The 922746-nt window shown below is 72.3% G+C and carries 845 protein-coding genes, 5 tRNA genes, 1 other RNA gene, 8 pseudogenes and 5 riboswitches (2 of these 864 running past the window's edge); of the genes and pseudogenes, 499 read left to right on the top strand and 360 right to left on the bottom strand.

The genetic code is table 11. From position 1 onward, the window contains the following. From BKA00_RS23085 to BKA00_RS23045, 9 genes are all read left to right on the top strand, one after another. Positions 1–512: the 3' portion of a hypothetical protein gene (locus BKA00_RS23085; protein WP_230298903.1), read on the top strand. The gene continues 454 nt to the left of window position 1, outside the view; 512 of the gene's 966 nt are visible here — the last part of the coding sequence; its start codon lies off the left edge, out of view; the stop codon is at positions 510–512. After that, on the top strand, positions 513–1814 hold the full coding sequence (locus tag BKA00_RS23080; protein WP_185028192.1) for a TadA family conjugal transfer-associated ATPase: 1302 nt from the start codon (positions 513–515) through the stop codon (positions 1812–1814). Between the two features lie 19 nt (positions 1815–1833). Next, a complete protein-coding gene (locus BKA00_RS23075) occupies positions 1834–2772 on the top strand; it encodes a type II secretion system F family protein (protein ID WP_185028190.1) in 939 nt (312 codons plus the stop codon). Beyond that, positions 2769–3686 carry a type II secretion system F family protein gene (locus tag BKA00_RS23070; protein ID WP_185028188.1) on the top strand — a complete coding sequence of 306 codons (918 nt, stop codon included), beginning with the start codon at positions 2769–2771 and terminating at the stop codon, positions 3684–3686. The genes BKA00_RS23075 and BKA00_RS23070 overlap by 4 nt, the downstream gene beginning before the upstream one ends. A gap of 52 nt (positions 3687–3738) precedes the next feature. After that, the gene (locus BKA00_RS23065) at positions 3739–3960 is read left to right on the top strand and encodes a Flp family type IVb pilin (protein ID WP_089314798.1); all 222 of its coding nucleotides are present in this window, start codon (positions 3739–3741) and stop codon (positions 3958–3960) included. Between the two features lie 5 nt (positions 3961–3965). Then, positions 3966–4403 (top strand): TadE/TadG family type IV pilus assembly protein, encoded by a 438-nt coding sequence (locus tag BKA00_RS23060; protein WP_230298902.1) that lies wholly within the window; start codon positions 3966–3968, stop codon positions 4401–4403. A gap of 11 nt (positions 4404–4414) precedes the next feature. After that, positions 4415–4906: a TadE family protein gene (locus BKA00_RS23055; protein WP_338072151.1), complete on the top strand. Its 492-nt coding sequence runs from the start codon at positions 4415–4417 to the stop codon at positions 4904–4906. Beyond that, entirely contained in the window at positions 4903–5400 is a 498-nt protein-coding gene (locus BKA00_RS23050; protein ID WP_230298900.1) for a TadE/TadG family type IV pilus assembly protein, read from the top strand. Before BKA00_RS23055 ends, BKA00_RS23050 begins: the two co-directional genes overlap by 4 nt. A gap of 64 nt (positions 5401–5464) precedes the next feature. Then, the gene (locus BKA00_RS23045; protein ID WP_185028184.1) at positions 5465–8557 is read left to right on the top strand and encodes a BTAD domain-containing putative transcriptional regulator; all 3093 of its coding nucleotides are present in this window, start codon (positions 5465–5467) and stop codon (positions 8555–8557) included. A gap of 60 nt (positions 8558–8617) precedes the next feature. On the opposite strand, the gene BKA00_RS23040 is transcribed toward BKA00_RS23045, so the two are convergent. From BKA00_RS23040 to BKA00_RS23025, 4 genes are all read right to left on the bottom strand, one after another. Further along, positions 8618–9832 (bottom strand): YncE family protein, encoded by a 1215-nt coding sequence (locus BKA00_RS23040; RefSeq protein WP_185028182.1) that lies wholly within the window; start codon positions 9830–9832, stop codon positions 8618–8620. 104 nt (positions 9833–9936) lie between these two features. After that, positions 9937–10995, bottom strand: coding sequence for an NYN domain-containing protein (locus tag BKA00_RS23035; RefSeq protein WP_185028180.1), 1059 nt, complete (start codon positions 10993–10995; stop codon positions 9937–9939). 89 nt (positions 10996–11084) lie between these two features. Next, positions 11085–11327 (bottom strand): acyl-CoA carboxylase subunit epsilon, encoded by a 243-nt coding sequence (locus tag BKA00_RS23030; RefSeq protein WP_185028178.1) that lies wholly within the window; start codon positions 11325–11327, stop codon positions 11085–11087. A gap of 30 nt (positions 11328–11357) precedes the next feature. Further along, entirely contained in the window at positions 11358–12950 is a 1593-nt protein-coding gene (locus tag BKA00_RS23025) for an acyl-CoA carboxylase subunit beta (protein WP_185028176.1), read from the bottom strand. A 164-nt stretch (positions 12951–13114) separates the two neighbouring features. Here BKA00_RS23025 and BKA00_RS23020 point away from each other — a divergent pair, with 164 nt between their 5' ends. Further along, complete coding sequence (locus tag BKA00_RS23020) at positions 13115–15703, top strand: phosphoenolpyruvate carboxylase (protein WP_185034656.1); 2589 nt, start codon at positions 13115–13117, stop codon at positions 15701–15703. A 132-nt stretch (positions 15704–15835) separates the two neighbouring features. Here the strand turns inward: BKA00_RS23020 and BKA00_RS23015 are convergent, their stop codons facing one another. Beyond that, entirely contained in the window at positions 15836–16609 is a 774-nt protein-coding gene (locus tag BKA00_RS23015; RefSeq protein ID WP_185028174.1) for an enoyl-CoA hydratase/isomerase family protein, read from the bottom strand. Between the two features lie 80 nt (positions 16610–16689). Here BKA00_RS23015 and BKA00_RS23010 point away from each other — a divergent pair, with 80 nt between their 5' ends. Both BKA00_RS23010 and BKA00_RS23005 read left to right on the top strand, forming a co-directional pair. Continuing rightward, entirely contained in the window at positions 16690–17568 is an 879-nt protein-coding gene (locus BKA00_RS23010) for a biotin--[acetyl-CoA-carboxylase] ligase (RefSeq protein ID WP_185028172.1), read from the top strand. 123 nt (positions 17569–17691) lie between these two features. Further along, entirely contained in the window at positions 17692–18699 is a 1008-nt protein-coding gene (locus BKA00_RS23005; protein WP_185028170.1) for an adenylate/guanylate cyclase domain-containing protein, read from the top strand. Between the two features lie 3 nt (positions 18700–18702). Here BKA00_RS23005 and bfr read toward each other — a convergent pair whose 3' ends face one another. Both bfr and BKA00_RS22995 read right to left on the bottom strand, forming a co-directional pair. Further along, entirely contained in the window at positions 18703–19200 is a 498-nt protein-coding gene (gene bfr, locus BKA00_RS23000; protein WP_141581003.1) for a bacterioferritin, read from the bottom strand. A 106-nt stretch (positions 19201–19306) separates the two neighbouring features. Further along, positions 19307–19531: a (2Fe-2S)-binding protein gene (locus tag BKA00_RS22995; protein ID WP_185028168.1), complete on the bottom strand. Its 225-nt coding sequence runs from the start codon at positions 19529–19531 to the stop codon at positions 19307–19309. Between the two features lie 234 nt (positions 19532–19765). Between BKA00_RS22995 and glgX the strand changes: the two genes are divergently transcribed. The 5 genes from glgX (at position 19766) to BKA00_RS22970 (ending at position 28312) form a co-directional block, all read left to right on the top strand. Next, a complete protein-coding gene (gene glgX, locus BKA00_RS22990) occupies positions 19766–21931 on the top strand; it encodes a glycogen debranching protein GlgX (protein WP_185028166.1) in 2166 nt (721 codons plus the stop codon). 14 nt (positions 21932–21945) lie between these two features. Further along, positions 21946–24294: a malto-oligosyltrehalose synthase gene (treY, locus tag BKA00_RS22985; protein ID WP_185028164.1), complete on the top strand. Its 2349-nt coding sequence runs from the start codon at positions 21946–21948 to the stop codon at positions 24292–24294. Further along, a complete protein-coding gene (treZ, locus tag BKA00_RS22980) occupies positions 24291–26147 on the top strand; it encodes a malto-oligosyltrehalose trehalohydrolase (RefSeq protein ID WP_230298899.1) in 1857 nt (618 codons plus the stop codon). Before treY ends, treZ begins: the two co-directional genes overlap by 4 nt. Positions 26148–26270: 123 nt before the next feature. Next, on the top strand, positions 26271–26942 hold the full coding sequence (locus BKA00_RS22975) for a response regulator transcription factor (protein ID WP_026402549.1): 672 nt from the start codon (positions 26271–26273) through the stop codon (positions 26940–26942). A gap of 98 nt (positions 26943–27040) precedes the next feature. Continuing rightward, a complete protein-coding gene (locus tag BKA00_RS22970) occupies positions 27041–28312 on the top strand; it encodes an ATP-binding protein (protein ID WP_185028161.1) in 1272 nt (423 codons plus the stop codon). Positions 28313–28326: 14 nt separating this feature from the next. Here BKA00_RS22970 and BKA00_RS22965 read toward each other — a convergent pair whose 3' ends face one another. Then, positions 28327–28929, bottom strand: a complete 603-nt coding sequence (locus tag BKA00_RS22965; protein ID WP_230298898.1) for a GtrA family protein — start codon at positions 28927–28929, stop codon at positions 28327–28329. 271 nt (positions 28930–29200) lie between these two features. Between BKA00_RS22965 and BKA00_RS22960 the strand changes: the two genes are divergently transcribed. Next, the gene (locus tag BKA00_RS22960) at positions 29201–30361 is read left to right on the top strand and encodes a 5-(carboxyamino)imidazole ribonucleotide synthase (protein WP_185034653.1); all 1161 of its coding nucleotides are present in this window, start codon (positions 29201–29203) and stop codon (positions 30359–30361) included. Positions 30362–30426: 65 nt separating this feature from the next. Beyond that, positions 30427–30894 carry a 5-(carboxyamino)imidazole ribonucleotide mutase gene (gene purE / locus BKA00_RS22955; RefSeq protein ID WP_185034651.1) on the top strand — a complete coding sequence of 156 codons (468 nt, stop codon included), beginning with the start codon at positions 30427–30429 and terminating at the stop codon, positions 30892–30894. A gap of 43 nt (positions 30895–30937) precedes the next feature. On the opposite strand, the gene BKA00_RS22950 is transcribed toward purE, so the two are convergent. Next, entirely contained in the window at positions 30938–31357 is a 420-nt protein-coding gene (locus tag BKA00_RS22950) for a CoA-binding protein (protein ID WP_185028157.1), read from the bottom strand. A gap of 53 nt (positions 31358–31410) precedes the next feature. After that, positions 31411–32745 (bottom strand): UDP-glucose dehydrogenase family protein, encoded by a 1335-nt coding sequence (locus BKA00_RS22945; RefSeq protein ID WP_185028155.1) that lies wholly within the window; start codon positions 32743–32745, stop codon positions 31411–31413. A 114-nt stretch (positions 32746–32859) separates the two neighbouring features. On the opposite strand from BKA00_RS22945, the gene BKA00_RS22940 reads away from it, so the two are divergent. Next, positions 32860–34032 carry an acyl-CoA dehydrogenase family protein gene (locus tag BKA00_RS22940; protein WP_185028153.1) on the top strand — a complete coding sequence of 391 codons (1173 nt, stop codon included), beginning with the start codon at positions 32860–32862 and terminating at the stop codon, positions 34030–34032. Positions 34033–34104: 72 nt separating this feature from the next. On the opposite strand, the gene BKA00_RS22935 is transcribed toward BKA00_RS22940, so the two are convergent. The 3 genes from BKA00_RS22935 to BKA00_RS22925 all read right to left on the bottom strand — a co-directional run bounded on the left by BKA00_RS22935 (position 34105) and on the right by BKA00_RS22925 (position 37313). Further along, positions 34105–34659, bottom strand: coding sequence for a hypothetical protein (locus tag BKA00_RS22935; protein WP_185028151.1), 555 nt, complete (start codon positions 34657–34659; stop codon positions 34105–34107). Positions 34660–34773: 114 nt separating this feature from the next. Next, positions 34774–35580: a thioesterase family protein gene (locus BKA00_RS22930; protein ID WP_185028149.1), complete on the bottom strand. Its 807-nt coding sequence runs from the start codon at positions 35578–35580 to the stop codon at positions 34774–34776. Positions 35581–35645: 65 nt separating this feature from the next. Next, complete coding sequence (locus tag BKA00_RS22925) at positions 35646–37313, bottom strand: LCP family protein (protein ID WP_185028147.1); 1668 nt, start codon at positions 37311–37313, stop codon at positions 35646–35648. A 270-nt stretch (positions 37314–37583) separates the two neighbouring features. Here BKA00_RS22925 and BKA00_RS22920 point away from each other — a divergent pair, with 270 nt between their 5' ends. Both BKA00_RS22920 and BKA00_RS22915 read left to right on the top strand, forming a co-directional pair. Further along, positions 37584–38636, top strand: coding sequence for a glycosyltransferase family 2 protein (locus BKA00_RS22920; protein ID WP_185028145.1), 1053 nt, complete (start codon positions 37584–37586; stop codon positions 38634–38636). A gap of 99 nt (positions 38637–38735) precedes the next feature. Beyond that, positions 38736–39470, top strand: coding sequence for a hypothetical protein (locus BKA00_RS22915; protein WP_185028143.1), 735 nt, complete (start codon positions 38736–38738; stop codon positions 39468–39470). A gap of 75 nt (positions 39471–39545) precedes the next feature. On the opposite strand, the gene BKA00_RS22910 is transcribed toward BKA00_RS22915, so the two are convergent. Both BKA00_RS22910 and ispD read right to left on the bottom strand, forming a co-directional pair. Then, positions 39546–40298 carry a glycerophosphodiester phosphodiesterase gene (locus BKA00_RS22910; RefSeq protein ID WP_185028141.1) on the bottom strand — a complete coding sequence of 251 codons (753 nt, stop codon included), beginning with the start codon at positions 40296–40298 and terminating at the stop codon, positions 39546–39548. Then, on the bottom strand, positions 40295–40996 hold the full coding sequence (gene ispD / locus BKA00_RS22905; protein ID WP_185028139.1) for a 2-C-methyl-D-erythritol 4-phosphate cytidylyltransferase: 702 nt from the start codon (positions 40994–40996) through the stop codon (positions 40295–40297). Before ispD ends, BKA00_RS22910 begins: the two co-directional genes overlap by 4 nt. A gap of 82 nt (positions 40997–41078) precedes the next feature. On the opposite strand from ispD, the gene BKA00_RS39985 reads away from it, so the two are divergent. From BKA00_RS39985 to BKA00_RS22875, 6 genes are read left to right on the top strand one after another with little or no spacing between them, the layout of a single operon-like run. Continuing rightward, positions 41079–41861: a DUF5941 domain-containing protein gene (locus BKA00_RS39985; protein ID WP_185028137.1), complete on the top strand. Its 783-nt coding sequence runs from the start codon at positions 41079–41081 to the stop codon at positions 41859–41861. Beyond that, a complete protein-coding gene (locus BKA00_RS39980; RefSeq protein ID WP_185028135.1) occupies positions 41858–42511 on the top strand; it encodes a DUF5941 domain-containing protein in 654 nt (217 codons plus the stop codon). The genes BKA00_RS39985 and BKA00_RS39980 overlap by 4 nt, the downstream gene beginning before the upstream one ends. Beyond that, the gene (locus BKA00_RS22890) at positions 42508–43239 is read left to right on the top strand and encodes a phosphocholine cytidylyltransferase family protein (protein ID WP_185028133.1); all 732 of its coding nucleotides are present in this window, start codon (positions 42508–42510) and stop codon (positions 43237–43239) included. Before BKA00_RS39980 ends, BKA00_RS22890 begins: the two co-directional genes overlap by 4 nt. Before the next feature lie 52 nt (positions 43240–43291). Continuing rightward, a complete protein-coding gene (locus BKA00_RS22885) occupies positions 43292–44365 on the top strand; it encodes an iron-containing alcohol dehydrogenase family protein (protein WP_185028131.1) in 1074 nt (357 codons plus the stop codon). After that, positions 44355–45263 carry a CDP-alcohol phosphatidyltransferase family protein gene (locus BKA00_RS22880; RefSeq protein ID WP_185028129.1) on the top strand — a complete coding sequence of 303 codons (909 nt, stop codon included), beginning with the start codon at positions 44355–44357 and terminating at the stop codon, positions 45261–45263. Before BKA00_RS22885 ends, BKA00_RS22880 begins: the two co-directional genes overlap by 11 nt. Continuing rightward, a complete protein-coding gene (locus BKA00_RS22875; RefSeq protein ID WP_185028127.1) occupies positions 45260–46141 on the top strand; it encodes a glycosyltransferase family 2 protein in 882 nt (293 codons plus the stop codon). The genes BKA00_RS22880 and BKA00_RS22875 overlap by 4 nt, the downstream gene beginning before the upstream one ends. A gap of 54 nt (positions 46142–46195) precedes the next feature. Here BKA00_RS22875 and BKA00_RS22870 read toward each other — a convergent pair whose 3' ends face one another. The 6 genes from BKA00_RS22870 to BKA00_RS22845 form a co-directional block, all read right to left on the bottom strand. Further along, positions 46196–46834 (bottom strand): TetR/AcrR family transcriptional regulator, encoded by a 639-nt coding sequence (locus tag BKA00_RS22870; RefSeq protein WP_185028125.1) that lies wholly within the window; start codon positions 46832–46834, stop codon positions 46196–46198. Between the two features lie 69 nt (positions 46835–46903). Continuing rightward, positions 46904–49351, bottom strand: a complete 2448-nt coding sequence (locus BKA00_RS22865; protein ID WP_185028123.1) for a HelD family protein — start codon at positions 49349–49351, stop codon at positions 46904–46906. A gap of 89 nt (positions 49352–49440) precedes the next feature. Further along, complete coding sequence (locus BKA00_RS22860) at positions 49441–50067, bottom strand: SDR family NAD(P)-dependent oxidoreductase (RefSeq protein WP_185028121.1); 627 nt, start codon at positions 50065–50067, stop codon at positions 49441–49443. Continuing rightward, positions 50064–50801, bottom strand: coding sequence for an acetoacetate decarboxylase family protein (locus BKA00_RS22855; RefSeq protein WP_230298682.1), 738 nt, complete (start codon positions 50799–50801; stop codon positions 50064–50066). Before BKA00_RS22855 ends, BKA00_RS22860 begins: the two co-directional genes overlap by 4 nt. A 60-nt stretch (positions 50802–50861) precedes the next feature. Continuing rightward, on the bottom strand, positions 50862–51359 hold the full coding sequence (locus BKA00_RS22850) for an SRPBCC family protein (RefSeq protein ID WP_185028119.1): 498 nt from the start codon (positions 51357–51359) through the stop codon (positions 50862–50864). A gap of 33 nt (positions 51360–51392) precedes the next feature. Beyond that, positions 51393–51989 (bottom strand): HD domain-containing protein, encoded by a 597-nt coding sequence (locus tag BKA00_RS22845; RefSeq protein WP_185028117.1) that lies wholly within the window; start codon positions 51987–51989, stop codon positions 51393–51395. 159 nt (positions 51990–52148) lie between these two features. Here BKA00_RS22845 and BKA00_RS22840 point away from each other — a divergent pair, with 159 nt between their 5' ends. Further along, positions 52149–54119, top strand: coding sequence for an outer membrane protein assembly factor BamB family protein (locus BKA00_RS22840; protein ID WP_185028115.1), 1971 nt, complete (start codon positions 52149–52151; stop codon positions 54117–54119). A 23-nt stretch (positions 54120–54142) separates the two neighbouring features. Here BKA00_RS22840 and BKA00_RS22835 read toward each other — a convergent pair whose 3' ends face one another. From BKA00_RS22835 to BKA00_RS22825, 3 genes are all read right to left on the bottom strand, one after another. Continuing rightward, on the bottom strand, positions 54143–55276 hold the full coding sequence (locus tag BKA00_RS22835) for a glycosyltransferase family 4 protein (RefSeq protein WP_185028113.1): 1134 nt from the start codon (positions 55274–55276) through the stop codon (positions 54143–54145). 204 nt (positions 55277–55480) lie between these two features. Continuing rightward, the gene (locus tag BKA00_RS22830; protein ID WP_185028111.1) at positions 55481–56743 is read right to left on the bottom strand and encodes a nucleotide sugar dehydrogenase; all 1263 of its coding nucleotides are present in this window, start codon (positions 56741–56743) and stop codon (positions 55481–55483) included. Between the two features lie 19 nt (positions 56744–56762). Then, on the bottom strand, positions 56763–58217 hold the full coding sequence (locus tag BKA00_RS22825; protein WP_230298681.1) for a glycosyltransferase family 4 protein: 1455 nt from the start codon (positions 58215–58217) through the stop codon (positions 56763–56765). A gap of 23 nt (positions 58218–58240) precedes the next feature. Between BKA00_RS22825 and wecB the strand changes: the two genes are divergently transcribed. The 3 genes from wecB (at position 58241) to BKA00_RS22810 (ending at position 62269) form a co-directional block, all read left to right on the top strand. Further along, entirely contained in the window at positions 58241–59353 is a 1113-nt protein-coding gene (wecB, locus tag BKA00_RS22820) for a non-hydrolyzing UDP-N-acetylglucosamine 2-epimerase (RefSeq protein WP_185028107.1), read from the top strand. Next, positions 59346–60092, top strand: a complete 747-nt coding sequence (locus BKA00_RS22815; RefSeq protein WP_185028105.1) for a hypothetical protein — start codon at positions 59346–59348, stop codon at positions 60090–60092. The genes wecB and BKA00_RS22815 overlap by 8 nt, the downstream gene beginning before the upstream one ends. Before the next feature lie 86 nt (positions 60093–60178). After that, positions 60179–62269, top strand: coding sequence for a glycosyltransferase family protein (locus tag BKA00_RS22810; protein WP_230298688.1), 2091 nt, complete (start codon positions 60179–60181; stop codon positions 62267–62269). Positions 62270–62403: 134 nt separating this feature from the next. Here the strand turns inward: BKA00_RS22810 and BKA00_RS22805 are convergent, their stop codons facing one another. Beyond that, positions 62404–63414 (bottom strand): CDP-alcohol phosphatidyltransferase family protein, encoded by a 1011-nt coding sequence (locus BKA00_RS22805; protein ID WP_185028101.1) that lies wholly within the window; start codon positions 63412–63414, stop codon positions 62404–62406. Positions 63415–63537: 123 nt separating this feature from the next. On the opposite strand from BKA00_RS22805, the gene BKA00_RS22800 reads away from it, so the two are divergent. Further along, entirely contained in the window at positions 63538–65028 is a 1491-nt protein-coding gene (locus tag BKA00_RS22800) for a hypothetical protein (protein WP_185028099.1), read from the top strand. Positions 65029–65076: 48 nt separating this feature from the next. On the opposite strand, the gene BKA00_RS22795 is transcribed toward BKA00_RS22800, so the two are convergent. The 6 genes from BKA00_RS22795 to BKA00_RS22770 all read right to left on the bottom strand — a co-directional run bounded on the left by BKA00_RS22795 (position 65077) and on the right by BKA00_RS22770 (position 75613). After that, positions 65077–68490, bottom strand: a complete 3414-nt coding sequence (locus BKA00_RS22795; protein WP_185028097.1) for a bifunctional glycosyltransferase/CDP-glycerol:glycerophosphate glycerophosphotransferase — start codon at positions 68488–68490, stop codon at positions 65077–65079. A 68-nt stretch (positions 68491–68558) separates the two neighbouring features. After that, the gene (locus BKA00_RS22790) at positions 68559–70748 is read right to left on the bottom strand and encodes a bifunctional glycosyltransferase/CDP-glycerol:glycerophosphate glycerophosphotransferase (RefSeq protein WP_221493261.1); all 2190 of its coding nucleotides are present in this window, start codon (positions 70746–70748) and stop codon (positions 68559–68561) included. An 83-nt stretch (positions 70749–70831) separates the two neighbouring features. Next, on the bottom strand, positions 70832–71920 hold the full coding sequence (locus BKA00_RS22785) for an acyltransferase family protein (protein ID WP_185028095.1): 1089 nt from the start codon (positions 71918–71920) through the stop codon (positions 70832–70834). A gap of 124 nt (positions 71921–72044) precedes the next feature. Then, on the bottom strand, positions 72045–73211 hold the full coding sequence (locus tag BKA00_RS22780) for an acyltransferase family protein (protein ID WP_185028093.1): 1167 nt from the start codon (positions 73209–73211) through the stop codon (positions 72045–72047). A 12-nt stretch (positions 73212–73223) separates the two neighbouring features. Further along, on the bottom strand, positions 73224–74645 hold the full coding sequence (locus BKA00_RS22775) for an LCP family protein (RefSeq protein WP_185028091.1): 1422 nt from the start codon (positions 74643–74645) through the stop codon (positions 73224–73226). A 116-nt stretch (positions 74646–74761) separates the two neighbouring features. Further along, entirely contained in the window at positions 74762–75613 is an 852-nt protein-coding gene (locus BKA00_RS22770) for a TIGR03089 family protein (RefSeq protein WP_185028089.1), read from the bottom strand. 69 nt (positions 75614–75682) lie between these two features. Between BKA00_RS22770 and BKA00_RS22765 the strand changes: the two genes are divergently transcribed. From BKA00_RS22765 to BKA00_RS22755, 3 genes are all read left to right on the top strand, one after another. After that, a complete protein-coding gene (locus BKA00_RS22765; RefSeq protein WP_230298680.1) occupies positions 75683–77845 on the top strand; it encodes a hypothetical protein in 2163 nt (720 codons plus the stop codon). 118 nt (positions 77846–77963) lie between these two features. Then, complete coding sequence (locus BKA00_RS22760; RefSeq protein ID WP_185034641.1) at positions 77964–78902, top strand: glycosyltransferase; 939 nt, start codon at positions 77964–77966, stop codon at positions 78900–78902. A 4-nt stretch (positions 78903–78906) separates the two neighbouring features. Continuing rightward, on the top strand, positions 78907–79989 hold the full coding sequence (locus tag BKA00_RS22755; RefSeq protein ID WP_185028087.1) for a glycosyltransferase family 4 protein: 1083 nt from the start codon (positions 78907–78909) through the stop codon (positions 79987–79989). Here BKA00_RS22755 and trxA read toward each other — a convergent pair. Next, positions 79970–80293: a thioredoxin gene (gene trxA, locus BKA00_RS22750; RefSeq protein ID WP_179837481.1), complete on the bottom strand. Its 324-nt coding sequence runs from the start codon at positions 80291–80293 to the stop codon at positions 79970–79972. The genes BKA00_RS22755 and trxA overlap by 20 nt on opposite strands. Next, positions 80290–81276 carry a lysylphosphatidylglycerol synthase transmembrane domain-containing protein gene (locus tag BKA00_RS22745; protein ID WP_185034639.1) on the bottom strand — a complete coding sequence of 329 codons (987 nt, stop codon included), beginning with the start codon at positions 81274–81276 and terminating at the stop codon, positions 80290–80292. Before BKA00_RS22745 ends, trxA begins: the two co-directional genes overlap by 4 nt. A 66-nt stretch (positions 81277–81342) precedes the next feature. Here BKA00_RS22745 and BKA00_RS22740 point away from each other — a divergent pair, with 66 nt between their 5' ends. The 3 genes from BKA00_RS22740 to manB all read left to right on the top strand — a co-directional run bounded on the left by BKA00_RS22740 (position 81343) and on the right by manB (position 84457). Further along, the gene (locus BKA00_RS22740) at positions 81343–82047 is read left to right on the top strand and encodes a class I SAM-dependent methyltransferase (RefSeq protein ID WP_185028086.1); all 705 of its coding nucleotides are present in this window, start codon (positions 81343–81345) and stop codon (positions 82045–82047) included. 159 nt (positions 82048–82206) lie between these two features. Beyond that, on the top strand, positions 82207–83355 hold the full coding sequence (locus BKA00_RS22735) for a glycosyltransferase (protein WP_185028084.1): 1149 nt from the start codon (positions 82207–82209) through the stop codon (positions 83353–83355). Between the two features lie 34 nt (positions 83356–83389). Further along, on the top strand, positions 83390–84457 hold the full coding sequence (gene manB, locus BKA00_RS22730; RefSeq protein ID WP_185028082.1) for a mannose-1-phosphate guanylyltransferase: 1068 nt from the start codon (positions 83390–83392) through the stop codon (positions 84455–84457). Between the two features lie 263 nt (positions 84458–84720). On the opposite strand, the gene BKA00_RS22725 is transcribed toward manB, so the two are convergent. Both BKA00_RS22725 and BKA00_RS22720 read right to left on the bottom strand, forming a co-directional pair. After that, on the bottom strand, positions 84721–85152 hold the full coding sequence (locus BKA00_RS22725) for a hypothetical protein (protein ID WP_185028080.1): 432 nt from the start codon (positions 85150–85152) through the stop codon (positions 84721–84723). 445 nt (positions 85153–85597) lie between these two features. Beyond that, complete coding sequence (locus tag BKA00_RS22720) at positions 85598–86446, bottom strand: GON domain-containing protein (RefSeq protein ID WP_185028078.1); 849 nt, start codon at positions 86444–86446, stop codon at positions 85598–85600. Positions 86447–86718: 272 nt separating this feature from the next. Between BKA00_RS22720 and BKA00_RS22715 the strand changes: the two genes are divergently transcribed. Then, positions 86719–87657, top strand: a complete 939-nt coding sequence (locus BKA00_RS22715) for a DNA-3-methyladenine glycosylase family protein (protein ID WP_230298679.1) — start codon at positions 86719–86721, stop codon at positions 87655–87657. A gap of 286 nt (positions 87658–87943) precedes the next feature. Beyond that, complete coding sequence (locus tag BKA00_RS22710; RefSeq protein ID WP_185028076.1) at positions 87944–88708, top strand: LysR family transcriptional regulator; 765 nt, start codon at positions 87944–87946, stop codon at positions 88706–88708. A gap of 27 nt (positions 88709–88735) precedes the next feature. Here BKA00_RS22710 and BKA00_RS22705 read toward each other — a convergent pair whose 3' ends face one another. The 3 genes from BKA00_RS22705 to cofD form a co-directional block, all read right to left on the bottom strand. Continuing rightward, positions 88736–91300: a bifunctional FO biosynthesis protein CofGH gene (locus BKA00_RS22705; protein WP_185028074.1), complete on the bottom strand. Its 2565-nt coding sequence runs from the start codon at positions 91298–91300 to the stop codon at positions 88736–88738. 130 nt (positions 91301–91430) lie between these two features. Beyond that, the gene (locus BKA00_RS22700) at positions 91431–92762 is read right to left on the bottom strand and encodes a coenzyme F420-0:L-glutamate ligase (protein WP_185028072.1); all 1332 of its coding nucleotides are present in this window, start codon (positions 92760–92762) and stop codon (positions 91431–91433) included. Beyond that, positions 92759–93712, bottom strand: a complete 954-nt coding sequence (gene cofD, locus BKA00_RS22695) for a 2-phospho-L-lactate transferase (RefSeq protein WP_185028070.1) — start codon at positions 93710–93712, stop codon at positions 92759–92761. Before cofD ends, BKA00_RS22700 begins: the two co-directional genes overlap by 4 nt. Before the next feature lie 117 nt (positions 93713–93829). Here cofD and BKA00_RS22690 point away from each other — a divergent pair, with 117 nt between their 5' ends. The 4 genes from BKA00_RS22690 to BKA00_RS22675 all read left to right on the top strand — a co-directional run bounded on the left by BKA00_RS22690 (position 93830) and on the right by BKA00_RS22675 (position 100183). Then, positions 93830–94768: a hypothetical protein gene (locus BKA00_RS22690; protein ID WP_185028068.1), complete on the top strand. Its 939-nt coding sequence runs from the start codon at positions 93830–93832 to the stop codon at positions 94766–94768. Between the two features lie 222 nt (positions 94769–94990). Beyond that, a complete protein-coding gene (locus tag BKA00_RS22685) occupies positions 94991–95254 on the top strand; it encodes a WhiB family transcriptional regulator (protein ID WP_021594342.1) in 264 nt (87 codons plus the stop codon). 181 nt (positions 95255–95435) lie between these two features. Continuing rightward, on the top strand, positions 95436–98741 hold the full coding sequence (locus BKA00_RS22680; protein WP_185028066.1) for a glycosyltransferase family 2 protein: 3306 nt from the start codon (positions 95436–95438) through the stop codon (positions 98739–98741). After that, positions 98741–100183 carry a DUF5719 family protein gene (locus BKA00_RS22675; RefSeq protein ID WP_185028064.1) on the top strand — a complete coding sequence of 481 codons (1443 nt, stop codon included), beginning with the start codon at positions 98741–98743 and terminating at the stop codon, positions 100181–100183. The genes BKA00_RS22680 and BKA00_RS22675 overlap by 1 nt, the downstream gene beginning before the upstream one ends. 50 nt (positions 100184–100233) lie before the next feature. Here BKA00_RS22675 and BKA00_RS22670 read toward each other — a convergent pair whose 3' ends face one another. Further along, positions 100234–100662, bottom strand: coding sequence for a metallopeptidase family protein (locus tag BKA00_RS22670; RefSeq protein WP_230298678.1), 429 nt, complete (start codon positions 100660–100662; stop codon positions 100234–100236). Positions 100663–100835: 173 nt separating this feature from the next. Here BKA00_RS22670 and BKA00_RS22665 point away from each other — a divergent pair, with 173 nt between their 5' ends. From BKA00_RS22665 to BKA00_RS22635, 7 genes are all read left to right on the top strand, one after another. Next, a complete protein-coding gene (locus BKA00_RS22665) occupies positions 100836–101216 on the top strand; it encodes a DUF3499 family protein (RefSeq protein ID WP_185028062.1) in 381 nt (126 codons plus the stop codon). A gap of 135 nt (positions 101217–101351) precedes the next feature. Beyond that, a complete protein-coding gene (locus tag BKA00_RS22660; RefSeq protein WP_185028060.1) occupies positions 101352–102707 on the top strand; it encodes a phosphomannomutase/phosphoglucomutase in 1356 nt (451 codons plus the stop codon). 42 nt (positions 102708–102749) lie between these two features. After that, entirely contained in the window at positions 102750–102932 is a 183-nt protein-coding gene (locus BKA00_RS22655; protein WP_185028058.1) for a Trm112 family protein, read from the top strand. Beyond that, on the top strand, positions 102929–104068 hold the full coding sequence (locus BKA00_RS22650) for an SIS domain-containing protein (RefSeq protein ID WP_185028056.1): 1140 nt from the start codon (positions 102929–102931) through the stop codon (positions 104066–104068). Before BKA00_RS22655 ends, BKA00_RS22650 begins: the two co-directional genes overlap by 4 nt. Next, the gene (locus BKA00_RS22645; RefSeq protein WP_185028054.1) at positions 104069–105028 is read left to right on the top strand and encodes a cation diffusion facilitator family transporter; all 960 of its coding nucleotides are present in this window, start codon (positions 104069–104071) and stop codon (positions 105026–105028) included. 394 nt (positions 105029–105422) lie between these two features. Next, positions 105423–106973 carry a sensor histidine kinase gene (locus BKA00_RS40545; protein WP_185028052.1) on the top strand — a complete coding sequence of 517 codons (1551 nt, stop codon included), beginning with the start codon at positions 105423–105425 and terminating at the stop codon, positions 106971–106973. A 33-nt stretch (positions 106974–107006) separates the two neighbouring features. Next, positions 107007–107678, top strand: coding sequence for a response regulator (locus BKA00_RS22635; protein WP_230298677.1), 672 nt, complete (start codon positions 107007–107009; stop codon positions 107676–107678). A gap of 7 nt (positions 107679–107685) precedes the next feature. Here BKA00_RS22635 and BKA00_RS22630 read toward each other — a convergent pair whose 3' ends face one another. Then, on the bottom strand, positions 107686–108042 hold the full coding sequence (locus tag BKA00_RS22630; RefSeq protein ID WP_185028048.1) for a MerR family transcriptional regulator: 357 nt from the start codon (positions 108040–108042) through the stop codon (positions 107686–107688). Between the two features lie 159 nt (positions 108043–108201). Between BKA00_RS22630 and ahcY (BKA00_RS22625) the strand changes: the two genes are divergently transcribed. The 4 genes from ahcY (BKA00_RS22625) (at position 108202) to BKA00_RS22610 (ending at position 112826) form a co-directional block, all read left to right on the top strand. Next, positions 108202–109632, top strand: coding sequence for an adenosylhomocysteinase (ahcY, locus tag BKA00_RS22625; protein ID WP_185028047.1), 1431 nt, complete (start codon positions 108202–108204; stop codon positions 109630–109632). A gap of 294 nt (positions 109633–109926) precedes the next feature. Continuing rightward, positions 109927–111183, top strand: a complete 1257-nt coding sequence (gene ahcY, locus BKA00_RS22620; RefSeq protein ID WP_185028045.1) for an adenosylhomocysteinase — start codon at positions 109927–109929, stop codon at positions 111181–111183. A 3-nt stretch (positions 111184–111186) separates the two neighbouring features. Then, the gene (locus BKA00_RS22615; protein ID WP_185028043.1) at positions 111187–111762 is read left to right on the top strand and encodes a hypothetical protein; all 576 of its coding nucleotides are present in this window, start codon (positions 111187–111189) and stop codon (positions 111760–111762) included. A 59-nt stretch (positions 111763–111821) separates the two neighbouring features. Continuing rightward, positions 111822–112826: an LppU/SCO3897 family protein gene (locus BKA00_RS22610; RefSeq protein WP_185028040.1), complete on the top strand. Its 1005-nt coding sequence runs from the start codon at positions 111822–111824 to the stop codon at positions 112824–112826. Between the two features lie 8 nt (positions 112827–112834). Here BKA00_RS22610 and BKA00_RS22605 read toward each other — a convergent pair whose 3' ends face one another. After that, positions 112835–113878: an RDD family protein gene (locus tag BKA00_RS22605; protein ID WP_185028038.1), complete on the bottom strand. Its 1044-nt coding sequence runs from the start codon at positions 113876–113878 to the stop codon at positions 112835–112837. 70 nt (positions 113879–113948) lie between these two features. Between BKA00_RS22605 and BKA00_RS22600 the strand changes: the two genes are divergently transcribed. Further along, positions 113949–114944, top strand: a complete 996-nt coding sequence (locus BKA00_RS22600) for a stage II sporulation protein M (protein ID WP_185028036.1) — start codon at positions 113949–113951, stop codon at positions 114942–114944. Positions 114945–114961: 17 nt separating this feature from the next. Here the strand turns inward: BKA00_RS22600 and BKA00_RS22595 are convergent, their stop codons facing one another. Genes BKA00_RS22595 through BKA00_RS22575 form a run of 5 tightly spaced genes read right to left on the bottom strand, consistent with a single transcriptional unit; the run spans position 114962 to position 120336 of the window. Then, positions 114962–116254, bottom strand: coding sequence for a DUF58 domain-containing protein (locus tag BKA00_RS22595; RefSeq protein ID WP_185028034.1), 1293 nt, complete (start codon positions 116252–116254; stop codon positions 114962–114964). Then, the gene (locus tag BKA00_RS22590; protein WP_230298686.1) at positions 116254–117222 is read right to left on the bottom strand and encodes an AAA family ATPase; all 969 of its coding nucleotides are present in this window, start codon (positions 117220–117222) and stop codon (positions 116254–116256) included. Before BKA00_RS22590 ends, BKA00_RS22595 begins: the two co-directional genes overlap by 1 nt. A 56-nt stretch (positions 117223–117278) precedes the next feature. Beyond that, on the bottom strand, positions 117279–118478 hold the full coding sequence (locus BKA00_RS22585) for a DUF4350 domain-containing protein (RefSeq protein WP_185028030.1): 1200 nt from the start codon (positions 118476–118478) through the stop codon (positions 117279–117281). Beyond that, the gene (locus tag BKA00_RS22580) at positions 118472–119149 is read right to left on the bottom strand and encodes a DUF4129 domain-containing protein (RefSeq protein WP_230298676.1); all 678 of its coding nucleotides are present in this window, start codon (positions 119147–119149) and stop codon (positions 118472–118474) included. The genes BKA00_RS22585 and BKA00_RS22580 overlap by 7 nt, the downstream gene beginning before the upstream one ends. Further along, a complete protein-coding gene (locus BKA00_RS22575) occupies positions 119146–120336 on the bottom strand; it encodes a hypothetical protein (protein ID WP_185028026.1) in 1191 nt (396 codons plus the stop codon). The genes BKA00_RS22580 and BKA00_RS22575 overlap by 4 nt, the downstream gene beginning before the upstream one ends. A 285-nt stretch (positions 120337–120621) precedes the next feature. On the opposite strand from BKA00_RS22575, the gene mtrA reads away from it, so the two are divergent. The 7 genes from mtrA to BKA00_RS22540 all read left to right on the top strand — a co-directional run bounded on the left by mtrA (position 120622) and on the right by BKA00_RS22540 (position 129250). Further along, on the top strand, positions 120622–121299 hold the full coding sequence (gene mtrA, locus BKA00_RS22570) for an MtrAB system response regulator MtrA (protein ID WP_021598338.1): 678 nt from the start codon (positions 120622–120624) through the stop codon (positions 121297–121299). Positions 121300–121376: 77 nt separating this feature from the next. Continuing rightward, positions 121377–123014, top strand: coding sequence for an MtrAB system histidine kinase MtrB (gene mtrB / locus BKA00_RS22565; RefSeq protein WP_230298675.1), 1638 nt, complete (start codon positions 121377–121379; stop codon positions 123012–123014). Further along, positions 123011–124807, top strand: a complete 1797-nt coding sequence (locus tag BKA00_RS22560) for an LpqB family beta-propeller domain-containing protein (RefSeq protein WP_185028024.1) — start codon at positions 123011–123013, stop codon at positions 124805–124807. Before mtrB ends, BKA00_RS22560 begins: the two co-directional genes overlap by 4 nt. Positions 124808–124940: 133 nt before the next feature. Next, on the top strand, positions 124941–125606 hold the full coding sequence (locus BKA00_RS22555; protein WP_185028022.1) for a ComF family protein: 666 nt from the start codon (positions 124941–124943) through the stop codon (positions 125604–125606). Between the two features lie 653 nt (positions 125607–126259). Then, positions 126260–126931 (top strand): ribosome hibernation-promoting factor, HPF/YfiA family, encoded by a 672-nt coding sequence (gene hpf, locus BKA00_RS22550; RefSeq protein WP_185028020.1) that lies wholly within the window; start codon positions 126260–126262, stop codon positions 126929–126931. A 372-nt stretch (positions 126932–127303) separates the two neighbouring features. Further along, a complete protein-coding gene (locus BKA00_RS22545) occupies positions 127304–127954 on the top strand; it encodes a response regulator (protein ID WP_268248207.1) in 651 nt (216 codons plus the stop codon). Positions 127955–128008: 54 nt separating this feature from the next. Next, entirely contained in the window at positions 128009–129250 is a 1242-nt protein-coding gene (locus tag BKA00_RS22540; protein WP_230298674.1) for a winged helix-turn-helix domain-containing protein, read from the top strand. A gap of 473 nt (positions 129251–129723) precedes the next feature. Here BKA00_RS22540 and BKA00_RS22535 read toward each other — a convergent pair whose 3' ends face one another. Continuing rightward, a complete protein-coding gene (locus BKA00_RS22535; protein ID WP_185028017.1) occupies positions 129724–130062 on the bottom strand; it encodes an HGxxPAAW family protein in 339 nt (112 codons plus the stop codon). 182 nt (positions 130063–130244) lie between these two features. On the opposite strand from BKA00_RS22535, the pseudogene secA reads away from it, so the two are divergent. Next, positions 130245–132783: pseudogene (gene secA, locus BKA00_RS22530) on the top strand (preprotein translocase subunit SecA); the annotation flags it as partial. A 71-nt stretch (positions 132784–132854) separates the two neighbouring features. Continuing rightward, the gene (locus BKA00_RS40870; RefSeq protein ID WP_420829718.1) at positions 132855–133112 is read left to right on the top strand and encodes an SEC-C metal-binding domain-containing protein; all 258 of its coding nucleotides are present in this window, start codon (positions 132855–132857) and stop codon (positions 133110–133112) included. A gap of 89 nt (positions 133113–133201) precedes the next feature. Here the strand turns inward: BKA00_RS40870 and BKA00_RS22525 are convergent, their stop codons facing one another. From BKA00_RS22525 to BKA00_RS22515, 3 genes are all read right to left on the bottom strand, one after another. Further along, on the bottom strand, positions 133202–133672 hold the full coding sequence (locus BKA00_RS22525) for an Rv3235 family protein (protein WP_185028013.1): 471 nt from the start codon (positions 133670–133672) through the stop codon (positions 133202–133204). A gap of 175 nt (positions 133673–133847) precedes the next feature. Further along, the gene (locus tag BKA00_RS22520) at positions 133848–135218 is read right to left on the bottom strand and encodes a PTS transporter subunit EIIC (RefSeq protein WP_185028011.1); all 1371 of its coding nucleotides are present in this window, start codon (positions 135216–135218) and stop codon (positions 133848–133850) included. Positions 135219–135241: 23 nt separating this feature from the next. Then, complete coding sequence (locus BKA00_RS22515; RefSeq protein WP_141581197.1) at positions 135242–135982, bottom strand: GntR family transcriptional regulator; 741 nt, start codon at positions 135980–135982, stop codon at positions 135242–135244. 454 nt (positions 135983–136436) lie between these two features. Here BKA00_RS22515 and nagA point away from each other — a divergent pair, with 454 nt between their 5' ends. From nagA to ptsP, 7 genes and pseudogenes are all read left to right on the top strand, one after another. After that, positions 136437–137597 carry an N-acetylglucosamine-6-phosphate deacetylase gene (gene nagA, locus BKA00_RS22510; protein WP_185028009.1) on the top strand — a complete coding sequence of 387 codons (1161 nt, stop codon included), beginning with the start codon at positions 136437–136439 and terminating at the stop codon, positions 137595–137597. Further along, the gene (locus tag BKA00_RS22505) at positions 137594–138634 is read left to right on the top strand and encodes an SIS domain-containing protein (protein WP_230298673.1); all 1041 of its coding nucleotides are present in this window, start codon (positions 137594–137596) and stop codon (positions 138632–138634) included. The genes nagA and BKA00_RS22505 overlap by 4 nt, the downstream gene beginning before the upstream one ends. A gap of 27 nt (positions 138635–138661) precedes the next feature. Continuing rightward, positions 138662–138898, top strand: a pseudogene (locus BKA00_RS22500) (PTS sugar transporter subunit IIB); the annotation flags it as partial. A gap of 35 nt (positions 138899–138933) precedes the next feature. Beyond that, positions 138934–139383 carry a PTS sugar transporter subunit IIA gene (locus BKA00_RS22495; RefSeq protein WP_185028005.1) on the top strand — a complete coding sequence of 150 codons (450 nt, stop codon included), beginning with the start codon at positions 138934–138936 and terminating at the stop codon, positions 139381–139383. A 4-nt stretch (positions 139384–139387) separates the two neighbouring features. Continuing rightward, positions 139388–140065 (top strand): HAD family hydrolase, encoded by a 678-nt coding sequence (locus BKA00_RS22490; protein WP_185028003.1) that lies wholly within the window; start codon positions 139388–139390, stop codon positions 140063–140065. 14 nt (positions 140066–140079) lie between these two features. Further along, positions 140080–140352 (top strand): HPr family phosphocarrier protein, encoded by a 273-nt coding sequence (locus BKA00_RS22485; protein ID WP_185028001.1) that lies wholly within the window; start codon positions 140080–140082, stop codon positions 140350–140352. Between the two features lie 13 nt (positions 140353–140365). Continuing rightward, a complete protein-coding gene (gene ptsP / locus BKA00_RS22480; RefSeq protein ID WP_221494069.1) occupies positions 140366–142036 on the top strand; it encodes a phosphoenolpyruvate--protein phosphotransferase in 1671 nt (556 codons plus the stop codon). 7 nt (positions 142037–142043) lie between these two features. On the opposite strand, the gene BKA00_RS22475 is transcribed toward ptsP, so the two are convergent. From BKA00_RS22475 to BKA00_RS22465, 3 genes are all read right to left on the bottom strand, one after another. Further along, entirely contained in the window at positions 142044–142538 is a 495-nt protein-coding gene (locus tag BKA00_RS22475; RefSeq protein ID WP_185027978.1) for a hypothetical protein, read from the bottom strand. A gap of 89 nt (positions 142539–142627) precedes the next feature. Then, positions 142628–144268 (bottom strand): glycoside hydrolase family 3 N-terminal domain-containing protein, encoded by a 1641-nt coding sequence (locus BKA00_RS22470; RefSeq protein ID WP_185027976.1) that lies wholly within the window; start codon positions 144266–144268, stop codon positions 142628–142630. Between the two features lie 393 nt (positions 144269–144661). After that, positions 144662–145846, bottom strand: a complete 1185-nt coding sequence (locus tag BKA00_RS22465) for a BadF/BadG/BcrA/BcrD ATPase family protein (RefSeq protein ID WP_185034625.1) — start codon at positions 145844–145846, stop codon at positions 144662–144664. An 88-nt stretch (positions 145847–145934) separates the two neighbouring features. Between BKA00_RS22465 and BKA00_RS22460 the strand changes: the two genes are divergently transcribed. Then, positions 145935–146915: a MurR/RpiR family transcriptional regulator gene (locus BKA00_RS22460; protein ID WP_230298671.1), complete on the top strand. Its 981-nt coding sequence runs from the start codon at positions 145935–145937 to the stop codon at positions 146913–146915. After that, complete coding sequence (gene murQ, locus BKA00_RS22455; RefSeq protein ID WP_185027974.1) at positions 146912–147808, top strand: N-acetylmuramic acid 6-phosphate etherase; 897 nt, start codon at positions 146912–146914, stop codon at positions 147806–147808. Before BKA00_RS22460 ends, murQ begins: the two co-directional genes overlap by 4 nt. A 286-nt stretch (positions 147809–148094) precedes the next feature. On the opposite strand, the gene BKA00_RS22450 is transcribed toward murQ, so the two are convergent. Then, on the bottom strand, positions 148095–149330 hold the full coding sequence (locus BKA00_RS22450; RefSeq protein ID WP_185027972.1) for an acyl-CoA dehydrogenase family protein: 1236 nt from the start codon (positions 149328–149330) through the stop codon (positions 148095–148097). A gap of 61 nt (positions 149331–149391) precedes the next feature. Between BKA00_RS22450 and BKA00_RS22445 the strand changes: the two genes are divergently transcribed. The 6 genes from BKA00_RS22445 (at position 149392) to BKA00_RS22420 (ending at position 155724) form a co-directional block, all read left to right on the top strand. After that, complete coding sequence (locus BKA00_RS22445; protein WP_230298670.1) at positions 149392–150027, top strand: HAD-IA family hydrolase; 636 nt, start codon at positions 149392–149394, stop codon at positions 150025–150027. Between the two features lie 25 nt (positions 150028–150052). After that, positions 150053–150562 carry a DUF6912 family protein gene (locus BKA00_RS22440; protein ID WP_185034621.1) on the top strand — a complete coding sequence of 170 codons (510 nt, stop codon included), beginning with the start codon at positions 150053–150055 and terminating at the stop codon, positions 150560–150562. A 64-nt stretch (positions 150563–150626) separates the two neighbouring features. Continuing rightward, positions 150627–152255 (top strand): L-glutamate gamma-semialdehyde dehydrogenase, encoded by a 1629-nt coding sequence (pruA, locus tag BKA00_RS22435; RefSeq protein WP_185027967.1) that lies wholly within the window; start codon positions 150627–150629, stop codon positions 152253–152255. Between the two features lie 116 nt (positions 152256–152371). Next, positions 152372–153082: an HAD family hydrolase gene (locus BKA00_RS22430; RefSeq protein WP_185027965.1), complete on the top strand. Its 711-nt coding sequence runs from the start codon at positions 152372–152374 to the stop codon at positions 153080–153082. 103 nt (positions 153083–153185) lie between these two features. Beyond that, complete coding sequence (locus BKA00_RS22425) at positions 153186–153500, top strand: hypothetical protein (RefSeq protein WP_185027963.1); 315 nt, start codon at positions 153186–153188, stop codon at positions 153498–153500. Between the two features lie 268 nt (positions 153501–153768). After that, on the top strand, positions 153769–155724 hold the full coding sequence (locus BKA00_RS22420) for an acetoacetate--CoA ligase (RefSeq protein WP_185027961.1): 1956 nt from the start codon (positions 153769–153771) through the stop codon (positions 155722–155724). On the opposite strand, the gene BKA00_RS22415 is transcribed toward BKA00_RS22420, so the two are convergent. Then, on the bottom strand, positions 155714–156271 hold the full coding sequence (locus tag BKA00_RS22415) for a hypothetical protein (protein ID WP_230298669.1): 558 nt from the start codon (positions 156269–156271) through the stop codon (positions 155714–155716). The two genes, BKA00_RS22420 and BKA00_RS22415, sit on opposite strands and share 11 nt — an antisense overlap. On the opposite strand from BKA00_RS22415, the gene BKA00_RS22410 reads away from it, so the two are divergent. Then, positions 156251–157141 carry a serine/threonine-protein kinase gene (locus BKA00_RS22410; RefSeq protein ID WP_185027959.1) on the top strand — a complete coding sequence of 297 codons (891 nt, stop codon included), beginning with the start codon at positions 156251–156253 and terminating at the stop codon, positions 157139–157141. The genes BKA00_RS22415 and BKA00_RS22410 overlap by 21 nt on opposite strands. Positions 157142–157307: 166 nt before the next feature. Further along, entirely contained in the window at positions 157308–162140 is a 4833-nt protein-coding gene (locus BKA00_RS22405; protein WP_185027958.1) for an NAD-glutamate dehydrogenase, read from the top strand. 325 nt (positions 162141–162465) lie between these two features. On the opposite strand, the gene BKA00_RS22400 is transcribed toward BKA00_RS22405, so the two are convergent. Then, a complete protein-coding gene (locus BKA00_RS22400) occupies positions 162466–163449 on the bottom strand; it encodes a DUF8094 domain-containing protein (RefSeq protein ID WP_185027956.1) in 984 nt (327 codons plus the stop codon). Positions 163450–163575: 126 nt separating this feature from the next. Continuing rightward, the gene (gene prfB, locus BKA00_RS22395) at positions 163576–164685 is read right to left on the bottom strand and encodes a peptide chain release factor 2 (RefSeq protein ID WP_185027954.1); all 1110 of its coding nucleotides are present in this window, start codon (positions 164683–164685) and stop codon (positions 163576–163578) included. Between the two features lie 149 nt (positions 164686–164834). On the opposite strand from prfB, the gene BKA00_RS22390 reads away from it, so the two are divergent. Continuing rightward, positions 164835–165890, top strand: a complete 1056-nt coding sequence (locus BKA00_RS22390; RefSeq protein WP_185027952.1) for a DUF8094 domain-containing protein — start codon at positions 164835–164837, stop codon at positions 165888–165890. A gap of 23 nt (positions 165891–165913) precedes the next feature. On the opposite strand, the gene BKA00_RS22385 is transcribed toward BKA00_RS22390, so the two are convergent. Next, positions 165914–166099, bottom strand: coding sequence for a hypothetical protein (locus BKA00_RS22385; protein ID WP_149259206.1), 186 nt, complete (start codon positions 166097–166099; stop codon positions 165914–165916). A 409-nt stretch (positions 166100–166508) separates the two neighbouring features. On the opposite strand from BKA00_RS22385, the gene ftsE reads away from it, so the two are divergent. The 7 genes from ftsE to BKA00_RS22350 all read left to right on the top strand — a co-directional run bounded on the left by ftsE (position 166509) and on the right by BKA00_RS22350 (position 173250). Beyond that, on the top strand, positions 166509–167198 hold the full coding sequence (ftsE, locus tag BKA00_RS22380) for a cell division ATP-binding protein FtsE (protein WP_067453578.1): 690 nt from the start codon (positions 166509–166511) through the stop codon (positions 167196–167198). Between the two features lie 183 nt (positions 167199–167381). Then, entirely contained in the window at positions 167382–168287 is a 906-nt protein-coding gene (gene ftsX, locus BKA00_RS22375) for a permease-like cell division protein FtsX (protein ID WP_179846217.1), read from the top strand. 93 nt (positions 168288–168380) lie between these two features. Further along, positions 168381–169562 carry a S41 family peptidase gene (locus BKA00_RS22370; protein WP_230298668.1) on the top strand — a complete coding sequence of 394 codons (1182 nt, stop codon included), beginning with the start codon at positions 168381–168383 and terminating at the stop codon, positions 169560–169562. A gap of 32 nt (positions 169563–169594) precedes the next feature. After that, a complete protein-coding gene (gene smpB, locus BKA00_RS22365; protein WP_185027950.1) occupies positions 169595–170086 on the top strand; it encodes an SsrA-binding protein SmpB in 492 nt (163 codons plus the stop codon). 9 nt (positions 170087–170095) lie between these two features. Beyond that, complete coding sequence (locus BKA00_RS22360) at positions 170096–172033, top strand: penicillin-binding transpeptidase domain-containing protein (protein WP_230298667.1); 1938 nt, start codon at positions 170096–170098, stop codon at positions 172031–172033. A 309-nt stretch (positions 172034–172342) separates the two neighbouring features. Beyond that, positions 172343–172715, top strand: a transfer-messenger RNA (tmRNA) gene (gene ssrA / locus BKA00_RS22355). Positions 172716–172815: 100 nt separating this feature from the next. Next, positions 172816–173250 (top strand): NUDIX domain-containing protein, encoded by a 435-nt coding sequence (locus tag BKA00_RS22350; protein WP_185027949.1) that lies wholly within the window; start codon positions 172816–172818, stop codon positions 173248–173250. A gap of 2 nt (positions 173251–173252) precedes the next feature. Here the strand turns inward: BKA00_RS22350 and BKA00_RS22345 are convergent, their stop codons facing one another. The 4 genes from BKA00_RS22345 to BKA00_RS22330 all read right to left on the bottom strand — a co-directional run bounded on the left by BKA00_RS22345 (position 173253) and on the right by BKA00_RS22330 (position 176359). Further along, positions 173253–173549: a hypothetical protein gene (locus tag BKA00_RS22345; protein WP_185027947.1), complete on the bottom strand. Its 297-nt coding sequence runs from the start codon at positions 173547–173549 to the stop codon at positions 173253–173255. 94 nt (positions 173550–173643) lie between these two features. Next, entirely contained in the window at positions 173644–174315 is a 672-nt protein-coding gene (locus BKA00_RS22340) for a formylglycine-generating enzyme family protein (RefSeq protein ID WP_185027945.1), read from the bottom strand. Next, positions 174308–175126: a sulfotransferase family protein gene (locus tag BKA00_RS22335; protein WP_185027943.1), complete on the bottom strand. Its 819-nt coding sequence runs from the start codon at positions 175124–175126 to the stop codon at positions 174308–174310. The genes BKA00_RS22340 and BKA00_RS22335 overlap by 8 nt, the downstream gene beginning before the upstream one ends. Before the next feature lie 621 nt (positions 175127–175747). Beyond that, positions 175748–176359 (bottom strand): dihydrofolate reductase family protein, encoded by a 612-nt coding sequence (locus tag BKA00_RS22330; RefSeq protein WP_185027941.1) that lies wholly within the window; start codon positions 176357–176359, stop codon positions 175748–175750. 404 nt (positions 176360–176763) lie between these two features. Here BKA00_RS22330 and BKA00_RS22325 point away from each other — a divergent pair, with 404 nt between their 5' ends. Further along, positions 176764–177879: a glycoside hydrolase family 25 protein gene (locus tag BKA00_RS22325; RefSeq protein ID WP_185027939.1), complete on the top strand. Its 1116-nt coding sequence runs from the start codon at positions 176764–176766 to the stop codon at positions 177877–177879. Between the two features lie 11 nt (positions 177880–177890). On the opposite strand, the gene BKA00_RS22320 is transcribed toward BKA00_RS22325, so the two are convergent. Next, positions 177891–178451: a GNAT family N-acetyltransferase gene (locus tag BKA00_RS22320; RefSeq protein ID WP_185034615.1), complete on the bottom strand. Its 561-nt coding sequence runs from the start codon at positions 178449–178451 to the stop codon at positions 177891–177893. A 184-nt stretch (positions 178452–178635) separates the two neighbouring features. On the opposite strand from BKA00_RS22320, the gene BKA00_RS22315 reads away from it, so the two are divergent. After that, positions 178636–179409, top strand: coding sequence for a hypothetical protein (locus BKA00_RS22315; RefSeq protein WP_185027937.1), 774 nt, complete (start codon positions 178636–178638; stop codon positions 179407–179409). A 57-nt stretch (positions 179410–179466) separates the two neighbouring features. On the opposite strand, the gene BKA00_RS22310 is transcribed toward BKA00_RS22315, so the two are convergent. The 5 genes from BKA00_RS22310 to BKA00_RS22290 all read right to left on the bottom strand — a co-directional run bounded on the left by BKA00_RS22310 (position 179467) and on the right by BKA00_RS22290 (position 182171). Then, positions 179467–179880 carry a VOC family protein gene (locus BKA00_RS22310; protein ID WP_185027935.1) on the bottom strand — a complete coding sequence of 138 codons (414 nt, stop codon included), beginning with the start codon at positions 179878–179880 and terminating at the stop codon, positions 179467–179469. Further along, positions 179877–180374, bottom strand: coding sequence for an SRPBCC family protein (locus tag BKA00_RS22305; protein WP_185027933.1), 498 nt, complete (start codon positions 180372–180374; stop codon positions 179877–179879). The genes BKA00_RS22310 and BKA00_RS22305 overlap by 4 nt, the downstream gene beginning before the upstream one ends. Next, entirely contained in the window at positions 180371–180706 is a 336-nt protein-coding gene (locus BKA00_RS22300; RefSeq protein WP_230298666.1) for an ArsR/SmtB family transcription factor, read from the bottom strand. The genes BKA00_RS22305 and BKA00_RS22300 overlap by 4 nt, the downstream gene beginning before the upstream one ends. Before the next feature lie 134 nt (positions 180707–180840). Continuing rightward, positions 180841–181278 (bottom strand): nuclear transport factor 2 family protein, encoded by a 438-nt coding sequence (locus BKA00_RS22295; protein ID WP_230298665.1) that lies wholly within the window; start codon positions 181276–181278, stop codon positions 180841–180843. A gap of 23 nt (positions 181279–181301) precedes the next feature. Continuing rightward, positions 181302–182171, bottom strand: coding sequence for a TIGR03619 family F420-dependent LLM class oxidoreductase (locus tag BKA00_RS22290; protein ID WP_185027929.1), 870 nt, complete (start codon positions 182169–182171; stop codon positions 181302–181304). An 85-nt stretch (positions 182172–182256) separates the two neighbouring features. On the opposite strand from BKA00_RS22290, the gene BKA00_RS22285 reads away from it, so the two are divergent. The 9 genes and pseudogenes from BKA00_RS22285 to BKA00_RS39155 all read left to right on the top strand — a co-directional run. Continuing rightward, positions 182257–183126, top strand: coding sequence for an SDR family NAD(P)-dependent oxidoreductase (locus BKA00_RS22285; protein WP_185027927.1), 870 nt, complete (start codon positions 182257–182259; stop codon positions 183124–183126). 11 nt (positions 183127–183137) lie between these two features. Next, positions 183138–184094: an EI24 domain-containing protein gene (locus BKA00_RS22280; protein WP_230298664.1), complete on the top strand. Its 957-nt coding sequence runs from the start codon at positions 183138–183140 to the stop codon at positions 184092–184094. 98 nt (positions 184095–184192) lie between these two features. Beyond that, positions 184193–185464: a flagellar basal body-associated FliL family protein gene (locus BKA00_RS22275; RefSeq protein WP_185027923.1), complete on the top strand. Its 1272-nt coding sequence runs from the start codon at positions 184193–184195 to the stop codon at positions 185462–185464. Between the two features lie 52 nt (positions 185465–185516). Next, positions 185517–187649 (top strand): acyl-CoA dehydrogenase family protein, encoded by a 2133-nt coding sequence (locus tag BKA00_RS22270; RefSeq protein ID WP_185027921.1) that lies wholly within the window; start codon positions 185517–185519, stop codon positions 187647–187649. Between the two features lie 30 nt (positions 187650–187679). Then, the gene (locus BKA00_RS22265; protein WP_185027920.1) at positions 187680–189428 is read left to right on the top strand and encodes an MmpA family trehalose lipid delivery protein; all 1749 of its coding nucleotides are present in this window, start codon (positions 187680–187682) and stop codon (positions 189426–189428) included. After that, the gene (locus BKA00_RS39975; protein WP_258942032.1) at positions 189428–189559 is read left to right on the top strand and encodes a hypothetical protein; all 132 of its coding nucleotides are present in this window, start codon (positions 189428–189430) and stop codon (positions 189557–189559) included. The genes BKA00_RS22265 and BKA00_RS39975 overlap by 1 nt, the downstream gene beginning before the upstream one ends. 13 nt (positions 189560–189572) lie before the next feature. Then, positions 189573–190475 (top strand): glycosyltransferase, encoded by a 903-nt coding sequence (locus BKA00_RS22260; RefSeq protein WP_230298663.1) that lies wholly within the window; start codon positions 189573–189575, stop codon positions 190473–190475. Beyond that, the gene (locus BKA00_RS22255; RefSeq protein ID WP_185027918.1) at positions 190472–191656 is read left to right on the top strand and encodes a glycosyltransferase family 4 protein; all 1185 of its coding nucleotides are present in this window, start codon (positions 190472–190474) and stop codon (positions 191654–191656) included. Before BKA00_RS22260 ends, BKA00_RS22255 begins: the two co-directional genes overlap by 4 nt. A 33-nt stretch (positions 191657–191689) precedes the next feature. Beyond that, positions 191690–194881 (top strand): annotated as a pseudogene (locus BKA00_RS39155) (alpha-(1->3)-arabinofuranosyltransferase domain-containing protein); the annotation flags it as partial. Positions 194882–195911: 1030 nt separating this feature from the next. Here the strand turns inward: BKA00_RS39155 and BKA00_RS39150 are convergent. Together BKA00_RS39150 and BKA00_RS22245 are read right to left on the bottom strand one after the other, a co-directional pair. Beyond that, entirely contained in the window at positions 195912–197156 is a 1245-nt protein-coding gene (locus tag BKA00_RS39150; protein ID WP_230298662.1) for an acyltransferase family protein, read from the bottom strand. Continuing rightward, positions 197153–198034: a class I SAM-dependent methyltransferase gene (locus tag BKA00_RS22245; protein ID WP_185027914.1), complete on the bottom strand. Its 882-nt coding sequence runs from the start codon at positions 198032–198034 to the stop codon at positions 197153–197155. The genes BKA00_RS39150 and BKA00_RS22245 overlap by 4 nt, the downstream gene beginning before the upstream one ends. A gap of 110 nt (positions 198035–198144) precedes the next feature. Between BKA00_RS22245 and pgfA the strand changes: the two genes are divergently transcribed. The 4 genes from pgfA to BKA00_RS22225 all read left to right on the top strand — a co-directional run bounded on the left by pgfA (position 198145) and on the right by BKA00_RS22225 (position 203349). Then, a complete protein-coding gene (pgfA, locus tag BKA00_RS22240) occupies positions 198145–199380 on the top strand; it encodes a cell envelope lipid trafficking protein PgfA (RefSeq protein ID WP_230298661.1) in 1236 nt (411 codons plus the stop codon). Positions 199381–199664: 284 nt separating this feature from the next. Next, complete coding sequence (locus BKA00_RS22235) at positions 199665–200774, top strand: NAD(P)H-dependent flavin oxidoreductase (RefSeq protein ID WP_185027912.1); 1110 nt, start codon at positions 199665–199667, stop codon at positions 200772–200774. Positions 200775–200948: 174 nt separating this feature from the next. After that, positions 200949–202067 (top strand): hypothetical protein, encoded by a 1119-nt coding sequence (locus tag BKA00_RS22230; RefSeq protein WP_185027910.1) that lies wholly within the window; start codon positions 200949–200951, stop codon positions 202065–202067. Between the two features lie 166 nt (positions 202068–202233). Next, positions 202234–203349 carry a hypothetical protein gene (locus tag BKA00_RS22225; RefSeq protein WP_185027909.1) on the top strand — a complete coding sequence of 372 codons (1116 nt, stop codon included), beginning with the start codon at positions 202234–202236 and terminating at the stop codon, positions 203347–203349. Between the two features lie 82 nt (positions 203350–203431). Here the strand turns inward: BKA00_RS22225 and BKA00_RS22220 are convergent, their stop codons facing one another. Further along, on the bottom strand, positions 203432–203830 hold the full coding sequence (locus tag BKA00_RS22220; protein ID WP_185027907.1) for a hypothetical protein: 399 nt from the start codon (positions 203828–203830) through the stop codon (positions 203432–203434). Positions 203831–203934: 104 nt separating this feature from the next. Beyond that, positions 203935–204747, bottom strand: coding sequence for a crotonase/enoyl-CoA hydratase family protein (locus BKA00_RS22215; RefSeq protein ID WP_185027905.1), 813 nt, complete (start codon positions 204745–204747; stop codon positions 203935–203937). A 170-nt stretch (positions 204748–204917) separates the two neighbouring features. On the opposite strand from BKA00_RS22215, the gene BKA00_RS22210 reads away from it, so the two are divergent. The 9 genes from BKA00_RS22210 (at position 204918) to BKA00_RS22170 (ending at position 213464) form a co-directional block, all read left to right on the top strand. After that, positions 204918–206477 (top strand): acyl-CoA synthetase, encoded by a 1560-nt coding sequence (locus BKA00_RS22210; protein ID WP_185027903.1) that lies wholly within the window; start codon positions 204918–204920, stop codon positions 206475–206477. Next, positions 206467–207432: a Zn-ribbon domain-containing OB-fold protein gene (locus tag BKA00_RS22205; protein ID WP_230298660.1), complete on the top strand. Its 966-nt coding sequence runs from the start codon at positions 206467–206469 to the stop codon at positions 207430–207432. Before BKA00_RS22210 ends, BKA00_RS22205 begins: the two co-directional genes overlap by 11 nt. Continuing rightward, positions 207432–208472, top strand: coding sequence for a thiolase domain-containing protein (locus BKA00_RS22200; RefSeq protein ID WP_185027901.1), 1041 nt, complete (start codon positions 207432–207434; stop codon positions 208470–208472). Before BKA00_RS22205 ends, BKA00_RS22200 begins: the two co-directional genes overlap by 1 nt. Beyond that, positions 208465–209622, top strand: coding sequence for a thiolase domain-containing protein (locus BKA00_RS22195; RefSeq protein ID WP_185027900.1), 1158 nt, complete (start codon positions 208465–208467; stop codon positions 209620–209622). The genes BKA00_RS22200 and BKA00_RS22195 overlap by 8 nt, the downstream gene beginning before the upstream one ends. Before the next feature lie 18 nt (positions 209623–209640). Next, positions 209641–211209, top strand: coding sequence for an acyl-CoA synthetase (locus BKA00_RS22190; protein WP_185027898.1), 1569 nt, complete (start codon positions 209641–209643; stop codon positions 211207–211209). 238 nt (positions 211210–211447) lie between these two features. After that, positions 211448–211918: a MarR family winged helix-turn-helix transcriptional regulator gene (locus BKA00_RS22185; RefSeq protein WP_185027896.1), complete on the top strand. Its 471-nt coding sequence runs from the start codon at positions 211448–211450 to the stop codon at positions 211916–211918. Between the two features lie 26 nt (positions 211919–211944). Next, the gene (locus tag BKA00_RS22180) at positions 211945–212523 is read left to right on the top strand and encodes a hypothetical protein (RefSeq protein ID WP_185027894.1); all 579 of its coding nucleotides are present in this window, start codon (positions 211945–211947) and stop codon (positions 212521–212523) included. 6 nt (positions 212524–212529) lie between these two features. Beyond that, positions 212530–213195 carry a hypothetical protein gene (locus BKA00_RS22175; protein ID WP_185027892.1) on the top strand — a complete coding sequence of 222 codons (666 nt, stop codon included), beginning with the start codon at positions 212530–212532 and terminating at the stop codon, positions 213193–213195. Continuing rightward, entirely contained in the window at positions 213192–213464 is a 273-nt protein-coding gene (locus BKA00_RS22170) for a DUF6406 domain-containing protein (protein ID WP_185027891.1), read from the top strand. The genes BKA00_RS22175 and BKA00_RS22170 overlap by 4 nt, the downstream gene beginning before the upstream one ends. 91 nt (positions 213465–213555) lie before the next feature. Here BKA00_RS22170 and BKA00_RS22165 read toward each other — a convergent pair whose 3' ends face one another. After that, complete coding sequence (locus tag BKA00_RS22165) at positions 213556–214056, bottom strand: hypothetical protein (protein ID WP_185027889.1); 501 nt, start codon at positions 214054–214056, stop codon at positions 213556–213558. 305 nt (positions 214057–214361) lie between these two features. Here BKA00_RS22165 and BKA00_RS22160 point away from each other — a divergent pair, with 305 nt between their 5' ends. Then, positions 214362–214892 carry a pyridoxamine 5'-phosphate oxidase family protein gene (locus BKA00_RS22160; RefSeq protein WP_185027887.1) on the top strand — a complete coding sequence of 177 codons (531 nt, stop codon included), beginning with the start codon at positions 214362–214364 and terminating at the stop codon, positions 214890–214892. 10 nt (positions 214893–214902) lie between these two features. On the opposite strand, the gene BKA00_RS22155 is transcribed toward BKA00_RS22160, so the two are convergent. Genes BKA00_RS22155 through BKA00_RS22145 form a run of 3 tightly spaced genes read right to left on the bottom strand, consistent with a single transcriptional unit; the run spans position 214903 to position 218249 of the window. Then, positions 214903–215478 (bottom strand): TetR/AcrR family transcriptional regulator, encoded by a 576-nt coding sequence (locus BKA00_RS22155; protein WP_185027885.1) that lies wholly within the window; start codon positions 215476–215478, stop codon positions 214903–214905. Between the two features lie 15 nt (positions 215479–215493). Beyond that, positions 215494–217611 carry a YhgE/Pip domain-containing protein gene (locus tag BKA00_RS22150; RefSeq protein WP_185027883.1) on the bottom strand — a complete coding sequence of 706 codons (2118 nt, stop codon included), beginning with the start codon at positions 217609–217611 and terminating at the stop codon, positions 215494–215496. Between the two features lie 17 nt (positions 217612–217628). Further along, entirely contained in the window at positions 217629–218249 is a 621-nt protein-coding gene (locus tag BKA00_RS22145; protein WP_230298659.1) for an ATP-binding cassette domain-containing protein, read from the bottom strand. A gap of 362 nt (positions 218250–218611) precedes the next feature. On the opposite strand from BKA00_RS22145, the gene BKA00_RS22140 reads away from it, so the two are divergent. Both BKA00_RS22140 and BKA00_RS22135 read left to right on the top strand, forming a co-directional pair. Next, positions 218612–218983, top strand: coding sequence for a DoxX family protein (locus tag BKA00_RS22140; protein ID WP_185027881.1), 372 nt, complete (start codon positions 218612–218614; stop codon positions 218981–218983). A gap of 424 nt (positions 218984–219407) precedes the next feature. Further along, positions 219408–221012 (top strand): serine/threonine protein kinase, encoded by a 1605-nt coding sequence (locus BKA00_RS22135; protein WP_185027879.1) that lies wholly within the window; start codon positions 219408–219410, stop codon positions 221010–221012. 72 nt (positions 221013–221084) lie between these two features. Here BKA00_RS22135 and BKA00_RS22130 read toward each other — a convergent pair whose 3' ends face one another. Then, positions 221085–222275, bottom strand: a complete 1191-nt coding sequence (locus BKA00_RS22130; protein ID WP_185027877.1) for a lipid-transfer protein — start codon at positions 222273–222275, stop codon at positions 221085–221087. Beyond that, the gene (locus tag BKA00_RS22125) at positions 222272–222721 is read right to left on the bottom strand and encodes a Zn-ribbon domain-containing OB-fold protein (RefSeq protein ID WP_230298658.1); all 450 of its coding nucleotides are present in this window, start codon (positions 222719–222721) and stop codon (positions 222272–222274) included. Before BKA00_RS22125 ends, BKA00_RS22130 begins: the two co-directional genes overlap by 4 nt. A 211-nt stretch (positions 222722–222932) precedes the next feature. On the opposite strand from BKA00_RS22125, the gene BKA00_RS22120 reads away from it, so the two are divergent. The 3 genes from BKA00_RS22120 to BKA00_RS22110 all read left to right on the top strand — a co-directional run bounded on the left by BKA00_RS22120 (position 222933) and on the right by BKA00_RS22110 (position 225086). Beyond that, positions 222933–223700, top strand: coding sequence for an SDR family oxidoreductase (locus BKA00_RS22120; RefSeq protein WP_185027875.1), 768 nt, complete (start codon positions 222933–222935; stop codon positions 223698–223700). Positions 223701–223731: 31 nt separating this feature from the next. Further along, the gene (locus BKA00_RS22115) at positions 223732–224691 is read left to right on the top strand and encodes an LLM class F420-dependent oxidoreductase (protein ID WP_185027873.1); all 960 of its coding nucleotides are present in this window, start codon (positions 223732–223734) and stop codon (positions 224689–224691) included. A gap of 95 nt (positions 224692–224786) precedes the next feature. Beyond that, positions 224787–225086 (top strand): Fe-S cluster assembly protein HesB, encoded by a 300-nt coding sequence (locus BKA00_RS22110; RefSeq protein WP_138641067.1) that lies wholly within the window; start codon positions 224787–224789, stop codon positions 225084–225086. A 71-nt stretch (positions 225087–225157) separates the two neighbouring features. On the opposite strand, the gene BKA00_RS22105 is transcribed toward BKA00_RS22110, so the two are convergent. From BKA00_RS22105 to BKA00_RS22095, 3 genes are all read right to left on the bottom strand, one after another. Then, positions 225158–225358 (bottom strand): hypothetical protein, encoded by a 201-nt coding sequence (locus BKA00_RS22105; protein WP_185027871.1) that lies wholly within the window; start codon positions 225356–225358, stop codon positions 225158–225160. 88 nt (positions 225359–225446) lie between these two features. Next, on the bottom strand, positions 225447–226547 hold the full coding sequence (locus tag BKA00_RS22100; protein ID WP_185027869.1) for an Rv3169 family protein: 1101 nt from the start codon (positions 226545–226547) through the stop codon (positions 225447–225449). Continuing rightward, on the bottom strand, positions 226544–227611 hold the full coding sequence (locus BKA00_RS22095) for a phosphotransferase family protein (protein ID WP_185027867.1): 1068 nt from the start codon (positions 227609–227611) through the stop codon (positions 226544–226546). The genes BKA00_RS22100 and BKA00_RS22095 overlap by 4 nt, the downstream gene beginning before the upstream one ends. A 116-nt stretch (positions 227612–227727) precedes the next feature. On the opposite strand from BKA00_RS22095, the gene BKA00_RS22090 reads away from it, so the two are divergent. The 6 genes from BKA00_RS22090 (at position 227728) to BKA00_RS22065 (ending at position 234737) form a co-directional block, all read left to right on the top strand. Then, positions 227728–228378, top strand: coding sequence for an MBL fold metallo-hydrolase (locus BKA00_RS22090; RefSeq protein ID WP_185027865.1), 651 nt, complete (start codon positions 227728–227730; stop codon positions 228376–228378). A gap of 23 nt (positions 228379–228401) precedes the next feature. Continuing rightward, a complete protein-coding gene (locus BKA00_RS22085; protein WP_185027863.1) occupies positions 228402–229136 on the top strand; it encodes an HAD family hydrolase in 735 nt (244 codons plus the stop codon). A 144-nt stretch (positions 229137–229280) separates the two neighbouring features. Further along, positions 229281–229484 carry a PspC domain-containing protein gene (locus BKA00_RS22080; RefSeq protein WP_185027861.1) on the top strand — a complete coding sequence of 68 codons (204 nt, stop codon included), beginning with the start codon at positions 229281–229283 and terminating at the stop codon, positions 229482–229484. Positions 229485–229567: 83 nt separating this feature from the next. Continuing rightward, the gene (locus BKA00_RS22075; RefSeq protein WP_185027859.1) at positions 229568–233659 is read left to right on the top strand and encodes a hypothetical protein; all 4092 of its coding nucleotides are present in this window, start codon (positions 229568–229570) and stop codon (positions 233657–233659) included. A gap of 172 nt (positions 233660–233831) precedes the next feature. Next, on the top strand, positions 233832–234212 hold the full coding sequence (locus BKA00_RS22070) for a hypothetical protein (RefSeq protein WP_185027857.1): 381 nt from the start codon (positions 233832–233834) through the stop codon (positions 234210–234212). A 39-nt stretch (positions 234213–234251) separates the two neighbouring features. After that, positions 234252–234737, top strand: a complete 486-nt coding sequence (locus tag BKA00_RS22065) for a hypothetical protein (protein WP_185027854.1) — start codon at positions 234252–234254, stop codon at positions 234735–234737. Here the strand turns inward: BKA00_RS22065 and lysX (BKA00_RS22060) are convergent. Continuing rightward, complete coding sequence (gene lysX / locus BKA00_RS22060; protein ID WP_185027852.1) at positions 234734–238033, bottom strand: bifunctional lysylphosphatidylglycerol synthetase/lysine--tRNA ligase LysX; 3300 nt, start codon at positions 238031–238033, stop codon at positions 234734–234736. The genes BKA00_RS22065 and lysX (BKA00_RS22060) overlap by 4 nt on opposite strands. Before the next feature lie 158 nt (positions 238034–238191). On the opposite strand from lysX (BKA00_RS22060), the gene BKA00_RS22055 reads away from it, so the two are divergent. The 3 genes from BKA00_RS22055 to BKA00_RS22045 are packed head-to-tail and all read left to right on the top strand — an operon-like array spanning position 238192 to position 243441. Next, entirely contained in the window at positions 238192–240033 is a 1842-nt protein-coding gene (locus BKA00_RS22055) for a protein kinase domain-containing protein (RefSeq protein ID WP_230298657.1), read from the top strand. Next, positions 240033–241730: a serine/threonine-protein kinase gene (locus BKA00_RS22050; RefSeq protein WP_185027848.1), complete on the top strand. Its 1698-nt coding sequence runs from the start codon at positions 240033–240035 to the stop codon at positions 241728–241730. The genes BKA00_RS22055 and BKA00_RS22050 overlap by 1 nt, the downstream gene beginning before the upstream one ends. Positions 241731–241752: 22 nt before the next feature. Then, entirely contained in the window at positions 241753–243441 is a 1689-nt protein-coding gene (locus tag BKA00_RS22045; protein WP_185027846.1) for a serine/threonine-protein kinase, read from the top strand. Between the two features lie 467 nt (positions 243442–243908). On the opposite strand, the pseudogene BKA00_RS39145 reads toward BKA00_RS22045, so the two are convergent. The 6 genes and pseudogenes from BKA00_RS39145 to BKA00_RS22020 form a co-directional block, all read right to left on the bottom strand. Beyond that, positions 243909–244256 (bottom strand): annotated as a pseudogene (locus BKA00_RS39145) (DUF6114 domain-containing protein); the annotation flags it as partial. Positions 244257–244260: 4 nt separating this feature from the next. Beyond that, entirely contained in the window at positions 244261–244878 is a 618-nt protein-coding gene (locus BKA00_RS22040) for a DUF6230 family protein (protein WP_185027844.1), read from the bottom strand. A gap of 260 nt (positions 244879–245138) precedes the next feature. Next, positions 245139–245750 carry a response regulator gene (locus BKA00_RS22035; protein ID WP_185027842.1) on the bottom strand — a complete coding sequence of 204 codons (612 nt, stop codon included), beginning with the start codon at positions 245748–245750 and terminating at the stop codon, positions 245139–245141. Positions 245751–245839: 89 nt separating this feature from the next. Further along, positions 245840–246505 (bottom strand): response regulator, encoded by a 666-nt coding sequence (locus BKA00_RS22030; protein WP_185027840.1) that lies wholly within the window; start codon positions 246503–246505, stop codon positions 245840–245842. After that, positions 246502–247773, bottom strand: a complete 1272-nt coding sequence (locus BKA00_RS22025) for a sensor histidine kinase (protein ID WP_185027838.1) — start codon at positions 247771–247773, stop codon at positions 246502–246504. The genes BKA00_RS22030 and BKA00_RS22025 overlap by 4 nt, the downstream gene beginning before the upstream one ends. A 157-nt stretch (positions 247774–247930) precedes the next feature. After that, a complete protein-coding gene (locus BKA00_RS22020) occupies positions 247931–248803 on the bottom strand; it encodes a cytochrome P450 (RefSeq protein ID WP_185027836.1) in 873 nt (290 codons plus the stop codon). Between the two features lie 233 nt (positions 248804–249036). Here BKA00_RS22020 and BKA00_RS22015 point away from each other — a divergent pair, with 233 nt between their 5' ends. Further along, on the top strand, positions 249037–249189 hold the full coding sequence (locus BKA00_RS22015) for a hypothetical protein (protein ID WP_185027835.1): 153 nt from the start codon (positions 249037–249039) through the stop codon (positions 249187–249189). Between the two features lie 93 nt (positions 249190–249282). On the opposite strand, the gene BKA00_RS22010 is transcribed toward BKA00_RS22015, so the two are convergent. Beyond that, positions 249283–249906 carry an NAD(P)-dependent oxidoreductase gene (locus BKA00_RS22010; protein WP_185027833.1) on the bottom strand — a complete coding sequence of 208 codons (624 nt, stop codon included), beginning with the start codon at positions 249904–249906 and terminating at the stop codon, positions 249283–249285. A 101-nt stretch (positions 249907–250007) separates the two neighbouring features. Between BKA00_RS22010 and BKA00_RS22005 the strand changes: the two genes are divergently transcribed. The 6 genes from BKA00_RS22005 to BKA00_RS21980 all read left to right on the top strand — a co-directional run bounded on the left by BKA00_RS22005 (position 250008) and on the right by BKA00_RS21980 (position 254733). Further along, entirely contained in the window at positions 250008–250394 is a 387-nt protein-coding gene (locus BKA00_RS22005; protein ID WP_185027831.1) for a winged helix-turn-helix transcriptional regulator, read from the top strand. 92 nt (positions 250395–250486) lie between these two features. Further along, entirely contained in the window at positions 250487–250858 is a 372-nt protein-coding gene (locus BKA00_RS22000) for an NlpC/P60 family protein (RefSeq protein ID WP_221493255.1), read from the top strand. A 463-nt stretch (positions 250859–251321) separates the two neighbouring features. Next, complete coding sequence (locus tag BKA00_RS21995) at positions 251322–251900, top strand: PadR family transcriptional regulator (RefSeq protein WP_185027829.1); 579 nt, start codon at positions 251322–251324, stop codon at positions 251898–251900. Beyond that, complete coding sequence (locus BKA00_RS21990; protein WP_185027827.1) at positions 251887–252504, top strand: GyrI-like domain-containing protein; 618 nt, start codon at positions 251887–251889, stop codon at positions 252502–252504. Before BKA00_RS21995 ends, BKA00_RS21990 begins: the two co-directional genes overlap by 14 nt. A gap of 100 nt (positions 252505–252604) precedes the next feature. Further along, on the top strand, positions 252605–254152 hold the full coding sequence (locus BKA00_RS21985; RefSeq protein WP_185027825.1) for an MFS transporter: 1548 nt from the start codon (positions 252605–252607) through the stop codon (positions 254150–254152). An 8-nt stretch (positions 254153–254160) separates the two neighbouring features. Beyond that, positions 254161–254733 carry a TetR/AcrR family transcriptional regulator gene (locus BKA00_RS21980; protein ID WP_185027823.1) on the top strand — a complete coding sequence of 191 codons (573 nt, stop codon included), beginning with the start codon at positions 254161–254163 and terminating at the stop codon, positions 254731–254733. Positions 254734–254770: 37 nt separating this feature from the next. Here the strand turns inward: BKA00_RS21980 and BKA00_RS21975 are convergent, their stop codons facing one another. After that, positions 254771–255934 (bottom strand): cytochrome P450, encoded by a 1164-nt coding sequence (locus tag BKA00_RS21975; RefSeq protein ID WP_185027821.1) that lies wholly within the window; start codon positions 255932–255934, stop codon positions 254771–254773. A 198-nt stretch (positions 255935–256132) separates the two neighbouring features. Here BKA00_RS21975 and BKA00_RS21970 point away from each other — a divergent pair, with 198 nt between their 5' ends. The 6 genes from BKA00_RS21970 (at position 256133) to BKA00_RS21945 (ending at position 261735) form a co-directional block, all read left to right on the top strand. Further along, positions 256133–256744, top strand: a complete 612-nt coding sequence (locus BKA00_RS21970; RefSeq protein ID WP_185027819.1) for a TetR/AcrR family transcriptional regulator — start codon at positions 256133–256135, stop codon at positions 256742–256744. Positions 256745–256799: 55 nt separating this feature from the next. Further along, positions 256800–256979, top strand: coding sequence for a hypothetical protein (locus tag BKA00_RS21965; RefSeq protein ID WP_185027817.1), 180 nt, complete (start codon positions 256800–256802; stop codon positions 256977–256979). A gap of 137 nt (positions 256980–257116) precedes the next feature. Next, positions 257117–258343: a PucR family transcriptional regulator gene (locus tag BKA00_RS21960; RefSeq protein WP_230298656.1), complete on the top strand. Its 1227-nt coding sequence runs from the start codon at positions 257117–257119 to the stop codon at positions 258341–258343. Positions 258344–258375: 32 nt separating this feature from the next. Continuing rightward, positions 258376–258984, top strand: a complete 609-nt coding sequence (locus BKA00_RS21955; RefSeq protein ID WP_185027813.1) for a TetR/AcrR family transcriptional regulator — start codon at positions 258376–258378, stop codon at positions 258982–258984. After that, entirely contained in the window at positions 258981–260321 is a 1341-nt protein-coding gene (locus tag BKA00_RS21950) for an MFS transporter (protein WP_185027811.1), read from the top strand. The genes BKA00_RS21955 and BKA00_RS21950 overlap by 4 nt, the downstream gene beginning before the upstream one ends. Beyond that, on the top strand, positions 260311–261735 hold the full coding sequence (locus BKA00_RS21945) for a pyridoxal phosphate-dependent decarboxylase family protein (RefSeq protein ID WP_185027809.1): 1425 nt from the start codon (positions 260311–260313) through the stop codon (positions 261733–261735). Before BKA00_RS21950 ends, BKA00_RS21945 begins: the two co-directional genes overlap by 11 nt. 81 nt (positions 261736–261816) lie before the next feature. Here BKA00_RS21945 and BKA00_RS40540 read toward each other — a convergent pair whose 3' ends face one another. Then, positions 261817–264351 carry a hypothetical protein gene (locus tag BKA00_RS40540; protein WP_230298655.1) on the bottom strand — a complete coding sequence of 845 codons (2535 nt, stop codon included), beginning with the start codon at positions 264349–264351 and terminating at the stop codon, positions 261817–261819. Positions 264352–264565: 214 nt separating this feature from the next. Here BKA00_RS40540 and BKA00_RS21935 point away from each other — a divergent pair, with 214 nt between their 5' ends. The 3 genes from BKA00_RS21935 (at position 264566) to BKA00_RS21925 (ending at position 266633) form a co-directional block, all read left to right on the top strand. Beyond that, positions 264566–265147 carry an RNA polymerase sigma factor gene (locus BKA00_RS21935; protein WP_230298654.1) on the top strand — a complete coding sequence of 194 codons (582 nt, stop codon included), beginning with the start codon at positions 264566–264568 and terminating at the stop codon, positions 265145–265147. After that, on the top strand, positions 265144–266142 hold the full coding sequence (locus tag BKA00_RS21930; RefSeq protein WP_185027805.1) for an LCP family glycopolymer transferase: 999 nt from the start codon (positions 265144–265146) through the stop codon (positions 266140–266142). Before BKA00_RS21935 ends, BKA00_RS21930 begins: the two co-directional genes overlap by 4 nt. Positions 266143–266213: 71 nt before the next feature. Further along, the gene (locus BKA00_RS21925; RefSeq protein WP_185027803.1) at positions 266214–266633 is read left to right on the top strand and encodes a CBS domain-containing protein; all 420 of its coding nucleotides are present in this window, start codon (positions 266214–266216) and stop codon (positions 266631–266633) included. A gap of 24 nt (positions 266634–266657) precedes the next feature. Here BKA00_RS21925 and BKA00_RS21920 read toward each other — a convergent pair whose 3' ends face one another. Then, positions 266658–267812, bottom strand: coding sequence for an aminotransferase class V-fold PLP-dependent enzyme (locus BKA00_RS21920; protein WP_185027801.1), 1155 nt, complete (start codon positions 267810–267812; stop codon positions 266658–266660). A 125-nt stretch (positions 267813–267937) separates the two neighbouring features. Here BKA00_RS21920 and BKA00_RS21915 point away from each other — a divergent pair, with 125 nt between their 5' ends. Further along, positions 267938–269818, top strand: a complete 1881-nt coding sequence (locus BKA00_RS21915; RefSeq protein ID WP_185027799.1) for an ABC transporter ATP-binding protein — start codon at positions 267938–267940, stop codon at positions 269816–269818. A 34-nt stretch (positions 269819–269852) separates the two neighbouring features. Here BKA00_RS21915 and BKA00_RS21910 read toward each other — a convergent pair whose 3' ends face one another. The 5 genes from BKA00_RS21910 to BKA00_RS21890 form a co-directional block, all read right to left on the bottom strand. After that, positions 269853–270287: an SRPBCC family protein gene (locus tag BKA00_RS21910; RefSeq protein WP_185027797.1), complete on the bottom strand. Its 435-nt coding sequence runs from the start codon at positions 270285–270287 to the stop codon at positions 269853–269855. Between the two features lie 17 nt (positions 270288–270304). Beyond that, complete coding sequence (locus tag BKA00_RS21905; protein ID WP_185027795.1) at positions 270305–271099, bottom strand: ABC transporter permease; 795 nt, start codon at positions 271097–271099, stop codon at positions 270305–270307. An 88-nt stretch (positions 271100–271187) separates the two neighbouring features. After that, positions 271188–272132, bottom strand: coding sequence for an ATP-binding cassette domain-containing protein (locus tag BKA00_RS21900; protein WP_185027793.1), 945 nt, complete (start codon positions 272130–272132; stop codon positions 271188–271190). Continuing rightward, positions 272129–272440, bottom strand: a complete 312-nt coding sequence (locus BKA00_RS21895; RefSeq protein WP_185027791.1) for an ArsR/SmtB family transcription factor — start codon at positions 272438–272440, stop codon at positions 272129–272131. Before BKA00_RS21895 ends, BKA00_RS21900 begins: the two co-directional genes overlap by 4 nt. Continuing rightward, the gene (locus tag BKA00_RS21890) at positions 272437–272796 is read right to left on the bottom strand and encodes a VOC family protein (protein ID WP_185027789.1); all 360 of its coding nucleotides are present in this window, start codon (positions 272794–272796) and stop codon (positions 272437–272439) included. Before BKA00_RS21890 ends, BKA00_RS21895 begins: the two co-directional genes overlap by 4 nt. Positions 272797–272899: 103 nt before the next feature. Between BKA00_RS21890 and BKA00_RS21885 the strand changes: the two genes are divergently transcribed. Next, complete coding sequence (locus BKA00_RS21885; protein WP_185027787.1) at positions 272900–273820, top strand: NADP-dependent oxidoreductase; 921 nt, start codon at positions 272900–272902, stop codon at positions 273818–273820. 12 nt (positions 273821–273832) lie between these two features. On the opposite strand, the gene BKA00_RS21880 is transcribed toward BKA00_RS21885, so the two are convergent. After that, a complete protein-coding gene (locus BKA00_RS21880; protein ID WP_185027785.1) occupies positions 273833–274666 on the bottom strand; it encodes a hypothetical protein in 834 nt (277 codons plus the stop codon). 113 nt (positions 274667–274779) lie between these two features. On the opposite strand from BKA00_RS21880, the gene BKA00_RS21875 reads away from it, so the two are divergent. Together BKA00_RS21875 and BKA00_RS21870 are read left to right on the top strand one after the other, a co-directional pair. After that, positions 274780–275025, top strand: a complete 246-nt coding sequence (locus BKA00_RS21875; RefSeq protein ID WP_185027783.1) for a hypothetical protein — start codon at positions 274780–274782, stop codon at positions 275023–275025. Then, complete coding sequence (locus BKA00_RS21870) at positions 275022–275486, top strand: SRPBCC family protein (RefSeq protein WP_185027781.1); 465 nt, start codon at positions 275022–275024, stop codon at positions 275484–275486. The genes BKA00_RS21875 and BKA00_RS21870 overlap by 4 nt, the downstream gene beginning before the upstream one ends. Before the next feature lie 141 nt (positions 275487–275627). Here BKA00_RS21870 and BKA00_RS21865 read toward each other — a convergent pair whose 3' ends face one another. From BKA00_RS21865 to BKA00_RS21855, 3 genes are all read right to left on the bottom strand, one after another. Beyond that, positions 275628–276377, bottom strand: a complete 750-nt coding sequence (locus BKA00_RS21865; RefSeq protein ID WP_185027779.1) for an SDR family NAD(P)-dependent oxidoreductase — start codon at positions 276375–276377, stop codon at positions 275628–275630. A gap of 164 nt (positions 276378–276541) precedes the next feature. Beyond that, entirely contained in the window at positions 276542–279223 is a 2682-nt protein-coding gene (locus tag BKA00_RS21860; RefSeq protein ID WP_185034595.1) for an ATP-binding protein, read from the bottom strand. Positions 279224–279364: 141 nt separating this feature from the next. After that, positions 279365–279586, bottom strand: a complete 222-nt coding sequence (locus BKA00_RS21855) for a hypothetical protein (RefSeq protein ID WP_185027777.1) — start codon at positions 279584–279586, stop codon at positions 279365–279367. A gap of 157 nt (positions 279587–279743) precedes the next feature. Between BKA00_RS21855 and BKA00_RS21850 the strand changes: the two genes are divergently transcribed. Further along, positions 279744–280202: an SRPBCC family protein gene (locus BKA00_RS21850; protein ID WP_185027775.1), complete on the top strand. Its 459-nt coding sequence runs from the start codon at positions 279744–279746 to the stop codon at positions 280200–280202. 419 nt (positions 280203–280621) lie between these two features. Further along, positions 280622–281296: a sugar transferase gene (locus tag BKA00_RS21845; protein WP_185027773.1), complete on the top strand. Its 675-nt coding sequence runs from the start codon at positions 280622–280624 to the stop codon at positions 281294–281296. Between the two features lie 302 nt (positions 281297–281598). Here the strand turns inward: BKA00_RS21845 and BKA00_RS21840 are convergent. From BKA00_RS21840 to BKA00_RS21820, 5 genes and pseudogenes are all read right to left on the bottom strand, one after another. After that, positions 281599–281786, bottom strand: a pseudogene (locus tag BKA00_RS21840) (hypothetical protein); the annotation flags it as partial. Between the two features lie 21 nt (positions 281787–281807). Next, positions 281808–282695 (bottom strand): ROK family protein, encoded by an 888-nt coding sequence (locus BKA00_RS21835; protein WP_185027772.1) that lies wholly within the window; start codon positions 282693–282695, stop codon positions 281808–281810. Then, on the bottom strand, positions 282692–283507 hold the full coding sequence (locus BKA00_RS21830; RefSeq protein ID WP_185027770.1) for a carbohydrate ABC transporter permease: 816 nt from the start codon (positions 283505–283507) through the stop codon (positions 282692–282694). Before BKA00_RS21830 ends, BKA00_RS21835 begins: the two co-directional genes overlap by 4 nt. Further along, positions 283504–284448 (bottom strand): carbohydrate ABC transporter permease, encoded by a 945-nt coding sequence (locus BKA00_RS21825; RefSeq protein WP_230298652.1) that lies wholly within the window; start codon positions 284446–284448, stop codon positions 283504–283506. The genes BKA00_RS21830 and BKA00_RS21825 overlap by 4 nt, the downstream gene beginning before the upstream one ends. Further along, positions 284449–285696 carry an extracellular solute-binding protein gene (locus BKA00_RS21820; protein WP_185027768.1) on the bottom strand — a complete coding sequence of 416 codons (1248 nt, stop codon included), beginning with the start codon at positions 285694–285696 and terminating at the stop codon, positions 284449–284451. Positions 285697–286064: 368 nt separating this feature from the next. Between BKA00_RS21820 and BKA00_RS21815 the strand changes: the two genes are divergently transcribed. Beyond that, complete coding sequence (locus BKA00_RS21815) at positions 286065–286868, top strand: SRPBCC family protein (RefSeq protein WP_185027767.1); 804 nt, start codon at positions 286065–286067, stop codon at positions 286866–286868. 11 nt (positions 286869–286879) lie between these two features. Then, on the top strand, positions 286880–288070 hold the full coding sequence (locus BKA00_RS21810; RefSeq protein WP_230298651.1) for an SRPBCC family protein: 1191 nt from the start codon (positions 286880–286882) through the stop codon (positions 288068–288070). 17 nt (positions 288071–288087) lie between these two features. On the opposite strand, the gene BKA00_RS21805 is transcribed toward BKA00_RS21810, so the two are convergent. Further along, positions 288088–290853, bottom strand: coding sequence for an AAA family ATPase (locus tag BKA00_RS21805; protein ID WP_185027765.1), 2766 nt, complete (start codon positions 290851–290853; stop codon positions 288088–288090). A gap of 277 nt (positions 290854–291130) precedes the next feature. Between BKA00_RS21805 and BKA00_RS21800 the strand changes: the two genes are divergently transcribed. Then, on the top strand, positions 291131–292396 hold the full coding sequence (locus BKA00_RS21800) for a PucR family transcriptional regulator (protein WP_185027763.1): 1266 nt from the start codon (positions 291131–291133) through the stop codon (positions 292394–292396). 21 nt (positions 292397–292417) lie between these two features. On the opposite strand, the gene bdeA is transcribed toward BKA00_RS21800, so the two are convergent. Further along, the gene (bdeA, locus tag BKA00_RS21795) at positions 292418–293293 is read right to left on the bottom strand and encodes a bis(hydroxyethyl) terephthalate hydrolase (RefSeq protein ID WP_420829691.1); all 876 of its coding nucleotides are present in this window, start codon (positions 293291–293293) and stop codon (positions 292418–292420) included. 335 nt (positions 293294–293628) lie between these two features. On the opposite strand from bdeA, the gene BKA00_RS40535 reads away from it, so the two are divergent. After that, positions 293629–295755 (top strand): sensor histidine kinase, encoded by a 2127-nt coding sequence (locus BKA00_RS40535; protein ID WP_221493254.1) that lies wholly within the window; start codon positions 293629–293631, stop codon positions 295753–295755. 62 nt (positions 295756–295817) lie between these two features. Here BKA00_RS40535 and BKA00_RS21785 read toward each other — a convergent pair whose 3' ends face one another. Further along, the gene (locus tag BKA00_RS21785) at positions 295818–296423 is read right to left on the bottom strand and encodes a response regulator transcription factor (protein WP_185027758.1); all 606 of its coding nucleotides are present in this window, start codon (positions 296421–296423) and stop codon (positions 295818–295820) included. A 126-nt stretch (positions 296424–296549) separates the two neighbouring features. Between BKA00_RS21785 and BKA00_RS21780 the strand changes: the two genes are divergently transcribed. Together BKA00_RS21780 and BKA00_RS21775 are read left to right on the top strand one after the other, a co-directional pair. Continuing rightward, entirely contained in the window at positions 296550–297281 is a 732-nt protein-coding gene (locus tag BKA00_RS21780) for an ABC transporter ATP-binding protein (RefSeq protein WP_221493253.1), read from the top strand. Further along, positions 297281–299707, top strand: a complete 2427-nt coding sequence (locus BKA00_RS21775; RefSeq protein WP_185027756.1) for an ABC transporter permease — start codon at positions 297281–297283, stop codon at positions 299705–299707. Before BKA00_RS21780 ends, BKA00_RS21775 begins: the two co-directional genes overlap by 1 nt. 6 nt (positions 299708–299713) lie before the next feature. On the opposite strand, the gene BKA00_RS21770 is transcribed toward BKA00_RS21775, so the two are convergent. After that, complete coding sequence (locus BKA00_RS21770) at positions 299714–300463, bottom strand: SDR family NAD(P)-dependent oxidoreductase (RefSeq protein WP_185027754.1); 750 nt, start codon at positions 300461–300463, stop codon at positions 299714–299716. Continuing rightward, entirely contained in the window at positions 300463–301158 is a 696-nt protein-coding gene (locus BKA00_RS21765; protein ID WP_185027752.1) for an SDR family NAD(P)-dependent oxidoreductase, read from the bottom strand. The genes BKA00_RS21770 and BKA00_RS21765 overlap by 1 nt, the downstream gene beginning before the upstream one ends. A 176-nt stretch (positions 301159–301334) precedes the next feature. Between BKA00_RS21765 and BKA00_RS21760 the strand changes: the two genes are divergently transcribed. The 9 genes from BKA00_RS21760 to hpnH all read left to right on the top strand — a co-directional run bounded on the left by BKA00_RS21760 (position 301335) and on the right by hpnH (position 312044). Then, positions 301335–302378 (top strand): PucR family transcriptional regulator, encoded by a 1044-nt coding sequence (locus BKA00_RS21760; RefSeq protein ID WP_185027750.1) that lies wholly within the window; start codon positions 301335–301337, stop codon positions 302376–302378. 446 nt (positions 302379–302824) lie between these two features. Continuing rightward, complete coding sequence (locus BKA00_RS21755) at positions 302825–303628, top strand: SAM-dependent methyltransferase (RefSeq protein WP_185027748.1); 804 nt, start codon at positions 302825–302827, stop codon at positions 303626–303628. Between the two features lie 134 nt (positions 303629–303762). Further along, the gene (locus tag BKA00_RS21750; RefSeq protein WP_230298650.1) at positions 303763–304683 is read left to right on the top strand and encodes a helix-turn-helix domain-containing protein; all 921 of its coding nucleotides are present in this window, start codon (positions 303763–303765) and stop codon (positions 304681–304683) included. Between the two features lie 292 nt (positions 304684–304975). Continuing rightward, positions 304976–305842, top strand: coding sequence for a squalene synthase HpnC (gene hpnC, locus BKA00_RS38345; protein ID WP_221493252.1), 867 nt, complete (start codon positions 304976–304978; stop codon positions 305840–305842). Then, entirely contained in the window at positions 305843–306703 is an 861-nt protein-coding gene (hpnD, locus tag BKA00_RS38340) for a presqualene diphosphate synthase HpnD (protein ID WP_221493251.1), read from the top strand. After that, complete coding sequence (hpnE, locus tag BKA00_RS38335) at positions 306700–308076, top strand: hydroxysqualene dehydroxylase HpnE (protein WP_230298649.1); 1377 nt, start codon at positions 306700–306702, stop codon at positions 308074–308076. Before hpnD ends, hpnE begins: the two co-directional genes overlap by 4 nt. Beyond that, positions 308073–309080 (top strand): polyprenyl synthetase family protein, encoded by a 1008-nt coding sequence (locus BKA00_RS21740; protein ID WP_185027746.1) that lies wholly within the window; start codon positions 308073–308075, stop codon positions 309078–309080. The genes hpnE and BKA00_RS21740 overlap by 4 nt, the downstream gene beginning before the upstream one ends. Before the next feature lie 32 nt (positions 309081–309112). Continuing rightward, positions 309113–310978: a squalene--hopene cyclase gene (gene shc, locus BKA00_RS21735; protein WP_185027744.1), complete on the top strand. Its 1866-nt coding sequence runs from the start codon at positions 309113–309115 to the stop codon at positions 310976–310978. A gap of 61 nt (positions 310979–311039) precedes the next feature. Then, the gene (gene hpnH, locus BKA00_RS21730; RefSeq protein WP_185027742.1) at positions 311040–312044 is read left to right on the top strand and encodes an adenosyl-hopene transferase HpnH; all 1005 of its coding nucleotides are present in this window, start codon (positions 311040–311042) and stop codon (positions 312042–312044) included. A 67-nt stretch (positions 312045–312111) separates the two neighbouring features. On the opposite strand, the gene BKA00_RS21725 is transcribed toward hpnH, so the two are convergent. Together BKA00_RS21725 and BKA00_RS21720 are read right to left on the bottom strand one after the other, a co-directional pair. Then, positions 312112–312828 (bottom strand): C40 family peptidase, encoded by a 717-nt coding sequence (locus BKA00_RS21725; protein ID WP_185027740.1) that lies wholly within the window; start codon positions 312826–312828, stop codon positions 312112–312114. 9 nt (positions 312829–312837) lie between these two features. Then, positions 312838–312976: riboswitch (cyclic di-AMP (ydaO/yuaA leader) on the bottom strand. 408 nt (positions 312977–313384) lie between these two features. Beyond that, positions 313385–314422: a cobalamin-independent methionine synthase II family protein gene (locus BKA00_RS21720; protein ID WP_185027738.1), complete on the bottom strand. Its 1038-nt coding sequence runs from the start codon at positions 314420–314422 to the stop codon at positions 313385–313387. A 123-nt stretch (positions 314423–314545) separates the two neighbouring features. Between BKA00_RS21720 and BKA00_RS21715 the strand changes: the two genes are divergently transcribed. Next, positions 314546–316138, top strand: coding sequence for a bis-aminopropyl spermidine synthase family protein (locus tag BKA00_RS21715; RefSeq protein WP_230298648.1), 1593 nt, complete (start codon positions 314546–314548; stop codon positions 316136–316138). Between the two features lie 9 nt (positions 316139–316147). Here BKA00_RS21715 and BKA00_RS21710 read toward each other — a convergent pair whose 3' ends face one another. The 6 genes from BKA00_RS21710 to BKA00_RS21685 are packed head-to-tail and all read right to left on the bottom strand — an operon-like array spanning position 316148 to position 321471. Continuing rightward, complete coding sequence (locus tag BKA00_RS21710; protein ID WP_185027736.1) at positions 316148–317185, bottom strand: threonine aldolase family protein; 1038 nt, start codon at positions 317183–317185, stop codon at positions 316148–316150. Between the two features lie 9 nt (positions 317186–317194). Then, positions 317195–317941, bottom strand: a complete 747-nt coding sequence (locus BKA00_RS21705) for an SDR family NAD(P)-dependent oxidoreductase (protein ID WP_185027734.1) — start codon at positions 317939–317941, stop codon at positions 317195–317197. Between the two features lie 14 nt (positions 317942–317955). Further along, positions 317956–318681 (bottom strand): MBL fold metallo-hydrolase, encoded by a 726-nt coding sequence (locus BKA00_RS21700; protein WP_185027732.1) that lies wholly within the window; start codon positions 318679–318681, stop codon positions 317956–317958. Then, positions 318671–319609, bottom strand: a complete 939-nt coding sequence (locus BKA00_RS21695; protein ID WP_185027731.1) for a succinylglutamate desuccinylase/aspartoacylase family protein — start codon at positions 319607–319609, stop codon at positions 318671–318673. Before BKA00_RS21695 ends, BKA00_RS21700 begins: the two co-directional genes overlap by 11 nt. A 21-nt stretch (positions 319610–319630) precedes the next feature. Further along, entirely contained in the window at positions 319631–320731 is a 1101-nt protein-coding gene (locus tag BKA00_RS21690) for an alanine racemase (RefSeq protein WP_185027730.1), read from the bottom strand. Further along, positions 320728–321471: an IclR family transcriptional regulator domain-containing protein gene (locus BKA00_RS21685; protein WP_185027728.1), complete on the bottom strand. Its 744-nt coding sequence runs from the start codon at positions 321469–321471 to the stop codon at positions 320728–320730. Before BKA00_RS21685 ends, BKA00_RS21690 begins: the two co-directional genes overlap by 4 nt. 110 nt (positions 321472–321581) lie before the next feature. On the opposite strand from BKA00_RS21685, the gene BKA00_RS21680 reads away from it, so the two are divergent. The 9 genes from BKA00_RS21680 to BKA00_RS21640 all read left to right on the top strand — a co-directional run bounded on the left by BKA00_RS21680 (position 321582) and on the right by BKA00_RS21640 (position 333184). Beyond that, complete coding sequence (locus BKA00_RS21680) at positions 321582–323150, top strand: amidohydrolase family protein (RefSeq protein ID WP_185027726.1); 1569 nt, start codon at positions 321582–321584, stop codon at positions 323148–323150. A gap of 35 nt (positions 323151–323185) precedes the next feature. Then, positions 323186–324535: an extracellular solute-binding protein gene (locus tag BKA00_RS21675; RefSeq protein WP_185034578.1), complete on the top strand. Its 1350-nt coding sequence runs from the start codon at positions 323186–323188 to the stop codon at positions 324533–324535. A gap of 200 nt (positions 324536–324735) precedes the next feature. Continuing rightward, a complete protein-coding gene (locus tag BKA00_RS21670; protein WP_185027723.1) occupies positions 324736–325605 on the top strand; it encodes a carbohydrate ABC transporter permease in 870 nt (289 codons plus the stop codon). Next, positions 325602–326489 (top strand): ABC transporter permease subunit, encoded by an 888-nt coding sequence (locus BKA00_RS39130; protein WP_185027721.1) that lies wholly within the window; start codon positions 325602–325604, stop codon positions 326487–326489. The genes BKA00_RS21670 and BKA00_RS39130 overlap by 4 nt, the downstream gene beginning before the upstream one ends. A gap of 3 nt (positions 326490–326492) precedes the next feature. Beyond that, complete coding sequence (locus BKA00_RS21660; protein ID WP_185027719.1) at positions 326493–327590, top strand: ABC transporter ATP-binding protein; 1098 nt, start codon at positions 326493–326495, stop codon at positions 327588–327590. Beyond that, complete coding sequence (locus BKA00_RS21655) at positions 327583–329040, top strand: aldehyde dehydrogenase family protein (protein WP_185027717.1); 1458 nt, start codon at positions 327583–327585, stop codon at positions 329038–329040. Before BKA00_RS21660 ends, BKA00_RS21655 begins: the two co-directional genes overlap by 8 nt. Before the next feature lie 16 nt (positions 329041–329056). Then, positions 329057–331351 (top strand): transketolase-like TK C-terminal-containing protein, encoded by a 2295-nt coding sequence (locus BKA00_RS21650; RefSeq protein WP_185027715.1) that lies wholly within the window; start codon positions 329057–329059, stop codon positions 331349–331351. Positions 331352–331493: 142 nt separating this feature from the next. Continuing rightward, positions 331494–331907 (top strand): VOC family protein, encoded by a 414-nt coding sequence (locus BKA00_RS21645; RefSeq protein ID WP_185027713.1) that lies wholly within the window; start codon positions 331494–331496, stop codon positions 331905–331907. Positions 331908–332035: 128 nt separating this feature from the next. Beyond that, positions 332036–333184: a PP2C family protein-serine/threonine phosphatase gene (locus BKA00_RS21640; RefSeq protein WP_185027711.1), complete on the top strand. Its 1149-nt coding sequence runs from the start codon at positions 332036–332038 to the stop codon at positions 333182–333184. A gap of 292 nt (positions 333185–333476) precedes the next feature. Here BKA00_RS21640 and BKA00_RS21635 read toward each other — a convergent pair whose 3' ends face one another. Together BKA00_RS21635 and BKA00_RS21630 are read right to left on the bottom strand one after the other, a co-directional pair. Continuing rightward, the gene (locus BKA00_RS21635; RefSeq protein ID WP_185027709.1) at positions 333477–333701 is read right to left on the bottom strand and encodes a hypothetical protein; all 225 of its coding nucleotides are present in this window, start codon (positions 333699–333701) and stop codon (positions 333477–333479) included. Further along, a complete protein-coding gene (locus BKA00_RS21630) occupies positions 333698–334423 on the bottom strand; it encodes a TetR/AcrR family transcriptional regulator (RefSeq protein ID WP_185027707.1) in 726 nt (241 codons plus the stop codon). Before BKA00_RS21630 ends, BKA00_RS21635 begins: the two co-directional genes overlap by 4 nt. A 124-nt stretch (positions 334424–334547) precedes the next feature. Between BKA00_RS21630 and BKA00_RS21625 the strand changes: the two genes are divergently transcribed. The 4 genes and pseudogenes from BKA00_RS21625 to BKA00_RS21615 all read left to right on the top strand — a co-directional run bounded on the left by BKA00_RS21625 (position 334548) and on the right by BKA00_RS21615 (position 339880). Beyond that, positions 334548–335573, top strand: coding sequence for an amidohydrolase family protein (locus BKA00_RS21625; RefSeq protein ID WP_185027705.1), 1026 nt, complete (start codon positions 334548–334550; stop codon positions 335571–335573). A 649-nt stretch (positions 335574–336222) separates the two neighbouring features. Further along, positions 336223–336663: pseudogene (locus tag BKA00_RS40865) on the top strand (DUF4365 domain-containing protein); the annotation flags it as partial. 105 nt (positions 336664–336768) lie between these two features. Then, positions 336769–339039, top strand: a complete 2271-nt coding sequence (locus BKA00_RS21620; RefSeq protein ID WP_230298647.1) for a tetratricopeptide repeat protein — start codon at positions 336769–336771, stop codon at positions 339037–339039. A gap of 94 nt (positions 339040–339133) precedes the next feature. After that, the gene (locus BKA00_RS21615; RefSeq protein WP_185027701.1) at positions 339134–339880 is read left to right on the top strand and encodes a hypothetical protein; all 747 of its coding nucleotides are present in this window, start codon (positions 339134–339136) and stop codon (positions 339878–339880) included. Positions 339881–339928: 48 nt separating this feature from the next. Here the strand turns inward: BKA00_RS21615 and BKA00_RS21610 are convergent, their stop codons facing one another. Then, complete coding sequence (locus BKA00_RS21610; RefSeq protein WP_185027699.1) at positions 339929–341089, bottom strand: type III PLP-dependent enzyme; 1161 nt, start codon at positions 341087–341089, stop codon at positions 339929–339931. A 21-nt stretch (positions 341090–341110) separates the two neighbouring features. After that, positions 341111–341878: a GntR family transcriptional regulator gene (locus tag BKA00_RS21605; RefSeq protein WP_185027697.1), complete on the bottom strand. Its 768-nt coding sequence runs from the start codon at positions 341876–341878 to the stop codon at positions 341111–341113. 155 nt (positions 341879–342033) lie between these two features. Between BKA00_RS21605 and BKA00_RS21600 the strand changes: the two genes are divergently transcribed. From BKA00_RS21600 to BKA00_RS21540, 13 genes are all read left to right on the top strand, one after another. Continuing rightward, entirely contained in the window at positions 342034–342180 is a 147-nt protein-coding gene (locus BKA00_RS21600) for a hypothetical protein (protein ID WP_185027695.1), read from the top strand. 103 nt (positions 342181–342283) lie between these two features. Next, positions 342284–342583, top strand: coding sequence for a WhiB family transcriptional regulator (locus BKA00_RS21595; RefSeq protein ID WP_185027693.1), 300 nt, complete (start codon positions 342284–342286; stop codon positions 342581–342583). After that, entirely contained in the window at positions 342583–343026 is a 444-nt protein-coding gene (locus BKA00_RS21590; protein WP_185027691.1) for a hypothetical protein, read from the top strand. Before BKA00_RS21595 ends, BKA00_RS21590 begins: the two co-directional genes overlap by 1 nt. Next, positions 343023–344186, top strand: a complete 1164-nt coding sequence (locus BKA00_RS21585; RefSeq protein WP_221493250.1) for a hypothetical protein — start codon at positions 343023–343025, stop codon at positions 344184–344186. The genes BKA00_RS21590 and BKA00_RS21585 overlap by 4 nt, the downstream gene beginning before the upstream one ends. Positions 344187–344202: 16 nt before the next feature. Further along, positions 344203–344484 (top strand): hypothetical protein, encoded by a 282-nt coding sequence (locus BKA00_RS21580; RefSeq protein WP_185027689.1) that lies wholly within the window; start codon positions 344203–344205, stop codon positions 344482–344484. Next, entirely contained in the window at positions 344481–344777 is a 297-nt protein-coding gene (locus BKA00_RS21575) for a hypothetical protein (RefSeq protein ID WP_185027687.1), read from the top strand. Before BKA00_RS21580 ends, BKA00_RS21575 begins: the two co-directional genes overlap by 4 nt. Then, entirely contained in the window at positions 344774–345136 is a 363-nt protein-coding gene (locus BKA00_RS21570) for a hypothetical protein (protein WP_185027685.1), read from the top strand. The genes BKA00_RS21575 and BKA00_RS21570 overlap by 4 nt, the downstream gene beginning before the upstream one ends. Further along, the gene (locus tag BKA00_RS21565) at positions 345136–347130 is read left to right on the top strand and encodes a hypothetical protein (RefSeq protein WP_185027683.1); all 1995 of its coding nucleotides are present in this window, start codon (positions 345136–345138) and stop codon (positions 347128–347130) included. The genes BKA00_RS21570 and BKA00_RS21565 overlap by 1 nt, the downstream gene beginning before the upstream one ends. A 305-nt stretch (positions 347131–347435) precedes the next feature. After that, positions 347436–347792 carry a hypothetical protein gene (locus BKA00_RS21560; protein ID WP_185027681.1) on the top strand — a complete coding sequence of 119 codons (357 nt, stop codon included), beginning with the start codon at positions 347436–347438 and terminating at the stop codon, positions 347790–347792. After that, complete coding sequence (locus BKA00_RS21555) at positions 347789–349768, top strand: DUF3987 domain-containing protein (protein ID WP_185027679.1); 1980 nt, start codon at positions 347789–347791, stop codon at positions 349766–349768. The genes BKA00_RS21560 and BKA00_RS21555 overlap by 4 nt, the downstream gene beginning before the upstream one ends. Before the next feature lie 247 nt (positions 349769–350015). Continuing rightward, positions 350016–350210, top strand: coding sequence for a helix-turn-helix transcriptional regulator (locus tag BKA00_RS21550; protein ID WP_185027677.1), 195 nt, complete (start codon positions 350016–350018; stop codon positions 350208–350210). After that, entirely contained in the window at positions 350207–351574 is a 1368-nt protein-coding gene (locus BKA00_RS21545) for a tyrosine-type recombinase/integrase (protein WP_185027675.1), read from the top strand. The genes BKA00_RS21550 and BKA00_RS21545 overlap by 4 nt, the downstream gene beginning before the upstream one ends. Positions 351575–351642: 68 nt before the next feature. Next, the gene (locus tag BKA00_RS21540; protein ID WP_185027673.1) at positions 351643–352785 is read left to right on the top strand and encodes a hypothetical protein; all 1143 of its coding nucleotides are present in this window, start codon (positions 351643–351645) and stop codon (positions 352783–352785) included. Between the two features lie 225 nt (positions 352786–353010). Here BKA00_RS21540 and BKA00_RS21535 read toward each other — a convergent pair. Continuing rightward, positions 353011–353082, bottom strand: a tRNA-Arg gene (locus tag BKA00_RS21535). 114 nt (positions 353083–353196) lie between these two features. Between BKA00_RS21535 and BKA00_RS21530 the strand changes: the two genes are divergently transcribed. The 13 genes from BKA00_RS21530 (at position 353197) to BKA00_RS21470 (ending at position 367312) form a co-directional block, all read left to right on the top strand. Next, entirely contained in the window at positions 353197–353559 is a 363-nt protein-coding gene (locus tag BKA00_RS21530) for a response regulator (protein ID WP_185034574.1), read from the top strand. A 42-nt stretch (positions 353560–353601) separates the two neighbouring features. Next, on the top strand, positions 353602–354255 hold the full coding sequence (locus BKA00_RS21525) for a DALR anticodon-binding domain-containing protein (protein ID WP_185027671.1): 654 nt from the start codon (positions 353602–353604) through the stop codon (positions 354253–354255). Further along, positions 354252–355643 carry a diaminopimelate decarboxylase gene (lysA, locus tag BKA00_RS21520; protein ID WP_185027668.1) on the top strand — a complete coding sequence of 464 codons (1392 nt, stop codon included), beginning with the start codon at positions 354252–354254 and terminating at the stop codon, positions 355641–355643. Before BKA00_RS21525 ends, lysA begins: the two co-directional genes overlap by 4 nt. Continuing rightward, positions 355640–356944, top strand: a complete 1305-nt coding sequence (locus BKA00_RS21515; RefSeq protein ID WP_185027666.1) for a homoserine dehydrogenase — start codon at positions 355640–355642, stop codon at positions 356942–356944. Before lysA ends, BKA00_RS21515 begins: the two co-directional genes overlap by 4 nt. Positions 356945–357002: 58 nt before the next feature. Continuing rightward, a complete protein-coding gene (thrC, locus tag BKA00_RS21510) occupies positions 357003–358070 on the top strand; it encodes a threonine synthase (protein WP_185027664.1) in 1068 nt (355 codons plus the stop codon). Between the two features lie 22 nt (positions 358071–358092). After that, entirely contained in the window at positions 358093–359013 is a 921-nt protein-coding gene (gene thrB, locus BKA00_RS21505; protein ID WP_230298646.1) for a homoserine kinase, read from the top strand. A gap of 453 nt (positions 359014–359466) precedes the next feature. Then, the gene (gene rho / locus BKA00_RS21500) at positions 359467–361521 is read left to right on the top strand and encodes a transcription termination factor Rho (RefSeq protein WP_185027660.1); all 2055 of its coding nucleotides are present in this window, start codon (positions 359467–359469) and stop codon (positions 361519–361521) included. 210 nt (positions 361522–361731) lie between these two features. Continuing rightward, positions 361732–363117, top strand: a complete 1386-nt coding sequence (locus BKA00_RS21495) for a sensor histidine kinase (RefSeq protein WP_230298645.1) — start codon at positions 361732–361734, stop codon at positions 363115–363117. A 40-nt stretch (positions 363118–363157) separates the two neighbouring features. Further along, a complete protein-coding gene (locus BKA00_RS21490; protein WP_185027658.1) occupies positions 363158–363805 on the top strand; it encodes a response regulator transcription factor in 648 nt (215 codons plus the stop codon). A gap of 187 nt (positions 363806–363992) precedes the next feature. Next, the gene (gene rpmE / locus BKA00_RS21485; RefSeq protein ID WP_121434040.1) at positions 363993–364211 is read left to right on the top strand and encodes a 50S ribosomal protein L31; all 219 of its coding nucleotides are present in this window, start codon (positions 363993–363995) and stop codon (positions 364209–364211) included. A gap of 111 nt (positions 364212–364322) precedes the next feature. Next, a complete protein-coding gene (prfA, locus tag BKA00_RS21480; RefSeq protein ID WP_185027655.1) occupies positions 364323–365387 on the top strand; it encodes a peptide chain release factor 1 in 1065 nt (354 codons plus the stop codon). A gap of 160 nt (positions 365388–365547) precedes the next feature. Next, complete coding sequence (prmC, locus tag BKA00_RS21475) at positions 365548–366408, top strand: peptide chain release factor N(5)-glutamine methyltransferase (protein WP_185027653.1); 861 nt, start codon at positions 365548–365550, stop codon at positions 366406–366408. A gap of 61 nt (positions 366409–366469) precedes the next feature. After that, positions 366470–367312 (top strand): L-threonylcarbamoyladenylate synthase, encoded by an 843-nt coding sequence (locus tag BKA00_RS21470; protein ID WP_185027651.1) that lies wholly within the window; start codon positions 366470–366472, stop codon positions 367310–367312. 755 nt (positions 367313–368067) lie between these two features. Here the strand turns inward: BKA00_RS21470 and BKA00_RS21465 are convergent. Then, entirely contained in the window at positions 368068–368499 is a 432-nt protein-coding gene (locus tag BKA00_RS21465) for a hypothetical protein (protein ID WP_185027649.1), read from the bottom strand. 237 nt (positions 368500–368736) lie between these two features. On the opposite strand from BKA00_RS21465, the gene BKA00_RS21460 reads away from it, so the two are divergent. The 14 genes from BKA00_RS21460 (at position 368737) to BKA00_RS21395 (ending at position 381299) form a co-directional block, all read left to right on the top strand. Next, on the top strand, positions 368737–369816 hold the full coding sequence (locus tag BKA00_RS21460) for a DUF2207 domain-containing protein (protein WP_185027647.1): 1080 nt from the start codon (positions 368737–368739) through the stop codon (positions 369814–369816). A gap of 87 nt (positions 369817–369903) precedes the next feature. Further along, positions 369904–371076, top strand: a complete 1173-nt coding sequence (locus BKA00_RS21455; protein ID WP_185027645.1) for an MraY family glycosyltransferase — start codon at positions 369904–369906, stop codon at positions 371074–371076. Between the two features lie 227 nt (positions 371077–371303). After that, positions 371304–371720 (top strand): Cg1360 family ATP-synthase-associated protein, encoded by a 417-nt coding sequence (locus BKA00_RS21450; protein ID WP_185027643.1) that lies wholly within the window; start codon positions 371304–371306, stop codon positions 371718–371720. Positions 371721–371807: 87 nt separating this feature from the next. After that, complete coding sequence (locus BKA00_RS21445; protein WP_185027641.1) at positions 371808–372032, top strand: AtpZ/AtpI family protein; 225 nt, start codon at positions 371808–371810, stop codon at positions 372030–372032. A 61-nt stretch (positions 372033–372093) separates the two neighbouring features. Next, entirely contained in the window at positions 372094–372885 is a 792-nt protein-coding gene (gene atpB / locus BKA00_RS21440) for a F0F1 ATP synthase subunit A (RefSeq protein ID WP_185027640.1), read from the top strand. A gap of 102 nt (positions 372886–372987) precedes the next feature. Continuing rightward, complete coding sequence (gene atpE / locus BKA00_RS21435) at positions 372988–373221, top strand: ATP synthase F0 subunit C (RefSeq protein WP_089310093.1); 234 nt, start codon at positions 372988–372990, stop codon at positions 373219–373221. A 32-nt stretch (positions 373222–373253) separates the two neighbouring features. After that, positions 373254–373811, top strand: a complete 558-nt coding sequence (locus tag BKA00_RS21430; protein WP_185027637.1) for a F0F1 ATP synthase subunit B — start codon at positions 373254–373256, stop codon at positions 373809–373811. Beyond that, complete coding sequence (locus BKA00_RS21425; protein ID WP_185027636.1) at positions 373808–374629, top strand: F0F1 ATP synthase subunit delta; 822 nt, start codon at positions 373808–373810, stop codon at positions 374627–374629. Before BKA00_RS21430 ends, BKA00_RS21425 begins: the two co-directional genes overlap by 4 nt. A gap of 41 nt (positions 374630–374670) precedes the next feature. Further along, positions 374671–376305, top strand: coding sequence for a F0F1 ATP synthase subunit alpha (gene atpA, locus BKA00_RS21420; RefSeq protein WP_185027634.1), 1635 nt, complete (start codon positions 374671–374673; stop codon positions 376303–376305). Between the two features lie 5 nt (positions 376306–376310). Continuing rightward, entirely contained in the window at positions 376311–377207 is an 897-nt protein-coding gene (locus BKA00_RS21415) for a F0F1 ATP synthase subunit gamma (RefSeq protein ID WP_185027632.1), read from the top strand. 7 nt (positions 377208–377214) lie between these two features. Further along, entirely contained in the window at positions 377215–378645 is a 1431-nt protein-coding gene (gene atpD, locus BKA00_RS21410) for a F0F1 ATP synthase subunit beta (RefSeq protein ID WP_185027630.1), read from the top strand. Between the two features lie 78 nt (positions 378646–378723). Continuing rightward, on the top strand, positions 378724–379110 hold the full coding sequence (locus BKA00_RS21405) for a F0F1 ATP synthase subunit epsilon (RefSeq protein ID WP_185027628.1): 387 nt from the start codon (positions 378724–378726) through the stop codon (positions 379108–379110). 22 nt (positions 379111–379132) lie between these two features. Then, on the top strand, positions 379133–379597 hold the full coding sequence (locus BKA00_RS21400) for a DUF2550 domain-containing protein (RefSeq protein WP_185027626.1): 465 nt from the start codon (positions 379133–379135) through the stop codon (positions 379595–379597). Between the two features lie 160 nt (positions 379598–379757). Beyond that, positions 379758–381299 (top strand): M28 family peptidase, encoded by a 1542-nt coding sequence (locus BKA00_RS21395; RefSeq protein WP_185034569.1) that lies wholly within the window; start codon positions 379758–379760, stop codon positions 381297–381299. Positions 381300–381322: 23 nt separating this feature from the next. On the opposite strand, the gene BKA00_RS39120 is transcribed toward BKA00_RS21395, so the two are convergent. The 3 genes from BKA00_RS39120 to BKA00_RS21380 form a co-directional block, all read right to left on the bottom strand. Further along, complete coding sequence (locus BKA00_RS39120) at positions 381323–381889, bottom strand: DUF4913 domain-containing protein (RefSeq protein ID WP_185027624.1); 567 nt, start codon at positions 381887–381889, stop codon at positions 381323–381325. A 74-nt stretch (positions 381890–381963) separates the two neighbouring features. Next, on the bottom strand, positions 381964–382890 hold the full coding sequence (locus tag BKA00_RS21385; protein ID WP_185027622.1) for a DUF4097 family beta strand repeat-containing protein: 927 nt from the start codon (positions 382888–382890) through the stop codon (positions 381964–381966). A 119-nt stretch (positions 382891–383009) separates the two neighbouring features. Then, entirely contained in the window at positions 383010–383624 is a 615-nt protein-coding gene (locus BKA00_RS21380) for a cob(I)yrinic acid a,c-diamide adenosyltransferase (RefSeq protein WP_185027620.1), read from the bottom strand. 70 nt (positions 383625–383694) lie between these two features. Between BKA00_RS21380 and BKA00_RS40530 the strand changes: the two genes are divergently transcribed. From BKA00_RS40530 to BKA00_RS21365, 3 genes are all read left to right on the top strand, one after another. Beyond that, positions 383695–385287, top strand: coding sequence for a GMC family oxidoreductase (locus tag BKA00_RS40530; RefSeq protein WP_185027618.1), 1593 nt, complete (start codon positions 383695–383697; stop codon positions 385285–385287). A 417-nt stretch (positions 385288–385704) separates the two neighbouring features. Further along, entirely contained in the window at positions 385705–386784 is a 1080-nt protein-coding gene (locus BKA00_RS21370; protein ID WP_185027616.1) for a DUF6745 domain-containing protein, read from the top strand. A gap of 27 nt (positions 386785–386811) precedes the next feature. Continuing rightward, on the top strand, positions 386812–387246 hold the full coding sequence (locus BKA00_RS21365) for a hypothetical protein (RefSeq protein WP_230298644.1): 435 nt from the start codon (positions 386812–386814) through the stop codon (positions 387244–387246). Between the two features lie 14 nt (positions 387247–387260). Here BKA00_RS21365 and BKA00_RS21360 read toward each other — a convergent pair whose 3' ends face one another. The 4 genes from BKA00_RS21360 to BKA00_RS21345 form a co-directional block, all read right to left on the bottom strand. Then, positions 387261–387740: a GNAT family N-acetyltransferase gene (locus BKA00_RS21360; protein ID WP_185027614.1), complete on the bottom strand. Its 480-nt coding sequence runs from the start codon at positions 387738–387740 to the stop codon at positions 387261–387263. A 53-nt stretch (positions 387741–387793) separates the two neighbouring features. Next, entirely contained in the window at positions 387794–389293 is a 1500-nt protein-coding gene (locus BKA00_RS21355; protein WP_185027613.1) for an aldehyde dehydrogenase family protein, read from the bottom strand. A 66-nt stretch (positions 389294–389359) separates the two neighbouring features. Continuing rightward, entirely contained in the window at positions 389360–390718 is a 1359-nt protein-coding gene (locus BKA00_RS21350; RefSeq protein WP_185027611.1) for a carotenoid oxygenase family protein, read from the bottom strand. 37 nt (positions 390719–390755) lie between these two features. Further along, complete coding sequence (locus BKA00_RS21345; RefSeq protein ID WP_185027609.1) at positions 390756–391373, bottom strand: hypothetical protein; 618 nt, start codon at positions 391371–391373, stop codon at positions 390756–390758. Positions 391374–391468: 95 nt separating this feature from the next. Here BKA00_RS21345 and BKA00_RS21340 point away from each other — a divergent pair, with 95 nt between their 5' ends. Then, positions 391469–392026, top strand: coding sequence for a PadR family transcriptional regulator (locus tag BKA00_RS21340; protein ID WP_185027607.1), 558 nt, complete (start codon positions 391469–391471; stop codon positions 392024–392026). 40 nt (positions 392027–392066) lie between these two features. Here the strand turns inward: BKA00_RS21340 and BKA00_RS21335 are convergent, their stop codons facing one another. Further along, entirely contained in the window at positions 392067–392888 is an 822-nt protein-coding gene (locus BKA00_RS21335; RefSeq protein ID WP_185027605.1) for an NAD(P)H-binding protein, read from the bottom strand. Positions 392889–392970: 82 nt separating this feature from the next. Between BKA00_RS21335 and BKA00_RS21330 the strand changes: the two genes are divergently transcribed. Then, on the top strand, positions 392971–393594 hold the full coding sequence (locus tag BKA00_RS21330; RefSeq protein WP_230298643.1) for a TetR family transcriptional regulator: 624 nt from the start codon (positions 392971–392973) through the stop codon (positions 393592–393594). Here BKA00_RS21330 and BKA00_RS21325 read toward each other — a convergent pair. From BKA00_RS21325 to BKA00_RS40995, 6 genes are all read right to left on the bottom strand, one after another. Further along, positions 393591–394412 (bottom strand): site-2 protease family protein, encoded by an 822-nt coding sequence (locus BKA00_RS21325; RefSeq protein WP_185027601.1) that lies wholly within the window; start codon positions 394410–394412, stop codon positions 393591–393593. The two genes, BKA00_RS21330 and BKA00_RS21325, sit on opposite strands and share 4 nt — an antisense overlap. Before the next feature lie 52 nt (positions 394413–394464). Next, positions 394465–395058 carry a TetR/AcrR family transcriptional regulator gene (locus BKA00_RS21320; protein WP_185027599.1) on the bottom strand — a complete coding sequence of 198 codons (594 nt, stop codon included), beginning with the start codon at positions 395056–395058 and terminating at the stop codon, positions 394465–394467. Positions 395059–395089: 31 nt separating this feature from the next. After that, complete coding sequence (locus tag BKA00_RS21315) at positions 395090–395497, bottom strand: DUF3224 domain-containing protein (protein WP_185027598.1); 408 nt, start codon at positions 395495–395497, stop codon at positions 395090–395092. Positions 395498–395803: 306 nt separating this feature from the next. Beyond that, complete coding sequence (locus tag BKA00_RS21310; protein ID WP_185027596.1) at positions 395804–396166, bottom strand: hypothetical protein; 363 nt, start codon at positions 396164–396166, stop codon at positions 395804–395806. A 311-nt stretch (positions 396167–396477) separates the two neighbouring features. Then, complete coding sequence (locus tag BKA00_RS21305) at positions 396478–396918, bottom strand: YybH family protein (protein ID WP_185027594.1); 441 nt, start codon at positions 396916–396918, stop codon at positions 396478–396480. 180 nt (positions 396919–397098) lie between these two features. Then, positions 397099–397860 (bottom strand): amidase, encoded by a 762-nt coding sequence (locus BKA00_RS40995; RefSeq protein ID WP_221493247.1) that lies wholly within the window; start codon positions 397858–397860, stop codon positions 397099–397101. A gap of 213 nt (positions 397861–398073) precedes the next feature. Between BKA00_RS40995 and BKA00_RS21295 the strand changes: the two genes are divergently transcribed. After that, a complete protein-coding gene (locus BKA00_RS21295; RefSeq protein WP_185027592.1) occupies positions 398074–399900 on the top strand; it encodes a serine/threonine-protein kinase in 1827 nt (608 codons plus the stop codon). Between the two features lie 59 nt (positions 399901–399959). On the opposite strand, the gene nucS is transcribed toward BKA00_RS21295, so the two are convergent. Continuing rightward, positions 399960–400640, bottom strand: coding sequence for an endonuclease NucS (gene nucS, locus BKA00_RS21290; RefSeq protein WP_179846440.1), 681 nt, complete (start codon positions 400638–400640; stop codon positions 399960–399962). Between the two features lie 555 nt (positions 400641–401195). On the opposite strand from nucS, the gene BKA00_RS21285 reads away from it, so the two are divergent. After that, positions 401196–401387 carry a hypothetical protein gene (locus BKA00_RS21285; protein WP_185027590.1) on the top strand — a complete coding sequence of 64 codons (192 nt, stop codon included), beginning with the start codon at positions 401196–401198 and terminating at the stop codon, positions 401385–401387. 137 nt (positions 401388–401524) lie between these two features. After that, positions 401525–401911: an SCO5389 family protein gene (locus BKA00_RS21280; protein ID WP_185027588.1), complete on the top strand. Its 387-nt coding sequence runs from the start codon at positions 401525–401527 to the stop codon at positions 401909–401911. 73 nt (positions 401912–401984) lie between these two features. Here BKA00_RS21280 and BKA00_RS21275 read toward each other — a convergent pair whose 3' ends face one another. Further along, a complete protein-coding gene (locus BKA00_RS21275; protein ID WP_185027586.1) occupies positions 401985–402983 on the bottom strand; it encodes an LLM class flavin-dependent oxidoreductase in 999 nt (332 codons plus the stop codon). A 55-nt stretch (positions 402984–403038) separates the two neighbouring features. On the opposite strand from BKA00_RS21275, the gene BKA00_RS21270 reads away from it, so the two are divergent. The 4 genes from BKA00_RS21270 to BKA00_RS21255 all read left to right on the top strand — a co-directional run bounded on the left by BKA00_RS21270 (position 403039) and on the right by BKA00_RS21255 (position 406613). After that, on the top strand, positions 403039–404610 hold the full coding sequence (locus BKA00_RS21270) for a 3-hydroxyacyl-CoA dehydrogenase family protein (RefSeq protein WP_185027584.1): 1572 nt from the start codon (positions 403039–403041) through the stop codon (positions 404608–404610). Positions 404611–404669: 59 nt separating this feature from the next. Continuing rightward, positions 404670–404981, top strand: a complete 312-nt coding sequence (locus BKA00_RS21265; protein WP_185027582.1) for an ATP/GTP-binding protein — start codon at positions 404670–404672, stop codon at positions 404979–404981. Between the two features lie 54 nt (positions 404982–405035). Further along, positions 405036–405758, top strand: a complete 723-nt coding sequence (locus tag BKA00_RS21260; RefSeq protein WP_185027580.1) for an alpha/beta hydrolase — start codon at positions 405036–405038, stop codon at positions 405756–405758. Positions 405759–405821: 63 nt separating this feature from the next. Next, entirely contained in the window at positions 405822–406613 is a 792-nt protein-coding gene (locus BKA00_RS21255) for an alpha/beta fold hydrolase (RefSeq protein ID WP_185027578.1), read from the top strand. A gap of 22 nt (positions 406614–406635) precedes the next feature. Here the strand turns inward: BKA00_RS21255 and BKA00_RS21250 are convergent, their stop codons facing one another. From BKA00_RS21250 to mce, 3 genes are all read right to left on the bottom strand, one after another. Continuing rightward, on the bottom strand, positions 406636–408132 hold the full coding sequence (locus BKA00_RS21250) for an AI-2E family transporter (RefSeq protein WP_185027577.1): 1497 nt from the start codon (positions 408130–408132) through the stop codon (positions 406636–406638). Between the two features lie 100 nt (positions 408133–408232). Beyond that, positions 408233–409558: a DivIVA domain-containing protein gene (locus tag BKA00_RS21245; protein ID WP_185027575.1), complete on the bottom strand. Its 1326-nt coding sequence runs from the start codon at positions 409556–409558 to the stop codon at positions 408233–408235. A gap of 329 nt (positions 409559–409887) precedes the next feature. Continuing rightward, a complete protein-coding gene (mce, locus tag BKA00_RS21240) occupies positions 409888–410322 on the bottom strand; it encodes a methylmalonyl-CoA epimerase (protein WP_185027573.1) in 435 nt (144 codons plus the stop codon). A gap of 107 nt (positions 410323–410429) precedes the next feature. Here mce and BKA00_RS21235 point away from each other — a divergent pair, with 107 nt between their 5' ends. Next, positions 410430–411629, top strand: a complete 1200-nt coding sequence (locus BKA00_RS21235) for an acetyl-CoA C-acetyltransferase (RefSeq protein WP_221493245.1) — start codon at positions 410430–410432, stop codon at positions 411627–411629. Between the two features lie 162 nt (positions 411630–411791). Here the strand turns inward: BKA00_RS21235 and BKA00_RS21230 are convergent, their stop codons facing one another. After that, positions 411792–412550, bottom strand: a complete 759-nt coding sequence (locus BKA00_RS21230; protein WP_185027571.1) for a DUF4230 domain-containing protein — start codon at positions 412548–412550, stop codon at positions 411792–411794. A gap of 34 nt (positions 412551–412584) precedes the next feature. Continuing rightward, positions 412585–413382: a DUF2127 domain-containing protein gene (locus tag BKA00_RS21225; protein WP_185027569.1), complete on the bottom strand. Its 798-nt coding sequence runs from the start codon at positions 413380–413382 to the stop codon at positions 412585–412587. 150 nt (positions 413383–413532) lie between these two features. Between BKA00_RS21225 and BKA00_RS21220 the strand changes: the two genes are divergently transcribed. Continuing rightward, positions 413533–413847, top strand: a complete 315-nt coding sequence (locus BKA00_RS21220; protein ID WP_185027567.1) for a DUF3817 domain-containing protein — start codon at positions 413533–413535, stop codon at positions 413845–413847. 41 nt (positions 413848–413888) lie between these two features. Here the strand turns inward: BKA00_RS21220 and BKA00_RS21215 are convergent, their stop codons facing one another. Both BKA00_RS21215 and BKA00_RS21210 read right to left on the bottom strand, forming a co-directional pair. Next, positions 413889–415175 carry a hypothetical protein gene (locus BKA00_RS21215; protein ID WP_185027565.1) on the bottom strand — a complete coding sequence of 429 codons (1287 nt, stop codon included), beginning with the start codon at positions 415173–415175 and terminating at the stop codon, positions 413889–413891. Beyond that, positions 415168–416076: an ATP-binding cassette domain-containing protein gene (locus BKA00_RS21210; protein WP_230298683.1), complete on the bottom strand. Its 909-nt coding sequence runs from the start codon at positions 416074–416076 to the stop codon at positions 415168–415170. Before BKA00_RS21210 ends, BKA00_RS21215 begins: the two co-directional genes overlap by 8 nt. Before the next feature lie 484 nt (positions 416077–416560). Here BKA00_RS21210 and BKA00_RS21205 point away from each other — a divergent pair, with 484 nt between their 5' ends. Then, positions 416561–417496, top strand: a complete 936-nt coding sequence (locus BKA00_RS21205) for a tetratricopeptide repeat protein (protein ID WP_221493243.1) — start codon at positions 416561–416563, stop codon at positions 417494–417496. Between the two features lie 524 nt (positions 417497–418020). Further along, complete coding sequence (locus tag BKA00_RS21200) at positions 418021–419424, top strand: NAD-dependent malic enzyme (RefSeq protein ID WP_185027559.1); 1404 nt, start codon at positions 418021–418023, stop codon at positions 419422–419424. A gap of 48 nt (positions 419425–419472) precedes the next feature. Here BKA00_RS21200 and BKA00_RS21195 read toward each other — a convergent pair whose 3' ends face one another. Beyond that, positions 419473–420156 carry a hypothetical protein gene (locus BKA00_RS21195; protein WP_185027557.1) on the bottom strand — a complete coding sequence of 228 codons (684 nt, stop codon included), beginning with the start codon at positions 420154–420156 and terminating at the stop codon, positions 419473–419475. A 160-nt stretch (positions 420157–420316) separates the two neighbouring features. On the opposite strand from BKA00_RS21195, the gene BKA00_RS21190 reads away from it, so the two are divergent. From BKA00_RS21190 to BKA00_RS21175, 4 genes are all read left to right on the top strand, one after another. After that, on the top strand, positions 420317–420892 hold the full coding sequence (locus tag BKA00_RS21190) for a YqgE/AlgH family protein (RefSeq protein ID WP_185027555.1): 576 nt from the start codon (positions 420317–420319) through the stop codon (positions 420890–420892). A 10-nt stretch (positions 420893–420902) separates the two neighbouring features. Next, positions 420903–421166 carry a DUF3039 domain-containing protein gene (locus BKA00_RS21185; RefSeq protein WP_185027553.1) on the top strand — a complete coding sequence of 88 codons (264 nt, stop codon included), beginning with the start codon at positions 420903–420905 and terminating at the stop codon, positions 421164–421166. A 209-nt stretch (positions 421167–421375) separates the two neighbouring features. Next, on the top strand, positions 421376–422422 hold the full coding sequence (locus BKA00_RS40525; RefSeq protein ID WP_230298641.1) for a M43 family zinc metalloprotease: 1047 nt from the start codon (positions 421376–421378) through the stop codon (positions 422420–422422). A gap of 36 nt (positions 422423–422458) precedes the next feature. Beyond that, the gene (locus tag BKA00_RS21175) at positions 422459–424201 is read left to right on the top strand and encodes a DEAD/DEAH box helicase (RefSeq protein ID WP_185034560.1); all 1743 of its coding nucleotides are present in this window, start codon (positions 422459–422461) and stop codon (positions 424199–424201) included. Between the two features lie 122 nt (positions 424202–424323). On the opposite strand, the gene BKA00_RS21170 is transcribed toward BKA00_RS21175, so the two are convergent. Then, positions 424324–424590 (bottom strand): hypothetical protein, encoded by a 267-nt coding sequence (locus BKA00_RS21170; protein ID WP_185027549.1) that lies wholly within the window; start codon positions 424588–424590, stop codon positions 424324–424326. Positions 424591–424907: 317 nt separating this feature from the next. On the opposite strand from BKA00_RS21170, the gene BKA00_RS21165 reads away from it, so the two are divergent. The 5 genes from BKA00_RS21165 (at position 424908) to BKA00_RS21145 (ending at position 427411) form a co-directional block, all read left to right on the top strand. Next, on the top strand, positions 424908–425324 hold the full coding sequence (locus BKA00_RS21165) for a ribosomal maturation YjgA family protein (RefSeq protein WP_185027547.1): 417 nt from the start codon (positions 424908–424910) through the stop codon (positions 425322–425324). A gap of 327 nt (positions 425325–425651) precedes the next feature. Continuing rightward, complete coding sequence (locus BKA00_RS21160; protein WP_185027545.1) at positions 425652–425924, top strand: type II toxin-antitoxin system Phd/YefM family antitoxin; 273 nt, start codon at positions 425652–425654, stop codon at positions 425922–425924. Continuing rightward, positions 425921–426178, top strand: coding sequence for a Txe/YoeB family addiction module toxin (locus BKA00_RS21155; protein WP_185027543.1), 258 nt, complete (start codon positions 425921–425923; stop codon positions 426176–426178). The genes BKA00_RS21160 and BKA00_RS21155 overlap by 4 nt, the downstream gene beginning before the upstream one ends. A 238-nt stretch (positions 426179–426416) precedes the next feature. Continuing rightward, positions 426417–426740, top strand: a complete 324-nt coding sequence (locus BKA00_RS21150; protein ID WP_221493242.1) for a hypothetical protein — start codon at positions 426417–426419, stop codon at positions 426738–426740. Between the two features lie 359 nt (positions 426741–427099). Beyond that, positions 427100–427411: an FHA domain-containing protein gene (locus tag BKA00_RS21145; RefSeq protein WP_185027541.1), complete on the top strand. Its 312-nt coding sequence runs from the start codon at positions 427100–427102 to the stop codon at positions 427409–427411. A gap of 330 nt (positions 427412–427741) precedes the next feature. On the opposite strand, the gene BKA00_RS21140 is transcribed toward BKA00_RS21145, so the two are convergent. From BKA00_RS21140 to BKA00_RS21130, 3 genes are all read right to left on the bottom strand, one after another. After that, positions 427742–428269, bottom strand: a complete 528-nt coding sequence (locus BKA00_RS21140; RefSeq protein WP_185027539.1) for a gluconokinase — start codon at positions 428267–428269, stop codon at positions 427742–427744. A gap of 2 nt (positions 428270–428271) precedes the next feature. Beyond that, on the bottom strand, positions 428272–428853 hold the full coding sequence (locus tag BKA00_RS21135) for an isochorismatase family protein (RefSeq protein WP_185027537.1): 582 nt from the start codon (positions 428851–428853) through the stop codon (positions 428272–428274). Between the two features lie 79 nt (positions 428854–428932). Continuing rightward, positions 428933–430285 carry a nicotinate phosphoribosyltransferase gene (locus BKA00_RS21130; protein WP_185027535.1) on the bottom strand — a complete coding sequence of 451 codons (1353 nt, stop codon included), beginning with the start codon at positions 430283–430285 and terminating at the stop codon, positions 428933–428935. A gap of 119 nt (positions 430286–430404) precedes the next feature. On the opposite strand from BKA00_RS21130, the gene clpS reads away from it, so the two are divergent. The 12 genes from clpS to rdgB all read left to right on the top strand — a co-directional run bounded on the left by clpS (position 430405) and on the right by rdgB (position 438515). After that, the gene (clpS, locus tag BKA00_RS21125; protein ID WP_185034558.1) at positions 430405–430701 is read left to right on the top strand and encodes an ATP-dependent Clp protease adapter ClpS; all 297 of its coding nucleotides are present in this window, start codon (positions 430405–430407) and stop codon (positions 430699–430701) included. 4 nt (positions 430702–430705) lie between these two features. After that, on the top strand, positions 430706–431233 hold the full coding sequence (locus tag BKA00_RS21120) for a DUF2017 domain-containing protein (protein ID WP_185027533.1): 528 nt from the start codon (positions 430706–430708) through the stop codon (positions 431231–431233). Positions 431234–431254: 21 nt separating this feature from the next. Continuing rightward, positions 431255–431668: a M67 family metallopeptidase gene (locus BKA00_RS21115; protein WP_185027531.1), complete on the top strand. Its 414-nt coding sequence runs from the start codon at positions 431255–431257 to the stop codon at positions 431666–431668. A 14-nt stretch (positions 431669–431682) separates the two neighbouring features. Further along, positions 431683–431874, top strand: coding sequence for a hypothetical protein (locus BKA00_RS21110; RefSeq protein ID WP_185027529.1), 192 nt, complete (start codon positions 431683–431685; stop codon positions 431872–431874). Between the two features lie 92 nt (positions 431875–431966). Continuing rightward, positions 431967–432239 carry a MoaD/ThiS family protein gene (locus BKA00_RS21105; RefSeq protein WP_173391950.1) on the top strand — a complete coding sequence of 91 codons (273 nt, stop codon included), beginning with the start codon at positions 431967–431969 and terminating at the stop codon, positions 432237–432239. A gap of 21 nt (positions 432240–432260) precedes the next feature. Beyond that, entirely contained in the window at positions 432261–433208 is a 948-nt protein-coding gene (locus BKA00_RS21100) for a PLP-dependent cysteine synthase family protein (RefSeq protein ID WP_185027527.1), read from the top strand. An 84-nt stretch (positions 433209–433292) separates the two neighbouring features. Next, on the top strand, positions 433293–434090 hold the full coding sequence (locus tag BKA00_RS21095; protein ID WP_185027525.1) for a thioesterase family protein: 798 nt from the start codon (positions 433293–433295) through the stop codon (positions 434088–434090). An 86-nt stretch (positions 434091–434176) separates the two neighbouring features. Then, complete coding sequence (locus BKA00_RS21090) at positions 434177–435337, top strand: IS30 family transposase (protein WP_221493241.1); 1161 nt, start codon at positions 434177–434179, stop codon at positions 435335–435337. Positions 435338–435488: 151 nt separating this feature from the next. Further along, complete coding sequence (murI, locus tag BKA00_RS21085; RefSeq protein ID WP_185027523.1) at positions 435489–436328, top strand: glutamate racemase; 840 nt, start codon at positions 435489–435491, stop codon at positions 436326–436328. Positions 436329–436357: 29 nt separating this feature from the next. Further along, positions 436358–437107 carry an MBL fold metallo-hydrolase gene (locus BKA00_RS21080; protein ID WP_185027521.1) on the top strand — a complete coding sequence of 250 codons (750 nt, stop codon included), beginning with the start codon at positions 436358–436360 and terminating at the stop codon, positions 437105–437107. A gap of 77 nt (positions 437108–437184) precedes the next feature. Continuing rightward, positions 437185–437904: a ribonuclease PH gene (gene rph / locus BKA00_RS21075; RefSeq protein WP_185027519.1), complete on the top strand. Its 720-nt coding sequence runs from the start codon at positions 437185–437187 to the stop codon at positions 437902–437904. Next, on the top strand, positions 437901–438515 hold the full coding sequence (rdgB, locus tag BKA00_RS21070; protein WP_185027517.1) for an RdgB/HAM1 family non-canonical purine NTP pyrophosphatase: 615 nt from the start codon (positions 437901–437903) through the stop codon (positions 438513–438515). The genes rph and rdgB overlap by 4 nt, the downstream gene beginning before the upstream one ends. 45 nt (positions 438516–438560) lie before the next feature. Here rdgB and BKA00_RS21065 read toward each other — a convergent pair whose 3' ends face one another. The 3 genes from BKA00_RS21065 to BKA00_RS21055 form a co-directional block, all read right to left on the bottom strand. Next, the gene (locus BKA00_RS21065; protein WP_185027515.1) at positions 438561–439481 is read right to left on the bottom strand and encodes a sensor histidine kinase; all 921 of its coding nucleotides are present in this window, start codon (positions 439479–439481) and stop codon (positions 438561–438563) included. Then, on the bottom strand, positions 439481–440380 hold the full coding sequence (locus BKA00_RS21060) for an MEDS domain-containing protein (protein ID WP_185027513.1): 900 nt from the start codon (positions 440378–440380) through the stop codon (positions 439481–439483). The genes BKA00_RS21065 and BKA00_RS21060 overlap by 1 nt, the downstream gene beginning before the upstream one ends. Positions 440381–440779: 399 nt before the next feature. Then, entirely contained in the window at positions 440780–441394 is a 615-nt protein-coding gene (locus tag BKA00_RS21055; RefSeq protein ID WP_185027511.1) for a TetR/AcrR family transcriptional regulator, read from the bottom strand. 41 nt (positions 441395–441435) lie between these two features. On the opposite strand from BKA00_RS21055, the gene BKA00_RS21050 reads away from it, so the two are divergent. Both BKA00_RS21050 and BKA00_RS21045 read left to right on the top strand, forming a co-directional pair. Next, positions 441436–443037, top strand: a complete 1602-nt coding sequence (locus tag BKA00_RS21050; protein ID WP_185027509.1) for an MFS transporter — start codon at positions 441436–441438, stop codon at positions 443035–443037. Next, a tRNA-Leu gene (locus BKA00_RS21045) sits at positions 443000–443084 on the top strand. The genes BKA00_RS21050 and BKA00_RS21045 overlap by 38 nt, the downstream gene beginning before the upstream one ends. A gap of 44 nt (positions 443085–443128) precedes the next feature. Here BKA00_RS21045 and bcp read toward each other — a convergent pair. Further along, positions 443129–443596 (bottom strand): thioredoxin-dependent thiol peroxidase, encoded by a 468-nt coding sequence (gene bcp / locus BKA00_RS21040; RefSeq protein ID WP_185027507.1) that lies wholly within the window; start codon positions 443594–443596, stop codon positions 443129–443131. 153 nt (positions 443597–443749) lie between these two features. Between bcp and BKA00_RS21035 the strand changes: the two genes are divergently transcribed. Next, positions 443750–444058: a DUF3618 domain-containing protein gene (locus tag BKA00_RS21035; protein ID WP_185027505.1), complete on the top strand. Its 309-nt coding sequence runs from the start codon at positions 443750–443752 to the stop codon at positions 444056–444058. Here the strand turns inward: BKA00_RS21035 and BKA00_RS21030 are convergent. The 4 genes from BKA00_RS21030 to BKA00_RS21015 all read right to left on the bottom strand — a co-directional run bounded on the left by BKA00_RS21030 (position 444009) and on the right by BKA00_RS21015 (position 447311). Then, the gene (locus tag BKA00_RS21030) at positions 444009–444326 is read right to left on the bottom strand and encodes an anti-sigma factor family protein (RefSeq protein WP_185027503.1); all 318 of its coding nucleotides are present in this window, start codon (positions 444324–444326) and stop codon (positions 444009–444011) included. The genes BKA00_RS21035 and BKA00_RS21030 overlap by 50 nt on opposite strands. A gap of 46 nt (positions 444327–444372) precedes the next feature. Further along, a complete protein-coding gene (locus tag BKA00_RS21025) occupies positions 444373–445044 on the bottom strand; it encodes an SIMPL domain-containing protein (RefSeq protein ID WP_185027501.1) in 672 nt (223 codons plus the stop codon). Positions 445045–445139: 95 nt separating this feature from the next. After that, positions 445140–446324, bottom strand: a complete 1185-nt coding sequence (locus BKA00_RS21020) for an amino acid deaminase/aldolase (RefSeq protein ID WP_185034554.1) — start codon at positions 446322–446324, stop codon at positions 445140–445142. 42 nt (positions 446325–446366) lie between these two features. Then, positions 446367–447311, bottom strand: coding sequence for a CE1 family esterase (locus BKA00_RS21015; protein ID WP_185027499.1), 945 nt, complete (start codon positions 447309–447311; stop codon positions 446367–446369). Between the two features lie 175 nt (positions 447312–447486). Between BKA00_RS21015 and purU the strand changes: the two genes are divergently transcribed. From purU to BKA00_RS21000, 3 genes are all read left to right on the top strand, one after another. Further along, on the top strand, positions 447487–448347 hold the full coding sequence (gene purU, locus BKA00_RS21010) for a formyltetrahydrofolate deformylase (protein WP_185027497.1): 861 nt from the start codon (positions 447487–447489) through the stop codon (positions 448345–448347). 118 nt (positions 448348–448465) lie between these two features. Then, complete coding sequence (locus BKA00_RS21005; RefSeq protein WP_185027495.1) at positions 448466–449080, top strand: DUF6286 domain-containing protein; 615 nt, start codon at positions 448466–448468, stop codon at positions 449078–449080. 84 nt (positions 449081–449164) lie between these two features. Beyond that, a complete protein-coding gene (locus tag BKA00_RS21000; RefSeq protein ID WP_185027493.1) occupies positions 449165–449740 on the top strand; it encodes a hypothetical protein in 576 nt (191 codons plus the stop codon). A 52-nt stretch (positions 449741–449792) separates the two neighbouring features. On the opposite strand, the gene BKA00_RS20995 is transcribed toward BKA00_RS21000, so the two are convergent. Then, entirely contained in the window at positions 449793–450044 is a 252-nt protein-coding gene (locus BKA00_RS20995; protein WP_185027491.1) for a hypothetical protein, read from the bottom strand. A gap of 210 nt (positions 450045–450254) precedes the next feature. On the opposite strand from BKA00_RS20995, the gene BKA00_RS20990 reads away from it, so the two are divergent. The 5 genes from BKA00_RS20990 (at position 450255) to BKA00_RS20970 (ending at position 454846) form a co-directional block, all read left to right on the top strand. Beyond that, complete coding sequence (locus BKA00_RS20990) at positions 450255–451943, top strand: sensor histidine kinase (RefSeq protein ID WP_230299333.1); 1689 nt, start codon at positions 450255–450257, stop codon at positions 451941–451943. Further along, positions 451940–452611, top strand: coding sequence for a response regulator (locus BKA00_RS20985; RefSeq protein ID WP_185027488.1), 672 nt, complete (start codon positions 451940–451942; stop codon positions 452609–452611). Before BKA00_RS20990 ends, BKA00_RS20985 begins: the two co-directional genes overlap by 4 nt. Before the next feature lie 48 nt (positions 452612–452659). Next, positions 452660–452821 (top strand): hypothetical protein, encoded by a 162-nt coding sequence (locus BKA00_RS20980; RefSeq protein ID WP_179278653.1) that lies wholly within the window; start codon positions 452660–452662, stop codon positions 452819–452821. A gap of 378 nt (positions 452822–453199) precedes the next feature. After that, positions 453200–454363, top strand: coding sequence for a thiolase family protein (locus BKA00_RS20975; protein ID WP_185027485.1), 1164 nt, complete (start codon positions 453200–453202; stop codon positions 454361–454363). Positions 454364–454402: 39 nt separating this feature from the next. Continuing rightward, a complete protein-coding gene (locus BKA00_RS20970) occupies positions 454403–454846 on the top strand; it encodes a winged helix-turn-helix transcriptional regulator (RefSeq protein WP_185027483.1) in 444 nt (147 codons plus the stop codon). Positions 454847–454975: 129 nt separating this feature from the next. Here BKA00_RS20970 and BKA00_RS20965 read toward each other — a convergent pair whose 3' ends face one another. Then, positions 454976–455551 (bottom strand): TetR/AcrR family transcriptional regulator, encoded by a 576-nt coding sequence (locus tag BKA00_RS20965; protein WP_185027481.1) that lies wholly within the window; start codon positions 455549–455551, stop codon positions 454976–454978. Positions 455552–455675: 124 nt separating this feature from the next. Between BKA00_RS20965 and BKA00_RS20960 the strand changes: the two genes are divergently transcribed. Continuing rightward, positions 455676–456137, top strand: coding sequence for a DUF1348 family protein (locus tag BKA00_RS20960; protein ID WP_185034552.1), 462 nt, complete (start codon positions 455676–455678; stop codon positions 456135–456137). A 7-nt stretch (positions 456138–456144) separates the two neighbouring features. Here the strand turns inward: BKA00_RS20960 and BKA00_RS20955 are convergent, their stop codons facing one another. The 7 genes from BKA00_RS20955 to BKA00_RS20925 all read right to left on the bottom strand — a co-directional run bounded on the left by BKA00_RS20955 (position 456145) and on the right by BKA00_RS20925 (position 464758). Beyond that, positions 456145–457518, bottom strand: coding sequence for an L-serine ammonia-lyase (locus BKA00_RS20955; protein WP_185027479.1), 1374 nt, complete (start codon positions 457516–457518; stop codon positions 456145–456147). A 69-nt stretch (positions 457519–457587) separates the two neighbouring features. After that, positions 457588–458844 carry a serine hydroxymethyltransferase gene (locus tag BKA00_RS20950; protein WP_185027477.1) on the bottom strand — a complete coding sequence of 419 codons (1257 nt, stop codon included), beginning with the start codon at positions 458842–458844 and terminating at the stop codon, positions 457588–457590. Next, entirely contained in the window at positions 458841–459230 is a 390-nt protein-coding gene (gcvH, locus tag BKA00_RS20945; RefSeq protein ID WP_185027475.1) for a glycine cleavage system protein GcvH, read from the bottom strand. Before gcvH ends, BKA00_RS20950 begins: the two co-directional genes overlap by 4 nt. 56 nt (positions 459231–459286) lie before the next feature. Then, positions 459287–460381, bottom strand: coding sequence for a glycine cleavage system aminomethyltransferase GcvT (gene gcvT / locus BKA00_RS20940; RefSeq protein WP_185027473.1), 1095 nt, complete (start codon positions 460379–460381; stop codon positions 459287–459289). 73 nt (positions 460382–460454) lie between these two features. Beyond that, positions 460455–460543, bottom strand: a riboswitch (glycine riboswitch). A gap of 4 nt (positions 460544–460547) precedes the next feature. Beyond that, positions 460548–460643, bottom strand: a riboswitch (glycine riboswitch). A gap of 704 nt (positions 460644–461347) precedes the next feature. Next, complete coding sequence (locus BKA00_RS20935) at positions 461348–461839, bottom strand: hypothetical protein (RefSeq protein ID WP_185027471.1); 492 nt, start codon at positions 461837–461839, stop codon at positions 461348–461350. 251 nt (positions 461840–462090) lie between these two features. Then, positions 462091–463932: a group II intron reverse transcriptase/maturase gene (gene ltrA / locus BKA00_RS20930; protein WP_185025919.1), complete on the bottom strand. Its 1842-nt coding sequence runs from the start codon at positions 463930–463932 to the stop codon at positions 462091–462093. A 508-nt stretch (positions 463933–464440) separates the two neighbouring features. Beyond that, positions 464441–464758 carry a hypothetical protein gene (locus BKA00_RS20925; RefSeq protein ID WP_185027469.1) on the bottom strand — a complete coding sequence of 106 codons (318 nt, stop codon included), beginning with the start codon at positions 464756–464758 and terminating at the stop codon, positions 464441–464443. A 146-nt stretch (positions 464759–464904) separates the two neighbouring features. On the opposite strand from BKA00_RS20925, the gene BKA00_RS20920 reads away from it, so the two are divergent. Together BKA00_RS20920 and BKA00_RS20915 are read left to right on the top strand one after the other, a co-directional pair. Then, positions 464905–465720, top strand: coding sequence for an NsdA family TPR-like regulatory protein (locus tag BKA00_RS20920; RefSeq protein WP_185027467.1), 816 nt, complete (start codon positions 464905–464907; stop codon positions 465718–465720). A 339-nt stretch (positions 465721–466059) separates the two neighbouring features. Then, positions 466060–467358 carry a M50 family metallopeptidase gene (locus tag BKA00_RS20915; RefSeq protein WP_185027465.1) on the top strand — a complete coding sequence of 433 codons (1299 nt, stop codon included), beginning with the start codon at positions 466060–466062 and terminating at the stop codon, positions 467356–467358. Here BKA00_RS20915 and cds1 read toward each other — a convergent pair. Further along, positions 467348–468448: an L-cysteine desulfhydrase Cds1 gene (gene cds1 / locus BKA00_RS20910; protein ID WP_185027463.1), complete on the bottom strand. Its 1101-nt coding sequence runs from the start codon at positions 468446–468448 to the stop codon at positions 467348–467350. The genes BKA00_RS20915 and cds1 overlap by 11 nt on opposite strands. Before the next feature lie 81 nt (positions 468449–468529). On the opposite strand from cds1, the gene BKA00_RS20905 reads away from it, so the two are divergent. Next, on the top strand, positions 468530–469669 hold the full coding sequence (locus BKA00_RS20905) for a hypothetical protein (protein ID WP_338072150.1): 1140 nt from the start codon (positions 468530–468532) through the stop codon (positions 469667–469669). Between the two features lie 6 nt (positions 469670–469675). Here BKA00_RS20905 and BKA00_RS20900 read toward each other — a convergent pair whose 3' ends face one another. Continuing rightward, positions 469676–471235 (bottom strand): ATP-dependent DNA ligase, encoded by a 1560-nt coding sequence (locus tag BKA00_RS20900; RefSeq protein WP_185027461.1) that lies wholly within the window; start codon positions 471233–471235, stop codon positions 469676–469678. A gap of 123 nt (positions 471236–471358) precedes the next feature. On the opposite strand from BKA00_RS20900, the gene BKA00_RS20895 reads away from it, so the two are divergent. After that, entirely contained in the window at positions 471359–472108 is a 750-nt protein-coding gene (locus tag BKA00_RS20895; protein ID WP_185027459.1) for a hypothetical protein, read from the top strand. Between the two features lie 415 nt (positions 472109–472523). Here the strand turns inward: BKA00_RS20895 and BKA00_RS20890 are convergent, their stop codons facing one another. Continuing rightward, the gene (locus BKA00_RS20890; RefSeq protein ID WP_185027457.1) at positions 472524–473384 is read right to left on the bottom strand and encodes an SDR family NAD(P)-dependent oxidoreductase; all 861 of its coding nucleotides are present in this window, start codon (positions 473382–473384) and stop codon (positions 472524–472526) included. A gap of 45 nt (positions 473385–473429) precedes the next feature. Continuing rightward, positions 473430–474539, bottom strand: a complete 1110-nt coding sequence (locus BKA00_RS20885) for a ferritin-like domain-containing protein (protein ID WP_185027455.1) — start codon at positions 474537–474539, stop codon at positions 473430–473432. 104 nt (positions 474540–474643) lie between these two features. Here BKA00_RS20885 and BKA00_RS20880 point away from each other — a divergent pair, with 104 nt between their 5' ends. Beyond that, the gene (locus BKA00_RS20880) at positions 474644–475318 is read left to right on the top strand and encodes a TetR/AcrR family transcriptional regulator (protein ID WP_185027453.1); all 675 of its coding nucleotides are present in this window, start codon (positions 474644–474646) and stop codon (positions 475316–475318) included. Here the strand turns inward: BKA00_RS20880 and BKA00_RS20875 are convergent. Next, positions 475269–475910: a TetR/AcrR family transcriptional regulator gene (locus BKA00_RS20875; RefSeq protein ID WP_230299315.1), complete on the bottom strand. Its 642-nt coding sequence runs from the start codon at positions 475908–475910 to the stop codon at positions 475269–475271. The genes BKA00_RS20880 and BKA00_RS20875 overlap by 50 nt on opposite strands. An 83-nt stretch (positions 475911–475993) precedes the next feature. On the opposite strand from BKA00_RS20875, the gene BKA00_RS20870 reads away from it, so the two are divergent. The 3 genes from BKA00_RS20870 (at position 475994) to BKA00_RS40520 (ending at position 479469) form a co-directional block, all read left to right on the top strand. After that, positions 475994–477457: a flavin-containing monooxygenase gene (locus tag BKA00_RS20870; RefSeq protein ID WP_185027451.1), complete on the top strand. Its 1464-nt coding sequence runs from the start codon at positions 475994–475996 to the stop codon at positions 477455–477457. A 171-nt stretch (positions 477458–477628) separates the two neighbouring features. Further along, on the top strand, positions 477629–478807 hold the full coding sequence (locus tag BKA00_RS20865; RefSeq protein ID WP_185027449.1) for a pyridoxal-phosphate dependent enzyme: 1179 nt from the start codon (positions 477629–477631) through the stop codon (positions 478805–478807). Further along, entirely contained in the window at positions 478804–479469 is a 666-nt protein-coding gene (locus BKA00_RS40520) for a helix-turn-helix transcriptional regulator (protein ID WP_185027447.1), read from the top strand. Before BKA00_RS20865 ends, BKA00_RS40520 begins: the two co-directional genes overlap by 4 nt. Before the next feature lie 12 nt (positions 479470–479481). Here BKA00_RS40520 and BKA00_RS20855 read toward each other — a convergent pair whose 3' ends face one another. Beyond that, on the bottom strand, positions 479482–480132 hold the full coding sequence (locus BKA00_RS20855) for a TetR/AcrR family transcriptional regulator (protein ID WP_185027445.1): 651 nt from the start codon (positions 480130–480132) through the stop codon (positions 479482–479484). A gap of 106 nt (positions 480133–480238) precedes the next feature. Continuing rightward, positions 480239–481447, bottom strand: coding sequence for a PucR-like N-terminal domain-containing protein (locus BKA00_RS20850; protein ID WP_185027443.1), 1209 nt, complete (start codon positions 481445–481447; stop codon positions 480239–480241). 474 nt (positions 481448–481921) lie between these two features. Between BKA00_RS20850 and BKA00_RS20845 the strand changes: the two genes are divergently transcribed. The 20 genes from BKA00_RS20845 (at position 481922) to BKA00_RS20750 (ending at position 504199) form a co-directional block, all read left to right on the top strand. Then, positions 481922–482911 (top strand): ATP-binding cassette domain-containing protein, encoded by a 990-nt coding sequence (locus BKA00_RS20845; protein ID WP_185027441.1) that lies wholly within the window; start codon positions 481922–481924, stop codon positions 482909–482911. A gap of 68 nt (positions 482912–482979) precedes the next feature. Beyond that, entirely contained in the window at positions 482980–483768 is a 789-nt protein-coding gene (locus tag BKA00_RS20840) for an MlaE family ABC transporter permease (protein WP_179846517.1), read from the top strand. 1 nt (position 483769) lies between these two features. Next, positions 483770–484606, top strand: coding sequence for an MlaE family ABC transporter permease (locus BKA00_RS20835; protein WP_089309978.1), 837 nt, complete (start codon positions 483770–483772; stop codon positions 484604–484606). Positions 484607–484654: 48 nt separating this feature from the next. After that, the gene (locus BKA00_RS20830) at positions 484655–485932 is read left to right on the top strand and encodes an MCE family protein (protein WP_185027439.1); all 1278 of its coding nucleotides are present in this window, start codon (positions 484655–484657) and stop codon (positions 485930–485932) included. Continuing rightward, entirely contained in the window at positions 485929–486987 is a 1059-nt protein-coding gene (locus BKA00_RS20825; RefSeq protein ID WP_185027437.1) for an MCE family protein, read from the top strand. The genes BKA00_RS20830 and BKA00_RS20825 overlap by 4 nt, the downstream gene beginning before the upstream one ends. After that, positions 486984–488132, top strand: coding sequence for an MCE family protein (locus BKA00_RS20820; RefSeq protein WP_185027435.1), 1149 nt, complete (start codon positions 486984–486986; stop codon positions 488130–488132). The genes BKA00_RS20825 and BKA00_RS20820 overlap by 4 nt, the downstream gene beginning before the upstream one ends. Position 488133: 1 nt before the next feature. Then, positions 488134–489372, top strand: coding sequence for an MCE family protein (locus tag BKA00_RS20815; RefSeq protein WP_185027433.1), 1239 nt, complete (start codon positions 488134–488136; stop codon positions 489370–489372). Further along, complete coding sequence (locus tag BKA00_RS20810) at positions 489372–490676, top strand: MCE family protein (RefSeq protein ID WP_185027431.1); 1305 nt, start codon at positions 489372–489374, stop codon at positions 490674–490676. Before BKA00_RS20815 ends, BKA00_RS20810 begins: the two co-directional genes overlap by 1 nt. A gap of 1 nt (position 490677) precedes the next feature. Next, on the top strand, positions 490678–491928 hold the full coding sequence (locus tag BKA00_RS20805; protein WP_185027429.1) for an MlaD family protein: 1251 nt from the start codon (positions 490678–490680) through the stop codon (positions 491926–491928). Next, entirely contained in the window at positions 491925–492482 is a 558-nt protein-coding gene (locus BKA00_RS20800; protein WP_185027427.1) for a hypothetical protein, read from the top strand. The genes BKA00_RS20805 and BKA00_RS20800 overlap by 4 nt, the downstream gene beginning before the upstream one ends. Continuing rightward, positions 492479–493069: a hypothetical protein gene (locus tag BKA00_RS20795; RefSeq protein WP_185027425.1), complete on the top strand. Its 591-nt coding sequence runs from the start codon at positions 492479–492481 to the stop codon at positions 493067–493069. The genes BKA00_RS20800 and BKA00_RS20795 overlap by 4 nt, the downstream gene beginning before the upstream one ends. A 19-nt stretch (positions 493070–493088) precedes the next feature. Beyond that, the gene (locus tag BKA00_RS38320) at positions 493089–493850 is read left to right on the top strand and encodes a hypothetical protein (RefSeq protein WP_221493237.1); all 762 of its coding nucleotides are present in this window, start codon (positions 493089–493091) and stop codon (positions 493848–493850) included. A gap of 19 nt (positions 493851–493869) precedes the next feature. Then, entirely contained in the window at positions 493870–494421 is a 552-nt protein-coding gene (locus BKA00_RS20785; protein WP_185027423.1) for a hypothetical protein, read from the top strand. A gap of 76 nt (positions 494422–494497) precedes the next feature. Continuing rightward, on the top strand, positions 494498–495199 hold the full coding sequence (locus BKA00_RS20780; RefSeq protein ID WP_185027421.1) for a hypothetical protein: 702 nt from the start codon (positions 494498–494500) through the stop codon (positions 495197–495199). A 441-nt stretch (positions 495200–495640) separates the two neighbouring features. Beyond that, a complete protein-coding gene (locus BKA00_RS20775; protein WP_185027419.1) occupies positions 495641–496324 on the top strand; it encodes a hypothetical protein in 684 nt (227 codons plus the stop codon). An 80-nt stretch (positions 496325–496404) separates the two neighbouring features. Continuing rightward, positions 496405–498516, top strand: a complete 2112-nt coding sequence (locus BKA00_RS20770; protein ID WP_185027417.1) for a DUF6801 domain-containing protein — start codon at positions 496405–496407, stop codon at positions 498514–498516. A gap of 485 nt (positions 498517–499001) precedes the next feature. Next, positions 499002–499805 carry a hypothetical protein gene (locus tag BKA00_RS20765; RefSeq protein WP_185027415.1) on the top strand — a complete coding sequence of 268 codons (804 nt, stop codon included), beginning with the start codon at positions 499002–499004 and terminating at the stop codon, positions 499803–499805. A gap of 393 nt (positions 499806–500198) precedes the next feature. Beyond that, entirely contained in the window at positions 500199–501398 is a 1200-nt protein-coding gene (locus tag BKA00_RS20760) for a PucR-like N-terminal domain-containing protein (protein WP_185027413.1), read from the top strand. A gap of 252 nt (positions 501399–501650) precedes the next feature. Beyond that, positions 501651–502943, top strand: a complete 1293-nt coding sequence (locus BKA00_RS20755; RefSeq protein ID WP_185027411.1) for a PucR-like N-terminal domain-containing protein — start codon at positions 501651–501653, stop codon at positions 502941–502943. A gap of 104 nt (positions 502944–503047) precedes the next feature. Further along, positions 503048–504199 (top strand): TrbL/VirB6 family protein, encoded by a 1152-nt coding sequence (locus BKA00_RS20750; protein ID WP_185027409.1) that lies wholly within the window; start codon positions 503048–503050, stop codon positions 504197–504199. Positions 504200–504276: 77 nt separating this feature from the next. Here the strand turns inward: BKA00_RS20750 and BKA00_RS20745 are convergent, their stop codons facing one another. From BKA00_RS20745 to BKA00_RS20735, 3 genes are all read right to left on the bottom strand, one after another. After that, positions 504277–504966 (bottom strand): TetR/AcrR family transcriptional regulator, encoded by a 690-nt coding sequence (locus BKA00_RS20745; protein ID WP_185027407.1) that lies wholly within the window; start codon positions 504964–504966, stop codon positions 504277–504279. A gap of 36 nt (positions 504967–505002) precedes the next feature. After that, a complete protein-coding gene (locus BKA00_RS39110) occupies positions 505003–505641 on the bottom strand; it encodes an aggregation-promoting factor C-terminal-like domain-containing protein (protein WP_230299314.1) in 639 nt (212 codons plus the stop codon). A 333-nt stretch (positions 505642–505974) separates the two neighbouring features. After that, positions 505975–506517 (bottom strand): MarR family winged helix-turn-helix transcriptional regulator, encoded by a 543-nt coding sequence (locus BKA00_RS20735; protein ID WP_185027403.1) that lies wholly within the window; start codon positions 506515–506517, stop codon positions 505975–505977. A gap of 322 nt (positions 506518–506839) precedes the next feature. On the opposite strand from BKA00_RS20735, the gene BKA00_RS20730 reads away from it, so the two are divergent. The 10 genes from BKA00_RS20730 (at position 506840) to BKA00_RS20685 (ending at position 516843) form a co-directional block, all read left to right on the top strand. Continuing rightward, a complete protein-coding gene (locus tag BKA00_RS20730; RefSeq protein WP_185027401.1) occupies positions 506840–507643 on the top strand; it encodes an MlaE family ABC transporter permease in 804 nt (267 codons plus the stop codon). Continuing rightward, positions 507643–508497 carry an ABC transporter permease gene (locus BKA00_RS20725; RefSeq protein ID WP_179846536.1) on the top strand — a complete coding sequence of 285 codons (855 nt, stop codon included), beginning with the start codon at positions 507643–507645 and terminating at the stop codon, positions 508495–508497. The genes BKA00_RS20730 and BKA00_RS20725 overlap by 1 nt, the downstream gene beginning before the upstream one ends. Beyond that, positions 508494–509597 carry an MlaD family protein gene (locus BKA00_RS20720; RefSeq protein ID WP_185027399.1) on the top strand — a complete coding sequence of 368 codons (1104 nt, stop codon included), beginning with the start codon at positions 508494–508496 and terminating at the stop codon, positions 509595–509597. Before BKA00_RS20725 ends, BKA00_RS20720 begins: the two co-directional genes overlap by 4 nt. Beyond that, positions 509594–510673, top strand: a complete 1080-nt coding sequence (locus BKA00_RS20715; protein ID WP_230299313.1) for an MCE family protein — start codon at positions 509594–509596, stop codon at positions 510671–510673. The genes BKA00_RS20720 and BKA00_RS20715 overlap by 4 nt, the downstream gene beginning before the upstream one ends. Beyond that, a complete protein-coding gene (locus BKA00_RS20710) occupies positions 510673–511695 on the top strand; it encodes an MCE family protein (RefSeq protein ID WP_185027397.1) in 1023 nt (340 codons plus the stop codon). The genes BKA00_RS20715 and BKA00_RS20710 overlap by 1 nt, the downstream gene beginning before the upstream one ends. After that, complete coding sequence (locus tag BKA00_RS20705) at positions 511695–512780, top strand: MCE family protein (protein ID WP_185027396.1); 1086 nt, start codon at positions 511695–511697, stop codon at positions 512778–512780. The genes BKA00_RS20710 and BKA00_RS20705 overlap by 1 nt, the downstream gene beginning before the upstream one ends. Continuing rightward, complete coding sequence (locus BKA00_RS20700; protein ID WP_185027394.1) at positions 512780–513886, top strand: MCE family protein; 1107 nt, start codon at positions 512780–512782, stop codon at positions 513884–513886. Before BKA00_RS20705 ends, BKA00_RS20700 begins: the two co-directional genes overlap by 1 nt. After that, positions 513883–515175: an MCE family protein gene (locus BKA00_RS20695; RefSeq protein ID WP_185027392.1), complete on the top strand. Its 1293-nt coding sequence runs from the start codon at positions 513883–513885 to the stop codon at positions 515173–515175. The genes BKA00_RS20700 and BKA00_RS20695 overlap by 4 nt, the downstream gene beginning before the upstream one ends. A 23-nt stretch (positions 515176–515198) precedes the next feature. Further along, a complete protein-coding gene (locus BKA00_RS20690) occupies positions 515199–516215 on the top strand; it encodes a hypothetical protein (RefSeq protein ID WP_185027390.1) in 1017 nt (338 codons plus the stop codon). Positions 516216–516345: 130 nt separating this feature from the next. Further along, a complete protein-coding gene (locus tag BKA00_RS20685) occupies positions 516346–516843 on the top strand; it encodes a MarR family winged helix-turn-helix transcriptional regulator (RefSeq protein ID WP_230299312.1) in 498 nt (165 codons plus the stop codon). A gap of 6 nt (positions 516844–516849) precedes the next feature. Here BKA00_RS20685 and rpsD read toward each other — a convergent pair whose 3' ends face one another. After that, on the bottom strand, positions 516850–517455 hold the full coding sequence (gene rpsD / locus BKA00_RS20680) for a 30S ribosomal protein S4 (protein WP_185027388.1): 606 nt from the start codon (positions 517453–517455) through the stop codon (positions 516850–516852). 66 nt (positions 517456–517521) lie between these two features. Here rpsD and BKA00_RS20675 point away from each other — a divergent pair, with 66 nt between their 5' ends. Both BKA00_RS20675 and BKA00_RS20670 read left to right on the top strand, forming a co-directional pair. Further along, on the top strand, positions 517522–518304 hold the full coding sequence (locus BKA00_RS20675; protein ID WP_185027386.1) for a DUF2470 domain-containing protein: 783 nt from the start codon (positions 517522–517524) through the stop codon (positions 518302–518304). A 320-nt stretch (positions 518305–518624) separates the two neighbouring features. Beyond that, positions 518625–519806 (top strand): trans-sulfuration enzyme family protein, encoded by a 1182-nt coding sequence (locus tag BKA00_RS20670; RefSeq protein ID WP_185027384.1) that lies wholly within the window; start codon positions 518625–518627, stop codon positions 519804–519806. 25 nt (positions 519807–519831) lie between these two features. Here BKA00_RS20670 and BKA00_RS20665 read toward each other — a convergent pair whose 3' ends face one another. Together BKA00_RS20665 and BKA00_RS20660 are read right to left on the bottom strand one after the other, a co-directional pair. After that, positions 519832–520989, bottom strand: coding sequence for a DUF5925 domain-containing protein (locus BKA00_RS20665; protein ID WP_338072149.1), 1158 nt, complete (start codon positions 520987–520989; stop codon positions 519832–519834). 101 nt (positions 520990–521090) lie between these two features. Next, positions 521091–521876 (bottom strand): lysophospholipid acyltransferase family protein, encoded by a 786-nt coding sequence (locus BKA00_RS20660; RefSeq protein ID WP_185027382.1) that lies wholly within the window; start codon positions 521874–521876, stop codon positions 521091–521093. 133 nt (positions 521877–522009) lie between these two features. On the opposite strand from BKA00_RS20660, the gene BKA00_RS20655 reads away from it, so the two are divergent. Next, positions 522010–522867, top strand: coding sequence for a hypothetical protein (locus tag BKA00_RS20655; RefSeq protein ID WP_185027381.1), 858 nt, complete (start codon positions 522010–522012; stop codon positions 522865–522867). A gap of 32 nt (positions 522868–522899) precedes the next feature. Here the strand turns inward: BKA00_RS20655 and BKA00_RS20650 are convergent, their stop codons facing one another. Then, on the bottom strand, positions 522900–523577 hold the full coding sequence (locus BKA00_RS20650) for a uracil-DNA glycosylase (RefSeq protein ID WP_185027379.1): 678 nt from the start codon (positions 523575–523577) through the stop codon (positions 522900–522902). Between the two features lie 254 nt (positions 523578–523831). On the opposite strand from BKA00_RS20650, the gene BKA00_RS20645 reads away from it, so the two are divergent. After that, on the top strand, positions 523832–525280 hold the full coding sequence (locus tag BKA00_RS20645) for a WS/DGAT/MGAT family O-acyltransferase (RefSeq protein ID WP_185027376.1): 1449 nt from the start codon (positions 523832–523834) through the stop codon (positions 525278–525280). A gap of 5 nt (positions 525281–525285) precedes the next feature. Here BKA00_RS20645 and BKA00_RS20640 read toward each other — a convergent pair whose 3' ends face one another. Further along, a complete protein-coding gene (locus BKA00_RS20640; protein ID WP_185027375.1) occupies positions 525286–526275 on the bottom strand; it encodes a transcriptional regulator in 990 nt (329 codons plus the stop codon). A gap of 98 nt (positions 526276–526373) precedes the next feature. Between BKA00_RS20640 and BKA00_RS20635 the strand changes: the two genes are divergently transcribed. The 3 genes from BKA00_RS20635 (at position 526374) to BKA00_RS20625 (ending at position 529515) form a co-directional block, all read left to right on the top strand. Beyond that, a complete protein-coding gene (locus BKA00_RS20635) occupies positions 526374–527534 on the top strand; it encodes an IS30 family transposase (RefSeq protein ID WP_221493078.1) in 1161 nt (386 codons plus the stop codon). A 103-nt stretch (positions 527535–527637) separates the two neighbouring features. Beyond that, the gene (locus BKA00_RS20630; RefSeq protein ID WP_185027373.1) at positions 527638–528210 is read left to right on the top strand and encodes a helix-turn-helix domain-containing protein; all 573 of its coding nucleotides are present in this window, start codon (positions 527638–527640) and stop codon (positions 528208–528210) included. A gap of 30 nt (positions 528211–528240) precedes the next feature. Continuing rightward, the gene (locus BKA00_RS20625) at positions 528241–529515 is read left to right on the top strand and encodes an MFS transporter (protein WP_230299336.1); all 1275 of its coding nucleotides are present in this window, start codon (positions 528241–528243) and stop codon (positions 529513–529515) included. A gap of 42 nt (positions 529516–529557) precedes the next feature. Here the strand turns inward: BKA00_RS20625 and ddaH are convergent, their stop codons facing one another. After that, positions 529558–530397: a dimethylargininase gene (gene ddaH / locus BKA00_RS20620; RefSeq protein ID WP_185027370.1), complete on the bottom strand. Its 840-nt coding sequence runs from the start codon at positions 530395–530397 to the stop codon at positions 529558–529560. Between the two features lie 275 nt (positions 530398–530672). Here ddaH and BKA00_RS20615 point away from each other — a divergent pair, with 275 nt between their 5' ends. After that, entirely contained in the window at positions 530673–531677 is a 1005-nt protein-coding gene (locus tag BKA00_RS20615) for a hypothetical protein (RefSeq protein WP_185027368.1), read from the top strand. An 80-nt stretch (positions 531678–531757) separates the two neighbouring features. On the opposite strand, the gene BKA00_RS20610 is transcribed toward BKA00_RS20615, so the two are convergent. Together BKA00_RS20610 and BKA00_RS20605 are read right to left on the bottom strand one after the other, a co-directional pair. Then, positions 531758–532114 (bottom strand): DUF1259 domain-containing protein, encoded by a 357-nt coding sequence (locus BKA00_RS20610; RefSeq protein ID WP_185027366.1) that lies wholly within the window; start codon positions 532112–532114, stop codon positions 531758–531760. Positions 532115–532203: 89 nt separating this feature from the next. Next, positions 532204–533736: a PucR family transcriptional regulator gene (locus BKA00_RS20605; RefSeq protein WP_185027364.1), complete on the bottom strand. Its 1533-nt coding sequence runs from the start codon at positions 533734–533736 to the stop codon at positions 532204–532206. 133 nt (positions 533737–533869) lie between these two features. On the opposite strand from BKA00_RS20605, the gene BKA00_RS20600 reads away from it, so the two are divergent. Together BKA00_RS20600 and BKA00_RS20595 are read left to right on the top strand one after the other, a co-directional pair. After that, positions 533870–535108, top strand: a complete 1239-nt coding sequence (locus BKA00_RS20600) for an NAD(P)/FAD-dependent oxidoreductase (protein ID WP_185027362.1) — start codon at positions 533870–533872, stop codon at positions 535106–535108. An 89-nt stretch (positions 535109–535197) separates the two neighbouring features. Then, entirely contained in the window at positions 535198–535803 is a 606-nt protein-coding gene (locus BKA00_RS20595; RefSeq protein ID WP_185027360.1) for a hemerythrin domain-containing protein, read from the top strand. Positions 535804–535868: 65 nt separating this feature from the next. Here BKA00_RS20595 and lpdA read toward each other — a convergent pair whose 3' ends face one another. After that, a complete protein-coding gene (gene lpdA / locus BKA00_RS20590) occupies positions 535869–537272 on the bottom strand; it encodes a dihydrolipoyl dehydrogenase (protein ID WP_185027358.1) in 1404 nt (467 codons plus the stop codon). Between the two features lie 299 nt (positions 537273–537571). On the opposite strand from lpdA, the gene BKA00_RS20585 reads away from it, so the two are divergent. The 6 genes from BKA00_RS20585 to BKA00_RS20560 all read left to right on the top strand — a co-directional run bounded on the left by BKA00_RS20585 (position 537572) and on the right by BKA00_RS20560 (position 544364). Further along, entirely contained in the window at positions 537572–538237 is a 666-nt protein-coding gene (locus BKA00_RS20585; RefSeq protein ID WP_185027356.1) for a hypothetical protein, read from the top strand. Between the two features lie 121 nt (positions 538238–538358). Beyond that, the gene (locus BKA00_RS20580; RefSeq protein WP_230299335.1) at positions 538359–539768 is read left to right on the top strand and encodes an MFS transporter; all 1410 of its coding nucleotides are present in this window, start codon (positions 538359–538361) and stop codon (positions 539766–539768) included. A 384-nt stretch (positions 539769–540152) separates the two neighbouring features. Continuing rightward, positions 540153–541586, top strand: a complete 1434-nt coding sequence (locus tag BKA00_RS20575) for a family 2B encapsulin nanocompartment shell protein (protein WP_230299334.1) — start codon at positions 540153–540155, stop codon at positions 541584–541586. Then, a complete protein-coding gene (locus BKA00_RS20570; RefSeq protein WP_185027353.1) occupies positions 541583–542953 on the top strand; it encodes a family 2B encapsulin nanocompartment shell protein in 1371 nt (456 codons plus the stop codon). Before BKA00_RS20575 ends, BKA00_RS20570 begins: the two co-directional genes overlap by 4 nt. 16 nt (positions 542954–542969) lie before the next feature. After that, a complete protein-coding gene (locus BKA00_RS20565; protein ID WP_185027351.1) occupies positions 542970–544049 on the top strand; it encodes a family 2 encapsulin nanocompartment cargo protein polyprenyl transferase in 1080 nt (359 codons plus the stop codon). Positions 544050–544130: 81 nt separating this feature from the next. Next, complete coding sequence (locus BKA00_RS20560) at positions 544131–544364, top strand: hypothetical protein (RefSeq protein ID WP_185027349.1); 234 nt, start codon at positions 544131–544133, stop codon at positions 544362–544364. A gap of 12 nt (positions 544365–544376) precedes the next feature. Here BKA00_RS20560 and BKA00_RS20555 read toward each other — a convergent pair whose 3' ends face one another. Beyond that, positions 544377–545594: an ABC transporter substrate-binding protein gene (locus tag BKA00_RS20555; protein WP_185034534.1), complete on the bottom strand. Its 1218-nt coding sequence runs from the start codon at positions 545592–545594 to the stop codon at positions 544377–544379. Between the two features lie 267 nt (positions 545595–545861). Here BKA00_RS20555 and BKA00_RS20550 point away from each other — a divergent pair, with 267 nt between their 5' ends. The 5 genes from BKA00_RS20550 to BKA00_RS20530 all read left to right on the top strand — a co-directional run bounded on the left by BKA00_RS20550 (position 545862) and on the right by BKA00_RS20530 (position 551495). Then, complete coding sequence (locus BKA00_RS20550) at positions 545862–548408, top strand: nitrate- and nitrite sensing domain-containing protein (RefSeq protein ID WP_185027347.1); 2547 nt, start codon at positions 545862–545864, stop codon at positions 548406–548408. 6 nt (positions 548409–548414) lie between these two features. After that, a complete protein-coding gene (locus BKA00_RS20545; protein WP_185027345.1) occupies positions 548415–548792 on the top strand; it encodes a DUF742 domain-containing protein in 378 nt (125 codons plus the stop codon). Continuing rightward, positions 548773–549426, top strand: coding sequence for a GTP-binding protein (locus BKA00_RS20540; protein ID WP_185027343.1), 654 nt, complete (start codon positions 548773–548775; stop codon positions 549424–549426). Before BKA00_RS20545 ends, BKA00_RS20540 begins: the two co-directional genes overlap by 20 nt. A 13-nt stretch (positions 549427–549439) precedes the next feature. Continuing rightward, positions 549440–550504, top strand: coding sequence for a galactose-1-phosphate uridylyltransferase (gene galT, locus BKA00_RS20535; RefSeq protein WP_185027341.1), 1065 nt, complete (start codon positions 549440–549442; stop codon positions 550502–550504). Positions 550505–550574: 70 nt separating this feature from the next. Beyond that, complete coding sequence (locus tag BKA00_RS20530) at positions 550575–551495, top strand: WD40 repeat domain-containing protein (protein WP_185027339.1); 921 nt, start codon at positions 550575–550577, stop codon at positions 551493–551495. Positions 551496–551613: 118 nt separating this feature from the next. Here BKA00_RS20530 and BKA00_RS20525 read toward each other — a convergent pair whose 3' ends face one another. The 10 genes from BKA00_RS20525 to BKA00_RS20480 form a co-directional block, all read right to left on the bottom strand. Further along, on the bottom strand, positions 551614–552510 hold the full coding sequence (locus BKA00_RS20525; protein ID WP_185027337.1) for a hypothetical protein: 897 nt from the start codon (positions 552508–552510) through the stop codon (positions 551614–551616). 62 nt (positions 552511–552572) lie between these two features. Further along, positions 552573–553508 (bottom strand): LamG domain-containing protein, encoded by a 936-nt coding sequence (locus BKA00_RS20520; RefSeq protein WP_230298576.1) that lies wholly within the window; start codon positions 553506–553508, stop codon positions 552573–552575. 60 nt (positions 553509–553568) lie between these two features. Continuing rightward, positions 553569–555662, bottom strand: a complete 2094-nt coding sequence (locus tag BKA00_RS20515; RefSeq protein WP_185027335.1) for a PQQ-dependent sugar dehydrogenase — start codon at positions 555660–555662, stop codon at positions 553569–553571. 85 nt (positions 555663–555747) lie between these two features. Next, positions 555748–557025 (bottom strand): purine-cytosine permease family protein, encoded by a 1278-nt coding sequence (locus BKA00_RS20510; protein ID WP_185027333.1) that lies wholly within the window; start codon positions 557023–557025, stop codon positions 555748–555750. Then, the gene (locus tag BKA00_RS20505; RefSeq protein ID WP_185027331.1) at positions 557022–557855 is read right to left on the bottom strand and encodes a sugar phosphate isomerase/epimerase family protein; all 834 of its coding nucleotides are present in this window, start codon (positions 557853–557855) and stop codon (positions 557022–557024) included. Before BKA00_RS20505 ends, BKA00_RS20510 begins: the two co-directional genes overlap by 4 nt. A gap of 43 nt (positions 557856–557898) precedes the next feature. Continuing rightward, positions 557899–559038 carry a dihydrodipicolinate synthase family protein gene (locus tag BKA00_RS20500; RefSeq protein ID WP_185027329.1) on the bottom strand — a complete coding sequence of 380 codons (1140 nt, stop codon included), beginning with the start codon at positions 559036–559038 and terminating at the stop codon, positions 557899–557901. Beyond that, a complete protein-coding gene (locus BKA00_RS20495; protein WP_185027327.1) occupies positions 559035–560186 on the bottom strand; it encodes a Gfo/Idh/MocA family protein in 1152 nt (383 codons plus the stop codon). The genes BKA00_RS20500 and BKA00_RS20495 overlap by 4 nt, the downstream gene beginning before the upstream one ends. 115 nt (positions 560187–560301) lie before the next feature. Further along, positions 560302–561123 carry an ABC transporter ATP-binding protein gene (locus tag BKA00_RS20490; protein ID WP_230298575.1) on the bottom strand — a complete coding sequence of 274 codons (822 nt, stop codon included), beginning with the start codon at positions 561121–561123 and terminating at the stop codon, positions 560302–560304. A gap of 20 nt (positions 561124–561143) precedes the next feature. After that, positions 561144–562166: an ABC transporter substrate-binding protein gene (locus tag BKA00_RS20485; protein WP_185027323.1), complete on the bottom strand. Its 1023-nt coding sequence runs from the start codon at positions 562164–562166 to the stop codon at positions 561144–561146. Positions 562167–562293: 127 nt separating this feature from the next. Then, a complete protein-coding gene (locus BKA00_RS20480; RefSeq protein ID WP_179837099.1) occupies positions 562294–563163 on the bottom strand; it encodes an ABC transporter permease in 870 nt (289 codons plus the stop codon). A 141-nt stretch (positions 563164–563304) separates the two neighbouring features. On the opposite strand from BKA00_RS20480, the gene BKA00_RS20475 reads away from it, so the two are divergent. After that, positions 563305–564363: a LacI family DNA-binding transcriptional regulator gene (locus BKA00_RS20475; protein ID WP_185027321.1), complete on the top strand. Its 1059-nt coding sequence runs from the start codon at positions 563305–563307 to the stop codon at positions 564361–564363. A gap of 31 nt (positions 564364–564394) precedes the next feature. Beyond that, positions 564395–565519, top strand: a complete 1125-nt coding sequence (locus tag BKA00_RS20470; protein ID WP_185027319.1) for a mandelate racemase/muconate lactonizing enzyme family protein — start codon at positions 564395–564397, stop codon at positions 565517–565519. A gap of 132 nt (positions 565520–565651) precedes the next feature. On the opposite strand, the gene BKA00_RS39945 is transcribed toward BKA00_RS20470, so the two are convergent. Further along, positions 565652–565780, bottom strand: a complete 129-nt coding sequence (locus BKA00_RS39945) for a hypothetical protein (RefSeq protein ID WP_268248199.1) — start codon at positions 565778–565780, stop codon at positions 565652–565654. A 194-nt stretch (positions 565781–565974) separates the two neighbouring features. Between BKA00_RS39945 and BKA00_RS20465 the strand changes: the two genes are divergently transcribed. The 3 genes from BKA00_RS20465 (at position 565975) to BKA00_RS20455 (ending at position 567677) form a co-directional block, all read left to right on the top strand. Further along, complete coding sequence (locus tag BKA00_RS20465; protein ID WP_185027317.1) at positions 565975–566502, top strand: NADAR family protein; 528 nt, start codon at positions 565975–565977, stop codon at positions 566500–566502. 102 nt (positions 566503–566604) lie between these two features. Continuing rightward, positions 566605–567534, top strand: a complete 930-nt coding sequence (locus BKA00_RS20460) for an NAD(P)/FAD-dependent oxidoreductase (protein WP_185027315.1) — start codon at positions 566605–566607, stop codon at positions 567532–567534. Then, positions 567531–567677: a hypothetical protein gene (locus BKA00_RS20455; protein WP_185027313.1), complete on the top strand. Its 147-nt coding sequence runs from the start codon at positions 567531–567533 to the stop codon at positions 567675–567677. Before BKA00_RS20460 ends, BKA00_RS20455 begins: the two co-directional genes overlap by 4 nt. A 49-nt stretch (positions 567678–567726) precedes the next feature. On the opposite strand, the gene BKA00_RS20450 is transcribed toward BKA00_RS20455, so the two are convergent. The 3 genes from BKA00_RS20450 to BKA00_RS20440 all read right to left on the bottom strand — a co-directional run bounded on the left by BKA00_RS20450 (position 567727) and on the right by BKA00_RS20440 (position 571644). After that, entirely contained in the window at positions 567727–568677 is a 951-nt protein-coding gene (locus BKA00_RS20450; protein WP_185027311.1) for a hypothetical protein, read from the bottom strand. Then, positions 568674–569309, bottom strand: coding sequence for an RNA polymerase sigma factor (locus BKA00_RS20445; RefSeq protein ID WP_185027309.1), 636 nt, complete (start codon positions 569307–569309; stop codon positions 568674–568676). The genes BKA00_RS20450 and BKA00_RS20445 overlap by 4 nt, the downstream gene beginning before the upstream one ends. Positions 569310–569496: 187 nt before the next feature. After that, positions 569497–571644, bottom strand: coding sequence for a terpene synthase family protein (locus BKA00_RS20440; protein WP_185027307.1), 2148 nt, complete (start codon positions 571642–571644; stop codon positions 569497–569499). A 112-nt stretch (positions 571645–571756) separates the two neighbouring features. Between BKA00_RS20440 and BKA00_RS20435 the strand changes: the two genes are divergently transcribed. From BKA00_RS20435 to BKA00_RS20415, 5 genes are all read left to right on the top strand, one after another. Then, on the top strand, positions 571757–572128 hold the full coding sequence (locus tag BKA00_RS20435) for a phage holin family protein (protein ID WP_185027305.1): 372 nt from the start codon (positions 571757–571759) through the stop codon (positions 572126–572128). Positions 572129–572221: 93 nt separating this feature from the next. Further along, positions 572222–572767 carry a 2Fe-2S iron-sulfur cluster-binding protein gene (locus BKA00_RS20430; RefSeq protein WP_221493235.1) on the top strand — a complete coding sequence of 182 codons (546 nt, stop codon included), beginning with the start codon at positions 572222–572224 and terminating at the stop codon, positions 572765–572767. Further along, entirely contained in the window at positions 572764–573738 is a 975-nt protein-coding gene (locus BKA00_RS20425; protein WP_185027303.1) for an FAD binding domain-containing protein, read from the top strand. Before BKA00_RS20430 ends, BKA00_RS20425 begins: the two co-directional genes overlap by 4 nt. After that, on the top strand, positions 573735–575792 hold the full coding sequence (locus BKA00_RS20420; RefSeq protein ID WP_185027301.1) for a xanthine dehydrogenase family protein molybdopterin-binding subunit: 2058 nt from the start codon (positions 573735–573737) through the stop codon (positions 575790–575792). Before BKA00_RS20425 ends, BKA00_RS20420 begins: the two co-directional genes overlap by 4 nt. 95 nt (positions 575793–575887) lie before the next feature. Continuing rightward, complete coding sequence (locus tag BKA00_RS20415) at positions 575888–577543, top strand: L-lactate permease (RefSeq protein WP_185027299.1); 1656 nt, start codon at positions 575888–575890, stop codon at positions 577541–577543. Positions 577544–577570: 27 nt separating this feature from the next. Here BKA00_RS20415 and BKA00_RS20410 read toward each other — a convergent pair whose 3' ends face one another. Beyond that, on the bottom strand, positions 577571–577816 hold the full coding sequence (locus tag BKA00_RS20410; RefSeq protein ID WP_185027297.1) for a DUF2630 family protein: 246 nt from the start codon (positions 577814–577816) through the stop codon (positions 577571–577573). Positions 577817–577938: 122 nt separating this feature from the next. On the opposite strand from BKA00_RS20410, the gene BKA00_RS20405 reads away from it, so the two are divergent. The 3 genes from BKA00_RS20405 (at position 577939) to BKA00_RS20395 (ending at position 579693) form a co-directional block, all read left to right on the top strand. Beyond that, entirely contained in the window at positions 577939–578352 is a 414-nt protein-coding gene (locus BKA00_RS20405) for an STAS domain-containing protein (RefSeq protein ID WP_185027295.1), read from the top strand. A gap of 210 nt (positions 578353–578562) precedes the next feature. Next, complete coding sequence (locus tag BKA00_RS20400; RefSeq protein WP_185027293.1) at positions 578563–579426, top strand: acetate uptake transporter family protein; 864 nt, start codon at positions 578563–578565, stop codon at positions 579424–579426. 81 nt (positions 579427–579507) lie between these two features. Next, a complete protein-coding gene (locus BKA00_RS20395; RefSeq protein ID WP_185027291.1) occupies positions 579508–579693 on the top strand; it encodes a hypothetical protein in 186 nt (61 codons plus the stop codon). Between the two features lie 42 nt (positions 579694–579735). Here the strand turns inward: BKA00_RS20395 and BKA00_RS39940 are convergent, their stop codons facing one another. Further along, positions 579736–580932 (bottom strand): PucR family transcriptional regulator, encoded by a 1197-nt coding sequence (locus BKA00_RS39940; RefSeq protein ID WP_268248198.1) that lies wholly within the window; start codon positions 580930–580932, stop codon positions 579736–579738. Between the two features lie 98 nt (positions 580933–581030). On the opposite strand from BKA00_RS39940, the gene BKA00_RS20385 reads away from it, so the two are divergent. Together BKA00_RS20385 and BKA00_RS20380 are read left to right on the top strand one after the other, a co-directional pair. After that, on the top strand, positions 581031–581957 hold the full coding sequence (locus BKA00_RS20385) for an SGNH/GDSL hydrolase family protein (protein WP_185027289.1): 927 nt from the start codon (positions 581031–581033) through the stop codon (positions 581955–581957). Between the two features lie 80 nt (positions 581958–582037). After that, positions 582038–582838, top strand: coding sequence for a maleylpyruvate isomerase family mycothiol-dependent enzyme (locus BKA00_RS20380; protein ID WP_185027287.1), 801 nt, complete (start codon positions 582038–582040; stop codon positions 582836–582838). A 12-nt stretch (positions 582839–582850) separates the two neighbouring features. On the opposite strand, the gene BKA00_RS20375 is transcribed toward BKA00_RS20380, so the two are convergent. Then, on the bottom strand, positions 582851–583345 hold the full coding sequence (locus BKA00_RS20375) for a nuclear transport factor 2 family protein (RefSeq protein ID WP_185027285.1): 495 nt from the start codon (positions 583343–583345) through the stop codon (positions 582851–582853). After that, positions 583342–584214: a TIGR03619 family F420-dependent LLM class oxidoreductase gene (locus BKA00_RS20370; RefSeq protein ID WP_185027283.1), complete on the bottom strand. Its 873-nt coding sequence runs from the start codon at positions 584212–584214 to the stop codon at positions 583342–583344. Before BKA00_RS20370 ends, BKA00_RS20375 begins: the two co-directional genes overlap by 4 nt. A 179-nt stretch (positions 584215–584393) precedes the next feature. On the opposite strand from BKA00_RS20370, the gene BKA00_RS20365 reads away from it, so the two are divergent. Next, a complete protein-coding gene (locus BKA00_RS20365) occupies positions 584394–585374 on the top strand; it encodes an IclR family transcriptional regulator (protein ID WP_230298574.1) in 981 nt (326 codons plus the stop codon). A gap of 19 nt (positions 585375–585393) precedes the next feature. On the opposite strand, the gene BKA00_RS20360 is transcribed toward BKA00_RS20365, so the two are convergent. Beyond that, the gene (locus BKA00_RS20360; protein ID WP_185027281.1) at positions 585394–586011 is read right to left on the bottom strand and encodes a flavin reductase family protein; all 618 of its coding nucleotides are present in this window, start codon (positions 586009–586011) and stop codon (positions 585394–585396) included. Positions 586012–586295: 284 nt separating this feature from the next. Between BKA00_RS20360 and BKA00_RS20355 the strand changes: the two genes are divergently transcribed. From BKA00_RS20355 to BKA00_RS20325, 8 genes are all read left to right on the top strand, one after another. Continuing rightward, positions 586296–587165 (top strand): alpha/beta fold hydrolase, encoded by an 870-nt coding sequence (locus BKA00_RS20355; protein WP_185027279.1) that lies wholly within the window; start codon positions 586296–586298, stop codon positions 587163–587165. Next, positions 587162–588844, top strand: a complete 1683-nt coding sequence (locus tag BKA00_RS20350) for an FAD-binding protein (RefSeq protein ID WP_185027277.1) — start codon at positions 587162–587164, stop codon at positions 588842–588844. Before BKA00_RS20355 ends, BKA00_RS20350 begins: the two co-directional genes overlap by 4 nt. Further along, positions 588841–589866, top strand: a complete 1026-nt coding sequence (locus BKA00_RS20345) for a ferredoxin--NADP reductase (protein ID WP_185027275.1) — start codon at positions 588841–588843, stop codon at positions 589864–589866. Before BKA00_RS20350 ends, BKA00_RS20345 begins: the two co-directional genes overlap by 4 nt. 23 nt (positions 589867–589889) lie before the next feature. Further along, positions 589890–591074 (top strand): acyl-CoA dehydrogenase family protein, encoded by a 1185-nt coding sequence (locus BKA00_RS20340; protein WP_185027273.1) that lies wholly within the window; start codon positions 589890–589892, stop codon positions 591072–591074. A 94-nt stretch (positions 591075–591168) separates the two neighbouring features. Beyond that, a complete protein-coding gene (locus BKA00_RS20335) occupies positions 591169–592080 on the top strand; it encodes a VOC family protein (protein ID WP_185027271.1) in 912 nt (303 codons plus the stop codon). A 5-nt stretch (positions 592081–592085) separates the two neighbouring features. Beyond that, the gene (locus tag BKA00_RS20330; protein WP_185027269.1) at positions 592086–593570 is read left to right on the top strand and encodes an FAD-dependent oxidoreductase; all 1485 of its coding nucleotides are present in this window, start codon (positions 592086–592088) and stop codon (positions 593568–593570) included. Then, a complete protein-coding gene (locus tag BKA00_RS39935) occupies positions 593567–593692 on the top strand; it encodes a hypothetical protein (RefSeq protein WP_268248197.1) in 126 nt (41 codons plus the stop codon). Before BKA00_RS20330 ends, BKA00_RS39935 begins: the two co-directional genes overlap by 4 nt. 31 nt (positions 593693–593723) lie before the next feature. Next, the gene (locus tag BKA00_RS20325; RefSeq protein ID WP_230298573.1) at positions 593724–595349 is read left to right on the top strand and encodes an AMP-binding protein; all 1626 of its coding nucleotides are present in this window, start codon (positions 593724–593726) and stop codon (positions 595347–595349) included. Between the two features lie 45 nt (positions 595350–595394). Here BKA00_RS20325 and BKA00_RS20320 read toward each other — a convergent pair whose 3' ends face one another. Genes BKA00_RS20320 through BKA00_RS20310 form a run of 4 tightly spaced genes read right to left on the bottom strand, consistent with a single transcriptional unit; the run spans position 595395 to position 597917 of the window. Beyond that, positions 595395–596228: an SDR family NAD(P)-dependent oxidoreductase gene (locus BKA00_RS20320; protein ID WP_185027267.1), complete on the bottom strand. Its 834-nt coding sequence runs from the start codon at positions 596226–596228 to the stop codon at positions 595395–595397. Further along, positions 596225–596530 carry an SDR family oxidoreductase gene (locus BKA00_RS39930; protein ID WP_276530149.1) on the bottom strand — a complete coding sequence of 102 codons (306 nt, stop codon included), beginning with the start codon at positions 596528–596530 and terminating at the stop codon, positions 596225–596227. Before BKA00_RS39930 ends, BKA00_RS20320 begins: the two co-directional genes overlap by 4 nt. Next, a complete protein-coding gene (locus tag BKA00_RS38315) occupies positions 596527–596763 on the bottom strand; it encodes a ferredoxin (protein WP_230298572.1) in 237 nt (78 codons plus the stop codon). Before BKA00_RS38315 ends, BKA00_RS39930 begins: the two co-directional genes overlap by 4 nt. Continuing rightward, the gene (locus BKA00_RS20310; protein ID WP_185027265.1) at positions 596760–597917 is read right to left on the bottom strand and encodes a 3-ketosteroid-9-alpha-monooxygenase, oxygenase component; all 1158 of its coding nucleotides are present in this window, start codon (positions 597915–597917) and stop codon (positions 596760–596762) included. Before BKA00_RS20310 ends, BKA00_RS38315 begins: the two co-directional genes overlap by 4 nt. A gap of 143 nt (positions 597918–598060) precedes the next feature. Between BKA00_RS20310 and hsaA the strand changes: the two genes are divergently transcribed. Beyond that, complete coding sequence (gene hsaA, locus BKA00_RS20305) at positions 598061–599227, top strand: 3-hydroxy-9,10-secoandrosta-1,3,5(10)-triene-9,17-dione monooxygenase oxygenase subunit (RefSeq protein WP_185027263.1); 1167 nt, start codon at positions 598061–598063, stop codon at positions 599225–599227. A gap of 782 nt (positions 599228–600009) precedes the next feature. Here hsaA and BKA00_RS20300 read toward each other — a convergent pair. Beyond that, positions 600010–600423 (bottom strand): rubrerythrin family protein, encoded by a 414-nt coding sequence (locus tag BKA00_RS20300; protein WP_221493234.1) that lies wholly within the window; start codon positions 600421–600423, stop codon positions 600010–600012. Positions 600424–600543: 120 nt separating this feature from the next. Then, positions 600544–600651: pseudogene (locus BKA00_RS40850) on the bottom strand (hypothetical protein); the annotation flags it as partial. On the opposite strand from BKA00_RS40850, the gene BKA00_RS20290 reads away from it, so the two are divergent. Then, a complete protein-coding gene (locus BKA00_RS20290; RefSeq protein ID WP_185027260.1) occupies positions 600650–600859 on the top strand; it encodes a hypothetical protein in 210 nt (69 codons plus the stop codon). The pseudogene BKA00_RS40850 and the gene BKA00_RS20290 overlap by 2 nt on opposite strands. A gap of 273 nt (positions 600860–601132) precedes the next feature. On the opposite strand, the gene BKA00_RS39090 is transcribed toward BKA00_RS20290, so the two are convergent. Together BKA00_RS39090 and BKA00_RS20280 are read right to left on the bottom strand one after the other, a co-directional pair. Next, entirely contained in the window at positions 601133–602293 is a 1161-nt protein-coding gene (locus tag BKA00_RS39090; RefSeq protein WP_185027258.1) for an alpha/beta hydrolase family protein, read from the bottom strand. After that, complete coding sequence (locus tag BKA00_RS20280) at positions 602290–603810, bottom strand: FAD-binding protein (protein ID WP_185027256.1); 1521 nt, start codon at positions 603808–603810, stop codon at positions 602290–602292. Before BKA00_RS20280 ends, BKA00_RS39090 begins: the two co-directional genes overlap by 4 nt. 179 nt (positions 603811–603989) lie before the next feature. On the opposite strand from BKA00_RS20280, the gene BKA00_RS39085 reads away from it, so the two are divergent. The 4 genes from BKA00_RS39085 to BKA00_RS20260 are packed head-to-tail and all read left to right on the top strand — an operon-like array spanning position 603990 to position 607008. Beyond that, the gene (locus BKA00_RS39085; protein ID WP_185027254.1) at positions 603990–604640 is read left to right on the top strand and encodes a TetR/AcrR family transcriptional regulator; all 651 of its coding nucleotides are present in this window, start codon (positions 603990–603992) and stop codon (positions 604638–604640) included. A gap of 48 nt (positions 604641–604688) precedes the next feature. After that, entirely contained in the window at positions 604689–605438 is a 750-nt protein-coding gene (locus BKA00_RS20270; RefSeq protein WP_185027252.1) for an SDR family NAD(P)-dependent oxidoreductase, read from the top strand. An 11-nt stretch (positions 605439–605449) separates the two neighbouring features. Further along, on the top strand, positions 605450–606226 hold the full coding sequence (locus tag BKA00_RS20265; protein WP_185027250.1) for an SDR family oxidoreductase: 777 nt from the start codon (positions 605450–605452) through the stop codon (positions 606224–606226). Beyond that, positions 606130–607008: an RNA-guided endonuclease InsQ/TnpB family protein gene (locus tag BKA00_RS20260; RefSeq protein ID WP_268248200.1), complete on the top strand. Its 879-nt coding sequence runs from the start codon at positions 606130–606132 to the stop codon at positions 607006–607008. Before BKA00_RS20265 ends, BKA00_RS20260 begins: the two co-directional genes overlap by 97 nt. Here BKA00_RS20260 and BKA00_RS20255 read toward each other — a convergent pair. Continuing rightward, entirely contained in the window at positions 606991–607926 is a 936-nt protein-coding gene (locus BKA00_RS20255; RefSeq protein WP_185027248.1) for a 3-oxoacyl-ACP reductase, read from the bottom strand. The two genes, BKA00_RS20260 and BKA00_RS20255, sit on opposite strands and share 18 nt — an antisense overlap. A gap of 342 nt (positions 607927–608268) precedes the next feature. On the opposite strand from BKA00_RS20255, the gene BKA00_RS20250 reads away from it, so the two are divergent. The 4 genes from BKA00_RS20250 to BKA00_RS20235 all read left to right on the top strand — a co-directional run bounded on the left by BKA00_RS20250 (position 608269) and on the right by BKA00_RS20235 (position 612999). Beyond that, a complete protein-coding gene (locus tag BKA00_RS20250; protein WP_185027246.1) occupies positions 608269–609429 on the top strand; it encodes a steroid 3-ketoacyl-CoA thiolase in 1161 nt (386 codons plus the stop codon). 7 nt (positions 609430–609436) lie between these two features. Next, positions 609437–611614 (top strand): acyl-CoA dehydrogenase family protein, encoded by a 2178-nt coding sequence (locus tag BKA00_RS20245; protein ID WP_185027243.1) that lies wholly within the window; start codon positions 609437–609439, stop codon positions 611612–611614. Beyond that, on the top strand, positions 611611–612222 hold the full coding sequence (locus BKA00_RS20240; protein WP_185027241.1) for a PaaI family thioesterase: 612 nt from the start codon (positions 611611–611613) through the stop codon (positions 612220–612222). The genes BKA00_RS20245 and BKA00_RS20240 overlap by 4 nt, the downstream gene beginning before the upstream one ends. Positions 612223–612453: 231 nt before the next feature. Continuing rightward, positions 612454–612999 (top strand): hypothetical protein, encoded by a 546-nt coding sequence (locus tag BKA00_RS20235; protein WP_185027239.1) that lies wholly within the window; start codon positions 612454–612456, stop codon positions 612997–612999. A 143-nt stretch (positions 613000–613142) separates the two neighbouring features. On the opposite strand, the gene BKA00_RS20230 is transcribed toward BKA00_RS20235, so the two are convergent. Both BKA00_RS20230 and BKA00_RS20225 read right to left on the bottom strand, forming a co-directional pair. Continuing rightward, a complete protein-coding gene (locus BKA00_RS20230) occupies positions 613143–613886 on the bottom strand; it encodes a hypothetical protein (protein ID WP_185027237.1) in 744 nt (247 codons plus the stop codon). Between the two features lie 11 nt (positions 613887–613897). After that, positions 613898–614296, bottom strand: coding sequence for a MerR family transcriptional regulator (locus BKA00_RS20225; protein WP_185027235.1), 399 nt, complete (start codon positions 614294–614296; stop codon positions 613898–613900). An 87-nt stretch (positions 614297–614383) separates the two neighbouring features. Between BKA00_RS20225 and BKA00_RS40515 the strand changes: the two genes are divergently transcribed. Beyond that, positions 614384–615391 (top strand): SDR family NAD(P)-dependent oxidoreductase, encoded by a 1008-nt coding sequence (locus tag BKA00_RS40515; RefSeq protein WP_185027233.1) that lies wholly within the window; start codon positions 614384–614386, stop codon positions 615389–615391. Between the two features lie 13 nt (positions 615392–615404). Here BKA00_RS40515 and BKA00_RS20215 read toward each other — a convergent pair whose 3' ends face one another. Beyond that, the gene (locus BKA00_RS20215; RefSeq protein ID WP_185035387.1) at positions 615405–615542 is read right to left on the bottom strand and encodes a hypothetical protein; all 138 of its coding nucleotides are present in this window, start codon (positions 615540–615542) and stop codon (positions 615405–615407) included. A gap of 106 nt (positions 615543–615648) precedes the next feature. Here BKA00_RS20215 and BKA00_RS20210 point away from each other — a divergent pair, with 106 nt between their 5' ends. Together BKA00_RS20210 and BKA00_RS20205 are read left to right on the top strand one after the other, a co-directional pair. Then, positions 615649–617070, top strand: a complete 1422-nt coding sequence (locus BKA00_RS20210; protein WP_185027231.1) for an AAA family ATPase — start codon at positions 615649–615651, stop codon at positions 617068–617070. 652 nt (positions 617071–617722) lie between these two features. Beyond that, positions 617723–618025 (top strand): hypothetical protein, encoded by a 303-nt coding sequence (locus BKA00_RS20205; RefSeq protein WP_185027229.1) that lies wholly within the window; start codon positions 617723–617725, stop codon positions 618023–618025. Between the two features lie 38 nt (positions 618026–618063). Here the strand turns inward: BKA00_RS20205 and casG are convergent, their stop codons facing one another. Further along, entirely contained in the window at positions 618064–619671 is a 1608-nt protein-coding gene (gene casG / locus BKA00_RS20200; RefSeq protein WP_185027227.1) for a steroid-24-oyl-CoA synthetase, read from the bottom strand. Between the two features lie 252 nt (positions 619672–619923). On the opposite strand from casG, the gene BKA00_RS20195 reads away from it, so the two are divergent. The 14 genes from BKA00_RS20195 to BKA00_RS20130 all read left to right on the top strand — a co-directional run bounded on the left by BKA00_RS20195 (position 619924) and on the right by BKA00_RS20130 (position 635124). Then, positions 619924–620685, top strand: coding sequence for an SDR family NAD(P)-dependent oxidoreductase (locus tag BKA00_RS20195; RefSeq protein WP_185027226.1), 762 nt, complete (start codon positions 619924–619926; stop codon positions 620683–620685). Positions 620686–620798: 113 nt separating this feature from the next. Then, a complete protein-coding gene (locus BKA00_RS20190; protein WP_185027224.1) occupies positions 620799–622217 on the top strand; it encodes an ABC transporter substrate-binding protein in 1419 nt (472 codons plus the stop codon). Between the two features lie 55 nt (positions 622218–622272). After that, on the top strand, positions 622273–624483 hold the full coding sequence (locus BKA00_RS20185; RefSeq protein WP_185027222.1) for a branched-chain amino acid ABC transporter permease: 2211 nt from the start codon (positions 622273–622275) through the stop codon (positions 624481–624483). Further along, positions 624476–625225 carry an ABC transporter ATP-binding protein gene (locus BKA00_RS20180; protein WP_185027220.1) on the top strand — a complete coding sequence of 250 codons (750 nt, stop codon included), beginning with the start codon at positions 624476–624478 and terminating at the stop codon, positions 625223–625225. Before BKA00_RS20185 ends, BKA00_RS20180 begins: the two co-directional genes overlap by 8 nt. Beyond that, a complete protein-coding gene (locus BKA00_RS20175) occupies positions 625218–625961 on the top strand; it encodes an ABC transporter ATP-binding protein (RefSeq protein ID WP_185027218.1) in 744 nt (247 codons plus the stop codon). Before BKA00_RS20180 ends, BKA00_RS20175 begins: the two co-directional genes overlap by 8 nt. 7 nt (positions 625962–625968) lie before the next feature. Beyond that, on the top strand, positions 625969–626319 hold the full coding sequence (locus tag BKA00_RS20170; protein WP_185027216.1) for a hypothetical protein: 351 nt from the start codon (positions 625969–625971) through the stop codon (positions 626317–626319). Between the two features lie 145 nt (positions 626320–626464). Further along, the gene (locus BKA00_RS20165) at positions 626465–627712 is read left to right on the top strand and encodes an NADH:flavin oxidoreductase (RefSeq protein WP_185027214.1); all 1248 of its coding nucleotides are present in this window, start codon (positions 626465–626467) and stop codon (positions 627710–627712) included. Continuing rightward, on the top strand, positions 627705–629405 hold the full coding sequence (gene casI, locus BKA00_RS20160) for a steroid-22-oyl-CoA synthetase (RefSeq protein WP_185027212.1): 1701 nt from the start codon (positions 627705–627707) through the stop codon (positions 629403–629405). Before BKA00_RS20165 ends, casI begins: the two co-directional genes overlap by 8 nt. Positions 629406–629435: 30 nt before the next feature. After that, the gene (locus tag BKA00_RS20155; RefSeq protein WP_185027210.1) at positions 629436–630599 is read left to right on the top strand and encodes an acyl-CoA dehydrogenase family protein; all 1164 of its coding nucleotides are present in this window, start codon (positions 629436–629438) and stop codon (positions 630597–630599) included. Next, positions 630596–631579, top strand: coding sequence for a bifunctional MaoC family dehydratase N-terminal/OB-fold nucleic acid binding domain-containing protein (locus BKA00_RS20150; protein WP_185027208.1), 984 nt, complete (start codon positions 630596–630598; stop codon positions 631577–631579). The genes BKA00_RS20155 and BKA00_RS20150 overlap by 4 nt, the downstream gene beginning before the upstream one ends. After that, entirely contained in the window at positions 631579–632643 is a 1065-nt protein-coding gene (locus BKA00_RS20145; RefSeq protein WP_185027207.1) for an acyl-CoA dehydrogenase family protein, read from the top strand. Before BKA00_RS20150 ends, BKA00_RS20145 begins: the two co-directional genes overlap by 1 nt. Positions 632644–632654: 11 nt before the next feature. After that, positions 632655–633134 carry a MaoC family dehydratase gene (locus BKA00_RS20140; RefSeq protein ID WP_185027205.1) on the top strand — a complete coding sequence of 160 codons (480 nt, stop codon included), beginning with the start codon at positions 632655–632657 and terminating at the stop codon, positions 633132–633134. Further along, on the top strand, positions 633131–634306 hold the full coding sequence (locus tag BKA00_RS20135; RefSeq protein ID WP_185027203.1) for a lipid-transfer protein: 1176 nt from the start codon (positions 633131–633133) through the stop codon (positions 634304–634306). Before BKA00_RS20140 ends, BKA00_RS20135 begins: the two co-directional genes overlap by 4 nt. After that, positions 634303–635124, top strand: coding sequence for a MaoC/PaaZ C-terminal domain-containing protein (locus tag BKA00_RS20130; RefSeq protein ID WP_185027201.1), 822 nt, complete (start codon positions 634303–634305; stop codon positions 635122–635124). The genes BKA00_RS20135 and BKA00_RS20130 overlap by 4 nt, the downstream gene beginning before the upstream one ends. Before the next feature lie 392 nt (positions 635125–635516). Here the strand turns inward: BKA00_RS20130 and BKA00_RS20125 are convergent, their stop codons facing one another. Then, positions 635517–636101 carry an HD domain-containing protein gene (locus BKA00_RS20125; protein WP_185027199.1) on the bottom strand — a complete coding sequence of 195 codons (585 nt, stop codon included), beginning with the start codon at positions 636099–636101 and terminating at the stop codon, positions 635517–635519. Between the two features lie 172 nt (positions 636102–636273). Between BKA00_RS20125 and BKA00_RS20120 the strand changes: the two genes are divergently transcribed. Next, positions 636274–637263, top strand: coding sequence for a GlxA family transcriptional regulator (locus BKA00_RS20120; RefSeq protein WP_185027197.1), 990 nt, complete (start codon positions 636274–636276; stop codon positions 637261–637263). Here BKA00_RS20120 and BKA00_RS40845 read toward each other — a convergent pair. Next, the gene (locus BKA00_RS40845) at positions 637230–637652 is read right to left on the bottom strand and encodes a TetR family transcriptional regulator C-terminal domain-containing protein (protein WP_185034519.1); all 423 of its coding nucleotides are present in this window, start codon (positions 637650–637652) and stop codon (positions 637230–637232) included. The two genes, BKA00_RS20120 and BKA00_RS40845, sit on opposite strands and share 34 nt — an antisense overlap. A 106-nt stretch (positions 637653–637758) precedes the next feature. Between BKA00_RS40845 and BKA00_RS20110 the strand changes: the two genes are divergently transcribed. Beyond that, on the top strand, positions 637759–638247 hold the full coding sequence (locus tag BKA00_RS20110) for a Rossmann-fold NAD(P)-binding domain-containing protein (RefSeq protein WP_185027195.1): 489 nt from the start codon (positions 637759–637761) through the stop codon (positions 638245–638247). Between the two features lie 104 nt (positions 638248–638351). Further along, positions 638352–638981: an HNH endonuclease family protein gene (locus BKA00_RS20105; protein ID WP_185027193.1), complete on the top strand. Its 630-nt coding sequence runs from the start codon at positions 638352–638354 to the stop codon at positions 638979–638981. 70 nt (positions 638982–639051) lie between these two features. Here the strand turns inward: BKA00_RS20105 and BKA00_RS20100 are convergent, their stop codons facing one another. Both BKA00_RS20100 and BKA00_RS20095 read right to left on the bottom strand, forming a co-directional pair. Then, the gene (locus BKA00_RS20100; protein WP_185027191.1) at positions 639052–639984 is read right to left on the bottom strand and encodes an aminoglycoside phosphotransferase family protein; all 933 of its coding nucleotides are present in this window, start codon (positions 639982–639984) and stop codon (positions 639052–639054) included. A 111-nt stretch (positions 639985–640095) separates the two neighbouring features. After that, positions 640096–641688, bottom strand: coding sequence for an amidohydrolase family protein (locus BKA00_RS20095; RefSeq protein ID WP_185027189.1), 1593 nt, complete (start codon positions 641686–641688; stop codon positions 640096–640098). Positions 641689–641889: 201 nt separating this feature from the next. Here BKA00_RS20095 and BKA00_RS20090 point away from each other — a divergent pair, with 201 nt between their 5' ends. Beyond that, positions 641890–643455, top strand: coding sequence for a FadD3 family acyl-CoA ligase (locus BKA00_RS20090; protein ID WP_185027186.1), 1566 nt, complete (start codon positions 641890–641892; stop codon positions 643453–643455). On the opposite strand, the gene BKA00_RS20085 is transcribed toward BKA00_RS20090, so the two are convergent. From BKA00_RS20085 to BKA00_RS20070, 4 genes are all read right to left on the bottom strand, one after another. Beyond that, positions 643452–644354 carry an acyl-CoA dehydrogenase family protein gene (locus BKA00_RS20085; RefSeq protein ID WP_185027184.1) on the bottom strand — a complete coding sequence of 301 codons (903 nt, stop codon included), beginning with the start codon at positions 644352–644354 and terminating at the stop codon, positions 643452–643454. The genes BKA00_RS20090 and BKA00_RS20085 overlap by 4 nt on opposite strands. Then, positions 644351–645481 (bottom strand): acyl-CoA dehydrogenase family protein, encoded by a 1131-nt coding sequence (locus BKA00_RS20080; RefSeq protein ID WP_185027182.1) that lies wholly within the window; start codon positions 645479–645481, stop codon positions 644351–644353. The genes BKA00_RS20085 and BKA00_RS20080 overlap by 4 nt, the downstream gene beginning before the upstream one ends. A gap of 155 nt (positions 645482–645636) precedes the next feature. Continuing rightward, a complete protein-coding gene (locus BKA00_RS20075; RefSeq protein WP_185027180.1) occupies positions 645637–645801 on the bottom strand; it encodes a hypothetical protein in 165 nt (54 codons plus the stop codon). 96 nt (positions 645802–645897) lie between these two features. Further along, entirely contained in the window at positions 645898–646719 is an 822-nt protein-coding gene (locus tag BKA00_RS20070; RefSeq protein ID WP_185027178.1) for an SAM-dependent methyltransferase, read from the bottom strand. 169 nt (positions 646720–646888) lie between these two features. Here BKA00_RS20070 and BKA00_RS20065 point away from each other — a divergent pair, with 169 nt between their 5' ends. Continuing rightward, positions 646889–647668: an NYN domain-containing protein gene (locus tag BKA00_RS20065; RefSeq protein WP_185027176.1), complete on the top strand. Its 780-nt coding sequence runs from the start codon at positions 646889–646891 to the stop codon at positions 647666–647668. A gap of 8 nt (positions 647669–647676) precedes the next feature. Here the strand turns inward: BKA00_RS20065 and BKA00_RS20060 are convergent, their stop codons facing one another. The 3 genes from BKA00_RS20060 to BKA00_RS20050 form a co-directional block, all read right to left on the bottom strand. Beyond that, positions 647677–648963: a phosphodiester glycosidase family protein gene (locus BKA00_RS20060; protein WP_185027174.1), complete on the bottom strand. Its 1287-nt coding sequence runs from the start codon at positions 648961–648963 to the stop codon at positions 647677–647679. Positions 648964–649077: 114 nt separating this feature from the next. Then, on the bottom strand, positions 649078–650019 hold the full coding sequence (locus BKA00_RS20055) for a DUF5954 family protein (RefSeq protein WP_230298581.1): 942 nt from the start codon (positions 650017–650019) through the stop codon (positions 649078–649080). A gap of 182 nt (positions 650020–650201) precedes the next feature. Next, a complete protein-coding gene (locus BKA00_RS20050; protein ID WP_230298571.1) occupies positions 650202–650357 on the bottom strand; it encodes an endo-1,4-beta-xylanase in 156 nt (51 codons plus the stop codon). 155 nt (positions 650358–650512) lie between these two features. Here BKA00_RS20050 and BKA00_RS20045 point away from each other — a divergent pair, with 155 nt between their 5' ends. The 3 genes from BKA00_RS20045 to BKA00_RS20035 are packed head-to-tail and all read left to right on the top strand — an operon-like array spanning position 650513 to position 652922. Beyond that, a complete protein-coding gene (locus tag BKA00_RS20045; protein ID WP_185027170.1) occupies positions 650513–651523 on the top strand; it encodes a patatin-like phospholipase family protein in 1011 nt (336 codons plus the stop codon). A 45-nt stretch (positions 651524–651568) separates the two neighbouring features. Beyond that, positions 651569–652069, top strand: a complete 501-nt coding sequence (locus BKA00_RS20040) for a helix-turn-helix domain-containing protein (protein ID WP_185027168.1) — start codon at positions 651569–651571, stop codon at positions 652067–652069. Positions 652070–652088: 19 nt separating this feature from the next. Next, the gene (locus BKA00_RS20035) at positions 652089–652922 is read left to right on the top strand and encodes a M23 family metallopeptidase (protein ID WP_185027166.1); all 834 of its coding nucleotides are present in this window, start codon (positions 652089–652091) and stop codon (positions 652920–652922) included. A 13-nt stretch (positions 652923–652935) separates the two neighbouring features. Here BKA00_RS20035 and BKA00_RS20030 read toward each other — a convergent pair whose 3' ends face one another. Next, complete coding sequence (locus BKA00_RS20030; RefSeq protein ID WP_185027164.1) at positions 652936–653967, bottom strand: M20/M25/M40 family metallo-hydrolase; 1032 nt, start codon at positions 653965–653967, stop codon at positions 652936–652938. 131 nt (positions 653968–654098) lie between these two features. Between BKA00_RS20030 and BKA00_RS20025 the strand changes: the two genes are divergently transcribed. Beyond that, entirely contained in the window at positions 654099–655328 is a 1230-nt protein-coding gene (locus BKA00_RS20025; RefSeq protein ID WP_185027162.1) for an RNA-guided endonuclease InsQ/TnpB family protein, read from the top strand. On the opposite strand, the gene BKA00_RS20020 is transcribed toward BKA00_RS20025, so the two are convergent. The 10 genes from BKA00_RS20020 to BKA00_RS19975 form a co-directional block, all read right to left on the bottom strand. Then, positions 655321–656136: a [LysW]-aminoadipate kinase gene (locus tag BKA00_RS20020; protein WP_185027160.1), complete on the bottom strand. Its 816-nt coding sequence runs from the start codon at positions 656134–656136 to the stop codon at positions 655321–655323. The genes BKA00_RS20025 and BKA00_RS20020 overlap by 8 nt on opposite strands. Next, the gene (gene argC / locus BKA00_RS20015) at positions 656136–657149 is read right to left on the bottom strand and encodes an N-acetyl-gamma-glutamyl-phosphate reductase (protein WP_185027157.1); all 1014 of its coding nucleotides are present in this window, start codon (positions 657147–657149) and stop codon (positions 656136–656138) included. The genes BKA00_RS20020 and argC overlap by 1 nt, the downstream gene beginning before the upstream one ends. Further along, the gene (gene lysX, locus BKA00_RS20010; protein ID WP_221493229.1) at positions 657146–658015 is read right to left on the bottom strand and encodes a lysine biosynthesis protein LysX; all 870 of its coding nucleotides are present in this window, start codon (positions 658013–658015) and stop codon (positions 657146–657148) included. The genes argC and lysX (BKA00_RS20010) overlap by 4 nt, the downstream gene beginning before the upstream one ends. Next, positions 658012–658179 carry a lysine biosynthesis protein LysW gene (gene lysW, locus BKA00_RS20005; protein ID WP_185027155.1) on the bottom strand — a complete coding sequence of 56 codons (168 nt, stop codon included), beginning with the start codon at positions 658177–658179 and terminating at the stop codon, positions 658012–658014. Before lysW ends, lysX (BKA00_RS20010) begins: the two co-directional genes overlap by 4 nt. Continuing rightward, on the bottom strand, positions 658154–659164 hold the full coding sequence (locus tag BKA00_RS20000) for a transketolase family protein (RefSeq protein WP_185027153.1): 1011 nt from the start codon (positions 659162–659164) through the stop codon (positions 658154–658156). The genes lysW and BKA00_RS20000 overlap by 26 nt, the downstream gene beginning before the upstream one ends. Continuing rightward, positions 659161–659994 (bottom strand): transketolase, encoded by an 834-nt coding sequence (locus tag BKA00_RS19995; protein ID WP_185027152.1) that lies wholly within the window; start codon positions 659992–659994, stop codon positions 659161–659163. Before BKA00_RS19995 ends, BKA00_RS20000 begins: the two co-directional genes overlap by 4 nt. Next, a complete protein-coding gene (locus tag BKA00_RS19990; RefSeq protein ID WP_185027150.1) occupies positions 659994–660848 on the bottom strand; it encodes a family 3 encapsulin nanocompartment shell protein in 855 nt (284 codons plus the stop codon). Before BKA00_RS19990 ends, BKA00_RS19995 begins: the two co-directional genes overlap by 1 nt. Positions 660849–660850: 2 nt before the next feature. Next, on the bottom strand, positions 660851–661624 hold the full coding sequence (locus BKA00_RS19985; RefSeq protein ID WP_185027148.1) for an SDR family NAD(P)-dependent oxidoreductase: 774 nt from the start codon (positions 661622–661624) through the stop codon (positions 660851–660853). A gap of 1 nt (position 661625) precedes the next feature. Further along, on the bottom strand, positions 661626–662513 hold the full coding sequence (locus BKA00_RS19980) for a sulfotransferase (protein ID WP_221493228.1): 888 nt from the start codon (positions 662511–662513) through the stop codon (positions 661626–661628). Between the two features lie 231 nt (positions 662514–662744). Continuing rightward, positions 662745–663782, bottom strand: a complete 1038-nt coding sequence (locus BKA00_RS19975) for a ketoacyl-ACP synthase III family protein (RefSeq protein WP_185027144.1) — start codon at positions 663780–663782, stop codon at positions 662745–662747. Positions 663783–663939: 157 nt separating this feature from the next. On the opposite strand from BKA00_RS19975, the gene BKA00_RS19970 reads away from it, so the two are divergent. Beyond that, entirely contained in the window at positions 663940–666189 is a 2250-nt protein-coding gene (locus BKA00_RS19970; RefSeq protein WP_230298570.1) for a lantibiotic dehydratase, read from the top strand. Here the strand turns inward: BKA00_RS19970 and BKA00_RS19965 are convergent. After that, positions 666162–667505: an MFS transporter gene (locus tag BKA00_RS19965; protein ID WP_221493226.1), complete on the bottom strand. Its 1344-nt coding sequence runs from the start codon at positions 667503–667505 to the stop codon at positions 666162–666164. The genes BKA00_RS19970 and BKA00_RS19965 overlap by 28 nt on opposite strands. Before the next feature lie 822 nt (positions 667506–668327). Here BKA00_RS19965 and BKA00_RS19960 point away from each other — a divergent pair. Next, positions 668328–668711 carry a hypothetical protein gene (locus BKA00_RS19960; protein WP_185027140.1) on the top strand — a complete coding sequence of 128 codons (384 nt, stop codon included), beginning with the start codon at positions 668328–668330 and terminating at the stop codon, positions 668709–668711. Between the two features lie 427 nt (positions 668712–669138). On the opposite strand, the gene BKA00_RS38310 is transcribed toward BKA00_RS19960, so the two are convergent. The 5 genes from BKA00_RS38310 to BKA00_RS19935 form a co-directional block, all read right to left on the bottom strand. Beyond that, positions 669139–670143 carry a hypothetical protein gene (locus BKA00_RS38310; RefSeq protein ID WP_221493225.1) on the bottom strand — a complete coding sequence of 335 codons (1005 nt, stop codon included), beginning with the start codon at positions 670141–670143 and terminating at the stop codon, positions 669139–669141. A gap of 101 nt (positions 670144–670244) precedes the next feature. Next, the gene (locus BKA00_RS19950) at positions 670245–672149 is read right to left on the bottom strand and encodes a hypothetical protein (RefSeq protein ID WP_185027139.1); all 1905 of its coding nucleotides are present in this window, start codon (positions 672147–672149) and stop codon (positions 670245–670247) included. Continuing rightward, on the bottom strand, positions 672146–672871 hold the full coding sequence (locus BKA00_RS19945; protein ID WP_185027137.1) for a toll/interleukin-1 receptor domain-containing protein: 726 nt from the start codon (positions 672869–672871) through the stop codon (positions 672146–672148). The genes BKA00_RS19950 and BKA00_RS19945 overlap by 4 nt, the downstream gene beginning before the upstream one ends. A gap of 13 nt (positions 672872–672884) precedes the next feature. After that, positions 672885–674177 carry a helix-turn-helix domain-containing protein gene (locus tag BKA00_RS19940; protein ID WP_185027135.1) on the bottom strand — a complete coding sequence of 431 codons (1293 nt, stop codon included), beginning with the start codon at positions 674175–674177 and terminating at the stop codon, positions 672885–672887. 165 nt (positions 674178–674342) lie between these two features. Continuing rightward, entirely contained in the window at positions 674343–674951 is a 609-nt protein-coding gene (locus tag BKA00_RS19935) for a dihydrofolate reductase family protein (protein ID WP_185027133.1), read from the bottom strand. 796 nt (positions 674952–675747) lie between these two features. Between BKA00_RS19935 and BKA00_RS19930 the strand changes: the two genes are divergently transcribed. After that, positions 675748–677505, top strand: coding sequence for a selenium-binding family protein (locus BKA00_RS19930; protein WP_221493223.1), 1758 nt, complete (start codon positions 675748–675750; stop codon positions 677503–677505). Next, positions 677489–678886 carry a hypothetical protein gene (locus BKA00_RS19925; RefSeq protein ID WP_185027130.1) on the top strand — a complete coding sequence of 466 codons (1398 nt, stop codon included), beginning with the start codon at positions 677489–677491 and terminating at the stop codon, positions 678884–678886. The genes BKA00_RS19930 and BKA00_RS19925 overlap by 17 nt, the downstream gene beginning before the upstream one ends. 34 nt (positions 678887–678920) lie before the next feature. On the opposite strand, the gene BKA00_RS19920 is transcribed toward BKA00_RS19925, so the two are convergent. Further along, positions 678921–679724, bottom strand: a complete 804-nt coding sequence (locus tag BKA00_RS19920; RefSeq protein ID WP_185027128.1) for an SDR family NAD(P)-dependent oxidoreductase — start codon at positions 679722–679724, stop codon at positions 678921–678923. A gap of 170 nt (positions 679725–679894) precedes the next feature. On the opposite strand from BKA00_RS19920, the gene BKA00_RS19915 reads away from it, so the two are divergent. Further along, positions 679895–680599, top strand: coding sequence for a TetR/AcrR family transcriptional regulator (locus BKA00_RS19915; protein WP_185027126.1), 705 nt, complete (start codon positions 679895–679897; stop codon positions 680597–680599). Between the two features lie 174 nt (positions 680600–680773). Here BKA00_RS19915 and BKA00_RS19910 read toward each other — a convergent pair whose 3' ends face one another. Beyond that, positions 680774–681907 (bottom strand): outer membrane protein assembly factor BamB family protein, encoded by a 1134-nt coding sequence (locus tag BKA00_RS19910; protein ID WP_185027124.1) that lies wholly within the window; start codon positions 681905–681907, stop codon positions 680774–680776. 266 nt (positions 681908–682173) lie between these two features. On the opposite strand from BKA00_RS19910, the gene BKA00_RS19905 reads away from it, so the two are divergent. Both BKA00_RS19905 and BKA00_RS19900 read left to right on the top strand, forming a co-directional pair. Next, positions 682174–683118, top strand: coding sequence for a TIGR01777 family oxidoreductase (locus tag BKA00_RS19905; protein ID WP_185027122.1), 945 nt, complete (start codon positions 682174–682176; stop codon positions 683116–683118). 194 nt (positions 683119–683312) lie between these two features. Further along, on the top strand, positions 683313–685085 hold the full coding sequence (locus BKA00_RS19900; protein WP_185027120.1) for a RecQ family ATP-dependent DNA helicase: 1773 nt from the start codon (positions 683313–683315) through the stop codon (positions 685083–685085). Between the two features lie 66 nt (positions 685086–685151). On the opposite strand, the gene BKA00_RS19895 is transcribed toward BKA00_RS19900, so the two are convergent. The 3 genes and pseudogenes from BKA00_RS19895 to BKA00_RS39070 all read right to left on the bottom strand — a co-directional run. Continuing rightward, positions 685152–687149, bottom strand: a complete 1998-nt coding sequence (locus tag BKA00_RS19895; protein ID WP_185027118.1) for a WD40 repeat domain-containing serine/threonine protein kinase — start codon at positions 687147–687149, stop codon at positions 685152–685154. A 22-nt stretch (positions 687150–687171) separates the two neighbouring features. Further along, positions 687172–689196, bottom strand: a complete 2025-nt coding sequence (locus BKA00_RS19890) for a WD40 repeat domain-containing serine/threonine protein kinase (RefSeq protein ID WP_185027116.1) — start codon at positions 689194–689196, stop codon at positions 687172–687174. Between the two features lie 399 nt (positions 689197–689595). Then, positions 689596–689817, bottom strand: a pseudogene (locus BKA00_RS39070) (hypothetical protein); the annotation flags it as partial. Positions 689818–689990: 173 nt separating this feature from the next. On the opposite strand from BKA00_RS39070, the gene BKA00_RS19880 reads away from it, so the two are divergent. The 3 genes from BKA00_RS19880 (at position 689991) to BKA00_RS19870 (ending at position 693429) form a co-directional block, all read left to right on the top strand. Further along, positions 689991–691106 carry a hypothetical protein gene (locus tag BKA00_RS19880; RefSeq protein ID WP_221493221.1) on the top strand — a complete coding sequence of 372 codons (1116 nt, stop codon included), beginning with the start codon at positions 689991–689993 and terminating at the stop codon, positions 691104–691106. Further along, entirely contained in the window at positions 691103–692680 is a 1578-nt protein-coding gene (locus BKA00_RS19875) for a VWA domain-containing protein (protein ID WP_221493220.1), read from the top strand. The genes BKA00_RS19880 and BKA00_RS19875 overlap by 4 nt, the downstream gene beginning before the upstream one ends. Positions 692681–692847: 167 nt before the next feature. Continuing rightward, a complete protein-coding gene (locus BKA00_RS19870; protein ID WP_185027114.1) occupies positions 692848–693429 on the top strand; it encodes a hypothetical protein in 582 nt (193 codons plus the stop codon). 79 nt (positions 693430–693508) lie between these two features. Here BKA00_RS19870 and BKA00_RS19865 read toward each other — a convergent pair. The 5 genes from BKA00_RS19865 to BKA00_RS19845 all read right to left on the bottom strand — a co-directional run bounded on the left by BKA00_RS19865 (position 693509) and on the right by BKA00_RS19845 (position 695810). Then, positions 693509–693581 (bottom strand) — tRNA-Lys (locus tag BKA00_RS19865). 84 nt (positions 693582–693665) lie between these two features. Next, complete coding sequence (locus BKA00_RS19860) at positions 693666–694235, bottom strand: response regulator transcription factor (protein ID WP_185027112.1); 570 nt, start codon at positions 694233–694235, stop codon at positions 693666–693668. Positions 694236–694383: 148 nt separating this feature from the next. Further along, positions 694384–694459 (bottom strand) — tRNA-His (locus BKA00_RS19855). 54 nt (positions 694460–694513) lie between these two features. Continuing rightward, positions 694514–695110, bottom strand: a complete 597-nt coding sequence (gene orn, locus BKA00_RS19850; RefSeq protein WP_185027110.1) for an oligoribonuclease — start codon at positions 695108–695110, stop codon at positions 694514–694516. Between the two features lie 52 nt (positions 695111–695162). Next, positions 695163–695810: a pyridoxamine 5'-phosphate oxidase family protein gene (locus tag BKA00_RS19845; RefSeq protein WP_185027108.1), complete on the bottom strand. Its 648-nt coding sequence runs from the start codon at positions 695808–695810 to the stop codon at positions 695163–695165. Positions 695811–695927: 117 nt separating this feature from the next. Here BKA00_RS19845 and pdxR point away from each other — a divergent pair, with 117 nt between their 5' ends. Then, positions 695928–697244 (top strand): MocR-like pyridoxine biosynthesis transcription factor PdxR, encoded by a 1317-nt coding sequence (pdxR, locus tag BKA00_RS19840; protein WP_185034489.1) that lies wholly within the window; start codon positions 695928–695930, stop codon positions 697242–697244. A gap of 5 nt (positions 697245–697249) precedes the next feature. On the opposite strand, the gene BKA00_RS19835 is transcribed toward pdxR, so the two are convergent. Further along, positions 697250–697939: a hypothetical protein gene (locus tag BKA00_RS19835; RefSeq protein WP_185027106.1), complete on the bottom strand. Its 690-nt coding sequence runs from the start codon at positions 697937–697939 to the stop codon at positions 697250–697252. Between the two features lie 441 nt (positions 697940–698380). On the opposite strand from BKA00_RS19835, the gene BKA00_RS19830 reads away from it, so the two are divergent. Further along, positions 698381–699466: a phosphotransferase family protein gene (locus BKA00_RS19830; RefSeq protein ID WP_185027104.1), complete on the top strand. Its 1086-nt coding sequence runs from the start codon at positions 698381–698383 to the stop codon at positions 699464–699466. A gap of 27 nt (positions 699467–699493) precedes the next feature. On the opposite strand, the gene BKA00_RS19825 is transcribed toward BKA00_RS19830, so the two are convergent. The 3 genes from BKA00_RS19825 to BKA00_RS19815 all read right to left on the bottom strand — a co-directional run bounded on the left by BKA00_RS19825 (position 699494) and on the right by BKA00_RS19815 (position 705245). Further along, a complete protein-coding gene (locus BKA00_RS19825) occupies positions 699494–700990 on the bottom strand; it encodes an RNA polymerase sigma factor (RefSeq protein WP_185027102.1) in 1497 nt (498 codons plus the stop codon). 214 nt (positions 700991–701204) lie between these two features. Beyond that, positions 701205–702722, bottom strand: a complete 1518-nt coding sequence (locus BKA00_RS19820) for a sigma-70 family RNA polymerase sigma factor (protein ID WP_185027100.1) — start codon at positions 702720–702722, stop codon at positions 701205–701207. A 291-nt stretch (positions 702723–703013) separates the two neighbouring features. Continuing rightward, complete coding sequence (locus tag BKA00_RS19815; protein ID WP_185027098.1) at positions 703014–705245, bottom strand: substrate-binding domain-containing protein; 2232 nt, start codon at positions 705243–705245, stop codon at positions 703014–703016. A 272-nt stretch (positions 705246–705517) separates the two neighbouring features. Between BKA00_RS19815 and BKA00_RS19810 the strand changes: the two genes are divergently transcribed. Then, entirely contained in the window at positions 705518–706399 is an 882-nt protein-coding gene (locus tag BKA00_RS19810) for a TrmH family RNA methyltransferase (RefSeq protein WP_185027096.1), read from the top strand. 299 nt (positions 706400–706698) lie between these two features. On the opposite strand, the gene BKA00_RS19805 is transcribed toward BKA00_RS19810, so the two are convergent. From BKA00_RS19805 to BKA00_RS19785, 5 genes are all read right to left on the bottom strand, one after another. Continuing rightward, positions 706699–707118, bottom strand: a complete 420-nt coding sequence (locus BKA00_RS19805) for a hypothetical protein (protein WP_185027094.1) — start codon at positions 707116–707118, stop codon at positions 706699–706701. Positions 707119–707670: 552 nt separating this feature from the next. Then, the gene (locus BKA00_RS19800; RefSeq protein WP_185027092.1) at positions 707671–708690 is read right to left on the bottom strand and encodes a hypothetical protein; all 1020 of its coding nucleotides are present in this window, start codon (positions 708688–708690) and stop codon (positions 707671–707673) included. Between the two features lie 104 nt (positions 708691–708794). Next, a complete protein-coding gene (locus tag BKA00_RS19795; RefSeq protein ID WP_185027090.1) occupies positions 708795–709163 on the bottom strand; it encodes a hypothetical protein in 369 nt (122 codons plus the stop codon). Further along, on the bottom strand, positions 709160–713068 hold the full coding sequence (locus BKA00_RS19790; RefSeq protein WP_185027088.1) for an SseB family protein: 3909 nt from the start codon (positions 713066–713068) through the stop codon (positions 709160–709162). Before BKA00_RS19790 ends, BKA00_RS19795 begins: the two co-directional genes overlap by 4 nt. A 111-nt stretch (positions 713069–713179) precedes the next feature. Continuing rightward, on the bottom strand, positions 713180–714439 hold the full coding sequence (locus tag BKA00_RS19785; protein ID WP_185027087.1) for an aminotransferase class V-fold PLP-dependent enzyme: 1260 nt from the start codon (positions 714437–714439) through the stop codon (positions 713180–713182). 42 nt (positions 714440–714481) lie between these two features. Then, a riboswitch (SAM riboswitch) is annotated at positions 714482–714598 on the bottom strand. Positions 714599–714647: 49 nt separating this feature from the next. Between BKA00_RS19785 and BKA00_RS19780 the strand changes: the two genes are divergently transcribed. Further along, positions 714648–715022, top strand: coding sequence for a hypothetical protein (locus BKA00_RS19780; RefSeq protein ID WP_185027085.1), 375 nt, complete (start codon positions 714648–714650; stop codon positions 715020–715022). Positions 715023–715053: 31 nt separating this feature from the next. Here the strand turns inward: BKA00_RS19780 and BKA00_RS19775 are convergent, their stop codons facing one another. Together BKA00_RS19775 and BKA00_RS19770 are read right to left on the bottom strand one after the other, a co-directional pair. Next, on the bottom strand, positions 715054–717933 hold the full coding sequence (locus tag BKA00_RS19775) for a transglycosylase domain-containing protein (protein ID WP_221493218.1): 2880 nt from the start codon (positions 717931–717933) through the stop codon (positions 715054–715056). Between the two features lie 216 nt (positions 717934–718149). Continuing rightward, positions 718150–719298 carry an FKBP-type peptidyl-prolyl cis-trans isomerase gene (locus tag BKA00_RS19770; protein ID WP_185027083.1) on the bottom strand — a complete coding sequence of 383 codons (1149 nt, stop codon included), beginning with the start codon at positions 719296–719298 and terminating at the stop codon, positions 718150–718152. A gap of 221 nt (positions 719299–719519) precedes the next feature. Between BKA00_RS19770 and BKA00_RS19765 the strand changes: the two genes are divergently transcribed. Both BKA00_RS19765 and BKA00_RS19760 read left to right on the top strand, forming a co-directional pair. Next, the gene (locus BKA00_RS19765) at positions 719520–720353 is read left to right on the top strand and encodes an exodeoxyribonuclease III (protein WP_185027081.1); all 834 of its coding nucleotides are present in this window, start codon (positions 719520–719522) and stop codon (positions 720351–720353) included. Positions 720354–720454: 101 nt separating this feature from the next. Continuing rightward, positions 720455–720691 carry a hypothetical protein gene (locus BKA00_RS19760; RefSeq protein ID WP_185027079.1) on the top strand — a complete coding sequence of 79 codons (237 nt, stop codon included), beginning with the start codon at positions 720455–720457 and terminating at the stop codon, positions 720689–720691. Between the two features lie 111 nt (positions 720692–720802). Here the strand turns inward: BKA00_RS19760 and BKA00_RS19755 are convergent, their stop codons facing one another. The 7 genes from BKA00_RS19755 to BKA00_RS19725 all read right to left on the bottom strand — a co-directional run bounded on the left by BKA00_RS19755 (position 720803) and on the right by BKA00_RS19725 (position 727552). Next, the gene (locus tag BKA00_RS19755) at positions 720803–721384 is read right to left on the bottom strand and encodes a class I SAM-dependent methyltransferase (RefSeq protein ID WP_185027077.1); all 582 of its coding nucleotides are present in this window, start codon (positions 721382–721384) and stop codon (positions 720803–720805) included. A 10-nt stretch (positions 721385–721394) separates the two neighbouring features. Continuing rightward, positions 721395–722156, bottom strand: coding sequence for a class I SAM-dependent methyltransferase (locus tag BKA00_RS19750; RefSeq protein WP_185027075.1), 762 nt, complete (start codon positions 722154–722156; stop codon positions 721395–721397). 28 nt (positions 722157–722184) lie between these two features. Further along, positions 722185–723183 carry a hypothetical protein gene (locus BKA00_RS19745; protein ID WP_185027073.1) on the bottom strand — a complete coding sequence of 333 codons (999 nt, stop codon included), beginning with the start codon at positions 723181–723183 and terminating at the stop codon, positions 722185–722187. Positions 723184–723343: 160 nt separating this feature from the next. Further along, a complete protein-coding gene (locus BKA00_RS19740) occupies positions 723344–724168 on the bottom strand; it encodes an SAM-dependent methyltransferase (RefSeq protein ID WP_420829690.1) in 825 nt (274 codons plus the stop codon). Then, positions 724165–724650, bottom strand: a complete 486-nt coding sequence (locus tag BKA00_RS19735; RefSeq protein ID WP_185027069.1) for an ATP-binding protein — start codon at positions 724648–724650, stop codon at positions 724165–724167. The genes BKA00_RS19740 and BKA00_RS19735 overlap by 4 nt, the downstream gene beginning before the upstream one ends. A gap of 410 nt (positions 724651–725060) precedes the next feature. Continuing rightward, a complete protein-coding gene (locus BKA00_RS19730; protein WP_185027068.1) occupies positions 725061–726098 on the bottom strand; it encodes a restriction endonuclease subunit S in 1038 nt (345 codons plus the stop codon). Between the two features lie 14 nt (positions 726099–726112). Then, a complete protein-coding gene (locus tag BKA00_RS19725) occupies positions 726113–727552 on the bottom strand; it encodes a type I restriction-modification system subunit M (protein WP_185027067.1) in 1440 nt (479 codons plus the stop codon). A gap of 62 nt (positions 727553–727614) precedes the next feature. Between BKA00_RS19725 and BKA00_RS19720 the strand changes: the two genes are divergently transcribed. The 6 genes from BKA00_RS19720 to BKA00_RS19695 all read left to right on the top strand — a co-directional run bounded on the left by BKA00_RS19720 (position 727615) and on the right by BKA00_RS19695 (position 732316). Next, on the top strand, positions 727615–728862 hold the full coding sequence (locus tag BKA00_RS19720; protein WP_221493217.1) for a glycosyltransferase: 1248 nt from the start codon (positions 727615–727617) through the stop codon (positions 728860–728862). 83 nt (positions 728863–728945) lie between these two features. Beyond that, entirely contained in the window at positions 728946–730199 is a 1254-nt protein-coding gene (locus tag BKA00_RS19715) for a lipase family protein (RefSeq protein WP_185027065.1), read from the top strand. A gap of 73 nt (positions 730200–730272) precedes the next feature. Beyond that, positions 730273–730662 carry a DUF6221 family protein gene (locus BKA00_RS19710; RefSeq protein ID WP_185027062.1) on the top strand — a complete coding sequence of 130 codons (390 nt, stop codon included), beginning with the start codon at positions 730273–730275 and terminating at the stop codon, positions 730660–730662. Positions 730663–730830: 168 nt separating this feature from the next. Continuing rightward, entirely contained in the window at positions 730831–731019 is a 189-nt protein-coding gene (locus BKA00_RS19705) for a hypothetical protein (RefSeq protein ID WP_185027060.1), read from the top strand. Between the two features lie 292 nt (positions 731020–731311). Next, on the top strand, positions 731312–731818 hold the full coding sequence (locus BKA00_RS19700) for a hypothetical protein (protein ID WP_185027058.1): 507 nt from the start codon (positions 731312–731314) through the stop codon (positions 731816–731818). Between the two features lie 207 nt (positions 731819–732025). After that, positions 732026–732316 (top strand): hypothetical protein, encoded by a 291-nt coding sequence (locus BKA00_RS19695; RefSeq protein WP_185027056.1) that lies wholly within the window; start codon positions 732026–732028, stop codon positions 732314–732316. A gap of 242 nt (positions 732317–732558) precedes the next feature. On the opposite strand, the gene BKA00_RS19690 is transcribed toward BKA00_RS19695, so the two are convergent. The 3 genes from BKA00_RS19690 to BKA00_RS19680 all read right to left on the bottom strand — a co-directional run bounded on the left by BKA00_RS19690 (position 732559) and on the right by BKA00_RS19680 (position 734337). Then, positions 732559–732966 carry a DUF3224 domain-containing protein gene (locus BKA00_RS19690; protein WP_185027054.1) on the bottom strand — a complete coding sequence of 136 codons (408 nt, stop codon included), beginning with the start codon at positions 732964–732966 and terminating at the stop codon, positions 732559–732561. Positions 732967–733319: 353 nt separating this feature from the next. Continuing rightward, entirely contained in the window at positions 733320–733712 is a 393-nt protein-coding gene (locus BKA00_RS19685) for a hypothetical protein (RefSeq protein ID WP_185027052.1), read from the bottom strand. A gap of 433 nt (positions 733713–734145) precedes the next feature. Beyond that, complete coding sequence (locus BKA00_RS19680; RefSeq protein WP_185027050.1) at positions 734146–734337, bottom strand: hypothetical protein; 192 nt, start codon at positions 734335–734337, stop codon at positions 734146–734148. A 1263-nt stretch (positions 734338–735600) separates the two neighbouring features. Between BKA00_RS19680 and BKA00_RS19675 the strand changes: the two genes are divergently transcribed. Further along, positions 735601–735951 carry a hypothetical protein gene (locus BKA00_RS19675; protein WP_185027048.1) on the top strand — a complete coding sequence of 117 codons (351 nt, stop codon included), beginning with the start codon at positions 735601–735603 and terminating at the stop codon, positions 735949–735951. 222 nt (positions 735952–736173) lie between these two features. Here BKA00_RS19675 and BKA00_RS19670 read toward each other — a convergent pair whose 3' ends face one another. Beyond that, complete coding sequence (locus BKA00_RS19670; protein ID WP_221493216.1) at positions 736174–736878, bottom strand: nucleoside/nucleotide kinase family protein; 705 nt, start codon at positions 736876–736878, stop codon at positions 736174–736176. Between the two features lie 68 nt (positions 736879–736946). Then, positions 736947–737027: riboswitch (S-adenosyl-L-homocysteine riboswitch) on the top strand. A gap of 3 nt (positions 737028–737030) precedes the next feature. Here BKA00_RS19670 and metH point away from each other — a divergent pair. Further along, entirely contained in the window at positions 737031–740657 is a 3627-nt protein-coding gene (gene metH / locus BKA00_RS19665; RefSeq protein WP_221493215.1) for a methionine synthase, read from the top strand. 70 nt (positions 740658–740727) lie between these two features. On the opposite strand, the gene BKA00_RS19660 is transcribed toward metH, so the two are convergent. After that, the gene (locus tag BKA00_RS19660; protein WP_185027044.1) at positions 740728–741246 is read right to left on the bottom strand and encodes a hypothetical protein; all 519 of its coding nucleotides are present in this window, start codon (positions 741244–741246) and stop codon (positions 740728–740730) included. 123 nt (positions 741247–741369) lie between these two features. Here BKA00_RS19660 and BKA00_RS19655 point away from each other — a divergent pair, with 123 nt between their 5' ends. The 6 genes from BKA00_RS19655 to BKA00_RS40510 all read left to right on the top strand — a co-directional run bounded on the left by BKA00_RS19655 (position 741370) and on the right by BKA00_RS40510 (position 746698). Continuing rightward, on the top strand, positions 741370–742050 hold the full coding sequence (locus tag BKA00_RS19655; protein WP_185027042.1) for a TetR/AcrR family transcriptional regulator: 681 nt from the start codon (positions 741370–741372) through the stop codon (positions 742048–742050). A gap of 76 nt (positions 742051–742126) precedes the next feature. Continuing rightward, positions 742127–742777, top strand: a complete 651-nt coding sequence (locus tag BKA00_RS19650) for a formylglycine-generating enzyme family protein (RefSeq protein ID WP_221494014.1) — start codon at positions 742127–742129, stop codon at positions 742775–742777. Between the two features lie 171 nt (positions 742778–742948). Continuing rightward, positions 742949–743998 (top strand): SRPBCC family protein, encoded by a 1050-nt coding sequence (locus BKA00_RS19645; RefSeq protein ID WP_185027038.1) that lies wholly within the window; start codon positions 742949–742951, stop codon positions 743996–743998. A gap of 74 nt (positions 743999–744072) precedes the next feature. Beyond that, positions 744073–745572 carry a putative sodium/potassium/calcium exchanger gene (locus BKA00_RS19640; RefSeq protein ID WP_185027036.1) on the top strand — a complete coding sequence of 500 codons (1500 nt, stop codon included), beginning with the start codon at positions 744073–744075 and terminating at the stop codon, positions 745570–745572. Continuing rightward, a complete protein-coding gene (locus BKA00_RS19635; RefSeq protein WP_185027034.1) occupies positions 745569–745826 on the top strand; it encodes a hypothetical protein in 258 nt (85 codons plus the stop codon). Before BKA00_RS19640 ends, BKA00_RS19635 begins: the two co-directional genes overlap by 4 nt. A 62-nt stretch (positions 745827–745888) precedes the next feature. After that, positions 745889–746698 carry an NUDIX domain-containing protein gene (locus tag BKA00_RS40510; RefSeq protein ID WP_221493214.1) on the top strand — a complete coding sequence of 270 codons (810 nt, stop codon included), beginning with the start codon at positions 745889–745891 and terminating at the stop codon, positions 746696–746698. A gap of 23 nt (positions 746699–746721) precedes the next feature. Here BKA00_RS40510 and BKA00_RS19625 read toward each other — a convergent pair whose 3' ends face one another. Continuing rightward, positions 746722–747429: a hypothetical protein gene (locus tag BKA00_RS19625; protein WP_185027032.1), complete on the bottom strand. Its 708-nt coding sequence runs from the start codon at positions 747427–747429 to the stop codon at positions 746722–746724. An 836-nt stretch (positions 747430–748265) separates the two neighbouring features. Further along, complete coding sequence (locus BKA00_RS19620) at positions 748266–748724, bottom strand: hypothetical protein (RefSeq protein ID WP_185027030.1); 459 nt, start codon at positions 748722–748724, stop codon at positions 748266–748268. A gap of 386 nt (positions 748725–749110) precedes the next feature. On the opposite strand from BKA00_RS19620, the gene BKA00_RS19615 reads away from it, so the two are divergent. From BKA00_RS19615 to BKA00_RS19605, 3 genes are all read left to right on the top strand, one after another. After that, on the top strand, positions 749111–750109 hold the full coding sequence (locus BKA00_RS19615; protein WP_185027028.1) for an RNA polymerase subunit sigma-70: 999 nt from the start codon (positions 749111–749113) through the stop codon (positions 750107–750109). Between the two features lie 5 nt (positions 750110–750114). Further along, positions 750115–750837, top strand: a complete 723-nt coding sequence (locus tag BKA00_RS40505; RefSeq protein ID WP_221493213.1) for a DUF6069 family protein — start codon at positions 750115–750117, stop codon at positions 750835–750837. A gap of 238 nt (positions 750838–751075) precedes the next feature. Further along, positions 751076–752314, top strand: a complete 1239-nt coding sequence (locus tag BKA00_RS19605) for a hypothetical protein (protein ID WP_185027026.1) — start codon at positions 751076–751078, stop codon at positions 752312–752314. A gap of 224 nt (positions 752315–752538) precedes the next feature. Here BKA00_RS19605 and BKA00_RS19600 read toward each other — a convergent pair whose 3' ends face one another. Then, positions 752539–752931, bottom strand: coding sequence for a hypothetical protein (locus BKA00_RS19600; RefSeq protein WP_185027024.1), 393 nt, complete (start codon positions 752929–752931; stop codon positions 752539–752541). Between the two features lie 279 nt (positions 752932–753210). Then, complete coding sequence (locus BKA00_RS19595; RefSeq protein ID WP_244994327.1) at positions 753211–753600, bottom strand: ATP-binding protein; 390 nt, start codon at positions 753598–753600, stop codon at positions 753211–753213. Between the two features lie 138 nt (positions 753601–753738). Between BKA00_RS19595 and BKA00_RS19590 the strand changes: the two genes are divergently transcribed. Both BKA00_RS19590 and BKA00_RS19585 read left to right on the top strand, forming a co-directional pair. Then, on the top strand, positions 753739–754554 hold the full coding sequence (locus BKA00_RS19590; RefSeq protein ID WP_185027020.1) for a helix-turn-helix domain-containing protein: 816 nt from the start codon (positions 753739–753741) through the stop codon (positions 754552–754554). Next, the gene (locus BKA00_RS19585) at positions 754551–754745 is read left to right on the top strand and encodes a DUF397 domain-containing protein (protein WP_185027018.1); all 195 of its coding nucleotides are present in this window, start codon (positions 754551–754553) and stop codon (positions 754743–754745) included. The genes BKA00_RS19590 and BKA00_RS19585 overlap by 4 nt, the downstream gene beginning before the upstream one ends. Positions 754746–754981: 236 nt before the next feature. On the opposite strand, the gene BKA00_RS19580 is transcribed toward BKA00_RS19585, so the two are convergent. The 3 genes from BKA00_RS19580 to BKA00_RS19570 form a co-directional block, all read right to left on the bottom strand. Further along, positions 754982–755464, bottom strand: a complete 483-nt coding sequence (locus BKA00_RS19580; protein ID WP_185027016.1) for a hypothetical protein — start codon at positions 755462–755464, stop codon at positions 754982–754984. A 237-nt stretch (positions 755465–755701) separates the two neighbouring features. Continuing rightward, on the bottom strand, positions 755702–756424 hold the full coding sequence (locus BKA00_RS19575; RefSeq protein WP_185027014.1) for a hypothetical protein: 723 nt from the start codon (positions 756422–756424) through the stop codon (positions 755702–755704). Between the two features lie 184 nt (positions 756425–756608). Continuing rightward, positions 756609–757478, bottom strand: coding sequence for a LysR family transcriptional regulator (locus tag BKA00_RS19570; protein WP_185027013.1), 870 nt, complete (start codon positions 757476–757478; stop codon positions 756609–756611). A gap of 94 nt (positions 757479–757572) precedes the next feature. Between BKA00_RS19570 and BKA00_RS19565 the strand changes: the two genes are divergently transcribed. After that, positions 757573–758304, top strand: coding sequence for an SDR family oxidoreductase (locus tag BKA00_RS19565; RefSeq protein ID WP_185027011.1), 732 nt, complete (start codon positions 757573–757575; stop codon positions 758302–758304). Positions 758305–758380: 76 nt separating this feature from the next. Here BKA00_RS19565 and BKA00_RS19560 read toward each other — a convergent pair whose 3' ends face one another. Next, positions 758381–758953, bottom strand: a complete 573-nt coding sequence (locus BKA00_RS19560; protein ID WP_185027009.1) for a dihydrofolate reductase family protein — start codon at positions 758951–758953, stop codon at positions 758381–758383. A 141-nt stretch (positions 758954–759094) separates the two neighbouring features. Continuing rightward, positions 759095–759382, bottom strand: coding sequence for a helix-turn-helix domain-containing protein (locus BKA00_RS19555; RefSeq protein WP_185027006.1), 288 nt, complete (start codon positions 759380–759382; stop codon positions 759095–759097). Positions 759383–759448: 66 nt separating this feature from the next. On the opposite strand from BKA00_RS19555, the gene map reads away from it, so the two are divergent. From map to BKA00_RS19540, 3 genes are all read left to right on the top strand, one after another. After that, on the top strand, positions 759449–760231 hold the full coding sequence (gene map / locus BKA00_RS19550) for a type I methionyl aminopeptidase (RefSeq protein WP_185027005.1): 783 nt from the start codon (positions 759449–759451) through the stop codon (positions 760229–760231). Between the two features lie 131 nt (positions 760232–760362). Beyond that, positions 760363–760725: a metalloregulator ArsR/SmtB family transcription factor gene (locus tag BKA00_RS19545; protein ID WP_185027004.1), complete on the top strand. Its 363-nt coding sequence runs from the start codon at positions 760363–760365 to the stop codon at positions 760723–760725. Then, a complete protein-coding gene (locus BKA00_RS19540; protein WP_185027001.1) occupies positions 760722–761222 on the top strand; it encodes an SRPBCC family protein in 501 nt (166 codons plus the stop codon). The genes BKA00_RS19545 and BKA00_RS19540 overlap by 4 nt, the downstream gene beginning before the upstream one ends. 51 nt (positions 761223–761273) lie before the next feature. Here the strand turns inward: BKA00_RS19540 and BKA00_RS19535 are convergent, their stop codons facing one another. Next, on the bottom strand, positions 761274–761849 hold the full coding sequence (locus BKA00_RS19535) for a CGNR zinc finger domain-containing protein (RefSeq protein ID WP_185026999.1): 576 nt from the start codon (positions 761847–761849) through the stop codon (positions 761274–761276). Between the two features lie 95 nt (positions 761850–761944). Here BKA00_RS19535 and BKA00_RS19530 point away from each other — a divergent pair, with 95 nt between their 5' ends. Further along, a complete protein-coding gene (locus tag BKA00_RS19530; RefSeq protein ID WP_185026998.1) occupies positions 761945–763117 on the top strand; it encodes an epoxide hydrolase family protein in 1173 nt (390 codons plus the stop codon). 22 nt (positions 763118–763139) lie between these two features. Here the strand turns inward: BKA00_RS19530 and BKA00_RS19525 are convergent, their stop codons facing one another. Next, positions 763140–766691, bottom strand: a complete 3552-nt coding sequence (locus tag BKA00_RS19525; RefSeq protein ID WP_185026996.1) for an NACHT domain-containing protein — start codon at positions 766689–766691, stop codon at positions 763140–763142. 190 nt (positions 766692–766881) lie between these two features. Between BKA00_RS19525 and BKA00_RS19520 the strand changes: the two genes are divergently transcribed. After that, complete coding sequence (locus tag BKA00_RS19520) at positions 766882–767034, top strand: SbtR family transcriptional regulator (protein ID WP_185026994.1); 153 nt, start codon at positions 766882–766884, stop codon at positions 767032–767034. 67 nt (positions 767035–767101) lie between these two features. Here the strand turns inward: BKA00_RS19520 and BKA00_RS19515 are convergent, their stop codons facing one another. Then, positions 767102–769054: a SpoIIE family protein phosphatase gene (locus BKA00_RS19515; RefSeq protein WP_185026992.1), complete on the bottom strand. Its 1953-nt coding sequence runs from the start codon at positions 769052–769054 to the stop codon at positions 767102–767104. Between the two features lie 260 nt (positions 769055–769314). Here BKA00_RS19515 and BKA00_RS19510 point away from each other — a divergent pair, with 260 nt between their 5' ends. Next, positions 769315–770742, top strand: coding sequence for an MFS transporter (locus tag BKA00_RS19510; protein ID WP_185026991.1), 1428 nt, complete (start codon positions 769315–769317; stop codon positions 770740–770742). On the opposite strand, the gene BKA00_RS19505 is transcribed toward BKA00_RS19510, so the two are convergent. From BKA00_RS19505 to BKA00_RS19495, 3 genes are all read right to left on the bottom strand, one after another. Continuing rightward, entirely contained in the window at positions 770715–770867 is a 153-nt protein-coding gene (locus BKA00_RS19505; protein WP_185026990.1) for a hypothetical protein, read from the bottom strand. The two genes, BKA00_RS19510 and BKA00_RS19505, sit on opposite strands and share 28 nt — an antisense overlap. A 137-nt stretch (positions 770868–771004) precedes the next feature. Next, positions 771005–773077 carry a TerD family protein gene (locus tag BKA00_RS19500; RefSeq protein WP_221493212.1) on the bottom strand — a complete coding sequence of 691 codons (2073 nt, stop codon included), beginning with the start codon at positions 773075–773077 and terminating at the stop codon, positions 771005–771007. Between the two features lie 137 nt (positions 773078–773214). Continuing rightward, positions 773215–774486 (bottom strand): acyltransferase family protein, encoded by a 1272-nt coding sequence (locus tag BKA00_RS19495; RefSeq protein WP_185026988.1) that lies wholly within the window; start codon positions 774484–774486, stop codon positions 773215–773217. Between the two features lie 131 nt (positions 774487–774617). Here BKA00_RS19495 and BKA00_RS19490 point away from each other — a divergent pair, with 131 nt between their 5' ends. Continuing rightward, complete coding sequence (locus BKA00_RS19490; protein WP_185026987.1) at positions 774618–775145, top strand: VOC family protein; 528 nt, start codon at positions 774618–774620, stop codon at positions 775143–775145. Positions 775146–775505: 360 nt separating this feature from the next. On the opposite strand, the gene BKA00_RS19485 is transcribed toward BKA00_RS19490, so the two are convergent. The 4 genes from BKA00_RS19485 to BKA00_RS19470 form a co-directional block, all read right to left on the bottom strand. After that, the gene (locus BKA00_RS19485) at positions 775506–778067 is read right to left on the bottom strand and encodes a glycosyl hydrolase family 18 protein (RefSeq protein ID WP_185026986.1); all 2562 of its coding nucleotides are present in this window, start codon (positions 778065–778067) and stop codon (positions 775506–775508) included. A gap of 118 nt (positions 778068–778185) precedes the next feature. Next, on the bottom strand, positions 778186–779949 hold the full coding sequence (locus tag BKA00_RS19480) for a chitinase (protein WP_185026985.1): 1764 nt from the start codon (positions 779947–779949) through the stop codon (positions 778186–778188). A gap of 10 nt (positions 779950–779959) precedes the next feature. Beyond that, positions 779960–781528: a chitinase gene (locus BKA00_RS19475; protein WP_185026984.1), complete on the bottom strand. Its 1569-nt coding sequence runs from the start codon at positions 781526–781528 to the stop codon at positions 779960–779962. Positions 781529–781698: 170 nt separating this feature from the next. After that, on the bottom strand, positions 781699–781875 hold the full coding sequence (locus tag BKA00_RS19470; protein ID WP_185026983.1) for a hypothetical protein: 177 nt from the start codon (positions 781873–781875) through the stop codon (positions 781699–781701). 77 nt (positions 781876–781952) lie between these two features. Here BKA00_RS19470 and BKA00_RS19465 point away from each other — a divergent pair, with 77 nt between their 5' ends. Further along, positions 781953–782357, top strand: a complete 405-nt coding sequence (locus BKA00_RS19465; RefSeq protein WP_244994324.1) for a Fur family transcriptional regulator — start codon at positions 781953–781955, stop codon at positions 782355–782357. A gap of 30 nt (positions 782358–782387) precedes the next feature. After that, positions 782388–784604, top strand: a complete 2217-nt coding sequence (gene katG, locus BKA00_RS19460; RefSeq protein WP_185026981.1) for a catalase/peroxidase HPI — start codon at positions 782388–782390, stop codon at positions 784602–784604. Positions 784605–784691: 87 nt separating this feature from the next. Here katG and BKA00_RS19455 read toward each other — a convergent pair whose 3' ends face one another. Together BKA00_RS19455 and BKA00_RS19450 are read right to left on the bottom strand one after the other, a co-directional pair. After that, the gene (locus BKA00_RS19455) at positions 784692–785126 is read right to left on the bottom strand and encodes a Fur family transcriptional regulator (RefSeq protein ID WP_185026980.1); all 435 of its coding nucleotides are present in this window, start codon (positions 785124–785126) and stop codon (positions 784692–784694) included. A 128-nt stretch (positions 785127–785254) separates the two neighbouring features. Next, positions 785255–786823 (bottom strand): cellulose binding domain-containing protein, encoded by a 1569-nt coding sequence (locus BKA00_RS19450; protein WP_230298566.1) that lies wholly within the window; start codon positions 786821–786823, stop codon positions 785255–785257. Between the two features lie 314 nt (positions 786824–787137). On the opposite strand from BKA00_RS19450, the gene BKA00_RS19445 reads away from it, so the two are divergent. Then, positions 787138–787863: a hypothetical protein gene (locus BKA00_RS19445; protein WP_185026979.1), complete on the top strand. Its 726-nt coding sequence runs from the start codon at positions 787138–787140 to the stop codon at positions 787861–787863. 58 nt (positions 787864–787921) lie between these two features. On the opposite strand, the gene BKA00_RS19440 is transcribed toward BKA00_RS19445, so the two are convergent. The 3 genes from BKA00_RS19440 to BKA00_RS19430 form a co-directional block, all read right to left on the bottom strand. Then, entirely contained in the window at positions 787922–788458 is a 537-nt protein-coding gene (locus tag BKA00_RS19440; protein ID WP_185026978.1) for an isochorismatase family protein, read from the bottom strand. Positions 788459–788608: 150 nt separating this feature from the next. Next, the gene (locus BKA00_RS19435; RefSeq protein ID WP_185026977.1) at positions 788609–789139 is read right to left on the bottom strand and encodes a hypothetical protein; all 531 of its coding nucleotides are present in this window, start codon (positions 789137–789139) and stop codon (positions 788609–788611) included. A gap of 297 nt (positions 789140–789436) precedes the next feature. Next, positions 789437–790879 (bottom strand): purine-cytosine permease family protein, encoded by a 1443-nt coding sequence (locus BKA00_RS19430; RefSeq protein WP_185026976.1) that lies wholly within the window; start codon positions 790877–790879, stop codon positions 789437–789439. A gap of 105 nt (positions 790880–790984) precedes the next feature. Here BKA00_RS19430 and BKA00_RS19425 point away from each other — a divergent pair, with 105 nt between their 5' ends. Next, complete coding sequence (locus BKA00_RS19425; RefSeq protein WP_185026975.1) at positions 790985–792541, top strand: PucR family transcriptional regulator; 1557 nt, start codon at positions 790985–790987, stop codon at positions 792539–792541. Positions 792542–792570: 29 nt separating this feature from the next. On the opposite strand, the gene BKA00_RS19420 is transcribed toward BKA00_RS19425, so the two are convergent. The 3 genes from BKA00_RS19420 to BKA00_RS19410 are packed head-to-tail and all read right to left on the bottom strand — an operon-like array spanning position 792571 to position 795275. Further along, positions 792571–793437, bottom strand: a complete 867-nt coding sequence (locus tag BKA00_RS19420) for a polysaccharide deacetylase family protein (protein WP_185026974.1) — start codon at positions 793435–793437, stop codon at positions 792571–792573. Between the two features lie 34 nt (positions 793438–793471). Continuing rightward, complete coding sequence (locus BKA00_RS19415) at positions 793472–794602, bottom strand: oxidoreductase (RefSeq protein WP_185026973.1); 1131 nt, start codon at positions 794600–794602, stop codon at positions 793472–793474. Between the two features lie 46 nt (positions 794603–794648). After that, complete coding sequence (locus BKA00_RS19410; RefSeq protein WP_230298565.1) at positions 794649–795275, bottom strand: DUF1989 domain-containing protein; 627 nt, start codon at positions 795273–795275, stop codon at positions 794649–794651. Positions 795276–795631: 356 nt separating this feature from the next. Here BKA00_RS19410 and BKA00_RS19405 point away from each other — a divergent pair, with 356 nt between their 5' ends. The 6 genes from BKA00_RS19405 to BKA00_RS19380 are packed head-to-tail and all read left to right on the top strand — an operon-like array spanning position 795632 to position 801610. After that, positions 795632–796465, top strand: a complete 834-nt coding sequence (locus BKA00_RS19405; protein ID WP_230298564.1) for an STAS domain-containing protein — start codon at positions 795632–795634, stop codon at positions 796463–796465. Beyond that, on the top strand, positions 796465–796851 hold the full coding sequence (locus BKA00_RS19400; RefSeq protein ID WP_185026971.1) for an STAS domain-containing protein: 387 nt from the start codon (positions 796465–796467) through the stop codon (positions 796849–796851). The genes BKA00_RS19405 and BKA00_RS19400 overlap by 1 nt, the downstream gene beginning before the upstream one ends. Further along, a complete protein-coding gene (locus tag BKA00_RS19395; RefSeq protein ID WP_185026969.1) occupies positions 796848–797258 on the top strand; it encodes an ATP-binding protein in 411 nt (136 codons plus the stop codon). The genes BKA00_RS19400 and BKA00_RS19395 overlap by 4 nt, the downstream gene beginning before the upstream one ends. Then, positions 797246–798304 carry an ATP-binding protein gene (locus tag BKA00_RS19390; RefSeq protein WP_230298563.1) on the top strand — a complete coding sequence of 353 codons (1059 nt, stop codon included), beginning with the start codon at positions 797246–797248 and terminating at the stop codon, positions 798302–798304. The genes BKA00_RS19395 and BKA00_RS19390 overlap by 13 nt, the downstream gene beginning before the upstream one ends. A 4-nt stretch (positions 798305–798308) precedes the next feature. After that, positions 798309–800033: a sensor histidine kinase gene (locus BKA00_RS19385; protein WP_185026967.1), complete on the top strand. Its 1725-nt coding sequence runs from the start codon at positions 798309–798311 to the stop codon at positions 800031–800033. After that, positions 800030–801610, top strand: coding sequence for a fused response regulator/phosphatase (locus BKA00_RS19380; RefSeq protein WP_185026965.1), 1581 nt, complete (start codon positions 800030–800032; stop codon positions 801608–801610). Before BKA00_RS19385 ends, BKA00_RS19380 begins: the two co-directional genes overlap by 4 nt. Position 801611: 1 nt before the next feature. Here the strand turns inward: BKA00_RS19380 and BKA00_RS19375 are convergent, their stop codons facing one another. Then, positions 801612–802937 carry a metal-dependent hydrolase family protein gene (locus tag BKA00_RS19375; RefSeq protein ID WP_230298562.1) on the bottom strand — a complete coding sequence of 442 codons (1326 nt, stop codon included), beginning with the start codon at positions 802935–802937 and terminating at the stop codon, positions 801612–801614. Positions 802938–803203: 266 nt separating this feature from the next. Between BKA00_RS19375 and BKA00_RS19370 the strand changes: the two genes are divergently transcribed. From BKA00_RS19370 to BKA00_RS19320, 11 genes are all read left to right on the top strand, one after another. Beyond that, positions 803204–804148 (top strand): urea transporter, encoded by a 945-nt coding sequence (locus BKA00_RS19370; RefSeq protein WP_338072148.1) that lies wholly within the window; start codon positions 803204–803206, stop codon positions 804146–804148. A 34-nt stretch (positions 804149–804182) separates the two neighbouring features. Then, positions 804183–804491, top strand: a complete 309-nt coding sequence (locus BKA00_RS19365) for an urease subunit gamma (protein ID WP_185026962.1) — start codon at positions 804183–804185, stop codon at positions 804489–804491. Continuing rightward, positions 804491–805291 (top strand): sirohydrochlorin chelatase, encoded by an 801-nt coding sequence (locus tag BKA00_RS19360; protein ID WP_185026959.1) that lies wholly within the window; start codon positions 804491–804493, stop codon positions 805289–805291. The genes BKA00_RS19365 and BKA00_RS19360 overlap by 1 nt, the downstream gene beginning before the upstream one ends. Further along, positions 805281–805712, top strand: coding sequence for an urease subunit beta (ureB, locus tag BKA00_RS19355; RefSeq protein ID WP_185026957.1), 432 nt, complete (start codon positions 805281–805283; stop codon positions 805710–805712). Before BKA00_RS19360 ends, ureB begins: the two co-directional genes overlap by 11 nt. Before the next feature lie 6 nt (positions 805713–805718). Beyond that, complete coding sequence (gene ureC, locus BKA00_RS19350; protein WP_185026955.1) at positions 805719–807440, top strand: urease subunit alpha; 1722 nt, start codon at positions 805719–805721, stop codon at positions 807438–807440. After that, positions 807437–808147 (top strand): urease accessory protein UreF, encoded by a 711-nt coding sequence (locus tag BKA00_RS19345; protein WP_185026953.1) that lies wholly within the window; start codon positions 807437–807439, stop codon positions 808145–808147. The genes ureC and BKA00_RS19345 overlap by 4 nt, the downstream gene beginning before the upstream one ends. 23 nt (positions 808148–808170) lie before the next feature. Beyond that, positions 808171–808806 (top strand): urease accessory protein UreG, encoded by a 636-nt coding sequence (gene ureG, locus BKA00_RS19340; RefSeq protein WP_185026951.1) that lies wholly within the window; start codon positions 808171–808173, stop codon positions 808804–808806. A 62-nt stretch (positions 808807–808868) separates the two neighbouring features. Then, positions 808869–809756 (top strand): urease accessory protein UreD, encoded by an 888-nt coding sequence (locus BKA00_RS19335; protein WP_230298561.1) that lies wholly within the window; start codon positions 808869–808871, stop codon positions 809754–809756. A gap of 8 nt (positions 809757–809764) precedes the next feature. Continuing rightward, the gene (locus BKA00_RS19330) at positions 809765–810280 is read left to right on the top strand and encodes a FluC/FEX family fluoride channel (protein ID WP_185026949.1); all 516 of its coding nucleotides are present in this window, start codon (positions 809765–809767) and stop codon (positions 810278–810280) included. Beyond that, complete coding sequence (crcB, locus tag BKA00_RS19325) at positions 810277–810633, top strand: fluoride efflux transporter CrcB (RefSeq protein WP_185026947.1); 357 nt, start codon at positions 810277–810279, stop codon at positions 810631–810633. Before BKA00_RS19330 ends, crcB begins: the two co-directional genes overlap by 4 nt. An 18-nt stretch (positions 810634–810651) precedes the next feature. Beyond that, positions 810652–812571 (top strand): FUSC family protein, encoded by a 1920-nt coding sequence (locus BKA00_RS19320; protein ID WP_185026945.1) that lies wholly within the window; start codon positions 810652–810654, stop codon positions 812569–812571. A gap of 13 nt (positions 812572–812584) precedes the next feature. On the opposite strand, the gene BKA00_RS19315 is transcribed toward BKA00_RS19320, so the two are convergent. Continuing rightward, positions 812585–813799: an ammonium transporter gene (locus BKA00_RS19315; protein WP_185026943.1), complete on the bottom strand. Its 1215-nt coding sequence runs from the start codon at positions 813797–813799 to the stop codon at positions 812585–812587. A gap of 300 nt (positions 813800–814099) precedes the next feature. Here BKA00_RS19315 and BKA00_RS19310 point away from each other — a divergent pair, with 300 nt between their 5' ends. Continuing rightward, positions 814100–815110 carry an NBR1-Ig-like domain-containing protein gene (locus BKA00_RS19310; protein WP_230298579.1) on the top strand — a complete coding sequence of 337 codons (1011 nt, stop codon included), beginning with the start codon at positions 814100–814102 and terminating at the stop codon, positions 815108–815110. Positions 815111–815162: 52 nt separating this feature from the next. On the opposite strand, the gene BKA00_RS19305 is transcribed toward BKA00_RS19310, so the two are convergent. From BKA00_RS19305 to BKA00_RS19295, 3 genes are all read right to left on the bottom strand, one after another. Further along, positions 815163–816110: a peptidase inhibitor family I36 protein gene (locus BKA00_RS19305; protein ID WP_185026939.1), complete on the bottom strand. Its 948-nt coding sequence runs from the start codon at positions 816108–816110 to the stop codon at positions 815163–815165. 34 nt (positions 816111–816144) lie between these two features. Next, positions 816145–817035 carry a peptidase inhibitor family I36 protein gene (locus BKA00_RS19300; RefSeq protein ID WP_185026937.1) on the bottom strand — a complete coding sequence of 297 codons (891 nt, stop codon included), beginning with the start codon at positions 817033–817035 and terminating at the stop codon, positions 816145–816147. Between the two features lie 99 nt (positions 817036–817134). After that, on the bottom strand, positions 817135–817995 hold the full coding sequence (locus BKA00_RS19295; RefSeq protein ID WP_185026935.1) for a peptidoglycan-binding domain-containing protein: 861 nt from the start codon (positions 817993–817995) through the stop codon (positions 817135–817137). Between the two features lie 233 nt (positions 817996–818228). Here BKA00_RS19295 and BKA00_RS19290 point away from each other — a divergent pair, with 233 nt between their 5' ends. Continuing rightward, a complete protein-coding gene (locus BKA00_RS19290; RefSeq protein ID WP_185026934.1) occupies positions 818229–819005 on the top strand; it encodes an aldo/keto reductase in 777 nt (258 codons plus the stop codon). 54 nt (positions 819006–819059) lie between these two features. Here the strand turns inward: BKA00_RS19290 and BKA00_RS19285 are convergent, their stop codons facing one another. The 9 genes from BKA00_RS19285 to BKA00_RS19245 form a co-directional block, all read right to left on the bottom strand. Then, complete coding sequence (locus BKA00_RS19285; protein ID WP_230298559.1) at positions 819060–819878, bottom strand: alpha/beta hydrolase; 819 nt, start codon at positions 819876–819878, stop codon at positions 819060–819062. Positions 819879–819985: 107 nt separating this feature from the next. Continuing rightward, positions 819986–820564, bottom strand: a complete 579-nt coding sequence (locus BKA00_RS19280; protein WP_185026932.1) for an alkaline shock response membrane anchor protein AmaP — start codon at positions 820562–820564, stop codon at positions 819986–819988. Continuing rightward, on the bottom strand, positions 820564–821172 hold the full coding sequence (locus BKA00_RS19275; protein ID WP_185026930.1) for a DUF6286 domain-containing protein: 609 nt from the start codon (positions 821170–821172) through the stop codon (positions 820564–820566). Before BKA00_RS19275 ends, BKA00_RS19280 begins: the two co-directional genes overlap by 1 nt. Further along, complete coding sequence (locus tag BKA00_RS19270) at positions 821169–821522, bottom strand: Asp23/Gls24 family envelope stress response protein (protein ID WP_185026928.1); 354 nt, start codon at positions 821520–821522, stop codon at positions 821169–821171. The genes BKA00_RS19275 and BKA00_RS19270 overlap by 4 nt, the downstream gene beginning before the upstream one ends. Further along, the gene (locus tag BKA00_RS19265) at positions 821519–821710 is read right to left on the bottom strand and encodes a hypothetical protein (protein WP_185026926.1); all 192 of its coding nucleotides are present in this window, start codon (positions 821708–821710) and stop codon (positions 821519–821521) included. Before BKA00_RS19265 ends, BKA00_RS19270 begins: the two co-directional genes overlap by 4 nt. 42 nt (positions 821711–821752) lie before the next feature. Next, the gene (locus BKA00_RS19260) at positions 821753–822142 is read right to left on the bottom strand and encodes a hypothetical protein (protein ID WP_230298558.1); all 390 of its coding nucleotides are present in this window, start codon (positions 822140–822142) and stop codon (positions 821753–821755) included. Then, positions 822139–822609 (bottom strand): Asp23/Gls24 family envelope stress response protein, encoded by a 471-nt coding sequence (locus BKA00_RS19255; protein WP_185026924.1) that lies wholly within the window; start codon positions 822607–822609, stop codon positions 822139–822141. The genes BKA00_RS19260 and BKA00_RS19255 overlap by 4 nt, the downstream gene beginning before the upstream one ends. A 144-nt stretch (positions 822610–822753) precedes the next feature. Beyond that, a complete protein-coding gene (locus BKA00_RS19250) occupies positions 822754–823926 on the bottom strand; it encodes an FxsB family cyclophane-forming radical SAM/SPASM peptide maturase (protein ID WP_185026922.1) in 1173 nt (390 codons plus the stop codon). Beyond that, complete coding sequence (locus tag BKA00_RS19245; protein ID WP_185026920.1) at positions 823923–825293, bottom strand: HEXXH motif domain-containing protein; 1371 nt, start codon at positions 825291–825293, stop codon at positions 823923–823925. Before BKA00_RS19245 ends, BKA00_RS19250 begins: the two co-directional genes overlap by 4 nt. A 698-nt stretch (positions 825294–825991) precedes the next feature. On the opposite strand from BKA00_RS19245, the gene BKA00_RS19240 reads away from it, so the two are divergent. Genes BKA00_RS19240 through BKA00_RS19230 form a run of 3 tightly spaced genes read left to right on the top strand, consistent with a single transcriptional unit; the run spans position 825992 to position 829934 of the window. Beyond that, positions 825992–826483 (top strand): hypothetical protein, encoded by a 492-nt coding sequence (locus tag BKA00_RS19240; RefSeq protein WP_185026918.1) that lies wholly within the window; start codon positions 825992–825994, stop codon positions 826481–826483. Further along, the gene (locus BKA00_RS19235; RefSeq protein WP_185026916.1) at positions 826480–827487 is read left to right on the top strand and encodes an ATP-binding protein; all 1008 of its coding nucleotides are present in this window, start codon (positions 826480–826482) and stop codon (positions 827485–827487) included. Before BKA00_RS19240 ends, BKA00_RS19235 begins: the two co-directional genes overlap by 4 nt. Further along, positions 827484–829934 (top strand): ATP-binding protein, encoded by a 2451-nt coding sequence (locus BKA00_RS19230; RefSeq protein WP_185026914.1) that lies wholly within the window; start codon positions 827484–827486, stop codon positions 829932–829934. Before BKA00_RS19235 ends, BKA00_RS19230 begins: the two co-directional genes overlap by 4 nt. 24 nt (positions 829935–829958) lie before the next feature. On the opposite strand, the gene BKA00_RS19225 is transcribed toward BKA00_RS19230, so the two are convergent. From BKA00_RS19225 to BKA00_RS19195, 7 genes are all read right to left on the bottom strand, one after another. Beyond that, positions 829959–830897, bottom strand: coding sequence for a hypothetical protein (locus tag BKA00_RS19225; protein ID WP_185026912.1), 939 nt, complete (start codon positions 830895–830897; stop codon positions 829959–829961). 27 nt (positions 830898–830924) lie between these two features. Further along, entirely contained in the window at positions 830925–834833 is a 3909-nt protein-coding gene (gene fxsT / locus BKA00_RS19220; RefSeq protein WP_185026909.1) for an FxSxx-COOH system tetratricopeptide repeat protein, read from the bottom strand. A 98-nt stretch (positions 834834–834931) separates the two neighbouring features. Continuing rightward, a complete protein-coding gene (locus BKA00_RS19215; RefSeq protein ID WP_185026907.1) occupies positions 834932–835102 on the bottom strand; it encodes a hypothetical protein in 171 nt (56 codons plus the stop codon). 202 nt (positions 835103–835304) lie between these two features. Continuing rightward, complete coding sequence (locus tag BKA00_RS19210; protein WP_185026905.1) at positions 835305–836627, bottom strand: hypothetical protein; 1323 nt, start codon at positions 836625–836627, stop codon at positions 835305–835307. A gap of 410 nt (positions 836628–837037) precedes the next feature. Next, entirely contained in the window at positions 837038–839047 is a 2010-nt protein-coding gene (locus BKA00_RS19205) for an ABC transporter ATP-binding protein (protein ID WP_185026903.1), read from the bottom strand. Positions 839048–839388: 341 nt separating this feature from the next. Continuing rightward, complete coding sequence (locus tag BKA00_RS19200) at positions 839389–840195, bottom strand: SAM-dependent methyltransferase (protein ID WP_230298557.1); 807 nt, start codon at positions 840193–840195, stop codon at positions 839389–839391. A 143-nt stretch (positions 840196–840338) separates the two neighbouring features. Beyond that, entirely contained in the window at positions 840339–841259 is a 921-nt protein-coding gene (locus BKA00_RS19195) for a hypothetical protein (RefSeq protein ID WP_185026901.1), read from the bottom strand. A gap of 148 nt (positions 841260–841407) precedes the next feature. On the opposite strand from BKA00_RS19195, the gene BKA00_RS19190 reads away from it, so the two are divergent. The 4 genes from BKA00_RS19190 (at position 841408) to BKA00_RS19175 (ending at position 843582) form a co-directional block, all read left to right on the top strand. Continuing rightward, positions 841408–841773, top strand: coding sequence for a hypothetical protein (locus tag BKA00_RS19190; RefSeq protein ID WP_185026899.1), 366 nt, complete (start codon positions 841408–841410; stop codon positions 841771–841773). Positions 841774–841814: 41 nt separating this feature from the next. Further along, the gene (locus BKA00_RS19185; RefSeq protein ID WP_185026897.1) at positions 841815–842180 is read left to right on the top strand and encodes a roadblock/LC7 domain-containing protein; all 366 of its coding nucleotides are present in this window, start codon (positions 841815–841817) and stop codon (positions 842178–842180) included. 452 nt (positions 842181–842632) lie between these two features. Continuing rightward, positions 842633–843073: an SRPBCC family protein gene (locus BKA00_RS19180; RefSeq protein ID WP_185026895.1), complete on the top strand. Its 441-nt coding sequence runs from the start codon at positions 842633–842635 to the stop codon at positions 843071–843073. Further along, positions 843070–843582, top strand: a complete 513-nt coding sequence (locus BKA00_RS19175; RefSeq protein WP_185026893.1) for an NUDIX hydrolase — start codon at positions 843070–843072, stop codon at positions 843580–843582. The genes BKA00_RS19180 and BKA00_RS19175 overlap by 4 nt, the downstream gene beginning before the upstream one ends. A 25-nt stretch (positions 843583–843607) precedes the next feature. Here BKA00_RS19175 and BKA00_RS19170 read toward each other — a convergent pair whose 3' ends face one another. Both BKA00_RS19170 and BKA00_RS19165 read right to left on the bottom strand, forming a co-directional pair. Next, on the bottom strand, positions 843608–844096 hold the full coding sequence (locus tag BKA00_RS19170) for a hypothetical protein (protein ID WP_185026891.1): 489 nt from the start codon (positions 844094–844096) through the stop codon (positions 843608–843610). Then, positions 844093–845904: a glycoside hydrolase family 15 protein gene (locus BKA00_RS19165; RefSeq protein WP_185026889.1), complete on the bottom strand. Its 1812-nt coding sequence runs from the start codon at positions 845902–845904 to the stop codon at positions 844093–844095. Before BKA00_RS19165 ends, BKA00_RS19170 begins: the two co-directional genes overlap by 4 nt. A 194-nt stretch (positions 845905–846098) precedes the next feature. Here BKA00_RS19165 and BKA00_RS19160 point away from each other — a divergent pair, with 194 nt between their 5' ends. Beyond that, positions 846099–847343, top strand: a complete 1245-nt coding sequence (locus BKA00_RS19160; protein ID WP_185026887.1) for a sensor histidine kinase — start codon at positions 846099–846101, stop codon at positions 847341–847343. A gap of 89 nt (positions 847344–847432) precedes the next feature. Here the strand turns inward: BKA00_RS19160 and BKA00_RS19155 are convergent, their stop codons facing one another. Together BKA00_RS19155 and BKA00_RS19150 are read right to left on the bottom strand one after the other, a co-directional pair. Further along, positions 847433–848056: a VOC family protein gene (locus BKA00_RS19155; RefSeq protein ID WP_185026885.1), complete on the bottom strand. Its 624-nt coding sequence runs from the start codon at positions 848054–848056 to the stop codon at positions 847433–847435. Positions 848057–848106: 50 nt separating this feature from the next. Beyond that, a complete protein-coding gene (locus BKA00_RS19150) occupies positions 848107–848463 on the bottom strand; it encodes a VOC family protein (protein ID WP_185026883.1) in 357 nt (118 codons plus the stop codon). A gap of 193 nt (positions 848464–848656) precedes the next feature. Here BKA00_RS19150 and BKA00_RS19145 point away from each other — a divergent pair, with 193 nt between their 5' ends. The 10 genes from BKA00_RS19145 (at position 848657) to BKA00_RS19105 (ending at position 868744) form a co-directional block, all read left to right on the top strand. Continuing rightward, a complete protein-coding gene (locus BKA00_RS19145) occupies positions 848657–851434 on the top strand; it encodes a LuxR C-terminal-related transcriptional regulator (RefSeq protein ID WP_230298556.1) in 2778 nt (925 codons plus the stop codon). A gap of 91 nt (positions 851435–851525) precedes the next feature. Then, the gene (locus tag BKA00_RS19140) at positions 851526–851732 is read left to right on the top strand and encodes a TerD family protein (protein WP_185026879.1); all 207 of its coding nucleotides are present in this window, start codon (positions 851526–851528) and stop codon (positions 851730–851732) included. Next, entirely contained in the window at positions 851729–851863 is a 135-nt protein-coding gene (locus tag BKA00_RS39920; protein ID WP_268248192.1) for a hypothetical protein, read from the top strand. Before BKA00_RS19140 ends, BKA00_RS39920 begins: the two co-directional genes overlap by 4 nt. After that, on the top strand, positions 851860–852405 hold the full coding sequence (locus tag BKA00_RS19135; RefSeq protein WP_185026877.1) for a VWA domain-containing protein: 546 nt from the start codon (positions 851860–851862) through the stop codon (positions 852403–852405). The genes BKA00_RS39920 and BKA00_RS19135 overlap by 4 nt, the downstream gene beginning before the upstream one ends. 315 nt (positions 852406–852720) lie before the next feature. After that, the gene (locus tag BKA00_RS19130; protein WP_185026875.1) at positions 852721–856944 is read left to right on the top strand and encodes a LamG-like jellyroll fold domain-containing protein; all 4224 of its coding nucleotides are present in this window, start codon (positions 852721–852723) and stop codon (positions 856942–856944) included. Between the two features lie 121 nt (positions 856945–857065). Next, entirely contained in the window at positions 857066–864088 is a 7023-nt protein-coding gene (locus tag BKA00_RS40500) for a polymorphic toxin-type HINT domain-containing protein (RefSeq protein ID WP_185026873.1), read from the top strand. A gap of 38 nt (positions 864089–864126) precedes the next feature. Then, a complete protein-coding gene (locus tag BKA00_RS19120; protein WP_185026871.1) occupies positions 864127–864894 on the top strand; it encodes a barstar family protein in 768 nt (255 codons plus the stop codon). Positions 864895–865961: 1067 nt separating this feature from the next. Then, positions 865962–866120 carry a hypothetical protein gene (locus tag BKA00_RS40990; protein WP_185026870.1) on the top strand — a complete coding sequence of 53 codons (159 nt, stop codon included), beginning with the start codon at positions 865962–865964 and terminating at the stop codon, positions 866118–866120. A gap of 375 nt (positions 866121–866495) precedes the next feature. Further along, entirely contained in the window at positions 866496–867596 is a 1101-nt protein-coding gene (gene trpA / locus BKA00_RS19110) for a tryptophan synthase subunit alpha (RefSeq protein ID WP_185026868.1), read from the top strand. A 581-nt stretch (positions 867597–868177) separates the two neighbouring features. After that, the gene (locus BKA00_RS19105) at positions 868178–868744 is read left to right on the top strand and encodes a carboxymuconolactone decarboxylase family protein (RefSeq protein WP_185026866.1); all 567 of its coding nucleotides are present in this window, start codon (positions 868178–868180) and stop codon (positions 868742–868744) included. 178 nt (positions 868745–868922) lie between these two features. On the opposite strand, the gene BKA00_RS19100 is transcribed toward BKA00_RS19105, so the two are convergent. From BKA00_RS19100 to BKA00_RS19080, 5 genes are all read right to left on the bottom strand, one after another. Next, on the bottom strand, positions 868923–869681 hold the full coding sequence (locus BKA00_RS19100) for a sulfotransferase family protein (protein WP_185026864.1): 759 nt from the start codon (positions 869679–869681) through the stop codon (positions 868923–868925). A gap of 41 nt (positions 869682–869722) precedes the next feature. Continuing rightward, complete coding sequence (locus tag BKA00_RS19095) at positions 869723–870496, bottom strand: class I SAM-dependent methyltransferase (protein ID WP_185026862.1); 774 nt, start codon at positions 870494–870496, stop codon at positions 869723–869725. A 5-nt stretch (positions 870497–870501) separates the two neighbouring features. Further along, positions 870502–871563 carry an aspartyl/asparaginyl beta-hydroxylase domain-containing protein gene (locus BKA00_RS19090; protein WP_185026860.1) on the bottom strand — a complete coding sequence of 354 codons (1062 nt, stop codon included), beginning with the start codon at positions 871561–871563 and terminating at the stop codon, positions 870502–870504. Beyond that, a complete protein-coding gene (locus BKA00_RS19085; RefSeq protein ID WP_221493207.1) occupies positions 871560–873098 on the bottom strand; it encodes a M28 family peptidase in 1539 nt (512 codons plus the stop codon). The genes BKA00_RS19090 and BKA00_RS19085 overlap by 4 nt, the downstream gene beginning before the upstream one ends. Before the next feature lie 225 nt (positions 873099–873323). Next, positions 873324–874490 carry a cytochrome P450 gene (locus tag BKA00_RS19080; protein ID WP_185026858.1) on the bottom strand — a complete coding sequence of 389 codons (1167 nt, stop codon included), beginning with the start codon at positions 874488–874490 and terminating at the stop codon, positions 873324–873326. Positions 874491–874743: 253 nt separating this feature from the next. Here BKA00_RS19080 and BKA00_RS19075 point away from each other — a divergent pair, with 253 nt between their 5' ends. Further along, on the top strand, positions 874744–876012 hold the full coding sequence (locus tag BKA00_RS19075; protein ID WP_185026856.1) for an MFS transporter: 1269 nt from the start codon (positions 874744–874746) through the stop codon (positions 876010–876012). A gap of 415 nt (positions 876013–876427) precedes the next feature. Here the strand turns inward: BKA00_RS19075 and BKA00_RS19070 are convergent, their stop codons facing one another. The 5 genes from BKA00_RS19070 to BKA00_RS19050 all read right to left on the bottom strand — a co-directional run bounded on the left by BKA00_RS19070 (position 876428) and on the right by BKA00_RS19050 (position 880055). Continuing rightward, on the bottom strand, positions 876428–876571 hold the full coding sequence (locus BKA00_RS19070; RefSeq protein WP_185026854.1) for a hypothetical protein: 144 nt from the start codon (positions 876569–876571) through the stop codon (positions 876428–876430). 365 nt (positions 876572–876936) lie between these two features. After that, complete coding sequence (locus BKA00_RS19065) at positions 876937–877719, bottom strand: hypothetical protein (RefSeq protein WP_185026852.1); 783 nt, start codon at positions 877717–877719, stop codon at positions 876937–876939. 182 nt (positions 877720–877901) lie between these two features. Beyond that, the gene (locus BKA00_RS19060) at positions 877902–878630 is read right to left on the bottom strand and encodes an RICIN domain-containing protein (RefSeq protein ID WP_185026850.1); all 729 of its coding nucleotides are present in this window, start codon (positions 878628–878630) and stop codon (positions 877902–877904) included. Between the two features lie 57 nt (positions 878631–878687). Beyond that, the gene (locus BKA00_RS19055) at positions 878688–879146 is read right to left on the bottom strand and encodes a hypothetical protein (protein ID WP_185026848.1); all 459 of its coding nucleotides are present in this window, start codon (positions 879144–879146) and stop codon (positions 878688–878690) included. 832 nt (positions 879147–879978) lie between these two features. After that, positions 879979–880055 (bottom strand) — tRNA-Arg (locus BKA00_RS19050). Between the two features lie 105 nt (positions 880056–880160). Between BKA00_RS19050 and BKA00_RS19045 the strand changes: the two genes are divergently transcribed. Genes BKA00_RS19045 through BKA00_RS19025 form a run of 5 tightly spaced genes read left to right on the top strand, consistent with a single transcriptional unit; the run spans position 880161 to position 884712 of the window. Then, a complete protein-coding gene (locus BKA00_RS19045; RefSeq protein WP_185026846.1) occupies positions 880161–880949 on the top strand; it encodes a phosphotransferase in 789 nt (262 codons plus the stop codon). After that, positions 880924–881829 (top strand): cobalamin biosynthesis protein, encoded by a 906-nt coding sequence (locus BKA00_RS19040; protein WP_338072147.1) that lies wholly within the window; start codon positions 880924–880926, stop codon positions 881827–881829. The genes BKA00_RS19045 and BKA00_RS19040 overlap by 26 nt, the downstream gene beginning before the upstream one ends. Next, positions 881826–883337 (top strand): cobyric acid synthase, encoded by a 1512-nt coding sequence (locus BKA00_RS19035; protein WP_185026844.1) that lies wholly within the window; start codon positions 881826–881828, stop codon positions 883335–883337. The genes BKA00_RS19040 and BKA00_RS19035 overlap by 4 nt, the downstream gene beginning before the upstream one ends. A 51-nt stretch (positions 883338–883388) precedes the next feature. Next, complete coding sequence (locus BKA00_RS19030; RefSeq protein ID WP_230298555.1) at positions 883389–884021, top strand: DUF1444 domain-containing protein; 633 nt, start codon at positions 883389–883391, stop codon at positions 884019–884021. Between the two features lie 52 nt (positions 884022–884073). Next, positions 884074–884712, top strand: a complete 639-nt coding sequence (locus BKA00_RS19025; protein WP_185026842.1) for a LysE family translocator — start codon at positions 884074–884076, stop codon at positions 884710–884712. A gap of 1 nt (position 884713) precedes the next feature. On the opposite strand, the gene BKA00_RS19020 is transcribed toward BKA00_RS19025, so the two are convergent. Together BKA00_RS19020 and BKA00_RS19015 are read right to left on the bottom strand one after the other, a co-directional pair. Next, a complete protein-coding gene (locus BKA00_RS19020; protein WP_230298554.1) occupies positions 884714–886117 on the bottom strand; it encodes an amino acid permease in 1404 nt (467 codons plus the stop codon). A gap of 43 nt (positions 886118–886160) precedes the next feature. Beyond that, positions 886161–887837 carry a serine/threonine-protein kinase gene (locus BKA00_RS19015; RefSeq protein WP_185026840.1) on the bottom strand — a complete coding sequence of 559 codons (1677 nt, stop codon included), beginning with the start codon at positions 887835–887837 and terminating at the stop codon, positions 886161–886163. A gap of 106 nt (positions 887838–887943) precedes the next feature. Between BKA00_RS19015 and BKA00_RS19010 the strand changes: the two genes are divergently transcribed. Continuing rightward, the gene (locus tag BKA00_RS19010; RefSeq protein ID WP_230298553.1) at positions 887944–888915 is read left to right on the top strand and encodes an alpha/beta hydrolase; all 972 of its coding nucleotides are present in this window, start codon (positions 887944–887946) and stop codon (positions 888913–888915) included. Here BKA00_RS19010 and BKA00_RS19005 read toward each other — a convergent pair. From BKA00_RS19005 to BKA00_RS18990, 4 genes are all read right to left on the bottom strand, one after another. After that, positions 888912–890609: a serine/threonine-protein kinase gene (locus BKA00_RS19005; protein ID WP_221493206.1), complete on the bottom strand. Its 1698-nt coding sequence runs from the start codon at positions 890607–890609 to the stop codon at positions 888912–888914. The genes BKA00_RS19010 and BKA00_RS19005 overlap by 4 nt on opposite strands. Before the next feature lie 111 nt (positions 890610–890720). Then, positions 890721–892046: a DUF4389 domain-containing protein gene (locus BKA00_RS19000; protein ID WP_185026836.1), complete on the bottom strand. Its 1326-nt coding sequence runs from the start codon at positions 892044–892046 to the stop codon at positions 890721–890723. Positions 892047–892119: 73 nt separating this feature from the next. Then, positions 892120–893082 carry a quinone oxidoreductase family protein gene (locus BKA00_RS18995; RefSeq protein WP_185026834.1) on the bottom strand — a complete coding sequence of 321 codons (963 nt, stop codon included), beginning with the start codon at positions 893080–893082 and terminating at the stop codon, positions 892120–892122. 82 nt (positions 893083–893164) lie between these two features. Beyond that, positions 893165–893857, bottom strand: coding sequence for a TetR family transcriptional regulator (locus tag BKA00_RS18990; RefSeq protein ID WP_185026832.1), 693 nt, complete (start codon positions 893855–893857; stop codon positions 893165–893167). A gap of 315 nt (positions 893858–894172) precedes the next feature. Here BKA00_RS18990 and BKA00_RS18985 point away from each other — a divergent pair, with 315 nt between their 5' ends. The 3 genes from BKA00_RS18985 (at position 894173) to BKA00_RS18975 (ending at position 898196) form a co-directional block, all read left to right on the top strand. Next, entirely contained in the window at positions 894173–894445 is a 273-nt protein-coding gene (locus tag BKA00_RS18985; RefSeq protein WP_230298552.1) for a hypothetical protein, read from the top strand. A gap of 111 nt (positions 894446–894556) precedes the next feature. Then, positions 894557–894832 (top strand): DUF6504 family protein, encoded by a 276-nt coding sequence (locus tag BKA00_RS18980; RefSeq protein WP_185026830.1) that lies wholly within the window; start codon positions 894557–894559, stop codon positions 894830–894832. 1 nt (position 894833) lies between these two features. Continuing rightward, on the top strand, positions 894834–898196 hold the full coding sequence (locus BKA00_RS18975; RefSeq protein WP_185026829.1) for a DNA polymerase III subunit alpha: 3363 nt from the start codon (positions 894834–894836) through the stop codon (positions 898194–898196). A 34-nt stretch (positions 898197–898230) separates the two neighbouring features. On the opposite strand, the gene BKA00_RS18970 is transcribed toward BKA00_RS18975, so the two are convergent. The 4 genes from BKA00_RS18970 to BKA00_RS18955 form a co-directional block, all read right to left on the bottom strand. Then, positions 898231–898905 (bottom strand): DUF4328 domain-containing protein, encoded by a 675-nt coding sequence (locus BKA00_RS18970; protein WP_185026827.1) that lies wholly within the window; start codon positions 898903–898905, stop codon positions 898231–898233. A gap of 96 nt (positions 898906–899001) precedes the next feature. Then, positions 899002–899334, bottom strand: a complete 333-nt coding sequence (locus tag BKA00_RS18965; protein WP_230298551.1) for a hypothetical protein — start codon at positions 899332–899334, stop codon at positions 899002–899004. Positions 899335–899431: 97 nt separating this feature from the next. Then, on the bottom strand, positions 899432–900079 hold the full coding sequence (locus BKA00_RS18960) for a response regulator (RefSeq protein WP_230298550.1): 648 nt from the start codon (positions 900077–900079) through the stop codon (positions 899432–899434). A 35-nt stretch (positions 900080–900114) separates the two neighbouring features. Then, entirely contained in the window at positions 900115–901308 is a 1194-nt protein-coding gene (locus BKA00_RS18955; protein ID WP_230298549.1) for a histidine kinase, read from the bottom strand. A 119-nt stretch (positions 901309–901427) separates the two neighbouring features. On the opposite strand from BKA00_RS18955, the gene BKA00_RS18950 reads away from it, so the two are divergent. The 5 genes from BKA00_RS18950 to BKA00_RS18930 all read left to right on the top strand — a co-directional run bounded on the left by BKA00_RS18950 (position 901428) and on the right by BKA00_RS18930 (position 905622). Then, positions 901428–901619 carry a hypothetical protein gene (locus BKA00_RS18950; protein WP_185026823.1) on the top strand — a complete coding sequence of 64 codons (192 nt, stop codon included), beginning with the start codon at positions 901428–901430 and terminating at the stop codon, positions 901617–901619. Then, positions 901616–902299, top strand: a complete 684-nt coding sequence (locus BKA00_RS18945; protein WP_185026821.1) for an ABC transporter ATP-binding protein — start codon at positions 901616–901618, stop codon at positions 902297–902299. Before BKA00_RS18950 ends, BKA00_RS18945 begins: the two co-directional genes overlap by 4 nt. Continuing rightward, a complete protein-coding gene (locus BKA00_RS18940) occupies positions 902299–904296 on the top strand; it encodes an FtsX-like permease family protein (protein WP_185026819.1) in 1998 nt (665 codons plus the stop codon). The genes BKA00_RS18945 and BKA00_RS18940 overlap by 1 nt, the downstream gene beginning before the upstream one ends. Positions 904297–904472: 176 nt before the next feature. After that, positions 904473–904679, top strand: coding sequence for a hypothetical protein (locus BKA00_RS18935; protein WP_185026817.1), 207 nt, complete (start codon positions 904473–904475; stop codon positions 904677–904679). Positions 904680–904821: 142 nt separating this feature from the next. Beyond that, positions 904822–905622 (top strand): methyltransferase domain-containing protein, encoded by an 801-nt coding sequence (locus BKA00_RS18930; RefSeq protein WP_185026815.1) that lies wholly within the window; start codon positions 904822–904824, stop codon positions 905620–905622. A gap of 19 nt (positions 905623–905641) precedes the next feature. On the opposite strand, the gene BKA00_RS39050 is transcribed toward BKA00_RS18930, so the two are convergent. The 4 genes from BKA00_RS39050 to BKA00_RS18910 all read right to left on the bottom strand — a co-directional run bounded on the left by BKA00_RS39050 (position 905642) and on the right by BKA00_RS18910 (position 909734). Further along, on the bottom strand, positions 905642–907402 hold the full coding sequence (locus tag BKA00_RS39050; protein WP_185026813.1) for an acetolactate synthase large subunit: 1761 nt from the start codon (positions 907400–907402) through the stop codon (positions 905642–905644). Positions 907403–907499: 97 nt separating this feature from the next. After that, positions 907500–908519, bottom strand: coding sequence for an LLM class F420-dependent oxidoreductase (locus BKA00_RS18920; protein WP_185026811.1), 1020 nt, complete (start codon positions 908517–908519; stop codon positions 907500–907502). 166 nt (positions 908520–908685) lie between these two features. Next, positions 908686–908886 (bottom strand): DUF397 domain-containing protein, encoded by a 201-nt coding sequence (locus tag BKA00_RS18915; RefSeq protein WP_089309643.1) that lies wholly within the window; start codon positions 908884–908886, stop codon positions 908686–908688. Continuing rightward, a complete protein-coding gene (locus BKA00_RS18910; protein WP_230298548.1) occupies positions 908883–909734 on the bottom strand; it encodes a helix-turn-helix domain-containing protein in 852 nt (283 codons plus the stop codon). Before BKA00_RS18910 ends, BKA00_RS18915 begins: the two co-directional genes overlap by 4 nt. 196 nt (positions 909735–909930) lie before the next feature. Here BKA00_RS18910 and BKA00_RS18905 point away from each other — a divergent pair, with 196 nt between their 5' ends. Then, positions 909931–910443 carry an ATP-binding protein gene (locus BKA00_RS18905; RefSeq protein ID WP_185026809.1) on the top strand — a complete coding sequence of 171 codons (513 nt, stop codon included), beginning with the start codon at positions 909931–909933 and terminating at the stop codon, positions 910441–910443. On the opposite strand, the gene BKA00_RS18900 is transcribed toward BKA00_RS18905, so the two are convergent. Further along, positions 910440–911066, bottom strand: a complete 627-nt coding sequence (locus tag BKA00_RS18900; protein WP_185026807.1) for a TetR/AcrR family transcriptional regulator — start codon at positions 911064–911066, stop codon at positions 910440–910442. The two genes, BKA00_RS18905 and BKA00_RS18900, sit on opposite strands and share 4 nt — an antisense overlap. A gap of 131 nt (positions 911067–911197) precedes the next feature. Between BKA00_RS18900 and BKA00_RS18895 the strand changes: the two genes are divergently transcribed. From BKA00_RS18895 to BKA00_RS18850, 10 genes are all read left to right on the top strand, one after another. Continuing rightward, positions 911198–911677, top strand: a complete 480-nt coding sequence (locus tag BKA00_RS18895; RefSeq protein WP_185026805.1) for a hypothetical protein — start codon at positions 911198–911200, stop codon at positions 911675–911677. A 2-nt stretch (positions 911678–911679) separates the two neighbouring features. Continuing rightward, a complete protein-coding gene (gene cbiE, locus BKA00_RS18890; protein WP_185026803.1) occupies positions 911680–912924 on the top strand; it encodes a precorrin-6y C5,15-methyltransferase (decarboxylating) subunit CbiE in 1245 nt (414 codons plus the stop codon). Beyond that, a complete protein-coding gene (locus tag BKA00_RS18885; RefSeq protein WP_185026801.1) occupies positions 912921–913517 on the top strand; it encodes a precorrin-8X methylmutase in 597 nt (198 codons plus the stop codon). The genes cbiE and BKA00_RS18885 overlap by 4 nt, the downstream gene beginning before the upstream one ends. Next, positions 913514–914539 (top strand): Rv2231c family histidinol phosphate aminotransferase CobC, encoded by a 1026-nt coding sequence (cobC, locus tag BKA00_RS18880; protein ID WP_185026799.1) that lies wholly within the window; start codon positions 913514–913516, stop codon positions 914537–914539. The genes BKA00_RS18885 and cobC overlap by 4 nt, the downstream gene beginning before the upstream one ends. 17 nt (positions 914540–914556) lie before the next feature. Then, on the top strand, positions 914557–915636 hold the full coding sequence (cobT, locus tag BKA00_RS18875; RefSeq protein WP_185026797.1) for a nicotinate-nucleotide--dimethylbenzimidazole phosphoribosyltransferase: 1080 nt from the start codon (positions 914557–914559) through the stop codon (positions 915634–915636). A 127-nt stretch (positions 915637–915763) separates the two neighbouring features. Further along, positions 915764–917002, top strand: a complete 1239-nt coding sequence (gene cobA, locus BKA00_RS18870) for a uroporphyrinogen-III C-methyltransferase (protein ID WP_185026795.1) — start codon at positions 915764–915766, stop codon at positions 917000–917002. After that, positions 916999–919050 (top strand): GTPase family protein, encoded by a 2052-nt coding sequence (locus BKA00_RS18865; protein WP_230298547.1) that lies wholly within the window; start codon positions 916999–917001, stop codon positions 919048–919050. The genes cobA and BKA00_RS18865 overlap by 4 nt, the downstream gene beginning before the upstream one ends. Next, on the top strand, positions 919047–920762 hold the full coding sequence (locus BKA00_RS18860; RefSeq protein ID WP_185026793.1) for a GTPase family protein: 1716 nt from the start codon (positions 919047–919049) through the stop codon (positions 920760–920762). The genes BKA00_RS18865 and BKA00_RS18860 overlap by 4 nt, the downstream gene beginning before the upstream one ends. 83 nt (positions 920763–920845) lie before the next feature. Beyond that, positions 920846–921313 (top strand): single-stranded DNA-binding protein, encoded by a 468-nt coding sequence (locus tag BKA00_RS18855; RefSeq protein ID WP_185026791.1) that lies wholly within the window; start codon positions 920846–920848, stop codon positions 921311–921313. Positions 921314–921709: 396 nt separating this feature from the next. Then, positions 921710–922746 carry the 5' portion of a GGDEF domain-containing protein gene (locus tag BKA00_RS18850; protein ID WP_185026789.1) on the top strand. 253 nt of this gene lie beyond the right edge of the window, so the window shows 1037 of its 1290 coding nt (coding positions 1–1037); the start codon lies at positions 921710–921712; the stop codon falls past the right edge of the window.

The following is a 922746-nucleotide window of genomic DNA, read 5'->3' as shown; positions in this document are numbered from 1 at the left end:
TGCTCACCAGGGCCACCCTGGAGCAGGTCGCCCACCTGCGCGAGCGCGTCGCCGCGCTGACCGCGGAGCTGCGCGGCGGGCCGCCCGTGGGCGTGCTGGTGCTCGCCGACCCGCGCGACTTCCGCGGCTCCATCGCCGAGGTCGACCGGATCCTCGCGGGGGTGCGCGGCCGCGCCTCCGACGCCGCGCAGGGCCCCCCGCCGCCGGACGTCACCGTCCTCGGCGGCCTGGCCCTCGACCCGAAGGGCGCCGACCTGCTGTCCGGCAGCTGGGGCGGGCGGCTGGACCGCTCGCTGCTCATCCGGTCGGCGCGCGAGGTCGCCGCCGACCTGACCGGACGCCTGCCCGCCGCGGCCCCCGCCGTGCCTCCTCCCGGGCACCCCGGTGCGCCTCCCGCGCGCGAGGACGTCCCGCTCCCTCCCGGGCCGGCCGAGCAGCCGCCGCAGGGGCCGCCGCCGCGGCGGGCGCCGCACGTGCCCGCGGGCGGCGGGCACGAGGAGGGGAGGCGCTAGATGGACCACGCTCTGGTCAAACGTCTCCGCCAGGAGGTCGGCGACCGGCTGGCCCGGCAGCGCCGGCTGGACGCCGCCAACGGGCTGCCGTCGATGTCCGGGGAGGACGAGCGGCAGTTCGCCCGCGCCCTGATCGGCCAGGTGCTGGAGGAGTTCGCGCGCGGCGAGATCACCTCGGGGCGCCGGCCGCCGAACGCCGAAGAGGAGGAGGCCCTCGCCGCCGGCGTGCATGCCGCCCTGTTCGGCGTCGGCCGGCTCCAGCCGCTGCTGGAGGACCCCGAGATCGAGAACATCGACATCAACGGCTGCGACCGCGTGTTCCTCGGTTTCGCCGACGGCCGCGAGGCGATGGGCGAGCCCGTCGCCGAGAGCGACGAGGAGCTGGTCGAGCTGATCCAGATCCTCGCCGCCTACAGCGGGCTGTCCTCGCGCCCGTTCGACACCGCGAACCCGCAGCTGGACCTGCGCCTCCCGGACGGGTCGCGGCTGTCGGCGGTGATGGACGTGACCGTCCGCCCCGCGCTGTCGATCCGCCGCGCCCGCCTCGGCAAGGTGTTCCTCGCCGACCTGGTCGGCAACGGCACGATCACGCAGGAGGTCGGGCAGTTCTTCCGCGCCGCCGTGCACGCCCGCAAGAACATCATGATCGCGGGTGCGACCAACGCGGGGAAGACGACGCTGCTGCGCGCCGTCGCCAACGAGATCCCGCCGCACGAGCGGCTGATCACCGTCGAGCGCGCCCTCGAACTCGGCCTCGACGCGTTCCCCGAGCTGCACCCGAACTGCGTCGCCTTCGAGCAGCGGCTGCCGAACTCCGAGGGCCAGGGCGCGATCTCGATGGCCGAGCTGGTCCGCCGGTCGCTGCGGATGAACCCGTCCCGTGTGATCGTCGGCGAGGTGCTCGGCGACGAGATCGTCACGATGCTGAACGCGATGACGCAGGGCAACGACGGGTCCCTGTCGACGATCCACGCCAACTCCTCGGCGGAGGTCTTCAACCGCGTCGCCACGTACGCGATCCAGGCGGAGGAACGGCTGCCCGTCGAGGCGACCCACATGCTGATCGCGGGCGCGATCGACTTCGTCGTGTTCATCGAGAAGCGCAACGAGTACGCCTCCGGCGGGCGGCTGCGCCGCTACGTGGCCAGCGTCCGGGAGGTCACCGGCGTGGACGGGCGCGTGCTGTCCTCGGAGATCTTCGCGCTCGGACCGGCCGGATACGCCGTCCCCGCCGCCCCGATCGCGTGCGTCGCCGACCTCGTCGAGCACGGCTACGACCCGTCCGCCGGAGGCGCCTGGTGACGCGCGGGGGTGACGCCTGATGTTCGCGCCGGACGTGATGCTCGCCGTCGTCACCGGCGCCGCGGTCGGCGGCGGCCTCCTCCTGCTGGTCGTCGCGATGCGCGGGCTGCCGCCGCGCCGCGGGCCCGCCCGCGGCCGCAGCCGGGAGGACCTGGTCCGCACCCTCACCACCCGCACCGCCCTCGCCGTCATCATCGGCACCGTCGTGCTGATCGTGACGCGCTGGCCGATCGCCGCCGGCGGCACCGCCGCGCTCGTCCTCGCCTGGAACGGCCTGGCGGGCGGCGCCGCCGAGGAGCGCAAGGGCATGGCGCGGCTGGAGGCCCTCGCCGCGTGGACGGAGTCGCTCCGCGACACCATCGCCGGCGCCGTCGGGCTGGAGCAGGCCATCCCCGCCTCCCAGCGCGCCGCCGCGCCCGCCCTCCAGCAGCCGCTGCGCAACCTCGTCGACCGGCTGCACACCCGCGTCCCGATGCCGGAGGCGCTGCGCCGCTTCGCCGACGACCTGGACGACCCGTCCGCCGACCTGGTCATCGCCGCCCTCATCCTGAACGCCAAGCTGCGCGGCCCCGGCCTGCGCGACATGCTGGGCGCCCTCGCCGACTCGGCCCGCGCCGAGCTGGACATGCGCCGCCGCGTGGAGGCCGACCGCCGCGCGACCCGGCGCAGCGTCCGGATCGTCGTCGCCGTCTCCGTCGGGACGGCCCTGGCGCTCGCCGTGTTCAACCACTCCTACGTCGAGCCGTACGACGACGTGCTCGGGCAGCTCGTCCTGTGCATCGTCGTCGCCCTGTACGGCGCCGCGTTCCTGTGGCTGCGCCGCCTGTCGCGGTACGAGATGCCCGGACGCTTCCTCAGCGAGCCGCGCGGGGCCGCCCAGCCGGGCGTGCCCGGCGAGGTGCCGAGCACCGTCGCGGGCTGGCAGGGCCGGACGGCCGAGGGCGGTGGCGCCCCGTGAACGCCGCGATGATCGCCGGAGCCGTCGTCGGCTTCGGCGTGTACGTGCTCTTCCGGGCGCTGTTCCCCTCGCGTCCGGGTCTCGCCGCGCGGATGGCGGCGCTCGACGCCGCCCGCCGCCGCGACCTGGAGCAGCAGCGGGCCGGGACGGCCTCGCCGGGGCTGGAGCGGGTCGGCGGGACGCGGGCGAAGATCGGACGGGAGCTGGCGCACTTCTGCGAGGCGCGCGGCTGGCGGCTGCGGTCGGTCCGCGCCGACCTGGCGATCACCGAGCGGTCGCTGGAGGCGTTCCTGGCCACCAAGTTCCTGCTGCCCGCCGCCGCGCTGCTGTTCATCCCGCTGATCGTCGCCTACTTCACGCTGCTCGGGCTCGGCTCGTCGGTCGCCGTCCCGGTGTGGATCTGCGTGCTGTTCGCCGGCCTGTTCTTCTTCTTCCCCGACATGCAGCTCCGGCAGGAGGCGCAGTCGCGCCGGCAGGACTTCCGGCACGTCGTCGGCGCCTTCCTCGACCTGGTCTCGATGAACCTCGCGGGCGGCCGCGGCGTCCCCGAGGCGCTGATGACCGCCTCGAACGTGGGCGAGGGCTGGGCCATGCACCGCATCCGCGACGCCCTGTCCAACGCCCGCATCACCGGCCAGACCCCCTGGCAGGCGCTCGGCGGGCTCGGCGAGGAGGTCGACATCGCCGAGCTGCGCGACCTCGCGGGCGCGCTCGCGCTGGTGTCCGACGACGGCGCCCAGGTCCGCAAGTCCCTCGCCGCCCGCGCCGCGACGATGCGCAGCCGCGAGCTGTCGGAGCTGGAGGGCAAGGCGGGCGAGCGCTCCCAGTCGATGCTCATCGCGCAGCTGTTCCTGTGCGCCGGCTTCCTGATCTTCCTCGCCTATCCGGCGCTGATGCGGGTGCTGGCCTCATGACCCCGAACCGTCCCCGACCCGTTCCCCGGCAACGCCCCCTGGAGATGTCACGATGAGTCCGCTCAATCCCCTGAACGACCCGGCCGTCGTCTACTTGCGCGCCCTGCTCGGCACCCGCCTGGCGCGGTTGCGAGACGAGGAGGAGCGGTGCCGCGGCGCGTCCGCGATCGAATGGGCGATCATCACCGCGATCCTCGCGCTGATCGCGATCACGATCGGGGCGGTGATCCAGAAGAAGATCCAGGACAAGGCCAACAGCATCAACACGGGCTGAGCGCCGTGCGGCCCAGGGAACCCGGAGCCTCCGCCGACGCGGGCGCCTCGTCGATGGAGTGGGCGCTGCTCACCCCGGTCCTCATCATGATGATGCTCGCCGCGGTGCAGTTCGCCATGGTCTTCCACGCCCGGCACGTCGCCCTCGCGGCGGCGCAGTCGGGCGCCCGCGTCGCGCGCACCTCCCCGGTCGGCGGCGGCTGGGAGGGCGAGGCGACCGCGAAGGCGTCCGGCAGCGTGCGCGAGATCGGGCCGAACCTGCTCGACGGGCTCCAGGTCAGGGCGGGCGAGGAGAACGACGAGCGCTGGGTCGAGGTCAGCGGCGACGCCGTCCAGGTCGTGCCGTTCATGAGGTTCCACGTGTCGCAGCGCTCGCAGGGCCCGATCGAGTGCTTCCGTCCCGACGCCGGGTCCGGGACGGCGTGCCAGCGGGGGGCCGGCTGATGGGGGCCCGCGTGCCGCGTCCCGCCGCCGACGGCGGTTCCATGTCGCTGGAGATGGTCCTCGTCACGCCCATCTTCGTCGCGTTCCTGCTGTTCCTCGCGGGCGCCGGCCGGATGGTGGACGCCAAGAGCCAGGTGGACGGCGCGGCCCGCGACGCCGCCCGCGCCGCGTCCATCGCCCGCAGCGCCGGTGCCGCGCAGAGCCTAGCCGCCGACACGGCGTCCGCCGGGCTGCGCGGCACCTCCTGGTGCTCGGGCGGCCCCTCCGTGCAGACCGACGTGTCCCGCTGGGAGCCGGGCGGCAGCGTCGGCGTGACCATCACCTGCGACGTCGACCTCGGCGACCTGGCGTTCATCGGGCTGCCCGGCAGCAAGCGGCTCCAGGGGCACGCGATCGCGCCCGTGGACACCTACACCTTCCGCGGGACGGACGGCGAGCCGCAGGACGGCGAGCCTCAGGACGGCGAGCCTCAGGACGGCGAGCCGCAGGAGGGCGCGCCATGACGAGGGCGGGCGAGGGAACGAGGGCGGGCAAGGGAACACGGCCCGCACCGGGAGCACGGTCCGCGGGCGACGGCCGCGACCGCGGCACGATCGCGATGTACACGGTGCTGTTCACCCCGGTCGTCATCCTGCTGGCCGGGCTGCTCGTGGACGGCGGCCTCGCCATCCACGCCCGGCAGCGCGCCGCGGACATGGCCGAGCAGGCCGCCCGCGCCGGGGCGAACCAGATCGACACCGACGCCCTGCGGCGGACCGGAAGGCCCGTCCTCGACCCCGGCAGGGCCCGCGCGGCGGCGTGCGACCTGCTGGCCTCCTACAGCGACCAGGTGACCGGGTCGCAGTGCGACGCCGACGAGCAGGAGGTCGCCGTCAGCGTGCGGATCAGCGTGCGGCCCCAGCTGCTCGGGATCATTCCGGGCTTCGGCGAGTTCCAGATGACCTCCAGCGCGACCGCCCGCCCCGTCACGGGCGGACCGGGAGGAACCAACCCGTGAGCATCGGCGAGAACAGATCTACCATGAGGACGACGTCCAGGGACCGGAGAACGGCAGGGGCGCGATGGTGACGCGGCAGGGGCGCAGGACACCCGTCCGGGTGCGGAGGCAGCGCAGCGCGGGCGACGTACTGGCCGGGATCGGGGCGCTCGTCCTGCTCGCCGCGCTGATGGCCGGCGTCCCGTTCGCGCTGCTGACGATCTTCGGTTCGCCGCTCCCGGACCACGTGCCGTCCGCGTCCGACCTCACGCACAGGGTGGGGCCGGGCTCGCTCATCGCCATCCTCGTGGTGCTGGTGTGGCTCGCCTGGATCCAGCTCGCGGCGTGCGTGGTCGTCGAGGTGTACGCGGGGATCCGCGGCGTCGGCGTCCCCGCGCGGGTGCCGCTCGCGGGCGGGACGCAGTCGCTCGTGCACCGGCTCGTGGTGGCCGTGCTGCTGCTGTTCACCGCCACCACCGCGATCATGCCGGCGCTCTCCGGCGGGCTGGCCCAGCGTCCGCCCGCCGTGCAGATGCAGCCGCAGGCGGCGGAGTTCCACCGGATCCCCGAGGCGCCGGAGCGGCCGGCCGCCGCCCCGGCCGCCGAGAACCTCGCCGCGAACCCGGCGGAGAAGGCCGCCACCACCAAGATCTACCGGGTGCATCCGCCCGAGGGCCGGCACCACGAGTCCCTGTGGGAGATCGCCGAGAAGTGCCTCGGCGAGGGCCGCCGCTACAACGAGATCTACTCGCTCAACAAGGGCCACGTCCAGCCGGACGGGACGAGGCTGACGATCGCGAGCCTGATCCGTCCCGGCTGGATCCTGGAGATGCCCGCGGACGCCAAGCACGCGCAGGTCATCCCCACCAAGGACCTCCACGACTACTTCAAGCACGGGCACGCCGTCCCCGACGCGCCCGCCAGGCCGAACCCGGCCCCGCCCGCGGCGCCGAAGCCCACCCCGCCGGCGCAGCAGCAGACGCCTCCCACGCACCAGGCACCGCCGACCCACCAGGCGCCGCCCACGCACCAGCCGCCCACGCACCAGCCGCCCACGCACGAGCCGCCCACGCACGAGGCGCCCACGCACGAGGCGCCGCCGACGCAGCCGCCCGCGTCCCAGGCCCCGCCGGCCGTCCCGCGGCCGACGGCCTCGCCGACCCCCGCGCCGCAGCACACCGAGCCGAAGGCGCCCGCGTCGGAGAAGCCGGCGCCGGAGAAGCCGGGGCCGGAGCGGACGGAGACCGCGCAGGCGCCCGCGCACGACGGCGGCGGGGCGGACAGGCCCTCGGGCGAGACCGGCGACAGGTTCGACGTGAGCTGGCCGCACGGCCTCGCGGCGGCGTCGCTGCTCGCCGCCGGGGTGCTCGGCGCGCTCGGCCGGCGGCGCCGCACCCAGATGTGGCACCGCGCGTTCGGGCACATGATCGTCCGGCCGGAGGGCGCGGCCGTCGAGGCGGAGCGGGCGCTGCGGATCGGCGCCGACGACGACGCGGCGCGGCTGCTCGACCTGGGGCTCCGGCACATGTCCAAGTCGATGGCGGCGGGCGGGCGCGCCCTGCCGACCATCTACGGCGTGCACCTCGGGCGCGGCAGCCTCGACCTGTGGATCGCGCCCGCCGACCGGAACCCGCCCGCGCCCTGGCAGGCGTTCGACGACGGGCAGGTGTGGCGGCTCGGCGCCGACGCCCTGCCGGGCCTGGAGGCCTCCGACCTCGCCGACGTCCTCGCCCCCTACCCCGGCCTGGTCTCGATCGGCACGAACGACAACGGCCGCATCCTCGTCGACCTGGAGGCCGCGCACGGGCTGATCGCGCTGCGCGGGCCCGAGGAGACCCGCCGCGCCGTGCTGTCGGCGGTCGCGCTGGAGCTGGCCACCAACCGCTGGTCCGACCACATGCGGATCACGCTCGTCGGGTTCGACGCCGAGCTCGGCGAGGGCCTGGCGGAGATCGCCCCGGACCGGGTGCGGTCCGTCCCGACGCTGGAGGAGGCGCTGCCCGAGCTGGAGGGGCGCAGCGAGGAGGTGCGGCAGGCGCTGGCCGCGTCCGGCGTCGACTCGGTGCTCACCGGGCGCTGCCGGGGCGTGTTCGGCGAGGCGTGGATGCCGCACTACCTGATCATGGCCGACCAGCCCCCGGAGCGGGAGGCCGACCGGCTCGTCGCGCTGGCCCGCACCGGCACCCGGATGGCCGCCGGCTACCTCGTGCCCGGCGACGTGCAGGGCGCCACCTGGACGTGGGACGTCGACGCCGCCGGGCGCCTGACGGCCGGCGTGCTCGGCTTCGACGTCGAGGCGCAGCTCGTCGGCGACGACGACTACCGGGGCGTCTTCGAGCTGTTCCGCACGGCCGCCCGGCTGGAGCCGGTGGAGCTGCCCGGCCTCGCCGGCGGCGAGGAGCCGCCGACCGCGCAGGAGTCGTCGGTGGAGGTCCGGCTGCTCGGCCCCATCGAGGTCGACGCGCCGGGGCCGATGGACGAGTCCCGCCGCGAGCTGTGCACGGAACTGCTGGTGTACCTCGCGGCGCACCCGGAGGGCGTCCACCCGACGGTGCTGTCCGGCGCGGTCTGGCCGCGCGGCGTCAGCGCCGGGGTCCGCGACGCGTGCGTGGCCCGCGTGTCGGACTGGCTCGGCCGCGACGCCCGCGGCCGACCCAACCTGTACTACGACGACCGGGGCCGGATCCGGCTCGGCTCCGAGGTGCGCGTCGACCTGAACGTGTTCCGCTGGCTGGTGTGGCGGTCGGCGGCCGAGCCCGCGTCCGAGACCGCCTACATGGCGTACGCGCTGGACCTGGTCCGCGGCCCGCTCCTCGCCGACCGCCCGCGCGGCCGGTACGCCTGGCTCGCCGACCACGACCTGGAGTTCGAGGCGCCCGCGCGGGTCATCGACGTCGCGCACCGCCTCGTCGTGCTGCGGCTGGAGGAGGGCGACCCGCGCGGCGCGGTGAGCGCGGCCCGCGCCGGGCTGCGGCTCGCCCCCGAGGACGAGGGCCTGTGGCGCGACCTGCTCCGCGCCACCCACGCGACCGGCGACGTCGCGCAGGTCCAGGTGGCCGTGGACGAGCTGCGCGGCCGCGTAGTCCGAGACCCCCTGTTCGACGGCCTGCAACCAGAAACGGAAGCCCTGGTAGAGGACCTGCTACCGGACTGGCACCAAGTCGCTTCCCCCCGTTGACTTGCGGCGTGTTGCCCTTATCGGCGCTCTCAGAAGGGCAACACGCCGCAAGTCGACGCCTTAGCGGTACAGGCCGGTGCCGCCTAGTGAGTAGCGGCCTGGTTGGGGGTGTATTGATAGGGCCCCTGGGTGTCCGTACACCCGGACGGACTGGAGTACCCGTCCGTTGCGGGTCGAGACGGCGTAGACGAGGCCGGCGGGGTCGGCGAGCCACAGCGCAGTCCCGTCCGGGGACACCCCGCCCGGCGAGGGTGAGCCGCCTTCGGGCAGCGGCCAGCGCGCCGCGACCCGTCGCGATCCGAACTCGACGGCGGTGACGGCGCCGCCGCCGACGACGAAGAGCCGGCGCGCGTCCCTGCTGATCGCCAGGCCGCCGGCACCGGCCCCCGTCCGGACGAACCCCAGCATGGCGAACCGCCGGGCGTCCACCAGCCACACCCCGCCCTGACGGGGGTCGGCGACGTAGAAGGCGGACCCGTCGGGGGAGAGCCGCAGGTCGCCGGGCCGCGCTCCGGCGGGCAGCCGGAGCGTGCCGGAGACGGCGCGGCTCGCCAGGTCGACGCGGGTGAGCAGGCCGGCGGCGGCGCACGTGGCCACCAGGGACGCGCCGTCGGGGGTGAAGTCGGCGTGGCCGGCCGCGCACGGCAGGGGCGCCGACCCCCGCGGCGCCATCGTGTGCGGGTCGCGCACGTCGATCCGGTCCGGACGGCGCGCCAGGACCAGCGCGTCGCGGCCGTCGGGGGTGAAGTAGAGCCCGGTCGGCGCGGTGACCCGGGCCGGGCTGCCCTGCCTTCCGCTGCGCGGCCCGAGCGGGATGAGCAGGCCGTTCGCGCGGTCGGTGGCCCACAGCCGCCGCAGATCCCACGACGGCGCCACCCGCGAGGCCGCCGCCCCGGTGTGGAACCGGCCGACGAGCCTGAGCCCGGCGGGGTCGAGGACGTCGACGTAGGGGCCGTTCGGAACGTAGAGGCGCGGCGGCAGCCCGCGCGCGGCCGGTGCGAGCATCCCGGCGCCGGTGGCGGCGTAGACGCGCCCGCCCGCGGGTGCGACGGGCACCCCTGCGGGCGGCCCGGACTCGGACGCGCGCGGGGCGCCGCCCGGGTGCGCGGGCAGGTAGGGCGCCGGTCCGCCGAGCCCGACGACCGGGTCGTCCGGGGAGCCCTCCCCGGGCCGGTAGAACGGGACGGGCGACTCGCATCCGGCGAGGCCGGTCAGTGCGAGGGCCGCGGCGAGCGGCAGCGCGGCGGCCCGTGATCGTCCCTTGTGAGGTTGCATGCGCGGTCTCCCCCAATCACGGCGGGGACCTTACCTAGGGACGACGTTGCGCATCCGGTTAATTGCCAAACGTGTTCACTGCGGCGACGGTATCGCGGTATCGGCTAGTCGGACTTGCCGATGCCTATGCCGAACTCGCGGTAGACGCGCTCCCAGAAGCCGTCCCGCAGCCAGGTGCGGGCCTCCTGGTAGGGGCGCAGCGAGCCGCCGAGCTCCTTCTCCGCCTCGATCAGCAGTTCCTTGTCGATGACGGGCGGCAGGATCGGGCCGGGCAGCAGGTCGCGGATGTTGTCCCGGCCGCGCTCGAAGATCCACTTCTGGGCGACGTGCTCGCCGATCTCCAGCATGTGGTCGCGGTCGGGGCCGAGCTTGCCGTCGGCCGGAGCGGCCGTGGCGGAGTTCAGCGACGCGGCCACCGTGGCGGGCGTGACGGCGCCCGGCACCGGGACGGCCGCGCGGGCCGCCGCGGGCGCCGGCTTGACCGCCGGGGGACGCCCCGCGAACACCTGCGACGGCGACGGGACGGGGTTGGTGCGCTGGGCGGCGGCCGCGGCGTCGCGGACCGCGGCGGCGGAGCCGGGCGCGGGCACCGGCAGCACCTTGGCCTTGGTGAAGTACGGGCGCAGGAACTCGGCGGGCAGCACCTCGACCGTGTCGGACTCCCACACCAGCCACTCGGCCTGGTTGGAGCCGTGCGTCGGCTCCACGCCCCACAGGTGCACGCGGACGCCGTAGCGCTGCGCGGCCTCCACGGCGGGCAGCATGTCCTCGTCGCCGGCCAGCAGGACCGCGTCGGTGATCGCGCGGTGCCGGGCCAGGGCCTCCAGGTCGGCGCGCAGTTGGGCGTCCACGCCCTTCTGCTGCCCCTGGGCGTTCAGGTTGCCGAGCCGCAGCTTCACCAGCGGCAGGTTGGCGATCACCCGCTGGTCGACGGTCGGCTGGCGCTTCGGGGCCGCGTCGAACCAGTACACCCGCAGGAGCTCGCCGCGCCGCTGCTCGTCGGCGTGGTCGGTGAGCGCCTTGATCAGCTTCTCCGCGGCGACGCGGTACTCGCGCCGGGAACCGCAACCGAGCAGCAGGGCCCCGGAGGCCGCGTAGAGGTACCCCGCGTCGACGAAGATCGCATATCGCGCGGGCTGTGGGACGTACTCCGAGGTGGCCATGGCCTTCCACCTTATTCGTGCGGAGCGCCCCGCCGGGTGCGAACCACGCTGACATGTCGCGGGGCGGCCCGGCGAGGCCCGCGTCGGCGTCAGCGCGGCAGGCCGCTCGCCCTCCACGCGCCCGGCCCCCGCGGCCGCGGCCCGCCCGCGAGAGCGGCGCGGACGAGCCGGGTGCGGTCGGCCCAGCGCGACGGAGCGGGCGGGGCCGCGCCGTCGCGGGACGCGGCGGCCGCCCGGGCGCGGGCGGTCAGCACGGCGACGAGCGCCGCGACCTCCTCCGGACCCGGGTCGCCGCGGACGACCCGGAGGAACGGCTTGCTGTCGGCGGTCACAAGATCTCCCACATTCCGGGCGTGTCCCCGCTAGAGCGGGATGTTCCCATGCTTCTTGGGCGGCAGCGTCTTGCGCTTCTCCCGCAGCGCCCGCAGCGCCCGCACCACCTGCCCGCGCGTCTCGGACGGCTTGATCACGTTGTCGACGTAGCCGCGCTCCGCCGCGATGTAGGGGTTGGCGAGCGCGTCCTCGTACTCGGTGATCAGTTCGGCGCGGCGGGCGTCGGGGTCGTCCGCGGAGGCCAGCTCGCGCCGGTACAGGATGTTGACCGCGCCCTGCGCGCCCATCACGGCGATCTGCGCGGTCGGCCACGCCAGGTTGATGTCGGCGCCGAGGTGCTTGGACCCCATGACGTCGTAGGCGCCGCCGTAGGCCTTGCGGGTGATGACCGTGACGAGCGGGACGGTGGCCTCGGCGTAGGCGTACAGCAGCTTCGCGCCGCGCCGGATGATCCCGTTCCACTCCTGGTCGGTGCCGGGCAGGAAGCCGGGGACGTCCACGAACGTCAGCACCGGGATGTTGAAGGCGTCGCAGGTCCGCACGAACCGGGCGGCCTTCTCGGAGGCGTCGATGTCGAGCGTCCCGGCGAACTGCATCGGCTGGTTGGCGACGATGCCGACCGAGCGGCCCTCGACCCGGCCGAAGCCGACGATGATGTTGGGCGCGTACAGCGCCTGGACCTCCAGGAACTCGCCGTCGTCCAGCACGTGCTCGATGGCGGTGTGCATGTCGTACGGCTGGTTCGGGGAGTCGGGGATGAGGGCGTCGAGCTCCTCGTCCACCTCGGAGGGGTCGACCGGCACGTCGAAGGCGGGCGCGTCGGACAGGTTGTTCGACGGCAGGTACGACAGCAGCGCCTTGACGTACTCGATCGCGTCGTCCTCGTCCGACCCCTGGTAGTGGGCGACCCCGGAGCGCGAGTTGTGCGAGTGGGCGCCGCCGAGCTCCTCCATGGTCACCTCCTCGCCGGTGACCGTCTTGATGACGTCCGGCCCGGTGATGAACATGTGGGACGTCTGGTCCACCATGACGATGAAGTCGGTGATCGCGGGGGAGTACACGGCCCCGCCCGCGCACGGCCCCATGACCAGCGAGATCTGGGGGATGACGCCGGAGGCGTGCACGTTCCGCTTGAAGATCTCCGCGTACAGGCCGAGCGCGACCACGCCCTCCTGGATCCGCGCGCCGCCGGAGTCGTTGATGCCGATCACCGGGCAGCCGTTGGTGACCGCGTGGTCCATGACCTTGCAGATCTTCTCGCCGAAGACCTCGCCGAGGGAGCCGCCGGAGACGGTGAAGTCCTGGCTGAAGACCGCGACGGGGCGTCCGTCCACCGTGCCGTGGCCGGTGACGACGCCGTCGCCGTAGGGGCGGTTCTTCTCCATCCCGAAGTTGGTGGAGCGGTGCCGCGCCATCTCGTCGAACTCGACGAACGAGCCGGGGTCCAGGAGCGCGTCGATCCGCTCCCGGGCCGTCATCTTGCCCTTGGCGTGCTGCTTCTCGACGGCGCGCGCCGAGCCGGCGTGCACCGCCTCGTAGCGGCGCCGCTCCAGGTCCGCGATCTTTCCCGCCGTGGTGTGGATGTCGTAGTCCACCGGGGGTTCAGGGGCTTCCATCGCCATGCGCGCCAGGGTAACCGCCCGCTGATGCCGCCCTCGCGGCCGGGGCCCGCTGACCGGGACGGACGCGGCCCGCGGGAGGCGCGGGCCGGTGGGGAGGCGCCGCGCGGCCCCTCGTTACCCTTGGTCGGGTGGCTACGAAGACGCGAGACATCCTCCGGCAGGACATGCCCGAACCGCTGCGCCGCGACGTGCGGCTGCTCGGCGCCATGCTCGGCGACTCCCTCGTCGAGTACGGCGGCCAGGGGCTTCTGGACGACGTCGAGCGGCTCCGCCACGCCGTGATCGCGGCCCGCCGCGGCGAGGCGGGCGGGGACGACGTCGCCGCCCTCGTCGACGGCTGGTCGCTGGAGCGCGCCGGGCAGGTGGCCCGCGCGTTCACCGTGTACTTCCACCTGACGAACCTGGCCGAGGAGCACCACCGCATCCGGACGCTGCGGGAGCGCGACACCGGCGGCACCGTCGCCGGGTCGGTGGCCGCCGCGGTCGAGGAGATCCGCGCCGCGGGCGACGGACGGCTCGACGCGGTCGTCGAGGGCCTGGAGTTCCGGCCGGTGTTCACCGCGCACCCCACCGAGGCCCGCCGCCGCGCGGTCGTCACCGCCATCCAGCGGATCAGCGACCTGCTGGCCCGGCTGAACGGCGACCCCGGCGCGAGCGAGCGCGAGGAGACCGAGCGCAGCCTCCGCGAGGAGATCGACCTGCTCTGGCGGACCGCGCTGCGCCGGGTCTCGCAGATGGACCCGCTGGACGAGGTCCGCACCGCGATGGCCGCGTTCGACGAGACGATCTTCCGGGTCGTCCCGCACGTGTACCGCTCCCTGGACCGCGCCCTGGACGGCGAGGGCGCCGGTGCCCGGCCGCCGAAGGCCCGCCCCTACCTGCGGTTCGGCAGCTGGATCGGCGGCGACCGCGACGGCAACCCCTACGTCACCGCGCAGGTCACCCGGGACGCCGTCATGATCCAGGCGGACCACGTCCTGCGCGCACTGGAGGCGGCGTGCGCCCGGATCGGCCGGGAGCTGACCGTCCACGAGTCGACCACCCCCGCGTCCGGCGACCTGCTGAACGCCCTCGCCGCCGCCCGCACCGCGCATCCGCGGCTGGTCGGGGAGACGGCCAAGCGGTCGCCCGGCGAGCCGCACCGCCAGTTCCTCCTGCACGCCGCCGCCCGCATCTCCGCGACCCGCGAGCGCGACGCCGACCTCGCCTACGCCTCGCCGGAGGAGCTGCTCGCCGACCTGCGCGCCGTCCAGGACTCGCTCGCCGCCGCGGGCGCCCCGCGGCAGGCGTACGGGCGCGTCCAGCAGCTCATCTGGCAGGTGGAGACGTTCGGGTTCCACCTCGCCGAGCTGGAGGTCCGCCAGCACTCCGAGCTGCACGAGAAGGCCCTCGCGGAGGTCCGCTCCGGTGGCCCGCGCTCGGAGATGACCGAGGAGATCCTGGAGACGCTCCGGGTCATCGCCTGGATCCAGCAGCGGTTCGGCGTCCGCGCCTGCCACCGCTACATCGTCTCCTTCACCCGCTCCGCCGAGGACATCGCCAACGTGCACGCCCTCGCCGGGACCCTCGGCGACGGCGCCCCCGTCCTGGACGTGATCCCGCTGTTCGAGACCGGCGAGGACCTGGAGCGCGCGCCGTCCGTCCTCGACGGGATGCTGGAGATCCCGGCCGTCCGGCGCCGCCTGGACGACACCGGCCGCCGCCTGGAGGTCATGCTCGGCTACTCCGACTCGGCCAAGCAGCTCGGCCCGACCAGCGCCACCCTGCGGCTGTACGACACGCAGGAGGCCCTCGCCGCGTGGGCGGCCCGGAGCGGCGTCAGGCTCACGCTGTTCCACGGCCGCGGCGGCTCCCTCGGCCGCGGCGGCGGGCCCGCCAACCGGGCGATCCTGGCGCAGGCGCCGGGCTCGGTCGGGGGCCGCTTCAAGGTCACCGAGCAGGGCGAGGTCATCTTCGCCCGGTACGGCCACGCCGAGATCGCCAAGCGGCACGTCGAGCAGGTCACCAGCGCGGTCCTGCTCGCCTCGACCGACGCCGTCCAGGACCGCGCCCGCGAGGCGGCCGCCCGCTTCCGCCCCCTCGCCGACAAGATCAGCGAGGCGGCCAGGGCCGCGTTCCGGGCCCTCATCGAGACCGAGGACTTCGCCGTCTGGTTCGCCCGGGTCAGCCCCCTGGAGGAGATCGCCGAGCTGCGCATCGGCTCCCGCCCGGCCCGCCGCAAGGCCGCCCGCGGCCTGGAGGACCTGCGCGCCATCCCCTGGGTGTTCGCCTGGACGCAGACCCGCGTCAACCTCCCCGGCTGGTACGGCCTCGGCAGCGGCCTCGCCGCCGTCTCGGGCGACGGCCGCGACCTCGCCGAGCTCCGCGAGGCCTACGAGGCGTGGCCGCTGTTCAACACCCTCCTCGACAACGCCGAGATGAGCCTCGCCAAGTCCGACCGCGCGATCGCCGAGCGCTACCTGGCCCTCGGCGAGCGCCCCGGGCTCTCCGAGACCGTCCTGACCGAGTACGACCGCACCCGCCGCCTCGTCCTGGCGGTCACCGGCCACGACCGCCTCCTGGAGAACCGCAGGGTCCTGTCCCGCGCGGTCGAGCTCCGCAACCCCTACGTGGACGCCCTTTCCCACCTGCAACTGCGAGCCCTGAAGGCGCTGCGCGCGGGCGTGGCGGACGACGCGGAGCGCGCCCACCTGGAGGACCTGCTCCTGCTGTCGGTCAACGGCGTCGCCGCCGGCCTCCAGAACACGGGCTGAAGTGATCGGGCCCGCCGTCCCGGCCGACCGCCTCGGCGGCCGCAGCATCGTCCACATGGCCGAACAGGTGCCTGAGCGGGGGCGCGGGTGGCCCGGCCCGTGACGGGGGGCTCCACGGGGTCGCCCCCTGGGCTAGGACGGCCAGTTGGGCTTGCGCTTCTCGTTGAAGGCGGCGATTCCCTCGCGGCGGTCGGCGGAGAAGGCGACGGTGCGCCAGGCGTTCTCTTCGAGGTCGAGGGCGGCTTCGAGGGCGGTGCCGGCGCCCTGGCGCATGGCGCGCTTGGCGGCGCGGACGGCGGTGGGGGAGTTGCCGGCGATGACCCCGGCGATGCCGAGGGCCTCCTCGCGGGCGGTGCCCGCGGGGACCCGGCGGTCGGCGAGGCCGTAGGCGAGGGCCTCCTCGATGCCGAGGCGGCGGCCGGTGAAGACCAGGTCGGCGGCCTTGCCGGGGCCGAGGCGGCGCAGGGCGAGCTGGGTTCCGCCGCCGCCGGGCACGAGGCCGACGCCCACCTCGGGGAGGCCGAACACGGCCGACTCGTCAGCGACGACGATGTCGGCGGACAGCGCGAACTCGCAGCCGCCGCCGAGGGCGTAGCCGTGCACGGCCGCGACCACCGGCTGCGGGAGGTTCAGGACGCCGCCGAACGCGGCGCGGAAGACGGGGCGCTGCGCGAGGATCTCCTCGTCGGTCATCGCGCCCCGCTCCTTGAGGTCGGCGCCCACGCAGAACGCCTTCTCCCCGGCGGCGCTGAGGACCACGGCGCGGACCGACGCGTCCGCCGCCACCTCGGCGCACACGTCCGCGAGGCGCCGGGCCATCGCGGTCGACAGGGCGTTGAGGGCCTCGGGCCGGTCCAGCACGATCTCCGCGACGTGCCCGTCGCGCCGCAGCGTCACACCATCCATGGGGGCACCCTAACGAGCGCGGGCGCCGCGGCCGGACGCCGGTCCCAAGATCGAAATCGTGATGGGGTTGGATTGGTCGTGTGAGCGACTCACGTTATGGGGATCTCGGCAGGCCGCCGCTGCACGAGGCGGCGCTGCGGCGCGCGCTCGTGCGGGAGGGCGGGCTGTGGCGGGACGTCCGCGTGGTGGAGGAGACCGGGTCCACCAACGCCGACCTCGCGGAACGGGCGCGGGAGGGCGCGCCGGAGGGGACCGTGCTGGTCACCGAGCTTCAGACGGCGGGCCGCGGGCGGCTCGGGCGCACCTGGACGGCGCCGCCGCGGTCGGGGCTGATGTTCTCGATGCTGCTGCGTCCCCGCGTGCCGGTGGAGCGGCTCGCGTGGGCGTCGCTGCTGACGGGCGTCGCGGTCGCCACCGCCCTCCGCCGGATGACCGCCTGGTCGCAGGCGGGGGAGGGGTTCCTCGGCGACGGCGGCGAGGGCGGTGAGGGCGGCGACACCGCGGTGGACGTGCGCCTCAAATGGCCGAACGACGTGCTCGTCGGGGACCGCAAGCTCGCCGGGATCCTCGCCGAGATGGTGGACGGCGGGCTCGTGGTCGGGGTCGGGCTGAACGTGGGGCTGCGCGAGGACGAGCTGCCGGTGCCGACGGCGACGTCCCTCGCGATCGAGGGCGCGCCGCACAGCGACCGGGCCCCGCTGCTGCGCGCGATCCTGCGCGAGTTCGGCACCTGGTACCAGGAGTGGACGGCGCTCGGCGGTGATCCGGAGACCAGCGGGCTGCGCACCGCGTACCGGGACCTGTGCGCGACCCTCGGCCGCGAGGTGCGGGTGGAGATGCCCGGCGGGGAGCGGGTCGCCGGGACGGCGCGGGACGTGGACGGGTCGGGCCGGCTCGTGGTGGCCGGACCGGCCGGCGACACGGCGGTCAGTGCGGGCGATGTGGTGCACGTCCGGTGAACGGGACGGGACGATCCGGCATCCGCGCGCTGACGTTGATGCTGATCTGCGACGATATGTGCGGGTACCGATTCACGACGCCGCCGCCACGGCCCACGGCGGCCGCGGACTGAGGGGCGGATGATGGCGGCCGGATTGCCGGATCCGAAGGAGATCGAAGAGCTCCTGCTGGGCGGCGAGCTGCGGTACAACCGCGTCGAGGCGGTCCGGCTGTCCGGCGTGTCGCGGGACTTCGCCGGACGGATCTGGCGGGCGTTCGGCTACCCGTCGATGCCGGACGAGACGATCGCCTACACCGAGGGCGACGTGGAGGCGCTGGACCGGCTCCGCGGGCTCGTCGACGACGGGATCCTGGACGAGGACGGCGTGATCCGGCTGGTCAGGGCGTTCGGCCAGACCATGACCAGGCTCGCCGAGTGGCAGGTCAACCTGCTGCGCAGCATGCTGACGCAGGACCTGACCGAGACGCCGTCCGCGCAGGCGGTGGACACGGTGGTGGACATCGCCGAGAAGCACATCGGCGACTTCGAGCCGCTGGTCCTGCACGCCTGGCGGCGGCAGCTCGCGGCCGCGGGGACGCGGGCGCTGGCCGCCGCGGCGAGCCGGGAGAACGGCGACTCCGCGGGCCGCCCGATGACCACGGTCGGGTTCGCGGACATGGTGTCCTTCACCCAGGTCAGCCGGGAGCTGGAGGAGATCGAGCTCGCCCGCGTCGTGGAGTGGTTCGAGGAGACCGCCGCCGACATCATCGCCTCCTGCGGCGGCCGGCTGGTGAAGACACTCGGCGACGAGGTGCTGTTCAGCGCGGAGACGCCGGAGATCGGCGCGGAGATCGCGCTGACGGTGGCGGCGGCGATCCAGGACGAGACCGAGGTCCCGGACGTGCGGGTCGGCGTCGCCCACGGGCCCGTCCTGCCGCTGATGGGCGACGTGTTCGGCACGACCGTGAACCTCGCGGCCCGGCTCACCTCGCTCGCCCGGCCGGGCGCGGTGGTGATCGACGCCGAGCTGGCGGCGTGCCTGGAGAAGGCGCCGGGCTACGAGGTCACGCGGATCGTCAAGCGTCCCGTCCGCGGCCTCGGCATCATCCAGCCGTACGTGCTGCGCCGGAGCGGCGGGCGGGCCACGTGAGGCTCAGACGGGGCTCGGGCCGCCCTCGCCGGGCGAGTCGGTGAGGCGCTGCAGGTAGTTCTGCTCGCCGAGGGCCTGGACGAGGCTCAGCTCGGTCTCCAGGTAGTCGATGTGCTCCTCCTCGTCGGCGAGGATGTCCTCGAAGATCCGTGCGGAGGTGACGTCTCCGCGCGAGCGCATCAGCTCGATGCCGGGCCGCAGCCGGGCCACGGCCTCCATCTCGATCTCCAGGTCCGCCTTGAGCTGCTCGACGATGGTCTGCCCGATGCGCAGGGTGCCGAGCTTCTGGTAGTTCGGCAGGCCCTCCAGGAACAGGATCCGGTCGGTGAGCCGCTCCGCGTGCCGCATCTCGTCGAAGGACTCGTCGCGGGTGTGCTTGGCGATGCGGGTGAAGCCCCAGTTCTCCTGCATCTTCGAATGCAGGAAGTACTGGTTGATCGCCGTGAGTTCGGCGGTGAGCTGCTCGTTCAGCAGAGCGATGATGTCGTTGTCGCCTTCCATGGCCCCATGCTTCCATGCCGGAGCGGATCCGGGACAGTACCTGATCACACACAGCGCGTTCCCGTGCCGAAACGGACCGTGAGGAAGGGGCGTGGGGAGGGCGTGCTCAGGCGGCGGTCGTGGACGCGGGATCGTTTCCGCCGAGCAGGGCGTCCGCCAGGGTCATGGAGGCGCGGTACTCGCTGACCATCGTGTGGATGCGTTTGGTGCACAGGCCGCAGCCGGGCTTGAAGCCGCAGGCCGCCTTGACGGCCTTGGCCGTCGTGCAACCGCTCGCCATGCAGCCGTGAACGTCGTCCTCTGTGACGGCGTTGCAGATGCAGACGTACATTCCGGTGGAAGACCTTCCGTGCGGCTCGTCCTCTTCGCAGCGTGCCCACCGGCGCCGGTAAGGGCGCCCTCATTAAGGTAAGGCTCCCCTAACGTAACCTACGAATGTCCGATCTGGCCAGTGGGGTCCCGATCGGTGTGATCCATCCCCCAGGGGGAAAGGCTCCCGGGGTGCGGCCCCCGGTACGTGCGCGGTCGGGCGCCACGGCGCCGCACTCGACGAAGGGCGGAACAATTGGCTCAGGTTTGGCCGGGTGACGCCTACCCCCTGGGGGCCCGGTTCGACGGTGCGGGGACGAACTTCGCCGTCTTCTCCGAGGTGGCCGAGAAGGTGGAGCTGTGCCTCTTCGACGGGCCGGCGGGCGACGGCGAGGAGACGCGGCTGACGCTGCCGGAGGTGGACGCCTTCGTGTGGCACGGCTACCTGCCGGGCGTCATGCCGGGACGCCGGTACGGGTTCCGCGTGCACGGGCCCTACGATCCTCCGCGCGGCCTGCGCTGCAACCCCGCGAAGCTGCTGCTCGACCCCTACGCGCAGGCCATCGAGGGGCAGGTCGACTGGGACGAGGCGTGCTTCGGGTACAACTTCGGAGATCCATGGTCGCGCAACGACGCCGACTCGGCGCGCCACACGATGCGGTCGGTGGTGGTCAGCCCGTACTTCGACTGGGGTGACGACCGCCCGCCCCGCACCCCCTACCACGAGACGGTGATCTACGAGGCGCACGTCAAGGGGCTCACCGCCCGGCATCCGGAGATCCCGCCGGCGATGCGCGGCACGTACGCGGCGCTCGGCCACCCGGTGATCACCGATCATCTGCGCTCGATCGGGGTGACGGCGGTCGAGCTCATGCCCGTCCACCAGTTCGTCCACGACGACGCGCTGACGAGCCGCGGCCTGCGCAACTACTGGGGCTACAACACCATCGGCTTCTTCGCGCCGCACAACGAGTACTCCTCGTCCGGCCAGCGCGGCGAGCAGGCGCTGGAGTTCAAGGCGATGGTGAAGTCGCTGCACGAGGCCGGGATCGAGGTGATCCTGGACGTCGTCTACAACCACACCGCCGAGGGCAACCACCTCGGCCCGACGCTGTCGTTCCGCGGCCTCGACAACGCCTCCTACTACCGGCTCACGGAGGACGACGGCCGTTACTACATGGACACCACGGGCACCGGCAACAGCCTGCTGATGCGCAGCCCCCACGTCCTGCAGCTGATCATGGACTCGCTGCGGTTCTGGGTGACGGAGATGCACGTGGACGGGTTCCGCTTCGACCTCGCCGCGACGCTGGCCCGCGAGCTGCACGCGGTGGACCGGCTGTCGGCGTTCTTCGACCTCGTCCAGCAGGACCCGGTGGTCTCGCAGGTCAAGCTGATCGCCGAGCCGTGGGACGTGGGGGAGGGCGGCTACCAGGTCGGCAACTTCCCGCCGCTGTGGACGGAGTGGAACGGCCAGTACCGGGACGCGACGCGCGACTACTGGCGCGGGCAGCCGGGCACGCTGCCCGACTTCGCCTCGCGGCTGACGGGCTCGTCCGACCTGTACGCCGACGACGGCCGCCGCCCCATCGCCTCGATCAACTTCGTGACCTGCCATGACGGCTTCACGCTGCACGACCTCGTGTCCTACGACGGCAAGCACAACGAGGCCAACGGGGAGGGGAACCGGGACGGCACCTGCGACAACCGGTCGTGGAACTGCGGCCACGAGGGCGAGACCGGCGACCTGGACATCATCTCGCTGCGCGAGCGGCAGAAGCGCAACTTCCTCACCACGCTGTTCCTGTCGCAGGGCGTGCCGATGCTCCTGCACGGCGACGAGCTGGGGCGGACACAGGGCGGCAACAACAACGCCTACTGCCAGGACAGCGAGCTGTCCTGGGTCGACTGGACGGGCCTGCGCGACGACACGTTCTTCGACGAGCGCGGCCCGCTGCTCGACTTCGTCCGCCGCCTGTCGGCGCTGCGCACCGAGCATCCGGTGTTCCGCCGGCGCCGCTTCTTCAGCGGCGGCGACGAGAGCTCCAAGCGCACCCGCGCGGGCGCGAGGCCCGAGGACCTGCCCGACCTCGTCTGGTTCACCCCCGGCGGGGCGGAGATGACCGGCCGCGACTGGTCCGCCGGTTTCAACAAGTCGCTGACCGTGTTCCTGAACGGGGACGCGATCGGCGAACCGGACCGGCGCGGGCGGCAGGTCAGGGACGCCTCGTTCCTGCTGCTGATCAACGCTCACGAGGGGGACCTGCCGTTCGCGCTTCCGCCCGTGCTGTACGGGGAGATGTGGACGAAGGTGCTCGACACCGCCGACCCGCTGCTCGCCGAGGAGGAGTCGCCCGTCGTGAAGTCGCGCGAGAACGTGCCGGTGGCCGCCCGCTCCGTCCAGGTCATGCGCCGGGTCTGAGGCAGGGATACGCGATGCAGGCCGAGCCCGTCCCCGAGGAACCGACACCCGTCACCCAGCCCCCCGAGGAAACCGTGTCCGAGGACCACCGGCCCGAACGGGCGGAGACATCCGAACGCGTGGACGGCGGTGTCCCGGAGGAGGACGCCCTCGCCGCGCCGCCGACCGGCACCTACCGCCTCCAGCTCCGCGGGACGCCCGAGGAGCACTTCGGATTCGCCGACGCCGCGGCGCTGGCCCCCTACCTGTCGGCCCTCGGCGTCTCGCACGTCTACCTGTCGCCGGTCCTTCAGGCCGCGCCGGGTTCCACGCACGGCTACGACGTCGTCGACCACTCCCGGCTGTCGGAGGAGCTGGGCGGGCCCGAGGCGTTCGGCGCCATGGTGACCCGGTTCCGGGCGCACGGGCTGCGGGTGCTGGTGGACGTCGTCCCCAACCACATGGCGATCCCGGAGCCTGCCGGGCTGAACCTGCCCTTCGCCGACGTGCTGGCGGAGGGGCCGCGGTCGCGGTTCGCCCGGTGGTTCGACGTCGACTGGGAGGCCGGCGCCGGGCGGCTCGTGCCGCCCGGCGAGGGCGAGCCCAACTACCGGCGCTTCTTCGACATCTCCGGCCTGATCGGGCTGCGGCAGGAGGACGCGGAGGTCTTCGAGCGCACGCACGCGCTGCTGCTGAACCTGGTCAGGGACGGCCTGGTGGACGGGCTGCGCGTCGACCACCCCGACGGGCTCGCCGACCCGCGCGGCTACCTGCGGCGGCTCGCCGAGGCGGCGCCGGACCGCTGGCTGCTCGTCGAGAAGATCACCGAGGGGGAGGAGCGGCTGCCGCCGGACTGGCCGTGCGCGGGCACCACCGGCTACGACGCGCTCGGCATGATCGGCGGGCTGTTCCTCGACCCCGCCGGGGAGCGGCCGCTGACGGACTACTACGTGTCGCTCACGGGCAACCCGTCCGGCTTCGAGGAGGTCGAGCGCGACGCCCGGGCGCACGCCGCCGCGCACGGCCTCAGACCCGAGATCGAGCGGCTCCAGCGCGTCCTCGACCGGGTCGTGGGCGAGCGCCGCCCCGGCCTGGAGAGGGCGCTGGTCGAGCTGCTGGTCTCGATGCCCGTCTACCGCGCGTACGTCGTGCCCGGGGAGGACGCTCCCCAGCAGGCCGTGGACGTCGTGGAGGAGGCCGCCCGCCGGGCGCGGGCGCACCTGCCGGAGGACATGCACGGCGACCTCGACGTCATCGTGGACCTGGCCCTCGGACGCGGTGAGCGCACCGACGCCGAGTTCATCGTGAGGTTCCAGCAGACGTCGTCTCCGCTCGCCGCCAAGGGCGTGGAGGACACGGCGTTCTACCGCTGGAACCGCATGGCCGCGCTGAACGAGGTCGGCGGCGCGCCGGGCCGGTTCAGCGTCAGCCAGCCGGACTTCCACGCGTTCTGCATCCGGCTCGCCCGCGACTGGCCGTTGACGATGACGACGCTGTCCACGCACGACACCAAGCGCGAGGAGGACGTGCGGGCCTGGCTGGCGGTGCTGTCGGAACTGCCCGCCGAGTGGGCCGAATCGGTGGACCGGTGGCGGAACTGGGGTTCCGGCACGTCACCCATGGAACCGGACCTGGAATACCTGTTCTGGCAGACGCTCGTGGGTGCGTGGCCGCTCACCATCGGAAGGCTGGAGGAGTTCCTCACCAAGGCGATGCGCGAGGCCAAGACGCGCACCTCCTGGGCCGAACAGGATCCCGGCTACGAGGAGGCCGTCATCGAGTACGCGCGCGGTGTCCTGGCCGATCCGGACCTGGTGACCGACATGACGTCGTTCGTCGCGAGGCTGACCCCGTACGCCCGCGTGAACACGCTCGGGCAGAAGCTCGTCCAGCTGGCGATGCCGGGCGTCCCGGACGTCTACCAGGGATGCGAGATGACGGGCCTGTCGCTGGTCGACCCCGACAACCGGCGCCCGGTCGACTACGGGCGGCGCCGCGAGCACCTGTTCCGGCTCGACACCGGGCGTCAGCCGAAGGAGGTGGACGACGAGAAGCTGCTGCTCACGTCCCGGGCGCTGCGGCTGCGCCGGTCCCACCCGGAGTGGTTCGGGCCCGGTTCGCGGCACGAGCCGATCACCGCGCGCGGGCCCGCCGCCGACCACGTCGTGGGGTTCGCCCGGGGCGAGGCCGTCGCGCTCGCGACCCGGCTCCCCGTGGGCCTGGAGCGCCGCGGCGGCTGGGAGGGGACGCGCGTGGACGTCCGCCGCCAGGGCTGGCGGGACGTCCTGACCGGCTGCACGCACATGGGCCCGATCCTGGACGCCTCGCGCGTGTTCGAGCACCTTCCCGTCGCGCTGCTCGTCCCCCGGGAGATCGATCGGTGAGCGCGCGTTTCGAGGTGTGGGCCCCGGCCGCCGGCCGCGTGGACGTCGAGGCCGGCGGCGCCCGGCACGCCATGGAGGCGCGGTCTTCCGGATCGCGGTCTTCCGGATCGGGGTCTTCCGGATGGTGGGAGGCCGAAGTCGCGGACGCCTCCCAAGGGACCGACTACGGGTTCGTCTTGGACGGGGCGGACGAAGTGCTGCCCGACCCCCGCTCGCCCTGGCAGCCCCATGGCGTCCACGGTCAGAGCCGCGTCTACGACCATGGACGGTTCATCTGGACCGACGAGCACTGGCACGGCCGCCCGCTCGCCGGAAGCGTCCTGTACGAGATGCACGTGGGCACGTTCACGCCCGAGGGCACGTTCGACGCGGCGATCGAGCGCCTCGACCACCTGGTGGCGCTCGGCATAGACGCCGTGGAACTGCTGCCGGTCGCGTCCTTCCCTGGTCACCACGGCTGGGGTTACGACGGTGTTCACCTCTGGGCGCCGCACGAACCCTACGGCGGGCCGGACGGCCTGAAGCGTTTCGTGGACGCCGCCCATGCGCGGGGTCTGGCCGTAGTCCTGGACGTCGTCTACAACCATCTGGGACCGGACGGGAACCGCCTGGGAAGCTTCGGCCCGTACTTCACGAGTGCCCATGCCACCCCTTGGGGCGACGCCGTGAACTTCGACCAGGAAGGGTCGGACGAGGTCCGCGCGTTCGTCGTCCAGAACGCGCTGATGTGGTTGCGCGACTACCACTTCGACGGGCTGCGCCTCGACGCCGTCCACGCCATCACCGACCACGGCGCGGTGCATCTCCTTGAAGAGTTGGGACGCGCCGTGGCGGCGCTTTCGGCCCACCTCGGCCGGGAACTGTTCCTCATCGCCGAATCGGACCTGAACGACCCGCGCCTGGTGACGTCCAGAGAGGCGGGCGGGTACGGGTTGGACGCCCAGTGGAGCGACGACTTCCATCACGCCCTGCACGCCGCGCTCACAGGTGAGAGACAGGGCTACTACTGCGACTTCGGCTCTCTGGAAACGTTGAAAAAGGCCTTCACCAGAGCCTTCGTGCACGACGGCACCATGTCGACCTACCGGGGACGGCATCACGGCCGCCCGGTGAATGTCCGCGAGACGCCCGCGCACAGGTTCCTCGGTTTCCTGCAGAATCACGACCAGGTGGGGAACCGCGCGGCGGGCGACCGCATCGGCGCCCTCCTGCCGTCCCCGGGCCTGCTCAGAGTCGGCGCGGCGCTGCTTCTGCTCGCGCCTTTCACCCCCATGCTTTTCATGGGTGAGGAATGGGGCGCCACGACGCCGTGGTGCTACTTCACCGACCACCAGGATCCTGAGCTGGCGCGGGCGGTCAGCGAGGGGCGGCGGCGCGAGTTCTCCCGGCACGGCTGGAGCGGCGAAGTTCCCGATCCACAGGCTGTGGAAACTTTCCGCCGGTCCGTCCTCGACTGGGCCGAACCCGACCGGCCGCCGCACGCCGACCTGCTCGGATGGCACCGCGAACTGATCGCGCTGCGCCGTTCGCGGCCCGAGCTGAACGACCCCCGGCTGACCGCGACGGCGGTCACGACGCACGACGGGGCGGGCGGCGCGGCGGACGACGTCGCGGCGCGGTGGCTGACCGTCCGGCGCGGCGCGGTGTGCGTGGCGGCGAACCTCGGTGACCGGCCCGTCCTGGTTCCGGTGCCCGGTCCCGGCGCCGCCGCCCCGGGGCTGCTGATCGCGTCGGATCCGGCGATTCGCCTCGACCCGGGCGGCCTCGGCGATTCCGGAACGGCCTCGGTGGTGCTGCCGGGCGCCTCGGTCGCCGTCCTCGACCTGGCCGGGGCCCCCGGCTGGCGGGTGTGATGCGGCCTACATCCCGATCATGCCTGAAATACGGTGTTCGTGGATGTACTACGAGTGGCAAACCGCAGGTCAAGAGCGCGGCGGTAGCCGAGCAAAGGTCAAGAATGGTCATACGATCGGTTCATGACCTCAGTACTGCTCGCCGAGGACGACACGTCCATCTCCGAGCCTCTCGCCCGCGCGCTGCGTCGCGAGGGGTACACCGTCGAAGTCAGCCCCGACGGCCCTCAGGCGCTGGAGCGGGCGCTCGGGGGCGGCGTGGACCTGATCGTCCTCGATCTCGGCCTTCCCGAGCTGGACGGCCTTGAGGTGGCCCGCCGGGTGCGGGCCGAGGGGCACGGCGTCCCCATCCTGATCCTGACCGCGCGTGCCGACGAGGTCGACACCGTCGTCGGGCTGGACGCGGGCGCCGACGACTACGTGACCAAGCCGTTCCGGTTGGCAGAGCTGCTCGCGCGGGTGCGCGCTCTGCTGCGCCGGGGCAGCACCGAGACTCCGATCGTCCAGGGGGTGCGGATCGACGCCGAGTCGCGCCGCGCCTGGATGGGCGAGCAGGAGCTGCAGCTCACCACGAAGGAGTTCGACCTGCTGCGCGTCCTCGTGCGGGACGCGGGCAAGGTCGTGACCCGCGAACAGATCATGCGCGAGGTGTGGGACACCAACTGGTGGGGTTCCACCAAGACCCTCGACATGCATATTTCCTGGCTGCGCCGCAAGCTCGGCGACGACGCCGGCAGTCCCCGCTACATCACCACGGTGCGGGGCGTCGGCTTCCGGTTCGAGCGCGGCGACTAGCACCGGCAGCCGCGGCCGGCGGGACGCCGGGGGCCTTCCCGAGAGGCCCCCGGGGCGCGTGCCGCACGGTCCGCGGCCCCACCCCTGAAGGAGCCCTGATGAGGCGCCGACTGCTCCTGTCGACGCTCGCGGTGGCGGTGGTCGCGCTGCTCCTGCTCGGCATACCCCTCGCCTACGCCGCGCACAAGCTCGTCTACGAGGAGGCCGGCCGGTCGCTCGACCGGGAGGCGTCCTCCATCGCCGGCGGCGTCGGCTACAGCCTGGAGGCGCGCCAGCCGGTGACCCCCGCGGTCCTCGCCCGCGAGTACCCGGGCCGGCATGTGTCGATCACCCTGCCGGACGGCCGGACGATCACCGCCGGGCCGCAGCGGCGCGGTCGCGTGCTGTCGGCGACGGCGGTGCACGGCCGGGTCAGGGTGCGGGTGTCGCGCCCGGAGGCGCGGGTCCGCGACGCCGCGCTGCGGCTGCTCCTGCTCGTCGGCAGCCTCGCCCTGCTCGGCGTGGCCGTCGCGGTCGGGCTGGCGATGGTGCAGGCCCGCAGGCTGACGCTGCCGCTGATCGACCTCGCCGAGACCGCCGACCGGCTCGGCAGCGGCAACGCCCGGCCGCGCCCGCGCCGCTACGGCATACCCGAGGTCGACCGGGTCGCCGAGGTGTTAGACCGCTCCGCCGTCCGCATCACCGACCTGCTGGTCGCCAGCCGCGAGTTCGCCGCCGACGCCAGCCACCAGCTCCGCACCCCGCTGACCGCGCTGTCGATGCGGCTGGAAGAGATGATCGACGCCGCCGACTACCCGGACGTCGTCCGGGAGGAGGGGGCGGCGGCGGTCGCGCAGGCCGAGCGGCTCGTCGCGGTCGTCGAGCAGCTGCTCGCCCGCGCCCGCCACGACCGGACCGGCGGCGCCGTGCCGTCCCCGATCGACGAGATCATCGCGCAGCAGGTCGAGGAGTGGCGGCCGAGCTTCCGCAAGGCCGGACGGGACGTGCGGATCATCGGCGAGCAGGGCCTCGTCGGCATGACCCACCCCGAGGGCCTCTCCCAGATCGTCGCCACGCTTCTGGAGAACTCGCTGACGCACGGCGCCGGCATCGTGACCATCCACACCAAGCCGGGCGCGAGCTCGGTGGTGGTCGAGGTCGGCGACGAGGGGGAGGGGATCCCGTCCGAGCTGGAGCCCCGCATCTTCGAGCGCAGCGTCTCCGGCGGCCGCGGCACCGGCCTCGGCCTCTACCTGGCCCGGTCCCTGGCGGTGGTGGACGGCGGGCGCCTGGAGCTGATCCAGTCCCGCCCGGCGGTCTTCGGGGTCTTCCTGCGGCAGGCCGCCGAGGTCCGGCTGGCCGCCGAACGCGTGGTCATGGGCCCCGCCTGAGGGCCCGGCGCCGGTCAGATCTCGGCGTAGTCCTCGGCGGCGCGGTCGAGGGGGCGCCGCACCGGGGTCGCGCGCTCCGGGGCGGGGCCGGGGGCGCGGGTCGCGCCGGTGCCCTCGGCGGCGGGCTCGGCGGAGGCCTGGGCGGGGGCCTCGGGCAGCCCGGACGCGGGGTCGACGTGCGGCGCGCTCGCCGGCAGGAACACCCACTTCTTGTAGGACCAGAAGCGGAACAGCGTCGCGACCGCGGTGCCGATGACCAGCGCGATGTTGTAGAAGACGGCGCCGTCCAGCCCGAGGACGTAGTGCGAGAAGCCGATGAACAGCTCAGTGATCACCAGGCCGACGCCGTTCAGCGCGAAGAACAGGACGTACTCGCGGCCGAGGCCGGTGCGGTCGCGGTGCCGGAACGTCCAGTAGCGGTTGGCCAGGTAGGAGAACGTCGTCGCGACCACCGCGGCGACGCCGTTGGACGTGAGCGGGCCCACCCCCAGGCCGGTGTGCAGGCCGTTGCCGATCGCGAACGTGATGACGAACGCGATGGCGCCCACGCTGCCGAACTGGGCCAGCTCGCGCATGAGGTGCGCGAACCGCCGGTGGATTCTGGCGACCAGGCTCACGTAGGGAAACCGTCCTTCCGGGCTTGCACTGCGGGGCGCGGCCGGCGGCCGGCGACTGCGGGGGAGGCACCACGAGGATAGACGTCCGTGGCCCCCGGGACGCCGGAACATGAACGGTCCGCGCTCACCCCGGGTCCGTGCCCATTGGCGGGCCGCCCACACTCCGCCGGTGCTCCCCTCCCGCCCTCTCCCCACGCAGCCTTCGACGCGGGTACCGCGTGGTTCGTTCGCCCCGCCCGCCCGATAGCCTTTCGACGTGAAGGTTCGTGACATGCCCGTGGTCGGGATGGCGGGCGGAGGGCAGCTCGCGAGGATGACCCAGCAGGCCGCGATCGCGCTCGGCGTGCCGCTGCGCGTCCTCGCCGGGGCCTCCGGCGAGTCGGCGGCCCGAGTCGTCTCGGACGTGCGGGTCGGCAACGACCGCGCCCTCGACGACCTGCTGGCCTTCGCCCAGGGCTGCGACGTGGTGACGTTCGACCACGAGCACGTCCCGGGGCCGCACATCCAGAAGCTGGAGGCCACCGGCGTCCCGTGCCGGCCCGGGTCGGCCGCCCTCGCCCACGCCCAGGACAAGCTCGTCATGCGCGAGCGCCTGAGCGGGCTCGGCGTTCCCTGCCCCGCCTACGCGCCCGTCCCGTCGCCCGAGCCAGGGGCGTTCCTGGAGGCGTTCGGCCGCGAGCACGGCTGGCCGCTGGTCCTGAAGTCCACGCGCGGCGGCTACGACGGCAAGGGCGTCTGGGTCGTCGGCGATCCCGCGGAGGCGGAGGTCGCCGACCGGCTCCAGGCCGAGGGCGTCGACCTGATGGTGGAGCAGCACGTCGCCTTCGGGCGCGAGCTGGCCGCGCTCGTCGCGCGCTCCCCGTACGGGCAGGGCGCCGCGTACCCGATCGTGGAGACCGTCCAGGAGGGCGGGATCTGCACCGAGGTGATCTCGCCCGCCCCCGGCCTGCCGAAGGACCTCGCCGCCGAGGCGCAGAGCCTCGCCCTGCGCGTCGCGGAGGAGCTGGGCGTCGTCGGCCTCCTGGCCGTCGAGCTCTTCGAGACGGACGCGGGGCTGCTGGTGAACGAGCTCGCCATGCGCCCGCACAACTCCGGGCACTGGACGATCGAGGGCGCGCGGACGTCGCAGTTCGAGCAGCACCTGCGCGCCGTCCTCGACCTGCCGCTCGGCTCCACCGAGCCCACCGCCCCGTACACGGTCATGGCCAACGTCCTCGGCGGCGACGACCCGGACGTCTACCCCCGCTACATCCACGTGATGGCCCACGACCCCGGCGTCAAGGTGCACATGTACGGCAAGGAGTCCCGCCCGGGCCGCAAGATCGGCCACGTGACCGCGCTCGGCGCCGACCTCGCCGAGGTCCGCGAGCGCGCCCGGCACGCCGCCGACTACCTGCGCTGGGGCCCGGCCATGAAGGATCGTGCCCGGTGAGGGACCGAGCGGTGAGCGAGTACGAGGGGGAGGCGCGCGTGAGCGACCCGGTCGTCGGCGTGGTGATGGGGAGCGACTCGGACTGGCCCGTGATGGAGGGCGCGGCGAGGGCGCTGGAGGAGTTCGGCGTCCCCTACGAGGCCGACGTGGTGTCCGCGCACCGCATGCCGCACGACATGATCGCCTACGGGGAGGGCGCGGCGGCCCGCGGCCTCCGCGTGATCATCGCGGGGGCGGGCGGCGCCGCGCACCTGCCGGGCATGCTGGCCTCGGTGACGCCGCTGCCGGTGATCGGCGTGCCCGTCCCGCTGAAGTACCTGGACGGGATGGACTCGCTGCTCTCGATCGTGCAGATGCCCGCGGGCGTCCCCGTCGCGACGGTGGCGGTCGGCGCGGCCCGCAACGCCGGGCTGCTGGCCGTCCGGATCCTGGCCGCCTACGACGACGACCTGCGGGCCAAGATGGCGGTGTTCCAGCGGCACCTCTACGGGGAGGCCAAGGCGAAGGGCGCCCGGCTGCGAGAGCGGCTCTGACGGACGGCCGCCGCCGCCCGGCCGCCCGGCCGGCCGGGGCCGGTCAGCGCCGCAGGGCCCACTCCACGGCGGGGCAGCGGTCCATGACGACGTCGAGCCCGGCGTCCCTGGCGCGCCGGGCCGCCGCCTCGTCGATCACTTGGAGCGGCAGCCACACCGCCTTCGCGCCCGCCGCGATCGCCTCGTCCACCGCCTGCCCGGCGTGCTCGGCTCGGCGGTAGACGCCCACCACGTCCACCTCGGAGGCGTCCGGGACGTCGGCGAGGGAGGCGTACCCCTTCTCGCCGAGCACCTCGCGCGCCTCCGGGTGCACGGGGATGATCCGCTTCCCGCGCTGCTGCATCAGCCGGGCCTGGGTGTGGACCTCCCGCTCCGGGTTGTCCCCGAGGCCGACGAAGGCCCACGTCCTCGACTCGTTCAGCAGGCGGCGGATCACGGCCTGGTCGGCGAAGTCAGCGCTCATGCCCGCCACAACGCCGCCCGCGGCCGCTTTAGTTCCGCGTCTTCAGCCCCGCGTCACGGGCGCCCGAGGGCCCGGTAGTTCCACCCGGCCGCGCGCCACCGCTCGGGGTCGAGCGCGTTGCGCCCGTCCACGATGTTGCGCTCCGCCACGACCCCGGCGACCGTGGCCGGGTTCATGTCCCGGAACTCCGCCCACTCGGTCAGCAGCAGGACGGCGTGCGCGTCCTGGACGGCCGACATCGCCGACTCGCCGTACTCCAGCGTCGGCTGGGCGCGGCGCGCGTTGCGCATGGCCTGCGGGTCGTAGACGGTCACCCGGGCGCCCTGGGCGCGGATGGAGGCGGCCACGTCCAGCGCGGGCGAGTCGCGCACGTCGTCGGAGTTCGGCTTGAACGCGGCGCCGAGGACGCCGACCGTCCGCCCGGCGAAGGAGCCGCCGAGCAACTGCCGGGCGAGGTCCACCATGCGGATCCGGCGGCGGATGTTGATCTCGTCGACCTCGCGCAGGAAGGTCAGCGCCTGGTCGGCGCCGAGCTCGCCCGCCCGGGCCATGAAGGCCCGGATGTCCTTCGGCAGGCAGCCGCCGCCGAACCCCAGCCCCGGGCCGAGGAACTTGCCGCCGATCCGGTCGTCGTAGGACAGCGCCTCCGAGAGCTTCGTCACATCCGCGTGCGCGGCCTCGCAGACCTCCGCCATCGCGTTGATGAACGAGATCTTGGTGGCGAGGAACGCGTTCGCCGACACCTTGACCAGCTCGGCGGTGGGGAAGTCGGCGGTGATGAAGGGCGTCCCCTCGGCGATCATCGTCCGGTAGACCTCGCGGAGCACCTTCTCGGCGTGCTCGGCGGCGCCGGGGTCGGCGGGCAGCCCGGCCACGATCCGGTCGGGGTGCATGGTGTCCTGGACGGCGAAGCCCTCGCGCAGGAACTCGGGGTTCCAGGCGAGCACGGCGTCCCCGCCCGCCGGCGCCGCCTTGGCGAGCGCCTCGCCGAGCCGCGCGGCCGTCCCGACCGGGACGGTCGACTTGCCGACGACCAGGCAGGGCCGCTCCAGCAGCGGCGCCAGCGACGCGACCGCGCCGTCCACGTAGGTCATGTCGGCCGCGTACTCCCCGGCCTTCTGCGGGGTCCCCACGCACAGGAAGTGGACGTCGCCGAACTCCGCGACCTCCTCGTAGGACGTGGTGAAGCGCAGCCGCCCGGTCTCCAGCCCCCTGCGCAGCACGGGTTCGAGGCCCGGCTCGTACACGGGCAGGTCGCCGGCCGAGAGCCGCGCGATCTTCTCCTCGTCCACGTCGAGACCCAGTACCTCGAAACCCAGATCGGCCATGCAGGCCGCGTGGGTCGCGCCGAGGTAACCGGTGCCGATGACCGTCAGCCGGTGGGACAAGGCCCGCTCCTCTCCGTTCGCTGCCGCCGACCGGCGGCCTTACTGGACACGTGCCCGCCGCGGGCGGGTACCCGCGTCGGCCGCCACTGCCTACTGGCCGGTAGCATCGGCGCCATGAGTGCTGACTTTCCCACGTACGCGCCGTCTGAGGAGCATGAGCTGCTGCGGAGCTCGGTGCGTGAGCTGGCCGAGGCCAAGATCGCTCCTTTCGCGGCGGAGGTGGATGAGGAGTCGCGGTTCCCGCAGGAGGCGTTGGACGCGTTGGTGGCCGGCGATCTGCATGCGGTGCACGTGCCCGAATCGTACGGGGGTGCGGGGGCCGATGCGCTGGCGACGGTGGTGGTGATCGAGGAGGTGGCGCGGGTGTGCGCTTCTTCTTCGTTGATTCCGGCGGTGAACAAGCTGGGGACGGTGCCGGTTCTGCTGGCGGGGTCGGAGGGGTTGAAGGAGCGGTTTCTGGGGCCGGTGGCGCGTGGGGAGGCGATGTTCTCGTATGCGTTGTCGGAGGCCGAGGCGGGGTCGGACGCGGCGGGGATGAAGACGCGTGCGGTGCGTGAGGGTGATGGGTGGGTTCTGAACGGGACCAAGATGTGGATCACCAATGCGGGGGTGTCGCGGTTCTACACGGTGATGGCGGTGACCGATCCTTCGGCGGGGGCGCGGGGGATCTCGGCGTTCGTGGTGGACTCCGAGCAGGACGCGGGGGTGTCGTTCGGGCCCAAGGAGCGCAAGCTGGGGATCAAGGGGTCGCCGACGCGTCAGGTGGTGCTGGAGGGTGTGCGGGTTCCGGCGGATCGGATGATCGGTGCGGAGGGGACGGGGTTCAAGACGGCGCTGGCGACGTTGGACCATACGCGGATCACGATCGCGGCGCAGGCGCTGGGGATCGCGCAGGGGGCGCTGGACTTCGCGGTGGGGTATGTGAAGCAGCGGCGGCAGTTCGGCAAGGCGATCGCTGATTTCCAGGGTGTGCAGTTCATGCTGGCGGACATGGCGATGCGGCTGGAGGGGGCGCGGCAGTTGACGTATCACGCGGCGGTCAAGTCCGAGCGGGCGATGGCGGGGGAGCGGGTGCCGGACCTGACGTTCGTGTCGTCGGCGTGCAAGGCGCTGGCCTCGGATGTGGCGATGGACGTGACGACCGACGCGGTGCAGTTGCTGGGCGGGTACGGGTACACGCGGGACTTCCCGGTGGAGCGGATGATGCGCGACGCCAAGATCACCCAGATCTACGAGGGCACCAACCAGATCCAGCGCATGGTCATGGCCCGCCAGCTCCTGAAATAGCACGCGGCGGCACGACGGAGGGGCGGGCCGTGCGGCCCGCCCCTCGGTTCCGGCGCCGTGCGCCGGGCCGGCTCAGTCGTGCGAGACGTCGAGGATCATGGCACCGTTCTTGGCGCGGTGCGGGCGCAGGGTGAGGCCGTTGTAGGTGGTGGTGGCGCGGGGCCACGACGCGTCCATCGAGGCGACCATCACGCCGTTGCGGCCGCGCGAGGAGAACGTCACCCGGTTGCCGTCGAGCCTGACGTGCAGCGGGTCCATCCCGAGCTTGCGGTCGAACTTGATGGTCTGACGGTCCTTGATCTCGACCTGGCACTCCGCGTCCTCGCAGGCCTTCAGGTCGGTGCCGTCCTTGGCCTCGGACCTGCCCTTCGGCGGCGACTCGGGCGCCGCGGCCTGCTGCTCCGGCGCGCTGTTCTGCTGCGGTGCGGTGTTCGGCTTCGGCTCGGCGTTCGCGGCCGCGTTCTGGTCCGGTGCCGGGTCGGACGCCGGATGGCCGGACTGGGCGTTCGCCTGCGGCGGGGCCGGCGGAGGCGCGTTGCGGGCGACGCTCGCCGCGGCGACGCCGCCGCTGAGCGCCATCGAGACGGCGGCGGTCGTGGTGAGCAAGCCGAGAATCCTTGTGGACATCTCTGCACTCCTGACGAGGTGGGAACTCTGCTCTCTGTGCTCTCTGTCGCCCGGGCGCTACTTACCGTAGCAGAATGGCGACAGAGAGTCATGATCAAGCTCCGCTGGCCGTGTTCAGCCGCGCGGCCGCTCGTCCACGAGCAGGGTCTGCAGGACGCGGCCGAGCTCGCCGGAGCGGTCGGCGAGCGTCCCCTGGCAGAGCGCGCTGCCGCCCGGGGCGGCGTCCAGGGACGCGGCGAGGCACAGCCACTCGCCCACGGGGTCGCGGTGCAGCGCGACGGTCACGTCGGTGTTGATGATCAGCCACTCGGCCACGTCGAGCTGGCTGCCGACGCCGGACGCGCTGTCGGCGAGCGTCAGCGCGCGGACCAGGGGCGTGTCGGCCTCGCCCGCCACCAGCGGGATCCGCGGCCGCGCCCAGACCGTCCCCGGGCCGGGCTCGCCGAAGGCGCCGCGGACGAGCCGCCACTCCATCGCGGACAGGTAGCCGTCCCGGTGCATGCCCGCCCACTCGCCGAACGTCTCCGGCGTCCCGGACAGGTCCGGGGGCGCCGGGGCGTGCACGACCGGCTCCAGGCGGGCGGGGGCCGCCATGATCCGCCAGGCGCTCGCGCGGGCGACCGGACGCCCCTCGTGCGTGATCTCGCCTTCGAGGAAGGCGACCCTGCGGCCGGGGCGGACCGTGCGCACGCCGACCTCCAGCTCCGCCACGGGGACGGGGCTGAGGATCTCGACGGTCACCCGTGCCAGCCGGGTGCCGGGGACGGGGTCGTGCCGCTCGAAGGCCCGCCCGATGAGGGCCGAGAACGGCCCGCCGTGCTGGAGGCCCGGCGACCAGGGGCCGGCCGTCGCGGGTGTGGAGGCGAAGCGCCCGCCGCCGAGCGGCTCGTAGAACGATTCGGCCGGCACGTCCTCACCCATGCTGCTTCCTCCCCGCTCTCGACTAGAAGAACATTCTAGAAGGGGCGGGGGCGGGACGCGCCCGCTCAGCCGCAGAGCTTCTGGGTGGCCGTGCCCGTCTCGAGGGCGGACCCCTCTGACGGCGCCGCGCTCGGCGACTCCTTCACCTCGACCTCCTTCACGCCCGCCCAGTCGGCGCCGCCCCAGTCGGCGCCGACCATCACCTGCACCTGGGAGCCGAGCGAGGAGACCTTCTTGCGCTTGGCGTCCGGGATCGCGGCGGCGAGGGTTTTGGCCGAGTCCTCCCGTCCGGGCCCGTACAGGATCTGCGTCGTCTGCTGCCCGCGCCGCGCCACGCCCGGCGCGACGGACACCTTGAAGCCGGCCTTGCGGAGCTCGCCGCCCGCCTTGGTGGCGAGGCCCCGGGTACCGATCGCGTTCAGGACGCGGACGGAGATGTCGTCCGGCGGCACCGTCAGCGCGTCCTCGGACTTCTTCGTCGGCGTGGCGCTCGGCTTCGGGCTCTGCGTCGCGAGCGGCTGGTCGCGGCGGAGCCGGGTGAACAGGTCGCGCGCCTTGTGCTGGTCCCACTGGACGGTCGACTGCGCGGACGGCGCGTTCCACAGCACGGCGTCGTAGGCCGGGTTCGACAGCGGCACCTTCGCGAACGTGACGTCGTCGGTCGACAGGTTCTTCATCTGGTCGGCGAGGCCCGGCAGGTTGTCGGCCAGCTTCTCGTCGACGCGCAGCGACTTCAGCGAGGCGTTGAGGAACTTCGTGGACTTCACCGGGTCGCCGAGCGTCTTCGTCGACAGCGCCTGCTTCATCATCGCCGCCATGAACTGCTGCTGCCGGTCGATGCGCCCGAGGTCGCTGCCGCCCGTCAGGGAGTAGCGGGCGCGGGCGAACGCCAGCGCCTTCAGGCCGTCCACGTGCGACTTGCCCGCCGGGAGCCGCAGGCCGCTCTTCTTGTCGTCGACGGCCTGCTCGGTGCACACGTCCACGCCGCCGATCGCGTCGACCATGCGCACGAACCCGTAGAAGTTCACCTCGACGTAGTGGTCGATCGACACGCCGGTGGCCTGCTTGACCGTGCTGACGGTGAGGTCGGGCCCGCCGAACTGGTAGGCCCAGGTGAGCTTGCCCGGACGGGCCGGGACCCGCGTCCCCTTGGCGCCCTCCGACCCGTTCGACCTGTGCCCCGGGATCGTCACGTAGGAGTCGCGGGGCAGGCTCACGACCGACACGCTGTCGTGGTCGCGGGACACGTGCACCAGCAGCATCGTGTCGGAGCGCTCGCCCGCCTCGTGCCCGAGCTTGGCCGCCTTCTGCTGCTCCTTCGTCAGGCCCTCGCGCCGGTCGACGCCCGCGACCAGGATGGTCATGGCGCCCTTCGGCGTGTCCTTGCCCTTGCCGAGCCCGCCGACCGACACCTTGTCGATCATCCCGGTGACGTAGTTCTGGAACGCCCACGCCCCGCCCGAGGTCAGCAGCACGAACGCCGAGGCCGTACCGGTCAGGGTGAGGAAGCGCTTCTGCCGCCGCGCGCTCGTCGCCGCCCGCGGGCTCAGCCCCCGGCCGGGCCGGCGCGGGCCGCGCGGGCTCTCCACCGGGACGCGCGGCGCCGGCATCCCGTCGATGGTCACGCCCTCGATGTCGCCCTCGTCCTCGGCCGCGTGGGCCCCGGGACGCGGCCGGAAATAGCGCTCAAGGGGGTCGGCGTCGCCGCGACCCGAGTCGTGCCCGTCTGCCATGCCGGCCGCCGCCTCCCGAAGATCACGTGCTGACGCGAGTCCACACCACTCTAAAGTGGGGGACACCCGTCCGTTCGCTACCTGGACCTCGTGTCCTTGCAGTAACGTGGCGCCGTCTTGACCACACCCCGGCGGCCCGCACGCAAACCTGGGTGGCGTGGGCTGCGTCAGACAAGCGAGCAAGAGAGAGGAAGGGGCGCGTCCCTACGGTCCGCCGGACGGGTGCGCCCGCGAGCCCACATGAATTCGTCTCCCCATGCCCAGCGCGCCATGAACCAGGAAACCCGCTACGCCGTGAAGCCCCTTCCCGACTCCGGTCAGCGCACGTGGCCCGCCGTCTCGGTGGTGATGCCGGTCCTCAACGAGGAGCGCCACCTGACCGACGCCGTGCGCCGCATCCTCAGCCAGGACTACCCGGGCGAGCTGGAGCTCGTGCTCGCCATCGGGCCGTCCCGCGACCGCACCGAGGAGATCGCCCGCAAGCTGGCCGCCGAGGACGCCCGCGTCATCGTCGTCGCGAACCCGACGGGGCGCACCCCGCAGGGCCTCAACATCGCGATCAAGGCCTCGCAGTACTCGATCATCGTCCGGGTGGACGGGCACTCCCTGCTGCCCGCCGACTACGTGCGCTCCGCCGTCGAGACGATGGAGGAGACCGGCGCCGACAACGTCGGCGGGATCATGGCGGCCGAGGGCGTCACCCCGTTCGAGAAGGCCGTCGCGCGCGCGATGACCTCCAAGCTCGGCGTCGGCAACGCCCGCTTCCACACCGGCGGCGAGGCGGGCGAGGTGGAGACGGTCTACCTCGGGACGTTCCGCCGCAGCGCGCTCGACCGCGTCGGCGGCTACGACGAGACGTTCACCCGCGCGCAGGACTGGGAGATGAACCACCGCATCCGGCAGTCCGGCGGCCGGATCTACTTCACGCCCCGCATGCGCGTGACCTACCGGCCCCGCCCCAACCTGCGGGCCCTCGCCAAGCAGTACTTCCACACCGGGCGCTGGCGGCGCGTCGTCGGGCGCGAGCACCAGGGCACGCTCAACCTGCGCTACCTCGCGCCGCCGATCGCCGTCGTGGCGATGGCGGCGGGCGTGGTCGCGGGGGCGTTCGGGGTCTGGCCCGGGTGGATCCTGCCCGGCGGGTACGCGGCCGCGATGATCGTCGGCGCCGCCGTGGAGGGGCGCGGGCTGCCCGCGGCCGCCTGGATCCGGCTCCCGCTCGTCTTCGCCACCATGCACATGACCTGGGGCGTCGGATTCCTGACCAGCCCGCCGCGGCTCGGCCAGCCCGCTCCGGTCAAACCCGGCGAATCCATCCAGTAACGGGCAAAAAAGTACGATCACCTCCGAACCGCCATGGTGCGCGGCCCGTCTGACCGTTAGGTTCGACGGGATCCCGCCCGTCGCTGTTCGGAGGTGGCCATGTCCAACGGAGCGCGCCACGGTCTCGGCGTGTTGACCGGGCTCGTGGTGACCCCGGTGATCGCGTTGTGCCTGATGTACAGCACGACCAAGTTCACGGACTACTTCCGGTACTTCTTCACCCGGGGCGGCGAGGACCGCTGGATCGGCGCCGCGCTGGTCCTGGTGGCGGCGGTGCTGGTCGGCCTGGCCGCCGGGTCGCGCCTGTCGCCGCTCGCCTCGCTGATCCCGGGGGCCGCCTACACGGCGATCGGCCTCCTCTGGCTCGCGTCGCCGCGCTTCGCGGTCGAGCACTCCGGACGCGATCTGCTGGGCCGCCACCTCTACCAGGGCTACACGACGCTCGCCCCGTACGGGATCTTCCTGCTGCTGGGCGTCGCGCTCCTGGTCGCCTCGCTCGCGCCGTCGCGGTGGAGGGCCCGTGCAGCGGCGGGGCCGCGGTACGGCGGCCCGCCGCCCGCGCCGATGGGCCCGCCGCCCATGCACGGCGGCCAGGCGCCCATGGGAGCGGCCCAGCCGCCTCCCGCGCCGGGGCAGAGCCCGTCCTGGCACGGCGCGCCGCAGTACGGCCGGCAGCCCGACCAGCAGCCCGCCTCGAACCCGCCTCCGCTGCCGCGGGCGCGGTACGCCGAGGAGAGCCGGTCCGAGCCGCCCGCCGGGAGCGGCCGCTCGGACGACGACGACGAGCCCCCAGGCGAGTGGACGCAGATGTACGGCGGCAACCGCCCAACCTGACGCCCCGCCCCGAGCCCCGTCGACTTGCGGCGTGTCGCCCTTATAGGCGCTCGCGAAAGGGCGACACGCCGCAAGTCAACGCACGGCCGCGAGGACTCCGGGGACGTCGTTGACCACCATCGCGTCGAAGCCGGCCTCCGCGTAGGTGGGGGCGGCCTCGGCCGACGGGCACCAGGCGATCGCCTCCAGGCCCGCCTTGTGCGCGATCTCCACGCAGTGCTCCAGCGGCCGCAGCCGCGTGTCGGGGTGCTCGATGCCGCACGAGCCGGTGTGCACGGCGACGACGTCCATGCCGAGGCCCGCCGCGGCCGGGACGGCGTGCCACAGCGGGAACCGCAGCCACGTCAGCAACCCGAGCGGGACGCCCGGCGCCTCCTCGCGCAGGAACATCAGCAGCGACGGGTCGAACGACGTGACGAGCAGCCGCCGGCGCTCCGCCTCCCGCCGCAGCACCGGGGCCAGGAGCGCGCCGGTGCGGCGGGACGGCTCGTCCAGCGCGTCCTCCAGCACGGTCTTCACGTCCACGTCCACCGCCACGTCCGCCGGCAGCGCGTCGAAGATCTCGGTGAGCAGCGGCAGCCCGCTCGCGGTGGCGGGCAGGTCGACCAGGTGGTCGCCCTCCACGGTCGTCGGGTCGTGCCGCAGGACGAGGACGTCGTCGGCGGTCCGCGTCACGTCGATCTCGATCCAGGACAGGCCGGCCTCCACCGCGGCGAGCATCGAGGGCAGCGTGTTCTCGGCGACGGCCCCGGCCGCCCCCGGCGGGGTGACCTCGCCCGAGCCGAAGCCGCGGTGGCCGATGACGGTGGGGGTGTTCTCGAAGATCACGGTGCTTCCTCGCTGGCGAGATGTTCGGCGATGACGGCGTCGAGCGGCTGGGTGACCTTGAGGTTGCGCTCGCTGCCCGCCACGACCCGGATCGGGACGTCCGGCAGGTGGCGGTGCACGATCCCGCAGTCGTCGGTGGCGCGCAGCCCCGGGTCGGCGAGGGCCAGCTCGTAGGCCTTGCGGATCGTGCCGAGCCGGAACCCCTGCGGCGTCTGGAACCGGGCCAGCGTCTCACGGGGCGGCATCGAGGCGACCGTCCCGTCCTCGACCACGACGATCGTGTCGGGCGAGGGCACGCCGACCGCGACGGCCTCGCAGGCGTCCAGCGCGTCCAGCACCCGGTCGATGACCGGGCGGTCGACGAACGGGCGCGCCGCGTCGTGGAACAGCACGCGGACGTCGTCCGGACGGTCCTCCAGCTGGCGCAGCGCCGCCGCCGTGGACGCGGTCCGGGTCGCGCCGCCCTCGATCACCGCCGCCGTCTTGCGGAACGGCGCCGCGATCGCGGCGGCCTCGCGCAGATGCCCGGGCGCCATCACGACCACGACCTCGCCGATGCCCGGATGGGCGTCGAACGCGCGGACCGCGTGCGCCAGGATCGGCCGCCCGCCGACCTCCATGAGCTGCTTCGGGCGCCCGGCGCCCATGCGCGCGCCGACCCCGCCGGCGAGGACCACCGCAACCGTCCGCGTCGCCATCTCTCCCGGTTTCCATGACTCTGCGTGGTAGAGCCACTACGCTTTGCACTGCACTGCTGGTGTGACCGGCCCGGAGGCACCGATGGATCAGGCGCCCGCGCGTGAGCGGCCGGTCACGCTCAACGTACCGGACCATCCCGCGATCACCCGCCCGGATCGAGAGGCCGCCGATGCCGTGGACACCGTGCACGCAGCAGACGCGCGGGACGCGCTCCCGCACGGCCGCGCCGAGCCGGGCGGCCTCGTCGCCGCGTACGTGACCGGACCCTGCGCCGCGGTCGTCGCCCGGTGGGCCGGGGAGCGCGGGATCACCTCCGGCGCCGTGTCGGCGTCCTCGCTCGCGCTCGCGGGCCTGGCGGCGGTGTGGTTCTCCGCCGGGGCGCGCGGCGGCCTGGTCGCCGGGGCGCCGCTGCTGGCCGCCTCGCTCGTCCTCGGGCAGGCGGGCGCCGGCCTCGCCCGCCGGGCGAACCCGTTCGCCCTCCGTCCGGACGCCGTCCTCGACCGCGTCGGTGAACTCGCCGTCTACGCGGGCCTGGCGGCCGGCGCCGCGGCCCCCGGGCAGAGCGCGTGGTGGCTCGCGGTGGGCGCGGCGGCGCTGCTGTCCGTCCGCCACACGGTCTCCGCCTCGTACGCGGCGGGCCGTCACGCGCGCCGCCCGTCCCGGCGCGGCCGGTCCCGCCGCGGCGGGGTCGCGCGGCGGGCCGCCGAGAGCCTGCGGCTGCCGTTCGGCGAGCGGTTCGCGCTGATCGCGCTCACCGCCGCCCTCACCGACGCGCGGCTGACGTTCGCCGCCCTGCTCGCGTGGGGCTCGGCCGCCGCCGCGCTGACCCTGGGCGTTCGGGTGGCGAGGTCGCCGGCGGCATGACCACCGTGCGGACGTACCGCGACGACGGCCCGCTGTCGCACGCCCTCGGCCGGGCGTCGGGCGGGCGGCTCCCGCCGCTGCCCTTCGCCGTCCTCGCGGCGGCCGCCGCGAGCGTCCTGCTCGCGGCGGGGCCGCTGCCCGGAACGCGGCTCGGGCCCGAGCCGGCGGTGTTCGCGCCGCTCGTCGTGCTGCTGCTGGCCGGGCCCGCGTCCGGGAACCCGCACGCCGGGCGGCTGGACTGGCTGGTTCCGCCCATTCTGCGCGGGATCGAGTATGGTTACCTCGCCGTGTTGGGGGACGCGCGGGCAGTCCCGGCGCCGCTCGTCTACGTGCTGCTCACGGTTCTCGCGCTCCACCACTACGACGCCGCCTACCGCACCCGCCAGGGGCGCCGGCCGCCGCGGTGGGCCCGCCTCGCCGGGCTCGGCTGGGAGGGCCGGATGCTGTTCACGGCCTTCGCGGGGGTGTTCGCGCCGCTTCCGTTCGCGTACGCGGCGCTGGCGGCCTACCTTGGCGTGTTGTCCGGCGGAGTGAGCGCCGCCACGTGGGCGCGGCACGGCCGCGCCGGCGGAGTGGCGATCGACCTGACGAAGAAGTTGTCCGGGGGTGTGGGGGACGGTCCCCACGGCGAGAGGGAGAAGAAAGCATGATCGGCATGGTGCTGGCGGCGGGCGCGGGCCGGAGGCTGCGGCCGTACACCGACACCCTCCCCAAGGCCCTGGTCCCCGTGGACGGCGAGACCACCATCCTCGACATCGCCCTCGGCAACCTCGCCGAGGTCGGGCTGACCGACGTCGTGATCGTCGTCGGCTACCGCGCGGAGGCGGTGCGCGACCGCAAGGCGGCCCTCGAGGAGCGGTACGGCGTGTCGCTGACGCTCGTCCACAACGACAAGGCCGAGGAGTGGAACAACGCCTACTCCATGTGGCTCGCTCGGGAGCACTTCTCCAAGGGCGTCCTGATGGTCAACGGCGACACGGTCCACCCGGTGGGTGTCGAGAAGACGCTATTGGCGAACCGCGGACCTGACATCCTCCTGGCGGTGGACGACGTGAAAACTCTCGCCGACGAGGAGATGAAGGTGATCCTCGACGGTGAGGGCCACCTGAGGACCATCACCAAGCTCATGGACCCCGCCACCGCGAACGGCGAGTACATCGGCGCCACCCTGATCGAGCCCGCCGCCGCCGGGCCGCTGGCCGACGCGCTCAAGGCCACCTGGGAGCGCGACCCCGACCTCTACTACGAGGACGGCTACCAGGAGCTCGTGAACCGCGGCGGCCGCATCGGCGTCGCGCCGATCGGCGAGGTCGACTGGGTCGAGGTCGACAACCACGACGACCTGGAGAAGGCCCGCCGGATCGCCAAGACCTACTGACCGCGCGCACGGCACGAACTGACCGCACGCACGGCACGACGCGAGGAGGCCCATGCCCCTGCTGACGCGGATGCTGAACGCGCCGCTCTCCATCGACGTTCGGCGCGGTGCCGTGGCGACCCTCGGAGAGCTGCTCGCCGACAGGCGGATCGCCACCGAGGGGCGCGTCGCGATCGCGGTCGGCCCCGGGCAGGGCGACCAGATCGCCGAGCACGTCCGGCCGTCCCTGGCCGCCTGCGAGGTGTTCCACGTCGAGGGCGGCACCGTGGACGCGGCGGTCAGCCTGGGCTCCCGGCTGCGCGCCGGGTCCTACGAGGCTGTCGTCGGCATCGGCGGCGGCCGCACGATCGACGCCACCAAGTACGCGGCGACGCTGTCGGGCATCCCGATGGTGTCGGTCGCCACGAACCTGTCGCACGACGGGATCTGCTCGCCGGTCGCCTCCCTCGTCCACGACAAGGGCAAGGGCTCGTTCGGCGTCGTGATGCCGCTGGCGATGATCGTCGACCTCGACTACGTGCGCGCCGCGCCCGACCGGCTCGTCCGCGCCGGGATCGGCGACGTGGTGAGCAACTTCTCCGCCGTGGACGACTGGCTCCTCGCGGCCGACGAGTGCGGCGAGCGGATCGACCGGATGGCGCTCACCGTGGCGCGCACCGCCGCCGAGGCCCTGCTGCACCAGCCCGGCTCGATCGACTCGGACCGGTTCCTGACGGTCCTCGCCGAAGGGCTCGTGCTGTCGGGGATGGCGATGGCGTTCGCCGGGGACTCCCGCCCGGCGTCCGGCGGCGACCACGAGATCCTGCACGCCATCGACCACCTCTTCCCGGACACCGCCAACCACGGCGAGCTGGCCGGGATCGGCGCCGCGTTCTGCTACCACCTGCGCGCCACCCGGCTCGGCGCGGGACAGGAGCGGCTCGAGGAGATCCTCGCCTGCCTCGGGCGCCACGGACTGCCCCGGTTCCCGGCCGACATCGGGCTGTCCGCCGAGCAGTTCGCGGAGGCGGTGCGGTACGCCCCGCAGACCCGCCCCGGCCGCTATACGATCTTGGAACACCTCAGCCTCGACGAGGGCGAGACCCGCAAGGCGGTGCACGAGTATGTCCAGGCCCATGGAGGCTGAGCTGTCCGGGCAGAACCCATCCCCGCAGCCCCCCGGCTCCCCCGAACCACCCGGTCACGCGGAGCCGCACGGCGCCGCGGAGCCGTCCGGCGACGACCACCGGCCGCACCGCAAGGGCGCGAAGGTCGCCGACATCCGCCGGTACGGCCAGCCGCCCGGCCTGAAGGACCGGCGCAACGAGGAGCACTGGGCCGGCCGCCTCTACATGCGCGACCTGTCCCCGTACTTCGCGTGGATCTCGCTGCGCCTCGGGTTCAGCCCCAACCAGCTGACCTACCTGATGATGCTCAGCGGCGTCCTCGCCGGCGTCGCGGTGTCGCTGCCCGCCGAGCCGCTGTGGACGGCCCTCGCCGGCGCGTTCCTCATCCAGGTCTACCTGCTGCTCGACTGCGTCGACGGCGAGGTCGCCCGCTACCTGCGGCAGACGTCGGTCGCCGGGGTGTTCCTCGACCGGATCGGCCACTACCTGTCGGAGGTGTCGCTGCTCGCCGGGCTCGGCTTCATGGCGCAGGGCGGCTGGGAGAACGGCGGCTGGGTCGAGCTCGGCCTGCTCGCCGCGCTCGGCGCCGCGCTGATCAAGGCGGAGACCGACAACGTCGTCGTCGCCCGCGCCAAGTCCGGGCTGCCCGCCGACCCGACCGGCGGCGACCGCGCGCTGCGGCCCCGCTCCACCGGCATCGCGCTGGCCCGGCAGGCGGCGTCCATGCTGCGCTTCCACCGCATCATCGGCGCGGTCGAGCTGTCGCTGCTCATCCTCGCCGCCGCCGTGATCGACACGCTCACCGGCGCGGACGACCCCGTCGCGGTCCGCGTCCTGATGGTCGCGGTCGCCGCGGTCGCCGTCCTGCAGACCCTGCTGCACCTCGTCAGCATCCTGGCCTCCCGGAGGCTGAAGTGAAACTGTCCGTCGTCGTCCTCACCATGGGCAACCGGCCGGAGGAGCTCGCCCGCGCCGTCCGCAGCGCCCTGGTGCAGGAGCATGTGGACGTCGAGGTCGTCCTCGTCGGCAACGGCGCCGACCCGGTCGGCGAGGCGGCGGGCGCGCCGCCGTTCGACGACGAGCGCGTCAAGACCCTCAGCCTGCCGAAGAACCTCGGCATCCCGGGCGGCCGCAACCGCGGCGTGGAGGCGTCCTGCGGCGACGTCATCCTGTTCCTGGACGACGACGGCTGGTACCGCTCGCCCCGCCTCGGCGCCCACCTGCGCGACCGGTTCTCCGCCGAACCCGACCTCGGCGTCGTGTCGTTCCGCGTCCGCGACCCCGAGGGCGGGCGCGGCGAGCGCCGCCACGTCCCCCGGCTGCGCGCGGGCGACCCGGAGCGCTCGTCCGCCGTCACCACGTTCCTCGGCGGCGCCTGCGCGATCCGCCGCGCCGCGTTCGACGCCGGCGGCGGCCTCCCCGAGGACTTCTTCTACGCCCACGAGGAGACCGACCTCGCCTGGCAGATCCTCAACGCCGGCTACCGCATCGTCTACGACGCCGCGGCGGTGATGTTCCATCCCGCCGTCCTGCCGACGCGGCACGCCATGTTCTACCGCTACAACGCCCGCAACCGCGTGTGGCTCGCGCGCCGCAACCTGCCGTGGCCGCTGGCGCTCACCTACCTCGCCGTGTGGGTCGGCATGACCGTCCTGCGCGAGCGCAGGCCGAGCGCCCTCAAGCCGTGGTTCAAGGGCTTCCTGGAGGGCTGGCGCAAGTCCGCCGGCCCCCGCCGCCCCATCTCCTACCGCACCGCCTGGCGCATGACCCGCACCGGCCGCCCCCCGATCATCTAGCCCAGGGGGCGCGACCCCTGGAACCCGAGCGCTGCGGTCGCCCGGCTCGGCGGGTCAGGGGGTCGTCACCGCGGCGACGATGAGGCGGGTCAGTTCGGTGGTGATGTCGTCCAGGGGAACGTTCTGGTCGCGGGCCGACCAGTGGTGGACGAGGTTGTTCACGGCGCCGATGACGGCGATCATCGTGAGCCGGTGGTCGCGGTCGGCGGCCTCGCCGCGCGCGGCCGCCTCGCGGACCAGCGCGAGCATGGCGTCCTCCCACTCGCCGCGCCAGCGGAAGCGGTGCCGCTCCAGGCCCGCGCTGACGCCGATCACCTCGACGAACGCGATGCGGGCCCAGCGCGGGTCGCTCGCGGTGACGGTGACGAACGCGCGGACGGCGCCCTCGACGCGGGCCGGGAAGCCGGCGTCCGCCGCGCTCGCGTACGCGGCGGAGACGGCCTCGGCGGCGCGTTCGTTGATGCCGCGGTGCAGCGTGGTGAGCAGTTCCTCGCGTCCGGAGAACTCCTCGTAGAAGTTGCGGGTCGACACGCTCGCGGTCGCGCACAGCCGCTCGATGGACGTCGCCGCGTACCCGCGCGTCCCGAACAGTTCGAGGCCGGCGGCCAGCAGGCGCTCGCGCCGCTCCGCGCGGCGCTCCTCGGCCGACCGGCCCGCGTAGCTGCGCCTGGGTGCGGGATTGCGGCCGCTCATCGGTCTCCGTTCACCCGTGCGGATGGGGCAGCGTCAGCCTAACGCCGGGCGGATCGGCGGAGGACCCCGTCAGCCGGCGGTCAGCGCGTCCCTCCACTCCGGGTCGGCGGTGAGGACGGTCAGCCGCTGCGTGGCCCGCGACACCGCCACGTACAGCACGCGCAGCCCGCGCGGGGACTGGGCGGCGACGGTCTCGGGAGCCACGATCACGGCGGCGTCGAACTCCAGGCCCTTGGCCTCCAGGACGTCGAGGACCTGGACGCGCTCGGGCAGGCCCGCGCCGAGCCGGTCGCGTTCGGCGGCGTCCCAGGCGGCGGCGGGGCCGCCGAACAGCGAGGCCTGGCCGCCGGACTCCTCCAGGGAGAGCGGGACGATCAGGCCGATGGTGCCCTCGACCTGGCCGATCAGCTCCTCGACGGCGGCGCGGGCCGCGGAGCCGAGACCGCTTTCGGGGACGACCCGGACGACCGGCTCGATCCCGGACGTGCGGACGGCTCGGGCCGGCTTCGCCTCCGGCAGCGCGCGGGCGAGCACCCGCGCGGAGACCGCGGCGATCTCGGTGGAGTTGCGGTAGTTGGTGGTCAGCTCGTACTCGTGCCGGGCGCGGGGCGGGGGCGCCTTGCGGCCCCGGCGGCGGCCCCGGGACGGGGGGCGCTCGCCGCCGAGCGCGGCCTCCATCGCCCGCCGGGCGGCGGGCAGGTCCTCCCAGGCGCTCTGGGCGGGGTCCTCGACGATCGTCCAGCTCGCCTGGCGGCCGCGGCGGCCGAGCATGCGCCACTGCATGGGGGACAGGTCCTGCGCCTCGTCCACCACGAGGTGCGCGTACTCGGGGCGCTCCTCGACCACCCCGTCGTCCACCCTCCGTGAGCGCTCCAGCCGCTCGATGGACGTGGTGAGCTCCTGCATCTCCGGCTCCCACGTCTCGTCGACGACCTCCTCGCCGGTGAGGATGTTGACGCCGTCCACGACGAACGGGTCGTCCTCGGAGGGGGCCCTGCGGCGGCGGGAGGGGCGGGGCGGTGAGCCGAGCAGCGCGTCGATCTCGTCCAGCAGGGCGACGTCCTGGTAGCTGAGCGGCGCGCCGTCGCCGGCCCAGGACGCGGCGAGCGGCTCGACGTCGGCGCGGTCGAGGTCGCGCCCGGCGGCGCGGCGCAGCCGGGCCGGGTCGCCGAGCGAGCGCAGCACGTCCAGCGGGCGGCGGATCGGCCACCAGGCGACGAGGAAGTCGGTGAACGCGCGCTGCTCGCGGACCCGCGCGTCGAACTGGGCGCGCTTCGGGTCGCCGCCCCCGCCCCCGTTCCCGCGGGCGGGCTCCTCGTCGAGGGAGGCCAGCCCGTCGGCGGCGAGGATCGCGTTCCACAGGCCCGCCTCGGCGCCCTCCTCGGCCTCGGCGGCCTCGGGGCCCCCGACCTCGCCGAAGCGGTGCCAGAGGGCGTCCAGGAGCATCTCCGCGGCCCGGCCGCGCGCCGCGTTCACGCTGCCGCGGCTGCGCCGGTGGACCTCGTTCCTGATGCGGTCGAGGCGGGCGCGGTCGAGGGCGACGACGACGCCCTTGAACACCACGCGCAGCTCGTCCGGGGCGCCGGGGGCGTGGTCGGCGACGGCGCGGCGCAGCACCGTCACCATCGTCTCCGCGCCCTTGACGCGGGCGAGCCGCGGCGCGTCGTGGACGGTGGCGGTGGCGCCGTCGACGAGGTCGCCGAGCGAGCGGAGGGTCGCCGAGCCCTCGCCGAGCGAGGGCAGCACCCGCTCGATGTAGGCGGTGAACCGGCGGTTCGGGCCGACGACGAGGACGCCGCGGGACCCGAACCGGCGGCGGTGCCTGAACAGCAGGTAGGCGACGCGGTGCAGCGCCACGGCCGTCTTGCCGGTGCCGGGGGCGCCGCGCACGAGGACCGTGCCGTCGGCGGGCGCCCGGATCACCTCGTCCTGCTCCCGCTGGATCGTCGCGACGATGTCGCGCATCGCGCCCTCGCGCGTGCGGGCGAGCGAGGCGAGGAAGGCGCCGTCGCCGATGACCGTCATCCCGTCGGACGCCTCGGGGTCGAGCAGGTCGTCCTCCAGGTCGACGACGGTGTGGCCGCGCGAGTGCAGCACGCGGCGGCGCACGACGCCGCGCGGGTCCTCGGGGGTGGCGCGGTAGAAGTCCTCGGCGGCGGGCGCCCGCCAATCGATGACGAGGGAGTCGTGCTCGCTGGTGCGGACGCCGACGCGGCCGATGTAGCGGACCTCGCGTGAGGCCAGGTCGAGCCGGCCGAACACCAGCCCGTCGTCGGCCACGTCGAGGGCCTGGACGCGCAGGGCCGCCTGGTGGACCATCGCGTCCCGGTCCACGAGCGAGCTCTTGGTGCCGGCGAGCGACTGGCGGTAACCCTCGCGGATCATGGCCTGGGCGTCCGCGCGCATCTCCTCCAGCCGCACGTAGGCGGTGTCGACGTAGCGCTGTTCGGCGGCGATCTCCCGGTCCTTAACCGTGCCGCCGGGATCGGTCGGCCGCCCGTTGACCTGGGACGACATGCAGGCTGCTCCTCGCGCGTGTGTCATGCCGGGGACGTCCCCCGGCGCCCCGAAGGCGAAAGAGACAGCTTATGCGGTCCGGGTGACGTTCAGCGTCGGGCGAGCGCCGCCAGGAGGGGCCGGCGCGCCGACCGGACCCGTACGTGGACGTCCGGGGCGGGGCGCGCGAGCGAGCGGTCCATCGCGTCGAGGACGAGCCCGTGCGGCGTCCCGGCCTCGGCGTGGACGCACCGCAGCGTCACGCCGCGTCCGCCGTGCTCGGCCCACAGCGCGTCGGCGTAGGCGGCCGCGGCGGCGGCGGACGGGCTCGCGGGCGGGCCCGAGGCGTCCGGGCACAGGAACAGCTCCCCGGCCCGCCGCTCCAGCATTCCCGGCAGCGTGGCCTGGACGACGCTGAGCGTGCCGAGGACGTTCGTCCGCAGGACGTCCTCCACCTCGTCGAGACGCTGCTCAAGGACCGGCCCAGGCGGCGCGGCCGACGCGGCGTGGACGACGCGGTGCACCGGGCCCGCCATCGCCAGCACCTGCGCCACGGCGTCGGGGCCGGTGACGTCGCACACGCGCATGTGTGTGTTGGGGGAGCGCTGCGCCGTCTTGGCGAGGCCGAGCTCGTCCACGTCCACCGCGACGACGTCCCACGCCGCCGCGGCCAGCCGGCGCGCCGCCATGGCGCCGAGCCCGTGCGCGGCGCCGGTCACCAGAGCCGTCCGCTTCACGTGCGCACCTCCTCGGCCCCCTGGAAGACCATCTGCAGATGCCCGACCGTGCTCGTGGTGAGGGCCCGCGCCCGGTCGAGCCCGAGGCCGCGCAGCTCGTCGGCGACGGGATGGTCGCCGAGGACGACCTTCGCCCCGCCCGGACGGGTCCGGACGCCGGACGGCGAGAGCGTCCACGGCGTGCGGCGCGTCACGCCGTCCAGGCAGGAGTAGGCGTCGACGCTCGGGGCCGCCGAGCCGGCCGGCGTCGGCACGCCCGGGCGGATCGCCACCTCGATCGCCGTCCGCCCGCCGAACCGCACCGCGCAGCGCTTCACGCGCCCGGAGAGGTCCATGGGGATGTCGGCGAGCTCCTTGGGGAAGCCCCAGATCGTCCGGCCGGCCTCCAGGGTGAACTCCTGGTTGACCGGGAGCCAGTGGATGAACGCCCCGATCCCGCGCATCCGCCCGAGCACGCCCGGCGACGGCGCCGCGCCGGGCGGGCGCACCAGGAACGCGACGGCGAACTCGTGGTACGGGCCGAGGTCGCCGTCGGCGTACCGGACGAACGCCAGCGAGCAGACGGCCTTGCCGGGCAGCGGCTCCGCGACGGCGAGCCCGGAGTAGGCGATGACGTCCTGGGCGGGGCCGGCGGGCACGGCGAACATCGCCGAGCCGACGGCGGCGTCGCGGATCCGCACCGGGAGCGTGACGCGCTCCCCCTGGATCGCGTGCGCGTGCGCGGTCGTTGTCACACCGCTCAGTAGAACAGGTTCTCGTTTTGCTGCCAAGCACCGGAGCCGGGGAGGGCGCGGTCAGCCCTTCTCGACGGCCGTCCGGATCCGGTCGAGGGTGGCGCGCATCCCCCCGCGGTTCACCTCGGCGCGCCTCTCGGCGGGGACGCCGGTGAAGACCTTGCCGAGCAGTGACACGAACCCGGCGCCCCGGTGGTCGCGGCGCTGGTCCTCCCAGTACTCGGTGAGGCGGGTGCGGGGCTCGGACGGGTCCGGGGAGACGTCCTCGAACCGGTATCCCCACAGCGCCACCGGCACCCCGAAGCTCGTCACCCGGAAGGCGAACACCTCACCGGGCACCGCCGCGCTCACCTGGCACGTGGTGAACCACACGCGCCAGCCGATGCGGTTGAAGCCGACGAACCTCGTCCCCGGCCTGACGGCGCGCCCGCGCACCCACGTCGCGAACACCTCCGGGCTCCACTCGCCCATCCGCCGCGGATCCGCGACGGCCGCGTAGACGTCCCGCGCCGGCGCGGCGACGACCACGCTCTCCTCGACGACCCACTCGCGCTCCATGGCTCCGCATCCTCCCACTTGATGACCGACGGGTCACTGGAGGTGGGCGAAATGCCGCCGCCAGTCCGCGTACCAGGCCCTGAACCACGGCTCGGGCTCGGCCAGCGGGACGACGTAGGTGAGGGTCTCGGCGTAGTAGCGGCGCTGGAAGTCCGGCGCCATCCGGTCGAGGGTCTGCACGTTGCTGGCGCGGTCGGCGAGCTTGACCAGGACCGCCTCGCGGGGCGCCTCGCCGAGGCGCCGCAGGTAGGCGGCCTTGGCGGCGCGCTTGGCCTGGCGCCCGGGGCCCACGGCGGGCGGCTTGGTGACCCAGTCGACCAGCTCGGTCACCTCGGGGCCGAACTCGGCCTCGACGTCGGCGAGCGAGGCGGGCGTGTCCTCGACGACGTCGTGCAGGACCGCGGCGGACAGGACGGCGGGCGCCGTCACCCCCGCCCCGCGCACCAGCACTTCGAGGGCTTCCAGCAGGTGCTCGGCGTAGGGGGCGCCGGTCGGCCGCCGCTGGTCGCCGTGCCAGCGCAGGGCCGCGGCGAAGGCCCGTTCCAGGCCGTCCAGGTCGACGGGCGCGCCGGACGCGGTGATGTCCGCGCGGGCCGTCTCCCAGGAGTGCCAGCGGGTGAAGACCTCCACGGGTTCGCTCCGTTCTTCCAGGCCGTGTCGCGCGGGAGCCCCGCACAGGGCATGGTGGGTGTCGTCCTTTTGAGCAGTGCTCGGTGATTACCGTACGTGGAGGGAGGCGGCGCGGTCGTGGTCGGGAGCCGGCAGCGGCCTGAGGGCCGACCGGAGTCCGTGGGCAGGGTCCGCGTCACTCTCGGCCTGCTGTCCGGGGCGGTCGCCGTCGCGCTCTGCGTCGTCCTCGTCGACACCTACGTGCTGCGCGCCGAGTGGTGGCAGGTCCGCCACACCGTGACCGGGGAGCCCGTGGCGCCGCAGACCGGGGTGGGCCCGCCGCCGGGCCCGCTGGCGGTGAGCTGGGAGCACGCGACGCGGACGCACCGCGGCTCGGTCGCGGGCTACGACGGCATCGCCTACCAGGTCGCGCAGGGGCAGGTCGTGGCGGCGTCCGGGCACGGGATCGAGGCGCGGGACGCGCGCACCGGCCGGGCCCGGTGGAGCTACCGGCGCGCCGGGTGGTCCCTGCTCGGCTGGACGTCCACGGGGTCGCGCGTCGTCGCCTACTTCGAGCGCGACGGCGACCGCGGCGACCGGGCCCTCGTCGCGTTCGACGCCCTGTCGGGCGGGCTGCTGTGGCGGCGCGCCGACGAGCGCCCCGCCGCCGTCTCCCGGACGACGCTGCGCTGGCCCGCCGGGTCCGACGTGCTGCTCACCGCCGACGAGGGGCGCCGGACGCTGTTCGGGGTGTCGGCCGTGACGGGGAACCGGGTGTGGCGGCTGGCGCTGCCGCGCGGCTGCCGGCTGTTCGAGGGCGGGGCGCACCCGTCCGACGGCCGGGAGGAACTCGCCGCGGTGGGCCTGCGCTGCGCGGGCTCCGGCGGCGGCGAGGGGCACCGGAGCCGGCTGCTGGCCGTCGACCCGACGAAGGGCCTCGTGCGCTGGGACCGGCGCCTCGGCTCCCGGGAGTCGCCCGAGGTGTCGATGCTGGAGGGGGTGACGCTCGTCTCGGACGGGACGGCCCTGCGCGCGTTCGACGACGGCGGACGCCAGTTCGCGGTCTGGAAGGGCGACGGGGTCTGCGGCGACCTGATGTGCCCGGGCGTGCTGGTGCGGGGCCGGCTCGTGGTCGTCTACCACCCGGGCGGGACCGGAACCGATGAGCCCGGCCCCGACGGCGCCGCGCCGGGGGGCGCCGGCGGGACGGGTGCCGGCGAGGCCCGCATGGAGGCCGTGGACGTGCGGTCCGGGCAGGTCGGGTGGAGCCGGGACGTTCCCGCGTACACCGCGCTCGCGCAGGCCGGCGGGCAGGTGTTCGCGCTGCGCCCCCGGCTGTCGGAGCGGCTGCTGCCCGCGGGCGTCGACATCGTCGAGCCCGGCGACGGCAGCACCACGACGGCGCCCGCGCCGTTCTCGATGGACCCGGACCTGCCGGGCGTCCGGCCCTGGCTGGCGGCCGCGGGCGGGCTGCTGTACGCGGCGCTCCCGGAGGCGGCGCCGCGCCCGGACGGCGCGGCGCGCCTCGTCGCCCTGCGCGGCGGGCTCGCCGGCACCGGGCCGCCGGAACTCGGCGGCGTGCCGGAGAAGGACTGGCCGGACGCGTGCTCCCTGCTCAGGAAGCCCGATCTGGCGGCGGCGCGCATGACCGGCTACGTCACCGAACCGCGCCGCGCGTCCGCCGGGCCGGTGCGCCTCCCGCACCCGGTGTCCTGCACGTACACGCCGCGCGGCGGCAGGCGCGACCCGGCCGGGTCCGGCGCCCGTGTGCGGCCGTCGCCCCAGCCGAGCGCGACGGGCTCGGCCACGCCCGATCCCTCGGCCGGGCCGCGGGAGGGCGGCCCGGAGCGGGACGACGGTCCGGAGGCCGCCGTCACGGGCCTCACGGTGAGCGTCCGCTGGGTGGCCGACACCGACGCGGCGGCGTCGCGGATGCTGGAGACGCTGCAGGCCGCGCAGGCGCAGGCCCGGCGGCGGCGCGACATCGGGGGCGACGAGGCCTACGAGATCGGCCCGACCGCCGGGATGATCGCGCTGCGGGTCGGCCGGTGCGTGGTGATGGTCGAGGCTAACCGCCCGCCGGGCGCCGCCGCCCGCCTCGCCCGGTCCGTCTCCTACCGCCTGCGCCACCTGTCTGAGGCCCGCTCCTGACCCGCCCGCCCCCGCCGGGCGGCTCAGAACTCGGGGACGGGTTCGGCCTCGGGTTCCGGGACGGACATGGGGGAGCGGCCCGCCCACGCCTCCAACTGCGCGACGAAGCGTTCGGCGTGGACGGGCCAGTGGAACCGCTCCCGGGCGGCCTCGTAGCCGCGCCTGCCGAACTCGGCGCGCAGGGCGGGGTCGTCCCGCAGCCGCAGGACGGCCTTGGCGGCGGCCTCCGGGGCGCCGAACGGGACGACCAGCCCGCACTCGGCGGGCTCCACGATGTCCACGGCCGGCGGGTTCGGCGTGCTGATCACGGGGATGCCGCGGGCCATGTACTCGACGACCTTCGTCGGCATCGAGTGCCGGTAGTTCGGCTCGTCGTGCAGCAGCGCCAGCCCGGCCATCGCGCCCTCGGCGATGCGCAGCGCCCGGTCGTTCGGGACGAACCCGTACCAGCGGACGATCCCCTCGCGCTGCGCCGCGCGCAGGGCTTCCCGGACGTCGGCGTCGGCCGCGCCGATCAGCTCCACCAGCACGCCCTCGGCGGCCAGCGTCCGGGCCATCTCGATCATGTCGAGGGCGCCGCGGGCCCGCGAGAGCTGCCCGACGTAGACGGCGCGGCGGCCGTCGGGCGGTCCGGGCGGCAGGTCGGACACGTAGGTGGTGTTGGGCACGACCGGGTGGTCCTCGCGGAACCGGGACCGGTAGCCCTCCTCGGCGAGCAGCAGCCGGTGCCGCCGCTCGCTGCGCCGCTCCAGCCGGCGCACGGCCGGGCGCAGGAGGGGACGGGCCGGCCCGGGCACCCAGCCCTTGGCGGACAGGGCGGCGGCGGTGTCCTCGTGGACGTCCCAGACGACCGTCCGGTCCCGCAGCTCGCGCGGGAGCGACACCAGGAGCTCGGGATCGTGCAGGAGGACCACGTCGGCGTACGGGGCGTGCTCGGCGAGCGCGCGGTGCGCGGCGCGCAGGGCCCGGATCCGGCGGCGTCCCGTGGCCCGCGGGACGTCCACCGGGCTGATCTGGCGCCACGGGGTCGCGTTGCACGCCCGGAAAGGGGCGATGTAGGTGACCTCGTGGCCGGCGTCGAGCAGGGCGCGTATCTGCCGGTGCAGAATGCGCGCGTCTTCGGGGTGGTGCACGACCGTGCATACGCAGACCCGCATCACACTCACTCCGCAACGTCCGATTCGTCCATCACCGGCGAGTCTCGGGTGCCGATGGAAATTGCCGATGAATTCCCGCTGTCCGGGGCGTGGACGCTGCCGGGCGACTCTTCCCTGAGGGAAAGAGAAGGCCGTTGGTCAAGCGGTCCCCGCCGGTTGTGAAAGCCCTGCCAAAGGAAGCGGCCACCAAATTGAGCCCGCCCGTCAAAGGAGCTCGACGGTGTCCTGCTGGACGTTGCGCGTCCGGCCGCGGGTGTCGAACAGCAGCCGGGCGTGCCGCGCCAGCGTCTCCGCGTCGTAGGCCGCGTGGTCGGCCAGCACGATCGCCAGGTCGGACGCCTCCAGGGCGGCGGCCAGGTCGTCTCCGGCGGACGGCACCGGCTCGCCGTCCACCTCCCACAGGGTGACGAACGGGTCGTGGAACGACAGGTCGGCGCCGAGGCGGGCCAGCCGCCGCGCCACCGGGCGGGCCGGCGACTCGCGCTGGTCGGCGATGTCGGCCTTGTAGGTGACGCCGAGCAGCAGGACCCTCGCGCCCTTGAGCGCGCGTCCCTCCCGGTTGAGCAGCTGCTGCGCCCGTTCCGCCACGTACCGGGGCATCCGGTCGTTGATCTCCTGGGCCAGCTCCACGAACCGGAACGGGTAGCCCAGCGAGCGGACCTTGTAGGACAGGTAGTTCGGGTCGATCGGGATGCAGTGCCCGCCGACGCCCGGCCCCGGCCGGAACGCCTGGAATCCGAACGGCTTGGTGGCCGCGCAGTCGATGGCGTCCCACAGGTCGATGCCGAGCTCGTTGCAGAACACCGCCATCTCGTTGACCAGCGCGATGTTCACGTGCCGGTAGGTGTTCTCCAGCAGCTTGGCCATCTCGGCCTCGCGCGTCCCCTTGGCCTCCACGACCCGGTCGACGAACTTGCCGTAGAAGGACGAGGCCGCCGACGCGCAGGCCGGGGTCAGCCCACCGACGATCTTCGGGGTGTTGCGGACGCCGTAGACCGGGTTGCCGGGGTCGATCCGCTCCGGCGAGAACGCCAGGTGGAACTCCTCCCCGGCGACCAGGCCGGACGTCTCCAGGATCGGCCGCACGACCTCCTCGGTCGTGCCCGGGTAGGTGGTGGACTCCAGCACCACCAGCGTTCCCGGCTCCAGGTGGCGGGCGACGGTCTCGGCGGCGCCGCGCACCGCGGTCAGGTCCGGGCCGCCCTCCGGGGAGAGCGGCGTCGGGACGCAGATGACCACGGTGCGGGCGCCGTCCAGGACGTCCTCGTGCAGGCTCGGGGCGAACCCCGCCCGCAGCATGTGCTCGACCTCGTCCGGCGACACGTCGTCGACGTGCGACATCCCGGCCTTGAGGCCGGCGACCACGCGCGCGTCCCGGTCGAGCCCGCCGGCCCGCAGGCCGGCCCGGCAGGCCTCCCGCGCGAGCGGCAGCCCCACGTAGCCGAGTCCGATGACCACGACATCCACGCGGCAGGCCCCCTTCGATCTATGTGCTCTGGCGTGTCGGGAAGCGGTAGGCGGCCCGGTATCCGGCCGTCACGGCGCGCCAGGTCCGTTCCGCCGCGACCCATTCGCGGGCCGACCGCCCGATTTTCTGTCTCCTTTCGGGACTGTAAGCCAGATCTTCCAGGCAATTCGCCCAGGCTTCCGGGTCTTCCGGAACTGTTAACGCCCCCGTCACGCCCGGTTCCACGATTTCGCGAAGAGCCTTGACATCACTGGCTATAACGGGGATTCCCCCCGCCATGGCCTCGATCGGTTTCAGAGGCGTCACCAACTGGCACACCCGGTCCGCCCGGCGCGGAACCGCGAAGACATCGAGGACGGCGTGGTACTGGCGAACGGACTCCATCGGCACCCGGCCGGTGAACACGGCGTGGACGCCGCGTTCGGCCGCGCGCCGTTCGAGCGCGCCGCGCTCGGGGCCGTCCCCGACGAGCAGGAGGGTGACCGGCGCGCCGCGGTCGCGCAGCAGGGCGGCGGCGTCGATGAGCGTGTCGATGCCCTCGTAGCCGTAGAACGAGGACGTGAGGCCGGCGACGGTGGCGCCGCGGTCGATGCCGAGCCGCTCGCGCAGGCCGGAGCCGTCCGGGAGCGGCGCGAGGAACGCCTCGTCCACCCCGTTCGGCACCGTGAAGATCTTCTCCTCGGGGACGCCGCGGGAGGCGATCTCCGCGCGCATCGCCTCGCCGAGCGTCACGACCGCGTCCGCCTCGGCCATCCGGCGGGTCTCCAGCTCGCGGGTCAGCCGGTAGAACTCGTCGTCCTCGCGGTGCGCGGGATCGCGGGACAGCCACGAGTCCTCCAGGAAGCCGCGCACCTCGTAGACGACCGGCACGCCGTGGCGGCGTCCGAGCTCCAGCGCGACGGCCGCGTTCAGGTGGTTGCTGACCGCGTGCAGGACGGACGGCCGCAGCTCCTCGACCAGCCGTCCGGCGAGGTCGGCGCTCTTCGCCACGGTGTCGCGCGGATCCGTCTGCGGGAACCAGGGCAGCAGCCGGTGGTAGGGGACGCCGTCCACGTCCACGCGCGCCCGCGCGTCGGCGACGCCCTGGCTGAGCGGGTAGCCGAGCCGGGTCACGACGTGGGGGTCCAGCCCCATCTCGCGCTGGGCGAGGGCGATCCGGTGCGTCCGGACGGTGTAACCCGCGTTCGTGCGCGGCAGAGCGTTGGTCACGAACTGCAGGACGGTCGTGCCCTGGACGGCCCGGCGCGTACGCGGCGGCGCGGGCTCGTCGAGCAGCAGCCGCAGGTCCCGCGTCTCGCGTCCGGCGTCCCGGGGCCTCGGCACGACGAGGCGGGAGCGCCGCAGCCGGGCGCCGAGCGGGGTCCGGGCGGCCAGCCGCACGGCGAGCCGCGACGCCCGCCCGGGGTCGTCGCGGAGCTGCCGCCAGGCGAGTCCTGCCAGGTAGACGGTTTTCTTCACGGGTTCGTCGGCCACAGGCCGGACGGTAGGCAACCCCGATGAACAGAAGGGAAATTGTGTTGGCACCCATCGTGCACGTCCTCGGAGCGAGGCCCAACTTCGTCAAGGCGGCGCCGGTGATATCGGCGCTCGCCGCGGCGGGCGCCGAGCAGGCGGTGATCCACACCGGCCAGCACTACGACGCGCGGATGTCGGAGGTCTTCTTCGACCAGCTCGGGCTTCCCGAGCCCGACGTCAACCTCGGCGTCGGGTCGGGCGGGCACGCCGAGCAGACCGCCGCGCTCATGATCGGGCTGGAGAAGGAGTTCACGGGTCGTTCACCCGCGCTCGTCATCGTGTACGGCGACGTGAACTCGACGATCGCCGCCGCCCTCGTCGCGGCCAAGCTGCACATCCCGGTCGCCCATGTGGAGGCCGGGCTGCGCAGCTTCGACATGACGATGCCGGAGGAGGTCAACCGCAGGATCACCGACCAGCTCTCCGCGCTGTGCCTGGTCACGAGCCCGGAGGGGATCGGCCACCTGGCGGCGGAGGGCGTCGCGGTGGAGCGGGCGCACCTGGTCGGCAACCCGATGATCGACACGCTGCTGGCCAACCTGGACCAGTTCGACACGGCCGCCGTGCGGGCGGCGCACGGGCTGCCGGAACGCTACGTCCTCGCGACCATGCACCGGCCCGCGAACGTCGACGCGCCGGAGACCGCCGCGGCCCTCGTCCGGCGCCTGCACGGCGTCGCCGACCTCGCCGACCTGGTCATCCCCGTTCACCCGCGCGGGCGGGCGAACCTGCTGGCGGCCGGGCTGGACGAGCACGACCGCGTGCACATCCTGGAGCCGCTCGGGTACATCGACTTCATCGCGGCCGTGCGGGGAGCGGCGGCGGTCGTCACGGACTCGGGGGGCCTCCAGGAGGAGACGACGATCCTCGGGGTGCCGTGCCTGACCGTCCGCCCCAACACCGAACGGCCGATCACGATCACCCACGGCACGAACCGGCTCGTCACGTTCGAGGAGCTGGTGCCGGGGGTCCGCAAGTGCCTGGAAGGGGGAGCGGCGCCCGGGGGCGGGCCGGGCGGGCGCAGGCCGCCGCTGTGGGACGGCCACGCCGGCCCCCGCATCGCCGAAGTGATCATGGAGTTCCTGGGTGAGTGACGAGGACAAGAACGCCAAGGCCTACCAGCAACTCGGTCGGCTGAAGTCCACGCTGCGCGAGCGCGAGGCGCGCCTCGACGAGCTGGAGCGGCGGCTCGCGGCCCTGGAGGCCTCGACGGCCGTCCAGTTCGGGCGGCTGGTCGCCGGCGCGGCACGCGACCCCAAACGCGGCAAGCGGCTGCCGAGGGAGCTGTACCGGCTCTGGCGCAAGCGCAGCGCCCCGGTCTCGGCGGCGGCGCGGGCCGCCGCCGCCGGCGGCGTCCAGCCGGACCGCGTGGAACGGCCGGAGGACCGCCTGCTCGTCGCGGGACCCTCCGACGTCCCGATCGTCGCGGGGGTGCTCGCGCCCGGCACGGCCGCCGCCCTCGCCGGGCACGCCAAGGTCGTCGCCCTCTACCCGCACGACGCCGCGATCGCCCTCGAAGCCGCCGACGTGGACGCGCTCGTGGTGGACGCGGCGGCCGGCGAGCCCGGCGGGCCGTGGGCCTACCTGGGCGTCCCCGGCATGTACGACCGCGATCTGGCGCTGCACGAGATCCGCCGGATCGCCGCCGCCCGCACGCTCCCGCTCATCCTGTGGGGCGAGGCGCCGCCCGCCACCCTGGCGCCCCTGCGCTGGGACGCGACCGCCACCACGCCCGCCGGGCTCGTCCGCCTCCTCGACTCGGCCCCGTCCCCGGACCGCGCGAACGACCCCGCCGCCGCGAGCAGTGCCGCCACGAGGAGTCCGGCCCGTTGAAAGGAACCACCGTGCGACCACGCGCCCTCGTCTACGGCGACGTCGACCTCAACATCATCGACGGGTCGGCCATCTGGGCCCAGGGCATGGTGCAGGCCCTGGTCCGCGCCGGCTGCGAGGTGACCCTGGTCCTCAAGGCCCCGGTCCGGACCGGCCGGCTCGTCGACCCGCTGCGCGCGCTGCCCGGCGTCACCGTCCGCAGCCCGCACGCCGAGGGGCTGTTCGAGGGCCCCGCCGGCATGGTCGCGCGGCAGGCCGCGGAGGTGCTCGCCCGCGTCGACGAGGAGGACCCGTACGACCTCGTCGTGGTGCGCGGCCGCCTCCTCGCGGGCAAGCTCGCCGCCGGGCCGATGGCCGGGCGGCTCTGGACGTACCTGACCGACGTCCCGCAGTCGGCCGCGGAGTTCACCGCCTCCGCCAAGGGCGATCTGCGCCGGATCGCCGACGCCTCCCGCGTCCTGCTCTGCCAGACCGAGGAACTGCGCGGGTTCCTGGAGAGCGCCGTCCCGGCGACGGCCGGGAAGAGCGTGCTGTTCCCGCCGGTGGTCGTGCTCCCGGACGGGCTGGAGACGCGCCGCCCCGGCCCTTCCGACGGCCCGCTCCGCCTCGTCTACACCGGCAAGTTCGCGCCGCGCTGGAACACCTACGAGATGACGTCGCTGCCGCGCCTGCTGGCCGTGCGCGGCGTGGACGCCGAGCTGCACATGGTCGGGGACAAGATCCACGACGATCCGTCCGACCCCGGCTTCGCGTCCCGGATGAGGACCGCGCTGGAGACGGGCGAGGGCGTCGTCTGGCACGGCGGCCACCCGCGGGCGGAGGCGATGCGCCTGACCGCCGCCGGCGACGTGGGCCTGTCGTGGCGCGACGCCTCCATGGACGCCAGCCTCGAACTGTCCACGAAGGTGCTGGAGTGCGGGACGCTCGGCGTCCCGGTCGTCCTCAACCGCACCCCGATGCACGAGCGGCTCCTCGGGACGGACTACCCCCTGTTCGCCGCCACCGAGGACGACGTGCTCGACGCCCTGGCGCTCATCGGCAAGAACCCGGAGGTCTTCACGCTCGCGGCCGACCGCTGCCGCGCGGCGGCCGCCGAGTTCGGCCTCGACGCGGCCGCCGCCCGCCTGCGCGGCTACCTGGCGCAGGCGTTCCCGGAGCCGTCCGAGAAGGTCCTCGCCGTGAAGGGGCGCCGCCTGCGCGTGGGGGTGGCGGGCCACGACCTGAAGTTCTTCTCCCGCCTGCTGGACTACCTGCGCTCCCGTGCCGACCTGGAGGTCCGGGTCGACCACTGGGCCGCGCTGAAGGCCCACGACGAGGAGCGCAGCCAGGCCCTGGTCGACTGGGCGGACGTCATCGTCTGCGAGTGGTGCGGCCCGAACGCCCTCTGGTTCGCCCAGCGCAAGCGCCCGGACCAGCGCCTCGTCGTGCGCCTGCACCGCTTCGAGCTGTACGCGGCGTGGCCGAAGCAACTCGACATCGGCGCCGTCGACCAGGTCATCTGCGTCAGCCCCCACTACAACGCGCTGACCCGCGAGATCACCGGCTGGCCCGCCGAGAAGGTCGTCACGGTCCCGAACTGGGTGGACGACGCGCAGCTCGACCGCGCGAAGCTCCCCGGCGCCGAGCACCACCTCGGGATGATCGGCATCGCCCCGTCCCGCAAGCGGCTGGACCTGGCCCTCGACGTGGTGGAGGAGCTCCGCCGCGACGACCCCCGCTTCACCCTCTTCGTCAAGTCCAAGCTCCCCTGGGAGTACTGGTGGATCTGGCAGAAGGACGAGGAGCGGGCCCACTACGAGGAGGTCTTCCGCCGCATCCGCCGCTCCCGCCTCCTCTCCGGCGGGGTCGTGTTCGACTCCTACGGCCGCGACGTGGCCTCATGGCTGCGCCGCATCGGCTGGGTCCTGTCCACCAGCGACGACGAGAGCTTCCACCTCGCGCCCGCCGAGGGCATGGCCTCGGGCGCGGTCCCGGCCCTGCTGCCCTGGCCCGGTGCCGACACCATCTACGAGCGCCGCTGGATCCACGACGACACCTCCGCCATGGCCGCGTCCATCGCCGCCGCGGTCTCCCAGGGCCGCTGGCAGGACGACGCCGAGCAGGCCCGCGCCCAGGTGAAGGCCGCCTACGGCCTGGACGAGGTCTGCCGCCAGTGGACGGACCTCCTCACCGGCTAGGCCGCTCCTTCCGTCCGGGCGGGCCGGGGGACGGCGGCGAAGGGGGAGCGGAACCGGAGCACCGTCCAGGAGAGACCGCTCTCAAAGAGGAAGGTCCCCGCGGCGGTGCCGTGGGGACCTTCCGGGGGTTCGGGTCAGCCGGAACTGCCGACGGCGGCGCCGGCCTGGACGGGCTCGGCGGGAAGCTCGGCGCGGTAGGTCTCGATCTTGGCGTTGAGCTTGGTGAGGCTGCGGCTGTAGTCCCGGCTGGAGAGCCAGAACTTGTAGATGATGATCAGCTCGAAGGCCAGCAGGCCGATGCCGCTGAGGACCACCACGGGGATGATGGCGCCCGGCACGATCGCGGCGGCGATCGGGGCGACGATGAACACGCCCATCTGGAACTCGATGCCGCTGATCAGGTGGGGGCGGATGCGGCCCGCCATCAGGACGTTGCGGATGCGGGCGTACCAGGGGAAGCGCTGGTTGAAGCCCGCCTGGAGGGCCGCGGCGTTGGGGTCGTCGCCGACGACGCGGTTCTCCGCGTCGGCCTCGGGGTCCTCGGTGAGCGCCTCGGCGGAGCGCAGGTCCTCGTCGGCGTCCGCCAGGTCGCCGTTGGCGCGCCGGGCCGCGAGTTCGAGCGCCTGGGCCTCCTCGCGGGCCGCGTTGAGGGTGGTCCGCATCTGCGACCGGACCTTGTAGATCTCCAGCGCGTCCATGTAGCGCAGCATGTCGAGGAAGACGACGCCGAGCGCGGTCCACACGTAGGCGACGTTGCCGGTGGCGGCGTACTGGCCGGCCATCAGGGCGATCGCGCAGGCCAGGACGCGGACGCGGTCGAAGATGTAGTCGAGCCAGGCGCCGAAGACCGAGCCGGTGCCCTTCAGCCGGGCGATCTTGCCGTCCATGCAGTCGAGCGTGAACGACAGGTGGTACAGCAGCGCGCCGACGAGCAGCCACGGCCAGGTCGCGACGGCGAAGCAGGCGCCGGCGGCGAGGCCGAGGACGAGCGCGCCGACGGTGAGTTGGTTCGGCGTCACGCGCGTCCTGTTCGCCGTGAACCTGACGAGCCTGGCGGCGAGCGGGTCGACCAGCAGCACGGTCCACCAGGCGTCACGCGCCTTGTACGTCCGTTGCCGAACGTCGTCGAGCGTGAAGTTCGCCATGGGGTTCCTTTCGTTCGCGGAGCGGTCTGATCGTATCGGCTGTCCGGTTCCGGTCACCGGTGATCTCCCGGATCGTGATCGTCCGGTCACATGACGATCAGAGCCGTGGGTAGAGCAAGCAGAATGCGCGTGCGTTCCCTCCTGCCCCACCTGCCGTTCCTCGGAGTGCTCGCCGTCGCGGCCGGGATCCGGGCCCTCGCCGTCCTCGCCTATCCGGCGCCGCTGTGGTTCGGCGACTCGCCCGGGTACCTGGAGGCCGCGGTCGAGTTCCGGCCGGACCCGACGCGTCCCAGTGGATATCCGATCTTGCTGTGGCTGCTCAAGCCCTTCCACAGTTTCGGCCTGATGGTCTCCGTGCAGCACGCCATCGGGTTGCTCACCGGTGTCCTCGTGTACGTCCTGGTCTGGCGTGCGGGACGGGCGGCCCTGCCCGTCACGGACGAGAAGCCGTGGCGGGCGTGGCTTCCCGGCACGGCGGCGGCGCTGCTGACCGTCCCGGTGCTGGTCCCCGTGCACCAGGTCGCCCTTGAGCACATGCTCATGTCGGACTCGCTGTTCGCGTTCCTGCTGCTCGCGGCGGTGGCGGCCGTGCTGTGGCGGCGCCGCCCGGCCTGGTGGCTCGGCGCCCTGGCCGGGGTGCTCACGGCGTGCGCGACGCTGACCCGGACGGCGGGGCTGCCGCTGATCGCCCTGATCCTGCTCGCGATGCTGCTCAGGAGGGCGGGCTGGAGGGCCTGCGCGGCGGCGGCGGTCGCGTTCGTCCTGCCCGTCGCCGGCTACCTGGCCTGGTTCCACGCGGAGTACGGCCAGTACAAGCTCGCCAAGGCCGACCAGGTGTTCCTGTACGGGCGCACGGCCGCGTTCGCCGACTGCCGGGTGATCAGGCCCCGGCCCGAGCTGGCGGTGATGTGCCCGAAGCGGAGCGACCCCCGGATCTCCCGGTCGTTCTCGGTGATGTGGACGCCCGACTCCCCGTTCCGCCGCATCCCGGGCTGGGTCTACGGCGAGGAGGGCAACCGGCTCGCGGGCGAGTTCGCCTGGGCCGCGATCAAGGCGCAGCCCGTCGACTACGCGGAGGTCGTCGTCCGCGACACGCTGCGGGCGTTCGCCTGGCACCGGCAGGCGTACCCCACGCCGTGGACGTGGCTCCAGTACGAGTTCCCCGAGGGCGAGGCGTGGAGCGACAGGCAGGCGCGCCTCGCCGAGCGGTACGGCGGGGACGGAGAGACCCGGGTCGTCCGCCCGTGGGCGGGGCCGGTCCTCGCCTACCAGGACCACGTGGTCATGCCCGGCACGATCCTCGGCGTCCTGCTGCTCGGCGGGCTCGCCGGGGCCGTGCCGCACGCGCGGTCGAACGGGCGGTGGCGCCTCGCCCGGCCCGTCCGGCACTGGACGTCGGGCGCGCTGCTCCCGTGGGGGACGGGCCTGGCGCTGCTGGTGATCCCCGCCGCGACCGCCGACTTCGACTACCGCTACGTCATGCCCGCCGTCCCGTTCGCGTGCGTCGCGCTCGGCCTGGCCCTGTTCCCGCCGCTCCGCCCGCCGCGCGTGCCCGCGCCGAGGGAGGAGGCCGGGCTCGCGTCCCGGGCGAAGATCGAGGCCGAGTCCGGCTAGCGCCGTCCGGTGTCGCGGCGGGGCGCCGGTCGCCTTCCCCGGTAACGCCTACCGGACTGCGCCGTCCGCGCCGAAGACGCGGTCGACGGCACGGGAGGCGGCATGCCCGTCGTCGAGAGGGCAGAAACGCGCGGCGAAGTCCTTGTAGCGGTCGTGGTAGCCGTCCATGGCGGACTCCGCGTTCCGGACCGCCTCGATGAGGTCGTCGGAGGTCTCCACGAGCGGCCCGGGGGCCTCGGCCTCGAAGTCGAAGTAGAAGCCGCGCAGACGGTCGCGGTAGTCGGCCAGGTCGTAGGTGAAGAACAGCATGGGCCGGCCGGTGTTGGCATAGTCGAACATCACCGACGAGTAGTCGCTGATCAGCACGTCGGAGATCAGGTACAGCTCCGTGATGTCGGGATAGGCCGACACGTCGCGGACGAAGCCGTGCTCGTCCTCGCGGACGCCGTCCACGACGTTGGTGTGCAGCCGGACCAGCAGGACGTGGTCGTCGCCGAGCGCGGCGCGGGCCCGCTCCAGGTCGATCCGCATGTCGAACCTGTAGCGGCCCCGGCTGTAGTACTGGTCGTCGCGCCACGTCGGCGCGTACAGCACGACCCGCCTGCCCTCGGGGATGCCGAGCCGGGCCCGCACCCGCGCGGCGACCGCGCCGGCGTCCGGGCTGTACAGCAGGTCGTTGCGGGGGTAGCCGACCTCCAGCATCTCCCCCTTGAACGCGAACGCGCGGCGGAAGATCTCCGTGCTGAACGGGTTGGGGGACAGCAGGTGGCTCCACTCGGGCAGGGAGGGCCCGGGGTCCTTGGAGCGCGACTGGAGCGCCTGCTTCATGCCCGGCGCGTAGGCGAAGTGCACCTCTTTGATGTCCCCGCCGATCTTCTTCAGCGGCGTGCCGTGCCAGGTCTGCAGGACGGTCTGGTCCGGGTGCCGCCGGAACGCGTCGCCCAGCCGGTGGTTGGTCACGATGTAGCGGGACGAGGCGAGCGCCTCGTGCCACTCCCTGCCGTGCAGCCGGACGGGCCGCAGCGTGTCGGGCAACTCGACCTGCGCGTCGTTGACGACCCAGAGCTGCTCCAGGTCGGAACCCCGGCGCGTCAGTTCCTCGTGGACGGCCTTCGGGCTGTCGGAGTACTGCCGCCCGCCGAAGCACGAGAACAGGACCGCGTCGCGCAGCCCGTCGCGGTCGACGCGGCGGCGCGCCTCGTCCCGGTACCTGGTGCCGGCGCTCTTCTCCTCCGGCGGCACGTCGCCCGTCACCGCGACGGCGAGCCGTCCGTCGCGCGCCTCCAGGGCGTAGCCGCGCCGCGCCACCTCCAGCGGTCCGGGCAGGTCGCGCTGCGCCCGCGGCGACAGCCGCACGGTCAGCGCCCGCTCGCCCCGGGGCCGGAAGAGCACGTCCCAGCGGCCGGGACGCAGCGGCAGGACGCCCGCGACGCCCGGCACGGCCGCGACCGGGACCTGCCCGTGCAGGAGGCCCGACGCCGGGTCGGCGACGAGGTCGAACGCGTACTCCTTGCGGTGCCATCGGCCGCGCAGCACGATCTGGCCGCCGTCGTGCGCCGGGTGGGCCGCGGTCAGGACGAGGGTCCCGTCCGGCCCCCAGGCGCAGGCGTCGACGGAGAGCCGCGCGGTGGTGCGCCGGACGCGCAGGTACCCGCCGGGCCCGCGGCCCGCGGCGACCTCCAGGGGCCCGAACTCCCGGCGGACGTCCTCGACCCCTTCGGCGAGCACCAGGGGACGGCCCGCGACATGGACCGTCCAGTCGCGGGTGTCGTCGATCTCCTCCGGCGGCGGAGGGGATCCTTCGAGCGCCTCCGGGGCGAGGCGGGCGACGTACCGGCCGCCGGACGCGGTGAGCGGGACGTCGACGCGGTCGTCGCCGAGCGTCAGCGTCAGGCCGTCCGGCGCCTCGTCCGCCTCCACCTCGACGACGAGCGTGCCGCCGTCCCAGGACAGCGCGACGGCCGCCGACCGGACCCGCTCGACCTCGATGACGAGGCGGCCGTCGTCGACGCGCGGGACGACGCGCACCCCGTCGGCGACGTACCGGTACGGCGGGTGGGCGCCGCTGCCGGAACCGCCGCCGCGCAGCGGTCCCCGCCGGAACACGCCCGCGTTCAGCACCGACGCCTCGACCGTCCAGACGCCCTCGACCCATCTCCCGTGGTCGCGGAGGCGGCTCACGTCGAAGGCGAACTCGAAGCCGGACCATCCCGACCGCTTGCCCGGCGCCGGCGCCTGCCGCGCCCGCGCGATGATCTTCCGCCCGCCGGAGCGCAGCGTCATCGCCTTCACCGACGTCCAGCGGCGCCGCATGCTGACGGAGTTGATGTAGGCCTCGCCGGTGACGGTGAGCCGGTCGCCGTCCCAGCCGACCGCGTGGACGCGGCCCCGCATCCGCAGCTCGCCGCGGGCCCGGTAGACCTCGCGCGGGACGGCGACCTTGGTGTCCTTCCAGTACGGGTAGACCACATACCGGCGCAGCGGGTCACGGACGATCGAGGGAGAGGCCTTGCCCCGCTCGTAACGGACGACCTTCACCAGCTCCGTCGTGTGCCCGGCGGAGGCGAGGTGCCACTTCAGCCGGGTCAGCGCGGGGACGCCGGCGAGCAGCCTGGCGGGCAGTCCGGACGCGTACGCGGCGGCCTGCGCGACGACCTGCTCGCGCTCGTCGCCGGGCAGGTCCGGCAGCGCGTCCAGGAACACCCGCAGCTCCTCGGCCGCCGCGAGCGCCTGGAGCCGCCGCCGGGACCGGGTGTGGCCGTGCTCGCCGAGCCAGGCGACGGCGAGGGCGACGGCGCCGAACCCGTCCGCGATCTCCTGCGCCTCCGTCGTGGCGGGGAACCGCTCGCCCCGCCGGCGCAGGACGACGCCGGGCAGCACGTCCACGCCCTGGGCGAGGTGCAGCGCCCGCACCGCCGGCGGCAGGTCCTCGTAGCGGCCGAGGTCGGGGAACTCCAGCGCGTGCGACGTCCAGAACGACCGCCGGAACAGCTTCCCCCGGATCCCGCGCTCGCGGACGAGTTCGGGGGTGCGCCGCACGTTCGTGCCCGTGGCCGGGGCGAGGGAGGGCTCGACGGGCCGCCACGACGGCGCCTGGTCCGGCCCGCGCCGGACGGCCTCGCGGCCGAGCGCGATGTCGGAGCCGGACGACTCCAGCGACGCGACCAGCGACGCGAGGGCCTCCGCCGGCAGCTCGTCGCCGGCGTCCACGAACAGCAGGAAGTCGCCGTCGCTCCGCGCGGCGCCGAGGCCGCGCGCCGCGCCCCGGCCGAGCGCGCCCCGCCGCACGACGCCGAACCGCTCGTCGGGCAGGACGGCCCCGGCGGCGGCGCCCGCGCCGTCGTCCATCACCAGGACCCGCAGGTCCGCGTGCGACTGGCCAGCGATCGACGCGAGCGTGCCGCCGAGCGACTCTCCGGCTCCGTGCGCGAGAACGACGACGCTGATCCTGCTGGAGGGCAAGGGACCCACTCCTTCGGGCGTGACGGGGTGCGCGCCGGACGGCGCCGCGGCGGCTCCGGCGGCGGGGCCTACTGCGGCGGGTTCGGGATCTTCTCCCCGAGGAACATGCGGCGCACGGCGCGCTCGGCCGCGTGCCCGTCGTCCCACGGGCAGAAGCGCGCCCTGAAGTTCGCGAGGCTCTTCGCGGCGGCGTCGCTCCACGCGGCCCGGGACGTGAACGCCTCGACCAGCTCGGCCTCGGTGGCGGCGACGACGCCCGGAGGGGCCGCCGTCAGGTCGAAGTTGACCCCGCGGGTGAGCCGGTAGGTCTCCCAGTCGTTGGCGTAGACCACGATCGGCCGGTCGAGGTTGGCGTAGTCGAACATCACCGAGGAGTAGTCGGTGAGCAGCGCGTCCGAGGCGATCATGAGGTCCTCGACGGACGGGTGCTTGGAGACGTCGATGACCCGGCCCTCCGGCCAGCCGAGGTCCGCCGCCATGTTCTTGATCTTGTAGTAGTAGTGCGCCCGCAGCAGCAGCACGTGCCCGTCGCCGAGCGCGTCCGCGACCCGCCCGATGTCGAACATGGGGGTGTAGCGGCGCTGGTAGTCGCGGTGCGTCGGCGCGTACAGGATCGCGGTCGCGCCGCTCGGGACGCCGAGCTCGGCGCGCAGCCGGACGCGCTCGTCCTCGTCCGCCGCGACGAGCCGGTCGTTGCGCGGGTAGCCGATCTCCAGCATCTCGTAGTCGCAGGGGAACCCGCGCTCCCACGCCTCCGTCGACAGCGGGTTGGACGAGACGAGGTAGTCCCAGCGGTCCGACCGGGCGATGAGGGCCTTGAAGTCCATGTCGTTGGCGCCGACCGGGTACTCCATCTGGTCGAGGCCCATCTTCTTCAGCGGCGTCCCGTGCTGCGTCATCATGTGCACCTGCCCCGGCCGCTTCACGTAGTTGTCGGGGAAGTTGACGTTGTTGACGAAGTACTTCGCGCGGGCGAGCGTCCGGTAGTACTCGGCGGAGCCGGCGACGACGTAGTCGACGCCCTCCGGCATCGTCCTGCGAGCCCTGGGCTTGACGACCCACACCGGGCGGACGTCCGGGGCCAGCTCGCGGACCTTCTCGTAGATCGCCGCCGGGTTGCAGGCGTACCCGCGGTACCAGTACGCGGCGAAGACGGCGAGGTCCTCCTCGATCGGGAGGCGCCGCTGCATCTGGTAGTAGCGCTCCTTGGCGAGCTCCTTGCCCAGCAGCACGCCGCGCCTGCGGATCTTGGCGGTCTTCCCGCCCCGGTTCCGCGTCTTGTCCTTCGCCTCGGCGGCGCGGACCCGCTCGAAGCCCCGGTGGTCGCCCGCCTTGATCATCCGGTGCTTGTCGGCGAGGAACGGCTTGTCGTCCGGGGGGACGTGCCCCGCCGGCTCGTACCGTTCGTACGTCTTCGACATCTCCGCGAAGAACCGCGCCTTCTCCGACTCGTGGACGCGGTCGGGCCGCTCGATGATGACGAGCAGGTGCCAGATCGTCCGGTCGAACATCAGCGGGCGGAACGGGTCGGCCTTCGCCCCCATCCCGTCCATGAACTCGAAGATGCGGTCGTACTGCGCGAACGCGTCGAAGTGCTTGGCGCTCGCGGTCTTGGTGATCGCGCCGCGGCGGCGCTGCCGGTAGATGTAGCAGACCCGGTCCAGCAGGCTCAGGCGCTCGGCGGCCATCAGGATCGGGTAGGTGACGTTGACGTCCTCGTAGTAGCCGCCGCTGAAGCGCAGCCCGAGGTCGAGCAGGAACTCGCGGCGGATCGCCTTGTTCCACGCCGTCATCATCATCTCGAGGACGCTCGGCCGCTCGGCGAGGGTGAACACGTCCGGCGCGGGAGGCTCGCGGAACAGGTCGTTGATGATGCTGCGCTTGACCTTGCCGTTCCAGTAGGCCCGGGCGTAGTCGAAGACCAGCACGTCGGGGCGGGTCTCGGCGAGCCGTTCGAGGATCGCGCGGACGGCGCCCTCGGTCGCGTAGTCGTCGCTGTCGAAGAACCAGACGTAGTCGCCGGTCGCCATGTCGAGCCCGATGTTGCGCGCGCGGCCGAGGCCGACGTTCTCGCCGAGGTGCCGGACCTTGACGCGCGGGTCGCGCTCGGCGAACTCGTCGAGGATCTCCCCGCATCCGTCCGGCGAGTGGTCGTCGACCGCGATGACCTCGAGATTGGGCAGATCGGGATCGAGGATGGAATCAAGGCACTGCCGGATGTACCCCTGCACTTTGTGCACGGGCACGATGACGCTCAAAGAAATATCGTGATCAGAGCTCACGCGAAGGCCAATCAACTACTCGGTGATTCTGGACTATACCCACAGGTCGGGCTTGAATCTCAGGTCCTGGCGGGCGCGGGCCGAAGGAGCCACCGCGCGTCGGGCTCGACCGCCCACCGGGTGAGCCGCCGCACGGGCGCGGTGGCGAGGACGACGCCGAGCGCGGTGGCGGCCGCGGTGACGGAGACGATGCCGAACGGCTCGTGCAGGACTGGCTCGTCCAGCACGCCGGTGTAGTCGAACGTCTTCATGACGAGTCCGTGCAGCAGGTACACGTACATCGTCCGCGTCCCCATCTCGGTGTACCAGGCCCGGCCGCGCGGGATGCACGCGAGGAAGGCGGCGCCGAGGAGAACGGCGAAGGAGAGGGCCACGAGCCGCCACATCATGCCTTCGGCGGTACCGAAGCCCATGGCATCGTAACCCTGGTTCCAGTAGAGCAGGCCGCTGTCGATCTTCGGGACGACCGTGCCGAGCTCCCAGACGTAGGCGGCGGGGAGGGCGGCGGCCAGCACGGCGAGCCCGGCCCACCGCGCCCACCCGGCGCGCAGCCGCCGCACGTGCCGCGGGTCGGCGGTCAGCCCGAGGACGAAGAGCGGCAGCAGCCCGGCGGTCCGGGCGAGGGTGGAGTCGGCGGTGAACGCCCAGCTCCCGCCGACGAGGCAGAACGCCACCGAGACGGCCACCGGATGGCGCAGGTGCCCCCACAGCGGCGCGCTCAGCCGCCAGAACACGAGCGCCACCAGGAACCACATCAGGAAATGCGGCCGGAAGAGTTCGCTCAGCCGGAACTGCACTCCGTTGAGGAGGACCAATTGCGCCCGGTAGAGCAGGATGAATATCACATAGGGGACGACGAGTGTGGGCAGGAGGCCGCGGAACCTGTCCGTCGAGCGCATGAATCCGCGGGAGAAATAGCCGGAAATGAAGACGAATACCGGCATATGGAAGGCGTAGAGAACGACATATGCGGCGTGGGCCGCGCGACTGTCCCCGAACTGGGACCAGAAGTGCCCGACCACGACCAGCACGGCCGTGAAGAACTTGGCGTTGTCGAAGTACGCGTCCCGGGGGCGGGGTGCCGGCTTCGGCGGCGTCGCCGGGTCCGGTGCGGGACGCGGGGCGGGGATGGACGGCGCCTCGGGCATGGCGAGCGTACTGCCCGTGGCGGAAGGCGCACTGCCCGTGGCGGGTGGCGGGGTGGGGAGGACGTCGGACATATCTCCGGGGGGTCGGATCTTGCCGGGAGCGGGAGCGGGAGCGGGACGAGCGTCAGCGGGAGCGGACGGGCCTTCTCAGAGGTGTGAAGACCCATGTCATCTTCGGCTCCAGTGCCCAGCTCATCGTCCGGACGACGGGCTTGGAGCACAGGAACGTTCCGACCACCAGGGCGCCGGCGACCACGATGACCACCCCGGTCGGGGTGTGCATCCAGTCGGCGTCCCACCAGCCGGTGAAGTTGAGCAGCCGGGTCACGAACCCGTGCAGCAGGTAGGCGTACAGGGTGTAGGAGCCGAGGGCGGTGAACCAGTACCGCCTGCGCGGGATGAGGCTGAGGAACGCGGCGACGAAGACGACCGCCGCGGCGAACATCGCGATCCGCACCACGGTGCCGGTGAGGTTGCCGACGTGGAGTTCGAAGTTCGGGTGCTTCCAGTAGACCCAGCCCCGCGACATGTGGTTCATGACGAGGTAGGTGCCGGCGAGCCCGGCGGCGAGCACCACCGCGCCGATCGGCCGGGCGATCGGCTTCTTCAGCAGCTCGAAGTGCGCGGGCTTCAGCGAGAGCCCGAGGACGTAGAAGGGCAGCAGCCCGATCACCCGGTGGATGTCGAACGTCCCGCCGAGGTCGCTCATGTACGCCAGCAGCGCGAAGATGGTCGCGACCGCGAGCGGCCAGCGGATCTGCTGCCAGACGGGGGTGGACAGCCGCCACATGAACAGCGCGCACAGGAACCACGTGAGGTAGTACGGGTTCAGGAGGCTGATCTCGAGGTGGTTGCGGCCCGCGAGCCAGTCGTAGATCGAGTAGGCGAACTCGAACACCACGTACGGCACCCCGACGTTGGTGATCAGTTTGCGGGCCTTGCCGCCGGCGAACGTCCAGTTCCGGGAGAAGTATCCGGTGATCACGATGAACAGCGGCATGTGGAACAGGTAGATGAACAGGTAGAGGCCCTTGGCCATCGGGACGTTCAGCAGGTTGGCCAGGGAGTGCCCCGCCACCACCAGCAGGATCGCGAAGTACTTGGCGTTGTCGAAGAACGGGTCGCGCACCTTGCGCGCGGGGCCGGGGACCTGCGGGGCCGGGATCCCAGAGGCGGTGGTGCCCGCGGCTTCCGGCGCCCCCGCCGTGGGGGGCGCCGCCGGGTCCGTGGACGACGGCCGTTCGGTTCGCTGTGCCGCGTCGGCCTCTGAGGGCCTGGTGGTGTAGGTCATACGGCTGCCCGGTCAGGTCTCCTTGCAGATGTCGTCGCTGGCGCGGATCTCACCCTGCTGCTTCGGGATGCCGGCGCCGGCGCTCTTGAGGTTCGTCCAGTTCTGGCCGACGATCAGGTCGACGACGCCCGGCGTGCCGCCCGTGGTGCGCGCCGCGGCCTGCGGCTTGCTCGGGATCAGCGCGGTCAGGGTCTGCGCCTGCTGGTCGGCACCGGCACCGTACAGCACCTGGGTGGCGGTCGTGGGCGAGGGGGCGTTCCCGCCGACGGTGACCTGGAAGCCCTGCGACTCCAGGTCGCTGGCGACGCGCCCGGCCTGGCCGTCGATGCCGCTGCCGTTGTAGACCCGCACGCGCACCTGGCTCGGCGGGATCTTCGTGGCGCCCGGCTTGGGCTCCTTCGGCACGGTCTTGTCGTTGCGGACGGCGGAGAAGAACGGCTGGGCCGCGGGGGTGAGCGCCACCCGGTTCGGGTCCAGCGGGTCGGGCCCGGACGGGACGGTCACGAACCGCAGCTTGCCGGTGGTCATGCCCTGCATCTCCTTGCCGATGTCCATCATGACCTCCGGCGTCAGCTCCTTGTCGGTGGTGAGCGACTTGGTCACGGCGTTCATCAGCTGGAGCATGCGGCGCGGGTTGCTGAGCACGCCCGCGCTCATCGCCTGGCCGGCGAGGGAGCCCATGAACTTCTGCTGGCGCTTGATGCGGTCGGTGTCGGAGCCGTCGCCGAGGCCGTGCCGCACGCGCACGTAGGCCAGCGCCGTCTCTCCCTTGATCTTGTGCTTGCCCGCGCTCAGCTTCAGCTTGGACTTGGGGTCGTCGACGCTCTTGGGAAGGCACACCGGGACGCCGCCGACGGCGTTGGTGATGGCCTTGAACCCGTTGAAGTCGACCTGCATGAAGTGGTCGACGCGGATGTTGGAGAGGCTCTCGATCGTCTTGATGACGCAGGCCGCGCCGCCGTTGCTGAACGCCGAGTTGATCTGCGCCCGGGTCTGCGCCGGGATCACCGCGCCCTTGCGGCTCTTGCAGGAGGGCATCCGGACCATCAGGTCGCGGGGGAAGCTGATGCCCATCGCCTGGCCGCCGCCGGGGGACAGGTGCAGCAGGATCATCGTGTCCGAGCGCGGCACCTCGTTCTTCATCGAGCGGCCGTACTTGGCGTTCGAGCCCTCACGGGTGTCGGACCCGAGCATCAGGATGTTCATCGCGCCGTTCAGCTTCTTCGGCCGGTTGGGGCCGAGCTGGGCGTTGACGTCCTCGTGCGAGATGTTCCCGAACGCCTGCCGGTACAGGCCGTAGGCGGTGAGGGAGCCGACCACCATGACCGCCGACAGCCCGATGCACACCCAGCCGAGGATGCGCCAGCCGCGTCGAGGCGCCGGCTGCGGGTCGGCGTCGTCGACGTACTCCATGTACATCGGGTTGCTGTTCATCGGCTCCGAGGTCCGGGGGTATGGGCGGTTCCGGGGGTCCGGGGGACGTCCCCGCGAGGGGCCGGCCCGTGGCTCATGGTTCGAACGGACGGGACGAGGGCAATGGGAAGCGTAGGTCAGTGGAGGCGGTACACGGAGCCGGATTCGTCATTCGGTCCGGGAGTACCGGCCACCACCGTCACATGCTCCAGGGTCAGGCGACGATCTAGGGCGGCTTTGTCAAAGTTTCGTTGGATTATGACGGAAGCACCCGAGGCTAGTGGTGCCAAGAGGCAGGCCAGTACCCCGTCGAGTGTGGTGAAGGACATGTCAACCAGGAGCCGGTCGCGTGCGTCCAGCTCCCATTTCTCAACGGCCCCGCGCGCCGCGCCCACCAGCTCCGCCGCGCTGAATGTGGCCTTTGTCACACTTAGTGCGGGGGCCTCCGGAGCCGCCTCGGGACCCGGGTCGAACCGGTCTCCGTAAGCGCGCACCTCCGCCGCGTAGTCGGTCACGCCGGGCGGGCAGTCGGCGAGCGGGCCGCCGAGCGCGTGCAGCGACAGGCCGACGATCTCCTCGGCCCCTCCTGCGAGCACCTCGTCCGCGAGCACGTCGTCCAGCACCTCCTGCGCCGCCGCCAGGATGTACGGCTCGGACGCCCCGGCCGGTTCGGCGCCAACGCGCCCGAACTCCTCCGGATCGACCGTTTCGGCGACGAGGCCGGCCGACCAGCAGGCCATCAGCCACACCGCGGTCTGCCAGTGCGGCGGCAGGACCAGGACGACGCGGGTCCCCGGCTCGGCGGCGAGGCCGTCCACCAGGAAGTTCGCCGTCTTGGCCACCCAGTTCCCGAACGTCCGCGCGGACAGTTCGACGCGCTCGCCGCTCGCGTCGTCGTAGAAGGTGACCAGCGGGCGGGACGGGTCGTCCGCGACCCGCCGCCGCAGCAGCTCGGCGGGCGTGCCCGGGGCCCCGGCATGTGCGCTCATGGTCCGAGCGTATGCCCGCGTGATCTCCCTGGCGCCGCCATCGCGCCGTTGCCGCTACGCTCCGCACGCGTGAAGGACGGAACAGTGGCGGGCGGGCGGCGCACGGGCGGGCGCCCCGACGGCGGACCCGGCGGCGGGCGCGACGGCGGGCGCCGCGAAGGAACCATGGATGCCGGCCGGGTGCTCGTCCGGGCGACCGCGGCCCCGGCCCTGGTCCTCGTCGCGTGGCTGGCGGTGTCGCTGCCGCTGCTGATGGCGGGCCTCTTCCGCCCGGCCCCGGCGGTGGCGCTGTTCGTGCCGGTCGCGGCCCTGGTGCTGTGGCTCGGCCTGCGGACACGGGCGGAGGCCGCTCCCGGCGGGCTCCCGAAGAGCGCGAAGGCCCCGGGCGGCCCGGACGCGGCGCGGCACTGGCCGGTGTGGTCGGTGTTCGCCGTCACGGCCGCGTTCCTGGTGCTCCAGGTCGTCATGTGCGCCGAGCAGATCGTCGTCCGCCGCGACCCCGCGTCCTACGTCCAGTTCGCGACGTGGCTGGCGAAGCACGGATCGCTGCCGATCCCGCTGTCGGAGCGGGCGTTCGGCGGCCCCGACGCGGCCCTGGCCTTCGCGAGCCCCGCCTTCTACCAGGACGGCGGCGCCGTCGTCCCGCAGTTCATGGCGGGGTGGCCGCTGGTGCTGGCGCCGGCCGGATGGGTCGGCGGCGCCCACGGGATGGTGCTGACGGCGCCGCTTCTCGGCGCGTGCTGCGTGCTGTCGTTCGCCGGGCTCGTCGCGCGCCTCGTCGGCCCCCGCTGGGCCCCCGCCGGGGCGCTGCTGCTCGCGCTGACGCTGCCGATGCTCTACGTCTCCCGCAACACCTTCAGCGAGCTGCCCGCCATCGTCCTGCTGCTGGGCGGCCTGTCGCTCATGTACGACGCCCGCCGGGAGCCCGGTGACGGACGGGTCGCCGGTGCCAAGGCGCTCCTCGCCGGGGCCGCGCTCGGGCTGATCGTGCTCGTCCGCATCGACGGCCTGCGGGACGTCCTGCCGGTGGCGGTGTTCGCGGGGCTTCTCATCGCGCGCAGGCGGGCGGCCGGCTACTGGGCGGCCGGCGGCCTGCTGCTCGGCGCGGGCGCCGGCCTGGCCGAGGGCCTCACGATGTCCCGGCCCTACCTGTCCTATCTCCGGGCGTCGCTCGTTCCGCTGGCGGCCATCTCCGCGGCCGTGCTGGCCGCGACCGTCATCCTGGTGGTGGCGCTGCGCCGGGACCGGACGGGGACCCGGCTGCGCCGCGCCGGCGCGGCGGTCGCGCGCGGCCGCCTTCCGGGCGCCGCCGCCGTCCTCACCGTGCTGGTCATGGCGGGCTTCGCGCTCCGGCCACTGGCGCAGACCGTCCGCCGCCCGCCCGCGACCGGCGACGACGCGATGAACGTCCGGTTCATCGAGATGATCCAGAAGATCCAGGGCCTCCCGGTCGACGGCACCCGGCAGTACTCCGAGCTGTCGCTGTACTGGGTCCTCTGGTACGTCGGCGTCCCCGCGCTGCTGTTCGCCGCGTTCGGCGCGGCGCTGCTGGTGCGGCGGCTGCTGCGCGGGCAGTCCCCGGAATGGCTGCTGCCCTACGCGATGGTCGTCTGGACGACCGCGCAGGTGCTGGTCCGCCCCGGGATCACGCCCGACCACCCGTGGGCGTCCCGCCGGCTGATCGGCCTCGTCATCCCCGGCCTGCTGCTGTTCACGGTGTTCGCGTCCGCGTGGACGGTCAGGCGCGTCCGGCGGCTCGGCTACGGGCCGAAGGTGGTGCGGGCGGGCGCGGTCGCCGGCGTCGCGCTCATGCTGGTGCCGATCGTGCTGACGTCCGGCGGCTACCTGGTGACCCGCACGGAGCAGGGCGAGGTCGCCGCCGTGGAGGGGATGTGCCGGTCGCTGCCCGCGCGCGCCTCGGTCGTGGTGGTCGAGCAGGCCACCGCCGACCGGTTCCTCCAGGTCGTCCGCGGCGAGTGCGGGCGGCCGGCCGCGCGCACGACCGGCTCCGCGTCGCCCGAGGACGTGCGGCGCGTCGCCGCCGGGGCGCGGCGGGCCGGCCGCCGCCCGGTGATCATGGCGGCGAGGCCCGAGCAGGTCGCCCCCTACGGGACGCCGCGGCGGGTGCTGCACCTGGTGACGCGGCAGGACGGGCGCACGCTCACCGGGCCCCCCGGCGGCACCTGGGGGCTGACCATGGACGTGTGGACGACCGAGCCCGCGCGGCCGTAGTGGCCGCCGATGTGCGCGGGGGCGAGTATCCTCGCGCTGCGTGAGCACCCAGTCTGTCGAGCCGAAGCCCCAGCCGCCCGCCGATGTGGAGCCCGCGTCCGAGCCCGCGTCCGAGGCCGTGCCCGCGCCCGGACCGGCGCCCGCGCCCGGTGCGCCGGCCGCGTCCGACGCCGTCCACGTCACGATCGTGCTGCCCTGCTACAACGAGCAGGACCACGTGATCGAGGAGGTCGAGCGCATCTGCGCGGCGATGGACGCCAGCGGCAAGACCTACGAGCTGCTGGCCGTCGACGACTGCTCGACGGACGCGACGCTCGCCCGGCTGGAGGAGGCGGCCCCCCGCTTCCCGAACATGCGCATCATGGCGTTCCAGCACAACAGCGGGTCGGGCACCGTCCGGCGCATCGGCTCCCAGCAGGCCCGCGGCGACATCGTCGTGTGGACCGACGCCGACATGTCCTACCCGAACGACCGGATCCCCGAGCTCGTCGAGCTCCTCGACTCCGACCCGGCGGTCGACCAGGTCGTCGGGGCGCGCACCACCGAGGAGGGGACGCACAAGGCGCTGCGGGTGCCCGCCAAGTGGTTCATCCGCAAGGTCGCCGAGCGCCTCACCAACACCAGGATCCCCGACCTGAACTCGGGGCTGCGCGCGTTCCGCCGCGAGGTCTCGCTGCCGTACCTGCGGCTGCTGCCGCCCGGGTTCTCCTGCGTCACGACGATCACCATCGCGTTCCTGTCGAACCAGCACCCGGTGCGGTACGTGCCGATCGACTACGCCAAGCGGGCCGGCAAGTCGAAGTTCCACTTCACCAAGGACGCCTACCGCTACATCCTGCAGGTGCTGCGGATGGTGATGTACTTCAACCCGCTCAAGGTGCTGATGCCGCCCGCGCTGTGGCTGATCGTGATCGGCCTGCTCAAGGGCGTGTTCGACATGGTGGTGCACTTCGGCTACTTCGCCAACAACACCATCATGATCTTCGTGACGGGGTTGATCATCGCGTCGCTGGCGCTGCTGGCCGACCTGATCGTCCGCTCGCGCGGGGACGTCTAGCGGCATGCGCGTCGCGATCGTCGGGCCCGCGTTCCCTTACAAGGGCGGCGGCGCCCGGCACACCACCGAGCTGGCGCACCGGCTGGCGGCGGCGGGCCACGACGTCGTCATCGAGTCGTGGCGGGCCCAGTACCCCTCGTTCCTCTACCCCGGCCAGCAGACGATCTCCGAGCCGGAGGGGGAGCCGTTCCCCGGCACCCGGCGCCGGCTCGACTGGCGCCGCCCGGACGGCTGGTGGCGCACCGGCCGCGCGCTGGGCTCGTGCGACCTGGTCGTCCTGGTCGTGCTGAGCACCGTCCAGGTGCCGTCCTACCTGGGGATCCTCGCCGGGCTCCGGGGCCGGACCCCGGTGGTGGCGCTGTGCCACAACGTCCTGCCGCACGAGCGCAAGCCCTACGACGAGCCCCTGATGAGGCGCCTGCTGCGCAAGGTCGACGGCGTGCTCGTGCACACCGAGGCGCAGGCCGACGTCGCCCGGGGCCTCACCCGGCGGCCCGTGCGGGTCGCGGAGATGGCCGCGCACCTGCCCGCGGCCGGCGCCGCCGCGCCCGGCGACGGGAAGGTGCGCCGGCGGCTGCTGTTCTTCGGGATCGTCCGCCCGTACAAGGGACTGGACGTCCTGCTGCGCGCTCTCGCCGAAGGCCCGGACGACGTGGCGCTGACCGTCGCGGGCGAGTTCTGGGGCGGTCTGGACGAGACCCGCGAGCTGGTCCGCACGCTGGACCTGACGTCCAGGGTGGAGCTGCGGCCCGGGTACGTCCCGGCCGCCGACGTTTCGGGACTCTTCGCCGCCGCCGACGCGCTCGTCCTGCCGTACCGGACGGCGACCGCGTCACAGAACGTCTGGATGGCCCACGAGTACGGCCTGCCGGTGATCGCCACCGATGTGGGCGGGTTCGCCGGGCAGATCCGCGACGGCGTGGACGGCCTTGTCTGCGCGCCTGACGACGTGCCCGCGCTCGCCGGCGCCCTCCGCCGCTTCTACGAGCCGGGGGAGCCGGAGCGTCTCCGCTCCGGCGTCCGCCCGGTCGACCACGGCCCGCTGTGGGCCGTCTATATCGACGCGCTCACAGGTGCGGTTCGATGACCTTCATCAGGGCGCGCTTCGGCTTGGCGCCGACGATCTGCTCCACGACCTCGCCGTTCTTGAGGAGCAGCAGGGTCGGCAGCCCCATCACGCCGTACTTGCCCGGCGTCTGCGGGTTCGCGTCGTAGTCCATCTTCGCGATCTTGATCTTGCCGTCCTGCTCGGCGGCGATCTGCTCCAGCACGGGAGCGATCATGCGGCACGGCCCGCACCAGTCGGCCCAGAAGTCGACCAGCACGGGGGTGTCACTGCTCAGGACCTCGTCCGCGAACGTCGCGTCGGTCACGGTGATGGGGGCCGTCACGGTCCCTCCTTCGTAGGCTGCGCATCCGGTGTGGGCTGCGTACCCGTCACAAGCTGCTCGGACCGCGGTTCATTCCCGGTGGCCGGGGCCGTCCTGCCCAGCAGGAACGCCGCGCCCGCGATCAGCAGGTCGGCGGCGGTCAGCAGCACCCGGGACGCGATCGCCACCACGACCGGCGCGCCCGCCGGGAGGACCGGCGTCAGCACGACCGTCAGCGCCGCCTCCCGGGCCCCGATGCCGCCCGGCGCGATGAAGACGAGGAAGCCGGCCACGAACGCCAGCGCGTACGCCCCGGTCGCGAGGAAGGGCAGCCCCTTGCCGTCGCCGCCCACGGCCGCGCACAGCAGCCAGGTGTGCACGCCGAACAGGGCCCAGCCGAGGACCGTCCACCCGACGGCTCTGAGCGTCGCTCCCACGCTGACCGGGTGCTCCAGCGGCGGCCGCCGCACGAGCCTGAGCATCACGCCGAGCGCCCAGCTCACGATCTTCGGGTGCAGCATCGCCAGCAGGACGGGCGCCAGCAGGAACAGCCACCAGTACTCACGGCGCGCCGCCGCGGACGTCAGCGGAAGCGTCACCGCCGCGACCGCGAGCCCGCACGAGGTGGACGTCGCGACCGCCAGCATCGTCGAGCCGAAGCTGCGCTCGGGCGGCACCTTGTGCTCGCGCGTCATCTCGATCTGCGTGACCAGCGCCCACACCTTGCCCGGGACGTACTTGCCGAGCTGGCTGATCCCCGAGATCCGGAAGACGGCCCGCACCGGCAGCGGCGACCCGAGCCCGGCGAGGAACTCCCGCCAGCCGAGCATCCAGGCGAAGAGCCCCGCCAGACCCGCGGCGAGCGCCCCGGCGAGCGTCGCCCACGACATCTGCCGGAACGCGTCCACCGCGGCGTCCCACTGGGACGCCACGCTGTAGCCGCAGAACGCGAGCGCGAGCAGGACCAGGAGCACGCGCAGGCCCCGGACGGCGACGACCTTCATCTTCACGCGCCCAGCGTAGGCGAACGTGACCTCGCGGCCGCCCGCTCCGCCTAGAGTTGGGGAGCGATGAAGATTTCGGATGTGGTCGCCTTCATGGGACACCAGGTGCACGTGTGCCGGTACCGCGAGGCGGGGACGCTGCTCGACTGGATGGGGCGCGACCTGCGCGGCAAGCGGGTCCTCGACGTCGCGGGCGGTGACGGCTACTGGGCCGGCCGCGCGCGCCGGCGCGGCGCCGACGCCGTCTCGATCGACCTGGCCCGCGGCAAGATGGTCTACGGGCGGACGCTCGCGCACGCCCCGGCGCTGATCGAGTGCGACGCGCTGCGGCTGCCGTTCGCCGACGGCTCGTTCGACGCGGTCCTGTCGGTCTGCGCGATCGAGCACTTCGACGACGGCGGCAGGTCGCTGGACGAGATGGCGCGGGTCCTCAAGCCCGGCGGTGAGATCTTCATGTCCGCCGACGTGCTGAGCCGCGCCGACGCCTGGCCGAAACTGCGCGACGCGCACAAGGCCAAGTACCACGTCCAGCACACCTACACCCACGACAGCCTGCGCAAGCTGATGGACGAGCGCGGCCTCGACCTCGTCGGCCACAGCTACCAGTTCCGCACGGCCGCCACCGAGCGCCTCTACCTGTCGCTTTCCACCTACGGCGGCAAGGTCGGCTTCAACGCGGCCGCGCCGCTGACGCCGCTCGTCGCCCTCGCCGACCGCGCCGCGCCGAACGAGCGCGGCAGCATCGTCCTGGTGCGGGCCCGGAAAAGATGACGGCGCGCGGGATCCGGGGCGCGTAAGAGGTGGCCGTGTGGGGAGGGCCCCTCACGGATGAATCGCGTGGAACGAGATCCGGCGAGTTGGCGCCTTCCGGGCGTACGCTCGGAGAGTAAAGAGTGATCTACGTCACCGCGCTGGATGGGGGAGTGGACCGTGGCGCCTCGGATTCTGCTCGACGCCACCGCCGTGCCTGCCGACCGCGGCGGGCTCGGCCGGTATGTGGACGGGCTGCTGTGCGCCTTGCACCGGCAGGGCGCCGACCTCGCCGTCGCCTGCCAGCGTGCGGACGCCGAACGCTATGAGGGCCTCGTGCCCGGCGCGCAGGTCGTCGCCGGGCCCGCGACGCTCTCGCACCGCGCCACCCGGCTGGCCTGGGAGCAGTCCGGCCTGCCGCACGTGGCCCGGCGCGTCGGCGCCGAGGTCATCCACCTGCCCACCTACACGATGCCGGTGAGTGCGGGCCTCCCGACCGTGGTGACGATCCACGACGTCACCCTGTTCGCCGAGCCGGAGCCCCACGACCCGGTGCGCACCTCCTACATCAAGTCGGCGACCCGCACCGCCGCGCGCCGCGCGACCCGGCTGATCGCCCCGTCCCGCGCGACGCGCGACGAACTGGTCCGCATCCTCGGCGCCGACCCGTCCCACATCGACGTCGCCTACCACGGCGTCGACCACGAGGTCTTCCACCGCCCGTCCGAGGCGGAGGTGAAGCACGTCTCCGACCGCCTCGGCCTGCACGGCCGCCCCTACGTCGCCTACCTGGGCGCGCTGGAGCCCCGCAAGAACGTCCCGAACCTGATCCGCGGCTGGGTGCGGGCGTGCGCCGGCCGCGAGGACGCCCCGGCGCTCGTCCTCGCGGGCAGCGGCGGCTGGGACGACGAGGTCGACGCGGCCCTCGCCACCGTCCCGCTGGAGCTGCGCGTGCTGCGCCCCGGTTACCTGTCCTGGTCGGCCCTGCCCGGCTTCTTCGGCGGCGCCCTGGTCGTCGCGCTCCCGAGCCGCGGCGAGGGCTTCGGGCTGCCCGTCCTGGAGGCCATGTCCTGCGGCGCGCCGGTCCTGACCACCCACCGCGGCCCCCTCCCCGAGGTCGGCGGCGACGCGGTCGCCTACACCGAACCCGACCCGGAGGGCATCGGCGCCGCCCTGACCTCCCTGATCGACGACCCGTCCCGCCGCGCCGAGCTGGCCGAGGCCGCCCGCACCCGCTCCGAGCGGTTCTCCTGGTCGGCGTCGGCCGAGGGGCACATGGCCTCCTACCAGCGGGCCGTGGACCAGTACGCCGCCGCACGCACCCACTAGGCTCTCTCCGACCGCGCGTGGAGAAAGGAACCGAGTGGAAGCGATCCTCCTGGTCGGAGGTCAAGGCACCCGCCTGCGCCCCCTGACGATCTCCACCCCGAAACCCCTGCTCCCCACCGCCGGGGTGGCGTTCCTCGCGCACCAGCTGGCCCGCGCCCACGCCTCGGGCGTGGAGCGCATCGTGTTCGCCACGTCCTACCGCGCCGAGATGTTCGAGGCCGCCTTCGGCGACCGCGCCTACGGCGTCGACCTCGCCTACGTCAGCGAGGACGAGCCGCTCGGCACCGGCGGCGCCATCCGCAACGCCGCGCGCGCCCTCACCTGCGGCCCGGACGACCCGGTCCTGATCCTGAACGGCGACATCCTGTCGGGCCACGACGTCCGCGCCCAGGTGAAGCTGCACGAGGCCGCCGCAGCATCGGTGACGCTCCACCTGACCGAGGTCGACGACCCGTCCCGGTTCGGCTGCGTCCCCACCGCCGGCGACGGCCGCGTCACCGCCTTCCTGGAGAAGACGCCCCATCCGGTGACGAACCAGATCAACGCGGGCTGCTACGTCTTCCGCCGGTCGGCCATCGACGCGATCCCCGAGCACGAGGTGGTCTCCGTCGAGCGCGAGACGTTCCCGTCGCTCATCTCCTCGGGGGCGGTGGTCATGGGCTACGTCGAGTCGGGCTACTGGCTGGACGTCGGCACCCCGGAGGCCTTCGTCCAGGGCTCGCGCGACCTCGTCCTCGGCGCCCTGGCCTCGCCCGCCATGCCCGGCGAGCCGGGTGAGCGCCTCGCCCTCGCGGGCGCGCGGGTCGCGCCGGGCGCGGTCGTGCGCGGCGGCACCACCGTCGGGCGCGGCGCCGTGGTCGAGGCGGGCGCCACCGTGATCGGCAGCGTCCTACTGGAGGACTCGTTCGTCGCCGAGGGAGCCACCGTCCGCGACTCGGTCCTCAGCCGGGGCGCGCGGGTCGGCCCCGGCGCGGTCCTCGACGGCGTCGTCCTCGGCGACGGCGCGGTGGTGGGCCCCGGCAACGAACTGCGCTGCGGCGTCCGCGTCTGGCCCGGCATCAACCTGCCGCCGACCGCTGTCCGCTTCTCCGCCGACGACTGAGCCGCGGCGGCGGAAGGCCGCCCTGCGCACGGAGGCGCTGGGCGGTCCCGGGCGGCGGACGTCGTCCAGGAATGAAAGCCCGGGCGCCGTCCATGTCCCCGTCCAGCGGCCGCCGGCGAGTCGGCGGCCGAGGACGGAGATAGCGCGTGCACGACGGGCAGTGTGCCGTCCTTTACTCCGCTCCAATCCGGCAGGTATTCGCGGTCCGCCGGAATCGGCCGCGCCGCGGCCCCTTCCGCCCGTATTCCGGCCGGACCCGTTGCTCAGAAGGTGCGGCTGGTGAACCAGGTCGCTTGGCTGGTGGGGTGGTTCAGGTCGACGGAGATGCCTGACAGGCGTCTGTCGCCGCCCAGCGAGCCGTCGTAGCGTCCCCGAGTCCCGTTGAACCATCCGATGATGAAGAAGATGGTGAAGCCGTCCACCGATCCTGTCTCGATCGTCCCGGCCGTGCTGCCGTAAACCGCGGACCCGAAGAGCCTGCCGCCGCCGTCCTGGGTCACGTTGACCTGGACGTTGCCCCCGCGGCTCTGGAAGATCGTGTAGATGCCACTGGCGTTGAAGGCCGGCGCGGCGAGTGCCCTGCTCGGCGCGGCGGCCGGTGCCGCGGGCGCGGCGGTGGCGGCGGTGGGAGTCAGGGCCAGCCCGCTCGCGCTCAGGGCGAGGGCGAGGGCGGTCGTGACGATCTTGCGGCGCATGATGCCTCCCTTGGGGCGACGACGAGACCGTGCGGGTACTCGCGCCGTCTCGGCCAGAGGCGCCCGCGAATCCCGCTCAACAGAGAATCCACTGAGAAAAGAAACCACGCAAGCAGCATTTTGACACCCTTCCTGACCGGGGCGAGTTTCGGCTCGCCCGCCCCGATCCGCTCGACAATATCGGTCGGGTTCGGGTGAGGTCGACGGCCTCGGTGGGCGTGGGTGCCGCGGTGGACTGCGCGCCTTGGGAATCCGCTGGCAGCGGCCGGTGATCGGCGGCCTCGATCTGCGAATGTCCGCCAGTATGAACGTGTCGGCGTGGCCGCTTTTGGGTCGAGTAAAGAAATTCGCTTTATGGTGATCATTTAATGGCCTGCCCCCGGGGGCCGGGCGAAGTGAGACCGCCTTGCGCCGGGGCGCAAGGCGGTCTCATGGATGCCGCGGGTCAGCGGAGGGAGCGGACCTGGCCGTCGAGGCCGAGCACCGCCGTGCGGCCGCCGGGGCGCAGGTGCACCAGGCGGTGTGAGCCTTCCCGCGTCACCTGCATCCGGGGACCGGCCGCCGGGGCGAGGCGCAGGCAGATCTGGCTTGCGCTGCGGATCTGGTTCGTGCAGTCCAGTTTGAGGTTGGGCATGCCCGGGCCCGGGTTGAACGGGTTGTACCGGACCGGGGTCGGCATGATCCAGCCGCAGAAGCCGCCGCCGCGCAGGGTGACGGTCTGCGCGTCCGGGCTGACGGTCGCCGTGCCCGAGGAGCCTGCGCCGCCGGTGGCGAACGCGTTGTCGACCTTGACGGCCGTGCCCCGCAGGTCGATGTCGCCCTCGCCGACGGGAGTGCCGGTGCACGACATCGCGACGGCGTAGGGCATGCCGGTCACGGTCTCGGAGCCGCCGTGACTGAGCGAGCCGGTGGACGACGCGTACTTGAGGTCGCCGATGTCCACGGTGAACGTCGCGGGGTCGAGGCGGATCCGGGTGAAGCGGGTCCTGACGTTCGCGCCGGGCGACGCGCCGCCGGCGGTGTACTGCGAGTAGTTCTCGGACGAACCGGTCCTTTCGAGCGTCACATACTCCTTGGGAGCCGTGGTCATGTCGGCGCAGTAGACCGTGAAGAGTTTCGCGCCGTCGCTCAGCAGATAGGTTCCGTTCGGCGCGCTGGGGAAGTTCTGGCGCACCTGCTGGCAGCTCCGGTGCAGGACACCTGTGTCGGCGTGCGCGGGCACGGTCGCGGCCAGGGGGAGGGCCGCGCAGGTGGCGGCGAGGATCACGGGCGCCCGAAATGGCATTTTCGCCATGAACTCTTCCTTTTGTTGGGGGGTGATGCTGCCCGGCAGATTAACAGCCATTTTCTGATCGGAGTATGGCTGCAAGGTAAGGGCGCGGATAGTGGTCGCGTCAGATTTCTGCAGGGCAAAACAAGAAGGATTATGATTTATGGCGATATTTGTATTTTGCCGTGGAACGGGAAGTTCGCGCGCAGGGCGGTGGCAGACTGGTGCCGGAGACCGTCGAGGGAACGGCGTGCGGGAAGGCCCCGGTGGGGCATGTGAGGCAGGGAGTCGGCTCGTTGAGCGTTGCTGAACCGTCGTCCGGGGTGGCCGGGGAGGCGACCGCTGGGCGCCTCCCCGGCCGGGTCCGGTTGTGGCGGCCGCCGTGGGAGCTGGACCTGCGGGACGTCCTGGCGCCGCACCGGCGCGGGTCGCGCGACCCGGCGTGCCGGTTCGAGCCGGACGGGTCCGTCTGGCGGACGTCGCATACTCCCGGCGGGCCCGGCACGCTGCGGGTCGGGTGGGCCGGGGACGCCGTCGAGGCCACGGCCTGGGGGCCGGGCGCCGAATGGCTGCTGGACGGGGTGCCCGAGCTACTGGGGGCGGCCGACCGGCCGGAGGGGTTCGTCGCGCGGCACGACGTCGTCCGCGACCAGGTGCTCAGGCGGCCGGGGCTGCGGATCGGGCGGACGCGGCGGGTCTTCGAGGCGCTCGTGCCGGCGGTGATGGAGCAGAAGGTCCTGGGGCAGGAGGCGTGGCGCGCCTGGGCGTACCTGCTGCGCCGGTTCGGGCAGCCCGCGCCCGGCGCCCCGCACCTGCGGGTCCCGCCGCCGCCGGAGGTCTGGATCCGGATTCCCTCGTGGGAGTGGCACCGGTCCGGCCTGGAGGCCGTCCGGGCCCGGACGATCATCGGGGCGGCGCGGGTCGCGCGGCGGCTGGAGGAGGATCCGGCCGAGGCGCGGCTGCGGTCGCTGCCGGGCATCGGCGTGTGGACGGCCGCCGAGGTCAGGCAGCGCGCGGTGGGCGATCCCGACGCCGTCTCCGTCGGCGACTACCACCTGCCCGGCCTGGTCGGCTGGGCGCTGGCGGGCCGCAAGGTCGACGACGCCGGGATGCTGGAGCTGCTGGAGCCCTACGCCGGTCATCGCTACCGGGTCACCCGGCTGCTGGAATCGTCCGGGATGCACCCGCCGAGGCGTGGCCCCCGCTTGCCGGTGCGGGACTACCGGTCCTTCTGACCGGGGCCTGCGCCGTGCGGCGGCGCAGCCAGAAGTTGTTCCGGGCCCAGTCGAGGCCGTCCCGGCTGTCGGCGCCGAACAGGGGACCGAGGACGGCGAGGGCGATGATGAGGCCGAGCATGTACAGCATGGTCTTCTTCCTTGGGATCGCAGTGGCGGCGTTCCCGCGCGGGGCGATCGGAGGAGCGGGGTCTCCGCCTCTTTCCGTCGCACCTACAGTTTGACTCCGTCCAACGTTCAGGTCCAGCGAGGCTTTCTGTAGGGATTGTGTAAGAATCTCTTCACCATGTTGGATCTCGGACGTCTGCGGGTGCTGCGCGAGCTGAAGCTGCGCGGGACGCTCGCGGCGGTCGCCGACGCCCTCGGCTACACGCCGTCTGCGGTGTCGCAGCAGCTCGCGCAGCTGCAGCGGGACGTCGGCGTGCCGGTGGTCGAGCGCGCCGGGCGGCGGCTGCGGCTGACCGAGGCGGGCGAGGTGCTCGTCGAGCACGCCGAGGCGCTGCTGGACCGGGCGAAGCGGGCCGAGGAGGCGGCGCTCGCCGCGAGCGGGCGCGTCGCGGGCACGGTGCGGCCGCGCCGGCCCGAGCTGACCTCCGAGGTGCTCGTCCCCGAGATCATGCGGGTCGGGATGCCGGAGGGCCATCCGCTCGCCGGGCCGGGCGGCCCGGTCCGGATGGCCGACCTGGCCGGGTGCCCGTGGGCCACCGGCCACGTCGGCACCAACCACGCCGACCTGCTCGAACGGACGTGCGTGGAGCTCGGCGGCTTCCGGCCCGACGTCCGGTTCAGGTCCAACGACCTGATGGTGATCTTCGCGATGGTCGCCCAGGGCGGCGCCGTGTGCCTGGTGCCCGACCTCGCGCTCGCCGAGCGGGAGGAGGGCATCGTCGTGCGGGACGTCGCCGACGCCCCCGTGGACCGCCGGATGGTGATGTGGACGCGCGTCGGCGCGCAGGTGCGGCCGTCGGTCGAGGCCGTCCTGCGCGAGCTGCGCCGCTCGGCGGACCTGCTGGTCGAACGCCGCCCGAGCTGCCGCCGCGGCGCGCCCTGAGCAGGCCCGCCGTGGCGGCGGCGCCGGTCACGCGGGCGGGGACACCGGGGTCAGGGTGAGACCCTGCCGTCCGAAATGCCCGATGCCGTCCGTGCGGCGGGACGCCTCCAGGCGCTCGGCGGGGACGTCCCCGTACAGGGTGGTGCGCTGCCTGGAGGGGCGGCCCGCGCGCGCCGCGATCGCCTCCAGTTCGCTGATGGGCTTGAACGACCCGTTCTCCGAGCCGGCCATCCGGCTGATGGTCTCCTCCATGAGCGTCCCGCCGAGGTCGTTGACCCCTCCCTGGAGGACGCGCGTGCACAGTTCGTCCCCGAGCTTCACCCAGGACGTCTGGATGTTGGGGATCGCGCCGTGCAGCAGGATGCGGGCCAGGGCGTGGACGGCGACGTTCTCCCGCGCGGTCGGCCCCGGCCGCGCCAGCCCGGCGAGGTAGATGGGCGAGTTGTGGTGGACGAACGGCAGCAGCACGAACTCGCTGAACCCGCCCGTCCGCTCCTGGATGGACCGCAGCAGCCTGATGTGCGCGACCCAGTGCGCGGGGGTGTCCACGTGTCCGTACATCATCGTGGACGTCGTCGGGATCCCGATCTCGTGCGCGGTGGTGACGACCTCGACCCACTGGTCCGTGGGGAGCTTCCCCTTGGTCAGCACCCACCGCACGTCGTCGTCCAGGATCTCGGCGGCCGTCCCGGGCAGCGAGTCGACGCCGGCCTCCTTCGCCGCCTCCAGCCACTCCCGGATCGACAGGTCCGTCCGGGACGCGCCGTTCACGACCTCCATCGGGCTGTAGGAGTGCAGGTGGATGCCGGGCGCGCGGCGCTTCACCTCGCGGGCGAGGTCGAAGTACGCGGTTCCGGGCAGGTCCGGGTGGATGCCGCCCTGCATGCAGACCTCGGTGGCGCCCGCCTCCCACGCCTCGTCCACGCGGTCCCCGACCTGCTCCAGCGACAGAGTGTAGGCGTCGGCGTCCGTGCGGCGCTGCGCGAACGCGCAGAACCGGCAGCCGGTATAGCAGACGTTGGTGAAGTTGATGTTCCGGGTGACGACGTAGGTGACCTCGTCGCCGACGGTGTCGCGCCGCAGGCCGTCGGCCAGCGCGGCGAGCGCGTCCAGCTCCGGGCCCTCGGCGTGCAGGAGGGCCAGCGCCTCGTCGTCGGACAGGCCCGCGGGGTCCCGCTCCGCGCGCGCCAGAGCGGCCTTGACGTCGGCGTCGAACCGCTGGGGCGCGGCCATGCGGTCGCGCAGCGCGTCCCAGTCGCCGTACACCTCGTCGAAGTCGTCGCGCCGGTCCGCGGTGCGGCCGGTCGTGTCGATCTCGGTGTGCAGGTCGGTCCGGCCGGACGCCGTGAACCCGCCGTCGGGCTCCTGCCAGGGGCGTCCCTCAGGGACGGCGTCCTCGCGGGCCAGGCCCGTCGCGGGGTCGGCCAGGGCGGCGACGTGCGCGGTGAGGCGGGGGTCGAGCCACGGCTCGCCGCGCCGCACGTACTCGGGGTAGATCGTGAGCCGCTCGCGCAGCGCGAACCCCGCCGCGGCGGTCCTGGCGGCCAGCTCGTCGATCTGCGGCCACGGCCGCTCCGGGTTGACATGGTCGGGCGTCAGCGGAGACACCCCGCCCCAGTCGTCGATCCCGGCGCGCAGCATCAGCGCGTACTGCTCGGCGACGAGGTTCGGCGGCGCCTGCACGCGCGCCTTAGGGCCGAGGACGAGCCTCGTCACCGCGATCGTCGCTGCCAGCTCCTCCAGCTCGGCGTCCGGGGTGTCGCGCATCTTCGTGTCGGGCTTGGCGCGGAAGTTCTGGACGATCACCTCCTGGATCGCCCCGTACTCGCGCATCGTCCGCCGGATCTCGAAGATCGCGTCCGCGCGCTCCTCGACCGTCTCGCCGATGCCGATGAGGATGCCGGTGGTGAACGGCACGTTCGTGCGGCCCGCGTCCTCCAGCACCCGCAGCCGGACGGCCGGGTCCTTGTCAGGCGACCCGAAGTGGGGGCCGCCGCGCTCGCTGAACAGCCGCGTCGCGGTCGTCTCCAGCATCATCCCCATGGACGGCGCGACCGGCTTGAGCCGCTGGAAGTCGCGCCAGGTCAGCACCCCGGGGTTCAGGTGCGGCAGCAGCCCGGTCTCCTCCAGCACCCGGATCGCCATCGCGCGCACGTACGAGAGCGTGTCGTCGTACCCGTGCGCGTCCAGCCACTCGCGGGCCGGACGCCACCGGTCCTCGGGACGGTCCCCGAGCGTGAACAGCGCCTCCTTGCACCCGAGCTCCGCGCCCCGCCGAGCGATCTCCAGCACCTCGTCGGGGCCGAGATAGGGCGAGTCGACCCGGTGCGGGACGGTCGCGAACGTGCAGTACCCGCAGCGGTCGCGGCACAGCCGGGTCAGCGGGATGAAGACCTTGCGGCTGTAGGTGATGACGCCGGGACGGCCCGCGGCCTCCAGGCCGGCGTCCCGGGTGCGGGCCGCGTGGGCGAGCAGGTCGTCGAGCCGCGCCCCGCGCGCCCGCAGAAGTGTGGCGGCCTCGGATCGGTCCAGTGTCTTGCCGTCGCGCGCGCGGGCCAGGGCCCGGCGAAGTGCGGAGCTCGTGGCGTCCATGCGGGCACTCTATGCCAATCGTCATATTCCGCGCCGCGCCGGGGCCCGAAGAACGGACGGAAGGACAGGGCCCCGGCCGTAGAAGCCGAGGCCCGATCCGATCTATTCCCGCGCGTTCACTCTGATGCGTTCACCTGACCTCGATGAAGGCGTCCGGCGCGCGCGGCGGCCGCTCGCGCGGGGGCGCGGCCGCGCGGCCCACCCCGACGGCGCCCATCGGGTCCCAGTCGTCGGGCAGGTCGAGGACGTCGCGGACCACGTCGCGGCAGAACATCGTGCTCGACACCCAGCACGAGCCGAGCCCCTCCACGGCCAGCGCGACCAGCAGGTTCTCCACGCCGGCCCCGGCCGCCACCACGAACATCTCGCGCTCCGCGCGGGACCGCCGCTCGTCCGGATAGTCGTGCGCCCCGTCCATGACCAGGCACGGGACGACGAGGTAGGGGGCTCGGCGCAGCACCTCGCCCCGCCGCAGCCGCTTGGCGACCGACTCGTCGGAGAATCCGTCGCGGCGCAGGTCCGCCTCCCAGGCGTCGCGCATCGCGTCCAGCAGCCGCGTCCGCGCCGCCGCCGACTCCAGCAGGACGAACCGCCACGGCGTGGTGTGGTGCGGCGCCGGCGCGGTGATCGCGGCGCCGACCGCCCGCCGCACCGCCGCCGGGTCCACCGGCTCGGCGGTGAACTCGCGGATCGTGCGCCGCGCGCCCAGCACGTCCGCCGACCCGAAGCGGAACATGTCCTCCTCCGGCGGGCGCACCAGCGCCCGCGCGCCGGGCCCGTCCTCCGGCGTGACCAGGCCGGACAGGCCGCGCACGACCGCGATCGGCACGCCCTCCAGCTTGCCCTTGACCAGCTCGCCGGCCGCCGCGATCTCGTCGGCGACCGCAGTGATCGTGACGTCCAGGCGGTTGCCGTAGGCGTCCTCGCGCCCGCGCAGGTCGCTGAGCGGCGCCAGGCCGGCGACGCCGATCGCCGCGTCCGTCAGCCCGTTGCGCCAGGGCCGCCCGAGCGTGTCCGACACGATCACGGCCACGTCGGCGCCGGTCCGCTCCCGCACTCCGGCGCGGATGCGCCGGGCCGAGGCGTCGGGGTCCTCCGGCAGCAGCAGGACCGTGCCGGGCCGGGTGTTGGACGCGTCCACCCCGGCCGCCGCCAGCACCAGCCCCTGCCGCGTCTCCACGATCCGGGTCTCCCCGCGCGCGTGCGCCCGCCGCGCCACCAGCCGCACGGTCTCGGCGTCGATGGCCTTCTCCCGGTCGCCGGCGACCAGGACCCGCCCCTCCGCCTTGCTGACGATCTTGGAGGTGACGACGAGCACGTCGCCGTCCTCGACCGTGCCGTCCGGGACCAGCGCGGCGATGTCGGCGCCCTCGGCGACCTCCGGCATCCCCGGCACGCCGAAGACCTCGATCCTCTGCGCGGGGACGGCCCCCCGGTCCGCTCCGCCCGGCCCCGCGCTCATTCGGCGACCCCCGCCCGCTTCAGCTCCACCGCCAGGTCCAGCGCCGCCCGCGCGATGGCGGCGGTCGACTCGGCGTCGCGCATCAGCAGCGGCCGGGACCGCACCTCGATGCCCTCCACCCGCACGTCCGCGTCGGCCTCGTCGACGAGCCAGCCGTCCAGCAGCCCGAGGCCGTAGTGCTCGGCGACGGCGCGCGCCGACGTCTCCACCCCGATCGCGGTCAGGCACGCGTCGGCCATCCCGCGCACGGGAGCACCGCCGACGATGGGCGACACGCCCACCACGGTCTTGGTCGCCACCGCGTCCCGGATGCCGGGGACCGCCAGGATCGTCCCGATGCTCACCACCGGATTGGACGGCGGGAACAGGACCACGTCGGCCGCCTCGATCGCCGCCAGCACGCCCGGCGCCGGCGCGGACTCCGCGGCGCCCACCGCGGCGATCGACAGCGCCGGGACAGAGGCGCGCATCCGCACCCACCACTCCTGGAAGTGGATCGCGCGCCGCCCCTGCTCGTCCTCGACCACCACGTGCGTCTCGACCTGGTCGTCGGTCATCGGCAGCAGCCGCACCCCCGGCCGCCACCGGTCGCACAGCGCCTCGGTCACCGCGGACAGCCGGTAGCCGGCCGCCAGCATCTGCGTCCGGACGATGTGCGTCGCGAAGTCGCGGTCGCCGAGCCCGAACCATCCCGGCCCCACCCCGTAGGCGGCCAGCTCCTCCTTGACGGCGAAGGTCTCCTCCGCCCGCCCCCAGCCCTGCTCCTCGTTGATGCCGCCGCCGAGCGTGTACATCACGGTGTCCAGGTCGGGGCAGACCCGCAGCCCGAACAGGGAGATGTCGTCCCCGGTGTTGCCGATGACGGTGATCTCCGCCTCCGGGGCGGCCGCCAGGAGCCCGCGCAGGAAACGGGCGCCGCCGATCCCGCCCGCCAACGCCACGATCTTCATGACGTCAACCCTACGGTGATCCCCGAGGAGAGCGGAGGGGTCGCCGCTCCGGGCGACACTATGCAAAGCTTTGCCTGCTATCGGAGAACACCCGGCCCCGAGTCTGGAGATGCCACCGTGAACAAGGAAGCCGTCCAGCGCCTGCGCGAACCGGCCGCCTGGGTCCTGCTCGCCGCGGCGGGCGTCCACCTTCTCGCGGGCATCATCTCGCTTCTCGGCGGCGGGGGCAGCTTCACGCTGCGCGCCCTCGGCCAGACCAACGACGGGACGTTCCTCCAGGTCGCCATGGTCGGCCTCGTCGTCCTGGCGATCATGCTGACGACCTGGGGCGCGACCCCGACCCCGCAGGCCCGGACGATCACCATGGGGGCGCTCGGCGTCCTCGGCGGCATCGGGCTGTTCGGCGTGATCTCGTGGCTGAGCGGGATGCTCGCCGACTCCGACTACGCGGGCGCGGTGACCAAGCTCACGACCTTCCTGGTGGGCGCCGGCGACCTGGCCGTGGTCGGCGTCGGCGGCTGGTTCGCCTTCACCGTCTTCAAGGGGATGCAGCCGCCCCGTCCGCAGCCGCAGATGCAGCAGCAGGGCGGCTACCCCGACTTCGGCTACCAGCAGGGCCAGCCGGGGCAGCCGGGCCAGCAGCAGTACGGGCAGCAGCCCGCCCAGCCGGGCTACGACCAGCAGTACGGCCAGCAGCAGTACCAGCAGTACCAGCAGTACGGGCAGCAGGCCGGCGAAGGGCAGCAGCCCGCCCCGCAGGGGTACGGGCAGCAGCAGTACGGGCAGCAGCAGTACGGCCAGCCCGGCCAGCAGGGCTACGAGCAGCAGTACGGCCAGCCGCAGGAGTACCAGCAGTACGGCCAGGGCGGCTACCAGGGCGGCCAGCAGGGCCAGCCCCCCGCCGAGCCGGAGGACATGGGCGAGTGGACCCGTGCCTACGGCGGCAGCGGCGGCTCCGGCCAGGACCCGCAGGGCACCCAGCCCGCACCGCCCGCCGGCGGCGACCAGGAGGGCGGCGACTGGTACCGGGACAACCGCCCCCCGCCCCCGCAGTGAGGCCGCGTCCCCGCCGGTGACCGCCCGATTAACTGATCTTCATCCAAAGGTCGACATTCCCATCCCGGCAAAACCCGCTATGTCGCCCGGGAATGTCTTCCGGCTTGACGGGGCCACTGCTACACGCGTGTAATTTCGTCGGTGTAGTTTCAATGCCGTCTCGGGGGAAGGAACTCGTGGGAGGGCATTGACCAGGGGGTTCCACGGGCAGGGAGGTGCGCTGTGAGCGAGGTGGTCATCCCGCTGGCGCACGGCACAGACGGCGAAGAGTTGGGCTGGCAGGAGCGCGCCCTGTGCGCGCAGACGGACCCGGAGGCTTTTTTTCCGGAGAAGGGCGGCTCCACTCGCGAGGCCAAGAAGGTGTGCCGGGCATGCGAGGTGCGTACGGAGTGCCTTGAGTACGCGCTGCAGCACGACGAGCGGTTCGGCATCTGGGGAGGGCTCTCCGAGCGCGAACGCCGGAAGCTGAAGCGGCAGGCCGTCTGACCCACGGGCCGCGCCCCCGGATCGGTGGATCCGGAGCGTGCCCGGCGCGGCCACGCGTACAGTTATCAGCCGTGCCGGCCCCAGGGCCGGCACGGCTGCTGTCCGTACGGCACCGCGCGCCCGCCGCGCACCGCCCGTCCGGCCGGCACCGACACCGTCCGCCCCACAGATCGAGCCACCCTTGGCCCCCACCCTCGATCGCCATGTCGTCACCGCCGTCCTCGTCGCGCACGACGGCGCGCGGTGGCTCCCGGAGGCGCTGAAGGCGCTGCTGACGCAGTCGCGCCCGGTGCAGCGCCTCGTGACCGTCGACACCGGAAGCGCCGACCGCGGCCCCGCCGTCCTCGCGGAGGTCGTCGGGGAGGACGCGGTCCTCACGCTGCCCCGCACCACCGGCTACGGCGAGGCCATCGCCGAGGCGCTGCGGCAGGACGCCGCGACCGCGCCCGTCCCGGAGGACGAGTCCGCCCCCGCCCACCACGCCGACCAGGCCCAGGGGGCCCGCAAGCCCCGCACCGAGTGGATCTGGCTGCTGCACGACGACTGCGCGCCCGACCGCGAGGCGCTCGACCGGCTGCTGCGGACGGCCGACGCCGACCCCAACGTGGCGGTGCTCGGCCCCAAGGTCCGCGACTGGGACGACCGGCGCGTCCTGCGCGAGCTCGGCGTCACCGTCGACGCCGCCGGGCGCCGCCACACCGGCCTTGACCGGCGCGAGTTCGACCAGGGCCAGCACGACGGCGTCCGGGACGTCCTGTCGGTCGGCAGCGCGGGGATGCTGGTCCGCCGCGACGTGTGGGAGAGGCTGGGCGGCTTCGACGTCGAGTACGGCATCTTCCGCGACGACCTGGACTTCTGCTGGCGGGTCCACGCCGCCGGGTACCGGGTGGTCACCGCGAGCGACGCCGTCGTCTACCACGCGGAGGCGTCCCGCCGCGGGCTCCGCGGCATCGGCATGACCGCCGAGCACCCCGCCCGCCGCGACCGGCGCAACGCGCTGCTCACGCTGCTCGCGAACCAGCCGCTCGGGGCGATGGCGCGGACCCTCGTCCGCAACGTGTGGGCGTCGCTCGCGCACGCCCTCGTCCTGGTGGCGACCAAACGGCCGGGCATGGCGCGCGAGGAGCTGCGCGCCCTCGGCGACGTGCTGCGCTCGCCCGGGCGGCTCCGGCGGGCGCGGGCCGCCCGCGCCGAGGGCCGCACGCGGGCGCGGCGCAGCGTCCGGCGGTTCCTGACGCGCTGGGTCGTGCTGCGCCGGGCCGGCGAGGCGGTCTCGGAGTACTTCGCCGCCCACGAGCGCGAACGCGAGGACAGGGACGACGACCTCACGGCCGACGAGCCCGGCCCGATCCGCCGCTTCCTCGCCCGTCCCGGCGTGCTGCTCGCGCTCGGCCTGACCGCCGTCGCGGCCGCCGCCGAACGCTCCCTGCCGACCGCCGCCGGGCGGCTCGGCGGCGGCGCGCTCGTCCCCGCGTGGGGCGGCGCGAGCGACCTGTGGGCGCAGTACCTGTCCGGGTGGCATCCGGTCGGGCTCGGCACCGACGCGGGCAGCCCCCCGTACGTCGGGGTCCTCGCCGTGCTGTCCACCGCCGCGTTCGGCAAGCCCTGGCTGGCCGTGTCGTTCCTGCTGCTCGGCAGCGTCCCGCTGGCCGGGCTCGCCGCCTACCGCGCGTCGCGGCTGCTGGTGGTGGAGGCGCCGCGGACGGGACGGCGCGCCCGCGCGTCCGGCCGCCGCGTCCCGGTGTCGGCCGTCCGCGCCTGGTTCGCCGCCGTGTACGCGCTGCTTCCCGCCGCGACCGGCGCCGTCGCGGGCGGGCGGATCGGGACCTGCGCCGTCCTCGTCCTGCTGCCGCTGATCGCCGTGCACGCGGCCCGCTTCTACGGCTTCCCCCGGTCGCGGGCCGCCGGGCTGGACGCCCGGACGCGCCGCAAGCGCGCGGGCAGGGCCGCCTGGGCGGTCGCGCTCCTGCTCGCCGTCGCGATGTCCTTCGTCCCGCTGATCTGGCCGACCGCCCTGCTGGCCGCCGGGATGGTCTGGGCGCTGCTGGACCGGCCGGGGCGCCAGGGCCGCCGCGGCCTGGCCATCGCGCTCGGCGTCCCGCCGCTGCTGACGCTGCCGTGGACGGCGGGCCTGCTGCTCCACCCGTCCCGCTTCCTGACGGAGGCGGGCCTGCACCGGCGGTTCGCCCCCGCCGCCCCGGCCGACCTGCTGGCGCTCGACCCGGGCGGGCCGGGCACACCCGCGCGGTGGGCGCTCGCCGGGCTGCTCGCGGTCGCCGTCTGCGCGCTGCCGCTCCGCGGCCGCCGGGGCCATGTGCTCGCCGGCTGGCTGCTGGCGGTCTTCGGGCTGCTCGTCGCGGTGCTGAGCAGCGCCGCCACCGTCACCAAGGGGGCGGACGAGGCGCCGGTGTGGCCCGGTCTGGCGCTGCTGTTCGCGGGCGCCGGGGTGCTGCTCGCCGCCACCGCCGCCGTCCAGCGCGCCACCGAGGTCCTCGCCGGCAGCCACCTGATCTACAAGGCGGGCGGGGCGGCGGTGCTGGTCGCCGCGCTCACGGCCCCCGTTCTCGCGGCCGCGTTCTGGGTGGCGGGCGGCGCGGGCGGCCCGCTCGGGAGGGTCGACCCCGACACGGTCCCCCAGTTCGTCCAGGGCACCGGCGGAGTCAGGACCCTCGTCCTGCACCGGGAACCCACCGGACGGGTCTCCTACACGGTGCTCAGGGGCACGCGGCCCCATCTGGGGGAAGCGGAGGTCACCGTGAAGGGCCGAGCCGACGACCGCATGGACGACCTCGTCGCCGGTCTGGCCGCAGGCCGGGAGGGCGACGACGGGCCCGCGCTGACCCGGATGGGCGTCCAGTACCTGCTGGTGCCGCACCCCGCGCAGGATCCGCTCACCAAGGTTCTGGACGCGTCGCCCGAACTGACGCGCCTCAGCCGCACCGGCACGTTCGCCGTGTGGCGGCTCCAGGCGACGTCTGCGCGAATGATGCTTCTGCAAGGCTCGACCGTCACGCCTCTGCCTGCCGGACGTGTCAACGCCCGCGTGCGAATCCCGCCGGGCACTGGCCCGCGCACGCTTCTCCTGGCCGAGCCAGCCGACGGTGGGTGGCGGGCCGCGCTGAACGGCCACGACCTCAAGGCACGGACGGTGGACGGCTGGGCGCAGGGATACGTCATCCCCACCACGGGAGGCGAGTTCGAACTGGCCCGTTCGATGACGACGCGGCACATCTGGGTCGTCATCCAGGGGGTCGCCGTCCTGCTGGTGGCCGTCCTGGCGCTGCCGGGCGCGCAGACCGACACGCTGACACTCGCCGGTGAACGGGAACGCCGCCGCGGACGGCGCGGACGGCGCCGCGCGCCCCGAGCCCGCGTCCAGCGCGCACTGCCGCCCGCCGCGACCGCGGAGCCGCCGGAGTCCTCCGCGGCACTGGAGCACGCGCGGGAGACCGGCACGGGCGAGCCCAGCCCGGAGGAGGTGTCCTGATGGACAAGGTCCTGCGGCTTCTCGGCATGCGCTACGCCACCGCCGCCCTCATGCTCGTCGCCGTCGCCGCCCTCTACGGCGCCGCGACGTTCTCCCGTCCGGGCGAGGCGTCCGAGAAGGGCCGCGACGCGGCGGTCACGCACGCCGTGGCCGTCTGCCCCGGACACGAGGGCGGCCGCCTCGCCGTCCAGTCCCTCGCCCGGAAGGACGGCGGCGGCCGCGTCGACCTCACCCCGACGAAGGGCGGATCTCCGCTCGGGTCCATGACGTCGCCCGGCCAGGGCTGGAGCAAGGACGCCGAGCCGGGCGAGGACTCCTACACCCTGCGCGCCACCGGGCCCATCGCCGGCGGGCTGGAGGCGGAGCAGACCACCTACGAGGACGGCGGCGACGACCGCGGCCTCGCCGGCGTCCGCTGCGCCGCTCCCGGCACCGACCTGTGGTTCATGGGCCCCGGGCCGGTCGCCGCCGACCGGCTCGACCTCTACCTGACCAACGTCGACGCGCAGCCCGCGTCCGTCGACATCTCCGCCCTGTCCGGCGAGGGCCCCCTCGACACCACCGAGGGGCGCGGCACGCCCGTCGAGCCCTACACCACCCGCGTCGTGAAGATCGGCGGGTCGCCCGAAGGGCTCGGCGACATCGTGAAGACCGCCGCCGACCTCGCCCTGCGCGTGCACACCACCAGCGGCCGCGTCGCCGCGTCCCTGCGCGTCCGGATCGGGAAGAAGAAGGGCGTCGAGTGGCTGCCGCGGTCCGCCGCGCCCGCGGCCTCCGCCCTCGTCCCCGGCGTGCCGGGCGGCTCCGGCGGGCGCCGGCTGCTGGTCGCGGTCCCCGGCGAGGCCGACGCCCGGATCAGGGTCCAGGTGATCACCTCGGCCGGCGCGTTCGCCCCGCAGGGCCAGGACGTCCTGGACGCCCCCGGCAAGACCGTGACCTCCGTCCCCCTCGACGGCGCCCTGTCCGGCAGGGCCGCCGCCGTCCGGCTCGTCGCCGACCGCCCGATCCTGGCGGGGTTCGCCGCCGACCGCGGCGCGGACGTCGCCTACGGCACCGCCACGCCGCCGCTCGGCGCGTCGGCGCCCGGCGTCGTCGCCGACAACCGCTTCGACTCGTCCCTCTCCCTGACCGCCCCGTCCGGCGCGGCGAGCGTCCAGGTCACGACCATGAACGGGCAGGGCGCGGGCTCTCCCCGGCAGGTCGAGATCCCCGCGGGGCGGACGGTGGAGACCGGGCTCGCCGCCCCCGGCGGCGGCGCGGACGCCTCCTTCGGCGTCGTGATCACGCCGAGGCCCGGGTCCGCCCCCGTCTACGCGTCCCGCATGCTCGCCACCGGCAAGGGCGGCGACCACCTGTTCACCGTGCTGCCGATCGTCCCGGCGCCCACGGCCCTGCGCCTCCCGGCCACCGCCGACTCCCAGACCGCCCTGACCCCGAACTGATCCCCGACGCTAGGGCCTGTCCCGAAGTGGGCCGGGACTGTGAAACACAGCTAGTCGTCGGGAGTGTCGTAGCTGGGGTCGACGGACTCGGGGGAGAGGCCGAGCAGGTCGGCGACCTCCTCGACGAGCAGGTCGCGGATCATCTGGGAGAGTTCGGCCTCACCGGCGGCGCGGGCCTCGACGGGGCGGCGGTAGACGACGATGCGCACCGGCAGGTCGCCGCTTCCGGGGAGGGTCTGGCCGAGCAGGACGGGCCCGTCGAACAGCGGATCGGCCCCCGGCACCTCCTCGACCGCGAACTCCACCCGGGCCAGTTCGCGGCCCCAGCGCGCGCCCAGCCGCCGGACCTCGTCGTCGACGAGGTCGGCGAACCGTTCCGAGCGGGTACGTGAGATGGGCGCCTGCGGGGGCGTCAGAGGACCACGGAGGCCACGACCGTGCCGATCGCGGCGCCGTACGCCTGCCACACGGGATCGCACGCCCCAAGCGTACCTCCGCTCGCGTGGCGGCCCTCACGCACGGCCCGATCCTGCACGCTCCGCGAAGGAGGTCCTCACGGATTGTAGTTGTTACCAAGGAAATCGCCCGGTAACGGCGACACGTGCGCCGGGGTGGTGGCGGAGCCGGGTGGGGGGAGGTACGGTCAGCCATCGTGAGCCCCGTCCGCACTTGCTCCCGCACCGCCTGCAAGGCGCCCGCAGTGTTCACGCTCACGTACGTCTACCGCGACTCCACCGCGGTCCTGGGGCCGCTCGCAACGTACGCCGAGCCGCACTGCTACGACCTGTGCGCCGAGCATTCCGAACGGCTCACCGCCCCCATGGGGTGGGAGCTGGTGCGGCTCCCCGTCGAGGAGGAGTCCGAGCCCAGCGCCGACGACCTGGAGGCCCTCGCCGACGCGGTCCGCGAGGCCGCGAGGCCCGCTCCCGGGCCCGGCCACGAGCCGGTCGGCCAGGGCACCGAGGTCGGCCGCCGCGGCCACCTGCGCGTGCTCCGCTCCGAACCCGCCGGGACGCAGCCCGGCCAGGAGTGACGGCGGGGCCCGCCCCGACCCGGTCCTCCCGGCCCCGATCCCCGGTCCGACGCCGCGGCGGGTCGCGCCCGCCCTTCCCGGTAGGCTCGTGAGCCTGCCGTTTTCCGCGCACGGTTCTTCGGACAGGGAGCAGGAGTGGGCGACCTCGCCAAGATCTTCAAGGCGTACGACATCCGCGGCGTGGTGCCGGACGAGCTCGACCCCGCGACCGCCGAGGCGGCCGGCGCGGCGTTCGTCCGCGTCACCGGGGCCGACGCGATCGTCACCGCCCACGACATGCGGGAGTCGTCGGTTCCGCTCGCCGAGGCCTTCGCGCGCGGCGCCACGTCCCAGGGCGCGGACGTCATCGAGGCGGGGCTCGGCTCCACGGACATGCTCTACTACGCCAGCGGCAGCCTCGACCTGCCCGGCGCCATGTTCACCGCCAGCCACAACCCGGCCCGGTACAACGGGCTGAAGCTGTGCCGCGCCGGCGCCCGGCCCGTCGGCCGCGACACCGGCCTCGGCGAGATCCGCGAAATGATCGAGAACGGCGTCCCCGCCTACGACGGCGAACCGGGCACGGTGACGCGGCGCGACATCCTCAAGGGCTACGCCGACCACCTCAAGACGCTGGTCGACCTGTCGTCCATCCGCCCGCTCAAGGTCGTCGTGGACGCGGGCAACGGCATGGGCGGCCACACCGTCCCGTCGGTGTTCGAGGGCCTGCCGATCGACCTGGTCCCGATGTACTTCGAGCTGGACGGCACCTTCCCCAACCACGAGGCCAACCCGATCGAGCCGGAGAACCTGCGCGACCTCCAGGCCAAGGTCCGCGAGACCGGCGCCGACATCGGCCTCGCCTTCGACGGCGACGCCGACCGCTGCTTCGTGGTGGACGAACGCGGCGAGATCGTCTCCCCGTCGGCGATCACGGCGCTGGTGGCGACCCGGGAGCTGGCCAAGCACCCGGGCTCCTCGATCGTGCACAACCTGATCACCTCCAAGGCCGTGCCGGAGATCATCGCCGAGTACGGCGGGACGCCGGTCCGGACGCGGGTCGGGCACTCGTTCATCAAGCAGACGATGGCCGAGACCGGCGCGGTGTTCGGCGGCGAGCACTCGGCGCACTTCTACTTCCGCGACTTCTGGTTCGCCGACTCCGGCATGCTGGCGGCGATGCACGTCCTCGCCGCCCTCGGGCAGCAGGACGGGCCGCTGTCGGACCTGCTCGGCGAGTACACCCGCTACGCCGCGTCGGGTGAGATCAACAGCGAGGTCGACGACCAGGCCGCGGCCGCCGCGAAGGTCAGGGACGCCTTCGCCGCGCGGCCGGGCGTCGAGGTCGACGAGCTGGACGGGCTGACCGTCCGCGACGACGCCGCGGGGTGGTGGTTCAACCTGCGGCCGTCCAACACCGAACCGCTGCTGCGCCTGAACGCCGAGGCCGGCGACGAGGACACCATGGCGGCGATCCGCGACGAGGTCCTGGCCCTGGTCAGAGAGAAGTGACCGGGCCGGGAAAAGTGACTGCAAGGGAGAAGTGACGCTGCCATGACGATGAAGCTGGACTCCTGGCTCCTGGAGATCCTGGCCTGCCCCAACTGCGGCGGCGACCTGCGCGCCGACCAGGAGGCCGACGAGCTCGTGTGCACCGGCTCCTGCGGCTACGCCTACCCGGTGCGCGACGACATCCCGGTCCTCCTGGTGGACGAGGCCAGGACCCCCGCCCCGTGAGCGTCTCCCTCGACCCCTCGCGGCTGGAGAGCGCGGAGGCGGCCGAGGCGGCGGATCCCGGCGGGATGCTCCGGCAGGTCGCCTCGTCGGCGGCCCAGGTGCGCGAGTCGCGGCGGGCGGCGGCGGAGGCCGGCGTCGCCGGCCTGGCCGAGGACGGCCGGCCCCGCGCGGTCGTGGTCGTCGGCACCGGCTCCGGCGCGGTGCCCGGCGACGTGCTCGCGGCGGTGTGCGGCACGGGCTGCGCCGTCCCGATCTCGACGGTGCGCGGTCCCCGGCTCCCCGGCTGGGCGGGCGCGGCCGACCTGGTCGTCGCGGTCTCGTCCTCGGGAGCCGCCGAGGAGACGCTGGAGGTCGCCGCGGAGGCCGCCCGGCGCGGCTGCCGCCTGCTGGCCGTCGGCGGGGAGGACTCGCCGCTGGCGGACCTCGCCGGCAGGAGCCGGGGCGTCTTCGTCCCCGTCCGGTCCGCCGGGCGGCCGCGCTCCACGCTGTGGGGCCTGACGATCCCGCTCGTCCTGGCCGCGCGGGCGCTGCGGCTGGCGGACGTCCCCGACGCCGTGCTGGAGTCCACGGCGGTGCTGCTGGAGGACGTCGCGCACCGGTGCCGCCCGTCCAGCGAGCCGTTCGTCAACCCGGCCAAGCGCCTCGCGCTCGACCTGGCGGGCGACGTGCCGCTGGTGTGGGGCGCCTCCGACCCGTCCGTCGCGGCGGCGTACCGGATGTGCTGCCAGCTCAACGAGAACGCCAAGTACCCGGCGGTGTTCGGGGAGCTTCCGGAGGCCGGCCGCAACCAGGTCGCGGTGTTCGACGGGTTCTTCGCGCGGGCCGGCTCCCCGGCCGACCCGGACGACTTCTTCCGCGACCGGCTGGACGAGCCGGAGCACGGCCTGCACCTGGTCCTCCTGCGGGACGCGGGGGAGCATCCGCGGGTGCGGAGGCGGGCCGAGGCGTCCGCCGCGCTGGCCCGCGACAGGGGCGTGGCGGTCACCGAGATGCGGGCGGAGGGCGACCATCCGCTGGAGAGAGTCGCGTCGCTGATCGCGTTGGTCGACTATGTCACGGTTTACTTGGCTATCGCGCTCGGCGTGGACCCTGCGTCCGAGCCTGCCGTTCAAGAGCTCAGAGCGAGGATTGCGTAAATGAGTGCTGAGGGTGGAACGAAGGCCATCGTCGCCGCGTTGGCCGCCAACCTCGGGATCGCGGCGTCGAAGGCCGTCGCGTTCGCGTTCACCGGTTCGTCGTCGATGCTGGCGGAGTCGATCCACTCGGTGGCCGACTCCGGGAACCAGGGGCTGCTGCTGCTCGGCCGCAAGCGGTCCGAACGGGACCGGACCCCCCAGCACCCCTTCGGGTACGGGCGCGAACGCTACTTCTACGCGTTCGTGGTCGCGGTCGTCCTGTTCACCGTAGGTGCGGCGTTCTCGCTCTACGAGGGCTACCACAAGATCTCCCACCCGGAGGAGGTCAAGTCCCCGATCTGGGCGTTCGCGGTACTGATCATCGCGATCGGCCTGGAGTCGTTCTCGTTCCGCACGGCGATCAAGGAGTCGAACGAGGTCCGCGGCGAGCAGTCGTGGTGGGCGTTCATCCGGCGCGCGAAGGCCCCCGAACTCCCGGTGGTGCTGCTGGAGGACCTCGCCGCCCTCGTCGGCCTGTTCCTCGCCCTGTTCGGCGTCTCCATGGCGGTGGCCACCGGCGACGGCGTCTGGGACGGCGTCGGCACCGTGGCGATCGGCCTGCTGCTCGGCGTGGTCGCGACGATCCTGGCGATCGAGACCAAGAGCCTGCTGATCGGCGAGGGCGTCGACCCGCAGACCGAGCGGCGGATCATCGAGGCGCTGGAGTCGGTGGACGAGGTCGACCACCTCATCCACATCAGGACCGAGTACATGGGCCCGGACGAGCTGCTCATCGCCGCGAAGATCGCCGTCAACCACGACGACACCGCCGCCGACGTGGCCCGCGGGATCGACGCGGCGGAGGCGAGGGTCCGGGCGCAGATCCCGGAGGCGAAGCTCATCTACCTGGAGCCGGCGCTCGACGAGGCCTCCCGCGCGCACGCCGTGGAGGCGCAGCCAGAGACGCCCGCGTCCTCCTGACCGGGACGCTCCGCGCGGTCCGTCCAACGCGCCGCGCGGGCACGGGACCCCTCGCCGGGCGGCCGCCGCAGGCGCCGGCCGAACCCCAGCCCAGGCGAGACCGGCGAGTGCCTCCGAGGAGGCGAGCCGCGGCCGTCCGGCGAGGTGCTTTCCCATGCCTCCCCGCCCGGACCCCTGAAACCGGGCGGTTCTGGTGTGACCGCGGCGGCCCCGCCGAACCCCCTACGTCGGCGATGGCCACCGTCGCGGTCACGATTAAGACACTACGTTCGCGGCGCTCGTCCGCACGTCCCCCTCAAGGAGGGATCGCGGCTGGTACTCCAGGCGGATCCCCGCGATCCGCATACACCCGCACGGTGAGGCCACCGCCCGCCTCAGCGGTCAGTATTGAGGGGTGACCACCGATGACAAGGCCCGGACCGGACCCGGCCCCGCGGGGTTCGGCCCAGCCGTCGCGCACCACGCGTGGCGGCTGTCCGGCCGGATCGTGGCGGGGGTCGGGCAACTGCTGCTGTGGATCCTCACCGGCATCGGCACGCTCCTGCGGCCGCTGGCGACCAGGCTCGGCGCCCGGCTGAACGGCGGCGCGGGGCGCGGCCCCGGGGCCGGGCCCGGGCAGACGGCGCCGCTGCCCCGCTGGATCAACACGTGGCGGGAGGTCGTCGGAGCCTGGTACTTCGCGCCGCTCACCGGACTCGCCCTGACGATCGCGGCGCTGGCGGAGCTGGCGCCGCGCGTCGACTCCCCGGTCAGCCTGGCGGGCGGGTTCGCGGTCGCGGCGACGTTCCCGCTGGTGTGGCGCCGGGAGAACCTGCGCGCCGTCGCGGCGGTCGTGCTCAGCGCGGTCGCGGCCGGCCTGCTCACCGGGCAGATCCTGCTGGTCACGACCAGCTTCTCGGCCCTCTACACGCTGTACGCGCTGGGACGGCGGCTGCCCCGCCAGTCCACCGGCGTCCTCGCGGTCGGCAGCGTCGCCGCCCTCGGGGTCGTCTACCTCGCGACGGGCACGCTCGACGACATCCCCTGGCCGGCGCCGATCGTCGCGGTCCTCGCCGCCATCGGGCTCGGGGACGCGCGGCGCGTCGTGGAGTCCGCCGGCCGGACGGAGGCCGAGGCCGCCGAGCGCACCAACGAGACCCTCACCCGGCTCACCGCCGTCCAGCGGGAGCAGGCCGTCATGCGCGAGCGGGCCCGCATCGCGCGGGAGCTGCACGACGTCGTCGCGCACTCCGTCTCCATGATCGCCGTCCAGGCGGAGACGGCCCCGTACACGATGGACAGCCTCTCGCCCGAGGCCCGCGCCGGCTACACCGAGATCGCCAAGACGGCGCGGGAGGCGCTGGTGGAGATGCGGCGGCTGCTCAGCGTGCTGCGCGCCGACGCCACGCCCGAACCGGAGGCGGCGAACTCCCCGCAGCCGCGCCTGGACCGGCTACCCGACCTGATCGAGCAGCACCGCGGCGCCGGCGGCCATGTCGACCTCAACGTGCACGGCGACCCGCGCGCCCTGTCCACCACGGTGGAGCTGTCGGCGTACCGGATCGTCCAGGAGGCGCTGACCAACGCGCGGCGGCACGCGCCCGGCGCCGGCGTCCGCGTCGACCTGACGTTCCTGCCCGACCGGCTCGCGGTCCGCGTCCAGGACGGCGGCGCCTCCGCGGCCACCCAGGTCCTGAACCCCCGCGATCCCGGCGCGCGTACAGGTGGACCGAGCTCCGCGGGCCCGGCCCCGGCGGACGACGGCCGCACCCGCCTGGAGACGTCCGGATCGGGTGGCGGACACGGCCTCGTGGGGATGCGGGAACGTGCGACCATGCTGGGCGGGCGGTTCTCCGCCGGCCCGGCCACCCAGGGCGGGTTCCTGGTGGAGGCCGAGCTTCCGGTGACGAGTGAGGGGAATTCCATCCGTGGACACGGTTCGCAGGCGCCGCCCGGCCGCCCCTGACCCTGTCGTCCCCCCGCCCCCGGGGCGGGCGCTGTGATCAACGTGATGATCGTCGATGACCAGACGATCGTGCGGGCCGGGTTCGCCGCCCTGCTCGCCGCCCAGGACGACATCACCGTGATCGGCGAGGCCGGGGACGGCCGCGAGGCCGTCGCGCTCGCCGAGCGCCGCCGCCCCGACGTCGTCGTGATGGACATCCGGATGCCCGGCATGGACGGCATCGAGGCCACCCGCCGCATCCTCGCGCTGCCCGGCTCGGAGGAGGTCCGGGTGCTGGTGCTCACCACGTTCGACGTCGACGAGTACGTCTACGACGCGCTCGCCGTCGGCGCCAGCGGCTTCCTGCTGAAGGACGCGACCGCCGACGAGCTGGTCTCGGCGGTCCGGGTGGTGGCGCGCGGCGACTCCCTGCTGGCCCCGCAGGTCACGGGACGGCTCATCCGCGAGTTCACCAAGCAGCGGCGCAACCGCCCGCAGGCGCCGTCGGAGCTGTCGACGCTGACCGCCCGCGAGACCGAGGTGCTCGTCCTGATCGCGGGCGGGCTGTCCAACGGCGAGATCGCGCAGCGCCTCTTCGTCAGCGAGCACACGGTGAAGACGCACGTGGCGCGCGTCTTCACCAAACTGGGCCTCCGCGACCGCGCCCAAGCGGTCATGCTCGCCTACGAATCCGGCGTAGTAGTCCCCGGAGAAAGCGCGAGCTGAGACGCCCTCATGGGCGCCTGCGGAGGAGGCGCAGGGCCTTTTCCTTCTCGAAGTCCAGGGCTCGGGTGGGTGGGGCGGAGAGGCGGCCTATGCGTTCGCCCAGTTCGCGGACGTGGGCCTGGACCTGGGGCTCGGCCAGGACTCTCAGGCCGAAGGCCAGTTCGGCGGGGCCGATGTCGTAGCGCTTCTCCAGGGCCAGGGCCAGCGCGACCGCGCGCAGTTCGGCCTCCCCGAAACGGCGGTGGCCGCCTCCGGGCCTGGCGAGGGCGGTCTCGCGGGTGACGGGCAGGAGCCCGAGGGCCTCGCGGTAGCGGAGCATCCGGGGCGAGGTGCCGAGCCGCCGGGCGGCCTCCGTGATACGCATGGCGCCAATTCTGACAAATCAGTGTCAGGAAGTCCTCTTCGACCGTGCTTCGGGGTGCTCGCCGCCCGTAGACTCGCCCCCGTTGACGCGGCCGTGCACTCGCCCGTCACGACCTCGCGTACCCGACGGCGCGCACATGACCAAGGGAGCAACGAAAGCATGGACTACAAGGTCGCCGACCTGTCGCTGGCCGACTTCGGGCGCCGGGAGATCCGGCTCGCCGAGCACGAGATGCCGGGCCTGATGGCGGTGCGCGAGGAGTACTCCGCCGCCAAGCCGCTGCGCGGCGCCAAGATCATGGGCTCGCTGCACATGACGATCCAGACGGCCGTGCTGATCGAGACGCTGGTCGAGCTCGGCGCCGACGTCCGCTGGGTCTCCTGCAACATCTTCTCCACCCAGGACCACGCGGCCGCCGCGGTCGTCGTCGGCAAGGAGGGCACCGTCGACGCCCCGCAGGGCGTCCCGGTGTTCGCGTGGAAGGGCGAGACGCTCGAAGAGTACTGGTGGTGCACCGACCAGGCCCTGCAGTGGCCGGACGGCACCGGCCCCAACATGATCCTGGACGACGGCGGCGACGCGACGCTCCTCGTCCACAAGGGCGCCGAGTACGAGAAGGCGGGCGCCGTGCCGACCGCCACCGAGGACGACCCCGAGGAGTGGGGCATCATCCTCGACACGCTGCGCCGCACGATCGCCGAGAAGCCCGGCCGCTGGACCGAGGCCGCCGCCGCCATCAAGGGCGTCACCGAGGAGACCACCACCGGCGTCCACCGCCTCTACGAGATGGCGAAGGCCGGCACCCTCGCCTTCCCGGCGATCAACGTCAACGACTCGGTCACCAAGTCGAAGTTCGACAACAAGTACGGCTGCCGCCACTCGGTCATCGACGGCCTCAACCGCGCCACCGACGTGCTGATCGGCGGCAAGGTCGCCGTCGTCTGCGGCTACGGCGACGTCGGCAAGGGCTGCGCCGACGCGCTGCGCGGCCAGGGCGCCCGCGTCATCGTCACCGAGATCGACCCGATCTGCGCGCTGCAGGCCGCGATGGACGGCTTCCAGGTCACCACCCTGGACGACGTGGTCGAGATCGCCGACATCTTCGTCACCACCACCGGCAACTTCAACATCATCACGGCCGAGCACATGGGCCGGATGAAGCACCAGGCGATCGTGTCCAACATCGGGCACTTCGACAACGAGATCGACATGGCCGGGCTCGCCAGGACCCCGGGCATCGAGAAGATCGAGATCAAGCCGCAGGTGCACGAGTGGCGCTTCTCCGACGGCCACTCCATCATCGTCCTCGCCGAGGGCCGCCTGATGAACCTCGGCTGCGCCACCGGCCACCCGTCCTTCGTGATGTCCAACTCCTTCACGAACCAGGTCATCGCGCAGATCGAGCTGTTCACCAAGACCGACGAGTACCCGATCGGCGTCTACGTCCTGCCCAAGCACCTGGACGAGAAGGTCGCCCGCCTCCACCTCGACGCCCTCGGCGTCAAGCTCACCGAGCTCACCAAGGAGCAGGCAAGCTACATCGGCGTCCACGTGGAAGGCCCCTACAAGCCCGACCACTACCGGTACTGAGTTTTCTGCTTTTCTCTCCTTCTTCGGGCCTGGCGGCCCTCCATCGTCGATAAAAGCGGGCGATCGCTGGCATCGCTTCGGCTCGCCTTGCGGCTCGCTGCGCGATCAGGTTCTTGCTTCGCTCGAATCTGCCTTCGGACGCGATCGCAGCCATTGAGGTTGTTGCGGGGTGGCGGTGGTGGCTGAGGTCGCTGCGACACGGCGATCGCTGGCACCGGCTGGAGAGTGGGCGTGTTTTAGGGCTGCCGGACGGGGGTTCTTCCCGTCCGGCAGCTACTTCGTGAGGGTGTGTTGATGAGCGATATCGCGGATCGGTCGTTGGCGTTCGAGGGCGTCAAGCGGATCGAGTGGGCGGATCGGAGCATGCCGGTGCTGCGGCAGATCCGGGAGCGGTTCGCCGCCGAGCGGCCGCTGGACGGGTTGAGGGTCGCGGCGTGCATGCACATCACGACCGAGACCGCCGGGCTCATCCGCACCCTCCAGGCGGGCGGTGCCAGCGTGGCGCTGGCGGCGTCCAATCCGCTGTCGACGCAGGACGACACCGCCGCGGCGCTCGTGGAGGAGTACGGGGCCGAGGTGTTCGCGCGGGCGGGCACCGACCGCGAGGGGTACTACGCGCACATCCACCAGGCGCTGGAGACCGAGCCCGACTTCGTCCTGGACGACGGGTGCGACCTGGTCAACACCCTGCACACCGACCGGACGGATCTGCTCGGCACCGTGAAGGCGGGGTGCGAGCAGACGACGACGGGCGTCATCCGGCTCCACCAGATGGCCCGCGAGGGCGCGCTGAAGTTCCCCGTGGTCGCGGTGAACGACACCGACACCAAGCACATGTTCGACAACCGGTACGGGACGGGCCAGTCGACGCTCGACGGGATCGTGCGTGCGACCAACACGCTCCTCGCAGGCAAGACCGTGGTCGTCGCCGGTTTCGGCTACTGCGGGCGCGGGCTCGCCGAGCGCGCGCGGGGCCTCGGCGCGCGCGTCGTCGTCACGGAGATCGACCCGGTGAAGGCGCTGGACGCGACCATGCAGGGTTTCGCCGTCCAGCCCATGGCCCGGGCGGCCGTGGAGGGCGACGTCTTCATCACGGTCACCGGGAACCGCGACGTCGTGAACGCCGACCATCTCGCCGTGATGAAGGACGGGGCCATCCTCGCGAACTCCGGGCACTTCGACGTCGAGATCGACGTGCGGGCCCTCAGCGACATGGCCGTGGAGGTGCACCACGGGATCCGGCCGCAGACCGACGAGTACGTGCTGGCCGACGGGCGGCGCCTGGTCCTGCTCGCGGAGGGCCGTCTGGTCAATCTCGCCGCCGCCGAGGGGCATCCGGCGGCCGTGATGGACATGTCGTTCGCCGACCAGGCCCTCACGTGCGCGTGGCTCGCCACGTCCCACGCGTCGCTGTCCCCGGCCGTCCACGACGTGCCCAAGGAGATCGACACGGAGGTCGCGCGGCTCAAGCTGGCCTCGATGTCGGTCTCCATCGACCTGCTGACCCCGGACCAGGAGGACTACCTGCACTCCTGGCGCATCGGGTCGTGACGCGTGCCCGCCGGGACGTACCTGCACCTCGACGAGGGGCTTGAGGAGCGCTTCCAGTGCGCGCCCGGGCCCGCCGGGTGGCGGTACACCTCCACGCGCTCCGACGGCGTCCGCGTCGACCTCGTCGTGGACGCGCGCTGGCGCCAGATACGCGTCGAGATCGTCACGCCCGGCTGGTGGGTGCGCGGCGGCGTGACCGGCCGCGGGCTGGCGTGGGTGCGCGCCGCCGGTGAGACGGGCACCGAGCACAGCGAGCGGGCGTCGGGCTTCCTGCACGACTCGCCGGGGTTCCTGATCGCGGTCGCCCGTTCCCTGGAGCTGGACGAGGGCGCGCAGACCGACGTCCGCCTCGTCCGGTTGAGCGGGACGTCGCTGTCGGCGCTGACGGCCCTGTGGCGCTGGCGGCTGGCCGGGACGTCCGTCCACGAGACCGACACCGTGCCGCTGCCCGTCTCGGAGTACGAGGTCACCGACCTGTCCACGGGCGAGGTCGAGCCGGTGCACCTCGCCGGGGACGTCGTGCTCGCCGCGCCCGGGATCGAGCTCACCGCCCTGGAGTCCCCGCCGAACCTGCCCTGACCTGGCGTGCGGTATCTTCACGTACTCGTCCGGCAAGATCAGGTATGGGGGGTTGTGGCGTGTACGGGCAGGTTCCGGAGGGGCAGGGCCAGGCGCAGGGGCACGGCCAGGGGCGGCCGCCGATGCCCGGCCCGCCGATGCCGGGTCCGCGGATGGGCGGTCCGCCGATGAGCGGACCGTTCCCGCCCGCCGGGCCGCCGGGTCCGCCGCCGGTGAAGCGTCCCTCGCCGATCGTGTGGGTGGCCGTGGCGGTCGCCGGTGTGGTCGCGCTGGCGGGCGTGGCCTTCCTGGCGCTCCACGGGACGGGCGCGCCGACCGGGCCCGTGAAGGCCGACCAGTGCGTGGACACCGGGTTCGGGGCGGACGACGGCAAGAGGATTCCGCCGAGCCTCCGGGTGAGCTGCGACGACGCCAAGGCGAAGGCCAAGGTGGTGAAGGTCGTCGGCAAGAAGGAGGCGTCGGCCTTCCAGTTCGGCTCGCGCGCCGAGCCCGACTGCCCGAGCGGCACGGACGGCTTCACCAACGTTCGCGAGAAGAAGGAAGACAAGACCTACTACGAGGCGTGCGTGCGCAACCTCAAGGGCGCCCACCCGGGCGACCCCGGGGCGGGCGGGGCGTTCCTCTCGGCGGGCGACTGCGTGAGCAGCGGCTCCATCGGCTTCGGCAAGGAGCAGCCGTGCTCCAAGACGGACTGGTACGGCAAGGTGATCGCTCGCGTGAACGCGGAGAACGCGTGCCCGGCCAAGACGCTGGAGACCATGAAGCTGCGGTCCTTCGGCGGCGGGAACGCCGCCAACCCGGTGCTGTGCCTGGGCCCGGGCGGCGGCGTGCTGTCCCCCGGGGACTGCATCGAGGACCCCTCGTTCAACATCGGTGACCTGGGCAAGGCCCAGTGCGGGTCCAGCGACGCCATAGCGAAGGTCGTCGGCAGGGTGGCGACGACGAAGGAGTGCCCGGCCGAGGCCACCGACTACATGACCAGCGAGGGCGCCTTCCGCCCGGTGCTGTGCCTGAAGAAGCTGCGCCCGACGCTGACCGAGAAGCTGCGCTCGCTTCCGGGCTAGGGCGTTTGTCAGTAGCCCGGATGCGGACCCCGCGGCGGCGGACCCCCGCCGGGCCCCGCCGGATACGGCGCGGGCGGCCGCGGCGCGTTCAGCACGTTCTGGTACGGCCCGGCGCCGTAGTCATTCGGCGGGAGGAACTGCGGCTGCCCGGGCCGGGGAGCGCTGAACGGCGGCGCTGCGGGAGGCCCCTGCCGCGGCGGGCCGTACGGCGCGGGCCCCGCCGCCGCCATCGCCGGGACGGGCGCGGGCACAGGCGCGGACCCCCACGCGGGGAACCCGAGACGGCGCATCCGGCGCGCCCGGCGCTCGGCGAGCCGCAGCTCCTCGCGGTGGCGGCGCTCGGCGAGGACGGCCGACAGCAGGATCTCCGGCCGCACCCCCGCCGGCGGCGGCGGGCTCACCACCGCGACGACCTGCGAGGCGATCCGGTGCCCCAGCGAGTCGCGGACCTCCGGCAGCAGCTCCCAGAACCGCGAAAGGTACTGGCGGGCCGTCATCGCCAGCTCGTCCGAGAGCATGGACAGCTCCAGGTTCCGCGCCCACCAGGCGAGCTGCGGCGGCATCACCGCGACGGGACCCAGCAGAGCCGACGCGGGCACCCGCTCCTGGATGACGATCGTCCCGGCGAACAGGTCGCCGAGCCGCTTGCCGCGCCGGTTGCAGAACGACGTGATCAGCGCGGGCGACCCGTAGAGCACCCAGAACTCGACGAACCCGGCGAGCGCCCGCACCAGCGCCTGCCGGAACCGGACCGGGCCGCCGTCGTCGCCGACGACGCGGAGCCCGAGGGCCATCTTGCCCAGCGTCCGCCCCCGCGACAGCGTCTCGAACGCGCACGGATACCCGACGACCACCGCGACGACGGCGAGCAGCGTCAGACCCACCGTCCAGGCGTCGTCGGCCACCAGCGAGGTCATCGCCACGACGTAGACGACGATGTTCAGCAGCACCAGCTGGAAGAGCAGGTCGAGGAGGACGGCGCAGGCGCGGCTGGCCAGCCGCGCGACCCGGATGTCGAGCGCGACGGCCTCGCCGGTGACGAGATCGGCCATGTCCTGTCCTCCGATGCGGGCGGATTGACCATTGTGCCGGTTCGGCGGGCCGAGGCGTTAGTCTCGCCGGGTGGACGTCGACGCCTACGTGGCCGCGCACAACGCCGAATGGCTGCGCCTCGAACGGCTCATCAACCGCGGCCGCCGGCTGACCGGCGCGGAGGCCGACGAACTGGTCGATCTCTACCAGCGCACGGCGACGCACCTGTCGGTCGTCCGCTCCAGCTCGCCCGACCCGCAGCTCGTGGGACGCCTGTCGTCGCTCGTGGCGCGCGGCAGGGCCGCCGTGGGCGGCGCCCAGGCGCCGCTCTGGCGCGACGTCACCCGCTTCGCGACCGTGTCGTTCCCGGCGGCCGCGTACCGGATGCGCTGGTGGTGGCTCGGCAGCGCCGTCCTCGGCAACCTGCTGTCGCTCGCCCTGGCCATCTGGGTCGTGCACAGCCCCGACGTGCAGGCGACCATCGGGACCCCGGCCGAGATCCGCGAACTCGTCGAGCACGACTTCGCCAACTACTACACCGAGCACTCGGCGTCGTCGTTCGCGTTCAAGGTGTGGATCAACAACGCCTGGGTGTCGGCGACCGCGCTCATCTTCGGGATCCTGCTCGGCGTCCCGACCGTGTACGTCCTGCTGCTGAACCAGGTCAACCTCGGGATCAGCGGCGGCCTGATGTTCGCCTACGGCAAGGGCTCGGTGTTCTTCGGGCTGATCCTCCCGCACGGCCTGCTGGAGCTCACCGCCGTCTACCTCGCCTGCGCCGGGGGCCTCAAGCTCGGCTGGACGATCGTCGACCCCGGCCCGCGCCGCCGCGGCCAGGCCCTCGCCGAGGAGGGCCGCGCCGCCGTCAGCATCGCCCTCGGCCTCATCGGGGTGCTGCTCGTGTCCGGTCTCATCGAGGGCTTCGTGACCGGCTGGGTGCACATCACGTGGCTGCGCATCACCATCGGCGTCATCGCCGAGGCCGCCTTCCTCGCCTACGTGATCGTCCTAGGCCGCCGCGCCGTCCGCCAAGGCCAGACCGGCGACACCGACCTCCACCCAGATCTAGCGCCGGTGTCTGGTTGACCAGGCACCCACGGGCCCTACAGCCTTCCCGCGGCCTTCAGGGCTAGGTAGGCGTCGGCTAGGGCGGGGGCTATTTCGCCCGGTGGGGCGTCGACGACCTCTACGCCGTAACCTTTCAGTTCGGCCGTCAGACGGCGGCGTTCGGCCCTCGCGCGCTCGGCGGCCGCCGCGTCGTAGACGGACGCGAGGTCGCCGCGGGCCTCCGCCATCTCCGCGACCCGCGGGTCCGACACCGCGGCGATCATGACGAGGTGGCGGGCGGTGAGCTGCGGCAGCAGCGGCAGCAGGCCCTCCTCGATGGCGGCGGTGTTCAGCTCGGTGAGCAGCACCACGAGGCACCGCTGCCGGACGCGCGCCATCAGCGTCGACACCATCCCGGCGGCGTCGCATTCGAGCAGCTCGGGGTCCAGCGGCGCCAAGGCGTGCACCATCGCGGGCAGCAGGTCGGTGCGGGACGCCCCCTCGACACGGGCGCGGACCCGGCGGTCGTAGGCGAGCAGGTCGACGCGGTCGCCGGCGCGGGACGCCAGGGCGCCGAGCAGCAGCGCCGCGTCCATCGAGCAGTCGAGCCGCGGGACGTCGCCGACCCGGCCCGCGGACGTGCGGCCGGTGTCGAGGACGAGGTAGATGCGGCGGTCGCGTTCGGGGCGCCACGTCCGCACGACCACGTCGCCGCGCCGCGCCGTGGCGCGCCAGTCGATGGACCGGACGTCGTCGCCGTCCACGTACTCGCGCAGGGAGTCGAACTCGGTGCCCTGCCCGCGGATCAGCGCGACGTGCGCGCCCGTCAGCTCCCGCAGCCGGGCGAGCTTGGCGGGCAGGTGGCGGCGGGACGGGAACGCGGGCAGCGCCCGGACGGTCCAGGGCGCGGGCCGCGAGAGCTGCCGCGCGGCCAGCCCGAGCGGCCCCACGGAGCGGACGGCGACGGCGACGGCCTTCCGGTCGCCGCGGCGGGTCGGCGTCAGCGCCATCTCGACGCGGCGCCGCTCACCGGCGGGCACGTCCACCCGCACCATGCGGGGCGTGGCGCCCGCGCTGGGCGGCCACACGTCCCGCAGCCGGGCCTTGAGGCGCCGCCGGCCGAGGTTCTCCACGATCAGCGACACCTGGGCCGTCTCGCCGAGGCGCACGCTGGTGGCGCCGGAGCGGTGGAAACGCAGGGCCCGCACGTTCCCGGCCAGGGCGAGGTCGGCGGCGACGCCGAGCAGCAGGACGCCCCACACCGCGAAGAGCGTCCACCAGCTCGGCGCGAACAGCGGGACGACCGCGCCGAGGAGGGCCAGCAGCCCGAGACGCCCGGTCAGCGCCATCAGCGCGGGGCGGGGACGTGGGCGAGGATGCCCTCCAGCACGCCGTCGGCGGTCGCGCCCTCCAGTTCCGCCTCGGGACGCAGCTGGACGCGGTGCCGCAGCGTCGGCCTGGCCAGCGCCTTCACGTCGTCCGGCGTGACGTAGTCGCGGCCCGACAGCCACGCCCAGGCGCGGGACGTGGCCAGCAGCGCCGTCGCACCGCGCGGCGACACGCCGAGCTGGAGCGACGGGGACTGCCGGGTGGCCCTGCACAGGTCCACGACGTAGGCGGCGACCTTGGGGTCGAGGTGGACGGTCCGCACGGCGGCCTGCCCGGCGGCCAGCTCCGCCGCTCCGGCGACCGCCTTCACCTCGGACAGGTCGCGCGGGTCGAACCCGGAGGCGTGCCGCTGGAGCATGGCGATCTCCTCGTCCCGAGTGGGGACGGGCACCGTCAGCTTGACCAGGAACCGGTCGAGCTGGGCCTCGGGCAGGGGATAGGTCCCCTCGTACTCGATCGGGTTCTGCGTCGCGCACACCACGAACGGGTCGGGCAGGGGGCGCGCGGTGCCCTCCACCGAGACCTGGCGTTCCTCCATGGCCTCCAGGAGGGACGCCTGCGTCTTGGGAGGCGTCCGGTTGATCTCGTCGGCGAGCAGGAGGTTCGTGAAGACGGGCCCCTCGCGGAAGTCGAACTCCGCCGTCCGGTTGTCGTACACCAGCGAACCGGTCACGTCGCCGGGCATCAGGTCGGGGGTGAACTGGACGCGCTTGAAGTCCAGGTCGAGGGCGCGCGACAGCGTCTTGATCAGCAGGGTCTTGGCCGTGCCGGGGACGCCCTCCAGCAGCACGTGGCCGCGGCAGAGCAGCGCGATCACCAGCCCGGTCACCACGGACTCCTGGCCGACCACCGTCTTGGCGACCTCACCGCGCAGGGCGGCCAGCGCCGCGCGGGCCGTCTCGGCCTGGCGCCGGGCGTCCTCGGAGATCGTGCCCGGCCCCGCGCCGCCGGGCACGTCGTCCTTCCCGAGCTCAACAGGGGGGTTCACGACTGGCGTACCTGCCTTTCCAGGTCGTCGAGGACGTCGGTGAGGGCGATCAGCCCGGCGTCGTCCAAGGGTTCAGGACCGTACAGGGCCGCTCCGACGTACGTCTCTTCGTACGCCGTGCGGCGGGCGACCGCCGTGACGATCTCCCGCGCGGCGGAGGGGTCCTGCGCGCTGCTGCGGGGGAGTCCGAGGAGCGGCACGAGCCGTTCGCGGGCGCCGGAGCGCAGCGCGTCCGAGGCCCGGTCGCGGGCGCGTCCGGCGCGGTAGAGGCGGGAGAGGCCCTCGACGGTCTCGGCGGACCGGACGACGACGGGCAGCGCCTCCGCCACGACCGGGCCGAGGCGGCGGGCCCGCCACACCGCCACCAGCAGCACCGCGACCAGCAGCTGGAGGACGAGCAGCTTCACCCCGAAGGGCAGCAGGTCGCCGAGGGACCGCTGCCCCGCGCCGGCGCCCGCCTCGGGCAGGTCCGGGGCGAGCCAGACAGCCGAGGTGCCCGCGCCGGCCAGGTTCATGCCGAGCGCCGCGTTGCCCTCCTCGGTGAGCCGCCGGTTCGTCAGCGGCGCCGTCGAGCCGAGCACCGTCACGGTGTGCGCGCCGGTGCTGACCTGGACGAGCCTGGCGTCGCCGTAGTCGGTCCGGTAGCAGGACGTGCCGGCGCCCGCGACCTCGTAGGTCTCCGACTCGTGGAAGTCGACCGCCCCGGCCAGCGACGCCACGGGGAGGGCGCAGCCCGGTGCGGCGACCTCCTCCAGCGACGGGCCCCGCCTGCGCACCTGCGGGGCGAACGCCTCCAGCGCGAACGACGTCGGCCGGACGAGCAGCACGTCCGCGGGGACGCCGCTCAGCCGGGCGAGGTCCTCCTCGGTGAGCCGCTCCGTGCGGGTCACCACCAGGACCGTGCCCGGCCCGGCGGCGCCGACGGCGTCACCGGTCTTCCGGGCCACCGTCACCGGCGTGCCGTGCCGGCGGAGGATCTCCGCCAGCGCCCGGCTGCCGTCCTGCTTCGGCGACTCCGGGTCGAGCGCCTCGGCCGACGCGGAAGGGCGCAGCGCGGCCAGCACCACCGCCACCGCGATCAGCGCCAGGACCGCCGCGACGACGCCGCGCGCCGACCGCCAGCGGCGTCCCGCGACCTGCCGGGCCGTCGCCTCGGCGGCGGGCCCTCCCGCGCGGGGCGGGGACGCCGTCACCATCGCGGCCCTCCTTCGTCGCCGCTTCCGGCCAGGGTGAGGTCATCGGACTCCAGCGGCTTCGGCCGCGCCGCCCGGAGCCGCTCGTCCAGCTCGGTCATCCGGGCGTATCCCTCGGGGGTGCCCGGGCGGTCCCCGTACCAGACGTCGTCGAAGACCCGCACGCCCGCGACCAGCTCCCCGGCCAGTTCCGGCACCGCCTCGCCCGCCTCGGCGGCCAGCTCGTCGGCGGTCCGGCCGGGCCGCGCCGCCAGCACCGCGCGCTCCTCGAGATCGCGGGCGATGGCGCGCAGCCGCTCGCGGATCGCCTCGGCCCACTGCCCGGCCTCGGCGTGCCGCTCGGCCGCCTCCCGGTGGTCGAGCGCCGTGGACGGCGCGTCCTCCAGCAGCGGCCCCTTGCGGGAGCGCGGGTTCCGGCGCCCCCACATCAGCCACACCACCAGCGCGACCGCGACCAGCACGACGGCGACGACGATGGCGATGGACGTCCACCCGCCGCCGCTGCCCTGCGACTCCGGGGCGGGCGCCTTGTCGAACAGATGGCGCAGCCACTCGGCGAAGTCGTCCCAGGCCCGCTCCAGCCAGGACGGCTTGTCGCGCTGGTAGATCTGCTTCTCCAGCTCGCGGCGGGCCATCTCGCGGGCGTCGTCGTGGCCGATCGGATCGAGTATCACGTGCCCGCCCCAGTCCATGGACGTCCCTGCGCCGGGCCCGCCTGCGCCTGTCCGGCCTGCGCCTGTCCGGCCTGCGCCTGTCCGGCCTGCGCCTGTCCGGCCTGCGCCGGTCCGGCCTGTGCCGGGCCGGACAGGGCCGGGCCCGTCCGCCACAGGTCGATGAACCCCTCGTCCTGCTCACCGGCGCCCTGATCCGCCGCCGCTCCCCGCTCCCCGGCGGCGACGGCCGCGGCCGACCGTCCCCGGGTGCGCAGGTCCAGGTCGAAGCCCTCGCGGCGCATCCGCCGGTCCATGTAGAGCAGGGCGATCACGCCCGCGTCGAACGGCAGGACCACGGACCAGCTCACGATCCGGCCCGCGGTGTCCACGGCGAGCGCGCCCATCGTCGACCCGCTGCCGGAGGAGTCGCCGAAGAAGACCAGCTGTGCGAACAGGAACGGGATCCGCAGGGCGAAGAAGCCCATGAACACGGTCACGAGCAGGGCCAGCAGGAGCGTCCCGCACGTCCGGAACCACCGCCCCTTGGAGAGCGTCGTCGCGCGGCGCAGCGCGCCGCCGACGGTCCGCCGCTCCAGGACGACCGCGGGGACCGCCTGGACGAACAGGATGTAGAGCCACACCATCAGCCCGACGCCGACGGGGAAACCGAAGATCCCGGCGAGCACGGCGAACGCCGGGCGCGCCCCGGCGGCGATCAGGAGGAAGAACGGGACGACCGGCAGGGCCAGCGCACCCAGCGAGACGCCCATGACCGCCGACGCGGTGGCGACCAGCCGTCCGAACCGCGGCCGGGCGTCCCGCCACGCCTGCCTCGGAGCCATCGGCACGCCCAGGAGCTCGCGCCCCAGGATCGGCGCCACCAGCCCGGCCAGCAGCAGGATCCCGAACGCCGACAGCACCAGCCCCAGCAGGGACAGGGTCAGCTGGGCGCCCAGCGACTCCATCAGCACGTCCGGGGTGACCTCGTCGCGGGCCTCGTCGCCGACGAAGAAGTAGGCGGCGACCGAGCTCGTCACCTGGATCACCGTGCTGACCGCCACCGACAGGCCCAGCGTGGCGCGCGGCCTGAGCCGGATCCCGGCGATCGCGCCGTCCAGCATCTCCGAGATGGACATGGGACGGAACGGGACGCCCCGCGCCACATCGGTGGCGCCGGCGTCGTCGTCCCAGCCGTCCGGTCCCGGCATCCCGTCTCCCTGCGCTCTCCGGCGGGTCGGCGGCACGTCCGATCTGGCCCGATCCGGGCCGGTACGCGGCCGCCGGTCAGGTCATCCTGTCACGGGCACGGCGCAGATCTTGCGCCGTGTGCGGGACTCGCGCCTACCATGGCGGGTCGCCCGGACGATGAGGGGGAGCGCCGTACGACGCAAACGCGGGTAACCTTGCACGCCAAGGCATAACTCTCCCTGGCGAGGTGGCGCCGGAGCATCGCGCCCCACTCCACCGAACCCCGACTTGTGACGATGAGGGCCATGAGAGGACGTGTACTGGTCGTCGACGACGATCTCGCGCTCGCCGAGATGCTCGGCATCGTGCTGAGGGGCGAGGGCTTCGAGCCGTCGTTCGTCCACGACGGCGACAAGGCGCTCGAGGCGTTCCGGGAGACCCGGCCCGACCTCGTGCTGCTCGACCTGATGCTGCCGGGGGCCGACGGGATCGACGTGTGCCGGCAGATCCGCGCCGAGTCCGGCGTGCCGATCGTCATGCTGACCGCCAAGAGCGACACCGTGGACGTCGTCCTCGGCCTGGAGTCGGGCGCCGACGACTACATCGTCAAGCCGTTCAAGCCCAAGGAGCTGGTGGCGCGCGTGCGCGCCCGCCTGCGCCGCACCGACGAGCCGGCGCCCGAGACCCTGCAGATCGGCGACATCACCATCGACGTCGCCGGCCACTCGGTCAAGCGCGGCGACCGGCACATCCCGCTCACGCCGCTGGAGTTCGACCTGCTGGTCGCCCTCGCCCGCAAGCCCCGCCAGGTCTTCACCCGCGAGGTGCTGCTGGAGCAGGTCTGGGGCTACCGGCACGCCGCCGACACGCGGCTGGTGAACGTGCACGTCCAGCGGCTCCGCGCCAAGATCGAGAAGGACCCGGAACGGCCCGAGATCGTCGTCACCGTGCGCGGGGTCGGCTACAAGGCCGGCCCGGCCTGAAGCCGTCCCGCCGCCGGTGACCCGCCCATGACCGACCAGCGCCCCTCCGGACCGCCGCGCCGCCTCGCGGACCTCCCATGAACGTCGACATGAGGAGGGCGAAGCGGTTCGTCCGGCGCGGCCTGGGCGCGGTCCGCCGCGTCCTGCAGGGCGCCGCGAGCGCCGGCTACCTGCGGTGGCGCCGGTCGATCCAGGTCCGCGTCGTCACGTCCACCCTGTTCATCTCGGCGATCGTGGTGGCGATCCTGGGCGCGTTCCTCATGCAGCAGGTGTCGTCCGCGCTGATGGACGGCAAGGTCAAGGCGGCCCGTCTCCAGCTGGACGACGGCCTGGCGCAGGTCCAGCGCGACCTGGGCAACTCCACGGGCGACGGCAGCAGGCTGAACTCGACGATCGACCGGCTCAAGGCCCGCAGCGGGCCCTCGGGGCTCTACGAGGTCTACATCCGCGACACCACCGAGCAGTACTTCGACGGGTACACCACCAACGAACTGCGCCAGGAGAGCGTCCCCAAGCGCCTCCGCGAGGAGCTGAAGAACGCCCCCGCCGGATCCCGCGCCTACACCTACGGCAAGCTCTCCTACGTCGGCGACCGCTCGAACGAGCGCGGCCTCATCGTCGGCGGCAAGACCGGCCAGTTCGAGCTGTACTACCTGTTCCCGCTGACGCAGGAGCAGCAGACCCTCACCAACGTCAGCCGCTCCCTGGCCGGAGTGGGCATCGTCCTGGTGCTGCTGCTGGCCGCGATCGCCTCCCTGGTCACGCGCCAGGTCGTGATCCCGGTGCGGCTCGCGGCCCAGGGCGCGCAGCGGCTCGCCGCCGGGCGCCTCGAAGAGCGCATGCGGGTCCGCGGCGAGGACGACCTCGCCCGGCTCGCCCGCTCCTTCAACGACATGGCCGCCAACCTCCAGGAGAAGATCGGCGAGCTGGAGGACCTGTCCCAGGTGCAGCGCCAGTTCGTCTCGGACGTCTCCCACGAGCTGCGCACGCCCCTGACCACCATCAGGATCGCCGCCGACATGCTCTACGAGAACCGCGACGGCTTCGCCGACCCGTCCGTCGGGCGGTCCGCGGAGCTGCTGCAGAGCCAGCTGGAGCGGTTCGAGTCGCTCCTGGCCGACCTGCTGGAGATCAGCCGCCACGACGCCGGCGCCGCGACGCTCGACGCCGAGTCCCTCGACATGCGCGACCTCGTGCTGCGCGTCGTCGGCGACATCCAGGGCCTCGCCGAGCGCAAGGGCAGCAAGGTCATCCTGCAGCTGCCGGGCGAGCCCTGCATGGCCGAGGTCGACCGCCGCCGCGTCGAGCGCATCCTGCGCAACCTCCTCGTCAACGCCGTCGAGCACGGCGACGGCGAGGACATCGTCGTCTCCGTGGGCGCCGACCGCGACGCCGTCGCCGTCGCCGTCCGCGACCACGGGGTCGGGCTCAAACCGGGGGAGGGGCAGATGGTCTTCGACCGCTTCTGGCGCGCCGACCCGGCCCGCGCCCGCACCACCGGCGGCACCGGGCTCGGCCTGTCGATCTCCCGGGAGGACGCGCAGCTGCACGGCGGCTGGCTCCAGGCGTGGGGAGAGCCCGGCGCGGGCTCCCAGTTCCGCCTCTCGCTGCCGCGCGTGGCGGGGGCCGAGCTGCGGGGCTCGCCGCTGCCGCTCGTCCCGCCGGGGGCCGGTGACGCCCGCCCCCTGTTCGCGGAGCTGGAGGCCGGCGAATGAGCCCCTGCGCCGGAACCCGGCGGCTCACGTGCCTGCTCGCCGTCGCCGTCCTGGTCCTGGGCGGCGCCGGCTGCGCGAACGTCCCGAGCGGCGGGCAGGTCGTCTCCGGCAGGCCCGCCGAGCGCGCCGAGCGCGTCGACGACCCCTACGTCCGGCTGATCCCGGTGAAGCCGCGCCCCGAGTGGGGCCCCGCCCAGATCGTCTCCGGCTTCCTCGCCGCGTCCGCGAGCTTCGACGACGGCCACAAGGTCGCCAAGCAGTACCTGTCCGGCCAGACGTCCTGGAACCCCGGCCTGCGGCCCTTCGTGACCGTGCTGGCGAGCCGCATCACCGACCCGCACGTGATCAAGTCGTCCGGGAACCAGGCGACCGTCCGCGTCACCGGCGAGGAACTCGGCACGATCACCGCCGACGGCCAGTACACCGCCTCCCCGAAGGCGCTCGACGCCACCTTCCAGCTCACCAGGACCCCGCAGGGCGTCTGGCGCATCGCCGGCCTGCCCGGCGACGACAAGGCCGGCCTGCTGCTCACCAAGGACGACGTCGAGCGCGCCATGCGCACCGTCAACCTGTTCTTCCTCGCGCCCGACCGGCGCACCCTCGTCCCGAACGGCGTCTTCCTGCCGGTCGTGAACCGGCAGACGCTGCCCACCCAGCTCGTCCAGGCCCTGCTGACCGGCCCGACCTCCTGGCTGAACGGCGCGGTCGACACCGCCTTCCCGGAGGGCACCCGGCTCCGCCGCGGCGTGCGGATCGACAAGGACGTCGCGACCGTCGACCTCACGGGCCAGGCCCGCGGCGGCGACGTCGAGCGCATGTCGGCACAGCTCTCGTGGACGATGCGGCAGCTCTCGGAGATCAAGTCGTGGCGGCTGTCGATCGAGGGCAGGACCGTCGTGCCCGACGGCGCCGACGCCACGCAGCCCGTGAACGGCTGGGAGGGCAACTCTCCCGACGGCCAGGTGCCCCCCGAGGGAGTCCAGCAGAGCGCCTACGTCGTCGGCCCCTCCGGCTTCCTCGGCACCCTGGAGAGCGACCGCGCCCAGCCCGTGGTGACCGGCTCCGCCGGCCGCCTCTCCCGTCCCGCCGTCGCCCCCGACCACCAGGAGTTCGCCGGCCTGAGCGCCGACGAGAGCCAGGTCCTGGTCGCCGCCCCCGTCACCGGCCAGCCCGCGCCGCGCGTCCTGCTGACCGCGCGCCCCGGGGCCCGCTTCACCGCGCCCACCTGGAGCCACGACGGCACCCTGTGGATCGTGGAGACGAAGAAGGACGAGTCCTCGCTCTGGGTGCGCAGGCGCGGCAAACCGCCCGTCCGCGCCGCCCACTGGGGCCTGGGCGGCCGCGAGGTCCTCGCCTTCCGCATGGCCCGCGACGGCGTCCGCGCGGCCGTGATCGCCCGCGTCGACGGGCGCCCCCAGGTCCAGGTGGGGCGCATCGTCCGGTCTTCGGGTGACGGCCTGGACGTCGGCTCGTTCCTGCCCGTGAGCTCCGAGCTCCAGGACGCCGTCGACCTCGCCTGGCGCGACTACGGCACGCTCGCCGTCCTGGGCCGCGCCAAGCGCGACTCGCAGACCCTCCCGTTCCTGATGCCGATCAGCGGCAGCGCCATCACGTCCCTGGGCGTCGGCTCCCTCGGCGAGCCCCGCACGATCGCGGCCGCCCCCGGCGCCCCGATCCTCATCGGAACCCGCTCGTCCGGCAAGGACCAGGTCTGCCGCCAGCGCTCCCCGAGCAACTCCTACAGTCCCTGGATCTGCCCCACCCCCGCCAAGGACCCCTCCTACCCAGGCTGACGCACGGCGCCCGGGGCCTACCGCGACACGCCGAAGCGGCGGCTCTTCGGTCGACTTTTCGTGATCACTGAGAGTTATCCACAGTTGGTGGAGTGCGGGGCGGCGCGCGGGCGCGCCCGGCATCGTCGGGGGCATGAGTGCTCTCGCCGATCTGATCGACCTGCTGCTCCCGCAACGCTGTGCCGGGTGCGGGCATCATCCGGGCCTGCTGTGCGACGCGTGCGCACGCCCCCTCCTGGCGGAGGCGCGCCCGGCGGGGCAGGCGCCCGCCGGGCTGCCCCCTCCGTGGACCGTGGCGGCCTATGAGGGGCCGCTGCGCACGATCCTGGCCTCCTACAAGGAGCGCGGCCGCGCGGCCCTCGCCGTCCCGCTGGGGGAGGCCCTGGCGACGGCCGTCCATGCGGCCCTCCCGTCCGGCCCCGGCCCGCCCCTGGTGGTCTGGGTGCCGTCGGGGCGCAGAGCCGTGCGCCGGCGCGGCCATGACCCCCTGCGAGGGATGGTCGAGGTCGCGGTGCGGCGGCTCCGCGCGAGCGGTGTTCCCGTGACCGCGCTCGGCGCCTTGCGGCAGCGGGGGCGTGTCGCCGACCAGGCCGGGCTCTCGGCCAGGGAGCGGGCCGCCAACCTCGCGGGGGCCGTCGAGGCGCGCGCCGAGGTCGCCGGGCGCCGCGTCGTCCTGGTCGACGACGTGGTCACGACGGGCGCCTCCCTGGCCGAGTCCGCGCGAGCCCTCCGGGCGGCCGGCGCGGACGTGGCGGGCGCGGCCACCGTCGCGGCGACGCCCCGGCACCGGCTCTGGTGACGCCGTGTAGTGGAACTTGTCGGGCCTGTGTGCTGTAGGGGGACAGTGTGAAGTTAATCGAGTCACATTAGGACATGAGGCAGCAGAGATTTCGGAAACTCACCGAGGGGTCAGTCCCGGCTGACCTGGGCGGGCGTTAGGCCCGTGAACGGCGCGCACACGGGGGTTTCGCGTCCGTGACGGGCCCCCGGAGGGGCGGCCCAAGACCCCGCTGAGGCAGTCAACGATGACGGTCAGTGAGTTTTTCCTCGCCGCACCCCCCTGACATTCGTGGCTTAAGGGGTTAGCGTTCCTGACATGGCACCCGCCCGGGTCCGTGGTTGCGTTGGATCGCAGTGCCCGTCAGGGGCACGGCAGACGATCCGGCTAGCCGATGCCAGGCGCAGGCGAAACGGCCCACGTAAGGCGACTTCTCGTCGACCGATCACGGTGCGCCTTAGAGGTAAGTCCTGCCCCGTCGTGGGATCCGACATCCCCCGTAACGGGAGAAGGGCAGTAGTGGCGAAAGCGCCGCGAGCCCCTCAGCAGGCGGATGTGGGGACGAAGACCAGGTCGGCCGGGCGGGTGCGACCCACCGTCCTTTGGTACCCGTCCGGGGCTGTCAGGGGCCCCGGAGCGGGCAGGAAACGCAACCGGGAGAAGGGGGGTCCCACGTGAACATCACCGTCAGGGGCCGGCACACCGACGTCAACGACAGGTTCCGTCGGCACGTCGACAACAAACTCGCCAAGATCGAGCGGCTCGACCAGAAGGTCATCCGCGTGGACGTGGAGGTCTCGGAGGAACGCAACCCGCGCCTCGCCGACCAGCGCGAACGGGTGGAGCTCACGATCCGCTCCCGCGGTCCGGTGATCCGGGCCGAGGCCGCCGCCGACGACCGCTACGGAGCCCTCGACCTGGCGCTGGACAAGCTGGAGTCGCGCCTCCGCCGCGACTCCGAGCGGCGCAAGGGCCACGGCGGGAAGAACCACGGCGGCAAGGGCCGCGCCAAGCTCGCCACGATGGAGACGCTCCCCGAGGCGCTCCCCGCCGTCGCGCCCGAGCCCTCCGAAGCGGCCGCACCGCCCGTGGAGGCGGAGGCCGAGACCGTGGCGGTCGCGGAGGAGGAGAACCTCGTCCCCATCCCCATGGACGGCGACGGCCCCCTGGTCGTCCGCGAGAAGTTCCACCAGGCCGAGGCGATGGGCATCGAGCAGGCGCTCTTCGAGATGGAGCTCGTCGGCCACGACTTCTTCCTGTACCGCGACAAGTCCACCGGGCACCCCTCGGTCGTCTACCGGAGGCGAGGCTGGGATTACGGAGTCATCAGGCTCGTCGAAGAGTGATGCGGTACTCGCGTCACGTCACCGCCCGAACCATGTCATGATCTGAAAAGGCGTTTCAGCCGACCGCGACGCGGCGCGTCCCGGGAACCTCCCGGGGCGCGCGGCGGTTAACCGGGAGACACCCCGGTCTGAAATCCCCCGGGTTCGTCCCCGGACCCCGTAGGTTCCCGAGGACGACCCGTAGGAGAACGACCCTCCGGCAGTTCCATATCGCTGAATAGTGAAGGGGGGAAGCGGCGTCTCCTTCACGCCGCGACTCTGGTGAGCGAGAATCCCGAGCCTCGCGACGCCGCGGCGGTACCCCGTCAGGCCGGCACCGCCCCCGCCGGCCGGAAGGCGGCAGCGCCGTCCGGAGCGGCTGACCCCATCCGCGTGCTCATCGTCGACGACCACGCGCTCTTCCGCCGCGGCCTGGAGATGGTCCTCCAGGGCGAGGACGACATCGAGGTCATCGGCGAGGGCGGCGACGGCCAGCAGGCCGTGGAGATGGCCGGCGACCTGCTGCCGGACGTCGTCCTCATGGACATCCGGATGCCGCGCCGCAGCGGCATCGAGGCGTGCACCGCGATCAAGGAGGCCGCGCCCAGCGCGAAGATCGTCATGCTGACCATCAGCGACGAGGAGGAGGACCTCTTCGAGGCGATCAAGGCCGGGGCCAGCGGCTACCTGCTCAAGGAGATCTCGATCGACGAGGTCCCGCAGGCCGTCCGCGCCGTGCACGGCGGCCAGTCGCTGATAAGCCCCTCGATGGCGTCCAAGCTCATCACCGAGTTCGCCTCGCTGGCCAAGCGCAGCGAGGAGCGCACCCAGCAGGTCCCCGCGCCCCGCCTCACCGAGCGCGAGATGGAGGTGCTGCGGCTCGTCGCGCGCGGCCTGGGCAACCGGGAGATCGCGCGTGAGCTGTTCATCTCCGAGAACACGGTGAAGAACCACGTGCGCAACATCCTGGAGAAACTCCAGCTCCACTCCCGCATGGAGGCCGTCGTCTACGCCGTCCGCGAGAAGCTCCTGGAGATCACCTGAGTCGGCGCGACCGGCATTCCGGCTTTGTCGGTGTCGTGTCGTAGCATCACCGGCGTGGTGGAACTCAGCGCGGACGAGGCACGGCGGCTCCAGCTGCGCGCCCAGGGCTTCCTGGGGGCGCGCCCGAAGGGGGGCGTGCCGGCGATGCTGGAACGGCTCGGCGCCGTCCAGCTCGACACGATCTCGGTGCTGGCCCGGTCCCACGAGCTGGTGCCCTACGCCCGCCTCGGGCCGGTCGGGCGCGACAGGATCGAGGCCGCCTACTGGGGCGGGCGGCGGGCCGCCGGATCCGGGGCACGCCGCTCCACGAAGCCCGCGCCACCCGCGAGCGGTTCGGCCGGCGGCACCTTCGAGTACTGGGCGCACGCCGCGTCCATCCTTCCCATGGCCGACTGGCCGCTGTTCGCGTTCCGGCGCCGCGCCTACCTGCGCCGCGGCTGGCGCTGGCACAAGGTCCCCGAAGGCGTCTGCGACGAGATCCGCGCCCGGCTCGCCGCGGGCGGCCCCCTCACCACCAAGGAGCTCGGCGGCGCCAAGGCGAGCGCCGACTGGTGGGACTGGAGCGACCACAAGATCGGCATCGAGTGGCTGCTGGACATCGGCGAGGTCGTCTGCGTCGAGCGGGTCGGCTGGCGCCGCGTGTACGACCTCGCCGAGCGGGCCGTCCCCGGTGAGCTCCTCGCGCGGGACCTTGACGACGACGCCTGCCTGACCGCCCTCGTCGCCCGCGCCGGACGGGCCCTCGGCGTGGCCACCCGCGGCGACCTCGCCGACTACTACCGGATCAAGCAGGACCAGGTCGACCGCGTGGTGGAGGCCGCCGGCCTGGTCCCCGTCGAGGTCGCCGGCTGGACCCAGCGCGCCTGGGCCGACCCCGGCGCGCTGGCCTCACCGCCCAAGGGCAGGCACGCCACCGCGCTGCTCTCGCCCTTCGACTCCCTCGTATGGGACCGGGCCCGCGCCTCACGCGTCTTCGGCTTCGACCACCGCCTGGAGGCGTACGTCCCGAAGGCCAAGCGAGTCCACGGCTACTTCGCGATGCCGCTCCTGGCCGGCGGGCGCCTCATCGGACGCGTCGACCCCGCGAGGGAGGGCCGCACGCTCATCGCCCGCCAGGTGTCCATGGAGCCCTGGGCGACCCGCACCGCCGCCCGCACGGAATCATCGGCGACGGCCCTGGCCACCGCCCTGTGGCGCGCCGCGACGTGGGTCGGCTGCGACGACGTCCGCATAGAGCGGACCGCCCTGCCCCCCGCCCTCCTGAAAACCGCCCTGACCGCCACATCCCCCTCCTGAACCCCCGCCCGACTCGCCGACGGCTGCAGGCCGAGGAAGCCACCCCGGCCTCCACAGCCGTAACCAGGACCGGCCCACCCTCTGGAAGCGCGTAAGTCCTGCTCAGAGGCTCTCCGGCAGCGCCGCGCAGCCCCGGGGGAACCGGGGAAGGGAGCCGCCCCTGCCTCCCGCAGCCGCCTTCTGAGGCTCGCCTGGGGGCAAGCCTTGTTGAAGGGTGGGTGCGGGTACGGCGGAGGCGGAGGGGGCCGGAAGGCGCCTCGGTTTCAGCGACTGTCGCCTGGGCTGCGGCCGTCCTCTGGGGTGGGGCTGCACTGCTCGGGAGCGGTGGTGGTGGGTGCTTGCTTGGGGATCGGTTGGAAGGGTTAGGGCCCTGTTTCGGGGGTGGGAGGCAGGAAGCCGCCCGCCGGGGGCGGGCGCTCGCTGGGGCGAGGGCGGCCGGGCCGGGGGCGGCTTTCGGGGGCCTTGGCGGGAGGTCAGCCGTGGGGGGCCTGCTGGGTGTCGGTGGCCACGGGGGTGTCCAGGACCTCGCCGGCCTTGCCGCCGCGCCGCTTGTCGGATTGGGTTCCGAACAGCGAGTAGTCGACGATCTCGGGGATGACGCGGGGCGCGTCCACGACCACGTCGGAGAACAGGTGGACGACCCAGCTGACGAGCAGGCCGAGCACGACGATGCCGCCGCCGGCCCAGAACATGACCCACATGGGGCCCAGGCACAGCCCGACGCCGCCTACCACGAAACCGGCGAAGATGACGGCGACGGCGATCCACGAACTCGGCCGTCCGGCGTGCGAACCGTGCGACTCTTCCGACATTGCGGCTCCCTCCTGAGGTGTGTGACATCTTCTCCGAGGCCCCGAAAGTCAAACGGGGCGCTCTGCGGATTGCGCTCCGGAGTGACCTAGACCATTCTGGGTCTCGCCTACGATGGGCATCGTACGTGTGGTGTGCGCGCCGCCTGGAGCGGTGACCCACGATCTGCAAGGAGCCTTCGAGAGTGCCGCCAGTCATCGACAAGATCCTTCGTGCGGGCGAGGGAAAAACTCTGCGCAAGCTCAAGAAGCTCGCGGATCAGGTCAACTCGATCGAGGAGGACTTCCTCGAGATGAGCGACGCCGAGTTGCGCGAGCTGACCGACAAGTACCGGGAGCGCATCGCCGACGGCGAGACCCTGGACGAGCTGCTGCCGGAGGCGTTCGCGACCGCACGCGAAGCCGCCAAGCGCGTGCTCGGCCAGCGCCACTACGACGTCCAGGTGATGGGCGGCGCGGCGCTGCACCTCGGCAACATCGCCGAGATGAAGACGGGTGAGGGCAAGACCCTGACCTGCGTGCTCCCCGCCTACCTCAACGCCCTGTCGGGCGAGGGCGTCCACGTGGTCACGGTGAACGACTACCTGGCCAAGCGCGACGCCGAGTGGATGGGCCGCGTCCACCAGTTCCTCGGCCTCGAGGTCGGCGTCATCCTCCCGCAGATGACCCCGGACGAGCGCCGGGCGGCCTACAACGCCGACATCACCTACGGGACGAACAACGAGTTCGGGTTCGACTACCTGCGCGACAACATGGCGTGGAGCCTGGAGGAGTGCGTCCAGCGCGGCCACAACTACGCGATCGTGGACGAGGTCGACTCGATCCTCATCGACGAGGCCCGCACCCCGCTGATCATCTCCGGTCCGGCCGAGCAGAACTCCAAGTGGTACTCGGAGTTCGCCAAGATCGTCCCGCGGCTGAAGCGCGCCGAGCTGGTCAGCACGGCCGGGCAGGTCGACGAGTACGGGCCCGGCGACTACGAGGTCAACGAGAAGAAGCGCACGGTCGGCGTCACCGAGTCCGGCGTGGAGAAGGTCGAGGACTGGCTCGGCATCGACAACCTCTACGACTCGGTGAACACGCCGCTGGTGAGCTTCCTCAACAACGCCCTGAAGGCCAAGGAGCTCTACAAGCGCGACAAGGACTACGTCGTCATGAACGGCGAGGTCCTGATCGTGGACGAGTTCACCGGCCGCATCCTCCACGGCCGCCGCTACAACGAGGGCATGCACCAGGCCATCGAGGCCAAGGAGGGCGTGGCGATCAAGGACGAGAACCAGACGCTCGCCACGATCACCCTGCAGAACTACTTCCGCCTCTACAACAAGCTGTCCGGCATGACCGGCACCGCCGACACCGAGGCGGCGGAGTTCAACAAGACCTACAAGATCGGCGTGGTGCCGATCCCGACGAACAAGCCGATGATCCGCCAGGACGTCGCGGACGTCGTCTACAAGACCGAGCAGGCCAAGTTCGAGGCCGTGGTGGACGACATCGCCGAGCGGCACGAGAAGGGCCAGCCGGTCCTGGTCGGCACGACGTCGGTGGAGAAGTCCGAGCGGCTGAGCAAGATGCTCAAGCGGCGCGGCATCCCGCACGCGGTGCTGAACGCCAAGCACCACGAGCAGGAGTCGGCGATCGTCGCGGAGGCGGGCCGCAAGGGCGGCGTCACCGTCGCGACGAACATGGCGGGCCGCGGCACCGACATCATGCTCGGCGGCAACCCCGACTTCCGCGCCGACCTGGCGCTGCACCAGCGCGGGCTGTCGCCGCTGGAGACGCCCGAGGAGTACGAGGCCGCCTGGCCCGAGGCGCTGGAGAAGGCCAAGGAGGACGTCAAGGGCGAGCACGAGGAGGTCGTCGACGCCGGCGGCCTGTACGTCCTGGCGACCGAGCGGCACGAGTCGCGGCGCATCGACAACCAGCTGCGCGGACGGTCCGGCCGGCAGGGCGACCCGGGCGAGTCCCGGTTCTACCTCTCGCTCGAGGACGACCTGATGCGGCTGTTCAACTCGGCCCGCGTCGAGGCCATCATGACGCGGCTGAGCATCCCGGACGACATGCCGATCGAGTCCAAGATCGTGTCCAACGCGATCAGGTCGGCGCAGAGCCAGGTCGAGCAGCAGAACTTCGAGATGCGCAAGAACGTCTTGAAGTACGACGAGGTGCTGAACCGGCAGCGCAAGGTCATCTACGCCGAGCGCCGCAAGGTGCTGGAGGGCGAGGACCTGCGCGACCAGGTCCGCCGGATGATCGACGAGGTCGTCGCCGGCTACGTCGCGGGCGCCACCGGCGAGGGCTTCGCCGAGGAGTGGGACCTCGACAAGCTGTGGAAGGCCTTCAAGCAGCTCTACCCGATCTCGATCACGGTGGACGAGCTGGTCGAGGACCTCGGCGGCGACATCTCCGGCCTGGACGCCGAGACCCTCGCCGAGAAGATCCGCGAGGACGCTCTCGGGGCCTACGAGAAGCGCGAGGAGGAGCTCGGCGCGGAGGTCATGCGCGAGCTGGAGCGCCGCGTCGTGCTGTCGGTGCTGGACCGCAAGTGGCGCGAGCACCTCTACGAGATGGACTACCTCCAGGAGGGCATCGGCCTGCGGGCCATGGCGCAGCGCGACCCGCTGGTGGAGTACCAGCGCGAGGGCTACGACATGTTCAACGCGATGCTCGACGGCATCAAGGAGGAGTCGGTCGGCTACCTCTTCAACCTCGAGGTCGAGGTGGAGGATCAGCCGGAGACGCCGGTCGTGGGCGCCGAGCCGGTGTCGGTCGCCAAGTCCGCCCCCGCGGTGGACATGGAGAAGGCCGACGAGGCGGAGGTCGAGGAGGCCGAGGAGGCCGTCTCGATCAAGGCGAAGGGCCTCGACGAGCCGAGCCGTCCGAAGAAGCTGGAGTACTCGGCCCCGACCGTCGACGGTGAGGGCGGCGTCGAGCGCCACAGCGAGGAGACCGCGGACGAGTACGCGGGCGTCAACCGCAACGACCCGTGCCCCTGCGGTTCCGGCAAGAAGTTCAAGCGCTGCCACGGCGACCCGCGCAGCAAGGCCAAGTAGGCCGCCGGAGAGCACGAGCAGGACGCGCGGAAGCGGCCCCCCGAAGCCTCGGGAGGCCGCTTCCGCATGTCAGGGCCCGTTCCCGCAGGTCAGGGCGCCGTCGTCTCCAGCGCCGTGCAGCGCCACCGTCCCCGCGCGTGCTCCAGCCGCAGGGCCAGCGCGTGGACGCGTCCCGCCACGACGACCAGGGCGACCGCCTCGGCGACGTCGGGCGCCGGCCGCTGCGAGCGCGTCGACAGCACCTTCGGCGGGACGACCCGTGCGCCGCGCGCCCGCGGGCCGAGCTGGGCGACGATCTCCCGGCAGACCGCCGGGACGGCCACGAGCGACAGCTGGTGCGGCGGCCGCGTCCCCGCGAGGACGTCCACGGCGAGCCGCACCGCCGCGTCCGCGACGGCCTGGACCTCCGCGTCCTCCCCGTCCGCGGGACGGACGAGCCGCAGCCCCGGCCCCCGCGGCGCGGGCCCCGCCGAGGGCCGCAACGCCAGTGCTCCGTGCACGGCCGGGGTCGGGCGGTACCTGACGAACCGAACGGCCCGGGTTCTGACCGGACGCACCATGAAACCTCCTGAATCGCTTTTTGAACCAGGAGTCACGAAGCTTGTGGAAAATACGTCCTGACCGCATACGGCCGCTCCCGTAACGGGAATGTGAAAAGGCGGCGGGACGCGAGTGCGTCCCGCCGCCTTCGGGAGCGAGTCCCGGGGTGCGGGGGCCCGGGACTCGGAGGAGGGCTCAGCCCGCCGCGGAGTTCTGCGGCTCGGCGGTGCCCTTGCGGTTCCTCTTCTTCTTCCCGCCGCCCGCGAGCTCGGGGTCGGCCCCCGCGTCGACGGCCGTCGACTCCTCGTCCTCGGGCTCGCGGCCGGGGGTCGCGAAGTTGAACTTCGTGATCAGGAACTTGAAGATGAAGTAGTACAGGAAGAAGTACAGGACGCCCATGCCGAGGATGAGCCACAGGCCCTTGGTGTTGTCCTTCGAGGCGTTGAGCAGCAGGTCGATGCCGCCCGCGGAGAAGCCGAAGCCGAGCTGGGCCCCGGCCGCCTCCAGCACCGCCATCGAGATGCCGGTGAGGACGACGTGCACCCCGTACAGGACGGGCGCGACGAACATGAAGGCGAACTCGATCGGCTCGGTGACGCCGGTGACGAACGCGGTGAGCGCGGCGGAGATCATGATGCCGCCGACCGCCGGGCGGCGGTGCGGGGGAGCGGCGCGCCAGATGGCCAGGGCGGCGCCGGGCAGGCCGAACATCAGGACGGGGAAGAACCCGGCGAGGAAGCCGCCCGCGTGCGGGTCGCCGGCCAGGTACCGGTTGATCTCGCCGTGCACGGTGCCGTCCGGGCCGTTGTAGGAGCCGAAGACGAACCAGATCAGCGAGTTCGGGATGTGGTGCAGGCCGAACGGCAGCAGCAGGCGGTTGATGACGCCGTAGATGCCGGCGCCGGCGGCGCCCGCGCCGGTGATCCAGTTGCCGAAGTCGGTCAGCCAGCTGCCGAACACCGGCCAGATGAAGCCGATCAGGACGCCGAGCACCAGGGCGGCGAGCGCCGTGACGATCGGGACGAACCGCCGGCCGCCGAAGAACGCCAGGTAGGTGGGCAGCTTCACCCGGTAGAAGCGCTGGTAGAGCAGTGCGGCGACGACGCCGATGAGGATGCCGCCGAGGACGTCGGTGGGGTTCTTGGCCCCGAAGTCGATGACCTCCTTGGGCGCCCCGTCCACCATCTTGGTGATCAGTACGTTGCCCTTGAGCTCGTCGCTGTGCGAGAACATGATCTTGGATACCTGGTCGAAGACCAGGTATCCGACCACGGCGGCGAGCGCGGTGGATCCGTCGGACTTGCGGGCGAACCCGATCGCCACGCCGACCGCGAACAGCAGCGGCAGGAAGCTGAACAGGGCCTGGCCCGCGCCGCCGACGACCTCGGCGACGCGGTTCCAGCCGAGGCCGTCCGCGCCGAGCATGTCGGGCTGGCCGAACCGGAGCAGCAGCGCGGCGGCGGGCAGCACGGCGATCGGCAGCATCAGGCTGCGGCCGATCCGCTGCAGTACCGCGAGGGCGCTCGACCCTCGGCGCGGCGCGGAGTCCACTGTTGTCGCAGTCATCGCGAGGTTCCTCCTCAGGGGTTTCAGGAGTGCGGCGGGGGATTTCCGAGGGCCGTGTGGATCTGGTAGCGGTCCGCCCTGTAGGTCGACACGCCCAGCTCGGCGCACACTCCTCCGGTGTAGGAGCGCCGTTGCAGGAGCAGCACGGCACTGCCCCGGGCGATCTGCAGGTGCCTGGCGTCGGCGGCGTCGGCCAGGCTGGCGTCGATGGTCTGGTCGCCCGCGTCGAAGACGAGCCCGTAGACCGCTTCGAGGACGCCGTACAGGGAGCGGTCGGCGAGCCTGCGATCGAGCAGGTCGGGTGCGAGCGAGGCCAGGATATGCGCGCGTTCGAGTGCCATGGGTTCCCCGTCGGCGGTGCGCAGCCGCTCGATGACGTGGATCTGCGTGCCCGGCTCGACGTCGAAGATGCGGGCGAGGCGCGCGTCTGCCGGGACCGTGCGCCGGTCCAGGTCGACGGCGCCGGGCCGCAGTCCGCGGGCCAGCATGTCCTCGGTGAACGAGACGAGCCGCAGCGGCATCTCGATCTTGGGCCGGGCGACGAAGGTGCCCTTGCCGGGGACGCGGTAGAGCCGCCCCTCGGACACCAGCTGGTCGACGCCCTGCCGGACGGTCATGCGGGACAGCCGGTACCGGACGCACAGCTCGCGCTCCGAGGGGATCGGGGCGTCGACGGGCAGTTCCGCGCTCTCGATGAGGTCGAGAAGGATGGCGCGGAGCTGGAAGTACTTCGGTACGGGGCTGTGCGGGTCGATGGTCGTCACGGGGGTTTCCTCGATGGCCGGTGGCCGGATCGATGGGATTCGCCGGGTTTCGACGGATGGGTGGGCTGGTCGGTCGTTCGACGGTATTCGATTTGGTTCGTACTGGTCTAGGCCGGACTAGACCACAGCACCGAAAGGCATGTCAATGCACGAATTCGTAACGGCCCGATCACGCACCGGCGACGCCAAGATCGACAAATGCGCAGGTCGGGCCCGGGTGCCGGACGGCGCCTCCGGTTCGCGGCGCGCCTTCATGACCATTTCCGGCTCCCCTTCCCGCGTTCCGGCGGCCGGAACTCCCGCGGCGGCCCGGGTCCCGGACGAAGTTCCGCCCCGCGTCTTCATCTCCCTCCGATTCGTGGAGTATGGTGCGTACTGGTCTAGTCCGGACTAGACCAGTTGGTATCCGGAGGAACCCAACCGCGAACCATCGCGTCACAGAGAGCGCGCCCCCATGGCATCACTGCTGATCACGGCCGAACAGATGATCCTCACCCCGGCGGCCGGCCCCCACCGCGTCGTGTCCCCGGGATACGTCCGCGTGGCGGACGGAGTGGTCATCGAGGCCGGAGAAGGGCGCCCGGAGGGCGCGCCGGACGTCCACCTGCCCGACGGCCTCCTCGCGCCCGGCCTCGTCGACCTCCAGGTGAACGGGTACTTCGGGCACGACATGGTGGACGCCGACGAGGCCGCCTGGCACACCGTCGTGTCCCGCCTGCCCGAGACGGGCGTGACCGCGTTCCTCCCCACCTTCATCACCGCCCCGGTGCGCACGCAGGCCGACGCGCTCCTGCGCACCCGCGACCTGCTGCCGGGTCTGCCGCCCGGCACCCGCGTCCTCGGCGTCCACCTCGAAGGCCCGTTCCTGTCCGAGAAGCGCAAGGGCGCGCACAACGCCGCGCACCTCACCGACCCCGCACCCGCCGACATCGCGACGCTGCTGGAGACGGGCCTGGTCAAGCTCGTCACCCTCGCGCCCGAGCGGGACGGCGCCCTGGAGGCGATCCGCGCCCTGACCGCGGCCGGCGTGCTGGTCAGCGTCGGGCACAGCGACGCCACGGCCGCGCAGGTCGCCGCCGCGGCCGACGCCGGCGCCCGCAAGGTCACCCACATCTTCAACGCGCAGACCGGCGTCCACCACCGCGACCCGGGCGTGGCCGTGCAGGCGCTCATCGACGAGCGGCTGAGCCCCGGCCTCATCCTCGACCTGCACCACGTCGGCCCCGAGGTGGCGACGCTGGTGCTGCGGGCCGCGGCGGGACGGGTCGTGCTCGTCACCGACGCGGCCTCGGCCGCCGGGATGCCGCCCGGCACCTACGACCTCGGCGGCGAGCCCATCACCATGCCCGAGCAGGGCCCGCCGCTGCGCGCCGACGGCACCATCGCCGGATCCGGCCTCCGGCTGGACGAGGCGGTCGGCAACGCGATCGCGCTCGGCGTCGACCCGGCCGCCGCGGTCGACGCCGCGACCCGGATCCCGGCCGACCTCGTCGGCCGGCCCGACCTCGGCCGGATCGCACCCGGCGCCGCGGCCGACCTGGTCTGGCTGGGGCCGGACCACCGGGCGCTTGCGACATGGATCAACGGGCAGGAAGTCTTCGGAGGGGGATCATGACCAGTCAGATGCGCGCCGAGATCGGTGAGCAGCCGGACGCGCTGCGCCGGACGATCGACGCGCTCCTCCCGCGCACGCCCGACATCGGGGCGCTGGCGCGGGAGACGCGGCAGGTGCTGTTCATCGCGCGCGGGTCGTCCGACAACGCCGCCGTGTACGGGCGCTACCTCGTGGAGGCGCACGCCGGGCGGCTGGCGACGCTCGCCGCGCCGTCCATCGCGACCGCCTACCGGCGCCGCCTGGACCTGTCCGGCGTGCTGGCCGTGGCGATCAGCCAGTCCGGCAAGACCGAGGAGATCGTCGAGACCCTCGACTGGGCGCGCGACTGCGGCGCCCGGACGGTCGCGGTCACCAACGGCGCCGGGTCGCCGCTCGCCGAGGCCGCCGAGGTCGCGCTGGTCACGCGGGCGGGCGCCGAGATCGCCGTGCCGGCCACCAAGACCTACACGACGCAGCTCGCCGCGCTGTCGGTGCTCGGCCTCGGGCTCGGCGCCGCGGTCGCCGAGGACGACCTGCGCCGCGTCCCCGACGAGGTCGCCCGGATGATCGCGCTGACGGAGGACTCGCCCGCGCTGCCGGAGATCGTCGAGGACCTGGCGAAGGTCCCGGGTACGGTGGTCTCCGGACGCGGTATCGCGTTCGGGACCGCGCTGGAGCTGGCGCTGAAGATCAAGGAGGCGTGCTACCTGCACGCCATGGGGTTGTCCTACGCCGACCTGCTGCACGGCCCGATCGCCGTCGTCGACGCGCAGACCCCCGCGCTGCTGGTCGCCGCCGACTCCGGGCCGACGCTGCCCGGCACCGTCGCGCTGGCCCGCCGGGTGCGGGGCGCCGGGGCGCACGCGTTCGGCGTGGGCGGCGGCCCGGAGCTGGCGGAGGCGTGCTCGGCCGCGCTGCCCGGTCCCGCCCTCCCCGAGTGGGTGGCTCCGCTGGGCCTCATCGTCCCCGGCCAGATCATGGTCGAGAACCTGGCCCGCCGGCTCGGGATCGACCCCGACGTCCCGCGCGGCCTCAACAAGGTCACCCAGACCGACTGAGCGACCGGACCCCGAGAAGAGAGAACGAGCATGGACAAGGCCGAGGCCATCATCGCCGCCCTGGGCGGGGCCGAGAACATCGTGGAGATCGAGCCGTGCGCGACCCGGCTGCGCACCGAGGTCTCCGACGCCGGAAAGGTCGACGAGCCGGCGCTCAAGAAGGCGGGCGCGTACGGCGTCATGCGCAGCGGCACCGTCGTGCAGGTCGTCGTGGGGCCGGACGCCGACACCATCGCCAGCGACATCGAGGACATCCTCGACTGACACCACCTCCTCGACCGACCAAGGGAACCCCTCTGATGACCCGAGTACTGTCCCCGGTCGCCGGCCGGGTCGTCGGCCTCGCCGGCGTCCCGGACCCGGTGTTCGCCCAGGCCATGGTCGGCCCGGGCACGGCCGTCGACCCGCAGCGCGGTCCCGGCCACGCCCTCGCGCCCGTCACCGGGAAGATCGTCAAGCTGCACCCGCACGCCTACGTCGTGGTGGACGCCGAGGGCCACGGGGTCCTGGTCCACCTCGGCATCGACACCGTCAAGCTGAAGGGGCAGGGGTTCGAGCTCCTGGCCGCCGAGGGCGACGAGGTCGCCGCCGGGCAGCCGCTCGTGGGCTGGGACCCCGCGGTGATCGAGGCGGGCGGCCGCTCGCCCATCTGCGCGGTCGTCGCGCTGGACGCGGGCGCCGACGCCCTGTCGGACGTGCGCGAGTCGGGCGAGGTGGAGAAGGGGACCGAGCTGTTCACATGGAGCTGAGCACATGGCGGTGATCGGTCTCGGCGCGGCGGTCTTCGATCTCGACGGCACCCTCATCGACACCGAGCCGCGCAACCGCGTGATGTGGTCGCGCCTGTTCGACGCCCACCGCGTCCCCTACGACGAGGCGCTGATCGGCTCGTTCGCGGGGCGGCGGGGGCTCGAGGCGCTGGCCGACCACGCGCACCTGTTCCCCGGCCGGACGGTCGAGGAGCTGTTCGAGCAGGCGGTCTCCTACGAGTCGCTGCCGGGGATGCCGGACGTGGCGCCCGTCCCCGGCGCGGTCGACCTCGTCCGGTCGCTGGCGGACGCGGGCGTGCCGCTGGCAGTGGTGACGTCGGGCCAGCGGCCCTACGCCGAGCGGCTGCTGGACATGCTGGGCGTCCGCGGCCTGCTCGACCTCGTGGTGACCGCCGGGGACGTCGTCACCGGCAAGCCGCACCCGGAGGGGTACCTGGCCGCCGCGCGCGACCTGGACGTCCCGCCGCAGGAGGCGGTCGGGTTCGAGGACGCCCCGGCGGGGGTCGCGGCCGTCAAGGCCGCGGGAATGACATGCGTCGGCGTCGTCACCACGCAGCCGGTGGGCGCGCTGGCCAGGGCCGACCATCTGGTGGCCGATTTCATGGAAGTGGACGTCGTGCCGGGCCCCGCGCTGCGGGTGCACCGGACGGTAACGAGCTGATTGGGAGTAATGCGGTGACCGAGCGCAACGTCAAGATCGAGTCCAGGGTGGGGCTGCACGCGCGGCCGGCCGCGCTGTTCGTCCAGACCGCGGCCAAGGCCCCGATGGACGTGACGGTGTCCAAGCGCGGCGGCGCCCCGGTGAACGCCAAGAGCATCCTCGCCGTGCTCGGGCTGGACGCGCGGCACGGCGAGGAGATCGTGCTGTCCGCCGACGGCGAGGGGGCCGACGAGCTGCTCGACAGCCTGGAGAAGCTGCTGTCCACCCCGGAGCCCGAGGGGGCGTGAGGTGGGCGAGGTGATGCGGGGCGCGGGCGTCAGCCCCGGCGTCGGGACCGGGCCGGTGCGCACCGTCGCGGGGGCCGTGCCGGAGCCGCCCGCCGGATCCGGGCACGGCGGCGACGCCGGCGCCGAGCGCGACTCCGCCCTGGCCGCGCTGGAGGCCGTCGCCGCCGACCTGGAGGAGCGCGGTGAGCGCGCCGCCGCGGCCGGCAACGCCGACGGGCGCGACGTGCTGAACGCGCAGGCGATGATGGCCCGCGACCCCGGCCTCGCCGACGGCGTCCGCGCCAGGACCGGCGAGGGGGTGCCGGCGGCCCGCGCCGTGTTCGAGGCGTTCGGCGTCTACCGGGAGCTGCTCGCCGGGGCCGGCGAGTACATGGCCGCGCGGGTCACCGACCTCGACGACATCCGCGACCGGGCGATCGCGCGTCTGCTCGGGCTGCCGATGCCGGGCGTCCCCGAGTCCGACGAGCCGTTCGTGCTGGTCGCCCGCGACCTCGCCCCGGCCGACACGGCCGTCCTCGACCCGGGGCGGGTCGTGGCGTTCGTGACGGAGGAGGGCGGCCCCACCAGCCACACCGCGATCCTGGCGCGGACGATGGGCGTCCCCGCCGTGGTCGCGCTCCCCGGCGCCACCTCGCTGGCCGAGGGGACCCGCGTCCTGGTCGACGGCGCGGCGGGGACCGTGCTCCCCGACCCGTCCGAGGCGGAGGTGGCCACGGCGCGGGCGGCCGCGGCCGCCCGCGTGTCCGCGCTGGAGGAGTCCACCGGGCCGGGCGCGACCAGGGACGGGCACCCGGTCCCGCTGCTGGCCAACGTCGGCGGCCCGAAGGACGTGGAGGCGGCGCTGGCGAACGGCGCCGAGGGCGTCGGCCTGTACCGGACGGAGTTCCTGTTCCTCGACCGCGCGGCGCCGCCGTCCGACGATGAGCAGGAGGAGGCGTACCGGAGGGTGCTGGAGGCTTTCCCGGAGGGCCGCGTGGTCGTCCGGACGCTCGACGCCGGCGCCGACAAGCCGCTGGCGTTCCTGCCCGCCCCCGGCGAGGAGCCGAACCCGGCGCTCGGCGAGCGGGGCCTGCGGATGATGCGGCGCCACCCGGACGTGCTGGCCTCCCAGCTCGCCGCGCTGACCCGCGCCGCCGCGGGTCTCAACGTCAAGCTGCAGGTCATGGCGCCGATGGTGACGGACGCGGGGGAGGCCGCCTACTTCGCGGCCGCGTGCCGGGAGGCGGGGGTCGAGCATCCCGGCGTCATGATCGAGGTGCCGGCCGCCGCGCTGCGCGCCCGCGACCTGGCGCCGGAGGTCGAGTTCTTCAGCATCGGCACCAACGACCTCACCCAGTACGCGTGCGCGGCGGACCGGCAGGTCGGCGGCCTCGCGCGTCTCCAGGACCCGTGGCAGCCCGCCGTCCTCGACCTGGTCGCCCCCGCGGCCGGCGCGGGCGTCCCGTGCGGCGTGTGCGGGGAGGCGGCCGGCGACCCGGCGCTGGCGTGCGTGCTGGTGGGCCTCGGCGTGACGTCGCTGTCGATGAGCGCGCCGTCCCTCCCGCTGGTGCGGGCGGCGCTCGCGCGGCACACGCTGGAGGAGTGCCGGGCGGCGGCCGCGGCGGCCCGCGCCGCGCGCACCGCCGAGCAGGCCAGGGAGGGGGCCCGCGCCCACCTGCCCGGACTGGCGGACCTCGGGGTCTGACCCGCGGTCAGCCCGCGACGAGCCAGCGGTCGCCGTGCGCGCGCAGGACGAAGCTCGCGGCGAGCAGGCCGCCGGGACGGGCGGGCGCGCCCTTCCACCGCAGGTGCTCGAACCGCACGGTGCACTCCCCGGCGCCCGGCCCCTCCTCGCAGGTCGGGACGGTCACGCCGCGCAGCGCCGCGAGGTCCCGCGGGCGCAGCTTCGCGCGGGCCCGGCCGAGCCCCGGACGGCACCGGCCGGGCCCGCCGAACACGCGCCGCTCGTAGGCGGGCGCCAGGTACGCGCACGCCCTGGCGTTGCCCACCGAGATCCCGCGCAGGTACTTGTAGAGCGCCAGCCGCGCCGGGAGGGTCTGCCGCGGGGGCGCGGCGGTGGCGGCCTCGGCGGGCCGGGAGTCGCCGGGCTCGGGGGTGAGCGGAGGCATCGTGACCTCGCCGCCGCCCCCGCAGGCCGCCAGGAGCGGCAGCAGCGCCAGGGCGGCGAGGGACGGGCGGACGCGCACGGGGACCTCCTGGAAGCGCGAAGGCGGCCCGATCTTCCCAGCAGAGCGACCCTCGCGTCCATCGCTTCCCCGGTGCGGGGCGGCGGTCCCTACCGGTAGGCCAGCCCGTGCCCGGCGGGCTTCCCGCCGGCCGGCACCGGCAGTCTGCCAGTGGGCTTCACCGCACCGCTCAGCACCCTGGCCAGCGCCTCCACCGAGACCCGGCTGGAGGAGTAGGTGGCGAGCGCCGCCTTCGCTCCGCCCGCCGAGTCGAGGTCGTAGGGGCGGCCCAGCGCGGCGACGACCACCGGCTTCGGACCGAGCGCCCGGATCCGGGACGCGGTCGCCGCTCCCGCGTTCAGGGTGGTCAGCACCGTGACGTCCGCCGAGCCGGGCGCCGCGACCGCGACGCCCTGGCGGCGCAGGGCCGCCTGGAGCCGGCCGCTGTCCGGCCCGGAGACGGCGACCTTCCGGCCCTTGAGCGGCAGCAGGCCGCCGTCGTTGCGGACGAGGGTGACCGCGTGCTCGGCGACGCTCCGCGCGACGGCCTTGTTCGCGGGCGTGCCGACCGCCGCGGCGGCCTTGGCGGGATCGGCGGCGGTCGCCTGGAACAGGCCGCGCCGCTGCTTGAGCCTGAGGATCCGCGTCACCGACTCGTCGAGCCGCCGCTGCGAGATCTTCCCGGTCCGGACGGCCTTCACCACGGCGTCGTAGGCGCGCGGCAGGTCCGGCGGCATCAGCAGCTGGTCGGCGCCCGCGTTGATCGCCCGGACCGGGACGCCGGCGTCGCCGTACTTCTCGCGGACCCCGGCCATCTCCAGCGAGTCGGTGGTGATGACGCCCTGGTAGCCCAGCCTGCCGCGCAGCAGCCCCGTCAGGACCGTTCTGGAGAGCGTGGACGGGTCGCCCGACCCGTCGAGCTTCGGGACGACGATGTGCGCGGTCATGATCATGTCGACGTTCGCCGCGATCGCCGCCCTGAACGGGGGCGCGTCCAGCCGCTCCCACGTCCGCGGCGAGTGCCGGATCACCGGCAGGCCGGTGTGGCTGTCGGTCGCGGTGTCGCCGTGGCCGGGGAAGTGCTTGGCCGCCGCGGCGACCCCCGCCTCCTGGAAGCCGCCGATCGCGCCCCGCACCAGCGTGGACGCCAGGGCCGGGTCGGACCCGAAGGAACGCAGCCCGATCACCGGGTTGCCCGGGTTGACGTTCACGTCGGCGTCCGGCGCGTAGTCGAGGTTGATGCCGACCGCGCGCAGCTCGGCGCCGGTGACCCGGGCGGCGGCGCGGGCGTCGGCCTGGCTGCGGGTCGCGCCGAGCGCCATGTTGCCGGGGAACGTCGTGACGAACGGCGTCCGCGACACGATGCCCTGCTCCTCGTCCACGCCGAGCAGCAGCGGGATCTTCGAGGCCTTCTGCAGCGCGTTCGACTGCGCGGCGGTCCGCGCCGGGGTGCCGATGTTGCCGGGGAAGTAGATGAGCCCGCCCACCCGGTACTTCCTGATCTTCGTGAGCGCGTCGGCGCGGCTGGAGAAGGTCGGGACGAACAGCTGCCCCACCTTGTCGGCCACGCTCATCTTCGCGACCCGGCCGGGGATCCAGGCGTCCGGCGCGGGCGTGCGCGGCGCGCCGGGCGCGGTGGAGCGGGCGGACGGCGTCCGCCCGCCCTTCCCGCCCTCGCCGCCGCCGCAGCCGGCGGCCCCGCCTGCCAGCAGGACCGCCGCCGCGAGCGCGAGGGAACGTGAGGCACGCACCTGACCAGCCCCCCGGAACGGTCTCGGTCACACGGTCGCATCGGACGCCGCGACCGTAGCCGCCCCCGGGGGCCGCTGTCGACTCGATCTCTTCCGGTTCAGCGCCCGGGGACGGGCGGGACGGTCGCCCTGGGCAGGGGCATCCCGCGCGGACGACGCTGCGCATCAACGCAGCCGATCTGTAGAGCCACGCCTGTGGCCGGTGGTCCCGCGGGGCACGGCCCCATCGGGGCCGCTTCCGCGGCACTGCCGCCACCGTGGTCACAGCTCAATCACGATGGACCCCTGGATCGCAGGCGATTGCGGATCTTTGGCGGGGTCCATCGCGATGGACCGGCGGCCGGGCCTGACATCGGCCGGGCCGGGCGGGCCTTCGCCGCGGGCGGGCGGCGCTCAGCCCGGCAAGGGGTGGCCGAGACGGCGCAGCGCCATCCCGGCCGCGCCGACGGCCCCGTCGCCGGCGCTGCGCGGCGCCTCGGCGAAGCGGGCGCGCAGTCCGGAGCGGACGGCCTCGGCGACGGGGCCTTCACGGAGCACCGAGCCGTGCATGACGACCGGTGCGCAGGGGTCGGACAGGGCGGGGCGCACCGCGTCGACGTCGGCCAGCAGCCACTGCGCGGCCTCGTCGGTGATGCGCCTGGCCACGGGATCGCCCGCGGCCGCGGCGGCGGCGACCACCGGGCCGAGGCGGCCCAGGGCCGCGGGCGGGCGGCCGTACACCTCCTTGATGATCGCCTGGGCGAGGCGGGGATTGGGCGGGGTGCCGGGAGACTCGGGATGGCACGGCGGCCCGTGCGGGCCCGGCGGCCCGCTGCCGCAGGCGGGATGCCGGGCGGACGGCGGGTAGGCGGATCCGGGAGCGAGCACGGCGGTGGCGCGCCCGCCGGGGGAGCCCCCGCCGGCCGACAGCGCGGCGGGCTGCGGCAGCACGGGAGCGCCCGGGGGCGGCGAAGGGGCGCCGGCCATGGCCAGCGCCCAGGGGTGGCGGTGTCTTCGCCGTTCCGAGTCGATCTGCGCGACGACGGTGGGACCGAGCAGCGCCCGGGGGACCGAGTCGGTGAGCAGCGTCGGGGAGCCGCGGCCGTCGTAGGCGGCGAGCGCGGCCCGGACGGCCTCCTTCCCGAGCCACACCGCCGAACCCTCGTCCCCGACGAGCCAGCCGTAGCCGTCCGCGCGCTGCACGATCGCGCCGTCGTTGATGACCGCCGCGCCGGCGCCCGTGCCGGAGAACACCACGATGCCCTTGGGCTCGCTGGTCCCCGCGGCGAACGCCACCGCGATGTCGGTCACCACCGCGGGCGAGCCGCGCAGCCCGACGGCCTGCCAGGCCTGCCGGGCCGCCGCGACCGCGGCGGGCCGGCCGGCCGAGCCGGCGCCGGCGATGCCGAACACGCCGGTGAGGATGTGGGTGCGGTCTAGGTCCCCGAGCGCCTCCCGCAGGGCGGTGGTCAGCGCCCCGGCGGTGTCGCCTCCAGAGTTGGGGTTGGCCCCTGGGCCGGTGCCGGAACCGGCCAGGGCTCCCCCGAGCGTCAGCACGACGCAGCGGGTCTTCGTGCCACCCGCGTCGATACCGACCACGTAAGGACCGGCCAAATGGGTCAACACATGGCGACCGTAGCCTTTCCTAACGTTGACGTGACATCCAGCGCGTAAGAAAATTTCCTCCATGAGGAAACCCATCGGCCCCGACCGGGGCCCCGAGCGGGGGAACACGGGGGAGCCCGCGGCGCCACGGGACGACGCGGCGGGCAGGGACAGGGACGCCACGCCGCTGAGCACGGTGGTGCGGGTCCGTTCGCTGCTGCCCTCGCTGCCCCCCGCCGAGCGAAGAGTCGCTCAACGCGTCATCGACGACCCCGAAGGGGTCGCCAACTCGACCATCACCGAGCTCGCCCAGAACTGCGGCACCTCCGAGACCACGGTCATCAGGTTCTGCCGGGCGATCGGGTTCCATGGTTACCCAGAGCTGCGGCTGACCCTCGCCACCGAGGCGGGACGGGCCCAGAGCGCCACCGGCGGCCGGGTCATCGGCAGCGACATCAGCCCCGACGACTCCCTAGAGCAGATCGTGGAGAAGGTCACCTTCGCCGACGCGCGGGCCGTCGAGGAGACCGCGTCCCAGCTCGACATCAAGATGCTGGAGCAGGTCGTGGACGCGGTCGTCAACGCGAACCGGGTCGACGTCTACGGCGTCGGCGCGAGCGCGTTCGTCGCGGCCGACTTCCAGCAGAAGCTGCACCGCATCGGCCGGGTCTGCTCCGCCTGGGCGGACGCCCACATCATGCTGACCAGCGCCGCCGTCCTGAGCCCCGGCGACGTGGCGATCGGCATCTCGCACACCGGGGCGACCGTGGAGACCATCGACGCGCTGGAGGTCGCCAAGACCCGGGGCGCCAGGACCGTGGGGCTCACCAACTTCCCGAAGTCCCCCATCGCGGAGGTCGCGGACATGATCCTGACGACCGCCGCCCGGGAGACGACGTTCCGCTCGGGCGCCACCGCAAGCCGGCTGGCGCAGCTCACGGTGGTGGACTGCCTCTTCGTCGGAGTAGCGCAGCGCACCTACGGGTCTACCCGCAAGGCCCTCGAAGCCACGTACGAGGCGGTCCGCGGACGGACCGTGCGACCCGACCGGAGGCGTCGGTGATCGATTGCGAGCTCCCCACGGAGGGACGGAACCCCCGCACCCTCGACGTCGACACGCTGCCGACCATGGAGGTGCTACGCCTGATCAACTCTGAGGACGCGACCGTGCCGACGGTCGTCGGCTCCGTGCTGCCCGAGGTCGCCCGGCTGGTCGACCTCGCCGTGGAGTCCCTGCGGGCGGGCGGCCGCGTGCACTACTTCGGCGCCGGCACGTCCGGCCGGCTCGCGGTCCTCGACGCCGCCGAGCTTCCCCCCACCTTCGGCATCTGGGGCCGGGTCGTGGCCCACAACGCCGGCGGCCCCGGCGCGCTGTCGCAGGCCGTCTCCGGCGTGGAGGACGACGTCGAGCTCGGCCGCCGGGACGCCCGCGACGTCGGGCCGGGCGACGTCGCGGTCGGCATCGCGGCGAGCGGGCGCACCCCCTACGTGGTGGGGGCGCTGCGCGCCGCCGCCGCGGTCGGGGCGCGCACGGCCCTGATCAGCTGCAATCCGCACACGCCGTACGGGGACGAGGTGGAGGTGCACATCGGGCTCGCCACCGGGCCCGAGGTCATCAGCGGTTCCACCCGGATGAAGGCGGGCACCGCGACCAAGCTGGTGCTCAACTCCTTCTCCACCACCCTGATGATCAGGATGGGGCGCACCTACTCCAACCTGATGGTCAGCGTGAACGCGCTGAACTCCAAGCTGCGCGCCCGGCTGGTGCGCATCCTCACCGAGGCGACCGGGATGGACGCCCGCACCTGCGAGAACGCGCTGTCCGAGGCGGGCGGCAACACCCGCGTCGCCCTGGTCTCGCTCCTCGGCGAGGTCCCCGCGGCGCGGGCCACGATGGTCCTGGAGGAAACCGACGGCGGCGTCAGAGAAGCCCTGCAACGCCTCAGATCCGCCTAGCACCGCAAGCGAACCGCTGCCCTCATCTCAGCCCGCGATCCCGACAACACCAGCCACCGCCGCAACCAGCGACGACCCCAACACTCGCGATCGCGTCCGAAGGCAGTTTCGAGCGAAGCAGGAAACTGATCGCGCAGCGAGCCGCCAAGGCGAGACGGAGCGATGCCAGCGATCGCCGCAGTGCCCGACGATGGAGGGCCCGCCGGGCCCGAAGGAGGAGGGCACTGCAATAGGCACAGCAGGGCCGCCAGGCCCGAAGGAGGAGAGAAATGCAATAAAAACGGCGTCAGTTCTCGTAGCGGCGGAGTTCCTGGCGGGCCACGGTGCGGACGTGGACCTCGTCGGGGCCGTCGAAGATGCGCATCGCGCGGACCCAGGAGTACATCGCCGCCAGCGGGGTGTCGTCGGAGACCCCGGCGGCGCCGTGCACCTGGATCGCGCGGTCGAGCACCTCGTGGGCGATGCGCGGCACGACCACCTTGATGGCGGCGATCTCCGTCCGCGCGCCCCTGGCGCCGTGCCGGTCGATCAGCCAGGCGGTCTTGAGGGTGAGCAGGCGCGCCTGCTCGATCGCCATCCGCGACTCGGCGATCTGCTCCCGGACCACGCCCTGCTTGGCCAGCGGGCCGCCGAACGCCTCGCGCGACAGCGCGCGCCGGCACATCAGCTCCAGCGCCCGCTCCGCCATGCCGAGCGCTCGCATGCAGTGGTGGATGCGGCCGGGCCCGAGCCTCGCCTGGGCGATCATGAAGCCGTCGCCCTCTTCCGCGACCAGGTTCGAGGCGGGCACCCGGACGTCCTCGAAGAGGATCTCCGAATGGCCGTGCTGGTCCTGGTAGCCGAACACGGGCAGGTGCCGGACGACCGTCACGCCCGGGGCGTCGCGCGGCACGAGCACCTGCGACTGCTGCCGGTGCGGCGGCCCGGCGGGGTCCGTGGTGCCATCTCCGACCCCCTGGCGGGGGCCCGCCCCCGTCCGCCCCATCACGATGAAGAGCTTGCAGCGCTCGTCGGCGGCGCCGGTGATGAACCACTTGCGGCCGTTGACCACGTACTCGTCGCCGTCCCGGACGATCGAGGTGGTGATGTTGGTGGCGTCGGAGGAGGCGACCTCCGGCTCGGTCATCGCGAACGCGCTGCGGATCTCACCGTCCAGCAGGGGCCGGAGCCAGCGCTCCTTCTGCTCGTCCGTGCCGAACATGTGCAGGACTTCCATGTTCCCGGTGTCGGGCGCCGCGCAGTTGACCGCCTCGGGGGCGAGGTCGGGCGAGCGCCCGGTCAGCTCGGCGAGCGTCGCGTACTCCAGGTTGGACAGCCCGGACACGTCCGGCAGGAACAGGTTCCACAGGCCCCGCTCGCGCGCCTCGGCCTTCAGCTCCTCGACGACCGGGGGCAGCGCGTGCGGGTCGTTCTCCGCCCGCCAGGCGGCGTAGACGGGCTCGGCCGGGTAGACCCGCGCCTCCATGAACTCCTGGAGCCGGTCCCGGTAGTCGCGTGCCTTCGGGCTGAGTTCGAAGTCCATGGCCCGCATTCTGGCAGAACGGGATTCGGTTGTTGTGCCGGGGATCGCCTACCATCGGCGCGTGAGCGTCAAAGCTGTGATCACCGACTGGGGCGGCGTCCTCACCTCCCCCCTCGCCGAGGCCGTCGAGGTCTGGCTCAACGCCGACCGCATCGACGTCGAACGCTACAAGACCGTCATGCGCGCGTGGGTGAGGCAGGCCTACGACGGCGCCGGGACGAACCCCATCCACGGCCTGGAGGACGGGACCCTCCCCACCGCGGAGTTCGAGCGGCTCCTCGCGGCCGAGCTGCTCACCGTCGACGGCGCGCCCGTGGAGGCCGCCGGGCTCATCGCCCGGATGTTCGGCGCGTTCGCGCCGGTCGAGCCGATGTACGAGGCGCTGCGCGCGGTCCGCGCCGCGGGCGCCCGCACCGCCCTGCTGTCGAACTCGTGGGGCAACGAGTACCCCCGCGACCTGTTCGCCGAGCTCTTCGACGCGGTCGTCATCTCCTGCGAGGTCGGGATGCGCAAGCCCGACGAGCGGATCTTCCGGCACGCCCTGGACCTGCTCGGCCTGGCCGCCGCCGAGTGCGTCTTCATCGACGACATCGAGCACAACGTCCGCGCCGCGCAGGCCCTCGGGATCCGCGGCATCCTGCACACCGCCCCCGACACCACGATCGCCGAACTGCGCGGAATGGACCTGCTGCCCTGACCATCTGGCAGACTTGCTGACCGTCATGCGCGTCTACCTGCCGTCCACGCTCACGCTGCTCGCCGGCGTCCACGCCGCGCGCGAGATCGGTCCCGCGCCGCTCGCCGCCCACGCGGTCACGCCCGCGCTGCGCGAGTGGTACGCGGGCGGCGACGAGGAGGAGCTGGAGTACGCGGCGATGTCCGCCGCCGCCCGCGCCTCCCTGCGCCTGCTCGCCGCCGACCCGTCCGTCCCGCGCCGCCGGGTCGTGCTGGCCGCCGAGGTCCCCGACGGCCAGGTCGCCTGGCCGCGCGGCGACGCGGCCCTCGGCAACGGCGACCGCGCCCTCGTCGAACTCGCCGTCCCGGTCCCCTGGAAGCTGATCGCCTCCGGCCATGTCGACGACCCCGGCGCGGTCCCCGACATCGCGGCCGCCGCGCAGGCCCTCGCGGCCGCCGACGCCGGAGACGAGGACGCCCGCTTCACCGTCGACGGCGCCGAGGGCCACGAGCTGCTCTGGTACGCCACCCAGGAACTCGGCGACCTCCTCGACTAGCGGCCCGGGCGCGGGGTAGGTCCCTCGGCACGTCGACAATGCCGCCGGATCGCAGGGGGACGTCATGGACGCCGTCACCACCGTGCCGGTTCCGATGAACGAACCGGTCAGGACGTACGCGCCGGGAAGCGCCGAGCGGGCCGCGCTGGAAGCCAGGATCAAGGAGCTGGGCGGCGCGCAGACCGAGCTGACCATGGCGGTCGGGGGCGAGCGGCGCATGGGCGCGGGCACGCCCGTCGACGTCGTGGAGCCGCACGACCACGGGCACGTGCTCGGCCGGATGGGCGAGGCGACCGAGGCGGACGTGGCCGAGGCGATCGCCGCGGCGCGGGAGGCGGCGCCCGCCTGGCGGGCCATGTCCTTCGACGACCGCGCCGCGATCTTCCTGCGCGCCGCCGAGCTGCTCGCCGGGCCGTGGCGGCCCACGGTGAACGCCGCCACGATCCTCGGCCAGTCCAAGTCGGTGCAGCAGGCCGAGATCGACGCCGCCTGCGAGCTGATCGACTTCTGGCGGTTCAACGTCCGGTACGCCCAGCAGATCCACGAGCAGCAGCCGCTGTCGCCGCCCGGCGTGTGGAACCGGCTGGAGTACCGGCCGCTGGAGGGCTTCGTCCTCGCCATCACCCCGTTCAACTTCACCGCGATCGCCGGGAACCTGCCGACCTCGCCCGCGCTGATGGGCAACGTCGTGGTGTGGAAGCCGTCCCCGACGCAGCAGCTCGCCGCCCACCACACGATGCGGCTGCTGGAGGCCGCCGGGCTCCCGCCCGGCGTGATCAACATGGTCACCGGGAACGGCCGCGCCGTCTCCGCGGTGGCGCTGCGCCATCCCGAGCTCGCCGGGCTGCACTTCACCGGCTCGGCCGCGACGTTCCAGCAGCTCTGGCGGACGATCGGCGAGAACATCTCCGGCTACCGGGGCTACCCGCGCATCGTCGGCGAGACCGGCGGGAAGGACTTCGTCGTCGCGCACCCGTCCGCCGACCCGGCCGTGCTGAAGACGGCGCTCGTCCGCGGCGCCTTCGAGTACCAGGGCCAGAAGTGCTCCGCCGCGTCCCGCGCCTACATCCCGCGCTCCCTCTGGAACGGCATGCGCGACGACTTCCGCGCCGAGGTCGACGCCCTCACCATGGGCGACGTCGCCGACGACCTGTCGGCCTTCATGGGCGCCGTGATCGACGACCGGGCCTTCGCCAAGCACCGCCGCGCCATCGAGCGCGCCCGCCGGATCGACACCATGAGGATCCTCGCCGGCGGCGAGTTCGACGACTCGCGCGGCTACTTCGTCCGGCCCACGGTCCTGGAGTCGTCCGACCCGACCGACGAGATCTTCACCACCGAGTACTTCGGCCCGATCCTCGGCGTCCACGTCTACGACGACACCGACTACGACCGGGTCCTCACCCAGATGGAGGGCGTCTCCGAATACGCCCTGACCGGTGCCGTCATCGCCGACGACCGCGCCGCCGCCGCCGAGGCCACCGAGCGGCTCCGCTTCGCCGCCGGCAACTTCTACATCAACGACAAGCCGACCGGCTCGATCGTCGGCCAGCAGCCGTTCGGCGGTGCCCGCGCGTCCGGCACCAACGACAAGGCGGGCTCCGTCTTCAACCTCACCCGCTGGACGAGCGCCCGCTCCATCAAGGAGACCTTCGTCCCGCCCACCGACCACCGCTACCCGCACATGGGCTAGGACCCCGGGTACCCCTTCCCGGACGGTCGAACGGGCGGCGGGCTTGACGATAGGCTCGCCTCGCCGTCCGTTGGACGGCGCCGGAGCACACCCCCTGGAGCCGTCATGGGAACGGGATGTCGACGCTGAACCGTCTCGTGCTGTGGAACATCGACCACACCCTGGTCGACGTCGGGCGGATCACCCGGGACGCCTACGCCGAGGCGTTCCAGCGGACCATCGGGCGCCCACTGCTGCGCCTGGCGCCCACCCCCGGCCGCACCGAATCCGAGATCATCTTCGAGACCCTCGCGTTCAACGACGTCGTCACCACCGACGACCACCTGCCCGCCTTCTTCGACGCGCTGGCCGAGGCGTTCGCGAGCCGCCGCGCCGACCTGCGCGCGCACGGCCGCGTCCTGGCCGGCGCCCGGGAGGCAGTCGAGGCGCTCGCCCACGTGCCCGGCGTCGTCCAGTCGGTGCTGACCGGATCGCTCCAGCCGAACGCGGTGCTGAAGGTGACCGAGCTCGGCCTCGCCGGCCGCCTCGACCTGGAGGCCGGCGGGTACGAGAACGGCGTCTACAGCAAGGCCGCCCTCCTGGAGGTCGCCCGCGCCCGCGCGGGCGAGCGCCACGGCGCCCGCTACCCCGAGTCGGCCACCGTCTACGTCGCCGACTCGCCCCGCGACGTCCAGGCCGCGCACATCGCCGGGTCGCCGATCCTCGCCGTCGCCACCGGGAGCGCCACCGAGGCCGAGCTCCGCGCCGCCGGAGCGGACCGGGTCCTCGCCACGCTCGCCGACACGGACGCGGTGGTGAGCGCGGTCGCCGACCTGACCCGCATGTGAGGCCGGCACGCATATGAGACACGTTTGTCACCTCGGAAAGGCGGCGCCGCCCGCACGCGCTCGGTAACTTCGAGTAATCACTTGACGTCAAGGAGTGATTAGCGTGCCGTGTCGTGCCGTCGCCCTGTCCACCGTCCTCGCCGCGGCCCTCGGCGCCGCCGCGCTCCTGCTCACCACACCCCCGGCCGATCCCGCCCGGGCCTCGGCGGAACGCGCCGGCGAGATGTTCGCGTGCGAGCTGGTGGAGCCGCGTTACCCCCAGGTCTTCGGCCGGAACTGCGACCCCGGCCGATGGGGGCCGCTCTCGGACTTCACCGTCATCGACCGGCGCGACGACAGCACCTACCGCTGCCGGACCGGCTGGGCCGAGGGGCCGCCCAGGGTCAGCGGCCAGAGCTGCCTGGCGCAGCGGGGCTGATCCCGCTCCGGTGGCCGCGGCGGCCGACACACCGCCGCGCCCACGGGTGTGCGCTTCCTGAGCTGCCCGTTCTTTCGATGTGTGGGGGCGGAGGATGACCCCGCCCGTCTCTGTGTGGGGGCGCGGGATTGCCCGAGGCCGCGTTTTGACCTGCGATAGGACGGGTTCCGGGGCTTGGCGGCGGGCGTGGCGGGCAGGTTGCGCGGTGTGCCGGGCGGGCCCGATATTGGGATGGCCGCGCGGCGTGGCGCGGCGGGGAGGGAGACAGATGGCCCGGGACGTATCCGAGGGTTCGGCGCTGTGGGAGCCGTCGGAGGAGGTGGTCGCGAACGCGCGGGTGACGCGGTTCGCCCACTGGCTGGGGGACCGGGGCGTCCTCAAGGAGTCCTACGACGAGCTCTGGCAGTGGTCGGTCACGGAGGTCGACGCGTTCTGGGACGCGATCTGGTCGTACTTCGAGGTCGTCGGCGATCGCGGTGACGGCCCCGTCCGGACGGGCGGGCCCATGCCGGTCGACGGACTCGAGTGGTTCCCGGGCGCGACCCTCAACTACGCGGCGAACGCGCTGCGCCGGGCACAGGAGTCGCCCGACGAGACGGCGGTCGTCTTCCGGTCGGAGGCGGGCGGGCACCGGCTGCTGTCGTACCGGGAGCTGGCGCTGCACGTCGCGGAGGTGCGCGCGGGCCTGGCCGAACTCGGCGTGGGCAAGGGCGACCGGGTCGCCGCCTACATCCCGAACATCCCCGAGGCGCTGATCTGCTTCCTGGCCACGGCGTCGCTGGGCGCGGTGTGGTCGTCGTGCTCTCCCGACTTCGGGTCGTCCTCGGTGATCGACCGGTTCGCGCAGATCGAGCCGAAGGTTCTGGTCGCCGTGGACGGCTACGCCTACAACGGCAAGCGGTTCGACCGCCGCGAGGTCGTCGCGGAGATCGAGGCCTCGCTGCCGACCCTCGCCGCCACCGTGCTCGTCCCCTACCTGGACCCGGCCGCGACCCCGGAGGGCCTGCGCGTCGGAATGCACTACGGCGAACTGCCCCGCCAGGGCCACGAGACCCTGGAGTTCGAGGACGTCCCGTTCGACCATCCGCTGTGGGTCGTGTACTCGTCCGGGACGACCGGGCTGCCGAAGCCGATCGTCCACGGCCACGGCGGCGTGGTCCTGGAGCACCTCAAGGCGCTGTCCTTCCACCAGGACCTCGGTCCCGAGGACGTGTTCTTCTGGTACACCACCACCGGCTGGATGATGTGGAACTACCTCATCGGCGGCCTGCTGGTGGGGTCGGCCATCGTCATGTACGACGGCGCCCCCCTCGACCTGTGGACGCTCGCCGCCGAGACCGGCGTCACCTACATGGGGGTCGGCGCGCCCTACATCTCGGCCTCGGCGAAGGAGGGGCGCCGCCCCGGCGAGGAACTCGACCTGTCCGGCCTGCGCGGCATCGGCTCCACCGGCTCGCCGCTCCCGCCCGAAGGCTTCGCCTGGGTGTACGAAGCGGTGGGCAGCGACCTGCTGCTCGGCTCGTTCTCCGGCGGAACCGACCTGTGCACCGGCTTCGTCGGCCCGTCGCCGCTGCTGCCGCTGCACGCCGGCGTCATCCAGTGCCGCGGCCTCGGCGCCAAGGTGGAGGCGTTCGGCGAGGACGGCAAGCCGGTGATCGACGAGGTGGGGGAGCTGGTCATCACCGAGCCCATGCCGTCCATGCCCGTCTTCTTCTGGAACGACGAGGGCGGCGAGCGCTACCGCGACTCCTACTTCGACATGTACCCGGGCGTGTGGCGGCACGGCGACTGGATCAAGGTCCTGCCGGACGGCGGCTGCGTGATCTACGGGCGGTCCGACTCCACCCTCAACCGCGGCGGCGTCCGCATGGGCACCGCCGACTTCTACCGCGTCGTCGAGGCGTTCGACGAGATCGCCGACAGCCTCGTCATCGACACCGGCAGGCTCGGCCAGGAGGGCCGGCTGCTCCTGTACGTCCAGCTCGCGGAGGGCGCGGCGCTCACCGACGAGCTGGCGGACGGCCTCCGCAGGCGGATCCGGTCGGCGCTGTCGCCCCGGCACGTCCCGGACGAGATCACCGCCGTGCCCGGCATCCCGCGCACGCTGTCCGGCAAGAAGCTGGAGGTCCCCGTCCGCAAGATCCTCCAGGGCACCCCGGTCGACCGGGCCGCCAACCGCGACTCCATGGCCAACCCCGAGGTGCTCACCCACTTCACCCCTTAGCGGCGGCGTAGGCGAGGACGTCGCCGCGGCGGTACAGGCGCCGCACGCGTCCCCCTCCCAGCGGCTCGACCCGGGCGGGTTCCGGCCAGCCCGCGGGCGGGCGCCTGGCGTAGACGGTGACGCTCGTCTGCGCCAGGCCGAGGATGCGGGCGGCCTCGGCCAGGGTGACCAGGTCGTCCGGTCCCTCCTCGGCGGGGCGTTCCCCCAGGGCCCGGTACCAGGCCGTCCAGGCGGCCTCGTCCCAGTACAGGGCCTTGCCGGCGCGGTGCGCCACGTCGGGGTGCCCGTTGGACGCGCGGTCCGCCCAGAGCTGCTTGAGGCGGTGGCGGCTGAGCCCGTGGCGCTCCGCCAGCTCGTCGCGGGTGGCGAGGCCGGGCGGGACGTCCCGGGACCGGCGCGCCGCGTACCAGCGGTCCCAGTCGGCGGCGACGAGGTCGGGACGCCCGCGGACGTGTTCTGCTGGGCGGCGACGCTGGCGTTCGCCGCGACCGGGGAGCCGCCCTTCGGGCAGGACACCATCCCCGCCGTGATCAACCGGATCCTGCACGAGGAGCCCGAGCTCGGCGGCCTCGACGGGCCGCTGCGCGACCTGGTGGTCGACTGCCTGGACAAGGACCCCTCCCGCCGTCCGGGCGCCCGGCAGGTGCTGATGCGGCTGCTCGGGCACGAGGAGGCCGCGGCGCGCCCGGCCGCCCGCCCGTCCGGCGACACCGACGAGACCGCGATGCTGGCCGCCGGGTCCGTCCTCGCCGCCGAGGCCGGCGAGGAGGACGAGGCGTTCGAGCCCGCCGCGTTCGCCGACCCGGGCCGCGCCGAAAGCCCGGCCTTCGACGACGACTTCGCGGCACCGGCGGAGGCCGCCGTCCCGGACGCGCCCGCCGAATGGGCCGCCGCCGCCACCATGCCCGGCACCGGCGGGAAGGGCGGCGGCCTGCGGCGCTCGCTCGCCGGTTCGGGACGCTCCGCCGTGCTCGCCGGGGCCGCCGCCCTGGTCGTCGCGGTCATCGTGGTCTCCTCCGTCCTGCTGCTCGGCTCCGGCGACAGCGGCAAGGCGGGCCGCAAGGTCAGCGACCCGAGCGCGCCGCCCGCCTCGACCGACGTCGTGCCCACCACCGCGCCGCAGCCGACCAGGCGGGCCGTGGAGGAGGAGCCGCCGGCGTCCTACGACCCGACGCCCACCGGCAGCCCGACGCCGACCGGCAGCCCGACGCCGACCGGGTCCCCGACCCCGACCGGCTCGCCGACCGACCCGGCGCCGACCGACTCGGGCACGCCGACCGCCCCCAGCACGCCCACCGACCCGGGCACGCCGACCGACCCCGGTCCGACGGAGCCCGGAGACGGCGGCACCAACCCGGGCGGCGGCGGCACGGGAACGGGCACGGGGACGGGTACCGGCGCGCAGGCCGCGGGCTGACGCCGCGCCCCACCGATTTCCAAGATCACCCCGAGCCCTGGCAAGGTGGGATAGGCCACGTCGGCCATGCGCGGGACCAGGTCGGCTTTGCGGCGATTCCTGGTTACGCTCGTGCAGTGAGCGGCGCCACAACGAGGTGGCGATGGGTCTCAAGGGGAGATTGTCGATGAGCGGCATGCTCGATCAAGCGAAGGACGACCTGCTCCGGCGGGCCGCCGAGGCGTGCGCGCGGCGTCCGGACGCGCGCGGTGACGCGGAGGAGGCCCTCGCCTACCTCCGCCTCTACTACCGGCAGGTCGCGCGCGAGGACCTGCTGGAGCGCGACCCGGCGGCCGTCTGCGGGCCCGCGATGGCGCATCGCGCGCTCGGCGAGGAGCGGCCGCAGGGGCGCGCGAAGGTGCGCGTCTTCACGCCGACGCTGGAGGCGGACGGCTGGAACCCCGGCCGCACCGTCGTCCAGATCGTCACGGACGACATGCCGTTCCTGGTCGACTCGGTGACGATGGAGCTGAGCCGGCACCAGCTCGCCACCCAGCTGATCGTCCACCCGCTGATGGGCGTGGACCGGGACGTCGCGGGCCACCTCAGGGCGTTCCGCGGCAAGAACGACAGCGACGCCGACGTCGACGAGTCGTGGATGCACTTCGAGGTCGACCGCACCACCGACCAGGCCGCCCTGGACGTGCTGGAGAAGGACCTGATCCGCGTCCTGCAGGACGTGCGGGTCGCCGTCGAGGACGAGCCCAAGATGCGCGCCCGCGCCCACGAGATCGCGACCGCGATCCAGGAGGTCCCGCCGCCGCTGTCCGAGAAGGAGATCGGCGAGGGTGTCGAGCTGCTCGACTGGCTCGCCGACGGGCACTTCACGTTCCTCGGCTACCGCGACTACACGCTCACCGAAGACGGCACGGCGCTGCGCCCCGAGCCCGGCTCGGGCCTCGGCGTCCTGCGCATGGACAAGCGCGAGTCCGCCGGCTTCGCCGCGCTGCCGCCGGAGGTCCGCGAGAAGGCGAAGGAGAAGCGCCTGCTCGTCCTCACCAAGGCGAACTCGCGCTCCACCGTCCACCGCCCCCTGTACCTGGACTACATCGGGGTGAAGAAGTTCGACGCGGCAGGCGAGGTGATCGGGGAGCGCCGGTTCCTCGGCCTGTTCACGCACGTCGCCTACAGCGAGTCGATCGGGCACGTCCCCGTCCTGCGGCCCAAGCTCGACGAGGTGCTGGAGCTGGCCGGGTTCACCCCCGACAGCTACGACGGCCAGGACCTCATCGAGATCCTGGAGAGCTACCCGCGCGACGAGCTGTTCCAGATCTCGGTGGACGACCTGCTGAAGATCTCCCTCGGCGTGCTGCGGCTGCGCGAGCGCCGCCAGCTGAAGCTGTTCCTGCGCAAGGACCTGTACGGCCGCTTCATGTCCTGCATGGTCTACCTGCCGCGCGACCGCTACACCACCAAGGTCCGGCTGCGCATCCAGGACCTCCTCAAGGAGGCGTTCGAGGGCGTCAGCGTCGACTACAGCGCGAACGTCACCGAGTCGAACCTGGCGCGGCTGCACGTCGTGGTCCGCGGCGAGCGCGGCCGCCCGCTGCCGGACATCGACGTCGCGGCGCTGGAGGAGCGCCTCGCCGGCGCCACCCGCTCCTGGGAGGACGACCTCGCCGAGGCGATCGTCGAGCAGTGCGGGGAGGAACGTTCCGGAACGCTCGGCCGCTCGTTCGGCGAGGCGTTCCCCGAGGGCTACAAGGCCGACTTCCCGGCCCGCACCGCCGTCGCCGACCTGCGCCGCCTCGACGCGCTCGACGAGGCCGCCGACACTTCGATCGACCTGTACGGGCCGGCCGGCGCCGGGCCGGGCGAGCGGCGGCTGAAGATCTACCGGATGGGCGAGCCGATCTCCCTGTCGCGGGTGCTGCCGCTGCTGCAGAACATGGGCGTCGAGGTGATCGACGAGCGGCCGTACGAGATCAACCCCTCCGACGGCCGCCGGTTCTGGATCTACGACCTCGGGCTGCGGTACTCGCCTCCCGCCGACGTCCCGGAAGAGGCCGTCAAGGACCTGTTCCAGGACGCGTTCACGGTCCTGTGGCGCGGCGACATCGAGAACGACGGCTTCAACGCGCTCGTCCTGCACGTCGGCCTGACCTGGTGGCAGGCGATGATCCTGCGGGCCTACGCCCTGTACCTGCGGCAGGCGGGCGCCGCGTTCTCCAAGCGCTACTTCGAGGAGGTGCTGCTGCGCAACGCCTCCATCACCCGGCTGATCATCCGGCTGTGGGAGAGCAGGCTCGACCCGACCCTGCAGGGCGGCGAGCAGGAGCGCAGCGACGGCATCGCCGAGGAGATCCGCGGCAAGCTGGACGACGTCGCGAGCCTCGACGAGGACCGCATCCTGCGGTCCTACCTGGCGCTCGTCCAGGCGACGCTGCGCACGAACCACTACCAGAACAAGCCGTACCTGGCGATGAAGTTCGACCCGGCGGGCATCCCGGACCTGCCGCTGCCCCGCCCCACGTACGAGATCTTCGTGTACTCGCCGAAGGTCGAGGGCGTGCACCTGCGGTTCGGGTCGGTCGCGCGCGGCGGGCTGCGCTGGTCCGACCGGCGCGAGGACTTCCGCACCGAGATCCTCGGCCTGGCCAAGGCGCAGGCGGTGAAGAACACCGTCATCGTCCCCGCGGGCGCCAAGGGCGGCTTCGTCGGCAAGCAGCTGCCCGACCCGGCCGTGGACCGGGAGGCCTGGCAGAAGGCCGGCATCGACTGCTATAAGGACTTCATCTCCGGCTTGCTCGACCTCACCGACAACCTCGTGGACGGCAAGGTCGTCCCGCCGCCGAACGTCGTCCGCCACGACGGCGACGACACCTACATGGTCGTCGCCGCCGACAAGGGCACCGCGACGTTCTCCGACATCGCCAACGGCGTCGCCGCCGAGTACGGGTTCTGGCTGGGCGACGCGTTCGCCTCGGGCGGCTCGGTCGGCTACGACCACAAGGGCATGGGCATCACCGCCCGCGGCGCCTGGGAATCGGTGAAGTACCACTTCCGGGCCCTCGGCAAGGACATCCAGAACGAGGACTTCACCGTCGTCGGCATCGGCGACATGTCCGGTGACGTGTTCGGCAACGGGATGCTGCTGTCGGAGCACATCCGGCTGGTCGCCGCGTTCGACCACCGGCACATCTTCATCGACCCGGACCCGGACGCCGCGGCCTCGTTCGCCGAGCGCCGCCGCCTGTTCGAGCTGCCGCGCAGCAGCTGGGCCGACTACGACACCTCGCTGATCTCCAAGGGCGGCGGCGTGTTCCCCCGCTCCGTCAAGTCGATCCAGATCACCCCGCAGATGCGGGTGGTGCTGGGCCTCGGCGACGGCGTGAAGACCCTGCCGCCCTTCGACCTGATCCGGGCCATCCTGCGGGCGCCGGTCGACCTGCTGTGGAACGGCGGCATCGGCACCTACATCAAGGCGTCCACCGAGAACAACGCCGACGTCGGCGACAAGGCCAACGACCCCGTCCGCGTGGACGGCGCCGAGCTGCACTGCAAGGTCGTCGGCGAGGGCGGCAACCTCGGCGCGACCCAGCTCGGCCGCATCGAGTTCGCGCGCGGCGGCGGCCTGATCAACACCGACTTCATCGACAACTCCGCGGGCGTCGACACCTCCGACCACGAGGTCAACATCAAGATCCTGCTCGACCAGGCGGTGCGGGACGGGGAGCTGGCCGGCAAGCAGCGCGACGGGCTGCTCTACGAGATGACCGACGAGGTCGGGCGGCTCGTCCTGCGCGACAACTACGCGCAGAACGTGGTGCTCGCCGCGGCCCGCGCGCAGGCGCCCGCGATGCTGCACGTCCACGCCCGGTACATGCGCAAGCTGGAGCGCGACGGCCGCCTGAAACGGCGCCTGGAGGCTCTGCCGGACGACAAGGCCCTCGCCGAGCGCCGCCAGTCCGGGCACGGGCTGACCAGCCCCGAGTTCTCGGTGCTGCTCGCCTACGCCAAGCTCGCCCTGGACGCCGACCTCGTCGCCTCCGACCTCTCCGACGACCCCTACCTGGAGTCGTGGCTGGTCGACTACTTCCCGACGCCCCTGCGCGAGCGGTTCCGCCCCTACATGGACCGGCACCCGCTCCGCCGCGAGATCATCACGACCGCCGTGGTGAACGACGTGGTCAACGCGAGCGGCTCCACGTTCGTCTTCCGGATGAACGAGGAGACGGGCGCCTCCTCGTCCGACATCGCCCGCGCCTACCTCGTCGCCCGCGACGTCTTCCAGATGCCGCGCTTCCGGCGTTCGGTGGAGAGCCTGTCGCACCAGGTCGAGGAGTCGACGCAGGTCGCGATGCTGCTGGAGGCCCGCAAGCTCACCGAGCGAGGCGCCCGCTGGCTGCTGCACAACCGGCGGCCCCCGTTCGACATCCAGGAGACGATCGACTTCTTCTGCGGCGGCGCGGCAACCCTGAGCGCGCACCTGTCGAAACTGCTCGTCGGGCTGGACCTCACGGCCTTCGAGCAGCGCCGCGACGGCTTCGCCGAACTGGGCGTCCCCGACGAGCTGGCCGAGCAGTGCGCCGCGTTCGTCCCCGCCTACTCCACCTTCGACGTGGTCGGCATCGCGCACGACACGGGACGCCCGGTGGAGGAGGTCGCCGAGATCTACTTCGACCTGGCGGACCGCCTCCAGCTGTCCCGCCTGCGCGAACGCATCATCGCGCTCCCGCGCGACGACAAGTGGCGCTCGATGGCCCGCTCCGCCCTCCGCGACGACCTGTACGCCGCGCACTCCGCCCTCACCCGCGACGTCCTCGTCACCAGCGACCCGGGCGGCAACCCCGAGGAGCGAATGATCTACTGGGCGGACAAGAACAAGCCCGCCGTCCAACGAGCCCAGCAGACCCTCAGCGAGATCTGGGAGAGCGACAGCTTCGACCTGGCAACCCTCTCGGTCGCCCTGGGCGCCATCCGCACCCTGGTCACCTCCAGCTCTCTCCCAGCGGAGTAAGAAGCGGCGATACACGGCGGTCTGTCGTCGACCTGGTGCCCTCCTTCCTCGGGCCTTGAAGGCCCGAGGAAGGAGGGCACCGCTGTGACCACGCGACAACCCAACCCCTCGCGATCGCGTCCGAAGGCAGATTCGAGCGAAGCGAGAATCTGATCGCGCAGCGAGCCTCTGGGCGAGTCGGAGCGATGCCAGCGATCGCCCGCTTTTATCGACGATGGAGGGCGCCCAGCGCCCGAAGGAGGAGAAAAAAGCAAGAAACCATCGGACACCGGCCGGGTCCGCCGCAGCGGTCAGGAGGGGCGGGCCGGCCGGCGCCCGACGGGGTTCAGGAGCCCTGGGCGGTGACGGCCTTGCGGTACATGCCGCTGATGGTGGCGCGGCCCTTGGGCGGGATGGTGGCCAGGTACTGCACGAGGACGGTGGTGTCCAGGCGGGTCCGGGCGGTGGTGGACGGGGCGAGCCCGACGAGGTCGCCGCTCACGGCCAGCCTGCCCCGCTGGGCCGCCGAGTATGCCTCGTTCTGTCTCAGGACGTACCAGACGACGGCTCCGCGGTCCTTGGTGCGCAGCCCGTAGACCTTGTACTCGGCGGGGGAGAAGCGGGACGAGAGGGTGACTCCGCGACCGGCGAGGGTCTTCTCTCCCGCCTTGAGCGCCTTGTAGGTCTCGCTGGTCTTCGCCCCGTCCGCCAGGAGGGACGCTCCGGAGGCGCGGGGGCCGTCGGTGAGCAGTGCGGCGTGGGCCTTGGGGAGCTTCGCGGGGGCGACCGCGAGGTCCTTGGCACCGGGGTCGACCGGGGTGGCGTACCCCTGCGGGTCGAGCGCGACGCGGCCGAGGGCGAGTTCGGACGGGTACGGGTCGGCGGCCAGCAGCCATGGCGCGTTCTGCCCGGCCCGCGTGAACAGCAGGGCGTGCCGCAGGGCCTGCTTGCCCCTGCCGCTGACGGTGTCGGCGGCGAACCAGTGCGGGTAGCCGGACAGCCGCGGGATGTAGAAGGTCGTGTGGGAGAAGGACACCTTGGGCGGGCGCTGCCGGACGGCGCGGCGGAGCTTGAGCGCGGCGACGTCCATGGTGAGCTGCGGGTCGGTCTCGACCGCGCGCAGCGCCCTGCCGTTGAATTTGTAGCCCGCCCGGTTCATGCCGGTGGCGAAGGACGCGAGCACCTGCTGCGCCTCCTCCTTGGTGAGGGCGGGCGCCCCCTGCGGCTTCCCCGGAGCCGCGGAAGAGGGGTCGGCGCCGGAGCAGCCGGTGCTCACGGCGGCGGCCAGCAGGCCGGGTAGGAGTACAGGAACGAGAGTGCGTGCTGCCATGAGGCCCCCCGAATGGCGACGTTGGTCCGGACCATCCGGCATCCTCGCAGAGTGATCATGTGATCACTCTGCGAACACGAAAGTCGGCGCGAAAAGGTGGGGGACCGTCGGGGGACGATCTGGGGATCAGGCGCTCTCCTGCTGGCGCAGCCAGCGGATCTCGGCCTCGATGAACTCGTCGATGTCGCCGTCCAGGACCGCGGAGGTGTTGCCGACCTCGACGCCGGTGCGCAGGTCCTTGACGATCTTGAAGGGGTGCAGCACGTAGTTGCGGATCTGCGTGCCCCAGCTCGTGGTGCCCTCGCCGCGCAGCGCGGAGAGCTCCTCCGCCTCCTCCTTGCGCTTGCGCTCCAGCAGCTTGGCCTGCAGCACGTTCATGGCCGTGGCCTTGTTCTGCAGCTGGCTCCGCTCGTTCTGGCAGGACACGACGATGCCGCTCGGGAGGTGGGTGATCCGCACGGCCGAGTCGGTCGTGTTGACGCCCTGGCCGCCGGGCCCCGACGAGCGGTACACGTCGATCCGCAGTTCGCTCTCGTCGATCTCGACGTGGTCGCTCTGCTCCACCACCGGCACGACGTCCAGGCCCGCGAACGACGTCTGCCGCCGGCCCTGGTTGTCGAACGGGGAGATGCGGATGAGCCGGTGGGTGCCGTGCTCGCCGCGCAGCGTCCCGTAGGCGTAGGGGGCCTTCACGGCGAACGTGGTCGACTTGATCCCGGCCTCTTCGGCGTAGGAGGTGTCGTAGACCTCCGTCGGGTAGCCGTGCCGCTCGGCCCAGCGCAGGTACATCCGCTGGAGCTGCTGGGCCCAGTCGGCCGCGTCCACCCCGCCGGCCTGCGCGTTGATGGTGACGAGTGCCTCGCGGGCGTCGTAGTCGCCCGACATGAGCGTGCGCACCTCGAGCTGCTGGACGGCCTTGTGCAGCGCCGCCAGCTCCTCGTCGGCCTCGGTGCGCGTGTCGGCGTCGTCCATCTCGCGGGCCATCTCGTACAGCGTGGCGGCGTCCTCCAGCCGCTGCCGCAGGCCCTCGACCCGGTTCAGCTCGCTCTCCAGGTACGACAGGCGGCGCGTCACCGCCTGCGCGCGCTCCTGGTCGCTCCACAGGTCGGGGTCGGCCGACTGCTCGCGCAGTTCGGCGATGTCGCGGCGCATGGTGTCGAGGTCCAGCACCTGCTCGATGCTGGACAGAGTCGAGGCGAGCTCCTTGAGCTGTTCTTCGGGTTCGATGCCTGCCACGGTCCGAGCCTATCGCCGTCCCGCACTGCTTATCGCCTCGCGGCGGGCGGCCGGAGGTCCGGCCAATACCATGCGGGTGGCAGAATCACGGGCCGAGGAGGTCGGCCGAGGGCGGCCGGCCCTGGATTCTCGGTCCGGGGGACGGGTCTTTGCACAGCTTCCTGCGGGTGGTCGCGGCCGCGGTGCTGCTCACCCTGCTCGCCGCCGCGGGCTGCGCCGAGGGCAAGACGGAGGCGCGGCCGACCGCCGGCATGCCCGAGACGTCCCCGCCCGTGCCGGTGGCGCTCACCCCTCAGGTCGCCGACCGGGCGTTCCGCTCCTACGTCACCGACGAGGACGTGGCGAGGGCCGCCGGCGACGAACGCCTCGCGCTGACGTGGACGTCCGACGGCCAGTCCCAGCTGACCGCGGCGGAGTTCCGCAAGGCCGCCTACGACGGCGACCCGGTTCGGCGCTTCGTCTACGGCAGCCCCAAGCTCTACGTGCCGAAGCTGAGGGACGCCGCCTACCCGCAGTGGTTCGTGGTGTCGGTCGACCGTTCCGTCGTGGGCGAGCCCAAGAGCAAGCGCAGGGCGCTGATGGGCTTCATCCTGCGCGGGCCGTCCGACCACTGGAAGCTCACGCTCGCGACCCTCCTCCAGGAGAAGGCCAAGGAGCCGAAGGTCGCGGTCGACGCCGCCGGGTACGCGACGGCCATGAGCGCGGAGGACGCGTCCGTGCTGATCCGTCCCCGCGACGTCGGCGGGATCCAGGCGACGATCGCCGCCGAGGGGCCGCGCAGCGTCGCCGCGAAGGTGATGCGGTCCAACGCCGTCACAACGGGCTTCTACCAGGACGCCAAGCGCGCGAGGAAGAAGGCCAAGAAGAAGGACATCACCTATACCGCCGTCTACACCGCGACGCCGTTCCCCTACTTCGGGCTGCGGACCGAGCACGGCGGCGGGCTGGTGATCTACTCGCTCTTCCGCAACGCCTCGCTGATCGCCAAGGATCCCGGCACGCCGAAGCCGGAGATCCCGCAGGAGGCCGAGCACCTGCTCGACGGGACGGTCGAGGGCAACGAGGTCGACACCACGGCCACGCTGCACTTCGCCGCGTTCGACCCGCCGAAGGCCCGGAAGGGCGCCGAGCAGGCCAAGGCGCACATGGTCGCCGACGACGGCGCCGTCACCAAGGCGGGCACGCCGCCGATCAAGAAGCCGTGACGCCGCGGGGGCGCCGGGCCCGGTCAGCCGTAGACGCGCTGGAGGACGAGCGCCGCGAACAGCAGCGCGACGAGGATCGCCAGGACGACGGCGGGCGGCACGGAGGGGCCGTGGTCGTGCAGCTCCGAGCGGGCCTCCCGGCAGGTGGGGCAGCGTCCCTCCACCACCGGGTTCGAGCACCTGGCGCAGATGAGATGTTCGCAGCTCATGTCGTGGGCCCCAATCTCCGACAACGGCACGCGGTCCGTGCGGGAAGCGTCGGCCTGTCCGGTCGTTCGTCCACCTATTAGGTATCTTTCGCCATCATCCAGCGTAGCCGGACTGTATGGTCGTTCCGGCAAGTCCGGGGGCTAGACGGTATAAATCGGCCGGACGTCGGGAGACGGTTCACATGGCACTGATCGGACGTCACGCACTGATCGGACGCGGTGCCGGCCCCGGGCGCCCGTACCACTGGGAGTGGGACGAGGTGGTCGCCTCTCCCCTCTACACTGCTCGAAGGCTCCGCGTCCCACCTGGCCGTGAAGCCGGGCGGCGCAGGCAAGGGGTCACGGAGGCTTCCGTGGCCGCGGGCCGGCCCGCTCCCCAACCCCTACAGCGAACCGCCGTGATGCAGCCGTGATCCATTTCGACAACGTCACCAAGGTCTACCCGAGCCAGAACCGGCCCGCCCTGCAGCATGTGAACGTCGCCATCGAGAAGGGCGAGTTCCTGTTCCTGGTGGGCCCGTCCGGCTCCGGTAAGTCGACCTTCCTGCGCCTCGTCCTGAAGGAGGAGCGTCCTTCCCAGGGTCACGTGCACGTGGCGGGCAAGGACCTGAGCAGGCTGAGCAACTGGAAGGTGCCGCACCTGCGCCGCAGGATCGGCTGCGTCTTCCAGGACTTCCGGCTCCTGCCCAACAAGAACGTCTTCGAGAACGTCGCGTTCGCCCTCGAGGTGATCGGCAAGCCGCGGCGCTTCATCGGCAAGGTCGTCCCCGAGGTCATCGACCTGGTCGGGCTGGAGGGCAAGGCCCACCGGATGCCGGACGAGCTGTCCGGTGGCGAGCAGCAGCGCGTCGCCATCGCGCGGGCGTTCGTCAACCGCCCGATGATCCTGCTCGCCGACGAGCCGACGGGGAACATCGACCCCGCGACCTCGATCGGCATCATGAAGGTGCTGGACCGCATCAACCGGACCGGTACGACCGTCGTGATGGCCACCCACGACGCCGCCATCGTCGACGCCTTCCGCAAGCGCGTCGTCGAGCTGGAGGACGGCCGCGTCGTCCGCGACCAGTCCCGCGGCGTGTACGGCCAGGCGTACTGATACGGGCGTGCTGACACAGGCGTACCGACACAGGCGTGCCGACACGGGCGCACTGACATCTGAACCATCGATTCCCGCCGGGTCGTAGGAAACCCAGAGGGGTGCCCGAAAGGAAGCCGCCCGCGCCGCGTCCCGCGGCGCCCCGGCTCCCGGCCCAGCAACGGCGATCAAGGACAGCGAGGCATGCGCGTACAGTTCGTTCTCCAGGAGATCTGGATCGGTCTCCGCAGGAACATGACGATGACGATCTCCCTCGTCATCACCGTCGCCATCGCCATGGCGCTCTTCGGCACCGGGCTGCTCCTGCGGCAGCAGGTCTCCGCGTCCAAGAGCTACTGGTACGACAAGATCGAGGTCTCGATCTTCCTGTGCGCGAAGACGAGCTCCAATCCCGTCTGCCAGAAGCAGGACGTCACCGAGCAGCAGCGGGAGACGCTCAAGGCGCAGTTGGCGAAGATGCCGCAGGTCTCGGATGTCCAGTACGAGAACAAGCAGCAGGCCTACGCCCGCTTCAAGGACCGCTTCGCCGGCTCGCCCGGGTTCGTGGAGAGCACCCGCGAGGGCGACATCCCCGACTCGTTCCGGGTCAAGCTGAAGAATCCGGAGGAGTACAAGGCGGTCGCGCAGGCGATGCTCAACCAGCCCGGCGTCGACTCGGTCATCAACGAGCAGGAGATCCTGAAACGGTTCTTCCGGATCCTGAACGGGTTGCAGGTCGCCGCGTTGACGATCGCCTTGATCCAGGTGATAGCCGCGGTGATGCTGGTCGGCAACACCGTCCGGCTGTCGGCGTTCAACCGGCGCCGGGAGACCGGGATCATGCGGTTGGTCGGGGCGTCCAACACCTATATCCAGCTGCCGTTCATCCTGGAGGGCGCGATCGCCGGGCTGATCGGCGGGTTGTTCGCGTCGGTGCTGCTGATCTTCAGTAAGAAACTCCTGGTCGACCGGCTCGCGGGAGACGTCCAGCTCGTCAGCCAGCTCGGCTGGAGCGTGGTGATCCTCGTCATCATCGTGTCGATCTGCTTCGGCGTCCTGCTGTGCGCCGTCTCCTCGTTCCTGACCCTGCGCAGATACCTGCGAATCTGACGCTTCCGCCGGATCCGGCCCAACCGCCGGATCCGGGCCCCGGTACCGCCCTACACTTGGCCGCATGACCCCCTCCGCGCCCCCGTCGCGCCCGTGTCCCCGCTGAGCGGGAGACGGGGCGGCGGCGTGCTGCGCGGCACGGCCATCGCGGCGGCGATCGTCTGCGCCTACGGCGCGGGGGTCGTGAGCGGCTCGGGCTCCGGGCGGCACGCGGCCGTCGCCGGAGGCGGCTCCGTCCTGGACGAGGCCGCCGCGAAGATCGGCGCACGGGCCGCGCGGCCCGTCGACCGCGGCGCGCTCGACCGCGCCGCCATCGAGGGCATGCTGCGCGGGCTCGGCGACCGGTGGGCGCACTACTACTCGGCCCGCGAGTACGACGACGTCGAGGGCCGCCTCACCGGCCGCTACAGCGGCGTCGGCCTGTGGCTCGGCAGCGAGGACGGCGACTCCCGCGTCCTGGTGGCGAGCGTCCAGCCCGGAACCCCCGCGGCCCGCGCCGGCGTGCGGGCCGGCGACGTCGTCACCCGCGTCGGTGACGCCTCCGCGGCCGGCTGGGACATCTCGCGCGTCGCCGAGGCGCTGCGCGGACGTCCGGACGAGATGGTCGAACTCACCGTGGAGCGCGAGCGTCGAACCAGGAGATTCCACCTCGTCCGTACGAAGGTCTCCGGAGGGGACGTCACCGTGACCGAGCTTCCCGACCGCGCGCGGATGATCCGGGTCGGCGCCTTCACCCGCGGGACGGGCCTCCAGGTCCGCGCGGCCGTGACCGGGCGCTCGCCCGCGGGCCGCCCCGAGGGCGGCGTCCTGCTCGACCTGCGCGGCAACCCCGGCGGGCTGGTGGACGAGGCGGTCGAGACGGCGTCGGCGTTCCTGGCCGACGGCCCGGTCGTGACCTACGAGCCGCGCGGCAGGCCCGTCCAGCGGCGCACGGTCACCGCCCCCGGCGACGACCGGACCCCGCTCGTCGTGCTCGTCGACGCGGGCACCGCGAGCGCCGCGGAGATCGTCGCGGGCTCCCTGCGCGACCGGGACCGCGCGGTGATCGTAGGATCGCGTACGTACGGGAAGGGCTCGGTGCAGGAACCCCTCCGGCTCGACGACGGGTCGGTCGTCGAGCTGACCGTCGGTCGCTACCGCACCCCGAGCGGCCGTAACCTCGACGGGGTCGGCATCGAACCCGACGTGGAGGTCTCCGCCGACCGCCCCGCCAAGGCGGCCGAGCGGCGCGCCCGGACGGTGCTGCACGGCCTCGACGCGACGATGCCGGGCTGAAGACGACGACGCGGGACTTGAGGACTGAGGACGTGGCACGGGACACCGGGCGGAAGAACGACACCGGGCGCAGGCTCATCGCCCAGAACAAGCGGGCCCGGTACGACTACCACATCGACGACACGTGGGAAGCGGGCATGGTGCTGATGGGCACCGAGGTGAAGGCCCTGCGCGCCGGCCGGGCCTCCCTGGCCGACGGCTTCGCGCACGTGCGCGACGGCGAGGTGTGGCTGGAGAACGTCCACATCCCCGAGTACACGCAGGGCACCTGGACCAACCACGCGCCCCGCAGGCGCCGCAAGCTGCTGCTCCACCGGCGCGAGATCCAGAAGATCATCGCGAAGTCGGAGGAGCCGGGCTGGACGCTGATCCCGCTCTCCCTGTACTTCAAGGACGGGAAGGCCAAGGTCGAGATCGGCCTGGCCCGTGGTAAGAAGTCCTACGACAAGCGCCAGGCCATCGCCAAGCGGGAAGCCGAGCGGGAGATGCAGAAGGCTGCGGCGGCCCGGTTCAGGAGACGGTGAAGGGTGTCGATGACGAACCGAGGCCGGAGGCGGGCCCGTGCCGGGGCCCGTACGCCGCTGCTCTCACCCGCGCGGCGCCGGGCGGTCGCGCTGGCGGCCTGCGGCGCGCTGGTCGGGACGATGACGACCGGGTGCTGGGCCGAGCCGTCGGCGATGCCCGCCGTCCGCGACTTCCTCATCGCCTGGCAGGTCGGCAACTACGAGGCCGCGGCCGGGCGGACCGTCGGCGCCGACCGCAGGCAGGTCGAGGACGCGCTCGGCCGCGTCCGGCAGCAGCTCGACGCGGCGTCCCTGCGGCTGTCGCTCGGCACCGAGGTCGAGAGCACGGACGTCGACCAGATCGTCAAGAAGGGCGACGAGGCCGACGCCCGCTTCACCGTGAAGATCGACCTGGGTGAGAACGGGCAGCCGTGGCAGTACCCCGGGCTGATGCACCTGCGCCGCGTCGGCGGCAAGTGGAAGGTCGTCTGGGACCCGTCCATCATCAACACCAAGCTGAAGCCGGGGCAGCGCCTCGCCGTGGTGACGCAGGTGCCCAAGCGCTCCCCGATCACCGACACGGCGGGCCGCTCCGCGCTGCGCGAGATCGGCGCCTACCAGGTCGGGGTCTTCCCGGGGCAGCTCGCCGACCCGCAGAAGACCATCGACCAGCTCACCAGGCAGACCAAGATCGACGGTGGCCGGCGGCTGGACTCCGAGCGCCTCCTCGGCCGCGTCCGGTCCGCCCCGCCGCAGACGTACCTGCCGCTGCTGACCCTCCAGGTCCCCACGCATAACGCGCTGATCCAGCGGCTCACCCACATCCCGGGGCTGCAGTTCCAGGGCGTCCGCGCGCCGATCGCGCCCGCGTACGCGCCCGAGCTGATCGGCAACCTCGGCCCCGCCACCGCCGACCGGCTCCAGCAGGTCGGCGCGCCCTACCAGCCGGGCGACACGATCGGCGTCAGCGGGATCCAGCTGCTCCAGCAGCGCCGCCTCGCCGGGACGCCCACGGTCAGCGTCGTCGCGCAGGACGAGACCGGCAAGAGCACCGAGCAACTGCGCTCCTGGCCCGGCCAGGAGCCGCAGCAGGTCCAGACCACCCTCGACCCCGCCTACCAGCGCCACGCCGACGACGCGCTGGCCGCCCTGCGGTTCCCGGCGTCCATGGTCGCCGTGCGCTCCAGCACCGGCGAGGTGCTCGCGGTGGCCAACCACGGCACGGGCGGCCAGAACCTCGCCTTCGAGGGCCACTACCCGCCCGGCCTGACGTTCGGGATCGTGTCCGCGCTGGCGCTGTTCTCCCAGGCCGGCATGAAGCAGTCCACCGAGACCACCTGCCCCGGCACCGTCACCGTCGGCGGCAAGACGTTCACCAACGCGGCCCGCCCCGGCAGCACCTTCGCCAACCACTTCGCCGCGTCCTGCAAGACGACGCTGGCGCAGCTCAGCGGCAAGGTGGACGGCCAGACCCTCGTCCGGGAGGCGGCCCAGCTCGGCATCGGCAAGAACTGGGGTCTCGGCGTCCCCGCCTTCACCGGCTCCGTCCCGGTGCCCGCGAACGACGGCGACAAGGCCGCGGCCATGGTCGGAGAAGGCGCCGTCCAGGTCAGCCCGCTGGCGATGGCCATGGTGGCCGCCGCCGCGTACAGCGGCACCTGGCGGCCGCCCTACGTCCTCAAGGACCCGTCCACGACGGCCCAGGCGCCGCAGGCCCAGAGCCCGCCGTCGGAGTCGATCTCGAACCTCAAGAGGACCTTGAGCCGCACCGCGTCCCGGGGCAACGCCCGCGGCGCCCGCGTCTCCGGCGACGTCGGCGGCGTCGCCGCCCTCACCACCTACAACGAGGGCGGCCGTTCCAAGACCGTCTCCTGGTTCGTCGGCTACAGCGGCGACCGCGCCTTCGCGATCGCCGTCGAGGGCGTCGTCAACACCCCGGCGCTGGCCGCGAAGTTCCTCGGCGGCTAGCTCCTTTGTCGGCTCTTTACGGACGGGACGCAACCAACCCGCCCCCCGCGTGCGTCTTTACGGGTGACTGAGCCACCGCTTGGGGGGTTGCGGACTCAGTCGCCGTGATGAGACCAGAGCCTCGTCTCGGGGGAGGCTCTGCCGTCCGGACCGGCCCGACCCTGCCGGTCGACCCCGGTGGACGCGACACCGTTCGCGTCCACCGGGGTTCACGTGTGTCCGGGAGGGAATCACGTTGCCCCGGCACGCGTTATCCTTGTAGCGTCATCGTGCGGACGTCCTCGGACGGACGCTTTGACAACTGAACATGGGGGTGACCGGCTTCGACTTCGGTCGTTCGAGTCAGGGGAAGCGGGTCGAGGGTTGCTGTCGTGACCTCGTAAATCCTGTGACAGCAAACCAATAACTGCCAACAAGAAGCAGTCTGAGTTCGCCCTCGCCGCCTAGGCGAGGAGTGAACTCTGTCAGCCCGGGAGTGTCTCCGTCCCGGGGTCTGGCATCGTAAGGAGACTTCACCTACCGGTCCGGTCGCGGGTCCGGTAGGGAAATCGAACAGCGACTGAGCCCGTCGGCGACACGCCTGCGTGAGCGCCGGGGCTGAGAAAACGCTAAGCAGGCTGCACCCGGAGAAGCCCTGACCCTTCACCGAAGGACGCGGGTTCGATTCCCGCCACCTCCACTACACGAGAAGCCGCTGATCAGACACGTTCTGGTCGGCGGCTTCTCGCATGTGCGCCCACCTGACGACTGCGAAGCGCCGCCGGCGACGGTAGGTTGCCGGCGTGGAAGTTCGCGTTACGGGGATCGTCATCGAGGACGGCCGGATTCTGCTGCTGGACCAGGACACCGACACCGGACGGTCGTGGTCCCTGCCGGGCGGCAAGGTCGAGGAGGCCGAGCCGCTGGCCGACGCGCTGGTCAGGGAGATGCGGGAGGAGACCGGTGTCGACGTCGAGGCCGGCCGGCTGCTGTACGTCTGCGATCACATTCGCGGTGACGCGCACGTCCTGCACATCACCTTCGAGGCGCGCCGCGTAGGCGGCACGGCCGGGGTCGTGGCCGGGACGGCGGACTCCCGCCCGATCCGCGGCGTCGAGTTCGTCAGCCTCGGCGACCTGGTGTCGCTCGGTTTCGGCGAGCGGTTCGTCGACCTCGCGAGGGCCGGTTTCCCCGGCGCCGGCTCCTACATGGGCCCCAAGAGCAACATCGGCCTCTGAGCCTAGGACTCGGCCGCGAGGGCGAGCGCGGCGCTGATCAGGTTGTGCTCCGCACGGGCGCGGGCGCCCAGGCCTTTCGCCCGGCCTCCGCCCGGGCTCGTCGCCAGCCGCGCCAGCGCGTCGCGGGTCCGCGGCGCCAGCGCGGGCGCCCACAAGGGCCGCCGGGAGTCCTCGGTGAGCAGCCGCAGATGGTCTTCGACGGCCGTCGTGAACGCCTCGTCGTCCATCGCGGCGAGCTCGGCGATCCGCGCCTCGTCGGCGGCGGTGAGCAGACCGCCGGGGGTCAGTCTGAGGGCCATCGCGCAACCTCCTCCTCACCGGCCTGCCGGACCGTCGCCAGTATGACCAGAACGAGGGTGGGGACCGGTTGGTCCCCACCCTCTCACTCATGGATCAGTCGAACGCGACCCGGAAGCCGATGCCGACCGTTCCGACGGCCCCCCACTTGGCGCGGGAGACCTGGTTCTGGAGCTGGTTCTCGCTCTTGTTCCAGGAGCCGCCCTTGACCGCGTACTCAGCGGTCGGGTCGAACTCCGCGGCGGTGTCGGTCGGACGAGTGGCGCACCATTCGCCGACGTTGCCGGCCATGTCGTACAGGCCCCACCGGTTGGCCGGGAAGTTCCCGACGTTCGTGGTGGAACCGTAGTGCTCGCCGTAGTTGGCGAGGTCCGGAGTGGGCTCGCCGTCGCCCCACGGGTAGCGCACCAGCTCCCCGTAGGACGCCGCGTACTCCCACTCGTGGACGGACGGCAGCCGACCGCCGAGAACGGCGGCGAAGGCCTGGGCGCCGCGCCAGCTGACGGCCACGACCGGGTGACGCCTGTACTCGTCGTCGACGAGGTGGTAGCCCCTTTCGAGGTTCCACTGCAGCGGCAGTTCCGGGTTGTGGACGTTGACGAAGCGGTAAGCCCCGAGCCGGTCCCCGTTGTCCAGGGCCCCCGCGTTGAGGATGGCCAGAGCGATCTCGTTGGTGACCGGGGTCGCCCCCAGAGCCACCATCGAGACGCCCGGTGCGGCCGGGATCGGACGAGCGGCCGCCCGGTAGGCGGTGATGAGCTCATTCATACCCGAGCACCTCCATCTCGCGGCGCAGGCGCCTGCTGATGCGGTCGATGTCGTCGGCGGCCAGCCTGGTCCGCCAAGCGTTGAGCACCTTCTGCGGGTCACGGACGGTCGAGTAATCGCCGCCCCGTGACGGGCCGCTGTGGCTCTGCTCGACGAACCGGAGCTGATCGGGGTGGACGTCGGATCCGATGGATCGCATCACCCTTCTCAGTGCCGCCTCCGGATCGGCCATGAGGTCCTCGAATCGAAGCAGCGTCACCGGCAGGGCGCCGGGGCGCTGACGCGACTCGGCGACGTACCGCTGGGCCTCGTACCACCGGACCTGCCAGGAACTGATGAGCTGGTCCAGCGGCGTCTCGTACTCGAGGCGGAACGGGATCTCCGCACCATACAGGTGCTGGTAGCGGGCTATGGTGGTGCGATAGCCCCACTTCTTCAGCATGTACGGCCTGGAGAGCACCGAATTGATGACCGCTCGCGGATCGCGAACGTAGAGGATGACTCGTCGGCCCGGGAATACCCGGTCGAGCCAGCCGAGTTTCTCGAACCCGAGGGTCTCCTTGAAGCCCCGACCGGGCTGGCTGGTGTAGCCGGCGAGGGACTCGAGGAAGTCCACCGCCGTCGACATGCCCGCCAGTTCCGGGTGGAGGATGTCGCCGCTGTACTCGTCGGCGCTCCACCGGACGAGGTCCCTCGGCAGGAACACCGAGGTGTGCATCGTCAGGGGTTCGTTGAGGCACGCCACCGCGGGGTGGGCCTCCAGGACATCTCCGAAGAAATTGGAGCCCGAGCGGTGGTGTGCGAAGACCATGAAGGTCTCCGCGCCCTCCGAGGGTGAGGGTGCGGCAGGCTGTCGCCCACCGTCTTTCCTTGCGTGCAGTGCCTTCTCCTTTCGAAAAGGCGCACAAGGAGTCGGGTAGGCGTCCCGGCTCCTTGTCGCGCCTAGGCGACAGAGAGCCGGTGGCTCTTGTCTGTGGTTTGCAGACGCAGAATAACCGGGGATCGGGCGGGCACGCTAGAATTAATGACCGGTGTAAGCCCCTCCATGACGCGGCGAGATTAGGCACCTCGTCGGCGGGGGCGCGCTGGAGCGGCGGGCGGCCCTTCTTCTCCTTTCGAAGGGCCGCCCGCCGTTTTATTCGCAGACGACGTGCGATGCAGTCAAAATGACGCCGGGGTCAGTCAAGAGTTCCGTTTGGTGTGGGCCGCGGAAGGCTGTCGGGCGGGCGTCGGGACGAGGCGCCCCCCGACCGGGCGTCCGCCGCGGACGCGCACGTGTGAGCATCGCCACAGGGCGATCCCGGTCCTTGCCGTCGCCGCTCAGACGGTCGCGGCGGTCGGGGCCCCGCTCGGTCCGGCCATGCTGGTCGGCCATTAGGCGCACTGGGGGGCCGCTCGCGGTGGGATCGGCGCATTCCGGCTCGCCCGGAGGCTAGCGGCGCACCCTGTACCTCAGGTGCAGGACGCGCTCGCCCTGGATGACGACGTGGGGGTCCTCCAGCAGATGCTGCCGGTCGACGCCTCCGAAGAAGCGCTTGCCCGTCCCGAACACCACCGGCACCACGTCCATCGCCACCTCGTCCACGAGACCGGCCGCGAGGATCTGTCCGCCCACGTCGCCGGCGTTCACGGCGACGGTCCGCTCCCCGGCGAGTTCCTGAGCCTTCTCGATCGCGGCCGTCACGTCGGAGGCGAAGTGGTACGACGCCTCGGGGTGCCAGCCCTCGGGCTTCGGCCGGTGGGACACCACGACCACGTGGTCGCCCGCGGGCGGCCGGCCCTCCCAGCCGTTCACCAGGTCGAACAGGGTGCGGCCCATCACGATCGTGCCGATCGTCGCCCACGTCGACCGGACGTACTCCGCCGACGCCTTGGAGACCCTGACGCCGCCTCCGCTCCCGGAGTGGTCGTACTCCTGGTCGCCGCCTCCGATGATCGGGACGTCCCCGTCGAAGTACCAGTCGTGGAGCGTTCCGACCTGGTCCCTGTCGTCGGCGATGAAGCCGTCGACCGACATGACGCTGTGCAAGATCACTGTGCCCACGGGTCCCCCTCGGGTCTCTTCGCTTCCTCGCTGCTGATCATTTCGTCTCGGGAGCGGCCGGGCTTGTAAGAAATCAATCGGCGGGCATCGGGCCGCTGTCGGGCGGGAAGCCCGCCTGGGCGGGGAACCGGCGCCGCAGGGCCAGGTAGCCCCCAGGATTTGCAGTGCACCCCGACCAGCCGTACTCGCGCGGGGTACTCGACGATGAAACGCCGGGTCCATACGCCCATGAACCATCCGCCGGCGAACCGGGACCGGGGCCGCGAGGGAGGTCCTTGACGGTCCGTCTCGCTATGACTTCCTCCCGTATGAGCGATCGTGACCAAGCGATTGCGCAGAGTAAATTCTCTCATGGTTCCTGCATCGTGCACCGTCCACGGTGCCGGGCCGGGGGAGGAGCCGTCGTGCTGTACGGGGTCGATGTGGCGAGTTACCAGGGCAGGCCGGACTGGCAACGAGTCCACGCCTCGGGGGTCCGGTTCGCGTTCTCCAAGGTCACCGAATCGACCACCTACGTGAATCCGACCTGGAGCTACAACCGCTCCGAAACGCTCGCGCTGGGCGCCGACTTCGTGCCCGGCGGCTACCACTTCCTGCATGGCGGCAACGGTGCCGCGCAAGCCCGCTACTTCCTGGACCGGGCGGGGGACGTGTCCCGCCTTGCCCTCGCCCTCGACGTCGAGGCGTCCGGCGCCGACGCGGCCACGGCCAGGGCATGGGTGGCCGAGGTGAAGAGCCGCACCGGCGGGCATCCCGTCATCGGCTACTTCCCGCGCTGGTACTGGGAGGAGCAGGGGCGGCCCGATCTCAGCTTCTTCGACACGATCTGGCAGTCGCGGTACGTCTCCGGCTCCGGTTCCCCGGCCGCCCTCTACCAGAAGGTCCCCGCCTCGTTCTGGACCCCGTACGGCGGGGAGCCGATGTCGATCCTGCAGTACTCGTCCAGCGGCTCGGTGCCGGGCATCACGGGCCACTGCGATGCCAACGCCTTCCGCGGCTCACTCGCGGAGCTGAAGGCGCTGGCCCTTGGGTCCCATGAGGAGGACGAAGTGCCCATCCGCAGCAGTTACGGCAAGACCAGGCCCCAGACTCTGGCGTGGGGGAAGTTCACTGTCCTCAACTGGGACGTCACCCACGCCGACCCTGCCGACTGCCACTCCGAGCCGGACAAGGACCATCCCGACGGCTATCCCGGCTACGTGGCTCCGCTCTCGACGTGGGCGGACATCACCGCCATCGTCGGCGTCGAGGGGATGAGCCCCGGCGACGAGTACCAGATGCGGTTCGAGGTCCACGACTGGGAGGACGGCCAGTCGTCCGGGACGTGGTCCGAAACCCGCGCCGACGCCCTGGCCACCAGCGGCGCCCAGTACGTCACCGGCGCCATGCCCAAGGGCCTCGGCAAGGGCCAGCACGTGTACGTCGCGATAGCGGTGTTCCCCTCCGGAGGTGATCCCGGAAGCCGTCCCGTGCCCCGCGCGACGTCCGGCCGCTGGACCATAGCCCAAGACCGCAGCTGACCTGGAGCGGCCTAGGGTGCCTGTCCGAACGCCCGCCACTCCGGTGCGAGCACCGACCAGACCTCGATGTCCTGCCGTTCTCCGCGGTAGAGGTAGCTTTCCCGCAGGGTGCCGTCCTTCGTCATCCCGAGCCGCTTCGCCACGGCGATGCTGGGCAGGTTGGCGGCCGAGACGCGCCATTCCACACGGTGGATGCCGCGCTCTTCGACGGCCCAGTCGATGATGGTGCGCACCGCTCTGGTCACCAGGCCCCTGCCCGACGCCGACGGCTCCAGCCAGCAGCCGGCCTCGGCGGTGCCCTGGTCGACGTCCATCGTCACGAAGAGGACCCCGCCCACCAGCCGGCCGTCGACCCATATGCCGTAGATGCGCCCCCTGTCGGCTGCGGCCTTGTCCGCGTACGCCTGGAGTTGCGCGCGGCTGGACTCCAGGTCCGTGACGCGGTCCGGGAGCCCGACGTGCCGGCCGATGAAGTCTCGGCCCCGGTCGATGTGGGTCAGGAACTCCTCGGCCTGCCACGGTTCGAGCGGCCGCAGCTCCGCACCGTCGTCACCAAGGGACACCGCGTACATGCTCGCCTCCACGGTCAGCACCAGCACAGACTGCGGTGGATCCTCTCACGGACGGGCGTCGACACCTTCGCACCCGCGACGTTCCGCGACCTGTCGACGCCTTGCGCCTGACCGTTCGTTTGTGCATGCTCGTTTCGATTCGCGTCGGCCGCCGGAGTTTCGGCGCCCGGAGGAAGGGGTGGCCGTGGGTGGCGTGCTTCGCGGTGCGGCCTGGGCCGGGTTGGGCACCGCCGCCGTGGCGGCCGGAGCGCTGGTGGTGGTACTGATCGTCACTGATCCCTCCCCGTCCATCCTCGCGGACGACTCCCTGCTGCCCAAGCCCGCGCCGAAATCCGTCGCGCTGCCTGCGAACACCCCTGACCAGCTCGCCCTCGTCCGCTCGTGCATGGTCGGCGACCCCCTCATCTCGGTGCCGGACCCGTCAGACCCGAGGAGCGAGGCGAAGGTGACAGGGCCGGGGACGCATGTGGCCGATTTCCGGGTGCTGGCCACGTCTGATCGCGACTCGCGCGGGCGGACGGTGCTGCTGGGCAGCAGGGCGGCCTACCGGCTCTGCTTGCTCGACCGCGCCGGCAGGCCGAGCTCGAACGACCAGAGCCTTCACCAGGCCGCCAAAGTCTGGGGGGTGTCCCTGGCAGACGTCCCCGACAACGTGATCTGCGACGACACGGGCGGGGGCACTCTCGATTCCGCCAAGCCCGATGCCGAGCCGGGCTGGGAGACCCACGTGTCCGGTCGAGTCCCGGTACGGGGCGGCACGCGGGTCATTTTCACGGCTTCGGACGGCAGATCCGCGGAAGCGCCGGTGACCGACAGGTTCTTCGTCCTCCGGAGAACCGGTACCGGCCTCCAAGGCCCCGAGCTCGGTCAAATAGGAGACGTGACCGTCAAGCTCTACAAGGACCACCGCGTTCTCAAGCAATTCTCCACGCAGATGTCCACAGCCGTCCTGCACTAGAGAACCGCGCGGCCGTCCGCCTGATGCTCGGAACGCTGATCGGGTGATCGGGGTGGTTCAGGGGCGCCAGGGCATGTGCTGGAGGGTCCAGGTGTTGCCGTCCGGATCGGCGAAACCGGCGTAGAAGACGCCGCCCATGTCCTCCACCGGACCCACGTCGGCGCCGCGCTCGATGAGATCGGATCTGGCCTGCTCGATGTCGCTGACGACCAGGTGCAGTCCGCGCTGCGTCCCGACCGGCATGTCCATGCCCGGCAGGCCCTCCGTCAGCGCGATCGAACAGGCCGAACCCGGCGGTGTGAGCTGGACGTACCGGACGCCGTCCGCGGGTCGTACGTCGACGTCGGCGTTGAAGCCGAGGCCGGTGTAGAAGTCCATGGCCCGGTCGATGTCGCTGACGGGCACCGGAACGAGTTCGAGCAGGAGCACTCCGGGGCGCACGGGCAGTACCGGGGTGGAGGACTCGGTCATGGGTGGTCTCCTTCCGAGAGCAGGTCGTCGAGCCGGTCGTAGGATTCGCCCGCGCCGCGCCGCATCGGGCTGCGGAGCACGCTGTCGCGTATCGCGCGGGTGGGGTAGCGAACGGTGGTGTTCATGGCGGTGCGGCCGTCTCGCTCGTGGAAGACGGTGGTGACCAGGGCCTCGCCGGCCTCCCAGCCGTCGCGGATCTCGCTCTGCACCAGGCGTGCGGGCGCGTCCACCTCGTGGAAGACGCCGCCGTAGCCCATCTCGGCGCCGCCCGGGCCGTGCGAGACGAAGCGCCAGGCGCCACCGGGACGCAGGTCGATCTCGCACACGGTGAGCCGCCAGCCGCGGGCGCCGTGCCACTGCCGAAGCAGCTCCGGACGGGTGAACGCGTCGAACACCCGCCGCCGGGGCGCGTCGAACGTCCTGCTGAGCAGGACCTCGGTGTCGGACGGCGCGCTGACCACGAGGCCCGCCCCGCGGGGCTGCCAGGTGCTCACGAGCCGTCCCGCTCTTCGAGCCTCGCGAGCAGCTCGTCGAGCCGCTGGTAGCTCTCCTCCCAGTACTCGCGGAAGTCGGCGAGCCAGTCCAGTGCCTCCCGCAGGGGCCGCGCCTCGAGCCGGCACGGCCGCCGCTGCGCGTCCCGGCCGCGCGAGACGAGCCCGGCGCGTTCGAGCACGCGCAGGTGTTTGGACACGGCGGGCTGGCTCATCGCGAACGGAGCCGTCAACTCGCCCACCGACGCGTCGCCCTGGGTGAGGCGGGTCAAGATCGCCCGTCTGGTCGGGTCGGCCAGCGCGGCGAACGTCGTGTCGAGAGTGCCGGTGCCCACTAGAAAACCTCCTGGTTCTATAACCAAGTGGTTTTCTACCCGGGAGTCGCCGGACATGTCAACGGTCCTGGCCGCGGCGGTGGTCCGGAGGGCGCCGCTGATCGCCGCGGATCGTCCGGGAGGGGCCGGAGCCTCTAGGGCGTGGTGAGGGTGGCCATGGCGCGGTCGGGTTCCCAGTGGGCGCGCAGGGACGTGATCCTGCCGTCCTCGTCCACCGTGTAGACGAGGACGCAGTCGATGGTCATCGTGGCGCCGTCGGGCGTCGTGGTGGTGATCGTCGCGACGTTGGCGCAGCAGGGGCCGCCCGCGAAGGAGTCGGCCACGCGGAAGCGGAAGCCGGCGATCGTGGAGATGAAGGAGTTCCAGAAGTTCTCGATGCCCTCCGGGCCCCGGTGGCCCGCGCCCTCCGGGTCGAGGAAGGACGGGCCGACGGGGTCCTCGATGAGGGCGTCCGGGGCGAACAGGGCCAGCCAGTCGGCCTTGCGGCCCTCGGCGACGGCGGTCATGGAGGCGCGGGCGGCGCGGCGGGCCGGGTGGTCGGCGTCGGGGGCGTCCCAGGCGATGGCATCCACTGTAACGTGTTCTCGTTTCGGGGTCAGGAGGCGGTCTTGGCGATGACGGTCTCGGCGAACCGCTCGAGATGCTCGATCTTCTTGTCCAGCGGCTCGGTGTCGGGCCCCGCGGCGTAGGGCATCCGGAAGCCGACGATCACGTCGGTGACGCCCTTGTCCTCGAGCCGCCTCACCCCGTCGGGCGTGTACGCGTCCATCGAGATGACGTGCACCTCGAAGGGGTCGCCGGCCTTGCCCTCCGCCTCGCGGATCCGGTCCAGCCGGGCGAGCAGGTCGTCGAGGTCGTCGCCGCCGCCCGCGTGCATCCAGCCGTCCCCGCGCACGACGGCGCGGCGCAGCGCGGGCTCGCTGTGCCCGCCGACGAGGATCGGGAAGGGCCGCGCCGGGCAGATCTTGACGGCCGGGACGTCGAAGTGCTCGCCGTGGTACTCGAAGTACCCGCCGCCGCTCAGCCCCCGGACGATGTCGATGGCCTCGTCCATCCGCCTGCCGCGCCGCTCCCACGGGACGCCCATGACCTCGAAGTCCTCGCGCCAGGGGCTGAGCCCGACGCCGAGGGCGAGCCGCCCGCCGGTCAGGCACGCCACCGACGTCGCCTGCTTCGCCACCAGGACGGGGGGACGTACCGGCAGCTTGAGTACGAACGGCGTGAACCGCAGCCGGGTCGTCACCGCCCCCATGGCCGCGATCAGCGTGAACGTCTCGATGAAGGGCTTGTCCTCCAGGAACTCCCGGTTCCCGTCGGCGGTGTACGGATACACCGAGTCCGACTCCTTCGGGTACACCAGCGAGTCGGCGACCGACATGCTCGTGTACCCGGCCTCCTCGGCGGCCTTGGCCAGCGGCAGGTAGAACGACGGATCCGTCATGGCCTCGGCGTAGGTGAACCTCATGGGCGAAATAGTAGAACGTGTTCCACTTCGGTGCCAGGGGCGCCGCGCTGTTGCCCGGGGGTGCGGGGGGTGGTTCGGTGGGGGGATGGAGCGCAGGATCGCGATCGTCACCGGGGGGACCTCCGGGATCGGGAAGGAGATCGCGCGGGGGCTGGCCCGGGCGGGGATGCTGGTGGGGATCGTCTGCCGGAACGAGCTGCGCGCCGCCGCGACGGTGGAGGAGCTGACGGCGGACGTGCCGGGCGCGCGGGTCGAGACGTTCATCGGGGACCTTTCGGTGCAGATGGACGTCCGGCGGGTCGCGGCGTCGCTGGAGGAGCGGTTCGACCGGTTGGACGTGCTGGTCGACAACGCGGGCGTCTACCTGCTGCGGGCGAAGGTCAGCGCGGACGGGTACGACCGCGTGATCGCGACGAACCACCTGGGGCCGTTCCTGCTGACGAACCTGCTGCTGGGGCTGCTGGAGAAGGGGGCGCCGTCGCGGGTGGTGGTCATGGCGTCGGAGGCGCACCGGTTCTCGGACCGGCTCGACGTCGACCGGATGGCCGAGCCGGGGTCGTACGGCCCGGGCGGGGCACTGCGCGTGTACGGGCGGTCGAAGCTGCTCAACATCCTGTTCGCGCAGGAACTGGCCAGGCGGATGGAGGGCAGCGGCGTCACGGCGAACGCGGTCTGCCCTGGACTCGTCGCGACGAGCCTCGGCAGGGACGTCCGCGGCACCGAGCGCCTCCTGTCCCTCTTCTCGCACACCCCGGTGATGCGGACCCCGGAGCAGGGCGCGCGGATGGCGTTGCGGCTCGCGCTGGACGAGGAGTTCGAGGGGCGCAGCGGCGGTTACTACAGCTCCAGGCCGGGGGCCGGAAGGCTTCCGGCGGTCGGGGCCGTGAAGGATCCGGAACTGCGGCGCGCGGTATGGGACCGTTCTGTCCGTCTTGTGGGGCTGCCCGCCCTATAGGGTCAGGGTGCGTGAGCCAACCGTACGGACCCCCTGACCGGCCCGGTGCCTGGAGCGGCCTGCCGCAGCCGGGCCCGCAGCCGGGCCCGCCGCCGAGTCCGCAAGCAGCCCCCCGGCCGGGTCCCCCGCAGCCCAGTCCCGCGCAGCAGCCGGGTTTCGTCCAACAGCAGAGCCCGCCGCCGCGGCCGTCCGCGTTCAAGGACTTCTTCAACGGCGTCGGCTACCTGCTGCGCGGCATCGGATGGGTGGCGCGGCACCCGGCCCAGTGGCTGTTCGGGCTGATCCCCGCGCTGATCGTCCTGGCGGTGTACGTCGCGGCGCTGGTCTTCCTGGCCTACCGGATCGACGACCTGGCCGGATGGGTGACGGGCTTCGCCGACGGCTGGTCGGACGCGGCGCGCACGTCCGCGCGGGTCGTGGCCGGTATCGCGCTGTACGGGTCGGCCGTGTTCCTCTCGGTCATCACGTTCACGGCGGTGACGCTGCTGGTGGGCGACCCGTTCTACGAGTCCATCGCGGTCCGGGTGGAGGAGTCGCAGGGCGGCGCGCCGCCGGAGCCCGACGTCCCGCTGCTGGTCCAGATCGGCCGGGCGGTCAAGGACGCGCTGATCCTCGGGGCCGTGGCGCTGGTGTTCGCGGTCGTGTTCTTCGCGTGCGGGTTCCTGCCGGTGGTGGGGCAGACGGTCGTCCCGGTGGTCGCGGCCCTGGTGTCGGGCTACTTCCTCGCGGGCGAGCTGACGTCGATCGCGCTGGAGCGGCGCGGGCTGCGGCGCCGGGACCGGTTCGCGCGGCTGAAGACCCGCCGCCCGCTCGCCGTCGGGTTCGGCGCGGCGACCTTTGTGGTGTTTCTCATCCCGCTGGGCGCGGTGCTCGCGATGCCCGGCGCGGTGGCCGGCGGGACGCTGCTGGCACGGGAACGCCTGGCCGACGACCCGCCGGCCGAGGCGGGCCTGACGAGCCCCGGGTGAGACGTCCGGGGCGTCGGCACCGAGGCGATGAGAAGATGTGTCCTGAGCGTGATGACCGGCCGGAACGGCACGAGTGATCTTGGCGTAACGTGTGCCGCATGTCCGATCAGGGGGAGCGCAGTGTGCGCTGGACCGAAATGAGCGAGAGCGAGCCGCGGGACGGCGCGGAGGGCCCGACCGGGCCGCAGGCGGCCTTCCCCGAGCCGAAGGTGCCGGAGGTGCCGGTGCCCCCGCCGACGGGCCGCACCGACTTCTCGTCCGGCGAGGGCGCCGGGACGCACGACGTCTGGGGCAAGGTCGAGACCGGGCGCCGGGAGCCCGCCGCGCGCGAGGAGCCCGACCCCGAGGACGTCAAGGTGGCGCCCGTGGTCGAGGAGAAGCCCGCGGCCGAGGAGGCGCCCCAGTGGGAGGGGTCGCTCTTCGAGGAGGGCGGCGACGACGGCGGCGGCGACGACAGGTATGTCCCGGCCGTCCCCACCGGGTCCGGGCAGCCGGCCAAGCCCGGCAAGCCGAGCAGCGGCAACTGGCAGATGCCCGACTGGATGGCGGACGAGGACGCCGCGGACGCCAAGCTCGGCGGCTCGCCGAAGCCGCAGCGCGACGTCCTGGACGAGCGAGGCGGCCGGTCCCGGATCGTGCTGTTCGGCGGGATCGGCCTGCTGGTGGTCGCGCTCCTGGCGGCCGGCGGCGTCTACTTCATGAAGAGCGGCGACGACGAGCCGGCCGAGACCGCCGACCCGGCCGGCAACGCCGACCGGCGGGCCGCGGCGGAGCAGTCCTCCGAGCCGGCGCAGGTGGAGATGCCGCCCGACAAGCGCCTCGCGACGTTCCCCGGGAAGCCGAGCCGGATGCTCGGGCGGGTCAACGACGTCCACTCCGGGCTGTCGTACCCGCGGCTGGCCGCCCCCTGGCAGGTGCCCACCAAGAAGAACAAGCTGGGCACGCCGGGGTGGTCCGGGCAGCAGATCCTGCTGACCGAGCGGCACGCTGGGCGCTTCTGGTACGGGCAGCTCCTCACCGGAACGCTGATCCCGTCCCTCCAGAGCGCCTACCAGGGGCCCGACAGCGTGAAGACCGTGGCCGGGCTGGCCGCGAAGGGCTATGAGGCCCAGTACTACGCCTTCCCCCACAAGTCGGCCCCGCTCGCGTCGCAGGCCCTGAACGTGGGCGGGCACAAGGGCTGGCTGGTCGCCTCCTACCTCACCTACAAGCGGTCCGGGGTGCGCGCGACGGGCGAGATCGTGGTCATGGCGGTGGTCGACACCGGCCGGAAGGCGCCGGCGGTGGTGTTCGCGTCGATGCCGAACACGAACCGCAAGCAGTGGCCGGACGTCAACCAGTTCCTCGGGCAGCTCAAGATCGCCTCCTGACAACCGAATCCCGTTCTAATACGCTGGGGCCACTCCTGCGAAAGGTGTGGCCATGGCCATCGGGCTGACCGAGGAACACGAGGCGCTCGCGGCGTCGGTGCGCGGCTTCGCCGAGCGCGCCGTCACGCGGCAGGCCGTCCGGGACGCGGATCCGAGCTTCTGGCCCGCGCTCGCCGAGCAGGGACTGCTCGGCCTGCACCTGCCCGAGGACGCCGGCGGCGAGGGCTTCGGGATCCTGGAACAGGCCGTCGCGCTGGAGGAACTGGGCCGCGCCCTGGCCCCCGGCCCGTACGCGCCGACCGTGCTGGCGTCCGCGGTCCTGCACGCGGCAGGGGTGGACGTGCGCGGGCTCGTCACGGGGGCCCGGAAGGCGGCGGTCGGGCTTTCCGGCGGCCTTTCCACGAACGGCTCGACCGTCTCCGGGACGGTTCAGCCGGTGCTGGGCGCCCCCCTGGCCGACGTCTTCGTGCTCCCGGCCGGTGACCGCTGGGCCGTCCTGACGCGGGGCGACGTGACCGTCGATGAACTGGAGTCTCTGGACATCACCCGTCCGCTGGGGTCGGTCACGGTCGAGGGCGTGGCCCTTCCGGACGAGTGCTTCATCAGCGGCGTGGACGTGCACGCCCTCGCCGCCGTCCTCCTGGGCGCCGAGGCGTGCGGTGTGGCAGGACGCGCCCTGGACGACGCCGTCGCGTACGCGAAGCTGCGGGAGCAGTTCGGCCGTCCGATCGGCCAGTTCCAAGGCGTCAAGCACAAGTGCGCGCGGATGCTCATCGCCGTCGAGCGCGCCAGGGCGGCGGTATGGGACGCCGCGCGCGCTCTGGACGAGCCAGAAGACCAGCGTGCCTACGCCGTCGCGGTCGCGGCCGCCCTGGCGGCGGATGCCGCGGTCACCTGCGCCGAAGGCGACATCCAGGTCCATGGAGGCATCGGCTACACCTACGAGCACGACGCCCACCTCCTCTACCGGCGGGCCCTCACCCTCCGCGCGCTCCTGGGCCGGGCGAGCACGCACCGCGCGGAGGTCGCCGCGCTCGCGGTCGGTGGCGTCCGGCGCCCGATGAGCGTCGAGCTGGCCGAGGACGCGGCGCCGGTCCGCGAGGAGGTCCGCGCCCGCGTCGCCGAGCTGGCCGCGATGGAACCGCTCGAACAGCGCGCCGCGATGGCCGAGGGCGGCTGGGTGACGCCGCACCTGCCGAAGCCCTGGGGGCGGGAGGCGGGACCGCTCGAACAGATCGTGATCCAGCAGGAGCTCAGGGCGGCGAAGGTGCGCCCCGTGCCGCTGATGATCGCGGCGTGGGTCGTCCCCTCGCTGGTCCAGTACGGGACGGCGGAGCAGCGGGAGCGCTTCCTCCCGCCGACGCTGCGCGGCGAGATCATCTGGTGCCAGCTGTTCTCCGAGCCGGGCGCGGGCTCCGACCTCGCCGGGCTGCGGACCCGCGCCGAGCGCGCCGACGGCGGCTGGACGATCACCGGGCAGAAGATCTGGACGTCGCTGGCCCGCGAGGCGCAGTGGGCGATCTGCGTCGCGCGCACCGATCCGGACCGCCCCAAGCACGGCGGGATCACCTACTTCCTCGTCGACATGGCCTCGCCCGGCATCGAGGTCCGCCCGCTGCGCGAGTGCACCGGCGACGCCGTGTTCAACGAGGTGTTCCTCGACGGGGTGTTCGTGCCGGACGACCTCGTGGTCGGCCCGGTCAACGAGGGCTGGCGCGTCGCCCGCACGACGCTTGCCAACGAGCGGGTCGGCCTGACGAGCAGCTTCCAGCTCGGCGGCGACCTGCCCGAACTGCTCGACCTCGCCGCAGAGCTGGGCCTGGACGGCGATCCGCTCGTCCGCGACGGGATCGGCCGCCTCGCCTGCGACGAGCACGCGTTCAACCTGCTCGGGCTGCGCGCCACGCTCAAGCGGCTGTCGGGCACCGACCCGGGCGCGACGGCGAACGTGCGCAAGCTGGTGGCGATGGAGCACGGCCAGCAGGTCACCGAGTTCGGGTTCACGCTCCTCGGGGAGGAGGGCGCCCTGACCGGCGGGCGCCGCGACCCCCTGCGCGCCCGCTGGACCCGCTACCTGCTCGCCTCCCGGGCGATGTCGATCGGCGGCGGCACCACCGAGGTGAACCTGAACGTGATCGGCGAGCGGATCCTCGGCCTGCCCCGGGACCCCGAGCCGGTCGGGTAGCGTCCAGGCTCACATGCGGGAGCGGACTGCTTGACCGACCGGACGCGGCACCTGGTGGCCGCCCTCACCGGCCTCGGGCTCGGGCTCGCGGCACTGGGGCCGGGGCTCGCGCCCGGCTTCGTGCTGTCCTACGACATGGTGTTCGTGCCCGACCCGGCGTTCACCCGGCTGACGTTCGGGCTCACCGGGGTCGTGCCCCGGCACGTGCCGAGCGACGCGTTCGTCACGGCGCTCGCCGCGATCGTCCCGGCGGACGCGGTGCAGAAGCTCGTCCTGCTCGCGGTCTTCGTGATGGCGTGCACGTCGGCTGCGTCGCTGGTCCCCTCGCCCCGGCTGGCGCCGCGCCTGGCCGCCGGGGTCTGCTACGCCTGGAACCCGTTCGTCGCCGAACGCCTGCTGCTCGGGCAGTGGGCGCTCCTGCTCGGCTACGCGGCCCTGCCCTGGGTGGTGGCGGCGGCCGCGCGGACGGACGAGCCCGGCGGGGGCCGCCGCCTCGTCCGCGCCCTGCTTCCCGCCGCGATCGGCGGTTTCGCGGCGCTGGCGGTCTCCGCGATGACGGCTCTGGCCGTCGCCCTCGCGACCTCTTCGGGGGTCGGGCGGCTGCGTGAGGGGTGTCGCGCCGGGCTGCGCGGCGGGGTCCGCGCCGGCCTGCGGGTCGTGGCGGCGGCGGTCGTGCTCGGCCTGCCCTGGCTGGTGCCGGGGGCGCTGCGTCCCGCGGGCCTGCCGGGGGACGGAACGGCCGTCGGCCTGTTCGCCGCCAGGGCGGACACCCCGTTCGGGACGCTCGGCAGCCTGCTCCTGCTCGGCGGGGTGTGGAACGGCGAGACCGTGCCGAGCGGCTACGGGGCGCCGGTCACCGCGACGATCTGGCTGGTCGTGGTGGTGGTCGCGCTGGCCGCCTACTGGAGATGGTGCCGGGAGCCCGGCTGGCGGCGGGGCGCGGCCGTCGCCGCGGCGGTGGGGTTCGTCGTCGCGGCCTTGGGTGCGGTCGCGGCGCCCGTACTCGAAGGCGTCATCGGCCTCTGGCCGGGGTTCGCCGTCCTCCGGGACGGGCAGCAGTTCGCGGCGCCGCTCGCCGTCGTGGTCGCCGTGGGACTGGGGACGGCCGCCGACCGGGCGGCCGAGGCCCGGTGGCCGGGAGTGGCCGCCGCCGCGGCGGCGGTCCCGGTCCTCCTGCTGCCGACCCTGGCCTGGGGCGCGGCGGGCGACTTGCGGGCCGTCCGATACCCGGACGACTGGGCGCGCGCACGGCAGATCATCGATGGCGATCCCGTCCCCGGTGACGTGTTGGTCCTGCCCTGGGCGTCGTACCGGAGCTACCCGTGGAACCACGGCCGCCGGGTGCTCGACCCGATGCCCCGCTACCTGCACCGTCGCGTCATCGTGGACGACGCCGTCACGGTCGGCGGAACGACCGTCGCACCCGAGGATCCGAGGGCGGTCGCGCTCGCGCCCGTCGCACGGACCGGAACCCCGCCGGCGGCGACGCTGCGTGACGAGGGCGTACGGTACGTCGTCGTGGACGCCGAGCCGGAGGGCAACCGGCCGTCTGGCGCGGCCACGGAGATACTGCGCGGCCCTGACCTGGCCGTATACCGGATCGACGGGGGTGCGGGCGGGGCCCGCGACTCCGTCCCGGTCGCGCCCGTGGCGGCCGCGTGGGTGCTGACCGGTCTCGCCGTTTTCTGGTCAATCACGGCCTCAAGGACTACTCTGAGCTTCCCGTTACTCGGCGGTATCACGCCCCGCAGACCCGACCCCCGACGAAGGACCCCCTGATGCGCATCGCCATCGCCGCTATCGTCGGCGTCCTGCTGGCCTCCGGAGCCTCGTTCGGCGCCGTCCAGCTCGCAAGCGCCTCCCAGAAGGACCCCGTCATCAAGCCGCTGTACAACTACGGCTCCCGGTGACGTGTAGGCCCTGATGGGGACCAGGCGTGACCGGCCCGCGCTTCTCGAGATCGTCGTTCCCGCCTTCAACGAGGCCGACCGGCTTCCGGCGGGGCTGGATCTGCTGTGCGGCAAGCTCGCGGGCCTCACGGCGCGGGCCGAGGTCATCGTCGTCGACAACGCCAGCACCGACGGGACGGCCGGCATCGTCGAGTCCTGGGACGGGCCGGTCCCCGTCCGGCTGGTGCGCTGCGAGCGCCGGGGGAAGGGAGCGGCGGTCCGCGCCGGGCTGCTCGCGACACGGGCCCCTTACGTGGGCTTCATGGACGCCGATATGGCAACAGACCTCGCCGCGCTGGACGAAGCCATCGTCCTGCTGCGCGAGGGCCGCCCGGTCGTGGTCGGGTCAAGGCGCCACGGTCGGTCGGTCGTCCAGGGGTACGCGCTGCCCGTCCGGCGCCTCGGCGCCATCACCTTCAACCGGATCGTCCGCGACCTCGTGGGCGGCATCCCCGACACCCAGTGCGGGTTCAAGTTCTTCTACGGCCCGCTGGGACGGGCCGCCGCGGCGGACCTGCGCACGTCCGGCTTCTCGTTCGACGTCGAGCTCCTCGCCCACTGCGTGCGGCGCGGAGCGTCCGTGACGGACATCCCGGTGGTCTGGCGCGACCGTCCGGGATCGACGTTCTCGGTCCGGCGGCACTCATTGCAATGCCTGCTCGACCTGGCCCGCATCCGCGCGCGCGCCGGAGTCCGGTTGCCGGTCATACCGGTGAGGCCGAACATCCCGATCGTGCCGCTGCGGGCGGCGTTCGGTGAGCCGGGCCCGGTGCAGGTCGCCCTTTCGGAGCCCATCGCCCTGCCGAGCTCGGTTGTCCTGCCGAACGCGGCCGCACTGGCGGAGAACGTTCCCACGTCGCGCGCGAAGACGGGATGAGCGAGAAGCTGCGGCTGGCGGTCGTCAACTGGAGGGATCCCTGGCATCCCTCCGCGGGTGGCGCCGAACGCTACGCCTGGGAACTGGCGCGGAGGTTCGCCGGTGAAGGAGCCCGCGTCCACTACGTGACGAGCATGGCGCCGGGGCAGAAGCGCAGGGAACGAGTCGAGGACGTGGAGTTCGTGCGTCTCGGCGGCCGTTTCACCGTCTACCCCCTTGTCCTGCTGTGGATGCTGGGTTTCCGCCTCAGGCGGCGACGCTTCGACGCGGTCGTCGATTGCCAGAACGGCATCCCCTTCTTCACGCCGTGGGTCATGCCGCGCCGTGTCCCGGTGTTCTGCGTCATCCACCATGTGCACGATGCTCAGTTCGGCCTGTACTTCCCCAGATGGCTCGCGTGGGTCGGTCAAGTCCTGGAGGGGCCGGTGAGTCGCTGGACGTACCGGCGGCATGCGTTCGTGGTCGTCTCGCCGTCCACGGAGCGTGCCGTTAGGGAACGACTGGGCTGGAGCGGTCCGACCTTCGTCGTCCCTAACGGAACGGTGGTCGCCGAACCCGACGGCGCGGTCTCGGAGCCCGCCGGGGACCCTGATCTCGTCTGCGTGACCCGGCTCGTCCCGCACAAACGCCTCCCTCTCCTTCTCGACCTCGCAGGAGACCTCGCCGAGACCCATCCCGGGCTGAAGCTCCACATCGTCGGGGACGGCCCCGAGGCGGCCGCCCTCGCGAACGGGATCAGAGCCCGCGGCTTGGAGAAGGTCGTCATCGCGCACGGCTACGTCGCCGAGAACGTGAAGGCGGCCCTGGTCGCCCGCGCCGACCTGCACCTCAGCACGTCCCAGGGCGAGGGCTGGGGCCTCAGCGTCGTCGAGGCCGCCGCGTTCGGCGTCCCGACCGTCGCGCACGACGTGGACGGCCTGCGCGACGCCGTCCGCGACGGGGCCACCGGATGGCTCGTCCGGGAGGGCGACGACCAGGCCGATGTCGTCCGGCGCGCCCTCAAGGACCTGGCCGATCGCACGGAGCGCGATCGCGTCGCCACGGAATGTCGGAGGTGGGCGGCAGAGTTCGACTGGGCGCGCACCGCCGCCCGGATGCGGGACCTCGTCACCTCCGCCGTCCGGGGCGATCCGGCCGGTGCGCGGGGCGACCGGAGGTACGGTGACGAACACCCTGGCTGACGCCGGGGGAGCAGAGAGGGGCAGAGGGCGAGCATGGCGGTGGGAGAGGCGAATCCGCCCCGCGCCGGCGCGTCCCGCCGACCCGTGCCGGACGTTCCGGACGTCGCGGGGCGGGTGCGGGAGCGGCTGCGCGTCCTCGCGTGCTGCCTCGCGCTGACCGCGCTCGCGTTCGGCACCCGCCCGGGCGCGATCCTGGCCGACACCAAGATCGACATGGCGGTGAACCCCCTCGGGTTCCTCGGCCGCGCCCTGCACCTGTGGGACCCCGAGCAGTTCGGCCAGCTCCAGAACCAGGCCGTCGGCTACCTGTTCCCGATGGGCCCGTTCTTCGCGCTCGGCGACCTCGCCGGAGTGCCCGCGTGGATCACCCAGCGGTTCTGGCTGGCGCTGCTGATGTGCCTGGCGTTCGCCGGCACCTGGCGGCTCGCGGGGCGCCTCGGCTTCGGCGCCGGCGGAGGCGCCGGCGGCGACGGGCAGGGCGCCCGCCTGTTCGCGGCGATGGCCTACGCGCTGGCCCCGAACGGGCTGGCCTCGCTCGGGCAGATCTCCTCTGAGTACCTGCCGGTCGCGATGCTGCCCTGGATCGTCCTGCCGCTGGTCGGCGCCGCGTCCGGGGAGACGGGCCGGCTCAGGGCGGCGGCCGGGTCGGGCCTCGCGATCGCGTGCTGCGGCGGCATCAACGCCACCGCGACGGTCGCGGTGCTGGTCGTCCCGGTCGTGTACGTGGTGACGCGGCCGCGCGGATCGTTCCGCGCGCGGATGCTCGCGTGGTGGTCGGTGGCCGCGGGTGCGGCCGTGGCCTGGTGGCTCGCCCCCCTCCTGCTCACCGGCACCTACGGCTTCTCCTGGCTGACCTACACGGAGAAGGCGCGGACCACGACCGGGCCCACCGGCCTGATCAACGTGCTGCGCGGCGCGGAACGCTGGGTCAACTACCTGATCGTGGACGGGCAGGTCTGGTGGCCGGTCGGGCACGGCCTGTCGCTCGGCCCGGTGGCAATCGTCTGCACGGGCCTCGTCGCCGCGCTCGGCCTGGCCGGGCTGCTCGGCCGGCTGCTGCCCGAGCGGACGTTCCTGCTGCTCACGCTGCTCGCCGGGCTGGCGATCCTGTCGATGGGCCACCTCGGCGATCTGCCGGGTCCGTTCGCCGGGCGGCTCCGCGACCTGCTGGACGGCCCGCTCGCCCCGCTGCGCAACCTCCACAAGTTCGACGCGGTGGTCCGGCTGCCGCTGGCGCTCGGCCTCGCCCACGCGGTCGTCGCCGCGGCCCGCCACTCGGCGGGCGGTGTGCGCGGCCCGCGCGGCCCGCGCGGCGAACCCGGCCCGGCGTCCGGCCTGGCGCTGAAGTCGCTGCTCAGCCTGCCGGTGGCCGCCGCGGTCGCGCTCGGCGGCATCGGCGTCACGGCCGCCTCAAAGGGCCTGTCCGGCCCGGGCGAGTTCACCGAGGTCCCCCGCTACTGGCGGGACGCCGCGGCCTGGATCAACGCGCGGGCGGGGCGGCAGGGGGTGCTGGCCGTCCCGGGGGCGCCGTTCGGCGAGTACCTGTGGGGCCGCCCCACGGACGACATCGTGCAGCCGCTGCTGTCGGCGCGGTGGGGCGTCCGGCAGCTCGTCCCGGCCGGGTCGCCCGGGTACACCCGCGCGCTGGACGCGATCGACCAGCAGGTCCGGTCCGGGCAGGGGTCGCCGGGCCTGAGCGCCTTCCTCGGCCGGATGGGCGTCCGGTACGTCCTGGTGCGCAACGACCTGCGGCGCGAGACGCTCCGGGGCGCCTGGCCCGCCCGCCTCCACCAGGCGCTCGGCGACTCCCCCGGGATGCGCAGGGCCGCCGCGTTCGGCGCGCCCGTCGGCGGAGACGCCGACGACGCCGTGACCGCCGTCGACCAGAAGTACCCGGCGCTGGAGGTCTACGAGGTCGCCGGCGCCGCGGGCGTCGCGAACCTCGCCGACGCCGAGAACCCCGTCCGCGTGTACGGGGGGCCGGAGTCGCTGCTGCCCATGGCGGACGGCGGAACGCTGCCGGACGGGCCCGTCCTGCTCGACGACGACGCCGCCGACCTCAAGGGCGCCCCGGTCGTGACCGACTCGCCCCGCCTGCTGCGCCGCAACTTCGGCGAGCTGCACCAGACGTCCCCGACGCTGACCGCCGCCCGCGAGGGCGAGGCCGCCGACGTCCTGGACACCGGCTGGAAGCGCTACGCGACCCACGTGACCTATGGCGGCGGTGTCCGCGACGTCACCGCGTCCACCTCGGCCGCGGGCGACGACGCCGTCCCGCAGGCGCGCGAGCCCGAGGCGACCCCGTTCGCGGCGCTCGACGGCGACCAGTTCACCGCCTGGAAGACGGGCGGCTGGAAAGGGCCCGTCGGGCAGTGGCTCCGCGTCGACTTCGACCGGCCCCGCGAGGTCGGGAGCCTCACCGCCGCGTTCCTCCAGGACGGGTCCCTCGGCCCCGCCGTCTCGCGCGTCTCCGTCGAGACCGAGAACGGGACGGTGCGGCAGGACGTCCAGAAGATCGTGACCGGGCAGCCCCTCCGTGCGCCCGGCGGCCCGACCCGCTGGCTGCGGCTGCGGATCCTCGGGCTGGCCTCCGAGCCGCTCGTCGCGGGCTTCGCCCGCGCGGGCGTGGCGGAGCTGTCGATCGGCGGCGTGCGGCCCGCCCGCACGTTCACGATGCCCGCGCCCGCCGGCCTCGCCGGGCCCGCGACGTACGTGATGAGCCGGGCGCGGGGCGCCGCGGGCGAGTGCGTGAAGGGCAGCCGCCGCTGGGTGTGCTCGCCGTCCCTCGGGTCCGGCGACGAGGAGGAGGCGGGCTTCGACCGCACGTTCACCGCCGCCGCCTCGGGAAGGGCCGCCGTCACCGGCACGGCCGTGCTCACCGACCGGCGCCTCATCGAGCGGTTCACCGCCGTCCGCGGGCAGCCCGTGGTCGCCGCGAGCTCCGTCCTCGCCGACCACCCCGCCGACCAGCCGCGGTCGGGCTTCGACGGTGACCCGCAGACGGCCTGGATCGCGGGGGAGAGGGACGAGGCGCCGACGTACACCGTCCGGTGGAAGGGCCGCAAGCGGCTGGCGGTCGTCACCGTCACCCGTCCGCCCACCGCGTCGGGGCCGATGCGCATCCGGGTCGAGGGGGAGAACGGCCAGACCCGCGAAGGGCTGTCCGACGCCCAGGGCAGGCTGGCATTCGCCCCGATGACGACCGACCGGGTCACGTTCACCTTCTTCCGGGAGAGCCAGGCCCAGCCCATCCAGGTGACCGACCTCGCCATTCCCGGCGTGAAGCCGGTCCCCGACGTCCGCGCCCTCCCGCTGCGGCTGCCGTGCGGGTACGGCCCGAGACTGCGGATCGGCGGCGGCACCGTCCAGACCCGGGCGACCGGCACGCTCAGCGACCTGCTCGCGGGCCGGCCGCTGAGGTTCAGCGCGTGCGGGACGGCCGCGCTCCAGGCGGGCCGGAACCGGCTGGCGTCCGCGCCGTTCGACCCCTACCGCCTCGACACGGTGACGGTCGGCGCGAGGCCCCGCGCGTCCGCGGCGGCCCGGCCGCCGCAGCAGGTGAAGGTGCTCGAATGGGGGGCCGGCACGCGCAGGCTGGAGGTGGACGCCGCCACCGCCTCCTTCCTCACGGTGAACGAGAACTTCAACACCGGGTGGCGCGCGACCGTCGGCGGCACCGAGCTGCGCCCCGTGCGCCTGGACGGCTGGAAGCAGGGCTGGGTCGTCCCGAAGGGCACCAGCGGCGTCGTCGAGCTGGCCTACGCCCCCGACCGGGCGCAGCGGACCGCCGTCGTCGCGGGCCTCGTCCTGCTGCTCGTCCTGCTGGCGGCCGCCCTCTGGCCGTCCGGGCGCGGCGGGCGCCGCCGCCAGGAGCCCCGCGCTCTCGTCGCCGGGACGGGCTGGCCCGCGTGGGCGGCGGTCGCCCTGGCCGCCGCGCTCGGCGGCTGGATCGCCGGGCTGCCCGGCCTCGCCGTCACGGTCGCCGTCGCGGCCGGCTGCGGCTGGGCCCGCACCCGCCGCTCCGCCGTGCCGCGCGCCCTGGCCTCGCCGTGGCCGGTCGCGCTCGCCATGCTCGCCGGGGCGGGCTGCCTCGCCGCCGGAGTGCGGCTCGACCTTCTCGACAACCCGGCGGCCCCGTCCGGCCCGCTCGGCGACCTCGCCCCGCAGCTGCTCGGGCTGGTGATCGTCGGGCGGCTCGCGGTCGAGCTGTGGCGGCCGAAGCCGCCCGGCGGCGGCTCCGGCGGCCCCATCCCGCTCAGCTGGACGGCGCCCGGGCAGGGGCCGCCGGACGGGACGGCGCCCGCCGGCGGGCCAGCCGCTGGACCGGCCACTCCACCAGGTAGTGGGTCAGGGCCCCCGCTGCGATGGTCGCCGCAGCCACCACCGGCAGATCCGTCACGACGTTCCCCCGGAACCCGCGGCCGGTCGCGTCGTACCAGGCGATGATGATCAGAAGCTGCCACAGGAAGACGCCGTAGGAGATCCGGCCGAGGAACCGCATCACCGGGTTCCCGAGGATCGCGCCGAGCACCGGGTGTTCCGCCGGAGCCAGTGCCACCGGCGCCACGAGCGCCGCCGCGCACAGCCCGAACACGACCACGTGCAGCACGGACGTCCAGAAGACGTCCGGCGACTGGAGGCTGAGCGGCCCGGCGGCGGGCGTCGCCGCCACCACGTACAGCATCGCCGCCCCGACCCAGCACGCCGCCCACGAGTCCGAGACGGCGCGGCACACCGCGGCCACGGGACGGCGCTCGTCCAGCCGCGCCCACACCGTCACCACCGCGAGCGCCATCCCGATCGCGAACCAGGCGAAGTACCGCGGCAGCCAGACGCCCATGCCGGTGTGCCGCTCCGGCACGAACATGAGGACGGTCCACGGCAGCGACAGCGCCGCGTACACGCCGATCCCGACGAGGAGCCGCCTGGCGCGGACGCCGACGTCGTCGCTGCGCGTCCGGCGCGCGTACCAGGAGAGCGCGGCCGCGGTGAACGGGAGCAGCACGTACCAGCCGGCCTCGACGACGAGGCTCCACATCTGCCCGAGCTGCGCGGGCCCGAGGTCGCCGTTCCACCACGGGTCGGGCAGGTAGGTCTGCGTCAGGGTGAGCAGCGATCCCCAGGTCAGCGGGTCGCCGATGTGGTCGCGCCCGGCCGTGAGCATGAAGACGGCGACCACGGCCCAGTACGCGGGCAGGATGCGGAGCACGCGCCTGCGCAGGTACTCGGCCGTCCGCGGCGCGGCCCGCCCGTCCAGGACGGCCGCCGCCCACGGGCGGTAGAGCAGCAGCCCGGAGAGCGCGAAGAAGATCGGGACGCCGACCTGGCCGCCGTTGAACAACCACCGCGCGCCGTCCGGATTGGTGATCGAACCGGCCGCGCTCGCGACGTGGAAGACCAGGACGGCGAGAGCCGCCACGGCCCGCAGGCCGTCCAGGGTGTCCTGGTGCCCCGAGATGGGCGGCGCCGCAGGCACGACCGCCCGCTCGCCGGCCCTCACGACCCCGAACTCCCGAGCACGCCGTCCTTTTCGAACACGACGCGCTTCCGGATCACACCGTCTCTCTCGGCCTCGCCGTGCTTCCCGGGAGCCGCCTGTTCTCCGAGCGGGGCGTGTTTTCCGAGGACCAGGACGAGGTTCCAGGTGGCGATCTCGCGTAGGCCCGGGACGCGGACGACGGACTCCGCCCAGCGCGGATGGTAGCGGGGCAGCGCGTCCAGGACGGTCACCTGGTCGTTCCCGCGGGCCCACCTGAGCGCCGCCGACACCGACACCGGATGCAGCCCCAGCCCGTAGCGGTTCTTCGGCGGGAACCCGTTCCGGCGCTCGTACCGCCGCGCGGCCCGGTCGCCGCCGAGGTAGTGCCAGGGGGACGTCTCGTGGCCGCCCCACGGGGACAGCCAGTTGGTGAACGACAGGAAGACCGTCCCGCCGGGCCTGGTGACGCGGACCATCTCGTCGGCCATGCGCCAGGGGTCGGGGACGTGCTCCAGGACGTTCGACGAGAAGCACACGTCGACCGATCCCGTACGGAACGGGAGGGCCAGGGCGCTCCCGACGAGCGTGTTGGGCACGTCGACGGCGTGCGCCGTCAGTTCGGAGAGGTCGTGGTCGATGCCCGTGCACCGCGCCCCGGCGGCCTCCAGCGCGCGGGCGAAGAACCCCGAGCCCGTGCCGACGTCGACGACGGTGGCCCCCGCCAGGTCGGCGTAGGAGCCGAGCTGGGCGACGGTGTCGCGCGCCATCAGCTCGTAGAAGTACTCCGGTTCGCTCTGCTCGCGCCGGAAGGCGCTCAGCAGCCGGACCGACCGCGCCAGCGTGGCCCGGTGCCCGTTCCCGGGACGTGCTCCGTCCCGCCTGGGGGGCGCCGCCGCCATCGCCACCTCACCGTCCGTGTCGTCCAGCCCGGTCGTCCCGCCGATCGGGCGCCCGCAAGGTAACGCGGAGCTTACCGACCAGTACACCGGTCCGGTAGGGTGACCCGGACATGCTGGAGGTGGGGCCCGACGGCTCGGGCAGGCCCCCGCCCGCCGTGCGAGCGACGGCAGCCCCGGAGGTGTTCATGCGGCGACCGGTCGGCCTGGTCCTGATCGGCCTTGGCGCGTTCTTCCTCACGCTCGCGCCGCTCGTCCGTTTCTACGTCGCCGACCAGGTGGTCGTCGCGCCCCTGAACCGCTACCAGGTGACGAGCCTGGAGTCGAAGGGCTCCACGTACTTCGACGAGGCCGACCTCAAGCTCAAGACGGGCGTCACCCTGCTGGCCAAGAACACCGTCCGCGGGGACGTGCGCGCCAACGAGGGCAACGACGACATCGCGGTCTGGGACTCCACCACCAACATCTACAACCAGGAGAAGCCGGACAAGCCCGTCCAGATCCAGGGCTACCGCATCGCCTTCGACCGCCGGACGGGCGTCCTGACCAACTGCTGCGGCGCCAACGTCGACGGCGACAACGGCGTCCGGATGACCGGATACGGGCTGCTGTTCCCCATCGCGAACGTCCAGAAGAAGGACTACCCCTTCTACGACATGACGACCAAGCAGACGGCGCCGATGCAGTTCAACGCCGTCGAGAAGGTCCACGGGCTGACGGCGTACCGGTTCACCCAGACGATCCCGCTGACCAAGACGGCGGCGCTGGACGCCAAGCTGCCCGCGAAGATGCTCGGCCTGCCCGAGGACGCGGGAAGCCAGAAGGTCGACCGGTACACCGAGGCCTACAACACCGTCTGGGTCGATCCGCGCACGGGCATCCCGGTCAAGCACCGCGAGAACATCCGCAGCACCGTCCGCACGGCCGACGGCAGGGGCTCGATGATCGTCGCGCAGGCCGACCTCATCACCGTCGACAGGGACCAGAAGGGCCTGGTCGACATGGCGAACAGCACCGCCCTGCAGATCGACATGGTGCGCAGTTACATCCCGGCCGCCGGCGTCCTGCTCGGCCTGATCATGCTCTTCGTCGGCGGCCACTTCGGCATGGGCCGCCGCGAGGCCCCGCCCCTGGAGGCTCCGCGCCGCCCCGACGGCAAGTTCGGCGACATGACCCCGGCCGGCCCGCCCAGGCCGTCCGGTCCGCCCGGGCCCTCCAAGCCGTCCGCCGTGCCCACCGAGTCCGCGGCGCCCGTCGTGCCGTCCGCCGGACCGCCCGAGTCCCGCCGCCCGGCACCCCGCAGCCAGCGCCAGCAGCGCAAGGCCGCGGGCCCCGCGAAACGCCGCTGACCCCGCAGGCGGCCCCGCCCGCCGCGTGCGTCCGGCCGCATTCGTGCCGTTTCGCCCTCTTCCGCCGCGACGTTCATGGCGCGGTGAGCGCCGCCCCCTGGCCGGCGCCCCGGTGCTCCTCTGCCGCCTCCGGCGCGCGTCCGCGGTGTGCCGCCGCGCGTCGGCCGCCTGCCCGGAGTTCCTTGTTGATACGTGTTCTAGAAGCCGTGCACGCATGCGTCCGGGATGAGATTCCTAACTAGAACCTGTTGCAGTTTTGCGGGTCCGCGCCTAGGGTCGTGGCTGTGCGGACACGAGTCACCGAACTATTCGGCATCGAGTACCCGATCTTCGCGTTCAGTCATTGCCGCGACGTGGTCGCGGCGGTGAGCCGCGCCGGCGGCATGGGCGTCCTCGGCGCCCTGCACTTCACTCCCGAGGAGCTCGAACTCGAGCTGAAGTGGATCGACGAGCACGTCGGGGGCAAGCCCTACGGCGTGGACGTCGTGATGCCCGCCAAGTACGAGGGCGCCGACGTCGGCGACGCCGAGGAGCTGCTCGGCAAGCTCCAGGGCATGATTCCGGCGCAGCATCGGGAGTTCCTGGAGAACCTGCTGGCCGAGCACGGTGTGGAGCCGCGCGGCGAGCAGGCGGGAAAGGCGTTGCTCGGCTGGACGGACGTGACCGCGCGGCCGCAGGTCGAGGTCGCGCTCAAGCACCCGATCGCCCTGCTGGCCAACGCGCTCGGCCCGCCCCCGGCGGACGTCGTCGAGCAGTCGCACGAGCACGGCGTGAAGGTCGCGGGGCTGGCCTCCAACGCCCGGCACGCCCGCAAGCAGGTCGAGGTCGGCGTGGACATCATCGTCGCGCAGGGCACCGAGGCCGGCGGGCACACCGGCGACGTCGCCACCATGGTCCTCATCCCCGAGGTCGTGGACGCCGTCGGCGAGAACACCATCGTGCTCGCGGCGGGCGGCATCGGACGGGGCCGCCAGATGGCCGCCGGCATGGCGCTCGGCGCGGACGGCGTCTGGACGGGCTCGATCTGGCTGACGGTCGACGAGGCCGACACCCCCGAGCGCGCCCTGCCGAAGCTGCTGGGCGCCACGTCCCGCGACACCGTCCGGTCCCGGGCCTGGACGGGCAAGCCCGCGCGGTTCCTCAAGACCGCGTGGACCGAGGCGTGGGAGAGCGAGGACTCGCCGGGCTACCTCCCGATGCCCATGCAGTTCATGCTGATCGCCGACGCGCTGCCCCGGATCCAGCGGTCCGGTGACGGCGAGCTGGTCACCTTCCCGGTGGGCCAGATCGTCGGATCGATGAACCAGGTGAAGCCGGCCGCCCAGGTCGTCTACGACCTGATCGAGGAGTACGTCGAGGCGATCGAGCGCCTCAACGCCATCACCGAGGGCTGACCGCCCGCGAAGGCCCCGGCCGGCGCTGTTCCTCCCAGCCCCGGCCGGGGCCTCGCGCTGTCCCGGCCGAACTCGTGAACGAACGCACAAAGATCACAAAATCCCGGATACCGGCGGCGGCCCACTGTTACGGTGTGCCGCACTCAAGATCGTTTACGACTGAAAAGGTACCGGGTGAAGAGAAGCAGAAGGCTCGCCTTGTTCGCGGGGACCACCCTCGCCCTGGGCGCGATCACCGCCGCCGGGATCACCGCGGTGCGCCCCGGGGAGCACCGCGCGGGATCCGTCGCGGGCGCCGCCGCCACGACGTGGCCCCTCGTCCAGAGCAGCCCCAAGTCCGACACCGGCACCAGCCTCAGCGGCCTTGCCGCGGCACCCGACGGCACCATGTGGGCCGCCGGCGGCCAGCAGGGGAGCGGCGTCTACAAGCCGATCCTCCAGCGCCTGACCGGCAGCACCTGGAGCAACGTGGCACTGCCGGCGGCCGCCGCCCCGTACCGCTTCAACGCCGTCGCGGCCACGTCGGCGTCGAACCTGTGGCTGGCCGCCCAGCTCAACGCCTCGGGCGACTCCCACGCCGTGCTGCGCTGGAACGGCACGGCCTGGAGCACGTTCAAGGTCCCGCTGAGCTTCCAGCCCAGCGACATCGCCACCGCGGGCCCCGGCAGCACATGGGTGGTCAGCAGCTCGGCGGCCAAGCGCTGGAACGGCACGTCCTGGGCCGACACCCCGATCGGGATCAAGCCCCGCGCGATCACGGCCGTCTCGTCCACCAGCGCGTGGGCGGTCGGCTGGGCGGGCGAGGGGCTGCCCGCCACGGCCCACTGGAACGGCACCTCGTGGACCACCGTCCCGTTCCCCGCGATCGACGGGGTGGACGCCAAGAGCGAGATCGCGTCCACCCTGAGTGACGTGTACGCCGCCTCCGAGAAGGACGTCTGGGCGGTCGGCACGGTGCGCGTGCCCGACGAGACGGGCAAGAAGGTCTCGCGGTCGGTGCTGGCGCACTGGGACGGCACCAAGTGGACCCATGTCCTCGGCGCCTCCGGCACCTACATGACGAACGTCGCCTCGGACGGCGCCGGCGGTATCTGGGTCTCCGCCGGCAGCGTCATGCGCCACCGCACAGCGGCCGGCGTCTGGTCCCAGGAGAGCCTGGCCGAGCCGACAGGGACGAGGATCAGACCCGCGGCGCTGGCCCTCCGCCCGGGCACCACGACCATGTGGACGGTCGGGTACACGAGCACCGTCGCGACCGGGTGGGCCGACCTGGCGCACTGGCGCAGCAACTGACGGCCGCAGCCCCGGCCGGCGCCGCTCCCTGGTGTACCGGCCGGGGCCTCGCGCTGGCCCGCGTGCCTCGCGCACGGCCGCACAAAGTCACAAGAGTTCGGATGGCGACGGAGGCCACCTGTACGGTGTGCCGCTCTCGCGATCGTTTCGACTGAAAAGGTACCGGGTGAAGAGAAGCAGAAGGCTCGCCTTGTTCGCGGGGACCACCCTCGCCCTGGGCGCGATCACCGCCGCCGGAATCGCCGCGGCGCAGCCCGGCGAGCACCGCGCGGCGTCCGTCGCGGGCGCCGCCGCGACGACGTGGTCGCTCGTGCAGGGCAGTCCAGGAAAGGACACCGGCACCAGCCTCAGCGGGCTCGCCCCGGCTCCGGACGGCACCCTGTGGGCCGTCGGCAGCCAGAACTCCTCGGTGCGCAAGCCGATACTCCAGCGGCTGAACGGCGGTACCTGGAGCAACGTGGCGCTTCCCGCCTCGGTCGGCACCTACGACTTCGTCGCCGCCGCGTCGACGTCCGCGTCGAACCTGTGGGTGGGGGGCCTGCTGAACACCTCCGGTGACGGCCACGCCGTGCTGCACTGGAACGGGACCGCATGGCGCACGTTCAAGACGCCCCTCTCCTTCCAGCCCCGCGGCATCGCCACCACGGGTGCCGACAACGCGTGGGCCGTCAGCGTCCTCTCCGCCAAGCACTGGAACGGCACGGCCTGGGCGGACACCCCCATCGGGATCCGGTCGCGCGCGGTCGCCGCCTCGTCGCCCAACGGCGTGTGGGCGGTCGGCGCGTCGACGGACGGGCAGCCCGCGACGGCCCGCTGGAACGGCACCGCATGGACCACCGTGCCGTACCCCGCCGTCGAGGGGAACCTCGAGACGGGAGAGGTGGTACCGACGCTGACCGACGTGTACGCCGCTTCGGACGACGACGTGTGGGCGGTGGGCGTCGCCTATCTCAGGAATGAGGCGGGCAAGCTGTTCACGCGGTCGCTGCTCGGCCACTGGGACGGTTCCAAGTGGACCAGCACCGTCGGCGCCGATGGCACCAGCTTCACCAAGGTCGCCTCGGACGGCGCCGGAGGCATCTGGGCCTACGACGGCAAGGGCACGATGCACCACCGCACCGCCGCCGGCGTCTGGACCACCGCGACGCTGACGCAGCCCGCCGGGACGACGATTGCGGTCGGCGGCATGGCCGTGCAGCCCGGCACCCGGACCATGTGGAGCGTGGGCTGGACCACTGGCGCGGCAGGGGAAGCCGACTTGGCGCACTGGCGCGGCGAGTGACGATCGCGTAGAAGTCCCCGGCCGGCGCCGCGAGAGCGGCGCCGGCCGGGGAGTTCGACTCGCGGGCGGGTCGAACTCCGGGTCAGAAGCGGGTCATCCAGGACAGCGCGCGGGCCAGGACGTAGTAGACGGCGCCGGCGAGGGCCCAGTTGATGTAGAGCTGCTCCTCGGGGTCGGTGCGCGTGAAGACGTCGTGGAACGGCGTGGCGAGCCAGCGGCCCGCGTCGAGCGTGGCGTCGACCAGCGCGTTCCCGGGGTTCGCGCCGCCCCACGTCAGCAGCATGCCGAGGGCGAGGAGCGCGACCGCCGCCCAGCCCGCCGCCATGATCATCGCGCTGACGGGGTTCGTCCTGCTGCGCCGCCACCGCGGCGGCCTGCGCTGGACGGCCGTGCCGTCCGTCCGCCGCCCGAGCGCCCGGCGGGGCGGACGGGGGGACGTCTCCTCGGGCTTGTCGTGCTTGCGTCCTAGGTGCAAGGCCATGGCCTCGTCCTTCCGTGCTCGCCTTCGCCCCAGGCGATGCCACGCGAGGCCTCCCGCAAACCCGGCCCCTATTTACGGACAGTCCATATTCCGCCGGGCAGACGTCACTTGCCGTGGTAGACGGGCGGGCGCTTCTCCTTGAAGGCGCGCGAGCCCTCCTTGGCGTCCTCGGAGCCGATGACCGGCCAGCCGATCTCGTCGGAGATCTTGAGAGCGTCCTCCTCGGACAGGTGCTGGGTCTCGCGGTAGGTGCGCAGGATGCCCTGGACGGCGAGGGGGCCGCAGGCGGCGATCTGGTCGGCCAGCTCGCGGGCGGCGGCGAGCGCCTGCCCGTCCGGGACGATCTTGTTGATCAGGCCCATCGCGAGCGCCTCCTGCGGGGTGACCGAGCGGGCGGTCAGCAGGATGTCCATCGCGTTGGCGTAGCCGATCTGCCGGGGGAGGCGGATCGCGGAGCCGCCCATGGGGAACAGGCCGCGCTTCGCCTCGTACAGGCCGAGGGTGGCGCCCTCGGCGACCACGCGCAGGTCGGTGCCGACGAGCAGCTCGGTGCCGCCCGCCACGGCGTAGCCCTCGATGGCGCAGATCAGCGGCTTGGTCGGCTGGCCCTCGCGCAGCAGGCCCTTCCAGTGGAAGTTGGGGATCTGCCCCATCCGCTCCTGGACGCGGGGGTCGGACGGCTGCTGCCCCATGGCCTTCAGGTCGGCGCCGGCGCAGAACGTTCCCTCGGCCCCGGTGAGGATGGCGACGCGCACCTCGGGGGTGTCGGAGATGTAGGTCCAGGCGTCGGCGAGGCCCACCAGCATGGACGAGCTGAGCGCGTTGCGCGCCTCCGGGCGGTTCATCGTGACGATGACGACGTGCCCGTCGCGCTCGACGATGCAGTGCTCGGTGCTGATCGGCAGCCGTTCCGTCATGGTTCCTCCAGCTCAGATATCAAACGAGAACAGATTCTAGTTAAGCCGTCGCCCTACCGGTAGGGGTTGAACTGCAAAACGAGAACGTGATCTACTTTGGCTGCCGGGCCCTCGCAGCGGGTGCCGGTGCTCTGTGCTCTGTGTGCTCTGTGCTCACGTAGGGAGATCCGATGGGGTCATTGGGCTTTTGGCGGCTGGCGCAGGCCGATCCCGAGTGGGTCGCCGCCGTCGATCCGGACGGGACGCAGCACGCCGCGGGCGACCTGCTGGCCCGCGCGAACCGGCTCGTCCACGGCTTGCGCGCGCTGGGGCTGGAGAAGGGCGACGGCATCTGCGGCCTCGTCCCGAACGGCGCGGACGGGGTCGTCCTCTATCTGGCGGCGCTCCAGGCGGGCTGGTACTACACGCCGATCAACTGGCACCTGACCGGCCCGGAGATCGGCTACATCGTCGCCGACAGCGAGGCCAAGGCGTTCTTCGTGCACGAGCGGTACGCCGCCGAGGGCGCGCGGGCGGGCGAGGAGATCGAGGCGCACCGGCGGTTCGCGTTCGGGGAGGTCGAGGGCTTCCGGCCGATCGCGGAGCTGGTGGACGGGCAGCCCGACACCCTGCCGGACGACCGCAGCAACGGCGCCACGATGCACTACACGTCCGGGACGACGGGACGGCCGAAGGGCGTGAAGCGGGCGCTGGCCGGGCTCGACCCCGACGACAGCGCCGAGCTGATGACGTTCCTGCTCGGCATGTTCGGCATCCCCCCGGGCCGCCCCGCCGGGGGAGAGCACCAGGCGCACCTCGTCACCTCCCCGAACTACCACACGGCCGTCACCCAGTTCGGCGGGACGGCCCTGCAGATGGGCCACACGCTCGTCTACATGGACAAGTGGGACGCCGAGGAGACCCTGCGGCTGATCCAGGAGCACCGCGTCAGCAACACCCACATGGTGCCGACGCACTTCAAGCGGCTGCTGTCGCTGCCGGAGGACGTCCGGTCCCGGTACGACGTGTCGAGCATGAAGTGGGCGATCCACGCGGCGGCGCCGTGCCCCGTGCCGCTCAAGCAGCAGATGCTCGACTGGTGGGGCGACTGCGTCTGGGAGTACTACGCGGCGACGGAGGGCGGCGGGACGATCGCCAGCCCGGCCGACTGGCGCGCCCACCCCGGCACCGTCGGCAACGCGTGGCCGATCAGCGAGCTGCTGGTCGTGGACGACGACGGCGAGCCCGTCCCGACCGGGACGCACGGCACGATCTACATGAAGATGGCCGGCGTCGAGTTCGAGTACAAGGGCGACAAGGAGAAGACGGAGAAGAACCGGCTGAAGGACTTCTTCACCGTCGGGGACATCGGGTACCTGACCGAGGACGGGTTCCTGTTCCTGTCCGACCGCAAGGCCGACATGATCATTTCGGGTGGCGCGAACATCTACCCGGCCGAGATCGAGAACGAGATCATCCTGCATCCCAAGGTCGGGGACGTCGCCGTGTTCGGCATCCCGGACGAGGAGTGGGGCGAGCAGATCAAGGCCGTCGTGGAGCCCGCCGAGGGCGTCGAGCCCGGCCCGGCGCTCGCGGAGGAGATCCTCGCGTCGCTGGAGGGGCGGCTGGCCAAGATGAAGTGGCCGAGGTCCGTCGACTTCATCGAGGCGATGCCCCGCGAGCCGAACGGCAAGCTCCTCAAGCGCAAGCTCAGGGACCCGTACTGGAAGGACCGCGACAGTGCCATCTGACACGGCGCCCGCAGGCGCCGACACCGGGCTGCCCGAGCCGAACCACGTCCTGGAGTTCCCCGGCGGCTACACCCGCTCGGTCGGCCCGGTGATCGGCCGTTTCTTCAGCGAGCTGCGCGACGGGCGGCTGGTCGGCGTCCGGACGGCGGACGGCAGGGTCCTCGTCCCGCCGTCGGAGTACGACCCGCTGACCGGCGAGGACGTGACCGGGGAGTTCGTCGAGGTCGGACCGGTCGGGACGGTCACCACCTGGTCGTGGGTGGCGCGCCCGGCCAAGGAGCACCCGCTGGACCGCCCGTTCGCCTGGGCGCTGATCCGGCCGGACGGCGCCGACACCGCGCTCCTGCACGCCCTCGACCTCGGCGTCTTCGATGAGGGGGCCAAGCCGCCGAAGTTCCTCAAGACGGGGATGCGCGTCCGCCCTCGGTGGCGGGCCGAGCGGACCGGCGGCATCGGCGACATCGAGTGCTTCCAGCCCGAGGTCACCATGATCAACGCGCCGACGCGGCTGGAGTACCGCCTGAAGGGCGGCCAGGCCCTGCGGCGCTTCCTGGAGGGCATGTCCGAAGGCCGCATCCTCGGCCACCGGTGCCCGGTGTGCGAGTCGGTCATCGTCCCGATGAAGGGGCTGTGCCCGCGCGACGGCGTCCCCACGACCGAGGAGGTGGAGCTGCCCGACACCGGCACCGTCACCACCTTCGCGGTCAACAACATCCCCGACCCGCGCGCGCCCGAGGTGCCGTTCGTGTCCGCCTACGTCCTGCTGGACGGCGCGGGCCTGACGATGCTGACGCTCGTGGCGGGCATCCCGGCGGACCAGGTCCGGATGGGCATGCGGGTGAAGGCGGCGTGGCGGCCCCGCGAGGAGTGGGAGCGGACGATGGGCAACATCAAGTGGTTCGAGCCCGTCGACGAGCCCGACGTCCCCTTCGAAGAGATCAAGGACTTCATGTGATGCCTCGTCCCGTGGCCGTGGTCGCGTTCGCGCAGACCGAGCACAGCGGTGAGGACCGGGGGATGGCCGAGATCGAGATCCTGGCCCCCGTCATCACCGAGATCAAGGAGCGGACGGGCCAGAAGCAGTTCGGCTTCACCTGCTCCGGATCCTGCGACTACCTCGCCGGCGCCCCCTTCGCGTTCGTGTCGGCGCTCGACGCCATCGGCGCCTGGCCGCCGATCTCCGAGAGCCACGTCGAGATGGACGCCGCCTGGGCGCTGTACGAGGCGTGGGTGAAGCTCCAGCACGGCGACATCGACACCGCGCTCGTGTACGGGTTCGGGAAGTCGTCGCAGGGCAACCTGCGCGCCGTCCTCACCCAGCAGCTCGACCCGTACCACCTGGCGCCGCTCGGCATCGACGCGGTGTCCCTGGCCGCGCTCCAGGCCCGCGCCTACATGGAGCGGTCGGGCGCGAAGGAGGACGACCTGCGCGCCGTCGCCGCGCGGTCCCGCGAGGCCGGGCGCGGCAACCCGTTCGCGCTGCACCTGCCCGAGCCGGAGGGCGACGACTACGACGTCGCCCCGCTGCACCCCTACGACGTCGCGCCCGTCACCGACGGCGCCGCCGCGATCGTCCTCGCGGCGGGCGACCGGGCCCGCGACATGTGCGAGCGCCCCGCGTGGATCACTGGGATCGACCACCGCACCGAGCCGCACGCGCCGGGCGTCCGCGACCTGAGCCGCTCGGACTCGGCCCGCGTCGCGGGCGAGCGGGCCGGCGCGACCGGGATCGAGGTCGCCGAGCTGCACGCGCAGTACACGCACGAGGAGCTGATCCTGCGGGAGGCGCTCGGCCTGGGCGAGGACACGGCGGTCAACCCGTCCGGCGGGCCGCTGTCGGCGAACCCGATGATGGCCGCGGGCCTCATCCGGATCGGCGAGGCCGCGGCCCGCGTCCACGACGGGTCGGCGTCCCGCGTGCTGGGGCACGCCTCGTCCGGCCCCTGCCTCCAGCAGAACCTCGTCTGCGTCCTGTCGGGAGAGAACCATGGCTAACCGTTGCGCGATCATCGGCGTCGGGCAGACGGCGTACAAGACCAAGCGGCTGGACGTCTCGATGGCCGGGCTGCTGCGCGAGGCGGCCCGCCGGGCCCTGGAGGACGCCCAGCTGACCTGGAAGGACATCGACGCGGTCGTCGTCGGCAAGGCCCCCGACCTGTTCGAGGGCGTCATGATGCCGGAGACGTTCCTTGCCGAGGCGCTCGGCGCCGCCGGCAAGCCGGTCATGCGGGTGCACACCGCCGGGTCGGTCGGCGGCTCCACGGCGATCGTCGCGGCCGGCCTGATCCAGGGCGGCGTCCACGACCGCGTCCTCACGATCGCGTGGGAGAAGCAGTCGGAGTCGAACGCGACGTGGGCGCTGACGGTGAACTCGCCGTTCACGACGTCGCTGGTCGTGGGCGCGGGCGGCTACTTCGCCCCGCACATCCGCGCCTACATGCGCCGCTCGGGCGCCCCCGACCACATCGGGACGCTCGTCGCGGTCAAGGACCGGCAGAACGCCCTCAAGAACCCCTGGGCGCACCTGAAGATCCCCGGCATCTCCCGCGAGATGGTCGAGTCGACGCCGATGCTCTGGGAGCCGATCCGCTACCTGGAGACCTGCCCGTCCTCGGACGGCGCGTGCGCGATGGTGCTGGCCTCGGAGGACGCGGCGAAGAAGGCCCCGGCCCCGCCCGCGTGGGTGCACGGCACGGCGATGCGCTCGGAGCCCATGCAGTTCGCCGGGCGCGACACCGTCAGCCCGCAGGGCGGCAAGGACGCGGCGGCCGACGTCTACCGGCAGGCCGGGATCTCCGACCCGCGCCGCGAGCTCGACTGCGCCGAGGTCTACGTCCCTTTCTCCTGGTACGAGCCGATGTGGCTGGAGAACCTCGGGTTCTGCGGCGAGAGCGAGGGCTGGAAGCTCACCGAGGCGGGCGCGACGGCCATGGACGGCGACATCCCGTGGAACCCGTCCGGCGGCGTGCTGTCGTCCAACCCGATCGGGGCGTCCGGGATGATCCGGTTCGCCGAGGCGGCGCTGCAGGTGCGCGGCCAGGCGGGCGAGCACCAGGTGGACGGCGCGCGCCGCGCGCTCGGCCACGCCTACGGAGGCGGAGCCCAGTTCTTCGCCATGTGGATCGTCGGCAGCGACAAACCCTGATTCCCGGAGGCCCGTCCGATGGAGTTCAACCACGCTGACCTGTTCGAGGGAGTCGCGGACGCGATCGGGGACCGTCTCGCGCTGGTGTGCGGCGACCGGCGCCTCACCTACGCCGAGCTGGACGAGCACGCGAACCGCCTCGCGCACCATCTGGCGGACGCGGGCGTCGGGCCCGGCCAGCACGTCGCCGTCCAGCTCTACAACGGCGTCGAGTACGCCGCCGCCCTGCTGGCCGCGCTGAAGATCCGGGCCGTGCCCATCAACGTCAACTACCGGTACGTGGAGAGCGAGCTGCTCTACGTGTACAAGGACTCCGACAGCGTCGCGCTGCTGTACGACGTGGAGTTCGAGGACCGCGTCGCGGCGACCGTCCCGCAGGCGCCCGCCCTGCGGCACCTCGTCGCGGTCGGCGGCGAGCCGTCCATCCCGGGCGCGGTCGCCTACGACGAGGCCCTGAGGGACGCCTCCGGCGCACGCGACTTCCCGGCGCGCTCCAAGGACGACCTCTACATCATCTACACCGGCGGGACGACCGGGATGCCGAAGGGCGTCATGTGGTCGACCGAGCAGATGCTGCTCGCGTTCTGGAACCCCACCTACCCCCGTCCGGCCAGGCCGGAGGACGTCGTCGAGAACGCCCGCGGCGGCGGCCCGATGACCATGATGCCGGTCGCGCCGCTGATGCACGGCGCCGCCCAGATGGCCACCTGGATCGCCTGGTTCATGGGCGCGACGCTCGTCTACACGCGCAAGTTCGACGCGGCCGACGTGTGGCGGACGATCGAGCGGGAGAAGGTCAACTCGCTGACGATCACCGGCGACGCCATGGCGATCCCGATGGCCGAGGAGCTGGCGCGCGGCGACTACGACACCTCGTCCCTGCTGGCCTACGTCTCCACCGGCGCGATCTTCACCGGGACGGTCCGCGACCGCATCCAGAAGCTGCTGCCGAACACGATGATCCTGGACCGCTTCGGCTCGACCGAGTCGGGCTCGACGGCCGAGGCGGTCGCCGGCTCCACCCCGGAGAAGGGCCTGCGGTTCGCGCCGGACGTGGAGAACGTCACCGTCCTGGACGACGCGTTCCAGCCCGTCAAGCCGGGATCCGGCGTGATCGGCCAGGTCGCCCGCACCGGCTACATCGCGCAGGGCTACTACAACGACCCGGAGAAGACCGCCAGGACGTTCCCCATGGTGGACGGCAGGCGCTGGCTGCTCACCGGTGACATCGCCACGGTGGAGGAGGACGGCTCGATCGCCGTGTACGGCCGCGGCTCGCAGGCCATCAACACCGGCGGCGAGAAGGTGTTCCCGGAAGAGGTCGAGGCCGTCCTCAAGGGCCACCCCGCCGTCTACGACGCGGTCGTGACGGGCATTCCGGACGAACGCTGGGGCAACCGCGTCGCGGCGGTGATCCAGCCCTCCGGCGCGGAGCCGTCCTTCGAGGAGCTGAACGAGCACTGCCGCAAGGAGCTGTCGGGCTACAAGGTGCCGCGCGTCTACGCGTTCGTTGCGGAGATGAAGCGCTCCCCGGCCGGCAAGGCGGACTACCGCTGGGCGAAGCGGGTGGCGGAGGAGGCCAGATAGAGGTCGGCCCCGAATCTTCGTGGGATCCGGGGCCAGCACAGGACCTCTGTTAGTGGTCCTAACAAAAGCCAGGGTAGGCGCCGTCCGGCGGTGGTGCGATCATTGGACGGTGTCGGCTGCGCCACACGCCGCTGCCGTCCCGCCTGGTCCCGCCCGGGGCGGGTCGATAGAATCTCCCCCAGAGATGCTCTTGAAATGAGTGTCTCTCCATGAGAGAAAAAGGGAGAGAGGTCAAGGCGTGTCGACCCCGGAGCGCGAGCGGATGGCGGGCGAGCTGCAGATGGCGATGCAGCGCAGCACGATGTTCATGGTGCTGCTGCACCATGCCACCGCGAGCAAGGCGGGCATGAACGTCACCGACGCGCAGTGCGTCAACGCGCTGACGCTGGACGGCCCCCAGACGCCCGGCCAGCTCGCCCAGCTCATGGGCATCACGACCGGCGGCGCCATCACCGCCGTCATCGACCGCCTGGAGCGCGCCGGCTACGTCCGCCGCACCCGCGACCCCGACGACCGCCGCCGCGTCATCGTCGAACTCGTCGAGGAGAACGTCGCCCAGTTCGCCCGCTACTTCGAACCGATCGGCCGCGCCTTCCGCGACCGCCTCGACACCTACACCGACGACCAGGTCGCCGTGCTCCTCGACTGGATCCACCACAACAACGAGACGATGCCGACCGTGATAGAAGAAATCCGCAAACTCCCCTGACCCCGCCCGGCGGAAGGGCTGCAAGCGTGGGCATCGAGCACACCAGCAAGACCGACACCCATGAGGAAGCCGTCGACGGTTCGACACCACAGGCCCAGAAGCCGGTTCTGCGGCCCGACAATCCCGGCTCCCCGGACCAGCCGTCCCGCCTGCAAAGCCTCGCGCGCGCCCGCGAGCCCGTCCAGCCGCGAAACGACGCGCAGAACACCGACGAGGAGCCGGCCGAGGCGGCCCCAGAGGACGAGTCCATGGAGCAGGGCCTCCTCGCTGCAAGCGCAGAGGATGATGACCTGGCGGCCTGGATGGCCGCGGCCGAGCGGATCCTCGGCAAGCCAGACCCCGCAGCGCCCGAGGTCAAAGAACCCGGGAAGGACGCTGGGGAGAAGATCGAGGTAGTGGCCGACCGCCTCGAAATTCCCGCCGACCTCAGCGACGAAGTTGAGTACGGGCGCCCTCTAAGGAAGAACAAGGACGGCGACCAGGACGAACTTCCGCTCTTCGATGGAACGCCAAAAAGAGCGGACGCGCGGCAGGGCGTGCTCGGTGACTGCGGCGTCATCGCTGCGATCGGAGCCGTGGCCGGAACTGCGCCGGAGAAGATTTAGAGTTCAGTGCGGGAGAACGATGACGGTACCGTCACCGTGGCCTTGCATGAGACAAAGTTCAAAGACAGCGACAGTGCAGTCCCCACCGGCCGTGTCATCGATGTCACGATCTCAAAAGATCTTCCGGTCCACATCGGTGACCCGGGGCAAGCCGCCTTCGCGCGATGTACGGTCGCCGGAGTGACCTGGCCCGGGTATATCGAAAAAGCCCTGGGTGCCGTGGACGAGACCTGGCCGCCCGACCGCGGTCAGAACCCCTTGCTCGGCAATGCCGCCGAACGCGGCTATGCCCGCCTCGACAAGGGGACGAGAGCCTGGACCCAGGCCGAGATCCTCACGCAGTTGACTGGTCGACCGGCGCGCGTCGACCGGTTGAACATCGACACCGGCCCCGAGGCCGCCGCAGACAATGAAGCGGTCCTCGGCCGCCTGGTCGAAGCCGGGCGGGCGACCCTGGTCTCGACGGTGCCGGAATTCATGCAACGGGCGGATTTTCGTAAGTACAACCTCAGATGCCAGCATGTTTACGAGTTGGTTGGTGTTGAGGACGGCACGGTCATGCTGCGTAATCCCTACGGCCACAAGCATCCTGACCCGGTGCCGGTCGCGGAACTCACGAATCACTTCAACAGCTATTACGCTGCGCTCGAAGGTGAAACCGGAGGACGATGAGGATGGAAGGCATTACGGAGCATCGGATCAAGCCGAATCGTTTCTACACGATCGGGGTGGCAGGGTTCGATGTCGCGACGGTGAAGCGCCTGGATCCGCCCGAGGCAGTTCTTGGTGTCTCCATGGAAGAGACGGGAGAGGAGTTCGAGTACGTACTCCGTCCTGGCGACACGTTTCCGGTGGCTGACCAGACGTGGCAGGTCGTGGAGGTGCTCTTCCCCGACGACGCCGACTGGGACTGGGAAGTACACGTCCGCCGAATCCGTTGATCAGGCGCCCCGCCCGGGGCACCCCCGAGCCTCCCTCAAGGATGCTGCCCCGATCATGCGAGCCGGGTGAGGGAAGCGCCGGGAGTGGGGGTTACTGGGTTTCGGTGATGCGGGTGGCGGTTGCGCCGGAGAAGCGGACGCTGGCGTTGTGCGGGGCGGCCTTCACCCACTGGTCGAGTCCGTCGACGGAGCACTTGCTGACGTCGGGCGGGGTGGGAGTGCCGTTGGGGCAGGTGCTTCCGGCGACGTACACGACGGTGTCGGTGGCGGTGAAGAAGGCGACGCCGCCGACGGTGTACTTGCCCGGCGCCAGGTAGCGCAGCGGCCCCCACTTGGTAGTGATCTGCTGGCCGCCCTGCTGCGCGAGCGGGGTGTGCCGGCTGCCCGGGGTTCCCGAGCCGCCCGAGCCCTGCGGGGTCGAAGGACCGCTCGGCGTGGACCCGCCCTCCGGCGTGGATGACTCGCTCGGCGCGGGCGCCGAGCTCGCGGGGGAGGAGGGCGCCGCCGCGGAGTTGCCGTCGCCGCTGCCGCCGCAGGCCGTCAGGCCGAGCGCCAGCGCCGCCGCCATACCGGTGATCACGATCTTCCGCATGGGTCCTCGCTCTCGTTCTCGGTGCGCGATCTCTCGTGTCGCGCTCTGCGGGATGAGATGCGGTGCGGCCCGGCGCGGGTTGGCGCGGCGGGACGTGATCAATCCGACCGGCCGCTCCCCGAACTCGCGGCCGGCCGCGGCCGTCCGGATGTCCTGGCGGCATCGGGAAGTTCGCGCGGAGTCGCCGAACTTTCCGCATCCGGAGAAAGCCTGACGGAAGGTGTCAGGTTTTGGGGGGAGGGTGGGGGCACCGGCCAGTGCTGGGGGATGAAGTGTGGACCGGACCCTTCGGACTAGGACTCGTCATGCGTGAAACCAGAGAAGAACTCATAGAGCTCCAGGCACTTCTGGACGATTCGCTTTCCCGCTCCACCGCGCATCTGCGGTCGATCATCAATACCGAGAGGTCGTTGACGGCGGGGCAGCTCTGCCAGGTGCTCACCGGCATGTGCACGCTGGCCCTGTCCACGGTGACCGCCAAGGGGGAGCCGCGGATCAGTGGGGTGGACGGGCACTTCCTCCACGGGAAGTGGCACTTCGGCACGGCGCGCGACGCGGCCAAGGCCCGCCATCTGGCCGCCCGTCCCGCCGTCAGCGCGGCGCACATGCGGGGGGAGGACCTGGGCGTGTTCACGCACGGCACGGTGGAGATCCTCAACCCGCCGGACGGCGAGCCGGCCCGGGACTGGCCGGAGCTGCTCGCCTACCTCAAGGGTTTCTACGGCGGGGACGCCTTCGACTGGGACAAAGAGATCGTCTACTACCGCCTGCACCCGCACTGGATGGCCGCCTACGCGCCCGACGCCGCCAAGCTCACGGAGACGTCCGGCCCCTGACCCGGCCGCATCAGCTGGTGAGGCGGCCTCGGAGGAGGGCGAGCAGGGTCGCCTGGACGTCGTCCAGGGAGCGGCCGGGCTGGAGGGCGCGCCAGTCCAGGGCGACGGTGAGGACCATGCCGAAGACGGCGGAGGCGGCCGTGCCGGTGTCCAGGTCGGAGCGCAGGTCGCCGGCGGCGACCGCTTCGCGCAGGACGTCGGCGACGACGCCGATGGCGCGCTCGCGGATCAGGCGGGCGGCGTGCTGCCAGTCGCCGCCGGCCCGCCACGTCTCGGCGATCAGGAGCCGGGCGAAGGGCTCGTGCTCGCCGATGAACGCCAGCTCGGCGGCGACGACGGCGTCCAGCGCCTCCAGCGGGGGACGGCCGGACGCGGCGTCGCGCAGGGCGGTGGCGAGGCGGTCGACGCCGTACTCCAGCAGCGCCGCGAACAGCGCGGCCTTGCTGTCGAAGTTGTAGTAGACGGTGCCCTTGGCCACGCCGGCGCGCTCGGCGATCTGGTCGACGGTCGTCGCGGCGAGCCCGCTCTCGGCGATCAGCTCGATCGCCGCGGTGAACAGCTTCTCCCGGGTCGCGATGCGGGCCACGTCCCCTGCCTCCGATCAGAGCTTCAGTGCCGGGTGCAGGCGCTTCACCGTCCAGACCCGGTTGTGCCGGACGGCCAGGGCGGTGAGCGCGAGCCCCCCGGCCAGGAAGGCGGCCAGCACCGCACAACCCTGCCACACCGAGGACAGGTCGCCGCCGCTGATCAGGTGCCGGACGGCGTCCACGACCCACGGCATCGGCAGGTACGGGCGGACGGCCTGGAAGAACGCCGGGCTCGTCTCGATCGGGTACGTGCCGGCGGCCGAGGTGAGCTGGAGCATCAGGAGCGCCAGCGCGATGATCCGGCCGACCGGGCCGAAGCGGGCGTTCACCCACTGGATCACCGCGAGGAACGCGGCGGAGGCGAGCGCGAGGAACGCGACGAGGCCGGGCCAGTGCTCGGCGCGCAGGCCGAGCGCGAAGTGCAGGACGGCGAGGACGACGCAGGCCTGCGCGGCGCCGATCGCCGCGGCGGGCAGCCAGCCGGCGAGCGCGACGCGGTGGCCGGGCGCAGTGCCCGCGAGCGCGCGCGGGTTCAGCGGGCGCAGCAGCATGTAGACGATCATGCCGCCGACCCACAGGGAGAGGGGGACGAAGAACGGCGCGAACCCGGTCCCGTAGTTCGGCACCGCGTTCTCGGTGGCGCTGGCGAGCCGCACCGGGTTGCTCATCATGTCGTCGCGTGCGGCGCGTTCCCCGGCGTCGTAGTCCGGGATCCGGGAGGCGCCCTGGTTCAGGCCGTTCGCCAGCCGCTCGTTGCCGGTGGAGATCTGCGCGAGGGCCGTCTCCAGCGTCACCGCGCCGCCGGACAGCTGCCCGAGGCCGCCCCGGAGCTCGCCCGCCCCGCCCGACAGGACGCCGAGTCCGCTGGTCAGCTGGGACGAGCCGGAGAGCAGTTGCCCCGCGCCCGCGTTGACCCGCTGGGTTCCGGCGTTGAGGCGGTCCACGTCCCGGCGCGCCTTCTCGACCTTGGCGGCCAGGGAGGGCGCGTCCTTGGCGATCTTGCGGGCGGCCCGCTCGACCGCGCGGGCGTCGGCCGCGACCTTGCGCAGGTCGCCGGTGTGGTCGCTGACGTAGCCGTCCACCTGCTTCGCGACGGTGACGACCTGCGCGGCGGCCCGGGTGAGGTCCTGCCGGACGTTCGGCGGCACTTCCGGGTGGGCGGCGAGGCGGGCGTTCAGTTCGGCCTGCGCCTTCTCCGCCCGTTGGACGGCGGCGCCGGTCTGGGCGGGCAGCCGTCCGGCGCCGTCGGCGAGGGCGTCCGCGCCCTGCGCGACGGCGAGCGCGGCCTGGCGGATCTCGGGGGCGTTCTCCCGCAGCAGCGGCACGAGGGTGTCGCCCGCGCGGTCGACGGTCGTGGTCAGCCGCTGCATTCCGGCGGCGACCTGGCCCGTTCCGGTGCGGAGCTCCTCCAGGCCGGAGGTCACCTTGCCGCTGCCGGCGCGGGCCTCGTCGATGCCGCCCTTCAGCTTGCCCGCGCCTGCCTCGGCCTTGCCGGCGCCTTCGGCGAGTTTGCCCGCGCCGTCGTGCGCCTGGCCGGAGCCCGCGGCGAGCTTGTCCGCGCCCTGAGCCGCCTTGCCGAGTTCGCCGTGCAGCTTGCCGAAGGAGAGGAAGATCTGGTCGAAGTAGCCGCGCACGGCCTCGCTCCCGGCGGCTGCGCTGATCTCCTTGAACGCTGCCTGGGCGAGCGTCCCGACCACGTAGTTGTTGGCGTCGTTCATCTGGAGCCGCAACCCGGCCGGTGCGGGCGTCCCGTCACCGGACGGCGACGCGATCCGGGCGCTGAAGTCGGCGGGGATCGTCAGGGACATGTAGTACTTCCCCGATCGGACGCCCTCCTCGGCCTTCGCCGCCGAGACGGTGCGCCAGTCGAAGACCTTGCGCTTCTTCAGCTCGTCCGCCAGGTCGGCCCCCGCGTGGACGTTCTTCCCGTCCGCCTTGGCGGGCTTGTCCTGCACGACGAGCGCGACCGGAACGTGCTGGAGCCGCGCGTACGGGTCCCAAAAAGACCACAGGTAGAGCCCGGCATAGAGCAGCGGAAGCAGCACGAGCCCGGCCATCGCGACGCGGGTCAGCCGGTTGCGCTGGAAGCGGCGCAGCTCAAGGCCGCCCGAGGTCAGCGCGGGAAGTCTCATCGGGGGGATCTCCTCGGCTAGAGCGGAAGTGCGTGCGTGGCGAGGCCCTCGGCGGGCGCGGCGTCGTGGCAGGACGCGATGACGGTGACGCCGCCGGCGGCGATGCCGGCCAGGCGCCGCCACAGGTCGTGCTGCCGGCCGGCGGGCAGGCCCTCGTCGACGTCGTCGAGCAGGAGCAGCGCGGGATCTCCGGCGAGCGCCAGGGCGGCGCCGAGGAGCTGGGCCTCGTCGGGCGCGAGTTCCTCGGCGAGCGTCCCCGGGGCGACGTCGAGGCCGACCCGTTCGAGGGTCCGGCGCCTGCGGGCCTCACGACCGCGGAACCTGCCGAGGACGCCCTCGCGAAGCGCGAGCGCCTCGTCGAGGTGCTCCCGGACGGTCAGCGCCGGGTCGAGTTCGGTCACCCCCGGCACGATCCCGAGGGCCGCGACCCGCTGGATCCGCCTGAGCCCGGTGGCCCCGCCCACCGCGACCGTGCCCTCGGCGGGCCGCATGCGCCCGGCGAGCGTGAGCAGCAGCGCGGTGCGGCCGGTGCCCGCGATGCCGCTGACGGCGACCAGCGCGCCTGCCGGGACGTCCAGTTCGACGCCGCGGAAGACCCAGCCCCGCGCGCCCTTCACCCCGAGGTCCCGCGCCCGCACGGACGTACCGCGTGCGGGCGCGGGACCGGCTCCGGGGCGGCCCCCGCCAGCCCCTGAGCCGATCGGGCGGGGTCCAGGGACGGGCGCCGCGGTCCCCCCGGCCACGGCGGCCGCCCCTGGAGTCTGGTGTTCGGACGTCATCGCGACCTTCCGAAGAGCCTGAATTTGAACTGACTGGTCAGTACAAACGTAGCTCCGCTACGAACATCGCGAATCCACTCGAACGGTGACATCAGACACGTGACCCCCACGACTCAGGTCACACAGAACAGCGCAGTGATTTAAGTCACAAACGCCACATCCGTCTAGGGAGTCGGCGCGGTCACTATTGGACGACCTGTCTCATCTGCCAGACTTCGGGGATGACCGAGTCGTCACGCGCACACCGCATGCTGGCCGCGCTCATGGCCGGGATGGGCACCCTCCACCTGGTCGCTCCGAAGCCGTTCGACGCGCTCGTCCCCGAGCGGCTCCCCGGCGGCGCGCGGACCTGGACCTACCTCAGCGGCGTCGCCGAGCTGGCCTGCGCCGCGGCCGTCGCGCACCCCCGCACCCGCAGGGCGGGCGCGCTCGCCACGGCGGGCCTGTTGGCGGCGGTCTTCCCCGCCAACGTCAAGATGGCCCGTGACTGGCGCCACCGCCCCCTGCCCCTCCGCGCGGCCGCCTACGGCCGCCTCCCGCTCCAGGCCCCCCTCATGGCCTGGGCGCTCCGTGTGGCCCGCCAGGCCGCCTAGGCCAGTCGACTTGCGGCGTGTTGCCCTTATCCGCGCTCGCAAAAGGGCAACACGCCGCAAGTCAACGGAGGGAGTCAGCGGGCCGGTGCGCCGACGGCGGAACGGACCCGGCGAACACCTGCGCGTCGGCCTCGGCCGCCCCGCCCCGGCCCGCCTCTGAAGATTTCTGAACATCCCAGGCAGCGGGCACCGCCGAACGCACCAGCGCCGGCATCGGTGCCTTATAAGATCAACCACCGTAATGACCCCGCAACGACCTCAATGGCCGCGATCGCGTCCGAAGGCAGCTTCGAGCGGAGCGAGAGTCTGATCGCGCGGCGCCGCAAGGCGAGCCGGAGCGATGCCGGCGATCGCCGGCGTTTCTCGACGATGGAGGGCGCTCAGCGCCCGAAGGAGGAGAGAAACGCAGTGAATAAGGAAGACTGTGGAAGCACTGCGTCTGGAAGATCCTGCTGAGATCGGCGGGTATCCGCTGCTGGGGCGGCTGGGCGCCGGTGGCATGGGGCAGGTCTACCTGGGGTTGACCGCCAATGGGCGGCATGTCGCGCTCAAGGTGATCCGGGAGGACTTCGAGGGTCCGACGGCGCTGGCGCGTTTCCGGCGCGAGGTCGCGACCGTGGAGCGGGTGCGCAGCAGGTTCGCCGCCGCGATGGTCGGCGCGGGCCTGGACGCGCCGCCGTACTGGCTCGCCACGGAGTACGTCCCGGGGCCGACGCTCCGGCAGGCGGTGGCCGCGCACGGGCCGCTGCCCCCCGAGACCTGCGTGCGGCTGCTCGCCGAGCTGGCGCAGGGGCTGCTGGAGATCCACCGGCACGGCGTCCAGCACCGCGACCTCAAGCCGGGCAACGTGATCCTCGCCCCGGACGGGCCGCGGCTGATCGACTTCGGCATCGCGCGCGGCGAGGGCCAGACGCAGATCACCCAGACGGGCGCGTGGAACGGCACCCCCGGCTTCGTCGCGCCCGAGGTCGTCCGCGAGCAGCAGCCCCTTCCCGCGTCGGACGTGTTCTCGCTCGCCGGGACGGTCGCCTACGCCGCGACGGGACGGCCCCCGTTCGGCGGCGGACGCATCGAAGCGATCATCCACCGCACGCTCAGCGGTGAGATCGACCTGGAGGGCGTCGACCCGCGCGTCGCCGGGCTGGTCCGGCAGTGCGCGGAGAAGGAGCCCGGCGCCAGGATCACGCTGGAGCGGCTGCTCCAGCAGTTGCCCGCGCTCGGTCCCCTCGCCGCCGACCCCGCCTACCGGCGGATCGTGGGCGTTCCGGCGCCGATGCCCGCCAGCGTCACCGACGCGGTCGCGTCGGGTCTCGTCCCGGCCGACCGCACGCGGACGGTCCCGGGCGTCTCGCGCGGACGGTCGCGCGCGGCCGTCATCGCGGCGGGCGCAGGGGTGGCCGCCGTCGTCCTGGTGGGCGCCCTTCTCGCGCGGTACGTCATCGATGGGAACGGCGGCGCCGAGAACGGGAACAAGCCGCAGGCAGGGCAGGGAACGCAGGGCGGCACCGCGACCGGAGACCCCGCGGGCTCGACCCCCGGCGCCAAGAACACGGGCGCGGCCAACGGCGTCCCGCCGGACCGGATCCTGGTCAAGCAGCCCGGCGACATCGCGGGTCTCCGGTGGACCCAGGCGAGCAAGACGTGCCAGCCCGCCGCCCGTCCGGAGGACTTCGACCTCACCCGCGACACCCAGACCTCAGTACCGCGTGAGCCGTACACCGGGAAGAGCGTCGACTTCGGCCTGCGCTTCAAGTACGCGGAGCCGCCGAAGTACTACGTGGCCATCCAGGTCCGTCCGCCGGTGGAGCAGCAGGGGAACGGCGTCACCGGGGTGGTGCAGAGCAAGCCGCACCTGTACCCCGGCCAGGCGGCATGGCTGGACATCCACTACCCGTCGGAGTTCAAATGGGAGGGCGCCGGGAACGGCACCTACCCGTTGATGAAGGGCGACTGGACGGTCATCTGGTTCCACGTCCACCCGAACGGCGACGCCTACTACCTGACCTGCGACGGCTTCACCGTAGCCTGACCGCCCGCCGACTTGCGGCGTGTTGCCCTTCTGCGGGCGCTGATAGGGGCAACACGCCGCAGGTCGACGTGGTCAGCGGACGGTGATGACGGCGGAGCCGTGGCCGAAGAGGCCCTGGTTGACCGCCATGCCCGCCCTCGCGTTCTCCACCTGGCGGCCCTCGGCCCGGCCGCGCAGCTGCCAGGTCAGTTCGCAGACCTGGGCGATCGCCTGTGCCGGGATCGCCTCGCCGAAGGAGGCGAGCCCGCCGCTCGGGTTGACCGGGACGCGGCCGCCGAGTGTCGTGGCGCCGGAGCGGAGCAGTTCCTCGGCGCCGCCCCTCTCGCACAGTCCGATGTCCTCGTACCAGTCGAGTTCGAGGGCCGTGGACAGGTCGTAGACCTCGGCGAGCGACAGGTCCTCGGGGCCGAGGCCCGCCTCCTCGTAGGCGGCGTGCGCGATCGCGGCGCGGAACGGCCGCTCGGGCTCCGGGACGGTCATCGCCGAGTCCGTCGCGAAGTCGGGCAGGTCCAGGACGGTCTTCGGAAACGTGGGCGTCACCGTCGACAGCGCCGGGATGCGCACCGGGTCGGCGATGCCGTGCCGGCGCGCGAACTCCATGGACGTCAGGACGAGCGCCGCGCCGCCGTCGCTGGTGGCGCAGATGTCCAGCAGCCGTAGTGGATCGGCGACCACGGCGGATTCGCGTACGTCCTCCACGGTCACCTCCTTGCGGTACCGGGCGTTGGGGTTCGCCAGCCCGTGCCGGGCGTTCTTCACCTTGACGGCGGCGAAATCGTCGAGCGTCGCGCCGTACATGGCCATCCGCCGACGCGCGTAGAGGGCGAAGTAGATGGGGTTGGTCGCACCCAGGAGGCGGAAGCGGAGCCAGTCGGGGTCGTCAGGGCGGTCTCCGCCGACGGGCTTGAAGAAGCCCTTCGGCGCGGCGTCGGCGCCCACGACAAGCGCGACGTCGCAGAGGCCCGCGAGGATCTGCGCGCGAGCGTTGCCGATGGCCTGGGCCCCGGACGCGCACGCGGCGTAGCAACTGGACACGCGGGCACCCGACCAGCCGAGCGCCTGCGCGAACGTCGCGCCCGCGATGAATCCCGGATAGCCGTTGCGGATGGTGTCCGCGCCCGCCACGTACTGGACGTCCGTCCACGCGAGGCCGGCGTCGGCGAGCGCGGCCCGCGCCGCCGCGAGCCCGTACTCGACGAAGTTGCGTCCCCACTTGCCCCACGGATGCATGCCCGCGCCCAGCACGGCGATGTCGCGCGTCATTCGACCGGCCTCCACATCCAGACGGTGTAGTCGGCCTCGTCGTCCTCGTAGAGGACGCCTTCGGCCAGCTCGACCTCCATGCCGACCGCGAGGTCGTCGACGGTGTGGCCGGGGACGACCTGGCCCAGGACGACGATGCGCTCGGCTTCGAGTTCGACGGCCGCGACGGTGTACGGGACGAACGGGTCGGGGGAGACGTACGGAGGCGGCGGCTTGTACCGGGAGTCGGCGTAGGACCAGATGCGCCCGCGTCCCGACAGGGTGTACGGCTCCAGTTCGGAGCCGTCCTTCGGGCCGGTGCAGGCCGGGTTGCGGCAGGCCAGCTCGTTGCGCGGGAAGTACGGCGTTCCGCAGGCGCCGCAGCGGGTACCCAGCAGGCGGACGCCGCCGTCCCCGGCGGTGAACCAGCCCTCGATCGCCGGACGGCGTTCCTTGGTCGTGGTCACGCGGTCCTCCTCGTCTCCGACCGGGCGCAGCGTAACAACCGGGCAGGCGCGTGGAACGGGACGTGTCCGGTGAGCGGGACGGACCACGCGAACCCACCTAACTGACTCGTCAGTCACTTCGGTACAGTGAACCGAGTCGGATTCTGGTGATGCCGCCCGCAGGGTGCGAACAGGCAGGCCCTCAGGGTGCGGACAGGCAGGGAGCGTGCGGATGCGGACTGGTCTAGAGGGCAGGACGGCGCTGGTCACCGGGGCGTCCCGGGGAATCGGGAAGGCGATCGCCACCGCGTTCGCCGCCGAGGGCGCGAACGTCGTGCTCTCCTCCCGCAAGCAGGAGGCGCTGGACGAGGTCGCCGCGGAGATCCGCGCGGCCCACCCGGGCGCGGGCGTGCTGGCCAAGGCGGCGCACGTCGGCGACGCCGAGCAGGCCGCCGCCTGCGTGGACGCGGCCGTCGCCGAGTTCGGCGGCCTCGACATCCTCGTCAACAACGCCGGCACGAACCCCTACTTCGGTCCGATGGCCGACATCGAGCCCGCCGCCGCGGCCAAGACCGTCCAGGTCAACCAGTTCGCGATCGTGCAGTGGACGCAGCTCGCGCTGCGCGCCTCCCTCGCCGAGCGCGGCGGCGCGATCATCAACATCGCCTCGGTCGGCGGCATGGTCACCGAGCACGGCATCGGCTACTACAACGCCACCAAGGCCGCCGTGATCCACCTCAGCCGGCAGTTCGCGATGGAGCTGGCCCCGAAGGTCCGGGTGAACTGCATCGCGCCGGGCCTGGTCAAGACGCACCTCGCCCGCGCCCTGTGGGAGAACAACGAGGCCGAGATCGGCAAGTACATGCCGCTCGGCCGCATCGGCGAGCCCGAGGACATCGCCAACGCCGCGGTGTTCCTCGCGGGCGACGCCTCGTCCTGGATGACGGGGCAGACGCTCGTCGTGGACGGCGGCGCCACCATCCGGCCCTCGATCGCCTGACCGCCCGGAACACAGGAACAGGGAGAAGCGCATGTCACGCTGGGGACTGACCATTCCGCTGACCGGCCTCCCGCTGGCCGAGCACCGTGAGATCGTTTCGGGGCTGTCCGAGCTCGGCTACACCGACGCCTGGTCGGCCGAGACCAACGGCGCCGACGCCTTCACCCCGCTGGCGCTCGCCTCGCAGTGGGACCCCGGGCTGCGCCTCGGACCGGCGATCGTCCCGGTCTACACGCGCGGCCCCGCCCTGCTGGCCCAGCAGGCCGCCACCCTCGCCGACCTCGCGCCGGGACGTTTCGTGCTGGGCATCGGCACCTCGTCCGACACGATCGTGCAGCGCTGGAACGGCATCCCGTTCGACGAGCCCTACAAGCGCACCCGCGACACGCTGCGCTTCCTCCGCAGGGCGCTCGCGGGGGAGAAGGTGAAGGAGGAGTACGAGACCTTCGCCGTCAAGGGCTTCAAGCTGGAGAGCGCACCGGCGACGCCGCCGCCGATCGTCCTCGCGGCGCTGCGCCCCGGCATGCTGCGGCTCGCCGCCCGCGAGGCCGACGGCGCGATCACCAACTGGCTCGCGCCGAAGGACGTCCGGACGGTCCGCGGCGCCCTCGGCGACGGGCCGGAGCTGATCGCGCGGCTGTTCGTCTGCCCCACCGGCGACGCCGAGGAGGCCCGCGCGATCGGCCGCTGGATGATCGCCGCGTACATGACGGTGCCCGTCTACAGGGCGTTCCACGAGTGGCTCGGGCGCGGCGAAGCGCTGCGGCCGATGAACGAGGCGTGGGCCGCCGGCGACCGCAAGAAGGCGCTAGAGGTCATCCCGGACGAGGTGGTGGACGACCTGATCGTGCACGGCACCCCGGAGCGGTGCCGGGCCCGCGTCCGCGAGTACGCCGACAACGGCCTCACCACACCGGTGCTGGCGATCGTCCCAGGTGGGGGCCTGACCCAGGCCGAGGCGGTGCGGGCGCTCGCCCCGAGTGCGGACTGAGATCGTTCGATCACGTCCCGATGTTTACGGCCGGGAGCAGCGGGGAGGGTGGGGCAAATCCTGACAGGCGAACGAAGAGACGTGAGGAGCTGATCGTGCTCACGCTGACCAGCGGTGCCGTCCAGGTCATCCGTACGGTGACCGCCAACCCGGAGCTTCCGCCCGAGACCGGCATCCGCATCGAGTCCGGGCTCGACGGCTCGGACGCGCTGCGGCTCTCGGTGGCCCCGGCCCCCGAGGCCGGCGACCAGGTCGTGGAGGAGGAGGGCGCCAAGGTGTACCTGGAACCCACGGTCGCCGAGATGCTCGACGACAAGACCCTCGACGCCCAGGTCGACCCTCAGGGCGACGTGGCCTTCACCATCGCGGAGGGGACCGAGGGAACCCCCACCTGACGTTGGAGGACGAGACCGGGGCGCGCCCGCCGGGCCGCCCCGGTCTCGTGTTGTCTCCGCCGTTGGGAGCGTCAGCGCATCGCGGCGACGACGGCGACCACGGCGAACACGAACGCCGCCGCGGTGAGGACCGCGAACGCCGCGATCACGGCGCAGGCCAGGCCGCGTGGCTGGTCGCGCCAGGCGGGGGAGCCGTCGCGCGCCCGTCGGTCCGGTTTTCGCCGGAACGACCGTCCCGCGTCCATGGGGTCGGGCGAAGGCGGGGTCGTCACGAGCGCCAGTGTCGCAGATGGCTCGCTCGACCCGCCGCCCGCCCGGGCCGTGTCTTCGCGGGGCGGATCCGGGCCTGCCGGGCGCCGGTCATTCCGGAAAGGAGGGGTGCGGCCCGAGGGCCCAGTACTCGAAGAGGCCGTAGCCGGTGGCGGCGGCGGTGGGCTGCGCCCCGTCCAGGTACTCGTACCGTCCGACCGCGTCGACCATGCCCCACATACGGGCCGCGTCGTCGGGCTTGCGGGTGTCGTAGGCGACGCCCTCCACCTTCAGCTCGGGTCCCTGGTACATGCCGTGCTTCCAGTCGGGCTCCAGCCCGTAGCCGGTACCGACCATGAGGTGGACGGGCAGGATCGGCGTCGCCCTCACCTCGAACGGCTCCCCTCCGGGCGGCGCGAACCGGAGCGTCGCCGTGACCACCTCGCGGGTGCCTTCCTTGTACTCCGGGCGGTATTCGGGACGTCCCAGATACTCGGGTTCGCGGTCGGGCCACACGCGGGTGGCCTCTTCCAGGAGGCGGCGGCCCTTCTCGTCCTCCTGCACGATGCAGAAGATGGCGTGGTCCTCGAACTGCATCGGCGCGTACAGCCAGTAGAACGTGCCCGCGTTCTTCACCTGGATGCCGGGCGGCTCCGGTTCGCCCACGGGCCGGATGCCCCAGGAGCGGTCGCGCGAACCCCACCAGTGGTCGGGCGTGACCTCGATGGTCTCGCCGTCGACCGTGATGGTGCCCGTCCAGCGGCCGGTCTGCGCGAGACGGCGGGAGTCGAAGACGACGCGCTCCTGCCAGCGCAGGTAGTGCGGCGGCTCCAGCGTGGCCGGGACCGAGCCCTCCCAGGCGAGGTCGAACGAGAGGCCGTGCTCGGTCTCGTCCAGGACGACCCGGAGCCGCTTCAACCCTTCGACGACCTCGACGCGGAACGGCCCGACCGTGGTGTCCATCCGGTCGTCCCCCAGCTCGCGGGACGCCCGGACGACCTTGTGCACCGGCCCGCGCCGCACGACCGCGAACGCGTCCATGACGCCGAGGTTCGGGTACTGCCCGATCCCGATGATCATCATCAGCTCGTCGGAGCACGCGTGGACGTTGAAGTAGTAGCGGTCGTAGAAGTTGCGGTCGGAGGTGGCGACGTGCCGCATCACCTCCGGCGCCTGGTGGATCGGGTAGTCGTCGAGCGGCGAGAGCGTCACCGGTCCCCTCCCAGGATGCGGGCCAGCAGCTGCGTGCAGTTGTTGTTGTAGGGGAAGTCGGCCGACTCCTCGATCCAGCCGAAGTCGATCATGGCCTGGCCGATCCGCGCCATGATCACCGAGAACTTGAAGCCGGAAAGGATCTCGTAGTACTCCATGTGCCGCATCGGGCGTCCGAGCAGCTCCTCGTAGCGGGCGACGGTCTCGGCGTAGGAGGGGAAGCCCGCGAGCCGGGCCGCGCCGACGCCCTCGGAGTGGTGCCGGTCCAGGAACATGAACCAGGCGAGGTCCTCCTCCGGCGCGCCGAGCACGGCGCCCTCCCAGTCCAGCACCGCCGCGGGCGCGCCGTCCTGGAAGATCACGTTGCCGATGCGGGCGTCGCCCCACAGCGCGACGGGGTCGTCCGGTTCGTCGGGGCGGTTCGCCTTCAGCCACTCCAGGGCCCTGAGCGCCGTCTCCTGCGGCCCCCGGTAGGCCCAGCCCAGGTAGTGCTCGTAGTAGTTGAGCCGCTGGTCGAGGCCCGGCGCCCCCCAGGCCGGCTGGTCGAGGAAGCCGAGGCCCAGCCCGCCGACGTCCAGCCGGTGCAGCCGCGCCATGATCTCCAGGGTGGACCACCACATCGCGGCACGCTCGCCGGGCGGCACCTCGGTCACCCAGCCGTCCATGTGGTACGGCGGCATGTCGGTCGGGACGCGGCCGTCGACGCGGCCCATCACGAAGAACGCGGCGCCGAGGACGTCGCGGGACGGCTCGTACCAGCGGATCGGCGGCACCGGGATGGAGGTGCGCTCGTCCAGGATCCGCATCAGCCGGTACTGCTCCTCGAACCGCGGCTCGGGGAAGACCTGGTACTTCTCGGGGGCGACCCGCGCGACGAGCGGCTCGCGTCTCGGCGCGCCGTCGCCGCCGGTCCACTCGGCCTCGAAGAGCAGGGTCTCGTTGGAGAAGCCGCTGGTCTGGGGGGTCTCCACGTGCGGGATGCGGACGCCGGGCAGATGGCCGTCCAGCCACCGCGTGAGGGTCCGCCGGGTGGTCTCGGGGTCGCGCTGGTCGGGAACGGGCATCGCACCGCCTCCTCGCCGTGCCTGCTGGCCGTGGTCGCGCCCAAATTAGAACGTGTTCTATCAACGGTGCGGGGGGTGGTCAATGGGCCGGGCGGCCCCCGTGAAAAAATCGCCGGATGCGTCTCACCAAGCTCGGACACGCGTGCGTGCAGCTCACCGAGGACGACCGCACGATCCTCATCGACCCCGGCTCGTTCAGCGAGGCCGGGGACGCGCTGGCCGCCGCCGACGCCGTACTGATCACCCATGAGCACTTCGACCACTTCGACCCCGACGCGCTGCGCGCCGCGATGGCCGAGCGCCCCGAGCTGGAGGCGTGGACGTCCCGCGCCGTGGCGGAGAACCTCGCCGACCTCGGCGGACGCGTCCACCAGGTCGGCCACGGCGACGCCGTCACGATCGCCGGATTCGACGTCCACGTCTACGGCGAGGACCACGAGCTCATGCATCCCGACCTGCCGCCCATCCCGAACGTCGGGTTCCTGGTCGACGGCGAGGTCTTCCACCCGGGGGACGCGCTGACCGTCCCGTCCGAGCCCGTCCCGACGCTGTGCCTGCCGGGCAACGCGCCGTGGATGCGCGCGCTCGACCTGTACGAGTACACGCGGGAGGTCCGCCCGGGGCGCGCCTTCGCCATCCACGACGGGCTGCTCAACGACATCGGCCTCCAGGTGATGGAACGCGTCCTCACCAGCGCCGGCGACGAACTCGGCAAGGAGTTCGCGCGCCTCACCCCCGGCACCTCCGTGGACCTGGCCGCCAAGTGAACGCCTCCCCCCGCGTCCCCCCGATGGCCGAGCCGACGCCGGACGAGCCCGCCGGCTCCTCCGAGTACGCGGCGGGCCTCCCCGAGCCGCGCTCCATCCAGGCCGTGTTCTTCGACATCGGCGAGACCCTCGTCAACGAGGGCGAGATCTACGGCCGCTGGGCCGACTGGCTCGGCGTGCCCAGGCACACCTTCCTCACCAAGCTCGGCGCGCTGCTCGCCACCGGCGGCGACCACACGGACCTGTTCGAGTACTTCCGGCCCGGGTTCGACCTGGAGGAGGAGGAGCGGCGCCGCGAGGAGGCGGGCGTCCCGAACGGTTTCGGTCCCGACGACCTCTACCCGGACGCGCGGGCGTGCCTGTCGGGCCTGCGCGACCAGGGCCTGTACGTCGGCATCGCGGGCAACCAGCCGGTCCAGGCGGCCGAGCAGATGGCGGAGCTGGCCCTGGACGCGGACGTCGTCGGCATCTCGGACGTGTGGGGCGTCAGCAAGCCGTCCCAGGAGTTCTTCGAGCGCTGCGCCCAGCTGGCCGACGTGCTGCCCGACCACGTCCTGTACGTGGGGGACCGCATCGACAACGACGTCCGGCCCGCCATGGAGTTCGGGATGCGGGCGGCGTTCCTGCGCCGCGGCCCGTGGGGGAACATCCAGAAGGACGACGAGGCGCTCGGCGAGTGCCTGTTCGTGCTCGACGACCTGGCCGGCCTGCCGAGCCTGGTCGCCGAGCACAACGCCGGCCGGCCCGCCGCCCCCTAGGGGACGTCCCGTACTCCTGAGGTAGCAGCGGGGAACAGGCCGCGAGAGCGATGTGGGGCCGCCCGTCCGGTTCGTAGCGTGAAAGACGTGGCCGCGAGAACGCGGCCGTGTTCACCGCTCGACGAATCGGGGAGAGAAGAACCCATGAACGGCCTCTACCGTCCGCGCCGCGACCGCGTCATCGCCGGTGTCTGCGCCGGTCTCGCACGCCGGTTCGGCATGACCCCCTGGACCGTCCGGATCCTGTTCCTGCTCTCGTGCCTGCTGCCCGGGCCGCAGTTCGTCGTCTACCTGGTCCTCTGGGTCATGATGCCGAACGAGGACCGCCACATGGCCGCCGCCCGCTGACTCAAGATCAACGATTGCGCTCGACCGGGGCCGCCCGGGGGTGTTAGATCAGGGCACCACCATTCCCGTGGGGAGGAGCCGCGGTGCCTGACGAGGCTCCGGGTCCGGGCCGTCCGGGCCGGGCCCTGGACGAAGCCGCCGCGCGGGAGGCAGACCACGCGGCGCGACTGCTCGGGTACCTGCGCGACCTCGCGCGGGCCCGGCGGCGCCCCTCGCGCGACCTCGCCGACCACGACCACGTCCACTGGCTGGCCGGGCTGCCCGGCGACGTCTACGTCGAGGCCGACGCCGGTCCCGGCGAGGTGCTGTTCAGCGTCCCGGTCATCCCGCTGACTCCACCGGTCGTGCTGGAGGAGTTCGACGGCTGGCTCGCCCTCCGCAACTGGTACCGCGTCCTGCGCGAGCTGGCCGGCGAGGAGGCCGTCCTCGCGACGGGCCTGCTGTCGTGGCGGCCCGCCGTCCACGACCACCTGCTGAGCACGCCCGTCCGGATCGTCCTGGACGAGCGGACCGAGCGCGTCGACGTCGTCCTCGCCGGGCACACGACCCTGCGCGACCGGGAACTGCTGTCCGGGCACCCCGGCTTCCGGCCCGCCGACTGGATCGCCGACGCCGTGCAGGCCGGGCAGGGCTTCGGGCTCAGCGCCTCCGTCGGCGACGTTCTGCGCAAGTGGTGCCAGGTCGCGCTGACGAGCCCCGCCGACTACCGCGAGGACTGGACGCCCGACGCCGACACCGCCTCGCCCGTCCCGCGGCTGCGCCTCGCGCCCGCCCTCGTCGTCCGCCCGGCGGGCTGCGAGGCCGTCGCCGACCACCACGCCAGGCTGCTGAGCCTGCTGCCGCGCGGCGTCCCCGAGGGCGTCGCGCGGTTCGTCTCCCCGGACCTGAAACCCCAGGTCATGCACATACCGGAGCGGGCGCCGGAGACCGTCCCCGACCTGCTGGCCGGGCTGCTGGCGCGGGGGCGCAGGGTGCTCGTCGCCACGTCCGGCCCGGCCGCGTCCGCCGCCCTGCGCGGCGCGCTGCCGCCCGGCCTCGCCGCCCTCACCGCCACCGACGCGGCCATGGCGGCCCGCGTGGCCGACGCGGTCCGCGCCGCCGGGGCCCCCGAACTCGACGCCCTCGCCGAGCGCGAGGAGGCCGCCGCCCTGCGGGTCGCCGAGATCACCGAGCGGCTGCGCGGCGGCGGGCCGGCCGAGCCGCCGCCCGACCTGCGCGGCGAGGAGCCCGAGCTGTCGTGGATGCCGGTCCGGCCCGACCTGCCGCCCGGCCCGCCGATCTCCCGGTCCGAGGCGGCCGAGCTGGTCGTCCTCCTCGCGGAGGAGACCGCCGAGCGCAAGGCCCGCACCGAGCAGCGGGACGTCGACCCGGGCGCGCTGCCGAGCGCCGCCTACGTCCGCACCCTGATCGAGGCGGAGGCCGCCGCCGCCGAGCGCGCCGAACGGTCCAGGACCGAGCTGTCGCAGCTCCTGCGCGACAGCGACGTCACCCTCCTCGCCCGCCTCGACGGGGACGCCTCCGTCGTCGGCGCCGCGCTCCGCGACCTCGGCCTGGAGGGCCACCCGGGCGGCTGGAACCCCTCCGACCTCGCCGTCCGCGCCCTCGGCGACGCACTCGCCGAGCGGCGCCCCCTGATCTGGGCCCGCGTCGTGGAGATGACGTCCCGCGCCCAGTGGGCCGAGCGCGCCCTCGGCGGGCTGAGCGGCCACCGCGTCGAGCTGCCCTCCGACGCCGACCTGCGCGGCCTCGCCGCCGCCGCCCAGGACCTGCGCGCCTACCTGGCCGACGGCGGCGTCCTCAAGCGCGGCCCGCTGCGGTCCGGCGCCCAGCGCCAGGCCGAGCCCCTCCTCGCCACGGTGAAGGTGGACGGCGCGGCGCCGACCACGCCGGAGCTGCTCGACATCGCCCACACCGACCTCATGGTGCGGATCACCTGCCGGGAGCTGCAGTACGTGTGGGAGGCCGCCGGCATCTCCTTCCCGGCCGACCTGCCGCCCGGCGAGCGCGTCGCCCGCTTCGTCCGCGCGCACGCCCGGCTCGCCCGCGTCCGCGACGCGATGACCGCGCTGGACTCGACGCGGCGGCTCCTCGAACGCTCCGGCTTCCGCGTCCCGCTCGTCCACCCGATCCAGTGGCACGACTACGCCGCGGCCCTGCGCAACGCCCTCGAAGGCCTCGGCGTCAGCCGCGCCACCGCCGACCTGGACGCCCTGCGCGACTCGATCGGCCCCGTCGGCGTCGACGATCCCCCCGAACTGGGCGCCGCGCTCGCCGCGGTCGACGCCCGCGACGCCGCCGCCTACGGCCGCGCCCTCGGCGCCCTCGCCGAGGCCCGGCACGAGCGCTCCCGGCAGATCCGCTGCGAGGAGCTGGTCGCCCGCGTCCGCGCCGTCCACCCCGACCTCGCCAACCTCCTGATCGCCACCGACGGCGACGAGGTCTGGCACGACCGCGCCCGCCGCTGGGACGACGCCTGGACGTGGGCCCGGCGCCGCGCCGCCTCCACCGGCCCCGCCGCCGCGGACCGCCTCCGCGACGCCCTCGCCGAGGCCGAGAGCGCCCTCCGCGAGGCCCGCGCCGGCCTCACCGCCGCCCGCGCCGCCGCGTCCGCCCTCGCCCGCTCCGGACCCGACATCGTGCCCGCGTGGATCCTGCCCCTGTGGCGCGTCCCGGACGTCCTCCCGCCCGCCCCCGACGACTTCGACGTCGTCATCGTGGACGGCGAGCACGAGGCGGGCGCCGAGGCCCTCTTCGTCCTCTGGCACGCGCCCCGCACCATCCTCGTCGGCCCGTCCGGCCCCGGCCTGCCACCTCCCGAAGGCCCGCCGCCGGGCCTGCGCCTCCCCTCCCACCTGCACGAAGTGATCACCCCGACCACCCCGCTCTTCGCCGCCCTCACCACGCCCCGCACCGCGCCTCCTCCCGCCGCGCGCCCCATGTCCGAGCGCCCGGACGTGACCCAGCGAGACATCCCGATCCAGCCCCCGACCCCCCGGCCGCCGCGCAAGGAGGCAGACCCGCGCATCCCCGATCCACGCGCGGCCGAACGGCCGGAAATGACGCGGCAGGACCTCCGCCCCCAGCCGCCCGCCCGCGCCGTCCCGCCGGCGGCGCCGCGAAAGGAAGAAGGCACGAGGCCGCGCGACCCGCGCCCGTTGGAACGACCGAAAGAAGACGTGCGAGGGCGGCCCCCGCGTCAGGACGAAGACGCGCGCACCCACGCCCCGCGTGCGGAAGAGCGCCCAGAGGAACCACGCCGCGACCCGCGCGCCCGGCCGCCTGCGCGCCCGCAAGGGCCCGCACCGGCGCCGGGGGACCGGCCGGACGTGACTCAGCAGGACGTGCGCGCTCGGCCGCCTGCGCGCCCGGGCACGGGCGCCTCCGGCCAGGGCGTCCCGCCCCGGCGGCTGGACGCGGCGCGCCGGGAGTCGCAGGGGGAGGAGCAGCAGGTGCAGAGCCGGCCGGGCGGGCGCGGCGGCAGCCTTCCGCCCCGGCGGTTGGACGCCGTGAGGCGCGACGAGCCCGCCCGGGAGCCGGGCGCCCAGGCCACGGGCCCCAACCCCCGCACCCCGGAGGCCGGGCACGCCCCGCCTCACGGACGATCGGACATCCCCGCGATCTGGGGCAAGCCCGGCCCGCTCCCGAACCCCCCACAGCCCCCGCCCCGGCAAGCCCGGCCCCCGCAACAGCCGCAGCCCCGCCCGCAGCCGGAGCCCGCGCAGCAGCAGCCCCGCTCGCAGCCGGAGGTGCCACCGCAACCCGAACCTACGCAGCAGCGCGCGCAACGAGACCAGCCTCGCCCGCAGCCGGAGGCCTCCCAGCAGCAGGCGCAGGCTGGGCCGCGGGCTGAGGGGGCGGGGCCGGCGGAGCCGCCGCGCCAGCAGGAACAGTCCGGGGCGCAGGGCCCGGTGCAGGCGGAAGGGGCGGGGCGGCGGCCGGCGGGTGGGGGCTCGGCTGGGCAGACGCGGGTTCGGCGCGGGCGGTCGATCGCGTCCTACAAGCGGCCCGAGCTGATCGAGATCGTGGGGCACGTCGCCGAGCTCGAGCCGGATCTGACCGACGACCAGGTCGTCGAGCTGGTCACGCGGCTGCTGGGATGCCCGGAGGACGAGGCGCTGCTCGTCGGGGCCCGCCTCCGGTACGCGGTGGAGGTGTACAGGGAGGGCGCCGGGTAGCGCTCACCGGCCCGGCCGGCGCCGACCACGTCCTGCGCTTCGCGCGGTGAGCCCGCCGGACGTCAGGCGATTGTCATTGTTCACCGTCCAGGGCCGGGTACCAGGGCGGCAGGAACCGGGGTGGTGCGTAATCGGAGTGCGAATGTCGGGGGGTCTCGGCAGAATCTGGCGCATGCTCACCGAGGAACTGGTCCAGGTTTGGCGGGACGTCATTCAGGGCGACGAGAAGTCGTGGGTGCTGTTCGAGAACGGCACGTGCGTCATTCTCATGGAGCCGGGGGACGACCTGAGCGCGCAGGCGGTGGAGTTGCTGCGCGAGTACGGACCCGTACACGGGGGCACTCCGGCGGGCGACTTCGGGACGATCGATCTCGACCAGGCGCCGGGATGGGCCGTGTACGGGCACCACAACGACATCCTCACCTATGTCGCGCCCGAAGAGACCGGGGACGGCGCGTCCGATCTGACCGTGGGCCTTCTCGGCCGCTCCAAGCGCGATCAGGACGGCCGGGAACTCGCGGTCGTGCACGTGGAGGACAAGCGCGGCCGGTGAATGGAGCGCGTGTCAGAGGTTGTCTGTACAAATGTGGGCGTGACGGAATGGGGCGATGAGGCGCTGGCGCGGTTGCGGGCGGCCGCGCACCGGGGGTTCGGGGACGCCGAGCTGCTCCGGGGGCGTCCGCTGGCTCCCGTGCTCCAGTACGCCGGGGACGTGCTCGTCGCCGCCCTGGCGCGGGGGCGCGACGCGCGGCCCCTCGCCCTCGCGTGCCTGGAGGAGTTGAACGAGCGCGGCCTGCCCGGCGACGCGGAGCTGGCGGACGAGCTCGCCGCCGCCCTCGGGGTGGGGGCCCCGACCGGGCTGGCTGCGCTTCCCGTCGACCTGGGGGCGGTGGCCGCGGCGATGGAGGACGGCTTCCAGGTGCTCGACCCCGAGCGGGGAGACGTGCTTCCGGTCGATGAGGCGGAGGGGCTGCCCGTTCCGCCGGGCGTCCTGCCGGAGGGAGAGGACGCCAGGCGTGGAGCGGCGCGGGCGTGGCTCGCGGCGCAGGGGTTCCGGCCCGTCCCGCGCAGCCTCTAGGAGCCGGGGCGCACCAGCGGGAACGGGATCGTCTCGCGGATGCTGCGGCCCGTCAGCGTGATCAGCAGCCGGTCGATGCCCATGCCCATGCCGCCCGCGGGCGGCATCGCGTACTCCAGGGCGCGCAGGAAGTCCTCGTCCAGCTCCATGGCCTCCGGGTCGCCGCCCGCGGCCTGGAGCGACTGCTCGGTCAGCCGCTGCCGCTGGAGGATCGGGTCGATCAGCTCGGAGTAGGCGGTGCCGAGTTCGAGGCCGAAGACGATGAGGTCCCACTTCTCGGCCAGGCGCGGGTCGTCGCGGTGGGGGCGGGTCAGCGGGGACGTCTCGGCCGGGTAGTCGCGGACGAACGTCGGCGCCGCCAGGTGCTCCTCGACCAGCGCCTCGAACAGCTCCTGGACGACCTTGCCCTGCCCCCACTGCGGGTCGAAGTTCAGGCCCGCCCGCTCGGCGAACGCGTGGACCCGCTCCGGCGGGGTGCCCGGGGCGATCTCCTCGCCGAGCGCCTTGGACACCGACTCGTAGACGGTGATCTCCTGCCACGGTTCGGCGAGGTCGTACTCGACGCCGTCCCGGACGACGACCGTGGTGCCGAGGGCGGCGCGGGCCGCGTCGACGACGAGGGAGCGGGTCAGCTCGGCCATGGTGTCGTAGTCGCCGTAGGGCTCGTAGGCTTCCAGCATCGTGAACTCGGGGTTGTGCCGCTGCGAGACGCCCTCGTTGCGGAAGCTGCGGTTCAGCTCGAAGACGCGGCCGGCGCCGCCGACCAGGAGGCGCTTGAGGTACAGCTCCGGCGCGATCCGCAGGTAGAGCTGCATGTTGTAGGCGTTGATGCGGGTGGTGAACGGGCGGGCGGTGGCGCCGCCGTGCACCGGCTGGAGCATCGGCGTCTCGACCTCCAGGTAGCCGCGGGCGCGCAGGCCGTCCCGGACGGCGGCGACGGCGTCGCCGCGCATCCGCAGCATCCGGCGGGACTCGTCGTTGACGATGAAGTCCACGTACCGCTGCCGGACGCGGGCCTCCGGGTCCGACAGCCCGGTGCTCTTGTTCGGCAGCGGGTGCAGGCACTTGGCGGCGAGCGTCCACGAGGACGCCAGCACCGAGAGCTCCCCGCGCCGGGACGTCACGACCTCTCCCCGCACCCCGACCTGGTCGCCGAGGTCGATGAGCGACTTCCACAGGCGCAGCGAGTCCTCGCCGAGGGCGTCGGCGGTCAGCATGACCTGGAGGTCGCCGGTCTCGTCCCGCAGCGTGACGAAGATCAGCCGGCCGTGCTCGCGGGCGAGGACGACCCGCCCGGCGATCGCGACGGAGTCGCCGGTGCGGGTGTCGGGGGCGAGGCCGGGATGCCGCTCCCGGATGCCGGAGGCGACGTCGGTGCGCCTGCAGCCGAGCGCGTACGGCTCCATCCCGGCGGCGCGGATCTGGTCGAGCTTGGCGTGCCGGACCCGCTCCTGCTCCGACAGCCGGCGCTGCGGGGCGCGGGCCGCCTCCGCGGCCTCCTCGATCTCCTTGATCTTGTCGACGAGCTCGTCGGACGGGACCATCGACGCGGCCCGGTCCAGCTTGGGACGGTTCAGGCTCGGCAGGAACCCCTCGGCGCGGGCGTAGGCGAGGCCCAGCCGGACGAGGTGCCTCCCGTGCTCGTAGCAGATGAAGCGGGGACGCCAGTCGGGCATGTACTTGGCGTTCGACAGGTACAGCGACTCCAGCTGCCAGAACTTCGACGCGAACGACAGGAACCGGTAGTAGAGCCGGGCGACGGGTCCCGCGCCGATCTGGGAGCCGCGCTCGAACGCCGAGCGCAGCATCGCGAAGTTCAGCGACAGCTGCTGCGCGCCGACCGCGGCGGCCTTCTCGGCGAGCTTGGCGACCATGTACTCGTTGAGGCCGTTCTCGGCGAGCCGGTCGCGGCGCATCAGGTCGAGCGACAGCCCCGCCCGGCCCCAGGGGACGAAGCTGAGCAGGCCGCGCAGCTCCCCGTGGGCGTCGAACGCCTCGACCATGACGCAGCGCCCGTCGGTGGGGTCGCCGAGCCGGCCGAGCGCCATGGAGAAGCCGCGCTCGGTCTCCTCGCCGCGCCAGGCGTCGGCGCTGCGGATGAGCTTGGCCATCTCCCAGCCGGGGATCTGCGAGTGGCGGCGGATCCGCACGGTGTACCCGGCCCGCTCGACGCGCCGGACGGCCTGGCGGACCTGCCGCATCTCCCGTCCGTCCAGGTTGAAGTCGGTGAGGTCGACGATGGCCTCGTCGCCGAGTTCCAGCGCGTCGAAGCCGTGCCGCTTGTAGATGCGGGCGGCGCGCTCGCCGACGCTGACCGCGCCGGGGATCCAGGCGTGCGCGCGGCACTCGCCGAGCCACGCCTCGATCGCCTGGTCCCACGACTCGGGGTCGCCGAGCGGGTCGCCGCTGGCCAGGGAGACCGAACCCTCCACCCGGTAGGCGATGGCGGCCTTACCGTTCGGCGCGACGATGACGTCCTTGTCGCGGCGCAGCGCGAAGTAGCCGAGGGAGTCCTGGTCGCCGTACTCGGCGAGCAGCGCGCGCGCCGCCAGTTCCTCCGGGGGGCTGAGGACGGGGTCGCGCCGCCCCGGCCGGAACAGCGCCCAGAACGTGGCGATCATCAGTCCGGTGCCGAGCACCCACAGGATCACGTCGACCCAGAACGGCACCGACACGTCGATCGGCTTGCCGGTGACGCGCGGCCCGAGGACGGTCTGGGAGACCGCGTAGAGCGGGTGCGTCCAGAAGTCGCCGCGCGAGTTGCGGTCGGTCAGGGTGACCAGGAACGTCCCGATCCCGCAGGTCACGATCAGGAGGCTGGTGAACACGACGGTGGCGAGGCGCCTGTTGGCCCGGTCGGGCAGGGTGGTGAACTGGCCGCGCGCGGAGATCAGCAGGCCGAGCACCGCCAGGTACACGGCGGCGGTGACGATCAGACCGACGGGGGTGGGCTTGTCCGGGTTGAACAGCGTCGTCAGGACGGCGGTGACGCCGAGCGCGGTGGGGAGGCAGAAGATCAGGACGAGGATCCGCCACGCGGCCTTCTTGCGCCGCCGGACGCCCATCGACAGCAGCATCCACAGCAGGCCGATCGGGACGCTCGGGAACCAGCCGAGATAACCGATCCATCGCAACGCCCAGATATCGGCTATCTCAAGGATGAGACCATAGGAGACCCATGCGAGCAGCGACAGGATCCCGGAGAGTCGGGTGTACCAGAAGAAGATCGTCGGCGCGGCCTGGATCAGCCGCCCCCACTCGCCCCGCAGGCCGCGCTGCTGGCCCTGCTCGGTCATGGTCCCCTTCCTACCGGGTCGCACGTCGATCACGTCTCCGTCCCCGCGCGCCCGTCCCGCGGCGAACCACGCGGTGATCTCGGGCGTCGTACGGGTAAGGGGATGTGGCTTGCACTCTCAGTCCAAGGTTGTCAGCAAAAGTCGATATGGTCGCGGATATGCCAAATGAACCCACCGGTGAGCGGTTGCTCGCCCGCCGCTACCGCCTGGTGACCCAGGTCGGCCGAGGCGGCATGGGGACGGTCTGGCAGGCGCACGATGAGGTCCTCGGTCGTGACGTTGCGGTGAAGGAGGTCATCCTCCCGCATGGTCTCACCGATGAGGAACGCGCCGTGCACCACAAGCGCACGTTCCGTGAGGCCCGCACCGCGGCCAGGCTCAGCCACCCCGGCGTCGTCGCCGTCTACGACGTCGTCGAGGAGGACGACCGCCCCTGGATCATCATGGAGCTCATCAAGGCGCGCTCCCTGGACCAGGTGATCAAGCAGGACGGGCCGATGGAGGCGCGCCGCGCCGCGGAGATCGCCCGGCAGATGCTCGCCGCGCTGCACGCCGCGCACGAGGCCGGGGTGCTGCACCGCGACGTCAAGCCGAGCAACGTGCTGATCACCGGCACGGGGCGGATGGGCGAGCGCGCCGTGCTCACCGACTTCGGGATCGCGACCGCCTCGGGCGACGCCACCCTCACCCAGACCGGGCTCGTCATGGGCTCGCCCGCCTACATCGCGCCGGAGCGGGCCCGCGGCCGCGTCGCCGGCCCCGCCTCCGACCTGTGGTCGCTGGGCGTCACCCTGTACGCGATGCTGCACGGCAAGTCGCCGTTCGAGCGCCCCGAGCCGATGGCCGCGCTGGTCGCGGTGATCTCCGACGAGCCCGACCCGCCGGAGAAGGGCGGCCGGCTCGTCCCGGTCATCGAGGGCCTGCTGCGCAAGAACCCCGACCAGCGGATGGACGCGATCGAGGCCGGCCGGATGCTGGACGACATCGTCCGGCAGGAGACCATCGACACGCAGCGGACGATGGCCGTCGAGTACCCGGTCGACGAGGCGCCGGGCACGCAGACGACCATGCCGGAGGCCCCGGGCGAGTCGCCCCGCCCGGCGGACGCCGGCGCCCGGCCCGACCAGCTCACCAGCTTCGACCTCCCGAGGGGCGCGCCGAGCGCGCCGGAGACCGCGAACCCCGCCGAGACCGCGCCCGACTCCGACCGGGTCCGCTCGTGGCGGCCGGGCCCCGGCACCCAGCCCGCCGGGCGGGTCACGGCTCCGAGCCGGGGCCCCGAGCCCGGGCCGGACACCCACTTCCCGCCGACGACCCACCACCCCTCCGCCGGACGGCCGGCGCTCGCGTCCAACCGCAACGTGCTGGTCATCGCCGGGGTGGTGCTGCTCGTCATCCTCGTCATCGCGGGGATCGCGCTGGCCAGCAGCGGCGGCGACGACGACGGGAAGGGCGCGAAGAAGAGCGCCTCGACGCCGCCGGTCACGGGGAAGGCGTCCTCGTCCTCCCCGGTCAAGTCGAAGAACCCGAGCCCGGCGCTCCCCGCCGGGTTCAGGACGCACGACGACCGCAGCGGCTACTCCGTTCCCGTCCCCAAGGACTGGAAGGGACCCGAGCGCAAGAACGGCGGCGACTTCTTCTACGCCCCCGGACGCAAGACCTACATCCAGATCGACCAGACCGACGACCCCGGCCCGAGCGCGATCGACGACTGGCGGCGGCAGGAGCGGGGCGGCTCCGGCTGGCCCGGCTACGAGAAGCTCAGGATCGCCGCGACCGGCAACCACCCGCCGGTGCCCGACACCGGGAACGGCGACAAGTCGGCGGACTGGGAGTTCACCTACGACGGCGACGGAGGCCGGGTGCACATCCTCAACCGAGGGTTCGTGACGAAGGGGCACGGCTACGCGATCCTGCTCCGGGCCCCTGACGGCGACTGGGACGAGGTGTACTCCGAACTCCAGCCGGTCTACCGGTTCTTCAAGCCCGCGGACGCCTGATGGAGGGGCGGCTGCTGGCCGGTCGGTACCGGCTCGAATCGGTCGTCGGACGCGGCGGCATGGGCACCGTGTGGCGCGCCACCGACGAGACCCTCCACCGCGAGGTCGCGGTCAAGGAGGTCGTGCTGCCCGCCGGCCTGAGCGACGAGGAGCGCGAGAACCGGCACCGCCGGACGCTGCGCGAGGCCCGCGCCTCGGCCAGGCTGAACCATCCGGGCGTCGTGACCGTACACGACGTCGTGGACGAGGACGGCCGGCCGTGGATCGTCATGGAGCTGGTGCGGGCCCGCTCCCTCCAGGAGGTCGTCGAGGAGGACGGCCCGCTCCCGCCCGGACGGGTCGCGACGATCGGCGCGCAGATCGCGGGGGCGCTGCGGGCGGCGCACGCGATCGGCGTCCTGCACCGCGATGTCAAGCCGGCGAACGTGCTGGTCACCGGCGACGACCGGGCCGTGCTCACCGACTTCGGCATCGCGCAGGTGGCGGGCGACGCCACCCTCACCGGCACCGGGCTGATCATGGGGTCGCCCGCGTACATGTCCCCGGAGCGGGTGAACGGCGATCCGGCGATCCCCGCGTCCGACCTGTGGGCGCTCGGCGCCACCCTCTACGCGGCGACGGAGGGCAGGGCGCCGCACCACCGCAGCGACGCGATGGCGGTCCTCGCCGCCGTGATGACGCAGGACGTCCCGCCGCCGAAGAACGCGGGGCCGCTGGCGCCCGTCATCACCGGCCTGCTGGAACGCGACCCCGTCCGGCGGATGACCGGGGACCGGGCCGAGGCGGCGCTGAAGGCGGTCGCCTCCGGGCACGCCGCGGACGCGGCCGCCGCGCAGATCGCCGCGAACGAGGCCGCCGCCGCGGCCGCCGGCGCCACCTGGACCGCGACGCTCCCCTCCGGCGGATCGTCCGCATCGGCGCAGCCGCCCGCGCAGGCGTCCGTTCCGGTGCCCGTCCCGCCCGAATCGACGGATCACTACCCGCACGGAGCGGGCACGCAGTGGACGCAGGGGCATTCGCCCGCCGCGCCGCCGCGCGGGAAGTCACCGGTGCTGCCGGTCCTCGCCGGCGTCGTCGTGGCGGCGGCGGTCCTGGCGATCGCCGCGTTCGCCCTCTGGCCCGAGGACTCCTCGGCCCGAGGGCCGGAGAGGTCGCAGGCGCCGCAGGCCGCCGGGCAGACGACGTCCACCCCGCCGAGCACGCCGACCGTGGCCTCGGACGACCCCGCCCCCTCGCCGAGCGCGAGCAGGCGGCCGGTCCCCCCCGGGCTCGTCCCCGCGCGCGAGAGCGGCTTCACGATCGCGGTCCCGCGCGGGTGGCGGCGCTCGCTCCAGGGCAACAGCGTCATCTGGACCGACCCCGCGTCCAGCGCCTACGTGCAGGTCGACCGGACGGTGTGGTCCGGCGACCCCTACGAGCACTGGGTCACCTGGGAGCGGGAGGCCATCGCCGACGGCAAGCTCCAGGGCTTCCAGCGGATCGGAGAGATCACCCGCACGACCGTCGCCGGGCGTCCCGCGGCCGACATCGAGTTCACCTGGTCCCGCTCGGGCGGCACGCGCGCGAGGGACCGCGGCGTGATGGTGAACGGCCGGCCCTTCGCCGTCGTGGTGGCGGTACCCACCTCCCAGTGGAACGAGAACGAGGCACTCGTGAACAATGTGCTCGACACGTTCCAGCCCTCCGGGGTGGGATGACCAGTGGGGGGACCTTCTAGAGATGGCACAGGCACGTCTGCTCGGTAACCGCTACCGGCTCGACTCGGTGGTCGGCCGCGGCGGCATGGGCACCGTGTGGCGCGCCTTCGACACCATGCTGGACCGCGAGGTCGCGGTGAAGGAGGTCGTGCTCCCGCCCGGCCTGAGCGAGTCGGAGCGCGCCGTCCTGTACGAGCGGACGTTCCGCGAGGCCCGCGCGTCGGCGCGGCTGAACCACTCCGGGGTGGTGACGGTCCACGACGTCGTCGAGGAGTCGGACCGGCCCTGGATCGTGATGGAGCTGGTCCTCGCCCCGTCGCTGCAGGACATCATCGAGCGCGGCACGATGGAGCACCGCCGGGTCGCCGACATCGGGCTGCAGATGCTCGGCGCGCTCCAGCACGCCCACCAGAAGGGCATCCTGCACCGCGACGTCAAGCCCAGCAACGTGCTGGTCACCGACAGCGGCCGGGCCGTGCTCACCGACTTCGGCATCGCGCAGATGGAGGGCGACTCGACGCTCACCCAGACGGGCCTGGTCATGGGGTCGCCCGCCTACATCGCGCCGGAGCGGGTGCAGGGCGAGCGCGCGGTCCCCGCGTCCGACCTGTGGGCGCTCGGCGCCACGCTGTACGCGGCCGTGGAGGGCCGCTCCCCGTACGAGCGGTCCGACGCGATGTCGTCGCTGCAGGCCGCGCTGACCGAGCCCGTGCCGCCCGCGCGGAACGCGGGGCCGCTCGGCCGGGTGCTGGAGGGGCTGCTCGCGCGCGAGCCGTTCGGCCGGATGACGGCGGCGCAGGCGCTGCCGCTGCTCACCCAGGTCGCGGCCATGCCGCGGCCGTCCCCGCCGGTGCCGTCGCGGGCGAACGAGACGATGACGGACGAGCCGTCCGTCCGCTACCTGCCCGACCGCGCCTCGGAGACCGTCCTCGACCCCGACGACCTCGACCCGGTCACGCGCCGGGACGCGGGGGACGGCGCCCGCCGGGAGGGGCCGCGCCACGACCTCGGCGAACCGGAACCGGTGACCCGCCGCGATCCGGCCCGGTTCCAGGACCGCGGCGCCTCGCACGGGCCGCCGCCGGCCCCTCCTCGGCCGGAGCCGGAGCCGCGGACGCTGCTGGAACCGGAGTGGGCGCCGCCGCCCCCGTCCCAGCACCCGTCCGTGCAGCAGCCTCCGTCCCAGCACCCGTCGGTGCAGCATCCTTCCGTGCAGCTGCCGGCGGTGCGGCAGCCGCATCCGAGCCTTCCGCCGCAGACGCCTCCGCCGTGGGAGCAGCCGCAGCAGTACACGAACTGGCAGCAGCCTCCGCCGCCGCCCGTCCACGACCGGCCCGCCGGTCGCGGGGAGCGCCGCAAGACGCTGGTGGTCGTCACGGTCGCGGTCGTCCTCGTCGTGGCGGCGGTGCTGCTGGGCGCCTTCATCCTGCGCGGCAGGCTGGGCACCGGCGCGCTGGGCGGCGCGCCCGGTCAGCCGGAGGCGAGGCCGCCGATCTGCGCCCCGCCGGCGGTGACGGCGGGCTGCTCGGAGACCACGTCCGTCATCACCATGGAGGGCGGCGTCAGCGGCGGAGGCGCCGCCGGGGTGAAGGTCACCGGGATTCCCAGCAGCTTGGACGACATCTTCGTCGTGTACATGACGACGTCGCCGGTCAGCGTCAGGCTGCCGGTGCGGGTCCGGGCGGTGGCGCCGCCGCGCGCGGCCGTCTGATCGACGTTCTTCAGGACGGCCTTGGACATGCGGAACTTCAGCGCCTTCACGGTCCCGCCCGCCGAGGGGAGTGAGGCGACGCCGTCGTAGCTGAGCCCCGACATCGTCAGCGAGTCGGCGCGCAGCGTCCCGGCGTCGGTGTAGAGGCGCGGCCCGGTGCCCGCGTCCTTGGCCGGGGCGGGCGTGGCGGTCGGCGACGGCGTGGCGGTGGGCGTGGGGCCGGGCGCGGGGGTCGCGCTGGTGCTGGGCCGCGGGGACGGCGCCTGGCTCGCGGACGGCGTCGCCGAGGGGGAGGGCGTCGCCGAGGAGGACGGCGACGGTGACGGGGCGAGCAGGTGAATCCCCAGGACGGCCGGGAGCGCGAGGGCCGTCAGCCGCCCGCCGCGCGGCGCCGCGTGCACCCCGGGGCGGCCGTCCCGCGGCGTCGCGCCCGGCCGGGGCCTGTCCGGCGCGGGCGACCAGGCGAAGCCGAGGGCGCCGCCCAGCAGGCCCAGCAGCATCCCGACGAGGAACCCGCCGAAGTTGGACGTGAGGAACGACGCGAGCGACAGCAGCACCGCGAGGATGCCGTAGAAGCTCCGCTGGGCGGGCTGGAGCCACATCAGCACACCCGCGGTGACGAGCAGCGCGCCGATGAGCCAGCTCGCCACCCCGGCCATGCCCTGGTGGACGATGAGCGGCATCGGGGCCAGCGGGATCGCGACGAGCTCGACGCCGCCGAGGACGGCGAACACGCCTCCCCAGAAGGGGCGTGTCCGCCGCCAGCGGCGGAATCCGCGCGGCGCGCGGGGAGCGGTGGGGGCGGAGTAGTTCATGGCCTCAGAAGCACTCGGCGCCGAGCTTCATGCTGAGGTCGTTCAGCTTGAAGGTCCCGGCGGTGGTCGCCCACGCGACCTGCCTGACGTTGCGGAGCTCGACCGTGGACGCCTGCTGCCCGAACATGCCGGCCGGGCCCCGGGCGCCGTCCGGGCCCTTGTCCAGGGTGCTCGCGTCCCGGCCGATCTCGATGCCGGAGAACGTGGCGTCGGCGTTGAGCTGCTCCACGTCCAGCACGAGGTCGTTCGCCTCGACGGGCTTGTCTCCGGTGCCGGCGGTCAGCCGCAGGGTGAACGGGCCGACCTTCACCGACTGGCACATGTCGCGGATCTGCGCGGACCTGATGGCGGAGACCTGCACCGGGTGCTTGGCGCCGTCCTTGCTCTCGTCGACCCCGCCGTACTGGACGAAGCCCTGCCCGCTCAGCGAGGCGGCGCTGACCTTGAAGCTGCCGCCGGAGACGGCGAAGGAGGAGGCGACCGCGCCCTGCGCGGTCATGAGGACCAGGGCGCCCGCGCCGGCCACGGCGGGGGCGGCGATCGCGGCGAACCGCTTCCAGCGGACGCGGCCGGGCGCGGCGTCGGTCGCGGCGTCGGGCGCGGCGTCGGGCGAGGGGGACATGGGGGCCTCCGGGGGGTCGTGGTCCGGGGGGACCGCGGTGACGCGGGTCACTGGTGTGACGCAGAGTGCAAGTTACCCCCAAGTACTTACTTGCGACAAACCGGACAAGCGTCACCAAAGGTAAAGATTCCAGTTCGGTGACCTGCAAGATCATGTTCTTGGGAGTCGGCCGCCCCGGTGGGCGTGAGGGCCGGACGTGGCTACGGAAAGTAGCCGACGATGGGCGCGGGAACCCCGCCCCGGTCAGGGAGGGGAGAGGTTCAGCCGCCCGCGGCCAGGGCGTCGAGCGCCGTCCGCAGGTCGGCGACGTGGGCGTCCAGCTCGTCGGCGGGCTCGCCGGACCGCAGCCGGGCGACGTCCGCCTCGATACGGGCGACCCGCTGGTCGAGGGCCGCCAGGAGCCGGTCGCACCCCGCCGGGGTGGCCCCGCCCTCGCCCTCCTCCAGCGTCTGGCGCAGCAGCCGGGCCTGCTGCTGGAGCTGCTGGTTGCGGCGGTGCAGCTCGACGAACACCGACACCTTCGCGCGCAGCAGCCACGGGTCGAACGGCTTGGTGAGGTAGTCGACCGCGCCGGCCGCGTAGCCGCGGAACGCCTGCTCCCCGGCGCCGCCGCCCGCGGTGAGGAAGATGATCGGGACGTCCCGGGTGCGCGGCCGGGCCTTGATGTGCTCCGCCGTCTCGAACCCGTCCATCTCCGGCATCACGACATCGAGCAGGATCAGCGCGAAGTCGTCGTTCAGCAGCTCTTTCAGGGCGGCCTGGCCGGAGGTGACCGACACGACCTCGACCGGAAGCGCGTCCAGTACGGCCGCGAGGGCGGTGAGGTTCTCCTCACGGTCGTCGACGGCCAGAATCCTCGCGTCGTGCGGCACCGGACTCCCTCACGTCGGTGACGGCCTGTGCCGTCCACCCTGTCATGGTCCTGCGGGGGAGGACAGTGAATCCCCGCAGAGTAAAATTTCTAGGGCAGCCAGCCCGGTTTGACCAGCCCCGACTCGTAGGCGAACACCACGAGCTGCGCCCGGTCGCGCGCCCCGAGCTTCACCATCGTACGGCTGACGTGCGTCTTGGCCGTCGCGGGGCTCACCACGAGCCGGGCCGCGATCTCCTCGTTCGACAGTCCCTCGCCGACCAGCGCCATGACCTCCCGCTCACGCTCGGTGAGCGCGTTCAGGCGCGGCGAGGGCGCGGGCTCCTTGGCCCGCGCGGCGAACTCGGAGATCAGCCGCCGGGTCACGCCGGGCGACAGCAGCGCGTCCCCGTCCGCGACGGCCCGGACGGCGTGGATCAGCTCCACCGGCTCGGTGTCCTTGACCAGGAACCCGCTCGCCCCGCCGCGCAGCGCCTCGAACACGTACTCGTCCAGCTCGAACGTGGTGAGGATCACGATGTGCACGCCGTCCAGCCGCTCGTCGGAGGCGATCCGCCGGGTCGCCTCCAGGCCGTCCAGGCCGGGCATGCGGATGTCCATCAGGATGACGTCGGGACGCAGCCGGCGGGCCAGCGCCACCGCCTCCTCGCCGTCGCCCGCCTCCCCGGCGACCTCGATGTCGGGCTGGGCGTCCAGCAGCGCCCGGAACCCGGCCCGCACCAGCACCTGGTCGTCGGCCAGCAGCACCTTGATCATCGCGCGTCCTCCTCGGGCCCGGCCGGGCCGGCGTCCAGCGGCAGCCGCGCCCGCACGGCGAACCCGCCGGCGGGCCGCGGACCGGCCTCGAACGCGCCGCCGAGCGCGGCGGCCCGCTTGCGCATGCCGCGGATCCCGCTGCCGCCCGGCCGGTCGTCCAGCGGGGACGCGCCCCGGCCGTCGTCCTCGACCTCCACCACGATCTCGTGCTCACCGTAGGCGATGCGGACCCGCGCCGTCACCGGGCCGGGGCCGGCATGGCGGGTCACGTTGGTCAGCGACTCCTGGACGATGCGGAACGCGGCCAGGTCGGCGCCCGCGGGCAGCGGCCGCCGCTCCCCGGTGACCTCCGCCTCGACGTCCAGGCCCGCCGACCGCGCGCGGGCCAGCAGGTCGTCGAGCCCGTCCAGCCCGGCCGTGGGGGCGCGGGGCGCGGTCTCGCCCTGCGCCCGCAGCGCGCCGATCACCCCGCGCATCTCGGTGAGCGCCTCCTTGCTGGCGTCCTTGATGGCGGCGAGCGCCGTCCGCGCCTGCTCGGGGTTCTCGTCCATCAGGTGCAGCGCCACGCCCGCCTGCACGTTGATCATCGAGATGTTGTGCGCGAGCACGTCGTGCAGTTCGCGGGCCATCCGCAACCGCTCCTCGCTGGCCTGGCGGCGCTCCTCCTCGGCGCGCGTGCGGGCGGTCTCGGCGGCGCGCTGCCGGCTCATCCGGATCAGCTCGGCGGTGACGAGCACCACCAGCGCCCAGCCGACCACGAAGCTCGACCCGCCGAGCGTCGGCTCCTCCACCGGGAACGCGCCGCCCTGGCCGCGCTCGGCGGCCGGGACGCCGATCAGCGCGGTGAGGCCGAAGAACGCGGCGAGGCCGATGCCCGTCCCCGCCCAGACCAGCAGCCGGTGCCCGGCGACGACGGCCGCCATCATCGCGACGGCCAGGGCCAGCGGCGCCGGGCCGTAGGTGTAGGCGCGCAGGAAGTACAGGGCGGTCACCGCCGCGGTCGAGCACACCGTGAACACCGGGTGCCGGCGCCGGAGCAGCAGCAGGACGGGCCCGGCGAGGAGCAGCGCGAAGCCGAACGCGTCCAGGTCGGTGTGCCCGAGGGACTCGCTCCCGTGCTCCCACGGCGGGCCGCCTGACCGCCCTCCCGACGGCCGGTCGCCCTGCGCGCCCAGCGACCCGCCGACCTGGAGGAACGCGACCAGCAGCGGGACGACCCACACCGGCCACGCGGCGGGCCGCGGCCAGCGCGGCGGCGAAGTGCTCATTCCTGCACGTTAAGTCATGGGCCCGCGGGGCCACGTCGGCCCTGAGGAGGCAGCGCGCCTACTCCGCGGGAGGTATCCGGACCAGCAGGATGAGCAGGCTCAGCGTCCCCGGGCTCGTGAGTCCCACGCGTCTACTACGACCGAGGGGCGGAAAGGTTCAGCCGATCCAGCGGACGGGCAGGTGCGCGAAGCCGTGCCGGGCGCTGGACCGCAGCATCACCGGCTCGCCCGCCGGCCGCGGAAGGCCGGGCCGTTCGAGCAGCGCGGCGAGGAGGGCGCGCAGGTGCACCCGCGCGAGCCGCGCCCCCAGGCAGGCGCGGTGCCCGAACCCGAAGCACAGATGGGGCGGGCCGTCCCGCAGGAACCGGTCGGGGACGAAGCGCCCCGGGTCGGGGAACACCGCGTCGTCGTGGTTCGCGGACACCAGCCACAGCATGGCCTCCTCGCCCGCGAGCAGCGGCACGTCGCCGATGACCGTGTCGCGCCGCACGGTGCGCCGGACGTGCAGCACCGGCGTCCACCAGCGCAGCATCTCCTCGACCGCGCTGTCGAGGAGCCGCTCGTCCCGCCGCCCCTCGCGGAGCCGGACGTACTCGGCGGGGTGGCGCAGCAGGGCGTGCAGGCCGCCGGCGAGGGTGTTGCGCAGCGTCTCGGGAAGGTCCCGGGCGACCTCGCGGACGAAGTCCACCTTCTCCCGCGACGGGATCCGCGCCAGCATCGCCTCCACCGGCGGGTCCATGTCGATCAGCTCGTCCTCGCCCGGCGGCTCGTCCCCGCTCAGGGGCCCGTGCACGACGCCGTCGACCTGCGGGGAGAACAGCTCCGGATGCGCGAGGGCGTGCCGGACGTCGCGGTGGCGCAGCACGGCCCAGGCGCCCGGCCGTCCCGCCGTGCGCCCGTCCAGCCACACCACCGGCGTCCGCGTCCGGAGCCGTTCGAGCCTGTCGTAGGGGACCCCGCGGACGTAGGCGTCCGGGCAGTCGAGGACCCCCGCGTCGGAGACGGGCAGCGTGCCTCGCCGTTGAGGCATGGGAACCTCCTCTACGAGGCAGACGCTAACGCGTTACGGCCGAACCCTGAAGGGCCGGTTTCGGCCGTGCCCCGCGAAAACCCCGCCGAAACGGCACGCGGCCCCCCTAACGCACCACTCCGCCCATGGTTCGGGTGGACCGCACGAGGACGGGCATTTCCGATACCAGGATTTTGATCACCTTGTGGTAGGTTTAGGCCCTGCTCAATGGGGGTTTTAAAGGGGTGCGCGGGTTGAACCGCAGGAAGCTCGGCCTCGCGGCCGTCGCGTTCGTTCTGGTCATCGGTGTGATGGAAGTGCTGGCCCTGAGGCTCGGGTCTCTGGAGTTCTCCCTCCCGTCGAAATCCGACCATCCGGCCGTAGCCGACCAGCAAGGCGGCAAGTAACGACACCAGCCCTGGGCGGGGTCCCGCCGGTCTCCTCGAAACGGCGGATGTGCTCGGCGACCCGGGCGTTCGGGCTGTCGCGGACCTCGGGCATCACGCCTCCCGGACGCTGACCGCGGCCCCATGGTGGCGGGGCGCCTCGATCTCGTCGAGAAGCGCGATCGCGAAGTCCGCGTACGTGATCCGGCTGGACGGGTCGCCGTGCTCGGCGACCCGGTACCGGCCGGTGCGCGCGCCCTGATGGTCGAAGTCACCCGCGGGAGCCACGTACGCCCAGTCGAGGTCGCTGTTTCGGAGCTCCTCCAGGCCCGCCGCGTGGCCGAGGTAGAACGAGCGGTACTCGTTGGGGTAGCCGGGCTCGTCCATCAGGGGAGCGCCGGACGCCCCCGGCATGATCGATGCGAGGCCGACCACCACCAGGCGGCGCACGCCCGCCTTCCCCAGGCCGGTGCCGAGGGCACGAGCCGACCCGGTGAAGAAGTCGTGCGGGGCCACCCTCAGGTCCGCGGCCGCGCTGACGGCGGCGTCCTGCCCGGCGGCCGCCCGCTCGACGCTCTCCGCGTCCGTGACGTCGCCCGCCACGACCCGCACGTCGGTCAGGTCGCCGTGACCCGCTGGGTCGCGCACCACGGCGGTGACCTGGTGGCCGCGCCGGCGTGCCTCGGCCACGGCCTGCCGCCCGGCCCGTCCACCCGCACCGAAGACCACGATGTTCATAACAGACCCCTCTCACCAGGGTCGGAGCCCCTGTGCCCGACCACTGCGCGGACGCTATCGGGGGCCCTGGTTACCGCCGGGATACCGGCTATCGTGAGGCCATGAGGGAACCCCTGCCCGCCGACATGTTCGACGAGCTGTGCCCGTCCTCGCTCAACCCGATCCGATTCGGTGACAAGTGGGCCGGGCTCATCATCCGCTGCCTTGAGAATGGGCCACGCCGGTACTCCGAGTTGCGCGTGCCGCTCAGCCGCGTCACCCCCAAAGTCCTCACCCAGTCGCTGCGGTCCCTCGAACGCGACGGCCTGGTCAAGCGCACCGTCTACGCCGAGGCCACCCCGCACGTGGAGTACGAACTGACCCCGCTGGGCCGCAGCATGCTCGAACCGATAGCAACCGCCTGCGCCTGGGCGGAAGAGCATTGGGACGAACTCCTAGAAGCCCGCGAGGCGAACACGACCGCCCTCCACCTCCACCGCACCGCATAACGGCTGTCACCGGAGAAACCGTGCTGGAGAAATTGCCGGATGGTCTGTGGGCCACTCCGTATGTCGGTGCGCGCTTTCCGGGATCGCCGCTGGTGGCCGACACACCTGGGCTTGCCGACGGGGCCAACTGCCAACTGTTCGCCTACGAGGTGCTCACGCTCTTCGGCTTCGACCCGCCCGACCTGCGGTCGAGTGAGCTATGGGCTGATGCGGACTTCACCGAGCCGGTAGCGGCGGCCCGTCCCTACGACCTGGTCCTGTTCAACCCCACCCAGGACGCGTGGGGTGCCCACGTGGGAGTCGTCGCCGGCGCCGACCAGATCCTGCACCTGTGCGCCGAGGTCGGGCACCCCGCCGTGTGGAGCTGGCAAGAGTTCAGGGCCAGGCCGCGATACCGGACCCTGGTCGGCATCAAACGCGTCACACGCCGCCTCCCCGAGCGCCCACGACCTTCGAGCGCATAGGGGTCGATATCAGCGGGCGATTGTGGCGAGTGCTGCGCACATGTCAGCGGAGAGGCCCCGGCCGGACGGCTTATTCGTCCGTCCGTAAGCGTCTCGGCCCGGCGACCGCCGCCGATCTGCTGAAGGCTTCTTCCCAGGGGCGAGGCTGGCGGCCGTGTAATGGCCCCTTGGCACGTCCCGCCTTCATCTGACACCGGCTCCCGAGCAGAGCGATCAGGGGCTGCCCGCCTGCGCGACGTCCTCAGGAAGCCGACGGCCCTTCCGCCCAGGAGAGCCGGCCCCTTCCGGCCCGGCAGTTGAAGGAATCACCCGCGCTGGCGCAACGCCGACGTCCGCCCCCCGATCCTGGCTGCCGGACGCGCGAGTGGTCTCCAGCGCTCACGCGGACCCGTCAGGGGGTGTCTGGTCCTGGCCGCGGCGCGGGGTTGCGCTTGGCGGGTTGTTCTAGCGCTAGAGTATTCGTGTGGCCGACGAACTTACGCCTGCCGAGTTGACGTTGCTCGGCCTGCTCGTGGAGAAGCCGAGGCATGGCTATGAGCTGGACGAGGTCATCGACGCCCGGGGCATGCGGGAGTGGACGGAGATCGGTTTCAGCTCGATCTACTACCTGCTGACGCGGCTCCGGGACCGGGGGCTGATCGCCGAGGTCGACGCGCCGCGGGCAGGCCGGGGGAAGGCTCGCCGGGTGTACGGGCCGACGTCCGAGGGGTACGGGGCGTGTGCGCGGGCGGCCGAGGCCGCGGTGGCCGAACTGCGGCCGGTGTTCCCGCCGCTGCTGGTCGGTCTGGCCAACCAGCCGGTCATTCCTCCCGAACGGCTACGGGACGCGCTCGACCGGCGGGCCGCCGCCCTGGCGGAGAAGGCGGCCGCCATCAGAGCGGCCCGCGACGCGCAACCTGACGTGCCCGGTTTCGTCCGCGCCACTTTCGATTACGCGCTGGGGCAGCTCGCGGCCGAACAGCAATGGCTGGCCGACTACCGGGCGGCCGAAGTCGACGACCAATCTCTGACGAAGAAGGCGGACGGCCATGGATCGCTATGACATCAAGCGCGAACTCAAGCAGTGCTACGCGCCGAAGAACACCGACTGGGCGCTGGTCGAGGTGCCCGCGCAGCAGTTCATCGCCGTCGACGGTTCCGGCGACCCCAACACCAGCGCCGACTACGCCCGTGCCGTCGAGGCGCTCTACGCCGTCGCCTACACGATCAAGTTCGCGAGCAAGGCCCTCGGCCGGGACTTCGTCGTCGGGCCGCTCGAAGGGCTGTGGTGGGCCGACGACCCGGAGGCGTTCATCACCCGCGTGAAGGACGCCTGGCAGTGGCGCATGCTCATCAGCCAGCCCGACTGGATCACCGAGGACGTCATCGACGAGGCCAAGCGGGCCGCGCTGGCGAAGAAGGGCCTTCCCGCGATCGCCGAGGTCCGCCGCGAGGCCCTGAAGGAGGGCACCTGCGCCCAGCTCCTGCACGTCGGGCCCTACGACGACGAAGGACCCGCGCTCGCCAGGCTCCATCACGAGTACCTCGCCGCCAACGACCTGCGCATGTCCGGGCACCACCACGAGATCTACCTCGGCGACCACCGCCGGACCGAGCCCGCCAAGTTCAGGACCGTCCTCCGGCAACCCGTTGAGGCGGCGACCTGACGAAGCGGTTCCTCCGCACCCCCAGGGTCTCGCCGTCAAAAGTTGAACTATGGTACAAGTAGTACGTTCGTTCAACTATTGACGGCGGGGCGTGGTGGGCATGGAGCGGCAGGTGCGCGCGGGGTGGCGCGAGTGGACGGGGCTCGCGCTGCTCGCGCTGCCGACCATGCTTCTGGGACTCGATGTGACGGCGCTCTACCTCGCCGTTCCGAGCCTGTCCGCCGATCTGGAGCCGACCGCGACGGAGACGCTGTGGATCATGGACGCCTACGGTTTCTTCATCGCGGGCTTCCTGATCACGATGGGGACGTGGGGGGACCGGGTCGGGCGGCGCCGGCTGCTGATGATCGGGGTGGCGGCGTTCGGCGCGGCCTCGGTCTTCGCGGCGTTCGCCCCGAGCGCCCTGTGGCTGATCGTGGCGCGGGCGCTGCTCGGAGTGGCCGGCGCGACGCTCATGCCGTCCACGCTGTCGCTGATCAGCAACATGTTCACCGACGTCCGGCAGCGGGCGTTGGCGATCGGCGTGTGGGCGACGATGTTCGCCCTGGGCATGGCGGTGGGGCCGGTCACCGGCGGTGCGCTGGTCGCCGGCTTCTGGTGGGGCGCGGCCTTCCTCATCGCCGTGCCGGTCGCGGTGCTGGTCCTGGCCGGCGCGCCGGCGCTGCTGCCGGAGTACCGGACCTCCGGCGGCCGGCCCGATCTGCTGAGCGTCGGGTTGTCCCTCACGGCGATGCTGCCGATCACCTACGCGCTCAAGCATGGGGCGGTGCACGGCCTCGACGCCCAGGCCTCGGCCGCCGCCCTCGTCGGCGGCGGAGCCGCGGTCGCGTTCGTCCGCCGCCAGTTGCGGCTGAGCGAGCCGCTGCTGGACATGAAGCTCTTCACCGGCCGGGCCTTCCGCGCGGCACTGGCCGTCCTGCTGATCGGTCTGGTCGGTTTCGGTGGGGTGATGTTCCTGGTCACCCAGTACCTGCAGTTCGTGGAGGGCCTCTCCCCGACGGCGGCGGGGCTGTGGATGGGGCCGCCCGCACTGGCGATGCTCGTCGGCGCCATCGGTGCCCCGCTCCTGGCCGGCCGGATGTCACCCGGCGCCGTCATGTCGGCGGCCCTGGCCCTGTCCCTGCTCGGGTACGTGCTGCTCGCCCTCGCGGGGCCGGGCGGCAGGCCGAGCGTGATCGCCGGATTCGCGTTCGTGTACCTCGGGCTCGGGGTCATCGCCGCGCTCGGTACCGACATCGTCGTGGGCGCGGCACCGGCGGAGAAGTCCGGATCGGCGGCCGCGCTCTCCGAGACCGTCCAGGAACTCGGCGTCGCGGTGGGGGTCGCGCTCCTGGGAAGCCTCACCACGGTGCTCTACCGGAACGGAGTCGAGGCGCCCTCTGGGCTGACGCCGTCCGTGGCCGACACGTACGGCGACAGCCTCTCGGGAGCCGCGTCCGTCGCGGACCGGTTGCCGCCCGCGGCCTTCGATGCCGCACGAACCGCGTTCACCAGCGGACTCAGCACCGCCGCCGCGGTGGCGGGCATCGCCGTGGCGGCCGCCTCGCTGGTCTGCTTCACGGCGCTGCGCCACCTGCGGCCCCTCGGCCACGCTGATCGTGAGGCGGAGCCGATAGCCTTGACGAGCATGAGCGGCGACGGCGGGTGAGCAAGAGGATGGCGGCTGAGCACGGCACCGTCGACGGGCGGAAGGCGCGCGGTCAACGCCGCCGGGCCCAGATCATCGAGGCGACCCTGGCGGTCGTCCTCCGCGACGGTGCAGCCGGGGTCACCCACCGCAGCGTCGCGAAGGAGGCGGGGATCACCACCAGCCTCACCCTCTACTACTTCGCGACCTTGGACGACCTCCTGGTCGCGGCCCTGACCAGCGTCGCGGACGAGTACACCGGGCGCATCCGCCGCCTCGTCGAGTCCGGCGACGACCCGCTCGACGGGCTCGCCCGGCTCATCGCCGAGTCCGCCGGGCCGGGCCGGGAGCGCGCCCTCGCCGAACGGGAGCTGTCGACCCTGGCGGCCCGCCGGCCCGCCCTGCGGCCGGTGGCGCGACGCTGGCGCGACAACGTCGCGGAACTCGCCCGAACACAGACGGACGACCCGGACGCGGTCGAAGCCTTCGTCGCCGTGTCCGACGGCCTGTGCGCGGCCATCCTCCTCGACGACGACGACGAGGCCGATCCGGACCACATCCGCGCCGTCCTCGGCAAAGCGCTTCAGCGAACTGGTCGATAGCCCTTTCCTCGGCGAGGCCCGGCCGGCGCGTACTCGGTCATCTGGGCGTCAGGGTCACCGGGAATTCGGTCACGCCTCTGACGAAGGCGTTGCGGAGGATTCGGGGGCCCTCTTCGTCGGCCCATTCCGCTGTGTCCACGCGGGCTACGAACTCCTCGAAGAAGATCTGGAGTTCCAGGCGGGCCAGTGAGGCGCCCAGGCAGAAGTGGGGGCCCAGGCCGAAGGCTATGTGGTCGCCCGGACGGCGGGTCACGTCGAAGACGTCCGGGTCCTCGAACACCGCCTCGTCGCGGTTGGCGGAGCCGTACATGAGGAGGATCTGGCCGCCCGCCGGAATTTTCACGCCCGCTATCTCGGTGTCGGTCGCGGCGACCCGGCACATGTTGAGGATCGGGGTCGTCCAGCGGACGAACTCCTCGACGGCGTCCGGGATGAGGGACGGGTCGTCGCGCAGTCTCCGCCATTGCGCCGGGTGCCGGATGAGGGCGTCGAGGGCGGTCGCCACGACCGTGCGGGTCGTCTCCGCGCCGCCGACCAGGAGGAGCAGGGCCTCGTGCGCGAGGTGCTCGTCGTCGTAGGCGGGCTGGCCGGGGCCCGCGTTCGACCAGACCGACAGCAGGTCGTCGGTCGGGCAGGCGCGGCGGTCCTTCGCCATCTCCAGGACGGCGAGGGCGTACTCCCCGGCGGCGATCGTCGCGTCGTCGGTGATGTAGCGCAGGCCGCCGCCCGCGTACACGGCCGTCGCCGACCAGTGGGCGAGGCGCGGCCACATGTCCTCGGGGAAGCCGAGCAGCCAGCCGATGACGCGGGCGGGCAGGGGAGCGGCCAGCGCCGGGACGGCGTCCACGGTGCCTGCTTCCAGGGCCGTGGTGATGCAGTCGACGGCGGTCGACCGGATGCGGTCGGCGTAGCGGGAGACGCCGCGCGGGGTGAAGCGCTGGTAGACCATGCGGCGCCGGTGCGCGTGCTCGGGGTCGTCCTGCCCGATCATCGAGGGGTCGGCCGGCAGTTGCGGGCGGTACCCGCCCGAGTTCGTCCACACCTTGGGGTTCCGCTCGGCCGCGAACACGTCGGCGTGCCGGGCGACGCCCCACAGGCCGTTCTCCTCGTCGTGGTAGACGGGGGCCTCGGCGCGGAGCCTCGCGTAGACGGACCAGGGGTCGGTGGCGTACATCTCGCCGTCGAGAAGGTCGATGGCCATGGCTCGCTCCTCGGGTGCAGGAGTGGGAGACGTGAGTCGAGACTAGCGTCTCACCCAAGCAAGCGGTAGGTCTATCGTGAACCGGGATGCACTGGCGGTAAAGGGGCATACGCCCAGGGATTGACGCGTAAGGGGGCGATGTACGGAAGAATGGGGAAAGGTCACGGCGAGGCGGGCCATGCGGAAGGGCAGGGCGATTTGAGCGGCGAGGCGCGGTTCACCGTCACGCGGACGCTGAGCAAGGACCAGCAGGCGCGGCGCGAGCGCCTGATCGACTCGGCCCGCGAGCTCGCGCTGGAGGGCGGCTACCCGGCCGTCACCATGCACGACGTCGCCGACCGCGCCGGAGTCGCCCGCGCGACCGTCTACCGGTACTTCGCCACCAAGGACCACCTGCTCACCGAGGTGGCGGCGACCTGGGCGCACCGCGTCACCGACGACATCGACGCGCTCGCCGTCGGCGACACCCCGCAGGAGCGGCTCACCGCGCTGCTGGAGCGCATCGTGTACGTGGCGGCGGCGGAGCGAACCCTGACTTCGGCGATCATCCAGGCCGTGACCTCGGACGACTCCAGCGTCGACGACGACCGCACCGTGCTGTTCCTGTTCCTGCGCGACCGGCTCTCGACGGCGATCGGCGACCCGGTGCCCGAGCGGGACGACGTGGAGATCGTCCTCGGGCACATCCTGCTCGCCGCGCTGATCAGCCTGGCGTCGCTGCGCCAGCCCGCCGAGGAGGTCGCCGCGATGGTCCGCACCGCCGGGAGGCTGGTGCTGGCTGGCGCGTTCGCCGCCCCCACCCCGACCTGACCTGGTCCACACGTTTCTCGGCGGAGATTGGACCTGTAGGGCGGACCAATCCGGCGTGACCGCGCTGCTGGGGCTGGCCGGCGACCTCGTGTACGCGGTCGCCGCCGGCTCGATCGGCGCGTGGCTGCGGGAACGTCCCGCGTTCCGGCGGCGGCAGCGGTACGCGACCGGGCTGATCTCCCTCGCCCTCGGCGCCGCGGCCGTGTTCGCCGCCCCGAGCCGCCGCCGTGCGTGAGGCCCGTCTCGCATGGCGCCCCGGCGGGGCGCGGAGGGTTTGTCAGTTCGCTTACAAGTGACGCGGCGCAATGCGTAGCGCGCCTTGCAGCCTGCCCGGCGGGTCGTCTGTAGCTTCCGGAGCGGGAGGTGCGAACGGTGACCACGAGCCTTGAGCAGCGCTCTCCGCTGAAGCCCTGGGCCGGTGTCCCCCGCGAGCTGTCCACCGTGTTCCGGCCCCACCTGGACGCCCTCGCCGAGGAGATGATCGAGGAGATCCTCGCCGGGATCCCCGAGTACTCCCGCCCGCAGGACGAGGAGTACGCGCGGCTCGTCCGGCTGGCCGTCGAGGGGGCGCTGCGCCAGTTCGTCGACCTCATCATGGACCCGGAGAGCTCCTGGGAGCCGGTCGCCGCCGTCTACCGGGAGATCGGCTGGGCGGAGGCCCGCGAGGGCCGCAACCTGGACATCCTGCAGACCTCGCTGCGGCTCGGCGCCCGCGTCGCCTGGCGGCGGCTCGCCGCCGAGTCCGAGCGGTACGACATCTCCCGCCGCACCCTCGCCGGCATCGCCGAGGCGATCTTCGCGTTCCTGGACGAGATCGCCCGCGCCGCCACCGAGGGCTACACCAAGGCCCGCGAGCAGGAGGCCGGCGAGCTGGAGCACCGCCGCCGCAGGCTGCTCGACCTGCTGCTCGCCGAACCGCCCGCCGCCCCGCAGGCCGTCGCCGACCTGGCCCGCCTCGCGCAGTGGCGCGTCCCGCGCACCGTCGCCGCCGTCGTCCTGTACGAGCGGGGGCGGCGGCCCTTCTCGCACCCGTCCCTGCCGCCCGACGTGCTCGCGGACGTCGACCGCCGCGAGCCCTGCCTCCTCGTGCCCGACCCGGAGGGCCCGGGGCGCGGCCGGATGCTGGAGTCCGCGCTGCGCGACTGGGTCGCGGCGCTCGGCCCGACCGTCCGCACCGAGGACGCGGCCAGGTCGCTGCGCTGGGCCCGGGAGGCGCTGCCGCTCGCGCGCCGCGGCGTCCTGCCGTCCGACCGGCTGATCCGCTGCGCCGAGCACATGCCGGCGCTCGTCGTCTTCAAGGACGAGGAGCTGGTCCGCGCCGTCGCCGAACTGCGGCTCGCGCCGCTGAAGGAGGTCCGGCCCCGGCACCGCGAGCGGCTCATGCGCACGCTGCTGTCCTGCCTGCAGAACGGGTTCAACGCCACCGAGGTCGCGAACCGGCTGCACGTCCACCCGCAGACCGTCCGGTACCGGCTGCACCAGCTGGAGGAGCTCTTCGGCGAGCGGATGTACGAGCCGGAGCTGCGGCTGGAGCTGGAGATGGTGCTGACCGTCCGGCTCTCCGCGCCCCCGGCCGAGACGGCTCAATCAAACGATTGACCGGGCTCGGGGGGAGCGCCTAGCTTGGGCGGATGAGCAGCACCGATTCCGGACGCGACCGGATCATCGAGGCCGCCACCCGGCTGTTCGCGGCCCTCGGCTACGACGGGACGTCCACCCGGATGATCGCCGAGGCGGCCGGGCTCAACGTCGCGACCGTGGCCTACCACGTCGGCGGCAAGCGCGACCTGTACCTCATCGTCATGGACCGCGCCCACCGGGCCGAGCGGCAGGTCCTGGAGGAGGCCCTCGCCGAGATGACCCCGGACGTGGAGGGCGTTCTCACCCTCGTCGACCGGTACGTCGAACTCTGCATGGCGCGACCCGAGATCCCCGCGTTGTGGATGCACCGCTGGCTGTCGGACGCCGCCGACGTCGCGCACCTGGACGACGACTACGTCCGGCCGCTGATGGAGATCGTGAGCCAGGCCGTCCGCGGGGTCGTCAGCGACGCGGTCGACCTCGACTTCCTCGTGTGGACGGTCGTCTGGTGCACGCACGGGTTCGGCTCCGGCGGCCTCCTCGACCAGCAAGGGAAACGCAGGAAACTGGACGACCCGGAGGCGGTCGCCCGGTTCCGCGCCCACCTGCGCCGGACGGTCGCCGCGGCGATCAGCCCGCCCGCCGGCAGCCCCGGATGACCGGTGCGCTGCCCCGGCGGCGGCTCCTCGGCTACGGCGTCGGCTCGATCGGCACCGGCGTGTTCTCCTCGGTCCCCGGGCTCCTGCTCCTGTACTACCTCACCGACGTCCTCGGCGTGTCCGCCGCGATCGCCGGGGCCGTCCTCGTGCTCCCCAAGGCATGGGACGTGCTGCTCAACCCGATCGTCGGCGCCGCCAGCGACCGCGAGGCCGTCCGGACGGGCCGCCGCACCCGCTTCCTGCTGCTGGGCGCGCTGACCCTGCCGCTCCTGTTCGCCGCGATGTTCGCCGTGCCGGTCGACTCCCCGGGGTTCGCGGCCGGCTGGGCCGGGGTCATGTTCCTGCTGGCCGCCAGCGCGTTCGCGTGTTTCCAGGTGCCGTACGTGGCGCTGCCCGCGGAGATCTCCGGTGAGCCGTCCGAGCGCGGCCGGGCGATGGCGTGGCGGGTCGTCTGCCTGACGGTCGGCATCCTGGTCGCGGGCGGGCTCGCGCCCGTCCTGACCGGCGCCGCCGGGGGCGGGCGCGCGGGATACGCCCTGATGGGCGGCGTGATCGGGCTCGTGATGGGCGCGGCGATGGTGGCGAGCACGCTGGCCACCCGCTGGATCCCGTCCCGCCCGGGGCCGCACCCGCTCGGGCTCGTCGCCGCGCTGCGCACCGCGCGCGGCAACCGGCCGTTCTTTCTGCTGCTCGGCGCGCACGTCGGGAACACCCTCGCCGTCGCGATCATGCTGGCGGGCGCGCCGTACGTCGCGGCGTACCGGCTGGACGACTACGGGCTCACCTCGGCGATGTTCGTCTGCATGGTGGCGCCGAGCGCGTTCGCGGTCCCGCTGTGGCGGTGGCTGGCGCGCCGGTACGGGGAGGTCGGCTGCTACGCGGCGGCGCAGGTGGTGTTCGCCGCGACCGGCGCCGCCGCCTACCCGCTCATCACCTCCACCGCCGGGGTCCTGGCCCTCAGCGCCCTGGTCGGCGTCTGCTACGCGGCCGTGCAGCTGCTTCCGCTGTCGCTGATGCCCGAGACCGTCCACGCCGACGCGGGGCGGACGGGGCACGCGCAGTCCGGCGCCTTCACCGGGCTCTGGACGGCGGCGGAGACGGGCGCGCTGGCCCTCGGCCCCGGCGTCTTCGCGCTGATCCTGGCCGCCTCGTCGTTCCAGTCCTCCGACCTGGACACCCCGGTCGTCCAGCCCGAGTCGGCCCTCAAAGGGCTGACCGCCGGGTTCACGCTCGTCCCGGCCGCGCTGCTGCTCCTCAGCGTCCCCCTCCTGCTGGCCTACCGCCGGCAGGCCGCCGTCCACCGCCCGATCGAGGGAACACCGGAACATGCCGTCTGAACGCCTTCCCGAAGCCGGCCGCCCCGGCGCCGAGCTGCTCGACGAACTGGCCGGGCTGCGCGGCGCCGACCTGCCCGTGCGCGGCGGCCAGGTCACCGCCTACGTCTACGACACCGGGCGGGAGGCCGTGCACGACCTCGCAGCCACCGCCTACCAGGAGATGCTGGAGGTCAACTGCCTGGACCCGACGGCGTTCCCGAGCATCGTCGCGCTCGAACGGCAGATCGTCGGCTGGGTCGCGGACAAGCTGGGCGGCGGCACCGGCATCTTCACCAGCGGCGGCACCGAGTCGATCATGCTGGCGGTGAAGGCGGCGCGGGACGCCCGGCAGGTCGAGGGCACGCCGCAGCTCGTGCTCCCGGCGACCGCGCACCCCGCGTTCCACAAGGCCGCGCACTACCTCGGCCTTGAGGTCGTCCACGTTCCCGTCGACGACGCGTTCCGCGCCGACCCGGCCGCGACCGCCGCCGCGCTCACGCCCCGCACGGTTCTGGTCGTCGCCTCGGCGCCGTCCTACCCGCAGGGCGTCATGGACCCGGTCCCCGAGATCGCGTCCATCGCCGCGTCCGCCGGGGTGCCGTGCCACGTGGACGCCTGCGTCGGCGGCTGGGTGCTGCCCTGGCTGCGCGACGCCGGACGGGACGTCCCGCCGTTCGACCTCTCCGTGCCGGGCGTCACGTCCCTCTCCTGCGACCTGCACAAGTACGGCTACTCGCCCAAGGGGGCATCGGTCGTGCTGTTCGCGGACGAGTCGCTCCGCCGCCGCGCCTACTTCGCGTCCGCGGAATGGCCCGGCTACACCGTCATCAACGCGGGCGTGCAGAGCAGCAAGAGCGCCGGGCCGCTGGGCGCGGCGTGGGCGACCCTCATGGCGGTCGGCGCCGGGGGCTACCGAGACCTCGCCGAGTCCGCGATGGCGGCGGCCGAGCGGCTGGCGGCGGGCGTCGCCGGGATCCCGGGCCTGCGGGTGCTCGGCGAGCCCGCCGCCCCGCTCGTCGCCGTCGCCTCGACCGACCCGGCGCTGGACGTGTTCGTCGTCGCCGACGAGGCCCGCGCACGCGGCTGGTTCTTCCAGCCGCAGCTGTCCTACCAGGGCATCCCGCCGAACCTGCACTTCACGCTGACCGGGGTCAGCGACGTCGACGCGCTCCTCGCGGCGCTCGCCGACGCGGTGAAGGCCGCCCGCGCCGCCGGGCCGCCGGACGTCCCGTCCGGCCTGGTCGACGCGCTCGCCGGCCTGGACCTCGACAGCCTCGACGACGCCGGTTTCGCGGGGCTGCTCGCGTCGGTCGGCGTCGACCTCGCGGGCGGCGCGGAGCCCGAGATGGCCATGGTCAACGCCATCCTGGACGCCCTGCCCCCCACCACCCGAGAGGCCCTGCTGATCCGCTTCCTGTCGGCCCTCTACACCTAACCCGCCACCAGGCGTCGACTTGCGGCGTGTCGCCCTTATGACAGCGCTGATAAGGGCGACACGCCGCAAGTCAACGCGGGGTCAGCGGAGGCGGGTGAGGCGCTTGACGAGGGACGGGGGGCGTCCCGTGCCGACCTCCACCGGGACCCGGGCGGCGCCCGCGTCCACGACACCGGCCCTGGTGCCGCGCTCGGCCCCGGCGGGCGGGTCGCCGTCGAAGCGGACGGGCACGGTGAGGCCGGGCCAGCCGACGACGTTCACCGGCGACGCGGCGGTCAGCGCCTTCCGGCCGCCGAGCCCGTCGTCGAGCCAGGCGATCCTCTGCCCGGGGCGCGCCAGCGGCGCCGCGACCATGGCCTGCTCGGCCGCGACGAGGATGCCCTCCGCCGAGTTGACGGCGTCCGCCGCGCTGGGGGAGCGCTGCCCCATCACCGCGCCCACGATCAGGGTCTGCGTGCCGCCGACGTCCCGGCGCGCGGCGAACACGTAGTTCCCGCCCGCCGCGTCCGTGTACCCCGTCTTGCCGCCGACCACGCCGTTGCGTCCCAGGATGAAGTTGCCGCCCTGCCGGGGGGAGCCGCCGCCGTCCGGCACGTACATCCGGTTGTTCACGATCTCGGTGAACGCCGGGATCCTCATCGCCGCCCGCAGCAGCTTCACCTGGTCGGCGGCCGTGCTGACGGTGCCGGAGTGGTAGCCGCTCGGGTCGGTGTAGCGCGTGCCGGTCATGCCCAGGCGCTGCGCCGCGGCGTTCATCTTCGCCACGAACGCCTGGTCGCCGCCGGAGTCCCAGCGGGCCAGCTCGTGCGCCACGTCGTTCGCCGAGATGATGAGCAGGGCCTCCAGCGCCTTGCGCTGCGTCAGCCGCTGGTTCGCCGTCACTTCGAGCAGCGACTCGCCGCGCCGCTTGCGCGCCGGGATCTGCGCCGCCGCCTGCGGTGACACCGTCAGCACCGGCCCGGCCTCGCCCGACTTCAGCGGATGTGCGTTCAGGTAGACGTAGGCCGTCATCACCTTGGCGACGCTCGCCGTGGGCGTCGGCACCGCCCCGCCCGACGAGCCCATCGTCCCGACCCCGTCCACGTAGAGCACCGCCTGGCCCACGCCGGGCCATGGCAGCGCCGGGGCCTGCCCGGGGAAGGTGTGGCTCGACGCGATCGTCAGACGCACGGTCGGGTCGGGCGGCGGCCGCAGCAGCTGCCCGGCCACGACCCCGGCCACGAGGACCAGCATGGCCGCGACGACGATGAGCCAGCGCCGCTTGCCCTTCCGCTTCTCCACCTCGGCGGGCCCAGCCGGATACGGCGGTTGGGCTGGCTGCGCGGGCTGGACCGGTTGGGCCGGCTGGGCGGGTGGTGCCGCCCCGTCCCAGGGCACGCTCCACTGACCGGACGTCCGGGCCGTCGGAGCAGCCGGAGCAGCCGGGGCCGCCGGAGCCGGAAGCGATGCCTCCCATGGCCCGTCCTGAGCCGACAGATCCGGCAACCACTCCACCCGGGTGGGCCCGGCGGGCGAGGGCGCGGCGCCCCGGACGTCTCCGGGCGCCTCCGGCCGCATGGCCGGTGCGGCCGCGCCCTGCGGACGTTCGGCCTCGGGCGGCGCGGACTGCCGGGGCGGCGCGGGCAGCGCCCGGTTGCCGCGCGTTTCGCGGACGTCGCCGGGGCGCTCCTGATGGTGCGGTGCGGGCGCGGTGCGCGGAGCCACGCCTTGCGGACGTTCGGCACCGGGTGGTGCGGGGCGCGCGCGCCTGCCGCGCGGCTGGTGGACGTCACCCGGGTGTTCCTGGTGTTGCGGTGGCGCGGAGGCGGCGTGCGGAGCTGGGCGCTGAGGAGGTTCCGCGTCCGAGGGGGGCGCGTGTCGTCGCCCCCTGGTCGGTGGAGCCGCGCTCGGCGGTTCCTGCCGTGCCTCCGGCTCAGGCGCCGCGGCCTGGGGGTGTTCGGTCGCGGGACGGATCGCGTGTCGGCCGCTGCTTCGGGGCGTTGCGGCCGGGGGCGGGGCGTCGTCGGGCTTGGGGGACGAGGTGTGGCGCGGAGCCGAGGTGCCGCGCGCCTCGCGGGCGTCGTCGGGGCGCTCCTGCGGCTCCGGCGGCGCGGCGGCGGACGCGTGGCCCCGCTGGGGCGCGCTGCTCTGGGCCGGGTCGTCCTCGGGGCGTTCCTCGGGGCGTTCCTCGGCCCGGGGCTCTTCCGCCGGGGAGGCGGTGTCGTCCTCCGGGGCGGGCTCCTCGTCCTCGGCGGACGGAGACGTGGGACGCCAGGGCTCGGTCTCGGGGGGCGGAGAGGCGGCGCTGGAAGGCGCCTCCCGTACGGGCTCCTCCTGCGGGGGAGGCGGCGTGAACTGGACGTACCAGGTGCTGCCCGCCGGCTTCTCGGCCGCCTCGTCGCCGGTTCCGCCGGTGGTGTCGTCCGCGGCCTCGTCCGGGGTCTCCGCCTCGGTGTCGTCAGCGGCCTCGGCCTCGTCAGCGGCCTCGTCAGCGGCGTCGTCGCCGGGCTCGTCCCGCGGCTCGGCGGGACGGCGGACGGCGATGTCCGGACGGGTGAGGTTGACCTTCACCGGCACGCGGAACTCGGCGGTTCTGTTGCGCGCCGGTTCCGCGTCGAGCTCGGCGTCGTCGCCCACGTGCAGACCCCCTCTGCTCGTCCCTGACAGGCGGCGGAGCGGTCCTGCCGACAACCCCGTGCATATAGAGGATGCGCATTTTATCGGGAAGGTTCGCCGGGATCCGTATAGGCGCGCGCCGTGTCGCCGTGAACCTGCGGCGCGGGTTGCGGAGATACATCGCTGACAACGTCCCCGCACGGGAAGGCCCGGTGCGCATGCCATGGTGGCCGCGATGACCGTTCCCCCGACGGCTCGGGAAAGCGACGCCGCTCTCATCGAGAGCTCGCTCGCCGATCCCGAGGCGTTCGCTGCGCTGTTCGACCGCTATTCGGCCATGCTCTACCGGTACGTCTCCCGCCGCCTCGGGCCGGAGGCGGCGGAGGACGTCGTCGGGGAGACGTTCCTGGCCGCGTTCAGCAGGCGGCACCGCTACGACCTGGAGCAGCGGGACGCGCGGCCGTGGCTGTTCGGCATCGCGACGAAGCTGGTCGCGCGGCACCACAGGGCGGAGGCCGCACGCTACCGGGCGCTGCGGCGCAGCCCCGTGGACGGCCCGGTGGAGGGGCCCGACGACCGCGTCGCCGCGGGGGTGACCGCGTCGGCGACCCGTCCGGCGCTGGCGGCGGCGCTGTCCGGCCTGGCGCGCCGCGACCTGGACGTCCTGCTGCTGGTGGCCTGGGGCGACCTGTCCTACGAGGAGGCGGCGCGGGCGCTCGGCATCCCGGTCGGCACGGTCCGCTCCCGCCTCAACCGGGCGCGGCGCAAGGTGCGCGCGGCGCTCGGCGACACCGACCCGACCCGCGAGGAGGCGTGACCGTGGACGATCTCGACCTGATCCGCGGCCTCGGCCGCGACCTGGAGCACGAGCCGCCGCCGTCCCTCGCCCGGCAGCGCGGCCGGCTGCTGGACGAGGCGCGGCGCGGGCGCCGCGGCATGCTGCGGTGGGCGCTGCTCGGCGTGGTCGCGGCGGTGACCGCCGCGGCGATCCTCGTCCCGGTGGTCCTGCTGCACGGACCGGGCGCGCGGCCGGCGGCGACCGGCTCGACCGCGCCCACCGCCGCGGGGCCGCTGAACGTGCTGGTCATCGGGCTGGACGCCCGCCACGCCGGCGCGTCGCGCTCCGACACCCTGCTGCTCGTGCACGTCCCCGCCGACCGGAAGCGGCCGCGGCTCGTGAGCATCCCCCGGGACGTGCTCGTGCCGATGCCCCCCTGCGCCCGGAGCCGATCGCGGCAGGCGGCGATCAACACGGCGTTCCCGCTGGGCGGCGCCGCCTGCACGCGCGGGGCGGTGGAGTCGCTGACCGGCGTCCGGATCGACCAGACCGTCGTGATCGACTTCGGCGGCTTCACCCGGGTGGTGGACGCGCTCGGCGGCGTCGAGGTGATGCTGCCGGCGGCGGTCGACGATCCGAAGTCCGGGCTGGACCTCCCCGCGGGCCGGCACCTGCTGGGAGGGGCGCAGGCGCTCGCCTACGTCCGGGCCCGGCACGGCCTCGGGGACGGCTCGGACCTGGACCGCGTGAGACGCCAGCAGCTGTTCCTCGCCTCGATGGCGCGGCGGGCCAAGGACCTCATGGCGAAGGACCCGGTGCGGTTCGCGCGCTTCCTCACCGTCGCGGCCGGTTCGATCGAGAGCACTCCGAGGCTGGACGCCGGGGCGCTGCGCACGCTCGCGCGCGGGTTCGGCGGGAGCGGCGGAGTCGCCGCGACCACGATCCCCGTCCGTCCCGCCCCTTCGGACCCGAACCGGCTCGTGGTGGACGGGGCCGCCGCCCGGAAGGTGCTCGCACCGTTCCGGGCGCGATGAGTGACCCCCGGTCTGAGGGGTAGGGGCGCATCGTTCCCGGCTACGACCCACGAGCAAGGAGTGAGTGAGCGATGGCCACGAAAGTCCGCGACATCATGACCGGCTCGCCTACGGCGGTGTCGCCGGAGCTCGACATCGTCACCGTGGCGCGCGCGATGCGCGACGAGGAGATCGGTGCGGTCCTGGTGGCGGAGGGCGACGACCTGAAGGGCGTCGTCACCGACCGCGACCTGGTGGTGCGCGGGCTCGCCGCAGGCGGCGACCCCGCGCAGTCCAAGATCGGCAAGATCGCGAGCAAGGTGACCGCGACGGTGGGGCCCGACGACTCCCTCGACAAGGCCGCGCAGATCATGCGCGAGCGGTCCGTCCGGCGGCTCCCCGTCATCGAGGACGGCCGTCCGGTGGGCATCGTGTCCATCGGCGACCTGGCGATCGAGAAGGACTCGGCGTCGGCGCTCGCCGACATCAGCGCGGCGCGCCCGAACACCTGACCCTGCCCGCCTGACCCTGCCCGCTCACAGCACGGACAGGAGGCGCTCCAGTTCCTCGTCGGTGTTGTAGTAGTGCACGGAGGCCCGCACGGCCGCTGGACGGGCGTGCGGGTCGTATCCGTGCGAGAGCGGGTTGGTCACGTTGACGTTGACGCCCCGCTCGCCGGCCGCCGCCTTGACGGCGGCCGGGTCGCGTCCGTCCACGGTGAAGGTGACGATGCCGGAGGGCCGCGCGCCCCTGTCCAGGACGGTGGCCCCGGGCCGGGCGGACAGTTCCTCCCTGAGCCGGGCGGCGAGGCCCAGGACGCGGTCCTCGATCCGCTCCATCCCGAGGTCGGCCGCGTAGTCGGCGGCGACGCCCAGCCCGATCTGCCCGGCGACGTGCCGTTCCCACGTCTCGAACCGCTGGGCGTCCTCGCGCATCTCGAACCCGTTCGGCGCCTTCCAGTCCGCGGCCTGGAGGTCGAGGAACGGGGGGACGAGCGTCCGCAGGATCTCGCGCCGGACGTACAGGAAGCCCGTGCCGCGCGGGCCGCGCAGGAACTTGCGCCCCGTCGCCGACAGGATGTCGCAGCCGATCTCGTCGACGTCCAAGGCGAGATGCCCCACCGACTGGCACGCGTCCAGGAGGTACAGGACGCCGTGCGCACGGCACAGCCGCCCGACCTCGGCCGCGGGGTTGATGAGCCCGTTGTGCGTCGGGATGTGGTTCAGCGACACCAGCCGGACGTCGCCCTTGGCGAGCTCGGCCTCCAGCGCGTCCAGCGAGAGGGTTCCGTCGGGCTCGTCCGGGACGACCTCCACACGCGCGCCCTTGGCCGCCGCCACCTGCTGGTAGGCGATCGCGTTGCTGGAGTACTCGCTCGTCGTCGTCAGGATGCGGTCGCCGTCCGCGAAGGGGATCGCGTAGAACGCCATGTCCCACGCACGGGTGGCGTTCTCCACGAAGGCGATCTCGTCGGGGCGGGCCCCGAGGAGCCGGGCGACGGCGTCGTAGAAGTGCGCGATGGCCGCCTCGTTGCGCTCGGCGGCCTCGTATCCGCCGATCAGCGACTCCTGTTCGAAGTGCCCGGCGACGGCGTCGATGACCGGACGGGGCGGAAGCGCGGCCCCGGCGTTGTTGAGATGGGCCACCTTCGCGCAGCCGGGGGTGTCGGACCGGAGTTCGTCGATGTCCACAGGACGCCCTTCCCTCGCGGAAATGTCGTACCCCCGCGGGACCCTGGGATCCTGCGACGGCTTGACCTCAACCTTTCTTGAGGTCGCATGCTTGCTGTTCCAGGCTAACGATCACAGGGGTCTCCATGGACATGGAAGTCACGGCGTGGATGTCGCTGCACCACGCCATGAACGCGCGGGACAGCAGGCCGTTCTCCAGGGCGACGCTGGGGCGCATCGGCCGCTTCGCCCGCCCGCACCGGGGCATTCTCACCGCCTTTCTCCTGCTCAGCGTGGTGATGGCGGTCATCGCCGTCGCGACGCCCGTCCTCGCCGGATGGGTCGTCAACGCGATCGTCGACCATGACGCCACGTCCACGGTGGTGTGGCTGGCCATCGTGATCGCGGTTCTGGCGCTGGCCGAGGGCTCCCTCGGGCTGGTGAACCGGTGGCTTTCCGCGCGCATCGGCGAGGGGCTGATCCTCGACCTGCGCACCTCGGTGTTCGACCACGTCCAGCGCATGCCGGTCGCCTTCTTCACCCGGACCCGCACCGGCGCCCTGGTCAGCCGCCTCAACAACGACGTGATCGGCGCCCAGCGGGCGTTCAGCGACACCCTCTCCGGAGTGGTCAGCAACCTTGTGACCGTGCTGCTCACCTTCGCGGTGATGGTGCGCATCTCGTGGCAGATCACCCTGCTCGCGCTGGTCCTGCTGCCCGTCTTCGTCCTCCCGGCCCGCCGGATGGGCACCCGCCTGGCGAAGCTCGAACGCGAGGCGGCGTCGCACGACGCCGCGATGAGCACGCAGATGACCGAGCGGTTCTCCGCCCCCGGCGCGACGCTGGTGAAGCTGTTCGGGCGCCCGGCCCGCGAGTCGGCCGAGTTCGCCGCCCGGGCCCGCCGCGTCCGCGACATCGGCGTCCGCACCGCGATGGTGCAGCACGTCTTCATCACGGCGCTCACCATGGTCTCGGCGCTCGCCCTCGCGCTCGTCTACGGCGTCGGCGGGTTCCTGTCGCTGCGCGGCCACCTCGACGCCGGGGCCGTCGTCGCCCTCGCCCTGCTGCTCACCCGCCTCTACGCCCCGCTGACCGCCCTGGCCAGCTCCCGGGTCGAGGTGATGAGCGCGCTCGTCAGCTTCGAGCGGGTCTTCGAGGTGCTCGACCTCAAGCCGCTCGTCGCCGAGAAGCCCGAGCCCGGCGAGGTGCCCGAGGGCCCGGTGGCCGTCGAGTTCGACGGCGTCACCTTCGCCTACCCGTCCGCCGACAAGGTCTCCCTCGCCTCCCTCGAAGAGGTCGCCACCCTCGACACCCGCGGCGGCGTGGACGTCCTGCACGACGTCTCGTTCCGCGCCGAGCCCGGCCAGATGGTCGCCCTGGTCGGCTCGTCCGGCGCGGGCAAGTCGACGATCGCGCAGCTGCTGCCGCGCCTCTACGACGTCGACTCCGGCGCCGTCCGGCTCGGCGGCGTCGACGTCCGCGACCTGTCGTTCCAGGCCATCCGCGACACGCTCGGCATGGTGACGCAGGACGGGCACCTGTTCCACGAGTCGATCCGCGAGAACCTCCTGCTGGCCCGCCCCGAGGCGTCCGAGGACGAACTCTGGGACGTGCTGCGCCGCGCCCGCCTCGACGCCCTCATCGAGGGCCTGCCCGACGGCCTCGACACCATCGTCGGCGAGCGCGGCTACCGCCTGTCCGGCGGCGAGCGCCAGCGCCTCACCATCGCGCGGCTCCTGCTCGCCCGCCAGCGCGTCGTGATCCTGGACGAGGCCACCGCGCACCTCGACTCCACGTCCGAGGCCGCCGTCCAGGAGGCCCTGACCGAGGCCCTCGACGGCCGCACCGCCGTGGTCATCGCGCACCGCCTGTCCACCGTCCGCGCCGCCGACCTGATCCTCGTCGTGGAGAGCGGCCGCATCATCGAACGCGGCACCCACGAGGAACTCCTCGCCGCGGACGGCCGCTACGCCGACCTCTACAACACCCAGTTCGCCGACGAACCGCCCCTGGAGCCCGTCGCCTGACCTCCCTGGGCGTCTCACCGGCCTGCGGTGCGGGTCAGGGCAGGTCGGTGAGGAGGTCGTGCAGGGAGCGGATGATGTTGGAGCGCCAGCCGCTGCCCATGCCGCGGAAGGCGTGCGCGTCGACGGGGTCGTCCAGGTCGAAGCCCGCGTGCTCGACGAACAGGCGCGTCCCGCGCCCCTCGGGCACGAGCCGCCACGTCACCGTCGTGTCGAGGCCGCCGCCGCGCCAGCTGATGCGCAGCAGGGCCGCGTCCTCGATGTCGAGGACGCGGCACGCGATCGTCCCGTCGAAGCCGATCGCCGGGATCGGCTTGGCGGTGAACGTGAAGCGGTGCCCGACGACGGCCTTGAAGTCGTTCGGCATCAGCCACCGGGCCAGCAGATCGGGCTCGGTGAGCGCCCTCCACACCTTCGCGGGCGGATGCGGCAGGAACTCGTCCACCTCGATCGAGGCCCGCTCACCGTTCATGTTCCCCCTCTTCCACATCACACCTTGCGAAAACGGGCGACGGCGACGGCGCCCGACACCAGGACGATCCCGGCGGTCCACGCGAGGGCCCGCCAGACGTAGTGCCCGGCGTCGTGCCCGAGGCCCGCCGCGTCGCCCTGGGTGAGCACCCGCACCGCGTCCATCATGACGGTGACCGGCTGGTGCTCGGCGAAGCCCCGCAGCCATCCGGGCATCGTCCCCACCGGGACGTAGGCACCGGAGACGAAGCTCAGCGGCAGCGCCAGGAACCCCACGCCCTGCGCCGCCTGCGGGTTCGCGGTCAGCAGCCCCAGCGCCACGAACATCCACACGAACGCGGACCCGAACAGCGCGCACAACCCGAACCCGGCCAGCGCGGACGCCCAGCCGGCGTGCACCCGGAACCCCACGGCGAACGCCAGGGCGGCGCTCACCAGGAGGATCAGCACCACGCGCACCGTGTCGGCGGCCGCCTGGCCCGCGATCGCGGCCGTGCGCGGCATCGGCAGCGACCTCAGCCGGTCCAGGTGGCCGGACGCGATGTCCTCGGCGACCGCGACCGCCGCGCTCATCCCGGCGAACAGCCCGCTCACCGTCAGCAGCCCCGGGATCATGTAGTCGACGTATCCGGCGCCGCCCGTGCTGATCGCGCCGCCGAACACGTACCGGAAGATGAGCAGGAACGCGACGCTCTGCACGAGACCCATCACGATGATCTGCGGTGTCCGCAGCATCCGCCGGATGCCCCGCTGCGCGACCACCCAGGTCGCCGCCCCGAACCCCACTCCACCAACACCCGATGTCACGGCCATGGCTGACTCCGTTCTCCGCGCCGGCCGTCCCCGCCGTCCCGGTAGGGGGCAGCCCTGAAGGGGGCCTCGCACAGTGCGGCGGTCGCGTTCATGCGGGGGTCCTGTCCGGGGTGGTGGTGAGGGTCAGGAAGACCTCGTCGAGGGTGGGGCGGCGCAGGGTGACGTCCTCGACGGGGACGTGGTGGTCGGCCAGGGCCCGGACGGCTCTCAGCAGGTCGTCGGGCCCGTTGCCGGCGGGCATGGTCACCAGGAGGGACGGCGGGTCGGCGTGGACGGGGGCGATCGGCTCCAGGGCGCGGGCGGCGGACGCCAGCGCGGCGCGGTCGCGGACGTGGACCTCGACCAGGTCGCCGCCGATCCGCGACTTCAGCTCCCGGGGCGTGCCCTCGGCCGCCACCCGGCCCCGGTCGATGATCACGACGCGGTCGGCGAGGCGGTCGGCCTCGTCCAGGTACTGGGTGGTGAGCAGGACGTTCGCGCCGTCCGCGACCAGGTCGCCGATGGCGTCCCACAGCTCGATGCGGCCGCGCGGGTCGAGGCCGGTGGTGGGCTCGTCCAGCAGCAGGAGCCGGGGCGCGCCGACCAGGCTCGCACCGAGGTCCAGGCGGCGGCGCGTCCCGCCCGAGTAGGTGCGGACGAGGCGGTCGGCCACCTCGGCCAGGGACAGCCGTTCCAGCACCGCGGCGGCGCTCGCGCGGGCGGTCCGGCGGTTCTGGCCGAACAGCCGCGCGACCATCTCCAGGTTCTCCCGCCCGGTCATCGCCGCCTCGACGGCCGCGTACTGGCCGGCCAGGCCGATGAGCCGCCGCACCCGGCCCGGTTCGCGGGCCGCGTCGACGCCGTCCACGCGCAGGGTGCCGCCGTCGGGCCGGACGAGCGTCGCAACCGCGCGGACGAACGTCGTCTTGCCGGCGCCGTTCGGGCCGAGCAGCGCGACGACCCGGCCCGGCTCGGCGACGAGGTCGAGCCCGTCGAGGGCCCGCACGTCCCCGAACCGCTTGACCAGCCCGGACGCCTCGACGACGGGGGTCACAGGTCCTCCTCGTCGAGCAGGTCGCGCAGGTTGGAGAGCTTCTCCCGCCAGAACCGCTCGTACGGGGTGAGCCACTGCGAGAGTTCCCGCAGGGGCGCGGGCTCCAGGCTGTAGAGGCGCCGCCGGCCGTCGCGCCGCTCGCTGACCAGCCCGGCGTCGCGCAGCACCTTGAGGTGCTCGGAGACGCTCGGGCGGCTCATCGCGAAGTGCGCCGCGAGGTCGTTGACAGGGCGCGGCCCGTCCAGCAGGAGGGCGGTGAGCTCCCGCCGGACGGGGCTGGCGAGGGCCGCGAAGACGTCCGCCGTCACCGCGCGGCCAGCACGATGCCGTTGCCGTCGGGGTCGGTCAGCGTGGCCTGCCGTCCCCAGGGGAGGTCCTGCGGGCCCTCGACCCGCACCCCGGCGCCGCGCAGGCGCTCGCAGTCCGCGTCGAGGTCGGTCGTCTCCAGCATCAGCCCGTGCACGCTGCCGGGCGCCGCGCCGGGCACGCGGTCCGCGAGGACGATGTTCGTCTCCGCGCCCTTGGGCGCCATCTGGAGCCAGCGCATCGGGCCCATGGAGCGGTCCACCACGACCTCGAAGCCGAGCTTGGCCGCGTAGAAGTCCTTGGCCGCGTCCTGGTCGGAGACCGGCACGGTGAGCAGCCGCACATGTGTGATGTTCATGCGCCCGAAGATAGGTAGGGGGTTGCCTACCTGTCAAATGTAGGAGATTCCCTACGTGTCGGCGGCGATGTTTGCCGGGCGGGCCGGGTGGCAGGCTGAGGGCATGCGCGCCGTCACCTATGACTCCTATGCCAGCGACAACTCCCGGCTGAAGGTCGGAAGGGTCCCGGATCCGAAGGTCGGCCCGGGACAGGTCCTGATCGAGGTCCGCGCGGCGGGGGTCAACCCCGTCGACTGGAAGGTCATGACGGGTGGCCTGGACGGGATGATGGACGCGATGTTCCCCGTAATCCCCGGCTGGGACGTCGCCGGGGTGGTGCGGGGGAGAGGCCCCGACACCCCGGATTTCGTGGACGGCGACGAGGTCATGTCCTACGCGCGCAAGGACGTCGTCGGCGCCGGGACGTTCGCCCAGTACGTCGCGGTCGCGGCGGACGACGTGGCGCGCAAGCCCGCGTCGCTCGACTGGAACCAGGCCGGCGGGCTGCCGCTCGTCGGAATGACCGCGCAGCGTTCCCTGGACCGGCTCGAGGTCGGGCAGGGCGACGTCCTGCTCATCCACGCGGCGTCCGGCGGCGTGGGGAGCCTGGGGGTCCAGATCGCCCGGGACCGCGGCGCCCGCGTGATCGGCACGGCCTCCGAGGAGAACCACGAGTTCCTGCGCGGCCTCGGCGCCGAGCCCGTCGCCTACGGGGACGGCCTGGTCGAGCGCGTCCGCGAGCTGGCGCCCGACGGGGTGACCGCCGTCGCCGACTTCGTGGGCGGCCAGCTCGACACCACCCTCGCCGTCCTGGCCGAGGGCGGGCGGCACGTGTCGGTCGCCGACAACACCGTCGACCAGCACGGCGGCCACTGGATCTGGGTCCGCCCGAGCGGCGCGAAGCTGGCGGAGCTCGCGGCCATGGCGGACCGCGGCGCGCTCACGGTGGAGGTCGCCGGGACGTACCCGCTGGAGAAGGTGGGCGAGGCCTTCGACGCCAGCCGCACCGGGCACACGCGCGGCAAGCTCGTCATCACCCCCTAGCCGTCCCGGCGGCTAGATCGACTTGCGCGCCAGACCCGCCTGGCGGGCCCTCTCGCGGCGCTTGTGCGCGGCCTGCCGCCGGGCCTTGTCCTGCGCCGCCCAGTTCTCCGGCTGCATGCACATCAGCTCACCCGTGTCCGGGACGAGGAGCACCCCGCCGAAGGGGTCGTCCCCGGCGAACCACACTCCGTGCTCGATCCCTCTGGGCCAGCGGTCGGAGCACAGCGGCTCCCGGGCCGACATGCGCGGAGAGTCGCCGGCGCCCAGGGTCAGGGACCGCACCCCGTTGCCGCGCAGGTTCGACTTCTTCACGGGGGAGCGGAACTCGAAGTCGTAGACCTTCAGCACCCGGGCGCATTTGCGCAGGGCGAGGATCTGGGGGAGCCAGAACCTCGTCCCCAGCAGCAGCGCCATCAGCCCCGTGCCGACGAACGGGTAGAGGTAGCGGACGTCCACGGCGAGCGGCACGACCACCATCGGGACGCCGACCGCCACCAGCAGGAGGTAGCGCCCGACCAGGACCTTGCAGTGGTGCCTCACCGGGCCACGGCGGTCGGTCCCGTCCGTGGCGTAAGGGACGGCGCCGCGGAACGGCCCTTCGAGCAGCACGTTCAGCGCTATGAGCACCACGCACGCGAGTCCGACCATCCCGGGGATCCCGAGCCACCAGAAGCGGTCGCCGAGGGCCGGAAGCACGAGCCCGTAGGAGATCGCGTAACCCGGGACGAGCCATGCCGCCCACCACAGCCGGCTCCGCCGACCGGCGTCGGCCCCCGGTCGCTCCTCCGCCTCTGGCCGCTCGTCCGTCGGTGGCTCTTCGCCTGAGGCGGCCGAAGGTTCCGGCATGCCGCTCCACCCCTTCCGTCCGCCACGTCCGAAGAATGCGTGATCGTCCAAGGTAGAGGTGATCGTCCGGGCATGGCCACCCACGCCGGGACGAAAGTTGGTAACTTGGTACCATGGTAAAAATTGAGCGGGTGCAGACCGGCGTGCGGATCGAACGCAACGTGCTCAAGGTCCTCAAGGCGCTGGCCGAGTACCTCGACCTGTCCCTGGGCGACCTGGTCGAAGGCATCGCCCTGCACGCCTTCGAGGGGAAGATCCCCTTCTCACCGGAGACGCTCGCCAAGATCGAGCAGCTCAAGGACGTCTACGGCCTGACGCTGACCGCGGCGGACGCGCACACCCTGGAGGAGACGCGATGACCGGCGCCCGGCACCGGCTCACCGGCCGCCTGACGGTGGCGCTGCCTCCCGGCGAGGCGTTCCCCCTGTTCACGGCGCAGGGCGAGCGGCGGTGGGCGTCGCACTGGGAGCCGTCCTTCCCCGCTCCCGTCGCCGACGACGCCGAGCCCGGGACGGTCTTCCGGACACCCGACCGCGAGCACGGCCAGACCACCACCTGGATCGTCGTGGACGCGACCCCCGGGCGGCGCATCCGCTACGCGCGCGTCACCCCGGGCGTCAGTGCGGGAACGGTCTCCGTCGTCCTGGAGCGGGCCGGCGGCCACAGCGACGTGACCGTCACCTACGAGCTCACCGCACTGTCCGGCGACGGAGCCGCCCACCTGCGCCGTTTCGCCGACGGCTACCCCGCCTTCCTGGAGGGCTGGCAGGACGCCATCGCCGAGGCCCTCCACAAAGACGGCCAGGGCCCGACCGCCTGACCGGCGACTACCTGGGCTTCCGCGCCATCGCCGTGAAGGACCACCGGGAGCCCGGCCTGCTGCCCCTGAGGCAGGGGCAGGCCGTCCACCCGTGCGCGGTTCGCGGGGATCGGGCCGGACGGCGTGAGGACGGTCCCCGCGTCAGTCGACCAGGGCGCCGGCGGAGATGTTGACCTGCGTGGAGGTCAGGCTGGCGGCGTGGTCGGAGGCCAGGAAGGCGGCGACGCGGCCGACGTCGGCGAGCGTCGCGGCCCGCTTGAGCAGGGTGGCGTCCACCATCTGCTGCTTGACCGGCTCCATGTCCGGGATGTCCGGCATGGACTCGGGGACGCCGCCGGTCCGCATCGACAGGACGCGGACCGAGTGCGGCCCGAGCTCGCACGCCCACTGGCGGCGCATCGCCTCGACCATGTCGCACCCGATCTGCACCGTCCCGATGCCGGGGATGCTGTTGGTGGCGTCGGAGCCGCCGAAGTGCAGGATCACGCCCGAGCCCTGCTTGACCATGTGCCGCGCGGCGGCCCGGGTGGTCACCAGGAACGAGCGCGCGATCTTTTCCATGGCCCGGCCGAAGTCCGCCGCCGGCATCTCGATCATGGGCCGGAACAGCGCGTCCTGGGAGATGAGGTTGACCGACACGTCGATGCTGCCGGCCGTCTCCACGACCGAGTCGACCCAGCCGTTCACGGCGTCCTCGTCCAGGGCGTCCACGCGGGCCGTCTCGGCGAGGCCGCCCGCGGTCCGGATCTCCTCCGCGACGGCGTCGAGCTTGGCGGGGGTGCGGCCGGCGAGGAACACCCGCGCGCCCTCCGCCGCGAAGGCGCGCGCCATGGCGCCGCCGATGCTGCCGCCTCCGCCGTAGACGACCGCGGTCTTGTTCTCCAGAAGCATCGTGGTTCTCCGTTCGTTCGAGGTGGCCACGACGCTACGAGCGCGGCCGGTAGGCCCGCATCGGTCATCGAACGGGTGTTCAACGGCGCAGGCCGGCGGGGGCGCACGGGGCGCGGACGGGCTGCGGGGCAGGCGGGCCCGGCAGGTGCGGCGGAAGGCCTAAGTCATGTGTCCGATACCAGCCGGGCCAGCTCCACGCGGCGGGAGACGCCGATCTTCGGGTACGCCTTGTAGAGGTGGTGCCCGACCGTGCGGGGGCTCAGGTAGAGCTGGGCGCCGATCTCCCGGTTGCTGAGCCCGGCGGCGGCGAGCCGCACGACCTGGAGCTCCTGCGGGGTCAGCCGCTTCAGAGGGTCGGCGTCCCCGGACCGGGCCGCCGGACGGTCCCCGAGGACCTCCAGCTCCGCGCGGGCGCGCTCGGCCCAGCACTCGGCGCCGAGCCGGGCGAACGCCTCCCGCGCCGCGGTCAGCTCCTCCCGGGCCTCGGGGCGGCGCCGCCGCCGGCGCAGCCACTCCCCGTACAGCAGCCGGGTCCGCGCGGTGTCGTAGACGCGGTCGCCGTGCAGGTCCAGGGCGGTGCGGTAGTGCTCACCGGCGTCGTCCCCCGCGGCGAGCAGGGCGCGGCAGCGGGAGATCAGGGCCGTGCTCGACGTGGCCGCCGCCCACGACTCGAACGCGGGAAGGCGGGTGCGGGCCAGCTCCGGGCGCCCGGCGCGCACCGCCGCCTCCGCGTGGTCCGGGACGGCGCGGATCAGCACGTCGTGCCGGGCCGGGCCCGAGCACACCGCGTGCAGCCGCTCCAGGGCGGCTCCGGCGTTCCCCTCGGCGAGGTCGAGCAGCCCCAGCCCCCAGGACGCGAGCGCGGTGTTGGTCGGGTGCAGGTCGGAGTGCTTGAGGACGCCCGCCGCCAGGGCGCGGCTTCGCCCGGCGTCCGACTCCAGCCGCACCACGATGCACCGCAGCGCGGTGACCTGCGTGTCCATGCCGATGTCGGCGGCCAGCGACATGCCCTCGGCCGCCGCCGCGTCCGCGCCGCGCAGGTCGCCGAGCAGCACCCGCCCGATCGCGAGGGCCTCCAGGATGTAGGGGAGCCAGCCGAGCGCGCCCCGGGTCCTGGCCTGCGCGGCCATCCGCTCCAGCAGCCCGGTGGCGCCGCGGTCGTCGGCCACGAGCAGGCCCATGAAACCGCTGATGACGAGTTCGACGTTGTCCTCGACCTCGCCGCCGCGCGCGGCCTCGAAGAGGGCCCGCATCCGGGGGACGGCCCCCGGCACGCCGTCCGCGAGCCGCCCGTAGGCGATCAGCCCGGCGGTCACCGGCGCCTTCGGCGAGCCGGCGGGCAGCCGCACCGTCCCGAGCAGCTCGACGCCGCGCCGCACGAGGTCGTGGGCGCCGGCGTCCCGGGCGGCCCAGACGGCCTCCGTCAGCATGGCGACCGCCTGCTCGGGGTCGCTCCCGGCGATGAGCGCCGCCGCCCGCAGCGCCAGCTCGGCGTCCGCGGCGGGCGACGTGCGTTCGTAGGCGACCTGGGCGCGGATGAACGTGGCCTCCGCGACGACCCCGTCCTCGGCGCTGAGGTGCTCGGCCTCCTCGGCGAGGCGGGCCGCCTGGTCGGGCCGGCCGGCGTCGTAGGAGGCCCGCGCCGCGTGGACGAGCCGCCGGGCCTTGCCCTCCGGCTCGGTGCTGAGCCGCGCGGCGCGCTCGTAGGCGGTGGCGACGGCGGCCGTCCCGCCGCGCAGCTCGGCGCGGTGCGCGACGCGTTCGAGCTCGGCGGCGACGCCCTCGTCGGGGCCGGTCGCGGCCGCCGCGAGGTGCCAGGCGCGCCGGTCGGCGTGCTCGTCGCCGCGCAGGACGCCCGCCAGGGCGCCGTGGACGTCGATCCGCCGGTGGTGGGCCGCGTCCTGGTAGGTGACGGCGCGGATGAGCGGGTGCCGGAACCGCACCTCCCCGCCGTCCAGGACCACGAGTCCGGCCTCCTCGGCGGGCCCGAGGTCGGCGGGCGTCAGGCCGAGCGCGTCCCCGGCGCGCAGCACGATGCCGAGGTCGGCGGTGCCGCCGGCGGCGACCACCAGGAGCAGCCGGCGGGTGGCGTCCGGCAGCTCGGCGAGGCGGCGCCGGAACGTCTCCTGCACCCGGCCGCCGACCGGCAGGGGGCCGGCGGGACGGGCGGGCCGCGACCGCAGGGCGTTCCCCAGCTCGATGAGGGCGAGCGGGTTGCCGGCCGCCTCGTCCAGCAGGCGCTCGCGGACCGGCACGGTCAGCCCGGGCGCGTGCGCCGCCACCAGTTCCTCCGCGGCGCCGCGGTCCAGGCCGGTCAGCCGCAGCACTTCCAGGCCGCGGTCGGGGAAGGGGCGGGCGCCGTCCCGCGCCGTGAAGATCATGGAGATGGGGTCGGCGCCGAGCCTGCGCGCGGCGAACAGCAGGGCGTCCAGCGACGCGGTGTCCAGCCACTGCGCGTCGTCGACCAGGCACACCAGCGGGCGGTCGGCGGCCAGCTCCGACAGCAGCGTGAGCGTGGCCGCGCCGATCAGGAAGCGGTCGCCCGCCGGGCCGGAGCCGAGGCCGAACGCGGACCGCAGCGCCGCCGCCTGCTGCTCGGGCAGCTCGCCGAAGCGGTCGCCGTAGGGGTGCAGCATCAGGTGCAGCCCGCCGAACGCCAGCTCGGACTCGGACTCGACACCGGTCCCGCGGAGGACCCGCATGTCCCCGGCGCCCGCCGCGACCTGCTCGACCAGGGCCGTCTTGCCGATCCCCGCCTCGCCCTGGACCACCACGGTCCTGCTCCGCCCGGCGCGGGCGTCCCTCAGCAGGCCGGCGAGGTGGTCGAGCTCGCGGTCTCGCCCCATGAACACGCCGAAACACTACAAGCCGGACCGCCCGCCCACCGGCCGGTGCGTCCACGAAACGGAGAAGACAGGAGAGGCCCCGGGGACGGTGGTGCTCCCCAGGGCCTCGGTGGTTGTTCTCAGAGTGTCAGCGGGCGCGGATCAGCTCTTGTTCCGCGCCCCCTCCACCTGCGCCTTGATCTCGTCGGCGGACTGGTTGCCGCTCACCGTCGTGATCGTGTGGTGGGAGCCGTTGTGGCCGGACTGGACGTCGACCTGGCCGGTCGGCGACAGCTCCGCCTGGTACTTGAGCATCTGCGCGTTCGCGTCACCCATGCCTTGCGTCGGGTTGTCGAAACGCTGCGGGTTCTGCTTCTCGGCCATCTCGTGTTCCTTGTGGATTGGCGTGTTGGGCGACCTCCTTGCGATCACCCCTGCGGGTGATCGTCGCCGGGGAGACCGCCGCTGTCAAGGCGCGCGACCCGGGACCAGGCGTCCCGGGCGCGGCGGCCGTCCAGGAGGGGCGCCGTAGGGTGGGCGCATGTACTCGACGCGGGTGTCGCGGCACGTGAAGGCCCGGCCTTCGGACGTCTACCGGGCGCTCGTCGACGGGGACGCGATCGTGAAGTGGCGGGTCCCCGACGGCATGACCGGCGAGGTGCACGAGTTCGACGGCCGCGAGGGCGGCGCGTTCCGGATCTCGCTCACCTACGACGCGCCGACCGGCGCCGGCAAGTCGTCGGCGCGCACCGACACCTACCACGGGCGGTTCGTGGAACTCGTGCCCGGCGAGCGCGTGGTCGAGGTGTTCGAGTTCGAAACCGGCGATCCCGCCCTCCAGGGCGAGGTGACGATGACCACGACGCTCACCGAGGTCGACGGGGGCACCGAGGTGCTCGTCGTTCACGAGGGCATGCCCGACACCGTGCCCGCCGCCGACAACGAGACCGGCACGCGAATGGCCTTGGACAGCCTCGCCGAACTCGTCGAGCGGGACTAGATCGCTGAAGTGCTGCCCGCGCCGGTCGCTGAACAGATCACCGCCCGGCATGCCCTGTGGCGCGAGACCGCCCGCCAGCGCGCCGATCTGGCCGCCGCCGACGCCGGCGAGTTTGCCGGGGGAGTCTCGGGAGGGCGCCCACGAACGGCCAGCCTCGCCGCCCCCGCGCGGGCCCTGGTTCCCTCGCCGCCGGACGCGGTCGCCGAACAGGACGCCTGGCAGACCCGCGCGGCCGCTACCTTCCCGGACGATGGCGGGTTGGGCACACGAAACCGCTGGTCAGAAGATCGGCGGCCCGAATCTGCCGGTTTCCGGTGGCACCCCTCGGACGACGGTGTGTTGCCGCCCGGGTATCGGAACGGACGGTGGTTTGTGAGGCGCGCCGGATCAGAGGTGCGCACCAAACCAAAGGGGTAGAAATGCTCTCAACGCAAGAGGCCGTTCGCAGGCTGCAAGACGCACTCGATACGCCACCGTCGACAAGGAAAAGTGGCCCGGACTGGCTTCGCAGTCGGGAGAAGAGAGAATGGGACCTGCGCATCTGTGCGGCGTCCCGACCACTCCTCATGCGCGTGGTGGTCACCGCGGGAACGGTGATCTGGCTCTGGGACTGGAACGCGCCGGTCTTCAAACAGGAAAGAATCGGCCAGTACGGTGACCCTTTCATTATGCGCAAGTGGTGCACGATGAAGGGAGGCCAAGTCACCCCGCCCGGCGAGTACATGCGCAGGAGGACTCTCGACGAGACGTTGAACTGGGTCAACGTGAGTCGGCATGAAATGTCGTGGACCGGGCCGCGTCCGCTGGTGGCAAAGGAGATCTTCCATGATCCACAAGCGTTTCGGTGCGAGCGTGGCCTCACCATGCAAGGCGTCCTTGGTACCACCCGCTTCAACAGGTGGTACCAGTACGGCTACACTCCGTTCCTGCCGGGGCTGTGCAGTACTTTCAGGAGCCACGACTTCCAGCCCGGAACCCCGGAGTACATGAAAGCGCGGGCGGAAGCCAACCTTGAGCACGCGGAAACCGCGACCCCAGAGGGGGACCGCGAGCTCATGACGCAGATGTTCGCGAGGATGACCAACCTCGCGTAGCACGCGCAGTCGAGGAGGTGCGGCTCCGGTCGCGCCCGTCTTCCACGGGGTCGAGCGGCAACTGGTCGGACAGGGGCAGTCCTCACGGCTGTCGCTGACCCCGTCTGGCCGGCCGCTCAGATCGCGGTCGGCCGAGGAGCCGACGTCGGCCGAGTGGAACGTCGACAACCAGGAACAACGGAGCGGCCTCCTCAGGGGGGCCGCTCTAAAAAACAACCCCAGATTTCCCTGAGCGCTCTCCTGCCCTGTAGTCCCTGGACTTGGGCCTTCTCCGGTCAGGTTCTTCCATGGCCCCGCGGTTTGATCAGCTCGGTCTTGTACAAGCCGATCGCCGACTCCATCAAGGCGTTGTCGAGCGCGTCGCCGACGGTGCCGATGGAGGCGTCGATCCCAGCGCCGACCAGATGCGTGGTGAACCGGCAAGAGGTGTATTGGGCGGACTCAACCGGTGGACGCCCTGCGACCCGGCGTCGCTGTGGTGCACCAGGCCGGGCCCTTTCCCATCAGCGATCTAGCCGCCGTTCAGGGCGCGCTGGGCGAGGATCGTCGCACCCTTCACGGCCGCCTGGTCGTCCAGTTGGGTGCGCAGTACGCGGGGCGGGTCGCGGAACTTCAGACGGTCGGCCAGGCGCGATTCGAGGGGGGTCAGGAGCGTGTCCCCGGCGCGGGCGAGGCCGCCGCCCACGACCACCAGGCCCGGGTCCATCAGCAGGGTCGTCACGGCGAGGCCGTCGGCCAGGCAGTCGAGCGCCTCCGACCAGACCCGGCGCGCCTTCTCCTCGCCCCTCCCGGCCCGCGCGATCACCTCTTCGGCCGGGACGCCCTCGCCGTGCCGGCGGGAGATGGAGGCGGCGGAGGCGTAGGTCTCCACGCACCCCCGGTTCCCGCAGGCGCAGGGCTCGCCGCCGGGGCGGACGACGACGTGGCCGATCTCGCCGCTCCAGCCGACCGTCCCCGGGTAGGGGACGCCGTTCAGGACCAGGGCGGCGGCGATGCCGGTCCCGATGGCCACGAAGACGAAGTCGCCCGCCCCGCGGCCCGCGCCGAGCACGGCCTCGGCCAGGCCGCCGGTGCGGACGTCGTGGCCGATGGCGACGGGGATGCCGAGCCGCTCGCGCGCCAGGCGCCGCATCGGCACGTTCCGCCAGCCCGCGTTGGCGGAGTGGACGGCCGTGCCCGTCGCCTCGTCCACGGTGCCGAGCAGGGCGATGCCGGCCGCGCGGGCGGGGGAGCCCAGAGACGCGGCGCGGGCGGCGAGATGGGCGGCGAAGTCGAGGACGCCGCCCACCGGGTCGTTCCGGTCGGTGGGCCGCGACTCGCTCGCCAGGACCTGCCCCTCCTCGCCGGCCAGGGCGGCCTTCATCGTGGTCCCGCCCACGTCCAAACCGATGAGTGTCATTTGACCGATCCCGCCGTCAGGCCGCCGATGAGGTAGCGCTCGATGAAGACGAACAGTACGACGACCGGAATGATCGCGATCAGGGAGGTGGCGAAAAGGTACTGCCAGTGCGCCTGGTACTGGGTCACGAAGGACGGGATTCCGACGGTGAGGGGGCGGCGGTCAGGGGACGCGGTGACCGTCAGCGCCACGATGTACTCGTTCCATGCCGCGATGAACGTGTAGACGATCGCGGTGACCACCCCCGGCATGGAGATGGGCAGGGTCACGCGGGTGAGGGCCCGGACGCGGCCCGCGCCGTCCAGGAACGCGGCCTCCTCCAGCTCCTTCGGGATGCTGGAGAAGTAGCCGTGCAGGATCCAGATGCAGAACGGCAGGTTGAACGCCGCGTTCACGAGGATGAGCGACAGCAGCGTGTCGGTGAGGTCGAGCGCGACCATCTCCCGGTAGATGCCGATCACCAGCGCGGTCGGCGCGAACATCTGCGTGACCAGGACGAGCAGCAGGAACGCCCCGCGCCCCCGGAAGCGGTTGCGGGCCGTGTAGTACGCGGCGGGCATCGCGCAGGCGAGCGTGACCAGGGTGGCGGCCGCCGCGACGGTGAGGGAGACCCGCATGTACGTCCAGACGGGCGCGGCCGACCAGACGTCCGTGAAGTTCGACCACGTCCAGTGCGAGGGCAGGTAGGTGCCGGGCGACCTGGTCAGCTCGCGTTCGGGTTTGAGCGCGGTGACGAACATCTGCAGGTAGGGCAGCAGGAACGCCAGGGCGACCAGCCAGCCGACGCCCGTGAGGACGATCCGGCGCGTCATCGGACCTCCTCCCGCCAGCGTGCCGCGCGCAGGTAGAGCAGCACCATGACGAGGATCAGGGCGAAGTTCACGACCGCCATCGCGCCGGACTCGCCGACGTTCTGGTCGTAGAACGCGAGTTTGTACATGAACGTGGTGGTGGTGTCGGTCTTGCTGCCGGGGCCGCCGCCCGTCATCGCCCAGATGATCGGGAACGAGTTGAAGACGTTGATCACGTTGATGATCGACGCGATGAGCACGGCGGGGCGCAGCAGCGGCAGCGTGATGGCGAAGTAGGTGCGCACGGACCCGGCGCCGTCGACGCGGGCCGCCTCGTACACGTCGGCGGGGATCGTCTGGAGCCCGGCGAGGATGACGAACGAGGTGAACGGCAGCGACACGAACACCGCCACCCACATCATCCACAGCATCGCCTGCCCCGGGTGGGCCAGCCAGTTCACCGGCTCGTCGATCACGTGCAGGTCGAGCAGCACGCGGTTGACCAGGCCGGAGTAGTTGTCCAGCATCCACTTCCAGATCAGCGCCGTCATCAGCACCGACGCCGCCCACGGGACGATGACGGCCCAGCGCACGACGCGGCGGCCGGGGAAGCGCGCGTTCAGCAGCTGGCCGAGCGCGAGCGAGAGCACCATCGTGATGACGACGACGCCGGCGACCCACAGCAGCGTCCGCAGCACGACCGGGACGAGGTCGTCCTCACCGAACAGGTCGGTGTAGTTGCCGCCGCCCCGGTAGCCGAGCGTGACGCCGGACGAGCTGATCTTCTGCAGCGAGGTGCGGACCATCTCGATGACGGGCCACAACACCACGGTCGCGATGAGCGCGAGGGACGGGGCGAGCCACGGCAGCGGCGCGAGGGCGCGCCCGGTCCGCCGGAGGAGGGAGGGGCGGGGGGCCGTCGAGGCGGCGGCCCCCCGCTCTCCGGTCTTCGGATCCCGCACTCAGCCGGCCTTCTCGGCCGTCTTCTGGATCTTGTCCAGGACCTTCTTCGGGTCCTCGCCCGCGGCGGCGGAGCCGAGGTCCTGCTTGACCGCGCCCGCGACCGCCGACCACGCCGGGTTGGACGTCGGCGCGAACTTCGACGTCGGGAGCGCGTCCACGAACTGCTTCATGTAGGGGTCGGCGCTGAGCGCGTCGCCGGCCGACTTCGTCACCGGAAGGAAGCCCTCGGTCTTGAGGAACTTCGAGGTGTTCTCCTTCTGGTAGAAGAAGTCGAGGAACTTCTTGACGGCCTCCTTGTTCTTGCCGCCGTCCTTCTTGAACGCGGCGAGGACGTCCATGACGCCGAGGGTGTTGTGCTCGGTGCCGCTCTTGCTCGGCAGCGGCGCGACGCCGAAGTCCAGCTCCTTGTTCACCGGGTCGATGAACCCGGCCTTGGTGAACGGGCCGCCGATCGCCATGCCGATCTTGCCTTGCGCGAACTGGTTGAACACCGTCTTGCGGTCGGTGGTCTCGGGGTTCGGCTGGGTCAGCCCGGACTTGTTGAGGTCCTTGAGGAAGGCGAGGGTGTCGACGTTGGCCTGCTGGTTGATCGCCCACTTGCCGGACGCGTCGACCCAGCCGCCGCCGTTGTTCATCGCCCACGAGTAGAACTCGGCCTGCGACTCCTCGGGGCCGAGCGGCAGCCCGTACCCGGTCGCGCCCGCCTTCTTGATCTTCTCGGCGTCGGCCCTGACCTCGTCCCAGGTGGCGGGCGGGTCGCTGATGCCGGCCTTCTTGAACAGGGCCTTGTTGTAGAAGAGGAGGCGGGCGCTGGAGATGAACGGCAGGCCGTACTGCGCGCCGTTGTACTGCGCCTGCTGGACGAACGTCGGAGTGAAGTCGCCGAGCGTGCCCGGCGACAGCACCTCGTCGGCCTTGTAGATGAGGCCGTCGCGGGCGAAGTCGGAGAACGCGTTGTAGTTGAGGACGTCCGGAACCTGCTTGGTCTGGACGTAGGTCTTCACCTTGGCGTCCATCTGGGTCCAGTCGACCATCTCCAGGTTGACCTTGTAGCCCGAGTTCTTCGCCTGGAAGTCCTTGATCAGGGCGTCCCAGTAGGGCTTGGTGTTGTCGTCGTAGATCGCGGCGACGAACTTGATGGTCTTGCCGTCGGAGTCGCCTCCCGACGAGCTGCCCTTGCCGCAGCCGCTGACGCCGAGTGCCACGGTCAGGCCCGCGGCGACGACGCCCATGAGGTGCCGTTTCATCTGTCCCCGCCTTCTCCGGCTTTCGCGCATGAAAGATTCTGCGCGGTGTGAACGCCCCCCGAGCACAAACGCGCGCGGTGGGGAAGAAGATAAACACTGGTCCGTACCAGTACAAGGGGCCCGTAAAGCACGAATCTCAACCGTTATGCGAGGTTTCAGAGACGCCGATCTGGTCCGGTGTCCACGCTGGGCTGGTCTGGTCGCCCGGCGGCAGCGTCCCCCGCGTTCGCTCCGGCGGCCTCCGGAGCCGCCGTCCTGATGCGGCCACCTGACTGAGATGTCTCTCATCTTGCCTGCGTCCTGTTTTGCCCCAGCTTGACCGGGTAACCCGGCGCCGTACCCGAGTTGGACGATGAGGTGGACAGGACATGAAACTCCGGACGGGCCCGATCGCGGGCGCGGCCGCCGGCGCCGGCGGGGCGCTGGCCGCGCTCTCGGCGCGGCGCCTGGCACGCCGTGCCCTGGCCGGGCTCGTCACCCGGCTCGAACGGCGGCTCGACCGTGCGGTCCGGCACCTCACCGCGAAGGCGGAGCAGGCCGGCCCGCTCGCCAAGGCCGCCCTGGCCGGGGTAAAGGCGCTGCAGGAGGGCAAGTCGCCCTTCCGCGCGCTGCTGAGCTTCGGCTGGACGGCCCTGAAGGAGACCCTCGCCGGCATCTTCGGGCGGGGGCGGAAGGGGAAGCTGACCAACATCGTCGAGCAGATCGACGTGGGGGCGCCGCGCCGGCTGGTCTACGACCAGTGGACGCGGTTCCAGGACTACCCGTCCTTCATGAAGAAGGTCGTCAGCGTCGACCAGGCCGACGACGCCAAGCTGAACTGGAAGGCGAAGATCTTCTGGTCGGCGCGGACGTGGGAGTCGACGATCAAGGAGCAGGTCCCCGACGAGCACATCGTGTGGCGCTCGAAGGGCCCGAAGGGCCACGCCCACGGGTCGGTCAGCTTCCACGAGCTGTCACCCGACCTGACCCGCGTCCTGCTCGTCCTGGAGTACCACCCCGTCGGCCTGTTCGAGCGGACGGGCAACCTCTGGCGCGCCCAGGGCCGCCGGGCTCGGCTCGAACTGAAGCATTTCCGCCGTCACGTGATGACGCAGGCGCTCCTCCACCCCGACGAGGTGGAGGGCTGGCGCGGCGAGATCCGCGACGGCGAGACCGTCACCAACCCCAAGTGAGGAAGCGGAACATGGCACGCTCGAACCCGATGGGCAAGCTGCCCGTCGGACAGATCGCCAAGAGGCTGCCGATCGGCGGGCGCAAGCGCTCGTCCGGTCTGAGCGCCATCACCAAGGCCCTGCCGGGCGGCCGGGCCGTCGGCACCGCCGGCGGCGTCCTGCTCGGCGCGGGCGCGGCCGTCGCGGCGAGCCGGGCCATCGCCGGCAACCGCGCCGGCCGGGACTCCGACCAGGGCGACCAGGACCAGTCGAAGGCGTCCGACGCCAAGACCGACGCCAAGACCGACGCCAAGACCGGCGCCAAGGACGAGGCCAAGAACGACGCCAAGGCCGACGCCAAGGACACCGACGCCAAGGACTCCAAGGACGCGGGCGGCGAGGACGAGCAGTCCGAGGGCAAGGGCAAGGGCATCTTCGGCAAGCTCAAGGACGTCCTGCCCGGCGGCAACAAGGGCGGCAAGGGCGGCAAGGGCGGCGGGAAGAAGGTGAAGGTCACCAACATCGTCGAGCACATCGACATCGGTGCGCCGTCCCGCCTCGTCTACGACCAGTGGACGCAGTTCCAGGACTACCCGTCCTTCATGAAGAAGGTCGTCAGCGTCGACCAGGCCGACGACACCAAGCTGAACTGGAAGGCCAAGATCTTCTGGTCGGCGCGGACGTGGGAGTCCACGATCGTCGAGCAGGTCCCCGACGAGCACATCGTGTGGCGCTCGAAGGGCCCGAAGGGCCACGTGGACGGGACGGTGAGCTTCCACGAGCTGTCCCCGAACCTGACCCGCGTCCTGGTCGTCCTGGAGTACCACCCGCAGGGCCTCATGGAGCGGACGGGCAACCTCTGGCGCGCCCAGGGCCGCCGGGCTCGGCTCGAACTGAAGCACTTCCGCCGGTACGTGATGACGAACTCGCTGACCCGCGCGGACGAGATCGAGGGCTGGCGCGGCGAGATCCGCGACAGCGAGGTCGTCCGCACGCACGAGGAGGCCATGGAGGAAGAGGAGAAGTCCGGCAAGGGCGGCTCCGCGACCTCGAAGGGCTCCGGGAGCGCCAAGGACTCCAAGGACACGGAGGCCAAGGAGACCGAGGCCAAGGACACCGAGGCCAAGGGCTCCCGGAACGGCCGGAGCACCCGGAGCTCCTCCTCCACCTCCCGCGGCGGCAAGGCCGACGACCGCGAGGAGGAGTACGAGAAGGCCCGCTGACCCGGCGACCGGCCGGATCAGCGGATCAGCCGGGCCAGCTCGACGCGCGAGCGGATCCCGAGACGGGTGAAGACGTTGCGGAGATGGTGGTCGATCGTCCGCGGGCTGAGCAGCAGGCGCGCAGCGATCTCCCGGTTGGTGGCCCCCTCGGCGGCCATCCGGGCGATGTGCGCCTGCTGCGCGGTGAGCTTGCCGAACCCGCTCGCCGCCCGCGGCGCGGTCTCCCCGGCGGCGCGCAGCTCGGCTCGGGCCCGCCCCGTCCACGGGGCGGCGCCGTAGCGCTCGAAGACGCGCAGCGCGGCGCGCAGGTGCTCGCGGGCGGCGCGAGGGCGTCGCCCGCGCCGCAGCCGGTGCCCGAACAGCAGCTCCGTGCGGGCCAGCTCGAACACGGCGCCGGCGGCCTCGTGCAGGCGGAGGGCCTCGGTGAAGTGCTCCTCCGCCTCGTCGTCGCAGTCGGCCAGCAGGGCCAGGCAGCGGCGGCCGAGCGCCGCCGGCCCCGCCGGCGAGCCGATCCCGTCCACCCAGCGGCGGAAGTGCTCGTAGGCGCCGGCGGCCGGCTCGTGCTCGCCGGTGCGGACCAGCGCCTCCACCAGGTGGGGGACGGCGAGGAGCCGCGCCGGCGGATGCGCGAGCCCGGCCCCGCCCGGCAGGCGCAGCCGCGCGGCCGCGTCGGCGGGCCGGTCCGCGGCGAGGTCGAGGCACGCGGGCGCCCACGACCCGAGGGCGGCCGCGCGGGTGAGGCCGCGCTCGTCGGCGGTGCCGGTGAGCTGTTCCAGCAGCTCGCGCGTCCTGGCCTCGTCGCCGTTGAACGCGGCGGTGAGGGCCAGGGTGGCGAGCTGCTCGGTGGTATGCCCGTGCAGGCGGGTGGCGCGGGCCAGACGCAGGCCGTCGTGGCAGGCGGCGATCGGCGCGGGGGGATGCCCGAGCAGCGCCTCGCAGCGCCCGGCGGCCACGAGCGCGAACGACTCGGCGGGCGCGTCGCCCGACCGCCGGGCCGACGCGACCGCCTCGGCGGCCAGCGAGCGGGCGCGGGAGCCGTCCCCGAGGGCGAGGGCCGAGAGCGCGGCCCACGCCCGCGCGGCGGGGTCCGCCACGTCCGCGCCGAGGCGCACGGCGTGCCCGAGCCGTTCCGCGGCCTCCCGGTACCGGCCGCGGATCAGGGCCGCGACGCCGCCGAGGCGGGCGAGCAGCAGCTCGGTGCGCGGGCCGGGCGCGGCGGCCTCCAGCGCGCGGGCACGCTCGGCGATCTCCAGGTGGGCGCGGTGGTCGCCGGACGCGTCGGCGGCCTCCGCGGCCCACACCAGCGCGTCCAGCGCCGCCCCGGCGTCCGCTCCGGCGAGCCGCTCGGCCGCGTCGCGCAGCACGGCGACCGCGGCCGCGGGGGAGCCCGCCGCCGTCTCGATCTCGCCGCGCAGGGCGGCGGCGCGCGCGATGCGGGCGCCGTCGCAGCCGCGCGGGCGGACCTGGCGGAGCATGGCGCGGGCCCGCCGCGAGCGTCCGCTCGCCCAGGCGTCCCCGGCGGCGGCCAGGTACCGGTCCGTCCGCGCGCCGTGCTCGACGGTCAGGGCCGCGGCGCGCTGCCACATCCGCCATGAGTCGGCGTACCGGCCCGCCCGCCGGGCCGCGGCCGCCGTCCCCGCCAGCTCGGCGGCGAGCCGGTCGTCGGGCTCGCCCGCCACGGCCGCGCGGTGCCAGAGCCGCCGCGGCCGCTGCCACTCCTGGACCAGGACGCCGGCGAGCAGCGTGTGCGCGTCCCGCCGCTCCTCGCGCGTCGCGTCCGCCCACAGCGAGGACCGGACGAGCCGGTTGCGGACCGCGACCCCGTCGCCCTCGAACCGCAGCAGCCCCGACTCGCGGGCCGCGTCGAGGTCGCCGCCGCCGATGCCGTCCGCCCGCGCGGCCCGCTCCATCGTCGCGGCGCCGAGCCATTCCTCCGCCACGGTCATCAGCACCAGGCGCCGCGCCCCGGAGGGGAGCGCCCGGTAGCGGCTCCGGTGCAGGGCGCGCAGGGAACTGGACGGGGGCAGCGCCCGCGGGGGCGGCGCGGCGCCCGACAGCTGCCCGGACGTCAGCGCGCCGGCCAGCTCCCGGATCGCCAGGGGCCGGCCGCAGGCCAGATCGACGATCTCCTCGGTCAGGTCGCCGCCCGCCGAGCCGTCCAGGCAGCTGTCGGGCGCCGCGCCGCCGAGCGCGTCGCGCAGCACGCGCCGGCTCGCGTCCTCGGCCAGCGGCGCGAGCCGCAGCCGCCGGATGCCGGCGAGCGCGCCCGCGTCCGGCTCGCCGTCGCGGACGGAGAGCAGCACCGCCACGGGCTCGTCCTCGACCCGCCGCGCCGCGAACGCCAGGACTTCCAGCGAGCCGGCGTCGAGCCGGTGGACGTCGTCGGCCCAGCACAGCACGGGCCCCTTCCGCGCGGCCCGTCCCAGCAGCTCGCACACCGCCGTGAACAGCACGAACGGCTCGGCGCGCGGCGCGCCGGACAGGATCGCGGAGAGGGCGTCGCGGTGTGCCGGCGGCAGCTGCGCGACCTGCTCGGACAGCGGGCGCAGCAGCCGGTGCAGCCCCGCGTACGGGACGCCGGTCTCGCCCGGCACCCCGGTCGTGCCGAGCGTGCGCGTGTTCGCCCCGGCGCCGCGCACGGCGGCCTCCAGGAGGGCCGTCCGGCCGACCCCGGCGTCCCCGGTGATCACCAGGGCGCCGCCGTGCCCGTCCCGGGCCCGGTCGAGCATCGCCTCGATCGCCTGGAGGTCGCGTTCGCGTCCGTGCAGCCGTTCGTGTGTCATGCCGGTCCCTCCTCGGCGGGAACCACCCTCGCCCGCGAGCCGTGGGGAGGCCCTATTGGACGGGGTCTCAAAAGGGAAGGGGACCCTAGGGCAACACGGGCACCCCGCACCGGTCCAGAGCGGCCTCCGGTTTCGGGGACGCGGCGCAATCCGGGGCGGCGGCGGTTGTGACCGCGCACAGTGTCGGCGTCCCACGATGGCCCGTGCGCCTCCACGGTGGCACGATGAGGCCCCCGCGTTGTGCGGGGGGAGCGCCCTGTGCTGGAGGTGGCCCGCGATGAACGTCGGCCAGGTGGACGCCGATCGCACGATCATGCGCAAGGCGGTGCTGCGGCTCGCGGACCGGTTGCCCGACCTCGCCGACCGGCTCACCGCCGAGATCCTCTCCGGTGACCGCGGCGACCGCGACGACGCCTTCCGCCACGACGTGTGGGAGATGTGCCATACCGGCCTCGGGCACGGCTTCAAGACGATCCTCGACCCGGACCGCGGCCGCGCCGACCTGGAGTGGGCGCGGCGGCTCGGGCAGCGGCGCGCGCACCAGGGGCAGCCGCTCGACCAGCTGCTGCGCTCCTACCGGCTCGCCGGGCGGGTGTTCTGGGAGGCCGTCGTGGAGGTCGTCGGCCGGCACGACCCGGAGAACGTCGCGGCGCTGATCCGGCAGGCGACCCGCACCTGGGACACGATCGACCAGCAGTCCGGCGCGGCGGCCGCCGCCTACCACCGCACCGAGCTCGACCTCGCGCGGCGCAGCGAGGAGCGCGTCCAGGCGATCGTGGACGCCCTGCTGGACGGGCAGGGCGCCGACGGCGGGCTGCTCGCGACCGCGACGTCCGTCCTCGGGCTGCCGGCGACCGGCCGCTACGCCGTGGTGATGCTCGGCGCGGAGGGCGGCTTCGGCGACGGCGTGAACCGGCGGCCCGGCGACACCGGCGGGATGCGGTTCATCTGGCGGCTGCGCACCGACGCGCAGGTGGCGCAGGTGGCGCTGGTCGCGCTCGGCGCCGCGGAGCTCGACGACCTCGTCGACGCCGTCCGCCCCTACGCCCGGTCGCACGCCGGCGTGAGCCCGGTCGTGGGCAACCTCGCCGAGCTCGGCGGCGCCCGCTGGTTCGCCGAGCTGGCGCTGCGGACGTGCCGCGGACCCGGGAACCAGATCGCCCGCCTGGACCGCCGGCTCCCCGACGCCCTCGTGCTGTCCCAGCCCCGCCTCGCCGGCCGCCTCGGGGAGGTCGCGCTCGGCGGGCTCGGGGACGTCGACCCCGGGTTCCGCGAGGCCCTGCTGACGACGCTGGAGACCTGGCTGGAGTGCGGCGGCTCGGCCGCCCGCGCGGCCGACCGGCTGTTCTGCCACCGCAACACCGTCCTCAACCGGCTCCGCAGGATCGAGCGGCTCACCGGGCGGACCCTCACCCGGCCCGGCGACCTGGTCGAGCTCGTCCTCGCGCTGAGCGCTCTGCGGCTGCACGGCCCCGGGGACGCCGCGCCCGGCCCGAACGCCGAGGGGCCGCCCGCGCGGGGAGGCGGGCGGCCCGGTCGGTAGGGGGCCGGTCGGCGACCGGGGTCAGGAGTTCGGGCAGGTGTCCCGGTACTCGGAGATGGTGAGGTCGCGCGAGGGCGCCGGGCACAGGAACTGGTCGTAGCGGGTGTCGTTGTCGATGTACCGCTTGAGCCAGGAGATGCTGTACTTCGCGATCGTCGTGTTCGAGGTGTTGGGCGCGAAGTGGCTGGCGCCCGCCAGCTCCAGGTACGCCTTCTCCGACGCCGCCGGGATGCTCTCGTAGAACGGCTGGGAGTGCGTGGCGACCGGCGCGACCGTGTCCGCCTGCGCACCGATGACCATGGTGGGGACGCGCACGTCCGAGAAGTTCTTCTGCAGGTCCCAGGGCGTGAGCGGGATCGCGGCCTGAAGCTGCGGGCGGTCCTCGGCGGCCTCCAGCGTCCCGCCGCCGCCCATCGAGTGGCCCATCACGCCGAGCCGGGTCGTGTCGATGCGGGTCCGGACGGTGCTGCGCTGCGTGAGGTAGTCGAGCGCCGCCTCCAGTTGCCGGGCGCGGCTGTCGGGCTGGTCGAGTCGGGTGAGGGTGTCGATCGTGAAGATGACGAACCCCTGCGAGGCGAGCCGCGGCCCGAGCCAGGCCATGCTCGTCTGGTCGGCGGTGTAGCCGGGCGCCACCGCGACCGCGCCGAAGGTCCCCTCGGCGGTGCTGGTCGGGTAGTAGATCGTCCCGCCGCCGAAGCCGGTGACGCCGAGGGACGACACGCTCGTCTGGGACGTGGCGAACGGGCCGCGCAGGGCCTCGATGCTCTGCTGCGTCGGGGCGGGGCCGCGCTCGTAGGGATTGTCGGCTGCCCGGGCGGTCTGGGGGACGGCGATGGCGGCCGCGGTCAGCGCGGCGGCCAGCGCCGTCTTCGCCGCGCGTGCGGTGAGGGTGGGCACGTCGTTTCGCTCCTGTTCCGGGGGGCGGAGCCGGATGGCCGGCTCCGGAAACGGGACGGGGCCGGTCAACCGGCTCCGGGACGCACATTCTCGGCACGCACCGCGTTCCGGAACATCGGCGAAATCACCGGTCATCGCGGGACGACCGCCCTGACCGGCCGGAAGAGTCGCGGACTCCGGGGCCGGCGCGGTAGCGGCGGGGCCTCCCCGGGGTTCGGAGCCGTACGCACCGGCTCGTACCCTGGCACCCGCCGCCGCGGCCCGGACTCGCGGGCGCGGGCGGCGGGGACGGCGGCCCTCGGGAAAGGAAGCGGGGGCCGGGAAGCGGGGGACGGGTGGCAGGGGCGGTACCGGCGGGGCCGCGGTCGGCACGGGTGATCGTCGGGCTGGTGCTCGCCTCGTTCGCCGCGGTGTACGCGCTGGCGGCGCCCTCGCGGACGGAGGGAGCCGCGCGGGCGGCCGCGGCGACCGCCCTCGTGTCGGTGGTGCTGCTGGTCCAGTTCGTCCGGGTCGTGCCGCGCTGGCGGAGATGGCGCGGCGGGTGGAGCCTGCCCGTCCAGGCGGCGGCCGCCTACACGGGCGTCATCGCGTTCGGGACGTCGGCGGGGATCCTCGGCTTCGTCGTGGGGTCGCTGCTGCTCGCGGGCGCCTGGCCGGCCGCCGCCTGCGTCCTGGCGAGCGCGGCGCTCGCGGACGCCCTGCGCGGCGGCGCGAGCGCCGACGTCACGATCACCTGCCTGCTGACCGGGCTCGTGGTCTACGGGCTGGTGCGGCTGGCGGACCGGGCGGACGACGTCGCGGCGGCCCGGCTGCCCCTCACCGTGGCGGCCGTGGAGCGGGAGCGGCTGCGGATCGCGGCGGAACTGGACGCCGGGCTCGGCGACGGCCTCCGGGCGATCTCGGCCGGCAGCCGGCGCGCCCTCGACCGCCCGGAGGCCGTCGCGGACGTGCTGGCGGTGGCCAGGGAGTCGCTGAACAGGGCGCGCACCGCCGCGGTGGGCCTGCGGAGCATGTCGCTGGCCCCCGAGATGGCGGCGGCGCGGGCGCTGCTGGAGGCGGCCGACGTCCGGGCCGAGGTGCGCGAGGGGCACCGCGAGCCGCTCGGCCCGGCCGGGGCGCTGCTGGCCACGGTGCTGCGCGAGGCGGTCACGGACGTGGTCCGCGCCGGCTCCGCGCGGACCTGCCTGATCGCCACGTCGGAGCGGGACGGCCTGGTCGTGCTGCGGGTGGTCAACGACGGCGTCCGCACGGCCGAGCGCGGCGCGGACGGGCTGGAGGCGGCGGCGGGGCGGGTGCGCGCGGCGGGCGGAACCTTCTCGGCGGGCCTGGACGGGGACGGCCGGTTCGCGGTGGAGGCGGCCGTCGCGGCGGGGGACCGCACCGTGAGCCTGCCCGACCGGGCGGCCTACCGGCTCTCGCTCGCGCTGCTGGCCGCGGTCCTGGCGGGGTTCTCGGTCAAGGGGCTGCTGCTGGTCCCGTGGGGGCCGCTGTGGCCGGCCGCCGCCGCGGGGCTGGCGCTGATCTCGGCGGTGCAGCTGCTCTGGGCCGGGCGGGGACGGCCCGCGTGGTGGCCGCCCGTCCTGGCGGTCCTCTGCTACGCCCCCCTCGCCGTCTTCGGAAAGGCGTGGCTGGGTGCGGCCGGGTTCCTCGCCGGGACGTTCCTGGTCGGACTCCCGGCCTGGGCCGGCGTCCCGCTCGTGGCGGGGTGCATGGCGGCGACGGGCGCCGCGGCGCGGGTCCTCGGGCTCGGCGCGGCGGCCGTCGCCAACTACGTGATCAGCACGCTGGTGACGGGCCTGGTGGTGTACGGGCTCGTCCGGCTGGCGCGGCTGGTGCGGGACCTGCGGGCGGCGGGCGAGGAGCTGGCGAGGGCGGCGACCGTCCAGGAGCGGCTGCGGGCCTCGCGGGACCTGCACGACCTGCTCGGGCACAGCCTGGCGGCGATCCTGCTCAGGTGCGAGCTCGCCCGCCGGCTCGCCGAGGCGGACCCGGACCGCTCCCGCGCGGAGCTCGCCGAGGTCGTCGCGATGGCCGAGCAGGCCCGCGCCGACCTGCGCACCGCGACCGGCGGCGACGCCGAGCTCGCGCTGGACGGGGAGGCGGCGTCCGCCCGGTCGGTGCTCGCGGCCGCCGGGGTGGAGGTCGAGACCGACCTCGGGCACGGGGACCTGGACGCGAACGCGTCGGCGGTGCTCGGCACGGTCCTGCGCGAGGCGGTGACCAACGTGCTCCGCCACAGCGCCGCCACCCGCTGCACCATCGCGACCGGACGGGACGGCGGCGCCGTCTGGCTGGTCGTGGAGAACGACGGCCTCGACCCGGCGGCCCCCCGGACCCCGCCCGGCGCCGGCATAGGCAACCTGACAACCCGCCTGGCCGCAAGGAACGGAACCCTGACAGCCCGAGCAGACGGAGACGGAAGCTTCCGCGTGATGGCCACCACCCCCGCCGACGAACGTTGACTTGCGGCGTGTTGCCCTTATCGGGGCTCGCATAAGGGCAACACGCCGCAAGTCGACGGGGGTTAGAGCCAGCCTGCTTCGCTGGCTATGCGGGCGGCGTCTACCCGGTTTCTCGCGTTTAGCTTTGTTACGGCGGCTGTTAGGTAGTTGCGCACTGTTCCTGCTGAGAGGTGGAGGCGCCCGGCGATCTCCGGGGCCTCCGCGCCCTCCGCCGCCAGCCGCAGCACGTCGGTCTCGCGCGGGGTGAGCGGGTTGTCGGCGAGGTCCCAGGCGGTGAGCGCGAGGTTCGGGTCGAGGACGCGCTCCCCGGCGGCGACCTTGCGGATGCCGGCGGCCAGTTCCTCGGGCGGCGCCGTCTTCAGCAGGAAGCCGCGGACGCCCGCCGTCAGGGCGCGGCGCAGGTGACCGGGTTTGCCGTGCCCGGTGAGCATCAGCGTCGCGATGTCCGGGACGGCCTCGCGCAGCGCCGCCGCGGCCGCGAGGCCGTCCAGGCCCGGCATGTCGATGTCCAGCACGGCGACGTCGGGACGGGCCGAGCGGGCCGCGGGCAGCACCTCGTCCCCGCGCTCGACCTCGGCGACCACGGTCAGGTCGGGTTCGAGCCCCAGCAGGGTGGCGAGGGCGCCGCGCACCACGTGGTGGTCGTCGGCGAGAAGCACCTTGATCACGGCATATGTCTACCAGCCGCCGCCGACCGCCCCGGACGGCGTCACGCCCGGACCCATGACGAGGTCACGGGTGGCCGGTGATCTCCTCTCTGGCGGCCGGAACCGCAGGTCACAAGACTTGAGGGCATGAACGACGCGGTGCGCATGGACGCGGTGAGCAAGGTCTACGGACGGGGCAGGGGAGCGGTGGCGGCGCTGCGGGAGGTGTCGGCGACCCTCCCACGGGGCCGCCTCACGGCGGTGATGGGGCCGTCCGGCTCGGGCAAGAGCACGTTCCTGCACTGCGCCGCGGGCCTCGACACGCCCACGTCCGGCACGGTCCGGCTGGGGGACACCGAGCTGTCCTCCATGAACGAGACGAAGCTGACCGAGCTGCGCAGGCGGCGCGTCGGCTTCGTGTTCCAGGCGTTCAACCTGGTGTCGTCCCTGACCGTGGAGCAGAACATCATCCTTCCGCTGCGCCTGTCGCGCACGCGCCCGGACAAGGCGTGGCTCACCGAGGTGGTCGCCCGCGTCGGGCTGGCGGACCGGACCGGGCACCGGCCCGGGCAGCTGTCCGGCGGGCAGCAGCAGCGGGTCGCGATCGCCCGGGCCCTGGTGACGCGCCCGGACGTCGTGTTCGGGGACGAGCCCACGGGCGCGCTCGACACGATGACGGCCCGGGACGTCCTGACGCTGCTGCGCGAGACCGTGGACGGCATGGGCCAGACGGTCGTGATGGTCACGCACGACCCGGTCGCCGCCTCCTACGCCGACACGGTGCTGTTCCTGGCGGACGGGCGGATCGTCGACTCGATGGACGCCCCGTCCAGCGACAAGGTCGCCGCCCGCATGACCCGGCTTGGAGCGTGGAAGTGATGTTCGGAATCGTGCTCAGCACCCTGCGCCATCGCAAGGCGGGCTTCGCGGGGGCGTTCGCGGCGCTGCTGTGCGCGGCGGCCCTGATCTGCGCGTGCGGCGTCCTGCTCGACACCGGCCTGCGCGGCTCCGTCGCCCCGGAACGGTACGCGGGGGCGCCGGTCGTCGTCACCGGCGACCAGGCCGTCCACAAGGTGATCGTGAAGAAGAAGGGCAAGCGCAAGCACAAGGCCAAGCCGCTCGCCGAACGCGTGTGGCTGCCCGCCTCCGTCGCCGCGAGGGTCCGGGCGGCGGACGGCGTCCGCGACGTCGTCACCGAGGTGACGTTCCCCGCCGAGATCGGCGCCCCCGAGGACGACCGCCCGTCCTGGGGCCACGGGTGGGAGTCCGCCGCGCTCACCCCGTTCACCCTCCGCGAGGGCCGCGCCCCGGCGGCGGACGACGAGATCGTCGTCGACGCCGCCACGGCGCGCGCCCGCCGCCTGCGCCCGGGCACGGCGGTGCGGGTCGAGTCCGCCGTCCCCGGCACCTACCGCGTCGTGGGCGTGACCCGGCAGGCGCTCGCCCACCAGACCGCCGTCTTCTTCTCGACGGCCCAGGCGGCCCGCCTGTCCGGCCGCGGCGGCATGGTCACCGCCGTCGGCGCCCACGGCCCCGCCGGGGCCGTGGAGAAGGCCGTGCGCGGCACCGGGGCGACCGTCCACACCGGCGGCGACCGGGGCCGGGCGGAGTTCCTCGGCGCGGAGAACGCGCGCGTCAAGCTCATCTCCCTGGGCGGCGCCCTCGGCGGGACGGCCCTGCTCGTCGCCGTCCTCGTGGTGTCCGGGACGTTCGCGCTGTCGGTGCGGCAGCGGGAGCGCGAGATCGCGCTGCTGCGGGCGGTCGCCGCGACGCCGCGGCAGGTCCGCCGGATGATCGGGGGCGAGGCGCTGCTGGTCGGCCTCGTCGCGGGACCGCTCGGCGCGGCGGCCGGGCTGCCGCTGGCGTTCCGGCTGCGGGACGAGTTCCGCGGGCTCGGCGCCCTCCCGCCCAACCTGGACCTCGTCGTCGGCCCCTTTCCGCCGCTCGCCGCCGCGCTCGCCACCGTCCTCGCGGCCGTGGCCGCCGCCCGGATCACCGCCCGCGGCGCCGCCCGGGTCCGCCCCGTCGAGGCCCTCGGCGAGGCGGCGACGGGCCGCGCCCGGCTCGGCGCCGTCCGGACCGCGGCCGGGCTGGCCGTCGCGGCCGGGGCCGCCGCCCTGACGGTGCTGCTGGCGCACCTCGACACGGAGGCGGCCTCCAGCCCGGTGACGATGCTGACCGCGATCGTCTGGACCGCGGCCGCCGCGCTCCTCGGCCCGGCCGTCGTCCGGGCCGCGGTCGCCGCGCTCGCCGTCCCGCTCCGGCTCCTGCCTGGCGGCGGGCACCTGGCGGCGGCCAACCTCGCCGCGTCCGCGCGCCGCCTGGCCTCCGTCGTCACCCCGCTGACGCTGATGATCGGGCTGACCTCGACGATCCTGTTCACGCAGACGACGATCGGCCACGCCGCGACCCGGCAGGCGCGCGAGGGCACGGTCGCCGCGCACGCCGCCGGTCCGGTGGTCCCGCACGGCACCGCCGAACGGATCCGGCGGACGCCCGGCGTCACCGCCGTGACCGAGGTCCTGCACGGCACCGTCCGGGTCGGCCTGGAGAACTACGGCGTCCAAGGCGTGACGCCGGAGGGCCTCGACCGCACCATGGACCTGGACGTCCGGGCCGGGTCGCTCGCCCGCCTGGACGCCTCCGGCATCGCGGTCGGCGCCACCGCCGCCCGGCGGCTCGGCGTCCGGCCGGGGGACCGGCTGCCGCTCACCCTCGGGGATGGCACGCCGTTCGCCCCCACCGTGGTCGCGGTCTACGGGCGCGGCCTCGGCTTCGGCGACCTCACCGTCGACCGCGACCTGCTGGCCGCCCATGTCGACGACCCCCGCGGCACGCTGCTGATCGCGGGCACCCCGCCGCGCGGGCTCCCGGTCGCGGCCCCGGGCGCCCTCGCCGAGGCCCGGACGGCCGGGAACGCGGAGGTCGCCTACGTCGCCATGGGGCTGATCATCGCGTTCACCGCGATCGCCGTGGTGAACACCCTCGCGATGGCCACCGCCGGCCGGTCCCGCGAGTTCGCCGTGCTGCGCCTCGTCGGGACGACCCGGCGCCAGGTGATGGCGATGCTCGGGTGGGAGACGCTGGCCGTCGTCGTCATCGCCGCCGTCCTCGGCACCGCGATCGCCCTCGCCGCGCTCACCGCGTTCGGCGCGGGCATGACGGACGGGCCCCCGCACGTCCCTCCCCTCGGCCACCTGGGGGTCCTCGGCTGGGGCCTGCTGCTCGCCGCGGCCGCGACCTTCCCCGCCGCGCGCCTCGCCATGGCCGCCCGCCCCGCCGACGCCGTCGGCGCCCGCGAGTGACCTCGGTCAGGCGCGGGAGCGGGTGGTGCCGCCGTTGACGTGGAGGATCTGGCCGACGAGCGTCGGGAGGCGCTCGTCGGCCAGGAACGAGACCGCCGCCGCGACCTCCTCGGGGGTCGCGATCCGGCCGAGCGGCGTCCGGGCGGCGTACCGGGCGCGGATCTCCTCGACGGGCACCCCGGCGGCGGCCGCGTCCGCCTCCAGCAGCGGCGTGTCTATCGCGCCCGGCGCGACGGCGTTCACCGCGATGCCGAGCGGGGCGAGTTCGCGGCCGAGCGACTTGGCGAGCGCGACGACGCCCGCCTTGGACGCCGAGTAGGCGCTCGCGTCCGGCCATCCGACCACGCCCCACTCGGACGCGATGAACACCATCCGGCCGCCGCCGCGCTCGACCATGCCCGGCATCACGGCCTGCGCGCAGGCGAACGTCCCGCCGAGGTCGAGGTCGATCGTCCGCCACCAGTCGTCGAGGTCCTCCGACCCGGTGAACGGAGCCATCTGCAGCCGTCCGGCGCAGGTGACGAGGAGCGCGATCTGCCCGCCCGTACGGCGCTCGACCTCCGCCACCATCGCGGTGACCGCCGCCGGGTCGGAGACGTCGGCCGGCGCGGCGACGCCGTTCAGCTCGGCGGCGAGCCCGGCCACGTCCCGCCCGGGACGGTCGTTGAGGACGACCAGGCGTCCGTCGGCCGCGAGCCGGCGCGCCACCGCCCCGCCGAGCCCGCCGGCCGCCCCGGTGATCAGCGCGATCGTCATCAGACCACCGTCCCCGCGTTCGGGGACACGACCTCGCCGGTGCAGAACGTGCCGTCCTCGATGAGGTAGGCGGCGGCGAGCGCGACCTCCTCCGGGGACGTCAGCCGCCCGGCCGGCACGCCCTGCAGATAGGACGGCCTGCGCCAGGGCGAGTCGTAGGGGAGCATCGGCGTGTCGGTCGGGCCGGGCGCCACCGCGTTCACCCGTACCCCGGACGGTCCGAGTTCCGCCGCCAGCGACCGGACGAACCCGAGCACCGCTCCGGTGGCCGCCGCGTAGTGCGCCTCGGCGCTCGCGCCGCCGACGGCGAGGTGGGAGGCGACCGCCACCATGCTGCCCCGGCCCCGCTCGGCCATCCCCGGCGCGAGGGCCGCGCACATGTTCACCACGCCGCCGAGGTGCACCCGCAGCATCCGCCGCCAGTCGGGCCAGGCGATGTCGGACACCGGAACGATCATGTGGTGCCCGGCCGCGCTCACCGCCGCCTCCACCGGGCCGAGCTCCCGCTCGATCCGCCGGACCGCCGCGCGCACCTGCGCGGGTTCCGCCATGTCCACGCTCACCGAGTGGTCGGTGTCCGGGGCCTGGCGCAGGTCGAGGCCCGCCGTCCGCCAGCCGCGCCCCGCCAGCTCGCGCACCAGGGCGCCGCCCACACCGCCGGCCGCCCCGGTGACCAGCGCGACCCGCCCGTCCATGAGATCACCTCGCAACCTTCCGAAAGCACCAGGCAAACCCGGCATAACCGCTGGTGACAAGCGTCATGAGGATTTCTTGGCCGAACCCACCGCGACGCGCCCGACCTTTCGTGCACTTGCCCAAATCACGGTCACGGGCGCGGGAGGGTGCCCGGGCGGGGTGAGAAGGTGAGGCTGTGACCAGCGATTCCGCGCTGCCGCACCTGACCGTCCGGCAGCTCCTCGAGGTGCCGCGCTTCCGGCTGCGCCTGGTCGCCGGGCAGGACGGCCTCGACCGCCCGGTCCGCTGGGCGCACTCCACCGAGCTCCTCGACCCCGGCCCCTACCTGCACGGGCACGAGATCGTGCTGACGGTCGGCGCGTCGCTGCGGGACGCGGGCGCGTGCGCCGCGTTCGCCGGTTCGGTCAAGGCCGGCCGCGCGAGCGCCATCGGCTACGGCGTCGGCGACGTCACCGACGCCGTCCCCGATGAGCTGCGCGGCGCCTGCGACCGCGTTGGCCTCCCGCTGCTGGAGGTGCCGCCGGAGGTCCCGTTCCTGGGGTTCACCGAGTGGTTCGCCGAGCGGCTCGCGTCCGTGGGCGACGAGCGGCACGAGCGGGAGGAGACCGGGCGGCTGCTGCGCATGGTGCGCGACGGGCTCGCGTCCGCCGAGGCCCTGCGCCCCCGGATCGACGACGCCGGGCTCGACCCCGAGTCCCTGCTGGTGATCGCGATGGACGGCCCGGTCGAGGAGGAACTGCCCGGCGTCCTCGGCCTGGACGACCACGCGGCCCTGCTGGTCACCAACGATGCCCACGCCTGGACCGAGCCCGCCGGCGTCGGCAGCCCCGGCCCGCTGGAGCACCTGCCGGTCTCGCTCGCCGAGAGCCTCAGCGCGCTGGACACCGCCCGCCGCACCGGCGGGGTCGTGCACGCCGCCGACCTCGCCACCTTCCAGGCCCTCCTCGGCCGCCTCGACCGCGACCAGCTGGCCCCGTTCACCGAGCAGATCGCCCGGCCGCTGAGCGAGTACGACGCCGCGCACGGCACCCGCCTCGTCGAGACGCTGCGCACCTTCCTGGACATGGGCGGCGCGGTCGGCGCGACGTCGCGGGCCCTGTTCCTGCACCCCAACACCCTGCGCCACCGGATGTCCCGGATCGAGTCGCTGACCGGCCGCGACCCGATGCGATTCGAGGACCGGGTGGCGCTCGCGATCGCCGTCTGGGCGGGCCGCTGAGAGCGGGCCCGGCGGGTCGTCTCGCGCTGGACGAGGTGAATGTCTGAAACGCCGCATTCAAGAAGCGTCTGATCAGCTGGGGTGCCAGCGGTCGGCGTCCGTAAATGGCCCGATTTGGGCGGCTTTATAGGCCTAGGGTCTTCGGTCATGCGGGCCGCTCGGTGCGGCAAAACCCTGAAAAGGCGAGAGGGTGTCTTTTCGTGATCGCCGACCGGGTCGTCATGGCGGCGCGGCCACCGATCCATATCCGTACGGCAAGTGCTGCTTTCGTCACACCCGGCGCATGCGCCACGGCGATTTCCGGGGTTTTGGCCACCCTGCGTATTCGTTATCGTCCCGAATTGGTATGCGGACAGGCCCGAATTCCGCTTTTCCGGCCGCCTGCGGGGCGCGGGGTCTAGGTTTGCCGCGAGAGGTTCCCGTACCTGCTGGAAGGAGCGTCACACATGACGGATACCACCCGGGGCCCGGGAAAGGGATCGGACACCAAGATCAACACCGAGGTCCCGCAGTCGGCGCGGATCTGGAACTACTGGCTCGGGGGGACCGACAACTACGAGGTCGACCGGCTCGCCGGCGACCAGTACGTCTCGCTGTACCCGGGCATCGTGGAGATCGCCCGCGCGGGCCGGTACTTCATGGACCGGGCGATCCGGTTCCTGGCCCGCGAGCGGGGGATCCGCCAGTTCATGGACTGCGGCACCGGCCTGCCCACCGTCGACAACACCCACGAGATGGCCCGCCGCGCCGCTCCCGACTCCAAGGTCGTCTACGTCGACAACGACCCGCTCGTCCTCGCCCACGCCCGCGCCCTGATGAACGAGGGCCGCACCGCCTACATCGACTGCGACCTGCACGACCCGAAGACGATCATGGATCGGGCCTCGGCGCTGCTGGACCTGTCCCAGCCCGTCGGCCTGATGATCATCGGCGTGCTGGGGCACATCGTCGACCCCGACGAGGCGTACGGCGTCGTCCGCGGGCTGATGGACCCGCTCCCGTCCGGCAGCTACCTCATCCTGCACGACTCCACCGACGAGAACGAGAAGTTCAACGCGGCGCAGCGCGCCTACGACGACACCGGCGCGAACCCGTTCCGGCTGCGCGGCCCCGAGTTCATCCGCGGCTACTTCGACGGCCTCGAACTGGAGGAGCCGGGGCTGGTGACGAGCGGGGCGTGGCGCCCCGAAGTGGGGCCGATCGAGGGTGAGAGCCTGCCGACCAGGTGCGGGGTGGCCCGTAAACCCTGACGCGCCGTGCGGGAACCGCCTCCGGGGCCCCGGCCACGTGGCCGGGACGGTAGGTAACATACGGTCTTATCTCCGACGCGCAGCGTAAACTATAGTCGGAGCGGTCGTCATGCCGTCTCCGATGAGGAGCCCCCTTGGCCTCCGTCACGATCACCGGCAGCAGGAAACCGCAGCCCGGACGATCCGCCCCGGCCGGCGCGGCCCGCGCGCAGGGCGACCCGCTCGTCCCGCGCATGCTGCTCGGCAAGCGGCTCCGCGAGCTGCGGGAGGCGGCCCGGCTGGCCCGGCCCGGGGCGGGCCTGGCGATCGGCGCGTCCGAGTCGAAGATCGCCAGGCTGGAGCAGGGCCGCACCCGTGCCAAGCTCCGCGACGTCGCCGGCCTGCTCGACCGCTACGGCACCGACCCCGGCGAGCGCGCGACCCTGCTCGCCCTGGCCGAGCAGACCGGCGCGCGGCCCTGGTGGCACGGCGACGGCGACATCGTGCCGCGCTGGGTCCGCGACTACCTCAGCGCCGAGCAGGCGGCCAAGCTGGTCCGCACGTTCGAGACCCAGTTCGTCCCCGGCCTGCTCCAGACCGAGGACTACGCCCGCGGCCTGTTCCGCCTCCTGCACCCCGAGTCCGAGGACGAGGTGGAGCGGCGCGTGGAGTTCCGGATGCGGCGGCAGCGCGTCCTGCGCCGCCGGCCCCGTCCCCTGAACCTCTGGGTCGTGCTGGACCAGGGGGCGCTGTGGCGCCCCGCCTGCGCGCCCGACACGATGCGCATGCAGATCCGGCACATCATCGAGCAGTGCAGGCGGCCGAACGTCACCATCCAGATCGCGCCCCTCGGCATCTCCGGCCAGGTGGCCGGCGACGGGTCGCTCACCCTCGTCCGCTTCCCCCAGCAGGGCCTCCAGGACATGGTCTATCTGGAGCGTCCCGACAATGCCGTCTACCCGATGCGGCGCGCCGAGATCGAGCACCACTGGCACATTTTCAACACGCTCGTCACCGAGGCCGCACCGCCCGAGCAGACGCCCCGGATACTCGCGGGAATCCTCGCCACCTACTGATCCGGCCGCCGCCCGTTCCGTCCGGATCGCGGATCCCGTTCCGGCGGTGCCGTGATCGTTCACCGGTGAATGCGCGACGGCCACCGGTGATCGCCGGGGATCCCGATTCCCTGTTCCCGCCTGACCACTTCCGGCCTATTCTCATAAAGGACGGAAATTCGGGGGGCTCCGCGCGGTCGATCGGGGACGTACGCATCATGGGCCCCGTCGACGGCCATGTTCACCGGTCGGTCACCCGGTTAACGGCCATCGATGTACGCCCCCGCGCCGCCATCGCCCCAGGGGGAACACCATGTCCGTCAGCGAGCGTTTGCAGAACGCCACCGAGGAACGCCGGGCGAGAACCGAACTGCAGTCCGGGGAGAACTTCCCCGTCGCCTCCCGGCTGCTGCCCGCACGCCACCGCGCGCACCTGCTGAACGTGTACGGGTACGCCCGGCTGGTCGACGACATCGGGGACGAGGCGCCGCCGGGCGAGCGCGCCGGCCTCCTCGACCTCGTCGAGCGCGACCTCGACCGCGTCTACGCGGGGGAGCGTCCGGAACTGCCGGTGCTGCGCGACCTGGCCGGGACGATCGTCGCCCGCCGCGTCCCCGCCGAGCCGTTCCGCCGCCTGGTCCAGGCCAACCGCCGGGACCAGGAGGTCACCCGCTACGCGACGTTCGACGACCTCCTCGGCTACTGCGCGCTGTCCGCCGACCCGGTCGGGCACATCGTCCTGCACGTGTTCGGCGCCGCCACGCCGGACCGGCTGCGCCTGTCGGACAAGGTGTGCTCCGCGCTGCAGATCATCGAGCACTGCCAGGACGTCGGCGAGGACCACCGCAACGGGCGCGTCTACCTCCCGGCGGACGACCTGCGGCGGTTCGGGTGCACCGAGGACGACCTCACCGCCCTCGCCACCCCGACCCGGCTGCGCGGCGTCGTGGCGCTCCAGGCGAGGCGGGCGCGGCGCATGCTCACCGAGGGCGCCGCCCTCACCGGCGGGCTCCAGGGGTTCGCGCGGATCGCCGTCGCCGGGTACGTCGCGGGCGGCCTCGCCGCACTCGACGCGCTGGAGCGCGCCGCCTACGACGTCCTGCCGGGCCCGCCGCGGCCGAGGAAGGTGCGGCTGCTCGCCGAGTGGTCGCGGACCATGGGAAGGAGAAGGGCAGTCTAGATGGACGCATCCACCGCCTACCGGCACTGCGAGAGCGTCGTGCGCTCCCAGGCGCGCAACTTCTCGTACGGGATCCGGCTGCTTCCCCCGCCCAAACGGCGGGCCCTCAGCGCCGTGTACGCGTTCGCCCGGCGGATCGACGACATCGGCGACGACCACGGCGCCCCGGTGGCGGACCGGCTCGCGAAGCTCGCCGGCGAGCGGGCGCGGCTCGCCGACCCCGGCGCCCATCCCTCCGACCCGGTGCTGGTCGCGCTGGCCGACGCGGCCCGCCGCCACTCGGTCCCGCTCGACGCGTTCGGCGAGCTGATCGACGGCTGCGAGGCCGACGTGCGCGGCGAGGCCTACGACACCTTCGACGACCTCCTCTGGTACTGCCGCTGCGTCGCCGGCTCCGTCGGCCGCCTGTCGCTCGGCGTGTTCGGGACGGCCGACCCCGCCACGGCCGTGCCGCGCGCCGACGCGCTCGGCGTCGCGCTCCAGTTGACGAACATCCTCCGCGACGTCCGGGAGGACGGGGCGAACGGCCGCGTCTACCTCCCCGCCAAGGACCTCGCCCGGTTCGGGTGCACCCTGAGGCGCGACGAGGCGGGCCGGACCACCGACGACCCGGACCGCCTGACCGGCCTCATCCGCTTCGAGGCCGACCGGGCGGGGCGGTGGTACGCCGACGGCCTGAAGCTGCTGCCCATGCTCGACCGGCGCAGCGCCGCCTGCGCGGGCGCGATGGCGGGCATCTACCTGCACCTGCTCCGGCGCATCACCGCCGACCCGCTCACCGCGCTGGAGACGCGGACGTCCCTGCCCGCCTGGGAGAAGGCGACCGTGTCCGCCATGGCGATGGCCGGGATCCACCGGTGAGCGCCCGCGACGGCGGCCCGCCGGAGGTCGCGATCGTCGGCGGCGGGCTCGCCGGGGTCACCACCGCGCTGGCGCTCCAGGAGACGGGGATACGCGCGACGATCTACGAGGCGCGCCCCCGGCTCGGCGGCGCCACCCACTCGTTCCCGCGGGACGGCCTGACGGTCGACAACGGGCAGCACATCTTCCTCAGGTGCTGCTCGGCGTACCGGGGGCTGCTCGCCCGGCTGGACGCGCTGGACCGCGTCCGCGTCCAGGACCGCTTCGACGTCCGCGTCCTGACCCCGGACGGCCGCGCCGGACGGCTCCGCCGTGCGAAGGCCCCGGGGCCGCTGCACCTGCTGCCCGCGCTCGCCGGGTACAGGCTGCTCCCGACGTCGGACCGGCTGCGGGCGGCCGGCGCGTCGCTGGCGCTCGACCGGCTCGACCCGGCCGACCCGTCGCACGAGCGGATCAGCATGTGCACCTGGCTCGCCGAGCACGGGCAGGGGCCCTGGGCGCGCGAGGCGCTCTGGGAGCTGTTCGTCATGGCCGCGCTCAACGCCCGCCTGGACGGCGCCGCGCTCGGCCCCGCCGCGTTCGTGTGCCGGACCGCGCTCCTCGGACGCCCGGACGCCGCCGACATCGGCGTGCCCACCGTCCCGCTCGGCGACCTGCACGGCACGCTCCCGGCCGCCAGGATCGAGCGGGACGGCGGCCGGATCCATCTGAACGCGAAGGTGACGGCGATCGACGCCGGTCCGAAGCTCGTCGTGAACGGCTCCCCGGTCGGCGCCGACGCCGTCGTCGTCGCCGTGCCCCACCGGGCGGCGGCCGCGCTCGTCCCCGAGGAGGCGGCCCCCGGCCGGGCGGGCTGGGGCGGCCTCGGCTCAAGCCCGATCGTCAACGTCCACGTCGTCTACGACCGGCCCGTCCTGCGGGTGGACGGCACGGACCTGCCGTTCGCGGCGGCGGTCGGCTCGCCCGTCCAGTGGGTGTTCGACCGCACCGAGGTGAGCGGCCTCACCGGCGGCGGCCAGTACCTGGCGGTCTCGGTCTCGGCGGCGGACCGCTGGATCGACACGCCCACCGCCGGGCTGCGCGCGGTCTACCTCGCCGAGCTGGAGCGGCTGTTCCCCGCCGCCCGGCGCGCCCGCGTCACCGACTTCTTCGTGACACGGGAGCGGCACGCGACGTTCCGCCAGAGCCCCGGCAGCGACGCGCTGCGTCCCGCGTCCGCGACCCGGCTGCCGTGGCTGTTCCTCGCCGGCGCGTGGACGGACACGGGCTGGCCCGACACGATGGAGGGAGCCGTGCGCAGCGGCCTCACCGCGGCCCGCCTCGTCCGCCGCCACCTGCACCGGACGGCCCCGGACGGGGGGAGCGGCCGATGACCGTTCCTACCTCGATCACCAGCGGGCGCGCCCTGGTCGACCGGGCCATGCGCGCGTCCGCGGAGCGGCTCGACCCGTGGACCCGCCGCGTCGTCGCCTACCACCTCGGGTGGACCGACGAGAACGGCGAGCCCGCCGCCGCGGGCGGCAAGGCGCTGCGCCCCGCGCTGGCGCTGCTGTCCGCGCGTGCCGCCGGCGCGTCCGAGGAGACGGCGCTGCCCGGCGCCGTCGCCGTCGAGTTCGTGCACGCGTTCTCGCTGCTGCACGACGACATCATGGACGGCGACCGGACCCGCCGGCACCGTCCCGCCGCGTGGACGGTGTTCGGCCCGTCCGCCGCCATCCTCGGCGGCGACGCGCTGATGGCGCTGTCGGAGAACCTGCTCCTGGAGCGGCGGACGCGCGGCGCCCACTGGGCGGCGCGCGCGCTGACCGCCGCGACGCAGCGCCTCATCGCGGGCCAGGCGCTCGACATCGGGTTCGAGCAGCGCGACGACGTGGCCCTCGACGAGTGCCTGGCGATGGCGGCGGACAAGACGGGCGCGCTGCTCGCCTGCGCCTGCTCGATCGGGGCGATGCTGGCCGAGGGCCCCGCCCGGCTCGTCACGCACCTGACCGGCTTCGGCGCCGAGATGGGCCTGGCGTTCCAGCTCGTCGACGACCTGCTCGGCATCTGGGGCAGCCCGGACGCGACCGGCAAGCCCGTCCTGGCCGACCTGCGGGCGCGCAAGAAGTCGCTGCCGGTGGTGTACGCGCTGAACGCCGGGCGCCCCGAGTCGCGGCGGCTCGCCGCGCTGTACGCCGCCCCCGGGCCGCCGTCCGGGGACGCGCTGCGGGAGATGGCCCGTCTCGTCGAGGCGGCGGGCGGGCGCGACTGGGCCTCCGCCGAGGCCGACCGCCGCGTCGCCGCCGCCGGGCGCCACCTCGGCGACTCGGGCATGGACGGCGCCGTGGCCGCCGAGTTCCGCGACATCGCGCTGTTCGTCACCTCCCGCGACCACTGACCCCGCCGCGCCGGCGAGAAGGGAAGCGCTGCATGACCACCACCGACGTGTCCGGACTCACCGGCGCGGCCGCCGTCGCCGCCGAGGCCGCCCGCGACCGCCTCATCGGCCTGCAGTCGCCCGGGGGCTGGTGGAAGGCCGAGCTGGAGACCAACGTCACCATGGACGCCGAGGACCTGCTGCTCCGCCAGTTCCTCGGCATCCGCTCCGACGCCGACACCAAGGACGCGGCGCGCTGGATCCGCTCCCGGCAGCGCGACGACGGCACCTGGGCGAACTTTCACGGCGGCCCCGCCGACCTGTCCACGACGATCGAGGCGTACGTCGCGCTGAGGTTCGCCGGTGACCCGGTGGACGCCGGGCACATGCGCAGGGCCGCCGCGTACGTGCGCGAGGCGGGCGGGATCGAGGGCAGCCGCGTCTTCACCCGCTTCTGGCTGGCGCTGTTCGGCCAGTGGTCCTGGGACCACCTGCCCGTCATGCCGCCCGAGCTGATGTTCCTGCCGAGCCGCGTCCCGCTGAACGTCTACGACTGGGCGTGCTGGGCGCGGCAGACGATCGTCCCGCTGACGGTCCTCGGGTCGCTGCGCCCGGTCCGGGCGCTGCCGTTCGACCTGCCCGAACTGCGCTGCGGCGTGATGCCGGCCAAGGACGCCCGCGGCTGGGGGGCGGCGTTCGGCGCCCTCGACCGCGTCCTGCACGTGTACGAGCGGCGGCCGGTGCGCCCGCTGCGCCGCGCGGCGCTGCGCCGGGCCGCCGACTGGATCATCGCCAGGCAGGAGGCCGACGGCTGCTGGGGCGGCATCCAGCCGCCGTGGGTGTACTCGCTGATGGCGCTGCACGAGCTCGGCTACGGCCTCGGCCATCCGGTCATCAGGCGCGGTCTGGACGGCCTCGAACGCTTCACGATCCGCGACGGGAAGGGACGCCGGATCGAGGCGTGCCAGTCACCTGTCTGGGACACGGTGCTCGCCATGAACGCGCTCGCCGACGCGGGCGCGGCCGCCGACCACCCCGCCCTGCTGCGGGCGGCCGAATGGGTCGTCGGCGAGGAGGTCCGGGGGCCGGGGGACTGGGCGGTGAAGCGGCCGGACGTCCCGCCGGGCGGCTGGGCGTTCGAGTTCGACAACGACGTCTACCCCGACACCGACGACACCGCCGAGGCCATCCTGGCGCTGCGCAGGGCCGCCTTCCCGGCGGCGGAGGAGCCGATCAGGCGGGCGGTCCGCTGGCTGGAGGGGATGGCGTCGCGCGACGGCGGCTTCGGAGCCTTCGACGCCGACAACACCCGCGAGCTGTGCACCAAGCTGCCGTTCTGCGACTTCGGCGCCGTCATCGACCCGCCGTCCGCCGACGTCACCGCCCATGTCGTCGAGGCGCTGTCGAAGGAGGGCCTCGCGGAGTCGGCCGTGGTCAGGCGCGGCGTCGTTTGGCTCCTCAGGGCGCAGGAGGCGGACGGCTCATGGTTCGGGCGGTGGGGGGCGAACCACGTCTACGGGACGGGCAGCGTGGTGCCCGCGCTCGTCGCGGCCGGGGTCCGTCCCGGCAAGCCCGCGATCCGTCGCGCCGTGGTCTGGCTGGAGGACCACCAGAACCCCGACGGCGGCTGGGGCGAGGACCTGCGCTCCTACGACGACCCCGCGTGGATCGGGCGGGGCGAGTCCACCCCGTCGCAGACGGCCTGGGCGCTGCTGGCGCTGCTCGCCGCAGGCGAGCGCACCCCGGCCGTGGACGCGGGCGTGCGGTGGCTCGTCGACCACCAGCGCCCGGACGGCAACTGGGACGAGGACCAGTTCACCGGCACCGGCTTCCCCGGCGACTTCTACATCAACTACCACCTGTACCGCCTGGTCTTCCCGTTGAGCGCCCTCGGCCGCTACCTGGACGGCGCGGCATGAGGCGGGCGCGCGAGCCGGTGGAGGCCACCGAGTTCACCCTGCACAAGGAGGTCCGGACACCATGAGCATGCCGCTCCGCCAGAGCCTTCGCATCGGGGGCCACATCCTCCGCAACAAGCTGCGCGGCAGGGAGAAGTTCCCCCTCATCGTCGAGTTGGAGCCCCTGTTCGCCTGCAACCTCGCCTGCGCCGGCTGCGGGAAGATCCAGCACCCGCACGACGTGCTGAAGAAGCGCATGCCGGTCGAGCAGGCCCTCGCCGCCATCGAGGAGTGCGGCGCGCCGATGGTCTCCATAGCGGGCGGCGAGCCGCTCATGCACCCGCAGATCGACGAGCTGGTGCACGAGCTCGTCCGGCGCAAGAAGTTCGTCTTCCTGTGCACGAACGCGCTGCTGATCCCCAAGAAGATCGACAAGTTCGCGCCGTCGCCGTACTTCGCGTGGGCGGTGCACATCGACGGGCTGCGGGAACGCCACGACGCGTCCGTCTGCAAGGAGGGTGTCTTCGACGACGCCGTCGCCGCCGTCAGGGAATGCCGGCGGCGGGGATTCCGCGTCACCACCAACACGACCATCTTCAACACGGACACGCCGCAGACCGTCATCGACGTCATGAACTACCTCAACGACGACCTCGGGGTCGACGAGATGATGATCTCGCCGGGCTACGCCTACGACAAGGCGCCCGACCAGGACCACTTCCTCGGCGTCCAGGAGACGCGGGAGCTGTTCCGCAAGGCGTTCGGGGACGGCAACCGCAAGCGGTGGCGCTTCAACCACTCGCCCCTGTTCCTGGACTTCCTGGAGGGCAAGGTCGACTTTCCCTGCACGGCCTGGGCGATCCCGTCCTACTCCCTCTTCGGCTGGCAGCGTCCCTGCTACCTGATGTCGGACGGCTACGCGCAGACCTACCAGCAACTCCTGGACGAGACCGACTGGGACTCCTACGGAAGGGGACGCGACTCCCGCTGCGCCAACTGCATGGCCCACTGCGGCTACGAACCCACGGCCGTCTTCTCGACCCTCGGTTCTCTCAAGGAGTCCTTGCGGGCCGTCCGCTCGGTCTGACCCGCCTCATGGCGGGCTTTGCCCGGCACCGGCGATCCGCCGGTGCCGGGCGTCTTGCAGGGACGGCCTACTTGAGGGAGGTCGGCCGGTACGCCTTGTACTCGTCGCCCGAGGACAGCCCGTAGTCGAGCGTCCGGTGGTCGGTACCGTACCGGCCGCGCTGCTCGTAGGCCCAGTACGACGAGTGCTCCTTGTCGGCCCACTTCTCGAAGATGACGACGTGCCGGGTGGTGTTGCTGCCGAGGGCGTCCATGACGAGGTCGCCCTTCTTCAACTCGGACATCTCGATGCGCTCGGTGTACCGCGACGAGGTGAGGCCGACGGTGTTGGTCCCGGGCTTGGGCAGTCCCAGCGCCATGGAGACGTAGCCCGAACAGTCGGTGCGGTAGCCGTTGTGCGTGCTGGTCTGGCTGTAGGGGACCCGCTGGCCGGTGTGCGGATGCCAGGTCCTGGCCCGGGCGACGACCTTGGACCGCGCGTCCGACTTCGGCTCGGCTGCCGGCTTCCGGGGCTCGGCCTTCGCCGAGGGCGTGGCCTTCGCCTGGGGCTTGAACTCCTTCAGGACCTCGGCCTGTGCTCTGACCTGGTCCTGCGGTGCCGCCTGCCGCGGCGCGGCCTGCTGCTGCGGGACGGTCTGGACGGCGGCGACCGTCTCGGTGGACGCGTGCTGCAAGGTCGTCGGCATGGCCGCCGTCGCGCCGAAGACGGCGAGACCCGTCAGCGTGACGGTGGCCCAGGGGCCTGGCCGGAGGACACGCGACCGCTTGTCGTGCTTGCCTTTCAAGGGGGGCTCCTTGCTTCCATGTGCCGCCTACCGGGTTAGCTGACGGGTTCGGACGTGGAAGTCGCCCTACGGCCTGAGCAGGCCGATTCACCCCAGTTCGGGTTGGGTCCCCGGCTCCGCCCCACGGCGGACTCGGCGGGTGCCGCTGAGAGGCAGCGGCGCTGACGATGTGGGGCCCGGTCGCTGAGGGATCCCGGGCCTTGTCGCGCGGGGACGGCACCCCGCCCCACCGCGCGCGGAACCGCCACGGCGGGACAAAACGCCTGGAAGGCGTCTCGAAGGGGCAAAGCTACTGAAGCCACCCCCAGACGGCAAGGTCACCCCTATAGACGGAGGGAAAACCTCCAGTCAATATTCGGAGAGAAGGGCCGCGCCCGGTCTCGGGGCCCTCGTGATCGGGCGCGCCCTTCAGGGAGCGTTCGCCGCGGCGGCCGGGCTGCCGCTCGGCGGTGGCCTGACCCGGTACGCCGACTGGCGCGGGTACCTTCCCGATGACCGCCGTCCACCCCCCTGAGCGCACCTCCGGGAGGCCGCTCGGGGGAAGGCCGACGAAGGGTCAGACGCCCAGTTGGGCGGCGGCCAGGGCCGTGCCCTCCACGCGGGCGGCGATCTTGGCGAACGCCGTGTCGCGGGACGTGGAGGTGTCGTCGGCGAACGGGGAGAAGCCGCAGTCGTCGCAGGTGCCGAGGCGGTCGACGGGGATGTGGCGGGCGGCGGCGAGGACGCGGTCGCGGATCTGCTCGGGCGTCTCGACGCGGGGGTCGATGGGGTCGACGACGCCGACGAAGACGCGGGCGTCCGCGGGCAGGTGGCCGGCGACGATGGCCAGGATCCGGTCGGGGTCGGGCTCGCTGGCCAGCTGGAGGTAGAAGTTGCCGGCCCTGAGCTGGAAGAGCTTGGGCAGCAGCCCCGCGTAGTCGACGTCGAGGCTGTGGGTGGAGTCGAGGTCGCCGCCCGGGCACACGTGCACGCCGATCCGGGCGCGCTCGTCGGCGGAGAAGCGCTCCAGGACCCGGTTGTTGAGCGCGATGAAGGCGTCCAGCACGCCGCCGCTCGGGTCGAGCTTGAGAGAGAGCCGGCCGTCGGTGAAGTCGAGCTGCACCACGTGGGCGCCCGCGTCCAGGCAGGAGCGGATGTCGGCCTCGGCCTCGTCGACCAGGTCGTCCAGGAACATCTCGCGCGGGTAGCCGTCGATGCCGTCGGCCGGGTACAGCAGGCTCAGCGCCGATGGGGCGATCACGGCCTGCTTGACCGGCGCGGTCGCGTGGCGCTGCGCGGCGCGCAGGTAGTCGACGGCGTGGCCGGTGTAGCGGAACGGGCCCGCCGTCAGCCGCGGCAGCTGCCGCTGGTGCCCGTCGGCGAACGGGATCACCGCGCCGTCGGGGGCCAGGTCGGGCAGGCCCGCGATCGGGTAGGTGGCGAAACTCGGCTTGGACTGCTCACCGTCGGTCACCACCGGTGAGCCGAGCTCCTCCAGCCGGCGGAGGGTCTCGCGCACGGCGTGGTCCTGGGCGGCGGCCAGCTCGGACGGCGGGGCGGTGAGCAGTTCCGGGGGACGCGGGATGCTGCCGATGGGCTCTGTGGGGAGGGGCATAAGGCGAGGCTACGCTACTCAAAGTAGCGAGAGAAGTGCTTATCGTGACCAGAGGTGGCCGTGTGAACATCCGGCGTCATCGCGGCGAATACGCGCGGTCCCGCGCGCCGGTAGCATTCGCGGGTGGTCGATGGGGGAGTGCCGGACGGGCCGCCGGTCGCGGCGGACATGGATCCCCGGCGGATCCACACCGCGCTGAGCCTGCTGGCGGACCGGCGCTGGCGGACGCTCGGCGAGCTGGTCCGGGAGACGGGCGCGCCGCGGCGTTCGGTGGAGTCGCTGCTGGCCGGGCTGTCGCTGGAGCACTCCGGCGGCGACCGGTTCCGCCTCACCCCCGACCAGGGCGCCGAGATCGCCGAGTCCCTGCGCACCGGGTACCGTCCGCTCGACCCGGCCGACCCCGTGGCGCACCTGCTGCCGGAGTACGCCGCCGTGGTGGAGCGCGTGGCCGGGCTGATCGAGCGGGCTCCGCGGGCGCGGCACGTCCTGGACCATGTGTCGGCCACACCGGAGACGGTCGTGCGGCGGGCGCTGCTGCTGGGGGCTCGGTTCTGGCTGCCGGGCACGCGCCTGCTGTGCGTGGGGGACCACGACCTGACCTCGCTCGCCGTCGGGCTGGTCCATCCGGGCGTGCAGACCACCGTCGTCGACGTCGACGAGCGGATCCTGGCCTACATCGACGCATGCGCCGCCGAACTGGGGCTGGACGTGCGCACCCGCTGGGCTGATCTGAGGCTGGGGCTGCCGGCGTCGGCCGTCGAGTACGCGGATCTGGCGGTGACCGATCCGCCGTACACGCCGGAGGGCGTCGGTCTGTTCGTGGCCCGGGCGGTGCAGGGGCTGCGAGACCAGGGGCAAGGGCGCGTCCTGCTGGCCTACGGGGCGAGCGACCGCACCCCGGCGCTCGCGCTGAAGGTCCAGCAGGCGCTGCAGGAGCTGAACCTGGTGAGCGAGGCCGTCTACCCGGACTTCAACGGCTACTTCGGCGCGGAGGCGATCGGTTCGCGCGCCGACCTTTACGTCCTGCGGCCGACCGGGAAGAGCCTGCCCGCCGCCGGGGCCCGCGCCGACCGGTTCGCCACCGCCATCTACACCCAGGGCCCCCAGGCCGTCGAAGCCCGGACGGCCGTGCGGGCGTCGCCCGACGACGTCGCCGACCTGCGGCCGGACGTCCTGGTCGGGGACTGGCCCAAGCAGGTGCTTCCGCAGGCGCCGCGGGTGCGGCTGACGACCTGGCTGGCCAAGCCGTACGCCGCGCGGGTGCGGCGCGCGGCCGTCACGCTGCCCCCGGGGCTGGAGGGGGCGCTGGTCCGGGTGCTGCTGGCCACGCGCGCCGAGCAGGTGCGGGTGTTCCTCCCCGACCCTCCCGGCGACCTCGCGGACGAGGCCGCGTCGCTCGCGGGCGTGTACGAGCTGACCCGCCGCGGCTCGGCCGTCGAGGCGGTGCGCACCCCGTCCGGCACCTCCGACCGGGCGCAGCGGATCGTGCGCGCCATCATGGACCGGGCTCACGGGAAGGTCGCCAACGTGTGGCGCGACGCCCTGATCGACGCGCACCCCGGCCTGACCAAGCGGCAGGCCCGCACGGTCGTGGCCGACGCCGCCCCGTGGGCGCGGGACGCCACCCCGCTCGAACTGCCGCTCCACCGCCTGCGTGACCTGCCCGCCGCCGTCCGCGCCTCCCTGGACCTCGCCACCACGGCATCGGCCGGCTAGAGCCGCACGTCACGGCTCCTTCGACAGAGCCTCGACGGTCCGGGCCGCGGCGGTGCGGAGGTCCGCTTCGGAGTGGCCGAGATGGGTGACGGCGCGCAGGACGGTGGGGTGGTGGGCGTTGGACCACAGCACACCGTGGGAGCGCAGGCGGTCCCGGGCGTCCTCGCGGTCGAGCCCGAGCGAAGCCAGATCGAGGAAGACGAAGTTGGTGTCGACGCCGGCGGGGTCGATCGGCAGGCCGCCCTCGGCGAGGAGGGTGGCGAGGACGCGGGCGTTGGCGTGGTCGTCGGCCAGCCGTGCGACGTTGTGCTGGAGCGCGTACCGGGCGGCGCCCGCCAGGACGCCGGCCTGGCGGAGCGACCCGCCGAGCATCTGGCGGACGCGCCGGGCCGGGGCCAGCGCGTCGGAGCGTCCGACGAGGGCCGCGCCGGCGGGGCAGCCGAGGCCCTTGGAGAAGCAGACGGCGACGGTCCGCGCCCGCGCGGTGATCCGGTCGGGCGGGACGTCCAGCGCGACGGCGGCGTTGAAGAGGCGCGCCCCGTCGATGTGGACGGCGAGGCCGAGTTCGTCGCAGGTGTCGTGGAGGTCGTCCAGGGCGGCGAGCGGCCAGGCCCGCCCGCCGGAGACGTTGTGGGTGTCCTCCACGACGGCGAGCGCCGTCCGGGGCCGGTGCTCGGAGTCCCGGACCTGGGCGATCTCGCGGACCTGGTCTCCGGTGAACACCCCGGCCTCGCCCGGCAGGCCGGTGACGACCGCGCCGGCGAGGAACGCGGGGCCGCCCGCCTCGTAGCGGAACATGTGGCTGTTCCGCTCTCCGACGATCTCCTGGCCGCGCCGCACCTGGCACAGCAGCGCGATCTGGTTGGCCATCGTGGCCGAGGGGACGAACAGCGCCGCCTCCTGACCGAGCAGCCCGGTCAGCTCGTCCTCCAGTGCGAGGACGGTCGGGTCCTCGCGCACCTGCTCGTCGCCGAGCGGGGCGGAGGTCATCGCGCGCAGCATGCCCTCGGTGGGCAGCGTCATCACGTCGGAGCGAAGATCGATCATGGTGGGCCCCTATCCGGCGAGGTATCCGCCGTCGACGACGATCTGGGTGCCGGAGACGAACGAGGCCCCCGGCGAGCAGAGGAAGGCGACCACGTCCGCGATCTCCTCGGGACGGCCGCGCCGGCCGAGCGGCGGCAGGCCCGCGACCCCCGAGCGCGCCTGGTCGGCCTCGACGAGTTCGACGAGCCGGTCGCTGCCCGGGGTGCTGATGTCGCCCGGGTCGACCTGGACGACCCGGATCCCCGACGGCCCGAGCTCCATGGCGAGGGCGCGGGTCAGCCCGGTCATCGCCGACTTGCTGACGGTGTAGGCGGAGGCGTCGAGCTGGCCCCGGTGGGCGGCGATCGACCCGATGTTGACGATGGTGCCGCCGCCCGCCGCGACCATGTGCCGCGCGGCCTCGCGGGCGCAGACGAAGGGCCCGACGGTGTTGACCGCGAGGATGCGGGCCAGCAGGTCGTCGGAGGTGTCGAGCAGGGGCGCCTTGGCCGGGACGCCGGTCACGGCCGCGCAGTTCACCAGGATCTCCGGCGGCCCGTGCGCGGCGGCGACCGCGGCGACGGCGGCGCTGATCGCGGCCGGGTCGCCGGCGTCGACCGCCATGACCTCTGCGGCGGGCGCCAGTTCGGCGCGGGCCCGCTCGACGGCCGGCCCGGCCTCGAAGACGGTGACGGTCCGGCCGGGGGCGGCGAGCCGGCGCGTGATGGCGGAGCCGATGCCGCCGCCTCCGCCGGTGACGATGACGCTTGTGCTCATGGGCGTTCCTCGGGTCAGTGGAAGGAGCCGGGCAGCCGGCCCAGCTCGAAGGCGGACAGGGCCTGCTCGATGTGCCAGGTCGCGTCCGACATGACCGGTGTTCCGTGGCCGGGCAGCAGGACGTCGGGACGTGCGGCGCGGAGCCGTTCGAGGGACCGCCGCAGCGCCTGGACGTCGGCGTCCGCGGCGCCCGGCAGCACGATCCGGCCCCGGCTGAACAGAAGGTCGCCGGTGCAGGCGTACGTCGTGCCGCCCGCGGTGAACAGCCAGGCCGTGTGGTCGGCGCTGTGCCCCGGCGTCGGCAGCGCCCGGAGCGGGCCCTCCTCCAGGCCCGCCTCGGCGGGCGTCAGTACGCCGGGGCAGGACGCGAACCGGTAGCCGGCGGGGTAGATCCCGGCGCGGAGCGCGGCGGTGAGGCCCAGCGGCCCGGGGTCGGCGTCGCGGACCAGTCCGGCCGTCAGCGGCCCGGCGACGATCGTGGTGCCGTTCGCGGCGAGCCCGGCGGCGCCGCCCGCGTGGTCGGCGTGCGCGTGCGTGACGACCGCGCCGCGCAGGGGCAGTTCCCCAAGGGCCTCCTCGACGCGTGCGAGCAGGATCCCCTGGTCGAGCCCGCTTCCCGTGTCGGCCAGCCAGGCGCCGCCGTCGCCGCGCAGCAGGTAGACGTTGCTGTCGTAGGCGTTGCTGAGCCCGGGACCGAGCCGTCCGCCGCCGACCAGGGCGACGGCCGCGTCAAGCCGCACGGCCGTCCTCCCCGGCGACGATCGCGGCGACCTCGCCGGGCATGACCCGCAGGTCGTGGCGCAGCATCATGACGACGCCGGACGCTTCGGCCCGCACCACCTCCGCCCGGCGGCCGGCGTCGTCGTACACCGCGCCGATCGTCTGACCCGCGGCCACCGTGTCCCCGGCCGCGACGGAGGAGACGAAGACCCCCGCCGCACCGAACAGGACGCCGGTGTCGGTGTTGCCGTCCCCGCCCGTCACGACGACCTGCCGTGCGGGCGGCGGGCCGGCGAAGGAGACGGGCTCGACCGCGCCCGCGACCTCCAGCAGGCGCAGCACCCCCTGCGCGTACAGGTCGATGTCGGCCTCGCGGAGCGCGCCGCCCCCGCCGCTCTCGAAGTAGGCCCAGGGCTTGCCGAGGGCGTCGGCGTGGCTGACGGACCGGCCCGGCGCGACCGACGCGTGCGCCCACAGGTAGGGGAAGGGCGTCGTGCGGGCGGCGTCCAGCAGCGGCCGGCCCCCGAGCGTCCTGCCCGCCCCGAACCCGCACATCGGGGGCATCCGGTAGCGGCGCCCGGCGGAGTGCAGGTCGATCAGCAGATCGCACGGTTCGATGAGCGCGGTGGCGATCGTGTGGGCGATGCGCTCGCTGAGGCCGCCGCCGGGGTCGCCGGGGAAGAGCCGCGCGAGGTTGGCGTCGCCGTCGCCGTGCCGGGTGCCTGCCGCGAGGGCGGGCGGGTTGGCGCGGGGCAGCACCGTCACCGTTCCGCGGAGCGGCGTCGAGGCGAGCAGGTCCGCGACGCGGTACGCGGCGAGGACGCCCTCCATCTCGTCGCCGTGGACCCCGCCGAGGACGGTCACCACGGGGCCGCCGCCGTCACCGAACCGGACGAAGTCCAGGTCGAGGTCGGGGCCGGCCTGGAGGCGCCCTCTCACCGCTGTCATCGTGTGCGTTCCCTTCGTTGGTCAGCGCCTGCGCGCCCGGATGGGCCAGGTGTCCGCGAAGGACGCCCCGTCGTGCACCCAGTACCGGCTGAACAGGTTCACCGCGGTGCAGGCGTGGTTGGGGACCACCGCGACCCGGTCGCCCGGCGCGAGGCCGTGCGGCGCCGCCGACCCGGCGAGCCCGTGCTCCTCGTAGAGCTTCTCGACGACGATGCCCGGGTGGCCGTCCACCAGGCCGAAGCCCGGTGTCAGCGTGGTCATCCGCTCGGCGGGCAGGCTCTTGGCCCCGGCGTCCAGGACGAGCCGGTCCGGCGCCGGGACGTCCACCACCGTGCTGATCACGGCGAGCGCGCACTCGGCCGCGTCCGGGCCGCCGAGCGCGACCTGGGTGGCGTCGTAGAAGGCGTAGTTGCCGTACCGGTACTCGTGCGCGCGGCCGGATTCCACGCGGGCCAGCGGGGTGACGCCGACGCTGTGGACGGGCGCCTCGATCCCGCGTCCGGCCAGCACCGCGCCCGTGCTCTCCAGCGCCTCGTCCTGCTGGTCGCGGACGGCGGCCAGCCCGGCGGCGTCGGTGGCGGCGTAGGCGTGCCCGGCGAACGTCATCAGGGCGCGCAGCCGGACCCCTCCGCCGAACGGCGCGGCCGCGACGGCCTCGGCGGTGGGTGGGCCGGGGGCGGTGCCGAGCCGGCGCGTCCCTGAGTCGATCTCCCAGTAGACGTCGAACTCCGCGCCGGTCGCGGCGAGCGCGGCGACGTGCTCGGGCCCCGAGCAGGTGACGGCGACCCGGCCCCGCTCGGTGAGCTCGGTGAGGGCGCGGACGCGCTCGCCCGGGACGGGCGGATAGGCGACGAGCACCGACGGGAAGCCCGCGTCGAAGGCCACGGCGGCCTCGTCGGCGGTCGCCACGGTCGCCCGGGTCGCTCCGGCCGCGACCTGGGCTCGCGCGATCTCCAGGCACTTGTGGGTCTTCAGATGAGGCGTGGAGCGCCCGCCGTAGCCGGTGACGCGGTCGGCCATCTCGCGGATGTTGGCCATGAGCCGGGAGTGGCGCAGGGCCAGGAAGGGCGTCGGCGGCCCGTCCCCGGAGCAGGCCGCGGCCCAGCCGTCGCCGCCGGTCACCGCGACACCTCCGGCAGCGTGGCCTTGCCGGTGATCTCGCGGGCCAGTTCGGCCACGGCGCGTCCCATCTCGCGTTCCAGTTCGGGGGACATCCGCTCGACCGAGACGATCAGGCTGAGCGCGGCCACCGGCTCGCCCTGCCGGCCGAGCGCCGACGCGACGCCGGCGATGCCGTCGAAGAACTCGCCGCGGTCCACCGAGTAGCCGCGCTCCGCGGACCGCTCGACGTCGTCGGCGATCCTGGCGCGCACCTCGTCCGACAGCGCCGACCAGCGGGGCCCCGCGCACAGCTCCCGCCGCTGGGCGGCGTCGAGCCGGGCCAGCACGGCCCGTCCGGCCGCGCCCTCCCAGATCGGGGCGGTGCTGCCGAGCCGGGCGCTCGGGGCGAAGGGGATGCTGCTGTCGGTGCGCTCGACGTAGACCATCTCGTCGCCGTTGGGGACCGAGAACGCGGTCGCGGCGTTGAAGCGCCGGCCCAGCGGGGCGAGCGCCGCCATGGCGTCCCGCCGCATGTTGCGGTGCGAGAGCCGGATCGCGGCCAGCCGGAGCGGCAGTTCCCCGATCTGCCAGTTGCCGTCGTGGTCGCGCTCCACCATCCCGATCTCGGCGAGACCGCTCAGCAGGCGGTGCGCCGAACTCTTGCTCAGCTGCGCCCGTTCGGCGCATTCGGCGAGGCCGAGGACGGGTTCCTCCTGACTGAACGCGGCGAGCAGAGCACCGACGCGATCGACCACTTGCACCACGAACGCCTCCAGGAATGCCTTGACCGGGGACTGGCAGCGAGATTAGGTTGCCACAACATCCCACAACGTGGAATGCCAAACCACAGAATGGAACGCAGAGGACAGTGGTGAAGATCATCCGAGGGGGGCGCGTCGTCGACCCGGGCACCGGGACCGACGCGGTGCTCGACCTGCTCATCGAGGGCGAGCGGGTGACGGCGCTGGCGGCGCGAATCGCGCCGCCGGCCGGCGCGACGGTGATCGACGCCTCCGGCCTGGTGGTCCTGCCGGGTTTCGTGGACATGCACACGCACAGCGACTTCACGCTCCAGCACGACCCCGGCGCCCTGGCGCGCCTGCACCAGGGCGTCACCACCGACGTCACCGGGAACTGCGGTTTCTCCCCGTTCCCGCTGCCCCGGACCAGCAGGGGCTTCGGATCCTTCTTCAGCTCCCGGCTGGACCCCGGTTTCCCGGACCTCGACGCCTACGCCGCCCACCTGGAGTCGCTCGGGACGGCGGTCAACGTCGCCCCGCTCGTCGGTCTCGGCGCCGTCCGCGAGCACGTCGCGGGCTCCGACCCCCGGCCCCCGTCGGACGAGGCCGTCGCCGCGATGCGGCGCCTCGTCGCCGACGGCCTCGACCAGGGCGCGTTCGGCGTCTCCAGCGGCCTGGTCTACACACCCGGACGGTTCGCCGCCGCCGACGAGCTGCGGCGGGTCATCGCGCCGCTGCGCGGGTCGGGTCGCTTCTACGCCACCCACCTGCGAGACGAACGGGACGGCCTGGTCGCGTCCGTGGCCGAGGCGATCTCGACGGCCGAGCGGGCGGGCGTCGACCTCCAGATCTCCCACCACAAGGCGCTGGGCAAGGCCAACTGGGGGCGGACGGAGCAGACCCTCGCGATGGTCGACGAGGCCAACGCCCGCGGCGGCATCGAGGTCGCCGTCGACTACTACCCCTACACCTCTGGCAGCACGGGGGTCTCCAGCCTGCTGCCCCCCGGGTCGCTGGACGGCGGCTGGCCGCTGCTGCGCGCCCGGGCGGGGGAGGGCGCCGAGCGGCTGCGCCTGCTGCGCCACCTGGACGGCGCGGCGCAGTTCCGGCCCGATGAGATCATCATCGGCCGCTCCCGGACCCGGCCGGAGGCGTCCGGGCGGGCGCTGCCGGACTACGCCGCCGCGCTCGCCCGCGCCCCCGTGGAGGCGCTGCTGGAGCTGATCCTGGCCGAGGGCGAGAGCCTCACCATGATCGTCCCGGCCGCCTCGCGGGACGACCTCGACCGCGTGTCCGCGCACCCCGCCGCCATGCACGGCAGCGACGGCTGGCTGATGACGGCCGGGCAGGCGCGGCACGAGCACCCGCGCAACCTCGCGAGCACCACCGAGGTGCTGGTCCCCGCGCTCCTCGGGCGGACTCCGCTCGACCGGGCGGTCCGGCACCTGGCCACCGCGCCCGCCCGGCGGCTCCGCCTGGACGGCCGCGGGACCCTGCGTCCCGGCGCGTTCGCCGACATCACCGTCGCCGACCCCGGACGCGCCGCCGCCTACGAGAGCAGCCGGGGGACTGAGGCGGGCGCGGCATCGCAGCGCGCCTACCCCGACCTCATGCACTGGGTCTTCGTGAACGGCGAACCCGCCATCGAGAACTCCCGCCCCACCGGTCGGCGCCCAGGCAAGGTCCTGCGCGCGGCATGACCGTCCCCCACGCACCGATTGGAACGGAGCAGACCATGGCACCCACCAACGCGTCCCCGGCCGCACCGCACGTCACCCGGCGGTCCTTCCTCCGCGGCACGATGGCGCTCGGCGCCGTCGCCGGGCTCGGCGGCACGGGCCTGCTGACGGCCTGCGGGTCCGCCGACGACGGCGGCTCGCCCAACGACCTCCAGATGCACCACGACGCCGCGGTCGGCCCGCTGTTCAAGCCGTACGTGGACTACTTCAACACCAACTACGCCCCGCTCAAGCTCGGCACGTCCTACGTCGCGCAGGACTACCTCACCGTGACCAACCAGCAGCTCGCCGGCGGCAACGCGTCCTACGACGTGCTGTTCGCGGACGAGGGCTACCTGGAGTCGTGGTCGAAGAACCAGTGGGTCCGCTCCCTCAAGGACCTGCCCGGCCTGGACAAGCTGGTCGCGAACATGAACCCCGGCGTCGCCGACGCCCTCAAGGGACCGGACGGCGAGGTCTACGCGCTGCCCTACTTCCAGGGCGCCGAGCTGTTCGCGGTCAACACCGCCCACCTCAAGAAGATCGACGCGTCGGCGCCCGCGACCTGGGAGGAGTTCCTGGAGCAGGCGCGGGAGCTGAAGGCCAAGGGGATCAGCCAGACGCCGTACTCGCCGTACTGGATCAAGTACGCGTTCCTGATGTGGCACCAGTTCGCCGCCGAGGTCGCCTCCGAGGGCGGCGGATCGCTGTTCGACCCGTCCGGGAAGGCGAACCTCGCCGGCAACCCCGTCGCGCGCGCCACCCTGGAGCGCTGGCGGACGCTGTACTCCGAGGGCCTGGTCCCCAAGGACCTGTTCACCACCGACTACGGCGGCGTGACCAACGTCTTCGGAGGCGGCAAGAGCAGCTTCTCGATGCGCTACCAGGCGCAGGTCGTCGGCTGGAAGGACCCCAAGCAGAGCTCGGCGGCCAAGGACATCAAGAACGTGCTGATGCCCGGCAAGACCCGTCAGACCCACGGCTTCGGCGCCTACTGGATGCTCTCGTACAACACCGAGGGCGAGAAGAACGCCGGGACGGTCATCGACTACCTCGGCGGCGCGGGCAAGGACGGCGCCTACCACGTGCCGAAGAACCTGGTGGCGACCGCGCTCGGGCTCTCCAGCGGCTACAGGAGCGTGGACTCCGACCCGGCCGTGCTCAAATCGTGGGCGAAGTGGGCCGACGTGGACGCCCTGACCGGCCAGCTCGCCAAGACCGTGCCCCTCGGTCCCGTCACCACCAAGACCTGGTATCCCAAGTTCGCCGACATGGCGTGCGCCGTGCTGCAGGAGGTCGTGCTCGGCAAGAAGACCTCGGACCAGGGGCTCAAGGAGCTGAGCGACTTCGCGGGCACGCAGAAGTAGCCGTGTCCCCGACCCAAGGAAGCGAGCCCGCCGCGGACATGACGACCGAGTCCGACCGGCGCCCGGCGGAGCCACGCCGGCGACCGGAACGTTCCAGCAAACGTCCACCCCCCACCGCCGCGACCGACCCCGCCGGACGCAAGGGCCGGTCCGGTCGCAGGGGCCGCACGGGCTACGGACGGGGGGAGGCGAGGTTCGGCATGGCCATGGCCATGCCGGCCCTGGTCGTCACGCTGCTCCTGCTCGGCTACCCGCTCGTGTACTCGTTCTGGGTCAGCCTGCACGAGCAGACGCTCGGCAGCCGGGCCCCGGCCCGCTGGGTCGGGTTCGGCAACTACACCGCCGTCCTCGGCGACCCCGTCTTCCTGCCCTCGCTCACCCGCACCGTCCTGTTCGCCGCCGCCGTCGTCCTCGGCACGCTGCTGCTCGGCACGGTGTTCGCGCTCGCCCTGAACCAGGAGTTCCGGGGCCGGTCGGTGGTGCGGGGCGTGCTGATCCTGCCGTGGTCGCTGTCCCAGATCACGCTGGCGCTGACCTTCGGCTGGATCTTCAACTCCACGTTCGGCCCGCTGAACGGGGCGCTCCAGCAGGCCGGTGTGATCGACAAGTACGTCGCCTGGTTCGCCTCCGGGCGGGTGGCCCTCACGGTGATGGCGGTCGCGTTCGTCTGGAGCCTGGTGCCGTTCGCGACGCTGCTGATCCTGGGCGCGCTGCAGACCGTCCCCGAGGACCTGCACAAGGCGGCGCGGATCGACGGGGCCGGACCGGTCCGCCGGTTCTTCTTCGTCACCCTGCCCTGGATCCGCGACACCGTGCTGGTCGTGTCCGTGCTCGCCCTGATCAACGCGTTCCTGGCGTTCGCGCTGATCTACATCCTCACCGGCGGCGGGCCGGGCACCGAGACGACGCTGCTGTCCTGGTGGGGCTACACCACCGCGTTCCGCGACCTCGACCTCGGCAAGGGCGCGGCGATCTTCTACCTGATGACGCTGGCGATGGTGCTCCTCGCCGCGCTGACCGCGCTCGTCATCCGGGGACCCCGCAGGAACCGCGAAGGGAGGACCGCGTGATCGCCGCCGGAGGCCACGGCCGCACGGCCAGGAGGATCGCGGTGCGCGCGCTGCGCGCCGGGACCGTCCTGGCGCTGCTGGCGTGGGTGCTGCTGCCGTTCTACTTCCTGCTGCTGGTGGCGCTGACGTCCCGGGCCGACTCGCTGCGCACCCCCCCGCGGTGGATCCCCGCCATGGACTTCGGCAGCTTCCGGAAGATCCTCGACTCGGCGTTCAGCTCCGCGCCGCCGAGCAACCCCAGCGACCTGATCGTCCCCGGCATGCAGAACAGCGCCGTGGTCGCGGTCTGCGTCGCCGCCCTCAACATCGTGATCGCCAGTACGGCCGGCTACGCGTTCGCCCGGTTCCGGTTCCCCGGCTCCCGGACGGTGCCGGGCCTCATGCTCGGCAGCCAGCTCGTCCCGGTGTTCGCGCTCGTCGTGCCCTTCTACGTGATGCTCCACTCGCTGGGCCTCACCGACACCCGGGCGGGCGTCGTCATCGCCCACCTCGGGTTCACGGTGCCGTTCTCGGTGTGGATGATGCGGGCCTACTTCAACGGGATCCCCGTCGAGGTGGACCGCGCCGCGATGATCGACGGCTGCACCCGCTGGCAGGTCTTCGCCCGCGTGGTGCTGCCGCTCGCCCGTCCGGGGATCATCAGCGTCGGGCTCTTCTCGTTCATGGTGTCGTGGAACGACTTCCTGTTCGCGCTGGTCCTGAACTCGCGAACGGACGCGATGCTGATCCAGCCGGCCATCTCCGGGCTCTACAACGTGCGCGAGCAGTCCTTCGGCATCATGGCCGCCGGCACCCTGCTGGCGGCCCTGCCCACGATGCTGCTCGCCCTCGTCTCGCAGCGGTTCCTCGTACGCGGCCTGACCTCAGGCGTCGGAAAGGTGTGACGCGTGTCCAGTATCGAACTCCGGCAGGTCACCAAGCGGTTCGGTGACACGCTGATCGTCGACTCGGTCGACCTGACCATCGAGGACGGCAGCTTCACCGTGCTGCTCGGCCCGAGCGGGTGCGGCAAGACGACCACCCTGAACATGATCTCCGGGCTGGAGGAGGTGTCCGCCGGGGAGATCCTGTTCGACGGCGTGGAGGTCCAGGACGTCCCGCCGAACAAGCGCGACGTCGCGATGGTGTTCCAGTCGTACGCGCTCTACCCGAACCGCAGCGTGCGGGAGAACATCTCGTTCGCCCTCAAGCTGCGCAAGCTGCCCGCCGCCGACATCGCGGCACGGGTCGCCGAGGTCGCCGACATGCTCAGCATCGGCGCGCTCCTGGACCGCAAGCCGCGCCAGCTGTCGGGTGGCCAGCAGCAGCGGGTGGCGCTGGCGCGGGCGATCGTCCGCCGCCCCAACGTCTTCCTGCTGGACGAGCCGCTCAGCAACCTCGACGCCAAGCTCCGCGCCGACATGCGCATCAGCCTGCGCGAACTGCAACGCGAACTCGGCGGCACCTTCGTGTACGTCACGCACGACCAGGGGGAGGCCATGAGCATGGCCGACCAGGTCGTCGTCATGAACGGGGGAGTGGTGCAGCAGGAGGCCCCGCCCCTCGACCTGTACCGGCGGCCCGCGAACCGGTTCGTCGCCGGTTTCGTCGGCACGCCGGGCATGAACTTCGTGCCGGGCGCGGTGGACGCCGCCGGCTCGTTCGGGCACGGCGACTGGACGGTCCCGATCGGCTGGACGGGCGCGGCCCGGGACGGCCTGACGCTCGGCGTCCGTCCCGAGGACGTCACCCTGGAGCCGGACGGCCCCGGCGCGGCGGGCCGGGTCCGCCTGATCGAGCGGCTCGGGGTCGAGGCGATCGTCGTGGCCTCGTTCCCGTCCGGCGACGTCATCGCCCGCGCCGACCCGGACGTCGACCTGGACGCGGGCGCCCCGGTGTCGATGCGCGTCCGCCCTGGGAAGGTCCATCTGTTCGACTCCGAGAACGGCGACGCGCTCGCGTGGACGCCCGCCCCGGCGGTCGCCGAGGAGGTCCGGAATGCCTGACGAGGTCGCCCTGCGGATCGGGGGCCGCGCCCGCGCCGCCCACGGGGAGGCGGTCTACGACGCGGTGAGCCCGGCGACCGGGGAGAGGTTCGCCTCCGTCGCGCGGGCCGCGGAGTCCGACGTGGACGCGGCGGTGGCCGCCGCCGCGGAGGCGTTCGAGGCGCACCGCCAGGAGAGCGCGTTCACCCGGGCGGACCGGTGCCACCGGATCGCCGCCCTGGTCGAGGAGCGCGCCGCGACCATGGCCCGGCTGCTGTCCCTCGAACACGGCAAGCCGGTGGACCAGGCCGAGGCCGAGATCCGGCTGGCCGCCGACGGCTTCCGGCTCGCCGCCGAGGAGGCCAAACGGCTCGGCGGCGAGACCGTCCCCGCGCGCGACGGCGCCAAGCTCGTGCTGACGACCCGCAAGCCGCGCGGCGTGTTCGCCGTGATGACCCCCTTCAACTTCCCGGTGAACATCCCCGTGGAGTACCTCGGACCCCTGCTGGCCTGCGGCAACGCTGTCGTCTGGCGTCCGGCCCCCTCCATGGCGGCGGTGGCGGGCGCGCTCTACGACTGCATCGAGGACGCCGGCGTCCCGCCCGGCCTGGTCAACCTGATCACCGGCCCCGACCTCGGCCCCGCGCAGCGCCTGGTGTCCCATCCCGCCGTCAACGGCGTCGGGTTCACCGGCAGCTCGAAGGCGGGCGCCGAGATCGCCCGGCTCGCCGCGGGCAAGGCCCAGGTGATGGAACTGGGCGGCAACGGGCCGATCGTGGTGCTGCCCGACGCCGACCTGGACCGGGCAGCCCCGGCGATCGCCTCGGCCGCGTTCGCCAACTCGGGCCAGTCCTGCTCGGCGGCGGGACGCGTCATCGCCGCCGAATCGGTCGCGGCCGAACTGGAGGAACGCCTGGTCGACCAGGCCCGGCGCGAGGTGGTCGGGTCGCCCTTCGAGGCGGGCACCACCATGGGGCCGGTGCACACACGCGGCGTGGCCGACACGATGGCCCGGCACGTCGCCGACGCCCTGGCCCGCGGCGGCCGGACGGCGTTCGGCGGCGCCCCCCTGCTGGACCGCCCCACGGACCTGTTCTGGCGTCCCACCGTCCTGGTCGGGCTGGACGCGGAGGCCGCGGCCCTGGGCGAGGAGACGTTCGGCCCGCTGGCGCCGGTGCTGCGGGTCGCCGACGACACCGAGGCGATCCTCGCCGCCGCGAACCGCGGCCGGTACGGGCTGAGCTCGGCGGTCTTCGGACGCGATCTGGACCGTACCCTGGCGGTGGCCGGCCGGCTCCGCGCGGGACAGGTCACCGTCAACGACACCAGCAACTACTGGGAGCTGCATCTGCCGTTCGGCGGTGCGCCGGGCACCGACAGCGGTCACGGCCGGCTGGGCGGCCGCTACATCGCGGAGGCCGTCACGGAGATCCAGTCGATCTCCGTCGACCTGACCCCGCCCTGGCGCTGAGGCAAAGGAGCCGACGATGAACGATCCGGTGGCGGCGGCCACGCAGTCCGATGTGCTGGAAGAGGTCGAGCGGCGGGTGCTGTGGCTGTCCACGGCCATCGTGCACCACGCCAACCGCGTCCGGCCCAACCCGTCCGGGCTGAAGGTGGGCGGCCACCAGGCGTCCTCGGCGTCGATCGCGTCGATCATGACGGCGCTGTGGTTCCGCCACCTCGGGCCGCGGGACCGCGTCTCGGTCAAGCCGCACGCCTCACCCGTCCTGCACGCGATCAACTACCTGCTCGGCGAGCTCGACGAGCGGTACCTGACGACCCTGCGCGAGTTCGGCGGGCTGCAGAGCTACCCGAGCCGGACCAAGGACCCCGACCCGGTCGACTACTCCACCGGATCGGTGGGCATCGGAGCCACCGCGCCGATCTGGGGCGCGGTCGCGCGCCGGTACGTGGAGGGGGCGCCCGCCGGACGGCAGTACTCCCTGGTCGGCGACGCCGAACTGGACGAGGGTGCCGTCTGGGAGGCGATCCTCGACCCGGGCGTGGCCGAACTGGGCGAGGTCGTGTGGATCGTCGACCTCAACCGGCAGTCCCTCGACCGCGTCGTGCCGTACCTGGCCGCGCACCGGCTGAAGGGCATGTTCGCCGCCGCGGGCTGGCAGGTGCTGACGCTGAAGTACGGCCGGCTGCTGACCGAGCTGTTCGAGCGCCCCGGCGGCGAGGACCTGCGCGCCCGCATCGACGCGATGCCCAACCCCGAGTACCAGCGCCTGCTGCGCTGCGACGCCGGCGAACTGCGCGACCGCCTCCCCGGCGGCAGCGAGCCCGTCGCCCGCCTGATCGCGACGCTCGACGACGCCACGCTCCTCGCGGCCCTGCGCAACCTGGGCGGCCACGACCTCGGCACCCTGGGCGAGGCGTTCGACGCCATCGACGACACCAGGCCGACCGTGATCTTCGCGTACACGGTCAAGGGCCACGGCCTGCCCAGCGAGGGCCACCCGCAGAACCACTCGTCCCTCCTCACCGCCGACCAGATCGCCGAGCTCGCGCCGCGGCTGGGCGCCGACGCGGACGCCCCCTGGGCCCGGTTCGAGGACGGATCGGCGGCCGCCCGCCTGTGCGCCGAGACCGCGAAGCGGCTGCGCCGGCCCGCCGCCGCGCCGCAGGCCCCGCCCCCGGTGCCGGACGACATCGGCCGCACCCCCAAGGGCACCGCCACCACCCAGGCGGCCCTCGGCCGGCTCCTCCTCGACCTCACGCGCGAGGCGCCCGAGGCCGCCGCCCGCGTCGTCACCGTGAGCCCGGACGTCAGCTCCAGCACCAACCTCGGCGGCTGGGTGAACAAGGTCGGCGTCTGGTCGACCTCCGAACGCCGCGACTGGTTCGCCGACGACGGCGAGACGATCCTGCACTGGCGGGAAGGCCCGGCGGGCCAGCACATCGAACTCGGCATCGCCGAGACGAACCTCGTCGGCCTCCTCGGCGAACTCGGCGCCACCTGGAGCCGCTGGGACCGCCCCCTGCTGCCGATCGGCGTCCTGTACGACCCGTTCGTCGGCCGCGCGCTCGAACCCTGGTCGTTCGGCATCTACGCGGGCGGCCAGTCGATCCTGATCGGTACCCCGTCCGGGGTGACGCTGGCCCCCGAGGGCGGCGCGCACCAGTCCATCGTCACCCCCTCGATCGGCGTCGAGCAGCCGGGCTGCGTCGCCTACGAGCCGGCGTTCGCCCTCGACACCGAGTGGACGCTGCTCGCGAGCATGGCCCGCCTGGGCCGTCCCGACGGCGGCTCCGCCTACCTGCGCCTGTCGACCCGCCCGGTCGACCAGACCCTCGCGGACGTCCCGGCCGACCCGGCCGCCCGCGAGCGCCGCCGCCGCCAGGTGGTCGCCGGCGCCTACCCGCTGCGCCGCTCGGCCCGTCCCGCCGTCACCGTCGCGGCGATGGGCGCCCTCGTCCCCGAGGCACTGGCCGCCGCCGACCGCCTGGAGCAGGCCGGCGTCGGCACGGACGTGGTCTGCGTGACCAGCCCCGGCCTGCTCTTCCAGGCCCTCCGCTCCCGCCAGGGCCAGGACGACGGCCCGACCTGGATCCTGGACCAGGCGTTCCCCGCCTCCCGCGCCACCCCGCTGGTCACCGTCCTGGACGGCCACCCCCACACCCTGGCCTTCCTGGGCGGAGTGAACAACGTCCCCTGTACGACCTTGGGCGTCACCGCGTTCGGCCAGTCCGGCTCCATAGAGGACGTCCACCGCCACCACGGCATTGACACCGACTCGATAATCCGCGCGGCCCTGGACCTCCACTCCCCCTGAAAGCGTCCAGGAGGATCGATCAGGAATCGAGAAGTGCTCCACCCCGGCCTTTACGTAGCGTGATCCCTGCAAGGGCGGAAGCGGAGGGCCGAGCGGCTCACCTCCGCCGGCTGCACCGACCACGCACACAAGGGGACATGACATGAAGGCGCACGTGAGTTCGATCCTGCTGGGCGTCCGGGACATGGACCGGGCCAAGCGGTTCTACACCGAGGGCCTCGGCTGGAAGATCCAGAACGACTACGGCATCTCGGTGTTCTTCGAGTCGGACGGAGCCTCGCCCGTCGGCTTCTACGCCCGCGAGGGCCTCGCCGACCAGGTCGGCACGAGCCCGGAGGGCAGCGGTTTCAGCGGCCTCGTCCTCACCTACGTCGTCCGCAGCGAGGCCCGCGTCGACGAGGTGATGGCGGAGGCCGAGAAGGCCGGCGCCACGATCCTCAAGCCCGCCGGCGCCCTGCCGTGGGGCGGGTACGGCGGCACCTTCGCCGACCCGGACGGCTACATCTGGAGCCTCGGCTACAGCGCCCAGGGCGAGGACCAGCCTTACGCCGAGTAGCCGACGCGGGTCCGGCGTCGGCGCGGCGCGCGCCGACGCCGGACCACCGCTCGGCGAACGAGTGGCCCAGCACCCCGGTCGAGTCGATCACTCTACGTGTTCTAATGATCACAGTGGGGCGGCTTTCGATGGGACAGGAGATGGGCATCTCGGAGGTTCCGGACGGTCCGAACGCCGTCGCGCGACAGGGCGGCCTCACCTGGCGGGTCGTGGCGGGATGGCTGGTGGGGATCACCGCGGCCCTCGCGGTGACCGGCGTCGCGCTCGGCCGGGAGACCGGCTTCGCCCCGTTCCTGGTCTTCCTCCCCACGCTGATCGCCGGCCGCGGATCGGTCCGGCAGACCGCGGTCGCCTCCGTCTGGACGGTCCTGGTCATCATCGGCTCACTGATCCGCAGCCCGCTGTCCAACGTGGCGGCCAACGCCGGCGTGATCACCTTCGCCGTCGCGCTCGACGGCCTGAGCGTCGTCCAGGCGGTCCGCCGCGTCCGCCAGGAGAGGGAGATCAGCAGGCTCCGCTCCGCGGCGGCCGCCCTGCAGCGCCAGATCCTGCGCCCGTTCCCCCTCGTCACCCCCGAACTCCTCGTCCACGGCCTGTACGAGCCGGTCGAGGAGGACAGCATGGTCGGCGGCGACGTCTACGAGGCCATGCCGACCCCCTACGGCAGCCGCGTCCTCATCGCCGACGTCCAGGGCAAGGGCCTGCCCGCCATCAGCGCGGCCTTCGCGGTCCTCAGCTCGTTCCGCGAGGCGGCCCTATCGGAGCCCAGCCTCCCCGCCGTCGTGGACGCCCTGGAGAACTCGGTGCTCCGGCACAATGCCTTCGTCGCCCAGACCGGCGAGGAGCAACGATTCGTCACGGCCCTCGTCCTGGACATCGGCCCGGAGACAACGGCCCAGGCCATCAACTGCGGCCACATCCAGCCCTACCTGCTGACCGACCAGCGTGCGGGCCAGGTGAACCTGGGAGAGGCGTCCCTTCCGCTCGGCCTGGCGTCCCTGAGCCGAGAACCGCGAACCGTCACACCCTTCACCTTTCCGACCGATTCGACGCTCCTCCTATGCACCGACGGCATCACCGAAACCCGCGACCCGTCCGGCGCCTTCTACCCTCTGACAGAACGCCTGACCGGCTGGAAACACCTGCCCCCCGGCGAAATCGCCCCCACCGTCCACCAGGACCTGGAGCAGTACGCCCACGGCAAACTGACAGACGACAGGGCCCTCCTGGTACTCCACAGAAACCCCACCCCGCCGGACATTTCAGCGATCGAATGAGGCCCGGCCGTTCAGCGGGGAGAGGCGGGGCCGGACGCGATCGTGGAAAGAGGCGGCGGAGCACGTCGGTGATGGTGAAGACACACGGACCAGGACGTCCGCCGCGTCCCCCTGAGCACCCGCCGGGCGCCGGCGTCCTCACCCCCCGGCGAGAGCCGCCAACCTGGACCGATCCACGGCCATATAGGCGAACTCCTGCGCGACGAAGTACCCCGAACCCCGGTCATCATCCCGCCCATGTTCCGGGACGTCCTGCGCCCGCCCGTCTCGGGCAAGTTCCGAATTTCGGGCGTCAACTGTAGACGTGCCTGCCGTACTCTTCGCGGCTCACCGTGAAGTCATCCGGACGGGTCTCGCGAAGAACTCTGTACCGGGCGTCGAACGCGTCAATCGCCTCGGGGATGCCGTAGCCGAAAACCCGCCGCAGGATCATCAAGGCCGGAAGGATGCGGTGGTTCACGATGTGCTCGTCGATCTCGGGCCATCGATCGCCGGCTCCGTTCGCAGGGGCGGTCATGGGGACAGCCGATCCAGCCATTCCGTCAGGAGGTGCTGTTCGCCGGGGCTGAGGGCATCCTGGTCGGGCAGCGAGGCGCGCAGAGCGCGGGCGGCTCCCGCCGGGCCCTGTTCCCGCACGGCCGGTTCCCGCTCCGTGACGGTGGTGATCATCGCCTCGCGCAGCTCGACCAGGAGGCCGCGGTCGCGCTGGGACTCGGGCAGGGACAGCCAGGTCAGGACGGCGCCGCGTGCGGTGGCGTGGATGATCTGGGCCGCGAGGTCCTCGTTGACGCGCAGTCGACCGGCGACGGCCAGACCGCGGATGCGGTCCTTGAGGAGTTCCAGGCCACTCCAGAAGACGGTGGTGGACCGGGCGGGTTCGCCGTACATCAGCGCGTACAGCGCGGGGTTGGCCAGTCCGAACTCCACCGCCGTGTCCCAGCGGACGCGCAGCTCGTTGATCGGGTCCTGCGGGTCGGCCTCCAGGTGCTTGGCGGCCAGGAACCGGGTGAACCCGTGTTCGGCCACGGCGTCGAGCAGCCCCTCCTTGTCGCCGAACAGCCGGTACAGGGCCGGTGGCTGCAATCCGGCGGCCTCGGCGACCGCTCGGGTGGTGACCGCTTCGCGTCCCCCGCGTTCCAGCAGGTCGAGCGCGACTTCGATGACCCGGCGGCGGGTCTGCTCGCGCACCGTGGCACCGGACTCTGCCGCGAGCCGTACGGGTTCCAGGTCACCGGGCATGTAGCAACGATAACGCGATCAGAGTACCGGTTGAAGTATCAACGCTAACATCAATACCATACCGTTGGTACTATCGAAGGAAACGTCAATACGTTTCCATCGATAAAGCGCGAGGAGTATCGCCATGTCCGACCGCCTGCGGATCATCGGGGTGGAAGAGACCGTCGTCGTGCCCGCCGTCTACGAGGCGTACCGGCGGGCCGGGTCGCCCGAGATCCCCGCTCGGGGCTTCGGGGACGGCCCGATCGCCGTGAACCTGCGCGAGACCGGTGAGCGGCGGATCGCCCACATGGACGACCAGGGCATCGACGTCGCCGTCCTGTCCCTGTCGTCGCCGGGCGTGCAGGACCTGCAGGAGGCCGACGCGATCACGGTGGCCCGTGAGGCCAACGACCAGCTCGCGGAGATCGTCGCCGGGCGTCCCGACCGTTTCCAGGCGTTCGCCGCCATCCCCACCCAGTCGCCGGCGGCCGCGGCGGCCGAGCTGGAACGTGCGGTGGGCGAGCTGGGCTTCCCCGGCGCGATGCTGTACGGCCGCACCGGGGAGAAACCGGCCGACCATCCGGACAACGACGAGCTTTACGCCACCGCCGAACGGCTGAGGGTGCCGTTGCACTTCCATCCGCAGATACCGGTCCAGGCGGTGGTCGACGCCTATTACTCCGACATCGGCCCGATCGGCACGCCGCTGGCCGGAGCGGCGATCGGCTGGTATTACGACCTGGGCGTCCAGTACCTGCGAATGATCTTCTCCGGTGTCTTCGACCGGTTTCCGGATCTGCAGGTGATCGCAGGGCACTGGGGCGAGGTCGTCATGTTCTACCTCGACCACACCGGATTCTTCGCCGAGGCCGGCGGCCTTCAGCGGCCGCTCGCGGACTACTTCAAGCAGAATTTCTGGGTGGCCGGCAGCGGTACCAACAGCCCTCGCTACCTGCGCTGGACCGCCGAGGTCATGGGCACCGACCGGATGCTGTACTCCACCGACTACCCCTTCACCTACGGCTTCCGCCCCGGCGGCTTCCCCTACGTCGACACCAGCAACGGCGCCGCACGCTCCTTCCTGGAGGACGCCCCTTTCACCGACGACCAAAAGGCCGACATCGCCCACCGCAACTGGGAAAACCTCACCGCCCGCGCGGTCTCCTAAAGGAGTCCCTGCGGGATACGAACCTGCTTATGAACCACTCGCCCATCTCTTTCGCTCCTGCCCGTTCCCGCATATCTTCCGGGAACCGCGACAATCGGCGGCTTCCGCTGGCACTTGGCTGCATATGCAACAAACCCCGGCGACAGGCTGAGTGCCTGGTCAACCGGGGTTTGCGGTGGTCGTCTGTGGTGCCCCCTGCAGGATTCGAACCTGCGCACACGGCTCCGGAGACCGGCACTGAAGAAGCTCCCCACCTGGGAGGATGCGTCCGATTTACTGCTCCCCGGACGCAGATGGAACGCGGTGCGCCCTGAGAAGCGTTCTAGGCACCTTAGTTCGGTTGGGCGGCTCACAGCGGTCATTGCCGCGCTGGCCTACCGGTCGGCCCTCGATCACTACAACCTGCCTCGCCTGGTCACGGCATCGCTGCCTGACGACCAGACCTCAACCTCTGCACAGGGCCGGCTTGGTTAGGGCGGCCTCGTCGCTGCGACCGTCGAGGGGCGCGGCCAGCCTCGAACGAACGTGTAGTGGCAACGTCACCAGTAAGTCCCTGTGTGAGCCCTATACCTGCAGAGCCCACGCAGGCTCCAGACCATCTCTGCGAAGCCTGTCGCAAACTGACAGTCGATGTTGTTAAATACCTCTCATGCGAGGCAGTCGGCGACAGCAGATCGGCAACGCTGGAGAAAGCCATGTAAAAGGGGTTTTCGAAGAACTTGGCTGGGGTGTAGCCACCAACCCGGATAGCGATCTCGGGACCGACCTCTTCGCAATGGCGAGAGATGAGCGACTCTTTGATCTAGGCTTGGTTGTAGGGGTTCAGGTAAAGAGTGGAGAAAGCTGGTTCCGAGAACCAGCTTTCGACTCAGACGGGAAGCTGCTTGGGTGGTGGTTTCGCGATGATGATCGTGAGCACATCGACTCTTGGCTGCGTCACGGACTGCCTCACCTAGTTGTTCTACATGATCTGGATACACGTACCTCTTACTGGGAACACATTAGAGAAGACGTCGTCCAGTCCACTGGCAAAGGTGCAAAGGTTCTCATTCCGATACACCAGACATTGGACGATGAGCATCGCAATTCTTTGCTAGAGGTAGCGGCGACTCTCAGGCCGCTGCAGACTTGGGAAGGAAGTGCGTGGACTGGCGCGGCGTCTCTGGCGCCTCGTGATCTACTGCGTCATGCGTTGGTGGCCCCACGTCTGGTCGCCCCCCATCCCAATACCGGCCGCAGTCGGCCCTTGAAGCCGGAGCAGGCAGTTGCCCTGTTGGCCCAAGCTCGACTTCGTGAGTTCCAGGAGTTCGCCAAGACTTTCGATGAGGTGCCAACGCTTGAGGATGCAGTTAGTTCCTCGGATTGGTCTTGGCGTTTCGCGGGCGTATTCGGTAATAGACTCATAACAGGTAATCTCGATGAGCTGCGTCTGATGATTGACGATGCCCCAACCTCTGCGGCTCTCGTCGCGACGACCGTGGTTGTCGCGTCGGGGTTGCTCGAAGAGGGACAGGCTGATGATGCCCTTTCTTTGCTGGAGGCGGTGCGAGCCCGTGATGACGCCGAGCCAGTGGATAACGCTTGGCTGGCGGTCCAATTCGCTCGTGCATGCGTCGAGATTGGACGAGTGCAAGAAGCGCGGCGAGTTGCGTATGACGTTCAACAGATCAGACAGACACATGCTCAAGACGTCACAGCGACCGCTATTGCTGGAGTAGCTGCGACTCTGCTCTTTGATACAGCAGCTTGGGGCGATGAAGACCTAGCTGGCCTGATCACTGGAATGGACAATGCCGTCGCTTGGTGGCGCACACAGACGGTATCACGAGGACTAGTGGCGCTGGCCAATCGCACCTACAAAAATTGGTCCCATGATAGTTCCATAATTTTGGGCGGCGAAGAAAAGGTAAATAACCAGCTGGCCGCAGCATCTCTCACTGCGAGCCATCTCGGGGATAATGGCGATTGGCGTCACCTCGCCAGCATTCGGAGCAGGGCCAGCCTTGTTCGGCTCACCCGGGATGCAGATGTTGACGTGATCTCACAGCTACTCGGGTCGTTGCGGCTAGCTGGCGATCAAGAGAATTTGAAGCTTGCTATAAAACGCATAAGAGGCGATGGTCCTGCGGCGGCAATCACCGAAACTGCTGCCGATTTGGACCTTGAAATATCAACTCGAACGACCGGGCGAACCAATCTAACGTTGCTGCAGTATGGAGGTGATCTGCTGGATGCCGAGACTGCAGAAAGTGCACTCCGTTGGCTTTTGCGTACATTCAAGGATCCTTCTGCCTTTGGCGCCCGCACCACTCCTTCGTATGATCTGACGACGCGCCTGCTCGACACGATCGCTTCCGTAATTCCGGCGTCATCCTCGACGGCGCAACGTCTTGTAGTGGATCATCTGGCGACACTCGAAGCTCAAGAGGATCAAGCGGTAGCCACATCGTGGACGCGAGTTGTGGACGCCTTGCCTGCCTCCATATGGACCCCTGAGGTGGTAGCCGCTATTGGTGGACGTGCGGAAGATCATCACTGGTCCCTACGCTTTCCCTTGCTCGGCTTGATGTCGAAATATGATTCCTCCGTGAAGGACCGATTGGTTCAAGAAGCATGCGACGGGTCTTCGGAGGCACTCTCCGCTCTGGGGCGCGCCCAGGAGTTGTCGGCGGAGGTGGCCGCTAGCCTGATTGCAGGCCGGGTATCCCTCGTTGATCAGCAGATCAGAGAAGCTCATAGTGGACAGTTCGGTTTTGGTGGAGCTGACCACGGTCGGACGCTCGCCGTACTAAACATATGGCACCCTGGTGTAGCCGACTGGGAGCCGCTTTTCCGGCTCCTGGAAGATCCAATGGTGGTCGGCGATCACAAGCGCGGCGCCTTGCGAGTGCTAACAGCTTCGGTGGATCATCTCTCTAGTGATGTGCGGCAACGCCTTATTTCAATCGCGACCGCCGTTGCTGATCAGCAATCTCCTGCGCACTTCTCGTTGATGGGTGGTTCCCGGGACTCTACTGGAGCAGCTACTGAACTTGCGTGGGCACTCGGGGCGCTTGATGACCACGCGACGGCCCATCGCCTCCTCACCCTTCTAGCTGGTGATAAAGACCGGCGCCGTTGGGCTGCCCGAATTGCTGGTCGCCGCGGAAGTTCCGAAGACGTCGGCCTGCTCGTCTCCCTACTCCTAGATCCCCATCCAGCAGTCCGAGGAGCAGCTGCAGCGCAATTGGCCGATATAGTTGCTACTGAACGAGGAAATTCCCTAGCTATTGATGGGCTAAGATTCTGCCTGCGCGATCCGGGTGTGGTGGTCCCTGCGAGTATTGCCGCCACTTTGGAGCATCTGTCAACCCAGAATGAGCATACCAATGAAGTTCTGATCGAGCTGAGTAGTCATCCGTCAGCTCAAGTTAGGGGAAGCGCTGTAAGAGCGCTAGAGCGCAGTCACGCAGGCGAGGAACTTTAATCTTTCGGCACTGCTGCTACAGCATTTATGGGAGAGCGATGCTGTAGCACGCCAGGTGCCTCTTTATCGGCTCGCGAGTGCTGGTGAGGTTTCTATGAGCACCCTGGCAACGACGCTACTTCCGATCGCCACTCTCGGCCTGGGGGCTGCACTTACCATGATCGGGCAATCTCTGACCGATCGCAGGGTTTCTAGACGAGAAAAGGAGGCGAGAAAGGAACAGTTTAGGGCGCAGAATTTTGAGATTCACCGGACGGCTCTCCTTGACCTGCAGGAGAAGATCAGTGATCTTTCTTCCCGAACACAAGTGGAGAGGCTTCGACGCAAGACAGATGATGCAGAGAGGTATCTGCAAGGGTACCCATTTAAGAATCTACGGGCGCAGATGGAAGAGGTTCATGTCGCGATAGATAAAGTAAATGAACTCGCCTCGCGAAGGGCAGAATTATCAGAGGAGGATTTTCGAGGTCAAATCAACGAGCTGGTGGCTAATTGCGTCAATGTCAATAAAGTTCAACTTGATGCCAGTCGCGAGTTTTTTGAAAAAAGTAAAATGATGGTAGACAATCGAGAGCAATATTATGCGGACTTGCTTGACTATATCCGAGCAATTAGGCTTGGCATGTATCGATCGGGCGCAAACTCGGTTGTTGTCGCTGGCCAAGAGTACCTTTCGGCTTTGGGGAAATGGAACGACGCCTTTGGGGACAACGAAAAAGCTTACAGCGCCATGGTCGCTGCGGAGTATGGCTTGCAGCGAGCAATTTCGAATCGACTCACAAGTGGGCCATATGACGAATACGAGCACCATAAGAACCGGGAGGGCGATTCTGGCTCGTAATAGAAAGAGGTCCCAGTCAGACATGACTGGGACCTCTTTGGGGCCTGGTCAGGCGTCTACGTAATGAAAAGTTGGTTTGGGGTGCATGAGGAAGTCGTGGTGGGAGATGTTCCAGGCGTAGGCGCCGGACATGGAGAAGGCGACTAGGTCGCCTACGGCGATGCGGTCTGTGGGGACGTCGCGGGCGAAGACGTCCTTTGGGGTGCAGAGCTGGCCGACGAGGGTCACAGGTTCGCCGGCGACCGCGGGGCCGTCGCCGTTGCGGGTGAGGACGTCGTGCGGGTGGTTGTGTTGCTTGGTCACGGGTGTGCGGATGTGCATGGTGCCGCCGCGTAGGACGGCGTACCACTGGCCGTGTGCCTTCTTCACGTCCAGGACCTCGGTGAGGTACCACCCGGCATAGACGCTGATGGAGCGGCCCGGTTCGATGCGCAGCGTTTCGCCCGACTCGGCGAGCGCGGCGACGTCGGCGCCGTACTGCTTCCAGTCGAATCGGGTCTCGGGCGTGGAGTAGTCGACGGCCATGCCGCCACCGAGGTTGAACTCACGCGGTCCGGTGTGGCCGACCCTGTCGAGCCATGCGCGGCCCCACGCGAGGATCTCGGCGGACTGGGCGACCATGGCGGACGCGTCCAGGCCAGACGCCAAGTGCGCGTGAATGCCGCGTAGGCGCACCTGCGGAGAGTTCTCCAGGATGCCGGTGCACGACTCGATCAGGTCCGGGTCCATGCCGAACGGGCCGCTCATGGCGAGCGCGACGCCGCCGCGGTCGCCGGCGAGGTTAACCCGTAGCAGGACATCGACCTCACGGCCGGACGTCCGAGCGATGTCGGCCAGACGGGACAGCTCGTAGGGGCTTTCGACGTGGATGCGCTCGACGCCGAGGTCGAGGGCAAGCCTTAGTTCGTCGTCGGTCTTGCCGGGGCCGCCGAATGCCAACCGCGCGTCCGGCAGGGCCTCACGGACGTGCGCCAGCTCACCGCCGGACGCGACCTCGATGCCATCGACGTACGGGGCGAGAGCTTGCAGGATCGGCGCGTCCGGGTTGGCCTTTGCGGCATAGAAGATCTCCGGCGCCCCGGGCGCCGAGAGCGCGGCCTTGACCTCGGCCGCGTGCTCACGCAGCGCGGCGAGGTCGTAGACGAACGCGGGAAGCTCGCCCTTGCCGGCAAGGGCCTGGGCGTGGTCTTCGACTAGGCGCGTGATCATCGGGTGTCGTCTCTCCGGTTGTCAGGCAAGCGGGAACTCGTACTGAGCCGTCACGTAGTGGGCGGGCGCGACCGAGACCGTGACCTCGACGGCGCGGCCCTCGGCCGTCATGCCGACATGCGTGATCTCAACAACCGTGCGCTCCGGGCTGATCTCCAGCGCGCGCGCCTCGGCCTCGGTGGGCAGACGGCTCGGGATGATCTGCTCCCGTGCCCTGGTCTGCGCGTAGCCGAGTTCGGCAAGCGCGCTCTTGACGCCGCCGACAATGACCGGCCCGTTCTCCTCCAGGACGGTCCCCTCGGCGATGTCGAGCGGGAACCAACTGGCGTTGAGCCGAACGGGAATGCCGCTGGCAAGCAGTCGCCGATGCCGGACGAGGCAGTTCACTTCACCGGTCGGCAGGCCGAGCGCCTCGGCGACGGCCGCCGGCGGCTCGGCGCGTTCGGTGGTGATCTCGTGCTGTGGCTCCAGCCCACGGGCGCGAACCTCGGCGTCGAACGCGCCGCGGGCGCCGTTGTTCTCGCGGGTCGCCCGGTCGTAGCGCGCCGGCGAGTGGAGCATCGGCGGAAGCCAGGTGACCATCGTTCCCCGTCCCTGCCGAGGCCGGACGAGACCCTCGGCCGCGAGTACCTGCATTGCCCTGTTCACCAAGCTACGGGAAGCCCCGTACCGGTCGGCGAGCTCCGGCTCGGCCGGCAGGACGGACCCGGTGGGGTACCGCCCGTCCATGATCTCCTGACGAATTTTCGCGGCGATGTCGCGGAACCCGTGGCGCTCCGACTGCTGCATTGACCTGCCCCTTCCTTGCCCGCTTAGGGCTACCTAACTGGACCCTACTGCATACGCCAAACGACTGGCGTTACTTGACATCCGGCGGCGCGTGGCCACAATCGGAGTTGAGCAAACGTCAAACGTTTGGCGTTACAACGCTGAGGAGGCGTCGGATGTTCCCGGACAAGTCGAGCAAGGTCGGCCAGTGGGTCAGCGCGCTGGTTCTGGCGGTCTTCGTCTTCCAGAACCCCGAGAAGGCCGCGGGCTTCGTGACCGGCTTCTTCGACGCCGTGTCCCGCTTCGCCAACGCCCTGGGCTGAGCAAGTGCCCGTCCGCCACTCGAAGCCGGTCCCGGTGCACACGCCACCAAGCACGCCACCGGGACCGCGCTTCCAACCGATCACCGAGTCAAGGAGCTGCCCCGTGTCCCGACCCCTGACCGCCGTTTCGGCGCTGTCCGCCATCGACCTGCGCGGCGAGCCGATCGAGGGCGCACAGTGCCATTTCGACCCCGACTTGCACATCGGTCCCGACGGCCAGGAGTCGCCGGAGGAGCGTGCGGCGCGTGAGCTCGTGGCCGCCGAGGTCTGCGAGTCCTGCCCGCTGCGCGGTGCCTGCTTCGAGCTGGCGGTGCGAATCCGACCGGAGCGCGGCGTGTGGGCGGGCTTCACCGCCACGGAGCTGGCCGCGCTGTTCGCCCTCGACCTCGACGAGGTCGCCTGATGGACCCGATCACCTTGGAGCCGAACCCGGCCAAGGGTCACTCCAGTGAGTACACGCTCCGTGTCGCCTCCGCGATCGCGGAAGCGGTGCGGGTGCTCAACTACGCCACGTTCGCGCAGAACGCGCCGGACGGCATGCCGTATCCGTCCACCTCCTACGACGTCATCGGCCGCCTGCAGGCCGCGACCGCCGGTATGGGCCAGCTCTTCGGCCAGCTCGCCGATCGGCTCGCCGACCTCGACACCACGCAGGAGATCACCGTTTCGCACGGCCTGTTCGCCGACGACACCGACGCCGCGGTGGATCAGGCCCTTGAGGCGCTGGCCACATGCGCCCATGTGGCTAGCGACCTTGACGACGCGCTTCGGTTCGCGCACGCCGCACTGTCGCCCCTCGGCCTCCGCCTCCCCGCCGACCCCGAGGACGGGAGGCGTCGGAGATGACCATGCTCGACGACACCCGTGCGTCTCTCGGCACGGCGGAAACGTTCACGGCGCCGAGGAGTACCTCGCCCGTGAACACCCGGACCGAGGCCACCGGGAAGCGTTCACCGCAGGACACTGGAGTGTTCACGGGGGACGCCGGTCCGGTGGGCTCGGTGAACGGTCCGATGAACAGTGCTCAGATCCGTTCAGCCGAGCGGGCGCTGGCGGTCGGCACATGGTTGATCGTGTTCGGCGCGATGCTGTACTCGGTCCTGACGGTCACTCCGCTGATGGCGCGGCACACTGCGGACCGGTGGGACTGGACGGCGCCCATTCTGCCGCTGGTGGTGGACGCCGCCGTGGTGATCGTGGTTCGGCTGGATTCGGTGCTTGCCCGTCTGGGCCACCATGGCGGCCGATGGCCGACCGTGCTGCGGTGGATGACCGGCGCCATGACCTTGTCCCTCAACGTTGCCGACTCGGCGCTGGAGAAAGACAAGGTCGGGGTGGCGGTGCATGCCGTGGCGCCGCTCCTGTTGATCGTGACGGCCGAGACCGGGCTTGCCTACCGCCGGGCTATCACCGCCGCCCTGACGGCCGAGCAGGCCCGGCAGCGCGCCGCGCTGGCCGCCCGCGAGCGGGCCGCCGCCGAGCGGGCCGAGGCCGAGCGGCAGCAGGCCCGCGAGGAACGCGAGTATCAGGCGCGGCTGATCCGTGAGCAACGCGAGCACGAGGCGGCCATGGCGCGGCAGGAGACCGAACGCCGCGAGCGGCTGGAGCGTGAGGAGCGCGAGCGCACCCGAGCCGCCGAGCGTGAACGGCAGGCCGCGCGTGAACGCGCCGCGCAAGAACGTGAGCGCGCCGAGCGCGAACGTCAGCAGGCCGAGATGGAAGCCGAGCGGCGTGAACGCGAGCGTGAACACGCCCGCCGTGAGGCCGAGCGGCAGCGCGCCGAGCGCGCCGAGCGTGAACGCCGCGCGTTGCTGGCGGCCGGTCCGGTCTCCGACAAGCTGCCCGAGGCCGAAGCCCGCCAGGTCGTGACCGCGGCCTTCGAGGCTGGCCTGTCGGTCCGCAACGCCGCCGAGCGGTGCGGCTGGTCTGTCGGCTGGGTCTCCGGCCGCTACCAAGAGCTGCGCGCCGTCCACGACGGCCAGCCGGGCGCCGTTCCCACCACCTGACCAAGGAGGTTCTGTCATGACGACCCGCACTCGCACGACTCGCCCCCACAGCGGCAGGACCGGCGCCCGTACCCGCCGGACGCGTCCGGGCTACCGGCTGGCGTTCGCTGACCGGTTCATGCTGGCCGGTTCGACCGGTGGCGCGGTGTACCTGTTCGCCCTGCATCTGGCGCAACTGCCGACCGGAACCGCGGCGGCCGCCGGGGTGCTGGTGTTCGCGTTCGCTCTTGGGGTGCTGGTGGCCGTCAAGCGGCTGCCGCACCTGCGGCCCCTGCCGACGTGGAGGCCGCGGCGATGACGCTGGACTACCCGCCCCGCCCGAACCGCGCCCGGACCGGCGCCACGCTGGCCGCCCTGTACGCCGTCCTGCGCGGCCTGTGGGCCGTGGCCCGGCTGCTGGCCGGTGCCGTGGCCGCACTCGTCTCGGCCGCCCTCGGCTCGCCCCCGGCCTCGGCGACCCGTCTGGGCCACCTGATCGCCGACGAGTACCGCGCCGGACGCGCCGGCGCCATCGACGCCGAGGTCATCGAGGACACCGCCGACCCCGACACCGAATCGCACGCCGAGCCCGTGAAGGAGGGCCGCCAGTGAGCGGCAACAAGCGCATTCCGGAGCTCTCGAACATCGAGTTCACCGGGGCCAAGTCGATCACCGCCTACAGCCAGGCGTCCCGGTCGATCTGCCGGGACCTGTCCATGGAGTTCGAGATGGCCGCCGACGAGGTCTACGGCGCCCTGGTGGCTTCCCAGAAGGGGCACCCGGCCCTGTTCGGGGTGGACGTCAAGATGCGCGCCCGCCGGGTGCGCAACCGGCTGCGGCGCGCGTCCGAGCACGCCAAGGGCGCCGCGGTGGAAGCGGTGAAGTTCCACAACCAGTTCCGCACCGAGTTCGCCGACATCCTCAACCCGCCCAAGCGCAAGCCCAAGTTCGACTTCAAGGACGAGGCCTGATGCCTGCCAAGAACACGCTCAAGAGCACGCACCTGGCCACCGTGGACGACGCCTCGTGGGACCGGTTCAAGGCCGCCCAAGCCTCCAAGCTCGCCACGCTCGCGCCGCCGTGGCTGGTCTGGCCGGTCGTCGCCGGGATCGGGCACGCTGCCCACACCCTTTGGGGCACCGGCCCCGGCGCCGCATGGTCGGCTATCGGCCTCACTCTCGGGACGGGGGTCCTGTCGGGAGTGACGTGGCTGGTCTCCCATACTCGCGGCATGCTCGGCCGCGGCTCGGCCACCGTGACCACGTTCGCGACCGGGATGTGGGTCACCTCATGCTCGGTCGCCGGGATCGGCCAACCGGTGGTGACCTGGTTCTTCCTGGCCGGTGGCGTGACCGTCTGCACTGGGTGGAACATCCGGACCGTGATCCGGGCCAAGGTCGGCCTGTCGGGTGTCACCGATCCGCTGGCGTTCCTGTTCGACCAGGGCAAGGAAAGCACCGGCCTGGACGGGGCGCGTATGGCCACCGTCAAGGCCGGTGAACGCAAGATCGAGGCCGCCATGGCGCTGCCCGCCGGGCAGAAGACCGTGGGCGACGTGCAGAAGAAGACCGAGCACATCGAGGGCGCCATGGGCCTGCCGCCCGGCACTCTGTCGGTGGCCGCCGACACCGACCGCGCCGACCGCGCCAAAGTCACCCTGTCCGACCCGCGCATCATGCGCGCCCCGATCCCGTGGCCAGGACCGTCCCGGCCCGGCGCGTCCATCGCCGAACCGGTCCGCCCTGGGGTGTGGCAGGACGGCGACGACGTCGCCGACACCATCCCCGGCAGCCACCGCCAGTTCATGGGCAAGACCGGATCCGGCAAGTCCATCGGCGGAGCGTGGGACTACCTCGCCGAGATCATCACCCGGCATGACGTGGCCGTGTTCGCCGCCGACATCACCAAGGGAGAGCAGACCCTCGGCCCGCTCCGCCCCGCCCTGCACCGCTTCGAGACCACCAAGCAAGGCGTGCGCTCCCTGATCAACGACGTCGAAGCGCAGCTCAAGCCCCGTACCGACTGGCTCTCGGCGCGCGGATACGTCAACTGGGAGCCCGGGTGCGGGCTGGCCTACTGGGTGCTGTGGCTGGAGGAGTTCCCCGACATCGGCGACGCCCTCGGCGACAAGGGCATGGAGACCTTCCTCCGGCTGCTCAAGGCCGTCCGGTCCGCCGGCGGAACCATCGTCATGAGCTTGCAGCGGTCGGACTGGACGCAGATGCCCACCATCGCCCGCGGCCAGCTGGCGAACATGTGCTTTGGCGTCGCCAACTCCCATGACGCCGCGTTCGGCCTCTCCGAAGCCCAGGAAGACGCCGGGGCCCGCCCGGAACTGTGGGGGTCCTCTCAGCCCGGCATGGCTTACCTCGACGCGCCCGGTATCCCCATCGAGCGCATCGCGATGCCGCTGCGCACCTTCGCATGGCTCGACGCCAGCGGGAAGCCGGACACCGCCGCCATAGCCGCCCACGCGGCCCAGTGGCCCGCCGGGAGCAAGTCCGTGGACGAGTTCACCGCCGCTATCACCGCCCACGCCACCGTTGCCACGGGCGCCCGTCCGGTCGGCGAGCCCGGCCCCACGGACGACGCCGAGGAGGACGCGGACGGAGGTTGGTCGGCTGCCGACGACCTGACCACCGAGGACCCCGACCCGACCATGACCGCCGACATCGACGACCCCATCGAGGACGACCCCGACGACGAGGAATGGGAATTCACCCGGCCCGAACCGACCATGACCGCCGCCGAGGCGCGCCAGGCGCTACGGGACCGCATCGCCGCATGGGCCGAAGAAGGCCGCGAGGACTTCACCACCGCCGACCTGTCCGAGGTGTGGACCGGCGCCGGCCTGTCCCGCCAGTGGGCACAGAACCAGATCCGCCGCCTACGCGAACAGGGCGTGCTCGGCTACGACGACGAGGCCCAACGCCACCTGCTGCTCGCCGTCTCCGACGCCGCCTGATCCGCGCGCACGCGCACCCGCACGGCTGCGCGCAGGCAGCGCGACACGCGAAGTTGATCATGGTGCAACGGGTGCAACGCGGGAGGTGCAACACCCCTGCAAAACAGGGCCGCAACACCCGCGTTGCACCCCCGCCGAGCAGGCAACCAACCCCCAAACCCCCGCCCGCCCGCAACGCCAGGTGCAACACCGCCCGCATCAGGAGGCAAAGCGGCCCTCGGCGCACAAGCCACCAAGCACGCCGCCGAGGGCCGCACCTCCAACCGATCACGGAACCGCCAGGGCCCCTAGAAGGAGGTCACTCCATGATGACACCGAACCAAGTCCCGTTCCCGCCCGTCGAGCAATGGCCCGTGCTGGCCGCCCCCGACTGCCCCACCTGCCGCCGCTCCGCCGACGTGGCATGGATCGGCCCCGCCACGTTCGCCGAGGGCGACGAGGTCAACGTGTGGCGCTGCCGCACCTGCCCCACCGACTGGTTCATCCCCGTCACCCACTGGCCCGTGCTGGACGGCCCCGACTGCCCGCACTGCCGCACCGTCGTCACCTGCTGGGCCGCGCTCGCACCCGAGACCCCGGGCGACCTGTGGCTCTGCGAGCACGGACACGAGTTCGTCCTGACCCCCGAGGGCCTGATCATCTTCACCGAGGACGCCGCATGACCAAGCCCGCATCGTTGCGCGTGGTAGACAGCGCGCCCGCTGGCGCTGACCTTGACGCGACGCCGCACAGCATCGAAGCCGAGCAATGCGTCCTCGGCGCCGTCATGCTCTCGCCCGTCGCGCTCGCCGAGGTCCGGCCACTGCTGGACGGCACCGACTTCTACCGGCCCGCGCACGCTCAGATCTGGGACGCGGTGTGCGAGCTGGCCGACCGTGGCGCGCCCGCCGACCCGCTCTCGGTCGGTGCGCACATCGGCGCCCGCCAGTTGGCCAAGCTCGGCGGTGGCCCGTACCTCCACACGCTGATCAGCCGTGTCCCGACCGCGGCGAACGCCGTCTACTGGGCCCACATGGTTCGGGACCTGGCATACGCCCGCACCGTCGCCGAGACCGGTACTCGACTCGTCCAGCTCGCCACCGTCGCCGAGGGCGACGCCGCCGAGCTGCGGGCGCAAGTGGCCGCCGAGGTCGCCGCCGTGACCGGCGCCGACCGGCGCGGCTGGCCCGACCCAACGCCGCTCTCGACCGCACCCGACCTGCCGACGTTCCCCATTTGGTGCCTGCCGGACTGGGCCGCAGAGTACGCCGCCGGCGTCGCCGACGTCACCCAGACACCGGTAGATCTGGCCGGGTGTCTCGCCCTGGCCGCGCTCGCCGTGGCCGCCGCCGGCAACGTGACGGTGAGCGCCGGGGCCTGGTCCGAGCCGGTGAACCTGTTCCTGGTCATGGTGCTGCCGCCCGGCAACCGGAAGTCCGAGGTCTACAAGGCCATGACCGGCCCCATCCGGGCCGCCGAGGGCATCTTGACCGACCTGGCCGCGCCGCTCATCGCCGAGGCGACCATTGCCCGCAAGGTCGCCGAGGCCGAGGCCGAGCGGTCGGAGAAGGCCGCCACCGACCACCCGGACAGTCTCGACCGGCGCGCCGACGCGTCCGCCGCGCGCATGGCTCTCGACAACGCCACAGTCCCCGCCGAGCCCGCGCTGTTCGGCGGGAACGACTCGACCGTTGAGAAGGTCACCTCACGACTGGCCGAACAGAACGGCCGATACGCCGTCATGGCGCCCGAGGGCGGCAAGCTGTTCTCGATCGCCGGAGGCCGCTACTCCGGCTCCCCGGACATCGGCGTCTTCCTGTCCGGGCACGCCGGCGAGGAAATGCGCATCGAGCGCATGGGCCGCCCGTCCGAGCGCATCGACGCCGCTGCCCTGACCATCGGTGTATGCCTCCAACCCGGCGTGCTGGCCGGGCTCGGCGACACCCCCGAATTCCGCGAACAGGGCTTGCTCGGACGCCTGCTGATCACCATGCCGGAATCCATGCTCGGCCACCGCAACGCCCGGCCCGCCCCCATCCCCGCGCACGCCGCCCACGCCTACGAGCGGACGCTTACCGATCTCGTCCTGTCGTTGCGCAGGTTCGGCGACCCTGACGGCACGCCCGTCGCCCTGACGTTCACGAGCGAAGCTCAAGAGGCCGTCATCGACCTGTTGGAGGCCACCGAACCCCGTTTTCGCCCCGGTAGCGGCGACCTTGCCCACATGACTGATTGGGGCGGCAAGCTGGTCGGCGCCGTTGTCCGCATCGCCGCCCTACTTCACCTGGCGAAGCACTTGCGCGACGGATACGGGCGCCCGATCGACCTCGCCACGTTCCGGGAAGCCTGCCAGCTCGGCGAGTACTTCACCGCGCACGCCCAAGCGGCCTATGACGCCATCGGCGCCGACCCTGCCGTCAACCATGCCCGCACCGTTCTGGACTGGGCACGCCGCACCGAGACCACCCGGTTCACCGCCCGCGACCTCATGCGCGGCCCGCTCAAGAACCGCGCCCGCAAAGTCGCCGACCTCGAACCGGTCCTACGCGTCCTGCAAACCCACGGCTGGGCGCGCCACATACCCGGCACACGGACGGGAGGACGGCCCACCTCACCGACTTACGAGACCCACCCCGACCTGTCGGAGGACTTCCGATGACTCGCCTCGTACGCCGCCACGAACCGTTACCGGCCTAGCGCAGACATGGCGACCGGGACGCCGGGACGGGGTGACAGAAGCCGACACAAGCCCTTCTGTCGCCTTCTGTCCCCGTGTCCCCTGTCCCCGCGCGCCCCCTCGGCGCTCGACTCGCCTCACGCTCCGTCGCCCGGCGCACAAGCCACCAAGCCCGCCGCCGGCGCCGTCCAACCGATCACATCCCGGACTGATTGAGGTGACCACCCCAATGGCCAAGAGGTCCAGCGCATGGATCACCGTGCCCGAGATCCTCGACGAGCTCGGCATCACCCGGCGCACATGGCAGCGCTGGCGTGCCCTCGGCAAGACGCCGCCCTGCACCGTTCTGCCCAACCGCAAGCTTCGGATTCGCCGAGTCGACTTCGAGAACTGGCTTTCCAGCCTTGAAGAGAGGGCCGCTTGAACAAGAGCTACGACGTCCGGTTCTGGAACATCACCGTAAAGAAGGGAAGAAAACGGCCCTACGTTCTGCGCTGGCTGGTAGGCGGAAAGGTCCAAACCAAGCCGTTCACCACGCGGGAACTCGCGGATAGCTTCAAGTCGGAACTGATTCAAGGCGCCCGGCGCGGCGAGGCATTCGATATCGAGACCGGCCTACCTGAGTCCATGATTCGCGCGGCCCGGTCCGTGAGCTGGTTTCAGCACGCACGCGACTATGTGGACGACCGATGGGACAAGGTATCCGCCAAACAACGCATCTCGATCGCTGAAACGCTCACCGCCGTGACGGTAAGTCTCGCGGCCGACCACAAGGGCGCGCCAGACTCGGAAACGCTGCGGAAGGCGTTGCGTCGCTGGGAGTACAACAAGAACCGGCGCGAGGCTGACCAGCCCGCCGAGGTGGCCGCCGCGCTCAACTGGGTGCGTAAGGCGTCCGTGCCACTGGCTGACCTCGCCGAGTTCGAGGGCATCACGCGGGCCCTCGCCGTGTGCGCGCAGAAGCTCGACGGCTCCCCGGCCGCGCCGAGCTACTACACCCGGCGCCGACGCGTCCTCTACAACGTGCTCAAGTACGCCGTGCAGCGGAAACGCCTCGCCGTCAACCCCATCGACGGTCTCGACTGGAAACCGACCGAAGATGACCAGGTGTGGGAGGAAATAGACCCGGCCATCGTTCCCTCACCCCGCCAAATGGCGGAACTCCTCACGGCAGTCAGCTACGCGGGACCTCGGAGAGGCCCTCGAATGGTCGCGTTCTTCGCGTGCGTCTACTACGCCATGATGCGGCCCGGCGAGGTCGTCTCTCTGCGCGAATCCGACTGCGAGCTTCCCGCGACGGGTTGGGGACGTTTGATGCTCGCCGGTTCCAAGCCCTCGGTTGGTACCGAGTGGACTGATTCGGGGGAGTACCACGACGACCGCGGACTTAAGGGGCGAAACCGTAGGGCAAAGCGGCCTGTGCCGATCCCGCCGGAGCTCGTCCGTATCCTGCGGGACCACATCAACCGGTATGGCGTCGCCCCTGACGGCCGCCTGTTCCGCACTGAGCGCGGGGGGGTACTCCTCCCGTCCGGTTACGGGCGGACGTGGCACAGGGCGCGAGCGCTCGCCCTGACGCCTGCCGAGGAAGCGTCAGATCTTGCTCGGCGCCCGTACGACCTACGGCATGCAGGCGTCTCCCTACGGCTCAATGCCGGCGTCCCGCCCACCCAGGTCGCCGAGTGGGCAGGCCACAGTGTGGAAGTGCTGCTGAAGATCTATGCCAAGGTCATCGCCGGTCACGACCACGTGTGGGAGGCACGTATGGACGACGCCCTGGGTAGCTAGCGAGGTGTTGCCTAAGCTCACTTCACGGAAGGCCTCGAATCGTCGGAGGTGGCGTGGATAATCGAGCCATGCACCCGGATGCCTTCTTTGAGCATGTTAGTGACGACGAGCGATACCTAGACCTTGATCTCCTCCGACGGCTGCGGAAAGCCCCTCTAGAGGACGTCGATGACGTTGAGGCGGCACACGGTCTGAGTCGGTTGGTCTGCGAGGTGCTCAAGACCGCCTTTGGTGACGGCCGCAGGTGGATGGAGAACGACGAATCAAGAGAGGTCCTGCGCACCCTGCGGGTGGTGCTGAGACGAGTCGGCATCCCGTGGCGGGCAGAGTTCCGCGATATCGAATCTTACCGGTATTTCTGCGAAGAACAAGGTTTCGGCGAGTGGGACCCCGGCGCGCACATCAAGGCTCGGGGCCTCTACCTGCACAGGATATTCGATCCGATCTTGGACCGACTGGAAGAGATTGAGGACGGGCCGGACGGTGCTATCAGAGGCGTGGACGGTGAATTGAAGAACATCATCTTCGCCTCGGTTAATGTAAAGCCCCGCATCGTGTTGCGGGACGCGCTTGAAAACCGGATTGAGATCGTCGAGGGGGCGGACGATTGCCTGATCTATGACCGCCCGCTCAGTTCGGCGGGGGTGACGTGGGGGGAGTTGATCGACTGGTGGCGGATGCGGCAGTCGCTTGACGACTCCCTCTCGACCGTAGAGGTCGGGCGCGACCTCTACGGGCGCCTGGGTAGCTCGCTCGACAGTCCGCCTGAAGAGCGCCTGCTTAAGGCTTACTGTGCGGACTTCCCGCCGAATGATGCAGGTGTCCACTTCCCGGCGTTGCTGCCGCAGGTTTACCTGCACTATGACCCATACACGCGCAGACAACGGCGGTCGGAGGGTAAGGGCGCCGTGCTGGTTCGCGAGCGGATGGATTTCTTGATGCTGTTGCCAGGTGGGGTCCGCGTTGTGCTAGAGATTGACGGCAAGCAGCACTATGCAGAGAAGGACACTGCGTCTCCGCGTCTGTATGCGGAGATGGTCGCCGAGGACCGCGAGCTACGGCTCTATGGATATGAGGTATACCGTTTCGGCGGCTACGAACTGCGGGACGAGGCCGAAGCCCGAGACACGTTGCGCGCGTTCTTTACCGAGCTGCTGCGGCGCCACGGTGTAGCAGCCGATGAGAGCCGTAACAGTGGAGCTTCGTCCTGATCCTGCATGGACATCCGCCAGCTGGAGCAGCGGCATGTGCTCTCGGCGGCGACCCGCGAGATGCTCTCCGCTTGACGGCGGGGAGCATCTCGGAGCCTGGAACACAGATGGAACACGCGCCGTGGCATACGGCGTCCTGTGATGGCATCTGATGTCACATGGCCCAAGAACGACGAGAGCCGGTTTCCGCTGGTCAAGGGCGGGAACCGGCTGATCGTTTGTAGGTGCCCCCTGCAGGATTCGAACCTGCGCACACGGCTCCGGAGGCCGTTGCTCTATCCCCTGAGCTAAGGGGGCGCGACGCGGTATGAGGTTACCAGGGTTGGCGGGGTGACGCGCACGGGGAGGTTCGCCGTGCGTTCAGGGGTCGGGTGGGCTAACTTCGAGGCCGTGACCGAGCCACTGGGACGCGTGCTGGTCGTCGATGATGACGAGGTGATCCGCCAGCTCATCGCCGTGAACCTGCAACTGGAGGGGTTCGAGGTGTCGACCGCGGTGGACGGGCAGGACTGCCTGGAGAAGGTGGCGGAGGTCGCGCCGGACGTGATCACGCTGGACGTGATGATGCCGCGGCTGGACGGGTGGGTCACCGCGGTGCGGCTGCGGGAGGATCCCGGGACCGCGCACATCAGGGTCGTGATGATCACGGCGCGGGCGCAGGAGCATGATGTGCGGCGGGGGCACGAGATCGGCGTCGACGCGTACGTGACGAAGCCGTTCGACCCCAACCAGCTGATCCAGACGGTGCGGAAACTCGCCGCGGTGTCCAGATAGTGGTCGGCTAGTCTCACCAGGGTGACTCCAGGGGATGCTCTCGTGCGCGCTGTGCGGGACGCCGTGGACGCCGGGGAGATCGATGTCGCGGTTCCCGAGGAGGTCGTGGTCTTCGGGCGGGGCGGCGGGGTTTTCGAGAGTCCGGTGGCGCTGAGGCTCGGTGTCGATCCGCGGGTGATCGCGCGGCGGGTCGGCGGGAGCGTCTCCGGGCCCGGGTTCGTCAGGGTCGTGGTGGGGCCCGAACTGGTGGACGTCATCCGGCGTGATCCTGGTTACGGGGTCGCGCGGGTTCCGCGGGGCGGGTGGAGCGAGTGGCCCCGGACGTTCGAGAACCCGGGATTCTCGGTGCGTTACGCCTATGCGAGGGCCTGCTGGGTGGAGCGCTGGGCTCGGGAACTCGGGGTCGGGGCCGGGCCGTTCGAGGGTGGTGCGGAGGAGCTCGTGGGGGCGCTCGGGGACGTCCCCGGACGGGCCGCGCAGGCGGAGCGGGAACGCGATGCCAGGCCCCTGATGTTGTGCTTGGAGAACGTTGCCGGGGCGTACCACGAGGTGCACGAGCGCTGTCCGGCGCTGCCCGCGGGCGAGGAGGAGCCCGGGGCGGTGCACGCGGGGCGGGTCGGCCTGGCGGAGGCCGTGAGGGTCGTCCTCGGCAACGGGCTGAACATGATCGGTGAGACACCTAGAGAGCGGATATGAGTCGAGTACACCCAGCCGGGGGGCGGCATGCCGACGTCCTGCCGGAGGATCATCCGGTGGGGCCGGCGGAGGACCTGAACGCGCTCGACCCTTCTGTGTGGCCGCGGAACTCCAAGCGGGAGGAAGGCGTCCTCACGGTCGGGGGAGTGGACGTCAGGGACCTGGCGAAGGAGTACGGGACGCCTCTGTACGTCTACGACGAGGAGGACGTCCGGAGCCGCGCCAGGGAGTACGTGGCGGCGTTCCATGACGGGGACGTCCACTACGCGGGCAAGGCGTTCCTGTGCACGGCCGTCGCGCGGTGGCTGAACGAGGAGGGCCTGGGCCTCGACGTGTGCAGCGGGGGTGAGCTTGCCGTGGCGCTGGCGGCGGGCTTCCCTACCGAGCGCATCACGTTGCACGGGAGCAACAAGGCGCCCTGGGAGCTGGAGAAGGCCCTGGAGGTGGGGGTCGGGCGGATCGTGCTCGACTCGTTCGAGGAGATCGCCCGGGTGGGGTACCTCGCCCAGGAGATGGGCGTCCGGCCCAAGGTGATGGTGCGCGTGACCACGGGTGTCGAGGCGCACACCCACGAGTTCATCGCCACCGCGCATGACGACCAGAAGTTCGGGTTCTCCAGGAGTTCCGGGGCGGCCCTGGAGGCGGTCAGGCGGGTCCTGGAGCTGGAGCAGCTCGAACTGGTGGGGCTGCACAGCCACATCGGCTCGCAGATCTTCGAGGTGGACGGGTTCGAGGTGGCCGCGCACCGGCTGGCCGAGCTGCTGGTGGCCATCCGCGACGAGCACGGGGTCGAGCTTCCGGAGCTCGACCTGGGGGGCGGCTACGGCATCGCGTACGTGCCGGGCGAGGAGCCGCACGACCCGAAGTCGATCGCGGACGGGCTGCGCGCCATCGTGGCGCGCGAGTGCCGGGCGTACGAGCTGTCGATGCCGCGGCTGACCGTGGAGCCGGGCCGGGCGATCATCGGCCCCGGCGGCGTCACGCTGTACGAGGTCGGGACGGTCAAGGACGTCGAGGGCCTGCGCACGTACGTCTCGGTGGACGGCGGCATGTCCGACAACCTGCGCACGGCCCTGTACGGCGCCGAATACACCGGGGCGCTGGCGAGCAGATCGTCCGAGGCCGCCCCCATGCTCAGTAGGCTTGTCGGCAAGCACTGCGAGAGCGGCGACATTGTGGTGCGGGACCTGTGGTTCCCCGAAGATCTTGCGGCGGGGGATCTGGTGGCGGTGGCGGCGACCGGTGCGTACTGTCGGTCGATGGCCAGCAACTACAACCATGTCCCGAAGCCCGCCGTGGTGGCGGTGAGGGACGGCAGGTCGCGCGTGATCGTCCGGCGGGAGAGCGCGGAGGACCTGCTGCGGCTCGATGCGGAGGTCGAAGCGTGAAACCCGGACTGCGCGTGGCGCTGCTCGGTTGCGGAGTGGTCGGCACGGAGGTCGTGCGGCTGCTGAACGAGCAGGCCGACGACCTGGCCGCGCGCGTGGGGGTCCCCCTGGAGCTGGCCGGGATCGCCGTGCGCAGGCCCGACCGGGTGCGCGCGGGCGTCGACCCGACGCTGCTGACCACGGACGCGCAGACGCTCGTGACCAGGGACGACGTCGATCTCGTCATCGAGGTGATCGGCGGCATCGAGCCCGCCAGGACGCTGATGCTGGAGGCGATGAAGGCCGGCAAGTCGGTCGTCACCGCGAACAAGGCGCTGCTGGCCGAGGACGGGGCGACGCTGTTCGCGGCGGCGCGGGAGTACGGCGCCGACCTGTACTACGAGGCGTCCGTGGCGGGCGCGATCCCGCTGCTGCGGCCGTTGCGGGAGTCCCTGGTCGGCGATCACGTGCACCGGGTGCTCGGCATCGTGAACGGCACCACGAACTACATCCTCGACCAGATGGACACGCACGGCGCCGGCTTCAACGAGGCGCTGGACGAGGCGCAGGCGCTCGGCTACGCGGAGGCCGACCCGACGGCCGACGTGGAGGGCTTCGACGCGGCGGCCAAGGCGGCGATCCTGGCGCAGCTCGCCTTCCACACGCCGGTGACGGCCGCGGACGTCCACCGCGAGGGCATCACCGAGGTGAGCGCCGCCGACGTGGCGGGCGCCCAGGGGATGGACTGCGTCGTCAAGCTCCTGGCCATCTGCGAGCGGATCCCTTCGGACGACGGCCGGAACGGGCGCGGGGTGTCGGTCCGCGTGTATCCGGCGATGATCCCGCGGTCGCACCCGCTGGCGAGCGTCCGCGAGGCGTACAACGCGGTGTTCGTCGAGGCGGAGTCGGCGGGTTCGCTGATGTTCTACGGCGCGGGCGCGGGCGGGGCCCCGACGGCGTCGGCGATCCTCGGCGACCTCGTCGCGGTCGCCCGCAACGTGGTCGGCGGCACCCCGGGCCCGGTCGAGGTCACGTACGCGAAGCTGCCGGTGCTGCCGATGGGCGAGACCGTCACCCGCTACTACGTCGAGGTGGACGTGACGGACGAGGCCGGCGTGCTCGCCACGGTCGCCGAGGAGTTCGCCCGGCACGGGGTGTCGATCCAGGCCGTCCGGCAGGTGGGCTCGGGCGAGGAGGCGCAGCTCGTCGTCGTGACGCACCGGGCGCCGGACGCCGCGCTGTCGGCGACGGTGGCGGGCCTGCGCGGACTGGAGATCGTCCGCGGAGTGACGAGTGTCATGCGCGTCGAGGGAGACGAGTGAGGCGGGGCCGGTCCCGGTAGACTTCGGGCGAACATCGCAGGTCAGCCGAGGAGACCGAGTGAACGCGAACGCCCGCGCGTGGCGCGGCATTATCGAGGAGTACCGCGACCGGCTTCCGGTGACGGACGCGACGCCCGTCGTCACCCTGCTGGAGGGCGGTACCCCCCTCGTGCCGGCCCCCCGGCTCTCCCAGATGACCCGCTGCGAGGTGTTCCTCAAGGTCGAGGGCGCCAACCCGACCGGGTCGTTCAAGGACCGCGGCATGACGATGGCGATCAGCAAGGCCGCCGAGGACGGCGCCAAGGCCGTCATCTGCGCCTCGACCGGCAACACCTCCGCGTCCGCCGCCGCGTACGCGGTGCGGGCCGGGATGACCTGCGCGGTCCTGGTGCCCAACGGCAAGATCGCGATGGGCAAGCTGGCGCAGGCGCTCGTGCACGGCGCCCGGCTGCTCCAGGTGGACGGCAACTTCGACGACTGCCTCGAACTGGCGCGCAAGCTGTCGGTGGACTACCCGGTCGCGCTGGTCAACTCGGTGAACAAGTACCGGCTGCAGGGCCAGAAGACGGCCGCGTTCGAGATCGTGGACACGCTCGGCGACGCGCCCGACGTCCACTGCCTGCCCGTCGGAAACGCCGGAAACATCTCCGCGTACTGGATGGGCTACAAGGAGTACGCCAAGGACGGCGTCTCCTCGCGCGCCCCGCGCATGCTGGGTTTCCAGGCGAGCGGCGCGGCGCCGTTCGTGAAGGGCGAGCCCGTCCTGAAGCCGCAGACCATCGCCACCGCGATCCGCATCGGCAACCCCGCCTCGTGGGACCTCGCGGTCGCCGCGCGGGACGAGTCCGGCGGCGCGATCGACTCGGTCACCGACCGGCAGATCCTCGCCGCCTACCGGCTCCTCGCCCGGGAGGAGGGGGTCTTCGTGGAGCCCGCCTCCGCGGCGAGCGTCGCCGGCCTGCTCCAGGCGAGCGAGCAGGGTGGGGTCGCGGCGGGGTCCAGGGTCGTCTGCACCGTCACGGGCAACGGCCTCAAGGACCCCGACTGGGCCATCTCCGGGGCGCCCGCGCCGACGACCATCAAGGTCGACGCGCACTCGGCCGCGTCCGAGCTCGGCCTCACCTGAGGTGGGCTGGCAGGACGGCCCGGTGCTGGTGCGGACCCCCGCCACCAGCGCCAACCTGGGCCCGGGGTTCGACTCGCTCGGCCTCGCGCTGGACCTGTACGACGACGTCAAGGTCGAGGCGACCGGCGCCGGCCTGTCCATCGAGGTGGACGGCGAGGGCGCCGAGGTCGCCGACCGCGGCGAGCGGCACCTGATCGTGCGGGTGTTGCGACGGACCTTCGACGTCCTGGACGAGCTGGCCGGAACCGGTCCCGCGCGCCCGGACGGGCTCCGGCTGCGGTGCCGCAACCGCATCCCGCACAGCCGCGGCCTCGGCTCCTCGTCCGCCGCGATCGTCGCCGGGATCGTCGCGGCCCGCGCGCTGCACCCCGCGGGGAGGCTCCTCGACGACGCCGGGGCGCTGCGCCTCGCGACGGAGATCGAGGGCCACCCCGACAACGTGGCCCCGTGCCTGTCCGGCGGCCTGACCGTCGCCTGGACGACGCCCGGCGGCCCCCGGTCGGTGCGGCTGGAGTCGCAGGTCACGCGGGTCGTCGCGTTCGTCCCCGAGCAGCGGCTCGCGACGGAGCGGGCCCGCGGCCTGCTGCCCGAGACCGTCCCGCACGGGGACGCCGCCGCCAACGCGGGGCGCGCGGCGCTGCTCGTCGCGGCGCTCACCGGCGGCCTGGACGCCGGCGTCCTGCTCGACGCGACCGAGGACCGGCTCCACCAGGATTACCGCGCGCCGGCCATGCCCGAATCGGCGGCACTCGTCGCGCGGCTTCGGGACGCCGGCGTTCCGGCGGTGATTTCCGGTGCGGGGCCCACTGTCCTGGCCTTCACAACCGCGTCGCACGTTGATTCGATCGGCGGCGAAGTGGGTAAAGGGTGGCACGAACACCCGTTGGACGTCGCGACCCGCGGCGCACGCGTGATGCCCCCGGAATCGGAGCATCGGGGCTGATGGCGGTGCTGGGGGCGGGGGGACGTGCATCGCTCCGGCCGGTGCCGGTCCGGCAGGATCCGGCTGAGTAAAATGCGAAGACATCGACCTCTGGGGAATAGCAGTGTGCCCTGGTGATGTTAGGCTGATTGCCGCACCAGATGCCCCGTTCGGGGCAGCGTGCTCGTCAGCCGCGCGTCACCTTTTCGGCCCTCCGGCCGTGCCGGTCCCGCGTACCAGGCTCCCCGACACCGTGACTTCCCGTTGTCAGGCATTCCAGCGAAACTTCGGACGTGGCGGTACCGGGGACACGCACGAGCGGAACGTCCCGTCCACCATCTGGCTGTGCCCAGAACACGCAGATCCCGGTTCCATCGTGATCAGCGGAGCCCGATCCGGCGCCCCCGCCGGGCCGCACCACCGGGTCGACTGGCCGAACGCCGGCCAACGCCCGCGCCCTGGGAAGGACCCTTAGTGAGCGAATCCAGCGAACTCCTTACGGACGCAACGAGCACGGAAACCGCCGCCGCTCCGGCCGGCGCGGAGCCCGCCGCCCCCCGGCGCCGCCGCGGCACCGGCCTGTCGGCCATGGTGCTCCCCGAGCTCAAGGCGCTCGCGTCCAGCCTCGGCATCACCGGCACGACCGGGATGCGCAAGAGCCAGCTCATCGCCGCCATTCAGGAGAAGCAGGGCGGCCAGGGGCAGGGCTCGGCGGGAGGCGAGCAGGGAGCCGCTGCGCCGGTGGCGACCGAGCGGCCGCGCCGCGGCCGCGCCGCCGCCAAGCGAGAGGTGCCCGACGAGCAGGTCGCCATCGCCGACCCCGCGCCCGCGTCCGCGCCCGCTTCCGACAGCGCGGCCGCGTCCGGCGACGCGCCCGCGTCCGAGGCGCGGTCCGGCACGGCCGAGAAGGCCGTCCAGGGCGACAAGCAGGAGAAGGCCGAGCGGCAGGGCGGTCGGCAGCGGGGCGAGAAGCAGGACCGGGGTGCTTCCGAGGGACGCGGCGACCGCCAGGGCCGGGACCAGGGCCGGGACCAGGGGCGCGAGCAGAACGCCGAGGACGGTGAGGCCCAGGGCGGCCGGGACGGCAACCGCGACGGCCGCGAGGGCCGGGAGGGCGGCGGCCGCCAGCGGCAGCGCGGGGGCCGGGAGCGCGGCGAGGGCCGCGACCGCGGCGAGCGCGGTGACCGCGGTGACCGGGGCGACCGTGGTGAGCGCGGCGACCGTGGTGACCAGGGCGGCGGACGTCAGCGCGGCCAGGGCGGCGGCGGTCAGGGCGGCGGCGGCCAGCACGACGATGACGACGGCAGCGGCCGGGGCCGTCGCGGGCGCCGGTTCCGGGAGCGCAACCGCGGCCGCGGCCGCGAGCGCTACGAGGAGCCGGTGGTCACCGAGGACGACGTCCTCATCCCCGTCGCGGGCATCCTCGACATCCTCGACAACTACGCCTTCGTCCGGACGACCGGCTACCTGCCCGGCCCGAACGACGTGTACGTCTCGCTGGCGCAGGTCCGCAAGAACGGGCTGCGCAAGGGCGACGTCATCACCGGCGCCGTCCGGCAGGCGCGCGAGGGCGAGCGGCGCGAGAAGTTCAACGCGCTGGTCCGCCTCGACACCGTCAACGGGGTGGAGCCCGACCAGGCCAAGGGCCGCGTCGACTTCAGCAAGCTGACCCCGCTGTACCCGCAGGAGCGGCTGCGCCTGGAGTCCGACGCGGGCATCCTGACGACCCGGATCATCGACCTGGTGTCGCCGATCGGCAAGGGCCAGCGCGGTCTGATCGTCTCGCCGCCGAAGGCCGGCAAGACGATGGTGCTCCAGGCGATCGCCAACGCGATCACCAAGAACAACCCGGAGTGCCACCTGATGGTCGTCCTCGTGGACGAGCGTCCGGAAGAGGTCACCGACATGCAGCGGACGGTGAAGGGCGAGGTCATCCACTCGACCTTCGACCGTCCCGCCGAGGACCACACCACGGTCGCCGAGCTGGCGATCGAGCGCGCCAAGCGGCTGGTCGAACTCGGCCACGACGTCGTGGTGCTGCTCGACTCGATCACCCGCCTGGGCCGGGCCTACAACCTAGCGGCGCCCGCGTCCGGCCGCATCCTGTCCGGCGGTGTCGACTCGACCGCGCTGTACCCGCCGAAGCGGTTCTTCGGCGCGGCGCGCAACATCGAGAACGGCGGCTCGCTGACGATCCTCGCCACCGCGCTGGTGGAGACCGGGTCCCGCATGGACGAGGTCATCTTCGAGGAGTTCAAGGGCACCGGCAACATGGAGCTGAAGCTCAACCGGTCGCTCGCGGACAAGCGGATCTTCCCGGCGGTGGACGTCGACCAGTCCTCCACCCGCAAGGAGGAGATCCTCATGGCTCCCGAGGAGCTGCGGGTCGTCTGGCAGCTGCGCCGGGTGCTGCACGCGCTCGACACGCAGCAGGCGCTGGAGCTCCTCATCGAGAAGATGAAGGAGACCAAGTCCAACGCCGAGTTCCTGCTCCAGGTGCAGAAGACGACCGTTTCCGACGATCGCTGAGCCTGACGACGATCGCTGAGACGCGCCGCGCACGCCCCCGTCCGGTCCTCCGGGCGGGGGCGTCGCCGTCCGCGCCCCGGGGGACGGGGTGGGGTTAGCCCCACCCCCGATCGGGCGGCGGACGTCATGGCGGCTCCGCGGCCCGCCGGGCACGCTTGACACACAGGACGGAAAGGGCCGACGCAGGTCCGAGCGGCACGGAGGGACGACGTGGGCGAGCTGAGCAGGGACGCCGGCGCCGCGGGCGGCGGCGCCGTCCGGTGGGCGGCGGCGCGGTGGGCGACGGCGACGAGGGCGGGCGACGGGTCGGCGTCCGTCATGAACCGGTCCTGGCATCCGCTCGCGATGGCGAGGTCGTCGCTGACGTGGCGCTCGGCGCTGTACCTGGGCGTCAGCCTGGCCTGGGGGCTGGGCTGGTTCGTCGTCCTCGCCGTCGGGCTGGCCCTGTCGGTCGGACTGCTGATCATCTGGGTGGGCGTCCCGCTGCTGGCGCTGCTGATGGTCGCGTGGAGGTTCGGCGCGGTGCTGGAGCGGCGGTTCGTCCTGGCCGCGTTCGGCGTCCGGATCCCGGCCCCCTACCGGCGCATGCCCGAGGGCCGCAACCCGCTGGCCAAGCTCAAGGGGATGGCGGGGGACCCGGCCACCTGGAAGGACCTGGTCTACCTCGCGGTGCTGTTCCCGGTCACGCTCGCCGAGTTCGTCGTGTCGGCGGCGGCGTGGGCCGCGACGGGCACGCTGCTGTTCCTCCCGGTGATCGTGGCGGTGGGCGGCGGGGCCGAGGTCAACTTCGGGGTCTCGTACTGGGCGGGCAACCCCGTCGAGGCGCTGCCGGTGTCGCTCCTGGGGCTGGCGCTGCTCGTGCCGGCGATGTACGTGACGCGTGCGATGGCGATGACGCACGCCGCGTTCGCGGCGCTGATGCTGGGTCCGAGCCCGTCGCAGCGGGAGAACGCCGCGCTGCGCGAGCGGACCGAGCACCTGCGGGCCAGCCGCGCCCGCGGGGTGGACGCGGCCGAGTTCGAGCGGCGCCGCATCGAGCGGGACCTGCACGACGGGGCGCAGCAGCGGCTGCTGGCCGTGGCGATGGACATCGGCCGCGCCCGCGCCAAGCTCGACGAGGACCCCGAGGGCGCGCGGGCGCTGATCGAGCAGGCGCACGCGGGCACCCGGGAGGCGATCTCCGAGCTGCGCGACCTCGCCCGCGGGATCTATCCGGCGATCCTCACCGACCGCGGCCTGGACCCGGCGCTGTCCGGGCTGGCCGGGCGCGCCCCGGTCCCGGTCGAGGTGGAGGTCGACCTGCCCGAGCGCCCGCCGGCGGCGGTCGAGAGCATCGCCTACTTCATCGTCGCCGAGTCGCTGGCCAACATCGCCAAGTACGCCCGCGCGACCCGCGCGTCCGTCCGGGTGGCCCGCGAGGACCGCTGGGTGGTCGTCGAGGTGATCGACAACGGGGTGGGCGGCGCGGTCGCGCGGCCGGACGGCGGCCTGGCCGGGCTGGCCGACCGGGCGGCGACGATCGACGGCATGCTGATCGTGGACAGCCCGCCCGGCGGCCCGACGATCATCCGCGCGGATCTGCCCTGCACGTGGTGATCCCGGCGCGCGGGGCCGCGCCGGGCACGATAATGGCCGGATGCGGGTAGTGATCGCCGAGGACTCGGTGCTGTTGCGGGAAGGGCTCGTCCGGCTGCTCGCCGACGCGGGGATCGAGACGGTGGCGACCGTGGGCGACGGCCCCGGCCTGCTCGGGATCGTCGAGGAGCACGCCCCCGACCTCGCCATCGTGGACGTCCGGATGCCGCCCTCGTACACCGACGAGGGCCTGCGCGCGGCCCTCGCCGTCCGGGAGCACCGTCCGGGGACGCCGATCCTCGTGCTGTCCCAGTACGTGGAGGAGCGCTACGCCACCGACCTCATCGGCGGCGGCACGCAGGGCGTCGGCTACCTGCTGAAGGAGCGGGTGTCGGACGTCGAGGAGTTCATCGACGCGGTGCGCCGCATCGCCGCCGGCGGGACGGTCATCGACCCCGAGGTGATCGGCCAGCTGCTCGGCCGGCGCCGCAGCGGCGACCCGCTGGAGGCGCTGACCCCGCGCGAGCGCGAGGTGCTCGGGCTGATGGCGCAGGGGCGCTCGAACGGCGCCATCGCCGCCGATCTCGTCGTCACCGAGGGCGCCGTGGAGAAGCACATCTCCAACATCTTCATGAAGCTGGGCCTGCAGCCCGCCCAGGGCGGCCACCGCCGCGTCATGGCGGTCCTGGCCTACCTGGGGCTGGGGTAGCCTTCGGTCGCCCGGCCCGCTCGCCCCCGGTCCCGGTTCGGGAATGCCCGGTGACCTCGCGACGTTCCGGTATCTGGCACACTTGGTGTGCAACCGCTGCGGTACCGGTTCACGCCTCCCACATCTCCGATGGCATCGCCATGCGGATCCGGGGGCGCCCGGCGACCGCCTGAAGCGAGGAGAACCGATGAAGCCCGACATCCACCCGAACTACGTCGTCACGACCGTGACGTGTACGTGCGGCAACACCTTCGAGACCCGCAGCACCGCCGAGAACGGCGTGATCCACGCGGACGTGTGCTCGAACTGCCACCCGTTCTACACGGGCAAGCAGAAGATCCTCGACACCGGCGGCCGGGTCGCGCGCTTCGAGCAGCGCTTCGGCAAGAAGAAGGCCGACAAGTAGGGCGAGCCGCACGGCGGACATCAGGGGCGGCCCGGGGACTCCAGGTCCCCGGGCCGCCCGAAACCGGTGCGAGGGCGGCCGTCCCCGCACCGCAACGGGCCAGGACACAGCGTGAATCTCGACGATCTGATCAGCGAATACGCGGGCATCGAGGAACGGCTCGCCGACCCGTCCGTCCATGCAGACCAGAGTCTCGCGCGCAAGCTCGGCAAGCGTTACGCGGAGCTGCGCCCGATCGTCGAGACGCACCGCGAGCTGGCCTCGACCGAGGACGACCTCGCCGCCGCCCGCGAGCTGAGCGGCGAGGACGCCGCGTTCGCCGCCGAGGCCGAGGACCTCGCCAAGCGCCGCACGCAGCTGGAGGAGAGGCTGCGGCGGCTGCTCGTCCCGCGCGACCCGAGCGACGGCAAGGACGTCATCCTGGAGGTCAAGGCCGGTGAGGGCGGCGAGGAGTCGGCGCTGTTCGCCGGGGACCTGCTGCGGATGTACCTCCGCTACGCCGAGCGCGCCGGCTGGAAGACCGAGATCCTCGACTCCCATCCCTCCGACCTCGGCGGGTACAAGGACGTCACGGTCGCGGTGAAGGCCAGGGGCGCCCAGGAGGAGGGCGTCTGGACGCGGCTGAAGTTCGAGGGCGGCGTCCACCGGGTGCAGCGGGTGCCCGCGACCGAGTCGCAGGGACGCATCCACACCAGCGCCGTCGGCGTCCTGGTGACGCCCGAGGCCGAGGACGTCGACGTCCAGGTCGACCCGAACGACCTGCGCATCGACGTCTACCGCTCGTCCGGGCCGGGCGGGCAGAGCGTCAACACGACCGACTCCGCGGTCCGCATCACGCACCTGCCGACCGGTGTCGTCGTCTCCTGCCAGAACGAGAAGAGCCAGCTGCAGAACAAGGAGCAGGCGCTGCGCATCCTGCGGTCCCGGCTGCTGGCGATGGCGCAGGAGGAGGCCGACGCGGCCGCCTCCGCCGAGCGCAAGAGCCAGGTCCGCACCGTGGACCGCTCCGAGCGGGTGCGCACCTACAACTACCCGGAGAACCGGATCTCCGACCACCGGGTCGGCTACAAGGCCTACAACCTCGACCAGGTGCTGGACGGCGACCTCCACAACCTCACGCAGGCGCTGGTCGACGCAGAGATGGAACGCCGCCTGGCCGAAGCCCAGAAGTCATGAGCGCAGCGAACCGGGGGGCGTGGGGGGTCGTCCCCCCTCGGAAGGCACGCATGAGCGCAGCGAACCGGGGGGCGTGGGGGGTCGTCCCCCCTCGGAAGGCACGCATGAGCGCGGCGAACCGGGGGGCGTGGGGGGTCGTCCCCCCTCGAAGGGCAGGATCATGAACCTGCTGCTCGACGAGATCGCCAGGGCCACCGCGCGGCTCGCCGACGCTGGCGCCGCCTCGCCGCGCGCCGACGCCGAGGAGCTCGCGGCGGCCGTGCACCGGGTGCGGCGCTCGGAGCTGCACGGCGTCCCCGACAGCGCGTTCGACGCCCGGTTCTGGGAGTTCGTCGCGCGCCGCGAGGCGGGGGAGCCGCTCCAGCACATCACCGGCCGCGCCTTCTTCCGGTACCTGGAGCTGAAGGTCGGGCCCGGCGTGTTCGTGCCGCGCCCGGAGACCGAGGTGATGGTCGGCTGGGCGCTGGAGACGCTGCGCGACATGGACGTCCGCGACCCCCTCGTCGTCGACCTCGGCACCGGTTCCGCGGCGATCGCGCTGTCCATCGCGCTGGAGGCGCCCCGCGCCCGCGTGCACGCCGTCGAGAAGGACCCGACCGCCTTCGTCCACGCGACCCGCAACGTGGAGGAGCTGGACGAGCGGGGCCGCGTCCGCCTGCACCTGGACGACTTCGCGGCCGCCCTCACCGAGCTGGACGGCACGGTCGACCTCGTCGTCAGCAACCCCCCGTACATCCCGATGAGCGAGTGGGAGTACGTCCCGCGCGACGTCCGCGACCACGACCCCGCCGACGCCCTGTGGGGCGGCGGCGACGACGGCCTGGACGCGATCCGCGTGGTGGAGCGCACCGCCCGCCGCCTCCTGCGCCCCGGCGGCTACGCGGCCGTCGAGCACAGCGACCTCCAGGGCAACGGCGTGTACTGGGTCTTCGCGGAGGAGCACGGCTGGCGCGACGTGCGCAACCGGCGCGACCTGGCGAACCGGGACCGCTTCGTCACCGCGCGCCTGGCCGCCGACTAGCACCGCTATCCTGGGCGGTGCCATACCCGCGAGCGCTGTGCAGATGGGAAGACGGGCGACCGTGAGCCGACGTTACGACTGCTCTGAGCCGATGGAGCGCGCCCGGGGGATCGCCGAGGCCTTCTCGGCCGTCCGGCGCGGCGAGCTGATCGTCCTGCCGACCGACACCGTGTACGGCGTCGGCGTGGACGCGTTCATGCCGCCCGCCGTGACCGCCCTTCTGGACGCCAAGGGCCGGGGCCGGGAGATGCCGCCGCCGGTGCTGGTGGGCTCCGTCCGCGCCGCCACGGCGCTCGTGGACGACCTCGGCACCTACGGGCAGGACCTCATCGACGAGTTCTGGCCGGGCGCGCTGACCCTCGTGTGCCGCGCCAACCCCAGCCTCATGTGGGACCTCGGCGAGACCAAGGGCACCGTCGCGATCCGGATGCCGATGCACGAGCTCGCCGTCGAACTGCTCAAGGAGACCGGGCCTCTCGCCGTCAGCAGCGCGAACCTGTCCGGCCGCCCCGCGGCCCGCACGGTCGACGAGGCCGAGAAGATGCTGGGCGACTCCGTCGCGGTCTACCTGGACGGCGGCGCCTCGGGCCACGCCGACCCGTCCACGATCATCGACCTGACCGGTCCGGTGCCCCGCCTCCTGCGCGCCGGCGCCGTCTCCGAGGACAAGATCCGCGCGGTGGTCGGCGTCCTGCTCACCGAAGAGGACGAGCCGGAGAAGCCCGAAGAGGAGCCGGAGAAGCCCGAAGAGGCTCCCTCGGTCGCCGAGGCCGCCAAGCCTTCCCTCACTAAGGAAGAGCCTCCCCAGACACCCCGAGAGCCTTCTGAGCCCCTCCAGGAATCCCCTGCACCGAACCCGAAGCCGTCCCTTCGCAAGGGCGAGGACGACTCCAGCACCGCCTAGCGCTGGAGCCGTCCGAGGGCGGGCATCGACCCGCTCAGGGATCTCTGCGCCACCGGATCGTTTCGGCGGCGGTCAGGGGAGGTCGCCGTTGGCGTAGGCGATGGCTCCGACGAACAGCGTGGCGGCCGCGATGGTCGCGGTATCGCGCGCGGGCCGTGCGCGGGCACGATCCACCGGCTTCTACTGAACGATCACGGGAAGATAACCGGCGACCGGCCGGTGCCGGGCGGATCGATCTCGGCGGCCCTGCGGTAGTGACTCGCTCGCCGCTGACGCTAACGGGGGCAAGCCGGCCTACAGCGTCGAGTCGTGTAACCGGAACTGGAAATTGGGCAGATGGGTGTGGCGCCCGCATCGTGGTTCTCGACGTGGCGAGCGGAGCGCGGAGAGAATGGCGGGAATCGCATGGCGCCGTCGGTCAGGGACTCGCCTGGGCGGGGTCCGCTCGTGGTATGGGGGTGTCGATCCACATCCGCGAACTGCGCTCATCGCGGGCGGGAGGCGACGCGAAATCTGCGGCGGCCGGGCGCCTCATCAGGACAATCGCCTCGCCGGGAGCGTTCGAGGGGGCTGCGGCCCCCGGGAGGCATCTCCCGGCCGCCCATGGGCTGTTCGATCTCGGTAAGCCGGACGGGTGGCCGCATTCCGGGTCGGTGAGGATTTCTCTGGTGAGCAGGACGGAAGGGGCCGGAGAAAACGCGAAGGCCCCGCCGGGCCGGGCGGGGCCTGTGTCGTCAGGCGGAAAGGGGAGGGGCTCAGAAGATCTGCTTGCCCTTGCCGTAGTAGTACTTGCCGGTCTTCTTGTTCCGGCCGCACTCCTGCACCCACATGTGGCTGCCGTAGGTCGACTTCACGCTGATCTTGACCTTGGCGACGCCGTCGAAGTTGTAGCGGGTGCCGGACGACGTCACGCCGATGATCTTGAAGCGCGACCAGTACACCTTGGAGCCCTCGGTGAACTTGAAGCGGACGCAGGAGGTCCAGCCGTTCTTCTTGTCGTCGAGGAGGTAGCCGGTGACGTAGGTGTTGCCGTCCGCGCGCTTGTAGGTCCCGTAGGAGGCCACGTGGCTGTAGGAGTTGTAGGGCTTCCAGCTGCCGGTGGCGGCGGCTTCGGCCGGGGCGCCGACGGCGGCCATGCCGGCCATCAGGGTGCCGGCGGTCAGGGCGACTGCAGCGATTCGCCGCATAGATCCCTCCGTGTTCGGATTGGGGGGTTAGCGAGCGACAACCTAGCAGCCCCTTACCAGCGATTTTCCGTAGGGATGTGCATCTGACCGGGGCCGGACGGAACCGGCGGGCCGGCGAACCGAACCGCCGTCGGTCGCGTCCAAGGCCCAGCCGCGCGTCCGCGTGAGGGGCAAAGGGCTTACCGGGCGGCCGCATCGAGCGCGTTAGGCCGACACGATCATGGCAACGGTGGAAACATGCCCGACGTGCGTGGCCGTGTCCGGCGCTCCGCGACCATCGCGGGGGTGCTGCTCCTGTTGCTCCTGCTCGGCCTGCCCGCCTGCGCCGGCCGGCCGGCCGGCGCCGAGCCCGCGCCCGGGGCCTCCGGGGTCGCGCCGCCCCCCGAGCCGCCCTACCGCGGCGAGAGCATCCCGGCCTACGACGTCGTCCTCACCATCGGCACCGACGGCGTGCTGTACGTGCGGGAGACGATCACCTACGACTTCGACCAGGCGGGGGAGCACGGGATCGTCCGGCACGTGCCGTTCCGCCGCGGCGACCGCCTCTTCGAGGTCCGCGGCGTCAGCAGCAGCTCCTCCACCGGAGCCCCCGCCCGCGTCCGCACGACCCGGTTCCTGCACGACGTGCAGATCAGCGTCGGCGACCGGCACCGCGAGGTCCGCGGCCGCCAGGCCTACGTGATCGAGTACGAGGTGCGCCGCGCGTTCACCCCCCGCGCCGACCACGACGACCTGCTGTGGGACGCCATCGGGACGAGCTGGGACGTCCCCATCGGGAACGCGGCGGTCCGGGTGCAGGCGCCGGTGCCGCTGCGGCACGCGACCTGCCGGGCGGGCGCCCCCCGGGCGACGACCCGGTGCCTGCGCGACCGCGACGGCCCGTACGCGATCGACTTCGTCCAGAACGCGCTCGCCCCGCACGAGGGGATGAGGATCCGGGTCCGGCTGCCCAAGCACGCGATCGCCGTCCCGCCGCCCCGGTACGTCCCGCCGCGCTGGACGGGCGACTGGACGGGGACCGCCGTGCTGGCCCTCGCGCTCGCCGCCGTGCCCCTGCTCGCCCGCCGCCCGGCGCCGCGGCGGGAGGCCGGCGCCGGGCTGGCCGCCGCCGGGACGCTGCTGGTCGTCGCCGACGCCGGGGACGACGTCGCGGCGAGCGGCCCGTGGGCGTTCTCGCTGGGCGACCGGTGCCTCGCCGGCCTCGCGCTCATGATCGTCGGCGTCGGGATCCTGTGCGTTCGGCGGATCCGTAGTGCCCGATTTGCGGCGGAAGACCGCCCGGGCGGACTACAGTTGGTCGGTCGCGACGTGAACTGATCGTTCCGGCGGGTCGTCTACCTAGGTGAACTCCGTCCCGGACGGGGCACGTAGGCATCGTTGATCGGCGAAAGGAGGCGCAGGGGAGTGCGGGAGTACCTGCTCACGATCCTGGTCGCCGCCCTCGTCGCCTACCTGCTGACCCCGTCGGTGCGCAGGTTCGCCGTGTGGTTCGGGGCGCAGGCCGTCCCGCGCGACCGCGACGTCCATGTGATCCCGACGCCCCGGCTGGGCGGCCTCGCGATGTTCGGCGGCATGGTGGCGGCGCTGGTGGTCGCGACCGGGCTGCCCGAGATGCGCAAGGTCCTCGGCGACGGCGGGATCAGCGTCAGCAAGGCGCTGCTGCTGTCGGGCGGGCTGATCGTGCTGATCGGCATCGCCGACGACCGCTGGGAGGTGGACGCGCTCACCAAGTTCGCCGGGCAGGTCGCGGCCGCCGGGATCTTCATCATGCAGGGCATCCAGGTCTACGTGATCCCGCTCCCCACCGGCGACTCGCTGTCGCTGCCGCCCGCCTACGGGGTCCCGCTCACCGTCCTGCTCGTCGTCGCCACGATCAACGCGGTCAACTTCATCGACGGGCTGGACGGCCTCGCCGCCGGCGTCGTCGGGATCGCCGCGCTGGCGCTGTTCTCCTACGCCTACCTGCTGTCGAAGGCGCACGGCCTCACCACGCTGTCCGCCGCGACCCTCACCGCCGCGGTGCTGTTCGGCATGTGCGCGGGCTTCCTGCCGCACAACTTCAGCCCGGCCAAGATCTTCATGGGCGACACCGGCTCGATGCTGATCGGGCTCCTGCTCAGCGCCTCCACGATCATGCTGACCGGGCAGTTCGACGCGGCCGTCCTCGCCAACGGGCTGTTCCCGTTCTTCGTCCCGGTGCTGCTCATCCCGGCGGTGGCGGCGGTGCCGTTCATGGACATGCTGCTCGCGGTGTGGCGGCGCACCAACCAGGGCCGCTCGCCGTTCGCCCCGGACAAGCAGCACCTGCACCACCGGCTGCTGGAGCTCGGCCACTCCACCCGCCGCGCCGTGCTGATCATGTACTTCTGGGTCGGGCTGCTGGCCTCCGGGCTGGTCGGCCTGGCGCTCTTCGACGCCGCCTGGGTCACCCTCGGCGTCACCCTGCTGGTGGCGGTCGCGGGCGTGCTGCTGATGCTCCGCATCCCGGGTCGCCGCAGGTCCGCCCGTGGGAAGGCCGCGGGCGCGGGCGCGGGCGCCGGCGACCAGCCCGCCGAGCGGCCCTCGATGCCCGTCTGACCTGCGCCGGGACGTCACCGGGCAGGGGCGGCGCCGGCCGTCGCGCGAGCCCGGAACGGGCGTGGGCACCGGGCGGGCTCGGCTACAGTCCTCGTGCGGGTGTTGCGCGCGGTAACTCCGCGCGCGCCGGATCGCATTACCTCTAGGGTAATTGTGGACATTCCGGACGCTTGTGATACCTTTCACGAACAAGAGACGACCACTGAACGTGACCAGCCGGAGCCCTCATGCATACCTCCGACGCCCGGATGCTCCGCGGCGCCGCGATCCCGACGTCCGTCGTCGGGGTGGGTGCCGTCGTGATCGGCCTGCTGACCGCCGGCGCCAAGGGCGCCCTCGCGGCGGCGCTGGCCTCCGTGGTGGTGATCGCCTTCTTCTCGGTGAGCGCGCTGGTGGTCTCCTGGGCCTCCCGGCTCTCGGCGCAGACGATGATGCTGGCCGCCCTCGCCAGCTATGCGGTGAAGATCCTCGCGGTGATGGTGCTGGTCACGGCCATCGACGGCGTGTCGGTCTTCGACACCCGGGTCTTCGGCTGGACGGTCATCGGGCTCGCGCTGCTGTGGATCGGGGCCGAGTTCCGGGTCGTCCTGCAGCGGAGGCCCTACATTGACGACCCCGAGAACGTGCTGGACCGGAGTCCGTGATGAAGCGCTCGCGGACGGTACCGGCCCCCATGACGGACTACTCCAATATGACCACCGCAGGCATGGCCTGCTATCGTCCGGAGCGCGATGAGCGAGCAGAAACGCCGGCCGGAGGACGGCCAGCGGGAATTCGCCGACGCCGCCTGGTCCGTGCCCAGCTACCTCCTTTCCGGGATGCTCATCTGGGGCGGTCTCGGGTGGCTGCTGTCCAAGTGGACGCACCAGACCTGGCTGGTCCCGATCGGCCTGGTCATCGGCGTCGTGCTCGCCGTCTACCTGGTCTACGTGAAGTTCGGTCGCCACTCCTCCTGAGCGGCCCCGCCGCCGAGGAAGCCTTCGTGAAACATCACCACATTGATGAAGGGAACGCCGCGTGAACGCGCTGACGGTCCTCGCCTCCGGCGGAGATGAGTTCCAGGCCCCCGGACCGGAGCTGTTCGACTTCCCGCCCCTGTTCGCCGGCGGCCCCGCGTGGCTCACCAAGCCGGTCGTCTTCGCGGTCGTCGGGTCGCTGGTGGTCTGCGTCTTCTTCTGGAGCGCCTTCGCCAAGCCGAAGCTCGTGCCGCGGGGCGTGCAGAACCTCGGCGAGGTCGGCTACATGTTCGTGCGGGACGAGATCGCCCGCCCGTTCCTCGGCAAGAACACCGACCGGTGGATGCCGATGCTGATGTCGATGTTCTTCCTGATCTGGATCTGGAACATCTTCGCGGTCGTTCCGATCATCCAGTTCCCGATCGCCTCGCACATCGCGTTCCCGATCGTCCTGGCGCTGTTCGTCTACATCGTCAAGATCTACCTCGGTCTGCGGCACCAGGGGATCCGGTACTTCACGAACATGATTCCCGGCGGCCTCCCGCTGCCCGTCTACTTCCTGCTGGTGCCGATCGAGTACCTCTCGACCTTCGTCCTGGCTCCGTTCACCCACGCGGTCCGGCTCTTCGCCAACATGTTCGCGGGCCACACGATCCTGGCGTTCTTCAGCCTCGTCGGCTTCTGGTTCCTGTTCGAGAAGCCCACGGTCGCCGGATTCGGCGTCGGCATCATCGGTGTGATCGTCACCATCGCCATGACGGCGCTGGAGCTGCTGATCCAGTTCCTGCAGGCGTTCCTGTTCACCATGCTCGCCGCCATGTACATCTCGAGCGGCCTGGAAGCGGACCACTAAGACCCGCGGGGCACGCGACGCCCCGGCTCCGCGGACCCCATCGACAACCTCGTAAGCCCAGACCGGCGGAGCTTCCGCCGGCCGACAGAAAAGGGAAAGAAAATGGGAGACCTCGCTGCCCTCAGCGGTAACGTCACCTCGATCGGTTACGGCCTCGCGGCGATCGGCCCGGGCATCGGCGTCGGCATCATCTTCGGCCAGGGCGTGAACGCCATCGCCCGCCAGCCCGAGCTGACCGGTGTCATCCGCACCAACATGCTGCTGGGCTTCGTCCTTACCGAGGCGCTCGCCCTGATCGGCCTGGTCGCGCCGTTCATCTTCCAGGGCATCAAGTAGTAGCCGTCCGAACCTGAGGAAGGGCTGCAGACATGATCACAGCAGCTTCCGTCCTGGCGGCGGAGGAGAACAACCCTCTCATTCCGCACCCGTTCGAGCTGGTCGTCGGCATCTTCTCGTTCCTGGTCGTGCTGATCGTCCTCGGCAAGATCCTCACGCCGCGCATCCAGAAGACTCTGGAGGAGCGGACCGAGGCGATCGAGGGCGGCCTCGTCCGGGCCGAGCAGGCGCAGAAGGAGGCCCAGCAGGTCCTCGAGCAGTACAAGGCCCAGCAGAAGGCGGCCGCGGTCGAGGCGTCGAACGAGCGGCGCAAGGCCGAGGAGCAGGGCGCGCAGATCATCGCCCAGGCCAAGGAGCAGGCCCAGGTCGAGGCGCGCCGCATCGTCGAGAACGCCAAGGCGCAGATCGAGGCCGAGCGGCAGCAGGCGCTGCAGTCGCTGCGCGCCGAGATCGGGGCCATGTCGGTCGATCTGGCCGGACGCGTCGTGGGCGAGTCCCTCGAGGACAGCGCGCGGCAGAGCCGGGTCGTCGACCGGTTCCTCGAGGAGCTCGAGGAACGCGCTCGCACCCAGGAGCAGATCACATCATGACCATCACGGGAGCGGTGAGCAGGGCGTCGCTGGCCGAGGCCAAGGAACGGCTGGAGGCCGTGATCCCCTCCGCCGACCTGGCGCGGCTCGGCGGCGACCTGTTCGCGGTGCTGGACCTGATCGACCGCGAGCACGGCGTGCGTCGGGCGGTCTCCGACCCGTCGCGCGACGGTGCCGAGAAGGCGCAGCTCGTCCAGATCCTGCTGGAGGGCAAGGTGTCGCCGGCCGCTCTCGGGCTGGTCGCCGACGTCGCACGGCTGCGCTGGTCCAAGCCGTCGGAGCTGTCGGACGCGCTGGAGATCCTCGCGGTCACCGCCGAGGCGGCCCGCGCCGAGGCCGGCGGCCGCATCGACGACCTGGAGGACGAGCTGTTCCGGTTCTCCCGGGTCGTCGAGGGGGAGCCGAAGCTGCGCGGTGCCCTGGCGAACCCGGCGCTGCCGGCCGACAACAAGCTCGGCCTGGTCAACGCGCTGGTGGACGGCAAGGTCACCGACGCGACGCTGGCGCTGCTCACCGAGCTCGTGCTGCGTCCGCGAGGACGTAGCCTGGAAACCGGGCTCGCCGACTACGGCAAGCTGGTCGCCCAGCGCAGGCAGCGGCTGGTCGCACTGGTCCGCTCGTCGGTGCCGTTGTCGGCGGCGCAGCGGACGCGGCTCGCCGCGGTGCTGGCCGCCGCCTACGGCCACGAAGTACACCTGAACATCGAGATCGACCCGACCGCGATCGGCGGCCTTTCGGTCCAGATCGGGGACGAGATCATCGACGGCACGATCGCCGGACGGCTGGACGACGTCCGCCGGCGGCTCGGCACCGGCTGACCCGCCGGCTAGCTGACCCCATAGGGAGCAAGAGAGGAATCATGGCGGAGCTGACGATCCGTCCGGACGAGATCCGGAACGCGCTGGAGCGCTTCGTCCAGTCGTACGAGCCCGAGGCCGCCGCGCGCGAAGAGGTCGGCACCGTCGTCGATTCCGGCGACGGTATCGCCCACGTCGAGGGCCTGCCCTCCGCGATGGCGAACGAACTCCTTGAGTTCGAGGACGGTACCCGTGGCCTGGCTCTGAACCTGGACGTGCGTGAGATCGGCGCCGTTGTCCTTGGCGACTTCAGCAAGATCGAAGAGGGCCAGAAGGTCCGCCGGACCGGCGAGGTCCTCTCGGTCCCCGTCGGCGACGGCTTCCTCGGCCGCGTCGTGGACGCGCTGGGCAACCCGCTGGACGGCAAGGGCCCGATCGAGACGACCGAGCGCCGCGCGCTCGAACTGCAGGCCCCCACGGTCGTGCAGCGGCAGTCGGTGGGCGAGCCGCTGCAGACCGGCATCAAGGCGATCGACGCCATGACGCCGATCGGCCGCGGCCAGCGGCAGCTGATCATCGGTGACCGGCAGACCGGCAAGACGACGGTCTGCGTGGACACGATCATCAACCAGAAGGAGAACTGGGAGTCCGGCGACGAGAAGAAGCAGGTCCGCTGCATCTACGTCGCGATCGGCCAGAAGGGCTCCACGATCGCCAACGTCCGCCGCTCCCTGGAGGAGGCCGGCGCGCTGGAGTACACCACGATCGTGGCGGCCCCCGCGTCCGACCCGGCGGGCTACAAGTACATCGCCCCCTACACCGGGTCCGCGATCGGGCAGCACTGGATGTACCAGGGCAAGCACGTCCTGGTCATCTTCGACGACCTGTCGAAGCAGGCCGAGGCCTACCGCGCGGTGTCGCTGCTGCTGCGCCGCCCGCCGGGCCGCGAGGCCTACCCCGGTGACGTGTTCTACCTGCACTCGCGTCTGCTGGAGCGCTGCGCGAAGCTGTCGGACGAGATGGGCGGCGGCTCGATGACGGGTCTGCCGATCATCGAGACCAAGGGCAGCGACGTGTCGGCCTACATCCCGACGAACGTCATCTCGATCACCGACGGGCAGTGCTTCCTGGAGACGGACCTGTTCAACCAGGGCGTCCGGCCGGCGATCAACGTCGGCATCTCGGTCTCCCGGGTCGGCGGCGACGCGCAGATCAAGGCGATGAAGACGGTCGCCGGCACGCTGCGCCTGGCGCTGTCGCAGTTCCGCGACCTGGAGGCGTTCGCCGCCTTCGCGTCCGACCTGGACGCCGCGTCGCGCGCGCAGCTGGAGCGCGGCGCCCGGCTGGTCGAGCTGCTGAAGCAGCCACAGGGCAGCCCGTTCCCGGTCGAGCAGGAGGTCGTGTCCGTGTGGGCGGGCACCTCCGGCGCGCTGGACGACGTCCCGGTGGGCGACATCCGCCGCTTCGAGCGGGAGTTCCTCGACTACGTCGAGCGCGAGGAGGGCGGCCTGCTGACCTCCATCCGCGAGACCGGCAAGCTGTCCGACGACGGCCTCACCAGCCTCAAGAACACCATCACGGAGTTCAAGAAGGGCTTCCAGACCAGCGAGGGCGAACTGCTCGCTGAGGAGCCCGTGGAGGCGATCGACGAAGAGGACGTCAAGCAGGAGACGATCACCCGCGTCAAGAAGGGCTGACGGCGATGGCCGCACAGCTTCGTCAACTCCGGCAGAAGATCAAGACGGTCAAGTCGACCGCCAAGATCACTCGTGCCCAGGAGATGATCGCCACGTCGCGGATCGTCAAGGCCCAGCAGGCGGTGGCGGCCTCCAAGCCGTACGCCGACCAGATCACGCAGGCCCTGACCGCGCTGGTGAGCCACAACGTCGGGATCGACCACCCGCTGCTGGAGGAGCAGCCGGCCGACAACCGCAGCGCCGTGCTGATCATCACGAGCGACCGCGGGTTCTGCGGCGCCTACAACGCCAACGTCATCCGCGAGGCGGAGTCGTTGATCAAGGCGCTGCGGGACGAGGGCCGCGAGCCGGTCCCCTACGTCGTCGGCAACAAGGGCATCACCTGGTACCGCTTCCGGGGCCGGGACGTCGCCGAGACCTGGAACGGGTTCAGCGACCGGCCCGACTTCGGCAACGCCGAGCAGATCGGGCGGCGGCTGGCCGAGGACTTCCTCAAGACCGACGCCGAGGGCGGGGTCGGGGAGATCCACGTGGTCTACACCGAGTTCGTCTCGATGCTGACCCAGGCCGTCCGGGTGACCCGGCTGATGCCGCTGGAGATCGAGGAGGCCGAGTCCTCCAAGGTCCCGCCGGCGTACGAGTTCGAGCCGTCCGCCCAGGCCGCGCTCGACCTGCTCCTGCCGAACTACATCGAGAGCCGCATCTTCCACATGCTGCTGCAGTCGGCGGCGTCCTTCCAGGCGTCGGTCCGGCGGGCCATGAAGTCGGCGACCGACAATGCCAACGAACTGGTCGGGGTCTACACGCGCCAGATGAACCAGGCGCGGCAGGCCGCGATCACCCAGGAAATCAGCGAGATCGTCGGTGGCGCTGACGCGCTCGCCGATTCTGGCGGGGAGTGAGAAGGGTATGACTGCTCAGGTAGAGACGGCGACCGCGACCGGGCGCGTCGCCCGTGTCATCGGGCCGGTCGTCGACGTGGAGTTCCCCGCCGACGCCATCCCGGACATCTACAACGCCCTCAACGCGCAGGTCACCCTGGGCGGCGAGGCGAAGACCCTGACGTTCGAGGTCGCCCAGCACCTCGGCGACAACATGGTCAGGGCGATCTCGATGCAGCCGACGGACGGCCTCGTCCGCGGCGCTCCGGTGACGGACTCGGGCCGGTCGATCGCGGTGCCGGTCGGCGACATCACCAAGGGCCACGTGTGGAACGCCCTCGGCGAGGCGCTGGACGTCCCGACCGCCTCGCTGGAGATCAACGAGCGCTGGGGCATCCACCGCGGCGCTCCGCCGTTCGACCAGCTGGAGTCCAGGACCGAGATGCTGGAGACCGGCATCAAGGTCATCGACCTGCTGTGCCCGTACGTCAAGGGCGGCAAGATCGGTCTGTTCGGCGGCGCGGGTGTGGGCAAGACCGTCCTCATCCAGGAGATGATCCGCCGCGTCGCCCGCAACTTCGGCGGCACCTCGGTGTTCGCCGGAGTGGGCGAGCGCACCCGTGAGGGCAACGACCTCTGGGTGGAGATGGACGAGGCGGACGTCCTCAAGGACACCGCGATGGTGTTCGGCCAGATGGACGAGCCGCCGGGCACCCGGCTGCGGGTGGCGCTGTCCGCGCTGACGATGGCGGAGTACTTCCGCGACGTGCAGAACCAGGACGTGCTGCTGTTCATCGACAACATCTTCCGGTTCACGCAGGCCGGTTCGGAGGTGTCCACGCTGCTCGGGCGCATGCCGTCCGCGGTGGGGTACCAGCCGACGCTGGCCGACGAGATGGGCGTGCTCCAGGAGCGGATCACCTCGACGCGCGGTAACTCGATCACCTCGATGCAGGCGATCTACGTTCCCGCCGACGACATCACCGACCCGGCGCCGCACACCACGTTCGCGCACCTGGACGCCACCACGACGCTGTCGCGGAGCATCTCCGAGAAGGGGATCTTCCCGGCGGTGGACCCGCTCGACTCCACCTCGCGGATCATGGACCCGCAGATCCTGGGGAACGAGCACTACGAGGTCGCCCAGGAAGTGATCCGGATCCTGCAGAAGTACAAGGAGCTGCAGGACATCATCGCGATCCTCGGCATCGACGAGCTCTCCGAGGAGGACAAGGTCACCGTCCAGCGGGCGCGGCGCATCGAGCGCTTCCTGTCGCACCCGATGTACGTGGCCGAGCAGTTCACCGGCCAGCCCGGTGAGACGGTGCCGAAGGACGAGACGATCTCCTCGTTCAAGGCGCTCGCGGAGGGCAAGTACGACCATCTCCCCGAGCAGGCGTTCTTCATGTGCGGCGGCATCGAGGATGTCGAGAAGAAGGCCAAGGAGCTGGAGAAGTAGTCCGCTCTGGCGGGCCGCGCCCGGGCCCCGCGCCCGGGCCGGCCCGCCGGATCCGCTCCAGTAGTCGGAGGGAAAGACGTGGCAACCCTGAAGGTCGGGCTGGTCTCGCCGGAGCGCGAGGTCTGGTCCGGCGAGGCCAAGATGGTGGTCGCGCAGACCATCGAGGGCTCGCTCGGCATCCTGCCGGGGCACGCCCCGGTGCTGGGCGTCCTCCTCGACGGCAGCGTGGTGAAGATCGAGCCCGCGGACGGCGGTGCGCCGGTCCTGGCGGCGGTCGGCAGCGGGTTCTTCTCCGTCGCCGCCAACGAGGTGTCGGTGCTGGCCGAGCAGGTCGAGCGGGCCGAGGAGATCGACGTCGACGAGGCCAAGCGGGCGCTGGACGAGGCCCTGACCGCCGAGGGCGAGGACGCGACGCCGGAGCGGCGCGCCCGGGCGCGGCTGCGCGCGGCGGGCGTCGAGGCCTAGGTTCGGGCGGACGGCGGGGGACTTGGGCGAGCACCTGGCACTGGACGTCGGCGGGGTGCTCGCCGCGCTCGTCCTCGCGGCGGCGCTGCTGTTCGTCTCCATGGCGGTGCGCCGCTGGCTGTTCACGCGCGGCGGCGGCACCGTGGAGTGCAGCCTGCGCGAACTGCCCGGGGAGGGCGGAGCCCCCGGAGCGTGGCGGCTCGGCATCGGCCGCTACAAGGGCGATGTCCTGCACTGGCACCGCGTGTTCGGCTTCCGCAGACGGCCCCGGCAGGTGATCCACCGCCGGGGCCTCGTCGTGTCCAACCGCCGTGCCCCGGACCGGGACGAGGCGGAGGGCCTGCTGCCGGACGTGAGCGTCATCGAGGTCAGGAACGGCGACCTGGCGGTGGAGCTGGCGATGGGCGCGGCGGCCCTGACCGGTTTCCTGGCGTGGCTGGAGGCGGCCCCGCCCGGCTTCCCGGTGGACCTGCACTCTCCCGAATGAGGGGCCCGGCGGGCCGCGATGAGGGCGGGCCGGGCATGAGCTGGTAAGACCCCGGTATCGAAACGGCCTTGCCGTGCCGCCGGTGCTTGAGGCGGGCGGGGCGCGGGGCGAGGATCGCGCTGGTCCGCTCCCTACTCCGTCCGCTGGAGTGCACGTGCGCATGCTCCTCACCGGCCGCAGGCACCCGGTCGCCCGCAGGCTCCTGATCGGCACGGCCGTGGCGCTGCCCGCCGTGTTCCTGCCCGCCGCCCTGCCGATGGCCGGGGCCGCGCCGGCGCGTCCGGACCTCGCGGCGCTGGTCACGTTGGGGGACATCAGGCCGCACCTGGCCGCGTTCCAGGAGATCGCCGACTACAACGGCGGCGACCGCGCGGCGGGAAGGGCCGGCTACGACGTGTCCGTGCGGTACGTCACCGGGCGGCTGAAGAAGTACGGGTTCTCGCCGAAGGTCCAGAAGTTCACCTATCCGTACTGGCGGGAGCGTTCACAGGCGGCGTTCGCGCGGACGGCGCCGTCGAAGGCGTCCTACAAGCGGGAGGCCGACTTCCTCACGCTCGCCTACTCGGGTTCGGGCGATGTGACGGCACCGGCGGCGGCGGTGGACGTCCCGTCCAGGGGCGAGGGGACGAGCGGCTGCGAGGCCGGAGACTTCAAGGGCTTCAAGAAGGGCTCGATCGCGCTCGTCCAGCGGGGGACCTGCACGTTCGCGGCCAAGGTCGCCAGGGCGCGGGCGGCCGGCGCGTCGGCCGTGGTGATCTTCAACAGGCCGGGGGAGAGGGGGCCGGTGAACGGGACGCTGTCCCGGCCGGCCGCGGTCCCGGTCGTCGGGCCGACGCGCGCGGTGGGCGCCGCGCTGGTGAAGGCCGCGCGGAAGGGCGGCCTGAAGCTGCGGGTCAGGACCGACACCGTGCACGGGAAGCGGACGTCGGCCAACGTCATCGCCGACACCCGGCAGGGGCGGGCCGACAACGTCGTCGTCGCCGGCGCGCATCTGGACAGCGTCCCGGCGGGCCCGGGGATCAACGACAACGGCACCGGCGCCGCCGCCCTCCTCGCCGTCGCCGCGAAGATCGGGCGGCTCGGCAGGGACGGCCTGCGCAACCGGGTGCGTTTCGCCTGGTGGGGGGCCGAGGAGGAGGGCCTGCAGGGGTCGGAGCAGTACCTGCGGTCGCTTCCCGCCTCCGAGCGGGAGAAGATCGCGCTGAACCTGAACTTCGACATGCTCGGTTCGCCGAACGGCACCCGTGGTGTCTACGACGGCGACCACTCCACCGGCACGGGGACGCGGGCGCCCGCCGGGTCGGGGGCGATCGAGCGGATGTTCCGGCAGTACTTCAGGAGCCGCCGCCTGCCGGTCACCGAGAGCCAGTTCAACGGGCGCTCGGACTACGGGCCGTTCATCGAGCGGGGGATCCCGGCGGGCGGGATGGACACCGGCGCCGAGGGCGTGAAGACCGCGGCCGAGGCCAAGGCGTTCGGCGGCCGTGCGGGCAAGGCGTACGACCCGTGCTACCACGCCAGATGCGACCGCCTGAAGAACGTCAACCTCAAGATGCTCGACGGCAACGCCGACGGCGTCGCGCACGTCCTGCAGCACCTGGCCCGGACGACGGTCGCGGTGAACGGCGGCGCCCGCTTCGGCCCGGCGGCGCTGGACCCGTCCTACGCCCCGCTGTGGCAGGGCCCGTACCTGCTGCGTTGACGGCGAGCGGGTTCGGCCGGGTGTCACATCGAAGGGAATCCGAAGTCTTCGACCGGGGTGGTGGGGCCCGCGTCGTGGACGGGCCGTTCAGGGTCGGTCATGCACCCTGAGAAGGGGCCGTCGGGGGCGCGGAGGCGGGCGAGCGTGGGGTCGAGATGGTCGCGGTGCCAGATGCTCGGGCCGGTGTGCCCGCACGCCGGTGAGTCGGTGAGCCCTTGCCAGGCCATCCAGAGGGCGTGGAGGCGGGCGAGTGCCTCGGGATGCTCCCACCAGCGCGAGCACCACGGCCGCTGCCGGCTCACCCCGTTGACGTAGACGGGGACCAGGAGAACGTTGACCCACGTGGCCATCGTCTCGAGTTCGAGGGTGTGCTCCGGGCCGTCCAGATACAGGAGGAAGGTCGGCACGACCGTGCCCTCCTCCTCCGGCAGGCCGGCGGGTTCCCCGGCGTCGATCGAGGAGAACGAGCCGAGCCGGTCGTGCAGCCCCTTGATGACCTCCGCGTGCCTGGCGAGACCATGACCGTGGATCTCGACGACCGCGCGCAGGTCGGCGAGGTCCTCGGCGAGGCCGTCGGGTGAGTCGGTCATGATGAGGGACCGTCCGGAGACCTCGGGCCGAGTCAAGTTCGGCGTGACCGTTAGTCCGGTATGCCGGTGATTGCCTAGTTTGGCGCGACCGTGATGGCGCCGTCGCCGGCGCGCAGGTCGATGTGCCGCGCGGACCGCGAGTCCTGGCGGACGGCCGGGTCGATCCGCTTGCCCCCTCCGGCGGACATGGCGACGGCGTAGCCCTCCCCGCCCGGCAGGCGCAGCCGGATCGGGCCGCTGCCCGCGACGGCCCGGACGTTCGCGGGCGGCGAGTCCAGCCGCATCGTGATGGCGCCGTCGTCGGTCCGGGCCGTGATCCGGTCGGCGGCGAGCCCGTCCAGGGTGATCGAGCCGCTGCCGGTGCCGAGGTCGGCGGCGCCGACGCGCCCGCTCACCTCGACGTTGCCGTCGGACGCGCGCGCCTTCAGCCGGTCGGCGGTGAGGCCCGCGGCCGTGACGGCGCCGCTGCCGCTGCGCAGGTCGGCGGTGGCGGCGCGGCCCGTCGCGCGCACCGACCCGTCGTCGGCGCTGATCGACACCGTCGCGCCCCGCAGGTCCGTCGCCCTGACGGCGCCGCTGCCGCTGCGCAGCCGCACCGTCCCGGCGAGGCCGGACACCTCGATCGTCCCGTCCCGGCTGTCGACCTGCACGGGCGTGCTACGCGGTACCTGGACGCGGTAGGAGACCCCGCACGCCGAGAACCCCATCACGTTCCTGCCGCACGAGGACGACAGGGCCAGCGTGGAGCCCTCGGAGACGTGCCGCGCCTTCGGCTTGTTCTTGCCGTTGGACCAGCGCAGCCGCTCGGTGATCCTGATGCCGGGGGAGTCGGACGCGGTGACCTCGACCCGGTGCCCGTCCGTCCTGATCTTGAGGCCGGCGGTGCCCGCGGGCGCGGAGTAGGAGCGCTCCTGCTGGTGCCGGCCGACGCTCACGTTGCCGCAGCCGGTCAGCGCCGCCGCGGCCAGCGCGGCGGCGGCCGTGGCTGTCAGAGTCCTCACGTGGTCTCTCCCCGTCGTCGGCGTGCGGCCCGTACAGGTCAAGCCTGCTCTAGGCGCGGCGGCACCCGCCAGGAGGGAAGCCGGTCAACCGGGGGTGGGGCTAGCCCCACCCCGGCGGCTCAGCGCTCGCCGCCGGGCTTCCACAGGACGTCGCCGTGCTCGGCGTTGGCGACGCGGCAGAGGATGAACAGCAGGTCCGACAGCCGGTTGAGGTACGTGGCCGTCAGCGGGTTCACGCCGCCCTCGGGCGTGGCGCCGGCGTCGCCGTGGGCCTCGATCGCGGCCCAGGCGGACCGCTCGGCCCGCCGGGTCACCGTCCGGGCGACGTGCAGGAGCGCGGCGCCGGGCGTCCCGCCGGGGAGGATGAAGCTACGCAGCGTCGGAAGGTCGGCGTTGTACTCGTCGCAGGCCTCCTCCAGGCGCTCGACATAGGCCGGCTCGACGCGCAGCGGCGGGTACTGCGGGTCGGGGACCACGGGCGCGCACAGGTCGGCGCCCACGTCGAACAGGTCGTTCTGGATGCGCGTCAGCAGCGCGGCCGGCGCCTCGGGCAGGGACCCGAGCGCGAGCGCCACGCCGATCGCGGCGTTGGCCTCCTCGACGTCGGCGTACGCGGCGAGGCGCGGATCGGTCTTGGACGTGCGGGAGGCGTCGCCCAGCGCGGTGGTGCCGTCGTCTCCCGTACGGGTGTAGATCCGGGAGAGCACAACGGGATTGTCCCTGTTCTTCGCCATGGGGGCAGCCTAGCCCTGCCGCTGGCAGAAGCCCGTTCGGTAGGGTTTCGGAAAGACCCCGGAGGGCGCCGTGTACGACTACATCATCGTGGGAGCGGGCAGCGCGGGCTGCGTCCTTGCCGCACGACTGACCGAGGACCCCTCCGTGAAGGTCCTGCTGCTGGAGGCGGGCCCGCCCGACGACGCCCCCGAGATCCACATCCCGGCCGCCGTGGCCGCGCTGATCAAGGGCCCGTACGACTGGGACTACGCGACCGTCCCGCAGGAGCACGCGGCCGGGCGCAGCGTGTACTGGCCGCGCGGGCGCACGCTCGGCGGCAGCTCGTCCACCAACGCGATGATCTACATCCGCGGGGCCCGGTACGACTACGACACCTGGCGCGACTCCTACGGCTGCGACGGCTGGGGCTACGAGGACCTGCTGCCCTACTTCGTCCGCGCCGAGGACCAGCAGCGCGGCGAGCTGCCCTACCACGGCGTCGGCGGCCCGCTCCGCGTCGAGGACCTGCGCTACCGGCACCCCCTGACCCGCGCGTGGGTGCAGTCGGCCAAGTCGTACGGCCTCGCCGCCAACCACGACTTCAACGGCGCCGACCAGGACGGCGTCGGCTTCTACCAGGTCACCCACAAGCGCGGGCGCCGCTGGTCGACCGCCGCCGGGTACCTGCACCCGATCGAACACCGCCCGAACCTGACGGTCGTCACCGACGCCCTCGCCACCCGCGTGGTGATCGAGGACGGCCGCGCCGTCGGCGTCCACTACGAGGCGCGCGGTGAGACGATGTCGGCCCGCGCCGAGGCCGAGGTGATCCTGTCGGGCGGCGCGGTGAACAGCCCGCAGCTCCTCATGCTCTCGGGCGTCGGCCCCGCCGACCACCTGCGCTCGCTCGGCATCGACGTCCTGGTCGACTCCCCGGTGGGGCGGCGCCTCCAGGACCACCCGTTCGTGAACGTCATGTTCGCGACGCCCCGCACCAAGCCCCTGTGGGAACTGGCGAACGCCCGATCCTTCGCCCTCTACCAGGCCCTGGCGCGCGGCCCCTACGCCTCGAACGTCGCCGAGGCCGGAGGGTTCGCCCGCACGGTGGAGGGCCTGCCCGCCCCCGACCTGCAGTACCACGTGCTGCCGACCCCGTTCGTCGACCAGGGCCTCACCGACTCCTCCGAGCGCCTGCTGTCGGTCATGGTCACCGCTGTGGCGATCGCGAGCCGCGGCGCGCTGACGCTCCGCTCCGCCAGCCCCCACGCCAAGCCGCTGATCGATCCCGCCTACCTCGCCGAGAAGGCCGACCTGGACATCCTGGTCGCCGGCGTCCGGCAGGCCCGCGAGATCGCCTCCACCGGACCGCTGGCGTCCCTGGTCGGCGGCGAGTGGGCGCCCGGCGAGCAGGTCGACTCCGACGAGGCCATCGCCGACTTCGTCCGCCGCGAGGCCGCGACGCTGTTCCACCCCACGAGCACCTGCGCGATGGGCGCGGACGACTCCGTCTGCGACACCGAACTGCGCGTCCGCGGCGTCGAGGGCCTGCGCGTGGTGGACGCCTCGGTCATGCCGGCCGTTCCGCGGGGCAACACCAACGCCCCGACCATCGCGATCGCCGAACGCGCCGCCGACCTGATCCGGGGCCGCGCCCCCCTCGCGCCCGCGGGCGCCCCGAAATGAGGAACGCCCCCGTCGGAGACGACGGGGGCGTGGCCGCTGGGACGCAGGCTGCGGGGCTCACCGCTTGAGCGCCTTCACGATACGGGCGCGCCGGCTGTTCTTTCCCTCCGCCCGCAGCACTCGTACGCGGTCCTCGATGACGACCTTCATGAACTCCTGGCTGAACATCAGCTTCTCCTTGTTCCCGCCGGGCCCTCTTGGCCCGACATGTACAAGGTTCGTCCTAAGGCCCCACCCTGAGCATCGGGACGACGCCTTATCTAGGCATGCCTAGGACGCCTTAGACCCGGCCGTCCCGCCGGCAGGACCGCGTAGGACGCTCAGACGCGTCCGGGCGGCCCGGGTATGGACAGGCGGGGCGCGATGTGTCACCATCCTCCGCATGATCAATGAAAGGGGCGCTGCCGCCCTCGTCCGGTGAGCGGCGACGCGCAGCGGGAAGCTGCCGCCGTCCTCGCGGAGTGGTTCGGGCATCTGCTCTCCACCGCGCCCGCCGACCGTCCGGCCGCCGAGGCGGCCATATCCGAGCTGTACCGGCTGATCGGTCTCGATCCGCCCCGCTTCCACTGGGTGCCGTCGCCGCTGGCGGCCCTGGAGACCGTCCCGCCCGGTGTCCGGCCGCGTCCGGCCGAGAGCGCGGACCGCCTGTCCGAATGGCCCCTGCCGACGCTCTTCCGCAGGCTGATCATCAATCTGTTCGTCGACCTGGACAACCGGGTCATGCGGCGCTCGCGGGTGCTGGACCCGATGATCCGGCAGCTGGTCCGGACGCCGGTCGCGGACTCCGCGCGAGGCACACTGCGGATGGCGGTCCGGACGGAGCACGAGAGGTTCGAGAAGGGTTCCGCCTGGTACGCGGCGCTGTGCCCGTCCTGGAGCGCCCACTACGACGCGGTCCGCCGGACGTCCGGCGTGGTCTACACGGCCGAGCAGGAGCGTCTGCTCGACCTGTGGGCGACGCCGGCGCGGTCGTGCGGCTGGTGGTGGCCGCGTGAGGACGTCTGCGTCGTGTCCGAACGGCCCGTCGAGATCCACACGGAGGTCTGGGGCGACTCGGGCGAGGTGCGCCTGCACCGCTCGGACGGTCCCGCGCTCCGGTACGCCGACGGCTGGGACGCCCACGCCTGGCACGGCACGAGGGTGCCGGCCTGGGTGGTGCAGGATCCGAGCGTCGAGCGGATCGCGCGGGAGGCCAACGTCGAGGTCCGGCGGTGCGCGGTCGAGAACATCGGCTGGGGCGACTACATCGACCGGGCCGGGCTGCGGCTCGTGGCCACCGCGCCGGACCCCGGCAACCCGGGCTCCGAGCTGCGGCTCTACGACCTGCGGGAGCAGACCAGGGTGCTGCTCGCCGTCAACGGATCCGTCGAGCGCGACGGGACGCGCCGCCGGTACGGGCTGGCCGTCCCGGGCGCCTTCGACGACCCGGTCGCCGCCGCCGGGTGGACCTACGGGCTGTCCGCCGACCAGTACGCACGACTCGTCCGCCGAACCTGAAAGGTGATCTCTTTGATCTTCGAAAGCGTGACTCTCGATTCCCTCTCCCAGCGGACCGGGCTCGCCGTCCTCGACCATCTCGACCGGTCGGTGAGCATTCCCGTCGTCGACGGGATCCAGGCGCAGGGCGATCTGATCGTCGTCCCCCTGTCCGAGGCCTCCGGCCTGTCGGCCTGGCCCAACGCCACGTGGACGGAGGTGCCGCCCGAGGGCGTCGAGCTGCTGCGGGGCGTGGCGGGCGGCAACCCGCACACGCTGGTCGCCGTCCCCGGTACCTGCCGCTGGACGACGCACGTGTCGGAGCCCGGCGGCCTGGCCATCGGCGTCTTCGAGGCGTCCGCGCCCGTCTACCTGCTGCACCCCGAGCACGGCGCCTCCGGCTGCGCGCCGGGCCGCTACGCCGTCCGCCGCCAGCGCGAGTACGTCTCCGGCGGCTGGGGCTCCCGCCTCGTGGCCGACTGAGCCGCGCCTCTGGGTCAGGCGGTCTCGATGAAGCCCAGGCGGTCGTAGAGGCGGCGGGCGCGGCGGTTGCGGCGGGTCACGGCCAGGGTGAGGACGTCGTGGCCCTGCGCGGCGAGGGCGTGCATGACGGCCTGGACGAGGCCCTGGCCCAGACCGCGGCCCGCGTGGGACGGGGCGGTGAAGAGGAACGCGAGGAGGGGGATGTCCCGGTAGAGGGTGACGAGGGCTCCTCCCACCGGACGGCCGTCATGGTCGGCCACGAAGGACGCGTCCGGGAGGAACGTGCCGTACTCGCCGGCCATGGTGAGGTGGATCTCGCGGACGCCGCCCTGGACGTCCCTCACGTCGGCCTCGTCGGGGGTGCCGCGGTAGGCGTCCCACATCAGGGCGGCGAGGGCCGGGACGTCGGCGACGGTGAACGGCCGGAAACCGGGCGGGGGCGGGGGCGGCGCGCTCAGGGTCACCTGGAGGCGGCTCCGCACGGGGGCGTTCATGGTGTCGAGTCTAGGCGGCGCCCCCGCCGCGGACCGGCGGGGGCGTTCCCGGGTCAGCGCTTGTAGCGGCGGCCGTGGATCATGTTGATCATGCCGAGGACGCGCGCCATCTCCTTCTCGGTGCGGGCGAACGTGGTGAGGTTCATGGTCGCGAACCGCTGGCGGGTGATGGCCTTCGGGCGGGCGAACTCGCGCAGGCCGTCCGCGCCGTGGATGCGGCCGAAGCCGGACTCGCCGACGCCGCCGAACGGCAGGGCCGCGACCTGGGCGAAGGCGGCGAACGCGTTGATGGAGGTCATGCCCGACCGCATCCGGCGGGCGGCGTCCATCGCACGGGCCCTGTCGCCGGAGAAGATCGTCCCGGCGAGGCCGTAGCTGGTCCTGTTCGCCTTCTCGACCGCCTCGTCCATGTCCTTCACGCGGTGGACGGTGATCGTGGGGCCGAACGTCTCCTCGCACACGGCCGAGGAGTCGTCCGGGACGTCCGTCAGCACGACCGGTTCGACGTAGGGCTTGCGGACGGACTCGGCGCCGCCGACGACCGCCTTGCCGCCCTTGTCCAGCGCGTCCTTGATGTGGCGCTCGATGATGTCGAGCTGCGAGGGCATCGTGATGGGGCCGTAGGCGGCCTCGCGGTCGAAGCCGGGACGCAGGTCGCGGGCCTTCTCGGTCAGCCTGCCGAGGAACCGGTCGTAGGCCTCGTCCACCACGTAGATCCGCTCGACGCCGATGCAGGTCTGGCCCGCGTTCGACATGGCGCCCCACAGCGCGGCGTCGGCGGCGGCGTCGAGGTCGGCGCCGGCGTCGACGATGCAGGCGTCCTTGCCGCCGCACTCGGCGACCATCGGCGTCAGGTTCTCGGCGCAGGCCGCCATGACGCGCTTGGCGGTGCGGGCCGAGCCGGTGAAGGCGATCTTGTCGACGTGCGGGGACGAGGCGATCGCCGCGCCCGTCCCGCCGAGCCCGGTGACGGTCTGCAGGACGGGGTGCTCGGGGATCACCGCGGCGAACAGCTCGGCGAGCAGGACGCCGACGCCCGGGGTGTACTCGGACGGCTTGAACACCACGGCGTTGCCGGCGGCGAGCGCGTAGGCGATCGAGCCCATCGGGGTGAAGATCGGGTAGTTCCACGGCCCGATGACCCCGACGACGCCGAGCGGCTGGTACTCCAGCACGCAGCGCTGGTTGATCGCCATGAGCCCGGGGTAGACGTTGCGCGGCCCGAGGATCTTCTGCGCGTTGCGCGCCGCCCAGTCCAGGTGGGTGATCGCCATGATCGTCTCAAGCTGGGCGTCCTGGACGGGCTTGCCGGTCTCCTGATGGATGAGCTCGGCCATCCGGTTCAGGTTGCGGGTGAGCGAGCCCTTGACGTTCAGCAGCCGGAGCCGGCGCTCCTTCCAGCCGAGGGCGCGCCACCAGGCGGCCGCCTCGCGGGCGCGCTCGACCGCCGCGGCCACGGCGGCGCCGTCCTGGACGGGGTGCTCGGCGACGACCTCGCCGGTGGCCGGGTTCAGCGACGCGAACGTCTCGGTGTTCTCCGTGGCCACGGACATGGGGAACCTCCCGGAAGGGGCCTGGTAAGTGACCGCTTGCAGAGCGGTACCGGCTAGTAAACCACCCTATGTGCCGGGCCGGGAGTCGGGGATCCAGCTTCCGTGGAAACCGGCCGGGACGCGGCGCGGCAGCCGGACGCTCGCGGCGGGCGACAGGTCCGCCGCGTCCAGCACCAGCAGCTCGGACGCCGCGCCGCGGGTCACGACCGACAGCAGCCAGCCCTCGTCCTCCGCGCGGGCGCCCGCCGCCGGGACGAAGACCGCCTCGCCGACGTGCGCGTCCTCGCCGAGCCCGTGCGCGGACGTCCCCCTCCCGCGCAGGTCGTACTTGACGATCGACTCGCCGCCGACCGTGTAGAGGTAGCGGTGCTCCCTGCCGGTGCGGGTGTCGTCGTGCGTGGGGAACTCGACGCCGCGGTCGTCGAGCGGCTCCTCGGCCGCGCGGCGGGTCGCGGGGTCGAGGACCCAGCGGTGCAGGTGGGCGTTCTGCGAGCGCGCCGCCCCGGTGGCGGGGTCGACGGTTCCGCCGATGTCCTCCCAGAGGGTGACGAAGTTCTCGGGACGGTAGCGGGCGCCGTCCACCACGATCCGTCCGGCGGCGTCCTCGTGGGCGTTGCCGACGTGGAAGACGTAGCAGGGGTCGATGTCGTACCAGGTGACCCCGCCCGCGCCGTCCCGGCGCATCACGCCGAGCCGGGCGCCGTAGGTGTCGTCCCAGACGTACGGCATGCCGGTCGATCCGGACATCGCCAGGTCGACGTCGAACACCACCGGCAGGTCGAGCCAGACGACGTGGTTCTCGGTGATCGCGAAGTCGTGCATCATCGTCGGGCCCGCCACCTCGACCTCGCGGCTCTCGGCCAGCGTCCCGTCAGGCGCCAGCCGGTGGTAGGTGAGGTGGGGCTCGAAGGCCCCGTACCCGAAGAACAGCAGGTCGCCGGTGACCGGGTCCTCCTTCGGGTGCGCGGTCATGGCGGTGGTGAGGCGCCCGCCGAAGTCGCAGGCGCCGACGGTCTCCAGCTCGGGCGTCACCTCGTAGGGGAACCCGGCCTCCACCAGCGCCCAGATCTTGCCCGCGTACGGGACGACGTGGGTGTTGGCCTGCACCGAGCGGCGGTCGAAGGTGAGGTCGTCGCGGACGAACGGCGTCCCGTTCAGGTAGGCGTCGGTCCGCACCCACCGGTTGCGGTACCACTCGGCGCGGCCGTCCCGCAGCCGGATGCCGTGGATCATCCCGTGTCCGGTGAACCAGTGCCCGCTCGGCTCGCCGGGCTTCGGGTTCGGCCCGTTGCGCAGGTAGCGGCCGGTCAGTTCGGGGGGCAGCGCGCCGGTGACCTCGAGGTCGCGGGCGTCGGTCTCGTCGGGGACGGGGGCCAGGTGACCGTCCAGCCAGGTGGCGGGGCGCTCGGTGATGTTCTCGCCCATCTCGGTGCTCCTTTCCGGGCCGCTCCTCGGCGAGGGGTCAGCGGGAGGACGGCTCGGGCTGCGACGTGGCGGGCGCCTCCGCCCACGGTAGCCCGAGCCGGGTGAGGTGGCGCCTGCGCGCGGCCTCGGGGTACCGCGCGGTGAAGACGGCCGGGACCGTGAAGCCGGCGACCTTGACGGCGACCAGCAGCGCCGTCGCGTCCGGTGTCCAGTGCTGGACGCAGGCGAGGGCGGCCGCCAGCACGGTGAAGCTCGCCGCCCACACGGCGGTGAGCACGCGGTTGATGCCGCGGAACACGTCCGTCGCGGCGATCTCCGCGGTGACCTGGCGGCGCGCGATGCCCGCGGTGAAGGGGCGTCCGAGCAGCAGTGTCGCCCAGGCGGTGAGCGCGAGCCACCCGATCGCGAGCGAGGCGCCGTAGTCCAGCACCGGCGAGGCGGGGACGGCGAACGCGAGCGCGGTGAGGGCGGCCATGAACACCGAGGTGGAGATCTCCAGGATCAGCGAGTCGGCCCGGTGGCCCCGGCGCAGGTCCTGGCCGAGCAGGGCCAGCGCGGCGACGAGGCCGGCGGCGGCGCCGGCCCGGTCGTCGAGGCCGCTGACGACCGCGAGCAGGATCCAGGGGAGGAAGGTCCGGGCGTAGTACTTCGGCATGGCCGGCGCTCCTGGCTTTACGTTCCAACTTTGACATGTCGAAGATAGACATTCCGGTTTCGACATGTCAACTGTGAAGGGTTAGGGTGCGGGGCATGAGTTTGCGACATGCGGTGCTCGGGCTCATCGCCGAGATGGACGGCGCCAGCGGCTACGACCTGCTGAAGATGTTCGAGATCTCGCTGGGCAACGTCTGGCCGGCCCGGCAGAGCCAGCTCTACGGCGAGCTGGGCAAGCTCGCCGACGCCGGGCTGATCGAGGTCGCCGAGGAGGGGCCGCGCGGCCGCAGGGCGTACCGGATCACCGAGTCCGGCCGCGCCGAGCTGCGCCATTGGCTGGTGGACGTCCCCTCGAAGGGGAGCCGCAAGGACGAGTCGCTGCTGCGGGTGTTCTTCCTCGGCATGGTGGGGCCGGAGGAGGCGCAGCGCTACATGCGCGGGCACGCGGCGGGGCTCGGGGAGTACCTCGACGAGCTGACCGCCCTGGACGAGAACGTCGACTGGGGCGAGGACGACCTGTCCGTCTACGGGCGGCTGGTCATCGAGTACGGCAAGCGGTTCGCGGCGATGCGCCGCGACTGGTTCGAGTGGGCCGCCCGCGAGATCGAGTCGCTCGGCGAGCGCGGCGCCGAGCGCGGCGCCGAGCGCGCGTAGGGCCGCGAGCCCTGCGGCTCGCGGCCCGGCGTGGGGTCGGTCAGCGGAAGTCGTGGGCGTGGTCGGCGGCCCACTCCTTGAACGTCCGGCCGGGGCGGCCGGTGATCCGCTCGACCTCCCCGGACGGCTCCATCGGACGGTCGACGGCGCGGGCGCGCAGCCGGAGCAGGACGTCCACCAGCCCCTCGCGCATGTAGGGCCGGGTGAGCATCTCCTCCCGCGCCTGCTCGGGAGCGATCTCCTCGAACCGCGCCGGCCGGCCGGTGGCCTCCCCGATCAGCCCCACCATCTCCGGATGGGTGAGCGGTTCGGGGCCGGACAGCACCGGCTTGGCGCCGACCAGGTCATCGGTGAGCAGGGCCTTCGCTGCGACGGCCGCGATGTCGCGCTCGTGGATCGGCGTGCTGCGCGCCGCCCCGTACGGCTCGCGGACGGGCTCGCCGGCGCGGATCGCCTCGCGCCACGCCAGCGCGTTGGAGGAGAACTCGCCGGGGCGCGTGAACGTCCACTCCATCCCGGTGGCCTCGATCGCCCGCTCGATGCCGAGGTGGTGCGCCGCCAGATGGTTGGACGGGTCGTCGTCCAGCGCGGCGGCGGACGAGAGCATGACGACGCGCCGGACGCCGTGCTCGACCGCGCGGGCGAGCAGGTCGCCGAGGCCGTTCCAGAACACGGCCGGGTTGAGGAAGAGCGACGTGACGCCGTCCAGCGGCATCTCGTCGGTGCGGGCGACCTGCGCCTCACTGGGCAGGTTCGCGGTGGCCGGGTCCCGGGACAGCGCGCGGACGGCGGCGCCCGCGGTGAGCAGTTCGCCGACGAGATGGCGCCCGACGTTGCCGGTCGCTCCGGTTACGAGAATCATGCGGCCAGCTTCAACCAAACGGATGAAGTTGTCAAACAGCCGGATGGTTGAACTTCTTATAAGCCCGGCTACCATGGGGAACGTGACGGAACCGACGAAGCGGCCGGCGACGAAGCAGGCGCGGCGCGCTCCCGCCCCGGACGAGCGCACGCTCGACGCCGAGCGCTCGCGCCGCCTGCTGGTGGACGCCGCGCTGGAGGAGTTCTCCGCCAAGGGCTACGCGGGCGCCCGCGTCCAGGACATCGCCGACCGCGCCGGCGTCAACAAGCAGCTGATCAACTACTACTTCGGCGGCAAGGAGGGGCTGTACTGCGCTCTCCACCGCCGCTGGCTGGAGCGGGAGGCCGAGTTCAACGACCCGGAGGCCCCGTTCGACGAGATCGTGGTCCGGTACCTGCGGCACGTCCTGGACGACCCGCGCGGCACGAGGCTGAACGCCTGGCGCGCCCTCACCGAGGACCTGGACGACATCCCGCCCGGCCCCCGCGAGGACCTGTCCGACATCGAACGCCGCCAGGCCGCCGGGGAACTGCCCGCCGACCTGGACCCCGCCGCGCTCATGTTCGCCGTGATGGCGCTGGTGTCGGCGCCGGTCACCAAGCCGCTCGCGGTCCGCCACGTCTTCGGGATGGACCCCGAGTCACCCGAGTTCCAGGAGCACTACACCGAGCAGCTGCGCCGCATCGTCCGCCACCTGGCGGGCTAGCTCTTCCACCACTGGAACAGGTAGTGCCCGAGCTCGATCGGGAAGTGGTCGACCGAGCCGTTGACCCGGAACGGGAACTCGCCGAGGCCGATCGCGTCGGTGAGGTAGTAGATGACGTTGAAGAAGCCCTGGTTGATCGGGCCCAGCCACAGCAGCGCGATCAGGACGAGGAACGCGTAGCCGCCGTAGGCGTTCGCCTGGTCCGCCAGGCGGCGCGGCAGGTACGGCTCGATGATCCCGAAGCCGTCCAGCCCGGGGATCGGAAGCAGGTTCAGGATCGTGGCGGTGACCTGGAGGAACGCCAGGAACGCCAGGCCCGACCAGAACAGCGCGTGGTCGGCGTCGGCGAAGTTCTTGAAGATCACCGCGAGCATGATGGCGAACAGCGCGTTCGACAGCGGGCCCGCCGCCGAGATCAGGCTGTGCCGCAGCCGGCCCTGGATCACGTGCCGGTCGATCCACACGGCGCCGCCCGGCAGGCCGATGCCGCCGAGCACGATGAACACGACGGGGATGAGGAAGCTCAGCGTCACGTCGGAGTACTTCAGCGGGTTCAGCGTGAGGTAGCCCTTGTCGGCGACGCTGCGGTCGCCCGACCGGAAGGCCATGTACGCGTGCCCGAACTCGTGCAGGGACAGCGACAGCACCCACGCCGCGATCACGAACCCGAACAGCGCGACCCGGCCGGGCCTGTCGAGGATCGTCCCGTACCGCCAGGCGATCAGGCCGCACAGGATCGTCGCCCCCACGACCGCGAGGAACACCGGGCTCGGCCGGACCGCCGCGCCTCCCCGCCTCTCGCTCGCAGTGCCATTCATCGTTCCCGGCCCCTCTCACCGCGCCGTCTCCGCGGCGTCCCGTCCCAGGTCCTCATGCGGATGCCGGCGCCGCGATGACCGGCACGACGTAGGTGCGCAGGAAGCGGCGCAGCCCGTCGGCGTCCCGGTCGCGGTCCATCACGATCAGCGAGGTGATGATGCGGAACAGGAACTCGACCGTCCCCTCCACCTCGATGTCGGCGCGCAGCGTCCGCTGCCGCTGCGCCTGCTCGAAATGGGGCCGCACGTACTCGCAGCACAGCGCGAGCACGTGCTCGGCCGCCCCCGCCACCGCCGCCTGCATGTGCCCCGCCGCCTCCGGGACGAGGAAGTGGGCGATCGCCGGCTCCTCGCGGACGTAGTTCACCGCGTCCAGCGTCCCCTCGACGATCGCCTCGGAGACCGACCGCTCCCGGCGCAGCCGCTCGGCGAGCCGGTCCATGAACCGCCGCAGGTCGCGCACCACCACGGCGAGGATCAGCTCGTCCCGCCCGCCGGTGACGCTGCGGTACACGGTCGCCCGCGACAGCTGCGCGGCGGCGGCGATGTCCTCGACCGTGGTCTTGGCCACGCCGAAGCGGCCGAAGCACGCTTCGGCCGCGTCGATGATGCGCTCGCGCGTGGCGTCGCCGGTCACCGGGGGCATGACCCGAACATTACCGGCCGCTGGTCGGCGCTCAGTCCAGCGTGTACTCCAGCGCCCAGGTGTGCCCGCCGTCCTCGCTGACGGAGATCTGGCCGACGCCGCGGATCCCGGCGAGTTCCCCCGTCCCCGAGGTGGGGACGATCAGCCATCGCAGCCACTGGGTGTCGGCCGTCCCGTCCTCGCTGCCCGCGCTGTGCTGAAGGACGAACGTCCCCTCCCGCCCGTGCAGGATCCCCTGGACGTGCTCGATCCCCACGTAGGCGACCGGCCCCGCCGGCGACTCCACCGTGATCAGCTCGGTGGAGCTCGTCCCCACGAGGTCGCCGTGGAAGGTCTTGCCCACGTGGACCCGGGTCAGCCGGTTGCCGCCCTGCTCGTCATAGGGCTTGTCGGCGTCCCATGCCTCGATGTCGAAGCTGCCGCTGGCTTGAAACGTCATGCCCGCAATGATGCCCGCCCCGTAAGACACCCGGGGAGACCTACGCCCACTTCACCGACCGACTTCCCCAAGCACCCGGACGGCCTGGACTCGGTCGTGCCGCGAAGCGTTCAGGAGTCGTCTTCGAGCACCTCGCCGAGGGGGACCTTCGGGGAGATCATCTTGACCAGGCATGCGCGGTGAGCGAAGAGCTCCTGGGACGGGAACCCTTCGATCGTGGCGATCTCCACCCGGCGGAGTTCCGGAGACGAGGCAGGGATGCTCTGCCCGCACAGGGCGCACGTGAAGCCCTGAGTATATGTTCGTTCAGTCATTGAGGCTGTACCATCTTTCCTTGTCGAGCTGACGCTGTATCCAAGAATTCGTGGACCATTGATTGGTCACAATGTTCCCGGTCGAAGGATCGCGGATGGTGACTTGGCTTCGCTTGTCGTCCTGCTCCCAAACGAAGATCTGGTTGCCGTTTTCATCGTACTGCGGTCTGCGCGGGTTCGCCCTCGGTGCGGCCAGGCGTCGCCGGTTCACGCGCGGCCCGCAAACTTGCGAGACGGGAAGGATAGCCTGGCGTCCCAGGCCGATCGGGGGTAGCGACGGCGGACTGTCCTGGGCTTGCGGTTTCTTCGCTTTGTCTACGCGGTCACCGCTCCCGCCAGTGTGGTCGAGACCCATGCTGCCGCCCTTCGTAGAAGAGAACGGTCGTCAGTCCGCCATGCTTCGCCCATAGAGGGTGGGCGGCCCCTAGCGAAGCAGGGTAGCGCTCGACTCGATAAGGCGGCGCGTGTGGCGAGCCCCTTCGTCTCTAGAGTCGATCGGCTTTTCGACACCCAAGGAGTGGTCTTCTCCGTGGTGCCCGAATCTGGCACGTCGGAAGACGTTTCGTGGTCGGCAGGCGCTCGGGCGACGTTGTCGTTGTGGCACTGCCGCGCCTCCGGGCTGTGAGCTTGGCGGCTCGGCGGGCGGCAGTGCCTCGGCGTCTGTCGTCAGGGTTCGAGGTCGGTCACTCCCTTGCCGCTTGCCATGTCGAGGGGGACGGAGACCTGGTCGTGCGCGATCAGCCAGTCGTCGCCGGCCTTCCGGAAGCAGAAGGTCGCGCGGACCCATATGCCGCTCGTCGCCGTTCCGTTCTTCAGCGTGCCGCTGAGCCGGCCGAAGCAGTGCCCGAAGGCCACGTCCTCGCCCACGGTGAGTGCCAGGTCGCGGACCTCGTAAGACACCTCCTCGAAGAACGTGAACACGTTCGTCCAGTTCTTCAGCTTCGCGGCGATCCCGACATGCTGGAGCGGCGGCTCCACGTCGAAGGACACGACGTCCTCCGCGTAGACCTGCTCCAGGGCCTTCAGATCCTTGGCGCGGATCCCCTCGACGATCCTGTCGACCACCTGGCGGATCTCGGCTTCGTCGATCTCGCGTTGTGCGGGCATGCCCGTCCACCCCTTGGAATCGGTGAGGAATCTCGGTTTCTCACCTCTATGACGGAGCGGCCTCCGGAAATGTGATGGCTTCGCCGGAATCCGTTCCGGAAGCAAGGGAGCCGGAAGAGGGCCCTCGTGTACGAAGGCACCGGCCCCAGCGGGTGGCTGGGGCCGGCGAGTGTTCACCTGTCACACGTGCCCGGTCGTCACACCTAGAGCGTGGGCAGGCACAGGGGCCGCACTCGTGCCCGGGTCGCCTGCTCGAAGGAGTAGGCGAGCTCCAGGAGCTCTTCGTCGCAGTACCTGCGTCCTATGAACGAGACTCCCAGCGGCAGATGGGCATCGGCGTACCCGGCCGGGACCGTGATGCTCGGATACCCGCCGACCGCCGCCGGAGAGCAGGAGTGCGCCCAGGGGTGGGCGCGCTCGGAGATCTTCGGGGCCCGGGCGTTGGACGGAGCCACGATCGCGCCAGGCGGTGCCGTCTGAAGAGGCGGTCATGCTTCCGCGCGTCTCCTCGGTGATCTGGATGCGTTCCTTCGGGTACTCCTCCGGTGGACGGGCCATGTCCGAATCCTGGGATCGTTCGAACTTGTTCATCCCGAGGTCGGACGTCCGCTCGGCGGGATGGCGCCCGAAGGCGATCAGCTCGTCGAGATCACGCGGATGGTCGCCGCCGATGGAACTCAGGTAGTCGTTGATGCTCACCTTGAACTCGTAGGGGAGCACCTCGGTCGTGTCAGGCGTGGGCAGGACCACTTCGACGATGGTCGCGCCCATTTCGTGCAGCTTCGCCGTGGCTTCGGCGAGAACACGATTCACATCCGGGTGGTGTCCGCCCCACCTGATTCCGCTCCACACGCCGATCCTGGCCCCAGGCAGGCCCGTTTCCAGACGGATGGCGCGGCGAGGGGTGGCGATCACCTCGAACACCGCGGCGGCGTCGGCCACGTTCCGGGCGACCGTTGCGGAGGCGCGTGACGTGCTTCGCCGTCGTTTTCCGGGTCGAATCGGCCCCCGGATGATCCGCCGTGACCGCCGAGCTGTCAGCGCGCGGGGGAGGGCCCGCGACCGGCGTCGGCCCTGCTCCCGGACGGTGGTGCGAACATTGTCGCGGGCCGTCGCGTCACATGATCAACAACGTTGGGGCGGCGAGGAGCGTGCGTGGGCGAGTGGAAGATCTCCGGTTTTCGTGAGGTGCGCGAGCTCGGGGCGGGGGCGCAGGGGCGCGTCGTTCTGGCGCAGCACGAGGAGACCGGGTTCCCGGTCGCGGTCAAGTACGTCGTCGTCGGGCCGGACACGGCGCCGCTGGAGGCGTTGCGGCGCGAGGCCGAGATGCTGGCCCGGGTGGAGAGCCCGCACGTGGCCCGCCTCTACCAGCTGGTGGAGGGGGAGCACGGCGCCGCCCTTGTGATGGAGGCGGTCGACGGCGTCTCGCTCAAGGTGGTCCTCACCGAGCACGGGCGACTGGATCCGCAGGCGGCGCTGACCGTCCTGAAGGGGTCGCTGCTCGGCCTGGCGGCGGCGCACGCGGTGGGCGTCGTCCACCGGGACTACAAGCCCGCCAACGTGGTGGTGCCCGAGGACGGACGCAGCAAGCTCATCGACTTCGGCATCGCGTCGGCCGCCGGTTCGGCCTCGCGGTCGGGCACTCCGTCCTACATGGCGCCGGAGCAGTGGCAGGCGGGCGAGGCCGGCCCGTCCGCCGACGTGTACGCGGCGACCTGCGTCTTCTACGAGTGCGTCATGGGCCGGCGGCCGTTCGGCGCGGACAGCGTCGTCGGGCTGCGCGGGCAGCACCTCACCGCGCCCGTTCCGCTGGAGGACTTCCCCGACCCGTTGCGCCCGCTGGTCGTCCGGGGACTGGCGAAGAACCCCGCGGAGCGGCACAGCGGGGCCATGGAGTTCGTCGCCGAGCTGGAGAGCGTCGCCCGCGCGGCCTACGGGGACGACTGGGAGGGCCGCGGCATCCGGACGCTGGCCGCGACAGCGGCGGGGCTGTCCATGCTGTTCCCGCTCGCCGCCGCGGGGATCTCGGCGCCGGCGGGCACCGCCGCGGCGGGCGCCGCCGCCGGGGCCGCGGGCGCGGGAGGCGCCGGGACGGCCGGCACCGTCGCCACGGGCGCCGGGAACACCGCGGCGGGCTTCCTCGCCAAGGCGAGCGTGGTCAAGGCCACGCTGGTCATCGCGGGGGCGACCGCGGCGGGGACCGTCGGTGTGGTCACCTACGAGAAGACGCGCCCGGAGGCGGCGGAAGCGCCCGCGATCACTCTCGCGGCCCTGAACCGGACGTACGCCGACGGGGTGCTGGAGGTCAGGGGCGGCCAGTACGCCCGGATCAAGGGGATGAGGAAGGCGTCGGTCCAGACCTCGGTCAACAAGGCGCTGCGCGTCCCCCTCGACCAGGCCGTCACGTTCTACAAGGAGTGGGGCAGGACGGCCGCCGCGCGTGCCGCCTGCGGCGGCCGGATGAACCTGCTGAGCACGACCGTCGTCAAGGGACTGACCGGCCCGGACCTCGTGTCGGTGCGCTACGTTCCGAAGTTCCAGCGCAGATGCGGCGAGGGGCCCGGCTATCACCCGGGGTTCGTCGTCACCGTCGACTTGCGCACCGGCCGCGCGCTGACGGCCGACGACGTCTTCAAGCCCGCCTCGTTCGGCCCGGCCGGGATGGACCGGCTGTGGGACGCGCTTCCGGAGGGGGACGACAAACAGCAGGTGATGCGCGGCCACTCCGGCTCAGGCGGTTTCTTCAACCCCTTCTCCCGCGAATCGTTCATCCGGAGTTCCCGGCATCCCGAGTCGCCTCCGTGGGCGCAGCCGTTCTTCGGCAAGAGCCGGTTCGAACTCATCTACGTCGGAATGGACGACGGCATGGCCGTGTCGCCATTCGATCTGAGCCGCACGAGTGCCTACGACTTCGCCATCCCGTACGGGAAGGTGAAAGCCCTTTTCAAGCCCGAACTGGCGGCCAGGCTCCCCGTCTCGTAGCCCTCCATCGTGACCGGACGCCCGGGGCCGCGTGAGCGCGGCTCCGGGACGGGGGGCCGTCAGAAGAGGGTGCCCTCGTGTTCGATGCCGCGCAGGGCGTCGTAGTCGAGGGTGACGCAGGTGATGCCGCGGTCGGTGGCGAGGACGCGGGCCTGGGGCTTGATCTCCTGGGCCGCGAAGACGCCGCGGACCGGGGCCAGGTGCGGGTCGCGGTTCAGCAGCTCCAGGTAGCGGGTGAGCTGCTCGACGCCGTCGATCTCGCCTCGGCGTTTGATCTCGATGGCGACGGTGGCGCTGGCGGCGTCGCGGCAGAGGATGTCGACCGGGCCGATGGCGGTGGGGAACTCGCGGCGGATCAGGGTGTAGCCATCGCCGAGTGTGGTGATGTGCTCGGCGAGCAGTTCCTGGAGGTGCGCCTCCACGCCGTCCTTCTGGAGGCCGGGGTCGATGCCCAGTTCGTGGCTGGTGTCGTGCAGGAGTTCCTCGATGGTGAGGATCAGCCGCTCACCCGACTTGCCGTGCGTGACCGTCCAGCGTGCGACGGCGCCGTTCTCCTCGTAGACCTCCTCGCGCAGCGAGCAGGGCGGGTTCATCCAGTTGAGGGGCTTGTAGGCGCGGTCGTCGGCGTGCACGCTCACGCTCCCGTCCGCCTTGATCAGGATCAGGCGGAGGGCCATCGGCAGGTGGGCGGTGAGCTTGCCGGCGTAGTCGACGCTGCAGCGGGCGATAACGAGACGCACGGTGCATCACCTTAGTGCGACGTCGGGCCTGCTTTAGGCGAGACCGGCGTACCGGCGGCACTCGTCGTGGTCGGCGGGCAGGCCCCACGCGCGGAGGATCTCCAGCAGATTGCCCCAGCGCCAGAGCCGAGTAGAGGCGCAGGTCGCCTTCCAGAAAGGCCACGTTCCCCTCGGGCGGGGAGACGCTGGGGGCCGCCAGTTCGGCGATGACGGACGCGTCGGCGGCGCCCAGCCGGGCGAGGGCGGTCGCGGCGGCCCGGCGCGGCGGCCCTGATTCGTCCTCGCCGGTCGAGGAGAGCGCGCGGAGAAGGCCGGGCACGTCCTCCACCGAGCCGTAGGCGTGGTCGAGGCGCGCCCAGTCGATGCCGTCCAGCCCCGCCGGCGGTTCGCCCATGCCGCGATCATGTCACCGGCGCCGGACCGTCCGCCCTAAGCATGCCTAAGGCCACTGACCGGGCGATATAGGGCGTCGTGCCCATGTGGGGACGGGGACCTTAGCGCGAGTCTCTTGGATGTCGGGCCGTGCCGATCGGCCCGCACCATTCGGGAGGGGCCGTGTACCACCACGAGATCATGCAGTCGCTCATGAGCGAGCGGACCCGCGCGCTGCGCGCGCAGGCCGCGGCCGAGCGGGACGCGCGACTGGTGCGCCGGGCCCGCGAGTACTGGGCCGAGCGCGCCGAGCGGATCGCCGCCAGGCCGGCGTCGCGGCGGCATCGCCACCGCGACGCCGCGCCCGCGCGATGACCACGACCCCGGCCGGCCGCCCGGCCGGGGCCGCGGTCATAGCGGAATGAAAACCTTTGTCAAGCCTGGAATTCTCCCGGGTCCGTGATTACCGTCGGCGGGTGGGTGTTCATCCTCCGTCTGCGAAAGGACCCCGCATGTCTCTCGACGTGACCCCGGAACTGCTGGAGACGGCCCAGAAGGGCGAGGTCGGCGACGCGGACTTCGTCGAGTGCATCAGGACTTCCCTGCCCTACGCCTGGGACATGATCAGCGGCCTCGTCGCCCGGCTCCAGGTGGACGGCGGAGACTTCGCCGACAACCTCACCCCGCCGCCGGACGAGAAGGCGCGCGGCCAGCTCCTGCGCGTCCTCGCGAGCGACGCCATGCGGGGCGCGCTGGAGCGTTACTTCGGAGTGAGACTCGCGTTCCAGAACTGCCACCGGGTCGCGGTCTTCCCCACCGAGAACTCCTCCGCCTACCGGACGTTCGTCACGGCCCGCGAACAGATCCTCAACCAGTCCCCCGAACTCCGGGACTGCTGACCCGCCGCGTTCCCCCGTCGACTTGCGGCGTGTTGCCCTTCTGCGAGCGCTGATAAGGGCAACACGCCGCAAGTCAACGCGCGGTCGGCTGCGTCGCGGTGCGGACCGTCGGGAGGACTTCCTCTCCTAGGCGGGCGATGTTCTCCAGAACGGCGGTGCGGGAGCCGGCGGCCTCCACCAGGAGGATCAGATGCCTGATGCCGGTTCGCTCGACCGTGGTGATGAGGGACTCGGCGCAGTCGTCCGGTGAGCCGACCGGGTGGAGGTCGCACATCAGGCGCGTGTAGGCGACGGGGTCGCGGGACGGGCGCGGGCGGTCGTCCACGGCGACGTATCCCTCCAGACCGGGACCGAGCCAGCGAGGCATCCCGTCCATGAGCGCGGTGACCGCCTGCTCCCGCGTGTCGGCGACCTGGGCCACATGGGTGGAGACGTGCGGCAGGGACGGGTCGCCGTGCCGGACGACGGCGGCGGCCTTCTCGTCCGGCCCGACATGCATGCCGAGAAGCATCGGCAGGCCGCGCTCCGCCGCCAGCGCCTCGGTCGCGGGGGACGTGCAGGCGACCGTCACCGGCGGCGGCACCGCGGCCCGCGGGACGACCGGCACCTCGCGGAAGGCGAAGTGCTCGCCCGACCAGCCGAGACGGTCGGAGCGCAGCCACGCCAGGAGGAGGTCGAGGGATTCGGCGAAGCCGTGCTCGTAGCGGGGGAGGCCCGAGCCGAACACCTCCAGGTCGCGCCACGGCCCGCCGCGTCCGACGCCCAGCCGGAAGCGGCCGCCGGACAGCAGCGCCAGCATCGCGGACTGCTCGGCCAGCGCCACCGGATGCTGGGTGGACAGCACGCTCACCGCCGTCCCGACGTCGACCAGCGTGGTGGCGGCGAGCAGATGCCCGGCCAGAAGGGTCGCGGACGGCACCACCCCGTACGACATGAAGTGGTGCTCGGCGAGCCACACGTCGTCGAACCCCGCGCGCTCGGCGGCGAGGGCGGCCTCGACGGTGCGGGACAGGGCGGCGGCGTCGTCCTGGCCGGGGAAACGGGCGGCGAGGAGGAAGATTCCGAGGCGCACGTCCCCCTCGTACCCGCGATGGGAGGCGGGCGAGCGCTCTGCAAGACTGCCGTTCATGACTGGTGGTTCGTTCAGCAGGGTCGGGGTCGTCGGACTGGGCACGATGGGCGCGGGCATCGCCGAGGTGCTGGCGCGGGGCGGCCTCGCGGTCGTCGGCATCGAGGTGAACCGGGAGGCGCTGGAGCGCGGGCGCGGCAACCTGGAGTCCTCGACCGGGCGGGCCGTCAAGCGCGGCAGGCTCAGCGAGGAGGCCCGGCGGGAGATCCTCGGCAGGATCGCGCTGTCGACCGACTTCGCCGACCTCGGCGACTGCGACCTGGTCATCGAGGCCGTCCCCGAGCGGCTCGACCTGAAGCGCACGGTGTTCACCGAGCTCGACCGCGTGTGCCGGGACGACGCCGTCCTCGCCACCAACACCTCGTCCCTGTCGGTCACCGACATCGCGGTCACCACCGGCCGCCCCACCAAGATCGTCGGGGTGCACTTCTTCAACCCGGCGCCGGTCATGAAGCTGGTGGAGGTCATCGGGACCGTCCTCACCGAACCGGAGGCCGTCGCCCGGGTCGCCGGGCTGGTCGAGGGCCTCGGCAAGACGCCGGTCACGATCGGGGACCGGGCCGGGTTCGTCGCCAACCGCCTGCTGTTCGGCTACCTGAACCAGGCCGCGACCATGCTGGAGACCGGGCACGCCACCCGCGACGACATCGACGCCGCGATGAAGGCGGGCGCCGGGCTGCCGATGGGCCCGTTCACCCTGATGGACCTGATCGGCCTCGACACCTGCCTCGAGGTGCTGGACGCGATCTACGCCGAGTCCCGCGACCGCCGCCACGCGGCCTCGCCGCTGCTCCGCGAGCTCGTCACCGCGGGGCTGCTCGGACGCAAGACCGGCCGCGGCTTCTACGCCTACGACAAGTCGGGGAACGCCGAGGAGGAGACGGCCGAGGCGGCGGCGCCGACCGTGGGCGTCGTCGGCGTCGGGCCGCTCGCGGACGCGGTCGCCGCGCTGTGCGACCGGGCGGGCGCGCGGGTCGGCGACTCCGCCGCGGACCTGGCCGGATGCGACCTGATCGTCGAGGCCGCGGAGGACCCCGAGGCCGCGCGGGCGCTGCTGTCCGCCGCCGTCCGGGCCGCCAAGCCCGGAACGGTCATCGCGGTCACCTCGGTCGACGGCTCCGCGATCCGGCAGGCCATGGCCACCGGACGCCCGTCCGACGTCGTCGGGCTGCACCTTCCGGACCCGGCCGGCGCCCTGGCGGAGCTGTCCGCCACGGTCGCGACCGCGCCGGACGTCGCCGACCGCGCCGCCGGCCTCCTCGCGCGCCTCGGCCTCACCGTCGTGCGCTGCCGCGACCGCGCCGGGTTCATCGTGGACGCCCTGCGCCTGCCGTACCTGAACGACGCCGCCGCCATGCTCGGCGCCGGATACGCCGACGCCGACTCCATCGACGCCGCGATGACGCTGGGCTGCGGCTACCCGACCGGCCCCATCGCCGACCTCGACCGCATCGGCCCCGACCGCGCCGTGACCGTCCTGCGCGCCCTGCACGCCGAGACCCGCGACCCGGCACTGGCCCCGGCCCCCCTCCTCGTGGAACACGCGACGGCCGGAAAGCCCCTGCGCTAGCCCGCCGTCACGTCTCGGGCGGCCCGTGGAGGTGGCTGTGGGTTCATATGCTTTAGGGCATGAGCCCCCGCAAGAATCGCCGTGCCGCATCCGGACGTTCCGCCCGGGGCGGGGGCACCTCGTGGGCTCAGGAGACCGAGGAGGGGCCGGACGGCGAGTGGATCGTCCGGTCGATCTCCGGGGCCGGGGCGGGCAAGCCGTACCGCTGCCCGGGCTGCGACCAGGAGATCCCGCCGGGCGTCGGCCATGTCGTCGCGTGGCGGGCGGGTGACGGCGGCGACGACCGGCGGCACTGGCACCGGCCCTGCTGGCAGGCCCGGACGCGCCGGTCGCCGCGCGTGCTGCGGTCGCGCAACGCCCCGCGGTACTGACGACCGGCGTCCGGAGCGCGGACGCCGCCCGGCCGAGTGAGAGAAGAGGGATCGATGGCGGAGATCAGGGCGGCCTCGGTGCTGCCGGCGCGGCGCGAGGAGATCACGCTGCACACGTCCGACGGCCTGGAGCTGGTCGGGGAGCTGGCGCTGCCGCCGGAGCGGCCGCCGGTGGCGACGCTGGTCTGCCTGCATCCGCTGCCCACGGCCGAGGGCATGATGGACAGCCACGTCCTGCGCAAGGCGTCCTTCCGGCTGCCCGCGCTCGCCGGCCTCGCCGTCCTGCGGTTCAACACGCGGGGGACGACGTCGGCGCGCGGCACGAGCCAGGGCGAGTTCGGCGACGGCGAGACCGAGCGGTTCGACGTGGCGGCGGCGCTGGAGTACACCGAGTACCACGACCTGCCGCGGCCGTGGCTGCTCGGCTGGTCGTTCGGCACCGAGCTGGCGCTCAAGTGGGGCCGCGACCCGCTCGTCGAGGGCGCGATCCTGCTGTCGCCGCCGCTGAAGAGGGCCGGCGACGCCGACCTCGACGCGTGGGGCGCCGACGGGCGGCCCCTCGTGGCGCTGGTGCCGGAGTTCGACGACTACCTGCGCCCGGCGGAGGCGCGGGAGCGGTTCAAGCGGGTCCCGCAGGCCGAGGTGGTCGCGGTGGACAACGCCAAGCACCTCTGGGTGGGCGAGCCCTACGTCCGGACCGTGCTGAACGAGATCGTCAGGCGGGTCGCGCCGGCCGCCTACCCGCTCCCCACCGAATGGGATGAAACGGACAGATAAACACGTGCGGCCGATCGCGGCCACTCCGTCCCACCGGCCGCGCCGGCGGGCGACCATGGCCCAATGACGGTGCAGCTGTACACAAGGGACGTAGGGAGCGGCACACCGCTCGTGCTGCTGCACGCCTTCCCGCTGTCGTCGGCGATGTGGCTCGCCCAGCGCGAGGGCCTCGCGGGCCGCTTCCGGGTCATCACCCCGGACCTGCGCGGCTTCGGCGGCTCCCGGCTGGGCGACGACGAGCCGTCCGTCGACGCGATGGCCGACGACGTCGCCCGCGCCTGCCGCTCGCTCGGGGTGCGGCGGGCCGTCGTGGGCGGGCTGTCCATGGGCGGGTACGTGGCGATGGCGCTGTGCCGGCGGCACCCCGACCTCGTCCTCGGCCTCGTGCTGGCCGCCACCCGCGCCACCGCCGACACGGCCCCCGTCCGGGAGAACCGGCTGCGGCAGGCCGGCGCCCTGGAGGCCGAGGGCGGTACCCGCGTCCTCGTGGACGAGGTGCTGCCCGGCCTCGTCGGCCCCACCACCTACCGGCAGCGGGCGCTGGTCTACGGGCGGGTCCGCGGGCTCGTCCAGGCGGCGCCGCCGCTCGCCGCCGCGTGGGCGCAGCGCGCCATGGCGGGACGCGCGGACTCCACCGAGACGCTCCGCGGCGTCCGCGCCCCCGCACTCGTCATGATCGGGGACGAGGACGCGCTGGCCACCGAGGACGAGGCCCGCGCCATGGCCGAGGCGATGCCGAACGCCGAGATGCTGGTCGTCCCGCGCGCGGGCCACCTGTGCGCGGTGGAGCAGCCCGAACTGTTCAACCAGGCGGTGGCGGAGTTCGCCGCCGCCCTCGCCCGCACCGCGCGCTGACCCCGGCGCGGGCGAGCCCGGCCTACAGCGTCTCCTGGCGCGGCATGACGACCTCGCGGATCAGCAGCGAGATCGCGGCCGCCGTGGGGATCGCCAGCAGCGCGCCGACCACGCCGAGCAGCGCCGCGCCGACCAGCGCCGCCACGATCGTCACCGCGGGCTGCACGTCCACGGTCCGCTTCATCACCCGCGGGTAGACGAGGTAGTTCTCCACCTGCTGGTAGATGACGTAGAAGATCGCGCACACGATGAGGTCGGTCGTGGTCCCGGTCAGGAACGCCACCAGGGAGACGATCACCGCGCCGAACGTTGCGCCGATCAGCGGGACGAGGTCGGTCACCGCGACGATCAGCGCCAGCGCGAGCGCGTACTTCACCCCGAGGATCGACAGGAAGATGTACGAGCACACGCCCGCGATGAGCGCGATCGTGAACTGGCCGGCGACGTAGCCGCCGATCCGGTCGAGGATCTCGTCGCCGAGCAGGGCGACGCGGGCCCGCCGGGTGCGCGGCGCCAGCTGGTAGAAGAACGTCTTGATCTGCGGCAGCGAGCTGAGGAAGTACAGGGTCAGGATCAGGATCGTGATCGTCTGGAAGATGCCGTTGATCGCGACCTTGCCGATGCCGGTGGCGGTGTCGGTGAGGCCCTTCTGGAAGCCGTCGCCGTTGACCGTCTTCTCGGCGCGTTCCAGCAGGCCGTAGCGCTTGTCCCAGTCGGCCAGCGTCTTGTTGTTCTGCAGCTGCTGGACGTACTCGGGGATGTTGTGGCGCAGCTCGGTGACCTGCTCGGACACCGGCTGGACGAGGGAGGCGACGAACCCGGCGAAGAACAGGATCACGATCAGGAACACCGTGGCGACCGCGGCGCCGCGGGGGAGGCCGAACCTGCGCAGCCGCTCCACCGCCGGGTTGAGGCCGACCGCGAGGAACATCGCGACCACGATCATGACGAGCACCGACTTGGCGTTCGTCGCGGCCTTCACCAGCATCCACGCGGTGATGACGCCGAGCGCCGCGGTGAACCCGAACACGAACGGGTGCGCGCGGCCGAGCGGCTGGCCGGGCTTGCCGAACGGGAACAGGTGGTCGACGCCGGCCTCGCGCTTGCGCTGCTCGACGTCGTGCGCCGGGTCGGGCGCGCCGGGCTCGGGCGGCACCGGCTCGGTGGCCGACTGGACCGCCGGAAGGGTGACCGGGGCACCGGTCGCCGGGTCGCGTTCCCCCACGGGCTGCTCGATCTCCTCGGGCTTCAACGCGCCACTCGGCGCGACAGCGCCGTCCTCGCCGGGGCCGCTCTCGCTGGAACCGGTTTTGGCGGAGCCGTTCCCGCCGGGGTCGCTCTTGCCGGAGCCGGTCCCCGCTGTGCCGCTCTCGCCGGGGCCGGTCTCGCCGGACGTGTCGCCGGCGCGGTCCGTCTCGTCGGCGGGGGGAGCCGGCGCGGGGACCCGGCGGCCGGTCGCGGACCGCGCCTCGCCGGGGGCGGGCTCGCGGCCGTCGTGCTGGGGGGTCTCGTCGGGCACGCCGCTCTCCTCTGTCGTGCGTCTACGGGGTTGAGACGACGGAAAGCCCGGAGGCGTTTCACCGCCTCCAGGCTTCCCGTCATGCCCGACCGTTAAGGGGTCACTCCTGCCACCAGTCCTCGTCGTCCTCTTCGGACTTCTTGGCCTGGGCCGGCTTGGCGGGCGCGGCCTTGGCGGCCGGCTGCTGCTTCGGCTGGGCCTGCTGCGCCGGGGCCGGCTTCGGCTCGGCCGCCGGGATCGCGGCCTTCTCCGGAGGCGCGGCGAGCTCGGGCTCGGGGCTCATCGTCGGCGCGACGCCGCCGATCAGCTGGCGCAGCTGGTTGAGGTGGCTGGTGATGCTGTCGCGCTGGCGGGTGAGCTCGTCGACCTGGCGCTGCGCCGCCGTCCGGACGCGGTCGGCCTCGGACTTGGTCTCGGCGAGCAGTTGCTCGGCCTGCGACTTGGCCTCGGCGATCACGTTGTCGGAGTTCTTGCGGGCGTTGGCCATCAGCTGCTTGGCGTGCGAGTCGGCCTCGCGCCGGGTCTGCTCGGCCTGCTGCGTCGCCTTCGCGGCGCGCTGCTCGGCGGACGCGGCGCGCTGCTCGGCCTCGGCGACGAGCTTCTGCGTCGCGGCCTGGGCGGCGGAGTGGCGCTCGGCGTCCTGCCGGTCGGCCTCCTCGCGGCGGGCGGCGAGCTGGATCTCGAACTCGGCCTCGGCCTGGGCGCGCTGGGCCTCGCTCTCCTCCAGGATGCGCTGGGCCTGGGCCCGCATCTCGTCGGCCTGCCGCTTGGCCGTGGTGAGGATCTCGTCGCGCTCCCGCTTGGTGGACGCGCGCAGCTGCGCCACCTCGCGCTCGGTGGTGGTGCGCAGCTTGGCGATCTCACGCTCGGCGGCGGCGCGCTTCTCGGCGACCTCGTGGTCGGCGGTGGCCCGCAGCTTGGCGACCTCGCGCTCGGTGGTGGAGGTCAGCTCGTCCGCCTCGCGACGGGCGGAGGTGCGCACCTCCTCGGCCTCCCGCTCGGCCGCCTGCCGCATGTCGTCGCCCTCGCGCTGGGCGTTGGCGCGCAGCTCGGAGGCGTCGTTCTCGGCGGTGGCGCGCTGCTCGGCGGCGTCGACCTTGGCCGCGGCCTTGATCTCGTTCGCCTCCGAGCGGGCCGCCTGGACCAGCTCGGTCGCCTGCTCCTCGGCGAGCCGGAGCAGCTGCTCGATGCGGGCGCCGAGGCCGGAGTAGGTCGGACGTTCCTGCTCCTGCAGCTGCCGGTGGGCGTCCGACAGCTCGCGCTGCAGGGCCTGGGTCTGCTCGCGGGTCTGCCGCACCTCGTTGTCGAGCTGCTTGATGTGCTCGTCGACCTGGTGCCGGTCGTAGCCGCGAAGCACCACGTCGAACTCGCGCGGGGGCGTGTCTTCAAAGAAGTTGCTGAGCTGGGCGTCGATGTCGGACTGCATGTGGCTCAATCCTGATGTGACGGGGCTACGGGTGGTTCCGGGGACCGGTTGATCGCCTGGCATGACGGACGCACTTGCCCCAGACCTCTTCCGGCGAATGAAGCGTACTCCGGACACTGCCGTGTTGGGGGCTCATCTTGACGCGCTGCGTGGAATGTCCCTTTTGTTCGAGCATGTGACCAGCCCGCAGCGGCCCAGGTGTGGGGGGTGCAAATACACCAGATGTGTCCGAACGGTCACAGAGCGGCGGTCCAGGCCGCGCGCCGCGTGACCGTGATATCGAACACGTCACGATCCTGGCGCACCCCCGCGAGGCCCGGCGTACAAGATCATTCGGCGTCCGGGCGCTTCTGGACCAGCTCCGTCAGGACGCCGTGGCAGTCCTTGGGGTGCAAAAAGTTGATCAAGGAACCCATCGATCCGTTGCGCGGCGCGTCGTACAGCACGCGCACGCCCTTGCCCGCGATCCCCGCGGCCTCGTCCGCGACCGTCCCGTCCGTCCCGAACGCGATGTGGTGGACGCCCTCGCCGTTCTTCTCCATCCACTTGGCGACGGCCGAGTCCTCCCGGATCGGCTCGATGAGCTGCAGGTAGCTCGCCGCGCCGTCCCCCGTGTCGTTGATCTTGAGCATGCACTCCCGCACGCCCTGCTCCTCGTTCACCTCGAAGTGCGCGTCGGTGAAGCCGTAGGTGGCCTTGTAGAACTCGACGGTCGCGTCCAGATCGCGGCAGGCGATGCCGATGTGGTCGATACGGGTCAGCATGGGCTTTGTCCCTCCTCGGACGGCCAGGCGGGGGCGAACGGAACCGAACGCCGCTCCCGTGGGTATCGTGGCAAACGTCGCCGCAGCACCACCCTGGAGGCCCCCACATGACCACCTCGTCCGTGATCGTCGCCGGAGCGCGCACCCCCGTCGGGCGCCTGATGGGCTCGCTGAAGGACTTCTCCGCGGCCGACCTCGGGGCGCACGCGATCAAGGCGGCGCTGGAGCGGTCCGGGGTGTCCGGCGACCAGGTGCAGTACGTGATCCTCGGCCAGGTGCTGCAGGCGGGCGCGGGCCAGATCCCGTCCCGGCAGGCGGCGGTCAAGGCGGGCATCCCGATGAGCGTCCCGTCCATCACGATCAACAAGGTCTGCCTCTCCGGGCTGGACGCGATCGCGCTGGCCGACCAGCTCATCCGGGCGGGCGAGTTCGACATCGTGGTGGCGGGCGGCATGGAGTCGATGACCCAGGCCCCGCACCTGCTGCCGAAGTCGCGCGGCGGCTACAAGTACGGCTCCGTCGAGGTCCTCGACCACATGGCCCACGACGCCCTCACCGACGCCTTCGACGGCGTCTCCATGGGAGAGTCCACCGAGCGGTACAACGCGAAGCTCGGCATCTCCCGCGCGGAGCAGGACGAGTTCTCCGCGCGCTCCCACCAGCGCGCCGCCGAGGCGATCAAGAACGGCGTGTTCGACGAGGAGATCGCCCCGGTCGAGATCCCGCAGCGGCGCGGCGAGCCCGTCGTGTTCTCCGCCGACGAGGGCGTGCGCGGCGACACCACCGCCGAGGGCCTGGCCAGGCTGCGCCCGGCGTTCAGCAAGGAGGGGACGATCACCGCCGGCTCGTCCTCGCAGATCTCCGACGGCGCCGCGGCGGTCGTGGTGATGTCCAGGGCCAAGGCCGAGGAGCTCGGCCTCACCTGGCTCGCCGAGATCGGCGCGCACGGCAACGTCGCGGGGCCGGACAACTCGCTCCAGTCCCAGCCGTCCAACGCGATCAAGCATGCCCTCGGCAAGGAGGGCCTCACCGTCGACGACCTCGACCTCATCGAGATCAACGAGGCGTTCGCCTCCGTCGGCATCCAGTCGATGCGCGACCTCGGCGTCGGCCCCGAGAAGGTCAACGTCAACGGCGGCGCCATCGCGGTCGGCCACCCGGTCGGCATGTCGGGCGCCCGCATCGTCCTGCACCTGGCCTACGAGCTGAAGCGCCGCGGCGGCGGCACCGGCGCCGCCGCGCTGTGCGGCGGCGGCGGCCAGGGAGATGCCGTGCTCATTCGTGTTCCGACTCCGGCGCTCGCCTAGCGGCTCGCGCCGGATCGGACCACGGGCGATCGCTGCATCGCTCCGGCTCGCCTTGCGGCTCGCCGCGCGATCGGATTCTCGCAAGCTCGAATCCGCCTTCGGACGCGATCGCGGGTGTTCAGGTCGTTGCGGGGTTGCGGTGGTGGCTGATGTCTGTGCGCCTCACTGGGGGGCGGGGGTGATGGTCACCGTGGTGAAGCCGAGGGCCTTGAGCATGTTCTCCAGCATCGACTTCGTGTTGGCGTCGGCGCGCTGCTTCAGGCCGCTCTGGGCCGCGGCCGTCTGGATCTTCTGGGACGCCAGCACGTAGAGCTGCTGCTGGTTGTTCGGGTTGCTGCTGAAGAAGTCGCCGAAGCGGTCGAAGACGCCGCGCTGGGTCGCGTAGACGTAGCTGTTCTTCGTGTCGAGGTTCGTCTTCTCCAGCTGCGCGGGCGGCAGGGTGACCGTCGCCACCGTCCGGTCCGCGTTCACCTTGAGGGCGCCCGAGCCGAGCCGGGAGAAGTCCACGTAGGCGTCGACCGAGCCGTTGCCGACGAACAGGGTCCGCTTGCCGCGCAGCGAGGACGGCAGGAACTTGGCGTCCTTCTCCAGGTCCACGACGACCTGGAAGTTGCCGCTCGCCGCCTCGTAGCGGTGCAGGTCGCGGATCGACTTCAGCAGGACGGGACCGCTGCGGTCCTTCGTCTCCACCTTGAACGGGTTGAGCCAGTGGGGGAGGCCGTGCAGCGCCTGCTGGGCGACCAGGACGAGCGCGACGGTGGCGACGATGATCGCGACCGGGGTGAGCAGGCCGCGCCGCGGGGGGCGGGACCGGCCGGGGGACTTGACGGGCGCGTCGTTCTTCCCGTCGTTCTTCGCGTCGTTCTTCCCGTCGTTCTTCGCGTCGTTCTTCGCGTCGTTCTTCGTTTCCGAGCGAGCCATGTATCCGACATTCCCGGCAGCGGCGTCCGCTACCTCATCCGGCGGGTTCGGGCTCGTGCGGGGACGGGTGCCGCAGGTCCGACTCGTGGGTCGCGTGCTCCACCTCGATCAGCGACTCGCTGCGCAGATGCGCCTCGTGGGCGGCTCTGCCTCCCCGCACGCCGAATAGCCGTTTGGTGACGACGATGTAGACGATGAGACCGGTATTGAGCACCAGCGCGCCGATGCGCAGCGCGGTGACCCTCTCCACCAGCTCGTAGATCTCGATCGGCAGCCCGAAGCACGTCGCGACGACCGCGAAGTACTCGCCCCAGCGCTTCAGCAGCCACAGCCCGACCGCCTCGATCAGCTCGATCGCGCCGTAGACGATCAGGCCGACGGCCAGCCAGCGCAGCGTCCGCGCGTCCAGGTCGAACACGTGCCGGACGGACGTGACGACCTTGGAGTGGTCGAGGTCCCAGCCGACCTGCTCGGCGATGGGGCGCAGCAGCGGGATCTCCTTCTCGAAGATCCGCTCGATCGAGCCGCGGCTGCCGGCGAAGCGCCACACCCCGTAGGCGGCGACCAGCACGATCAGGCCGCGGATGCCGCGCTCCACCGCGAAGAACCGCATGATGAAGGCGTCGCGCAACTCCCGGCCGCGCTTGACCAGCGGCGCCCGGTCGGCCGGGCCGGTCCCGTGCGGCTCGCCGTGCACGTAGGTCCCGCAGCGCAGGCACCGCCACGCGGCGCCGATGGGGGACGAGACGACGAGCCGCTCGCGCAGGCTCTCCTCGTCGGGCGCGTAGGTGATGTGTCCCTTGCGCGCGCAGGTCAGCAGGCTCCAGTCCACGCGGACACACTAGAGGTCCGCCGGGGTCCGCATACGTCACGGTTTGCGCACGGTCGCGTGAGCGCCGGGTGAGCACGGGGTGAGCGGTGTGTGAGCAACGCCATATCCGGCGCGGAAACCGCGCGCCGATGCCGTGCCGTTGAGCGGGGCGTGGACATCATTCGTGCTTTCCGGTTCGTCTCCGTCGCCGAGGCGTTCTCGTTCCTCCTGCTGCTGCTGGTCGCGATGCCGCTGAAGTACGGAGCGGACGCGCCGGTCGGCGTGCAGGTGATGGGGCCGGTGCACGGCGTCCTGTTCATGGCCTACGTCGGCCTGGTCTTCCTCGTCCGCGAGCAGCTCGGCTGGGACCTCAAGCGCACGGTCCTCGCGCTCGGCGCCGCCGTCCTGCCCGTCGCGCCGTTCTTCGTGGAGCGGCACTGGACGCGGCCCGCCGCCGAGCCGGAGCTCGCCGGCCGGGGCGCCTGACCTCCTGCGTGACCGCGGTCGGCCGGGGGGTCCTGCCGCGGTCACGCAGGCCGGGTGTCCAGGGCCGCGTAGAGGCGGCTCTCGGCGGTGCGGGGGGCGCGGAAGTCCCGCGGGCCGAGCGCGCAGGCGCGGTACTCGGCGAAGTGGAGCCGCAGCCAGTCGCGCCGCCGCTGCTCGGTCCAGGACGCGAAGCGGTGCCCCGCGCGCGTGCCGGCGGCGGCCGGGGGCTCGTCGCCGAGAAGCCACGCGTCGACCAGTGCGCGGTAGCCGTCGCCGGCCGCGCAGGCCTCCTGGTCCTTGAGGGCCTCGCTGATCTGCCTGACGGCCCGGGAGGCGTATCCGGGCGCGAGGTCCTCGTCGAGGTGGACGGCGGCGACGCCGTTCACCACCGTGACGGGCATCCAGACGGGGCGCTGCTCCACCATCGTGAAGGCGCCGGGCGTGCCGTTCAGCCGCGCGGCGAGCGGGGTCGCCGCCGCCATCAGCTGGGGCAGCGCGTCCCGCAGGGCGGGGTGCACGCAGACGGTGAGGGGCCACCTCCGGCACACCGGCTCGGCCTGGGCGGGCGCGACCGTCCCGCCGGAGCGGTGCAGCGCGAGGGTGGCGGAGACGGTCGCGGCCAGCGCGACCGCCAGGGGCAGGACGAGCAGGAACCGCCGCGTCGCCCACATCACGTAGCCGAGGATCAGCGCGGTGGTCAGCCCGGCGGCCCAGAGGATCTGGACGGCGAACACCTCGGGACGCAGGGTGGTGAACAGCTGGACCCGGGAGAACGCGGCAGGGGGCAGCAGGCTCCACCAGGACATTCCGGGGATGCGCAGAGCGGCCCACAGGGAGGTCGCGGCGAGGACGAGGACCGCGGTGGCGCGGTGGGGCGCGACGCGCCCCGTCAGGTAGCCCGCGACGACGTGCAGGACGAGCGCCCCGGCGCCCGAGACCACGCCGAGCGGATGGGACTGCCCGGCGTGCGCGTGCACGAGGGTGACGGCGACGACCACCGCCGTGGCCACGACGTAGGAGACCAGCGCGGCGGACGACAGCAGCAGCAGGTCGAACAGCACGCCCGTCGCGGGGGAGCGGGCGGTGAGGTCGCGCAGGTAGTCGAGCGGGCGTTCCCGGACGGCCGTCCACGCGGCCAGTCCCGCGGCGGCCGGGCCCATCAGGCGGACGGCGTTGACCAGCGCGACGACGCTGTTGTCCCAGTACGCGACCGCCGGGCTCAGCGACACGCACGCCGCCGCCGTCCCCAGCACGGTGAGGACCGGCACGGCGACGAGCAGCGCCGTGCGGCGGGCGTCCAGCCGGAGCACCCGCCCGAGGTCAGACACCGGTGGCGCTCTCGGCGGGCGACCGCCCCGGCCGCACCTTCGCGAGCTGTGGCAGGGGCAGGTGCGGCACCGCGAGCGGCGGCAGGGACACCTGCGGCAGGGACATCCGCGGCAGCGCGCGCCGGGCGGGGCGGCGCGCGGGCATCGCGTCGACGGTCTGCGGACTGAGCGCCCCGCGCGGGACGGCGGCTCCGCGCCGGTCGGCGGGGGAGCGGCCGCGGCGGGCGCCGGCCGAGTGCGTGGGCTGCTCGGCGAGCCGGCCGCGGGCGAGGGTGAACAGGCGGTCGCACCAGCCGGTGAACGTCTCGGTGGCGTCGGCGGTGACGACCACGGTGGGCGCCAGCGTGCGCAGCACGGGGATCAGCTCGGCCATGGCCGCGGTCAGCGAGTGCCGTCCGGGACCCGCGGCGCCCGTGGGCCAGGGTTCGGCGGCGGCGCACAGCTCGCCGAAGGGGTCGTCGAGCAGCACCAGGCCGGGCTCGTGGACGCAGGCGGCGGCCAGTCCGGCGCGCAGCCGGACGTCCGGCGGCAGCAGCGCCAGCTCCGTCCCGGCGGCCTCGGCGAGGTCGAAGCGGCGGATCATGCTCTGCGCGGCGGACGCGCTCGTCCGCTTGTAGTACGCGGCGTAGGCGACGAACTCGCCGGCCGTCATGCCCTCCGCGCGCGAGAAGCGGGCCGGCAGGTAACCGATTCCGGCCCGGGCGGCCCGCTGCCCGGCGGCGTTCGTGATGTCGTGTCCGAGAATGTGCAGCGCGCCGGTGTTCGGTCTGCGCAAGGTCGCGAACGTGGCCAGCAGAGTGGATTTACCGGCACCCGGTGGACCGGCCAGGCCGACCACGCCTTCGGGCATGCCGAAGGTCACCGGGCGCAGGAGCCACCGCCCCCCGCGGCGGACACCCATTCCTCGGGCCACGATCACGGAATGCTCCGCGATCACAAGTTTCCCCCCGTTGTTCGTCATGCTGTCGCGGCGGCCGGACGGAGCGCCCGCCGCGCCGGTGGCCTCGGGTCCCCCAACCCGCCACACGGCGCGCCCGCAGGCCGGGCCGCCCCCCGGCGGCTCCGGCCCGGTCGCTTTTGCCGGGCCGCAATGCATCGACATCGTGACTATAACCGGGCTTGGTGATGGCTGTCAGCAATCTAATCGCCTTTACGGCAGGACGACGCAAGTCTTTGCCCTGGGCGCTGCGGGAAAGAGAATAAAAAAGGCGGACAATTCTCTCGATATGCCGCCTATGAGGACCGCCATCTGGACGGCGATACGGACCCGCATACGGACGCGCCGGGAGCCCGGCGCGCGCGCCGCGCTCCGCTGGGAGCGTACGGACGTACGGCCGGGCGCGGTCATGGGGCAGGATGGACCCATGCCTTCTCGGGACTTTTCGTTGCACGGGGCCATCGACCTGGGAGCGCGCCAGGCCGCGGCAAGGAAGCAGCAGGAACGCCGGACCCAGGGCGGCGGCGGCGCGGCCCCGGCCGCGGGCGCCCCCGGGGGCCCCTACGTCGTGGACGTCACGGACGAGACCTTCAACACCGAGGTCGTCGAGCGGTCGCAGTCCGTCCCCGTCCTGGTGGACTTCTGGGCCGAGTGGTGCGGTCCGTGCAAGCAGCTCGGCCCCATCCTGGAGAAGCTCGCCACCGAGGCGGCCGGCAAGTGGATCCTGGCCAAGGTCGACGTCGACGCCAACCCGCAGCTCGGCGCCTACATGCAGCAGATGGGCGTGCGCGGCATCCCGTTCGTGGCGGCGGTCGTCGCCGGGCAGCTGCTGCCGTTCCTGAACGGCGCCGCCCCCGAGCCGCAGGTCCGCCAGGCCATCGACCAGCTCTTCGACGCGCTGCGCAAGGAGGGCATCCTGCCGGACGCCCCCGAGGGCGAGCAGCCGGCCCCCGGCGCGGCGGCCCCCGCCGCCGACCCGGTGTACTCCCAGGCCGAGGAGGCCCTGCAGCGCGGTGACCTGGACGGCGCCAAGGCCGCGTTCGAGCGGATCCTGGCAGCCGACCCGAGGGACGACCAGGCCAAGCAGGGCCTCGCCCTGGTCGGGCTGAGCCTGCGCGTGCGGTCGCTGGACGCCGAGCGCGCCCTGCGGGAGGCGGCCGAGAAGCCCGGCGACGTGCAGGCGCAGATCAGCGCGGCCGACGTGGAGATGGTGTCCGGCCGCATCGACGACGCCTTCGACCGGCTGGTGGGCGCGGTACGGCGCGGCGCGGGCGACGACCGCGACGCGGCGCGCAAGCATCTGCTGTCGCTGTTCGAGCTCCTGCCCCCGGACGACCCCCGCGTCGGCAAGGCCCGCCGCGGCCTCCAGTCCGCCCTGTTCTGACGCGGAGACCGCTGCTCCGGCCCGGGTCGCCGTCCGACCCGGGCCGCTCTTGTGCGGGTTCGTGCGGTGTTCGCCGTGTTCGGGGTGCGCCGTGTTCCGGGTGCGCGGTGGAGATGGTCGCGGCCTCGTCCGGCGCGGGCGTACGGCGTCCGGGCGGCCCGTGCCGCCCCCGGATGACGGGCGAAGCGCGGTGAGCTGGGGCGAGCGGGACACCTGACCGCGGTGGTGAGCGTATGCTCGTTGACTGATGACCGCGCCCGTGCGGCCACGTGAAGCACTTCCACGGGTGAAGCACTTCCACGGGGCCGATCCGGCCGGTCCGCGGCTCCGCCGCCTTGTGATCGACACCGCTCTGCGATCGACACCACGAGGCCGTCCGTGCCCGCGACCGTCGAGCCGACCGTCGCCGCGGCCCGGGCTCTGCGGGCCGCGGGGCGGGACCGGGCGGCGGCCCCGGACGCACCGTCCCCTGGGACCGGCGCGTCCGGATGTGGACAAACCCGTATAAATAGGGAGCAGCTGTCGTGGCGAGCGTGCCGAGCGTGTCGTACTCCATCACCGTCCGGCTGGAGGTGCCGGCCGGCGGCCGGGCCGTCAGCCAGATCACCCACGTGGTCGAGAACGCGGGCGGCATCGTCACGGCGCTCGACGTCAACACCGCCGGGCACGAGACCCTGCGCATCGACGTCACGATCGCCACCCGCGACACCCAGCACGCCGAGGCGATCTCGGGCGCGCTGGAGCGGATCGACTCCGTCAAGATCCACAAGGTCAGCGACCGGACGTTCCTGATGCACCTCGGCGGCAAGATCGAGATGCAGTCGAAGGTGCCGCTGCGCAACCGCGACGAGCTGTCGATGGCCTACACGCCGGGCGTCGCCCGCGTCTCCCTGGCCATCGCCCGCAACCCCGAGGACGTCCGCCGGCTGACGATCAAACGCAACAGCGTCGCCGTGGTGACCGACGGCTCGGCGGTGCTCGGCCTCGGCAACATCGGCCCGGAGGCCGCGCTGCCGGTCATGGAGGGCAAGGCCGCGCTGTTCAAGCGGTTCGCCGGGATCGACGCGTGGCCGATCTGCCTCGACACCCAGGACACCGACGAGATCGTCCGGACGGTGCAGATCCTCGCGCCCGCGTTCGGCGGCATCAACCTGGAGGACATCTCCGCGCCGCGCTGCTTCGAGGTCGAGGCCCGGCTGCGCGAGCTGCTCGACATCCCCGTCTTCCACGACGACCAGCACGGCACCGCGATCTGCGTGCTCGCCGCGCTGACCAACGCGCTGCGCGTCGTCGGCAAGGACATCGGCGCCGTGCGCATCACGATGGCGGGCGCCGGCGCGGCCGGCACGGCCATCCTGAAGCTGCTGATGCACGCGGGCGCCCGCAACCTCGTCGTCTGCGACTACGCCGGCGCCGTGCACAAGGGCCGCGACGACCTGGACGACTCGCTGCGCTGGATCGCCGAGCACACCAACGAGGGCGGCTACTCCGGCGACCTGCGCGGCGCGGTGAAGGACGCCGACGTGTTCATCGGCGTGTCCGCCCCCGGCATCCTGAACGGCGACGACATCGCCACGATGAGCGGCGACGCCATCGTGTTCGCGCTCGCCAACCCCGAGCCGGAGGTCTCGCCGGACGAGGCGCGCGAGCACGCCGCCGTGGTCGCCACCGGGCGCAGCGACTACCCGAACCAGATCAACAACGTGCTGGCGTTCCCCGGTGTGTTCCGCGGCCTGCTGGACGCGCAGGCCAGCGGCGTCACCCTCGACATGCTCGCGGCCGCGGCCAAGGCCCTCGCCGAGGTCGTCACGCCGGACGAACTCGGCCCGAACTACATCGTGCCGAGCGTCTTCCACCCCGAGGTCAGCACCCGCGTGGCCGGCGCCGTCCGCGAGGCCGCGGGCGGCCGCCCCCGCACCGAGGCCTAGCCACCGCCGGAGGCGGGCCCGGGACGCGGGCCCGCCGCTCAGCTCAGCTCAGTCGGACTTCCTGCCCGCGAACATCTGCTCGCGGCGGCGCGGCCACGTGCCGCCCCACCAGAAGATGATCGCGCCGGTCAGGATGACGGCGACGCCGGTCACGGCTCGCGCCCACAGCACGGTGTCGGGGCCGGTGTGCGGGAGCTTGCCGGGCGGCGTCTCGCGCGGCGCGGCGCCGCCCGCCTTCTTGCAGTTCGCCTTGATCGCGGTGCTCTCGATCTGCCGGTTCGCCCACCGGACGGTGACGCGGGTGCCGCGGTCCTCGCGCAGCTTCACCGCGACCGTCCGGGTGGTGCCCGGGCCGATCTTCCCGGGGACGGCGGCGGTGTCGTCGTTCTTCTCGACGGAGAAGTCCTCGGTCTGCGTTCCGGTGTTGCGGACGCTGATGTTCACGGTGCGGTCCGGGCAGGAGACCGATCCGATCGTGGCCGTCACCGGCCGCGCGGGGGCGCCGGTCGGCGTGTGCGAGGGGGTGCGCGTCGGCGTCCGGGACGGGGTGTGCGTCGGAGTCCGGGTGGGCTTGCCCGAGGCGGACGGAGAGCCGCCGGACGGGCTCGGGCTCGTGGATTCCGTCGCGGAGGTCGGCGACGCGGAGCCGTCCGACCTGAACAGGGCCGGGATCGCGATCAGCGCCCCGATCACGATGAACACGGCGGCGATGACGACCCTGGGCAACTGCATCGCTGTCCTCCCGGCGCGCACCAAGCGGGTGGCCGATTGTCCTAGATCATTCTTAACCCAGGAACTCGTGGTGCCGATATCCCCATCGATAGGAATGCGTAACAGGCTAACGAGCGAGGAGGCGTGCCGCCGGAGGTCCGGGCAACGCATCATGGGACCCATGGAAGACGGGATCAGGGTCGGGCTCCTGCTGGTGGCCACCCCGCAGCTGGAGGATCCGAACTTTCGGCGCAGCGTCGTCCTGCTGGTCGAGCACGACGGCGACGGGGGAACCCTCGGGGTCGTCCTCAACCGGCCGACCGAGATTCCGGTCGACCGCGTGCTTCCGCCGTGGGCGGAGCTCGTCACGGGGCCGGCCGTGGTGTTCCAGGGCGGGCCCGTCGCGCTGGAGAACGCGCTCGCCCTCGCCCGGCTCCCCGGTGAGAACGAGCCGCTCGGATGGCGCGCCCTGGACGGCGGCGCCGAGGTCTCCCGGGTCGGCCTGGTCGACCTGGAGGCGCCGCCCGGCCTGCTGGCGGCGGAGCTTCTGCAGCTGCGCGTGTTCGCCGGATACGCGGGCTGGTCGCCCGGGCAGCTGCGCTCCGAGGTCGAGGAGGGCTCGTGGTACCTGGTGCCCGCGGAGGCCGGGGACGTGTTCGCCGGGGACCCGGAGCGGCTGTGGCAGCACGTGCTGCGCCGGCAGGGCGGCGACCTGGCCTTCGTCTCCACTTTCCCCGAGGACCCGACGCTGAACTAAGGTGAACGGTGTGAGTACGCAGATCCTTCCTGACAGCGACACCCAGAGCGATGTCAAGCCGGACCTCTCCCACGGTGACGGCGATCACGAGCGGTTCGCCCACTACGTGAAGAAGGCCAAGATCACCGAGAGCGCGGTGACCGGCACGCCGGTGATCGCGCTGTGCGGCAAGGTCTGGGTGCCGAACCGGGATCCGAAGAAGTACCCGGTCTGCCCGGAGTGCAAGGAGATCTACGAGTCCATGCAGCCGGGCGGGGGCAAGGGCGAGGAGTGACCGGCCGCTGAACGGCGGCCGACGGCGCGCCGCCGGATAGGCGTGCGCGTGTGTGAGGTCCTGCGGCCGTGTGCCGCGGGACCTCGGCCTTTCTTATCGCGGGACCTCCCGAAAGGGACGTCCCTGGACAATCGGGGGATTGAATGCGGCGCTTGGCCGGGGTTTCACTGTGCGCACTGTCGGTCACAGTGTGTGCCGTTCCGGGTTCGGTGAGTGAGGGGGAGGGGGAGAGGGCGCGGGTCGCTCCGGCCGCCGCCGGCGACGACTGCGCCCGCGTCCGCGCGGGCGGGACGGTCGCCGCGGGCGGGAGCGCCGTCGGCGGGCGGGGCGCCTCGGGCGGAACGGCGCGGTCGGCCCAGGCCCGCGACCGGGCCGACCTCGGGCACGAGCAGGCCACCGCCATGCTCGCCGACCTCCGCCGCACGCTCCTCGACCGGTTCGGGACGTCCGACGAGGCCGTCCTCGACCCGGGCCTCCTCTCCGGGACGCGCCCCGACCCGGCCCGGCGCGCCACGGGCGCCCTCGTCGTCCCGGTGCGGTTCCACGTCGTCCACAGCGGGGGCTCGGGGCGGCTGTCCACGGCGGCGGTCCAGCGGCAGATCGCCACGCTCAACGCGGCCTACGGGGGCCGCCTCGGCGGCGCCGACACCCACGTGAGGTTCCGGCTCGACTCCCTGGACCGCACCGACAACCCGGCCTGGTTCCGCAGCCCGCAGCGCTACGAGGGCCCGATGAAGCGGCGCCTCCGCAAGGGCGGGCGCGGGACGCTCAACCTCTACACGGCCGCCGTCGGGTCGGACGTCCTGGGCTTCTCCACCTTCCCGCAGTGGTACCGGCGAGACCCGCGCCTGGACGGCGTCATCGTCGACTTCCGCAGCCTCCCGTACGGGTCGTACGCGCCGTTCAACCACGGGTTCACGGCCGTCCACGAGATCGGGCACTGGCTGGGCCTGATGCACACGTTCGAGGGCGGGTGCGTGTCGCCGGGCGACGGGGTGGCCGACACCCCGTACGAGGCGGAGCCGGCGCAGGGCTGCCCGCAGGGCCGCGACTCGTGCCCGCAGCGGGGCCGCGATCCGATCCACAATTTCATGGACTACGCCCACGACGCCTGCATGCGGGGCTTCACCGCAGGTCAGGGCCGTCGTATCCGGGCCGCGTGGGCGGCGTACCGGTCCCGCAAGACCGGCGGACACCGTGGGGATCTCGGCACAGCGGCGCCGGGTGCGGCACGATCTGTCGGTGCGGCTCGGTAGCCTTCAATGACCGTGAGCACCTTCGCCGCATCGAGCATGCCCCCCGCCTTCCCCGAGCGGGCCGCCTGGGGGACCGCGTCCTCCCTGCGCGCCTGGCAGCAGCAGGCGCTGGAGGCGTACTTCGGCGTGGACGGAACGGCGCCCGGCCCCCGCGACTTCCTCACCGTCGCGACGCCGGGCGCCGGCAAGACGACGTTCGCGCTCCGGCTCGCCCGCGAGCTGATGGAGCGCCGCGTCGTCTCCTCGCTCACGATCGTGTGCCCGACCGAGCACCTCAAGCGGCAGTGGGCCGAGTCGGCGGCCCGCGTCGGCATCAGGATCGACCCTGAGTACCAGAACGGGCAGGGCCCCGTCGGCAAGGACTACCACGGCGTCGCCGTCACGTACGCGACCGTCGCCGCGCGCCCGGCGCTGCACCGCAACCGCACCGAGTCGCGCAAGTCGCTGGTCATCTTCGACGAGGTGCACCACGCGGGCGACGGCCTGTCGTGGGGCGACGCCGTCCGGGAGGCGTTCGAGCCGGCGACGCGGCGGGTCGCCCTGTCCGGCACGCCGTTCCGCACCGACATCAACCCGATCCCGTTCGTGCAGTACGAGGAGGGGCCGGACGGCATCCGGCGCAGCCGGGCCGACTACACCTACGGCTACGGCCCCGCCCTCGCCGACGGCGTCGTCCGGCCGGTGATCTTCCTGGCGTACGCGGGCGAGATGCGCTGGCGCACCCGCGCGGGCGACGAGATCACCGCGACCCTCGGCGAGCCCCTCACCCAGGACCAGACGTCCCAGGCGTGGCGCGCGGCGCTCGACCCCAAGGGCAACTGGATCACGCAGGTGCTGGCCGCGGCCGACCGCCGCCTCACCGAGCTGCGCCGCGTCATCCCGGACGCGGGCGGCCTCGTCATCGCCACCGACCACGAGGCCGCCCGCGCCTACGCCAAGATGCTGCGCGCGGTGACGGGGCAGGGCGCCACGATCGTCCTGTCGGACGACCCGACCGCGTCCAAGAAGATCAAGGCGTTCGGCGAGACCGACGACCGCTGGATGGTCGCGGTCCGCATGGTGTCCGAGGGCGTCGACATCCCGCGGCTGTGCGTCGGCGTCTACGCCACCTCCACCAGCACGCCGCTGTTCTTCGCGCAGGCCATCGGCCGCTTCGTCCGCGCCCGCAAGCGCGGCGAGACCGCGTCGGTGTTCCTGCCGTCGGTGCCGACGCTGATGGGTCACGCCTCCGAGATGGAGGAGGAGCGCGACCACGTCCTCGACCGCCCCGTCCGCGAGGACGGCCTCGACGACGACCTGCTCGCCGAGGCCAACCGCGAGAAGGACACGCCCGACGTCGGCGAGGAGCTGCCGTTCGAGACGGTGGAGGCGTCCGCGACGTTCGACCGCGTGCTCTACGACGGCGGCGAGTTCGGCATGAACGCCGAGCCGGGGTCGGCCGAGGAGGAGGAGTTCCTCGGCATCCCCGGCCTGCTGGAGCCCGACCAGGTGTCGGCGCTGCTGCGCAAGCGGCAGGCCGAGCAGATCGCCAACGAGCGCCGCCGCAAGACCGGCGACCCCCGCGCCGACCGCACCGCCGCCGAGGACATCGCGACCCTGCGCCGCGAGCTGAACGGCCTGGTCAACGCCTGGAACCACCGGACGGGCCAGCCGCAGGGAGTCATCCACAACGAGCTGCGCCGCGCCTGCGGCGGTCCGCCCGTCCCCCAGGCGAGCGCCGAGGAGATCCGCGAGCGCATAGCCAAGATCCGCGAATGGGCCGCCAAGCGCCGCCACTGACGCGTCGTCCCCGCCCACCGCGGCGGGGGCTCGGGTATCAGGAAGCAGAACGGGGGCCTGGCTCAGCCAGGCCCCCGTTGGTGATGCGGAGAGGCGCGAGCCTCCTCGCACGTGGCCGCCTGTCAGACGGCCTCGCTCCGCCGGGAGACGGAACGCGCGGCGCGGCGGACGGCCCAGAAGCTGAAGCCGCCGCCGCAGACGATGCCGAGTCCGAGGACGCTGGCACCGATGACGATGCCGGTGCTCACGGAGACGGTCGCCCCGAGGATGAGGCCGAGCACGCCACCGATGACGGCGCCGAGGCCACCGCCCATGCCAGCGCCCCAGAAGATGCTCAGGGCGATGCCGACGATGCGAGCGGGGTTGCCGGTGCGACGGGTGTTGTCCATGATGAGGACCTCCGGTTGTGAGTCGCACCTCTCGTGATGTGAGGTGCCTACCGAGCACCGTCCGGGACGGGATGCCTCGCGCAAGCCGGAACAGGCGGTCTGTCGGCACGGCGTGATGAGAGATCTCAGCCGGAGCATGCGGTCAGGGGAAGGTGCGCCAGATTCAGGGCCCAGAGAATTGGGCGACCGTTTCTTCGAGGGCCGGTGATGGGGGCGGGACTCACGCATAACCCCGCCACCGGCCCGAACACCGAATTCGCCGGTCACACTGGCCGTAGCTGGTGCATCGGGTGCGCGTTGCCGCTTAGGATCGTGCGATGAGGCTCGCAGCGCGCTGGGTTCGGCTGCTGATGGTCGTGTCGGCAGCCGGCCTCGCTGGCGCGGCCTATGCGATCCGCGCCGTGGGAGACGGGCTTATCGACCAGTATTCGGGTGCCGCCTTGTCCGGGGCCATCGTCTACACGATAGTGCTCTTCGTACGACCGCAGATCTCTCCATTGGTCGCCGGTAGTATCGCGGTCGCATACTGCTGGTTCATCGAGTTCGCACAGCTCACTCCCCTGCCAGGCGAAATCTCCCAACGCAGCTGGTTCGCGCGCCAACTGCTAGGCGCCCAGTTCGACCTCATTGACGTTGCCTGGTATCCCGTAGGCGTCATCCCTTTGGTCGTCGCGCACTGGTCGCTTCGTACCAGCGCACCTACTCGACCGAACTCGCCGCCCGCTGAGGTTTAGCCGCGCACTTCACTACCGCTGCGCCGCTCCTGCGGCCGCCCGCCCGCCCGCAGGCAAGCGCCACCGGGATCCGCGAGCGCGCAGCCAGGATCCGCGAATGGGCCGCCGTCACTGAAGCGCCCCCGCCGTGGTCGGGAGGGGCAGGACGGTGAGGCTCGCGGCGGTCTCGCAAGGTGAGGTGCCTACCGGGCACTGTCCGTTCCGAGGCGCTCCGCGCAAGTTGATGCAGGCGATCTGTTGGCCGCGAGGTGATGAGGGCTAGCCAGATCCAAGCGGCTACTTGCGGTCGATGTACGTGATTACGTACGCTCTGGGGGAGGAGGTTCGATGCATCCGATGTCCGCGAGCGAGTTCCGCTCCAAGCTGGCTGCGACATTGGACCGCGTCACCGAGGATCTCGATGAGGTCATCGTGACCCGGCCCAACCGCGACCCCGCCGTTGTGATCAGCCTGCGCGAGTACGAGTCGCTGAAGGAGACGGCTTTCCTGCTCGGCATTCCCGCCAACGCCCGTCATCTCGCCTCCTCGATCCAGAGCCTGCGCGGCGGCCAGGCCCAGCCGCACGAACTCATCGAAGACGGTGAACAGGACGCCGAGTGAAGATCCTCTTCACGCCGGAGGCCTGGGACGACTACCTCTGGTGGCAGCGGAACGACCGTGCGACCCTCAAACGGTTGAAACGGCTGATCGAAGACATCTGCCGCAACGGTCACGAGGGCATCGGTAAGCCAGAACCCCTCCGTCAGAACCTGGCGGGCTTCTGGTCGCGCCGTATCACCACCGAACACCGCATCGTCTACGTCATCGAAGCCGACACCGTTCAGATCGTCGCCTGCCGCACTTACTACGAATGACCTGGCGAAGCCTGTGGTTCCCGAGGAAGCGGAGACGGCTCCGTCCGCACTCGGGTGCACCTTGACGGACGGCGCACTACCGAACACGTTCGCGTTCGAGGTCGCCGTCCGGCAGGACCAGGCGGTCGCGCACGGCGGACCCACGAATAACCCTGCCACCAGCTCGAGTATCGAATTCGCCGGTCGCGCTGGCCGTAGCGGGTGCCCTGGGGTGCGCGTTGCCGCTTAGGATCGTGCGATGTCGCTCGCAGCGCGCTGGGTTCGGTTGCTGATGGTGGTGTCGGCAGCCGGCTTCGCCGGCGCGGCCTATGCGATCCGCGCCGTGGGAGACGGGCTTATCGAGCAGTACTCGGGTGCCGCCTTCTCCGGGGCCCATCGTCTACACGATCGTGCTCTTCGTACGCCCACGGATCTCTCCATTGCCGGCCGGTGGCGTCGCGGTCGCGTACTGTTGGTTCATCGAGTTCGCACAGCTCACCCGCTGCCCGGTGAATTCTCCCAACGCAACTGGTTCGCGCGCCAACTGCTAGGCGCCCAGTTCGACCTCATTGACGTTGCCTGATCCCGTAGGCGTCATCCCATTGGTGGTCGCGCACTGGTTGCTCCGTACCGGCGTACCCACTCGACCGACCTCGCCGCCCGCTGAGGCTTAGCCGCGCACTTCACCAACGCTGCGAGACCGGCGTTCCCGCCAACGCCCGCCACCTCGCCTCCTCGATCCAAGCCTGCGCTGCGGCCAGACCGCGGCTTCGAGGGACGGGCCGCCGCGATCCTGACGCCCGAGGGCACACGACGGTGGCGGCTCGGGCGGGGCGACGGCAGAGGGGAACGCGGCATGAGATCGCACTTGCCGTCGCTGATCATTTTAGGACTGTAGGGATGCAAGGAAATACAAAGAAGACGCAGTAGGGAGATACGACCATGAGCAATCGCGCTCAGATGACCCAGATGCCCGAGGGCATCGGCCCTGTCTGGACCATCGGCCGCCACGAGGCATGCACTGTCCGCCGCATTGCCGACAGTGTCAGCCGGATGCACGCGGAGGTGAGCTACACCGCCGCCGAAGGCTGGTCCGTGAAGGACCTCGGGTCCACGAACGGCACTGTGGTCAAGCCCAAGGAAGGCGCCCCTTGGAAGCTTGCTCCCGGGGAGCGGTACTTCATCGGGGAAGACGACACGATCTTCTTCGGCCCCGACGCCAGCCTCCGCCCCCGGAACCTCCCGTGGCCGTGAGGTCCGACATGTGGCAGACGTCTCCGCGTCAGCCACCCCCACCCAGTGCTCTCCGCCTCGCAAAGGCAGGGGAGCACTCGTTTTTTTGGCCGCCGTCAGGTCGTCCGCCACATCTGTAGCCGTGGCGGCCGGAGACCGTGCGTGTCGCGCACCAGGTCGTCGAGCGCGACGACGATGGTCTCGTGCTGCCCCTCCCGGGTCCTTCCGGCAGCGGAGGTCTCCTCGTGACCTCAGTGGTGATGGCCCCGCATTCCCCTTCACACCGCCCGGCGGTTCAACCGTGTGCTGGAAGACCTGCTCGCAGGTTGTTCGACGGTGGCCGGTATGAGGTCAGCGGGGAGCGCAGTCCAGGGCCAGGGACTTGAGGATGTGGGTGACGGTTTCCTTGGGGGTGCCCGTGATGGGGGCGGTGACGATGTTCTCGTCCGGTTCCGGGGGTTCCAGGTCGGCGAACTGGGAGTCGAGGAGCTCGGCCTTGAAGAAGTGGCCCTTGCGGGAGCGCATGCGGGCGGCGATCGTGTCGCGGTCGCCGTCCAGGAGGACCAGGCGGACGCCCGCGTGTTCGTCGAGCAGCATGTCGCGGTAGCTGCGCTTCAGGGCGGAGCAGGTGACGACGCCGGGGCGGCCGGTGGCGAGGCGGTCGGCGATCCACGCGGCGATGGTGCGCAGCCAGGGGAGGCGGTCCTCGTCGGTGAGGGGACGGCCCGCGCGCATCTTGGCGACGTTGGCCTCGGAGTGGAACGCGTCGGCCTCGGCGTACTCCCAGCCGAGGCGTTCGGCGAGGAGCGTGCCGATGGTGGTCTTGCCGCTGCCTGACACGCCGGCGACCAGGATCACCGTGGGAGGGGGAAGGGGCATGGTCAGGCGGTGACCACGGGGGCGCCGGACAGGACGATGCCCTCCTGGCCGAGCTCGTCCAGCGCCTGGTCGACGGTGGCCTTGCTGACCCCGGCCGTCAGGTCCAGCAGGACGGTGGTGCGCAGGCCTGCGCGGACGGCGTCCACGGCAGTGGCCCGGACGCAGTGGTCGGTGGCGATGCCGACGACGTCGACGGCGTCCACGCCGCGGGCGGCGAGCCAGTCGGCGAGTGGGGTCTCGTCGTCGGAGAACCCCTCGAAGCCGCTGTAGGCGGCGGTCTCGCGGCCCTTGCTGAACACGGCCTCGATGGGGGCGAGGGCGAGGTTCGGGTGGAAGTCGGCGCCCGGGGTGCCGATCACGCAGTGCGGCGGCCAGGTGTCGGCGAAGTCCGGTTCGGCGGAGAAGTGGCCGCCCGGGTCGAGGTGGAAGTCACGGGTCGCCACGATGTGCGCGTACTCGGACCGGTGCGCCGCCACGTACTCGGAGATCGCGGTCGCCACGGCGGCGCCGCCCGCGACCGCCAGAGACCCGCCCTCGCAGAAATCGTTCTGCACGTCCACGATGATCAGAGCCTTCTTGCCCATGACCGCTGCTCCCTCTACCGGTTGCCCCACCGGCTCTGCACCGACCGTACCCCAGCCGCGTCCCCCCACGCGGGACGGCTCAACGGCGTGGCCCGCCGTTGACGAACTCGGTCGGGACGGCGGGCTCTCCCCTGGAGAGGCGGCGCGCCGTGGCGGGCAGTTCGGCGACCGAGCGGGCGTGGCGCTCCCTGGCCTCGCGGAGCGCCTCGCGGCCGACGACCTCGCCGTCCCGCACGAGCGGCACCTGGAGGACGCGGTCACGGGGGCCGGGCGTCGGCTCCGTGGTGAACACCGTCTCGGCGTAGGCGACGCCGTGCCCGTCGACGCGGCGGACGGCGGTCTTGCGCCCGCCGCGGCTCGGCTTGCCCGTCGAGCGCTTGGCGACCGGGCGCATGGGCGCGTCCTCGTCCGGGCCGTCCGCCCGCGCGACGAGCTTGTAGACGAGCGACGCGGTGGGGGCGCCGGAACCGGTCACCAGGGACGTCCCCACGCCGTACCCGTCGACGGGCGCCGCGCCGAGCGCCGCTATGCCGTACTCGTCCAGGTCGCCGGTCACCACGATGCGCGTGCCGTGCGCGCCGAGGGAGTCGAGCTGCTCGCGGACGCGCCGCGCCACCACCCCGAGGTCGCCGCTGTCGATCCGGACGGCGCCGAGGTCCGGCCCCGCCAGCTCCACCGCCGTCCGGACGGCGCGCTCGACGTCGTAGGTGTCGACCAGCAGCGTGGTGCTCTCGCCGAGGGCCGCGAGCTGCGCCTCGAACGCGTGCCGCTCGCTGTCGTGCAGGAGGGTGAAGGAGTGCGCGCTCGTCCCGGCGGTGGGGACGCCGTACAGCCGGCCCGCCTCCAGGTTGGACGTGGTGGTGAACCCGGCGATGTAGGCGGCGCGGGCGGCGGCCACGGCGGCGCGCTCGTGGGTGCGCCGCGACCCCATCTCGATGATCGGGCGGTCCTGCGCGGCCTGCGCCATCCGGGACGCCGCGGACGCGATGGCGCAGTCGTGGTTGAGGATCGACAGGGCGAGGGTCTCCAGCAGGACCGCCTCTCCGAACGTCCCCTCGACCATCAGGATCGGCGACTCGGGGAAGTAGCACTCGCCCTCGGGGTAGCCCCAGACGTTCCCGGTGAAGCGGTACTTCTCCAGCCAGCGCACCGTGGGCTCGTCCACGATGCCGTTCTCGCTGAGGAACTCCAGCTCGGAGTCGCCGAACCGGAACGCCTCGATGGCGTCCAGGAGCCGCCCGGTGCCCGCGACGACCCCGTACCGCCGCCCGGCGGGCAGGCTCCGCGCGAACACCTCGAAGACCGCGCGGCGGCCGTCCGTCCCGCTGCGCAGGGCGGCCTGCAGCATGGTCAGCTCGTACTGGTCGGTCAGCAGGGCCGTGCCGTCACCAAGGTCCACAAGTGGAACTTTAGGGCCGGGTGCGGGCACCATGGTGACGCGGGCCGTCGCACGCGGCGGGGGAGCGGCGCATAGCATCGGATGCGGCGGGCGGCCGCGCCCCCAGGGCGGGACCGCGCGAGAGAGAGGGGGAGAACCGGCCAATGAGCGCCATGAGCACGGCGCCCGCACCGGTGGAGCTGGAGCGGCCGGACGCGGCGGAGGACGTGAGCGCCGACCGGCCCTGGCTGGCCATAGTCTGGAACGACCCGATCAACCTGATGTCGTACGTCACGTACGTGTTCCAGGCTGTGTTCGGCTACCCCAAGGCGAAGGCCGAGAAGCTGATGCTCGACGTGCACCACAAGGGCCGCGCCGTGGTGGCCAACGGCACCCGCGAGGAGATGGAGCGGGACGTGGAGATCCTGCACTCCTACGGCCTGTGGGCGACCGTGAAACGGGACGACTGAGCCGATGAGCCATGTGAGGAAGACACGCGACGGCTTCCGGCTGCGGCTGGAGCCGGAGGAGACCGCGCTGCTGCGCGCCCTGATGGAGCAGCTGCTCGCCCTCCTCGGCGAGGAGTCCGGCGAGAAGGGCGAGCTGGCGTCCCTCGGGATCGCCGAGAACGCCACGAAGTCGGACGACCCGGTCCTGGCGCGGCTGTTCCCGGACGCCTACCGCGACGACGGCGAGGCCGCCGGGGAGTTCCGCCGCTACACCGAGATGGGCCTGCGCGACGGCAAGCGCGAGGCGGCCCGGGCGGTGCTCGGGGCGCTGGGCGAGGGCGGCACCGAGACCGTCCTCGACGAGAAGCGGATGCAGGAGTGGCTGCGGGCGCTGAACGACGCGCGGCTGGCGATCGGCACCCGGCTGGACATCACCGAGGACTGGTACGAGGAGGCGGGCGGCATGGACCCGCGCGACCCGCGCGCCCCCATGTACGCCGCCTACGACTGGCTGACGATGCTGCAGGACGGTCTCGTCCGCGCCCTGGAGTAGGCGCCGCCTAAGCTTGCGGCCATGCTGACGATTGAACGGGCCCTGGTCGACCAGATCATCGCGCACGCGCGCGCGGACCACCCCGACGAGGCCTGCGGCGTCATCGCGGGCCCGGTCGGCTCGGACCGGCCCGTCCGGTTCATCGCGATGGTCAACGCCGAGCGCTCCCCGACGTTCTACCGGTTCGACTCCCAGGAGCAGCTGAAGGTGTGGCGGGAGATGGACGACCGGGACGAGGAGCCCGTGGTCATCTACCACTCCCACACCGCGACCGAGGCCTACCCCTCCCGCACGGACATCTCCTACGCGTCCGAGCCGAACGCGCACTACGTCCTCGTCTCGACCCGCGAGGAGGGCGAGACCGAGTTCCGCTCGTTCCGGATCGTGGACGGCGAGGTCACCGAGGAGGAGGTCGCCGTCGTCGACGGGGCCTGACGGCGGGACGCGCGGTGCGGGTGGACGCGGGAGGGCCGGAGGCGGCCGGGATCGGCGGGTCGGCGGCCGGTAAACTGGCCGACATGTGGACGAGCGGGCATGGGACGGGCGGCGCCGGACGCCGCGCCGGGTCCCCAGCGGTGCCGCCCGTGCAGAGCTTCCTGTTCGGGCACTCGCGCGCCGAGGTCGTCTACGACTGTCGCTGACGCGCTGATCACGCCTGGAATCAACCCGCCGCCCGCCCGGTTCCACCACCAGGGGCGGGCAGTCCCGTACGACGTTTAAGGAGATCATCGCGATGGCGATCGAGGTCCGGATCCCGACGATCCTGCGCAACCTCACCGACGGCGCCAAGGCCGTCGAGGGCAAGGGCGGCACGCTCGACGAGCTGTTCGCCGACCTGGACACCCGGCACGCCGGCCTGCGCGACCGGCTCGTGGACGACAAGGGCCTGCGCAAGTTCGTCAACGTCTACCTCAACGACGAGGACGTGCGCTTCCTCGGCGGCCTGGGGACGGAGGTCGCCGACGGCGACAGCGTCACGATCCTGCCGGCCGTCGCCGGCGGCTGAACCGGTCGGGACGAGCGCCACATGCGATTCGACTCACTGCTGGACTCGCTCGGCGGCACCCCGCTGGTCGGGCTGCCGCGGCTGTCGCCGAGCGAGGACGTGCGGCTCTGGGCCAAGCTGGAGGACCGCAACCCCACCGGCTCGGTGAAGGACCGCCCCGCCTTCCACATGATCGAGAAGGCGGAGAAGGAGGGGCTGCTGACGCCCGGCTGCACGATCCTGGAGCCGACGTCCGGCAACACCGGCATCTCGCTGGCCATGGTCGCCAAGCTGCGCGGCTACTCGATGGTGTGCGTGATGCCGGAGAACACCTCCGCCGAGCGCCGCCAGCTCCTGGAGATGTGGGGCGCGCGGATCATCTCCTCCCCGGCGGCGGGCGGCTCGAACGAGGCCGTGCGGGTGGCCAAGGGCCTGGCGAAGGAGAACCCCGACTGGGTGATGCTGTACCAGTACGGCAACGAGGCCAACGCGCTCGCGCACTACGAGACGACCGGCCCGGAGATCCTCGCCGACCTGCCGTCGGTGACGCACTTCGTGGCCGGGCTCGGCACGACGGGGACGCTGATGGGCGTCGGCAGGTTCCTGCGCGAGCGGGTGCCGGACGTCAGGATCGTCGCCGCGGAGCCGCGGTACGGGGAGCTGGTGTACGGGCTGCGCAACATCGACGAGGGCTTCATCCCGGAGCTGTACGACGACTCCGTGCTGACGACCCGGTTCTCGGTCGGGTCGCTGGACGCGCTGCGCCGCACCCGCGAGCTGCTGGAGCAGGAGGGCATCTTCGCGGGCATCTCGACCGGCGGGGCGCTGCACGCGGCGATCGGGATGGCGAACAAGGCGGTGAAGGCCGGGGAGCGCGCCGACATCGTGTTCGTCGTCGCCGACGGCGGCTGGAAGTACCTGTCGACCGGCGCGTACGGCGGAACCCTGGAGGAGGCCGAGGCCCGGCTCGAAGGCCAGCTCTGGGCCTGACCGGCGGGCGGGCCGGCCGCCGCCGGGCGGCAGGGTAGAGTTCGTACTCGAACGTGATTCTAGAATCGTCCCGGGAGAGTGCGGATGAGCGGGTTCGGGGACTCCACGGCGGTGAAGCCGGTCGGCGAGGGCCGGTACGAGACCGTCCTGGACGGGGGCTACGGCATCGCCCAGGCGCTGAACGGCGGCTACCTGATGGCCGTCCTCGCGCGCGCCGCCGTGGACGCCTCGCCGCACGAGCACCCCGTCTCGACCGCGGCGAACTTCCACCGCGTCGCCAAGGCCGGCCCCGCCGAGCTGGTCGTCGACCTCCGCAAGGCGGGACGCACGGCCGCCTCGTCCTTGGTCACCCTCGTCCAGGACGGCCGTCCCGTCGTGGACGCCCTGATCACCACCGGCACGCTCGACCCGTCCGCCGAGCCCGACTTCGCCGCCGGGCCGCCCGCCGCGCTGCCGCCGCTGGAGGAGTGCACGGGGTTCCGGCCGCCCGCCGCCACCGGCGGCGGGTTCGCCGACCAGGTCGACATGCGCTTCGACCCGGAGACCATGGGCTGGCTGGACGGGCGGCCGAGCGGGCGCCCGGACATCCGCGCCTGGTTCCGGCACGCCTGCGGCCAGGAGCCCGACGGCTACTCCCTGGCACTCGCCGTGGACGCGCTGCCGCCCGTGGCGCTCAACCTCGGCGCCCTGGGCTGGGCACCGACCGTCGAGCTGACCTGGCACATGCGGGCCGTCCCGGCCCCCGGCTGGCTCGCCGTCCACGGCACCGGGCGGCTCCTCGCAGGCGGCTGGTTCGACGAGGAGGTAGAGGTCTGGGACACCAAGGGCCGCCTGGTGGCCCAAAGCCGCCAGATCGCAAGAGCCCCCCAGACACGCGCCTAGCGGCCGTCGACTTGCGGCGTGTCGCCCTTCTGCGAGCGGGCGGTCTCTAGTGTCTGTTGCAACGAGATCCCTGGAAGGATCTTGTTGTGCCGGGAAGACGTCTGACAGCTGCTGAGCGCGCGCAGATCGAGGTGTTGTTCGGTGCGGGCCGGTCGTTTCCGCAGATCGCGGAGGCGATCGGCCGGGACCGGTCAACTGTGTGGCGGGAGGTGCGCCGTAACCACTCCTATCGGCGGTCGGACGCCGGTGGGGGCGGGGCGCGGTATCCGGGCCGGGCGACCACCGCGTGTCCGGGCGGGCTGGGCGGGCTGTACCGGTGGACGTACTCGCATGTGGCCGCGCAGCGCAAGGCCGATGAGCGGGCGCGTCGGCACCGGCCGGGCAAGTTGATCGGCAACAGCGGGAACAAGGGCCGGGCCTGGTGCCAGGGCCGGTTGTGGCCGGTGGTGCGTGATCTGCTGGTGCGGCGGTGGTCGCCGCAGCAGATCGCGGCGCACCTGCGCGCCGCCTATCCTGACCAGCCGGAGATGCGAGTGTCGCACGAGACGATTTATCAGGCGATCTACTACCAGGCCCGGGGCCGGATGCGGGCCGAGCTGGCCCGGCAGCTGCAGTTGCGGCCGGGGGAGGGGTCGGTGCTGCGCAGCGGCCGCGCCGCCCGCCGTCCGCCCTCGCGTCTGGCCCGCGCCGAGAGCGCGGCGCGCAGCCGCCGGCCCTGGATCCAGGGCCTGCACATCTCGGCCCGGCCCGCCCAGGCGGCCGACCGGGCGGTGCCGGGGCACTGGGAGGGCGACCTGGTGATCGGGGCCCGCGGATCCAGCGCCATCATCACCCTGGTCGAGCGCACCACCCGGTTCGTGATGCTCGGCGCGTTGCCGCACTCACGCGTGTCCGAGCAGGTCACCGGCGTGCTGACCACTTTGATGCGGCGGTTGCCGGCCGAGCTGGCCGCGACCTTGACCTGGGACCAGGAATCGGAGATGGCCCAGCACGCCGACTTCACCCTGGCCACCGGGTGCCGGGTCTACTTCTGCGACCCGCACGCGCCCTGGCAGCGCGGCTCCAACGAGAACACCAACGGGCTGCTGCGCCAGTACTTCCCCCGCTCCTCCACCGACTTCCGCAACTACACCCAGCACGACCTCGACGAAGTCGCCCGCCAGCTCAACGGACGACCCCGCCAAACCCTGAACTGGAAAACCCCAGCCCAAGCACTCAACGAATACCTCGTTGCAACAACCGCTTGACACCGCCGCGCTGATAAGGGCGACACGCCGCAAGTCAACGCGGGACGGCACCGGCGGGCGGCGTGAGCTGGACGGTTTTCCGGTGTGTGACGGTGTGATGTCCAACGCATGACACACCCGGGCGGGGCCATGTCGCCTAGCCTTGTGCACCATGTCAGATCCATCCCGGGGGGACGGCCTCCGAGACGCGCCCATCGGGATCTTCGACAGCGGTTTCGGGGGCCTCACGGTGGCCCGCGCCATCCTCGACCAGCTGCCGAACGAGCCGATCGTCTACCTCGGCGACTCGGCCCGCCAGCCGTACGGTCCGCGCCCGATCGCGCAGGTCCGCGCGTTCGCGCTGGAGATGCTGGACGAGCTGGTCGACGAGGGCGTGAAGATGCTGGTGATCGCCTGCAACAGCGCCAGCTCGGCGATGCTGCGCGACGCCCGTGAGCGCTACGACGTCCCGGTCGTGGAGGTCATCAACCCCGCGACCCGGCGCGCGGCGCGCGCCACCTCCAACGGGCGGGTCGGCCTGATCGCAACCGAGGCCACCGTGACCAGCCGCGCCTACGAGGACGCGTTCGCCGCCGCGCCGCACATCGAGCTGGTCAGCGCCGCCTGCCCGCGCTTCGTCGACTTCGTCGAGGCGGGCGTGACGATGGGCGAGGACCTCCTCGACGCCGCCCGCGGCTACCTGCGCCCGATCGTGGACGCGGACTGCGACACGCTGATCCTCGGATGCACGCACTACCCCCTTCTGACCGGCGTCATCTCGTATGTGGTCGGAGACGGGGTCACACTGGTCTCAAGCGCCGACGAGACCGCCAAGGACGTGTACCGAGTGCTGCACGATCGGGGACTGGCCCGCGCCGAGGCGACGCCCCGGCCGCGGCACCGGTTCCGCGCCACCGGCGACCCCGCCGTGTTCGCCGAGCTCGGCCGCCGCTTCCTCGGGCCGGAGATCGGTTCGGTGGAGAGCACGTTGCGCAAGGCTTTGACGACCTGATTCCTCGGGACCACAGAGGAGGAGTGAGCGTGCGGGTCACTGTGATCGGCTGTTCCGGCAGTTTCCCAGGGCCGGACAGCCCCGCGTCCAGCTACCTGGTCGAGGCGGACGGCTTCTCCATGCTCCTCGACATCGGCAACGGCGCGATCGGAAGCCTCCAGCGCTTCCACGGCCTGCTGGACATCGACGCCATCTGCATCTCGCACCTGCATCCCGACCACTGCCTCGACCTCACCGTGTACTGGATCGCGCGGACGTACTGCCCGGACGGCCCGGCGCCGCGCATCCCGGTCTACGGCCCCCGCGACACCGCGGACCACATGATCAAGGCGTACGAGCTGGAACCGAACCCGGAGATGACCGCCACCTTCGACTTCCGTCCGCTGGAACCGGGGCCGGTCCCCATCGGCCCGTTCACGGTCACCACCGCGCTGATGAACCACCCGGTCGAGGCGTACGGCCTGCGGATCGAGCACGGGGGCAGCGTCATGACCTACTCCGGCGACACCGGCCACAGCGACGACCTGGTGCGGCTGGCCCGCGACTCCGACCTGTTCCTGTGCGAGGCCGGGTTCGCCGACCGGCCGGACCTGCCGCCTGACATGCACCTGACGGGACGGGAGGCCGGCGAGCACGCCGAGCGGGCCGGGGTCGGACGGCTGGTCCTGACGCACCTGCTGCCGTGGAACGACCCGTCCGAGACGCTCTCGGAGGCGAAGGCCAGCGGCTTCCGCGGCCCGGTCGAACTGGCCGAGGTCGGCGCCGTCTACGAGTTCTGAGGGACGCCTCCGCGGTGAGTGCGGCGTCACCGGCGGTAGGCCGGATCCGGCGCGGGCCCGCCCGCTAGGGTGGGCGCATGGCTCGCCCCGATGATCGCGCACCCGACCGGCTCCGTCCCGTCCGCATCCAGCGCGGATGGCTCGACCACGCGGAAGGGTCGGTGCTCGTCGAGTTCGGCGCGACCCGGGTGCTGTGCGCCGCCTCGGTGCAGGACTCGGTGCCCCGCTGGCGGCGCGACAGCGGCCTCGGCTGGGTCACCGCCGAGTACGCGATGCTGCCGCGCGCGACCAACACCCGCAACGACCGCGAGTCGGTGAAGGGCCGGATCGGCGGGCGCACCCACGAGATCTCCCGGCTGATCGGCCGGTCGATCCGGGCGTGCCTGGACCTCAAGGCGCTCGGCGAGAACACCGTCCAGCTCGACTGCGACGTCCTTCAGGCCGACGGCGGCACCCGCACCGCCGCGATCACCGGCGCGTACGTCGCGCTGGCCGACGCGGTGAGCTGGATGCGCGAGCGCCGCCTGCTCAGGGGGAACCCCCTCATCACCTCGGTCTCGGCGGTCAGCGTCGGCGTCGTGGACGGCGAGCCCCGCCTCGACCTCTGCTACGAGGAGGACTCCGCCGCCGGGACGGACATGAACGTCGTCTGCACCGGCGACGGCCGGTTCGTCGAGGTGCAGGGCACCGCGGAGGGCGCCCCGTTCGACCGGGCGGAGCTGGACGCGCTGCTCGACCTCGGCGCCGCCGGCTGCGCCGAGCTGACCCGCATCCAGAACGAGGCCCTCGGCCGATGAGCCGGATCGTCCTCGCCACCCGCAACCGGGGCAAGGTCGCCGAACTGCGCCGCATCCTCGGCGATCTCGACGTCGTCGGCCTCGACGCCTTCCCCGGCGCCCCGGACGTGCCCGAGACCGAGCTGACCTTCGAGGGCAACGCGCTGCTGAAGGCCCGCGCGATCGCCGCGTTCACGGGGCTGCCCGCCGTCGCCGACGACTCCGGCCTGTGCGTGGACGCGCTGAACGGCATGCCCGGCGTGCTGTCGGCCCGCTGGTCGGGGCGTTTCGGCGCCGGCGACCAGGACGCCGCCAACCTGCGGCTCGTCCTCGACCAGCTCGCCGACGTGGCCGACGACCGGCGCGGCGGGTCGTTCGTGTGCGCGGCCGCGCTGGTCGTCCCGGGCGGCGCCGAGCACTGCGTCGAGGGGCGGATGCACGGCACCGTCATCCGGGAGCCGCGCGGCACCGGCGGCTTCGGCTACGACCCGATCTTCCTCCCCGACGGCGGGACCCGCACGACCGCGGAGCTGGCGCCCGAGGAGAAGGACGCCATCAGCCACCGCGGCCGGGCCTTCCGCGCCCTCGCCGGGATAGTCCCCGACGCCCTCCGGGCCGCCGGCCTCACCTGACCCGCCCGCGCCCGCCCGGCGGCCCTCGCCGGGCGCCCGGGGCCGTCAGGCGCAGTGGAGGCGGACGAAGGTGCCGTCCCAGCCGGCGCGCAGTTCCATCAGGTCGACCAGGAGGCGGACGGTCCACAGGCCGAAGCCGCGCTGGAGCGCGGAGTCGGGCGGGATGAAGCCGGTCAGCGGGTCGGGCCCGGGGCGCCAGAAGCCGTGGTCGCCGATCTCGCAGACGAGGTCGGCGCCGTCCCGCCACGTCCACAGGCCGATCGGCGGGGTGCCGTGCTGGAGCGCGTTCGCGGCGACCTCGTTGGCGGCGGTGACGAGGTTCTGCGCCTTCTGCCTGGCCAGGCCGTGCCGGAGGGCGCGCTCGCCGACGAACACGCGCAGCGCGTGCAGGTCGTCGCCGTCGATGGAGAAGTACTCGGCGCCCGCGGGCCGGTCGGTGCTGAACCGGCGGTCGCAGCCGGACCCGAACCTCACCGGGTCGATGTAGTCGCCGTTCGCGCCGTCGTGCCCCGGGGCGAGCAGGAGCGGATGGGTGCGGCGCGCCTCGGCGAGGATGCGGGGCGGCAGTCCCTCGGCGTCGTAGGGGCACAGCGAACGCGCCCCCGACTCGCCGAACACCACGTTGATCAGGGACTCGTAGCGGACCCATTCGAGCGTCTGGCGCTCGTCCCACCCCTGCCAGACCGGCTCGGCGAGCGCGCAGACGGTGCGCGGGGCGCTCTGCTTCACGATGGTCTGGTAGTCGCGCAGCGTGTGCACGGGGTGCTTGTAGAAGACGGCGGAGTCGAAGTAGGTGACCGCGCCGCCGTGCGGGGCGAGCACGTCCCGCAGGGCGGTCAGGTTGGGCTCGCGGGCGACGGCGATCACGACCTGCCCGCGCTCCAGGCCCGATCGGAGGTAGGGGACGGTGACGGACAGGAAGTCCTCGGTGCCCCGGTACATGAAGGCCTTGTGCTCCAGTGCCATCAGGCGATGCCCTCCGTCTCCGCGAGGCGCCGCCCGCGGGCGAGGCCGGGCAGCCGGTGCCAGCCGACCATGTCGATGATGCTCTCGAGGTCGGGCGACAGGTGGTCCAGGATCAGGGCGGCGTCGGCGGGCAGCCGGGTGGCGTGCTTGGCCAGCAGGTGCAGCCCGCCGAGGTCGATGAATCCCAGCCGGGACAGGTCGAGGTGGATGCGGCCGGGCCGCAGCCGGAGGAGCTGGTCGGCGAACACCGAGTGCCGCGCGGCGTCCAGCTCGCCCTCGACGCGGAGCCCGTCGGGCTCGAACGTGCGCACGATCTTCAGTATCCCGTCGTCGAACTCGGGGTTCACTTCCACGAGGACCTCGTGTGTGTCGCGGAGGGCGGCGAGCTCGGCGGGCCGGCACGCGTGCCGGTCGACCTGGCAGATCGCCATCGCCATGGTGCTCGGCGAGACGGTGTCTCCGACCCGGTGCTCGCAGCCCACCATGCGGCCGAGGTCGGCGCCGGGGCCGTTCAGCAGCCAGCTGTGGTCGGTGGTGAGGCGCATGGCGCGAAAGCCCTGCCCGAACGCGGAGCCGAGCTCGCGGGCGACGGTGTCGGCCATCTTGGCCGGCTCGAACGTGCCGCGGCGGTCGAGGCACGCCTCCCGCGGCGTGATGACCCGCAGCTGGCTCGACCTGACGAGGGCGTCCACGTCGATCGGTCGCCCCCGGCCGAGGCCGGGCAGCCGGTCGGCCGGGAGGTCGGTGACGTACACGACCTTCTCGGTGGTCTCCAGGCCCTCCCGGACGAAGGGCCCGATGACCCGGTCGCGCTCCTCCTGACTGGTGTAGGCCAGCCAGCCGTGATCTCCGGGACGGAGTGCGCTGACGGGGCGCTTGGCGAACCAGGATGTGTCCATGGCCTGCCCATCGGTGTGAGGCGGATCTGTTCAGCGTACGCCGGTCCGGTGCCTTTGGAAGCCCAACGCATGGAGTTCCTCACGCTCCGTCCGAACGGCCACGGACACCTCGGCCGTTGGTCGTGGTCGCGCCCGGCAGGGCGAAGAGCAGCCGCACCGCGGTGCCGTTCCGGCCCCGTCCGGATCTGGACGAAGGAGCACAGCAGCCGCACCGCCCAGAGCCCGAACCGGTCGCCGGGCGGCCCGCCGTCCGGCTTCGGGGGAAGCGCCTCGCCGTCGCACCGGGCGCAGTACGCCGCGGGCTCAGGAAGCCACGCCCGCCCCCGGCGCGCTGAGATTCTCTGTCCGAATCGTCCGATGTGCCGTCCGCAATCCGGGCGGGGGCGTGTCCGCTACCGGTCAGCGCATCCGGGGCCGGCGCGGCGGGCCGTGGACGGCGGCGCGGAAGCCCGGGGAGAGGTACCGGATTAATTCATCGGGCGGCATCGAGGCGACGGGTTCCACCGCGAGGACGTAGCGGGCGAAGATCAGCCCGGAGAGCTGGACGCCCAACGCCCCGGCCCGCGCGGTGGCGTCGGGGCCGCCCAGGTGGTCGGCGATGCGGCCGACGATCTCGCGTTCCACCAGGTCGCTCACCAGCCGGCTCAGGTCCGGGTCCTGGACGGCGGCGCGCACCATGAGCAGCAGCGGCCTGCCGCCCTCGGGGTCGTCCCACGCGGCGACCAGCGCGCGCAGGACGCGTTCGGGCAGGTCGGCGGGGTCGCCGGGCAGCGCGCCCGCCAGCACCTCGGGCGGGTTGGAGACCAGCCCGAGCACCGCGCCGAACAGGCCCTTCTTCGAGCCGAAGAAATAGCTGATCAGCGCGGCGTCCACGCCCGCCTCGGCGGCGAGGGACCGCATCGTGACCGGCCCGTACCCGTCGGCCAGGAACCGCCTCCGCGCCACCGCGAGGATCTCCTCGCGGGTGTCGGGGCCGCCGCGCCGCCGCCCCCGCCCGCCTCCGGATTTATTCATCAAGGTTGAAATATAGTCCGGTCCGGGGCCACGGTCGAGGCATGACCACCTCCAAGCAGGGGCCCGGCACCGTCCACCGAGCGGTGCTGCCGGCCGTGATGCTGTCCCTCGCCACGGTGGTGTCGGCCGTGGCCTCCCTCAACACGGCTGTGCCGTCCATCGCCCGCGACACCCGCGCCGGCCTCACCGAGCTGTCGTGGATCATCGACGCCTACGCGCTGGTCTTCGCGGCCCTGCTGCTGCTCGGCGGCGCGATCGGCGACCGCTACGGGCGGCGCCGCGCGCTCACCGTCGGGCTCGCGGTGTTCGGCGCCGGCTCGGCCGCGGCCGCGCTGGGCGGCGACCCCGGCTGGCTGATCGCGATGCGCGGCGTCCTCGGCGTCGGCGCGGCCCTGGTCATGCCGGCGACGCTGTCCACGATCACCTCGACGTTCCCGGCCGCGCAGCGCACCCGCGCGGTCGGCGCCTGGGCGGGCGTCGCCGGGGCCAGCGCCATCTTCGGCCTTCTGGTGTCGGGGACCCTGCTGGAGTTCTGGTCCTGGCGGTCGGTGTTCTGGATGAACGTCGTGCTCGCCGCGGTCGCGCTGGTCGTGACCCTCGCGGTCGTCCCCGAGTCCGCCGAGCCCGACGCGCCGAGACTCGACCTGACCGGCGCGCTGATCACCGTGGTCGGGCTCGGCGCCGGTGTCTACTCGATCATCGAGGCGCCGACGCACGGCTGGGCCTCCGCGCGGACGCTGCTCGGCATCGCCGCCGCCCTGGTCGTCCTCGCCGGGTTCGTGGTGTGGGAGCTGAAGCGGCCGAACCCGCTGCTCGACCCGCGGCTGTTCCGCGTCCGGGCGTTCTCGGCCGGCTCCCTCACGATCACCCTGCAGTTCTTCGCCTTCTTCGGCTTCGTCTTCATCATCCTGCAGTACCTGCAGCTGGTGAAGGGCGACAGCGCGCTCGTCGGCGCGCTCAGCCTGGTGCCCATGGCGCTCGCGATGATGCCGTCCGCCCGGGTCGTCGCGCCGAAGCTGGCCGCCAGGGTCGGCACGCGCCGCGTCATCACGGCCGGACTGCTGCTGGTCGGCGTCGGGATGCTGGTGTTCTCGCTGCTGGACGAGGGCAGCACCTACTGGCTGCTGCTCGCGGGCCTCGTCCCGTTCGGCGCCGGCATGGGCCTCGCCATGACCCCGTCCACCGCCTCGATCACCGACGCGCTGCCCGCCGAGAAGCAGGGCGTGGGCTCGGCGATGAACGACCTGGCCCGGGAGCTCGGCGGCGCGCTCGGCATCGCCGTCCTCGGCAGCCTCCTGCAGTCGTCCTACCGCGCGAACCTCGACCTCGGGAACCTGCCGGGCCCGGCCGCCGAGCAGGCCAGGACGTCGGTCGCGGTGGCGGTCCGGCTCGGCCCGCAGGCCGCCGAGCACGCGCGGGCGGCCTTCAGCGACGGGCTCCAGACCGCGTTCCTCACCGCGTCGGTCGCGCTCGCCGTCACCGCGGTCGTCGTCGCGGCCCTGTACCGGACGCCCCGCCGGGAGGCCGCCGAATCCGTCCCCGCGCCCGCCGATCAGGACGCTAAGCTGAACGCGCCCTCGAACGGGAGCCCGGACGAGGGCACGGGCGGGCGTGGCGAAATCAGGTATACGCGGCAGGTTTAGGTCCTGTTGGTGGCGACACCGTGGGGGTTCGAATCCCCCCGCCCGCACCCGGTCCGCACCCGGCCCGCGCCGAGCGCGGGCCGGCGCGGTCCTACAGCCCGAGGTCGCGGCGGAGGCGCTCCACGTGCCCCGTCGCCTTCACGTTGTAGTACGCCTTCTCGATCCTGCCGTCGGCGTCGATGACGAACGTCGACCGGATGACCCCGACGACGACCTTGCCGTACAGCTTCTTCTCCCCGTAGGCGCCGTAGGCCTGGAGGACCTTCGCGTCCGGGTCGGACAGGAGGGGGAACGTCAGCCCCTCCTTGTCCCGGAACTTGGCGAGCTTGGCCGGCTTGTCGGGGGAGACGCCGACGACGGCGACGCCCGCGGCCTCCAGCTCGGGCAGGCTTCCCTCGAAGTCGACCGACTCCTTGGTGCAGCCGGGGGTCATGGCCGCCGGGTAGAAGTAGAGGATCACGCGCTTGCCGCGCAGCGAGGCCAGCGACACCGCGGTGTCGTCGGCGTCGGGTAGCTCGAACTCGGGGGCGACATCGCCCGGCTGCAGCCGCTCGGACACCCTGTCCCGCCTTTCGCTCGGATGGTGGGTCCAACGGTACCGGCTGGGGTGCGGCGGGCATCCGGCGGGAAGACCTGCAAGACTGTGCGGATCACCGCTCGGCTCGCACGGTCCCGGCCCGCGCGAGTACGCCCGACACGATAAGGACACGGCATGGCTGACAAGAGCCGCGACCCGGAGGCGCTGGAACGGGAGATAGAGCGCAGCCGGCGGCAACTGGCCCGCACCATCGACGAGCTCGCCGACCGGGTCAGTCCGAGGAACGTCGCGCAGCGGGGCGCGGAGCGGCTGAAGGAGGAGGCCGACCAGGTCGCCAAGGCCCTCGGCGCGATGGTGCGCCCCTCCGAGGACGACGACGGCGAGGGCCCCCAGATCGACAGGCGGCTGGTGGTCGCCGGCGTGGGCGCGGCGGTCATCGTGACCGCCCTGGTCCTGCGGCGCCGTAGGCGCAGGAAGCGCTGAGCCCCGTCCCCGAGGCGCCGGTCCGCGGTCCGCGGCCGGCGCTTCCGCGTTTCCGGACGGGCCCCGGGCGCGGCGGGGCGGCGCCGTTCCCCTGCCGGGCGGAGCGGGCGAGGAGCTCGGCGACGCCGCGGAGCCGGGCGAGCTCGTCCCGGCACGGCGGGCAGCCGCTCAGGTGCGCCGACAGCGCGTCCGCCTCGGTGCCGGCGAGCCGTCCGATGGCGTAGACGCCGAGGCCGATCCGGTACGCCCCGCAGTCCGTTCCTCCCACGTCCTGGAGTACGGGCGCGGCGGCCCGGCCGTTCAGCGAGGGCGGGTCAGCCGAGGTCGGGGGCCGTCGCGGTGAACCTGGCCTCGACGGTGGCGCGGACGATCTGCGTCTCCGGCTCCAGGTCGATCGGCTCGGGCTCCTCGGCGGCGCCGCCCGGCGCGCGCCCGTAGGCGGCGGCGAGCGCGACCGGCCCGCCCGCGCCGCCGTCGCGGCCGAGCCCCTCGTCCGACAGCTCCACCAGGCCGGTGAGCCGGGCCCCGAGCGCCTCGGCGTAGCCGCGGGCCCGCTCGACGGCCTCGTTCGCCGCCTGCCGCGCGGCCCGCCGGTACACCTCGCTGCCCGGCCGCAGCTCCCACTCCGGCCCGGTGACGTAGGTGCGCTCCAGGTCGCCGAGCCGGGTGACCAGCTCGCCCAGCACCGCGAAGTCGCTGACCGTGATCTTGATCCAGACGGTGCCGCGGTAGGCGCGGATGTCGCCCTCGCGCCGCCTGTACTTCAGCAGCGGTGTGATCGACAGGCCGCCCGTCTCCAGCTTCTCCACGGCCTCGCCGAAGGACTTGACCAGGTCGAGGCACTGCTGGTTCCGCTCGGTGAGCCGGTCGAGGGCCGCGCGCCGGTCGGACTCCTGCGACTCGACGTGCACCGACAGCCGCGCGATCTCCGGCTGGGCCTCCAGCACGGCCTCACCACGCACACTGATCATGGGAGCGTCGCTCATGCCCCCAACCTAACCCCGTCCCCGCGTCGACTTGCGGCGTGTTGCCCCTATCGGCTCCCTCATAAGGGCAACACGCCGCAAGTCGACGGGGCCAGCTACAGGAAGGTGCGGCCTTCGCCTCTGTAGGTCGGGACCGTTCTCACCTGGTGGGCGTCTTCTATCAGGTGCAGTGCGTCGAAGCGTTCGCACAGCTCGCCGGCCTTGGTGTGGCGGAACCAGACGCGGTCGCCCACCGACAGCAGGTCGGCGGCGCGTCCGAGAAGCGGCGTCTGCACCTCGCCCGCGCCCTCGTCGCCGTTGTAGGCCAGGCCCGTCGGCAGGTAGGGCTGGGGGAGGCGGACGGCGTCGGCGGGCCCGGACGCCAGGTAGCCGCCGCCGAGGCACGTGACGACGCCGGGCGCGGGGCGCCGGACGACGGGCAGCGCGAACAGCGCGGCGGGCCGTCCGGTGAAGTTGGAGTACTGGTCGAACAGGTGCGGCTGGTAGAGCCCGGAGCCGGCCGCGACCTCGGTGACGGCGCGCTCGGCCGCCGTCGTCTCGACGCTGCCGGTGCCGCCGCCGTTGACGAACTCCAGCTCGGTCAGCCCCCGGACGGCCCGGACGATCGCCGCGCGGCGCCGGGCCAGCTCCGCCCGGGACTGGCGCTGCATGGCGCGGATGACGCGGCCCCGCGCGGGCCGGCCGGGCGGGACGTCGCCGACGCCCGCGATCTGCGACTCGTAGGCCATCAGCCCGACGAGGTCGAGCGAGGGCCGCTTGAGGACCAGTTCGGCGAACGCCCGGACGTCGGCGGCGCTGTGCAGCGGGGAGCGCAGCGCGCCGATCCGCACCCGGCCGCCGAGCGTGCGGTACGAGGCGTCGATGTCGATGCAGACCCGCACGCGCCGGTCGCCCGCGGCGGACTCGATCAGGTCGAGGTGCTCGGGGGAGTCGATCATCAGCGTGACGGCGCGGGCCGCGCGGGGGTCGCCGGCGAGCGCGGCGATCGCGGTGCGGTCGGCCGTGGGGTAGGCGACGAGGATGTCGTCGCTGACGCCCTCGGCGGCCAGCCAGAGCGCCTCGGGGAGGGTGAACGCCATGACTCCCGCGAACCCCTCCATCGCGAGGACGTCCTCCAGGAGGGCCCGGCAGCGCACGGACTTGCTGGCGACCCGGATGGGCTTGCCGGCGGCGCGGCGCACGAGGTCGGCGGCGTTGGCGCGGAAGGCCGCGAGGTCGACGACGGCGAACGGCGCCTCTAGTCCGGCGGTCGCGGTGTCATAGCGGTCCCGGAGGTTCATGCTCGTCACGATGCCACACTACCGGGAAAATATGAAAAGGTCTCATGTCCCGGTGCGCGGATGGGCGGCGAAGAAGCTCCACAGCATCGGGCTCGCCTCCTTCGGCCACTGGTGCCGCCCGCCCTCGATCCTGCAGAAGGTCACGGCGACGCCGCGCTCGCCCTTGCCCGTGCTCTCGCACCGGGTGTCGCCGCTGAGCGCCTTCACCCGCTCGCGCGGCTGGGGCAGGCCCGCCACCCTGCGCCAGAAGTCCACCGCGTCCGAGACCGGCGGGAACGGGCGCCTGTCGTTGAAGTCGCGGTCGCCGCCCCCGTTGAAGGGCACGTTCCCGTCCGCCGTCCCATGGAAGATCATCGCCGATACCGGGCGGCCCGGATCGCACCTGGTCACCAGGGCGCCCTCGACCACCCCGATCGCGGCCACCTTGCCCGGCTTCTCGCAGGCCATCCGGTACGCCATCCCGGCGCCGTTGGAGAACCCGGTGACGTAGACGCGCCTCGGGTCGGCCAGCCCGGCGCCGGTGAGCTTGTCGATGAGCTTGCCGAGGAACCCGACGTCGTCGACGTTCCCGACCTTCGCCGCGCCGCAGCAGTCGCCCGCGTTCCACGTGGTCATGAACCCGTCGGGGTAGGCGACGAGGAAGCCGTGCTCGTCCGACAGCTTGTCGAAGCCGGTCAGGTCCTGCATCTTCGACATGTTGGCCAGGCCGCCGTGCAGGGCGATGACCAGCGCGGGCCTGTCGGCCGGCCTGCCGTCCTCCCACTTCCCGCCCGCGACCTTGGAGGGGACGTGGAGCAGGTACTCGCGGTGCCCGACCGTCCCCACGTCGAGCTTCTGCTTGTGCGTGCCCTCCGACGTCGGGACGCCGTCGACCGTCGCGGGGCGGCGACCGCCCTTGCCGCCCCCGTCGCCCTTCCCGCCGGTCTCGTCGGTGCAGCCCGCCAGGGCCAGGGTGACAGCCAGCGCCACGAGCGCGATTCGCCGCATGGGGGCAAAGGTAACCCCAAGGCGGGGCTTCAAACTACTCACCGGTAGACAAGGCCGGCGGCCTCCGGGCCGCACCGACCGGCCGGTACGGCGGCGGGGCGGGGACGCCGCCGCGTAAGCTCGGGAGGGACCGTCCTGAGCTGGCGCTTCCCGCGCCGAGGCGAGAATGAGACCCGTGAGCGAACCCGTGAACGAGTACGTGCTGACCCTGTCCTGCCCCGACCGGCCCGGCATCGTGGCCGCAGTCTCGGGGCTGCTGGCCGAGCGCGGGTGCAACATCGTCGAGAGCCAGCAGTTCGGCGACGGCGGGACCGGCACCTTCTTCATGCGGGTGCAGTTCGCGGCGCTCACGGGCACCGACCCCGACGAGCTGCGCGGCGCCTTCGCGTCCCTGGTGCCCGAGCTCGGGCTGGAGTGGCGGCTGCACCCGCTGGCCGAGCGCCCGCGCGTGCTGATCATGGTGTCGAAGGGCGGGCACTGCCTCAACGACCTGCTGTACCGGACGCGGTCCGGGCTGCTCGACATCGACATCGTCGCGGTCGCGTCCAACCACCCCGACCTGCGGCCGCTGACCCAGTCGTACGGGATCGACTACCACCACCTGCCGGTCGGGCAGGGCGGCAAGGCCGCGCAGGAGGCCGAGATCCTGACGCTGGTCGAGCACTACCGCGCCGACCTCGTCGTCCTCGCCCGGTACATGCAGATCCTGTCCGACGACTTCTGCGCCAAGCTGCCCGGCGCGATCATCAACATCCACCACTCGTTCCTGCCGAGCTTCAAGGGCGCCCGCCCCTACCACCAGGCGCACGCGCGCGGCGTCAAGCTGATCGGCGCGACCGCGCACTACGTCACCGCCGACCTGGACGAGGGGCCGATCATCGAGCAGGAGGTCGCGCGCGTCGACCACACCCACAGCCCGGAGGAGCTGGTGGCCGTGGGACGCGACGTGGAGTGTCTCGCGCTCGCCCGCGCCGTCCGCTGGCACGCCGAGCACCGCGTGCTGCTCAACGGCGACCGGACGGTCGTCTTCCGCTGACCTGCGGTTTCCTGACCGGCGAACGCGTGAGATGTCGGCATGGCGTGTTTCACTCCGCGTGACTTTCGCGCACCATGGGTGACGAAGCCGGACGTGTCGAGGGTTCACGGGGGTGGCTATGGCCGAGACGCTGGTCAAGGAGCTGATCGAGGAGGCGCAGGGCAGGCGGCTGGCGCGCCGGCTCGCCGTCCGCGAGCTGCGGCCGCGCCGCGCGCTCGCCGGGCTCGTCGCGGCGCTGCTGGTGACCGCGTTCGGCGGGGCGGCCGCGATCGAGCTGCTCGCCGGGGCGCTCGGATCGGCCGTCCACCCGGTGCCGGGCGTCGCCCCGGTGGTGGAGGCCCTGCGGCGGCACGCGTGGAGCGACCCGGACGTGCTCGCGGCGTCGGGCGCGGTGGCCGCTCTCGGGGTGGTCTTCATGGCGGCCGCGCTGCCCGGGCGGCTGCGCGGGGTGCCGCTGGCGGGCGCCGATCCGCGGCTCGCGGGAGTCATCGGCCGCGCCGCGCTGCGCCGCACGCTCGCGGCCGCGGCGATGGAGGTCCCCGGCATCGAGCGCGCCCGCGTCCGGGGCCTCGGGTTCTTCCGCCGGGGCCTGCTCGTGCGGGCCGCCACGCACTACCGCAACCCGGCGAACCTCGCCGACCTCGTCCACGACGCGGTCGACGCGCGCCTGGACCGGATCGAGCCGATGCGCCGGCCGCCGGTCGACGTCCGCCTCGGCTGGCGGAAGGACTGAGATGCCGGCGGGAGGGCCGCCCGTGCCCGCGGGAGGCCCGGCAGTGCCGCGCAAGGACCGACGGTGCCGACGGAAGGACTGACGATGAGGTTCGCGATCGCGGTGACCGGGGCGGTGCTGCTGCTGGCCGGCGCGTCCGGCCTCGCCCTCGGCCTCGGGGCCTTCGACGCGTTCGGCGCCCTGTCGGGGCGGCCGCTGCTCGACCCCGCGCTGGCGCGCTTCGCCCGTGAGACCGGCTGGTTCCTGCCGGCCGCGGCGGGCGCCGCCGAGGTGCTCGCGCTCGCCGGCCAGCTGTGGCTGGTCATGCAGGTGCGAGCCGTCGTCCACCAGCGGTGGCCCGACCTCGACCCCGAGACCCGCGCCCGGGCCCGCGCCGCCGCCGACGTCCTGCACCGCGACGCGCGCGGGCTGCCCGGCGTCCAGGACGCCCGCGCCCGCCTCACGGGGACGGCCGACCGGCCGCGCCTGCGGCTGAACGTGTCCTGCGCGGGCGACGCCCTCGTGGGCGAGGTGTACGGCGAACTGGGCGCGGGCCCGGTCGAGCGGTACCGCCTCGCGGTCGGCATGCCCGACCTTCCGGTGGTGGTCCGCTTCCGGCCGGAGGCCGAGCGGCCCCGCAGGCGCCCGCGCGGGCGCCGTCCGCAGCCCGAGTCCGCGTGAACCGGGCGCCCGGCGCCGGAGCGGGAACGGCGGCGCCGGGCGCCCGGGGTTCTTAGGCGGGCGCGCCGCCGGGCGCGGTGAGCGGGTCCTTCCGCGAGCCGGGCGGCTCGGCGGCCGGGCCGTGGTCGTCCAGCGGGGTGTCCTCGTTGAACGGGTCCTCGCCGGCGAGGACGCCGCGGGCCCTTTCGGCGTCGAACTCCCGGGTCCACGTGCCGATGACCACGGTGGCGACGGCGCCGGTGCGAGGGGCGGCGCCCGCCCGTCCGGTCGGATCCGCGGGCGGGCCGCCGCCCCGCGGCGGCACCCATCCTCCGGCTGGAGCCGGAGCATGCACACCGTGGGCGCCGCTCTGGAGGTGGGCTCGCAGGTCAGGCAGAGGCTGGAAGTCTGTCCCCACGCGACTATGCGCGGTTCTGTGACGGGGGTCACCCTTGTGTACATTTCGTTCACGGCAAGGTGCGGTGACGGCAGGATGCGGTGCCGTGACGGTGAGAGGCGAGGGGGAGGGGCGGGAGTGCGTCCTCGATGGGCGGCGCCGGGCCGCTGGAGCCTGGCCCGGCAGCTGCTCGTGCTCCAGGCGGCGGTCGTCGGGCTCCTCGTGGCGGCCGGCGCGGCGCTGGCCTTCCTCGACTCCGGCCGGGCCGTGGACGACAGCGCCACCCAGACGGTGTCGGCGGTCGCGGCGAGCATCGCCGACGCCCCGACCGTCCGGGCCGCGCTCGCCGACCCGGCCCCGAGCCGCCTCCTGCAGCCCTACGCCGAACGCGTCCGGCACGACACCGGCGTCGACTTCATCACGATCATGAGTCCGGCGGGGATCCGCTACACGCATCCGAACCCGTCGCGCATCGGCGGGACGTTCGTCGGCAACACCGCCCCCGCGCTCGCCGGCCGGACGTTCACCGAGACCTACACGGGCACGCTCGGGCCGTCCGTGCGCACCGTCGCCCCCGTCTTCGGCGAGGACCGCCGCGTGGTGGCCCTGGTCGCCGTCGGCATCACGGTCAAGGCGATGTCGGCGGAGCTCCGGCGCCGCCTGGTGGCCCTCGGCGCGGTCGCCGGGGTCGTCCTCGCCGCCGGGATGGCCGGCAGTTACCTCGTCTCCGCCCGCCTGCGCCGCCAGACCCGCGGCGCCGCCCCCGACGAGCTGCGCGGCATGTTCGAGTACTACGAGGCGATCCTGCACGCCGTCCGCGAGGGCCTCCTCATCCTCGACCGCACGGGCCGCGTCGTCCTCTGCAACGACGCCGCCAGGTACCTCCTCGACCTCGACGTCCCTGACGGCTCCCTCCCGTCCGCCGCGGAGCGGGGCCGGGGGGCGCCGGAGCCGCGGGGGCGGAACGTCGCCGAACTGGGGTTGCCGGAGGAGCTGGTCGCGACGCTGGTGTCGGACGAGCGCCGGTCGGACGAGATCCATGTGGGCGACACGCGGGTGCTCGTGGTGAACACCTCACCCGTCCGGTCGCGGGACCGGATGATGGGGAACGTCGTCACCCTGCGGGACCACACCGAGTTGCAGGCGCTGACGGGCGAGCTGGACACGGTGCGCGGGTTCGCCGAGTCGCTGCGCTCGCAGGCGCACGAGGCCGCGAACCGCCTGCACACGGTGGTGTCGCTGGTGGAGCTGGGCCGCCCGGGGCAGGCCGTGGAGTTCGCGACCGCCGAGCTGGCGAGCGCGCAGCGGCTCACCGACCGGGTCGTCGGCTCGGTCGGCGAGCCGGTGCTGGCCGCGCTGCTGCTCGGCAAGTCCGCCGAGGCGGGGGAGCGCGGTGTGGAGCTCGTGATCGGCGAGGACACCGTGATCGAGGGCGCGATCGAGCCGCGCGACCTGGTCACCATTCTCGGCAACCTCATCGACAACGCGGTCGACGCGGCGATCGAGGGGGCCGCCGACCGGCCGCCGCGGGTCGGCGTCGGCGCCCGGGAGGAGGACGGGATGCTCGTGCTGGAGGTGTCCGACAGCGGACCGGGCGTGGACCCCTCCGCCGTACCCGCGATGTTCCGGCGCGGCTGGACGACGAAGACGTCCGGCGGCGCGGTCGGGCACGGCCTCGGCCTCGCCCTGGTCGGCCAGGCCGTCCGCCGCAACGGAGGCGACGTGCGGGTGAGCGCCGCCGGCCCCGGCCGCGGCGCCGTGTTCACCGTCCGGCTGCCCCTGCCGGGGCGGGCCGCCGGGGCCCGGCACGGAGGCGGTGGGCCGTGATCAGAGTGCTGGTGGTCGAGGACGACCCGGTGGCGGCGGAGGCGCACCGGACCTACGTCGAGCGGGTCGCCGGGTTCACCGTCGCGGGGGTCGTGCACTCGGGGGCGGACGCGCTGCGGTTCTGCGAGCGGACGCAGGTCGACGTCGTCCTGCTGGACTTCTACCTCCCGGACACGCACGGCCTCACCGTCTGCCGCGCGCTGCGCGCCGGGGGACGGGACGTGGACGTCATCGCCGTGACGTCCGCGCGGGACCTCGCGGTGATCCGCACCGCCGTGGCGGTCGGCATCGTCCAGTACCTGCTGAAACCGTTCACCTTCGCGTCGCTGCGCGACAAGCTCGTCCGGTACGCGCGCTTCCGGGAGCAGGCGGTGGGCTCGGGGGAGGTCAGCGGTCAGGCGGACGTGGACGGGATGCTCGCCACTCTGCGCACCCCCGACCGCCATGCGCTGCCCAAGGGGATGAGCGGGGAGACGCTCCAGGTCGTGACCGGCGTGCTGGCGTCCGCCGCCGACGGCCTGTCCGCCGCCGCTGCCGCCGACCTCACCGGCGTCTCCCGGGTGACCGCGCGCCGGTATCTGGAGTACCTGGCGGAGAACGGGCTGGCCGACCGCCGGCCCCACTACGGCCAGGTCGGGCGTCCTGAGGTGCGCTTCTATCCCCGTTAGACGGGGTACCTATGGACCGACAGTTGGAACGACATCGGGGGAGTTGTCGTGAACGACAAGCCTGGCAAGCCAGGGAAGCCCACGGGCAAGGCGGAGTCCGAACCGGAGCGCGAGAAGCGGCCGCGCCGCGGCGAGGAGGCCACGGGCAAGGGGCCGAAGCGCAAACCGGGCGACGCGGCGCGCAAGATGCGGGAGATGTACAAGGGCTAGACGGTCGCGTCAGGAGGGGCGGCCCCGATGCTTGACGACGGCTTGGGCTCCCATTTTGGGTCTATGTCGGCTTATGGGGCTAACGTCCAAAGGGAACGCGATGTCGAGGAGATCGAGGAGGCACGCTTGTCCGACCGACGATATTCGGGCGGCTCTGCCGAGGGGCTCTTCGACTCATGGAGGGTAACGACGGACCACGGCACGGGCCCCTCCCGCTGAGCGGCCCGAGACCCGGGGGCGGTGGCGATCGGCTGCGGCCCCCGGGTTTTTCGCCTGCTTGGTTGTGTTATCCAACTCACTGGGGAAGCGGATTGTGCTCCCCCTGCGCCGCTCGGATACTGGCGGAGTGAGTTGGAAAACACAACGGAGGTGGGGTCCATGCGGGACGCGGTGATCGTGGAGGCGGTGCGCACGCCGCTCGGCAAGGGCAGGGCCAACGGGGCCCTGCACGGCGACCACCCGGCCGACCTGCTGGCGCGGACGCTGGCGTCCCTGGTCGAGCGGGCGGGCGTCGACCCGGCGAGCGTGGACGACGTGATCGGCGGCGTCGTCACTCAGGCCGGCGACCAGGCGCTCAACATCACCCGCACGGCCGTCCTCGCCGCGGGGTTCCCCGAGAGCGTCCCCGCCATGACGGTCGACCGGCAGTGCGGCTCGTCCCAGCAGGCCCTGCACATCGCGGCGCAGGGCGTGCAGAGCGGCGCCTACGACATCGCCATCGCGTGCGGCGTCGAGTCGATGTCGCGGGTGCCGATGGGGTCGAGCGTCCTGCCGGGAAGCGACCCGTTCGGGACGCTGCTCCCCGAGCGCTACCCGGGCGGGCTCGTCGGCCAGGGCATCAGCGCCGAGTTGATCGCCGCCCGCTGGAACCTGTCGCGGGAGGCGCTCGACGCCTACGCCGCCGAGTCCCACCGGCGCGCCGCCGAGGCGTGGAAGAACGGCGAGTTCGACCGGGAGGTCGCCTGGACGGGGCAGCGGGACGAGACCGTCCGCCCCGGGACGTCGCCGGAGATCCTCGCCGGGCTGAGGCCCGCCTACCGCGACGAGCGCATGGCCGAGCGGTTCCCCGAGATCGGCTGGAAGATCACCGCGGGCAACGCCTCGCCGGTCAACGACGGCGCCGCCGCCGTGCTGGTCATGGGCGCCGACGTCGCCGCGCGGCTCGGCCTGCGCCCGCGCGCCCGCTTCCACTCCTTCGCCGTGACCGGCGACGACCCCCTGCTGATGCTCACCGCGATCATCCCCGCGACCGCGAAGGTGCTGGAGCGCGGCGGCCTCGCCCTCGACGACATCGACCTGTTCGAGGTGAACGAGGCGTTCGCTCCGGTCGTGCTCGCGTGGGCGCGCGAGACCGGCGCCGACCTCGCGCGCGTCAACGTGCGCGGCGGCGCGATCGCGATCGGCCACCCCCTCGGCGCGAGCGGCGCCCGCCTCATGACGACCCTGCTGCACGCCCTGGAGGACCGCGGCGGGCGGTTCGGCCTCCAGACCATGTGCGAGGCGGGCGGACTGGCCAACGCCACCGTCGTGGAGCGGCTCTGACGGGCGGTCCGGGCAGGTCCGGCGGCTAGGCTTCCCGGTATGCCGAAGGACGCCGATCCGCGCGAGTGCTCGATCGCCGACACCCTCGACCTGGTCGGCGAGCGCTGGAGCCTGCTGGCGATCCGGGAGCTGAGCTACGGGGTGGGGCGCTTCGACCAGATCGTCCGCAACACCGGCGCGTCCCGCGACATCCTCACCGCCCGCCTCCGCAAGCTGGAGGCGGGCGGCGTCATCCGCCGCGAGCGCTACAGCGACCACCCGGTGCGCTACGAGTACCGCCTCACGCCCGCGGGCATGGAGTTGTGCGACGTCCTGCTCGTGCTGATGGTCTGGGGCGACCGCCACCTGCACCCGGACGACCCGCCCGTCCGCTGGCAGCACTCCTGCGGCGAGATGGTCAGCCCCCAGGTCGTCTGCCGCCACTGCGGCAACGAGGCCCGCCGGGGCGCGCACTCCCCGACCGGCCGAGGCGCCCGCCCCTGACCCCGCCCGCCACCGCGGAAGCGGGTGGCCCCGGCGGAGGCGGCCGGGGGGCGTCAGCGGGGGGCGGGGCGGCGCCCGGCCGCCCGGGTCCAGCGTCGAGAGTCTGGAACCCTGCCGCCAACGGCGGGGTCAACTCCGGGCGGCCCGGTCCAGGAGGAGCGCGGCGCCGGCTCGGGCGCGGGCGGCGGCGGTGGGGTCGCCCTGGATCCCGGCGACGACGATGGCGCCCTCGGCGAGCAGGTGGACGGGCTCGGCGGCGGACGCGTCGACGGGGGAGACCAGGGCGAGGACCTGGTCGTGGAAGGCGCGCTTGTGTGCTCGCGCCGCCTCCGCGATCGCCGGGGAGGACGAGCCGAGCTCCCCGTGGGCGTTCACCCAGGCGCAGCCGCGGAAGCCGGGCTCGGCGAACCACGCGCCGAGCCAGTCGAACAGGGCGAGGACGCGCCGCCGGGGGTCGGGTTCGGCGTCCAGGTGGGCCGCCAGGCTCGCGCGCCAGCGGCGGTCGCGGCGGTCCAGCATCGCGACGACGAGAGCCTCCTTCGTCGGGAAGAGCCGGTAGATGCGCTTGAGCGGCAGGCCGGAGGCGGTCCGCAACTCGTCCATGCCCACCGCCTGGACGCCCTGCCGGTAGAAGAGGCGCTCGGCGACGTCCAGCAGCCCCTGGCGGTCCCGGTCCTGCTGCTCCTCGGTGATCGCGGCCGGCATCGGCGCTCCTGACTTGACGTGGAGAACGGTCGTTCCCTACCTTAGCGGCACCAACGGAGAACGCTCGTTCTCAACTGAGGAGGCCGCCGTGTCCGAAGAAAGCGCCCCGTCCCGAGAAAACGCCGTGCCCGAGGACCGTCCGCCCTACCCGCCGTTCACGATGGAGACCGCGAAGCAGAAGGTCCAGGCGGCCGAGGACGCGTGGAACACCCGCGACCCGCACCGGGTGGCGCTCGCCTACACGCCGGACTCCGTCTGGCGGAACCGGGACCAGTTCGTCACCGGGCGGGAGGAGATCATCGCGTTCCTGACGGCGAAGTGGGAGCGGGAGCTCGACTACGCGCTCCGCAAGAGCCTGTGGGGATTCCGCGAGAACCGCATGGCCGTCCGGTTCCAGTACGAGTGGCACGACGCCGGCGGGCAGTGGTGGCGCAGCTACGGCAACGAGCTGTGGGAGTTCGACGAGCGCGGCCTGATGCGGCGGCGCGAGGCGAGCATCAACGACGTGGCGATCGGCGAGGCCGACCGGCGCATCCGCGGCCCGCGCCCCGCGGGCGAGCACGGGATCGACATCCCGCTCCGGTAGCGGGCGCTCAGCACTCGATGACGTTGACGGCGAGGCCGCCGCGCGAGGTCTCCTTGTACTTGTCGAGCATGTCGCGGCCGGTGTCGCGCATGGTCTTGATGGCCTTGTCGAGGGAGACGAAGTGGCGGCCGTCGCCGCGCAGGGAGATCCGGGCGGCGCTGATGGCCTTGACCGCGCCGACGGCGTTGCGCTCGATGCAGGGAACCTGGACCAGGCCGCCGACGGGGTCGCAGGTCAGGCCGAGGTTGTGCTCGATCCCGATCTCCGCGGCGTTCTCCACCTGCTCCGGGGTGCCGCCGAGGACCTCGGTGAGCCCGGCGGCGGCCATCGAGCAGGCCGAACCGACCTCGCCCTGGCAGCCGACCTCCGCGCCGGAGATCGAGGCGTTCTGCTTGAACAGCACGCCGATCGCCCCGGCGGTCAGCAGGAACCGCACCACGCCCTCGTCGTCGTGGCCGGGGATGAACCGGTCGTAATAGTGCAGGACGGCCGGGATGATGCCCGCGGCGCCGTTGGTGGGGGCGGTGACGATGCGCCCGCCCGCGGCGTTCTCCTCGTTGACGGCGAGGGCGAACAGGGTGATCCAGTCCATCGCGTGGAGCGGGTCGGCCGCCTTCTCCACGGAGAGCTGGCGGTGCAGCTGGGGAGCGCGGCGGCGCACCTTGAGCCCGCCCGGCAGGAGGCCCTCACGGGTGCAGCCGCGGGCCACGCAGGCCCGCATGACCTGCCACAGCTCGAGCAGGCCGTCATGGATCTCGGAGGAGTCGCGGCCGAACGCCTTCTCGTTCTCCAGCATCAGCGCCGAGATCGACAGGCCCGTCTCCCGGCAGCGTTCGAGCAGCTCGGCGGCCGTGTCGAACGGGTACGGCAGGACGGTGTCGTCGGGCTTGATGCGGTCGGCGCCCGTAGCGTTCTCGTCCAGGATGAAGCCGCCGCCGACGGAGTAGTACACCTTGGCGCGCAGCTCCTCGCCCGCGGCGTCCAGTGCCGTGAAGCGCATCCCGTTGGGGTGGCCGGGCAGCGACTCCTTGCGCTCGAAGACCAGGTGCTCGTTGACCACGAACGGGATGTCATGGTCGCCGAACAGGCGCAGGGCCCCGCGCTCGCGGATGGCGGCGAGCCGCTCGTCCACCCCGTCGACGTCGACGAGCTCGGGCTTGTCGCCCTCCAGGCCGAGGATGACGGCCTTGTCGGAGCCGTGGCCCTTGCCGGTGAGGCCGAGCGACCCGTAGAGGGTGACGGCGACGGACGCCGTCTTCTCCAGCAGCCCGTCGCGCCGGAGCCCCCGGGCGAACCGGTGCGCCGCGGCCATCGGGCCGCCCGTGTGGGAGGACGACGGACCGATACCGATCTTGAACAGGTCGAAAACGCTGATGGCCATAGCTACCTCGTTGTAGCCGCGCCCCCTCCCCCTAGGGGGAGCCCCAGGAGGGGAGGGGGCGCCGGAACGTCACAGGTTCGGGTACAGGGGGTGCTTGTCCGCCAGCGCCTTCACCCGGGCCGCGAGCGCGTCCCGGTCGAAGGACGGCTGCAGCGCCAGCGCGATCACGTCCGCGACCTCGGCGAAGTCCTCGGCGGTGAAGCCGCGGGTCGCGAGGGCCGGGGTGCCGATCCGCAGGCCGGACGTCACCATCGGCGGGCGCGGGTCGTTCGGCACCGCGTTGCGGTTGACCGTGATGCCGATGTCGTGCAGGCGGTCCTCGGCGTCGCGCCCGGTGAGCTCGGAGTCCACCAGGTCGACCAGCACGAGGTGGACGTCCGTCCCGCCGGTCAGCACCTTGACGCCGGCCTTGGCGGAGTCCTCGGCGAGCAGGCGCTCGGCGAGCAGCTTCGCGCCCTCCACCGTCGCCGCCTGCCGGGCCCGGAACTCCTCCGACGCGGCGATCTTCAGGGCGACGGCCTTCGCGGCGATCACGTGCTCCAGCGGGCCGCCCTGCATGCCGGGGAAAACCGCCGAGTTGATCTTCTTGGCGTACTCCTCGCGGGCGAGGATCAGCCCGCCGCGGGGACCGCCGAGCGTCTTGTGCGTCGTGGTCGTCACGATGTCGGCGTGCGGGACGGGCGAGGGGTGCAGCCCCGCCGCCACCAAGCCCGCGAAGTGCGCCATGTCGACCATGAGCAGCGCCCCGACCGAGTCGGCGATCCGCCGGAACGCGACGAAGTCGAGCTGACGCGGGTACGCCGACCACCCCGCCACGATCATCTTCGGCCGGTGCTCGGCCGCGAGCGAGGCCACCTCGTCCATGTCGACCAGGCCGTCCTCGGCGCGGACGTGGTACGGCACCACGTTCAGCACCTTGCCGGAGTAGTTCAGCCGCATCCCGTGCGTGAGGTGCCCGCCGTGCGCGAGGTCGAGGCCGAGGATCGTGTCGCCGTGCTGGAGCAGCGCGAAGTAGACCGCCGTGTTGGCCTGCGCCCCGCTGTGCGGCTGGACGTTCGCGTGCTCGGCGCCGAACAGCGCCTTCGCCCGGTCGATCGCGAGCTGCTCGGTGACGTCGACGAACTCGCAGCCGCCGTAGTACCGGCGGCCCGGATACCCCTCGGCGTACTTGTTCGTCAGAACCGACCCCTGCGCCTCCAGCACCGAGACGGGCGCGAAGTTCTCCGACGCGATCATCTCCAGGGTGCCCTGCTGGCGGCGCAGCTCCGCGGCGACGGCCTCGGCGACCTCCGGATCGGCCGTCGCGAGGGAGTCGTTCACACTCATGATTCCTCGATCAGCTTGTCGTAGGCGGCGGAGTCGAGCAGGTCGCCCGGCTCCTCCGAGATCCGCACCTTGAAGATCCAGCCCTCGCCGTACGGGTCGTCGTTGATGACCTTCGGCTCGTCCACCACCGCGCTGTTGACCGCGGTGATCTCGCCGCTGACGGGGGAGTAGATGTCGCTGACCGACTTGGTCGACTCGATCTCGCCGCACGGCTCGCCCGCCTCCACGGCGTCGCCCTCCGACGGCTGCAGCTCGATGTAGACGATCTCACCGAGGGCGTCGGCGGCGTGCGCGGTGATGCCGACCGTGACGATGCCGTCCTCGCCACCGAGGCCCGACACCCACTCGTGCTCCTCGCTGTAGCGGAGCTCCTCCGGAACGCTCACGATCACTTCTCTCTTTCCACTGTGGGGGCGCGCCCCCACACCGCCGGACAACTTGTTCAGGAACGCTTGTAGAACGGCAGGGCCACCACGTCCACCGGCTCATGCCGGCCGCGGACGTCCACGGCGAGGCCCGCCTCCTCGACGCCGCTGTCGAGGTACGCCATGGCGATCGGCGTGCCCAGTGTGGGCGACGGGGCGCCGCTCGTCACGATTCCGCACGGCGCGCCGCCGGACGTGACGACCTGGTACCCCTTGCGGGGCGCGCGACGCCCCCGCGCGACCAGTCCCACGAGCCTACGGCCCGGCGGGGTCTGCGCCTGCGCCGCCAGCGCGCCCTTCCCCACGAAATCGCCTGGCTTGTCCAGCTTCACCACCCGGCCGAGGCCCGCCTCGAACGGCGTCGTCTCCGCCGTCAGCTCGTTCCCGTACAGCGGCATCCCCGCCTCCAGGCGCAGCGTGTCCCGGGCCGACAGCCCCGCCGGGACGACCCCCTCCACCGCGGCGAGCGCCTCCCACATCCGGACCGCGTCGGACGCGTCCACGAACAGCTCGAACCCGTCCTCACCCGTGTACCCGGTGCGGGCGACCAGCGCGTCCACGCCCGCGACCCGCCCCGCCAGGATCGCGTAGTACTTCAGGTCCCCCAGCGGCGCGTCCGTGAACCCTTCGAGAATCCCCTGCGAACGCGGCCCCTGCAGAGCGATCAGCGCGTACGAGTCCGACCGGTCGTCCACCGCCGCCTCGAACCCCGCGGCGCGCTCGACCAGCGCGTCCCTGACGACGGCGGCGTTCGCCGCGTTCGCGACCACCATCCACGTCTCGTCCGCGAGCCGGTAGACGATCAGGTCGTCCAGGACGCCGCCGTCGTGCCCGCAGATCATCGTGTAGCGGGCCTTGCCCACCGGCATCGGCGACAGGTTGCCGACCAGCGCGAAGTCCAGCGCGGCCCCCGCCCCCCGCCCCGACAGGAAGATCTCCCCCATGTGCGACAGGTCGAACAGCCCCGCCCCCGTGCGGACGGCCTGGTGCTCGGCGGTCTCGCTCGCGTAGCGCAGCGGCATCAGATAGCCGGCGAAGTCGACGAGATTCGCGCCGAGGTCCTCATGGACGTCGTGCAGCGGCGTCTTCTTCGCGGTCGGATCGGCGGACATGGGCTCGGCTCCTTCGTCACGGGCGCGCATGGTCCATCGTCCCACTCGCGCACCGGGCGTATCGGTGCCTCCCCCTCTGTCATCGGCGCCTGAGAGCTTCACCCGCCGCGCACGGCGGGCTTTCACCTTCGGCGGGGGACGGAGGTCCCCGCTTTCCAGAGGTCGCCTGGCCCGTGCGGTCCATTGGCCTGAGAGGTTCCGGGGAGGATTTGCTCCTTCGGCGTCCCCCACCGGCTGCGAGGGACTCTCCCGCACGGGATCATCAGCTGTCGAAGAAGGCTAGCAGTGTTCATTGCGTTTTTTCAGGTCGGGCCTTGGGGGCCCCGACCTGAAAAAACGCGTGCGATCGCTGCATCGCTCCGGCTCGCCCTGCGGCTCGCTGCGCGATCAGATTCTTGCTTCGCTCGGACCTGCCTTCGGACGCGATCGCGAGTGTCGAGGTCGTCGCGGGCTGAGGTGGCGGCTGAGGTCGCCTCGTTAGACGGGTTGCTGCTGAGCGCGCCCGTCCGGTCCTCTCGCGCGGGTCGTCTCGAACCGTTGCGCTCTGTGCTGGCGTGGCGGTGTCCCGTGGTGCAGTTCGGGACGGTGGTTGGGCTTCGGGTCGCAATCGGAATCGTGGTCCTCGCCGCCTTCGGCGTTGTGGGCGTGCCGAACAAGAAGCCCGCCGATCGGACACGCCTGCCGCCTACCGCGGGTCGCTGGGCCTGCGCCGGCGGGCGAGCCCGACCGGAACCAGGCGCCCCCCGTCCCCCTCCTCGGGGACGGGGGCCGTTTCGTCACGCCCGTAATGTGTATTCTTCGCGCGAACGGCCCCGCCCAATTCGCCTGGGCGGGGCCGCTATCTCACATGGCGGGCTTGCCCGTGCCGGAACACCTTCCTCGACTGCCGGGCTTCTGATGCGCCGGCGTCGACGAGCCCGTGTCGGCGGACGTCTCCTGTCCACAGTCGGGGCACTGTGCCATGGTTCACACCTCCTCTCTCTGCTGGAAGTCACCCCCCTGGCTGATCGACCCGCCCGCGGGCGCCAGGCTCCGGAACACGCCGAAGATGTCGGCGCCGCTGTGCATGCGCACGAGGACGCAGCACGGCCGCGGCCCGGCGTTCTCGCGGACCGACTTTCGTTCGACCGCCTTGACCTCCGGGTTCGCGCCGTTGGCGATGAGCGCGGCGATGTGCTGCTCGATCAGGCGCAGCGGCGTCCGGCCCGTGCTCGGCAGCTCCGGGAGCGTCTGGGAGGCGGGCGGCTCCCCGGTGACGGGGGTCTCCTCCCCGCCGTCACCCGACGGCGGGGACGTACGCGCCCACTGGAGCGCCACCTGGGCGCCCGTGCGCAGGGTGATGACGTGGCCGTACTGGGGATCGGCGATCCCCGCGTCGGTGAAGAGCTTCACGCTGGTGATCGCGGGAGAACCCTTCAGCACGTCCTCGACCCATGGCGCCCATCGGGGCAGTCGCATATCTCCTCCTGTCCTCGCGCGTCGCTCCTTGCGCGGAGGTCACGCTACCGGGTTGGCGGCCACGCCCCCGGTTGCTCCGCGCCGGCTCATGAGTCGGCTGCGAGCAGCCCGACGAGGGCGACCTCGGCGCCGGTGACGTCGGTGGCCGGGGCGAGCGCGTCGCCCATGTGCGACCAGGTCGGGTAGCGGGGACGCATTACTGCGTCCCCGCCCCCTCAGAACCGTGCGTGCCATTCGTCACGGCACACGGCTCAAGCAGATCCAAGCGACGGTTCAGGGTCACGCTGCGTTCTGCTTCGACGTTGGCTATAGAGCCAGCTTCGATGACAGTGTGTATGCACTAAGCGGGTCCTGGCGCCACCATGGCGGCCGGATTCCGGGGCATCCACGATCAGGAGATAGCTCGCCGCTATTGCTCGCCGGGTAACTTGCTGCCACCAGCTTTCCCACTGTTGTGGGGATTGCGGCGGCTGCTCTGCGGTCAGCAGATAGTCCCCGCACCTCGGGCATATGGCGTTCTGTTCGTCCAGTAGCCTGATGGTGTACCGATCGAGCGGCGGCTTACTCCGTCTGCGGCGGTGAGCCCAGTACTCGGCCAGGAAAGGATCGTCCGGAGACGCCCATCCTTTAACCATGACGTGCCGTTTAATTTCCGTCCACCGAAACATAACCAAGTAGGCGCCGGACTCGAGATCCCCGAACACCCACCTGTCGTTCCGGAACTTGTTGAACTGGCCATAGTACCTGGGGATAATCCATGACTTTGGCTTATTCTGATGGCTGTGCGTGGCCCACTTGTAGGTGAGTCTCCACACGTGCGTGTCGAGATCTTCGAAAACCTTCGACGACACCACCGGTCGATAATACGCCGCCCACCCCCGGATCACGGGGTTCAGGGCGGCAATCACTGCTTTCGCGTTTGCGCCGCGCAGCCGACGCATTTCAAACGCGAGTCTCGACCTGATCCGCTGTACGGCCGCCTTACTAGGCTTGATCAGGAGTTTGGAGCCATACCGGCGGACGTTGAAGCCGAGAAAGTCAAACCCCTCGGCCACATGGACAATGCGGGTCTTATCCTCGTTGAAGGACAGGCCCCGACCGCCCAGCCATCGCGCCAGTCGCTCCTTGATCAGCACGGCCTGATGGCGGGTGTGACAGAGCACCACCAGGTCGTCCGCGTACCTGACCACTACCGGAGAATCCGGATAACTTCGTCCTGCCTTGGGCCCGGTAGTTCTGTACCTGGCCCCAGCGACCGTTTCCAGACCGTGTAACGCGACGTTCAGCAGTAGCGGGCTGATGACCCCGCCCTGCGGAGTTCCTTCCTCGGTGGGAGCGAACCCGCGTCCCGCCTCGAACACTCCCGCCTGGAGCCACTCACGCACCATCTCCCGAGCGGGAAACAGGCCGATAGCCTCCATCAGCGTTTCGTGGTCGATCCGGTCGAATGCCGCAGCCAAATCCGCATCGAGCACCCATAGCCGTGCTGCGGTCTTGCTTTTGCACGTCTCATAGATGGCCTCGATCGCGTCATGGCACCCTCGGCCCGGCCGAAACCCGTATGACTTGGCCTCGAACCGAGCCTCCCACTCGGGCTCCAGTGCATTCCGGACTCGCGCTTGATGACAGCGGTCCATCAGCACCGGTATGCCGAGCGGACGCATGCGCGCGGGGTTACCGGCCTTGGGAATGTGCACTCGCCGGACCGGACGGGGGCGCCAATCCTGCCTGCTGCGATGGACTCGCTTCGCCATGCGCATTCTGGCCTGGTGGGTCAGAGCGACCTCGCCATCGACCCCCGCCGTTCGCCGTCCAGCGTTCCGCTGCGTCACCTGTCGCACGCTCACCAAAGTGTTCGCTTGCGACCGCAGCATGAGTTTCTGTAGATTCCTGGCTTTCGCCAGGTCCCCTTCCTGCACCGCCTTGAAGATCCGCTGTCGTAGGCGGCGTACCTGCTTCTCCTGTTCGGACCAGTCAATACGCCCCCACTCTGAACTCTCATCCAGATCGAGACGACCCTGTTCCGGGATCGGCAGGCCCTCAGGTCCGTTCGCCGTTTCGGCGTCCAACTTGCCCCTCGGTTCGGATGCCATAGACAGTTTCCTTCAAAGATCCACCTGCTCACGTCAGCACGCTTTCGCGTCCGGGCATCGGCCCGTATCCGGCCAGTTATACGGACAGTCCATCGGAGGGCTGGCTTCGCAGTCCGCTTTCCTGTCACCTTTCGGCCACCGGCATTGGCTTCTTGAGCATCCTGTCCAGGCCAGGGATTATGCCCCTCTTACGATCGGCCTACCAACCTCGTTGGACCTGACCCGGGTTTCCATGTTCCGCACGTTCGAGAAGCGGTCGAGCTTGGGTGCCTTCTTTACTCCGGGGACAGCGGTGCCCATGCGGTGCAAGTGGTTTCCTTGCCCACCGCCGGCCGCATCTCAACGACCCGTCCCTGTCACGCTGCCTTCCCACCCGTCTCAGCGAGTCCCTATAACGGAGCATCACCAAAGATTCACTTGCGTTCACCCCGCACTCGACCTTCCCCACCTGTAGGACCGAGACGGAATCGGCCCCCTTGGGATTTCCGTGAGCTTCACACCCACTGACTCAGGAAGCCAGCACGCATGTCACGACGGGGACAGGCTCAGGCACTAGCCTGGAATGCATTCCGACTTTCCATCGGCCTCCAATCATGCATTCACTCGAAACGTGCGACTTCACGTCGCACAACCAGTCCTGGTCGTCGTCCTTCGGCCGCGGCTCGCACCTGACCCGCACGCCGCGGGGCGGCGAGACGCCGGCGGGGGTCGTCACGGTCACCTCGGGGGCGGCGATGTCCACCTTGTAGCCGCGGATGCCCATGCGGGTGGCGAGTGCGGCGAGCTGCGGGTGCATCTCCAGACCGAGCAGGCGCACGATCTTCACGGTGGCCCCGTCGACGTCGGCGATCGGTCCGAGGTCGAGCCCGGAGTCCCAGTTGAACCGGCCGCGCTGGGAACTCGGCGCGCAAGGTGGCGAGGCGCCCTTCGAGATCCATGGGTGGCGGTGGGGGCGGTTCTGGGTTGGGTAGCTTGCTCACTAGCCGCCGACACCTCGGCTACGTCTTCCAGCTCATGGACGTGCGCATGACGCTGGCCGAGCGCCGCCGTCTGGTCGTCGTCGGAGGGTGGCTGGCGCTGCTCGCCGCGACTTGCGACATCGACCTGGGGCGGCGCCCGGCGGCCGCCGCCAGGTTGCGCACGGCCGCGCAACTCGCCGAGCATGCCGAGCATCCGGAGATCCTCGCGTGGACGCTGGAGACGCGCGCCTGGCAGCGACTCACCGACGGCGACCTTCAAGAGGCTGTGAAGCTGGCGTGCGGCGCACAGGAGATCGCCCCGCGGGACGGTTCGGCCTTCATCCAGGCGACCGCGCAGGAGGGGCGAGCATGGGCCCGGCTCGGCGCCGGCCCGGAGACCAGGGAGGCCCTGGCGCGCGTCGAGCAGCTCGTCGAGCCGCTGCCGATGCCGGATCATCCCGAGCACCATTACCGGTACGACCCGGCCAAGAGCGACGCCTACACCGCCACCACGCTCGCGTGGATCGGTGATCCGGCGGCCGAGCGCTACGCGCGCGGCGTCCTGGCTCGGCTGGAACGCCCGTCCTCGGGTCCTGCCCGGCCGCGGCGGGCTGCCTCGGCGCGGCTCGATCTCGCGCTCGCGCTGCTGGCCGCAGATCAGCCGGACGAGGCAGCGCACACGGCGCTGGAGGCGGTGACGAGTGGGCGCCTGGTGCCGTCGAACCACTGGCGCGCGGTCGAGGTCATCACCGCCGTGGAAGCCCGGAGCGTCCCGGCGGCCGCCGAGCTCAGCGAGGCATACCGCGAGTTGTGTGCGCCCACCGAGTAGGGCTTACGCCCCTGAGCGCCCCGTGATCGGGGCCCGATCGGTGACGCTGCTGACGTAGGCACCTCCCCGAAACGCTTCGTGTCGCCTCGGCTTGGGGCTCCGTCAGTTGCGGGTGGGGGTGGGGGTGGCGGGGGCCGACATGGACTTCACGCAGGTTTGCAGGGCGGCCCTGATCTTCTTCTGACTCGCGGCCGGGTTGGCACCGCGCCTCAAAGCGGCTCGCGGCGTGTGCCGCTTCTCCGTTCGCCTCAACCGGATCGCGGGCCGTAACGTACTCTGAACTGGTTGTCGGAGATCACCCCCGGTGAGCGGGGTGGACGGACCCGGAGGGCACGCCGCATGGTCTACTACCTGGCTGGAGCGTTGATCCTCTTCTTCGGCCTGCTGGTCTCCATCGCGCTGCACGAGCTCGGGCACTTCTCCTTCGCGAAGCTGTTCAAGGTGCGGACCACGCAGTTCATGGTCGGGTTCGGGCCCACGATGTGGTCGAGGCACAAGGGCGAGACCGAGTACGGGATCAAGTGGATCCCGCTCGGCGGCTACATCCGCATGATCGGCATGCTGCCGCCGCGCAAGGGCGACGCGCCGGGGCAGGTGCGGCGGATCAGCACCGGGCCGTGGCAGGGGCTGATCGAGTCCGCGCGGGGCGCCGCGCTGGAGGAGGTCGGACCGGACGACGGCGACCGCGTGTTCTACGCCAAGAAGTGGTGGCAGAAACTGCTCATCATGTTCGGCGGGCCCGCGATGAACCTGCTCCTGTCGGTGATGTTCTTCGCGATCCTGCTGATGGGCATCGGCGTCAACCAGCCGCAGCCGGTGATCAAGGAGGTCGCCGAGTGCATGGTGCCGGCCAGCGCCAAGGTCACCGCGTGCCCGGCGGGCGCGACGCCGACCCCGGCGCGGCAGGTCGGGCTCCGGGCCGGTGACCGGATCGTCGCCTTCGACGGCAAGAAGATCGACGACTATCCGCAGTTGCAGAAGCTGATCCGCGAGGACGGCGGCAAGACCGTCGCGATGACCGTCCGGCGGGACGGCGCGGACGTGCGGCTGAACGTCCCGATCACCCGCAACCAGATGTACGACCTCAAGGACGAGGACAAGGTCGTCAACGTCGGGTTCCTCGGCATCACGCCGTCCAGCGGGATCGAACGGCAGGGGCCGGGCGCGGTCGCGACCACGATGGGCGACCTGACCGCGCGCACCGCCGGCGCCCTGGTGCGGATGCCGCAGAAGATGGTCGGCGTGTGGAACGCGGCCTTCGGCGGCCACGAGCGCGACCCGAACGGGCCGATCGGCGTCGTCGGCGTCAGCCGGATCGGCGGCGAGGTCGCCGCGTCCGACGACTTCACCGGCACGCAGAAGGTCTCCTTCTTCGTGATGCTGCTCGGCTCCCTGAACCTCGCGGTCGGGCTGTTCAACCTCATCCCGCTGCTGCCGCTGGACGGCGGGCACATCGCCGGCGCGCTCCTGGAGGCGGTCAAGAAGGCGTTCGCCCGGATCTTCCGCAGGCCCGACCCCGGTTACGTGGACGTGGCCAAGGCGCTCCCGGTGACGTACGTGATGGCGGTCATCCTGATCGTCATGGGCGGCCTGCTGATCTACGCCGACCTGTTCAACCCGATCCGCGTCACCGGGTGACGTCCGGCATCGTGCCGGTCTTCAGGAAGCCGTTCAGCGCGGCCAGGTAGGGGGCGATGTCGAGGCCCTGCCCCGCCAGCCACGCGTCCGACCCGTAGGTGCCCGCGTAGCGCTCGGCGCCGTCGCAGATGAGCGTGACGACGCTGCCGCGCTCCCCGCGGGCCCGCATCTGCGCGATCAGCTCGGCCGCGCCCCACATGTTCGTGCCGGTCGAGCCGCCCACGCTCCGGCCGCTGACCTCGCTCGTCCAGCGCATCGCCGCGATGGACGCCGCGTCCGGCACCCGGATCATCCGGTCGATCACCGTGGGCAGGAAGGACGGCTCGACGCGGGGGCGGCCGATGCCCTCGATCCGCGAGCCCGCCGCGGTGCGCTCGGGGTCCCCGTCGGCGAACGAGCCGTGGAACGCCGACCCCTCGGGGTCGACGACCGCGAGCCGCGTCTGGAACCGCTGGTAGCGGGCGTACCGGCCGATCGTCGCGGACGTCCCGCCGGTGCCCGCGCCGACCACGATCCACGACGGCTCGGGGAACCGCTCCAGCCGCATCTGATCGAAGATCGACTCGGCGATGTTGTTGTTGCCGCGCCAGTCCGTGGCCCGCTCGGCGAAGGTGAACTGGTCCATGAAGTGGCCGCCGCACTCGGCCGCCAGCCGCCGCGACTCCGCGTAGATCGCCGACGGGTCGGCCACCAGGTGGCAGCGGCCCCCGTGGAACTCGATGAGCTGGATCTTCTCCGGGCTGGTGGAGGCCGGCATGACCGCGACGAACGGCAGGCCGAGCAGCCGCGCGAAGTACGCCTCCGACACCGCCGTCGACCCACTGGACGCCTCGATGATCGTCGTGTCCCGGCGGATCCACCCGTTGGCCAGCCCGTACAGGAACAGCGACCGCGCGAGCCGGTGCTTCAGCGAACCCGTGGGGTGGACGGACTCGTCCTTCAGGTAGAGGTCGATGCCCCACTCCGGCGGCAGCGGGAACACGTGCAGGTGCGTGTCGGCGCTGCGGTTGGCGTCGGCGTCCACGAGCCGGATCGCCTCGGCGATCCAGGCCCGGTATCCGGGATCGCAGCGGTCCACGGTGCGGCTCATGGCGGTTCTCCCCCTGATCGTCGGCAGGGTCACACGATATCGGCGCATGTCACGGTGCATCATTGAGGAGGCGGGGGGCAGATGAGCGAGATGTTCGACGAACGCATCGTGGCGACCGGCCGGCTGCCGCTGTTCGGTTTCTTCGTGGCGTTCATGATCACGTTTGTGCTGACGCGGGTGAACGTCCGGCTGATCCGCGCGGACGTGCGCTGGTGGTTCCGGAACGTGAAGGCCGGCGACGTGCACATCCACCACGTCGTGTTCGGCGTGGTGCTGATGCTGATGGGCGGGGTGGCGAGCCTCGCCGTCCCGGACGCCTACGTCGGCCTCGACCTCGCGGCGGCGGTGGTGTTCGGGATGGGATCGGCCCTCGTCCTGGACGAGTTCGCGCTGATCCTGCACCTCAGCGACGTCTACTGGACGGAGAAGGGCCGCGCGTCCGTCGACGCGGTGTTCGTCGCCATGGCGGTGACCGGGCTGCTGCTGCTCGGCATCCGCCCCCTCGGCTACGAGGGACTCGCGCCGGACCCGGGCACCGGGCTGATCACCCGCGTCTACGTCGCCTCCCTCGCCGTCAACCTCGTCCTGGCCGTGGTCACGCTGCTGAAGGGCAAGATCTGGACGGGCCTCATCGGGCTGTTCATGCCCGCGCTGCTGATCGTCGGCGCGATCCGGGTGGCGCGGCCCGGCTCGCCCTGGTCGCGCTGGCGCTACGACCAGGACTCGCGCCGGTACCAGCGGGCCGTCCGGCGCGAGACGCGGCTCCGGCGGCCGCTCATCCGCGCCAAGATCTGGGTGCAGGAGTTCATCGCGGGCCGGCACGACCTCATCCCGCCCGAGCTGCTGCAGCGCCGCGTCGACGTCGGCGAGCGGGCCCGCCGCCGCAGGATGGCCCGCGCCGCCGCCCGCGCGGAGCGCCGGGCCGAGCGGCGGGCCGAACGCGGCCGGGCGCGCCGGGCCGAGCGCCGGGCGGCGCGCCGCGCCGCGCTCCGGGCCGAGCGGGAGGCCGTCGAGCGCGCCGAGCGCAACGCCGCCGCCCGCGCCCACCGGGACGCCGCCGCCCGGGCGCGCCGCCGGACCCTGTCGCGCGTGCGGGGGCAGACCGGGTCGCGGCTGCGGACCCGCGCCGCGTCCGCCCGGCGGGCCCGCGGCCGCGCGCACGGGGAGGAGCCGCCGTCCGGGGAGCATCCGCCCGCGGAGGCCCCCGAGCTCAGCCCGTGACGCCGCTCAGTCCATGACGGGGGCGACGGCCCGGACGGTGTCGATCGTGTCGGCCTCGGCGGCGGACTTGTCGGGCCGGTACCGCAGGACGCGGGCGAACCGCAGCGCGATGCCGCCGGGGTAGCGGGGGCTGTGCTGGACGCCGTCGAACGCGATCTCGACGACGAGTTCGGGCCGGACGCGCACCGTCCAGGAGTCCTCGCGCACGGCCAGCTCGCGGAGCCTCTGCGTCTGCCAGGCGAGCAGCTCGTCGGTGAGCCCCTTGAAGGTCTTGCCGAGCATGACGAAGCCGCCGGTCCCGGGGTCGCGGGCGCCGAGGTGCAGGTTGGACAGCAGGCCCTGCCGGCGGCCGTGCCCCCACTCGGCGGCGAGGACGACGAGGTCGAGGGTGTGCCGGGGCTTGACCTTGATCCAGCCCGCGCCGCGCCGCCCGGCCGTGTACGGGGTGTCGAGGGCCTTGACGACGACGCCCTCGTGGCCGCGCGCGACGGCCTCGTCGAAGACCTCCTTGGCGCGCGCGGGGTCGCCGGTGACCGCGCGGGGCATCCGCAGCTCCTCGGGGACGACCCGCGCGAGCGCCTCGTACCGCTCGGCTCCCGGCGCGTCGAGCAGGTCCTCGCCGCGCGCGCCCTGGGGAGGGGAGCCGCCGGCCTCCACGAGGTACAGCACGTCGAACAGGAAGACGGCCAGCGGCACCGGTTCGGTGTCCTTCGCCGTGCGGGTCGCGGTGCGGGCGGAGGTCACCTGGAACGGGTAGGGGCTGCCGTCCGGCCGCAGGGCGATCAGCTCGCCGTCGAACACGGCCTCGCGGACGGGCAGCCCCCGCACCGCCTCCACCACCTCCGGCAGCCGGGAGGTGATCTCGTCCAGCGTCCGGGTGAAGACCCGGACCCCGTGGCCGGACACGTGCACCTGCGCGCGGATGCCGTCGAGCTTCCACTCGACGGCCGCCTCGCCCCCGAGCTTGGCGAACGCCTCGTCGACCGACGGCGCGGCGGCGGCCAGCATCGGCTTGACCGGCCGCCCCACCTCCAGCGTGAACGCGCGCAGCCCGTCCACGCCCTCCGCGAGCGCGGTCGTGGCGACCGGGCCGAGCGAGCCGCGCAGCATGAACGCGCGCCGGACCTCGGCGGAGGGCACCCCGGCGGCCGACGCGATCGCCTCGGCCATCACCCCGTCCAGCGCGCCCTGGCGCAGCTCGCCCGCCAGCAGCCTGACGAGGAAGCCCTGCTCGGGGGCGGTGGCGCGGCCGAACAGCGCGGCGAGCAGCTCGCGCCGCCGGGCGACCGAGCCGGGTCCGGACACGGCGCCGATCCCGCCGAACGCCGCGTCCACCTCGGACACCGTCAGGGACGGCTCGGCGGCGGGCGGCGGGAGGTCGCGCAGCGCGGCGTACCCCACCCCGATCTGGCGTTGCGGCAGCTCGCCGGACAGGTAGGCGACCACGGTCGCGGCCTCGCCCGGGTCGGCCGCGCGCAGGCACTCCGCCAGCGCGGCCACCTTGGCCTTGCGGCCCGAGGTGCCCGCGACCGCCTCCGAGGTCCGCGCGATGTCCGCTGTCAGCATCCCATCATTGTGACCACCGGGTCTGACGAACGGCACCGCGAGGGGGCCTGGCGAGGCGGCGCGGCCCTGGTTACGTTGGCCGGTGGCGGGAACGGTCGGCGGGACGGAAGTGAGGAGCGCGGCGTGGGCCTTCAGCGTCCGGTCGAGCCGTTCCACCGGCCGTATGCCGGTCCGGAGCCGCCGGCCCCCGGGCGACGCCCGCGCAGGCTGATCGCGGTGCTCGCGGCGGCCGCGGCGGTCGCCGTCGCTGTGGTGGCGGCGGTCCTGGTCATGTCCGGGGGGCGCGAGCAGGAGGCCGCCCCGCGGCGCACGCCGGGCGGGTCCGCGCAGCCGCCGGCGGTCCGCCCGTCCGGGTCGCCGGGCCCGCGGGAGAAAGTGATCAACGCGCTTCCGGCGCCCTGCGGGACGGTCGCGGCGGGCACGGTCGAGCGGGCCGTCCCGGAGGCGACGCGGCGGCAGAGCGCGAACTCGACGCTCACCACGTGCACGTACTCCTCGACCGGCTCGGCGTTCCGCTGGCTGCGCGTGGAGGCGCGCCTGTACGCCCCCGGCGACACCGCGACGCCCGTCCAGGACGCCGAGGGCTACTACGACGCGCAGTGGGCCCAGGCTCACGACGCCCCGCTCGTGCGGACCGTCACGCTGGAGCGCCGCGGCGGCATCGGGGACGAGGCGTACCGCTGGTTCAAGACCGACGAGGGCCAGCCGACCGTGGTCGGGCAGGTCACGGCCCGGGTCCGCAACGTGGTCCTCACGGTCGCCTACAGCGAGCAGGCGCCCCGGAAGGGCCCCGCGGACGCCCGGGAGCGGGCCTGCCTCGACACCGCCACCGCCGTCGCCCGTGACGTCCTCACCGCGCTGAGTCATTCCTGACCTGAATCGGCCGATCACGGCATCACTTTCGCCGGCACCTTCTATGGTGAACCGGTAAAGGGGAGGGAGCGCGCCGATCGAGCTCCCGCGCCAGGCAGGATGATCGGCGCGCGGCGATGCCTGGGGAGGAGGGGGTCGACGTCGTGACCATGCCATCGCTGGGAGTGTCCTGGGTGTGATGCACCCGGCTTGAGCTGCCCGTATTCACCTCAGGGCCGCGGAGTGGTCCCTGCTCCGCGGCCCTTTTCCATGCCCTGGCCGAGTCCAGTCCCGCGCCATTGCCGAACCATTTTCTAATAACCGGTTCGACGTCGAGACAAATGGCGGCCGGGTGTCCAGCCCCGAAAACCCGCCTCGTCCGGGAACGCAGGGCTTTTCCGGAACGACCGCGCCGTCGCCGCGCGCCGCGGGGGTGCTAGCCCCGGGCGGGGATCCTGGCCAGCAGGCGCAGCGAGGCGGGGGACACCCGGGACAGGACGTGCGCGAGGTGCCCCTCGGCGTTGACGGGCACGACGGCCTTGTTCTTGACGATCGCGTGGACGACCCGCTCGGCGACCTTCTCCGGCGGGTAGTTGCGCAGGTTGACGGCGCGCTGCCCGCGCTCGCGGAGCCGCGCGCGGGCCTGGTCGTCGCCCTCCAGGTGGATCGCGTTCTCGGCGATGCTGGTGCTGACGAACCCGGGGCAGACGGCCGTGACGCCGATGCGCGAGCCGGCCAGCTCGGCGCGCAGGCACTCGCTGAGCATGAGGACGGCGGACTTCGTCGTGCAGTAGGCGGGCATGGACCGCCACGGCGCGAACGCGGCGGCCGACGCGATGTTGACGATGTGCCCGCCGAAGTTCGGCTTGTCTGGCTTGTTGGGCAGCGCGTTCACGCGGTCGCGCATCTGGCGGCCGAACAGCCGGCAGCCGTGGACGACGCCCCACAGGTTCACGCCGAGGATGCGCTCCCAGTCCTCCACGCCGGTGTCGAGGAAGGGGCCGGTGACCGCGATGCCGGCGTTGTTGACGACGATGTCGGGGACGCGGTGGGTCTCCTTCACCTGGGCGGCGAAGTCCTCCATCGCGGCCTCGTCCGCCACGTCCACCTGGTAGGCGGTGCCGCCCGCGCCGAGCGTCTTGGCGAGGGCGGCCGTGCGCTCGGCGGCGGGCATGTCGATGTCCGCCGCGACGACGCTCGCCCCGTTCCCGGCCAGGGCGAGGGCGACGGCCCGGCCGATTCCGCTGCCGGCTCCGGTGACGACGGCGAGCGCTCCGTCGAAGTGCGCGAGGGGCATCCAGACCTCCGAGGTGTGCGGCGGATCGAATGATCTGAACGTTACTCAGCCCGCCGCCGCCGCGTCGGCTATGACGGCGTCCACCTCCGCTTTGCGGGCGGTCTCCTCGGCGGCGAACCGCTCGGCGTCGACCGTCTCGGCGATCTCCTCGTCCTGGTGCATGAGCGCGTCGAGGTCGGCCTTGGACATGTCCAGGACGCCCATGTCGTCATACGCGCGCCGGATGCGGTCGCTCCACAGCCCGATGTCCTTCACGCAGGGCACGATGCGGCTGAACAGCAGGCTCTGGAACATCCGCATGTACGGCGAGTTCTCGACCATCTCGTCGACCTCCTTCGGGTCGATGCCGAAGTTGGTCCAGATCTCCCGGCCGCGGATGCGGTCGCGCATCAGGTAGCAGCCCTCGATGACGAACTCCTCGCGCTCGCGGAGCTCCGCCTCGGAGAGCTGCTTGTAGTAGTCGCGCAGCGCCAGCCGCCCGAACGCGACGTGGCGCGCCTCGTCCTGCATGACGTAGGCGAGGAGCTGCTTGGGCAGCGGCTTGGTGGTGACGTCGCGGATGACGCCGAACGCGGCGAGCGCGAGGCCCTCGATGAGCACCTGCATGCCGAGGTAGGGCATGTCCCAGCGCGAGTCGGTGAGGGTCTCGTTCAGCAGGTCCTGCAGCTTGGTGTTGATCGGGTAGACCATCCCGACCTTCTCGTGCAGGAACCGTGCGAACAGCTCGACGTGGCGGGCCTCGTCCATCGTCTGGGTGGCGGAGTAGAACTTGGAGTCCAGGTCGGGCACCGACTCGACGATGCGGGCGGCGGTGACCATCGCGCCCTGCTCACCGTGCATGAACTGGGAGAACTGCCAGGCCGTGCTGTGGCGCCGCAGCTCGCCGCGCTCCTTCACGGACAGCATGTCCCAGTACTTCGTCCCGTAGATGGCGAGGGACTGGTCGGGGACGCCGAGGACGTCGTGCGGGTCGACCTCCAGGTCCCAGTCGATGCGCTTGACCGAGTCCCACTGCTTGTCCTTGCCCTTCTGGTAGAGGGCGAGGAGACGGTCGCGGCCGTCGTCGTACTCCCAGGTGAACCTGGCGTCGCCGGTCATCGGGACGGTCCAGGCGTCGGACGGGACGGAGTCGGTGTACAGGTCGTGGGTCGACATGGGCGTCCTCCCCGAGCGCAGACGTACGCTGTACGTCTTACGTACAATGTACGTACCGTGTCATGGGACACTTACGGTGTCAACGGCGAGGAGGAGCGCGAGCGATGGCGAGGCGTGTGACCTCCGACACTCCGCGGCCGGGCCTGACCCGCGCGCGCATCGTGGAGGCGGCGGTCGACCTGATCGAGCGGGAGGGCGCGGACGGGCTGTCGATGCGCCGGGTCGCCGCCGAACTTGACGTCGCCGTGATGTCGCTCTACAACCACGTCCCGAACAAGGGCGCGCTGCTGGAGGGCGTGGCCGAGCACGTCGTCGCGGGGCTGGAACTGCCCGACGACCCGTCCGAGCCGTGGCAGGAGCGCGCGCGTGCGCTGGTCCGGGCCTTCCGGAAGGTCGCCCACGACAACCCGCGCTGCATGTCGATCGTCCTCACCCACAAGGTCGACACACCGGTGGGGCTGCGGCCCGCCGAGCGCGCCCTGGCCCTCGCCGACGCCGCCGGGTTCGACGGCGAGACGGCCGTCCGCATCATGCGGGCGCTCATCGCCTACGCGCTCGGCGCCCAGATGCGCGAGACCGGCATGGCGAAGATGCTGGGGCACCTCGCCGAGACGGGGGCCGAGTCCTGGACGCGCCTCGACCCGGACGAGTTCCCCCACGTGATCGCCTACGGCCCGGCGCTGGCCCGCTTCGACGCCGAGGCCGACTTCGAGTTCGGCCTCGACCTGCTCATCGGGGCGCTGGACGCGCTTCCCCGGCGGGGGCCAGGTAAGGGCTGAGGCCGTTCCAGCAGAAGTCGGTCATGTAGCGGGCCGCGTCCTCCGCCGACACGTCGGGGCGGCCCGTCTGCCACAGCGCCAGGCGCTCGCTCGCGCCCATGATGATCTGCGTGAACGCCTCGATCGCGCCGGCCGGCGCGGACGGCGCGAACGTGCCGAGCACGCCGGCGATGAGCTCGCTCTGCTGCCGCCGCGTCTCGTCGATGGCCTGGATGGCCTCCGGGGCGGCGGCCATCGGCTCGCGCAGGAGCATCGCGAACGACCTGCTGTGCTCGTCGATGAACCGGAAGTAGGCGACCATCCCCCGGGACAGGATGTCCTCGGGGGTGGTGGCGCCCGCCATCGCCTTCTGGGTGACGTCGAACAACTCGGCCTTGGAGCGGCTCACGCACGCCACGAGCAGGCCGTCCTTGGAGCCGAAGTACTCGTAGAGCATCGGCTTGGAGACCCCGCAGCGCTCGGCGATCTCGTCCATGGAGGCGGCCTGGTAGCCGCGCTCGCCGAACACCCGCTCCGCCACGTCCAGCATCTGCCGCTCGCGCTCGGCGCGCGACATCCGGCGGCGGCGGGGCGGGGGTGTGGCGCCACTCACAGGGAAATCCCCTCTGTTGGACCTACCGTCAGTAACCTACTCCCGGTAACTTACTGCGAGTAGGTTATCTGAGAGGAGGGGTCATGAGCGAGCGCGCCCCCGCGATCGTCATCATCGGCTCCGGCTTCGCCGGCCTCGGCATGGCGATCCGGCTCAAGCGGTCCGGCTTCCACGACTTCGTCGTCCTGGAGAAGAGCGAGGCGCTCGGCGGGACCTGGCACGACAACACCTATCCGGGCTGCGCCTGCGACGTCCCGTCGCACATGTACTCCTTCTCCTTCGAGCTCAACCCGGGCTGGACGCGGATGTTCGCGCCGCAGCCGGAGATCCGCGCCTACATGGAGCGCACCGCCGACAAGTACCGGGTGCGCGAGCACATCCGGTTCGGCGCGGCGGTCGACTCCATGGAGTACGACGACGACGCCCGCCACTGGAAGGTGACGCTCGGCGACGGGACGGTCCTCACCCCGAAGGCCGTCGTGTCCGGCATCGGCGCGCTGCACGTCCCGTCCTACCCGGACCTGCCGGGCGTCGAGCTGTTCCGGGGGACGGCGTTCCACTCCGCCGAGTGGGACCACTCCTACGACCTCACCGGCAAGCGGGTCGCCGTCATCGGCACGGGCGCCTCGGCGATCCAGTTCGTGCCGAAGGTCGCCAAGCGGGCGGGCGAGCTCGTCGTCTTCCAGCGGACCCCGCCGTGGATCCAGCCCAAGCCCGACCTGCCCATCCCCGCGCCGGTCCGCACGCTGTTCGGGAAGGTGCCGGTCGCCGCCCGCGCGTTCCGCGGCGGCATCTACTGGGCGCTGGAGGCCCGCGCCGTCGGGTTCACCATCGACCCGCGGCTGTCCACCCCGCAGGAGAAGATCGCCCGCCGGCACATCGCGAGCCAGGTCGCCGACCCGGTGCTGCGCGCCAAGGTGACGCCGGACTACACGATCGGCTGCAAGCGGATCCTGCTGTCCAACGACTACTATCCGGCGCTCTCGCGTCCCAACGTGGAGGTGGAGACCTCCGGGATCGCCGAGGTGCGGGAGCACTCCGTCGTCACCGAGGACGGGCGCGAGTACGAGGTCGACTGCATCATCTACGGCACCGGCTTCAAGGTGACCGACGCCCTCACCGACCTGCGCGTCACCGGCCGCGGCGGCGTCAAGCTCCAGGAGATCTGGGCGGACGGCATCGAGGCGCACCGCGGCACGACGATCCCCGGCCTGCCGAACTTCTTCATGCTGCTCGGCCCGAACACCGGCCTCGGCCACAACTCCGTCGTCTTCATGATCGAGGTCCAGATCCAGCACGTGCTGAACTGCCTGCGCCTGATGCAGGAGGCGGGCGCCGACGCCATCGAGCCGAAGCCGGAGGCCGCGCGCCGCTTCAACGACCGCCTCCAGCGGCGGCTGCGCCGCGCCGTCTGGAACGAGGGCGGCTGCGACAGCTGGTACCTCGACGACCAGGGCGTCAACCGCACCCTCTGGCCGGGCCACACGTTCGAGTTCTGGGCCGGCTCCCGCAAGGCCAGGCCGGAGGAGTTCGTCCTCACCCGCTGAGCGCGCGTCGGCATGCTCGCCGCCGCAGGGCCGCACGTCTTCACGACCCGCACGGTCGACGCCCCAGTTTGGAAGAATCTTGCATTTCTGCAATTTCTGTCCAAGGATACGGGTGGCCGGATCGGACGGGCCGGCTGACGACATGGGCCGGCGACTTCCCTGCGGAGGCTCATGAACGACACCACCAGCACGCTGACGGACACCTTGTTCCTCTACGACAGGTCCGGGCGGCGCTACGCGCCCACCGACCGGCGCTGGCGCGGTGAGGACGGCTCACCTCTCGCGCTCAGCCCGGTGCCCGGGCCCGCGCCCGACCAGATCGACACGAGCGAGCGCTCCCTCTGGCGCTACCAGTCCGCGATCCCGGTCTCTCCCCGGCACCGTGTGAGCCTCGGGGAGGGCTTCACCCCCATGCCGCCGCTGGACTGGGACGGGCTGCGCGTCCACTTCAAGCTCGAATGGTTCAATCCCACCTCCAGCTTCAAGGACCGGGGGGTCACGGTGATGATCTCCCATCTGCGCGGGCGGGGGGAGACGCGCGTCCTGGAGGACAGCTCCGGCAACGGCGGCTCCGCGGTCGCCGCCTACGCGGCCGCCGCCGGGATGGACGCGAAGATCATCGTTCCCGCGGCGACGTCGGCCGCCAAGATCCTTCAGGCCCGCGCGTACGGCGCCCGGATCGAACTCGTCGCGGGCACCCGCGAACAGGTCTCCGACGAGGCGATCCGCCAGTCCGAGCAGACCTTCTACGCCAGCCACAACTGGCACCCCTACTTCCTGCAGGGCACGAAGACGATCGCCTACGAGATGTGGGAGTCGCTCGCGTTCAGGGCGCCGGACAACGTCGTGCTCGTCGCCGGCGCGGGCAGCAACGTCCTCGGCTGCGACATCGGATTCGGCGAACTGCTCGAAGGAGGCCGGATCGACCGGCTCCCCAGGCTTCTGGTCGGCCAGCCGGAGCACTGGGCCGCGATCGCGGACACGGTGAACGGGATCGACCCGCGGAGCCGGGGACCACGGGTGCCGACGATCGCGGAGGGCGCCTCCATCGCCGCTCCGGTCCGGCTCCCGGAGGCCGTCGAGGCGATCCGCCGCTCGGGCGGGGCGGCGGTGGCGGTCACCGAGGACCAGATCCACCTGGCCGTGCGCAAGCTCGCCTCGCGGGGACTGTACGCCGAGCCGACCAGCGGCGTCGCCGCGGCGGCCCTCGACCACTTCCTGGCCGACGGCACCATCGGCCCTGGCGAGACCACCGTCGTCGTCCTCACCGGCGCCGGGCTCAAGTCGGCGGAGGCGATGGCCGCCGTCTTCGACGACGACGGCGCCCCTGACGGGAGGAGCCGCACGTGACCCCCGACGTCCCCGAGGACGCCGACGCCCCCGCCGACCCCGACGAGCACCTTCTCCTCGAAGCCGAGAAGATCGCGATCGCGATCGGACGCATGTTCCCCGGCCTCTGCGAGGTGGTCCTCCACGACCTGCGCCGGCCGGAGCACGCGATCCGCGTCATCGAGAACAACCTGTCGGGCCGCAGGGCGGGGGACTCCGCCACCGAGCTGGGGCTCCGCCGGATCGCGGACCCGGACTACCCGAGCGTGATCCAGAACTATCCCAACCGGTTCCCCGACGGCCGTCCGGTGAAGAGCACGTCCATCGGGATCAAGAACGCCCAGGGCCGCTACGTCGCGGCGCTCTGCCTGAACCTCGACGTGTCGAACCTTTCTCCCCTCACGCTCGCCCTGGCCAACCTGGTGGCGACCGAGGTCGAGCACCGGGAAGAGGCGTTGGAGACCCTGGAGAACCGCCCGGCGCGGGAGTTGCGCGAGGTCATCGAGACGTTCGCCGCCGGACGAGCCGCCACCCCGCGCGCACTCGGCCGTGCCGCCAAGAAGGACCTCGTCCGGCGACTGCACCGTGACGGCTACTTCGACACCCGGGGTTCCACCGAGGCCATCGCCGACCTGCTGGGAATCTCCCGGAGCACCGTCTACAACTACGCCAGGCAGCCCTGAGGGCCCGTCAGCTCACTTGGCGGGGGGGGAGAACATCGGGCGGAAGCCCGCGACGAGCTGGCGGATCACCGGGCGCTGCTGGGCGGGCGTGCGGCCGCGCAGGTCGTGGATCGGGTCGAGGCCGTCGTAGTAGGGGGCGAGGGCGAGGAACGGCAGGATCATCATCAGCCAGGTGGCGAGGACCTCCAGGTCGGCCTCCTCGCCGATGGCGCCCTGCGCCTTCCACAGCTCCAGCGTCGGGTGGATGACCAGCAGGTAGTGCTGGTTGGCGGTGTCGCGGACGACGGACCGGACGCCGTTGTCGAGCTCGAAGTTCGTGGCCGCGGTGACGCCGCGCTCCAGCGGGTGGTCGGCCATGTACTCGGTCCAGTCGCACAGGACGTCGACCAGCCACTCGTCGAAGGCCTGGTCGAAGTCGATCCGCTCGATGCGGCGCTCCATCTCCTCGCGGATGCGGCGCGACGCCTCGTCGCACACGAACGCGAAGAACTCCAGCTTGTCGCTGAAGTACTGGAACAGCGAGCCCTTGGCGATGCCGGCCTCGCGCGCGATGGTGTTGAGGCTGCCGGTCGAGTACCCGTGCTCTCCGAACTCGCGCATCGCCACTTCGAGCACGCGTTCGCGCTTGGCGACGTTGAGGCGGAACCAGGTCGACGTCGGCATGGACCTCTTCGACTTTCCGTCAGGAACCGGTAACCAGGAGGTCAGGATAACGGCCTGCCGCACTCCCTGTGACCCGAACGTCACACGCGCCCCTGGCGGATCCCGGTCACCGTACGCCGGGCAGGCCCCGGCGGGCCCGCCGGCGGCGGTACAGACTCGCGGCGCGGAGGGTGGCGTCGAGGGAGAACCGGGCGTCCGCGTTCTCGAGGCTGTCGCCGAGGTAGCTCTCCAACTGGCGGAGCCGGTACCGGACGGTCTGCGGATGGATCTTCAGCCGCTCCCCGATGTCGACGGCGGTCGCCCGGGTGGTGACGGATTCGGTGAGCGTCTCGACGAGGCGCTTGCGCTGCCCCTCCGACACGTCCTGGAGTGGTTCCAGATGCCGGCGGGTGAGCTCCTCGACCAGCGGCGGATCGGAGAGCAGCCACATGGTCATGAGGTGGTCCTCGCAGGGGATGAGGGAGCCGTCCTGGATGATGCCCTCCTCGGCGAGGTCGAGGACGCGGCGGGCCCAGCGCAGCGAGTGGGCGGCCCGTTCCAGCGGCAGGGTGAGGCCGAGGACGCAGCTGGCGTCCGGCAGCGCGGCGCGCAGCATGTTCCGCCGGTCGGCGGTGAGCGGCCCGGGGACGAGCAGGCACGGTTCCGCCGAGTCGAAGTCGGTGAGGATGTCGGTGTCGAGCGCGGAGCGGGTGCAGGGCGCCTCGGGGTGGACGGCGACGAGGGTGGCCTCGGCCGGCAGCGGCCACCAGCCGGTGGACTTGGCGAGGTCCTCGATGGCCTCGGGGACGACGGCGGGCCGCTGCAGGATCAGATGCAGCAGCCGGCGCCGCTCCTCACGGCGGCGCAGGTCGGCGTGCCCGGTGGCCTGCTGGTAGCCGAGGCGGGCCTGTGCGACGGATTCCTCGAGGTAGACGAGCATGGCGTCGACGGCGGCGGACACGACGAAGGTGGGGACCTGCGCGCGCTCGGCGAGGACGGCCGTCCGGCGCCACGCGACGTGGAAGGCGATCCGGGCCGCGGCCTGGAGGTGGTCGAGGCTGCGCCCCTCGATGGCCTCGAAGCGGCCGAGGGCGCGGCAGGTCTCGTCGCGCTGGTCGGTGGAGGCGTCCGGATCGGAGATCCGGTCCAGGAAGGTCGGCAGCAGGATGTCGGCGCAGAGCCGGAGGGTCTGGTCGTAGGCGGGATCGGGCCGGTCGTACTCCGGGATGCTGCGCTTGATCTCGGTGACGATCTCGTTCGTGACGTCGGACAGTTCCGCGCGCAGCAGGCCGAGGAATTCCTGGAAGTCAGTCTGACTCCGGTCGTGTTCAGACAAATCTAATGCCTGCGACATGGGAAAGTGAACCTCCACATCGAGCCGGCCGGGCGCCGTGGCGCCGTCCTGGTGGCGGCGCTGGATGGGGTGTGCCGGACGGGAGGCGAACACCCTGGAATGAAATCGATAACACCGTGAACATAAAGTCGCCAGTCGGCGGTGGCAAGGGCCTGCGGTTCGATCGTCCGCACGGCCGCGCGTCTTTGCTCGTGATGTGACAAGAACGACGTTCGGTTGCTGGGCCGGTGATGAAACTGGTTGCCCGCACGGGCGGACGGGCCGCCGACCGATCCTATGTTACTTGCTGGTAGTCAACGGCTGACGGTTTGAGAGAGAGGGAGGACTAAGTCGGTGACAAATTTCTGAGGCCATTTACCGAATTGTGCCGAAGAGCCTGCGATCTCCTATTGAATGCTGCGTCTAGTGCGCCGTAATGTCCTCGAAACCTCTCTACCTAGCGCGAGCGGTGGTGTCGTGGGAATTGAAGTGGTCGTCGAGGGGCTGACGAAAGTCTTCGGCCGGCAGACGATCTGGCGTGATGTCACGCTCACTCTTCCGCCCGGTGAGGTGAGCGTGCTGCTGGGCCCCTCCGGCACCGGCAAGACCGTCTTCCTCAAGTCGCTCGTCGGGCTGCTCAAGCCGGAGGAGGGCCGCGTCCTCATCGGCGGGGTCGACATGGTCAACGACCGCGACCGCGAGGTGTTCGAGGCGCGCAAGCGGTTCGGGCTGATGTTCCAGGACGGCGCGCTCTTCGGCTCGCTGCCGCTGTTCGACAACATCGCGTTCCCGCTCCGCGAGCACACCCGCAAGAAGGAGTCCGAGATCCGGCGGATCGTGATGGAGCGGATGGAGATGGTCGGCCTCACCGGCGAGGAGCGCAAACTGCCCGGCCAGATCTCCGGCGGCATGCGCAAGCGCGCCGGCCTCGCCCGCGCGCTCGTCCTCGACCCGGAGATCATTCTGTGCGACGAGCCCGACTCCGGCCTGGACCCCGTCCGCACGGCGCACATCTCCCAGTTGCTGATCGACGTCAACGCGCGGATCGACGCGACGATGCTGATCGTCACGCACAACATCGACATCGCCGCGACCGTCCCGGACAACATCGGCATGCTGTACCGCCGCGACCTCATCGCGTTCGGCCCCCGCGAGGCACTGCTGACCAGCGACGAGCCGGCCGTCCTGCAGTTCCTGCACGGCGACACGCGCGGACCGATCGGCATGTCGGAGGAGAAGGACGCCGCGCTGCTCGCCGCCGAGGCCGCCGGCCCCGCGCCCGTCCAACGCACCCTGGAGATCCCGCCGCAGCTGCGCCCCACGCCCGGGGCGCCGCCCCGGCAGGGCGAGCTGCGGCACGCGCGGCGCCTCGACGAGATGATGCCGCTCCTCTCCCGCCGGGCGCAGGAGGCGATCTACGCCAACCGCAGGCACGCGCCGGAGGGCGGCGTCCCCGATGCGAACTGACCGCCCTCGAACCGACCAGCCGACCGCACCGCGCGGCGACGCGTGCGTGCCCGAGGAAGGAGACGCGCGTGGCGGCACCTGATTCCGCCGTTCCCGGCGCCGGCGCACTGCGCCAGACCGGGCGGCTCTTCGCGCTCGCCGCGACGGTGCTGGCGCTGTCGTTCCGGCGCCCGTTCCAGCTCCGCGAGCTGGTCCAGCAGTTCTGGTTCATCGCGTCGGTGTCGATCCTGCCGACCGCGCTCGTGTCGATCCCGTTCGGCGCGGTCATCTCGCTCCAGGTCGGGTCGCTGGCCAAGCAGCTCGGCGCGCAGTCGCTCACCGGTGGGGCGAGCGTCCTCGCCGTCGTGCAGCAGGCCAGCCCGCTGATCGTGGCGCTGCTGATCTCCGGCGCGGCCGGGTCGGCGATCTGCGCGGACCTCGGCTCCCGGACGATCCGCGAGGAGATGGACGCGATGGAGGTGATGGGGGTCTCGCCCATCCAGCGCCTCGTGGTCCCGCGCGTCCTCGCCTGCATGGCGGTCGCGGTGCTGCTGAACGGCCTGGTCTCCGTCGTCGGGGTCGCGGGCGGCTACTTCTTCAACGTGCTGCTGCAGGACGGGACGCCCGGCGCCTACCTCGCCTCGTTCTCCGCGCTCGCGCAGCTGCCCGACCTGTACATCGGCGAGTTCAAAGCGCTGATCTTCGGATTCATCGCCGGCGTGGTGGCCGCCTACCGCGGCCTCAACCCGAACCCCGGCCCGAAGGGCGTCGGGGACGCGGTCAACCAGTCGGTCGTCATCACGTTCCTGATGCTGTTCTTCGTCAACCTCGTGCTGACGGCCATCTATTTGCAGGTCGTCCCCCCGAAGGGAGCGTGACATGGCGGTCCCCGGGGTTCGCCGCCTCCGCCCGGTGAAGCTGGTCTCCTGGCTGGACCAGCCCGGCGACCAGCTCGGCTTCTACGTCCGGGCGCTGCTGTGGACGCCGCGCGCGCTGCGCCGCTACCTGCGCGAGTCGCTGCGGCTGCTCGGCGAGGTCGCGTTCGGCAGCGGCGCGCTCGCCGTCATCGGCGGCACCGTCGGCGTGATGATCGGCATGACGGTGTTCACGGGCGTCGTCGTCGGCCTGTCCGGCTACGCCGCGCTCGACCAGATCGGGTCGGCGGCGTTCACCGGGTTCGTGTCGGCGTACTTCAACACCCGCGAGATCGCCCCCCTGGTGTCCGGGCTGGCGCTGTCGGCGACGGTCGGCGCCGGGTTCACCGCGCAGCTCGGCGCGATGCGGATCAACGAGGAGATCGACGCGCTGGAGGGCATGGGCATCCAGTCGGTGCCCTACCTGGTCACCACCCGGATCATCGCGGGCACCGTCGCGATCGTCCCGCTGTACGGCATCGGGCTGCTCAGCTCCTATCTGGCCTCCAGACAGGTGACGCTCTGGTTCAACGGGCAGTCGGCCGGTACCTACGACCACTACTTCAACATCTTCCTCGCCCCGGAGGACGTGCTGCTCTCGTTCGCCAAGGTGCTGATCTTCAGCGTGATGGTGGTGCTCGCGCACTGCTACTACGGCTACCGCGCGGTCGGCGGCCCCGCCGGCGTGGGCGTCGCCGTCGGCCGCGCGGTCCGCACCGCGATCGTGCTGATCAGCGTGACGGACTTCTTCGCCAGCCTCGCCATCTGGGGTGCCACGACCACCGTGAAGGTGACGGGCTGACATGGGCCGATCTGACATGGGGTGGATCTGACATGAGGTGGATCTGACATGGCCCGGCGAACCACCCGGCACGTGGTCGGGCAGCGCCTCACCGGGGTGGCGTTCCTGCTCGTCCCGGCGCTGCTGGTCTGGCTGTCGATCGCGATCTACGACAAGCAGTTCACCGACGCGACGATGGTGACGCTGCGCACCTCGACGGCCGGGCACGAGATGCACGCGATGGCGGACGTGAAGGTCCGCGGCGTCGTCGTCGGCGAGGTCCGGTCCATCACGGCGGACGGGGCCGGCGCGAAGCTGGAGTTGGCCCTGAAACCGGGGCTGACCGACCGGATCCCGGCGGACGTCCAGGCGCGGCTGCTGCCGACGACGGTGTTCGGCGCCCGGTTCGTCTCGCTCGTCCCACCGCCCGGGTCGGCGGGACGGCCGATCGCCGACGGCGACGTGATCTCCGAGGACCGCAGCCGGAACGCGGTGGAGCTGTCGGAGGTCCTCAACCACACGATGGACCTGCTCGACACCATCCAGCCGGCGAAGCTCTCGGCGACGCTGAACGCCATGGCGCGGGCGCTGGAAGGGCGCGGCGACCAGATCGGCCGCAACTTCGAGCAGCTCGACGCGTTCCTGACCAAGCTCAACCCGGAGGTGCCGGCGCTCGCCCGCAACCTCCAGGAGCTGGCGGCGTTCACCCAGCACGCCTCCGACGCGGCGCCCGACCTGCTTCAGGCGCTCACGGACTTCACGGTCACCAGCCGGACGATCGCCGACCAGCGCACCGCTCTCGCGACCCTGTACGACGCGGTGTCGGGATCGTCCGCCGACCTCGAGGACTTCCTGCGCGCCAACTCCGGCAACATCATCGCGCTGGCGACCGAGAGCCGGGGGAGCCTGGACCTGATGCGCCGCTACGCCCCGGCCGCGCCCTGCACGTTCCGCGCGCTCGCCGGCTTCATCCCGACGATGAACAAGGTCCTTGGCAAGGGCACGGACGAGCACGGCGTCCACGGCGTGGTCGTGCCGGTCACGAGCAAGGGCCGCTACGTCCCGGGCAGGGACGCCCCCCGCTACGACGGTGGCGGCGGGCCGCGCTGCCCGAGCGTCCCCTACCTCGGGACCGGGGGCGGGGTGCGGGTGCTGCCCGCCGGCGGCGCGCCCGGGCAGGGCGGCGCGGCCGGCAGCGGCCTCGGCCCCGCGAACTCGGCGTCGGAGAACGACCTGGTCAACGAGCTTGCCGGGGCGCCGCTGGACGAGGTCCCCGAGGAGCTGCCGGACTGGTCCAGCGTGCTGGTCGGGCCGATCTACCGGGGCACGGAGGTGACGGTGAAATGAGGCTCACCGGTCAGGGGATCAAGGGCATGGGGTTCCCCCTCGTCAGCTCGCTGATCTTCATCGTTGTCACGGTGCTGGCGACCGCGCTGCTGGCGTCCAGCATCACCGGCGCCACCAGCGGGGACCGCGTCACCTACTACGCCAAGTTCACCGACGTGGCCGGGCTCCATCCGGGGCACGGCGTGCGGATCGCGGGCGTCGAGGTCGGCCAGGTCGAGGAGATCAAGGTCAGCGACCGCCGGCTCGCCCGGGTGAAGATCTCCGTCGACCGGGACCGGCGGATCCCCGCGTCGGCGACCGCCGCCGTCAAGTACCTGAACCTGGTCGGCGGACGGTACGTCTCCCTCGGCCAGGGCACCGGCTCGCCCGGCCGGGTACTGGAGCCCGGCGGGACGATCCCGGTCGAGCACACCGCCGGGACGCTCAACCTCACCCAGCTGTTCCAGGGGTTCCAGCCGCTCATGCAGGCGCTGTCGCCCGGGGACGCCAACAAGCTCTCGGAGTCGGTCGTCAAGGTGCTCCAGGGCGAGAGCGGCACCGTGGAGAGCCTGCTGCGCACCGTCGGAGAGCTGACGAGCACGCTCGCCGCCAAGGACAAGGTGATCGGCCAGCTCATCGCGAACCTCGACAGCGTCGTCCAGACCATCAACGGGCGGGACCGGCAGCTCGTCGACCTGGTCACCACGCTGCGCCGGTTCACCTCCGGCCTCGCCACCGACCGCGTCCCGATCGGCGAGGCGCTCGGGTCGATCGCCGACCTCACCACCGCCACCGCCGGGCTGCTCCAGGTCACGCGGGACCCGCTGAAGGACGACATCGTCCAGCTCGGCCGGCTCAGCGACAACCTCAACCGTGACGAGCCGCTGCTGACGCGCTTCCTCCAGCGCTCGCCCGGGAAGATGGCGACCTTCGGCCGCCTGGCCTCCTACGGCTCGTGGGTGAACTTCTACCAGTGCGAGGTGAAGTTGATCGGCGTCAGCTACGCGGGCTCCGACCTGTCGAACCAGCCGCCGCCGACCGGCCTGCCCATCAAGGACGCGAGGTGCCGCGGATGACGCCCCCGACCCCGCCCCCCGGCGGCCCGCCCCCCGGCGGCCCGCCCCCCGTCCCCCCGGCGGGCGGGCCGCCTCCGCCGCTGCCGCGCGCCCTGCCGCGCCCGAAGCGGGGCCGGCCGCGGCTGAAGCCGTTGCGCGACCGCGACCCGATCGGGGTGGCGGCCGTCGGCATCGTGATCCTGCTCGTCCTCGGCACGCTCGCCTACCGCGCCGACCGGCTGCCGCTCGTCGGCGGCGGGACGACCTACAGCGCGTACTTCTCCGAGGCCGCCGGGCTGGACCCCGGCCAGGAGGTCCGTGTCGCCGGGGTGAAGGTCGGCAAGGTCACCGGCGTGTCGCTCAAGGGGAACAAGGTCAAGGTCACGTTCCGGGTGAAGGACACCTGGGTCGGGAACGCGACCCGCGCCACCATCATGATCAAGACGCTGCTGGGGTCGAAGTACCTCCAGCTGGACCCGCTCGGCTACCGCAGGCAGAACCCGCGGGAGCCGATCCCGCTCGACCGGACCGTGGCCCCCTACGACGTCACGACGGCGTTCCAGGACCTCGGCCGGACGTTCGAGCAGCTCGACACGACCCGGCTCGCGCGGAGCCTGGAGACGATCTCCACGACGTTCGAGGACACCCCGGCCAGCGTCCGGGTCGCGCTGCACGGCCTGTCGGCGCTGTCCAACACGATCGCGTCGCGGGACGCCGAGCTGTCCCGGCTGCTCGCCGGGACCAAGCAGCTGTCCGGCACGATCGCCGCGCAGAACTCCCAGTTCGAGACGCTCTTCAAGGACGGCAACCTGCTGCTCGGCGAGCTGCGCCGGCGGCGCGACGCCATCCACGCGCTGCTCGTCGGCACGCAGCGGCTCGGCACGGAGCTGGCCGGCCTCGTCGACGACAACCGCCGCACGCTGGGCCCGACGCTCGTGTCCCTGGAGCGGGTCGTCGGCGTCCTCCAACGCAACCAGAAGAACCTGGAGCGCGTGCTGACGACGGCCACGCCCTACATCCGCGTCCTCGGCAACGCGACGGGCAACGGCCGCTGGGTGGACGGCTACCTGTGCGGGACCGTCCCCGAGGAGTACCTGGTGAACGGCAGGTGGCAACCGGAGGACCCGGACCGCTGCAAGCCGCCGCACCTGACGGGAGGGCGGTGACATGGCGTCCTCCTCGACGCGCCCGGTGAGGCTGCCGAAGCTCGGCTCGCCGATCCGCGACCACCGGACGCGGGTGCTGCAAGCGCTCGTCACGGTGTTCGTCCTGCTGGTCGCGATCGCGCTGGTCCCCTTCGTGAGCGGCGGGCCGACGCACCGGATCACCGCGTACTTCGCCACCGCGATCGGCGTCTACCCCGGCTCCGACATCCGCGTCCTCGGCGTGAAGGTCGGCTCGATCGACTCCGTCGAACCGCTCGGCGACAAGGTCAAGGTCGATATGCGGGTGGACGACGACATCGACGTCCCCGCCGGTGCCCGCGCCGTCGTCATCGCGCCGAACCTGGTGTCGGACCGGTACATCCAGCTCGACCCCGCCTACGGCGGCGGCCCGAAGATGGCCGACGGCGCGTCCATCGACGTGAGCAACACCGCGACCCCGCTGGAACTCGACCAGCTCTACGCCGCGGTCCGGAAGATCTCGGGCGACCTCGGCCCGCGGGGGGTGAACGCGCAGGGCGCCCTGTCGGACGTCATCCGGGTCGGCGCCGCCAACCTCGGCGGCAACGGACAGGCGCTCAACACCATGATCTCCGACCTCGGCAAGGCGTCGCAGACGCTCGCCGGCAACAGCGGCGACCTGTACGCGACCATCGCCAACCTCAACAAGTTCAGCGAGATGCTCCGCGCCAACGACGGGCGGATCCGCCTCGCCGAGAACCAGCTCGCCGAGGTGAGCGGGTTCCTCGCCGCCGACCGCGACGAGCTCGGCGCGGCCCTGCGCAACCTCGCGCTGGCGCTCGCCGAGGTGAAGGGGTTCATCCAGGACAACCGCGCGGCGCTGAAACGGAACGTCGGCAAGCTCTCGGACGTCACCCAGGTCCTGGTCGACCAGCGGGCGTCCCTCGCCGAGCTCATCGACACCGCGCCGCTCGTGACGCAGAACGCCCTGAGCGCCTACGACCCGAAGACGCGGACGCTGATGGCGCGCGGCAACCTCCTGGAGATCACCAAGGCGTTCGGCAGCCTGGACCAGCCGGGCGTCGACCCGATCGCCGCCGACCAGCGGCCGGTGTGCGCCGCGGCGGCGTCCGCCACGCGGACGCTCCGCGAGCAGTGCGACCGGCTGAAGAGGGGCGGACTGGTCGCGGTGGCGCCGAACCGGGAGACCGGCCTGCCGGCGCTGCCGCTGCCGCCCGCGGGCAAGATCTACGCCGGCACCGGCGGGAAGGCGGACCACTGATGCGCACGCCCAAGCTCGTCGCCGCCCTGGCCGCCGGCGTCGTCCTGACGGCGGGCTGCTCGGTGCGGCTGGAGGACGTCCCGCTGCCCGGCGGCGCCGACCTCGGCGACCACCCCTACACGGTGAAGGTGCGGTTCGAGGACGTGCTGAACCTGGTCCCGCAGGCCGCCGTCCGTGTCAACGACGTCCCGGTCGGGCGGGTGAAGAAGGTGTCGCTGCCGAAGGGGGCGTGGCAGGCGGAGGTGACGCTCGCCGTGAACGGTGACGTGCACCTGCCCGCGAACGCGACCGCCAACCTGGAGCAGTCGAGCCTGCTGGGGGAGAAGTACGTCAAGCTCGCCGCGCCGACGACGGCGCCGTCCCCGCAGCGGCTCTCCGACGGCGCCGTGATCCCGGCGTCCCGGACGACGCGCAACGCCGACACCGAGGAGGTGTTCGGCGCGCTGTCACTGCTGCTGTCGGGCGGCGGGCTCCCGCAGATCCGGACCATCAACCGGGAGTTGAACCAGGCGCTCAACGGGCGTGAGGACAAGGTCCGGTCCGCGCTGCGGAACCTCGACACCTTCACCGGCACGCTCAACCGGAACCGGCAGTCGATCGTGGACGCGCTCGACGGGCTGAACCGGCTGTCGTCCACGGTCAGAGCCCGCAACGGGCAGGTCGGGACCGTCCTGGACGACCTGTCGCCCGGCCTGAAGGTGCTGGAGGAGCAGCGCGGTCTGCTCGTCGAGATGCTGCGCCGGCTGGAGAGGCTCTCGGACGTCGCCGTCAAGACGATCAACGCCAGTAAGGAGGACACGGCCGCGAACCTGCGCTCTCTGGCGGTCGTCCTGCGCAAGCTCGCCGACTCCGGCCGCGACCTGCCGAAGTCCCTGGAGATCCTGCTGACCTACCCGTTCACCGACGAGGCGCTCAAGGCGATCAAGGGCGACTACCTCAACGGCTACGTCACCGTCATCGCCGCCCCCGGCTTCGACTGCGTCGTTCCGCCGGTGAAGGAGGAGGGGCCGTTCGAGGGCCTCGACGACGAGGAGGGGGCGCAGGCGCGCGCCCTCGCCGCGACGCCCACGGTCCCCGGCCCGCAGCCGGCGCCCTGCCCGGACACGGCGGCGGGTCGCGGCTCCGGGGCCGCCGTGTCCGGCGCCGGGACTCCCACCACGGGGACTCCGCCCACCGGGACCCCCACCACGGGAACGCCGCAACCGGGAACGCCGCGACCGGTGACGCCGAGCCGGGCACCCGGGAACGGGAGTCCGGGCAGCGAGCCCGCCCTTCCGCTGCCGACGCTCGGGGAGGGGAACTGACATGCTGACCCTGGTCACCCGCATAAAGATCGCCGCGTTCGCCGTCATCGCGATCGTCGTGATCGCCTACATCGGCGTCAACTACGCCGACGTCGGCCGCTACGTCGGGCTGCGCGGGTACTACACCGTCCGGCTCGACCTGCCCAGCACCGGCGGACTCTTCGAAGGGTCCGCGGTGTCCTACCGGGGCGTCACCGTCGGCAAGGTCGGCAAGCTCGACCTGACGCGGGACGGCGTCATCGCCGAACTCCGGATCGACGACTCGGCGCCGGACATCCCGCGCGACCTCCAGGCGATCGTCGCGAACCGCTCCGCGGTCGGCGAGCAGTACGTCGACCTGCGGCCCCGCGCCGACACCGGGCCCTATCTGGCCCAGGGCACCACGATCCCGCGCAGCGTCACCACCACCCCGGCGCCGGTCGACGAGACGCTCAAGAGCGTCAACGACTTCACCGCCTCCCTCCCGCTGAACGACACCAGGATCCTCATCGACGAGCTGGGGCTGGCGTTCGCCGGGCAGGGCCCGCACCTCCAGCAGCTCCTCGACACGAGCGCCCGGTTCATCTCGGCGTCCGACGCGGCCTTCCCCGAAACGCGCGCTCTGATCCACAACGGGGAGGCGGTGCTGCGGACGCAGAACGAGATGTCGGGGGCGTTCAAGGCGTTCGCGACCGACTCCAGCCTGCTCGCGAGGCGGCTCCGCGACTCCGACGCCGATCTGCGCGAGCTGATCACGGCCGGGCCCGGCGCGGCGGCCGAACTGTCGGGCCTGCTCCACGACCTGGACCCGAGCCTCGGCGTGCTGCTGGCGAACCTTCTCACGACCGCCCGCGTGGCCGAGCCTCGCCAGGCCGCCATCGAGGAGATGCTGGCCAATCTCCCGCGGGTCGCGGCGATCGGCCCCAGCATCGTGGACGGGGGCAAGCTCCGGATGGGGCTGGTCACCACGTTCTTCAACCCGCAGCCCTGCACGCGCGGTTACGGCAAGACCAGATACCGCGACGGCCTCACCCTGTCGCCCGCCCCGTTCAACACCGACGCGCACTGCGCGGAGAGCCCGAGCAGCGGCATCAACGTGCGCGGCACCGCCAACGCGCCGCGCAAGGGCGTCCCGGCGCCGGCCAAGCCGGGCGCGCTGAGCGGCCCGGAGGCGACCGGCCTGCTCGCCTCGCTCGGCTTGGCCGGGCTGGCGCAGCAGCAGGCGCCGTCCGGCGACCTCGCCGCCCTCCTCGGGCTCGGGGGCGCTCCGTGACCGTCGTGGCGGCCGTGCTGCGCAAGCCGACCTGGATGATCCGCTGGATCCGTCCGGCCGGCTACGCCCTCACGGCCGCCGCCGCCGTCCTCCTGCTGCTGTCGCTCTGGTCTCTGTTCCAGTCCGGACGGGGCGCGGACCACGACCTCGCCGCCGCGCGGGACGACGTGAGCCAGACCGCCGTCCGCGATCTGGCGCTGATCAACAGCATCGACCCCAAGGTGGCGGAGCTGGACATGACGCACTGGCTGGACGTCGCCACCGGCCCGTTCGCCGACGCACTGAAACGCGACATCCCGGGCGCACGAGCGAGGTTCGCCGGGCAGAAGGCCCCCTCGCACGGACGGGTCACCGCACTCGCCGTCACCGCACTCGACCGGTCGGCGGGCGAGGCGACCGTCCTCGCCTCCGTCCGGATCTTCACCGAGCCCGCCGGTGACGCCGCCCAGGGCACCGAGCAGCGCAAACGCTACGAGGTCGGGATGCGGAGGATCGGTGGGGTGTGGAAGATCAGCTCGCTGAGAGCGCTGGCGCCCGGGGGGAGCGGCCCGTGAGCATCACCGAGGAGCGCCCCGCGCGCCGCGACCCCGCCCCGCGGAAGAAGGAGGCCGTCCGGCGCACGCTCGTCTCCGGACTCAAGCGGGCGGCCGGGCTCGGGTGGCCAGTGGCCCTCGCGCTGGCGCTGTGCCTGTCCGCCCTCGCCGTCGACGCCTGGGCCGGCAGGCGGAGCGAGCGGTCCCCGGCCGCCAACCGCGCACTCGTCGACAAGGCCCGGACCGCTGCGGTCGTCGCCGACGTCTCGGCGAAGGTCGCGCGGATCTTCACCTACTCCCACATCGACCCGGCGGCCACCGAACGCGCCGCGAACGAGGCCCTCACCGGCCGCGCCGTCGGTGACTACCGCGAACTGTTCGGCCTCGTGAAGCAGAACGCGCCGGTCATGAAGCTCGCCCTCACCACGAAGGTCGCGAAGGCCGGTCTGATCAGACTCTCCCGTGACGGGACGGCGGTCCTGCTGGTCCTGCTCGACCAGCAGGCCACCCGCGGCGGCAAGGCGACCGGTCCGCCGGTCGCTGCCCAGCTCATCGTCACGGCCCGCGACGACCACGGCTGGCGCATCAGCGACCTCCGGGCCGCCTGAAAAGAAGGGGTGGACTCAGGTGACCGAGACCAGGACCAAGACCGCCGGCCCGGTGGCCGACGAGCGCGAGGCGCGGGCGGACGAGCCCGAGACCCCGGCCGGCGAACCGCTCGGACCGGAACCGTCCGCGGACCACGCGGCCGAGACTCCAGAGCCCGCGGGAGAGGAGGCCGCCGAGGACCCGGAGCCGTCGCCGTCCGAGGAGGAGACCGGTGAGGCGCCGGCCGCCGGGCCGCCGGCGAAGGACGCGGCCGACCGGCCCCGGCGCCGCCTCTCCAAGGATCCGCTGATCCGGATCGCGTCGCTCGTGACGCTGATCGCGGCCGGTGCCGCCGCGTGGTTCGGCTGGTCGTACCACACGGCGTCCGGCGACGACTCGATGGCCTACGCCGCCGAACGGGATCGGGTGCTCGCCGTGGCCGGCCAGGAGATCGTCAATCTCAACACCCTCGACCACCGGCAGGTCGACGCGGGCCTCAAGGTGTGGCAGGACTCGGCGACCGCGCAACTCTACGACCAGATCGTCCAGGGCCGGGCCCGGCTGAGGACCGAGGTGCAGAAGGCGAAGACGACCAGCACCGCGAAGATCCTCGAATCCGGACTGACCGAACTCGACCCCCGGGCGGGCAAGGCGGCCGTCATCGCCGCCGTCCGCATCACCATCACCGGTGCCGACGGCAGGGCGGTCGACAGCACCCGCCGGTTCGCCGGCCAGCTCACCCGGACCTCGGACGGCTGGAAACTGTCGGCGCTCGGCCAGGCCCCTACCGGCACGCCCTGATCGGGGAGGAGAAACCGAAATGGCATCGATCACTTCGGCCGGACGGTTCGTCCCCGGCACCGCGCGCACCCGCCTGGTCATTCTCCTTGGGGCGCTGACGATAGCGCTCGGTGGAGTGGCCGCCTGGTCGAACGCCCAGGAGCGTGATCTGAGGGGTGCGGCGTCCGCGCAGAACGACGTCCTCAGTGACAATGGCCGTACCGCCGAGGTCAAGGGCCAGGTGACCACGGCCGTCAACACGGTGTTCTCCTACAACTACGCCGACGTGGCCAAGACGGAGAAGGCGGCGCAGGAACTGCTCACCGGAAAAGCCGTCCAGCAGTACAACCAGCTTTTCGCCCTGGTGCGCAAGCAGGCTCCGCAGCAAAAGCAGGTACTCACCACGGCGGTCACCGACTCGGCGGTCAAAACCCTGACCGGCGACCGCGCCCGTCTCCTCGTCTTCGCCGACCAACGCAACACCCGCACCGACACGAACAAGACGAGCTACTCCGCGGCCGTCTTCGCCGTCGACGCCCTGTACGCCGACGGCAAATGGAAGATCTCCGCCATCGACACCCTCGGGGCGTGAGTGGAACAGCATGCCACTGACAGGGGATCTCCGCTTAAAGAATGGCAGGACTGGGCGATACTGAATGGAGTCGACGGTGTTGTTCGGAAGGATCGCCGGCATGGCCCTGACCGCCACCGCGGTCACCGCCACCGCCACCGCTCTCACCACGGCCCCCGCCTGGGCGGCCGGTCACAGCGTCTTCATGCCCGGCGTGCTCTCGCCCTCCACCCAGCCCGTCACTGGAAAGAGCAGCGGTTCCATCGCGCTTGCCACCAGTAGCGGCGGGGTCATGACCTGCGTCGACACGGCCGCTTCGAAGGCTTTGACAACCACCGGAACGGTGAGGGTCGGCGCCGTCGTCACGGACCCTCCGCCCACCGGCTGGCTGACCGGTCTGATGTTCAGCAACTGCACGATCTCCGGCCTGGTCGCCACGGTGACGCCTCAGCCGTGGTCCCTCTCCCTCCCGTACCCGACCGCTTCCGGAGTCACCGCCGCTCAGCTGGGCAACGTCAAGTTCACGGTGAACATCCCCGCCATCCCGTGCTCCGCGACGTTCCAGGGCTCGACCAGTTCCAACGGATACATCAACGGTAAGCACACCAACCCGACGAGCGCGGGAGCCGCCAGCACCCTCTCGCTGCCGGTGGGGTCCCCCAACAACCTCCGCGCGACCGCCGTCTCCGCGACGTGCCCCCTCTCCATCGTCAGGTGGGGTGACCTGGCCGTTTTCGGCGGCGTGATCGAACTGAGGGGTGTCAACTCCACAGCCAACGAGGGCCCGACCATCACGTGAGAGCACGCCTCTGACCAAGAAACCGCCCCCCCGGGGCGCCGGCCACCCCGACGGCAGCACCGCCCTTCCGGATCTGAGGATGAGCGAGGGGGGGACGGCGCGATCGGCCGCGAGCCCTGAATCGTCACGGGACTCGAATCCGGTGATAAATCCAGCTTGATCGAAAACTAATCCGATGACAAAGCAGGTATGGATGCGCAGGGTGCATTAAGGGGAAGTCGAACAGCCTCTTGAGAAGTTCACTACTGGCGGGTATATTTCGATATTAGTACGGCAGGACTGGGTGGTCTTGTGGTGGAGTCGACGAAGTTCGGCTTTCGGAGTTCTGCGCTCGTCAACCCGGAGGAGTTCGACCTGTAGAACGCGGTCAGTGTCCCTACGAGAAGAAGAAACCACCCCCCCGTGAAGGGAAAGCGGACTCACATGCGAAAGATCACGAGAATGGCCCTGACCATCACCGCGGTCACGGCCACCGCCGGCGCTCTCACCACGACCCCCGCCTGGGCGGCCGGTCTCAACAGCACCTTGCCCGGCGTGCCCTCCCCCTCCATCCAGCCCGTCACTGGAGAGAACAGCGGTTCCGTCGCGGCCGCCAGCAGTAGCGGCGGGGTGCTGACCTGCGTCGACACGGGCGCCGCGAAGGCCTTGACGGCCACCGGAACGGTGAAGGTCGGCACCGGCCTCACGGACCCCATCGGCTCGGTGACCGGTCTGACGTTCAGCAACTGCACGGTCTCCAGCCAGATCGCCACGGTGACGCCTCAGAACCTGCCGTGGTCCCTCTCCACCACGGGCGTGACCGCTTCGGGAGTCACCCCCGGTCGGCTGAGCGGCGTCAGGATCGTGGTGAACATCCCCAGCATCCCGTGCTCCGCGACGTTCCAGGGCTCGACCAGCACCAACGGATTCATCAACGGTACGCACACCAACCCGACGAGCGCCGGTGCCGCCAGCACCCTCTCGCTGCCGTTCGGGTCCACCAACAACCTCGTCGCGACCAGCGTCTCCGCGACGTGCCCCACCAACATCGTCAAGAACGGTGACACGGCCACGCTCGCCGGCGTGATCAAGCTGAGGGGTGTCAACTCCACGGCCAAGGAGGGCCCGACCATCGTTCGCACGTGACGTGAGAGCACGCCTCTGAACGAAGCCGCACCCGGGCGCTCGCCGCCCGGGTGCGGTTCCCCGTCGATCAAGGATGTGAAATGCACCAGGTGTTCCGAGGCGCCGCGCGGCTCGCGGCGGTCGTGGGCCTTGCCGTGAGTGGTGGCGCATTGGTGGCGGTCCCACCGGCGATCGCGGACATCGGCTCCGACATGGTGCATGTTTGCTCCGGTAAGTCCGGAACACATGATGTGGCGCTGCGGATCGAAACGACCGTCCCGTCGACCGGGACCGTCGGCCAGCCGATCCAGCTGGGCACCATCAAGATCGACGTGGGGCTCCCTCCCGAGTTGGTGAAGGAGGTTTCGGCGACTTCCCCCAGCGGGGCGGCGACACCACCGGCGACGAGCGTCACCCCGTCGTCCGCGCCTTCCCCCGCGCTCGGAGGGGTCGCGGAAATCCAGGTCGCGGTTCACGAGCCGGGTGGCGATCGGCGCGCCGGGTGGCCGGCTTTCGCTCTGGCGGCCGCACCGCCACGGGGTGACGAGGCCGTGCACCTGACCGGCAGCGGGGTGGCGCCGCCGGTGGTTCCCGAGGCGCCGGGCGGGCTCTCCTGGTCTGCCGGGGCGGTGGACTTGTCGCTGGTGCCGGGTGACACGACGACGGGGAAGGACACGGCGGGACTGACGCTGCATTGCGCGGCGGAGAAGGCATCGGTGCTCGGGAGCGTACGGGTCCAGCGTGGGGGCGAGGGGACGGTTCCCGGCGCGTCGAGCGCGGCACCCCGTCAGCCCACCGCCTCCCAGGAGGGGTTGTGCAAGCTGATCCCTGCTCGGGGGGAAGATCCGCGGTACGCCATCAGTGACGATCGCAAGCTGGCGGAGATCTTCGAATCCCCGGAAGTTCCGAGCAGCCTGAGTAACAACCCTGCTGCCGGACTGATGTACTGCATCAAAGCCACGGGATACTTCAATATAAAAAAGGCCGGAAACGCTGCTCCTGTCGCTTTCGAAACCAATGCTCGTGCACTGACCGATGCTTATATGGGAAATATAGTCTTCGGGCCGAACTGGCAGGAGTACCGCGGATACTTCATCAACCGTTCCTACCCGACTCCCGCCACGATGCTGGGTTTCGGCTTTATGCCGACACGCGCAGTGGCAGAAGCTGTTCAGGTTGGTTCTCCGAAGGGCGGCGCGACTGATCCGATCACCGGCAACCTGCGGATTCTCCAGCAACTTTCGACTGAATTCGACATACCGGGCGAGAGTGTCGACAGACAACAGCTCAGAGCCAGTGCGTACGTGCGCATCAAGGCGGGCGGGGCCGAGGTCAACGGAGTGCCGCTCGATCTCGGCGATAAATGTATGACAAGCGCCACCTCGCTTTCTGCGACCGGGTTCATGGGAACTCTGGGAACCGGGACGACTCAGTACGAGAGCGGGCAGCCGCTCATCGCCGAAGACGTCACGATCCCCTCCTTCTCTGGTTGCGGGGTGACCGAAGATCTCAGCCCGATCCTCACCGCCAGTGTCTCCGGTGGGGGAAACTATGCGAATCTTGAATCGGGACCTTGGTGTGAGGTCACCACTGGCAACCGTTGCGAGAACGAGGCGGGTGCGCTTCCTCAAACCTTTACCGTAAGCCCGGGTGGGGTTGTCACCGCAGTCGCGAAACCGTTCACCCTGGCATACTCCTGGGACAGTTCAGAGTTCAGGTGCGAGTCGGCGACCATGCGGTTCAATTTTGAACAGGGGCATTGGCAGTCGCGCTTCAGGCTGGCCAAGGGGGATATGTCTCTCGAGGGCTGCGAGGTGGAGACGTCGGATGGCGTCGTCTATCAGGTAGAGGACAAGGTCACCCAAGACGGCCCGTTGTGGCTGAGCATGATCATAAATTCGGCGACCGGCCGGCCGGAGATGAAAATCAACGGCATGCGGCTCAACGCGGCTGTGGACGCCGGCGCAGGGGAGCCGTGCACGCTTCGGATATCCCACAACCTGTCAGCAATTCTTTTCCCGGGGCAGCGTGAAGTCCCTGGGTATATCGGAGGCTCCTATGACAACAGGACCCTCTCCATGAATGTACATAATCTGAAACCCTCGCCGAACTCGACGTGCGCTATCCCGGGGTTCACGGACTTCAATAGCGTCTTCGACTCGTACAAGGGCGACTTCGTCTTCGATCCCGCCCAGCGGATCACTTCGCCCTGACCGAATTCGCCATCACCACGGGCCTTTCGTTTCGGCGCGATCGGACTTCGAGCCGAAGTCCTCAGCCCCCCAGGACTGGCCGCATCGTTGCCCGCACCACCCCGGGTGACGGCAGCGCCAGGCCGGCTCGCTGCAGGCCGTCGCCGGCCTGCAGCGAGTACGGCAGCTCCACGCCGCTCCCCGGCATCTGACGAACATGTGCCGAACGAGTCCGGGCTGAGCGCCAACCGCCGGTGATATGCGGTCGGTGACAATATCACCTGTTCCCGGGTGTCCGGTATTGATATTCGCTAACAAGGCGAAAAAATCTTCACATTCGTGAGTTGCGATGTATTGAACCCAACAATGTTTCGGTATTACTCTCCGATTGGGAATCGAGGATCTTTCACGTTGGGGATCCGCTTCACGGTTCCGCGTCGGCTGGGATCACACTGTGGCTGTCCGGCGCTCTGTGTCCGTTTCTCCCAGCAAGAAGAAAGGACGAAATGGTGAAGTCCATTCGTTTCCGGAGAAGCAGTTCCCGGCTGGCGCTTCCCGCCGTGCTCGGTGCTGCGCTGCTCAGCGTCGGCCTGGCTTCCCCCGCTTCGGCGGCCAACCCGGACCCGATCCCGTCGAGCTTCAGCTTCTCCGACTGTCCACCCCTCCCGGACGGTGCGTCGCCGGACTACTCGCAGTGCTGGGTGGGTGTGGTCACCAGCGGCACGTTCAAGGTCGGCAACTTCGACCAGAAGATCGAGCAGCCGATCAGGATCACCTGGGCGAACACCTTCAACCCCAGCACCTTCGAGACCAAGACGGTCTTCGGCGGGATCAACGCCCCGAAGATGCTCGTCCAGCCCGGCCTGTTCGGTGACCCGCTCCTGTCGGCCGTGTACGCCAAGGTCGAGTACGCCGGCGTCTTCGAGATGCCGGTCAGCAGCAACTTCGAGATCAACATCGGGCTGAAGGTCCGGCTCATCAACCCGTTCCTCGGAAGCAACTGCACGGTCGGCACCAACAGCAACCCGATCAGGGTGAGCCTCACCACCGGGACCACCAGCCCTCCGGCCCCCAACACGCCCATCACCGGCGAGGGTCTCTCGATCGCGCGGCCGGACTCGACGCCGCCGGTGCTCCAGGCCAAGCACGTCGGCAACTCGTTCGCGGTGCCCGGTGCCAAGGGGTGCCTGTTCGGCGGCGGCGTCGCCGACTGGCTGGTCAACCAGGTGGGGGGATTCCCCTCGGCGGCCGGCAAGAACACGATGATCCAGAACGAGTACCTCGTGTCGAAGAACTACAGCCAGCTCTGAAGCTGAGCCCGTTCGACCGGTCCGTGCCCGCGGCGACCCCGCGGGCACGGGACCGCCGGCGAGGTTCCGAACAGGGCGATCGGCAACCCGTGGCCGGCGGAAGGCGCGAGATGGACGCCGGAACTGTTGACGTGACCACGGTGACAGAATTGGGCCGACAGTTCCGGCTGCGTGCGGATGTGATCGGCGGCCTGGGGCGGCCGGACGGCAACGGTCGTGGCACGGTGCTTCTCCGGATTGTCTCCGACTGATCATTCAATCAGGCCATTCTTGTTGGCCGGTGAGTGTCGCGGCCATTCAGGCGCGGGATCCCTTCGGTAATGATGTGCGATGGCCGTGGTGTGGGTTACATTTTATCGAGGCTTTTCTTGAACGGTGCGAGGGGAGGAGCGAATGACGAGGGCCCTCGTTGGGGGAGGGAGACGTCCCGGAGCTCTCCCGCCACAGGTCATCGCCATTCTGAGTGCTGAGCTGCCCTCGCTGGCCGAGGAGATCCTCGAGGAGGTCCAGCGGTCGGTTCCCGAGTACGCGCGCCAGGAGGGGATGCCGGAACCGGCCGCCTACCGGATCACCGTCGAGCAGGCCATGGCGGCCTTCGTCGACCAGGTCTCCGGCGGCGGCGACGGCTACGAACGGCGCGACGAACTGTGCCGGGAACTCGGTCGCAGCGCGGCCTACCAGGGGCGCACGCTGGACGCGCTGCAGGCGGCTTACAGGGTCGGGGTGCAGGTCGCGTGGCGGCGGGTGGCGGCCGTGGCGCGAACGCGGCGGCTGCCCGCGGAGGTGACGACGCGGCTGGCCGAGGCGCTGTTCGCCTACAACGACGAGCTGGCCTCCCTGTCCGTCGGGGGCTACCTGGAGGTCCGGTCGTCCGCCGACGAGCTGCCCGGCGATCACCGGCGGCTGCTGCGCATGGTGCTCCGGCCCGGCGCGGCGAGCGGCGCGCTCGCCGAGGCCGCCGAGGCCGCCGGCTGGGCGGTGCCCCGCACGGTGACGATGGTCGCGATGCCGGCGCGCGCGCGGTGCGTCCGGGAGGCGATGGACCGCGACGTGCTCGTCGACCTCGCGGACACCGAGCCCCATCTGCTCATCCCCGGCGGATACGGCCCGGAGCGCGCGGCGATGCTGAGCCGCGCCCTGCCCGACCGCCGCTCCGCGGTGGGGCTGACCGTCCCGCTGGGGGAGGCGGCCGACTCGCTGCGCTGGGCGCGGCGGGCGCTGGCGCTGGTCGAGGCGGGCTGCCTGGAGGACGGCGGCCCCACACTGTGCGAGCGGCACCTGCTGGAGCTGTGGCTGCTCTCGGATGGACCGCTGCTCGACCAGCTCGCCCGCCGGGAACTGGGCGCGCTGGCGGAAATGCCGCGCACCCGGCGTATGCGCGTGACCGAAACCCTGTGCGCGTGGCTGGACGCGCAGGGGAACGCGGTGGAGGCGGCGCAGAGGCTCCGGCTGCACCCGCAGACCGTCCGGTACCGGATGCGGCAGATCAGCGCGGAATTCGACCGGCAGCTCGCCGACCCGGCGGCGCGTTTCGTGCTGGACGCGGTGCTGCGCGCGTACCGGTTGCGGGAGCGCGGCCCCGCACTGAAATGAGACCGGCCCCTAATGGGCGCTGAATGTGACTACCGTGCCACAGCCTGGTGAATTTACCTTCCCTTTACCTTGCTGGATTTCGTATGATCTAAGTTCGACGTGTTTCAGCTCACAGAATGCAGAGGGTGCGCAGGGTCCCCGCTCGGCGCGCCCTCGGTGTTGACGCCATATGGCCGATCATCCGGACGACCGGGTGCCCCGCCCGGAACACCCCTCGTTCGCGATGGCGGTGTCTGGAGGTGTGCCGACCCCATGGCACAGCAGACGTTGACGCGGGAGGCGGCGAGTCGCCCGGGCCGGCTGCCACGCCGGCTCGCCGTGCTGATGCGCCCGGAACTGCCCAGCCTCGCCGGGGAGATCATCGACGAGGTGCGCCGGTCGATCCCCGAGTACGGGCGTCCCCTCAAGGGGCCCTACGTCGAGGCACTGCGCATCGGGGTCGACCGTGCCCTGACGGACTTCGTCGACCGGGTCGCCAACCCGCTGGAACCGGGCGTGCGCCATCAGGAGACCTACCGCAGGCTCGGCCGCTTCGAGGCCCAGGAGGGCCGGACGCTCGACACCCTCCAGGCCGCGCTGCGCATCGGTGTCCAGGTCGCGTGGCGGCGCATCATGAAGGTCGGGCCGCGCCGGCGGTTGTCGCCCGAGGTGATGGCCCAGCTCGCCGACGCGCTGTTCGCCTACATCGACGAACTGGCCGCGCTCGCGCTGGAGGGTTACGTGGACGCCCGCCCGGACGGCGAGGCCGAGGCGCACCGCCGCCGCCTGCTGGAGCTCCTGCTCCGCCGCGACGTGTCGTCCCGCGTCCTGGCCGAGGCCGCCGAACGGGCCGGGTGGACGCTGCCGGACGAGGCGACCGCCGTCGTGGCCCCGCCCGGCGCCCGGTACGTCCGGGCCCTCCTGGACAAGGACGTGCTCGCCGACCTCACCGCCACCCAGCCGTTCCTGGTCGTTCCCGGAAGGCCGACCCCGGAGCGCCGGCGATCCCTGCTCCGCGTCCTGCCCGACAGGCAGCTCGTCATCGGCCTCACCGTGCCGATCGCGGGCGTCGCCGACTCGCTGCGCTGGGCGCGGTGCGCCCTCGGCCTGGTGGAGACCGGTGTGATCGAGGACGCCCCGGTGACCGACTGCGAGGAGCACCTCATCACCCTCTGGCTGCTCTCCGACCAGGCCCTCGTCGACCAGCTCGCGCACCGCCACCTCGGTGGGATGGACGGCTTCAGCCCCCGGCAGCGCGACCGCCTGCTGGAGACCCTGCACGCCTGGCTGGTGACCCGCGGCACCGCCAACGACATCGCCAGGGAGCTCGGCATCCACCCGCAGACCGTCCGCTACCGGATGCGGCAGGTCGAAGGAGTCCTGGGCGACCGGCTGACCGACCGTGAGGCGCGCTTCGCGATCGAGGCCGTGCTGCGTGCGACGCGGTTGCGCGAACGCGCCGCCCGGCCGCCCGGCACGAGCGCCGGACGGGATGGCGCCGCCGCGCGGGAACGAGCACCGATTGATAATCGCCCGATATCCGATCGGCGCGATATGAGCACCTGAAACGAACCTTGACCTGCGGGGTTGATTCCCCGAATCGCCGCATGCTTCCATCCAATCCAATGCAATTCGGCGAATAATCGCAATGCGGCGGAGGTGCGTTCGGGGTGCGTTCACGATCGGCTTCGCTCCTGGCCGGATTCGGAGCGGTGACGCTCATCGGGATGGTGGGCGTCCATCCGGTTCTCGCGGACGAGCCGGCCCCCACGCCGACCACCACCGTCACCGAAACGCCGACCCAGACGCCGACCCAGACGCCGACGGAGACGCCGACCGAGACGCCGACGGAGACGCCGACCGAGACGCCGACCGAGACGCCAACGGAGACGCCGACGGAGACGCCGACCGAGACGCCAACGGAGACGCCGACCGAGACGCCAACGGAGACGCCGACGAAGCCGCCGACGAAGCCGCCCACGAAGCCGCCGGCCGGCCCGGGCAAGCCCAAGACGCCGGTACTGTCCCTGGGGCTGACGGTGTCGGCGGCGACGATGCGGCCCGGCGGCTCGATCACCGCGACCGTGCGGGTGGCGTCGGCGAACGCCACCGCGAACGGGATCGTCCTGCGGATGTCGGCCTCGGGCGCCACGGTCGGTCCCCGGACGCAGTCCCTCGGCAGTGTCGGATCCGGCGGCGCCTCCGCGATCGCGACCGTGCGGGCCCCGTCCGGTGCGGAGCCCGGCGTGATCACCCTGCGTGCGGCCGTCTCGGCGGCCGGTGCCAGGAGCGTGTCCCGCAGCTACAAGCTGATCATCACGTCCGGGTCCGGGGCGCTGCCGCCGGGGATCAGCCCGACGACGCCCGGCGTCCCGCCGCTGACCCCGCCCGACTTCAACCCCCTGGCCGGCATGACCGGGCCGCAGGTGGCGCTGCCGCCGATCGTGTCCGCCGAGTCCCCGCAGATCGCGCCCGCCTCCGGGCCCCTCGTCCCGGTGTCCAACCTGCGCAGGCTGCCCCCCGAGCCGTTCACCATCGAGGAGTTGACCGCGCTCCAGGCGGGGTTCCTCGCCGCGTTGGGGGCCGGGGTGGTGCTCCTGCTGCTCCGGATGCGGCTGATCAGGCGCTCCGACGGCCGCGTCCCGCTCGCCGCGCGCCGCCGCCTGCGCGCCGCCGGATCGCGGGTCGCGGACAAGCGCCCCACCGCGGCCCGGCTCCGCACGCTCCCGCCGCAGCCCGCCCGCGCCCGGCAGCCGCGCCCGCTCCAGCCGGTCCCCCCGATCCGGCTCTCCGTCCGCCGGGTGCACACCGCCCGCCCCTGACCAGCGCGTCCGCCGGGCCACGGCTCCCAGAGTCCGCTGTGGCGCCGGCGGAGGCCCTGCGCGAGGAGGTCAGGAGGTCAGCGGGCCAGCCGGATCAGGATCCGGCACACCTCGTCGATGATCTCGGCCGCCTCCGCCTCGTTCTCGGCGGTGGCGATCTCCCGCCCGGCCTCGCCGATCACCGTCGTGAGCACGAGGCTCAGCACCTGCTCGGGACGTCCGGCGGGCACGTCGCCGGACGGGCCGCGCAGCAGCTTGGTGTTCTGCGCGATCCAGTGCTGGGCGCGGCTGCGGCGCATCAGCGACGACCCGGACGGGCCCTCCCCGGCGAGGAACAGCCGGGCCGCCTCGCGCCGCTCCCAGCACACCCGCAGGTAGGCGCGGGCGCCCTCGATGAACAGCGCGATCGGGTCGGACTCGCCGTCCCTGCGGGCGGCGGACACCGCCTGCGCGGCGCTCGCCTCCTGCTCCTCGGTGAGGTCCTCCCACAGCGCGACGTAGAGGCCGGCCTTGCCGCCGTAGTGGTGGTAGAGGCTGCCGACGCTGATACCGGACCGCTCCACGATCTCGGCGATGCCCGCGTCGGCGTAGCCGCGGTCGGCGAAGACCCGCAGCGCCGCGGTCAGCAGCGCCTGGCGGGTCGCGTCGGCGCGGGCCCACTGGCGGCCTCCGCCGCCCTCGGCTCCGGCGCCCTCACCCGTACCGCCCGCCCGCTCGGCGCCGGTCGCCCGCTCGGTGCCGGCGCGGCGCGCCCTGCTCGTCCGCATCCCCTTATGGTGCCAGGCCCGGCCGCCCCGTTGGGCTCAGTACCAGTTGTGCGCCTGCCACCAGTCCCAGGCGAGGCACGGGTCCTTGTAGCGCGCCTTGATGTAGCCGAGCCCCCACGCGATCTGGGTGGGGGAGCTGGTGCGCCAGTCGGAGCCCGCGCTGGCCAGCTTCGAGCCGGGCAGGGCCTGGGGGATGCCGTAGGCGCCGCTGGAGGGGTTCTCGGCCCGCTCGTTCCAGCCGCTCTCGTGGTTCCACAGCGTCAGCAGGGACGGCCAGCAGCGGCCCCATCCCTTCAGCTCGTTCATCTTCTTGCCGTACGCCTTGTTCTGCCCGGCGCTCGGATTCGACTTGGCGAGCCGCTCGCGCTCCTGCTGGGCCTTGAGCTTCGCCCGCGCCGCCGCGTCCCGCTTGGCCTTCTCCTTGAGCCGCTTCAGCTCGCGCTGGTGCTCCTTGTAGGCGCGCTCCTTGGCGACGGCGACCGCGTCGGCCGCGACCTTGTCCATGTCGGACGCCGACGTCAGCTTCGCGAGCATGTCGTTGGTGGACAGGCCGGCGCTCGCGGCCTTCGGCGGATCGCTCGCGTCGTCGACGAAGCTGCCGAGGTCGACCACCGTCAGCGCACCGCCGAGCACGCCGATCGCCACGATCGTGATGGTGACGTTGCTGGTGAGCACCCGCCGGACGCGCCGCCCGCCCTCGCGGGGCTCCCGTGGCGCCTCCGGCTTTCCGTACGGGTCGCGCCGCCCGTCCGGCTCGGGCGGCTCCGATCCGTAAGGTCCCCCCGTACCGCGGGCGTCAGCCGGCGTGCGCGGCTCCGGCACGCGCGTGGCGCGCCTCGTGCCGGCCCTCCTGGAGCCGCGGCGACCCCCCGCGCTCCCTTGGGCGCCTCCGGCTTCCTCGGCGGGACGTCTGCGTGTGCCGCGACTCTGTGGCATAGGAGAAGACTGCCTTATCGCCCGGGTGTGGTGCTCTCGATGAGCAAGTACGCAGGCCGGACGATACCCGGTTCACCCGGCCCGTCGTCCACGGCCGCCTTCGCCGCCGGGGTTCAGCAGCTCGACGTCGCCGGCGGCCAGGCGCGCGGGCTGCAGCGCCTCGAACAGCTCCCGGTGCATCCCGTCGAACGCCGCGAGCGCGCCTTCGGGCGCCTCCAGCGCCCGGCTCACCTCGTTGGCCCGCTCCCGTCCCGCCGCGGTGATCTCGACGAGCGTGGCGCGCCGGTCGCGGGGATGCGGGGTCCGGGCGACGAGCCCGGAGGCCTCCAGCTGGTCCACGGTGAGCTTCACCGTCGTCGGGTGCATCATCAGGATCCGGCCGAGCGTGCTCAGCCGGGCCCGCCCGTGGACGGTGAGGGCGAGCGTGGTCAGCAGGAAGTAGCCGGTCCGGGTGAGGTCCAGCCGCTTCAGCTCCACGTCCAGGGCCTTCTTGAGCAGCTGGTTGAGCCGCCCGACCGAACAGATCGCCAGGAACGGCCACGGATCGCCGAGCAGGCCCTGGCCCTCCCAGCGGTCGCGCACGCCCATGACCAGCGGGTCCACGCGGTCGTCCATCTCTTCTTCTACGCCTCGTCGCGCCTCGGTCTGCACCGGCTGATCGTAGCTTCGGACAAAACCAGATGTAAGTACTCGCTTCTTAGACCTTCTTCCAATAGAGTGCCTCAAATCACAGGCGGAGCCCGTGTGCTCTGGAGGGTGCGCGGAGTCGCCTGTGGTACCGGTCTCGGCCGAGACCGCTGTGGCGCGCGAACGACCATGACGAGGGCGCCCCCGCGGTACCGGCAGGATCCGGTGTTTCGGATGGGCGCCGACGTCCGAGCACGAAGGAGGCTGGAGTGACCCTTCTCAACCCCGCCCCGGGGGAGGGCACCGGCTGATGGCCCTGAGCCTGACCAAGGCCCCGGACCTGGCACGCAGACGCGTCGGGAGAGCACTCGACGAGACCGGACTGCTGTGCGTGACCCTCCTCGAGGGACTGCGCCGCACCTGGGACCTGCGCCAGTGGTGGGGCGAATTCGTCGAGCAGTGCTGGTTCCTCGCACGCGTCACGAGCGTGCCGGTCATGCTCATCGCCGTGCCGCTCGGCGCGACCATCTCGCTCCAGGTGGGCGACATCGCCCGGCAGCTCGGCGCGCAGTCGGGCACCGGGGCGCTGCTCACCGCGGCGATGATCCAGCAGGTGGCGCCGCTGGCCGCGGCCCTGCTGGTCTCCGGCGTGGGCGGATCGGCGATCACCTCCGACATGGGGGCCCGCAACATCCGCGACGAACTCGCGGCGATGGAGGTCATGGGCATCAACCCGATCCACCGCCTGGTCACCCCCAGGCTGTGGGCGGCGAGCACGGTGTCCGGACTGCTCTGCTCGGTGGTGATCCTCGCGGGCATCGTCGGCGGGTACTACTTCAACGTCATCCAGCAGGGCGTCAGCCCCGGCGCGTTCTTCGACGGCGCCACCACCCTGCTGCAGTTCTCGGACCTGATGATCACGCTGTTCAAGGCGTGGGTGTTCGGATTCATCGCCGCCGCGGTCGCCTGCTACATGGGCATGAACTGCGACTACGGCCCCGTCGGCGTCGGCCGCGCGGTGAACCGGGCCGTGGTCGTCACCTCGATCGTGGTGTTCGCGACGAACTACATCCTCACCATGATCTACCAGGTCCTCTTCCCCCCGAGGTTCTGATGGTCGCCATATCCCCCGTCCGCAAGCTGGGCCGCGCCGTCAGGGGCCGCACCGCGGGCCTCGCCGCGTCGGCCGACCTGCCGGTGTTCCTCGGCCGGGTCCTGTACCACCTGCTGTTCGACATCATCATCCGGCGCAAGTACGGCAAGACCCTCGCCAAGCAGGTCAGCGACATCACCGTCGGCGTGGGCGCGCTCGTCATCGGCGGCGGCATGATCTTCGTGATCGCGACGATGTCGCTCGCCACCGGCGCCATGGTCGGCCTGCAGGGCTACCCCGGGCTGGAGCGCATCGGCGCCGAGGCGTTCACCGGACTGGTCGCGAGCTACTCCAACGTCCGCGAGGTCACTCCGATCATCGCGGGGGTCGCGCTGGTCGCGCAGGTCGGCACCGGGTTCACCGCCGAGATCGGCGCGATGCGGATCTCCGAGGAGATCGACGCGCTGGAGGTCATGGGCATCAACTCGCTGGCCTACCTGGTGTGCACCAGGGTCGCCGCGGGCGTCATCGCGCTGGTGCCGCTGTACCTGGTGTCGCTGTTCATGGCGTTCTTCGCCACGAGGTTCATCACGATCCAGTACTTCGGCCTCTCACCCGGCATCTACGACTACTACTTCCACCTCTACCTGCCGCCGATCGACGTCTTCTACAGCGTCATCAAGGTCGCGGTGTTCGCCTTCATCATCATGTTCATCCACTGCTACCGCGGCTACTACGCGGCGGGCGGCCCGGTCGGCGTCGGGGTCGCCGCCGGCCGCGCCATCCGGGAGTCGACCATCCTGATGATCCTGATGAACCTGGTCCTGTCGTACATCTTCTGGGGCCACGGCAGCACGGTGAGGCTGACCGGATGAGCGACGAATCGATGTCGAGCCGCTCCCGGACGGTCTTCGGGCTGGTCGGCGCAGGCGTCATCGCGGTGGCCGCGGCGTTCGTCGCGGTCGGCTCCACACCGTCCCACGCGGGCTCCACCTACTACGACGCGACGTTCGGCCGCGCCGGGCAGGGGCTCGACCCCGGCAAGTCCGACGTGAAGGTCCGCGGGATCGCGGTCGGGGCCGTCGAGAGCGTCAGGCTCGACCGCGACGGCCGGGTCACCGTCCGGCTCCGGGTCGACAAGGGCGTGAGGGTGGCCGACACGGCGGTCGCGACGGTCGAGCCGGTCTCGGTGTTCGGCCCGAAGGACCTCGCCCTCGACCTCGGCGCGCACGAGCTGACCGGCCCCTACCTCAGGGACGGCGGGCGCATCGCGAAGACCAACGACCCGCAGGAGCTGTCGGACACGGCCTGGCCCACCTACCGGCTCACGCGGGCGATCAACCCCGACGACGTGGAGACGATCCTGCACACGTTCGGCGCCGGGCTCTCCGGGCAGGGGCCGGCGCTGCGCCGGACGATCGACAACGGCGCGATCGTCGTCGACGCCACCTACAAGGACCGGGCCGCCATCCGGTCGCTGCTGAACGACATCAACGGCCTGTCCGGGACGTTCGAGTCGCGCGGCGACACCCTCACCCGCTTCGCCGGGGACTTCAACCGGCTCTCCCAGGTCGTCAACGAGCGTCCGGACAAGGTCACCCAGCTGCTGGACGAGTCGGCGCGGCTCGGCGAGACGGTCGGCACGAACCTGGAGCGGCACGGCCGCAACCTCGGCAAGATCATCGACTCGGGCGGCGAGGTCGTGCGGGTGTTCAACGGGCAGCGCCGCAACGTCCCGGTCCTGCTCGACAGCCTGACCGGTTTCTTCGGCCTGCTGGCGCAGATCATCCGCATCCCCGGCCCGGAGGGCACCCTGATCGCCCAGGCACGCGACGACCTCCCGCTGGACATCTGCCAGATCCTCATCGACGTCTGCCCGGTCAAGCCCAAGACGACCGCGTTCGACGTGCCGCTCCCCGGCACGGGCGGCAAGCCGGGCGGGCAGCGCCGCACGGCGACGGGGGCACGGCCGTGAGCCCGCTGCTGCGCGGCAAGACCGCGCGCGGGCCCGAGTACACCACGGTCCTGAAGTTCGTGGTGTTCGTCGTGCTGACCGGGCTGCTCACGTTCTACATCGGCCAGCAGATCCTCGGCACGAGCTTCAAGTCCCGCTACCGGCTGTCCGCCACGTTCGACGACGTCACCGGCCTGCTGGAGGGCGACGCCGTGAAGGTGGCGGGCACGCCCGTCGGCCAGGTCGAGAGCATCAAGGTGGTGCGCGGCAAGGCCGTCGTGAAGATGGCCGTCGACAAGGAGGTCCGGCTGCCCTCCGACTCCACCGCCGCGATCCGCTGGCGGAACGTGATGGGGCAGCGGGTCGTCTACCTGGAGCCCGGGACGGAGCGGGGCAGGCTCGGCGACGGCGACCGCGTCCCGCACACCAGGTCGGTGGTCGACCTCGGCGCCATCGTCGACAACCTCGGCCCGCTCACCCGCAACCTGGACCCGAACCAGCTCAACAAGATCCTGTTCGCCTTCTCCCAGGCGCTGGACGGCAACGAGCAGAACATCTCGCTGCTGACCGAGAACCTGGACATGCTGCTGCAGACGTTCGCGGCCCGCAAGAAGACGATCAAGGGGATGATCGACGACTACGAGACGGTGAGCGACGCCATCGCCACACGGGACCGGCAGATCGCCGCCAGCGCCGACAACCTGGAGTCGCTGACCCGGATCTTCGCCGACAACCGCAAGCTGCTGGAGAGCGCGGTCGTGGAGGTCGCGGGCGTCACCACCAACCTCAACCAGGTGCTCGGCGGCAACGACGCGCAGCTCGCCCGCATCATCGGCAACCTCGGCAGGTTCAGCGAGACGTTCCGGCTGAACGTCGACCAGCTGGAGAAGATGGTGCAGCAGCTGCCGCTGACCCTCCGGCAGCTGTTCGCGTCCGCGAACGGCGGCCACTACCTGCGCACCAACGCGCTCTGCCTGAACGTCGTGCAGGGCCCCTGCCCGTTCCCGATGGAGCTGCCGAGGTCGCCCGGCGCGGGGCAGCCCAGCAAGGACGACCTCACCAAGCTCAGGAAGATGCTGATGGGGGGTGGCGGCTGATGGCGCTGAAGTCGCTCCGCGACGTCAACCACAAGATCGTCGCGATCGTCACCGTGACCGCGCTCGGCGCTGGCTGCGTGTTCGCGTTCGCCGTCGGCCAGCTGCACCTGCTCGACCGCGGCTACACGATGAGCGGGGAGTTCAGCGACACCGCCGGGCTGAAGAAGGGCCAGGACGTGCGGGTCGCCGGGGTGAAGTCCGGCCGGATCACCTCCGTGGAGCCCGACTTCGCCCACGGCAGGGTCATCGTCTCCTGGCACGTGAACTCCGGGATCGACCTCGGCCCGAAGACCCGCGCCGACATTCAGACGACGACCCTGCTCGGCGGCCGGTACCTGCGGCTGTCCGGCCCGGTCTCCAAGCCCTACCTGGCGGACGTGCCGGAGTCGCGGCGGCGGATCCCGCTGGCCCGCACCAGCGTCCCGTTCACCGTGCCGGAGGCGCTGGAGGGCGCGCAGAACATCGTCGGCAAGCTCGACCAGCGCAGCGTCGACAGGCTGCTCACCGAGATCAACAAGATCAAGTCACCGGGCGCGGTGAAGCTGGGCCGCATCCTGACCAACATCCAGGAGCTGTCCCGGACGCTGAACGACTCCTATCCGCAGATCCAGCAGCTGATCGAGAACAGCAAGACGATCACCGGGACGCTGGCGGGCAAGGACCGGGAGCTGCGTCAGATCATCGACGCCAGCCAGGTGCTGCTGCAGTCGCTCGTCCGGCGCCGGGGCGAACTGGCCGCGGCGATCGGGCAGGGCAGCCGGACCGTCCGGACGCTGTCCAACGTGATCTCCAGGAACCAGAAGGAGCTCGACACCCTGCTGGACAACCTGCACCTGCTGACGACCCGGCTCGCGCCCAACATGGACGCGCTCAACACCGACTTCTCACTGCTCGGCCCGACGTTCCAGCAGGTCGCCAACCTCAAGGGCAACGGCCAGTACATCGAGGGCCTCCTCACCGGCCTCGGCCCGCTTCAGCCGGCCGGCCCGATCTCCACGCGGCGACCGCAGGGAGGCAACTGATGAGCGGCGACGGCACCGGGGGACGGCCCCCCGAAGGCACCGGCTCCGTCCCCGGGCGCGGCCGGCTGCGCGGCGTGGCGGTCGCGCTCGGCCTCGCCATGACCGCCTCGCTCGGCGGCTGCTCGCTCGCCCCGTCCGCGGGCGGCGAGCGCACCATGGTCGTCTACGTCCCGAAGGCCCGCTCCTTCTACAAGGAGTCGAAGGTCAAGGTGATGGGCGCCGACGTGGGGCTCGTCGACAAGGTCGAGAACCAGGGCGACCGGGTGAAGGTCACGTTCCATCTGCGCCGGGACGTCCCGCTGCCGAAGGGCGTGCAGGCCTCGATCGTCCCGCTGAACCTGATCGGCGAGCGCAACCTCGTCCTGCACCCGGCGTGGAGGCCGGGGGAGGCCAAGGAGACCGCGGACGTCATCCCGATCGAGCGCACCCACGTGCCCGTCGAGGTGGACGACGCGCTCAGCTCGTTCACCAACCTCGCCAACGCGCTCGACCCGACCAAGATGCAGACCGCGCTCGGCACGGCCGCCGACACGGTGAAGGGCAACGGCAGGGAGTTCAACGCGACCCTCGAGCAGAGCGCCCGCCTCGTCGAGAACGTCGCCGGGCAGGACAAGGAGCTCATCGAGGTCGCGCAGAACCTCAGCCGGCTGGCCGGGGTGGTGCGCGGGCGCGAGCAGGTCCTCGGCACCATGATCCGTGACTTCGGGACCGCGAGCCAGGTGCTGAGCTCCGAGCGGGGCGAGCTCCAGCAGCTGATCAGCGGCATTCTGGAGCTGGCGAAGAACGGCGACAAGCTGCTGCGCAAGTACAAGGGGAACCTGCCCTACGACCTGGCGGTCCTCACCCGGACGGCCCTGATCCTCAAGGGCAACGCCCGGGAGCTGGCGCAGCTCATCCGCGTACTGCCCGGCATCAGCGACGCGCTCATCGGCGGCTACAACCCAAAGAACAAGTCGCTGCAGATCCGGTTCGCCACGGACGCGTTCCTGCGGACCTGGCTCAAGGGCCTGATGAACTCCGACGACGCCGACTGCCCGCTGCCCGCCCCCAACTCCAACTGTCCCTGGCAGAACGGAGGCAACTGATGGGCAGGCTCGTCATCTCCGGAAGGCGCGGCGCGGCCGCCGGCGGCAGGCTGCTGCTGGTGCTCGCCGCGGCCGCGGCCCTCGCCGTCTCCGGCTGCTCCTACAAGACGGCCGGCGCGCCGAAGGGCGGCCTGACGCTGACCGCCACGTTCGACGACGCGCAGGGCCTCGTCGCCGGGCACAGCGTGAAGATGTCCGACCTCACGATCGGCACCGTCACGAAGGTCGAGCTCGCCGGCTACCGGTCGAAGGCGACGCTGGCCGTCAAGGACGGCGTCAGGATCCCGCAGGGCACCCGCGCCGAGATCAAGGTGACCTCGCTGCTCGGTGAGAACTACGTGGACCTGCAGATGCCGCCCGGCGCGAGCATGGACCGCGGCCCGTTCCTGACCACCGGCGCGGCGATCACCAACACCAGCGTCCAGCCGGCGTTCGAGCAGGTCGTCGGGCAGGCCGGACCGCTGATCCAGGCCCTGGCCGGGAACGACGTCGCGACCGTCGTCAACGCGGGCGCCACCGCCCTGGACGGCAACGGGCAGAAGCTCAACAAGACGATCGCGCAGGCGGGCGCGCTGCTGGGGATGTTCGCCGAGCAGCGCCGCGAGCTCGGCGAGTCGGTCGACCGGTTCGCCCGGCTCGGCCGGTCCCTCGCGAGGGGCAGCGACACGCTGGGCGAGACGCCCGGGCAGCTCGAACGCACCACGCGGCTGCTGAACCAGGACAAGCACAAGATCATCGAAATGGTCGACAAGCTCACCAAGACGGCCCGCGAGCTGAACGACAAGGTGCTGGAGGGGCGCATCCAGCGGTTCCGCTCGCTGCTGCGCGACCTCGACCCCGTCCTGCAGCAGCTCGGCGACAACCGCAAGCGGCTCACGGCGCTCGTGGACGGCCTGGTCGAGTTCAGCGACAAGCTGCCGCGGGCCACCTATGACGGCCAGCTGCTGCTGTACCCGCTGCTGCGGATCGTCTGGCCGGACGGGACGCCGATCTTCCCGGGCCTCGGCCAGAGCCCCAAGAAGAAGAAGGCCGCGACCCCGGAGATCCCCAAGCAGCTCCAGGGCGCTCTGCCGGACCTCGACAAGATCCTGGAGCCGCGCGGATGAACAGACGGCTGACGATCAACCTGGCGGCGTTCGGCGTGCTCGCCGCGGTGATGGTCGTGTGGGCGTTCAACAACGTCGTCCGCTTCGACTTCATCGACCGGCCCTACCACATCACCGTGGAGTTCGAGTCCTCGCCGGGCCTGCACCCGAACTTCGAGGTCGACTACCTCGGCCTGCGGGTCGGCAAGATCGACTCGGTGAGGCTGACGAAGGACAAGGTCGTCGTCCGGCTGGACATGGAGCGCGGCGTCAAGATCCCGCAGGGGGTCACCGCCGCCGCGGCGCGCAAGTCCGCGGTGGGGGAGCCGGTGGTCGAGCTGACGCCGGGGCCCGGCAGGGCCGGCGCCCCGCCGATGAAGCCCGGCACCGTCATCCCGGTGTCGCAGACGAAGGTCCCGCCGAAGTACGGCGACCTGTTCGGCGCCGTCATCGACACCCTGAAGGCGATCGACCCCGACGACGCCAAGGTGCTCAGCCAGGAGCTGGCCGCCGGATGGGCCGGGCGCGAGGGCTCCCTCCGCCAGATCATCAACGGTGGCGACGACCTCACCCAGACGTTCGCGCAGAACACCGAGCTGCTGGACGGGCTGACCAACGACCTCGGCCGCATCACTCACGTGCTGAACCAGAACCGCGGTTCGCTCGGCGCCGGGATCGACAACCTCGCCGCGCTCATGGCCGCGCTCAGCCAGGTGCGCGGGCAGATCGCCGAGCTGCGCGACCGCGGCCCCGGCCTGCTCGCCACCGTCAACGACCTGCTCGACCAGACCGGTCCCGACTTCGGCTGCGCCGTGGACATGCTCGGCAACCTCGGCATCGGGAGCTACGACCCGAACTACCTGAACGACCTGCGGAAGACGCTCGCGGTGGCGCCGCAGCTCAAGGTCGTGCTGGAGAACGTGATCGGAAGGGACCAGGGCCAGCCCGTCCTGAACGTCGTCTTCCAGGTCACGCTGAAGCGGCTCGCCACGCTGGAGTACAAGTACCCGCGCGCGCAGCCGGCGGTGAACCAGGTCCCGACCTGCCCCGGCGGCCGCACGCCGGCGGTGACCAAGCAGAAGCCCTACAAGGCGAAGAACCCGGGCGAGACGATCCCCACCCACGATCCCGCCCTCCAGCGGAACGTGCAGGCCAGGAAGGCCGCGAACGAGAGCGACTCCTCCGGCGGACCGCCGATCTGGCTGGTGTACGTTCCCCCGATCATCGCCCTTCTGGTGCTGATCAGGGTCATGATGGGCTCGGTGCCCGTGGTGTCCCGCCTTTCCCGACTGCGTCGGGGCAAGGACTGACCCCAATCCGAGGAGTATCCGAAGTGACAGCCAAGACCACCAAGGGCGGGTCCGACGAGGTCGAGGCGGTCCCGGCCGAGGAGGCGCCCGAGCGGACCGAGGCCGCCGAGCCGGAGGCCGCCGAGCGGGCCGCCCGGCCCGCCGCCAGGCGCAAGCGCCGGGTGCGGGTCATCGAGGTCATCGACGACGAGGACCTCGACGAGGTCCTGGAGGCGCTCGACGCCGAGGACGAGGAGGCCCCGGACGAGGCTCCGGCCCGTCCGGCCGGGGCGGCGGCGAAGCCCGCCGCCAAGCCCGCCGCGAAGGCCCCCGCCAAGCCGAAGCCGCGCCCGGCCCGCCTCGAACCGCCGGAGGACGAGGTCGAGGAGGAGGCCGAGGAGGAGGCCGAGACGCCGAAGAAGGCTCCGGCGCGTCCGAGCGCCGCGGCGTCCTCACCGGACCGGCCGGGCATCTTCGGTCTCGGCATGGTGCAGGCGGTCGTGGTGGTCGTCCTGGTCGCGCTGCTGGCGAGCCTGGCGATCTGGCAGTGGACGAGCGCGAGCTCCCTGTCGTCCGAGCAGGACGAGCGGGACGCGGTGAGCAAGGTCGCGTCCGCCTACGGCGACGTCGCGCTCAACTACAACGCGCAGAACTACCAGACGCAGATGGACAAGGCCCAGAAGCTCATGGGCGGCGACCTGCTGGAGAGCTTCAAGAGCACCACGCTCCCCAGTCTCGGCGCGACGTTCAAGAACAACCCCGAGCTGTCGCTGACCTCCAAGACGAACCAGGTCTTCGTGGGCAGCGTGGACGGCAGGTTCGCCACGGCCGTCGTCATGGTCGACATCGACGTCCGGACCAAGGACGGCTCGACCGCGGCCCCCGCGACGCTGCTCCGCCTCGCCCTGGCCAAGATCGACGGGAAGTGGAAGGTCACCCGGCAGTACGCGTCGGGCGTCAACGACCAGAACCAGAACCAGCAGAACCAGTTGCCGGCCGTTCCGGGCGGGGGCGCGTCGAAGTCGCCCGCGGCGGAGAAGACCGGCAAGCCGAAGAACTGAGCCCGCGCGGTCCCGACGAGCGCGGTCCCGAGCGAGCGCCCCGGCACGGAAGCCGTGCGGGGCGCTCGCGCGTTATGCGGGTGACGCCGCTCGCGGGATGACGGGGCGGCCGGACGGAGGCGGGGGCATCATGTCGATCGTGACGGAGCAGGACGGGCAGGGCATGGCCGTCCCGGACGCGCTGGTGCACGAGTTCGGCGCGCTGCTGGGCGCGGCGTCGGTGCTGGAGCGGATCGCGGGCCGCGAGCTGGAGCGCCGCTGCGGCATCCGGCACGCGGTCTTCGAGGTGCTCCTGAGGCTGTCCGGCGAGGGCGGCGACTGCGCGGTGTCGATGGGCGGCCTGGCCGGCGAACTCATCCTGACCAGCGGCGGCATGACCCGCATCGTCGACCGGATGGAGGAGGCCGGGCTCGTCCGCCGCGAGCCCGCGCCCGGCGACCGGCGCCGCCAGAACGTGGCGCTGACCCCGGCCGGCCAGGCGAAGTTGGACGAGGCCCTGCGCGTGCACGCCGAGACGCTCCGCGCGCACTTCGCGGGCCCCCTCACCGAGGAGCAGCGGAGCGTCCTGGTGGACGCGCTGCGCGTCCTCCGCACCACCGCCCGCGAGGAACTAGGCGACCTGCGCTAGCGCAGGTCAGCGGGAGTAGTGCTCTACTACCAGCTGCTCGTCGCAGATGATCGGGATCTCGGGGCGCTCCGGCAGCCGGGCGAGTCGGGCGGCCAGCGCGTCGTGCCGGACCTCCAGGTAGGGCGGGACCTCGGCGGCGTGGCCGCCGGCCGCCGCGACCTGGAACGGGACCATCGCGCGGCTCCGCTCGGCGACCGTGATGACGTCGCCGGGCCGCAGCCGGTAGGACGGGCGGTCCACGCGGCGGCCGTTCACCAGCACGTGGCGGTGCACGACGAACTGGCGGGCCTGGTAGATCGTCCGGGCGAAGCCGGCGCGCAGGACGAGCGCGTCCAGCCGGAGTTCGAGGTCGACGAGCAGGGCCTCGCCGGTCTTGCCGCCCGTCCGCGCGGCCTTGTCGAAGGCGTTGCGGAGCTGCGCCTCGCGGATGTTGTACTGCGCGCGGAGCCGCTGCTTCTCGCGCAGCCGGACCTTGTAGTCGCTCTCCTGCTTGCGGGCGCGGCCGTGCACGCCGGGCGGGTAGGGCCGCGCCTCGAAGTACTTCACGCTCTTCGGCGTCAGCGGGATGCCGAGGGCCCGCGAGAGCCGCACCTTGGGACGGGGGTTGTTCATCACGCTCCTTGATGGTTAGGTAAGCCTAAGTTAGGTAAGCCTAACCTGAGACGTCAAGGAGGCACGGTGCCGCGAGCGGAGACCACGCAGGCCGCGCAGACCATCCAGGGCCCCACGGCGGCGGAGCGCGCGCGGACCCTCGCCTACGGCGTCGCGGACGGCGTGCTCGTCGCGCCCGGCGTCCCCTACGCTCCCGTCCCGGCGCACACCACCGACCGGGACGGCCGGCCGCTGCTGCTCGTCCGGGCGGACGCGCCCATCGCCGCGGCCCTGACCGGAGAGGACGACGTGCCCGCCACCCTGCGGACCAGCGACGTCGCGCCGGTGCCGCTGCCGGACCGCGTCCGGGGCCGGGCCTGGCTGCACGGCTGGCTGAGCGAGGTGCCGGACGGCGAACTGCGGGCCGCCGCGCTGCTCCTCTCGCACGCGCACCCGCGCCCCGAACTGCTCGACCTCGGCGCCGGGCGGGACGGCCGCCGCGAATGGACGGTCCTCGCCCTCGAAACCGCTCAGGTGGAGATCGAGGACGCCTGGGGGAGCGCCACCCTGGAACCGGAGGAGTACGCGGACGCCGCGCCCGACCCGTTCGTCGCCGTCGAGGCGGGCATCCTCACGCACCTGGACTCCGCCCACCGCGCCGAACTGCCGCGGCTGCTGCCGGAGGCGGTCCCGCCCGGACCCGTCCGGCCGCTCGCGCTCGACCGGTACGGCATGTGGCTGCGCTGCTCGGCGCCGCCGCCGGGCGCGCCGTCGTCGTTCGACGTGCGGCTCCCGTTCGCCGAGCCTGTCAGTGATCTCCACGGTCTGCGGCGCGTGTACCGGAGGCTGTTCGCCCGCGCGACCCCGTAGTGCGCGGGGCGGCTGTACGTACAAACCCCGCCGAATGCCAGTGATCTCCCGGATGGCGGCCGGGCCCCCGCCCGAGCGATGATCGTGTCCCCGGTCGAGGACGCCGCTTCATTCCCCGGCCGGACGGCCTCGACCGCCGGTTCGCCCCTGCGGGGTGGGCGGACCGGCGGCGAGACGGTACCGGCCGGCCGGGACGCGGCGCCTTCGGCCGGGCCGGTGGTCCGGCGCGGTGCGAGCACGAGCATGAGCAAGGGGGCGCACCGGGCCACTGGTCGCGATTGGCCGTTTCCGCCGCGCCGATCCCGCCGCACGCTGGGACCATGACCGCACATCACCCGCAGACCCGGGCCGTCCACCCGCCCGTGATCGTCCCCGACGGCAGCCGCCCGCTCGGCGTCCCGATCTACCAGGGCCACCTGTTCTCCTTCGACACCTCCGACGAGCTGGCCGCCGCGTTCCAGGGCCCCGGCGAGGCGTTCATCTACGCCCGGATGGCCAACCCGACCATCCGCGCCCTGGAGCAGTCGCTCACCGAACTCGAAGGCGGATCGGGCACGATCGCCACCGGGTCGGGCATGGGCGCGGTCAACGCGGTGCTGACGGCACTGCTCGGCAGCGGCGACCACGTCATCGCGCAGGCCGCCCTCTACGGCGGCACCCACGCGCTGCTCCAGGACCTCGCCGCCCGATGGGGCGTGGACGTCACGTTCGTCTCCGGCGACGACCCGGCCGAGGTGCGCGACGCGCTCCGCGACACGACGAAGCTCCTCTACCTGGAGACGGTCGCCAACCCCACCACCCATGTGACCGACCTGCCCGCGTTCACCGAGGCGGTCCGCGGGACGGGCGTGCTGACCGTCGTCGACAACACCTTCGTCCCGCTCCTGTGCAGGCCCATCGAGCACGGGGCCGACATCGTCGTCCACTCCACGACGAAGTACCTCGGCGGCCACGGCGACACCATCGGCGGCGCCGCCGTCTTCGCCGACCCGTCCGTCCACCGGCGGGTCTGGGAGCACGCCGTCGAGCTGGGCTCCTCCCCCGACCCGTTCGCCGCCTGGCTGACCGTCCGGGGCCTCGCCACGATGCCGCTGCGCGTGGCCAGGCAGAGCGAGTCCGCCCTCGACATCGCCCGCCGCCTCGCCGGCCACCCGTCGGTCACGCGCGTCCACTACCCGGGGCTGGAGGACCACCCGCAGCACGAGACCGCCCGGCGGCTGCTGCCGGACGGCGCCGGAGGCGTCCTCGCGTTCGAGCCGGCCGGCGGCCGCGACGCGGGCCGGATCTTCTCCGAGGCCGTCGAGCTGGTCTCGCTCGGCCCGTCGCTCGGCGACATCGCGACGCTCGTCATGCACCCGGCCAGCACGTCGCACCGGCAGCTGGACGCCGCGTCCCTCGCCGCCGCGGGCATCGGCGAGGGAACGGTGCGCCTCGCCGTCGGCCTCGAACACCCGGACGACCTGTGGGCCGACATCGAGCAGGCCCTGCACAAGGCGTCCTAGCGCCCGTCCTGGAACAGGGCGGGTGCTAGAGGTAGAAGCCGGTGGCGGTGGCGGGGGCGTCCTGGCCTTCGGGACGCTTCTCGCCCTTGCGCAGCGCGGCGAGCTCGGCGAGCGTCGCGCCGTCGGCGCCGATCTCCGCGCCGGGGACGTCCGTCCCGTCCAGCCAGGCGAGCGACTCCGCGCGGGTGAGCCGGCCCACCTCGATCTGGGCGAGGCAGCGGCCGGGGCGGACCACCGCCGGGTGCAGCATGGCGAGGTCCTCGTTGGTGGTGATGGCCACCAGCACGTCCCGGCCCTGGCCGAGCATCCCGTCGGTGAGGTTCAGCAGCCGCGACAGGCCCTGGCCCGTCGACTGCTTGGCCTCGCCGCGGATCAGCTCGTCGCAGTCCTCCAGGATGAGCAGCCGCCAGCGGCGGTTCTCGTCCTCGTCGTCGCCGACCGCGACCTCCATCAGGTAGCTGGGCGTGCCGAACAGCGCCTCGGGGTCAAGGACGCAGTCGGACTGGCACCAGTCGTTCCAGGAGCGGGCGAGGGCGCGCAGCGCGGTGGTCTTGCCGGTGCCGGGCGGGCCGTGCAGGAGCAGCAGCCGCCCGGAGACCTCCTCGCGGGTGAGCTTCATCACCGAGTCGAGCGCCTCGGCGACCGGCGCGGTGTAGTTGCGCCGGATGTCCGCCCACGCGTCGGCGGTGATGGCGCGCTCGCTGCGGACGGGGCCGTGCGCACCCATGTGCCAGAAGCCCATCTCGACGCTGGTCTCGTCCACCTTCGGCGGCTCGGTCGCGTCCTTCACCGACGCCGCCAGGACGCTCTCGGCGAGCTCGTCGGTCACCGCGGACACCGCCACGTAGGCGATGCCGCTCTTCCACCTGTTGCTCAGCAGCGTCCAGCCGTCGCCCTCGGACAGCACCGACTCCTTGCCCTTCTCGTGCGCGACCCGCACGAGCCTGGCGTCGGCCGGGCGCAGCGGCGCCTCCGTCCGGACGTTCTCCAGCCGCGTCGACCGCGACCAGGGCTGCTCCCCGGACGCGAAGGGGCGCAGCGACAGCACGTCCATCACGTCGGCGGGGGAGTTGTTGTCGGACAGGTTGAAGACCACGGGCAGCGCGGGCTCCGGCGCCTCGGCGCCTTCCCGGGGCTCGATCAGATGCAGGACCTCCTGCGGCCTCTCCTGCGACATGGTCATGACACCGATGATCACGCCCCGCGGCGCGCCGCGTCCACCGAATTAGCCGGACGCGCCGCGCGGCGGGCCCGGGGCGCCGTTCGCCGGGGCCCCGGCGCCGATCAGGAGCCGCCGCCCTCCCCGGCCTCGCGCTCCGCGTGCGCGGCCTTGCGCGCCTCGGCCTCCTCCAGGTCGAGCTTCTCCGCCTCCTCCGGCGTCGGCGCCGAGCCGCCGAGGTAGGCGGGCTGCCACCACGTCTCGTCCGAGCGCGGGACGTCGGGGTACTCGCGCTGCGCCTTCTCCAGCAGCTCCGCCATCCGGGCGTGCAGGTCGCGGGTGACCTGCTCGTAGTCGTCGCCGCGCTTCGGGTACATGGGCTCGCCGACGATGATCGTCACCGGCACGTTGCGCTGGAGGAGCCGCCGCTTGCGGCCCTTGGTCCACATCCGCTGCGGGCCCCAGAGCGCGACCGGGATGAGCGGCGTCTTGGACGCCACCGCCATCCGCACCGCGCCGCTCTTGATGTCCTTCACCGTGAACGAGCGGCTGATCGTCGCCTCCGCGAACACCCCGACGATCTCCCCGCCGCGCAGCGCCTTGAGCGCCGCCGCGTAGGAGGAGGCGCCCGCGTTGCGGTCCACCGGGATGTGGTGCATGCCGCGCATCAGCGGCCCGCCGATCCGGTTGTCGAAGATCTCCTTCTTCGCCATGAACCGCACCAGCCGGCCCGCCGGGTGCGCGGCGAGGCCGGCGAAGATGAAGTCGAGGTAGCTGACGTGGTTGCTGACGAGCACCGCGCCGCCGGTACTGGGAATCTGGTCGGTCCCCTCCAGACGGATTCTGATGTTCAGGGCCTTGAACACGCCGAGAGCCGTCTTGATCACCGGTGGGTACACGAGTTCGCGCATGTAGGCACCGTACTTGAGCAACTCCTGATCAGCGAGTGTGAGGCGGGGATCGCGATGCATCGCACAACCGGGCCCAAACCTGAGAAGGTGGGTGTGCAACTGATCCGCCGAAGGCTGAGGGAGGATGAGCCCCATGGAACCGTTGGACGCGGCGGCGGACGTGCACGCGCTCATCCGCGACGTGCTGCCCGCCCTGGCGCCCAGCGCCTGGTTCGATCACGGCACCTCGGAGGTGGTGCTGCCCGTGGGCCGGTCGGAGGCGCGGGCCTCCAGCTGGACGGTGCTGGAGCGCTGCGCCCGCGAGCCCCGCTCGGCGTGGCCGAAGGTGGTGGACGAGTGGGTCCGCGAGGTCGGCGACCGCGCGTTCCTCGCCGTCGGCGAGATGGAGCTGTTCGGCGACGTCCGGGAGCTGCTGCGCCTGCGCATCGTGCCGAAGCTCGACCCCCGCGACCGCGAGGGCCTCGTCGTCGTCCCCGCCGGCGACCACTTCGACGCCATGGTGATGATCGAGCACCCCCGCTACGGCGGTCCCCTCACCAAGGCGCGCGCGGGCCTGCTCGGCCTGCACAAGCTCGGCTACGTGATGACGAACACCCACGACCGCGAGCTGGCCGACGTGTCCGTGCACGACCAGCCGCTCCTGCCGGGCCGCAACGTCCGCGTCGTCGGCAAGCCGGGCAGCCGCTATGTGTCGGCGCTGCTCAGCGAGGTCCACCAGTTCGTGCCGAGGCAGAACGAGCACGGCGCCCTGGTCGGCGTCCCCTGCCACAGCACGCTGCTGCTGTACCCGATCACCTCCACGGCCGTCCGCGAGGTCCTGCCGATATTCGCCGACGTCGTCCGCGAGATGCACGCCAACGCCGACGACCCCTGCGCCCCCGGCGTCTACTGGAGCCACGGCGAGCGCCGCCTCACCCCCCTCTCCCCGGACGCGGCGACCGAGGGCGCCGGCGAGTTCGCGCTCTTCCTCCGCAAGCTCCCCAAGGAGTAGCCGTGCCGGCCCCAGGGTGTCACCCCTGGGAGTTACGGCAGCTTCCAGTCGACCGGCGGCGCGCCCTGCTGTTCAAGGAGCTGGTTGGCGCGGGAGAAGGGGCGGGAGCCGAAGAAGCCGCGGTCGGCCGACATGGGGCTCGGGTGGGCCGACTCGACGCAGGGGACGCGGCCGAGCAGCGGCTTGAGGTTGCGGGCGTCGCGGCCCCACAGGACGGCGACGAGGGGGCGGTCCCGGGCGGCGAGGGCGCGGATGGCCTGCTCGGTGACCTCCTCCCAGCCCTTGTTGCGGTGCGAGCCCGGCTTGCCCGGCATGACGGTCAGCGACCTGTTGAGCAGGCAGACGCCCTGCCGCGTCCAGGGGGTGAGGTCGCCGTTGGACGGCGGCGGGTGGCCGAGGTCGTCGCCGTACTCGCGGAAGATGTTGACGAGGCTGCCGGGCAGCGGCCGGACGTCCGGGGCGACCGAGAAGCTGAGGCCGACCGGGTGGCCGGGCGTCGGGTAGGGGTCCTGGCCCATGATGAGGACGCGCACGTCGTCGAACGGCTGCGTGAAGGCGCGGAGGATGTGGTTTCCGGCGGGCAGGTAGCGGCGCCCGGCGGCGACCTCGCCGCGCAGCCAGTCGCCCGCGGCGGCGATCGTCCCGGCGACGGGGGCCAGCGCGGTCGCCCACCCCGCCTCGACGATCTCCGAGAGTGGTCGTGCCGTCATGGGGTACGAGCCTAGTGGGATGATCTTGGCGCCGGTGAACGATTGCCCGCTGAATCGATGGTGTGAAGTCTTCTGACCGCATCAGGTCGGGTCGCGGGCAAATGTTCTCCAGCGCCGCGAAAAGTGGTCGATGAACTGGGTGAAACGTCCCGTTAAGTCGCTGTTACTTCCTGGCGGCCTTCATTGACCTGCGGTCTTCCAGCGCATAACTCCTAGAGAGCAAGCCGGCGCAGGACGAGCGGACGGACGAGAGCATGACCCAGCTGACCACCGTGGACGCCACCTTCCTCCATGCCGAGAACGCGACGACCCATGCCCACATCGCGGGGCTCGGCATCGTCGACCCCGGGACGTGCCCCGGCGGCCGGCTGACCGTCCCGCACGTCGCCGAGCTGATCCGCGCCCGCGCGCACCTCGCGGCCCGGCCGCTGCGGCAGCGGCTCGTCCAGGTGCCGTTCGGCCTGGACAACCCGTACTGGGAGGACGACCCCGACTTCGAGCCCGAGCGGCACATCTCCGAGTTCGGCCTGCCGGAGCCCGGCAGCGACCGGCAGCTCGCCAACCTGGTCGCGATGCTGCACGAGCGGCCGCTCGACCGGTCCCGTCCGCTGTGGGAGATGGTCCTCATCCAGGGCCTCGCCGGCGGCCGGACGGCCGTCTACGTGAAGGTGCACCACGCGGCCGTCGACGGCGTGATGGCCGCCGAGACGCTCGCCGCGCTGCTCGACCTGACGCCCGAGCCCCGCGAGCTCCCGGCCGACGAGTCCGTCCCGGCCCGCGCGCCCGGCACCGCGAGCATGCTCGGCACGGGGCTGCTGCGGACCGCGCTGCACCCGGTGCGGTCGGCGGTGGCGGCGGTGCGCGCGGCCCCGTACCTGGACGAGGTCCCGGGCCTGGCGGCCATCCCGGGCGTCGGGCTCATGTCGTCGTGGATGCAGGGCGTGCTGGGCCGTCCGGAGGTGCCGAGGGCACCGCGGGTCAGCGCGCCGCCGACGCCGTTCAACCACCCGATCGGGCGGCGCCGCGCGGTCGCGTGCGGGGAGCTGCCGCTCGCCGACATCAAGGAGATCCGGCGGACGCTCGGCGGCAGCGTCAACGACGTCGTCATGGCGCTGTGCGCGACGGCGCTGCGGCAGTGGCTCGACAAGCGCGGCGAGCTGCCCGAGCGGCCGCTGGTCGCGGCCGTCCCGGTGTCGCTGCGGCGCGGCGCGGGCGCGGCCGCGGAGCCGGGCAACCAGGTCTCGATCATGATGGCGCCGCTCGCCACGCACATCCCCGACCCCGCCGACCGGTACGGCGCCGTCCAGCGCGACATGGACGTGGCGAAGCGGAGGTTCACCGGGTCGTCGGGCGGCTGGGTGCGGGAGATGAGCGGGCTGCTCCCGGCGCCCTTCGCCGCGGCGGTCACGCGGCTCGCGCTGCAGGCCGCGCCGGCGGTGTCGCTCCGCCCGGTCAACCTGGTCATCTCCAACGTGCCGGGCCCGCAGTTCCCGCTCTACCTGTGCGGGGCGAAGGTGCTCGGGTACTACCCGATCTCGGTCATCACCGACGTCAGCGGCGGCCTGAACATCACCGTGTTCTCCTACGACGGGAAGGTGGACGTCGGCATCGTCGCGTGCCGCGAGCTCATCCCCGACCCGTCGGAGATCATCGACCACCTGGTGGACGCGCTGGACGAGCTGCGCTCGCTCTGCCGCGCGTGAGGCCGCTACAGCCCGAGGGCCGCCCGGTGCCGCCGCGCCAGGCCCAGCGCGGCCGCCCCCGCCGGCTGCATCGGCCGGGGGACGGCCCCGTCGAACGGCGCCATCGACACCTCGCCCTCGTCGTTGACCGCGACGAGGCCGCCGAAGAGCTCGCCGAACAGCGCGTCGTCGACGGCGACGACGGTCAGCAGGTCGACCGCGAGCGTCAGCGGGTCCACTCCGAGCCCCAGGAAGTGCGCCCGGACGCGTCCCTCGGCGCGGGCGGCGGTCATCGCCTGGTGAAAAGGCCAGTCCTCCTGGACGAAGTCGTCGCCGTAGTCCTCGCCCGCGCCGAGAAACTCCTCGGCGTACTCGCGGACCATGCACTGCCACAGATCAGGCGGCTCGTCGCCGAGCGGCTGGAACACCCCGACCGGCATCACCTGGTAGAGCCCGCCGGCGTGCGCGACCTTCGACGCGTCCCGCCGGTGCAGGACGTACCGCCCGGACGTCGTCACGGTGACCGTGGTGACGGCGGGCAGCGCGGCCCTGCGTGACAGGTCGCACGGGTCGCCGACGCGGTCGCGCAGCGGCAGCCCGTCCACCCCGGCCGCGAGTTCGTGAGCGACCGACTCGCCCACGTTGACGGCGTCGAAGTAGCGGGCGGGGCCGAGCCGGAGCACCGGCGGGTCGGCCGCGAGCAGCCGGTAGCTCGGACGGTCCTCGAACACCTTCGGCGGAGCGAGAGCGGCGACGGCCTCCGCGTACGTCCGGTGGCCGTCCGGGAGCCCGTCGGCCGGGTCGGCGACCGCGGCCGGAACGGGACGCGCGTCCCACTCCAGCCGGATCTCCTCCAGCGGGATCGGCGCCCCGGGGATCCAGGCGTCCCGGCAGAGCAGCGGGGTTCCCGCGACGCGCGGCACGTCCGGGTACAGCCCGTCCGCGACCTCGCCCAACCGTCCGCGGCCGGCGTTGAGTTCCGCCCGCACACGCCGCCACTCCGCCACGTCCGCCACCCCCCGAGCCTAGGCACATCGACTTGCGGCGTGTTGCCCTTATCAGCGCCGGCGGTCTCTAGTGTCTGTTGCAACGAGATCCCTGGAAGGATCTTGTTGTGCCGGGAAGACGTCTGACAGCTGCTGAGCGCGCGCAGATCGAGGTGTTGTTCGGTGCGGGCCGGTCGTTTCCGCAGATCGCGGAGGCGATCGGCCGGGACCGGTCAACTGTGTGGCGGGAGGTGCGCCGTAACCACTCCTATCGGCGGTCGGACGCCGGTGGGGGCGGGGCGCGGTATCCGGGCCGGGCGACCACCGCGTGTCCGGGCGGGCTGGGCGGGCTGTACCGGTGGACGTACTCGCATGTGGCCGCGCAGCGCAAGGCCGATGAGCGGGCGCGTCGGCACCGGCCGGGCAAGTTGATCGGCAACAGCGGGAACAAGGGCCGGGCCTGGTGCCAGGGCCGGTTGTGGCCGGTGGTGCGTGATCTGCTGGTGCGGCGGTGGTCGCCGCAGCAGATCGCGGCGCACCTGCGCGCCGCCTATCCTGACCAGCCGGAGATGCGAGTGTCGCACGAGACGATTTATCAGGCGATCTACTACCAGGCCCGGGGCCGGATGCGGGCCGAGCTGGCCCGGCAGCTGCAGTTGCGGCCGGGGGAGGGGTCGGTGCTGCGCAGCGGCCGCGCCGCCCGCCGTCCGCCCTCGCGTCTGGCCCGCGCCGAGAGCGCGGCGCGCAGCCGCCGGCCCTGGATCCAGGGCCTGCACATCTCGGCCCGGCCCGCCCAGGCGGCCGACCGGGCGGTGCCGGGGCACTGGGAGGGCGACCTGGTGATCGGGGCCCGCGGATCCAGCGCCATCATCACCCTGGTCGAGCGCACCACCCGGTTCGTGATGCTCGGCGCGTTGCCGCACTCACGCGTGTCCGAGCAGGTCACCGGCGTGCTGACCACTTTGATGCGGCGGTTGCCGGCCGAGCTGGCCGCGACCTTGACCTGGGACCAGGGATCGGAGATGGCCCAGCACGCCGACTTCACCCTGGCCACCGGGTGCCGGGTCTACTTCTGCGACCCGCACGCGCCCTGGCAGCGCGGCTCCAACGAGAACACCAACGGGCTGCTGCGCCAGTACTTCCCCCGCTCCTCCACCGACTTCCGCAACTACACCCAGCACGACCTCGACGAAGTCGCCCGCCAGCTCAACGGACGACCCCGCCAAACCCTGAACTGGAAAACCCCAGCCCAAGCACTCAACGAATACCTCGTTGCAACAACCGCTTGACACCGCCGCCCTCTTAAGGGCAACACGCCGCAAGTCGACGCAGCGAGCGTGCGCGCGGCCTTCCGGATTTGACAAATCTGTTTGCTGAACCTGCAATGAGGACATGGAGACGACCGAGGAGGTCCTGGCCGGGGTCGGGCCGAGGCTGAGAAGGCTGCGGCAGGAGCGCAACGTCACGCTGGCCGCGCTCGCGGAGGCCACCGGCATCTCGGTCAGCACGCTGTCGCGGCTGGAGTCGGGCAAGCGGCGGCCGAGCCTGGAGCTGCTGCTCCCGCTCGCCCAGGCCCACCAGGTCCCGCTGGACGAGCTGGTCGGCGCCCCGGCCGTCGGAGACCCGCGGATCAGGCCGCGGCCGCTGCGGATGAACGACATGGTCGTGCTGCCGCTGACCAGGCGCCCCGGCGGCGTCCAGGCGTTCAAGATGGTCGTGCCCGAGCGGGTCCCGCCGCCCGAGCCGCGGACCCACGAGGGCTACGACTGGCTGTACGTGCTGAACGGGCGGCTCCGCCTGCACCTCGCCGGCCGCGAGATGGTGCTGGAACCGGGGGAGGCGGCCGAGTTCGACACCCGGCTTCCGCACTGGTTCGGCGGCGACGGCGGGCCGGTCGAGGTGCTCAGCCTCTTCGGGCCGCAGGGGGAGCGGATGCACCTGCGCGCGAAGCCCCGCCGGTCATGACAGCACAGGCGTGGCATAAATTTGGTAAACGTGCAGATCGCCCAAACTCCCCAGAAAGCCCCTGCCCGTAAGAAGCCCGCCCACACGGCGTGGGTGCTGTGGAGCGTCGGCGTCCTCGCCTACGCCGTGGCGGTACTGCACCGGACGTCCTTCGGCGTCGTCGGCCTGGACGCGGTGCACCGGTTCGACGCGTCCGCCGGGATCCTCGCGTCCTTCACCGTCCTGCAACTGCTCGTGTACGCGGGTCTTCAGATCCCCGTCGGACTCCTCCTCGACCGCGTCGGCCCGCGCTGGATGGTCGCCGGCGGCGCGCTGCTCATGGCGGGCGGCCAGGCGCTCATGGCCGTCTCCACCGGCGTCGGGACGGCCGTCGCCGCCCGCGTGATGGTCGGCGCCGGCGACGCCATGACGTTCATCAGCGTCCTCGGCATCGTCGCGACCTGGTTCCCCGGACGCTACGTCCCCGTCGTGACGCAGCTCACCGGGCAGCTCGGCCAGCTCGGCCAGGTGCTCAGCGCCATCCCCCTGGTCGCCCTCCTGCACGGCCCCGGCTGGGGCACCGCGTTCGGCTCCGCCGCCGCGCTCGGCGCCCTCATGGCGGTGCTCGCCGTCGCCGTCCTGCGCAACGGCCCCGGGCGCGCGGACGTCCCGTCCCTGCGCGAGACGCGCACCAACCTGGCCGAGGCGTTCCGCCACCCCGGCACGCGCCTCGGCCTCTGGTCGCACTTCGTCACGCAGTTCTCGTCCAACACGTTCGCGCTGATGTGGGGCTACCCGTACCTGGTGGCCGGGCAGGGCCTGCGCCCCGCGACCGCCTCGACGCTGCTCACGCTTTTCGTGCTGGTCAACGTCGTGTCCGGACCGTTCATCGGACGGCTCGTCGCCCGCTACCCGCTGCGCCGCTCCTGGCTCGTCCTCGGCATCGTCGCGCTCAACGCGGCGGCGTGGGCGGCCGTCCTCGCCGTGCCGCCGCCCGCGCCGCCCTGGCTGCTGGTCCTGCTCGTGCTGTGCGTCGCGCCCGGCGGCCCCGGCTCGATGATCGGCTTCGACTACGCCCGGACGTTCAACCCGCCCGGACGGCAGGGCACCGCGACCGGCATCGTCAACGTCGGCGGCTTCGTCGCCTCCCTCGTCACGATCCTGCTGATCGGGTTCGTCCTGGACGCCCTGTCGCCCGGGGGCGAGTTCACGCCTGGAGCGTTCCGGGCGGCCTGGACCGTCCAGATCGGCATCTGGGCGATCGGCGTGGCGGGCGTCCTGCGCACCCGCACCCTGGCCCGCCGCCACCTCGCCCTGACGGACTAGGAGCGCAGCTCCCCGCCCGCTAGGAGCGGAGCTCCCCGCCCACTAGGAGCGGAGCTCCAGCGTGCAGCACTTCGGTCCGCCGCCCGCCTTGCGCAGCTCCGACAGGTCGACCGGCAGCGGCTCGTACCCGTGCTCCCGCAGCGTGTCGATCAGCCCGACCGCCTCGGCGTTGATGACGACGTTGCGCCCGTCGCACACGGCGTTGAGCCCGAGGACCGCCGCGTCCGCCTCGCTCGCGAGGACCGCGTCGGGGAACAGCCGCCTGAGCACCGCCCGGCTGCCGGGGGAGAACGCGCCGGGGAAGTACGCGACGTTGTCGCCGCCGAGGGGGAACAGCGCCGTGTCCAGGTGGTAGAAGCGCGGGTCGACGAGCCGGAGCGTCACCACCGGGCGGCGGAGGAACTCCTGCGCCTCCTGGTGCGCGGCGATCTCCGTGCGGAACCCCGTCCCGGCCAGGATGACGTGGTCGAGCGTGAGGAAGTCGCCCTCGCCCTCGTTCGTGTGCTGCGGCTCCAGCAGCTCGGAGAACCCGTTCTCCAGCATCCACTTCGCGTACGCGGGCCCTTCGGCGTACCGCTCCGGGTGCGTGAACTTCGCCCCGTAGACCCGTCCGCCGACCACCAGCGCCCCGTTGGCCGCGAACACCATGTCGGGCAGCCCCTCGATCGGGTCGATGAGGCTCACCTCGTGCCCGAGCGCGAGGTACGCCGCCCGCAGCGCCTCCCACTGCGCCACGGCCTTCGCGGCCTCCGCGCCGGCCGCCGGGTCCATCCACGGGTTGATCGCGTACGTGACGGCGAAGTGGTCCGGACGGCACATCAGGTAGTGCCGCCGCAGCGCGGTCCGGACGGTGGTCGGCTCCATCGCCGGCATGACGGTCATGGGTGTCTCCAGGGATGTCCGAGGGGGAAACGACTCAGCGAAAGCCTAAGAACCGAACACCCGCAATCCAATGCGCCGATGTTGCTCTGACCTGGCGGTTCGTTGCGTGTTTCCGCCTCTTTCGCGCTATTCGTTGCGCGCCCGCGCGGCCTCGCGCCGCTCCGGGACCGCCGATCCCCGGCCCGCCAGGACCTGCGCCCACCACACCGTTCAGCCGCCGCCCGGCCCCCGACGACGGCCAGGAACGTCCGTTGCGGGCGCACTAGGGTTGCGGGATGTCAGAACCGACACCGCTCCCGCCGCGGATCGGGACTTCCGGCTGGGACCGGGAGCTCGCGGGCATCGGGCTGGACCGGCCAGGTGTCGACGCCTTTGTCGATGACGTGCTGGAGTCCGCGGACGCCGCCCGAGGCGAGTTCGACCCGCACTCGCTGGATCTTGGGGTCGATGCCGAGAGCGCGGCCGTATGGGTCCTTCTGCACCAGAGGTTCCCGTCCTACGGGATCCTGATGTACCTGCGAATGTGCTGGTCGAACGGTGACCGCGTCCTCCAGGACTGGATCGTGCGCCAGTTCGCCGCGATGCTGGTGCACGGTCCAGGCCCGGTGGCCGAGTCGGCCGAGTACGGGCTCTGGGTCGACTACTTCGAATCGCCCGAGGCGTCGCAGGTCTTTACGGCGCTGGCATCCCAGATGCCGCGGTCGCACTGGGAGCGTCTGATCAGCGGTGCCGGTCCGGTGCCCTGGGACGCCAAGCGGCGCGTGTTCCAGGTGGCGGCCGAGGACCCGGCACTGCATCCCGCGCTCGCCAGGGGTCTCGCGGGTTCGTTCTACGACGTGTACGGCCAGGTGGACGCCGTGGAGGCGGCAGAGCTGGTCGCTCGGATCACGGTCGCGGACGAGGATCTGCTGGAGGCGCTGGCCGAGGCGACCACGCAGCCGCTGCGGCTGCGGACGGGATCGGCCGTGATCGTGGACGAGTCCGATCCGGGCTGGCCCCACCGGGGAAGCTTCCTGCTTCGCGCGGTGGTGCGCAGCCCGCGGAGCCGGTGGGTGGGGCGTTCCGAACTGGTGGCCGACGGCCGGGTGTACGGCCGGCTGGTGCACTGGGGCTTCCCCTTCGACGCGTCGAAGGTCGCGCACCGGACCGTGGCCGCTCCGGAGCCGGAGGGACGGATCGTGCTGTTCCGGGTCGAAGGAGCCGCCGAGCATGCCGGGTCGCTGGTGAACCGGGATGTCGAGGCCTGGCCTCCCGGCCTGAGGGACCATCTGGCGCGCTGACCGAACGGTCGCTCTCGCGCGGGGCGGCCGGCGACGGATTCGTCGCCGGCCGCCTCATCGCGAGTGCCGGAGCCCGCCGGTCAGGCGCGCTTGGCGGCCGTGCGGTCGAGCCCTTCGCGGATCTGCCGGGCGAGGGTGACGGGGTCACCGACGCGGTACATGTGCGAGAAGTACAGCTGCGGGTGCTCGTCGGTCTCCTGGTTGTAGAGGCAGCCCACCTCCCAGCGATGGCGGCGCATGACCGAGATGACCGGCTGCGTCTCGCTCGCCGTCATCGAGAAGTCGGGGACCACGCCGCCGAGCCGGATCCTGTCGGTGCGCCGCACGGTCACCGTGACGATCCCGTTCTCCCCGACCGTCGCGTCCCCGCCGAGGATCCTCTCCAGCTTCCGTACGGGGAGAGGGGTCTTGGGGTGCGGCGGCGAGTGCTGCGGCATCGGCGCGGAAAGGTGAAGGGCGGTGCGTCGACTTGCGGCGTGTTGCCCTTCTGGGGGCGCTCATAAGGGCAACACGCCGCAAGTCGGCGCTAGGGGTGGGCTTCGAGGGCTGACAGTTGGAGGCGGAGGGCTAGGCGTTTCTGGGGGCTCGCGAGGTCTACCTTGGTCACTTCGGTCATGCGGCGTAGGCGGTGGCGGAGGGTGTTGGGGTGGACGGCCAAGGCCTGGGCGGTTCCCTTCGGGTCGCCGTAGTGGTCCAGCCAGGCCGCGAGGGTTGGGAGATAGGACGTTCCGTGCTTCTCGTCGTGCGCGCGTAGGGCGGGGAGGGGGCCGCCGAGCAGGGCGGTGCCGACTGCCCTGCGGGCTCGCTCGACGACCACGGCGTCCCAGACGTCCTCCAGGAGCACGGTTCCGGGGGCGAGGCTGCCGGAGCCGACGAGGGCCGCGATCTCGGACGCCTCGGCGCGGGAACGGGGGAGGTCGTCGGGGGAGTGGGCGAGGCCGCCCGCAGCCGCGTACAGGGTGCGGTCGTGGGCGCGGACACGGGTGAGGACGTGGCGCAGCCAGGGGGTCGTTCCGGATTCGGCGGTGTCGCCGCCGGGCTCGGCCAGGACCGCGAAGATCGTGCCGGCGAGGTCGGCGAGGAGGGGGCGGTGCCAGCCGTAGCGGTGGGTGATCGCCTCCCAGAGGTCGAGGCGCCGGCGGATGTCCTCGGTCTCGTCCCGGTCGCCGAGCGCGACCACGCGCCAGGGCGGTGGCGCCGGGACCGGCCGCGAGCCGTCCTGGAGCGCGGCGCGCACCTGGTCGGCCGTGACGCGGCGTGCGACGCCGGACTCGGCTCGGAGGCGGAGCAGGTGCAGGGCCAGGACGGAGGCCAGGTCGGCAAGGCGCCGGACGCGGTCGGGCGGGACCGCCGTGCGCGCCACGACCCAGATCGAGCCGAGCCACTCGCCGCCGGCGCGGACCGGGATGACGAGGCGGGGCAGCATGCCGTCCGGGCCCGCGGGGACGAGGACCGGGTCGCTCGACCGGGCCAGCCTGCGGAACACCCCCGAGGCCCGCAGGTGGGCGATGACCTGGGGCGGGACGCGACGCCCGACGATCGTGGAGACGCGGGCCGGGTCGGTGCTGTCCTGGCGGCCCGAGTAGGCGAGGACGCGGGAGCGCGCGTCCTCCAGCGTCACCGGCGCGTCGGCGATCTCCGCCGCCGTGTCGGCCAGCGCGAACAGGTCGTCCTGCGGGCCGGACGGTCCGGGGAGCGGGGCGTGGGCGCGGTCGACGGCGCCGCGGACCAGCCAGATGACGTGCGTCCAGGACGCGTCCCGCTGGAGTTCGACGAGGGCGGGCGCCAGGCGGCGCGCCGCGGCGATCACCTCGGGGGCCCCGGCGAGGGGCGACTTGAACACCACGCCGCTCGCCCCCGCCGCGTCGGCGCGTTCCAGGAGCGCGACGGCGCCGGCCGGATCCGTCACCCCGGCGCCGAGGACGATCTCTCCCGGCTGCCCGGCCGCCTCGCCGGGCTCGGCCAGGACGACGTCGTGCACCTGCGCGTCGCGGCCGGGCGCGACCAGGCGCAGCAGCCCCGGACCCAGCGCGTCGACCAGGCCGGTCACACTGATCATTCGATCACGCTCCTCCCTCCCATTGTGCGCTTCGCATCATGGCGGACCCATTGATTGGCCGAACTCGACAGAGGTATCGGCTCGCGGACGCATCACCATCGAAGTGACCGGTTTCACGAGGAGAGGAGAGGCCATGGCGCGCCGAGTCGCCGTCGTGGGGGCCGGGATGGTCGGTCTGTCCACGGCATGGTTCCTGCAGGAGCACGGCGAGGACGTCACCGTGTTCGACCGGCGGGACGTCGCGGCCGGAGCGTCCTGGGGCAACGCCGGGTGGCTGACCCCGGGCCTGGCGACCCCGCTGCCCGAACCGGCCGTCCTCTCCTACGGCGTGCGCGCGGTGCTCAGCCCGTCGTCGCCGGTCTACGTCCCGCCGAGCGCCAACCCGCGCCTGCTGCGGTTCCTCGCGGGCTTCGCACGCAACAGCACGGCCGCGCGGTGGCGGCGCGCGATGGAGGCGCTGGTGCCGATCAACGGCCGGGCGCTGCCGGGCTTCGACGCGCTGCTGGACGGCGGCGTCCGCGCGGAGACGAACGAGGCCGGGTCCTTCCTCGCCGCGTACCGGACGGAGCAGGAGCGGCGCGTCCTGCTGGAGGAGATCGAGCACATCCGCTCCGCCGGGCAGGAACTGGAGTACGAGGTCCTGACCGGCGACGAGGCGCGCGTCGTGGAGCCCGCCCTCTCCGACGAGATCGGCGCGGCGATCCTGCTGCGCGGCCAGCGCTTCGTCAACCCCGGCGTGTTCGTGCACGCGCTCGCCGACTCCGTCCGCGACCGCGGAGGCAAGATCCGCGTGGGTGCGGACGTGACGGACGTCCGCGACGAGCCGGGCGGCGTGGCCGTCCGCACGGGCGGCAGCGACTTCGAGGCGTTCGACGCGGTGGTCCTGGCGAGCGGCGTGTGGCTCGGCGACCTCGCCCGGCGGTTCGGCGTCGGCGCGCTCGTCCAGGCGGGCCGCGGCTACAGCTTCAGCGTGCCGATGGAGCGCGTCCCCGACGGGCCGGTGTACTTTCCCGCGCAGCGGGTCGCCTGCACGCCGCTCGGGGACCGGCTCCGCGTCGCCGGGATGATGGAGTTCCGCCGTCCCGAGGCGCCGCTCGACCCGCGCCGGATCCGGGCGATCGTCGAGGCCGCCCGCCCGCTGCTGCGCGGCGCCGACCTCGGCGCGCGGGAGGACGAGTGGGTCGGGTCGCGCCCCTGCACCCGCGACGGCCTCCCGCTGATCGGCGCGACCCGGTCGCCGCGGGTCTTCGCCGCGGGCGGCCACGGGATGTGGGGCATCACGCTCGGCCCCGCCACCGGGAGCCTCCTCGCGGAGATGATCGCCACCGGGCGCCGCCCGAGCGAGCTGGACCCGTTCGACCCGCTCCGCTGACGTTCCGCGGGCGTTCCGGCCCGAGCCGTCGCCATCCGCCGTCACCTTTCCTCCGTCCGCTCCGTCAACGCGGTGAAGAAGGAGGAGCGATGAGCGGATACGACTGGACCCTGATGTACGTGATGCACGGCGCGCTGAGGAGGGAGCTGGAGCATCTCGCCAAGGTGACCGCGCGCGAGGACGACGACCCCCGCCGCCTGCTGGCCGCGGCGGCGGGCTGGGAGTTGTTCAAACTGTCGCTGCACGCCCACCACACCGCGGAGGACGAGGCCCTCTGGCCGGTCCTCCGGGAGAGCCTCACCGGCCGCGACGACCTCGCCCTGCTGGACGCGATGGAGGCCGAGCACGCCGCCGTCGACCCCCTCGTCGAGGCGATCGACACCGGCGCCGAACCCGTCGGGGAGCTCGTCGACGCCCTCGCCACCGCCCTGACCGCGCACCTCGCGCACGAGGAGAAGGAGGCGCTCCCGCTGATCGACGCCACCCTGACGGCGGAGCAGTTCCAGGCCTTCGGCCAGGTCCACGGCCGCCACGTCGGCCCGAACGCGCCGCGCGTGCTGCCCTGGCTCCTCGACGGGGTGGACGACGCGACGGCCGCGGCCGCGCTGTCCGTCCTGCCCGAGCCGGCCCGCGCCGCGTTCGAGACGCAGTGGCGGCCCGCCTACAGAGCCCTGGAGCGCTGGCCGGCGTCCTGACCGGCGGGAAACGGCGAGGCCGCCGCCACGGCGAACGTGGCGGCGGCCTCGTGCCGTTCCGCGGATCAGAGGTTGATCATGTGCCCGGCCAGGCCGTGCACGGCCTCCTTCATGGCCTCGCCCAGGGACGGGTGGGCGTGCACGTTGCGCGCGACCTCGTTGACGGTGAGGTCCCACTGCTGCGCCAGGGTCAGCTCGGGCAGCAGCTCGGTGACCTCGGGGCCGATCATGTGCGCGCCGAGGATCTCCCCGTACTTCGCGTCGCTGATCACCTTGACGAAGCCGTCGCCCTCGCCGAGGCCGAGCGCCTTGCCGTTGGCGCTGAACGGGAACTTGGCGGTCTTGACCTCGAAGCCCTGCTCCTTCGCCTGCGCCTCCGTCCAGCCGAACGAGGCGACCTGCGGCTGGCAGTAGGTGGCGCGCGGGATCATCACGTAGTCGAGCTCCATCGTCTCGGCGTCGCCGATGGTCTCGGCCGCGACGATGCCCATGGCCTCGGCGGCGTGCGCGAGCATCAGCTTCGCGGTGACGTCGCCGATGGCGTAGATGTGCGGGACGGACGTGCGGCAGCGGCCGTCCACGTCGATCGCGCCCCGGTCGGTCAGCGCGACGCCGGTCTTCTCCAGCCCGTAGCCCTCGACGTTCGGCTGGAACCCGATCGCCTGGAGCACCTTGTCGGCCTCCAGCACCTGCTGCGCGCCGTCCTTGCCGGTGACGGTGACCTTGACCTTCTCGCCCGAGTCGTCGATCGCGTCCACCCGCGTCGAGGTGAGAACGTCGATGCCGAGCTTGCGGTAGCGCTTGGCCAGCTCCTTCGACACGTCGGCGTCCTCGTTCGGGACCATCCGGTCGAGGAACTCGACGATCGTGACCTTCACCCCGTAGTTGTGCAGCACGTAGGCGAACTCGACGCCGATCGCGCCGGCGCCCGCGATGACGATGCTGCCCGGCAGCTCGGAGCTGAGGATCTGCTCCTCGTAGGTGACCACGCGCTCCGACAGCGACGTGCCCGGCAGCAGCTTGGTGTGCGCGCCGGCCGCGATGATGCAGTTGTCGAACGTGACCGTCTCGCTCGACCCGTCCTGCCCCGCCACCTGGAGGGTGTTCGGGTCGGTGAACGTGCCCCGCCCGTTGTAGGACTTGATCTTGTTCTTCTTCATCAGGAACTGGACGCCCTTGACGAGCTTGTCCGACACCTGGCGGCTGCGCTCGTAGGCGACGCCGTAGTCGAAGGACACGCTGCCCTCGACGTTGATCCCGAACGTCTTCTGCTCGTGGGTGAAGATGTGCGCCAGCTCGGCGTTGCGCAGCAGCGCCTTCGAGGGGATGCAGCCGACGTTGAGGCACACCCCGCCCCAGTACCTCTCCTCGATGATCGCCGTCTTCAGCCCAAGCTGCGCCGCCCGGATCGCGGCGACATATCCACCCGGGCCCGCGCCCAGGACCACGACGTCAAAGTGTTCGCTCATATCCAAGGACGATATTCGCCGCGACCATGTGTTCGCATCCCGGCGGCCCTCCGGCGACGCGCGGGGCGCCGGGTCGGATCCGGCCGTCACGTCCTGTTAGGGTTTCGGCAAGGTCTCCCTCCGATCACGATCCGTGGGAGCCCGTCGACTGACAGGGCGGCGCGCAGGGGCGCGAGCCCGGAGCCGTCCCGGCCGCGGAGCCCGGAGGCGTCCCCTGGAACGGCGGTGCCGCGGCGCTGGAACATCGCGCCTCGGCCCGGTCGTTGTCCCCGTTCCGAGCCGAGTGGAGGAGAAGACGAGTGAGGATCCCCAAGCGCGTCAACACCGTCCTGGACTGGGTGGAAGAACACCTGCTCGCGCTCGCGGTGGTCGTCGCGCTGGTCGTCGTCGCGCTGGTCGCCACGCTCGCGCCGCCGGCCGTCGGCCTCCCGGTCGCCGGGTTCGTCCTCGGCGCCGCCGCCGGGGGCCTCGTCGTGCACCTGCGGATGAGCCGCCGCGTCGCCCGCGCCCGCTCCGACATCGACAACCTGCTCCGCGAGAACGGCGCGCTGCGGCACCGCAACACCGTCCTCGCCAGCGGGGTGATCACGCGGGGGGCGCAGGAGACGCAGGCGCTCGTCTCCATCCCCGAGGACGACCTGCTGGACGCGCCGGGCGACCCGGAGACCACCGTGTCCCTCGACGAGCTGCTGGACGACCCGCAGACCACCAACGAGCTGCCCGGCGAGCCCCCGACCACCGGCGGCACCCGAACCCCCGGCGACACCGGCGACCCCGGCGACCCTCTGACCACCGACGAGCTCCCCGGACGGGACGACGCCCCGACTCGCGCCGCCGACCCCCTGGACGGCGACCCGCTGCGCACCACCGTCCTGCCCGCGCTGCCCGACGACCTCCTCGGCGGCCCGGACGCCCCGGAGGACGCGGACACCGCGCGGACGCGCCGCCGGTCCCGCAAGGCATGACCAGGACCTGACCGGGAGGCCGGCCGGGAGCCCGGCCGAGCGTGACCAGGCCCTTCTACCGCAGAGTCATCGGAGCCCCAACCCGGCGTTACTTTTCCTGATCTTCGGGCAGGGGCAGTCCGTGAACGACTCGACGAACGCGCGGCAGGGAGCGGATCCGGGACGCGGAGGCGAGGGCGCCGGACCGCCGGAGGGCGCGGGGCCCGGCGAGGGCGCCGTCCGCAAGGCCGTGATCGCCTCGGCGATGGGCAACTGCATCGAGTGGTTCGACTTCGGCGTGTTCAGCGCCGGCGTGATGACCTCGATCATCGGCACGGTGTTCTTCCCCGAGGACGCGGGCGGCAGCGCCACGCTGCGCTCGTTCGCGCTGGTCGCGGCGGCGTTCCTCGCCCGGCCGTTCGGCGGCATGTTCTTCGGCCCGATGGGGGACAGGCTCGGCCGCAAGCGGGTGCTGGCCGCCACGATCATCCTGATGTCGGGCTCGACGTTCGTGATCGGCATCCTGCCCGGCTACGCCACGATCGGGCTCGGCGCGCCGCTGCTGCTGCTCGGCGTCCGGCTCGTCCAGGGCTTCTCGACGGGCGGCGAGTACGGCGGCGCCGCCACGATGATCGCAGAGTACGCGCCCACGAAACGGCGCGGGTTCTACGGCGCGTTCCTGGAGTTCGGCACGCTCGGCGGCTACATCATGGGCGCCGGGCTCGTGCTGCTGATCGACCTCTCCCTCAGCGAGAGCGCGATGCACGGGTGGGGCTGGCGGATCCCGTTCCTGATCGCGCTGCCGCTCGGCGCCGTCGGGCTCTACGTCCGGACGCGGATCGAGGACACCCCGACCTTCCAGCACATGGAGGCGGAGGGCAGGAAGGCCCGGTCGCCGCTCAAGGAGACCCTGGAGTACCACTGGCGCACCATCCTGAGGCTCATCGGGATCGTGGTCCTGCTGAACGTCGCCGTCTACACGCTGCTGACGTTCATGCCGTCCTATCTCGTCGACTTCCTGGACATGGACGACACCACGTCGCAGCTCACCACGATCGGCGTGGAGGCCGCGATGATGACGGTGATCCTGCCGCTCGGCGCGCTGTCGGACCGGATCGGCCGCAAGCCGCTGCTGATCGCCGCCGCGGTCGGCTTCCTGGTGCTGTCCTGGCCGGCGTTCGCGCTCATGCAGACCCACGACCCGGCCGGGGTCGCGGTCGGCTACGCGGTCATCGGCGGGCTGCTGGTGCTGATGCTGGCGGTGATCGGCGCGACGTTCCCCGCGATGTTCCCGACCAAGGTCCGGTACGGGGCCTTCGCGATCGGCTACAACATCTCGACGTCGCTGTTCGGCGGGACGGCGGCCGTGCTGGTGGGCTCGCTGATCGACGCCACGGGCTCCAACTACGTCCCGGCCTACTACCTGATGATCGTCGCGCTGGTCGCGCTGCTGCCGATCATCAGGATCCCGGAGACGGCCGGGGTGCCGATCGACCGGGCCGGGGAGGAGAACGCCCCGGAACCGGTGGGCTCCGGGGCGCGGCGGAGCTGACGCCCGGGGCCGCCGGGCCCGTCCTGAACCGGGCCCGGTCCGGTGCACGCCGTGGACGACATCAGGTCGCGGTGGATCTTTCCTCCCCGGAACCGGGCCGCAGAGTGATCTTTCCCACGTCCGCCTTGCCTGACCTGCCGCGAAACCTCCACAGAGGGTGAGAACCGCTGCTCGCCGCCCCACCGGCCGGTGCCGGGGCCCGCATCGCCGGCGCCGTCCGGCGTTACGGGGGATATCGCGCCTGGGTGCGAGTTGTGTGGCGCGGGAGCAAAACAGAGGTGCTGTCAATGGCTCCTTGCGACCGTCTCATTACCGTCTGTAGCGTCACCGGTGGCCAAAGGCCGCAACTTCCCCGCAAGACCACGACGAATCGGTGGTGTGGACGTGACGGAACAGCAGCATCAGGAACGGCAGCAACAGGACCACCAGCACAGCCTGAGCACCGCCGCCGCGCGGAACCTGGCGACCACGACCAAGTCCGTCCCGCAGATGCAGGGCATCACGTCGCGGTGGTTGCTGAAGCTGCTTCCCTGGGTGCAGGCGTCCGGCGGCACCTACCGCGTCAACCGGCGGCTCACCTACACGCTGGGCGACGGCCGCGTCACGTTCGTCACGACCGGCGCCGACGTCCGCGTGATCCCGCGCGAGCTCGGCGAGCTGGCCCCGCTGCGCGGCTACGACGACGACCTGACCCTGGACGCCATCGCGGGGCGCTTCACCCAGCAGGAGTTCGCGCCCGGCGACGTCGTCGTCGAGCGGGGGCGCCCGGTCGACCGCGTCGTCCTCGTCGCGCACGGCAAGCTCAGCAAGATCGGCGCGGGCGAGTACGGCTCCGACGCCGTCCTCGGCACGCTCGCGAACGGCGACTTCTTCGGCGAGCAGGCCCTCCTCGGGACCGAGGAGGGCGAGGAGCCGCCGACGTGGGAGCACACCGTCAAGGCGGTGACCACCTGCACGATCCTCAGCATGAGCCAGTCCGACTTCCAGGAGACCCTCGGCCAGTCCTCCTCCCTCCAGGCGCATCTGGAGGAGTACCGGGCGAGCCCGCGCCGCGCGCACAACGCGCACGGCGAGGCGGCGATCGAGGTGGCGTCGGGCCACGACGGCGAGCCCGTCCTGCCGAGCACGTTCGTCGACTACGAGGCGTCCCCCCGCGAGTACGAGCTGAGCGTCGCGCAGACCGTGCTGCGCGTCCACACCCGCGTCGCCGACCTCTACAACCAGCCGATGGACCAGATCGAGCAGCAGCTCAGGCTGACCATCGAGGCGCTGCGCGAGCGCCAGGAGCAGGAGATCGTCAACAACCGCGACTTCGGCCTGCTGCACAACACCGACCTGTCGCAGCGCATCCACACCCGCTCCGGCCCGCCCACCCCCGACGACATGGACGACCTGCTCACCCTCGTCTGGAAGGACCCGGCGTTCTTCCTCGCGCACCCGAAGGCGATCGCCGCGTTCGGCCGCGAGTGCAGCGCCCGCGGCATCTACCCCGACAGCGTCGACGTCGGCGGCCACAAGGTGCCCGGCTGGCGCGGCGTGCCCATCTTCCCGTGCAACAAGATCCCGGTCTCGTCGACGCTGACCAGCTCGATCCTGCTGATGCGGACCGGCGAGGCGGCGCAGGGCGTCGTCGGCCTCCACCAGGTCGGCCTGCCGGACGAGTACCAGCCGGGGCTGTCGGTCCGGTACATGGGCATCGACGACAAGGCGCTCCTCAACTACCTGGTCAGCGCGTACTACTCGGCGGCCGTCCTGGTGCCCGACGCGCTCGGCATGCTGGAGTCGGTCGAGGTCGCGCACGGCGGTGCCGGCGCGTGACGGAGGAACGGCTGGCCCTCTCCACCCGCGCCGCACGCAACCTCGCCTCGACGACCAAGACCGTTCCGCAGACGCAGGGCGTCACCCCGCGGTGGCTGCTGTCGCGACTGCCGTGGGTGGAGGCCTCCGGCGGCGCCTACCGGGTGAACCGCCGGCTCACCTACCGGCTCGGCGACGGGATCGTGACGTTCGTCAACGACGGCGCGGCGATCCGGGTCGTCCCGCCCGAACTGGCCGAGCTGCCGCCGCTGCGCGGCCTGTCCGACCCCGCGATCCTGGACGGTCTCGCCGCGCGGTTCGAGCAGCGCGAGTACGAGCCCGGCGAGGTGATCGCGGAGTCGGGCGGGCCCCTCGACGCGGTCCACCTGATCGCGCACGGCAAGGTCGAGGAGAGCGCCCCCGGCGCCTACGACGCCGCCGGCCGGGTCGGCGTCCGCGACGGCGGCGGCTTCTTCGGCGCCGACGCCCTGCTCGGCGAGCCGGCGGAGTGGGCGCACACGTTCCGCGCGCTCACCCCCGTGATCGTCCTGTCGCTGCCGCGGCGGGCGATCGAGGAGCTGACCGAGCGGTCCGAGGCGCTGCGCGCGCACCTGGAGGCGTACCGGGCCGCGCCGGCCCCGCCGCGGACCAGGCACGGCGAGGCGGCGATCGAGGTGGCGTCCGGGCACGACGGCGAGCCCGTCCTGCCCGGCACGTTCGTCGACTACGAGACCTCGCCCCGCGAGTACGAGCTGGCCGTCACCCAGACGGTCCTGCGCGTCCACTCCCGGGTCGCCGACCTCTACGGCGAGCCGATGGACCAGGTCGAGCAGCAGCTCAGGCTGACGATCGAGGAGATCAGGGAGCGCCAGGAGCACGAACTGGTCAACAACCGCGACTTCGGCCTGCTGCACAACGCGGACCTGCGCCAGCGCATCCAGACCCTCGGGGGCCCGCCGACCCCCGCCGACATGGACGAGCTGCTGGCGCGGCGCCGCAAGACCCGGTTCTTCCTCGCCCACCCGAAGACGATCGCGGCGATCGGCCGGGAGTGCACGCGGCGCGGCGTGTACCCCGCGCCCGTCGAGGTCGAGGGCCGCCGCGCGCACGCCTGGCGCGGCGTCCCGATCCTGCCCTGCGACAAGATCCCGATCTCCGCGACCGGGACCAGCTCGATCCTCGCGCTGCGCACCGGCGAGGACGACCAGGGCGTCGTCGGCCTGCACCGCACCGGGCTGGACGGCGAGGTCCGGCCGGGCCTCACCGTCCGGTTCACCGGCATCGACGACAAGGGGCTGCTGACCTACCTGGTCAGCGCCTACCACTCGGCCGCCGTACTGGTCCCCGACGCCCTCGGCGTCCTGGAGAACGTCGAGATCGCCCGCTGACGAGAGGGGACCCGCCATGCCCGCCTGGAGAGACGACCCGGCCGTGCTCGGCTGCGACCATCAGGCGGAGCCGCGGCACCGCCCCCGCACGGCGGCGGAGGTGCTCACCTGGAGCCGCCGCCTGCTCGACCCCGCGCTGCGCCACGTGGTCGAGACCATGCCGGACGCGTCGCGCTCCACCGCGGGCTTCCACTTCGGCTGGCGCGACGAGCGCGGCCGCCCTGCCGCCGGGGCGGGCGGCAAGGCGATCAGGCCCGCGCTCACGCTGCTGGCCGCGGAGGCGGTCGGCGGGACGGTCCAGGCCGCCCTGCCGGCCGCCGTGGCGGTCGAGCTCGCGCACAACTTCTCCCTCATGCACGACGACGTGATGGACGGCGACCTCACCCGCCGGCACCGCCCCACCGCGTGGGCGGTCTTCGGCGCCAACGCCGCGATCCTGTCCGGGGACGCCCTCCTCGCCGCCGCCTACGAGATCCTCGCCGAGGAGCCCTCCGCGGTGGTCGCCCGGGGCGTGCGCATCCTCGCCCGGGCCGTCCTGGAACTGGTCGAGGGCCAGCGCGCCGACCTGGCGTTCGAGGAGCGCGCCGACGTCACGCTCGACGAGTGCATGGCCATGGCCGCCGGCAAGACCGGCGCGCTGCTCGGCGCCTCGTGCGCGCTCGGCGCCGTGTACGGCGGCGGCACCGCCGGGCAGGTCTCCCGCCTGCGCGTCTTCGGCGAGCGGCTCGGCCTGGCCTTCCAGCTCGTCGACGACCTGCTCGGCATCTGGGGCGAACCCGCGGCCACCGGCAAGCCCGTCCACGCCGACCTGCGCCGCCGCAAGAAGTCGCTGCCCGTCGTCGCGGCCCTCACCTCCGGCAGCGCCGCCGGCGCCGACCTCGCCGCCCTCTACCTGCGCGACGCGCCGCTCACCGACGAGGAGGCGGTCCTCGCCGCCGGCCTCGTCGACGCCGCGGGCGGCCGCGCCTGGGCCGCCGCCCGCGCCGACGAACTCCTCACCGACGCCCTCGGCGACCTCGACGCCGCCGGAGCCGCCCCGGCCGCCGACGCGGAGCTGCGGGCGCTGGCCCGCCTGATGACCCACCGCGACCGCTGACCCCGACCCGCCACCTGCCCGCCCCCCCGCCGCCCGGGGGGCCTTCTCGATCGATCACATGTTCGAGTAGGGTGTCGAGTCGTGCAGGCTCCCGAACACGTCCCGTTCCTGTGCCCGGCCGGGCACAGGCTCGATCCGGGCCGGGTCATCGTCGGCTGGTCGCCGTGCGTCTGCCCGCCCTGCGACCGGCGGGGCCGCGGTCTGCGCGGCCACCGCACCTACCTGTGCCTCGACTGCAAGGACGAGCACGTCACGACGAAGTGCTATCTGCCCCACCACGTCCCGTCCGCGGGCGCGGAGTACCGCTGGCCCTGACCGGCGGGCGGGTCAGCCCTTGATCTGCGTCCAGGCCTGGGCCCAGCGGGAGTAGTCCACGCACTTGCTGCCGCGGTCGTCCCCGCACTCCTTCACGGGGGTCTTCCAGAACGCCAGGCGCTTGTAGAACTCCGGGTCGCCGACGTGGTAGGTCGAGCAGAAGCCCTTGGCGGTGTACCTGCACGCCTTCGGGTTGGCGGGCGCCTCACCGAACCACTGCGCGACCTCCGCCTGCACCTTGGGCATGGTGATCCAGTTCATCCACTGGTACATGCAGGTCGGATGCTGGGCCTTCGAGGAGATCATCCACGTGTCGGACCAGCCGGTCGCGCCCTCGTCGGGGATCGTCGTGGCGACCGGCGCCTTCTCCGCCATGGCCAGGTTCGCGGTCACCTGCCAGGCGGTGCCGGCGTAGTTGTAGCCGCTCTTGAACGACTGGAGTTCGTCCAGGTAGTTGGCCCAGTACTGGTTGACGTTCGGGCGCTGCTGCTTCAGCAGGTCGACCGCGGCGTCGAACTGCTTCTCGTCCAGCTCGTAGACGTCGTTGATCTTCAGATCGGGGCGGTGCGCCTTCAGGTAGAGCGCGGCGTCGGCGATGTAGATGGGGGAGTCGTAGGCGACGACGTGCCCGGCGGCGGGGGACTCCTTGTCCCACACCACGCTCCACGACGTCGGACGCTGCGTGATCTTGTCCGTACGGTACATCAGCATATTGGCGCCGTAGCCGTGCGGGACGCCGTACATGCGCCCGGCGGCGGAGTTGTACGGCTGGTTCTTCAGGTACCCGGCGATGTCGTTCCAGTTGCTGAGCAGGCGGGTGTTGACGGGCGCGACCGTCCCGCCGTAGATGAGCCGCAGGCTCGCGTCGCCGGACGCCGACACGCCGTCGTACCTCCCGCTCTTCATGAGCGCGACCATCGAGTCGGAGGTGTCGGCGACCTTCGTGTAGACCTTGCAGCCGGTCGCCTTCGTGAACGGTTTGACCCAGTCGACCTTCGGGTCGTTCGAGCCGTTCTCGGCGTATCCGGCCCAGGCGACGAGGTCGAGCCGGCCCTCCGGGGTGCCGAGTTCCTGCAGCGTGGGGACGTCGGGCGGCGCGGAGGTCCCGCCGGAGTCGCCGCTGCAGGAGCCGGTCAGCACCGTCGCGACCAGCGCCCCCGTAGCGAGCAGGGTCCGGCGGACGCGGGCCGGTGAGCGCACGGTCGTCGTCGCTTCTGGGGTACGAGCCATCACGCTGAGGCATCGTAGGGGTATTTTGGGCTGTCCGTCGCCACAAAACGTGATGATCTGGAAACTGTCGACACATGGTGGTGGACCGTCCTAGGCTCTCCTGACGTTCCGCGCGAGCCGCTCCGCGCGTAGTCGATGCCAGCCGTCCGACCGAGTGAAGGTTCTGCCGCAGTGCCAAATCGAGGCCGCACAACGGACTCGTCCGCCGGACACCGGCGGGCTCCCAAGGCCGCGCGTTTCCGCTCCATCCGCTTCAAAGTCGTCCTGATGGTCACCGTCTCGGTGGTCTCCCTCGGCGTGCTGTGGGCGTTCGCCGCGAGCATCGCGCTCGGAGAGGGGCTCAACCTCCGCCACGTCAAGACAGTCCAGGACCACTACGGCTACCCGTCGGGCGCGCTCGGCAGCGCGCTGCAGGCCGAACGCCGGCTGTCGATGGTGTACCTCGGCGGCCGCGCGGAGGGCGACCGCGCCGCCATGGAGTCAGGCCGCCTGGTCACCGACCGGCAGGCCGACCTGTTCCGCCGGCTCGCCAGGTCCGAGGCCGTCGAGGGCGCCGCCCCGAAGGACGCCCGGCGCATCGCCGGCAAGATCCTCATCGAGCTGGACGGGCTGGAGGACCGGCGCCGCGCCATCGACGCCGGCCGCCTGGACCGGGCCCGCGCGTTCGCCGACTACACGGCGCTGCTCGGCGACGTGGGAGCGCTGCAGGGCTCCCTCGCCACGCTGGACAACTCCGAGGTCGCCAAGGACGCCCGCAACGAGGCGTCGCTGACCCGGGCCCGCGAGGTCCTCGCGCAGGAGGACGCGCTGCTGGCCGGCGCGCTCGCCGCCGGCAGGATCACGGCCGGCGAGCACGCCCAGTACGTCAAGCTCGTCGGGACGCAGCGCACCCTGTACACCTACACGGCGGCCGAGCTGCGCTCGCCCGACCAGTCCTACTACGAGCGCATCGTCGGCATGCCCGAGTACGCCCGGCTCCGCGCGCTGGAGGACCGCTTCGTCGCCTCGCCCCGGCTGGTCAACGCCACCGGCGCCGCCGGCGCGCTGTGGAAGACCACCGCCGACTCCAACCTCACCCGGCTCCGCGGGCTCGAACTGTCGGTGTCGGCGGGCGCCGAGAAGCGCGCCCAGCCGATCTCCGAGGGCATCATCACCCGCGTCGTCCTCGCGGGCGCGCTCGGGCTGGTCGCGGTCGTCGCCACCCTCGTCCTCGCGGTGTGGGTCGCCCGGTCCGTCATCCGCGAGCTGCGCCGGCTGCGCCGCGAGGCGATCGACCTGGCCGACGTCCGGCTGCCCGGCGTCATCCGCCGGCTGCGCCGCGGCGAGGAGGTCGACGTGGCCGCGGAGGCGCCGCCGCTGGCGTTCGGGACCCGCGAGATCGACCAGGTCGGCGAGGCGTTCAACGCCGCCCGCCGCACCGCGATCCAGAGCGCCGTCGAGGAGGCGACGCTGCGCCGCAACGTCAGCGACGTGTTCGTCAACCTCGCCCGCCGCAGCCAGACGCTGCTGCACCGCCAGCTCAAGCTGCTGGACTCGATGGAGCGGCGCATCGAGACCCCCGACGACCTGGAGGACCTGTTCCGGGTCGACCACCTCGCCACCCGCATGCGCCGGCACGCCGAGGGCCTGATCATCCTGTCCGGGCAGGCGCCCGGCCGCGGCTGGCGCAGCCCCGTCGCGATCGTGGACGTCGCCCGCGCCGCGGCGTCCGAGGTCGAGGACTACACCCGCGTCAACGTCGCCCCGATGACCCGCGCCGCGATCGTCGGCCCCGCCGTCGCCGACGTCATCCACCTGCTCGCCGAGCTGATCGAGAACGCCGCGACGTTCTCGCCGCCGCACACGACCGTCCAGGTGCAGGGGCAGGCCGTCTCGCACGGCTTCACGCTGGAGGTCGAGGACCGCGGCCTCAGCATGGACGAGCCCAGCCTCGCCGCCGCCAACGAGCGGCTCGCCACCGCCGCCGAGTTCGACCTGTCCGACAGCGCGCAGCTCGGCCTGTTCGTCGTCGGCCGGCTGGCCCGCCGGCACAACATCAAGGTCACCCTGCGGACGTCCCCCTACGGCGGCATGACCGCGATCGTGCTGCTGCCCGAGGAGCTCGTCGTCCCCGACGAGGGCGAACCGGTGCGGAGCGCGCCCGCCCTGACCACCCGCCGCGCCGAGGACGCGCTCGTCCCCGTCGGCACGGTCGTGAGCGGCGGCGCCAGCGTCCGCAGCGGCCCGCAGCCGGTGCTGGACGAGGGCGGGTCCGTGCTGCACCTGCCGTCCGGACGGCACGCGGCGCCCTCCGCGGTCCCGTCGCCACCGCCCTCTCCGGAGCCGCTCGCCCAGCCGGCGCAGCCCGTTCGCCCGTTCATCCCCCCGGCCGCCGCCGTCCCCCAGCCCGGGGAGCCGCGCTCGGAACCGGACGCGCTGACGGGGCCCATCCCGGTGTTCGAGGAGCCGATCCAGGGCCCGGCGCCGACGCCCCGCGCGGCCCCGTCGCCGTGGGGCGACCCGCCCGAACCGGAACCCGAACCCGAGCCCGATCTCGCGCCGGCGCCGCCCCCGCCGAGCGTTCCGCGCTCGCCCCGCGAGGTGCGGCGGCGTCCCCCGGGCAAGTCGCCCGGCGCCGACCGGCCCTCGTTGCCGAAGCGGGTCAGGCAGGAGAACATGGCCTCCCAGCTGCGCGAGGAGAACTCCGCCCCGGCCGCTCCCGCGCCCACCGCCCGCGCCGACCGGTCGCCCGAGCAGCTGCGGTCGATGATGTCGTCCATCCAGCAGGGCACCCGGCGCGGCCGCGCCGAGTCCCTCGACACCGAGGAATCGTGACGGACCATGACCGGTCCTGGCAGCGAATGGCTCGATGACGAGGCCGGCCCGATCGTGCGGTCGTACGCGCTCACCCGCGGGCGCGCCAGGCCCGCGACCGGCGAGGCCTTCGACATGATCACGATAATCTCGACCGCGGCGCGGCCGCGGTCGGGCTCACCCGGCATCGGTCCCGAGCATCTCGACATCCTGGAGATGTGCCTGCAACCGCTGCCGGTGGCCGAGGTCGCGGCGCGGGTCGGGCTGCCGCTCGTCGTCGTGCGGGTGCTGCTCGGCGATCTGCTCCACCACCGGCTCATCACCGCCACCCGTCCCCAACAGGAGAGCGCGCTCTCCAAGGAACGTCTGCTGAGGGAAGTGCTCCATGGTCTTCAAGCCCTCTGAGAACGCCGGTGCGGCCGCCGGAGGGAGCGCGGGGCCGTCCCCCGAGGGGGTCGGTCCGGCGACCCCGGTCGCGGTGAAGATCCTCGTCGCCGGAGGCTTCGGCGTCGGCAAGACCACGCTCGTCGGCTCCGTCAGCGAGATCCGCCCGCTGCAGACCGAGGAGCTGCTCACCGACCGGGGCGTCGGCGTCGACGACACCGAGGGCGTCGAGCAGAAGACCACCACCACGGTCGCGATGGACTTCGGCCGCATCACGATCCGCGACGGCCTCGTGCTCTACCTGTTCGGCACGCCCGGCCAGGACCGGTTCTGGTTCATGTGGGACGAGCTGTCCTTCGGGGCGCTCGGCGCGGTCGTCCTCGCCGACACCCGCCGCCTCTCGGACTGCTTCCCCGCCGTCGACTACTTCGAGAACCGGGGCCTTCCGTTCGTCATCGCGGTGAACCGCTTCGACGACGGCTACGACTACGCGCCCGACGAGATCCGGGAGGCGCTCGACCTCAGCGAGGGCACCCCGGTCGTGATGTGCGACGTACGGGAGCGCACGTCCGGCAAGGACGTGCTGACGGCGCTGGTCAAGTACCTGCTGACGGTGCACGAGGGGGCGACGCGGGCGGACGCCCCGGCGCTGTAGGCTGCCGGACGAGATGAACCGGACACGCGCGCGGCTCTCGGACGGCCGCGAGATCGTCTACTACGACGAGGCCCCCGGCCGGGCCCCCGTCGCGGACCCGCGCGGCCTGCCGCCGGTCGAGCCGGTGTGCGAGGTCCGCCGCGACCCGCTGACCGGCGACCACGTCACGATCACCGGGCACCGCAACACGCGGACGTTCCTGCCGCCCGCCGACCAGTGCCCGCTGTGCCCGGGCGGCCCGGCCTCGGAGATCCCGGACCCGTCCTACGACGTCGCCGTGTTCGAGAACCGCTTCCCGTCCTTCGACGTCCGCACCCCGCCCGTGCCGCCCTCGATCGGCGGTGCGGGCTCGTTCGACGGGGTGGAACGGTCCCGTGGCGCCGGGCGCTGCGAGGTCGTGTGCTTCACCGACGACCACTCCGCCTCGATGGCGCTGCTGCCCGTCTCCCGCGTCCGGACGGTCGTCGACGCGTGGGCCGACCGCACCGCCGAGCTGTCGGAGATCCCCGGCGTCGCGCAGGTGTTCGCGTTCGAGAACCGCGGCGTCGAGATCGGCGTGACCCTGCACCACCCGCACGGCCAGATCTACGCCTACCCGTTCCTCACCCCCCGCACCGAGCGGATGCTGGCGTCCGCCGCCGCGAACCCCGGCCTGTTCGGCGACGTCCTGAAGGCCGAGCGCGCCGGCGGCCGCGTCGTGCTGTCCGGCGAGCACTGGACGGCCTACGTCCCCGCGGCCGCCCGCTGGCCGGTCGAGGTGCACCTGACGCCGCACCGCCACGTCCCCGACATGGCCGCCCTCGACACGGGGGAGCGCGACGAGCTGGCCGTCCTCTACCGCGACCTGCTGCGCCGCTGCGACGCCCTCTACGGCGCCCCGCTGCCCTACGTCGCGGGCTGGCACCAGGCGCCGGTCGGCGAGGGCCGCGACCTGCTCCGCCTGCACCTGGAGCTCTTCTCCATCCGGCGCGCCGCCGACAAGATCAAGTACCTGGCGGGCTCGGAGTCGGGCATGGCCGCCTGGATCAACGACGTGCCGCCGGAGGACGTCGCCGCGCGACTGCGCGCCCTCGCTTGACTCGGACTTGACCTTCCCGATTTCCCGACTGTCTGGAACGATCTCCGCCGCGTGGCCTACGCTCCGACGCATGCCGGAAAGCGTGCTGGCGGGCCCGTTGGCGCGAGGGTCCTTCGACGGCGTGGCCGCCACCGCCGAGCGCCCGTCGCTGGCGTTCGCCTCCCGAGTCGGGCAGGGCGTGAACACCGGCCAGGCGTGGGACCTGGCCTCCGGCGCGCCGCTCGGCCCGCCGATCCCCGGCTTCCCCGCCGACCGGGCCGACTGGGCGTTCGGGCTCCCCGCCGGGTCGCCGACCGTCGCCTGGACGCACCGCGACCGCCTCCACGTCCACGACCTCGGCACGGGCGGCGAACTCACTCTGGACGCCCAGCCCGACCTGGTGGGCCTCACCGTCCACCACGGCCGCGGCGCCGTCGTCGCCGTCTTCGGCCCCGCGAACGACGCCCAGGTCGCCGTGTGGGACGCGCTCACGGGCGACCGCCTCGCCGACTTCCGCCTCTGGCTCGGCCACCGCAGCGCCATCGGCCGCCGGCTCCTGCACGCGGCGCCCGCGGCCGGCGCCCTCGCCGGCCTGACCGGCGACTCCGCGGTCACGCTCCTCGACCTCGAACGCGGCGAGGAGATCGCCACAGCCCCCTCCGGGGCCCGGCCCCCCGCCATGGCGCTGGCGCCGTCCCCGGACGGCCTCGTCCTCCTCAGCACGGCCCCCGAGGGCCTGGGCGTGCACGGCCTGGACGGCGACCGCCTCGCGACCCTGGCCACTCCGGCCCCCTGCGACCAGGTGGCCGCGGCCTTGGTCGACGGTCACCTCCTGGTGGCCGCCGCCCTCCAGGACGCCCCCGACACCCTCCTCGCCTGGAACGCCGCCGCCCCGGCCCCGTCCCACCGCATCCGGCTCCCGTCCCCCGCCAACGACCTGGCCCTGGCCCCCGACGGCACCCTCCTGGCCGCCACAGACACCGCCCTCTACACGGCTCCCTTGAGCACATGAGAAAGGGCCGGGCGGCCGGCCCGGCCCCGAAGGCGAGGAAAGGGCACCGCCGGCGCCCGTCGGGCGCCGGCGGCGGGGGTGGGACGTCTAGATCGTTGATGGGAAATATCGGTGCTGGTCAGTGGTCGTAGGCGATCAGGGAGCGTTTGACGGGTGCGTCGATGAGCCAGTTGTGCCAGATGGCGGCGTTGAGGGCGCAGATGCGCTGGCAGACGCGGGTCCACAGGCCTTCGGTGGTGCGGGCGGCGTGGCGTTCCAGGCCGAGCTGGTTCTTCAGTGTCCAGATGACCGCCTCGATGCGCTGGCGCAGCCAGCCGGGGAACACCGCCACCGGCGGATCGGGCTCGTCGGCGCGTGGCGGCCGGATCAGCACATGGCCCAGGTCGGCGGCGGCCTTTTCCACTCCGGCGCCGGCGAACCCCTTGTCGCACACGATCGGGCATGGTCCTGGTGCGGGCGGCTGGACGTGCAGCAGGTGGATCGCCTGCAGCCGTTCGTCCAGTTCCTTGGGGTGGGCCAGGCTGAAGGCGCACACCGCGCCCTCGGCGGTGGTGACCAGCATCAGCTTGGCGCCCCAGTAGAAGGCGTGGTGGGACTTGTCCATGCCGTAGCCGGCGATCTCGCCCAGGCCCGAGCGGTGCACGGTGGTACGCGAGGCGCCGCAGCGCACCGGGGTGCCGTCCATCAGCCGCAGCCGCTCATGCCAGGAGGGCGTCTGACGGACCAGCCACGCCGCCGCGGCCAGCAGCAGCGGGGCGGCACCGCGCAGATGCCGGTTGTATTCGGACTGGCAGGGAAGACGCGGGAACAGGTGACCGATCCGGGCCGGGGCCAGGCGCAGCCACCGGTGCTCGGCATCGCATCCCAGCAGGACCTGCGCGACGGCCACGCAGACCAGCTCGGCATCGCTCAGCAGCCGGGCACGGCCCCGCCGCCGCTGTCGCCGCGAAGGCAGGACGTGATCGTCCAGATGAACGTAGAGTGCGGTCAGAAGGGCGTCCAAGTCAGTCTTCACACACCGACCATGGGCGCCCTTCGCCGTGTCCGCACCCAGTTCAACGATTTCCCATCAACGATCTAGCGGTTCGCGAACTTGTACTGGATGGCCGCTTCCTTCGGGGTGAGGGGGCGGTCGAGGAACATCAGGCCGTCCATGCGGCAGTTGCAGGGGTTCTTCTCGGCGGTGTTCTGCGGGTAGCTGCCGCCGATCTTGATGCCGCGGGGGTCCGTGGCGGACGTGAGGTCGGGCTCGGGGGCGCCTTCGAGGCCCCACGGGTCCCCGGCCGTGGTGTAGAAGCCGTCCAGCGGCACTCCGTCCTTGTAGAGCGCCATCTCGCCGGCGTCGTAGTCGAACGTCGCGGCGAGGTGCACCCAGGTGTTCTGGGGGAGGACGCTCTGCCAGTCCTCGCTCGCCGCGAACGTCTGCGACTTCGAGCCGTCCACGCGGCGGCCCAGCGCGACGACGTGCAGCTTGCCGGAGACCTCGATGATCTCCAGCAGGGCGCGCACGGCGTGGCCGTCGGAGTCGCCGGTGAGCAGGCCGGACAGGCCGATCGCGTTGTAGACGTCGCTCGGGTTGGACGTCTCGGTGTTGGGGCTCGGGTTCGTCCCGGTCATCTTGAACCAGCCCGCGAGGGTCGCGCCCTTGGCGGAGCTGAACGCGCGCAGGGACGGGACGCCGGACGCGGAGTAGATCCCCGCCTTCCAGTCGTCGTTGCCCTTCGCGGACGGGTTGACCTGCCCGAGCTGGATGGCGTGCCGGCGCTCGCCGTCCCGCACCCGCATGGCCGCGCCACCGTTGATGAGGTTGATCGTGGTTCCGGAGCGTCCGCCGTCGGCCTCGCGGGACGGGTCGCCCGGGACGGGGTGCTCGAAGTCGTAGTAGGAGACCAGGTTCTGCCTGAGCGGCGGGAAGACGCCGCCGGTCGAGGCGCCGGCCGGGGCTGCGGTGACACAGAGGGAGGCGCCCAGCAGCGCGGTGGTGAGTGCGGCGGTGCCGCGGCGAATCATCATGTCGACTCCTTGGGGCCCTCCGGGCGGGCGGCGGCTCGCGTCGCCCGCCCGGAGAGGCCGTTACTGCGCCGAGGTTCCGCGGACCGTCAGGTCGCGGAGCCGGCCGATGTTGTCGAACGAGCCGAAGCCCACCCGGCCGGAGCCGAGGGTCTTGTCGAGGGCCGTGAAGACGGGCTTGGACGCCCCGTCCACGTACACGGCGATCTCTCCGGTGTCCGCGCGGCGGTCCACCCGGACACGGTGCCACGCCTCGTCGGTGATGGCGGGCGGGGCCCCGTGCGACCGGTTGGCGTTCCACTGCTGGTCGATGCGCAGCCGGTCGGCGCCGTTCACCAGGAAGATCCCGTTGTGCGGGTAGATGGTGTTGTCGCTGGACAGGTGCGCGTAGTAGAAGTGCGTGTCGTCCTGGTAGCCGAAGACGACGATCACGTCCCGGTTGCTGACCGACACCGGCGTGTCGAGCCGCACCTTCGCGTCGATCCGCGTCGAGGTGAGCGCGGGGCCCTTGTTCAGCACCGCGTACTCGAACGGTCGGCGCGGCCCGGGGCGCTGCTCGCCGGCCTCGGCCAGGACCACCTGGTCGCCGGGGAACCGCCACTTGGACGGCGTGACGGGCGTCCAGCTCCCGGCGTCCATCGCGTTCCCGACGCGGACCGGGCCGGCCGCGCCGGACGCGACCCGCTTCGTCCCGACGACCTTCCAGATCTTGCCGTTGGCCTTGGCGAGCAGGTAGGGCTCGCCCTTGCCGTCCGACCCGTACCGCAGGTCGACGCGCTTGTCGCCGGCCAGCTCCTGCATCGTGACGGGCCTGCCGGAGGTGTCGTAGGCCGCCAGGTCGTAGATCTGGGCGCGGTTGGTGCCGGTCGAGTCGTGCTTCATCTCCGACTCTTCGGTGTACATGAGCCGGCCGCTCACGATGTCGGTGAACAGGTACTTGCCGCGCAGCGCGGGCAGTCGCGCGCCGCGGTACACGTAGCCGCCGGAGATGGCGCGGCCGACGTCGCTGGAGCAGTTCCAGTCGGCGGGCGGGTCGTGGTCGTAGGCCGCGAGCGGGTACTCGTAGTCGTACTTGGCGTCGTCGGCCGGCAGCGGGTACAGGTGGCAGCGGTCGTCCTTGCGGAACGTGAACGCGCCCTCCCGCTCGCTCCATCCGATGTTCGCGCCCGGGTAGAGCTCGTGGATCGACTCGATCTCGTGCTCGCCGATGTGCGCGAGGAACAGCCGGTGCGCGCCGCCGGTGTCCCAGCTGAACCGGTGCGGGTCGCGCATGCCGTAGGCGTAGATCTCGCCGAGCCTGCCGGCCTGCCCGGCGAACGGGTTGTCGGCCGGAACGCCGTACCTGCCGTTGGCGCTGTCGTTCCCGGCGGGGTCGATCCGCAGGATCTTGCCCTGCGGGACGCCGAGGTTCTGCGGGTCGCCGCCGTTGTCGCCGACGTTGCCGTTGCCGCCGTCGCCGACCGACAGGTAGAGCTTGCCGTAGTCGGCGTCGCCCTGACGGGCGTTCGGGTTGAAGTCGATCTGCTGGAGGTTGTGGATGCGCCCCGCGAACCCGATGCGCAGGATCTCGCGGTGCGTCCCGGAGAAGGTCTCGGCCTTCGGGTCCTTGGCCGTCCACTCGTCGACGACGCCGTGGTAGCCGGTCTTCGGCTGCGCGGTGAGGTCGGGCGTCTTGGTCTTGAGCGCCTCGCCCGCCTCGACGTGCGTGGTGTAGAACTTCCCGTTCTTCCGGAAGTCAGGGTGGAACGCGACGAATCCGAAGCCCTGTCCGAGTCCGGCCTGGGAGAAGAAGTCGGGCGCGAACGTGGCGGCGACGTCCAGGTAGACGCGGGGGGTGCGGGTCTTCTTGTCGAGCATGTACAGGTTGCCGTTCAGGTCCGGCACGTACAGGCGGCCCGAGTTGTCGGGGACCTCACCGACGTAGTTGATGCGGTTCCACCGCAGCAGCCGCGGGTCGGTGGGGGTGCCCGTCGGCGTCGACTTCGGCAGCTGCGCGACCTCCTGGAGGACGAGGCCGAGGCCGGACGGGGCGGGGTCTTCGGGGATCGGGTCGAGGATCGGGGCGTCGTCCCGGGCCAGCGCCGCGGGCGGGACGCTGAGCAGCGGCAGCAGGAGCGCCGCGATCGTGAGGAGACACCAGCTGAGCTTACTTCGCATTCCAGCCGTCCTAGGGTGGGGATCGGTGGCAGGAAAGCGCTTTCTGGAAGCGCTTTCCAGAAGGTACGACCGGGCCCGCCCGACGTCAAGGACGAATTTCGGGCCAGCCGGATGTGGACATCTCGTCCCGTCCGCTCCGGCGGAACCAGGCGTGGACCAGCGTCGCGGCCGTGGAGACGACCAGACCGGCGGGGGCGGCGGCCGCATGCCCGGCCAGGGTCAGCGCCACGGCCACCGCCGCGCCGGGCGCCCAGATCCACGTCGCCACGGGCCGCCCCGCGCGCCCGCGCCGCCTCCGCCCGAACTCCGCCGCCATCGGCGGAACGAGCGCCGGCAGCGCGGCCGCCAGCACCGTCAGCCATTCGAGCAGCATCCGGTCGACCCGGAGCGCCGCGAGCACCGCCCCCGGCACCGCGATCGCCAGCACCGCCGCGGCCCGCCGCCCGGCGCCGCCCGCCCGGCCGGGGCCGGGCGGGCCGGGGAGGAAGCGGCCGGCGGCCAGGGCGCCGGAGTGCACGGCGGCGAGGGTCGGGGCGATGACCGACGCCGCGACGAACAGGTTCGCGGCCGGGAGCCCGTCCGGGCCGGCGAGGACCGCGACCACATCGGTGGAGCCGCTGGCCGCCGCGACCCCGGCGCCGACGACGGAGGCCGCCAGGGCGGGGACGACCAGGAGCGCGACGCAGGCCGCGAGGTCCCGGCGGCCGCGCAGGCCGACGGTGAAGTCGGGGGCCCGCACGGCGAACACCGACACGTACCCGATGTATCCGGCGAGGTCCGCGGCGAGGACGCCGGGCGGCCCGTCGCGCGCGAACGAGACCGGCGGCGCGGGCGGCGCGAGCCGCACCGCGACGATGCCGATCAGCGCGACCGCGGTGAGGGTGGTGGCGACCGCGACCGCGTTCCACCGGCCGCCGCCCGCGACCAGCAGCGCGACCGTGGGGACGGTCAGCACCGCGACCCCGGCCGCGTCCGGGACGCCGCCGAGCGCCGCGGCGGCCGCCCCGCCGAGGCCGACGTTGAACCCGAACCAGCCGACCATCGCGACCGCGAGCAGCGCGGTAGAGGCGCGCTCGGCGACCGGGGCGAGGTAGCGGGGCGCGAGGTCGGCCATGCCGGCGTTCTCCCCGGCCGGCTCCCGCAGGCCGAGACGTCCCTGCGCGGCGAGCAGCGCGGCCATGACGACCCCGCCGACCACCAGGACCGGGACGGGAAGCGCGCCGCCGTGCCGCCCGCCGACCTGCGCCCCGAGGACGAGCGCGCCCGGCGCCGTCCCGATCCCGAGCCACGCCCCGGCCGCCGCCCGCCACGTCCGCCCGCCGCCGGGGCCGGACGCGCGCGGGCGCGCCGGAGCGGACCTCACGCCCCGTCTTCCCTGGAGACGGGGTCGTCGTGGACGTGCTCCTCGTAGCGGGCCATCGTGAGGGCGAGGGCCTCGGGGCCCGGCATGGCCCACAGCGCGTCGTTGAAGATCTCCACCTCGATCGGGCCGGTGTAGCCGGTGGCGTCCACCGCCTCGCGGAAGCGGCGCAGTTCGACGTGCCCGTCGCCGAGCATGCCGCGCCCGGTGAGGACGTTCTCGGGCAGCGGAGTGACCCAGTCGGCGACCTGGAACAGCGAGATCCTGCCCTCGGCGCCCGCGCGGGCGATGCCGTCCCACACCGCCGGGTCCCACCACAGGTGGTAGGTGTCGACCATGACGCCCACCTGCGAGGACGGGAACGGCGCCGCGAGGTCGAGCGCCTGCCCGAGGGTGGAGACGACGCACCGGTCCGAGCAGAACATCGGGTGCAGCGGCTCGATCGCGAGCTGGACGCCGTGCTCACCCGCGTAGGGCGCGAGCTCGGCCAGGACGTCGGCGACGCGCGAGCGCGCCCCGTCCAGGTCGCGGGACCCGTCCGGAAGGCCGCCGCTGACCAGGCACAGGGCGGGCGCGCCCAGCTCGGCCGCCTCCTCGACGGCGCGGCGGTTGTTCTCCAGCGCGTCCGGCTCCTGGAAGAAGCCGCCCCGGCAGAGGGACGTGACCGCCAGCCCGTGGTCGCGCATGAGCCTGCCGGTGCGGACAAGGCCGTACTCGGCGACGGGCTCGCGCCACAGCCCGACGCCTGTCACCCCGGCGGACGCGCAGCCGGCGGCCAGTTCCTCCAGTGGCCAGTGCCTGGTCGTCCACTGGTTGAGGCTGAACCTCTTCACGCGCCCCCCTCCGTCACGCGGACCTCCATCACGCGGCTCCCCATCACTCGGCTCCCTGGACGGTCAGCCATGCGCGCATCCGGTGCGCCGCGAGGTCGGGGTCGGGGAAGAGGCCGGCGGCGTCGGCGAGCCGGAAGAGGCCGGCCATGTGCGTCACCGATCGCGCGGTCTCCAGCCCGCCGACCATCCGGAAATGCCGCTGGTGGCCGGTCAGCCAGGCCAGGAACACCACTCCCGTCTTGTAGTAGTAGGTGGGGGTCTCGAAGAGGTGCCGGGCCAGCGGCACCGTGGGGCCGAAGATCTCCTCGTAGGACGCGGTGTCGCCGCCGTCGAGCGCGTGCAGGGCCGCGGCGGCGGCGGGCGCGATGGGGTCGAAGACGCCGAGCAGCGCGTCGCTGTGCCCCTCGGCGTCGCCCCGGATCAGCTCCGGGTAGTTGAAGTCGTCCCCGGTGTAGAGGCGGACCCCGGCCGGCAGCCGGCGGCGCAGGTCGATCTCCCGTGCCGCGTCCAGCAGCGAGATCTTCACTCCGTCGATCCTGGACGCGTGCTCGCCGATCAGGGCGAGCAGCGCGCCGGACGCCACGTCCAGGTCGGCCGAGCCCCAGTAGCCCTCCAGCGCCGGGTCGAACATCGGGCCCAGCCAGTGCAGCACGACCGGCCGGCTGACCTGGGCCAGCAGTCGCCCGTACACGGCGGCGTAGTCCTCCGGGCCGCTCGCCGCGGCGGCCAGGTGCCGGCTCGCCATCAGCACCGGCACCGCGCCGACGGACTCGATGACGGCGAGCTGCTCCTCGTAGGCGGCGGCGATCTCCTCCAGCGACGCGGGCCCCGCGGGCAGCTGGTCGGTGCCCGCCCCGCAGACGATCCGGCCCCCTGCTGAAAGCGCTTCCTCACCGCTCCGCACGATGAGCTCGCGGGTCGTCGCCCAGTCCAGGCCCATGCCGCGCTGGGCGGTGTCCATGGCCTCGGCGACGCCCAGCCCGTAGGACCACAGGTGCCGGCGGAACGCCAGCGTCGCGTCCCAGTCCAGCTCCACGCCCCCGGCCGCACCGCCCCCGGCCGCCCCGGCCACCACGTGCGCGGCCGCGTACGCGACGCGGGACGCGGCCGGCCCGGCGGGCGGCTTGTAGGTGCGCGGCTCGCTCATCGCGTGGCCGGGCGCCCCGGGCAGGTCGATCCTCATCGGGTCAGCTCCGGGACGTCGAGGCGGCGGCCCTCCCGCCACGCCCGCAGGCCCAGCTCGGCGAGCTGGACGCCGCGCGCTCCGGCGTAGAAGTCCCACGGGAAGGGGCCGTCGTCGGCGACGTGGCGCAGGAACATCTCCCACTGGGTCTTGAAGCCGTTGTCGAACTCGGTGTTGTCGGGGATCTCCTGCCACTGGGAGCGGAAGTCCTCGGTGGCGGGCAGGTCGGGGTTCCACACCGGCTTCGGCGTCATCGAGCGGTGCTGGACGCGGCAGCGCCGCAGCCCCGCGACCGCCGACCCCTCCGTGCCGTCGACCTGGAACTCCACCAGCTCGTCGCGGAACACCCGGGTGGCCCACGAGGAGTTGATCTGGGCGACGATCCCGCCCTCCAGCTCGAAGATCCCGTAGGCGGCGTCGTCGGCGGTGGCCTCGTAGGGCTTGCCGTGCTCGTCCACCCGCTCGCCGATGTGCGTCGCGCCCAGCGCCTGCACCGACCGCACCGGCGCGATCACCCCGTCCAGCACGTACCGCCAGTGGCAGAACATGTCCAGGATGATGCCGCCGCCGTCCTCGGCGCGGTAGTTCCAGCTGGGCCGCTGGGCCTCCTGCCAGTCGCCCTCGAACACCCAGTACCCGAACTCGCCGCGCACCGACAGGATCCGGCCGAAGAACCCGCCGTCCACCAGCCGCTTGAGCTTGAGGAGCCCCGGCAGGAACAGCTTGTCCTGCACCACGCCGTGCTTGATACCGGCCTCGTCGGCCAGGCGTGCCAGGGCGAGCGCCTCGTCGAGGTCCTCGGAGATGGGCTTCTCCGTGTAGACGTGCTTGCCCGCGGCCACCGCCGCGCGGATCGCCTCGACCCGCGCCGAGGTGACCTGGGCGTCGAAGTAGACCTCGGTGTCCGGACGCGCCAGCGCCTCGGCCAGGTCGGTCGTCCACGCCGTCAGCCCGTGCCGTTCGGCCAGTTCGCGCAGCTTGGTCTCGCTGCGTCCCACCAGCACCGGCTCCGGCCACAGCACGGTGCCCTCGGCCGTGCGGACCCCGCCCTGCTCCCTGATCGCGAGGATCGAGCGCAGAAGATGCTGGCGGTACCCCATCCGGCCGGTGACGCCGTTCATGACGATCCCGATGGACCTGCGTGCCATCCCGTTCCTTCCTAGCCTGTCGTGTGTGTCCAGTGCGGCGCGCCCTCCGGCGCGCCGAGCGGTGCGCGCCGGTCGGTTGCGCTTCAGTCGGTGCGCGCCGTCCGGTGCGCGCCGGTCAGTCGGCCGCGGCGCCCGCGCCGAGGAGCCCCCGGATGCGGTTGGTGACGCGGGCGAACTCCGGGCGGGCCATCGTGGCGGCGTAGTCGCGCTCCGCGGGCAGGTCGACGTCGATGATCTCGGCGATCGACCCCGGCCTGTCGGTCATCACCACGACGCGGTTGGCCAGGTAGGCGGCCTCCGCGATGGAGTGCGTGACCAGCAGGACGGTCGTGCCCGTCTCCCGCCAGATCCGGTTCATCTCGATGTTGAGCTGCTCGCGGGTGAGGGCGTCGAGGGCGCCGAACGGCTCGTCCATCAGCAGGACGCGCGGCTCGTGCAGCAGCGCCCGGCACAGCGCCACCCGCTGCTGCATGCCGCCCGAGAGCTCGTGCGGCAGCGCGTCCTCGAAGCCCTTCAGGCCGGTCATCTCGATCAGCTCGGCGGTCCGCCTGCGCGCCAGCTCGGCCGGCATCTTGCGCATCTCCGCCTGGAGCAGGATGTTCTTGCGGGCGCTGCGCCACTCCAGCAGCGCGGCCCGCTGGAACACGTAGCCGATGTCGGGGCGCGGTCCGTCGACCTTGTCGCCGCGCAGCCGCACGTTCCCGGTCGAGGGCTTCAGCAGCCCCGCGACCAGCTTCAGCATCGTGGACTTGCCGCACCCGGACGGGCCGACGATCGCGACGAACTCGCCCATCGGGACGTCCAGCGACACCTCGCGCAGGGCGGTGACGTCGCGCTTGCGGGTGCGGAACCGGACGGCGACCTCGTCGAGGCTGACGGCGTTCTCCGTGCCGGCCTCCCGGCCGGTGCCCGGCTTCGCGGTGGCTTTCTCGCTCATGATCCTCATCGCTCCTCCCGTCACGTCTGCGGAGCGGCCGACGCCTGCCAGTACTCCGACGGCGCCTGCGCCTTGCCGATGACCCCGGCCTGCTGGAAGGTGGCGATCGTCTGCTTCCAGTCGTCCTCGGAGTTGACGCCCGGCGCCTTGCCCTGCGTCGCGGGGGTGTGCAGCAGCGTCAGCGTGGTCTTGAACTGCTCGGTGAGCACCTTCTCGGGCGGCAGCTGCTCGGACGCGCCCGCCATGCTCGCGACCGCGCCCGCCTGGTCGCCCTCCGCGGCCGTCCACGACTCGCTCGTCGCCGCGACCATCTCCTTGACGAGCCCCGCGTCGCTCTTCAGCTTCCGCTCGCCGGCCAGCAGGCCGTTGGAGAAGAAGTTCAGCCCGAAGTCGGAGTACCGCAGGTACGAGACCTCCTTGCCGGACTTGGCGGCCATCGTCGGGCCCTGGTCGTTCGCGAAGCCCATGAGCCCCTGGGTCTTGCCGGCCAGCACCGCGGCCATCTTCCCGGCCGGGTCGGTGTTCTGGACGGGGACGTCGCTCGCGCTCATCCCGTTCTTCTGCAGGAACACCGGGAAGGTGCGCGCCAGCGCGTCGCCGGCCGTCCCCGCGATCTTCTTGCCCTTCAGGTCGGCGGGCTTCTTGATCCCGGCCGAGGTGAACGACTGCACGGACGCGGGCGTCGTCTGCAGGAACACGCCGATGCTCTTGACCGGCATGCCCTTGTCGACGGCGGCGAGCAGCGCGGGCGTGTCGGCCCAGCCGAAGTCGGTCTGCCCGGCGCCGGTGGCCTGGACGGTCTTCTGCGAGCCCTGGCCCGCCTTGATCTCCAGGTCGATGCCGTGCTTTTCGAAGATGCCCTTCTTCTTGCCGTAGTAGAACGGCGCGTGCTCGCCGTAGGGGTACCAGTTCAGGGTCAGCGTGACCTTGGTCAGCTTCTTGCCCGAGGCGCTCGTGCTGTCGCCCGAGTCACCGCCGCAGGCGGTGCCGGCGAGTGCCAGTGCCGGCGCCATGACGGCGATGGCGAAGGTGCGGAGTTTCATAGGACGGCCCTCCGTAAAGGGGTGGGTTGTGCTCGGCCGTTGGACTGTCGGGGCGTCCCGTCCGGCGGATTCCGGGCGGGCGGTTGGGGTGGCGGGGGGCGCGTTGACGCACTGCCTGGCGACGCCGTCAGTAGGTCGTGGTGACGGCATCGCCGCGGCGGCTCGCGTGCCACGGCAGCAGCAGCTTCTCCGCGACCTCGACGACGACGAACAGCACGACGCCGATGGCCGACATGACCAGCAGCCCGGCGAACAGCATCGGGGTGTCGAGATTGCCGTTGGCCTGCAGGATCACGTAGCCGAGCCCCTCGTTCGCGCCGACGAACTCGCCGACCACGGCGCCGGTGACGGCCAGGGTGACCGCCACCTTCAGGCCGGAGAACAGGTGCGGGAGCGACGCCGGCAGCCGGATCTTGGAGAACGTGGCCATCGGGCTCGCGCCCATCGTGGCCGACAGCTGGAGCATCTCCGGATCCACCGCCTTCAGCCCGGCGACCATCGAGATCACCACCGGGAAGAAGGCGATCAGCACCGCCACGACGATCTTGGGACCGATGCCGAAGCCGAGCCACACCACGAACAGCGGAGCGATCGCGATCTTCGGGACGACCTGCGCGAACAGCAGGATCGGGTAGAGGGTGCGCTCGACCGTGGACGAGTACACCATGAGCACCGCGGACGCCACACCGATGAGCACCGCGAGCGCGAAGCCGATCAGGGTCTCGTACGTGGTGACCCACGTGTGGTGCCAGATGTAGCCCCACTTGTCGCCCATCAGCCGCAGCGTCGCGCCGGGCGAGGGGACGAGGTAGGCCTCCACCAGCTTGAAGGCGCTGATCGCCCACCACGCGGCGAAGCAGGCCACCAGCAGGGCGACGGGCCGCCACGACCGTTCCAGGCCGTCGCGGATCCGTTCGCCCGCGCCGGGCCTGGCGCGTTCCACGACGCCCGCCGCGTCCGCCGAGGGCGGGGCGGCCGTCGTACCCTGACTCACCATGGGTTCCTCCGGACGGGGTGGTTTGGAAAGCGCGTTCAGAAAGCGCTTTCTGATGTACCGTAAGAAGCGGCGCGCGCCGCGGTCAAGAGGGTCTTCGTCAGGAACCCGCCGCGAGGGCCCGCGCCGGCCGAGGGGGCGGTGATGACGGAAGCGGCCGAAGAGGAGCGCGCCGGCGACCGGGCGTACGTGACCCTGCAGGACGTCGCGAAGGAGGCGAGCGTCTCGCTGGCCACCGCGTCCCGCGTCCTGAACGGTACCTCACAGGTCCGTGCCGACCTGCGGGAACGCGTCCTGGCCGCGGCGGCCGAGCTGAGCTACACCCCCAACGCGCACGCCCAGGCGCTCGCCAGCTCCTCCAGCAAGTCGGTCGGGGTCGTCTGCCACGACGTCAGCGACCCGTACTTCGCCGCCATCGCCCGCGGCGTCATGCGCACCGCCGCCGAGCACGGGATGCTGGTGATGCTCGCCAGCACGTTCCGCGACCCGGCGCGCGAGGTCGAGTACGTGGCGATGCTGCGCGCCCAGCGGGCCCGCGCGATCCTGCTCATCGGCTCCGGCTTCGAGGACCGCGACTGGGAGCGGGCGATGGCCGCCGAGCTCGACCCCTACCAGCGCACCGGCGGCCGTGTCGCCGTCCTCAGCCGGCACCGCAGCCTCAAGGTCGACGCCATCCTGCCGCAGAACCGGGAGGGCGCCGCCGCCCTGGCCCGCGCCCTGCTCGACCTCGGCCACCGGAGCTTCGGCGTCCTGACCGGCCCCCGCGCGCTGACGACCGTCCACGACCGGCTCGGCGGGTTCACCGAGGCGCTCGCCGACGCGGGCGTCCGGGTCTCGCCCGAGCACATCGTCGAGGCCCCCTTCACCCGCGACGGCGGCTACCGGGCGGCGACCGAGCTGCTCCGCCGCGAGAACCGTCCGACCTGCGTGTTCGCCGTCACGGACGTGATGGCGGTCGGCGCGCTCGCCGCGCTGCGCGACAACGGCGTGTTAGTGCCGGAGGAGATGTCGCTCGCGGGATTCGACGACATCTCGATCGTCCGCGACCTGACCCCGGCGCTCACCACCGTCGCGCTGCCGCTGAACGCGATGGGCGAGCGCGTCATGGGCCTGGCCCTGCGCGAGCCCGCCACCCGCCGCAGCCGCATCGAGCGCGTCGCGGGCGAGGTGGTGCTGCGCGGCAGCACCGCACCGCCCGGCTGACCCGCGGGCGCCCGCTTCCCGGAGGCGTGAAATGAAGATCGAGAAAATCGAGACGTTCTGCGTCGCGCTGCCCACCCGGCGCTCGTTCGGGGTGTCGGGCGGCGCGGTCGCCGTCGCCGGGCGGCCCAGCCTGCGCGTCCTCGTGAAGGTCAGCGCCGAGGGCGCGCACGGGTGGGGTGAGGCGACCCCCATCCCGGCCTGGACGTACGAGACCGCCGAGTCCATCGTCACCACGATCGACCGGTACCTCGCGCCCGCGATCACCGGCCGTCCCGCCTGGGACCTCGACGGCGTGACGTCCGCCTTCGACCGCGCGATCAACCGGGGCTTCAGCATCGGCGCGCCCCTGGCCAAGTCGGCCGTGGACGTCGCCCTGCACGACCTCCTCGGCCGCGCCGCCGGGGTCCCGCTGGGGGTCATGTGGGGCCGGCGCCGCCGCGAGACGATCGACCTCGGGTGGATCGTCTCCGGCCGGTCCGCCGCCGAGGTCGCCGACAGCGTCGCCGAGGGCCGCGGCCTGGGATACCGCGCCTTCAAGGTCAAGGTCGGCATGGGCCCCGAGGACGCCGAGGTCGTGGAGGCCGTCCGCCTGCACGCGGGCGACGACGCGGCGCTCTGGGTGGACGCGAACCAGGGCTACACCGTCCGCTCGGCCCTCACGCTGGCGCGCCGTCTGGAGGACCTCGGCGTGACCGCGTTCGAGCAGCCCCTCCCGGCCAACGACATCGCGGGCCTGCGCCGCCTCCGCGACCTCTGCCCGATCCCGGTCGCCCTCGACGAGAGCCTCCGCCACCCGTCCGACCTGGCGACCTTCGTCCGCCTCGACGCGGTCGACGTCGCCATCGCGAAGGTCCAGCGCACCGGCGGACTGACCCTGTCGCGGCGCCTGTGCTCCCTCGCCGAGGACTGCGGCGTCGCGCTGATGGGCTCCGGCCTCACCGACTCCGACCTCGGCCTCGCCGCGTCCCTGCACCTCTTCTCGGCCTTCGGCGTCGACACCCCGGTCGACCTCAACGGCCGCCAGTTCATCGAGTCCCCGTACGCGGGGCCGACCGTGGAGATCCGCGACGGCACCGCCCGCGTCCCCGACGCCCCCGGCCTCGGCGTCGAGGTGGACGAGCAGACCGTCCGCGACCTGGCGGTCAACGTCCTGTAGCCCGTCCCCGATCGACGCGGTCCTTCCTCGCCCGCCCGTCCGTAGGACTCCGCCACGCTCATCCACCGGGCCTCGAACGCGAAGAACCCGCCCGGGGGCCGGGCGGGTTCTCATCTATCGGCCGGAAGGCCGTCAGTGCGCGGCGAGCTCGTCCTCGGACACATCGGCCTCCGCGGAGCGCTCGGAGTCCGGTTCCGCGGGCCGCCATTCGGGCCACGCGTCGATCTTGGTGCGCCGGGGGTTCGCCAGGGCGTTGTCCATTGTTACCGCAGTCCTCCTGTTCAGGGCCGGGCCGGATCAATAGATGGTCCCGGCGAGATGCCGGGTCCGCAAAATGGTCTAGACCGCGGTTCCCACCCAGGTCCGCGGCAAACCTCATAACAACGCCAATCGATCATCCATTCCCGGCGGAAACCGGATGGACCGCGGCGGCCGTCCCTGGCACGCTCTCACCCATGGACGTCGCCGAGCTGACCCGCCTCCAGGAGCAGGGCACGCGCCTGAGGTTCCTGTTCTTCTGGGGCCACCAGACCCCAGGTCGCGGGTACCTCAGCCAGTGGTGGCCGTCGCCCTTCGCCGTCGGCGGCGTCACCTACGCCACCGCCGAGCACTACATGATGGCGGAAAAGGCCCGCCTCTTCGGCGACGACGAAACGGCCGCCGCCGTCATCGCCGCGTCCCATCCCCGCCGCGCGAAAGACCTCGGCCGCCGTGTCCGCGACTTCGACGAGCAGGCCTGGCGCGACAATCGTGTGACCATTGTCACAAAGGCCAACGAGGCCAAGTTCGCCCAGAACAAAGATCTTCGCGACTATCTTGCCGGCACCCGGGACCGCGTCCTCGTGGAGGCGAGCCCCCTCGACCGCGTCTGGGGCATAGGCATGACCGCCGACGACCCCCGCGCCGAGGACCCCGCCTCCTGGCAGGGCGAGAACCTCCTGGGCTTCGCCCTGATGACCGTCCGCGAAACGCTGTCCTCCTGACCGGACGCCTGCCTCCATCTCACCGCGGCCGTCGCGGAAACGGCAACAAAGTTTGCCGTCCGCTCCACGGAGAGGGCACCGTCCGCAGCGGAGGTGGTCGCGATGAGCGATGTTGAGTACGACGTCGTGGTGGTCGGCGCGGGGGCCGCGGGGCTGAACGCCGCGCTGGTGCTGGCGCGGGCGCGGCGGCGGGTCGCGGTGGTGGACGCGGGCGAGCCCCGCAACGCACCCGCCGCGCACATGCAGGGGTTCCTCTCGCGGGACGGGATGTCGCCCGCCGCGCTGTCGGAGGTGGGCCGGGCCGAGATCGCCGGGTACGGGGCGGCGTTGATCGACGCTCGGGTGGAGCACGTCGACCCCGGATTCACCGTGCGCCTCGCCGGCGGGGCGGCACTGGGCGCGCGGCGGCTGGTGGTGGCCACCGGCCTGCGCGACGAGTTGCCCGGCATCCCCGGGGTGGCCGAGCGGTGGGGGAAGGACGTGCTGCACTGCCCGTACTGCCACGGGTACGAGGTCCGCGACCAGCCGATGGGCGTGCTGGGCACCTCGGCGGGCGCGGTGCACCAGGCGCTGCTGCTGCGGCAGTGGTCCGATGACGTGGTGCTGTTCGTCCACACCCTGGAGTTGGACGAGGCGGCGCGTGAGCGTCTCACCGCCCGCGGCGTGCGTCTGGTTCACGGCGGGATCAAGCGTGTGGTGGCGGAGAACGACGGGGTCCGCGGCGTCGAGTTGGCCGATGGGCGGATGGTGCCGCGCCGCGCGGTGTTCGTGTTCCCGCGCATGGTTCCGCACGACGCCCTGCTCACCGCGCTCGGCTGCGCCGCCGAGGACGGCCGCGTCGTCACCGACCGAACCGGGCGCACCACCGTTCCGGGCGTGTGGGCGGTCGGCAACGTGGCGGACCCGCGTGCCCAGGTCGTCACCGCCGCGGGCATGGGGTCCGCCGCCGCCATCGCCGTCAACGCCGACCTGCTGGACGAGGACGTCCACCTCGCCGTCGAGCGGCACCGCGTCGGGGGTGGCGGGCGGTGAGCGCGGAGTTCCTGCCGGCCGGCGCCGCCGTGAACGCCGGCGCGGGGCTCGCCTCGGTCACCTGGATCGGCGCCGCCCTTGCGGCCGCCGTCGTGCCGGCCGTCCTCCTCGACCGGACGCTCTCCCGGCGCGGACGGGGATGACCGGGCCATGAGGAAGCGGACCGCCCCGTCCGGGGCGGTCCGCCGGCGCTCATCCGGTCGGGGTCGGGCTCGGCGAGGCGGGGACGCCGGGAGGCGCCGACGAGGGCGGCTCGCTGCTCGCCTTCTCGGTGGGCTCGGGGCCCACGAAAAGGAGTACCTGGTTCTTGGCCCAGGGGACCGCGTCATGGACGTACCACGTGGGCGGCACCTGGCCGGGCTTCAGCTCCTTGCTGACGTTGCCGTCCATGGCGCGGTACTCCGGCACCGTGACGTGTCGCTTGCGCAGGGCGGCCAGCACCTCGCCCACGCGGTGCGCGCGGTAGGTCATACCGTGCATGACCTCGCCCGGGGCGGTCGCGGCGGCGGTGCTCGTGTACTGCTCGCCCGGACGGGCCTCCCGTCCGAAGACGATGGCGGCGGTGCCCTTGTAGCCGGTGCGGATCCGGACGCCGACCGGGCAGACGTCGCCCCCGCCGCCGGTCTCGCACTCGCCCTTGGCGGTGATCGTGGTGACATCGCGCTGGGCGGTGTTCTCGCTGGTCTCCATCGTGAGGACGGTGCCCACGATGGACGGGGACGCGGGCACCATCGACAGCGTCACCTTGAGGCCGTGGGCGGCGAACTCCTCCGTGTAGCGCTTCGGGTCCGCCAGCGGGTCGCGGACGCGCACGTCGATGTAGCCGCCCTTGCGGGTGAACGACAGCGCCGCGACCAGCGACACGCGCGGGCTCGCCGGGGCGACGGCCGGGGTCCCGCCGGGTCCGCCGGCGCGGGCCAGCGCGACCGCCGTGACGGCGGCGCCGGCGACGCCCGCCGCGGCCAGCGGCAGGCCGATGAGCATGATCGGCGAGCGCCGCCCGCGCGGAGCGGCCGAGGGCACCGCGGTCGCGGTGATGCGGTCGGCGAGGGCGGTGGCCGCGTCCTCGGACAGCAGTGCTCCGGCCTGCCGGTCGGTGACGGAGGCGAGCCCTCCGATCAGCGGGTCGATGTCGCGGTTCATGTGGGGTCTCCGTTCGGGATCCGCCGCCCCGTGGCGGGCAGGGGCGCGGCATGCAGGGGAGTGGCGTGTGCCGAGGTTCCGGGGGCGTCCGCCTCGACGCGGGCCAGGGCGCGGGCGAACCGGCGGCGGGCGCGGTGCAGGCGGATCCGCACCGCGTTGCGGGAGCACCCGAGGACGGTCGCGATCTCGCCGTGGTCGAGCCCCTCCCAGCCGACCAGGGCGAGCAGCTCGCGGTCGGACTCGGGCAGGCCGCGGAACGCGGCGCCCACGACGGTCAGGTCGTCGCCGGACGTGTCATGGACGGCGAGGCCGTCACGCAGCCGGGACCCGAGGTCGGCGGCCAGCGCGGACCTGCGGCGCTCGCCGCGGTGGTGGTTGGCCAGGACGCGCCGGGCGACCCCGTACAGCCACAGGCGGGCCTGGTCGCCGGGCGGGACGTCGTCGAGCCGCCGCCACGCCGTGAGGAACGTCTCGGCCAGGACGTCGGCGGCGTCCTGCGGGTCGTCCGTGCGGCGCAGCGCGTACCCGAGGATCCGGGCGCGGTTGGCCGCGTAGACGTCCTCGAAGCGGCGCCGCCGGTCGTCGGGCGGCGGGGATTCCCGCGGGTGTGGTCGTCGCGATGGGGATGGCAAGCCCTCTCCTCTCGTCGCGGTGTTCTCTCACCGGACGCAGGGGACATGTCCGCACATCGCAGAGCATTTCAGCGGAACACTTCGGCAGAGCATCTCAGCGAGGCAACTCCGCGCAGCGTCCCGGTGTGCCCCTCGGGCCGCCGCCCCGGTGCGGGGGACCGGGGCGGCGACCCGAGGGGGGCGCCGCTCAGCGGGCGGCGCGCGCGAAGAGGTGGAAGGCCGACATTCCCAGGCCGGTGGGCGTGGGAAGCCGGAAGACGGGCTCGCGCTCGTCGTAGCGGTCGGTCTCGCGGTGCCACCTGAGGATGGCGGCCATCCAGTCGCGCAGTTCCTCGACGTAGGAGGAGAGCGCGGCCCGGGCGGCGTCGTCCAGGTCGAGCCGGTCGCAGAGGGAGGGGAGCTCGCCGCCGGCGAGGTGCTCGAACTGGCGGCGGCGCGAGGCGATGAGGTCGGCGACGATGGGCAGCGCCTCGTCGCGGCCGCAGCCGAAGAAGTTCTCGACGGCGAGGACGCCGTTGTTCAGCTCGCCCTCGTACTCGATCTCCTTCTGGTAGGAGAAGCAGTCGTTGAGCAGGCACGCGACGTCCATCGCGGAGGTTTCGAGCTCGCGGAGGGTGCGGGTCTCGAAGACGTGCGGAGGGATCTCGTCCGCGCGCCCGATGCGCGCCAGGCTCATCGTCAGCTCGGAGCCGAACGTGTGCCGGCGCATCTCGACGTAGTCGACGGGGTCGGGGACGCGCGACTGGAGGTGGTTGCTCAGTTCCCACACCCAGCTCTCGACCATGTGCTCGACGGCCGCGCGGAACTCGCGGCGGCCCCGGTCGTCCATGGGCCCGGCGGTGCGGGTCCACAGGTCCGCCAGCGACGTCTCGAACGGGTTCTCCGGGGTCGGGGTGCGGCCGCAGTCCAGCGGCATGAACCGGGGGACGCGGGCGTTGAACGCCTTCGCGCCCGCCATGTCGCGGTCGCGGTTGAAGACGGCAGGGAAGTAGTCGTCGCCGAACGTGCCGCACGCCAACCACTGGACGGCGAGGTCGAGCGCCTCCGGATCGGCGTCCGGGGCGAGGGACGCGGCGCAGACCTCCAGCACCATCCCGGTGAGCCGGTCGGCGCTCCACACCGGGACGGGCGTCCGGGGATGGGGGGAGAACATGCCCATCTCGCGCGCCCAGGCGAGCAGGTTGCGCCCCGCCCGCTCGCGGTGCGGGTTCGCGCGGGTCGGGTAGGGGATGTCGAACGCGGGCAGCGGCGTCGGACCCACCTTCTGGAACGGGACGTGGGGGACGCTGATCCGCGCCGACTTCAGCAGGGCGGGGATGCGGGCGGCGGACATGCCGAGCGACCTGTCGTTCATGTACCGGCTGGACCTCAGGTGCCATTCGTGGCCGCCGGACTGCCAGTCCTGGAGGGCCTTGACGTAGGCCGCGACGCCCGCCCGCTCCACCGGGTCGAGGGCGTGGTCCTCGAAGACGTGCGGCAGTTCGGTCACCGCGGTGTTCTCGAACTGGCGCAGCCGCGAGGTGAGCAGGTCGTTGACGGTGTCGGCGGCGACCTGCGGCGCGACCGACAGGAACCGCTCCATCACCAGGACGGAGTTGTTGACCTCGCCCTCGGACTCGGTCTCGCGCTGGTAGGAGAAGATGTCGTTGCGCAGGTGGACGGCGTCGGAGAAGGTGTCCTTCAGGACGCGCAGCGGCCGCGTCGCCACCACGCGTTCGGGGATCTCGACGCCCGCGGCGTGCTCGGCGAGGTCGGCCGACCACGGCGCCCCGCCGACCTTGCGCCGCATCTCGATGTACTCGACCGGGTTCGGGATCCGCCCGGTGCTGATGTTGGACAGCTCCCACAGTGATTCGCGCAGCAGGTTCAGGGTGCTCACGGAGAATCGGCGCCGCCAGGCGTCCGACCGCGCCGGGACGGTCCGCGCCCACAGGTCGGCGAGCCCGCGCTCGACGGCGTTCACCGGGGCGGGCGGGTCGAGCGACATGAACAGGGGCAGCCGGTCGAGGTAGGACTCGGCGCCCTCCTGGTCCTGGGGTTTCTTGAACACCTCCAGGAAGTGGTCGTCGAAGTAGAAGACCCAGACGTACCAGTCGGTGATGAGGTCGAGTTCGGGGGCGGCGCAGTCGGGGTGGGTGTAGGCGCACAGGAGGGCGTAGTCCATCGCTTCGAGCGCGCGCTCGTCCCAGATGTCGGGGGTCCCGGGGTCGCGGTCGGCGTCCAGCATTCTCATCTCGCGCGCCCACGCCATGGTGTGCCGCCGCGCGCCCTCCAGGCTCGGGTTGAGCCGCGCGGGATACGGGACGTAGAAGTCGGGCAGCTCGAAGGGTTGCATGAACCGGCCTTCCTGTCGGGTCCGGTTCGGCAACCTACAGCACAGGCAAAGTCACGGAAAGTGACACTTTGCTTGCCGGAATCCTCGGCCCATCTGCGGGTAAGCCGAGGTCATGTCGAAGTCGCGCGAACCTGCCGCGGCCGGCGACCCGCTGGAGCAGAACCTCGTGCTCGCCCGGCGTGTAGTCGAGGCCGCGCAGCAGGAGATGATCGAGAAGGCCAGGCAGCGCATACCGGCGCTGCGCCTCGGGGCCGTCGCCGGGGCGTTCGGGGTCATGGCGACCGCGGCCACCTACCGCATGAACGTGCTGCTGCTGGAGAAGAAGCTCCCTCCCGAGCTGGCGTCGTTCATCACGGCCGCCGTGTACGGGGGAGGGGCGGGGGCCGCGGCGATGGCCGCGTCCCGCAAGTGGAAGGGCCTCCCTCCGCCGCTGCCCACCGACACGGCCCGGCAGGTCGTGGAGATCCTGACCGACAACGACTGAGGGCCGACACGACTGAGGGCCGGCGTCGCGGAACGGGCCCGGACGGCCGTTGAGGTTCGGTGACCGACGGAAGATCCGGGGTAGGCACCCGGCATGGACAGCGAAGCCACCCCGGTGCACGCCGACGTCACCCTGGTCGTGAACGGGACGGAGCACCGCCTCAACGTCGACACCCGAGCGTCCCTGCTGGACGTCCTGCGCGAGGATCTCGGCCTGACGGGGTCGAAGAAGGGCTGCGACCACGGCCAGTGCGGAGCCTGCACCGTCCTCCTGGACGGCCGCCGGGCGAACGGGTGCCTGGCCTTGGCGGTCGCCCATGACGGAGCGGACGTCGTCACGGTCGAAGGGCTGGCGCGGGACGGAGAGCTCAGTCCCGTCCAGCAGGCGTTCATCGAGAACGACGCCTTCCAGTGCGGGTACTGCACGCCCGGCCAGCTCTGCTCCGCCACCGGGATGCTGGATGAGGCCGAACAGGGCTGGCCCAGCGCCGTCACCGGCGACCTGAGGGCCGATCCCGTACTGGACGACGACGAGATACGCGAGCGCATGAGCGGCAACCTGTGCCGGTGCGGCGCCTACGTCGGCATCGTCGCGGCCCTCAGGCAGGCCGCGCGGCGCAGAGAGGGGGCGCAGGCATGAGGCCGTTCGCATACGAGCGCGCCACCAGCGCGGAGGACGCCCTGGGGCGCCACCAGGACGGCGCCGTCTACCTGGGCGGCGGGACCAACCTGGTCGACCTGATGCGGCTCGGGGTGGAGGAGCCGAGCAGGCTCGTCGACGTCGCGCGTCTCCCGTACGACCAGATCGAACTGCGGCCGGACGGGAGCCTCGTCATCGGGGCGGCCGTGACCAACAGCGCCCTCGCCGCCGACCGGACCGTGCGCGAGGGCCATTCCGTCCTAGCGCAGGCGGTGCTCGCGGGGGCGTCCGGGCAGATCCGGAACCTCGCCACCGTCGGCGGCAACCTGCTCCAGCGGACCCGCTGCTCCTACTTCCAGGACACCTCCAAGCCCTGCAACAAGCGCACCCCGGGCAGCGGATGCCCGGCGCGGGAGGGCGAGCACCACAACCTGGCGATCCTGGGCCATTCGGACGCCTGCGTGGCGACGCACCCGTCCGACATGGCCGTCGCGCTCGCCGCGTTGGACGCCTCCGTGCGCGTCCGGGGGCGCGACGGAGACAGGACCGTCCACATCGAGGACCTGCACAGGCTCCCCGGGGACGAGCCCCGGCGCGACACCACCCTCGAACCGGGAGACCTGATCACCGCCGTGGAGGTTCCGGCGCTGGGCGTGCCGTCCCGCTACCGCAAGGTCCGCGAGCGCGCGTCGTTCGCGTTCGCGCTGGTCTCCGTCGCGGCGGTCCTGGACGTCGGCGGCGGGCGGGTGCGGGACGTCCGGCTGGCCCTCGGCGGCGTCGCCCACAAGCCGTGGCGGGCGCGCCGCGCCGAGGAGGCGCTGCGCGGCGCGGAGGCGACGGAGGAGTCCTTCCTGCGCGCGGCGGAGGCCGAGCTGGAGGCCGCGGAGCCGCTGCGCGACAACGCCTACAAGGTGCCGATGGCGCGCAACCTGATCGTCCGGACGCTGATCGAGCTGGGGGAGGAGTCATGACCGACCGGCTGGAGGGCCGCGAGAAGGTCACCGGGGCCGCGCGGTACGCGTTCGAGTACCCCGTGGAGGGCGTCGCCTACGCCGCGGCCGTCCAGGCGAGCGTGGGCAAGGGCCGGATCGAGTCGGTCGGCGCCGACGCCGCGCTGAGGCTGCCGGGGGTGCTCGCCGTCCTGTCCTGCGAGAACGCCCCCGAGCTCAGCGACACCTCCGACGGCGAGCTGGCCCTGTTCCAGTCGCGGACGGTCTCCTACCGCGGCCAGTTCGTGGCCGCGGTGGTCGCGGAGACGCTGGAGACCGCCCGCGAGGCGGCCCGCCTGCTGCGCGTCGAGTACACCGAGGAGGCGCCGGACGTGCGTCTGCGCGCCGACCATCCGGGCCTCTACAAGCCCGACAAGGTGAACCCGGTCTTCCCCGCGGACACCGAGCAGGGCGAGCCGGAGAAGGCGTTCGCCGCGTCGGCCGTCCGGGTGGACGCCGTCTACACGACCCCCGCCGAGCACAACAACCCGATGGAGCCGCACGCCACGATCGCCCAGTGGAACGAGGACGGCACCCTCACGCTCCACGACTCCAACCAGGGCGCCTCGACCGTCCAGTCCACGATCGCGAAGGTCTTCGGGCTCGAACCCTCCCAGGTGCGCGTCGTGTCGCCGCACGTCGGCGGCGGGTTCGGATCCAAGGGGACGCCCCGGCCGAACGTCGTGCTCGCCGCGATGGCCGCCCGCGCCGCGGGACGTCCCGTGAAGTTCGCCGTCCCGCGCCAGCAGATGTTCGCCACCACCGGCTACCGGACCCCGACCATCCAGCGCATCCGCCTCGGCGCCGGCCAGGACGGACGGCTGACCGCGATCCTGCACGAGGTGGTCGAGCAGACCTCCACCGTCAAGGAGTTCGCCGAGCAGACCGCCACGCCCACGCGGATGCTGTACCAGGCGCCGCACCGCCTCACCTCGCACCGGGTGGCGCCGCTCGACGTCCCGACGCCGTCCTGGATGCGCGCCCCGGGCGAGACGCCCGGCATGTACGCGCTGGAGACGGCGATGGACGAGCTGGCCGTCGCGACGGGCATCGACCCGGTCGAGCTCCGCGTGCGCAACGACACCGACCGCGAGCCGGAGAGCGGGCTGCCGTTCAGCTCGCGCAACCTGGTCGCCTGCCTCCGCGAGGGCGCCGAGCGCTTCGGGTGGGCCGGGCGCGACCCTCGGCCCGGCGTCCGCGAGGAGGGCCGCAGGCTCGTCGGCATGGGCGTCGCGGCGTCCACCTATCCGGCCTACCAGCGGCCCAACCGGGCGACGGCCCGCGCCGAGCCCGACGGGACGTTCACCGTCCGGATCGCCGCCGCCGACATCGGCACCGGCGCCCGCACCGCCCTCGCCCTGCTCGCCGCCGAGACGCTCAAGGAGGACCTCGCCGACATCAGGATGGAGATCGGCGACAGCTCGTTCCCCCGGGCGTCGGTGGCGGGCGGCTCCGCCGGGACGGCGGGCTGGGGGACGGCCGTCGTCCGCGCCTGCGAGGCCCTGCGCGGCAAGCTGAACGGCGCCGTCCCGCCCGAGGGCGTGGAGGCGTCCGCCGACACCGGTGAGGAGCTCAAGGCCCGCGCCGAATACGCCCGGCACGCGTTCGGCGCGCAGTTCGCCGAGGTGGAGGTGGACGCCGACACCGGCGAGGTCCGGGTCCGCCGGATGCTCGGCGTGTTCGCCGCCGGGCGGATCATCAACCCGGTCACGGCCCGGTCCCAGTTCATCGGCGGGATGACGATGGGCGTCGGGATGGCGCTGATGGAGCAGAGCGTCATGGACCCGGAGTTCGGCGACTACCTCAACCGCGACCTCGCCCAATACCACGTCCCGGCGTGCGCCGACATCCGCGACGTCGACGCCGCCTGGGTGGAGGAGTCCGACCCGCACCTGAACCCGATGGGCGCGAAGGGCATCGGGGAGATCGGCATCGTCGGCGCGGCGGCGGCCGTCGGCAACGCCGTCCACCACGCCACCGGAATCCGCGTCCGCGACCTGCCCATCACCCCGGCCCGGCTCCTCCGGGAGCTCTGACAAGTTGAAAAGTTCACCATCGAGGTGATCTCCGTCATCGGGCCGGGTAGGGAGGACGTACTCGGGGGCGACCACTACCCCGCGAGGTGATCGCCGTGTACCAGCAGGTCCTCGATCCCGTCGCCGACTCGCTCGGCTGGAGCTCCCTGGTCGCCGCGCTGCCGCTGGCCGTGCTGTTCGTCCTGCTCGGCGGCGTCCGCATGCGCGCGTGGCTCGCGTCGCTGATCGCGCTGGCGGTCGCGCTGGCCGTCGCGGTCTGGGCGTACGGCATGCCCGCCGGCCAGGCGCTCCTCGCCGGCTCCGAAGGCGCGGCGTTCGGGTTCTACCCGATCCTGTGGATCGTCATCAACGCCCTCTGGGTCTACAACATCACCGTCGCCACCGGCCATTTCGACGTGCTGCGCCGGTCGTTCGCGCGGGTCAGCGACGACGGCAGGCTCCAGGCGGTGCTGATCGCGTTCTCGTTCGGCGCGCTGCTGGAGGCCCTGGCCGGATTCGGCACGCCGGTCGCGGTCACCTCCGTGATGCTGATCGCGCTCGGCTTCCCGCCGCTCAAGGCCGCCGTCCTCGCCCTCACCGCCAACACCGCGCCCGTCGCGTTCGGTGCGATGGCGACGCCGATCCTCACGCTCGGCAAGGTCACCGGCGAGTCCAGCGACACGCTCGGCGCCATGGTGGGGCGGCAGACCCCGATCCTCGCGGTGTTCGTCCCGCTCGTCCTCGTCACCATCGTGGACGGCCGGCGCGGGCTGCGCGAGACCTGGCCCGTCGCCCTGCTGTGCGGCGCCGCGTTCGGGGCCGCGCAGTACGTCACCGCCAACTTCGTCTCGGTGCCGCTCGCCGACGTCGTGGCGTCGCTGGTCTCGGCCGCGGCCGTGGTCCTGGCCGTCCGGACGCGTCCGTCGGCCGCGTCGGCGAAGCCCGCCCCGGTCGCCGGCGGCGCGGCGGACGAGCCGACCCCGGAGTTCGCCGCCCGCGTCGAGGGACGGGACGGGGGAGGGGCCCCGGACTCCCGCGCCGAGGTCGCCCGCGCCTACGCGCCCTACGCGATCATCATCGCGGTCTTCGTCGTCTGCCAGATCGGGCCGGTCAAGGACCTCCTGGACAGGGCGACCCGGACGTTCTCCTGGCCCGGCCTGCACCTGGAGGGCCCGTCCGGCGGGCCGCTGGCCCTGCCGACCTTCACCCTCAACCACCTGACCACGCCCGGAACGCAGATGCTCGTCGCGGGGCTGATCACCATGGCCGCCCTCGGCGTCGGCCTCGGCCGCGCCGGGCGCGCCTACCGGGCGACGCTCGTCCAGCTCAGGTGGGCGATCATCACGGTGATGGCCGTCCTGGCGCTGGCGTTCGTGATGAACGCCTCCGGGCAGACCGTGACGCTCGGGACGTGGATGGCCGGGGCGGGCGGGGCGTTCGCGCTGCTGTCGCCGATCCTCGGCTGGCTCGGCACCGCCGTCACCGGATCGGACACCTCGTCCAACTCGCTGTTCGGCTCCCTGCAGGTCACCGCCGCGGACAAGGCCGATCTGCCGGCGGTCCTGATGGCCGCGACCAACAGCTCCGGCGGCGTCCTCGGCAAGATGGTGTCGCCGCAGAACCTCGCCATCGCCGCCGCGGCCGTCGGCCTGGACGGGCGGGAGGGCGACATCTTCCGCCGCGTGGTGCTGTGGAGCCTGCTGTTCCTTGCCGGGATGTGCGTGCTGTCCGGCCTGCAGTCCACCGCGGTTCTCGGCTGGATGGTCCCGTGAGGGATCCCTTGACAGGCCCGTGAGGGGCTACTGCCAGTAGCCTTCCACCTCGCCGGCGGGACGGACGTGGGCGTCTTCGGGGTTCTGTCCCGCCGAGATGCGGGCCCGTCGCTGCCGCAGCAGATCCCAGCACTGGTCGAGCGCCACTTCAAGGTCGCGCAGCCGCCCCTGGGCCTCCGCGTTGGAGGTCTCGGCGCGCTCGTGCGCCTGCCGGAGAGAGTGTTCCTCCTCGATGAAATCGTTGATACGTTCCAGAATCGCCTTCTCGTCCATGAAATGGCTTCCGATCGTGGTTTTCCGCTCTGGTGGGGTCCAGAAGGTCCCGACAGGTGAGAGCCTTGCATATACGGGGCCGCGCACGGTAGCGGCGGCGCCCCGTTGAGGGTGAGGAGCAGATGACGGTCTGGCGGATCACCGGCGGCGAGGGCGGCCCCGACCCCGGTGCGCGGGAGGCTCCCCGGTACGACATCGTCGAGCACGACTCCGCGCTGCTGCGCATCACGGCCGCGTCGGGCGTGCCGCGGGTCCTGCTCGCCGGGGAGGTCGACGTCTCCAACACCGCCGCGGTCGCGCGCGCCCTGCGCGCCGTCCAGGACCGGGTGTCCGGCGACCTGCACGCCGACCTGTCGGGGGTGGAGTTCATGGACGTCGCCGGCCTGCGCGCCTTCAGCGAGGCCGCCCGCGCCCTGCACGAGCGCGACTGCCTCCTCGTCCTGCACGGGGTCCCCCCGCACATCGAGCGGCTGTTCACCCTGATCGGCTGGAACGCCGCCCCCGGCCTGGAGATCCACTGCCCGCCGCGCCGCTGAGCCGCCGGAACCGCTGAGCCGCCCGGGCGAGTCTCCCCGGCACTGGTTCACGGGGGGCGCCGAGCCACCGGATCACCATGCCCGCGTCAGCGCGCGGCAAAGGGTGCCGAGTACAAACGCGAACCTCTTCAGGAAACGGTCATATGCCGTTTGACCTGGTTGAACACGGTTAGGAGGGGTTTACAGCTCTCCGATTCAGAGGGGGATCTCATGGCAAGGCGTAGAGAGCACCAATCCGCGCCGATGCCCGGCGAGCACACGGGATCGGCGATGCCCGCGGAGGGCATGGCCGCCCCGGCGCACGGCGCGGCCACCCCGGCGCAGGGTGCGGCGATGGCGCCACCGAGGGGCGCGGACCAGGCCGGCGAGCACGCGCTCTGGGAGGACCGCACCCGCGTCTTCCTGCAGCCCATCGCGGCGCCGTCGATCCTCGGGCTGTTCGGGCTCGCCGCCGCGGCCATGATGGTGGGCGCGTGGCAGGCGGGCTGGTACGGCGGCGCCGGCACCCCGCTCATCCTGTGGCCCTTCGTGCTGACCTTCGGCGGCATCGCGCAGCTGCTGGCCGGCCTCTGGGGCTACCGGGCGCGGGACGGCGTGGCCACCGCGATGCACGGCATGTGGGGCACGTTCTTCATCGGCTGGGGCCTGCTGTTCCTGCTGGTGAGCATCGGCGCGGCGCCCGTCGCGCTGGCGCCGGTCCTCGGTACCGCCTATCAGGGCTTCGCGTTCTGGTTCATCCCGCTCGCGGTGATCACCGGACTGGGCGCGCTCGCCGCGCTCGGCGAGAACCTGATGACGGCCCTGGTCTGGGGCTGCCTGGCGGTCGGCGCGGGCTTCACGGCCGCGGGCTTCTGGGCGGGCTCGACCTGGCCGCTGACCACCGGCGGCTGGCTGTTCGTCGCGGCCGCGGCGATCGCCCTGTACGCGGCCGCCGCGATGATGTTCGCGAGCAGCTTCGGGCGGACGATCCTGCCAACCGGCATGATCCGCAAGGGCGCCAACATTCCCGGCGGCCGGGGGGTCCGGCCCCTGGAGTACCGGTACGGCGAACCGGGCGTGAAGATCGGGCAGTGATGCCCGGCGTTTCGCCTTGACATTCCCGTTACCCTATGCTGAGCCCAAGAGCACCGAACCGGGCTCGGAGGGGGAGCGGGAATGTCATCGGCGGTCCGGCGGACGTGGCGGCGCCTCGTCCAGTCCTACAACCACCTGTGCGCGCGCGAGGACGGTACGGCGCGCGGCGTCACCATACCCAGCGGAGTCTGGGCCTGTGACCACTGCCACGCGCCGCATCTCGAGCTGGCGACCCTCAAGCACCACCTCCGCACCGAGCACGCCTGACGCGTCCGCGCCTCGGTCTCCCGGGGAACCCGCCGGCGCCGATCAGCGCAGGGAGCGGCGGGCCACCAGGGCCGCGTTCAGCAGTCGCAGGTCGCCTGGGCGGCCGGGATCCAGCCCCGTGAGGGCGCTGATGCGGCGTACGCGGTAGGCGACCGTGTTCGGGTGGACGTGCAGGGCCGCGCCGGTCGCGCGGCGGTCCAGGTCGAACGCCAGGTAGCGCTCCAGCGTGCGCAGCAGGTCCGGTCTGCGGTCCAGCGGCGCCAGCAGCGCGGCGAGCGGGGCGAGCGCGCCGCTCGGGCGGCTCAGCTGGTAGTCCAGCAGGACGTCGGCGAGCCGGTACAGGCCGGGCGGGCGGCCCGCCCGGCGGACCAGATCCATGATCTCGCCGGTCTGGGCGACGGCGCCCGGCACGCCCGCCGGGCCGGTGATCTCCGCGGCGGCCGTCACCTCGATGTCGGCCGCCTTCGCCGCGCCCGCGACCAGGTCGTGCAGGGTCTCCCAGCCGGCGGAGAAGGGGAGCAGGGCCGTTCCTCCCGAGGCGTCCAGGGCGGTGAGGGCGGGCTCGTCGGCGACGGCGTCCAGCGCCGTCCGCACCCGGCGGATCTTGCGGCGGGCCGCGATCCGGGCGCGCTGGCCGGCGCCCGCCTCGTCGGGGTGCCGGCCGAACACCAGCGTCAGGACGGCGTAGCGGGGCGCCGGGCGGTGCCCCGCGGTGTCCCCTGCCAGCAGCGCGGTCATGAGGGCGTGCCGGCCGCCGTGCTCCTGGCTGTCGAGGATCTGCCGCACCTCCAGGTAGGCGGCGCTGACGGCCGAGGTCAGCAGCCGCTGGAAGTCGAGGAAGTACCCGAGCGCCTCCTGGAAGGCGGGCAGGTCGGCCGGCCCGGCACCGGCGGTCAGCTCCTCCCAGGCCATGGCCGCCCCGATCTGGTAGGCGGCGAGGATCGCGTCCAGCGGCACGCCCTCCTCGGCCCGTAGCGCCGCCGAGTCGCGCTGCCGGGCGAAGTCGGCCGCGCGGGCCGGGCGGCGCCGCTCCAGGACGTCCGCGAACTGCCGCAGGCTGTGCTGGACGATCCCGGCGATGTCCCCGGCGACCTCCTCCTGCGGCAGCTCGGCGTAGACGGGCAGCTCGGCGAGCAGCCGCGCCACGACGCGGCGGGTCAGCAGCGGCGCGCGGACCCGCAGATGGGCCGCCATCGGCCGGCCCGCCACGCGCAGCGCCGGCGTCTTGTCCCGCGTCACAACGGCTCCCGGAAGAGTCTGTTTTCACGCCAATTGAACGGCGTGTCCAGATTCTGGACGATCACGGCGACATCGTCCATGACGCCGGGAGTCAGCTCATGAAGCGTCTGTTCTACGGCCGCCTGTCCACCGCCCGGGTCGCCACGGACCGCACCCCCGGGAGCGGGGTCGCCACGGGCCGGATGGTCAGGGGCGCGGTCGGCGCGATCGCTCTGGCGGGGGCGGCCCTCGGTGGGACGGCCGTTCCCGCGGCGGCCGCCGCGACGGAGTACGTCGCGCTCGGCGACTCGATGGCGTCCGGCCCGCTCATCCCGGACATCACCGGCCCGATCGGCTGCGGGCGCTCGACGCACAACTACGCGCACGAACTGGCGGCCCGGCTCAGCGCCACCCTGCGGGACGTCACCTGCAGCGGCGCCAAGACCACCCACATGACCCAGTCGCAGAGCACCAGCGTCGGCGGCGTCGACACCGGGACCGTCCCGCCGCAGCTCGACGCGCTCACCGCGTCCACCGCGCTCGTGACCCTCACCATCGGCGGCAACGACGTCGGCCTCGTCGGCATCGCCCAGGACTGCGCCACCCTCGACCCCACGGCCACCCCGTGCAAGGGCGAGTTCGAGGACCAGGTCGCCCAGCGCACCCGCGACTTCGGGCCGAAGCTGTCCGCCGTCCTGGACGGGATCCGCGCCCGCTCCCCGAAGGCCCGGATCGTCGTCACCGGCTACGGCCTCTACATCAAGCAGAACGGCTGCTGGCCCGTCCAGCCCGTGCTGCCCACGGACGCCAACTTCCTCCAGGGCTCCGTGAACGCCCTGAACGACATGATCCGCCAGCAGACGACCGCGCACGGCGGGACCTACGTCGACCTGGTCGCGCCCAGCGCCGGCCATGACGCGTGCCAGTCGGCGTCCAAGCGGTGGGTCGAGGGCTACGTCCCCGTCCACTCCGCCGCGCCCCTCCACCCGAACGCGGCGGGCGAGGCCGCGTACGCCGGCGTGATCGGCGGCGTCCTCGGCGGCTGAGGCCGCTTCCGGCCCGTCCCGGCCGGACCCCCGGGCCGGGACGGGCCGTAAGCTTCGTGGCGCCGACGGAGGGGCTGATCATGAACGAGCAGATGCGCGCCGACACCGCCGCGTACGAGCAGACGATCCGCTCGACGCTCGCGCTCGCCGGGACGCTGCGCGACGACGACTGGGACCGGCCGACCGAGTGCCCCGGCTGGACGGTCAAGGACCAGGTCTCCCACCTCGTCGGCGTGGAGCGCGACCTGCTCGGCGATCCGTCCCCGCCCGTCGAGCTGCCCGACTTCGAGCACCTCCGCAACGACTTCGCCCGCTACATCGAGGCGGCGGTGCACGCGCGGCGGCCCGTCCCCGGACCGCGGGTCGCGGCGGAGCTGGCGGACGCGCTCGAACGGCGCCTCGCGCAGCTGGCCGGCGAGGACCCCGACCGCGTCGTGATGTGCCCGGACGGCAGGGAGGGCCCCTACACGCGGTTCATGAAGTTCCGCGCCATGGACTGCTGGACCCACGAGCAGGACATCCGCCGCGCCGTCGGCCGTCCGGGCAACCTCGACGCCCCGGCGGCGCGGTGCTTCTGGGAGCTGCTGAGCCGCCCCCTGCCGCGCATCGTCGCGCGCGCCGCGAAGGGCGCGCCCGGCCGCAGCGCCGCCTTCACGATCTCCGGCCCGCCCGACTTCGAGGTCGCCGTCACGGTCGGCGACGACGGCCGCGGCGCGTGGTCGGACGCCCCGGCGTCCCCGTCGGCGAGGATCGCGATGGACTGGGAGACCTACGTCCGGCTGACCGCCGGCCGCTGCGGCGCGGACGACGTCGCCGTCCGCACCGAGGGCGACGGGGACCTGGCCGGCGGGATCCTCGCCACCATGGGCGTCACCCCCTGATCCCCGTACGCCTCAGCGGTGCCGGACGGCGTCCGGGAAGTGGGAGGCGAGCAGGTCGGGGGACTCCTCGCGGCCGTCGAGGACGCGGTTGACGCGGGTCACGGCGCGCCAGCCGGACGGGGTGCGGCGCAGCCGCCAGTGGTTGGCGGTGGCGCGGCGCAGCACGAAGCCGTCCGGCCGCTTGACGATCATCAGGGTGTAGCCGACGGCGGTGGCCTCGTCGCCGGAGAGCGTGACGTGCGGCGGGCCGACGACGTGCGCGCAGCCGCCGGAGATCCACCGCTGGTGGTTCGCCGAGCGGACCATCGCCTCGATCTCCGGGTGCCCGGTCATCAGCAGCTCGTCCACGTCGTAGACGCCGTCCGGCTCCCAGAGCCCGGCGACCTCGGCCGCGCAGCCGCTGTCGACCAGCGGCCCGTAGGACAGGACCAGCCGTGTGATCTCGCGCTCGTCCTCCAGGGCGCGCAGGCGCTCCTCCAGGGCGGCCAGCCGCGCCTCGACGCTCACCTCTCCTCCCCGAAAACCAGGCCGTGGCCGGCGGCCAGCCCGCGCAGGGCGGCGAGCTGCTCGCAGTAGTGCTCCGCCGATTGCGACTCCATCCGGACGCCGGCGATCGTGGCGCCCGCCTCGCGCAGCTCGGCCAGCGCCTCCCCGGCCGCCTCCGGGGCGCCGACCGGGTCGAGCGGGCGCGGCGGCGCCAGGACCACGTCGAAGCCGGGCGGCACGTCGGCGTCCGCGAGCATCTCGGCGAGCGTGCGCAGCGGCAGGCCGAACGGCACCCAGCCGTCGGCGCCCAGCGCGCGGCGCAGCGAGCGGTCCGAGCGGCCGCCGATCCACAGCGGGACGCGGTCCTGGACGGCGTGCGGCTCCACGACGAGCCCGGAGTAGGCGTAGTGCTCGCCGCGGTACTCCGGCGTCCGCCGCGACAGGGACGCGCGGAGCGCGGCCAGCGCGTCGTCGGCGCGGGCGCCGCGGCCGGCGAACGGGGCGCCGAGCAGGTCGAACTCCTCCTCCAGGCTGCCGACGCCGAGGCCGAGCACGAGCCGCCCGCCGCTGATCCGGTCGAGGGTGCCGTAGCGCTTGGCGATGGCGAGCGGGTGGTGGTAGCCGAGCACGAGCACCTGCGTGGCGAGCCGGATCCGGGACGTGCGGGCGGCGAGGTGGCCGAAGGTCGCGAGCGGGTCCCAGTAGACGCCGCCGCGCCGCTCGGCGGCCTCGACCGGGACGGCGACGTGCTCGCTGCACGTCAGGTGGTGGTAGCCGAGCCGGTCGGCGGTCTCGGCGATCAGGGCGATCTCCTCGATGCCCGCGCCGCGCTCCCAGGCGGCATGGCCGGGCGGCTGCGCCACCACCGGCGTGACGATCCCGACGCGCATCGCTGCTCCCTTCGTTGGCAGAAAAACGTTCTATCACGCCGACCGATCCGACCTGGGGCGCGGTCCCGGTGCCGTAGTCTCCGGCTGACCTGGCCTTACTTCCCCTCTTCCGCTGAGAGCAAGCGGTTGCTACATTCCAGGTAACAAGAATTCATTTCAGTCATGTTCTGGGAGGTGCGATGACCGAGGCCACGATGCCGGGGGCAGCGACGCCGGAGGCCATGACCACGCCGGAGGCCAGGGGCGGGGCGGAGGTCATGGCGCGGCGGGAGGTCATGTCCACGGCGCGCCGGGAGTCGCCGCCGTCGATGATCGAGCGGATGACGCTGATCCTCGACGCGTTCAACGGGCCGACCGCCCGGCTGACCCTGGAGGACGTCGCCCGCCGCACCCGCCTGCCGCGCTCCACCGCGCACCGGATCCTCGACCAGCTCGTCCGGCAGCGCTGGCTCGCGCACCACTCGTTCGGCTACGGCCTCGGCCAGCGCGCCCTCGGCCTCGGCGGGCAGGACGGCGGGCACGGCAAGATCCGCGAGGCCGCCGCGCCGCTGCTGCACGAGCTGCAGGTCACCACCGGCCTCGTCGCGCACCTCGCCGTCCTGGACGGCGCCGAGATCTACTACCTGGACAAGCTCGGCGGACGACTCGCCACCTCCGTCCCGTCGCGGGTCGGCGGCCGCGCCCCCGCGCACTGCACCGCGCTCGGCAAGGCGATGCTGGCGTGGCTGGAGCCCGAGCAGGTGGACGCGCTGCTCGGCTCGGAGATCAGCCGCTTCACCAGCCGCACGATCGGCGAGCTCGGCACGCTGCACCAGGAGCTGCACCGCATCCGGCAGCGCCGCGGCCTGGCGTTCGAGCGGGGCGAGTCCTACCCCGGCATCGCCTGCGTCGCCGCGGCGATCCGCGGCGCGGAGGGGCCGGTCGCGGGGATCTCCCTGGTCGGCGACATCCGCGCGCCGCTGGAGAACGTCGCGCCGCTGGTGGTCACCGCCGCCCGCGAGGCGTCGCAGACCCTGTTCCCCGGCTCGGCGCCCGGCGCCCGCGCGGGACGTCCCGCGGGACGGGCCCGGCGCGCCGTGCGGACCGGCGAGGAGACCAGCTGGTCGCCGGAGACGATGAACCGGCTGCTCGCGGTCGACGGGCGCGGCGACTGGATGTGACGGGCGGCCGCAGGTGACCTCAGCCCCAGCCCCACCGGTCGCCGACGCCCCACGGGTCGGGCGCGATCGGCGCGTCGGGCTCCCCGACGCCGAACCGGCTGCGGAAGAACACCATCGGGCGCCGCCACGCGCCGTCCACCACCTCGTGCCGGTCCACCGCCAGCACCCGCCCGATCACCACCTCGTGGTCGCCGGCCTCGTGCACGTCGTGCACGACGCAGTGCACCGCGAGCAGGACGTCCGGCAGGGCGGGGGCGCCCCACCGCGACTCCTCCCAGTCCAGCCCCTCGAACTTGGCGCCCCGGCTCGACCCGAAGCGCTCGCACAGCTCGCGCTGCTCCTCGCCGAGGACGTTCACGCAGAACCGTCCCGCCGCGCGGATCCGGGGCCACGACCGGCCGCGCCTGTCCGCGCAGAACAGGATCAGCGGCGGATCCAGCGACACCGACGCGAACGACTGGCAGGCGAAGCCGACCGGCTCGCCGCCGTCGAGGGCGGTGACGACGGTGACGCCCGTGGCGAACTCCGCCATGGCCTTGCGGAAGTCCGCCGGCTCCGGCGCGGCCGCGGCGGCGTCCGCCCGCCGGCCGTTCGCGTCGGCGTCGGGCAGGGGCGTGAGCGCTGGCTCGGCTGGCATGTGTTCACCTCGGGGCTGCGAGCGGGCGGGCGTTCGGATCCACTATGCGACATTTCTACTTACGGGTACTCACCCGGCACCGGTCAAGGGGCGGCCGGTGAGCCCGAAGGTAGGCACCCCCCTCCGCGGCCACGCGCGCCGATCCCGATGAGTGGAAGCGGGCGCCGGGACGGGCCCGCAGAGCCGCCCTGAGACCCGCGTCCCGCTGATCGGGATCCACCGCCTGACCCCGCCGTCCCGCCGATTACGTTCCGGACAAGCCACCGTCGAAGGACTGGGAGATCATGCCTGCGGAGCTGACCTACGAGTCGACGTTGCGCGAGCTCGCCACCGACCAGGGCGTCCTGCGCTACCACGAGGCCGGTGAGGGCCCGCCGCTGCTGATGCTGCACGGCTCCGGTCCCGGCGTCACCGGCTGGCGCAACTACCGCGGCAACCTCGCCCGGTTCGCCGAGCACTTCCGCTGCCTGGTCCTGGAGTTCCCCGGCTTCGGGGTCAGCGACCCGACCGACGAGCACCCGATGATGGCCGCCGGCGGCGCCGTCGTCCGGTTCCTGGACGGCCTCGGCCTCGACCAGGTCGACGTCGTCGGCAACTCGATGGGCGGCATCGTCGCGACGCAGGTGGCGCTGCGGCACCCCGAGCGCGTCCGGCGGCTGGTCACCATCGGCGGCATCGGCCGCAACGTCTTCAGCCCCGCGCCCGGCGAGGGCATCAGGCTGCTGGCGGAGTTCACCGACGACCCGACCCGCGAAGGCCTCGTCCGATGGCTGAACTCGATGGTGTACGACCCGCGGATCGTCACCGAGGAGATGATCGAGGAGCGCTGGAAGCAGGCCACCGACCCCGACACCCTCGCCAGCGCGCGCCGCATGTACGGGTCGAAGGCGATGGCCGCCCGCGCGAAGGCGATGGCGGCCTCCGACGAGCCGCCGTACTGGGCGATGCTCCACCGGCTCAAGGCCGAGACCCTGATCACCTGGGGTCGGGACGACCGGGTCAGCCCCGTCGACATGGTGCTCGTGCCGATGCGCACGATCCCGAACGTGCAGGTGAACATCTTCCCGAACTGCGGGCACTGGGTGATGATCGAGCAGAAGTCCGCCTGGGAGAGCGCCGTGCTGGCGTTCCTGACCCGGAAGGACGAGCGGTGAACGACGCGGGCGGCTGGGACCACGAGTACGACCTCGTCATCGTCGGCAGCGGCGGCGGCGGGATGGCCGCGGCGCTGACCGCGCACGACGAGGGGCTCTCCGCACTGATCGTGGAGAAGGGCAAGAAGTTCGGCGGCTCCACCGCCATCTCCGGCGGCGGCATCTGGATCCCCAACAACCCCACGCTGAAGGCGCGCGGCCACGCCGACAGCCGCGAGTCGATCCGGGCCTACCTGGACCGGCTCACCGAGGGGCGCGTCCCCGCGGCGCGGCTGGACGCGTTCGTCGACAACGGGCCCGCCGCCATGGAGCTGCTCTGCCGGAGCAGGTGGATGAAGTTCTTCTGGACGAAGGGCTACGCCGACTACCACCCCGAGTACGAGGGCGGGCGCCCGCTCGGCCGGTCCATCGAGGCCAGGCCGTTCGACACCCGCAAGCTCGGCGACGACGAGCGGTACCAGCGGCCGAACAGCATGAAGGGCCCGCTCGGCCTGTGGATCACCGCGAAGGACTACCACGACCTCGCGATGGCCAAGCGCACCTGGACGGGCCGCCGCGCGTCGCTGGTCGCGGCGTGGCGCGTGTCGTCCAACATGGTCCGCCGCCGCCACATGGCGACCGGCGGCCGGGCGCTCGCCGCGCGGCTGCGGATGGCGCTGAAGGACGCCGGGATCCCGCTGTGGCTGAAGAGCCCCATGACCGAGCTCGTCGTCGAGGACGGCCGCGTCGCCGGCGTCGTCGTCGAGCGCGACGGCGCGACCCTGCGCGTCCGCGGGCGCCGGGGCGTCCTGCTCGCGACGGGCGGCTTCGACCACAACCAGCAGATGCGCGACAGGTACCTGCCGAAGGGCGGCCAGGAGGACTTCGCGATGGGCGCCCGCGAGAACACCGGCGACGGCATCCGCGCCGGTGAGAGCGTGGGCGCTGCGCTCGACCTGATGGACGACGCGTGGTGGATGCCCGCCGTCCGGCACCCGGCGGGGGCGACGATCCCGCTGCTGTCGGAGCGGTGCATCCCCCGGTCGGTGATCGTGGGGCAGGACGGCAGGCGGTTCACCAACGAGTCGGCCCCCTACGTCAACTTCGTCCACGACCAGCTGGAGGGCGGGCACGTCCCCTGCTGGTTCGTGATGGACGCCAAGGCCCGGGCCCGCTACCCGTTCGCGCAGATCCTGCCGGGCGCGCCGATCCCCAAGGCGTTCTACGAGGCGGGCATCGCGTTCAAGGCGGACACGCTCGCCGAGCTCGCCGGCAGGATCGGCGTCCCGGCGGACGCGCTGAAGGAGACCGTCGAGACGTTCAACCGGTACGCGCGCGAAGGCAAGGACCCCGAGTTCGGCCGCGGCGACTCCGCCTACGACCGCTACTACGGCGACCCGAACCTGAAGAACCCCAACCTGGACGTGATCGAGGGCGGGCCGTACCACGCGTTCCGGATGGAGGTCGGCGACCTCGGCACCAAGGGCGGCCTCGTCTCCGACGAGCACGCCCGCGTGCTGCGCGGGGACGGCACGGTCATCGAGGGCCTCTACGTGACGGGCAACTCCTCGGCGTCGGTGATGGGCAACGAGTACGCGGGCCCGGGCGCCACCATCGGCCCGGCCATCGTGTTCGGCTACATCGCCGCCCGGCACGCCGCCGCGTCCGCCGGTTCCGGGAAGGCCGCGGGACGCTCATGACGGCACTGAAGGCGCGGGTGGTGGAGGTCGTCCGGGAGACGGCCGACGCCCACTCGCTCGTCCTCGAACCCGTCGAGGGCGACCGGGAGCGGTTCGCCTACCGGCCCGGGCAGTTCCTCACCGTCCGGGTCCCGGCGGAGGGCGGCTGGGCCGCGCGCTGCTACTCGCTGTGCAGCTCGCCGCTCACCGGCGACCGGCCGAAGGTGACGGTCAAGCGGGTCGCGGGCGGTCTCGGGTCCAACTGGATCTGCGACAACGTCACGGCGGGCGACGTCCTGGAGGTGCTGCGCCCGGCGGGCACGTTCACGCCGCCCTCGCTGGACGAGGACCTGCTGCTCGTCGCGGGCGGCAGCGGCATCACCCCGGTCATGTCGATCCTCAAGTCGTGCCTGGCGGCCGGCTCGGCGAAGGTGGCGCTGCTGTACGCCAACCGGGACGAGCGGTCGGTCATCTTCGCCGACGAGCTGAGGGAGCTGACCGAGCGGCACCCGGACCGGCTCACCGTCGTCCACCTGCTGGAGTCCGTGCAGGGCCTGCCGACGGCCGCCGCGGTCCGCTCCGTGGCGGGCCCCTACGCGGGCCGCCCCGCCTACGTGTGCGGGCCCGAGATCTTCATGGACCTGGTCTCCGGGACGCTCACCGGCCTCGGCGCGAAGGTGCACGCCGAGCGGTTCTTCTCGCTGGAGGGCGACCCGTTCGAGCAGCCCGGGGACGCGCCGGACCAGGGGGAGGCGGAGAACGGCGACGCCGGCGAGATCGAGGTCGAGATGGACGGCGAGACCCGCACGGTGCCGTGGCGCAGGTCCGAGCGGCTCCTCGACGCGCTGCTGCGCGGCGGGGTCGACGCCCCGTTCTCCTGCCGGGAGGGGTCCTGCTCGGCCTGCGCCTGCGTGGCGCTGGAGGGCGAGGTCACCCTGGACGCCAACACGGTCCTCGACGAGCAGGATCTCGCCGACGGCCTCATCCTCGCCTGCCAGGCGAGGCCGGTCACCGACCGGCTGAAGATCACCTACGACGGCTGACGAAACATACTGGGAGACAGGCGATGGCTGACGGCGTGCTTGACACGATCATGGAGAGGGCGGAGCAGATCCGCGAGCTCGGCCCGGCCAACGAGGCGCTCGGCAGGCTCGACGACAAGGCGGCGCAGATCCTCAAGGACGCGGGCGCGATCCGGCTGCTCCAGCCGCGGGCGCACGGCGGCCTGGAGGTCCACCCGCGCGAGTTCGCCGAGACGGTGATGGGGATCGCCTCCCTGGACGGCTCCACCGGCTGGGTCGCCGGCATCGTCGGCGTCCACCCGTGGGAGATGGCCTACGCCGACCCGAAGGTGCGCGAGGAGATCTGGGGCGAGGACCCCGACACCTGGATCGCCTCCCCGTACGCGCCGATGGGCATCGCCCGGCCCGTGGACGGCGGCTACGTCTTCAACGGCCGCTGGCAGTTCTCCTCCGGCACCGACCACTGCGACTGGATCTTCCTCGGCGCGATGCTGGGCGACGACGAGGGGAAGATGGCGCAGCCGCCGCGGTCCCTCCACATGATCCTGCCGCGCTCGGACTACGAGATCGTCGAGGACTCCTGGGACGTCGCCGGGCTCAAGGGCACCGGCAGCAAGGACATCATCGTCAGGGACGCGTTCGTCCCGGCCTACCGGACGCTGGAGTACTCCAAGGTCGTGGACGGTTCGGCGCCGCGCGAGGCGGGGCTGACCAACCCGTCCTACCTGATGCCGTTCTCCTGCGTGTTCCCGCTCGGCATCTCCTCCGCGGTCATCGGCATCGCCGAGGGCGCGCTGCACCACCACCTCGCCTACCAGCGCAACCGCGTCCAGATCACCGGCACGAAGATCAAGGACGACCCGTACGTGCTGTACGCGATCAGCGAGGCGGCCGAGGAGATCAAGACGTCCCGCACGGCCCTGCTCGACAACTGCTCGCGCATGTACGACATGGTCGCCGCGGGGCACGTGCCGACGTTCGCCGAGCGCGCCGCCGGCCGCCGCACCCAGGTGCGCGCGGCGTGGCGGGCCGTGCAGGCGATGAACGAGATCGTCGTCCGGTCGGGCGGCAACGCCATGCGGAGCGACAACCCGATCCAGCGGTTCTGGCGGGACGCGCACGTCGGCCTCGCCCACGCCATCCACGTCCCGGGCTCGGTCTACCACGTGTCCGCCCTGACGGACCTGGACATCGAGCCGCCCCAGGGCCCGATGCGGTCGATGATCTGAGCCGCGAGACCCGCGGCGTGCCGGGAGCGTGGGCGCCTCCACCGCCCGGCACGCCGCACCCAACCGACGCCGTACCCAGAAGGGACCGAGGACAGTGACGCAGATCCGAGGGCTGGGATATCTGAAGGTCCAGACCCGGCACATCGACCGCTGGCGCGAGTTCGCCCTGGACGGGCTCGGCTTCGCCGAGGGGAGCGGACCGGACCCGGACGGCCTCTACCTGCGCATGGACGAGCGCCGCTCGCGCCTCCAGGTGCTGCCCGGCGACACCGACCGGGTGCTGGCCGTCGGCTGGGAGGTCCGCGACCAGTACGCGCTGGCCTCCGTCCGCGAGGCCGTGGAGAAGTCCGGGACGGCCGTGACGGAGCTGACGTCCAAGGAGGCGGCGGAGCGCGACGCGGAGGAGGCCGTCGCGTTCACCGACCCGGGCGGTACCCCCGTCGAGGTGTTCTGGGGCCCGCTGCTCGACCACAGCCCTCTGCGCACCGGCTTCGCGCAGAAGTTCGTCACCGGCCCCATGGGCATGGGCCACGTTGTGCTGCCGACCCCGAGGTTCAACGAGACCGTCGCGTTCTACGCCGAGGTCCTCGGGTTCCTGCCGCGCGGCGCGATGAGGGTCGGCGGCGGCGCCGCGAAGGTCAGGTTCATGGGCGTCAACCAGCGCCACCACAGCATCGCGATCTGCCCGGCCCCGTTCGACGGCGACCCGGGCCTCGTCCACCTCATGGTGGAGGTCGACACGCTCGACGCGGTCGGCATCGCGCTCGACTCCATCACGAAGAAGGGCTTCTCGATCTCCTCCACGCTGGGCCGCCACACCAACGACAAGATGGTGTCGTTCTACGTGCGCGCCCCCGGCGGCTGGGACGTCGAGTACGGCTGCGAGGGCATGCTCGTGGACGAGTCGTCCTACACCGCCGAGGAGATCACCAGGGACAGCTACTGGGGCCACGACTGGTCCGGGTCCGAGCCGCTGGCCGCCTTCGTCCCGCCGCAGAAGGGCTGACGCCGATGGCGAAGCCCTCGGTGGAACCGGTCGGCGCCGCGGAGGTGGAGTTCGACCACGAGTGCGACGTGCTGGTGGTCGGCTTCGGCGCCGCGGGCGCCGCCGCGGCGTACGAGGCCGCGGCGGCGGGCGCGGACGTGCTCGTCCTGGAGCGGTCGAGCGGCCCCGGCGGGACGTCCGCCCAGTCGGGCGGTGAGCTGTACCTCGGCGGCGGCACGCGGGTGCAGAAGGCGTGCGGCTTCGACGACACGCCCGACGACATGTTCGCCTTCCTCACGGCGGCGCTCGGCCCGCACGCCGACGCGGAGAAGCTGCGGCTGTACTGCGACGGGAGCGTCGAGCACTTCGAGTGGTTCCGCGCGCGCGGCGTCCCGTTCAAGGAGAGCCTGTTCGACGCGCCGGGCTGGATGCCGTACACCGATGACGGCCTGATGTGGCTCGGCGAGAACGCCTGGCCGTACAACGAGATCGCCCGGCCCGCGCCGCGCGGGCACCGCCCGGAGACGCCGATGTTCGCCGGCGGGATCCTGATGGACAAGCTGATCGCGGCCGCCGCCGAGGCGGGCGCCGTCGCCCACCAGGACACCAGTGCCACGAACCTCGTCGTGGACGGCGCCGGCCGCGTCGCGGGCGTCGTGGCGCGCAGGTTCGCCGACCGGGTGGTCTACCGGGCGCGCAGGGGCGTCGTCCTGACCTCGGGCGGGTTCGTCGACAACGAGGAGATGCTCGCCGACCACGCCCCGGTGCTGCTCGGGCACGACAAGGTCAGCGACGGCACCAGCGACGGGTCCGGCATCCGGATGGCGACCGCGCTCGGCGCCGCGACCCGCCGGATGGCGTCGGTGGAGATCGCGCTCACCGCCAACCCGGCCGTCATCTGCCGGGGCATGCTCGTCGACGGCCTCGGCCGCCGGTTCATCAACGAGGACGTCTACCCGGGCCTGTTCAGCCACCGGGCCGTCCAGCACCAGCCCGGCCCCTACTGGGCGATCATCGACGAGGCCGGGCACGACGAGATCGACGAGGCCGACATGTGGGGCGTCCGCCCCAAGCACGCCGCGGAGACGGTCGCGGAGCTGGAGGGGTCGCTCGGCCTGCCCCCCGGTTCGCTGGAGGCGACCGTCGAGACCTACAACCGGTTCGCGGAGCGGGGCGAGGACCCCTACTTCCACAAGGACCCCAGGTGGCTGCGCCCCCTGAAGGGGCCGTTCGCGGCGATCGACCCGGCCGACGGGTTCTTCGGCGCCGGCCGGCACGGCGCCGGGACGGGCGCGGGCGGGTTCACCCTCGGCGGCCTCGACACCACCGTGGACGGCGAGGTCCGCAACAACTCCGGTGAGCCGATCCCCGGCCTCTACGCCGCCGGGCGCACCGCCTCCGGCATCCACGGCGAGGGCTACATCAGCGGGACGTCCCTCGGCGACGGCACGTTCTTCGGACGCCGTGCCGGTCGCGCCGCCGCTTCCGGGAACCGGGAGGCCGGTGGATGAAGTACGCCGTCCTGCTCCCCGGGGCGGCGGGCGTGACCGCCGATCCCGCGTGGATCGGCGAGTACGCCCGGTTCGTCCGCGCCGACGACCAGGGCTGGACGAACCGCCCGCACCGCGCCTAGGAGCGCGCCGAGACGAGAGGGGCAAGGCCGCATGCAGGACGGGGAGAGCCCAGTGCGGGAGATGGGCGCGGTGCGGGAGAGGACCGCGGTCCTGGGGGACGATCGTCCCGCCAGCGAGACCGCGTTCGCCGAACTCGTCGCGGCGCGCGGCGCCGACGACCGGACGGGCCTGTGCTTCGAGGACCGCACCTGGACCTGGCGGGAGGTCGTCGCGGAGTCACTGCGGCGGGCCTCGCTCGTGCGGGACCTGCCCGGTCACGTCGGCCTGTTCCTGGAGAACGGGCCCGAGCACCTGTTCTGGCTGCTGGGCGCGGCGCTCGCCGGAGTCCCGGTCGTGGAGCTGAACCCGACGCGGAGGGGCGCCGAACTGGCCCGCGACATCACCCACACCGACTGCGCGCTGCTGGTCACCGAGACGTCCCGCGCGCCGCTGCTCGACGGTCTCACGCGGGTCCCGGCCCTGGCCGTCGACACGCCCGCGTACGCCGAGCGGCTGGCCTCCGCACGCCTGGCCGCCCCCGCCCCGGTGGCCCCCGGCACGATCTTCTCGCTGGTGTTCACGTCCGGGACGACGTCCGCGCCCAAGGCGGTGGTCTGCACGCAGCGCAGGCTGGGCCGGATCGCCGTCCAGCAGCGCGACCGGCGGGGCCTCACCCGCGACGACGTGTTCTACGTGGTCATGCCGATGTTCCACTCCAACGCGCTGATGGCGGGGATCGCGCCCGCCGTCGCCGCCGGCGGCCGCATCGTCCTGCGCCGGAAGTTCTCGGCCTCGGGTTTCCTGCCGGACGTGCGCCGCCACGGCGTCACGTTCTTCAACTACGTCGGAAAGCCCCTCAGCTACATCCTGGCCGTCCCGGAGAAGCCGGACGACGCCGACAACACGCTCCGCATCGCGTTCGGCAACGAGGCGGCGCAGCGCGACATCGACGCGTTCGCCCGCCGCTTCGGCTGCACCGTCATCGACTCCTACGGGTCGAGCGAGGGCGAGATCCGCCTCAACCGCGTCCCGGGCACTCCGCCCGGCTCGCTGGGCGTCGCCGAGGCGGGCACCGTCGTGATGGACCCCGAGACCCTGCGGGAGTGCCCGCGCGCCGAGTTCGACGCGAACGGGCTGCTCCTCAACGCCGAGGAGGCCATCGGCGAGATCGTCGACACGATGGGCGCCGCCAAGTTCGAGGGCTACTACAACAACCCCGAGGCGACGGCGCGGCGCGTCCGCAACGGCTGGACCTGGTCGGGGGACCTCGCCTACCGCGACGCCGACGGCTTCTGGTACTTCGCCGGCCGCGACGACGACTGGCTGCGCGTGGACGGCGAGAACTTCGCCGCGGCCCCGGTCGAACGCCTCCTGGCCCGCTACGGACCCTTCACCGACGTGGCGGTCTACGCCGTCCCCGACGAACACGTGGGCGACCAGGTGATGGCGGCCGTGACCCTCGCCGAGGGCCGCTCCTTCGACCCGGCGTCCTTCACGGCGTTCCTGAAGGCCCAGCCGGACCTCGGCACCAAGTGGACCCCGCGCTACATCCGCGTGGTCGAGGCCCTGCCCCGCACCCCGACCAACAAGGTCATCAAGCGGATCCTCCGCACGGAGGCGTGCGACACCTCCGACCCCGTACACGAGCACCGCGACGGCACGTACCGGTCCCGCTGATCACGTCTCCGGCGGCCGTTTCCAAGGGCGGGCGGCCGGTCGCGGTCAAGGTGATCCACCCGCACCTCGCCGAGGACCCGCGGTTCCTGCGGCGGACGGGGCCGGCAGCATGCGGCGCATCGCCTCGTGGGCGCCCAGGACCTTCCGGTCGCGGGGGAAGCCCGCGCGTTTCCGGGCGGCCTCGTAGTTGCCGCCCGCGACCCGGACCGGGCCGTCCGCCAGGTGTTCGAGGCCCTCGCGGGCGACGTCGTCGGGCTCGGCGACGTTCAGGCCCGGCATGTCCATGTCGAGCCCGGCGCGCTCCATCGCCGGGGTGCGGGTCACGCCGAGGACGAGTTCCAGGACGTCCACCCCGTGCTCGCGCATCTCCAGCCACAGCCCCTCGGCGAAGACGCGGCCGAACGCCTTCACCGCCGAGTAGATGCTGATCTGCGGCTGGCCCATGTAGCCGGCGAGGGAGCCGACCAGCAGGATGCCGCCGCGTCCCCGCTCCTTCATCAGCGCGCCGAAGTGGTGCGTGAGCGCGAGCTGGGCGGTGATGTTGAGGTCGATGACGCCCTGGAAGCGGTCCAGGTCGCCGGTGACGAACTCGTGGCCGTAGCTGTTCGCGCCCGCGTTGAAGACCAGCAGCCCGACGTCCAGGCCGTCGGTCACCTCGCGGATCGCCCTGAGCGGGTCCGGGGCGACCAGGTCCAGTTCGAGGGTGCGCACCTCGACGCCCCTCGCGCGGACGGCCTCGGCCGTCTCCGCCAGCGGCCCCGGCTTGCGCGCGATCAGCACGAGGTTCACGCCCGCGTCGGCGAGGCGGTGCGCGAAGGCCGAGCCGACGCCCTCCGAGCCGCCCGCGATGACGGCCCACGGGCCGTATCGGTCGATCATTGCTCTCCGTCCAGGTCCGGGGTCCAGGCGGCGCCGTTGACATGCGAGCCGCCGTCCGCGAACAGGGTGTTTCCGGTCAGGTACCGGGCGTCCTCGGACGCCAGGAACACCGCCATGGGGGCGATGTCGGTCTCCGGGGCGCCGAGGCGGCCCACCGGGTTGGCGCGGTCGGCGGCCGCTTCGAGCTCCGCGACCAGCACGCGGGCCCCCTCGGCGGCGAAGCGGCGGGCGATGCCGCGCCCGATCCCGTCGCCCGCGCCGGTCACGACCGCGACCCGCCCGGCCAGCCGCCCGCCCGTCACTCGACCACCGTGATGGCGCCGTTCAGCGCGGCCTCCTGGATGGCCGAGCGGAGCGCCGGGCAGGTCGCGTGCGGGTCGTCCAGACCCGTGCACGCCCGCCTGGCCTCGGCGTTCCACTGGATGCTCGTCTGCTCCCAGCTCGACTTGCGCACCATCACCTCGGCGGCGCAGCGGCGGCAGCGGACCGGCAGCAGCGGCCCGTCCAGGAGGCGCTCGTCCTGGCGGGCCGTCACGCCGACGCCCCCTCGGCCTCCCGGCGGGCCATGTTCGCGTCGACCTCCTTCTGCCAGGACTCCACCGGACGGGTCGTGTCGATCTCGTACTCGAACCGGTCGGTCATCTCCGCCGTGACGTCGGCGGCGTCCACGTAGAACTGCTCGTACCAGCGGCGCAGCTGGTAGACGGGCCCGTCCTCCTCGCAGAGCAGCGGGTTGTCGATGCGGGTCTTGTTCCGCCAGATCTCGATGTCCTGCTCGAAGCCCGTCAGGATGAAGTCCGACAGCTTCTGCGCGGTCGCCTCCGCGGCCTCGGCCGGGAGCGCGTCGCTGTGCTGCACGATGATGCCCGAGTGCAGCGAGAACGAGTTCTCGTCGATCGGGTAGTGGCAGTTGATCAGGACGGAGTGCAGGTCGTACCCCTCGTAGTGGTACGTCAGCTCGTCGATCATGAAGGACGGGCCGTGGTAGGACGCGACGGAGGTGTTGCCGAGCATCTTCGGCCCGCCGCCGCCGCCCTCGCGGCGCGCGTCCTCCCGCGTCCGGCCCTTCATGATCTGCGTGGCCACGTGGCCCTCGAAGATGTTCTTGAAGTACGTCGGGAACGACTTGTGGATGTAGAAGAAGTGCGCCATGTCCACGACGTTGTCGATGACCTCGCGCGCGTTGGTGTGGACGACCGTCTCCGTCCAGCGCCAGTCGGTCCAGTCGTCGCGGGTGGCGCCCTCGATCACCGGGATCGTCACGTCCTCCGGCGGCTGCTTGCCCTCCGGGTCGTTCCAGACGAACAGCAGGCCGTCCTGCTCCATCGTCGGCCACGCGGCCGTCCGGGCCCGCAGCGGGACGCGGCGAGCGTAGGGGATCTGCTTGCAGCGGCCGTCGCCGCCCCAGCGCCAGTCGTGGAACGGGCACGCGATCGCGTTGCCCTTGACGGTGCCCTGGGACAGGTCGCCGCCCATGTGCCGGCAGTAGGCGTCCAGGACGTTCGTCCCGCCGTCCTCGCCGGTGAAGACCACGAGCTTCTGCCCGAACGCGTTCACCGTGTGGGGCTTGCCGTCCCGGAACTTCTCGGCCAGCCCGAGGCAGTGCCATCCCCGGGCGAAACGGCGGGTGATCGCCTCCGCCTCGATGGCGCGGACGGCGTCCGACTCGGTTGCGGTCACGTGGATCATCCCTTCAGCGATGGACGGGTGATTCGAACGTTAGGTCGCAGGTCACCGTCCCGACCGCCGAGTCCCATTGGCCGGGACGCGCGGCCCCGCGCCGGCGCGGGACCATGGTGTCCTGCAAGGGCCGTACTAGGGAAGGAGCGGGGATGAGCAACGAGGTCCTGGACGCGGTGCGCGGACTGCTGCCCGGCATCGCCGAGCGGGCCCGGTCCGTGGACGAGAAGGGACGCATCCCCGCCGAGACGATCCGGGAGCTGACCGCCGCCGGGGTGTTCCGGATGCTCCAGCCCACCCGCCACGGCGGCGCCGAGGACGACCCGGTCGCCTTCTACGAGGTGATCCGCGCGGTGTCCGGCGCCTGCGGCTCGACCGGCTGGGTCGCCGCGGTCCTCGGCGTCCACTCCTGGCACCTCGGCCTGTTCGCCGACGAGGCGCAGCGCGAGGTGTGGGGCGCCGGCCCGGACACCCTCATCGCCTCCTCCTACGCCCCGATCGGCCGCCTCACCCCCGTCGACGGCGGCTACGAGGTGACGGGGCGCTGGTCGTTCTCGTCCGGCTGCGAGTTCGCCTCCTGGGCCCTGCTCGGCGGGCTGGTCGTCGGCGCCGAGGGCCGCCCGGTCGACTTCATGACCGTCCTCGTCCCCCGGCGCGACTACGAGATCGCCGAGGTCTGGGACTCGATGGGACTGCGCGGCACCGCCAGCGACGACATCGTCGTGGAGAAGGCGTTCGTCCCGTCCCACCGCGCGATGCGCAACTTCGAGCAGGCCCAGCTCCGCAATCCCGGCCGCAAGGTCAACACGGGCCCGCTGTACCGCATGCCGTTCGGGACGATCTTCACCAGCACCGTCGCCGCCAGCGTCATCGGCATGGCGGCCGGCTGCCACGACCTGTACGTGACCCGCATGCGCGACCGGATCCGCCTCAGCCTCGGCGGCGGCCGCTTCGTCGAGGACCAGTTCGCCCAGGTCGCCGTCGCCCGCGCCGCCTCCGAGATCGACGCCGCGATCCTGCAGACCGACCGCAACGTCCGCGAGATCCACGAGTTCGCCGTCCGCAACGAGAAGATCCCGATGGAGCTGCGCCTGCGCGCCCGCCGCGACCAGGTCCGCGGCACCGAGCGCGCCATCGAGGCCATCGACATCCTCTTCAAGACCGCCGGGGGGAACTCCCTGCACCGCGGCAACGTCATCGAGCGCGCCTGGCGCGACGCCCACGCCGGCAGCGTCCACGTCGCCAACGACGTCGAGCACGCTCTCTCCATGTACGGCAGGGGCGAGTTCGGCCTCAAGGTGGAGGACAACCTCGTCTGACCCCCGCCGGCTGGATGTGATCTCCGCAACGCGGTGGCGGGGTTGCGTCCGCGGCTCCTCATCGGACCGTTCGAATTGAGCTGCCAGAGTGGTAGCCATCGGACAAACCGAGGAGGGTACCCGCATGGGCACCTATCAGAAGGACGGCGACAAGGGCGGTTCCGGCACCCCGATCAAGGACGAGGGCGACAAGGGCGGCCAGGGCGGCCAGGGCGGCCAGTAAGCGCCCGTCCGTCACCCTCAGCGCCGAGATCAAGGAGCAGGTCATGCCCGACAAGCCCATTACTCCCCCCGACGGCCTCCCCACGAGGATCCCGCCGGGCCAACCGCCGCAGCCGGAGCCCCAGCTGAACGGCTGACTTAGACCCGCGCCCGAAGCGAGCCCGCGAAGGCGCGCGGTCGAGTCGCAGCTCCTCCCCTTCCGGGGGAGGAGCTGCACCTTTTCGAGGACGAGGAACGGCAGCGCGGTCCGCGCCCCCGGGAACCTCCCGCCGACTCGGAAGTGCGGGCCGACGGAGCCTCGATAGTCCATCGCGTCATTTCCCATTTCGAAACGATCGTCTCCGGCGTGCAGTTCATTGTGTCGGCCGAAAATGCGATACGGCCTCTCTGAGATCTGAGAAGGTCTTTTTGTCGTCCGCGCAGGATCGCTTGCGCGGCCGTTCCGTGTTCGCGGATCGGCATGCCTCGGGGTGGTGTACCTCATATGCGTCCGGCCCGGCTCTCGCTGAGAGCCGGGCCGTTCTCGGCGCCTGGTCAAAAGGGCGCCAGGTGGTGCGCGGTCAGGAATCGGCGCGCGTCGCGTCGTGGTGGTGGTGGAGGTGCTGGAGCGCGCGCTTGAAGGCGCGGGCGTGGGCGGCCTCGTCGCCGGCGATCTCGGTGAAGAGGCGAGCGGCCTCGTAGGCGCGCTCCTCCCGGGCGGTGCGGGCGAAGTCCGGGTACATCCGCGTGGCCTCGTAGGTCTCACCGGCGATGCTCTTGCGCAGGTTCTCCTTGGTGCTGCGGACATACCCGGCGAGGTTCGCCTGCTCGGCGAAGTGCTCGGTCAGCTCGACCGCGGCGGTGCGCTCGAACAGCCGGGCGAGCTTCGGGCTACGGGCCTTGGCGTGCTCGCCGTACAGCGTGTACCGGGCGTTCGCGAACGCCTCCCCGCGCAGGGCGGTCTCCAGGTTGCGGAGCGTCCGCGCCGAGCGCACCTTCGGCTTGCCCGCGACGACCTTGACGGGCTCGACGGCCGGCCCCTCCGGGATCTCCCCGCGGTGGTGCTCGAGGGCGTACAGCGCCTTCGCGAAGTTGCGGGCGTGCTTCAGCTCGTCGCGCGCGAGCTCGGTGAACAGGCGGGCGGCGTTGTAGTCCTTGTCCTCCCGCGCCTCCTTGGCGAACCGCGGGTAGGTGCGCGTGCCCTCCTCGACCTTGCCCTTGATGCTCTCGCGCAGGTTGGCGGCGTCGTCGCGGACGAAGTGGATGATGCACGGCGAGGCCTTGGCGCACGCGAGCTACCACTTCTACGGCGAGCAGGCCGGGTACGAGCACCTGCCCAAGGTGCGCGCGCTGTTCATGAAGACCGCGAACACCGAGCTCCACGACCACTTCACCAAGGAGGCGCGGCTCGCGGTGAGGGTGTTCTCGTAGGTCCTGCGGCGCTCCTGCGCGGGTGAGGCGGCCGCTGCCGGGACCGCGGTCCCGATGAGCATCGCCGCCCCCGCGAGGCCGGCGCAGGTCCGGGTGAGCCGTGACGTGGTCATCTTGTTCCTCTACGACGATCAGTCGCCGTAAGTAGTTAGACAATCACTACGTGTAGCGATCGAGGGTCATGGACACCACCCGAATTGGGCCCAAAGAGGGTCAAGTTGATGCCGCGCGGGTGGTCCCGTCCGAGATCCGGCGGACGGGACCACGCGGCCGTCAGCAGGTCGTGGGCGGGGCCTCGCCCCGGCGGACGGCCTGGGCGAAGTTCAGCGCCGCCTCGAAGGACGCGCCGATGCCGCCCCGGTGGTCGGCGCCCTCGAACGTCCGGTAGGCGATCTTCCCGTAGCGCGTGCACAGGTCGTCGACGATGGTGCGCGTCGCGGCGGGGGAGACCTCGCGGTCGGCGGTGCCCTGGGCGACCAGCGTCGGGACCCCCAGGGTCAGGCCGAGCGCCTCCTGCGAGTCGTAGTAGGCCTCGAACCGCGTCAGGTCGGCGTCCGGGCGGAACACCTTGTCCAGCGGCAGGCCCTTGCTGAGCTGCTTGAGCTGGAGAAGGCACGCGTTCGTCCGGCCCGCCCTGACGACGGCGGCGGCCTCGCCGGTCAGCAGGTCCTCGGGGACGAACGCCGGATCGGCCGCCTGCGCGCCGTTGAGCAGCACGAACAGGAACGGCAGCCCGACCTCGGCGCCCGGGTACCGCGCCTTCACGTACTGCGCGGTCTGGCTCATGTTCGAGCCGGGCGCGATCGACACGGCGCCCCTGAGGCGGATGTCGCGGGGCTTCTGCCAGGCCGCCGCCGTGTAGAGCGCGGCCTGGCCGCCCTGGCTGTGGCCGGCGACGAACCAGTCGCGCCCGATGCGGTGGTCGGCGCCGCGGGCGGCGCGGACGATGTCGGTGACGGCGTTGGCCTCGCTGACCCCGTTCAGGTACGGGTGCCCGCCGGGCGTGCCCAGCCCCTCGTAGTCGGTCTGGACGACCGCGAAGCCGTTCGCGACCCACTTGTCCAGGTACGACTCGGTGACGGACAGGTAGTCGTGGGCCGGGCCGTCGGCCGTGTCGGCGGACGGCGCGCAGGCGTCGGCCGTCCCGGTGGTGCCGTGCGCCCAGCTCAGCACCGGCCAGCCGCCGCGCGGCGGGGTGCCCTTCGGGACGGCGACGGTCCCCGAGACGGTGACGCGTTCCCCGCCCACGCCCTCGGAGACGTAGGTGACGAACCGGTTGGCGGACGCGCTCGGCAGCGCCGCCGCGTTCGCCAGCGGCCGGGCGCCGAGCAGCGTCCCGCGCCGCGCGGGGGCGGCCTGCGCGGGCGCGGCGGCGACCGAGGCCAGCGCGGCGCACGCGGCGGCCGCGACGGCGGCCCTTCCCGTTGATCTCACGTGTGGTTCCTCCTGATGTCCTGGACGGCGCGGTAGGCGAAGGCCATGGCCGACCCGATCGGCACGCCGGGCCCCGGGTAGACGGGGCCCGTGAACGAGGCGCTGGTGTTGCCGGCGGCGTAGAGCCCGGGGACGGGACGGCCCGAGCCGTCCAGGACGCGGGCGTCGGCGTCGGTGCGCAGCCCGCCCTTCGTCCCGAGGTCGCTCAGGACGACCCGCGCGGCGAGGTAGGGCGGCCGGTCGACGGGCACGACGCACGGCCTGCCGCCGGAGAAGTACAGGTCGTAGGCGTCCTCGCCGCGGTGGAAGTCCCCGTCCGCGCCCTCGGCGGCGAAGCCGTTGAACCGCTCGACCGTGCCGGTGAGCGCGTCCGCCGGGAGCCCGGTCAGCTCGGCGAGCTCGGGCAGGGTGGCCGCCTGGACCCAGGCGCCCGAGGCGAGCTGCTCGCCCGCCCGCAGCGGCGGGACGGAGATCGCGGGCAGGCCGTCGGCGCGCGAGTCCCAGATCAGATGGAACGGTCCCACGGCAGCGGCCATCTCGCGGCCCATCCGGTCGTAGGGGAGGGACTCGTTGGCGAAGCGGCGGCCCGAGGCGTCCACGACCAGCCCGCCGCGGAACCCGAGGGTGAACGCGGGCCGGCCGTCCGCGGTGAGCAGGCCGGGGCAGAACCACGCCTGGTCCAGCAGGCCGGTGGACGCGCCGGCGCGGACGGCGGCCTCGATCGCGTCGCCGGTGTTCGCGCCGTCCGGGGCCATCGTCCAGCCGGCGCCGCCCGGCACGCCGCGCTCGGCCCGCAGCGCCGCGGACGACTCGAACCCGCCCGCCGCCAGCAGGACGCCGCGCCGGGCCCGCAGCCGCACCGGGCCGTCCGCGGTCATCGCCGCGACGCCGGTCACCCGGCCGCCCTCGACGACCAGGTCGGTCAGCGCGGTCCGCGTGCGGACGTCCCCGGCGCCGGTCGCGGTGATCGCCAGCAGCAGCCGCCCGATCAGCGCCCGGCCCTGCGCCAGCGGCCCGGACGCCGAGTGCCCCCGCCCCGCCCTGTCCCGGTCGACCGGCGGGCGGACGAGCGCGGCCAGATCCCCGAGCCGCTCGGCCGGCAGTTCCACCGGAACGAACGACCGCCCCGCGTCCAGCCGGCCGGGCGCGTCGAAGTAGTCGGGGAACGCCTGGAAACAGAACTCGATCGCCGGGTCCTTCTCCAGGAAGTCCACCAGCTCAGGGGCTGTTTCCAGGAATGCCTCGCGGCGCTCGGCCTCGTCGTCTCCCAGCAGCGCCCGCAGGTAGGTCCGCGCGCCCTCGGCCGAGTCGCCGAGCCCGGCGCGCTCCTGGACCCGCGTCCCCGGCAGCCAGATCGCCGCCCCCGAGTACGCGGACGTCCCGCCGAGCAGGCCCGTCTTCTCCAGGATGGCGGTGCGCAGCCCGCCCGACGCGGCGGCGAGCGCGCCCGCCATCGCCCCGGCCCCGGAGCCCGCGACCACCACGTCGTACTCGTCGTCCCACCCGGCTCGCCCCATGTGACATGCCCTCCGACCTCGGGTTCTCGGCGCGGGCACACGGTAGAGCGCGGTCCGGGCGGGGAGGGGCCGCCCGTCCCACTGACCGGTACGGACGATCGCGGGGACGGTCCGGAGCCCGGATATTGTTCCCTGGCAGGACGGGAAGGACCAGGAGACGGAAGGACCGGGGGAGGACCGTGGCGAGGATCGCAGCGGGCAGGCTGTCCGCCGAGCCGAGCTCGCCGGAGCAGCACGACCGGCGCGAGCGCATCCTGCGCGCCGCGTCGCGCATCGGCGCCGAGAAGTCCCTCGAACGCGTCCAGATGCACGAGGTCGCGAAGGCCGCCGGGGTCGCGATCGGCACCCTGTACCGGTACTTCCCGTCCAAGGTCCACCTGTTCACCGCGGTGATGGCCAAGCAGGTCGACCGGCTCCGCGACCAGGTCACCGAGCCCGCGCCCGGCACGAGCCCCGAGGACGCGGTCGCCGACATGCTGGTGCAGGCCAGCCGGCACCTCATGGCGCAGCCGGTGCTGTCGACGTCGATGCTGCACGCGTCGAACACCGCCCACGTCGCGACCGTCGCCGACACCGTCCACATCGACAGCACGTTCCGGGAGATCCTGCTGCGGGCGGTGGGGATCGAGGTGCCGACCGCGCAGGACGTCACCCTCGTCCGGCTGCTGATGCAGTGCTGGTACGGCGTGCTCCAGTCGAGCCTGAACGGCCGCGCGTCGATGGCCGACGTCGAGAGCGACATCCGCCTGGCCTGCAGGCTGCTGCTCGCGCCGCGCTCGAACGCCCCGGGAACCGGCGGGACGGCCTCCGCTCCCGGCGCCTCCCAGTGATCGGGACCGCCCCGGCGGACGTCCCGCGGCCGCGGCTAGCGTGCCTCCATGAATCGCTTTGACGGCGTGAAAGTGCTGCTCACCGGGGCGGCGTCGGGCATCGGACGGGCCACCGCGATCCGTCTGGCCGCCGAGGGCGCCGCGGTGTACGCCGTGGACGTCTCGGAGCGGGGCCTCGCGGAGACGGCCGCGGCGGCGGACGGTCCCGGCACCGTCGCCACCCGCGTCGCGGACGTGACCGACGAGGCCGCCGTGATCGCGACCGTGGCGGACGCGGCGGCGGAGCTCGGCGGCGTCGACGTCCTCGTCAACGTCGCGGGCGTCCACAAGACCACCCCGATCGAGACCCTCACGGTGGACGACCTGCACCGGATGTTCTCCGTCAACCTCGTCGGCACCGCCCTGTTCTGCCGCGAGGCGCTCAAGCACCTCCCCGACCGCACCGGCGTGATCGTCAACACCGCGTCGCTGTCGGCGACGCAGGGCAACCCGTTCATGACGGCGTACTCGGCGTCCAAGGGCGCCGTGCTGGCGTTCTCGCTGAGCCTCGCCGCCGAGCTGGCCGCCCGCCGCATCCGCGTCGTGCCGATCTCCCCGGGCGCCGTCGACACCCCGCTGACCCGGGCGCCGGGCATGTTCCCGGACGGCCTGGACCTCACCTACTTCTCCAAGATCCGCTCCTACTACGGCGCGGCCGAGCCCGAGCACATCGCGGCCGCGATCGCGTTCGCCGCCTCGTCCGACGCCGCCTACTTCACCGGCGCCGACCTCCGCGTGGACGGCGGCGCCCACACCTGAGAGGGACCACCATGGCACGCACCATCGCCGTCAGCGGGACGGCGTCCGGCATCGGCAGGACGCTCGCCGGGCTCCTGCGCGAGCAGGGCGACACGGTCATCGGGGTCGACCTGCGCGACGCCGACGTGTGCGCCGACCTCGGCGGCGCCGAGGGGCGTTCGCGGGCGGTCGCGCGGGTGCTAAACCTGTGCGGCGGCACCCTGGACGCCGTCGTCGCCTGCGCCGGCGTCTCCGACTTCACCGACCTGCCCGTCAAGGTCAACTACTTCGGCGTCGTCGCGCTGATGGAGGGCCTGCGCCCCGCGCTGGCCCGGGCGGAGGCCCCGCGCGCGGCCGTCGTCGGATCGATCGCGGGCACGCACCCGGTGGACGACGCGACCGTGCGGGCCTGCCTGGCCGGGGACGAGCCCGCCGCGCTGGAGGCGGCGGCGAAGGTCGTCGCGGCGGGCGCGGGCGGCAGGACGTACCCGTCGTCGAAGGCGGCGCTGGCCCGGTGGATGCGCCGCGCCTGCGTCACCGCCGGGTGGGCGGGCGAGGGCATCCCGCTCAACGCGGTGGCGCCGGGGGTCGTCAGGACGCCGATGAGCGCGCCGCTGTTCGAGGACGAGGCGATGCTCAAGGTGATGAACGAGGCCGTCCCGATGCCGCTGAACGGCTACGCGGGCCCCGAGGTGATCGCGGAGGCCCTGCGCTGGCTGGTCTCGCCCGCCAACACCCACATGACCGGCCAGGTCGTCTACGTGGACGGCGGAGCCGAGGCGACCCTGCGCGGCCCGGACATGTTCTGAATGAGCAACGGGCTCTGAACAGAGCACGGCCGCCCCGTGCTGCGGGCGGGTTACTGGTCGCCACCTGCGAGGTCCCCGAGACCGAGCGGTATGACCCGCGGGACTGGCTCGGGGTGGACCGGGGCATCACCAATCTGGCCACCTCCAGCGACGGCGACAACTACTCCGGGCGGCGCCTGGACCGGTACCGGCGCTGGCAGGCCCGTAAGAAGGCCGAGATCCAGGCCAAGAGGACACGCTCGGCCGCGCAGTTGCTCAAGAAGCGGGCGCGCCGTGAGTCGCGGCACGCGACCCACACCAACCACACGATCTCCAAGACAGTCGTTGCTGTCGCCCAACGCACCGAACGCGGCATCGCCCTGGAACAGCTCCAGGGGATCGGCGGGCGGGTCACGGTTCGACGCGACCAGCGAGCACGGCACTCTTCCTGGCCGTTCCACCAGCTCGGCAGGTTCATCGCCTACAAGGCACGCCGCGCCGGCGTACCGTTCATCGAGGTGGACCCGGCCTACACCTCGCAGCGCTGCCCGCGCTGCGGCCACACCGAGCGAGGCAACCGCCCCACTCGGGACCATTTCTGCTGTCGCCGGTGCGGCCTCGCTGGGCCCGCCGACGTCGTCGCCGGGGTCAACGTGCGTGACCGCGCACGCTCGGCGTGGGTATTCGTCAACATGCCCCCACCGGTCCCCACCCGAACGGGAACCGGCGATGTGCCCCGTGAGCGTCCCCCGGTAGGAGACAGTCGGGAGCATGAACAAAGCCCTTCAGGGCTGAGTAGTTGACTGCTTGCTGGTGCCCGTGTCGTCGAGCGCGGCGACGCTGTAGGCGGCGTAGGTCCGGTGCGGCTCGCGCCCCTCGAAGTACGGGGTGATCTGCTCGCCGAGCTCCTCGACGGAGAAGACGCCGTCCGCCGCGGTGAACTTGTGCTCCACGGTCGGCGCGGCCATCAGCGCGACCATGTCGCCGTACACGACGAACACCTGCCCGCTGATCTTCTCCGCCGCCGGGGACGCGAGGTAGCCGACGAACGTCCCGACCCGCTCGGGGGCCATGGAGTCCAGCCCGCCGGGGGCGGTGCCCTCCGCGAACGTCGCCTCGGTCATGGCCGTCCGGGCTCGGGGGCAGATCGCGTTGGCGCGCACTCCGTACCGGCCGAGGCCCGCCGCGGTCGACAGCGTCAGCGCGACGATGCCGGCCTTCGCCGCCGAGTAGTTCGGCTGGCCCGCCGACCCGAACAGGAACGCCTCCGACGCGGTGTTGACCACCCGTCCGTAGACGGGGCCGCCCGCCGCCTTGCTGGCGGCGCGCCAGTACACGGCGGCGGCCCGCGACACCGACGCGTGCCCCTTCAGGTGGACGTGGATCACGTCGTCCCAGTCCGACTCCGACAGGTTGAACAGCATCTTGTCGCGCAGCACGCCCGCGTTGTTGACCAGGACGTCCAGCGAGCCGAACGTGTCGACGGCGGCCGACACCAGCGTGTCGCCCATCGACCAGTCGCCGACGTCGCCGGTCACCGCGACGGCCTGGCCGCCCGCCCGCTTGATCTCGGCGGCGACCTCCTCGGCGGCCGGTCCCCTGTCGTTGACGACGACGTTGGCGCCCCGCGCGGCCAGGGCGAGGGCCTCGCAGCGGCCCAGCCCCGCGCCCGCGCCGGTGACGACGGCGGTGCGGCCCGCCAGGGAGAGGTCGGCGTTCATCTGAGCCTCCGGGTCGGTGGGGGAAACGTCCGCCGGGAGGCTAGTACGTATTCTAGTTCGGCCGCCGGGGACGTCCCGCTGAGCGGATGTCCGCAGGCCGTTCGACCGGTGCGAACCGCTGAGCGGGACTGCCGTTGCCCGCGAATGAGAATGAATTCTAGTCTCGGCGCCATGACGCTGAACCCCACGGTCGTCCGCTCCCCGAGCGGCAAGGCCGACTACCGCTGGGCCAAACGCGTCCTGGCCGCCGAGCCCACGGCCTGACCTCGCACCCGGGAAACGCCGCCGCGGTCTCCGGGCGGCGTACTGACCTGCTTGTTCGTGAGTTAAGGAGTGTCCTCCATGCCCGAGGCCGTCATCGTCGATGCCGTCCGGACGCCGGTCGGCAAGCGGTACGGGGCCCTGTCGGGGCTCCACCCGGCGCAGTTGCTCGGGGCGACGCAGCGCGGGCTGCTGAACCGCGCCGGAGTCGAGGCCGCGACGGTGGGGCAGGTCGTCGGCGGATGCGTGACGCAGGCGGGCGAGCAGTCCAACAACGTCACCCGCAACGCCTGGCTGTACGCGGGCCTGCCCTACCAGACGGCGTGCACGACGATCGACTGCGCGTGCGGGTCGTCCCAGCAGGCCGTCCACCTCGTGGCGGGGCTGATCGCGTCCGGGGCCGTCCACACCGGGATCGGCTGCGGCGTCGAGGCGATGAGCCGGGTCTTCCTGGGCCAGGCGCTCACGCCGGAGACCGGCAGCCCGGCGCCGGACGGCTGGGAACTGGACATGCCCGACCAGTTCACCGCGGCCGAGCGCATCGCGAAGAAGCGCGGCATCACCCGGGAGGACGCGGACGCGCTCGGGCTGGCGTCGCAGGCCAAGGCGAAGGCGGCGTGGGCGGAGGACCGTTTCGCCGGCCAGATCCTGGAGATCGAGGCCCCGGTCATGACCAGGGAGGGCCCGACCGGGGAGACCGCCGTCGTGACCCGCGACCAGGGCCTGCGCGACACGACCGCCGAGGCGCTCGCGGGGCTGAGGCCGGTCATCCCGGACGGCGTCCACACCGCGGGCAACTCCTCGCAGATCAGCGACGGCGCCGCGGCGGTGCTGCTGATGGCGGCGGACCGCGCCGCCGAGCTGGGGCTGCGCCCCCGCGCCCGGATCGTCGCGTCCGGGATGGTGGGCTCCGACCCCTACTACCACCTGGACGGGCCGATCGAGGCGACTCGGCACGTGCTGGACCGGGCCCGGATGACGCTGTCCGACATCGACCTCGTGGAGATCAACGAGGCGTTCGCGTCGGTCGTGCTGTCCTGGGCCTCGGTGCACGGCGCGGACATGGACCGGGTCAACGTCAACGGCGGCGCCATCGCCCTCGGCCACGCGGTCGGCTCCACCGGCGCCCGCCTCGTCACGCAGGCCGTGAACGAGCTGGAGCGGTCCGGCAAGTCGACCGCGCTCGTCACGATGTGCGCGGGCGGCGCGCACTCCACGGCCACCATCATCGAACGGATCTGAGGAGCACATGACCATCGGGCTGACCGAGGAGCACCGCGACCTGCGCGACGCCGTGCGCGCGTTCACCTCCCGGCAGGTGACCCCCGCGGCCGTCCGCGCCGCCGTGGACGCCGAACGGGAGGAGGCGCCCGCGTTCTGGGATGACCTCGCCGCGCAGGGCCTGCTCGGCCTGCACCTCCCCGAGGAGGCCGGCGGCGCGGGCTACGGTCTGGTCGAACTGGCGGTCGTCCTGGAGGAGCTGGGGCGGGCCGTCACTCCGGGGCCGTTCCTCCCGACGGTGCTGGCCGGCGCCGTGCTGCACCGGGCGGGTCACACCGAGCACCTGCCGTCCCTCGCCGACGGGAGCGCGGTCGGCGCGGTGGGCCTGGACGCGGGAAGCCTGGCCCTCTCCCGCTCGGGCGGCGTGACCACGGTGACCGGCACGTCGGGACCGGTCCTCGGCGCTCCGCTGGCGGATCTCCTCGTCCTCCCGGCGAAGGACGGCGACGCGACGGCCTGGATCCTGCTGCCCCGGGACGCCGCGAGAGTGGACGAACTGCCCAGCCACGACCTGACCCGGCGGCTGGCCAGGGTCGGGCTGGAGAACCGCACCGTCCCCGAGGGGTCGGTCCTGGATCTCGGCTCGCAGACCGTGCGCGACCTCGCGGCGGTGCTGTTCGCCGCCGAGGCGTCCGGCCTGGCGGACCGCGCGACGACGACCGCCGCCGAGTACGCCAAGGTACGCGAGCAGTTCGGCCGCCCCATCGGGCAGTTCCAGGGGGTCAAGCACCGCTGCGCCCGGATGCTCGCGCACGCCGAGCAGGCCCGCGCCTGCGCCTGGGACGCCGCCCGCGCCCACGACGAGGGGCGGGAACGGGAGGCGTCATTGGCGGCGGCGGTCGCCGGGGCCACCAGCGTCCAGGCCGCCTTCCAGACCGCGAAGGACTGCGTGCAGAACCTCGGCGGCATCGGCTTCACCTGGGAGCACGACGCGAGCCTCTACCTGCGGCGCGCCCAGACTCTCCGCGTCCTGCTCGGCTCCACCGCGTCCTGGCGCCGCCGCGTCGCCCGCCTCACCCTCGACGGCGTCCGCCGCGAACTCCGCGTCGAACTCCCCCCGGAGGCCGAGCGGATCCGCGCCGGCGTCCGCGCGGAGCTGGAGCCCGCGAAGGCCCTGGACGGCGGGGAGCGCCTCGCCTACCTCGCCGACCGCGGCTACACGTCCCCGCACCTGCCCGAACCGTGGGGCAAGGGCGCCGACGCCGTGACCCAGCTCGTCATCGCCGAGGAGATGCGCGCCGCCGGCCTCCGCGCCCACGACATGATCATCGGCAACTGGGTGGTGCCGACGCTGATCGCGCACGGCTCGGCCGCCCAGCACGAGCGGTTCCTGCCCGCCTCCCTGCGCGGCGACATCCGCTGGTGCCAGCTGTTCTCCGAGCCCGGGGCCGGCTCCGACCTCGCCGCCCTCAGCACCCGCGCGGAGAAGACCGAGGGCGGCTGGAGGATCACCGGTCAGAAGGTGTGGACGTCCATGGCCCGCGAGGCCGACTGGGGCATCCTGCTCGCGCGCACCGACCCGTCCGTCCCGAAGCACCGGGGCCTGTCGTACTTCCTGCTCGACATGAGGTCGCCCGGCATCGACATCCGGCCGCTGCGCGAGCTGACCGGCGACACCCTGTTCAACGAGGTGTTCCTGGACGGCGTGTTCGTCCCCGACGACCTCCTCGTCGCCGCGCCCGGCGACGGCTGGAAACTCGCCCGCACGACCCTCGCCAACGAACGCGTCTCGCTCTCGAACGACTCGTCCCTGGGCAGCGGCGGCGAGGCCCTGCTCAAGCTGGCGGCGGACGCGGGCGACGAGCGCCTCACCACGCTCGGCGGCATCCTCTGCGACGCGCAGTCGAGCAGCCTGTTCGGCCTGCGCACCGCCCTGCGCTCCCTCGCCGGAGGCCAGCCCGGCGCCGAGTCCAGCATCGGCAAGCTGATCGGCGTCGAGCACATCCAGCAGGTGTGGGAGACGGCCGTCGACTGGATCGGCCCCGAGGCCCTCTCCGGCGAGGGAGAGGGCGGGATGGGCGACCCCACCTGGATGTTCCTGAACTCCCGCAACATGTCGATCGCGGGCGGCACCACCGACGTCCAGCTGAACATCATCGGCGAGCGCCTCCTCGGCCTGCCGCGCGACCCGCAGGCGGCGTCGTGACCCTCGACCTCCAGGCCGAGCACCAGGCGACCGGCGTGGACGCGGCGGCCGCCGCGGCCCGCCGCGTCGTCGACGCGCTGGTCCGCTCCGGCGACCTCTCGGGTGCCGCCATGTCCGACGTGGCCGACCGCCTGAACGCCGTGGCCGACGACCTGGAGGCGGCGGCCCCGCCGCTGCGCGACCGCCTGGTCGACATGTGGCGCGGCGACGGCAACACCCGCCACGACCCGGTCACCGGCCCCGAGAACCCGATCGCCCCGCCGCTCGAATACACCGCCGCGGACTCCCGCACCATCGAGGCGACCGCGACGCTGGGCCTGCCCTACCAGGGCCCGCCGTCCAGCGTCCACGGCGGGATCTCCGCCCTCCTTCTGGACCACACCCTCGGCGTGGCGAACGGATGGGCGGGCAAGTCGGGCATGACGGCGGAACTGACCCTGCGCTACCACCGCCTGACCCCCCTCTTCGAGCCCCTCACCATCAGCGCCCGCCAGGTCTCCGTGGACGGCCGCAAGATCCGCACGGTTGGAGCGATCCAGGCCGGCGGCGAGGACTGCGTGACCGCCGAGGGCCTCTTCATCGCCAAATACCCGCCCCGCCCCCGCTGACCGTCACCCCGGCTGACCGGCTTCCTGCCGCGGCGGGGCCGTGGTCGCCGGGTGTGCCGATCGTCCCGTGCCACGGACGGTGGTGGGTGACACCCGCGCATGAGGCGCGTGTGTCACGCAACCGAAACGTCTACACCACTCAAGGAGCACGACATGCGTCGTCTTCTCAGTCAGCGCCTTATGACCATGCGGCCCGACCGCCGTCCCATCATCGTGGGCGGTTCGGCTCCGGTGACCGTCGTCGCCGAGGACCGTAAGGACATCCGGGTCATCCTGGAGGGCGTCAACCTCAAGAGGATCGCAGAGCAGGCCATCCTGGAGCCCGCCAACGACGATCACGTCATCATCAGGTGCGATCGCCTGTGGAAGAGGGGCGGGTACCTCACGGCGGTCATCGCGCGTGTCCCGCGCGGCTCCGACTACGTCCGCGTGGACACGTGGGGGCGTATCACCGTGACCGGCCCGCTCCGGGTCGCACACCTGCACGCCGCCAAGAGCATCGAGGTCGAGGAGATTCCCTCGTACTCCTCGTTCCAGGTGAGGACCACGCGCCGCGACGGCCGGCCCATCAAGGTCGGGAGGACCAGCGGTGACCTCACGGCGTGGACCAAGGGAGGAGCCGTGCAGATCGGGGCGGACCACCCCGAGAGCCTCCGCATCAGCACCATCGGCGGCGACATCGATCTCTCCGGCTGCTGGGACGGCAAAGCCCTGGAGATCTCCGGCGACAGGGGGCGCGTGACCTATCGAAGGGACACCTGTCCCCGCCACGGGTAACGGCCACTGGCCGTCACCTGCCACAAAGACTTCGGCGCCAGCCGAAGCCTCCCAGAAGGGCCCGGCGCTAGCCGGGCCCTTCTGTTCGCCCATCGTTGGTTCGCGACCGGACGCCCGACAGGTACCTCGGACGGGTCACTGCACTAGCGGCCGGTGCCCAGGGCGGTGTGGGGGTTGCAGCCCTGCGTGGCCTCGGCTTGGGACGGGACCCATGCCTTCGTCTTGCCTGGGGTGACCCTGGCGAGGACGCAGCGCCCCTTACCCGTCGTCGTGGCGCCGGAGACCAGAGCCACGCCTACGGCGAAGTCGGACTGGGGCTCGGTTTCGATTCTGATCGCGGGGTGCAGGCCGAGTTTCGCCAGCGCGGCGCGGACGTCTCTCTCCTCCACGCCGCGTCCCGAGGGAAGCGCGTTCACCTTGGGCAGGGCTCGCTCGATCCGCGGGACGGAGATCGGCGGTGCCTCGGGCCATGGAGCGAAGGTCGGGGGAGCGCCGTCGGGGCAGGGAGTGGGCGGCGGGGCGGTGTCCCACTCGCCAGGCCTGCCGTCGAAGGCCAGCTCGAAACAGCGGTCTGCGGTGACCCGCCCGGGGCCCTGGAACAGGCCCTCGTTTCGTTGCGCGACGCCCGAGACCCGCACGACCACCCGGACGCCGCCCGGATCACCGGCCCCGGTACCCGTCACCTTCAGGACCTTGACGCCCTTGAGGTCCGCGATGTGGTGGCCGAGGTCGTCCGCCTTGACGAGCCGGGTGCCGTACATGGCGTTGCCCGCCTGCATGGCCTTGTCGCGCGCGTCGTCCACGGCGTTCGCCTCGGCCGTGGCGTCCGCGCAGCCGGCGGCGGCCATGGCGGTGACGGCGAGGGCCGCGATCACGGTGAGGCGCATCGGATGCCCGCCTACGCCCGCGGCGGTGCGGGGTCCGCTGGCACGGGGCCGAGGCGGTGCAGGGCGGTCGCGAGGATCGAGTCGAGCGCCTGCTGGGCCGTCCTGAGCCGGGTGATCGCCCCGGTGATGCGCGAGTGCTCCTGCCGCAGCTTGGCGATCGTGGTCGGGCAGGACGACGGCACCATCCGGCCCTCCTCGTCGTGGACGCAGGGCAGGAGCTGGGCGATGGTCGTGGTGGGAACTCCGGCCGTGAGCAGGGCCCGGATGTGGCGCACCGCGGTGACGTCGGCGTCGGTGTACTCCCGGTAGCCGTTGGCCAGCCGTGCCGGGTGCAGCAGCCCCTGGTCCTCGTAGTAGCGCAGCAGCCGCCGGCTGACCCCTGTCGCGTCGGCGAGCTCACCGATCCGCATCCGCTCTCCTCCTGGGTTGACCCTCACACGGATGTGACGCCTTAGCGTGCAGAGTAATTCCGATCAAGGATTTCAAGGAGGCGGAGAGTGTCCGGAGCAGTGATCATCGGAGCGGGCCCGGGGATCGGTCAGGCGGTCGCGCGCAGGTTCGCGCGGGAAGGGTATCCGATCGCCCTCGTGGCCCGCGGCGACGAGACGCTGCGAGCCGCGGCTCGTGCCGTCGAGTCCAGCGGGGTGCCCGTCCTCACCGTCGCAGCCGACTGCGCCGACGAGGACGCCCTGCGCGCCGCCCTGGACCAGGCCGTCGCCGAGTTCGGGCTTCCCGACGTCGTGGTCTACAACGCCGCGATCGTCCAGGCCGATGCGCCGGGGGAGTTGCCGGCGCGCGCGCACCTGGAGGCCTGGGGGGTCAACGTCGTGGGCGCGCACACCGCCGCCGCCCATCTGGCTCCGGAGATGGCGCGCCGCGGGAGCGGGTCGATCCTCATCACCGGAGGCATGCCCGAGCCGAAATGGCGGTACACGAGCCTGTCCCTGGGCAAGGCGGGGGTCCGAACCCTGGTCCGGATCCTCGACCAGCGGTACGGGGCGGCTGGAGTGCATGCTGCCAGCGTCACCGTCGACGGACCCGTGGCGCCGGGCACCGACTTCGATCCCGACGACATCGCCGAGCACTACTGGCGCCTTCACGGCCAGCCGCGGCACCGGTGGGAGCACGAGGTCCTGCACACCGGGCGACCGGGCCCGACCGGCGTCCTCGCGGGGCTGCTGGGCGCCTGGCAGCGCGCCTTCGAGCGGCACCGGCCCGCCGACATGGCCTCGCTCTTCAGCCCGGACGCGCTCTTCCAGGGCGTCACCCCGTCCCTGCGCCGGGGCAGGGACGAGATCGTCGGCTACTACGCCGACGTCCCCGAAGGCACGACGGCCAGGGTCGACGTGCTCGGCGAGACCCGTCTGAGCGGACGCCTGGTGAGCGGGTTCGCCGACGTGACGTTCACCGCCCCCACCGGAGAGGACCGCCACGTGCGGCTGTCCGTCGTCGCCGAGCAGCACGAGGACGCCTGGCTCATCCGCCAGTATCACGCCGCCGGCTGACAAGCGGGCCGCGTCAGCCTGGCCGGCCGTCAGGGTTGCGGCAGGACTCGCGGGAGATGCCCGAGCCGGTGTCGGAGCCGTCCGTCACCTCGTGGACGTCGGCTCGGTCGATGTCGTGGAGCAGGCGCTCGCACGTCCCAGAAGCGCTCATCGGTCATGGCGGAAGCCGACCAGGCGCCTCCGACGTTTCATCGCTTCCTGGTAGCCTCGATCTATGTAGATTAAAGCTACATAGATTCGGCTACATCGGAGGCGCGGTGTTCATCGGTCGGAGGGCCGAGCTGGCGCTGCTGGGGAAGCGGCTGGAGCGGGTCGCGGCCACGGGGGCCGGGACGGCGGTCGCCTTGCGCGGGCGTCGCCAGGTGGGCAAGTCGCGGCTCGTCCAGGAGTTCTGCGACCGGGCCGGAGTGCCGTACCTGTTCTCGGCCGCCACGAAGGGAGCATCGCCCGTCGAGGCGGTGGCCTCGTTCACGCGCGACCTCAGAGAGTCGGCCCTGCCGAGCGAACCCGACCTCGTCCCCCGGTTGGACGGCGGCAACTGGCCCGACGCGTTCAGGGTCCTCGCGGCGACTCTGCCGGACACGCCGTCCATCGTCGTGCTGGACGAACTGCCCTGGCTCGCCGAGCAGGACCCCGTGTTCGACGGCGCGCTTCAGACCGCGTGGGATCGGTTGCTGTCGTCCAAGCCGGTCCTGCTCCTGCTCCTCGGCAGCGACCTGCACATGATGGAGCGCCTCACCGCGTACGACCGCCCCTTCTACGGGCGGGCCGACAACCTGGTGCTCGGCCCGCTGAACCCGGCCGACGTGGGCCAGGCGCTCGGGCTCGGCGCCGCCGACGCCATCGACGCGCACCTGGTCTCCGGAGGGCTTCCGGGCATCGTCCGGACCTGGCCCCATGCCACGCCCGCGCTGGACTTCATGCGCGACGAGTGCGCCGACCCTGCCGCGGCCCTGTTCGGCGTGCCGGAGGCGTCCCTTCTGGCGGAGTTTCCCAACCCCGACACGGCGCGGCGCGTGCTGGAGGCCATCGGCTCGGGCGACCGGACGCACGCCGACATCGCCGCGGCGGCCGGCGGTCGCGGCGAGGCGCTCCCGTCCGGGACCCTGTCGCCTCTCCTGCGCCGGCTGACCAGGGAGAAGCGCGTCCTGGCCGAGGAGCATCCCCTCTCCGCGAAGTCCGGCAGGCCCGCCCTTTACCGGATCGCCGACAGCAACCTGCGCCTCTACCTGGCGGTCCTCCGGGCGGCCCACGAGCAGGCCCGCCGGGGACGGCCGGAGGCGGGCTTCCGCCTGATCGAGCGCCGCTGGACGTCCTGGCGAGGCCGGGCCGTGGAACCGCTCGTCCGGCAGGCTCTGGAGTTGTCGGACCTGCCCTGGCCGGACCTCGGCGCGGTCGGCGGCTGGTGGAACCGCCGCTTCGACCCGGAGGTCGACCTCGTCGGCGCCGACCGCGCCCCCGTGGCGAACCGGATCCACTTCGCCGGCTCGATCAAATGGCTCAACGGCCCGTTCGACGACCGCGACCTGGCGGACCTCCGCCGAGCCGCGAACGAGATCCCGGGCCTGGACCCGGCGGTCGCGGGTCTCGTCGTGGTGTCGCTCTCCGGCACGGACTTCACCGGTGACGTCGCCCTGAGCTGGGACCCTGACGACGTGGTCGGCGCCTGGCGCCAGTAGGCGAACGCCGGCGGGGCGTGTCAGGCCGACGTTCCGCCTGACTCCAACGGACGCCGAACCGAAGAATTGCTGTCACCCTCCGTGGGGAGCCAATCACGGATCGGGTCTGATTGGCCACGACGGGCGGCGCGGATGCTAGCAGTCGCATGCCCAGGGCATCTTAGGTTCTGCTTCTGGAGAACGACGGCAAGCGTGTTGACGAGTTATCTATCCGTTGGTTTCCAAGGTCATCAAGCTGACATCGATCTCAATTGTGTTCTGACTCACACCGTGTTGCCGTAATCCATTGTTCGGGTACGGTTCACATTGTCGGCAGCGAAGCGCTGTTGATAAGTCTTCAAACGGAGGTAAGGCCATGAAGCCCGACGAGTGCCCCATTTGTCGTGCCCCGAAGGGCAGCTGCCCGCACGGGTAGTACCTGCCTGAGAAGGACGCCATCAGTAGTGGTGGCGCTCTCATAGATGACCGCGGAAACCGCGGTCTTGGTACCGGCTCCGGCGCCCGCCCACCGTGGCGAGCGTCGGAGCACCTTTCGTGTGCCCGATCCAGAATTCGGCTCGATGTCATTCATTTGAATGAGGAATTGTTGAATTCTGTGCCAGGCGGACCCCTCGTTCGTATTCGCCGCAACGGCAATGAGGGGAACTTTGCTGTGCCCGAAAACAGCTTGCGGACGACTGTCTCCGCGCGGGCGCTCGGCGAACCGGCGGGCCGCGTCCCCGACCTGGCCGGTCCCAGGGTGTTCCCGATCGGCACGCTCATCCGCGGCTACCTGCGCGGGAGCGGCAAGCACCGCGCGACGATGCCGGTCCGCATCCCGGGGAAGGCCGGGCGCGCGTACCGCACCGGCGACAACCTCTCCATCGAAGGCGCCGACCGGGGCACGCACACCTGGGAGGACTTCCAGGCCGAACGGCTCGGCCGCCCGGCCCCCGTCGAAGCGGCGGCCGGCTGAACGTCCGCCGCCGGGATCTCTCCCGGCGGCCGGGCGGATCAGAGAACGTCGGTCTCGACCTGTTTGCGGAGGACCTTTCCGGTCGCGTTGCGGGGGAGGGGGTCGGTGGTGACGTGCCAGCGGGACGGGACCTTGAAGTAGGCGAGCCGCTCGCGGGCGAAGTCCGCCAGCTCCTCGGCGGCGGGCGGGGCGCCGGCGAAGACGGCGACCGCGGCGACCTCCTGGCCGAGGTCGGGGTGGGGGACGCCGATGACGATGCACTCGCGCAGCCCCGGGTACTCGGCGAGGACGTTCTCGATCTCCGCCGGGTAGACGTTCTCGCCGCCGCGGATGATCAGGTCGGATCGGCGTGTGGTGAGCCGCAGCCGCCCCTGCTCCATCATGCCGATGTCGCCGGTGTGCAGCCAGCGGTCGGCGTCGAACGCGCGGGCGGTGGCCTCGGGATCACGCCAGTAGCCGACCATGTTGTAGGCGCTGCGGACGCAGACCTCGCCCTCGACGCCGTCGGGGAGCGCCTTGTTGGCCGGGTCGCGGATCTCCAGCTGCACCCCGACCGACGGGCGGCCGAGCGTCCCCGGAGACTCCTCCAGGTCGGCGGGGGTGGCGGTGGACACGCCGGTGCACGACTCGGTGAGGCCGTAGCTGTCGACCAGCCCGCCCTTCGCGGGCGGGAACACCGCGCGCAGCCGCTCCTTGAACGCCGGTGAGGACGGCGCGGTGGCCAGCGAGAACGCCGTGAGCGAGGAGACGTCGTACTTCGACAGGTCGCCGTGCTCGATCATCCGGTTCGCCATGGTGGGGACGGCGCCCCAGTTCGTCACGCGCTCGCGCTCGATGAGGGCGAGGACCCTGTCCACGTCGAAGCCGCCCTCATGCATGATCACGGCGGTGCCGGTGGCGAGCCGGGGCACGGCGAGGTTGTGCAGGCACGCGATGTGGAACAGCGGCAGCGCCAGCAGGTAGCGGCGGGACGCGGGGTCCACCGGGTCGCCGAAGGCGCGCATCAGGGCGTCGTTGAAGCGGTGGTACTCGATCACCGAGGTCAGGTTCCGGTGCGAGTGGACGGCCCCCTTGGGCCGGCCCGACGTGCCGCTGGTGTAGAGGATGACCGCCGGGTCGTCCTCGGCCACCTGCGGCGGCTCCAGGACGGCGCCGGTGTAGCGGCGGGTCAGCGACGGGACGTCCCGCTCCATCGTCAGCACGTCCTCGGAGATCAGCGCGGCGCGCTTCTCGTCGGCGATGACGACCTTCGGGTCGGTGTGCCCGAGGGCGTACTCGATCTCGCGGGGCGCCCACCAGGCGTTGTAGCCGACCGCGACGGCCCCGGCGGCGATCGCCGCCCAGAACGAGACGATCCACTCGGGGCTGTTGGCGGCGTCGATCGCGATGCGGTCACCGGGGCGCACGCCGAGGTCGTCGCGCAGCGCCTTCGCCATGGAGGCGACGGCGGCGGCGTGCTCGGCGAAGCTCAGCCGCCGGTCCGCGGTGACGATGTAGTCGCGGTCGCCGTGGGACGCGGAGCGGACGAGCACCTCGCCGAGGCTGCGGGCGCGGTTCGCGAACACCGGGATCCGGGCGCCGAGCACCTCCTCCTCCCGCAGCTCGAACTCGCCGCCGGGACCGGTCAGCTGCCGGACGATCTCCATGGGGACCCCTCCTCCTCGCCGGACGCGCTCATTGTCGGCCGCCCCACCACGGGCTTCACCAGGGCATTCCGCTCAGCGGGACCGCCGCCCGCACCCCCGGTCGAGGTAATTCCCGGTGAGCGGGACTGGTCCCTTCACGTGGTCCCCATCACATCACCATGGGCCCTCACCAGGACTGATTCAGCCCGGTACCCGCCGCGTGCGGCGAGATGACCGGGCTGGGCGCGAAGCAGGACTGAGCGGAGTCGTTTCATGGGAAGCCTCAGCGGCAAGGTCGCGATCGTGACCGGAGCGGGACAGGGCGTCGGGCAGGGCATCGCCCTCGCGCTGGCGTCGGAGGGCGCGGCGGTCGCCGTGCTCGGCAGGACGCGGGCCAAGCTCGACGCCACGTGCGAGCTGGTCCGGGCGCGCGGCGCCGAGGCCGAGGCGTTCGAGTGCGACGTCGCCGACACCGAGGCGATCCCCGCCGTGGTCGGGCGCGTCGCCGAGGCGTTCGGCGGCATCGACGTCCTCGTCAACAACGCCTACTCCGGCGCCTACGGGCCGCTCCTGGAGATGAGCGACCGCGCGTTCCGGAAGGGGTTCACGACCGGTCCGTTCGCCGCGTTCGCGTTCATGAAGGCGTGCCACCCGCACATGAAGGCGCGCGGCGGCGGCAGCATCGTCAACCTCGTCACCTCCGCCATGGTCCGCTGGGACCCCAGCACGTTCGGCGCCTACGCGGCCGCCAAGCAGGCGCTGCGGTCGCTGACCCGCACGGCCGCCGCCGAGTGGGGGCCGGACGGGATCCGCGCCAACAGCATCGCCCCGCACGCCCTGTCTCCCGGGCTGAAGTGGTGGGCGGAGACGAACCCCGAGGAGGCCGAGGAGTTCCGCAAGACGATTCCCCTCGGCTACATCGGCGACTGCGAGGACGACATCGGCAGGGCCGTGGCAGCGCTCGTCCAGCCCGCCATGCGCTACCTCACCGGAGCCACCATCCCGCTTGACGGCGGCCAGGCCCACTTCGGCTGAACCGGCGGCGACCCAGACCACGCCCCCCGCCTGACAACACCCCACCACCCCATCTCAACCCACCCCATGCCACCGGCCGCGTTCGCGCGCGCCGGTGAAAGGAGCACGTCCGTATGAAGGTCGACAAGATCGGACGCCTCGCGGCGGGAGCCCTAGCGGTCGCGCTCGTCACGACGTCCTGTGCCAGCGACCGCTCGGGCACCGACGGGACGGCCGCCGGGAACGGTCCAGGCGGCGGCGCGAGCGCGGGCGCGGGCGCCAAGGCGTTCGGGACGCTGCCCTCGCCGTGCGGGCCGGGCGACGCCAAGGGCGAGACCGACCAGGGCGTCACCGACGACCAGATCGCGATCGGGTTCGGCGACGACCGCGGCTTCACCTCCGCGCCCGGCCTGTCCAAGGAGATGGGCGACGCCGTCAGCGCCATGATCGAGTGGTGCAACGGGCAGGGCGGCATCAACGGGCGCAAGATCAAGGGCAACCAGTACGACGCCGCCTACATGCAGTCCGCGAAGGTGGTGCAGGAGTCCTGCAAGCAGGACTTCATGCTCGTCGGGCAGGGCTTCGCGATGGACGAGGCCGCCGAGCAGTACCGGGTGGGCTGCAAGCTGCCGACCGTCGCCGGCTTCACCGTCGGCCCGAACGCGGCGATGGGCCCGATGAAGTACGAGGCCGTCCCCTACCCGGTGGACATGCTGAACATCGGCGCGCTGCGCATCGCGCAGAAGATGTTCCCCGACTACAAGGACAAGACGGACCTGCTGCTGTCGACGTCCCCGGCCGTCAGCACCGGCACCAACAAGGTCGCGAGCGCGATGAAGGGGATCGGCGTCAAGCCGCTGGAGTGCGGCGTCCGGCTGAACGACGCGGGCGAGAGCAGCTACATGCCGTTCGCCAAGAAGATCAAGGACTGCGGCGCGAAGTACCTGTGGACGTCCGACTCGCCCGACCCGGGGCAGTTCAACCTGCTGGAGTCGATCGAGCGGGCGGGCGCCGACCCCGCCTACGTGTTCGAGGCGACCTGGTACAGCTCCCTCGTCTCCAAGTGGAACACCTCCGGCGCGGGTGACCGCCTGCACGTCGGCATGATCTTCCAGCCGCTGGAGAACGCGGACAGGGTCCCGGCGGTCAAGCAGTACACCGACCTCGTCAGCGCGAAGAAGGGCAAGGTCGCGCTGCTCGGCATGCAGGCCACCTCGGCGTTCCTGCTGTGGGCGCAGTCCGCGCAGAAATGCGGCTCGGACCTGACCCGGCAGTGCGTGATCAACGAGCTGGCGAAGGTGCACGAGTGGACGGGCGGCGGCCTGCACGCGCCGACCGACCCGGGCAACAACAAGCCGGCGTCGTGCTCGCTGATGGTCAAGCTGAACAAGACGAAGTACGAGCAGGTCTACCCGAAGAACGTCGGCGAGTTCGAGTGCGGCGGCGACTTCGTCGTCACGACCGACCCGAAGACGTGGGGGACGAAGCTCGACGGCGACCGGATCTCCACCAGGTTCCTGACCGGCGACGTCATCAAGCCCCAGGCGTCCTGACCGCGACGGCGGCCGGAGCGTCCTCCCATGGCGGTGAACTAGTGGCGGTGACCACGTGACCACGTTCCTGACCTACACCATTCTCGGCCTGGTCCTCGGCTCGGTGTACTCCATCGCGGCCTCGGGGCTCGTGCTGACGTACAACACCTCGGGAATCTTCAATTTCGCGCACGGCGCCCAAGCCATGTTCGGAACGTTCCTGTACTGGCACTGCACCGAGCGGTGGGGCTGGCCGGTGTGGCTCGCGCTGATCGTCGTGGTCGGCGTCGCCGGCCCCGCGATGGGCGCCGCCCTGCACACGGCCATCATGCGGGGCCTGCGCGGCACCGCCGACGTCACGAAGATCATCGTGACGGTGGCGGTGCTGCTCGGGACCGTCTACCTGGCCCAGTGGATCTGGAACCCCGACGAGGCCCACACCGTCGACATGTTCTTCGGCGCGGGCTCCAAGATCACGGTGGCGGGGGTGGTGGTCCGATACCACGAGATCGTGTGCCTGGCCGCCGCCGTCGCGATCGCGGCCGGGCTGCGGGTGCTGTTCACCCGCAGCCGGGCCGGCGTGGTGATGCGCGGGTCCGTCGACGACCCCGACCTGCTGCGGCTGAACGGCCACGACCCGGAGCGCGCCGCGATGCTGTCGTGGGCGCTCGGGTCGACGCTGGCCGTGCTGGCCGGGGTGCTGATCGTGCCGATCAGCGGCGGCGGGCTGGACGCCAACGCGCTGACGCTGCTGGTGATCGACGCGTTCGCGGCGGCGATGTTCGGGCGGCTGCGCAGCATCCCCCGCACGTTCGCCGGCGCGATGGTGCTCGGCCTGGCCGCGAACTACGTGCTGGCCTACCTGCCGTCGGCGGGCACGTTCACCGGCAACCTCCGCGTCTCGCTGCCGATGATCATCCTGTTCGTCGTGCTGGTGGTGCTGCCCCAGGACCGGCTGCGCGGGGCCGCGGTCCGGACCCGCGAGCGGTACCGGCCGCCGACCGTCCGGTCGGCGGCGGTGTGGGGGCTCGTGCTGGTCGCGGTCGTCTACCTCTCCAGCCTGCTGCTGTCGGACGGCGCGGTCACCACGTTCTCGCTCGGCATGACGTTCGCGATCATCGCGCTGTCGCTGACCGTCCTCACCGGCTACGCGGGCGAGCTGAACCTCGCGCCGCTGGCGTTCGGGGCCGTCGGGACGGTGGTGGCGTTCCACTTCGGCGTGCAGGGCAGCGGCCTCGCGGCCCGGACGAACCTCCAGGGCGTGCTGCTCGCCGTCGCGGCGGCGGCGCTGGTCGGCGGGCTCGTCGCGCTGCCGGCGCTGCGGCTGCGCGGCCTGTACCTGGCGCTCGCGACCATGGCATTCGGCGAGTTCCTGTCGAACATGGTGCTGCGCGACACCACCGAGCACGAGCTGTTCGGGATGAGGTTCACCCTCTTCCCGGACGGGGCGCTCGTCGTCCCGCCGCTCAAGGTCGGCCCCCTCGACCTGCGGGACGGGACGACCTCGCTGATGACCGCGACCGTGCTGTTCGCGCTCATCGCCGTCGGGCTCGCCGCGCTGCGCGGCAGCGGCTACGGGCGGCGGCTCGCGGCGATGAAGGACAGCCCGGCGGCGACGGCGATGCTCGGGCAGAACCTCGTCCGGCTGAAGCTCAGCGTCTTCATGATCTCGGCGGCGATCGCGGGGCTCGGCGGCGTGCTGATGTCGGCGGCGACCGGGACCGTCGCGCAGGAGAACTTCTCCTTCACCGGCAGCCTCGCCCTGCTGATGCTCGTCGTGGTGGCGGGCATCGGCTACCTCAGCGGCGCCCTGTTCGGCGGGCTGATGGCGGGCGTCGGCTCGGCCGTCCTCGTCTCCACGTTCGGCGACCTCGCCCTGGAGAACGAGGGCATGGCCACCGTCTACCGGGCGCTCGGCCACCTCGTCCTCGTCGGGACGGCGCTGGTCGGGATGGGCGTCGGCCGGAACCCGAGCGGGTTCGTGCACGACCTCGTCGACGGCTACCGGGCGATCCGGACCGCGCGCCCGCCGCTGTTCGGGGCGGGGGCGCTCGGCGCCGTCCTGTACGTGCTCGCGCTGACCGGCGTGATCGGCACGTGGACGTTCGCGCTGGCCGCGCTGTGCGTCGTCATGCTGCTGCCCGTCGTGGGCCGCGCCTACCTGGAGGAGGGGCGCGGGGCCCGCCCGGTGCCGCTGGAGCTCGTCGGCGTGGACGAGCCCTGCACCGACGAGCTGCGCGTCCGCCTCGACCGCGAACTCGGCCTGAAGGGAACGGTCCATGCCTGAGACCCCGCCCCTGCTCGCCACCCAGGGCGTCACCGTCCGGTTCGGCGGCAACACCGCCGTGGACGACGTGAGCCTCACCATGGACGAAGGCCGCATCACCGGGCTCATCGGCCCGAACGGCGCGGGCAAGACCACGATGTTCAACACCATCACCGGCCTGCAGAGGCCCGCGTCCGGCCAAGTGCTCCTGGACGGGGACGACATCACCCGCCTGTCCCCGGCCAAGCGCGCGCGGCGCGGCATGGCGCGGACGTTCCAGCGGCTGGAGCTGTTCCTGTCGCTGTCCGTGCGCGACAACGTCCGCGTCGCGGGCGACGTCCTGCGCGCCACGTCCCGCAAGCGGTTCGACCTCGACGAGGAGACGGACCGGATCCTGGAGCGCACGGGCCTCACCGACGTCGCCGGCCGCGACGTGTCCGACATCCCGATCGGACGGGCCCGGGTCGTGGAGGTGGCGCGCGCGCTGATGACCTCGCCGCGCGTGCTGCTGCTGGACGAGCCCGCCTCCGGCCAGACCGAGCGCGAGACGGAGGCGTTCGCCGAGACGCTCACCGGCCTCGCCGCCGACGGTCTCGCGATCTGCCTGGTCGAGCACGACCTGCCGATGGTCATGCGGCTGTGCTCCACCATCCACGTCCTCGACTACGGCGCGCTCATCGCCTCCGGCACCCCGCGGGAGATCAAGGAGTCGCCGGAGGTCATCGCCGCCTACATCGGCACCGAGGAGGCGAGTCATGCCTGAACCGGACGCGTCCGCCGGACCGGCCGCCGCCGCGTCCCCGGAACCCCTGCTCGAACTGAGGGGGGTCCGGGCGGGCTACGGCGCCATCGAGGTCCTGCACGGCGTCGACCTGGCGCTGCGGCCCGGCTCGCTGCTGGCGCTGCTCGGCCCGAACGGCGGCGGAAAGTCCACCACGATGCGGGTGTGCGCGGGCCTGCACCCGCCGACCGGCGGGGACCTGCTGTTCGCCGGGCGCAGGGTGAACGGCGTCTCGGCGCAGGACGCGGCGCGCCTCGGCGTCTGCGCGATCCCCGAGGGCCGCGGGATCTTCCCCAACCTGACGGTGCGGGAGAACCTGTGGGCCGCCACCGGGACCGGCGCCCGGCTGGAGGACCTGGAGGAGCGGGCCTACGCCCGCTTTTCGATCCTCGGCGAGCGCCGCCACCAGCTCGCCGGATCCCTGTCCGGCGGCGAGCAGCAGATGCTCGCGCTCTCGCGCGCGCTCGGCAGCGACCCCGCCGTGCTGCTGCTCGACGAGCTGTCCATGGGCCTCGCGCCCATGATCGTCACCCGGATGTACGAGACGGTCGCCGAACTGGTCGAGGGCGGCCTGTCGGTGCTGGTCGCGGAGCAGTTCGCCCGCGCCGTCCTGCCGATCGCCGACACCGCCGCGCTGATGCTGCACGGGCGCGTGGTGGCGGCCGGCCCGCCCGCCGAGATCGAAGACCGGCTGTCCAGCGACTACCTGGGAGGTTGACCCCATCATGCTCACCGAGGAACGGCGCCAGAGGTTCAAGGACGACGTCGGGAAGCAGCGCCTGAGGACCGACGGGTCCCGCTTCGACGGGGCGGCGCGGATCGCCGGGATCCTGGCCATGATCGTCGGCATCGCCGGGACGTTCGTCGCCTACAACGTCTCGCTCACCAAGGACGACCTGCGGGACGTGGGCTCGCTGCAGACGCTCGCCGTCGGGTTCCTGGCGGTGACCGTCCTGGGCGCGGCCCTCTACCTGGCCGCCGCCGTGACCCGAGTCCTGCGCCTATGGCTGCTGCGCCAGCTGCTGGAGCAGCAGCACCACACAGACCAACTGACCGAAGCGCTACGCGCACGTTGACTTGCGGCGTGTTGCCCTTCTGAGAGCGCTGATAAGGGCAACACGCCGCAAGTCGACGGAGGGGGTCGTCGCTCCCGGTCAGCGGGATGTCCAGGGTGCCCGGACATCCCGCTGATTAACGTCTAGTCCGGATGGAGGACTTTCGATGAATCACCCGACTCGCCTGCGGGGGGGCGACCCCCCGCAACCCCCGGCAACCGCCCCGAAGCCCGACGTGTTCGAGCCCGCGAAGCTCGGGCCGGTCACGCTGCGGAACCGCACGATCAAGGCGGCTACGTACGAGGGGCTGACCAGGGACGGCCAGGTCACCGACGCGCTGATCGACTTCCATGTCCGGCACGCGCGCGGCGGCGTCGGGATGACCACCGTCGCGTACTGCGCGGTGGCGCCGGAGGGCCGCACCGACCGCAGGCAGATCCACTGGCGGGACGAGGCCATGCCCGGCCTTCGCAGGCTGACCGACGCCGTGCACGCGGAGGGTGCGGCCGTCCAGGCGCAGATCGGGCACGCCGGTCCGGTCGCCAACCCCAAGAGCAACGGGCTCCCCGCGCTCGCGCCCAGCCGCCACTTCCACCTCACCACGCAGACCGTCGCGAGGGCCGCCACGCACGCGGACCTGGAGCGCGTCGTCGAGGCGCACGGCCGCGCGGGCAGGATGGCGATCGAGGCGGGGTTCGACTCCATCGAGATCCACATGGGGCACAACTACCTGACGAGCGCGTTCCTCAGCCCCAAGATCAACCACCGCAAGGACGAGTACGGCGGGTCGCTGGAGAACCGCGCCCGGCTGGCGCGCGACATCGGCCGCGCCGTCCGCGACGCCGTCGGCGACCGCATCGCGATCACCGCGAAGCTCAACATGGACGACGGCGTGCCCGGCGGCTTCTGGATCGACGAGGCCATCCAGGTCGCCCGCCGGCTGGAGGCCGACGGCTCCGTCGACGCCCTCCAGATGACCGCCGGAAGCTCCCTGCTCAACCCCATGTACCTGTTCAAGGGCGACGCGCCGCTGCACGAGTTCGCCGCCGTCATGAAGCAGCCGACCAAGCTCGGGATCAAGCTGATCGGCAGGCACTTCCTGAAGTCCTACCCCTACGAGGACCTCTACCTGCTCAGGGACGCCCGGCAGATCCGCGCCGCGGTGAAGCTGCCGATGATCCTGCTGGGCGGCGTCACCGACAGGGCGGGCATGGACACCGCGATGGCGGAGGGCTTCCAGTTCGTCGCGATGGCCCGCGCCCTGCTGCGCGAGCCCGACCTGATCAACCGGATCAAGGACGAGCCGGCGACCGAGTCCCTGTGCATCCACTGCAACAAGTGCATGACCGCGATCTACGGCGGCACGCACTGCGTCCTGTCCACCGAGCCGGCCTGGGGTGCCGCGGGTGCGTGACGAGACGATCGCGGCGATGCTGCTGGCCAGGCTGGGCGACACCCGGCCCGGCCTGCGCAGCCGCGAGCGGACGTGGACGTGGGACGAGGTCGTCCGCGAGAGCGCGGCCCGCGCGGCTCTCGCCCGCGAACTGCGCCAGGACGGGCCTGCCTCTTGTGGGGGGGCGCCCCCCCACAAGCCCCGGAACCGCCCGTTCCACATCGGCGTGCTGCTGGAGAACGTCCCGGAGTACGTCCTGTGGCTCGGGGCGGCGGCGCTCGGCGGCGCGACGATCGTCGGCATCAACTCCACCCGGACCGGCGCCTACCTGGAGCAGGAGGTCCGGCACACCGACCTCCAACTCGTCGTCACCGACCGGGCCGGGCTGGAGCTGCTGGACGGCCTCGACATCGGCGTCCCGCGCGACCGCTTCCTGCTGGTCGACGACGACGGCTACCCGGAACTGGTCGCCGCCCGCGCCTGCGAACCCGAAGCGGACGAGTCGGTCACCCCTGAGACGCAGATGCTCCTGCTGTTCACCTCCGGGACGACCGGCGCGTCGAAGGCGGCGCGCTGCTCGCAGGGCAGGCTCGCCGAGCTGGGCCGCGACAACAGCGCCAAGTACGACGTCAAGCGCGAGGACGTCAGCTACTGCTCCATGCCGCTGTTCCACGGCAACGCGCTGATGGCGCTGTGGGCGCCGTCGCTGGCGGTGGGCGCGACCGTCGCGCTGGCGAGGAAGTTCTCCGCGTCGGGGTTCCTGCCGGACGTCCGGTACTACGGCGCGACGTTCTTCACCTACGTCGGCAAGGCGATCGGCTATGTCCTCGCCACCCCCGAGAAGCCGGACGACGGCGACAACACGCTGACGCACGGGTTCGGCACGGAGGCGTCCCCGGAGGACAAGGCCGAGTTCGCGCGCCGCTTCGGCGCCCGGCTGGTCGAGGGCTACGGGTCCAGCGAGAGCGCGGGCATGATCAGGCGGGATCCGCAGGCGCCGCCGGGCGCGCTCGGCCGCCCCGCCCACGACGGCGTCCGCGTCGTCAACCCCGAGACGTGCGAGACCTGCGCGCCCGCCGTGCTGGACGGGCACGGCCGCGTCACCAACGCCGAGGCCGCCGTCGGGGAGATCGTCGACGTGCGCGGCGCGGCCAGGTTCGAGGGCTACTACAACAACCCCGAGGCCGACGCCGAGCGGGTCAGGCACGGCTGGTACTGGACGGGCGACCTCGGCTACGTCGACGGCGACGGGTTCCTGTACTTCGGCGGGCGGTCCGGCGACTGGATCCGGGTCGACTCGGAGAACATCTCCGCGCTGCTCACCCAGAACGTCGTCCGCCGCCACCCGAAGATCGTGGACGCGGTCGCGTTCGGCGTGCCCGACCCGCGCTCGGGCGACCAGGTGATGGCGGCCATCGAGATCCCCGAGGGGGTCGAGTTCGAGGACCTGGACCTGCCCGCCTTCCTGGCCCGCCAGGACGACCTCGGCACCAAGGGCGCGCCGCGCTTCGTGCGCGTCTCGCACGCCCTGCCGACGACCGGGTCGGGAAAGCTCAAGAAGAAGGAGCTGCAGCTCGACGGCTGGCGCACGTCCGACCCCGTGTTCCGGTGGGCGGGCCGCGGCTCGCCGGAGTACGTCCCGATGACCGAGGCGGACAAGGCCGCGCTCCGCGAGGAGTTCACCGCCGCGGGCCGCGGGCGCTTCCTCCCCTGACCGACCGTCCCCGACCGAGAAAGGGCATGTATGGATCTGCGTGAGTCCGAGGCGCATCGCGAGTTGCGCGCGGAACTGAGGGCGTACTTCGCGGGCCTGCTGCCCGAGGACGTGCGGCGCCGCGCCGGCGAGCAGGGCGTCGGCGGCGAGCGGTTCCGCGAGATCGTCAAGATGCTCGGCAACGACGGCTGGCTCGGCTACGGCTGGCCGGAGGAGTACGGCGGGCAGGGCAGGTCGGTCGCCGAGCAGTACGTGTTCTTCGACGAGGTGCAGCGCGCCGGGCTGCCGTTCCCGTTCGTCACCGTCAACACGGTCGGCCCCACGCTGATGCGGTTCGGCACCGACGAGCAGAAGCGCAGGTACCTGCCCGGCATCCTGTCCGGCGACATCGTCTTCGCGATCGGCTACACCGAGCCCGACGCCGGGACCGACCTCGCCTCGCTGCGCACCAGGGCCGTCCGGGACGGCGACCGGTACGTCATCGACGGCAGCAAGGTCTTCACCAGCGGCGCCAACACCGCCGACCACATCTGGCTCGCGGCGCGCACGAACCCGGACGCGCCGAAGCACAAGGGCATCTCGATCCTGATCGTCCCGACCGACGCCGACGGGTTCTCCTGGAGCCCCATCCCGACGGTCGGCGGGATGGTCGTCACGGCGACGTACTACAACGGCGTCCAGGTGCCCGCGTCATCGGTGGTCGGGGACGTCGACGGCGGCTGGAGCCTGATCACCACGCAGCTCAACCACGAGCGCATCGGGCTCGCCGCGCTCGGCGGCCGGATGATCCGGCTGTGGGAGGACGTCCGCGAGTGGGCGCGCGGGAACGGGGTGATCGACCTGCCGTGGGTGCGGGCCGACCTCGCCCGCACGCACGCCAGGCTGGAGGCGATGCGGCTGATGAACTGGAAGATGACGATGGCGGTGGAGGCCGGGACGCTGACCGGCGCGCAGGCCGGCGCCGCCAAGTCCTACGGGACCGAGACGCACATCGACGTCCAGCGGACGCTGACCGGCATCCTCGGCGCCGCCGGCCGGATCCGCCCCGAGTCGCCGGGGGCCGTGCTGCACGGGCAGATCGAGCAGCTGTCGCGGCAGGGCATCGTCAACACCTTCGGCGGCGGCGTCAACGAGGTGCTGCGCGACATGGTCGCCGTCCAGGGACTGGGTCTGCCGAGGTCGAGGCGGTCATGAGCGGGAACGGCGAGGAGTACGAGGCGCGGCTCCAGGCGTGGGCCGGGCGGCCCTACGGCGCGCGGCGGACCGGGCAGGACCCGGTGAACATCCCCATGATCCGGCACTGGGTCGAGGCCATGGAGGACGGCAACCCCGTCTACCTGGACGAGGAGGCCGCCCGTGCCACGGGCCGCGACGGCGTCGTGGCGCCCGCGTCGATGATGCAGGCGTGGACGATGCGCGGGTACGCCGCGTCCGTCCGCGCCGACCCCGCGGGCCCCGACGAGCTGACCGAGCTGCTGGCCGAGGGCGGCTACACCTCCGTCGTCGCGACCGACTCGGAGTTCGAGTTCCACCGGGAGCTGGTGCCGGGCGACCGCGTCAGCGTCGAGGAGACCGTCGAGTCGATCTCCCCGGAGAAGAAGACGGCGCTCGGCGCCGGACGCTTCGTCAGCACGGTCAAGACGTACCGGGACGAGTCCGGCGAGGTCGTCGCCACGCAGCGGTGGCGCCTCCTGCGGTTCCGCCCCGCCGACAAGCCCGCCGGCAAGCCCGCCCCGGAGCCCGCGGAGGAGAAGCCGCCGCGCCCGCGCCCGGCGATCAATCTGGACAACGCGTTCTGGTTCGAGGCCGCCCGCGAGCACCGGCTCGTCATCCAGCGCTGCGCCGACTGCAAGTCGCTGCGGCACCCGCCGGGGCCGTGCTGCCCGCAGTGCGGGTCGTTCGACTGGGACACCGTCCAGGCGTCGGGCGAGGGCCACGTCTACAGCTACGTCGTCAACCACCACCCGCGCCACCCCGCCTTCGACTACCCGCTGGTCGTCGCGCTGATCGAGCTGGCCGAGGGGACGCGGCTGATCGCCAACATGACCGGGGTCGCGCCGCAGGACGTCGAGGTCGGCATGCCCGTCGTCCTCGACTGGATCGACCCGGACCCCGACCTGTCCCTGCCGGCGTTCCGCCCCGCCGGACCGCCCCGTATTTCCAAGGAGCGCTGATGGACTTCACGCTTGGCGAAGAGCTGGAGGCGGTCAGGGACCTCGCCCGGCAGATCTTCACCGACCGCGCCACGCAGGCGCGGATCAAGGACGCCGAGGGGTCCGAGCGCGGGTACGACGAGGGCCTGTGGGCCGAGCTCGGCGAGACGGGCCTGCTCGGCGTCGCGCTGCCCGAGTCCGCGGGCGGCGCGGGACTCGGCGCCGCCGGGCTGGCCGTCCTGCTGGAGGAGCAGGGCCGCACCGTCGCCCCCGTCCCGGTCTGGCCCGCCGTCGTCGCCGCGCTCACGCTCGCCTCGCACGGCGAGGACGTCCCCGCGGCCTTCGCGGACGGGACGTCGCGGCCGACCGTCGCGCTGGAGGAGTTCGCCCCCGCCGACCCCGCCGCGCCGCGCTGCGCCGCCGTCCGCGACGGCGGGAACTGGGTGCTGACCGGCACGAAGGCCGCCGTCCCGACGCCGTTCGGCGCGAGCCACGTCCTCGTCTCGGCCGTCTCGCCGGAAGGGCCCGGCCTGTTCCTGCTGGAGGCCTCGGCCGCCGGGGTGGCGTGGGAGCGCGCGGAGACCACCGGCCGCGACGCCGCCGGTCACCTGACCCTCGACGGCGCCCCGGCGCGGGCCCTTCCGGACGGCGCGCTCGCCACGGCGCTGCGGCTGGCCCGCGTCTCCCTGGCCGCCGTCCAGGTCGGCGTCGCGGAGGGCGCGCTGCGCATGGCCGCCGACTACCTGTCGGGCCGCGAGCAGTTCGGCCGCCCGCTCGCCACCTTCCAGGCCGCCCAGCACCAGCTCGCCGACTGCTACATCGAGATCGACGCGCTGCGCGTCTGCCTCTGGCACGCCCTCTCGCTGGTCGACGCCGGGGAGGACGCCGAGACCGCCGTGCTCGTCGCCAAGTGGTGGTCGGACGAGGGCGGGCTGAACGTCGTCCACCGCGTCCAGCACCTGCACGGCGGCATCGGCGTGGACGTCGACTACCCGGTGCACCGCCACTTCCTGTGGGGCAAGCAGATCTCCGGGACGCTCGGCGGCGCGTCGTCCGACCTGGAGCTCCTGGGGGCGGCCCTGTGAGCGGAGACGCCGTGACCGGAGACGCCGTGAGCAGGAGCTACGAGGACGTCGCGGTGGGGGAGGAGCTTCCCGAGCTGAGCATCCCCCTGACCCGCACGATGATCGTCGCGACCGCGCTGGCGAGCCGCGACTACCAGGACGTCCACCACGACCCGTCGCTCGCCGTCGAGCGCGGCTCCAGGGACGTCTTCATGAACATCCTGACCACCAACGGGCTCGTCGACCGGTACGTGACGGGCTGGGCCGGCCCCGCCGCGGTGGTCAGGGCCATCAGGATCAGGCTGGGCGCGCCCAACTACCCGGGCGACACGATGGTGCTGACCGGCACCGTCGCGGCCAAGGACGACTCCGGCCGCCGGGTCGAGATCGCCGTGCGCGGCGTCAACGCGATCGGCCCGCACGTCACCGGCACCGTCGTGGTCGAACTGCCCGCCGTCGAAGTACCGGTCGTCCAAGCACGGGCCGTCGAAGTACAGGGGAGCGGCGCATGAGCGTGCTGCCAGGGGCGGCCGCGGTCGCCGGGATCGGCGCCACCGAGTTCTCCAAGGAGTCGGGCCGCAGCGAGCTGCGGCTCGCCTGCGAGGCGGTGCTCGCCGCGATCGTGGACGCGGGGCTCCAGCCGTCCGACGTGGACGGCATGGTGACCTTCACCGCCGACACCAGCTCCGAGATCCACATCGCGCGCAACCTCGGCATCGGCGAGCTGAAGTTCTTCTCGCGCGTCGGGCACGGCGGCGGCGCGGCCTGCGGCACCGTCCAGCAGGCCGCGATGGCCGTCGCGACCGGCGTCGCCGACGTCGTCGTGTGCTACCGCGCGTTCAACGAGCGGTCCGGCACCCGCTACGGCCTCGGGCAGGCCGACCGCCCGATGGACGTCAGCGCAGACAGCGCCGCGTACGCGTGGATGAACCCGTTCGGGCTCTCGACCCCCGCCCAGTGGGTCGCGATGTTCGCCCGCCGCTACATGCACGAGTACGGCGCGACCAGCGAGGACTTCGGCCGCATCGCCGTCGTCGACCGCAGGCACGCCGCCGCGAACCCGGCCGCGTGGTTCTACGGGCGGCCGATCACGCTGGAGGACCACCAGGCGTCCCGCTGGATCGCCGAGCCGCTCCGGCTGCTGGACTGCTGCCAGGAGAGCGACGGCGGCCAGGCCCTCGTCGTCGTCTCCGCCGAGCGGGCCCGCGACCTCCCGCACCGGCCCGCCGTGGTCTGGGGCGCGGCGCAGGGCTCCGGCAACGACCAGCACATGATGACCAGCTACTACCGCTCGGAGATCACCGGCATCCCGGAGATGGGCCTGGTGGGGCGGCAGCTCTACGGGCAGTCGCGGCTCACCCCGGCCGACGTCCAGGCGGCGATCCTCTACGACCACTTCACCCCGCTCGTCCTCCCGCAGCTGGAGGAGCTGGGCTTCTGCGCGAAGGGGGAGGGCAAGGACTTCGTCGCCGACGGCAACCTGGAGCTCGGCGGCCGGCTGCCCGCCAACACCCACGGCGGCCAGCTCGGCGAGGCCTACATCCACGGGATGAACGGCATCGCCGAGGCCGTCCGGCTCGTCCGGGGCACCTCGGTGAACCAGCCGGGCGACGTCCACAACGTCCTCGTCACCGCCGGTACCGGCGTCCCGACCAGCGGGCTGATCCTCGGAGCGGACCAATGACCCGGAACCATGAGTGGCAGGGCCGCACGCTCGGCTCGCGGACGGTGACCTACGACGAGACGCGGCCCATCCTCTACGCGCTCGCGGTGGGGGCGGGGGCGGCGGATCTGGACCTCGTGTTCGAGGAGAGGCTCCGGGTCCTGCCCACGTTCGTGCTCACCCTGGCCCAGTGGGCGCCGGACGTCCTGGGCTCGGCGGGCGCGTTCGACGTGCGGACGGCCGTCCACGGGACGCAGCGCCTCCGCGTCCTGAAGCCGCTGCCGCGCTCGGGCTCGGTGGAGATGAGCGCACGCGTCACCGACGTGTGGGACAAGGGCTCGGCCGCCGTCTTCGACGTGGTGGTCGAGAGCGAGTACTTCGAGGCGACCTGGTCGCTTTTCGCGCCGGGGAGCGGCGGTTTCGGCGGCGACCGGGGCCCGTCGTCCCGGCGCCGTCCCGAGGGCGCCCCGGACGGCGTGCTGACCGTCCGCACGGCGTCCGACCAGGCGGCCCTCTACCGGCTGCTCGGCGACCGCCACCACCTGCACATCGATCCGGAGGCGGCGAAGGCGGCCGGGATGCCGCGACCGATCATGCACGGCCTGTGCACGCTCGCGGCCGTCACCCTCCCGCTCGCCGGGTCCCTCGGCGCCCACCCCGCCGACCTGGCCGAGCTCGAAGGCCGCTTCGCCGCGCCCGTCTTCCCCGGTGACGCGCTCCAGGTGAGCACCTGGCGGGACGGTGCCGGTCCCGAGGGCGGGGCGGTCCTGTTCGAGGCGGCCGTGGACGGGACGACGGTCATCTCGGGCGGCCGCGCCCGCTTCGCCGCCGCACGCTAGGTGTCCACGAAGTGCTCGGCATGGCGGTCCTGCCCGGACCGCAGCCCGTCGAACGGCTCCAGCTCGTGCTGGACGCGGGCCAGCCGCCGGAAGTTGCCGAAGCATTCGACCCCCGGCGCGAGGACGGCCAGCAGGTCGCGCCCGTACCGCCGCGCCGAAGGTGTGCGGCAGTCGCGGCGGGACGACGTCCAGCCCGCCCGCCGCGACAGTCTCGACCCGGTCGGTTCTGTCTCGTTGAACTTGAGGGAGGAGACCTCATGAGCTGCGGTGCCTCAGAATGGACCGGACGAATCAATGAAGTCGCGTCTCATTGATCATGGGACAGGTTGTGGATGTCTCGGCCGTGAGCGTTGGCGGGCTCGGATCGGGATCGCTTCGGCAATGTGGTGGATTCACGCTCTCGGAGCGTCGATCGGGTTGCTGCCGAATCGGTCGGAGAGCGCGACAACCCGTTCTAGGTGGGCGAAGGCGCCCTCCGGATGCCGGTGGGCCTCAGCGAGGAAGCTGCTTCGCATGCCCGATGCGAAGTCTAGCCGCGGATAGGCCGTCAAGATGTCGGCGAGATCATCGGGGGCGAGCCCTTCCCAGCCGAGTCCGGCGACGTCGACGGCCGCCCCCGCTTGGACCAACCGGAACACGGGCACCTGCTCGGCCATGAGGTTGGTGTGTCGCAGGATCGCTTCCTCGACCAGGTGGATGCGCGCGAGGTCCCATCCGCGCCCTTCGAGGAAGTGGCATGCGAGATCGGCACCGACGCGTGCGAACTCGCGCTCGCCGGCATAGGTGTCGGTGAGGCCGAGATCGTGGATCATCGCAGCGACGAAGGCCGCCTCCTGGTCGACTTCGGGGTCGACCACGATGCACCGGCCGAAGAGGTACGTGCGGTAACTGTGATTGAGCAGGTAAGGGGGTGCGGCCTCGGCGGCGAGGTCGGCGGCTGCCCGAGTTGTGGGCGTTCGAGGGATCGTGGGGATCATCGGTTGGTCCGTTCGTCAGGAATTGAACGATCACCATCGTCGGCGTCGCGACCCGTGTCCGCAAGGACGCGGGTATGTCAGATCCGGACACGGCTGTGTCGGCGGGTCATGTCCGGATGTGACATGCTCTTGTCATTGCGGACGTACTCGGTGATCCTGCAGAGTTGGTGACATGACCCCTCACCTCGTCGTGATCACCGTGTTCGACGGCGTCGAGCTTCTCGACGTTGCCGGACCGCTCGAGGTGTTCTCCACCGCTGATCGCCTGCTGCATGAGGACGTCCCCGGCTACAGAACACTGGTCGCCGGTCCCCAGCCTGGACTCGTTCGCTGTGCCGGGGGTACCTCGATCGCAGCCGACGTCTCATGGAAGGAACTGCCTCGCGAGATCGGGACTCTCGTCGTGCCGGGTGGCCTGGTCCTGCATGAGAGCGGGGTGAAGGCGCTGGAGGCAGAGCCGCTTGTCCAGTGGCTGGCCACCCCCGCCACTCATGGAACGTCTCGAATAGCCTCGGTCTGTGCGGGGGCGCACATGTTGGCCGCCGCCGGCTTGCTCGACGGGCGGCGGGCGACGACGCACTGGGCGACGGTGGGTCAGCTCGCCGCCGACCATCCCGAGGTGACCGTCGAGCCCGACGCGATCTACGTGCGTGACGAGCACGTCTGGACCTCGGCGGGCGTGTCCACGGGAATGGACCTAGCGCTCGCCCTGGTCGCCCACGACCACCATGCCGAGTTGGCCCGTCGTGTCGCCCGGTGGCTCGTCATGTACATGCGGCGACCGGGTGGTCAGAGCCAGTTCAGCGAGCTTCTGGTGTACCCATCGGCCACCGACGCTCAGATCGCCCGCCTGCAGGCATGGATTCCGGACCATCTCACCGAGGACCTGTCCAACGACGCGCTCGCACGCCGGACCAACCTCAGCGTCCGGCACTTCTCGCGCCTCTTCCGTCAGCAGGTCGGGGTGACGCCTGCACAGTATGTGGAGTCGGTCCGTGTTGACGCCGCCGCGCGGCAACTCCTCCACACCGGCAACGGGCTCAGAGCCATCGCGAACGCGGTCGGGCTCGGCTCGCTCGAGACGCTCCACCGGCTGTTCAAGCAACGCTTCGGCGTCACACCTGCGGCTTATCGGGAGCGATTCACCACACGAGGAGCATGACCGAACTGTGACCTCGGCCAGCCGCGCCGGGCCGACCGGTCGATGAACTGCCCGAGCGTTGCAGGCTGCAGTTCGCAGCCTGCTCCAAGCTCCTCTGCCGCTCCATTCCCGACTGGACGACGCAGGTCTGATAGGACGTGCGTCACCTGCCGGCGCATCTGGCGCTCTTGTCGTTCGGCGGGCCAGCGGCCGAGGTCGAACACGGCCTGGCTCCCGATGCCGTCCACGACGGTCATAACGGTCTCGGCGGCCTCCTCCAGGAGCGGGCCGGATGGATGGCCCGACGTCGCAAGGACGAGCTGGAGGGCCTCGCTCCACGTCCGGTAGCGGTTGCGCTGCTCCTCGGCGAGGGCCGGGTCATGGGCGGCCCGCCTTCCTGCGCCGGGCAGCGCAGCCCTCTACGCCGCAGGCCGGGTCGACCCCGACCGGACGCCCGAGGGCCGGGACTTCCATCCCGTCCGGACCTACGCCGACACCAAGCTGGCGAACCTGCTGATGGTCCCGCTGTTCGCCGAGCGGTGGAAGGACGCCGGTGTCACGATCGACGCGGTGCATCCGGGCGTGCTGCGCACGGACCTCACCACGCGGGGCGGGCCCTTCGGCCTGCTTATGAGGGCCGTCAAACCGGCCTTGAAACCGGTGGGCAGGGCCGCTCCGCCGGTCGTGGACCTGGTGGACTCCGCCGGCACCGGACGCTACTTCCACGTCGCCAAGGAGAAGCCGCTCAAGGCCAGGGCCCGCGAGGGCGCGCTCGCCCGCCGCCTCTGGCACGACGCCGAAATCGTCCTCGCGGCCGTGTACCCCCGGGACGCCTTGCCCCGCGCCCGGACCGGGCTTGGCCCGGCGCTGTGCCCGGGGTTCAAGATTTCTTCATCTGCCGTCACGGGACCGCTATCGCCGGTGTCGTCGCAGCTCATAGGCCTTCAGTCGGCGATAGACGTCAGCTTCCGACCAACGGCGGCAGCGTGCGTGGGCAATGCGTGACATTTATTCGTATTTGTCAAAAATGTCACCGTCGCAGTGCCGTCGTTCCCGCTCCCCCTCGGGGCTCCAGCCCCGGCCCGGGGACGACCGCGGAAAGGCCTCCGATGCGACGACTCCTCATGCTCGCGCTCCCCGCCGCCCTGAGCGCGGCACTGCTCGGCGCGACGGCCGCGCCCGCGTCCGCCACACCACCCGGCATCCCGTCCGCCGCCACGGCGGAGAGCCGCCTGGCCGCCCTCACCGTGGCCGCCGAATCCCACGGGAGCACCTACGACCGCGACCTGTTCCCGCACTGGATCACCATCTCCGGGACGTGCAACACCCGCGAGACCGTGCTGAAGCGGGACGGCACGAACGTCACCACCGATTCCGCGTGCGCCGCGAAGTCCGGCAAGTGGTACTCGCCCTACGACGGCGCCACCTGGACGCAGGCGTCCGACCTGGACATCGACCACATGGTGCCGCTCGCCGAGGCGTGGGCGTCCGGCGCCTGGTCCTGGACGACCTCGCGCCGCCAGTCGTTCGCCAACGACCTCGCGGGCCCCCAGCTGTGGGCCGTCACCGACAACGTCAACCAGGCGAAGAGCGACAAGGACCCGGCCGAGTGGAAGCCGTCGGTCGCCGCCTTCCGCTGCACCTACGCCCGGGCCTGGATCCAGGTGAAGTGGTCCTGGGGCCTGACCGTGGACGGCTCGGAGAAGAGCGCCCTCACCACGATGCTCGGCACCTGCTGACCGACGGCCACGCCGGCCCGCACCGGCGCCCGCGGGAACCGTCCCGCGGGCGCCGGTGCGGCCTGGCCCGTCAGCCCGCGCGATGGCGGAGCAGGGCGGTGGCGATGGCGACCTGGGCGGGGTCCAGTGCGGTCTCGCCGTCCTCGACGTCCCACAGCGCGTTCTGCAGCACGCGGCCGAGCGTCCAGCCGGTCGCCCGCTTCCGGTCCAGGCCGAGGGCCTCGGTCAGCAGGTCGAAGCGGCGCAGGACCGCCCGGGTCACGTCGCCGCCCGCGACCACCTCGTCCCAGCGGTCGTCCAGCGCCGGCAGCAGGTCGAAGCCGGGGTCGCCGGCGAGGGGCTTGGGGTCGATGGCCAGCCAGGGTTCACGCTCGGCGGCGAGGACGTTGTCGTAGTGCAGGTCCCAGTGGAGCAGGCGGTCGCCGGGCTCGCCGACGAGTTCGGCCACGGCGGACGCGCACGTCCGCACCAGCCGCCGGTCGGCCGGGTCGCCCAGCGCGGGGACGGCGCCGGGAACCTCGTCGAGCATGGCGGCGGCGATGTCGGCCAGGCGGCGCAGCCCCTCGGGCGCGGGGACCGCGACCAGGCGGACCAGCAAGTCGGCCAGGACGCCCAAGGCGGTGTCGTCGTCGGCCACCGATGACAGCGGCCGGGTCGCGTCCAGGCGTTCGAGCAGCATCGTGCCGGTGCCCGGGTCGTGGTCGAGCAGGCGCACGGCCCCTTCGCCGTCCCATACGCGCAGGCCGACCGGTTCGGTGGCGTGCTCGTCGGTGACCGGCTGGAGCTTGAGCGCGGCGGGCGTGCCGTCCGCGCGGGTCACCGGCAGGACGAGCGAGGCCACGCCGTGCCGTCCCGGGCCGTCCGGGCGCAGCGCCCAGCGGTCCAGGAACTCGTTGGCCAGGTCGGGCAGCGCGGCGATCCAGGCGCGGCCGGACGCGCCGAAGTGCTTGCTGTGCGAGGCGGCGAGCGCCTCGGGGACGTCGATGCGGATCGACGTGCTCATGGTTGACGTCTCCTTCGTGTGCTCCGGTTCGGGTCGCGTGTCACGAAGAAGACGTCGGCGGTGCCCGGCTCGCGGGCAGGGGTCAACGCATGCCCGCAAGCCTATCGGGCCTTACGACGGCGCGGTTTCGGCGGCGCGCCACATCCGCAGGTAGACCTCCGCGCCGCGCGCCATGTCCTCGGTGATCTCCGGCCCGCCGACCGCGCGGATGTCGGCGATCCAGTCCGGGACGAGGCCGTAGTTGGCGACGCCGTCGGTGTTGAGGTCCCAGGTGCGCAGCCCGGCGCGGAGCCGGTCGAGCTTCACCGCCGGGTCGATCGGCGAGGCGAACGGGTAGCGCAGCGGGCCCGCGTCCCCGCCCGTGCGGGGCCCCGGCAGCGCGCCCATGCCGTTGGCGTCGAGCCCGTACCCGTAGCCGAACGGGCGGGCCGGATCGCGCTGCGCCTTGTCGCGCCGCCACTCCGCGGTGAACCGGTCGGCCGCGCTGCCGTATCCGGCCACCATGCCGCCGAGCCGGTAGACGCGGGGCAGATAGGTCGCGTCCATCCAGCTGTGGGACGAGATGACACCGGGATACCGCGCGGCCTCCAGGATGCCGAGGGCCTGGCCGGCGGCCTTCGCGCTCATGTGGTCGACCTCGACGATCATGTGCCGCTTCATCATCCCCTGGATCATGTACGCGCCGAGGTCGCTGAGCCCCCGGACGTTGCAGTGCGGGCCGCTCGGATAGATCGGGAGCGTGATCCCCGCCATTCCGAGCAGCTTCAGGATCGGCTGGAGGGCGTCGCCGACCTCGCCCGCCGGGGCGATCGTGTTGTCGTGCGCGGCGCCGGTGCACGTCTCGGCCTGCCAGAACCGCCCGGTGCCGACGAAGTTGGCGAGGTTGACGAACGCGCCCGCCACACCGCCGTCGAACCGCACGCCGCACAGCGCGTTGTCGTATTTGTGGCACACGAACATCGAGGCCACGCCGAGGCTCCGCGCCTCGTCCAGCCCCCGGTCGATGTCGGCGCGGGTGCAGGCCGGTGCGCCGCCCACGAGCCGGCAGCCGAAGGGTTCGGAGGTCTCGATGCCGAGGACGACGGCGAGCTTTCCGTCCTCGATGACCTGGCGGGCCTGCGCCGAGTCGCGCACGATCCGGAACCAGCCCTTGCCGGGGCCGCCGGTGCGCTCGTCGATGAAGCTCTGCATCTCCCGCATCCGCTGCGCCTGGACCCGGATCGAGGCCATCTCGTCGCAGGGGGTGCGCTTGAGCGGATAGATCTCGCAGAGCTGCCGGTTGTCCACCAGGTGGTTGACGAGGACGCGCTGCCCGGCCCGCCAGGACCGCTCCAGCCACTCGTAGTACACCTGCTGGTGGGTGCGGGAGTCGTAGGCGGGCCAGTCCTTGAACGTCGGCCAGCCGGTCGGGTCGTGGGTGCCGAACGGGGTGCCGTACTTGTTGAAGTTCTCCCACCAGGCGAGCACGCCGTTGCCCGCGTGGTCGGGGCAGTCGCGCAGCGCCTCCTGGATGCCGCGCGGGTCGAACGGCTTGCCGCACATGAGCGCGCCGCCGAACGCTTCGTAGGCCATCAGGTGGCTGTGGGCGTCGATGTAGCCGCGCACCTCGCGCGGCTCGCCCTCCGCGTTCGCGCGGGGGGCGGGCAGGAGTGCGAGCAGGAGAACGAGAAGGATCGGAACGCAGGCGGCACGTCGGACGGGCATGGGGCACCTCGGCCGGGGGGAGACGTCCAGTGGCTCTCAGCCGAGTGAAACACCGATCCGGCAAAATGTGAATAGTCCTCACGTCATCGCCGGTCAGCCCGGGTGCCGCGCCTACACCCTCGTTTGTTGGGACGAGACGGATGTACCGGTCACCGGGACGCCGAAGGCCGGGCGGGGGCGGGGCCGGGATGATGAGGGTTCATGAACGAGCTGACGATTCCGGAGTTGGTGGCGCGGGCGGCGAACGAGTTTCCGGACGCGGAGGCGGTCGTGGACGGCGACGTCCGGGTCACCTACGCCGAGCTGCGGGAGCAGGTCCGCCAGGTTACGGGCGCGTTCGTCGGGGCCGGTTTCGTGCCGGGGGACCGCATCGCCGTCTGGGCGCCCAACGGCCTGCGCTGGATCGTCACCGTGCTCGGTGCCCTCGGCGCGGGCGCGACGCTCGTCCCGCTCAACACCCGCTACAAGGGCGACGAGGCGCGGTGGCCGCTCTCCAAGTCCGAGGCGAAGATCCTCTTCGTGGAGGACGGGTTCCTCGGCATCGACTACCCCGGCATGCTCGGCGTGGAAGGATCCGGCGCCCCCGGGCTGCCCGCGCTGCGGACGGTCGTCACGTTCAACGGCCCCGCGCGCCCGGGAGTGATCTCCTGGGACGACTTCACCGCCGGGGCCGTCTCCCCGGACGAGGCCGACGCGCGGGCGGCGGCCGTCCGCCCGGAGACCGTCGCCGACATCCTGTTCACCTCCGGGACGACCGGCAGGCCCAAGGGCGCCGTCGTCACCCACGAGCAGAACGTCCTCACCTACCGGGCGTGGACGGGCCGCACCGGCGTGCGGGCAGGCGACCGCTACCTCATCGTCAACCCGATGTTCCACTCGTTCGGCTACAAGGCGGGCGTGCTGGCGTGCGTGATGCGGGGCGCCACGATGGTGCTGCAACGCACGTTCGACGTCCCGGAGACGCTGCGGCTGATCGAGCAGGAGAAGATCACCGTCCTGCCGGGGCCGCCGACCGTCTACACCGCGCTGCTGCACGCCCCGGGCCGGGACGAGCACGACCTGTCGAGCCTCCGGCTCGCTGTGACGGGCGCGGGAGACGTGCCCGTCACGCTGGTGCGGCGCATCAAGGACGAGCTGTTCCCGCAGGTGGTGACCGCGTACGGGCTGACCGAAGCGTCCGGGACGGTCACGGCCTGCTCGGTGGACGACGACGACCAGACCATCGCCACCACGTCCGGCCGGCCCATCCCCGACGTCGAGGTCGCGATCGTCGACGGCGAGGGCGGGCGCGTCCCGGCCGGGACCGACGGCAGGATCCTCGTCCGCGGCTACAACGTCATGAAGGGCTACCTGGACGACCCGGAGGCGACCGCCGAGGCGATCCGCGACGGCTGGCTCGACACCGGCGACCGCGGGCGCCTCGACGAGCGCGGCAACCTCACCATCACCGGGCGCACCAAGGAGATGTTCGTCGTCGGCGGGTTCAACGTGTACCCGGCCGAGGTCGAGAACGCCCTCGCCCGCCACGACGCCGTCGCCGAGTCGGGCGTCGTCGGCGTCCCGGACGCGCGCATGGGCGAGGTGGGCCGCGCCTACGTCCGGCTCCGCCCCGGCGCCGCGGCCACGCGGGACGAGCTGGTCGCGCACTGCCGGGAGCGGCTCGCGAACTTCAAGGTCCCCCGGGAGGTCGTCTTCGTGGACGACCTCCCGAAGACCGCGTCCGGCAAGATCTGGCGCGTGAAGCTCAAGGAGCGCGACCGCGCCTAGAGGGCGGCGACGACGCGTGCCCTGTGCTCGGCCACGGTGCCCCACGCCGAGTACAGGGCCCGCGCCTTGCGGATCCACAGCGACGGGTCGTACTCGTCGGTGTAGCCGATCGCACCGTGCACCTGGAGCGCGGTCTTGGCCATCCCGTAGGACGCCTCCGACGCGGCGACCTTCGCGGCGGACGCGTCCCGCGCGAAGTCCGGCGTCCCGTACGCCAGCGCCGCCCCGTACACCAGCGGGCGGGCGAACTCCAGCTCGACCATCGCGCTCGCCAGATGGTGCTTGATCGCCTGGTACTCGCCGATCGGGCGGCCGAACTGCCGCCGCGTCCTGGCGTACTCGACCGACACCTCCAGCAGCGCCTGCCCGAGCCCCACCTGCTGCGCCGCGCACAGCAGCACGCCGAGGTCGGTGAACCCCGCGCCCTCGGGGACGCGGAACAGCCGCCGCGCCGGGTCGAGCGACCGGGCGGCCTCCCCGGTCGCCTTCCGCTCCGCGCCGTCGGCGGTGAGCACCAGGTCGGCGACGTCGGCGTCCAGCGCGTGCGGGACGGCGAGCGTCACGACCGCCTCGCCCGCGGCGACGCGCGGCAGCCACGGCGACCCGCCGAGCAGCTCGGCGGCGGCGAGCGTCTCCACGTAGGGGCCGGGCGCGGCGGCCCGCCCCAGCTCCTCCGCCGCGACGGCCAGCTCGACCGGCAGCAGCCCCGCGCCGCCCGCCTCCTCCGGCACGGCCACCGCGAACGCCCCGGCCTCGGCGACCGCCGACCACAGGGCCAGCCCCGGGCCGGCGTCCCCGGCCGCCCAGGCGCGGGCGGCCCCGGCGGTGCCGGCCGTGCCCAGCAGCTTGCGCAGCGTCTCGCCGAACATCCGCTGCTCGGCGGAGAGAACGAACTTCACCGCGACCCCCTCGGCAGGCCGAGCAGCCGCTCGGCGATCACGTTGCGCTGGATCTCGTTCGTGCCCGCGTAGATGGGGCCGGCCAGCGAGAACACGTAGTTCTCCAGCCACTCCGACTCCAGCTCGCCGTCCGGGCCGAGCAGATCGAGCGCGGTCTCGTGCAGCGCCACGTCCAGCTCCGACCAGAACACCTTGTTCAGGCTCGACTCCGCGCCGATGTCGTCGTCCCGCGAGACCGTCTCGAACCCCTTGAGCCGGTAGGCCCGCGCCCTGATCCAGGCGTCCGCGACCCGGTCCCGCAGCGCGTCGCCGGAGGCGTCCGCGCGCTCCTTCCACAGCTCCACGAGCCGCTCGGCCGCCGCGGTGAACCGCCCGGGGCTGCGCAGCGTGAGGCCGCGCTCGTTGCCGGCCGTGGCCATCGCGACCCGCCAGCCGTCCCCGGGCGCGCCGATGACGTCCTCGTCGGGGACGAAGACCTTGTCGAGGAACAGCTCGGCGAACGCCGGCTTGCCGTCCAGCCGCCCGATCGGGCGGACCGTCACGCCCTCGGCGTCCAGCGGGAACATCAGGTAGGTGAGGCCCTTGTGGCGGGACGACTCGGCGTCGGACCGGAACAGCCCGAAGCCCCGGTCGGCGAACGCGGCCCGCGAGCTCCACGTCTTCTGCCCGTCCAGCAGCCAGCCGCCGTCGGTCCGGGTCGCCGTCGCCCGCAGGGCCGCGAGGTCGCTGCCCGCGCCCGGCTCCGACCACGCCTGCGCCCAGATCACCTCGCCCGCCGCCATCGGCGGCAGGATCCGCGCGAGCTGCTCGGGCGTCCCGTGCTTGAGCAGCGTCGGCGCCAGCAGGTTGATGCCGTTCTGGCTGACCCGCCCCGGCGCGCCCGCCGCGTAGTACTCCTCCTCGAAGACCAGCCACTGGAGCACCGACGCGCCGCGCCCGCCGTACTCCTCCGGCCACGACACCACGCCCAGCCGCGCCGCCCCGAGCGTCCGCTCCCACTCCCGGTGCGCCGCGAAGCCCTCCGCGGTCTCCAGCGACGGGAGGGGCCGCGCCGGGACGTGCTCGCGCAGCCATCCCCGCACCTCGCCGCGGAACTCCTCGTCCGCCGCCCCGAACTCAAGATCCATGCGACCCTCTTTCTAACAACTGTTTGGTAGAGTACCCACCCCCTCGCACCCCCGCCGCCCCCTCCCGCCCAGTGAGATCCCCGCGGCCGCGAAACCCCTCACGGGAAGCCGCCGTTCGGCGGTGAGCGGGGCGCGAGCTACGACGGCCACCGCCTCTACGCCGCCACCTCCATGGCGAACCCGGGCACGCTGTTCGCGCTCGACCCGTCCAACGGCCACGTCATCTGGAAGACGCCGAACCCGGCGGACGGCTGCACCACCGGCGGCGCGGCCCAGTACCCGAAGGTCTGCCGCTTCGGCCACCCGCCCGCCGTGACCACCCCCCGGCCTCGTCTGGGAGGGCGGCATGGTCTACGCCCTGACCGGCGACATGTTCACGCCCTACCCCAATGACAAGGGCTACGCCCTTCCGGCCTTCAGCCGCTGACGCGGGCGACGCCGCAGAAGGCGTCCACCTCGGGCGGCTCGTCGAACGGCGACGGCTCGGGACGCCAGCGCGACACCGGCACGACCCCCGGTTCCAGCAGCTCCAGGCCGTCGAAGTACCCGGTGATGCGCTCGGGGGAGCGGAGGTTGTAGGCGATCCCGCCCGCCTCGACGTACCGGGCGATCGCGCGGGCGCGGGCGGTGTCGTCGGCACCGCCCGCGCCCGGCGCCCCGAAGACGTCGCTGCCGTCGTTGATGACGACGTGGCTGCCCGGCGCGAGCGGCGCCACCAGCCGGGCGAGGACCCCTTCGGGATCCTCGCCGTCGGTCAGGTGACCGAGGATCCCGAGGAGCAGCAGGGCCACCGGCCGGTCGAAGTCGAGCGTCTCGGCGGCCTTCGCCAGGATCACGTCCGGCTCGCGGATGTCGGCGTCGATGTAGGAGGTGACGCCCTCGGGCGCGGAGGTCAGCAGCGCGCGGGCATGGGTGAGGACGAGGGGATCGTTGTCCACGTACACCACCCGCGCGTCGGGCGCGATCCGCTGCGCGACCTCGTGGGTGTTGTCCACGGTGGGCAGGCCGGTGCCGATGTCGAGGAACTGCCGCATCCCGACCTCGCCCGCCAGATACCGGACGGCGCGCCCGAGGAACGCCCGCGAATGCCGCGCGATGTCCACCTGACCAGGAAAGATCGCGAGGAACTCGTCCCCCACCTCCTGGTCGACGGGGTAGTTGTCCTTCCCGCCCAGCCAGTGGTTCCAGATCCGCGCCGAGTGCGGAACCGACGAGTCGATCCGTGACTGCTCTCCCAAGAAACCCTCCCATAGCCGCAACCGCCCGCGATCCTATTGCGGTCGGCGCTTCCGGCGACCCGCTGGCCGATGCCGGGCATCCGGCAGGGCGGGCACGACCTCTGATGTACTGGCCACGCCGCTCGGTCGAGCGGCTCACCGGCTCGGCGGCATTTGTGCGGAGGTGCGGATGGTCAGCGAGAACACGGCCAGGCTGGCGGTGCTCATCGACGCCGACAACGCGCAGCCCGCGATCGTCGAGGCCCTCCTGGCAGAGGTCGCGAAGTACGGGACGGCCCACGTCAAGCGCGCCTACGGCGACTGGACCGGCACCAGCCTGCGGGGCTGGAAGGAGCAGCTGCTCGACCAGTCGATCCAGCCGATCCAGCAGTTCGCCTACACCAAGGGCAAGAACGCGACCGACGCCGCGATGGTCATCGACGCGATGGACCTGCTGTACTCCGACCGCTTCGACGGGTTCTGCCTCGTCTCCAGCGACAGCGACTTCACCCGCCTGGCCGCGCGCATCCGCGAGTCGGGCCTGACCGTGTACGGATTCGGCGAGCGCAAGACCCCCAAGCCCTTCGTGGCGGCCTGCGACAAGTTCATCTACATCGAGAACCTGCTGTACGACCAGGACGCGACCACCCCGGCCGCCGCGACGCTCCAGCCGGCGCCCCCGACGCCGGCCGCCAAGCTGAAGAAGGACGCCGCCCTCGTCAACCTCCTCCGCAACGCCGTGGAGGCGGCGTCCGACGAGGACGGCTGGGCCGCCCTGGCGTCCGTGGGCCACATCATCACCAAGCAGCGCCCCGAGTTCGACTCCCGCAACTACGGCTACGCCAAGCTCAACGAGCTGATCGCCGCGACGACGCTGTTCGTCCTGGACCGCCGCAGCCCCGGCGACGGCAAGGCGAACATCATCTACGTCCGCGACAAGCGCCACCAGGACAGGAAGCCGGGCTCCTGACGCTCCTGTCAGCGGCGTGAGCTCGTGGTGAAGACGCCGATGCCGTTGGCCACCGCGCGTTCCGAACCGTCCGAGGGGGTGTTGCGGACGGTCACCGCGGGCTCGCCGGGGGACCGCGCCACGAGGGCCGAGGAGCCGCCGCCGTCGAGGTTCACGGCGTCGTCGGCGCCCGCCCTGCCGAGCAGGGACGCCAGTTCCGCGACGGTCAGGCCGCCGCTGCGCTCGGACCTGCCGTCCACCACCACGAGGTAGAAGCGCCGGCCGTCGCGGCTCACCCCCGCGGCCGTGCGCGGCGCCGGGCCGGTGGCGCTCAGGCCGTCCAGCGGCCTGCCGTCCCGCAGGATCGGGAACCCGCCGACGGCGAACCGGAAGCGGACCGGCCCGGTGAAGCGGTACGAGACCCGCACCCGGTCGCCGGGCCTGAGGCGGCGCAGCGCGTCGGCGCCCTTCTCCCGTCCGACGAGCACGGTCGTGCCGGACGGGATCGCGCCGCCGCCCACCGTGCCGGAGACGCCCGTCACCACACCCCGCCGCACGGTCGCCTCCGCGGCGTTCGTGCTGCACGGGTCGTTGCGCACCTTGTCCGTCCCGCACACCGCGCGCTGCCGCGACACGTCCCCCCATTCGGGGCCGAACGCCCCGACGCCGCCGACCGGGAGCGCGTACTGGTTGAGGCCGCGCAGCGCGATGGACGTCCGGCCGGAGCGGACCGTCCCGGTCAGGCGGAGGCGCGCCACATGCCCGCGCCGGTCGGCGCCGACGCCGATGACGTCCTCGGTGGACGTGCCGGGCGGCAGCGAGGGGCCGAAGCGCTGCCCGTCCGGAACGGCGCCCTTGAGCGGACGGCCCCCGTCGACCTCGGGCCCGGACGAGGACCCCGTGGGCACCACCCCGGCATGGGTCTCGCTGATGTTGAAGAAGTCGCCGTTGACCCCGGCCAGGGCGTGCTGCGCGTCCGCCATGGCCGACACCGTGCGCCGGGCGGCGACCACGGGCGGCCGCAGGAGCCCGACCCCCGCCTGGCGCAGGTCGACGTCCACCAGCTCCCCGGCGACCCGCCCGCCTGCCCCGGACGTCTCGAACGCCCGGAACGTCGCCCCCGTCGCGAGCTTCTCGGAGGAAGTGAACCGAACCTCCCCGACCTCCGCCGAGACCGGGGCCCGTGCCCCCGCCGCGTCCGCCCGCTCACCGGATCCCGCCCCGTCGGCCGGCGTCGTGTCCGCCCGCGCCGGAACCCACCCGGCCCCGACCGCCACGGCCGCCGCGGCCCCCACGGCCACCCACCTGCTCGCCATCAGCCCGCCTCTCCACCCGGCTCCTCTGCTTTCTGATCATGACTCGCGCCGGGTGAAAGGCAAAGGAGCCGGAGGTTGACACCCGAGGAAGATCACGCGGCGCGCCGGCGCGGGTCAGCCAAAGGTGGGGAGGCCGTAGCGGTCCTGGTCGGAGGGGCGGGGGGCCTCGGGGCCGTCGCGGCCGAGGCGGAGCATGCGGCAGACGCGGACCGTGCGGAACTCGCGGTCCCGGACGGTGAACACGTGGCCCGGCGTCGCCCGGATGCCGTCGGCGATCGCGGTCCACTCGGCGAGCTCGGCGTCGGACGGGGAGTCGCCCTGGAACTCGCGGAGCCTCGGCATCAGGTCGGTGAAGTGGCACGCCAGCCGGTCGCGGGCCTCCTCCGGGTCGTCGCCGCCGGTGAGCGGGGCCCAGGCCTCGCCGTCGACCTCCACCGCGATGAAGGTGGGAGGGAGCAGCACGACCCCCGGGTGGGTGCGGATCGCGTGCCGGGCCTCCGTGCGGACCATCTCCGGGACGGTGCCCTCCACCGGCAGCCGCCCGACGAGGTTCAGCCGGAGCTGCGCCTCCCACTGGCCGCACGGCGCCGGCGGGTCGAGCAGGTGGTCGCGCAGCAGGCCGTCGGCGGTCAGGTCGGCGTCGGTGGACCGGGGCGGCTCCATCACCCGGTCGCCGAGCAGGATGAACTTCTCCACCCGGATGACGCGGTAGCGGCGGTCGCCGATCTCCCACTCGTCCTTGGCGAGCTGCTCGCCCTCCTCGGGGTCGAGCCGCGCGGCCGCCGCGAGCATCGCCCGGACGGTCGGGGGATCGGTCTCCCGCGCGGCGGCGGTGCGGAGGTCGATCGCGAGGTTGTAGCGGGCGGTGGCGGGGCCGTCCGCGCCCAGCGACCCGATCCGCCATTCTTTCCCGAATTGCACCGCATGACCGAATTCAGGGGATCCTGCGGGAAAGAGCTTCGGATACCGCCGAATCCGCTCACCGAGTTCCCGGTCTCGGACGTCCGCGACCGGGTCGAGCCGGGCCACCACGTTGATGTGATCGTACCCGGGCATCAGCGGGAAGGTCATGCCCGCATCCTGGCCGGATGCGCCACCGGCCGCACGGCTTTTCCCGTATTCGAACGCCGGAATGATTGGAGCTTGGGATATTTGAGGCGGTTGTTCGAGGGGGCTGTTCGGCGAGGATGATAACGACTTTCACATCGTCCGGATGGGGGGTGCCGCCGCGCGGATCTTCATGCCCTGTGCCTGTGCGTGGCCGACGAGCTGTCGGCCGCGTCGAAGTCGAACGAGTTCCTGGACGGCTCGGTGGTGTCCCACTTCATCTCGTTCTCGGGCGTGAGCTGGTTGAACTCGCGGTCGAGCGTGGAGGCACAAGCCGACTCGCCCATGGAAAGAAAAAATGCTCTGCGGGCCATTAAGGCAATGATCCATAGGGCATCTTCCTAGGTAGGGGCGGGCCGGAATCCATTCGCATGCCGGTCGTTTCCGCTGCCCCGGAACAGTGGACCCGGGCCCGGAGGGCTCCGCGGTGGAAGGGAGATCAATGGAATCTTCGGCAGTGCCGCGCGCCGACCTCGTGCTGGAGGGCGGCGGCGTGAAGGGCATCGCGCTGGTCGGCGCGATCGCCGAGACGCAGGCGCGGGGGTACCGGCTCGGCGCGCCGGCCCGCGTCGCGGGGACGTCCGCCGGCGCGATCGTCGGAGCGCTGCTGGCGGCGGGGATGCCCGTCCCGGAGATGGTCGAGCTCATGAGGAGACTCGACTACCGGTCGTTCCAGGACGGCTCGCGCTTCGCCGTCGTGCGGGGCCTGTCCCTGCTCACGACCCTCGGGCTGCACAAGGGCGACGCCCTGCACCGGTGGATCTCCGCGCGGCTGAAGGAACGCGGGGTCGAGACGTTCGGGCAGTTGAGACTGCGCGACCCCGATTCGGCGCTCCCGCCGGAGCGCGCCTACAGGCTCGTCGTCGTGGTCTCCGACATCAGCAGCGGGCGGATGGTCCGCCTGCCGTGGGACTACGAACGGTACGGGCTGGATCCCGACGAGCAGTCCGTCGCGGACGCGGTGCGCGCCTCGGCGTCCATTCCGGTGTTCTTCCGGCCGCGCCGCGTCTGCCGGAAGGACGGCCGCGCCTGCGTCCAGGTGGACGGCGGGATGCTCTCCAACTACCCGATCACCATCTTCGACCGGGAGGACCGCGAGCCCCGCTGGCCGACGTTCGGCGTGAAGCTGTCGGCGCGCCCGCTTCCCGGTGGCGTGTTCCCGCAGTGGCGGGCCGTCCGCGGCCCCGTCGGGTACGGGCGCGCGCTCGTCTCGACGATGGCGGAGGCGCACGACCGGGTGCGGATGGACGAGCCGGCCATCGTGGCCCGCACCATGTTCGCCCGCACCGACGGCGTCCTCGCGACCGACTTCGACCTCGACCCGGCGGCCCGCGACCGTCTCTACGCGGCGGGCCGCGAAGCCGCGGCCCGCTTCCTGGACGACTGGGACCACCGCGCCTACCTGGCACGCCACCGGCCGCCCCGCCCCCTGGCGAGCCCGGCCCCCGACTGATCCGCGGCGTTTGTCAAATCTACGTACTTACGTAATAGTGGAGAAATGACGGAGGAGACGCTGGCGGAGCGGGTCGCGCGCCTGGAAGAGCGCGTTGCCGCGCTGGAAGGGGCCGCGCCCGCCGCCGGACGCCCGGAACCGGCGGGCGCGTTCTGGGCCCTGGACGCCCTGAAGGAGCGGGCCGCCGAGCCCGGCGCCGTGCTGTTCACCGGCTCGGTGACGCTCCCGTCCGGGGAGCATTACGAATGGCAGCAGGGCCATTCCGCCGGTGACCTGCTGTCGGACGACTGGTCGCAGAACGCCGAGGCGCTCTCCGCGCTGGCGCACCCCGTCCGGCTGCTGCTGCTCCGGGAGATCCTCCGGGGCGCGGGCACCACCGCCGAGCTGGCCGACCACGAGAGCCTCGGCACGACCGGCCAGCTCTACCACCACCTGCGGCAGCTGGTCGCGGCCGGCTGGCTCCGCACCACCGGGCGCGGGCGCTACAGCGTCCCCGGCGAACGGGTCGTGCCGATTCTGACCGTGCTGGCGGCCACCCGCCGCTGACCGACCCGATGGAGGGGCGATGCTCAGGACACTCGCACGTTTCAGGACGCTGTTCATCGTGTTCGGCCTGGTGCCGGCACTCACAGCGCCCCTGCACGGCGTCGACGCGCTCTGGTGGCTCGGAACGGCCCTCATCGTGGTGGGGGTCGTGTTGTTCTTCGTGCGCAGCGGCCCTTCGGACGCGGAACCGGTGGTCCTGCGCAGCCCGGTCGAAGGGCGCTGGGTGCCCGTCAACAGCCCCGCCGACAAGGTGCCCAGCCACGGAACCCACGAGCTGGGCCAGACCTACGCGATCGACCTGGTCCACGTCCCGGACGGCGAATGGAGCGCGGTGCGGAACTGGCCCCTCGCGGCGCGCCCGGACACGTTCCCGTCCTTCGGGCGGGACGTCCTCGCACCGGCCGACGGCGTCGTCGTCCAGGCGAGCGGATGGCAGCGCGACCACTGGAGCCGGAACTCCTGGCCCGGTGTCCTCTACCTGTTGGTCGAGGGGATGGTGTTCCGCCAGCTGCTGTCGCTGCTGACCCTTTCGGCGGGACGGTTCGTCGTCGGCAACTCCGTCACCCTCGATCTGGGCGGCGGCGTGTACGCGGTGTTCGCCCATCTGCGCCGCGGCTCGCCCCGCGTCTCCAAGGGCGACCGGGTCCGGGCGGGGGACGTCCTCGGCGAGGTCGGCAACTCCGGCAACTCCTCCGAGCCGCACCTGCACTTCCACCTCATGGACCGCCCGCGCCCGCTGGCCGCCGCCGGCCTTCCGTTCGCCTTCCCCTACGAGAGCGGCGGCGAGAACCGGTCCGGCGCCCCCGGCGGGCGCCGCCCCTTCACCGCCGGGGTCGGCGCGCCGACGCGATAGGCGTCGGCCGGGGTCAGAGGGTGGCGGCCAGTTCGTCCAGGGCGGTGGTGAGCACGTCCACGCCCTTGAGGAACTCGGCGATCTCGATGTGCTCCTCGTCGGAGTGGTCCAGCGAGCCGTCGCCCGGCCCGTACGTCGCCATGGGCACGTCCCAGTGCGGCGCGACGGTGTTCATGTCGGAGGTGCCCGTCTTGAGGGTGGGCCTGGGCGTCCCGCCGTGCCGCCGGATGGCCGCCGACACCGCCCGCACCACCGGGTCGGCCCGCCCGCGCCGCACCGCCGGGACGTGCCGGACGATCGTGACCTCGCCGCCGTTCGCGCGGGCGCGCAGCCGCGCGGCCAGGGCCTGCGCGTCGTACCCGGGCGGGACGCGGCAGTCGATGTCGAGCCGCGCCTCGGTGAGGTCGCCGTGGACGCCGCGCAGGGTGGCGGCGGGCAGCCCGAACGCGCCGTGGTCGCGCTCGGGGCCGAGCGCCTCCAGCAGGTCGTGCCAGAACGCCACCGCGACCTCGGTGGCCTTGGCGGCGGGGTTGGTGGAGTGCGTCGCGGCGCGGGCCACCCGGTACCCGATGTCGATCTTGCCTTTGTAGCCGAGCACCACCCGCGACCAGCCGCTCGGCTCCCCGACGAGCAGCGCGTCCGGCGCGGGGACGGTGCGCGCCAGGTGCTCGCCGCCCCGCGACAGCCGCTCCTCCTCCACCGCGCCCACGACCCGCAGCGTGCCGGGGAACGACGGCCGGGCCGCCGCCGCGCTGATCATCGCGGCGAGCGGCCCCTTGGCGTCGGCGGCGCCCCGGCCGACGAGGCGGCCGCCCTCGCGCCGCGCGGGCAGCGGCCGGTCGACGGTGTCGAGGTGGCCGAGCAGCATCACCACGGGCCCCCGGCCGGTGCCGATGTCGCCGATCACGTTGCCGGCCTCGTCGCGTCCCGCGGCCATGCCGAGGTCGTTCATGGCCTTCTCCAGGTACCGCGCAAGCTCGTCCTCCCGCCCGGACGGGGAGGGGATGGAAAGCATGGCCTGCAGCAGGTCGACGGGGCCGCTCATCGGGGTTCCTCCATGGATGCCCCGACCTTCGTTCCGGGGAAGAAACGGTCTTCTATGGAGCAGGGCGGAGCAGCTGGGGCGTTTCGGCGTCCGCCGGAGTGGTCGGCAGCGAGGCTGCTAGAACGTGGGGCATGGCGCGGCAGGTCAGGCGGGCGTTCAAGTACCGCTTCTACCCCACCGAGGAGCAGGCGGCTGAGTTGTCGCGCACGTTCGGCTGTGTGCGGTTGGTGTACAACAAGGCGCTGGAGGAGCGCACCCGCGCCTGGCACGGCGAGAAGCGCCGGATCTCCTACGCGCAGTCGTCGGCCTTGCTGACGCAGTGGAAGAAGACCGAGGAGCTGGCCTTTCTGGCCGAGGTGTCGTCGGTTCCGTTGCAGCAGGCGCTGCGGCATCTGCAGACGGCGTTCGTCAACTTCTTCGCCAAGCGGGCTGCCTATCCGCGGTTCAAGTCGCGCAAGCGGTCGCGTGCGTCGGCCGAGTACACCCGCAGCGCCTTCACCTTGCGCGACGGTCGACTGACGCTGGCGAAGTTGGGGGCGCCGCTGGACATCCGCTGGTCGCGACCACTGCCCGAAGGAGCCGAGCCGAGCACGGCGACGGTGTCGTGCGATAGAGCGGGCCGCTGGTTCGTGTCCCTGCTGTGTCAGGACACCATCGCCGGTGGCCCCGCCACGGACGCGTTGGTGGGGGTGGACGCAGGGATCACCGCGCTGGTGACTCTGTCGTCCGGGGAGAAGATCGCCAATCCCCGGCATGAGCGTCGTGACCGCGCTCGCCTGGCCAGAGCGCAGCGCAACCTGGCCCGCAAAGCCCCCGACTCGGCGAACCGGGACAGGGCCCGCCGGAAGGTGGCCCGCGTGCATGCGCGGATCGCCGATCGGCGCCGCGACTTCCTGCACAAGCTGTCGACTCGTCTCGTCCGTGAGAACCAAACGGTCGTGATCGAAGACCTCGCGGTCCGCAACCTTCTGAAGAACCGCAGACTCGCCCGCGCGATCTCGGATGCGGCGTGGGCGGAACTGCGCTCCATGCTGGAGTACAAGTGCGCCTGGTACGGCCGCGACCTCGTCGTGATCGACCGCTGGTTCCCCTCCTCCAAGCTGTGCGGAACCTGCGGCACGGTCCGCACCAAGCTGCCGCTCAACTTCCGCGAATGGACGTGCGAATGCGGCGTTGTGCATGACCGCGACGTGAACGCCGCGCGCAACATCAGGGCCGCCGGGCTGGCGGCATCGGCCTGTGGAGACGGTGTAAGACCTCAACGGGACACCTCCCGGACGGGGCGGTCGTCGGCGAAGCAGGAAACCCAGCGGGCGACCGCCGGAACTCCCCGCTCATGGGCGGAGGAGGAAGTCAAGTGATCTCCAAAGTCGTGCCGGCGCCGGCCAGGGCCGCGGTGACGGGGCGGGGGATCCGCCCGTCGCCGATCGACACACGGGGGACGCCCGCGAGCAGGGCCTCGCGGGAGGCGATGAGCTTGCGGTGCATGCCGCCGCTGGCCGCGTGGGGGACGGGCCCCTCGCGCGGGAGCGGGCAGCGGTCGAGCAGGGAGCCTTCATCGGACGGATCGAGCAGCACGCCCGGCGCCGCGGTCAGCAGGACCAGCCGCTCGGCGCGCAGCGCGCCCGCGACCGCCGCCGCGACCCGGTCGGCGTCCACGTTCACCGGCGCGCCGTCCTCGCCCAGCGCGGGCGGCGACACCACGGGGACGAACCCGGCGCCGACCAGCACGTTCAGCACCCGTGGCCGGACGCCGGTGAGCCGTCCGCTGTGGTCGTCGCGGACGATGACGGTGCGGCCGTCGCGCACGGTGCGCTGCGCGGGCTTGCGCCGTGCTCGCAGCAGCCCGCCGTCCAGCCCCGTCAGTCCGACGGCCGGGACGCCGCCGGCGGCCAGGGCGCGCAGCAGCCGAGGCTTGACCCGCCCGGCGAGCGCCAGCGTGAGCACCTCCAGCATGGCCGGGTCGGTGTACCGGCTGGTCACGCCGCTCGGCGAGACGAGGGTGCGGGCGGGCACGCCGAGGTCTCCGGCGAGCCGGTCGACGTCGGCGGCGCCGCCGTGCACGAGGACGGCCCGGCCCGCGAGCCCGGCGAGATCGGCGCACACCGTCTCGGCGGGCACCTGGCCGCCGCACTTCACCACGACGATCCCCCTCGGACCGGTCCCCATCAGACCGGGTGCAGGCCGGGGAACCCCAGGCCCAGGGTCTCGGGCTGGCCGGTGCGGATGTTCAGGCACTGCACCGCCGCGCCCGCCCCGCCCTTCACCAGGTTGTCCAGCGCGGCGATCGCGGTGATCCGGTCGCCGTCCACGGCGAAGCCGACGTCGCAGTAGTTGGAACCGGACAGCAGCTTCGGATCGGGGAGCCGGTGCGTTCCCGCGCGGTGCGCGACGATCCGCACGAACGGCTCACCGGCGTAGCTCTCGCGGTAGGCGCGGCGGACGGCCCTCTCGTCGGCGGAGGCGGTGCCGGTGGCGTGGCAGACGACCTGCACCCCGCGCACGGCCTCGACCCCGGTGGCGGTCATCCTGGCGTTCAGCCCGGTCAGCCGCGCCACCTCCGCCTCGTGGCGGTGCCGGACCGGGGCGAACACCCGGAGCGCGCCGCTGCGTTCGGCGTGCAGGTTGGCGTCCCCGGCGAGGGCGCCCGACCCGCTCGACCCGGTGCGCGCGTCGATCTGCACGTCCGGGCCGATCAGCCCGGTCAGGGGGCGCAGCGCGAGGATCGCCGCCGCGGCCATGCACCCGGGGACGCTGATGAGGTCGGCCTCGGCCAGCTCCGCCCGGAACAGCTCCGGGACGCCGGGAACGAACGCGCCGAGCAGTTCGGGCGCGGTGTGCGGGACGCCGTAGTACCGCTCGTAGACGGCGGGATCGGGGTCGCGGAAGTCGCCCGAGAGGTCGATGACCGTCTTGGCCCGGTCCCGCAAGTGGGGCAGCAGGCTCATCGTGGCCTTGTGCGGGGTCGCCGTCAGCAGCACGTCGCAGGCGCCGAGCTCGTCCGGGGCACTGAACAGCAGGTCGGTCTGGGCCCGCAGGTTGGGGTGGACGGAGTCCACGCGGCGGCCGGGGAACCTGGTCGAGACCGCGTGCGCGACCTCCGTCCCCGGATGGCCGATGAGCAGCCGCAGCAGCTCGCCGCCGAGGTATCCGGCGGCGCCCGCGACGCCGACCCGGATCATGCCGCCTCCAGCACGTGGGCGACGATCGCGTCCGCGACGTCCACGGCCTCGCCGTGCGCGTCCTGGAACCCGCGGAACTCGACGTTGTGGTTGACCTCCAAGACGAGCGGCCCCCCGGGCCCCTCGATCAGGTCGACGCCCAGGATCCCGCCGCCCACGGCCCGCGCGGCCCGCATCGCCGGCTCGACCAGCGCGGACGTGAGCGGGCAGGGCTCGGATCGCGCGCCCCGGGCGGCGTTGGTGCGCCAGCCGTCCGCGTAGCGGTACGTCGCGCCCACGACCGTCTCCCCGGCCACGATCACCCGGATGTCGCGTCCCGGTTTGTCGACGAGTTCCTGCAGGTAGACGATGTGCTGGAGCGGTGAGGGCAGGGCGGCCCGGTGCTCCAGGACGGCCTGCGCCGCCTCCCGGTCGCGCACCGCCGCCGCGAGCCGTCCCCACGACCCCGTCAGCGGTTTGATCACCACGGGGAAGCCCAGCCGCTCGGCGGCCTCGGCGCCCTCGTCCGGGGTGAGCGCGACCGCCGTGCGCGGGGAGGGGACGCCGGCGCGCTCCAGTTCCAGGGAGGTGCGCAGCTTGTCGCCGCAGACGGCGATCACGTCCGACCGGTTGACCGTCGGTACGCCGCGCGCCTCCAGGATCATCGACGCGTAGAGGGCGCGGCTGTGGGAGATCTCCCGGTTCAGCGCCGCCGCGTACCGCGGCCCGGCGCCCGCCGCCCCGCCTCCCGGCGCCCCACCGCCGAGTTCGGAGCTGAACCGGCGGGTGTCCACGTGCGCGTACGGCACCCCGCGGCGCTCCAGCGCGGCGAAGATGCGCTTCTCCTCGTACCGCACCCGGGAGGCCAGCACGGCCACCGGCCTCACTCGCCCCAGTCCTCCTCGATCTCGGGGGCGAGCGCGAGGGTCACCGGGTCCAGGCCGACGACCTCCAGCTCGCTGGAGCAGTCGGCGCACTGCGCGACCTCGCTGAGCCGGACCGGCTCGGCGAGCTGGACCGGGCCCTCACACTCTGGACAGGTCTGGGTCATGCGTGCCACCTCCATGGGTTCCGCTGGTCAGGGTCAGCGCCGCGGCGGCGACCGCGCCCGCCGTGATGCCGTACCGGTCGAGCAGGTCCTCCTGGCCGCCCGCGCGCTCGGCGAACGTGTCGGGCATGCCGACCCGCGCCACCCGGGCCGGCGCGTGCTCGGCGAGGGTCTCGGCGACGGCGCCGCCGAGGCCGCCCGAGCGCCAGTGCTCCTCGACGGTGACGACGCCCGCGGTGCCCTCGGCCGCCGCGACGACGGCCGCCGTGTCGAGCGGGCGCAGCGTGTGCAGGTTGAGGACGGCGGCCCGCACGCCCCCCTCGGCGAGCCGGTCGGCGGCGCGCACCGCCGCCAGCACCGGGTGCGGCCCGCAGGCGACGATCGCCACGTCCCCGCCGCGCCGCAGCCACTGGGCCCGTCCGATCTCGAACGGGCCGCCGCCGGGCGACGCGCCGTCCAGGTCGGGGGTGGCCGAGCGGCCGAGCCGGACGTAGACGGGGCCGGGCAGCGCCGCGCTCTGCCGGACGGCCTCGCCCGCCTGCCCCGCGTCCCCCGGGACGACCACGGTGAAGCCGGGCATCGCCCGCATGACGGCCAGGTCCTCCAGCGCGTGGTGGGTCGGGCCGAGATGCCCCGCGGCGAGCCCGCCGTGGGTGGCGACGATGCGGACCGGCAGCGCGTTGTACGCGATGTCGATCTTGATGGCCTCCAGCGCGCGGGTCGCGGCGAAGGTCGCCATCGTCGTGACGAACGGGACCTTCCCGCTGGCGGCCAGGCCCGCGGCGGTGCCCATCAGGCTGTGCTCGGCGATGCCGAGGTTGAGGTAGCGGCCGGGGACGCCGGCGAACGCGGCCGCCTCGAACAGCCCGGTGTCGCTGTCCAGGCAGTACAGGCGGTCGTCGGCGCGCATCAGCTCCGGCAGCAGGTCGCGGTACACCTCCCGCGCGGAGCGCGGCCGGGGTGTCTCCGGTGCGCGGCCGGCCGTCATGAGACGGTCCGCCTGCGCCGGGCCTGGAGCACGGCCAGGGACCGCTCGGCCTGGCGGCCGCTCAGCCTGGCGTAGTGGCTGCGCGTCTTCGCCTCCAGCGACGGCAGGCCACGCCCCTTGACCGTTCGGGCGATGACCACCGTCGGGGGCCCGTCCCCGGTGGGGGAGAGCGCCTCGCGCAGCGCGCCGAAGTCGTGGCCGTCGGCCTCGCGCACCGTCCAGCCGAAGCTGCGCCAGCGGTCCGCCAGCGGCTCCAGCCCGACCGCGTCCTCGGTGGGGCCGGTGATCTGGAGGCGGTTGCGGTCGACGACGGCCGTCAGGTTGCCGAGGCCGAGCGCGGCGGAGGCCATGGCCGCCTCCCACACGGAGCCTTCCTGCAGCTCGCCGTCCCCGAGGACGGCGAAGCAGCGGCGGCCCCGGTCGGCGACCGCGAACCCGTTGGCGAGCGCGAGCCCGTGCCCGAGCGACCCGGTCGGCATCTCCACCCCGGGCACGGCGCGGACCGGATGGCCCATCAGCCGGCTGCCCGGCCGGGAGTACTCGGCCAGTTCCGCGACGGGGAGGAAGCCCCGCTCGGCCAGCACCGCGTACAGGCACATCGCGCCGTGCCCCTTGCTGAGGATGAGGATGTCACGCTCCAGCGCGGCGGGACGGCGCGGATCGACCCGCATCACCTCGAAGTACAGCAGGGTGAGGATCTCCACCAGCGACATCGACCCGCCGAGGTGGCCGCCCTCCGGCCCGGCGCACATCCGCACGATGTGCTCGCGGACCCGGTGGGCGACCTCCGCCGGGTCCGCCGGCGGACCGGCCGGTGCCGGCGCGCCCATCAGCGCCCGCCGGGAAGCGAGGCGAGCACGAAATGGCCGGGCAGGTGGACGGCGAGGCCCTCGCGGATCTCGGCCACCAGCGCGTCCCCGTCCAGCCTGATCGTCGAGGACCGGCGGTCGAGCAGCGTCGCGGCGGCGGTGAAGTCGCCGACCAGGGCCGTCCCCGCGGGCACCATGCGGGTCCTGCTGACCTTGACGCCCTGCACGGCGAGCCGTTCCAGGAACGCGCCGTCCGCCACGAGCGGCCACCAGTCGTCGGGGTGCATGACGATCCCGTCCGCGGATCCGCCGTACCACTCGCACAGCGCCGCCGTCGCGAGCAGCGTCCGGGCCGCGGAACCGCCGTCCGCCGGGTCGGCGGGCCGTTCCCGCAGGCCCGGGACGCGCAGCAGGCCCTGGATCGGCCCGGTCCCGTTGAGCAGGACGTCGTTCTCCGCCGTGCCGAGCCGCACCAGCAACCGGTAGTCGACGAACGCGGCGAGCGCGGCGGGATCGGCGAGGATTTCCTTGGGCACCGGCACCGAGGCCCGCACGACCTGCGTCCGGACCGCCGCGGAGCCGACCTCGAACTCCCACTCCGGGGCGGCGTCGTCCGGCGAGGTGTTCTCGGCCCGCTCGGTGAAGACGGTGACCTCGTCGGCGTCGACGACGGCCTTGCGGAGCAGGTGCCGGACGGTGAGGCGGGGACGGCGCTTGGCCGGCGGGAACAGGTCGCTGATGGAGGCGCGCAGCTCGACCGCCGCGTCCGGCCCGTGCCGGGCGTGGGCGAGCGCGAACTCCTCGCCCGGGCTGCGCCGGGTCAGCTCGGGATCGTCCAGCATCATGCGCACGTCGGACACGGGCAGATCGGACATGGTCAGACCCCCAGGGAACGGCCGCCGTCGACGACCTGGACGGTGCCGGTGACGAAGCTCGCGCGGGCGCTCAGCAGGAACACCCCGGCCGCCGCGACCTCCTCCGGCCGGGCGACCCGGCCGAGCGGGATGCCCGCCTCCCGCGCGACGCGGGCGGTCTCCGCCCCGGGCTCGCCGGTGATGCCGGACAGAAGCGCGTCCGTCGCGGTGTACCCGGGCGCGAGGACGTTGACGGTGATGTCCCCGGGGCCGAGCTCGTGCACCAGTGTCTTGGCGTAGCCGACCAGCCCGGTCCGCACGATCCCCGAGAGCGCGAACGCGGGGATGAGGTCGCGGATCGTCTCGCTGGTGACCATCAGGATCCGGCCCCAGCCGGCCTCCCGCAGGTGCGGAAGCGCCGCCTGCGCGAGCCCGATGTGGGAGACCATCGCGAGGTCGAGGGCGGCGCGGTAGTCGTCCGGGCCGAACGCCCCGGTCGGCCCGGCGGGCGGCCCGGCCGCGTTGGTGACCATGATGTGGACGGCCCCGTGCCGGGACGCGGCGTCGTCGACCCAGGCCCGCGCCGCCTCGGTGTCGCGCACGTCCAGAGCGCGGGTGCCGACGTCCGCGCCGAGGTCCGCGCGGATCGCGTCGCGGGCCTTGGCCAGCCTGCCGGGGTCGCGGCCCGCGATCGACACCGCGGCGCCCTCGCGCACCAGGTCGCGGGCGATCGCGAGCCCGATGCCCGCCGACCCGCCCGCGACCAGGGCCACCTTCCCGTCCAGTCCGAGGTCCACCTCACGCCCTCTTCTCGTAGCCGTACCGGTGCAGCAGCGGGAGCGCCATGAGCGTGGTCGCGGAACGCTGGGGGCGGGGGAGCGCGGCGTGCCACCTGCGGTCCTCCTCGATCCGGGTCCGGCCGCGTCCGAACCGGTCGGGGTTGCCGGTGACCGTGTGGTTGCCGCCGAGCTCGACCGTCCCGTCGGCGCCGACGGGGTTCGGCCCCTCGTGGCCGAGCAGGTCGAGGATGGCGCCGACGGCGGCGCGGGGGCTGCGGACGAGGGCCTCGTAGCGCATGTGCAGCGAGCGGTCCCGGTTCGCGCGGCCGACCGCCTCGGCCGCCAGGTTGAAGCCGGTCCAGTGCCAGGTGCTGTTCAGCGCGGACCGGCGGCCCGTGTACGCCTTGGGCCGCAGCCACGACCAGGCCACCGCGCGCGGATCGCGGATCAGGTGGACGTAGCGGCCCTCGACGCCCGGCAGGGACGCCAGCAGCGCGGCGTCCGAGGCGAACTTGGAGCTGTCGACGATCACGCGCGCCCCCGAGACCCGGGCGACGGCGCGGTAGGCGGCGGCGAGCACGTCCGGCCACCCGTCGCGCGGCGGGTCGCGCAGCACCCGCCAGGTGTGCCGGGTCCGGTACGCCTCCTGCCAGGCGACGACCTCGGCGGCGTGCCGTTCGAGGGACGTCCCGCGCGGGCGGACCTCCTCCAGCACCTCGGACCAGAACGGGCATTCGCGGTGGCCGAGCCCGCAGCCGCACCTGCCGTTGCTGCCCGTTCCGAGAACCCCGTTCAGCCAGAGGAAACGCAGTTCGCCGACGTGCACGATCCCCGGGACCTCGGCGAGGACGTTGCCCAGCATGGTGCTGCCGCTGCGACACCAACCGGTGATGTAAAGCACCTTCATTGGCAAACCGCGACCTTCCGGGGTGTACCGGCACAAGCTGGTCGGGAACATAAAAACATGATCTTTCGTAAAGTGGAACCATCACGAGTGAATCAGGATTGATTCGTCTTTTTGTGACGTCATGACATAACAGAGCGAGGTCGCGATGGCGGGGGCGACCAGCGCTCCGCAATATCGGCGGGCACGCTGGTCGGGACGCTCGGCGAGCGCCTGACATGGGGAGCGGCGGGGTCAGCCGCCCCAGGCGGGACGCCGGATCATCTCGACGGCGGCGCACGTCCAGGCGAACCCGGCGCCGATCCCGACCAGCAGCACCCGGTCGCCCGGCCCCACCAGCCCGGACTCCACCAGATGGGTCAGGCCGGTGAGCTGGTCGGCCGCGCCGACGTGCCCGGTCCGGCGGCCCCAGTCCCACGTGGTGCGCTCCACGTCCAGGCCGAGCGGCTCGGCGTACCGGGTGCGCAGCACGTGCAGGCCGACGTTGGGGAACGCGAACCGGGAGACGTCGGCGATCTTCAGCCCGGCCTCGTCCAGCGTCCGGCCGACGGCCTCGGCCAGGCCGGAGGCGGTCCGCCCCCCGAGGCTCCCCACCAGCGCCCTGGCGTGCACGGCGAACGCGGCGCGGCGCGCGCGCACGTCCACCGGGCGGCCGGGCGCGGAGGCGAACGGCTCGTCGCCCCGGTACATCCCCTCCAGCGCGGTGTCGACGACCGTCGAGACGGCCAGCAGCCGGGCGAAGCCGTCCCGGGCGAGCACCGCGGCGGCCGCGCCGTCCCCGTAGACGATGCCGCGCACGTCCCCGCGCCACCGGTCGAACCCGGGGTCGGCGAACCGGTCCGCGGTCGTGACCAGGGCGGACGCGCGGGAGGCGTCGGCGGCCAGGTAGGAGGCGGCCAGCTCCAGCGCGCCGATGGCCCCCGCGCACATCTGCTGGACGTCCAGCGCGGGCGCCCGCCGGCCGTCGTCGCCGAGGACCTCGCGGTGCACGTACGAGGCGGCCGGCCAGTAGTCGACGCCCTGGAACCAGGCCGACGCGTGCAGCAGGAGCGCGACGTCCGACGGCGGGATCCCGGACCGGTCCAGCGCGCGGCGCGCCGCCGCGGCCGCCATCTCCGGCGGGGCCTCGCCCGTGGCGACCGCGACGGAGGCGTATCCGTCGGCCCTCCGGTCTTCGGCGTCGTAGCGGCCGCCGTCCACCGCCCCGTCCACGTCCACGGCCTCGGGGATCCGGTGGGCGAGCCCGGCGAGGAACAGACCGTCGCAGCGCATGTGCGGACCTCCGGGAGGGTGACGGCAAACTCATCACACATTATGTTGATCTTCTTTGCGGGGCGAGAGCCGTTTCCGGTGGCGGAGGGAGATCTCGGTGGGCGACGGACGGCACTCGGTGCGGCTACCCGGAACGCGATGGTCGGTTTGGCGAGATGTGCTGATCCGCTCCACCGGATTCCCCGCGGACGGACTCGCGCTTTTCGCGGCGCCGGAATGCGCCGCGACCGCCGACGCCTTTCTCGACGGCGCCACCGGCGAAACCGAATTCGCGCAGGCCATGGACGCCGCATTGGCGGACGCGGCCCGCGCCGCCGCGAAGATCGCCGCCGACCCGCTCTTCCGCGAGGCGGTGACGTGGCAGAACCCCGCCGCCGCGACGCATTTGGCACGTCTCGCCGACGGCCCGGACGCCCGGCCGGGGAAGAACCCGAGGCTGGAGCGCAAGAAGCGGCGGGAGCGCGAGAACACCCTCGTCCGCTACTGGCAGCGCTACTGCGGCAAGAACGACACCGCCGGGTTCTTCGGCCCCGTCGCCTGGGGCACCCTCGACCCCGAGGCGGCGGACGCCGTCGAGGCGCGGCCCGGCGGGGGACTGGTGCGGTCCCGCAGGGTCGACTACGAGTTCTGGGCGCTGGAGGCGTACGTCGCCGCGCTCCTGGACGACCCGGACGTGGCGCCGTGGCTGCCCGCCGGCGTCCACCCGCATCTGCTCGCCGACGGAGAACGCGTCCTGAGGCCGGGGGCGGACCCGCGTCCCCTGACCGCCGCCGAAGCCGAGGTGCTGTCCCGCTGCGACGGCACCCGGGCCGCGGCCGAGATCGCCCCCGGCCCGCACCTGGCCACCGCCCTGGAGCGGCTGGTCGACGACGGAATCGTCTGGCGGGGCGTGAACATGCCGTACAACCCGAGGGCGGAACAGGTACTCCGCGAGACCCTCGACGCGATCGCCGAGCCGCGGGCCCGGGACCGGGCCCTGGCCGGACTCGCCCGGCTCGACCGGGCCCGCGCGTCCGTGGCCGCCGCAGCAGGCGACGCCGTCGCCCTGGCCGCCGCGCTGGAACGCCTGGACACCGAGTTCACCGCCGTCACCGGGGCGGACCCGGAGCGGCGCAGCGGGCAGATGTACGCGGGACGGCGGCTCTGCTACGAGGACACCGTCCGCGACCTGGACGTCACGTTCGGCCGCCCGCTCCTGGACGCGCTCGCCGGCCCGTTCGGGTCCGTCCTCCTGCCCGCCGCGCGATGGCTGTCGGCCACCCTCGCGGACGCCTACGACGCCGCGTTCCGCGATCTGTACCGCGACCTGCTCGAACCGGGCGCCGGCGGCGTGCCGATGCCGGCGTTCTGGGACGCCGCCCAGGCACTGCTGACCGGGCGCGACCGCCCGGCGGACGCGGTCGCCGCCGAGTTCGCCCGCCGCTGGAACGCGCTGTTCGGCCTGGACGACGCGCAGGGCGAGCGCCGCCTCGCCTTCACCGCCGCCGACCTGGAGGAGCCCGCCGCCCGGCTGTTCGCCGCCGAGCGTCCCGGCTGGGCGGGGGCCCGCATCCACAGCCCCGACCTGTGCCTCGGCGCGGCCGGCCCCGAGGCGATGGCGGCGGGGGAGTTCACCCTCGTCCTCGGCGAGATGCACACGGCGTGGCCGACCCTCGACTGCGCCGTCTTCGCCGACCGGCACCCCGACCCGCCCCGGCTGCGCGCCGCGGCCGCCGAGGACATCGGCCCCCAGTTCCGGCCGCTGTACCCGACCTGGTGGCCCCAGTACACCGCGCGCATCGCCCCCGTCCTCGGGGCCACCGACCGCCAGCTCGCCTTCACCCCGGCGCCGGGAGCGGACCCGGCCCGCGTCCTGCCGCTGGTCGCGCTCACCGTGTCCGAGCATGCCGAAACCCGTGAACACGCCGGAACCCTGGAGGTCACCGGACCGGACGGGCTCCGGTGCCCGCTCCGCGAGGTGTTCGCGCTGCTGTTCGGCTGGCTCGGCGCCGAGGCGTTCAAGCTCGCCGGCGCGGGCCCCCACCACCCGCGGCTGACGCTGGACGGGCTCGTCGTGGCCCGCGAGACCTGGCGCACGACCGTCGGCGGGACGGGCATCGCGCCCGCGCACGGCCCCCGCGAGTACCTCGCCGCCCGCCGCCTGCGCCGCTCCCTGGGCATGCCCGAACGCGTCTTCGCCAAGGTCGGCACGGAGGTCAAACCCGTCTACGTCGACCTCACCGGCCCCCGGTACGTGTCCTCGTTCGCCACGCTGCTGCGCAGCGCCCGCGCGGCCTCCGGCGACGACGTCCCCGTCGTCTTCACCGAACTCCTCCCGGACCTGGACGAATCGTGGCTGCCCGACGCCGGGGGACGGCGCTACAGCTGCGAACTGCGCCTTCAGCTCTGCGACCCGGAACGTCCCTGAGCGCGGAAGGCGACCAGCGCGAGGAGCATGCAGGCGGTGAACGCCACCCCGGCCGTGAACGCGTCCCGCATGCCGTCCACCTTCGACGAACCGGCATGGTCCACGGTGACCAGGACGGCGACGCCCAGCGACCCGCCGATCTGCTGCATGCTCTGCAGCAGCGCCGAGGCGGCCCCGGACTCCCCGGGCGGCACCGACCGCATCGCCGTGAACGTCGCCGCCACCGCCACCAGGCCCGTCCCCGCCCCGAACAGCAGCACCGGCCCGAGGATCACCGCGGCGTACGAGCCGTCCCGCGGCACCTGCGTCAGCCACACCATCCCGGCCGCGCACAGCACCGTCCCGGCGGCCATGATCGGCCGCGGCCCGTACCGGGGCAGCAGCCCGGGCACGGCCCGGCTGGCCGCGATCAGCGCGATCGTCGTCGGCAGGAACCCGAACCCCGTCGCCAGCGGCCCGTACCCCAGCACCCCCTGCACGTAGAGCGTCAGGAAGAACAGCATCCCGCTCATGGCCGCCGTGAGCAGGAACCGCATGAGGAAGGCGCCCACCCGGTCCCGGTCGGCGAACAGCCCCAGCGGGACGATCGGCTGCCGCGCCCGCGCCTCGATCACCGGGAACAGCGCCAGCAGCGCCCCCGCCCCGCAGAAGGCGCCCACCGTGAGCGCCCCGGACCACCCCTGCTCGGCGGCGCGGATGAACCCGTACACCAGGAGCGTCGAGCCGCCGGTGCACGCGACCGCCCCGCCCACGTCGAACCGTCCCTCCTGCCTGGCCGACTCCCGTACCACCCGCGACGCGAGCAGCACGATCGCGAGCCCCACCGGCACGTTGACGAACAGCACGGCCCGCCAGGACGCCCACGCGGTCAGGACGCCCCCGAGCACCAGCCCGGCGACCATCCCCGCACTCGCGACCATGGAGAAGGCGGCCAGCGCCCGGCTCCTGCGCTCCGCGTCCCGGAAGGTGGTCGCGATGAGCGCCAACGACCCCGGACCCGCGAGCGCGGCCCCCGCCCCCTGCATCGCCCGAGCCGCCAGCAGCCACCCCGGCGAGACCGCGAGCCCCCCGGCCAGCGAGGCGGCGGTGAACACCCCGACACCCGCCGCGAACACCCGCCGGTGCCCGAGTAGATCACCGGCCCGCCCCCCGAGCAGCAGCAGCCCCCCGAACGTGAGCGTGTAGGCGTTGACCACCCACGAAAGCCCCGCGTCGCTGAACCCGAGCCCCCGCTGAATGCTGGGCAACGCGATGTTCACGATCGAGGCGTCGACCACCAGAAGAAGCTGGCACCCGCACAGCAGCGCCAGCGCCACCCTCCCCCCGCCCGCACCCACGACACCCCGACCAGACGCCTCCGCAGGGAGCATGGTTCTCCTCACCACAAGCGGCCAGCCCAAAAACTAACCAACCCCCCCACCCCCCACCACCCCCAGATCAGCCCACTCCTAGGACCCTGGCGAACCGAGAAGGGTGCCCCACCATGTCGTTGAGTGATCAAGCAAGCAATCCCGGCAGCACGCTGTGCGCCTTTCTGGATGCTCACCTACCGCAACGTGGCGTGGTGGCGAACCAATGGGTCAGGCAGATACGCAAGGCTCCCTGGGCACCGATCGATGTGAAGGCAGACCGGCCGTAGCCTCGGCACCGCTCTGGAACTGCGAATAGGGCTGGACCTTGCGGCCGAGCCGGCTCACTGGGGGCTTCTGTCATTCCTGCCAGCCGAGACATGCACCAGCCTGCTGACTGCTGCGGGCTTCACCCCGGCCGCCTACGAGCATGTGCCCCCCGATGACACGAATGACCCCGTGCTGTTGGCATGGATCCGCAGGGGCCGTCCCGATCGATGTGAGGACGCCCCCCAGCACGCCGCGCTGGTGGCCTGCGTGGAGCTGGCCGGCGTCGAACAGATCGCCCACCGGCTCCACGCGACACCCGCAGCGCAGGTACGTCGCTCGCTCCTACTGACACTGCAGGCTGCGCGCGGCGGCGGGGCCGATGAGGACCATCCGGCATTCCACGGCTTGCGCCATATGTGGCACGGCTCCCTGCGCTACGGCCGCTAGCAACTCACGAACCTGGGGGAGCGAACCGTCATCGCGCCTTCCCTGTCCCCGGGGTTCGCCATCGCGGATCTGGTGAAGGGTAGGACCCTGGTCGATATCAAGGCCTCTGCCAAGCCCGCTGAACGTTGCGATATCTGGCTGAACCAGCTTCTCGGATACCTGCTCCTCGACCGCTTCAACATTTTCTGCTGGGAAGCCGTCGCGGTCTATCTCGGCTGGCACGCTATGATTCTTTTGGCCTCCGTGCAGCACCTTCTGACAGTTTCCTCCGCAGGCGCCACCCCTGCATTGAGCGACCTTCGTGCAGAATTTCGCAAGGTCATCGCCGATGAACTGGACGAGGCGGCCACCTGGCACCTCCGCGATCGGTATCCGGTTCCCCCGATCACGTCAGATGAAGCCGCACATGACCTGGTTGCGTCAGTCGACCGTAGATCGGTGCCAATACTACGATGATCGATCGCAGGTAGGGCCGGGCTCCCCGGACGGCGGTGCGAGGTTAAAGTCACCCGAGATCTGACCGGCCTGGATGACGGAGCCGTATCTCACATCACCGCTGTTGAAGTTGGAGACCGAGCCTGCCGAGCGTGCTGCTCGTGTGGTGAGAAGGCGCCGAACCTCCTCTTCTGCAGTGGCGTCTGCGTAGAGAAGCGACTCCAGGCGGCCACGCCAATGATCTCCTATCTCCTCGACCCTCGAAACATCGTGAGCAAGGTGTGCCGCCAATATTTCCATTCGCGAGCACTCCAGTTCCTGAAGTGGAGCGTCCGCCGGACCGTGGCGCCCGAACAGGCGCGCCAAACCGCCTTTCGCCTGTGACCAGGAATCTGAGACCATCAGTCCGACGAGTGCGGTCGCTCCGGCGCTCGCAAGTGCGGAGAGTTCAGCTTCCATCGGGCCATCCTTCTTCATTTACATCGGATTCGCCTGGCGGGTCGTACCGGCGGATGAGTTCTTCGGCGACATCCTGGCGTCCGTGCTTGGTGGCCAATTCGGCAAATTGTCGAGCAAGTAGACGGCGGCGAGGATCCGAATGGCTGAATCCCATGGCGTTGAAGAAGGCCTCGAAGCCGTCCTGATCAGGCTCCCCGTATCCTGTTGAGGCCGCCGCGGCTGCCCCGTTCATGGTCGGCAGGTCATCGGTGAATAAGTCATCGGGTGCCGTGAACTGGGATAGGAAGGGAAGGAACGTCTGCGGTATCGCGGCGTTGTTGGCTGCGGACGAGAGTTGTGCGAGCAGGCCGATGTCCTTCACCGTCCGATCCACTTGATCGTCGTTCTTCGCGAGCCACCACACAACGGCGCTCCCGGGGTCCTTCAACACGTCATGCTGTAGATAGTCGCGTCTATTTTGTTCGTATTTGCGCTCGTGTTCCCAGATGGCCTCTTCCTTGCGGACTTCGGCGAGCTTGTCCAAACGCTCCTGGTCAGGTCCGGGAAGCGCGAGCCGGACCGACTCGGCCCTGGCGAGCAGACGTTTTGTCGAGTCCACCTGCATTTCGCCCAGCGCCCCGGCCAGTTCATGCTGGACGAGCGAGGCATGTCCGGGATCTCGTAGCTCGGTGAGTCCGCGGGCCCGCTCCAAAATCGCGTTCACCGCGAGGGCGGCATAGTTGGTCTCGGATTCGGCCGTCTCAGTCGCCGTCGGCGACCACATCACCATGGCGGAGAACTGGAACCGGTAGTCCGGAGACTCGCTGGGCAGCAGGACGTCGGGCAGACGCGTCGCTCTGACGTCCGCAGCCGGGGCCGGCGCGAATGCGAACGCTGCCGGCAGCGAACCCCCCTTCGGCTGACTTCTCGTGTTCCTTGTCCGGAAAAGCAGCAGACCAAAGATCGCGAATGTGGCGGCGAAGGCCGCCCACAGTGGCCAAGGGGCGAAGAGCATCAGGCCAGCGAGGACTGCTCCCGCAGTGGCCGCGAAGTAGATTGTCGTGACGTTTCGTCCCGCACACACGGTTCTCTCCTGATTTCTGCGTGGATGGTGGTCTACTGACTGTGTGAAAAGGTGCCGAAGCGCTGACTGATCAGTGTGCTGAGCGGAATCAGCGACGGCGTCGTGCGTGTCATCTCGTAGAAGCGAGACAGAAGGATCACGTCCCCGCTGGCCGCATGGACGATAATGTCGATAAGGGTGTCGCGATGATGGTCGTCTTCGACGGCGACGGTCAGCCAGCGTCGGACGAACGGAGTCCACTTTCCGTAAGGGAGTTGCGCGAAGACAAGGGACCAGCCGTAGGTCAACTGACGTCGAATGGTTTTTTCGGCGACCAGAGCATAGTTGCGTCTACCGAGCGCGGTGAGTGCCTCAGGATCAGCGAGTTCCATAAAGAGGGTGACATCCGAAGAGAACTTGCCTGGTTCAAACGTGGCTTCCGTTAAGCGTGCCAGCATCTGCCGGCGAAGTCGCGGTGCATCGTTCACGAGCGCTACGAGGGTGTCGCGGGCGCGGGTGCCCGTCTCGCGCCGCGCCAGGTGATGCAGACGGACCAGTGCTTCTGCGGGATATTTCACCATCATCTCGTCCCGGCACGCCGCGATGATCAGTTCGGCGATCTGGCTCGAAAGGTTGGAAATGCGCGACCAGTTGTATATCTGCCGCCGGAAGAATCGTCCCTGCTTCTCGTCCCGGAGGCCGCGCTGCAGCACCTGAGCGGCGGCCTCCATCTTTCGTCCTGTAGTGGGAAGTGCGGTCAGTTGGTTCAGAAGCGAAGCCAGAACCTGCCCGTACCGCTCATGCAGCAGGCACTGGGCGGTGAAACGCTCGACCAGATTCTTCCGCTCGAGTGGCGATAGGTCCGGCGAGTCGACCGTGCTTACGACCCAGTCCCGCAAGGTGTCGTGAAGGCCTGGCATATGCGTCCAGAAGTACGACCGGACCGCGGCATCGTAGTCGAGTTTGGCGAACTGCACCGTGCCGCAATCATCGAGCCGCGCACCGATTTCATGAAGTCTCTTGTCGAGAAACGCATGCTCCAGCAACGGAAGATCTTCGGGGGGATGTTCCGCGCGGTCGAGAAGGGCCGCGCTGGCGCGGTGCACGACGTCGGCGTGGGCTTCGTGAAGCATGGCGACGGTGATGAGCAGGGCGCGCTCTTGGCCGGTGATCAGCGCGGCCATCTGTTCGGCCACATCCTGCGCCTGACCGGACCAGGCGGTGAAAGCAGCCTCGCTCCACATCGTGAAGTCGCCTTCGCGGTGCTCATCCCGAGCCCGGCGGATGAGGTCCACGTAGGCGGGGATGTCTTCCATGCGCCGGGCGGTTGCCAAGAACCGGAGTGGAGGCAGCGGTGTGGGCCGGTCAATCTTCTCGACCTGCAGATAACGCACCAGCACTTCAGCTACCGCAGGGCGCTCAATTCTAGCGCGGTAAGGGGCCAAGGTCGGGTCGAGGGGCGCCGCCTTGTCCGGCAGGATGACGGCAAGGTAGGCGTCGCGTTTCTGCACGGTCGCACGCAGCGAGGAGAGCTCCGCGTGGACCTCCTCCCAACGCGTCCCGGTGAGCGCTGAGAGGTCGAGCCATACAAGCTCACCGTCGCCGACATGGGTACGATCGATGCGCGGGGCGTTCTCTTCTTCTTGCGGTACCAGTTGATGAAGCTGCCCGGCGTCGTCCTGGAGACCCTGCAGAAGGATTTGAGCTGCCGCGACTCGGCCGCTACCTGGTGTCCCATCGATGAACACGGTGTGCGAGGCCTCGAGGATCTCCCGTGCCTCGGCCAGCCCGGCCGGCTCTACGAAGCGACGTCTCAGCCACCACAGCTCATCCGCCGGCTTCTTCCGCGGCGACGTACCCAGCGTGCTCGGGAGCGTGATTATGTTGTTGATGTCTCCGTTCCCTGCGTGAAAGCTCCCGGGGGCCCCGAACACGTGCGTCTCGAAGGAGTCGTTCACCCCCCTTCCTCCCCGCGGGTCCTGCCGAAGCGGTGGTTGACACCACCGTGGTTGTCGCCCTGGACGTAGGTCGCCCCATCGCCGGAGAACTGAGGGGAGTTCTGGTTGATGTCGCCCTTCCCGGTGTGGACTGGGCCGTGGTTGCCCTTGACGACGGTGCCGACGTCACCGCGGATGTCGCGCCCCTGGATGACCGTTCCTCGAGGGGCGCTCACGGTGTTGTGCACGTCGGCCATACCGGCGAAACCGGAAGACTCCTGCTCCGCTCGGCCCAGTTCGGGGACGAGCCGGGCCAGGAAATCGCCGATGTGTCGCAAATCCCCTTCGCAGTCCCGGGGGTCCAGGCGCAGAGATTGAATCTCGGCCAGGCACTTCAGCTCGCTCGGCAGGTCCGCCGCCTTCAAACGTTCGGTCGTCCGGCCCTTCAGCACCGGGATGACGGTGGCTCCCGAGGCACGCGCCTCCAGGATTTCCCGGCGGACCCAGTCGTCCTCCTCCCGCAACCTCGGGTCGCGGGCCCACCCAGGTCCGATCACGGCGAGCATGACGACGCTGTGGCGCACGGCGTTCAGCAGCTCTTCCGGATAAGACCGGCCAGGGCTGATGGAGGTCGTGGCCCGGAAGATCTTCTCCCGGCCGAACCTGTCGGACAGACCTCGCTCCAGCAGGGCGGCGGCTTCGTCGCCGTCGCCGGTGCGGTAGTTGACGAAGACGATCTGCATTCTGGTCTCCTCACTACGGGACAGCGGCTCGAAGCGCTGTCCCGAGTCCGGGCATCAGTTCGCTCACAGACGGGTTCTTCGGGTGACGCGAGAGAGTCCGCGCCAGGGCACGCAGATCGGCGAAGACCGTCGCCGAGCCGATCGTGGTGATGTCCCTCAATAGCCCCCGGGTCAGCAGACAGGCCTGATCGATTTCACCGTCCGCGGCGTGAGCCAGCGCCCCGCGGACACCGAAGCGGACTCGCGTGCGCACGGCCCCCTCGGGCACTTGTGCCAGTTGCGTCGCGATGACCTGGGCGGCTGCGCCAGGCCGGCCCAGGTCGTACAGGCACCAGCCTCGGACCATCTCGGCCGGATCCGGAAGGTTCGTTGTGCCGATGACGGGGGACTCCGCGCTCTCCGCATGCTGGGCGAGCAGAGTGCGCGCCTGATCCAGACACCGCATGCACGAGTCGTAATCACCGGCCAGCGCGTGTCCTTGGGCTTCCCGCTGTGCGGCCAGACCCCGGATCCGGGGTGGTTCTCCGCCCGACTGCGCCTGCCGGGCCAACCCGATCGTCTGTTCGGCGTCGTCACGGTAGAGGGTGACGAGGGCGCGGCGGACCAACGCATAGGCGGCGAGATTGTGATCGCCGCTGGCGTCCGCAAGCTCGACGGCACGCCGGGTCCACCACAGGGCGCCGGCATCGTCTCCGTTCTCCTGCACCAGCCAGCCGATGTACTCGGCGTAGCGGGATCCCAGCCGCAGCAGCCCCTGACGCGTACCGGCCCCCACGTGGCGGGACAGTTCCTGGAGAGCATGGGTCTGGGCTATGAGGACGGGTACCAGCGGCCCGGCGTTGGACGCCTGACCGAGTTGTCGATACTGATCGAAGAGGGATCGATACGATCCGAGAAGAGAAGTATCTTCTTTTTCGCTATGAACGGCAGGCCGACCGATGCTCATGCCCGCAACCGATGCGGCGCCGGTCATGACCGCCTGTCGGCGGCTTATCGGTAGGAACCGGCTCTGGCCGTCGGGGGACAATTGCATTAGCCACACCTCCTCCTCCTCAGAACCTGTTTCTGCGGTGACCTGATCGCTGGAGCGGTTCTCCTGAGTCAGGGCGACGAGCGTCCCCCCGGCGTCGAGTGCGGCGTCGCAGAGGCGCACCAGTTCCCGGCTGGGGCTCTTGATCCCTCGCTCGACCTTGCTGAGCTGGCTCTTGCTGTAATGAACCCGCTGAGCCAGACCGGTAAGGCTGAAGCCGGCCGCCAGGCGTCTTCGTCGAAGTTCCTCTCCGAAAGTGGTGGCTAGCTGGACCACTTGAACCTCCGTCGCAGTCGGCTGGACTGTCCGGGAGCCACCACCAGCAAGACTGCGGGAGACAAGGCCGACTGGACAAGTGGCTCCCGGTGTTTCCCGTTTCCTCTTATGGAGGGAACAGGAGGCCGCCGCGTTTGTCGATGAACGCTTCAAGTGACATTTTTGCTACTCCGGCCGGCCGGAAGAAGGCCGGCGGCGGGTGTAGTGGGTGATGAATACGCCCTTGGGGGTGGTGACGGTTTCGGTCAGGGCGAGCTCGGTCAGGGGGGCGGGGCCCTCGAAGAGGCGCTTGCCGGAGCCGAGGGTCAGCGGGTGGATCAGCAGCGTGTAGTGGTCGATCAGGCCGGCGGCATGCAGGCTCCGGACCAGTGCGGCGCTGCCGTTGATCGCGAGGTTCCCGCCCGGCCGGGACTTCAGATCCGCCACCGTCTCGACGGCCTCGCCGCGCAGGAGGATCGAGTTCTCCCACGCGTCCGCGTCGTCCAGGGTCTTCGACACCACGTACTTCGTGGCCGCGTTCATGTGCGTGGTGAACGGGTTGCCGTCGGTGGCCCGGCCCCACGCGTTGAGGAAGTCCTCCCACGTCCGGCGGCCGAACAGCATGGCTCCGGCGTTGGCCATCCCCTTGGCCATCTCGCGGCCCATCACCTCGTCGTTGTACTGCGGGCCCCAGCCTCCGTGGGCGAACCCGCCGCGGGTGTCCTCGTCCGGGCGCCCCAGCCCCTGGACCACTCCGTCGAGGGTGACGAACATCGTGACGCTGATCGAACGCATTGATCCGGCCCCTTCCGCAGCGCGGGCCGCCGGTCGCAGCCCCGTCACCTCCTACACGAACGCCCGCCCGCGAAATCGACACCGGCCCGCGCGAGGTGCTCGGCCGGGGGCGCGTCGTGAGCGGTGGGGGGCCGGTGACTCCGGCCCAGCGCCACCGAGGGAGCCTTGTCGTCGAAGCGCTTAACCCAAACCTCGGACGGCGGCCGGATTCGGTCAGCTAGCGGATTATGTAGCGAAGTTCCGGTCCGCGGGCGCGGCTTATGGGGAATGGCGGGAGGAGCGGCGCGATCGGTGGCCGGGTGGCCGGATGTTGCGGGCCGGTCGGCGCCGAGGAAGCCGTCCGGAGAGGACGGCTCATTGACTTCTCAGTTCACTCCGCGTTGGCGGGAATGTGGAATCGCTGAGCGAGGAGCCGGGTGGGGTCCTCGGGGGACGCGTATGCGCTGACCAGCAGGTGTGTGAGCTGCGGCCTCCCTGTGCGGTTCGACGGGAGCGTGTCGGCCGTGCGGTGTGGGACGCGGGAAGCCCGGCTTGGCGGAGCGTCGGGCCGAATCCCCGGCAACACCGTTGTGGAACGGGGCCCCCGGACGCGGAAATCCTTCACGTCTAGGCGTCCGCGGACGGCCGGGACGTAATCCGCGCGCCCTTCCGCCCTCGGGTCGGCATGCTGTGCATCCGACTCTGGATAGCTAGTAATTAGTATAGTAAATTGACGCCGATCGGCGATCCCGCCTGCGGAAACACGGGGGACAAGGCCATGGTCGGCATTGAACCGTTCTCGAAACTGCGCCGAAGGTTGATCGTTCTCATCGCGCTGGCGGCGGCCGCCGCCGGCCTGGTCGCGTTCCAGCCCGTGGCAGGGGCGGACGCCGGAGCCGGTGACGTGGTCGTCAGCACGTCCAGCGTCAGGGGGCGCGACGGCACCACCTACACCGTCACCAACCACATCGTCCGGACGAACGGCCCAGGCCACCGGAAGGAATGGCTGCTGGTCTGGACGGGCGACGCGAGCGTCCCGGGCGGCCCGGTCGGCGCCGCGGGCCACGCCGCGCACGGGAAGGCCGGCGCCGAGGGCTCCGCCGACCCCGACTTCCTCGCGGTGATCGACGCGACGCGGGGCTCCCGCGACTACGGCAAGGTCGTCAACACGGCGACCATCGGCCCGCTGCTGCAGAACGAGCCGCACCACATGCAGTACGTGTGGCACAAGGGCGACAAGGTGTACGCGGGCGGGCTGCTCAGCGACACCACGTACGTGTTCGACGTCGCGCAGCTTCCCCAGGTCAAGCTCAGCGGCGTCGTCACCGCGACGGACACCCCCTGCGGCACGGCCCCGGACGCCTTCACGACCTTGAAGGACGGCACCGCCTACGGCGCCTACATGGGCGGTCCCAACGTCCCAGGCCCGTGCACGTACACGCACGGCGAGGTCAGGACCGGCAACGGCGCGGCCGGGACGCCCGGCGAGGTGCTCCGGCTGGACCAGAGCGGCAGGGTGCGGGTCGAGTACCCGGCGGCCACGGAGGCGGCCGAGCCCGACACCTGCCACAGCATCCCGCAGGTGGACCCGCCGACCTGCGCCAACCCGCACGGCATCCGGGTGCGCGAGGACCTGAACCGCCTGGTCACCAGCGACTTCGCCGAGGTGCGGAGCCTGATGCTGATCCCGTCCGCCGACTTCTACATCGCCCGCGACACGGTGCGGATCTACGACATCGCGCATCGCGACCGCCCGAAGCTGCTGTCGGTCTCCCGCCTGCCGGACGGTCCGCGCAAGGAACCGTTCCTCATCGAGGAGGAGCCGCGCGTGGTGATGGAGACGGCGCTCACCAACGAACGCCACCACCGGGGCGGGTTCGTCTCGACGATGGGCGGGGCGTCCATCTACTACACCCCTGACATCACCGACCCGAAGCCGACGTGGCGCGAGGTCTTCGACGACACGACCGCGTTCACCAGGCTCGCGCCCGCGCTGGACAACCGCGTCGGCATGGACGGAGGCTCCTGGCTCCAGACCAGCGCGGACGACCGGTACCTGTACCACGTCGTCATGCGCCGGGGGGACGAGTCGTCCGGCGGCAAGGACACCGGCATGGTGTACGTGCTGGACATCCGCAAGCTCGTCGGCGCGGGCAAGCAGACGCGCTGCAACATCGACACTCTGGAAGAGGTCACGCGCGGCGGCGCCGAGCCCGACTGCCCTTCCCTGGTGAGCGTCCTCCCCGTCGAGGACCCGACGACCGGCGGCCCGCACTGGGCCGCGCTGGACAACTTCCGGCAGGGCCCCGGCGGCTACTACCAGGAGACGCGGCAGCCGACGCGGCTCGTCATGGCGAACTACTTCGTCGCCGCGTCGCCCTTCGACGGCGACCACCGCGTCTGCATGGTGAACATCTCCCCGAGGCAGCAGCTCTCGATCGACCGCGGCTTCAAGGACGAGCACACCGGCCGCCCGTGCGTGGAGTTCAACCGGGCCGCGTGGCCGCACGGCGAGACCGGAGACGCGCGCCCCCACGGCGTCCTGTTCGCGGTCTCCGATGCCGACGTCCGCTGACGTCCGGCGCGCGCTGGCGGGGGCGGCGGCGCTGCTGCCGCTCCTCGCCTCCCCGGCGTGGGCGGACGGCGGTCACGGCGGCCACGGCGCGGTGCCGGACGGCGGGTGGGGCACCACGGCGATCCGCGTCGTCGCCCTGCTCGCCACCGCGGTCGTGGCGGGCGCCGCGCTGCTCCGGCCGCGCACCGGCCCGCCGTCCCGCCGCCTCACCGTGCTCGTCTCGATCGTCGCGGCCGTCGCGGCGGTCGGATGCCTGGTGGCCGTGGACCGCGTCCTCGTGGCCCTCGCGCTGGCCGCGGTGGTGCTCGCGACGCCCCGCGCGCTCCAGCACCCCCGGCGCTCCGCCGCGTCCGGCGCGGTGCTGGCCGCCGCGCTCGCGACACTCACCGTGGGCGGCTCGCTCACGGTCGTCCGGGACCGGGTCGCGCCCGGCGTTCCGCTGTTGCGCGAGGTCGACCTGGCGGGGGAGCGCCTGCCGATCCTGGTGACTCCGCAGCGTCCCGGCTGGAACCTCGTCCACACCGGTGACCGTCCGGTCTCGGTGGGGACGTCCCGCGATCCGGCGAGCGCCACGGCCCGCATGCCGGGCGCGCCCGGGACCTGGCGGCAGGTGTGGCTCCCGCCCGGCCGCAGCCGGATCACCCTGGCGTCCGGCGGCCGGACGACCTCTCTCGCGGTCGACACCGGCCGGGGCCCGGCCGCGTCGCCGCGGCTGCGCACGGACGGCCCCGAATGCGCGAGCGCCGCTCTCGGCACCCTCGTCTCGGGCGGCGGCGCCTCCGTCCCGTGCCCGGCCGACCGGCTCGACGCCGCCGACGCCGCCGACCTCCGCGCGACGGTCGGGTTCCTCGCCGGCCGCGGAGTCCGCTCCGTCCACCTCGTCGAGGACGGATCACCCCGGTCGCGGGCCGCGGCGCAGGCCGTCCGGGAGGCGGGCGCGCGGACCGGAGTCACGATCGCGGCAGCGGCCGCGAACCGGCCGGTCATCCTCGTCTCGGGCTGGTCGAAGGCGGACGCGACCCTCCGCCTGATGGCGCGGGGAAGCCTGCGCGGGCAGGGCGCCTACCTTGCGCCCTGGCTGCTCAGCGCCCCGCTGCTCGCCATCCCCGCCGCCCAGATGCTCCCGCTGCGCTTCTCGCCGCGCGACCCGGACCCGCTCCGCTACGCCGCCGAACTACGAGCCCGCTTCCCGGACGAAACACCCACCGCCACCGGCTACCAGGCCTGGCGCGGCAGCGGGGAACACGACGTCCCGGCCCGCCTGTACGCGGCCTCCCTCGTCACCTTCATGCCGTCGAGAGTTCCGGCGCAACACACGCACACCGGCACCAGCTGGCTCCCGGGAGGCACCATCACCGTCGCCACCGGCCCCCTCTCCTGACCCCTCACGGGAAACACCGGGGCGGGCCCGCCGCCTACCCGGCGGAACCGGTCTCGACGCGGCGCGTCACGATCGCGGCGATGAGCCGGCCCAAGGCCGGCACCTCCAGTGGCAGGAGCGACGTCGCCGGATGGGTGCGGCGACGCCCGCCCCTCTCGACGGCCTTCACGATCGCCTTGGCCGCCGACTCGGGAGAGACCGGCGGCGGGGTGCGCATCGGCCCGGTCCGCCAGGGGAGCAGATCGATGTCGCGGGCGGCGGTGTCCGTGGCGCCGGGGACGATCTCCAGTACCGACACACCGGTGCCCTTCAGTTCGTGCCGCAGCGTGAGGGTCAAATGCGCCAGGGCGGCCTTGGACGCGCCGTAGTAGCCGAGAAGCGGGATCGGCACGGCCCGCAGGGTGGAGGTCACGTTCACCACCATCCCGCCGCCGTCGCGCAGGGCGGGGAACAGATGGCGGGTCAGGGCGAGCGGCGACCAGAGGTTCGTCTCGAAGAGCGCCCGCGCCTGGTCGTCGTCACCGGTGATGCTCTGTGCGGCCACCAGACCGACTCCGGCGTTGTTGATCAGAATCCGGACACCGCCCAGCGCGGACATCGCGTCCCGCGCCAGTTCGGCGGCCGCGCCGGGACGGGACAGGTCCGCCTCGATCACGCATGGACGCACCAGGCCGGCGTCCTCGATCTGGTCGGCGACCTCGACCAGGGCCGCCCGGCGCCGGGCGGCGATCGCCAACCGCCCACCCCGCTCCGCCAGGGCGAACGCCACCGCTCGGCCGATCCCGCTCGAAGCGCCCGTCAACAGGATCGGCGCCCCTGCCACGGATCGACGGCTCACCCGCCTGCTCCCGCCGGAATGGTGGCACCCATCAAGGCCTCCCCATGTTGACTGATTATCAATCAATTTGGGACGGTAATACCGCTCTCCCGGTCCGTCAAGCAAGAGCCGGGGCACCGCGCCGTATCCGAGCTCCGCGGCCGGCCGCCAACGCGCTCTAGGCTGCTGCCATGACCGGTCTGCAGCCCGACGGCGCCGAGACGCCCCGCGTCGACCGGCGCGTCCGGCTCGTCACGGCCGCCTCGCAGCTGTTCTCCGAACGCGCCTACGACGAGGTGACCACCACCGAGATCGCGCGCCGAGCGGGCGTCGCGTACGGGCTCATCGCGCACCACTTCACCAACAAGCGCGGGCTCTACCTGGCCACCATCCGTGCGGCCGGCGAAGCGCTGCGAACCCTTCAGGAGACCCCGCCCGAAGGCGAGACGCCGGCCGAGCGGCTGCGCGACGCCATCAACCGGCACATCACCTACATGGACCGCCACGCCGCGGGATTCCTCACCCTCATCCGCGGCGGAAACGGTTCGGACCCCGAGGTCCGCGCCATCATCGAGGACCTGCGCTGGCAGGGCGCTCTCCGCGTCCTCGACGCCCTCGGCGCCGAACACCCCGTCCATCCCGTACTCCGCGCCTCCATGCGCGGCTGGGTCGGCTACCTCGACGAACTCATCGTCGACCACATCCAGCACCACGACGTCCCGCAAGAGCATCTCGTCCGGCTGGCGACCAGCGCCCTGACCGCGACCTTGCGCACGGCCTGCTCCACCACCCCCGACGCCGGGATCGCCGCGGCCACGGTCGATCGTCTGGAAGACGCCTCGGCCGGCACGCCGGGGCCGCGGACGAAGAGACAGGCCAGGAAGGGAACGCCATGACAGAGCGCACCCCGTCCGGGGAGATCCCGCAGGTCGTCGCCGCCGCGCAGAAAGCCGCATCGGCGGCCGGATTCACCCGGTCGTGCACCGACGAGGTCGGGCGTTTGCCGCGGGTACTGGCGGCGGGAGGCTCATCGTGTCCCGCCTGGCCTGAGCCGGGTCGCGGCAGGCCGTTCAGACGCGGATGAAGTCGTAGGTGAGCGTCTTCGCCTTGGCGTCGTGGCCGATCGCGACCCAGTCGTCGCCGAGCCCTTGCAGCCAGCCCGGGAAGCGGCCGAGGCGACGGCCCGTGGACGCGTCGTAGACCAGGACGAAGGGATGGTCGTCCTCGGCTCCGCTGACGGCGACGCGCCGCTGCGTGACGGCGGTCTCCCAGCTGGCGGACGTCCCCGGCAGCCCGGGTTCGGGCGCCTTCCACAGGACGCGGCCGGTACCGAAGTCCAGCAGCGAAAGGGCGCCGGTGTCCGCGTGCTCGCGGACCAGGAGCGTGCGCCCGTCACCGTCGATCGGGACGCCCGGGGCTTCGCCACGCCAGACCGTCCGTCCCGAGGCGAGATCGAAGACCTGCGGCCTGCCGGTGTCGGTGGACGCCGCGATCCGTCGGCCGTCGCCGATCAGGTCGAGACCGGTGCTGGACGGGGCGAGCCGTTTCTCGCACTCGCCACCGGCCTCGCGTCCCGCGTAGACCTTCCGGGTCCATTCGCGGTGACCGGTCCCCGCCTCGGTCGCGGAGACGGTGACCGTGCAGTCCCCGTCGCCGGACGGAGGATCGTGGTCGGTGCTGATCAGCGTCCGCCCGACCACCACCGAGTACCAGCCGCTTCCGCCGGAGGCCTGCGGCAGGGGCCGGTCGTCGCCGCGGCGCGAGGCGAAGATCCGCCCGGTCTCCGGGACGGCCGGCGGACGGACCCCGACCGCCGTGTTCGCCAACCGCACGTCCTCGCTCCCGAGCCTCCAGCGGACCTTCCCGGTGCGCAGATCCTTCCGGGTGATCTCGCAGTTGACCCCCTCGCCGCAGACGGTGGTGAGCACGGCGTCCCGCGTGACCCGCGCCCTCATGACCGGACCGTCCTGCCAGAGCGTCCCGCCGTTCGCCGGATCGATGACACTGAACCGGACCGTGTCGGCCGTTGCGGCCTTCCACCGATGCACGATCAGGTCGCCTGCCACGTCGACCTCGTCGTCCTCACCGGAGGGCACCCGCCACAGCTCCCGTCCGGACCCGGGGTCGACACCGAGGACCGCCCGGTCGTTCGCGATCACCGCGACCCGCCCGGCGATCGCCGTGGTGTTCTCGCCGGTCGGCACGGACAGAGACCAGGCCGCGGGCGGTCCCTCCCGGGACGGGAGCCTCAGCGAGGCACCGGAGCAGGAGGCCCCGGCCGTGGACACCAGGATCAAGAGAGCGGCACCGAGCCGGGATCGGATCATCCCGACATCATCCCGGCCCGGCCCCCTGACCGCCATTGGCCGGCCGTCCCCGCTCGGCCCGGCCGAGCGATCGCCTTGCGACCAGCAATTGAACGTGTTCAAATACTTGCGTGAGGCTCGTTTCACGAGACGGGGGAGGGCCGATGAGAATCGTGATGCCCGGAGGGACCGGCCAGGTAGGCGCGGTCCTGTACCGTGCGCTGTCCGCCGCAGGCCATGACGTCGTGGTCCTGACCAGGCGCCCCGTACGCGAGCACGAGATCGGCTGGGACGGCGAGAACCCGGGCCCCTGGACCAGGGCGATCGACGGCAGCGATGTGGTGATCAACCTGGCCGGGCGCAGCGTGAGCTGCCGGTACACGCCGGCCACCCTCCAGGACATGATGGATTCGCGGGTGCGTTCCACCCGGGCGGTCGGTGCGGCGATCGCCGGCGCCGCGAAGCCTCCCCGGGTCTGGCTCCAGATGAGCACCGCCACGATCTACGCCCACCGCCACGACGCGCCCAACGACGAGGCGTCCGGCGTGATCGGCGGCACGGAGCCCGGGGTTCCCGGCTACTGGGCCTACAGCGTGAAGATCGCCGAGGAATGGGAGCGGGCGCAGCGGCAGGCCGAGACTCCGTCCACCCGCAAGGTCGCCCTGCGCTCCGCCATGGTGATGAGCCCCGACCGCGGCGGGGTCTTCGACTACCTGCTCTGGCTGGCCCGGCTCGGCCTCGGCGGCCCGGTCGCGGGCGGTGCGCAGTACGTGTCCTGGATCCATGACCAGGACTTCGTCCGCGCGGTGGAATTCCTGATCGCTGACGACGAAATCGACGGGCCGGTGAATCTCGCCGCCCCCGCACCCGTGCCGCAGCGCTCATTGATGCGGACACTGCGCACCGCGTGGGGCGTCCCGATAGGCCTGCCCGCGACGAAATGGATGGCCGAACTCGGTGCCCTCGCCCTGCGCACGGACACCGAACTACTACTGAAAAGCCGCCGCGTGATCCCCGGCCGCCTCCTCGAAACAGGCTTCGCCTTCCACCACCCCCGCTGGCAGGAGGCCGCCGAAGACCTCGTCCACCGCGTCCGCACCTCCCGTTGACCGCCGCTGGCCGCCCGGGGGCGACCACCTCCCGCGCGGGCGTTATCGCAGTGCAATGCGGCTGGACGTTTTCGCGGACGTTCTTGAGGGAGAGTCCCGCGTGTTTCGTCGCTTCCGGCGAGGGAGGACGGTCGGTGCCACGCCGACGTACGTCCTCGAACTCGGCGGCGGGGGCACTGCGCGAGGAGGACCGAATGGGCATGCGGGACGTCTGGGGCCGGATGGGCAGGCGTCGCCGGCTGCGCCGGGTGGCCAGGGAGGTGTTCGGCTGGCCGGACCTGCGGCCGGGCCAGGGCGAGGCGATGGAGCACCTGCTGCGGGGCCGCGACGTCCTGCTGGTCATGCCGACCGGCGGCGGCAAGTCGGCCGTCTACCAGGTACCCGCCCAACTGCTCCCCGGGCCGACCGTGGTGATCTCACCCCTGATCGCCCTGCAGCGGGACCAGATGGTCGCGCTCACCGGCCGCGACGCCGGCGGCGCCGTGATGGTCAACTCCGCCCAGTCCGGCGGGGCGAGCGAGGACGCCATGGACCAGATCCGGGCGGGCGAAGCGGAGTACATCTTCCTCTCACCCGAGCAACTGGCCAAGCCGTCGGTCGTGGAGCGGCTCGCCGCCGTGCGCCCCTCGCTGATCGCCGTCGACGAGGCGCACTGCGTCTCCTCGTGGGGCCACGATTTCCGGCCGGACTACCAGCGGCTCGGCCGCGTGATCGAGCGCCTCGGGCATCCCCCGGTGATCGCGCTGACCGCGACCGCCTCGCCGCCGGTGCGCGACGACATCGTCGCGACCCTCGGGCTGGCGGAGGCACAGCAGATCGTCCGCGGTTTCGACCGGCCGAACCTGTCCCTGAAGGTGCGGCGGTTCCACGAGGAGACGGACAAGAGACAGGCGCTGATCGAGGACGCCGCCGGACGAAAGGGGCTGGGCCTCGTCTACGTCGCCACCAGGCGCGACGCTGAGGCGTACGGCGAGGAACTGGCCGCGGCGGGCCTGCGCGCGGCGTCCTATCACGCCGGGATGAAGGCGGCGGACCGTCACCGGGTGCACGAGGCGTTCCAGGGCGACGAACTCGATGTCGTCGTGGCCACCTCGGCGTTCGGCATGGGGATCGACAAGCCCGACGTCCGCTACGTCCTGCACGCCGCTCCGCCCGAATCGCCGGAGTCGTACTACCAGGAGATCGGCCGCGCCGGGCGAGACGGGGAACCCGCAGCCGCCGTCCTGTACTACCGCTCACAGGACCTTGGCCTGCGCCGCTTCTTCGCCGCGGGCAGGCCAGACGAGGAGAAGATGCTCCAGACCGCGACGCTCCTCCAAGCGCACGGCGGCGTCGTTCCGGCGAGCGAGATGCGCACCACCCTGGAAATCGGCGCAACGAAGCTCACCAACTTGGTGAACCTGCTGGAACAGGCCGGAGCCGTGGAAACGACCGGCCGGGGAGACCTGCGATACGTCCAGGAGGGTCCGCCGCCCGAGGAGGCCGTGGCACGTGCCACGGAACTCGACGAGAACCGCCGGCGCGTCGACGACTCACGCATCGACATGATGCGCGCCTACGCGGAGACAACAGACTGCCGCCGCCGCTTCCTCTTGGAATACCTGGGCGAACCCCACCCGGGCTCATGCGGGACCTGCGACGTCTGCAAAACCGGAGCAACCCCCGGGCCGGATCGTGCCGGCGAACCAGCCGCACCCCCGAACAATGCCGACGACGCCCCGTTCTCCCTGCACGCCGAGGTGGAGCACGCCGCATGGGGGGCCGGAACGGTCATGCGAGTGGAACCCGACCGGATCACCGTCCTCTTCGAAGAGGCCGGCTACCGCACGCTGTCCCTAGAAGCGATCGAACGCGACAACGACCTCCTGACCCTCCGCCCACCAGCCCGACGCGGACGAACCCGCCAACGCACACCCCGAAACAAGGCCGCCGCAGGCAGCAAGCAATCCACCACCGGTGTGCCGTGACGCAGGCGCAGGCGCAGGCGGCCCCGCCGGCCGGCCACGCACACCTTCGACGCCGACAAAAGTTCGTTACACGGGCACTTTCCATAGGTGGATGGTGCCGTCTTGGGTGCCGGTGGCTAGGGTGCGGCCGTCCGGGCTGAAGCGCACGCTGAGGACGGCGCCGTCGTGTCCGGTGAGCGTGGGGCCGAGTTGCCGGTGGCGGGCCACGTCCCACACGCGGACGGTCCCTTCCGAGCCTCCGGCCGCGAGGGTGCGGCCGTCCGGGCTGAACTCCGCCGTGTGGCAGCGGCCGTCGCACTGGAACGGAGTGCCCGTCTGCAAGCTCCGGGCCACGTCCCACAGGCGGACGGTCTCACCGCCCGCCGTCGCCAGCGTCTGCCCGTCGGGGCTGAACGCCACGTCCTCTATCCAGGAGTCGTGGCCGGACAGGTTCTCGCTGAGCCGCTTGCGGTCGTACACCTCCCACAGCTGCGCCACCCCGCGGGTGTTCCCGGTCTTGGGGTCCTGCTCGGTGCCGGTCGTGCCGATGGCCAGCATCCGGCTGTCCGGGGCGAACGCCAGGGCCTGAACGTTGCCTGCGTCGGTCCCCAGGAGCGGGCCCACCTTTCCGTCGTCCAGGTCCCACAGCCGCACGGACTGGTCCGTGTTGCTGGTGGCCAGGACGCGGTCGTCCGGGCTCAGGGCCAGGGACGTCAGGGGCCCGAGATCGATGTCGAGGTCGCTCGGCTCGCCCTTGCCCGACACCGGGAAGAGGCGGAGGCTGCCGTCGTCGCCCGCGGTGTACAGGGTGCTGCCGCCGTGGCTCATCGCCAGCGCGTTGACGCCGTCGGGGTGGTCGAGGGGCGCGCGGAGCTGCTTCCCGTCCGCGACGTTCCAGAGCCGTACCGTGGCGTCGTCGCTGGCGCTGGCCAGTGTCCGGCCGTCCGGAGTGAACACCAGGTCGCGCACGGACGCGGTGTGCCCGCGTAGCGATCGGCTCGGCGGCGGTGCCGCGGAGTGGTGCGACCCGGGGCCGCTCCGGGCAGCCGATCCCGACCACGGCACCACCACCAGGGCCGTGGCCACCGCCGCGCACACCGCCAGCACGCCGAGCGCCGCCAGCGCGCCGCGCGGGGAGCCGAGGACGGTGAACGGGCCGGAGCGGGGGCGGCGCGGGTAGGCCAGGGTCGCCGCGGGCTCCGGGACGGGCGCCCACCCGATCCAGGCCCGCCGCTCGTCGATCATCCACTGCACCGCGGGCGGCCACGGCTGCGCGGCCGGGGCGACCGCGCCGAGCATCGCCCTCAGCCGGGCGGGGTCCGGCCGCCGGGCCGGGTCCTTGGCCAGGCAGGCCGCGACGGCCGGACGGAGCCTGTCCGGCACGCCGGACAGGTCGGGCTCGGCGTGCACGACGTTGTACAGCGCCTGCGCCGGGCCGGGCCCGTCGAAGGGACCCCGGCCGGTGCAGGCGTACACCAGCACCGCCCCCAGCGAGAAGACGTCGCCGGCCGCGGTCGCCGACCGTCCCTCGGCCTGTTCCGGCGACATGTACCCGGGCGTTCCGGCCAGGACGCCGGTCGGCCCGTCGCCGCCGTCGCCCTCGGCCGCCCGCGCGACCCCGAAGTCGATCACCTTGGGGCTGTCGGCGGCCAGCAGCACGTTGGACGGCTTGAGGTCGCGGTGCACCAGCCCGGCCCGGTGGATCTCCGCGAGCGCGGCCGTGAGCCCGGCCGCCAGCCGCAGCACCGCCGGCTCCGGCAGCGGCCCGGCCGTCCGGACCGCGTCCCGCAGCGACGGCCCCGGCACGTACACCGAGGCCAGCCACGGGGTCGGCGCGTCGGCGTCCGCGTCGAGCACCGCGGCCGTGTACGCGCCCGACACGCTGCGGGTGGCCGCCACCTCGGCGCGGAACCGCTCCCGGAAACCGGGGGTGCAGGTCAGCCGGGCGTGCATGAGCTTCACCGCGACCGGCCGCCCGTCGGGCGCGGTCCCCAGCAGCACCCGGCCCATCCCGCCGCGGCCGAGCTCGCCGATCATCCGGTAGTGCCCGACCCGCTCCGGGTCGGACGCGGCGAGCGGTCGCATGGTCACCTTGCCCACCGGTGGTTCAGGCGCGGGTGCGGCCGGCGATGTCGTAGAGCCACACCTTCTCGTCGCCGCCGACCGCGAGGACCTTCCCATCCGGGCTGAACGCCACGGCGGAGGCCTTGCTCGGGAGCCCGATCGGCTTCCCGACCTCCTTGCGCCCGGCCACGTCCCACAGCCGCGCGGTGGTGTCGTTGCCGACGGTGGCCAGCATCCGGCCGTCCCCGCTGAACGCCATGCCCTGCGGGGCGTGGTCGCTCGCGGGCACGATCTCACCGAGCGGAGCCCTGCGCTGGACGTCCCACAGCCGCACGGTCAGGTCGGCTCCCCCGGTCGCCAGCGTCCGGCCGTCCGGGCTCATGTCCGCCTTCGTGATCTGGACGGTGTGCCCGCGCAGGGGCTGCCCGACCACCTCGCGGGAACTCACGTCCAGCACCCGCACCAGGTCCCGCTCGGTGAAGGCCAGCAGCCGCCCGTCCCCGCTGAACGCGATGAACGACATGATGTTCGCCTTGTCGAAGTTGAGGCCGCTCACCTCCTTGCGGGACTCGGTGTCCCACACCTTCAGATGCGAGCCGATGGCCGCCAGCCGGTCCCCGGCCGGGCTGAAGGCCACGTCGCTCACCGGGGCCGGATCATCGCTGAAGTCGAACATGGGGATGCCGAGGGTCGCGCCGACCTGCCGGCGGGTGCGCACGTCCCACACCTTGACGCCGCCGTCCATGCTGGCGGTGAGCAGCAGCCGCCCCGCCCTGTCGAACCTGGCCTTGAGGGCCGACTTGGAAGCGATCTTGAGCGGCTGACCGGACGGCCGCCGGGCCTTGGCGTCCCACAGCCGTACGGTGCCGTCCTCCCCGGCGGTCGCCAGGAGACCACCCGCGCGGTCGAACTCCACGTGGTGAACGGAACCGGCATGGCCTTCCAGGACGGCCAGCGGCTTCGCGTCCTTACCGCCGCCCCCGCCGGACGCGGTCTTCCCGCCGGACGCCGGCTCGTCGTCACCGCGCAGTGCCCAGGCGGCGGCGCCGCCGAGCGCGGCGAGGCCGAGGGCGCCACCGCCCGCCATCAGCAGGAACCGCCTCCTGTCCGGCGCCGGCGCGACGGCCGTGGGCGTTGGCACCGGCGCGGGCGGGACGTGCGGCGGCGGAGCCTGCGGGGCCTGGAGCAGCCGGGCGACCTCGGCGTTCTGCCGCGCGATCGTGTCGTGCACCGGGTCCGGCCAGGGCCGGGCGGACGGCGGCACCTCGCCGATCCACCGCAGCAGCGCGGCGGGCTCCGGCCGTGCGGCCGGGTCCTTGGCCAGGCATGCCGGGACGATCTCGCGGATCCGGTCCGGCAGTTCGCCCAGCACGGGATCGGCGTGGATCACGTTCTGCAGGGTCTGCGGGGTGCTCCCCGCGTGGAACGGGCCGCGGCCGGTGCAGGCGTACACCAGCGTCGAGCCCAGCGAGAAGACGTCGCTGGCGGTGGTCAGGTCCCGCCCCAGGGCCTGCTCCGGGGACATGAAGCCGGGCGTGCCGACCAGGGCGCCGGTATGCGTGAGCTGGGTGCCGTCCTCCCCCTCGGCGGCCCGAGCGATACCGAAGTCGATCACTCGCAGGCCGTCCTCGGTGAGCAGCACGTTGGACGGCTTCAGATCGCGGTGCACCAGCCCGGCGCGGTGCACCTCGGTCAGCGCGGCGGCGAGGCCGGCGGCCAGCCGGAGCGCCGGCCCGGCCGCCAGCGGACCGGCCGCGGCGACGACCTCGTGCAGCGAGGGGCCCGGAACGTACACCGAGGCCAGCCAGGGTTCGGCCGCCTCGGGGTCGGCGTCGATCACCGCCGCGGTGTAGGCTCCGGCGACCCGACGGGAGGCGCGGACCTCGCGGCGGAACCGGCCGCGGAACCCGTCGTCGTGCACGAACTGCTCGTCGACCAGCTTGACCGCGGCCAGCCGCCCGTCCGGCCCGCTGCCCAGCAGCACCCGTCCCATGCCTCCGCGGCCGAGCTGGGCGAGCATCCGGTAATGCCCGATCTGGCGGGGATCGGACGCCTCCAGGGGTCTCACGGCACACCTCCCTCTCTCAAAAAGACAATAGCGTCTGATTGATCGAAGCGGAGGCACCCGCAGCCATCCATCACCGCCCAGCCACCCCCCGCTCGCCGCGAGCAGAGACGACCCGGTACCTGACGTCCAGCGGCTGGTGTGGCAGCCGCCAGCGTTCCACCTCGGCGGCCGCACGCGGGGAGGACGGAGACCTCCGCGTTCGCGAACGCCGCCGACGAGATCTCCACCCTGCCCACCGCCGACGCGCCTTGACTTGCAAAAAACGACGCGGGGGAGAGGAGTATTTTCGACTCCCTGGCCCTGACCGCGATACGGAAAGGAAAAACTGAAGCCCATGTGGCGGGGCGACCGAATGGCTCTAAGTGCCGTTCTCAAGCGGACATGGTAAAGGAAATCGGCTCAGCGAATCGCCGCGACGGCCGGGGGAACAGCCACCGTAACCAGTGAGCCCTTTCCGGCGTGTTGCGATCCCGTGGAGTTGCAGGGCGTCGGTGGCCTTGCGATGCGACCGGCACGGTAGGGGCAGCAGCGCAGCTTCAGCACAATCCGCCATGATTTGAGCCGGGCGTTTGCCTGTTCCCCGAGGCCGCGCAGCTTGGCGTGTGCACGGTCGGCGTCCTTGTTTAGCAGGATCGCCCCTGGCCGTGGGTGATGGTGCGTAAGCTGAGGGTGGATTGCGAATGTGATCGCAAGGAGTTGCGGTGACGGTCGACCCCCCGAAGGTTGTCGAAGAACCGACGTTCAGCATCCCCCGTCCACCCCGCTTATGGCCTTCGCCACTCGGATGGGGAGCGGTGCTCGCTGCCCTTGTCGCGCTGGTCTGTGCGGGGGCGTCGCTCGTTGTGCTGGTCGCGCGGCCCGGTCCGGTCGTCACGATCCGCGGGATCATGGCCTCCAAGCAGGACTTCTTCAACGATGAAAAAGTCCAGGACCTGTTGCTGGAGCATCACATCCGCGTCGAGGTCACTCCGCGCGGCTCGGGGGAGGTCGCGGCCGAGGTGCTCGGCCAGAAGACGGAGGCTTACGACTTCGCCTTCCCGTCCGGACAGCCGGCCGCGGATCTCATCAGGAAGGAGCGCAGCAGGCGGCGCCTGTACAACCGGACGACTTACTTGTTCACCAGCCCGATCGTGCTGGCCAGCTATCGCGAGTACGCCGAGACCCTGGTCGGGCGCGGCGCCGCGGAACGGCATTCAGGAGGGCCCGGTGACGCGCTCTACTACACGCTGAAGACGGCGAAGTTCGTCGAGTTGGGCCGGCGGGGCAGGACCTGGAACGACATCGGGATCAAGGGCATCACCAACGGCAACCGCGTCCTCGCCCGAACCTCCGGGGTATGCCGGTCCAACTCCGGCCTCACCTACCTCGGCCTGGTCGCGTACGTGGTCAACGGCAGCAAGCCGGTGCAGACCGAGACCGAGGTCGACCAGGTCGCCAAGGAGATCGGGCCGCTCGTCACCGGGACCGGCATGCCGGAGTCGGAGCTCTTCTCGGTCTACGTCACGCCCGAAGGCAAGAGCCAAGGCCCCATCGTGGTGGTCTACGAGCACCAGTTCTTCGCCTACCAGCAAGAGCACCGGCGTACTACCGGACGCGTCGACACCGAGCGGGTTCTGCTCTACCCGGAGCAGGAGTTCCAGACCGATCCGGTCTACATCTCACTCAAGCGCGGCAACGGCGACCGGCTCGGCAGGCTGCTGCGCACAGACCCCGGGCTGAGGCGCCGCATGATGGAGCTCGGCTTCCGGGTCGTCGACGACCCCTCTGACCCTGGAACCAGGCCCCTGTACGGGCTGCTCGAAGACAACGGTGTGCCGGCGCCCGACGAGCGGACGGACTACACCCGCGCGGAGCTCCCGAAGCTGGATCTTCTGGAGCGGCTGGCCGACAAGGTGGACGAGTGCCGATGATGAGGCGGCCTTCGCTAGCGTTCGCCGGACTGATCGCCTGCGCGATGCTGGTCGCGGGCACCGGCTGCTCCTCGGACGAGCCGGACACGACGCTGCGGGTGCTGGCGAGCTCCGAACTCGCCGACATGCGCCCGCTGCTCGACGAACTCCGGCGGGACACCGGTATCGCGATCGAGCTCGACTACCGGGGCACGGTGGAGGTCTCGACCTCGCTCTCCCGGGGGGACGACGACCACGACTTGGCCTGGCTGTCCGACGACCGCTATCTGCAGCTCAGGTTGCGGGCGGCGGGCGGGCGGCGGCTGCGGCCGCTGTCAGCCGCGATCATGACGTCCCCGGTGGTCGTGGGCGTGCGGCCGCGGACGGCCGAGCGGCTCCGCCGCAACGCCCCCGACCCGGAGCTGTCCTGGGCGGACATCGCCGACGGCGCCGCCGAAGGGCTGCTGCGCTTCGGCATGGCCGATCCCCGGCAGGCCAACAGCGGGCTGGTCGCCCTGGTCGGGGTGGCCACCGCGGCCGCCGGTACCGGCGGCGCGCTGCGGCCGGAGGATGTCACCTGCGACCGGTTGCGCGGGCTGTTCTCCGGCCAGACGATCACAGCGACGTCCTCGGCCGGGCTCATCGACGCGTTCGTCGCGGACCAGGGCAGGGCCGACGCGCTGATCGGGTACGAGTCGACGCTGCTGTCCCTGAACGCGAGCGGGAGCCTCCGGGAGCCGCTGGAGATCATCTATCCCGAGGACGGCATCGTGCTGTCCCGATACCCGCTGCTGCTGCTCGACCCATCGCGCCGCGCCGCCTATGACAAGGTCGTGGCGTGGCTCACCCGCGCCGACACGCAGCGGAAGATCATGCAGCGCACCCTGCGCCGCCCGCTCGATCCCAGCGTGAGACGGGATCCGCGGCTGCGCACCGAGATCGGCAACGCGCTGTACTTTCCGGACCGGCCCGAGGTCATCGACCGGTTGCTGGCCAACTACGATCCGAGCGCCCGGACGCCCGGCCAGGTGATCTTCGCGCTCGACTACTCCGGCTCCATGAGGGGCGTGCGGATCAAGGCGTTGCGATCCACGTTCGAGGGCCTCATCGGCGGCGACGGCTCGTCCATCGGCAAGTTCGTACGGTTCTACAAGGGCGAGAAGTTCATCCTGATGCGCTTCGGGGAGAAGGTCCGGGCAGAGCGCGGCTTCACCATCGCCGACCCGCATGACGCCGGCGCCATCCGCGACTTCCTCAGCACCGAGGAGTTCGAGCAGAACACCGCCGTGTGGTCGGCGCTCGATCACGCTTACCGGCGCGCCGCCGAGCTGAAGCGCGCCGCTCCGGGGCGGCCGGTGACCATTGTGCTGATGACCGATGGCCTGAACAACGCCGGCATCGAACTGAACGAATTCCTCAGCCGATACCAGGCCCTGCCACCGCAGGCCAGGGCCGTGCATGCGTACACCGTTCGGCTCGGCGAGGCGGACCCGGTCGAGTTGGACCGCGCGGCCAAGGCGACCGGCGGACGCATGGTGGACGCCAACGCGTCCTCCCTGAACCTGGCCTTCAAGCAGACCCGCGGCTGCTTTTGACACCGGAGGCACCGATGATGCCGTTGCTGCTAGCGATCTCAGCCATTGCCGCATGCTCCGCAGTAGCGATCTACTGCGCGCACAGGGTCCGAGTGAGCCGCCACCTGTCGGCCTGGGTGATGAAACAGAAACCGGGATTCTGCCTTTATCTCGACGAGCGAAACGCCATGGACCTCTACCTCCAGGGGGACTACCCCTACCTGCAGCGCTCGGTGGAGAGGACGACCCGCCGCAACATCGTGTTGGAGTTGCTGTTCCGGCCCCTACGCGGGGGCTTGCGGCGTGTAGCCGGGGAAGAGCAGGTCACCAAGTACTTCGAGGAGACGAGATCGATCACGGTCATCGGGCGCATCGTCCGTGCGCTGGATAAAGAGAACGACATCGTGTACGTCGACCTCCTCACCGGTACGATCGCGCCCAACGCCGGCCTGGACCGAGCGCTGAAGCCGCGATTCGGTGGGCGATCGAAGCGGGTGGACGCGGCCCGGCTGCGGGACCTGGAATCCGCCGCCTTCGTCTCGGTCGAGGGACGGTTCACGGTGAGGGACGAGCCCGGGGAGACGACCACGTTCTCGGCCCCGTACGGGGACTCCGGCGACCGGGTGGTCAGCGTGTCCTGCGTCACCGAGCGGCTGCGGGACGGCAAGGTCCCGGACGGCGCGTTCCGGGCACGCTGCCTCGGCAAGATCAGCTGGGATCCCAGAACCGGTGACGTGAAGATCTCGCCCATGCTGGCCATCTTCCAGTGACCCACGCCCGAGCGGAACGGGCCCATAATCACCGAAGGGCATTCGCAAAATAATCTACGAATGCCCTTGCCATGCGGGGTGCGCCGTCAGGGACTTGAACCCCGAACCCGCGGATTAAGAGTCCGCTGCTCTGCCAATTGAGCTAACGGCGCCTGTCGTACGGGCCTCGGCGGTGGGCCGGGGTCCCTCGCGACAGGAAGAACAGTATCAGGCCCTGCGGACCAGTGCGAATCGGTTTACTCGCGGACCGGAAGGACGCTCATCATGCCCCGCCACAGGGCGATCGCGGTGGCGCGGGAGCCGACGCCGAGCTTGGCGTAGATGCGGTTGACGTGGTTCTTGACCGTCTTCTCGCTGAGGAAGAGCTGCCGGGCGATCTCGCCGTTGGAGCGGCCGGTGGCGATGAGGTCCATGACCTCGGACTCGCGCGCGGACAGCCCGAGGGTGGTGCGGGACGCGTGCCGGACGCCGCGGACGAGGTCGTGGGCGGTGAAGGAGCCCGGGACGAGGTGGCCGCAGGCGCCGGCGCGCAGGGCGGCCTCGACGCCGGGCTGATCTTCCGAGGCCAGGACGAAGACGCGGGAGGACGTGCTGAGCGGCAGCGCGTGACCGGCGGCCGCCGTGTCCAGCAGCACGATGTCGGGGCGCAGGCGTTCGGCCAGGGGGACCACCGCGGCGGGATCGGGGGTGTCGGCGACGACCTGGAACTCGTCGCTGGCGTCCAGCACGGAGATCACGTCCGCCCTGCCCCGGGCGTCACCGTCCACCACGAGTACGCGCAGCGGCGCCGTCTCGTCGACACTCATCCGTAGCCCTCGGCGTGTCGTTGACATTTCTAGGGTCGGAGCATAACCACATGATCTTCGAAGGTCGACGAACCGCGCAGATGGAGGCCTTATCGAGACCGTAACGACGTCGGGGCCCGATCGTCTCGAACGACCAGGCCCCGCGAAGTGGGGTGAGTGAGGGGACTTGAACCCCCGACATCTTGGACCACAACCAAGTGCTCTGCCAGCTGAGCTACACCCACCGTGGCCGGGATCGCTCCCGGCTCCCAGTAGTGTAGCGGCTTCTTCGGGGTGGGTCAGCCGGAGGCGACCTGGGAGGCGATCCCGCGGGCCGTGTCGGAGTCGGGGCCGGGGGGCGGGACGAAGACGGCGGCGCGGTAGTAGCGCAGTTCCTGGATGCTCTCGGTGATGTCGGCCAGGGCGCGGTGGCCGCCCTTCTTCTCCGGGCTGGCGAAGTAGACGCGCGGGTACCAGCGCCGGGCCAGCTCCTTGATGGAGGAGACGTCCACCATGCGGTAGTGGAGGTGGGAGTCGAGGGCCGGCATGTCGCGGGCGAGGAACGAGCGGTCGGTCGCGATGGAGTTGCCGCAGAGGGGGGCCTTCTTGGCGTCCTTCACGTGGCCCTTGATGTAGTTGAGGACGATGTCCTCGGCCTCGGCGAGGGTGACGCCGCCGGGGAGCGCTTCCAGGAGGCCCGACGTGGTGTGCATGTCGCGGACGACCTTGGTCATCTGGGTGACGGCCTCGGGCGGCGGTTTGATCACCACGTCGACGCCCTCGTCGAGGATGTTGAGCTCGCTGTCGGTGACCAGTGCGGCTATCTCGATGAGCGCGTCGTCGCGCAGGTCGAGTCCCGTCATCTCGCAGTCGATCCAGACCAGCCGCTCGTTCATGCACTCACCCTACGGCCATGAACGACTGCGCGGGGCATCGCGAGCGATCGATCTAGGAGGTCACGCGCTGGGTGATATGGCCGGGAATGGGGATCCCGGGGCGGAGGAGGGGGTCGGGGGCGGGGGCGCCGAAGGTCTGGGTGACGGGGAGGACGCCGGCCCAGACGTCGAGGGCGTAGTCCTCTTCCTCGTCTCCGGGAGGGCCCTGCCGCACCTTCACGGAGGCCTCGTCCAAGGAGAGCGCCAGGACGGAGACGCCGGCCAGTTCCTTTCGGTCGGGGTGGCGGGCCACGTCCCACTGGCCGGGGGTGAGTTGCTCGGTGATGACGCGGAGGCCGGTCAGCTTCTCGTCGCCGTCGGCTGGGCGGGGTGTCCCGTAGACGATGGCGCTGCGGTAGTTGATGGAGTGGTGGAACAGGGAGCGGGCGAGGACGAGGCCGTCCAGGTGGGTGACGGTGACGCAGATGTCTTGGGACGGCCCCGCCCTGAGGCTGCTCGCCCCGGTGGACCCGTGCAGGTAGAGGGTGTCGTCCAGGCGGCCGTAGGCGGTGGGGATGACGCGGGGTGAGCCGTCCACGATGAGGCCGAGGTGGCAGATCATGCCGTCGTCGAGGATCTCGTACAGGACGGAACGGTCGGTGCTGGAGCGTTCGGGAAGGCGGCCGAGACGGGTGCGGGCGGTTGGGGAGAGCGGGTTCATGTCCGTTTACGCTAGGAGGCGAGTGGCCTGGCGGGTATGGCCACTTGGCGCGGATAGCAGGTGACCACTTTGTCGATTGATCTGCCTCTTTCCGTGGAGCGGGACGCTCAGCAGCCGATGAGCGCGCAACTCGTCGGGCAGTTGCGTTCCGCCATGGGGGAGGGACGGCTCGCCGCGGGCGAACGGCTTCCGTCCAGCAGGGCGCTGGCCGGCCTGCTCGGTGTCAGCCGGACGGTCGTGACGGAGGCATACGAGCAGCTTTATGCGGAGGGCTGGCTGGAAGGGCGGCATGGGTCCGGCACGTATGTGACCGAGGGTGTTGCTGCCGCCCCTATGCCGAAGCCGCGTCCGGCGATGAAACCAGCGCGGAGGGCGGCGGCCCTTGACGAGATCGACCTGAGGCCAGGTCTTGCGTGGGTCGGGGCACTGGATACGCCCGCGTGGCGCCGGGCGTGGCGGCTTGCTGCGGGGAGGCCGCCGCAGCAGCGTCAGGACCCGCATGGTCTGCTCGGCCTACGGGAGGCTTTGGTCGACTACATCAGGCGTAGTCGCGGGGTGGTCTGCCCTGTGGACGGCCTTCTTGTCACGCGAGGGGCGACGAACGGGCTCGATCTGCTTGCCGCGGCCGTCCTTCGTCCTGGGGACCGGGTGGGTGTGGAAGAGCCCGGCTACGGCAGGGCGCGGGCGGTCCTGAGGGGACGGGGTGCGGAGCTCGTCCCGTGTCCTGTGGATGAGCATGGTCTCGTTGTCGATGCTCTGCCCGACGACCTGCGCCTCGTGTACACGACGCCGTCGCACCAGTACCCGATGGGAGGCGTGCTGCCCGTTCCGCGCAGGCAGGCCCTGCTGGCGTGGGCGAGGCGCAACGGGGCGCTCATCGCCGAAGACGACTATGACGGGGAGTTCCGCTACGACGTCGCGCCCCTGCCCGCGCTCTACGGCCTGGACCCGGACGTCGTCGTCTACCTGGGCACGACCGCCAAGATCCTCACCGCGGACATGGGCGTCGGCTGGCTGGGGGGACGTCCCGATCTGGTGGCGGAGGTGGCGCTCCGGAAGGAGGAGCTGAACGACCGCACGGCCGTGGTGCCGCAGGACGCGCTGAGGCTCCTCCTGGAACGGGGCGACCTCGACAGATACGTCCGCCGGATGCGCGGGGAGTACGCGCGGCGCCGCGAGGTGGTGGTGCGGGCGCTGGACGGACTGCCCCTGCGCGGCGACACGGCCGGGCTGCACCTCGTGGTGGACGTCCCGGAGGCGGTGGCCGCGCGTGTCGTGGAGGAGGCGGGCCGGTGCGGCGTCGTGGTGGAGACGCTGGACCGCCACCACATGGGTCCCGTGCGGGCGTCCGGACTGGTGATCGGCTACGGCTCGGCCGCGACCCTCGCCGAGCTGCGCAAGGGGTGCGAGGTCGTCCGGACGCTCGCCGGGTAGCGCTGTCAGTTGGACAGGGGCCCGACCGGAACGGGCTCCGGCGCGGAGTGCAGCGGCCCGGGGCGCGGGGGCGGCGCGTCGCTCGGCGCCGGCCGGACGGTCTCGGGCGTGCGGGTGCGCGGCGCCACCAGCCGGGGGCCGGCGGGGGCGCCGGGAAGGCGGGGTTTCGGGATGGGGGCGACCGGGGTGTCGGGGCCGGTGATGCGCCGGACGTCGATCCCGCCGGGGTCGGGGCGGTCCAGGAGCGGCACCTGGGACGCGCCGTAGTGCCCGCCGCGAGCCCAGTCCTTGCGGCTGCGCGGCGCGTGGTACGACTGCGGCGACGGCAGCGGGGGGCCGGCGGGCCAGCGGCGCGCGACGCCCCACGCGTCCAGCCACTGGACGATCGCCTCGACGCCGGTGAGCAGGGAGCCGGTGAACGGCGACCGCGACTGGCCCACCACCATGATCTGCGCGCAGACGCGGCCCTCCCGCCCGAGCGCGCCGCCGAGCAGTCGGGCCGCGCGGGTGATGGGCAGGAGCTGGACGATCTCACCGGTGCCCGGGTGCCACACCAGGTGGGCCGGGCGGTTCTCCTTCAGCAGGTCGGCGGCCACCGAGCGCGCGGAGACGGTGTGCGGATCGTGCTCCTCGGCGCACCAGACGACACGGGGAGCACCTCCTCGCAACGCTCCGCCATCGTTCGGTGCCGGCATGCGGCCGGCTCTTGGCAGCCATGCGTCTGCCACGGTGCGTCCCCCCCAATCGGGCGGTCTGGCCCCCGAGTGGTCTCAGTTCCTTCTCTTAGCCCAGCGAGGCTCATAAGTCCAGCTCGCCGCCTTGTGGCGGGATGACGGCCGACCACCGCGAAGCCGGTTTTGGACCGGTTCAATCAGGTGTGGCGGCAGACGGGCACCCCGCGTGTCCGAGCATTCCACCTTGTGTCACCTTTTTCCTCCCGGGTGTTCGGTCGACTTGCTCACCCTGGGCGAAAGAGGGGCTGAGGGTCGCCGCGTTCGCGCAGGTCATCGCCGAGCTCGGAGATCGGATTACACGCGGCCGCAAGTCGGCCGGAAGTGGCCGGGGTGTGACGAGTCGCACGGTGGTACCCGGGTGGGGTTCACAGTCCTGACCGAGCAGCGTTCTAATAGGGCGTCATGACCGTTGACGCAGAACTGCCCGCCGGGGTGCCCGGTATCGACGTCCCCCGGCTGGCGGCCTGGCTGGCCCGTGAGCTGCCCGGATCGGGACGGATCGGCGCGATCGACCTGATCGCGGGCGGGCGTTCCAACCTCACGTACGGCATCACGCTGGACGGGGGCCGCCGCGTCGTGCTGCGCCGTCCGCCGCTCGGCCACGTCCTGCCGACCGCGCACGACATGGCCCGCGAGTACCGCGTGCTGTCGGCCCTCGGCAGGGGGACGGCGGTGCCGGTGCCGACGACGCTGGCCTTCTGCGAAGACGAGGCGATCATCGGCGCCCGCTTCTACCTCATGGACTTCGTCGAGGGACGCGTCCTGCGCACCCGGGAGGACGCCGCCGGCATCACCCCCGAGCAGGCGCGCGGCCTCAGCGACGCGCTGGCCGAGGCCCTCGCGGCGATCCACACGGTGGACGTGGAGGCGATCGGGCTGGGGGACTTCGGCCGTCCGAGCGGTTACATGGAGCGCCAGCTCAAGCGCTGGGGCAAGCAGTGGGACAGCTCGCAGGAGGCCGTCCGAGCCACGGGCAACGTCCATGATCTGCCCGAGTACGACCGGCTGGTCGCGCGGCTGGCCGAACGGCTGCCGGCCGACGCCCCGGCCCGGCTGGTCCACGGCGACTTCCGGCTCGACAACGCGCTCGCCCGGCTGGAGCCGCGCCCGGAGATCGCGGCCGTCGTCGACTGGGAGATGTCGACGCTCGGCGACCCGCTGTCCGACCTCGGGCTGACGCTCGTCTACTGGGCGGAGGCGGCCGACGCCGAGCAGCTCCCGGTCGGCGCCACGATCACCTCGGCGCCCGGCTTCCTCACGCGCCGCGAGTTCGCCGGACGGTACGCGGAGCTGACCGGCTTCGACCTCGCCGACCTCGACTTCTACGTCGCGTTCGCGTGCTTCAAGCTCGCGGTCATCCTGGAGGGCATCCACGCCCGCTACCTGCAGAACGCGACGGTCGGCGAGGGCTTCGACCAGATCGGCGGCGGGGTGCCGCTCCTGCTGGACCGCGCCCACCGCACGCTCGACGCGGGTTCGGTCTGGTAGGCGCCCGCCCGGCGGCGGGCGCCCCGCTCAGCAGCGGTAGGTGACCGTCGCCGAGGCGCCGGAGGAGAACGACACCGTCCCGGTCTGCCGGCCCCAGCAGAAGCCGGACGCGCGCGACACCTGGACGCCGCCGCTCCGGCCCGCGTCGAGGTGGCCGGAGCCGCCCGCCCTGACGGGCCCGCCCGTGCCGGTCACCTGCCAGTTCACGGAGCCGCCCACGGCGGTGACCGTGACGGTGCAGGAGTCGTTCCTGCCCATGTCGCAGCCGCTCACCGACAGCGTGCCCGGCCTGCTCGGCTTCGGAGGCTTCGGCGCGCTGGTGGTGGGCGGCGCCGGCGGCCTGCTCGACGGCGGCTTCGACGAGGTCTCGGACGCCGACGGCGACGGCGACTTCGAGGGCGACTTCGACTCGGTCGGGGACGCCGTCGGCGACGTGGGGGACGTCGGGTCGGTCGGGACCGGCTCCGGCGCGGCCGAGCCGCCGGGCGGGGTGCTGCCGCCGGGCGTCACGGGACCGGTCGCGGACGCGTTCGTCCCGTCGTCCCCGCCGCCCAGCCATGCCATGCCGCCGCCGAACAGCACCAGGACGCCGACGCCCACCGCGACGGCGGCGAGCAGCGGCGCGCGCCGCTTCCCGGGCGCGCGGTCGCGGGCGCGCGGGGCGGTCGGCTGGTAGGGGAGCGGCCAGCCGTACTCGTCGAACGGCTCGGTCCAGGCGGCGATGGCGCGGCGGTTCCCGGCGCGGTCCTCGGCGGTCGCGGCGGTCAGCACGTCCAGCCGCAGGTCGGCGGGGATCGCCGCGATCGGCAGTACCGACAGCAGCCGGTCCGGCGGCAGCGGCGGCGTCTCCCGCGCCCCGCACACCGGGCAGTTCTCGACATGCCGGACGAGCGCCGTCGACGTCTGCGGGGACAGCGGCCACGACTCGGTCAGCGCCGCGACGCTCGGGCAGTCCTTCCAGTGGTTCTGCGCGATGAGGGACGCGTGCAGCGCGGCGGCGAGGTCCTCGCGGGCCTGCTGCGCCAGGGCGAGCGTCTCCTCCAGCGGCATGCCGAAGATGCCGGACAGGTCCACCTCGTCCAGCTCGTGGCGGACCGACAGGTCGATGGCCTCGCGCTGCCGCCCGTTGAGCGCGGCGAGCGCGCTGTGCGCGAGCAGCCGGCGCTCCTCGCGGCGGGCGAGCTGCTCCTGCGTCAGCTCGTCCTCGGCCTCCGGGGCCTCCTGGCCGGTGTGCCGGTTCGGGCTGTCGCGGCGCCGCATGCACTCCTTGCGGGCGATCGCGTACAGCCAGCCGCGCAGCCGCGCCGGCTCGGTGAGCCGGTCCACGTGCTCGCGGGCGGCGATGACGACGTTGCGCAGGGCCCCGGACGCCTCGACGCGGTCGCGCAGCAGGCCGTGGCAGTAGTCGTAGAGGAACGGCGCGTAGGTGTCGTAGACCTCGGTCAGCGCGATGACGTCCCCGGCTCGCAGCGAGTCCGCCAGCCTGAGGTCGTCATTCTGCGCGGCCCCTGGCTCACCGGCCACGGGATCCCTCCCAGTCGAAATCGGTGTTCGAAGAACTGCCCCCGACGAGTCCCGACGCGCGTCGGCCGACTCAGGTTGCCTGATCTTGCCACCAAGTTGCTGGGATTTCTCCTTTATGAGCGGATTTAAGTGACGAATCCGGCACGCCCCGTGGCCGAATCGCCATGTGGGACGGCCCTCCCGGCCGTCGAAGTGATCTGGGTCACTTCCATGATCAGCTGGACCGCTGGCCGCCTCCGGGGCCGCCGCCGTCCTCCGGCTGGCACGTCAGCGTCACGGTGCGCACGTCCCCGCTGGAGAAGCTCACCGTCCCCGAGCCGCCGGGCGGCGTGCACGTCCCGCCGACGCGCGCGAAGCCGACCTGGCCGCTGCGCAGCGTGCCGCCGCCGCTGGCGCTCAGTCCGCCGGACGCGCCCGTGACCGACCAGGTGACCGTCCCGCCGACGGCCCGCACGGGGATGGTGCAGCTTCCCGGGCCCGCGCCCTCGATGGCGCAGGAGCCGATCGACAGCCGTCCGGTCCTCGGCCGGGTGCGGGTCGCGGTCGGCGTCGGCGAGCGCGACGGCTCCCGCGTCCTCGTCGGGGTCGGCGTCGGCGAGGTGGTCGTCGGCGTCGGGGTGGCGGACCGCGTGGGCGTCGGCGTCTCGGACGGCTCCGGCGTCTCGGACGGGGAGGACGGCGAGACGGCCGGCTCCGACGTCCCGTCCGAGGGGCCCCGCGCGGCGGTCGGCTCGCCGGACGGGCCGGACATCAGGTAGTACGCCGCCGCGACGACCGCGATGACGGCGGCGGCCGCGGCCAGGGCGGCCGGCACCCCGCGCCGGCCGCCGCCGGCCCCGGACGGCGCGGCGCGCACGGGCTCCTGCTCGACCATGGAGGGCCAGCCCCAGCCGTCGAACGGCCCGGCCGCGTGCGCGACGGCGGCGAGGTCGGGTGCCAGCGCCGGGTCGGTGGCGGTCGCCATGACGAGCCCGCGCAGGTCGTTCGGCATCATCGCGACCGGTAGCACCTGCAACAGCCGCGCCGCCGAGACGGTGCGGTCGCGCCGGGGCCCGCAGACGCCGCACGAGTCGATGTGCTGGACGAGCCTGTGCACGACCGGCGGCGGGAGCGGCCATCCGGCGTCGTCGGCGATCGCCGCGGCCCCGGGGCAGTCGCCCCGTCCCGCGCGGGCGATGTAGGCGGCGGCGAGAGCGTCGTCCAGGCGGGCGCGGGCCTCGGCCGCCAGCCCCGCGGCCTGCTGCGCGTCCATGCCGAGGACGCCGCCGACCTCCTCCGCGTCCAGTCCGTGCCGCAGCAGGAGGTCGAGCGACTCGCGCTCGCGTCCGCGCAGGCCGGACAGGGCGGCGTGGACGAGCCGCCGGGCCTCCTGGCGCCGGGCCAGTTCCGCCTCGTCCAGGAAGCCGTCCTCGACCTCGGGCGCCTCGCGGCGCTGCGCGGGGCGGTCCGGGTCACGCAGCCGCCGCATGCACTCGTTGCGGACGAGCGCGTACAGCCAGCCACGGAAGCGGTCGGGTTCGCGCAGGCCGGACACGTGCGCGTAGGCGGCGATGAGCGCGTCGTGGAGCGCGCCGGCCGCCTGTTCCTGGTCGCGCAGCAGCGCGTGGCAGTAGTCGTACAGGCGGGCCGCGTAGCGGTCCATCACCTGGATGAGGGCGCTCGGATCGCCTGCCGCCAGAGTCCGCGCCAGGCGCTCGTCGTCGGCGCGGTCGAGACTGGGCCAACCGGACACGAAGTCCTCCCGCGGGCTGTACTGGGAATCCTCGTCCGGGGCGTCCGGGACGCCGGGGACGGGCTGGAAGATCTCAGAGGGAGCGGTTCGCTCTCCCGGCCCCGGTCGGTCCTCCGACCGGCGGCCGCCTCCCGTCACGGGCCAGGGAGGGGAGTAGGTCGGAGGCCCGACGGCCCCGCTCCCCGTCGGGCCTCCACATAGATTGACGGCCGAATCCGGCGCCCGGTTGACATGGATTTCGGGGAAAAACCAAGAACTACCTGGCGCATCCGGAAGATCACCGAGTGGTGATCACTGGATCCGGCGGGACAGCATCTTCAGGAAGATCTTGGAGATCTCGCCGGGCGTCATCGCGATCTGCACGTTGCCGTTCGTCGCCGCGGCGATCTGCTCCAGCTCGCCCCGGTCCACGCCCTTGCCGAACCCGATCATGTTCACCTGGATCGGCTTGTTCGGGTCCTGCATGTCCTTCAGCTGCTTCAGCGTCGTCTGCAGCGACGGGCCGTCCGGGTCGTCGTTCTTCCCGTCGGTGAGCAGCAGGATCGAGTTGCCGAACTCCGGCTTGTAGGAGTCGTTCATGCTCTTGTACGCGGCCAGCATCGTCCGGTAGAGGCCGGTGTCGCCGTCCGGCTTCGGCTTCATCTGGTTGAGCGTGGACAGGACGAGGCCGCGCCGCGTGTTGGACCCGATCCGGTCGCCGAGGGGGCCGACCGGCACCGTCTCCTTGTACGGGGTCTTGCCGTCCATGTTCGTCGAGAACAGCCACTGGCCGAGCTCGGTGTCGTTGGACATCATGCTGAGCCCGCCCTGCGAGACCTGCGCGATGGCCTGGAGGCGGTTGACGTCCGGCCCGACCTTCTCGGCCATCGAGCCGGAGACGTCGATCAGGGTCAGCATCCGCAGGCCGAGCGACAGCTTCGACCACGCCTGCATGACCTTCGCGACGTCCTCGCTCCTGGGCGCGGGCAGCTGCCGCGGCCGGGCCGGGCTGACGCCGGCCGCCTCGCCGTACCCGGGCGGCGCCTTGCCGTCGGTCGTCCGGAACCCGGCGTCGAGGGCGTCCTTGCGGGTCGCCTCGGTCCGCATCGCCTGTTCGAGCAGGCGGGCGGCCTTGCGCTGGGAGTCGCCCTTGGCGGTGACGGTGAACGGGTAGTCCATCGACAGCGTGCCCTCGATCGGGTACAGGGCGACCGCGGGCTCGGCGGGCCTGCTCCGGTTGTAGGCGTAGAGCGACTGCTCCGACGACAGCGAGATCGGCTGCTTGCCGGTGCGGTCCTTGCGGAAGTGCTCGAACTCCGCCTTCACGTTCGGGACGGTGCTCTCCCGGACGGTCCGGACGATGCCGGTGAAGATCGAGTCCCGGTTCGGGTCGTTCGCCAGCAGCGTGCTCGTGACCATCAGCGAGCCCATGCCCGCCGCGTTGCGCATCGGGTCGGGCACGACGAGCCGCACCGAGCCGGCCGGGATCATCTGGTTCTTGGTGACCGCGCCGCCCGCGACGCCGCCCGCGGCCTTCAGCAGGTTGTCCCACGACGGGCTGGCGGTGATGCCCTGCTTCTTCAGGTCCACCGCGAGCGTCCGCGGCAGCCCCACCACGATCGGGCTCGTCGCGAGGGACGTCTTGGTGGACACGATGCCGCTCTTGTCGCCGTTGTCGCCCTCGGTCCGCGCCAGCGAGATCCACAGGGACGAGTCGGGGATCCACACGTCCGGCCGGTCGTCCGCCACGGCCTGCCCCGACAGCAGCGTCGTCACCGAGAAGGGCTCGGTCCTCTTCACGGTCGCCTTGACGCACTTGCCGTCGACCTTGTGCTTGCCGTCGTTGAACCGTCCGGCGGCCTTCTCCACCACGGGCGCGATGTCGTTCGCGGCCGCCACGGACAGGTTCAGCGCGCCGTCGCCGGAGCAGCCGCCGCCGCTCTCGGCGAACGCGTAGACGCCCACGCCGAGCAGCAGCGCCAGGCCGACGGCGCCGGCCATCGGCCCGATCAGCGCGGTCGCGCTGCGCTTGCGCCTGCGGCGCCCGTACTCGTAGCCGCCCGAGCCGCCGCCGTATCCGCCCGAACCACCGGAACCTCCCGAACCACCGGATCCGCCGCCGTACCCGCCGGAGTCACCCGACCCGCCGGAACCGCCGAAGAACCCGGCCTGGCCGCGGTCCGACCTGCTGATGGCGTCGTACTCGCTGTAACCCGTTCCGGCCAGCGGCGAGGACTCCGGGGGAGGCCCCTGCGGGGACGCGGTCCCCGGCTCCTCCCCGTACCGGCCCTGCGCGTAGACCGGCTGCTCGGACGAGTGCCGGGGCGTGAACCACTCGGGCGTCTCACCGGACGTGCCCGGCGCCATGCCGGGCGGGGCGCCCTGCGGGCCCGCCGGGGGCTGGGCGAGCGGCGGGCCCTGGCCCTCCCGCCCTCCGAACCAGTCGGACGACCCGTCATTGGCCGGCCCGAAGACAGGGGTGGACGGGTCGTACCCGCCTCCACCCGTACCTTCGGGGAAGTCATTGCGATGACGTCCGCTCACGGCTGCCCTCGATTCACCTGAAACCGGCCGATGTTCCCCGGCACTGTAGTAGTACGCCCTAGAGGTTACAAAGGACTCAAAACTGCTAATGACGCAGGTCATGAGCGTGAGCCCCCGACGAACCTGGCAGCGCGCACGGCCGCCGCGCGCAGCGATGGGAGGTGTACGAGCGTACGCGAATCCCTCTCTAGAACCGGATTCAGGCACCTTCCGCGGCCGGATCCGGCCGCCGCGCAGCCGGGGCACCGCCCGCCCGGCGGCAGACTTGGGGGATGGCCAGCCTGATCCCCGTCTCCGACCCCGCCGACCCGCGCCTCGCGGACTACGTCCGCCTCCGCGACGTCAACCTCCGCAAGAGCCTGGAGGCCGAGCACGGCCTGTTCGTCGCCGAGGGCGAGAAGGTGATCCGCCGCGCGGTCGGCGCCGGGTTCCCCGTCCGGTCGCTGCTGATGGCCCGCCGCTGGACCGGGCCGCTGGCCGACCTGCTGGACAGCGTGGACGCCCCCGCCTACCTGGTCGACGACGCCACCATGGAGTCCATCACGGGCTTCCAGGTGCACCGCGGCGCGCTGGCCTCCCTGGAACGCCTCCCCCTGCCGTCCGTCGACTCCGTCCTCACCGCGGCCCGCCGCCCCGCCATCGGCGAGGACACCGCCGGCCACGCGGGTGTCCCCGTGGCGCACACTCGGCCGCCACAGCGCGTCCTCGTCCTGGAGGACCTCGTCGACCATGCGAACGTGGGCTCCATCTACAGGTGCGCCGCGGCCCTGGGCATCGACGCGATCATCCTGTCCCCGAGGTGCGCCGATCCCCTCTACCGCCGGTCGGTGAAGGTGTCCATGGGCGCGGTCTTCGCGATCCCCTACGCCCGCATGACCAACTGGCACGACGACCTCGGCAGGCTGCGCGCCGCCGGTTTCACCCTGCTGGCCCTGACGCCCGACCAGACGGCCACGCCCATAGAGAAGGCGTCCATGGGCGACCGCGTGGCCCTGATGCTGGGTTCGGAGGGCGACGGCCTCTCCTCCCACTGGCTGGACGAGGCCGACGAGCCGGTCTGCATCCCCATGAGCGGGGACGCCATGTCCGCCGGCGTCGACTCCCTGAACGTCACCGCGGCCGCCGCCATCGCCTGCCACACCCTCATGAGGTAGCCGGGCGGGAGGTCACTGCACACGGCGCGACCGCCGCGCATTCCCGGCAGGCGCCGAACAGCGGGACCGACATCACATCCCAAGATCGACTTCTTCTTCCCCTTTGCTTCGGCGCACCCTTTCGCGCGAGGACCCTCGCCCGGAGGCACCTATTTTGGACAACGTCCAAGCTGGTCTCGGGGGGTGCGCCGATCAGCGCAGAATGAGGACATCCATAAATGGAGTTCCGGCCAATCTGAGCGGGGGGCGACTCGTTCGGCGCCACCGCGGCCGCTGCGCTCGCCGCCGTGCGATGGCGGCTATGCGACGGCGGCCTCGTCGTCCCGGTCGGCCAGGAGCCGGGTGAGCCGCTCCCTCTCCATGAACGCCCAGTCTTCCGGGTCGTCCTCCCAGTCGACGCGTTCCTCGATGTCGAGGCCGGCCATGAACTCCTCGTGGAGGCCGGACGGGTTCTGCCGGACCGGGTCGGAGAACTGCCACACCTCCACGGCGGCCCTCAGGTCCCCGCGGTCGGCCAGCAGTTCGGCCAGCCGCCTCGTCGTCGGCGCGGCGTCGCCGTAGGCGCGGGCCCATATGTCGAGGGCGGCTGCCAGGTCGCCGTGCTTCGCCAGCAGCTCGCCCAGGCGTCCGGCCGCGTCGCGGTCGCCGGCCTCCGCTCGGGCGCGCAGCTCAACGATCTCGTCCTGGTTCGGTACGTCACCGTTTGTCCGAATTTCCATTACCGGTCACCTCTTCCGGGGGCAGCAAGGGCGCTGGCAAGGAACAGCCGCTCCGGGAAAGTAACCATTCCAGAGAGCCTCAAACCGCTTTCGTCCGGCGAGTCGCCGGGCCGGGCCCCTGATCAGTGGAGGACGGTCGCGCGGTCGCCGCCGTTTCGCGGGGCATGCCGGGCGCCCGCAGAGGATCGTCAAGGCACGCTGCGCGAACCGGGGTATTCGCTTGCATTGGAACGGGCCCGCCGGTGCCGCGCCGCCCGCGGCGGACACGGATTCCGTCGCCCTTCATCAGTTTCACGGGGCCGCCGATCCGCGTCGGCCCGGATTCCCGGTGTCGCCGTGCGTGAGTATTTCCGGCCCGTTCTCCGAGCACGGAAGGGCGTCAGTGAGATTCTCTTTTTTCAGTCCCGCTTTTTCCGGAACCGATGTGCTGCGGAGTACCGGAGGTCGATTTCCACGGGGCATGCCTATAACGAACGCGGGCCACGCGTCGAAGGCATGGCCGGCGCGTGACCTGCGCTGATCATCGAGGTGAAGGGACGCGGGCGGCCGGGATCAGCGGCCGAACATGCCGCCCCGCGGCCGGCGGTGCGTTCCCCTCGGCCGTCTCGGGGCCCCGGCGGGCACCCGGCGGCGGCCGAGGCGCAGCTGCGTCAGCAGCAGCGAGAACGCCACCATCAGCGCCGCCAGCCACGCGATCTGCGTGCTGGCCATCCGCTCGAACGTCAGGTCCTGCGCGACGGGCGCCTTGTTGCCCTGGAGCCGGCTCTGCGGCGCCTCCATCCCGGGGGAGGGGCTCGGCGCGACCGACGGGCTCGGCGCCTGGAGGGACGGCAGCGCCACCTGCGGGTTCTGCGGCTCGAACGACGAGTTGGGCGACGTCTGCACGGACCCGCTCGTCCCCGTGCCGTTCCCGGAACCGTTGCCGGACGAGCCGCCGCTGCCCCCGGACCCCCGGTTCGACGTCCCGGAAGACGAGGAGTGCGACGGCGTGGGCGACGGCTTCGTGGGCTTGCGCGAAGGCGACTTCGTGGGCGTCTTCGAGGGGGTCGGGGTGGGCGTCTTCGTGGGCGGCGGCTTAACCGGGACGACGTACTTGAACGTCGTGGTCCCGGCGACCGGGGCGAGGTCGGTCGCGTCCACGGTCACCGTGATCGTGTAGACCGCCGTCTCCTTCGGCCCCTCCTTCGGGACCGTCACGTGAGACCTGACGGGCGCACCGCTCTTGCCGTCGGCGAGGTCACCGACGGTGCACCCCGCGGTCTCGAAGGGTGCGCCGCAGTCACCGGTCACCGCCGTGCCCTTGAGGGTCGCCGTGATGTTGGTGACCTTGATGTTCGCCACGTCGCCGCCGACGGCCGTGACCGTCGTCGTGATGTCGAGCGAGTCGCCGGGGTCCAGCCTGGCCGCCGTCGAGGCGACGTCCACCGTGAGCTTGCCGGTCGAGGGGGACGCGGGATCCGACCCGGAGGGGGAGGGCGTCACGTCGGCCACGGCGGACGCGCCGCCGGCGGCGAGGATGGCCGCCGTGCCGAGCCCAACAAAGATCGGTTTCACCGTCGCTCGGCAGATCACTGCCGCCGCACCTCCGTCGCGTCGCCGTTGAGCGCTTCCGTCCGAGGGATCGCCTCGGGACACATGCGAACACGGATCCAAGGGCCAAATCAACCCCGCCCGGGTCAGACGAACTCCTCCCGGACGTCCTCGATCTCCGACGCGGGCGCCCAGGCCTGCCAGATGCCCTGGTCGACGCGGTCGAGCCCGAGGCTCTCGGCGACCGGGGCCCGCCCGCCCGCGTACTCGACCCGCAGCCACGTCTCGTGCTCCCCGACGATGACGAAGCGCTCGCCGCGCCAGCGGCACGTCGTCCGGACGTAGCGGAGCTCCTCGACCTCGGACGCCGGGACGATGCGGCGGAAACGCCCCGGGCGCAGCTCCTCGAACCCGTCCGTCGGCCCCGGCGCGTACAGCCTGATCTCGCCGTCGGCGCCCGGCGCGGCCTCGAAGTCGCGGCCGAGCCACCGCGCGACGTACCCGTCCCGGATCACTGCGCCGCCTCCGTCCGTCCGTCCCACGCCTCGGCGCCGGCGTCCGGCCGAAGCCAGGCGAGCCGGTCCGGGTCGTACATCGCGATGAACCGCTCGGACCGGTCCCTGCCGATGTAGTACATCTCGGCGCCGTACGGCAGCCGGACGCTGGTCACCTTGTACTCGCGGATCGACCCGGCGCTTCCCGGCGCGAAGCCGCTCCCCGTGAACGGCGGCCGCTCGATGACCCAGCCGGGCTCGCCCCAGGCCGCCATCTCCTCCTCGTCGCGCCCCCCGAACGGGACGCGGTACAGGTCGGGGCAGTACGCCGGCCACCGGATGACGTACACGCCCTCGTCGTCGGGAGAGAACGAGGAGTCGGAGAACAGCAGGCCCAGCGCCTCGTAGAGCTGGGCGGGCGTCTGCAGCTCGGCCACGTCGTTCGTGGAGTGGACGAAGCCGCCGACGCGGTCGTACCCCTGCTCCAGGTACCAGGAGACGTGGCTGTGCGGGACGACCTTCTGCATGATGGCGGGCGACGAGACGCGGTCCTCGGGGTCGGAGGGCGCCTGCGGCACCGGCTCCCGGCGCGGCGGCGGAACGGGAACCTCCGGCCGCGCCTGGACGAGCCCGACCCGCACCGCCCACTCGCTGAGCGACCGCACCTGGTCGCCGTGCAGCGACGCCCCGATGTGCGTCCCGGGGTTGAGCACCATGGCCCAGTCCTCCCGGGGCCACGCGCCGATCAGCTCCCGGAAGTCGGCGTACACGAACCGGGACTGCGGCAGCACCTCGCGCAGCCGGACCATCGACGTGAAGACCTGGACGGACACCGCGTCCCGCAGCGCCGCGTCCCACCGGAACTCCCGCTGGACCGGCGTCACCTCAAGCGGCGCGTCGTCGGGGATCGGCACGAGCACGTTCGCGTTCAGCAGCACCCGCAGGAAGGCGTCGGAGTCGCCGCCCGAAGCCGCCTCGTAGAGCTCCTGGTCGATCCGGTTCCCCGGCTCGAACGCGGGCTCCGGCTCCGCGACGGCATGCAGCGCCCGGCCGGCCCCCGGCTCTCCGGCGGACGCGCCGTCCTCGCCCCCGCCGCCCGCGACGTCGCGCTCCTCCGCGGGAGGCGCGGCGTCCTGAGGAACCGCCGCGAGGCCGTCCGGCGCCGCGTCCCCGGGCGCCTCGGGGCCGCCCGCGTCGGTCGCGTCGTGCGGTGGGGTCGGCGTGCCCACCCGGTCAGCTTCGGCTTCCCCCGGGGTGCCGGATGTGGCGCCTGGGGTTTCGCCGCTCTGGACGTCCGCGTCCTGATCGGGGCGCGCCGCCTCACTGGGCGATGCGGGCCCCGCAACACGGCGGTCGGGGCTTTCCGGAAGGCCGGGGACGACCCCGCCTCGTCCGGCCCCATGGCCCGGGTCGGCGGCCGCGCCCGGCGGTACACCGGGCCCGCCCGCGAGGGGATGCCCCGCGTCGTCTGAACCACCGGGCGCGGCCCCAAGGGACCCGGTGCTCGGAGCCGAAGCCCCGGAAGCACCCGCGCTGGACGGTACGCCGGGCGAGTGCGGTCCGCTGTCCGGCGGCTCGCCGTCCATAGGCGCGGCGCCGGGAAGGCCCGGCTCGGCGACGCCGCCGGACGGGTCGGGCGTGCTGGGGGCGGTGCTGGGCGCCTCCGCCTGGGGACGGCCGGCGCTGTCTGGCACGCCCGGCGCGGCGCCCAGAGGCTCGGTGCCCTGCGGCGCAAGGCCGGCAGCGGCCGGGGTCGGTGGTGCGTCCGCGAGATGGCGGGGCGCGTCGTCTGGTGCGCCCGCGTAGGGACGGCCCGCGTCGCCCGGCTGGCCGGGCTTGGCGTCGAGGGGGCCTGCGTTCTCAGGCGCAGGCCCGGGGAGACCGGGCTCTGCGACGCCGCCGGACGGCGCGGCCGAGCCGGGAGCGGTTGTGCCGGGCAGGTCAGCGTGCCTGCGGCCCGCCCCTTCCAGCGCGCTCGGACCGGTGGCCGGTGTCTCGGGGTACTGGGGCGCGGTTCCCGGGACGCCCGGCTCTGCGACGCCGCCCGACGGTGCGGCCGTGCCAGGGGCGGGGCCGGGTGCGTCCGCGTAGGGACGATCGGCGTCTTCCGGCGCGGCACTGAGGGGGCCGGTGCTCTCCGGTGCGGGGCGGGGGAGGCCGGGCTCCGCGACGCCTCCGGCGGGGCCGGTCGTTCCGGGCGCGTCTCCGAGCGGGGCGCCCGCGTCCTCCGGCGCGGCCGGCCCGGGGCCGGGAGCCGGCTCAGGTCCGGTCATGTGGCCCGGGTCGATGGCCGTGCTGGACGGGTCGGCGGGGTGGCGGGCCGGTTCTCCCGGAACGCCCGGCAGGGGGGCGGGAGGTTCGCCGGCCGGGCGGGGCGCGGGTGCCTCGCCGAAGTGCGCGGGGGCCGGGGGGACGGCTTCGGGAGGGCCGGGCCGCGCGGTGCCGCCGGGTGCCGCCGCGTGGTGGCGGCCGGGTTCCGCGGGCGCGGGAACGGCGGGCTCGTCCGACGGCGGCGGGCCCGCGTGGCGGCCCGGGCCGGGTGCGGCGGGGTCGGCCGGGACGGCCGGGGCCACCGGCACCGAGGGCGCGGCCGGAGGCGGCGGCGCGGCGGCGGACGGGGGAGCGGGCGGCCCGCTGAGCGTGCGGACCTGCTCGCCCGGCATGGACGCGTCGATGGGCGTGCCCGGGTTGAGGACGAGCGTCCACGAGGCGTCCGGCCAGGCGGTGACCATCTCCAGGAGGCTCGGCATGATGAAGCGCGACGTGCCGATCGCGTCGTTCATCCACTTCGGCGAGGTGAAGACCTGGATCGACGTGCGGCCGTGGACGGGGACGGGGCGCCACGGGAACTCGGGGTCGCCGGGGACGATGCCCCACGGGGTCTCGGCGTCCACGGGGACGAGCACCTGGGCGCCGAGGAGGATCTTGAAGAAGGCCTCGGTGTCGCGGCGGCGGGCGGCGTCGAAGAGGCGCTGCTCGATGTCGTTCTGGGGCTCGAAGCGGTCGGTCATCCGCTGGGCGGCGCGCTGGTCGGCCCAGGTGGCGAGGCCGGGGAGCTGCTGCGCGAGGACGGTGCCGCCCGCGGGCGAGCCGGAGTTGATGGCGAGGAGCCACTCGTGGTCGGGCCAGTAGCGCAGCACGACGGTGAACGGCAGCGCGATGTGCTCGGTGCCCGGCCCGGACGCCTCGGCCAGGCGTTCCGGCGAGGTGAAGACCGGGACGACCGTGGAGCCGTCGACCTCGCGGGTCTGCCACGGGAAGCCGGGGCGGCCGGGACGCAGCGAGAAGTCCATGTCGTCCGGGACGGGCAGCAGCACGTCGGTGGCCGCCAGCGTCTGCAGGAACAGGTCGTGGTCGTTGTTCGAGGCGGCCCGCAGCAGCTCGCGCTCGACGTCGTTGGCCGGCTGGAACTCCGGGCGCGGCGCTTCGCGGGGCAGGTCGCGGTGCTGGTCGCGCAGCTCCTCCCACGGCGGGGACGCGCGGCCGACCTGCGGGGGGCGGCCGTCGCCGCCGGCGACCTGCCGGACGAACCAGGCCGGCAGCCGCGACTCGATCGGCAGGGCGGCGGGGACGCCGCGCGCGGGGACGTCCACGGCGAGCCACCAGCGGTCGTCCGGCCAGCCCTCGGCGATGTCGCCGAACCGGACGGTCATGAAGTGCTGGTAGGACGGCCCGAGGCACGCCCGCATCGCCGCCGCCGACGTGTAGGCCAGGACGTGGACCCGGCCGTCCTCCTCCTGGGTGGGCCACGACGGCTGCGCCTCCCCCGCGAGGACGCCGTCCACCAGGTCGGGAGGGACGGGAACGACGAGGTCGGCGTCCCCGAGGAGGCGGAAGTAGCTCTCCTGGTCGCCGGCCCGTACGGTCTCCTGGAGCCGGTGCTCCAGCTCCGACGTGGGTCGCCACGCGTCGGCCACGGTCGCCACCCCCTGTTTCTAGCGTGCTCGTCCCCGCGCGACTGCCTACGCTACATGGGCGAACAGGACCAAAGAGCATAATCATCTGACTGCGCGCGAGAGATCGCAGGTCAGAGGCTGTCAGCGCGCAGTCAACGCGGCGAGGGCGGTGAGGAGCCGGTCGATGTGCTCCTCGTCCGTCCCGATGCCGATGCTCGCGCGGACGGCGCTCCGGTCCTCGCCCAGCAGGTGCCGGACGAAGGGGTGGGCGCAGAACTTCCCGTCGCGTACGCCGATGCCGTGCTCGTCGGCCAGCGTAAGCGCCACGTCCCGCGCGTTCCAGCCGTCCACGGTGAACGACACGATCCCGACGCGCGGCGCCCGCTCGCCCCACAGCGTCAGCTCCCTGACGTGGGGCAGCGCCGCCAGTCCCGACCGCAGCCGCTCCACCAGCGCCTCCTCCCGGGCGGCCAGGCCGTCCCAGGCCGGGGACAGCGTCTCGCACGCGGCGGCCAGCGCGAGGGCGCCGAGGACGTTCGGGGAGCCCGCCTCGTGCCGCTGCTCGGCGGAGGGCGCCCAGCGGGTCGTCTCCCCGACCGAGGCGCTGGCGCCGCCGCCCCTGAGGTAGGGCTCGGCGGCGCGCAGCCAGTCGGCGCGTCCGGCGAGCACGCCGGCACCGAACGGCGCGTACAGCTTGTGCCCCGAGAACGCGACGTAGTCGAGGCCGAGCGCGGTCATGTCGAGGGGGCGGTGCGGGACGAGCTGCGCCGCGTCGACCGCGATGCGGGCGCCGTTGCGGTGCGCGACGTGCGCGAGCTCCTCGATCGGCCACAGCTCGCCGGTGACGTTGGACGCGGCGGTGACGACGAGCAGCCGCGACCCGATCGGGCACGCGCGCAGCGCGCGGTCGGCGGCCGAGAGGGCCTCGGCCGGGGTGGCGGGCGCCGGGAGGCGGACGGCGCGCTTCCACGGCAGCAGCGACGCGTGGTGCTCGCTCTCGAAGACGACGACGCTCGTCCCGGCCGGGACGGCGTGCGCGAGCAGGTTCATCGAGTCGGTGGTGTTGCGCGTGAACACCACGGCCGAGCGCCGCCACGCGCCGAGGAACGACCGCACGGTCTCCCGCGCGTCCTCGTAGGCGGACGTCGTGACCTGGGACGCGTACCCCGCGCCGCGGTGGACGCTGCTGTAGTACGGCAGCGCGCGGGTGACGGCCTCGTGCACCGCCTCCAGGCAGGGCGCGCTGGCCGCGTAGTCGAAGTTGGCGTAGGGGACGTGGCGGCCGTCCCGCACCGGGACCGGGACGTCCGCTCCGATGACGCGGGGAATCGGGCGAACCCGGACCCCCTCGGGGCGCGTCACAGCAGGCGTGATGGGGGAGCGGGCGAGCAGCGTGGGCATGCCGGGACCTTCCGGGGTCAGGGACCCCGGGTTGCCGGCCGGGATCCGCGCTTGCCGGAACGCGGTGCCGCGTCCGGCCAGGTCCTCACCCGGGGCACCCCATCGCGGACGAAGGGTTGCCGGCCAGCAAGCCGGGGCTTTGCGCTGGCGCTCATGACCTCATGCGGAAGTATATGCGGAGCCGATCGGGGATCAAGGGGAGGGTGCGATGCGGTACCGGGTGGTTCGGACGCTGGCCGGCGGCGCGCTGGTGCTCGGTGCCCTCAGCGGGTGCGGGGCGCTGGGCGGCGGTAACTCCGCCCAGGTGTGCACCGACACGAAGAAGGCGTTCCAGCAGTACGTCACCCAGGTGCGGAGTGTTCCGGCGGCCGAGCCCGCGCAGTGGCGGCAGGCCACCGAGCAGCTCGCCGGACGCGTCGACGGGCTCGCGAAGCAGGCCGACGACGCCGACCTGAGCAAGGCGCTGAAGGTGGAGGCGGGCAGGCTCCGCGACGCCGCGCCCGGGGTCGGCGACGGCGACGTCTCCCGGCTCGACAGCGTGATCAGGGAGACGCCGGCCGTCATCGGCAAGGCCTGCGACTGAGGGGCCGCGGGGGCCGCCCGCCGGTTCCGGGCTATCCGCCGGTTCCGCCCAGCGGTCCGCCGCCGGTTCCGCCTCCGGGTTCGCCGCCGGTTCCGCCGTCGCCTCCGTCGCCCCCGTCGTTGCCTCCGCCGGGCTCCTGCGGCGGGATGATGGTCGGCAGGTCGGTGGGGGGCGCCGGGATGTCGGGCTGCTTCGTGGACGGCGGCGGCTCGACGGGCCCGCGCGTGTCCGGCGGCGGCTGCGGGCCGCTCGGGGGAGCGTCCTGCGTCGGGCCGCCCCAGCCGCTGCCGGGCGTCATCGACGGCTCCCCGAAGGAGTCGGGGTCGTAGCCCTTGATGTTCACCGCGTCCGACATGTACGAGCGCCAGATCTGGGCGGGCAGCTGCCCGCCGTACGCGCCGTACCCGGGGATGTTCAGCGGCTTGCCGTCGCTGCGGAACATCGCGACCGTCGTCGCCATCTGCGGGATGAACCCGTTGAACCAGATCGCGCGGCCCTCGTCGGTGGTGCCCGTCTTGCCGGCGACGTCGCGGCCGTCGGGCAGCTGAGCGCCGGTGCCGGTGCCGCCCTGCACGACCTTCTGCATGGCGTACGTGGCGTCACGGGCGACCTGCTGGCTGAAGGCCCGCTCGCCCTTCTCGGTGAAAACGCGCTTGTGGTTCTCGTTGTCGGTGACCGACTTCACCACGAACGGCGTCCGGTGCACGCCCTCGGAGGCGAACGTCGAGTACACGCTGGCCTGCTCGACCGGGTGCAGCGACACGATGCCGAGCGGGAACGTGGCGGCGTCCCGCTGCTCGGGCTTCATCCGCGCCGCGGGGATCCCCATCTTCTCGGCCATCGCGGCGATCTTCTTGTTGCCGATGTCCTGGCCGAGGTTGACGTAGGCCGTGTTGATCGAGTGCTCGGTGGCGGTGACGAGGTTGACCGTCCCGAAATTCTCGTTGCTGTCGTTGTGGATGGACGAGCCGTGGAAGTACTGCGGGGAGCTGCCGTCGTAGCTGGTGGACAGCGTCTTGCCGTCGTCCAGCGCGGCCGCCAGCGCGATCGGCTTGAACCCCGAACCGGCCTGCGCCCAGTCGCCGAAGGCGCTGCTCAGCGCCTCCTCCAGGTAGCCGCGGCCGCCGTAGAAGGCGACCACCTGCCCGGTCTTCGGGTCGACCGACACCGCGCCGGTGCGGATCTTCTTGCTCATCCCGTTCGGTGCGTTGTTCGCGACGGCCTGCCGCATCGCGTCCATCAGCCGCTTGTCGAACGTCGTGGTGATCTTCAGCCCGCTGCGGTTGATCTCGTCCTCGCTGTAGCCGCGGCGCTCGGTGAGCTCCTTCTTGGCCACGTTCACCATGTAGCCGCGCTGGCCCTTGAGGACGTCGGTGATCTTCTCCTTGCCGGGGGCCGGGAAGGTCAGCGAGGCCGCCTCGGACGAGGTGAGCGCCCCGTCCCGGACCATGTTGCCGACGATCGCGCGCCAGCGCTGCTCGGAGTAGGCGCGGCGGGGGCCGGTCGGGTCGGCGAAGTTGCTCGGCTGCTGGATCGCGGCGGCGAGGTACGCGCCCTCCGCGGGCGTCAGCTTCGAGACGTCCTTGTTGTAGTAGGCGTGCGCGGCGGCCTGCACGCCGTAGGCGTCGCGGCCGAAGTAGATGGTGTTGAGGTACTGCTCGAGGATCCAGTCCTTGTCCTTCTCCCGGCCCACCTTCAGGGAGACCATGACCTCCTTGAGCTTGCGGGTGACCGAGCGGTCCTTGCCGATGCCGCCGTAGTAGTTGCGGACCATCTGCTGGGTGATCGTCGAGCCGCCCTGCAGCTGCTTGCCGGTGGCGGTGGACCACAGCGCCCGCGCCGTGCCCTGGACCGACACCCCCGGGTCGTCGTAGAAGCTGCGGTTCTCCGCGGCGATCACCGCGGCCCGGGTGCTCTCGGGGATCTTGTCGAGCTTGACCGCGTCCCGGTTCATCCCGGTCTTGGCGATCTGCGTCTTGCCGTCGGAGTAGTAGAACGTCGGCCCCTGCGCGATCGCCTGCTCCTGCGCCGACGGCACCGGCGTGAACAGGTAGGCGACGCCGAACGCGACGACGCAGAACCCGATGAAGCCGAGGATCAGGAACAGCGTGCGGCGCAGGAACCGCGACCTGCGGCTGCGCGGCTTCTTGCCCGGCCCCTTGCCCCCGCCCCCGCCGCGCCCGGGTCCGGACCCGGGCGGCGGGCCCCCGGCATGGGAGCCTGGCTGGGTCGAGTCGCGTTTGGCGGCGGCCATGCTCTTGGTATCTCCGGTGACGGCCCCATCGACACCATCGACCGCGGTGGCATCGTCAGTCGCAGCGACCCCGTCAGTCGCAGCGATCCCGGCGGGCGCATCAGTCACAGCGGGCTCATCGGTCACAGCGGCCTCGCGGGCCGCGGCCGTCTCGCCGGACGTGCTGCCGGTGCCGGGCGTGATCACCGCGTCGGCCGCCGCGGCCTCGCCGGTCTCAACGTCCTGGCCGGCCCCGGTGGCGCCGTCCGACGGGGTCACCTCGTCGGACGCGGTCACCTCGTCGGGCTCGGCCCCGATGGTCGCGTCGGTCTCGGCGGGGACGGTCGGTGCCTCGACGGCGGGTTCGGCGGCGCCGGAGGTGTCAGGGGCGGAATCAGCGGAGGCGGGGGCGATATCGGCGGGGGCCGATTCGGGTCCCTCACCGGCGGCGGCGGCGGCCTCTTCGCGCTCCTTATCGCCGTTTCGAGATATGTCGCCCTCGCCGGTGAATTCGGCGTCACCGGCGGTTTCTCCGGCGGCGGCTTCGGTGTCCGCGGTCAGCGTGGCGGGCGCGGGACCGTCCGCGCCGGCCGGTGTCCCGGCCTCGCTTTCGTGCCGGTCCGCATGGCCCGTCCCGGAGCGCTCCTCGCGCTCCGAGATCTTCTCGCTGTCGCTCACAAGCCCCCCGTGTTTAATGCGTTACAGACGATACCTGAGGGAATCCGTGCGCCGACCGCCCAATGCGCATCCGCGCTTCCCAAAGGAGGACGGGCAATCCGCCTCCCCGGTTGTCGTGACGGATGTCGCAGCGGGCGGCCTTTCGTGAAAAGCCGAGCGGCGGGGACCCCGACCGGGTGCCCCGCCGCTCCCGCGCACGGCCGCGCCTCGGTCAGGTCACTTGTAGACCTTCGCGAGGATGTCCACCACGAAGACCAGGGTGTCGTCCCCCTTGATCTTGGGCGGGCTGCCCTTCTTGCCGTAGCCCTCGTCCGGCGGCAGGACGAGCAGCACGCGGCTGCCGACCTTCGCGCCGGTGAGCCCCTTGTCGAAGCCGGGGATGGTCTGCCCCAGGCCGATCGGGAACGTCGCGGGCTGCTTGTTGTCCCAGCTGGAGTCGAACTTGTCGCCGGACTTCCAGATCTTGCCGGTGTAGTTGACGACCGCCTCGTCGCCCTTGGCCAGCGCGGGCCCGTTGCCCGCGACGAGGGTCTTGGCCTCGAACTTCTTGGGCGCGTCCTTGTCCGGGACCGTGACCTTGGGCTCCTTGCCGGCGCCCTTGTCCTCGACCTTGGGAAGCGACTTGTCGTCCAGCTTCTGCGCGGTGCCCTGCGGCTGCTGGCTCTTCGGGACGACCGCCTGGACGTCCATGATGAACAGGATCGCGTCCTTGTCGGTGATCTGCTGCGGGCTCAGCTGGGTGAGCTCCTTGGACGGCGGGAGCTGCATGACGAGCCGGCTGCCGGCGGACTTGCCGACGAGGCTCTTGTCGATGTCCTTGAGCCCGCTCTTGCCGATGACGAGGTGCATCGGGCCGCCGCCGCCCTGCTGCTGGCCCTCCTCGTAGGAGGAGCGGACCTTCTCGCTGGTGCTCTTCACCCGCGAGTTCTCCTCGTCCTTGTCCTTCGACCACTTGTAGGTCGCGAACTGGACGTAGACGGTGTCGCCCTCGGCGGCGACGGGGCCGCCGCCCTTGATCGGCGTGCTCACCTTGAGCGTCCTGGTCGGCTCCAGCTTCTTCGGGATCTCGACCTTGGGCTCGGCGGCGAACTTGCCGGTCACCTCGATCTTCGGCCCGGGCCGGCTGACCCACCAGAACACCCCGCCCGTGATCGCGAGCGCGGCGACCACGATCCCGGCGATCATCATCAGCCGGCGCTTCTTCGCCTCCTTGGCGGTCAGCGCCGAGGGCCGGTTCAGCCCGCTGCCGCGGCCGGCGCTGATGCCGTGCGGGGTGAACTCGGGGCTGCGGATGCTCTGGGCGTTCGGGATCTTCGCCTTCGCCTTGACCGCCGGCTTGCCCCGGGGCTTGTCATCCTCGGACATGTTTCCTCACTTGCTCCGGGTTCGACGACACCACAACCGTGACCACCCTTCCAGGGCCGGGCTAAGCACAGCGTGAAAACCGGGTAAAGGAGGCCGACCCGCAATCTACCGGTCACACAAGGAGCGGTGTCGTCTGGCAGGGGACAGGGGAAGGCGTCAGGATATCCCCGCCTGACGAGTGACACACGCCTCCACGCCGCCGTGGATGGCAGGCTGGGGGGATGCGCCTCGCGACGTGGAACGTCAATTCCGTCAAGGCACGCCTCCCGCGCCTTCTCGCCTGGCTGGACGAGACGAAGCCGGACGTGGTCTGCCTCCAGGAGACCAAGTGCCGCGCCGATCTCTTCCCCGCCGCGGAGGTCGAGGAACTCGGGTACGCCACGGCCGCGCACGGCGACGGGCGGTGGAACGGCGTGGCCGTTCTTTCGAGGGTCGGAATCGAGGACGTCGCGCTCGGCTTCCCGGGGGAGCCCGCCTACGCGGGCGAGGCGGGGGCCGAAGGCGAGGACGCGCAGATGGAGCTGACCGAGCCCGTCCTGCTGGCGCCCGAGGCCCGCGCTATCGGCGCCACCTGCGGCGGCGTCCGGATCTGGTCGCTGTACGCGCCGAACGGCCGGACTCCGGAATCGGCCCATTACACCTACAAGCTCGCTTGGTTCGCGGCCCTCCGCGATGCTCTCGCGGAGGAACTGGCCGCGGGGTCGCCACTGGTCGCCTGCGGCGACTACAACGTCGCCCCAACCGACGAGGACGTCTGGGATCCGGCCGTCTTCGCCGGCTCAACGCACGTCACACCCCCCGAGCGGCAGGCGCTCGCCGACCTCAAGGCCCTCGGCCTCCACGACGTCGTCCCGACGCCCATGAAGGGCCCTCACCCCTACACGTACTGGGATTACCGGGCGGGCGCGTTTCACAAGAACATGGGCATGCGCATCGACCTGTTCTACGCGAGCGAGGACGTCGCCGGACGCGTCGCCTCCGCCTACGTCGACCGCGAGGCCCGCAAGGGCAAGGGCCCGTCCGACCACGCCCCGATCGTCGTGGACATTGACTGACCCGCCCCGCGCCTTGCGTATGGCGCCGGGGGCGCACGGTCTAGATCAAGTCCTGTCGGTAGCCGGCAGGACGCGATTGCGAGATCGAAGGGAAGCGAACCATGAGCAAGAAGAACAGGGTCAACACCCCGCACACCAACAGCGGCAACGACCCGGACGGGCGCACGTTCAGCGTCGTTCCGCACAGCCCGAGCAGCGGGTCCAGTACCTCGGGACGAGGGAGCGGCAAGTCGTCCAAGAGCGACACGTCCAGCACCCTGCACCCCCTGGTGCAGGAGCAGATCGACAAGACGCAGGCGCAGATCGACGCGGCCGCCAACGTCATCCGCAATGGCTGACGTCTGACGGACCGCCGTCACTGCGCCAGGTGATCTAGTGTTCCGGCGGGTGGGCGCGGCTGCGTGCCGCGTCCGCTCGCCGGAGCATTTTTTCTGCGCCCAGGTGGGGCGTCAGTCGCCGCGGCGGGCGAGGAAGCGGCGTTTGCCGCCGTCGTCGTACTGGTCGAGGACGGTGAAGCCGTCCGGCAGGAGCGAGGCGGGCTCACCGGGCCTGAGGCACCACTGCGCGGGCAGCCGCGGCCGGTCGCGGCGGGCGGCCTCGGTGAAGGCCTCCCAGGCCAGCAGGCCGCCGGGCAGGACGGCCCCGGTCGCGCGCTCGAAGACGGCGCGGTCCCAGAACCCCGTGCACAGGACGAGCGCGTACCTGTCCGGGCCCGGCCGCCAGGCGCCCAGGTCGGCCTGGACGAGGGTGACCAGCGGGCCGAGGCCGCGCCGCCGGGCCTCCGCGCCGAGCCGCGCGAGGGCGATCTCGGAGATGTCGACGGCCGTCACGCGGCGTCCCGTCCAGGCGGCCAGCAGGGCGCTGCCGGACGGCCCGGACGCCAGGTCGAGCACCCCGCCGTCCGGCATGCCGAGCGACAGCGCCCGCTCCGCGAGCGGGTGGGCCCGCGACGGTCCGGACGAGTCCGCGTACTTCTCGTTCCACCGGAGCCTGTCCGGATGTTCGGCTAACCCCGCCGGCACGTCCTCCATGGGGACGACTCTAACGGCGCTCCGCGATCAGGAGCATGAACATGGCGGTGGGGAAGCCCTTGCGCCACCACGGGTCGTCCCGCAGCTGCTCCTCCGTCGGGTGCGGTTCGCGCAGGTCCGCGATGACGAATCCGGCGTCTCGGAGCGTTCCAGCGTAGTACTCCAGCGGCCGGAGCCAGCTTGTGATCATCGAAGGGGATTCCAGGCCGTCCACCATGAACCGCTGGTCGATGCCGCGGGGGGTGAAGTACTGGGCCGCCGGGACGCTGCTCGCCGCGCCCTGCTCGGCGTTCTCCACGTAGAAGCAGGGGTGCAGGGTCAGCAGGATCAGCCGCCCGCCGCTGCGCAGGACGCGCGAGAACTCGCCGATGGCGCGGGACGGGTCCTGGAGGTGGCTGAACAGGTGGTTGCACAGGACGAGGTCGAACCGGTCGTCCTCCAGCGGCAGGTCCTCGACGCTGGCGCGGGTGAACGTGGCCCTGCCCTCCCGCGCCGGGTGCGACGAGGCCGCGTCGATCAGGCCCTGCGCCGCGTCCACACCCGTGACCTCGGCGCCCATGGCGGCGAGCCTGCGCGCCAGGTAGCCCTCGCCGCATCCGGCGTCCAGGACGCGCTGGCCGGAGCAGTCGCCGACGGCGTCCAGGACGGCGGCGTCGGTCAGCTCGGTCCGGTACCGGTCGCGGCGCTCCCTAATGATCTTTACCCAGTACTGCGCGTTCGCCTCCCATCGCGCCCGCGTCAGTTTCGCGATGGCTTGCGCCGTGTCCTCCACCGGCTCCCCATTCTCCAAAAAGCCTGGTTCAGGCGAGGCCCTTGAGCCGCCGCACCAGCGTGTTGCAGGTCTGTCTGATCCTTCTGTCCCGGCAGTCGGCCCCGCGCAGTTCCAGCGCCTGGACCAACTCGGGGAGCCTCCCGCCGAACGCCGGGTCGCGCTTGAGCGCCAGCGGGATGTACGTCGACGCCAGGTAGTACAGGTAGGCGTCGTTGTAGACCGCGATCTCGCGGAGCACCTCGGCGGCCGTGTTGCGCAGCGACAGGGAGCTCGGCAGGGTGAAGTCGCTGCTGATGCGGCCGTCGCGCGTGTAGGTGGGGAACGACCACTCCTCCAGCGCCGCGTAGACGGGCGTCGCGTCGAGCTCCTGGCGGTAGCGCTCGGCCAGGTCGAAGTCGTTCGAGCTGATCAGCGAGCCCATCACCACGCCGCGCATCATGAAGGCGGTCTGCCGTCCGGGCACCTCGAAGCCGAGGTCGGCCTCCAGCGCCCCGGTCACCTTGCTCACCTGGTGCGTGAGGATGTTGAGCGCGAGGATCGAGTGGAACGAGTAGGTCTTGCGGTTCAGCCGCGGGGCCAGGTCGATGGACGAGTCGAAGAGCTTCCGGGGGTCCGCCAGGAGGCCCTGGCCGGCGTCGGTGGAGTAGAGCGCCTCCAGCGCCGTGTCCTGCTCGCGCCCCCAGAAGCGGGCGATGAACGAGGACGTCTTCTGCGTCGCCTGGCCGCGCATGATGTGCAGCCCGGCCTCCAGCGCGTTGAGCAGGTGCTGCTGCGCGACGGCCGAGTTCTGCAGGGCGTCCAGGTTGACGGTGAGCCCTTCGCGGTGCAGGTCGGCGACGAGCCCGTCGCGCCTCTTCCGGACGGCGTGCGCCATCGAGTACTCGGCGATTCCCGGCACGGACGACATGAGGCTCTGCAGCGACCGCCCGCTGACCCGGTCGAGCCATTCCGTGTTGTCCCACAACCGGAAGACCGTGCTCTCGTCGAGGCCGGAGAAGGCCGCCACGTCGGACATGTTGAGTCCCATGTCCTTGGTGATGTCGGAGAGAGACCGAGGCTCGCCGTCCGCTGTCATCACTCGCCCTAGATGTGGCAGTTGCTGGCGCTTCGATCGTAGCGAAGCGCCGCGCGCACGGGGCAGGTGATCAGCGGAAGTCCTGGGCAGTACCGCGGGGGTCATTCCGCCGTCACCCCTGGACGCGCCCGACGCAGCCGATGAGCGGCAGCGGGCGCGGGTCGGGCAGGGGGGCGGGCCCCGGCAGCCGGGCCGGGTAGGGGCCGAGCGGCCGCAGGCTCGCGCAGATGCGGGCGATCTCGTCCGCGCTCCGCGGCCGGAACGGGGTGTCGACGCCCTCGCACGGCCCGGAGACGGGGTCCAGCTCCGGCGACCGCTCGGCGTGGCTGATCACCACGTGGCTGCCGGGGGCGAGGCCCGCCGCGAGCGCGGCGACGATCCCGGCCGGGTCGTCCTCGTCGGCGAGGAAGTCCAGGACGCCGAGCAGGAACACCGCGACGGGCTCGGAGAAGTCGACCAGCCGCCGCAGGCCGGGGTCGGCGAGCAGCGCGGCCGGGTCGCGGACGTCCCCGGCGAAGGCGCCCATGCCGGCGTCGACGGCGAGCAGCGCACGGGCGTGCGTGAGCACCATGGGGTCGTTGTCGACGTAGGCGACGCGGCAGGCCGGGTCGGCCCGCCGGACGAGGTCGCCGAGGTTCTCGGCGGCGGGCAGCCCGCAGCCGACGTCGACGAACTGCCGCACGCCGACTTCCCCGGCGAGCAGCGCGGCGGCGTGGTCCAGGAAGCCCCTGTTCGCCTGGACGAGCCGCGGCACCACCGGGCAGCTGCGCAGCGCACGCTCGGCGGACTCGCGGTCCGCGGCGTAGTTGTCCTTGCCGCCGAGGAGGTAGTTGCACATGCGGGCGACGCTGGCCGGCGCCGTGCCGAGCGCGGTCCCGCCCCCGGGAGGGGACGGTTCGGCCCGGCCTGCCCGGCTCAGCGCCGCCCCGGCGGTCACGGCAGCCGCCACCCGTCCCGGACGCCGACGCCGAACCAGAAGGTGGAACTGCCGCCCCTGCCGCGGCAGGTGCCGTAGTCGGTGGCGAGGGCCTTCATCAGGGCGAGCCCGCGCCCGCCGGCCGGCAGCGCCTCGTCCACCGTCCGGGGCTGCCCCTGGACGGCGCCGCCGTCGGTGATCTCGACCCGCACGTACCGGTCGACGTGCAGCACGGACACCGTGATCGTCCCGTCCCGGCGCGGCCGCGCGTGCAGGACGGAGTTGGTCATGGCCTCGCTGGTCAGCAGCTCCAGGTCGCCGAGCTCGGACCGGTCGGCGCCGAAGTGCTGCCCGACCAGCTCGCGGACGTAGGAGCGGGCGAGCCGGACGGCGGGCGGCGTGGCGGCGAGGTCGATCTCGCCGATGAGGCGCCCGGACGACTTCCCGTTGTGGTTCCAGGCGGACGGGATCCCGACTTCCAGCGAGGGAGCGGGTGCGGGCACCAGAACGGGCGCCCCGGACCATGTGTCTGATGCGTTCATGGCGTTGTCGGCTTCACGTCTCCGTGTCGGGCTGTAAGCGAACATGTGCTTCTCGGCCAGGTCGATGTCGGACGTGGAAGTGAAACAACACACACTCTTACGCAGCGCCCTCGGGCCAGTCACCAACGCTTGCGCGCATGCAAGGGCCTTGCCGCACCCTGCGGGACGTCACACGCCGTCCAAGATCCGCCACGAGGCGGCGCCTTACCGGATCCGCGGGCGGCGCGCGAACCGGCGGGGCGTCGGCCGCGGGGCCTGCGGCCCGGCACGGAGACCAGCGGCGCGAGGATGAGGTCGAGGCGTCCCGCGGCGATGGCGGCTGGAAGGTGGCGGATCTCCTCGGCGGTGGCGTGCCCGCCCTCGATGAGCAGTCAGGGGATCATTTCCGGCAGGAGGGTGTCGCGGAGCCCCGCGAGGGCCGCGCTCTCCGCCGTGGCCGCCTCCACCCGCCGGGCCAGCGCGCCGGCGAAACCGCCGAACGCGCGGGCGGCGCCGTCGCCGGGCCAGGGGACGGCGAAGGCGGCGATGTCCTGCCACGTGACGCGCGGCATCCTCGTGCCGTCGCCGACGGCGCGGGCGTGCGCCACGACCTCGTCGCTCGCCAGGGCCGCGAGGAGCCAGCCCCGGCGGGCGGCGTCCTTCGGGCGGACGACGAGGATGTCGGTCGAGGCGACGCCGTCCACGAAGGCGAGACCCGCCTTGTGGAAGGCGGGGCGGAGCTTGCCGAACAGGACGTCGCCGGCCGCGAAGCGCCGTTTCGCGCTGCTGACGCCGGACGCGTCTTCCCAGGTCGAGAGCCACATGTGCCGCTTCGGCATGTGCTCCAGCGCGATGTAGTTCTCGTCCCGCCCGATCCGCTCCGGCGGGACGTTGCGGCGCACGAGCTCCCCGAGGTCGCCGATCGGCACGGCGGACGGGGCCGCGGCCGCCGCCTCGTCGTAGCGGGCGCGCACCAGCGCGTCCGCGCAGGCCGCGATGCGCCCGTTCACCTCGATCTTGTCGTCGAGCGCGCCCAGGACGGCCGCCGCCGCGTCCTGCTCCGCCCGGCTCGGGCGCCGGACGGTGAGGCCGTTCAGGACGGCGTGGGTGAGGAGCGGCTGCCCGGAGCCCATGCGGTACCTGTTCAGGCCGAGCCGCTTGAGCAGGTAGTGGACGTAACGCGGGTTCACGCCGTCCTTGGCCGTGGCGATGATGGCGTTGTCGGTGACCCAGCAGCGGCCGGGGCTGTAGTGGACGGTCCCGCAGTAGCTCCCGACGCGGCCCACGATGGTGGAACCCGGCCCGGCGTTGGATTCGCCGGACGTCCCGATCACCCCGTTGGCGCCGAACGTCGGGTAGCGGGTGCCCGCGACGGGCCGCGACCGGCCGCTCGAGAACGTGACGAGGTCGCCCAGCGCCACGTCAGCCATCGTGACGCCCCGGCTCAGCCACCGGACCGGCCCAGCACGTCCCGGACGACCTCGTCGAGCCGCGCCGACTCCTCCAGGTGCGTGAGGAGCTCCTTGGTGAGCCGCTCCACCCGGTCGGCGGCGGGCTCGTCGCCGGGGTCGGCCTCGGCGGCGCCGACGTAGCGTCCGGGTGTGAGGACGTGGCCGTGCGACCTGATCTCGTCCTGTCCCGCCGCGTGGGAGAAGCCGGGGACGTCGGAATGGCCGCCGTCGCGCCATGCCCGGTACGCGCCGGCGATCCGGGCGGTGTCGCCGGCGGTGAGGACGCGCTCGGTGCGGTCGACCATCGTCCCCATGCCGCGGGCGTCGACGAAGAGCACCTCGCCCGGGACGCTCTTGCGCCGGTCGAGGAACCAGAGGCAGGCGGGGATCGGCGTGGTGCGGAAGAGCCGGTCCGGCAGCGCGACGACGCACGAGACGAGATCGGCCTCCACCAGCGCCGCGCGGATCTCGGCCTCGCCCGACTGCCGGGACGACATCGACCCGTTCGCCATCACGACGCCCGCGCGGCCGCTCGGGCCGAGCTTGGCCACGATGTGCTGGATCCAGGCGAAGTTGGCGTTCCCCGCGGGCGGGACGCCGTACCGCCAGCGCGCGTCGCCGGGATCCCGGTACCAGTCCGACATGTTGAACGGCGGGTTGGCGAGCACGTGGTCGGCGGCGAGGTCGGGATGCGCGTCCTCGTAGAAGGCGTCGGCACGGCGGACGTCGCCCGCGATCCCGTGCACCGCCAGGTTCATCCTGGCCAGCCGCCACGTCCGCTCGTTCGCCTCCTGCCCGTACACCGCGATGTCGTCCGGCCGCCCCCGGTGGCTCAGGACGAACCTCTCCGCCTGCACGAACATGCCGCCGGAGCCGCAGCACGGGTCGTACACCCGCCCCCGGAACGGCTCCAGGACCTCCACCAGCAGCCCGACCACGCCCGCGGGGGTGTAGAACTCGCCGCCGCGCTTGCCCTCGGCGCGCGCGAACTTCTCCAGGAAGTACTCGTAGACCTCGCCGAGCACGTCCCGCGCGGGCCGCGCCCCGGGCTCCGCGCCGAACCGCACCCGGCCGATCAGCTCGACCAGCTCGCCGAGACGCCGCTGGTCGACCCGGGTGAAGATCTGCGGGAGGGCGCCGTCCAGCGAGGGGTCGGCGCGCATCACGGCGCCCATCGCCGCGTCGACCCGCTCACCGATCCCCCCGGTGGTGGGGGACAGGTCCGCCCACCGCGCCCCGTCCGGCAGCCGGAAGCCCCCCTCGCCGGACGAGTCGGACACGTACTTCAGGAACACGAGTCCCAGAACGAAGTCCCTGTACTGCGCCGCGTCGACGGATCCGCGCAGCTTGTCGGCGGCCTTCCAGAGGACATCGCCTTTCCAGCGGACATCGCCTTTCTTGAAGGCATCGCCTTCCTTGAGGACATCGTCCATCCGCGTGACTTTAGCGCCCGGCCCGCCACGCCCGCGGGACGCCGCCGGTGGACGGAGAGCCGGTGCGGTGCGAGGCTGCGGACGTGATGGTCGTGGGCGTCCTGGCGGCGGCGGCGCTGGCCGGGTGGCTGTACCTGGCGTTCGCGCACGGCGGCTTCTGGCGGACGGGGCCGGGCCTGCCCGGCGCGCCGGAACCGGACGAGTGGCCCGAGGTCGCGGCCGTCGTCCCGGCCCGCGACGAGGCCGCCGTCCTCCCGGAGACGCTTCCGACGCTGCTCGCCCAGCGGTATCCGGGCGCCTTCCGCGTGATCCTGGTCGACGACGGGAGCGGCGACGGCACCGCCGAGACGGCCGCCGCCCTCGGGGGCGGCGACCCGGCCCTGACGATCGTGCCCGGGAGGGAGCGGCCGGAGGGGTGGGCGGGCAAGGTCTGGGCGATGGCGGAGGGCGTCCGGGCCGCGGGCGAACCCGACTTCCTGCTCTTCACCGACGCCGACATCGCCTACGCCCCCGGCACCGTGGAGGCGCTCGTGCGCGCCGCGGTGGCCGGACGCCGCGACCTGCTGTCGCAGATGGCGACGCTCAGCACCCGCACGGGCTGGGAACGGGTCGTCGTCCCCGCCTTCGTCTACTTCTTCGCCCAGCTCTACCCGTTCCGCCGCGTCGGCCGCGACGGCGCCCGCACGGCCGCCGCCGCGGGCGGGTGCATGCTCGTCCGCCGCACCGTCCTCGCGGAAGCGGGCGGCCTCGCCCGGATCCGGGGCGCGCTGATCGACGACGTGGCGCTGGGACGGCTGCTCAAGCGCGCGGGCGGGCGCTGCCGCCTCGATCTCGGCCGCGGCGTCGTCAGCCGCCGCCCCTACCCCCGCCTCGCCGACCTCTGGGCGATGATCACGCGCAGCGCCTACCACCAGCTGCGCTACTCGCCCGTCCTGCTCGCCGCGACCGTCGCGGGCCTGCTGCTCCTCTACGCGGTCCCGCCCGCCGCGACGATCGCGGGCCTGATCGCGGGCCCGGCGGGCGAGGGCGGGCCCGCCCTCGCGGCGGGCGCGCTCGCCTGGGCGCTCATGGCGGCCACCTACGTGCCGATGCTGCGCTTCTACGGCCTGTCGCCGCTGCGCGCCCCCGGTCTGCCGCTCGTGGCGCTGCTGTACGCGGCGATGACGGTCGACTCCGCCCGCAGGCACCGCGCCGGCCGGGGCGGCGCCTGGAAGGGGCGGACCGTCTCGGAGCGGACCGTGCCGGGGCGGACTTTGTCAGGGCGGCACAAATCCGGGGCCGCCGATGCGTCCCGCACCTCATTGGAGTAAGTGTCCAATTACGTTACTGTCGGGTGGCCGCCACGCCGGCGGCAGCGGCGAGGACTTGCCGCCACGTTGAAGGGTTGCCCGCCATGTCCACCACCGTTCGACGGCTCGCACGCGCCGCGATGGCGTCGTGCCTCGGCCTCGCCCTGACGGCGGCCGCCCTCCAGGGCACCGCCGCCGCGGCGCCGCAGGACCCCAGGCCCCCGGCCGAGGATCCGTTCTACCAGCCGCCCTCCCCGCTCCCGGCGGGCGCGCCCGGCGACGTCATCCGCTCGCGTCCCGCGGTGTTCACCGTCGACCCGGTCGGCCACTCGCCCTACGCGGGCGTCAAGTCCTGGCAGGTGCTGTACCGGTCGGAGACGGCGCAGGGGCGGCCGACCGCCGTCTCGGGCATGGTCCTCGTCCCCACCAAGGAGTGGACGGGCCAGGGCGAGCGCCCGCTCGTCTCCTACGCCGTCGGGACGCGCGGACTCGGCGACGCCTGCGCCCCGTCCTACACACTCACCCAGGGCATGGACTACGAGGAGCTGTTCATCGCCGACGCGCTCAGCCGCGGCTGGGCCGTCGCCGTCACCGACATGGAGGGCCTCGGCACGCCCGGCCGGCACACCTATGAGGTCGGCGGCTCGCAGGGCCGGGCCCTGCTGAACGTCGCCCGCGCCGCGCGGCGCCTCCCGGACGCCGGGCTCGGCGGCTCGCCGGTCGGCCTCTGGGGCTACTCGCAGGGCGGCACCACCGCGGGCTGGGCGGCGGAGCTGGCCGGGACCTACGCCCCCGAACTGGCGATCAAGGGCGTGTTCGCGGGCGGCGTCCCGGCGGACCTCCAGGCCGTCGCCAAGAGCCTGGACGGCTCCCCGTTCGTCGCGCTCATGTTCATGGCCGCCGTCGGCTACGACGCCGCCTATCCCGAACTCGACCTGGCCAAGTACCTCAACGACAGCGGACGCGAGCTGCTGGCCAAGGCGCAGGACATGTGCCTGGTCAGCTTCGACGGGCCCCTCACGGTCGTGCAGACCGCGTTCAGGCACATCAGCGACTACACGACCAGCGACCCGCTGGCCACGCCCGAGTGGCGGCGGCGCCTGGACGCCAACAAGCTCGGATCCACCGCCCCGAGCGCCCCGGTGCTCCAGACGCAGGCCGTCTACGACGAGATCATCCCCGCCGGGCAGGCCGACACCCTCAACAAGGCGTGGTGCGCGAAGGGCGCCAACGTCACCTGGAAGACCTACACCTTCGCCGAGCACGCCACCGGCATGCTCTGGAGCGAGCCCGACGCGATGGCGTTCCTCGGCGACCGCTTCGCGGGCAAGCCGGTCACCGGCAACTGCGCCGCCTGATCCCTTGCCGGCAGGGCGATCCCGCGCCCGCGGCCATAGGGCCGTCCCGCTCCGCAGGGGGCAGGATGGCCCTATGGATCTGGTGGAGTTCCTCCGCGCACGGCTGGACAGGGACGAGCAGACGGCCCGCGCCTGCTCCGGCGCCCCCTGGAAGGCGGCCCCCTCCGGCACGGTCAGCACCGACACCGGCGATCCCGGCGCGGACGGCCCCGCCTATGTCGCGACGGCGGAGAACGGCGCGTACGCCGAGCACATCGCCCGCCACGACCCGGCCCGCGCGCTCGCCGAAGTGTCCGCCAAGCGCCAGGTCGTCGACGACTACGAGAAGCAGGCCTGGATCCTCGGCCAGGGCCACCGCACCCCCGAACTCGACGCCGCGCAGGCCGTCCGCGAGACGGTCCTGCGCCTCCTCGCGCTGACCTACGCCCACCACCCCGCCTACCGGGAGGAATGGCGCCCCTAGTGCCCGAGGCGCAAGGGCCCCGGGCAACGCGAGCGGCCCCTGTCTCGGGGGAGGCGCGGGCGGATTCTTTGTGCTGCCGGACGGTTTCTAGGGCCGGTCCACACGGCCAGCTCGTCCGGACACCAGGTCCCGACGAGGCAACCAGACCAGAACGAAGGATGAACACCCATGAAAGACGTGGTCTTCGGGATCGCATACGTCCAGCGCTTCGACGACCCCTCCAACCCGACCGTCTACGGGGTCATGATCGACCCCGACGGTAACCGTCGCGTCTGCAACGGCGACAACCACGACAGCAACGGCGACAACCACAACGGCACTGGCCACAACCCCGCCGCCGGCGACAACCAGCGATAGCCAGCGCGAACGCGCTGACGATCGCCCAGGACTCTGGGGCCCGGCGGATGCCGGGCCCCACTTTCATGCCCCCGCCCCCCCGGAAAACGAACTTGGGTTCAAGGGGTCAGTGCATCACCGAAAATGATCTTGATCGTGTCGGAGGTGCGAGTGCGGGACTCCGGCTACGACGCTCGGCTTGCACGTGTGGGGATCGGCGGCAGCGAATCTGCTCATGATCCGGACGGTCCGGAGATAGGGAGCCGCGGATCAGAGTGCGGCTCAACGCAATCCAGACACACAGGAGCTCGACATGCGTCACGAACTGACCGTGCCTATGTCCGGAAACTTCTACCTCGACGCCGGTTCGGCCGAAGAGGTCCTCATCATCCTCAAGGAGTGCGAGGACATCAAGGTCGTCCTCGACGCCGCCGGTCCTCGGTTCGAGGAAGCCGCGAACCAGGCCACCCTGGAAGGGTTCGAGGAAGCAGAACGCTCGTTTCCGCGCGCTGGCGTCGGCTACCAGCTGATCATTCCGTGGGTCAACGACGGTGTGGTCGCACGGTGGTGCCGGCGGTGGTCCCGTCGTCGGGATCGGACGACGATCACTGTCACGATCCCCCGTGACGTCCGGTTCACCGCGACCACTCGCTTCGGCAATACCGCGTCCACCAGGTTGCTGAACGTCGGCCTGCTCCCCTTCGTGGAAGCCGCAGAGGACCGGCGGGTCCCTCTGGACCCCGAGACGGTCGAAGGCATGATCATCCGAGGGGGACGCGTCCGCTGCCTGGACGGCAGCTCCTTGCAAGAGGAGCTGTAGACCACAACCGGCTTCGGCCGACCGCGGGGGCTGGAAGCCCAGGGAAGCCGCGTTGCGGCTTCGGCGGCAACACACCAACCGCCCTCTCGAACACGGCGGGCGGTCAGTAAGCGGTCATCGACGGTGACCCCCAGGGATCCGCGATGAACCGAACAACGACACACGGAACCGGTCTGCCCCAACGGGCAGGCCGGTTCTTCTAATTCGGTGCAGGCTGTCAGGCAGCTTCTCGCCATCATCGCCAGCATGGCCCTCGTCCTCTTCGACACGTACGCCCGATTCGTCTGCATGGGCCTCGCCATCGTGGACTTCGGTCGGAGCGGCTGGATGACCGTCTTCCACGACAACGGGGCCTCCGACGTGCTCATCGGGTTCGCCATCCTCGCCGGCGTCCTCGCCGACTTCATCGCCCGCCGCGCCGACGAAACCGTCAGCGCGGCTGCGGCAGTGGCCCCGCAGGGCCAGAACCTCGAGTCCACCGACGCTCGGAAGAAGTGACGCCGGAGAACTGACACCGCCAGGCGGCTGGGAACCGTGTTCCCAGCCGCCTGATCCGTTTGACGTCGACCGCGCCATCCCGGGGTCGTCAGACAGGCGCGCTGGGCCTTCTGTGTGGAGCGGGTGACGAGAATCGAACCCGCCGTCAGCTTGGGAACCATCGCAAATTCAGTTGTCAACCTCGCTGAAATGGCGTTCGCCCATCCGCTAGTAACCGTGAGCACCCCTACAAAAGTTGCGGGTTACTCCAAGGTGTAGTCGAATCGGATACGGTGCGTGCCGTCCTCGTCAATGATCACGCTGCCCGTGCCAGAGATTCCGGCGAGCCCGCCGGTGCCGCTGTGGGGCACAATGGTGAAAAACTCATCGCTTCGGTCATCGCCGGCCGTCGCCGCGTAATGCACGAAGTTGAACGTGCCATCATGGCCGTTCAGTGAGCCCTCGAAGGACTCCATCGCCACATAGCTGCCCACGCCGGCCGATTGGTCGAAGGCGGAGGTGAACAGCGTCGCGGAGCGGCCTACGATCTCCCCGTCGTAGTGCTTCTCCATCGTCGAGATGCCGACGGGCAGAGCAGTGGTGATCGCTGGGTCGGGTCTCACTTCGGTGGCGGTGAAGCCCTTTACGGTGAAGGTTGCAGAAGCTCTCATGCTGCGACCGTATCGGTACGAGCCCCGACGACGGCCACCGCAGCCCGTACCGGAGGTTGGGGCCCCGGATACCAACGTTTTGACGCCCTGGCCAGGCCGACGACAATGGGGCTTCCCGGAAGTCAGGCGCCCGGTCGGCGACCGCGGCCGGGGGACGTACGACAGTCGTACCTGGGCCTTGGCCACCGCCCGGGTCGGCGTCAACAGCCCTGAAAAGAGGTCTGGTCCCGCGGTCAAGCCGCGGGACCAGAACATTGGGTGACGAGATCCTGGCCACCCACGATCAAGCTGGGGGCCAGGACGACGGGGGTCGTAGACCGGGACGACGGGCGGCAGACCGATCCCGCGCGCAGTCAGTTGGCGGGGCAACGCCCGATCCCGGTGCCGATGAACGCACTGACGCCGCCGGCGAAGAGGATGCCGACCACGAAAGGTGCCGTCCACAAGTTGGCGAGGCCGGCCACGTCATAGACCTGGCCAAGTGCCCCTGCCGCAGCGGCCAAGACGGCGACCACTACCCACTCGGCGCCCAACCTGGAGCGAAAGTGCGGCCTGGTGGCAGCCAGGTAGCTGGCGTTGCCGCCGATGAGGCCGCCGAAGACCGGACCGACAACGGCAAGGACGGGGTCAGCCCAAAAGCTGCTCCCCGTGAGGGAGTCCAGGCCGTAGAGGATGGCGCCGGAAACGCTGCCGGCTACCGCGAAGGCGGCGAGGACGGTGAAAGCTACACGGATACGCCAGGTCATGACGATCCCTCCCCTGTTTGTAGTGGCACCCAAAGGGCGCGCTTCGCACACGACCGTCCAGAGCGCACCGAGGACGGCAATCTCTGACGAGAACATGAGGCCCGCTCTCAGCCCCACCGACGCGCACGAGTTGGCCGGGGAACTGCTGGGCCGGTCCCGCGACAACGCCGCTGGCGGGGCTTGACCGGTTCGCGGCGGGCTTGAGCACGCGGGCGGCCCGTGGTCATTCGATGTCCAGGCCTGGAGCACGTCACGCGCGGCCAAGTCCGAGCGCAGGCGCAGGTACCGGACGGCGTGGCGCCAGCGGCCATGTTCCACCGCGGCATTTTCGGCGGCCAACTCCGGCAGCACCCGCGTATACCAGATGGGCTCCTGGGCGCCGGGCAGTCCACCGGCCCAGCCGGCAGGCAGCGGCCGAGGCCAGGGATGCTCGTCACCGGCGCGGCGTCAGCAGGTCGGCCAGCTCGCGCCGCGCCGGAGCGGGCAACGGGGTCGGGCGCGCGGCGACGCGCAATCGGCTGCGGCGATGCTCGTACCGTCCGAGGACCAAGGTCCGCGGCGCCTGCACGGATCCGGTGACACCACCGATGATCATCTCGGTGGTGGTGCGGTGCTTCACCTTCAACCAGTCGCGACGATCTCGGGAAACGCCGCGTTGAGGCGCTTGAGGCGCCGGGACCAGAGCTGCACACCGCCGTGCTCGTCAAGGTGGCCTATGCAGCGGAAACCATCGAACTTGGGCTGACATCGGCAGCCGCCAGGACACCCGCTCTCGCCGGGGACGGCGTCGACGCTCGCCACCGCCATGGGCGAGGGGGCGCCGGATGTGCATCACCGCCCCCCTTTCACGCTGGTCGCGCGCAGGCTTCCGGGAGGGGGCGCCAGATCCCCGCGGCGATCCACCACGGGGCCCCGGCCAGCGGACGTCCTCGCTAGACCTAGCGGCTCATGGGCTCCTGAGCGGCGTCCTAGCGTCTAGCGGTGCGTGGGCGGCCGGGCCGGGACCGGCCCCCAGGCCGCAGCCCGGCCCGGACGGGCCGCGCGCCGATCCCGTGCTGCGCTACGCGGGGCGTCCCGGACGGTTGTTCGCGAGAGCGCGCCCATGGGCGCCACTACAACGAAGAGACAAGGGGAACAACCATGACCAGACGTGACGCCTTGATGATTGCCCTCGTCGGTGGCCTCGCCGGTGGCTGGGTCGGTGGCTGGAGTTCCGCATCCGCTCCGGGATCTCACCGCTTATCTGCTCCAGCAGGGCGTCGTCAGTGGTGTCGGCCTTCACGACCGTGACGTAGGCGTGGCTCTCCTTCACCCAGCCGCTGCTCCCCCGCAGCTTGACCGTGACGATCACGAAGTACTCGGTCTCTGCGGCGTCTCCCAGGTTCGGGGGGTGGGAAACGATGGCACGCGGCGCGGTCTCGTTTGTCATTGCTCAGCTCCTTGTTTTTCGCACGTCAGTGCGGACCACCCCGCGAAGGGGCCTCGGAGCAGACAGTCCATAACAACCGGACCGGCGCAAAACCTGACCTGCCGGGCTCATGTCCCGGCAACCGCGACCCGGCCGACGTCGGCGGCCCCCAGGACCGGCCCAGCGAGGCCGCACGCCGGGGGCCGGCCACGTCCCGGCGCCCGGGCAGGGCGCCCTTGAAGACGGAATGAAGGGTTCTCATCCGCGAAACTCGAAGCCAGAAACCGTGCAGGTCAGACGGGGAAGTAGGCGATACCGGTTCCGGGACCGGCGGAACCGGTCAACCGTCCTGGCCCTCGTTGCCGTCGAGGTGGCCGGTGGTCGTGTTTGCGTGGCGCGGCCGGCTCGGCACGGTCATCCCTGAATCGCGTGTCCAGGCGACCCCGCACTGGCGCCGCACAAACAGGGAGACGAACAACTATGAGGAAGCTTGGGATCTACTGTGCGATCTTCGTCGGCGTGCTCAGCGTGTGCCGCGCCTTCGTCGAAAACAGCGACTTCGGCGCCCTCGCGGTCTTCGGGGTCTGCTTCGTCGTCGGTCTGGGCGCCGGTTTCGCCGCCGTCACTGTCGACACCAGGCGGCCCAACGCCGGCCTCTTCATCGACGGCCTGTTGATCGGCGGTGTCGGCCTCAGCGCCGTGGCGATGATCGTTGGCCACCTCACCTCCAACTTCGGCCTCTTCGTCTTCGGAGGCTGCGGCTTTGGCTTCATCGCGGCGGCTGCCATCGCCAGCGGCGCCGTGAGCATCCGGCGTGTTGGCGGCCAGTAGCCGCCATACGCACCCGCGCAGCGCCCTGCAACGGCCCTCGTACCGCGCGTACGAGGGCCGCTTCTTTCCTCGAAGACGCAGAGAACCCAGTTCATGCGGGCACGAAGAGTGACGGCCGCCACGCATAGCTACTTTGGGGCTGGGGTCAGCTTCGGGAGCGGAGGGCCACGTCCGCTCGCCGGTCAACGCCTACGGGGAAGGGCCGCCTGTTGATCGCCGAGTCTACGGCGCGCTGGTGTCGCAGCCGTCGTGTCGCCGAGCTCGGCGCCGTGGCATGTTGAGAAACGTTCTTGGGTTCAAGGGGTCAGTGATCAAAGCGGGGTGGCCCGGGTCGTCCATCTTCAGGGCGACGTCGGCGGTGCGCACCGGCTCGACCTCGGAGTCATAGCGCGCGTAGGCCGGAAGGGTCCACGCCTCATCGCCGGCCGTGCGGCGGGCCAGCGCCCCGCGCGACAAGGACAGGTGGACGGTCAGCTCGAACGGCAGCCCCCGGCCGAGCAGCAGCGACCCGTCCAGCAGCAGGACCCCGCCTGGCTGGACGCCCACGTAGTCCGCCCTCGTCGCCCTGTCGAGCGCCGCGTCCCACAGGCTGGGCAGGACCCTCCCCGTGCCGGACGGCTCCAGCGGCCCCAGGACCTCCCGGACGAGCCCGCCCACGTCGAGCCACTCGTCGTAGAACAGGTCCGGGTCGTCCCGACCGTGCTCGTAGCGCAGGGACGCCGGCCGCAGGAAGTCGCGCGCCGACACGCGCACGACGTCCCGTCCGAGAGCGCGCAAGGGGGAGACGAGGGCGTCGGCCAGGTCCGAGGGCGCCGCGGGCGGAGCCCCGTCGATCGCCACCCGCGACCAGGAGCCGCTCCCGGACGCCGCGATCCGGTCGGCCAGCTCCTCGACCACCAGAGACGGCGAGATCGGTCGTGCGCGCATCACCTCATCCTTCCCGCAACCCCCGGGCGCGCCTGACACACCGGCCTCTCGGAATGTAACCTCGGTACCGGGCCGAGAGGCGCTGCAACGGGCGAGAGCCCGCCACGCTCGGCCCGCGACACCTGATTCCGCAAGGGCGCCTCCCAGATTCCATGGGAGGTGCTCGAAAAAAAATGACCCGGACTCCATTGCGCGAACTTCTTGAGCAGCGGATCGCGGTGCTGGACGGCGCCTGGGGCACGATGCTCCAGGGCGCGGGCCTGACCCCCGGCGACTACCGCGGCGACCTCATCGGCGACGACCACCCCAAGGACGTCACCGGCGACCCGGACCTGCTGAACCTGACCCGCCCGGACGTCATCCTGGACGTCCACCGGCAGTACCTGCGGGCCGGCGCCGACATCACGACGACCAACACCTTCACCGCGACCAGCATCGGGCAGGCCGACTACGGCCTGGAGAGCCTGGTCCGCGAGATGAACGTGCGGGGCGCCCGGCTGGCCCAGCAGGCCGCCGACGAGTTCGGCGGGCGCTACGTCGCCGGCTCCATCGGCCCGCTGAACGTCACGCTCTCGCTGTCCCCGCGGGTCGACGACCCGGCCTACCGCGCCGTCACGTTCGACCAGGTCAAGGACGCCTACGCCGAGCAGATCAGCGCGCTCGCCGAGGGCGGCGTCGACCTGCTGCTGATCGAGACGATCTTCGACACGCTGAACGCGAAGGCCGCGATCGCCGCCGCCCGCGAGGCCGCCCCGCACCTGCCGCTGTGGATCTCGGTGACCATCGTCGACCTGTCGGGCCGGACGCTGTCCGGGCAGACCGTCGAGGCGTTCTGGCGGTCCATCGAGCACGCCGAGCCCCTGGTCGTCGGCGTGAACTGCTCGCTCGGCGCCGAGGAGATGCGCCCCCACGTCGAGGAGCTGGCGCGCCTCGCCGGCACCTACACCGCCTGCCACCCGAACGCCGGCCTGCCGAACGCCTTCGGCGGCTACGACGAGACCCCCGAGGAGACGGGCGGCAAGGTCGGCGAGTTCGCCGCGGCCGGCATGGTCAACGTCGTCGGCGGCTGCTGCGGGACGGGCCCCGACCACATCGCCAGGATCGCCGAGGCCGTGCGGGGCGTCGCCCCCCGCGAGGTCGCCAGGCCCGGCGCCGCGAGCCGGTTCAGCGGCCTGGAGCCGTTCGCGATCGGCGCCGACACCGGCTTCGTCATGATCGGCGAACGCACCAACGTCACCGGCTCCAAGAAGTTCCGCAAGCTCATCGAGGCGGGCGACCACCAGGCCGCCGTGGACGTGGCGCTCGACCAGGTGCGCGGCGGCGCGAACCTGCTCGACGTCAACATGGACGCCGACCTGCTCGACAGCGAGCGGGAGATGACGACCTTCCTCAACCTCATCGCCACCGAGCCCGAGGTCGCCCGCATCCCGATCATGGTCGACAGCTCGCGGTGGAGCGTGCTGGAGGCGGGGCTGAAGACCGTCCAGGGCAAGGGCGTCGTCAACTCCATCAGCCTCAAGGAGGGCGAGGGCCCGTTCCTGGAGCAGGCCCGCCGCATCCGCGACTTCGGCGCCGGCGTCGTCGTCATGGCCTTCGACGAGACGGGCCAGGCCGACACCACCGAGCGCAAGGTGGCGATCTGCGGCCGCGCCTACGACCTGCTCACCCGGGAGGTCGGGTTCCCGGCCGAGGACATCATCTTCGACCCGAACGTCCTCGCCGTCGCGACCGGCATCTCCGAGCACAACGGCTACGCCAAGGCGTTCATCGACGCGCTGCCCCTCATCAAGGAGCGCTGCCCGGGCGCCCGCACCAGCGGCGGCATCTCCAACCTGTCGTTCTCCTTCCGGGGCAACGACGTCGTCCGCGAGGCGATGCACTCGGCGTTCCTGTTCCACGCCGTCCGGGCCGGCCTCGACATGGGCATCGTCAACGCCGGGCAGCTCGCCGTCTACGAGGACATCCCCGCCGACCTGCTCGAACTGGTCGAGGACGTGCTGTTCGACCGCCGTCCCGACGCCACCGACCGGCTCGTGTCGTTCGCCGAGAACGTCAAGGGCGAGCGCACCAGGCGCGAGGTCGACCTGTCCTGGCGGGACGCGCCGGTCGCCGCCCGCCTCTCCCACGCCCTCGTGCACGGCATCATCGACTTCATCGAGGAGGACACCGAGGAGGCCCGCCAGGAGGCCGAGCGCCCCCTCGACGTCATCGAGGGCCCGCTGATGGACGGCATGAAGGTCGTCGGCGACCTGTTCGGCTCCGGCAAGATGTTCCTCCCCCAGGTGGTCAAGAGCGCCCGCGTGATGAAGCGGTCGGTCGCCTACCTGGAGCCCTTCATGGAGAAGGAGAAGCAGGAGGCGATCGCCGCCGGCCGCGCGCACAGCGACCGCGGCCAGGGCAAGATCGTCCTCGCGACGGTCAAGGGCGACGTGCACGACATCGGCAAGAACATCGTCGGCGTCGTCCTCGGCTGCAACAACTACGACGTCATCGACCTCGGCGTCATGGTCCCCGCCGCGAAGATCCTGGAGACCGCCGTCCAGGAGGGCGCCGACGCCGTCGGGCTGTCCGGGCTGATCACCCCGTCCCTGGACGAGATGGTCGCCGTGGCCGCCGAGATGGAGCGCCGCGGCATGCGGCTGCCGCTGCTCATCGGCGGCGCCACCACGTCCCGGCAGCACACCGCCGTGAAGATCGCCCCCGCCTACGGCGCGGCGACCGTGCACGTCCTGGACGCCTCCCGCGTCGTCGGCGTCGTCTCCGACCTGCTCGACGACAAGCGCGCCGCGGCGCTGGACGCCGCCAACCGCGAGGAGCAGGCCCGGCTGCGCGAGCAGCACGAGAACAAGCAGCGCCGCCCCCTGCTCACCGTCGGGAAGGCCCGCGAGAACCGGGAGCGGGTCGACTTCGGCGACCTGCCGGCGCCCGACTTCACCGGCGTGCGGATCGTCCGCCCCGAGATCTCCGCGCTCCGCGAGATGATCGACTGGCAGTTCTTCTTCCTGGCCTGGGAGCTGAAGGGCAAGTACCCGGCGATCCTCGACCAGCCCGTCGCGCGCGAGCTGTTCGACGAGGGCAACGAGCTGCTCGACCAGATCATCGCCGACGGCGCGTTCGAGGCCTGCGGCGCCTACGGCTTCTGGCCCGCGCACTCCGACGGCGACGACATCGTCCTGCCCGGCGCAGCCCGCTTCCCGATGCTGCGCCAGCAGACGTCCAAGCCCGAGGGGCGCCCCAACCGCTGCCTCGCCGACTACATCGCCCCGTCGGGCGACCACCTCGGCGGCTTCGCCGTGACGATCCTCGGCGCCGAGGACCTCGCCGCCAAGTACGAGCACGACAACGACGACTACAAGTCGATCATGGTGAAGGCCCTCGCGGACCGCCTCGCCGAGGCGTTCGCCGAGTACATCCACCTGGAGGCCCGCCGCGCCTGGTTCGAGCCGGACGCCGACCCCGCCCTGGAGGACCTGCACGCCGAGCGGTTCCGCGGCATCCGCCCCGCGCTCGGCTACCCGGCGAGCCCCGACCACAGCCTCAAGCAGACCCTGTTCGACCTGCTGGACGCGGGCCGCCTCGGCATGAAGCTCACCGAGTCGTACGCGATGGCCCCGGCCGCCAGCGTCAGCGGCCTGATCTTCGCCCATCCGGCGTCCCGCTACTTCACGGTCGGGCGCGTCGGCAGGGACCAGATCGAGGACTACGCCCGCCGCTGCGGCCTCCCGGTCGCGGAGGTCGAGCGCTGGCTCGCCCCCAACCTCGCCTACGACCCCTCGTAACTCCCGGCAGCGGCGACGCCGCAGGGCCTTCGCGGAGCACGTCGCCGCGAAGGCCCTGGTTCGTCGGGGGTCAGATGAAGGAGACGGCGGCCAGGGCGATGGCGGAGCCGGCGAAGACCACCGTGTTGCGGACGTAGGTCTGGGCCCGCACCCAGCCCGGAAAGGCGTCCTCGGCGGCCTTGAGGAAGGCGGCGACCCGGATCCGGGCCAGCTCCGGGTCGCCCTTGCGGCGGAAGGCGGCCTGGACGGACGACACCGCGGTGAGGTTGCTCCAGACGATCCCGGCGTTCAGGAGCAGGACCAGCGAGGAGAAGACCCAGGTCAGCGGCTGGGCCAGACCGGCGCCGGCGAGGTTCAGGGCGGCGGCGAGGGCCATGGCCGCAGCGACGGCCGCGGGGACGGCGGTCTCGTGGCCGCCGGCGTCGAAGCGGAGCCCGTTCTCCTCCAGGACCTCGGGGCGGACGTCCTGGCGGCGCAGTTCGGCGACCGCGGCGGCCCTGGCGCCCGGGCCGTAGCGGTGGCGGACCAGCGGGATGCTGACGAAGGCGGCGGCGACCAACAGCTGCATGACGGCGGCGAGAGCGTGCACGGGATCCCTCCAAGAGGACTTGTACTTAGTTCAACTGGCTGATGCCGAGAACGCTAGACCAGAACTTGAACAATGTGCAAGTGCTGACTTGAACAAAGTTCAAGCAGTGCCTATCGTGGTGTCGTGCCACGCGACACCCTCTCCCGCGACCAGATCGTTCGTACCGCCATCGAGCTCCTGGACGCCGAAGGGCTCGACGGCCTGAACATGCGCGCCCTGGGCAGACGGCTCGACTCGGCCGCCACGGCCGTGTACTGGCACGTCAAGAGCAAGGACAACCTCGTCCTGCTGGCCACCGACCGGGTCTGGGGCGAGCTCGCGCTGCCCGATCCGGACGCGGTCGGCTGGCGCGCCGCGGCCACCGCCATGGCCCTCGACCTGTACGGGATGTTCACCGGGCACCCTTGGCTCGTGCAGGTCTTCGCCGCCCACGTCGTCTACGGGGAGAGCAAGGCGCGCCACGACGACCACCAGCTCGCCCTCTACGAGGCCGCCGGCTTCACCGGCGCCGAGGCCGACCGGGCCGCCGCGGCGGTGTTCACCTACGTCCTCGGCAACGCGGCCGGCGTCGCCGCCACCGCCTCGCTCACCCGCGGGCTCGACGGGAACGGCGGCACCGCCGAGCGGCGGTTCCGCGACGCCATGACCGAGGCCCACGAGATCGCCGCCCGCTTCCCGCGCCTGCGCGCCCGCCTGGACACCCCGGCGGGCACCGGTTACGCCGCCTCCCCCGACCGGACCTTCGAGTTCGGCCTCGACGCCCTCCTCGACGGGCTGGAGCGCCACGACGCCCGAGGCCGGTGACCGGCAGGCCGCCCGGCCCGCCGAAGGCGGGCGCCGGTAGGCTCACCCGCTGATGGATGCGAGCGCCGAGGTGGAGATGGTCGCCGTCCCGCCGGGGACGGTGACGCTGTCGGACCGGCGGACGCAGCGAAGCTGGGCGGTCGAGCTCGCGCCGTACCGGCTGGCGGCGTTCCCCGTCACCCAGTCGCAGTATGCGCGGGTCACCGGCCGGTGGCCGAGCACCGCACGGGGAGACCGGCTGCCCGTCGAAGGCGTGTCGTGGCTGGACGCGATCCGGTTCTGCGACGCCCTGTCCGAGCGTGAGGGGCTGGCGCCCGCGTACCGGCTCGATGCCGGCGGCGAGGGCGCCGAGTGGGACGCCTCCGCCGACGGGTACCGCCTGCCGACCGAGGCCGAATGGGAGCACGCCTGCCGCGCCGGCACGACCGGCCCCCGGTACGGCCCCCTCGACGAGATCGCCTGGTACCGCGGAAATGCCCAGGACCACGTTCACGACGTGGGCGGCAAGCGGCCCAACGCGTGGGGCCTGCACGACATGCTGGGGAACGTCTGGGAGTGGTGCTGGGACCTCTACGACCCCGACGTCTACGGCGCCTACCGGGTGCTCCGGGGCGGCGGTTGGTCCGACGAGCACTGGAGCTGCCGGGCCTCGGTGCGGCGCCGCAGCCACCCGACGTTCCGGATCGACGACGTGGGCTTGCGCGTGGCGCGTTCCGTCCTCCGCTGACGGGGGAATCAGGGGATCGCGGGGCGAGGGAAAGAGCCGTCCCCGCACGTGCATACGAATAGTAGATCATTCGTTTTTGCAGGCCAGTGGCGCTTTTACCGTTTTAGTCCTGAATTCTCAGGCTATGTCGTCAGGGTCAGGGGAAATCAGCAAGGGAAGCGAAGGCTGATCATGACCGAAGCGGGCAACGGGGACGGCAGCAAGCCGCAGGAGCTCCCCGTCGAGCAGCTCAAGGACGCCGGCCGCGCCCTGGCCCAGGCCCTCATGGTGCGGGCGCTGGAGAAGGCGAGCGGCCGGATCGAGGGCCTGACCGAGCGGCTGGACGCCGGGAACGGCGCGGGAGTCGCCGGGAAGGCGGCGGCCAAGGGCGCGCAGAAGCTCGCCGAGGGCGAGTCGCCGCTCAAGGCGGGCCTCAGCGCTGGCGCGACCGGGGCGAAGGAGATGGTGAAGGGCAAGGTCAAGGACGCCCTCCCCGGTGGCGGCGGGGGCAAGGACGGCAAGGGCGGCGGCCAGGGCAAGATGAAGGTCACCAACATCATCGAGGAGTTCGACGTCGGGCTGCCTCGCCGCGTCGCCTACGACCAGTGGACGCAGTTCGCCGACTACCCGAGCTTCACCAAGAAGGTGGAGAGCGTCGAGCAGGAGTCCGACGAGAAGATCAACTGGCGGGCGCAGGTCTTCCTGTCCCACCGCACCTGGGAATCGACGATCGTCGAGCAGGTCCCGGACGAGCGGATCGTGTGGAAGTCCAAGGGCCCCAAGGGCTACGTCGACGGTGCCGTGACGTTCCACGAGCTGGCGCCGTCCATGACGCGGGTCCTGCTGGTGGCCGAGTACCACCCGGACGGGTTCTTCGAGAAGACCGCGAACATGTGGCGCGCCCAGGGCCGCCGCCTTCGCCTGGACTTCAAGCACATCAAGCGCCACATGATGACCAAGACGCTGCTGGAGCAGGAGGAGGTCGAGGGCTGGCGCGGCGAGATCCGCGACGGCGAGGTCGTCAAGACCCACGAGGACGCCCTCAAGGAGGAGCAGGAGGCCGAGGAGCGCGAGAAGGGGGAGGAGGAGCAGCCGGAGGCAAAGGAAGAGGAGAAGGAAAAGCCGGAATCAGAGGAGGAAGGCGAGAAGGAGCCGGAGGCAAAGCAGGAGGAGCCCGAGGCAAAGCCGGAGGAGCCGAAGGCAAAGGAAGAGGAGAAAGAGCCAGAAAGCGCCCGTGCCTGACGCCTTCGCTGGTGGAAGGCGGCGCTGTGGGGGGATGAGGTCCCGGGGACCAGGAGCGAGCATCGGGGGGAACGATGAGCGACGGCGCGTCCGGCAAGGCTGATCGCGAGCGGCACGAGCCCCGCGATGACTCGGAGGGCCTGACCGGAAGGACCATCCAGCCGGACCGGCGGGCGCAGCCCGCGGAGGGCCCGGACGTCCACCTCGACGTCCCGCAGCTCAAGGTGGAGGAGATCTCGCTGGAGGTCGAGAACCTCGAAGCGCACGTCTCGCTCGTCGCCGAGGTCCTCGACCTGCTCAAGCTGAACGTCGGCGCGGACGTGTTCCTCGGCAGGGTCAAGCTGGAGATCAAGGGCGTCGAGGCGGAGGCCGAACTCCAGGTCCGGCTGGACAACGTCGCCATCATCGTCGACCGCGTCCTGACCACCCTCGATCGCAACCCGGAGATCCTCCAGCACATCGGACGCGGCCTGGAGTCGGCGGTGAGCGACATCGGCTCCGGCACCGGCAGCGCCGTGGGCGAGGTCGGCAAGGGAGCCAGGGGAGCCGTGGAGGACGTCGGGCGCGGAGCCGGCGGCGCCGTCGAGAGCGTCGGCGAGGGCGCGGGAGGCGCGGTGAAGGACGTCGGCGAGGGCGCGGGAGGCGCGGTCAAGGACGTCGGCAAGGGCGCGGGTGAAGGTGTCAGCGAGGTCGGACGAGGCGCCGGCCGCGCGGCCGAAGAAGTGGGCGAAGGCGCGGGCGAGGGCGTCAGCCAGGTAGGCAAGGGCACCGGCCGCGCAGCCGAGCACGTGGGCGAAGGTGCGGGCGAGGGTGTCGGTGAGGCAGGCAAGGGCGCGGGCCGAGCGGCCGAACAGGTGGGCCAGGGCGCGGGCGAGGGCGTCGGTGAGGCAGGCAAGGGCGCGGGCCGAGCGGCCGAACAAGTAGGCCAAGGTGCGGGCGAGGGCGTCGGTGAAGCCGGGAAGGGCGCGGGCCGAGCCGCCCAAGGTGCGGGCGAGGGCGTCCGGGACGCGGGCAAGGGCGTCGAGGACACGGCGGGCAAAACGGCCGAGACCGCGAAAGGCGCCACCGAAACGGCGACGTCCCAGGACTCCTCACACCAGGACGAGGGGGCAGACGAGCCGGAGAACTCCCCGGACGAGGGCAGGGAGAAGCCGGAGCCCGAGGACACTTCAAAGCAGGGCAGAGAAGACACGGAGTCCGAGGACTCCGCCGAGCGAAACGAGGAAGCCGACTCCGAACACCCTTCCGACAAGGACGAGGAAGGAGCCGACTCCGAGAACACCTCCGACCGGGACGAGGAGCGAACGGAGTCCGAGGAGTCCGACCGGGGCAAGGAGAGAGCGGAGCCGGAGAACTCCTCGGACCAGGACGAGGACGAAGAGAAGCCCGAGGACTCTTCCGGCGACGAGGACGAGCCGGAGGAAGAGAAGGACACGAACAGCGGGACGGCCCCGTCCGACGGAGATCAGGAGATTACGGCGCTCCAGGGCGCCCTGCGCGAGACCGAGGATTCCGTCCGCGAGTTGGGCAAGGCGCTCCTGCGGATGGTCTCCCAGCAAGGCAAGCGCTCATGAGCCCCGGCGACCTGCCCGACGCTGACCTCCAGCGCACGGCGGACATCCTCTTCACCGCCAAGGTGAAGGCGGCCGAACTCCGCTTCGAAGTGGTCCCCGACGTCTCGGTGACCTTCACCGAGGGCTCGTCCGACGACTCCACCTCCGGAAGCGCCCGCACCAACCTCCCAGACCAGGTCAAAACCCAGACCACCTACCAAGACATCCAGATCGACTACGCCATAGCCGCCAAACTCGCCCCGCCACCGGAGTGATCCTTCGACCGGATGTTCGAAAATCGGGAGTGGGTGGGAGGTCCGCCGTCTAGGGTCGCGTCGTGGCGAACTCCGAAGCTGCCGAGCCGTGCCGCGGGTTCTGGGCTGATACCGCCCGCATCCTGGATGGTTATCTGGCCGAGGTGCCGACGCATCTGCTGGTGATGAAGATCGCCGAGGAGGTGGGCGAGGTCGTCGAGGCCTATCTCGGGATGACCGGCGGCAATCCCCGCAAGGGCGTCCACAAGACGACCGAGGACGTCCTGGACGAGTTGGCCGACGTGATCCTGTCCGCCGCCGTCCCCATGGTCGACCTGGCCGGAGGCCCTGAAGAGGCAGGACGGCACATGGCAAGGCGGCTCGGCGTCGTCTCCGCCCGCGAGGTCGCCGAGGTCGCCGCGGTGTCCGCGAACGGGTGGCACGGGTCGTTCATCGCGCCGCACGTCCTGTTGCGGCGCGAGGACGGGACGGTGCTGATGCTGCGCCGCTACAACACCGGCTACCGCGACGGCTGGCTGTGCCCGCCCGCGGGGCGCATCGAGCCCGGCGAGGACGTCCTGGCGGCGGCGATCCGCGAGGCCGGAGAGGAGACCGGCGTGACGCTGCGCCGCGACGATGCCGTGTTCAGCCACGTCATGCATCGCACCGCAGCGTCGTTGCCCGGCCCCTGCCAAGCGGTCAGCGACTACTGGTTCACCTTCGACCGCTGGGTGGGAGAACCGCACGCGGCCGAACCCGACAAGGCCTCGGAGGCGCTGTGGATCGATCCGGCGGCTCCACCGGCCGACCTGATCCCCTACTGCGCGCAGGCTCTTGCCGCCATCGGCCGCGGGGAAGCGTTCAGCGTCCGCGGGTGGGCCGAGGAGCGCTGAATCTCCCGCCTGCCCCGCTCGTGTCAGCGCAGCAGTGTGTTGCGCAGCGTGATGCCGTGCAGGAGGCGCAGCCTGCGCAACTCGTAGTAGGCGAGAGCGGACACCGTCACCGGCGCCCCCAGCGTGAGCGCCAGGGCCAAGAGTTGCGGAACTCCCTTGAAGGAGTCGTCGAACAGGTTGACCACGGCCATCACCCAGGACGCCGACACGCTCACCAAGGGCGGGATCAGCTCGTGGATGTCGGCCGTCCGGAACACGTTGGTCAGTGAGAGGACGATGCCGTAGACGGTGAAGGGGAGCATCCAGAGGAAGAGGACCACGCCCGCGGGAATCATCACCACGGGGCCGGCCGCGTCACGCGCACCTTCCAGGTCGGGTACGGCGGCGAGCACGAACGTGAACATGGAGCCGAACATCGCCGCGACCGCGATCAGGGGGTAGCGGAGCCGGCGCGCGAACGCGCCCCGGTTCGGCGGCCGTGCGGCCACGACGAAGGCGCCCACGATCAGGGGCAGGACGCACGTGAGGATCAGAACGTTGATCCAGGCGTCGCCGAACCGCTCGCTCGCCAGTTCCTGGGGGGCGGTGGCCCTGTAGATCGCGGCCACGGCGAGGGTCACCGTGATGCCCGCCCAGGCCCGGACGACCTGGAGCTTCCGGACGCGCGCATCGACGACCAGGTCCGGCCGCGAAGGCCGGAACACCACCTGCGCGACGCGGAACGGGTTCACCTTCCGGACGATTCGTCCCGCCCGCGTCGGCGGCCGTGGGGGCGGTGGGAAGCCGGGTGGCGGATACGGCGGGCGCTGGGGCGGATACTGCGGCGGATACGGAGGCTGCGGGTAGGGCGGGTACTGCGGCGGCGGGCCTTGGCGCCAGGGCGGAGGTGCTCCGTATCCGGGATGAGGCGGCGGTGGTGCTCCGTATCCGGGATGAGGGGGCTGGCTCTGCGGCGGAATCGGGGGCGGTCTGTGTCCGCCAGGTCCCCACGGACCACCGGGACCGGTCACTAAGGGCTCCTCAGGGGTGGCTGTGGACGCTCGGAACACCTGGGCCTGAAACGGGCTGGGGGCCATGGTGCATGATCTGGACCGCTCCGGGCACGGGGTCGATCCAAACGTTAGATGCCGCCCGGGGACCGCCAGTTCGTGCGCCGTCGAGGTCGGCAAGCCGCGTTCGCGATCGTGACCGGGTCCCGCCGCCAAGCCCTCGCCGCACCTCAACGGCCTTGACCGGACGTTCGGCACCACCGGCCGCCGCAGCAGCACGCAGGCGCGGAAGAGGTGCCCGCCCTTGAGAGCGCCAACGACCGGCTGCGAGGTCTCGTCGGAGACGGCGTCCTCGCAGAGGAATGAGTCCGGCGGTCCGCGTCCTGGACGGCGAGGTCGATGCCGTGCGCGTCCCGGATGAGCCCGGGGCGGAGCGGGACACCGCCTGTGGCGGGATGTCCGGTCGGGGAATAGACGGAACGGGGGCCTGGCATCGGCCAGGCCCCCGTTGAGCAGAACCTGGTATCGGCCAGGCCCTTGTTGAGCAGGACCTGGCCGGTGCCAGGCCCCGCGAGTGGTCACTCGCCCGCTGCGACCTTGGTCTCGGCCGCGGTCTCGGCCGTGGCCGCGGCCTCGGCCGTGGCCGTGGTGTCGCGGAGACCGATGGCGGCGCCCGCGAGCACGCCGTAGAGGACGGGGAGGTACAGCCAGACGATGCTGCTTCCGTTGGTGATGTCGAGGCCGGCGAGGCTGAAGGCGGCCATGAGAAGGCATGCGGCCACCCCGCAGGCGGCGAGGTTGGAGGCGATGCGGGCGGCCGTCTTCCGCTCGTCGGCCGGGCCGGGGGCGCAAGCGCCGACCAGGACGCCGCAGACGCCGCTGACGATGCCGCACATGGCGCCGAAGGCGGCGCCGGTGTGGGCCGTGTCGGCGAGGTGGTCGAGGTCACCGGGGCCGACGACCGCCATCCAGCTCAGGCCCATGGCGGTTGCTCCGACCAGGGCGCCGAGGACGGTGCCCAGAATGACCGAGCTCACTCGGACATTCCTCGTCGAGACCAGCCGGTGCAGGTCCGCCAGATTCCGCCGAACCTTCGCCGGAACCCGCCGTACCTTCGCCAGACCTCGCCGAACCTTCGTCTGGGGCAGTCGAAACTGCTTCATGTTGTTACCCCTCTTTGAGTCAGGGTGCGCGGGCCTTGCCCGCGCAACCGGGTTGTTTTTTCGAGCGCTCGTGGCTTCTCCACGAGGCTCGTGTCCTACCGTGCCGAGCATCGCCCTTCTGGCAATCGATCGAGCGCACTCTTCGGACGGGAGCGCCGCTCGGGCAGGTCGGCGCCACGCCGGTCGGCCCCGGTGATGAGTTGTCGCGCCCACGGTCGTCACACCTGTGACGGCACACGATGAGCGGGGAGGATGACGTGATGAATGCGGACACGCACCCGGAGGAACTGGGCGTGAGCGGGCTGGGCGAGGTCGACGAGCCGGCGTTCTCGGGGCTGGCGGAGCGGCACCGGCGGGAGCTGCACGTGCACTGCTACCGGATGCTCGGGTCGTTCGAGGACGCCGAGGACACGGTGCAGGAGACGTTCCTGCGTGCCTGGCGGCGGCGGGAGACCTACGAGGGACGGTCGACGTTCCGGGCCTGGCTGTACCGGATCGCCACCAACGCCTGCCTGGACCTGCTCGCCAAGCGCCGCCCGGAGCCCGCGGCCGGCGGCGAGGTGCCGTGGCTGCAGCCCTACCCGGACCGGCTGCTCGACGAGCTGCCCGCGGGCGACGCGGACGAGCCGGAGACCGTCGCCGTCGCGCGGGAGACGATCGAGCTGGCGTACTTGGTCGCGGTCCAGCACCTCGCGCCGCGCCCGCGGGCCGTGCTGATCCTGCGGGACGTGCTGGGCTGGCCGGCGAAGGACGTCGCGGAACTCCTCGGGGACTCCGTCAACTCCGTGAACAGCGCGCTGCAGCGGGCCCGCGCCGGCATGCGCGAGCACCTGCCCGCCGAGCGGCAGGACTGGACCGGCGACGAGGACGACGCCGGGACGCGCGACCTGGTGCGCCGCTTCACCGACGCCAGTGTGGCCACGGACATCGACGGTCTCGCCGCGCTGCTGCGCGAGGACGTCCGCTGCTCGATGCCGCCCACGCCGGGCCTGCACGTCGGCCGCGACGCGGTGGTGGCCGACTGGGTCGAGGACGGCTTCGACCGCATGACGGGTCTTCGCGCCGTCCAGACCTCCGTGAACCGTCAACCCGCCGTCGCCTTCTACCACTGGCGGGAGCGGGAGGGCGCGTACCTGCCGCTGACGATCGACGTCCTGCGTGCCACCGGCGGGGTGATCACCGAGATCGTCATCTTCCACGACGACCGGTTCCCGCGGCTCGGGTTGCCGGAGCGACTGCCGGCGGACGGCACGGAGTAGCTCCGGTGCGGACGCTCGCGCTGCGCGGCGGTGGGCGAGTCGCGGTGGTCGCCGCGGAGTGGCACGACGCGTTCCTCGTCGTCACCCGCGGGCGGGTGCAGCTGGAGTTGCGCGACGGCGAGCCGGGGCCGGTCCTCGGACGCGACGTCGGGTTCTGGCTCCGCGGCACCGGCGTCCGCGCCCTGCGCAACCCCGGCCGCCGCACGGCGAGGGTGCGCATCGCCGCCCCCAGGCCAGCACCGCCCCATACCTATCGAATGCGGAGAAACGACATGAACAGCATGAACGACGGCGGTGCCGTCGCAGGCACGGCCTCGGACCGGACCGGCCGCGCCCCCCGACTCGGCAGGCTCGCCGTCACCGGCTTCATCGCCGCACTCGCGGCGATGGCGGCCACCACCCTCGCCGCCGCGCTCGCCCAGGCTGTGGGCGTCGACTTCGAGATCCCCGAGGGCGGCGAAGCGATCCCGTTGGCAGGCTTCGCCGTGGTGACCGGCTTCTTCTCGATCGTCGGCGTCGCCATCGCCGCCGCTCTCCTTCGGTGGAGCACGCGCCCCGCCGCGCGATTCGTGTGGACGGCGGTGTCACTGACCGCGATCTCGCTGATCCCGCCTTTGCTCTCCGGGGCCGACGCCGCCACCACCACGGCCCTCCTCGGGCTGCATCTCGTCCCGGCGGCGGTAATGATCCCCACCCTGGCGCGAAGCCTCCGCACCCAGGCCGATTGACGATCTCCCCACGGGACGAACGCGCGGCGCAAGGGCATGCGCCGGCGCACCACCGTCCACCGGGTGCGGGGTGCGCTCGGGGGCGCCGGTGTCGGCGAGCCGGCCCGGACCAGCGAACCAGGAATCGGGGGAGCGCGAGAACACGGGGTCGCGGTTGCGATTCCCGCGGCGGTCCGCACGGTGGATTTAGGTGCCCCGACTCAGCTGGGGCGCAACGCAATCGAGAAAGGAGTTTCGCATGTATCGCGTCCACAATGCCGGCGGCTCCGAGTACGAGGCCGCCGACCAGACCAGTAGAGCGGCCCAGCCCGCGGCCGAGAACGCCGTCGGCGCCGCACCCACGGACCCTCAGGGACCGGGTGACGCGGAACGGTCCGCTCGCGAAGAGGCCCCCACCGCTGGATCGGATCGAAGCGACACCCACGGGTGGCGGCTGACCGCCGCACTCGTGGAGGTGGGTCCTCCTCCGGCGGCGCAACCAGTGCGGTCCGCGCCCTCCGGTGAGGAGCCGTCACGGACCTGGAGAGAGCGGCTCGCCGAGAAGGTCCGCGCGGGGAGAGTGAATCTCTCCAGAAAAGAGGCGGAAGCCGTCCGCGGTCTCTTGGAGACGGTGGAGCGCCGTCGCCAGGTAGGCAGTCTCAACGTCTCCCGTCTGCAGCTGGACAAGGTGACCGAAGCCGCCCGCCTCGGCGATGTGATCATGGTGGAGGCGCCCGGGCTCTATTTCCTCGACTACGGCGGACGGGTGGCGTACGAAGAACTCCTGGCGGAGGACCGGCGGGTGATGGAGTTCGCCTCCGCGTTCGTCAAGGGCCTGCGGGAGGAGTACCCGGAGGCGACGATCGTTGTAGTCGGTCTTTATGATGATTACAACTTCAAAAAGCCGAACAGTCCCGAGTTGGCAGTTCCCTGGCCCTTCGATCCGGACCGCGTCAGAGAATTCCGAGAGAGTGTTCCCGGCGTTCTCGAAGAAGCGGGGCTCATCCTTCCCGGAGCTCGGCGTCGGCGGGAGCATATTGACTTCTTCGAGGCGGACCTGGTTCGCGTCGCTCACAACTTGGTCGACGATCTGACGCGCGAAGGCTATACGATCGAGTCGAACGGCCGAGTCGACTACATGAACTCGGAGGTCGAGAATCCGGAGCACTTCCGCTTTCCTCTGCTTGACAGGAGCGGGCGCCCTTACTGTGTGATCCTGGACCTCGCGAAGATGCTCGAGAGCCTGAAGATCATCCGTGGAGTCCACCCCGGTCGGCAGGTGCGGCACGTCGCCGCATTCGAGAGCTGCTTCAAGTCGCAGCAGGACCAGCTCTGGGAGCTTCTGCTGATATTTGGCGTCAAATACCACGAATGCCATACGGTTTTCATCCGGGAGGATTCCCCTCCCGGACAAGTGACCCTTGACACTCAACGCCTGTTGCGTTCTGCGCGGCGGCCCTACGGTCAAAGCCACGACCGCCACGAGCTGACAGCGTGACCGCCCGCGGCTCGGGCGGACACGTCCACCACTAGTAGCGATCTACGATCGCGTCGGCGCAGGGACCGGGCACCATCGCCGGGCCCTGCATCGGCCGGAGAACCTTCTCGGTGCTCCGGCCGCAGGGCGCGATGGTCGGTCGAGCAAGGAAAAACGAAGCGGGGGGCCTGGCGCTGCCAGGCCCCCCGAGCAAGACCTGGCTGGTGCCAGGCCCCGCGGGTGAGTCAGTCGTCGGCGTCGCCGGAAACGAAGGCGACGCCCACAGCAGTGCTGCAGAGCACGGTGAACTGCTCGCAGACGGTGACGAGACCGCCGGGGATGGCGACTCCGTCCGTGCTGAGGACGAACACGATGCCGCATGCGACGACCCCGATGATGATGGTGCCCACGGCGAATTTGAGGAGCGTCCTCTGCTTGGCGGCGCTGATGCCCGACGCGAGCAGGATGCCGAGGATGCCGCCGACGAGGCCGCCGAAGACGCCGACGCCGGCATGGGCGGCGAACTGGCCGACGTTGCCGGACGCGAAGGGGTCGATGCCGTACTGATCAGCGCGGACGACAGAGTTCATGCTCTCGATGAAGCCTCCGACGACGGCGCCGAAGAAGGCGGCGAGCAAGAACGACCAAAACCTGTTCACGTTGGTTCCCCCTGTTTGGGTCGGGTGCGCGTGCCTTGCACGCCCACCGGGCTGTTTGTCGAGCGCTCGTGGCCTCACCACGATGCTTGAGTCCTACCGTCCCGAGCACAGCCCTCCCGGCAATCGATCGGGCGCCCCGTCAAAGAGGAGCGTCGGCCGGGGTCACCAGGAGGCGGGCGGCTTCACGGGGTGCGGCGTGCTGCCGTCATGACCCCTCAGGACGCCAGCACGCCGCGTACTCGGTATTCGCCGAGCGGGTCATGGTCGGATGCGTGACCAGATCCACTTGCCGCCGGCCGGGTCGCCGGTGACGCCGCACTTGCTCGACAGCGCCTGGACGATGTGAAGGCCCCAACCGCCGTTGCCGTCGAACGCCTCCTCGGAGAGGTCGAGGTCTTCGAGGGTGAGTTCCTTCATCGGCTTGGCCTGGGGAAGGGCGAAGTCGGCGTCCCAGACGGCGATGACGACGCCGTGCGCGTCCCGGCTGAGCTGGAGGCGGATCTCCCTGTGCGGCGTCTGCCGGGCCGCGTTCGTCACGAGCTCCGAGACGACGAGAAGCGCATTGTCGAGTATGTGGGAATAGCTCCAATTGCGGAGCCTCGCGTCCACAAGGGTACGCGCCAGCCCCACTGCGGACGGTGTGCCCATAAGGGGCATAAGCAGATCCCCGCTCGCCGTCATCACGATCGTCCCCGCCCTCGTCAGAGTTCCGATTTCCTGTGACAAGGATCACTGGAGCGGCCTAATGTTTCCTTGTTATCGAGGGATCTGAAAACAGGAGGAACGATGCCGCTCGTCCGTGACCCTCTCGACCCCAAGATCTCCATGTGGCACTTCCTGGCCTTCTGCATGCGCTTCTTCAGGGAGAAGATGGGGTTGTCGCTGACTCAGTGTGGCGAGATCATTGGTGTCGCTCGCTCGACTGTTTCCAATCTGGAAGCGGGGCGACGACGTCCTCAGGATGATCAGATGCGTCTGCTCGACAACGCGTACGGAACTGGGGTTCTTTTTCAGGTTCTACTTTGGTTTGCCCGAATGGCTCACGATCCGGACTGGGCTCATAAGATCGACAAGTACGAGGAGGAGGCAGTCTCGATCAAGACCTACCACGGCCAAGTCGTTCCCCTCGTGCTACAGACAGACGACTACACCTGGGCTTATGTCAAGGCGAGCAAGTTCAAGGACTTGGACGCGATCATGGCAGTCCGCTCCGCGAAGAAGAGGGCGTACTGGAAGAAGGGCGATTCGCTCCTCACCTGGACCGTGATCGACGAGGCCGTCCTGGCCCGCCCGGTCGGCGGGGTGGAGGTCATGGCGAGGCAGCTGGAACACCTGCTGAAGATGGCCGAGTTGCCACACGTGAGCTTGCGAATCATCCCCTTCTCCTCAGGGGAGTACATGGGCGTCGATGGAGCTATGCAGATCATCGGCCTTGAGGATCGAGACGTCGCCTACTCTGCCGCTCAGAACGGCGGACGGTTGATCGAATCGCCTCGCGAAGTTCGGGAGCTGTCCGTTATGTTCGATCGCATCGGCGTGAAGGCTGCTTCAGAGGAAGCCTCCCGAGAGATCATCAAGCGCTATTTGGAGAGCTACGCATGATCGTGAAGTGGCGCAAGAGTTCCCACACCGGCGGCGCAAACGACAATCAGTGCGTTGAGCTGGGACGACTTGACCCGGGGGCCGGGATCGGGGTGCGGGACAGCAAGGACCCGGACGGGGGACACCTCGTCCTCTCCGGTGCCCAGTTCGCCAGCGTGATCAAGCAGATCAAGCAGGACTCGGCCCGCTGACCGTCCTCGTGTGACGCGCGTGTGGGTGGCGGCAACGAAGCCGCCTTCGCCGGGCTGGGGCCTCTGCCCGGAGCCTCAAGGGTGGCTCACCTGGCTTCGATCTCCTGTGCGTCCAGCGGGCGCGGCGCACCCCTGACCGTGCGATCCGGATAGGGGACGGGACGAGAACGGGGAGCCTGGCAGTGCCAGGCTCCCCGTTGACCGAGGCCCGATGGGTACCGGGCTTCGCAGGTGGGTCAGTTGTCGGCGCGGACGGCGGGGACGGTGCGGACGGCACCGACCACGACTCCCGCGGCGAAGCCGCTGATGATGGCGAGAGCCATCCCGAGGTCGCTGGAGAGTGCGTCGGCTCCAAGGGACCCGGTGATGGGGACGACGGCGCCGCCCAAGGCGGCCAGGCCGACGCATACGAGGCAGCCTGCGACCGCCGCGATGACGATGCCACCGGCGATGCGGATGATGAGCTTCCGCCCGCCGGGGGTCTCAGGGCCGTCGTAGGTGCTGATGAACACGCCGGCGACGGCGCCGATGATGCCGGCGCTGACGCTGACGATGGCCTTGAGGGCGAGGTGGCCGTAGTCACCGGACTCGAAGGGGTCGGCCCCGGCGCGGTGGTGGTCAGCGAGGAAGACGGCGAAGTTCAGGCCCTCGATGACGCCTCCCAGGATCGCTCCGGCGAGGACACCCACAACGGTCGAGATCGACTTAGGCTTGATCATGTCATTCCCTGTTTGGGTCGGGGTGCGCGTGCTTGGCACGTGCACCAGGGTTGTTTGCTGAGTGTTCGTGGTTTCACCACGGTCCTGGGACCTACCGAACCGAGCACGGCCCTCCGGGGGCCCCGGGTACCGTCGCCCGAAACCGCTCGCGCCACATCCTCAACGCCCCGACGCACGGAGGCTCCCCACCGCGCCCGGACCGTTCCGGCCGTTGAGGACGTCGTCCAGAGCTGTTCGTTATGTTCGATCACATCCGCGCGCGAAGGCCGCTTCAGACGAAGCGCCCCCAGACCAAGCAGACCTCCCCCGCTGAGGTGCTCCGTTGAGTTGCGGCGTGTTGCCCTTATCCGAGGGTCGGGCCAGCCAGACGCCGCGTTCGGTGACGATGTCCCGGTTGACGACGGGACGGGGGAGGCCGGCGTCCACGATGAGCATCCTCAGCCTGGTCTCCGGCGGTGAGTCGCTCCGGTCGTCCAGGTCCGGGAGTGCGAGCTTGGCACGTCCGACTCCTCGGCGCCTGTGGCAGTCGTGGAGGAAGCCGGTGAGGCGGGACCGGCTGGTGAGCCTGTGCCGCAGCATGTGGTCCCCGGCGATGATCAGGTCCATGCGGGGGAGGCCCGCGGCGAGTTCGAGGAAGAGCCGTTCCGGGCTGACCAGCGGCCGTCCGTCCCGCACACGCAGGTGCGCCGGCGGGATGGCGTAGCTGTGCACCCGAAGATCTTTGATCCGCGGGACCACGGTGCTGACGGACGGGACGGCGGCGTGGACACGCCCATCCTGATCGGGCACGGGGACGCCGTACAGGCGTGCGGCCGTCACATCGCAGAACACCGCGACCGGCGGGAGGAGCAGCCTTGCGGCGTCACACCTCAGTTCCAGACAATCGGTCAGATTCGTCTGAGCGTACACATCATAGAATATGCGTCGATATTGGGAGGAGCGGAGTTCCTTGGAGGTCACTCCGGCTCTCTGTGCGTCTGCGAGCCGAAACGGGCCTTTCCTTAAGCTTTCAGGAACTTCTCGGGGGGTTCTCACCCTGAGGTGTTACCGCGCCGACTGTCCAACAATGACGCGAGCGCGCAAAGGGTGTCGAAGTCGTTCCCAGATCGTTGATCTCGAATCGTCGACTTGCGGCGTGTTGCCCTTATCCCGAGGTCCATAAGGGCAACACGCCGCAAGTCGACGAGAGGCGGGTGGCCGTTTGGATCAGGGCGGCCAGGGTCAGGGATCGGCTGTGCGGCGGCCAGGCGATCACGGTGGTGACGGTCGGCGCGTCCAGGATCGGCACGAAGGTCAGGTCGCGGCGGAGATGGGTCCGGGCGGTCTCCGGCAGTAGGGCCACCGCCCTGCCCAGCGCGATCAGCTGCAGGAGCTGGGCGTGGTCGCGCACCTCGGGTCCCTGACCGTCGGGGTAGCCGCCGTCGTGGTGCGGCCAGCGCAGCAGTGGAAGGCCGGCGATGTCGGCCATGCGCAGGTCCGTGCGGCCTTCGAGGGGATGGTCCTTCGGCAGGACCAGAATCTGGCCCTCGGTGCTCAGCTCCTCGACGTCCAGGCCGGTCGTCGAGTCGAACGGCCTGTGCAGCAGGCCCACGTCGGCCCGTCCGTCGCGGAGCAGCCGCTCCTGCTCTCCGATCCCGCACAGCAGGACCTCGACGGCGACCGCGCCGGGCTCGGCGGCGTAGGCGTCCAGGAGTTTCGGCAGCAGTTCACCCGACGCCCCGGCCTTGGTGACCAGCACCAGGTTCGGCTCCCCGGCGGCGGCGCGGCGGGTGCGGCGGGCGGCGGCGTCGACCGCGTCGAGGGCGGCCCGGCCCTCTCTGAGCAGGACCTTTCCGGCCTCGGTGATCTCGACCGTACGGCTGGTACGTTCGAGAAGCCGAACGCCCAGGCGGCGTTCCAGCTGCTTGATCGCCCGCGAGAGCGGCGGCTGGGCGATCCCGAGGCGCTCGGCGGCGCGGCCGAAGTGGAGTTCCTCGGCGACGGCGACGAAGTACCGCAACTCTCGCGTCTCCATGCCTTCACCGTACCCGGGATCAATACCCGTGAGGTATCGAACGCTACCCAGGCGGTGTTGGAGTGCTCTCGGCCGTACGGCCAGGATTCCGGGTATGAGCGAACAGACGATCACACTGATCACCGGCGCCAACAAGGGAATCGGATACGAGATCGCCGCCGGGCTCGGCGCCCTTGGACACACCGTCGGCGTGGGGGCCAGGTCCCCGGAGCGGCTCTCGGCGGCCGTGGAGAAACTCCGCGCCGAGGGGATCGACGCGTTCGCGGTACCCCTCGACGTGACCTCCGACGAGAGCGTCACCGCCGCGGCCTCCCTCATCTCCGAGCGTTTCGGACGGCTCGACGTGCTGGTCAACAACGCCGGGGTGACCGGTGGGATGCCGCAGACGCCCACGACCGTCGACCCCGAGACCATGCGGACGGTCGTGGAGACCAACGTGATCGGCGTCATCCGCGTCACCAACGCCCTGCTGCCGCTGCTCAGGCGGTCCGCCGCGCCGCGGATCGTGAACATGTCCAGCAGCGTCGGGTCTCTCACCCGCCAGAGTTCCCAGTCCGCCGTGGAGGCCGTGGGCCCGATCTCCGCCGCCTACTCGCCCTCCAAGACCTTCCTCAACGCCGTGACCCTCCAGTACGCCAAGGAACTGCACGACACCGACATCCTGATCAACGCCGCCTGCCCCGGCTACTGCGCGACCGATCTCAACGGCTTCCGCGGCGTCCGCACCGCCCAACAGGGCGCCGCCATAGCCGTCCACCTGGCCACCCTGCCCGACAACGGCCCAACCGGCTCCTTCTTCGAAGACGCCGGCGTGGTGCCCTGGTAACCCGAACACTTCCCCGCCTTCGTCGGCATCGCCACAACCCTCATCCTCTACCGCCGGCTCGCCAATGAGATGGCCTCTAAGGCGCGGCCTGACGGGTCGCGCGGTAGCGGAGGTAGACGACTCGGGTGAAGGTGCGGGTCTCGACGAGTTCGAGGTCCACCTGGCGTCCGTGCTGGGGGAAGAGTGGAAGGCCGCCTCCGACCAGCACCGGGTAGACCCTGACCAGGTACTCGTCGATCAGACCCAGTTCGGCTGCCTCAGCGGCGAGGGTCGCGCCGCCGATCGCGATGTCGCCTTCCCCCGGCTCCGCCCGCAACCGCTCGATCTCCTCCGCCAGGCCGCCGGAGGCCAGGCGGGCGTTGCCCTGCACCTCCGTCAGCGTGGCGGAGAACACCACCTTTGGAAGCGGCTTCCACAGCGCCGTCCATTCGCGCTTGGGGGCGTCGAGCGATGGATCCTGGTCGGCGGTCTCCCAGTACAGCATCGTCTCGTAGAGCCGCCGTCCCAGCAGGTAGACGCCGACCCCTCGCGTCTCCTCGATGGAGAAGCGAAAGACCTCCTCGTCGGGCGCCGTCCAGTCGAAGCCGCCGTCCGGCCCGGTGATGTAGCCGTCCAGTGACATGGCCATCGAACAGGTCACTCTGCGCATCAAGCGTCCTCCTCGCTTACGGGTTCGACGGTATGACCACCGGACGCCGCAGAACTCATCGCGAAGAGCCCGTCGCCGCGCTTCCTCTTCCCCTCGACGCTGCCGGCTCGGCCCAGAAGTGGGCGCCGGGAGGCCGTCCGCCTACGCTGTAGTGCGACCGGTGCTGGTCGATTCGACCTCACGCTCGGGTCGGCTGATCTCGGCCCACACCTCGTCGAGGGAGAGGTCGAGGACCTCGGCGATCGCCGCGATGGTCGAGAAGGCGGGGGTGGCCACCCGGCCCGTCTCGATCTTCCGGAGGGTCTCCGGGGAGACGCGGGCGTCGAGCGCGGTGTCGAGTATCGAGCGCTCTCCTCTGGCCCGTCGCAGGAGGGCGCCGAGGCGCTGTCCGCGTTCGAGCTCCGCGGGGGTGAGCGGCAACCTGACCATGGCCCCTATTCTAGTACCGGTATAGTATGACCGGTATAGTTATTGGTGACGTGAGCGAGGCGCCGCATGATCGAAATCTTGAACTCCACCGAGCTGGCCAAGGCCAGGCACACGGGCGCCCTGGTGGCCGACATCCTGCAGACGGTGAAGAGCCGCACCGCGGCCGGCACGAACCTCCTTGAGATCGACCAGTGGACCAAGGCCATGATCGTTGAGGCGGGGGCGGAGTCCTGCTACGTCGACTACGCGCCGTCCTTCGGGCGCGGACCGTTCGGCCACTACATCTGCACGTCCGTCAACGACGCCGTCCTTCACGGGCTGCCCTACGACTACACGCTCGCCGAGGGGGACCTGCTGAGCCTCGACCTCGCCGTCTCCCTGGGCGGAGTCGCCGCGGACTCGGCCATCAGCTTCGTCGTCGGCGAATCGAAGCCCCCGGAGAGCGTCGCGCTGATCGACGCGACCGAACGCGCACTGCGGGCGGGGATAGCGGCGGCAGGCCCCGGGGCCCGCACCGGAGACATCTCCCATGCCATCGGCTCGGTCCTCCGCGAGGCGGGGTACTCGATCAACACCGATTTCGGGGGCCACGGCATCGGCTCGACGATGCACCAGGACCCGCACGTCTCCAACACCGGACGCCCCGGCCGCGGGTACAGACTGCGCCCCGGGCTGCTGCTCGCCCTGGAGCCGTGGATCATGGAGGACACCGCCGAACTCGTCACCGACGCCGACGGCTGGACGCTCCGCAGTGCGACGGGCTGCCGCACGGCCCACAGCGAGCACACGATCGCCATCACCGAAGACGGCGCCGAGATCCTCACCCTGCCGAAGCGCGCGAACGCCTGAGGCCGAAGTCGCGCCTGCCTCCGCGCTCAGGAGCCGGCGCTTCTGAAACCCAGGGCCTCAGAGGTGACGCCTGGCCGGGTCGAGGTGGGGCGCCGTCGACAAAAGCGTAACCTGTGGGTTACGCTTTTGCCGTGGACGACGTGGTGGGAGCGATCGCGGACCCGGTGCGCCGGGAGATCCTGGTCATGCTGCACGGCGGCCGGCTCACGGCAGGGCAGATCGCCGGACGCTTCGAGATCAGCAGGCCGGCCGTGAGCCGTCATCTGCGCGTGCTCCGGCAGAGCGGGCTGGTACGCGACGAACTCGTCGGCCGGGAACGGCTCTATGAGATCGACCCGGAACGGCTCGCCCCCCTCGCCGGATGGCTCGCGCAGTTCGTCCGGCCGCGCGGCTGGGAGCACCGCTTCGACGCGCTGGAGACCGAGGTGCACCGGACCCGCCGCCGACGCCGCGCCGACAGCGCCGCCGACGAACCGAAAGAGGACACCGCGTGAACCGTCGACCCACCGGAGACCTGGCCCGGACCGCCACCGGCAGTGACCTCATCCTGACCCGGTCGTTCCGGGCATCCGCGGAGGACGTGTGGGCCAGCATCACCGAGCCCGAGCGCACGGCCCGCTGGTTCGGCCCGTGGGAGGGAGACGCCGCGCCGGGCCGGACGATCAGAGTGCGGTTGGCGTTCGAGGACCAGGCGCCATGGTCCGACATGCGCATCGACGCATGCGACCCCCCGCGGCGGCTGGCCCTGTCCGCGACGGACGAGTTCGGCGCCTGGCGCATCGAGTTGCTACTGACCGAAACGGACGGTTCCACGCGGCTGGAGTTCGTGCAGCACCTCGACAGCGAGGAGCAGCTCGGCGAGATCGGTCCGGGCTGGGAGTACTACCTGGACATGCTCGTGGCCTCGCGCGACGGCTCACCGAAGCCGGACTTCGACTCCTACTATCCCGCCATGAAGCCGTACTTCACCGACCTGGCCGCCCGGAGCTGACAGGGGAGCCCCCATGCGGGGCCGCTCACCTGGACGCGCCGAGCGTAACGATCACTCCGCCGATCTGGAGTGCCTGCGCTGGTTGGCGTTGAAGCGCGCCTTCTTCTGACGGTTCCCGCACGTGTTCATGTCGCACCATTTGCGGGTGCGGCTCTGGCTGGTGTCGAAGAAGGCGGCCTGGCAGGTCGGCGACGCGCACAGGGCCAGCTTTCCGTCGCGTTCGCCCGCGATGATGCTGATCGCGTCGGCGGCGATCACGCCGAGGGCGTCCTCCACGCGGGACGCCGAGCTGAGCCGCCACCACCGCCTGCCCTCGGGCGTCAGGATCGCGGCGGCCCGGCCACCGGCGCTGAAGTCATTGATGACCTGGACGGCGGTCGCGGGCAGAGCGTCCTGGCTCGCGGCCGCCGTCGCGGCGGCGTGGATCGCCTCCCTCAGTTCCCGGGCGAGGTCGAGCTGGGCGGGAGTGCAGGAGTCCACGGCGAGGCCGTACAGCGCCAGCCAGTCGACGAGCCGCTGCGGCGTGGGAATGCGCTCCACGGCGTCGCCGCGACGCTCCGTCAGGGTCCCCGTGAAGCTGGTCGCCAGCACGGTTCCGAGGCGGAAGTCAGGGAAGCCGGCGCGCATGGAACCACCTTAGCCGGTTGCACGCCGGTGCGAGGACCTGCTAGAACCGCCTAAGCCGGTTCACGAGGCCGGTTCCGCGACGGCCAGGAGGTCTCATGCCCCGTCCGACCAGTGACGTGCAAGCATTCGAAGCCCGCGCGGCGGACGCCGACCTCGACGATCTGCGTGCGCGGCTGGCCGCGGCGCGGCTACCGGAGGCCGAGACGGTCCGTGGCGCCGAGCCCGGTCGTGGCCGGTGGGAACAGGGCGTTCCACTCGCCGACCTCGTCGATGTCGTGGACTACTGGCGCACCGGGTACGACTGGCGGTCCTTCGAAGAGCGCCTCGACCGGATCGGCCAGTTCCGCACGACCATCGACGACCTGGGAATCCACTTCCTGCACCGCCGATCCGCGCGCCCGGACGCCACCCCGCTGATCTTGACGCACGGCTGGCCGGGCAGCATCGCCGAGTTCATCGATGTGGTGGACGAGCTGGCGGATCCGGCAGAAGCGGACGCACCCGCGTTCCACGTCGTGGCCCCGTCGCTGCCGGGCTTCGGTCACAGCGACAAGCCGGCCGCCACCGGGTGGGGTACCGAGAAGATCGCGGCCGCATGGGTGGAGCTGATGGGAAGGCTCGGCTACAGCGAGTTCTTGGCCCACGGCGGCGACTGGGGAGGCAATATCACGACGGTTCTCGGCGGCAGGTTCCCGGCGCACGTTCTCGGCATCCACACATTGTTCGCGGAGGCGCCGCCCGGGTTGACGACGGACGGTCTGACGGCGGTCGAGCGCCGGTGGACCGAGGAGACCCGCGATTTCTGGCGGCACCGCGCGGCGTACGCGAAGCAGCAGGCGACCCGGCCGCAGACCATCGGCTACTCGCTCGTCGACTCACCGGTCGGCCTTCTCGCCTGGATCCTCGACAAGTTCGCCGAGTGGTCGGACACCGAGGACAGCCCGTTCGAGAGGATCTCCAGAGACCGCGTTCTTGACGACGTCACCCTCTACTGGCTGACGGGGACCGGCGCGTCCGCGGCCCGTATCTACTACGAAAGCCATAACTCGCTCGATCCCGAACTCCGGGTCGATGTCCCGTCGGCGATCAGCATGTATCCCCGCGACATCGAGAAGTGCCCGCGCCCCTGGGCGCAGGAGCGTTACCGGCAGATCGTCCGATGGAGGGCGCCCGAAAGCGGAGGGCACTTCCCGTCCCTGGAGGTTCCCGAGTACTTCGTCAAAGACCTGCGAGAAGGCCTCGCGGCGGTACTGGCCGCACATCGGTGAACGCGGGCTCAGAGGGCAGATCTCAGGCTCGGACCAGGACCAGTTGTTTCGGTGTGGGCGGTCTGGCCGGGGCTCGGACGTCCGAGTCCGGTGTCAATGCCATGAGTGCCAGCAGAGCACTGGAGAGGTGGTGCGCCAGTTGGTAGTCCTCTCTCGCTCCCTTGTTGCGGAGGGTCGCCGCGAGGAGGGAGGTGACCGCCAGCACCATGTCGCTCCGCCTGGCGCGGCGGCTCTGCTCCCACAGCGGTGCGGCCAGGCGTATCGCGTTCCCGATCAGCTCCGCGACTTCCTCGTTTCCGATGGTGTTCGCGCGGCTCAGGGCCGCTTCCAAGGTCACGGCGGGGTCGTGGGCGGGTGTGGTGGAGAAGATGTCGGGGAGCGCCCGGTGGAGGAACGTCTCCATCGACACCGTCCTGCTCCGGTTCCTTCGAGGACGCGCGGGCTCCAGGCTTGTGACCGCCTCGAAAGAGCGTTGCAGCGAGAGGCACGCCCACGCTGTGGTCACCACGGCTCCCATGTCCAGCCTTCCCAGGTCGCCCGCGAAGACGAGGCGCGCCAAGGTCAGGACGTGTGCGGGGTCCTGTCCGTGATAGCCGGATCCGAACGTCTGGGCGGCGTTGAATTCGGTAATGGCGAGGACATGGTTCAGGGCGCGCCGCAGCGCGAAGCAGAGGTCATGGGCGATGTCGACTACCGGCACTGTTCCGGAGGCGGAGGCGATGTCACGAAGGTGCTCGGCTTTGCTGAGGACCACGTCGAAGTCCGCCCCCAGGAGACGGCCATAGTGGAGCGCGGAGCCGGAGGTGGCGCGGGGGGTGCCGATCTTCTGCTTGATCTCCTCTGCGATGTCCCCGACGCTGCCCGAGACCCGCGCGAGGACGTTCACGAGGTCGACGGCGGCGGCGAAGTCGCGGTTGAGGTCGTCGGTGATGGCCGGGCCGAGGGCCCCGAGGGACTGCCCGAGGGCGGCGACACTGCCGGAAAGGTTGTCGAGAGGGAGGAGATGGTCGAGTCCGCGCGCCAGGGGATGGGCGTGGAAGATGTCGCGGGACTGGCTGGGGAGGACGGAGAAGAGAGCGGTGACCAGGGCGGCGGAGCCGCCCTCGCCGCCCGGGGAGGCCCGCCGGAGCCGGGACTCCATGGCCAGGCCGAGTTCCTGGCCGATGCGGGAGGCGTAGTCGAGGGCGCGGTCGCGCAGGTGGTCGCGATCGAGGTCGTCCGCCCGGTCGGGGAGGTCGTCGAGGCCGAGTTCGACGGCGCGCTCGAAGGCGCGCTCGCGCAGGGGGAAATAGAGCGCTTCGTGGGCGAGGTCGAGGTCCCGTGCGATGTCGAGGGCGTGGAGCAGCCGGTCCTCGGCCTTGTCGAGGTCGCGGGATCTCCCGAAGGCCAGCAGGCCGATGAAGGTGCTGGGCGCCGTGGCCTGGAAGAGCCGGAAGAACACGTGGGTCTGCTGAAGGATGAGTGCCGGATACTCACCGGCCTGCCGCGCGGTGGGCTGGTGGGGAAAGTCGGGGACGAGCTGCGCCTGACCGTGCTCGTCGGCCCAGTCCCCGTCCGCGGCGTAGAGGACCACGGGGTTCCTGCTTCCGGGTCTCCTGGCGTACAGGTCCAGGTCGAGGGCCTGGCGCGCCTCGGCCGGTGTGGGCAGGCGATAGCCGGTGCCGTCGTCGAACAGGCCGTTGAGCCAGGCGAGGAATTTCTTGATGTCCTTGGTCCACAGGTCGTCGACCACGGTCTTCGGCACGTGGGGGTCGTTGGTGCGGGCGACGAAGCGCCCCCAGAGATTCGGAGGTACGGGGGCGGCGCCGATACGGGTGCCGTCGTCCAGGACATGGGTGTCGTGCAGGGCCCGCGCGGCGGCGACTCCGTCCAGCAGCTGCCTCTCCCCGAGGTCGCTCGGCGCGGTCCTCAGGAGCAGGTCGAGCCGATCCCGTAGGCCGGGATCGAGTTCGCGGGCCTCGTCCGCGCAGGCGTAGGCGAGGCTGAGAGCGGTGACCGTCCGGTCCTCCAGGCAGGCTTCGACGATGGGGCCGGCGTCGGCGCGGGCGACCCAGAGAAGCGTGACCTCCCGCCACCAGGGGTTGCCGACGTTGTCGATGAGGAGTTGGCGCCTGGACGCGTGCGCGGGCACCAGCGTGGAGGCCAGGTACTCCTGCAAGGTGAGGTGCGCGAAACCGTAGCGGCCGTACTGGTGCTCCAGCAGCAGGCCGCTGCGTTTGACGCTGCGGAGGAAGGCCGCGGGAGTGATGTCCGGCGCGGTTCGCTCCAGCACGGTGCGTATCGCCCGTTCGGCCTCGTCGGCCGGGATGTCGCGCAGCTCGCGACGCATCATGTACCAGGCCAGCTCCTGGACGACGCGTTCCCTCTTCTCCCCGCTCAGGCCGTCCATCCCGGGGTCGGTGAGCCTCTTGGCCTCCTGGCGGCGGTGGAGGAGGACCTGGCACACCTCCTCGTAGAGCGCGACCCGGCTGCCCGGCAGGCTGCCGCGGTACCGGTGCACGTTCGCGATCATGGTGAGCAGCAGCGGGTTCGCGGCCAGGTCGAAGAGCGCGGGTTCACTGCTGATCCGCCGGTACAGGTCGTCGGCGGCCCGCGCGGCGAGCCGGTCGATCTCCTTGGGGTCGCCCTCCCGGGAGCGGTGCTCGATGGCCCGGTACCAGGCGTGCAGGAAGGCGCGGATCTGCCGGCCGGTGAACCGCTGCACCTGGAGGACGTCGGCGCGGGACAGCCGGTTGCCGTCATACCCGAGAGGGCGGGACGTCACCACGAACGCGTTGGACGGGTAGCGGCTGATCTGGTCTTCCACCCACCGCACCACGCGGCTGCGGTCGGCTGAGCCGGCCACCTCGTCCAGTCCGTCCAGCAGGATCACGCACCGGCCCCGCTTCAGCCGCTCCTCCAGCCACTCGGCCGAGACGGCACCGCCCAGCCAGGGCGCGGTCACGGCGATCCGCGCCAGCCCCTCCCGCCCTCCGGCCGCGATCGCCCTGCCGTGGTCGCGCAGATAGAGCAGCACGGGGAGCCGGCGCCGGCGCGGCCATCGGCGCTCCGCGATGTCCAGGGCCGTGTGCCGGGCCAGCGTCGTCTTCCCGGATCCCGCCGCGCCCAGGACCGCGAGCACCCGCCCCGGGGCCAGGAAGGACGCCAGCGACGCGCGCTGCCCGGCCTCCGGGGAGGACACCGACCCGATGCCGGTGTCGGCGACGGCCTCGGTCACCGGCCGCGGCCGCAGCATCACGTCGACGTAGACCTGGCGGGTCCGCAGGACGTACTCCGCCTGGGTGACCAGCCCGATCGTCTCCATCTGGTCGACGGCGGAGCGCATTCGCCGCAGGTAGGCGCGCCGCGATCCCTTCCGCCGTCCTCCCGCCGGGGGAGGGGGCGGCGCGGTCTCCGGCGCGGGCGCGGCGGACTGCGGGGCGGCCTGTACCAGCGCGCCCAAGACCGTGAACACCAGCGCCAGGTATCCCCAGTTCCAGCTCAGCTTGCCGTTGTCGTAGACCTGGTTGACCGCCACTCCCGCCGCGACCAGCAGCGACGCCCCGACCAGAGCGCGCCCCGCGAACCTCAGCACCCGCACAACAGTCAGCTCCGGTCGCTTGACGACATGGGCAGCGAATCCACTTAACCGTGTCGTCCCGCCGTCCGCCGGAGGAGTCGCCCTTCCGATACCGGCCATTGTCGGTGCGCGCCGCCCCGGACGTCGCGGCCGACCTCATCCGCCATGTGGCGGGTCTGCTCGGCCGCGCGCACGTGGCGGAACCGTGCGCGAGGACGTCACCGTCGACGAGGTGATGGCCCTGGTCGCCGGGGCCTTCGCCGCGATCCGCCACGCCGGAGCGGAGACCAGCCGCGAACGCTCCGCCCGCCTGACCCGACTCATCCTGGACGGCCTGCGCCCCCGAGCTCGGCCCTGACGAGCCGCCGGGGTCGTCCGGCCGCGGCCGGGACGTACCGGCAGGGCCGGGCCGTGAACGTGGTCGCCTAGCCGGGCTCGGCCGTCGTGTGGGGGAGGGCGACCATGGCCATGACGTGCTGCGCGGGGCTGCCCAGGGGAGCGTAGAGCAGGAACGGGCGGCCCGGGGAGTCGGTGCGGGCCTCCGCCTCGTAGAGGACGGCCACGCCGGCGCTGGACAGGTGCGTGACGCCGGTCAGGTCGACGGTGAGCGGGGTGGTGCCGCCGCGGGTGCGCACGACCAGCTCCTCGCGCAGCTGCTCGGCGGTGGCGGTGTCGACCGGGCCGTCCAGGCGGATCCGCGGGTGCCCCTCCGAGGGCTGGTCCAGGATCAGCAGCAGGTTCGGCAGGTCCGAGAGGGCCGGCGACGGCGTGACCTCGCCGGGGCTGAGCAGCCGCGCGGGACGGGTCAGCCGGTGCCGGACGGTCGCCGTCGTGCCGCGCGGGCCCGTCTCGACGTGCAGGTCGTCGGCGAAGTCGCTCGCCATGGCGAGGCCGCGGCCGCGGTCCTCGGTGGGCTGCCAGGGCTCGCGCCAGTGGCCGTCGTCGGCGACCTCGATCTCGACGCCGCCGCCGCCGGTGCACTCGGCGCGGATCCGGACGGCGCCCGGCGTGCCGTCGTAGGCGTGCTCGACCGCGTTGGTGACGAGCTCGCCGATCGCGTGCCGCAGGAGGATGACGTCCTCGGCGCGGGCGCCGAGGTCGTACAGCCATCCGTCGAGGGCCTTGCGGGCGGCGGGGATCGCCTCCGACTCGGCCGGCAGGTCCAGCAGCAGCGGCGCGTGCGGCGCGGTCCGCTGCGCGGCCAGCAGCGCGATGTCGTCGTCGTGCCCGGACGTCCTGACCAGCAGTTCCAGCGTCTGCGTGGTGAGGCGGTCGACGGCGGCGAGCCAGTCCTCGCGCAGTGCCCGCCCGGCGGCGACGTCCGCGGCGACCTCCGCAAGCTCGACGGTTCCGGCCGCGACCTCCCGGCCCGGCCGCCGCACGATGCCGTCGCTGTAGAGCAGGAGCTGGTCGCCGACGGCGAGGCGGTCCACGGCGAGCGGGAAGCCGGCGCCGGTGCCGAGCGGCCCGCCGCCGGACGAGCGCAGGTAGCGGGCGGGGCCCGCGGACGGGATCAGCAGCGGCGGCGGATGCCCGGCCGTGCAGTACGTGATCCGCCCGTCCGCCGGGTCCACGGCGGCGACGCACAGGGTCGCCGCCCGCGCGGCCGGGAGGCGTTCGGCCAGCCGGTCGACGGCGGCGAGCGCCTCGGCGATGTCGGCGGTGTGGTCGAGCCGGTCCTCGAGGACGGCGCGGATCCGTCCCATCGCCGCCGACGCCTCGACGCCGTGCCCGGTCACGTCCCCGACGACGAGGGCCGTCCGGCCGTCCGGGAGGGGGACGGCGTCGAACCAGTCGCCGCCCGCGGTGGAACCGCCGCCGGCGGGCAGGTAGCTGCCGCCGATCTGCAGGCCCGGCAGGATCGGCAGGCCCGCGGGCAGCAGCTGCCGCTGGAGCACCCCGACGACGTCGGCGGGCTCGACCGGGCCCTCCTCGGCGGCCCGGCGCGCCGCCTGCCGCTCCCGCACCCGCTCGGTGACGTCCTGCGCGAACGCCACGAGCCGGACGACCTCCCCGGTCGCGGACTTCTGCGGGACGATCGTGCAGTCGATGTAGACGTCCTCGTCAGGGCCGGTCTCGCGGGGGAGCTGGATGCGCCACTCGCGCGCCGTCACCGTCTCCCCGGTGCGGAACGGGCGGTCGAGCAGGTCGAACAGCTGCTGGGCGACGAGGTCGGGGAACAGCTCGGAGGCGGAGTGGCCGAGCACCTCGTCCCGCTCCACCAGCGCGCGGTAGGCGGCGTTCACCGCGACCAGGCGGTACTCGCCGGGGCTCTCGACCCCGGCGACCGCTGCCGGGATCGCCTCGAACACCTGCCTGACGGTCCGGGCGTCGCCGGTGAGCCTGTCCATGTCCTCGTCGCGTGCGGACTCTTGCATCAACCCTCCGGATGGTCACCTCCGTGCGTCCCTTTGTTTCCGACTCATCCGGGTTAACACCTTGTGACGCACTCGTTGCGCAAGCATCCGGTACCCGCTTGCGTCGAGGAGATTCATCTCATACCCGGGGCGTTTCGCGCCAGGCCCGGGCGTGCCGCGCGGCCCCCGGCGCGCGCCGCCTGGTCCTAGGCCGAACGGACCTCGCCGGCCGGGACCGCGGACCGACGCGGCGGACCCGCCCCGGCGACCAGCATGGACGCATGACCGCAGACCTCACCGCCGGGACGGCGGCGCGCCGGGCAGGGGCGGGGACCCCGGGCTGGGCCGCGCTGCTCGCCGCGTCGATCGGCCAGTTCCTCGTCGTCCTCGACATCTCCGTCGTCAACGTCGCCCTGCCGCACATCCGCGAGGGCCTCGGCCTCGGCGCGACCGGCCTGCAGTGGGTCGTCAACGCCTACTCGCTGACCTTCGCGGGGTTCCTCCTGCTCGGCGGGCGCGCCGCCGACCTGTTCGGCCGCAGGCGCGTGTTCATCACCGGCCTCGGCCTGTTCACCCTCGCCAGCCTCGCGGGCGGGTTCGCGCAGGACGGCGCCATGCTGATCGGCGCCCGCGCGTTCCAGGGCCTCGGGGCGGCGATCCTCGCGCCCGTCACGCTCTCGCTCGTCACCGGGACGTTCCCGGAGGGCCCGGCCCGGACGAAGGCGATCGCCATGTGGACGGCCGTCGGCACCGCGGGCGGCGCGACCGGCGGCCTCGTCGGCGGGCTGCTGACCGACTACCTGAGCTGGCGCTGGGTGCTGCTGATCAACGTGCCGGTCGGCGCGGCGGTCGCCGCCGTCGCCGCGCGCTGGCTGCGCGGCGAGGGCGACGCGGCCGGAAGGCGCCGCCTCGACCTGCCCGGCGCAGTCCTGGTCACCGCGGGAGTGGGCCTGCTCACGTTCGGCATCGGCGACACCGGGGACCACGGGTGGAGAGGCGTGGTCCCGCTCGCCGCCGGCCTGGTTTTGCTCGCCGCGTTCGTCGCCGTCGAGGCCCGCACCCCCGAGCCGCTCGTGCAGCTGCGGCTGTTCCGGCTGCGCAGTGTCGCGGTCGGCAACCTCGCGACCCTCGTCGGGACGATGGCGGGCTTCGCGCTCTGGTACTTCCTGTCGCTCTACATGCAGAACGTCCTGCACTACAGCGCGGTCCGGACCGGGCTGTCGTTCCTGCCGCACACGGCGGGGATCATCATCGGCTCGCGGCTCGCGCCGCCCCTGATGGCCCGGCTGGGCGCCCGGCGCCTCGCCGGCATCGGCGGGCTCATGGCCGCGGCCGGCTTCGCCTGGCAGAGCCTCGTGCTCGACGCCGACGGAACCTTCCCGACCGCGATCCTCGGCCCGGGCGCGACCATGGCCCTCGGCTTCGGCCTTCTGATGACCCCGCTGGTGGAGGCGTCGACGAGCGGCGCGGACTCCTCCGAGGCGGGCGCGGTCGCGGGCGTCGTCAACACCTCCCGCACGATCGGCGGCGCGATCGGCCTCACCGTCCTCGGCACCGCCGCCGCGCACACCGGACCGGACCTGGTGGACGGCTACGCGGCCGCGTTCCTCGTCGCGGCGGCCATCACCACCGCCGGCACGGCCGTCGTCCCGTTCCTGCCGCGGCCGCCCCGGCGGGCGCCTCAGTCCGAGGAGGCCGCGACCGCGTGACGCACGGCCCCGGCCGCGACGACCGCCCACACGACGACGGCGGGCCACAGCAGGAGCCTGCCGAGCGTCCCGAGCCACGGGACGTCGCAGGCCCTGCCCGCCGTCATCGCGCTGACGGCGGGCACGGCCGGTAACCGGAAACAGAACGGGCGCGCCGTGAGGCGCGCCCGTCTCTGTCAGAAGCGAGGAAAGCGAAAGGGCTGGTTACATTCGAAGTGTGAGAAGGAAGCCCCTTCATGGCCTCGCACGGCGATTTTAGCAGTCAGGCCGGGATCAGGTCACTCAGGTTTTCCGGCGTGTAGACGGTGGAATTGTCGTGCAGGCCGTCCGGGCGTTCCAGGCCGATGAACGTGACCGGCTCGCCGGGCGGCGTGCCGTCCCAGACGGTCGTCCTCCCGGCGTCGAGCAGGTCCACCAGGTGGCGGACGGTCAGGTAGCGGCGCTCGACGATGCCGCGCAGCAGCATCGAGGTCGTCACGCGGTTGTCCTCCACCCGGTTGAAGTTCATCGCGCCCCCCAGGTGCAGGTGCAGCCACTTGGCGCGCCACCGGCCGTCGTCGCCGCGCAGGAACACCAGCGGCAGCGCGATCCGGCCCGGGCCGCGCAGTTCCGACTTCATCCGGACGGTCCGTGCCTCGAACGGGCGCCCCCGCTGCTCCGCGTCGCGCAGCATGAACCCGAAGAACGACTCCTCGACTTCCTCGAACCCCTCTCCGGAGTAGATGTTCACCTGCGGGACGACGAACCGGGCCTCGACCTTCGCCAGGGTCAGGTTGATGAACTCCGAGGCGCCTTCGGGGGCGGTGGTGATGTCGCCGGAATGCTCTCCCGCAACGGTGCTGAGGTTGGTGTAGGAGAGCCATTCGGGGTTGCCGTAATTCTCATCGAGCATGAGCGCGGAAAGGTCGAAGTCGGTCCTGCGCTCGTGCTGCCGCCAGTAGACGAAGAACCGCAGCAGTTCGCCGTCGACCGGGGTCAGCGACCCGCGCGGCAGGACGCCGAGCCCCTTTCCGGCGGCCTTCCCGCTGAGCGGCAGCGCGACGTCGAGCACGTCGGGGTCGACGACGAGGCGGCCGACGGCGGGGAGGCGGCCCCGGACCTCCTTCTCCAGCATCGCCGAGAGCCGCTCCGCCGCGTCCGGGCCCAGGGGCGGGCGGGTGTCGGGCACGGCGGCGCCGAGGCCGAGCCGGTTGGCGAACAGCCGCGTCCGCCCGGCCTCGCCGGCGCGGTCGAGCAGGTGCTCCCGGACCGACAGCAGCACCCGCCCCGAGACCCGTTCGATCACCGACTCGGCGGTGTCCAGCACCGCGTCCCGGGAGTCCGGGGCGAGGCGCAGCAGCCGGTCGAGGGACCGGAACAGCGTTCCGGGCGCGCCCGCCGCCACGCGCGCGGCGCCCGCGGCGTCGCCGTCCGCCAGCCGCGCCTCGAAGCGCGCCGCGAACGACGGCGCCCTCTTCTCGCCGCGCGCGACCGCGAACACGTCCGCCGCGCCCGCCCACTTCGGGTACTCGTGGGGGTGGAGCCGCTCGCCGAGACGCTTCCACGGCTCGCGCCAGGCGGCGACGTCGCCGAGCTTGCCGGGGGCGTCGCGGACGACGCCGTCGAGCGCGGCGAGCAGCGCCCGGCGGGTGGGACGCGGCATCGACACGAACCGCGTGGGCTCCTGGAGGGTCACGTCGCCGTCCGACAGCGCGCACGCCAGGCGCAGCACGTCGGTGACCGTGTCGACGAGCAGGCCGGCGCCCAGCGCCAGGCGGACCCGGTTGATCACGGCGCGGTTCTCCCGGACGGGGATCCGCTCCGGGTGCGGGCCGGAGGCGTGGTGCGCGGCCAGCTTCTCCAGCGTCTCCAGGTCCTCCTCGCCGAGCGGCGTGGTGCTCTCCGCGAGCCGCAGGTACAGCCGCGCGGCCTCCTCGGCGAGGGGCCGCCCGAGACGCAGGACGGTCACCCGGTCGCCCGCGGCGGCGACCAGTTCGTCCTGCGCCGCCAGCATCTCCTCGTAGGTGTGCCGGTAGCGGCCGTAGCCCTTGAGCGTGAGCAGGTCGAGGACGCCGCTCTCCCGCGCCTCGCGGGCCGCCGGCGCCAGCTTCGCGTCGTGCAGCGTCTCGTGGAGGAGGCCGAGCCAGAAGTCGAGGGTGTCGGGCACGTTGCGGGGGAAGTCGCGGAAGTAGGTGTTGTGCCGGACGTGGTCGCCCGCCATCTCGCGGACGGTGGCGAGCGTGCGCACCGCGACGCTCCGGACGGTCTGCTCCGACAGCCCCGACAGCGCGCGCAGGACGTCTCCGGACAGCTTGAAGCCGACCGACATCAGGGCGGCGTCGAACTGCCGCGCCACCGCCGCCCCTTCTCCGGACGGACCGGAGGGCGCGGGAATGCGATGCGTGTTCCGGACGACCAATGCCTCAAGCCAGATGTTCACCGCGCCATGGTGACAGAGCACCATAAATCACTGCACGTTATTAAGAAGGGCGGTCAGGAGGCGAGGGCGTGCTGTTCGCGCCGCGCGTCCGGAGCGCCCGAGCGGGCCAGGCGCCTTCCCAGCCGCTGCGCGGGCGCCTCGATCCAGCGCTGCGAGGCCCAGCTCGCCGCGATCAGGACGAGAAGGAAGAAGGCGAGGCCGACCTTGTCCTCGCGTCCGGAGGCGCCGAGGAACTGCGCGGCCGCCATCAGCAGCAGCGGGTGCAGCAGGTACACCGAGAAACTGATGGTGCCGAGGCCGGTCGCCCAGGCGGGGAAGCGCCGGTGCCGCAGCCGCCAGCCCGCCGCGAACGTCGCGGCCGCCGCCAGGACCGCGCCGCACCACACGAGCTGGGCGTTGCGGCCGTAGGGGGCCGCGTTCCACGTCCCGGCGGCGAGCGCGCCCGTCAGGACCGCCGCGCCCGTCGCCCCGGCCGCGCGCCGGGTGATCTGGCCGTGCTCGGCGCGGTGCACGGCGGTGCCCATGAACATGGCGGCCAGCATGAGCAGGCCCTCCCAGGCGCCGACGCGGCCGTTGACCGCGACCAGCGCGAGGGCGAGCAGCCCGCCGAGCAGCCCGCCCGCGACGCGCGGCGCGGGACGCCGGGACGACGCCGCCGGGATCGCCACCGCCAGGGCGGCCACCGTCACCGCGACCACCGGGCCCGTCCCCGCGGTGCGCGACAGCAGGGCGGCGGGGGCGTACGCGCCCGTCAGCAGGCCGCAGGCGGTCAGCGCGACCGCCGCCAGCGCGACGACGGTGAGGACGAGGGCGGCGGGCGCCGAGCGGCGGTGCCCGCCGACGACGAACAGCGCGACGACCATGAGGTAGAAGGCCATCTCGTAGGACAGCGTCCACAGCACGTTCATCGCGTTGGGGACGTTCAGGACGTCCTGCAGCATCGTCATGTGCGCCAGGATCGCGGTCGCGGGGGAGAACTGCTCAAGCCCCGCGCGGAGCCCGAGAACGCCCAGCAGGAACGGCAGGACGGCGAGGAGGCACGTCACCGCCAGCAGGGGGTAGATGCGGAAGAACCGGCCGACCCAGAACCCGCGCACGCTGCCGCGGCGCTCCAGCGAGGCGGGCACGATGTACCCGCTCACCAGGAAGAACACCAGAACGCCGAACAGGCCGGGATCGAACCAGTCGGCGAGGCGCACCCGCAGCTCGGGCAGGTACACGTAGCTCGCGTGGTGCAGCGCCACCGCCAGGGCCGCGGCCCCCCGCAGCGCATCGAGCCACCCAAGCCTGGACGATGCGGAGGAAACACCCAAAGCGGGAAGCATTCCGACAGACTAGTAGCTCTCACCCCATTCCCACCATCGAGCGCAGGTCTTCCCTGAAGCGCATATCTGCCGTGAAATGGATTCGACAGTTTTCTCGCTCGCCGCGCGAAATGCGGCGGATCGGAGGGGAAATGCCGGGAATCACGCATCGCTCGACCAGGGAACCCGCGATCAGGTCGCGTTTCCTTTCGCACGGCACGCTGAAGATCACTGATGTGGCGGCGACGCGGCGCTTCTATGAGGAGGTCCTCGGCCTGGAGGTCGTCCAGCCGATGACGGCGGTCCTCTACGCCCGGCTCGGCGGCGACCACACGTACGTGTGCGTGGAGTCCAGGCCGGACCGCCCCGACATGCCCCTGCTCTACCACAACGGAATCGACGTGGGCAGCGACGAGGAGGTGGACGAGGCGTACCGGCGGATCGCGGAGATCGGCGAGGAGTACGGGATCAGGGAGCTCAACAAGCCCGTCCGCCAGCACGGCGTCTACTCCTTCTACCTCAAGGACCTCGACGGCAACTGGTGGGAGATCGGCCACCTGCCGCCCGGCGGTTACCGGTTCCGGTTCACCGACGCGCGCAACGACCTCACCGGCCGCACCGGCCTCACCCCGCAGGAGGCCAAGGAGGTCTTCCTCAACCCGGTCATCGACGCCGGCTGACGGCGCCCCGCCCGGGCAACCCGGGGCCGCCCGAGGACGATGGGGGCATGACGACCGACCAGGGTAAGACGACGCTGCCGCTGAGCCCGGGTGCCGCTGGAGGAGATCCTCCACCTCGACCGCTGGTTGGCCTTATTGTCGCACCGCCAATAAGGCGTTAGAGTTCGGGGTGAGCCCCGGCGGCCCCGCGTGATCCCCGTCTACGCGCCAGACGCGCGCGGGACCGCCGGGGACGCCCGGATCCCCGGGACGGCCCCCGGGCATGGAACAGGGCCGGCGCCGCGAGCGGGGCAGCGACGCCGGCCCTGGGATCGGGGACGGGACAGGCTCAGGCCGTCATCTCAGGCCTGCTCTTCCGCCTCATTTCAGGCCGTCGTCGAGGGCCTTGGTCAGGACGCCCGGGTCGCCGGACATCTCCCAGATCATGGCGCCGAGCAGGTTCTTGCTCCGCAGCCAGGCGGTCTTCTTCTGGATCGACCAGGCGTCGTCGAACGTCCACCACTGGCCGTTGTCGCCGGTGTAGCAGGACGTCGCCACCGCCTGCTCGTCGTGGACGACCCGGCAGTCGGGAACGCTGGCGATCAGGTTGCTGTAGCCGCGCGTCCCGGCCTCCTCCTGGAACTGCCCGGGCGCCGCGCCCTTGGCGGCCTGCCATTCGCCGCTCTTGCCGCCGTCGGTCACGTTCTGCCAGCCGCGGCCGTAGTAGGCGAGGCCGAGCGTCAGCTTGCGCGGGTTCACCCCGGCGTCCAGGTAGGGCTTGACCGCGTTCTCGACGCTGAAGTGGAACGAGTACGGGTCGTCGGTGTCGGCGTAGAGGTTCCCCTGGTGGCCCGTCCGGTTCGGCTCCCAGGAGTTGTCGCTGCCCGCGCCGTGGAAGTCGTAGCCCTGGACGTTGAAGATGTCCATGGACTTGGCGACCTCCGCCAGCTCCCAGCCCGCGTCGATCTTCGCTGGGTCGGCGGGGGTGAACGCCGACAGCAGGTACCGCTTGCCGGTCGACTTGGTCAGCTCGTCGAGCTGGCGGCGGAACTCGGCGATGAGCAGCGTGTTGTTGTGCTTGTCGTCCGGGCTGACGTGGTTGCCCGCGTGACCCTCGGCGCCCGGCCACTCCCAGTCGAGGTCGATGCCGTCGAAGATCCCGGCGGCCGTGCCCGGACCGCCCGCGCCGTTGTAGTCGGGCAGGTTGCCCTTGACGTAGGTGTCGATGCAGGACGCGGCGAACTTCTTGCGGGACGCGTCGGTCTTGGCGACGTCGGAGAAGTACTTGGAGTACGTCCAGCCGCCGATCGAGATCAGCACCTTCAGCTTCGGGTACTTGGCCTTGAGCTTCTTCAGCTGGTTGTAGTTGCCGCGCAGCTTCTCCCAGCCCGTGTCGGCCACGCCGTCCACCGACTGGGCGGCGCTGAACGGGCGCCCGTAGTCGGCCTCGGCGTCGCCCGCGCCGTCGCCCTGGCTCGGGTCCTGCGGGTCGGACGTGGTGCCCTTGGTGACGCCCTGGAGGCACGTCAGGTTGACCGGGTCGACGTTCGCGAAGGCGTAGTTGATGTGGGTGAGGCGGGCGGCGTTGCCGGTGGTGTCGAGGTTCTTCACGAAGTACTGGCGGCCGTAGATGCCCCACTGGACGAAGTAGCCGACGCGCGCGTAGCCGTCGCCGACCACGTCGTCGGTCTTCACCTTCAGCGCCGCGGTCGCCGCCGACAGGTTGTCGTACAGGTCGCGCGCCCTGACGGTGAACGCGTACTCGGTGGACGGCGAAAGGCCCGCCACCGTGGCGCTCGTGCCGGCCACGGTCGTGGCGACCTTCCCGTCCACCAGCACGTCGTAGTTGGCGACACCGGTGTTGTCGGTGGAGGCCGTCCAAGCGAGCTTCACGCTGGCGGAGTCCTTGCCGGTGCTCTGCAGCCCCGTCGGGACGGACGGCGCCTGCGTGTCGGCGGCCGGGTCGTTGGTCTTGACGGTGACGGGCGCGCTGGCGGTGGAGAGGTTCCCCTTCCGGTCGCGGGCCTTCACCGTGAAGGTGTACTCGGTGTTCGGGGTGAGGCCGGTGACCGTGGCGTTCGTCTCGGGCACGGTGGTCGCGAGCGCCGACCCGTTGTAGACCTCGTACGCGGTGACCGGCAGGCTGCCCGCCTTCGCCGCGTCCCAGGCCAGGGAGACGGTCCTGGTCGTCTTGACCGTGGACTTCAGGCCGCCCGGCGCGCTCGGCGGCACGTCCGCGGCGCCGTCGCAGTTGACGTCGTTGACGCGGCAGCTCGTCGGCTCGGCGCCGGACCTGCTGACGGTGAACGTCGGGCTGTAGGGCTCGGTCGTCCGCCCGGCCCCGATCGTCGAGTTGTAGTAGACGGGGGTGAGGGTGACCGTGGTGCCGCTCTGGCTGACCGTCCCGTTGTCGGCGCTGCTCGCGGTCACGCCCGCCGGAAGGTCGAACACGACGGACCAGTTGCTGATCGACGCGCTGGTGTGGTTCGCGACGACGAACCTGGCCTGGGTGCCGCTGACCGTGTACTCCGCGGTGACGCCCGCGGGCGCGGGCGGCGGTTCACCCGTCCCGTCGCACTTCGCGCCGTTCAGCGTGCAGCTCGTCGGCTGGGCGGCGGAGCTGAGCGTGAACGCCGGGCTGTAGGGCTCGGTGCTCCCGCCCGCCTTGACGGTGTTGATGTAGAACGCCGGGGTCAGCGTCACCTTCGTGCCGTTCTGCGACAGCGAGGCGTTCTGCGGGCTGCTCGCCGTCACTCCGGCGGGCAGCTCGAAGACGAGCTTCCAGCCGCTGACGTCGGCGGTCCCGGGGTTGCTGACCACGTACTTGCCGGTCGTGCCGGACAGGCTGAAGACCGCCGTCAGCCGGTCGGCCGCCTGCGCGGGCGCGGCGGCCAGCGCCGCCACGACCACGAAGGCCGCAAGGAATCCGATTAATCTGCGCATGCCGAACACCTACTTCTGGGGGTGGTTCTTCGGGGTCGGGGAACCGAGGAGCGTCAGCATCTGGTCGATCTCGGCCGAGCGGGAGCCGTCGACGCGCCGCGCGAGCCCGGGAGGCCGGTCAGGGGAGGCCGTTCAGGAAGGGCTCGTGGCCGTTCATGAACTCCCAGCCGTAGTAGCGGTCCCAGTTGATCGACCACGTCATCAGGCCGCGCAGGTCGGGCGACGTCCCGCCGCGGAGCGTGTAGGAGCCGCAGCCCTGCCCCGTGACCAGGCAGGTCACGGCCTGCTGCACCTGGGCGGGCGGCGTGTGCCCGTTGCCCGCGCTGACCGCGGCGGGCAGGCCGATCGCGATCTGGTCGGGGCGCAGCCCGGGGAACGTCCGTCCGGTGTTCGCGACCGGGAACCCGGCCTTCACCATGTCGGTCATCGCGATGTGGAAGTCGGCGCCGCCCATGGTGTGGTACTGGCCGTCCAGGCCCATCACCGGACCGGAGTTGTAGTCCTGGACGTGCAGGACGGTCAGGTCGTCCCGCATCGCGTCGATCACCGGCAGGTACGCGCCCGTCCGGTTGTCGCCGCCGCCCGCGCCGCCGTAGAACTGGTGGCCGACCTGCACGAAGAACGTCTCGGGCGCCATCGTCAGGACGAACTTCGCTCCGTACATCGCCTTCAGCGACTTCAGCGCCGAGATCAGGTTGACGATGACCGGGGTGGTCGGGTTGCGGAAGTCGGTGTCGCCCGCGTTCAGGTAGAGCGAGTGGCCCTCGAAGTCGACGTCCAGGCCGTCCAGCCCGTACCTGTCGATGATGGCCGAGACCGACCGGACGAACGCGTCCCGCGCGGCCGCCGTCGTCAGCTGCACCTGGCCGTTCTGGCCGCCGATCGAGATCAGCACCTTCGTGCCCCGAGCCTGCTTCGCGCGGATCGCGGCGATGAACTCCTCGTCGCTCTCCACGTTCGCGCACTCGCCCGCCGGGCAGCGGGTGAACCGGATGTCGCCCGAGGTGGGCGACGTCGGCTCGCCGAACGCGAGGTCGATGATGTCCCACGCGTCCGGGACGTCCGCCATCCGCACGTAGCCGGAGCCGTTGGCGAAGCTCGCGTGCAGGTAGCCGACGAGCGCGTGCTTGGGAAGGCCGGTGTCGGTGCAGCCGCCGGTCCGCGCGCTGACGGGCCCGGACTTCGCCGACTCGCCGACGTCGTTGTAGGCGGCGACCGTGAAGGTGTGCGAGCTGCACGCGGCCAGGCCCGAGACGGTGGCGGCCGTCCCGGTGACCGTGGCCCTGACCGTGGCGCCCTCGTACACGCGGTACCCGGTGACCGTCCCCGACGACGCCCCCCACCGCAGGGCGATCGAGCTGTCGGTGACCGCGCCGGCCTTCGGGGCCTCGGGCGCGCCCGGCACCCCCGGCTGCGGCGTGCCGCCGGGGCCGTCGAGGGCGGCGTCGTCGGCGTAGTACGCGCCGTTGCCGTACCAGCCGTGCAGGTAGATCTGCGCGGACGTCTGGTCGGCGCCGGTCGTGAACGTCACCGAGAGCTTGGTGAAGTCGGCGGCGGACGGCGTCCAGGCGGACGTCCCGCCCGTCACGCCGAGGTAGACGTAGCTGCCGCGCACCCAGGCCGACAGCGTGTACGCGGTGTTCGCCTTCACGTTCACGGTCTGCGTGCACTGGCCGGTGCTCCCGGCCGACACGCCGCCCGCGAGCGCGTGGCCGCCCGTCCGCGCCGGGCTGGTCACGACCGACCCGCCGTCGCACGTCCAGGGGCTGAGCGAGCCGCTCTCGAACCCGGCGTTGGCCAGGATGTTGTCCGCGTGGGCGGGGGCCGTGACCCCGGCCAGAAGCCCGGCGACCATGGCCGCGACGACCCAGATCCTCTTCATGGCAGGCTCCCTACGGCAGGGTGTCCAGGTGCGGGCCGACGGTCCCGGCGAAGCCGCCGCCGTTGGTGATGTCCCAGTTGACGGACCACGTCATCGCGCCGCGGATGTCGGGGTAGGTGCGCGACGGCTTGAACGTGCCGCAGCCGGTTCCTTTGGCGAGGCAGTCCAGCGCGTTGTTCACGGCCGAGGGCGCCACGACGCCGCCGCCCGCCGCGCCCGGCCCGGCGGGGAGCCCGAGCGACACCTGGTCGGGGCGCAGTCCGTTCTCCAGCTGGATGCAGGCCAGCGCGGTCATGAAGTCGACCGTCCCCTGCCCGTACACCTTCTGGTCGCAGCCGAGCATCGCGCCCGAGTTGTAGTACTGCATGTGGACGACGGTGAGGATGTCCTTGATCTTCAGCGCGAGCTGGAAGTACGACGCGCCGGTCGACTGCATGTCGAGCGTCTGCGGCGCCATCGTGATGATCAGGTCGGCCCCGGCCTTGGCGCGCAGTGCCCGCAGTGCCTGCTCCATGGAGGTCGGGTTGAGGCCGTTCTCCAGGTCGATGTCGACGCCGTCGAACCCGTACCGGGTCATCAGCCCGGACACCGAGTCGGCGAAGAGTTGCGCGGACGCGCCGTCCGCGACCCGGATGGCGCCCTTCTCGCCGCCGACCGACAGGATGACCTTCTTGCCCTTGGCGTGCAGGCCGGCGATGTCGGCCTTGAACTGCGCGTCGGTGTAGCCGCCGAGGGCCGTGGACAGCTCGGGGTCGACGCGGAACGCGACCTCGCCCGACCGCCCGGTCGCCTCGCCGAAGGCCACGGCGACCAGGTCGTACTGGTCCGGCACCTGCGAGAGCTTGAGCTCCTGCGCCGGGTTGACGAAGTCGTGCCAGTAGCCGGTCAGGAAGTGCTTGGGCAGCGGGCCGGTCGCGCATCCGCTGGTCGTGCCGGTGACGGCCGCGCTGGCGGGCGACTCGCCCTTGGAGTCGTAGGCCTTGACCGTGTAGCCGTGCGTCGAGCACGTGGCGAGCCCGCCGATCGTGGCGGTGGTGCCGCCGACGGTCGCCTTCACGTCCGAGCCCTCGTAGACGCGGTACCCGGTGGGCGTCCCGCTTCCGGGCTGCCAGGACAGGGTGAGCGAGGTGTCGGTCCGTCCGGTGACGGTGGGCGTGCCGGGGGCGCCGAGCCCGCCCGGGGGGTCGGTCGGCCCGCCCGCGCAGGGCTGCCCGTTGAAGGTGCAGTTCTGCGGGCCCCCGGGACCGTTCCCGAGGAACCCGAACGTGACGGACCCTCCGGGCGGTACGGCGGCGTTGTACTCGCGGTTCTGGAACGTGTTCCGCTGGCCGTTCTTCGTCAGCAGCGTGTCCCAGTAGGAGCCGAGGGTCGTCCCGGACGGCAGGTCGAACTCGACCCGCCACCCGTTGATCGCGGCGTCGGTGCCGTTGGTGAGGGTGAAGCGTCCCTCCCAGCCCGAGCCCCAGTCGGAGGGCTTGGAGAAGGTCGCGGTGGCGGTGCCGGCGGCGTTCGCGCCGGGCGCGAGGGCGAGGACGAGGAGCAGGGCGGCGAGGACGCCGAGTGCAGGGCGGGGGCGCAAGGGCTCACTCCATCGCTTCGAAAGACTGGCGGATTCCCCCGAACCCCGAGATCGTTCACCTATTAGACAGGAAGGTTTCCTATCTATTTAGGGTCAAGGTAGCCAGCGTCCGGGGCCACGGCAAGACCCTCGCGCGGGTGCCGTGCGGGCGCCGCGCCGCCGTCCGGCGATCACCCCAGCTCGCGCACCGAACCAGCTCCGGCGATCTTCGAAATCGGCAGATCTCGCCGGAACCCGGCGGCGATCGACGGCGAACATCGCCAGGTGACCGGCCCGGCCGTCCGATCTAGGCTCGCGGGAACCCCCTGCTCGGCCGGGGCGGGTAAAGAGACGATCTTCCTGAACATGGTTCATTCAATATCTTGACTGATTCCAGAAAATGGGACAGTCTGGGGTCGTGGCCAGCTCCTTGGACTTCCACGCGATGCTGCGTGCGGCCGCCCTGAGCGTGACCCGCCCGCGGCTGGCGGTGCTGAGCGCCGTCCACGCGCACCCGCACACCGACACCGAGTCGGTCATCGGCGCCGTGCGCGGGGAGCTTCCGAAGGTCTCCCACCAGGCCGTCTACGACTCGCTGCGCGCACTGACGGCGGCGGGCCTGCTGCGGCGCATCCAGCCGTCCGGTTCCGTGGCCCGCTACGAGGCGCGGATCGGGGACAACCACCACCACGTCGTCTGCCGTTCGTGCGGGGCCATCGCCGACGTCGACTGCGTCGTGGGCGAGGCGCCCTGCCTGACGGCCTCCGACGACCGCGGCTACCTGATCGACGAGGCCGAGGTCGTCTACTGGGGCCTCTGCCCCGACTGCTCAACCGCCCACAGTTCCTGATTCACCCACGGTCGCCCTGGAAGGAATCACATGTCCGAGAAGAACGAAGCCGCCGCCGGTGGCGGTTGCCCGGTTGCGCACCAGCGCGCCTCCCACCCGACCCAGGGCGGCGGCAACGCCCGCTGGTGGCCGGAACGGCTCAACCTGAAGCTGCTCGCGAAGAACCCGCCCGTCACCAACCCGCTGGGCGAGGACTTCAACTACGCCGAGGCGTTCGGCAGCCTCGACCTGCCCGCGGTGAAGCAGGACATCGCGCACGTGCTCACCGACTCACAGGACTGGTGGCCCGCCGACTTCGGCAACTACGGGCCGCTGATCATCCGTATGGCGTGGCACAGCGCGGGCACCTACCGCGTCAGCGACGGCCGCGGCGGCGCCGGCGCGGGCCAGCAGCGCTTCGCGCCCCTCAACAGCTGGCCGGACAACGCCAGCCTCGACAAGGCCCGCCGCGTGCTGTGGCCGGTCAAGAAGAAGTACGGCCGCAAGATCTCGTGGGCCGACCTGATGATCCTGGCCGGCAACGTCGCCCTGGAGACGATGGGCCTGAAGACCTTCGGCTTCGCCGGAGGCCGCCGGGACGCCTGGGAGGCCGAGGAGGACGTCTTCTGGGGCCCGGAGACCGCCTGGCTCGACGACGAGCGCTACAGCGGCGAGCGCGAGCTGGAGAAGCCCCTGGCCGCGGTGCAGATGGGCCTCATCTACGTCAACCCGGAGGGCCCGAACGGCAACCCGGACCCGATCGCCGCGGCGCGCGACATCCGCGAGACGTTCGGCCGCATGGCGATGAACGACGAGGAGACCGTCGCGCTGATCGCCGGCGGCCACACCTTCGGCAAGACGCACGGCGCGGCGCCGGCCGACAGCATCGGCGTCGAGCCCGAGGCCGCCCCGCTGGAGGACATGGGCCTCGGCTGGAAGGGCACGCACGGCACCGGCAAGGGCCGCGACTCCTACACCAGCGGCCTTGAGGTCACCTGGACGCCCACGCCCACTAAATGGGACAACACCTTCTTCGAGGTCCTCTTCGGGTACGAGTGGGAGCTGACCAAGAGCCCCGCCGGGGCGCACCAGTGGCGGCCGAAGGACGGGGCGGGTGCCGACACCGTCCCCGACCCCGAGGACGGCACGCTGAACCGCCAGCCGATGATGCTGACGACCGACCTGTCGCTGCGCTTCGACCCGATCTATGAGCCGATCTCGCGGCGGTTCATGGAGAACCCGGACGAGTTCGCCGACGCGTTCGCCCGCGCCTGGTTCAAGCTGACCCACCGCGACATGGGGCCCGTCTCGCGCTACCTCGGTCCCGAGATCCCGTCCGAGACGCTGATCTGGCAGGACCCGGTCCCGGCGGTGGACCACGCGCTCGTCGACGCCGAGGACGTCGCCGCGCTCAAGCGCCGCCTGCTGGACTCCGGGCTGTCGGTCGCCCAGCTCGTCACCACCGCGTGGGCGTCGGCCGCCTCGTTCCGCGGCACCGACAAGCGCGGCGGCGCCAACGGCGCCCGCATCCGGCTGGAGCCGCAGCGCAGCTGGGAGGTCAACAACCCCGACGGGCTGCGGAGCGTGCTGCGCACCCTGGAGGAGGTCCAGGAGGCGTTCAACGCCGAGCAGACCGGCGGCAAGCGGATCTCCATCGCGGACCTGATCGTGCTCGGCGGGTGCGCCGGGGTCGAGCAGGCCGCCAAGGCCGCCGGGTACGACGTCGAGGTGCCCTTCACGCCGGGGCGCACCGACGCCTCCCAGGAGGAGACCGACGTCGAGTCGTTCGAGGTGATGGAGCCGACGCACGACGGGTTCCGCAACTTCCTCCAGAAGGGCAACGTCCTGCCGGGCGAGTTCCTCCTGATCGACCGGGCGAACCTGCTCACGCTGAGCGCGCCGGAGATGACGGTCCTCGTCGGCGGCCTGCGGGTCATCGGGGCGAACTACGACGGGTCGTCCCTCGGCGTCCTCACCGACAACCCTGGTGCGCTGACCACCGACTTCTTCGTGAACCTGCTCGACATGGGCACGGTGTGGAAGGGGACGGGCGAGGACCCGATGACCTCCGAGGCCTTCGAGGGGCGCGACGCCTCGGGGGCGCTCAGGTGGACCGGGAGCCGGGCCGACCTCGTGTTCGGCGCGAACTCCGAGCTGCGCGCCGTCTCGGAGGTCTACGCGAGCGACGACGCGGGCGAGAAGTTCGTCCACGACTTCGTCGCCGCGTGGGACAAGGTGATGAACCTCGACCGGTACGACCTCACCTGATCGGGAACGTCCGGGACGTCCGGGCCGGTCGCCTCGGCGGCCGGCCCGGACGCCGTCACGGGGTGTGCGCGCCGGTCTCCGCCCCGGTCAGCCGGCGTCCGGCCGGCACGCCGGGCACAGGCCCCAGAAGGTGACGTCGGCCTCGTCGACGAGGTAGCCGGCGTCGTCCACCGGGTGCAGGCAGGGCGGGTGTCCCACGGCGCAGTCGACGTCCTTGATCGCGCCGCAGTTCCGGCACACCAGGTGGTGGTGGTTGTCGCCGACGCGCCCCTCGAACCGGGCCGGGCTCCCGGCCGGCTCGATCCGGCGGACGAGCCCCGCCGCGGTGAGCGCGTGGAGCGCCTCGTACACCGCCTGGAGGGAGATGTGGCCCACGCGGTCGCGCACGCCCGAGGCGAGCGCCTCGACGCCGAGGTGGTCGCCGGCCCGGACGGTGTCCAGCAGGGCCACGCGGGCGGCCGTCACCCGCAGGCCGGCGCCGCGCAGTTCCTCGGCGGTGGACGGGGTCTGGGACGCGGTCATGGCGCCGAACCCTCCCTCGTAAACGCGAATCGTTTAAGACAACAAATGAGGCAAGTCTAGCCGGGCGCGCCGGACGCGGGCGCGGCCCGCGTCCCCCGAGCCGGGGACGCGGGCCGCCGGCGGGCCGGTCAGAAACCGGCCGTGATCTTGGTGAACTCCCAGGGCTGCTGGTCGGTGCCGCTGCAGTTCTCGGCGACGCCGCCGCCCGGGCAGGGCCGGTCCCGGTTGACCGACCAGAACGCCAGCCTGGCCAGGTTCTTGGACTTCGCCCAGTCGCGGATCTTCGTCCACGTCGCGGTCGAGGTGAGCTCCTGCTGGTCGGACAGGCCGTTCATGCCGGAGATCCCCATGTGCGTGTAGGCGGTGGCGTCCGACCACCCGAACGCCGACTTCAGCGCGGTCTTCAGGCCCTCGGACGCGTTGACGGTGCTGCCGTACATGTCCGCGCCGCCGCCGAAGTCGAACGGCATGATCGTGAACACGTCCACGTCCGCCTGCAGCGCCGCGGCCTGGTCGATGAGCCGCTTGCCCCAGTAGTTCGGCCCGGTGGTGGTCGTGCCGAACGTCAGGATCGTCTGCAGGCCCGGGTCGTTCCGCTTGAGGATCTTCAGGGCGCCGAGGACGCGGTCCTGGACGGCCGCGTTCTCGAACTCGTCGCTGTTCTCGATGTCGATGTCGATGGCCTTGAGCCCGTAGGCGTCGATCACTTTCTGGTACGCGCCGGCCAGCGCCTCGGGCGTGGAGCAGTGGGGGCCGAGCTTGTTGCCCGACCAGCCGCCGACGGAGGGCAGCACGTCACCGCCGGCGGCGCGGATCTGCGAGATCGCCTGCTCGTCCACGCCGCCCTTGAGCGGGCGCTGCCCGTCCCAGCCGGGGTTGCAGCCGCCGCTGGACAGGATGAACGCCATCGTGAACCACTTGATACCGGTGGCGCTCATGACGGTGGACGGGCTCGGCGGGTCGCCCCAGCCCATGTACAGGTAGGGCGCGGCGCGGCGGCTCGCGGGCGGCGGCTCCGTGCAGCCGGTCGTGGTGGCCGCCACCGGGGCGCTCGCCGCCGACTCCCCGGCGGTGTTGTACGCCTTCACCGTGTAGGTGTGGTCGGAGCAGGCGGTCAGTCCGCCGACGGTGGCGCCGGTCCCGGTCGCGGTGGCCTTCACCGCCGTGCCCTCGTAGACGCGGTAGCCGGTGACCGTGCCGGTCGAGGCGGCCCACGACAGCGTCAGCGAGGTGTCGGTCCTCGCGGTCACGGTCGGCGCCCCGGGAGCGGAGGGCGTGCCGGGCGGAGGCGTGTCGCCGCCCGTGCAGGAGGCGCCGTTGATCGTGCAGTTCTGCGGCGCCCCGGACCCGTTGACGATGAATCCGAACGTGACGCTGGCACCGGCGGCGACGCTCCCGTTGTACTCGCGGTTGGCGAACACGGCGTGCTGCCCCGACTTGGTGAGCAGCGCGTCCCAGTACGTCCCGACCGACGAGCCGGACGGCAGGTCGAACTCCACCTTCCAGCCGGTGACGGCGGAGGCGGTGTCGTTCTTGATCGTGTACCTGCCCTCGTACCCCGAGCCCCAGTCGGAGGCCTTGGCGAAGGTCGCCGTCACCGAGGCGGCGGCGCCGGCCTGGACGGGGACGAGCAGGGCGAGCAGGAGGGAGCAGAGGGCGGTGAGCAGGAAACCGGGGAGAAGCCTTCTTCTTCGCAATGTCACTCCCGGGCAGGAGAGGTGGACGAGCGGGAATCCCCCGAACCCCGAGTCGGTCGCGCGACGATCTGATAGGAAACTTTCCTATAAAACTCGAATGCACCGTAACCACCCGCCCGCCGCCCCGCAAGACCCTGGCGCGCGCCGATTGCGGCCCGCCCGGACGCACGTCCGACCACTCCTGCTCCCGCACCGAACCACCCGTCGGAGCCCGGAAAGTCCGTCCGGCCGGGTCCCCTGCGAATCCGGTCGTGAGCGGCCTGGGGCGCTGGCATGATCGTCGCATCTCGAGACCAGACAGGACGGTACGTTCGTTGCCCCCCAGAATCGTTTCCGGCGCCGTCGCGCTTGCCGTCGCCGCCGGCGTGCTCGCCGGCGGCATGACCGCGGCCGAAGCCGAGTCACTCCAGTTCCGCATCGAGGTGCCGAAGCACCTCTCCGTTGGCAAGGGGGACTACAACGCGTCCTGCGCCATGGACGTGTGGGTGTGGGGCACCCAGGGCCCCGCGGTCGCCTATTCCAGGGCCTACCTGATCGATCCCGACGGGCGGATTCCCGCGGGCCGGGTCTACAAGCGCGTCCTGGCCAAGGACCAGGTCGGCTGGTCCGTCGGTTGCCCCGGCCATGTGGAGAACCTCGGGAAATGGCGCGTCCGGGTCGTCGCCTACAACGCCAGCGGCAAGGCCCTGGGCAGCCGTGAGAACTACTGGTACGAGAAGTTCGACACGACGATCCAGAGCTACAACGCCGCGCCCGAGCCCGTGCGCAAGGGCAGCCCGATCGCCGTGTCCGGCCGCCTGAAGCGGCTCAACGACTTCGCCACCGGATACACGGTGTACCCGGGCAAGACGATCCGCGTCTACTTCCGTCCCAAGGGCTCCGCGTCCTGGGCGTACATGGGGTCGGCGAAGACCGCCGGCGACGGCCGATTCAAGAAGGCGTTCACGGCCACGGGGGACGGCTACTGGCGCGCCTACTTCCCCGGGACGAGCAACTTCGACCGCCAGAAGTCCTTGGACGACTTCGTCGACGTGCGCTGACCCGGTTCGCAAGTGAGAGCGCCCCGCCCGTACGGCGGGGCGTTTCGCTCTCCGCTCCTCAGAAGCAGCGGTCGGCGGTGACGATCTCGGCGCGCATGTTCGACTCCATCATGCGCAGCGCGGCGTCGCCGAGCCCGGCGTCGATGTGCGCCACCGCGTCCCGGACCACCCTGAGCTGGAAGTGCCGGACGTAGGCGTCCAGCGCGCTGTAGAGGACGCACTGCTCGGTCACCTGGCCGGTGAGGACGACCCGCTCCACCTTCTCGCGGGACAGCAGGTACTCCAGCGCGGTGCCGTAGAAGGCGCTGTGCCGGACCTTGGACAGGAACCCGCAGCCGGGCTCCGGGAGGACGGGCTCGACGAGGTCCGGGCGCCGGCCGTTCAGCGCGCGGTCGGTGAGGTCCTTCCGGTCTGCCGAGAAGTCGCCGTAGTTGTCGTTGACATAGAGGACGCGCACGTCGTCGCGGCCTCTGGCGTCGTCCAGCAGGCGCCGCAGCGGGTCGACCATCTTCTGGACGCTGTCGGCCAGCGCGTCCGCGTCCTCGTGGTCGTAAGGGTTCAGCATGTCGATGACGATCAGTGCGCTCGTGCTCACACGCATGCCCTGCCCTGCCACGACCGCCGCAACCGCTGGGATGTCACGGACTCGGGCGCACGGCCGTCTTGAAGGTCTGGCGGGACCCCGCCGGCTGGTCCCGGCGGCGGTTCGGGGGTGTCGCCGCCGGGGCCGGTGGGCGTCGGCTGGTCAGGGGCGCGCGCGTTCGGTGTGGAGGTGGTCCGCCTTGCCTTCGGGCTCCGATGGGCGGGCCCAGGGGGAGCGTTGGGCGGGGCGGCGGTGATGGGTTCTGGCTCGCCTCGGGGGGCGCTGCGTCAGGTACTCCGTGGTGTCCTCGGCGTCCCGGGGCAGGCGCGGCGCGGTGCCGCGGTCGGCCAGCCGCGCCGAGGTGATCGTTAGTTCGTAGTGGGCCCACACCATGGCGGCGTTCTCCAGGCGGCGGGCCGTCGCCTGCACGAGGTAGACGTCGGAGAGGGCGGTGACGATTAACAGGACGGGCGTGCCGCGGTCCAGGTCGGCCGCCGTGGGGCCGGACGGCCAGACCGCCACGCGCAGGCGCCGGTCGTCGAGGACGCGGAGTTCGCCCCAGTCCGGCACGCAGACCTGGGGCCGGCCGCCGGGGGCGCTAGTGATCATGACGACGGGGTGCTGGCGGGAGGGGGCCGTGCTGATCGCTTGGACGGCGGCTGGAAGCACCTCGGGGGAGAACGCCATCGGCATGTCCGCCTTACGTCGAAGGTCCGGCCGGCCCGGCGGGCGACCCGGGCCGGTCCCTGCTCGAAGAGGTCCTTCTCGGTCATTCGATCATACGTTCGATTTTAGTGCCGGGCGAGCGATTTTTCCACGAGCGAGGGCGCCTGGATCATTCCCGCTCCCGGGGGGCCGCCATGCGCCGATCTGTCGCGCAGGAGACATGGTTGACCCGTTGGGGATGCGTTGTTCCGGGGCGTCCGCACACGGCGAGCCGCCGACGCTATGGCGTCGGCGGCTCGCCGTGGAGGGGGGTGGACGCTCCCGTCAGGAGACCGTCTCGGCCGGGGCGGCCCCGGGGGCCTTCCGGTGGGCCCGGCGTGCCAGGACGTAGTGCAGCCCGCCCGCGACCAGGGCGCCGGAGAGCCACGAGAAGTCGGTGTGCCCCAGCGTCCGCGCGATCGGGCCCTGAAGGGCGGGCACCGTGCCGAACTGCCACGCCCATGCCGCCACCAGTCCGAGCGCCAGGCTGACCAGGGCCCGGACGTTCGCGCCGCCGTCCCGGTAGAGGGTGGCCACGTCGATCCGGCCGCGCCGCAGGACGAAGAAGTCCACCAGGACGATCGCCGCCCACGGGCTGATCCACACCAGGATGGACGCCATCCAGTGGTCGAACGCCTGGGCGAAGCTGTCGGCGTGCACGAACACCACCAGCACCAGGGACGCGACCGTTCCGGCCACCAGGGTCACCTTCCATCGGGCTGTCCGGATGCCGACCGACAGTGCGGCGAGCGAGCACGAGTAGAGGTTCAGGATGTTGGTCGCCACGGGCCCGTGCATGATCAGCAGTAGGACCGGCACGGCCATGACCCCGAAGGCGCCGGTCACCAGGCTGGAGGGGTCGCCGCCGTCGCCCGCGCTGGCCAGGCAGGCGCCGAGCGCCGCCAGCCACACGGTGGGGACGTACATTCCGAGCGCGGTGGACCAGAACACCGACCGGTCCGAGGCCTCGGTGCGGACGAAGCGGCTGTAGTCGGCGGAGTAGGGCAGCCAGCTGATGCCCCAGCCGATGCCGATGGCGGTGAGCAGCTGGGTCACGGCGGTGAACTTGTCGCCCGCGGTGGTGGCGGTGGCGGTCGTCCAGTGGAGGTCGGCCTGCCCGATGGCCAGCCCGGTCATGACCACCATGACCAGCACCGTGACCGGGACGGTGTACTTCTCGAACGTGCGGATCGCGTAGAAGCCGTAGAGGGCCAGGAGGAGCTGGGCCGCCATGATGAGCCCGGCCACCAGGTAGCGCAGCCCGGTGCCGCCGTGGACCCCCGCCTGGGCGAGGATCTCGATCACCAGGTCCAGCACCACCCAGGTGTTGACGCCGACCCAGCCCATGGTCAGCAGCCCCTGCACCAGGCCGGGGACGAGGGCGCCGCGCCGGCCGAACGGCCCGCGGCCGAGGACCATCTGGTTGACGCCGGTGCGGTGCCCGATCACGTTGAACAGCCCGAAGACCGCGCAGCCCACCAGGTTGCCGAGGGTGATGACCACCAGGGTCTCCACCAGGCTCAGGCCGAGCGTGACGCCCAGCGCCCCGAGCACCCAGTTGATCGGCGCGATGTTGGCCCCGCACCAGATCCAGAACTGCTGCCACGGCGTGGAGTCGCGGGCGGAGGCCGGGATGGGGTCGATGCCGTGTTCATCGAAGCGGACCGGTTCTTCCAAGCGAACCGGTTCGGCGGCCGAGCTTCTGTATGCGGATTCGTTGCTGGACATGGGTTCCTCCGTCCGTGACGTACAGCACACCAAAGCACCGCGCCGTCCCGTCCTGAAGTAGAGAAACCTCTATCGCCCGTCCGGCTTGATGGATAGATTCACAGGGTGTTCACGCTGGCATCGCTGCTGGAAGACGAGTCGCTGGGCCTCAGGGTCCTGGTTCCGGGCCCTCCGGGGGCCCTGGAGGAGCCGGTCGCCTGGGTCCACAACACCGAGCTGCCGGACCCCTCCGGCTACGTGCGGCGGCGCGAGCTGGTGCTGACCAACGGCCTGTGGGACGACCGGATCGAGGCCGCCGGGTTCGTCGCCAACGTCCGGCGGGCCCGCGCGGCCGGCATCGTGTTCGGTCTGCGTCCGGAGCGCCCCGCCACGCCGGAGGACCTGGCCGCCGCCTGCCGCGCCGCGGGCGTGCCCCTGCTGGAGATCGCGGCGGACGTCCCGTTCACCGCGATCTCCGAGGCGGTCGCCACCCGCTACGCCGAGGAGCGCCAGGGCGCGCTGGTCGGCATGGTGCGCCGGGGGGACGCGCTGGCGACGGCGATCTCGCGGGGCGCGGGCGCGTCCGGCGTCCTGCGGGTGCTGCGCCGCGACCACGAGCTGCCGCTCGCGGTCATCGACCGGATGGGCCGCCTGCTGGCCTCGGCGGGGACGGAGCTGGACGCCGCCCAGCTCCACACGGTCGCCACGGGGCTGACCCGCCGCCCGCCGCCGCTGGAACTCGACCTCGGCGCCGCCGGACGGGCCGCGCTGTACCTGGTCGGCGCGGTCGGCGACGTCGACGCGGCGCTGATCTGCCTGCGCCCGGTGAGCGAACTGACGCGCCTGGAGCAGGACGCGCTGGACCAGGCGGCGCGCTTCCTCAGCCTGGAGGTCGCCAAGCAGCAGGCCGTCCAGGCGATCGAGCTGCGGTTCGCCAGCGAGCTGCTGGAGATGGTGCTGTCGGGCGGCAGCCGCGACGCCGAGGTCCCCGGCCGGCTGCGCGCGTTCGGCGTCGACCCCGAGGGGCCGCTGTCGGTGTGGACGACGGCGTTCGCGGGCCCGGAGGCGACCCTGCCCGGACTCGCGGAGGTCGTCGGCGAGTTCTTCGCCGCCGCCGGCGTCCCGGTCGTCGTGGCGGCCGGGTCGCAGGACGTGGTGGCGGTCCTGTCGTGGCGGCACGGGGAGCGGGAGGCGGCGCCCCTCGCCGAGCGCCTCGCCTCCACCGTGGGGGAGCGGTTCCCCGGCCGCCGCGCCGTCGTGGGCCTCGGCGGGACGGCCCGGGGGCCGGCGGGGCTGCGCGAACCGCTCATCAGGTCGCGCGAGGTCTGCCGCACCCTGCGGCGGGGCGGCGCCGGGCCCGCCGTCCGGACCTTCGCCGAACTCGGCCCCCACCGGCTCCTGCTCGGGACGCAGAACGCCGCCGCCCTGCGCACCCTGGCCGACGGGGTGCTCGCGCCGATACGCGAGCACGACGCCAGGCGGGGCGGCGAGCTGGAGACCACGCTGCGCGCGTTCCTGGACCACGACGGGCACTGGCAGGCCACCGCCGCCGCCCTCCGGGTGCACGTCAACACGCTGCGGAACCGGCTCGCCAAGATCGGTGAGCTGACCGGCCGCGACACCGCCCGCACCGCCGACCGCGTCGACCTCTTCCTGGCCCTGCGGGCCGCGGACATGGCCTGACCCTCGCCTGCCGGGGCGGGCGAGGGCGGTCAGTGCGGGTGGACGTCCGGGTCCACCCGCGGCGGGCGGTGGGGCCTCGGCCGGACGTCCGGATCGGCGAGCGCCGCCTCCGCCACGTCCCGGCAGCGGGCGAACGCCACGTCGCCGCACTCCCGCGCGTACTCGATGAAACGGCGCAGGGCCAGCGCCCGGCCCGGGCGCCCGGACAGGAACGGGTGCACGCACAGGTTGAACAGGCACCGGTAGTGCCGCATGCCGTCCAGCTCCGCGCGCCACAGCTCCAGCACCTTGCCCGGCGACTCGATGACCGCCCCGACGTGCGGCTCGGGCAGGTAGGCGTACTGCTCCCAGTCGTCCAGCGACCAGTGCACCGGCAGCTCGACGATCTCGCCCGCCGCCGTGGGCACCCGGTAGGGCCGGTCGTCGCCCATCAGCGACGAGTCGTAGCGCAGCCCGTGCTCGGCCACCAGCTCCGCCGTCGTCCAGGACGCCTCCCACAGTGCCGCCCGGTGCCCGGTGATCTCGATGCCCTGCGCGGAGAACACCTCCAGGGCGCGCTCGAAGTCCGCGCGCTCCTCCCGCGGGGACATCGACGTGGGCGGACGGTGGGAGTAGGAGTGGTGCGCCACCTCGTGCCCGCGCTCGACGACGGAGGCGGCCAGCCCCGGACGCCGCTCGGCCACCCAGCCCGGGACGAAGAACGTCGCCGGGACCTCCATGTCGTCGAGCAGGTCCAGGATCCGGGGCAGCCCCACGTCCGGCCCGTAGGTCTGGTGGGACATGGTGCTCGCGTGCGCGGCGTACCGGCCGCCCTGGGCGAGGACCGGCGTCTCGGCGTCCACGTCGAAGCCCAGGGCGACCACCGCGGCCGCCCCGCCGTGCCAGCTCGCGGCCATGTCCCCGCCCCTCTCCTCGCCCCCGGCCGCCGGCTCAGGCGTCCGCACCGGCAGCCAGCCGCCAGCGCCGGACGTTGTCCAGGGTGACCATCGGCGACAGCATCGCATGGTCGAAGGAGTCGAGCGCCCTGCCCTCGGCGAGGCGGCGCGGCAGGTCGGGGTTCACCAGCGCGGCCCTGGCCACCGAGACCAGGTCGGCGTGGCCGTCCGCCAGGACCTGCGCCGACAGTTCCGCGTGGTGCATCCCGCCGTTGGCGATCACCGGCAGCCCGCTCACCCGGCGCGCCAGGCCGGTGACGGTGAGCCCCCGGTCCAGCTGCGCGGAGTCGAGCCAGTTCCGGCCCTCGCTCGCGACGTGCAGGTAGCTCGCGCCCGCCTCGGTCAGCGCGGCGAAGATCACCTCCGCGTCGTGGGCGCCGCCGGGCCAGCGGTACCGGAAGTCGTTCACCTTGGTCTGCGACACCCGGACCCCGACGCTCCAGTCAGGCCCCACCTCCGCGCGGATCGCCGCGACGACCTCGGCGGCCAGGCGCACCCGGGCCGCGACCGGGCCGCCGTAGGAGTCCTCGCGCAGGTTGGTGTAGTCGGTGAGGAACTGGTCCAGCAGGTAGCCGTTGGCGGCGTGGACCTCCACTCCGTCGAACCCGGCGCGCTTGGCGTTCGCCGCCGAGGCGACGAAGCCGTCCACGGCCTGCCTGATGTCGTCCAGGCTCATCTCCTTGGGCGCCGCCCAGGGGCCGTGCCCGCCGTACTCGGGCATCTTGACGCCCTGCGGCACCACCGCCGACGGCCCGGCGGTGTCGTCGCGGTAGGGGTTCCCCTGCGACAGCGCGCCCGCGTGCATCAGCTGGGCCACGATGGAGCCTCCGGCCTCGTGCACATCGGCCGTGGCCTCGCGCCAGGCGGACACGTGGCGCTCCGACACCAGGCCCGGCTGGTTGAGGTACCCCTGGCTGTAGACGGTGTCGGTGTAGATCCCCTCGGTGATCACCAGGCCGAAGCCTCCGCGCGCGAACTCGGCGTAGTACTCGGCCATCTCGGGCGTCGGCGTGCCGTCCGGCGCGGCCGAGACCCGTGTCATCGGTGCCACCACCAGGCGGTTGGACGTGCGCAGCCCGCCGGCCTGTCCCGGCTCCAGGGCCGGATGCGTGATCGTGATGCTCATTTCCGTTCTCCCTCTCGTTGATGGACCGGGTCGGAACCGGTCCGTCTCACAGGACGTCCATCGCCATCGGGGTGGGGCCGTCGCCGTTGATCCCGGCCAGGTCCTGCGGACACGCCGAGAGGACCACCACGCAGTCCATGACCGCCTCGAAGGTGATCGCGTCCCCGGGCCGGCTCTCGGCGGACAGCCAGCGCAGCCGCCCGGACGCCTCCACCGGAATCCGCATGAACACGTTGACCGGCTGCGGCACGACGGCGGCCGACAGCCCCATCCCCGCCAGCGCCGATTCCAGGTTCCCCGCGCACGAGGCGTGCCCCGGCGCGCCGAGCCCCTCGTACCGGGCGGGGTCGCACGCCGCGATCAGCATGTCGTGCGATCCGGGGGAGGTGTCGCCCGCCAGCGTCAGGATCGGCCTGCGCCGATCCGTGACGAACGACTCACCCACCTGGGGGAAGAGCCGGCTCGTCGCGCTGCGGGTGTGCGCGGCGCTCAGATGCTCGCGCGGGTCGTCCGCGGCGAACGCGAACAGGTCGCCGACCTGGCCGCCCTCCACGTCCACCACGCGCACCCGCCGCCCGGCGCCCACCCGCACCGCCCGGCCTTCTCCGGCGGGCACCATCGTCCGTCCCATCGTCACCATGCCGGTCAGCACACCATGGGCTGGACCGTCCATGCCATGGAGCTTCATCCAGCCCTGTGCGGATGCGGTGGACCTTCCTCTATGGCGGCCTGTCCAGAGCGGGCCAGGGTCCAGCCCGCCGGTCGAGCGTGCCCGTTTCGCGCCCGCGCGGGGCGGGCCGATGGCGGCCATGCGCTCTCGATCACCGCCGGTAACCGGCGTTGCGGGTTACCGGTCAGTCGCTTCCTGGTCCCCGAGCCCGCCCGCCGAGCGCGTCCCGGACCGGAGCCACAACACCGCCCGCCCCGGATGATCAAGGCGCTTAGTCCGTTTCTCTCTGCTATGGGCGGTACTCTTCCCGCAGCGTTCATGCGTGATGAAGGCGCGGCGGGCAGAGAGGGACACGGCAGTTGAGCAAGGCAACAGGCGATGCGCGTCTTCCGGAGCTGCTGCGCTCCCGGCGGGATGTCATTCTTGACCGGTGGGTCGACCTGGTCGTCGCGGGGGTGCGCGGCCGGATCACGGAGAGTGAGCTCAGAACCGAGCTCTCCGAGCTGTACGGGCTGATCGAGAGGGCGACCGGCGGAGAGCGGGAGGCGGCCGGGGAACTCCGGGCCGCGCTGACCGAGATCTCCCGCACCCGCGCCCGGCAGGGGTTCAGCCCCAGCGAGACCGCGGTGAGCGTGTTCTCGCTCAAGCAGGCGGTGCTGGAGCAGGTCGGCGCCATCGAGGACGTGGCGGCGTACGCCGAGTTCGCGGCGTTCTCCTCCGAGATCGACGATCTGGGGTTGGTGACCTTCGAGACCTACGCCGCCGCGCGCGAGCAGGTCATCGCCGACCAGACGGAGCAGCTGCTCGAACTGTCCACGCCCGTGGTGAAGCTCTGGGACGGGATCCTCGGGGTCCCGCTGGTGGGCACGCTCGACTCCGCGCGCGCGCAGGTGGTGATGGAGACCCTGCTGGAGCGCCTGGTCGAGACGGGCTCGCAGTTCGCCGTGATCGACATCACCGGCGTCCCGGCCGTGGACACCGAGGTGGCCCAGCACCTGCTGAAGACCGTGATGGCGGCCAGGCTGATGGGCACCGACTGCGTGATCTCCGGTATCCGCCCGCAGATCGCCCAGACCATCGTGGCGCTCGGGATCGAGTTCGGCGACATCCCGACGAAGGCCTCGCTGGCCGACGCCCTGGAGTGGGCGCTGGAGCGCAGCGGCACCCGGGTCGTCGGCGGGGCGGGGGCCTGATGGAGCGCGTGCCGATTCTGAAGATCGGCCAGGTGCTGCTGGTGTCGATCCAGGTCGACCTCCAGGACCAGACCGTTCTGGCGCTCCAGGAGGACCTGGCCGACCGGATCGTCAGGACGGGCGCCCGCGGTGTGATCATCGACATCACCGCGGTGGACATCGTCGACTCGTTCATCGGCAGGATGTTCGCCACCATCGCCTCGATGTCGCGGCTGATGGACGCCGAGACCGTGGTGGTGGGCATGCGGCCCGCGGTGGCGATCACCCTGGTCGAGCTGGGCCTGTCGCTGGGCGGCGTCCGCACCGCCCTGGACCTGGAGAAGGGCATGCGGCTGCTCGGCGCGCCGCTGCCGACCATCGGATCCGGCGCCGTGGACGGGCCGTGACGACTCCCGGGGGCGACGGCGTCCCCATCGCCTCCAACGACGACGTGGTCAGGGTGCGGCAGCTCGTGCGGGCCGCGGCGGCCGCCGCGGGGATGTCGCTGGTCGACCAGACCAAGATCGTCACCGCGGCCAGCGAGCTGGCCCGCAACACCTTCGTGCACGGCGGAGGCGGCTCCGCGCGCGTGGAGTCCGTCGTCAACGCGCGGGGACGCGCCGGGGTGCGGCTGGTGTTCACCGACTCCGGCGGCGGAATCCCCGACGTGGCGCAGGCGCTGACCGAGGGATGGACGAGCGGGGGCGGCCTCGGCCTCGGCCTGCCGGGCGCGCGGCGCCTGGCCGACGAGTTCGAGCTGGAGACCGAGGTCGGGAGGGGCACCACGGTGACGGTGACCAAGTGGACCCGCTGACCGGCACCGGATGGATGACCAGCCCGCCCGCCGGTGACGCGGTGTGGCTGCGGGCCGAGGAGCCCAGCGCGGCGGCCGGCGCGCGGCGCCAGGCGGCCCGCCTGGCCGAGCGGCTCGGCTTCGCCGGGGAGCGGCTCGGGCAGATCCAGCTCGCGGTGACCGAGGCGGCCACCAACCTGGCCAAGCACGCGGTGCAGGGGGAGATCCTCGTACGGATCGTGCGGGTGGGGGAGGAGGCCGCGCTGGAGCTCGTGTGCATGGACCGGGGCCCCGGCATCCCCGATGTCCGCGCGTCCCGCATGGACGGGCACACCACGTCCGGCACCCTCGGCCTCGGACTCGGCTCGATCGAGCGGCTCGCCGACCGCACCGGCATGCATTCGCTTCCGGGCACCGGCACGGTCCTGTTCGCCGGGTTCTCACGGCCCGGCGGCGACGCGGCCCCCGTCGACCGGCCGGGCCCGCCCTTCGCCGGGCTGACCCGGCCGATCGACGGCGAAGAGGAGTGCGGTGACGCCTACGCCGCGCGGCTGGACGGCGGGACGGTCTACGCGATGGTCTGCGACGGCCTCGGGCACGGGCCGATGGCGGCGCGGGCCGGCCGGGAGGCCGTCATGGCGATGCGCGAGGCCGTGCTGCCGGCGCGCCCCCTCGACCTGCTGCGGCAGGTGCACCAGCGGCTCGCGGCGACCCGGGGCGGTGCGGTCGCGGTGGCGGCCGTGGACCCGGCGGCGGGCACGGTGCGGTTCGCGGGGCTGGGCAACGTCGCCGGATGGATCGTCGGCCCCGACCGCCGGCACGGCATGATCTCGGTGCCGGGCATCGCCGGCGCGAAGACCCGGACGCTGCGCGAGCACGCCTACGACCTGCCGGAGGGCGCCGCCGTGGTGCTGCACTCCGACGGGCTGACCGACAAGTGGGGCGCCGCCGGGCGGCCCGGTCCCGCCCGCGAGCCGCTGCTCATCGCCGCGGACCTGCTGCGCTCCGCCGGGGTGCGGCACGACGACCGCTGCGTCCTCGCCGTGACCACCGCCGGGCGGAGGTGAGCCGATGGCGGAGGAACTGCTGCGACTGGGGGTCGGCGACGACGAGGGGGTCTTCGCCCTCCGCCAGGCCGGGCGCCATGTCGCCGCGGCGGTCCGTCTCGACTTCCAGGACCAGGTGCGGGTCGCCACCGCGCTCAGCGAGATCGGCCGGGAGTTGGTGGCCCACTGCGGCAAGGTCGCGGTCGCCTTCCGCGTCGACCGGCGGCCGGCGCCGCGGCTGCTGATCGACATGGAGTACGCGCCCGTGCCGGGCGCCCCCCGCTCGAAGGAGGGCGACACCGCGGCCGCGCGCCTGATGGACCTGGTCGAGGAGACGGGGACGCAGGCGCGGCGGACCGTCCGGCTCGCCAAGAACCTGCCCGCGGACGCCACCGCGGTGACCGGCGCGACGCTCACCGACCTGCGCGCCCGGCTGGGACGCCTGCAGCCCGCCACCGCGCTGGAGGAGCTGCGGACCCAGAACGCCGAGCTCCTGCGGACGCTGGAGGACGTGCGGCGGCAGAGCGAGGAGCTCCGTGCGCTCAACACCGAGCTGGAGGAGACCAACCAGGGCGTGATGGCCCTCTACAACGAGCTGTCCACCGAGTTGGAGGAGACCAACCGGGGGGTGGTGGCGCTGTACGCCGAACTGGAGGAGAAGTCCGACCAGCTCCGCGAGGCGGGCGAGGCCAAGAACCGCTTCTGGGCCAACATCAGCCACGAGCTGCGCACGCCCGTCAACGGCGTCATCGGGCTCGCCCGGCTGCTCCTGGACCCCGCCGCCGAACCCCTCACCGAGGAGCAGCGGCACCAGGTCTCGCTGATCGCCGGCGCCAGCGAGACGCTGCTGTCCCTGGTGAACGAGCTGCTGGACATGGCCAAGGCCGAACAGGGCAGGCTCGCGCCGCGCCGCACCTTCGTCGAGGTGCCCTCGATGCTGCGGCAGCTGGCGGACCTGATGACGCCCATGGCCGAGCAGTCGGGGGTGCGGCTCCGGGTGGAGCCCGCCGAGGCGGGGGCCCTCAGCCTGGTCACCGACGAGGTGATGCTGACCCGCGTCCTGCGCAACCTGGTGGCCAACGGGCTCAAGTTCACCGACGAGGGCGAGGTGCGCCTGACGACCCGGCGAACCCCGGGCCACCTGGAGTTCCTCGTCACCGACACCGGGATCGGCATCCCGCCCGGCGAGCAGGAGCGCGTCTTCGAGGAGTTCTACCAGGTGCCGGGCGGCAAGCCGGGAGGGACGGGGCTCGGGCTGACCTACTCCCGCCGCCTCGCCCAGGCCCTGGGCGGAGATCTGACGCTGGAGAGCGAGGTCGGCGCGGGCACGACGGTGACGCTGCGCCTGCCTCCGTACCAGGGCCTGGCCGAACTCGGCCTCGCGCACGTGCTGGTCGCCGACGGGCACGAGGCCGGGCGCCGGGTCCTGCGCGACATGATCGGCGACGCCGCCGAACGCGTCAGCGAGGCCGGCGACCCGGGGAGCGTCCGCGACCTGGCCGCCTCCGGTGAACCGCCCGAGCTGATCCTGCTCGGACCCGACATCTCCGCCGCCGGCGCGGTAGGCGAGCCGGGCGGGCCGCCGCCCGGGACCGCCGTCGTGCTGATCGCCCCGTCGGACGCGGCCGCATCGGACGGGGCACTGCCGGAGCGCGTCGACGCCGTCCTCGACCAGGCCCAGCTCGCCCCGGTCATGCTCGCCGACGCGGTGGCGCGGGCCCGGGCCGGGCGAACGGCACGGACGCCATGAGCGACGTGATGCCGACCGTGACCACCCTGGTCGTCGACGACAACGAGACCAAGCGCTACATCATCGGCAGCTGGCTGCGCCGCGCCGGGCACACCGTCGTGGAGGCCGCCACCGCCGCCCAGTGCTGGGAGCGGCTCGCCGAGCACCAGGTCGATCTGGTCGTCCTGGACATCCATCTGCCCGACGCGAACGGCATGGAGGTCTGCGAGCAGATCAAGGCCGCCCCCGCGACGGCGTCGCTGCCCGTCGTCCACATCTCCGCCACGGCCGTCGAGGCCACCGACCGCACCCACGGGCTGCGGCGCGGCGCCGACGGCTACATGACCGACCCCATCGACCCGGGCGAGTTCATCGCCACCGTCGAGGCGGTCCTGCGCTACTACCGGGCCCGGCGGCGCGCCGAGCGGATCGCGGAGCGGATGGCGGCCTTCACCAGCACCTCGCTGGCCATCAACGCCGCGACGACCTTCGACGGGCTCGCGGCGGTGGCGGCGCGCGGCGCCTTCGACATCTTCTCGGCGCCCGCGGCGGTGTACATCCTCCCCCCGGACGGGCAGGTGAGGAGGACCGTCCACCTGGGCCACGAGCCGTGGAACCGGACCTGCCCTCCCGACCTGCCCGCGCGGCTCGCCGCGACGACCGGCCTCGGCGACGACACCGGCACCCGCCTCGCCGCCGTGCCCGAGGCGCGGTGGCGGGAGCTGCTGCCCGACAGCGAGCCCCAGGGGGACATCCTGCTGGTGACCACGCGGGCCAAGCGCGGCCGGCCGGCCATCGGCGTGGCGATCGAGGCGCGCGGCGCGGCCGACGAGGACGCCACCCACCTCCTGCGCCAGTTGGGCCAGGCGGTGGCCCTGGCGATGGAGGCGCTGCGCTCCTACACCGAGGAGCACCTGATCTCCCTGACGCTCCAGCGCAGCCTGCTGCCCGCCGTCCACCCCGCCATGCCCGGCTGGGCGTTCAGCGTCCGCTACGAGCCGGCCAGCGACCAGGCCGAGGTGGGCGGCGACTTCTACGAGGTCATCGACCGCGGCGAGGACGTCCTGGTGGCCATCGGCGACGTGCAGGGGCACTCCCTGCACGCGGCCACCGTCATGGCGGAGCTCCGGCACGCGATGCGCGCCTTCGCCGCGGAGGGCCATGACATCGTCGGCATCCTCCGGCTGCTCAACAACGTGATGCAGCGCTACCACGACGACCAGACCGCCACGATGTGCCTGATGTCGCTGGACCCGCGCACGGGACGGCTGAAGGTCGCCAACGCGGGCCACCTGCCGCCGCTCCACATCGCCGAGGGGCGGGCGGAGTACGGCGGCAGGGGCGGCCTGCTGCTCGGCTTCCCCGCCGAGCGGCTCGGCCTGGAGGAGACGAGCGTCCCGCCGGGGGGCACCGTCGTGCTCATCACCGACGGGCTGGTCGAGGAGCGCACCGTCTCCCTGGCCGCCAACCTCGAACGCCTCAGGATCCTCGCCACCGACGTGGACGACGACCTGGAGGCCTACAGCGACCGCATCATCGCCGAGTTCGGCCACCGCGAGGACGACGTCGCGCTCATCGTCCTGCGCCGCGACCCCTGAGTCAGGGGAGGGTGTTCTTGAAGATTTGGCCGTCCTTGACGATGAGCTTCAGGTTCGCGGCGGGATCGGCCAGCAGCGCGAGGTCGCGGGTGGGGTCGCCGCCGACCAGGAGCAGGTCGGCCCATGCCCCTTCGGCGATCACTCCCAGGCGCGCAAGGTGCGGCACCTCCCCGTGCGCGGCGGCGTCGGCGGGCGTCGGGTTCTGGTAGGGGTCGCGGGGCCCGGCCTTGCGGAACAGCTCGGCGTTGCCGGACGTGGCGATCTTCAATGCCGCGAGAGGGCCGCCCGCCAGCCCGGCCATCCGCGCGAGCATCTCGCTCTGCCTGGTGCTGCGGGCGGGGTCCAGCATCAGGTCGGTGCCGAACGCGACGCGCACGCCGTGCTCGCGGGCCCAGCCGAAGACGTGCTCCACCCCCTCGCACACCCGCCGGTTCTTCGCGGCCGACGCCGGATCCGGGTAGGAGTGGTCGCTCTCGGCGAACGGCTGGGTGCACAGCCAGACGCCCTCGTCGGCCATGAAGGCGAGGTCGTCCTCCTCGGCCAGATGCCCGTGCTCGATCACCTGGACCCCGGCCCGGACGGCCCGCCGGATGCCGGGGCCGGTGTAGACGTGCACCGCGACGTAGGTGCCCCAGTCGGCCGCCGCCTCCACCCCGGCGCGCAGCTCGCCGGCCGTGTACTGCAGGACGTCCAGGTGGTCGTAGGCGGACGCGACGCCCCCGCCGGCCATCATCTTGATCTGCGAGGCGCCCTTCCTCAGCTGCTCGCGTACGCCCGCCAGCACCTGCGACGTGCCGTCCGCGATCCGCATGAGGCCGAGCCGCTCCGCGCGGGAGGCCGCGCCGCCCAGCGCGGTCGGGACGTCGTACACCATGCCGAAGTCGCCGTGCCCGCCGGTCTGGGACAGGCCCGCCTGGCTCGGGTAGATCCGGGGGCCGGGCAGCGCCCCGGCATCGATCATCCGTTTGAGGTCGCCGGTGTCGCCGGCCATGTCGCGCACGGTCGTGAACCCGCGCATCAGCATCGCGCGGGCCTCGGCCGCGCCCCTGAGGTAGCCGACGCCCGCGCCGCCCAGCATCAGCTCGGCCTGCGTGGCCCCGGCCAGGACGAGGTGGACGTGGGCGTCGCTGAGGCCGGGGATGAGCGTGCCGCCGCGCCCGTCGACGACCGTGCCGGGCGCTCCGCCCGCGGGCGGAGCGCCGGCGCCCACGGACTTGATCTTGGTGCCCTCGACCACCACGTGCCCGGTCCGGACCCGGTCGCCCACCCCGTCGAAGATCCGCACATCGCGGATGACGATCGTCTCCGCGGGCCGCTGGTCGCTCACGACCCGTTCCTGCCCGCCCCGCGCCCGGCGACGGGACGATCACCAAGGAATTGCCGAGCCTTACCGTCGCCGTGAAACGCGGCGGGGTTTCCGGGCCGATCCCGCGCGCCGATGGTTGACCCGAAACGTGCACTCTCTTGAGCTAGCCGACCGAGGCAGCGGGAATCAGCCGAGGCGTACGGGATTCGTGCTCCGCGTTTACGTGCGGGGCGTTAAGGAGTCGGCACTTGTCCTCGGCACCCACGCCACCGGATCCGACGGAACCGGTGGCGGAACCGGAGCGGCGGCGAGGTCTTGACCATCTTCTCACCATTCCGCGAGGAATCGCGCAGGTCGATTTCCAGCCGAACTACTGGACCGGCCTCATATTCCTCGCCGCCCTGTTCGCGGGCGGGTGGCAGTTCGGCGTCTTCGGCCTGCTGGGGACGGTCGCCGCCACGCTCACCGCCTACCTGTTCGGAGTCTCGTGGCGGGAGCGGATCTCGCTCGGGCTGGAGGGCTTCTGCGGCACGCTGATCGGCGTCAGCCTGGTGCTGTACCTGGACGCCCGGTGGATGACGGCGCTGCTGGTCGTCGGCGGCGCGATCGCGGGCAGCGTGCTCACCTCGGCGCTGCGCGCGGTCCTCACGCCGTACGACCTGCCGACGTTCACCGCGCCCTTCTGCGTGGTCACGTCCGTGATGGTCATCGGCGGGCCGTCCTTCGGCCGGGTGTGGGCGGAGCACGCGGGGTCGGCCCCGCCGTCCGCGTCCGCTCCCGGCACGGCGATGAGCTGGACGTACTTCTGGAAGGGCACGTTCAACGGTGTCGGCCAGGTGTTCTTCCAGGACAAGTGGTACGTCGGCCTGGTCTTCCTGGCCGGCCTGGTCGTCGCCGGATGGGTGACGGGGCTGGTGGCGCTGGTCTCCAGCCTGATCGGCCTGCTCACCGGCTGGGCCCTCGGTGCGCAGGCCGCGGACCTCGGGGCCGGCCTCTACGGCTACAACTCCGTGCTGACCGGGCTCGCGCTGTTCGGCACGTTCGTCGCGGTCACCTCGGTGAGCGCCGTCTACGCCGTGATCGGCACGGTGGCGGCGGCGGGCCTGACGGCCGGCGTCGGAACCCTGTTCGAGGTGGTCGGAGGCCACACCCTCACCTGGCCGTTCGTGCTGGTGACCTGGGTGTTCCTCGCCGCCGTCCCGATGCTTCACAAGATCGAGCGCGCTGGGTGACCGCCGGCGGCGACCAGGCGCGGAAAGGAAACCGATGAACCTCACCCCGCGGGAGATGGACAAGCTGGTCCTCTTCACGGCCGCCCAGATGGCGCAGCAGCGCCGGGACAGGGGGTTGAAGCTGAACTACGCCGAGACGGTGGCGCTGATCAGCTCGGCGATCGTGGAGGCGGCACGGGACGGCAGGACCGTCGCCGAGTGCATGGAGCTCGGCAAGCGGGTGGTCGGGTCCGACGACGTGCTGCCCGGCGTGCGCGCGATGCTGAAGCTGATCCAGATCGAGGCCGCCTTCGACGATGGCACCAAGCTGGTCTCCTGCCACGACCCGGTCGGCGGCAAGTAGTGTCCGGCGGCCGGCGGGTCGTCCTGGTCGGCGGGCACGAGAGCCGGCAGGGCCGGTGCATTCCGGACCTGGTCGGCCCCGGGGGCCCGCGCGTCCACGCTCCGGGACGGGACTTGCACGCGGCGGTGCGGCCGCGGGACCGGCTCGTGGCGGTGCCGATGACGCTCGGCCGCGACCCGGAACTGCCGGTCGTCACCGCGCAGACCCTGAGCTGGGCGGCCCGGGAACGCGCGCCGGGAGACCTGCTGCTGGCCGGGCCGCTGGGCACGGCCGAGCACCTGGTCGGCTGGATCAGGGGCGCGGTCACCCGGACGCTGCGCGACGGAGCGGGGGAGCGAGCGGTCCTGCTCGTGGCGCCCGCCGCCGGGCCCGAATCCGACGCCGAGTTGTTCAGGGTGGCGCGGCTGGTGTGGCAGTACACGCCCGTCCGCTGGGTGGAGGTCGCACTGTCAGGTGGTGAGCCGGACGTGGACGAGGGCGTCGAGCGTTGCCGGCGCCTGGGGGCGGACGACGTCGTCCTGGTGCCCGCCTCCTTCGCCCCGGTGCCCCAGAGGGCCGGTGCGCGGACCTCGGGCCCGCTCCTCGGCCCCGCGTCGCTCGCCGCGCTGATCCGCGAACGGGTGGCCGAGGCGGAACGCCGGTGGAGCGAGGACGGCGACGACGGGCTGGCATCCGCCGCCCCCGGACACGGCCACGGCCATGGGCACGGCCACGGCCATGAGCGGGATCACGGTCATCTTCAGGAGATTCCACGTCGGGTGACGGCGGACACGAAAGGAGAGGAGTCCCATGTCGGATGACGTTTACATGTACGGCGAGGGCGATATCGAACTGAACGCCGGTCAGCCCAGGGAGACCATCCTGGTGCAGAACACGGGCGACCGCGCCGTCCAGGTCGGGTCGCACTTCCATTTCTTCGAGGCCAACCGGGCGCTGAAATTCGAACGCGACAAGGCGTTCGGGAAACGGCTGGACATCCCGTCGGGTACCGCGGTCCGGTTCGAGCCCGGGGACACCAAGGAGGTGACCCTGGTCGAGTACGGCGGCGGGCTGCGGCTGGTGGGATTCGGGGGCCTGCTCAACGGCAGCGTCCGGTCGAGCGAGGCCCACCGCACCGCGCTGCGGCGGATGCACAAGCGCGGCTACCTCGACGAGCCGGTCGAACCGCCGAAGAAGACGACCGGGAAGACGAAATCCTCCCGTTCCGGAAAGAAGGGCTGAGCCGTCATGACCACGATGAGCCGTCAGCAGTACGCGTCCATGTACGGCCCGACGGTGGGCGACCGGCTCCGCCTGGCGGACACCGACCTCGTCGTCGAGGTGGAGAAGGACCACACCGAGGGGCACTACGGGGACGAGGCCCAGTACGGCGGCGGCAAGACCGCCCGCGACGGCATGTCGGCCGACCCCGCGTCGGGGCGGTCGGTCGCCCTGGACATGGTGATCACGAACGCGCTGGTCATCGACCCGGTGCTCGGCGTCGTCAAGGGCGACATCGGCATCAAGGACGGGAAGATCGCCGGGATCGGCAAGTCGGGCAACCCGCACACCCAGAACGGCGTCGACCGGCGTCTGATCATCAGCGCGACCACCGAGGTGATCTCCGGTGAGAACCTCATCGCCACGCCCGGCGGGATCGACACCCACGTCCACTTCATCACGCCGCAGCAGGCCCAGCACGCGCTGAGCAACGGGATCACCACCCTGGTCGGCGGCGGCACCGGTCCGGCGGACGGCAGCCGCGGCTGCACCACCACCCCCGGCCCGTGGAACATCTCCCGCATCCTCCAGGCCTACGAGGACATCCCGATCAACATCGCCGTCTACGGCAAGGGCAACAGCAGCCTGCCGGGCCCGCTGGAGGAGCAGATCGCCGCGGGCGCCGCCGGTCTGAAGGTCCACGAGGACTGGGGCGCCACCCCGGCCGTCATCGACTGCGCGCTGTCGGTCGCCGACGAACTGGACATCCAGATCAACATCCACACCGACACCCTGAACGAGGCCGGCTTCGTCGAGGACACCATCAACGCGATCAACGGCCGCGCGATCCACACGTACCACTCCGAGGGCGCGGGCGGCGGGCACGCCCCCGACATCCTCCGGGTGACGGGCGAGCCCAACGTGCTCCCCGCCTCCACGAACCCGACGCTGCCCTACACCGCCAACTCGGTCGACGAGCTGCTGGACATGACGATGGTCTGCCACCACCTCAGCTACGACGTGCCCGAGGACGTGGCGTTCGCCGACAGCCGGGTCCGCGCCGAGACCATCTCGGCGGAGACGGTGCTGCACGACCTCGGCGTCATCAGCATCATCGGCTCGGACTCCCAGGCGATGGGCCGGGTGGGCGAGTCGTTCACCCGCGCCTTCCAGGTCGCCCACCACAACAAGGACAAGAGGGGCGCGCTGCCCGAGGACTCGTCCCGCAACGACAACTTCCGGGTGCTGCGCTACCTGGCCAAGCTGACCATCAACCCGGCCCGCGCCTCCGGGATAGCGGACACGATCGGGTCCCTGGAGGACGGCAAACTCGCCGACATCGTGCTGTGGCCGGTCCACTCCTTCGCAGCCAAGCCCTCCATGGTCGTCAAGGGCGGCATGGTGAGCTGGGCGCAGATGGGCGACCCGAACGCGTCCCTGCCGACGCCGCAGCCCGTCTACTACCGGCCCATGTACGGGGCCTTCGGCAGGGCGCTGTCGAGCACCTGCGCGACGTTCATGTCCGGCGCCGCGATCGAGGCGGGCGTGCCCGAGCGGCTCGAACTGAAGCGGCTGATCCGGCCGGTGCGCCAGTGCCGGACCGTCGACAAGCGCCACATGCTCCGCAACTCGACGCTCGCCGAGATCAAGGTCGATCCGGAGACCTACAGGGTGACCGTGGACGGGGAGCCCGCGCACATCGAACCGGCCACGAAGCTGCCGCTGAACCGGCTCTTCTTCTTGGCATGAGCACACGTCCGGGCACCGCGGACCTCGATCCGCTGCTGGCCCAGCTCCAGCTCACCGACTCCGGCTTCCCGAGCGGGATGTACACGTTGTCGCACGGTCTGGAGGGGTACGTCCAGCTCCAGATCACCGGGCCGGAGAACCTGCGCGAGCTGCTGACCGATCTGCTGGACAACACGGTGGGCCCGGCGGACGCGGCCGCCCTGGCGCTGGCGCACCGCGCGGCCCGCGAGGCCGACTGGGAAGAGCTGGTCCGCGTCGACCGGCGGCTGCACGCGATCAAGCTGAACCGCGAGCAGCGGCGCGCCTCGACCCGGACGGGCCGGCAGGTCCTGGACACGGCGGCCTTCGCTTTCCCGGTGCCCGAGACCGCCCGGCTGGCGGAGCTGGTGGCGGACAAGGCCGCGCCGGGCAACCACGCGGTCGTGGTCGGTGCGCTGTACGCGGGGCTGGGCGTGTCCGCGGCGCACGCGGTCGCCGCCGACCTGTACGCCTTCGCCGCGAGCTGGACGGCGGCGGCGGTGCGCCTGGGCCGCACCGACTTCCGCCGCGCCCAGCGGCTGCTGTGCGAGGTCCGCCCGGACCTCGCGCGGGTCGCGCGGGCGGCGCTCGCCGTCCGCGACCCGCGGGAGCTGCACGGCTCGGTGCCCGTCGCCGACGTCGTCTCGGCCGCGCACGAGCGGGCGGAGGCCCGCCTGTTCGTCACCTGATCCGTTGACACGAAGGAGGCGGGATGGAGCTGGAGAAGGTCTTCAAGGTGGGCATCGGAGGCCCGGTCGGAAGCGGCAAGACGGCGCTGATCGAGGTGCTGGTGCCGAGGCTGCAGACGCTGGGCCACCAGATCGGCGTCATCACCAACGACATCTACACCCAGGAGGACGCCGAGCACGTCCGCCGCACCCTGGCGGGGACGCTCGACCCCGAGCGGATCGTGGGGGTCGAGACGGGCGCGTGCCCGCACACCGCCGTCCGCGACGACCCGACCATGAACCTGGCGGCGGCGGCCGAGATGCTCGACCGCTTCCCCGGGCTCGACCTCCTGCTGTTCGAGAGCGGCGGCGACAACCTCACGCTCACCTTCAGCCCGGCGCTGGCCGACGTGTACATCTTCGTCCTGGACACCGCCGAGGGCGAGAAGATGCCGCGCAAGCGCGGCCCCGGCACCACCGACTCCGATCTGCTGGTCATCAACAAGATCGACATCGCCCCGTACGTCCGCACCGACCTGGCGGTCATGGAACGGGACGCGCGGGCGGTGCGCGGCGAGGGCCCGGTCGCGCTGACCGACTGCCTCGCCGGCACCGGCGTCGCGGAGGTCGTCGACTTCATCGAGGCGCGGGCGGGAGCGGCGTGTATCTCGCCGGTGTAGCGACGGAGGGCGGCGCAGGGGGGACCGACCGCCTCTCGCCCGAGCGGTACCTTCCCCGATGGGTGCCCGAGCCCGTGCGGCGGCACGCCGGCGCCGTGGACATGCTCCCGGCCGGCAGCCCCGGCAAGGTCGGCGTCCTCGACCTGGAATTCGAGCCGATCGGCGACCGGACGGAGCTGACCGGCCACTACCAGAAGGCGCCGCTGCACATCACCCGGCCTCTCTACCCGGATCCCGGCGCGCCGGATCTCCCGTACGTCATGCTCATGTCGTCCGGAGGCGGGGTCCTCCAGGGGGACCGCTACCGCGTCGACATCTCCTGCGGGGCGGGCGCGTCCGTCCACGTGACCACGCAGGGCGCCACCCGGCTGTACCGGATGGAGCAGGACTACGCCACACAGCTCGTCAATCTCGCCGTGGGCCCCGGCGGCTACCTGGAGTACCTGCCGGACACGACGATCCCCTTCGGCGGAACCCGCTTCTACCAGCACATCGCCGTCAACGCCCCTCCTGATGCCACCGTCCTGGTGGGCGAGACGCTGCTGGCCGGCCGGCTCGCCCGCGGCGAACGGCACGCGTACACGGCGTACTGCAGCGACGTCGAGGTGCACGACACCACGGGAGGGCTGCTGTTCGCCGACCCGCTCCACCTGGTACCGGAGGAACGGGCGGTGACCGGGCCCGCGGTGATGGACGACTTCGGGGTCCTGGCGTCCCTGTACGTCGTCACCACTCGGAGGCCCGCGCAGGCCGTGGCGGACGTGATGCACGAGGCGCTCGCCCGCACGGGACTGCGGGCCGGAGCCAGCGTCCTCCCCGGGGACCGGGGCGCCTGGGCGCGCGTCCTGGGGGAGGCTTCGCCCGAGGTCGAGACCGCCTTCATGCACGTCTGGGACGCCGTCCGCCGGCTGCTGCTCGGCGTCCCCGCCCCCGGCCGGCGCAGGTGGTGACACCGTCCATGGGGCATCCGGGGAGCCGGGCCGGGCGGCTGCTCCGCCGGGAGGCGGCCGAGGCCACCGTCCTGGACCGGCGCAGGAAGGGGCCGCCCCGCCATCCGGGGATCAAGCCGCGCGCGCTGCTCGACGTCGCGATCGGAGGAGCGGTCGGGGCCCTGGCCCGTGACCTGCTCATCAAGGCGATGCCGGGGGCGCGGCACGGCTTCCCCTGGGGGACGCTCCTCGTGAACATGCTCGGCTGCCTGTTCATCGGGATCCTGACGACGTACCTGCTCAAGGGCAGGCCGCACCCCGTCGCCCGTCCGCTGCTGGTGACCGGGTACCTCGGCGGGTTCACCACGTTCTCCCACCTCATCGACGGCGTGCACGCCCTCGGCCGCGCCGGGGCCTGGGACCAGGGCGCCGTCTACGCGGTGGTCAGCGTGGTGGGCGGGTGGATCGCGGTCGCCGCCGGCCTGTGGGGCGGAAAGCTCCTGCCGGCCCGCTCGGCCGGACCGGAGGGCGGCCCGCCGACATGATCGCCCTGCTGGTGCTCGTCGGAGGAGCGTGCGGCGCCATGCTGCGCTTCGTCCTGGACACGATCGTCAAGAACCGGTTCGGGAAGGCGTTCCCGTGGGGGACGCTGACGGTCAACCTCCTCGGCACGGGAACCCTGGGAGCCCTGCACGGCGTGACCACGAGCGCGGGCCCGGACGGTCTGGTCGGCACGGGCTTCTGCGGCGCGCTGACCACCTTCAGCACCTTCGAGCTGGACACAGTCCACCTCTTCCAAGACGGGAAGTACGCCAGGGGCTTGACGAACGTGCTCCTCTCCCTCGGGTTGGGCATCGGTGTGTTCACGCTCCTGTACGCGGCCTTCCAAGCGGTCTGACGCGGGCCGTCCGTGCCGATGGGCGCCACACGGGTCGCTGAGGGGAACTGGCTGAGCCGGGCCCTCGCGCCGTCCAGGGGCCCCGTGCCCTGGCTCGGCGCGGTCCGCGCGGCGGTCGCGTTCGGCGCGGTGATCGCGGTGTCGCTGGCCCTGGACGAGCCCCGCGCCGGACTGCTCGCGGCGGCCGGCATGGTGCTGGCGACGATGCGGCCCGACACCGGCCCCTACCGGTCGAGGGCGCTCGGCCTCGTCGTCTCGCAACTGGCGGGCGCGGCGGGCCTGGTGGTCGGCCCGTTCGCCCACGGGAGCGGCTGGGCGACGGTCACGATGACCACGGCGGTCGCGCTGCTGTCCGGGCTGGTCAGCTCGGTCGGCAACGTCGCGTCGGGGGCCTCGCTGGCGCTGCTGTTCATGAACGTGATCGGTACGGGGCTGCCCCGGCTCGGGTCGTGGTGGCTTCCCCCGCTCTGCCAGCTCGCGGGCGGCGCCTTCTACCTCGTCCTGGCGGTGCTGAGCTGGCGGTCGTGGAGCCGCCGCCCCGGACCCGAGCACCGGGCCGTCGCCGACGTCTACGGCAGGGCCGCCGACCTGATCGACGCCGCCCCCCACCCGGGTGATGCCCGGCTGGAGCTCAGCATGGCGGTGGACACCGCGCAGGACGCGCTGATGTGCCATCGCGTCCGGGACAACGAGAGCTGGGGCGAGGAGGCGCGGTGGCTGGTCGCCATGCTCAACGCCGCCACGCCACTGCTGGAGGCGCTCACCCTGCTCATCCGGTCCGAGCGGCCCGCGCCGCCAGGGCTGTCCGAGGCGGTGCGGCGCATCGCGGACGCCGTCCGGACCGGGGACCGGGACGCGGGGATCGCGCCGTTCCGCGGGGACCCGGCGTTCGCTCGGCCCGTCGAGTTCGCCCGGCGGCGGCTGTCGGAGACGCACCCCGAGGACCCCGACTGGCTCGGCCTGCCGCCCCCGCTGCCGGCCCGGGCGTACCGGGCCGCCCGGATGGCCCTCACCACCGCGGCGGCCTGGCGGTACGGGCTCCGGCTGGCCCTGTGCATGGCGATCGCCTCGGCGTTCGTCGAGTTCCCGGGCGTGCTCCACGACCTCTGGATCCCCACGGTGCACTCCGTCTGGCTTCCGCTGACGGTCGCCGTGGTCCTGAAACCCGACTTCGGCTCGGTCTTCGTCCGGTCCCTGCTGCGCGCGGTCGGCACGGTCGCGGCGGCCGTCCCCACCCTGCTGGTCCTGGCGGCCGTCCCGCGCGGCTGGGCAGCGGTGCCGCTCGCGGCGGTCCTCGGCGGTCTGATCCCGGTGCTGAAGGCCAGGTCCTACGCCATGCGGACGGTCGCGGTCACCCCCCTGATGCTCTTCCTGTTCGACATGACCTCGCCGCAGCCCTCCGGCGAGCTCGTGCTGGCCCGCCTGTCCGACACCCTCCTCGGCTGCGTCATCGTGATGGTCTTCGGGTACGCCCTCTGGCCGTGGAGCCGGCGGGTCCGGATCGGCGAGCGGTTCACCGCGGGGATCCGGGCGCTCGCCGACTACCTCGACGAGGCCTTCACCGGCCCCCGGGACGTCCGGGCCCGGGACCGCCGGGCGCTGCACCGCAGCCTCGACGCCGTCCGGGCCGACCTGCGGCAGATCCAGTCCGAACCCCCGCCGGCGGGCCGCACGGGTGCCGCCTGGCTGCCGGTCCTGGGCGCCCTCGACGCGCTCGTGGACACCGTCACCGCCGCGTCCGTCAAGGTCCGGGGAGGTGCCGAGCCGCCGCCGGAGCGGGCGGTCGGGGCCCTCTCGGCGGAGCTCCGGGAGATGGCCGCGGCGATCCGCGACGGGCGGCCGCAGCCGACGCGGGGCCTGCCCGGCCCGTCCGGCGAGGGCGTCCTCGGCGAGGCGGCCGTCCAGGCCCGCCGCCTGCGCAGGACCCTCCCGCTGTGACGGCCGGACGCGCTCACCCGATGCGCAGCTCCGTGTCGAGGCCCTCGGCCTCCTCGCGGGCGCTCGGCCGGAAGGCGAGCAGGACGTCCACGACCTTGCCGATGACGTAGGTCAGCACGAAGCTGTAGCAGCCGACGGCGAGAATGGCGACGACCTGCTTGCCGAGCAGGGAGACCGAGCCGCCGTAGACGAGACCGGCGGTGGGGCTGCCGTACTTGCCGGTGGCGAAGAACCCGAGCAGGATCACGCCGACGATGCCGCCGGCCCCGTGGATGCCCACGACGTCCAGGGTGTCGTCGTACCCGACGGACGTCTTGACCTCGACGGCGTAGGTGCAGACCACGGCGACGACGATGCCGAGCACGGTCGCCCCGAACAGGTTGACGTACCCGCAGGCCGGGGTGATGGCCACCAGGCCGGCGAGCGCGCCGGTCGTGCCCCCCAGCCTGGAGAACCGCCCGAACCGGGCCCGCTCCAGCAGCATCCAGGCGAGCATCGCGACGCACCCGCACATCATGGTGTTGACCACGGCGTTCGCCGCGAGGGCGCCGTCCGTCAGTGCCGATCCGCCGTTGAACCCGAACCAGCCGAACCACAGCAGGCCCATGCCGGCCATCACCAGCGGGATGTTCTTCGGCTCGGGAGGGCCCTCCCTGCGGAAGCGCAGCCCCGGCCCGAGCACGAGCGCCAGCGCCAGGCCCGCGATGCCGGAGTTGAGCTCGACGACCAGGCCGCCTGCGAAGTCCAGCGCGCCCCACCGGTTGATCCAGCCCCCCTTGGAGAACACCCAGTGGGCGATCGGGAGGTAGACGAGGGTCACCCAGACCACCCCGAAGACCATCCAGGGCCCGAGCCGTACGCGGTTGGCGACCGAGCCGCTGATCAGCGCGAGCGTGATGATCGCGAAGACCAGCTGGAACATCGAGAACACGTACTCCGGGATGACGCCCCTCAGCACCGACGGGGTGGTCCTGAGGAACTGCCACCTGCCCCAGCCGATGACGCCGGCTCCTCCGACGTCGTCGCCGAACGCGAGGCCGTACCCGTAGGCGAACCAGACGACGGTCACCACGGCGATCGAGACGAAGCTCATGTACAGGACGCTGACGAGGTTCTTCGCCCGGACCATTCCGCCGTAGAAGAGGGCGAGTCCCGGCGTCATGAGCAGCACCATGGCGAAGCTGACGAGCACCCATGCCGAATCGCCGGTATTCAACCCAAATCTCATGCCCAACTCCTGGCTTCAGGCGACACCATTGAGGTATGGGCATGCCGTGAGCACGTGAAACACCGGGGTTGAGTGTCTTGGACAAAATTACGTCCATCGGACTTTGCCTTCGGCCGTCGCGGCTTCGCCCGCACCCCCGGCGGCCGGGCCCGCGGCGCGGGCGCGGGCGCGGGCACGGGGCGGGACCTGTATCGCCTCAGCTGTTGATCAGTCCGAAAGGCGACCGGAACGGAAGAAAAACGATAAAAAACCGTGCTTGAGGGAGGACGTGGGCGCTGTTAGCTTCACCCGGTGGACCACATGCGTGCACAGGCGGAGGCGATCGAGGACTTCGCGGCGGTTCTGCGAGAACTGCGGGAATCAGTCGGCAACCCGCCTTTCCGGGAGATGTCCGGAAGGTCGGGGGCGATCTCGCACACGACGCTGCACGAGGCCACGAAGGGCAACCGGCTCCCGAGCTGGGGGACCACCGTCGAGTTCGTCAAGGCGTGCGGCGCGGAGCCGGCCGCGTACCGCGAACGCTGGGAGAGGGCGAACCGGGCGGTCAGGTCGGCGAGCGCCGGGAGGCCCGCGCCCGCCGCGCTCGAAGCCTCCGTCCCGGGCGCCGGGGAGGGCCTGGCCTTACCCGTCGCCGTCGAGCCGCCGGGTCCTCCGAAGGGTGACGGGACCTCGGCGTCCCGGCCCGCCCCGCCGCCGCCGCACGGGCGTATCGCGGGCGACGTCCGGGCGGTCTTCCCGGCGCCGAAGCGCCGGGGGCGGTTCCGGCTGAGCAGTCCGGGCGCGGTCGCGCTGGCGGCGGCGGTCATCGGCACCTGGGCCGTGGTCCTCATCGTGGTCGACCACGACTCCGGCAAGGACGGCATGGAGGAGTACGGCAACCGGGCGAAGAACGCGCTCACCCCGGCCGACTGCCCGGTGCAGCCGACCAACCCGGCGCCGGCCTCGCCGAGGCACAAGGGCGACGAGGCCAAGTTCGTCGCGGACATCACGCTTCCCGACTGCACGCGCGTCGGCACCGGCCAGAGCGTCACCAAGGTGTGGCGGCTCAAGAACACCGGAACGGTCCCATGGGACGGCTACTCGCTGCGCCGCCTCGACCTCCCGCAGAAGGCCGACAACTGCCAGACCATCTCCGAAGTGCCGATCGCCGACACGGAACCAGGCCACGCGGTCGACATCCGCACCGAGATCACCACGCCCCGGAAACCGGGCTTGTGTTACGTGCGGTTCAAGGTGGTGGACGGTGAGGGGAAGGTGGCGTTCCCCGGAAGCCGTCCGGTCAATTTCCAGGTCATCGTCGAAGGGCCGTAGCCCCCCGCCGCGAAGGGGGTGCGGCGGGGGGCCCGGTCGGACGGTCGAGGGATCAGGAGAGGACGATCCCGTTGTAGTAGGCCGTGAGGATCCTGGAGTAGCTCCAGCCCGCCTCGGCCTTGTCGCGGGAGCCGTACTGCGACATCCAGTCCCCGGTGACCCAGCCGCCGCACGCCGTCGTCGTGGAGCAGTAGTGGGCCTCAAGGATCTTTCCGCCGCGGGTCATGCGGGTGCCCCACGTCGCGTCCACCGCGGCGCTCGTCGACGCCTTGGCGGAGCCGGGCTTGTAGACCTGGCTCGACGTGGTGTCGTAGACGTCGAAGCACTGGCCGCCCGAGGTCTTGCGGGTCGAGTGCAGCGCCCAGTACCAGCCGTAGCTCTTGACGGCCATCGCCCCGGCCTTCAGCGACTCCGCGGGCCAGCTCGACACCCACTCGTTCGGCAGGACGTCCTTGACGTAGGTCTTGAACGCCACCCGGTCCACCCGGCCGAGCGACACCCGGTACACCAGGATCGTCGATGGGAGCTTGCTGTCGGTGCCGTCGGTCTTGCAACCGGTCGGCGGTGGCGTCGAGCTCAGGAACTGGTGCGAGGCGTTCTGGTTCTTCAGCGTGGCGTTCAGGTTGCCCTTGGTGCCTGCTTTGAAGTCCTGGTAGCTGCCGCCGTAGTTGCTGTTGTAGTAGACGCGGACGGTCTTGGTGCTGTTGTTCCAGACCGAGGCGGCGTTGTTCTTGACGCACAGGCCTTTGCCGTTGCCGTCGCCCTTGAAGTCGTAGCAGGAGGGCTGGGTGGTGCCGTAGTCGGCGACCGAACCGGTGAAGTCGGAGATCGAGCCCTGGTTGTCGCTGTTGTAGTAGTAGCAGAACTCGCCGCTGTCGCACTTGCCGTCGCGGGCGGCGGCCGAGGCGGGGGAGGCGGGGATGAGGGCGGTCCCGCCGAGCGCCAGGGCGGCGGTCGTCGCGGTGAGCCGCGAGATCAGGCGCGCGCTTCGTTTCGACACAGTCGTCTTCCCCTCTGGTGGAGGCCGCTGCGCCCTATCGGACGTTGTAGCCCTGGGAGTTCCAGAACGTGGTCGGGTTCGGGTTGTCCAGGGTCGGGTCGTTGACGCTCTTGGCCGCGTGCGTCTGCTGCCCGAGACGCATCTCGACGTGGGTGTGGGCGCCCGAGCTGGACGACACCCCGTGCCACGACTCGTCGGCGATGACCTGGCCGCGGCTGATCGACTGGCCCACGCTCAGCGAGGACCGCGGAGCGGAGTGCAGGTAGATCACCGTCTTGTTGAGCGAGGCGTTGTAGACGGAGATCGTGGACAGCCCCGAACTGCCGGTGGCCCCGCGCGCGATGTAGATGATCTTACCGGCCACCAGGGCGTGGACGTCGGAGCCGATGCCGCGGGCGATGTCGATGCCCTCGTGCCGGCCGGGCGTGGTGGTGTAGCCGTCGAAGCCGCAGGTGATGCTCCCGCCGCTCGCCGAGTACAGCCCGTACGACATGTTCGTGCGTGACGACGGCGAGAACTCGTGGGAGGCGTTCTGGTTCTTCAGCGTGGCGTTCAGGTTGCCCTTGGCGCCTGCTTTGAAGTCCTGGTAGCTGCCGCCGTAGTTGCTGTTGTAGTAGACGCGGACGGTCTTGGTGCTGTTGTTCCAGACCGAGGCGGCGTTGTTCTTGACGCACAGGCCTTTGCCGTTGCCGTCGCCCTTGAAGTCGTAGCAGGAGGGCTGGGTGGTGCCGTAGTCGGCGACCGAACCGGTGAAGTCGGAGATCGAGCCCTGGTTGTCGCTGTTGTAGTAGTAGCAGAACTCGCCGCTGTCGCACTTGCCGTCGCGGGCCGCCGCCGAGGCCGGCGACACGTAGACGGACGCCACCCCTCCGAGCGTGACCGCGCCGGTCGCCGTGGCGGTGAGGACCTTGGTGAGCTTGTTCATGCCGTTCTCGCCTTCTGTTCTCGTTCCTGTTGCCGTGCCTGTCTGTCGTCGTTGTCTGCGTCGTCGCTTGGTGTGTCGTCGCCTGGTGTACGGACGGGGTCAGCTGCGCTGGTACTCCTCCCAGGTGCGGATGGTCACCTTCGGGCCGTCGTCGGGCCCGCGGCCGGAGAGGCCGTTCAGGCCGAGGTAGTAGTCACCGGTCTGGTGCTGGGCCTGGCTTGAGAGGTCGGTGTCGCTGATGGCGGCGGCGTGGATGTGCCACGGCCAGTCGCCCTGGGCGGGGCTGCGCACCCATGCGGCGAAGCCGACACGGCGCAGCGCGCGGGCGACCGCGGTGCGGGTGGCGGAGTCCATCCCCTTCACCGAGACGTCCACGACGCCCCCGCCGTCGTGGGTGCCCGCGGAGGTGGGGTCGCCGCCGGGGTTGTAGGAGCCCTGGTCCAGCGCCAGGTCGCGGCCGAGCAGCCGCTCCGCCTCGGCCAGCATGCTCCGTGTCCGGGTGTTGACGACGACCCCGCCGGTGGACACGCGGGCGCCCGGTTCGATGGCGTCGGCGACGGCGAAGCGCCCGGTTCCGAGCTTGGCGAGCGACGCCTTGCCCGGCAGCCCGTTGGCGGCGAGACCGGTGTAGCCGAGAGACTTCTGGTACTTCGAGTAGGCGGCGACCGTGGTGGTGCCGAAGTAGCCGTCCACCCACGTGGCGTCGAGCAGGTTCCGGTCGCGCAGCGCCTGCTCGACCAGGAGCACGCTGGCCTTGGCTCCCGGGGTCAGCGTGTCGTCCGCCCTCCGGGGGTCGATCTGGGCGGCCTTGACGGTGGCCTCCATGTTCACGCTCGGCAGGGCCTGGACGCCGGGGGCCTGGCCGCCGGCCGCGAGGGCCGCCGGGGTCTCGACCGTTCCGGTGAACGAGGTGAGGAGGGTCGCCGTCACGACGGCGGCGGCGTACGAAGGCAGCTTCATCGGGTCTCCTGGTAGGGGACTGGGCGCAGAGCCCGCGACGGAGACCACGGTCACCCGGCCGCTCACCTGTTCACAAGAAGATCGTTGTTGTCAGCCTGTCCGCCAGGCGATTCCGTACAGATATGCACACGATCTGACAGACGGGACGCCCGGTCCAAAAGGCCCCTCCGGGGCGTCGGGCGTCAGGAAACGGAGATCGTTGCAGGGCGGCGATCGCGGGAAGGATGGGATGCATGACGCGGACTGTGAATCTGCCCGGCGGCACCGGGCTGCCGATGATCGGCTTCGGGACCTGGCAGCTGCGGCCCAAGGCGGCGTACGCGTCGGTGCGGGAGGCGCTCGAGATCGGCTACCGGCATGTCGACACCGCGACGCTGTACCGCAACGAGGCGGACGTCGGCCGGGCCGTGAAGGACAGCGGGGTCGACCGGGAGGAGGTCTTCGTCACCACCAAGCTGCGCCCGCAGGACGCGCGGGACGCCCGCCGCACCCTGGAGTCGAGCCTCCGCCTGCTCGGCACCGGCTACGTGGACCTCTGGCTGATCCACTGGCCGACCGGCCGGGACGAACTGGTCCCGACATGGCGGGCGCTGCTGGAGGCGCAGGACGCGGGACTGGTCCGCAACGCCGGGGTGAGCAACTACAGCCCGGCGCTGATCGACCGGCTGACGGAGGCCACCGGGCGGCGCCCGGCGGTCAACCAGATCGCGTGGAGCCCGGCGCAGCACGACCCCGCCCTGCTGGACGAGCACCGGCGCCGGGGGATCGCGGTCGAGGGCTACAGCGGCCTGAAGAACACCGACCTGCGCGATCCCGTCCTCACCGAGATCGCCGGGCGGTACGGGGTCACGCCGGCCCAGGTCGTCCTCCGCTGGCACCTGGAGCACGACATCGTGATCCTCCCGAGGTCGTCGCGCCGGGAGCACATCGCCGCCAACTTCGACCTCGAAGGCTTCGCCCTCACGGAGGAGGACGTCGCCGCCGTCGACGCCCTGGCCCGCAACGCCTGACCGGCCCGCCCCCCGCGAGCGGGGGCGGGCCGGTCAGGCGTGCCGGATCCGTGGTCAGCGGGGGTTGCCGGCGCGCCAGGCGACGTAGTCGGCGACCGCCTTGGCGACGTCGAACTCCGGGGTGAACCCGGTGTCGGCGGTGAGCCGGCCGATGTCGAGGTAGGGGTCCTCGCCGGGGCCGCTCCGCCTTCCGGGCAGGAGGTCGAGCCGCAGGCCGGGCGTGATCGCCTCCAGGGCCTCCGCGAACTCGCGGTTGGTGAACGGACGTCCGCTGGAGACGTTGTAGGTGTCGTGCCGCAGCGTCCTCGCCGTCATCAGGAGGGCGATCGCCCGCCCGGCGTCCGGCGCGTAGCAGCAGTCGCCGCCGTCCTTGGCGTGCGGCGGTGCCGGCCGCTCGCCGCGGAGCACCGCGCTGATGTACGGCGGGACGTGGAAGAGCAGCGGCCTGAGGGGCGGGGAGAGGAGGGCCCGGAGGAGGAGCGGCTGCCGGAGCAGCGCGTCCAGATCCGGCCCGCTGCTGATGAGCGCGAGCGACCCCACGAGGTCGGGACGCCGCTCGGCGAGCGCGGTGGCGACGTAGCCGCCGCTGGAGTGCCCGGCCACGTCGACGCGCCCGAGCCCGAGGCCGTCCAGCAGCGCGGCCACGCGGTCCGCCTGGTCGGGCACGTCGTAGGACGCGGCGGGCGGGGACTGCCCGCAGCCCGGCAGGTCGACCCGGATGACGTGCCGGTGGGCGGCGAGCGCCGGGATCATCGGCTTCCAGGTGCCGCCCGAGGCCCCCGATCCGTGGACGAGCAGCAGCGGCGGCGCCTGCCGCGGCCCGTCGTGCACCACGTGCATTCCGTGCGAACGCTCAACGTCGGACTCACTCATGCGGCCACCCTGCACGGGCGTTCGCCCACCGGTCTTGAAGAAATGTTCCGCGGCCGGCACCGAGCCGACCGGTGGGAGGGCGGCTTCCGCGGAGGCGCCGAGGTCCGTCAGACGACGGTCGCGGGCTGCTCCCGGGGCGTCAGCCGCAGCCGTACCACGGCGGGGATCGACTCGCGTTCGAGGGCGGTGCAGAGCCGGGGGAGGGCCTCGTCCTGAATGCGGCGCCGCAGTTCGGCCGGATCCGCCTCCTGCCCGTAGAGGATGCTGAGCCGCAGCCCGGCCCCCTTCGGCGAGCGGACCAGCAGGGCCCGCGCCCTGCGCACGCCCGGGTAGTCGCCGATCTCGGTCTCCAGCGCGTCCGTGATGGCCTTGGCCTCCACCCGCGTCGCGCCGGCCCTGATGTCCGGCTCCAGCGAGAGGCCCCGCAACCGGCTCGAACGGAGTTGCGCGAGCATCCAGGCCAGCCCCAGCAGCACCAGGACGACGGCCACCGCGGCGACGGCGGGCCAGAACCAGCCATGGCCGTCGGCGAAGCGGCGCGCCTGCGCGGTGAGCACGGGGCCGGAGGCCCTGGCGCTCCCGAAGGCGCCGAAGCCGCGTGCGAGGCCGAGCCCCCCGGCGGCGGCGAGGACCAGGCCGAGAAGGATCAGGCCCGTGCGGTTGACGTGCGCGTTGCGGCGGTCCATCAGGTCTCCCGGTGCTTCATGCGCACCATGACGGAGCGGGCGGGGAGGGGGTCGAGCCGGTCGAGCCGGTCCCGCACCGCCTCGGTGATCTCCGCGTCCAGGCCCGCGGGATCGCGCACGGGCGTCTCCGCGACCACCCGCACCCGCCGGCGCCCCAGGCGGACCCTGCCGACCCCCGACACGCCCGGCGCGCCCTCGGCCGCGGCGGCGACGGAGCGCTTGAGGCCCCGCCTGCTCACGCCCATCATCAGGCTCGGGTCCCGCCCGTGCAGCGGGACGATCCGCGACCTGCCCGGCAGCACGGCGGCCAGCACGAACCAGAGGCCGATCAGTGCGAGGGCGGCGAAGACCGCGCGAGCGTACACGCCGTCCCAGTTCGCGTCCCGCACCCACCCGTAGGGGAAGACGTGCACCGAGCCGTTCAGCGCCGCCGAGATCACCTCGATCGCCGTCAGCACACCGGCCGCCGTCATCAGCAGCGCGGCCGCGAGGGCCGGAAGCACCCGGTGCGAGCGGAACGTGTGCCTCGCGGCGCGGTCGGCCTTCCGCGTCGAGGCGGGCCGCGTGCTCGGCTCAGTGGCGGGCCGCGCCCCGGCCTGGGCGGTCACCGCACGGTCCTCTCACCCGCGGTGGGGCGCCCGAGCTCGGCCACCTCGATGTCCACCTGCCCGACGGTGAGACCGGTCAGCTCCGTCACCCGCTCGCGCACCCGTTCGCGCACCTCGCGGGCGACCGCGCGGACCGGCATCGGGTAGGCCACCGACAGCGCCACCTTGGCCGTGACGATGTCGCCGTGCACCCGCACCTCCGTGCGGGCGGGCCCCCGCCCGGAGACCGGGACGCCGACGACGGTCCGGCCGAGCCCGCCGGACGCCTCGACGTCCTGGGCCGCCTCGGCGACGATGCGCGCGACGGACCGTTCGCGGATCGTCGTCCTGCCCCGCTCGTCGTCGCTCATCGCGGCCGCCGCCCCGTGCGGCTCGTCGAGAAGACCTGCCCGAGGTCGAGGCTGCCCTCGATGACCCGGCCGATCACGAAGCCGAGGGCGCCGAGGAACAGGACCAGGAAGAACGCGCCGGCGCCGCCGAACGCTCCGGCGAACCCCAGTGCCAGCCCGACGACCAGGCCGATCACAGGCCACGGCACTCGCACATCCATCTCGATCACCCTTTCGGCTCGGCGGGGTTCTCAGCCGCCATCGGCCACGTCCCCGATCACCACGTCCACCGTCCGCCGGCCCGCGAGCGGGCGGACCAGACGCCGTACGTCCTCGGCGATCTCGGCGAAGGGCCGTCCGTACCGGACGACCACCCCCACCTCGACCACCTCGTCGTGCACCGCGACCCCCGCGTAGGGGGGCCCGGCGCGGTAGGTCGCGATCCAGCCGCGCGGACCGGCCGTCAGTCCGAGGACGTCCGGGCAGGCCGCGGCCGCCGCGCCGATCCGCTCCGCCAGGTCGGCGAGCGGCTCCCCGCGGCCGGGCGCCGCGCCCGGCCGGGCGGCCGCCGCCTCCGGCCCGCCGGACGGTTCCCCGCCCGGCACGGCCCGCGGCCCCGCCGCCTCCGTCCGGGAGATCATCGAACTCGGGACTCCTCGCGCCGCGGCTCCGGCGGCTCCTCGTCCGCCACGTGGACGTCGTCCACGGTGATGTTCACCTCGACGACCTCCAGGCCGCACATGTGCTCGATCTCGTTGGCGACGTTGGTGCGCACGGCGGCGGCCAGGTCCGGGATGGACAGGCCGTACTCCACGACGAGGTCGATGTCGACGGCCGCCTGGCGCTCGCCGACCTGCACGGCGACGCCCTGCGTGCTGTCGGCCGTCACCCCCGGGAGGCGCTCCCGGACCGACCCGATCGTCCGGGACATGCCCGCGCCCATCTCGTACACCCCGCCGACCTGCCGGGCGGCCATGGTGGCGATCTTCGCCACGACGTCGTCGGCGATCCGCGTGCTGCCGCTGGACGTGACGAGCTCGCTCGACCCTCCGTCGGCACCCCGCTTGCGCGTCGTCCCGACCGCACCCTGCTCGGCTCCCTGACTCACGATGCCCCCCTGCCACGCGTCGGCTGACCTGCGGATGATGCTCACGGAGCGTCACCTAAAACAGTCATACGGTCAAAGAGCGGGTCAATATCCCACTAAGCTTGATGAAGGAGACGCCCCACTCGGCGCGCGCCGGACGGGTATTCAGACCGCGGGACCGCGCTCGGAGGGACGGGCCGCGGCCAGGTCCTCGGACACGCGGCCCCGCACGTGCTCGATGAGACGGATCATGTCCGGGCAGTAGACCGTGGGGTTGTCGAAGCCCGTCCCGTGCCGGTAGCGGTGGGCCTGAAGGCCGCCCCCGCACACGGCGACCAGCGGGCAGGCCCGGCACCGCTCGCACAGGCCCGCCGCGCCGAGCTGCCGCTCGACGGCGGCCGGCAGGGCGCGCGCCGCCTCCAGGGAGTCGCGCAGGACGTTCAGGCCGGTGCCGGCGGAGGCGGCGGTCACGGGCTTGAGCAGGTCGGAATACTCGATCGCGCCGTCGGTCTCGATGACGGCGTACCGGACGGGGGCGAGCCCGAGCCCCTCGTTGCCGACGGTTCCGCCGAGCAGCAGGGTGAGCAGGTCGCTGAACGTCCGCACGTCCGCCGGCGGTTCCGCCGCGCCGTACCAGCGGTCGAAGATCTCGATGAGCCAGTCGGCGTACGGGGTGGCGGGCGACCCCTCGGCGCGTCCCGGGGGAGGCGCCGACCAGGTCCCGTGGGGGAGGAGGAAGTCCACGCGGGGCGGGCGGTGGCGCAGCAGCGCCTCGTAGGTCGCGACGGGGTCGTTGCGGAGGTCGATCGTGCAGAGGATGCCCGAGAACAGGTGCCGGTACGGGCCGGTGGACAGGTCGTCCAGGGCGGCCGACACCGAGGCGTGGCTTCCCCGGCCGTCCGGCAGGCGGCGGTGCCGGTCCTGCGCGGCGGCGTCGCCGTCCATGCTCACGCCGATCCGGACGCCGAGCCGGTCGAGCTGGGCGAGGCGGGCCCCGGTCAGCCGGGTGCCGTTCGTCTGCACGAAGAACGACGCGGCCACGCCTTCGGCGCGCACGGACCGGACCACCCGCTCGACGAGGGGCGGCGCCGCCAGCAGCGGCTCGCCTCCGTGCAGCACGACCTCGACCGAGGGGAGCGCGTGCTCGCGGACGTGGTCCCCGATGCGCCGCGCGGCGGCGTCGACCACCTCGGCCGGCATCGCGACCGGACGGTCGCGCCAGCTCTGGTCGCCCATCTCGTACACGTAGCAGTAGTCGCAGGCCAGGTTGCAGCGGCTGTGGATCTTGAGGACGAACTCCCGGAAGGGCAGCGCCTCCCGCGGCGCGGACGGGCTCATGCGACCGGATCCGGCAGGTCGCGGACCGTTCGCAGGCAGCCGGGCAGCGGCCCGTTGGCGGCGATCCAGTGCTCGCGGTGCGCGGTGGAGCGCTCCGCCGCCAGCGCGGCGGCCGGCCCCGGGACCGGCTCGGCGCGCCACTGCTCCAGCACGTGCCGCATCCCGTGGACGAACCGCTCGGTGAGCGCGGGCAGGCGGTCGCGCGAGCAGAGCTGGACGAGCCCGAGCCGCACCGCTTCGCGCCAGTGCGCGTACTCCAGATGCGCCGCCAGGGCGTGCTCGCCCCGCTCCAGCCAGCGCTGCCGCCGCCAGAACCGCGCGACGCCGAGGAAGGCGTACGTGCCGTGCAGCAGACCGGAGAACGGCCGCGGGTCGGGGCGCCAGGGCGCGTAGTACCGGCGGCCGTCGTCCCCGGGCAGCAGCCTCACCGCGTCGGTGATCGCCGCCAGCTTGCCGTGCTGGGCCTCGTGGACGAGTGTGACCGCGAGCTGCGTCGGAATGACCGGCAGGGACAGCGCGACGCAGCCGTAATGCTCCCGCGAGGTGGCGCTGCGGAACTCGTCGCCGGAAGACCGCAGGGGCGTGAGCGTGGACACCGTGCCGGAGAGCTCGCGCGCGCTGGCCCGGTGGTGGCGCGACAGCAGCTCCCAGGCGTCGCCGAGCGTCCGCTCCAGTTCGGCGACGGCTCCCTCGGAGAGCCGCTCGGCTCCGGCTGACGACACGCGGGGGAAGCGGAACGGGTCGACATCGTCGAGCAGGATCTCGAACCCGGCTCTCCCGGCGGGCTGGGCGCGGAGGGTGCGCAGCCCCTGCCAGCCCGGCGCGTCCGTGGTCCCGTCGGTGGGGATCGCCGAACTCGTCCGCCCGGCCGTGGCGACGACCTCCCGGCCGTCATGGACGATCCGCACGGTCCCGGCGTCCTGCGGAGCCGTGAGGACGCCCACCGAGGGCAGGGTCACCGTGCCGCTGGAGACGGGGACGGTGAACGTGCCCGCGCGGCGTCCGCGGATGGCGGCGGCCGCGGCCATCCCGGCGAGCTGCGCGGGGCGCGCGCCGGGCGGGTCGCCGGGCGATGCGCCGCCCCGCAGCACGCGCAGCGCGTGTAGGCCCCATCCGCCGGTCGAGGGGTGCGTGATGACGGCCGCGGCGGCGTCGGGGGCGCGCCGCTTCAGCTCCATCAGCTGCTCGAAGCCGTGCCGGGCCGCCGCGGCCTCCGGGTGGCCGGTGCGGTGGGCGGCGTCCACCACCGAGCGCAGCAGCAGCAGGTTCCGGCTGTGCTGGATCGCTCCCAGCGACTCGATCGCACCGGACGTCGCCATTCCCGAGGCGAGCGAGTCGAATTCGGTACCGGAAAAGGAATGATTCATCAATGTCATAAAGCCCGGCCTTCCGCCGAACGTCCGATCACCAGCATTTTAGTCCGCATTTCGTGATCGTTGAACATCGCCGGCCCTCTCGCACGCTCCGGTCGCCCGGCGGGGACTCTTGCCGTCCGGTAGCGAGTCCGTGACTTGTCCCCCGTTGGGCGGTACCTGCCCGCTATTCTGACCGCGGAGGACGATCAATGAGTGTTCGCAGGCTGTTCTTCTGCATGGCCGGTCTGCTGCTCATCGGGTGCGTGAGCCGCCCGTTCGGCGCGGCCGCGGAATCGCCGGCCTCGTTATCGGACGCCCCTCCTCCCTCGTCCGCGGCGTCCCCCGGCGGGGGAGACCGCCGGGACGCCGCCACCGTCTACTGCCTGTCCCGCCCCGGTCAGATGACCACGGCCCTCCTGGCGCTCGGACTCCCCGTCCCCGGAGCCGCGCCCGCACCCGCGCCCACCGGCGCACCGCCGGGGACACCGGCGCCCACGGCCTCACCCCCCATGGCGTCACCTCCCACGACCTCACCCTCCCCGCGGACCCCGTCCGGAGCGTCACCGTGGCCGACTGCGGCCGCTCGCACTCCGGGGCCCGCGGAACTGCAAGCCTGGTCCGTACGCAACAGAACTGACTTCGACCGCGCCTGCGACGCCCTGATAGGTGCCCAGACCGTTTCCCGGGAGAAGAAGGGATCATCGTTCTGGGTGTCCGCCGCAAAGGTTTTCGGCCCGCTTCTGCTGGGCGCCCTGCTCACTCTCTTCACCACCGAATGGAGAGCGTCCGTGGACCGCGGCCGGAAAGAGGGGCTCGAACTCCGGAGGCTGGCCAGGGAATTCCTCACCGCGGCGAGCGACTACGCCGAGAGGCGCAGGACGGCCGGGCAGCCGTCCGTCCAGCCCCTGCACGACACCGCGCGGGAACTGGCGCTCCGGCTGGAGGAGATCAAGGCTCGCCGCCCCTGGTGGCGCACCCTGTCCCCGGTGCTCGCCGCACTCGCCCCGGACAGGCTGGACGAAGCGGTCGCCTCGGGGTGGAACGGGCTGAGCGACCAGGCCAGACAGACCAGGCACGCGGCGGTCATGGAGGTCGTCCACCGGATCGACGCCCAGGTCGGCGGCACCGCACGGGCCCTGGAGCACCCGTGGCGTCCACCGGTCCTCCGCTGGTTCGCGTTCTGGCAGAAGGTGCCCTCGTGACGAGCGACCTCCGGACGCCGAACGGGCGCCTCTCGGCGGGCAACCCGCTCCGTCTGGTGCGTTACGCCGACAGGCCGCCGCTGGCCCTGGAACCGCACCGCGTCGGCAAGCACGCGGATCACTACGTGGAGACCAGTTCGTTCACCGAGTGTTTCGCCGCATTCCAAGACGAGTTTGACGATATCGAAACAATCCGCGACCGCGGCCACCTCGTCTTCGTCCACGGATTGCAGGGCACCGGAAAGACGTCCCTGATCTGCAGATGCGTCCATTTCCTCAAGGAGCTCCCCGGCTCGGTCGACCTGCAGGTCGTCGACGCCAGAACGCTGATCGGCCCGGTCGGGACCCCGGAGCGGCGGATGCTCGGACTCGTCTTCAAGATCTGCTCCCAGCTGATGGAGAGCCCGCATTTCTCGGGCTCGCAGTCGCGGCTGGCGCGCCTGCAGAGCGTGATCAAGGACGTCGACCGGCTCAAGGAGCGGGAGGGCCTCACCGCGGACCGGGTGAGGGACGAGGTCGCCACCATGCTCTGGGAGATCGGCCTGGGCTCCACCGACGACGGGCCGCTGGTCGTGGTCATCCTCCCGCGCTCGGCGAACCTGCTCGACGTGCGGTTCTACGCCGAGGTCGTCCAGCCCTGCATGCTGTTCTTCGCGGAGTTCGAGGACGAGGACGCCGATCAGGGGCACCCGCCCTTCGGCGGCAACATCTCCGTCATCCCGCTGCGCCCCCGCCCGCTGGCCGTCGAGGACGGGTGGACATTCGTCAGGCAGCGCCTCTACCAGAAAACGGCCCGCCGCGAATCCCTGAATATCCGGGAAGACCATATCAAGGCGCTTATGACCGCATGGAACGGGACCATGACGATAAAGCTTCTGGTAGAAGGGCTGGCGGAGGTCTTCGAAAAGATCATTAGGGCTGACAGTCCACGCGACGTGAGTTACAGTGATCTGGCGTCCCAGTTCGTCCTGCCCCCGCCGAGCGAAGAAACGGGCTCCTCATGACCGCTGATCATGAGCCGTCACCGGCGGCACGGCGCAATCCCTTTCCTCCCGGGGCGTCCGCGGCGCTCGGCGAACTGCCGGGCGAGGTGGTCAGCCTCGACACCCCGGCGATCCTCACCGTGCGGCGCGTGGTCGACGACTACCTCGCACGGAGCCTGATCCTCTGGCGGGACGTGCGATCCCAGCAGGCCCCCGGCCGGAACGGCGGCCAGGCGGACTCGCGGGAGCTGACCGACGACGAGGCGGTGCGGGCCTCCTCCACCGGCGCGAACGGCGAGGTCATCGCCGTCTCCGGTGAGGCGGGCACCGGCAAGACGCACCTGCTCAACACCCTGGTCCACCGGTTACGCCATCCGCCGCCCGGCGCCGCGATCCCGCGCAAGATCATTCCTCTGTCGGCGCAGGCCTCCGACTTCGGCACGCTGTACCGGGCCTCCTTCATCACCAGGTTCCACCTCGACGAGCTCAAGGACGTCGCCCTCGGCTACTACGCCGACGTCGTCGCCGAGCGGCTCCGGATCGACTTCCCCCACCTGGCCGAACAGGCCGCGGCGCTGGAGCGGCGCGACCCGGGTCTCGACCCCCGCGCCCTCGCGCGGCAGGCCGGACTGGCGGCCAAGGTGCCGAGGCAGCTCCAGGAGCGGCTCTGGCAGGTGACCGGGAACAAGCAGTTCGGCACCGCCTTCGCCTTGCTGGCCGACGTGCAGCTCGCCCTCGCGGTGATGGACTGGCTGGCCAGCGGCGCGCCCCCCGACGCCCGCCTCCAGGAGCAGGGGATCACCGGGGCCCTGTCGTCCAACGCCCAGATGCTCGACTGCATGGGCGCGCTCACCAGCCTCTACGGACGGCAGGGGCTGCACTTCGCACTCGTCATCGACGACATCGAGAAGCTGCTCGGCCGCCCCGACCCGCTCCTGCCGGACACGGCGAACACGGCCGAGACCCTGAAGTCGTTCCACAAGCTGCTGCGCACGTTCGTGGAGAGCGGCGGCCTGCTCGTGCTCGGCGGCCTCCCGTCCTACCTCGACCAGCTCCCCGAGGACTCCAAGTCCCGGATCCGCACCCGCATCTCGCCGTCCCCCCTGGACGGCGAGCAGATCGCCGAGTACGTCCGGCTCCGCCAGGGCGGCGTGCTCGAACCGTTCGAGCGGTCGGCCTGCGACGCGATCCACCGGCTCACCGGCGGCAGCCCCCGGCAGGTCGTCAGGCTCTGCTACCGCAGCTTCCAGCTCACCGTGCCGCCCGCGCGGGTGGACGCGCCCGCCGTCCACACGGCGGCGCGGCAGGAGAACCTCGGCTACGTGGTGCCGCTGGACGACCTCCTGTCGAACGTCTCGGAGATCCTCAACGGCCGGGGCTGGATGGCCGAGACGAGCTACCCCCTGCTGCCGGAGCGCGAGCGGCCCGACTTCTGGATCCCGATGCCCCCCGGGCAGGACCGCGCGGGCTGCGCGATCGTGGTGAGCGCGCCGCTGGTGCAGGCGGAGGAGGCCGAGCCGCTGATCCGCCGCGTCCAGGCCATCCGCCGCGACAGCCCGAAGCGCCGCGTCGTCGTGGTGACGGGATTCCTCAGCGAGGAGATCCGCCCCTCCCTGACCCAGGCGTGCGGAGCACCGCCGATCGTGTACCTCGCCGACCGGTTCCACGACGTCCTCACCGCCCGCCTGGACGAGCTGAACCGGGAGATCATCGGCCACCGCGCCGGCCCCGCGGCCTCCGACGGCGACATCGCGATGATGCACGACTCGATGGAGCGGATCAGGCGGCAGGTGACCGCCTCGCACGACCACCTGCTCAGCCTGCAGAGCCAGGTCGAGCAGATCCGCCAGCAGGCCGACCGGCAGCTCCAGGCGATCAGAAGGGACCTGGTGCGCCCGCCCGCGGTGCCCGCCGGAGCGGCCGCCGAGCCCGAGCGGCCCGGACGCGACCTGCCGGACACCGTGGCCCGGCCCTTCACCCGCGCGCTCCAGTCCCTCGCGGCGATCGACGACGTCGACGCCTACATCGGGCGCTCCTTCGACCTGTCCCGCGACGACGCGGCCACCGCCGGGGCCATGCTCAGCTACCGGCTGCGCCGCTACGAGATCTTCGAGGCGATCGGGGTGGGCATGGTGCTGCGGCGGCTCGTGACCTCGTTCGAGGAGTCCGTCGCCGGCTGGCTCGCGCGCGTGCGGTCCCGGCCGGGCCCCACCGCCGACGACCTGGCACGGCTGGACCGGCTCTGCGAGGCGTTCGACGCCAGCTACGACGCCGTCCCGCTGTCGGCGCTGAGCCAGCTCGGCAGCCTGTCCGAGGACGCGGTCCCCGGCCTGAGCGGCTCGGTCGCCCAGGTCGCGATCGTGGACAGCCTGGACGAACTGAGCGGCCGCGTCCGGCGCGGCGTCCTCCTCGCCGCCGAGGACGCCGGCGGCGGCACCGGCCCGGCGTCCGGCCCCGCGCCCGTCTGAGAGGCCTCCGCCGCCTCCCGGTCCTCACGGGGCGGAACCGCCGCCGGCGTACTCGTCGATGATCGTTTCGAGGCGCCTGTCGGCGTCCCACACGTTCTTCTGCCGCAGGGTGACGCCGAAGAGCGCCAGGTCGTCCGGCAGGCAGCGGTAGTACAGCGCCCCCTGCTCGACGTCCATGACGAGCCGGGACGGCCGCCCCCGCAGAGCGGGCCCGAGCCGGTACGCCAGGGACCGCACGAGCTGCCGCGAGGCGAGGAAGATCTCCTCGTAGCGCTTCCTGTGCTCGGCGACCGAGACCTTGCGGAAGTACGTTCCGAGGCCGTCGTCGGTGAGGACGTCGGTGCTGAAGAGGTGGTCGCCGCCGCGGTGGCCCGACAGGTAGTGCAGGTCGAGGGGGGAGACGCGGCGCCGGCCGATCTCCACCAGGCGGGGGTCGGCGCCCGGGGCCTCGAACAGGACGGGCGCCGGTCCGGGGACGTCCGGCAGCGCCGGGGCGGACGTGCTGTAGCCGCCGAGGTTCTCGGGACCCAGCGAGTAGAGTTCGCGCACCCGGTCGGAGATCTGCGCCATCTGCCGGTCGCCGCGCTCGACCGCCGCGCCCTCCCGCGCGACGCCGAACTGCGTCTCCCCCGGACGCAGCGAGATGTAGTAGACGCCGCCCGCGTCGCAGGACAGGACGAGGCGGATGAGCCGCCCGCTGTCCAGCGACGCCGTCCACGAGTCGATCTTGGCGAAGGTCGGGCCCAGCCTGCCGCCGATCTGGTCGTGGAGCCTTCTGTCCTCCGGTGTCAGATCCGCGTCCTCGACGGCGAACCGGAACATGCCGTCGATGAAGTTCGCGGTGTGCGCCAGCCCGGCGGCGCCCTCGAAGACCTCCCTCACCGTGTTCTCCAGCAGCAGCGTTCCCGGGCTCTCGTCGATGTGCCCCGCGCGCCGCGTGATGGTCCTCGGGGTCTCGCTCACTCGGTCTCCTCTCCGGGTCCGGCGGTCTCAGATCTGCGGCGCGTCCCACTGGAACGCGCGGCGCTCGGTGCCCGGCGCCTCGTTCCGCAGCCGCGCCCGGGTGTGGGCGAGGTTCCCGCGCACGGCGAGGGCCCACGGATGCTCGTCGTCGGGGTAGCCGGACGGGAGGCGCTCCTCGGCCTGCTCGTCGAGGTCGAGGGCCTCGTCGTAGCGGCCGAGGGCCATCAGCGCGTCGGCGTGGTCGACCAGCGCCCCCACCACGTACGGATGGTCGTCGTCCAGCCGCTCGCGCAGCAGGTTCAGGGCGGTGGCGCTCTGCTCCGCGGCGAGGTCGGCCTCGCCGAGGGCGAGGGTGTAGACCGACAGGTTGCAGCGGGCGAGCTGGACGAACGGGTGCCTCTCGTCGTACAGGGCGAGGTAGCCCATGACGGCCCGGCCCGCCTCGTCGCGCGCGGCCTCGTACGCGCCGCAGGCGTCCTCGGCCGCGGCGACGGCCAGCCGGCAGGCGAGCGTCTCGTAGTTCTCGCCGGGGTGGACGTCCAGATGGATCTTCAGCAGCCTGCGCAGCTCGTCACGGTCGTCGCCGCGCGCCTCGGGGTCGCCGGGCCGGTGCCGGCGGGTGATGCGCTGCTGGCGCTGGGCGCACAGCAGATGGAGGTTGGCGGCGTCGTCCCGGTGGAGCTCGCGGAGGACGGCGACCGAGTGGGTCAGCTCCCGCGCCGAGTCGCCGTACCGGCCGAGGCGGCGCAGCAGCGCGCCGATCTTGTAGGCGGAGATCGCGAGCGACTGACGGTCGCCGGGCTCGACCCGCCGCTGCCGCTCCCGGTTGCGCCGCTCGATCGCCAGCGCCTCCCGGACGGAGGTGTCCTGCCCGTCCAGGGTCAGCGACAGCGTGAGGTTCATGGCGGCGGTCCGGGTCAGCTCGTGGTCGTCGCCCAGCTCGCGGCGCAGCCCGATCAGGGTCGCGCGGTCGCGGACGAGCGCGGTGCCGAAGTCGCCGGCCTGCCGCAGGTCGGCGGCGTACCCCCGCGCGCCCATCAGCGTCCGGATGTCGGCGTATCCGAGGCGCATCTGCCGGTTGAGCGCGTCCTCGGAGATGCGCGCCGCCTCCTCGAAACGGCCGAGCGCCCTCAGGAGGTTGGCGCGCTGCACCTCGACGCGCAGCAGCAGCGGATCGTCGGCGCCCAGGCGCTCGCGCCAGTCGGCCGACAGCCGCTCGGCGACGCCGAGGCCGAGCGCGCGGTCGTTGCCGTCCCCGGCGAGGTACAGGTGGCGCACGTGGCAGGCCAGCCAGCGGCGGACGGGCCGCTCGCCGCTCGTGAGCGCCTCGCTGACGGACAGGTGCCGCTGGAGCTCGGCGAACGTGGCGGCGTGGTAGGGCCGGTCGACCTCGGCGTCGGCGGGCGCGAACGCGGCGAGGACGCGGTGCACCTCGGCGGTCACGCGGTCGCGCTCGCCGTCCCGCAGCGAATCGCGGATGATCTTCTGGACCATCCGGTGGACGCGCAGTTCGCCGCCGAGCTCGTGGTCCACCTCGGCCAGGCCGTACCGGGTCAGCCGGACGAGCAGCGCCTCCAGGCGCACGGAGTCCTCGGCGAGGTCGGGCCAGTGCGCCTCCAGCGCGGCGAGCATGGCGGGGGAGAACAGCAGCCGGCGCCCCACGCCGTCCGGCGACAGGAACGCCGCCATCCGCATCAGGTGCACGGCGGCCCCGCCCGAGCCGAGCTGGCGCAGGGCGTCGAGGGTCAGCCCGAGGACGATCCGGGCGGTCAGCAGGTCGGCCTCTTCCCGGCGGCCCGCCGCGTCGCGCGCGCCCGCCCCGCCTGCCGGAGCCGCGGGAGCGTGCCGCGCGGCCGCGACGCCCTCGGCGAAGAGGCTGGTGAACGTCTCGACCGCGTCCTCGACCGCCTCCATCTCGCGGAAGGCGCCCGCGGACGCCGCCGCCCCGGAACCGGGCTCCGCGGGACGGGCCGCGCCGCGCTGCCTCCAGTCGGCGTGGCGTTCCACCCACGCCGCGGCCAGCGCCACGTTCAGGGGGAGGTCGCGCATGTGGCGCGCGAGCCGGTCGACGTGCTCGTCGGAGAGCGCGGGGACCCTCCTGCGGAACAGCTCCCGGCTCTCGTCCCTGGTGAACGGCCCCGCCCGGGTGGACTTCTCGACCCGCCGGACCAGCGTTCCGCTCCTGAGGGTCCCGACGTCCCCGCCCGTGATGACGACGTGGTTGCCCCGGGTGGTCTCGGGCACGAGATCGGTCAGGTCCTCGGCCCGCTCGACGTTGTCGTAGATCAGCAGCCAGGTCCCGGCGCGGTTGACCTCCTCCCTGACGAACTGCGCGACGGGGTCGCCCGCGGCGGTCGCGGGCCGGCGGCCGCCGCCGGGGGCCTCGACCGCCTCGTGCATGGCGGTGAGGGCGGCCCGCACGCTCCCGGCCGACGCCGCGGTGATCCACCAGATCGCGTCGTAGTCGCCCGAGAACCGGAGGGCGTACTCCAGGGCGAGCCTGCTCTTCCCGGTGCCGGCCGCCCCGTTGATCATGTAGATGCCGTCGCGGTCCGAGCCGAGCAGCGCGTCGCGCATCCGCTCGAGCTCCGCGCCCCGCTCCACGAAGGCGCCCGCGGACGGGGGCAGGCGGCGATACGCGGGCGCCCGGCCCGGGAACCGGGGGTCGCCCAAGACCTCCCCGGGGGCGGGCGGCGTGCGGGACGGCATCAGCCGCTGGAACAGCTCGTCGCGGGCGGCCGACTCGTTCAGGGCGAAAAGGTCGATCCGCGCGGACGGCGCGACGCCCGGGGCCGGATCCTCGGGGGACAGCCGGAGGTACCAGTGGGCGCCGGGGACCGGCGTCCCGGCCCCCGCCGCCTCGGGGCCGACGACGATGACGACGTCGTCGTCGCGGACCGGGCCCTCCCCGGCGGGACGCAGGTGCGTCGAGCGCAGCTGGACGCCGAGCCAGTCGGCCCAGGCGCGCTGGGCGGGCTCGTAGATCACTCGGTAGCGGCGCGTGCGCAGCGCGTCGTCGGCGCCGATGCGCGCCCGGTACGCCTCGACCGCCTCGGCCGTGGCCCGCGGCGGGTCGAACCCCTCGTCGTCGAGGACGGTGCGGAGCACGTCCCGGTAGGCCGTGAGGAGCCCGGGGGACGAACGGTCCCCCGCGAACACGGCGAGCCTCGCGGCGACGGCGGCATCGGCGACCTTGGGGATCGCCATCCGCTGCCAGTACGCGTCGCGTGCCGCGGGCGTCGTCGTGCCGGGGAAGAGCCACGCGAACGCCACGCCCGCCCTGCCGCGCACGCTGAGGGACGACGCGTCCTCCACCTGCATGAGAACCGGCAGGATCCGGGGGACCACCGTGGCCTTCAGCTCCCGGGCGAGCGCCTCGCCGGCCGCGATGCCGCCGGAGTCGGCCCTGACCCCGATGGCCACGGTGTCGGCGAGCCTCGCCAGGGCCTCCGCAGGGAGGCCGGCGGCGTCGACGAGCACGTGGTCGTAGGAGGTGCGGCGCAGCCCCTCGCGCAGAGCGGCGACGAACCGGCGCAGGTCGGCGGCCTCCAGCTCGCTCCAGTGGCCGCGGGCGCCGCCGGAGCCCCGCGCGGGGAGGAGGTCCACCCGCCCGGCGATCGGCGGGCCGGGCGGCTCCCGGTGCCGCAGGAGGGGCAGCAGGTCGAACCCGTGGGGGGCGCTCCGGCCGCCGGAGCCGAACCCGCGGGCGAGGTCGAGGAGCCCGGCCTCACCGGAGCCGTCGCCGGCGAACCGCCTCGCGTGGTCCTCCAGGGCGGGCGACGCGAGGTCGCCGTCGACCAGCAGCACGGCACGGCCGGCGAGTGCCAGCATCCAGGCGAGGTCGGCGAGGGCGGTGGTGCAGCCCGCGCCGCGCTCCGGCGAGGTGAGGGCGATGACGTTCGGCGGGCCGCTGCGCGGCGCGACGTGGGGGACCAACGCGGCTCCTTCGGGACCTCGCGCCCGGCGGCGGGCCGTCGCCCGCGCCGCGGACGCCGCTCACAACTGCAACATTCGCGACCTTTCGCACAACCCTTTCATATTCGCGCATTGAACGTGAGATACAAGGCCGATTCCTGGAGGTTCTCGTAATAGATTCGGTTGACGGCTCTGCGGAGGGCCTCGCTCGGCAGGGCGTCCATTTGATCGAGATCGAAGTCGGTCACGTCGATGATGGTGGTCGGGAGTTCCTCACTCGCATCGTCCATCGATCACTCTATTCGGCTGGTACGGCACTTCTTTGGGGCTGACCGAATTCGGCCGCACGGGTCAAGGCCACTTCCGTCATCCCGCAGGGGCATGGTCGAGGCTAGCCTCATCCCGCAATGACGACTATGTCCCATGGCGCGTTTTCCGTGTTCCGCAGGAACGAATCATGGGGCGTCTCCGCGTCGCGTCGCGTCCGAGGGATCACGTTTCCGGGTCGGCGCCGGGAGCGGAGGCGCACGCGTCGGTCTCGGGGGACGGCCGGGGATCCGGCGGGCCGGACGCCGGCGCGGCGCCGGACAGCGCACCGGGCCGGAACGCGCCCGTCCCCGGCGGGCCCGGCTCGTCGGCCGGGGGGTGCGGCGGATCGCCGGCGTACCGGTTCAGCACCCCGTTGGAGGCGTAGTGCAGGACGTTCACGACCAGGATCGCCGGCGCGACGATCCCGACGGTGCCGCGGAAGTCGGGCTCCAGCGCCAGCGCCAGGATGATCGCTGTGATCCCGTTCTGCTGGCCGAGGGCCAGATGGACGCGGTCGCGACCGCTCAGCCCGTGCTCCAGCACGGGCACCACGAGCAGCGAGATCAGCGCCTGGGCGCCGAAGGCCGCGACGCCCAGCACCACTGCCGGCAGCAGGTCGACGCCGTCCACCAGCAGCAGGCCGAGGGCGAAGGAGGCGACCAGGAAGGCGGTCGCCACGGCGCGGTCGACCACCTTCGCGTACGCGCCGACTCTGAGGAAGAGACCGATCACGGCCACGGCGAGCATCAGCATCCACTGGGCCGCGACCAGGAAGACGACCGGCAGCACCGCCAGGGAGAGCAGGTCGGCGAACCGCCCGCCCGCCTCCGCTCCCCGCCGCGCGGAGGGCCGGGCGACCGCCGGGCCGGGGGCGGGTGCAACGGGTTTCCGCAGGCCCCGCAGTGCGACGAAGACGCCGAAGGCCGCGGCCGCCAGCGCGAGGTTCAATCCCAGATCGGTAAGATAGGCGCCGAGCCCGTCCTCCGACGGACCGGCCTTCGGCGATCCGTCCCGTCCGGAAAGCCGGAAGGCGAGTATCGAGAAGTAGAGGGAGAGGAGAACGGTCACGGGGTCGTCGAACGAGGCCCAGGCGAACAGGAGCGCCTTCGCCCGCGCCGACATCCGGCTGTTCGCCCGCATCGCGGCCACCGACAGGGGGTCGATCTGCGCGACGGCGATACCGAGGACCAGGTAGCGGGCGTCGTGGAACACCAGCAGCATCACGCCGGCGATCAGGACGGCCTTGATGACGACGCCCAGCGTGACGGCCACCAGCACGCCCCGGGCGTCCCGCCGGAGGGCCCCGAGATCGATCTCGTGCGTGCTCCCGTACAGGCCGATGGCCAGCAGGAACCCGGCGAGGAAGGAGTACCAGGCCGAGCCCGCGAGATCACCCGGATGGACGAGGGCGCCCGCGCCGAGCCCCGCCGCCGTGGCGAGCAGCGCCCCGACGACGATGAGGGGAACGATCCGCGACAGCCGTCTCCACGATACGCGCGCACCCAAAAGGCGTTCTCCGTTCCACGGGCCGCCCGCGCCCTCGGGAGCGGGCCGGCGTCCGGATCGACGGACCCCCTCAGCCGAGAACATCATAAAAAATGATCAACCGCCGCCGGAAGCCCGGCCCGGTATTCGCCGACTTACCGCCTGACCGAATCCGGCAACGCGCGGTAAGAGCGATGAGTGCGTTTCAGACGTCCGAAACGAATCCGGCATCTCCCTCAAACTGCCGGGACGCCGAAAACCGTCATGTCGTCGGGGCGCGGGACCGCCGGGAGTCAGAGTGTTCGCGAGAACAGCAGGTCAGCTGCGCCTAGCGTCCGGCCGTCGATGGTATCACCGGCCCTGGGAACGCCCCCTGCACCGCCATTTCTCGCCAACGCTGGCTTCCGTCAGCGGCATGGTCGGCGCGCGGGTCACTGATATCCCGAGCCGTGCGGGGAGCTGGATCCTGGATTGGCGGCGAAGGCGTCTGCGTCTTCGCCTTGGCGGTATGCCGACGCCTGTAGTTCGTACAGTTCGGCGTAGAGGCCGTTCTGGGCGATGAGTTCCCGGTGGGTGCCGTGTTCGGTGACGCGTCCGCCGTCGAGGACGTAGATGCGGTCGGCGTGGCGGACGCTCGCGAGCCGGTGGGTGATCAGCAGGACGGTGCGGCCGTGCTGGGCGGCGTGCCGGCGGATCTGGTCGAACAGGTGGTGTTCGGCGCGGGCGTCGAGTGCGGCGGTGGGTTCGTCGCAGATCAGCAGGGGCGCGTCCCGGTAGAAGCCGCGCGCGGCCGCCAGCCGCTGCCACTGGCCGCCCGACAGTTCGCATCCGTTGGCGAAGCGCTTGTCCAGGAGGGTGTCGAGGCCGAGGGGCAGGGTGGCGATGACCGAGTCGGCGCCGGCGTTGGTCGCGGCCTCGTCGACGTTCGCCCGAACGTCGGCGGCGGCCAGGTCGTCGCCCATGGTGATGTTGTCGGCGGCGGTCATCGGCCAGTGGGTGTGGTCCTGGGCGACGACGGCGATGGCCCGCCGCAGGGCCTCGGGGGCCAGGTCGCTCACGCGGGTGTCGTCCCAGCGGACCGCGCCGCCCTGCGGGGCGTAGAGGCCGGCGAGGATCTTGGCGAGGGTCGTCTTCCCCGATCCGTTCTCCCCGACCAGCGCGACGATCTCCCCGCGGCCGAGCCGCACCGACACCCCGCGCAGCGATGGCTTGTCGCTGTCGGGATAGGCGAAGGTCACCTCCTCGGCATGGATCTCTCCGAACCCCCGCAGCGCCGCGAGCTGCCTCTCCAAGTCGCCCGGCTCGCCGGCGCGAGACCGCTGGACGCGCTGCTCGGCGTTCTGGCAGTAGGCCATGTAGTCGCTGAAGTACAGGCCGTCCTCGTAGCAGCGGTTCAGGGCGTAGACGAGGTTGACGAGAGAGGTCTGACCGGCGCGGATCGCCAGGACGGCCGTCCCGGCCACCGCGAGCGGCATCACGCCTCGCCACAGGAGCAGCCCCAGCGCCGTGTACATCAACGCGGTCGCGACACCCTTGAGGACGTCGCCCCACACCTGCGACATCGTCTGCCGCCGCGCCAGGTCGAGGAGCACGCGGCGGACGTGGGCGGCCAGCGCGGCGTACTGGCGCAGCAGGAAGGCCCGGACGGTGAAGGAGCGGACCTCGGCGGCGTGGCGCCGCTCCGTCATCAGGTCCGACATGATCCAGCTCCGCCGCCGCACCTCCACCAGATCCAGCTGGGTCAGGTATCCCAGCCGGGCCGCGCGGACCGCCGCCCATCCCTCGGGCAGCGCGGTCAGCAGCAGCAGCGGAAGCAGCACCGGGTGCAGCACGCCGAGCGCCCCTGCCGCCGCCGCGACGCCGACGGCGGCGGTGAACAGGTCCACCGCGTTGTCGACCATGGACGGGGCCGAGTCCACGCCCCGCATGCGGGCCCGGTGCAGGTCGTCCTGGAACTCGGCGTCGTCGAACGCCGCCAGCTCGATCGCGGTCGTCAGCTCGTACAGCCGCTGCTCGACGATCTGCTCGACCTGCGGGCGCAGCCGGGCCTGCGCCCACTGCGCCGCCGCCGAGAACGCCGCGCGGACCGTGACCGCGGCCCCCACCAGCACCAGCTCCGGTGCGGCGGCCCGCACCCGGTCCGGGGTCGGGCCCGCCGAGAACAGCGCGGTCAGCACCCCGGTGGTGGCCAGCAGGCCGAACGCGGTGAACACCCCGGCGGCCACGTTGAACGCGATGGTGGCGGCCAGGTCCCGGGGGCCCGCCCGCCACGCGAGCCGCATCACCTGCCTGATCAGAGTCGGCAGCCGCCGCGCCATGGTGAGCATGCCGGTGTCCGACAGTTCGGCGGCCTTGCGATACCACTTGTGCTCGGTCAGGGCCGGCCCCACGGGCGCCTCGACCGGCGCGGCGGCGCGGCGGCGGCGCAGCGGCAGCCTCATGGGCCCACCTCCGGGGTCGGCGACGTCTCGCGATCACTGGAGCGGGCGACGATGGTCATGGGACCGGCCTCCGGGCAGGGGGGACGGGCACCACCCTCTGTGCCGCGCCCGGCCGCGAGGAAGGGTTGCCGCGGTCTTTGGGCCCGCGCTCCCGGGGCACAGTTCTCCACCCGCCCGGTAAGCCCCCGATGCCCCGGATAATGTGATCGTTTCTCGTCGAGTGGTTCGCCCGCCAGGAGGGGGCCACGCCTCGTCCTGCGAACGCGGGACGCCGTCAGCCTCCCCGCCCGGCGGCTGCGGTGGGGGAACTGGTTCTGGGTCATGCTGTCCAGGAACGGGCGTCAGCTTGTCCGGCCGACGCCTCCGTAAAGCCATTTGCCGACATCGTCGGCCGGTTTATCCGTCTCGTCGTCTTCGGGATTCCACGTGTCGATGGTGACCAGACCGGGATCGACGAGCTCGAAACCGTCGAAGAAAAGCTCGATGTCGGTCTTGTCGCGGAAATAGATCGGGGTGGGAGTGGCCGCGTAGGCCCCCTCGATCTGCTCGACGGCCTCCGCGGAGTGCCCTTCCGTCGTCACATGCGTCGCGGCGAGATGGCTGCCCGGCGCGAGCGCCTCCCGCAGGGGCGCCATGACGTCCTCCCGCTCCTCCAGGGTGAGGAAGTGCGTCATGGCGATCATCAGCACGCCGACCGGAGCGGCGAAGTCGATCAGCCCGGTGCGCCGGGCGTGGCCGAGGACCTCGCCGGGCCGGCGCATGTCGGCCTGGGCGACGGTGGTGAACTCGTTGGTCGCGAGCAGTGCGCGCCCGTGCACCAGGACCACCGGATCGCTGTCGACGTACACGACGCGGGCGTCCGGGACGATCTCGTGGGCGATCTCGTGGGTGTTGCCGACGGTCGGCAGCCCCGAGCCGATGTCGAGGAACTGCCGGATTCCCCGGCGCGCCATGTACCGCACGGAGCGGCGCAGGAACGAGCGGTTCTCCAGGGCGAGCTCGCCGATCTCCGGCATGGCCTGCGCGACCCGATCCGCCGCGTCCCGGTCGACCTGGAAGTTGTCTTTTCCGTGCAGGTAGTAGTCGTACATGCGGGCGACGCTCGGCCGAGTGAGATCGATTTCCGGGGACAGGCCGTTCTCGGCCACGTACGACCTCCACCCAAGATCAAGTTATTTCCGGGGAAAGACTAGCCCGGCCGGGACGCGGTGGCCAAGTCCGGCCGGATGATCGCGTTGACGCCATTTTCCTCGGCGCGGGCGGGATTCCGCGGCGCCGGAAAGGCCCGGCCTCAGGTCGGCGGCTTCCGCTGGAACCGCGGTTCGTGGTCGGTGCTCCGGTGCCTGCGCCGAGGCAGCCCGGTCGGCTCCTGCGGGGGAGGACTCCAGTGCGGGGGAGGCGGCGCCGCCCGCGACCGGATGCCCTCGTCCGGGAGTTCCGGCGAGGGGACGGCGGGGCCGGTCCGCGGCTCCGGATCGAGGACGGCATCGGACCCCGCGGCGAGGGGCGGCTCGACCGTGGCCAGCCCGTCGGCGATGAGAGTGGCCAGGTCGCTCATGACCGGGAACAGGCCGCGTCCGAGAGCGAAGGCGATGTCGCGGGGCGTCCGGCGGCCGTTGACCTTGGCGAGCAGTTCCCGCCGCTGGGCGTTGACCGGCACGGACCCCGCGGGCCTGCTGCTTCGCGGCCTCGACCGCACGGACAGGCCGAGCACGGTCCAGGAGTGGGCGAGATCGAGCCTGCGGCGGATCTCGCGGGTGGCGCGTTCGGCGTCCAGGCCGGGGTCGGACGCGAGAAGCGGGGCGGCGTCACCGGGGTCGGCGGTGCAGGTGCGGACCCCGCACAGTGCCATGGCGAAAAGGGCGTCGGCGACCGCGGCGCGGGTGATGACCTGGACTCCGGCGTCGCCGAGGAGGCCGCGCACCACCAGTTCGCGTTCCAGCCGGCCCTCCGGGGCGCCGGCGGTGAAGGCGGCGGTCCAGTCGGCCTCGCTGATCCGTCCGGAGCGCAGCAGCAGCGGCTCGGGTCCCGGCGCGGCGGGGGTGGAGGCGGCCACCACCAGGCCGTCGCGCATGCTCACCGAGCCGCCCGGGGACCCGTCCATCCGCAGAGTCCCGGTGAACCGCTGCCGACCGCGCCGGGTCAGTGCCGAGATCAGCACGCCCGCGTGGTCACGCCCGCGTCCTGCCGGAGGCTGCGCTTCTGATGCCATCTGTCCCTTCTCGCCTTCCCTGATGGTGCTCGATGCCCCATTGAGTGTGGCCACGGTGCCGGATCGGCGGAATCCAAGGCTTCCCGGTTGTGGAAGCCCGTTCGCGGGATATATTAGCGTCCGAAATAAGCAATTCGTCGGGAGTGGTATGAACATCGAAACGGCGCTCAAGGAAGCCATGGCCATCGAGGGCGCTATCGGCGCGGCCCTGGTCGACTATGACAGCGGCATGTCCCTCGGATCGCTGGGAGGGGGCCCCGAACTCGACCTGGAGGTCGCCGCCGCGGGCAGCACCGAGGTCGTCCGCGCCGAGGTCCGGACTCTGGAATCCCTCGCCATCGACGACTCCGTCGAGGACATCCTGATCACCTTGAACCGGCAGTACAGTTTGATCCGCGTCCTCGGACGAGGCCACGGCCGCCTGTTCCTCTACCTCGCACTCAACCGGGAACGCGCCAACCTGGCGCTCGCCCGGCACCACCTGCGGCGGATCGAAGCCGAACTCAGCGTCTGACCGCGTCTCCGTCTCGGGGCGAAATTTGGGGGAGAACGGGTATGCGCGAAGCCGTGCTCGCGGAACTGCAGGCACTCCGGGGCCAGGTGGTGGGCGTCACGGACGCCGCGGTGGCGTCGGTGGACGGGATGCTGGTGGCCTCCGACACCGACGAGGTCCGGCCCGACGTCCTGGCGGCGCTCGCCGCGGCCTCACTGGGCCTCGGCCGAAGCGCGGGGAACGAGGTCGGCATGGGCGAACTGCGCGAGGTGGTGACCCGCTGCCAGAGCGGTCACATCGTGGTCTACGCCGTCCAGCGCACAGGGCTGCTCGTCGTGCTGGGCGACGAGGGGCTGGACATCGCCGACCTGCACCTGCGGTCCCGGGCCACCGTCGACCGCCTCGGCGCCATTCTCGCTCAGAACTGACCACCGAACGTCCTTCGCAACGGGGGACGCCTTCTGCGAGCGGCGCGCGAACTCGCCGCCCGCAATGGTGGAAAGAAGGTTCTGACTAATGGCGGATACGAAGATGTCCTGCCTTAACGGAGAGACACTGACGTCGTGGTCACGGTGTCTCGGGCACCTGTGTGGTCTGGGGCGCCGTGCCTGTGATGAGGGGGCAGGGGCGGAATCCCTTGGTGACGAGCCAGATGCCCAGTGACACTTCCCAGACGATCTCCGGCGCCGTGAACAGGAAGTTCACGGGGGACTGCTGCTCGTAGGCGCCGAACAGGACGGCGGTCGCGGTGGCGCAGGCGATGGGGCCCCTGTCCCCACCCTCCGGTGGCCGGATTCGGAGTGCCCGGCCGTAGTCTCGGAGGAGGCATGGGTGCCCGGCGATGCGCTCGTCAGTCCGGTGCGGTGAAAGGATGATCGGCATGGGACAAGTCGTGGTGAACGCGGAGAGCACGCTGCAAGCAAGCCCGGACCAGGTCCTCGGAGCGCTCAGCGACTACACGGGGGTCCGCTCCCGCATGCTGACGGAGCACTTCAGCGAGTACGAAGTGCGGGAAGGCGGCCAGGGCGAGGGCACGGTGGTGCACTGGAAGCTGGCGGCCACGAAGAAGCGGGTGCGCGACTGCCTCTTCACCGTGAGCGCGCCCGCCGGTGACCGCCTGGTGGAACGGGACGCCAACTCCTCGATGGTCACCACCTGGACGGTCACTCCCGCCGACGGAGGCGCGCGCGTCCACGTCACCACCACCTGGGACGGGGCGGGCGGCGTCGGCGGCTTCTTCGAGCGGACCTTCGCCCCGAAGGGCCTGCAGCGCATCTACGACGCCCAGCTCGCCAAGCTCGGCTCCGTGCTGGGCTCGTGACCGCGCCTGCCGACGAGGTCTACCGGCGGCGCTCCGCCCGTGTGCTGTTGGTGGACGACACCGACCGCGTCCTGCTGTTCCGCTGGCCGAAGGCCGCCGGCGACCCCGAGGCGGGCCACTGCTGGATCACTCCGGGCGGAGGCGTCGAGGAGGGTGAGACCCTGAGCGTGGCCGCGGCCCGCGAGCTGCGCGAGGAGACCGGCCTGATCGTCTCCCCGGAGGAGCTCGGCCCGCAGGTCGCCGTGGCCTCCGGGTACGCGGACCTCGGCTGGGCCCGGGGCGTGTTCCGGGACGACTTCTTCCTGTTCCGCACGCCCGCCCGCGACATCGACACCGCGGGGTTCACCCTGATGGAGCGCGAGCACGTCAGCGCCCATCGCTGGTGGCGGATCGAGGAGATGGAGAGCGTGGAAGAGCCGATCTACCCGCTCATGCTCGCGGAACTCCTCACCGAGCTCCTCGCGGGACGCACCCCCTCCGAGCCGGTCCGCCTCCCCTGGCACCACTGACCGACCCGCCGGACGTCGGGTGGGATCACCCGTGGGGGCCGAGGGAGGCGAAGCCTCCGACGATGGCTCCGTAGCCGATGTGGGCGACGACGGTGACCAGGGGCGTGCTGGGGCCGTAGTTGAGCATGAGGAAGCCCGGGGGTTCCAGCAGGGCGACCTTGGGGGCGCTGGTCAAAGGGCTGCCCATCCGCGGATGGACCAACGGCAGCAGGATGTTCACCAGGGCGGTGCCGGCGAACAGTCCGTGCACCAGGCCGAACAGGGCCCCGAGCCACCAGCCGGCGTGGCCGATGGCGAGGAAGACGGCGTAGTAGACGAACGCGAACACCTCGCCGCTGACGAAGTGCAGGAGATAGCCGATCGCCTTGGCGCGGGCCCGGTTCGCGGTGAGGGCGGTACCGAGGAGGAACGGCAGGTCCGCGCGGGTGAGCTTGAACTCGCTGGCGGCCCGCAGGACGGTGGTCAGGACCAGCGTGGCGACGAAGCCGCCCGCGGCGGTTCCCCAGGCGCTCACCCGACCGCCTCCCCGGCGGCCGAGCCGATGGCGCACGCGGCGTTGATCAGAGCCAGGTGGCTCAGCCCCTGGGGCAGGTTCCCCAGGAAGGCGCCGGTGTCCGGATCGATCTCCTCGCCGTACAGGCCGACATCGTTGGCCAGCCCTACCAGGTCGTCCATCAGTGCGACGGCCTCGTCGAGGCGCCCGGTGAGCGCCAGGCACTCGGCCAGCCAGAAGGAGCACGCCAGGAACGCGCCCTCGGTGCCGCCCAACCCGTCCTCGCCGGAGTACCTGTCGACGAACGGGCCGTGCCGCAGCTCGCGTCCCACGGCGTCGACCGTGGCGCGCATGCGCGGATCACCGGGAGGGGCGTAGCCGTGGAGGAGGCCGAGCAGCACGGCGGCGTCCAGCTCCGAACTGCCGGCGGAGCGCGTGTAGCAGCGGCGGCGGGACGAGAAGCAGCGCGTCTCGACGAAGTCGCGCACCTGGGTGCGGGCGAGCCGCCAGCGGGCCGAACCGCGGTCCTGGATCAGTCCGCGCTCGGACAGGTCGATGGCCCGGTCGAGCGCGACCCAGCACATCATCTTCGAGTGCGTGAAGTGCAGGGGCTCGCTGCGGACCTCCCAGATCCCCGAGTCGGGCCGCCGCCAGGCGGCGCAGACGAAGTCGGCCAGCTCGGCCAGGCGCCGGGCGAGGTCCCCGTCCAGCCGTCCGGCGGCACCGGCGTACAGCCAGCCGGTCTGGAGCAGCTCACCGTAGGTGTCCAGTTGGACTTGGGCGCCCGCCGCGTTGCCGGTCCGAACCGGCCTGGACCCCTGGTACCCCTCCAGGGGGAGCGTCCGTTCCGGTGCGTGGCCGCCACCGTCCAGCCGGTAGAGCACCCGCAGCCGCGGATGCGTGAGCTGGGTGGCGTGCATGAGCCACCAGAAGTAGGCGTCCGCCTCAGCGGGACATCCCAGCCGGAGAAGCGCGTCAAGGGTGAACACCGAGTCGCGGACCCAGGAGAAGCGGTAGTCCCAGTTGCGCTCGCCACCGACCTGCTCCGGCAGCGACGATGTCACCGCGGCGGCGATCGCCCCCGAGGGGGCGAAGATCAGGAGCTTGAGCGCCAGTGCGCTGCGCAGCACGGCGTCCCGCCACATGCCCTCGTAGGCATGTTCCCGCGTCCAGCCGCGCCAGGCCGCGACGGTGTGCTCCATCCGGGTGTCGCATTCGGACCGGGTCGGCAGGACGAGCGGTTCCTGGTGCGCGAACGGCATCGCCACCAGGGCCCGCCGCCCCCTCGCCAGTTCGAGGCGGCCGCTGATCGCCCGGTCGGCGCAGACCGGCTCGCCCGCGTCCCAGGTGCAGACGGCGAGCGCGTCCCCGCCGGCCACCACCACCGGTACACCGGCGCGCCTCGTGATCCGCGCCCGGCGGGCACCGTAACCGAACCGCGGCTGCACGCTCCACCGCAACGGCACGGTCCCGGCAACGCCGTCGAGGCGCCGCTGCAACTCCCGCATCGGCCCCAGCGTCCCGTCGCCTTCCAGCGTGAGCGAGTCGGTGACCCGCACACTGCCGCGTCCGGTGGTGAACGTGGTCTCCAGCACGTTCGTGCCCGGCAGGTACCGGCGCGCGGCCGTGAAGGGCTCCTCCGGCTCCAGCACGAAACGGCCGCCCCGGGCGGGGTCCAGGACGGCGGCGAACACCGAGGGGGAGTCCAGGTCCGGCAGCCCCAGCCAGTCCACCGACCCGTCGGCCGCGATCAGCGCGGCGCTCCGCCCGTCCCCGATCACCGCGTAGTCGCGCAGCGGGACGTGGCCGTCGCTCCGGAAGGCCGTCATACGCCCTGGCCGTACGGAGGGCCGCCGATTTCCATGGTTCAGGGCCTCACTCGGTCACGGCCCATCACGTCACACTCCTCCCCTGTGACTTCAAGGATTCCCGCACCTCAGCGGCCTGAAGCCCCGGTCCTCGCCATCGTGTTGTTGGAGAAAAGTTGGCCCTCTTTTGAGGCGATGCGAAGTAAGAGTGGGTGATGGCCGATGTGGACTTCTCGGCGCTGTTCCAGGCATTGCCGGTGGCGTGTTCGATCCTGTCGCGCGAGTGGGAGTACGCGGCGGTCAACTGCGCGTACGAGCGGGCGGCGGGACGAACGCGTCACCAGTTGATCGGCCGGAACGTGTTCCAGGTGTTCCCGGGCGGCCCGGAGGGGGACAGCGCCCGCCGGTTGAGGGCCTCGCTGGAACGGGTGGTGGGCGAGGGCGGGGCCGACCGGATGGGACTGCAGCGCTACGACGTCGAGGAGCCGCCGGGGTCGGGGGTGTTCCAGGAGCGGTACTGGACCATCGTCAACACGCCGCTGCCCGGGCCGGAAGGACGGGTGGCGTGGGTGGTCAACCAGGTGGAGGACGTCACCAGGTTCGTCCAGCGACTGCGCGAGGCCGAGGGCGGCGCCGAGTCGGTACGGCAGGCCCTGGCGGCGGGAACGCAGGAGCTGGAGGCCGAGTTGTTCACGCGGGCCCGGGAGCTGCAGGAGGTCAACCAGCGGCTGCGGCGCGCGCAGGCAGGCGAGCGGCGCGCCGCGGAGGCGGCGCGCCAGGCGCTGCAGGTCCAGCAGCAGGCCATCGCCGACACCTCTCACGACCTGCGGGGCCCCGTCAGCGGCCTGCGGACGCGCCTGGAGGTCGCCCTCAGCGACCCCGAGGCCGACTCCCGCCAGGTCCTGGACGCCGCGCTGCACGACGCCGAACGCATCGGCGACATCGTCGCCGACCTGCTGGAGCTGGCCCGGCTGGAGGCCCGCACCCCGCTGGACACGAAACCGGTCGACCTGGCGCACCTGGTGCGGACGGAGGTGGACCGCCGCGGTGACGGGCACCGGGCGCCGGACGTGCGGGTCAGCGTCGACACCGAGCCCGACGTCATCGTGGAGGTCTCACCCGTCCGGCTGAAACGCCTGCTGAACAATCTGCTCGACAACGCCGAACGCCACACCCGGACGCGCATCGAGGTGACGGTCGCCCGAGAGCAGGGGCACGCGATCGTGAACGTCACCGACGACGGGCCCGGCATCCCCGCCGACGAGCGCGAGAGCGTCTTCCGCCGCTTCTTCCGGCGCGGCGACGCCCGCCGGTTCGATCCCGAAGGCACCGGTCTGGGCCTGCCCATCGCGCGCCAGATCGCCCAGGCCCACGACGGCAGCCTGCACATCGCCGATCACACACCCGGCGCCCGCTTCACGCTGCGGCTGCCCCTCCGGCGATCCCCCGACGGCGCATAGCGCCCCCGACGGCACCGGGCACCGGAACGCCGGGGCGGCCGACCCCGGCTCCGCCCGAGCCCGGGCGGAGCGGCGGGGCCCACCCGGCCTCAGGCCAGGGTCCGGGCGGGCGCGGCCTCCCAGGTGAAGCCGTCCGGGTCGGTAAAGGGCTCGTCGCCGCCGACCAGCACGAGGCGGTGTGAGCCGGTGCCGTCCTGGGCGGCGCCGACGTCCTTGGCGAGGGCGCGGAGCGGGTACAGCGCCAGCGTGACGGCCGAGGACGGGGTGTCGAACTCGGCGTACTTGCCGCCGAAGCTCTTGGCGACGGCCAGACCGCGGTCGACATAGAACCGCTTGCTCGCCTTGACGTCCGCGACGCCCAGCAGCAGAGCGATCTGGTCGAACTCCCGGGCGGCGGGCGCGGAGTCCTTCTTCTTGGAGGACGCGACCTTGCAGATCGTCCCGTCCGGGGTCTGGATGACGCCGCCGTAGCCCCAGAAGGACTTCGTGGCGGGCTTCAGCGTCGTGGCGCCGGCGTCGACGGCGGCGCCGATGAGGGCGTCGACGTTTCCGGGCTGGGACGCGACGAGGGACAGCGCGAAGCCGCGGAAGCCGGCGGCCGGCTCGTCCGAGGCGCGGACGTCCACGCGGTCGGCGATGCCGAAGGCCTCGTAGAAGGCCTCCGCGGCCGCGGGGTCGGAGACTTCCAGGGTGACGGATGCGAAGGAGGTCATGATGCTTCTTTCTCGCTGGGCGGGGTGTCGTGCGGTGGGGGCGGTCGTGTTCAGCGGTCCTGGATCAGCCCGAGGACATTGCCGTCCTGGTCGGTGACGGTGGCGACCAGCCGTCCGGCGCCGACGTCGTGCGCGGCCTGCCGGACGGCCGCGCCGGCGGCGGTCAGCTCGGCGAGTTTCGCCTCGATGTCCGGCACGTGCCAGTAGGCCACCGGCGAGGTCATGCCCTGCGGTCCGCCGTCCGGGACCAGTCCGATGTGCTGGCCCCCGACCTCGAATCCGACGTAGTAGGACGAGTCGGTCTGCGGGGCCTGGCCGAGCAGGGCGGTGTACACCGCCTTGGCCCTGGTCAGGTCGCTCACGGGATGCAGCACGGTCCTGATCCCTCGGACGGGGGAGCCGCTCATGGTCACTCCTGGGGTCGTGGGCCGCGTCGACCCGCTGTTCAACTGCTCACAGCCTCGCGCCGAGGCCGCCCCGGCCACATCCGTGGCGACTACGGAACCGGCTACGCAGCGCCCCCTACGCACCGCCCCTGCGCAGCACGGATACGGACGGAGCGCGGAACGTGTGCGACAGAATGGGACAGTGGTAGCGACAGTGGATATCTCACCCCGGGAAGCCGAGGTGCTGGAGCTGGTCGGGGAGCATCTCAGCAACGCCGAGATCGCGGCGCGGCTGTTCATCTCCGTCCGCACCGCCGAGAGCCACGTCTCCGCCCTGCTGCGGAAGCTGGACGTCCCGGACCGGCGGGCGCTCGCCGGGCGGGCCGCCGCGGGCCGCCGCGCCGTCGGCGCGTCGCGGCCGGTGCCCGTCCTGCCGGCCCCGCTGACCTCGTTCGTCGGGCGGGCGGGCGAGCGCGCCGAGCTGGCCGGGGTGATCGGGAAGCACCGGCAGGTGACCGCGGTCGGCCCGGGAGGCGTGGGCAAGACCCGGCTCGCGCTGGCCGTCGCGGCGGACGCCGCCGGCGCGTTCGCGGACGGCGTCTGGTTCGTCGACCTGGTGCCCGTCACCGACCCGGGGATGGTCGCGGACGCGGTCGCCGCCGCGCTCGGCCTCGGCGAGCAGCCCGGCCGCGGCATGACCGAGTCGGTGGCCGCCGCGCTGGCCGACCGGCACGCCCTGCTCGTCCTGGACAACTGCGAGCAGGTGCGGGACGGCGTGGCGCTGTTCCTGGAACGGCTGCTCGCGGCGTGCCCCCGGGTGGCGGTGCTGGCGACGAGCCGGGCCCGGCTGATGGTGCCGTTCGAGCGGGTGTACGCCGTCCCGCCGCTGTCGCTGTCCGGCGGGGAGCCGGACGCGGTCGCGCTGTTCAAGGAGCGGGCGACGGCGATCGGCTGGCCGCTGGACCCCCCGCTGCACGAGCACATCCGCTCGATCTGCGAGCGGCTGGACGGCATGGCGCTGTCGATCGAGCTGGCCGCCGCCCGGTACCCCACGCTCGGGCTGGACGGTCTCACCGCGGCCCTGTCCCACCCGCTGCGGACGCTCGCCGGCGGGCCCCGCGCCGACGACCGGCACCGCTCGGTGCGGGCGGCGGTGGACTGGAGCCACACCCTGCTCGAACCGGCCGACCGGGAGCTCCTGCGCCGGGTGTCGGTGTTCGTCGCGCCGTTCACCGCCGCGGCGGCGGCGGAGGTGGCCGGGGCCGATCAGGGGGTGGTCGCCGACGGGCTGGCCCGCCTGGCGGAGCAGAGCCTGCTGGTGGTGCGGGCGTCCGCGGGCGCGACCGAGTACCGGGCGCTGGAGACGATCCGCCAGTACGGGGTCGAGCGGCTCGCCGAGGCCGGTGAGCTGGACGGCGTCCGCGCCCGGCACCTCCGCTGGTGCCTGGCCACGGCGGCCGGCCTCGCCGCCGCCACCGGAACGGACTGGCGGCCCCGGTTCGACGCCGCCGCCGACGACCTCCGCTCCGCCCTCGCCTGGGCGGCCGACCGGCCGGACCACCGCGCGGACGCGCACGACCTCGCGCGGCGCCTGGCGGAACTCGCCTTCACCCGCAACCTGGTCGGCGAGTCCCAGCAGCGGTACGAGCAGGCCGCCGCGCTGGCCGGGGAACCGGCGGGCGCCGCGGCGATGCTCCGGCACGCCGCCGCCGTCGCCGGGTGCCGCATGCACGGCGACGACATGTACCGCCTGCACCGGGCCGCCGCGGACGCCGCCCGGCGGTCCGGCGACACCGCCCGCGCCGCCGCCGACCTGGCGACCGCCGCGACGACCGTGTTCCGCTTCTCGGGCACGTTCGTCCGGGCGCCGTCCCCGGACGAGACGCGCGCACTGATCGCCGAGGCGCGCGGGCACGCCGGCGACGACCCCGCCGCGCGCGCGGCCGTCGCGCTGGCCGAGGCCGCGTCGGTCGCCGACGCGTTCGGCGCCGACCAGGACCCGCACGACGACGCCGTCGCGCGGACCCTCGCGCGCGCCGAGGACGCGGTCGAGCTCGCCCACCGCACCGGTGTCCCGTCCGCCGAGTCCGCCGCGCTCGACGCGCTCTGCGCCGTCCAGAGCTGGGTCGGCGACGCGTTCGCCGCCGCGTCCACGGCCCGCCGCCGCGTCACCCTCCTGTCGTCCGCGCAGACCACGCCCGCGGTCACCCACGAGCTCGTCCAGGCCCTCGGCGAGGCCGCCCAGACCGGTATCGGCGTCGGGGACCTGCCCGACGCCCGGCGCTGGGCGCGGCGGCTCGCCGATCACCCGTCGCTGGCCGAGGTGGGGCACCGCGCGACGAGCTGGCAGCTGGTCGCCGACGCGCTGGCGGGCGAAGCCGAGGGCGTGCTCACCGGCGCCGTCCGGTTCCTGGACGCGTGGCGGCGGAGCGGCAGCCCCGTCTGGCCGGAGCTCGAACCGGCGGTGACCGCCGTCGCGATGGTCCACGGCCTCCGCGGCGACCGGGACGCCCGGCACGAGTGGGACACGATCCTGGAGCGGTTCGGCTCGTCACCGAACCGGGTCCACGGCTACGGCGCGGTCTTCGACGCGATGCTGCTGCTCCACGACGGGCAGGCGCCGCGAGCGCTGGAGCGGCTGGCCCCCGAACCTGGCGACGTGTGGAGGTGGGTCACCTGGATCTGGCTCCACTGGTACGTGGCCCTGCGGGCGGAGGCCACGGTCCTCGCGGGAAGCCCCGACGCCCGCGACCGCCTCGCCGACGCCCGCGAGCTCACCGCCGGCAACCCGGTCGCCGGTGCGATCGTGGAACGCGCCGAGGCGCTCCTCGACGGCGACACGGAGCGGTCGCTCGCCACCGTGGACGCCTTCGACGCCGCAGGCTGCCGCTACCAGTCGGCCCGCACCATGCTGCTCGCGGGCGGCGATCACGCCGTCCGGGGAACGGCCGCCCTCAACGCCCTCGGCCTCGCCCCCGGGACCGTCCGCTAGCCGGACCCGGAGTCGGCTGTAAACCCTGCATCAGTGGCTGGCGTCGGACGTTATGAGGGGTCCGGGCGTGGGCCGGGGGAGGGAGCGGGCGATGCTGCGCAAGGGGGAGAACGCCGCGCTGGACGGCGGTCGTGTCAGGGTCGCCGTGACCGCCGCCGGAACGCCGATCGACGTGTCGGCGGTGCTCCTGGGCGATGACCGGCGGGTTCGGTCGGACGATGACCTGGTCTTCTTCAACCATCCCGCTCAGGACGGGTCCGGTTGGAAGGCGCCGAGGTCGTCATCGACCCGGACATGATCCCCGATGACGTTTCGACCATCGCGCTCGTCGCCGGCGTGGACGGGCCTGGGACGTTCGACGGCGTCGCGGTCCGCGCCGACGTGCACGGAGGTCCCCGGTTCGAGGCTCCGGCGATGTCGGGGGGGTGACGGCGGCGATCGCCCTCCAGGTGGACGACGACGGCGCGCTGGACGCGTGGATCTTCGCGACGGAGTTCGCGCGGCTCCCGCCGCTGCGGGTCGCCGAGATCGAGGCGTGGACGCACGACAACGTGCGCCCGCACGAGGCCGTCGCCGCCGACGGGAGCCGGGTCAGCCTCGGCGGCCGCGACAACGAGCCCCAGGTGATCGAGGACATCCTCGCGTACTACGAGACCCGTCCGGGCGAACCGGTCCTGGTGCTGTTCTTCTCCGACGGCGGCGTGGCCAAGAGCGCCCAGATCGCCCGCCTGCTCCGCGAGGCGTCGAACCGGCCGGTCTTCTGGCAGTTCATCGGCCTCGGCCACGGCAGGTACGGAATTCTGGAAAAGCTGGACACCCTCGAAGGGCGGCTCATGGACAATGCCGGCTTCTTCGCGGTGGACGACATAGCCAACATCACCGACACAGAGCTCTACCAGCGAATCCTCTCCGAGTTCCCCACCTGGCTGAAATCAGCAAAAGCCCACGGAATACCTATGGGCTCGAACTGAAGTCAGGCCCCCCGAATTCGATGTCAGGGAACGTCAAAACGAACCTCATCGGATTATTCTCACCACCCAGCTGTGCCTATCTCCCTGTTCCGGAACAGCGGCATAAGGCTGTACACCTCCGGCGTTCCAAGCACAGCGATCATCACTCTCGGTAGTTGCTCGCAAGCGTCAGCGTAAATCACCTTGGCGAAGACGCGCAGGTGGTGGGGTCGGGTTACCGAACTCGTCGTGACGTAGATCACAATCTCTTGATCGTTCCACTTCTTCCGAATCGCGATCGGTCACGTTACGTTAAAACGACTTTATTGGGACTTTATGCGCGCGGAGGTCTCGGTGAGCTTCTGGGGTCGTTTTCCGCTACGAAAGTCCAGGTCGCATCGCGTGCGGAGTCGGCCGTTCTCCGCGACCAGTGCGGCCACGGCGTTCGCCCTGTTGCTGCCGTTGTCGCTGGTGGGTCTTCCCTGGGACGCGTCCATGTCCGCAGCTCATGCGGATGAGGCGCCCAAGGCGGCACCTTCTCAGCGTGAGGCGGTCGCGGCCGCGCTGAAGTCGAAGCGGCCCGTCAACGTCACCTCGATGACCGGTCCGCAACGCGAGGTGCGTGCGCTGCCGGACGGCCGCCTGGAGGCCACGGTGAGCGCCCGGCCGGTCCGCACCTTGCGTGATGGCAAGTGGGTGCCGATCGACACCAGGCTGCGGCGGCGCGCCGATGGCATGCTCGCTCCAGGCGCGACAACGGTCGGTCTGGCGTTCTCCGCCGGGGGCGACGGGCCGTTCGCGACGATGAGCCGGGCCGGGCGCACCATGTCCCTGACCTGGCCGCACGGCAGACTGCCGGCGCCGGTCGTCGACAGCGAATCGGCGACGTACCAGAACGTTCTCCCGGACGTGGACTTGGTAGTGCGCGCCAAGCCCAGTGGGTTCAGCCACGTTCTGGTCGTCAAGACCCCGGCCGCGGCGCGGGACCCGAGGCTGGCCACAGTCCGGATGGGCTTGAAAGCCGATCGGATGAAGGTGGAGGCCGACAAGTCCGGTGGTATGCGGGTGGTGGACGAGGCCGCTGGGGGAACGGTCTTCAAGGCCGCCGAGCCGATGATGTGGGACTCCTCCGGGAAGGCCGCCGGCGGCGTCCGCAAGACGACTCTTTCCGAGAGGGCCATGGCCGCCGAGACCCCGGCTGACGGTGTGAAGCGGGGCCGCGTCAAGTCGTCCGCGGTAGGGGGAAACCTGGCCCTTGTTCCCGATCCGGGTTTGCTGACCGGGACGGGTACGACGTTTCCGCTCTACATCGACCCAGACTGGCAGGGACCGGGGGAGTCGGCCGCGGTCATGGTGTCGACCAAGTACACCGACTCCTCCTGGGAAGACGAGGGGATGGGGTACTGCTCGGACTCCGACCCCTACATGGGCGGGCAGTGCGGCGGCACCATCACCAAGCGGCTGTTCTACAAGTTCGTCCTTCCCTCGGCCGTGATGCGGACGAACGTTCTGTGGGCGGAGTTCAAGCCGTACCAGACCGGCGCCTACAACTGCACTGCGGCCGCGGCGCAGGTTTGGAAGACCAAAGGGGTCAGCGGCTCGACGAGTTGGGGGACGCAGGCCGCCTCCGGGTTCTGGCAGCGCAAGCTGGTGGAGAAAAGCTTCAACTATGGAAACGAGGGCGTTGGCTGCGCGAACAACACGGTGGTGCTCTCCAGCGAGACCCTCAAGACCGAGGTCGACAACACGGCCAACGGCAGCGGCACTCTCTGGCTCGGCCTGAAGGCGACCAGCGAGGGAAGCACCACTGGCTGGAAGCGGTTCAACAACGATGCCGTCCTCCGCGTCCTGTACAACCTTCCGCCCAAGACTCCGGCCAACGCTCACCTGGAGGGAGAGGGCGGCACCTACCCGTGCGGGCTGAACGACGCGTCCATGCCCCGGCTGCGGGTCTGGCCCACGATGGCCGCCAAGATCACCGACCCGCAGGGCAGTGACCGCGTCCAGGGCGAGTTCATGATCGGCTGGGGTGACGCGAACGGGGCCGGCTTCTCCTGGAGAATCGGGGCGGCACCGGCCCCGGACTCGACGCCCGTCTACTCCGGCGGCGGCAACTCCGGACAAGTGTTCACCAAGGCCATGAGCGCCCTGGCGTCGTCCCGCGGCATTCCCAAGAATGTCCCGCTCGCATGGACCGTCCGAGGGCACGACTTCAAGGACGGGCTGGAGAACGACGACTGGCACAACTGGCTCGGCGCGGGCCCTTGGGCCGACGCCCCGACCAGCGTCGGCGGCTTGGGGCACAAGTGCTGGTTCGTCTACGACGACGCCGCTCCGCCGCCGCCGATCGTCACCTCCGCCAAGTACCCCGCCAACGCCATCGAGCATGACGGGGTGGGAGAGCCCGGCGACTTCACGGTCACCGCGGCGCCCGGCAGTGAACCGATCGTCAAGTTCGGCTACCAGTTCACGCCCCCCGGCCGCCCGGCGGAACCGATCACCTGGCTCGTGCTCGGGCAGACGCCCGGCTGCACCACGACGGCCTGCACGTTCAGCAAGACACCGGACGTTCGCGGCGACTGGAAGCTGAACGTGCACGCCGTCGACCGGGCCGGCCGCTCCGGCACCGCTCCCGACTACGGCTTCCGTGTCCGCCGCGTCGCCAGCGAAGAGGCGCACTGGAAACTGGACGACCCCGCCGGGACGGTCAGGCTCCGAGAAGAGATCGCGGCAGACGACACCTTCACCGCCGTCAACGTCAAGACCGGCAAATGCCTGAACGTCGAAGGCGGCCAGAAGACGCCCGGCGCGCACATCATGCAGTGGGACTGCGACGGCGTCGACTGGGAACGCTGGAGGCTCAGCGAGGTCGGCGCCAACACCTACACCTTTGTCAGCAAGAAGAGCGACAAATGCCTCGACATCGACGGGACACCCGCGTCCACCGCCGACGGCGCCCACAGTATCCAGTCCGACTGCGCGGAGGTGCCGAGCCAGCGGTTCCAGCGCGTCGAGCAGGCGGACGGTGCCTACCAGCTCAAACCCGCGCACAGCAACAAATGCTTGACCATCGATGGCGAATCGATGGACAACCGCGCGCATGTCCTTCAGCAGACCTGCACCGGTTCACAGTGGGAGCAGTGGCGCCTCCTCTCGGTCAACGAGGCCGGCATGGTCGGAACCGACTACGCGCTGGGTACCCCGGCGAGGGTCGGGTCGTCGTCGCTGAAGCTGAACGCAGACGCCGACCCGGCGACCACGGGCTACGCCGAGACCAAGCTGCCCGTGCTGGACCCGACGAAGAACTATGCGGTCTCGGCGTGGGCGAAGCTGGCGACCAAGGGCGGCGTCTTCACCATCGCCTCCCAGGACGCCGACGTCGCAAGCTCGATGTACCTGCAGTACTCGCCCATCGACGATCGGTGGGCATTCTCCGGAGTGCTCGGAGACAAGGCCGATGCGGTCGGCGTCCGAGCCCTGTCGGCGCAGCCCCCGGTAGTCGGGCAGTGGACCCACCTGGTCGGCGTCTACGACGCGACGGCCAAAACGATCAGCCTGTACGTCGACGGCAGGCTCGAACAGACCACGTCCTACAACGGGGACCAGTGGGCGGGCGTGAACCGCGGCGCCTTCGCGATCGGCCGCGCCAAGTACAACGGGATCAAAACCGACTTCTTCCGGGGCGAGATCGATGACGTTCGGGTGTTCGACCGGGCCGTCACCGCCCAGGACGTTGCCGGGTGGTACCGCTCCACCGTCCAGGCCCGCTGGAGACTCTCGACCGCTCCGGCCAACGGCGTGGTCCCGGACGACTCCGGCGCCGGCCATGATCTCACCCTGTACGGCGGCGCGGAGATCAAGACCGATGGGGAGACCTGCGACCAACTCGACGGCGGGTGTCTGGCGCTCCACGGTGCCAACACCTCCGGCGTCGGCCAATGGGCCAGGACGGCGCTGCCCGTAGTCCGCACCGACGGAAGCTTCTCGGTCGCCGGCTGGGTGGACGCTGTGAAACCGACCGTTCCGATGACGGTCTTCTCTTTGGCTGGAATCACCCAGAACGCCTTCACCGTGCGCTTCAACCCGAAGGCGGCCAGGAATCCGAACTGGGACCCCGACCGGGACGACCCCGCTGACGAATGGGTCGGCCGCTGGGAGATCGAGGCCTCCGTCGCCGACGCCCTCGGAACCACCCGGGTCACCGCCTACCAGTCGCAGTCCTGCAACATCTGCACCGACTCCGGCCCTGACCACCTCGCACTGGTCTATGACGCGGAGACCGACACGATGACCCTCTACGTCAACGGCAACACCAGTGCCGAATCGGCGAAGACCGGCGTCATCGGGTTCAACGCACCGGGCCCCGTGCAGATCGGCCGCCGCTTCGCCGATGGCCAGACCAGCGACAACGACCCCACTCGCGAGTACTTCGCCGGGCTGATCCGCGATGTATGGCTGGTCAAGGGCGCCCTCGCTCCGAATGAGGTGTTGCCGTTGGCCAACCTTCAGCAGATCGACACCCCTTACGGAAATCCGCCTCTGCCCCAGTCCTACGACTGACGGCGGTGGGCGGGCGAGGAACACCCACCGAGGCCTGCCCGGCCGACTGGCCGACACCCATTTCCTGCTGACCACCTCGTTGGCCCTCGGGATGAGGGCAGCGTCGCCTTGGAGGGCGTTTGTGAGCAAGCGCGGTACCCGGATGCTGCTGGGAGGCCACGGCCGGGCGCGGTCGAAGATCGCGCTGGGCATGGCCGCCGTGCTGGGGATCGGACTGGCCTCGGCGCTGCCCGCGCGGGCCGAGCCGGTGCCGAGTCGCCAGTTCAAGGACGTCAAGCCGGTCAAGGGCCGGGCGCTGAAGACGCGGCCGCGCAAGGCCGGGAACAAGCACCTGACCACCAAGGCGGCTCCGGCGCCGAGCTGGCCGAAGGCCGGCACGGCGACCAGCAAGGTCCCCGGCAAGGGACGCTGGGCCCGCGCCGGTGATCTCCCCGTCTGGGTCACCGCTCCGAACGATGCGACGCGCCTCGATTCGCGTCCGGGGTCACGAGGCCTGCCGGCAGCCGAGCAGGTCCGGGTCCAGGTCGTCGACCGCAATGTGAGCCAACGCGCCGGCGTCCAAGGCGTCATGATCTCGGTTGCCCGCACTGACACCACGGCACCGGGGCAAGTCGGGGTCGGGCTGAACTACGCGTCGTTCGCGTCGGCGTTCGGTGGCGCATACGCCGACCGGCTCAAGCTCGTGCAGTACCCGGCGTGCGTCCTGACGACGCCGGAACGGGCCGAATGCCGGAGGCCTACTCCGGTGGCGACGACCCATGACAGCAAGAACAAAACGCTGATCGCGCAGGTACAGGCCGCGTCGGAACCGGCCGCCCGGCAGGCGTCACCGCAGCAGCCGACGGCCACATCGGGTCCGACGGTGCTGGCCACGGCCGCGGGAACCGCCGGTGAACAGGGTGATTTCAAGGCCACCAAGCTGAAGGCCTCGTCGACCTGGAACGTGAACCTCAATACCGGTGATTTCACCTGGTCCTATCCCATGCGGGTGCCTCCCGTGCCCGGCACCATGAGCCCCGAGGTGAGCATCAGCTATTCCTCGGGCAACATCGACGGCCTGACCTCGAACACCAATGCTCAGTCCACTTGGGTAGGGGACGGGTTCGACCTGTGGCCCGGGTTCATCGAGCGCCGTTACAAAGCGTGCGAAGACGACGATGCGCCGAAGGACGAGTGGGGGTCCTCGCCGGGTGACCAGTGCTGGGGTTATGACAACGCCACGATGCAGCTGAACGGGCACGGCGGTGAGCTCGTTCCGGACGGTGCAGGGAAATGGCGGCTGAAGAACGACGACGGCACGCGCGTCGAGCAGCTGAACGGTAACGACGCCACGACCGGAAACGGCGACGACGACAATGAGTACTGGAAGGTCACTACCACCGACGGCACCGCCTACTACTTCGGCAAGCACCGGTTGGACAACTGGGCAAGCGGCAATCCGGAGACCAATTCCACCTGGACCGTCCCGGTGTTCGGTGACGATGCGACCGAGCCCTGCCACAAGGACGCATTCAAAGATTCGTGGTGCCAGCAGGCGTGGCGATGGAACCTTGACTACGCGGTCGATTTCGATGGCAACGCGGTCACCTACTACTACGACAAGGAGATCAACTACTACGGCCGCAACCTCAAGCCCGAAGACGAGACGCCGTATGTCCGCGGCGGTGTGCTGAACCGGATCGAGTACGGGCTGCGATCGGACAAGCTCTGGGCCAAGGCGCCGGCCCGCGTCATGTTCAACAGCAAGGAACGGTGCCTGGACACCGACACCAACTGCGACCCCTCCAAGATCGAGACCAATCCGAATCTGTGGCCGGACGTCCCCTACGACCTCAACTGCAAGTCCGGCACCGAGTGCAAGGACTTCAGGGGCACGGTCTCGCCGACCTTCTGGACGCGCAAGCGGCTGGAGTCGGTCAAGACCCAGGTGATCAAGGCGGACGGCACCTGGCGGGACGTCGACTCCTGGACGCTGTCCCACAAGTGGGGCACCGCCGACTACGCGCGGGCACTGCTGGCCACCTCCATCCAGCACACCGGGCACGCCGCCACCACCGCGATCACGCTGCCCAAGGTGACGCTCGACTACGAGGAGCGCTACAACCGGGTCCGGGCGGGTGATACCGGCGGGCTCATGCGCTATCGCCTGGACTACGTCGCCGACGAATCCGGTGGGGAACTGTCCGTCGCCTACAGCACCGCCCAATGCACTTCCGACGACCTGCCGACCCCGCAGACCAACACCAAGCGCTGCTTCCCGGTCTACTGGGCCCACGACGGAGACCTCGACCCCAGCCTGGACTGGTTCCACAAGTACGTCGTCACCCACGTGATCGCGCGTGACCGAACCGGCCACAGCGCCGACATGGTCACCAAGTACGTCTACGACTCCAAGGGCGGCGCCTGGCATTACGACGATGACGACAGCCTGACACGGGAGAAGTACAAGACCTGGAGCCAATGGCGCGGCTACGACAAGGTCAGCGTGCTGACCGGTTCCGACCTGGCCGACGGCATGGTCGCCCAGACCGACCATTACTTCCTGCGCGGCATGCACGGCGACCGCACTTCGACGACCGATCCTGACCAGAAGCGCACGGTCACCGTCGACAACGGCGACGGCGGCACGGTCACCGATCACGACGCCTTCGCCGGCCGGGAACTGCGCACCGTGCAGTTGGATAAGCCCGGCGGCCAGATCCTGCAGTGGGACCAGAATCTCCCGGTGCTATTCCAGACCGCGTCCAAGACGCGGCCCTGGGGCACGGTGACCGCCAACATCGTGGCCACCGAGTACGCCCGGACGTTCACCCCGACAGGACCGGGGACTTGGCGCAAGGCCGAGGTACGCACCAGTTATGACGCCGACACCGGGCGGGTCAACTGGGTGTCCGACAACGGGGACCTGGCGGACGGCGACGATGACCGCTGCACCCGTTACACCTATGCGGACAACATCACCGCCTGGATACGCAACCAGGTCGCCCAGGAGGAGGTGACCCGCGGCAGTTGCCTCTGGAGCGGGCTGGACCGCCGTATCCACGTGCTGTCGGGTACCCGCACCTACTACGACGGCACTGCGTCGGCGCCGAAGAGCGCCTTCAAGTCGATCAGCCAGGGCCGGGTCACCTACGCCGAGCGGTTGGTGTCGCACGCTGCCGCCGACGGCTCCGCCCCGACCTACCAGAAGCTGTCGGCCGTCACGGGGTTCGACGGGTACGGCCGCCCCACCGCGGTGTCGGACGCCCAGGATCACGTCACCACCACCGCCTACACCCAGACTCCCGGCGGTACGGCGCCCGGGCTGACCACCAAGATCACGTTCACCAAGCCGGCCGTGACCAAGGAGGACGGCACCAGCCTGCAGCTGTCCACCAGCGCCACGTTGGACCCTGCCTGGGGCTCGCCGATCGTCAGGCTCGACGAGGCCGGTGGGAAGACCGACCTCTACTACGACGCGCTGGGCCGCACCATCAGAGTGTGGCTGCCGAACCGCAGCCGCACCGGCGGCGAGACCGCCAGCGCGGAGTACACCTACCAGATCGCCGAGAACGCGCCCGTAGTCGTCGGCACCCGCACCGTCACCAACAGCGGCGCCCTGGGCACCCCGTCCTATGCGATCTATGACGGGTTCCTCCGGGCCCGCCAGACCCAGGAGCCGGGACAGAACGGCGGCCGGCTCATCACCGACACTCTCTACGACGGCCGAGGCCTGGTCGCCTTCACCTACAACGGTTACTACAACGATCAGGCCGGGCCCACCCCGAGCTTGTTCGGCCCGGAGATGCAGGGGCTGGTTCACAGCCAGACCCGGTACAGCTACGACGGTGCGGGCCGCAAGACCCGCGAGGCGCTGCTGGGCGGCGCCGGTGACGGTGCCGAGGTGTACGCGACCGCCTACGCCTACGGCAGCGACACGGTTGGCACCTGGGTGAAGACGACCCCGCCCAGCGGCGGGACACCCACCACCACCTACACCGACTCCCGCGGCCGCACCATCGAGCTGCGGCAGCACAACACCGCCACGCCCGACGGCACCGACTACATCTCCACCAAGTACGAATACGATCCAGCCGACCGAAAGACCAAGATGGTCGGGCCGGGTGGCAAGACCTGGGAGTACCGCTACGACGTCCGTGGCCGCCAGACCACCACCATCGACCCCGACCGCGGCACCACCACGGCCGCTTTCAACGACCTTGACCAGGTCGTGTCCATCACCGATTCGCGTGGTAACGCGGGCAAGGTCTTCTACGAGTACGACGCGCTCGGCCGCAAACTGCGTACCTACGCCGCCAACGGCGACGGGGACAAGGGCGATCTGATTGCCCTGTGGGGATATGACACCGTGCGCCCCGGCCAGCTCACCTTCGCCTCCCGCAAGGCGACCGGGGCCGACGGCAACACCTACGAGTACAAGATCCGCACGGATGACTACGACAACCTCAACCGGCCCAAGCGCACCACCATCACCGTCCCCGCCAGTGCCGAGGGCGCCGGCCTGGACGGCAGCTACCAGTTCAACACCACATACAACCCGGACGGGACCGTCCAGTCGACGAGCATGCCAGCGGCCGGCGACCTTCCGGCGGAAGTCCTCACCTACACCTATGACAACGAGAACCTCGGGCGGCCGCTCACGCTGACCGGGAACTCCCCGTACGTAACCGGCACCAGCTATACCAACATCAACCAGGTCCGCGGCTACGTGCTGGCGGCCGGGGGCAAAGCGGTAAACGTCGGATACGACTACGACCCCGCCACGCGGCGGCTGATCCACGCCACCGTCAGCCGTGAGGGCATCGACGGGTACGCCCGCGACGCCGGCTACACCTACGACGACGCCGGCAACGTCCGCCAAATCACCGATGTCACCGGGCATGCCTCCACCGGCGGCGTCACCACAGACACCCAGTGCTTCCGCTACGACCTCCAGCGGCGCCTGACCGACGCATGGACTCAGAGCACCGCAACCTGCGCGGCCTCCGCCGCCACCGCCGAGATCGGCGGTCCCGCTCCGTACCGGAACGCCTACAACTACAACCCCGACGGAAACCGCACCACGGAGGAAAGCTGGGGAGCCGGGCCCGATGGCGGCGTCCGGCAAGAAACCCGCACCTACCGCTACTCCGGTGACGCCGGCGTCGACCCCGCCTACAAGGGACACCAGCTCGCCGGCTACTCCCAGGAAGTCGACGGCACCAGCGACACGCAGAACTTCACCTACACCTACGACGCCGGTGGCAACACCACCCAGCGCACGGACGGCAGCAACACTCTCAAGTTTTCCTGGGACCAGCAGGGCGAGATTTCCAAGATCACTGACACTGCCCAGGGCAGTACGACGTTCGTCTATGACGCCGACGGAAACCGCCTTGTCCGTCGGGACAAGTCCGGCACCGTCCTCTACTTGCCGGGCATGGAGCTCCGCCTCAGCAACGGCGCCGTCACCGCCACGCGCTACTACTCCTTCGGCCCCCAGACCGTCGCCATGCGCACCGGCGCCGGCGTGACCCTCCTGGCCGGCGACCACCAGAACACCGCCCAGCTGGCTATTCCCGCCGGTGACCCGTCCAAGCTCAACCAGCGCCGCTCCACACCCTTCGGCGAAGACCGCGGCGCCATTGTCGGCATCTGGCCCACTGCCATGGACAAGGGCTTCGTGGGCGGAACCAAGGACAACACCGGGCTCACCCACTTGGGGGCCCGCGAGTACGACCCCGCGACCGGACGGTTCATCTCCGTCGACCCCGTCTTGGACCCGGCCGACCCTCAGCAGCTGAACGGCTACAGCTACGCCGACAACAACCCCGTCACAAGCTCTGACCCCTCCGGCCTCTGCCCGCCCGACCGCTGCGGCAGTGGGGTCATGAACCCCGGCCACAAGACCCCCGCTAAGGGAGGCGGCTGCGGCTTGGACTGCGGTGACCCATACCCGCAGTACAACTGGCCGGTCTGGCTGAACCCTCGCAAGGCGGCACGCGTCAGGCAGGCGCTCGCCATTACCAGCTGCAGACTGCAGGGTGGCTGCGGCGGGAGCCGCAACGTCCTGGAAGGACGCAGCCACAACGACCCCCTCTTCCTTAAGTATACGAGCTACGGACCGAGCGGCATCTGCGGAGCAGAGGACGTCATCTGCCAGGTCCAGAAAGAACTGATCGCTCAGGGCTTCTCCCCGGATATCGCGGACGATCTGGGGGACGACTACTGCTCCTTCCTGCATTGCAACTCGCCGCTCGAAGCCGTTGCCGGCGGCCGCTCGATCGAGTGGCCCTGGGTCAAGGGCGCCAGCAACACAGAAATGCTCGAAAATGGCCTCATGCTCGGACGGGGGCGAGGGAAAGGCGGCTGCAACAGCTTCGTCCCCGGCACCGAGGTCTTGATGGCGGACGGCAGTCGCAAAGCCATCGAAGACGTAGAGGTCGGCGATGAGGTTCTCGCCACCGATCCAGAGACCGGCAAGACACGCGCCGAGCCCGTCGTGGACACGATCTTCGGCAAGGGCGAAAAGAACCTCGTCCAGATCACCATCGACACCACTGGACTCCGTCCCTTCTGGCCGGCAGACGAGGGACTCAAGAAACCCGCCAGCCCGCTGCGTCCCAAGAGGGGCGTCATCATCGCTACCGACGCCCACCCCTTCTGGGTCGCCGGCAACCTCAACAAGTGGGTCAACGCAAGTGACCTCAAGCCAGGCATGTGGCTCCGCACCAGCGCCGGCACCTACGTCCAGGTAACCGCCACCAAACACTGGACCACTCTCAGGCAACGCGTCCACAACCTCACTGTCGCCGACCTGCACACGTACTATGTGCTCGCCGGCACAACGCCGGTGCTGGTGCACAACGACAACGAAGTTCCTGGGTGGGCTGCAAACGAGATTGCCAGGATTAAAGCCGGGCAGGGGACCCCGCGCACGGTAAGCCCCACAGATCCTACTCAAAAGCTTTATCAAGGGCGCGAATCGGCGAGGCACGCGGCCAAGTGGGGTCCTCACGCGGAGTCGGGTTTCCAGGGCTCGCCCGAATGGGAGGTTCCCGGGAAGGGTGATATGTACAGGATCGTCGGTCCAAACCGCTTTGGGGAGTATGGCTACACGGACCCGAAAGTCAAGTACCAGAAGATCACCGTTGTTACCTGTTGATTCGGCGTGTTCCCAGTGGAAGGTGGGCGACGTTGTCAGTGAAGTATTCTGTCCGGTTCGAGGAAAGTGACACATTCGTATCCGCCTGCGATCTGGAAGGGTTTTTTGTCGGGCGCTACAGCGACGACGACTTCGGCGCGTTGCTCGACGCCGAGAACGCCCGAGTCACCTTCAGGCTTGTGCGGCCGACCCTGGACGCGCCGATCGAGACGCTTAGGGGGGACATCGAGGTTCTTGTCCTCGACACCGAAGGTCGGCCCATGGGGCGCTACGTGCTGTGGGCCGCCAAGCTAGTAGCCGGGGATACGCCGGAATATCTAGTCGTCACGGCACGAACGGGTTTGGCTCCGCATGCCGAGGCCCGCAGGTTGTGGGACAGGTTCCGCGTTTCCCGGCCGCAGCGCGGTGAATGGTGCACGCTTCAGGTCGGAGCCCGTGAAGCGTGGCTAGAAGTAGCCGGTCTCAGGTACGCCGAATCCCCTTCTAAGGGGGACCATTCGGTTCCCCCTCGAGAGTTCGTTATGGAGGGTGATGAAATCAAGGATGTCGCAAGTTTCTTCTGTGCGATTGGCGAGGCTTTCCGTGGCCCAGGAGGGTATATGGGGTGTAGTTTTACCGAATTGGACGAGTCTCTTGAGGGTTATCTCCAAGGCGCCCCGGTTCGGCTGATTTGGCGGAACATTTCCGTTGCGCGCTCGTCCTTGTCTGGAGTGGTAGATATTGCTGGCGGGTCGATTTCCAAATTCGACTTGCTTCTTAGTATTCTGTCGCAGAATAATGTTGAAGTCATTCCTGGCAGGTCATAGCCTGAATGTTCGAAGTGCTGAATCCGAGGCGACAGCTCGAATTCAGCATGATGGTGTAAACGTGTGGTCATACCGAGAAGGCATCGGCACCATGAGAGTCTTCCGATCCGAGGGGCTCTAGCCTCAGGATTTTTCGATGGCCCGCAGGTCCGCGGGTACGTTCTGTCTGCGGGAAGCAAGAACGTCAACGTCGGCTACGACTACGACCCCGCGACGCTCCGCATGACCCTGTCCCTGCCGAAAACTGGTGTGCCCGCCCAGGACCGCGCACAGCACGGAGACGCATCATAGCCCGTACGGAGATTTTCAAGTGCATTTCTACAAGAATCGAGTTTCAGGGGAGGTCATGTACGACTATGACTACAAGGTCGTCATGAACCGCAGAGGGAGTGCCCCGTGAAAGTTAGGTTCACCGGCGTCGAAGGTCACGGGCAGAGTGTTCGTCAGGGAGCGGATGCACTGCGTCAGGGGCAATTGTATGTGGTCCTTGAGGTGTACTGCCAGACTGACGGACCGAACTACTTCAGGATCGAGTTCCGTAGAGGCGAATAGCTGGAGGTGTCAATCTCGATTTGGCATCGGCAGAGAACGTCATCCGCTGCGGCGCCGTGAGGCCGCGAGAGTGCCGCCTTGCAGTGGTGACCCGGCCTGTTCAGCTCCTGCGAGCACCTGCACCACGACGGAGCGCATGCTCTGCGGGAAAGGGATTCCCTGATATAGGGGCGGAGGTTGCGGAACGGAGCGATGATAAACTCTCCCCGGCCTCGGTGAGTGAAAACCAATCACGGGAGAGAAGAATGCGTTGGCATCCTGTCTCCAAAATGATCAGAGGGGCCTCTCGTCCTCCGTACCTGCTTCAGCGTCAGGACAGGGAGAACGTAGAGGAGAACTTGAGGGGTCGAAGCTTTCAGGTAGAGCCTGTCGAGGCAGGTGAACTGCGTTCAGAGCGTGACGCTTCGCTGGCAGTTGCGCGGGCCCTGGACTATCCGGATTCCGTTGGAGGGTCTTGGGATGGCTTCTTCGACCTGCTGGTCACCGAATTCCAGTCTCGCCCTAGGCTGCTTGCTGTGAGCATGCTGGGTGCGGATGCGCTTGCGCGGCGTGATCTGAGGCTTTTTGTGGCCGTGTCGTGGCAACTTCTCAGTGCTACGGAGACTGTCGAATTCCACGGCGAAGGAAACTGGCAGCTCGAGTTCATTTATTGGGGCGATTGGGGCAGTTGCTGACGGTCACGGGCTGCAACGGCTGGCGCGCCCTGGGGCGGGCCGCCTGCCCCGATCGGCGCCGCATCACCGGGTTCGGCTACATCCACTCGGCCGTTGACCACCACACTCATCGAACGAGTGCTGACCGACAACGCCTGGGCCTTCCGCAGATCCACCCACTGGCGGCCTGCACGGGACGAGCTCGGCACGGCCGGCCGCCGCCTCGCCCCTACCGCCCCCAGGGACCACCCCGGGTGGCCACGAGTCGGAGGAGAAAGTTCACCGAACGCAACAAACGTTAATGCGAAACCCCTTCCCGAAAGTGGTTCGGACCCCACAGTATGTCCAAGATCGACTACTGGCGGGGCTGAGAGCGGGCGCCGGAGGGGGTTGCGGATGAGCGAGCAGGACGGTCGCGCATGGCTGGAGGACGTTCTCACCGCGAAGCGGGAGCGGGGCCGACCGGCGTTGATCGGCTATCTGCCGATCGGCCATCCCAGCGTGCCGGCCTCGATCGAGGCCATGGTCGCCATGGTCGAGGCCGGTGTCGACATCGTCGAGATCGGCCTCCCCCACCATGATCCGGTCATGGACGGACCTGTGATCAGGCAGGCCACCGAGAACGCGCTGCGGGGCGGGACGCGGATCGCCGACCTGTTCACCGCCGTGACGGCCCTCGCCTCGGCGGGGGTCCCCGCCGTCTGCATGACGTACTGGGACCCCGTGGAGCGGTACGGGGCCGAGCGGTTCGCGCGCGACCTCGCCGGCGCGGGAGGCTGCGGGGTGATCGTCCCGGATCTGCCCGGCGGCAGGGCGCCGGAATGGACGGCGAGCACCGACGTGCACGGGCTCGCCCGGATCCTCGTCGTCCCCCCGGACGCTTCCGACGAGCAGATCTCCCGTATCGCCTCGGCCTGCACCGGCTTCGTCTACGCGGCGGGCCGTCTCGGTCTCACCGGCTCCGGCGAGGTGGACATCGCCCAAGCGAAGAATCTCGTCGACCGCGTGCGCCGGGTCACGACCAACCCCGTCTGCGTTGGCTTCGGCATCTCCACCCCGGCCCACGCCGCCGGAGTCGCGAGCTCCGCCGACGGCGTCATCGTGGGCACCGCCCTCGTCAAGTGCCTCGCCGCCCCGTCCCTCGACGCCGGGCTCACCCGCCTGACCGCCCTGATCGAGTCCCTGGCCTCCTCCCTTCGCGCCCCGGCCCGCGCCCCCCGGGCCACTGCCTGCGTCCCGCCGCCCGTGATGGCGGTTGGCGCGCCTTCAGCCGGCCTGAAGCCACAGACACCCTCGCCAGCACCGGCGGACTCACCGAGAGCGCCTGACCGAACAGCGGATCCACGATCAAGGAGAAGCCGGCTGGCCGGCACTGCCGTGGACGAGCCGTGGAGCAGCCGGGTCTCGGATGGTGACGCGTCCACCACACCGACTGCGGCATGCTCAACTTCACCGACGACGGCTTCAAGGCCGCCGTCCAGGACGAGGTCGGTCTGAAGCCGGACTGGTCGGCCGAGGCTTTCACCGACCTGGACCAGGACGTCCAGCAGTCCATCGGCAAGATCAAGGCCGACCGTTCATCCCGCACACCGCCGCGGTGCGCGGATTCGTGTACGAGGTCGAGACGGGCCGGCTGCGCGAGGTCAAGCCCCGCTGACCCACGCGCCGCCGCGGCAGCCGCAGCCGAACCGCACCACCGCGCGTCGGCGCCCTCGCGTACCAGCCCGACGCCGGCCTACAGGTCCGGCCCGACCTCCAGGCTCCGTGCGTCCGTTCCTTCGCCGAACCACCGTGCGGTGGACCATGCGCCGCTCTGGAACGTCGAGTCGAAACGGGGCGAGCGCTGCTGCGGTTCCGGGCCAATGGCTTTGGCCGTGGGTGGTGAACAGGACCCGTGTGGCCGCTCCGGCGTGGGTGGTGAGAACGGGGCGCCCGTCTAATCGGTTCCGTGAAAGTCGAATTTCGGAATGGCCGGAGTAGGAACCTCCTTACCCCTGCCTTGGGCGCGCCCGATGCGCGACACTTTCTTGTGCACGGAGTGCGAATTGCCCCGGCAAGGGACGACGATTGGAGAACCGATGCCGCATATCGCCCTGGGGAACGACGCGTCCGGAATCATCTCGCTGTTCGCCTACCGGCCCGAGACCGCCCGCCCGATGAGCGAGCTGGCCGAGGTGCTGCTGCGCGGCCCGAGCTCGCTGAGCCGCGGCGAGCGGGAACTGATCGCCTCCTACGTCTCGGCCCTCAACGAGTGCGAGTTCTGCACCACCTCGCACGCGGCGTTCGCCGCCGCCCAGCTCCCCGAGGGCATCGCGCTGGTCGACCAGGTGCGGGCCGACCTCGAGAGCGCGCCCGTGCCGGCGAAGCTGAAGGCCCTGCTGAGGGTGGCCGGCGCGGTCCAGCGGAGCGGGCGCGACGTGCGGCCCGAGGACGTGGCCGCCGCCCGCGCCGAGGGCGCGACCGACGTCGAGGTGCACGACACGGTGCTGATCGCCGCCGCGTTCTGCATGTTCAACCGGTACGTGGACGGCCTCGGCACGACCCTGCCCGACGACCCCGCGGAATACGCGGCGTCCGCCGACGCCATCGTCAATGGCGGGTACCTGGCCATACTCGGCCGCCGGGAGGCGAACGCCGAGACGTGAAGTCGGCAATTGCGCCGGTGAGTGCCTGGGGTGGCCGCCCGCGCCGTCCACTCATTTGCATTTGCGCGAGCGTGCCAGATTGCGGCGGGTCAGTTGCCGTTTTCCGGCTCGGCCTACGCGCGGGTGCGGAAGCGCGCTCGCGCGTAGTCCATGACTTCCCCCTGTGCCGCTCCGCGGGTCACCTGTTGGGTTTGCTTGGACGCCGTTTGCGGAGGACTGCCCAGGTGATCGCGGCACCGGTCGCGATCGCGGTGGTGGCGAGGATCCGAGGGAGCAGCGTTCTCTTCAGGGCCTGCCGCTGCCGTCGTTTGAACGTGGCCGCGTCGTTCTCCCGGGGGAACGGCTCGTCGGGGACCGGTAGGCCGAGGAAGGCGCACAACGGCGCCCATCCGTCCTTGACCTCGAACACCAGCAGCCGGTCTTCGGGCACGTACGCCTTCACCTCGGCGACATGCCGCTCGAATCTCTCGGCCATCTCCGCACGCTCGCCGAACGCCCCGCCGATCTCACGTTCCCACGTCGTCCGCTGGACACGGTCGAGGACCTCCGCTTCGGGATCGGGGCGGCGCGGGCCTCGCCAGCTCAGCATCCGCACCAGGAGCGGCGGTGTGGCGAGCACGGCGGACATGGTCTGCGCGGCGCTGTCGTACCAGCGTTGCGGATCGCGGACGGTGAGCACCACCTTGGCGTCCGGGAACGCGTCGACGATGTCGCGCCAGAACGCGGTGCCCGGCGAGCCGACGGAGCAGCCGTAGCCCGCGAACACCTTCCCCCAGTCCACCGTCTGCCCGTCCATCGCGGCGGCCCAGTCGGCGGCCCGCCCCGGCTCCGCGTTGAGGACCCGCATGTTGTAGCAGGGGCCGTACCCGAGCCGGTCGAGTGCCAGCGCGAGTGAAGTCGTACCCGTTCGGAGGAAACCGACGCCGATGACCTGCACGCGAACTCTCCTCAGGACGAAGTGGATGACGTTTGGGTCGGTCAGGTCGTAAGGCGGGCGACGAGAGTGCCCGGGTCTTCTCCGTTGGCGACGGGATGGAGGGCGGTTCCGGCCGTCGGGGTCAGCCCGACCGCCGTCAGGTCGGCGACGACGGCGTCCGGCCGGTGCAGGTAGTGGGCGCGTTCCACCACTTCGGTCGCCACCAGATCGCCCTGGTAATACGTGCGGTAGACGAACCGCAGGTGCGCCTGGTCGTCGCCGTCCGGCCGCGCCTCGCACGACATCTCGTACCGGCAGTCGCCGAGGGTCGCCTCGTCGGTGACGTGCTCGGGCCAGTCCGGTACGGGTTCCGACAGCACCATGTCCATCGCCACCTCGCCGTCCGCGGCCAGATGTTCGGCGATCGCCTCGAAGAGCGCGGGCCGTTCGGGGTGCGGCACGTGCTCCAGCACACCCGCCAGGTACACGAAGTCGAAGCGGCGGGCCAGGTCGAAGTGGGGCGCCGCACGGTCGAGCACGGTGACGCGGGAGCGCAGGTGCGGGCGTTCGGCGAGCTTGGCCAGCAGCACCGCCCGCATGGTGGCGGACCGCTCCAGGCACAGCACGGTGGCGGCTCGCTCGGCCACGGCCAGCGTGATCCGCCCGGTACCCGCGCCGATCTCCAGCGCGTCTCCGCCCCGGGGCGCGCGGTCGGCGAAGAACCGGGGGTCGGGGAGGGCGCCCTCTCCGCGGGAGGCGCGGAAGAGATCGTAGTAACCGGGCTGGAAGGCGTACGGGTCGGTGCCGAGCGGAGCGACCCGGGCGGGGGAGGACATGCGAGTCACCTGCCTGTCTGGTCGGAACGGGGGCGCGTCGTCGGATGATCGTGCGGGGTCGGCGTCCTCCGGCCGCCATGGGTGAACTGCGCCGGGCGCGTCCACTCGCGGAGAGCGCGGCCGGCGCGTTCCCTGATCCGCACCCGACCGGTGGACTCGATGGCGAGGGTGCGTTCCTCGCTCCAGCCGGTGAGGCGGAACTCGCCCAGCCCGAGATGCACCAGGCCGAAGGCGGGTTCGCCGTCGATGGCGAGGACGAGCCGGTCCTCGTGCACGAGGACGGCGGCGTCGCTGTCGGGCCTGGCCTCGACCTGCTCCTCCGACCACTGCGCGAAGTCGCCTGGGAGCCGGAACCGGCAGCACAGCCGGTCGCGATCGGACGCGGTGAGCGGCACCGGATCGCGGGCGAACATCACCTCGCTCAGCGGCAGCAGCTCCCGGAACTCGTCCGGCAGCAACCCGACGACCTCCCGGCTGACCAGGCAATCGAGCACCATGTGCACCCGGGAGCGGTCCCCGTTGTTCGCCACGTAGTGCCTTCGGCCGAAGTCGCCGAACCACAGCCGCCCCGCCGTCCAGTGCTCGGACACGCCGTCGATGACCACGACGGCGTCCGGGTTGGTGTCGATCGGCACATGCAGCCGCAGGAGCCCGCGTTCGAACCCGTACTTGTAGTCGCGGTGCTCGTGCACGGTCGCACCCGCGCCCAGGGCGATCAGCCGTACGCCCCGGACCGGCGCCGGTAGGGCGTCGATGACCTGTGCGAGGGCCGGGGCGTCGGCCAGCCAGGGGGTGTCGGCGAAGTCGGTCAGGCCCGCGCCGCCAGGGTCGGTCCGTACCGGATCGCCGCCGACGCTGCGCAGCGGCAGGATGCGCCAGTCCACGCCGGACTCTGTGGCGGCGCCGTCCTGGCTGTAGGCGCGCTGGGCGCGCCACCGCTGGTGCCGCAGCAGGTCGAGGTCGGCGCGCAGCGCATCGACGTCGAAGTCGAGCCGCATCGGCGACGACGGCGGGTAGGCGGCGGGCGGATCCGTCAGCGATTCGGGGGCCTGGTGGTACGTCGTCATGGTCGCTGCTCCTGGGCGCCGGCGGCGGGCAGGTCGGAGACGTCGAGGGCGAAGCGGCCCACGGCCCACGCGATGGCGGGCACGTTCTCGCCGAGAGCCCGGCGGTCGAGGTTGCCGATCGTGTCGCATGGCTGGTGGTAGCAGGGGTCGTACAGCTGCCCGGCCGTCCCGCCGAACCGCGCCGCCTGCGCGGCGGTCTTGACCCCGAGGACGCCGCCGTTCAGGCCGCCGACCGGGATGCCCGCGGCCACGAACGGCTCGTGGTCGGAGCCGACGGCCCGCAGGTCGTGGCTTTCGTAGGGGAGCCCGGCGTGGTCGAAGTAGTCCTTGAAGACCTTCTCCACGACCTGCGAGCCCGCCGGGCCCGGCGGGGTGCCCGGCGGCTGGTCGCTCGCGTCCCCGTCGAGGACGAACCGCACCCCGTTCGGCGCGGCGATCAGTTCGAAGTTGAGGTAGAGCGCGATCTTGGCGCGTTCGGCCGGCGGCAGGTTGCGCACGTAGTAGTTGGAGCCGACGTCGATGAGCTCCTCGGCCCCCCAGAGCGCGAATCGTACTTTGTGGCGCACCTTGTCCTGATGGGGAGCCAGCCGCAGCGCGGTCGCCATCAGCGCGGCGGCCGCGGCGGCGTTGTCGTTGATGCCGGGCGCCTCGGTCACGCTGTCCAGATGGGCACCGGCCATGACGGTGCGGTCGTCGCCGCCGCGGGTCTCGGCGAACAGGTTGGTGGTGGCTCCCGCGACCCCGTGCCCGCGCAGGTCGAGACGCAGCCGCACCTGGTGCTGCGCGGTCTCCCGGGCGAGCTGTTCGGCCTGCGCCTGCGTGACGCTGGCCACCGGGATGGTGAACGCCTGCGGGTCGAACGCGTGCAGCCGGTAGATGTTGTTCGGACTCGGCGTGGCCAGGTAGATCAGCATCGCCCGCGCGCCGAGCCCGGCGGCGACGCGTTGCTGTGCCGTGTAGCCGCAGGATCCGCGCCGTACGAGCACGATGGATCCGGCCACGGGCAGCCCGTCGTAGTCGGCGGCGGAGCATCCTGCCGCGTCGCCCGCCGCGGCCCGGGGCACGACGAGGTGGGCGTCGAGACCGCCGGGCGGGGTGACGGGTGAAAAGCGCATGACCAGCGCGCGCACCTGCCGGGCCGCGGGCGCGGTCACCGTCGCGCTCTCCGCGTCGACCCGATAGTCGGTGTACGGCACCTGCTGCCGGTGAACGCGGTAGCCGGCGGCGGTGAGCACCTTGGCGGCGTAGCGCGCGGAGGCCTCGAACCCCGGCGTGCCGGCGGCGCGCACCCCGCCGTTCCGTACGGCGATCCGGTCAAGGACACGCAGGTGCCGCCACGCGTCGCCGCCGCGGGTGGACCCCGCCAGCAGCCGCGCCAGCCACAGCTCCCCGGATTCACCGTCCGGACGACCTGCCGCGAGGTGGGCGGACGCCGGGGCTGCGGCGGCGTGGGAAACGGCGGACGGTGGAGCGGTCGAAAGGATGGTGGCGGTCATGGTGACGAGGCCGGTCACCAAGGCGGTTTTCGTGCGCACAAACACCCTCATCAGCGCTCCAGAGGAAATCGTGTGATGGCGAGAAACAGAAACCATGTTGATATGTGCAGAGTTTCTGAGACCGGCCGCGCGGTGAATTATGAATGCCCGGCATACCGTGGCAGGTTGGAAGCGCGCCCCGCTATGCCGGGCACCCGCCTATGTCACTCAGTGGAGGTAACGCATGTGTGCCACCCCCTTTCTGTAAAGACGGATTGAGGTCGGTCAGCTGAGGTGGACTCTGAGTCGAGCCACGCCCCGCAGCGTGAGGTTCCGGTGGTAGACGGGCTCGTCGGCGAGGCGGATGCCCGGGAACTCGGTCGCGAGCAGGCCGAGGACGACCTGTGCCTGGAGGACCGCCAGCGACTGCCCGAGGCACGAGTGGGCGCCCCGGCCGAACCCCAGATGCGGGTTGGGGTAGCGGGCGAAGTCCAGCTCGTCGGGCTCGGCGAACTTGGCTGGATCCCGGTTCGCGGCGGCCAGCATCAGCGTCACCGCTTCGCCGGGCGCGATGACATGGCCGCCGACGCGCGTCTTCCGCACACACGCCCGCCCGTCGGCCTGCACCGGCGTCACGTACCGGACCATCTCCTCCACTGCGAGCGACAGGTCGGCCCGGGTGAAACGTGCGAAAGTGTCCGGTGCGGTCAGCAGGACGACCAGAGCGTTGCTGAGCAGCCGCCCCGCCGACTCGAACCCGGCGTGCAGGACGGCCCGCAGCGTGTTCAGCAGCACCGGGCGCGCGACGCCCGAGCCGGGCGCCTTGGCCGCCACATGCGCCACCAGCCCGTCCGCCGGCGGGTCGTCCAGCCACCGGCCGGTGTATTCGGCCAGTTCGGCGCGGGCCTGCACGGCGGGCCCGGCGGTCTCCGGCCAGATCCCGGCGTCCATGCCGTTCACGATCGTCTGCGACACGGGCAGGAACCACGCGGCGTCGATGGGCGGCACCCCGAGCACCGCGGTGATGGTGTCCAGCGCGAGTGGCGCGGTGAGGTCGGACACGCAGTCGAACTCCCCGACCGCGCGCAGCCGCTCGGCCCGGGCGCGGACCTGCGCGGCGATGCGCTCGCGCAGCACGCCCAGGTCGAGACCGCGGACCGCGTCGACCATGAAGTGCCGGATGGCCGTGTGCTCGGGCGGGTCGAGTGACTGGATGCTCAGCAGCGGCTCCGGTACGGCCTCGCCGATCCGGCGCCAGTCCGAGGCGAACGATTCCGTGTCGCGCAGCACCGCGGCGCAGTCGTCGTACCTCGTCACCACCCAGGAGTCGAGGAAGGCGCTGCGGTAGACGGGCGCGCTCTCGCGCAGGCGGCCGAAGAGGGAGTAGGGATCCAGCAGCGCCGCGGGCTCCGCGAGCCCCGCGGCCGGGTCCGCGGCCGGCGCCTCCGACATATCGACCTCCTCGCACGGACGGCTACCGGCGAGCGGCCTCAAGCCCGTTCGTCGCATCCCGTACGGGTTGCGGGAGGACGACGGCGCTGTCGCTCAGGTGCCCGATTGATCGTCCGACACATGATCTTTACCGATGGTAAATGGACATGGCGGAATTGCCGAGCGCCGGATCCGGCCACCGGACTTCCATATCCCCGCGCGCCCCGATATGGCATGGTCTTGTAGTTCCGCCTCACCGCCGAGGAGGTCGCCCGTGAGGGTTCTGCTGACCAATCGCGGTTTCCGGCTCCTGATCACCGGCCAGTCCTTGTCGACCCTGGGCGACCGCGCACTCATCATCGCCTTCGGCATCTGGGTCAAGGAGTTGACCGGCAGCAATGCCGCGGCGGGCGGCGCGTTCTTCTTCGTCGCCCTGCCGTTCCTGTTCGCCCCGTTCGCCGGGGTGCTCATCGACAGGTTCCCGCGGCGCCAGATCTTCATCGTGACCAACCTGGTGATGGCGTGCGTCATGCTGCTCAGCCTGCTGGTACGCGGCGAGGGCCAGGTCTGGCTGCTGTACGCGATCATCCTCTGCTACGGCATCGCGGGTGTGATCATCACCGCCACCCAGGCCGCCCTCGTCACGGCGATCGTGGACGAGGACGCGCTCCCCGACGCCAACGGCCTGCTGCAGACCTCCGCCGACGGAGTGAAGCTGCTGGCCCCCCTCTTCGGCGCGGCGTTGTTCACAGCGGCGGGCGGCCACGTGGTGGCTCTGCTGGACGCGGCGACGTTCCTGGCGGCCGCCGTATGCGTATGGCTCATCCGGGCGCCCGGCGACCAGCGTCACGTCACCGGTGCACTGGAGCTGCGCGAAGAGGTGCTGTCGGGCCTGCGCCACATCTACCGTTCCCCGCCACTGCGCACGCTGGTGGGCGCACTGGGCCTGGCCATGCTGGTGACGGGCTTCTCCCAGACCCTCATCTTCTCCATCGTCGACGACGGGCTTCACCGCGCTCCCGCGTTCGTCGGCGTGCTGAGCAGTGTGCAGGGCGCGGGCGCGGTCTGCGCCGGCCTGGCGGCGGGCGCCGCCATCCGCCGGGTAGGCGACCTGCGCACGGTGATGCTGGGCATCGCCCTGGTCACGATCGCGTCCCTGGTCTATCTGGCGCCCGCCATCCCCCCGGTGGCGGTGGGGGCGTTCCTTTTCGGCTTCGGCATGTGCTGGACGACCGTCGGCCTGGTCATGGCGGTGCAGCGACGCACCCCCGACGCCCTGCGCGGCCGAGCACTCACCGCGGCGATGGGCGTCGTCAGCACTCCGCAGACCGTCTCCATCGCCCTCGGCGCAGCGCTGTCCCTGGTCGTCGACTACCGGGTCCTGCTGGTCCTCATGGCCGCGGTCACCGCCGTGTGCGCCCTCTGGCTGGTAAGCGTCCCGCCCGAACCCAGGCCGCAGACCCCTCCGCGCAAGGATCTCGACCCGGGCCCACCAGACCCCGAGCCTTCGGATCGCTCGCCGGACACGAAGACCGTGTCCTGATCGGTGACGAGTCGTCGGACAGCCGTGGCGAGCCTTGAGGAACGGCGGGTGCCGGACGAGTTGTGGGAGTCGTTCCAACGATGCCGTCTCGGGCCACCCAGGCCCGCCGCGTTCCACGACATACGAGCAAACAACAAGCGAACATCAAGACGATGTCGGACGGCCTCTCGTAGGCCACTGCCATCGACGAGGTTGAGGGCTTGCCTGCGGCGAACTTGTAGCTGTCGGGACCGCCATGCCAGAAGGGGCACGCCCCCAGATGGGCCCGCCCGCTGAGCAAGGCGAATCCTTCAGATCCATCTCAGCGCCAACGGCCGTCCGCAGGTTCCTCCACCCCCGAGACGCCGGAGTCCCAAAGGGACTCCGGCGAGTCTAACGGCGGCGGTTCGCTCACGGCCTGCCACCGGTGACGCGCTCAGGGCGCCTCTTGCAGGAGGACCAGCCTCATGGGCTTCCACTCCCAGGCCCCGTCCTCGAACTCCGGTTTCAGCTCCACCATCGCCGCCGGGTCGTAGTCGCCCGGGAGGTCGGGCCGGTCCGTATTCGGGCTGGCCGACATCGCGGGCTCTGGTAGTTGGAGAACGGCTTCAAGTCCGCCAGCACACCTCCGCCCATCATCGGTCTGCACAAGACTGACCGACTCGATCACGGCGCGCCGGACGGGGTCAACGATCGTCTGTGAGATGGCGGCGCGCTCATCGGAGACATGGGCTAAGCCGGGCCGCCCGGCTCCGCCGGCGGGTGGTCGTAGGCGGTGGTCAGGGGCGTCGTGTCATGGGCTGGCTGGTGCGTGGAGGGCCGCTGGATGGGCGGTGGCCCCCAGGGCACGGTAGGTGTGAGGGGTGTGGGGTCTACCGTGCCCCGGGGGCTCCGCCCACGCCGGCCTGGAGCCTTTGGGGGCCGGCGCGGGGGAGGGTGAGGTGGTCAGCGCCAGGATTGGGCGGTGGTGTCGGGGCCGAACTGGGAGCGGGCCTCGTTCGGCTCGACCTGGGTGATGAAGTTGGACAGGTCGCAGCGGGCGAAGGCGTACAGCAGCCGGGTCTCGCGGGTGAGGTTGACCGCCGACTTGGCGGGGTTGATGTTGCCGCAGGTGTCGGTGCCCGAGGGGCGTGGGCGGACGAAGATCTGGCCCTGGAAGTCCTGCTGGGGCCAGAAGCACATGCCTTCGCGGACCTGGAGCTGGTCCAGTGCCTTGCGGCAGGCGGTCACGGCGGGCTGGGTGCGCGGCAGGATGGTGACGGTGATGGGCCGGGTCTGGTCGCCCAGGCTGATGGAGCCTTCGAAGGTCCCGCCCTGCTGGGGGGCGTCGTCGGTGGCCTGCAGGGTCACCTCGATGTCGTCGGTGAAGGACCAGTTCACGGTGAAGTTGCCCGTGGCGGACCTGCCGTCGTCAGCGATCGTGGTCGGGCACTGGTGGCCTTGGGTGCAGTGCAGGTCCAGCGCCGTGATGCGGGTGTAGGGGGGCGCGGTGACGCTCACCTGCATGGGCGAGTAGTTCTTCTGGTCCGCCGGCCAGGAGAAGGTCTTGGGCGGGCCGCCGACCTCCAGCGTCAGGTCCGCGTCCTGGAGGCGGACGGCCTGCGGCTGGGTCACAGCCGCGCCGGCGGCGGGGTCGGTGGTGGCGTTGGCGGTGGCGGGCAGGCAGGTCAGCCCCAGCGCGGCTGATGCCAGTGCCGCGATGAGGCCGGGGAGCTTTCTGCCGGACATGGTGCTCCTTTGCAGGGCGCCAAGGGCGCCTGGTTTGGCGGGAGAAGAAGACGGCCGAGACAGGTGGCGGCCTGAGAGGCCACCACGGCGTCGTAACCGGGATCGGGTTGAGTCCGGAGGCGAACCGGGGCCGCCGTGGGTGAGCGGCGAAGCGCTGTGGCGAGGCTCGGGCCGCCGACGGGTCAAGTGCCCTGCCGCTCCAGCAGCCAGGAGTAGCTGCTGGTGTCACTGACGGCCAGCAGGCGTACCCGGTGGTTGTCGCTGTTGAGGTGGGCCGGGACTAGGGCTCGGCCTGCGTTGCCCACCGGCTTGATCAGATAGCCGTCGGGGGTGTCCTCGGAGGCGACCAGGAACCACTGCTGCCCTGCTGTGGGGGAGGCGCTGCAGTTCTGGATGATGATGTCGGCGTGGTCGCCCCGGGGGACGCCGACGTTCGGCTGCAGGCACTGGCCCGGCGCGCCGATGTTCTCGATCTTGTAGGCGGGTCGTTTGACGCCCCTGCTGGTGTCCTGGCGCTCGGTGACCTTGGTGATCTTCCAGTGCTGCATGCTGGGCTTGCTCGGCCAGTCCCGAATTGTGTCGACGAAGTTTCCGGAGTCCGGACCACCGTTGAACGGGATCAGGGCGCCGTTGGTGACGCTGTTGCGGATGATGTAGGTGCCTCGCGCGACGGACTGCTCCACCGGCGGGTTGGCGGGGTTGGGGTTGGCGGGGTCCGGGTCGGTGGGATTGGTGTCATCGACCGGCGGATTGGCCGGCGCTGCGGGGGCCGGCGGGTTGGGGGCGGCTGCCGCCATGGCCGGCGCTGCCGCGGCGGCCAGCAGCGCGCCGGGCAGCAGGGCCGCCACGGCCAGGCGGGCGGCCAGACGTGAGGCCGGGCGGGCGGCGGGCTTGGTGAGACTGGACTTCATCGCTTCTCTCCTTCGAGGTCGTAGCTGCTGGACGCTGCGGGGGATGCCGGAGGCAGGTCAGCGCCAGGACCGGGCGTTGGTGTCGGGACCGAACTGGGAGCGGGCCTCGTTCGGTTCGACCTGGGCGATGAAGTTGGCCGGGTTGCAGCCGTAGAAGGCGTACAGCAGCCGGGTCTCGCGGGTGAGGTTGACCGCCGACTTCACGGGGTCGATGCTGCCGCAGCTGTCGGTGCCCGACGGGCGGGGGTAGACCGACATGTCGCCGGCGAAGTTCTGGCCGCTCCAGAAGCAGACGCCTTCGCGGACCTGCAGGTCGTCCAGCGCTCTGCGGCACACGGTCACGGCCGCTTCATTGGTGGGAGGGTTCGCCGGCGCCGGGGCCGCCGCCGGACCGTCCGGAGGCGGCACGGGCTCGGCGGCGGCCATGGCAGGCGCGAAGGCCACGCCGGCGGCGGTCGCCAGACTCACCGCGCTGAGAGAGGTGAGCGCGACCTTGGCCAACAGGGGGGTTCTCACGGGGGATCTTCCTCCTTCGCTTGGAGGGGACGGCCCGTTGGGAGCAGTGCCGGGGGGCGAGAGCCGCGCCCCGGCACTCCGCCGTTCCCTCACTTATCGAGGCTCCTTCAATTTAGTAACACGATGTAGGTGGGCAACTACTCTAAGTAGTAGAAATGATGTGAACCGAGCGGCTATATCGACCTTTCTGATCGGCTCGATGCCCGTGTGGGGCCGACCTTTCGGCGCGGGACGGCCAGGCCGCGGGCGCCGAGAGCGGGCGTCGTAGTTCTTGGGTTCAAGGGGTCAGTGCATCACCGAAAATGATCTTGATCGTTTCGGAGGTGCGAGTGCGGGACTACGGGTTCTTGACGGCTCGGCAGGAGGAGCTGTGGAGGCTGGCGTAGTGGTGAGTCGCTGGGCTGTACCGCCGGGGGCATGGGAGCGCAGCTGCAGCATGTGCGGCGGTCTAGGACTCTCGGCCTTTGCGGGTGCTGGACTGGGTGCTCGGCCACCGGTCATGCTTTGTGGGTGTTCCGACGTAGATTGCGAGCGCGGCAGGACCGACGCGTGGCGGCGCGCATGGACGAGTTCTACCGCTAGCTTGCGTGGCGGGAGAGGGCGTCTCCCCAAGACGTCGCCCTCAAAGACGAGGCCGGCAACCGCCTGCGCCGGGGGTGTTCCAGCGGCCGCTGGGCGGCTGTGGCCGGAGCGGCAGTAGATGGGCGATCGCGGCGACGTGCGAGGGGTGCGGCGACAGGTCCGCGACATCCGAGCGAACATCGAGCGAACACGAGGGCGAAGCGGGACATTATTTGGGATCTTGGCAATGGTAAGACCGCAGGTCAGACCATGGCGCGCCCGGCAGGATTCGAACCCGCGACCGTCGGATTAGAAGTCCGATGCTCTGTCCAGCTGAGCTACGGGCGCTCGGCGCCCGGCGGGACGCCGGGACACAGTGTAAGGGTGCACGTCGTCCGGCTCCACATCTATAACGGTCTTACCGCTGGGGCGAGGGTCCTATCTTGGGGTGCTGTGGCGGTGAACATTGAGGTGCCGCTCTCCGGTGGGGCCGTGTCGGAGGGTGTGGTGCGGGTCGGGGAGACGGTGCGGCGGCCGCTTCGGGCGCACAGTCCGGCGGTCCATGGGCTGCTGCGGCATCTGGAGGACGTGGGGTTCGAGGCGCCGCGGGTGCTGGGGGTCGATGAGCTGGGGCGAGAGGTGCTCAGCTGGGTGCCGGGGGAGGTGCCGCAGCGGCCGTTGGCGGCGTCCGTCGTCTCGGAGGACGTGCTGCGGGGCGTGGCGCGGCTGCTGAGGCGGTACCACGACGCGGTCGCGTCGTACGAGGCGCCGGCGGGGGCGCCGTGGGACGCGGAGACGTCCAACGTGGACGGGGCCCCCGAGGTCATCGGGCACTGCGATGTGACGCCGGAGAACGTGGTCTTCCGGGGCGGGCGGCCGGTCGCTCTGATCGACTTCGATCTGGCGCGGCCCACCACGCGGGTGTTCGACGTGGTCACGGCGCTGAGGCACTGGGGGCCGATCGAGGATCCGGCCGATCGGGACGCCGGGCTCTACGGGGTGGACGTGGGGCGCAGGCTGCGGATCTTCTGCGATGCCTACGGGCTGGACCGGGAGCGGCGGCGGGAGGTGCTGCCGGCGGCGCGGGTGCGGTTCGAGCGGTCCTATCGGGCGATGCGGGAGAGGGCTGAACGCGGTGGGGGATGGGCGCGGATCTGGCAGGGGGGCGCTGGGCCCCGGATACGGCGGGCTCAGGACTGGCTGGAGTGGCACTGGGATGAACTCGATGCGCGTCTCTGGTGAGGGGCTGGTCCTCGGGGTCGCGCTGGACGCTCTTTTCGGGGATCCGAAGCGGTGGCATCCCGTGGCCGGGTTCGGTCGGGTGGCATCCGGGGTGGAGCGCTGGGTGTATGGGGATTCCCGCTGGCGGGGTGTTGCCTATGTCGGGGCTCTGGTGGGGGGCGCCGGGGTCGTGGGGGTTGCGCTTGAGCGGGTGAGCCGGCGGCCCGTGGTGCATTGTCTTGTCACTGCCGGGGTTACCTGGGCCGTGCTCGGCGGGACGTCCTTGGGGCGTGAAGGGCTCTACATGGCGCGGGTGCTGGAGCGGGGCGACGTGGGGGCGGCCAGGGAGCGGCTTTCCCATCTGTGTGCGCGCGATCCGCGGGGGCTGGACGCTCGTGATCTGAGCCGTGCGGTGGTGGAGTCGGTGGCCGAGAACACGTCGGACGCGTCCATCGCGCCTTTGGTGTGGGGGGCGGTCGCGGGCATTCCGGGGCTGCTCATGTACCGGGCCGTGAACACGCTTGACGCGATGGTCGGTTACCGGAGTCCGAGGTACGAGCGGTTCGGGTGGGCGGCGGCGCGGTTGGACGATGTCGCGAACTGGGTTCCGGCGAGGGTCACCGGCGGATTGGTCGCGCTGTGTTCGGGGCGGGAGGCCTGGCGGGTTCTGCGAAGGGACGGGGCGAGGCATCCGAGCCCCAACGCGGGACGGTGCGAGGCCGCTTTCGCCGGGGCGCTCGGGGTGCGGCTCGGCGGTGCCAACGCCTACGGCGGACGGGTCGAGCGGCGGCCCGAGATGGGGGACGGGCGGGCGCCCGAGGTCAGGGACATCCGGAGGGCCGTCCGGCTTTCGGCGGCGGTGACGTTCGCGGCGGCGGTCGTGGTGTGGAGCGTGCGGTGAGCGGGCTGCTGGTCGCGGGGACCACCTCGGACGCGGGCAAGAGCGTCGTCACGGCTGGGCTGTGCCGGTGGCTGGCCCGGCAGGGGGTGAAGGTCGCGCCGTTCAAGGCCCAGAACATGTCGCTGAACTCGATGGTGACGAGCGACGGGGCGGAGATCGGGCGGGCGCAGTACATGCAGGCGCAGGCCGCGGGTGTGGAGCCCGCGGCGCTGATGAACCCGGTGCTGCTCAAGCCGGGAAGCGACCGCAGAAGCCAGGTCGTGGTGCTGGGGAGGCCCGTCGCGGAGGTCGACGCGCTCCAGTACGGGGCGCACAAGGAACGGCTCATGGGCGTCGTGCTGGAGAGCCTTGAGGAACTGCGGGCCAAGTACGACGTGGTGGTGTGCGAGGGCGCCGGGAGTCCCGCCGAGATCAATCTTCGGGGCGGCGACATCGTGAACATGGGGCTGGCCAGGGCGGCGAACCTGCCGGTGGTGGTGGTCGGTGACATCGACCGGGGCGGTGTCTTCGCGTCGCTCTACGGCACGGTCGCCCTGCTGGAGCCGGCGGACCAGGCGCTGATCGCCGGATTCGTCATCAACAAGTTCCGTGGGGCGCAGGAGATCCTCGCGCCGGGGCTGGAGCAGCTGGCGATGCTCACGGGGCGGCCGACGCTGGGAGTGCTGCCCTGGAAACTCGGCCTCTATCTCGATTCCGAAGACACCCTGGCATTGGACGCGCCGAGGCCCGACGCGAAAGGGGCCTACGGGAGGGAGACGCTGCGCATCGCGGTCGTCCGGTTCCCGCGCATCTCCAATTTCACGGACATGGACGCCCTGGCGTGCGAACCCGGCGTCGTGGTCCGGTACGCGGCGAGCGCCGGTGACCTGGCCGAGGCCGATCTGGTGGTGCTTCCGGGCACCCGGGCCACGGTCGCCGATCTGGCGTGGCTCCGCCAGCGGGGAATGGCCGAGGAGATCAGGAGAAGGGCCGAAGAGGGACGGCCGGTGCTCGGTATCTGCGGCGGTTACCAGATGCTCGCCGAGGAGATCGTGGACGACGTCGAGTCGAAGGAGGGCCGGGCGAAGGGGCTCGGCCTCCTTCCCGCGCGAGTCGAATTCAAGAAGGAGAAGACCCTCGGACGGCCCACGGGAAGCGCCTATGGGGAGACCGTCAACGCCTACGAGATCCATCACGGCATCGTGAGCGCGGAGGGGGAGCCGTTCCTCGACGGGTGCCGGGAAGGCGCCGTGTGGGGGACGACCTGGCATGGCGCGATGGAGAACGACGGCTTCCGCAGGGCGTTCCTCGCGGACGTCGCCCGGACGGCGGAAAGGGAGTTCGTCCCGGCCCCGGACGTGTCCTTCGGGGCGCTGAGGGAGGCGACCCTGGACGCGCTCGGCGACCTCGTCGAGGAGCACATGGACACCGGGGCCCTGTGGCGGATCATCGAGCGCGGCGCGCCGGGGGGTCTGCCCGTCGTCCCGCCCGGCGGAGCCCCGGCCCCGCCCTCCGCGGCGGTAGGGTGATCCACTCGTGAACACAGGCGCACGCAGGCACAGCACCAGGAGGAACGCCCCGTGACCGACCCGCGGTCCAAGCTGATCGTCCCGCTGATGAAGGCGCGGGTGCCGGCCGAGGTCCAGCTGGAGTTCCCGCTCCCGGCGGACGAGGAGCCGATCCGCGACCCGTTCGCCGCCGACCTGTACGTCACCTACGCGCTGGAGGTCGCCGACGAGGGGGCCCCGTCCGGGCGCCGCTACGAGCACGTGGCGCGCCGGCACTGCGCCGACCTCGGGGTGGCGCAGGGCGAGCTGCGCCGCCACGCGGTGATCAACCTGCGCGACCTGCGTCCCGAGCTGAGCCTCAGCTGGTACCCCGACGCGCGCGCCGTGACGGTGTCGCTGGGCGCGTCCGCGCGCGGCGGGGGCCTGGAGTCTGGCCTGCTGCTGGACGAGGGGTTCCTGGAGAAGCTGGCGCAGGACGTGGACGGCGACCTCGTCGTCGCGGCGCCCGCGCGGGACGTGTTCGTCGCGTCCGGCACCGGCCACCCGGACGGCGTCGACAAGCTCCGCTGGGCGGTCGCGCAGGTGTGGGCCGAGGACCGCGGGGACGACGGCGCCGAACCGGCGTGGGACGTTCCCGCCGGGAGCCTTCTCACCCACAACCTCCTGGTCCGCCGCGGCGACGCCTGGGACATCCTCACGACCTGACCGGCCGGAAAACGGGTGGGCCGCCATGACCGGAATGCGTAGTCTCCGGGGCATGGTGTCGACTCATCAGCTTCTGGCGTTCTCCGCGATGGCGCTGGCGATCATCTTGATCCCGGGGCCGTCCGTCCTGTTCGTCGTCGGCCGCGCGCTGGCGCACGGCCGGCGCACCGCGCTCGCGGGGGTGGTGGGCGGGGTGCTCGCCGCGCTGGTGCTGACCGCGGCGGTCGCGGTGGGCGTCGGATCGATCGTGGAACGCTCCGTCGTCGTCTTCACCGCGCTGAAGATCGTGGGCGCGGTCTACATCGTCTACCTCGGGGTGCAGGCCATCCGGCACCGCCGTTCGCTCCAGGAGGCGATCGCCGGGAGCGGGGCGGAGCGCGGCGGGGGCCGGGCCCTGCTGCAGGGCTTCCTCGTCGGCATCACCAATCCGAAGACGACCGTGTTCTTCGCGGCCGTCCTGCCGCAGTTCGTGGCGCGCGAGAACGGCCACGTCGAGCTCCAGATGATGGTGTTCGGCGCGATCTTCGCGGTGATCGCGCTGTGCTGCGACAGCGTGTGGGGGATCGCGGCGGGGGCGGCCCGCGAGTGGTTCGCCCGCTCGCCGCGCCGCCTCGCGGCGATCGGCGGCACCGGCGGGCTGATGATGATCGGTCTCGGCGTCACCGTCGCCGCGACGGGCCGCAAGGACTGAGCTAGCCCCCCGTCCCGCGCGCCGGCGCCACGGGGGCGGCGACCGGCGGCCGCCTGCCGAAGCGGCGGCGCAGCGGGTAGGCGAGCGCGACGACGGCGAGGCTGGCGAGGGAGGCGGCCAGCTGGGAGCGCTGCCCGTCCATGAACGCCATCGAGACCAGCACGGCGATGAGGGCGGCGATGACCAGCCAGGTCAGGTACGGGAACAGCCACATCCGGTAGGTGAGGCTCGCCGGGTCCTCGCGCCGCAGCCGGGACCGCAGCCGCAGCTGCGAGAACAGGATCGCCAGGTAGACGAAGGCCAGCACGACCCCGATCGAGTTCATCAGGAACTTGAAGACCTGGTCGGGGGAGACGTAGGACGCGATGACCGCCGCCCACGCCGCGACCGTCCCGAGCAGGATCGCCCGGACGGGGACGCCGCGCCGGTTCAGGCGCACCAGCGCGGCGGGGGCGTCGCCGTCGCGGGTCAGCACGTACAGCATCCGGGACGAGACGTAGATCGCCGAGTTCAGCACCGACAGGACGGCGGTGAGGATGACCGCCTGCATGAGGGTGCCGGCGGCGGGCACGTCCAGCCGGTCCAGGGCGCTGACGAACGGGCTGGTGAGGATCTTCGCGTCGTTCCACGGCAGGATCGACACGACGAGCAGGATCGACAGGACGTAGAACAGCGCGACGCGCCACAGCACATTGCTCGTGGCCCTGGCGACGGCCCGGCCCGGCTCCTCGCTCTCCGCGGCGGCGATGGTGACGATCTCCGTCCCGCCGAACGCGAACATCACCGCGACGATGGCGGTGAAGACCGATCCGGCGCCGTTCGGGACGAACCCGCCGTGCCCGGTGAGGACGGCGAGCCCGCCGGGCGAGCCGGGCCAGAGGCCGGTGACGTACAGGACGCCGAGGACGACGAACACCAGGATCGCGGCGACCTTGATCGAGGCGAACCAGAACTCGAACTCGCCGAACGACCGGACGGAGACGAGGTTCACCGCCGTCATCGTCACCAGCAGCGCGGCGGCCAGCGTCCACTGCGGAAGGCCGGTCCAGCCGGCGAGGATGCCGGCGCCCGCGGTCGCCTCGGCGCCGACGAGGATCACGTAGAGGTACCAGTACAGCCAGCCGATCGTGAAGCCCGCGAAGGGGCCGAGCGCCATCCGCGCGTACTCGGCCAGGGATCCGGCGACCGGGCGCGCCACGACCATCTCGCCGAGCGCCCGCAGCACGCACAGCACCAGCAGCCCGGCCGCCGCGTACGACAGGACGGCGGCGGGCCCGGCGGTGCCGATCACGGCGCCGCTGCCGACGAACAGCCCGGCGCCGATCGCGCCCCCGATCGCCAGCATCGTCATGTGGCGGCGGCGCAGTCCGGTGCGCAGTCCGGTGCCCCCACTGCTCTCAGACATCACGACAACAGTAGGTGACCTGGGCGGACGCGTCCGAAGGGGATCAGACCTCGCAGAGCGCGAAGTCGTCGAAGACCGCCTGCGGCCATCCGCTCGCGCCCTCGTCGCGGACCACGAGCAGGCCGCTGTTACCGGGGGCGCTGCTCGGCGGCGTGGCGGCGGACGAGGCGACCGGCTTGCCGTTGACCCACATCGCCAGGTCGATGTTGCCGTCCTCGCGCTTGACGCAGGCGGCCTGGAGGCGGTTCCTCTCGCGCAGCCTGGGTGCGATGCCGGTCGTCACGGTCTGCGCCTGCCAGGTGGCCAGCTTGGCGATGCGCGCGCGCCCGTCCGAGCCGAGGAGGAACGCGTAGCCGGTGCTTCCCAGGCAGTACACCCCCGCCTCGCCGTAGGCGTCCTTCGGCGTGACCTCGGCCTCGATGAGCTGGGAGTCGGGGATCCTGCTCACGGGTGCGTCGACGGTCGTGCGCCCGGCCTTCGGCAGGACGCGGACCTCGTACTTCCGGTCGCGGTAGGACGCGTCGACGACCGGGGCGGCGGAGGTCTTCCAGCCGGAGTCGGCGTCGCTGAAGTTGTCGTCGAAGACCTTGTCCTTGACCTCCGGCGGTTCGTCGCCGAGGACGGCGGCCCCGGCGGGCCCCGAGGCGTCCGGGGCGTCGTCGCCGCCCGGGATGTTGAGGGCACCGATCACGGCGGAGACGGCGAGGACCGCCCCGGTCGCGGCGATGAGCAGGCCGCGGTGCGGGGCCGGCTTCCGCGCCGGGGCCGCCGGTGCCGGCGCGCCGATCGGACGCGTCGCCGGAACGGAGTCGACATTCGTCAGAGGCGCAGGAGCGGGGATGGGGGCGGGCGTCGGCTCGGGCTCCGGTTCCGGTTCGGGCGGCGCGACGGGGGGCGGAGTCGCGGGCGGCGTGTCCCCGCCGGTCAGCGCCTGGATCAGCCGCCTCACGGTCGGACGGTCGGCGGGCTCCTTGGCCAGCGACCGGGCCACCAGGTCGCGGACGGCCGGGTCGAGGCCCTCCAGGTCGGGGTCGGCGGACGTCACCCGGCTGATGACCTCCGGGAGCGTCCCGCCGCCGAACGGGGCGCGGCCGGTGCCCGCGTAGGCGACGACGCAACCCCAGGAGAACACGTCGGCGGCCGGCGTGACCTCCCGCCCGTGCATCAGCTCGGGCGCGATGTAGGCGGGCGTCCCGACGAACTGGCCGGTCCTGGTCGGGCCCTCGGTGGCGTCCAGCGCCCGGGCGATGCCGAAGTCGATCACGCGCGGCCCGGTCGGGGACAGCAGCACGTTGGACGGCTTGAGGTCGCGGTGCACGATCCCGGCGCCGTGGATCGCGCCCAGCGCCGTCGCGATGTTGACCGCGAGCGCCTCCAGGTCGCCGCCGCGCAGCGGGCCGCCGGTCTTGACGGCCTCCTCGACGGACGGCCCGTTGACGTACTCGGTCACCACGAACAGCGGGTCGCCGTCGAGGCGGGCGTCCAGGACGGCGGCCGTGCAGAACCGGCTGACCTGCCGCGCGGCCGTCACCTCGCTGCGGAACCGCTCGTGGAAGGCCTCGTCGTCGGCCAGCTCCGCGTTGATGACCTTGACCGCGACCCGCCGCCCCGACTCGTCCTCGCCGAGGTAGACGGTGCCCATGCCGCCCCGGCCGAGGCGGGCGGTGAGCACGTACGGGCCGAGCAGCCGCGGGTCTCGGTCACGGAGGGGCGCCTGCATGGCTCGACTCCCGGGGTGGAGAGGGGCTGTGATTCAGTCTGTCGTACGGTCGTCCTCTTTGACGCCCGATCATGGGGCATCAGTTCACCGGACAACGGGAGGAAAAGTGGACGTTACGGCGGACGTGCTCGGCCCCGGGTACGAGGCGATCGAGCTGCCGATGGGCCGGGACGCCGAGGGCGAGGTCGTGGCGACGCTCGTGCGGCGCCGCGGCGGCGGCGACCCGTCCCGGCGGGCGGTGCTCTACCTGCACGGGTTCGTCGACTACTTCTTCCAGCGGCACCTCGCCGACTTCTACGTCGAGCTCGGCTTCGACTTCTACGCGCTCGACCTGCGCAAGTACGGACGCTCGCTGCGCCCGCACCAGACCCCCAACTACGTCGAGAGCCTGTCGGACTACTTCCCGGAGATCGACGAGGCGGTGCGGATCGTCCGGGACGTGGACGGGCACGACACGCTCCTGCTGAACGGCCACTCGACCGGCGGCCTGGTCGCCGCCCTGTGGGCCGACCGGGCCAAGGGGAAGGGCCTGGTCGACGGCGTGTTCCTCAACAGCCCGTTCCTGGACATCGCCGAGCCGCTGGTGATGCGCAAGCTCGGCGCGGGCCTGGCCCGGGCGCTGCGTCCCCGGTTCCCGAAGGCGAAGCTGCCCGCTGGCGTGTCCGACCTGTACCCGCGCAGCATCCACCGCGACCACGAGGGCGAGTGGGAGTTCGACCTCGCCTGGAAGCCGCTCGCCGGGTTCCCGGTGCGGGCCGCGTGGCTGGCGGCCGTGCGCCGGGGGCAGCTGCGCCTGCACCGCGGCCTGGACGTCGACGTCCCGGTGCTGGTCATGGCGTCGACGCGCAGCGTCCGCCCGACCCGCGGGGTGCTGGACGTGACGGGCGCCGACGCCGTCCTGGACGTCGAGCACATGGCGCGGTGGGCGCCGCGGATCGGGCGGCACGTCACGCTCGTGCGGATCGAGGGCGGCCTGCACGACCTGGTGCTGTCCGCCGAAGCGGCCCGCTCGCAGGTCTTCGCGGAGCTGACCCGGTGGACGAACGGCTACCTGCCGGACCGGCCGGCCCCGGCCTAGCCGAGGATCTTCGACAGGTCGAAGTCGTCGAAGTCGACGATGATCTGCTGCGCGGCGTTGCCGCCCCGCTCGACCTGGAGGCCGGCCTTGCCGTTGCCGAGCGGCTGGTCGGTGTCCGTCTTGTCGATGACCCGGTGGCCGTTCACCCAGAGCCGCAGCCGCACCTGCTTGCCGCCGTCGCCGCTTTCGCACGCGATCTGGAGCTTGTTGGACTCGCCCTCGGAGTAGCCGGGGACCGAGTCGGGGTTGTCGAGCTCCTTGGTGCCGCGATCCTTGGTGATCTTGCGGACCACCGCGCCCTTGCCGTCGTTGCGGACCAGGAACATGTAGTAGTTGTCGTCTGCCGAGCGGCAGTAGAGCCCGTACATGCCGTCGGGGGACCCCTGGGCCACCTTGGCGCCGACCGTGGCCAGCATCGGGTCGGGGGCGAACTCGTCCTTGGGCACCTCGCGCCCCATCGCGCCGAGGGTGCCGTAGGTCTGGATCCGGTAGGCGCCGTTGAGGTAGGTGTACTGCTCGCTGAAGCTGCCCCAGCCGGAGCCGTCGCTGGAGAACTCGTCGCTGAACGTCGTCGCCAGGTTCTCGGGCGGGCCGTCCGGGCGCAGCGCGAGGAACCCGACGACGGCGAGCAGGACGAGGGCGGCCGCGACGGCGCCCCCGATGACCAGCGGGCGCCGGGGCGGCCCGCCGCCCGGCCGGGGGGCGGCGGGCCGCGCGTCCTGGCGGGTGGCGCCGGGAGCCGCGGGCGGCGGGGGCGGCTGCTGGAAGGCGGCCGGCGCCGGGCGGGGCTGGACGGTCGGCTCGCCCGCCGGTCCGTGCCAGCCCGCCTGGACGGTCTCGGCGAGCCTCGCCGGGTCGGCCTTGCCGTTGCCGACGAGCCGTCCGAGCAGGTCCTGCACGGTGGGCCGCCGGTGCGGGTCCTTGTCGAGCGCGGCGGCGACGACGTCGCGCAGGCCGGCGTCGAGCCCGTCGAGCTTCGGCTCCTCGTGCACGACGCGGTAGAAGATCTCCGGAACCGTGGTGCCCCCGAACGGGGGGCGTCCCGTGCCGGCGTAGGCGACGACGCAGCCCCACGAGAACACGTCGGAGGCGGACGAGACCTGCTCGCCGCGCAGCAGCTCGGGCGGCAGGTAGTTGGGCGTCCCGACGAACTGGCCGGTGCGGGTGGGGCCGTCGGCGGCGTCGAGGGCGCGGGCGATGCCGAAGTCGATGACGCGGGGGCCGGTGGAGGACAGCAGGACGTTGGCGGGTTTGAGGTCGCGGTGCACGATCCCGGCGCCGTGGATGGCGGCGAGCGCGGTGGCGACGCCGACCGCGAGGCCCTCCAGGTCGGAGCCGGGCAGCGGGCCGCGCTCGGCGACGGCCCTCTCCAGGCTCGGGCCCTCGATGTACTCGGTGACGACGTACAGGGGGTCGGTGTCCAGTTCGGCGTCCATCACGGGCGCGGTGCAGAACCGGCGGACCTGCCGCGCGGCGGTCACTTCGCGCCGGAACCGCTCCCGGAACGTGCCCTCTCCGGCGAGCTCCCGGTTGATCATTTTTACGGCGACGCGGCGGCCGGCGCGGTCCTCGCCGAGGTAGACCGTCCCCATGCCGCCCCGGCCGAGCCGCCCGACCAGCGTGTAGGGGCCGAGCTCGGCGGGGTCGTCGGGGCGCAGGGTCTCCCCGTTCTCTCCTGCGTGCGTGGTCATCATGATCCTGAGGGGATTCGGGAGTCTTTGTCGTAGAACACTAGCGGTCCAGGGTAATTCGGACGCGCGGAGTCGCCAGTGCGTTCAGTGCGTCCGCGTGGAGTGCGCCCGCGTTCAGTGAGTACGGCGGGCGCGCGGAAGGGTGCGGAACGGCGGGAGCTTCTCGCCGGTGAGCCCGAACGCGTACGCCACGACCCGGCTGGACCAGCGCTGGCAGCCGACGGCCAGCGCGTACAGGGCGCGGGGGTAGCGGCCGGTGAACGGGATGACCAGCCAGCTGAGCGGCAAGACGACGACCAGGGCCGTGTACATGAGCAGCATCACGACCAGGTGGGGGACCACCAGCAGGCCCCTGAGCAGGGTGAGCCAGCGCCGGGGGCCGCGCCAGGCGGCCGGGAACGGCAGGTCGACGAGGACCGTCTCCTCGCCCGTGGCGGCCTCGCGCGCCGCCGGGGCCGCGGGCGCCGGGGCCTCCGGCGCCGGCCTCGGAGCCGGAACCCCGACGGCCGCGGGCCTCCCTGTGTCCGGGGCGGCGTCCGGGCCGGAGGCCGGCTCCGCGGCCGGATCCGGCCTCCGCCACGACGCCGAGATCGTCTCCACGGCCTGCGTGAGGTCGGCCTTCTCCTGCCCGACGAGCAGGGTGAGCAGCCGCCGCGCCGTCGGGCGGTCGCGCGGGTCCTTGCCGAGCGCGGCGGCGACGACGTCGCGCAGCCGCGGGTCGAGGCCGGCGAGGTCGGGCTCCTCGTGCTCGATGCGGCGGAACGTCTCGGCGACGGTGCCGCTCTGGAACGGGGGGCGCCCCGTCCCGGCGTAGGCGACGACGCAGCCCCACGCGAACACGTCCGACGCCTGCACGACCGGCTCTCCCCTCAGCACCTCGGGCGCGATGTAGGACGGGGTCCCGACGAACTGGCCGGTGCGGGTGGGGCCGTCGGCGGCGTCGAGGGCGCGGGCGATGCCGAAGTCGATGACGCGGGGGCCGGTGGAGGACAGCAGGACGTTGGCGGGTTTGAGGTCGCGGTGCACGATCCCGGCGCCGTGGATGGCGGCGAGCGCGGTGGCGACCCCTACCGCGAGGCCCTCCAGGTCGGAGCCGGGCAGGGGGCCCTTGTCCCCGACCGCCTTCTCCAGGCTCGGCCCGTCGATGTACTCGGTGACGATGTACGGCGGGTCCTGGTCGAGCTCGGCGTCGATCACGGGCGCGGTGCAGAAGCGGTGGACGCGCCGCGCCGCGGTCACCTCGCGGCGGAACCGGGCGAGGAACGCCGGCTCCCCGGCCAGCTCGCGGTTGACGACCTTGACCGCGACCCGCCGTCCGTCGGGCTCGGCGGCCAGGTAGACCGTCCCCATGCCGCCGCGGCCGAGCCGCCCGAGCAGGCGGTACGGGCCGAGGACGCGGGGTTCGTCGTGCTCCAGCGGTCCGGCGGCGTACGTCGTCATGGGGGGCGGCGCTCCTCGAAAGATCGTTCGTCCGGGGCCAGCCTAGGGGAGGCCGCGGCGCCGGGCGGGACGGTCAGGGGATGAGCAGGAGCTTGCCGGTGCTGCGCCTGGCCTCCAGATCGGCGTGCGCGGCGGCGGCCTCGGCGAGGTCGTGGCGGCGGCCGACGTGGACCTTCACGGCCCCGGACTCCACCCAGGCGTAGACGTCGGCGGCGCGCTCCAGCAGTTCCTCGCGCTTCTCGACGTAGTGGGCGAGGGACGGCCGGGTCAGGAACACCGATCCGGCGCGGTTGAGGCGCTGCGGGTCGAACGGCGGGACCGGGCCGCCCGCCGCCCCGTACAGGGCCAGGGTGCCGCGCCGCCGGAGGCTCTCCAGGCTCCCGTCGAACGTGGGCGCCCCGACGCCGTCGTACACCACGGCGACGCCCTCGCCGCCGGTGAGCTCCCGCACCCGCTCGGGGAACCCGTCGTAGCCCATCGTGGCGTCCGCGCCCGCGTCCTTCGCCAGCTTCTCCTTCTCCGGGGTGGACGCCGTCGCGATCACCCGGGCGCCGAGTGAGACGGCCGCCTGCGTGAGCAGCAGCCCCATCCCGCCCGCCGCCGCGTGCACGAGGACGGTGTCGCCCTCCTGGACCGGATACGTCGACCTCGTCAGGTAGTGCGCGGTCATGCCCTGCAGCAGCGAGGCGGCCGCGTCCTCCAGGCTCACCCCGCCGGGGACGGGGACGACCTTGTCCGCCGGGACGACGGCCCTCTCCGCGTAGCCGCCCTGCACGTTCGCCCAGGCGACGCGGTCGCCCACCGAGAACTCCCGGACGCCCTCGCCGACCGCCGCGACCGTCCCGGCCGCCTCGACGCCCGGCGTGTAGGGGGTCTCCTGCGGGTAGGCGCCCGTCCGGTAGTACACGTCGATGAAGTTGACCCCGGCCGCCGCGACGTCGATCAGCACCTCGCCCGGCCCGGGCTCCGGGTCGGGGCGCTCGGACGCCTCCAGGACCTCCGGGCCGCCGGTGCGGGTGATGACGATCGCGCGCATGTCGTTCTCCTGACGGGTCGGTTCGCGTGGACGCTCCGGGAGAACCCCGGCGCCCCTGCGGGCTATTCCACCGGCGGGACGCTCACACCCAGTCGCGCATGGTCCGGCTGACGAGCGTCACGGCCTCCTCCACGCGCGCCGCGACCGTCCCGGCGTCCCAGATGTCGTGGCGGGCGCAGTCCTCGAACGCGACCTTGGTCGCGGCCAGGTAGAACGACACGACGATCCGCGGCCGCAGGTCCTGCTCCATGTCGACGCCCTCGCGGCGCGCGATCTCGGCGGCGAGCGCCTCCGCCGACGCCGAGTAGCGCGCCATCTGCGCCGCCATCAGCGACGGCGTCGCCTCGATCACCTGCCGGACGCGGCGGAACCGGGCGCCGTCGGCCGGGTCGCTCTCGGCGATCGTCCGCAGCACGACGCGCAGCGACTCGAACAGCGCGGTGAACGGCCGCTCCTCGGGCGGACGGGACGCGAGGGCCTCCGCCAGCACCTGGTCGTGCTCGGTGAGGAAGCTCGTGACCACGTCCTCCTTGGTGCCGAAGTAGCGGAAGAAGGTGCGCTGCGACACCTCCACCGCCGCCACGATCTCGTCGATCGTGGTCGCCTCGTACCCCTGGGAGAGGAACAGGTCCAGGGCGGCGTCGACGAGCGCGAGGCGGGTGCGCTGCTTCTTTCGCTCGCGCAGCCCGGCCAGGGCGCGGCCCTGCTCCGGCCCGTGCCCCTCGACGCGCTGGCTCGTGTGGCCTGACGGGTCGCCGGCGGGGACGGCGCTCATCGGCTCGCTCCTTCTGTTTTGGCTGACGCGGGCGATGCCCGCCTCACAGAGGCTTTTATCACGGACGGAGCCTCCGTATGCGGTTCAGGTTCCGGGGACCGGAAACCACCTGCGCGGTGATTGGCACCTATCCGGACGGTGCGTTACACCGCTTCTGCGGACCATCCCCTAGCGGGCGGGGTACACCCGTCCCCACTCTTGGGATTCTCCCCGCACGGCCGCCGGATCGGAGTCATGCTGAGGAGCGGTCACCAACCGTCGCCGGAGGATCGCGCAACGTCATGCCGGCGGCTCGGACCAGCTGAGGCGGCTGATGTGTCTGTAGTCGGTGGGCGGGAGATCGCCGAGATGCGCCGGCGTCACCTCGCGGCGCTCGCGCGCGAGGTCGAGGCCCGGGGCCTGGCCTGGCGGTTCGCCGGGCCCGGGGAGTCCTTGCTGGCCGTCTACGCGCCGGGCACGGGACGCCATGTGATCGTCCTCGCCACCCCGTGCGGCGACGGCTGGTACTACCTGTGGCCCGCCGGCGGCATGGCCGACGCCGCCCGGCCCGGGGAGGTCGCCGACCGCGTCCGCACGCTTCTCGGCTGACCCCGCCTTGCCCCCCGGGCCCGGGGTTCCCTAGACTCGTCTCCGAACGTTTGTTCGAGAACGAGGTCCGCATGCTCCTTCCCCCGTGCGGCGAGCGCGAGGGGGAGGCAGATGACGCGCGTGTTCGGCGATCCGGTGGACGTCTGGGTGAGCGACGGCCGTCCGGTCCGGTTCGTCTGGCGTGGCCGGCTCTACACCGTCCGGCGGGTGCTGGAGCACTGGGTCACGACCCGCGACTGGTGGCGGGAGCGGCATCCGGGCGGCGAGGCCGCCGGCGAGCGGGAGTTCTGGCGGATCGAGGCGACCCCGGACCGGGAGATCGGCGTCTACGAGCTGCGTTATGACGTGGCGGCCGACAGTTGGCTGCTATCCCGGGTATGGGACTGACATGCACATTCATGTCGCTTCGTCCTATTCGCTCCGGTTCGGCGTGGCGCCGCCCGCGGCGCTGGCGGAGCGCGCGGCGGTCCTCGGCATGGAGACGCTGGCGCTGACCGACCGCGACGGCCTGTACGGCGCGGTCCGGCACGTCCTGGCATGCGCGGACGCGGGGATCGGCGCCGTCGTCGGCGCCGACCTCAGGGTCGCCTCCACCGGGGAGGAGCGCGTGGTGGTCCTCGCCGAGGGGCGCGCCGGGTGGCGGTCGCTGTGCCGGCTGGTGACGGCGGCGCACGCGGCGGGCGAGCGCGGCCGCCCGCTGGTGACCAGGGAGATGGTCGCCGCGCACGCCGAGGGCCTCGTCGTCCTGCTCGGACCGGCCTCGGACGTCGGGCGGGCCCTCACCGGGCGGCGCCCGGACGTGGCGGCGGCCCGGCTGGCGGCGTGGCGCGCCGCCGCCGAGACCGTGATCGAGATCGTCGACCACCGCGACAGGGGCGACGGGCCGCGGGCGGCGCGGATGCTCGCGCTCGCCCGCGAGGCCGGGGTGCCCGCCGTGCTGGGCAACGCCGTCCGCTACCTCGACCCGTCCGACCACCCGGTCGCGCAGGTCCTGGACGCGACGCGCCGCCTGGTCCCGCTCGACCGGCGGCACCTGGACGACCGCACCGGCCAGGCGTACCTGAAGTCGGTCCCCGAGATGCGCCGGGTCGCGGAGCGGAGCTGCGGCCCGGACGAGGCCGGCGCGCTGCTCGCGGCCACCCGGCGGCTGTCGGAGCGCTGCGTCCTCGATCCCGGCGGCGACCTCGGCATGGACGAGGTCCACCTGCCGGCCGTCGGCGGCGACCCGCACGCCCGGCTCGCCGCCCGGTGCGCGGAGGGGATGGCGCGGCGCGGGCTCGCCGGGTCGGGCGAGGCCGCCGCGCGGCTCGACCATGAGCTCGGCGTGATCGGGCGCAAGGGCCTGGCGCCGTACTTCCTCACCGTCGCCGACGCCGCCGCGCTGATCAGGGCGCGCGGCATCCGCTGCGCGATCCGCGGCTCGGGCGCGGGCAGCCTGGTCAACTACCTGATCGGCATCGGCGATCTCGACCCGCTGCGGCACGACCTGGTGATGGAGCGGTTCCTCGCCGACAGCCGCGAGGGCCTGCCCGACATCGACCTGGACGTGGAGTCGGCCCGGCGGCTGGAGGCCTACGAGGCGCTGTTCGACCGGTTCGGCGCGGACGCCACGGCGTGCGTGTCGATGATGGAGACCTACCGGGCGCGCAGCGCGCTGCGCGACGTCGGCAACGCCGTCGGGCTCCCGCCCCAGGAGATCGACGCGATCGCCAAGGCGTTCCCGCGGATCCGGGCGAACCAGATCCGCGCGGCCCTGGACGACCTGCCCGAGCTCCGGCAGAGCAACCTGGCGGCGGGACGGCTGGAGGTGCTGTTCCGGATCGCCGAGCGCCTGGACGGGCTGCCCCGCCACATCGCCATGCACCCGTGCGGCGTGCTGCTGTCCAACCCGGGCCTGCGGGACCGGGTCCCGGTCGAGCGCGCCGCCGTGGGGTTCCCGATGAGCCAGTTCGACAAGGACGACGTCGAGGCGATGGGGCTGCTGAAGCTCGACGTGATCGGCGTCCGGATGCAGTCGGCGATGGCGCACGCGGTGGCGGAGGTCGCCCGGGTGACGGGGGAGACGATCGCGCTGGAGGACGTCCCGCGCGACGACCCCGCGACGTACGCGCTGGTGCGCACCTCCCGGACGCTCGGCTGCTTCCAGATCGAGTCGCCCGGCCAGCGGGAGCTGATCGGGCGGCTCCAGCCCCGCGACCTGGACGACCTGGTCATCGACATCTCGCTGTTCCGCCCCGGCCCGGTCAACTCCGACATGGTGACGCCGTTCCTGGAGGCCCGCGCCGGAAACCGGGAGCCCGCCTACCCGCATCCCGACCTCGAACCGGCGCTGCGGGAGAGCCTCGGCGTGGTCGTCTTCCACGAGCAGGTGCTGCGCGTCGTCGACGTGATGACCGGCTGCGGCCTGTCCAAGGCGGAGGCGGCGCGGCGGAGCCTGAACCACGAACGGGGGCAGGCCGTGGTCGGCGCCTGGTTCCGTGAACGGGCGCTGGCGCGCGGGTACGACGGGGCGACGGTCGAGCGCGTGTGGCGCATGCTGACCGCGTTCGGCGCGTTCGGCTTCTGCAAGGCCCACGCCGCGTCGTTCGCGCTGCCCACCTACCAGTCGGCCTGGCTGAAACGGCACCACACGGCCGCCTTCTACGCCGGCGTCCTCACCCACGACCCCGGCATGTACCCCAAGCGGGTCATCCTCGACGACGCCCGGCACTTCGGCGTCCCGATCCTCCCGCTGGACGTCGACCGCTCGGAGGCCGACTGGCGCGCCGAACCTCTCCCGGCGGGCGGCCCGGCCGGGATCCGGGTCGCGCTGAGCGAGGTCAGGGGCATCTCCGACGCCGAGATCGGCAGGATCACCGGGGCCCGGCCGTACCGGTCGCTGACCGACTTCTGGCGCCGCGCCCGGGTGTCGCGCCCGATCGTCGAGCGGCTGGTCCTGGCGGGCGCGTTCGACGCCCTGCACGACGGCGTCCCGCGCCGCGACCTGCTGTGCCGCGTCGGCGCCCTCGACCGGGGCGCCGCCCGCCCCGCGCGCGTCCCGGAGGGCCAGCTCCCCCTCGGCCGCGAGGACGGCGACGACATCGCGGCGGTCGCGGCGACCGGCCCGGCGGAGGAGATCACGCCGGCCGGGCTGCCGCCGATGACGCCCGCCGAGGTGGTCGAGGCGGAGCTGGACATCCTGGGCATGGACGTGAGCCGGCACGTCATGACCTTCTACGCCGGGCTGCTGGCCGGGCTCGGCGTCGTCAGCGCCGCCGACCTGCCGGGGCGTCCGGACAAGAGCGAGGTCCTGGTCGCCGGGGTCAAGGTGGCGACGCAGACCCCGGCGGTCAGGTCGGGTCAGCGCGTCATCTTCGCCACGCTGGACGACGCGACCGGCCCGGTCGACCTCACGTTCTTCGAGTCGGTGCAGGACAGGTGCGCCGCCACCGTGTTCGGCTCCTGGCTGCTCGTCGCCCGGGGGCGGATCCGCCGCGCCGGGGACCGCGCCGTCTCGATCACCGCGAGCGCCTGCTGGGACCTCAACACCCTGCACGAGGAGTGGCGCCGCGGCGGCCCGGACGCCGTCCGCGCGGCCATGGCGGGCCCGCCCGGCCGGAGCCGCCCCGTGGGCCGCCGCATCGTCCAGCCCACGGGCTTCGCGATGTCGCCGTACTCCGACATCGGCCACGCGGGGCCGGGCGTCAAGCGCCCGCCGAGAGCCCCGCTCTGGCACACCAGCCAGGGAAGCTCCGGCCCCACCCCCACCTGACCGGCGCCGCCCCGGTCCGCCCGGTCCGGGCGGCTCACCGGGTGATCTGGATCCGGGTGATCTGGAAGACGGTCGCCATGCACAGGGCGGCGGCGAGGGCCTGGAAGGCGGCCGCGGCGACGCCGACGTGCACGTCGAGGCGGGCGTCGGCGAGGGTCTCGACGCTGCCGTGCGTGAACACGCGCCCGAGGACGAGGCCGGTCACGGCGCAGGCCCACCAGCCTCCGACGACGAGCCCGGCGGCCTGCCGCTCGGCCGTCCGGTACCGGCCGCTGTTCACCCACACCTCGTAGACCATCCGGGGCGGCAGCCACAGGTTGACGACCGGCAGGAACCAGGCGAGCAGCACCCAGGCGCGGTGGTGGCGGTGCGGCCCGGGGGACTGGTGGAACGCCCGCCACAGCCAGGTCAGGTACAGCAGGCCGGTCACCCCGGCCATGATCGCGCCGATCGTGAACACGTCAGCGTAGGGGGCGAGGGCCTTGCCGGTGGCGGCGGCGTCGTAGCTGTCGTGCGTCGCGCCGTGCAGCGGCCGCGCCAGCCTGAGCAGGCTGATCCCCGAGCCGAGGGCCACGAACGCGTTGAAGCCGAGCAGCATGAACACGGCCACCCCGACGGCCCTGAAGTCGCGGCGCCGCGCCCAGGCGCCGCAGGCCGGGCACCGGTCGACCTCGGTCGGGATGATGTCGCCGCACAGCGCACACGGCATGGTCCACCTCCCCAGGGCCTTTGCTGTTGACTGTTTCGGATACTACGTACGTTTGACCGGCGCGGCCCAACGGGAGTTCGGGCCCTTACAAGATCGTCACATGGGGAGCGCGAACCGCGTGACCGCGCACGTCGCGGCCGCGGTGACGGCGGCCCAGGCGGCGAGGCGTCCGAGGCCACCTGTGGACAGCAGCCGCTCGGGGCGGAACCGGGTCACCGCGAGCAGCGCCCACCACTCGGCGGCCAGCGCGATGGTCGCGTACAGCGACCCGAGGCCGATCAGCGAGAAGAGCAGGACGGTTCCCGCAGGGGTCACGGTGTGCGCGAACAGCGCGGGCCCCCTGGACGGCCCGTGCATGCCGCGCCGCAGGGCCAGCAGGACGGCGCCCCAGCCCGCGGCGCACAGTACCCATACGACCAGAACGGTCACGGGCAGTCCGTTCATCGACTCCGGTGCCAGTGCCGAGCCTCCCCCGTCTTCCGCGTGTCTCCCCGTCTGCGTTGCCGGCGTTCCCCCGCCGCGGCCGTCAGGTCATCAGGCCCGACTCCCAGGCCCACGCGGCCGTCGCGACGCGGTTCCGCGTCTCCAGCTTGCGGTTGACGCTGCCGAGGTGCGTCTTGACCGTGGAGAGCGACACGTACAGCTCCGCGGCGATCTCCTCGTTCGTCCGGCCGCGCGCCACGAGCCTGACCACGTCCAGCTCCCGCTCGGTGAGCGGCTCGCGCGGCTGGACGGGCCGGGCGGGGCGCCTGGCCAGGTGCTCCAGCAGCCGGACGGTGATGGACGGCGACACCAGCGACCCGCCGTTCGCCGCCGCGCGGACGGCCTCCACCAGCAGCGCGGGCCCGCTGTCCTTCAGCAGGAACCCGACCGCGCCTCCGCGCAGCGCCCCGTAGACGTACTCGTCCATGTCGAACGTCGTCACGATGACGATGCGGGGCGGGTCGGGAACGCCCGGGCCGGCGAGGGCGCGGGTCGCCTCCAGCCCGTCCATGCGCGGCATCCGGATGTCGAACAGGCACACCTCGGGGCGCAGGCGGCGGGCCAGCGCGACGGCCTCGGCGCCGTCGGCGGCCTCCCCGACCACCCGCATGTCGGGCTGCGAGTCGACGATCATCCGGAACCCGGTCCGGACCATCTCCTGGTCGTCGGCGATCAGTACACGGATGGTCACCTTTCCGATTGTGTCAGCATCGCTGGTCATCTCGGTCATCCGTCCGGTACGGGGAGCCGTGCGACGACCTCCCACCCGCCCTCAGGGCGCGGTCCCGCGTGCAGCCGCCCGCCGAGCGCGCCGACCCGCTCGCCGAGACCGGTGAGCCCGAACCCGCCGGACGGCAGCCGCCGGCCGCCGCGCCCCCGCCCGTCGTCCCGCACGGCGACCTCGACGTCGGCTCCGACCCGCGCCAGCGTGACCCGCACGGACGCGGCGTCGGCGGCGTGCTTGCGGACGTTGGTCAGCGCCTCCTGGACGACGCGGTGCGCCGACGCCGCGACCTCCGGCGGCAGCGCGCCGAGGCCGGGCTCCAGCGTGAGCGCGGCGGGCGGATGGGCGAACCCCTCGACGAGGTCCCTGAGCCGATCCAGGTCGCCGACGGGGCGGGTACTGGAGCCGCCGTCCGGGAGGGCCTCCCCGTCCGGGGCGTTGACGTTCTGGGCGTCGCGCAGCAGCCCGACCATGCGCCGCATCGACGTGAGCGCCTCGGTTCCGGCCTTCTCGATCTCGCCGAGCATCCGGTCGAGCTGCTCCTGCGTCTGCGCGGTGCCCGACCCGGCCGTGAACCTCGCCGCCTGCGCCTGGACGACGATGCCGGTGACGTGGTGGGCGACGAAGTCGTGCAGGTCGCGGGCCAGCTCCAGCCGCTCGTCGCGGCGCGCCGAGGCCAGCGACCTGGCCCGCCGCGCGTCCAGCGCCCGCAGGTAGAGGCCGACGCCGAGCGCGACCGCCACGGTGATGCCGAGCGGCGCGGTGAACAGCGCCGCCGCGATCAGCGACCAGCGCAGCGGGGTCGCCAGGACCGCCGCGGCGAGCAGCACCGCGATCGGGACGAGCCGGTCGCGGCGGGCCCTCCACACCACCCGCGCGATGACGATCAGCAGGCCGCCGATCTCCGCGAACAGGCTGGGGGCGCCGAGCTCGGGCCGGACCACCGTGCCGAGGCAGAGGGTGCTGAGCGCCGACAGCGCCCCCGCGCCGGCCGCCCACACCAGGAAGCCGCGCCCCGAGACCGCCGCGACGTTGGCCACCAGCGCGACGAACACCATCCACAGGGTGGGGCCGTCCCGGAGCCCGGCGGCCGCGCACCCCAGCAGGTACAGGGACGCGAACCCCGCGTACGCCGCGCGCACCAGGCAGCCGCCCACCGAATGGATGCGGTCCAGCCGTGCCCCTATGTCGCTCACGTTCACGCAGCGTACGACCCGGTGCGGAGTGCCGGATCGGCCATTCGGCCGATCCGCGGCCTCCGGGACCGGCTTCGCGTCCGATGCGGCCGGGTGGCGGCGCGGCGCACGCTTGAGCCATGTATCTGCTCTTCGTTCCCCTCGCCGCCGCGTTCGCCGCGTTCGTGGTCTACGGCGGCGTCGTGATGCCCGCCATGGAGATCGCCGAGTCCGTCCGCGACCGGCGCCGCACCCGTCCGCCCGGCACCGTCGTCGACCTGCGTCCGCAGAACGGGCCGGGCGCGGCGCGAGAGCGGGGGGAGGCGGCGTGAGCGAGCCCGTCCTGCTCGGCCGCGGGCTGGTGAAGCGCTTCGGGACGGCCGTCGCGCTGGACGGCGTCGACCTGGCCGTGGGCCGCGCCGAGGCCGTGGCGATCACGGGTCCGTCCGGGTCGGGCAAGTCGACGCTGCTGCACTGCCTCGCCGGGATCATGAAGCCGGACGCGGGGGAGGTGCACCTGCTCGGCCTGCGGATCGACGCGCTCGGCGAGCTCCGGCGCAGCGCGCTGCGCCGGAGCCGGTTCGGCTTCGTGTTCCAGTTCGGGCAGCTGCTCCCCGAGCTGCCCGCCGTGGAGAACGTCGCGCTGCCGCTGATGCTGAACGGCACGCCCAGGCGGGAGGCGGTGCGGGCGGCGCGCGACTGGTTCGGGCCGCTCGGCCTGGACGGGCTGGAGCACCGGCGCCCGGGCGAGCTGTCGGGCGGCCAGGCGCAGCGCGTCGCGATCGCCCGCGCGCTCGTGCCCCTCCCGGCCGTCGTGTTCGCCGACGAGCCGACGGGCGCGCTCGACCAGGCGACCGGCCACGACACCATGCGGCTGCTCGTGGACGCCACCAGGCACAACGGCGCGTCCCTGGTCGTCGTCACCCACGATCCCTCGGTGGCGGCCTGGTGCGACCGCGTCGTGGAGGTCCGCGACGGCCGCGTCCGGCCGCCCCTGGAGAGGACGGCCTGATGCGCACGGCAGTGGAACTCTCCTGGCGCCTGCTGCGCGGTGGCGGCTGGAACAACGCGCTCGGCTCGCTCCTGACCCTTGCCGCCGTGGCCATCTCGACGGGGCTCCTGCTGTTCGCGGTGGGCGCCGACCACGCGTTCCTCCAGCGCGCCCACGCCGACGCCTGGCGGCATCCGGGGAAGCCGGCCGCGAACCCCTCGATGGTCGAGGCGCTGTCGACCGACTACGTCCGGGGGAAGCCGATCACGGTCGTGGACCTGGCCGCGCTGAGGGCCGACGCCCCCGTCCCGCCCGGTATGACCCGCTTCCCGAAGCCCGGCGAGGTGTGGACGTCGCCCGCCCTGGCGCGCCTGATGCGGGACCTGCCCGCCGACCGGCTCGCCCGGCGGTTCCCCTCCCGGGCGGGAATCCTCGGGCGCGGCGCGCTCGTCCACCCCGGAGAGCTCGTCGCGGTGGTCGGGCGCGCCCCGGACGACCCCGCCATGACCGCCGGCCGGGGCGCCGTCGAGCATCTGGGGACGACCGGCGGCCCCTCGCGCGTCGACCGGTTCGCGACCGGCGCGTCCTGGTCGGCGGGCGTCTACCTGCTGCTGGCGGGCCTGGCGTCGGTGCTGATGGCCGTGCCGCTGCTGGTGTTCGGCGGCGCCGCGGCCCGGCTCACGGTGGCCCGCCGCGACAGCCGGCTCGCGGCGCTGCGGCTGGTCGGCGCCACCCCCGGCCAGGTCGTCGCGATCACCGCGACCGAGGCGGTGCTGACGGCCGCCGGGGGCGCGGCGGCCGGGCTCGCTCTGTACGCGGCGGCGGTGCCGCCGCTCACCCGGGTCACGATCGCGGGCGGCGGCTGGTTCGCCGGGGACCTGTGGCCGAGCCCGCTCGTCCTCGCGGGACTGATCGCGGCGGTGCCCGTGCTCGTCGGCGCCAGCGCCGTCGCCGGCCTGCGCCGCGTGGTCGTCGGCCCCCTCGGCGTCGCGCGCCGCGAGACCCCGCCCGGCATGCGGGCCGTCCGGGTCGCCGCGCTGCTCGCCGTCGTGGCCGCCTTCGGCGCGGTGGGCGGCGGCCTGATCGACATGGGCCGGGCGGGCATGATCGTTCTGATGGTCTTCCTGGTGCTGGCCTTCCTCGCGATCAACTTCGCCGGCCCGTGGGTGGTGGCGGTCATCGGCCGCGTCACGGTCGGCACGGCGCGCGGCCCGGCCCGGCTGCTGGCCGGGCGCCGCCTCATGGACGACCCGCGCTCGGCCTGGCGGACGGTCGCCGGCGTCGCGCTGACCGGCTTCGTGGCCGGGTTCCTCGCCCTGCTGAACGCGCATCCGTCGGCCGGTCAGCCGCGGGACGAGCTGAGACTGGCCGTCCCGTACGAGCGGTCCGCCGCCGTCGCCGAGCAGGCGAAGGGCAGGCTCGCGGGTCTCGGTGCGGGAGTCTCGGTGCGCAGGATCGAGACGGAGGGCGGCCCCCCGGCCGCCGGCGCCCCCGTAGGCCCCACCGGCGTCGTGACGGTCACCGTCTCCGGCGGCCCGGCCGCAGTCGACCGGGCCCGCACGGCGCTGACCGGCCTGGTCCCGGGCAAGGTCGCCACGACGCCGGCCGACGACGAGGTGACCGGCGACTTCCTGGTGGCCGACCTGCGCACCGGCGCGCTGATCGTCCTCGCCGTCTCGTTCCTGGTGGGGACCACGAGCGCGGGCATCACCGGGGCGTCCGCCGTCCTGGACCGCAGGCAGACGTACGCGATGCTGCGCCTGGCGGGCACGCCCCTGTCCGTCCTGGACCGGGCGCGCCGCCAGGAGACGCTGATCCCCCTCGCCGTCATGGGCGGGGGCTCGCTGCTGACCGGCCTGCTCTTCGGCCTGCCGTTCGCCCAGGGGTTCGGGCTCTCGGGCCTGGCAGGGCTAGCGGGCTTCGTCGTCCTCGGCTTCGGGGGCGTCCTGGGCGCGAGCGCGCTGAGCCGCCCGCTGTTGCGCTCCGTGACCGCCGACCCCGCCCCGCGCCCCGACTAGACCGAATGAGGGCTCGAGAATGTCAGACCCCCCGCGTAGCGTTGACCTTGTGATTTGGGAGACATCGGGAACAGATGCCGAACCAGATCGCTTTCAACGACGTACCTAGGGGTATGTGACGGACGGTGGCGCTCGCACAGGCGCGGCCCCACCGGGCGAAGGAAGGGGCGTTGGCAGTGAGCGCAGCGACCGGCACGTTCCATCTCACCCAGCCGCGGCTTGACGGGCCCGCCGAGCGGACCGTCGTCGAGCCGTGGCTCACCGAGCTCACCCATGCGGCGCTGAACGGCTACGCCGAGACCGCGGCCCCGCTCGCGGCGGTCGAGGCACTGCCGGTGCGCCCGCAGCCCCTGCCCGCGCGCCGCGTCGCCGTGGCTGCCTGACGCACACCCACCCGGAAAGGGATCGGGGCCGGTGCCCCGATCCCTTTCTTCATGCCCGGTTGTCTCATATGTTGATACACATTTCTCAAAATTTGAGAAGCGGCCGTACGGTAGGGACACCGGACACAGAGAGGTGATCCCATTGACCGCGAAGGCGACCTACACCCACGGCCACCACGAGAGCGTCCTGAGCTCGCACCAGTGGCGCACGGTCGAGAACTCCGCCGCCCACCTGATCGAGCACCTGCGGCCCGGCCTGTCGGTGCTGGACGTCGGCTGCGGGCCGGGCACCATCACGGCCGGGATCGCCGAACGCGTCGCGCCGGGCCGCGTCGTCGCCGCCGACTCGGCCGAGGCCGTCCTGGACGAGGCGCGCGGGAACACCGCCTCGCTGGACAACGTCGAGTTCGCGGTGGCCGACGTCCACGCCCTGGAGCATCCCGACGGCACGTTCGACGTCGTCCACGCGCACCAGGTCCTGCAGCACGTCGGCGATCCGGTCCAGGCGCTGCGGGAGATGCGCCGCGTGGCGAGACCCGGCGGGATCGTCGCCGTGCGCGAGGCCGACTTCGGCACCATGGCCTGGCACCCGAACCCGCCCGGCATGGACGCCTGGCTGCCGATCTACTACGAGGTCGCGCGGGGCAACGGCGGCGAGCCCGACGCCGGCCGCCGCCTCGTCTCCTGGGCGCGCGCCGCCGGGTTCACCGACGTCACCGCGTCCGCCTCCGCCTGGTGCTATGCCACCCCGCAGGAGCGCGAGTGGTGGAGCGAGTCCTGGGGCGGCCGCCTGGTCAGGTCGTCGGTCGCCGACCACGCCGTCGCCGGAGGCCACGCCACCCGCGCCGAGCTCCAGCGCGTCTACGAGGGCTGGAAGGCGTGGGCGGCGGCCGAGGACGGCTGGTACTCCGTCACCCACGGCGAGATCGTCTGCCGCGCCTGACCGGCCGCCGCGGGCGGCGTCAGAAGGGGCCGGTGAGCTCGCCGAGCTTGTCGGTCAGCCGAAGGTTGTGGGAGTAGTCGACCGGGACGGCGACGACGGACACCGCGTCCTCCGCGAGGGCCTTGCGGAGGGTGGGCAGCAGCTCGGCGGCCGACTCGACGCGGTAGCCGCGGGCGCCGAAGCTCTCGGCGTACCGGACGAAGTCGGGGTTGCCGAACCTGGTGTTCGAGCTGCGCCCGATGTCGAGGTCCATCTTCCACTCGATCAGCCCGTAGGCGGAGTCGTCCCAGATCAGCACGGTGATGGGGATGTTCTCGCGGACGGCCGTCTCCAGCTCCTGGGAGTTCATCAGGAACGCGCCGTCGCCCGTCGCTGCCAGGACCCTGCGGTCCGGGTGCGCGAGCTTCGCGGCGATCGCGCCGGGGACGGAGAAGCCCATCGAGGACAGGCCGTTGGACACCAGCAGCGTGTTCGGCTCGTAGGTCGGATACATGCGCGCCATCCACATCTTCACCGCGCCGGTGTCGGCCAGGACGATGTCGCCGCGGCCCATCGCGGCGCGGACGTCGGCGACGATGCGGCGGGGGGAGAGCGGGTAGCCGTCCTCGGTCGCGCCCTCGGCCAGCTCCTCCTGGAGCATCCGGCGGATCTTCTGACCCGTCGAGCGGAGCTCGTCCGTTGGATGGTGGTGGGCGGGGGCTGGAGGACGGTCCGTCGAGCGGAGCTCGTCCGTTGGATGGTGGTGGGCGGGGGCTGGAGGACGGTCGGTCCCGTTCACGTCGAAGCGGCGGTGGACCGAGTCGGCGAGCGCGCGCAGCGACCGGGACACGTCCCCCTGGATGCCGACCTCGACCGGGTAGTGGTCGTCGACCTCGGCGGGCGACTGGTGGATGTGGATGATCTTCTTGTCCGCGTTCGGGTTGATCTTGACGGGGTCGAACTCCTGGAGCTCGTAGCCGACGGCGATCAGCACGTCCGCCTCGTCGAATCCGAAGTTGACGTGGTCGTGGCGCATGAAGCCGACCGCGCCGAGGGCGTTGCGGTGGTCGTCGGGGAAGACGCCCTTGCCGTTGAAGGTGGTGGCGACCGGCAGGCCGAGGCGCTCGGAGAAGTACACCAGGGCGTCGCTCGCGCGGGCCCGGGTGGCGCCGTGGCCGGCCAGCACGATCGGCCTCCGCGCGAGCGCGATCACGTCGGCGGCGCGGGCGATCTGGGCCGCGGAGGGCTCCTGCGAGCGCACGACGTTCACCGGCAGGGGAGCGAGGTCGGCGGAGACCTCGGCCGACTCGACGTCCTCCGGGATCGCCAGGTACACGGCGCCGGGGCGTTCGGTCTGCGCCGTCTTGAACGCCTTGCGCACCATCTCGGGCAGCGCCTCCGCCCGCGGGGCCAGCTCCGACCACTTGGTGATCGGGCGGAACAGGGACACCAGGTCGACGATCTGGTGCGACTCCTTGTAGATCCGGTCCAGGCCCACCTGGGCGGAGATCGCGACGACGGGCGTGCTGTTGGTGGTGGCGTCCGCGACGCCGAGCTGGAGGTTGATCGCGCCGGGGCCGAGCGTGGCGGAGGCCACGCCCGCCTTCCCGGTGAGGCGCCCGTAGATCTCCGCCATGAACGCGGCGCCCTGCTCGTGCCGGACGAGCACGTAGCGGATCGGGGAGTCGTTCAGCGCGTCGACGAAATGGATGTTCTCCTCACCCGGAATGCCGAAGACGTACTCGACGCCCTCCGCCTCAAGGGTCCTGACGAGAAGCCGGGCGGCGTCCTGCGTGGACATCGTGCGTCTCATCTCCAGTGTGCGTCTGTCCTGGGTGCCTTCCGTGCAGCACCCGGGTCCCTACCTCCATTCCGCGCGAAGATGTGTTCTCGATCTCTCAGGAGTCGGCCATCTCCTTGATGGCGCGCAGCGTCGGCTCGTCCCGCACCCCGGCGATCAGCAGGGTGGTGACCGGGCTGTCGCGCCACAGCCGCAGCCTCTCCTTGATCCTCCCGAGGGGGCCCAGGAGTGAGATCGCGTCGGCCAGCGCGTCCGGGACGGCCTTGATCGCCTCGTCCCGGCGGCCGCTCAGGAACAGCTCCTGGACCCGTCCCGCCTCCTCCGCGTAGCCGAGCCGGCCGATCAGGTCGAGGTGGAAGTTGCGGTCCTTGGCGCCCATCCCGCCGATGTAGAAGGCGAGCGGGATCTTGGCGAACTCCAGCGCGGACGCCAGGTCGTCGGTGACGATCGTGGTGACGGTCGCGGCGATCTCGAAGCCCTCCGGGCGCCCGGCCAGCGACCCGCCGAAGACGGGCCCGATCTGCTCGGGGTCGACGAACAGCGGCAGCCAGCCCTGCGCGACCTCGGCGGACAGCGCGACGTTCTTCGGGCCCTCGGCGCCCAGGTAGACGGGGATCTCCGGGCGGACGGGGTGGGCGATCGACTTCAGCGGCTTGCCGAGGCCCGACCCGCCGGGGTAGGGCAGCGGGTAGTGCGGGCCCTCGCTGGTCACCGGCTCCTCGCGGCGCCACACCTGCCGGACGATGTCGAGGTACTCGCGGGTGCGGGCGAGCGGCTTCGGGAACGGCTGCCCGTACCAGCCCTCCACGACCTGCGGGCCGGACGCGCCGAGCCCGAGGATCACCCGCCCGCCCGACAGGGCGTCCAGGGTGAGCGCGTGCATCGCGGTGGCCGCCGGGGTCCGCGCCGACATCTGGACGACGGCCGTGCCCAGCTTGATCCGGGACGTGCGGGCGCCGTACCAGGCCAGCGTGGTGAACGCGTCCGAGCCGTACGCCTCGGCGGTGAACACCGAGTCGTAGCCGCAGCGCTCGGCGGCCAGCACCGTCTCGGTCTGGTCGTCGGGGTCGCGCTGCCAGTAGCCGACGTTGATGCCGAGCTTGAGTTCCGCGGTCACGTTGCATCCTCCGGTAGTCGACGCACCGGCGATACTAGAACACGTTCTAGTTTCTCGGAAGGGGGTGCGCCCGGGGCCGGGGAGGGGGCGAGCGAAGGCGCGGTGCGGGGGTCGGATACGGCGACGGGGCCGCGGCGAACCTCGCCGCGGCCCCGTCGACCGGTCGCTAGCTCTCCTTGATCCCGTCCAGCAGGCCCCGCCAGGCGGCCGGCGTCAGTACCAGAGCCGGTCCGGAGGGGTCCTTGGAGTCGCGCACGGCGCGCAGGTCGCTGGACAGGGCGGCCATCTCGACGCACTGGTCTCCGCTTCCGCTGCGGGACGACTTGCGCCAGACGGCCAGGGTGAGTTCGCGCTGGAGGTGGGTCACAGGCTGCTCCTTGCTGCCTTGGCTATGAGGTGCGCGGACTCCTCGGGGGACAGGGCTCGCTTCACGATCCGTTCGAAGCGATCCCTATGCTTTGCTATTTCCTCGGCGCTCTCAAGGTAAACGTCACCCATAGTGCCCTCGACGTAGGCGATATCAGGGTCTGCGGGGTCGGGATACGACAATATGGTGAAACGTCCATCCAAGCCCGCATGTGCCGCTGCCGTGTAGGGAAGTACCTGGATGGTCACGGATGGGCGGATCTCCGCGGCGGTGGCGAGGACGTTCAGCTGGGCCCGCATCACCTCCTCGCCGCCGATCGGGCGGTGCAGCACCGCCTCGTCGAAGATCACCTCGAGGCGCGGCGCGTCGGCGCGGTCCAGCAGCGCCTGGCGGATCTTGCGGGCCGAGATGCGGCGCTCGATCTCCTCGTCCGAGGGCAGCAGCCGGCCCGCCGTGATCACGGCGCGGGAGTAGTCCTCGGTCTGGAGCAGGCCGTGCACGAGCTGCGGGTCCCAGGTGCGGATGTGCGAGGCCTCGTCCTCGAGGGCGACGTAGCTCCCCGCGAAGACGTCCTGGTAGGCGGTCCACCAGCCGCGCTGACCGGCCTGCCGGGCCAGGGTGATGAGCGCGTCGCGGTCCGGGCTCGGCACGCCGTACAGGTCGAGGATGTCGGCGATGTCGCCGGGCTTGGGGCGGGTCTGGCTGGTTTCCAGGCGGGAGACGGTGGCTCGCGACCAGTCGAGCCGGTCCGCCACTTCCTGCAGTGTCAGGCCCTGCTCCTCGCGCAGCTTGCGGAGCTCCCGGGCGAGACGGCGGCCACGGACGGTGGGGCGGTAGGTCATGGGCATGGAGTCTTTATCACTCCCGGCGCCTGTCACAACGCGATTGACGAACCCGGCAGGAAGGTCAGAGCAATTCCATGAAGGGTGTTGCGTTTGTGAGAATCTCAGGAGACTCTTGGATCCGTGATCGGTCGTGAACCGAGAGTGACGACCGGTCGCCCCGCCCGCCCTTCGCATTCGCACCAGTACCGCGGGAGGAACCGTGAAGACCACGCCAGCCGATCTGACGGCGGAGACCATGGCCGACGCTATGGCGGGCGGCGACCCGGCCCGGCGCGACGGCGTGCCCGGGTGGGTCTGGGCCCTGCCGGGCGGCCCCGGAGGCGCCGGGTACGCCCGCCGCGTCCTGTGCGACGCGCTCGCCTCCCTCGGCGTGCCGCCGGACGGGGCCACCGACGCCCGGCTCATGGTGAGCGAGCTGGCCACCAACGCCCACCAGCACGCCGGCGAGCACGGCCCGCACGAGCTGTGGCTCTACATGGGCGACGGGACGGCGGGCGAAGTGCGGTGCGCCGTCTTCGACACCTACGCCGACGTCGGCCTGCCCGGGTACTCCTGGACGTCCGGCGACTGCGGGCGCGGGCTCAGCATCGTCCACGAGCTGTCCGGCGGACGCTGGGGCCTGCGGCGGACCCTCTCCCGCCTCGGGCCGCCCGTCCGCGGCAAGGCCGTCTGGTTCGCCGTGCCGGGGACCACCGAGGCGGTGCGCAGCTAGCCCGCGCCGGCCCGCGGCCGGTCCCGCCGGGGCTTGTCCAGGGCGGGGCCGATGTCGCTGACCAGCGCGAGCAGTGACCGGGTGAGCAGCGTGCGCACCTGGTCGCGGTCGAGGGTCTTCTCCTGGAGCCACTGGCGCGTCGCCGCGTCCGCGAGCCCGGAGTAGGCGCGCAGCACGGCCCGCAGCGTCTCGGTCGGCTCGGCCACGCGCAGCACGGCCAGCATGTGCTCGACCGCCTCGTCCCGGAACCGGTTGACGATGCGCAGGAGTTCGGGGTCCTGCCCGAACCCCTCGGCGTCGAGCGCGGCGAACCACGTGGTCGCGTTGCGCTCGGCGGTGTCGAGGAACAGGTTGACGAGCAGCTCGACCGCCTCGGGCAGCGCCAGCCGCTCGTCCGGCGGCGGGGCCTGCATCGCGGCCGAGGCCGTCAGCCCCTGGACGACCTTGAGGAACAGCTCCCGCTTGGTCCCGAAGTAGTAGTGGATCAGGCCGCGCTGCACGCCGGTCTCCCGCGCGATCGCGGCCGTGGACACCTCGGCGTACGGCAGCTCGGTGAACATCCGCCGCGCGACGTCCAGGATCTGGGCGCGCCGCTCGTCCGGGGACAGGCGCTGGTAGCTCACCGCGACAGCCTATTCTGTGGGCGGCCGGCGCCGTACGGCCGCGACCGGTCCGCCGCTCGTCGGCGTGCCGCGGCGCGGGCGGGCGGCGCCTCCGGGAGGCTCGTCGCCGGCGACCAGGAGGGACGGCACAGGTGACCGCTGCGGAGAAGACGCTCGTGATGCACGGGGACGGCGCGCGGGAGGCCGCGCGCCGGATGCTGCCGAACCTGCCGGAGGCGTGCTTCGGCCCCGTCTCGGCGGACCGGCTGCGGGAGGCGGTCAAGGCCGGGCTCGCGCAGGTCGTCATGGTCGCCCGCATCGACGACCAGGCCGCCTTCCTCGGCGGCGCCGCGGGCCTGCTGGAATCGATCACGCTGGACATGGACTGCGGTCCCGCCCTGGCCGGCCGGGTGGCGCAGGCCCCGGCCGTCCAGGACGTCTACGAGCTGTGGGACGCCGCGGGCAGGCTCGGCCCGTGCGGGCGCGAGCTGTGCCGCAGGACCGCCGGGGGGCTCGAACGCCTCGCGGCCGAGGCGTCGGGGGCGGCGGCCAGCCCGGTCGCCGCCCAGGTGGTGCTCCTGGACTCGGCGGGAGAGCGCATGGTCGGCATGTACGGGCGGATGGCCCGGTAGCGATGCTGACGGTCGTCGGCCGCGACGGGTCGCCCCTCTCCGAGGGGGCCAAGGCGGCTCTGGAAGGTGCCACGCTGGTCATCGGAGCCCCGGGCCATCTGGACGGGCTGCCCGTGGCGGCGGACGCGCGCACGGTCGCCACCACGGAGTTCGCCGAGGAACTGGAAGGCGTCGATGTCGCCAAGGAGGACGTCGTCCTCGTGGTGAACGGCGACCCCGGCTACTTCGGCATCGTCCGCGAACTGCTTGAGAAGGGTCACGCGCCAGAGACCTTTCCTGCGACGACGCTGGTAGCGCGCGCTTTCTCCCAGGCAGGGCTGCCCTGGGACGACGCTCTGGTCGTCTCCGCCAAGGACGGGCACCTGCGACAGGCCGTCAACGCATGCCGCGCTCATCCGAAGGTGGCCGTCCTAACGGAGCCGGGCGCGGGGCCGTCCGAGCTGGCGCGCGCGTTGTTCCCGGTCACGCCGCGCTCGTTCGTGGTCTGCGAGGACTTGGGCGGGCCCAAGGAACGCATCGTCTACGTACGCCCGGCGGAGGCGACCACTCGCCCCTGGAACGACCCCGAGGTCGTGCTCGTCCTGGACAACCGCCACGCGCTGGGAGAAGCGAACTGGGTCTCCGGGCCCGTGCCCGGCCCCGCCGGATGGGCGCTCCCGGCGGAGGCCTTCGGCGGATCCGGCCCGCGCCCTGACGTGCGCGCCTTCGTCCTGGCCAAGCTCGGCCCCAGGGTCGGCGACATGGTGTGGGACGTGGAGTCCGGCGACGGCTCGGTCGGCATCGAGTGCGCCCGCTTCGGCGCCGCCGTCGTCGCCGTGGACAGCGACCACTCCGCGTGCGCCCGGGTGCGGGAGAACGTCCGCCTGCACGGGGTCAAGGTCGCGATGGCGTCCGGCGACGTCCGGTCCAGCGCCGAGCACCTTCCCCGGCCCGACGCCGTCTTCCTCGGCCGCGGCGGGCCGGAGGCCGCGCGGGTCTGCGCGGCGCTCCGCCCCTCCCGGATCGTCGTCCTCGCCACGGCCGGCGAGGCTCAGGCCATACTGGACGAACTGGGCGGGCAGGGCTTCGCCGCCGACGCCGTCCGGCTCCAGGCCGCCCCGCTGACCCCGCGGGACGAGGCCCCGGAGCCCGTGATCGTCGTCTGGGGCGAACGCGGCGGCCGCGCCCCCGTGCGGGCACCGTCCCGGACGGGCCGCCCCATCGAGACCATCCCCGCGTTGCCCGGAGTTGTGGAGGAGCGCAGTTGACCGTCCGCCGGCCCCACCCGATCGAGGTGCGCTCGTATGAGGTCCTCCGGTCCCGCGTCGACCTGTCCCCGATGCCGCCGCTGTGGCGGGCGGTGGCCGAGCGGGTGATCCACGCCACCGCCGACCTGGAGTACGCGGTCGACCTGGTGACCACCGAGGAGCACCTCGCTCAGGGCTGGGCCGCGCTGCGCGCCGGCGCGCCGATCGTCACCGACGAGGGCATGGCCGCCGCCGGGATCAGCGCCCGCGAGGCGGTCTGCCACGCCGCCGACCCGGCCGCCGCGCGGATGGCGCGCGCCGCCGGCATCACCCGGTCGGCCGCGGCCGTCCGGCTGTCGTACTCGGAGGTGGGGCCGGGCGCGGTCTGGGTGGTCGGCTCCGCGCCCGAGGCGATCTTCGAGATCGTCGCCCGCCGGGTGAGCCCCGCCCTGGTGATCGGGGTGCCGGCGGGCTTCGTCGGCGCCTGCGAGGCCAAGGAGGCCCTGCGCGCGAGCGGGCTGCCGCAGCTCAGCAACGTCTCGGAGAAGGGCGGGTCGGCGGTCGCGGCCGCCGCCGTCAACGCGCTGCTCTACCACGAGGCGGCGCGCCCGTGACCGGCCCCGCCGAGATCGACCTGCGCCACCACGGCGACACCGAGGTCGGCGACGGCCTCGCCGACTTCGCCGTGAACGTCCGCACCGGCACGCCCCCCGCGTGGCTGGCCGAGCGGATCCGCGCGTCCGTCGACGGCCTCGCCGCCTACCCCGACCCCCGCCCCGCCCGCAAGGCGGTCGCCGCGCGGCACGGCAGGTCCGCCGAGGAGGTGCTGCTCACCGCCGGGGCCGCGGAGGCGTTCGTGCTGCTCGCGCGGGTGCTCACCCCGCGCCGTGCCGTGGTGGTGCATCCCCAGTTCACCGAGCCGGAGGCGGCGCTGCGGGCCGCCGGGCACGAGGTGGAGCGGGTGATCCTGGACAAGGACTTCACCCTCGGCCCGAGGGCCGTCCCGGCCGGCGCCGACCTCGTCGTGATCGGCAATCCGACCAACCCGACCTCGGTCCTGCACCCGGCCGGCGCGCTCGCCGCGCTGGCCGCGCCCGGACGGACGGTCGTGGTCGACGAGGCGTTCATGGACTGCGTCCCCGGCGAACCGGAGAGCCTCGCCACCCGGCTGCCCCCGGGAGTGGTGGTGATCCGCTCCCTGACCAAGACGTGGGGGCTCGCGGGGCTGCGCGCCGGATACGTCCTGGCCGACCCCCACCTGATCGGACGGCTGGCGGAGGCGCAGCCGCTGTGGGCGGTGTCCACGCCCGCGCTCGCCGCCGTCGAGGCGTGCTCCACCCCCGAGGCCGTCGCCGAGGGCGAGGCGTGGGCCGTCGAGCTCGCCGCCGAACGCGATCGGCTGGCCGCGGAGCTGTCGGCGCGGGGCCTGTACGTCGTGCCCGGAGCGCGCGCGTCGTTCCTGTGCGTCAGCCTGCCGGACGCCCTGGGCATCAGGGCCCTGCTGAGGCAGCGCGGCTACGCCGTCAGGCGCGGCGACACCTTCCCAGGGCTCGGCCCGGACTGGCTGCGGATCGCCGTGCGCGACCGCCCGTCCAACGACCGGCTGCTGGACGTGCTCGGCGAGCTGGGCATCTGACCCCCCGAAAGGACACCATGAACCTGATCGAGGAGACCGTCGCCTCCATCGCCCCCCTGGACGAGACGGCCATGCGGGACGCCCGCGACCTCCAGGCCCGGCTCACCAAGCCGCCCGGGTCCCTCGGCGTCCTGGAGGAGGTGTCGGTCCGGCTCGCCGGGCTCGCCGGGCAGTGCCCGCCGCCGCAGCCCGAGCCCGCCGCCGTCGCCGTGTTCGCCGCCGACCACGGCGTCCACGCCCAGGGCGTCACCCCGTGGCCGCAGGAGGTCACGGCGCAGATGGTCGCCAACTTCCTGGCCGGCGGCGCCGTGGTCAACGCGTTCGCCGCCCAGGTCGGCGCCGCCGTCACGGTCGTCGACATCGGCGTCGCCGCCGAGCTAGAGGAGGCCCCCGGCCTGCTCCGCCGCAAGGTCGCGCCGGGCACCGCCGACATGACGGCCGGGCCCGCGATGACCGCCGAGCAGGCCCGGCGAGCCGTCGGGACGGGCATCGAGATCGCCCGTGAGCTGGGTGCGCGGGGCGCCCGGTGCCTGCTCACCGGGGACATGGGGATCGCCAACACCACCGCGTCCGCCGCGCTGATCGCCGCCTTCACCGGCCTGCCGCCCGAGCGGGTCACCGGCCGGGGGACCGGCATCGACGACGCCACCCACGCGCACAAGGTCGAGGTGGTGCGCACCGCCCTCGACAGGCACGGCCTGGCGGAAGGGCACGGCATGGCGCCGATGGAGGTCCTCGCGGCGGTCGGCGGGCTGGAGCACGCCGCGATCGCCGGGTTCGTCCTCGGCGCCGCCGCCCTGCGCGTCCCCGTCGTCCTGGACGGCGTGATCGCCGGAGCCGCCGCCCTCGCCGCCGCGGCGCTGTGCCCGGACGCCCTCGGCGCGTGCGTCGCCGGGCACCGCTCGGCCGAGCCGGGGCACGGCGCCGCGGTCGAGTCCCTCGGCCTGCGCCCGCTGGTCGACCTGGAGCTGCGGCTGGGGGAGGGAACCGGTGCCCTGCTGGCCTTGCCGCTGGTCCAGAGCGCGGCGCGGGTCCTGCGCGAGGTCGCCACCTTCGACTCCGCCGGGGTGAGCGAGAAGGACGCCGCGCGGCCGTAACAACGTGATCACGGAATGAGTCACGCTCGGCTATCGAACGGGCGAGGCCCCTCTCCACGGACTCCCCGAGCCGAGTACCTTTGTTCCACAAAGAGACCGTCCGCCACCCGCGTCCGAGAGATCCACCGTGCCCCCGTACCTGCTAGGCCTGCGACTCGGCGGGCGACGCGTCCTCGTCGTCGGCGGAGGGCGGGTCGCCCAGCGCCGCGTGCCCGCCCTGCTGGACGCCGGCGCCGAGGTGGTCCTCGTGTCCCCCTCGGTCACCGCCACCCTGGAGGGCCTCGCCGAGCGCGGCCGGATCACCTGGCACCGCCGGGGCTACCGGCGCGGCGACTGCGCGGGCGCCTGGCTGGTGCAGGCCGTCACCGACGACGCCAAGGTCAACGGCGACGTGGTGGCGGAGGCCGACGCCGCGCGGATCTGGTCCGTCCGGGCCGACGACGCCGAGTCGTCCCCGGCCTGGACGCCCGCCAGCGGCCACGCGGGCGACGCGACCGTCGGGGTGCTGCTCGGCGGCGACCCGCGCCGCGCCGCCGGCATCCGCGACGCGGTGGTGGAGGGCCTGCGCGACGGCGCCCTGGAGTCCCGGCACTCACGGAGCAAGCCCGCGGGCGTCGCGCTGGTCGGCGGCGGCCCGGGCGACCCGGGCCTGATCACCGTGCGCGGGCGGCAGCTGCTCGCCATGGCCGACGTCGTCGTCGCCGACCGGCTCGCGCCCGGCGGGCTGCTGGACGAGCTGGCCGCCGACGTCGAGGTCATCGACGCCGCCAAGATCCCCTACGGCCGGACGGTCACGCAGGACCGCATCAACGAGTACCTGGTCGAGCACGCGCGGCGGGGCCGCTTCGTCGTCCGGCTCAAGGGCGGCGACCCGTTCGTGTTCGGGCGCGGCGGCGAGGAGGCCCTGTACTGCGCCCGCCACGGCGTCCCCGTCACGGTCGTCCCCGGCATCACCAGCGCGGTCGCCGTGCCGTCGGCCGCGGGCATCCCGGTCACCCACCGGGGCGTCGCGCAGGAGTTCCACGTCGTCTCCGCGCACGTCCCTCCCGGGCACCCCGACTCGACCGTCGACTGGGAGTCGCTGGCCCGCGCGCACGGGACGATCGTCCTGCTCATGGCGGTGGAGCGGATGGCCCTCATCGCGGCGGCCCTCATGCGCTATGGTCGGTCGTCCGGAACGCCGGTGGCCGTGGTGCAGGACGGCACCCTTCCCGGCCAGCGGGCGCTGACGGCGACGCTGGGCACGGTGGCCGACGAGATGGCCGCCGGAGATGTCCGGCCCCCGGCGATCGTGGTCGTGGGCGACGTGGTCAACGTGGCACGAGAGATCGACATGATTCGAGCGGACTTGGGACGGGATCCGTGACACCCCCCGCAGAGCAGAGCACGGTCCACGACGAGGAGGCCGGCGCCGGCTCGGGCCGGGCCGGCGCGCCCGCCCCCGACGACGCGGCGTCCGGCGAGACCACGGCGTCCGGCGAGAGCACGGGCGGCGAGACCACGGGCGGCGAGAACACGTCCGGGAAGGACCCGGGAGGCCGCGCCGCGGCGGCCGAGAAGCAGACCCTGAAGAAGGGCTCGGACGAGGACGCCGCCGCACCCGAGGGCGAGGCGGCGGACGACGAGACCGGAGCCGCCGGGAGCGGAGGCTCCGAGGCCGGCACGAAGGCCGAGGCCAGGTCCAGGCGCGGACGGCGGCGCGCCCCGAGGGCCGGGGCGACGGTCAACCGCGCCGAGCTGGTCCGCGCCCTGACCGCGCTGCGCGAACAGCTCGGCGCGTTCGACCTCCTGCTGGACGTCCCCGGCGTCGAGCAGGCCCGCGAGGCCCGCGACGAACTGCGCGCCCAGCTCGTCGACTACGTCCTGCCGCGCGTCCAGGCGGCCGGCGCCCCCATGCTCGTGGTGCTCGGCGGCTCCACGGGCGCGGGCAAGTCCACCCTGGTCAACACGCTCGTCGGCGCCCGCGTCAGCGCGACCGGCGTGCTGCGCCCCACCACCAGCAGCCCGATCCTCGTCTGCCACCCCGACCACGTGCGGTGGTTCATGGAGGGGCCGATGCTGCCCGGCATGGGACGGGTCCGCGGCCCCGCGCCCGACGCCATCGCGGGCGACCAGCTGGTCATCATCGCCAGCGACGCCCTGCCGCCCGGCCTGGCCCTGCTCGACAGCCCCGACTTCGACTCCGTCTTCGAAGACCACTACGAGTTCGCGACCAAGCTGATGGCCGCCGCCGACCTGTGGCTGTGCGTCACCACCGCCGCCCGGTACGCCGACGCCCAGGTCTGGCAGATGCTCCAGCGCGCCAAGGAGAACGGCGCCACGATCGGCGTCGTGCTGTCGCGCGTCCCGCAGGGCGCGGGCGCCGGCGGCGGTGAGATCGTCGAGCACTTCGCCGAGATGCTGGACGAGCACGAGGTCGGCGACGCGCGCCGCTTCACCATCCCCGAGACCCGGATCGAGGAGAGCCGCCTCCCCGAGGAGACCGTCGCGGACATCCGCGACTGGCTGACCGGCGTCGCCGAGGACGCCGAGGACCGCGAGATCGTCGTCAGCGACACCCTCGCCGCCGTCCTGGACAGCTTCCGCACCCGCGTCCCCGAGCTCGCCCGGCAGGTCGAGGCGCAGGTCGAGCGGCGCGCCGAGCTGGCCAGGGAGGTCGAGGCCGGGTACGGCACCGCCCTCGCCGAACTGGACGAGGCCACCCGCAACGGCTCGCTGCTGCGCGGCGAGGTCCTGGCCCGCTGGCAGGACTTCGCCGGCACCGGCGACCTGCTGCGCGCCCTGCACGTCCAGCGGTCCCGGCGCGGCCGCGCCGCGAGCCGCCGCCACCGCAGCCCGGCCCGCGTGCGCGCCCTCAAGGCGGCGCTGCGCAGCGGCCTGGAATCGCTGATCATGGCGTCCGCCGAGCACGGCGCGGAGCAGGCCATGGCCCGCTGGCGCGTGCACCCGGCGGGCGCCCAGGTGCTCGCCGGCGCCGACGCCGGCCTGGGGCACGTCTCCCCGGAGCTGTCGCGGCGCGTCACCCGGGCCGTCAGCGCCTGGCAGGACCACGTCCAGGAGCTGATCCGCACGCAGGGCGTCACCAAGCGCTCGGTCGCGAAGCTGGTCTCGTTCGACACCGAGGCGGTCTCGCTCGTCCTGACGATCGGCCTGCTCGGGTACGGGACGTCCGACGTGGCCGTGGAGGGCGGCAACAGCGCCGTCCCGCAGCGGCTGCTGAAGGCCCTGTTCGGCGCCGAGTCCCTGCGCGGCATGGGCGCCAAGGCCCGCGCCGACCTGCGCAGCCGCATCGGGATGCTGTTCGACGAGGAGGCCATCCGCTTCGGTCAGGTGCTCGACTCCGCCGGCATCCCCGACGAGACCGTCCCCGTCCAGCTGTACCAGGCCACCTACAACCTCGAGGTTGCCCGATGACCACCTCGGCCATCCCCGCGAACCCACCGGCGGGAACCGGCGAGACCCCCCTCCCCGACATGCCCGAGGCCGGTCCCCCCGCCGAGCCCGCCGGCCCTCCCGGGCTGGTCGAGCGCCTCGACGGGCTCGACCGGCTCGTCCAGGCGGGCCTCGGACGGCTCGACCAGCCCGTCCTCGACGACGCCTCCGCGCTGCTGCGGCGTGCCGGTCAGCGGCTGCGGCTGTCGGGCGACCACACCGTCGTCACCCTGGCCGGCGGAACGGGCAGCGGCAAGTCCTCGCTGTTCAACGCCATCTGCGGGCTCGAACTGTCGCCGACCGGGATGCGCCGCCCGATGACGTCCAAGGCCCACGCGTGCGTCTGGGGGCTGGACGGCGCGGGCCCCCTCCTCGACTGGCTCGACGTCGACAAGCGCCACCGCTACGCCCGCGCCAGCGCCCTCGACCTGGAGCGCGCCGACGCCACCCTCCAGGGCCTCGTCCTGATCGACCTGCCCGACCACGACTCGATCCAGGCGATGCACCGCGCCGAGGTCGACCGGTTCGTCACCATCGCCGACCTGCTGGTCTGGGTCGTCGACCCGCAGAAGTACGCCGACGCGGCCCTGCACCGCAACTACATCGTCCCGTTCGCCCGGCACGCCGGCGTCACCCTGATCGTCCTCAACCAGGTCGACCGGCTCGCCCCGCACGAGATCGACGACTGCGTCGCCGACCTGCGCCGCCTGCTGGAGGCCGAGGGGCTCGCCGACCCGCGGATCGTCACCACCTCCGCCGTCGCCGAGGACGGCGTGCACGGCTTCCGCGACACCCTCGTCGACACCGTCGCCGCCCGCCGCGCCCGCACCGAGCGGCTGTCGGCCGACGTCGACCGCGCCGCCGAGCGGTTCACCGGCTACCGCTTCGACGCCGAGCCGCCCGTCACGGTGGACGACGGACGCAAGGCCGAGCTCATGCAGGCCCTCACCGACGCCGCGGGCGCGCCCGCCGTCGCCGAGGCCATGGAGAGCGCCTACGAGCTGCGCGCCGCCGACTTCATCGGCTGGCCCGTCACCGCCATGATCGGCCGGCTGCGGTCGGACCCGCTGCGCCGGATGCGCCTCACCGAGCTCCGCGAGGAGCTGCGCAACGCCTTCACCGGGCCGATCGGCGCCCAGCAGGGCGACGTGGACAACGCCCTCCAGAACGTCGCCGAGGGCGTCACCGCCGAGCTTCCGCCGCACTGGGGCCGCTCCGTCCGCGCCGCGGCCCGCTCCCACGCCGCCGAGATCCCGGAGGCGCTCGGCGAGTCCCTCAAGGAGGCGCTGCCCACGTTCAACGTGGTGCCGCGCTGGTGGTGGCTGGTGAAGACCTGGCAGTACTTCCTGGTCCTGGTCGCCGCCCTCAGCGTCGTGTGGATCGGCTTCCTCGTCGCCTACGGCCTGCTCGGCCTCGGTGGCGACGACCCGGACGGCCTCGTCGGCCAGGCGGGCCTGATCCCCTACGTCGCCATCCTGGTCGTCTGCACGCTCGGGATGGGCTGGCTCACCGCGTCGGCGTGCCGCAACATGGTCGCCCTGTCGTCCGCCAGACACGGCGAGAAGATGGAGCAGCACATGCGCCAGGGCATCGAGCGCGTCGCGCGGGAGAAGGTGATCGTCCCCGTCGAGGAGGACCTGGAGGTCTACGCCCGCTTCCGCCGGGACGTCGACGTCGCCCTCGGCCGAGGCTGAGTTATCCACAGTTCCGCGACCTCGGGCGCCGCCCTGCGCGTCTGAGCCACCGTTGTCCCGTACGCGAGACAACGGAGGACGCGATGAACGAGGCGCACGTCACCATCACCGGCTGGGTCGCGGCCGAGCCCCGCTACGCCGTGACGGCCAACGGCCACCCCTTCCTGTCGCTGCGGGTGGGCTGCACGCCCCGCCGCTTCGACCGGCAGACCGGCCAATGGCAGGACGATGACTCCCTGTACGTCACGGTGAACTGCTGGCGCGGGCTGGCCGACAACGTCAACGCGTCCGACCTCCAGCGCGGCACACCGGTCCTGGTCACCGGCCGCCTGCGCATCCGCCAGTACGAACGCGACGACCAGTGGCGGTTCTCCGCCGAGGTCGAGGCCACGACCCTGGGCCCCGACCTGACCCGCGGCACCGTCGACTACCGCCCCGCCCAGCGCAGCGGCCCCCTGACCGACGAAGACCGCCAGCTGGCCCGCGACGCCGCCGATCAATGGGCCCTGACCACTCCCGCGGAAGAAGAAGAGGAACCCAAAGCCGCGTAGCCGTTCTGTCCCGGCACGCCGGGGACGCGGCCGGCGGGTGGGCGGCCTGCGGCCAGGTGCGGCCAATGCTCGGCTGCGGTCCGTAGCGCCCGGGCGTGGAAAAAGGGGGTGCGAGGGTTGCCGGGTGAGGTGAAAGAAGTTTGGTGGGGGGATATGGCCGTGGGAGCGGTGAGTGTGCGCGCCCTCGGTGTCGGTGGCTGTCAGCTGGTCAGATCCAGGAAACGCCGCGCATGGTGGTCCCCCTCAGGATGATCGGGCTCCGCGGATCAGCGGGCCCGGATAACGGTGATCAGAACGGTCACCCGCATGTGCGTTCCCGAACGTACCTGTTTCACGCCCGTTCCGCACACGTTGCAACTATCGTGTTACACAACGTGATGCGCGTAAGGGGGAAGGATGACGGCAGTGCAGTCGTCCGCCGAGGGCCGTGGTGGGGAGCTGGTCCGCAGGCCGAGGCGCAGGGCGCGACTTGGGCGCCGGTCCCTGCTCGTGGTCTACGTGCCGGTCGTCGTCGCCGTCCATCTGGGGCTCGTCGTCGCGGGGCTTGCGGAGACCCCGTTCCGGGTCGACGACCTGGTGACCTTCGGGGCCCTGCTGGCGTGCGGCGCCGTGTGCATCGAGGCGACGCGCAGGCTGGGGATGCCGGCGGGGGTCGCGCGCGACCTGCTGTCGGCCTGGTGGCTTCCGGTCGCGCTGCTGCTGCCGCCGGTGTACGCGTTGCTGATCCCAGTGCCGATGCAGGCGCTGTTGCAGTTCCGCGTCCGGCGGACGCTGATCTACCGGCGGGCGGTCGTCGCCGCCGCGCTGGGGATCGCCGGGGCGTGCGCGTCGGTGGTGTTCCACCGGGTGGTGGCCGATCCGCTGCAGGGGGCGCCGCGGTGGGTCGTCGAGAGCTACCCGGGCATCCCGGCGGCCGTCGGCTGCGCGGCGCTGTTCACGGTGGTGAACGCGGCGATCGTCGCGGTCGCCGCGCACGCCGCCGATCCCGAGAGCCGGTGGCGCGACGTCCTGTGGACGCGCGAGAGCCTCCTGCTCGACACGGTGGAGCTCTGCGTCGGCATCCTTGTCGCGATCACGAGCGCGCTGTCACTGGGCCTGCTCCTGCTGACGCTTCCGCCGGTGATGCTCCTGCAGCGCAGCCTGATGCACCAGCAGCTCCAGGCGGCCGCGCGCACCGACGCCAAGACGGGCCTGCTGAACGCCGCCGCGTGGCAGCGCGAGGCCGACACCGAGCTCTCCCGGGCCCAGCGCACCCACGACGCCGTCGCGCTCCTCCTGATCGACATCGACCATTTCAAGCGCGTCAACGACACCCACGGCCACCTGGTCGGCGACCAGGTGCTGGTGGGGGTGGCCAGCACCCTGTGCCACCAGCTGCGCGACTACGACGTGGTGGGCCGCTTCGGGGGCGAGGAGTTCGTCGTCCTTCTGCC

The sequence above is a fragment of the Actinomadura coerulea genome, from assembly GCF_014208105.1.
Lineage (GTDB): Bacteria > Actinomycetota > Actinomycetes > Streptosporangiales > Streptosporangiaceae > Spirillospora > Spirillospora coerulea.
The sequence above is the reverse complement of the archived record's forward strand: the minus strand, read 5'-3'. Positions and strand labels throughout refer to the sequence as shown.

Bases quoted from the DNA above. Each gene is read 5' to 3' on its own strand.
- BKA00_RS23075 (WP_185028190.1), top strand. From the start codon at position 1,834: ATGTTCGCGCCGGACGTGATGCTCGCCGTCGTCACCGGCGCCGCGGTC.
- BKA00_RS21490 (WP_185027658.1), top strand. From the start codon at position 363,158: ATGCGGGTAGTGATCGCCGAGGACTCGGTGCTGTTGCGGGAAGGGCTC.
- pdxR (WP_185034489.1), top strand. From the start codon at position 695,928: ATGAGCGCGCAACTCGTCGGGCAGTTGCGTTCCGCCATGGGGGAGGGA.
- crcB (WP_185026947.1), top strand. From the start codon at position 810,277: ATGATCGCCCTGCTGGTGCTCGTCGGAGGAGCGTGCGGCGCCATGCTG.
- BKA00_RS21130 (WP_185027535.1), bottom strand. From the start codon at position 430,285: ATGGTGCCCGCACCCGGCCCTAAAGTTCCACTTGTGGACCTTGGTGAC.
- BKA00_RS19725 (WP_185027067.1), bottom strand. From the start codon at position 727,552: ATGGACGATGTCCTCAAGGAAGGCGATGCCTTCAAGAAAGGCGATGTC.
- BKA00_RS21320 (WP_185027599.1), bottom strand. From the start codon at position 395,058: ATGCCCCCGGTGACCGGCGACGCCACGCGCGAGCGCATCATCGACGCG.
- BKA00_RS19745 (WP_185027073.1), bottom strand. From the start codon at position 723,183: ATGGGACTCAACATGTCCGACGTGGCGGCCTTCTCCGGCCTCGACGAG.
- BKA00_RS19070 (WP_185026854.1), bottom strand. From the start codon at position 876,571: ATGTCGGCCAGCCCGAATACGGACCGGCCCGACCTCCCGGGCGACTAC.
- BKA00_RS19215 (WP_185026907.1), bottom strand. From the start codon at position 835,102: ATGGACGATGCGAGTGAGGAACTCCCGACCACCATCATCGACGTGACC.
- BKA00_RS19585 (WP_185027018.1), top strand. From the start codon at position 754,551: ATGATCGTGAAGTGGCGCAAGAGTTCCCACACCGGCGGCGCAAACGAC.
- BKA00_RS19645 (WP_185027038.1), top strand. From the start codon at position 742,949: ATGACCGAAGCGGGCAACGGGGACGGCAGCAAGCCGCAGGAGCTCCCC.
- BKA00_RS19130 (WP_185026875.1), top strand. From the start codon at position 852,721: ATGCGCGCGGAGGTCTCGGTGAGCTTCTGGGGTCGTTTTCCGCTACGA.
- BKA00_RS21695 (WP_185027731.1), bottom strand. From the start codon at position 319,609: ATGACAGCGGTGAGAGGGCGCCTCCAGGCCGGCCCCGACCTCGACCTG.
- lpdA (WP_185027358.1), bottom strand. From the start codon at position 537,272: ATGAGCGAACACTTTGACGTCGTGGTCCTGGGCGCGGGCCCGGGTGGA.
- BKA00_RS19485 (WP_185026986.1), bottom strand. From the start codon at position 778,067: ATGCGCAGATTAATCGGATTCCTTGCGGCCTTCGTGGTCGTGGCGGCG.
- BKA00_RS39935 (WP_268248197.1), top strand. From the start codon at position 593,567: ATGAAGTACGCCGTCCTGCTCCCCGGGGCGGCGGGCGTGACCGCCGAT.
- BKA00_RS20025 (WP_185027162.1), top strand. From the start codon at position 654,099: ATGGCGCGGCAGGTCAGGCGGGCGTTCAAGTACCGCTTCTACCCCACC.
- BKA00_RS19300 (WP_185026937.1), bottom strand. From the start codon at position 817,035: ATGAACAAGCTCACCAAGGTCCTCACCGCCACGGCGACCGGCGCGGTC.
- BKA00_RS20565 (WP_185027351.1), top strand. From the start codon at position 542,970: ATGCCCGCCTGGAGAGACGACCCGGCCGTGCTCGGCTGCGACCATCAG.
- BKA00_RS22270 (WP_185027921.1), top strand. From the start codon at position 185,517: ATGGCCATCGGGCTGACCGAGGAACACGAGGCGCTCGCGGCGTCGGTG.
- BKA00_RS19410 (WP_230298565.1), bottom strand. From the start codon at position 795,275: ATGGACGGTCCAGCCCATGGTGTGCTGACCGGCATGGTGACGATGGGA.
- BKA00_RS19095 (WP_185026862.1), bottom strand. From the start codon at position 870,496: ATGTCCTCCCCCGCCCGGGTCGCTCCGCTCGGCACCGACCCGTACGCC.
- BKA00_RS19925 (WP_185027130.1), top strand. From the start codon at position 677,489: ATGCCGACGTCCGCTGACGTCCGGCGCGCGCTGGCGGGGGCGGCGGCG.
- BKA00_RS19690 (WP_185027054.1), bottom strand. From the start codon at position 732,966: ATGAGAGCTTCTGCAACCTTCACCGTAAAGGGCTTCACCGCCACCGAA.
- BKA00_RS20810 (WP_185027431.1), top strand. From the start codon at position 489,372: ATGCGCACGCCCAAGCTCGTCGCCGCCCTGGCCGCCGGCGTCGTCCTG.
- BKA00_RS19760 (WP_185027079.1), top strand. From the start codon at position 720,455: ATGAGCAAGAAGAACAGGGTCAACACCCCGCACACCAACAGCGGCAAC.
- BKA00_RS21670 (WP_185027723.1), top strand. From the start codon at position 324,736: ATGGCCATGGCCATGCCGGCCCTGGTCGTCACGCTGCTCCTGCTCGGC.
- BKA00_RS22040 (WP_185027844.1), bottom strand. From the start codon at position 244,878: ATGTCCCCCTCGCCCGACGCCGCGCCCGACGCCGCGACCGACGCCGCG.
- BKA00_RS22740 (WP_185028086.1), top strand. From the start codon at position 81,343: ATGAAGATTTCGGATGTGGTCGCCTTCATGGGACACCAGGTGCACGTG.
- BKA00_RS19875 (WP_221493220.1), top strand. From the start codon at position 691,103: ATGATGAGGCGGCCTTCGCTAGCGTTCGCCGGACTGATCGCCTGCGCG.
- BKA00_RS21585 (WP_221493250.1), top strand. From the start codon at position 343,023: ATGACCATGCTCGACGACACCCGTGCGTCTCTCGGCACGGCGGAAACG.
- BKA00_RS19000 (WP_185026836.1), bottom strand. From the start codon at position 892,046: ATGACGACGTACGCCGCCGGACCGCTGGAGCACGACGAACCCCGCGTC.
- BKA00_RS20655 (WP_185027381.1), top strand. From the start codon at position 522,010: ATGGAACCGTTGGACGCGGCGGCGGACGTGCACGCGCTCATCCGCGAC.
- cofD (WP_185028070.1), bottom strand. From the start codon at position 93,712: ATGAAGATCGTGGCGTTGGCGGGCGGGATCGGCGGCGCCCGTTTCCTG.
- BKA00_RS19770 (WP_185027083.1), bottom strand. From the start codon at position 719,298: ATGTCCGAGGATGACAAGCCCCGGGGCAAGCCGGCGGTCAAGGCGAAG.
- BKA00_RS21935 (WP_230298654.1), top strand. From the start codon at position 264,566: ATGACCGTTCCCCCGACGGCTCGGGAAAGCGACGCCGCTCTCATCGAG.
- BKA00_RS22170 (WP_185027891.1), top strand. From the start codon at position 213,192: ATGAGGATGGAAGGCATTACGGAGCATCGGATCAAGCCGAATCGTTTC.
- BKA00_RS20970 (WP_185027483.1), top strand. From the start codon at position 454,403: ATGCCGAAGGACGCCGATCCGCGCGAGTGCTCGATCGCCGACACCCTC.
- BKA00_RS22020 (WP_185027836.1), bottom strand. From the start codon at position 248,803: ATGCCTCAACGGCGAGGCACGCTGCCCGTCTCCGACGCGGGGGTCCTC.
- BKA00_RS20695 (WP_185027392.1), top strand. From the start codon at position 513,883: ATGAACAGACGGCTGACGATCAACCTGGCGGCGTTCGGCGTGCTCGCC.
- BKA00_RS18950 (WP_185026823.1), top strand. From the start codon at position 901,428: ATGTATCTGCTCTTCGTTCCCCTCGCCGCCGCGTTCGCCGCGTTCGTG.
- BKA00_RS20135 (WP_185027203.1), top strand. From the start codon at position 633,131: ATGAGCGTGCTGCCAGGGGCGGCCGCGGTCGCCGGGATCGGCGCCACC.
- BKA00_RS19330 (WP_185026949.1), top strand. From the start codon at position 809,765: ATGGGGCATCCGGGGAGCCGGGCCGGGCGGCTGCTCCGCCGGGAGGCG.
- BKA00_RS20035 (WP_185027166.1), top strand. From the start codon at position 652,089: ATGCTCAGGACACTCGCACGTTTCAGGACGCTGTTCATCGTGTTCGGC.
- BKA00_RS20975 (WP_185027485.1), top strand. From the start codon at position 453,200: ATGCGGGACGCGGTGATCGTGGAGGCGGTGCGCACGCCGCTCGGCAAG.
- BKA00_RS20090 (WP_185027186.1), top strand. From the start codon at position 641,890: ATGAACGAGCTGACGATTCCGGAGTTGGTGGCGCGGGCGGCGAACGAG.
- BKA00_RS20735 (WP_185027403.1), bottom strand. From the start codon at position 506,517: ATGGACGACCGCGTGGACCCGCTGGTCATGGGCGTGCGCGACCGCTGG.
- BKA00_RS19205 (WP_185026903.1), bottom strand. From the start codon at position 839,047: ATGAGGCTGCCGCTGCGCCGCCGCCGCGCCGCCGCGCCGGTCGAGGCG.
- BKA00_RS19895 (WP_185027118.1), bottom strand. From the start codon at position 687,149: ATGCGACCGCTCGCCGCGTCCGACCCGGAGCGGGTCGGGCACTACCGG.
- BKA00_RS20870 (WP_185027451.1), top strand. From the start codon at position 475,994: ATGAGCGAGCGCGCCCCCGCGATCGTCATCATCGGCTCCGGCTTCGCC.
- atpE (WP_089310093.1), top strand. From the start codon at position 372,988: ATGGGAGACCTCGCTGCCCTCAGCGGTAACGTCACCTCGATCGGTTAC.
- lysA (WP_185027668.1), top strand. From the start codon at position 354,252: ATGAGTCGAGTACACCCAGCCGGGGGGCGGCATGCCGACGTCCTGCCG.
- BKA00_RS18980 (WP_185026830.1), top strand. From the start codon at position 894,557: ATGACGCGCGTGTTCGGCGATCCGGTGGACGTCTGGGTGAGCGACGGC.
- BKA00_RS22245 (WP_185027914.1), bottom strand. From the start codon at position 198,034: ATGGCGGCGGCGCCCCCCAGGCGGGACGGAGCACGTCCCGGGAACGGG.
- BKA00_RS21640 (WP_185027711.1), top strand. From the start codon at position 332,036: ATGGGACAGGAGATGGGCATCTCGGAGGTTCCGGACGGTCCGAACGCC.
- cds1 (WP_185027463.1), bottom strand. From the start codon at position 468,448: ATGAGCCGCACCGTGGACCGCTGCGATCCCGGATACCGGGCCTGGATC.
- BKA00_RS19015 (WP_185026840.1), bottom strand. From the start codon at position 887,837: ATGCAGGCGCCCCTCCGTGACCGAGACCCGCGGCTGCTCGGCCCGTAC.
- BKA00_RS20900 (WP_185027461.1), bottom strand. From the start codon at position 471,235: ATGCTGACAGCGGACATCGCGCGGACCTCGGAGGCGGTCGCGGGCACC.
- atpD (WP_185027630.1), top strand. From the start codon at position 377,215: ATGACTGCTCAGGTAGAGACGGCGACCGCGACCGGGCGCGTCGCCCGT.
- atpA (WP_185027634.1), top strand. From the start codon at position 374,671: ATGGCGGAGCTGACGATCCGTCCGGACGAGATCCGGAACGCGCTGGAG.
- BKA00_RS19285 (WP_230298559.1), bottom strand. From the start codon at position 819,878: ATGAGTGAGTCCGACGTTGAGCGTTCGCACGGAATGCACGTGGTGCAC.
- BKA00_RS20355 (WP_185027279.1), top strand. From the start codon at position 586,296: ATGCCTGCGGAGCTGACCTACGAGTCGACGTTGCGCGAGCTCGCCACC.
- BKA00_RS19415 (WP_185026973.1), bottom strand. From the start codon at position 794,602: ATGAGCATCACGATCACGCATCCGGCCCTGGAGCCGGGACAGGCCGGC.
- BKA00_RS22725 (WP_185028080.1), bottom strand. From the start codon at position 85,152: ATGCGCCGCAAGATCGTCACGACCGCCCTCGCCCTCGCCCTGAGCGCG.
- BKA00_RS21720 (WP_185027738.1), bottom strand. From the start codon at position 314,422: ATGCCCCTCCCCACAGAGCCCATCGGCAGCATCCCGCGTCCCCCGGAA.
- BKA00_RS23040 (WP_185028182.1), bottom strand. From the start codon at position 9,832: ATGCAACCTCACAAGGGACGATCACGGGCCGCCGCGCTGCCGCTCGCC.
- BKA00_RS21360 (WP_185027614.1), bottom strand. From the start codon at position 387,740: ATGAACGCCCCCGTGCGGAGCCGCCTCCAGGTGACCCTGAGCGCGCCG.
- BKA00_RS19915 (WP_185027126.1), top strand. From the start codon at position 679,895: ATGACCGGTCTGCAGCCCGACGGCGCCGAGACGCCCCGCGTCGACCGG.
- nagA (WP_185028009.1), top strand. From the start codon at position 136,437: ATGGCATCACTGCTGATCACGGCCGAACAGATGATCCTCACCCCGGCG.
- BKA00_RS20215 (WP_185035387.1), bottom strand. From the start codon at position 615,542: ATGAGCGCTTCTGGGACGTGCGAGCGCCTGCTCCACGACATCGACCGA.
- BKA00_RS20475 (WP_185027321.1), top strand. From the start codon at position 563,305: ATGACGGAAGCGGCCGAAGAGGAGCGCGCCGGCGACCGGGCGTACGTG.
- BKA00_RS22805 (WP_185028101.1), bottom strand. From the start codon at position 63,414: ATGGCGAACTTCACGCTCGACGACGTTCGGCAACGGACGTACAAGGCG.
- BKA00_RS19090 (WP_185026860.1), bottom strand. From the start codon at position 871,563: ATGACGACGTACCACCAGGCCCCCGAATCGCTGACGGATCCGCCCGCC.
- BKA00_RS22850 (WP_185028119.1), bottom strand. From the start codon at position 51,359: ATGGAGCGCGAGTGGGTCGTCGAGGAGAGCGTGGTCGTCGCCGCGCCG.
- BKA00_RS20540 (WP_185027343.1), top strand. From the start codon at position 548,773: ATGGTCTTCAAGCCCTCTGAGAACGCCGGTGCGGCCGCCGGAGGGAGC.
- BKA00_RS21235 (WP_221493245.1), top strand. From the start codon at position 410,430: ATGACCACCTCGTCCGTGATCGTCGCCGGAGCGCGCACCCCCGTCGGG.
- BKA00_RS18860 (WP_185026793.1), top strand. From the start codon at position 919,047: ATGACCACCTCGGCCATCCCCGCGAACCCACCGGCGGGAACCGGCGAG.
- BKA00_RS22430 (WP_185027965.1), top strand. From the start codon at position 152,372: ATGTCGACGCTGAACCGTCTCGTGCTGTGGAACATCGACCACACCCTG.
- BKA00_RS21305 (WP_185027594.1), bottom strand. From the start codon at position 396,918: ATGCCCGCACAACGCGAGATCGACGAAGCCGAGATCCGCCAGGTGGTC.
- BKA00_RS21555 (WP_185027679.1), top strand. From the start codon at position 347,789: ATGACCAAGCCCGCATCGTTGCGCGTGGTAGACAGCGCGCCCGCTGGC.
- BKA00_RS20950 (WP_185027477.1), bottom strand. From the start codon at position 458,844: ATGAGTGTGAACGACTCCCTCGCGACGGCCGATCCGGAGGTCGCCGAG.
- BKA00_RS21150 (WP_221493242.1), top strand. From the start codon at position 426,417: ATGTCGCTCGCAGCGCGCTGGGTTCGGTTGCTGATGGTGGTGTCGGCA.
- BKA00_RS20430 (WP_221493235.1), top strand. From the start codon at position 572,222: ATGGACAGCGAAGCCACCCCGGTGCACGCCGACGTCACCCTGGTCGTG.
- BKA00_RS21425 (WP_185027636.1), top strand. From the start codon at position 373,808: ATGACCATCACGGGAGCGGTGAGCAGGGCGTCGCTGGCCGAGGCCAAG.
- BKA00_RS19810 (WP_185027096.1), top strand. From the start codon at position 705,518: ATGGCCAGCCTGATCCCCGTCTCCGACCCCGCCGACCCGCGCCTCGCG.
- BKA00_RS20345 (WP_185027275.1), top strand. From the start codon at position 588,841: ATGACGGCACTGAAGGCGCGGGTGGTGGAGGTCGTCCGGGAGACGGCC.
- BKA00_RS22505 (WP_230298673.1), top strand. From the start codon at position 137,594: ATGACCAGTCAGATGCGCGCCGAGATCGGTGAGCAGCCGGACGCGCTG.
- BKA00_RS22285 (WP_185027927.1), top strand. From the start codon at position 182,257: ATGGAGCGCAGGATCGCGATCGTCACCGGGGGGACCTCCGGGATCGGG.
- BKA00_RS19060 (WP_185026850.1), bottom strand. From the start codon at position 878,630: ATGAAGTCCAGTCTCACCAAGCCCGCCGCCCGCCCGGCCTCACGTCTG.
- BKA00_RS20190 (WP_185027224.1), top strand. From the start codon at position 620,799: ATGAAGGTCGACAAGATCGGACGCCTCGCGGCGGGAGCCCTAGCGGTC.
- BKA00_RS39050 (WP_185026813.1), bottom strand. From the start codon at position 907,402: ATGTCCACGCAGGACGCCGCCCGGCTTCTCGTCAGGACCCTTGAGGCG.
- BKA00_RS20650 (WP_185027379.1), bottom strand. From the start codon at position 523,577: ATGACGGCACGACCACTCTCGGAGATCGTCGAGGCGGGGTGGGCGACC.
- BKA00_RS21460 (WP_185027647.1), top strand. From the start codon at position 368,737: ATGCCCGACGTGCGTGGCCGTGTCCGGCGCTCCGCGACCATCGCGGGG.
- casG (WP_185027227.1), bottom strand. From the start codon at position 619,671: ATGGAGATCGTCCGGCAGCTGACCGGTCCCGGCGGCGAGTTCGAGCTG.
- wecB (WP_185028107.1), top strand. From the start codon at position 58,241: ATGAACAGAAGGGAAATTGTGTTGGCACCCATCGTGCACGTCCTCGGA.
- BKA00_RS19945 (WP_185027137.1), bottom strand. From the start codon at position 672,871: ATGCAGATCGTCTTCGTCAACTACCGCACCGGCGACGGCGACGAAGCC.
- BKA00_RS20290 (WP_185027260.1), top strand. From the start codon at position 600,650: ATGCTCTCGCGCAGGTTGGCGGCGTCGTCGCGGACGAAGTGGATGATG.
- BKA00_RS20965 (WP_185027481.1), bottom strand. From the start codon at position 455,551: ATGCCGGCCGCGATCACCGAGGAGCAGCAGGACCGGGACCGCCAGGGG.
- BKA00_RS20000 (WP_185027153.1), bottom strand. From the start codon at position 659,164: ATGACGGCCGGCCGCGCACCGGAGACACCCCGGCCGCGCTCCGCGCGG.
- BKA00_RS21855 (WP_185027777.1), bottom strand. From the start codon at position 279,586: ATGGCCGAGAAGCAGAACCCGCAGCGTTTCGACAACCCGACGCAAGGC.
- BKA00_RS20855 (WP_185027445.1), bottom strand. From the start codon at position 480,132: ATGCCGACGTCGACCTGGTTCCGCCTCAACGTCGCCAAGCGCGAACGC.
- BKA00_RS20935 (WP_185027471.1), bottom strand. From the start codon at position 461,839: ATGCGACTGCCCCGATGGGCGCCATGGGTCGAGGACGTGCTGAAGGGT.
- BKA00_RS21135 (WP_185027537.1), bottom strand. From the start codon at position 428,853: ATGGGCAAGAAGGCTCTGATCATCGTGGACGTGCAGAACGATTTCTGC.
- BKA00_RS21020 (WP_185034554.1), bottom strand. From the start codon at position 446,324: ATGAACCTCCGGGACCGCTATGACACCGCGACCGCCGGACTAGAGGCG.
- BKA00_RS19730 (WP_185027068.1), bottom strand. From the start codon at position 726,098: ATGGCTGACGTGGCGCTGGGCGACCTCGTCACGTTCTCGAGCGGCCGG.
- BKA00_RS19870 (WP_185027114.1), top strand. From the start codon at position 692,848: ATGGACCTCTACCTCCAGGGGGACTACCCCTACCTGCAGCGCTCGGTG.
- BKA00_RS19650 (WP_221494014.1), top strand. From the start codon at position 742,127: ATGGTCGCCGTCCCGCCGGGGACGGTGACGCTGTCGGACCGGCGGACG.
- BKA00_RS22070 (WP_185027857.1), top strand. From the start codon at position 233,832: ATGCTCACCGAGGAACTGGTCCAGGTTTGGCGGGACGTCATTCAGGGC.
- BKA00_RS20725 (WP_179846536.1), top strand. From the start codon at position 507,643: ATGGTCGCCATATCCCCCGTCCGCAAGCTGGGCCGCGCCGTCAGGGGC.
- BKA00_RS19040 (WP_338072147.1), top strand. From the start codon at position 880,924: ATGAACTCGATGCGCGTCTCTGGTGAGGGGCTGGTCCTCGGGGTCGCG.
- BKA00_RS22275 (WP_185027923.1), top strand. From the start codon at position 184,193: ATGTCCGATCAGGGGGAGCGCAGTGTGCGCTGGACCGAAATGAGCGAG.
- BKA00_RS21850 (WP_185027775.1), top strand. From the start codon at position 279,744: ATGTACTCGACGCGGGTGTCGCGGCACGTGAAGGCCCGGCCTTCGGAC.
- BKA00_RS22335 (WP_185027943.1), bottom strand. From the start codon at position 175,126: ATGGTCTTCGCACACCACCGCTCGGGCTCCAATTTCTTCGGAGATGTC.
- BKA00_RS20165 (WP_185027214.1), top strand. From the start codon at position 626,465: ATGAATCACCCGACTCGCCTGCGGGGGGGCGACCCCCCGCAACCCCCG.
- BKA00_RS39920 (WP_268248192.1), top strand. From the start codon at position 851,729: ATGATCCCCGATGACGTTTCGACCATCGCGCTCGTCGCCGGCGTGGAC.
- BKA00_RS21145 (WP_185027541.1), top strand. From the start codon at position 427,100: ATGAGCAATCGCGCTCAGATGACCCAGATGCCCGAGGGCATCGGCCCT.
- BKA00_RS20530 (WP_185027339.1), top strand. From the start codon at position 550,575: ATGCCGGAAAGCGTGCTGGCGGGCCCGTTGGCGCGAGGGTCCTTCGAC.
- purE (WP_185034651.1), top strand. From the start codon at position 30,427: ATGGGGAGCGACTCGGACTGGCCCGTGATGGAGGGCGCGGCGAGGGCG.
- BKA00_RS21770 (WP_185027754.1), bottom strand. From the start codon at position 300,463: ATGACGATCGCGCTGATCACCGGGGCGGCCGGCGGGCTCGGCGGGGCG.
- BKA00_RS22520 (WP_185028011.1), bottom strand. From the start codon at position 135,218: ATGACTGCGACAACAGTGGACTCCGCGCCGCGCCGAGGGTCGAGCGCC.
- BKA00_RS21990 (WP_185027827.1), top strand. From the start codon at position 251,887: ATGGATCGCTATGACATCAAGCGCGAACTCAAGCAGTGCTACGCGCCG.
- BKA00_RS22190 (WP_185027898.1), top strand. From the start codon at position 209,641: ATGGAGTTCAACCACGCTGACCTGTTCGAGGGAGTCGCGGACGCGATC.
- mtrB (WP_230298675.1), top strand. From the start codon at position 121,377: ATGAACGTCGACATGAGGAGGGCGAAGCGGTTCGTCCGGCGCGGCCTG.
- BKA00_RS20495 (WP_185027327.1), bottom strand. From the start codon at position 560,186: ATGGCACGCAGGTCCATCGGGATCGTCATGAACGGCGTCACCGGCCGG.
- BKA00_RS19995 (WP_185027152.1), bottom strand. From the start codon at position 659,994: ATGGGCGCGCCGGCACCGGCCGGTCCGCCGGCGGACCCGGCGGAGGTC.
- BKA00_RS21190 (WP_185027555.1), top strand. From the start codon at position 420,317: ATGGAAGACGGGATCAGGGTCGGGCTCCTGCTGGTGGCCACCCCGCAG.
- BKA00_RS22605 (WP_185028038.1), bottom strand. From the start codon at position 113,878: ATGGCCGATCTCGTCACCGGCGAGGCCGTCGCGCTCGACATCCGGGTC.
- BKA00_RS22160 (WP_185027887.1), top strand. From the start codon at position 214,362: ATGCGTGAAACCAGAGAAGAACTCATAGAGCTCCAGGCACTTCTGGAC.
- BKA00_RS20365 (WP_230298574.1), top strand. From the start codon at position 584,394: ATGACCGAGGCCACGATGCCGGGGGCAGCGACGCCGGAGGCCATGACC.
- BKA00_RS20555 (WP_185034534.1), bottom strand. From the start codon at position 545,594: ATGGCTCGTACCCCAGAAGCGACGACGACCGTGCGCTCACCGGCCCGC.
- BKA00_RS20710 (WP_185027397.1), top strand. From the start codon at position 510,673: ATGGCGCTGAAGTCGCTCCGCGACGTCAACCACAAGATCGTCGCGATC.
- BKA00_RS19420 (WP_185026974.1), bottom strand. From the start codon at position 793,437: ATGGCCGCGAGCTGGCACGGCGGGGCGGCCGCGGTGGTCGCCCTGGGC.
- BKA00_RS19640 (WP_185027036.1), top strand. From the start codon at position 744,073: ATGAGCGACGGCGCGTCCGGCAAGGCTGATCGCGAGCGGCACGAGCCC.
- BKA00_RS20480 (WP_179837099.1), bottom strand. From the start codon at position 563,163: ATGGTGAGTCAGGGTACGACGGCCGCCCCGCCCTCGGCGGACGCGGCG.
- BKA00_RS20805 (WP_185027429.1), top strand. From the start codon at position 490,678: ATGCTGACCCTGGTCACCCGCATAAAGATCGCCGCGTTCGCCGTCATC.
- BKA00_RS19785 (WP_185027087.1), bottom strand. From the start codon at position 714,439: ATGCCCACGCTGCTCGCCCGCTCCCCCATCACGCCTGCTGTGACGCGC.
- BKA00_RS21645 (WP_185027713.1), top strand. From the start codon at position 331,494: ATGAAGGCGCACGTGAGTTCGATCCTGCTGGGCGTCCGGGACATGGAC.
- BKA00_RS19595 (WP_244994327.1), bottom strand. From the start codon at position 753,600: ATGGGCACACCGTCCGCAGTGGGGCTGGCGCGTACCCTTGTGGACGCG.
- BKA00_RS23050 (WP_230298900.1), top strand. From the start codon at position 4,903: ATGACGAGGGCGGGCGAGGGAACGAGGGCGGGCAAGGGAACACGGCCC.
- BKA00_RS22745 (WP_185034639.1), bottom strand. From the start codon at position 81,276: ATGAAGGTCGTCGCCGTCCGGGGCCTGCGCGTGCTCCTGGTCCTGCTC.
- BKA00_RS20370 (WP_185027283.1), bottom strand. From the start codon at position 584,214: ATGCGCGTCGGGATCGTCACGCCGGTGGTGGCGCAGCCGCCCGGCCAT.
- BKA00_RS19455 (WP_185026980.1), bottom strand. From the start codon at position 785,126: ATGACCGCGTCCCAGACCCCGTCCACCGCCGAGGAACTGCGCGGCGCC.
- BKA00_RS20460 (WP_185027315.1), top strand. From the start codon at position 566,605: ATGAGCGATGTTGAGTACGACGTCGTGGTGGTCGGCGCGGGGGCCGCG.
- hsaA (WP_185027263.1), top strand. From the start codon at position 598,061: ATGAGCAACGAGGTCCTGGACGCGGTGCGCGGACTGCTGCCCGGCATC.
- BKA00_RS22115 (WP_185027873.1), top strand. From the start codon at position 223,732: ATGTCACGCTGGGGACTGACCATTCCGCTGACCGGCCTCCCGCTGGCC.
- BKA00_RS20340 (WP_185027273.1), top strand. From the start codon at position 589,890: ATGGCTGACGGCGTGCTTGACACGATCATGGAGAGGGCGGAGCAGATC.
- BKA00_RS19430 (WP_185026976.1), bottom strand. From the start codon at position 790,879: ATGTCCAGCAACGAATCCGCATACAGAAGCTCGGCCGCCGAACCGGTT.
- BKA00_RS20775 (WP_185027419.1), top strand. From the start codon at position 495,641: ATGGCCCTGACCATCACCGCGGTCACGGCCACCGCCGGCGCTCTCACC.
- BKA00_RS22975 (WP_026402549.1), top strand. From the start codon at position 26,271: ATGACCTCAGTACTGCTCGCCGAGGACGACACGTCCATCTCCGAGCCT.
- BKA00_RS22220 (WP_185027907.1), bottom strand. From the start codon at position 203,830: ATGGCCTTGCACCTAGGACGCAAGCACGACAAGCCCGAGGAGACGTCC.
- BKA00_RS19900 (WP_185027120.1), top strand. From the start codon at position 683,313: ATGGGCATGCGGGACGTCTGGGGCCGGATGGGCAGGCGTCGCCGGCTG.
- BKA00_RS20150 (WP_185027208.1), top strand. From the start codon at position 630,596: ATGAGCGGGAACGGCGAGGAGTACGAGGCGCGGCTCCAGGCGTGGGCC.
- BKA00_RS21765 (WP_185027752.1), bottom strand. From the start codon at position 301,158: ATGGACGGGCGGGTCGCGCTGGTCACCGGGGCGGCCGGCGGTGTGGGC.
- shc (WP_185027744.1), top strand. From the start codon at position 309,113: ATGACCACCACCGACGTGTCCGGACTCACCGGCGCGGCCGCCGTCGCC.
- ftsX (WP_179846217.1), top strand. From the start codon at position 167,382: ATGCGCGTACAGTTCGTTCTCCAGGAGATCTGGATCGGTCTCCGCAGG.
- BKA00_RS21100 (WP_185027527.1), top strand. From the start codon at position 432,261: ATGCGATTCGACTCACTGCTGGACTCGCTCGGCGGCACCCCGCTGGTC.
- gcvT (WP_185027473.1), bottom strand. From the start codon at position 460,381: ATGTCCGCCGATCCGACCGCGAAGAAGACGCCGCTGCACGACGTCCAT.
- BKA00_RS20230 (WP_185027237.1), bottom strand. From the start codon at position 613,886: ATGCGCCTCACCGTGATCGCGGCCCTCGCCGTCACCGCCATGGCCGCC.
- BKA00_RS23005 (WP_185028170.1), top strand. From the start codon at position 17,692: ATGGCGGCCGGATTGCCGGATCCGAAGGAGATCGAAGAGCTCCTGCTG.
- BKA00_RS21835 (WP_185027772.1), bottom strand. From the start codon at position 282,695: ATGACACTCATCGGTTTGGACGTGGGCGGGACCACGATGAAGGCCGCC.
- BKA00_RS20450 (WP_185027311.1), bottom strand. From the start codon at position 568,677: ATGAACCGCGACATCGACCCGCTGATCGGAGGGCTCGCCTCCGTCACC.
- BKA00_RS21340 (WP_185027607.1), top strand. From the start codon at position 391,469: ATGAGTTTGCGACATGCGGTGCTCGGGCTCATCGCCGAGATGGACGGC.
- BKA00_RS20155 (WP_185027210.1), top strand. From the start codon at position 629,436: ATGGATCTGCGTGAGTCCGAGGCGCATCGCGAGTTGCGCGCGGAACTG.
- BKA00_RS19165 (WP_185026889.1), bottom strand. From the start codon at position 845,904: ATGACGGCCTTCCGGAGCGACGGCCACGTCCCGCTGCGCGACTACGCG.
- BKA00_RS22915 (WP_185028143.1), top strand. From the start codon at position 38,736: ATGTCCAACGGAGCGCGCCACGGTCTCGGCGTGTTGACCGGGCTCGTG.
- BKA00_RS21905 (WP_185027795.1), bottom strand. From the start codon at position 271,099: ATGGCCGTGACATCGGGTGTTGGTGGAGTGGGGTTCGGGGCGGCGACC.
- BKA00_RS21280 (WP_185027588.1), top strand. From the start codon at position 401,525: ATGTCTCTCGACGTGACCCCGGAACTGCTGGAGACGGCCCAGAAGGGC.
- orn (WP_185027110.1), bottom strand. From the start codon at position 695,110: ATGAACGAGCGGCTGGTCTGGATCGACTGCGAGATGACGGGACTCGAC.
- ddaH (WP_185027370.1), bottom strand. From the start codon at position 530,397: ATGACCGTCATGCCGGCGATGGAGCCGACCACCGTCCGGACCGCGCTG.
- BKA00_RS20110 (WP_185027195.1), top strand. From the start codon at position 637,759: ATGGTCCCGCTGTTCGCCGAGCGGTGGAAGGACGCCGGTGTCACGATC.
- BKA00_RS21675 (WP_185034578.1), top strand. From the start codon at position 323,186: ATGGCACCCACCAACGCGTCCCCGGCCGCACCGCACGTCACCCGGCGG.
- BKA00_RS19065 (WP_185026852.1), bottom strand. From the start codon at position 877,719: ATGTCCGGCAGAAAGCTCCCCGGCCTCATCGCGGCACTGGCATCAGCC.
- BKA00_RS20435 (WP_185027305.1), top strand. From the start codon at position 571,757: ATGTCGAAGTCGCGCGAACCTGCCGCGGCCGGCGACCCGCTGGAGCAG.
- BKA00_RS22585 (WP_185028030.1), bottom strand. From the start codon at position 118,478: ATGGTGACGGCGTCCCCGCCCCGCGCGGGAGGGCCCGCCGCCGAGGCG.
- BKA00_RS20385 (WP_185027289.1), top strand. From the start codon at position 581,031: ATGAAGCGTCTGTTCTACGGCCGCCTGTCCACCGCCCGGGTCGCCACG.
- BKA00_RS22495 (WP_185028005.1), top strand. From the start codon at position 138,934: ATGACCCGAGTACTGTCCCCGGTCGCCGGCCGGGTCGTCGGCCTCGCC.
- BKA00_RS19005 (WP_221493206.1), bottom strand. From the start codon at position 890,609: ATGATGACCACGCACGCAGGAGAGAACGGGGAGACCCTGCGCCCCGAC.
- BKA00_RS21095 (WP_185027525.1), top strand. From the start codon at position 433,293: ATGAGCGGGTTCGGGGACTCCACGGCGGTGAAGCCGGTCGGCGAGGGC.
- BKA00_RS22645 (WP_185028054.1), top strand. From the start codon at position 104,069: ATGAGTGCTGAGGGTGGAACGAAGGCCATCGTCGCCGCGTTGGCCGCC.
- BKA00_RS22400 (WP_185027956.1), bottom strand. From the start codon at position 163,449: ATGGCAGCACGCACTCTCGTTCCTGTACTCCTACCCGGCCTGCTGGCC.
- BKA00_RS21170 (WP_185027549.1), bottom strand. From the start codon at position 424,590: ATGGACAACACCCGTCGCACCGGCAACCCCGCTCGCATCGTCGGCATC.
- trpA (WP_185026868.1), top strand. From the start codon at position 866,496: ATGAGCGAGCAGGACGGTCGCGCATGGCTGGAGGACGTTCTCACCGCG.
- BKA00_RS20465 (WP_185027317.1), top strand. From the start codon at position 565,975: ATGGACGTCGCCGAGCTGACCCGCCTCCAGGAGCAGGGCACGCGCCTG.
- BKA00_RS20120 (WP_185027197.1), top strand. From the start codon at position 636,274: ATGACCCCTCACCTCGTCGTGATCACCGTGTTCGACGGCGTCGAGCTT.
- BKA00_RS21880 (WP_185027785.1), bottom strand. From the start codon at position 274,666: ATGCCGGAACCTTCGGCCGCCTCAGGCGAAGAGCCACCGACGGACGAG.
- BKA00_RS19710 (WP_185027062.1), top strand. From the start codon at position 730,273: ATGGATCTGGTGGAGTTCCTCCGCGCACGGCTGGACAGGGACGAGCAG.
- ahcY (WP_185028047.1), top strand. From the start codon at position 108,202: ATGGACTACAAGGTCGCCGACCTGTCGCTGGCCGACTTCGGGCGCCGG.
- BKA00_RS21325 (WP_185027601.1), bottom strand. From the start codon at position 394,412: ATGAATGGCACTGCGAGCGAGAGGCGGGGAGGCGCGGCGGTCCGGCCG.
- BKA00_RS19805 (WP_185027094.1), bottom strand. From the start codon at position 707,118: ATGGAAATTCGGACAAACGGTGACGTACCGAACCAGGACGAGATCGTT.
- BKA00_RS20645 (WP_185027376.1), top strand. From the start codon at position 523,832: ATGACCCAGCTGACCACCGTGGACGCCACCTTCCTCCATGCCGAGAAC.
- BKA00_RS22710 (WP_185028076.1), top strand. From the start codon at position 87,944: ATGTTGGATCTCGGACGTCTGCGGGTGCTGCGCGAGCTGAAGCTGCGC.
- BKA00_RS23065 (WP_089314798.1), top strand. From the start codon at position 3,739: ATGAGTCCGCTCAATCCCCTGAACGACCCGGCCGTCGTCTACTTGCGC.
- treY (WP_185028164.1), top strand. From the start codon at position 21,946: ATGCAGGCCGAGCCCGTCCCCGAGGAACCGACACCCGTCACCCAGCCC.
- BKA00_RS22865 (WP_185028123.1), bottom strand. From the start codon at position 49,351: ATGTCGTCCCAGGTCAACGGGCGGCCGACCGATCCCGGCGGCACGGTT.
- BKA00_RS21875 (WP_185027783.1), top strand. From the start codon at position 274,780: ATGGTAAAAATTGAGCGGGTGCAGACCGGCGTGCGGATCGAACGCAAC.
- BKA00_RS22960 (WP_185034653.1), top strand. From the start codon at position 29,201: ATGCCCGTGGTCGGGATGGCGGGCGGAGGGCAGCTCGCGAGGATGACC.
- BKA00_RS19700 (WP_185027058.1), top strand. From the start codon at position 731,312: ATGCGTCACGAACTGACCGTGCCTATGTCCGGAAACTTCTACCTCGAC.
- BKA00_RS22260 (WP_230298663.1), top strand. From the start codon at position 189,573: ATGGGGACCAGGCGTGACCGGCCCGCGCTTCTCGAGATCGTCGTTCCC.
- ureC (WP_185026955.1), top strand. From the start codon at position 805,719: ATGACCACGATGAGCCGTCAGCAGTACGCGTCCATGTACGGCCCGACG.
- BKA00_RS22140 (WP_185027881.1), top strand. From the start codon at position 218,612: ATGACCGAGTCGTCACGCGCACACCGCATGCTGGCCGCGCTCATGGCC.
- BKA00_RS21050 (WP_185027509.1), top strand. From the start codon at position 441,436: ATGACCACCTCCAAGCAGGGGCCCGGCACCGTCCACCGAGCGGTGCTG.
- BKA00_RS21820 (WP_185027768.1), bottom strand. From the start codon at position 285,696: ATGAAACGGCACCTCATGGGCGTCGTCGCCGCGGGCCTGACCGTGGCA.
- BKA00_RS20405 (WP_185027295.1), top strand. From the start codon at position 577,939: ATGACGGTCTGGCGGATCACCGGCGGCGAGGGCGGCCCCGACCCCGGT.
- BKA00_RS19590 (WP_185027020.1), top strand. From the start codon at position 753,739: ATGCCGCTCGTCCGTGACCCTCTCGACCCCAAGATCTCCATGTGGCAC.
- BKA00_RS21830 (WP_185027770.1), bottom strand. From the start codon at position 283,507: ATGACGCGCCGGATCGTCCTCACGGGCGTCGGCTGGCTGGTCGCCCTG.
- BKA00_RS21025 (WP_185027501.1), bottom strand. From the start codon at position 445,044: ATGAGCGACGCTCCCATGATCAGTGTGCGTGGTGAGGCCGTGCTGGAG.
- BKA00_RS20195 (WP_185027226.1), top strand. From the start codon at position 619,924: ATGGGAAGCCTCAGCGGCAAGGTCGCGATCGTGACCGGAGCGGGACAG.
- BKA00_RS23045 (WP_185028184.1), top strand. From the start codon at position 5,465: ATGGTGACGCGGCAGGGGCGCAGGACACCCGTCCGGGTGCGGAGGCAG.
- BKA00_RS19490 (WP_185026987.1), top strand. From the start codon at position 774,618: ATGCCGGGAATCACGCATCGCTCGACCAGGGAACCCGCGATCAGGTCG.
- BKA00_RS22030 (WP_185027840.1), bottom strand. From the start codon at position 246,505: ATGATCAAGGTGCTGCTGGCCGACGACCAGGTGCTGGTGCGGGCCGGG.
- BKA00_RS22705 (WP_185028074.1), bottom strand. From the start codon at position 91,300: ATGGACGCCACGAGCTCCGCACTTCGCCGGGCCCTGGCCCGCGCGCGC.
- BKA00_RS21350 (WP_185027611.1), bottom strand. From the start codon at position 390,718: ATGGGCGAGAACATCACCGAGCGCCCCGCCACCTGGCTGGACGGTCAC.
- BKA00_RS22800 (WP_185028099.1), top strand. From the start codon at position 63,538: ATGCGCGTGCGTTCCCTCCTGCCCCACCTGCCGTTCCTCGGAGTGCTC.
- BKA00_RS21950 (WP_185027811.1), top strand. From the start codon at position 258,981: ATGACCGGTGCGCTGCCCCGGCGGCGGCTCCTCGGCTACGGCGTCGGC.
- BKA00_RS22005 (WP_185027831.1), top strand. From the start codon at position 250,008: ATGAGGGAACCCCTGCCCGCCGACATGTTCGACGAGCTGTGCCCGTCC.
- BKA00_RS20830 (WP_185027439.1), top strand. From the start codon at position 484,655: ATGGCCCGGCGAACCACCCGGCACGTGGTCGGGCAGCGCCTCACCGGG.
- BKA00_RS39945 (WP_268248199.1), bottom strand. From the start codon at position 565,780: ATGGACAACGCCCTGGCGAACCCCCGGCGCACCAAGATCGACGCGTGG.
- BKA00_RS19905 (WP_185027122.1), top strand. From the start codon at position 682,174: ATGAGAATCGTGATGCCCGGAGGGACCGGCCAGGTAGGCGCGGTCCTG.
- BKA00_RS20630 (WP_185027373.1), top strand. From the start codon at position 527,638: ATGGAGACGACCGAGGAGGTCCTGGCCGGGGTCGGGCCGAGGCTGAGA.
- BKA00_RS20440 (WP_185027307.1), bottom strand. From the start codon at position 571,644: ATGCAACCCTTCGAGCTGCCCGACTTCTACGTCCCGTATCCCGCGCGG.
- BKA00_RS19465 (WP_244994324.1), top strand. From the start codon at position 781,953: ATGCTGCGTGCGGCCGCCCTGAGCGTGACCCGCCCGCGGCTGGCGGTG.
- BKA00_RS22450 (WP_185027972.1), bottom strand. From the start codon at position 149,330: ATGGACTTCGAACTCAGCCCGAAGGCACGCGACTACCGGGACCGGCTC.
- BKA00_RS21120 (WP_185027533.1), top strand. From the start codon at position 430,706: ATGAGCCATGTGAGGAAGACACGCGACGGCTTCCGGCTGCGGCTGGAG.
- BKA00_RS19320 (WP_185026945.1), top strand. From the start codon at position 810,652: ATGGGCGCCACACGGGTCGCTGAGGGGAACTGGCTGAGCCGGGCCCTC.
- BKA00_RS21550 (WP_185027677.1), top strand. From the start codon at position 350,016: ATGGCCAAGAGGTCCAGCGCATGGATCACCGTGCCCGAGATCCTCGAC.
- BKA00_RS19160 (WP_185026887.1), top strand. From the start codon at position 846,099: ATGGCCGATGTGGACTTCTCGGCGCTGTTCCAGGCATTGCCGGTGGCG.
- BKA00_RS20170 (WP_185027216.1), top strand. From the start codon at position 625,969: ATGCTCACCGAGGAACGGCGCCAGAGGTTCAAGGACGACGTCGGGAAG.
- BKA00_RS21160 (WP_185027545.1), top strand. From the start codon at position 425,652: ATGCATCCGATGTCCGCGAGCGAGTTCCGCTCCAAGCTGGCTGCGACA.
- BKA00_RS20490 (WP_230298575.1), bottom strand. From the start codon at position 561,123: ATGAGCGAGAAAGCCACCGCGAAGCCGGGCACCGGCCGGGAGGCCGGC.
- BKA00_RS19670 (WP_221493216.1), bottom strand. From the start codon at position 736,878: ATGCGCGCACGACCGATCTCGCCGTCTCTGGTGGTCGAGGAGCTGGCC.
- BKA00_RS22920 (WP_185028145.1), top strand. From the start codon at position 37,584: ATGAACCAGGAAACCCGCTACGCCGTGAAGCCCCTTCCCGACTCCGGT.
- BKA00_RS20825 (WP_185027437.1), top strand. From the start codon at position 485,929: ATGAGGCTCACCGGTCAGGGGATCAAGGGCATGGGGTTCCCCCTCGTC.
- BKA00_RS21610 (WP_185027699.1), bottom strand. From the start codon at position 341,089: ATGATCACGCGCCTAGTCGAAGACCACGCCCAGGCCCTTGCCGGCAAG.
- ureG (WP_185026951.1), top strand. From the start codon at position 808,171: ATGGAGCTGGAGAAGGTCTTCAAGGTGGGCATCGGAGGCCCGGTCGGA.
- BKA00_RS22055 (WP_230298657.1), top strand. From the start codon at position 238,192: ATGCCAAATGAACCCACCGGTGAGCGGTTGCTCGCCCGCCGCTACCGC.
- BKA00_RS19830 (WP_185027104.1), top strand. From the start codon at position 698,381: ATGACCGTTGACGCAGAACTGCCCGCCGGGGTGCCCGGTATCGACGTC.
- BKA00_RS20610 (WP_185027366.1), bottom strand. From the start codon at position 532,114: ATGCCGCAGCACTCGCCGCCGCACCCCAAGACCCCTCTCCCCGTACGG.
- BKA00_RS20420 (WP_185027301.1), top strand. From the start codon at position 573,735: ATGACCGACCGGCTGGAGGGCCGCGAGAAGGTCACCGGGGCCGCGCGG.
- katG (WP_185026981.1), top strand. From the start codon at position 782,388: ATGTCCGAGAAGAACGAAGCCGCCGCCGGTGGCGGTTGCCCGGTTGCG.
- BKA00_RS20670 (WP_185027384.1), top strand. From the start codon at position 518,625: ATGACCGCACATCACCCGCAGACCCGGGCCGTCCACCCGCCCGTGATC.
- BKA00_RS19470 (WP_185026983.1), bottom strand. From the start codon at position 781,875: ATGTTCAGGAAGATCGTCTCTTTACCCGCCCCGGCCGAGCAGGGGGTT.
- BKA00_RS20915 (WP_185027465.1), top strand. From the start codon at position 466,060: ATGGTCTACTACCTGGCTGGAGCGTTGATCCTCTTCTTCGGCCTGCTG.
- murI (WP_185027523.1), top strand. From the start codon at position 435,489: ATGTCAGATCCATCCCGGGGGGACGGCCTCCGAGACGCGCCCATCGGG.
- BKA00_RS19245 (WP_185026920.1), bottom strand. From the start codon at position 825,293: ATGAATCATTCCTTTTCCGGTACCGAATTCGACTCGCTCGCCTCGGGA.
- BKA00_RS19580 (WP_185027016.1), bottom strand. From the start codon at position 755,464: ATGATCAAGCCTAAGTCGATCTCGACCGTTGTGGGTGTCCTCGCCGGA.
- BKA00_RS19570 (WP_185027013.1), bottom strand. From the start codon at position 757,478: ATGGAGACGCGAGAGTTGCGGTACTTCGTCGCCGTCGCCGAGGAACTC.
- BKA00_RS21945 (WP_185027809.1), top strand. From the start codon at position 260,311: ATGCCGTCTGAACGCCTTCCCGAAGCCGGCCGCCCCGGCGCCGAGCTG.
- BKA00_RS21915 (WP_185027799.1), top strand. From the start codon at position 267,938: ATGGACATGGAAGTCACGGCGTGGATGTCGCTGCACCACGCCATGAAC.
- BKA00_RS20785 (WP_185027423.1), top strand. From the start codon at position 493,870: ATGGCATCGATCACTTCGGCCGGACGGTTCGTCCCCGGCACCGCGCGC.
- BKA00_RS21245 (WP_185027575.1), bottom strand. From the start codon at position 409,558: ATGCAGTCCGACATCGACGCCCAGCTCAGCAACTTCTTTGAAGACACG.
- BKA00_RS21005 (WP_185027495.1), top strand. From the start codon at position 448,466: ATGGCCGAGACGCTGGTCAAGGAGCTGATCGAGGAGGCGCAGGGCAGG.
- BKA00_RS19765 (WP_185027081.1), top strand. From the start codon at position 719,520: ATGCGCCTCGCGACGTGGAACGTCAATTCCGTCAAGGCACGCCTCCCG.
- BKA00_RS23035 (WP_185028180.1), bottom strand. From the start codon at position 10,995: ATGGCCACCTCGGAGTACGTCCCACAGCCCGCGCGATATGCGATCTTC.
- BKA00_RS20595 (WP_185027360.1), top strand. From the start codon at position 535,198: ATGAGCGGATACGACTGGACCCTGATGTACGTGATGCACGGCGCGCTG.
- BKA00_RS23025 (WP_185028176.1), bottom strand. From the start codon at position 12,950: ATGGCGATGGAAGCCCCTGAACCCCCGGTGGACTACGACATCCACACC.
- BKA00_RS20245 (WP_185027243.1), top strand. From the start codon at position 609,437: ATGACCATCGGGCTGACCGAGGAGCACCGCGACCTGCGCGACGCCGTG.
- BKA00_RS22780 (WP_185028093.1), bottom strand. From the start codon at position 73,211: ATGACCTACACCACCAGGCCCTCAGAGGCCGACGCGGCACAGCGAACC.
- rpsD (WP_185027388.1), bottom strand. From the start codon at position 517,455: ATGAACAACCCCCGTCCCAAGGTGCGGCTCTCGCGGGCCCTCGGCATC.
- BKA00_RS22885 (WP_185028131.1), top strand. From the start codon at position 43,292: ATGCCCCTGCTGACGCGGATGCTGAACGCGCCGCTCTCCATCGACGTT.
- BKA00_RS21060 (WP_185027513.1), bottom strand. From the start codon at position 440,380: ATGGACACATCCTGGTTCGCCAAGCGCCCCGTCAGCGCACTCCGTCCC.
- BKA00_RS19150 (WP_185026883.1), bottom strand. From the start codon at position 848,463: ATGAGCGGCTCCCCCGTCCGAGGGATCAGGACCGTGCTGCATCCCGTG.
- BKA00_RS20745 (WP_185027407.1), bottom strand. From the start codon at position 504,966: ATGCGGACGAGCAGGGCGCGCCGCGCCGGCACCGAGCGGGCGACCGGC.
- BKA00_RS20095 (WP_185027189.1), bottom strand. From the start codon at position 641,688: ATGCCCGTCCGACGTGCCGCCTGCGTTCCGATCCTTCTCGTTCTCCTG.
- BKA00_RS21845 (WP_185027773.1), top strand. From the start codon at position 280,622: ATGCTCTCAACGCAAGAGGCCGTTCGCAGGCTGCAAGACGCACTCGAT.
- BKA00_RS19260 (WP_230298558.1), bottom strand. From the start codon at position 822,142: ATGATCTCCCGGACGGAGGCGGCGGGGCCGCGGGCCGTGCCGGGCGGG.
- BKA00_RS21925 (WP_185027803.1), top strand. From the start codon at position 266,214: ATGGCCACGAAAGTCCGCGACATCATGACCGGCTCGCCTACGGCGGTG.
- ptsP (WP_221494069.1), top strand. From the start codon at position 140,366: ATGCGGGGCGCGGGCGTCAGCCCCGGCGTCGGGACCGGGCCGGTGCGC.
- BKA00_RS20080 (WP_185027182.1), bottom strand. From the start codon at position 645,481: ATGGATCTTGAGTTCGGGGCGGCGGACGAGGAGTTCCGCGGCGAGGTG.
- BKA00_RS19845 (WP_185027108.1), bottom strand. From the start codon at position 695,810: ATGAACCCGCTCTCCCCAACCGCCCGCACCCGTCTCGGCCGCCTTCCC.
- pruA (WP_185027967.1), top strand. From the start codon at position 150,627: ATGGACGCCGTCACCACCGTGCCGGTTCCGATGAACGAACCGGTCAGG.
- BKA00_RS22010 (WP_185027833.1), bottom strand. From the start codon at position 249,906: ATGAACATCGTGGTCTTCGGTGCGGGTGGACGGGCCGGGCGGCAGGCC.
- BKA00_RS22255 (WP_185027918.1), top strand. From the start codon at position 190,472: ATGAGCGAGAAGCTGCGGCTGGCGGTCGTCAACTGGAGGGATCCCTGG.
- BKA00_RS20615 (WP_185027368.1), top strand. From the start codon at position 530,673: ATGTCAGAACCGACACCGCTCCCGCCGCGGATCGGGACTTCCGGCTGG.
- BKA00_RS20255 (WP_185027248.1), bottom strand. From the start codon at position 607,926: ATGAACGCCGACCTCTCCCTGGCGGGCCGCACCGCCGTCGTCACCGGC.
- BKA00_RS19605 (WP_185027026.1), top strand. From the start codon at position 751,076: ATGTATCGCGTCCACAATGCCGGCGGCTCCGAGTACGAGGCCGCCGAC.
- BKA00_RS21105 (WP_173391950.1), top strand. From the start codon at position 431,967: ATGGCGATCGAGGTCCGGATCCCGACGATCCTGCGCAACCTCACCGAC.
- BKA00_RS20265 (WP_185027250.1), top strand. From the start codon at position 605,450: ATGGCACGCACCATCGCCGTCAGCGGGACGGCGTCCGGCATCGGCAGG.
- BKA00_RS19250 (WP_185026922.1), bottom strand. From the start codon at position 823,926: ATGAGCCCGTCCGCGCCGCGGGAGGCGCTGCCCTTCCGGGAGTTCGTC.
- BKA00_RS21270 (WP_185027584.1), top strand. From the start codon at position 403,039: ATGACTGGTGGTTCGTTCAGCAGGGTCGGGGTCGTCGGACTGGGCACG.
- BKA00_RS22525 (WP_185028013.1), bottom strand. From the start codon at position 133,672: ATGGTGCGTCCGGTCAGAACCCGGGCCGTTCGGTTCGTCAGGTACCGC.
- BKA00_RS21605 (WP_185027697.1), bottom strand. From the start codon at position 341,878: ATGCAGCAGTCGGAGCGCCACGGGTTCCGCGACATCGCCGCGAAAATT.
- cobT (WP_185026797.1), top strand. From the start codon at position 914,557: ATGAACCTGATCGAGGAGACCGTCGCCTCCATCGCCCCCCTGGACGAG.
- BKA00_RS22555 (WP_185028022.1), top strand. From the start codon at position 124,941: ATGAGTGCTCTCGCCGATCTGATCGACCTGCTGCTCCCGCAACGCTGT.
- BKA00_RS18910 (WP_230298548.1), bottom strand. From the start codon at position 909,734: ATGCCCATGACCTACCGCCCCACCGTCCGTGGCCGCCGTCTCGCCCGG.
- BKA00_RS21465 (WP_185027649.1), bottom strand. From the start codon at position 368,499: ATGCGGCGAATCGCTGCAGTCGCCCTGACCGCCGGCACCCTGATGGCC.
- BKA00_RS22890 (WP_185028133.1), top strand. From the start codon at position 42,508: ATGATCGGCATGGTGCTGGCGGCGGGCGCGGGCCGGAGGCTGCGGCCG.
- BKA00_RS23015 (WP_185028174.1), bottom strand. From the start codon at position 16,609: ATGGATGGTGTGACGCTGCGGCGCGACGGGCACGTCGCGGAGATCGTG.
- BKA00_RS22150 (WP_185027883.1), bottom strand. From the start codon at position 217,611: ATGAGACTTCCCGCGCTGACCTCGGGCGGCCTTGAGCTGCGCCGCTTC.
- BKA00_RS21450 (WP_185027643.1), top strand. From the start codon at position 371,304: ATGCATACCTCCGACGCCCGGATGCTCCGCGGCGCCGCGATCCCGACG.
- BKA00_RS20050 (WP_230298571.1), bottom strand. From the start codon at position 650,357: ATGGGCGAGTCGGCTTGTGCCTCCACGCTCGACCGCGAGTTCAACCAG.
- BKA00_RS20270 (WP_185027252.1), top strand. From the start codon at position 604,689: ATGAATCGCTTTGACGGCGTGAAAGTGCTGCTCACCGGGGCGGCGTCG.
- BKA00_RS21860 (WP_185034595.1), bottom strand. From the start codon at position 279,223: ATGGGGCGAGACCGCGAGCTCGACCACCTCGCCGGCCTGCTGAGGGAC.
- BKA00_RS19635 (WP_185027034.1), top strand. From the start codon at position 745,569: ATGAGCCCCGGCGACCTGCCCGACGCTGACCTCCAGCGCACGGCGGAC.
- BKA00_RS20765 (WP_185027415.1), top strand. From the start codon at position 499,002: ATGGTGAAGTCCATTCGTTTCCGGAGAAGCAGTTCCCGGCTGGCGCTT.
- BKA00_RS20425 (WP_185027303.1), top strand. From the start codon at position 572,764: ATGAGGCCGTTCGCATACGAGCGCGCCACCAGCGCGGAGGACGCCCTG.
- BKA00_RS19295 (WP_185026935.1), bottom strand. From the start codon at position 817,995: ATGAAGCTGCCTTCGTACGCCGCCGCCGTCGTGACGGCGACCCTCCTC.
- BKA00_RS20130 (WP_185027201.1), top strand. From the start codon at position 634,303: ATGACCCGGAACCATGAGTGGCAGGGCCGCACGCTCGGCTCGCGGACG.
- BKA00_RS21985 (WP_185027825.1), top strand. From the start codon at position 252,605: ATGGAGCGGCAGGTGCGCGCGGGGTGGCGCGAGTGGACGGGGCTCGCG.
- BKA00_RS21265 (WP_185027582.1), top strand. From the start codon at position 404,670: ATGAGCCCCCGCAAGAATCGCCGTGCCGCATCCGGACGTTCCGCCCGG.
- BKA00_RS19190 (WP_185026899.1), top strand. From the start codon at position 841,408: ATGAACATCGAAACGGCGCTCAAGGAAGCCATGGCCATCGAGGGCGCT.
- hpnC (WP_221493252.1), top strand. From the start codon at position 304,976: ATGTCCGTCAGCGAGCGTTTGCAGAACGCCACCGAGGAACGCCGGGCG.
- BKA00_RS22210 (WP_185027903.1), top strand. From the start codon at position 204,918: ATGGGGTCATTGGGCTTTTGGCGGCTGGCGCAGGCCGATCCCGAGTGG.
- BKA00_RS21740 (WP_185027746.1), top strand. From the start codon at position 308,073: ATGACCGTTCCTACCTCGATCACCAGCGGGCGCGCCCTGGTCGACCGG.
- BKA00_RS23020 (WP_185034656.1), top strand. From the start codon at position 13,115: ATGCCCGAACCGCTGCGCCGCGACGTGCGGCTGCTCGGCGCCATGCTC.
- BKA00_RS19020 (WP_230298554.1), bottom strand. From the start codon at position 886,117: ATGTCTGAGAGCAGTGGGGGCACCGGACTGCGCACCGGACTGCGCCGC.
- BKA00_RS19975 (WP_185027144.1), bottom strand. From the start codon at position 663,782: ATGCGCTGCGACGGTCTGTTCCTCGCCGGGCTCGCCCACCGGATCCCC.
- BKA00_RS20045 (WP_185027170.1), top strand. From the start codon at position 650,513: ATGGAATCTTCGGCAGTGCCGCGCGCCGACCTCGTGCTGGAGGGCGGC.
- BKA00_RS18990 (WP_185026832.1), bottom strand. From the start codon at position 893,857: ATGAGCGCCGTCCCCGCCGGCGACCCGTCAGGCCACACGAGCCAGCGC.
- BKA00_RS19860 (WP_185027112.1), bottom strand. From the start codon at position 694,235: ATGAGTGTCGACGAGACGGCGCCGCTGCGCGTACTCGTGGTGGACGGT.
- BKA00_RS21805 (WP_185027765.1), bottom strand. From the start codon at position 290,853: ATGACACACGAACGGCTGCACGGACGCGAACGCGACCTCCAGGCGATC.
- BKA00_RS22560 (WP_185028024.1), top strand. From the start codon at position 123,011: ATGAGCCCCTGCGCCGGAACCCGGCGGCTCACGTGCCTGCTCGCCGTC.
- BKA00_RS22420 (WP_185027961.1), top strand. From the start codon at position 153,769: ATGGCCCGGGACGTATCCGAGGGTTCGGCGCTGTGGGAGCCGTCGGAG.
- BKA00_RS22050 (WP_185027848.1), top strand. From the start codon at position 240,033: ATGGAGGGGCGGCTGCTGGCCGGTCGGTACCGGCTCGAATCGGTCGTC.
- BKA00_RS19560 (WP_185027009.1), bottom strand. From the start codon at position 758,953: ATGCGCAGAGTGACCTGTTCGATGGCCATGTCACTGGACGGCTACATC.
- BKA00_RS20760 (WP_185027413.1), top strand. From the start codon at position 500,199: ATGACGAGGGCCCTCGTTGGGGGAGGGAGACGTCCCGGAGCTCTCCCG.
- ltrA (WP_185025919.1), bottom strand. From the start codon at position 463,932: ATGGCATCCGAACCGAGGGGCAAGTTGGACGCCGAAACGGCGAACGGA.
- BKA00_RS18995 (WP_185026834.1), bottom strand. From the start codon at position 893,082: ATGCGCGCGATCGTCATCACCCGCACCGGCGGCCCGGAGGTCCTGGAG.
- BKA00_RS40870 (WP_420829718.1), top strand. From the start codon at position 132,855: ATGGAGAAGGCCGACGAGGCGGAGGTCGAGGAGGCCGAGGAGGCCGTC.
- BKA00_RS22385 (WP_149259206.1), bottom strand. From the start codon at position 166,099: ATGAGCTGCGAACATCTCATCTGCGCCAGGTGCTCGAACCCGGTGGTG.
- BKA00_RS21615 (WP_185027701.1), top strand. From the start codon at position 339,134: ATGAGCACCCTGGCAACGACGCTACTTCCGATCGCCACTCTCGGCCTG.
- BKA00_RS21955 (WP_185027813.1), top strand. From the start codon at position 258,376: ATGAGCAGCACCGATTCCGGACGCGACCGGATCATCGAGGCCGCCACC.
- BKA00_RS20360 (WP_185027281.1), bottom strand. From the start codon at position 586,011: ATGCCAGCCGAGCCAGCGCTCACGCCCCTGCCCGACGCCGACGCGAAC.
- BKA00_RS19675 (WP_185027048.1), top strand. From the start codon at position 735,601: ATGAGGAAGCTTGGGATCTACTGTGCGATCTTCGTCGGCGTGCTCAGC.
- BKA00_RS21980 (WP_185027823.1), top strand. From the start codon at position 254,161: ATGGCGGCTGAGCACGGCACCGTCGACGGGCGGAAGGCGCGCGGTCAA.
- BKA00_RS21380 (WP_185027620.1), bottom strand. From the start codon at position 383,624: ATGGCGAAGAACAGGGACAATCCCGTTGTGCTCTCCCGGATCTACACC.
- BKA00_RS21885 (WP_185027787.1), top strand. From the start codon at position 272,900: ATGCGCGCCGTCACCTATGACTCCTATGCCAGCGACAACTCCCGGCTG.
- BKA00_RS20600 (WP_185027362.1), top strand. From the start codon at position 533,870: ATGGCGCGCCGAGTCGCCGTCGTGGGGGCCGGGATGGTCGGTCTGTCC.
- BKA00_RS22195 (WP_185027900.1), top strand. From the start codon at position 208,465: ATGGCTAACCGTTGCGCGATCATCGGCGTCGGGCAGACGGCGTACAAG.
- BKA00_RS21650 (WP_185027715.1), top strand. From the start codon at position 329,057: ATGAACGATCCGGTGGCGGCGGCCACGCAGTCCGATGTGCTGGAAGAG.
- BKA00_RS19140 (WP_185026879.1), top strand. From the start codon at position 851,526: ATGCTGCGCAAGGGGGAGAACGCCGCGCTGGACGGCGGTCGTGTCAGG.
- BKA00_RS20545 (WP_185027345.1), top strand. From the start codon at position 548,415: ATGACCGGTCCTGGCAGCGAATGGCTCGATGACGAGGCCGGCCCGATC.
- BKA00_RS21890 (WP_185027789.1), bottom strand. From the start codon at position 272,796: ATGAACATCACACATGTGCGGCTGCTCACCGTGCCGGTCTCCGACCAG.
- BKA00_RS21560 (WP_185027681.1), top strand. From the start codon at position 347,436: ATGATGACACCGAACCAAGTCCCGTTCCCGCCCGTCGAGCAATGGCCC.
- BKA00_RS20885 (WP_185027455.1), bottom strand. From the start codon at position 474,539: ATGTCGACCCACGACCTGTACACCGACTCCGTCCCGTCCGACGCCTGG.
- BKA00_RS19615 (WP_185027028.1), top strand. From the start codon at position 749,111: ATGAATGCGGACACGCACCCGGAGGAACTGGGCGTGAGCGGGCTGGGC.
- BKA00_RS19515 (WP_185026992.1), bottom strand. From the start codon at position 769,054: ATGCAAGAGTCCGCACGCGACGAGGACATGGACAGGCTCACCGGCGAC.
- BKA00_RS22930 (WP_185028149.1), bottom strand. From the start codon at position 35,580: ATGGGTGAGGACGTGCCGGCCGAATCGTTCTACGAGCCGCTCGGCGGC.
- map (WP_185027005.1), top strand. From the start codon at position 759,449: ATGATCGAAATCTTGAACTCCACCGAGCTGGCCAAGGCCAGGCACACG.
- BKA00_RS19755 (WP_185027077.1), bottom strand. From the start codon at position 721,384: ATGGAGGACGTGCCGGCGGGGTTAGCCGAACATCCGGACAGGCTCCGG.
- BKA00_RS22460 (WP_230298671.1), top strand. From the start codon at position 145,935: ATGAGGAAACCCATCGGCCCCGACCGGGGCCCCGAGCGGGGGAACACG.
- BKA00_RS20515 (WP_185027335.1), bottom strand. From the start codon at position 555,662: ATGCGAAGTAAGCTCAGCTGGTGTCTCCTCACGATCGCGGCGCTCCTG.
- ahcY (WP_185028045.1), top strand. From the start codon at position 109,927: ATGAGCGATATCGCGGATCGGTCGTTGGCGTTCGAGGGCGTCAAGCGG.
- hpnD (WP_221493251.1), top strand. From the start codon at position 305,843: ATGGACGCATCCACCGCCTACCGGCACTGCGAGAGCGTCGTGCGCTCC.
- BKA00_RS21355 (WP_185027613.1), bottom strand. From the start codon at position 389,293: ATGTCCGTGGCCACGGAGAACACCGAGACGTTCGCGTCGCTGAACCCG.
- BKA00_RS22810 (WP_230298688.1), top strand. From the start codon at position 60,179: ATGGTGCAGGCCCTGGTCCGCGCCGGCTGCGAGGTGACCCTGGTCCTC.
- BKA00_RS22870 (WP_185028125.1), bottom strand. From the start codon at position 46,834: ATGAGCGGCCGCAATCCCGCACCCAGGCGCAGCTACGCGGGCCGGTCG.
- BKA00_RS22775 (WP_185028091.1), bottom strand. From the start codon at position 74,645: ATGAACAGCAACCCGATGTACATGGAGTACGTCGACGACGCCGACCCG.
- BKA00_RS22290 (WP_185027929.1), bottom strand. From the start codon at position 182,171: ATGAGGTTCACCTACGCCGAGGCCATGACGGATCCGTCGTTCTACCTG.
- BKA00_RS20395 (WP_185027291.1), top strand. From the start codon at position 579,508: ATGTCATCGGCGGTCCGGCGGACGTGGCGGCGCCTCGTCCAGTCCTAC.
- BKA00_RS19385 (WP_185026967.1), top strand. From the start codon at position 798,309: ATGGCGGAGGAACTGCTGCGACTGGGGGTCGGCGACGACGAGGGGGTC.
- rph (WP_185027519.1), top strand. From the start codon at position 437,185: ATGGCTCGCCCCGATGATCGCGCACCCGACCGGCTCCGTCCCGTCCGC.
- BKA00_RS21000 (WP_185027493.1), top strand. From the start codon at position 449,165: ATGAGGTTCGCGATCGCGGTGACCGGGGCGGTGCTGCTGCTGGCCGGC.
- BKA00_RS22130 (WP_185027877.1), bottom strand. From the start codon at position 222,275: ATGACGCGCGACATCGCCGTGCTGGGCGCGGGCATGCATCCGTGGGGC.
- BKA00_RS19705 (WP_185027060.1), top strand. From the start codon at position 730,831: ATGAAAGACGTGGTCTTCGGGATCGCATACGTCCAGCGCTTCGACGAC.
- BKA00_RS19980 (WP_221493228.1), bottom strand. From the start codon at position 662,513: ATGAAGGTGCTTTACATCACCGGTTGGTGTCGCAGCGGCAGCACCATG.
- BKA00_RS19480 (WP_185026985.1), bottom strand. From the start codon at position 779,949: ATGAAGAGGATCTGGGTCGTCGCGGCCATGGTCGCCGGGCTTCTGGCC.
- BKA00_RS19380 (WP_185026965.1), top strand. From the start codon at position 800,030: ATGAGCGACGTGATGCCGACCGTGACCACCCTGGTCGTCGACGACAAC.
- BKA00_RS19365 (WP_185026962.1), top strand. From the start codon at position 804,183: ATGAACCTCACCCCGCGGGAGATGGACAAGCTGGTCCTCTTCACGGCC.
- prmC (WP_185027653.1), top strand. From the start codon at position 365,548: ATGAACCTGCTGCTCGACGAGATCGCCAGGGCCACCGCGCGGCTCGCC.
- BKA00_RS20485 (WP_185027323.1), bottom strand. From the start codon at position 562,166: ATGAAACTCCGCACCTTCGCCATCGCCGTCATGGCGCCGGCACTGGCA.
- BKA00_RS20055 (WP_230298581.1), bottom strand. From the start codon at position 650,019: ATGCCCGGGTACGATCACATCAACGTGGTGGCCCGGCTCGACCCGGTC.
- BKA00_RS21655 (WP_185027717.1), top strand. From the start codon at position 327,583: ATGCCTGACGAGGTCGCCCTGCGGATCGGGGGCCGCGCCCGCGCCGCC.
- metH (WP_221493215.1), top strand. From the start codon at position 737,031: ATGGGAGGTGCTCGAAAAAAAATGACCCGGACTCCATTGCGCGAACTT.
- BKA00_RS22835 (WP_185028113.1), bottom strand. From the start codon at position 55,276: ATGCGGGTCTGCGTATGCACGGTCGTGCACCACCCCGAAGACGCGCGC.
- BKA00_RS19835 (WP_185027106.1), bottom strand. From the start codon at position 697,939: ATGCCGGCACCGAACGATGGCGGAGCGTTGCGAGGAGGTGCTCCCCGT.
- BKA00_RS22655 (WP_185028058.1), top strand. From the start codon at position 102,750: ATGACGATGAAGCTGGACTCCTGGCTCCTGGAGATCCTGGCCTGCCCC.
- hpnH (WP_185027742.1), top strand. From the start codon at position 311,040: ATGAGCATGCCGCTCCGCCAGAGCCTTCGCATCGGGGGCCACATCCTC.
- mtrA (WP_021598338.1), top strand. From the start codon at position 120,622: ATGAGAGGACGTGTACTGGTCGTCGACGACGATCTCGCGCTCGCCGAG.
- BKA00_RS21415 (WP_185027632.1), top strand. From the start codon at position 376,311: ATGGCCGCACAGCTTCGTCAACTCCGGCAGAAGATCAAGACGGTCAAG.
- argC (WP_185027157.1), bottom strand. From the start codon at position 657,149: ATGATCCGGGTCGGCGTCGCGGGCGCCGCCGGATACCTCGGCGGCGAG.
- BKA00_RS21445 (WP_185027641.1), top strand. From the start codon at position 371,808: ATGAGCGAGCAGAAACGCCGGCCGGAGGACGGCCAGCGGGAATTCGCC.
- BKA00_RS19685 (WP_185027052.1), bottom strand. From the start codon at position 733,712: ATGACCTGGCGTATCCGTGTAGCTTTCACCGTCCTCGCCGCCTTCGCG.
- BKA00_RS19180 (WP_185026895.1), top strand. From the start codon at position 842,633: ATGGGACAAGTCGTGGTGAACGCGGAGAGCACGCTGCAAGCAAGCCCG.
- BKA00_RS21755 (WP_185027748.1), top strand. From the start codon at position 302,825: ATGACGGATACCACCCGGGGCCCGGGAAAGGGATCGGACACCAAGATC.
- BKA00_RS21065 (WP_185027515.1), bottom strand. From the start codon at position 439,481: ATGGCACTGGAGCACAAGGCCTTCATGTACCGGGGCACCGAGGACTTC.
- BKA00_RS22925 (WP_185028147.1), bottom strand. From the start codon at position 37,313: ATGGCAGACGGGCACGACTCGGGTCGCGGCGACGCCGACCCCCTTGAG.
- BKA00_RS21910 (WP_185027797.1), bottom strand. From the start codon at position 270,287: ATGAACGGTGAGCGGGCCTCGATCGAGGTGGACGAGTTCCTGCCGCAT.
- BKA00_RS21575 (WP_185027687.1), top strand. From the start codon at position 344,481: ATGACGCTGGACTACCCGCCCCGCCCGAACCGCGCCCGGACCGGCGCC.
- rpmE (WP_121434040.1), top strand. From the start codon at position 363,993: ATGAAGCCCGACATCCACCCGAACTACGTCGTCACGACCGTGACGTGT.
- BKA00_RS21800 (WP_185027763.1), top strand. From the start codon at position 291,131: ATGAACGTCGGCCAGGTGGACGCCGATCGCACGATCATGCGCAAGGCG.
- BKA00_RS19715 (WP_185027065.1), top strand. From the start codon at position 728,946: ATGTCCACCACCGTTCGACGGCTCGCACGCGCCGCGATGGCGTCGTGC.
- BKA00_RS20700 (WP_185027394.1), top strand. From the start codon at position 512,780: ATGGGCAGGCTCGTCATCTCCGGAAGGCGCGGCGCGGCCGCCGGCGGC.
- BKA00_RS19230 (WP_185026914.1), top strand. From the start codon at position 827,484: ATGACCGCTGATCATGAGCCGTCACCGGCGGCACGGCGCAATCCCTTT.
- BKA00_RS22345 (WP_185027947.1), bottom strand. From the start codon at position 173,549: ATGGCCCTCAGACTGACCCCCGGCGGTCTGCTCACCGCCGCCGACGAG.
- BKA00_RS20835 (WP_089309978.1), top strand. From the start codon at position 483,770: ATGGCGGTCCCCGGGGTTCGCCGCCTCCGCCCGGTGAAGCTGGTCTCC.
- BKA00_RS22720 (WP_185028078.1), bottom strand. From the start codon at position 86,446: ATGGCGAAAATGCCATTTCGGGCGCCCGTGATCCTCGCCGCCACCTGC.
- BKA00_RS20030 (WP_185027164.1), bottom strand. From the start codon at position 653,967: ATGAGCGGCCCCGTCGACCTGCTGCAGGCCATGCTTTCCATCCCCTCC.
- BKA00_RS22310 (WP_185027935.1), bottom strand. From the start codon at position 179,880: ATGACCGAGTCCTCCACCCCGGTACTGCCCGTGCGCCCCGGAGTGCTC.
- BKA00_RS22755 (WP_185028087.1), top strand. From the start codon at position 78,907: ATGCGCGTCGCGATCGTCGGGCCCGCGTTCCCTTACAAGGGCGGCGGC.
- rdgB (WP_185027517.1), top strand. From the start codon at position 437,901: ATGAGCCGGATCGTCCTCGCCACCCGCAACCGGGGCAAGGTCGCCGAA.
- BKA00_RS19315 (WP_185026943.1), bottom strand. From the start codon at position 813,799: ATGAGATTTGGGTTGAATACCGGCGATTCGGCATGGGTGCTCGTCAGC.
- BKA00_RS22785 (WP_185028095.1), bottom strand. From the start codon at position 71,920: ATGCCCGAGGCGCCGTCCATCCCCGCCCCGCGTCCCGCACCGGACCCG.
- BKA00_RS19535 (WP_185026999.1), bottom strand. From the start codon at position 761,849: ATGCGCGCCGGCTTCCCTGACTTCCGCCTCGGAACCGTGCTGGCGACC.
- clpS (WP_185034558.1), top strand. From the start codon at position 430,405: ATGAGCACGGCGCCCGCACCGGTGGAGCTGGAGCGGCCGGACGCGGCG.
- BKA00_RS21810 (WP_230298651.1), top strand. From the start codon at position 286,880: ATGGCACGCTCGAACCCGATGGGCAAGCTGCCCGTCGGACAGATCGCC.
- BKA00_RS20905 (WP_338072150.1), top strand. From the start codon at position 468,530: ATGAGCGAGATGTTCGACGAACGCATCGTGGCGACCGGCCGGCTGCCG.
- BKA00_RS39980 (WP_185028135.1), top strand. From the start codon at position 41,858: ATGACCACCGTGCGGACGTACCGCGACGACGGCCCGCTGTCGCACGCC.
- BKA00_RS21260 (WP_185027580.1), top strand. From the start codon at position 405,036: ATGGCGGAGATCAGGGCGGCCTCGGTGCTGCCGGCGCGGCGCGAGGAG.
- BKA00_RS20280 (WP_185027256.1), bottom strand. From the start codon at position 603,810: ATGGGGCGAGCCGGGTGGGACGACGAGTACGACGTGGTGGTCGCGGGC.
- BKA00_RS20705 (WP_185027396.1), top strand. From the start codon at position 511,695: ATGAGCGGCGACGGCACCGGGGGACGGCCCCCCGAAGGCACCGGCTCC.
- BKA00_RS22215 (WP_185027905.1), bottom strand. From the start codon at position 204,747: ATGACGGAACGGCTGCCGATCAGCACCGAGCACTGCATCGTCGAGCGC.
- BKA00_RS22085 (WP_185027863.1), top strand. From the start codon at position 228,402: ATGGCCGAGCCGACGCCGGACGAGCCCGCCGGCTCCTCCGAGTACGCG.
- BKA00_RS20145 (WP_185027207.1), top strand. From the start codon at position 631,579: ATGGACTTCACGCTTGGCGAAGAGCTGGAGGCGGTCAGGGACCTCGCC.
- BKA00_RS21315 (WP_185027598.1), bottom strand. From the start codon at position 395,497: ATGACGTTTCAAGCCAGCGGCAGCTTCGACATCGAGGCATGGGACGCC.
- BKA00_RS19565 (WP_185027011.1), top strand. From the start codon at position 757,573: ATGAGCGAACAGACGATCACACTGATCACCGGCGCCAACAAGGGAATC.
- BKA00_RS20125 (WP_185027199.1), bottom strand. From the start codon at position 636,101: ATGATCCCCACGATCCCTCGAACGCCCACAACTCGGGCAGCCGCCGAC.
- BKA00_RS22675 (WP_185028064.1), top strand. From the start codon at position 98,741: ATGGACAAGGTCCTGCGGCTTCTCGGCATGCGCTACGCCACCGCCGCC.
- BKA00_RS19400 (WP_185026971.1), top strand. From the start codon at position 796,465: ATGGAGCGCGTGCCGATTCTGAAGATCGGCCAGGTGCTGCTGGTGTCG.
- BKA00_RS21865 (WP_185027779.1), bottom strand. From the start codon at position 276,377: ATGCTTCTGGAGAACAAGACCGCGGTCGTCTACGGCGGAGGCGGCAGC.
- BKA00_RS20040 (WP_185027168.1), top strand. From the start codon at position 651,569: ATGACGGAGGAGACGCTGGCGGAGCGGGTCGCGCGCCTGGAAGAGCGC.
- BKA00_RS19780 (WP_185027085.1), top strand. From the start codon at position 714,648: ATGCGGTACCGGGTGGTTCGGACGCTGGCCGGCGGCGCGCTGGTGCTC.
- BKA00_RS21635 (WP_185027709.1), bottom strand. From the start codon at position 333,701: ATGACCGCCCCTGCGAACGGAGCCGGCGATCGATGGCCCGAGATCGAC.
- BKA00_RS21055 (WP_185027511.1), bottom strand. From the start codon at position 441,394: ATGAATAAATCCGGAGGCGGGCGGGGGCGGCGGCGCGGCGGCCCCGAC.
- BKA00_RS20060 (WP_185027174.1), bottom strand. From the start codon at position 648,963: ATGGCGAGCAGGTGGGTGGCCGTGGGGGCCGCGGCGGCCGTGGCGGTC.
- BKA00_RS21015 (WP_185027499.1), bottom strand. From the start codon at position 447,311: ATGCGGCGAATCGCGCTCGTGGCGCTGGCTGTCACCCTGGCCCTGGCG.
- BKA00_RS19345 (WP_185026953.1), top strand. From the start codon at position 807,437: ATGAGCACACGTCCGGGCACCGCGGACCTCGATCCGCTGCTGGCCCAG.
- BKA00_RS19310 (WP_230298579.1), top strand. From the start codon at position 814,100: ATGCGTGCACAGGCGGAGGCGATCGAGGACTTCGCGGCGGTTCTGCGA.
- BKA00_RS19155 (WP_185026885.1), bottom strand. From the start codon at position 848,056: ATGACCTCCTTCGCATCCGTCACCCTGGAAGTCTCCGACCCCGCGGCC.
- BKA00_RS18975 (WP_185026829.1), top strand. From the start codon at position 894,834: ATGCACATTCATGTCGCTTCGTCCTATTCGCTCCGGTTCGGCGTGGCG.
- bfr (WP_141581003.1), bottom strand. From the start codon at position 19,200: ATGGAAGGCGACAACGACATCATCGCTCTGCTGAACGAGCAGCTCACC.
- BKA00_RS39975 (WP_258942032.1), top strand. From the start codon at position 189,428: ATGCGCATCGCCATCGCCGCTATCGTCGGCGTCCTGCTGGCCTCCGGA.
- BKA00_RS20105 (WP_185027193.1), top strand. From the start codon at position 638,352: ATGCGACGACTCCTCATGCTCGCGCTCCCCGCCGCCCTGAGCGCGGCA.
- BKA00_RS20605 (WP_185027364.1), bottom strand. From the start codon at position 533,736: ATGATCAGTGTGACCGGCCTGGTCGACGCGCTGGGTCCGGGGCTGCTG.
- BKA00_RS22770 (WP_185028089.1), bottom strand. From the start codon at position 75,613: ATGAGCGCACATGCCGGGGCCCCGGGCACGCCCGCCGAGCTGCTGCGG.
- BKA00_RS20175 (WP_185027218.1), top strand. From the start codon at position 625,218: ATGCCTGAACCGGACGCGTCCGCCGGACCGGCCGCCGCCGCGTCCCCG.
- BKA00_RS19435 (WP_185026977.1), bottom strand. From the start codon at position 789,139: ATGCCGATGGCGTTCTCCCCCGAGGTGCTTCCAGCCGCCGTCCAAGCG.
- BKA00_RS22320 (WP_185034615.1), bottom strand. From the start codon at position 178,451: ATGTACGCGGTGTCCCTTGGTGACGACGGTGCGGAGCTGCGGCCGCTC.
- BKA00_RS20520 (WP_230298576.1), bottom strand. From the start codon at position 553,508: ATGATGATTCGCCGCGGCACCGCCGCACTCACCACCGCGCTGCTGGGC.
- BKA00_RS21975 (WP_185027821.1), bottom strand. From the start codon at position 255,934: ATGGCCATCGACCTTCTCGACGGCGAGATGTACGCCACCGACCCCTGG.
- BKA00_RS21815 (WP_185027767.1), top strand. From the start codon at position 286,065: ATGAAACTCCGGACGGGCCCGATCGCGGGCGCGGCCGCCGGCGCCGGC.
- BKA00_RS20330 (WP_185027269.1), top strand. From the start codon at position 592,086: ATGGCGAAGCCCTCGGTGGAACCGGTCGGCGCCGCGGAGGTGGAGTTC.
- BKA00_RS20310 (WP_185027265.1), bottom strand. From the start codon at position 597,917: ATGATCCACGTGACCGCAACCGAGTCGGACGCCGTCCGCGCCATCGAG.
- BKA00_RS19290 (WP_185026934.1), top strand. From the start codon at position 818,229: ATGACGCGGACTGTGAATCTGCCCGGCGGCACCGGGCTGCCGATGATC.
- BKA00_RS22120 (WP_185027875.1), top strand. From the start codon at position 222,933: ATGCGGACTGGTCTAGAGGGCAGGACGGCGCTGGTCACCGGGGCGTCC.
- BKA00_RS21710 (WP_185027736.1), bottom strand. From the start codon at position 317,185: ATGATCGATCTTCGCTCCGACGTGATGACGCTGCCCACCGAGGGCATG.
- BKA00_RS22940 (WP_185028153.1), top strand. From the start codon at position 32,860: ATGAGTGCTGACTTTCCCACGTACGCGCCGTCTGAGGAGCATGAGCTG.
- BKA00_RS19185 (WP_185026897.1), top strand. From the start codon at position 841,815: ATGCGCGAAGCCGTGCTCGCGGAACTGCAGGCACTCCGGGGCCAGGTG.
- BKA00_RS21175 (WP_185034560.1), top strand. From the start codon at position 422,459: ATGCCCCCCGCCTTCCCCGAGCGGGCCGCCTGGGGGACCGCGTCCTCC.
- BKA00_RS22340 (WP_185027945.1), bottom strand. From the start codon at position 174,315: ATGAATGAGCTCATCACCGCCTACCGGGCGGCCGCTCGTCCGATCCCG.
- BKA00_RS22045 (WP_185027846.1), top strand. From the start codon at position 241,753: ATGGCACAGGCACGTCTGCTCGGTAACCGCTACCGGCTCGACTCGGTG.
- BKA00_RS19495 (WP_185026988.1), bottom strand. From the start codon at position 774,486: ATGCTTCCCGCTTTGGGTGTTTCCTCCGCATCGTCCAGGCTTGGGTGG.
- BKA00_RS22970 (WP_185028161.1), top strand. From the start codon at position 27,041: ATGAGGCGCCGACTGCTCCTGTCGACGCTCGCGGTGGCGGTGGTCGCG.
- BKA00_RS38310 (WP_221493225.1), bottom strand. From the start codon at position 670,143: ATGCTCTTCGCCCCTTGGCCACTGTGGGCGGCCTTCGCCGCCACATTC.
- BKA00_RS18855 (WP_185026791.1), top strand. From the start codon at position 920,846: ATGAACGAGGCGCACGTCACCATCACCGGCTGGGTCGCGGCCGAGCCC.
- BKA00_RS20400 (WP_185027293.1), top strand. From the start codon at position 578,563: ATGGCAAGGCGTAGAGAGCACCAATCCGCGCCGATGCCCGGCGAGCAC.
- BKA00_RS21345 (WP_185027609.1), bottom strand. From the start codon at position 391,373: ATGCCGAAGTACTACGCCCGGACCTTCCTCCCCTGGATCCTGCTCGCG.
- BKA00_RS19270 (WP_185026928.1), bottom strand. From the start codon at position 821,522: ATGAGCGACGACGAGCGGGGCAGGACGACGATCCGCGAACGGTCCGTC.
- BKA00_RS22360 (WP_230298667.1), top strand. From the start codon at position 170,096: ATGACGAACCGAGGCCGGAGGCGGGCCCGTGCCGGGGCCCGTACGCCG.
- BKA00_RS22405 (WP_185027958.1), top strand. From the start codon at position 157,308: ATGAGCGGCATGCTCGATCAAGCGAAGGACGACCTGCTCCGGCGGGCC.
- BKA00_RS21230 (WP_185027571.1), bottom strand. From the start codon at position 412,550: ATGGCTCGCTCGGAAACGAAGAACGACGCGAAGAACGACGCGAAGAAC.
- ispD (WP_185028139.1), bottom strand. From the start codon at position 40,996: ATGGCGACGCGGACGGTTGCGGTGGTCCTCGCCGGCGGGGTCGGCGCG.
- BKA00_RS20550 (WP_185027347.1), top strand. From the start codon at position 545,862: ATGGTCACCGTCTCGGTGGTCTCCCTCGGCGTGCTGTGGGCGTTCGCC.
- BKA00_RS19080 (WP_185026858.1), bottom strand. From the start codon at position 874,490: ATGTCGGAGGCGCCGGCCGCGGACCCGGCCGCGGGGCTCGCGGAGCCC.
- BKA00_RS21870 (WP_185027781.1), top strand. From the start codon at position 275,022: ATGACCGGCGCCCGGCACCGGCTCACCGGCCGCCTGACGGTGGCGCTG.
- pgfA (WP_230298661.1), top strand. From the start codon at position 198,145: ATGCTGGAGGTGGGGCCCGACGGCTCGGGCAGGCCCCCGCCCGCCGTG.
- BKA00_RS39120 (WP_185027624.1), bottom strand. From the start codon at position 381,889: ATGACCGACTCACCCGACGGCCTCGCCGAGGACCTCGCCGACCTGCGC.
- BKA00_RS20325 (WP_230298573.1), top strand. From the start codon at position 593,724: ATGCAGGACGGGGAGAGCCCAGTGCGGGAGATGGGCGCGGTGCGGGAG.
- BKA00_RS19105 (WP_185026866.1), top strand. From the start codon at position 868,178: ATGCCGCATATCGCCCTGGGGAACGACGCGTCCGGAATCATCTCGCTG.
- BKA00_RS20180 (WP_185027220.1), top strand. From the start codon at position 624,476: ATGCCTGAGACCCCGCCCCTGCTCGCCACCCAGGGCGTCACCGTCCGG.
- BKA00_RS21310 (WP_185027596.1), bottom strand. From the start codon at position 396,166: ATGGGTCTCGACCACACTGGCGGGAGCGGTGACCGCGTAGACAAAGCG.
- BKA00_RS22935 (WP_185028151.1), bottom strand. From the start codon at position 34,659: ATGTCCACAAGGATTCTCGGCTTGCTCACCACGACCGCCGCCGTCTCG.
- ureB (WP_185026957.1), top strand. From the start codon at position 805,281: ATGTCGGATGACGTTTACATGTACGGCGAGGGCGATATCGAACTGAAC.
- BKA00_RS22095 (WP_185027867.1), bottom strand. From the start codon at position 227,611: ATGCCCGTTCCCGACCAGCGCGACCCCGAGACCACCCGGCGGACCCTC.
- BKA00_RS21580 (WP_185027689.1), top strand. From the start codon at position 344,203: ATGACGACCCGCACTCGCACGACTCGCCCCCACAGCGGCAGGACCGGC.
- BKA00_RS20890 (WP_185027457.1), bottom strand. From the start codon at position 473,384: ATGCCCCTCGCGCACTTCGACGGAGCGCTCGCCGTCGTCACCGGAGCC.
- BKA00_RS20065 (WP_185027176.1), top strand. From the start codon at position 646,889: ATGGTCAGCGAGAACACGGCCAGGCTGGCGGTGCTCATCGACGCCGAC.
- BKA00_RS20730 (WP_185027401.1), top strand. From the start codon at position 506,840: ATGGCCCTGAGCCTGACCAAGGCCCCGGACCTGGCACGCAGACGCGTC.
- BKA00_RS19530 (WP_185026998.1), top strand. From the start codon at position 761,945: ATGCCCCGTCCGACCAGTGACGTGCAAGCATTCGAAGCCCGCGCGGCG.
- BKA00_RS22025 (WP_185027838.1), bottom strand. From the start codon at position 247,773: ATGAGCACTTCGCCGCCGCGCTGGCCGCGGCCCGCCGCGTGGCCGGTG.
- BKA00_RS19280 (WP_185026932.1), bottom strand. From the start codon at position 820,564: ATGGACCGCCGCAACGCGCACGTCAACCGCACGGGCCTGATCCTTCTC.
- BKA00_RS21035 (WP_185027505.1), top strand. From the start codon at position 443,750: ATGGCTGACAAGAGCCGCGACCCGGAGGCGCTGGAACGGGAGATAGAG.
- BKA00_RS21140 (WP_185027539.1), bottom strand. From the start codon at position 428,269: ATGCCCCTTCCCCCTCCCACGGTGATCCTGGTCGCCGGCGTGTCAGGC.
- BKA00_RS19555 (WP_185027006.1), bottom strand. From the start codon at position 759,382: ATGGTCAGGTTGCCGCTCACCCCCGCGGAGCTCGAACGCGGACAGCGC.
- BKA00_RS21775 (WP_185027756.1), top strand. From the start codon at position 297,281: ATGTTCGGAATCGTGCTCAGCACCCTGCGCCATCGCAAGGCGGGCTTC.
- BKA00_RS23080 (WP_185028192.1), top strand. From the start codon at position 513: ATGGACCACGCTCTGGTCAAACGTCTCCGCCAGGAGGTCGGCGACCGG.
- BKA00_RS20470 (WP_185027319.1), top strand. From the start codon at position 564,395: ATGAAGATCGAGAAAATCGAGACGTTCTGCGTCGCGCTGCCCACCCGG.
- galT (WP_185027341.1), top strand. From the start codon at position 549,440: ATGAACCGGACACGCGCGCGGCTCTCGGACGGCCGCGAGATCGTCTAC.
- BKA00_RS21590 (WP_185027691.1), top strand. From the start codon at position 342,583: ATGGACCCGATCACCTTGGAGCCGAACCCGGCCAAGGGTCACTCCAGT.
- BKA00_RS21165 (WP_185027547.1), top strand. From the start codon at position 424,908: ATGAGGCTCGCAGCGCGCTGGGTTCGGCTGCTGATGGTCGTGTCGGCA.
- BKA00_RS20880 (WP_185027453.1), top strand. From the start codon at position 474,644: ATGGCGAGGCGTGTGACCTCCGACACTCCGCGGCCGGGCCTGACCCGC.
- BKA00_RS22950 (WP_185028157.1), bottom strand. From the start codon at position 31,357: ATGAGCGCTGACTTCGCCGACCAGGCCGTGATCCGCCGCCTGCTGAAC.
- lysX (WP_185027852.1), bottom strand. From the start codon at position 238,033: ATGACCGAGCAGGGCCAGCAGCGCGGCCTGCGGGGCGAGTGGGGGCGG.
- BKA00_RS20410 (WP_185027297.1), bottom strand. From the start codon at position 577,816: ATGGACGAGAAGGCGATTCTGGAACGTATCAACGATTTCATCGAGGAG.
- BKA00_RS20865 (WP_185027449.1), top strand. From the start codon at position 477,629: ATGAACGACACCACCAGCACGCTGACGGACACCTTGTTCCTCTACGAC.
- BKA00_RS20320 (WP_185027267.1), bottom strand. From the start codon at position 596,228: ATGATCGACCGATACGGCCCGTGGGCCGTCATCGCGGGCGGCTCGGAG.
- BKA00_RS22700 (WP_185028072.1), bottom strand. From the start codon at position 92,762: ATGAGCGCGGGGCCGGGCGGAGCGGACCGGGGGGCCGTCCCCGCGCAG.
- BKA00_RS22995 (WP_185028168.1), bottom strand. From the start codon at position 19,531: ATGTACGTCTGCATCTGCAACGCCGTCACAGAGGACGACGTTCACGGC.
- BKA00_RS21210 (WP_230298683.1), bottom strand. From the start codon at position 416,076: ATGGGTGTCCGCCGCGGGGGGCGGTGGCTCCTGCGCCCGGTGACCTTC.
- BKA00_RS22090 (WP_185027865.1), top strand. From the start codon at position 227,728: ATGCGTCTCACCAAGCTCGGACACGCGTGCGTGCAGCTCACCGAGGAC.
- BKA00_RS21335 (WP_185027605.1), bottom strand. From the start codon at position 392,888: ATGATTCTCGTAACCGGAGCGACCGGCAACGTCGGGCGCCATCTCGTC.
- BKA00_RS20815 (WP_185027433.1), top strand. From the start codon at position 488,134: ATGGCGTCCTCCTCGACGCGCCCGGTGAGGCTGCCGAAGCTCGGCTCG.
- BKA00_RS21255 (WP_185027578.1), top strand. From the start codon at position 405,822: ATGACGGTGCAGCTGTACACAAGGGACGTAGGGAGCGGCACACCGCTC.
- BKA00_RS19935 (WP_185027133.1), bottom strand. From the start codon at position 674,951: ATGCGTTCGATCAGCGTCACGATGTTCGTCACCCTCGACGGAGTGGTC.
- BKA00_RS20225 (WP_185027235.1), bottom strand. From the start codon at position 614,296: ATGCGGATCGGTGAGCTCGCCGACGCGACAGGGGTCAGCCGGCGGCTG.
- cbiE (WP_185026803.1), top strand. From the start codon at position 911,680: ATGCTGACGGTCGTCGGCCGCGACGGGTCGCCCCTCTCCGAGGGGGCC.
- BKA00_RS18940 (WP_185026819.1), top strand. From the start codon at position 902,299: ATGCGCACGGCAGTGGAACTCTCCTGGCGCCTGCTGCGCGGTGGCGGC.
- BKA00_RS20755 (WP_185027411.1), top strand. From the start codon at position 501,651: ATGGCACAGCAGACGTTGACGCGGGAGGCGGCGAGTCGCCCGGGCCGG.
- BKA00_RS22880 (WP_185028129.1), top strand. From the start codon at position 44,355: ATGGAGGCTGAGCTGTCCGGGCAGAACCCATCCCCGCAGCCCCCCGGC.
- BKA00_RS22200 (WP_185027901.1), top strand. From the start codon at position 207,432: ATGCCTCGTCCCGTGGCCGTGGTCGCGTTCGCGCAGACCGAGCACAGC.
- lysW (WP_185027155.1), bottom strand. From the start codon at position 658,179: ATGACCCAGACCTGTCCAGAGTGTGAGGGCCCGGTCCAGCTCGCCGAG.
- BKA00_RS21395 (WP_185034569.1), top strand. From the start codon at position 379,758: ATGCTCCTCACCGGCCGCAGGCACCCGGTCGCCCGCAGGCTCCTGATC.
- BKA00_RS20665 (WP_338072149.1), bottom strand. From the start codon at position 520,989: ATGACCATGTCGCAGGAGAGGCCGCAGGAGGTCCTGCATCTGATCGAG.
- BKA00_RS20020 (WP_185027160.1), bottom strand. From the start codon at position 656,136: ATGGGGACCGGTCCGAGGGGGATCGTCGTGGTGAAGTGCGGCGGCCAG.
- BKA00_RS21705 (WP_185027734.1), bottom strand. From the start codon at position 317,941: ATGAGCACAAGCGTCATCGTCACCGGCGGAGGCGGCGGCATCGGCTCC.
- BKA00_RS19195 (WP_185026901.1), bottom strand. From the start codon at position 841,259: ATGGCATCAGAAGCGCAGCCTCCGGCAGGACGCGGGCGTGACCACGCG.
- BKA00_RS22165 (WP_185027889.1), bottom strand. From the start codon at position 214,056: ATGCGGAAGATCGTGATCACCGGTATGGCGGCGGCGCTGGCGCTCGGC.
- BKA00_RS18970 (WP_185026827.1), bottom strand. From the start codon at position 898,905: ATGCCGTGTGCGCTGTGCGGCGACATCATCCCGACCGAGGTCGACCGG.
- BKA00_RS21195 (WP_185027557.1), bottom strand. From the start codon at position 420,156: ATGCAGTTGCCCAGGGTCGTCATCGCCGCCGTGTTCATCGTGATCGGG.
- BKA00_RS19025 (WP_185026842.1), top strand. From the start codon at position 884,074: ATGGTGTCGACTCATCAGCTTCTGGCGTTCTCCGCGATGGCGCTGGCG.
- BKA00_RS21565 (WP_185027683.1), top strand. From the start codon at position 345,136: ATGCCTGCCAAGAACACGCTCAAGAGCACGCACCTGGCCACCGTGGAC.
- BKA00_RS22440 (WP_185034621.1), top strand. From the start codon at position 150,053: ATGCGCGTCTACCTGCCGTCCACGCTCACGCTGCTCGCCGGCGTCCAC.
- BKA00_RS21540 (WP_185027673.1), top strand. From the start codon at position 351,643: ATGCACCCGGATGCCTTCTTTGAGCATGTTAGTGACGACGAGCGATAC.
- BKA00_RS20955 (WP_185027479.1), bottom strand. From the start codon at position 457,518: ATGGCCATCAGCGTTTTCGACCTGTTCAAGATCGGTATCGGTCCGTCG.
- BKA00_RS21600 (WP_185027695.1), top strand. From the start codon at position 342,034: ATGTTCCCGGACAAGTCGAGCAAGGTCGGCCAGTGGGTCAGCGCGCTG.
- BKA00_RS22080 (WP_185027861.1), top strand. From the start codon at position 229,281: ATGAACGGCCTCTACCGTCCGCGCCGCGACCGCGTCATCGCCGGTGTC.
- BKA00_RS20250 (WP_185027246.1), top strand. From the start codon at position 608,269: ATGCCCGAGGCCGTCATCGTCGATGCCGTCCGGACGCCGGTCGGCAAG.
- BKA00_RS20685 (WP_230299312.1), top strand. From the start codon at position 516,346: ATGTCGATCGTGACGGAGCAGGACGGGCAGGGCATGGCCGTCCCGGAC.
- BKA00_RS22595 (WP_185028034.1), bottom strand. From the start codon at position 116,254: ATGGCGCTGACCGGGCGTCTCGGGCTGCTGGCCCTCCTCGGCGCGGTC.
- BKA00_RS22535 (WP_185028017.1), bottom strand. From the start codon at position 130,062: ATGTCGGAAGAGTCGCACGGTTCGCACGCCGGACGGCCGAGTTCGTGG.
- BKA00_RS20820 (WP_185027435.1), top strand. From the start codon at position 486,984: ATGACGCCCCCGACCCCGCCCCCCGGCGGCCCGCCCCCCGGCGGCCCG.
- BKA00_RS20100 (WP_185027191.1), bottom strand. From the start codon at position 639,984: ATGAGCACGTCGATCCGCATCGACGTCCCCGAGGCGCTCGCCGCCTCG.
- BKA00_RS21430 (WP_185027637.1), top strand. From the start codon at position 373,254: ATGATCACAGCAGCTTCCGTCCTGGCGGCGGAGGAGAACAACCCTCTC.
- BKA00_RS20500 (WP_185027329.1), bottom strand. From the start codon at position 559,038: ATGAGGATCGACCTGCCCGGGGCGCCCGGCCACGCGATGAGCGAGCCG.
- BKA00_RS22630 (WP_185028048.1), bottom strand. From the start codon at position 108,042: ATGCGTATCACGGAGGCCGCCCGGCGGCTCGGCACCTCGCCCCGGATG.
- BKA00_RS19510 (WP_185026991.1), top strand. From the start codon at position 769,315: ATGACCGCAGACCTCACCGCCGGGACGGCGGCGCGCCGGGCAGGGGCG.
- BKA00_RS21780 (WP_221493253.1), top strand. From the start codon at position 296,550: ATGAACGACGCGGTGCGCATGGACGCGGTGAGCAAGGTCTACGGACGG.
- BKA00_RS39985 (WP_185028137.1), top strand. From the start codon at position 41,079: ATGGATCAGGCGCCCGCGCGTGAGCGGCCGGTCACGCTCAACGTACCG.
- mce (WP_185027573.1), bottom strand. From the start codon at position 410,322: ATGCTGACCCGTATCGACCACATCGGCATCGCCTGCCGCGATCTGGAC.
- BKA00_RS22490 (WP_185028003.1), top strand. From the start codon at position 139,388: ATGGCGGTGATCGGTCTCGGCGCGGCGGTCTTCGATCTCGACGGCACC.
- BKA00_RS20720 (WP_185027399.1), top strand. From the start codon at position 508,494: ATGAGCGACGAATCGATGTCGAGCCGCTCCCGGACGGTCTTCGGGCTG.
- BKA00_RS21115 (WP_185027531.1), top strand. From the start codon at position 431,255: ATGCTGACGATTGAACGGGCCCTGGTCGACCAGATCATCGCGCACGCG.
- BKA00_RS20380 (WP_185027287.1), top strand. From the start codon at position 582,038: ATGAACGAGCAGATGCGCGCCGACACCGCCGCGTACGAGCAGACGATC.
- BKA00_RS20660 (WP_185027382.1), bottom strand. From the start codon at position 521,876: ATGCGCGAACTCGTGTACCCACCGGTGATCAAGACGGCTCTCGGCGTG.
- BKA00_RS19990 (WP_185027150.1), bottom strand. From the start codon at position 660,848: ATGTCCGATCTGCCCGTGTCCGACGTGCGCATGATGCTGGACGATCCC.
- BKA00_RS20770 (WP_185027417.1), top strand. From the start codon at position 496,405: ATGCACCAGGTGTTCCGAGGCGCCGCGCGGCTCGCGGCGGTCGTGGGC.
- BKA00_RS22575 (WP_185028026.1), bottom strand. From the start codon at position 120,336: ATGCCGGGACCGGACGGCTGGGACGACGACGCCGGCGCCACCGATGTG.
- BKA00_RS21625 (WP_185027705.1), top strand. From the start codon at position 334,548: ATGTCCGACCGCCTGCGGATCATCGGGGTGGAAGAGACCGTCGTCGTG.
- BKA00_RS21630 (WP_185027707.1), bottom strand. From the start codon at position 334,423: ATGCCCGGTGACCTGGAACCCGTACGGCTCGCGGCAGAGTCCGGTGCC.